The organism is Lysinibacillus sp. FSL W8-0992 (genome assembly GCF_038008685.1).
Taxonomy (GTDB): Bacteria; Bacillota; Bacilli; order Bacillales_A; family Planococcaceae; genus Lysinibacillus.
The window spans coordinates 115,344-1,038,089 of the sequence record NZ_JBBOZQ010000001.1 but is presented as its reverse complement, the minus strand read 5'-3'; the positions used below and the strand labels follow the sequence as shown (position 1 = coordinate 1,038,089).

Sequence of the window (922,746 nt, the reverse complement as noted above, 5' to 3'; positions counted from 1 at the left end):
ATGCCGCTACATAAGATACACTAAGATATTAGCTATGGATTGGAGGAATTCTGCTGTATTACAATCCTTATCCGTATTATGTTTATCAATATCCACATTGGGGCACTTCTAATACGCCTTTACCGCATCATTTGCCGGGACAGCTTGCGATGCCCACATCCCCAAACCCAAATCCGTACCCGCCTATTAATACGTTGAAGTTGAAAACATCTGCCAAACAAATTCAGCCAATTATGCAGCAGGCCCAATTACTGACAGAGAAAATTGAAGGGTCTGATCAATTTGCACATGATCTTAAAAATGCCGCACAGCTTTCCAAGCAAGATGAAGTGCAAAAACTCATTTCTTCAGCTGGCGTTACGGCGAAGTTTGAAGCGAAATATACGCCAGATAATATTCGAATTGTATTATCAGAAGGTGGGTGCTGTAGTATAGCGGTAATTTTATATTGGTAAGGGAAAAGCTTCTTATTTTTTATAACCATGCACTCCGATAGAACTTGTAAACTATTTATGATTATGCTAAAGTATTTGGTATTACTATTTCTGAAAATTCATATATTTTTCTTATCAAGAGAGATGGAGGGATTGGCCCTATGAAGTCTCAGCAACCAGTCTTAGGCATGGTGCTAATTCCAATTTGCGAAATTCGCAAGAAGATGAGGAGACTGACTTCAGTTACACGAGAGTCCTCTTCTTTCAAGGAGGGCTCTTTTTTTATTTTATTTTAAACAAGAGTTAATTTCATATGGAGCAAAAGGGGCTAGGGGCTTGCACGTGGAAAGCGTCTGCCTAAAGCGTAATTTTTATCTCTTCAATGTTCGTATGTAATGATGAAATTAATTCACCACTCATAATAAAGAAAGCAGGGAATAAAAATGACAAATGAACTTTTACAAGCATTGCAGTTATTAAAATCTAAGGAATGGGTTGACTTAACACACACATTCGGACCTAACTCGCCTCATTTTTTTATGTTTGAAGATGCCAAATTTGAAACGCTCTTTTCGCATAATGACGGCTTCTTTGCACAACAATTTACGTTTCCCGGGCAATATGGAACACATATTGATCCACCTATCCACTTTGTTTCAGATACACGCTACTTAGACGAATTAGAATTAAAAGAACTTGTCCTACCGCTAATTGTTATTGATAAGTCCAAGGAAGCTAAATCGGACAATGACTTCACGTTAAGTGTACAAGATATTTTAGATTTCGAAGCAGAATATGGAGAAATTGAAGCAGGTACATTTGTTGCTCTGCGAACTGATTGGAGTAAACGCTGGCCTGATAAGGATTTATTTAATAATAAAGATAAAGATGGTCATAACCATATTCCAGGTTGGGGTTTAGAAGCATTGCAGTTTTTATTTACAGAACGGAACATCAATGCAATAGGTCACGAAACGTTCGATACAGATTCAGCGGCAGATTTCCGTAAAAATGGAACGCTTGATGGCGAATACTTTGTACTAGATCAGGATACATATCAAATTGAACTGATGACGAATTTAGATAAGCTACCAGCAAAAGGAGCAGTCATTTTCAATATTGTGCCAAAGCCTGAAAAAGCATCTGGATTCCCTGTACGTTCATTTGCTATTTTGCCTTAATTCAATACAAAAATGGTCTGCCTCAAATGTCATATAACATTTGCAGCAGACCTTCTTTTAACATGCGATATTCATTTAATCGTATTTCTTTTTTTAAAAATATAGTACACAATCAGCATTATTACTATAAACAGCAATATAGCAAAGAGGCTGTATTGGGATAAATACATACCAACAAAACGCCACTTATTTCCTAGCTCTTTCCCTAAAGTAATAAATGTGAAAGTCCATACTATTGCACCTGCATACGCATAAACAGCAAACTTTTTATAAGGATAATTATTAATGGCTGCAATATATGCTGTAAGGTGACGAACGCCAGGTATAAAGTATCCAATTAATAATAATACAGGCCCTATCTTTTCAAACAATTTTTTCGTAAACTCAATTTTTTGTGCAGTTATATAAATTTTTGGCCCATATTTTTGTAATAACGGCAAACCGAATCGACGACCAACAAAGTAGCTGAGGGTGATGCCTCCTGCAGCTCCCACCGCAGCACTTATTAATGCAGGAATATGCTCTAAATTTTCTCGATAAACATTATACCCTACATAGGTTAAAAAAATTTCGTCAGGAAGTGGCAGCCCGACAATCCCTCCAACTAGTATAAGAATAATCCCAAAATACCCGTAATGTTCAATAAGAGATTGCACGTGATGCACCATTTTTACCCCACCTAAAGCCTTAATTTTCCCATTATCTTAGCTTAACATAAGCCTCTTAAAGTCAATTATTTCTAACAATCACTTTTGCATAGGTTTAATCATTATTACATGTATATCAATATTGTACAATCAACAGAACTTTATTTTTGTTAAATTCAGTTTTCAACAAAAACCCGCTTTACCGTATCTTCGTATCTCCTTCAGCGCTAATTTCTATTGATGATGACACCATATTCCTTACTGTAGACTCACATCATGTACGACTTATTTCGTCGTGACTGATGCGCTGACTAAAAAACAAATACATACGACAATGGCAACTAGAATAGCTACTACAATCATTATTTATAATTTATTCATACAATCTGAGAACATTCCCCTATAGATGCGATTGCAATATTATTTCATTCTTTATTATATTTGTTACCTTAGATAAGCTGTAGCTTGCGCAATGCATAATCTATGCCACCTTCATCTGATTTCATCGTGATATAATCAGCGATATTTTTTAATGCAACACTGCCATTTCCCATCGCAATACCATATCCAACTTGCTTTAACATATCAATATCATTATCTCCATCTCCAAAAGCAATTGCCTCTTTCGGAACTAGGTTGAAATATTTTAGCACTGCTTCAACTGCAATGGATTTTGATACATCATCTTGTAGCACATTTATAATCGTCGGATGCCATCTCTCAAACTTCAAATTCGGAAACTGTGTTATGTACTTTTTCTCTTCTTTTACGTTGGCATATAAACACATTAAGTAAACTTCCTCGTTTAAAATATTATTATTAGTAGGAGGATACTCATCTAAAGATAATGTCTCCTTCATTGCTTTTAGTGTTGCAGGATGGCGAACATTATTCATGAATAGTTGATCAGTGAAAAATGATAGACTATTGTTATTGTCATCAGCAAAAGCTTTTACGTTTTCTACGATTTCTTGTGCGATAGGAATGGTATGGATTATTTGATCACCATGCCGAGTATAAGCACCATTAGCAGTAATAAATGTATCAATACCTAGTTCTTGCAAATCATGACACATAGATAATGGTCTTCCTGTTGCAGCTACTAATCGAATTCCTTTGTTTCTTAATAGTTGTAGCGCGTTCTTCGTACTACTTTCAATACAACCATCGTCATAGTTGATGAGCGTACCATCCACATCAAAGAAAATAATTTTACAGTCCAATTCAATCTATCCCCTTTTAAATTAAATAGAAAAATATAGTGATTATCGTACTTTGAAAATAAAAAAAAATAGCTTTCTACCAGCTTAAATCCCTTATCAATATGCATATTATTGAATAGTAAATTTATCCTATATGTATTATAATAAAACTACGACAATTTTTTATAAAAAAGAGCATTCTAAGTATGTCAGATTTAATTTAATAAAGTAGACTAAAACATTTAACTTTTCCCTATGCACCACCGATAAATACTATTGCCAGTATATTTAAACCATGCATTCCCTTTACATATAAAAAATTAATGTTTTTTGGGTACTACTTTAATCATACTGAAGGAGTATACCAAAAAACATAGAATTGCTAAAATAGTAGAAAATCCATTAAATATATTGAACGAGTATCGCCCTTATTTAAATAGAACTAAAGAAATGTTAAAAACTCGACACAGAGGAGTTGGTTCATATGGGTTTTAATATTTACTACTACGAAAGTAATGTGGATTGTAAATTTTGCAAAAAACAATATACAACATATAAAGTACGACCAAATCGTTTTAAAATAATCGAAGAACAAACGGATTTTATGCCCGTTTATGAAGGCTTAAATCCATTACTTTATGAAGTTGCTGTATGCCCGCATTGCGGATATGCTTACCATAAATCTATGACGAGAACGTATGGGCCGTTCTTGCTACTAATCGATGAATTGTATATTAAAGAACTACATAAGCCCATGGACATCTGTCGCGAACGCACGATTGATGATGCTATCGTAAGCTATAAATTGGCCTATCTCGTAGCAAAGGCATCAATGGAAGAGGCACTTTTAATGGCTAATATCGCCCTGAAAATAGCTTGGCTGTATCGTTTGAAAAATGAAAGCGAATCTGAAACGCACTACTTGTATGCAGCAAGAGACTTTTACAGTAAATCTTTTGCGTCCAATCAAGAAGGAAGCGAGCGAATTCAATTTTTACATGCCGAATTAAGCCTTCGACTCGGCGATATTGTAGAAGCAAAAAAAGGATTTTCTAGATTAATTGCAGATCGCAATGTTTCCAATAAATATCGCAAACTAGCACGTGATCGTTGGGAAAACTATAAATATAACGAACACCCTAACTATGTCACTGAAAATAAACAAGAAATCATCAAATAATTGAGAAGGGAGAGGAATCGAATGCTGCTGTTTGGAAAAAAAATAGACGCACGAGAAGAGGATATTTTTTCGGAATTACATCATTTTTTATTAAGAAAAAATAATCGGCACTTAACGAATGATGAAATTGTTGCATTAACAGGCATTTCATCGGACTTACTTTTTAAATGGGTGAAGACAGGAAAGTTAAAAACCTCTATCTTCCCTAATCTTGGCGCACCATGTGAACGATGCGGTAAAATTACACAAGCGAAAATTTGTGTTAACTGTTCCTCATCCATCGTTAATACCTTACAGCAAGAAGAAAAAGATCAAGCATGGTTTAATAAAATTCAACGCAATAATTCAAGAGCGAGCACTTACCATTACAAATAAACCTTTGAATACAAGAATCTACGACATTGCATGAGTAGCCACAATGTCGTAGATTCTTTTTTATGCATAACTACTTTGCCCTTTTAACAATTTCCATCATAATTTTCGTGACATAATCCTCCTCCCGATTTTTAATAACAGCATCATAAATATATTCTTCATATACGTACTGCCCTAGCTCGTAGCCATTTTCATCCATGACCTTAAATAATCGTTCATATGTTTGGCCTAGCGTCGTTGATAATCCTATATGGTAACCAATAATAAAATCTCCTTCAATCGCCTTAAAATATGGATGCCCTTCTTGAGGATGTGGTTGTTCCATATATAAGTAACAATAATTATCATAGTTCCCAGCTAAAATTTGCTCTCTTTTTGTGATGCCCCCAATTGGATAGCCTGTATCAAGCTGCGAGCGATCCAATTCATCGATAAAATCTGAGACCGCCTTTACAAACTGTTCCTCTGTGGAATCTTCAATATTTTTGCTTAAATATAACGTCTCTTCTGGGAAATGGCCGATCGTAATGCTGTCAAAATCTATATGCATCGCTTCTTCTGTTGTCTCGATTTTTACCTTAATAATACTTTCAATCATTTCAAGCTCTTGCCTTTTTTTCGCCACCAGCTCCTTTTGCTGACGCATCAAATCTAAAAAGTTTTCTGGTGATTTATCTGCCATATACTTTTGAATTTCTTTTAAAGACATACCAAGTGTTTTTAATAATTCAATAACACTAAAAAAATCATATTGAGCGATGGAATAATAACGATAGTCTTTACTATCTTTCATAATTGGTGATAGAAGGCCAATTTGATCATAGTAAATGAGCGTTTGTTTATTCACCTTACAAAGCTTGGCAAATTCACCTGTTGTAAAATATTTTACGTTTTTATTAAGCATTTTAAGTTTCCTTCCTTGACTATATAGTTACTATATACTTTAGATTGTACCTATTCACAATAAATTTAGAAAGGTTTTGACATTATGTTCACGGAAATACGTGACATCACAGCTTTAAACAAAGAAGAAGTATTAGCTTTACACATCGCTGACAATCAGCAGGACTTTATTGAAAGTACACAACAATGCTTAGACGAGGCAGAAGACGATCGACGATTTATTCCAGTTGGTTTGTACAAGGAGGATATCCCGGTTGGCTTCGCAATGTATGGTGTATTTCCTCACGAGGGCGATACACAACGCGTTTGGCTAGACCGCTATTTAATTGATGAGCGTTATCAGCATAAAGGACTTGGAAAGTACTTTTTACAGCAGCTTATCAGTTTCTTACAAACAAAATACAATTGCCAAAAAATTTTTTTAAGCGTCTATGACAACAATAAAGTAGCCATTCAGCTCTATAAAAAGTTTGGATTTGCCTTTAACGGTGAGCTAGATGAAAAGGGCGAAAAGGTCATGGTAAGAGAGGTAGTTGCTCATGACGACAATTAATTCAATTGAAACAAGACCGTTAAAGCCATTGTTTTTATCCTACTTATTCCCAGCGATGATTGGTATGCTACTCATGTCTGTAAACATCTTAGTTGATGGTATATTTGTCAGTCATGGGGTTGGCCCAACTGCTCTAGCAGGTGTCAATATTGCCGTTCCGATTTTCTCCATCTTACTATCAATTTCTCTGTGGATTGGTATGGGGGGTGCCACTTTGTACTCCATTTCACTTGGAGAAGGCAATAAAAAACGAGCACATCAGATTTTCACACTCGCATTTACAACGATGCTTGCAGTAGTTTTAACGTTGGTGCTATTACTTTTAGTAAACTTAAAGGAAATTGCCTATATTTTTGGGGCAAGTGATGTTACTTATCCTTATGTGCAAGAATATTTACATGTGATTTTGATATTTGGTGTCTTTTACACAATTGAAAACTTATTAAGTATTTTTATTCGCAATGATGGAAATCCAAAGCTTGCAATGATGGGTTTAATCACTACATCCATTTTAAATATATTATTAAACTACGTATTTATTTTCGTGCTCCATTACGGTGTAAAAGGTTGCGCTTTAGCGACAGCAATCTCTACAATCATTGGCATGTCGGTGCTATGTCTCCATTTCTTCAGAAAGCAGTCTGAATTAAAATTTGTATCTTCATTTTTCAGCCTATCCGATTTAAAGAAAATATTTTCCATTGGTTTACCAAGCTTTATCGTAGAAGCTTCCATGGCGATTATCGTTATTTTATATAATGTATCATTTTTGCATTACCTTGGCGCAAACGGCGTAACAGCATATGCAATGGTTAACTATATTCATACAGTATTATTAACCGTATTTTTAGGTATTGGTATGGCTCTACAACCTCTTGTCAGCTACCACCATGGTGCCAGATTAACAAAGCGTTTAACAGCGCTATTGAAAATTGGCTTAGCAACCGCTCTTATTCTCGGATTAAGCATTGCCATTATTGCTATGCTATTCCCTTCACAGTTAATAGCGTTATTCGGCGATAGTACGTTTGAAATTCGCCAAATAGCAACCCAAGGATTTGTTCAATTTGCAATTGGCTATGTCTTCTTAGGCTTAAACATGGTACTTGCAGAGTTTTTCCAATCTATTGAAAAAATTCGCCTTGCAACAACTATTATGTTACTGCGCAGTATTATTTTATTTATTCCAGCGCTCTTATTGCTACCTAAATTACTAGGAGCACAAGCAATTTGGTGGACTTTCCCTGTCGCTGAAGGTATTACTGCATTGCTGATTTTCTTATATATCAGAAGAAATCCACGTGCTGTTTTTTCAAACTCTGTGGGATTTCAGAAATAATAAATACTGCCATTGATCTCTGCTACGGGCGGGTGCTTTCCGCAAATTGTTTGAGTGCCTGGCACTTTGTATAGATCCCTGCACCTAAATCGAAAAAATCCACTACGCTTTTTGCGGGCACCTTGTAAGCCGCAACCCTCGCTGTCGAGTGGTTTGTTGCGTCTTACATTACGTGCGTTCCCGCATGAGTCTACGTGGATTTTTCCTTGGCAAGACATATGGAAATTGTTTGAGTGCCTGGCACCATAAAAAGGAAGCATACGCATAAAGCGATGCTTCCTTTTTTGATTTTACTTATTTACTTTTATAGCTACAGTTTGTTTAGGTTCTCCCTCAGAGGACGTAACACCTAGAACATCGAGCAGGAACATAAACAACGGAATCCCGATAATTAGCCCCCATACTCCAAGGAATTGCTCAGAGAACAGGATTACGATAAATGTATAAAAAATAGGAAGATTCGTTTTGGCAGACATAAGCTTTGGATTTAAGAAATATGCCTCAATCGCATGTAGTACCACTACAATAATAAGAATGTAGACAATGTACATCGGACCACCAATACTATAGGCAATAATGCTAAGCGGAACCAATGAAATAATAACCCCTGCTACAGGAATTAAACCTAAGATGAAAAGCATTATTCCGAGTGCAATTAAATGTGGGAAGCCCATGATAGAGAGCGCTATAACAGATAAAACACAATTTACAGCAGCAATGATAAATTGCGCTTCAATTACTTTACCAAAAGAACGAATAAATATTCTAGAGAAATACGTTAACTCATCGTAAAGCGGACCAATTTTACTATCTTTAAATTTTGCAGTAAATTCAATAATTCGTTTCTTCTCCAGAAGAATGAACAAACTCAAAATAAGCGCGATGAAAACGTGCAAAATGACTTTACCAATGTTCGTTAAATTTTTAAGCGTAATGTCTACGCCTTGCTCTAAATATTTCCCGAGTTCAATCTTCTCAAATGTCGGAGCTAAATATCTCGCAATCTCGTTATCATTCGGATTGAGATTAAAAGCTGCAATCAAATCAAAAAGCTGTGTAATCTGTTGGGTCACAACTGGCAAATACTTATAGATGACAGCAATAATCCCGGCAACAAGTAGAAGATAAAGCGCAACTATCATCGCTTTTTCATTGATTGGCGCGATACGTCTAAACTCTTTAGTCGCCTTAGTAGAGAGCTCATTCATTAAGTAAGTCATAATGAATGTGAGAAGAATAAGGTTAATCATACTGCGCATTAAATATAATGCAACAGCGATCCCAGCTAGAATAATAAAACGTTTAAATCCATTACTTCGAAAAAAATTACTCATGCATTCGCTCCTTCCACAAAACAGCTTCGCCTCAACTGCCAACTTACAAAATATGATAATATTAAGCAAGCAGACAACATATTAGTTATCAATATATATAATTTTCATGTCATTATTTGAGCTTAAAGATAGAAGAGTATTTCTATTTCCCATAAAATAAAACAATATGGTGTTATCTTACTCATAACAATTTAATCCAAGAAATAAATCCATATACATTAGATTTTTTACACTTTTCGAATTAAAATGAAAGACACAATACTATTAATCATAGTGTATTGAAAGCTATACCAGCGTTAAAGCCTGAATTTTATTAATTCTATTATAACCCTATAAACTGCGATATCAAAAGCAACTTATTTGGTAAACAGCATCTAAATAACGTTTTTATGTTAATTTTCGTACGATATTTTAGAAGTTTCACTAAATTCGTCTAGATAAGGATTGATTATATGAAAATATCAAGAAATCCCAAGGAAATTCATCCACCTGTTGCTCCTTACGTTCACCAGATTGAAATAACGGGTCCAACTAAATGGCTAACATTATCTGGACAAATAGGGATGGCGGTAGACGGCACTGTGCCTGAAAATCCAATAGCTCAATTAAAATTAGCACTTAACAATATTAAAAAAAATCTTGAAAGTGCTAGCATGACTGTTGATGATTTAACAAAAGTGGTTTTTTACTTAGTCGGGGATTTTGACTCAACAGAAAGAAAAAAAGTGATGAATGACTTTTTTGGCGATCACGTCCCATGTATGACGATGTTGTATGTAGTAGCACTTGCTGCGCCAGCATTCAAGGTAGAGATTGATGCTTGGGCATGTCAGGAAATGAAATAATAGAGGTAAGTATTCAAGAAGGATAATGCTCATGAATGGAGGTCCGTTGATTTCTCGTACGCTCCATTCACAAGCATATCTTCTTTTATTAAATTTTCGGCCTGACTATATAGGACGTTCTATTTCAAAAAGATCTCCTATTTTTGCATAACTCGATCCCGCAAGCCTACTAACTGCCTTTAGTGCTCTTGGATCTATCTTTCCTTCACAATAAATGGCATCATCTAAATGAAATTGTACGACCTCACCGATAAATAATTCACCTGTCTGCTCATCCCCATTTAGCAAGGGGATTGTCTGTACTAAGCGACACTCCATCCGAACTTTCGCCTCTTTAACACCAGGAACGTTAATACAATGACTGTCTACCACTGTAAAGTTGGCTTTTTCAATCTCACTTTCAGTTACAGGCAACGTAGCCGCTGTTTCATTAACCTGGCTAACATTATCTTCATCTACAATATGCACAACAAATTGCCCTTGATACTGAATATGACGAGCAGTATCTTTTAAGTACCCTTTCGATCTTTGAATTGCTAACGAAATCATCGGCGGGTTTGCTGATACGATATTGAAATAACTAAACGGTGCGCCATTCATAACACCTTGCTCTGACTTTGTCGTCACAAAAGCAATAGGTCTCGGAATAATACTACCAGTTAATAATTTATAGTTTTCACGTTCTGTATTTTTCTTAGGATCAATCGAAATCAAAAGTTTCGTCCCCCTTTTTATCAATCAACCGAACGAACTTTAATTGGTATTAATGTTCTTTCTAGTTGTTCACGATGTTGCTCATACTGCAATGGTAACATTAATTGACTACCCATTGTTTCAAATGTTTCATCATGTGCGAATCCTGGTGGATCTGTCGCAATTTCAAATAAAATTTCACCTGCTTCACGGAAATAAATAGCGTTAAAATAATTACGGTCCTTTACTTCCGTTACATGTTGCCCACGATTCATTACATACTCTTGCCACTCTATGTGATCTGCATTGTCCTTTGCTCGCCAAGCAATATGATGGACTGTTCCGACACCCATTTGACCACGTATGCCCGGTACAGTTTTTAAGTCAATAATATTTCCGATATCGGCACTTGATTGAAAGCGTACATATTCGCCTTCTGTTGCTATTTTTTCAAGCCCCATTACATCTGTTAATACCTTCTCGGTTTCTTGTGGACGACTTGAATAAAGTGTTGCGCCACCAAAGCCTTTGATTGCAACCTCTGGTGTAACCTCGCCAAATGCCCAATTATTTAAATCGCCTTCTGCACGTGCTACTAATTCAATATGAAGTCCATGTGGATCATCTAATTGAACGACTTGCTCTCCAAAGCGTTCGGCTTTTTTGAATGGAATAGAAAATTTTGCAAGACGATTAATCCAAAAAGGTAATGCCCCCTCTGGTACAACATATGTTGTAACGCCTACTTGCCCATCACCGATGCGTCCTTTATAAGCGTTTGCCCACGGGAAAAATGTAATAATGGTACCTGGTTTCCCAGCATTGTTGCCAAAATAAAGATGATATGTTCCTGGGTCGTCAAAATTGACCGTTTTTTTTACTAAGCGTAAACCTAAAATTCCAGCATAAAAATCAACATTCTCCTGTGGATGCCCAACAATTGCTGTGATATGGTGTATACCTTCTGTATGTTTGCTCATAATGACGATTCTCCTTCACAAATAATTTATTGCTTATTCTTGTTTATAGTTTCTAACTATGTGCTACTTCAAACTTCTAACAAAGAACAAAGAACAATTTATAGACGTTTGTTATTATCTCGAATTAATTTATCTTGAATTCGAGATAATTATAACACGTTATTTTTTAATTCGTCAATCGCCCTGCTAACAATTGTTTTTCTTGGCATGAAAAAAGCAAAGTTGCAATATCTCAACAACTCTGCCTATCATTCAAAATTTATTATTTGCTAATGACCATAACCCTCTTCTGCTGCCACTGCATCTGCTTTCGTAGCATGAACAGTTCCGAATGGGTGGTTAGGAGGCGCATAGATTGAAAACAGCTTTAATGGCCCATTCCCTGTATTGGTTACATTGTGCCATGTTCCAGCAGGTACCACGATGGCATAATCATCATAGACATTTCTAGTAAAGCTTAAATGATCTTTACTAGCGCCCATTTGAGCAACCCCCTGCCCTTGTTCAATATATAAAAACTGATCGACATGCGGATGCACCTCTAAACCTATATCGTCACCAACATTTACAGTCATTAATGTAATTTGCAAATGCTCTCCTGTCCATATAGCAGTACGGTACGTATTATTGAGCTTAGTTGCCTCCTCCATATTAACAACAAAGGGTTTTTGTCCAAAATCGGTTGTCATTTGATTGTGATTACCGTAGCCAGCTCGATTTGCAAGTACTACCTCTTGAGGAACAGGCCAGTGAATAGGCTGATTACCATAGCTATACATTGGTAGATTTACATAATAAGGAACATAGTACATTTTCTCAATCCTCTCACAGATTATAAAATTATCCTATGCTACTTTTTGTTGAAATGTCCCCCATTGTAGGAAATGAGTGAAACTATAAGCCATTAGAGTGAACTAATTTGAGCTAAATGTTCCAAAATGGATTGTAGCCTTCTCCTTTACCAGAAGGCATTGCTCCTGGAACACCATCTGCTTCTAACAACGGGCGAATGATTAGTTTTACTGGCCAATGCTTTTGCTCAAATAAAATTGTCCATAACCTCTTCTTATCGGATTGTGGAATATCAACTATTTTAACCGCCTTCATTAGTTTTTCCTTCGTTATATGCCATAATTCTTGTTCTGAAATAGCATATAAGCTTGCAAGAACTTCTATAATAGAAGCTAAATTTACTTTTGTTCCTAATGTTTGTATATAAAACATTAACTTTTCAATACTTTCATTATATAGACTATTCGAATGACCTGGGCGAATATAATATTGTGGATTTTGAATGTTATGACGTTCTAAATAGGGCATATGAAGACGCACAGAGTCATGATCCCTTAACAATAATCCATAAATTTTATTATTTTTTAACACAAGACAGCAATTTTGACCGTGTATTTCAGGCAGAATTCCTACTTTAAATAGTCTCATAGCTATTTCATAAAACATTGCTACCATTTCAATATAGAAATCAATTACTTGCTCTTTTGTTAAAGAATGACCGAACAGTTCATCTAAGTAATGATGTCCCTTTAAATCAACAGCAAGGGAAGACATCGGAATGATTTTATAGTCTTCATCTAATAGTAGCTTTGGATAGATACGAATTTGCGCAGCTAGATGGCGAGGATGATCATCAAAAAGGCCCATCGTTTGAGGCATATATCCCCACCAATTTTGTTCTTCACATAGAAATACTTTTTCCATTAATATATGATCGCAGTCAAGAGCTTGTCGCAATAGCCTTTCTCCTGCAAGACCATTTAGTAACTTTACGACAGGCAAATATCTAGATGCCCCCAAAGAGAGTACACTTACTGGTAGTTTTAACATCAAGTTAGATTGTTGATTAAAAACTAAAGAGCGTACGGACGAAGTTGCAAATAGATTGCCTACTTTAGTTGTTAAAACAACAATCGTTTGATTGGCGATTTCCGACTGAAAATCCTTTAAAATAATGTTCTGTAACTGCCAAGGATGCACTGGCATAACAGTGTATTCGCTCCAATGTAAACCTCGTTGATTAAATTCTAGCTCAATGTCATTTCTTTGCTTTTCAGCAAGTAAATCTAGACATTGAATTGGCTCTTGTTCATTGCCATTTACAAGAACATCATGACGAATCGCAACCCAACGAAGTGATATCGATCGGCCAAATTCCGCCATATACAACTTATAGTCTTGCTCTGTAAATCCTATTTTCGCCTTTGCAAGCGGATGAAATGGGCGATCCCTAAACGAGGCAATCATCTCTCCTTTTACAAACCATTCATATGGAGTTGTAGGAGGCGTTGATTCATAATGCTCTATTTGTTCTATACTAAATGTCAATTGTTCAACGGCTAATGTAAGTCCCTTTAATAAATCTGCCACCGCAGCGTGTTCATAGGATTTCCCTGATGAGGCAACCTGCAAAACTGCTAACGCTAGCTCTTCAATAGAAACGATTAAATGCCAATGCCCAGCAACACGCCTGTAAATAGGTGAGTTATCAACCCATTGCTCGCCTTGCTTAATGCTTTTTTCTACAAGAAAACAAAAGTCACCTATATATACAGTTGACTCCTTGTAATGCCTGTCGGAAAATAACTCTGCTATTGTTTTAGATACAGATTGAAGTGATTGTTTTGAGTACATATCTACTGCAAAGAATTGTTCTGCTAAAAATGCATCCATTAAATCTTTCATAATTATTTGTGTGGCTCTTTCACTTGCTGGCACACTTTGCTGTAAAATCATCGAACCTGTCCTCCTTCGATATAATAAAACGCTGGATGGGGATGGCCTAAAAAATCATGATGTGAAATTGTCCAACAATAAGCACCTGATTTTTCAAAGATGATAATATCACCTACAGAAATAGCAGACACATAAGCATCTGTGTGCAATCGATCTTTTGGCGTGCATAACTCTCCAACGATGTTGACCTTAATATTTTGAAAGTTAGGACGCTGAAAAGTATACGGCCATGTATCACTGGTATAAAGCTGAAATGGTTGGTTATGTCCCCATGAAGATGGCAATCTATTATGATGTGTTCCACCTCTCACAATGGCAAAATGCTGCTGATGAGACTTTTTAATATCAATAATTTCAGTAGCATAAAATCCATAATCGGCAACGAGATATCTTCCTGGCTCAAAAAAAAGCTGAATTCCCTTTATATCTTGCCAAATATTACTTCCCTGTAATAAGGACGTAAATTGTTGCCAGTCAAAAGAGGGTGCCTTATTATAAGAGACACCAAACCCACCTCCAGCATTAAGTACCTGCAAATCTAAATTATATAAGCGTTGCCACTCAAGTGCCTTCTGCACATATAATTGCACCATCTCAGCATGCATTGCCGCATGTACATTATTTGATAACGAGTGAAAATGAAAGCCTTTAATCTGTACGAGGTGATGTGGGTCTTCTTTTACAATAGCTATTGCCCGTTGAATATCTGACTCATCCAAACCAAATGGACTTGGGATGCCTCCCATTGTAATTTTAGTTTTAGGTAGTGCATTTGTTCGTAAATTAATCCGCAATAAAATATTAACTTTTTCATTTAACTTTTGAGCTAGTATTTGAATACGTTGTAATTCTAGTACACTTTCCACATGAATATATGAAACCTTTTGGCGTATCGCTAACTCTAATTCAACATCCTTTTTTCCAGGTCCCCCAAACAAAATTGGCACCTGCTTGGACACCGCTCGGACACTTAACAATTCGCCAATGGAGGCTACTTCAAAGCCATGAATAAATGGTAAAAGAGCCTTTATGATTCGTTGATCTGGATTTGCTTTAATCGCATAAAACAAATAAGTTTGCTTAGGCAAAGTTTGGCACATTTGTCTTACATGTGCCTGTATACCATCTAAATCATAAATATAAGCGCAAAAAGGTGCGGTTTTTTTATTATTTAAAGTTTCAATCGCAGATAGTAACGAATCATTCATATTAGCCTCCCGTTATTTTTTGATAGTCAATTTTCTTTTGTCTATATGCACGAAATGCTGTATTTCGGTCATCTCCTAGTACAAAAATACGTACGCCTTTGTCAGCCCATCTTCTATGTTGTTCTTTCTCCCTTGAAACAGTAGCATAAGGTACGTGGCACATTTTTACGATTTCATGTAATTCGTTAAGAGCATTTTGCACCTTAGGATGTCCAGTTTGCCAAGGCACAGCTAACGATTGTGATAGATCTGCCGCTCCCTCTAACACAAAACTGATATGGGGCAGTGATAAAATAGCTTTACAATTGTGAACGCCTTCTACATTTTCAATCATTGGAATAATCATGATTTCTTCATTTGCTGCTGCAATATACTCTGTTAAAGGGTTTTTCGCAAAAGCAGCAGGGCGACCACTATTTAAACTACGGTGACCAATAGGATGATAATAACTATATTCAATTACCTGTATAACCTGCTCTCGACAGCTTACATTTGGAATCACAATGCCCTGAGCTCCACAATCAAGTACTTTTAAAATTGTAGTACGTTCAATCTCGTCAATTCGTACAAGTGGGGTAATATCAAGTAACTCAGCCGCCCGGATCATATTTTCTAGTATTTCTAAATTGATCGTCGTATGCTCTAAATCAATAATGACAAAATCAAATTCCGCATGACCAATTAATTCGATTACACTTGGATGAGGAATCGAGACAAATAACCCAAATACCGTTTGCTGACGTTCAATTTTTTCCTTCAGCTTATTTTTCTTCATTTTTTATTAACTCCATTGCCAGCAATAAAGGGTTTTGCGCCTTTCTAAAGTACAGTGTTTGGTCACCATAAATACGTCTCTTTGTCATTTCTTCGATTAAAGCATCCTCTGCAAATAAATTAAAGGTTTGGAATCGTTCCTTATACTGCGGATGCTGTTGTTGATAGGTTAAAATAACTTCAACACATGTGCGCCAAAACTCCTCTTCACTTAATCCAAATTCCTCAAGTGTAAAACAAAGTTCTGTCATACAAATAAAAAAGAAAGCATCGAACGTATAGTCCCTAACTTCAGAAGCTTCGGATGCTTTTAAAAACGAATAACGGTTAAACTCACGATGTGTAACAGGTTCCGGATTTAACTGTGGCTCCCACTCTGGATGAAGAAGTTCTTCAGAACAAAATCTCACGCCGTCATGTAAGTCCTTCACAATGATTCTGTGTGGAAAGTTATTTTTTAATACTAGAATAATATTTTGCGCATGAGACTCCAATGCAATACCTTGCACATATAGTAAATGAATAATTGGTGTGACAAGTACTTGTATTAAAGCTTTACTCCATTTTTCTACCCCGTATAAAGTGATGGCTTGCTGTATAAACGCCACACCATTTTTTTGTTTATGCGTCAATGCATTTAAGGGCCAAGCTTGTTCACCTTCTTCTAGATATTGAGCAATATTTTCCCGATGGATTACGCCTAATGTTCCATATGCCACGGTATATTGAATAGCGGACAGTTTGTGATAACGAAAAGATACCCCTATTATTTCTTTTAAAATTTCAAATCTAAGAGTTTTCAAGTATTCATCATTTTTAATTATTTTTTCCAACCATGCACTAATAATAGGCGCATTCTGTGTCGTATGATGTGCTAAAATACGACTAGTTGATGTATTTGTAATATTGAGTGATAATTTTAAATAACTCGCCTGTGTACAATGACGATTCGACAAAGACCGAATCGATTGCTGAGCTCGATATAGGCTAGCTGATTTTCCTAATACAATGATAGTTTTATCAGCAATCTGCGGAAAAAATATGGTTGATACGATATGCTCGTATTGCCAAGGATGGACTGGGAGAAAAAAATATGCTTCTTCATCTTCTTCTATTTGCTCTCGCAATTGTTGTTTGAACTTTGCTAACTCCTCTGGTTGCAAATGATGCCGATACATTTCATTGAAGGCTGTTGTACCCGATACTGCAATATCTACTAAATTACGATGTACAGCAAGCCAATACAACACAATATTTCGATTAAATTCTGGGCCGTATAAATAATTATCTTCCAAAGTAAAACCTAAACGTGATTTATAGCTTGGATGATATGGATGACCATCAATCATGTGACTTTCCAGCGCATCATAGTGAAGATCCTCTTTTGGTATAGATGTAGGCTGCATACTCTTCGCCTGACTATCTTTCATAAAGGTCTCTAATAATTCCTGCACAAATGTAGCTGTATATTGCCCTTCCAATGTCAGTTGAACTACTTCTTCTAAAAATGTATAAATACTTACATTCGCGTCACCCTCTCTTTTAATGGAGTACGGCTTAACTTTAACTCGACCAAATGACCATTTCTGCACTACCTCACATGTATAAAAGATAGTATCTCCTCTAGCATTTCTTCCCCTAAAGCTATAATCTTGCCCATTTTTCGTTACTGGAATAATTTCTTCAAAAAATAATGCCTCTAATGTTTGACACTTCAATCGTTCATACACTGTCTCACAGGATGCCCAATGTGCTGGCATAAAAGCTATCTTCGGTTCCATATTATCTCATTCCCCTTATACATAGCATTTTTTACTGCAACATATTCTGGTGTTTCGCTCTTCCCGATTAAACAACTATACAAATTTTTTTTCGCATAAAATACATTGGTAGTTAAGAGATGAACTATTAGTTCACTCCGATTTTGTTCCCATTCTTCAAGTAGAGCCTCTCTTACAATTTGCCAAAAATAATCTTCATTCAAATGAAAATCTCTTGCAAGAGCATGTATAAATGACCCTAGGTGATTCACGATGAAATAATACTCTGTCCGTGACCACGCCTGCTCTTTATCATAAAATAAAGGCCCTTTTGCCTGTATATATTTAGCTACTTTTTCCTTTTCAATACTCACACCCTCTAAGTCTCGAATCCAAAAGATATATGGCTTGCCTTCCCTAATAGTAATAAGTGTATTTTGCAAATGCGCTTCGAAGTGAATGCCCTTATTCTCAGCAAGTCTAACAATCGGCAATAAAGAGATATTTAAATATTGTCGAAACCATTTATCTACTTTTTGTTCTTTCAACCATTCAAAAAGACGACATGGCTTTCCTTGGATTGGGGCTTCAAGTAAGCTAGCAACAACATAAGTCGATGCTTCGTCCAATACCATAGGTCGATAAGTAATAGTAAATAGAGCTGTTATTTGATTATCATTAAAACAGCACGTACAGACACCAGTTTCATAAAGAACCTTTGTATATTCTTCCTCTATGAAACAATCTTGATCTAACAAGTAATGTGCAGCATCGAGTGTTCTTTTCATTTGCTCTTGACTGTTAACTCTAAGCATATTCGTTATTTGAATTGAAAGAGATAGTTTCAAATTACATTTTAATTGTGGGATATAAACTGTTCTAACAGAGGATGTAGGATAGCATACAGGACCGCTTCTCCCTAAAAAGAGTATTTTTTGCTGTCTTTCATATTCTTTAACTACCTCCAGCGTTTGTACATAAGCATATTGCCAAGGATGCATTGGCAATATACGATAATTATCATCCTCTAAATTCAATTGCTTGCAAACATCATATTCAAACTTTTCTAAATATTCATTTGCCGCAGACTCCGTGACCCATGTTTCTTGAAATACGTCATTTCGCACAGCAATATAGCAAAGTGCAAATGAAGTACGCAATTCAGGACAGTAAGCTGCAACTTCTTGAGATGTAAATCCTACAGTATTTTTGGGATATGGATGGAATGGGTGACCATATATTAGTGATTGTTCAGAGGAGAGGTAGTCTTTTATAGGCTTTTCTGAAGAGTGTTCTAAAAATATGGCCATATTTCGATAGCTATTTTCCACCCTTTTCATAAAATCTTGCACATAGTCTTGGGTGATGGCTGTATTCAGTACGGTGTATTCTTGAACGATTAAAGAAGCAAGATAGGAAAAGCTTAAAGCTTGACCATTTTGTAGAGAAAAATAAGCATATTCATGCTCACCATTGATTGAATAAAAAGCAAATTTCCCAATAATAGTTTCCTGACTTGCCTGAAAATGTAGAGAAAATGTCTGGTTTTGTTTATTAATTTTCAGATGCTGTCTTTGAACGTTACTGCATTCTCGTAAATAACAATTTAGTAACACTTTACAACTATAGATAGCTGCTTGTTTTTCATGACGGCTTTGCAAAACCCTTTCTTTAATGACCACCAATGTCAACTCTCTTTCTTGTTATATATAATACAAAAGGTACAGTAGCTAACATAATGCATCCTAAAATTATACACTCCTCTTTAAGTGCTATCCATTTAGCATCTGCTAATGAAACACCTGTATTAGCCAATGAATACCATCTGAATTCATAATAAATTGTTAACAGCATGACCGCAAACGAAGATGAAAAACGTTCAATTGTGCTAGCTAAAGCCGAACCTTCATGCAACTCCTCCTGTGAAAGTGTATGAAGGCCGATTGTTGTAACAGTCATGTTCGAAAGACCTCCTCCAATCCCTCTTCCAATCATCAAAATAGTTAATACGACTAGGGAAACTGAGCTTGGTAATAGTGAGAAGGATAAAATAGATAAGGCTACGATAACAATACCTACTACAATAAAATTCTTTGATTGCCCTCTATCCATCCAAAGTCCACCTAACCACATAAATAGACTTGTAAATATGGCAGTAGGAATAAACATGGCACCTATTAACGATGATGGTAGATTGAATACTTCCTGAAATAGAAGAGGCAACACAAAAATTACACCGAGCATTACAACATCCTGTATTGCAGCAATCAAAACCGTGATAGCAAAGATTTTATTTCGTCGTAAAAGCTTATAATTTAATAATGGCTCGGCTTTTTTATTTTCCAATTGAATGAAACGGATTAACAAAAGAGAACCACCTATCAGTATAATGACCAATACCCATATCGGGAAAACCCCTTTAAGAAGTAGCTGTATGCTTACACTTAGCATACAAATACTTAGTACCAAATAAATGATACCTAACACGTCCAATTCCTTTTTTCTCATAGCTTTATATGAATCAATTTGGGTTGCACAAAGAAACAGTGATATTATAGCAAAAGGGACATTCATCCAAAAAAGATACTGTAATTCACCAAATTGGATAACGAGCCCTCCAACAGTTGGTCCTATAATAGAGGCAATTGTCAGCTGTATACCCCAAACACCTGCCACTCGTCCATGCACTTCTTGATTGTATATATCAAATAATAGACTGAGAGAAAGTGGAATCATTATGCCCCCTGCGATGCCATGAACACAGCGAACAATCAATACTACTTGAATGTATTGATCGAATAAGCCACCTATAATAGAAGAAAGTCCATATATTGCAACTCCTGTTATATAAGTTCTTTTTCTATCTAGGCGATCTACGATTAATGGTGTAAGGGGCATCGTTACAGTCATGGATAGAAGGTATGATAAAATTACCCAGCCTGCTGAAGTAGCATTAATGCCATACAACTGCATAAAGCTTGGTAATAAAATATTAATAGAACTATTCATAAGTACTAGTGAAAAAGCAGCTATAAAAACTGCAACCAATGCTGCATGCCTTTTGATTGTTTCAATGGTTAGCATATTGCATGCATAGCAACCGCTTGTTGCACTGAATTAGCAAAAATATCTAATACTTTTTCGGTCTCAGTTCTATTAATAATAAGAGGCGGTAAAAATCTTAATACTGCCCCCCTTCGCCCTCCTACTTCAATAATCAATCCATTTTCAAAGCATTTTTTCTGAATTAAAGAGGCTAACTCTCCATCTGGGGGATGGTGTCCTAGAAGATCAGTTGGCTTTTTGGGATCAACAATTTCTACACCTATCATTAATCCTCTTCCACGAACATCACCAATCTCGCTATATTTTTGCTGCAATTGATATAACCTTTTAAAAAATTGTACACTCCTTTCCTCTACCTTTTCTAACACACGATGTTCACGTAAATATTTTAATGTGGCTAACCCAGTAGCCATTCCTAATTGATTACCTCGAAAAGTTCCAGTGTGCGCACCTGCTTGCCATTGATCCAATGCCTTATGATAAATAACTACCGACATTGGCAAACTACCACCTATCGCTTTTGAACATATGATAACATCTGGGATAATACCTGCATGTTCAAAGGAAAACATCTTACCTGTTCTTCCAATTCCAGTCTGTACTTCATCAATAATTAAGGGAATATTTCGTTCAGCAGTCATTCTTCGTAGTTGGTTTAACCATTTTAGATCTGCTGGAATTACGCCTCCCTCACCTTGTATCGTTTCTACAATTACACAGCATGGATTGGCAATCCCACTTTCATCATCATCCAATAAATTTTCGATATATTGTGCACTGATGGAAGCAGTCATACCATTTCCAATACCGAATGGACACCTAAATTCATTTGGAAATGGTAAGAAATGTACGTCTGGTAGTAGGCTTTGCAAATGTTGTTTTTTAGATATATTGCCACTCATGGACATCGTTGCTTGTGTAGAGCCATGATAGCAGCCTTGAAATGCTAGAATTGATTTACCTTTGGTAGATTGTTTCACTAATTTAATAGCGGCCTCTACAGCATCTGCTCCAGTAGGACCACAAAATTGAATTTTTGCGACACTTTTAAAGTCCTCTGGCAAAGAAGATATGATTTCCTTCATAAATTCTATTTTTAAAGGTGTAGCCAAATCGAGCGTATGAAGTGGTATTTGTTGATCCAAGACTTCTCTGATAGCTGTTATGATAACTTCATGATTATGACCTAAAGCCAATGTTCCCGCTCCTGCCAAACAATCGTAATAATTTTTGCCTTCTACATCTGTCACTATTACACCTTGAGCTTTTTGTAGAATAAATGGGAAGTGCCGTGAATACGCTCGCGCATTTGATTCACGTTCACTTTGAAACATTAAATACTCCTCTTGAATCTTATTTGCTGCCATGTTATCATTACTCCTTTTCTATATCTAATAGATAGGCTAAATATGATTCAGCTGCATTTTTAGTACTCTTTTTAAAATAAATCGAGGGGTCCACCAAATCTGGCAAGGCATTTACTTCTAATATGACACCATTAGTTTGATTCAATGGTTTATCAATATGTAAGCAACGAATGTCAATGCCTGCAACGTCAATTTGTAACGCTTTTGCCGCACGAATTGCCATTTCAATATTTTCAGGACATATATCTGCTGTGCGATCTGTAATAACATCATAAAAATCTGTCACCAACATATTGTCATCCGAAAACAAATCTAGTTGTTGCCCATTTACTAATACATCTTCAAGTGTAAGCCCATTCCTTTGTAAAATACTTTTCAAGCCCACGTTGTCTGGTTCAATTGCTTGATACGCTTGAGATCCTTCAAGTGTGTTCTTTTTCAATTGCTTGTCATTTAAGTGCCCAATCAATTGACGAATAGTGGAAAAACCATCTCCTTCTATAAAAGCTGATCGGTATTCTAAAACACCAATAAACTCCCCATCTATTACTAACACCCGATAATCATGACCAGGTACATATTTTTGAATTAAAATCTTTTGACTATATTCTTTAGCAACTATAGCAGCTTGCTCTAATTCCTCCACTGTCTTAATACCAATTGTTACACCTAAACTACATTTAGCATTAATAGGTTTTACAACAACCGTTTCATGGCTTGATAAAAATTGAATACCCTGTTCTCCAATCTCCTCTACAATAATAGAATCGGAAATAGGTAGCTGATTCCTAACCAATAACTTATTTGTCGCTTCTTTATTTTGAGCTAACAAACCACTTATCAATAATAACTGATGTGATCTTGTTTTATTGATAATAATCGTTTTGTCTTTATAAGACAGCTCTAAAAAGTCCTCGCAATCCGCAAGCAAAGGTGTACACTTTATGCCCATTTCTTTGGCCTTTTGTATAATAATTTGATTTTGTAAATTGCTTATTTGCTGTTGTGCCACATCTACTCCTCCCACCACTAATTGATTGATAATGATTATCATTATCAATTATATAATAGCAATATGCTTTTCATTTTTCAAGTTAACCTTAATAATGCTAATCGTTATTTGAGCAAATAAAAAATACTTTAGTAATTCTATTAGAAAAAACTTTTTCGAAAATGAATGTTGTTATTTACTACAATTAATACGTGGTACAAGGTGTATCTTATCTTGCGCCATCACATCAATTGTAGAATTTAATTTTAGTTCAATTTTTCTGATTTAAACTTATTTTTGACAGAACCAGCGGCATAAATAACCTATTTTTACGTTGTCATTTTGGGGCATGATATACAATAATCATGTTCTTCTTCAGAGGTTAAATAATAAAAACAGCAAGTTTTACGTATTCTAATTGGCTTATCGACACCTCTTGCCATTACCTTTGGTGTATTGTATCGAGTAAATGGATTTCTTCGCTCGCCAAAAATGTTGCCTGGGGCTTCCAACATAATGTACTGATAATCTTCTTCCAAGTACGCTATATCAAATTCACTTGCGCCTTGTCGAAATTGTGTTTCATAAAACCAATGTACATACATAGCTGCGTGTTCCCATAATACAGCATTTGAAACTTTAGCATTCGTTGACAACACCGCCCATACTTTAGCGATATTATCAGCAAAAATTGATTGAAGAATTTGATCTCGCCATTTTTCTCTGTCACTTATCGGCACAGAAACTTGTGCATCTACTAGCCCTATTCGTGGTAGCCACAAATCTTCCTGATAACTCGACTCCACAGTTACATTGTCAATTGAAGCATTCAACCCCTTCTGTAACCTGGACATCGCATATAGAGCCGCACCCATAGTTAAAACACTATAACGCTTCCCAAATAAAGAAGCAGTAACCATTAGAGATGTAGAGTTAAAAATAGGCGAAATAGTATGAAGGTATTGACGGCATTGCTCACCACAAAGCAAAGCTTTAGATTCGATTGAATAAGGTGAAGCTGGCAATCTTGTCTCGGTAAAACGATAGTTCTCCGTCAAAATAGCAACCTCTGAAGGCGTTAGAAATTTATTATTTTGTATATTTAACATAGAAGTCCCTCCTGCTTAATCTATAAAACCACACTTTAATCCCTTTCCATGTGGCACACATAACGGTGTTCCAAAAAGAGGGTCGTTCATAATTGTGCAATCCATGCAAAATACATCCTTCACTAAATCAACCGTAATAATGTCTTTAGGCTTTCCTTGTGCATAAATTTTTTTATCGCGCACCGCCACAATATGGTGCGCATAACGGCATGCTAAATTTAAGTCATGCAGAACCATGACCACTGTTCGTTTTTCCCTACTATTTAAATCAAATAATAGATCTAATATTTCGACTTGGTGAGCCATGTCTAAATAGGTAGTGGGCTCATCTAATAAAATCAAATCTGTTTTTTGAGCCAATGTCATCGCAATCCAAGCTCGCTGTCGCTGACCTCCAGACAATGCATTGACAGGTCTATTTGCAAATGGTTTCATCTGCGTTGCTTCCAATGCTTGATTTACAATCTGTTCATCTTCTGTAGACCATTGCTTAATCCAGCTTTGATGAGGGTACCTACCTTGTTTAATTAGCTGTAAAACAGTTAATCCTTCAGGCGCTATTGGCCCTTGTGGGAGTATCGCTAATTGTTTCGCAACTGCTTTGGTAGATAGATCTCGTATTTTTTTGCCATCCAATAAAACATGTCCATCCTTTGGTTTTATTAAGCGGGCAAATGTCCGTAATAACGTTGATTTACCACAACCATTTGCACCTACTAAAACAGTGATTTTTCCTTCTGGCACTTGTAAATGTAAATCCTCAAGTATATTTGCATTACCATAGGTAACTGTCAGTGCATTAGCCTCTAATATATAATTCAAATTAGATACACCTACTTTCCCATATTGTACCGTTACATAAGACTATTACTATAATGCTCCCTATGTATCACGCCATGTTCATTTCTATGCACTGTGATTTCTTGTACGGAACAGTAAATAAATAAAAAACGGGGCCCCAATCGCTGCGGTAAACACACCTGCTGGTAAATCTTTTGGTAGAAACGCCGTCCGACCAATAATGTCTGCAAAAATAACGATAATACTTCCGACAATTGCTGAAATCGGGATGAGTGCTGCAAATGAACGTCCCACAAGCATTCTACTAATATGGGGAGCTACTAATCCAACAAAGGCTATTCCACCTACAAAGGCTACTGCTGAGCCGGCTAGCATAACACTAATCAACAGGAACAATAAACGGTATACTTGTACTCTCACACCTACACCTAATGCAATATCATCTCCTAATTCCTTTACATTGATAACTCTTGCCATGACAAATGTTAACAATATTAAAATGACGACCCATGGGAGCAATAAGTAAACATCCTGCATATTCGCCCCATACAAGCTACCTGTAAGCCAAATATAAGCCCTTGTAGTTCGAATCTCCTCACCTGTGACGATTAGCATTGTAACTATACCTTTCATGAGTGCCGAAATACCGATACCAATTAACACTATACGTATAGGTGTCACACCCTTTTTCCAAGACAAAAGATAAATAATAGATGATACAATTCCTCCACCTATAATGGCTGCTAATGGCAAATAGTGAATGCTCACTGTTCCAAAATAGACGAGAAATATCATTGCCCCTACAGATGCACCACTTGTTACACCAATAATATCCGGTGCTGCTAGAGGATTTCTGATTAAGCCTTGTAATATTAATCCTGATATTGCAAGTGCCATACCAACTAACAAGGCGAGTAATACTCTAGGAAGTCTTAACGTTTGGATTGTAAATAGATATTCACCTGTACCGTAACCAAACAATTCATTTAGCACTGTAGCTGGATGTATAAAATCACTACCTACTGAAAGAGCAAGCATAATCATTCCACAAAGCAAAATACTAAGAAGAACGATAACTAGCACTACTTTCTTAGATATTTGAAAGGAAATCTTATTTGATTTCGTACGAACCGTCATATAATTATGCATTTCTCGCTAACCCCCTTCGTGCTATGTAAATAAAGAAGGGTGCACCTATAAAGGCAGTCATAACACCGATAGGCATTTCTAACGGCATAATAACAAATCTCGCTGCGATGTCTGCTAATAGTAGCAATGTCGAACCAAGCACTGCACTAAACGGTATAATCCATCTATAATCTGTTCCAACTAAGCCCATCGCCACATGAGGAACAATTAGTCCGATAAATCCAATTGAGCCAGCCACTGCGACTGATCCTCCAGCAAGTAAAATGACGATTACGCCCATACTCACCTTCATTAATATCGTACGTTGTCCTAAGCCTTTTGCAATATCATCCCCTGACTGCAAAATATTAATGGAACGACCCATAAAAAAAGCGAAACTACTACCTAGCAAAATGAAAGGTAATACTGGCAACAACATATTGATATCTCTCCCTGAGACAGAACCTGCTAGCCAAAAAAGCACACTTTGTATGCCTTGCTCATCGATGACTAATAATCCTTGTGTAAAAGATACAAACAATGCCGAAATGGCAGCGCCTGCTAGTACTATTTTTATTGGCGTTAAGCCATCCTTTCCTAAAGAACCTAGGAAAAATACGAGAACGCCTGCAACAGCTGCCCCTAAAAAAGCGACCCACATATAATGGATTAACGAATCCATAGAAAAAAAAGTAATTGCACATACAATAAAAAATAATGCTCCTGCGTTAACACCTAAAATATCCGGAGCAGCCAATGGGTTTCTTGTCAAAGCACGCATTAATGCACCTGCTATGGCAAGACTAGCTCCAACTACTGTAGCGACTACAGCCCTTGTGAAACGGGATGTTCGAATAATGACATGCTCCGCATTTGATGCATCATAATGGAAAAATGCATCATACACAAATCGAAATGGGATAGACGTTTGACCAAGAGCTACACTTAACATAAATGCCAATATCAGCAACACACAACAAATGATAAAAACACCCTTTTTCATTGAGGTACTGGTAAGCAAATTTTGCATTGAACTCCTACTTTCTTATCCTTATTTCTGTCTCCTTTTCAACCATCTCTTCTATTCCTTCCTAACAAACAGTTGACGAGTAATGGCTAGAAATTAAGGGGGCTCACCTTTTTATAGAGCCCCCATTTGACCTGAGGGATATAGCTTCGTATGCAACCTTGTTAATCTATAGGTCTCTTATTTTTCTAGCTCAAATCTGTCATATATATCGTCCAACATAATATGAGCACTTAAAATACCACCAGCAAAATTCCAGTACACCTCTTCAACACGGTATACTTGGTCGTTTTTAACAGCATCAAGCTCCTTCCATAACGGATGGCTTGTCCATTCCTCCAATGTCTTTTTTGTAGCCTCATCTTCGATATAAAACATATAGATGACATCCGCATCCATTTGCGGAATACTTTCTTTATCTGTAAACCTTAGAACGATTGGCAGTGGATTCTCTGTTATATTTTTTGGACCTTTAAATCCAAGCTCTGTTAAAATTTCACCTGCATAACCTGCAGGATATATACGTGCATGGTCAGCTCTAAAATTGACAACTGAAGCACTAATTGGCCATTTGTCACCTAACTTATCTTTAATTTTCGTTTGGAAATCAGTTACTCGACTTTCCCATTTTCCAAGCAATTCTTTTGCTTTATCTTCTTTACCCGTCGCTTGTCCAATTAAATTTACTGTACCTTTAAAATCAAATACATCTTGGTGCACAACGGTCGGTGCGATTTGAGATAATTGTTCATATATTTCCTCATGGCGATTTTTAGAAGCAACAATTAAATCCGGTTTAAGTTTAGCAATCTCCTCTAAGTTAGGCTGCGTTTCCTCCCCTAAAAGTGGCACCCCTTCTAAGTCTTTTTGCAAATATTCATATATTGGTGTATCTGCCCAAGATTCAACAACACCTACCGGTTTTATCCCCATCGCCACTGCTACATCTGTTGCACCTTGATAGAGCGTAACAATTTTCATAGGTGTACCTTCTATTGTTGTCGTTCCTAGTGAATGAGAGACTTCACGACTGCTATTTTCAGTACTACTGTTGTCAGTACTACTTTCTTCTTGAGTTGTTTTATTGTCATCTGCATTAGAAGCTTCCTCAGATTCCTTACCTCCACATCCAGCTAACAATAAAGCCAATGACAAAACTAAAAACATTACCATCTTTCTTAAGTCAATTAATTTAACAGAATTCAAAGTGTATTCCTCCTATCAACTAATTTTTATAATGATAATGATAATCATTATCATTATAAAATCGTACTAGACAAATTTCAATATGTATTTTTAGAATATTTGGTACGTTTAAATTTTCATGCTGTCACCTCCCCTTTGTTTTATCTATCTTCGGGAAGTAACAACTTATTCGGACAAAAAAATAAGCAGTTGAAGAAAAGGGATGCTTTTCTCCAGCTACTTTAATTTTCTTATCTTAATTACGTCCCAAAAAGCTGAGCCAAATAAATAATCCCATAGATAGGAATTGCTATGGAGGTAAGTAGATACATTACCATTTCACCCTTCGAAAGCTTCCTTTTCCATTTCGTTAGTTTAAGCTGCCTATGATAAACAAAACTCGAAAGTAATATGATTAAAAAAGTTAAATCTTTTACGTTCTCTAAAAAGAGATGCAACTCATTCTCCCCCTTTGTTGTGCAAAAGATATCTCTATTATAGTAAATGACTAAATAGCAAAAAAAAGAATCTAGTATTTACTTTTCATGTTGCAGTAAACTCCAAAATACTATGACCTCTTAAGAGCAAAGTAATTTGAAGATCTCATCTCATTTTCTTACATATGTAAAACCATCAAATCCTCGTCACAATACTGCCCATTAAATTTGAGGGCATTCCGTTCTACACCATACACTTCAAAACCTAAAGACATATACAACTTCTTGGCTGAAATATTGTCAGAGACAACTGTTAATTTAATTTGCTCCAAACCTTCACAACTTTTTGCCTTCTCTATTAGTTTACGCATAAGTAATTTCCCTACGCCCTGACCTCTTCCTTCAGGTGCTACATACATTCCGAAAACATTTCCTTTATGGTGAGTTTTCACAGTTCTTTCGCGCATATAAGTGACGATTCCAACTAACGAATTGTTGTCATTGAAAGCACCAAGGACAAATTTATCGTTCGTTGGTTCTAATCGCCCTGCTATAGTTTCTAATGAAAAGTTTACTTCACACTCATATGTTGAACCAAATGCTTCTGGATTGATTTGTAATGCACTTAATCGAACTTCTTGATACAACTGAGCATCTGATTTATTTAAAATTCGAATTTCCATAGTGTATCCCCTTACGTCTGTTATTTTAATAGCGGTCTCTACGGTCTCCATGTTTTTTTCAACATATTGATTTTCCGTAACTTCTTATTCTCCTAACACAATTACAAATGGAATGTTGTCACGATTCGCTTTATTATCGCTTTTCTTAATTTTTTTTATTATGTGCGGCGAATTTTACGACCAATAATCTCTTGCTCAGGTAATAATCTTATGTTCCTCTAACATTTTGATCATCCATTTTCTTCATCATCGTCTCTCCTTTGTTTTTAAGAAAATAAAAAACCGTACAAACATAAGCTCCTACATCGGCTTAGTTATACGATTTCATGAGAAATAGTCGTCCTATTCAATATTAATAAATTAATAAAGATAGCAAGACTAATGGATATGATGATGTGTAGTTGTTGATATTAGATGCTTTAAAACCCGCATAGAATCTCCTCCATTCAATTATTCGTTACTTTAAATCATATGATAATATTTGTCAATTTATTATTTAAATAAGGTAGCTACAGGACTGCATTGTTAAATTACTTTTATAGAACAAAAAGCAGTTACTCTATATAGACTAACTGCTCATTAAAACTTGAATTTATAGTAGCTTTTGATAAAGTTCAAATTTATCTAAACCATATTTACTGTATCCTAAATCAATGGCATCAATATACTCAAAACCATATTTTCTATAAAGTTTTATAGCTGGTTTATTTTTTTCATATACATCCAGACGAATAGCTTTTATGTTCATTTCCTTACTATGTTGAATAATAAAATCCATAAGTCTTGTTCCAATTCCTTTATTAAGGTATGTAGGATGTACAGCAAAAGTGTTAATAACCAATATTTCTTCATCATCGAAATCATGATACCAATTAGCTTTAGAATAAGCTGCTTCTTGCTCATGTCTTAATATGACAGTGCCAACAATATGTTCCCCATCTTTCATCACATATAAATTGCCTTCCTGTATACCATGTACTGCAGTTTCTTTTATAGGATAGACACCTTTTTTCCATCCAGGGTAATTTATATGCGCATCAAGATAATCATTTAAATCATTATATAAAGATTCAATTTCCCCGATATTATTTTCCGTTCCCTTTTCAATCTTCATAATTTCTTCCTTTTCTATTTAGTTAATTAAGAAACCTAAATTATATGAATATTATACCTTATTAATAATTGGTAAACGATTCCTCATGGTGAAATTTTGAATAAGGCAACCTTTAATGCTTCGCTTCAGAGGTTGGGAATTTCCGTAGAACGGGTATAGGACACTACTGCTAGGAGAGGAAATTTAGCGAAGTTTGAATCAATAATTTTAGTATCTGCTTGAAATCAATTAAATATCCTGCATAGTTTACGTGAGCGCTATAGGCTCTTAAATTATGAACTGGAATATTACCAGAGAGGATACGTCATTCGTATCCTCATTTTGCTTAAAAAAATTTAAATACAATACGTGGAGGAGTTGAATTTATGACATATGTAAATATTGGCTCGAAGTTATTTTTTGGGTTCATTGCTTTATTAATTGTGACGCGTTTGTTGGGCAAAAAAGAAATATCGCAGCTCACCCCCTTTGATTTTATTTATTCCATTGTACTCGGTGGCATATTGGAAGAAAGCATTTATGATAACAAAATTTCAGCGCTTCATGTCTGGTTCGCAGTGACCGTTTGGGGAGTAATGTTATTTATTATCGAAATTTCATCACAGCGCTACGATAAATTAAGGGTTCTTCTGAAAGGGGAAACGTCGATTTTAATCAAAAATGGCGAATTCAACTTAAAAGAACTAGAAGCGAATCACTTGGAAATGGAGCAATTACGCATTATGTTACGGCAACAAGGGGTATTCTCACTGCGTGAAGTTTGTGATTTGTACTTGGAGCCTGGTGGTACTGTCAGCTTAAAAAAATATGCAAAATTCGATATGGTCACACCAGCCATGCTCAATTTAAAGCCAAAAGACGAGTCAATTAATTTCCTTTATGTAGATGAAGGAGAAATCAACGAAGAAATCTTAAAATACACGGGCAAGTCAAAAGAATGGCTATACGATGAACTGCGAAAGGAAGGCTATACGACTATTCAAGATATTTTGTATGCGGAATGGTCAGAGACTGACGGATTTTTCATCAAAACCTATGCGGATACTAATGATGATATACGAAAAGTGAATTAAAAAAGGTAGCACACAATCTACAAGCTAATCTAAACGAAAATGTATACTAAAGTAGTTATTTGGATTTGACAATGCCGAAGATTCAATTAAAGTTAATATTATTTGATAAAAACCACCCGTTTATTCCGTAGAACATTTCTGTTCACAGTTAGGCTATTCATCTTACACAAGTAAAATAGATTTGTTATTTGGAAGATTTAAAGGTAAGTTATATATTGAATAAATTTAACAAGATGGAAGTTAGAGGAAAAATATGAGAAAAAAAGTTATTATGTCATTAATGTTAATGACTTTCCTTTCTGCTGTAGAAGGAACAATTATTAGTACAGCAATTCCCCGTATAACAAGTGATTTATCGGGTGTCGAACTCGTTAGTTGGGTCTATGCAATTTATATGCTTGCCACTGCTGTTTCGACTCCAATATACGGGAAACTGGCGGATTTATTTGGTCGAAAAAAGGTTTTACTTATTGGAGCTACAATATTTTTAGTTGGCTCTGCTCTTTGCGGTGTCGTGACATCGATGGAACAGCTCATCGTCTTTCGTGCCCTTCAAGGTCTAGGCGCTGGCGCTATTATGCCAATAACTATGACCATTATTGGTGACTTATATAGCGAAGTGAAAGACCGTGCAAAAGCACAGGGGTGGATTAGTGCCGTTTGGGGTATCTCTGGTGTTATCGGACCTCTCGTTGGCGGATTTTTAGTTGACTCTCTTTCTTGGCGCTACATCTTTTTCTTAAACGTTCCATTTGGAATTATTGCTTGTATAATGATTGTCATTTATTACAAAGAATCTATTAAGCCCGCTAAGCATCATATCGACTATCTTGGCGCAACAGTCTTCTCATTAAGTGCAATCGCTCTACTTTACGCGTTATTAACAGGTAGCAGTAAAAACAACTGGGGGGACATGACAATTATAGGTCTATTACTCTTTGCAGTTGTATCATTCGTTATTTTCTTATTTATTGAGAAGAAATCTCCGGAACCACTAATTCCGCTAGCACTTTTCTCTAACCGTACATTATCTACTATTAATATACTAACACTTATTTCGGGTGCAATGCTTATTAGTATTACGATGTATTTACCAATTTGGAGCCAAGGTGTATTAGGAAAAAACGCGACAGATGCTGGACTCATTTTAATGCCGCTTCCTGTTATGTGGACAGTCGGGACTATTTTTTCAGGTAAATTAGTTGGACGCTTGAATACGAAACAAATCATCCTCATTGGGGTTAGCGTTCTGTCAGTTGCTGCCTTTACTTTATTTACATTGTCAACAGATTCCCTAGCGTTCCTTATTTATGTTGGGGTTGGATTATTCGGATTAGGAATGGGACTTGTTTCACCTATTTACATGGTAACGATTCAAACAGCTGTTTCAAATCAAACACGCGGGACAGCAATTGGCTTAAATACATTTATCAATACGTTTAGCCAAACATTAGGAGCTGCAGTTTTCGGGGCGCTTTTCAACACGATGATCCATGCACATGGTATTCAACACCTTGATCTTGTATCATCTGGTGGTCATGGAGGAGCTACAGCAAACGTAGTAACCAAATCGCAAGAGGCACTAGCTTCTAGTGTACATTACATTTATATGGGTACTTTTATATTAGCACTACTAACTTTGTTAATTGTTTGGTTCTTTTTAAAGCCAGCCACTCAACTCGTGAACGAGCATAAATAACGAATAAATAAGCTATAAAGAGATTACTCTTTATAGCTTATTTTTTATCAGGTTACATCAATATAAATTAAAGAAGCAATACAATTAAGCTATCCTTTAAATTCTCTATCAACAACCGTTCGTTAATATTTGTTCCCTGTTTTTATTGTATGTCTTCATCGTCTTTATACTCCAAAATATCACCAGGTTGGCAATCTAAAGTTTTACAAATCGCTTCTAATGTTGAAAAACGAACCGCTTTTGCTTTCCCATTTTTTAGAATAGAAAGATTCGCCATAGTAATTCCAACCTTCTCCGAAAGCTCCGTTACGCTCATTTTTCGCTTTGCTAACATTACATCAATATTAATAATAATCGCCATATCATCCACCTCAGACCGTCAAATCATTTTCTGATTTTATGTTAATCGCTTCTTGTAAAAGCCGTTGGAGAATAGCAGCAAAAACGGCAATTACGAACGATGCAAAAATGATAATAAGTCCTATAAATCCAACAGGAGGATCAACTTTCTTCGCGATAAAAGAGAAGAGTGGCATACCCAATATATACAAACTACTGATTATAATCGCACAGCGCTTAATGTTCTTTAATGCTTCTACTGATAATTCCGAGAACGCTGTATTCTTCTCGATGTACCGTAAAAGTTTAAAGGCCTGATAGAGAGCAACGTAAAAAGGTACAGCCGCTCCATACATTACGATGAAAATGAGATATTTCATCGGTGAAATATGTGGATACAATTCCGATGCGAAATTCGCTATATGGGGCACTAAAAATATACATAAAGCAAGAACTGCAATTCCAGCCAGAAAAATAATTACCTTTAAAAAAGTGGTTGAACCGCGTTTAACATTCATAGTAAGCACCTCAGTTATTTAATGACAAAATAAATTTAACATAAAATTTATCGTTTTACAATAAATATAGATTGTTTTTCGCTATAGTATTAGGGTATCTTAACATCCTTATAATTTTGACAAAACGTATATTAGTTTTCATAAAAACTGAAGTACGTTCCCTACATGATTATTAAACAATTACTTAATAGCAATAATAATTTTATGAAAAACAACATAAATATATTGATAAACGATAAAAAATAAACTAATATCGTATTAAAACATATTATTATTAAATCAGTGAGGTGCTTCAAATGAATGTTAAACTAAGTTCAACTTTTTTCTTAAAGACCGTTGCTTTTCTTATTGGCGTTGCGGTACTTGCTGTGTGTATATATTGGTTACCTCAGGCTGCTATACGAGATGCGAAAGTGCATCCAGGAGATTACTCGATATATCCATTGCTAATAAGTGCCTATGGAGTATGCATTACGTTTTCTGTTGCGTTGTATCAAGCATATAAACTATTGAGTTATATCAGTATAAACAATGCCTTTTCTGAGGTATCCCTTAAATCCATGAAGGTTATAAAAAAGTGTGCTTTTACAATTATTATCTTCATTTTGTTTATAATAGTTTACTTAAGGGTTTTTGCTATGTTCACGGGTGAAGACGCAGCAGGTCCGATAGCACTTGGTCTAATAGGAATTTTAGTAACAGCTATCATTGCTGCCATTATAGACGTACTTCAAAAGCCCATAAAAATTATACTAAAAAAAATGTAGAGGTGTTTACTATGCAAGTATAGTAACTATTATCCCTACTGCATCATGACCCAGCGCCTATCTTTTTTGATATGACACTAAAACACTATATTAAGTTCAGGATTGAATTCGGTATTGTACCGAGCTCAATCCTTTTAATTTTACTTATATACGTTTGTAATTATAGTGTTCAATATACAGTTCAAGTTCACGCTTATAACTCAACAATATAGCCCGATTGTGGAATAAGAAAAGATCCTGCATATTATAGCAGGATCTTTAATGAATATTTTTTATAAAACTACAACAAACACAAACTCTCCAGCCTTACTCTACAGTTACTGATTTAGCTAAGTTACGAGGTTTGTCAACGTCGCAGCGGCGGTGTAATGCGGCATAGTAGCTAATTAACTGTAATGGTACTACTGAAACGAGTGGTGTTAAGTATTCATTGACATGCGGAATGATTAAACGGTCGCCGTCCTCGTCTACGCCAGCCATTGCGATAATACATGGATAAGCGCCACGTGCAGCTACCTCTTTAACATTGCCGCGAATATTTAATGCTACCGCTTCCTGTGTTACAAGGGCGAATACTGGTGTTCCTTCTTCAATTAAAGCAATTGTACCGTGTTTGAGTTCGCCACCTGCAAAGCCTTCCGCTTGAATATATGAGATTTCTTTAAGTTTCAAAGCACCTTCAAGACTTACACAGAAATCGATATTACGTCCGATGAAGAATGCATTGCGTGCAATTTTTAAATAATCTTCTGCGATATCTTCTAATACATCTTTTGAATCGATAATTGTTTGAATACCGTTTGCTGCAATCGCAAGCTCTTGTTTCAAATCAAATTCTAAGCCTTGACCACTTGCTTTTGCTGTTACATAAGCTGTTACTGCAAGTACTGCGACTTGTGCTACATATGCTTTAGTAGAAGCTACTGCGATTTCAGGACCTGCGTGTAATAATAGCGTATGGTCTGCTTCGCGTGACAGCGTCGAACCTTGTACGTTTGTAATTGTTAATGTTGGGTAACCTAGCTCTTTAATTTTCACAAGCACTTGGCGGCTATCCGCTGTTTCACCTGATTGTGTAATAAAGATGAATAGCGGCTTTTCTGATAGTAATGGCATATTGTAGCCAAACTCACTTGAAATATGCACTTCAACAGGAATACCAGCCATTTTCTCGAAATATTGTTTACCAATTAAACCTGCATGATAGCTTGTGCCCGCAGCGATAATGTATAAACGGTCTGCAGCTTGCAATGCTTGTAAAATATTTGCATCAATTGTTAAATCGCCATTTTCGCCTTCGTATGCTTGAATAATTTTACGGATAACCGTTGGCTGTTCATCCATTTCTTTTAACATATAGTGAGGGTACGTACCTTTTTCAATATCGCTCATATCAAGCTCTGCTGTATATGGTGCACGCTCTACTACTGTGCCGTCTAATTTTGTAATTTCCACACTGCCTTTGTGTACGATAACAACTTCTTTATCGTGTAATTCCACGAATTGATCCGTTACTTGTAGCATTGCCATCGCATCTGATGCAACTACGTTAAAGCCTTCACCTACACCTACAAGAAGTGGTGATTTGTTTTTCGCTACAAAAATTGTATCCGCCACTTCAGCATCTAACAATGCAAGTGCGTAAGAGCCGTGTAATAATGATAATGTTTTGCGGAATGCTTCTGCTGTTTGCAGACCATCCTTCACAAATAGCTCAACTAACTGCACGATAACTTCTGTATCTGTGTCAGATTTCATTGGAATGCCTTTTAAATATGTTTTTTGTAATAAATGATAGTTTTCGATAACACCATTATGCACAATCGTAAAACGACCTGATGCACTTTGATGAGGGTGAGCGTTTAAGCGGTTTGGCACTCCGTGAGTTGCCCAACGTGTATGACCAATCCCAACTTTTGCAGCAACGTCCTCGTCTACTGCTTCACGTAAGTCAGCGATACGACCTTTTTCTTTGAAGATCGTTACGCCCTCTTCATTGCGCACAGCAATACCTGCTGAGTCATAGCCACGGTATTCAAGCTTTTCTAACCCTTTTAATAAAATTTCCTTTGCATCTGATTCACCAATATATCCTACAATTCCACACATAATTACTTTTCCTCCGATATTGTCATATTAACGCAATGACAAACTAGACCTCAGCGTATCGAAATTTTTTCAGTGGGCGTAAACAGTACGACTTATTTTCATCTCAAAAATAAGCATACTTATGCGCGCACATCCTCGTACTATTTCAGCCATCTAAAATAGTGCTTTGCTTCGATATGTGAAGTTTTCCTATTTATCTATTGCTTTTACTTATACCTTCTCCATTTTCTGTACATTCAATCACTTAAATGCTTTCAAAATGAAAAATGACAATCGGGTATGTCGATTGGGAGGCATCCGCCGAATTTTCGATAAACCTCCACCTCGTCTGCTGAAGATGTCTTCGTCCAATTTCCTCAGCTCAGGCGCTATAATTGTTTTCCGATTTATGTGCTATCTTTCCCCCTTTTGCACTTGCTAAGCGGTCAAGGTCTAGCCAAGCCGTCAGCTTCTCCATAATACTCAATCATATGCTATTCGTCAAATTTTCGTTATAAAAACTTCTTCTTTTCCTCCTTTTTTAAGGCGAATTTTAGTGCAAAGACATAAAAAATTAGCTTCGCCAAGATTCTAGCAGTATTACAACCTCATACTAATGAATAAGATTCTTTAGAAGCAATACAAAACGTAAGACACAACATGTATCACAGGTTGCATCTTACGTTATGATTATTTAGAGTGCCTTTTAATTAGCTCTCTTTACTTGCAAGTAATTTCACAATTTCTCGATTAAAAGCGGGTAAGTCTTTCGGCGTACGACTTGTTACTAATTGCTTTTGGCAAACAAATACTTCTTCATCATGGAAATTAGCACCTGCATTTTCTAAGTCCACTTGTATGGACTTATAGCCTGTCGCATCACGCCCGTTTAAAGTCTTCGCTGTTATTAGAAGCTGTGGCCCATGACAAATCGCAAAGGTTGGCTTCATGTCGTCCATAAACGTTTTGACGAAGGCTACAATACGATCATCTGCACGTAAAATATCTGGTGAAAAGCCACCTGGAATGAACAATGCATCAAATTCTGAACCTTTGACTTCATCAATACCTTTATCGATTTTCACTTTCTCCCCATGTTTACCTTTTACTTCTTTTCCAGCCTCAGTATCAATTGTTACTAGCTCATGACCTGCTGCTTCTAACGCTTCCTTTGGACTTGTATACTCTACATCTTCAAACATATCTGTTATTACTGTTGCTATTTTAGCCATATCAATAAAACACCCCTTGTTATTGTGACTCAATAGTATTCTTCCCTCTCCAATCTATTTCAAACATAAAAAAACTCAATCTCTCAATAATGAGAGATCGAGTTACATGACAATTATTCTGTTAAACCCATTTCACTACGTACTACATTTGCAATACGTTCTACATAACGTTCACAGTCCGCTTCTGTAGCAGCTTCCACCATTACACGAACTAGTGGCTCTGTACCTGAAGGGCGAACTAATATGCGACCGTTACCAGCCATATCAGATTCAACTTCCGCAATTACGGCCGCAACTTTTGCATTTTCCGTCACTGCATGCTTGTCTGTTACACGTACATTTACTAAACGTTGTGGGAAAATCGTCATTTCTGCCGCAAGCTCAGATAGTTTTTTCCCAGTAGCCTTCATAATATTGACAAGTTGAATACCTGTTAACAGACCATCACCTGTTGTATTGAAGTCTAAGAAAATAATATGGCCTGATTGTTCGCCACCTAGGTTGTATTCATTGGCACGCATTTCTTCTACAACGTAACGATCACCTACAGCAGTTTGAACACTGTGCATATCGTTTTCTTCAACAGCTTTGTAGAAGCCCATATTACTCATCACAGTAGATACAATCGTTTGCTTTTTCAAACGACCGACTGCATTTAAGTGCTTACCAATGATAAACATAATTTGGTCGCCATCAACGATTTTACCTTTTTCATCTACTGCGATTAGGCGGTCCCCATCACCATCGAATGCTAAACCAACATCTGCACCCTTTTCAGTAACAAATGTAGCAAGACCTTCCGGATGTGTTGAACCAACACCGTCATTAATGTTAAGACCAGTTGGTGAAGCACCCATTGTAGAAATGTCTGCTTCTAAGTCAGCAAATAAATGAGTCGCTAGTGATGATGTTGCACCATGTGCGCAATCTAGTGCCACATGAATACCATCAAATTCTTCATCTACCGTTTGCTTTAAGTATTGAATATACTTTTGTCCACCTTCGAAGTAGTCACTTACAATACCTAAATCTGCTCCAATTGGACGTGGCAATGTATCTTCTGCATCAAGAATTGCTTCGATTTCTGCTTCTTGTGCATCAGTTAGTTTAAAACCATCCGGACCGAAAAATTTAATGCCATTGTCGGCAACTGGGTTATGTGAAGCTGAAATCATGACGCCTGCATCTGCACTCATAATTCGGGAAAGATAAGCAACACCTGGTGTAGAAATTACACCTAGACGCATTACCTCTACGCCGATTGATAATAGCCCGGCTACCAGTGCACCTTCAAGCATTTCGCCTGAAATACGTGTGTCACGACCAATTAATACCTTTGGACGCCCTGTTGCTGTTGCATCCTTCGTTAAAACATAGCCACCTACGCGGCCTAGTTTAAATGCAAATTCCGGTGTTAATTCACTATTCGCGACGCCACGGACGCCATCTGTTCCAAAATATTTACCCATTTTAATTGTTCTCTCCTTCAATGCAAGACGACCGCATCATGCTGTTTCCTGCGGACAATCGGACGGCTCGTCTGCTTACTTTTGGAAAAGTCTTTTTTCATTCATGTAGTAGTAGTTAGGCCTCTCTAACTATCTTTCAGAGGCTCTATAGCTCCAAGCTATTGGTACTCAGGCGTTGTACGTTTAATCTAACCAAATCGCACTTGTAATAATGTTAGCCTGAGCCTCACTTGTTCGTAGCATTTTGATTTATGCTAGAAAGCATGATTTGTTGAGACAGGAATCTCTAATGAATCAAGTTAAAATTATAGTCAGTTATTGTTTAAGAATCAATATCTTCTTCTGTGACAGAATCAGGATTTGTTTCTTCAGGTTTTGTTTCAGCATTTGCAGGCGTTTCTTTTTCTTCTTTTTCTACCTTTTCTACCTTGTCGGCTTTTTCTGCCTTAGTAACATCTGCTTTAATTTTAATTTTTTGTTCAGATACTTTAGTCGCACCATCTGGTAATTTTACATCAAATTCATATGTTTTTGATTCGGTAATTTTTGACAAATCAATTTCAACAGGTATTTCTGTTAAAACATCAATAATCGATTTTCTACCATATAACTTTAGCGTAGGCGTAACGAGCGTTAATTGATTTATTGTAATGCCTTCTGCTGCTTTACCAGTTTCCTTTATTGAGACCGGTAGTTCTTTGCTATATTCTCCAATATCTACTCGCACTTTTACTTTTTCTGGTTCTATCGTCACATCTAGTTTATTTAAATCGCGATCTAACACTTTAACTGCCGCTTCTTGAGAGAAGGATTGTTTCAGACCTTGTTCACCCGTTACAGTTGCTTTCACGTAACTAATGCTCTCAATAGCACTTTTTGCCCCTGTTACAAACACAGTCGCTGGGTTGGCAGACATTCCTTTTAGGTAATATCCTTCATCAATTAAACGATTATTCATTTCAGGATCGACACGGAATTCTTGTGTGACCTTTTCCTCAATATTTACATTCACTGTTGCTGGGTCGAGCGTCACTTGCAATTTATCAGAAATATTCTCGTATTGTAGTTTGACATTATGTTCACCTATTAATAAATCATTTAGGTCAACAAATATTGAGAAATCCTTCACTAGCTTTGTATTTAAAGCAATTTGCTTTGGTCCTTTAATCGTGACATTAACTGTTTTCGGTATACCCGTTACAATAAGATTATCGTCATCATAATAAACCTCTACTGGGACATCTTGAATCACTTCCATCTGTTCATTCATCGCAGTCTTATCTGTAGAAGATAATTCGGTCCGAACAGAGAAAAATAGTAAGCACGCTAGGAAAAGTGCAATGATCCGCAATACCCAAGGGCTATCCATCATTTTATCCATTCTTTTTCCCCCTCCAAGTCAACTTAGAGGCTGCATTAGATTCTTGTACTGAGCCGAACCACATTTTACGTAATAGTGTTTCGAATTCCTCTAGAGAAAGATTGCGATGTAGATTACCGTTTAACGTAATACTAATTGCTCCAGTTTCCTCAGATACGACAATCGTTATCGCATCTGTTACTTCACTGAGCCCAAGAGCTGCACGATGTCGTGTTCCAAGCTCTTTCGAAATAAACGGACTTTCAGAAAGCGGTAAATAGCAAGCAGCTGCTGTGACCTTATCTTTCTGCATAATGACAGCCCCATCATGAAGTGGTGTATTCGGTATGAAAATATTTATAAGTAATTCAGACGAAACCTCTGCGTTTAAAGCGATTCCCGTTTCAATATATTCATTTAGGCCTGTGTCTTTTTCAATAGAAATTAACGCACCAATACGGCGTTTAGCCATATAACTAACAGATTTCTTCATAGCCTCAATCAGTCTAGTTTGCTCTTCTTCTTCTTGACTTGTTGAACGTTGGAACAGCTTGCCTCGGCCAATTTGCTCAAGACCACGTCTGATTTCAGGCTGGAAGATGATAATGATAGCCAAGAAACCAAACTCGATTACTTGTTTTAGCATCCATCCTAATGTTTCTAACCCCAAAAAGTCTGTTGCAATGCGTGCAATAATAATGACGAAAATGCCTTTTAATAATTGGACAGCTTTCGTCCCTTTAATGAGGGTTAAAATTTTATAAACAACGTACCAAACGAGCAGTACATCTATGAAGTTAATAACAATATTCACTGGTGTTAAATCCGTGAATTGTTCGATAATTTGCACGTGGCATCCCCCACTTTTCATTGCGAATCCATACACATTTAAGTATAGCACATTCTTTTCAAATGTAACTTTTTTCAAAAGAAAAGTCTACCCAGATGAGTAGACCTTTCATCCTCTCACGTGCACTACCATGTAGGACGTATAGAGTTCTATTTAGTTTCTTTTTCCTCAAATGTCATTGCAGTCTTAACGGAATTTTTGATGGAATACCATAACCATTCAAACGCTTCGTCTATTTCCTCGATTTTACCTGAAACAACTGCAGAAGATGCCATATACTGGCCGTTAATAATCGTTACATTGCCATCTACTTCACCCTCAACAATTAAATCGCCATTTTTAACGACAATATCGCCCTTTACAACCTCACCTTTTGGTACTATAACCGTTTGTCCTTCAACAACTAGGTTTGGTTGTTTTGTAACAGAGAAATGCTGATCATCCATAAAGTTACCCAATAAAGTAGCACTCATAAATAAACAGAAAACTGCTGCCGCAACAAAGAACGGATGACGGCGAATCCATTTTTGCATACCTACACGACTTTTGGGTTTCGGTAAACGAGCCATCACCGCAGCTTCAAAATCTGGAGGTGCTGTAATATGGGAAGCACTCTTCACAAAGGCGATCGTTTCACTCAATTCCTGCATCAATTGCTTGCAATCACCGCATGAATGCAAATGTTGTTTCAACTCTTGTTCATGCTCACGACTAATGTCACCGTCTAAATAATCATGCATATAATCTATGATATGCTCTGGACAAATATTCATGACGCTCCCCCTCCTACAGATTGTTTAATTGCTTTCGTAATGCTTCACGTCCGCGGTGAATTCTCGTTTTCACTGTCCCAAGAGGCATATCCAAAATTTCACTGATTTCTTGTAACGATAATTCTTCAATATATTTCAATACTATAACTGAACGATATTTATCCGGCAATCGTCCAATCTCATATTGAATGCGATCTTGTAGCTCCATCTGCTCTAACTGCTCTTCTGGTAGCTGGTCATCTGCTGCAATTTGCGAATACATATCCAGCCCTTCTGTACCAGCTACCTCCGCATCTAAGTAATAATCCGGCTTTTTCTTTCTAATACGGTCTATGCAGAGGTTCGTCGCAATTCGATAAAGCCACGTCGAAAATTTTCTTTTTTGATCAAAAGTATGCAAATTCATATAAGCGCGAACAAACGCTTCTTGTGCAATATCCTCAGATTCTTGCTTGTTTCCTAACATTCGGTAGCATACTTGGTACAGTTTGTGCTGATAGAGACTCACAATATCGGCAAATGCGTTTTGATCGCCTTTAAGCACTTGTTTTATTCTCTTATTTACTAACGCATCCATTGTGTTTACTTCTCCACCTTTACAACTGTCTTATACTATACGGCCCGACTATAAGAAAAGTTTCAATTTATATTCAATTATAACAAAAGAATTTTACTCAATGTGGCGATAAACAATATTTTCACAATTTGGAATTAAACTAGTGTCTCACCAAATAAAGAACCTATTAATGCCACAGCTACATCTGCAGTTTTATTTTTTTCGTCTAATATTGGATTTACCTCAACAAACTCAGCAGATGTTAGCATTCCTGATTCTTGTAGCATTTCCATCGCTAAATGACTTTCTCGATATGTTATGCCACCTGGCACTGGCGTACCTACTCCTGGTGTATAAAGTGGATCTAGACCATCTAAGTCTAACGATAAATGTAAGCCATCTACTTTACGTTCTTGTAAATAGGCAATAGCATCTTCCATTACACGCGTCATTCCAAGGCGATCTACCTCATGCATTGTATATACTTTAATTCCTTGTTGGCGAATTAGCTCACGCTCACCAGGATCTACTGAACGTGCCCCGATAATAATTACATTTTCAGGTTTAACCTTTGGTGCATAGTTACGAATTTGTACAAGGCGTTCATGCCCTAAGCCAATACTAACAGCAAGTGGCATACCATGGATATTACCAGATGGTGTAGTTTCAGGTGTATTTAGATCCGCATGTGCATCAAACCAAATAACGCCTAAGTTTTTGAAATGCTCACCTAGTCCTGCAAGTGTCCCGATTGCAATACTATGATCTCCACCAAAGACAAGTGGGAATTTTTTTTGCTCTAATGCTTCATGTACTTGATTTGCTAACGATGTACTAACATCTACAACTTCTTCTAAATTTAATAGCTGTTTATCTATTTTATTACTCTCTTGTACTTGGCTAACAAGAATATCTCCCTGATCCTCTACTTTGTGACCAATTGCTTCTAATCGCTCTACAACGCCCGCATAGCGGATTGCGCTTGGCCCCATGTCAACTCCTCTTCGTGTTTGTCCGTAATCTGTTGGAACTCCAATAATTGATACTTGATGTTTATTCATTATTTTATACCCCCTTTTCTTAATAAGACTATTGTAAAGCCTACAATGTACTTGGCTCAACCCCACAAAAAACCGTATATTTATACATTTTAAAACAGCTAAAAAAATCTCCTGCTGTTTTCAGCAAGAGATTAGTATCTGTAGTTAATGTTACACTTTTGAATTTAAATTATAGAAAAGTGAGCCATGAAGGACTCGAACCTTCGACCCTCTGATTAAAAGTCAGATGCTCTACCAACTGAGCTAATGGCTCAAATTAAGAAATGAATGGCTGGGGTACCTGGATTCGAACCAGGGCATGACGGAATCAAAATCCGTTGCCTTACCGCTTGGCTATACCCCATTCATTTGTATAAATAAAACTGGTGGAGGGGGACGGATTCGAACCGCCGAACCCTAAGGAGCGGATTTACAGTCCGCCGCGTTTAGCCACTTCGCTACCCCTCCGAAAAAAACACAATATGGTGGAGGATGACGGGCTCGAACCGCCGACCCTCTGCTTGTAAGGCAGATGCTCTCCCAGCTGAGCTAATCCTCCATAGAGACAGGTGTTTATTTCTTCACAGTTTATTTATCTTTTTAAGCCTATGCATTACTACGATGCTTAGAAAATGGTGACCCCTACGGGATTCGAACCCGTGTTACCGCCGTGAAAGGGCGGTGTCTTAACCGCTTGACCAAGGGGCCATTCGTTATGTCTCAAACAAGACAAGATTTATATTAACATCATTTTCATTATGATGCAAGCCTTTTTCAATAATTTCTTTTTAAAAATAACTTTTAATTAAAAAAGGGCAAAAAAATGGCTCCGAAGGCAGGACTCGAACCTGCGACAACCTGATTAACAGTCAGGTGCTACTACCAACTGAGCTACTTCGGAACAATACTATTCAATTCGGTTTTAACAACCTCTTAAGTACATTTATTATTATAGCAAGCATTCTAAATTATGCAATACTTTTTCAAAAAAAATTATTTAATTTATTGCATAATTTTTAATCCGTAGGTACTAAAGCACAATAGTTCTCTATTAAATCTAATATTTCTATTTTGTGCATCAAATATTCTTGCTGTATATTATTGTAATTGCTAAAATAAAAATAGTTTTAAGAATTTTCTATTAAATTTGTTTTGGGGAGGAATGTTCATATATGGTAACAAATGATTTAATTGCACCAGAACTTTACAACATCACAGAGGAATTAGAGAAGTTTTCGCAGGATAGTGATCGTCAAGCTATAAGATGGTTGGATACAAAGCAAAATCGTCGAACAATTTCTTATGCCGACCTTAGTCAAAAAATGAATCAATACGCGAATGCGTTTACTGAACAGGGACTTCAAAAGGGTGATTGTGTTTTAGTCATTATTCCACGTCTACCAGAAGCATATTTTGTTTTCCTAGGTTGTTTAAAGGCTGGTATAGTTCCTATCTCTTGTTCTGAGATGTTACGTGCAAGTGATTTAGAGTATCGTATGGAACACTCTTCTGCAACAGCAGTTATTGCCTACGAGGCTTTTACTAGCGAGGTTGATCAAATTACTTCTTCCGTCGCGGCTTTAAACAATAAATTAGTCATTGGTAATGCTACAAACAATTGGGTATCTTTAGATGCATTAGCTGACAAGCAATCAACAAACTTTACGGCTGTAGCTACAAAACGTGATGATATGGCGTTTCTTTCATATACTTCCGGAACAACGGGTAAACCTAAAGGAGTAGTTCACTCTCATGGCTGGGGTTATGCGCATATTCGAACAGCAGCTTCCAAATGGCTTTGTGTACGTGAAGGTGACCTAGTATGGGCTACAGCAGCACCAGGTTGGCAAAAGTGGATTTGGAGTCCATTTTTATCGACGATTATGTTAGGAGCAACTGCTTTCGTCTATCATGGTAGTTTCGATCCTCATACTTATCTTCAGCTTCTTCAGGACGAAAAAGTAAATGTACTTTGCTGTACACCTACTGAATATCGTATTATGGCAAAGATTGATAATCTAAAAGATTACAAATTAGCCGAATTAAGAAGTGCCGTATCTGCAGGCGAGCCGTTAAATCGTCCAGTAATCGAAACATTTATGAAAAATTTCGGCCTTAAAGTACGAGATGGCTATGGACAAACGGAAAATACATTATTAATTGGTACACTTGAAAACACCGAATTACGACCTGGCTCTATGGGTGTTCCTACACCAGGAAATATTGTGCGTATTATTGACCATGAGGGCAATGAGGCACCTGTAGGAGAAGTCGGAGATATCGCTGTCCACAAATCATCACCAGCTTTATTCAAAGAATATTATCGTGAACCTGAACGCACACAAGCTGCTTTTAGAGGCGATTGGTATATTACAGGAGACCAAGCAAAATGCGATGAAGATGGTTACTTCTGGTTTGAAGGACGTGGAGATGACATTATTATTTCATCAGGCTATACAATTGGTCCATTTGAAGTAGAGGATGCTTTAAATAAGCATGAGGCTGTACAAGAATGCGCTGTTGTCGCTGCACCAGATGAAATTAGAGGTAATATTGTTAAAGCCTTTGTAATCCTACGTGAGAGCTTCCGAGACCGTGATGAGGAAGAATTAACAAAAGAGCTTCAGGAGCACGTTAAAGCTTTAACAGCGCCATATAAATACCCACGCAGTATTGTCTTTATAGATGAGCTGCCAAAAACAACATCGGGGAAAATCCGACGTGTAGAGCTACGAGCTATAACTGTTTAAAAAATTTAAAGAGACATTTCACCTATCGTGATGAAATGTCTCTATTTTTTGTTCTATTTCAGTTAAGTTAAATAATATTTATATAAAAATAAAAAAAGCCACTACTGAGTGTATCAGCAGCGACTTTTTGCGCCTAGCGACGTCCTACTCTCACAGGGGGAAGCCCCCAACTACCATCGGCGCTAAAGAGCTTAACTTCCGTGTTCGGTATGGGAACGGGTGTGACCTCTTTGCCATCATCACTAGACCTTATATTTTGTTGAAAGATTTTGTTCTTTCAAAACTGGATAAACGGTTCATTGAATGTTTCAAACTTTTTTGGTTAAGTCCTCGATCGATTAGTATTCGTCAGCTCCATGTGTCACCACACTTCCACCTCGAACCTATCTACCTCATCGTCTTTGAGGGATCTTACTTACTTGCGTAATGGGAAATCTCATCTTGAGGGGGGCTTCATGCTTAGATGCTTTCAGCACTTATCCCGTCCACACATAGCTACCCAGCGATGCCTTTGGCAAGACAACTGGTACACCAGCGGTGTGTCCATCCCGGTCCTCTCGTACTAAGGACAGCTCCTCTCAAATTTCCTACGCCCACGACGGATAGGGACCGAACTGTCTCACGACGTTCTGAACCCAGCTCGCGTACCGCTTTAATGGGCGAACAGCCCAACCCTTGGGACCGACTACAGCCCCAGGATGCGATGAGCCGACATCGAGGTGCCAAACCTCCCCGTCGATGTGGACTCTTGGGGGAGATAAGCCTGTTATCCCCGGGGTAGCTTTTATCCGTTGAGCGATGGCCCTTCCATGCGGAACCACCGGATCACTAAGCCCGTCTTTCGACCCTGCTCGACTTGTAGGTCTCGCAGTCAAGCTCCCTTGTGCCTTTACACTCTACGAATGATTTCCAACCATTCTGAGGGAACCTTTGGGCGCCTCCGTTACCTTTTAGGAGGCGACCGCCCCAGTCAAACTGTCCGCCTGACACTGTCTCCTGCCCCGCTAAGGGGCATGGGTTAGAATTTCAATACAACCAGGGTAGTATCCCACCGACGCCTCCTTCGAAGCTGGCGCTCCGAGATCTCTGGCTCCTACCTATCCTGTACAAGTTGTACCAAAATTCAATATCAGGCTACAGTAAAGCTCCACGGGGTCTTTCCGTCCTGTCGCGGGTAACCTGCATCTTCACAGGTACTATAATTTCACCGAGTCTCTCGTTGAGACAGTGCCCAGATCGTTACGCCTTTCGTGCGGGTCGGAACTTACCCGACAAGGAATTTCGCTACCTTAGGACCGTTATAGTTACGGCCGCCGTTTACTGGGGCTTCAATTCGCAGCTTCGCTTGCGCTAACCACTCCTCTTAACCTTCCAGCACCGGGCAGGCGTCAGCCCCTATACGTCACCTTACGGTTTTGCAGAGACCTGTGTTTTTGCTAAACAGTCGCCTGGGCCTATTCACTGCGGCTCTCGTGCGCTTGCACGCTCAAGAGCACCCCTTCTCCCGAAGTTACGGGGTCATTTTGCCGAGTTCCTTAACGAGAGTTCTCTCGCACACCTTAGGATTCTCTCCTCGACTACCTGTGTCGGTTTGCGGTACGGGCACCTCTCACCTCGATAGAGGCTTTTCTTGGCAGTGTGAAATCAGGAACTTCGTCCATACGGACTCGCCATCACAGCTCAACGTTACAGTGTGCGGATTTGCCTACACACACGCCTTACTGCTTGGACGCGCACAACCAACGGCGCGCTTACCCTATCCTACTGCGTCCCCCCATTTCTCAAACGGTGAGGAGGTGGTACAGGAATATCAACCTGTTGTCCATCGCCTACGCCTATCGGCCTCGGCTTAGGTCCCGACTAACCCTGAGCGGACGAGCCTTCCTCAGGAAACCTTAGTCATACGGTGGACGGGATTCTCACCCGTCTTTCGCTACTCATACCGGCATTCTCACTTCTAAGCGCTCCACCAGTCCTTCCGGTCTGACTTCAACGCACTTAGAACGCTCTCCTACCACTGACATCGTAGATGTCAATCCACAGCTTCGGTGAATCGTTTAGCCCCGATACATTTTCGGCGCAGCGTCACTCGACCAGTGAGCTATTACGCACTCTTTAAATGATGGCTGCTTCTAAGCCAACATCCTGGTTGTCTGTGCAACGCCACATCCTTTTCCACTTAACGATTACTTTGGGACCTTAGCTGGTGGTCTGGGCTGTTTCCCTTTTGACTACGGATCTTATCACTCGCAGTCTGACTCCCGTGTATAAATATCTGGCATTCGGAGTTTGTCTGAATTCGGTAAACCGGGATGGCCCCCTAGTCCAAACAGTGCTCTACCTCCAGTATTCTCATCACGAGGCTAGCCCTAAAGCTATTTCGGAGAGAACCAGCTATCTCCAAGTTCGATTGGAATTTCTCCGCTACCCACACCTCATCCCCGCACTTTTCAACGTGCGTGGGTTCGGGCCTCCAGTAAGTGTTACCTCACCTTCACCCTGGACATGGGTAGATCACCTGGTTTCGGGTCTACGACCACGTACTAATTCGCCCTATTCAGACTCGCTTTCGCTGCGGCTCCGCCTTCTAAAGCTTAACCTCGCACGTAATCGTAACTCGCCGGTTCATTCTACAAAAGGCACGCTATCACCCATTAACGGGCTCTAACTACTTGTAGGCACACGGTTTCAGGATCTCTTTCACTCCCCTTCCGGGGTGCTTTTCACCTTTCCCTCACGGTACTGGTTCACTATCGGTCACTAGGTAGTATTTAGCCTTGGGAGATGGTCCTCCCGGATTCCGACGGAATTTCACGTGTTCCGCCGTACTCAGGATCCACTCTGGAGGGAATGAACTTTCGACTACAGGGCTTTTACCTGCTCTGGCGGACCTTTCCAAGTCGCTTCATCTAACTCATTCCTTTGTAACTCCGTATAGAGTGTCCTACAACCCCAAGAGGCAAGCCTCTTGGTTTGGGCTCTTCCCGTTTCGCTCGCCGCTACTCAGGGAATCGATTTTTCTTTCTCTTCCTCCAGGTACTTAGATGTTTCAGTTCCCTGGGTCTGCCTTCAAGACGCTATGTATTCACGTCAAGATACTACGCGATTAAACGTAGTGGGTTCCCCCATTCGGAAATCTCCGGATCAAAGCTCACTTACAGCTCCCCGAAGCATATCGGTGTTAGTGCCGTCCTTCTTCGGCTCCTAGTGCCAAGGCATTCGCCGTGCGCCCTTAATAACTTAACCTTCAACGGCTTCCAATCCACTGCGCATTTCGTTGTCAGCTTCTTTCGTTCAGTCAGTCACGTACGTAAGTACGCTCCTTCTTTCACTCAATTGCTTCCTAGAACTGCTTGTGTCTTGAAACCCTATTATTAGTTATTAAGCCTAAAAAACTTAATTTAAAAATAAATGTGTTTGTTACAATTTCAATGTCGTTTTATCCAGTTTTCAAAGAACAAGTTTTGAAGTATTTCATCGTAATGATGAACCTTCAAAACTGAACGCAAAACGTAATCTTACAAACCCAAGGTTTGTATTCCGAAAATATCCTTAGAAAGGAGGTGATCCAGCCGCACCTTCCGATACGGCTACCTTGTTACGACTTCACCCCAATCATCTATCCCACCTTCGGCGGCTGGCTCCAAAAGGTTACCTCACCGACTTCGGGTGTTACAAACTCTCGTGGTGTGACGGGCGGTGTGTACAAGGCCCGGGAACGTATTCACCGCGGCATGCTGATCCGCGATTACTAGCGATTCCGGCTTCATGTAGGCGAGTTGCAGCCTACAATCCGAACTGAGAACGACTTTATCGGATTAGCTCCCTCTCGCGAGTTGGCAACCGTTTGTATCGTCCATTGTAGCACGTGTGTAGCCCAGGTCATAAGGGGCATGATGATTTGACGTCATCCCCACCTTCCTCCGGTTTGTCACCGGCAGTCACCTTAGAGTGCCCAACTAAATGATGGCAACTAAGATCAAGGGTTGCGCTCGTTGCGGGACTTAACCCAACATCTCACGACACGAGCTGACGACAACCATGCACCACCTGTCACCGTTGTCCCCGAAGGGAAAACTGTATCTCTACAGTGGTCAATGGGATGTCAAGACCTGGTAAGGTTCTTCGCGTTGCTTCGAATTAAACCACATGCTCCACCGCTTGTGCGGGCCCCCGTCAATTCCTTTGAGTTTCAGTCTTGCGACCGTACTCCCCAGGCGGAGTGCTTAATGCGTTAGCTGCAGCACTAAGGGGCGGAAACCCCCTAACACTTAGCACTCATCGTTTACGGCGTGGACTACCAGGGTATCTAATCCTGTTTGCTCCCCACGCTTTCGCGCCTCAGTGTCAGTTACAGACCAGATAGTCGCCTTCGCCACTGGTGTTCCTCCAAATCTCTACGCATTTCACCGCTACACTTGGAATTCCACTATCCTCTTCTGCACTCAAGTCTCCCAGTTTCCAATGACCCTCCACGGTTGAGCCGTGGGCTTTCACATCAGACTTAAGAAACCACCTGCGCGCGCTTTACGCCCAATAATTCCGGACAACGCTTGCCACCTACGTATTACCGCGGCTGCTGGCACGTAGTTAGCCGTGGCTTTCTAATAAGGTACCGTCAAGGTACAGCCAGTTACTACTGTACTTGTTCTTCCCTTACAACAGAGTTTTACGAACCGAAATCCTTCTTCACTCACGCGGCGTTGCTCCATCAGGCTTTCGCCCATTGTGGAAGATTCCCTACTGCTGCCTCCCGTAGGAGTCTGGGCCGTGTCTCAGTCCCAGTGTGGCCGATCACCCTCTCAGGTCGGCTACGCATCGTCGCCTTGGTGAGCCGTTACCTCACCAACTAGCTAATGCGCCGCGGGCCCATCCTATAGCGACAGCCGAAACCGTCTTTTAGAATTGTCTCATGAGAGACAACAAGTTATTCGGTATTAGCCCCGGTTTCCCGGAGTTATCCCAAACTATAGGGTAGGTTGCCCACGTGTTACTCACCCGTCCGCCGCTAACGTCAAAGGAGCAAGCTCCTTATCTGTTCGCTCGACTTGCATGTATTAGGCACGCCGCCAGCGTTCGTCCTGAGCCAGGATCAAACTCTCCATAAAAGAAATTTGATTAGCTCAAATTGTTTTGCTGGCATCAATTTTGATGTCCAAAATTTTGTTTCGTTCACTAACATATGTTAGTTAATAAAAACTATATTGATTACGTTTTGCTTGTTCAGTTTTCAAGGTTCATTTTGTTTCGTTTGTCGCGTCATCTCTTGGCGACTTATACATAATAACATCGATTAATCATGAAAGTCAACACAAAATCATAAGTTTTTTTAAGGAGTTTATTTTTATGTTTAAATTTATAGAAATGGGGTTTTTAATATGCTTCGTAAAACGTTGATATCACTAGTGGTCATAGTAATATTGTTTATCTTTATTAAACCAATAAATTCTACGATGATTTCTGTATTTAATATTGCTAATGCACCGACGGTTGTAACAAAAGGGCATTATGGCACTTCGCTTATTGTCGAAATTTCCTTTTCTGATGATAAACTTTTAGATTGGCTTAAAAATGTAAAAGCACCTTATCCGCTTCTTCTTTTAGATGCGGCATGGATTGAACGATCACCTGAGCATCTAAAAGTAATACAAGAAAGAAAACTGCCCACAGGATTACTAGGTCCCGAGGATTCAGTAGAAGAACCAATTGATATTGCATTGCTGCAAAAAGATGTTGGTACTTATGAAAAATATTTAAAGACAACACCACTTTGGTTTGCTACACGAAATCATCAGTATTCTCAGGATTTACAAAAAAGCTTATTTCAAAAACAAATAAATATTCTTTCTCCTTCACTCATTTGGCAAGGAGAAAAAACGCCCGAATTACAAAAAGGAGATTTTTTATTTCTTCCTTTACATCAAGACACTAAGGTCACTTTTAAAGAGTTAAATACATTATTGCAACAAAATAAATTTATGTCGATTGAAGAAAATATATTCGGTTACTCAGTACAATCAAAAAAAACCCCATAATAAAAGTAGCCTCATCTATATGTGAGGCTACTCATTTTTCACGTTAACTATGCATTTTTTGCCTGATTAAGTCGCGCTTTACGTCGTTCTTCTAATTTTTTGCGATCTTCATCGGATTTTGCGTTGTATTTTGGTAATACTAATAATTGATATGCATTTACAGCTAGTAATGGGAATAACAATAATGCAACATATTCGTTAATATTTTCATCGCGCCCCATTAATGCGATTGTCCACTCTAATGTTGTAACAACAATCATAAAAAATAATGCAGACACTAGAACATGTTTTTTTCCTGTCATTTTAACTTTTTGTACAGCTGTAGCAATTGAAGCGAAAATTAATACAATTAACAAACCTAAATAAAATACCCAGCTTTGTCCATCCTTTATACCAGGTACAAAACGGAAGAACACAATATCAAAAATGGTAATAACAATTAATAATAGCTGTACCCAATTCCATAATGTCAGTGTTCTAAAGATGTTAACACCTACCTGATGGAGCGTTAAATAAGCAAAAAAGCCTGCCTGTGCGATAACACTCATCGTAAACCCTAGGAATACCATCCATAAAATTCCTGCTAAAAACTCACCCCATTGACCATTTGCTACATATGGTTGAAAGAAGCTCCATCGAATAAACAAACTAAAAATTCCGTTGACTACGCCACCAACGAGCATTGCAAAGAAGAAAAACTTTGCCCAATTTCGTATCGTCACAACTCAAAGTCCCCCAATTTCTTCATATATCTGTAATCATTTTAACAATGCATTGTTAAAAAAGCTATTTCTCTTCGCAAGCTATACATAAAGTCATCATAAATGTGAACAATAATTGAAAGAGTCTATCTATAGAAAGGACTGATGTTTAATGCGAAAATTGACTTTATTACTGATTTTGACGCTTTTTCTTGCTGCCTGCTCTCAACAAGATAAAACCTCTACCATGTCTTATGATGAGATAAAAAAAATTATGATTGACTCTCTACAAACAGAGGATGGTAAAAAGGCGTTACGACAGCTTCTAGAGGAACCGAGTTTTCGTGAATTATTGATATTAGAACATGATGAAGTGAAAAAGGCGACAGAAGAGACTTTGCTTTCAAAAGAAGCTGAGGATTTTTGGAAAAAGACATTTGAGGATCCAAAGTTCAAAGAAACTGTAGCCAAAAGTATGCAAAAACAGCAATCGGATATTATGAAGGAACTAATGAAAGATCCGACATTCCAAAAGGATATGGAGTCATTCTTTGGTCAACCTGATATGCAAAAGCAAATGGAGACAATTTTAAAATCATCCAATCTTCGCAAGCAAATGGAGGAAGTCGTAAAGGAAACGATTGAAAGTCCACTAATGCAAGCGAAATGGCTGGAGCTTATCAAAAAAAGCGGTGAAAGTACTTCATCGGAAAGCGATAGTAAAAAAGAGGCTAGCGGTGAAAGTGATGGCAGCGCAAATAAGGATGACAAAAGCAAATAACTTCACAAAACAAAAAGGATTTCCTCGAATAGCCGAGGAAATCCTTTTTGATTATTTATTTAATTTTTCAATGATTTTCGAAGCAATATCTAAATAAGTTTGTCCTGTAGAATGATTTTCGGCATACACAGAAGGCGCGAAATCTTCATCAGTCCAATCTGGCTGACCTAGTGGAATTTGTCCCAGTAGCTCTGTACGAAGTTCTTCAGTTAATTTTGCACCGCCACCTTGGCCAAATACAAATTCACGTTCCCCTGATTTTGACTCAAACCATGCCATATTTTCAATAACGCCTAGAATCTCATGTTCTGTTTGTAGAGCCATTGCACCTGCACGAGCTGCAACGAATGCTGCTGTTGGATGAGGCGTTGTCACAACAATTTCTTTTGAAGAAGGTAACATTTGATGAATATCTAAAGCAACGTCGCCTGTTCCTGGTGGTAAATCTAATAGAAGGTAATCTAGTTCTCCCCATTCTACATCACGGAAAAATTGATCTAATACCTTTCCAAGCATTGGCCCACGCCAAACGATTGGTGCGTTATTCTCAACAAAGAATCCCATTGAAATCACTTTTACACCAAAACGGTCAACAGGGTAAATACGATTATCCACTACTTTCGGCATATCTGTAACACCCATCATATCGGGCACACTGAATCCATAAATGTCGGCATCAATTAAGCCTACTTTTTTACCAAGGCGTGCTAAAGCAACCGCTAAGTTAACAGATACTGTAGATTTCCCTACGCCACCTTTACCAGATGCAATTGAAATTACCTGCACTGTGCTTAGTGGTGATAAAATATCTTGAGCTTCTGCTTCTGTTGCTGTTCCACGGAAGCTTTGCAGTTTTTCTGTCGATAACTCTTCAAAACGAATACCAACAGTGTTAGCGCCCGCTTCTTTTAATACATCCACAATTTTCATTTGAAGTTGCATTTGTTCAGGTGTATTTGTTTTAGCAATAGCAATTTTTACACTCACATGATTTTTTTCTTCTTTAATTGATACATTCGTAATACCGTCTGTTTCTGCTAAGGTTTTATGTAAAAATGGATCTTGTAGTTGTCCCAGTTTTTCTCGTACTTGTTGTTCAGTTATCACGACGAACACTCCCCTTATTTTCTGTCAATGTTAGTATATCATAATGCTCTGATTTACATAGCAGCTGTTGCTCTATTCAATTTTCCCAAGTAAGTAGTCTTCAATACCTTCAACGATAGCAGTTGCCATTTTCTCTTGATATTTTTTATCGACTAATAGTGCACGTTCCTCATCATTACTGATAAATCCAGTCTCCACTAACGCAGCTGGTACTTCCGCCTTTTTCAACAAGTAGATTTGTTTAATCGATAATGCTTCCCGGTCCGTATTTTGTAAGTTCGTTCGAATAGATTGCTGAATGCTCTTCGCTAACAACTCCCCATCAGCATGTCCTTCTTTATGATAAAACACCTGCGCTCCACGCCACTTTGTTTCAGGAATTGCATTAGCGTGAATTGTTATAAAAATATCTGGTTGTTCTTTTGCAACAATATCCTTTCGTAAAAAGATATCCTGCTTTTTTCGTTCCCTCAATGTACCAAATTTTTCTGATGGCGCGTGTTCTTCAATAACATCCCCATCCTTTGTACGCGTCATCACGACCGTTGCGCCCTTCTTCTTTAGTTGCTTCTCCACATGCTGAGCAATTGCAAGTGTAATTTCCTTTTCAATTACTTCGCCCTTTGAAGCACCTCCATCCTGACCACCGTGTCCCGCATCGATGACAATTTTTATGCCACCTAGTGGGTCAGGTAAGAAGAAGTTGCGGTCCGAAGCATTCGTTTCATATGCCACGACCACTATACTCATCAGCATAATTACTCCTAGTGCAAGCCAGCGCTTCACCCATATCCACCACCCTTTATAGATAGTGTACGAAGTTAGTGATGGAACTATGCTAGAAAGTAAACAAAAAAAACTCCCAAGCTTCTTGAGAGTTTAAAATGTATGATTTATGTTTCGGTACGCTCCACGCACAGCTTCTAGTCAATCAACTTTCATCTTCCCATTTCAGTTCATTTTCTGGCGCGATTAAATCTTTAAAAAACTTACCTTCAAAAACTACACGATTCGCTTCTATAAAGAAACAGGCTTTATTGTTAATGTGGAAGCTAAAATTTGTAGTAGATGAAATTTCTTCTATACCTTTTAATTCTGGATCTAAACTTTCGATTGTAATTTTGTCAACGCCATTTGGATGATAGCTAATCCCTGTTAGCAATTGCTCATCTCCGTAATCGTAGTCATTTAAACGAATGCCCTCTATATTTTCGAGCTGACACATGTAGAAAGACAGTACTTGTTCAAAGAATACGACCTTTTTCAAAACTTCTTGTTTGTATTTTTTAGCGACAACTAATTTAACGGTTTCTCCAAAATAACCTATATCTACATTCATCACGACACCGAACTCTACTTCTTCCGATAAAAGCATTTGAATTTCTTCCATTATTTTTTCTTGTTCCATAATATCTCCTTCACTTAAAAGAATTCACGTTTTTAAGGAACTAACAAATTATTAAACACTTTATTATTGATTACTAAACGATTGGCTTCCAAAAAGAAATAATCTTTATTGTTTACTTGGAAATAAAAATTGGTATTTGAAGTAATTTCGATATCTTTTAAGTTGGCATTTATGTTCTCAGCTTTAATTTTACCGAAGCCATATGGGTGGTAGCTGATTTCTGACAACAATATATCATCCCCATAACCAAGCTCATTTAAACGAAATCCCTCTGCATCATCAGACTTACACATGTACAAAGAAAGTACTTGTTCAAATAACATAACTGTTTTTTCAATTAGCTTTTCACCTAAACTAACCACAATTAATTTCACATTGTCTTCAAAATAATCTATATTAATATCAACAACTATACCGAACTCAGCTTGTGTAAATAAAAGTGACTCTATTTCTTCAATTATTTTCTCCCGCTTCATAATCTATCCCTACTCTTATTTTTACTAAATTATTGAAATCAATTTAAACTTCCTACATCTAATTTAACCTCTTTTTAAAGTACTAACAAATTATTAAACACTTTATTATTGATGACTAAACGATTCGCTTCCAAAAAGAAATAATCTTTATTGTTTACTTGGAAATAAAAATTGGTATTTGAAGTAATTTCTTTAATACCTTTTAATTTTGCATTTATAGTCTCCACTATAATTTTGCCAAATCCATATGGGTGGTAGCTGATTTCTGATAATAATGCTTCGTCCTTATCATTCAGCTCTTTTAAACGAAAGCCCTCTGCATCCTCAGAATTACACACGTACACAGAAAGTACTTGTTCAAATAATAGAATGGTCTTTTTAATGCGTTTTCTGCTTGTACTAAGCACATCTAATCTTACAGTTTCCTTTAAATAATCGATTTGAACATCAAAAAGCCTTCCAAACTCTGCTTCTGTAAATAAAAGTGTCTCTATTTCTTCAATCATTTTTTCTCTCGTCATAGTATCTCCACACTACAATCAATTTTAAATATTTTTAGCTCAAGTATCCTTTTTAAACTTTAAAAGATTATTAAACTCTTTATCATTGATTACTAAGCGATTCGCTTCAAGAAAGAAATAATCTTTGTCGTTTAATTGAAAATAAAAGTTTGTATCAGCTACATTTTCTTTTATTATATTTGATTTTAAATCTATTCTGTCCAATTTAATTTTACCGAATCCATTAGGATGATAGCCTATTTCTGATAACAATACATCATCTCCATATCCTAGTTCATTTAAACGAATCCCTTCTGCTTCGTCAAACTGACACATGTATAGTGAAAGCACTTGTTCAAATAAAATCATTGTTTTTTCAATTTGTCTTCCGCTAACACCCAGCACTACTAATCTCACAGTTTTTTCGAAATAATCAATATTAAATTTATATACTCTCCCGAACTCGGCTTGTTTAAATAAAAGCTTTTCAATTCCTTCAATCATTTTGTTTCTTTCCATATTATCTCCTATTTTTTGAATTTTTTTATTAGTTTAATAATTGTAGCAGGTGAAGATTCGTCTAACTTAATATGTGTTTTTTCTTTTTTACTTTCAAAGTTACCATTTATATCTATTGATTTACTACCTACTGACATACGCCAATAAGGATCTGATCTAACTCCTGATTCATCTTCCATTAATCGGACAACAATCTCCTGCTTTTTATTTGGAATGGTGATTACTTTACCTTTATTATTTTTAGCAGTTTTCACCGTACCACCAAACTGTTCTGTAATTTGCGAAACACCTAAATCGATTAAAGCTTTTATAGCCGCTTTTTTGCCATAATGCTTTATAGCATATTGTAATCCAACCCTAATTATCAGTATTGCCACTGCAGGTAGTGCTGTGGCTTCAGCGTGAAGAGAATTTAGCTCAGTCCTTTCACCTGTTTGCATATCTGTCAAATTAACATGGTAGTTCTCTTCTGTAAATTCGAGAACTTGCAAATCATAGTCCTTTTCTATTACATCATTATGCTGCATTTCCTCTAAATATTTTACAGTACCATGCATATTATTTTGATATTCAAAGGTCAATTGTACACTAGCTTTCACATCGTCAGTTGCTAATGAAATATCTATTATTAAATTCTCATCATCTTCTTCAGAGTTAATTTCAATACCTTCATGATGCTGCACATTATTATTCTCAAAAGTAGGCATATACGCATAACTAACATGTGGAAGAACATTAGAAGCAAAAAGTGTAAAAATTATGGCATAAATAATTTTTTTCATATTTACCCCTCCTGGAATCTACATTTTAATTAAACCATAACCGTATATTTCATCTTTTCCATCTACACCTAAGTCCAAGGCATACTTTTTCAATAAATTGAATGCGTCTTTATTGTTTTTTATATTAGATTTAGACAGCATTTCTTTCATAACAAATGAAGTGATATAAGCCGTAGCCAAAGAAGAACCTGATTGTATTTTGTATGTACCATCTAAATCTGCAACCTTAATATTTTGACCCTGAGCGACAAAATCTACTTTCCCAGTTGAAGATGTTGCTAACTGCATATTTTCTTTAGTTACAGCGCTTACTGAAATAACATCTTTAAAACGTGCTGGGAAATCACTATTAAACCCTAAATTATTACCCGCAGAACTAATAATAATCATTCCAGAATCTAAAGCTTTCTTTACTACTCTTTCTATTTCTGAATGATAACTTTGGAAACCAATACTTAAATTAAGAACATCTATTTCTTTTGTAATAGCCCATTCAACCGCATCAACAAAGTATTCTACTTCCCCCTTCCCATTTTCATTTAAATAAACAATATTAAAGAATTGAATATTCTTTTGTTCTTCTAATTCCAAGTTATTAACTATAACTGATGTAACCGCAGTACCATGCCCCAATAAATCAATTGGATTATCCACTTCCTTTTTTTCTAAAATATCGTAATTACATAAATTCAAATTTTTAAACAATTCATGTTGGACAAAAATACCACTATCAATAATGCCGACTTTTACTTTTTTATCCTCTAATGAAGTTTCATTTTCTTTGAAATATTCACAACCTAAAATTATTAATACCATTAAAAATAAAAAGAGGACGTCTTGCTTTTTAAGCATATTATTAAATACCTCTTTCCTCTATTAATTTAGAATCAATATTTTGCATATAAAAAAGTTAAACTTATTTGACTATTAACGGTTGAACTGATGTTCTTGAAACAAGAAATTAACATGACTATATTTAGATTTTGTCACAGGCAAAGGGTGGGGTTGTTCATATAGAGCGAATAAAACTTTCTTAGTATGGTAATGAAAGATTGATGTTTCTCTATAGTGTGTTCGTCAGCTTTAAATTTAAAGGATGCAAAGCGACTCTGATCTTTAATTTATATATTTTGGTTTTTTAAATTTAAGAGGTTGTTCAATCAGTGTTTTAAGCGTTGAGTTGTAAAATCCAGATGCACTTCGAGGGTCTAGTAAATAATTTTTGTTACAGTATTGTTTTAAAATCACCACCCACTATTTTTAGTTTTTCTATTTATCAATTGATTTAAAATCTAGCTAATTTTATGTAATCATAATTTTTAACTTTATAAAAATATAGTATCAATCATTTTTTTTTTAGATTTTACAAAAAAATATATGATTTATCAATATTTTTAGAAATTTTTCCAAAGATTATATTACATAAAAGTTATTCCGATTTTTTATCTTTAAATTTATAACGTAAGAATATAGCAATAAGGAAACCAATGAAGTAGCCTGTAAATCTAAACTGTTTTGAAGTAGCAAAAATTTCAGTAGTTAAGAAATTAAAAATAACAAAGCTTACTAGTAAACACTTTGCTGCAATGTCTCGCTTCTTTTCCATATTCATTAGAATGTTTACACATCCTTTGCATATTCCTTATTATTTTCTAGTTAGTAGATGCAGAGATTCATAAATAATGATATTAAAAAGAGGTGACCATACGTAAGCTTTAATTCTTAGGATTTATTCCGATTTTTTACAATCAATTTATAACGTAAAAATGCTGCGATGAGGAATCCAATGATGGGTACAGCATAATTAACCAGCCTTGAAAAAGTAAATATTTCTTTTAAGATAATGAAAACAATAAAGTAGGCGAGAATAAACTTGAAAGCAAGGTCTTGCTTCCTTTCCATATCCATAAGAAACTTACACATCCTTTGTTATGTAATTTTAAATCTCTAAATACCCTTCGCATCTAATATTCTTTTTTAAAAATTTTACTAAAAACTGCAAAGAATTTTCAATATTTTTAATAAGTGAACTTCATTAAAAACACAAAAAACCCTCCCCACAAAACTGGGAAAGGGTTTTGAAAACGTATATAATCGGTTGATTAACGTTTTGAGAACTGAGGTGCACGACGAGCGCCGCGTAGACCTGGTTTTTTACGTTCTTTCATGCGTGAATCACGAGTAAGTAATCCAGCTGATTTAAGTGCAGCACGGAAATCTGGGTCTACTTGAAGTAGAGCACGAGCGATACCATGACGTACAGCTCCAGCTTGACCAGTATATCCACCACCGTTAACGTTTACGTGGATGTCATAGCTTCCTGTAGTTTCAGTAGCTACTAATGGTTGTTTAATTACTTCACGTAATGCAGCGAATGGTACGTATTCTTCGATTTCACGTTTGTTGATAACAATTTTACCTGTACCTGGTACTAAACGTACACGAGCTACAGAGCTTTTACGGCGACCAGTGCCGATGTATTGAACTTGTGCCAAAGTAATATCCTCCTCTTAATTTATATTATCCGCGAAGCTCATAAGCTTCTGGTTTTTGTGCAGCATGTGGGTGCTCAGTTCCAGTGTAAACGTTAAGTTTACCGAACATTTTACGACCTAAAGAGTTTTTAGGAAGCATCCCTTTAATAGCTAATTCGATCATACGTGTTGGGTACTTTTCTAACATTTCACCAGCAGTACGAGTTTTTAAACCACCCGCAAATTGAGTATGGTGACGGTAAAGTTTACCCTCTAATTTGTTACCAGTTAAATGGATTTTGTCAGCGTTGATGATGATTACGTGATCACCTGTGTCAACGTTTGGTGTGAATGTTGGTTTATGTTTACCACGTAAGATTGCAGCTACTTCAGAAGCTAAACGTCCAAGAGTTTGGCCTTCTGCATCAACTACTAACCATTTACGGTCTACTTCGTGACCTTTAGCCATGAATGTTGTACGCATGTATATATCCTCCTAATCGATTCGATTACCGTTATTTTTCATTAGTCTACACTATAAGTTTCGGGGCTTATTTTGTGGTGGTAATGAAAATACCATCTGTTATCATATAATGAATGGCTTTTAAAGTCAAGCAATTTCATTAAACACCTGGTGAAGTTGTACAGGGTAACGTTTGGCATTTGCATTGGCATTTTGCCCCTCATATATTGTTCCATTTAAAGCGAAAATCCGCTCTTAGAAAACATACAATATTCTTTTAAACATTTTGCCCTAATAGAATACTTTTTCAAGGTATAAACCTTGTGGTGGCGCCGTTTTACCAGCCTGGTCGCGATCCATCGATGCAACAACGGTCTCGACATTTCCCACTTCTCTGCGCCCTATGCCGACTTCCCATAAAGTGCCGGCAATGATGCGTACCATATTGTATAAGAAGCCACTACCTTCAATGACCATATGTAGCTCTTCACCATGCCACTCAAATTGAAGTGCGTTTACTGTTCGCACTTTATTTTGCACACTAGTATTCGCCGCGCAAAAGCATGAGAAGTCATGTGTCCCGATAATAGCACTTGCAGCCTCCTGCATCGCTTTCACGTCTGGTTTCACACCATTAGTCTCTACTGTGTAATGTCTACGGAACGGGCTTTGTACAGGCTCACAAGACCATATATAGCGATAGCGTTTTCCTGTTACACTATAACGCGCATGAAAATCATCTGCTACTTCCTCTATCGATAATACACGGATATCTCTTGGAAGCTGGACATTTAACGCCTTCATATATTTTTCTACTGGTATTGCAAGCGGCGTATCAAAATGCAGTGTTTGTCCAGTTGCATGTACTCTTGCATCAGTGCGACCACTTGCCGTTACTTTAACCTTGTTACCTTTATGCATAACAGCAAGTACACGCTCAACTTCTGCTTGTACTGTACGCTCTCCTGGTTGCACTTGATAACCAGAAAATTGCGTTCCATCATAACTAATAATTGCTTTTAATCGTCGCATAAAGCTACTCCTTTAACTTCTATAGAAAAATAATAAAACAGCCATTGCTACTAATAAGGCAAGCGCAAATGTATCACCTATATCCCACTTCAGCTTACGATAGCGCGTACGTCCTTCACCGCCACGATAGCCTCGAACCTCCATTGCAGTCGCTAAGTCCTCTGCACGTTTAAAGGCACTTACAAAGAGTGGGACTAACAGTGGAACAACCGCTTTAATGCGGTCTTTTATCGGTCCTGAAGATAGATCAGAACCACGCGCCATTTGCGCCTTCATAATCTTATCTGTCTCATCCATCAAAGTTGGAATAAAGCGCAGTGAAATAGACATCATTAGTGCTAGCTCATGAACAGGTACTTTTATTTTTTTCAATGGATTTAGCAACACCTCAATCCCATCTGTAATGGAAATCGGAGATGTTGTCAGTGTTAAAATAGACGTCATAAACACTAAAACTAGGAAACGCGTTGAAATATAAATCCCTTGGCGAACGCCGCCCTCGTAGATGGAGATAAATTTCCAATGAAATAATAGGTCGCCTTCCTTCGTCATAAAGATATGTAGCAAGAAAGTAAACGCCATTAAAAAGAGAACAGGCTTCAAGCCATTTATTAAAAAGTACAAGCGTATACGTGACACTAAAACAATGAGTAACGTAAAAGCTAATAGCATTGCATATGTTATTGTATTATTAGCTAAAAATACAATAATGATAAATGCAAAAACGAATACGAGTTTAGATCGTGGGTCAAGCTTATGAACAGGAGAATCTCCTGGCAGGAAGCGCCCGAAAATCATCTTCTCCATCATGACTCTGCACGCTCCTCTCTCAATAATCGAGCCATTTCAATCGCTAGCTCCTCTTCTGTTAAACATACCTTTGCTAGAGGTGTATTGATCATCTTTTCAACCTTTTGTTGGAAGCGTACAATACGGGGTGGCTCTAAACGAAATTGCTTTAATGTCTCAACATCCTTAAAAATATCACGTGGTGTTCCACTCAATACATTTTTCCCCTCATGCATAATGACGATATTGTCAGCATAACGAGCTGCATCCTCCATACTATGCGTAACGAGAATCGTCGTTAAACTACGCTCCTGATGTAATGCATAAAACATATCCATAATTTCTTTTTGTCCACGAGGATCTAGCCCAGCTGTTGGTTCGTCTAAAACAATCACCTCTGGCTCCATTGCCAATACACCCGCAATTGCTACACGTCTCATTTGTCCGCCCGATAGATCAAATGGTGATTTGTCGAGCACATTTTCAGGCAATCCAACTAATCGGACAAGCTCTCTAGCACGTATCTCGGCTTCTTTCTGTGAGACACCAAAATTCATAGGCCCGAACATAATATCCTTTAATACCGTTTCTTCAAACAGCTGATGCTCTGGAAATTGAAAAACAATACCTACACGTTGACGAACCGCCTTTAAATTCTTTGCCTTTTTCCCAGCTTCCACTGTGCGCTCTCCTATTTGCACCTTGCCTGATGTTGGCTTTAGGAGTGCATTAAAATGCTGAAGAATAGTCGATTTACCGGACCCTGTATGGCCAATAATCGCTTGGTACGTGTGAGATGGAATCTCAAAGTCCACATCGAATAACGCACGTTTTTCAAAAGGTGTTCCTTGAGAGTATGCATAGCTTACTTGTTGAAGTTTGATGTCCATAAATCATTCACCAACTCTTCTTCTGTCATATGTTGTCCCATTAACGGAACACCTTCCTTTTGCAATAACTTTGATAACTTCATGGCAAACGGTAGATCAAGACCTAACTCCGTTAACTTGTCCCCCAGCGAAAAAATTTCAGCAGGTGGGCCTTCTGCAAACTTTTTGCCATCATTCATGAAAAGTATACGATCCGCCAACATGGCTTCTTCTAAATCATGTGTAATCGATAAAACTGTTAGCCCTGTTTCTGCACGTAATGTTTGTACAGTTTGTAAAACCTCTATACGTCCTTGTGGATCTAACATAGATGTTGCCTCATCTAAAATGAGCAACTTTGGCTTTAAAGCTAATGCTCCTGCGATAGCGACGCGTTGCTTCTGTCCACCTGATAAATGATGTGGCTCATGATCCAAAAAACTGCTCATCTTTACTTGTTCTAGTGATGCATGTACACGCTTTACCATCTCTTCAAACGGTATGCCGTTATTTTCAAGAGCAAAGGCAACATCATCTTGTACTGTAGCTCCTACAAATTGATTGTCTGGATTTTGAAAAACCATCCCCATTTGCGAGCGACATTCCCACAGATTATCTTCATTTAATACTTCTCGTAATATACGTACATCTCCCTGTTGCGGGAATAGTAAACCATTCATTAGTTTGGCTATCGTTGATTTACCAGAACCATTATGGCCAACTATAGCAATCCATTCACCTTCCTGTACGGCGAAGCTTACATTTTCGACAGCATTTCGCAGCTCTGGATCTTCAGGTGTATATGAAAACGTCACATTATTTAACGATAAAATTTCGGGCATTTCTAGAACTCCTCTCTACATGCTCAGCTATACTAACTAACTTACACTTTTTTATGTATGAATTCTACCACAATCAATATGTCGGTATAAGAAAAGTGCCTAAGCGCATATTCCTATATATTAAAAAAAGCACCATCAATTGGCGCTGTTAATAATAAAAAAGCGCGCACCTCATTCGATAGAAATGCGCTAGTCGTTACATTTACAAGAAACACGGGTGCTCAAGCCCTTGCTTCTTTTGAATGAGGTGCGGAGAGCTAAACGAGACGCCACACTAAAGTGCCCGCTCATCATAACGCTCAGCTTAATTATTTGTCGTATAAATCGTTTTATAAAGAAAGAGGGTGGTGGTTCCACCCTCTTCACCACTTGTTTTCTCTTATGATTAAACTAATTCAATCACAACAACAGGTGCACCGTCACCACGACGAGGACCTACTTTAAGAATACGAGTGTAACCACCTTGACGTTCTGCGTAACGTGGTGCAACATCATCAAATAGCTTTTGTAGCGCAAATGAAGTTGTTTCGTTACCTTCTTCGTCAGTAGTTGTTACTAGTTCACGACGGATGAATGCAGCAGCTTGACGGCGTGCATGTAAATCTCCGCGTTTACCTAAAGTAATCATTTTTTCAACAGCTTTACGTACTTCTTTAGCGCGAGCCTCAGTAGTTTCGATACGCTCGTTGATGATTAAATCAGTAGCTAAGTCACGTAACATCGCTTTACGTTGAGAACTTGTACGACCAAGTTTTCTGTAACCCATGGATGTTTCCCTCCTTTATAAAAAATATCTGATCTTATAAGTTTTGTTTAAATCGCTTAGTCTTCTTTGCGTAACCCTAAACCAAGCTCTTCTAACTTCGCTTTTACCTCTTCTAATGACTTACGTCCAAGGTTACGAACTTTCATCATGTCGTCTTCTGACTTATTCGCAAGTTCTAGTACTGTATTAATACCAGCGCGTTTTAAGCAGTTGTAAGAACGAACAGAAAGATCAAGTTCTTCAATAGTCATCTCTAAAACTTTTTCTTTTTGATCTTCTTCTTTTTCGACCATGATTTCAGCAGTTTGTGCCTCATCTGTCATGCCAACGAAGATGTTTAGATGCTCGGTTAAAATTTTTGCTCCGAGCGAAATCGCCTCTTTCGGACCGATGCTACCATCTGTCCACACATCAAGAGAAAGTTTATCGTAGTCAGAAGACTGACCTACACGAGTATTTTCCACTTGGAAATTGACGCGTGATACTGGAGTGTAAATAGAGTCGATCGGGATCACGCCGATAGGAAGATCCTCACGTTTGTTTTGATCAGCAGGAGTGTAACCACGGCCGCGTTGAGCGTACATACGCATACGTAAATGACCGTTTTTAGCGATTGTTGCAATATATAGATCTGGGTTTAAAATTTCTACGTCACTGTCATGTGTAATGTCAGCAGCCGTAACTGTACCATCGCCCTTTACATCAATCTCAATAACTTTTTCTTCGTCAGAGTAGATTTTAAGAGCAAGCTTTTTCACGTTCAAAATAATTGAAGCTACATCTTCTACAACGCCTTCTACAGTAGAGAATTCGTGAAGTACACCATCAATTTGGATTGAAGTGACAGCAGCTCCTGGTAATGAAGACAGAAGGATACGACGTAAAGAATTACCCAAAGTGTTTCCATATCCGCGTTCAAGCGGTTCTACAACAAACTTTCCATATTTGGAATCTTCGCTGATCTCCACCGTTTCAATCTTTGGTTTTTCAATTTCGATCATTTCATTTACCCTCCTTCAAAACATCGAATGTATAGGTTCTTTCCATCATAGATTCGATCGTCATTGACGTATCGTTTAATATCTGCACAAGACAGTCTGTACAAAAAATGATGTTCTCATACAATATGAGACGCACCCATTACACGCGACGACGTTTTGGCGGACGGCAACCATTGTGAGGAACTGGAGTAACGTCTTTAATAGCAGTTACTTCTAAACCAGCAGCTTGAAGTGCACGAATTGCAGCTTCACGACCAGCACCAGGACCTTTAACAGTTACTTCCAACGTTTTCAGACCATGTTCAAGGGATGTTTTAGCAGCAGTTTCTGCAGCCATTTGTGCAGCGAATGGTGTAGATTTACGTGAACCACGGAAACCAAGAGCACCAGCACTTGACCAAGATACAGCGTTACCTTGCATATCTGTAATCGTTACAATTGTATTGTTAAATGTAGAACGAATGTGTGCAATACCAGATTCGATATTCTTTTTCACACGACGTTTACGAGTTTGTTGTTTACGAGCCATGTTAAGAAGGAACCTCCTTTACGTATTATTTTTTCTTGTTCGCAACTGTTTTACGAGGACCTTTACGCGTACGCGCATTGTTCTTCGTATTTTGACCACGAACAGGTAAACCACGACGGTGACGGATACCACGGAATGAACCGATTTCCATCAGACGTTTAATATTTAATGAAGTTTCGCGACGTAAGTCACCTTCAAGTTTGTAAGAATCTAATTGTTCACGGATTAGGTTTAACTGATCTTCAGTTAAGTCGCGTACGCGTGTATCTTCTGAAATACCTGCGCCAGCTAATACTTTCTGAGCTGTAGTTTTACCAATACCGTAAATGTAAGTTAATGAAATTACCACGCGTTTGTCGCGAGGAATGTCAACACCAGCAATACGTGCCATGTACGTTGTGCACCTCCTTTAGAATCAACCTTGTTTTTGTTTGTGTTTAGGATTTTCACAGATTACCATTACTTTACCGCGTCGGCGAATTACTTTACATTTTTCGCAGATCGGTTTCACAGATGGTCTCACTTTCATCTAACCTAACCTCCTTAATAGTCCGGAGCGCAAAAGATTATTTAAAACGGTATGTGATACGACCGCGAGTTAAATCATAAGGAGATAACTCGATAGTAACCTTATCTCCAGGTAGAATACGGATAAAGTGCATACGAATCTTACCAGATACGTGTGCTAAAATCACATGTCCATTTTCTAATTCTACCTTAAACATCGCGTTTGGCAAAGTCTCAACAACTGTTCCTTCGACTTCAATTACATCATCTTTCGCCATCTACTCTGTCTCTCCTCTCTATATGCAAATTAAAGTTCTCATCGTTACATCAAACGGATATCTGCTGCAACTATAGAAGCAACCTCGTTTCAACATATGTTTGGATTGTATGAGAGATGTTTGAAAGACGCTCGTCTGGTTTCGCTTCACACAATCCACGGAATATACAGGACCAGTCTGGGCACTGAATCTCCCATGTTTACACGAATACCGGAATGTCTTTGATGAGATATTCATACCCGTTACACAGATGCTTCCACGAAACCCATTATACTCTCCCAAAAGTAATGTTGCACTTTTTAAAAGAAATATATACCGGGCACAATATGCTTTTGCAACTCTCAAAAAAATTATGTTTCGGTGTTGCTCCCGCATGCCTCCCGCGGAAGCAGTATTCTGCGCCCGGAGCCGGGTATCAGCTGCGGCTGCTCTGTAAAAGAGCATCAAGATCAGCAAACACTTTATTAATATCTTGCTGTCCATCAATATTTGTTAACACACCTTTTGCTTCATAGAAGTTGAGCAAAGGCTGTGCTTGATTCATATTTACTTCCAGACGGTTTGCAACCGTTTCAGGATTATCATCCGCACGTGTGTAAAGCTCGCCGCCATCTTTATCACATTTACCTTCCACAGCTGGTGGATTGAAAATTAAATGATAAGATGTACCACATGTTTTACAAATACGACGACCTGATAAACGAGCAATAAGCTCATCTTTTTCAACTTGAATGTTTAACGTATGCTCAATAGCTTTACCAAGATCAGCTAAAATGCTATCTAATGCTTCAGCTTGTGGAACAGTACGTGGGAATCCATCTAATAAGAAGCCCTTTTCACAATCAGGTTTAGCAAGTCGCTCGCGAACAATTCCAATCGTTACTTCATCAGGTACTAGAGCACCTTGATCCATAAACGATTTAGCCTGTAAGCCTAGTTCAGTACCATCTTTAATAGCGGCACGGAACATATCTCCTGTAGAAATATGAGGAATTGCGTACTTCTCTACAATTTTATCTGCCTGTGTACCTTTACCAGCACCTGGCAGACCCATTAAAACGATATTCATCGGAAATAGTCCTCCCACAAAAGGTTTGCTGATTTTTAGGAAACGAAGATCGTTCCCTAAAAATCAACATTATTTCATAAAGCCTTTGTAGTGACGTTTAACAAGTTGGGATTCTAGCTGTTTCATCGTTTCTAGCGCTACGCCGACTACGATAATTATACTAGTACCACCGATTTGCACTGAAGCAGGTAGATTCATAAGGTTGATGAATATAATCGGCATTACAGCAATTACAGTTAAGAATATCGCGCCAACAAAAGTCAGACGATATAACACGCTTGTTAAATACGTTTGAGTGTTTTCACCCGGGCGAATACCTGGAATGTAAGCACCTTGTTTTTTCAAGTTGTCTGCCACATTTTCCGGATTCACTTGTACGAATGCGTAGAAATATGTGAACGCGACGATCAATGCAACGTAAATCAACATCCCAACAGGTTTCTGATAATCAAACGTGTTTTCAATGAATGTTGTTACATCATTTTGACCAAAGAACGCTGCTAACGTACGAGGCGTAACAAGGAACGCTACTGAGAAGATTACCGGAATAACCCCTGCAGCATTTACTTTTAACGGTAAGTGCGTTTGTTGACCACCTGTTTGTTGATTGCGTCCAGTAACTCGTTTTGCATATTGAATTGGGATTTTACGAAGTGCTTGTTGCACGTAAATTACACCAACGACAATTGCAAGTAAAATCAAAGCAAGTAATGCAAGGATGATAATGTTAATAAACAGTTTATCACCAGCACCCTCTATTTGTTGTGCATAAATTTGGTTTATTCCTGTAGGTAATGCTGCAACGATACCTGCGAAAATTACAACAGAAATACCATTACCAACACCATGTGCAGTAATTTGCTCAGCAAGCCATACAAGGAAAGCTGTACCAGCTGTCAATACAATTGAAATTGTAACGTAAGTTAGAATTCCCTCTTCTTTAATCAAAGATCCACCATACATTTTGTTGAAACCAAATGACATCGCGAATGATTGGATAAAAGCAAGAATAATTGTAAAGTAGCGAGTAAATTGTGCAAGTTTACGTCTTCCGACTTCACCTTGCTTTGCCCACTCAGCAAACTTCGGTACTACGTCCATTTGCAATAACTGAACAATAATTGAGGCTGTGATGTATGGCATAATTCCCATCGCGAAGATAGAGAAGTTTTTCAAAGCACCACCGCCAAAAGTATTGAGGAAACCAACGAGGTTAAACTCATCAGTTGCCTTTAATACATTTGCGTCAACGTTCGGTACTGGTATGAATGTACCAATACGGAAAACGATTAACATTAAAAGAGTGAAAATGATTTTATTTCTTATATCTCGAACACGCATAAAGTTAGAGATTGTCTGAAACATTAAATCACCTCAGTAGTTCCGCCGGCATTCTCAATTGCTTCTTTCGCTGAAGCTGAGAATTTATGAGCTTTAACTGTAAGCTTTTTGTTAAGTGTTCCGTTTCCAAGAACTTTAATTCCAGCTTTTTCATTGCTCACAAGACCAGTTTCAAGTAATAATGCAGTTGTTACTTCTGCACCGTCTTCGAAACGGTTTAATGTGTCAAGGTTAACGATAGCGTATTCTTTACGGTTAATGTTCGTAAAGCCACGTTTTGGTAAACGACGGAATAACGGGTTTTGTCCGCCCTCAAATCCTGGGCGTACACCGCCGCCAGATCGAGAGTTTTGACCTTTATGACCTCTACCCGCAGTTTTACCGTTACCAGAACCGATACCACGACCAACGCGATTGCGTTGCTTACGAGAACCTTCTGCTGGTTTTAACTCATGCAGTTTCATAGTGGGTGGCACCTCCTTGTTCATTAATTGAAAATTAATTTTCTTTTACAGTAACTAAGTGAGCTACTTTATCAAGCATACCGCGAGTAGCTGCATTATCAGCTTTCTCAACAGTTTGATTTAATTTACGTAAACCAAGTGCTTCAATAGTTTTACGTTGTGCCGGTTTAGAACCGATCACAGATTTTGTAAGGGTGATTTCTAATTTGTTAGCCATTATTATTCCCCCCTTATCCTAATATTTCTTCCACTGATTTGCCACGTAATTTTGCAACGTCCTCTACGCGTTTTAATTCAGTTAAACCTTGAACAGTAGCACGCACCATGTTAATTGGTGTGTTAGATCCAAGTGATTTTGAAAGAATATCAGTAATACCAGCAAGTTCTAGTACGGCACGTACTGGACCACCAGCGATAACCCCTGTACCAGGAGCAGCAGGTTTGATTAGGATTTCTCCTGCACCGAAGCGACCAAGCACTAAGTGTGGAGTTGTTCCACCTACACGTGGCACTTCGATTAAGTTTTTCTTCGCATCTTCAACAGCTTTACGGATAGCATCTGGCACCTCTTGAGCTTTACCAGTACCGAAACCAACATGTCCGTTTCTATCGCCAACTACAACTAATGCTGTGAAGCGGAAGCGACGTCCACCTTTAACAACTTTAGCAACACGGTTAATAGTAACTACGCGTTCTTCAAGTTCTCCAAGTTTGTTTGCGTCAATTCGACTCATGAAATGTGTCCCTCCTTCTTATTAAAATTCTAAACCGTTCTCACGTGCAGCTTCAGCTAAAGCTTTAACACGTCCATGATATAAGTAACCACCACGGTCAAATACTATAGCAGTAATATTTTTTTCCGCAGCGCGTTTCGCGATTGTTTCACCGATTTTTGATGCAGCCTCAACGTTGTTACCAGCACCTTCAAAATCATTCTCTTGAGAAGATGCGCTAACAATAGTTACGCCTGCTACGTCATCGATAAGTTGAGCGTAGATGTTCTTGTTAGAACGGAATACGTTTAAGCGTGGACGCTCAGCAGTACCCGAAATTTTAGAACGTACTCGCGCATGACGTTTTTTACGAACTTGATTTTTATCCTGTTTCGTAATCACAAGGGTCACTCCTTTCTAATGCTTAGGCAGCATTATTTACCTGTTTTACCTTCTTTACGACGAACGTATTCGCCTTCGTAACGGATACCTTTACCTTTATACGGCTCTGGTGGACGAACGTCACGGATATTCGATGCAAGAGCGCCAACGCGTTCTTTGCTGATACCTTTAACGATGATTTTTGTGTTAGAAGGAACTTCTACTTCAAGACCATCTTCTGGTGTGAACTCAACTGGGTGAGAGTAACCTACGTTAAGTACAAGCTTTTTACCTTGTAATTGCGCACGGTAACCGACACCGATAAGTTCTAATGATTTTTCGAAACCTACAGAAACACCAGTAACCATGTTCGCTAATAGCGCACGAGTTGTACCGTGGTTTGTGCGGTGTTCTTTTGAATCAGAAGGACGAGATACAGAGATCACATTACCTTCTTGCTCAATTTTCATATCTTGGTGGAAAGAACGAACAAGTTCGCCTTTAGGACCTTTAACAGTAACAGTGTTGTCAGCTTCGACAGTAACAGTTACGTTAGCTGGTACCTCGATAATTTTTTTACCTACACGAGACATTTAGTTGCACCTCCATTCATTTATTGCTAATTACCAAACGTATGCTAGAACTTCGCCGCCAACTTGTTTAGCGCGAGCTTCTTTATCTGTTAATAAACCTTGTGAAGTTGACACTAAAGCGATACCAAGACCGTTCAGTACTTTAGGAACTTCATTTGTTTTAGCATATACACGTAGACCTGGTTTAGAAATACGTTTTAGGCCAGTGATAACGCGTTCGTTATCTTTACCGTATTTTAAGAAGATACGGATGATACCTTGTTTGTTGTCTTCCACGTATTCTACGTCACGTACGAAACCTTCACGCTTTAAAATTTCAGCGATTTCTTTTTTCACGTTGGAAGCGGGTACTTCTAACTTCTCGTGACGAACCATGTTCGCATTACGAATGCGAGTTAGCATATCTGCAATCGGATCAGTCATTGTCATTACATTTACCTCCTTCCCAAATTAGGGGATTACCAGCTGGCTTTTTTCACGCCAGGAATTTGTCCCTTATATGCAAGTTCTCGGAAACAAATACGGCAAAGTTTGAATTTGCGATATACTGAGTGTGGACGACCACAGCGTTCACAACGTGTATATTCTTGCACTTTAAACTTTTGCTTACGTTGTTGTTTAACGATCATAGATTTTTTAGCCACGTTTTCGCCCTCCTTGTTTAAATTACTTTTGGAACGGCATACCGAATTGTGTCAATAACTCGCGAGATTCTTCGTCAGAGTTCGCTGTCGTTACGATCACGATGTCCATACCGCGTACTTTTGAAACTTTATCGTAATCGATTTCTGGGAAAATTAATTGCTCTTTAACACCTAGTGTGTAGTTACCGCGACCATCGAATGCTTTTTTAGAAACACCACGGAAGTCACGTACACGAGGTAATGCGATTGCGATTAATTTATCCAAGAATTCATACATACGCTCACCGCGTAATGTAACTTTAGCACCGATAGGCATACCTTCACGTAGACGGAAACCTGCGATCGATTTTTTAGCTTTAGTTACTACTGGTTTTTGACCAGTGATAATTGTCAATTCTTCTACAGCTGCATCTAGCGCTTTAGAGTTTTGAACTGCGTCGCCAACACCCATGTTGATAACGATTTTATCAACTTTTGGAAGTTGCATTACTGATTTATATCCAAATTTGCTCATTAGAGCAGGAGAAACTTCATTTAAATATTTTTCTTTTAGGCGGCTCATGTGTGTACCTCCCTTCTTTTATTTACTAATTAGTCGATTACTGCACCTGATTTTTTTGCAACACGAACTTTTTTACCGTTTTCGATTTTATAACCTACACGAGTCGGCTCGCCAGATTTAGGATCGATTAGCATTACGTTCGAAACGTGAATTGCAGCCTCTTGGCTAACAATCCCACCTTGTGGATTCAATTGGTTAGGTTTAACGTGTTTTTTCACGATGTTTACACCTTCAACAAGAACGCGATCTTGTTTAGGGAAAGAAGCAAGGATTACTCCTTCTTTGCCTTTGTCCTTACCAGTGATAACCTTAACCTTGTCACCTTTTTTTACATGCATGCTGTCGCACCTCCTTGATTGGCACTGTCATGAAATTAAAGAACTTCTGGAGCTAGAGAAACGATTTTCATGAAGTTGCTGTCACGTAATTCACGTGCAACAGGTCCGAAAATACGAGTTCCGCGTGGTGATTTATCATCACGAATAATTACACAAGCATTTTCATCAAATTTGATGTAAGTACCGTCTTTACGGCGAACGCCTGATTTAGTACGAACGATAACAGCTTTAACAACGTCACCCTTCTTGACAACGCCACCTGGTGTTGCTTTCTTAACTGTACAAACAACGATATCACCGATGTTAGCAGTTTTACGGCCAGAGCCACCAAGCACTTTAATTGTAAGAACTTCACGTGCACCTGAGTTGTCAGCAACTTTCATACGACTTTCTTGTTGGATCACTTAGGTTACCTCCCTTCGGAAATTGGTTGTTCCGAAATAGTTATTAAATAATAACCGCTTTTTCTACAACTTCAACTAGACGGAAACGTTTAGTAGCTGATAGCGGGCGAGTCTCCATGATACGTACGATATCACCGATTTTCGCTTGGTTTTGCTCATCATGAGCTTTAAACTTTTTAGAGTACTTTACACGTTTACCATATAGCTTATGCTTTTTGTGAGTTTCAACTAAAACAGAAATTGTTTTGTCCATTTTATCTGAAACGACGCGGCCCGTGTAAACTTTGCGTTGATTACGCTCAGTCATACTTGAAAACCTCCTTTATCAGTTATTTGCACTGATTTCTCTTTCACGAATAACAGTTTTCATACGCGCGATTGCTTTACGCACTTCACGAATACGAGCTGTGTTTTCTAATTGACCAGTCGCCAATTGGAAGCGAAGGTTGAAAAGCTCTTCTTTCAGTGATTTCACTTTTAATTCAATTTCAGAAGTGGCAAGGTCACGGATTTCATTAGCTTTCATTAGATTCACCACCAGTTTCTTGACGTTTTACGATCTTACATTTCACAGGAAGCTTATGTGATGCTAAACGAAGTGCTTCACGTGCAATCTCTTCAGATACACCAGCAATTTCGAACATTACTTTTCCTGGTTTAACAACTGCTACCCAACCTTCAGGAGAACCTTTACCAGAACCCATGCGGACTTCTAGAGGTTTTTTCGTGTAAGGTTTGTGCGGGAAGATTTTAATCCAAACTTTACCGCCACGTTTCATGTAACGAGTCATCGCGATACGTGCAGATTCGATTTGACGGTTAGTAATCCAGCTAGCAGTTTGAGCTTGTAAGCCCCATTCGCCGAAAGATACTTCTTTGCCGCCTTTCGCTTCGCCACGCATGTTTCCGCGGTGTTCACGACGGTATTTTACGCGTTTAGGCAATAACATATTATTTGCCTCCTTCCACAGATTTCTTCGTAGGAAGAACTTCACCACGGTAGATCCATACTTTAACGCCTAATTTACCGTAAGTAGTGTCAGCTTCTGCGTGTGCATAGTCGATGTCAGCACGTAGAGTATGAAGTGGAACAGTTCCTTCACTATAGTGTTCAGCACGCGCGATATCAGCGCCACCTAAACGACCAGATACTTGTGTTTTAATTCCTTTTGCTCCAGCACGGATTGTGCGTTGGATCGCTTGCTTTTGCGCACGACGGAATGAAACACGGTTTTCTAATTGACGAGCGATGTTTTCAGCTACTAGACGAGCGTCAAGATCAGCACGTTTAATTTCGATAATGTTGATGTGTACACGTTTACCAGTTAGTTCGCCAAGGTATTTACGAAGGTTTTCAACTTCAGTACCACCTTTACCGATTACCATCCCTGGTTTAGCAGTGTGAATTGTAATGTTTACACGGTTTGCAGCACGTTCGATTTCAACTTTAGAAACAGAAGCGTCTTTAAGAGCCGTTTCAATATATTTACGCACTTTGATGTCTTCGTGAAGTAGAGTTGCATAGTCTTTTTCAGCGTACCATTTTGACTCCCAGTCACGAATAATACCAACGCGCAGTCCTATTGGATGTACTTTTTGACCCACGGATTAACCCTCCTTCTTCTCAGATACCACTAAAGTGATGTGGCTTGTGCGTTTGTTAATTGCGCTTGCACGTCCTTGTGCACGTGGACGGAAACGTTTTAATGTTGGACCTTCATCAACAAATACTTCAGAAACAACTAAAGAGTTGATGTCTAGATCGTAGTTGTGCTCAGCATTAGCAACTGCAGATTTTAATACTTTCTCAACGACTGGAGACGCCGCTTTTGGAGTATGACGTAAAATTGCAACTGCCTCACCTACTTGCTTACCTCGGATTAAGTCTACAACTAGACGGACTTTACGAGGAGCGATACGTACTGTGCGAGCGATAGCTTTAGCTTGTGTCATTAGGAATTACCTCCTCTCAAAATTAGCGTCTTGTTTTCTTGTCGTCTGCACCGTGACCTTTATAAGTACGTGTCGGCGCGAATTCACCAAGTTTGTGGCCTACCATATCTTCTGTTACGTATACAGGAACATGTTTACGTCCATCATATACAGCAATTGTTAATCCGATGAAGTTCGGGAAGATTGTAGAACGGCGAGACCAAGTTTTAATAACTTGTTTCTTCTCAGAAGCCTCTTGTGCTTCCACTTTTTTCATTAAGTGGTCGTCAACAAAAGGTCCTTTTTTCAAACTGCGACCCATGTAGGAACCTCCCTCTGTGATTCCACCACGGCTCTCACATAGAACCGTAGTTTAACCACGTTATTTTTTACGACTACGGATGATGAATTTATCCGATTTGTTTTTCTTGTTACGAGTTTTGTAACCAAGTGCTGGTTTACCCCAAGGAGTCATTGGTGATTTACGTCCGATTGGAGAACGTCCTTCACCACCACCGTGTGGGTGATCGTTAGGGTTCATTACAGAACCACGAACAGTTGGGCGTTTACCTAACCAACGGCTACGACCTGCTTTACCGATGTGTACAAGTTCATGTTGTTCGTTACCAACTTGACCGATTGTAGCGCGGCAAGTAGCAAGAACTAAACGTACTTCACCAGATTGTAGACGAACGATTACGTATTTGTCTTCACGACCAAGTACTTGCGCAGAAGTACCAGCAGAACGTACTAATTGTCCACCTTTACCAGGTTTTAACTCGATGTTATGGATTGTTGTACCCATTGGAATGTTTGCTAATGGTAATGCATTACCTACTTTAATATCAGCATCAGGACCAGATACGATTGTTTGACCAACCTCTAGACCTTTTGGTGCTAAGATGTAAGCTTTTGCTCCATCAGCGTAATTAATTAATGCGATATTCGCAGAACGGTTTGGATCATATTCGATAGTAGCAACTTTCGCTGGAATGCCATCTTTAATACGCTTGAAATCGATGACACGATATTGCTTCTTATGACCACCACCATGATGACGAACAGTGATTTTACCTTGGTTGTTACGACCAGCTTTGCGTTTAGTTGGTTCAAGCAATGATTTCTCAGGCTTGTTAGTTGTAATTTCCGCAAAGTCTAAAGACGTCATATTACGACGACCATTAGAGGTAGGTTTATACTTTTTAATCGCCATTGTGTTTCCCTCCTTCTTGATTGTTCAAATCATAAATCCCTAAAGGATTACATTTCGAATAATTCGATGTCTTTGCTGTCCGCAGTTAGTTTAACAATCGCTTTACGACGTTTGTTAGTATAACCACCGTAACGGCCAACGCGTTTGAATTTACCTTTGTAGTTAAGAACGTTTACTTTCTCAACGTTTACGCCAAAGATTTCTTCTACAGCGTCTTTTACTTGAGTTTTGTTAGCGCGAGTGTCTACTTCGAAAGTATACTTTTTCTCTGCCATAAGTTCTGAAGAACGCTCAGTAATGACCGGACGTTTTAAAATATCACGTGCTTCCATTATCCAAGCACCTCCTCAACTTTTTCTACTGCAGATTTAGTGAATACAACTTTTTCGTGACCTAATAGATCAAGAACGTTGATTCCGTTTGCAGTTAAAACTGTTACACCAGGGATGTTACGAGCAGATAATGCTACGTTTTCATCAAGGTCAGCAGTTACGAATAAAGATTTTTTCTCTAAAGAAAGATCTTTAAGAATTTTTGTGAATTCTTTTGTTTTTGGTGCTGCTAGTGTAAGAGCATCAAGAACTAAGAAGTTTTGTTCTACAACTTTAGCTGATAAAGCTGATTTAAGAGCTAAACGACGAACTTTTTTAGGTAATTTATAAGAGTAGCTGCGTGGAGTTGGACCAAATACCACACCACCGCCGCGCCATTGTGGAGAACGGATAGAACCTTGACGAGCACGACCAGTTCCTTTTTGACGCCATGGTTTACGACCACCACCAGCAACTTCAGAACGGTTTTTAACCTTATGATTACCTTGACGAAGAGAAGCGCGTTGTGCAACTACTGCGTCGAATAATACTGCTTCATTTGGCTCGATTCCGAAGATCGCTTCGTTTAACTCGATTTCACCAACTGAAGCACCTGTTTGACTAAGTACAGATACTTTTGTCATTCCTGTTTCCTCCTTTCTTGAAGTGATTAGTTAGCTTTAATTGCAGTTTTAACTGTAACTAGAGCTTTTTTAGAACCAGGAACATTACCTTTAACAAGTAGTAGGTTACGTTCCGCATCAACTTTAACGATTTCTAAGTTTTGGATTGTAACTACTGTGCCACCCATTTGACCAGGTAATTTCTTTTGTTTAAATACGCGGTTCGGAGCAACTGGACCCATTGAACCAGGACGACGGTGGTAACGAGAACCGTGGGCCATTGGACCACGAGATTGCCCGTGGCGTTTAATAACACCTTGGAAACCTTTACCTTTAGTAACTCCTGTTACATCAATTACATCGCCTTCTGCGAAAATTTCTACTTTGACTTCTTGACCAACTTCGTATTCTCCAACGTTCACGTTGCGGAATTCACGAATGAAGCGCTTAGGAGCAGTATTCGCTTTTGCTACGTGACCTTGTTGTGGTTTGTTAGAAAGCTTAACGCGCTTATCTTCGAAACCAACTTGGATCGCTTCGTAGCCGTCAGTATCAACAGTTTTCTTTTGAAGAACTACGTTTGGAGTAGCTTCGATAACTGTTACCGGGATTAAATCGCCGTTTTCAGCGAAAACTTGTGTCATACCAATTTTTCTACCTAAGATTCCTTTAGCCATTTGTCACACCTCCTGTAAGTTTTAAAAAGTTATATTGTTTTTACCATTAAAGTTTGATTTCGATATCAACGCCAGATGGTAAATCAAGTTTCATTAACGCATCAACAGTTTGTGGTGTTGGGTTAACGATATCGATCAGACGTTTATGCGTACGCATCTCGAATTGTTCACGAGAATCTTTGTACTTGTGAACAGCACGTAGAATTGTGTACACAGACTTCTCAGTTGGAAGTGGAATCGGACCTGATACACTTGCACCTGAACGTTTTGCAGTCTCCACAATTTTCTCAGCAGACTGATCTAAAATACGGTGATCATACGCTTTTAAACGAATACGAATCTTTTGTTTTGCCATTATTTTCCCTCCTTCTCGCCTATTTTCTAGACATTCTCCACGAAAATTCTCCAACACACCGCCATGGCAAAGCGGCCGGGTGTGTCGGCAACCTCTCGTTTCATCGCAGTCAAAGACCAACATTCAACATTATATACAATAAAAAAAGAATAAGCAAGTCTTTTCGCTAAATTCTTTTAAATGTTGTAGATTTTCTTTACTACTAATATTTCTCGCTTATTTAAGCCGTTTACTAGTATATATAATTTTTTATGATTTTGCAACACATAACCTAATAACATCAACGTTTTCGGACATTTCGAACAATTAATGTCCAACTATCAAATATAAAAGCAGTCTCTAAAGTTTAGAGACTGCTTATAAACGTTATAAAAAGTACACACACGCGATCCAACCAAAAATAACAAGTGGAATGTTTATAAAGATAAACGTCGGTACACATGTGTCCCAAATATGATTATGCTGACCATCAACATTTAAGCCGGCTGTCGGTCCTAGCGTTGAATCGGATGCAGGTGAACCTGCGTCTCCTAATGCACCTGCTGTACCTATTAAACACAGTATCGCTAAAGGGCTCATACCTAGTCCTTGAGCTAAAGGAACAAATAAGGTAGCTATAATCGGCACAGTAGCAAAAGAAGAGCCAATTCCCATTGTTACAATTAATCCAATTACTAGCATGATGAATACCGCTAAGCTTTTATTACCTTGAAGGATAGCTAGAGAGCTTGTAATTAAACTATCTACATCACCCGTTGCATTGATAACTGATGCAAATCCATTTGCTGCAATCATTACAAAGCCAATGAACGCCATCATTTTCATACCTTCAGATAAAATCTCATCTGCCTCTTTCCATTTAAGAGCCCCTGTGAAATACATAATCATTATTCCTGCAAAGGCTCCGACTATCATAGAATCCGTACTGATTTGTGCATATAGCGAAACAATTAACGCTATCACGGTTGAAATCATAACCGATTTACTTACCTTCACATTTAAAGTTGATGTTTCAACATCATTATTTTGATATTTGCGTGGTTTACGATAAACAAACAACGCTATAGCTAATCCAACCAACATACCCAAGATAGGAATCGCCATTGCTGCTGGAACATCACTTGCTTTTGCAACCATGCCAGCATTCGTAACTTGTGTTGAAACAATTTCTTGGAAAATGGCTCCGAAGCCAGCTGGCACAAAGCTATACGTACCAATCAAACCAACCGCAATCAATGTTGCTATAATTCTACGATCTACTTCAAGCATATTTAAAACCTTTAAAATAGGCGGTATTAGTAATGGGATAAAAGCAATATGAATCGGAATTAAATTTTGAGAGAAAATCGCCATCATAAAAATAAGAAGAAAAATTAATACTTTTACTAAGCCCTTTCTATTACTAGAACCATTTTTATTTAACATGTTCAAAATACCCGAAATCATTAACTCAGGTATTCCCGTCTTAGAGATGGCTATAGCAAATCCACCAAGTAAGCCATAGCTTAGCGCGATAGTGGCACCTGCACCTAATCCTTCTGTAAATGACTCAACCGTTGCTTGAATACCCATACCACTTGCTAACCCTCCTGCAAAGGCTCCTAAAACAAGCGACAGGACTACATTAATCCGAAGCAAACTTAATATTAACATGACAGCTACTGCCACAATTACCGCATTCATAAAGACACTTCACTTTCACACACTAGATTGTTAACATGTTAAACTTTAATATTCTGACAAACGAAAGTCAAGCAGTTTTTATTCATTACAAAAAGCCCGAAAAGTATGAAATCTATCCTCCAGCGTCACGTTAACAAAAAAACAGCATGACCTATATAAGATCACACTGTTCTTTGGAGTTTCTACCTATTTAAATGTCTACAGAGACTCTCTAATTACTTTTTTATAATAACCAACTGAAAGCACCGCAAAGATTGCATATAACGCTATATAACAGCTCATAGCAATCCACAATGGAGCTGTTAACTCCGTACCAAATAAAAACCATCCTGATTTCACCGCAAAATAACTATGGAGGAGTCCAATCAATAATGGAACACCAAAATTAAACGCTTGTTTCATAAAGATTCCCTTCATAATGTCTCGTTCTGAAAAGCCTATTTTTCTTAAAATTGTATAGGCTCCTCGTTCCTCTTCTGCTTCAGACATTTGTTTAAAGTACAGGATGCTACCAGTTGTCATTAAAAATGCTAAACCTAAAAACGCTGTTGTAAAAATTGTTAACCCAAGTGATTCAATATTACCTTTACGCTCTGCTTCAAACGAATCGATAATATAATTTTGGGTATTGCCATCAGTGTCTACAATAGAAATAACATTTGCGCTCGTTTCTTTATATAATCTCTCAGCAAGCGCTAAGTCTTTTTTTGACTGTAACGTAATAGAAGCTTGTTTATGCCAAGGAAAAAGCTTTGCTTGAGTAGACAATTTGTCAAACAGTGTGTCTGATACTACGAAAATCGGTCCGCCGCCTCCAGCAGTAATAGTTCCACCAATAATACTTTCATCGTGAATCGCTTTGACATGCAGTGTTTCTTCAAGACCACCTGCTGACACTACTAAATCTCGATCCTTTTCTAAAGGAAACATCTCGGCCATATAGCCTCCATAGTTTGTTAAAATCACATCATTACCCGAAACTGATGCATTTGGTGTTTTTTGTTGATAATCAGAAAGCGGAATCGTGTATATCGTCCCTTTCATATTATAAAAAGGGCTATCTTGTTGTCCATCAGCCATTAATTGAGCTATTGAAGCTGTAACTCCTTGTAAACGATATTCAACCTTGTCATAAGCTATATTATTTTCCTCTAGCTTATTTAAAAATGCCTGACCTTGATCCTCATGCAAAATATAATCTCCCGGTACTCGGCTATAGGCTGATGCTTCTGAAGAATAATACGAAATATATGATAGTGTTGTAATCCCAAGAGATACACCTGTTAAAACGGTAATAAGCGTCAGTGATTTAGCATTACTTTTCATACGATGCATAATCGGTGTTAATGCTAATACATCATGGACAGACAAATGACCATTTTTCTTTAAACGAACGGTATTCATTATAAATGCTACGGAGAAACGAAAAACTAGGAACGTTCCCCCAATTGTAGTAGCCAAAATAATTATCATATTTATAAATAGATTGCCTGCAGTATTAATATCAAATAGCTTTGTTGATGCATAGTAGCCATATGCAATAAACACTAGCCCTAAGAAGCCGATAGTCATTTGTAATGGATTGAATCGTTTCACACGCTCATCTGCTTGTTTAGTAGCGCTAAATAAGGATAGCAGCGATACTCGGTGAATCATCCACGTCATTTGTAGCAATACAACTACTAATAAAATAGCGAAAACGACGATAGATTGCTGTAATGCCTGTGTACTAAAGGTCATAGTGACAAGCGTTTCTTTTTCAAGTAGACGCAATAATATCATTGCGATTAAGCGGGAGCTAAAGAAGCCTACTAGCATCCCTACAACGACAGCTCCTACAAATAATAAAATACTTTCTAACGCCAATAATCGTACAATCAGGCCCTTCGTCATCCCAATTAGCTGATATAAGCCAATTTCTTTACTGCGACGCTTCATAAATAAATGGTTAGCATACAAGACGAAAAATAAAATTATAAAATACAAAATATATGTTGCTGCTTTAAAACCTGCTGATGCTGTGCCACTCTTCTGAACTGTATTGAAAACTTCACCATTATGCTGCAATGTCACGAAGGAAAAGTAGAGTGTCACACTGAAAATAAGTGCGAAAAAGTATAAATAATAATGCTTCATATTTTTCTTCATGCTTCGGAATACAAGCTTACTAAGACTCATAACCGTCACCACCTAGCACACTTTGCGTATGCATGATTTCTTGGAAAAACGCCTGTCTAGTCTTATCACCTTTATACAACTCACTGTAAATAAGCCCATCTTTTAAAAACAAAACACGTGTACAGAAACTTGCAGCCACCGCATCATGTGTGACCATCATAATCGTCGCCTTTTTAGTTTCATTAATGCCTTGTAAGTTTTTCAGCAATGCTGTTGCTGATTTTGAATCGAGTGCACCAGTAGGCTCATCTGCAAATACCATTGATGGATTTGTAATTAAAGCTCGAGCAGCAGATGTTCGTTGCTTCTGACCACCTGATATTTCGTTCGGATATTTATTTAAAATATCTGCAATACCAAGTAAATATGTCAGCTCCTTCACGCGACTTTCTGCAACAGCTTTTGGTAGTTTTCCGATTGCTAATGGCAATAAAATATTTTCTTTGACCGTTAACGTGTCCAATAAATTATAGTCTTGGAAAATGAATCCGAGCTGCTCACGACGGAAATTAGCTAACGCCTTTTCCTTCATACCGCGTAAACTTTGGCCATTTATTTCAATTACACCTTCTGTTGCAAAGTCAATTGAACACAAAACATTTAATAGTGTCGTCTTGCCTGAGCCTGATGGACCCATAATGCCAACAAATTCACCTTCATTTACTTCTAAATCTATACCTTTCAGCACCTCTTGCGCTGTTGATTTTTTACCATATACTTTTTTTACTTTACGTCCAATTAAAACTGCCACAGGTTAACTCCCCTTTCTATACTACAAGTGTACCCCGTCTGCTTATTCTTTTCGTGCGTTTTACATGACAATATAAAAAGGTAGGTGACAATTTCGTCATCTACCTGTTAGTTTGACATTTTCATTTTGTAATGGAAATCGTAGCGTAAATATCGAGCCTTCTCCTACAACTGACTGTACACTAATTCGCACACCAATTTTTTGAGCAATATTCTGTGCTAAATACAAGCCCATACCCGTTGATTGTGCAGATTCTCTTCCTACCGTACCTGTATACGATTTTTGAAAAATTCGCGGCATATCCTCTTTACGAATGCCTATACCTGCATCCTTAATGTGAAGCAAAGTTGCCCCAGTTAAATCAACTTCAGTAAAAATAATAATCTCTGTATTTACAGGACTATATTTTATGGCATTGGATAACAGTTGTCTAACAATGAATGCTATCCATTTACTATCTGTCATCACTACTTCAGTTAATTCTCCTACATCGAAGCCAATATCTTTTTCTAAACACCAAGCCTGCATTGCACGTATTTCTTTATAGACGACTGACCGAAGCTCAATTTCTGTTAAATAATTATCTTTTTCTATAGAAGCTAGCCGTGTTTGATGTAACTGCTGATCAACCAATAGATGGAGCCTTAACCACTCCGTCTCTAATTTTCTACGTAAAGATAAATCCTCGACATGATCTAACATCAAATTTATCGTTGTTAACGGAGCCTTCACCTCATGTACCCAAGCAAGGAGCTCATCTGAATATTCTTGTAGCTGCACCTTCGCATCATTTAGTTCTGCATCCTTATCATAGAAGACATCTTCAATTTTTTTATAATAAGCCTCTTGAAATGGAGATAAAGCTAAACTTCGAGTATGGGGCTCATCAAGTCGACTATCCACATTTCCCAGGAAATCTTTCAACTGACCGACTTCTCTTACATAACGCCATAATAAAAATATAGAAAAAGTGACGACCATGATGATATTCACGTACCAAATGGATATGGCTACTAAGCCAACGTCTAAAGAAAATAATATGTTAAGAATAAAAAGAAGAAACACAAAAAAACCAATCCACGCAAGCCGTTCTCTTAAAAACAATAATGCCATTCTCATTCACGTCACCTGCGTTACGGCAATATAACCAAGTCCCTTTTTTGTCACAATGACTTCCTGTAACCCAATATCCTCTAGCTTTGTACGTAATCGATTAACATTTACAGATAATGTATTGTCATTGACGAAACGCTCGTCGTCCCATAATTTCCTCATTAAGTCTTCTCTCGAAACAATTTGATTACCCTTCTCCAACAAAATACGTAAAATAAACAATTCGTTTTTAGTTAAGGAAACAAGCTCCCCATTATACATAATCTCACTTCTCGCATAATCGAGAACAGCACCATTAAAACGCGTAACATCCATTGCTTCTTCAACATAATCATAAGTACGACGTAAAATAGCTTGTACTTTTGCAAGTAACACTTCCATATGGAAAGGCTTTTGTATAAAATCATCGGCACCCATTTGCATAGCCATCACCATATCCATTGGATGATCTCGTGAGGATAGAAAGAGAATGGGTACTTTCGAAATATGCCGTATTTCACGACACCAATGAAAACCATCATATGCTGGTAATTGAATATCAATTAATACTAATTGAGGCTTCTCTTCTATAAAATCATCCATCACCTTTTGAAAATCATTCGGACCTACCACTTGTAAGGACCATTGCGAAAAACGCTCTTGAATCATTGCAAAAATTGATGGATCATCTTCTATCAACAAAACCTTCATTTCCATTTACATACACTCCTTCCACAATTATATTTTAACATAAAAAACCAATCTGTAAGCGTCCCTACAGATTGGTTTTATAATTAGCATAGGCTAAAAATTATTTTTGGATAGTAGCAACTACGCCAGCGCCTACAGTACGGCCACCCTCACGGATAGAGAATTTAGTACCTTCTTCAAGAGCGATTGGAGCGATAAGTTCTACTGTCATTTCGATGTTATCACCAGGCATTACCATTTCAACGCCTTCTGGTAAGTTACAGATACCTGTTACGTCAGTTGTACGGAAGTAGAACTGAGGACGGTAGTTAGAGAAGAATGGAGTATGACGGCCACCCTCTTCTTTAGATAAAACGTAAACTTCAGCTTTGAAGTTAGTGTGTGGAGTGATTGAGCCTGGTTTAGCTAATACTTGTCCACGTTGGATATCTTCACGAGCTACACCACGAAGTAAAGCACCGATGTTGTCACCAGCTTCAGCGTAGTCTAATAATTTACGGAACATTTCAACGCCAGTTACAGTTGTAGATTTAGCTTCTTCAGAAATACCTACGATTTCAACTACGTCACCAACTTTAACTTGACCACGTTCAACACGGCCAGTTGCAACTGTACCACGACCAGTGATAGAGAATACGTCCTCTACTGGCATCATGAATGGTTTGTCAGTTTGACGTTCTGGAGTTGGGATGTAAGAATCTACAGCGTCCATTAATTCAACGATTTTTTCTTCCCATTCTGCTTCGCCTTCAAGAGCTTTAAGAGCAGAACCTTTGATTACAGGGATATCATCGCCTGGGAAGTCATATTCAGATAGTAGGTCACGGATTTCCATTTCTACTAATTCTAATAATTCTTCGTCGTCTACCATATCACATTTGTTCATGAATACTACTAAGTATGGAACACCTACTTGACGAGATAAAAGGATGTGTTCACGAGTTTGTGGCATTGGGCCGTCAGCAGCAGATACTACTAAGATACCGCCGTCCATTTGTGCAGCACCAGTGATCATGTTTTTAACATAGTCAGCGTGTCCTGGGCAGTCAACGTGTGCATAGTGACGAGATTCTGTTTCATATTCTACGTGAGAAGTGTTGATTGTGATACCACGTTCTTTTTCTTCTGGTGCGTTATCGATATCAGCGTATGATTTAGCTGTACCACCCATTTTTTTAGAAAGAACTGTAGCGATTGCAGCAGTTAAAGTTGTTTTACCATGGTCAACGTGTCCGATTGTACCAATGTTAGCATGCGTTTTTGAACGGTCAAATTTTTCTTTAGCCATTAGAGATTGCCTCCTCGAAATTGTATGTTTTATTTTTAAAATTTATAGAATGAATGCTGATAGAGAACGGGCCCATCCTCTATCCTGCAATCATAGCTTACAAATTAGTTATACTTTATGCAAGATGAAAATTCAATTATTCACCTTTATTTTTTTTGATGATTTCAGCAGCAATTGATTTTGGTACTTCTTCATAATGATCAAATGTCATTGAGAATACACCACGACCTTGAGTTGCTGAACGAAGAGTTGTTGCGTAACCAAACATTTCCGCTAACGGAACCATTGCACGAACAACTTGTGAGTTACCGCGAGCATCCATACCCTCAACGCGTCCGCGACGAGATGTAATGTTACCCATGATATCACCAAGGTACTCTTCAGGAATTACTACTTCAACTTTCATCATTGGTTCTAAAATTACAGCATCACATTGTTTAGATGCTTCTTTAAGAGCCATAGATGCAGCGATTTTGAACGCCATCTCATTCGAGTCAACGTCATGGTAAGAACCGAATACTAATTTCGCTTTAATGTCGATTAGTGGGTAACCAGCTACTACACCGCGGTCAAGAGAGTCACGAAGACCTGCTTCAACTGCAGGAATGTATTCACGAGGAATTACACCACCAACGATAGCGTTTTCGAATTCAAAGCCTTTACCTTCTTCATTTGGAGAGAACTCAATCGTTACGTCACCATATTGTCCACGACCACCAGATTGGCGAGTGAATTTACCTTGAACTTTTGCAGAGCTACGGAATGTTTCACGGTAAGATACCATTGGAGCACCTACGTTAGCTTCTACTTTAAATTCACGGCGCATACGGTCAACTAAGATATCAAGGTGAAGCTCACCCATACCTGAGATGATTGTTTGTCCAGTTTCTGTGTCAGTGTGAGCACGGAAAGTTGGATCCTCTTCTTGAAGTTTTTGTAAAGCTTGACCCATTTTATCTTGGTCAGCTTTTGATTTTGGTTCTACAGAAAGAGAAATTACTGGTTCTGGGAATTCCATTGATTCAAGAATAACTAAGTTTTTCTCGTCACATAATGTATCACCAGTAGTAGTATCTTTAAGACCTACTGCTGCTGCGATATCCCCAGCGAATACTTTAGAAATCTCTTCACGAGAGTTAGCGTGCATTTGTAGGATACGACCTACACGTTCACGTTTACCTTTAGAAGAGTTTTGTACGTATGAACCTGCATCTAATGTTCCAGAGTACACACGGAAGAAAGTTAATTTACCTACGAATGGGTCAGTCATAACTTTGAATGCAAGAGCTGAGAATGGCTCTTCATCAGAAGATTTACGTTCTAACTCTTCGTCACCATCAACTGAAGTACCTTTGATTGCTGGTACATCAACTGGAGATGGTAAGTAATCGATAACTGCATTTAACATTGGGCGTACGCCTTTGTGTTTGAATGCTGTACCACAGATTACTGGGTAGAATTCTACTGCAATTGTAGCACGACGGATAGCCGCTTTAAGCTCAGCAACAGTGATTTCTTCGCCTTCTAAATATTTTTCCATGATTTCTTCATCAACACTTGCAACAGCGTCGATTAATTTTTCACGGTATTCTTCAGCTAATTCGCGGTGTTCTTCAGGAATTTCACCTTCAGTTACTGCAGTACCTTTTTCGTCGCCGTAGAAAGTTGCTTTCATTTCAACTAAGTCAATGATAGCAGAGAACTGATCTTCAGCTCCGATAGGTAATTGGATTGGGTGAGCGTTTGCTTGTAAACGATCATGTAGAGTTCCTACTGAATACAAGAAGTCTGCACCTGTTTTATCCATTTTGTTAATGAATACGATACGTGGAACGCCGTATGTTGTAGCTTGACGCCATACAGTTTCAGTTTGAGGCTCAACACCTGATTGAGCATCAAGAACTGTTACAGCACCGTCAAGTACGCGTAATGAACGTTCTACTTCAACTGTGAAGTCTACGTGTCCAGGAGTATCGATGATGTTTACACGGTGGCCTGCCCATTGAGCTGTTGTAGCAGCAGAAGTGATAGTGATACCACGTTCTTGTTCTTGCTCCATCCAGTCCATTTGAGAAGCGCCTTCATGAGTTTCACCGATTTTGTGAATCTTACCTGTGTAATAAAGGATACGCTCAGTTGTTGTTGTTTTACCAGCATCAATGTGAGCCATGATCCCAATATTACGAGTATTCTCTAGAGAGAATTCGCGTTTCATTAGGTATTTCTCCTTCCATATTGGGCTTATGCTATGTTTAGATTACCAACGGTAGTGTGCGAATGCTTTGTTCGCTTCTGCCATTTTGTGCATATCTTCACGTTTTTTAACTGATGCACCAGTGTTGTTAGAAGCATCTAGAATTTCGTTAGCTAAACGCTCTTCCATAGTTTTTTCACCACGAAGACGAGAATAGTTAACTAGGTAACGAAGACCTAAAGTTGTACGGCGTTCTGGACGAACTTCAACCGGTACTTGGTAGTTAGAACCACCAACACGGCGAGCACGTACTTCAAGAACTGGCATTACGTTGTTTAGAGCAGCTTCGAATACTTCGATTGGATTTTCACCAGAACGTTCTTTAACTAGTTCGAACGCACCGTATAAAATCTTTTGAGAAGTACCTCTTTTACCATCAACCATCATTTTATTGATTAAACGAGTTACTAGTTTTGAATTATAAATTGGATCTGGTAACACGTCACGTTTGGAAACAGGACCTTTACGAGGCATGTGTTTTCCTCCTTTCGAATAATTATCGATTTATTTTTATACGTTGGCCTTGTACGAAGTTATCACTTAATTCTAAATCAGCTAGCATGATTGGAATTTGGTGATATCGACGTAAGACTCAACACTAATTAACACTTAACGTGTTAAATTATTTTTTTTCTTTAGGGCGTTTTGTTCCGTATTTAGAACGTGATTGTAAACGACCGTTTACACCAGCTGTATCAAGAGCACCACGTACGATATGGTAACGAACACCCGCTAAGTCTTTTACGCGTCCGCCACGGATAAGAACAACACTGTGCTCTTGTAAGTTGTGGCCTTCACCTGGGATATAAGCTGTAACCTCAATTTGGTTAGTTAAACGTACACGAGCGTATTTACGTAACGCTGAGTTTGGTTTACGAGGTGTCATTGTACCTACACGAGTACAAACACCACGTTTTTGTGGAGATTTAACATCAGTTAAAGATTTTTTAAATGAGTTATATCCTTTGTTTAACGCTGGTGATTTTGATTTCGTGATTTTAGATTGACGAGGCTTACGTACTAATTGGTTAATTGTAGGCATCGGTATTTCCTCCCTTCATTTATTCCTTGTTAATACCACACATCCAGGTGGTTCATTTTTTGGGTAAAAACAAAGTCTTTGTGTTTTATACACAAAAACTAATCTACAGCAATAGCAACAACCGCAGCTCCAACATGGATTCCGCAGGCTTTGCCCAGTTCCTTTTTGGACTCGACAAGAATAACTGGTATACCGTTCTCTCTCGCGAAAGTTATGGCCGAATCGGTTACCCAATTGTCTGCATCAAGTGCCACAAAAAGCTCTTTCACTAAACCAGCTTGCATTGCTTTTACTGCTTGCTTTGTACCAATGATTGTTTTACTAGCCCTTACTTTATCATAAGACATTTTCATATCCTCCGAAGTACAGACAGTTAACTATCAACCTTCAATATATTATCATTATCAATTTCTACTGTCAACTAATATCTTTAAAAAGTCCGAAGAGATGTGCTTTTGCCATCTCTTCGGAGCTTAGTTAAGTTATTCAGCAGAAACTAGATCTTCTGCGTCAAGCTCATCTTTTTCAATGCGGATTTGACGATAACGTTGCATACCAGTACCTGCTGGAACAAGTTTACCAATAATTACGTTCTCTTTTAATCCTAGAAGTTCATCACGTTTACCTTTAATTGCAGCATCCGTTAACACACGAGTTGTTTCTTGGAATGATGCAGCAGATAAGAATGATTCAGTTTCTAGTGAAGCTTTAGTAATACCTAGGATTACAGGGCGACAAGTTGCAGGATTTTTGCCGTTCATAACAGCATCTACATTTGCCTCTGAGAATTGGTGAATATCTAATAATGAGCCAGGTAATAATTCTGTATCACCAGCTTCAATTACGCGAACTTTACGAAGCATTTGACGTACCATTACTTCGATATGTTTGTCTCCAATTTCTACCCCTTGCATACGGTATACTTTTTGTACTTCTTTTAGTAAATATTCTTGAACTGTTGAAACGTCTTTTACTTTTAATAATTGTTTTGGATCGATAGAACCTTCTGTTAATACTTGACCACGTTCGATTGAGTCACCTTCGATAACTTTCAGACGTGCATTATAAGGTGCTTGGTATTTACGAGTTTCTACGTCACCTTGAACTGTAATTTCTTTTAGACCTTCACGAATTTCAGTAATATCTGAAACCGTACCAGCAATCTCAGAAATGACAGATTGACCTTTTGGATTACGTGCTTCGAAAATCTCTTGGATACGAGGAAGACCTTGAGTAATATCGTCTCCGGCTACCCCACCTGTATGGAATGTACGCATTGTTAACTGAGTACCTGGTTCACCGATTGATTGAGCAGCAATAATACCAACTGCTTCCCCAACTTCAACTTTTTCACCAGTTGCTAAGTTCATGCCGTAACATTTTTTACATACACCATGTTTTGTATTACATGTGAACGCTGAACGGATTGTTACTTCCTCGATACCTGCTTCTATAATAACACGAGCGACATCTTGGTCGATTAAACCGTCTTTTTCTAGAATTACATCGCCTGTTTCTGGATGGAAAATCGTTTTCTTCGTATGACGACCAACAATACGTTCGTCTAACGCTTCGATTAGTTCTGTACCTTCCATTAACGCACCGATAGTTAAGCCGCGGTCAGTTCCACAATCATCTTCACGAACGATTACATCTTGTGCAACGTCTACAAGACGACGTGTTAAGTAACCTGAATCGGCAGTTTTTAGGGCTGTATCGGCAAGACCTTTACGAGCACCATGTGTTGAGATGAAGTATTCCAATACTGTTAAACCTTCACGGAATGAAGACTTGATTGGAAGTTCAATAATACGACCAGCCGGGTTGGCCATCAGACCACGCATACCAGCTAACTGTGTAAAGTTAGACGCGTTACCACGGGCACCTGAGTCAGACATCATGAAGATTGGGTTTGTTTTCTCAAGTGACTTCATCAGTTTTGATTGAATTTCATCTTTCGCTGCACTCCAGCTAGAGATAACACGGTCATAACGCTCTTCTTCTGTAATGAAACCACGACGGAATTGCGCTTGAACTTTATCTACTTTCTCTTGTGCTTCAGCTAGGATTTCACCTTTGTCTGGTAATACCACGATGTCAGATACACCAACAGTGATACCAGCGCGAGTTGAGTATTTAAAACCTAAGTTTTTCATGCGGTCAAGCATTTTAGATGTTTCAGTAATGTGGAAACGTTTAAACACTTCTGCAATGATATTTCCTAAGAATTTCTTGCGGAATGGGTTTACAACAGGTACTGATGCAAAATGTTTGCGAAGTACTGCTGAACGTTGCCCCTCTACTTTACCTTTTTCATCTAATTGGCTGTAAGCGGCATCTGCTTCAAGCTCTGCTAAAGTTTCTTCGTCAATTGTTAAGTTTGCGAAGTACTTCTCTGGTGTTACTTGCTCTAAGTTGAAATCAGTAGGTTCGTTAATGAACGGGAATGATTCAGGCAAGATTTCATTAAAGATCACTTTACCAACAGTTGTTAATAAGAACATATTATTTTGTTCTTCTGTAAATGTTGGGTTGTTCAGTGAACTTGCTTTGATCGCGATACGTGTATGCAAGTGAACATGACCTGTATCATATGCGATTAAAACTTCGTTTGGTCCATAGAAAATTGAACCTTCACCACGAGCATCTTCACGCTCAAGTGTTAAATAGTAGTTACCTAATACCATATCTTGAGATGGTGTTACAACTGGCTTACCATCTTTCGGGTTTAGGATGTTTTGTGCAGCAAGCATTAGAAGTCGAGCTTCTGCTTGTGCTTCAGCTGATAATGGTACGTGAACCGCCATTTGGTCACCATCGAAGTCAGCGTTGTAAGCTGTACATACTAATGGGTGAAGACGAATTGCACGACCTTCAACAAGTGTTGGTTCAAACGCTTGAATACCAAGACGGTGAAGCGTTGGTGCACGGTTTAGTAATACTGGATGCTCACGGATAACATCTTCTAAAACGTCCCATACGTCGTTGTTTAAACGTTCGATTTTACGTTTAGCAGATTTAATATTATGTGCAAGACCACGTTCTACTAATTCTTTCATAACGAAAGGTTTAAATAGCTCGATTGCCATTTCCTTCGGTAGACCACATTGGTACATTTTTAAGTTTGGACCTACTACGATAACTGAACGACCAGAATAGTCAACACGTTTACCAAGTAAGTTTTGACGGAAACGACCTTGTTTCCCTTTTAACATATGTGAAAGTGATTTTAACGGACGGTTACCTGGTCCAGTGACTGGACGACCACGACGACCGTTATCGATTAATGCATCAACTGCTTCTTGTAACATACGTTTCTCGTTTTGAACGATAATACTTGGTGCGCCAAGATCTAATAAACGTTTTAAACGGTTATTACGGTTGATTACACGACGATATAAATCATTTAAGTCAGATGTTGCAAAACGACCACCATCTAATTGAACCATTGGACGAAGCTCCGGTGGAATAACAGGTAGTACATCTAAAATCATCCACTCTGGAGAGTTACCTGAGTTACGGAATGATTCTACTACTTCAAGACGTTTAATCGCACGTGTACGGCGTTGACCTTGTGCTGATTTTAGTTCTTCTTTTAAAGAATGTGTTTCATCTTCAAGATCGATTTTAGCAAGAAGCTTTTTGATTGCTTCTGCACCCATCGCTGCTTCGAAAGTTGCACCGAATTTTTCACGGTATGCACGGTACTCTTTTTCAGAAAGTAATTGCTTACTCTCTAAGTTTGTAGCACCTGGTTCAATTACAACGTAAGATGCGAAGTAAATTACTTCTTCTAAAGCACGTGGAGACATATCTAAAATAAGGCCCATACGGCTTGGAATACCTTTGAAGTACCAAATATGAGAAACTGGAGCAGCTAATTCGATGTGACCCATACGTTCACGACGAACTTTTGCACGTGTTACTTCAACACCACAACGGTCACAAACTACGCCTTTATAGCGAACACGTTTGTATTTACCACAGTGACATTCCCAGTCTTTCGTAGGACCGAAAATACGTTCACAGAATAAACCATCTTTTTCTGGTTTTAATGTACGATAGTTAATTGTTTCTGGTTTTTTTACTTCACCATATGACCAAGAACGAATCTTGTCAGGGGATGCTAAACCAATTTTCATATATTCAAATTCATTAACGTCTATCAAGGAGCCTACCTCCCTCTAGTTATAGGTCTTTATAAAGACTCTTTTACGCAGCTCGACAATCGTTTGCAAAAATACATTTTGACAAAAGATTAAAAATAGATTGATTTCATTCATAAAGAAAGTCGAGCAGGGCGTTAAATCCTGCCCGACTAATTTGAAAAATAAGTTTGACCATATTCACACGAATGTGAACTAAAGCTTATCCATTATTCTAAAGACTCTACTGGCTCTTCTTCTGTTTCTGGCTGTGGCGCAATATTAAGTGCGTCAGCAGGTTGAAGGTCTTCTTCTTCGTCTAGATCGCGAAGCTCTACTTCTTCATCATTGATTGTTAACATTTTAACATCCATACCAAGAGATTGAAGTTCTTTAATCAATACTTTGAATGATTCTGGAACGCCTGGCTCTGGTACGCTTTCGCCTTTAACGATAGCCTCGTATGTTTTCACACGACCAACAACGTCATCGGATTTAACAGTTAAAATTTCTTGAAGTGTGTATGCAGCACCGTATGCTTCAAGCGCCCATACCTCCATCTCACCAAAGCGTTGTCCACCGAACTGCGCTTTACCACCAAGTGGTTGTTGTGTAACAAGTGAGTAAGGACCAGTTGAACGTGCGTGAAGTTTATCGTCAACCATGTGTGCAAGTTTGATCATGTACATGATCCCAACAGATACACGGTTATCGAACGGTTCACCCGAACGTCCATCATACAGGATTGTTTTACCGTCACGGTTCATCCCTGCTTCTTCCATCGTTTCCCATACGTCTTCTTCGTTGGCACCATCAAATACTGGTGTTGCCATATGAACACCTAAGTAACGAGAAGCCATACCTAAGTGTAACTCTAAAACTTGTCCGATGTTCATACGAGAAGGTACACCTAATGGGTTTAACATGATATCGACAGGAGTACCATCTGGCATAAATGGCATATCCTCTTCCGGTAAGATACGAGAGATAACCCCTTTGTTACCATGGCGTCCGGCCATTTTGTCCCCAACGCGGATTTTACGTTTTTGAACAATATACGCACGAACTAATTGGTTAACACCTGGTGGTAACTCATCGCCGTCTTCACGGTTAAATACTTTAACGTCAAGGATGATACCGCCCGCACCATGTGGTACGCGTAATGAAGTATCACGAACTTCACGTGCCTTTTCACCAAAGATTGCATGTAATAAGCGCTCTTCAGCTGTTAATTCTGTAACCCCTTTAGGCGTTACTTTACCTACAAGAATATCACCATCACGTACTTCCGCACCGATACGGATAATACCACGTTCGTCTAAGTTACGAAGTGCATCTTCCCCAACGTTTGGAATGTCGCGTGTAATTTCTTCAGGTCCTAATTTTGTATCACGAGATTCTGACTCGTATTCTTCAATATGAACTGAAGTATATACATCGTCTTTTACAAGGCGTTCACTCATGATAACAGCATCCTCATAGTTGAACCCGTTCCAAGTCATGAACGCAACAAGTACGTTACGACCTAAAGCAAGTTCACCGTTTTCCATAGATGGACCGTCTGCTAAAATATCGCGAGGTTTCACACGTTCGCCAACTTTTACAAGTGGACGTTGGTTGTATGAAGTACCTTGGTTTGAACGAATGAATTTTTGTAATTTATATTTTGTTAAATCGCCTTTAACTTCTTTACCGTCGACTGTTTCGATGCGACGTACATGGATTGAACGAGCTTCAACATGCTCAACAATACCATCGTATTTCGCAACTACAGCCGCACCAGAGTCACGCGCATCTACGTGTTCCATACCAGTACCAACAAACGGAGCTTCTGGATTTAAAAGAGGAACCGCTTGACGTTGCATGTTGGCACCCATAAGCGCACGGTTAGAGTCATCGTTTTCTAAGAATGGAATACATGCAGTCGCTGCAGAAACTACTTGTTTAGGAGATACGTCCATATAGTCCATTTGAGCCTTATTGAAAACTGTGTTATCTCCACGGAAACGACCTACAACTTCATCGTTAGTGAATGTCCCATCAGGATTTAATAGCGAGTTCGCTTGTGCTACATAGTAGTTATCTTCTTCGTCAGCTGTTAAGTAATCAATTTGATCCGTTACTTGACCAGTCTCATGGTCAATACGACGATATGGCGTTTCAATGAAACCAAATTTATTTACTTTAGCGAATGAAGATAACGAGTTGATTAAACCAATGTTTGGACCCTCAGGTGTCTCAATCGGACACATACGACCATAGTGAGAATAGTGAACGTCACGCACTTCGAAACCAGCGCGCTCACGTGTTAAACCACCAGGCCCTAATGCAGATAGACGACGTTTATGCGTTAACTCTGCCAGCGGGTTTGTTTGGTCCATGAATTGAGATAATTGAGAGCTACCAAAGAATTCTTTAATAGACGCAATTACTGGACGAATATTGATTAATTGTTGCGGTACGATAGCGGCTGTATCATTAATAGACATACGCTCGCGCACAACACGTTCCATACGAGATAAACCGATACGGAATTGGTTTTGTAATAACTCACCAACAGAGCGCAGACGACGGTTACCTAAATGGTCAATATCATCTGTTGCTCCTACTTGGTAAAGTAGGTTGAAGAAATAACTTACTGAAGATAATACATCAGCAGGTGTAATATTCTTCACTTCTTCGTCAATGTAGGCATTACTAATAACATTGATTTCTTTTTGCGCTTCATCTTTAGGTGCATAAATTTTAATAGATTGGATTGTTACGTCATCTTCAAGAACTCCGCCAACTTGTGATAAAGTGCGGTAGCCAATGCCTTTAGAAGAATCCTCTAGGTAAGGTAAAATCTTATCTAAAGTACGACGATCTAGCACAGTGCCCTTCTCTACTAAAATTTCGCCTGTTTCTGGATCAACAAGCGTTTCAGCAATCGTTTGGTTGAATAAACGATTTTTGATGTGAAGCTTTTTGTTCATTTTGTAACGACCAACATTCGCTAAATCATAGCGTTTAGCATCAAAGAAACGAGAATATAATAAACTTTTCGCACTTTCTACTGTTGGTGGCTCACCTGGACGTAAACGCTCGTAGATTTCTAAAAGTGCTTTTTCTGTACTTTCAGAGTTATCTTTTTCTAGCGTATTACGTAAATACTCGTTATCACCGATAATATCGATAATCTCTTGATCCGAACCGAATCCTAATGCACGAAGTAACACTGTTACTGGTAGCTTACGAGTACGATCAATACGTACATATACTACATCCTTCGCGTCAGTTTCATATTCTAACCAAGCACCACGGTTTGGAATTACTGTCGCACCGAAGCCTTTTTTACCGTTTTTATCAGTTTTATCATGGAAATACACACTTGGTGATCGAACTAATTGTGAAACAATAACACGTTCAGCACCGTTGATAATGAACGTACCTGTTTCTGTCATTAATGGGAAGTCACCCATAAATACATCTTGTTCTTTCACTTCGTCTGTTTCTTTGTTGTAAAGACGTACTTTCACACGTAATGGAGCTGCGTAAGTAACATCTCGCTCTTTACACTCATCGACATCATATTTAGGATCACCTAATGCATAATCGATGAATTCTAATGAAAGATTACCTGTAAAGTCCTCGATCGGCGAAATGTCACGGAACATTTCACGTAAACCTTCTTCAAGGAACCACTCGTAAGACGCCGTTTGAATCTCAATCAGATTTGGAAGCTCAAGCACCTCTTTAATACGCGCAAAGCTTCTACGCTGGCGGTGTTGTCCGTACTGAACTAGTTGACCTGTCAACTCATTCACCCCTCAATAAAGCGATATTAGGTCTTTGCAAAATCATCCAAATAGTGTATGATTTCGAAAGACAAAAAGAAAACGAGTCTTCAAAAAGATCTCATTTTCGGTTAACTAAACTTATCTTGGCAAGTATACCCATATAAAATCATTCATATACCAAAAGGGCACACGACCTCAAAATAATATTTTTGCATTGTATCATGTTATCATAGCCGTTTTGTCAAGTCAATATTTTATACATATTTCATTTATTTTTTTGCACGCACTATCCAGTATCCTTTTTTCTTCTCCACAACATCGACTTCAGAAAATTTTTCTTCTAAATAGCTAACCGTTGATGGTGCACCTTGCTTCTTCTGAATTACTACCCATAACTCTCCAGAAGTGACTAACTTATCATAAGCACCGTCGTAAAAGCGGAAAACCGTGTCCTTTCCTGCACGAATTGGAGGATTGGTTAAAATAGCTGCAGCCTTCGCCTCATCATCAACATTCGATAGTCCGTCACTGACAAATATTCGTACATTTTGAACACCGTTTACTTGCGCATTTTTTTGAGAAAGCGCAACTGCTCGTTCATTAATATCCATCATCAAAATAGTGCGCTCAGGATTTGCCTTGGCAATTGATAACCCAATTGGCCCATAGCCACAACCCACATCAAAAATCGCACCATCTACATCTGGCGTTTGAAACGCATCTATTAATACACGGGATCCAAAATCTACTTCGCTTTTACTAAATACACCTGCATCCGTTTCAAAGGAAAACGTATGCCCAAGTAACTTGAACGTCCAGTGACGAGGTTTACTTTCAGTTTGAGGCTTACTTGTATAATAGTGATCTGACATTTTCACGCCTCCTCAGAATGAAGAAAAAGCTCGCCACAATGACGAGCTTCCTTTTGTATAAAAGTAATACGAGATTACTTAACTTCTACAGATGCGCCAACTTCTTCAAGTTTAGCTTTGATTTGTTCAGCTTCATCTTTAGATACGCCTTCTTTAAGAGCTTTAGGAGCGTTATCTACAACTTCTTTAGCTTCTTTAAGACCTAAACCAGTGATTTCGCGAACCACTTTGATTACTTTAATTTTTTCAGCACCAGCTGATGCTAATACTACGTCGAATTCTGTTTTTTCTTCAGCTGCAGCAGCACCGCCAGCAACTACTGCTACTGGAGCAGCAGCTGTTACACCGAATTCTTCTTCGATAGCTTTTACTAAATCGTTTAATTCAAGAACTGTCATAGCTTTGATAGCTTCTAAGATTTGCTCTTTGTTCATTATAATTTCCTCCTAATTGGATATGTTTTAGTTTTTTGCGGTCAAGCCGCGGAAGTTATGCAACGCAAGAAATTATGCGCCTTGTTCTTCTTTTTGTTCTGCAACAGCTTTTGTTGCAAGTGCGAAGTTGCGCACTGGAGCTTGAAGTACAGATAAAAGCATTGAAAGAAGACCTTCGCGTGATGGAAGTTCTGCAAGTGCTTTAACATCTTCAACAGAAGAGATTGTACCTTCAATAATACCCGCTTTAATTTCTAAAGCTTCGTTTTTCTTAGCGAACTCGTTGATGATTTTAGCAGGGGCTACAACATCTTCAGTTGAGAACGCGATTGCGTTAGGACCAGTTAATACTTCATTGATTCCTTCAACGCCAGCAGCTTCAGCAGCACGACGAGTTAAAGTGTTTTTGTAAACTTTAAACTCAACACCAGCTTCACGAAGTTGTTTACGAAGTTCAGTCACTTGTGCAACATTAAGACCACGATAATCCACTACTACTACAGAAGCAGCGCCTTGGAATTTTTCAGTGATTTCTTGCACTTGTGATTGTTTGTTTTCGATTGCTTTGCTCATGATGACACCTCCTATTAGAATGGGTCATTTATACCGACAAAAGTAAAGCCTCTGGGTCATATAGACACAGAGGCTGAAAGTCATCATCTTTAAAATAAGAATCCGAATTCCGATGTCCTCGGTAGGATCATTAAGTGACAAGTCACTCCTACTGTCTACGGTACAAATGGATGATTCACAACAGCATCCATCTTACCAAAGATACGGATAGCTGTCAATCAATTTATATAAAATTATTTTACTACTACGTTAGCAGCGTCAATTTTAATAGCTGGGCCCATTGTAGTTGTAACGTTTACAGATTTCATGTAAACACCTTTAGCTGCAGCAGGTTTTGCTTTTTGAACAACGTCAAATACAGTTAAGAAGTTTTCTACAAGTTTTTCTGTAGCAAAAGAAACTTTACCGATAGGAGCGTGGATAATACCAGCTTTGTCAGCGCGGTATTCTACTTTACCAGCTTTGATTTCTTCGATTGCTTTCGTTACGTCAAATGTAACTGTACCAGTTTTAGGGTTTGGCATTAAGCCTTTAGGTCCTAATACACGACCAAGTTTACCAACTTCACCCATCATGTCAGGAGTTGCTACGATTACATCGAAGTCAAACCAACCTTGTTGGATTTTTTGGATGTATTCTGCATCGCCTACATAGTCAGCGCCAGCAGCTTCTGCTTCTTTAAGTTTTTCACCTTTAGCGAAAACTAATACGCGTTGAGTTTTACCAGTACCGTTTGGTAGCACTACTGCACCACGGATTTGTTGGTCATTTTTACGAGTATCGATTCCTAAACGGAAAGCAACTTCTACAGTAGCGTCGAAGTTTACTGTGCTAGTTTTTTGAGCAAGTTCGATTGCTTCTTGTGCGCCGTATACGTTGTTACGGTCGATTAATTTCACTGCATCTTGCAGCTTTTTACCTTTTTTAGCCATTATATATTTCCTCCTTGATTGTGGTTATAGCGGATTTTACCTCCCACGAATAAAGGTTGCGCGTTCACAAAGAAACTCCGCAACCTTCCAAAAACAAAAACATCAAGTAACTGGGATTAGTCTTCGATAACAATACCCATGCTTCGTGCAGTACCTTCAACCATTAACATAGCAGCTTCAACTGAAGCAGCGTTAAGGTCTGGCATTTTAGTTTCAGCGATTTCGCGAACTTTATCACGTTTAACCGTTGCAACTTTTTTACGGTTTGGTTCACCAGATCCAGATTGGATACCAGCTGCTACTTTAAGTAAAACTGCTGCAGGTGGAGTTTTCGTAATGAAAGTAAATGAACGGTCTTCGAATACTGAAATTTCAACCGGAATAATAAGACCAGCTTGATCAGCAGTACGCGCATTGAATTCTTTACAGAATCCCATGATGTTCACACCTGCTTGACCTAATGCAGGACCAACCGGTGGAGCTGGGTTTGCTTTACCAGCAGGGATTTGAAGTTTAACAACTTTAATAACTTTTTTAGCCACGAGACACACCTCCTTAAGTCCGTGATGTGGTAATTGGGTTGCCCCTCCCACTCAATATCTGTCTGTCAGCTAATTGCCGATAACATTAAAATTATCATTACAGACGTCAACCGAAGTATGACAGTCTGACCTTTGAAATGATACCACTTTTAAATTTTTTAAGCAAGTAGTAATTAACAAAATCTGCGATATACGCTCAATCATACGTAATATGGTAACTAGAATGGAAAACTATAATTTTTGAATTTGTTCAAAATCCAGTTCCATAATCGTTTCGCGACCGAACATATCTACAGATACTTTCAGTTTTCCTTTTTCAGCGTCGATTTCTTCAACACGTCCTTGGAAGTGCGCAAATGGTCCTTCTAATACTTCAACTGCTTCACCGATAGTAATATCGATTTCAACAATTTTATCAGTCATGCCCATTTGTTCTAATAGACGATCTGCTTCTTCTGGTAATAGAGGCGTTGGTTTTGCTCCGCCACCTGATGAACCGATAAAGCCAGTAACACCTGGCGTATTGCGGACAACATACCAAGAATCATCTGTCATAATTAGCTCTACTAGGACATAACCAGGAAAGACTTTACGCATCATTGTGCGCTTTTTGCCGTCCTTCATTTCTGTTTCCTCGTGCTCAGGCACGATAACGCGGAAGATTTTATCTTGCATCCCCATTGTTTCAACACGTTTTTCTAGGTTTGCTTTTACACGGTTTTCATACCCTGAATACGTATGAACAACATACCAATTTTTCTCCATAACTGCTAGGACTACTCGTCCGTCCCTCCCTTACAAATAAAAGTGAAATGATCGCGATATGCAAAGTGCATCCTTTATTCTTTTCACAAACTTCCCAATAGAAAAACATAGCTTTCGCCTTAGCAAGCGAAAGCTCGATGATATATACCTAATTAGCATAGTCATCTATCGCTACCAACATACTTTCGCTGGTAGTCACACTTAATCATAATGAGAACATTTTACTGCTCTTCACTTAATAAAACAAACGAAAAAACCCGTTATTGTAATGGACGGGCTATTTTCAAAAGTATTAACATGCTCTTTTCTAAATTATAAATCTAAGTACCAGCGGAATAATGATGAAATACCTAAGTCTACTAACACAAAAAATAAAGCCATAATTACTACAGTTGAAATTACAACGACTGTATATTTCGTCAGTTCTTTACTTTTTGGCCAGCTAGTTTTTCGCATTTCCGACATTACGTCGCTGAAAAAACTTTTAATCTTGCCCATTCTAGCCTAACCTCCGAATCAATCATATCTGTCTATTTACAAAATATTTTATAACGTTTGTTTATGCACTGTATGTTCATTGCAATGCGAGCAAAATTTCTTTAATTCGAGACGTACAGTAGTATCTCCCTTAGCAGGAAAAGTGTAATTTCTCGATCCGCATTTTTCACAATTTAGCACGACTTTCTTTGCCATGTAATCACCTTTTCGGCACTTTGTCTTTTAAAGACTAACACCTAAAATTGTCAATGTCAACAAGGGTACATGCCCTCTATGACATTTCCTCGAGCACTAAATGACGCTCTAATTTCCGCTTCACTCGTTGCAAAGCATTATCAATTGACTTTACATGCCGATTCAATTTTGCAGAAATTTCATGATAAGATTGCCCATCTAAGTATAGAGCTAATACTTGTAGCTCCAATTCACTTAAAATTTCACTCATTTTTTCTTCTAAATAACCAAACTCTTCTCTATGAATCATTAACTCTTCTGGATCATCCATAATAGCGCCTGTTAAAACATCCATTAATGTGCGATCTGATTCCTCATCAAAAATAGGCTTATCTAGAGAAACGTAGGAATTTAATGGAATATGTTTTTGCCTTGTTGCTGTTTTAATAGCTGTAATAATTTGTCTTGTTATACATAACTCTGCAAAAGCTCGAAAAGAAGCTAGCTTGTCCCCTTTAAAATCACGGACAGCTTTATACAAGCCAATCATACCCTCTTGTACAATATCCTCTTTATCAGCACCTATTAAAAAATAAGACCTTGCCTTTGCTCTTACTAGCAAACGGTATTTTGTAATTAAAAAATCCAACGCATCTGTATTACCTTGATGCACCATTTCAATAAGCTCTTCATCATTGAATCGTTCAAAATCTTGCGTCACTTGTACAATACTATTTTTAAACATGGTATCACCTCAGCTGCAACAGATAATTAGGAACAGTATAACGGAATTGGAAAATATGCGTCAATCAATCATTTTAATCCACGACGCCACTTTTCGAAGGCAAGTGCCACATCTGGCTTTAGCTCAATGCGTGAAGGTGGCTTGCTTTCTTGCTTTCTTTTTACATCGTGAGAAATTTTATGCTGAATAATGCTCATATCAATTTCTAGCTCTCTTGCCGATTTGCGTAGTGCACCATTACCAAAAATAACACTTTGTTCTGCCATATCGGAAGTTGCGACGTGAATTTGTACATGTCTTGCCTTTAGTTCATGTGTCATCTTTTCAATGCGTTCATCTGCTGTTTCATTTTTCCTTGTATAAATGATTTCGACACCATTCTCTATATAAGATTGTTCCACCCCCGGCACAAGATGGGCGTCAAAAACTACGATCACGCGCCATCCTATCGCCGCTTTATATTCAGCCATAAGCTCAATTAATCGCTTACGTGCATCTTCAAAATTTGTGTCACGTAATGGGCGTAGCTCTTTCCAAGCTCCAATCATATTATAGCCGTCAACAAGCAAAATGTTTTTCATCGTTACTCATTCGCTTCTTGACGTTTACGATACACTTCGTACATTAATAGTGCGGCAGCAACAGAAGCATTTAATGATGTGACATGCCCAACCATAGGCAGATGATATAAAAAGTCACATTTCTCTTTTAACAGGCGACCCATCCCTTTGCCCTCGCTACCAATAATAATTGCAAGTGGTAAGGTTGCATCCATTTTTCGATAATCCGCAGAACCTTTTGCATCTGTACCAGCAATCCATACGCCGCGCTCTTTTAACTCATCTACTGTTTGTGCTAGGTTATTAACACGCACAACTGGTACATGTTCAATCGCTCCTGTAGAAGCTTTCGCCACAACCGCCGTCAAACTCACTGAGCGACGCTTTGGAATAATTATACCATGAACGCCAATTGCATCTGCTGTTCGCATAATAGAGCCTAAATTATGTGGATCTTCTAACTCATCTAATATTAAGAAAAACGGATCTTCTTGTTTTTTTTGTGCCGCTGCAAATAAATCATCTAACTCTGCATAGCTATACGCTGCAACAGAGGCAACAATTCCTTGATGATTAGCATCCGATAATTGATCGACCTTTTTTTTCGGAACAAATTGAACAATGATGCCACGTTCACGCGCTAAATCAAGCAGTTCATTGACCCCTGACTTTTTAACACCTTCTGCAATCCATACTTTATTCATATCGCGGCCTGAACGAAGTGCTTCTAACACTGGGTTTTTACCGGCAATAATTTCACCATTTTGTTCTGCCATTATTTTGACACTCCTTTTAATTCCTCGATTATTTGAATAGCGTATGCAATGATGTCATAAACGCGTTCTAATTCACCTAGTAAATACAAGCTTCCGAGTACCGCCTCAAAGCCGGAGCTATTCCGGTAAGTTTGGACATCTGTATTTTTGGGAACAGAACCGGACTTGGCGTTGCGTCCTCGTCGGAACACTGCCAATTCCTGCTCTGTTAAAAAGTTCTCATCTATCATGCGATGTACAATCGTTGACTGTGCCTTTGCTGATACATAATGTGTTGCTTCTCTATGGAGTGTATTCGGCTTTACACGGCCACTACGCAGTAAATACTCGCGGACCTTTTGTTCTAAAACCGCATCTCCCATATATGCGAGCGCTAATGCATTTAATTGCTTAACATCTTCATTTCGGAGTTTATCCAAGTTACTTACCCTCGTTTCCATCTTGTCCCTTGGCGTGTATCCTCTAAAATGATACCTTGCGCCTGTAAATGGTCGCGGATTTCATCTGAACGAGCAAAGTCACGATTTTTTCGTGCTTCTACGCGTTCCTGCAAAAGTGCTTCAACCTCTTCGTCTAGCAGTTCAGCCTCTTTTGCAAATTCAATACCTAAGACGTCACCTAATACCTCAAAAGTTTCAACAAAAGTTAATAATACTTTTTCATCAGTATTTGTCTCATTCAAGTAAATATTAGCAATACGAGCTAATTCAAATAATACTGAAATAGCATTTGCTGTATTGAAATCATCATCCATCGCTTCTTCAAATTGTGCTTTTTGTGTAGCGATTTGTTGGAGCCATTCGTCCGAGTGTTCACCGAGACTTGCAGTAGCGGATAAGCGGTACTTAACGTTGTTATAAGAAGTGCGAATACGCTCTAAACCAGTAGCTGCCGCATCTACTAAATCTTTAGCAAAGTTAATTGGGTGACGGTAATGTACAGATAACATAAAGAAACGTAAAATTTGCGGATCGATTTGTTTACGTATATCGTTCACGAGCACAAAATTACCAAGGGATTTAGACATTTTTTCATTATCAATATTAATATATCCATTATGCATCCAGTAACGCGCAAATGTTGTATCGTTATGTGCTTCGGATTGCGCAATTTCATTTTCATGATGCGGGAATGTTAAATCTTGACCACCTGCATGTATATCAATTGTATCACCTAAATGCTCACGTGCCATGACCGAGCATTCAATATGCCATCCTGGACGTCCGTTGCCCCAAGGACTTTCCCAATAAATCTCACCAGGTTTTGCTGCTTTCCATAATGCAAAGTCTAATGCATCGTCTTTTTTCTCGCCTGCTTCGATACGTGCACCGATTTTCAAATCATCCACCGATTGATGTGAAAGCTTACCGTAGCCGTTAAATTTTCGAGTTCGGTAATACACATCGCCAGCCGATTCATATGCGTAACCTTTTTCGATTAACACTTTAATAAATTCAATAATGTCATCCATGTGATCCGTTACACGAGGATGTACGTCGGCCTTTTTGCATCCTAGTGCCGTAACATCTTCAAAATATGCAGCAATAAAACGGTCAGTAAGCTCATGAACTTCTTCACCAAGCTCGTTTGCTGCTTTAATAATTTTATCGTCCACATCCGTGAAATTTGATACAAATTTCACATCGTAGCCTTTATATTGAAAATATCGTCGTACCGTATCGTACACAATTACAGGACGTGAATTCCCAATATGAATATAGTTATAAACAGTCGGACCGCAAACATACATTTTAACTTTGCCTTCTTCTAGCGGTACGAAAGTTTCTTTTTGTCTTGTTAATGAGTTAAAAATTTGAATACTCATTGTGTTTCTCTCTCCTTTTGTAAGCGTCCGATTTCTTCTTGCAATGCTGCTATTTGCTTTTCGAAACCTTGACAACGTTCCTCTACAGGGTCAGGAATATTTTGATGGTCTAGTTTTTTCTCCAAACGAACACCATCTCTCATCACTACTTTACCAGGGATACCGACTACCGTAGAATTTGGTGGTACTTCTTTTAATACTACTGAACCCGCACCAATTTTACTATTCTCACCAATTGTAATAGAACCTAATACTTTTGCACCAGTGGCAACTAACACATTATCTTCTAATGTCGGGTGGCGCTTGCCTTTTTCTTTCCCTGTACCGCCTAGTGTAACACCTTGATAAAGTGTAACATTATCACCTATCTCACATGTTTCCCCTATAACAACACCCATGCCGTGGTCAATAAAGAAGCGACGACCAATTTTAGCACCAGGGTGTATTTCAATTCCTGTAAAGAAGCGACTTATTTGTGAAATTACGCGTGCGATAAAATAAAAACGTCTTTTAAAAAACCAGTGTGCAACACGATGCGCCCATGTAGCATGCAGCCCTGAATATGTTAACACAACTTCAAGTACACTGCGCGCCGCTGGATCATTTTCGAAAATAGTCTCTACATCTTCCTTTATTCTTTTAAACATCAAAACTCCCCCTTTTCGATTCAATGTGTGTTTGTGATCTCGACCACGTTATTTCCAATCCTTACAATAACCCTATGCAAAATTACTTTAAAACCTATTGTTATTAGTAATGATTTCCCTGTTTCATCTAACACCCGAAAATCATAAAAAAATAATAAAAAGCGCCCCTATCATTCCTAAAAAGGAATGACAGAGACGCTGAATTTGCGCGGTTCCACTCTGATTGAAGGCATAAGCCTTCCACTTTGGACGTCCTATAACGGGAACGACCCGATAAAGCCTACTATTGTTCAGCTTTATGCTCAAAGGTGCATTTCGGTTTTGCCTTGGCTCAGACCACTTTCAGCCGGTGATGGTCCTCTCTTTAGAGCTTGCGCCACGTACTTCTCCTTATCAACGCTTTCTCAATGTACATTCATTTTACATCGAAGAAACAGTTTGTCAATAAATTTCTATTATTTCGCGTATTTTTCTACACGGTCAATTGTTTTCTCTTTACCGATTAAACAAATAGCATTCGGAAGCTCAGGACCGTGCGTTTCACCTGTCGTCACAACACGGATTGGCATAAATAAATTTTTACCTTTATGCCCTGTTTCTTTTTGCACAGCTTTAATAGCTGCTTTGACAGTTTCAGGTGTAAATTCTTCTAAATTTTCAAGTTGCACTTTAAACGCAGCCATTACCTCTGGTACCTGCTCGCCAGCTAAAACTGCTTTTGCTTCCTCATCATATTCAATATGATCGTTAAAGAATAGGCGAGATAGCTCTACGATTTCAGCACCAAAGCTCATTTGCTCATGGTAAAGCGCGATTAAATCTGTCGCCCAAGCACGCTCTTCAGCTGTTAGCTCTTCTGGTAATACGCCAGCTTTTTGTAAGTGTGGTAAAGATAAAGCCACTACTTCTTCTAAAGATAATTTTTTGATGTACTGATTATTCATCCAAGTAAGCTTTTGCTTATCAAACATAGATGGCGATTTTGATAAACGTTTCTCATCAAACATTTTAATAAATTCTTCTTTTGTGAAAATCTCTTCTTCACCTTCAGGAGACCAACCTAGTAAAGCGAAGAAATTGAACATAGCTTCTGGTAAATAACCAAGGTCTTTATATTGCGTTACGAATTGAATAATTGACTCGTCACGTTTTGATAATTTTTTGCGGTTCTCGTTAATGATTAATGTCATATGCCCAAAGCGAGGATATTCCCAGCCAAATGCATCAAAAATCATCATTTGTTTTGGTGTGTTTGATAAATGTTCTTCACCACGGAATACGTGTGAAATTTCCATAAAGTGATCATCTAACACTACCGCATAGTTGTATGTTGGAATACCATTTGCTTTCACAAGTACCCAGTCACCAACATCTTTTGATTCGAACGATACTTGTCCACGCACTAAATCTTCAAATTCATATGTTACATTTTCAGGTACACGCATACGAATTGTATATTGCTCGCCAGCCGCTTCTTTAGCCGCTACTTCTTCAGCAGATAAATGACGGCAAGTACCATCATATGTTGGTGCTGCAACGCCACGAGCTTTTTGCTCTTCACGAGATGCCTCTAATTTTTCTGATGAACAGAAACATTTATAAGCTTTACCTTCTTGTAATAACTTTTCAGCATGCTCTTTATAAATATCTAGGCGTTCCATTTGACGATAAGGCGCATAAGGACCACCAATATCGATTGACTCGTCATATTCGATACCTAACCATTTTAAGTTATCTAACTGAGACGCTTCTCCACCTTCTACATTACGCTCAATATCCGTATCTTCAATACGCACGATGAATTTACCGTTATGATGTTTTGCATATAAATAGTTGAATAACGCTGTACGAGCACCGCCAATATGTAAAAATCCAGTTGGTGATGGCGCGTAACGAACGCGAACTTCTTTCGTCATAATTAAATGCCTCCTAAATGTTCGTCTGAAAATAATTCCGACCTTTTTAATTGTTCATTTTACCACTGTAGTATAGGAAATAAAAGTAGCGCGTGCTTAGGAATTGGACACGCGCCATTTTTTATTTTTTTATCAATAGAATCGTTGCCATTGAAGCGATGCCTTCTTCTCGACCTGTAAAGCCCAGTCTTTCAGTAGTTGTCGCTTTGACATTCACTTGTGATGCGTCTGCGTTTAATAGCGTTGCAATGCGGTTTCTCATTTGCTCAATGTAAGGCGCCATTTTTGGACGTTGTGCCATAATGGTGCAATCTACATTGCCAAGCACATAGCCTTTGTCTTCAACGATTTTCCAAATATACTCTAGTAACTTTGCTGAATCAGCATCCTTCCATTCAGGATCTGTATCTGGAAAATGACGACCAATATCGCCTTCACCTATTGCCCCAAGTGCTGCATCTGTTACTGTGTGTAATAATACATCTGCATCCGAATGCCCTACTAAGCCTTTTTCATGCGGAATTGTAATACCGCCAATAATTAGTGGACGCCCTTCTTCAAATGCATGTACGTCAAAACCTTGTCCTACTCGAAACATACAATACTGCCGTTACAACAGAGATAATTGTAACAGCATTCACCTGCCTTTATGATTTTCTATTTATAGACAGTTTACCATATTTCCTAGGAAATTGAGCTCTCCACATCATCTTCAAAACTCTTTCCATACATATCTTACTTAAGATAGAGATAAACAACATACTTAAAGTTTTTTATAGTTTGTTCAAGATGAATAAAAAAAATCCCATCAGCTACATTTAAAGTTGATGAGATTTAAAAGTTATTTTTAATAAGTTTCCGACACTCGGCGACGTAAAATTGCTTCACCAAATAGTAAATCTTCTTTAGTTGTCATCTTCACATTTTCGTAGGTACTCTCTACAATATGAACAGCATGACCAAGACGTTCAACTAGCATTGCCTCGTCTGTACCTAGGAAGCCTACTTTCTCGGCAACATCTTCGGCCTCTACAATCAAATCAAAGCGAAAAGCTTGCGGTGTTTGAATCATCCACAGGCTTTCACGATCTACTGTTTCTTCAATGATGCCATCACGTACTTTTTTCATCGTATCCTTTGCACGAACGCCAGCGATAGCAGCGCCAAAATCATGAGCACTTTGCACAAGGTTTGCAATAATTGCGTGCGTAATAAATGGACGTGCTGCATCATGCACTAAAACGATATCAACTTGCTCCATTTCCTTCATGCAGGAATGAACCGAATGTTGGCGCTCTGCACCACCATCGGGCAAGCCCTTGACCTTAGAGATGCCATAATTCACGAGCAATTCTTGAATAAACGCTCGCTCCTCCGGCTTCACCGCAAGCCAAATTCCTGTGCAGTTTCTATCTTGCTCAAATACTTCTAATGTGTGTATTAAAATCGGTTTCCCTAAAAGCTCTAAAAATAATTTATTTAGTCCTGCTCCCATTCGCTTCCCGCTACCTGCCGCCGGAAGTACTACTTCATACTGCACATTTCCCACTTCCTAATCATCCTTTGGCTTGGCAAAAATCATACGACCTGCTGATGTTTGTAGAACGCTCGTTACAGTTACTGTAATTGCCTGTCCTATATAACTTCGACCACCTTCTACAACTATCATCGTGCCATCATCCAAATAAGCGACACCTTGGTTATGCTCTTTCCCATCTTTAATAACGACAACTTGCATATCCTCACCAGGAATAACTACTGGCTTCACTGCATTTGCCAAATCATTGATGTTCAGCACTTGCACTTGGTGTAGCTCACATACTTTGTTCAAGTTGAAATCATTCGTAACAATTTGTGTATCATTGCCCATTTTCTTTGCAAGACGTACAAGTTTTAAATCGACTTCCTGCACATCTTCAAAATCTTCTTCAGTAATCTCTACTTTTGTCATACGTTCATCTTGCAGTTTTTTTAATATATCCAAACCACGGCGACCTCTTGTACGTTTTAAAGTATCTGAGGAATCTGCAATATGCTGAAGCTCCGTTAGCACAAACTGCGGCACCACTAGGGCACCTTCGATAAAGCCTGTTTCAGATATATCCGCTATACGTCCGTCTATAATAACGCTCGTATCTAGCAATTTATAACTACCACGAATTTCTGGAGCATCAATACCTTCAGCTGCTTTTTTCTTCGAATTACTCCCACGTAATGTAAATAACTGTAGTAACTCATCTCGCTTTTTAAAGCCGACACGGAAGCCCAAATATCCAAACACAAACGACAGGATGATTGGAATCACTTCTGTAATACCGCGAATCTGAACGCTATTAATCGCAAAGCCTAGGAAATATGCAACGATAAGTCCTACAATAAGGCCAAGCGTACCAAATAATAAATCTCCAACTGGTACTTTAAATAGCACCTCTTCCATCCAGCTAATAAGCCGAACAAAATAGTCGGAAAATGCAAACGATAATGTAAATAGTAAAAGTGCCCCTAAAGCAACTGATACATAAGGATTATCAAGCCAAGGATTAGATGATAAATGAAGCAATTCGTATAATGGCGGTAAGAAAACAAGGCCTAAAGCTCCCCCAATCAGTAAAAAAGCAATCTGAATAAATTTTTTCATACTGTCACCTCCAATTCTTATAATGATTATACATATTTTTCAGCAGAAAATCTTTTTTGAGCCCATCAAAACATTATTATTTTTACTGCTGTTTATGGGACGTTACAGAAGCCTGAAGAGATGCATTATTTTTGCAATAATTATTATCCAATTTCATAAAATTTTTATGACCGCTATAAATGGTGGAAAAGTGCATGCTAGGATATCCCCCAGCATGCACCTTATTTAGTCAATCAATTTCATAATTCACTTCTATCATTTTGTAACGTTACACTACAGGTAGAACGCTATCCGTTAACCCTTTGCTCCACTTCAATGTTGGAATTCTTTTAGGAACTATTTATAAAATTGACCTAATAATTTATTTATAACTCTCTAAAGCAGGCATTCAATGCGTCCTTAATTGTCTCTACACCAACAATTTCGATACCTTGTGGGAAGTCCCAACCACCAATATTAGAGGCAGGTATAAACGCTCGCTTAAAGCCTAGTTTTGCCGCCTCAATAACACGTTGTTCAATACGTGTTACACGACGAACCTCTCCTGTTAAGCCCACTTCACCAATAAAGCAATCTGTACCACGCACCGCCTGATCTTTAAAACTAGAAACAATACTCGTCAACACCGCTAGGTCAATTGCAGGCTCATCAAGCTTCACACCGCCAGCAACTTTAATATATGCATCCTGCGCTTGCAGCATGAGGCCCATCCGCTTTTCAAGCACCGCCATAAGCAATTGCACGCGGTTTTGGTCCACCCCTGTTGCCATACGTTTTGGATAATTGAAGCTCGTCGGCGTCACAAGTGATTGAATTTCTACTAAAATTGGTCTTGTCCCCTCCATTGATGCCACAATGGTTGAGCCTGCCGCCCCTTGTGAGCGTTCTTGTAAAAACAACTCAGACGGATTCAACACTTCCTTTAAGCCCCCCTGAAGCATTTCAAAAATAGCAATTTCATTTGTAGAGCCAAAGCGGTTTTTCTGACTCCGTAAAATACGGTGGTTGTGATGGCGCTCTCCTTCGAAATACAACACGGTGTCCACCATATGCTCTAAAATACGTGGTCCAGCAATTTGCCCTTCTTTCGTTACATGCCCTACTAAGAAAATGGCAATGCCTTTCGTTTTTGCAATTCGCATTAGCTCTGCTGTACATTCACGCACTTGCGACACACTACCAGGTGCACTTGTCACCTCTGGATGGAAAACAGTTTGTATGGAATCGACGATCACAAACTTCGGCTGAACATCATCAATCGTTTGGTTTAACAACTCTAAATTCGTCTCCGAATAAATATAAAGTTCTTGAGATATTACTCCTAAACGCTCTGCACGCAATTTCGTTTGTCGAATAGATTCCTCCCCAGAAATATACAGCACACGGTGCCCTTTATTTGATAGCAACGCTGATACTTGTAATAAAAGCGTTGATTTCCCAATCCCAGGGTCACCACCGATTAATACAAGGGATCCTGGCACGATACCACCGCCTAAAACTCGATTGAGCTCTCCCATTTCAGTAGCTACCCGAGATTCCTCAGCTGCTTCCACTTGTATAATAGGTATAGCCTTTTGTGTTACTGTAGCTGAATGTTGGAATGCTCCTCGAGGACCTTTCGCAACGACCTCTACTTCTTCAACCATTTTATTCCATTCTCCACACCCTGGACAACGACCCATCCACTTTGCAGATTCATATCCACAACCTGTACAGACAAATTTAGTTTTTTTCTTCGCCATAGTACCACCTCGAATATTTGTTCTTATATTCATTTTACATAAAAAAAGACAGCTTGGCACTCTTGGCCTCGCTGTCTTCTCAAATCAACACGTTAACAATAAACAATCTGCTTATTTAGAAATTGAAACGCCCTCTTTTTTCTTAACGACAAATTCTTCATTTACATAATCGATTACAACTTGGTTTCCTTTTTCTACATTGCCTTTAAGCAGTTCTTCCGATAAACGGTCTTCCACTTGTTTTTGCAATGCACGACGGAGTGGACGAGCACCATATTGAGGATCATAGCCTTCCTCTGCAATTTTATTTAGTACAGCATCGGTTAACTCTAACGTAATATCCTGCTCCTGTAGACGTTTTGTTAAGGAATTAGCCATCATTGAAACGATTTCTTTTAAGTGTTCTTTTTCTAGTGAGTGGAACACAATCATTTCATCGATACGGTTTAAAAATTCTGGACGGAATGCTTTTTTCAATTCTTCTAGCATTGTACCCTTCATATCTTTATGCTTCGACTCCGAGCTTCCTAAGCTGAAGCCAAGATTTTTTTGATACTTTAACGCGTCCGCGCCAACGTTAGAAGTCATAATGACAACCGTATTGCGGAAATCAACGACACGTCCTTTAGAATCAGTTAAACGACCATCTTCAAGTACTTGAAGTAAAATATTGAAAACATCTGGGTGAGCTTTTTCAATTTCATCAAGTAGCACTACGGAATACGGTTTGCGTCGCACTTTTTCTGTAAGCTGACCACCATCATCAAAGCCTACATATCCCGGAGGCGAGCCCACTAAACGTGAAGTCGAATGTTTCTCCATATATTCTGACATGTCAACGCGAATCATCGCATCTTCATCACCGAACATTACTTCTGCAAGTGCTCTTGCAAGTTCTGTCTTCCCGACCCCTGTAGGACCAAGGAAAATAAATGAACCAATTGGACGTTTCGGATCTTTTAAACCAGCTCTTGCACGTCGAATCGCACGAGAAATTGCCTCAACAGCCTCACCTTGCCCAACAACTCGTTTATGCAATTCTTCCTCAAGTTGTAATAGTTTAGATGATTCTTCATGTGCAATTTTTGCTACAGGGATTCCAGTCCACATAGAAACTACAGCTGCCACATCGTCTACCGTTACTTTCGATTCGGCTTTACCTTGTTCTTCTTTCCATGTTTTACGCGTTGTTTCAATTTCGTCTTTTAGCTTTTGCTCTGTATCTCTTAAAGACGCTGCCTTTTCAAATTCTTGACCAGATACAGCCGCATTTTTCTCAGAGCGAACATTTTCAAGTTTATCTTCCAGTGCCTTTAAATTTGGTGGCACTGCAAATGAACGTAAGCGTACTTTTGAACCAGCTTCATCGATTAAGTCGATTGCTTTATCAGGCAAGAAGCGGTCTGAAATATAACGATCACCCATTTTTGCCGCTGCCTCAATCGCCTCATCTGTAATTTTCACACGGTGATGCGCCTCATAACGATCACGCAAGCCGTGAATAATTTGAATAGCTTCTTCAACAGTTGGCTCATCGACTTGAATCGGTTGGAAACGACGCTCTAAAGCTGCATCTTTTTCAATGTATTTGCGGTACTCATCTAATGTTGTAGCACCAATACATTGTAATTCACCACGTGCCAATGATGGTTTTAAAATGTTTGAAGCATCAATTGCACCTTCTGCCCCACCTGCACCGATTAGCGTGTGCAATTCATCAATGAATAAGATGACATTGCCCGCTTGACGAATTTCATCCATTACCTTTTTCAAACGATCTTCAAATTCACCGCGGTATTTAGTGCCGGCAACAACCGTTCCCATATCAAGCGTCATTACACGTTTATCGCGCAAAATTTCTGGCACTTCATTGTTAATGATTTGTTGCGCTAAGCCTTCAGCAATCGCTGTTTTACCTACCCCTGGTTCACCAATAAGCACAGGGTTATTTTTCGTACGACGTGATAGCACTTCAATAACACGTGTAATTTCTTTACTACGTCCAATAACAGGGTCTAACGAACCTTCACGGGCAATTTGTGTTAAATCGCGCGCTAAGCTATCTAATGTAGGCGTATTTGCAGCCTGTGTCGCTTGTTGTCCAGATTGTGCATTGTCGTTATTACCTAATAACAATAATACTTGCTGACGAGCTTTATTTAAGCCCACACCAGCATTGTTTAATACACGAGCAGCTACCCCTTCGCCTTCACGAATAAGCGCTAATAGTAAATGTTCTGTGCCAATATAGGAATGGCCTAATTTACGCGACTCATCAACCGATAATTCAATTACTTTTTTCGCACGAGGCGTGTAGTGCACGATTGGTCCAACATCCTCTGTTCCTTTACCGACTAGCTCTTCAATACCTGCTTCAATCATTTGAGGGCTAATATCAATGGCTTCTAATGCTTTCGCAGCTATACCACCGCCTTCACGAATAAGCCCTAAAAGAATATGCTCTGTTCCTATTGATTCGTGCTTCCAACGAATTGCCTCTTCCTGTGCAAGCTGTAATACTTTTTGTGCGCGTTGTGTAAAACGATTAAACATCATATGAATCCTCTCCTTTTCCCCCTATAATAGGCTTACTCTTAGTTTCTAGAAATAATGCCTCTCGCAACATTTTTGCTCGTGCTCTGTCTCGCTCAGCAGGCGGTAAAACCTCTCCTGCATAGTGCTGTAAAAATCCTGGTTGCATGCTGACAACGCATTCGTTTAAAGATGTTGCTTTAATATTATCAATCAACTGCAAATCCACTCCTAAACGTACATTTGATATGCAAGTAGCAGCTTCTTCACTCGTTAAAATTCGAGCATGTGTTAATGTCCCTAAAGCTCTGTATACACGATCTTCTAAAGCAAGTTCCGCTTTTTCCATTAGCTTACTCCTTGCTTGTCGTTCTTTTTGAATTATTTTTTCTGCAACACTTTGGATGTCTGCTAAAATGTCTTCTTCTGTTTTTCCTAGTGTAATTTGATTTGATACTTGATAAATATTCCCTAAATTTTCACTACCTTCACCGTATATACCCCTAACGGTCATCCCTAAACGAGTCATTGCATTGATGATTTGATTCATCTGACCTGTCAGTGTAAGCGCGGGAAGGTGCATCATAACAGAAGCACGTAACCCAGTACCAATATTGGTTGGACAACTTGTTAAATATCCAAAAGTATCACGAAACGCATATGGCAAGGCTCCTTCTAAGGCTCGATCAATCTTATTTGCTTGCTCGTAGGCCTTCTGAAGTTGAAAACTCGCCGTCATACATTGAATGCGTAAATGGTCTTCTTCGTTCACCATAATGCAAATTGATTCATCCTCAGACAACAACATAGCGCCGACTTGCTCTTTTTTTGCAAGCTGTGGACTGATTAAATGCTTTTCAACTAAAATTTGTCGTTGTAACGATGTTAAATCTTTTATAGAAAAATAAGAATATCTTTCTTGAAGCTTGGAACTGTCCTGTATTGCGTGGGTGACAGCCTGCTCTACCTGTAATGCTTCGTTTTCCGAGAAAACTAAAGGGAAACGAAAACCATCTAAGTTCCTCGCAAGGCGGATGCGTGTACTAATGACGATATCTGAATAATCATCCTCCATATCCATCCAGGCAGGTGTAGCACGCTCTAAAAACGATTCAATCATCATGACACATCACCACCTTCGAATTGTAGCTGTTGCTCAAGATTTTTTGCCTCGTCACGAAGCTTCGCCGCTTCCTCAAATTGCTCCTCGTCCACTGCAGCCTTCATGCGTTTTCGAATATCTTCAATTTGCTTTTTAATGACAAAAACATTGTTTTGAGCACCAGGCATTTTACCTATATGCTGTGGTCCTGCTTGAATACGATTAAACAGCTTTGGCAAATGCTCGCTAAACGTGTCATAACAACTAGGGCAACCAAATTTACCCTCTTTTAAAAATCGCTTATACGTAAATCCACATTGTGGACATGTTTGTTGCTGAGGTGGCGCTTGCTGTTTTTCACCGACTTTTTGCCATGTAGGTGAGCCAAACCAGTTGGATAATAATTGTTGAATCGATACAGGCTCTTGTTTAAACTCTGCATGGAACGGATGGAACTGTGATGCACAGACATCGCAATAATGGTGTTCCACCTTCTGCCCATTTTGTACTTGTGTCACAGTTACTGTCGCATTGCGCTGCTTGCAATGTTCGCAAATCATTTCCATCACCTCTTTATTTTTGCTTTTCATATTTAATGGTTGTTAACATCGCTCGCAAAATTTTTGCACGAATGCTATCCCGTAAAGGTAGTTGTAAATCTAAAGTCGAACGATCAACCGCTGCTAACATTAATTTCGCTTCTCGCTTCGAAATTACCTGCTCATCAATCAAACGATACACAACACCCTCCGCAACCGTTTGCGAGGCTCCCCCTTCAATTTGCAAGAGCACATCATCTATCAAATCAATTTGTGAGTTTGCACGGACACGCAAAATACGAATGTATCCACCGCCACCCCGTTTACTTTCAACAAGGTAACCCCGCTCAGCTGTAAATCTTGTATTGATCACATAATTTATTTGTGAGGGCACACATTGAAATTTATCAGCAATTTCACTACGTTTAATTTCAATATGCCCTTCTCCACCTAATTCAAGTACTTGCTTTAAGTAGCCTTCTATGATGTCTGAAATATTACGCACTTTAGGAATACACCTCGCTTACCTCACTGACTTTGACTATCTTTGACTATCTTTGAGTATATTATACAAAACGCTTGAAAATAATTGCAATTATTTCGCACAATGATTTGTGTAAAGCGCATTGTTTAACAGATTGTCTTCAAAAAAACAGACGGCAGGGACATATTAACTTAATCATGATGTACTTTTATATCTGTGTAAAAAAGGGAGTTGGCGATTTTAAAAAAAGCTTGTCCCTAATAATTAAAATTGATTTTGCCTATAATGTACCCTTTTTGCTTATAGAAAAAACGCAAGCATATGCATATAGCATATACTTGCGTCATTAAAAATTATACCCAGCGTCCAACTATCGGGTAACGCCAAGGTTCCTCTGAAAATGCCTTTACGATTCCGATAATAGGTACGATGTAAACCATAGCGATGAAAATTAGTAAGAACGGTAAACCGATTAATACAAAAGATAGGATACTAGCAATTACAATCAATATGCCCATCACGATTTGGAACAATAAAGCTTGCACCGAAACACTTTTCACTTCTTCATCTGAACTAATTAGGAAAAATAAAATCGGCACTAAAAATGGCGCAAAAAACGCGCTGGCATGTATGATTACCTTAGACCATTTTGTTTCCATATATATCAACCTTCCTTTATGGTATGTCATTATTATTAATACTCCTATTTACGGAACTATACGCTAAATAGTTTCAAATGCTGCGTAAATTTTTAAATTTTTTTTGAAAGGTATGTGATACTAGATGGAATTTAATAGCACACTTGCTAACGAATATGAAAAAGGCATCCGACGTACATTACCAAGTTACGATGCCATGCTGCGTTTAACGAAAGCTTTTTATCAATCCGCACTACAAGAAAAAGCTAGTTTTTTAGTTGTTGGCTCTGGTAGTGGCAATGAAATTATACAGTTAGCTGAGCAAAGACCCGATTGGTCATTTGTCGGAATAGATCCTTCTGAAGCGATGTTGGAAATTGCAGAAAACCGTCTTCAATCATTATCAAATGATATTTCTTTACTACAAGGTACAATACTAACTGCTGCGGTGCCTGCTACGAGCTTTGATGCGGCTAGCTGTATACTAGTACTCCATTTTATTGAATCATATGAGGAGAAACTTGCTACATTAAAAGGAATTGCACAACGCTTAAAATCAGGTGCACCATTCGTCCTTGTTTCTAAATACGGTCAACTGAACTCAACTGAAACAGAGCTGCAATTTGAACTATGGCGCGCGTATTGGCAACAGCATACAAAACTTTCAGCATCGGAATTAGCTAGTATGGAGCAATCCATCCGCTCGCTTTCATTTATGCGTGAGGAGGCGATAGTGACACTCTTACAACAGGCAGGTTTTTCACAGCCTTCGAGGTTTTTTGCAACGACACTATTCGGCGGTTGGATATGCTATAAAGAGTAACTTTTATCCGTATAATATAGTAGTGTACTATAAGTTCATGAGGTAATGATCTTCCGTTGATTGTCTCCTCTTCCTTCTCTGCTTTAGGAGCGAGACTTCGTGCTTACTTAATACGAGATAAACAGATTTGAGGTGAATGCCATGATTCGCACGATGGCTATGACGAAAGATCAACAATTAATAAAGGACTTCCCACTTGAAGACATAAAGCAAAACGATTATGAGTGGTATTGGGTAGATTTTAATTGCCCAACTGCAGAAGAGGAGCTTTTGCTCGATACATTTTTTCATTTCCATCCACTTGCAATCGAAGACTGCTTAATGCGTTTACAGCGACCAAAACTCGATTTTTATGATGATTATCATTTCTTCGTTATTCATAAATTGAATGAAGTAACATTAATTGCTGAGGAATTAAATATTTTTGTTTCCGATCATTTTATTGTTACATTCCACAAAAATGAAGCGGCCGAAATTGAAAAGGTACAGAAGCTTTTAGAAGAGCAACCGAAATATTGGGAACGAGGCACTGTTTTTCTGACCTATCAAACAATCGATAAAATAGTCGATAGTTATTTCCCACTTGTTTATAAAATTGAGGATCATTTAAATGCACTTGAAGATGAGCTGACCTATCAAAGTAATGTGAATGCAATGCAAATTGTTTTTGAATTCCGTAGTGATTTGCTCCATTTACGGCGTACAATTTTACCAATGCGTGACCTACTGTACCGAATACTTAGTTCCTATCGCTTTGCCCTTAAAAAATCGGAAAGAGCCTACTTCGGTGATATTCACGATCATTTAGCAAAGCTTACAGAAATGGTCGAATCTAATCGTGAGCTTACAGCAGATATGCGCGATAGCTATATGGCCATGAGCTCTAGCCGTATGAACGGCATTATGATGATGTTGACGATTGTCTCCACCATTTTTATACCCTTAACGTTTATTGCGGGTGTTTACGGCATGAACTTCGATAATATGCCCGAACTTCATGGACGGTACAGCTACTTTATCGTGCTTGGCATCATGCTCTTGCTTGCACTATCTATGCTAGCATTTTTTAAATCTAAAGGCTGGTTCAAACTATTTAAACCATAAGTGTGTTGAACCGTCCTAAAACTCACTTACAAAAAAATCCGCGCACACTTCTGAGGAGAAATAGGGCATGAGTATTAGCTAAATGCATTGGCAAAAAGCCCTACTCATACTTTGCCCACAGAAGGCAGTCGCGGATTTTTAACTTATAAAAAATTAGGGACATAGATGTCTCCAAAATTATTTAATATGGACCTCGATCATCCACTTTATTTTCACCTTGTTGCGGGAATAAAAAGTATGCTAGCACGCCCGATACTATCGTTGCACAAATTGTTATCAATAGTTGGTTTAGGTCAGGTACATCTGCATAATATTTGGTTAACATATAAACAGATCCAATTGCTACAATTACCATCACAGGAATTACAAACTTAAAACGTTTCTTCTCCATGTAATACCTCCTCAATACTATTTTTCTCTCACATGCATTTATTTGTAAATCCAAACAGTTCGTATTTTACATGTTTCCTAAATGAAATTCAAATTGCGCTATTTCTACAAAAAATTAGTATGTAGCAGGTAATCCGACAAACGTCAGCCTTATAAATAAAAAAATAATAAAAAAATATAGAAATATCGGAAATTTTTAACCAAATATACTACAAAAAATAGTAGAATAGATTTAATACCATATATTCACCAAATTTACAAACCTAACAATATATATACAATGAGTCTTCAATTATTATCATTAATATGGATTTATAAAGAATGGAGCAGACACAATGAGTTGGTTTACAAAGAAGAACAATTATGGTTATTCAATTACATTAACACCCGAGGAGTTTAAGCAACACGTACAATTAGATGTTTCAAACTATCCTAAACTACAAAAACAATTACAGTTATTAGACTTAACAACTGAAGATTTAGCTATTATTAAACAATTACAACCTTTAGTGAAAAATGTCATTCCTGAAATGGTCGATCAATTTTATGCAGCGATTAGCTTAAGTCAAAACTTATTAGATATTATTAACAGAACATCACAAATTGAACGTTTAAAGGTGACTTTACATAAGCATTTAAGCGATATTTTCGAGAGTCACATTAATGACGAGTACATTAAAGAAAGAAAAGCAATCGCTGAGACACATGTTCGAATTGGACTCCAATCAAAATGGTATATCGCTTCATTCCAATCATTAACTTCGACTTTTACAAGCTTTGCGAATGATTTAGATATTTCAAAGCATGATGCTATACGTGCCATCAATGCTTTCTGCAAAATCATTAACTTCGAACAGCAGCTCGTTATCGAAGCATACGAAAAAGAAGAAGAACGTATTCGTAGTGTGGCAGATCAAACAAAGCATGCACTTGTAACTACGATTCAAAGTACCGCTGAGGAGTTAAATGCGATAAGTGAGGAAACAGCCGCTTCCCTTTTAGTTATATCTTCGCAAACGGATGATATTGCAGTAGCAACTAAACAAGGTTTAAACTTCGTTGCAGATACGCAGGACAAATCTAAACGGGGGCAGCAGCAATTACAAGAGCAAAATGAATTAATCCACGTTATTTTGCAAAGTGTTAATGGCCTTGAAGTGACGATGAACCAGTTACGTACATCTTCGCAAAAAATCTCTGAAATTGTCGGGCTTGTCACAGGCATCGCTGACCAAACTAATTTATTAGCACTCAATGCTTCAATTGAAGCTGCTCGTGCTGGGGAACATGGTAAAGGCTTTGCTGTCGTAGCAGAGGAAGTCCGCAAGCTTGCAGAAGAAACAAAAAATGCGGTACAAAATGTGTCACACCTTATTAAAGAAACAGAAAGTAATATTTCAACAATGGCAAGTTCTGTCGTCAATGTTGACCAGAAAATCCAACATAGCGTTGATACACAAACAAGTTTATCTGAATCATTCAATGATATTGCGGATGCTGTATCAGGCATTCAACAGCAATATGTAAACACAGCAAGGGATATTTCAGCAATTTCTACTTTAATTACAGAGCTATCACAGGGAGCTACACTCGTTTCCTCTTCGTCAGACTCATTAATTAATGTTGTAAATGAATTAAATATTTAACACAAATAAAAAAGGAAATTGACTGCATCGTGTCAATTTCCTTTTTGTTTATTTAATGTGCCAACGCACGTTTTTGCTTGCGATGCTCTCGTCGAGCAGGGCCTGTTTCAAACAGTCGTTTTTCCGCATCCGTTTCTGGGAAAATTGCAGGAATGGCCTTTGGTTTCCCACTATCATCCACTGCAACCATCGTTACAAATGATTCGGTTGTTAACTTTTCTTCGCCTGTTTCAATATTACGAGAAATAACGCGGACATAGACTTCCATAGATGAATGCCCTGTGGATGAAACAATACTTTCAATTTCAAGAATATCACCTACATGTGCTGCTGATAAAAAATCAACAGAATCAATGGAGGCTGTTACAACATGTCCTTTTGCATGCTTCATCGCTGTAATTGCAGCAATTTCATCAATATAAGCTAACACTCTTCCACCAAAAATGGAATTATGATTATTAGTATCCGGTGGTAACACAAGACGCGTCTGAAGTGTACGCGATTGGCTCATTGGTACAGCATTGGTTGTCATAGTTCTTGTAACTTCCCTTCATGTATTATTCTTTCGTCATCGTATCGTAGAAAAAGAATTGATGCAAATTTAGAAGGATTTTTTCATCGTAATAAACTTCATATCGGTCATTTCTTCAATCGCCCATTTAATACCTTCTCGACCATAGCCACTCATTTTTATGCCGCCATAAGGCATATTATCAACTCGGAATGTTGGAATATCATTTATAATAACAGCACCTGCTTGCAATTCATCAGCAGCATACAATGCATCTGGTAATACATTCGTAAAAATTCCTGCATTTAAGCCAAGTTCCGACTCATTCACTAGTCGAATTGCGTCGTCTAATGTTTCATATGAAACAATTGAGACGATTGGTGCGAATGTTTCCTGACAAACAACCTTCATATCAGCAGTTACATTTGTCATAACTGTTGGCGTTAATGTACGTTCTGTAAACGTTCCACCCGTCGCAACTACAGCACCTTGAGTTTTTGCCTCTTCAATCCATTCACGAATTCGGCTAACCTCATTTGGGTTGATCATTGCACTGACATCTGTATTTTTGTCTAGCGGATCACCAACAACAAGTTTTTCTGTTTGCGCTACAAATTCCTTTGTAAACGCATCTATAATTGAGGAATGTACATAAATACGTTGTAAAGAAATACATACTTGTCCAGCAAAGCTAAATGCTCCGCTAACACAACGCGCAATAATTTTATCAATAGGTGTCGATGGCTCAACTATAACTGCTGCATTTGAGCCTAGCTCTAATGTTACTTTCCGCAAACCTACTTTTTCTTTAATACCTAAACCAACCTTACCACTTCCGGTAAAGGTCACCTTTTTCACGAATGGATGCGTTACGAGTGTATCACTTAGTTCGCCACCACTACCTGTAACGATTTGTAATGCACCATCTGGTAGTCCAGCTTCCTTAAATATTTCCGCCATCACAATTGCACTAAGTGGTGTTTGTGTTGCCGGCTTTAACACGACTGTATTTCCAACTGCAAAGGCAGGTCCCAATTTATGTGCGACTAAATTAAAAGGAAAATTAAACGGAGTAATTGCAGAAATAACGCCTAATGGCTCACGCTTTGTCCAGCCAATTCGATCACCAGCTCCTGGCGCGGCATCCATCGGTACCGTTTCACCTTTCACCTGCTTAGCTCCTTCGGCTGCAAACTGATACGTCGCTATTGTACGTTCAATTTCAGGTAAACCTGCTGATATAGGTTTGCCCGCTTCTTGCGCTAAAATTTCCGCCAATTCGTCTTTTCGACGTCGCATAATGTCGACTACTTTATATAATATTTCGGCACGTTCGTAGGCGGTTGTTTTTTTAAATGAAAGAAATGCATCTTGGGCACCTTCTATGGCTTGTTCAACATCTGAAACAGATGCCTTTGCAACCTTTGCAATTACCTCACCGTTATAAGGTGACGTTAATTCATAAGTTTCCTTAGCATCTTGCCACTGTCCATTTATCCAAAGCTTTGTTTCGTTCATCTTCAAATACACCTCCAAATAATCTGTTCTTCTTTAGTTTATCATGAAGTGCTCGAATTTGACGCTACTGCGGCTGCTGTAACTGCGGATATCATCACTGCCTGCTGTGCTTGGATTAGTAATTCAATAGAAGACATAATAGCCATTGACAGTGATTGTTGTACTTTTGCCATATCATAAATAGCGATTTGTACAGCCATAAACAATACAAATTCCCGATGCCACTTCAACAATTTCATTCCCTTTAATTCATGATATAAATCAACAATTTTCTGAAGTTGACCTTTAATCATTTGAAAAATTAATCTTTGTATAACACAGTATAGAAAAAGCAGCTCGTTTAGCATGATAAAACGAGCTGCTCTAGAGAAGTACCAATTGTCCTCTTTCTACTACTACTTAAAATCAAATGAATCAATTTATTGATTCAATAACTTTATTTCGAAATTTATATGCTTTTCTTTGTTCTAATTGAGCAATACTTTCATATTCAATTTCGCTTAAACTTTCAAATAATTTTTCAGACATTAGACTCACTATATCTTCTAATTCAGTGCCTAAGTGAATAATTTCTAATATTTCTTTTGAAATTCCTTTAGACTGTAATAAATCCATAGTATATGGGTTAAATAAAACTTTTTCAGTTTCTTCGATTGTTAATAAATCTTTTTTTAAAGCCTCAATTAAACCTATTACATTTATGAGTAGTAGTTTTTCTAATTCTTCGTTATTTGTAGTATTCAATAATAATTTATTCATATTTAATTATTTCACACTCCAACCTTGCTTAGCTTTAACATCAGGTTAGTTCTAACTACTTTTACTTCACTTATTTTTCATGACTAAATTGGGTTATAATCTGTTCATTAGGTACCCAATTAAAGAGTTATCATGTAAGACACGTAATTGGATGACGATCCTTCATTTCTTCAATAATGTGATAACAATCTGGATAAGTTGGCATTCCTCCATTATATCTTTTCGTTTTTCAATAGCGTATTTACTGCTTGCTCCGTACCATCTTGCTCCATCATATTTGCTACCCTATCGATGTTCGCAATGGCGACATCCACGAAGTTTGTTTTTTCATTTCTTCTACAACATCTTTATATTTTTCCGAATCAAACACTTTATCCGAGGCAACATATGTGCTGGCAATAGCTAATATAATTTTCCGATCCACTGTCCAGCCTGCAACTTTCGAAACTGCCTCCACAGTTTGTGAAAATTGGTTTTCAATTATAACAATATCCATCTTCAACACACTCTTTTTCACTATTTACGTAACATTCTGTCGAAAAGATTCAATCATTTTGTAATAATTAACATAAAAAGTAAACATAATTTAATGTTTGTAAATAGGTATTATATGGTTTAATTAATATAAACAAAGATGAACGGGGGCTATATTATGATTGAACGGACAATCAGAAAATTACTATTAACCCAGACCCTACAAGAACGATTACAACGTTATTTATTATTGCGAAACTCCCCAAATAACGTAAACCTACAACTACTTTTCCAGAAAAATTAGCATAAAAAAACAGCGACAAAAAAGCTTTTGCCGCTGTCATTAAACTATTTAATTAAACCTAACTCTTTTAGTTCCTCTGTAGAAAATGCTCTAGACCTTGTTAAAAAACGTTTACCTTCTACGCCTTCAAGAGAGAACATACCGCCTCTCCCATCAACTACGTCTAAAATAATTTGCGTATGTTTCCAATAATCATACTGGTTTTTGTGCATATAAAATGGTGTGTCCCCAATCTTCCCTAAGCATACATCCTGATCACCTAATAGTAAGTCCCCATCAGGATAACACATCGGAGACGAGCCATCGCAGCATCCACCTGATTGATGAAACATAACCGGTCCATGCTTTTCCTTCAACAATTCAATTAGTGCCAGCGCTTCTTCCGTTGCTAAAACACGTTCAACCACGCTTTAGCACCTCCTCACTGTTTAGAAGAAACCAAGTTTATTTTCGTTATAGCTCACCAATAAGTTTTTCGTTTGTTGGTAATGCGATAACATCATTTTGTGCGTCTCACGGCCAATACCTGACATTTTATAGCCGCCGAACGCTGCATGTGCTGGATATGCATGGTAGCAGTTTGTCCAAACACGCCCCGCCTGAATACCACGACCGAAGCGATATGCTGTATTCATATCACGTGTCCAAATACCAGAGCCTAGTCCATATAATGTATCGTTAGCAATTTCTAATGCCTCTTCTTTTGTTTTAAATGTTGTTACTGCAACAACTGGACCAAAAATTTCTTCTTGGAATATACGCATTTTATTATGTCCTTTAAAGACAGTTGGTTTAACGTAGTAGCCATTTTCAAAGCCTTCACCTACATTATTTTTCTCGCCACCAATTAAACATTCTGCGCCTTCTTGCTTACCAATATCTAAATAAGACAGAATTTTCTCCATCTGCTCACTTGAAGCTTGTGCGCCCATCATCGTGTTAGGATCAAGTGGATTTCCAACTTGAATAGCTTCGACACGTTGTATAACGCGTTCCATGAACTTATCATAAATGGATTCTTGAATTAACGCTCGTGAAGGGCATGTACATACCTCACCTTGGTTAAGGGCGAATAATACAAAGCCTTCTACTGCTTTATCTAAAAAGGCATCATCTTCATCCATAATATCTTCGAAGAAAATATTCGGAGACTTTCCGCCCAATTCTAATGTAACTGGAATAAGGTTTTGTGACGCATATTGCATAATTAAACGGCCAGTTGTAGTTTCACCAGTAAAGGCAATTTTGCCGATACGTGGGTTAGATGCAAGCGGTTTTCCAGCTTCTAAGCCGAAACCGTTCACAACATTTAGTACGCCTGGTGGCAATAAATCACCAATTAACTCCACTAGCACCATAATCGAAACTGGTGTTTGCTCAGCTGGTTTTAATACAACACAGTTACCAGCAGCAAGAGCAGGAGCTAGTTTCCAAACAGCCATTAATATTGGGAAGTTCCAAGGAATAATTTGACCGACTACCCCAATTGGCTCATGGAAATGATAAGCAACTGTATCATTATCAATTTGACTTAGGGCGCCTTCTTGTGCACGTAAAGCACCTGCAAAATAACGGAAATGATCAATTGCTAGAGGAATATCTGCATTTAATGTTTCACGAACCGCTTTACCATTATCCCATGTTTCGGCAACGGCTAACTTTTCTAAGTTTTGTTCAATACGGTCCGCAATTTTAAGTAAAATGTTAGCACGCTCTGTAGCGGATGTTTGTCCCCATGCATCTTTTGCTGCATGTGCTGCATCAAGTGCAAGTTCGATATCCTCAGCAGAGGAACGTGCTGCTTGTGTAAAAACTTGTCCAGTAACAGGAGTAACATTATCGAAGTATTGACCTTTCACTGGGGGTGTCCATTCTCCACCAATGTAATTATCATATTTCTCTTTGAATTGAACTACCGATCCTTCAGTGTTTGGAAATGCATAAACCATTTTACTTCTCCCCTTTACACAAAATAATGAGAAAATATCTAGAAAAATCGTAATTTTATATCGAAATAACGATATTTTCATAGAGACTCTCTTACCCACTATATTGTCAGAAATTAATGTTTATTTCAACTTTTTAAAATAAATTTTTATAATATTTATTTTTAATAGAAAAGCTTCTAGAATTCACGGTATTTACAACGATAGGGTATACTTAAGCTAATATGAAATGTATAGGAGAACAATATGAGAATTAACAAATACTTAAGTGAAACAGGCATCGTATCTCGTCGCGGTGCTGATAAATGGGTCGAAGAAGGTAAAGTAACCATTAATGGTGTTCTTGCTACTGTCGGCAGCCAAGTAGAGACTGGCGATATTGTTTGTGTGGAAGGAAAAGAGGTAAAAAAAGAAGAACAACTCGTTTATATTGTCTTAAACAAACCAGTTGGTATTACAAGTACGACAGAGAGCCATATCAAAGGAAATGTCGTGGATTTTATTAATCATCCTTTGCGCATTTTCCATATCGGACGACTGGATAAAGAATCAGAGGGATTATTATTACTAACAAATGATGGCGATATTGTTAACAAAATTTTACGTGCTGAAAACCATCATGAAAAAGAATATATTGTACAAGTAGATAAGCCTATTACAGATCAATTCATAAAACAAATGGGCGCTGGAGTTGATATTTTAGATACGACGACATTGCCTTGCCGTGTTGAAAAAATCTCAGATAAAGTGTTTAAAATTATTTTAGAACAAGGCTTAAATCGACAAATTCGCCGTATGTGTTCAGCATTAGACTATTCCGTTAAACGATTACAACGCATACGTATTATGAACATTAAGCTTGGAAATTTAAAGGTTGGACAATGGCGCGATTTAACTGATAAGGAGCGAACAGAATTATTCAAATTACTTAATTACACAGCAAAATAAAGCAATTGGAGGGGATAGAGAGATGCTTTCCATTCAAAGTACTGAACAGCTTACAGGTGTACGGATAAGCGGTGATTTTTGGGATTTAGATGCACTCATTCACGCCATTTATAAAGTAACTGGAGATGAAAACAAATATTATGATTACCAAGGTGCACGTCTTCGCATCCTCGGTCTTTGTCATAATCTCCGTCAAGCAATGCAGGGTGAGCATCAGCTAGAATTTGTGAGTAATGGGCTTAACAAAAGTATACTTTCTCGACATGAAATTATTTTTCCAAATAAAAATGTCTATTACGGGGCGGAGGTTTTATGGCCGGAGCTTCTTTTCACTGCAATTGCTTTAAATGATTTTATTCGCTTACATCAGGAGCTAATCGATTCTTCTGCTTGGAATGGTCAAGTTGCCACAATTCGCAAATTCCAAGCAGCGGTTGCTGACTGCTTAGAGCAGGAGCTTACTGAAGAGCAATACTTAGTATTTTTAAGGATGCTTCATACAAAGAGTCCATTAACTTTCCGTTATGCCACGCAATATGTAGACGTACTAAATTTGGAATACATACAATTGCATACGCAAGCACGTAAAGCGCAATTAGCGTCCTTTGCTCTTCGCTTAATGCTCGAGGATGAGGAATACACCGCTCTAAAATCCAAGCTAATCGAAGTCGCCAGTACGACAAAAAAAGCACTACACGAAATCCCAATCAACGCAAACTACCCTGAAAAAATTTTATGGTAGATGCTACTATTTCTTCATTTTAACGGTGGGTAGGTGCCAGATACTAAACATATACGAGTTGTTGGTAGCGGAGGCGGTGACCCCTGCGGGAACGCACGCAGCGTAAGACGCAACAATCCGCGCGCAAGCGAGGGTTGCGGCTTACGGTGTGCCCGCGGAAAGCAACCGCCGTAGCGGACAACAATGGCATAGCAAAAAAGTGGTAGATTAATTGCATGCAATCTGCCACTTCTGCTATTGCTATTCAATCGTTTCGTATGCCATTTTACGAATAACTGTCTCATGTTGCGGATAATCAGCTAAAAGTTCACCTTGTGTAAATAGCTCAAAGTCCTCAAAATCAAACCCTGGTGCTACCATACAGCCTACTAAACTAAATGTATTTACATCATCAACGGAAGATCCAAAAATCGTACCTTTTGGCACTGCCACTTGAGGAACCTCACCCGCTTCTAAATTTAACCCTAACTTTTTCCCCTCATATGTACCATCAGGGTAAATCATATGCACAGTTAATGGGCTACCAGCATGATAATACCAAAGTTCATCTGATTTTAAACGATGCAAATGGGAAATATCCTGAGATTGTAATAAAAAATAAATGCTTGTATAAATTGGTCTTGTTACATCTCTTACAGCTATCTCCTCTGTTGATCGAAACGAAGAAATATAGTATCCTCCCTCGGGATGTTGATCTAACGCTAATTTTTCAATAAAATATTGTGCAGAATATTGCATCTAACTTCACTCCTTTTTTCCACCTTACCAAAAAGTAAAGGTCAAACGCTACTTCCATCTACCATCCCATCATAAAAAGAGGTATCCCGAATAAATCCGAGACACCCCCTTTATTACAAGCCGCCTAAATAAGCTGCTTTTACTTGTTCACTCTCTTGCAGTTCTTTTGCAGTTCCCGATAACACAATACGTCCTGTTTCAAGTACATATGCGCGGTCGGCTACTGATAATGCCATATTGGCATTTTGCTCTACTAGCAATACGGTTGTACCTTCTTTATTGACCTTTTCAATAATATTGAAGATATTTTTTACCATAAGTGGTGCAAGCCCCATTGATGGTTCATCCATTAATAATAGCTTTGGTTTTGCCATTAATGCACGCCCCATTGCAAGCATTTGCTGCTCACCACCAGATAATGTTCCAGACTGTTGTTTACGACGCTCCAGTAGACGAGGGAATAACTCAAAGACATGATCCATATCTTTCTTTATGCCCGCCTTATCATTACGAAGATATGCTCCGAGCTCTAGGTTTTCCTCTACTGACATATTAGCGAATACACGGCGACCTTCAGGAACATGTGAAATACCTGATTTTACGATTGTTTGCGCAGCCTTACCTGCAATCGAGAAGCCTTCATATTCGATAATGCCCCCTTTAGGTTTTTGCAAGCCTGACAAGGTTTTTAATAATGTACTTTTACCAGCACCATTTGCACCGATTAATGTAACAATTTCTCCCTCGTTTACTTCTAAAGAGACGCCTTTTAATGCTTGAATATTCCCATAGAATACATCAATATTTTGTACTTTTAGCATTAGCTGATAACCTCCTCACCAAGGTAAGCTTCAATTACCTTTGGATTGTTGCGAATTTCCTCTGGTGTCCCATCAGCGATTAATTGCCCGTGATCCAGTACGTAAATACGTTCACAAATTCCCATTACTAAGCTCATATCGTGCTCAATTAGCAGAATCGTTAAACCAAACTCTTTACGAATAAACGCTATTAACTCCATTAAGTCATGTGTTTCTTGTGGGTTCATCCCTGCTGCTGGCTCATCCAGTAATAAGAGCTTTGGATTGGCAGCTAATGCACGCGCTATTTCCAGACGGCGTTGCATTCCGTAAGGTAAATTTTTTGCAAGTTCGTTCTTATAAATATCTAAGCCGAATATTTTTAAAAATTCTGTTGATTGCTGTTCCATTGCTTCTTCACCTTTAAAGTGACTAGGTAAACGGAAAATGGATGACCACATTGAATGTTTAGCGAGTGAATGGTTCGCTACTTTTACATTATCCAAAACAGATAATTCTTTAAATAGACGGATATTTTGGAACGTACGGCTAATGCCTTTTTGCGTTACTTGATATGGTGCAAGGCCATTGATCTTTAAACCGTCAAAAGTAATTGTTCCTTCAGTCGGTGTATACACCCCAGTTAGCATGTTAAAGCTTGTTGTTTTACCTGCACCATTTGGTCCGATTAGACCGACTAATTCACCTTGATTTAGGTACATATTAACGCCCTGTACCGCCTTTAAACCACCGAATTGAATGCCCATATTTTCTACTTTGATTAGAAGGTTTCCAGTCATTATTTTGTACCTCCTTTTTTACCAAACTTAAATAAGTGCGTAATTTCTTTTGTACCCATTAAACCAGTCGGACGATATAGCATTACAATGATTAATACTAAGCTGTAAATAATCATTCGTGTTTCTGGGAAGTTCGCTAGGTATGTTGATATCAACGTTAAAAATACTGCGGCGATAACAGAACCTGAAAGACTTCCTAGCCCACCAAGAACGACGTATATTAAAATATCAAATGATTTTAAGAAACCAAATGTTGTTGGCTGAATAATGTAGAAGTTATGTGCAAAAATGGCCCCTGCAAGACCAGCAAAGAAAGATCCAATCGCGAATGCTACAACTTTATAGTAAGTTGTATTAATACCCATCGCATCCGCAGCAATTTCATCTTCTCGAATGGAAATACAAGCACGTCCATGACGAGAATTTGTAAAGTTAGAAATCACTAAAATAGTTAATACAACACCAATGAATGCATATGTCCAGTTCGATAAATATTTAACCTGCATCCCTGCTGCCCCACCAACATAATCCGTATTTAAAAAGACAATACGAATAATCTCAGCAAAACCAAGTGTTGCAATGGCTAAATAATCCCCTTTTAATCGTAGCGTTGGAATACCTACGATCAAACCAGCTACTGCTGCTGCAAGCGCTCCTAATAAAATGGCTAACGGGAACGGAAGCATTAGTTTTGTTGTAATAATAGCTGAAATATAAGCACCAACTGCAAGGAAACCAGCATGCCCAATAGAGAATTGGCCAGTAACCCCGATAACGATGTGCAAGCTGACAGCTAGCATGATGTTAATACACATTGTGATTAACATATTTTTGTAATACAAGTCAATTATTTCTGTTGTAATAAGTGCCTGAATAACTACATAGATGACTAGCGCTAATACGGCGTAGCCCCAGAAAACTTTAGACTTCTTCATCATTACCGCTCACCTACACTTTCTCGCGGGCGTTTTTACCAAAGATACCCGATGGTCTGAAAATCAAAATTAAAATTAAAATGACAAATGCCGCTGCATCGCGCCATAAAGAGAATCCGAGTGCACTTACCATTGATTCCACGACACCTAGTAGCATACCGCCAACCATTGCACCTGGAATAATACCAATACCACCAAGAACCGCAGCGATGAACGCTTTAACCCCTGGAATAACACCCATTAACGGGTCAATTTTCGTATAATACACACCGAAGATAACACCCGCAGCACCGGCTAAAGCAGAACCTATTGCAAATGTTGCTGAAATTGTATTATCTACGTTAATGCCCATTAGGCGTGCTGCATCTGCATCATGTGAAACTGCACGCATCGCCTTCCCAATTTTAGTTTTATGTACGATGAATTGTAATAGAATCATCAGTACGATAGCGACAGATAAAATTAAAATAGACGTACTGCTTATTTGAACACCGAACACATCGAATGTTCTATTTTTAATAACTTCAGGGTATGCTGCTGGCTGAGCTCCTCTGAAGAAAATTGTCGTATATTCGATTAATAGCGACACACCGATTGCTGTAATTAAAGCCGCAATACGCGTTGCATTTCGTAATCGCTTATATGCAATTCGTTCGATTAACACACCGAAGATTGCACAAACTGCCATTGCTAATAATAATGCTGGTAAGAAGCCCAGCTCCCATTTAGCAATTGCGTAAAAGCCAATAAATGCCCCAATCATGAAAACATCACCGTGGGCAAAGTTAATAAGCTTAATAATACCGTATACCATCGTATACCCTAACGCTATTAACGCGTAGATACTACCTAGTGAAACACCATTCACAAGTTGCTGTATCCATTCCATGAGCGTTCACTCCTTTGTTTTTTTTGAGGAATGCAAAAACGGGACCTATTTCTACATAGTTGAATTGAATGCAGAAAAACTCGTGTCCCTCATAAAAAGTTATTTCCGATTCCTTATGCTAGAATCTATGCTTTTTTTTATTAGTCTAGTTGTCTGTTAAAAAATAAAAGAGAAGGCAGGTTGCCCGCCTCCCCCTTGCTTTTTTAAAAAAAATTAAGGATTTACTTTAGAGTTGAACACTTGTTTACCGTCTTTAAATTCAAGAACCGTTGCTGTTTTAATTGGGTTATGGTTTTCGTCAACTGAGAAAGTACCTGTTACTAAAGAAAGATCTTTTGTTTCAGCTAATGCATTTTTAATTGCTTCGCCGTCAGTAGAGCCTGCACGTTTGATAGCATCTGCAATGTAGTAAATTGAATCATAGCCAAGTGCGTTAAATGCATCCGGTGCTTTATCGCCATTCGCTGCTTTAAATGATTTTACAAAGTCTTGAATTTTTTGATCTGGGTCTTCTGCAGAGTAGTGGTTTGTAATGAACGTATTATTCAGTGCATCTGCTCCAGCTAAATCAATTAAAGTTGGAGAATCCCAACCGTCTGCTCCCATAAGTGGAACTGTAATACCCATTTCACGCGCCTGTTTTACAATCAGACCAACTTCTTCATAGTATCCAGGAATAAAGATGAAGTCTGGATTCGCTGATTTAATATTCGTTAATTGTGTACGGAAGTCTGTATCCTTCGCTACATAAGCTTCCTCTTTTACAACTTTCCCACCGCTTTTAGAGATTGTATCTTTAAATGATTTTGCTAAACCTTTTGCATAATCAGATGCATTATCTCCAAAGATAGCTACGTTTTTCGCACCTAGTTCACCTGATGCAAAGTTTGCAGCCACAATCCCTTGGAATGGATCAATGAAACAAGTACGGAAAGCATATTCATTAATGCTGCCATCGTCATTTACTGTAATGTTTGGAGCTGTACCTGAACCAGTAACAATCGGAATTTTGTTATCATTTGCGATTTGAACTGTTGCAACAGTATTACCAGAAGTTGCAGGAGCTAGCATCGCTACTACTTTATCTTGCGTTGCTAGTTTAATAGCTGCCGCAGTTGCCTCTGAGTTTTCTGATTTGTTATCTACTTTAATAAGTTCAATCTTCTTGCCATCAATACCGCCTGCATCATTGATTTCTTTAACAGCTAATTCTGCACCTAAGCCAATTGATGAACCGTATGAAGCTACGTTACCTGAAAGCTCTAAGTTTGCACCGATTTTAATCGTATCTCCATCTTTTGAGCCACCACCTGATGATGAGCCACCACCTGAACTTGTATTACTGTCTCCAGCGCCGCAACCTGCAAGTACGCCTGCAAGTAGTGAAGAAGCTACTAGAAGTGAACCGAACTTTTTAAGCTTATTGTACTCTCTCATAATTAAATTCCCCCTGAAAATTCTCAAATGTTAGATATTTCTGATAATTATAAACAATCTTTCGCTAATGCTCAATAGCAAAAATAATTATTTATAACTATCTATTTTTGAAACAAAATAATATTCAATTAAGCCTTTTACATTGTAAAACATTCTTTATATTTAGTCTAGAGTGATTTTTCAGTATAATTAGTTATTTGTGAATTATCTATTAATTAGGACTAAATTAATAGAAAGCTATTAAGCAAATTTTTTGTCACTATAAAACTAACATCCATTTTGCGAAAATTGCTTTCTTTTTAATTCTTAGCTATTTTTTCTTTTTAAGAGTATACCTATCAATGCCCCGTACACAACATGACCAATAAGCCACCAACTCAAAGCGAAATAATCAGTAATAATCGGTGTCCGTTTTGAGAAAATTGTTGTAGGGAACAACATACAGCCTATAAAAATTTGTATTAATACACTATTTCTCATTAACTTAGAATTATTCCACTTATACTTATTGCGAATCGCGCATAATACGGCTGTTATTAACCACGATATAATGAGATGAAAAATGAATTCTATTACTTCAGGAAATCGAAAGTTCTTTATAATCGGTATATAATCGACGTTTAATAGTAATGTATATACACGGCTGCCTGTTAGATTTTCAACAACTTTGAAGAAAGCCCCAAATATACAACCTGCAACAAAGGACGCTATTATTACTTGACGATTGATGAGTATTTTCATGTGCTCCTCCTTGCTTCAATCTAAATAAATCCATAAAAGGATGATTCAATATGAATAAAAAAATAATTGTGCTATTCCGCAATGATTTACGTCTAGATGATCACCCCGCTCTATGGCATGCAGCCAATACAGGTGCCATCTTACCCCTTTATATTCAAAATGACCAATTGCCAGAGCAAGACTCAGCTCAACATTTTTGGACGTACTATTCGCTTCAAAATCTCCAAATTACATTTAGTAACTACGACATGCAGCTTATTTTACAAAAGGGCGACGTCATTTCACAAGTACTTCAGTTGGCATTAGATACGCAGGCAGATGCTGTTTATTTTAACGAACGTTTTAGTGAAACTGAGCGTTCCGAAGATGAACATTTAGCCAATATATTACGTGCAAATGATATTGAAGTAAAAGCGTTTTATGGTGATACGTTATTTGACGTGACTTCCATTCGAAATCAGCAAAACAAGCCTTATGCTATCTTCACATCCTTTTATAAACGCTGTTTACAGGAGCTAGCACGTAAGCCACTTGGACGTCCTGCTAACATGCAAGCTTTTCCTATGAACGTGTCATCTCTAGCATTAGAACAATTGCAGCTACTTAATGGTAACTGGTATAACAAGTTTCATAATTATTGGCGCCCTGGGATGGATGGCGCATTAGACCAATGGGAGCTTTTTATAGAGGGAGGTTTATATGACTACAAGGACAAGCGAGATTACCTAACCAAGGAAACAATTTCAAAAATGTCTCCATTTATTGCAGCGGGTAATATTAGTATTCGTTTTCTTTGGACTACTTGTCAGGAGTTAATAGAAGTTGAGGATAACGCAGCGTTCGGTCAACAAGTCGAAAGTTTTTTAAGACAACTAATATGGCGAGAGTTTTCAATTTATCAGCTGTTGTCCTATCCTTCATTTTCTACCATCTCTTTACGCAGTAATTTTCAGCATTTTGAATGGGAGCCTAATTCTCTTCATCTGGTTGCTTGGAAAAAAGGGCAAACAGGCTACCCGTTAGTTGATGCTGGTATGCGTGAACTTTGGGAAACTGGCTATATGCATAATCGAGTAAGAATGGTTGTTGCGTCATTTCTAGTAAAACATTTACTACAGCCTTGGCAGGAAGGCTATTCATGGTTTGAGCATACGCTACTGGACTTTAATGCAGCAAATAATGCGATGGGCTGGCAGTGGGTAAGCGGCACGGGTATCGATTCCGCACCTTATTTCCGTATCTTCAATCCTTCCTTACAAGGTGAGAAGTTTGATTTAGATGGTACATATATAAAAAAATGGGTACCAGAATTAGCAAACCTACCATCAAAATATATAAACGCACCCCATACAGCTCCAGCTGCTATCTTAGAGCAGGCTCATATCACATTAGGTGACACCTATCCGCTGCCCATCGTTGACCATAAAACGGCAAGAGCCCGTGCATTGAAACGGTACAACGCCATAAAAAAAGCTACTGGGACAGAAGATAAAAAAGTGTTAGATTGAAAGCAATCTAACACTTTTTTGCTGTAAACATCGATGTTCGTCGCGGTGGTGCTTTCCACCGATCGGAAATCAACCCACTATGGAAATTACGCCTTTTTTAATGCAAAAACGCAAAGACGTTCATTAATATTTGTTTCATTTTCTAGATGTACTTCATGTATTAATTCAAAAGGTGTACCATGATGTAAAAACTGCAAATAATCATATGGTGGGTAGTATAAAATAATGTGAATATCACGCATATTTTGCTCATAAGACTCCCATATATTATGAATGACAGTTCGGAAAATATTGATGGAGAACGGATTAAAAAAGAAAAAAACATTATCACACGGCTTTATTTTGTAGTTTTCTGCAATAGTATGAACAAAAGAAATGGCACCTTGTGAGCCATTTTTTCGACAATAGCTCTCCTTATTATGCTCTGCCTCTGCATAAAAGCCTGCGTCCATTTCTATTCCAATTGCCGGAGTGTGAAATTTATGATGAATATAAATAGGGACCCTTCCTTTTCCACAGCCCATATCAATAAATACTGGATTTTCCGGCAAATCATATTGTGTAAATAATTGTTCCAATCCAGCATAGGGAGTTGGCTCATAACGATGGTAATGAGCTAGTTTAGGAAATCCATATTGTTCTCCAATTGTATTAATGTGCAAAAGTTTATCAAACTGTTGTTCATTCATTTATTTAGATACTCCTCGAAAAAAAGAATGCTTTATTTTAGCATGAAAAAAAGCAAACACCATATCCAAAAGATTATCTACAATCCATTTTTCTTTTAACTACGGTTGACTTGCCCTCAGCACACTGTAAAAACTGGCACGGCAAATTGTTTGAGTGCCTGGCACTAAAATGGCATCAAGAGTGAGCCTCTTGATGCCATTTTTGACACTCTGACCATATTAAAATGTTTGCCTATGGTGTATTTTTAACGTCCTCTACGATTAAATCTAAAAACAAAGAGGAGTGCAGCCACTAAAAATGAAAACGTTGCGGTAGCTGTTAGCACTGTGCTTTTATCAATTCCTGTTTCTTGAGTTGCCTGTCCATTGCCTTGGTTAGGGAAACCCATTCCATCTGGACGTTGCATTGGACCACCATTAGCTTTTCCACCTTGCTCATTGCCCATGCCACCCTCAGGCATTTGTGAGGGGTCGAAGTCTGCTGGTAATTGGCTTGGATCAAAGTCTTCTGGTAATTGACTCGGATCAAAGTCGTCAGGCATTTGCATTTGATTTCCATTTGCCTCATTGTTTGTGTCGCCATTTGGCATACCCATATTACCTTGAGCAGTCGCACTTGTTTCTACAACTAATTCACCTGACAGTTGCTTTAAGATTGATGCAGAACGTTGTTTAGCAAATTCAGGTAGACTGTTGTCCCCTGACACACCTTCTAAAAACTGCTCTGTTGTATAAAACTTTGTAGGATCTGCTTCTTCATAGCTTGTTAATAGCATCGCTAAGTTGTTCGTAATCGACTGAATATAATCTTCTGTTAAATAAGTTGTTGCGAGTTGTTCTAAATAACTTTCATACTTAGCGCGATATGTTTCATTGGACAGTAAAGCATTTAAAAGTGGGCGATCTTCTAGAGTTGTCCCAGATACAGGTGTAGTTATGCTAAAGTTTATTGCACTATCTGCCATTAGATTACTAGACATACCACCGCCCATGTCGAAGTTCCCTTTATTGCGATTAGCGTTTTGCTGCCCATCTTGTGTCTGCTCGTCGTTTGACTGTCCTTCTTGCGCTTGCTTGCCGTTTGGCTGTCCTTCTTGCGCTTGCTCACCATTTGGTTGACCCTCTTGTGGTTGCCCACCATTTGGCTGTCCTTCTTGCGCTTGCTCACCATTTGGTTGACCCTCTTGCGGTTGCCCACCATTTGGCTGACCTTCTTGTGATTGCTCACCATTTGGTTGACCCTCTTGTGGTTGCTTCATAGCTGGTGTGTCTGCGTTTTCCTCCGTCTGTCCTTCTGCAGGTAATTCATTATTCGCATTTCCCCGCATTTGATCTGGATTGCCGCCGCCCATTCCACCACCGCCAGCACCAAAGCCGCCGAATGACATATTATAGTCCCACGGTATTATAGAAAACACGCCATTATTCTCATATAAATAGTAGTTGTGCTTCATATTTCCTTGGTAACTATCTAAATTTACTAGTGCAGTATTGACAGCAAAGTAGCGTAGCATTTCATCGACATCAATATATTGTTCGATGTCTCCGCCATTATTTATGGCATCAAGCATGTCAGTTAACTTTGAATCCTCAATATTGTCTTCATTTGTTTTCAAACCAATTCCCGTGTAGTCGGCAATATTATCACTAATATATTTTAAATCACTACCTGTACCATCTGGTTTAAATAAAAACCCGTCATTGGTTCCGTAATTATTCGCTAAAAATGTTTCATCGACCGCTTCTACCCCTAAATATAAGCCACGTTCTTCACCATTAACCGTAACATACATATAGGAATGGGCAGGTGTCGGTAAGCCCATTTTTTCCATGAGCTCATATGAAAGATATTCTCGCATTAAAGTTGAATCACTGTAGTTATTGTTTAAATTTAATTTTTTTAAGCCATATAAGCTTTGCGTATCATCATAATAGTCAAAATCGACTTTCAAGCTATAACGATCGGAGTCGCTATTGACAACAGAACGTAACGATAAATTACCTTTTGTACGAATCGCTACATTTTCTATTGTCTTGCCGTTTATTGTTATATTGGCCTGCTTTAGCTCCTCATCAGCAGCGTTTTCCAGCATGTCCTCCCAGTCCTCTTGAGGTATTTCAATATCAACAGTTGTTACTTTGCTTTTATTGAACACAAGCGTCTCATAGGAATATTCCGTATTTTTCGTTTCAATGCCTAAGTTTGGAAGTACAGCAACCATCACGCCAAAGAGTAGGAGGAGAATCGCCATACTGGTATAGACAATTCGATTTTTAATCATTGACTGCACCTCTCTTGCTCGTAGTTAGAAAACAATCATTCACTTTCATTACGCTGTGAAGTTACCATCGTAGCTAAGCATAATTGCTGATTTTACACCAGGTACTTTTGTTAAATTGTCCATAAACTTTGCATCATTTTGCTTCACGCGAATTTCATATGTTGTTTCGATTTCATCATTTTGTATGATTGATTTTGATTTTAACGCGTACTTTTTAGACTGTGCAGCAATGATACGCTCCACTTCTTCACAAGCTATATCTTCTTCAAATTTCACAATTAATAAGTAAGGATTTTCAATTGTAATTTTATTCACTAATACTAGTAGAACTAAACCAATCAATATTGCGCCAATAATAACAAGTGGAATGAATCCTGCTCCACAAAGAATACCTGACACTATTGCCCAGAAAATATACACTAAATCCATTGGGTCCTTAATAGGTGTACGGAAACGAACAATTGATAATGCACCTACCATACCAAGAGACAACAAGACGTTAGAACTAATACCCATAATAACGAGCGATGTTGCCATAGTCATAATGAGCAACGAAATATTAAAGGAGTGCGAATAAATCACACCATTAAAGGTTTTCTTATATACTGCGTAAATAAATAGCCCAACAAAGAAAGCAACAACTAGTCCAATGATTGAATCTGTTAATGAAAATGATGTTGTTTTCTCTAGAAAATTTGATTTAAAAATATCACTAAAATTCATATTATCCATTTTTCATTTCTCCTTTTTATACATGCATACGGCTAAGCTGGTATTTTGAATATGCTTCAGCACGTGTATCCACTGATTGTAGTAAATATTTAATAATATCTGGCAAGTACTCATCATATTTCACTTCTAAAATGACAAGGTTCGGTTCTAGCACATCAACCATAGGCAGATTTTTACTGAACATATCTGTATTGCGAAGGCTTGACTGCACCTTACTATCGAATGTTACACGTACATTGCCAAAGGGATAAATGTACGCCTCTCGCTCATAATCGACAACCGTCGTCGGCTTAATTTGGTGATATTTCATCTCATGAAATAATTCTCGTATTAAAACACGATCATCATTTTCCATCCATGTAATTTCACCAGTACGCATTTTTTCGTACTCCGTCTGTGTCATTACACACTTCGTTTTAAACGTTAAATTATTACGCTTACTTTTACGCTCTAAATTTACCAAAGCAGCGGATTTCCCATAAATACGTACTCGGTATTTATCTCGATTAATAAACCCTTCTTTTTTTTCATTCAAAACTTTGTTAGCAAAATTATCGAAGTATGTGCTTCGAATTAAATACTTACCGTCCGGACCTGCATTGTGATCCAGCCGCATCAAATGCTGGATTTTGCTTTTTAAAAGTGCGTAGTCTGGATATGAGATTGCCTGTTTAATTTCCTTGCGACCATTTGGATTAAATGATGTCAGTTTAGGCATGATATTTTCTCCTTCCTACTATTTCTTTTCAATTTTGTATTGCTCTTGTTTTTCAGCTAACCAAGTCGTATATTCTTCATTGATACGTGTTTCCAATACTGTTTCATAAATTTCATCTTTAACATCTTCAAATACGGCTTCTTCTGCTGGCACTTTACCAGTCACTTTAATGATGTGATAGCCTTCTGCTGACTGTACTACCCCGCTAACGGCATCTTTTTCAAGAGCGAAGGCTGCCTCTTCAAACTGCTCATCCATCTGCCCTCGGCTAATATAGCCTAAATCACCGCCGTCTTCACTTGTATCTGTATCAGTTGAATATGCTTTCGCTAGCTCAGCAAAGTCCTCACCAGCTTTTATTTTCGCTTCAACCTCTTTTGCAGTTGCTTCATCCTCAAGAAAAATATGACTAGCTGCAACTTGTTCTGGTTGACCGTAGTCATCCTTATTTTCTTCAAAATATTGCTTTAATTCCTCATCTGTAATGTCAATGCTTGCTGCAATTACATCCTTCGTCATCAGATACATTCGAATATTATCATTGACACTCTCCTTCGTTAGACCATTTGCATCGAGTGCTTCTTGTAAAGCATCCTCCCCGCCATACGATTCAACCAATTCATCATATTCCACTTTAATGGCGTCATCCGATATAGTAATGCCTTCTTTTTTTGCCTCGAGTTCGATGATTTTATTGTCTATGAGTGTGTTTAACATGTCTGTGCCATATTGACTGCGCAATGCCTCATCTAGCTCTGTCTGGAGAATCTTCTCACCGTCCACCGTTGCCACATAATCGGTACTCTCTCCACATCCAGTTAATAGCATTGCTAATGCAACGGGAACAGCAAATATCTTGATAAACCTTGAATTTATAGTCATTCTCTATAACATCCTTTCGTTTATTTTCTCGTTTACATTGCTTACTATAAAGTGCTTATGTGTCAGTCAGATGTCAGCTTTACAATTCCTTCAAAAATTTTTACATTTCCATTTGTGAATCTTTATACTAGCTTCACAAATCCCCTTCTCTCCCATACAGCACAAAAAAAGCCACCACGCCGTTACAGCGTAGTAGCCTTTAATAAGGTTATTTCAAAGCATGTTCCTGTTGGATTACTTTCAACTAAACGTAAATCACCACCAATTGATTGAGCCATCATTTTACTTAATGGTAAACCTAAGCCTAGTCCTCGAACAGCGTATTTTTTATTTTCCCCTCTATAAAATCGTTCGAAAATAAATGCCTGATCTTCTTGAGTTATTCCGTTCCCTGTATCTTTAACAGCAATAATGACCCTATCAAGTTTTTGCCTTAATGTAATCGTCACTAACCCTTCCTGCATTGCTTGCTTTGCATTTGTTAAAAGGTTTGTGAATATTTGCTGCATACGTACGACATCTGCCTGCACATTTACTGACTCCAGAAGATAATTTACTTGTATTTTAACGTTTTCTTCATCCTCCATCACTTCCCACTGTGCCACAGCATCTCGCACAAGATGATTGACATTCACTGTGACGAGCTTAACAGGGATCGCATCTACTGCAAAACTATTAAAAGCTAGTAAATCTCCAACCATCGTTTTCATTTTCGTCGTTTCGAGCAAAGCCATTTGAATAAATTCTTTAGCGTCCTTACCAGTTACAACACCATCTCTTACAGCCTGCAAAAGCCCACTAATGGACGTAACAGGCGTTTTCAGCTCATGCGTCACACCAGCAAGCAGCTCTGTTCGCGTTCTCTCTAATTGTTCTAGCTTATTGGCCATTTCCTTAAAGGATGTGACAAGCTCGAAAATTTCTTCTTCTTTATTATTTTGAGGTAAATCAAATGTATAATTGCCTTCTTGTACTTGTTTAGCCGCTTCAGCTACCTGCTTAATTGGACGTACTAAGCGCTTTGATAAGAAATAGATCGCTCCCCAGCCTAGGACAGCAAGAGCTCCAATTAGTAAGGCAAGTTGACCATATTCTTGTTGAACTTTTGTCAAATTTTCCTTTTTCTCTAGCACAAGCACCCATCCAACTACATTATTATCCTTTTCAATCTTCTTTTTCACTACATATTGAACTGTCTTTTTGCTATCGACTTCGACTAGTATCTTCTTTGTTCCTTCTTCATTATCTAATAAGTTAGCAACATTATTAGTGCTTCCTGGAGGCATCGGTCGATTACTTGTCAGAACATTGCCTTTTACATCAACTACATATAAAATCGGATCAATTTCTCTCATATTATATCGTTCACGATTACCGATAAAGCCTGGTATGCCGTCTGTAGGCGCATTTGAACCAGTCGTATCCGTCAACCGATAAACTGTTTCTTCCGCTATAAAATTCATTAAATCAAGCCGATTTTCAAAAGCTGTGTGACGTATCCAGCTAGCGGAAATTAAAGAGATAATGGCTAGCCCTATAAAGAGTGTAAGTAAATAACGTCTCGTCCAATAGTTGAGTAAGGAGATTCGCCTATTTTTTTTGAACACTTAACTGATACCCCAATCCACGTAATGTTTTAATCTCTCCTTCTGCTTCATCCCAGTTTATAAGCGCTTTCCGTAATCGCTTCACCGCTAAATCGACGGCTCGATCACTGCCGTCATATTCCCAGCCCCATACTTGTTCAATGAGCTGATCTCTTGTAAATGTTTGATTTGGATGTTCTGCTAAAAATAAGAGCACCGATAAATCCCGCGGTGTTAACACAATTTCTTGACCATTGAGGTGCACTTGATGCGCCTGCATATCAATTTCCAACTGACCAAATCGCTTCTTTAAAGTTGTTTCATGATTGTTTTCAGCTCGCCTTAATACAGCCTTTACTCGCGCGACAACTTCGTCAGCTATAAACGGTTTAGGAATATAATCGTCTGCACCTTGATCGAAACCTTCTAAACGGTAATTTACATCCCCTAACGCAGTTAGCATAATAACTGGACAAGCGCTCTCATTGCGAATTTCTCGTAAAATCGTCCAGCCGTTTTTTTCAGGTAACATAATATCTAATAATACTAAATCAGGCTGATGTTCCGTAAACACTTCTATTGCCTGACCACCCGTAAAGCATTGTACAACTTCATATCCAACCTTTTGCAAATAAGCCTTCAATACTTGGCTAATTGCGAATTCGTCTTCCACCACTAATATTTTGGTCATCATTTTTCACCCCGCCACGGCTTGTTGATTTTTTATTATAGCATCTGTTTATGTCAGCTAAATGTCAGCAAGCTCTACAGAACAATGCTCTATATGTATATTTGTATATTTGAAAACAGACTTATAACGATCCACCATACAACCTATTCATCTAATGCATTTATAGAAAAAGTTATTATTCTTCTCTTGAATTATTGCAATTCGGTTGACAATGGCTTCTTTGGACACTTATCATTGATTGCGAATGATAATCATTGATAATTCATTCAATTGTAGTTTAGACTATCTTCAATAAAATGATTAGGGGGTAATAGTATGATTATTGTTACAAATCGTATTCAAGTAAAGCCTGGCTTTGCAGCAAAAATGGCACCAAACTTTACGAAGCCAGGTCCTCTACAACAGTTTGAGGGCTTTCATAAAGTAGAGGTATTAATCTCGACAGATGATCCTACATATGACGAAATGAGCGTCAATATGTACTGGGAATCTAAGGAACATTTCCAAGCTTGGCGTAATAGTGATGCTTTTGCTGCGGCACATCACCGTCCAGAGCCTGGCTCAGAAGGTGCAAAACCTGAGAATAGCCCTATTATCGGCAGTAAAATTGTTATTGCTGAGCTTGCTTCTTCTATCGAAGCACAAAGCTAATAACGAATTGTAAACCTTTTAAATATCTTCTGATTCTATCTAAAAAACCATGCATATTTCTAGAAATATGCATGGTTTTTTAATTTAAGTGCCAGGCACTCACACAATTTTGAATATTCCCCAGGTAATATGGAATACAAGTGTCAGTCACTCACACAATTATTGAAACACGACTACTAAAATGTAGCCGACAACTGATAAACAAACAGAACCGATTAATCCTGCGATAAATGCTTTAATGCCCAATTGCTTAAACGTTTTAATCTCTACATTTAATCCTAATCCTGCCATCGCCATCGCAATTAAAATATACGCACAGTTCACAAAAGTTTGCGCAACTGCTGGTGGTACTATTCCTAATGAATTAATCCCGCTCATTACTAAAAACCCTAGAATAAACCAAGGAATAATAGAAAGAGAAAATGCTTTATTTCCTTGTTCTTTATCCCTTCTTTGATACATAATACCGATTACTATTGCCACTGGCACAAGTAATGCTACGCGAGTTAATTTTACTATGACTGCCATATCAACAGCCTCATCACCACCTGCAGACGCTGCTGCAATGACATGAGCTATTTCATGTAATGTACCTCCCGCAAAAATACCATATTCGGTTGGCGTTAAACCAAATATTGAATACAACAGCGTATAAACAAGTGTAAATACTGTACCAAGCAACGCTACAATCGCTGCACCTACTGCTGTTTCTTTTTCATTTGCTTTAATTTGAGGCGCAATTGCAACTACAGCCGCAGCCCCACAAATAGCTGTCCCGCAGGCTGTTAAAATGCCGAGCTTTTTATCTACATTAAATATCTTCGTTAAGCCGTAAACAACAAACAGTGCAAATACTAAATTGATGAATGCAATAAGAAAAACGCCTGCCCCTGCATGATAAATATCAGCTAAGTTCAACCGCATACCAAGCAAAATAATACCGAAACGCAATAGTTTTTTACTCGAAAAGGATATACCTGTTTGCCACGCATCTGGCACACTAAACGCTGCTCTCCAAGCCATACCTAGTATAATTGCTATCACAAGCTGCCCTAAAATTGAGAAGAAAGGAAATGTAGAAATATACTTAGCCACTAAGGCAAGGCCCAACGTCAATATAATGCCCTTTATAAAAGGTGGCGTTAGGAATTTCTTAATCCCTTGTTGTTGTTCCATGCTGTCCACTTCTTTCATTCTTTATGAATATTACTTTATAAAAAAGGTAATCATTAGTAAAATACATATATATAATTACTATCATTAATTTTTCTAATTATAAGGGGTGATGTGATGCAATACGATGCGTTAAAAACTTTTATTACATTAGTTGAAGTAAACAATTTTACGAAAGCCTCAGAAATTTTACATATTTCCCAACCTAGTGTGAGTCTACATATTAAAAACCTTGAACAAGAGTTTCACACGACATTATTTATTCGCTCGCCAAAGTCTGTGCAAATTACTCCTACTGGTGAAATTTTATATAAACGTGCAAAGCAAATTATGGCCATTGCGGAGGCTGCACAGGAAGATATTTTAGCATATCATCACTCTATTCAAGGAACGCTCATTATTGGAGCAAGCTTTACGATTGGCGAAAATATTCTGCCATCCATTTTGTCAAAACTTCAACAACAATTTCCTCAATTAGAGTTACAAGTTATTATTGGCAATACAGATGAAATTATTCAATTTACCAAGCTATTACAAGTAGATATTGGGCTTATAGAGGGGCAAGCACATGACAATGAGCTCGTCATTCAGCCATTTATGCAAGATGAATTATTTATAGTTAGTGCAAGTAACAATTCCCTTGCTGAGCAACCCTCTATTACTATTTCACAATTACAACGACAAAAATGGGTTGCACGAGAAGTTGGCTCAGGAACACGCAATTATTTAGACCATCTATTTCGCACAAATGGTCTTCAAGTACATTCACTTCTAACAATTAGTAGCAATCAAGGCGTGAAGGAAAGTGTCATTGAAGGACTCGGCCTGTCTTTACTGTCTGGCAGTGTTATTGAGCGTGATATACGAAATGGCGATATTGCCATTTTGCCACTTGCGGAACAACGTTTTATGCGGACTTTTTCTTACCTTCACTCACCTACGATGAAGAATAAACGGAATGTTGAAGCACTTATTGAATTTATTACGAGGAAAAATGAGACATAAAAAAAGCTTAGCTGGCTATATTTTAGTCGCTAAGCTTATTTTAATGTTCTAGGGTTTATCGTTTTACGAGCCTGTTTACGCTCGATAATCTCTATAAATTTTGTAGCAGCACGGGACAATGGAACACTTTTTAAATAACACATACCAATGCTACGATTTGGAATGCTTTCTGTTAATGGAAGCTCATATAGTAGTCCTCGTTGCAAATAATCCTGTGAAAACTCTTTAGTTACACAAGCAATCCCTAAATTACTACGTGCAAATTCAAGCACTAAATCATGCGAGCCGAGTTCAAACTCAGGTGCAATTTGAATTCCTTTCGACAGTAAATAATTTTCTACATAATTTCTTGAGTTGGATTTCTTCTCTAGAAAAATAAGTGGAAACTTAAGTAGATCTTCAAAACGTAAGCTTTTTGATTGCAGTGTTTTATATTTCTCTCCACATACGAAAATATCCTGTATTTCCGTACACACTGTTAATTGTAGACTCACATCTTCTATCGGAAAATTGCAAAGCCCTACATCCACTTCACCAGATTTAATAAAGTTACATATTTCAGAGGTCGTACCATTTAGCATCTGTAGCTTAATATTCGGATACATCGTATGAAAAGCCTCGAGATAGGGCATTAAAAAGAAGCGTGAAATCGTATCTCCTACACCTATTTTTAATTGCCCCGTCGTTAAGTTTTTAAATTCCAGAAGCTTTTCCTCTCCAGCATCTAAAAGACCTAATGCCGAGTTTGTATATTCATACAGCAGCTTCCCCTCTGTCGTTAATGTTACGCCTTTCGGTGTACGATTGAAGAGTCGTGTACCAAGTTCTTTTTCCAATTGCATCATTGCTTGGCTAACTGCCGGCTGCGTCATAAATAAATCTTTAGCCGCCCTAGAAAAACTACTACTTTTAGCAACAACACTAAAAACACGATATAAATCTAATTTCCCTATCATATAAGTACTCCTTATAGCTATTATACAAACTATTAATTTTACTTATATCATTAACTGAGCGTATAGTAAAATCATATTGATTTTATTCATATTATTTAAATTAACATATAGCTTTTTATGAGGAGAGATTATTTTGGAACGTGTAGTTGGTACAGTTGTAAGAGGTCTTCGTGGTCCTATTATTAACGAAGGTGATAATATTGAACAAATCGTTGTTGATACAGTGTTAAATGCCGCTAAAGTGGAAGGCTATTCAATTGAAGATCGTGATATTGTTACAGTAACAGAATCAGTTGTAGCTCGTGCACAAGGTAACTATGCATCAATCGATGACATTGCAGCGGACGTAGCTGCTAAATTCGGCGACGATACTGTTGGTGTGATTTTCCCAATTTTAAGCCGTAACCGCTTTGCAAACTGCTTACGTGGTATTGCAAAAGGTGTAAAAAAAGTTGTTTTAATGCTAAGCTACCCATCTGATGAAGTTGGTAACCACTTAGTTGATATCGATGAATTAGATGTAAAAGGTATTAACCCTTGGACAGATACATTAACGGAAGCTGAATTCCGTGAACATTTCGGCTATAAAAAACACACATTTACAGGTGTCGATTATATCGAATACTACAAAGAATTAATTGAAGCTGAAGGAGCTGCTTGTGAAGTAATCTTCTCAAACAACCCGAAAACAATTTTAGACTATACAAAAAGCGTACTAACATGTGATATTCACACTCGCTTCCGTACAAAACGCATTTTAACAACAAATGGTGCTGAAAAAGTATTCTCGTTAGATAACATTTTAGCTGTATCTGTAAATGGTTCAGGCTTCAATGCTGAATACGGTCTACTTGGTTCAAACAAAGCGACTGAAGAAAGTGTAAAACTATTCCCACATACTTGCCAACCAATCGTTGATGGCATCCAAGCAAAAATCAAAGAAGCTACTGGTAAAACAGTAGAAGTAATGGTTTATGGCGATGGCGCATTTAAAGATCCAGTGGGTAAAATTTGGGAGCTAGCTGACCCAGTTGTATCTCCTGCCTTCACTGCTGGCCTAGATGGTACACCGAATGAAGTAAAATTAAAATACTTAGCAGATAATGACTTTGCTGATCTTCGTGGAGAAGAATTAAAAGCAGCTATCTCTGAATATATTCAAAATAAAGACGAGGATTTAACTGGTCAAATGGCCGCTCAAGGTACAACACCTCGTAAATTAACAGACTTAATCGGTTCTCTTTCTGACTTAACTTCAGGCTCAGGCGACAAAGGAACACCAATGATTTATATTCAAGGTTACTTCGATAACTATACAAAATAATACGCTTTAACAAGAAAAACTCCCGCCTTCATATGCGGGAGTTTTAAAATGTCGACAAAAGGCAACAAGAAATTCACTCCTGTTATATCTTTTGTTATTTTTATCCATACCGTGGACCAAAAGTAGAATTTCCCTGCCTACTGGTTTAGTTGATTGGAGCGGAGGGCGCGACTCCTGCGAGAACAGCACAAAACGTAAGCCGCAACAGATCGCGCGTTAGCGTGGGTTACGGCTTACGGTGTGCCCGCGGAAAGCGTCCGCCCGTAGCGGAAATCAACAGCAGAAGACCTCTACAAAAAAACACCCGCCAACACTGGCGGGTATTTTTTATGGACATAATGTCCGTGCGATATTTTCAAAATAGCGTACACCGTAAATAAGGGCATCCTCATCTAGTTTAAAGCGTGGGTGGTGCAACGGATATGCTTCACCAAACTCCTCGTTATGCACCCCTATAAACTGCATAGAAGAAGGGACAGCCTCAGAAAAATCTGCAAAATCCTCTGTGCCGAACATTGGTGCAGCTAATTCTTGTACACCCTCTGCTCCAACAATATCGCCCGCTAAGCGACGTGATAATGCCGTTAGCTCCTTATCGTTTGTCACTGAAGGACAGCCAAGCTCCCATTTAATCTCTACTGTTGCTCCGTGCATTGCCGCTATACCATTTACAATCTTTTCTAAATGATGACGAGCATCGACACGTACTGTCGCGTCTAGTGAACGTATTGTACCACCTAGCTCAGCAGTATCAGCAATAATATTTAATGCTGTGCCGCAATGGAATTGTGCTACCGTTAAGACAGGAGCATGGATACTTGGTACTTTACGCGACACGATTGTTTGCAGTGCAACAACCATTTCTGAACCAATTAACAACGGATCAATCGCTACTTCAGGCATAGAGGCATGGCTACCACGTCCATAAATCTTAATCTCAAAATCATCCGCCGCCGCTGTAAATTTCCCATCCTTCATGGCAAACTGACCAACTTTATAATCAGGACTTACATGTAATGCAAATGCATAATCTACATTTTCTGCGATACCTAGAGAAACAAGTTGTGCCGCTCCCCCTGGTGTTACCTCCTCTGCGTGTTGGAAAACAAAACGAATTTCACCATTGAAATCTGTTCCTCGCTCTGCTAATGCTTTTGCAGCCCCCAATAACATGGCTGGGTGCGCATCATGCCCACAAGCATGCATGACACCTCGATTTTTTGATTTAAACGGCAGATCGGTCTCTTCCTCAATTGGCAATGCATCGATGTCAGCACGTAATAAAATAGTATGACCATTACCGTCTGTTTTCGTTCCTTTTAAAAATGCGCAAACACTCGTTTCAGTTAAGCGCTTCACTTCTAAATGTGGGAATGTTATTAATTGGTTATAAATATAATTTGCTGTTTCATATTCTTGATGTGATAACTCTGGATGCATATGTAAATGCTGTCTCCAGGCAATGACTTGTTGTTTTAAATCTTTTGTTTCTATCATTTGCAAATCCTCCTATCATTCTACCAAGTTAAAACGGTCCGTAATTCATAGCGTGAGCGATAATTAGTAAAATTATAGCTAAAGCTGTTTGAATAGCGAAGTATGGGAACACCCATTTAAACCATTTAGAGAATGGAATACCTGCGATTGCTAGACCTGCTAACAATACACCACTTGTAGGGATTACCATGTTTGAAATACCGTCTCCAAACTGGAAAGCCAATACCGCTGTCTGTCTTGATACACCAATTAAGTCTGCTAACGGTGTCATAATTGGCATTGTCAAAGCCGCTTGTCCACTTCCTGATGGCACTAAGAAATTTAAGCAAAGCTGTAGTAAGAACATGCCCACAGCGTTAATGGAAGCAGGTAGTACACTTACTGCATTCGCTACAAAATGTAAAATCGTATCAATTAAGCCACCTGATGTAGTAATAACTAAAATAGTTTGAGCAAAGCCAATGATAAGCGCACCCTCTACCATATCTCTAGCCCCTGAAATAAAGCCTTCAGCCATTTTATTCGGGCTCATTTTACAAATTATTGACATAATAATACTGCTTAATAGGAACACGCCACCAATTTCACTGATATACCATTGAAACTTAATAACCCCAACAATTAATGCGACAAAATTCGCCAATAACACAAGCAATGCTAATAAGTGGCGCCCACTCATTTTAAAGTCTAATGATATTTCAACACTTTCTTCTGGCTTAAATTTCCCGTAAATCCCTTTAGACGGATCTTTTTTAACTTTTTTAGCATGTCTAATAATATAGATTACCGTTAAAAGATAAAAAACAAAAAATACAATAATTCTATAGGACATACCTGAATACATTGGCAATTCAGCTATCGTTTGAGCAACCCCGATGTTAAACGGATTCGTAATCCCCGATGTAAATCCAGTAGCTAATGTCCCTAGCATTACTATCGCAAATCCTGTAATTGCGTCCATTCCAAGAGCCATCGTTAATGGAATAATAATCGCAATGTATACTAGTGTATCCTCAGCTGAACCGATTAAAGTGCCTAAACTACCAAAGATTAATATAAGAATCGGAATTAATACATACTCCTTCTTGCCAAACTTAGAAGCCATTACTTTAATAAATGAATCAATAGCTCCTGTTTTTTGCATGATACCAAGTGCGCCACCAAATAAAAATACAAATAAAATAATGGAGGCACCTTCCAGCAACCCTAAATGGACACTATTAAATATTTGAAGAAAACCAACTGGGCTCGAATCAATATATTGAAATGATTCAGGATTCACAACCATTCGACCATTACTCTCTACTCGATCGTACTGACCTGCTGGAATAATATAAGTAAGGGCGCTCATTACCAAAATAATGATAAACATTAAAACAAACGCATTAATACCTTTAGTTTTTGGCTCTTCTAAATTATTTTCTTCCTGTAGATTTGCCATTCTCTCTCCCCTTTACATTCGTAGTTTAAAACCTTTTCAAAAGTAGAAACTTGCTACATTAGACAAGAAATCTACTCCACCCCCTTTTCCGTTACACGGAAATATATTCCGATAAACGGAAATATATTAGTAAAAATATAAAAAATTAAAACTTAAATGTCAATATTTTTTGATAATTCTGTTTAATAAAGTATTAAAATTTTATACATAATACAGCGAAAATCTACTACTTTAGTCAATTAGAACAATGCAAAATCATTTCAATTTTAATATTAAAAAATATGTAATTACTTCGCTCGCTATCAACTCATTTCACTATCATTCTACGTGTATGTTTAAAAAGTCAGTGTGCGATTTTAGCCCTCTTTTGAATAAACTCCCGTTACATAACTATCCAAAAATAAGCTCTTTTTTAATAAAAATCTATCATTTGAAAAAGAAAAAAGACTGCCCGTTTTTTTCGAAGCAGTCTCTTTCCAGACAAACAATAGAACATTCATCCTAATAGTTTATATGCATACTAAATGTATATAACGAATATTTATGCAACTAATGCAATAACAATCTTCCTCGTTTGCTACCCATTTTCAATCTGTAAAAAATAGTAAAAATCCACTTGACATTCATTAATTGTCTAGCAGATTTCACTATATATTGAAACGTAGAAATAGCGGAACATCTATATTGTCGGCTTTACGCATTGGCTTGCAATCAGATTTTTAGAGCCGGCTTAAAAGGACCTTTAAAAATTCCCGAGCATTTAACTTTAAGTACATTCACCCCTACCCCTATAGAAGTAGAGAAAATTTGTTAAAGAAAGCTAAATATAAAACGTATAGTCTTCTGGTGTTACACGCTTTAAAAACTTTTTCGTCCGCTCTTCTTTTGGACTAACGAATATATCATGTGGGCTTCCCTCTTCCACCACAACACCGCCGTCCATAAAAATAACGCGGTTTGCGACATCCTTTGCAAAACCCATCTCATGCGTTACTACAAGCATTGTCGTGCCTTCTTTCGCAATGTTTTTCATAACGGTCAACACTTCTCCTACTAACTCTGGATCAAGCGCAGATGTCGGTTCATCAAACAAAATAATATCTGGATTTAAGGCAACTGCACGAGCTATACCAACACGCTGCTGTTGACCACCTGATAACTGACTTGGATAAGCATCATATTTTTCTGATAAACCTACTTTGTCGAGCGCTTTTTTGCCGATTTCAATAGCCTCAGCCTTTGCTATTTTCCGACCAATAACAAGCCCTTCTGTAACATTTTCTAAAGCTGTTTTATTAGTAAAGAGGTTGTAATTTTGGAATACAAAAGCGACACGTTGTCGAATAGCATGAACATCCTTCTTCTTTACGTTTTGAAAATCTACATCGATATTCCCAAACGTTGCATGCCCTTGATCAGCCTTTTCTAAAAAGTTAATGCAACGCAATAATGTCGTTTTACCGGAGCCACTCGGACCTAAAATAACAACTACATCACCTTTATCAATTGATAAGTCTACACCTTTTAAAATTTCATTGTTGCCAAATGATTTGTGAATATTTTTGATTTTTAACATGATAATCGCCCCTTAGGCATTTGCCATTTTGTATTTGCTCAAATGTTTCTCGTATCGCTTAAACAGGTATTCAACCGTACTACACAAAATTAAATACACGATGAAAATATCAAGATATGCTTCCACATAATTGTAGCCGACATTAGCAGCTACTTTGGCCTTCAGTGTAATTTCTGGCAATGACATTGCATAACCCAATGACGTCGCTTTTATTAAGTTCACTGTTGCTGTACAAATATTCGGCATAGCAACGACTAAAGCTTGTGGAATAATGATTCGTCGATATGCTTGAAATGTCGTTAAACCGACCGCGTGTGCTGCCTCAAGCTGGCCCTTCTCAATAGTACTTAAAGCCGAGCGGAATACCTCTATTAAAATAGCTGTTGTACTAAAAGCAAAGACAATAAACGCATACCAAATCGGATTGATTTTATATATATCGTAGGCAATATGATATTTTTCAAAAATCATTTTTAGAATTAGTGGAATGCTACTATAAATAATGAATATCTGAATAATAATTGGAGTACCTCGAACAAAGGATACATAAATTTTTGCTAGATGATGAATAATTGGAATTTTATTGATGCGTGTTAGTGCTAATAAAAATCCTAGTGGTAGGGCAACGAGCAACGCAACAACCGTTACAAGGAGTGCAATCGGTACGCCGGATAATGCCACAAAAAAGGTTTCAACTAAAAATTGATAGTTCATGATTACGCCTCCTTACGTCGTTTCTAACGTTCTTTTCCCCTTGCCGAAAAACTTTTCCAACATAGCAAAGAATTTTTCAATAACAATGGATAGTACCCAATAGACAATCGCAAGTGCAATATAAATTTCTAGTGCATGCGCATTGATATTACTAGCTATAATTAAATTCGCTTTCCCAACAATATCGATTAACCCGATTGTGTAAGCTAATGCACCCTCTTGTAATAACGCAATCATGCCATTCCCGAAGTTCGGCAATGCAATAACAAGTGCTTGGGGGAAAATAATACGACGATAGGCTTGAAATGGTGTTAACCCTACACTGACAGCCGCTTCATACTGCCCCTTGTTAATAGCTAAATAAGAAGATCTAATCACTTCTGACATGATTGCAGCAAACTGCAATGTGAATGTTACGACAACAAAGAACGCTGTATCTATCGCATGAAGATTTAAACCAACGTTTTCTGCTAATGCAGGTACCCCGTAATATACAAGGAATAATAGAACGATAGATGGCGTACAACGCATAACCGTTGTATACAAATTCGCTATTTTTTGTAACACTTTCTTTGAACTTAACTTTGCTGCAGCTAATAACAAGCCGAAAAATGTACCTAACACAATGGAAGAACCTGCAACTAAAAAGGTTACTTTTAAAAACGGCAATAATAAGGGAATAGCGTTCCAAATGTACGATGCATCAAAATATTTCTCCATTTCCTCACCAACTTTATAAAATGTCTTCACTAAAGGCTGCTACGAAACAACACCTTTGTTCTCCGTTTATTAAGAAAGACTGCTGAGTATGTTGACTCAGGCAGCCTTTAAAAAATTATCGATTTACGTTTTCTAACACTTCAAATAAATCACGGCCATAAAATTCTTTACTTAATTCACTTGTTTTCTTTTGCTCCTTAATTTGGGCAATAGCTTTATCGTAAGCATCCGCAAATTCTTGCTCTTTTTTGTTGAACAATGGCCATGTTTTAATCACTGCAAACTCGTTGTAAACAACTTCATCTTTTAAGTTATGATAAGCGCCATCATCAGCTAATACTTGCTGTTTGAATGGCCCTTCAATCATGACACCACCATCAACGCGACCTTCATTTACCCATTGCACCACATCGACAGTAAATGCATCACCAGCTTGTAATTTAACTTCGTTAGTTGGATTTGCTTTATTGTACTCATCAATAATTGTATACTGTGCATTGTTTGCAGCGATTGGCGCTAGCGAGTAGCCCTTTGTCGCAAAGTCAGCTAATGTTTTTATACCTTCATCTTCTTTGCGTAGCACTAAACCTGCACTACTTAACCCTAAAAACTCTTTAGGGAAAATAAACTTCTCTGTACGCTCCTGTGTAAAGAATGCATTTTTTACACCTACTTGGTACTTTCCTTGCTCTACACCGATTAGTAAATCATCGCTTGTAGTCCCTACGTATTCAAACTTATATTCTGGTAATAATTCATCTACTAGCTTCATTACTTCCACATCATAACCAGTTGGATTTCCCTTATCATCAATATAGCTAATTGGCTTAGAAGCTTGATCGTAAGCTACCTTTACAGTACGAACTTTAACCCCATCTTCAGTTTCATTTTTAGATGCTTCGCCAGAACTGCATCCTGCTAAAATAGCAAGAGAAGCCAACCCGACTGCTGCAAATTGTAATAATTTTTTCTTCTGTTTAAACATATGTCATTTCCCCTTAATCTCAAGTGATTTTAATATTAATGTTCCGTTAGTTTCTGCTGCTCAATAGCAGCTGTCGCTAATTTAATAATTGTCATATCATCCATTGGCGGGTTATGTAAACCTGCACGGACATTGCGATAATAGCGCTGTAATGGATTCGTAAGCTGCAAACTTTTTGCTCCAACTACACGCATCGCCTTATCTACAATATCTATCGCAATATTTGTCACGGTGTGCTTTGCAACCGCCATTTCATTCGTTAAAGTATCGCGTCTAGCTGGATCATCATAAGCTTCCGCTACTCCATATAGCACAAATCGTGCCTGATGAAGCTTCAATTCAATATCACCTAATAGCTGCTGCACATTAGGCAATGTACTAATCGGAGCATTTAAACTATTTGGTTGATGATGATTAGCAAAATGCAACGCATAGTCTCGGGCTGCCTGTGCAATCCCTAAGTAAGTTGCTGGAATATGTAAAATCCAGCCATTGATTTTGCCACCGCTTGGGTGATTCGGCAATTCTACTAATTGGTTTTTAGGGACAACGACATTCTCTAACACTAAATCATGACTGCTTGTGCCACGCATCGCAGACATTTCCCAGTTTTCTACAATCGATAGCCCTGTTACATCTTTATGAATGAGAAAGAAGCCTATTTGCCCTTTTTCTTCAATCCAAGAAGATGTCAAGAAATAATCTAGTACAGGTGATGCAGTCGTAAATATTTTACGGCCACTTAATAACCAGCCATTATCTGTTGATACAGCAGTTGTTCCAGGGCGACCACCTCGTGTCGGACTACCAGTTGCTAATTCACTGACAGCTCGATTTATGATGGCACCTTTTTGTACTTCCAAAGCAAACTCTTCGAGAATATCGTCTGCCCACAGTTTCTTATCATATATCTCACCAACAACGCCTAGAGTCCATCCTAGTGAAAGAGAGGCGTTCTCGTCGTAGCTAGCTAGTGTTTCTTGAACGAGGATCATATCGTAAACAGATAGTCCCTCTCCGCCATATTGTTTTGGTAATGTTAGTTTTGGATAGCCGATTTGCAGTAATAGCTTATGTGCCTCAAATGGGAAACGCGATTGCTCATCGACTTCTACAGCCTCTGATTTAATTGGTTCCGCAATTGAAGCAAGCTGCTCCAACCAGTATTGCTGGCGCTCAGTTTTAATAAATAACTCTTTCAAGAAAATCTCCTTCTTCCTAAATTATATAAAACATATATATTTACTAAGAATTAATGTTGTAAAAAAATCTCTACCTACATTAGTGGTGAGATCACTTTAGTACTGAATTTTCAGATTCATTGTCATTATGATACTTTCAACATGTTTAATTGTCAATGGTTAATCACAAGTTTTTTTGTAAGAATTATAGGGTTTTGTTTTCTCCTTATTTCAGCTCTTTATTTTGTGCACCAAGCTGTATTTAAAACATATGCTAACACTAAGAAAGAGGTGTATAAATGACCAAAAATACGAGTCCATCTCCAAATACTGTAAACATCACACATATAGCTCCTCAAATTATTCAAACGAAATTTGGAGATATAAACGGTGATGGCTTTTTCGATACAGTTTTTTTAATGGGTACTAAAACGCCGGAAAGTCCCCTATGGCAGAATCTAACACTAGTTGTTTTTTACGGACAAACAAGACAATTCCAACAAATTGGGCTGAAAGAAAACATTGGCTATAACCCTACGATTTTTCTAGGCGATTTTACAGGGGATCATATAGAAGATATTCTTATTATTTCTGATACTGGTGGCAGTGGTGGCATTATTAATGGTGAGATTTTTTCCTCGATAAACGGGAAATTGCTTTCGATATTTGATACGGAGTCATTTAATAATAAACTCACTTACTCGGTCAATTATTTAAATAACTACAAAGCATCCGTTCGTAGCACGAATCCTAAAAAGCAGTATATTCTCGATTTACAATATAAAGGAGCCGAATATTTAGCAGAAATTTATAATAAAGATGGTACATTGAAGCAACCGATTGAAGGCTGGGTTGACCCTATTAGCGGATTATATCCTATTGATTATGCTCGGGAAGGAACATATCAACTATTAGCCTATCAGGAAATTGCGGGCAGATATCATGCGGATGGTTTAGGATTTGTTGAAAACATTTTAAAATGGAATGGTCGAGAATTTGTAGTTGATCGACAATCCGTGTCCATATATGGCGAGGATTTAACATAAAGCGAGAATACCGATATAAACTAAAAAGTCCGCATACATTCCTGCGAACACAGCATAAAACATAAGCCCTGAGAGAAAATAAGGCTGTCCTACGCAATGTTCAACGGAAAGCAAGCGGATTTTTAATTTTGTAGGACGTAAAAAACGACCCTACATGTTATTTTTCAACTAAAGCGAAGTAATTATTTTCGTGGTCCGCGAAATTAAAAACTCTACCCATTGGCATCATTACTAAGTCGCCCACTTTAATTCCCTTCGTTTGGAAATCTTGGTACATCTCCGTTATATTATCGGCATAAAACATAATAGAAGGTGTTTCTAAATTTAATTCGGGCTGCATTTTAGCAATCATTTCTTTGTTGTGTAGTACAAATGATGTTTGCGCGTCTTTTGTAGGGGCAATTTCAATCCAGCGCATTTCCGCCTCTGTATTATCCGCTACTACTACAAAGCCAATTTTTTCTGTCCAAAACGCTACAGCTGCATCTTGGTCATTTACATACAACATTACTTGTCCAATTTGTTGAATCATGACAAAGCCCTCCCTTTTGAACAATAGTATACATCAAAACATAATTTTATATGTCCGTAGCAGTTATTATTTTTAGTGAAATTTTGAGATTTTCTTAATTATCTTAATAAAAGAAAAACTGATAAAGACTTAACTTTTATTTTTTTTTTGTTAAAATGAGCTAGTCATCTATTATTTACCTTCTTGGGAAATGTATAGAACAATAATATTATAGTGAGGATAACACAAGTGACAAAACTAAGTTTACGAAAAAAGCTCATTTTTTCATTCTTAGCAATACTTCTCATCCCAACATTAATCATTGGTATCATTTCATACCAAAGTGCGGAGAAGCAAATTTCTAAGGAACAGCAAGCAAGTGCTACCGAAAGTATTCGCATGCTTGATACGAATATTACAGGTACTATTAAACCGAAGATTGAGGACATTCAATATTTTACCAAGAAAATTAATCAATCTTATTTACAAGAAAGTAAAGTTCCAGAGCTTCGATCGCTATTACAAGAATATGTTAATATGCACCCAGAAGTTGAGCTCGTCTATCTCGGCACTAGTGAAGGTAAGATTATAGATGAGCCTGTACAACAATACCAAAGTAACTTTGATCCACGTACAAGACCTTGGTATACGCAAGCATTAAGTAATAAGGGGCAAATAGCCATTACAGCACCTTATATTTCACAAGCTTCAAGTGCCATGGTTATTACGATTACACAAGCTTTACCAGATGGTTCCGGTGTCATTGGTTTAGATCTCAATATATCTACACTAAGTGACATTACCAACGATATTCACATTGGAAAAACGGGCTTTGCCTCACTTTTAGATAACAACAAAACGTATATTTCCCAACATGATAAAGAAAGTGGTTCAGAAGCTACTGAAAGCTACATTTCAAAAATTTATGAGCAAGACAGTGGCACAATTGTTGAAAAGGATCGACAGCTACAATTTATCACCAATGAACTAACAGGCTGGAAGCTTGTTGGTACAATGTTTTCAGCTGAAGCAACAAAAGCCGCAGCTTCAACCTTTAATATCAACTTAATCATTATTGTTATTTCAATTATTGTCGGCGTTGTGTTTATGCTTCTGATGATCAAATCCATTGTGAATCCGATTAATCGACTAAAGCATAGTGCTATTAAAATTAGCGAAGGCGATTTAACGGAATTTATTGAAATACATTCTAAGGATGAAATTGGACAGCTTGGAGAGGCTTTCGTTTCAATGAAAGTTAATTTGAAAAAGCTTATTCGCAATGTTGATCAAAGCGTCCAACATGTACAAGCATCTGCACACGGATTATCTGCACATGCAGAACAAAATATTGCATCTTCAGAGCAAGTTGCACAGGCGATGCAACAAGTAGCAATTAGTGCAGAAAGTCAGACAACAGGTAGTGACCAAAATGCTATCTCTATTGAGGAAATTGCACAAGGCGTCGTTGAAGTGGCTGATAGCGCCATGCAAGTTACAGATCTTTCTAGCAACGCTATTGTGCAAGCAGAAGAAGGAGGTCAATCTGTTGAACGGACTGTCAACCAAATGAATTCAATTAATGAGTCGGTTGCGCAATCAGACAAAATGATTAAGTCGCTTTACGATCGTTCAAAAGAAATTGGTTCCATTTTAGAAATTATAAGTGCTATTTCAGACCAAACGAATTTACTGGCTTTAAACGCTGCAATTGAGGCTGCTAGAGCAGGTGAACATGGTAAAGGTTTTGCCGTAGTGGCCGATGAAGTAAGAAAACTAGCCGAGCAATCACATCAATCTGCAGAGCAAATTTCCTCGCTGATTACAGGTATTCAGCAAGATACTGCTAAGTCTGTTGAAACAATGGTGAAAGCATCTTCAGATGTACAAGAAGGTATACTGTTATCAGAAGACACAAGCAAAAAATTTGCTAGTATTACTGAAAGCTTACGTAATATTGCACCAAAAATGGAGGGTATCTCAGCTTCTGCGCAAGAAATTTCAGCGGTAGTGGAGGAAGTTTCAGCAACTGCTATTGAGTTAACTGACCATGCTAAGCTTAATGCAGCGGCTTCAGAGGAAGTTGCTGCTTCAACTGAACAAACACTATCCTCAATGCAGGAAATGACTGCATCTGCCAAAGCTTTACTCGATATGGCAGATGAATTACAAAGCTATGTAAACCGTTTTAAATATTAAAAAATGCACGATGAGCAAAGGTTTCTCTCTGCTCATCGTGCTTCTTTATATATTTATTTAGCTTTTTCTTCATGGCTAATCTGCCATTCAATACCAAACTTATCAGTAAGAGACCCGTAACATTTACTCCAAAAAGTTTCTTGTAGCTCCATTGTTACTTTGCCACCTTCTTTAAGTCCCTCAAATGCTTTTCGCAATTGGGCTTCATCATCAGACACAGCAGCTAATGTTACGTTGTTGCCAATTGTAAATGGTGAACCAGGGAAAGTATCTGAAAACATTACCGTGCTTCCCATAATCGATAAACGTGTATGCATAACGAGATTTTTTGCTTCTTCTGGTAATGGATAGCTTGGATCACTTGGTGAATCGCCAAATGTCATAATTTCAGCCTTGTCCGTATTAAAAACTTGCTCATAAAATGATACAGCCTCTCGACAATTCCCATTAAAAATTAAATACACCTCTACCGCCATTTCCACCACTCCTCTGAATTTTCTGAAACAACTATATTGTACTTAGATTACGAACGATAAGCTAGTCTTATCATGTGAAATCCTGTATAGGTTTACTATTTCAATTACATATTATACTTATAAAAAGGTTTGCGATTTTCTATATTTTAAACACTTTCTTGTCTCCTCCTACATATTTTTTATTTATTTTGTTAAAATCTTTGACTTTTACTTAAAAATCATGTAAATTACCAAATGGCGAACAATTTAAAACAAACATTTAAAAATATTCGTATTTTAGGAGTGTATATAATGGATAACGTATTTGACTATGAGGATATTCAACTAATTCCCGCAAAATGTATCGTAGAAAGTCGATCAGAATGTGATACATCTGTAACTTTAGGTGGACACAAATTTAAATTACCTGTAGTGCCTGCAAACATGCAGACTATTATTGATGAAAATATCGCAGCAAAGCTTGCTGAAAACGGTTACTTTTATATTATGCACCGCTTCAATCCCGAAACACGCATTAATTTCATTAAAGATATGCAAAATCGCAATTTAATCGCTTCGATTAGTGTTGGGGTAAAAGAAGAGGAATATGCATTTGTAGAAGAGTTAGCAACTGCTGGATTAGTTCCTGAATTTATTACAATTGATATTGCACATGGTCATTCAAACGCTGTCATTCGTATGATTCAACATATTAAAAAACATTTACCAAATAGCTTTGTTATTGCTGGTAATGTTGGGACGCCTGAGGCTGTGCGTGAACTTGAAAACGCGGGCGCAGATGCTACTAAAGTTGGGATTGGACCAGGGAAAGTTTGTATTACAAAAATTAAAACAGGCTTCGGCACAGGCGGTTGGCAGCTAGCAGCATTACGCTGGTGTGCAAAGGCTGCGACTAAACCAATTATTGCTGATGGTGGTATTCGCACAAATGGGGATATTGCTAAATCTGTTCGTTTCGGTGCTTCAATGGTTATGATTGGATCTTTATTTGCAGGTCACGAGGAATCACCAGGTGAAACAATCGAAATCGAAGGTAAATTAGTAAAAGAATACTTCGGCTCTGCTTCTGAATTCCAAAAAGGTGAGAAGAAAAATGTTGAAGGTAAAAAAATGTTTGTAGAACATAAAGGTAGCCTAAAAGATACTTTAATTGAAATGCAACAAGACCTTCAATCATCTATTTCGTATGCAGGTGGCACTAAGCTAGAAGCTATTCGAAATGTAGATTATGTAATTGTAAAGAATTCAATTTTCAACGGCGATAAAGTATATTAATATTTTAAAAACGGCTGTTTTCAAAGTCGCTCAAATAGACAAAATATCTCGTGCACTTTCGAGATATTTTGTTTTTTTATTTGTAGAGCACGCGATTATCTCTCGTTTATGCTAATAAAAAAAGACTATAGGCAAACTCAAATTGCTTTGAATTTGTCTATAGTCAGAAATAATTTTTACAGCTTGTTGATTACTGCATGTAAAGTTTCTTTTAATTCTGCATCATGATTAGCAAGCTCAACAAGGTTACCTAAGCGCTCACGTAATACAGGACGTTCAATGACTAATTTCTCGTCAAGTACCTTTACTAATAATTCAATAATAAGACGGTCACGAACATCTAACGCTTCTTCCAAACGCTCTGGTGTAATTTTTGCATCATTTTTTGCTGCATTTGCCATTTAAAAAAACCCCTTTTATTTTATATTCATGCACATCTATTTTAGCATACCGCCTAATTTTTTTAAAAACTTTCTTTTACAATACTATACAGTAATTTACAGTATTACGCATTCCATGTTTACGTTGTCATGTTATATTCTATAGTATTAATAAAATACACGAAATAGTAACAATTATTCTGTCAGTCACCATTCTCTTTATAATGTTTTTTTCATATTCTATAAAATAAATATTATTTTTAAATAAGAAAATGGAGGAATAACATGAACCAAAAGCATTATACATATACGCAACTCGTGAAAGCTGTGCCAAAAACTTTACAACTGTTTCTTAACGTATGCCTTGTATTGTTAGCTCTTATATTAGCCTTCCTGCTTATGAAAGAACTAATTGAATTTCTACACATATTATTAGCAGATGGTACTGGTGATTATAAACTTTTCCTCGCGAATATTCTAATTTTCTTTTTGTATTTTGAATTTATTACGATGATTATTAAGTACTTTAAAGAGGATTATCATTTCCCACTAAGATACTTTATTTATATTGGCATAACTGCCATGATTCGATTAATTATCGTTGAGCACGATCATCCTATTAACACTTTAATTTATTCCCTTATTATTTTAATTTTAATTATTAGCTATTTTATTATTAATATTACCCCATTAGAAAGACCTATTCGTTCATCGATTCTTTTTAAAAAGGAGTAATCTACTATATGCAGTGTACTTCTCTTTACGCTTAAAAGGCTGTCAAACACATTGGTTTTTCAAAAACAAAGAAAAGTTTGTGCAATGCCTGATATGCACTTGGAATTAAATGATTAGAGCCATTTCATCCATCCCCTAAAACATTTATAGAACGTTCATTGCTTAGGTTATGCTTAAAAACAGATATTAATCATTCTGTTCTACCCCTGGATAGGCACCAATCACAATATTTACATACTTTAAAATCTCATCTTCCTGTAGTAATTTCTTTACAATTCGCATTTACACCCTCCTAATGTCCAAAATAATTTAGGTTTAGGCCAATTGCTTTTACATTATTTCAAGCATCTATTAATAACATATATTACCACAAGACTTTTAATGCTGTATGATAACAATAAAGCACCATGAAATGATGAGCTTGCATCTCAAACCGAGAGCATCCATAAACAACAATGATTACTCTCTATAAATTAACCTACTGTGAAAAAGCAAACACAGTATAAAAGATGGCCCCAAAAGATTATGTATCAGTACGTTAGCTCTTGTACAGCTTCTAACAACGTTGTAAGAGCTATATACATTACCTGAGGAGGATGAAAAAGTTGGATCTGATTGATGCCTATATTTATGAAGTGACGAGAAGGATCGCTAAAAACAAGCGAAATGCTATTGAGCTTGAGCTAAAATCAACAATTGAGGATATGTTACCCGACAATTATTCAGAATTAGAGGTAAAAGAAGTGTTATTGAAGCTAGGGGACCCTGCAAAGCTTGCTGTGAACTATCAAGACGGCCCAAAATATTTAATTGGTCCTGAATTGTACAATACTTACATTCAGACAATTAAATTGATTATTCCCTGGGCAATTCTTATAACATTGATTGTTCACCTTGTTAGTAGTGTTTTTTCATTTCCAGAACAAGAAATATTTTTAACTACAATAATCAAAGCATTTACTACAACAATTGTCAGCGTTATTGGCGTAGTATTCCACGTACTTTTTTGGGTTACCATTACCTTTATTATAGCGGAGCGCTATAGTACCACTAAAATTCAAATTCCCTTTATCACGGGGAGCAATGAATGGACACCTGAAGATTTAAACAAAATTATAGTAAACTCTAAAAGCAACAACATACCACTAAGTGATATTATATTTAGCTTTTTAGGAATAGCCTTTTTTTCTTTCATTTATTTTAACGCTTCTCATCTTATCGGAATTTACTCATCTGATGACAGAATTGGTTTAAAATTTGTCATGCCAATTTTCAATCAAGATACCCTTTTGTCCTTTAAACCCATTATTTTATGTTGGATAATATTAAGTTTTGCCTTAACTCTATATAAATGGAAGATTCGGCAATGGACCATGCCAATTGCCATTACAAGTGCACTTCTTCATTGTATTGGTACCATTGTTTTTATTGCCATGGCGAACCAGCCTGATTTTATTCATAGTGCTGCTATTCCATATATGGCAGCTATTATGGAAACCACAGCTGCAAAGATTATGGTAACATTAGATCGTATACTATTCGTTTGTATTGCTATTACCATTCTAGCAAGTGCGTTTGATATTTATAGCGGCTTTAAGAAGGCTAAAATTAAATAAAGTTGAAACTTTATTAAAAAAATAGGTTAGTTAAACGGTTTTTTAGGGTATTAATGTAGTTGTTATTATTTCGCTTTTCATCGACGACTTTCACCTATGAAAAACATAGTCCCCTCTATAATAACGCAAACTTATTACCTAGTAAAATATGCCTTAATTTCATTAAAATACCGTTATTTTCTAATGTTTTGTATAATAATGATATTAAGAGTATTTTTAATACAATTTATAATCTGCATTTCATCAACATCCAAGCAGAATAAGGGGTAAAAACTATGACAATTCTTCTTGTAGATGACAATCAAGTCAATCTATTTGTAATTGAAAAAATTTTAAAAAATGCAGGTTATGAAAACTGTGTATCTCTTTCATCAGCTTATGAGCTTTTTGACTATCTTCAGTTAGATGCTAAAAATCCAGCGGGTAGTTCCGTAGAGTTAATACTATTAGATATTATGATGCCTGAGGTAGATGGTATTGAAGCTTGTAAACGAATTAAACAAAATGAAAAATTCAACGACATTCAAATTATTTTCGTTACAGCATTAGAAGATAAAAACAAACTCGCAGAAGCACTTGATATTGGAGGGGTCGATTATATTACAAAACCCATTAATAAGACGGAACTTCTTGCAAGAATTCGTGTTGCCCTACGATTGAAGGCGGAATTAGATTGGCATACAAAACAAGAAGCAAAAATTAAATATGAATTAGATTTGGCTACACATGTACAACGCAGTTTATTAAGTGCACCTTTACATGAGGATAATATTCAAATCGAGGTTTCCTACCTCCCATCCTCTAATTTAGCAGGCGACATGTATTATTGGTATAAAATAAACGATAACCGCTATGCCATCATTTTGCTTGATATGATGGGTCACGGTATTTCAGCTGCACTTGTTTGTATGTTTATCTCGTCCGTCCTAAGAGAAGCTGTTAAACAGCTCGTGGAACCCGAGTTGGTCATAAAGGAATTGAACCGTTATATGACGCTTTTACAGAATGCTAAGGAAGAAAATATTCATTACTTTACAGCTATTTACATAGTGATTGATACTGAACAAAAAACGATTGAATACGTAAACGCGGGTCACCCTTCTGGATATGCTCTTGTTGACGAAGAAACATTAGTTCCTTTAAATCAAGGAAGTTGTGCTGTCGGTTTCTTTGAAGAAATAAAGGTAGAAAAACAACTTATTAAATATGAAAAAGATATCCAAATTGTTTTATATACAGATGGTGTGTTAGAGGCGATGGGCCCATGTGAAATAGAGTCTGAAAAACATTTGCAAACGCTAACATCTAGTAAATGGAATTATACCCAATGTCTGATTGATAACTTGCTTCCTAAAGAAAAGCAAACAAACCAACCTGATGATATGTGTGTATTAATGATTCAAGCACAGGCAAAATGAATTAGACAGCGACAAAAACAAAAATCCGCATACACTTCTGCTACTAGCATGCATTAAAGCAATGTCTAAGCAAAAAGTATAGCGGATTTTTATAATTGCTATCGCTTATTAATCTAATTTTTGATAAATTTTCTCAACGCCTACGGTTTCTTTATATTTCGAAATAATTGCTTCACAGCGAAGTGTTTCCTTATCTCCTAAGCATAAAAAGCCATTTTGACTTAGGCTTTCATAAAATAAATGATGTACTTGGCTTTGTAATACAGGTGAAAAGTAAATTAATACATTTCGGCATATAATTACATGGAATTCATTAAACGATTGATCTGTCACTAAATTATGCTGTGCAAAAATAATGTTTTTCAATAGTTCAGGATGGAAATAGGCATATTGATAGTCTGTTTTATAGTATTCTGAAAAAGCATGGCTTCCGCCAGCAAGCATATAATTCGTTGTATATGCTTGCATTTTTTTGATTGAGAAAGCGCCCTTTTTTGCCTTCTCTAGCACATGCTCATTCATATCCGTTGCGTAAATGACCGCTCTATCTATTAGTCCCTCTTCCTGTAGTAAAATCGCCATTGAATATACTTCCTCACCTGTTGCACATCCTGCATGCCATATTCGGATCTCGGGGTACTGTTTTAAATAAGGAACGACTTCTTTACGGAAAGCTTTAAAAAAGCTAGGGTTTCGAAACATTTCCGTGACATTAATTGAAAAATCATTTAAAAGCTGCTCTAAAAAATCTTCTTCATGTATTACTTTTTCCAATACACGAGAAATCGTTGGAATATTATTAACCCTCATTCGATTGTATATTCTACGAGAAATAGAAGATTGATTATATTGTCGAAAATCAAAACCTGATAAACGATAGACTGCTTCGAGTAGTAACTCAATTTCCATATTCGAATGCTTATTCAATTGTTGCTTTAGCTCAAAATTCTGGAATTGATTATCCATACTTATTTTATCTCCCTTTAGAAACTAGCCATACGCGTAACACCGATACTAATTGATCTAAATTTAATGGCTTACTAATATAATCCGAAGCACCAGCTTCTAAAGATTTATCACGATCTGTTTTCATCGCTTTAGCAGTCAAAGCGATAATTGGCAAATCTGTAAGCTTCATTTTTGTTCGAATAATAGACATCGTCTCGTATCCATCCATATTCGGCATCATGATATCCATAAGAATAAGATCTATTTTGTTATTCGTCTCCATAATCTTTAAACATTCTAATCCATCTTTTGCAACGAGAATATTCATACCTCTATTTTCAAGTGCTGCTTTCAATGCATAAATATTTCGATAATCATCATCTACGATTAATATATTTTTCCCTTGGAACACTTCTACTTCGTGTAGAGAGACAATGTCGCTTTCATCCACTTTCTCCTGCATTTCAACTACCTCAGGAGCTTCAAGAGTAGCCACTACTTCAACAACAGCAGAATCAATAGTTGTCGCCTCATTTATGCCATTAGGTAAACTTGGAATAGTAAGAGAGAAGCTACTGCCCTTTCCTTCTTCACTTTGTAATGAAACCCAGCCACCAAGTAATTTTGAAAATTCTCTACAAATAGATAAACCTAACCCTGTTCCACCATATTTTCTTACAGTAGCACCATCTGCTTGCTGGAATGATTCAAAGATTAGCTGGTGTTTGTCCTTTGGAATACCTATTCCTGTGTCAGACACTGTAATTTCAAGCCATTCTGAGCTTACATCTTGCATATTAGTTGTTAACTGTTCAAGGTCAAGCTGTTTAATATCTACACGCACATAACCCTGTTCCGTAAATTTTAGTGCATTTGATAATAAATTTTTTAAAACTTGCTGGAATCTCTTCTCATCTGTATAGAAAATATCAGCAACATTTTCTGCCTTCACTATTTGCAACTCTAGATTTTTTTTCTTCGCTACAGGAGCAAAGATTTGCTCAATTTGTATCGGCATTTCACTCATGTTCACTTCATCGAAAATTATTTCAATTTTCCCAGCTTCAACTTTTGATATATCTAAAATATCATTAATTAATACGAGTAAGTCTTCACCAGATGAATGAATGACTCTTGCAAATTCCATCTCTTCTTCAGTTAAATTATTGTTGCCATTCTCCGATAACATTTCAGATAAAATTAAAATGCTATTTAACGGTGTTCGTAATTCATGAGACATATTAGCTAAAAATTGAGATTTATAATTAGAATGTAATACAAGTTGCTCAGAGCTGTCTTCCAATTCTTTTTTAGCTTTTTCTAATTCTTGTGTTTTAATTTCAGCATCTTTTGTTCTTTCCTCTAGCTGTTCATTAATCATTGTTAGTTCTTCTGTTTGCATTTGCAATTCTTCCGATTGCGTTTGTAGCTCTTCAGATTGAACTTGTAACTCTTCTGTCATAGCTCTAGATTCGTTTAGTAAACGTACAATTTCCATACGACCTAAAATACTATTAACCGTTAACCCAAATGTTTCAATTATTTGATTCACTAATTCTTTCTGTAGCGCTGTGTAGCTAGTCATTGTTGCTAATTCAACGACAGCTATTACATCATCCTCAAATATGATTGGGAAGATAAAAATGCTCTTCGGTGGCGCCTCACCTAAGCCTGTTCCTATTAAACGATAATCTTTCGAAATATCATCGTTAATGAAAACTCGTTTTTCCTGCGCACATTGGCCAATTAAACCTTGTCCAATTTTAAATTTTTCAATCCCAATATTATCTCCAGCATCTGCAAAGGCAGCTTTTTTTACAAAATAGACATCGCTATTATGCATTTCCCGAACATAAAAAGCACCGAATGAAGACCCTGTCTTGTGCGACATTTCTGAAAGGAAAGTTTCAGCCAATTTCGTAATAGCTGAAATCCCTTGATATTTAGTGACAATTTCAGCGATATTAGCTTGCAACCATTCTCTTCGCTCAAATGTATCTAACAACTCATTTGTAGCAACTGCAAGATCATTTATTTCGTCGTTTGTTTTGACATGAATTCTTGTTCGATAGTTACCCTTTGAAGCCGCCATTTCTTTAATTGTTTGTGTGACTTCTTTCATTGTTTTAACAATTGACCGCGAAATCCCACTAGCAATGGCGATTGAGATGAGAGATACGAGCACTAGAATACCAAACAAGCCTGATGTTAAATTACTATTTTTTTTGTCCAATAGCTTGGCCTTATTTTGTGTGAACACATTCTCATCTGAACGGAAAGCATCAAACTGATTTCGCATCGTTTCCATATCTTTACGACCAATGTCCACTTTGAAAAATTCATTTAATGCTTCCGTATTATTTTCTTTTTTAAATCTTATTGTCGGTTCGCCCGAAGTTGCAATCCAATGATCAATCGTCACTTTAATAGCATCTAACTTCTCTTGTTGGTTCCCCCTATCTTCTAACAACTGATACAATTCATTAAAATCGATCTTCCAATTTTCTTCGGCGTTATTGTACGGTTCTAAGTAGCTCGAATCACCGGTAATAATATAGCCTCGTTGGCTCGATTCCATATCTAAAATATATTTTTCAATACGATTGGTAAGTGTTTGAACTTGAGCATCATATTTAATAATGTGATTCCTTTCCTGTTGTAGGGAAGTAATTTGATTGTTTAATATAATCACTGATGCAAGTAAACAAAGAATAATAACTACATAGCCGAGGGTAATCTTTGTACGTATACCCATTTTTATCTTTTTATACATTTAATCCCCCTACCTTTTACTGTCCTATAGTTATATTAACAGTATAATGGTGGAATTGAAATTGACAGGTTGACTTTACTTTGTTCAACTCTAGTTAATTTCCCTTGAATACCTATAGCTAAAACCTCACAGAGCAGCGAATTCATCAAATCTCCTTATTTTAAAATTTTTCTACCGCGTTCAAATTCAGAATTGTTTCAGTGCCTGGCACTTATTTATTAATAAGCTTTATATAATTTCATATACATCTTATAATGAACGATTTTGAAATAAGGGGAGAAAAACTGTGGACATATTTGTAAGACCCGGTGATTCACTGTGGTATTTCAGCGAGTTATATAAGATACCTCTTCAACTAATTATAGACTCCAACCAAAACATCAACCCTCAACGACTTCAAGTTGGACAACGCGTTCAAATTCCTGGATTTGTTACAACTAGTTATTCAATCAAACAAGGAGACACTTTGTGGCAAATTGCTCAAAGTCAAAATGTACAGCTCAATGCCATTTTGCTTGCCAATCCCGATGTTCATCCAAATCGACTGTACATTGGCCAAACAATTCAAGTCCCCCAAAGGCTCACTTGGCGCATCGTAAACGGTAAACAAAATTACGACTACAACATTATGATAAATGATATTAAACAGCTACAAGCTGCCTATCCATTTCTTCAAAACGCCTCCATTGGCAACTCCGTTTTACAGCGGGAAATGCCTGAGATTCTTATTGGTAAAGGCTCAAAGCGAATTCATTATAACGGTTCTTTTCATGCCAATGAATGGATTACTACGCCGATCATCATGACATTTCTAAACGATTACCTACTCTCACTAACAAATCAAACGACTATTCGAGGGCTTTCCACATTGCCTCTTTACGAGCAAACAACACTTTCGATCGTACCGATGGTTAACCCTGATGGTGTTAATTTAGTACTCCATGGCCCACCAGATAATGAAGCATTAAAAAATAAGCTCATTACTTGGAACAATGATAGTACCGATTTTTCTGGATGGAAGGCGAATATCAATGGTGTCGATTTAAACGACCAATTCCCGGCAAAATGGGACCTAGAAAGTGCTCGCAACCCTCAGTCACCAGGACCGCGAGATTATGGAGGAGAAGCACCGTTGACTCAACCTGAAGCTATCGCCATGGCCGATTTAACGCGGAGAAGCAATTTTGCTTGGGTTTTAGCGTTTCATACACAAGGTAAAGTAATCTATTGGGGATTTGAAAATCTTGAGCCACCTGAATCACAAACGATGGTGGAGGAATTTAGCCGTGTTAGTGGTTATGAGCCTGTTAAATCAGCAAATAGCTATGCTGGCTATAAAGATTGGTTCATACAAGACTGGCGCAGACCAGGGTTCACTGTGGAGCTAGGTAGCGGTACGAACCCGCTCCCAATCAGTCAGTTTGATGACATTTACCAAGAAGCTTTAGGGATTTTTCTAGCAGGATTATATTTGTAACAATCCATACTTCTAAAAAGCCGATAATGCAGGATACTCATCCTGCATTATCGGTTTTTATATTTAAATTATGGAATAAAATTTTTTCTATAAAGTTCCAAATATTACTTTGACAGATAGAGTAATCTTTGTTAATATTACTCCATCAGATAGAGCAATAAAGGTTAAGTAGGTGACTTATGGTTCGAAGTGACATTATCCGCGGACATTTGGATTCAATTATTTTACGGCTAATTTTAGAGAAGGATCGTTATGGCTATGAAATTTCCCAAGAAATAAGCGTCCGTACAAATAATCGTTTTCAAATTAAAGAAGCAACTTTATACGCAGTATTTCAACGTTTAGAAAAAAAGGAAGTAATTGAAGCCTATTATGGTGATGTATCACATGGAGGCAAAAGGAAGTATTACCGCATCACCTCGTTAGGCAAAGCTTATTTAAGCGAGCTTGTTAAAGAGTGGACAGAAGTGAAGGAAATTATCGACTTATTTATGGAGGGCTTAGAATGAAAAAAATCAAACATCATATTGATGAGCTATTTAAAGACATGCCACGCAATAATGAAACAGAAATGGTGAAACAGGAAATCATCGAAAATCTTGAAGAAAAAGTATTTTATTTAATGGAGCAAGGAAAAGAAGAAGAGGATGCAATTAATAAAGCAATCGTTGAATTCGGAGATATTGACGATCTAAAAAAAGAATTAGGCGTAAAAGCGCCGCCAGAAAAGAAAAGTATGGCGAAGTTAAATTTAGAATTTTCCTTATGGGGAAGTGGCTTAATAACAGCTTTCTTTATTTTTATCAATCTATACTACACACCAAATACAATTTGGGCAATCTATCCGATTTTCGCCATACTATGGTGGCCGCTTTCAATGTATTTCGTATGGTCACGTAAGAAATGGAGTGAGTAAAATGAAGCATTACATTAGTTTTTCTGTTGTCGGTAGTTTGATGACTATGCTGTTTTTAGGAATTGTCAATTATTCAACAACGCCAAACACGATATGGTTTATTTACCCTTGCTTATTGTTGTTGCTATGGCCGATTACTTTATATTTCATGTCAAAAAAACTATACAAACAGTACGCTGTAATTTGCAGCGCTATGGTCATTGCTTTCCTTATCATTGAAAATCTTTTGTATTCACCGCAGCATTTATGGTTCATATACGCCATATATCCGATTGTCTGGTGGCCTATTCTTATGTTTTTAGAGGAAAAAGCTAAATCCATGAACATAGCACTTATTGGCTGCGCAAGTACAATCATTTATTATTCAATAACAAATTTCATCATGTCCCCCCCATATCCTTGGGCAATCTACCCTGCATTTTTAGTTATATGGTGGCCCTTATCTCTATATCACGCTAAGAAGAAAACATTTGTTGCCTTCTCGGTGTATGCTAGCATTCACATCAGTATCTTTTTTATTATCGTCAACATCGTTTCCTCCCCAAGCGTAATTTGGGCTATCTATCCAATCTTTTTAGTTCTTTGGTGGCCACTAAGTATGTATTTTTATGTTTATAAAAGAAGACTATATAAAAGCTCTACAATGTAAGGCATCGTGCAAGTGCTCACATAGTAGCCAGCCCTTATTTCAGTAAGGCAAAATACGTTTAAAGGGAATATACGTTATGTATAAAAAACAATTAGCCATTCTAAAAATTTTCGCCATGACCTTGCTCATGCTATTCACGACTGTTAACGGTGTTGTCTTTGCAACCGGTGATGTTACAGATAAAACTCTAGATATTGCTGCTATTAATGCGTTTATGGCAAAAGAAATCGATAGGCTGAACATTCCAGGTGTTTCACTTGCTATCGTTAAAGAAAATCATGTTGAATATTTGCAAGGGTATGGTGTCTCTAGCCCAGATGGCACAAATATGACACCACAAACACCTATTGTTATTGGATCAGTTAGTAAATCATTTACAGCTCTTGCCATTATGCAGCTTGTAGAACAAGGGAAAATTCATTTAGATGATTTAGTATACAATGTGCTACCAGGATTCCAACTTGCAGATAAAGAGCAATCTAAAAAAATAACCATTCAACACTTACTAAACCAAACGAGCGGTCTTTCTACATATGATGGTCAAGTAGCGATATCGCAAGGAGATAAAACATTAAAAGAACATGTACAAAGCTTAGCAAATATAAAATTGTCATCACCTGTTGGTAAACACTACGAATATTCGAATTTAAATTATAGCATTTTAGGTGCAATCATAGAGGAAGTTACAAATACCCCTTATAAAGCGTATATAGATGAATTTATATTTAAACCGCTTGAAATGAACAATAGCTATGCTGATCCAAAAGATGATATCAACAATACTATCTCACACGGCTATCAAACTGTATTCGGCATGAAGGTACCAACAGAGCAATTAATCCATGATGGCACCGTTCCTTCTGGTTACATTATTTCTAGCGCAGAAGATATGGCTAATTACATGATGGCACAATTGAATGAAGGAAAATTTAATGGAAAAAGCATTTTGTCAGCAAACGCAATGCATACTCTGCACCAACCATCCTCGTTCATTTCGCATAATACTTATTATGCCATGGGCTGGGAAGTAAATAATGACGTCATCTCCCATAATGGATGGACAGAAAATACTTATGCAAAAGTGTTGTTAGATAGGCAATACGGTATTAGTCTTCAAATCAATGCTATGGATTATTTTAATTTAAATGAATATGATGCCATAGTTAGTGGCCTTAACAAACTTGTCCATCATGAACAACCTACTATATCTAATAGTAACCCTTTTATGAAATATATAATATTTGATTTGATATTCGTAATAATCATTCTGCTAATTGCTCGCACGGTCTATAAAAATTTCAAACGTAACAAACAGAAAATATCAACCTTCCGTACAGTCCTTAATTGGTTGTCACTAATTATATTTAATATTCTACTCCCTTTATTTATTTTAATTGGATTCCCCAAATTATTCGGGCCACTTTCTACGGTAACAATATTTGCTCCAGGCATTGGACATTTGTTATTTCTAATACCTATAATGCTTTTAATGGTGGATGTCCTTATAGTAGGAAAACTATTGTTAAAAAAGCCTAACGTAAGTGCAAAAACCTCACTTTGAATTTGAGAGTTATTCACTTAACATGAATCCTATACTTGCTATATAATTTAATTAGTAAATATTTTAATAGGCTGTGATCAAATGTTAAATAATAACCCAATGCAAAACGTAGAAGTGATAATGCGAGAAATGCTTGAAATACAACAAAAATCGATGATGTTTGTTAATCTGCTATCAGAAGGTGAATCATTATCACAAAACCAACTAATTCTACTTCTACAGCTAAAAATTAATGGTGGTATGAAAGCAACTGAAATTGCGGATTTCTTTAGCGTAACCCCTGGTGCTGTTACGTCCATGTGCGATAAACTAGAAAAATTAAATTTATTACAACGAGTGAGAGAAAATGAAGATCGACGCGTCGTAAACATGATATTAACAAATGATGGAGAGACAAAAGTACATGAAATATTTTTGAAGTTTCCACAAGAAAAACTAGCCGAGATAGCAAAAGTGTTAATTGAAGTGAATAAATTAATGCAAAAAATTTTTTAGGATTTCAATAAATTTGAAATCCTTTTTTTATTGCCTTCGTTATTTACATGCACAAGAGGCTAGGCAATTTTTGTTCTTGACAAAGTAAAGTGACATATACTTTAATTAATATATGTTTTAATAATTAAAATATATATAAACTAAATTAAAGAGGTGATTACTATGTCAAATGAAGGGATACAGAGGCAACGTAGTATTACGCTTACGAGTGGCACTATTAATGATTTAGCACCTGACTGTGAACAATTAAAGATTCGCGGTGCTGTCACTTTACTTCAAGACGTTCGCTTAAAAACAATCTCCACCCATGGTCATAGCTCGTTCCATTCATGTGTTATGGCGCATGTTTTAAAAAATACAGGGTCTTGTATTATAAAGGATTATTGTGAAATTTCGGAAGTGACGACTGCGGGGAATTTAAAGATACGCAATGGACAAATAGCGACTATTAATAGCTCAGGGAAATTAACAATTGAGCAAAATTTACAAGCACAACAGTTTCACGCGATTGGCTTTGTTAAGGCACAAGAAATACATGCAGCACATTTCCACTTAAAATTATCAGGAGCAAGTGAGATTGATCGGCTAATTGCCGAAGATATAACGATAGAGAAGGATAAATTATCGATTTCAATTGTTAGAAAAAAACTTCAGTGTAAATCGATAACAGGAAAACATTTGCATCTTTCCTATACAAATGCGGAGGTCGTTGAAGGAGATGTTGTTGTAGTGGGCAGTCATTGTACAATACAAACGCTTTATTACACAAAATGCTATACTATTTCTCCCAATGCGAAAGTGCAACAAATTATACAGAGGGTGCAACTATGAATATGATACGTGGATTTTTTTGCTCGTTAGCACTAGTTGTCCTAACCGTCCTATATGTGGGGCTTGTTGTAAGTGCCTTAATAACAATACTTGCTGGTATTTTACGAACTGTAGGCATTGACCAAATTAAAATGAGTATTTGGCAAGGCGAAGATCTCCCGATCGTTTTCAGTATACCTTTAGCACTTGTTGTTTCTGGCATACTGTTCTATTGTTCACTTTATGTAAAACGTTCCATTACATTTTGTTTTTCGAAGCTAAAAATCTAGAACTATGCATGTTAAAGAGGTTCAAATCGTCCTTACTTTTGCTCGAACCTCTTCTTCCGCTATACTCACACTTTTAAATACTAATTATTACTTTCTTTAATTTGCAGTGCTTGCTTATTTGTTGCTATATAGATAGACATAAAGAGTGCAAACACAAGACCGACTGCACCAAAAATGACTGCTACGAGCTGTAGTGAAAACCAGTCTGCCAATATACCTAAACTAAACGTAAGTACAATTTGTATAACACTTTGAACAAGGCTAACAGAACTACCGAATCGTCCCATTAAATTTGGCGGAATATTTTTTTGATAGATAGTATCGTATCCAGTATTGCTGAATGCCATAAAAATTCCTAACGTGATAAAACAACACGTAGCAAACCAAATATTGCTTGATGCATAAAAGGCGGTATAGGAAACCATCGTACACGTAAGTCCAACCCCTACATAGGTAGCAATTGAAAATTTATGTACTAAAATCATTGCCAATAAACCACCAACAATAGCCCCAACGCCAGCAATACTTACTAGCACACCGTAAAGACTATCCGAAGCAGATAAAACTTTCTTTATAAAAGTCATTTCTTGTGAATCTAATGCAAAAGCAACCATTAGTGCAATTTGATAGGACATAAAAAATTTCAAGAAATTCCGTTGCTGCTTTATAAAAGTCCAAACCACTTTAAAATCATTTATTATTACACTCATTGTAAGCACTACACGCTTCTCTTCTACTTGCTCTTCTATATTCGGTAAACGCGAAATGACCCACGCACAAACGAAAAATGTCACGCTATTAATCCATATGGCGATACTTATATTAAAAACAGCAATAAGGACACCTGCGATGGCAGGACCTAACATAAAAGAACCTGAATTTAATGTGCCTAATAATGCGTTAAAACGTTGCTTATCTTCATCGCGTACGTATTTCGCAATATAATATGTACTACTTGGCCCGAAAAAACTACTCGCTATATTCGCTAAAAATAACAAGCTATAGATGAGCCAGATAGACGTTATAAATGGCATAAGGAAAACAATAATTCCACGTATAACATCCATTGCGATCATTATCTTTCTTTTGTTCGACCGATCAATAATTGAGCCTGCCACAAAATTGGTCAGTATACGTGCAATCGGACCAACTATAAAGATACCCGCAACTGCTGTCGCAGAATAAGTTAAATGCCAAACCATTAAATTTAAAGCGACAAGGTAAATCCAATTGCCAAGATATGAAAAGCCGAATCCCCCTAATAACATCCCATATTTTCGAATCATCGCCATAGCAATCCCTCCTTTTTAATATTTTACCATTTCCTTCTAGCTTAATATTAAGTAAATTAAATTGCACTTTTTTATTTATCCTTGCAAAACTGCTGCCTTACACACGTGAAATTCATTACAAGATTATATCTAAGAGTTTCATGAAATCATTCTATGTTGCTTTTCATTCACTTTTCTTACTATAAAACTATACAAGAAAGGTGGTGCTTCAATCGTGGGCGAACAGCTTTTATTCAGTACAGTTTTTATTGCAGGGATACTATCCTTCCTTTCCCCCTGCATAGTCCCATTACTACCTGTTTACTTTTCAGTACTTTCAACCAATGAGCGTGGTATCGCTATACAACACAGCTGGGCTTTAGGTAAATGGCAAGTGAACCCACATTTAATTTTCAAGACGCTTCTTTTTGTTTTTGGTCTCTCTACAAGCTTTGTCATCTTAGGATTTGGCGCCGGTTTTCTTGGTGCGTTTATTAATAAAGACTGGTTTATCGCCGTATGCGGTGTAGTAGTCGTGTTGCTCGGCCTACATCAAATAGGTCTTTTGAAGTTAGCAGTGCTCCATAAAGAAACAAAAGTACAACTGAAAAGAAGCGATAAACGTGATTTACTTGGTACCTATTTATTGGGTCTTACGTTTAGTATGGGCTGGACGCCTTGTATCGGGCCTATTTTAGGGGCGGTATTAGGAATATCAGCTAGCGAGGGACAGGCCACTTATGGGGCACTTATGATGTTTTTTTATGCGCTCGGGCTATTAATCCCCTTTTTACTTCTTGCTATTTTCTCTGATTTACTATTACAACATGTTAAAAAAATGAATAAGCATATAGGGAAAATTAAAATTGCCGGTGGGATTATCATTATTTTTATGGGAATTGTCTTAATGACAAATAATTTAAATCTGTTACTTACGCTCATTCCACAATAAGAAAGGAGACTTAACATGTACAATTTTAAACTGCTCCTTGTCATGTTAGCAGCAGTGTTTCTTTTAGGGGCATGCACGGGGGATTCGACATCCTCAACGAAAGCAGCAGCTAAAAATGAAGGGACTATCGCTCCAAACTTCGAATTAGTTGATACGAAGGGCGATACCTACAATCTTGCTGACTATAAAGGCAAAAAAGTGTATGTGAAATTTTGGGCCTCTTGGTGCTCCATTTGCTTAGCAGGCTTAGAAGAATTAAATACACTAGCTGGGGAAGAGCAGGATTTTGTTGTCTTAAGCATCGTATCACCCAATTTCAATAATGAAAAAAAGAGTGATGCATTTATTAAATGGTTTAACGGTGTTGAAGGAACATCCAATATTAAAGTGCTATTAGATGAAGATGGTGCAATTGCGAAACAATACAATATACGAGCCTATCCAACATCGTCCTATATCGGCTCAGATGGTCAACTCATTCAAACACTGCCTGGCCATGTAAGTAATCCACAAATTATTGAGAAATTTAAAAGTATCCAATAATAAAGGGAGGTACATCTAATGAATATAAAACTATTTGGTGTATTGTTTAGTGTTTTATTATTTTTATCAGCTTGCTCAGTCGATACTTCTTTGTTAACTAGTAGTGTAAGTACAGCCCAAGCAGAATCTAAGTATCCACCCAACCCAAACGTCAACTTAAATTTTGATACAAATAATTTAAAAGATATTTGGCTTGCAGGTGGTTGTTTCTGGGGTGTAGAAGCATATATGGCACGTGTTTACGGTGTTTATGATGCAGAGTCAGGTTACGCCAATGGAAATACAGAAAATCCAACTTATGAAGATGTTATTTGGAGAAATACAGGGCATGCGGAAACGGTTCATGTTCGTTATGATCCCGAACGAGTTAATTTAGAAAAGCTATTAACACATTTCTTCCAAATTATTGACCCTACCTTATTAAATCAGCAAGGAAATGACCGTGGCACACAATATCGTACGGGGATTTACTATACAGATGAAGCAGATAAACGAATCATTGATCAGGTAGTGGCGAAAGAACAAGAACGCTACGATGACCCGATTGTTACTGAAGTGGAACCACTTAAAAACTTTACACTTGCAGAAGAATACCACCAAGATTATCTTGAAAAAAATCCAAATGGCTATTGTCATGTAGAGTTTGATTCATTGAAAAATCAAGAAATGCCATCCCTTATTGACCCAGCTTTATATCCAAAGCCAAGTGATGAGGAAATTAAAAAAATGTTAACAAAAGAGCAATATCGAGTAACACAAGGGAATGGTACAGAAATGGCTTACTCAAATGAATACTGGGACAACTATGATCCTGGTATTTACGTTGATATTGTAACAGGTGAGCCACTATTTTCATCTGCTGACAAATATGATTCTAGATGTGGTTGGCCAAGCTTTACTAAGCCGATTGATCCAGCCGTGGTGCTTGAGTTTAAAGATACGAGTTTTAATATGATTAGAACCGAAGTGAGAAGCCGTACGGGTGATAGTCACTTAGGACATGTGTTTAACGATGGACCTATCGATCGTGGTGGTTTGCGTTACTGTATAAATAGTGCTGCGATTAAATTTATTCCACAAGCTGAAATGGAATCAGCTGGTTATGGTTACTTAATACCGCTAACTAAATAATAGTACGCTCCTGAAATCAGTGCCAGTCACCAAAACAATTTGGAATCCTCCTAGCACTGTAAGTAGTCATATTTATTACTAGCTAAGTAAAAATCCACGAAGACCCCTGTGGGAGCGCACGCATCATAAGCCGCAACACGCGGCGCATTAGCGTCGGTTGCGGCTTACCTTGTGCCCACCGGAAGTGTAGTGGATTTTTACAATTTAGAATATCATTTTGCATACGTGGAGCTACTGATAGGACAGCCCTTTATGTATTTTCTCAAAGAGGTGATGTGATGTACAAATTATTAGTGGTCGATGATGAAGCAATCATCATAAAAGGAATTCGCTCATTTGTTAACTTTGAGGAGCTTTCCATTTCTGAAGTATTTGAAGCATCAAATGGAGAGACCGCACTTGAAAGCTTTAAAAACCATAGTCCTGACCTCGTTTTAGCTGACATCAATATGCCGAAAATGAACGGCCTCGATTTTGCCATTACAGCAAAAACAATTAAACCTAATGTAAAAATTGCTATTATTACAGGCTATGACTATTTTGATTATGCCGTAACTGCATTAAAGGCAGGCATTGATGATTACGTCTTAAAACCCGTTTCTAAAAATGATATTCAAGAAACGTTAAAAAATCTGATAGCAAAAATTCAAGCAACACAAAGTCAGCATGAGCTATCTCGGCTTGTGGAAGGCATTTTGAGTGAAACAAACATAAATAATGACACAGGCTATAAAGCGAGAATACAAAAAGAAATAGACCGTAACATTGCAAATGTCGATTTTTCTTTAAGCTATTTAGCAAAACAAATGGCACTCAGTAATTCCTATTTAAGTAGCTTGTTTAAGAGCCTATACGGTAAAAACTTTCAAGATTATATGCTATCCATCCGCTTAGATAGAGCGAAAATTTTTTTGCTCAGCACAGATATGAAAGTGTACGAAATTGCAGCTGCTGTAGGCTTTGATGATCCCAATTATTTCAGCGCTACATTCAAACGAAAATTTGATATTTCTCCCAATCAATTTAGAGAAAAAATGAGAGAATAGCGATGAAGAAATCAAATATATTGAATACTTTACGCATGCAAATTGCCCTTCATTATTTAAAAGCGAGTGGTCTTATTTTATTATTAATGTGCGTTATTTTGTATTACAGTATTGCTTCTGTTGTGTTAAGTGAAGCAACCTCTAGCACAAAAACGGCAGTTGAAAAAAGCGGTATGTATATTGATCTCTATATCGATCGTCTCAAAGCCGTATCAGGTTTGCTCGCTGAAAACGCCCAGCTCGTAACCTATTTTTCGAGTGCAGAGCGAGACCCTACTATTAAGCATAGTTTACTGTCTATGATTGAAACAACGATGGCAACGGATCGATTCATTCAATCGGTTGTAATTGTTAGTAAAGACGGACAAGTACTGTCTAATGAAAAGGGATTAATTATGAGTATGTCGAGCAATATGATGAAGGAACAATGGTATGTGGCAGCTGTTAATAATGGCAGCAAGCCTGTACTGACATCTGCTCGCATGCAGCACTTTTCAATGGATAAAGATAACTGGGTAATCTCAATTAGCCGCGAAATAAAAAATGCCGAAGGTCAAAATATTGGTGTATTGCTTATCGATATCCAATATAAAGTTATCGAAGACTTTTTAGCTAACTTGGATTTAGGAAAGGATGGCTTTTCTTTCATTATAAATGACAACGGAGAAGTCGTTTATCATAAGGATACCGCGTATTTCGAAAATTACTTAAAACAACAACAATTACAGCAAATTATCGCCAATCAAGCGGGTTATGATAAAGAAAAAAATACGTTAACGCACACCTATAAGCTAAATAATGCCGACTGGACATTTGTTGGAGTCTCCTCACAAGACGGACTTTTAATGATAAAAAGGCAACTGCTCGAAATCTTTTTATTAGTAGGCATGACTCTTTTTATTATAGCTGCGGTAAGTGTTGCTTTATTTGCTGGACGAATTACGGTACCATTCCAACGTTTAGAAAAAGCGATGCAAAATATCGAACATGGCTTAAAAGAAATACCTATTGATGAAAAAGGATGCTTTGAGGCACAAAGTTTAGCAAAATATTTCAATCGTATGATTGGGCAAATTGAAAAACTAATGCAGGAAATTACTGAAAAGGAAAAACACTTAAGAGCAACTGAAATTAGTGCGCTCCACAGTCAAATTAATCCTCATTTCTTATACAATACATTAGATACAATTGTATGGATGGCGGAGTTTAATGACAGTGAGAAAGTAATTGAAATAACAAAAGCACTTGCTCAATTTTTCCGCTTATCGCTTAGTGGGGGAAATGAAATGACAACTGTAGAAAATGAATTAGATCATGTTCGTCAATATTTGTTTATTCAAAAAGAACGTTACGGTGATAAATTAAATTACAAGATTGTCTGCAATCAATCGATACGAAACGTACGAATGCCAAAAATCCTTCTACAACCAATTGTTGAAAATGCTTTATATCACGGTATTCGAAGTGTCCCTCGCAATGGTCATATTCATATTAGTGCAATAGCTAGTGGAGATGATGTGGAGCTTATTGTTCGAGACAATGGACAGGGCTTTGACGTCAAACAACTAAATAGAGAATCTACAGAGAAGCGAACAAAGCTTGGTGGCGTTGGCATTAAAAATGTAGATCAACGCATTAAATTATACTACGGCCCTAACTATGGAATTACAATCAATTCAAGCTTAACAATTGGGACGACTGTCACAATTAAAATTCCACAAGAAATGAATTAAAGAAAAACATTATAGATGAATCATTTATTTCTACAATAAAAGACCGAATTGTTATTAATAGGCATCAACAAGTCATGCTTGATGCCTATTATCAGTCGACGACTCCTACAGGAAATTTCAAGCAGCAGTTATCTTTATTTATATTAAATAAAAAAGAACTAAGGCTTACACCTTAGTCCTTAACTCAATGAATTGAATAGTTGTCAAATAAAAACTAGTGCCATGCAGTCCGCTCACTTACCGGTTGCTGGGTATTTTTTTGCCCTTGCGCTTCGGTAAAGTTACTTGCTTGAGCTGAAGCTGCATCAAAATCGAAATCAGAGCCAAACTCCTCTTTATAGAGCTTTTTGCCATTTTGATTTACTTCTCGTTTTTTCGCACTATGCTTGTCCCTAACTTTTGCATTGTTACAATTTGTGTTTATATTTGACATAGCCATCCCCCATTGATTTTATTGAAAAGTAATAAAACAGATAATCTGTTCAACTGCTTTTCATTTTAAAGTTTGGCCAAGCTAATGCGTTTTTATTTATAAAAAGATTTCATATAAGCTGAAACGTTTTTAAAACATGTTAGCTAAATAAGATTGCAAAGATTTAGGTAACATTTGAAAGAATAGTCCCTCATATTTAATATCGAGCAGACCCGCAATAATTATGATAATAACGATGAATGCTAAAAAGGGTTTCTTATTTTTAGAAATCCAATTCAAAAGGCTCCCCTCCTTAGAAAAATTACGTTTAAAGTCCAAGTTAAGTATATAGTGATTTGTGAAAAAAATATATTATTCCTTTTTAATAAAAAATTAAGCGAAACAAACCCTTGTCACCCATAAATGACTTGTGACATAGATTAAAATGACATGTATTAAAAGATGGTGAATTTCGTATTTGTAGACGGAAAACAGTTGATTAAACTTTTTTTAAGAGAGGAATGACTATGGTCAATTTTAATTTTTTTCAGGGTACCGTTACACAGATAAATGATTTTGCAGTCGGGCAAAATGGGGAAAGTGAAGGATGTTATACGTTAATGACGGTAGAAAATGGTGCAGGCGGCATTGTTAATTTTGTTATTTCACCTTCTACTTATTTTGTAAATCACGAAGTTGTAAGCCGTGGTGATCGCATTGTTGGCTATTATGATGCGAATGCACCTGTACCTTTAATCTACCCTCCTCAATATCAAGCACTTATTATTGTTAAAGAAAACAGCTATCAAAATGTAAAAGTAGACTTTTTTAATTCTCAATTGTTGAGTAGTGATGGTCAATTACAATTAAATCTTGCACCATACACGCCTATTTTGCTTAGAAATGGGCAGCCTTTTTCAAAAAGTCCTGCAAATCGCACTCTCATTGTTGTTTATGGACCTACTACAAGAAGCATTCCCGCACAAACTACGCCTCATGAAGTAATTGTTTGGTGTTAATCCCCCTACCAACCTATATCGTAAAAAATATTCAAAATTGTTTGAGTGCCTGGCACAAAATCCACTGCGCTGCCTATGAGCACAGTGGATTTTAGCTATTTTAAACAGTTTGAAGTTTATACTTTTTCACTTCAGGAGGAATCGGACATACATATTCCTCACCATTTCGTTGTTCAATTAATTCTAGCTTCGCTTTTTCCAGAACTTCAGGGTTTTGTAGCACTGCAATAGCAGTTGCCGCCATCACTTTACCAGCATGTAGCATACCTTTATGTGCAATTGAAGTTTTTCCTGTTGAAACGACCTGCCAAGTATGAAGAGGTGTTCCAATTGGTTCACATGCTACCATGCATTGTACGGTTGGGACAACCCAGCTCACATCGCCAACATCGCTCGTACCTGGCAATATTCCGTTTGATGGGATAAATGGATCGATAACATGCGCTAAATCTTTGCCTTCTAGTTCTTTATTAGCCTTAATATCTTCTTTTTTATCGGCCTCAGATAAAGTTGCACGAATGTCCTTCGCGAATTGTTGTTCCTTTTCATCATATTGTGGGACACCTAAAGCAACAAAGTTATCATGCATGACTTTCTCTAATGTGTTATTCGGCAATATATCGGAAGCAGCGGAAGCAAAATCAATTTCCACTTGTGTACCAGTCATAAGAGCCGCTCCTCTTGCAACGTCACAGATGCGTTGATAATTTTCTTCTGCTTGAGCTACACGTGGTGCGCGAATAAAATACAATACATCCGCCTTTTCTTGTACAACATTTGGTGAAACACCACCTGTATTTGTTACAGCGTAATGCACCCTTGCTTCAGGAATAATATGTTCTCGTAAATAGTTAACGCCGACATTCATTAGTTCAACTGCATCGAGTGCACTTCTACCAAGATGAGGCGTGCTAGCAGCATGAGAGCTTTTTCCTTTAAATCTAAATGAAACTTCATAACAGGCAAGAGATGACATGGACCAAACTGAATTTCGAGACCAAGGATGCCAGCATACTGCAAAGTCTACATCATCAAATAGCCCCTCTCTTACCATAAAGGTTTTACCACTACCGATTTCCTCACCAGGGCATCCATAGTAACGAACAGTACCTTCAAGATTGTTTTCTTGTAAATATGAACGGATTGCGATGGCAGCAGCTAATGCTCCTGTACCAAGTAAATTATGGCCACAGCCATGTCCGTTGCCATTCGTTACTTCTGGGTTATATTGAATATCTCCACCAACCTGACTTAATCCAGTTAGTGCATCGAATTCACCTAAAACAGCAATAATCGGCTTTCCTGTCCCATAACTACCAATAAAGGCAGTATCAATATTGCCTACTCCCTTTTCTACAGTAAAGCCTTCTTCTTCTAAAGTGTTGCATAATAATTCTGCTGATTGGAACTCTTCAAATCCTGTTTCTGCATAACCCCAAATTTGATCACTTACAGAAATTAATTTTTGTCGTTTTTCTTCAATAACCTTTGATAATGTATTACGATAATCCATTTCATTCACCCCGTTAGAATAATATTTTTGCTAAAAAATTATTTAAGCCAAAATCCTAGCAAATGCAATAAACTTTCCTATTAAATTCGCCATCTCACCTCAGTAAAATGGCGAATATAGAAAAGAGTCAATGCTACATACCGATCTATCTTTGCTTTTAAAACGGTCCATAATTAATTGCCTGGGCAATAATTAAAAAGATCACAACTATGACAATTTGAATAGCAACATAAGGGAATACCCATTTAGCCCATTTTGAATAAGGAATGCCCATCATACCTAGAGCTGCTAACAATAAGCCACCAGTCGGAATAATTAAACTCGAGACACCGCCACCCATTACAGTAGCAAACGCAGCTGTTTGTCTTGTTACTCCCACTAGGTCTGCTAATGGTGCCATAATTGGCATGACTAATGATGCATGTCCACTTCCAGACGGCACTAAGAAATGAATAAAGAAATTGACAACTGCCATCCCTACCGCTGTTACACTTGGTGAAAGGCCATTCAGTAAATTAGAAGTAATATGTAATATCGTATCTAATAAGTTGCCTGACGTAAGTACAACAAGAATTGTATTAGCAATCCCAATAATCATCGCACCTGAAATCATTTCAGAACATCCTTTTAAAAATGCATCCGTCATCTCATTGCCAGAAAGTCTTCCGATAAGACCCATAATAATTGCACCTAATAAGAAAATCCCTACAATTTCACTAATGTACCAGCCAAGACTAATAACGCCATAAATCAACGCGATAAAGCAGCCTAAAAACACTAAAAGAGAAAGTGCATGTCTTTTACTTAACTTAAAATTGTCATCAAACGTAATTCTTTCATTCGGGTTAAACTTCCCGTATTCAGCTAGTTCAGGATTTTTCTCGATTTTATTTACGTGTCTTAAAATAAAGGCAACCGATAAAATGTAGAAGATTACGTAAATAGCGATACGTAAGCCCATACCCGAGTACATTGGAAGCTCAGCAACTGTTTGAGCAACACCAATTGTAAAAGGATTCGTAATACCTGCAGTAAATCCAGCACCTATCATGCCGAGAAATACTATTGCGACACCTGTTAGCGCATCAAAGCCTAAGGCAATGGTCATTGGAGCAACTATTGTAATATAAACTAACGAGTCTTCAGCCGCTCCAATAAGGGTACCGAGTAATGAGAACAGAAGTACCATCACTGGAATAATTAATTTTTTTCTTTTACCAAACTTTTGTGCAGTAAATCGAATTAACGCATCAATAGATCCTGTAGCTTGCATAATTCCAAGAGCACCACCAATTAGTAGAACAAATAATATAATTGGTGCACCTTTGACCATCCCTTGGTGAAATGCATTAAACATGTCTAGCAAACCTACAGGCGTATTTGTAATGTATTCAAATTTCGTAGGGTCAATAATCGTTCTACCATTTTCCTCATATCTAGCGTATTGACCAGCAGGTATAACATAGGTTAAAAGTGTAAGAACAACAATGATTAAAAACATTAGAACATAAGCATTTAAGCCGCCCTTTTTCTTCTTCCTCTTTTCAGTACCTTCTTCTATCTTTATTGGTTTGGCAGTACTCAAACATAACACCCCTTTGTGATTTGTGTAAAAAGCAATCTGTCATACTATGAATTAACTCAAAAAACAGTCGAGTTTTAATCATCCTCTCGGTAAAAAAATAAGATTAGAAAAATTTAGAAAATACCCAATATTGCTAACGCTTTCATAGGTTTCATTTTATAATGCATTACAGGTCATTGATATTCTAATAGTGAATATTCAATATTACTATTTTAAATATTTAGGGTTATAATTATATTTCAAAAATTAAATCAGCATTATATAATCATTTTTATTTACTTTATAGCTTCAGAAATTAACAGGAAAGGTTGTTATGTAATTGGAAATTAGACACCTTCAGACTTTTCAAATCGTAGCAGAAGAAAAAAGACTAATTCAAGCAGCAATGCGCCTTAATTATTCACAACCTACTGTTACAAAGCATCTACAGCACTTAGAAGATGAGATTGGCTTACCTCTCTTTGAAAAAGTGGACAATAAAAGGAAGCTAACTAAAGCTGGAGAAATTCTTTATGAGCATGCAAAAAATATCTTAAATGAGATGTTTACGATGCAAAGGAGAATCGAAGAATTCCAAGGAGAAAAGCAAGTAATTCGGGTTTGTGCATTAGATGAACATTGCGACCGTTTTTTTCTACCACATATAGTTAATTTCCAAAAAAGGAACCAAGATATTTTAATAGAAGTTTATTCTGTAGATAGTAGCGATGAGGCTTTAAAAAAGATAATACAAAATGAGATGGACTTTGCTATTGTAAATGGTAGAACTTTAAACTCTGACATTTCCAATCAATGCATTGACTATGAAAGTTTAGTGCTGTTCGCTTCGAGTAAAGTTGCTAATGACACTTCTCAAATGGAGAGCAAATTAGAAAAACACCCTGTATTGGTTGATCTTAGAGCTCCCTTTATAAAATTTGAAATATTGAACAAAGGAATTCACTTTCCAAATACTATTCACTGCAATAGTGATGAGAGCATAAAAAATGCCGTCCTCAATCACCCGTATCTCGGAGTAATTGGGACAAGCAGAATAAGAAAGGAAATCGAGGATGGGTCGGCTACTATTTTAGAAACTTATACTTCTAACATTCCAGTCAAACTCATTGCTTTAACAAAAAATTTAAGCAATCCGATTTTACAAGACTTTTATAGCTCAATGAGTAAAATGTATCGTCCGCTAAGTAATAACTAGAATGTAAACAAATGCCTAATATTAGATGACCCTATCGCTGGGTCATCTTAAACACATGCGTAAATTAACTCTATTAAGCAATAGTTGAAAAGTATTCGAAAACAAATTGACGAAATTGGTTAGCCATCGGTGTAAAATAGCGTTTTTCTGACCACGCTAGCCCAATTGTACGTTGACAAGATGGTTCAACAATTCGCAGTTTATGAGGAAACTCCTCTGATTTAGGAACCCAAGATAATTCAGAAACGAAAGCGACACCTAGTCCTTGTCTAACTAAATCAGAAATAACGGAAGGCTCATCCCCCTCAAAGGCAATATTTTGGACAAACCCCGCCTCCCGGCAAAATTGATCTGTTAAGCTTCGGAAGCCAAACCCTGTATTCATACTAATAAACGCTTCATCCTTCACCTCTGCGAGTTGAATACTCTCCCTGTCTGCTAACCGATGATTAGGTGGCACGATTAAAAATATTTCTTCAGTAATAAGTGGTTCCCATCTAATACCCTCGCCTTCAATAGGAACTGAGGAAATACAATAATCCAACTCCCCTTCCATCAACAATTTTTTCATAGATGTAACAGACTTTAGAAACTGTTGAAAACGGGCATCTGGATATTTCGATAAAAATGAACCTAATAAAGCAGGCAATACTCTTGGAATCGTTACTGCCAATGTAATACTCTTTTGATCTTGCTCAGTAAATTGAGCTAACTCCCTTTGTCCCTCATTCAATTCCGCAAAAGCCCTTTCCACACGGTTTAAAAAAATTCTGCCAGCTTCATTTAAGCTAATTTTTCGATGTTCTCTGTCAAACAACACCACGCCCAAATCTTCCTCCAAGCGGGAAATCGTTTTACTAAGCGATGGCTGTGCAATTTGAAGTTGCTCTGCTGCCTTCGTCATATGTTCGAGACGGGCAACTGTTTGAAAATACTTTAACTGCAAAAGTTCCATATTGGTCCCCCTCTTGTATAGATTTAAATCTATTATGTAATAACGATTTATGTATTATACAACATTAATGTAATAGATTATTATGAAATAATCTTTTAAAAATAGGAAGGTAGGATTATTTCATGAAAGGATTTCAATTAATATTGCAAGACTTAGTAGCTATTTGGAAACATAAGCATGGGCGAACGGCCTTTATTTTTCTTATTCTTGTTCCTTTAATTTACGTTGGGTTCTTTTTAGCAGGATATTGGGATCCATACGGGCAATTGGACAAACTTCCCGTAGCTGTCGTTAATCTCGACGAGGGAGCAAATATAGATAAAGAATCTTTGCATGTTGGCGATGACTTTATTACCGAACTAAAGGAAGGCAAAGAATTAAACTTCCATTTCGTCCCTGCCAAGACCGCACAAAAAGGGCTTAAAGCAGGCGACTATTATATGGTCATCACAATTCCAAAGGATTTCTCTAAAAACGTAACGACTTTAATGGAAGAAACTCCAAAAACAGCAAAACTTTCGTATGAAATTAATCCAGGGAAAAACTTTGTAGCTTCACAAATTACGACAACAGCCGTGGAAAAAATGAAAACAAAAATTAACGCCAGCATAACGAAGTTTTACTCTGAATCTATTCTCACTAAATTCCAGGATGCTTCGACTGGTTTTGCAACAGCAGGCGCTGGGGCGGAAAAGCTTTCTAAGGGAGCGACTGATATACAGAGCGGAACCGACAAGCTAGCGGATGGCATTCATAGTTTAGATGCAGGAGCTCAAAAGCTTCAAACAGGAAGTTCAAGCCTCTCAACAGGTCAGGAAAGCTTATCAAATGGCGCTCAAGGACTCATAAACGGTTCTGACTCTCTATATAGTGGATTACAGCAACTAACTGGAGCTGAACAAGCCCTTCAATCAGGAATAGGGCAAATGAGCGAAAGTATGACAGACTGGTCCTCTAAAAATACAGAGCTAGTTCAAGGTCAACAACAAGCAGCAAAAGCAGCAAGTAATTTAAGCGGGCAATTAGCTCAATATATAAAGGATCATCCCGAAGCAAAGCAAGATTCGGAATTTCAACAACTGATTGCTTTAGCAGAGACATTATCTGCAACTGAAACTACTTTAACAAATGGTCAACAACAAGTAGGCGCAGCTGCTAAAAAAATCGCGGCAGGTCAAGCTACGCTAGAAACTAGCATGAAAACATTTGGAACAAAGATGACTCAGGCTACTGCGGGGGCAAAACAACTTCAACAAGGAGCGACTGAATTTGCAAGTGGCTTTGCTAAATGGTCAACAGGCTTTACTACACTTAATACTGGAATTACAGCGCTATCTAGTGGAATTAATGAAGTATCAGGCGGATTTCCAAAACTGCAAAATGGGCTTTCCTCTTTAGTAGTGGGATCAAATGAATTAGCATCAAAACTAAATAGTGCGGCAGCAAAAACACCTAATCTTCAATTTGACGATGCAACGACATCGATGTTTGCCCAACCAATCGAATTGGTAGAATCTGATTTATCTGACGTTCCGAATTATGGTGTCGGTATCGCACCCTATTTCTTGTCACTCGCTTTATTTGTAGGAGGCATTATGGCATCTAATATTCTGCCACTAGGACGCAGAGAACTTCTAAAAGTGACTGGCACCGTTCACTTTATTAATAAATTAGGTTTAGTTTACGTAGTTGGTTTAATTCAATCAATTATTGTAGATATCGTTATCTTGTTAGGATTTAACTTAAAAGTAGCTAGTGTACCGCTCTTTTTCCTTTCAAGCATGATCGTGTCACTTACATTTATGACCCTCATCCTAATGCTCATAATTCTATTAGGAAATGTCGGTAAATTTATAGCTGTTACGTTATTAGTATTTCAATTAGCAACATGTGGCGGAACATTCCCTGGTGAGCTCGGAAATCCTATACTAGCTAAAATCGGCGGATTTTTGCCGATGGCGCATTCACTAAAAGGTTTCCAAGAAGTAATTACCCTTGGTGGCTGGTCAAACTTAGTTACACAAGGATCACTTTTACTCATCTATCTTTTACTCGCTTTCATCATCGCTTGGATTTCAAGCCACATCCAGCATAAAGAACAACCTACTGTAGAAATCGCTAACTAAAGCGGTACCTCTATATAGAAATAAAAGGAGCCTTCCTCAATAGAAAGGCTCCTTTATTTACTTGGATTATGGTTCTCCATATAACTAAATAACAGCTAAACCTCCCACTACATCCAACGAACTGTCTACCACTGCCCTTTCCTAAAAAAGTTATAAATTACTTTTAAAATTTTATAAAATAAAATGAACGAATGTTTTATTCGGTGCATCTAATCATTAAAGGAGGCATGGAGATGGACGAAATCGAACTTGCCAAACAAGCGATTAATGGAGATGAAGCGGCACAGCTACTGCTTTTACAAATATATAAAGAAGCTATGTATCGTGTTGCCTATAGCTATATGCAAAATGAACATGATGCAAATGATGCACTACAAGAAATGACGTATCAATGCTTAAAAAATATTCATAAAGTGCAGACGCCTCAGTATTTTAAAACGTGGCTCGTACGCATTGTTATCAATACATGTTTAATGATGAAACGACAGCAAAAGCGTATTGTCGTCACAGATGAAATAGTGGATCAGCCCGAGCAAATGGCGGAACTATTTGAACTCAATGATGTCATTACAAAGCTACCTATTGAGCAACAGGAGCTCATTCATTTGAAGTACTTTAAAGATTTAAAAAACAGCGAAATTGCCACGTTACAAAAAATTCCTGAAGGGACTGTTAAATCAAGATTACATAAAACATTAAAGAAGCTTCGTCATTTATTAGGAGAGGGGGGCATTTCATGAGTCAGTTGGACAATGACCAACAACAAAGATATATAGAATTACTTGAATCAGTGCCTATGGAAACATTGCAGTCAAATAAACAGTTCATGGCATACAAGCAATTAAAAAAGAGAACTCGCCATAAACGCCTTTTACAATTTACGGTTACTGCTGCTATTATCATGATTGCCCTTATTAGTTCCATTAGGGTATCGCCAGCTCTTGCTTATACGATGGCACAAATTCCAGTATTAAAACCACTTGTTGAAATGATTGCGTTAGATAAAGGCATTAAAGATATTATTAACAACGAATATTACGAGCCTATTAATGTAAGTCAAACGATTGATGGGAAAACCCTTACGATTACAAGTGTTGTGGCAGATGAATCAGGTATGATCATTTCCTATAAGCTTCAATCGGACGAAGACTTAGCGAATTTCACTGGCATCTCTACAGAGGTCAAACAGCAAGGTGAACAAATCTATGCATCTGTAGGGAGTAGTTGGTCAGCACAGCCAGAAGGAACATTTGAAGTTGAAAATACAATTGAAGTGGCCGCAAGCCAAGGTATGAACTATTCATCACAAGATTTTGAAATTACATTATCGCTTCATGATCGTCCAGAAATAGTCTTTGACATACCATTTACATTAAAAAATGATATTAAAGCATCAAAAAAATACGCTATTAATAAACAAATAACTGTCGATGGGCAAGACTTTACCATTCATGAGCTTATTATTTCTCCAATTAGATCTGAGTTGAAAATGTCGATTGATTCATCGAATTCAAAGAAAATATTAAACTTTGGAGATATTCGCATCTATGATGAACATCATGAGGAATGGGGCAAAATTCGAAACGGTTATTCTGGATTTGGTAATTACGAAGATAAGCAATTTAGTATCATGCTAGAGAGCAATTTCTTCCGTATCCCAAAAAGTATGACGATTGAATTTCGAGACATCGAGGCTATTGATAAAGCTGATGAATCGGTAGTAATTGATTTTGATAAAAAGGAAATTATGACTCAGCCTAAGAATATTAATACCGAGCTTGAAATAAAAGATAACTTTGAAATTCAATATAAAATATTATCCTCCAATAAAAAGGAACTTAGAAGCATGTTTAATCATTTAATTGACGCTAAAGGTGAAACTTACTATTCAAATAGTGCAACGTTTTCTGAGCACGACAACTATTTATTAATTACACAAAAATTTGATATGGAGAATGTTAAAAATCTCCCAGTTAATCCTGTGAAGCTTGAAATTGCACGTTATGACCAATATTTAAATGGTGTTGGACGTATCCAAGTGGAACTTAAATAAATTGTCATCCTAAAGAAGAGCCGATTCTAATAATACCTAGAATCGGCTCTTCACATTATTCTCGTTCATTACTCTCATTTAAATTTTAATTTCATTTTCCTGTAAGGCAGTGCGTAAAAGTGGACTTGGTTCACCTACGCTGTAAAGCTGTAAATTATGCATTGCTCTCGTACAGGCAGTGTAGAAAACTCGGCGTAAACTCTCATCGCCATATATTTGCTCCGATGCATCATAGATAATGACAGCTTCAAATTCAATTCCTTTGGATAAATAAGAAGGTATGATGACAACCCCTTGCTCGTACTCGGGTGAGCCATTTTTTATAAGCTTAATACCCTCAATAGTAGACAAAGCTTCAAATGCACGCTTGCTCTCCTCCGCAGATTTACATATGATGGCGATACTGTTATAGCCATCACTTCGCAAAGCTTCGATTTTAGTCGTAATACAGTGGTGCAAAGCTGTGTGATCAGCTAATTGTGTCAGCGCAGGTAGCTCCCCATCGCGGTCAAACGGGATAATCCGTTCGCCATTAGGTACTAGTTTGCGGGTAAATTCGACAATCTGTTTTGTAGAGCGATAGCTACGAGTCATATTGATAACTTCTGTTTCATCTGGTCCATATAAGTTACTAAGAATATTAAAATCAATCATTTCACTTGCATGCGCGAAAATTGCCTGATTAAAATCACCTAATACTGTCATTTTCGCAAAAGGAAACAATCGCTTTAAAAACTCGAATTGGAATGGCGAATAGTCTTGTGCCTCGTCAACGAGTACGTGCTTAATCGAGCTATTTGTTTGAAAACCTTGAATTAACTCTTTAATAAATAAAAACGGAGTAGCGTCTTCGTAAAAAAGTTTATCTTCGTCTAGCATTTCCAGTGTCGCTTGGCAAATAGCCTCCCACTCCACTGGTGTTTCTCCTTCAATCCACTGTTTAATTTGCATAGGATCTATAAACAACTGTTTGTAAATTTCCTTAATGTCGATAAACTGTAACGCCCGAATTCGTTTCCGCAAAGTCTTCAATTTCTTGGATACAATCAATCGCGCAAGTTTAGCAGGCTCCATCTCATAATCGGCTACTGTCTCTCTTGCAAAGCCCTTTCTTTTAGCTAAATAAACACGTGCCTTATGGTATTCCTCGTTGCTAAGCAGCTCAATTTCTTCTTGTACCCATTCCTTCTTCCATTCGACTTTTTCTATTTCTTTTATTTCCTTCAGAATCCATTCCTTTAACTTTTCCAATCGATTATGGAACTTAAGTGAAGCGTCGCTACTATAAAATTGCTCAGCGATTTGTTGCGCGTTAATAATCGGCTGCCCTCTGAAGTTAATGCCCTTAAATATCATGCCGGAGTACTCCAGCGACTTTCTGTATGCTTTAATGACTTCAAAAAAACGAGTAGATGCTTTGAATCGGATGCTCGCCACTCTTGATTTATATGCTGGGCTATTTGCTGCAGTTAAAACATATTCCAATTGCTCGTAAGGATTTTCAACATAAAACTCCTTACTCAATCGGTGATGCAAGTACTCCTGAAATGTAACTTGCTGCATATTTTCTTCACCAAGTTCAGGTAGCACGTTGGACACATAGCTATTGAACATTGCATTAGGTGAAAATAAAATAATTTGATCCGCATTTAATCTATCCCGATATTTATAAAGCAAATAAGCTATTCGCTGTAAAGCTGCTGATGTCTTGCCACTACCTGCGGCACCATGAACTATAAGCAATCTCCCATGATCATGACGAATAATTCGGTTTTGCTCCTGTTGAATCGTCGCAACTATACTATGCATATGTTTATTTGTACCTTGCCCCAAAACTTGCTGTAAAATCTCATCTCCGATAGTGAGACTTGTATCAAACATTGATTGAAGAACACCATCGCGAATTAGATATTGCCACTTTTTCTCCAACTCCCCTTGGATAATGCCTTCAGGTGTCGTGTACTGGGCTGGACCAGGCGAGTAATCGTAGTAAACACTTGAGATAGGAGATCGCCAGTCATAGATAAGGAAATCTTCCCCACTCTTATCCATAAGAGAAGAGATACCTATATAGACCTGTTCCTGAGCTGACATACCTTCCTCTAAGAAATCAATTCGGCCAAAATAAGGAACCTTCTGCATACGGCGTAACGTAGACAATCTTTTAGACGCATGTTTGTGGGTGCTTTGGCTAACGGATAGTGCTTGCGTTTCTTGTCTTAAGCCGATAATCGTCTCAAGATAATCGTCGAAAGTATCCATATTGACCTTTATTTCATCCCAAAAATGCTTGCGAATATTTACAACTTCGTTCTTACGCTGTAAAGTTTCTTTCTCCAACCTATTCAGTTGCTCTGAAATAGTCTCCATTACATTGTCTAATCGTTTTTGCTCCTGCTGAAACTCCGATTTCATCGCATTCACTCCTTAAAAATGTAAGTATAGGGGTTGACTTATAAAAAACAATGCTTTATAATTAAGATAGGGATAATATATCCTTTTAATAATAAAGTGCCTATCTATATAAATTTAACACATGTTCATGTTTTTATCAATGGATTAACCATGATATCTATTTCTATATAAATAAACATTTAAAATAGCGTAACAACACTTCGAAATCTGTATTTAGGAGTGTTTTTTTATTTGCAAAAAGCACCGATCTATAATCTAGAACGGTGCTTTTCTTTATTGTATCGATCACTGCAAGCAATCGATGTTTAGTTACTCACTTTTTTAGTTTTTGGCACAAACCAAACAACAATAAATGCAATAATGGCTACGATAAGCATTGTGCAATAAGTCGTATTAGCTGCGGTAGCATAACCTTCACTTGTACCAATTGAAACCTTTGTTAATTGTATTGTATAAATAGTCACAATAACTGCTGTGCCAATTGCTCCTGCTAATTGACGAATCGTATTATTAACGGCTGAGCCATGTGAAGCTAATTCTTTTGGAAGTGCATTTAAGGCAGCTGTATTTAAAGGCATTGTAATAAAAGCTAGCCCAATTCGTAATATAATTGTGCGGACAAGTAAATACATATATGAAGTAGAGGCAGATAAATCAATCACTGCCCACATCGACAAAACGATTAAACTCATGCCCACTATAAATAATGGCTTTGCACCATATTTGTCATACATTTTCCCAGTTACCGGAGATAAACATGCATTTATTAATGCCCCTGGTAACAATAAAAGACCTGCTTCAAAAGCAGTAAAACCACGACCATCTTGTAAATAAATTGGTAGTAAAATTAAATCCGCATACATTAATATGGTAATGGCTATATTAACAAGCGTTGTCATTGAAAACATTTTATATTTAAATACCGTCAAATTTAATAATGGTTCAGCTGAAGACATTTGACGCTGACAAAATAAAAACGTCACAATGATCCCTAAAAGCAGGGATGTAATAACTAGCCAATCAGCCCAACCTCTACTTCCTGCAATACTGAACCCAAAAAGTAAAAATCCAAACCCGATTGTTGAATAGCCAACACTTAATCCATCTAATTTTACTTTTGTCCCCTCAACAACATTAAATAAATATTTATAGGCAAACAAAATAATTAGCAAAACAAATGGAATTAAACCAATAAATAGCCATCTCCAAGACAAATATTCAACAAAAAAGCCTGAAACAGTTGGTGCAATTGCTGGAGCGAATATAATGGCGAATCCAACTTTCCCCATAACAGCTCCACGCTCTTCCATTGGATACAAAAAAACAATGACTGTCATCATTAATGGAATAATGATTCCTGCCCCAACTGCCTGGATCATACGTCCTGTCAGTAACATTCCGAAGTTCATTGCACTTGCTGCAACAATAGAACCTACTAATAAAAAAAGCATAGAACTGATAAACAACTGGCGAGTTGAATATCGTTTCATTAAAAAGGCAGTGATTGGGACTAGCACGCCATTCACTAACATAAAGCCTGTCGCTAACCACTGAATGGTTGTAGGGGTTACATCAAAAATAACCATTAAATCGCTAAGTGCCACATTTAGTAATGTTTGATTTAATGTAGAAAAGAAGCAACCTGCAATCATTACAAAAAGCAAAAGCTTTTTCGTTCGAGCAGATATTTCATTTTGCATAATAGAACTCCTAACGCTATCATAATTTTATCGACACATTGTCTAAAAAATATCTTAACAAGAAATTTGCTAAGTTGACCATGAACAATATAGGATTCACTGTCGACTATTAGACAATTTGAAACAAACTGTATATAAAATCTACTATGATAGACAGGAATGAGAAAAATGACTAAAAAAGAGGATCCACGTGCCATAAGAACACAGGAAATGCTTAAAAGTGCTGCCTTAACCCTCTTAAATGATGGACTATCCATTAATCAATTATCTGTGCAAAAGGTGACACAAAAGGCATTGTTAAATCGAACAACATTTTATTTACATTATCAAGATATCGATGGCCTAATTACACAATTAACACAGGAAATTTTACAGGAACTAACTGAAAAAATTGAAGCACTTATTCAAGTTCAGGACATTGACGAAAAAAAACAATTGATTCAATTACTAGATTATCTTTATACACAAAGACATCATCTACTCATTCTTTTTCAACTGGAACAATTTGAAAATCATTTATTCCAATTATTAAAAAAGTTAATCGAAATTCGCAGAAATAAAAATACAAAAACAACTAAAAAAGTCTATGTCGATTCTCAAATCAAAACAGCTTCGATAGTTGGCGTTATAATGTGGTGGTTAAAAAATGGTCTACATTTAAGTTCTGATTACATAGCAGAACAAATTCATCTTATGTATAAATCTTAATAAATATACAAAAATAGCAATAATTATGAATACAAGTTGGTATGTGTTACGCATGCTACAATTAATATATGAAGAACAGTTGGAGTGACGAAAATGAGTAAACGAGAACAACAAAAACAACAACGCCGTCAAAATATTATCCAAATTGCAAAGGATTTATTTTTGGAACATGGCGTTCAAAACATACAAATGCAAGATGTCGCAGACGCTTCTGGTGTTGGGATTGCGACAATTTTTCGTTATTTCCCTAAAAAAGAGTATTTAGTGATTGCAGCCTCAAATACTATTACTAATGATATGGCGACGCATATAGGACAAATTGTTGAGCAGACAATACCTGCGTATGAAAAAATCAAACAAATTTTGGATTATTATATAAGTGGAACAAAGGACCCTAAGCTACGGCTCGCAAAGTTTTTCGAGTCCTTTGATTTACATGAAAAAATTGCTACAGAATCGTCTGAGCAATATGCAGAGTATTTTTTTGCACGAAACAAATTGGCAAGTATTTTATTCACATTGGCTGACCAGGGAAAACAAGACAGCTCATTAAGACATGATATTGATTTAGATTTATTTATTATGACGATGGTGCAAAATTTTAGTTTATTTACATTTAAATCAAGCCTAACAACCCACGATCCAAACCTCTCCGAGTTGTTATCTACGGACAAGCAACTGGAGTTGATGAAAGATGTATTTTTATCTTTTATTCGACCACAATAAATGACGAACGTTTTGAATTGACATTCGATCGTGAAAGTTGTTAACTAGGAAGTAGAAAAGTGATAGTTAACTATCAAATTTTAATTTTTAGGGGGCTTTCTAAATGAGTCGTTTAGCAGGTAAAGTAGCAATCATTACAGGTGCTGCACAAGGTATGGGTGCTGCACACGCAAAATTATTCGTAGAAAACGGAGCAAAAGTTATTTTAACAGATTTAAATGAGGAAAAAGGAAATGCATTCGCAGCTGAATTAGGTGAAAATGCTATTTTCGTTAAACAAAACGTTACTTCTGAAGAAGATTGGGCTACAGTTATCGCGAAAGCAGAAGAAACTTTCGGTCCAGTAAACGTATTAGTAAACAATGCTGGTATTACTATGGCGAAAAATATGCTAGAAGTGACATTAGAAGAATACCGACGCATTGTAGACATTAACCAAGTGTCTGTATTTTTAGGTATGAAAACTGTAGCAGGTTCAATGGCGAAAACTGGTGGCGGTTCAATCGTCAACATTTCTTCAATGAACGGCTTAGTTGCTGGCGCTATTGGTTATACAGATACAAAATTCGCTGTTCGTGGTATGACTAAGGCAGCGGCAATTAATCTAGCACCAATGGGTATTCGCGTAAACTCTGTACACCCAGGCGTTATTGCAACACCAATGGTTGTACAAGCAGATACAAAAGCAGCAGTAGAAGAATTCTCTAAACATATTCCATTAAAACGTGTAGCTCAACCAGAAGAAGTATCAAACATGGTATTATTCCTAGCTTCTGATGATTCTAGCTACTCAACAGGTTCTGAATTCATTATCGATGGCGGCTTAACTGCACAATAATACTTGAAAATAAGAAGTCCGATTTTCTATTAAAGAAAATTGGGCTTTTTTTTTATGAGCGTGCTGTATATCTCCCATTTCCCCCTCATTTAGCTTCTTTGGCATAACACCACATGTTTTTATTCCAATTAAAAGGGAATCATTAAAGTAAGATGACTTTGAGGAGGATTCAAATGGAAAATAAAAAAACTGAACAATTAAAGAAACATATCATTGATAACCAAGGAAAACATGCCTTAACGACGAATCAAGGATTAAAAATGGCAGAGGATGAATTTTCTTTAAAAGCAGGTTTAAGGGGTCCTACCCTTATGGAGGACTTTCATTTCCGTGAGAAAATGACTCATTTCGACCATGAACGTATTCCTGAACGTATTGTTCACGCACGTGGTGTTGGCGCACATGGTATTTTTCAAGTTTATGAATCGTTAGAAGGTTATACGAAGGCAGATTTCCTTACAAATCCCTCTAAAATCACACCTGTCTTTGTACGCTTTTCGACAGTGCAGGGATCTAGAGGCTCAAATGACACAGTGAGGGATGTGCGCGGCTTTTCCACTAAATTTTATACAGACGAAGGTAATTATGATTTAGTCGGCAACAATATGCCTGTTTTCTTTATTCAAGATGCCATTAAGTTCCCTGATTTCGTCCATGCAGTTAAACCAGAGCCACACAATGAAATACCACAAGGTGCTAGTGCTCATGATACTTTTTGGGATTTCATCGGGCAAAATCCTGAAACGGCTCATATGATTATGTGGCATATGAGTGATCGTGCCATTCCTCGTAGCTTACGAATGATGGAGGGTTTCGGCGTCCATACATTCCGACTTATTAATGCTAAAGGACAAGCCCATTTTGTGAAATTCCACTGGAAGCCTACTCTAGGTGTACATTCATTAGTTTGGGATGAGGCGCAAAAAATTGCAGGGAAAAACCCTGATTTCCATCGACTAGATTTGTATGAAGCAATTGAAAAAGGCGACTTTCCAGAATGGGAACTGGGTTTACAAGTAATTCCCGAAGAAGATGAGCATGCATTTGATTTTGATATATTAGATCCAACTAAATTATGGCCAGAGGAAGAAGTTCCTGTAAAAATAGTCGGCAAAATGACTCTAAATCGGAATGTAGATAATTTCTTTTCTGAAACAGAACAAGTTGCTTTCCATCCTGGGCATGTTGTACCTGGTATCGATTTCTCAAATGACCCTCTTTTACAAGGACGATTATTCTCTTATACCGATACACAACTTTCTCGATTAGGAGGGCCTAACTTCCATCAGATTCCAATTAATCAACCAGTTTGCCCTTATCAAAACAATCAACGTGACGGTATGCACCAAATGGCAATTTTTCGAGGACAAACAAGCTATCATCGCAACGGCTTAAATGACAATCAACCAGCTCCTGTTTCTGCCGAAGAAGGTGGCTACGAACATTATCAAGAAAAAATTGATGGCAATAGGATTAGAGGTCGTAGCGAAAGCTTTTTAGACTTTTATTCACAAGCGAAGCTCTTCTATAACAGTATGGCTCCTTTTGAGAAACAACATATTAAAAATGCATTTAGTTTCGAGCTTGGCAAATGTAAATCGAATGCAGTGAAAACAAATGCAATCGACCTTATAAATCATATAGACCATCAATTAGCTCAAGAAGTAGCCAACAATATTGGAGTGGCATTGCCTAAGACAAATCTTGAAGTACAATCAGATAAAAAATCGCCTGCACTCAGCATGGCTAATACGATCTTTAAACCAGATACGAAAAATGTCGCGATTTTATTGAATGGGAAGCCTCAGGAATCCCTTCTAACAGAATGGGTTCAGACTTTGGCTAAACAACATTTAAATTATAGTATCGTCGATGAAAAGGTATCTCAATTCGACGATTCCCTTAAAGTAACCGACACTTATGACACAACAGACCCAAGCCTTTTTGATGCTGTTTTAGTCATCAGTAGTGAATCTCCTATTCAAACACCTGTGCTAGAGTTTATGGAAACAACCTTTAAACATAATAAACCTTTAGCCTTTGACCTTAATGATCCTCAAGCATTAAATTCTTGCAGGATAAAACTTGAGGGATCGGGAGTCTACAATTTAAAAGACTCTACAATTGAATCCTTTATTGAAGGCATAGCCCAAGGTCGATTCTGGGATCGATAAAACGAAAAACAAAATAAAGCCTATCCAAAACTTAGTAGTTTGGATAGGCTTTATTCATTAGGTTATCTCATTTGCTTACATATGTTCACCCCTTAAAAACCCTCTATATTCCGTAAAATCCCTAAAAAAACTTTGACTTTCTAAAAATATTGATGTAAATTGTTAAATACACGAACGTATATTGATATATTAATACACAATGTTCGCATTTTAAAATTCTTCGTATAAAGTTGGAAATACGGTCCAAAAGTCTCTACCAAACTACCGTAAATAGTTTGACTATGAGGAATTACAAAAAACGATATTTTATTCTCTTACTGAAAAAACGCTTAGTTTATTCGGTCTATTTACGTTTTTTGTTTTTCTGTATGTCAAACTCTAGTTTATTAACTAGAGTTTTTCTTTTTTCACTCTTATATACGTAATTATTTTAAAAAAGTACTTCACCAAGAGAGGAAAAGAGCATGGAAAACACAGAACAACATCAATCTATATGGCAAGTAATTAAACAGAATTACAGATTATATTTAGGGGCTCTTGTCATCGTTATTATCGCCGAACTGATTGGAGTAAAAAAATTCCAAGTAGGTTCTGCTCTAATCGTTATATACCCAATGCTTTTTGCAATCGTAATAAGTGTTTTACTTGGCCCAGATATTTTTCGATTTTTTAAAGAAAAGGCATCTACAAAGGCTTCATCTCTTGTCCTTGTCGCAATCACACCTTTTATGGCGAAAATTGGGGTACTTGCTGGTTCTAATCTTCCTAAGCTTGTTGATGTAGGTCCCGCATTAGCCTTTCAAGAGCTTGGACATGTAGGAACAATTTTTCTAGCATTACCGATTGCATTATTGCTAGGAATTAAAAAGGAAGCCATTGGCGCCACAAGCTCTACTTGCCGTGATAAGGATTACGGATTGATTTGTCATTTATATGGCGCCAATTCTCCAGAAGCTAGAGGTGCTCTATCTATTTACATCATCGGTTTTATAATCGGTACCATTTATATTGGATTTTTAGCAAGTATCGTAGCTTCGACTAATATTTTTCATCCTTTAGCATTAGCGATGGCTTGCGGAATAGGTAGTGGTGTCATGATGGCGGCAGCATCTAGCACATTGGCAACAATTTACCCAGAATACAGCGATCAAATTATTATGCTGGCAGGTGCAAGTGATACGTTAGCTGCCATTATAGGTATCTACTTTACTTTATTTATCTCTCTTCCTCTTACTAGGAAATTATATTACTTGCTTGAGCCAAGAATCAGTCCAAAACATACACGTGATCAAAAGATGAAAAACATAAAGGTTGGTGATTAATATGACAATGAGCATGCGAGATTGGACAATTTCTCTATTATTAACGTCTGTTATTACAACCCTTATGGCAAACCTAATCGGTTCTCATGTATCCATTGCAGAATCTATTCCTGGCGTACTGATTTTATCAGCTATAGCCTTCGTCGGTATCTTTTTAGGAAAAATCATTCCTTTAAAAATCCCTGCAATTATTTATGTAGTTCTAACAGGCTTACTTGTTGCAAGCCCTATTTCACCTATTTCTCAACCAGTCATTGAGTATACAGCTAAAATTTCCTTTATGGCTCCTATAACAATCGTTGGTACCCTTGCTGGAATTGGACTAAATTTCAAATCATTTATTAGCCAAAGCTGGAAAATGGTCATTATAGCTTTATTAGTTTTTACAGGTACGTTCATTACACAAGCAGTCTTTGCTCAAATATTTTTAAACCTAACCGATGCATTAGATTCATTCTAAAACGAACTAGAGAGGTACCCCCTCTCTAGTTTTACTTAATTCAATAATGGAGGCATATTATGCAAGATATAGCGTATAACGCTGATTTAATAGTTAAAAATTGTTCTATCTTAACCCCTGACTTTAACATCATTCATGACCAATCGATTGTCATTCAAAATAATAGCATCGTAGCTATTGGAGCTACTGCAACACTTGCTAATGTTTATCAAGCAAAAGATATGTTAAACGGGAAAGGCAAACTAGTACTACCAGGCTTAATTGATGCCCATACTCATACATGTCAACAACTTCTCCGCGGAAGAATTACAGATGAATATCCTATGATTTGGACGCGCATAATGGTTCCATTTGAAAGTAATTTGCAAGAACGAGATGTTTATATAAGCTCCCAATTAAGCTGTCTCGAAATGATTAAGTCCGGCACAACAGCCTTCATTGATGCTGGTGGCAGACATATGCAGCAAGTAGCAAATTCGGTATTAGAATCAGGACTACGGGGTGTTCTAACATGTTCGACTATGGATAGCGGCTTAGACATTCCTCCTACGATGAAATCTAGCATCGAAGACAATATCCGCAATAATCGAGCATTGTTTAATCAATTCCACGGAGCTGGCGACGAACGATTAAATGTATGGTTTTCTCTTAGATCCATCATTACTTGCACACCAGAATTAATACAGGAAGTTTTCGCAGCAGCAAAAGAATGCTCTACTGGCGTGCAGTCTCATATGAACGAATATCCAAATGAAATTAGCTATTGCTTAGAAAAATTTAAAATGCGTCCATATGAATATCTTGCTTCCTTAGGTGTCCTTAATGAAAATTTCTTAGGTGCCCATAGCATTTTGCTTTCTGAAAATGAAATGGAAGTTATTAAAACTAATAATAGTAAAGTTGTCCACTGTCCTATTAGTAATTCAGGTAAAGGTGTGCCAAAAACGCCTAGCTTGTTACATAAAGGAATTGGCGTTGGCTTAGGCACAGATGGAGCAGGTCATTCGGGATTAAGCTTATTTGATCAGATGAAAGTGTTTAAATCATTAATACGAGCATTTTCTGGCGTTCCAATTTTTGATCCGGTCGTTATGCCTTCAAAAAGTATTTTAGAAATGGCAACATTAGGTGGAGCAAAAGCAATGATGCAAGAAAAACAGCTAGGAACATTGGAAGTTGGCAAAAAGGCGGACATGATCTTGATGAACATTGATCAGCCCCATATTACTCCTTCACATAATTTAATAAATACCCTAATTGAATCGGTTAACAGCAACGATGTAACAGATTCAATTGTTAATGGTAAAATATTAATGAAAAACAGAGAAGTTTTGACGTTGGATGAAGAGAAAATAAAATACGAAAGTAAGCTCGCAATGAAAGAACTTGCTATTCGTGCAAACATTTAACCCTTTATTTAGAGGGTTAACAATAATTGAGGTCTAAAATATGTTAACAAACACACTTCTATTAAGTATTGTTTTATGTTCCAATTTAGTGATTGGCATTCTATTAGGGATGTCCGGAATTGCGGGATTTCTTCTCCCGTTAATCTATGTAGGTTTTTTAGAAATACCTGTCCATGATGCACTTGCATTGAGCTTTTTAGCTTTTGCTGTTTCAGGTGTACTTGGCGCTTATTCCTATTGGAAATCTAAAAACATGGATTTAAAATTAGCGCTATTTTTAAGCATCGGTAGCCTTCCTGGCGCGTTTTTAGGTGTTCAAATCAATGTGCTAATTTCTGATTTTCTGGCAAAACTGCTTCTTTACTTATTTATTCTTGTCGCTGGATTGTCGATTATTTTTAAGAAAAACAATGAAAATGCACTTATAAAAAAATCGAAAGCTTTGAATCATCCTTTTATTGTCGTGATTATCGGTTTTTTAACAGCAACTATTTGTGCATTAACAGGCGCTGGTGGCCCTATTTTATTAGTACCATTACTAGTTAATCTTGGTGTCAATATTCGTGTGGCTGTAGGTGTTAGTCTTTTAAATTCTGTATTTATCGCTATACCATCTATATTTGGATACTTTGCATATGCCAATGTAGAAAGTATTTATAGTTTAGTAATTGCTAGTTTAATCGGCGTAACGATTGGAATTCTCACGGGTACCCGCCTTGCCAATAAAGTACCTATGCACTTGTTAAAAATAATGATTGGTGTTATCACTATATTGTCTTCACTTTATATGCTCTTTACGTTAAAGTAGGGGCAAATTGTAGTAAACAAGAAAAGTGTTAGATTGACTAAATGTCAATCTAACACTTTTTTGTATTGGTCTTGAATTATCTTGCTGTAGCTCCACCATCAATAACGAACTCTGTTCCTGTTGTGAAAGAAGATTCATCAGATGCAAGGAATACAACAGTATGCGCAACTTCTGTGGTATTCCCCATTCTACCAAGTGGATATGCGTTATTTAATTCTTCTGTTGTACGACCAGTCGCTTCTGAAGCGTAGTCTGTCATGGCAGTTTCAATAAATCCTGGATGAATAGAGTTAACACGAATACCTTTACTAGCAAATTCAATTGCTGCATCTTTTGTCATAATACGCACAGCACCTTTACTTGCCCCATAAAGTGCATGTCCTGGAGCTCCAAATAAACCAGCAATCGATGAAGCATTGATGATAGAACCTTTATTTTGTTCTGCCATCACAGGGATGACATGCTTCATGCCTAGAAAAACACCTGTTACATTAATAGACATTAAACGATTCCATTCATCTAATTCTATTTCAGTAAGTGGTTTAATAATATAGATTCCTGCATTATTAAATAAGACATCAATTTTATTAAAATGGCTTCTTGTTTCACTAACAACCAATTTCCAATCATCTTCGCTGCTTACGTTATGTTGCACGAAAATAGCTTCAGCACCCATTGCTTGAATTTCTTGAGCAGTGCTCATAGCGGCCTCTTTATTAATATCCGTAACGACTACCTTTGCCCCTTCTTTCGCAAATTTTAATGCTGTTTCCTTACCAATTCCTGTTCCCCCACCAGTAATAATTGCAACTTTGTTTTGTAATCTCATACTAAACTCTTCCCTTCTTTAATTAAATATATTGATTTAAATTATAACTACGCTGTCTTTTTTCCATCTGGATTAACAAACAGCAAGAATAATATTGCACACAATAGGATTGCACCTGACACTACTAAAACGGAGTTATTATATCCTTGAATAATATTATCTTTTGATAAACCGATAAGGAATCCAGTAGCTACAGGGGCTATCATTCCACCTACATTTTGAAATGACATTAATATACTTGCCATAAGCCCGCTTCGCTCCGGAACTAATTTCATCATAATTTGTGGACCGATTGCGAAGTTTGCGCCTGTTAAACCATATGCTGTACCGAATGCTATGACACTCCATACGGGATTTTGTATAAACACCACTGAAACAAGCATCAAACTGCCAATAATAGCTGAAGTGCCCGTCACAAATACGCGGGAGAAACGCCAATTTTGAGTTTTTGCTAACACTTTATCAGAAATCATTGACACTAAAAAAATTATGGCAGCAGAACTTATTCCAATTATTGAAACAGCAACACCCATTTGATTAGCAGTCATGCCTATTACTTTAGTTAAATAGTTTGGCATCCATATTGCAGTCCATACGACAAATATGAAAGATGAGAATGCTAGAAATAATGTAAAAATAGAAGTTGGTGAGAAAATTGCCTTTACTACTTCTTTACCACTTTTCTTTTGCAGACTTTTTTCAACTACATTTTTTGCTGCTACCTTTTGCTCTGTATTTGTACTAGAAGGGCTCTCTTTTGTAGTAAATATAAATAGGAGAACCCACAATATACTTACTCCGCCAAACACGGCAAAGGCTACCTTCCATCCGAATGTTGTCAGTCCAATAATGACAGGCGCTAAAACTAGTCCTCCTGCTGTAGCTCCTAAAGTAAACAAAGAGCTTGCGACTCCACGTTTTTCAGCTGGGAACCACTTATTAATATGACTCATCGCCACTGGTCCAAATGGCCCTTGGAATATTCCTAGTAGTACTCTATAGAAAATCAGTGCACTGAATCCATTAATCGCAAGCGCACCAAATTGGATAATACCCCACGATAATATAAGTACGGAAAGTACCTTTTTTGTTCCAAAACGGTCAGAAATTGCTGCACCGATAATACCAGCTATCGGAAATAACCAATAATAAGCACTTCCCACTACGCCCCATTGGTTAGAATTCAAACCAATATCTTTCATAATTAAATCTGCTGAAAGACCGATAATATTTTTTCCAGAGAAATTAATTAAATTTCCAAAAAATAAAAATGCAATAATACCCCAAAGAACCCAGTTATATTTCCTGCTCGATTCCAATGTTTTGTTCATCTAGATGTCCATCTCCCCAAAAACATTATTCATGAAGTTAACCTCATATTAGAAAACAGTAACAATTCTTTTAATTAGGATTCGGACATAAATTTCTTCTATCTATAGTCGTTTAATAAAGCGTTTTTAATTTAGTACCATCACATATTTTTACATGCCCAAGCGATTTGGCTATACTGAAAATAGTGCATCTTTACCACTCACTAATAGTTATGTGATATTTTATAAACATAATTAGGATTGATATCCATATTCTCTATATTAAAAACACTTTGACGAACATCTCTAATTGTTGAAATTATACCGAAGAGTGATTCCTTGAATTAAAAGTAGTCACAATTTGTTCACAAATAATATTTTACAATGTCACAACCAACTAGAACTATCCTATAAATTAAGGGTAAATTTTTATTTCACCCCCTCAATCTATAGGGAATTTAAAAGGAGAGACTAAAAAATGCAATCTGATTCACTTCCCTATAGCGATATATCATTTGAGGAGTTTAAAATCTTTCTAAAACAACATAAAACGAAACTTCAAATGAATATTAATGTGCAAATAAGATTAGAAGCTAGCCTATCAAAAGAGGAACAATCTATTATTGAGTTTCTAGCAAGCTCATTTTTAGAAATTTTAACTGGACAGGATGACCATAAAGTTCAAACCGACCTCGACCCTCTTTTAACTATTTGGATACAAACATATTCAATGATTTTGGATTATCATTACTTACACCTATTCCATGTTATTTTGGAAAAGGCTTTTGCAAGTTTGTTAGTAAATTTAGCAGACGCAAAGGCATATGCGTATATGTTTTACTTACCTACTATCGCTTCTAAAATTTCTAGTTTATTTTCTAATTGGAAGAATGCCATTCATACTTTAGATCATTTTCATTCCCATTCTTCCCAGAGTTTGTTACTTTCATATTTAGAATTATTTCCGATTAAACAAATTTTTCTTGTTCAAAATCACAGTAAAACAAGCCCTGTCATATTCGGTTGGGGAAGAACAGATCAAGAAACGATTCAAAGAACACCTTTATACCCACTTGAAGTAACTAATAATGCTCAATTCAACGAGATTGCCAATCATTCACTATCTTTAACAGTTGGCGAAACTAGCTTATATCTTTATCCAAAAACATCATTAGAAATGGAACAAGAAGCAACAATCCAAAATTATTTATTACGTTTTAACGACTTCGCTAGCTATAATGCTCAATATGAAAAAACGCAGTTAAATAAACTGAAAGTTCTTGATGAGCTTAATAAGGTTCTTATAAGCTACTCTGGAAGAAATGACTTCATCAAAATAATTAAGGGCTGTGAAGAATTACTTAACTTTAAAAGATGTGTGTTCTATGCATATATCCCTTGGTCAAGCGAGTTTAAAGGGGTTATAGGTGAGGAATTATCAAAGGTTCAAAAAACACAAGGATACGTATATCCGAATCAGCTTTTTCATTCCATGCTAATTACTAGAAAGCCAGTATTTATTAAAAATCCTATCCATTCTGTAAAACGTGAGACAATTGAGTTATTTAGTCTATCTTCACTAATTGTTGCACCAATATGTTATTACGAGGAAGTTCTCGGTTGGGTGACTTTAGATCAGGTAGGACTAGAGTTTGATTGTACGCAAGAGGATTTACAACTTATTGAGGAAGTTTGCAATAGAATTGGGTTATTTCTTAAAAATTTCGATCACAATGTTTCACCTACTAATAATTTCGAATTAACTGATCGCGAGTTAAGTGTATTAACTCTCCTAGCCGACGGATACGATAACAAAAAAATGGGTGAGTTTCTCCATCTAAGCGAGCATACAATTAGGGATTATATAAGTAGTCTTATGTTAAAATTAAAAGCTAAAAATCGTACCCAAGTGGTGTCTGCTGGTTTCCGTCTTGGATTATTAACCTAATGTCGAAGCAATATCATTTGTCGTACGACTAATTTTTTTATCCTACAATGCATACTACTACCTATGTCAAAAAGGAGCCGAAACATATGCAACCATTTACTAAAAATGCGATAACTGTAATAAAAAATATACCGACTGGTAAAGTAATGACCTATAGCCAAGTTGCAGCATGTGCGGGCAGTCCTAGAGGAGCCAGACAGGTTGTAAGAATACTTCATACAATGAGTGAAAAGTATAATCTCCCTTGGCATCGTATTGTAAATATCAAGGGAGAAATCACTATTAAAAATGCGGCGCACCAAAAAGCATTATTAGAAGGTGAAGGGGTTATTGTCACACAAGTCCTTACACTCAGCTTAGAGGAGTATCAATATAAAATAGACCCTATGGATTTTGAATTTTAAAACTTTCTAATACCTTTATATAAATAGGCACAAATAAAAATACCCCTAAATTGTTAGATTTAATGTCTAACGATTTAGGGGCATGTCGCCTGTATTTGCATCATCGAGTATTATGACTTAGATAATCACAGTATGGCTTAAACATAAAATACTTTTTTCAAAATTAATTCCAATGCCCAGCTTTTTCTAATTTCTTTTTACCTTTAAATGCTAAGATAATAGCTCCCACATTTAAAAGCAACATGATAAAAATAGTATAAAGAACATAAGTATAACTACCTGTAAATTCAAAGATAAAGCCATAAATAGGTAAAGCAACAATACCTGCAACTGCTAATCCTGTTATAGCAAGTCCATAAATTTGACTGAACTCTTTATTACCAAATAGAGCTGTTGTTAAAAGAGGCCCTAGTGTTCCAAGAGATGCAACAACGAATCCATATAGACCAGTAGCTAATTTAAATATCATCGGATTTTCTGGTACTAATAAAAGCATTCCTACTGGCACTAATCCTAAAAGCATAGCGGTAATTGCTGTATTTTTCACGCCTATTTTATCACTGAGGAAGCCGAAAAATAACGCTCCAATAACAACGCCTACAGACCATGAACCCATAGCATTACCTGCAAACTTAACATCATAGCCCAATCCCATTGCGAATGGTGCAACATGTTGGTTAAAAGCAGCTACTGATGTTTCACAGAAAAAGAAAAATACTAAAAAATAAAAGGCACTGGATTTTTTCGCTATAGTAGCAGCGACACCACCATTTGTTGCCGTTTGAGCATTAACCGTTGTATCTTCCTTCACTTCTTCCATACCATATGGCTGTAACCCTATTTGTTGTGGGGCTTTTCTAATCGTTAATAACACAATAGGAATAACAATCGCCATTACGCCGACACCTAAGAAAATATACGTATTTCTCCAACCTGCACTAGCAATTAAGTTACCCGCTACTGGTTGAAGGAAAGCACCTATTAAACCACCAGCTCCAACCATAATACCTAAGGCTAAGCCCTTGTGCTTTTTAAACCAATTGTTAATAAGCACAGGTCCTGCTAATTGTGTTACGATTACAGATCCCATTGCCATTGGAATAGCAAACAGATACCAACCCCATACAGAGTTCACGAATCCAAACATTGCATAGGCTCCTGCCTCCAACGTAACAGCTACCACTAAAAGAATTCTAATATTATATTTGGCTATCATCTTACCTGCAACTGGTAAAGATAGCATTGTGACAATTGATGCTATGCTAAAGTACAATGTTAAACTTCCCATTCCAATACCCAAATCTTCTGTAACTGGAGTTAAAAATAGACCACCTGTAGTCGCAATGCCTCCTTTTGCAGCTCCAACCATTACAACTAAACCTAACAATACCCACCAAGCGTAGTGGATTTTTTTCTTTGACTGACTCATATGTTGTCCCCGATTCGCATGTTGATTTTATTTTTTATATTAAATATCATTCCATTTTTAATAACTGTTTATGGCTTGGTTACAGTTTGAGAAAAAAGTAAATATTAATATGCTATTAATTAAATAGAATTTATTATATTGATATATTAAAAATTTCTTTAATGAATACTGCCTATTTTTGTTCCTATTTTCCTCCTAGTTCTTTACATACGTAATTTAGTTTAATAATAAACAACCTTCGCAATAGTAACTCGTTATTTATAATGTGTCAAATATATGAACTTTGTTATTTTACTCCAAAAATAAGCCCTATATTTGTTGAACTTACGCATACACCATGCTACAAGCCCGTTTACACTGGCTCCCGTGTAACTTATGAGCCATCAAAATACAAGTTTTTTATCCTTATATTTTTAAAATATTACCTTTCAAAAAAACCACTTAAAGCGTTGTCTTTGCCCAACACTTTAGGTGGTTCTATTTTTTACAATACTTACAGGAGCTAAAATTAGTTGCAGAAAAGTGTGCCAGTCACTCAAACAATTTTCGCACAATTAAAAACACCTAAAACATTGTCATATCAACAACGCTCTAGGTGCTCCTTTTTAACACATTATATTCATCTTCCTACTAATCTTCTAACATTTCTATCATTTTTGAATAACCCATCTCTTTAGCATAATCAAGCGCAGTCTTACCCGAATTATCACGAAGTTCTTTATTGGCATTGTAGGCTAATAATTCTTGTACAATTTGCTGATACACTACTGAACCGTCCGTTAATGCTACCGCTTCAATTAATGCCGTATAGCCAAATTTATTTTGATGATCGATATCTACTTTACCATCTTCTAATAGTAGCTTCACATTGTTTAAATGCCCTTTTTCAGCTGCAGGTATTAAGGCATTGCCACCATAGCGATTCACAATTTTTTGATTTGGTTCCGCATGCTCCAACATATACTTTAAAATCTCTGTTTTTCCTTGTGCGCCTGCATATAAATAGGCGCTATCCTGAATATGATCTTGTTGATTAATATCAGCACCCGCATCAATTAATCGCTTTGCAACTTCAATATAATTTTCATGTGTAGCAATTAATAAAGGCGTTTCCCCTTTATTATTTGTTTCATTAAGTGGATATGATGAATCCTGTATAATTTCTAGCACCTTTTCTACATCATTTTTTTCAACTGCTTGAATAAGATCACCTGATTGTGGCTTCATATGCTTTTCCTCCCCCTTGTCATTACACCCTGTGAGTATGAATAATGCGCTTACTACAATGCTTATAAAATATTTCATGTAAAACCTTCCTTTCACAAGGAGATTTTCAGTCATTAAAGCGATATCCACTGCCCCAAATTGTCTCGATTGGCAGCTCTGATAGTTTTCCCTTTTTTAATTTATCTCGTATGCGACCTACATGAACAACAACTGTAAAAACATCGCCATCTAAGTCATCCATATACCATAGTTGACGGAAAAGTTGCTCCTTTGTCCAAACACGATTTGGATGCTCCATAAAAAAGACGAGCAGGTCAAATTCCTTTGTTGTAAAAATAACTTCCTGACCTAAAACAAATACTTTGCGTGCGGCTTTATCAACAATAATATTATTCATCTCTAAATAATCCTTTGTTTGTTCAGTACCTGTCAGCTGCTTGTAACGTTTACTATGCGCTTGTACACGAGCGACGAACTCACTCGGACTAAATGGCTTTGTTATATAATCATCCGCACCTAAGCCAAGTCCTCTTATCTTATCAATATCCTCTTTTTTTGCAGAAACAATTATAAGCGGAATATTTTTCTTTTCACGAATACGTCGACAAATTTCAAAACCGTTCATTGAAGGGAGCATTAAATCAACGACAATTAAATCAAAAGGCTCATTTAATGCTCGACTCAATCCTTCAGAACCGTCCGTTATGATTTCTGCCTCTATATCATGAATTTCTAAATAATCTCTTTGTAATTCTGCAATGCTAATATCATCTTCAATGATTAATATTCGTGATGGCATCAGTCATTGACACTTCCTTTAAGCCTTTTCCAAGATTATTGTCACCGTTGTACCAAAATGTAGCTTACTTTGAATTTTTACTTGTCCATTATGCTTTTCAACGATTTGCTTCACAATTGCAAGCCCCAGGCCGCTACCACCTGTCGTCGACGTACGCGCTTCCTCACCACGATAAAAATGATCGAATACATATGGGAGTTGGAGCTCCGAAATTCCTTGTCCGTTATCCTTTATAACAATTTCAACAAGCTGCTCAACTACTACTACTTCTAAAATCATACATAAAGGTTCATTTGGCTTTTTAAACTTCATACTATTTTCAATTAAATTAGAGATTGCCCGATTCATCTGCATACGATCAATATGAACATAGACATCCTCCACTACATTCAATACCAGCTGTACATCTCGATTGTATAATTGAAACTCCTCCACTATATGTGTAAGGAACTTGCCGATCTGTATACGCTCAAAATGAAGCTGAACTGCCTCTGCATCAAACTTAGAGTAAAGAAAAAGTTCTTCAATTAATCTGTTCAATGCAAGTGATTTAGAGTGGATGGTCTTCAAATACTTTTCCCGCTTTTCAGGCGTTTCGGCAACTCCCTCCTGTAAACCTTCCACATATCCAATAATCGTTGTAATTGGTGTTTTTAAATCATGAGAAATACTTGCGATTAGATCTTTACGGTTTTTTTCAAGGCTTCGTTGCTCCTGAATAGAATCTAACAGTGCTGATCGCATACTCTCAAAATTAGCTGTCAGCTCTTGTACTTCCCTTGCTGTATTAGCAGGTAATGTCGTTGCCTCTATCATTAAATCGCCCTCTCGTATTTCGGACATAGTCTGTCCTAAATTTTCTAGAGGTTTAATAATTGTCTTGTGTAAAAATTGATTTAAAAATAGCATTGCGGCAAACGATACTAAAAGGATTATGAAAATAATAATAATTCCCCATTTAGTAAGAAAATCTAAAAAGCTGTTTTCTTTTTTCAGCACTAAGACACTACCCTTAGATTTGTCGCTATAATAAAAGTCGAACTTAATATAACGGTACAGTCCCCCTGCATTATCTATTGTGCCCTTCGTTTCAATATTATTCGTATTGAAAGTTGGAAAATGCACGACAAGTGACCGTTCTACTAATCCCTGCGAATAATAAACAATTTCCTCTTCATGACGAATGACAACTCCAAGTGACCTGTTCTCAATCTGTTGAAAACTTTTTTGCATATCTTGCACTAATAGCCTGTCTGGATCCTCTTTGGCAATATTACGTAGCTTTACATAAGCAAGCTCCTCTTCCGGGCTCAAAGAGCGTTGCTTTGTAAAAGTTTGATACAATGTTTTAGGTGTCGGAACAGACCCTGTTGTCACATAAAAAACAATACATAAAATTGATAGAATAGAGACACTTGCAATTACAATACCGCCGATATAAGAAGTTAAAAATCTATTCTTGATTGTCATATTGATCTCCTTTCCTCAATTTATAAAGGAGATTCCTTACTTTTTCAAGTGATGGACTTTGTGGTAATTTTAAAAACTAAATGTTGGTTTTAAATCTCCCTTATACGGCTCATGCTCTACGAAGATTGTGATATCATTGCCATCTGCATCCTTACCTACACGCTTATAAGTAAACTTATCATCATTTAATTCCGTAAGTTCCAATGCTGCACCATATTTATTATCGCCTATTGATACATGTGCGCGAATTTTATTGTCATGAATGACATCAAAGTAACCATAATCTCCGCGACTTTCTCCTGTTTCTCTATTAAAGAATTCATATTTATTTGTGTCCTCTTCAAACTTTGCGACACTTAAAAAATTCCCATTAAACTCTGAGACATCATTACCTTTTTCATCAAGTACCTTTGTTCCATGCCATAATGTTTTACCTAGGATTTCATCTCCATCTACACTAGTATTAATATCTCCTGTAGAAGTTGTTAACGTTTTGTCTTCGTTAGTGAAGGCTAAATCATTTTCATATGGTATATGCTCCACAAACACTTCTATATCATTACCGTTCATATCTTTCCCCATACGTTTGTAAGTAAAGACTTCTTCATCTAATGTAGTTATTTCAACAACTGCTTGATATTTCATCGTATCAGAAATTAAAATACGCTTCATACCGTCATTCGTCATAAAGAATGTACCCTCATCACCACGAGTCTCCCCTGTTTTCGCGTCAAAAAATTCATATCGACCTGTTTCAGAATCGTATTTTGCTAAACCGATAAATCCAGCATTCTCCTCAGTTAAATCATTGTTATCTTTGTCGTAAACACGCGTACCTTGCCAATTTGTACTGCTTAAAATATTCGCTAATGTTTGGCCCTTTGTCAGTTGCTGCTCAGCTTGATTGGCCTCCGCCTGTTCATTTTGCACGACTGAATTGTCTGCCTCAGTTTTCCCTGAATCTGTACATGCCGTTAATATTGTGACTGAACTAAAAATAGCGAGTGTTGCGAATTTTAATTTGTTGTTCATATTTTATTCTCTCCCTTTTCATTTGCTTATGCTTAATTATGAAGTCCAGTTCTAAACTGCATATATCGCAAATATAAACAAAATATAAATTCGAGAAAAAAAACTTATTCGTTGTAAGATGCTTATAAAAAAGTAAAACTCGCCACAGATATTGGCGAGTTTGTTTGTAACTTATTAAATTTTTTTATAATGAAGCATCGCAAGTTGACCTAACTTTTCAACTTTGCTTAAATTATATTTTTGGGTAATATCATCTCCGTTATAAAGAGAGATTCCCTTACCTAAAATAATTGGAGCAATGGCTAGTTGGAATTCATCAATTAAATTTTCTTTAAAAAATTCACGTGCTAAATTCCCCCCACCAATTAGCCATATATCTTTACCAGGCTGTTGCTTTAAATTGTTAATGAAAGCTTCAACATCTTCATTAATAAATGAAGCATATTCATCTGAACCGCTGACAGATTTAGAAAACACATAGTTTTTATAATCACTATAAGGATAGTCCATGTCAAATCCTCGAATGGTATCATATGTTCCCTTACCCATCACAACCGTATCAATTTTATTTAGAAGGGAATTGTAACCCGAATCGCCTTCTACTTCCGTAGACTCCAACCACTCTAATGTACCATCATCATTTGCAATAAAACCATCAATAGAAGTACCTATATACAAAATAACATTACGTCTTTTTTCCATATAAATCCCCATTCCTGTTTCACAAGATAACATTAAGTATATCAGTAACTGTTATCTAAAATTAATATGTTCGTACCAATGGTGGTGTATATTTTGCAATAAATTGTTCGATTTCGATAAATGAGTTGGAAAATAACATTGCCTTTTTATCTGCTTCAGTTAAAAAACCGTTTGTTACCATATCATCATAAAATTCTTTTAATTTATCATAATAGCCACCTACATTGAATAAAACACATGGATTTTGGTGTTGTCCAATTCTTGCCCATGAAATTACCTCTGAAATTTCTTCTAATGTTCCAGGTCCCCCAGGCAGTGCAATATAGCAGTTCCCTAAATCAATCATCTTATTTTTTCGTTCAGACATGGACTGCACAACTTCTAAACGAGTTAAATTAGGATGACTTAGCTCTCGATCAACTAAAAATGTCGGAATAATGCCGATTACTTTACCGTTATGTAATAAAACTTCATCTGCAATGACACCCATTAGACCAGCTTTTCCTCCGCCATATACTAGAGTATGTCCATTTTCGGCAATCCATTTACCAAGTGCTTTTGCTGCCTCTTCGTATAAATCATTGTTACCTAGACTTGCACCGCAATAAACTGAAATATTCAAATTCGATTCCTCCTTTATGCTATCATTATAGAAGTATAAGGAGTGATTTTCATTGAATATTTTTGAATATCAAAAGTGGATAACTGAATTTTACAAAAAGCGAAGCTGGTACGACTTAAACCCTTTTATTCGTGTCAATTTCTTAACGGAAGAGGTTGGTGAAGTTTCAAAGGCCATACGAACAATTGAAATTGGGCGTGATCGTCCAGATGAAAAAGCTCTACCAAAAGAACAACAAATTGAGAATTTAAAAGAAGAACTAGGCGATGTTCTTGATAATTTATTTATTTTAGCTGATAAGTACGAAATTGATTTAACTGAAATTATGATAAGCCATAAAGATAAACTAATAAAAAGATATCAATAATATTAAAAGTTTTAAACATCCCCCCTAATTCGTTGTCATATTAACGAATTAGGGGTTTTTTCTCATAATCCTCAGTTATTCCGTAACAAGTTACAAGGCATTCAAATGTAAATCATCTAGCTCAAAAAAGTTCTATAAGCCCCCTATTGTATGCACTTCTGCACATTACTCAAAAGCAGCTAAAATCTCATACTATCGCTATTTATTGAATTTTTATATTAAAATCTAAATTATGAAGTATATTCCAAAAATTCTATTTATGTTATATACTATACGCTAGAATAACAAAGGGAGTTTACAAATTTGGCAAATACTTTTAATTTTGTATTGCGAGTTTTTTTCTTTTGCCATCAAAGACCGGACCGTTCATTCCATTATAAAGGGAAGAAATTCCCTCTATGTGCCAGATGCACTGGTATGGCAGTAGGTTATCTTTTATCCATAATATTAGTCATACTTTTAGGCATATTTGATTTATGGATTATAGCTTTATTAATTTTACCAATGGCTATAGACGGTACAGGTCAATTATTTGGTAAATGGACAAGTAATAATAGTAGACGGTTCCTTACTGGATTAACTGGTGGAATCGGTATTATTTATATTTTCTACATTATTGGTTACCAATTTTTTTTATTTGGTCAATATGTTGGGAGAAATCTATAACAAAATATTGGAGGTACTATTATGTATTGTAAAAACTGTGGCGAACATATTTCTGAACATGCAGAAATTTGTATCCACTGTGGTGTCCGCGTAAAAAACGCAGGTGGTGAAGACAAACCAAACTGGGGCGTTAACATAATTACACTTTGCTGTGTGCCACTTGTTGGATTAATTATGTTCTTTGTTTGGAAAAACGAAAAGCCAGTTGCGGCTAAATCAGCTTTAATGTTCTTCTTTATTAACATAGCAATTATCGTATTATTCTATATTGCAATGTTCATTATTGGATTATCAAGTTACTAAAACGAAGGATTACATAATGTATTGTGAATTGAACATATTTCTGATTTAGTAAAAATTCGCCCTAAATGTGGCGTACGTCCTTACGTCATAAATCTTCTGTCACATGTGGCTCTAGTATAAATAGTAATCCGATAATTAAGGTTTAACTACGGACGCTTTTACTAATTGCTAAACAAACAGCACGGTGAACAAGATGATAAAAGGGAAATTTTTATTATGTAGGGGGTTTTATTATGTATTGTCCTAATTGTGGTTCTACCATTAACGAGAATGCCGAAATTTGTATACATTGTGGTGTCAACGTATTAAAATTTAACAACCAAATAACTGTAGCTAAAAATGATAAACCAAATATTTGGGTTAATGTACTCAGCTTATGCTGTTTCCCTCTGCTTGGCATTATCATCTATTTTGTATGGAAAGACACTCAACCAAAAGCTGCAAAGTCTGCTTTAATATTTGCTTTGTTTGGTTTAGCTATTTCAATTATTTTCGCAATTATTACATTTGTAATTGGGATTGCAACAGAAATGATGGATGATAGCTATTATTACTAATCAATATGACTAAAGTGCTTTGGTTTCCATTCACTTCATCATAAACAATAAAGAAGGGTAGACATTTAGAAAAGTCCCCCTTCTTTTTATCGTATTGCTATAAATAAAAGCAACAAGCTTAAAAAATAATATGTATGAGCCTATCGTTTTTTTATTTCAATAATTTTGCTTATTAAGATCAATTAAGATTTTATTAAATGACCATCTTTATCAGTAAATTTACCAACGATAATCATAACTAAATCAACTATTGTCCAAATTCCGAACCCACCTAATGTGAAAATCATTAAAATACCTGTACCGATTTTACCAACATAAAAACGGTGAATTCCTAGACCTCCTAAAAAGAAACAAAGTAATAATGTTGCTACGAAATTTTTGTCCGACATGTAAATACCTCCGATAAATTTATAAATACTTTATTAGATCACTCAATAATTATATATTACAAATAAAGTATTTTACAACATTTATTTCCTTTTATATAATACTACATTATTGATATTTTACTTCCTATAAAACGGACATTTGATTATATATAAAATTATCAAAACCACCTAAATCGTATTGTCCCTTATTTAGAATTAAAGAAAGAAGCATCCAGGACATTTAGTTTCCTTAATACGTCTTTAATATAAAGGCTATGTGCTTTCTATAATTCATAACTCATAATCGTGCTCATTACTTATACTCAATCTAAAGCTATTTCCACTATCTTTGTAAATAATGTTTTTCTTTCTTCTAGTGTAGTAATTATATACATAAATAGATTTGTATTACGTTACCAAAGAATAAGTCCCCCTTCGAAACATATATTTTTTTAAGAAGTGAATTTATAGGGGGTTTTATCATGGTTATCACACCGGGTATTGAGGATCTACCTTACGTACTTCAAAAAAATGGGGTAAAGTTTTTTACTTTAGTTGCTGAGGAAATAACGTGGGAATTGGTAGATGGTATCTTTATCAAAGCATGGGGATATAACGGCTCTACACCAGGACCAACAATTCGAGTTTTTCCTGGAGATAAAGTATGTATTAGGGTCATTAATCAATTACCTGTCCATACGAGCGTACATTGGCATGGATTAATCGTACCCAATTCTATGGATGGTGTCCCCCCAATTGAGCCCTCCCCATTTATAGAACCTGAATATTATTTTGATTATCATTTTACAATAGTCAATCCTCCAGGCACGTATATGTATCATTCCCATGTTGATGTTTCTATACAAGACAATGCGGGGTTATTAGGTGGCTTTATTGTTGAAAATCCGTCAGAGGTAAACATACCAAACCATAAAGATTACCTATGTTTACTTCAAGAATGGGCAATAAATGCTTTAGCATGGGGCGATCTAACAAAAGGTACGTATGATTTAACATTTATTAAACCTGATTTTAATTTTTTTACAATCAACGGCCGTTGCTACCCATTAACTGAACCTTTACTAGTAAAATACGGAGATACGGTTAAAGTACGATTTGGTAATATTCAAATGAACCACCACCCCATCCATTTACATGGACATCAGTTTAAAGTAGTTGGTGCTGATGGTTTTCCAATTGTCCCTCATACACAAATTTATAAAAACACTATACTCGTCGCATCTGGTGAAACTTGGGATATTAACTTCCAAGCGAATAACCCAGGTATTTGGCCAATGCACTGCCACATGCCTCATCACGTTACAAACAACGGTGTAGTTGGCTTAGGTGGTATGTTTACTACAGTTAAATATGAAGAAATGAATAATTCACCTTCTTTTTAGTGTGAAATTCATGGAAAATAAGTATTTTTATAAAAATCAATTGATTGGATATTTTGTTTCTACTATATAAGATAGCTGGCGTTATTTTTAAATAAACGCCAGCTATTTTTATTTTCCACTGATGTATCTACAACTACTGTCTTGATAAGGTGCAATGAAAAAATTAATGACTTATAGTATGTCATTTCACACTCGAAAGTCCTGCTTTTTCATTAAATTACCAGGAAGATAGATTTAATTTGTAATTAATAAACTAATACTAATTATCAATATTTTAATATCCAGATATTCTAATTACTCCCTTTATGATAAATTGGAAATATCACACTAAACTGAAAAGTGTGACAATAAAAGCTGAAGGGGGAAATGTGATTTGAAAAAGTTTAAGTTTACGAAGTTTCTAAGTAGTATTCTAGCTTTCGTTATGGTGCTTTCTCTATTGGTTCCATTATCGAGTGCTCGTGCTGAAGAGTCGAAACCATTCAAGCAAGATAGCCAAAGTGAAAGTATTATTCAACTAAAGGCGGCTATCGCTGAACAGCAAAGCTTGTCTAAAGATGGTCCAACTCTTCACGAAAGCTTACAAAATGTATCAGGCAATCAAGATGTTGCGGTCATTATTCATTTATCAGAATTGCCTGTAGCACTAGAGCAAGGAATGAGCCAAGTCAAAGGTCAAAGATTCTCAAATGCCCGGGCAAATGAAGTTCGCTCAAATGTAAATGCACAACAAACAAAAGTTAAAAAAGAGTTAGCTATTAAAAAAGTACAGATGACTCAAGGATTCACTTTTGATACTGTTTTAAATGGTTTTGCGGCAACTGTGAAAGCAAATGATCTTCCGAAACTGCTTACAGTAGAAGGAATTACATTAATCGAACCTGATGCAATTGTTTATGCATCCGAAGATAATTCGATGAAATCATCGGAACTTACTAAAGAAGATCAATTAGAAGCTCAAATGAATACAAGTAATTCTTTCCTTGGCATTGAACAGCTTTGGCAGGAAGGTTTAGAAGGACAAGGAATAAAAGTAGCAGTATTAGATACTGGTATTGATGCAGATCACCCTGAGTTTGCTGGTGTTTACAAAGGCGGAAAAAACTTCATTCCAAATTCATCAACTTACACGAAACCTCGTGCAGATGACGATGCATCGGAAACTTTGCCTTCGGAGCGTCCAGCGGGGACACCTGAATTTAATGAAAAGGGAAGCTCGTTCTATACTTCCCACGGTACACATGTTGCAGGAACAATTGCGGCAATCGGTGCTAACGAATTCGGTATTAAAGGAATTGCTCCAAAAGTAGACCTTTATGCTTATCGTGTTCTTGGGGCATACGGAAGTGGCGCTACTTCCGGTATTGTTAAAGCAATTGAAACTGCTGTAATAGAAAAAATGGACATTATCAACCTTTCACTTGGCGGTGGAGCTAACTCTGAAACGGATGCTGGTTCATTCGCTATTAATAATGCAATGATGGCTGGAACAATTGGCGTAATAGCAACAGGGAACTCTGGTCCAAATCGCGGAACAATGGGCACACCTGCAACCGCTCGTTTAGGAATTGCTGTTGGTAACACATCCTATCCTGAAACAATGTATAACGGGGAAGTGAATGTTGCAGTTGGCGACTACAACTTAACAAAGCAGCTTCCATTAATGGGGACGACTTTTGGAAAAAATTTATCAACCCAGCTTCAAGGAGAATTTGACCTAGTTGGTGTTCCTGGAAACGGGGAAATAAAAGATTTTGAAGGAATTGATGTAAAGGGTAAAGTGGCATTGATTGCTCGTGGCGGTATCGCATTCGTTGATAAAATTGCGAATGCAAAAGCAAATGGAGCAATCGCAACAATTATTCATAACTTCGCTGGTGGAACGAATGCACCGAACATTTCAGGCACATTCCTTGGTGATTCATTTGAGTTTCTGCCGACATTCGATATGTCCCAAACAGATGGCGATGCAATTCGCGCTGCATTAGCAGGCGGAACTGGAAAAGTAAGCTTTAGTAAATTTGCTTCCACAAAGACACTGGGGGATGATGTAAACACTTCAAGTTCACGTGGACCATCTACACCAAACTTTGATATTAAACCAGATGTAAGTGCACCTGGAACAAACATTATGTCATCGATTCCAATGTATAAAAAAGATTTCCCTGATGCTGATTATGCGGAAGCATATGCTCGTAAAACAGGAACTTCTATGGCAACACCGCATATTGCGGGTATTGTTGCATTAGTTAAACAAGCAAATCCTGATTGGAACGCGTTCGATGTAAAAGTGGCAATTTCTAATACAGCACAGGTTTTAGATACAACAAAATACGATGTGTTTTCTCAGGGGGCAGGGCGTGTAAATGCTTATGCAGCAGCTCATCCTGAAATCCTTGCCTATGCACTTGATAGCGCAATTATAGATGGAACTGGTGCAGTTGCAGAAAACTTGAAGGGTACAGTCACTTTCGGTCCACAATCGCTTAAAGATCGGGATATCTCTGTAACAAAACAAGTTTTAGTAAAAGATATTAATGGAAACGGCGGCAATTACAATGTATCTATTGATGTGACAAAAACATTTGGTGATGCAACTGTTACAGTCGATCAACCGACATTTAATCTAGTTGGTGAGCAAGTTTTAAATATTACATTAACTGCTTCACAAGCTACAGCACCAAACGGCTCTGAAATACTAGGGTATATTTACATCAGTGATGGAGCTACAGAAATATCTTTGCCATTCGCAGCTGACTTTAGCGGCGCGGCAGTAACTGAAATTAAAGATTATAAGATTACAGAAGCAGACCTATCCTTTAATGGAGATGGCGTGAAAGACTCGGCTGTACTTTCATTCACATTAACTGGAGATGTCACAACTAACTATATCGAGCTTTGGGATATTATGAACCCTGAAGGTGGAGAATACGGAGACGGCTACATTGGTTATCTGCATGCAGGGACTGCGCTAGGAAAAGGCTCTTATACGTTGAACGTTGGCGGGCAGTACAAACCATGGGGATCAGCACCTGCAACAACGATTCCTGACGGTCTGTATACAATTGACTTCACTGGTCTCGCAGCATCAGGGGTAGTTTCCGATTATGTTGGACCAATTATCGTGAAAACGACTAAACCCGAAATTACTGGTTCAGTAGCTGAAGGTGTCGCTACAGGACAGGTAACAGATAAGTATATCGACTACAATGAAGAGTTATATTTATACGGTTTAAATTATAATTTAAATGATAAATTAAAAGCTTCTTATATTTCGACGGTAAATGGCGAAGTACAAACACCAGTTGCTTTTGAATTAAATCAAGACGGTAGCTTCACATTCCCAGTAACAGCAGAAACGAATGCTGTATCTGTAATAATTAATGACGCTGCCGGTAATGTTGGTGAAGCAATAATATATGAAAAAGATGTAGTAGAACCAGAAGTAACACTTTCTGTAAATCCAACTGAGTTAAACCTAACAGCTGGAGAAACTGCACAACTTACGGTAACCGAAACGTCAACACCAGCAGAAGGTGATGCAACAGAGGAAGACGTAACTTCAAAAGCTACTTATGTTGTTGGAGATGAAAATGTTGCAACAGTCGTAAATGGATTAGTAACTGCTGTAGGTGCAGGCACGACTACTATTACTATTTCATATGGAGATAATAAGGTTACTATAAATGTTACAGTTAAAGCACCTGTTATAGAAGAACCAATAGTAACACTAGAAATCGACCAAGCTCAAGTTGAAACTAGAATAGGTAAAGAAGTTACAGTTAAGATTACTGAAGTAACTACTTTTGATGGTAAAACAACAGAAAAAGATGTTACAAAACTTGCAACCTACGAAGTAGCGAATGATAAAATAGCTACTGTAAAAGCAGGGGTTGTAAAAGGAAAAGGTCAAGGTAATACGACAATTACGGTAACGTATGGTGAGCACACACTAACATTTGACGTGGTGGTTGTAAAGCCTGGCAATGGTAATGGTAACGGCAATGGTAATGGCAATGGCAATGGCAACGGTAATGGCAATGGCAATGGCAATGGCAATGGCAATGGCAATGGCAATGGCAATGGCAATGGCAATGGCAACGGCAATGGTAATGGTAATGGTAACGGCAATGGCAACGGCAACGGCAATGGTAATGGTAATGGTAATGGTAATGGTAATGGTAATGGTAATGGTAATGGCAACGGTAACGGTAACGGTAACGGCAACGGCAACGGCAACGGCAACGGTAACGGCAACGGCAATGGTAATGGTAATGGTAATGGTAATGGCAATGGCAACGGTAACGGTAACGGTAACGGCAATAAAAATAATAATGAAGTTACCGAGGTACAGTTATAATATTTCAGTTCAAGCAAAAAGAGAAATTGCACAGCGCAATTTCTCTTTTTGCTATTTATTATAAAGTAATGACTTGCAATTAATCTCTTATTATATCGCCAAAATGTATAATTCCTCGTTAATCTCACTAAACACGATCTATACAAATAAAGGAACTCAAAAAAGAAATCTTCTGCTTGTTTTCACATTAAATTTCCAAGGAGATGGTATCGTTTAATATTAGAAATATTATTGCAATATAAATGCCATGTACGTAAACAAATTAACACCTCCTTGTTCTTTTTCTCAGAAAAAACTATGTTACGATTATTTTATATTGACAACTAAGAACGAACATGGAGGATACATGAATGCTTAAAAAAATTATAGCAATTGTACCAGTTGCAATGCTCTCTGCAACTTTAGGTGCTAATGCTCAAGCTGCAACGATTACAGTACAAAAAGGTGATACCCTTTGGGATTTATCACGTGCAAATAATACATCTGTAGAAAATATCCAAAAGTTAAATCATATTAATACTAACCTTATTCACCCTGGGGATGTTCTTACCATTGCACAGCAAAAACAATATATCGTTAAGCAAGGTGATACATTATGGGACATAGCTCTAAATCATCAAGTAACCGTTTCACAAATTAAAGAATGGAACCAATTACAAACTGATCTCATTCATCCAGGTTTAAATTTATCTATCTTTGTTGGTTTGGAAACTAACACGGCTGTAACTGAAAAACCAATAATGCCTGCAACTCATGAAGCAAAAGAAACGACAACTTCAGTAACCTCTCCATCAAGTAATTCTACTTCAACGGAGAATAAACCTGAAGCAACTGTTCCATCAACAAGTAATTCAGCTTCAGAGGAAAGTACACCTAAAGCAACCGCTCCATCAACAAGTAATTCTACTTCAGTGGAAAGTACACCTGAAGCAACCGCTCCATCAACAAGTAATTCTACTTCAGTGGAGAGTACACCTGAAGCAACCGCTCCATCAACAAGTAATTCTACTTCAAAGGAAATTATAGTGGAGGCTTCAGCTTATACAGCTTCATGTGATGGATGTTCTGGTATTACTTCTACAGGAATTAACCTTAAAACAAACCCAAATGCAAAGGTCATCTCAGTTGACCCAACTGTTATTCCGCTTGGTAGTAAAGTTTATGTAGAAGGCTATGGTGAAGCAATTGCAGGAGATACTGGAGGAGCCATTAAAGGAAAACGAATCGATGTTTTCTTTCCTTCTCAACAAGATGCAATCGATTTTGGCGTAAAACAACTAAAGGTAACAATATTAAACTAACAATTCCCATCCTATATTTAGGGTTTAATATATATGAACAATAAGGTGACTTGAATCCTTATTTAAAGCAAAAAAGAACCAGATTAGGTTCTTTTTTTGCTTATATCCCCAGCCCATCTAACGAGGTCCTGCCTTACATATAGGCAGGACCTCATAGTTTTATTTAAGCATTGTCGCAGTTAAAAATTCCCGAGTTCTCTCCTCTTTCGGATGATCGAAAAATTGTTCAGGTGTGCCGCGTTCAATAATTTTCCCATCGTGCATATACACAATCCAATCAGCTACTTCTCTGGCGAATCCCATTTCATGGGTTACAACAACCATTGTCATTCCTTCTTCAGCCAAGTCTTTCATTGTTGTCAAAACCTCTCCCACAAGCTCGGGATCGAGTGCCGATGTTGGCTCATCAAAAAGCATAATGTCTGGTTCCATCGCAAGTGCTCTAGCAATCGCTACCCGTTGCTTTTGACCCCCTGATAGTTTACTAGGATAGACATCCGATTTATCTTCCAAACCTACTTTTCTCAGTAATTGTTTTGCTTTGTTGATAGCCTTCTCTTTGTCTACACCCTTTACCATAATAGGTGCTTCAATAATATTTTCCAAAACCGTTTTATGTGGGAATAAGTTGAAATTTTGAAACACCATACCTACCTTTTCTCTAATCTTATTAAGGTCATCTGTCCGTGGATTGACTTCATTTCCCTCAATTATAATATTGCCGTTTTCCTTTCTTTCTAAAAAGTTCAAACAGCGAAGGAGGGTACTTTTCCCTGACCCACTCGATCCTATTAGACAAACAACATCGCTCTCGTAAACTGTCATGTCAATATTTTTTAATACATGTAAATCTCCAAACGATTTATTCAATTGATTTATTTTAATCATTTCCTTGGTGTCCAATTTTTTCAGCTCCTATCTGTCGCTTATTGCTAATTTCAGTTCAGTTCGGTTCACTACAAATGTCATCAACGCTACCAGTAATAAATAGTAGACTGCTACGATGAGTAAATAGGTCATTTCATCAAAATTATTTGATCCAAGTGTTGTCGCCACATTAAACAGCTCATTCATGGAGATAAATGCGGCCAACGAAGAATCTTTTAAACTGATGATAAATTGATTGCCTAAAGGCGGCAACGCTCGACGAAATGCCTGTGGAAGAATAATTCTTCTTAATGTCAGTATCTTTGTCATTCCCAAAGAGCGGCCTGCCTCAACCTGACCTTTATCGACTGCCTGAATTGCGCCTCGAAGGATTTCAGAAATATAAGCTCCATTATGTAACGCTAGAGCAAGTGAAGCAGCCCAAAAATCAGGAATAAGGAAAATCCCGCTTATTCCGAAGTAAAGAATAAATATTTGAACGATCAGCGGTGTTCCGCGGACTAAATAGACATATATATCTGAAATAAGTTTTAAAATTTTGATATTAGAAATTTTTAATAAGGCAAAGACAAGTCCGATGACGATTCCAAGTAAGATAGAAACCACCGTCAGCTCTAATGTTAATAACATTGCTTTAAAAAATATTCCTTTTGTTTCCATTAGTATGTTAAAAAAATGCGAAAAACTTGGCAAAGTACTACTTCCTTTCTTTCTATAGCATTGATTTATTCTGGTTTTTTGGTAATGTCCTCACCAAAATATTTAATACTGATTTGAGTCAGTGTCCCATTTTCCCGGAGGTGTTCCAAAGATTCATTTACTCGCTTCAATAGTTTTGGATTATCCTGGGGCAGCACAATCGCCTGTTCACTGCGATTAATTAATTGCTGTCCTTTAATCTTAAATCCTTCTTTTTCAGCTGTTTTTCCTGTAACAAAATCTGTAATGACCGCATCATGACGTCCGGTGCTCAACGCCTTTAAAGCTGTAATATCGCTGTCATATGTTTTTACATTGTCTGTATACTCGGAAGCTGTATCGGCATATGTCGATCCTTTTGCAACAGCTACTTCCTTTCCCTTTAAATCTTCGACAGTCTTAATTTTACTGTCAGGTCTGGTGAAAATTTTCGGTCCAGAATAGTAATACGGTGTAGAGAAAGAAACATGTTTACTTCGCTGCGGGTTAATCGTGTGGCTCGCAACCGCTGCATCCGCTCGGCCTGTTTTTACCCCTTCTACAATCCCTTTGAACTTGATTCGTTTCTGAACCGGCTCAAGGCCCATTTCCTTTGCAATCGCTTCCCCAACCTCAATATCAAAGCCCGACATTGTGAGATCGTCATTCATATAACTAAATGGCTTAAATTCACCAGAAGTAGCAAAAACAAATTGGTTTTTATTTATCAGTTCAGATCCATCCTCAAGCTTCTTCTTCTCTGTACAACCAGACAAAAAGCAGACTACGATTATACTAAAGACCAATATTAACTTTTTATTCAACAACATGTTGGCTATGACTCCTTTTCCCTTTCGATTATTCCTACAATGCTTCTTGCTAAATAACTTGCTTATGATGGTTAATACCCTATCTACTCCCGATAAAACAAAAAAGTGTCAGGCACTGTTAATAGTACCCGACACTTTTGAAACATTTTTAATTTATATACATCTCTTTCAAGTGTTCTCTCTCCTCAAATATTGATGCTTTTTAGACGTTAAAAAAAGATTATTCATTGGTGAATTTAATATAACATTTCTCATCAATATAAACTGACTGTTCAAATGCTTTAGTACTCACTATGGAAGACAATTTTATAAGCAAATGGTGTGGTACAAATATGTCTTTGAATCGTTATACCTTCTTCTCTACAACTGTCTACTAAAAAAACAGCACCAATATAAAATTGATACTGCCTTAATTAACCACACTTACTTGTGATATGGTTCACCGTTGCACCTTTAATGGAGGTTATTAATTTTCTAAGTCGCTGCTGAGGAAGAAGCTGCGTCAGCCTTCACACAATCAATTGCAACAACGAATGCAATAATGATTTCCTCCATCTCCTCATCCAATATTTGAACTTTATAGCTATCTCCCCAAGTGAACCACTCCTTGTTCACTTTACCGATGACTTCACCATGCTGTAAGACCTGAAACTCCATATCCCACCAGTTACCGTGTATCTCCATGTATGCCCCATCAATCGTATAGCGTGCTTTAAAGAAAGAAAACTCTTTCTTAATCGTTAACACCTCTCGACCATTTACCTCAATAAAAAACTTCGGTAAAAAGCTGAACACCTTTTTCGTAATAAGGGCTACTTCATCTCTTGTTTTATTCATAATGGAGAAAGTCTTTGGAATTTGCATAAAACTACCTTCTACGTAATAAACATCCTTTTCCTGCTGATCCTTTATTGTGAATTTGCCACTTAGACTGAATACCTTTTGCTTTATATAAAGTTGCTTCATTCTATACCTCCTTCGAAATAGCATATCAATATAGCGCAGATTTCATCATAGCTATTAATAATTATCAAAATAGTTTATTGAAATTTGGACTTATAAATTTATTTATTCAGAGCATCAAATGTCAATACCTTACAACACTAAAGAAGCGTTTCATCTTTTCATATATAAGTAAATTTTATAAAAAAAGTAGTTCCTTCAGATCCTGTTTGAAATTCAATTTTTGCGTTATGACGTGCAGCAATTGCATAGCAGATACCTAGACCTAAGCCAGTGCCATTATCTTTGGTCGTGTAAAATGGAGTACCCAATTTCTCTACTATCGCAGGACTGATACCTTCTCCTTGATCCTGTACTGCAAGAATTACACAATTCCCATCCCCTTTGTAGGTACTGATGGATAGAACCTTACCTATGTTCATTGATTCTAAGCCATTACGGTATAGATTTATTATCAATTGTCGTATTTCGTTACGATTTAAAAGTAAATCTGGAATGTCATTCAGATTAAATTGAATAATTTTATTTTGATTAAATGCATCTATCTCTATTAAAGGCGTAATATCGCGAATAATAGAATTTAAATCTAACATCTGTAAATCGGATGTCTTAGTATTACCTATAGAAAGAAATTCAGTAATAATAGAATTAGCACGGTCAAGCTCTTCGATCATGACATTAAAGTAATCATTATGTTTTTCGAATTCGCTCTCTTTTTTTAATAGCTGCAAAAATCCTCGTACTGTTGTCATAGGGTTTCTAATCTCATGGCTAATACCTGCTGCCATCTGACCTATTAAGTCTAGGTTTGATAATCTTTTCAATTCCTTCTCATATTTCTTTTTTTCAGTTATGTTTTTTAAAAGGCAACAGATTCCCTCATCATATGGGTACGCAACTGCTTCGTACCAATAATCACCATAAGCTGAGGTCATTTCGAAATGTACTGCTATTCGCTCTGACATCGCACGATGAAATTCTTTATACATGACCGTATCTACACATTTCGGGAAAATTCCCCATATATTTTGTCCTAATACATCCTTTGCCGTTTTCCTTTGCGGCAAATATTGATGTTTATTCATGTAAAGAAATTCCCACTCTTTGTTCAATGCAAAGAATCCATCCGTTATACTTTCAATAACACTTGTAACCTTTTCATTAGCAGCAGCTAGTTCCCTTGTTCGCTCTTCTACCATATTTTCAAGTTGGTCCATATATAACAAGTTTGAAATTGTAGGCGCTGTGGCTTCAACTATCGATTTTGCTAATTGAATTTGAGATTCATGGAAATTACATGTTTCCCCTCCTAAATTGACAACTGTTATAACCCCTAATACTTCCCCCATTGAAATCAGTGGCATCATAAAAAGACTCATACTATCTATATTTGGAGTGAGAATTATACTTTTTGTTTCAATAATCTGTTGAATCATAGCTTCGTAGCTTTGGTTCATTCCTATGCTTTTTAGATTCTCCATCCAATCGGCTTCTGTCCAATCACAGTCTGTATTAAATTTCATGAATGTCATTGTGTTTTTTCCCAATGGATCCAGGAGGTGGGCTGCACTTTTTTCGCTACCTAAAACCTTTCCTAAGTAGTAAAAACATTTATCAAGACTTTTCTGCACGGAGGAACACATCGACAAATCACGTGTAACATTGAGTAACAATTGTTTTTCTGCAATAAGGTTTTCCTTTTGCTTTAAATTATTTGCGTTTTGAATTGCAACTGCAGCCATATTTACATATGCTTCAACACTCTGAATTTCTGATTCTGTTAAATTCATCGGTGTTCCATAATCAAATAAAAAAACTAAACCAAATATCTCTTGCTCATATGAAATAGGCAGTGCTAATAAGGATTTAATTTTGAAGGCTTCTACCGATCTCGGGTCCGGCCGATTATCCTTTGAGGTATCAGAGATATAGATGGTTTTTTTAGTTTCAATAACCTCTTTGGCCAGTAAGTCTGTTTCAACATCAATTACCTGTGTATCGAGGGTTATGCCATTCATATCTTCTGGCTTTCCCACAAATCCTCTAAATGTTCCATCTTTTTCTGGTAAATAAATACCCACCGAGTTACATTGCACGATTTCCTCGGAAATTGCCTGCGTTACACGCTGTAAAACTTCACGTAGTTCTAACTTTGTATTAATTACTTTGGTTATACTCGCGAGCCTAGAATATCTCGTCTGTTCACTTAACATTCACAATGTCTCCAATCAAAACCTACTAAAAGTAAAAGTATAATTTCTAGCTAACAGTCTAGTTCTAAATTAGTTTATATTATATCTGTATCCTATTATACATGGAAAACCTCTATTACTTATGATACGGTTTACCGTGATAGCGCTAGTTTGTTTCGACCCGATGATAGGAACGACCATAAGGCTTCTAATAACTCCAATTCGCTTTTGTTAGTTCCTGCTATTATTCCATTGCCAGTCACCTTCAATTACTCTATCCCCTCAATAGACCATACATATGATACCGATGAATAAAGAACTGATTAATGATTCTGTTTGCATGAGCTACATTCTCCGAATGATTTTGATTCATAAATCTACTATATTCCCATTTTATTCTTAAACTCAGTTTGGAGAAAAAGGACTATCCAACAAATTCTTAAATGGAAACAGGTATAGAAAAAGAGAACTTTTTCTATACCTGTTTTTTTGTATCCTTTTTAGTAAATCACTATTTTAGTTGGTGATGGATTGTAGCGAAAGGCAGTTTTTTCTATACTCAACTGGACTTAAACCATCCAGTTTTTCTTTTATTCGTTTTATTATAGAGGAAACCCTGTATATTCATTTTAACGAACCAACAACTGCATTTTTATTTAGTCATAACTTCCAAGGTACTGATATTTTTTCAAAGGAAAATCACTTTTCATTATTAGAAGTTGTACAAAAGTTACTACCCTCATTTATTAAAACTAACATTATTGAATATGGATAAATGAAAACCATCTAGAACGCTGACACTACAATATTCTAGGTGGTTCTTTTTATAAGCCACATTTACTTATTTCCAAACTTCTTGCAATGTATTTCTAAACAATTCATCTAATATTTTAGTAGGATCCTTCGCTTCAACTTTGAGTGATTTAACATATTCTTCGAGTCGTTCCATTTCACTTTCTACAAAGTCGTTAATCACATGAATACGGGGTTCAATATCTAACTCATCACCTATTAGCTTTCGTTTTAAAAGATGCTCAATTGCATTTTTTAATTCGCCCTCCTGAAGGCTATCTTCCAATAGTTCATGGAAGCTAATTGGAGGTGTCGTATTATATTTCACTATCCACTTACAAGCCAATATCGGCCGAAGTACATAAAAATATTTTTTTATTCTTACTTCTGGTCCCTGCAGGTACTCACGATAATTATTTTTTGCCATGTTTAAATAATGGTGGAGCATCGAATTTGGATAAAATACACTCGATTCCAAAGACCGTATGTTATCAACAAATGAGTATTTTTGATAATAAATAATATTGCTTCTTAACCATTCTAAAAGTGGCGGATTATTTTTTCTAAATAGGCGTAGCGCTTTTGTGATTTCCCAACCACTTATATCTAATAAATCATTAATTGGTTCTTCAATTACATCTCTCTTTACTCCAATTCCTTGTGGATCAATCGAGAGATACCATTCAGGAGAATGTATATAAATAAATCGAACATCATAATCACTGTCTTTGGAAGGAAAGCCCCATGCTCTACTTCCTGATTCGACAGCATATAAAATCTTTACCTTATATTTCTCTTCAATTTCTAACAATTTCTTTTGAATGATTTCGTTCATTTACATTTCTCCTTTCATTATGAGCTTAGAAAAACTAGCTTTATCGTTTCTTAATTTCAACTTAACGCTTTAGTATCAATTTAATGAAAGAATCCCACATTATCCACCCTTACTTATGATACGGTTCACCGTAACTAATGTAAGTGCGGTTTTTTAATATAGAATTTTATTTTATCTATAAATAGCTAACACTTCTAGTTCTAAAGTATCTGTGTTCGATTTGATATTTTCAATTCCCTCTATTTCACTTTGCCCCATCTGTCTTCTTAATCCTCTACTTATAGAAAATAAGTCCTTCATGATATCGAAAACAACAATAGGTTTATCTTTCACTTGCTTTCTAGATGTAATTTTTGCAATAAAGGTAAGTTCCTCTTCTTCATAATCTTCTAATGCTTCCATGCCAACAAGTAACTCTGTTGATGTTAATTTTGTAAAGCCTTGTCTTTCTCCTAATTGACTACTTTCAATAAACATTGGAATTTTAGTACTCTCTTTTTCAAAAATCTTTTTAAAAAGCTCTTCTTCCTGAGCATTTGCTAAATTCATGCTACTAATCAATAAAGGTTTAAATTGATTTATCAATTCCATCATATCAAACTCGTTTGGAATACTTAGTGACCCTTCGAATGAAATGATTGATGATTTTGTAATTGTCTCAATATCGTAATCTGTAGCCATTAAATCAAAATAGTGGTCTCCACCTTTTTTCTTTAATAATTCTTCAAACTCATTACAATCTAAAACTAGGTTATCAATCAATTCACCTTCCATTTCATTCGTTCCACCGATACCCCCAGAAAATACTGAAATGTTAGCATCTAAAGATTTAGACGAAGATATTTTCACATTTTTTATTGCTACATGTTTCTTTCCTTCTAGAACTGCTTTGTATTCAGCTACTTTTTGTGCATCAAAATAAATCATATTTTTAAACATAATAGTCCCTCCAAAAATTAGTACTTAAAAAGTAGTAACACACCCAAACGGGAACTTACGTTCTTATTATATAATATTATAAATATTTCTTCAATTTAGTTCTTACACAAATGAGACCTCTTTACTGTTTTATAATGTAAAATAAAATATCTTACTACCTGAACCATTGATGCGGTATAATATCTATTCCCAGTTTTGCTTACTTTCATATATATCAGACATATTATATAAGAAATCCCCATCTAACAAGAGAGGCTCTATTGGTCTTGATGAAAAAATATAACGTGTAGCGAAAAAAGATGTTCGAAAATTAACCGCTCTCATAAATGTGGGACTAGCCTTAATATATGTCTTTCTTTTCCTTCCCCATGTTGCCCTTAAACACATTGCAGAATCCAGGGGGAACGTCAAGTGAATATTAGGGTTATTCCACCCCATAAAAGTGGGGTGAATGTTTTTCGAACTTGGATCATTTAATATTACTGGATTGTCTGATGTTAGAAAATCCTTATTTTGTGGTGCAATATGAAACTGCCAGTTCATCCTATAAATAATCGGGACAAAGATTTCAGACATTTCTATCATAAATTCTAGCGTTGTTAAACCCTCAGAACTAAGCGTAACATCTACTAATTTTGATGTCTCAGTACTTGTTTTAAGGTTAAAATCTAATTTATCGTTGTTTCTATAAAACCATGTCATGTAATTGAGGAAATTAGGTACTCTCGCTAATGAGAAGTATATAAAGTAAGAAAATTGAATTCTCTCTTCATCAGTTAACAAAGTTTGGCTTAAGATTTTTTTCAATATTGATGATGAAGGTCTTTCAATTTTCTTATCAAAGAAATCTTCAACCGCTGTGGTTATTTCACCTGTGATTAATTTCAAATCATAATATCCATTTAGTTCAGCAATTTTCTTTGTACCTTTCTTTTTTAATTTATCAAGTTGCTTGTCATAAACCCATATACTGGGTTCGTGTGGAGGAGTTACCCTATTATCCAAAAAACCTTTCAAATAAAATTGTGGAACATAATGGTTTCTACGTTTCTCCAATACCCTTCTCTCCGATCTCGATATGTTAGTTTTTTCTGCTCTCTTTTCCCATAAACAGGTATATTATAATACAGTTTTTCAACTTAAAATAAAAAAGCTATGCCAACAAGAAATAATCTTGCTGTCACAGCTACTATCGTCATCGTACAAAGCTTTCTCAATACTTATTAAGTATTGAGTATTGTCTCTTCTTTGTTATATTCTAAAATACAATCATTTTATTTAACCACATAAGTATCTGAATACTTATAATAAACTTGCCTTGAATTTTCATAAATCTTACCTGAATAAGAATCTACTCGATAAAGATCTATTCTGCTCCCATCTGGTGAAAATTCAATAGTTTGAACATCCCATTGCTTTTTATCACTATACGTATTAATATCTGAAATTTCAATGGTATCGAAATTAGTTATTTTATAATCCCTTACTAATCCATTAATTGTACCGTTGAAGGAATCGGTTACAAATTTATTCTCAGTAAAATAGACCAAAGCAGAATAATCACTATTCATCATATCTTCCTCGCTTACCCAAGAGCCTACAATCATTTCTTTTACTTCCTCAGTTGTAAACAGTGGTGTTGTATCTAACGCACTGTAACCAATGAAGTCAATTGGACTGCTAAAATTACTACTTGTAAAATACACGCTATTTGTTTTATTTTCGTTTATGACTGTGTCGTAAACCAATTCAAAGAATTCCCCACTCTCTGCAATTCCCTCTTTTGTTGGTTTACCAAGCTTTTCTCTAACATTATCTAGCGTATCGCCAATCTTAATTCCATTAAATAAATAATCACTATTGCTTATCTCAAGGCTTTCTAATTTTTGAGAGCTATTTAAAGAAACAGACAAGCCATCATAGCTTAAACTTTGACCATCTTCCCATTCATATAGATCCTGAGGTTGACCAAGTAACGCTATAATTCCTTCTTTGTCTAATGAAATTATATCAAGTAAATCTAACTGGATATTTTTTGGGGTTTCCTCACTTTTAGGTGTAGCTTCTTCAACTGCTACTTTATCTTTATTTTCAGGAGATACTTCATTAGTAACTTCTCCATTCACATTATTGGCTTCATTATTAGCATTGCTACAGCCATAAATAAAGAAAACAAAAGTAATCGGTAATAACATTTTTCTAAAAAACTTCAAGTAAATCCATCCCTTCATGTACGGTTTATAAATTCAATCATCTTAGAGTTTTTAGTGATCGTATTAAATTAAAAAGCTGTGCAATCAAAGCCTGACCTTGATATCACAGCTTTATATAAATTCGTAATCTACTTAGAACATTTTTTACATATCTGTCCCTTGAAACATGTATTGCAGGTGAAATAATCACATGCTGGGCAGGTTCTTAACTCAGAAACAAATTTCTTTTTTAGACAGCATCTGCACTTGCCATATCCGCTTTCATTGAGCTGAAAAGAATTGACCATCGTTCTTCCTCCTGCAATTAATATCCACGTTGTTTTAACACCATTCTTGCGGCTGTTCTTCTATTTTTAGCATTTGTTGAATTGCCAGTAGATGTATCAGTAGCAATCCTTTTCAGCTCTTCATCAGAATAAAATTCTAACCTCTCCACTTCAGCTTTCATGCTGTCCTGCGTATCTCTCAGGTTGTTAAGACCTTTGTTCATCATATCTCCGAAAAACGACATATAACTTCCCCCCAATTTTATTTTTCACTGCATAACCTACTAAAAGGCATTATCGTATTGTGTCTTTATACGAGTTTCTTTTTAGTATTTTCATAATCCAACTATAAGAATAATCATATTTCCGTGCTAACTCTTTAGCGTTTGTCCCATCAAACTCTTTAATGATTTGCTCGTGCAAAAAATCTTCTGATAACAAACGCTTAGGAAAGGTCACATATTGACCAGCGAAATAGTTATATACGCTTAACGTATTTTTATAGCCAATTAACTCAACAAAATCTTTATATGCTCCGTTGAAGCAAGAGCTATCTAGTTTACTACTATCGATCACTTTCCCCTCCTTATTAGTTATTTTCAATATGCCATTTCATCATTTGATAATCACTTCGATTATCAAATGGATTATCCTAACTAAAATCCACGTTTAGCTATACTTGTAGAATCATACTAAATAGCAATTAAAACCAAAAAGGGAGCAGATAAGTCATCTGCTGATGACCTATCCGCTCCTTGCTCTGTTAAATATTCTAACACTGTATTATTAAATTGAATTTGAATGCTATCAACCTCACGCTTATCATTCAGTGTTATATCTTTAATGATTAACGTAACCAAATGCTTTTGCTGTTCTTGTGTCATTGCCTTTTTGAAAGCCTTCTGGAAATTAGCCATGACCTCTTGAATGGTTGCTTCATCGATCGTGTGCACCTTCAATGATTGCAGTTGGAGCTTGATTGGCTGAAGACGTAGCTCCAGTTGCTCTATCTGTTCATTGACCTGGATGTGCCTTTGTTGCAAGTCCACTTTAGTTATGATGTCCTCCTCGTACAGCTCCATCGCTTTATTCTTTTTACGTTTAGCTTGCTCCAGCTCCTTTAGGAGTGCTTGTTGCTTTTGTTGTAGTGGTTCGTCCTGGTTCGATCGCTTACCGTTGACTCGGTCTGCGACTTCTTTTATGAGCTGCTTGTTTGTAGCAAGTGCTTGTAGTCTGCCAAAGATGTAGCTTTCGGCTTTGTCTGCTCGGATCGTGTTCGAACGACAAACAGACGTACCTTGGTTTTTCCACGCTCCGCAGGCATAGTATTCGAGTGTTTTACGTGTGCCATCCTTCAACTTATTGACTGTTCGCATCACAACCATTCCTGCACCACACTGTGGACATTTCATGACACCAGTAAAAGGAAACGTCCCACCATGCACACGGTTCGGCTTATTCGATCTTTCTTTTAGGATTTGTTGTGCCTTCCCCCAATCTAGCTGCGAGATGATGGGCTCATGCTCACCTTTTTGTAACACTGGATTAGGATTTATATCCCCTCTACGTTTATCCGTCCAGTTCCTCCGAACATCATATCGAATCATACCTACATAAACAGGGTTCTCTAGGATGGTTTTAATCGTACTTATTGAAAACGGCTTCCCTCGCTTACCTACATGCCCCTCTTTATTAACACAATTAGCAACCGCTTTATAACCGTTACCAGCGATGTAAAGCTCAAAGATACGTTTAACCGTTTTTGCCTCTTTTTCATTAATGACAAGCCTTGTATGTTTACGTCTATCACCTGGACTTGAAATATCCTCAAGGTCATATCCTAATACACGACCTCCATTCCACTTTCCTTGTCTAGCACGTGCTAACATGCCCATTTTCACATTTTCAGAAATGGCATTACGCTCAAATTCCGCAATTACCGCTAACATTTGAAACTGCATTCTACCATTAGATGTCTCTGTCTCATGATTTTCAGTAAAAGAACGAAAGGAAATGTGATTTCGATCAAAAACCTCATGAATTTTTAGTACATCCAATACATTTCGTGCTAATCGATTGGTCTTCCAAACTAAAACGATATCAAATAATCGTTTATTGGCATCTTCAATTAATTGCTTTAACGCTGGGCGGTTGCGAATTGATTTACCACTGATACCACGGTCAGCATAAACATCATGGACTTGGTATCCTTGTTTTTTACACCATTCCCTTAATACTCGTTCTTGCTCATCAATTGAGTAACCTTCCTCTGCTTGTTCGGTCGTAGAAACGCGGGCGTAAATCGCTACTCGCTTAACGGATACGGTACTTACTCTATGTTTTTTATCATTCAGAAATTGATTCAGTTCTTGCTGCATCATTGCACTCATTTGTATGTTCCTCCGATTCTAATGTTTGTATTAAATAGTTTTCACACATCTCTGCTAACATATCTATAATTGTCATTATTAAGACCTCATTATCATTAGTTAATATTGGCGAACAGTAGTTGCTTACTGTTCGCCCTTAAAATAGTTACATATCATCGATATCAACTGATTCAGGTTCTCTATTTTCAATAGTTGCCTTAGGTTGCTTTGTACCTTTTCTTGGCTGTCTTTGAATCTCACCTGGTGTTAATAAGGTATGAATGAATGCACCTTCTAGTTTGATACCATAAGTACTTACACCATTTTTACTGCTTTCAATACCTTTGATTACTCTCCGTATGCTGTATTTATTTTGCTTGGCATCCCTTTCTTTAATGAGAACACCCATACTATCAAGCTCACGTAGCACTACAGAATAATCGGTAAATCCCTTCTCGTCCAACATTTGCTTAAATATAGATGGCAGGATAAAGACCTCTGTCTCCTGCTTGTTTTTATTGATGTTCATTCTTCCCCAGATTGTTTGGGTTTCGCTTACATCATGACTATTAATATAGAAGTGCTTTCGATTTATGAGTAACCATTCTCGAATTAGTTCAAGCGCTTTTGGACCAATTTCACGTTCCTCAATCGATTCTATTTCTTGTTGTACTAACAACGCCCTTATTCCATCAATATTTAAATTCAAATCGAATGTTTCATTTAATAACTTTGCAGTCATTGTAATTAAGGCAAACTTTTTACCGATCCGATCTTTAAATTTTGATTGAGGCATAGCTTCCTCTATTTCTGCAGTTTCATTATCCCAAGCTTTTTGAATTTCCTTTGGGAGGTAATTTAATAACGTTGTAACAAAAGGTTCTACACCGTGACCATAATTTTTAGAAAGCTCTTTTACCAGTACATTTGAATGCTTTGCACTTTTTGTCCATTGCAAATTTTTCAATTCAAATACCCTTGCACGAATACCCTCATTTTGATTGATTTGATCTAGTAATGAACCTTCACCGGTTGTAATAATCGTAGTAGCCCATTCTGAACGGGGTTTCATTTGACTATTTTTATCTAACCGTGCTTTACTAATGTTTTTCGCCCATGTATAAAGTACATTTACGAGCTTTTGAGTCCCCATCAGTGAAAGTGATGTTTCATCACAAACGATTGGAACGCCATTATTATTAGCCATCAAATTGGTTAGAGCATTATCTGTTCCATTAAAGCTTTGAATTAAAGACCGAGCTCCTTCTCTAGGATCGCCAAATCCAGAAACTGCAACAGTAGCTGCTGATGTTTTACCTGTTGTACTGTTTCCCGCAATATGAAATATCATGGAATCTATGTGTAATTTTAAAATGCGATTGATGTACCCGACTAGAATCGCAGAAAAGCCTAGACATAAAGCTAACTCCATCTCTGGATGACCAACAACGGCTTTTTTAAGGACTTCTAACCATCGCTTATAATTACCTGATTTATTAATATTGAACTCACCAATATAATCCGATTTCTCTGTAGAATCTGCTGAGTATAATTGTTGATGTGCATAATAATTTTTTCGCTTATGGTTAATCCAACCTAACTGGCTATGTTGTAGACTTATTGGCGTTCCCGTTTCTGCTTCAGTTAAGTAATTGATAATACGTTTTGTTTTCCAAGTGGCAACATCTGCACCTTTCTTTAACAAAACACTGAAATTACGTTCAGTCGCATCCGTTCGATGAATAGTGTCCCTTTGCCAACCATCATTGCATTCAAAACGAATCTCCCAAAATAATTCCCCAGTATCTATCACTCGATATACAGCTATCAAATCTATGGGTCTGCTTAACCAAACCCAAGATTGATTTCCTGTCTCTTTATCAGTATGTCTTTTATATACACCTTTTGTAGTACATTTATAGTTTCGTGTTTCAATGATTACACTCATAGACTTTCATACCTTAAAGTAGCTTTACATATAAGATTTCTCGACCTTTATTTTCGAAATAGCCTTCTGCAAATGATTTACTAGTAATCTCTGAAAAATCGATACCAAAATGATTGATAATTTCATCTACTAGCTTTGTATTATAAATAGTAATTTTGTTTTTAGTCTGCCTAACAGTCAGCTTGTTAACAGCCATTCCCTCTGCATTAAAAATCATTAGGTGTTCATCCTTATATCCAATATATATTTCAGTAGGATAACCTAGCTTTTCATTAGTAGCCTTATTAATAACAAACCTTGTACCATTTTCAGATTTTACAATAGAGACATAAGACGATCCTCGTGCAGAGATATCTTTAAATGTCTGTGTTTCTTTTTTAACGAATTCTAGTAAATCATCTAGGTTTTCACTATTCTTATTAATATTTAGACCAACCTGTTTGTTCACTAAAGTTTGCTCATTCTGTAATAGATTTTTATTTTGTGCTAGTGTGTTTTGCATTGTCTCAGTTTGTTGTTTGTTCATTTGAATCGCTCCCGAAGTTTTTTATTAAGTAGCGCTAACTTAATTGACTTCATTCTAGATGATTTATAAGAAAAACAACCCCCACCTTTGTTTCCTACATACAAAAGGGGGGGATTGCTATTAAAGTAACGATTCTATTCTTTCTTCAAGATTGTTTAAATATGTCTCTAGGTCTATTTGTAGTTCATTAAAAATAGCAACACGCTGTTCTAAAGTTAATTGAGGATACCTTTCTTCATCAAAAATAGCACTGAAACGTTGTTGAATCGGTATTGGTGATTGAAGTGTTTCGTTGATAATCTCTTCTGCTTTTAATTCATTAATACCTAACTCCGAAGTAATTGCCATGGAAATATTTAAACCATACATACTGTTGAATTGATAACCAATCAGCTTATTTATTACTTTTCTCATTTTGAATACTTCTCTTATTTGTTCATCATTAAATCCATTTTGTTGTAATTCCTTTTTGGTTAGTTTATGAATAGGTGTTTTTTTCAGATTAAATTCTAATATTTCAAGAACCAAATCTTTTGACCTTAATGGGAACTGATATTGCTTTTTTGTTTTAAAAATGCTTGGTTCAATACCATATGCTTTCAGTATTTTTTTGAATTTATTTTGCTCCCTTTCAATCGTTTTCTCATAATTTTTTTGGTTATCTATATTGCCGTCATTTAACGTTCCTGAAAGATAATGTGTTCCTATCCTTCCTATAATAATTGCTCTTAATGTTATCTTTTCCATATCTGATTACACACTCCCTTAATTACAATCATTCCCCCTTTCCCCCTATTTTTCAAGCGATAAAAAAAGAATATGTACTTGGCACATATTCTTTAGTAAAGGAATGCTTGCCAAATATCGGCACCTTGCTTACTCATCCGCTTCCTCCCTACGGTCAGTTCGCGTTACGTTACGCACAGATTCCTCATTCGACAAGCATTCTAGCAAGTTTTTTGTAAGGGCTTATTTATTTTCATTAATGATTTCTTTTGCAATTTCAGTAGCAACTGCAACAACTACAGCACCAATTACTTTATCCCACATGGTAATCCCCCTTTTTGATAATATTTTAAAATACATATTTATAGCTCCCAATCTACTGTCTTGCAATGAATAAACCATTTCACATATTTATCGTACACTAGCATTTTTTTATCTTGAGCATTTATATACATACCTTCAACTCCATTTTTGCTATCAATTTTAATCACATACCCTCTGCAATCGGTTCACTATAAGGAACCAGTATCCATTCATTTTTAACTGCTGGATACAACGGGTGAAATCCTCTTCTTCCTTTTAAACTTTCAATTTGAAGAACATTTACTTTCTTATCGAGTAAAATCGCTACAATCATATTCAAACGTTTTAGTGCTTCTTTATTATTTTCGATACCTGCACCTGCTGCAATAATTACATCTTCTACACGCTGAACTTCTTCTTGAACATACTTTAAATTTTCTATAGCAGAATCATTTGTATTTGCACCAGCAATTGTAGGGAATAAATTCATGATACTAACTGAGCCATAATCTAATTTTGCTAAGTTATTTATTACATACATCGTAGTTTGATCCTGTACAATTTCATTTGCATCACCAGCATTTTTCATAATTATAAGAGCTGGCTTTTTATTTTTGTCCCATTCTTTTTTTACAACATACTTATTGGCTAACTTATCATCATAAATGACTTCTGTTTTTATTGTGCTTTTAATAACCTTCAAGTTTCTTCATTCCTTTCTGTAAATTGAGGAACCACCTTATCATCAATTAACCAAACTTCATAAGGTGATGCATTCTCTATTTCAATCGAAATGAGCGTATAATAATTACCTTCATCATCAGTATAATTTGCACAATCACAAATAACTGGTTCTGCTAATTTTGAGATAACACTCATTGGAACCATTTCAGTATCTATTTCATCATGCATTAAACCGACTGTTTCATAACCTATATCTTGAAGCTCGATTTTCTTCCCTAACTTCTGTTCTAATATTTCTGCAATCCGAATTAATGCTCTCATATACTTCACTCCCATTCTCCAAAATATAAAAAGCCCGAGCATCTCTAATGGACGCTAGGACTCAAATATTAAAAATCTTCATTTTAAAAGTATCCTTTCTCTTTTAACGAAATGAATTTATCATCACCTATGATGATATGGTCGAGAAGCTCAATGGATAGTAACTTACAAGCCGCCGCTAAACGTTCTGTAATCTCTACGTCTTCTGGACTTGGTGTTGGATCGCCTGACGGGTGTGGGTGGCAGCAGATGATTGAGGCAGAGTTGCTGAGGATTGCTGTTTTCATTACTTCACGAGGATGTACGATGCTAGCGTTAAGGCTGCCAACGTGGACCGTAGAAATGTTAGTTGGCTGGTTCTTTGTGTCGAGACACATCACGACAAAGTGTTCCCTGTCTACGTCTCCTAGGTAGTCTCGGAAAAACTCGTAGCTGTCTTGTGGACTTCGGATTCTACGTTGCTTGTAGAGCATACTTGATTCTTTTACTAATTTTACTGATACGATGTTAACTCTTTTTGCTTGTAACATTTAAGCCCTCCTAAGTAAAAAGACCCTACTAAATTAAACTAGTAGGGTTTAATATTATTCTGAATTATAATATATGCTTAATTAATATTTTGATACTATTCAAACCATTCTGCATATAACTTGTTAAAATAAACATCTAATTTATCTTGTAATTTTTTATCAACCTTCCCTGTTTTCCTTTTTATTAAAATTATTTCTTTTACTAAATTATCAATATTTTCAATATCTTCTTTAATTATTATTACAGGTATTTTCTTGACATAATTAGCTGAATTATTTGCAGTTGGATTTATAGTATGAATAATTTTTGTAAATACTTCTGAATTAAAGTAACCTAACAAATAATACAAATATTCGCGCTCATGAGGGAAAACCCCTACAACTGATTGATCAAACACTTGGTTTTCTATTAAGTTTGCCTTTATTTTTGAAGACTTAACCATAGGTAAGGCTATGCCCTTTTTAAAGTAAAAATCTGAGTTTTGAAACCGTGCCTTTTTATTTGTAGTATAAAATTCAATCGCTTCTTTACTCCAGTCTATATACCAATCAATGCTTCTTACATAATTGTCTGCAGCACCTTTAACTATTGGTACATATACTTTTTCTGAATCAATTCCAGAAAGTAAGTCGCTGTAACCCAAAAATTCATTATTTATTTCTGATATATTAATTATTGGACATTTACTTTGGTTCCGTACCTTCTCATTCGCAACTTTAAAGAATCTACTATTATCACCTGTATATATTCCGGTTACACATTTAGCAATATCACCTAAAGTACAACTAGAATTATTAATTAAATTTCTTATACCAGTGCCGCCCTTTATTAAGAATGCTTTATTTTTAGAAGTATAAACTTCTCTTTGATTTAAATTTACTAAGTTAAAATCATCAAATTCCCCTTTAGTTATCGTTTCAAAATCTATAGGAGATTTTAACCCATCGATAACCTTAATATTATTGTCCAAAGCTTCAATATAGTCCGATACCTTTTCTAGATTAATAATACACATTTTCGAATACCCGTAGTTTACACCTGGAAAGAAATTAGATGGAAAAATAGTAATGTCTAAAATTTTTGTGTTAAGTAATAAATATTCCCTTAGACTTTCAAATCTGTGTAGATTCATAAAAGTATCAGGAATAATAAAAGTTAATCTTCCTTTTTCAGCTAGTAACTTAACACATCTTAATAAAAATAATGCATACGTCTCTTTTACATAAAATCCTTTAAATATATTTTTAAGATTATCTCGTTTTTCGTAATCTTGCCAAGCACCATAGGGAGGGTTTCCAATTATTTTAGTATAATATCCTTCTATCAGAGCTTTGTTATCTAATTCTTCATCTAATAGTGTGTCTGAATGTATAATATTTATATTCGATGAAAATTCATACTTTCTATTTAAAACATTTATTGCGTCTGGATCTATGTCATATGCATCGATACTCGGTTGAGATACTCGAAGTATTGTATCAATGAATATCCCATTTCCTGCAGAAGGCTCTAAAACTAAGTCTCTTTCATTTATGTTTAATTTATTAACCATATACTCGGTAATAAACTTTGATTCCGTATAGTAAGATTGATAGATATTCATAGTCCTCCTAAATATTTACTTAAGTTTTATCTTAAGTTTTATCTTTCGTAATTATATTAACACAAAAGCCTTAGTATCAGAAGCAATACTAAGGCTTTTTAAATTTACCACCATGTTAAATAATGGTCAGCAAACGTTTTGTTCTGTTTTGAAGTAATTTTAGATTTCATATATTCTGCAGTTTCTTCGTTTAAGTCTTTCATAATTTGGAGGTCTTTTTCTTTAACAAATGATAATATATCGAATCCTGTAAATTCAAAAATCATTTCATAAACTTCATTACCTCTTAAAACAGACCACAATTTAGAAGATTCCAGTTGTCTTAAATAATTATGACCCCCTGCTTCAACTGTACGCACAGCCAATATACAATTGAATTCTTTATCTGTTAAATTGTATTTATTCAATAAGTTATAAATCCTTGCGACAGTTAGTAATCTTTCTTTGTTTCCTTTTTCATTTGAACCATAGCTACCTTTAAAATCTATAATATACTTTTTATCACTTACTTCTAAATTGCCGTGTTCATTAAAAGTTGTCTCAAATAATTCGTCACTGTTTAAATTTATACTATCACCTAAAATAGACCACATTGTAGAATATTCAGTAGAAATTTCCCTAACAATATTAGCTTCGATTTGTTTGTTATGAAGCTTATTATTGAATGCAGATTTTATCCCTTCTGCAACATCCATAAAATCTGGAGCTATAAATCTCTTCACTGTATTAAATACAGGATATGACCAACATTGTTTCAATAAACTTTCCCAGAGTTCTCCAGATCTACGGGAAAGATCCATTGATTCATAATTCCATAAAGTATTCCTACATTCAAGTGAAACAATAACCCAACAATAATATACTAAAAATGCTGCTGCAGTTTTATTAGGGTAGTGTACTTCATTATTATAATACATATCTATTTCTTCAAATAATGAGTTCCTTAATACATCTAATATTTGATTCATTTCTTTTGTTTTTTCTTGATTTCTAATATTTTTCTTTTTAATCGCACTTAATGAAGGTGCAACAGATTTTCTCATGAAATCTAAAATCTCTATTTTGTTTAATAAATTCATATAATCACCCCAACTTAAATAGTACGTTAGAGTGAGTCTAAATTCCACCACAATATTACATTTAAACTAAAAACCGCACTTACTTATGGTACGGTTCACCCTTCATAATCCTAAAGCTTCGGTAAATTTGTTCAATCAATACAAGCTTCATTAATTGGTGAGGCAAGGTCATCTTGCCAAATGATTGTTTCTCGTCGGCACGTTTGAGGACATCTTCGTGCAAACCGAGAGAACCACCGATAACAAAGGCAATTTTACTTTTTCCATAGGTCATTAATGACTCGATATCTGCTGCCATTTCTTCAGAAGATTTCATTTTGCCGTTTATCGCAAGGGCAATAACGTATGTGTCTGGGCTAAGTTTGGAAAGGATGCGTTCGCCTTCTTTTTTCTTCACAATTTCCATTTCTGCATCACTTAGCTGCTCAGGTGCTTTTTCATCAGGTACTTCAATTACGTCCATTTTTGCGTAGCCACCTAGGCGTTTTACGTATTCGTCGATCCCCATTTTTAAGTACTTTTCTTTTAGTTTTCCGACTGATACAATTGTTATATTCACACGTTATCCACCTTTACATTTCATTTACAAACAAATTATCCACAAAAGTTATCAACATATCCACAAGTGTTTTCTATATATTGTGTAAAGTTATTTACTTGATACAATATATTCTGCTGACTGTTCACAGTAACTACATTTTGTGGATAACTTTTTTTCCTCTTCTACTTTATCCATAATTGGGAATACTTTTTGCTCCGCGACAAACATGTCTAAAGCGTGATCTATATGCTTTTCACAACTGTATTTTTCCATTTAATAGTCTCTCCTTATTTTCCGAAATTTCCACAAACTTATTCACAATTCCGTCTATGTTATCCACAACCTATTGTAACAAAGGAATAGCGAGTAGGGAAGGAAGGCTTTACACCGCTACTCGCTGTGTAAAGTTGTTATTCACAAATTTCTAGTTATCCACACCTGTATTTAATTTATTTCCTAATCGTTAGGGAGCTTTTTATCCTGATTTATTTAAAAAAATCGGTAGTAGATTATACATCTACTACCGATACTGTCATTACAATGAATCGCTATTTGTTAATGTTAATGTTACATCAACTAATTTACCTTGGCGATAAACTTTCATTGTTAATTTATCTCCGATTTTTTTATCGTTATACAAGTGTTTACGTAAATCAATTGATGTTTCGATTTTTTCTCCATCCATTTCAACAATAATATCGTATTGTTGCACGCCCGCTTTTGAAGCTGGTGAGTTGCCCATAACATCTGTAATGACAACGCCTGTTGTGATGTCTTTAGGCAGTTTTAATGTTTGTTGTTGATAGAATGCTGGTACGTCTGTTAAATCAACTAATGTAATACCCATTGTTGGACGTTTCATTTCTCCGTTGCGTTCTAGTTCCTCAATAATTGGTATTGCTGAGTTAATTGGAATCGAGAAGCCTAAACCTTCAACAGATGATTCAGCAATTTTCATGGAGTTAATGCCTACTAATTCACCAGCTATGTTCACTAGTGCACCACCACTATTACCAGGGTTAATAGCCGCATCTGTTTGCAATACTTCTTGTTGCCAGTCTGCCACTTTGTCGCCATTTAAATCAACTGGTACAGAACGATCTTTCCCTGAAACAACACCTGTTGTAACAGAGCCATAAAATTCTAATCCTAGTGGATTCCCGATAGCAATAACTGTTTCGCCTTGTTTTAGTACATCTGAGTTACCAAATGTCGCAACTGTTTTAACATTTTTCGAACTGATTGAAATAACTGCTAAATCTGTCCAAACATCGCTACCGACTAATTGTGCCTCTTCTTTTGAGCCATCTTGCATTGTTACTTCTAATTGTTTTGCCCCTTCAATTACGTGGTTATTTGTTACGATAAAGGCTTTATCACCCTCTATCTTATAAATAACACCTGAGCCACTTCCTGTTTCTGTATCTTGTGTCGTTTGCTGATTCCAAAAACCGCCGCTTGCGACTTCTTGAATATTGGTAATCCCTACAACAGCACCTGATGCTTTATCGACTGCACTTGTGACATCGGTCGTTACTTCTGTAGCTACTTGGTTGATGGTTGTATCATTTTTGCCAGTACTACTTGTTGTTGTCCCCGGCATTTGATTAACAAGTCCAGGAAGCATTAGCCAAACGAGTAAAGCACCGATGATTACGCCAACTAGTCCACTAAAGAAATAGCCCCCTTTACCGCCACCGCTTCCGTTGCCTCCACCTTTCTTTTTCGAACGCTTCTCTTGCATTTCTTTTTCCTCACGTTCAAGTCTCTCTTGTAGAGGTGATTTCTGGATTTCATCATTATTTAGAAAATCACTGTTTTTATCATCTTCATTAAAATAACTCATGTTCCTCATCCTTTCGTGCGACTGCTCTATCTATTAATTCTTGCCTTTATCATACGATTCAAACATTAAAATTACATGAAAAATAAATAAAATGGGTATAAAAAATAGCTGTTCAATGCATTAATAATAAAATGCAATTGAACAGCTTATCTTTTTAACTATATAGACTCTATTTATTTTTGCAGATACACAGGCAAGAAACCTCTCATAGCCTTTATGCTAACTCGATACTCACTCTTGTCCTATTTTTAAACCGTTACTAGCTTTGTCGGCTCCTCAGCATCCGTATCTAATAAACGGACATATTCACCTGCAATAATCCCACAAGATTGCAACGTTTGTGAAACGCTCATGCGCGCAAGCTCTTTCATATTATTATCTTTACTTAAATGTGATAAGTAAATATTCGTTGGCTTTTCAAACACAACCTCGCTCATCGCAATAGCTGCATCTTCATTTGATACATGTCCTACATCACTCAAAATACGACGCTTTATGGACCAAGGATAACGTCCCATTTGTAGCATATTGACATCATGATTACTTTCGAACACAAAGGAATCTGCGCCGCGAATAATACCCTTCATACGGTCGCTAACATAGCCTGTATCGGTAATAATCACGAGTTTACGACCATTCTCATGAAATGTATAAAACATCGGATCTGCTGCATCGTGGGAAACGGCAAAAGATTCAATTGATAGTGTGCCAAAATGCTTCACCGTCTCCATTTCAAACTCAAAACGTTGCTCTACAGGAATATCTCCTACGAGTCCGTCCATTGCCTGCCACGTTTTTGCATTCGCATATATCGGTACATTATATTTACGCGCTAATACGCCAATTCCTTTAATATGATCACTATGTTCGTGAGTAACTAAAATGCCACTTAGCTGTTTCATATTGCGGTTGATTTTTGCAAAGAGCTGCTCCATCTTTTTTCCACTAAAGCCAGCATCGACAATAAATGCATGATTATCGTTCTCTACATAAATCGAATTGCCTGTACTGCCACTTGCTAAAACACTAAATCGCATCATTAAACTCCCCAGTCTTCTTCTTCAACCTCTTGCTTTTCCTCTTGTATTTCAATAATCTTACCTTCCACAGCATCGACAAAATACTCTTCAATTTCACCGTCTGATAATTTTACGCGTACTTCCCATGTTGGCAGTAATACTTGTGTTTGCGTTAAATAAACAAGTGTTGAATAGCCTAGCTGCATATGCTCAATACGTGAATCTGGCTTTAAAAGCCCTTTTGCATATAACGCCTGAATCACCTGAATCGGCGGAAGCGCACTTTCTTGTTGCTCTACTTCCTCAATATTATCAAGCATCGTTTGCTCATACATGGTTACTTCATTGTCCGCATTCCACTGTATTTTTAACAGACCACTCTTATTGTAATAGAGCATTCGATTATTTGTTTTTTGAAAGAAGATGGCTATTCGTTCATCACGGTTGACCTTCCATAATCCGTAGGAACCACCTTCTTTAATATTTGCCTGCACAAATTCTGTGAAGCTTGCATCATCATTCACATTTCTCAATTTCACAGGACTGAGTAAAATTACCCGCGCCTCTTTTGGATCGGTAATATTTGCTTGATGATTTGGATCGGTAAAATCAGCAGCCGTAAACGTATGGACTTTGCCTGAAATATACGTAGCTGATTCAACGCTATTCGGAAGTACACCATACGTTATATTATCCTCTTTTAAACGAGCATCAATCGTTTTCTCACCTGCTACCTCAACACTTTGCGCCTCATTGTAACGATTCACATACAATGAGTATAGGAAAATATTTAATATTAAAAAGACGACAATAAAAATGGATTTTGTTCTATTCCAATCCATTTTTTACACCCCCTAGCATTTCAGGTGTCAGTAAAATCCATGAACCATTACGGATAATAAACCAGCTCGGTTCTAACGTAAATAATTTTAGATTTTCATCTTGTGTTAAATAATACCCAACGGCAATTTCATCGATATCTGATAATACAATATTATTTAGCTTATGAACTTTTTCAACTATTTCCGCTCCGGATGGCAGTTCTTTAATCTCTTTTTCCGAAATGTCTAAAGAAAAGTAAGGTCGTTTATAACGGAAAATGCGGTTATCTCCCCATACTGTTGAAATACGAGTTGTTGCTTGATCACTATAGACAGGGAACCCTTGTAAATAAAGTTGATAATCTATTTGATTTTTACTCGGATTGCTTGATACATATCGGTAATCCGCTGTGAAGCCACCATGCTCATTGATAAACTCAAAGCTATCCTGGAAGAGCTTTGATGGCTCTACTCGTTCACTACTTTCTGCAGCTGGATATACATATATTAATGATTTAAATCTAGTATCGACAGTCATAAGAGACAATCCATCTGTATATTTTTCGAATGTAGCACTTTCAACATTACGCTGGACGACGTTTGGCTCTGAGAATAAAACATTTTTGAATAGTGCTGGTGATAGTTCATTCATATAATACGTATATTTTACAGATTCAATTTTATCGCTGGCAACGTAAAGTGAAGTATAGCCATCACGCTCTACTTCTTTATACGCACTTTGCAGTTTTGACGGTTCAATAATATCTTTAGCAAATTCATTGGCATTTGTAATACTTACATGTGAGCGTAACAGTGATTTATTAGAGCTACTAACGAAATACATCTGTACTTCTTTATTTGAGTAATTAGTCCAATCTATAATAATACGATTGAACGTTGTCTCTGGTAACTCTTTTTCATCAAAATTGAAAATTGTACTTAGCTCTGAGAAAGGTATTTCTCCAGCGAAAAACACAGTCATACGATTATTAGCACGTATCATCTCATTGATATAGGTTGGTGAAATATTATTATTTACTCGAACTAAATCAATAATGTTCCAGCCATCGAAGGCATTCATAATATCCTTCATTGCGCTATTTGATACTGTACCTGTAAATTTATCGTCACTGCTATAAATGGCTTTATACGGCTTAATAACATCTTCCACTTTCTTTTGTGTGCCAATTAAAATTTCTTTGCCTTCTGTTTGCTCAATTACTTTGTAATCAGGGGTATAGGTCCAAATAATGAAGGTTAGCACAACACTTAGCATGACGAGTAGAAATAAAACAATGGATTTTACCGGTTCTATATATTTCATCCCCACTCACCTGCCTCATCAAAATCATCTAATTCAAATGGTAATGTAAAGAAGACTGTTGTACCATATCCTTCTTCACTCTCAGCCCAAATCTTCCCACCATGCGCTTCAATCATTTCCCGTGCAATGGCTAATCCAAGGCCTGTACCACCCATAGAACGTGCTCTCGCGCGATCAACTCGATAAAAACGATCAAAAATACGACCTACATTTTCTTTAGGAATACCCATTCCATCATCTGAAATCATTACCTTGAGCATATTTCCTTGTACAGTAAAACCAAAACGTACATTACCGCCATCTGGAGAATATTTAATGGCATTCGAGATAACATTGTCAATAACTTGCGTCACCTTATCCGTATCAATTTCAACGTAATACGATGTCTCCGGAAGTAATCGTTTAAATGTTACATTTTCTGATTTAGACATTTCAAAGCGATCGATAATTCGATTAAAGAATGAATTAAATAACACAATATCCTTATTCAATTTATAATTACTACTATCCATTCGTGATAATTGAAGTAGGTCATTCACTAAACGAATCATACGCTCGGTCTCCGTTTGGGTAACATTTAAAAATGTTGGTGCAATATTATCATCCTTCCATGCACCATCCATTAATGCCTCCAAATAGCTATGCATCGTTGTTAATGGTGTACGAAGCTCATGTGATACATTCGATACAAATTCTCTACGCTCCATTTCAATCTTTTCTTGCTCCGTAATATCATGAAGGACCGTAATTAAACCATTAATAAACCCTGTTTCTTTTTGAATGACCGAAAAATTAGCACGTAAAATATACGGAGCCTCTGACGTACTAAAATCCAAGTTGATTGCATCATTCATATGGATTAAATCCTCGAAACTGTATTCCTGATCAATTCCTAAAACAGATGCGATAGGACGTCCTAACGTAATATCTCTTGAAATATGCAATAACTCTAATGCTGGATCATTAATAAGGATAATACGTCCTTTGCGATCTGTTGCAATAACGCCATCGGTCATATTACTAAGAACAGAATCGAGTTTTCGCCGTTCTGCCTCTGTCGTTGATTGAGACTCTTGCAAACGATTGGTCAGATGGTTAAAGGTCGTGGCAAGCTGCCCAATCTCATCTGTTCCATAAACCCGTACTTTGCGTGAAAAGTTCCCTTTTGCCATTGCTTGTGCTTGTTTACGCATATCAGCAATAGGTTGCGTAATAGTGCGTGCTACTAAAATGCCTAAGAAAATAGTGACTACTAACGATACAGCAGTACCACCTAGGAAAATACGGTTAATATCATTCATTTGTTCAAATACGGATTCAATATTTGCTTCAATATAAAGTACCCCGATAATTTCATCATCAGGGCCAGCCCCATCACGGATTGGCGTTGCTACCACCCATACTCGATTTCTTGTTTTATTATCCAGTTTTATAATATCAAATAATGTTTCTGCTGATATCGCTCGACGGACAAGGTCTGTATTTGAACGCTGTCCAATTAAACTTTGATTATCTTCTTCTGAAGTTGCAAGTATACGCTGTCTATTATCAATTACGCGAATTTCTAAAATATCACCTGTCGATACATCCTTCAATCCTGTTGAAAATTCCTTTACGATGGATTTCAGACTTTCCTCAATTGAAGGCATACTTTCATCGCGTTCTTTCAAAATTTCTTCACGAATGCTATATTGCATCAAATCTACACGTTGAAAAATAGACTCTTGAAAATTACTTTTCAAATTTTCCTCTAATTGCTTTGCAAAATATATGCCTATAATTTGTAATGCTAACAAGATCAACAAAATATAAATTAGTACAAGCTTGACATGAATTGATTTAAAGAAGCTTACTTTCTGCATTTCCTTTACTCCTGTTCAGGATTTCGTAAATAATACCCTACACCACGTCGAGTGACAATCCATGCCGGATGACTTGGATTATCCTCTATTTTTTCACGAAGTCGACGAATCGTTACATCGACTGTACGTACATCACCAAAATAATCGTAGCCCCATACTGTTTGTAAAAGATGCTCACGAGTCATCACTTGACCAATATGTTTACCTAAATAATGTAGCAATTCAAACTCACGATGTGTTAGCTCAATTGCTTCATCACGCTTCATCACCTGATAAGCATCGGGCTGAATAACAAGAGATCCTACTACAATTTCATTTGACGCTTCTTCTTCTTCCTCAGCTGCAGGAGCCACTACTTGAAGGCGGCGCATATTAGCCTTTACACGTGCTATAAGTTCTCGCGTACTAAATGGCTTCGTTACATAATCATCTGCGCCCATTTCTAAGCCTAACACCTTATCAATCTCTGAACCTTTAGCGGTTAACATAATAATAGGGAAATCATATTTTTTTCGGATTTCTCTACAAACTTCCATACCATCTCTTTTTGGTAGCATTATATCTAATAGCATTAAATCTGGTTGCTCTTCCTCAACCTTTTCTAATGCTTCATCTCCATCATAAGCACAAATTACTTTGTAGCCTTCTTTAATTAAATTAAACTGTAAAATATCTGCGATTGGTTTCTCATCGTCAACAACTAAAATTGTTTTGCTCATACATTCTCTCCCTTTCGCTATTCATCTATTCTAAACAATGTGTATTTGTAAAGTTACTACTCTTAACTCTAACATGCTTTTAGCTTCCATGCATTATTCATGTCCAGTTTCCCTATTTCGACAATTATTTCTCGGGAAATAACTTAACTTTTATGCTTACTATACAAAAAGGCAGCCCACTATTTGGACTGCCATTTACAAAAGATCAATTACGCCTCAGCGTATTTGTATCCAGATTTGAGCTACTTAAAAAAACTCCTCTTAAAATCTGTGACATCCGCTAGGGCCTTTAACTTGATACAGCTTGTGGTTGAATCCCCACTGAATTCAATGCATCTCTGGCATCCTCTACTTATAGAAGTAAAGGATGTTTGCTGAAGCAATTTAATTACTGACCTACATATGATAATGGATTTACAAGCTCTCCATTTTTCTCAACTTCAAAGTGTAAATGTGTACCTGTTGAATTTCCTGTAGAGCCCATAATTCCAATAACCGAACCTTTTTCAACTACTTGTCCAACGCTAACTTTTATAGAAGATAAATGTCCATAAAGGGTCGTATAGCCATTTTTATGATTAATAACAATGCGATTACCATAGCTGCCAGAAACACCAGCTGCTACAACTACACCATTATCTGAAGCTAGTATATTGTAGTTACTAGGACGAGCAATATCAATCCCACGATGGTTGGCACCCCAACGTTGCCCCATTCCACTTGAAATATAGCCCCCTACTGTTGGCCATGAAAACTCTCCCGTTCCACGAGATGAGATAACTTTTGTTCCTACAACTTCAATTTGATCTACTGGCTGTTGTAGTACTTTTTCTTCTAAAGCTACTTTTGACGTTCTTGTTCCATTTTCAGCAGTGATTAAGTAAGAAGTTTCTTTTTTACCATTAACACCTTGCTGTTTTACAACTGTTTCACCTTTGTACATCGTAGGATCTTCTTCAGTTATTTTTTTATATGGAATTGTATCTGTAATTTTCTTTTCTTGTTTTACTTCTATTGCTACAAATGGTTTTGCAACTGTAACATTTAATGCTTGTCCAATTTGTAATACTGTATCAACTGTAAGACCAGGATTTAATGCAATTAATTCAGCCGTTGTTAAGTCATGTTTTTTAGCGACTGCTCCTAATACATCACCTGATTGAATTTGATATTCCTCTTGCTTAAGGGAGCCTGTCATTAAATACTTAACTGCCTCTTCAGGTGATACAACAGCTTCTGGAGCTACCTTTTGTGTTACCCCAGAAATGCCTTGTTTAAACGTAATATTTAAAAGGCGTGATTCACCAGACTGTAAAGCTGGTAAATTATTTATAGATTGCTGGTTAGCAAGCGAGTCTAACTCTTGTTGTGAAACATATTGTAGCTTTAACATACGAATTGTTTCTTCGTAGGCATCCGCATCTTTTAAAAAGGCGATTGGCTTATTATCTACTAATAATGCAAAGGCAGGCGATTGAGCTACTAATGATTGCTCAAGCTTCGCTAAAGTTTCTGCGTCCTTTGTTTCATTACTAAACACTTGCTCTGGTATTATTTTCACCGCTGAGTTAGCATCAATTAATAAGTCTTTATACCGATTACTTGCTTGTTGTTCTTTTGAAACAATAATTTCATGAACAGCTTTGTCATCAGATACAGCACCCATATATTCATTATCTACATATACATGATAGATTTTATTTAATGCTTCTTTATGATTATTTTCTTTTGTAAAGCCCACGTTTATTGCGAAACTTGCCATTAAAACTGCAATAATTGATACTTTCTTAAAAGAAGAAAAATTGTAGGTGAATCGATTGCTTCCTTCTTTTTTATTCCAAGACGAACTCATTCAATAAAGCCCCTTCCAACTTTAACCTAACATAGGTTTAATTACCCACAAAGAATTTTGCACCACTATAATGTACCATAAAGAAAATGTTGTTTGAATAATTTATCCTTTTTGTAATGAAAATGTATTATTTCTCTACTACTTGTTACATAGTTCCTATAATTTACAGCACTCATTTCAACTCCTCTTTTTTAAAAATTAAGAAATATTATCCTTATTTTTTTATTTCAAAACAGATTTAGAACTTATTACTTTTTAGTTTTTAAATATTTCGATAAAATAGAGTAAGAGACTAGTTGATTGGAGCGATTGAATTGAGTGATTCACAGACCTCATTGAAGGTAGCGAAAGCAAAACAACAAAAAAAGAATACAGTGCGGAAAATTACCACCAGAACGATTATGGTTGCAATAGGTGCTATCATTATGGCAGTAGGACTTGAGCTATTTTTAGTACCCAACCATATTATGGATGGTGGCATCGTTGGTGTTTCCATTATCGCCTCACATTTATTAAGCTTACCCCTAGGCATATTCATCTTCGTTTTAAACTTACCTTTTATCTTTTTAGGATATAAACAGATCGGTAAAACATTTGCACTTTCTACAGGGCTCGGCATTACAGTGCTCTCTGGAACAACAATCTTCTTACATAATCTTCAGCCATTTACAACAGACACATTACTCGCCACAGTATTTGGTGGTATTATTTTGGGCATTGGTGTTGGTATCGTTATACGTTATGGTGGTTCTTTAGACGGTACTGAAATTTTAGCCATTTTATTTAACCGAAAATCCCCCTTCTCGGTCGGAGAAATTATTATGTTCTTTAACCTTCTTATTTTCACAATTGCAGGTTTTGTTTTTACGTGGGAGCAGGCAATGTACTCTATCATGGCCTATTATATTGCCTACAAAATGATAGATATTGTGATACAAGGGATGGAAGAATCAAAATCTGTTTATATTATTAGCGATGAAATTGATGAAATTGGGCAAACAATTATGGATCGGCTTGGTCGTGGGGTTACTTTTCTACATGGTGAAGGAGCCTATACTGGGAACGACAAAAAAGTTATTTTTACAGTCATTACGCGATTAGAAGAATCAAAATTAAAATCAATTGTCGCTGAAATTGACGACCATGCATTCCTTGCTATAGGGAATATTGCAGAAGTAAAAGGTGGTCGCTTCAAGAAGAAGGACATTCACTAAAAAAGAGCGAAAAAGAGCGCGTACCATTTGTGGTACGCGCTTTCTTTATTTTTACTTTACGTTTTTGAAACAATGCGATGACACAATGCTTGTTGATTGGAGTGGAGGGCGGCGACTCCTGCGGGAACGCACAGGACGTAAGACGCAACAAACCGCGCGCTAGCGAGGGTTGTGGCTTACGATGTGCCCGCGGAAAGCGCCGCACGCAACGGAAATCAACGGCCATAGTCTTTAATATTTTTTATACTTCCCAAATATCTACTAACACATTTGTTTGTTCACGACCAGGGCCGACAGAGAAAGTAGCAATTTGAATGCCCGTTAATTCACTTACACGTTCAACGTAACGGCGTGCATTCTCTGGTAGCTCTTCTAATGTACGGCAGCTTGTAATATCTTCTGACCAGCCTGGTAGCTCTTCATAGATAGGTTCACATTGTTCAATTATATGAAGATTCGCTGGGTACTCCGTAATTGTTTCATCTTTATATTTATAAGCAGTACAAATTTTTACTGTCTCTAAGCCAGATAAAACATCAATTGAGTTAAGTGATAGATGTGTAATACCACTTACACGACGTGAATGGCGAACTACAACGGTATCAAACCAGCCAACACGACGAGGGCGTCCAGTCGTTGTACCGTATTCGCGACCAACTTCACGGATTTGTTGACCAACATCATCAAATAATTCAGTTGGGAACGGGCCATCTCCTACACGTGAAGTATAGGCTTTACATACACCAATAACACTTGATACTTTAGATGGGCCAATACCTGCACCAATCGCTACACCACCAGCAACAGGGTTTGAAGAAGTAACAAATGGATAAGTTCCTTGATCGACATCAAGTAAAATACCTTGTGCACCTTCAAATAATACTTTGCCACCCTCATCTAACACATCATTTAAAATTTTTGAAGTATCAGTTACATATTTTGCGATTTCTTGTCCGTAACCATAAAACTCTTCGAAAATATCTTCGAATGTTACACCTTCAACTTCATAAAACTTCTCAAACAATTTATTTTTAATTGCTAAATTATGACGTAGTTTTTCTTCAAATACTTCTTTATCTAATAAATCAGCCATGCGGATACCGATACGTGCCACTTTATCTTGATAGCAAGGACCAATTCCTTTACAAGTTGTACCGATTTTATTTTCGCCACGGCTTTCTTCATCTGCGATATCTTGTTTAATATGATATGGCAAAATGACATGGGCACGATTTGAAATACGAAGATTATCCGTATTAATGCCTCGCTCTTGAAGTCCTTTTAGCTCTGTTACAAGCGACTTCGGATTAATAACCATCCCATTTCCCATTACAGAAGTTTTTTCTTTGTAGAAAATACCTGATGGGATTAAATGGAGTTTATATGTTTCTCCACCAATTTTAATGGTATGTCCTGCATTATCGCCACCTGCAAAGCGAGCGATTGCATCTGCCTTTTGTGAAAGAAAATCTGTAATTTTACCTTTTCCTTCGTCTCCCCACTGTGTTCCTACAACTACAACTGATGTCATAATCAGCACCTCCGTTAGATACGTATTGTATCTCATTAATCAAGCCGTAAATTATTGTAACAATGATAGAAACGACTCGTCAACAAAAAACAGTTAAAAACACGAACATAAAATCAATTACTATGATTTAACGTTCGTGTTTAATGACGGAATGGTATGAATATTATCTCTATTTTAGATAAATATTACTAATCACGTGGAGGTGGTGGTGGCATTTGTGACCAATCCACGTTTATAAATTTATTGAATTCCTTTTTAAAAGCAAGTGTAACTGTTCCAGTTGGACCGTTACGTTGTTTAGCAATTATAATTTCAATCATATTTTTACTCTCGGACTCTTTATCGTAATAATCATCACGATATAAGAAGGCAACAATATCGGCATCCTGCTCAATACTTCCTGATTCACGTAAGTCACTCATCATTGGTCGCTTATCCTGACGTTGTTCAACGCCACGTGATAACTGTGATAATGCAATAACAGGTACCTTTAATTCACGCGCTAATTGTTTTAACGAACGTGAGATTTCTGATACTTCTTGTTGACGGTTTTCACCTGGCTTACCACTACCTTGAATAAGCTGTAAGTAATCGATTAGAATCATTCCAAGTCCATGCTCTTGTGCTAAACGTCTACACTTTGCTCTAATTTCATTGATACGTACACCTGGTGTGTCATCAATAAAAATACCCGAATTCGATAAACTTCCCATTGCCATCGTTAGTTTACCCCAATCTTCGGTTGTTAAAGCACCTGTACGTAAAACTTGTGCATCAATATTTCCTTCCGCACATAGCATACGCATGATTAGTTGCTCTGCACCCATCTCTAATGAGAAGATGGCAACATTTTCACGTGCTTGTACAGCAACACTCTGTGCAACATTTAGCGCAAAAGCTGTTTTCCCTACAGAAGGTCGTGCCGCGACTATAATTAAGTCATTGCGTTGGAAGCCAGCTGTAATATGGTCTAAATCACGGAATCCTGTTGGAATACCCGTTACATCACCTTTACGTGATTGAAGCTGTTCAATATTATCGAATGTCTCTACTAAAACGTCTTTTACATGTTTAAAGTCGCCAGCATTTTTGCGGTTGGCGACCTCCATCATTTTCTTCTCTGCCTCGCCAAGTAATGCCTCTACCTCATCCTCACGTGTGTAGCCATCTTCTACAATTTTTGTAGCTACACGGATTAAACGACGTAAGAGCGCTTTTTCCTCAACGATTTTTGCATAGTGAGCAACGTTTGCTGCCGTAGGGACAGCATTGGCGAGCTCTAGTAAATACGATAGCCCGCCAACATCCTCAATCTCTTTTTTTGCTGATAATTCCTCAGTAACTGTTACAACATCTATCGCTTTTCCTAGATCACTTAAACGCAGCATCGTTTCAAAAATCTTCTTATGTGCGTTTTGGTAAAAATCATCGGCTAGCAATATTTCTGATGCCGTGATTAATGCCTGTGGTTCTAGAAAAATCGCACCGATAACCGATTGCTCCGCTTCCCGGTTATGCGGTGGAACGCGGTCTATCATCGGTTCGTTCATGGATAGTCGCCCCTTATTCTTCCGTTACTTGTACTTTTAATGTTGCTGATACTTCGTGATGTAGTTTTACAGGTACATTTGTAAAGCCTAGTGCACGGATTCCTTCAGGTAAAGTCATTTTACGTTTATCTATTTTAATGCCATGTACTTTTTGAAGTGCTTCAGCAATTTGTTTTGTAGAAACCGAACCAAATAGGCGACCGCCATCACCTGATTTTGCTTTTAGCTCAACAGTTAATGCTTCTAGCTTTTCTTTTAAAGCTTTTGCTTCTGCTAATTCTGCTGCTGCATTTTTTTGTTCTAATTTCTTTTGGCCTTCTAATTGACTCATTGCTTGGGCATTCGCTTCTGCAGCATAGCCGTTTTTAATTAGGAAGTTTTGTGCATAGCCATCTGCTACATTTTTTATTTCCCCTTTTTTTCCTTTACCTTTAACATCTTTTAAAAATACTACTTTCATAATTCAGAACTCCCTTCGAGTACCTCATATATGGCCTCTTCTAAATATTTTTTTACTTCATCAATGGAAAGTGCTTCTATTTGGCAAGCTGCATTCGTTAAATGCCCGCCACCGCCAAGCCTTTCCATGATAAGCTGTACATTTACTTCCCCTAGCGACCTTGCACTAATACCGATTTTACCGTCAGCACGATGCGCAATGACGAAGGATGCGTTAACGTCTTTCATCGTAAGTAAAATATCAGCCGTTTGTGCGATTAATACGGAATCATAAATTTTCGATTCTTCACCTACAGCTACTGCTACGCCAGGCTTCACGAATTTTACGGTTTGCACAATTCTTGAACGTTCGATGTACGTAATGATGTCTTCCTTTAATAACCGCTGCACTAACACTGTATCGGCACCATTTGTTCGTAAATATGAAGCTGCCTCAAAAGTACGTGCACCTGTACGAAGTGTAAAACTTTTTGTATCAACAATAATCCCCGCTAATAATGCTGTCGCCTCTAACATATTAATTTTTGCTCGCTTTGGCTGATACTCTAGCAATTCAGTTACAAGCTCTGCTGTGGACGAAGCATACGGCTCCATATAAACGAGTGTCGGATTTTCAATAAAGTCTTCGCTACGACGATGATGGTCGATAACTACTACCTTTTCCGCAAGCTTTAATAAGTATGGATCGATTACTAAATTAGGCTTATGTGTATCCACAATAATCAGTAACGATTTTTCAGTCATTTTCGCTGCAACTTCTTCTGGCGTTAAGAAATGCTCATAGAAGTCAGATTTACTTTCAATTTCATGCATTAAACGTGTTACGCTACCGTTTAATTCATCAAAATTAATAACTACATAGCCCTTTACATCATTCATTTGTGCCATTTTGCGGACCCCGACAGATGCCCCTATAGAGTCCATATCAGGGTTTTTATGTCCCATTACAAACACTTGGTCACTGTCTTGTATTAAGTCACGTAATGCATGTGAGATAACACGCGCTCTTACACGAGTACGTTTTTCTACAGGGTTGGTTTTACCACCGTAAAATTTAAGCTTTCCAGTAGGCTGCTTGATGGCTACCTGATCCCCACCCCGACCTAATACAAGGTCCAAGCTTGATTGGGCTAACTCACCAAGTTCCACTAATGAAGAAGAGCCTGCTCCAACGCCAATACTCAGCGTTAAGGAAAGGTTTTTTTGTGCTGTCTTTTCACGGATCGTATCTAAAATAGCAAATTTCTTCTTTTCTAGTTCCGTTAAAATGGACTCATTTAAAACCGCTAAAAAACGGTCCGATGAAATTCGTTTTACAAAAATACCATGCTCCGCTGCCCAGTCGTTGACAATGGATGTTACCATCGTATTTGTTAAGCTACGTGGTTGATCGTCCATTGCTTGCGTAATTTCATCATAGTTATCAACAAATAAAATTGCAATGACTGTGCGATCTGCGAAATATTGTTTTTCAATAGCGATTTGTTCAGTAATATCGAAGAAGTATAGTAAACGCTCTTCTTCTTTGTAAAAGACACGATATTTCCGATCACGCAGCGTAATCGTAGCTTCTTTTGTCTCCTCGGTCTTCATCAGTACATAGATGTCGTCGGATATATTAACGATCCCCTCACCCACTAATGCCTCATTGTCTAACACATTTTGCATATATGGATTGGACCATTCTATTTCATATTCCTCATTCACCAGCAAAATCCCAATTGGCATTTCTAGTAATGCCTCTTCTCCAACCTTTTTCATACGGAAGGAAATGGATTCAATATGCTTTTCTGTCTCTTCAAAAGTAGCTTTTTCAATTTTCCATGTATAGGCCATTAATAAAGCGAAGCCTATTCCATAGCCAATACCAATCCCAATATTCCATATACATAGAAGCATAAACGTCACAATGCCAAAAATGGAAAGAACAAAAAGCGGATAGCGGATTGGTCGTCTTCTAAAAGTCCCCATTACATCAGCCCCTTATTCCTTAGTCTTCCCTTTCACAAGTGAACGCACGTCGAAACCTAAATCTATAATACCGAGTAAAATAATGAATGATGCAAGTGGAATGGCTAAAATCGTAGCGATCCATTTTACAACACTCGGCATTCCTTTCGTTGTAATGAAATAATGTATAAATGATATCCCTTGAAGGATTAATAAAAGCCACAAAATATAAGACACATTTAATACGATAACATCTAGCATAGAGCCTGCTTCTGGACGTAAAAATAGATTAATACACAATATAATCATGTAGTACCATAACACAGAACGTGGAAGTCGCATATTTTCAAACGGTGAGAATTTAGGAACTTTTATACCTAATCGTTTTAAAATTGGTAAATTCAGTGTAATAACAATAAAAGCTATTGAAAATGCTAAGATTGTCACCGTCGAAGGTATTGTTAGCTCAATAGTTTTAAGCAGAACCTCCATTTGTTCAGGTTGAATTGCAACTTGACCCGTTACACTTTTAGCAAGCTCGTTGGATTGCTCATAACTGTCCCGAGCAAGATCCAAACTCATTTCAATCACGTTAATTCCCGCTAATTGCACATAGGCTAGATACACAAGTGCTGACGATAAAAGTACCGCGATACCTGATGACATGAATAAATAAAGTTTGCTCTTCTTCAATTGAATTCCATTACCTATGACTACTCCAAGCAACGCCATAATAAAGGCAAATGGCAGCATAAATAGTCCACTCGTTAAAACTGTTAAAATACAGCCAACAACTGCAACGAGTATTGATGAGGAACGCTTGTAACTTGCGCTATACCAAGCAATCGGTAATGGAGTAAATAATAAGGCTACCATAGAAATGATTGGTACATACGCTGAAGCAATCATTAAGATTGTAAAAATTGCAACCATCATCGAGCCTTGTACAAGCGCCTTTGTTTGATTATTCGGCATTGAAAACCTTCCTTTTTGTCAGTCAAACTTACTAAACTTTATTGTACCATTTTTTCACCTTATTGAACAAAAAACGCTAAGAACGTCTGTATGCTTTATGATAAATTGATGTCAAAAGTAAAGTTTCTTAATAAAAAAAGGTAAATCGTATGGCATTTTACTGTTTTAATCAGTAAAAAGAAAATGGATGAAGAAAAAATTAAAAATGAGTCAGGCGCAATACCGAACTCATTTTTATAACCCTAGCGAAATAACAGACGTGACTTTAAAGATAATGGCTATTGATCGCGCACAGTTCAACCTCTAGAGTTTTGGGTGTTCAAGAGAATCCCCTCAAAACTCATAACATACTCTTTATCAACATACTGAGAACTTAAGTGACTATGAGTAGCCATAACGATAGTCGTTTCGTTCTCGCATAACCTTTTAAAAAGGTTGAACACTAACATCGTCGTATCGTCATCCAATGATCCAGTAGGCTCATCTGCTATTAACAATTTAGGCTTTTTAATTAATGCTCTAATGACCCCTACCCGTTGTCTTTCTCCTCCAGATAACTTGTCGATTTTCTTATTAAGTAAATGGTTAATTTTTAAATCCGCACTCAGCTCATCAATACACGCCGTGGTTTGCTTTTTATCATATTTACCTAATAATAACGGTGCTACTATATTTTCTCGAACTGTGAGGTTGCGTATCATTGGATTGTATTGTGAAATGTATCCGATCTGACTGCCTCTTATATTCGAAAGTTCGTTAAGATTTTGCTCATGCATTTTTATACTATCCATAACATACTGACCACTATCTGCTTTTTCAAGTCCAGCTAATATATTTAGAAGCGTGCTTTTACCGACACCGCTTGGCCCTTTTATAGAGATGAATTGATTGTCGGCAACTTCTAAATTAATGTTGGTCAATATCTTTTTTTCTTTATACGCTTTTACTATGTTAACTAATGATATAAAGTTTATAATTTTAATCACCCTTTAACTTTTCAATGACATTCGTTGTTGCTAATAAGTTATTCACTAACATGTAAACAACGACATTGAATAACAACCAAACAAAGAACCCGGCAATTATTAAAATGGATATAATCGAAATGTCTTGCATGAATAGAACGGTGCACAACAATGCTAATCCTATACTCATGCCATTGAGGATTGAAAATTCAAGTTGTATATTTTTTTTGATTTTATGATTTGCAACCCCACTCATAATGAACACTAAATACGTATCAAATTGTCTTTTTATAAAGCTTTTAACGAACAAATAGAAGGCACACAAAATAAAAATAAATACAACACCCGATATTGTAAAAATATGTGTTTGATTGACAGCAATCATTTTATATAAGAGATCAACTGATAGCGAATTCGCACCAATAATTTGATAATCAGTGAAATTCGTCGCTTTTTCTATCTCTCCAATTTCCTTTCTTACTTCAAGCGCGTTTAAGTTGGTCATTAAATGACCTCCCATTTTACTTAAAAGAAGTGCCCTAAAGAATACTTCATCTACATCCGTTTTTTGTAACAACTTAGTGGGCTGTTCAGAAAGCGACATGGAAGGCAGTAGAATATAACGATTGAGTACTTGTTGCAGTTCAAGGTTAGTGAAAATAGATGAATTTTCCTTTGCAAAGCCTACTACTCGCCCAATAAATTTTTCATAATAATAATGAATCTCTAATTGGTCATGCAACTTATAGTATGGACGATAGTCAGAGCCAAGAATGACAGGTATTTCCTTTCTTCCTGCTACGTAGACATAAGCGGAATCATCAAATGGCTGTCCTTCCATCAGTTCAACGATATTATAATCAAATACAGATTTAGTCACTTGTATCGATTTAGTGGTTTGATATAACTCACCTTCGTACTCATATATATCATTATTAGAGCCCCATTCATAATAGGCGGAGAACTTCTTATCAGGAGGATATTCTTTTAAGCCTATTTGTTGCGATACGGCATTATAAAAGACCACTTTAGTATTTTTAAATACCCGATTATTAAAATCATTGAGTATATCATAGTTTTTTACATCTTTAAAAAATTCAATTTCTCTTTCACCTATTAAATCATCCGAAATCTGATAGATGTTGTAGTTATGAAATTTACTTGCTGAACGTATTTCTATTTTGGAAATATTTATATTTACTAACAGAACAAATAAAACGAGAGAAAATATAAATGAAAGTAGCACAGTTAACAACGTAAACAATTTTTTATTTTTCAATAAAAGTCTAGTTGTATTCAAAACGATCTTACTCCTTTTTTAATCAAGGACTTTGTTACAAGTAGACTGGCGAAAAAATATCCTATAAATGTTATGAACATATAGAAAACCGATACGTAGTACCAATCATTCCCCCAAATCGCATAGAAATGGTTAACGACTATTAATACTAAAGATTCCAATAACATTATCACGAATAACGCAATGAATTCTGATTTAAAAACTTTAACAAATATGATTTGCAATTTCCCGCCTGCTAAATACAATATTTGAACAATTGATTTTTTTCTTTGAATTGAATAATGGACTGTAACAGCTTGAGTGATGATTACAAACAGTAAAGAAATGAGTAAGAACCCTTTCAAAAAAATATTTGACTTCAATATGGAAGTACCTCTATCCTCGGTTTCAAGAAGCTTATAACTCGTATTAGGAAACATTTTTTGCATCAATTTATGTGGATTTCCACTTTCTACATTGAGAATAAACTTTGTCCCATTTTGTAAGTTGATTTGTTGAGACTCTGATATATACCAAGCCTCCCTATTCAAATAAGAGCCTGATGTGTCAAATTGGCCAATAATGAGGCTTTTCAAATTTTTTGAAAGTGAACCTTCTGGAAAAACGGTACCTGTAATTATATAGTCTGTTGATAGTGGTTGTTTTTTATAGTTTATAGGTGGCAACTTTACCGATTTGTTAATATAGATATATTTTAATTGTGGATTATCTAGTTTATATTGCATTAACAAATAGGGCTCTTCTAAGTCGATGTCTAGAGAAGACTCTTCTGTATTGATAATGAATTCAACAGCGTTTTTGTCGATATAGCCATTGTTAATCATATTGGTATAGCTAACAGAGTCCATTATATAAAGCAGGGCAGCGGCACTAGCAAACAATAGTGCAGTTAGTAACACAAATTTGCTGGATACTATATATTTTTTCATCATGTTTATTCCTTCATTGCAAGAAAGAGATAATCAATTGATTATCTCTTCATGTATGTTATTTTCCATAGTAAGTTTTCGCAACCCAGTCTAAGTCCCCAGGGTGCCAACCGCTAATTGCTTGTGTTGTACCAAAACCCCATACACGGCCGCTATCTGCTTCTGCACGACCAGAAATAGCGGATTCGTAACGAGCTCTAGAATAATGGTATACACCTGGCCATGTCGTGTCTGCAATGACCCGCTCATAAACAGCTGAACCTCTTCTAGTGTAATCTTTTGTTGCCCTATGTATCGGGTTACTAGCAGCAAATGAAGAAATATCACTATCTTGTCGTACAGTAAAATAGCCCGTATCTTCACTCCACCCACCATAAATCGTTGGGTCATCTAGTGTTACTGCATTTGCTGAAGATAAAATTGTGCCGCTTAAACTTAATGTAAGTGCACCTACCAACATCCATTTTGTAGTTTTCAATTAAAACACCCCTTGATTTACAAAATAAATTTGATAATTTTCAACATTATAATAAATCGATATTTATTTATTTGTCAATTTTCATAATTAAAAAAATTTGATAGTTTTATACTAAGATTTTTGTTCAAGCATTTATGTACATCCGCTACCGCTTCTCGAATTGTAACCTCTATTTTCAAACAAAAAAAACACAACAAGGTATAAACCTTGTTGTGTTTAGCAATCTTATTTATCTTCAGATACGAATGGAAGTAATCCCATAATACGAGAAACTTTGATAGCTGAAGTTAATTTACGTTGGTACTTAGCGCTAGTGCCAGTTACGCGACGTGGTAAGATTTTACCGCGCTCAGAGATGAATTTTTTAAGTAAATCCACATCTTTATAGTCGATATGTGTAATGTTATTAGATGTAAAATAGCAAACTTTACGGCGTTTGCGGCCTCCGCGACGTGGTGCCATAGTGATGTCTCCTCCTTATAAGTTTATAGTTTTTGTAGATTGAAGATTAGAATGGAAGATCGTCTTCAGATACTTCAATTGGTCCCTTGCTGTTAGCAAATGGATCTTCATCTACTCGTGTATAGTTCGGCTGATTCATTGGTGGTTGATTTTGCTGATAAGAATTACCGCCGCCAAATGAACCTTGCTGAGGCATCGCGCCACCATACTGTTGCTGTGGTTGACCACCGCCATATGACGGTTGGCTATTTGCGTAAGATTGTCCACCGTATTGGTTTGATGCAGGAGCACCTCCACCACTACGAGGCTCTAAAAACTGTACGCTATCTGCCACAACATCAGTTGTATATACACGCTTACCATCTTGTCCTTCAAAGCTACCTGTTTGGATACGACCTTCTACTCCAATCAAACTTCCTTTTTTCATGAAGTTCGCTAAGTTTTCAGCCTGTTTACGCCAAGCAACGCAGCTAATGAAATCTGCTTCTTTTTCACCTTGTTGGTTTGAGAATGTACGATTTACAGCTACTGTAAAACGAGTAGACGCAATACCATTCGGTGTGTAGCGCAGCTCAGGGTCTTTTGTTAGTCTTCCAACTAATACGACACGATTTATCATCAGAATGCAACCTCCTTTTCAGCATTTTGTTTAAAATTATTTTGCTTCTTCACGTACTGCAATGTGACGAATGATATCTTCGCTGATGTTAGCAAGACGTGTGTATTCGTTGATTGCTTCTGAAGGAGCGTTTACTTTTACGATTTGGTAGTAACCTTCGCGGAAGTCTTGAATCTCGTAAGCTAAGCGGCGTTTGCCCCACTCTTTTGCTTCGATGACTTCAGCACCGTTAGAAGTTAAGATTTCGTTGAAACGTTCAACTAAAGCTTTCTTCGCTTCGTCTTCAATGTTTGGACGTACAATGTACATTAATTCGTATTTTCTCATCTGTTTACACCTCCTTATGGACTCAGGCTCTCCTGTTTACAGGGAGCAAGGAGTAAGCAATAAATATTACTCACATCAATGAATTGTAACACATTGGCATCTGTCTTTCAAGTCGCAATCAAATAATTCATTCGATATAATAAAGACCATAATTAATTTTATAAAGGAGAACTATTTCTATGCTACCAGATCAAGAACCTAATGTAATTGAATTAGATATTAAAAAGCTAATGATGGATAGTGTCGTTATTACTAGTGGTCTATCTATATTATTTATTGCCATACAATATATTATTCTAAAAGATTTTCAATTTTCGTTATGGAGCATGCTAAGCGGATTTGTCCTTTTTGTCATACTTTATATTGTGCTTATCGTCCTGCATGAAGCTTTTCATTTAATAGGCTTTATGATTTTCGGGGGTGTGCCCTACAAATCGTTAAAGTACGGTGTTAATTTAGAGCTTGGTATTGCCTATGCAACGACTGACCAGCTACTCCCTAATCACGCAATGAAAAAAGCGTTGCTATTACCATTTTGGACAACTGGAATTGTACCAACGATTGCTGGCTTTTATTTTAACAGTACTGTTTTATTACTTGCTGGTGCCTTTTTAATAGCGGGAGCAGTAGGAGATTTCGCCATGTATAAGGCATTACGCAAATATCCAAAAAACGCCCTTGTACAAGACGATCCTCAGTTACCAAAGCTCTATGTTTATTCTCCACAGAAAAAGAAACTATCTCAAAAGTAATTACATCTTTTCTATGGTGTTAAAAATCCGTGTTGTGCAGCTGTACATAAATTTCTCCAAATTCGATTAATAGTGGCTGTTTCAATAATAGCGTCCATTCCAAGACTACGAATGATATTATTTGCAATATCCACACAGACAGCTGCACTTTCCTTGCTCATTTGCGTAAATTGTTGTAATTCTTGCTCTGTCAATTCAACCCCAAGTTTATGTTTTTGCCAATAGTCTGTTAGCATAGCGTAAAATTGTTCTTCAACTTGTAAAAAGCGCTTTTTTTGCTGCATAAATAAAAATTGCATTGCGCCTATACGGTCACTATAAGAGGATTTCTTATTTTTTTGCTCCATTAAGGAAAAAGCTTCATCTAAAAAATTCTCTGTAATTCCGAGACAGACACTTAAAAAAGAAGCTTCTGCAAAAGTAGCGAACGGAAAACTATGGACTACATTATTAAATCTATTTTTACTAATGCCTAATTGGAATGTTTTATCGAACGGTATCCATACATCTTGAAGACGAATAGTATGGCTTGCTGTAGCCTTTAAACCCATCGCTTGCCAGTCATTTAGGATTTCCACTTGCTCACGACTTACCGCACAACTAATGATTTTATCTGTCATAATACCATCTTCTTTAATAAAGCAATTCATTGTAAAGGTTGTTGCATAGTCAGCACCACTACAAAACTTCCATTGCCCTGTTACAGTATAGCCGCCATCCTTTTTTACGGCCGTGCCATTAGGATAGCCACTTCCCGCTATGACAGCATCACTTGGTGAAAAAATCTTTTCTCCTATTTCTTGATTTAACGTAGGAATAAATAAATTACCACCTGTTCCAATTGTCACAAGCCATCCGAAGTTTCCATCAATAGCAGACATACGCTGAAACACTTTTATTCCTTCTAGTAAATCTAAATCTTTGCCACCTAAATCCTTTGCTATAAACAATTTAAACAATTGTTGCTCATAAATAACCTCTAAAATATCTTGTGGCAACTTTCCTAACTGTTCGATTTCTAATGCACGTTCTTTTATTTCTATTATGTTCATAATATCCCCCTGTGGAAATTGAAAATTCTGATATTATATAACCAAAAATAGGCTTTTCCAAACGTCCAAATACTACGCTAGGAGAAGCCTATTTTGTTTGTATAACTTTTCGTAAAAACCGCATAGAATCCCACAGAAAAGACAAATGTACATTGTACGGCAGAAAGCACTCGATAACGATGTAATTAACATCACACCTATGGGTAGCACAGCAGTTTGTATTTTATTTAGACGTTAAAGCGGAATAACATGATATCGCCGTCTTGTACAATATATTCTTTACCTTCAAGACGTACTTTACCCGCTTCTTTAGCAGCAGCTTGTGAGCCAGCCTCTACTAAATCATTGTAAGCAACTGTTTCTGCACGAATGAATCCGCGCTCAAAGTCAGTATGAATGATACCAGCACATTGTGGTGCTTTCATGCCTTTACGGAATGTCCATGCACGTACTTCTTGTACGCCAGCAGTGAAGTAAGTAGCAAGACCTAATAAATCATAAGAAGTACGGATTAGTTGATCTAGGCCTGATTCTTTAATGCCTAATTCCTCTAGGAACATCGCTTTTTCTTCATCGTCAAGCTCTGAAATTTCTTCTTCGATTTTTGCACAAATTGTAATTACTTGAGCACCTTCAGCCGCTGCATATTCACGTACCTTTTGAACATATTCATTATTATCTGCATCTGCAACTTCGTCTTCTGAAACATTTGCAACGTATAGCATTGGTTTAATAGTTAATAGGTGAAGACCTTTAATGACTTTGAACTCGTCTTCTGAAAGCTCTGCTGCACGAGCAGGTCTGCCATTTTCTAATTCAGCTTTGATTTTAAGAAGAATTGGTTCTTCAACCATAGCTTCTTTATCTTTTTGCTTCGCCATTTTGCTCACGCGTTGTAAACGTTTATCAACTGATTCTAAATCAGCTAGTGCAAGCTCTAAATTAATGACTTCAATATCATCAATTGGATCTACTGCGCCAGATACGTGTGTAATATTTTCGTCTACAAAGCAACGTACTACTTGGCAAATTGCATCAACTTCACGGATATGTGCAAGGAATTTATTTCCTAGCCCTTCTCCTTTAGAAGCGCCTTTTACGATACCAGCAATATCAGTAAATTCAAATGCTGTTGGAACTGTCTTTTTTGGTACTACTAATTCTGTAAGTTTATCTAAACGTGCATCTGGTACTTCCACGATACCTACGTTTGGATCGATTGTTGCGAATGGATAGTTTGCAGCCAACGCGCCTGCTTTTGTAATTGCGTTAAATAGTGTTGATTTTCCAACGTTAGGTAAACCAACGATTCCAGCTGTTAATGCCATAAATGGACACAACCTTTCTATGATCAGTTCAATTTGTTGTTTTTATCCTATATTATTAGGTGCTAAAATTCTTACTTCAAACAGCATATCTGCGTAAGCCGTCTAAGCAGTACTGTTCAGTCCAACATTCGTTCATTACTTCTTAGCCGATGTGACGCTCTTAGTCCATATGCCGTCCATAAATCGGTAAGATTGAAGTAAACCACACACAATCAATTACGTCCCCGCGTAATTGCATCCAAATTTCTTTGCGAACCTGTCCGAAAATCTTTTTGAAAATCTGTGACATTCGCAGGGGTATTGAATTTGATTCAACTGAGGTTAGAATGCTCAATGAATTTAAGTGCATAGTTGATATTCATCCCTTTGAGGACTTTTGAAGCAAGTTAGAGATTTCTGTATAACCCTATCTATTATATTGATTCGCCCATAAAAAGTCTAATACGCAAAAAGCTAGGCTTCACTTGCATGCTTAAGGACCTTTTTCATTTTTTTCTCAAATTCTCGACGTGGAATCATCACACTGTGCTGACACCCTTCACATTTAATGCGCACATCCGCACCCATCCGAATAATTTTCCACTCATTTGTGCCACAAGGATGCTGTTTTTTCATTTCGACAATATCATTTAGTTCAAACTTTTTCGCTTCCATATTATTCACTACTCCCATCTTCTTTTCCATTTCCACCATATAACATCATATTAGGATACGCCATAGGAATATTATGTTCCTCAAACAGTTTTGTTACATCACGACGAATTGTTCGTGCCACACCATATTGTTGCTGTGGTAATGTTTCCGCGACAATACGTATCGTCACTTCAGTTCCTTTTACATTTTGCACACCTAAAAAGGCAGGTGCTGCCACGAGCTCTTTATGCGCTTCTGGTAATGTATCTAAATACTTTTTAATAATTGCTTCCGCTTTTTCAAAGTCTGCATCTGTTGTCATTTGTAAATCTATAAAAATTTTCGAGTTATTGATAGAGTAATTAATCACTTCTCCAATTGAACCATTTGGAATAATAAATTGCTCTCCAGTAGAACCATTAATTTTTGTTGTACGTAATCCTATTTCTACAACAGTTCCTTCTGCTGCATTTATTTTAATATAATCCCCTACACCGAATTGGTCTTCAAAAATAATAAAGAACCCTGTAATGACATCCTTCACTAAACTTTGTGCACCAAAACCGATTGCTAAACCGACAATCCCTGCTCCTGCAAGTAAACCAGCTACTTTAATATGGAGTAAAGATAGAATCGCGATAATGGCTGAAAAATAGACTACATAGGAAATAATACTTTGTAGTAAGCGCGCAATTGTTCGTTGGCGGCGCTCTGAGTGATTTAATGGTGAGCGCATTCGTATTAGGAATACTTTTTTGATAAATTTTTTACCTAATCGCACTGTTAACCACGATGCAATAAGGATTATCGTAATCTCAAATGTTGCATCAATTATCTGATCCCAAAATGTCTCGGAAGTCACTATATCCCATTTCTTCTGTATCCATTTCGTTTTTGAATCCATTATTACCACCTCTTGAATAACTTGTTAAAAATTTGCGTATACTGCATAAAAATTGAGCACTTCCAACAAATAAAAATGAAAGTGAGTTTTTTTATGAATACTATACCTAATTTAGTACTACCCTATTCTCTTCATCATGAAAGTAAAAATGCCGTTTGGCAATTGAGTACATTATTTTTAGAGTATATCCCTTTCCATCATGAACGTCTTGTTTTTTGCTGTATCGGAAGTGATCGTTGTACTGGCGATACACTCGGTCCATTAACAGGTAGCTTTTTGAAAAAGTCTGTTAGTTTTCCTTATGAAGTTGTAGGAACTTTGGAAGATCCATTACATGCCCTCAACTTAGATACTTCAATACAACAGCTACACCATCATACTACGAAACCATTTATCATTGCGATTGATGCATGTCTCGGTAGTGAACAAAATGTTGGTCATATTGCCGTGCAGGATGGACCAATATTGCCTGGGAAAGCTGTAAAAAAAGAATTGCCCCCAATCGGTGACATTTCCGTTAAAGGAATCGTCAATATTGGAGGCTTTATGGAAATGCTTGTTTTACAAAATACTAGGTTGCATATATCTTACGCAATGGCTGAAAAGCTTTCAAGAGCTTTACTGCTTGCTGCACATCGTTACTCACTGAAAAGGATAGATGATGGCAACCATAATACCGACAACGACGATACCCGGCAACAAGTTGGCAGCCTTGATCTTTGTTAAGCCAGCTATATTTAAACCTATTGCTAAAATCATAACACCCCCTACAGAAGTCATTTCTGTAATGAACATCTGTAGTGCATCATCTGGGATATAAACACTAATAACACCTGCAAAAATTGCAATAATAGCTTGATAAACAAATACTGGAACGGCTGATAATAGTACGCCAATACCTAAAGTAGACGCTAAAATAATAGATGTAAATCCATCAATAATGCCTTTTGTTATTAGGACGTTATGGTCATGACGAAGACCACTATCGAGTGCACCTATTATCGCCATTGATCCAACAACAAATATTAATGAAGCAGTTACAAAGCCTTCTGCAATATTAATTTGATTGTCGCTATTACGCCTTTTACTAAAAAGCGATTCAATCCACTGACCAAGTCGATTCATTTGCTTATCTAAATCTAACCATTCTCCTATCACAGTTCCTACTACTAAACTTACCACTAAAATAATAAAATTATTACTCTCAAAGCCCATTTTTATTCCTAATAGTGCGACAGATAAGCCAATAATCGATAATACAGAAGTTTTCATCGACTCAGGAATATTTTTGAAAATGCGCCCTACCAATGCCCCTACTACTATTAGTAGTGCATTAATTAATGCTCCTAAAATTACCACTAAAAGGCCTTCTTTCTCTCTAAAAAATAGAGAGCGCCTAGTATGTCGGCGCTCTAATTTACATTAATGGTCCCTTAATCATCTTCTTGAATGTTTAATATTTCCAAAATACGTTCTAAGTCATCTTCTGAGTAAAATTCGATTTCAATTTTACCTTTATTATTTGCTTTTTTAATTTGGACATTTGTACCAAAATAATCTCTCAACTGAGATTCCTTTGCTACAACAAAAATATCCTTCTTCTTCGGCTGCGATGTTTCACGTGAAACTTCTTCATTTAAATTTTGCACTAAAATTTCAACTTGGCGCACGTTTAAACCTTGTTTAATAATCTTGAGTGCAATTTCTGGAATTCTTCTTTTATTTTTCAATCCTAGTAATGCACGGCCTTGCCCCATTGATAATGTACCGTCATTCATTAAGGCACGAACATCTTCTGGCAAAGCTAACAATCGAACGTGATTGGCAATGTGTGGTCTACTCTTACCTAATCGCTTGGATAGCTCCTCTTGTGTTAAGTGTAAGTTTTCCATTAGACTTTGATATGCTTCTGCCTCTTCAATAACCGTTAAATCTTCACGCTGAAGGTTTTCTAATATTGCAAGTTCCATCATTTGAGAATCTGTGAGCTCTTTAACAATCGCTGGTATTATGTCTAGCCCAGCTATTTGTGCTGCTCTAAAACGACGTTCGCCCGCTACAATTTCGTATTTCCGTGCCTTTTTTCGTACAGCAATCGGCTGTAAAATACCATGCTCTTGAATTGAATCTGCTAATTCTTGCAATGCTTCTTCATCAAATATTTTACGAGGCTGAAATGGATTTGCGACTATTAGCTGTAGTTGTATTTCTTCTACTTGTCCGCTTTGTTCTAACGATTCTCCTGGAAATAGAGCACCAATACCTTTTCCTAAACCTTTAGCCATTTTTAATCACTTCCCTCGCCATCTCTAAATAAACTTCAGCTCCTCTTGATTTTGCATCATAAATGATAATAGGCTGTCCATGACTCGGAGCCTCACTTAATCGCACATTACGAGGAATGATCGTTTTATATACTTTATCTTGAAAATATTTTTTTACTTCATCAATTACTTGCAAACCTAAATTGGTTCTTGCATCAAGCATTGTCAATAATACACCATCAATATAAAGCTGTTGATTCAAATGCTTCTGCACTAAACGTACAGTGGACAATAATTGGCTTAAACCCTCTAATGCATAATATTCGCATTGCACAGGAATAATCAATGCGTCCGACGCAGTTAATGCATTAATCGTTAAAAGCCCTAGTGACGGTGGACAATCAATAATAATATAGTCGTAGTCTTCTTTCACATCTTGAAGTGCGTGCTTTAAACGTACTTCCCGCGAAATAGTTGAAACTAATTCAATCTCTGCCCCCGCTAGTGAAATGGTTGCAGGAACGATTGATAGATTTTCTACATTTGTTTGTTGAACGACATTTTCAACATTTTCATCATCGATTAGGACATCATAAATACAACTTTGTATTTCACCTTTATTAATGCCAAGTCCACTTGTTGTATTGCCCTGTGGATCTGTATCGATTAATAGCACTTTTTTCCCCAAGTATGCCAGACAAGCGCTCAAATTGACCGATGTCGTTGTTTTTCCTACGCCACCCTTTTGATTGGCGATTGCTATAATTCTACCCATTTAAAAGCACCTGCTTTCATCTATCAAAGTTTGCTTTGACAAATCCATTTGTAAAATCATTGTTCAATACCGCTATCTTAATTATCATTCTATCAAAAAAAACGAATAGAGTTGTATAAAATATTAAGAATATATACAAAAAAGGAGGCATCTTAGAAATAATTCTAAGATCCTCCTCTTTACAGAAGATATAATACAGTACAAATTACTTTTTTAGTATAATTAAATATTCATTAAGATTTCTTCTTTTTAGGTATTTTCACTGTAATTTGATAATATTCTTCCGTATCTTCTTCCTCTGTTTTAACCGTTATTCCACTTTTCGTCACCATTGATAGTGATTGCTTAATGGTATTCAAGGCGATACGAACATCTTTACTTATCGCTTTCCTTTTCGGCTTCACCTTTTTAGGAATATCTTCTTCTTGATCCACCACTTCAGGATGCAGCAATGTATAAATGTGCTCTTCTAGTTGACGCACATTCCAATCATTTTCAATGGCTCCTTGCAAAATTTCTAATTGCAAAGGTTGGTCTTTAATTGCGATTAGTGCACGTGCATGTCTTTCAGAAATTTGACGCTTTAAAATAGCTTGCTGTACTTCTTCAGGAAGCTTTAATAGACGTAATTTATTGGCTACCGTGGATTGTCCTTTTCCTAAACGTTGAGCCAGTGCTTCTTGTGTTAGTTCATGAAGCTCTAATAATTTTTGGTAGGCAACCGCTTCTTCAATTGCCGTTAACTCTTCACGCTGAAGGTTTTCGATTAATGCAATTGATGCTGTTTCCTTATCCGTTAAATTTCGTACAATCGCAGGAACTTCCGTCCATTGTAGCTTTTTCATTGCTCGGTAACGACGCTCACCAGCAATGATTTCATATTGATTGTTTGCTGTGCTACGTACAACAATTGGTTGAATTACACCATGAGTATGAATGGTTCTTGATAATTCTTCAATTTTTTCGTCATCAAAAATAGTACGTGGCTGAAAACGGTTTGGTACAATTTGATCGATTGGAAGCTTAATAACCTCTTCTGTTGCACGAACCGCCTCTGCTTGTTCTACTTCATTTTCCACAATAGGCTCTGCTTTATTTCCGCCTCCAAAAAAACGTGAAAAAGGACTTTTCATCCAAGTGGCACCACCTTTAAGTAACTATCTTGCTCTGTCTCATTCTATTATTATTTATTATATTTCCTAAAATGTATATAGTTCATAGATGTCATTTGCGTGAACCATCCATAACTAGTATGTATGCTCAAACTAGAGAAAATATTTTTCCAGTTTGAGAAGTTTCACATGAAACACTAATTATTGAATAGGTGTTTTATTTGGTACACCAGGTTTACGCGGGTATTTTTTTGGTGTTCCTTTTATTTTATCAAAAACATATAAAGTACGTTCACTTTCTTCAACAGGTAAAGAGAAAGAATATTCTTCTTTTAGTGAAACACCTAAAGTGCTCAATGCTTTTTTTGCATCTTTTAATTCTTCAGGACCTGCCGAAGCCTTTAATGCAACAAAATAACCACCCTGTTTTGCTAATGGCACACATAATTCTGATAGTACAGACAAGCGAGCTACTGCACGGGCTGTCACAACATCAAATTGCTCACGATATTTTACGTTTTGACCGAATTCCTCTGCGCGTGCATGAACAAAATTCATATGGTCTAACTGTAATTCATCACTTAAATGATTTAAAAATGTAATTCGTTTATTTAAAGAATCTACAATTGTTACTTGTAAATGTGGGAAGCAGATTTTAATAGGAATACTTGGGAAACCAGCTCCTGCTCCTACATCACAAACTGTTGTTACCTTTGTAAAATCAAAATAAAACGAGGCACTAATTGAATCATAGAAATGTTTTAAATAGACCCCTTCAAAATCTGTGATAGCAGTTAGGTTCATCTTTTCATTCCACTCGACAAGCAGTTCGAAATACTTTTTGAACTGTGCAACTTGCTTTTCAGAAAGCTCGATGCCCTTGTCCTTCAATGCCTCAATAAATTGTTGTTCGTTCATGTAAGGTCTCCTTTTAAAAATTGGCTCAGTATAGTCTATTGCTGATTGTCATGCCTAGTAGGAAGCAATCAACCTTGAGGCATAATATAGCCTAAAAATAGGAAGCGGGCACAATGGTATGCCCGCCTCTTATTCACTTTGCTGTTCCTCTATTATTCGCCACTTACACGCGCGATTTTTCCTTGTTCGATGTAAACAAGTAAAATCGAAATGTCTGCAGGGTTTACACCAGAAATTCGAGACGCCTGTGCAATAGAAAGTGGCGTTACTTGTTTTAATTTTTGTCGTGCTTCTGTTGCAAGACCTGAAATGGCGTCATAATCAATGTTTTCTGGAATTTTTTTATTTTCCATTCTATGAAGCTTTTCAACTTGTTGCAATGCCTTTTCAATATAACCTTCATATTTTAGCTGAATTTCGATTTGCTCTTTTATTTCATCCGTAAATTCAATATCAGCTGGTATTAATGAAGAGACTAAATCATAGTGCATTTCCGTACGTTTTAATAAATCTGCTCCACGGATTCCATCTTTCAGTTCACTACCACCTACAGAGCGAATGGCAGATTGCGTTGCTTCATTCGGTTTAATAATGACTTCACGAAGGCGTGCAATTTCATTTTCAATTAATGATTTTTTCTCCATGAACTTTTCGTAACGTTGCGCTGATAACATACCCATTTTATAACCATGTTCTACTAAGCGTAAATCTGCATTATCATGACGCAGTAGTAAACGATATTCAGCACGAGATGTTAGGAGACGATAAGGCTCATTCGTACCTTTCGTTACTAAATCATCGATTAAGACACCAATATAAGCTTCTGAACGGCTTAAAATCAGCTCTTCTTTACCAAGGACATTGGCAGCAGCATTCATCCCTGCCATTAAGCCTTGAGCAGCTGCTTCTTCATAGCCAGATGTTCCATTAATTTGGCCTGCTGTATATAAACCTTTAATGCGTTTTGTTTCTAAAGTTGGCCATAATTGCGTTGGAACAATGGCATCGTATTCAATAGCATAGCCTGCACGCATCATTTCAGCTTGTTCTAAACCTGGAATTGATTTTAGCAAACGCTGTTGTACATGCTCAGGTAAGCTTGTCGATAAACCTTGTACATAGACTTCTCGTGTATTGCGTCCTTCTGGCTCTAAAAAGATTTGGTGGCGCGGCTTATCATTAAATCGCACTACTTTATCTTCGATTGAAGGACAATAGCGCGGGCCAGTTCCTTTAATCATACCTGAGTACATTGGTGAAAGATGTAAATTAGCCTCAATAATTTCATGTGTTTGAGGGCTTGTATATGTTAACCAACAAGGAAGTTGATCCATAATGAATTCAGTTGTTTCAAAACTAAATGCACGTGGGACATCATCACCTGGTTGTTTTTCTGTTTTTGAATAATCAATTGTACGGCTATTTACACGAGGCGGAGTACCTGTTTTAAAGCGTACAAGGTCAAAACCTAATTCTTTTAAATTATCCGCTAAGCGAATTGAAGGCTGTTGGTTGTTTGGACCACTTGAATATTTCATGTCACCAATAATAATTTCACCACGTAGGAATGTACCTGTTGTGACGATTACTGCGTTGGCACGATAAATAGCACCAATTTGTGTAATAACACCTTTTACTTCGCCTTCTTCTATAATAAGCTCTTCCACCATAGCTTGGTGAATAGTTAAGTTTTCGTTTTCTTCTAACACGCGTTTCATTTCGTTTTGATATAAAACTTTGTCCGCTTGGGCACGTAAAGCACGTACAGCTGGACCTTTCCCTGTATTCAACATACGCATTTGAATATGCGTTTTATCAATAACTTTCCCCATGACTCCACCTAGTGCGTCAATTTCACGTACGACAATCCCTTTTGCAGGGCCACCAATGGATGGGTTACATGGCATAAATGCAATCATATCTAAGTTAATTGTTAACATGAGCGTATTAGCGCCCATTTTAGCAGCAGCATAAGCGGCTTCTGCGCCTGCATGACCTGCTCCAATAACAATCACATCAAACGTGCCTGCCTCATATTGTGTTGGCATGCTCGTATCTTCCCTTCTCTAGTAGAATTATTTTCCTAAACAGAACTGTGAAAACAGCTGATTTATTAGGCTTTCTTGCACTGTATCCCCAATAATTTCACCAAGTATTTCCCAAGTTCTTGTTACATCTATTTGCACCATATCAACCGGTACTCCAGCCTGTGCTCCAGCTAATGCGTCCTCTACGGTCGCTTGCGCTTGGTGGAGTAATGCAATATGACGTGCATTTGATACATATGTTAAATCGCCCGCTTCAATTTGACCCTCGAAGAATAATGCTGCAATTGCTTCCTCTAATTCTGTTATTCCTTCTTCTTGTAAAAGAGACGTTGTCACAATACGATGAGCACCTGCTAATTCTTTTACACGGTCTAAATCAATTTTTTGCGGTAAATCTGTTTTATTGACAATGACGATATAATCCATCGCCTCAATTGTTTCGAAAAGACGCTCATCCTCAATCGTTAATTCATCCGCATAGTTTAATACGAATAAAATTAAATCTGCGCTTTGTAACGCCTCACGAGAACGTTCAACACCAATTCGCTCTACAATATCTTCTGTTTCACGAATGCCGGCCGTATCGACTAAACGAAGAGGTACGCCACGTACATTTACGTACTCTTCTATAATATCACGAGTTGTACCTGCTATATCTGTCACAATCGCTTTATTTTCTTGCACTAAACTATTTAAAAGTGAAGATTTCCCTACGTTCGGTCGTCCTAAAATAACAGTCGATAAGCCTTCACGTAAAATTTTTCCCTGAGAAGAAGTTTGTAAAAGTTTAATAATTTCATTTCGCACCCATGTACATTTTTCAAGCAATACGGGCACTGTCATTTCTTCTACATCATCATACTCTGGATAATCTATATTAACCTCTACTTGCGCTAATGTCTCTAGCAATGCTTGGCGTAAATCACCAATGAGTCGAGATAATTTCCCATCCATTTGACCAAGTGCTACATTCATCGCACGATCTGTCTTCGCTCGAATTAAATCCATCACCGCTTCAGCCTGCGATAAATCAATACGTCCATTTAAAAATGCACGTTTTGTAAATTCACCAGGCTCTGCAAGTCTTGCACCATTCGTTAATACTAATTTTAATACTCGATTAACTGACACAAGTCCTCCGTGACAATTGATCTCTATTACATCCTCACGCGTGAACGTTTTCGGTCCTCGCATTAACGATAGCATGACTTCTTCTACTACCTCATTTGTTTTAGGATCCACTAAATGCCCATAATGAATTGTATGTGAAGCCTGCTGCGTTAAACTTTTCCCACCAGGCGATTTAAATATTTTATCTGCAATGGCTACCGCTTCATCTCCACTTAAGCGAACTATAGCAATAGCACCTTCACCCATAGGTGTGGATATCGCAGCAATTGTATCGAACTCCATTTCATTACCTCCTCAACGTTATCCACATGTGGATAATTAACCGATCAACACTTTCTAACATCTTAGACTAACATATTTTCGATAAAATCTAAAGTAAGGATAATTTCCAATTGTGGATAAGCTTAAATTATTAATCCTTCATCTATTTCGCTTTGAAACATGCAATATCCGACATTTTACGACTTGTTGTATTGTTACACATATTATTTGGCTTATAAGACAGTAAAAAACGGCCACTTTATCTATGATAAAATGACCGTTTTTTTTATAGCATATGTCTGTATGCCTTTTCGTAAAGAGAGCCTAAGCGTTCTTTACTGGTTCAATAACTAAATAGCGATTCGGTTCTGTTCCTTCTGAATATGTTTCAATATCAAGGCGATTCGCTAATTGATTATGAATAATTTTTCTTTCGTATGATTGCATCGGCTCAAATGCCACACGTTGATTTAAACGAAGTGCCTTATCAGCCATACGATCCGCCAGTTGCTCTAAGGCTACTTGGCGACGTTCTCGGTAGTTTTCAACGTCTAATTTAACCATTAGGAACTGTTTAGCCGTTTTATTTAATACAAGTTGTGTTAATTGCTGCAAGGAATTTAACGTTTGACCGCGTTTCCCGATAAGCAGCGCTGCCTTCTCACTATTCAATTGAAACATCACATATTTACCTTCGCGCTTTGTTTCAATTTCAAGATCTTGAATGTCCAATTGCTTAGCTATACTTACTAGGTAAGCTTTTGCTTCTTCAATTGGATTTATAGAGTGATCTTCTTCCTCTTTTTTAACTACTTGTTGAATAGCTTCAATATCCATTGGTTGTTCTGAAACTTGTGAACTTATTTTTTCAACGTCATCCACTACCATTTGTTCGTTCAATTGCTCAGTAGCCGTATTGCCTTGCTCAGCTACTATTTCTGTTTCTGTAGTTGGACGAACTTGTACTTCCTTTACAGTCACACGCACTTCTGCAGAACGTGCTCCAAAACCTAAAAATCCTTTTTTACCTTCTTGTAAAACTTCAACATCTACTTGTTCACGGGTTTTGCCAAGTTTCTGTAACGCCAATGAGATCGCTTCTTGTGTTGTTGCGCCTATTTGCGTAAGTTGTTTCACTTTTTAGCCCCTCCATTTTGAGCAGGTTGTGTTTTATTTTTTTGCCAAGGTTTATAAATATACAGGTTTTGAAGAATCGAGATAATATTCCCGATTACCCAATATAGTGATAATGCAGCTGGTAACGCCATACCAAAACCGATAATCATGAATGGCATAATATACATCATTATTTTCATTTGAGGGTTATCCATTGCTGGACCCGTACGTAACACGAAAAATTGCATGATACCAGCAGTTATTGCCAAAGCAGGTGCAGATTCTGCTAATGGGAAGATAAAGAAATTTCCTAAATCAAAAGCGGGTGTAGCATTCATTCGACTAATCGCATGATAGAAACCAATTAAAATTGGCATTTGAATGACTACCGGTAAACATCCAGCAACTGGGTTTACACCGGACTCACTCATCAGCTTCATCATTTCTTGCTGATACTGTTTCTGTGTTTGTGCATCCTTAGAAGCATACTTCTTCTGCAATTCCTTCAATTTTGGCTGAATTTCTTGCATTTTTTTAGAGCTCTTCGTTTGTTTAATCATCAATGGAAGAATTGCTAAACGAATAATAATTGTTACCGCAATAATCCCCCATGCATACGTACCAAGTAAATCAGCAAAATATTTAATTGCTGATACTAGCGGCCAAACAATGAATTCATTCCAGAAGCCTTGGCTTTCTTTGGATATTGGTTCATTAAATTCTGTACATCCAGATAGTAGTAATGCTACTGATACTAGCGACAAAATCACCCAAAGTTGTTTCTTCAACCGTCTTCCCCCTACAATTACTATTCACTTTTCTTAAATCTATATGCGTTGTCTTTATTCAATTTAATCATTTTGACTCTGAATAAAGTTATCAGTTATTTTATCATGCAAATTAGCTTTCACTCTACTAAATATGCCAATTATTATAGGCTCATGCAGTAAAGTGTTTACTAAATTTACAAAAGTTATCGTGGAATCTTTTATAAGTGTACTTTATCGCCACTTTGGTTGCCGTATGTATTACGATTTCTTCAATACTCTAGCAATTCGTAGTACATGCTGCAAACTTTGTTTCACTTCATGAAAATCCATAGTGGCCGCCGGATGTCTGGCGATAATAACATAGTCCATATTCGGCTTTAGTTCATCTTTTAATTCATGAATACTTTGTCGAATATAACGTTTAATTTGGTTGCGTGTTACCGCATTACCAAGTTTTTTACTAACTGATAAACCTACACGAAATTCTGTTTGTCCCTCTTTTGGGAAAAAATAAACGACAAACTGTCGATTCGCGAAAGATTTACCTTTTTTAAACACCTTTTGAAAATCCTCATTCTTTTTCACTCGTTGGCGTTTTTTCATTACTTTCACCTGCTACTAAATTATACTTTTGATCCTTATCGGCTTCAAAAAATAAAGAAAAAAAAGACCACTGATGTGGCTCAGTGGACTTATTTTATGCTGATAAAACTTTTCTTCCTTTACGACGACGAGCAGCAAGAACTTTGCGACCGTTTTTCGTGCTCATACGTGCGCGGAAACCGTGAACTTTGCTGTGCTTACGTTTCTTTGGTTGGTAAGTACGTTTCATTGTATATAGACACCTCCTGAATGAAAGTTGAATTTTTCAACATACAGACCTGCATATTATATAAAGTAAACAGCTATTTTGTCAATGAATTTTAAAAAATTCTTTTAATCCGTCTAATCTATGTTTTTAATTTCCCTCTTTTAAATTATCCACAGAATACTTGTTTTTTTTACACAGACCTGTGTATAGTATTTTTTGCCTTATTTTTTATCCACAACGGTTATCTACAGCTTTTTCACATAAGCAGTGCTTGTGGACAACTCAATAGTGAGTAATTCAAGGTTGTGTGGATAAGTTTCATAAACTATTGAAATGGCTTTGTTTTTCTGATACGATTACTGTGCTTCACTTTGTTGAAAACTAAAACGAACTATTCTTTTATCCACAACTGTTGATATGCTGTGGATAATTTTTATCACAGCCTTTGGTTAAGTATTATCCACAGCTTGTGATTTTGTGGATTAGTCGTAAAATGAACGTATTTACTTATCACATAAATGCACTATATTTTTTTTATTGCTGTATATGTATTGAACTGTAAAGGAGAATAGCAGCTTGGAACATTTAGAAGAATTATGGAATAATGTCCTGGCTCAAGTTGAACAAAAAATTTCTAAACCAAGCTTTGAAACGTGGCTAAAGTCTACAAAATTACTTTCTTACAATGGAAGTGGTTCGACAGTGACAATTGCCGCGCCAAATTCGTTTGCTCGAGACTGGCTTGAAAATCATTATATTCATTTGATTACAGGTATATTAACGGAGCTAACAGGCGAAGACTTGCTTATTAAATTTGTTGTTCAAAAAAACCAGGATTCGGACGATTTTGACTTACCAGCGCCGATTATCCAAGCTAAAAATAACGACCATCATGATATTTCACCAGGAATGTTAAACCCGAAATATACATTTGATACGTTCGTTATTGGCTCTGGAAACCGCTTTGCTCATGCTGCATCATTAGCTGTCGCTGAAGCCCCTGCAAAGGCTTATAACCCTTTCTTTATATATGGGGGAGTAGGGCTTGGCAAAACGCATTTAATGCACGCTATTGGCCATTATGTGTTAGAACATAATCCAAATGCAAAAGTCGTGTACTTATCATCAGAAAAATTTACGAATGAATTTATTAACTCTATTCGTGATAATAAAGCACTCGATTTTCGCAATAAATATCGTAATGTAGATGTTCTGCTAATTGATGATATTCAATTCCTTGCTGGAAAAGAATCTACTCAAGAAGAATTTTTCCATACTTTTAACACATTACACGAAGAATCAAAACAAATTGTCATTTCTAGTGACCGTCCACCAAAGGAAATCCCTACTTTAGAGGATCGCTTACGTTCTCGATTTGAATGGGGGCTTATTACTGATATAGCACCACCAGATTTAGAAACACGTATTGCGATTTTACGAAAAAAAGCTAAAGCGGACGGTTTGGATGTACCAAACGAGGTAATGCTCTATATCGCGAACCAGATTGACTCCAATATCCGGGAGCTTGAAGGTGCGCTTATTCGTGTCGTAGCTTACTCATCGCTAGTTAACAAAGATATTAATGCTACATTAGCCGCTGAAGCGTTAAAAGATATTATTCCTAATACGAAGCCAAGAACTGTAACTATTTTAGACATTCAAAATGCCGTAGGAGAGCACTTTAATATTCGTTTAGAAGACTTTACAGCTAAAAAACGAACAAAACTAATCGCCTTTCCTCGACAAATTGCGATGTTTTTATCGCGCGAATTAACAGATTTCTCATTGCCGAAAATTGGCGAAGAATTTGGTGGTCGTGATCATACTACAGTTATTCATGCTCATGAAAAAATATCTTCGTTGTTGAAAAATGACACTCAGTTGCAACAAGATATTAAACAAATTCGTAGCATGCTAGGGAAATAATCTTGTGGACAACTCAAATATTTAAACACAAACTTATACACAGTCTATCTACATGTGGATAGACTGATTTTATTCACATAGAAGCACTTATCCACAAATCCACAGGGCCTATTACTATATCTTTTATATTTAAATAAATAAATAATATAAATATGTGAGGGAAAAGAAATGAAATTTGATATTTTACGTGACCGTTTACTAGAAGGTTTAAATGATGTCATGAAAGCAGTAAGTTCAAAAACAACTATTCCAATATTAACGGGAATTAAAATTGATGTGACAAACGAAGGAATTAGTTTAACTGGTAGTGATGCTGATATTACAATTCAAACATTTATCCCAGTAGAAGAAGATGGACAACAAATTATTCATATTACAGAAACAGGTTCAATTGTTGTACAAGCACGTATGTTCAATGAAATCGTACGTAAATTACCAACAAATGAGGTAGAACTTCAAGTTACAACAGGTTTCCAAACGCATATTCGCTCAGGTAAATCTGAATTCCATTTAATTGGCTCAGATGCAGCTGAATATCCTTTATTACCCGAATTAACCGAAGATCAAAAATTTACTATACCTGCAGACCTACTAAAATCAATTATCCGTGAAACAGTATTTGCTGTTGCTACTTCAGAAAGCAGACCGGTGTTGACAGGTGTAAACTGGCAGATAAAAAATGAAGCATTAATCTGTGTTGCAACAGATAGCCATCGTTTAGCAAGACGTAAAGTACAACTAGAAGACTTACCAGAAGTTGAACATAGCGTTGTCATTCCTGGTAAAAGTTTAAATGAGTTAAACAAAGTGTTAGAAGACTCTACAAACCTTGTCCAAATTGTTATTACAAGTCAGCAAGTTTTATTTAAAACAGGAGATGTATTATTCTTCTCTCGCTTGCTTGAAGGTAACTATCCAGATACATCACGTTTAATTCCAGAAGAATATCAAACAAATGTAACGATTAACGGTAAAGCATTGTTACAAGCAATCGATCGTGCATCACTTGTGGCGCGAGGTGATCGTAATAATGTCGTGCGATTTGAAATTTTAGACAGTCAAGCGGTTGAAGTTTCATCGAATTCTCCGGAGATTGGTAAAGTACAAGAAGAAATACTTGTTGAAGCATTAGAAGGGGAAAACTTAAAAATTTCCTTTAGCGCGAAATACATGATGGAAGCATTGAAAGCAATTGATGGCCAAGATGTAGTGATTCAATTTACAGGCGCAATGAGACCGTTTATTTTACGTTCTGTCCATGATGATGCAATTCTACAATTAATTTTACCAGTACGAACATATTGATCCTCTAATTTTTATTAGTTGAGCAATGCTGAGAAAAGATATTTGTGTTACGTTTACTTTATTTGGATAAACTTTGGGATAGTCGCTAGTTGCGGCTATCTTTTTTTACTTATGATGTATTTTTAGGTATGATAGAGAGATAGACATTCTGTATTTGGAGGGTAACACAGCTATGAAAGACATTGAAATCGACGTAGAGTTTGTCACATTAGGGCAACTTTTAAAAATGACCGATGCTATTAGCTCAGGTGGAATGGCCAAATGGTTTTTACACGAAAATGATGTTTACGTAAATGGCGAGGTAGACGATCGCCGTGGTCGCAAATTACGTAACGGAGATGTTGTAAATATCCCTGGATCTGGCCGGTTCCGAATTGTTGGGCCTATTGGACAATAAATTATGCATATAGAGCAGTTAAAACTTACAAATTACCGTAATTATGACGCATTGGCGTTAAATTTTTCACCGAAAATAAATGTATTTATTGGTGAAAATGCCCAAGGGAAAACAAATGTCATGGAATCTATCTACGTTTTAGCGATGGCTAAATCGCATCGTACGACGAACGATAAAGAATTGATACGTTGGGATTCAGACTATGGTAAAATAGAAGGGGCCGTTCAAAAAAGGCATGGTATTTTACCGATAGAGCTTAGTATTACGAAAAAGGGCAAAAAAGGTAAGATTAATCATATTGAACAAAGTCGCCTAAGCCATTATATTGGTCAAATGAACGTAGTGATGTTTGCGCCAGAAGATTTGAATGTTGTAAAGGGAAGTCCACAAATACGTCGACGTTTTATCGATATGGAGATTGGTCAAATTTCGCCAGTCTACTTACATGATTTATTAACCTTTCAAAAGATTTTAAAACAACGTAATCACTATTTGAAGATGAATCAGGGCAAGGTAATGACTAACGACGTGATGTATGATGTTTATAATGAGCAGTATATTCACGCAGCTACCCAAATTATTCGAAAAAGATTTCAATTTATGGATTTGTTACAAGAGTGGGCAGAACCAATTCATGCAGGAATTTCACAAGGTAAGGAAACTTTAGTTATTAAATACCGCACCGTAGCAGGTATTGATAAAGGACAGACGACTGGTGAAATTGAAGATCTCTTGCTTAAAAAGCTAATAGAGGTTAAGGATCGTGAATTTGATCGTGGCGTCACTATGGTTGGTCCACATCGAGATGATTTGCAATTTTTGGTGAACAACTATGATGTGCAAACATATGGTTCCCAAGGGCAGCAACGTACAACTGCTTTATCATTAAAGCTTGCCGAAATTGAGTTAATTAAACAAGAAACAAATGAAACACCCATTCTACTTTTAGACGATGTATTGTCGGAACTCGACGATTATCGCCAATCGCATTTATTAAATACCATTCAGGGTGAAGTCCAAACCTTTGTAACGACTACAAGTGTTGACGGAATTCATCATGAGACGATGGAACATGCACAGCTGTTCCACGTGAAACAAGGTGCGATTGAAGAAAGTTAGCCAGGGAGTTTTTTAGATTATAAAAGAATGGTAATAGTCAGCTCGGTTGACTGTTCATTCATTTACACACAATGATGTTATGAAGGAGTAGATGGAAGCCGTGGCTATAGAAAACGAAGGTTTACAAGATCAAGCGTATGAAGCCGATCAGATACAGGTATTAGAAGGTTTAGAAGCGGTTCGTAAAAGACCAGGGATGTATATCGGTTCAACAAGCTCTAAAGGACTTCACCATTTGGTGTGGGAAATCGTTGATAATAGTATTGATGAAGCACTTGCAGGATTTTGTACTGATATCTCAGTTACGATTGAAAAAGATAACTGGATTCGTGTAGAAGATAATGGACGAGGAATTCCTGTTAGTATTCAAGAAAAAATGGGTAAACCAGCTGTCGAAGTAATTATGACAGTGCTCCATGCCGGAGGTAAATTCGGCGGTGGGGGTTACAAAGTATCTGGTGGTCTTCATGGTGTAGGGGCGTCGGTTGTAAATGCTTTATCAATCGAGACAATCGTCCAAGTTCACCGTGAGGGACATATTCATGAAATAAAATTCGAACGTGGCAAAACTAAACAAGAATTAACTGTTATTGGCGAAACAGATCATAACGGAACAACTACTCGTTTCAAAGCAGACCCAGAAATTTTCAAAGAAACAACCGTTTATGAATTCGATATTTTAGCACATCGTATTCGCGAACTAGCATATTTGAATCGCGGTATTCGAATTACAATTGCAGATGAGCGTGAAGATGAGATACGTTCTACTACATATCATTATGAGGGTGGTATTCGTTCTTATGTAGAGCACTTAAATAAATCTAAAGAGCCTATCCATGAACCAATCGATGTTCTTGGTGAAAAGGATGGTATTTCAATTGAAATTGCAATGCAATATAATGCAGGCTTTTCTTCGAATATATTCTCATTCGCTAATAACATCAATACGTACGAGGGTGGTACACATGAGTCTGGCTTTAAAACAGCTCTTACTCGTGTTATCAATGATTACGCACGTAAAAATGGTTTATTAAAAGAAGCTGATGCCAACCTTACAGGTGAGGACGTTCGAGAAGGATTAACAGCTATCGTATCTATTAAGCATCCTGATCCGCAATTTGAAGGACAAACGAAAACAAAGCTCGGTAACTCAGAAGTAAGCCAAATAACGAATGCATTATTCTCAGATGGATTTGAACGTTTTATGTTAGAAAATCCAACTGTAGCACGTAAAATAATTGATAAAGGCTTAATGGCTGCTCGTGCACGTGTAGCAGCGAAAAAGGCTCGTGAATTTACACGCCGTAAATCAGCGCTTGAAGTATCAAGTTTGCCTGGTAAACTTGCGGACTGCTCTTCTACAAATCCTGCAGAATGTGAAATTTACATTGTAGAGGGTGACTCTGCCGGTGGTTCAGCAAAATCTGGACGTGACCGTCATTTCCAAGCCATTTTGCCTTTGCGTGGTAAAATTTTGAATGTTGAAAAGGCACGATTAGATAAAATTTTATCGAATGCAGAAATTCGAGCAATGATTACAGCATTCGGTACTGGTATTGGTGAGGAATTTAATTTAGAAAAAGCCCGTTATCATAAAATTATTATTATGACGGATGCCGACGTAGATGGAGCGCATATCCGTACGTTACTTTTAACATTCTTCTTCCGTTTCTTAAGACCGCTAGTAGATGCTGGGTATATTTATATTGCACAGCCACCACTTTATCAAGTGAAGCAAGGTAAGCATGTTGAATATTGCTATGATGATATTGCGCTACAAGAGATTTTAGGAAGATTATCAAGTATGCCAAAGCCTGTTGTTCAACGTTATAAAGGTCTTGGGGAAATGAATGCAGAGCAGTTATGGGATACAACGATGGATCCAGAGCACCGTACATTGTTACAAGTAGAATTAGATGATGCGATTAAAGCAAATGAAGCTTTCGAACGCTTAATGGGCGATGAAGTAGAACCTCGTCGTCAATTCATTGAAGAAAATGCAGTATACGCTAATTTAGATATTTAATTTTTCTTGAGGGGAGGTCTACACTTTGTCAGAACAAGAACGCTCCGGTGTAAAAGGAGTTAATATAACAGAAGAAATAGAAACATCCTTCCTCGATTATGCAATGAGTGTAATCGTTTCGCGTGCATTACCAGATGTGCGCGACGGATTAAAACCAGTTCATCGTCGTATTTTATACGGCATGCAAGAGCTAGGTAATACAGCAGATAAAGCGTATAAAAAATCAGCACGTATCGTTGGGGATGTAATGGGTAAATACCATCCACATGGTGACTCCTCTATTTATGATGCAATGGTACGTATGGCGCAAGATTTTAGTTATCGTTACATGCTAGTTGATGGTCACGGGAACTTTGGTTCTGTCGATGGTGACGGAGCTGCGGCGATGCGTTATACAGAATCACGTATGTCTCGTATTGCAATGGAAATGCTTCGTGACATAAATAAAAACACAATTGACTACACAGATAACTATGACGGCTCTGAAAAAGAACCAATTGTTTTACCAAGTCGCTATCCAAACTTATTAGTTAATGGTGCAGCGGGGATTGCCGTTGGTATGGCAACAAACATTCCTCCACATAATCTTGGGGAAACGATTGATGGAGTGTTAGCACTATCTGAAAATCCTGCTATTACAACCGAAGAATTGATGGAAATCATTCCAGGTCCGGATTTCCCAACAGGTGGGATAATTTTAGGACGTAGTGGTATTCGTCGTGCTTACGAAAGCGGCCGTGGCTCAATTATTATTCGAGCTAAAGTAGAAATTGAACAAAAATCTAATGGTAAGGAAACAATTCTTATTCATGAATTACCTTACCAAGTAAATAAAGCAAAACTAATCGAAAAGATAGCTGAGCTAGTACGCGATAAAAAAATCGATGGCATTACAAATTTACGTGATGAATCTGACCGCCGTGGTATGCGAGTAGTTATTGAAGTACGAAAAGATGCAAATGCTAATGTAGTCTTAAATAATTTATATAAACAAACAGCGATGCAATCAAGCTTTGGTGTTAATATGCTGTCGTTAGTAAATGGTCAACCAAAAGTAATGGGCATAAAAGAGATGCTGTATCATTATTTAGAGCATCAAAAAGTCATTATTCGACGCCGTACTGAATTTGACTTAAAGAAAGCGGAAGATCGTGCACACATTTTAGAGGGCTTACGTATTGCACTTGACCATATCGACGAAATTATTGCGATTATTCGTGGTTCTCGTAGTGGTGAAGAAGCAAAACCACAATTAATGGAGCGATTTAATTTATCTGAACGTCAGGCGCAAGCCATTTTAGATATGCGCTTAGTCCGTTTGAGTGGATTAGAACGAGAAAAAATTGAAGCAGAATATCAAGAGTTGCAAGTGCTAATTGCTGAATTAAAAGCAATCTTAGCTGACGAAGCTAAAATTGTTGAGATTATTCGTACTGAAATATTAGAACTTAAAGAGCGCTTCAATGATGCCCGTCGTACAGAAATTACATCTGGCGGTATGGAAATGATTGAAGATGAAGATTTAATTCCTGTAGAAAATTCTGTTGTTACTTTAACGCATAATGGTTATATTAAGCGCTTAGCTGCCAATACATACCGCAGTCAAAAGCGTGGTGGCCGTGGTGTACAAGGAATGGGTACAAACGATGATGACTTCGTAGAACATCTTATGAATACTTCTACGCATGATACGATTTTATTCTTCACAACTAAGGGGAAAGTATTCCGTGCAAAAGGTTACGAAATTCCTGAGTATGGCCGTACAGCTAAAGGTTTACCTATCGTTAACTTACTCAACATCGATAAAGGTGAAAAAGTTACTGCAATGATTCGCGTTGATTCATTTGATAAGGATGCTTATTTTATCTTTACGACGAAAACAGGTATTACGAAGCGTACACCAGTATCGCAATTTGCTAATATCCGTACAAATGGCTTAATTGCTATTAGTTTACGAGAAGATGATGATTTAATTGCTGTTCGTTTAACGGATGGTATAAAACAAGTTATTATAGGTACACGTGATGGGATGCTTGTTCGTTTCCAAGAAGATGATATTCGATCAATGGGTCGTACAGCAGGCGGTGTCCGTGGTATTAAACTACGTGACGGCGATGAAGTAGTTGGAATGGAAATCGTTGAACCTGGACAAGAAATTTTAGTTGTTACCGCAAAAGGCTATGGTAAACGTACAACCGAAGAGGAGTATCGTTTACAGAGTCGCGGTGGCGTTGGTTTAAAAACAATTCAAATTACCGACAAAAACGGTCCTATGGTAGCTGTTAAAACTGTGGATGGTTCTGAAGATTTAATGCTTATTACAATCAACGGAATGCTTATACGTATGGATGTAAATGATATTTCATTAATCGGTCGTAGTACTCAAGGTGTTCGTTTAATTCGTTTAGGAGATGACGAACTGGTTGCTACTGTAGCAAAAGTAGAAAAAGAAGATGAAGATGCGTCCGACGAAGATGAAGATGAACAAATAGAAGAATAAAAAAAGGCCGATGAAGACAGCCCTTGTTGCTGCTCATCGGTTTTTATTATATATCATGAAAAATAAGTAATAATTTTGAAATTCGTGATAATATATTAATAGACCTTAGTTTAAGTAAGTGAAATAGTAAAGAGGTGTTTAATTTCGTGGAAACGGTACATATCCCAATTTCAGAATTACGTTTAGGAAAAGTTATTTCTGAAGATATTTTTGCTAATACACAATATCCTATTATCTTTAAAGATACAGTAGTATCCCATGAACATTTACAAGTTTTTAGTGCATTCAATATTTCAAGAGCGCCTGTATATAAAGATAATGTGAAGGATGTTTTAGTAGAAACCGAAAAAGAAATAGATTTAGCTATACAACCGGAAGCTATCCCAACCTTTAAAAGAGTATACGACAATTCTGTGGAACAATTTAAAAGGGAGTTCAAAAATTGGGAGGCTGGTGCAAAGGTAGATATTACAAAAGCTCGTACAATTATTTTGCCTTTACTGGATATGGTATTAGAAGATCGTACTGTAATTTTTAATTTAAACGAGTATTCTAGCCCTAAAGATTATTTATATCATCATTGTGTAGCTACAGCTTTGATTTCTTCTGTTATTGCTCAAAAATTAGGTTATGATAAAGGGTTAACGATTCAAATTGCAATTGGCGGTTTATTAGCAGATTGCGGAATGGCTAAAATTCATCCGCGTATTCGAGATAAAAAAACGACTTTAACCGAACAAGAATTTGCAGAGATTTATAAACATCCTATATATAGCTACAACATGATAAAGGATTTAACAATCTTAAAAGATACAATAAAAGAAGCTATTTTCCAGCATCATGAGCGCTTAAACGGAAGCGGCTATCCTAAAGGTGAGAAAATCGCTAATATATCTATCTTTGCACAAATCATTGCTGTTGCGGATGTTTTTCATGCTATGACATGTGAGCGTATCTATCGATCTAAACAATCGTCGTTTAAAGTTATAGAAATGATTAATGAGTCGGAGTTTGGAAAGTTTGATATTAAAGTAGTAAGAGCACTGATTGATTTAGTGGCAGACCTACCTATTGGTACAATTATTGAGCTTTCAAATTTAGAGCGCGGGGAAGTAATGTTCGTTAACAAATATGCTCCAACTCGCCCAATAGTTAAATTAAGTATTACTGGTGAGATTTTTGATTTAGGTAAAAACCGTACTTTTTATATTTCACGAATAATTACAAATGAATAGCGTCGACAAAGTATTAATAAGGCAGTCATTAAGGTTCTGATTGCCTTATTAACTTGCTGTAATATAAGAGTGAATTAATGTTATTAAAAACTATTTTAATTTTTTTAGAGAAAGTGTTGACATAGATTATGAAACTTGATATTATTAATGAGTCGCCAAGAGGTGACACACAAAATGAAACAAAATGAACCTTGAAAACTGAACAAGCAAAACGTAATCAATATAGTTTTTACTAGCTAACTTCGTTAGTGAACGAAACAAAATTTTGGACATCAAAATTGATGCCAGCAAAACAATTTGAGCTAATCAAATTTCTTTTATGGAGAGTTTGATCCTGGCTCAGGACGAACGCTGGCGGCGTGCCTAATACATGCAAGTCGAGCGAACAGATAAGGAGCTTGCTCCTTTGACGTTAGCGGCGGACGGGTGAGTAACACGTGGGCAACCTACCCTATAGTTTGGGATAACTCCGGGAAACCGGGGCTAATACCGAATAACTTGTTGTCTCTCATGAGACAATTCTAAAAGACGGTTTCGGCTGTCGCTATAGGATGGGCCCGCGGCGCATTAGCTAGTTGGTGAGGTAACGGCTCACCAAGGCGACGATGCGTAGCCGACCTGAGAGGGTGATCGGCCACACTGGGACTGAGACACGGCCCAGACTCCTACGGGAGGCAGCAGTAGGGAATCTTCCACAATGGGCGAAAGCCTGATGGAGCAACGCCGCGTGAGTGAAGAAGGATTTCGGTTCGTAAAACTCTGTTGTAAGGGAAGAACAAGTACAGTAGTAACTGGCTGTACCTTGACGGTACCTTATTAGAAAGCCACGGCTAACTACGTGCCAGCAGCCGCGGTAATACGTAGGTGGCAAGCGTTGTCCGGAATTATTGGGCGTAAAGCGCGCGCAGGTGGTTTCTTAAGTCTGATGTGAAAGCCCACGGCTCAACCGTGGAGGGTCATTGGAAACTGGGAGACTTGAGTGCAGAAGAGGATAGTGGAATTCCAAGTGTAGCGGTGAAATGCGTAGAGATTTGGAGGAACACCAGTGGCGAAGGCGACTATCTGGTCTGTAACTGACACTGAGGCGCGAAAGCGTGGGGAGCAAACAGGATTAGATACCCTGGTAGTCCACGCCGTAAACGATGAGTGCTAAGTGTTAGGGGGTTTCCGCCCCTTAGTGCTGCAGCTAACGCATTAAGCACTCCGCCTGGGGAGTACGGTCGCAAGACTGAAACTCAAAGGAATTGACGGGGGCCCGCACAAGCGGTGGAGCATGTGGTTTAATTCGAAGCAACGCGAAGAACCTTACCAGGTCTTGACATCCCATTGACCACTGTAGAGATACAGTTTTCCCTTCGGGGACAACGGTGACAGGTGGTGCATGGTTGTCGTCAGCTCGTGTCGTGAGATGTTGGGTTAAGTCCCGCAACGAGCGCAACCCTTGATCTTAGTTGCCATCATTTAGTTGGGCACTCTAAGGTGACTGCCGGTGACAAACCGGAGGAAGGTGGGGATGACGTCAAATCATCATGCCCCTTATGACCTGGGCTACACACGTGCTACAATGGACGATACAAACGGTTGCCAACTCGCGAGAGGGAGCTAATCCGATAAAGTCGTTCTCAGTTCGGATTGTAGGCTGCAACTCGCCTACATGAAGCCGGAATCGCTAGTAATCGCGGATCAGCATGCCGCGGTGAATACGTTCCCGGGCCTTGTACACACCGCCCGTCACACCACGAGAGTTTGTAACACCCGAAGTCGGTGAGGTAACCTTTTGGAGCCAGCCGCCGAAGGTGGGATAGATGATTGGGGTGAAGTCGTAACAAGGTAGCCGTATCGGAAGGTGCGGCTGGATCACCTCCTTTCTAAGGATATTTTCGGAATACAAACCTTGGGTTTGTAAGATTACGTTTTGCGTTCAGTTTTGAAGGTTTATAAACAATTTTATAAAACTTCCAAGAGGGCCTATAGCTCAGCTGGTTAGAGCGCACGCCTGATAAGCGTGAGGTCGATGGTTCGAGTCCATTTAGGCCCACCATATATAACCTCTTGGGGCCTTAGCTCAGCTGGGAGAGCGCCTGCCTTGCACGCAGGAGGTCAGCGGTTCGATCCCGCTAGGCTCCACCAATTTTTTTATTTGTTCTTTGAAAACTGGATAAAACGACATTGAAATTGTAACAAACACATTTATTTTTAAATTAAGTTTTTTAGGCTTAATAACTAATAATAGGGTTTCAAGACACAAGCAGTTCTAGGAAGCAATTGAGTGAAAGAAGGAGCGTACTTACGTACGTGACTGACTGAACGAAAGAAGCTGACAACGAAATGCGCAGTGGATTGGAAGCCGTTGAAGGTTAAGTTATTAAGGGCGCACGGCGAATGCCTTGGCACTAGGAGCCGAAGAAGGACGGCACTAACACCGATATGCTTCGGGGAGCTGTAAGTGAGCTTTGATCCGGAGATTTCCGAATGGGGGAACCCACTACGTTTAATCGCGTAGTATCTTGACGTGAATACATAGCGTCTTGAAGGCAGACCCAGGGAACTGAAACATCTAAGTACCTGGAGGAAGAGAAAGAAAAATCGATTCCCTGAGTAGCGGCGAGCGAAACGGGAAGAGCCCAAACCAAGAGGCTTGCCTCTTGGGGTTGTAGGACACTCTATACGGAGTTACAAAGGAATGAGTTAGATGAAGCGACTTGGAAAGGTCCGCCAGAGCAGGTAAAAGCCCTGTAGTCGAAAGTTCATTCCCTCCAGAGTGGATCCTGAGTACGGCGGAACACGTGAAATTCCGTCGGAATCCGGGAGGACCATCTCCCAAGGCTAAATACTACCTAGTGACCGATAGTGAACCAGTACCGTGAGGGAAAGGTGAAAAGCACCCCGGAAGGGGAGTGAAAGAGATCCTGAAACCGTGTGCCTACAAGTAGTTAGAGCCCGTTAATGGGTGATAGCGTGCCTTTTGTAGAATGAACCGGCGAGTTACGATTACGTGCGAGGTTAAGCTTTAGAAGGCGGAGCCGCAGCGAAAGCGAGTCTGAATAGGGCGAATTAGTACGTGGTCGTAGACCCGAAACCAGGTGATCTACCCATGTCCAGGGTGAAGGTGAGGTAACACTTACTGGAGGCCCGAACCCACGCACGTTGAAAAGTGCGGGGATGAGGTGTGGGTAGCGGAGAAATTCCAATCGAACTTGGAGATAGCTGGTTCTCTCCGAAATAGCTTTAGGGCTAGCCTCGTGATGAGAATACTGGAGGTAGAGCACTGTTTGGACTAGGGGGCCATCCCGGTTTACCGAATTCAGACAAACTCCGAATGCCAGATATTTATACACGGGAGTCAGACTGCGAGTGATAAGATCCGTAGTCAAAAGGGAAACAGCCCAGACCACCAGCTAAGGTCCCAAAGTAATCGTTAAGTGGAAAAGGATGTGGCGTTGCACAGACAACCAGGATGTTGGCTTAGAAGCAGCCATCATTTAAAGAGTGCGTAATAGCTCACTGGTCGAGTGACGCTGCGCCGAAAATGTATCGGGGCTAAACGATTCACCGAAGCTGTGGATTGACATCTACGATGTCAGTGGTAGGAGAGCGTTCTAAGTGCGTTGAAGTCAGACCGGAAGGACTGGTGGAGCGCTTAGAAGTGAGAATGCCGGTATGAGTAGCGAAAGACGGGTGAGAATCCCGTCCACCGTATGACTAAGGTTTCCTGAGGAAGGCTCGTCCGCTCAGGGTTAGTCGGGACCTAAGCCGAGGCCGATAGGCGTAGGCGATGGACAACAGGTTGATATTCCTGTACCACCTCCTCACCGTTTGAGAAATGGGGGGACGCAGTAGGATAGGGTAAGCGCGCCGTTGGTTGTGCGCGTCCAAGCAGTAAGGCGTGTGTGTAGGCAAATCCGCACACTATAACGTTGAGCTGTGATGGCGAGTCCGTATGGACGAAGTTCCTGATTTCACACTGCCAAGAAAAGCCTCTATCGAGGTGAGAGGTGCCCGTACCGCAAACCGACACAGGTAGTCGAGGAGAGAATCCTAAGGTGTGCGAGAGAACTCTCGTTAAGGAACTCGGCAAAATGACCCCGTAACTTCGGGAGAAGGGGTGCTCTTGAGCGTGCAAGCGCACGAGAGCCGCAGTGAATAGGCCCAGGCGACTGTTTAGCAAAAACACAGGTCTCTGCAAAACCGTAAGGTGACGTATAGGGGCTGACGCCTGCCCGGTGCTGGAAGGTTAAGAGGAGTGGTTAGCGCAAGCGAAGCTGCGAATTGAAGCCCCAGTAAACGGCGGCCGTAACTATAACGGTCCTAAGGTAGCGAAATTCCTTGTCGGGTAAGTTCCGACCCGCACGAAAGGCGTAACGATCTGGGCACTGTCTCAACGAGAGACTCGGTGAAATTATAGTACCTGTGAAGATGCAGGTTACCCGCGACAGGACGGAAAGACCCCGTGGAGCTTTACTGTAGCCTGATATTGAATTTTGGTACAACTTGTACAGGATAGGTAGGAGCCAGAGATCTCGGAGCGCCAGCTTCGAAGGAGGCGTCGGTGGGATACTACCCTGGTTGTATTGAAATTCTAACCCATGCCCCTTAGCGGGGCAGGAGACAGTGTCAGGCGGACAGTTTGACTGGGGCGGTCGCCTCCTAAAAGGTAACGGAGGCGCCCAAAGGTTCCCTCAGAATGGTTGGAAATCATTCGTAGAGTGTAAAGGCACAAGGGAGCTTGACTGCGAGACCTACAAGTCGAGCAGGGTCGAAAGACGGGCTTAGTGATCCGGTGGTTCCGCATGGAAGGGCCATCGCTCAACGGATAAAAGCTACCCCGGGGATAACAGGCTTATCTCCCCCAAGAGTCCACATCGACGGGGAGGTTTGGCACCTCGATGTCGGCTCATCGCATCCTGGGGCTGTAGTCGGTCCCAAGGGTTGGGCTGTTCGCCCATTAAAGCGGTACGCGAGCTGGGTTCAGAACGTCGTGAGACAGTTCGGTCCCTATCCGTCGTGGGCGTAGGAAATTTGAGAGGAGCTGTCCTTAGTACGAGAGGACCGGGATGGACACACCGCTGGTGTACCAGTTGTCTTGCCAAAGGCATCGCTGGGTAGCTATGTGTGGACGGGATAAGTGCTGAAAGCATCTAAGCATGAAGCCCCCCTCAAGATGAGATTTCCCATTACGCAAGTAAGTAAGATCCCTCAAAGACGATGAGGTAGATAGGTTCGAGGTGGAAGTGTGGTGACACATGGAGCTGACGAATACTAATCGATCGAGGACTTAACCAAAAAAAGTTTGAAACATTCAATGAACCGTTTATCCAGTTTTGAAAGAACAAAATCTTTCAACAAAATATAAGGTCTAGTGATGATGGCAAAGAGGTCACACCCGTTCCCATACCGAACACGGAAGTTAAGCTCTTTAGCGCCGATGGTAGTTGGGGGCTTCCCCCTGTGAGAGTAGGACGTCGCTAGGCACACAAAGCAGTCAGCAATAGCTGGCTGTTTTTTTGTTTTATCTAAAAATAAAGATTTAATAGAGACGATTGTGTAATTAAACGAATTGCGAAAGATAGATGATGCTAGAAGCCCGTTAGGGGTATTCGAGTAAATACGACCACCATATAGATTCAGAGAAAGTTCCATCTGTAAGTATAGATTCCCAAGGGGGGTAACAATCTATCATTTATTATTGAAGAGATAAGTGTTGTGATGAGTTTGTAATTGATGCATATTTATATCAGATGGGAAAGCAATACTAAATTTTTTCAAAGCTATGGTGTTAACACTATTGCGTATTTTCAGATGCTTGTATATATTTATACATATTTAAGAGAAATTGCAGATATTAATCACTTGTGCAATTTAAGATTTGGTATTTTTATAAGATTTATATTTTGATCGTTCTAATAACTTACGATTTATATGATGAATAGTAATTTTATTCAGTAAGTACCTTTTTATAATACTCAGTTGTTAAAAGATAAAGGCAGTAATGAAAGGGATTTATCCTTTGTCATTGCTGCCTTTTCAGTTAAGATTGTTTTTTTATAAAATGATGTTTTACATAGCAGAATTGCTAGTCCCTATTAGAGCCTTTATATGAATTTCTATGAAGGCTGTTTAATACAAGGGGGTTCTTTTTAATTAATGAAGAATATGGACTTCTGGCCATCATGCTAAATTTACACAGATGAAAACTAAGGAACTGTGTTTCCTCTATTCTTTAACTATAAGTAAGGAGGGTCGATACGGCTAAAATTTTATAGTTAAAGAATACATTATAACAAAATATTTGCTAAACGTTGATTCCAATTTAGGCACACAAGTTGTTTACGGAGTTGAGTATTATACTGCTTTACTAAATCGACAAATTTCGCTTTTTTAAGTTCTAATCTTTTTGCTAGTTTCCTATAATGTAACCATTACTTGAAAAAGGAGAGGGAATTTTGTGGATTGATGGTGTTTTTTCTGGTGGGGGATTGAAAGGGTTCGCATTAGTTGGAGCGTATCAAGTATTAGAAGCTGAAAATTTCCACTTTAAACGGGTTGCAGGAACAAGTGCTGGAGCTATTTTAGCAGCTTTTATTGCTGCTGGTTATAGTGGTAAAGAAATTGAATGTATGCTTGAAGAGTTGGATGTACCTTCATTATTAGACCCTCGAAAAACATTTCTGCCATTGCCGTTTATGAAATGGATTAATGTCTATAACCATTTAGGCTTGTATAAAGGGAAAGCATTAGAAAAATGGTTCTTTCAAAAATTAGCGGATAAGGGAGTTTACACTTTTGCGGATATACCCGAAGGTTCATTGAAATTAGTAGCGTCGGATTTATCAAATGGTAGAATTATTGTTTTACCAGATGATTTACACAAGTATCAAATCGATGCTAGTAATTTTTCTGTTGCTAGTGCATTGCGTATGAGCTGTGGTATTCCATTTTTCTTTGAACCGGTTACATTAAAAACAGGAAAAGGCGAATCAGTCATTGTTGATGGTGGTGTATTAAGTAATTTCCCTCTATGGATCTTTGATGATAAAGAAGGACGCAAAAAGCGACCAGTACTTGGTCTTAAACTAAGTAGAAGTAGTGAAGAACAATGTCCTCAAGTAATAAAGAATGGTTTAAATTTATTTGAAGCGTTATTTGCAACTATGAAAGGGGCACATGATGAAAGATATATTTCAAGAAGACATGAAAGAGATATTGTTTTTATTCCGGTAGATGATTATAGCGCTACGCAATTTGATTTAAATGAGGAGACAAAGGAAACATTACTAGAGATAGGTAGGAACCGTACTATTCAATTCTTAAAGACATGGCCTAGGTTTAGAATATAAAATTCTAAAAAAATGATAAAACCTATTGACGACTTATAAACTAGATGTTATTATATAAAAGTTGCTGTTACGACATGTAACTACGAAATAAAAAAACAAAATAAATGTTTGACATTATTTCAAAAACATGTTATTATATAAAAGTTAACTCTTACAAAACAGTTAACAAAATGAACCTTGAAAACTGAACAAGCAAAACGTAATCAATATAGTTTTTACTAGCTAACTTCGTTAGTGAACAAAACAAAATTTTGGACATCAAAATTGATGCCAGCAAAACAATTTGAGCTAATCAAATTTCTTTTATGGAGAGTTTGATCCTGGCTCAGGACGAACGCTGGCGGCGTGCCTAATACATGCAAGTCGAGCGAACAGATAAGGAGCTTGCTCCTTTGACGTTAGCGGCGGACGGGTGAGTAACACGTGGGCAACCTACCCTATAGTTTGGGATAACTCCGGGAAACCGGGGCTAATACCGAATAACTTGTTGTCTCTCATGAGACAATTCTAAAAGACGGTTTCGGCTGTCGCTATAGGATGGGCCCGCGGCGCATTAGCTAGTTGGTGAGGTAACGGCTCACCAAGGCGACGATGCGTAGCCGACCTGAGAGGGTGATCGGCCACACTGGGACTGAGACACGGCCCAGACTCCTACGGGAGGCAGCAGTAGGGAATCTTCCACAATGGGCGAAAGCCTGATGGAGCAACGCCGCGTGAGTGAAGAAGGATTTCGGTTCGTAAAACTCTGTTGTAAGGGAAGAACAAGTACAGTAGTAACTGGCTGTACCTTGACGGTACCTTATTAGAAAGCCACGGCTAACTACGTGCCAGCAGCCGCGGTAATACGTAGGTGGCAAGCGTTGTCCGGAATTATTGGGCGTAAAGCGCGCGCAGGTGGTTTCTTAAGTCTGATGTGAAAGCCCACGGCTCAACCGTGGAGGGTCATTGGAAACTGGGAGACTTGAGTGCAGAAGAGGATAGTGGAATTCCAAGTGTAGCGGTGAAATGCGTAGAGATTTGGAGGAACACCAGTGGCGAAGGCGACTATCTGGTCTGTAACTGACACTGAGGCGCGAAAGCGTGGGGAGCAAACAGGATTAGATACCCTGGTAGTCCACGCCGTAAACGATGAGTGCTAAGTGTTAGGGGGTTTCCGCCCCTTAGTGCTGCAGCTAACGCATTAAGCACTCCGCCTGGGGAGTACGGTCGCAAGACTGAAACTCAAAGGAATTGACGGGGGCCCGCACAAGCGGTGGAGCATGTGGTTTAATTCGAAGCAACGCGAAGAACCTTACCAGGTCTTGACATCCCATTGACCACTGTAGAGATACAGTTTTCCCTTCGGGGACAACGGTGACAGGTGGTGCATGGTTGTCGTCAGCTCGTGTCGTGAGATGTTGGGTTAAGTCCCGCAACGAGCGCAACCCTTGATCTTAGTTGCCATCATTTAGTTGGGCACTCTAAGGTGACTGCCGGTGACAAACCGGAGGAAGGTGGGGATGACGTCAAATCATCATGCCCCTTATGACCTGGGCTACACACGTGCTACAATGGACGATACAAACGGTTGCCAACTCGCGAGAGGGAGCTAATCCGATAAAGTCGTTCTCAGTTCGGATTGTAGGCTGCAACTCGCCTACATGAAGCCGGAATCGCTAGTAATCGCGGATCAGCATGCCGCGGTGAATACGTTCCCGGGCCTTGTACACACCGCCCGTCACACCACGAGAGTTTGTAACACCCGAAGTCGGTGAGGTAACCTTTTGGAGCCAGCCGCCGAAGGTGGGATAGATGATTGGGGTGAAGTCGTAACAAGGTAGCCGTATCGGAAGGTGCGGCTGGATCACCTCCTTTCTAAGGATATTTTCGGAATACAAACCTTGGGTTTGTAAGATTACGTTTTGCGTTCAGTTTTGAAGGTTCATCATTACGATGAAATACTTCAAAACTTGTTCTTTGAAAACTGGATAAAACGACATTGAAATTGTAACAAACACATTTATTTTTAAATTAAGTTTTTTAGGCTTAATAACTAGGTTAAGTTATTAAGGGCGCACGGCGAATGCCTTGGCACTAGGAGCCGAAGAAGGACGGCACTAACACCGATATGCTTCGGGGAGCTGTAAGTGAGCTTTGATCCGGAGATTTCCGAATGGGGGAACCCACTACGTTTAATCGCGTAGTATCTTGACGTGAATACATAGCGTCTTGAAGGCAGACCCAGGGAACTGAAACATCTAAGTACCTGGAGGAAGAGAAAGAAAAATCGATTCCCTGAGTAGCGGCGAGCGAAACGGGAAGAGCCCAAACCAAGAGGCTTGCCTCTTGGGGTTGTAGGACACTCTATACGGAGTTACAAAGGAATGAGTTAGATGAAGCGACTTGGAAAGGTCCGCCAGAGCAGGTAAAAGCCCTGTAGTCGAAAGTTTATTCCCTCCAGAGTGGATCCTGAGTACGGCGGAACACGTGAAATTCCGTCGGAATCCGGGAGGACCATCTCCCAAGGCTAAATACTACCTAGTGACCGATAGTGAACCAGTACCGTGAGGGAAAGGTGAAAAGCACCCCGGAAGGGGAGTGAAAGAGATCCTGAAACCGTGTGCCTACAAGTAGTTAGAGCCCGTTAATGGGTGATAGCGTGCCTTTTGTAGAATGAACCGGCGAGTTACGATTACGTGCGAGGTTAAGCTTTATAAGGCGGAGCCGCAGCGAAAGCGAGTCTGAATAGGGCGAATTAGTACGTGGTCGTAGACCCGAAACCAGGTGATCTACCCATGTCCAGGGTGAAGGTGAGGTAACACTTACTGGAGGCCCGAACCCACGCACGTTGAAAAGTGCGGGGATGAGGTGTGGGTAGCGGAGAAATTCCAATCGAACTTGGAGATAGCTGGTTCTCTCCGAAATAGCTTTAGGGCTAGCCTCGTGATGAGAATACTGGAGGTAGAGCACTGTTTGGACTAGGGGGCCATCCCGGTTTACCGAATTCAGACAAACTCCGAATGCCAGATATTTATACACGGGAGTCAGACTGCGAGTGATAAGATCCGTAGTCAAAAGGGAAACAGCCCAGACCACCAGCTAAGGTCCCAAAGTAATCGTTAAGTGGAAAAGGATGTGGCGTTGCACAGACAACCAGGATGTTGGCTTAGAAGCAGCCATCATTTAAAGAGTGCGTAATAGCTCACTGGTCGAGTGACGCTGCGCCGAAAATGTATCGGGGCTAAACGATTCACCGAAGCTGTGGATTGACATCTACGATGTCAGTGGTAGGAGAGCGTTCTAAGTGCGTTGAAGTCAGACCGGAAGGACTGGTGGAGCGCTTAGAAGTGAGAATGCCGGTATGAGTAGCGAAAGACGGGTGAGAATCCCGTCCACCGTATGACTAAGGTTTCCTGAGGAAGGCTCGTCCGCTCAGGGTTAGTCGGGACCTAAGCCGAGGCCGATAGGCGTAGGCGATGGACAACAGGTTGATATTCCTGTACCACCTCCTCACCGTTTGAGAAATGGGGGGACGCAGTAGGATAGGGTAAGCGCGCCGTTGGTTGTGCGCGTCCAAGCAGTAAGGCGTGTGTGTAGGCAAATCCGCACACTGTAACGTTGAGCTGTGATGGCGAGTCCGTATGGACGAAGTTCCTGATTTCACACTGCCAAGAAAAGCCTCTATCGAGGTGAGAGGTGCCCGTACCGCAAACCGACACAGGTAGTCGAGGAGAGAATCCTAAGGTGTGCGAGAGAACTCTCGTTAAGGAACTCGGCAAAATGACCCCGTAACTTCGGGAGAAGGGGTGCTCTTGAGCGTGCAAGCGCACGAGAGCCGCAGTGAATAGGCCCAGGCGACTGTTTAGCAAAAACACAGGTCTCTGCAAAACCGTAAGGTGACGTATAGGGGCTGACGCCTGCCCGGTGCTGGAAGGTTAAGAGGAGTGGTTAGCGCAAGCGAAGCTGCGAATTGAAGCCCCAGTAAACGGCGGCCGTAACTATAACGGTCCTAAGGTAGCGAAATTCCTTGTCGGGTAAGTTCCGACCCGCACGAAAGGCGTAACGATCTGGGCACTGTCTCAACGAGAGACTCGGTGAAATTATAGTACCTGTGAAGATGCAGGTTACCCGCGACAGGACGGAAAGACCCCGTGGAGCTTTACTGTAGCCTGATATTGAATTTTGGTACAACTTGTACAGGATAGGTAGGAGCCAGAGATCTCGGAGCGCCAGCTTCGAAGGAGGCGTCGGTGGGATACTACCCTGGTTGTATTGAAATTCTAACCCATGCCCCTTAGCGGGGCAGGAGACAGTGTCAGGCGGACAGTTTGACTGGGGCGGTCGCCTCCTAAAAGGTAACGGAGGCGCCCAAAGGTTCCCTCAGAATGGTTGGAAATCATTCGTAGAGTGTAAAGGCACAAGGGAGCTTGACTGCGAGACCTACAAGTCGAGCAGGGTCGAAAGACGGGCTTAGTGATCCGGTGGTTCCGCATGGAAGGGCCATCGCTCAACGGATAAAAGCTACCCCGGGGATAACAGGCTTATCTCCCCCAAGAGTCCACATCGACGGGGAGGTTTGGCACCTCGATGTCGGCTCATCGCATCCTGGGGCTGTAGTCGGTCCCAAGGGTTGGGCTGTTCGCCCATTAAAGCGGTACGCGAGCTGGGTTCAGAACGTCGTGAGACAGTTCGGTCCCTATCCGTCGTGGGCGTAGGAAATTTGAGAGGAGCTGTCCTTAGTACGAGAGGACCGGGATGGACACACCGCTGGTGTACCAGTTGTCTTGCCAAAGGCATCGCTGGGTAGCTATGTGTGGACGGGATAAGTGCTGAAAGCATCTAAGCATGAAGCCCCCCTCAAGATGAGATTTCCCATTACGCAAGTAAGTAAGATCCCTCAAAGACGATGAGGTAGATAGGTTCGAGGTGGAAGTGTGGTGACACATGGAGCTGACGAATACTAATCGATCGAGGACTTAACCAAAAAAAGTTTGAAACATTCAATGAACCGTTTATCCAGTTTTGAAAGAACAAAATCTTTCAACAAAATATAAGGTCTAGTGATGATGGCAAAGAGGTCACACCCGTTCCCATACCGAACACGGAAGTTAAGCTCTTTAGCGCCGATGGTAGTTGGGGGCTTCCCCCTGTGAGAGTAGGACGTCGCTAGGCACACAAAGCAGTCAGCAATAGCTGGCTGTTTTTTTATATTTGGGTTGAAAATTAATTACAATCCTCTTTGTCGGCACTCTACTATGAATCTCGTTGCTCCTATTTTTGTTATAATGTGTGAAAATATTTTGTATGAAAGAATAAAATATTTGTAATCTGCAATTAAATCATTATGGATTTGAATCTTTTAAAGGTAGTTAGGTTTTTACGAGAAAAATATATTAAGTAGAGAAAATCGTACATTAAATATAGAAAATCGGTCTTAAAAATGAAGAATAGGGTATAAATTTTACTAGATTAAAATATCTGAATTGTCTTTCTTTTATAAGTTTCTTGACAGTAGCATGACTCGTTGTTAATCTTACAATTAATATTCTTTTAACTATAGGAGGAAGTTACGAAAATGTGGGAATCTAAATTTGCCAAAGAAGGTTTAACTTTTGATGATGTATTATTAGTACCAGCTCATTCAGAAGTATTACCGAAAGATGTTGATTTATCAGTTCAACTAACACCAAAGATTAAATTAAATATTCCAATGGTCAGTGCAGGTATGGATACAGTAACAGAATCTAAGATGGCAATTGCTATGGCACGTCAAGGTGGTATCGGTATTATCCATAAAAATATGGGAATCGATGAGCAAGCAGAACAAGTTGAAAAAGTAAAACGATCTGAAAATGGCGTTATTACAAACCCATTCTTCTTAACTCCAACCCACCAAGTTTTCGATGCTGAACATTTAATGGGGAAATACCGAATTTCAGGTGTTCCAATTGTTGATAGTATGGAAAACCAAAAACTAGTTGGTATTATTACAAACCGCGATTTACGTTTTATTTCTGACTACTCTTTAAAAATTGAAGATGTAATGACAAAAGAAGATTTGATTACGGCTCCTGTTGGAACGACTTTAGAGGATGCTGAAAAAATTCTTCAACAATACAAAATTGAAAAACTTCCTATTGTAGATGAAGATGGTAAATTAACTGGCTTAATTACAATTAAGGATATTGAAAAAGTAATTGAATTCCCGAAAGCTGCGAAAGATGTACATGGTCGTTTATTAGTAGGCGCAGCAGTAGGTGTTTCTAAAGATACAATGGTTCGCATTGAGAAGCTTGTTGAAGCACAAGTGGATATCGTAGTAATCGATACAGCTCATGGACACTCAGAGGGCGTACTACAAACAATTCGATCTATCCGTGAGACATACCCTGAACTAGAAATCATTGCTGGTAACGTAGCAACTGGAGACGGCGCTCGTGCACTATTTGAGGCTGGTGCAGATGTAGTGAAAGTTGGTATTGGACCAGGATCAATTTGTACAACTCGTGTTGTTGCAGGTGTAGGTGTACCTCAAATTACAGCTATTTATGATTGCGCTACAGTAGCTCGTGAGCTTGGTAAAACAATTATTGCTGATGGTGGTATTAAATACTCTGGAGATATCGTAAAAGCCCTTGCAGCAGGTGGTAACATCGTAATGCTTGGTTCACTTCTTGCAGGTACTTCTGAATCTCCTGGGGATACTGAAATTTTCCAAGGTCGTCGCTTTAAAGTTTATCGCGGTATGGGTTCAATTGGTGCAATGGAAAAAGGTTCAAAAGATCGTTATTTCCAAGAGGATGCGAAAAAATTAGTGCCTGAAGGAATTGAAGGTCGACTTCCTTATAAAGGTCCTCTAGCAGATACAGTTTATCAATTGATCGGCGGTATTCGAGCAGGTATGGGTTATTGTGGAGCTCCTAACCTTGAGTACTTACGTGACAAAGCTCAGTTTGTTCGTATGACAGGTGCAGGTCTTCGTGAGTCACATCCTCATGATGTTCAAATTACTAAAGAATCACCAAACTATTCAATGTAATAAATTTCAAGCAACTTTTATGCTCTCGTATCGTCTACAAAGATGGCACGGGGGCATTTTTTATGATACAGATTGCGCACGTAGGATGATATCTATGATAAAATGTCGAGGACAAGATTATTTTTTGGAGGGCAATGAAGGTGAAAAAAACAATGAACACCGTATTACGTTTGCTCCTAATTCCTGTTCTATTATTTAGTATATTCGCGGGTATGCCTGCGAAAGCAAATGCAGAAACAGATTTAGGGCTTACAGTAGATGCTGCGATTCTAATCGACGCAGATTCAGGAAAAATTTTATATGAACAAAATGCAGATACTTCACTAGGTATCGCTAGTATGACGAAGATGATGACAGAGTATCTACTACTGGATGCAATCGATGCAGGTACGGTGAAATGGGATCAAGAATATCATGTTACAGATTATACGTATCGCATGTCTCAAAATCGTGCATTAAGTAATGTACCATTACGAAGAGACGGATCATATACAATTCGTGAACTTTATGAGGCGATGGCTATCTATTCTGCAAATGCAGCGACAGTAGCTATTGCAGAAACAATTGCTGGTACGGAAACTGAGTTTTTAAAACTTATGAACAAAAAGGCAGAAGAGCTTGGACTTGAAGGTTATAAGTTTGTAAATGCTACTGGTCTTAACAATGCAGATTTATTCGGTATGCAACCAGCAGGCACTGGCCCAGAAGACGAGAATGTGATGCCAGCTAAGTCTGTAGCAAAATTAGCGTATCATTTATTAAAAGACCATCCAAAGGTTTTAGAAACATCTAAGATTACAAAAAAGACATTCCGTGAAGGTACAGATGATGCAATTGAGATGTCAAACTGGAACTTTATGTTGCCGGGTCTAGTATTCCAATATGAAGGCGTAGACGGCCTGAAAACAGGGACTACAAACTTTGCAGGACATTGCTTCACAGGTACTGCAGAACGCAACGGGACACGTTTAATTGCAGTTGTAATGAAAGCTGTAGATGCAAATGGACAAGGTTCGTATAAAGCACGTTTTGATGCTACAGCAAAATTATTTAACTACGGTTTTTCACAATTTACAAAACATGAAATTATCCCAGCAAACTATAAATTTAAAGACCAAAAGACTGTAAAAGTTACAAAAGGGAAAGAAGATAAAGTAGCCATCGCTGTGAAAGAACCAATTTCATTTATGGTGAAATCTTCTGAAAAAGATTTATATCAACCTAAATTAGTATTAGATAAAAAAAGCCTTGAAGCTAAAGTTAAGAAAGATACGGTAGTAGGTAAAGTCGTTATAGAGCGCACAGAAGGTAAGGATTACGGCTTTATCGATGGCAAGGAATTTGCATCTGACGTCGTGACAACTGCATCTGTTGAACGTGCAAGTGGCATTGCTCTATTCTTCCAAGGTATCGGTAACTTCTTCGGCAGCTTATGGGGCGGTATTACTGACTTTGTTGGTGGATTATTTTAAAAACTAATATAAAGAACACGTTTATGTTTGAAAAAGCATAACGTGTTCTTTTTCACATTTTACTGGCTATGTGCATACGCTAATAGGCGAAAGGATGTGGCTAAATGTGTGGTATTACAGGGTGGGCTAGCTTTAAAAAGGATTTACGAACAAGTGATAAAATCATGAAGTCAATGGCGCAAGCATTAAGTAAACGAGGCCCTGATGATGAAAATACTTGGTGTAATGAACATATTGCATTTGGCCATCGACGGTTAGCGGTTATTGATTTAATAGGTGGCAAGCAACCGATGATGAAAAAACATGATGGCGTAAACTATGCCATTACATATAATGGCGAGCTGTATAATACAGAAGAATTACGTAAAGAACTACAAACGAGAGGGCATGTTTTTACAACTCAGTCAGATACGGAAGTATTAATAACTGCTTATATTGAATGGAAAGAACAATGTGTGAACTATTTAAATGGCATATTTGCTTTTGGCGTGTGGGATGAACAAACAGAATCACTTTTTCTGTGTCGTGACCGTCTTGGGGTAAAGCCTTTGTATTATACGGAGCAGCAAGAAGGGTTACTTTTTGCATCAGAGGTAAAGGCGCTATTTGCTCATCCAGCAGTCCATCCAATTGTTAATACAGAAGGGCTTGCTACGATAATGGCTGTAGGACCATCTAAAACACCTGGTAAGTCGCTATTTCATAATATTAATGAATTACGGCCAGGATATGCAATGAGGTATTCAAGAGACGGGGTACGTATATGGCAATATTGGCAGCTTCAAAGCAAAAAACATGAAGAGTCATTGGAAGATACAATTGATCATGTACGCTATTTACTGACAGATGCTATCGAACGACAACTTGTATCAGATGTACCGATTTGCACATTTCTGTCTGGAGGTTTAGATTCTAGTATTATTACCGGTATTGCGGCAAATAGCTTCCAGCAACAAAATAAAGGCAAACTTCATACGTACTCTATCGACTATGAGGATAACGAACGATTCTTTAATCCACACGCTTTTCAAACTTCAACTGACACTTATTGGATTAAAAAAATGAACGACTCATTTGATACAACGCATCATGCTGAGCAAATTTCACAACAACAATTAATCGATTTATTAATAGAAGCTGTCATTGTCAGAGATGCCCCTGGTATGGCGGATGTTGACTCCTCGTTACTATGGTTTTGCCGAGAAATAAAAAAAGATTTTACGGTCGCTTTATCGGGGGAATGTGCAGATGAAATATTCGGTGGTTATCCATGGTTTAAAGAAAAGACTACCGGCTTTCCATGGATTCGATCACTTCCAGAAAGAACAGCTATGTTACGGCAGGAATGGCGCAACAAGTTAGACGTGGAAAATTACGCACAGCAAGTATATGATCAAACGATTGGAGAAGTACCTTATCTCGAGGGGGAAAGTTCAGAGGCAGCACAGCACCGTGAAATGTTTTATTTAAACATGGTATGGTTTATGCAAACATTGCTAGAACGAAAAGATCGGATGAGTATGGGCGCGAGTCTAGAGGTGCGTGTGCCATTTGCAGATCATCGGCTTGTAGAATATACATGGAATATTCCTTGGGAAATGAAAAATTTAGACGGTATGGAAAAAGGCTTACTTCGAAAAGCGATGTCACATTTATTGCCAGAGGAAGTGTTATATCGCAAAAAGAATCCATATCCGAAAACGTATCATCCTATTTATACTGCAGGTGTTCAAACGTGGTTAAAAGAAATATTAAACGATAAAAATTCAGTTCTTCATGAATTTTTTGAACGACAAAAACTAGTAGAGTTAATTGAGTCTGGAGGAAGTTCATTTAAAGTGCCATGGTATGGACAATTAATGGCTGGTCCGCAACTCTTAGCCTATTTAGGGCAAATTCATACGTGGTTTAAGCATTATAATATTCAACTAAAAGAAAATGGATAAAAAGCACAACCATCTTATCACTTTAATCGTGATGTAGATGGTTGTTTACGTTGTATTGCCCAGCAATTCATTAATTTCTCGACGGATGTTTCAATTTCATGCACAGGTATACCGCCAAAGCCAAGTAAAAATTGAGCTTGTGAGGCTGTATCCTCATCAAGTCGATAATCTGATAATGGATAGATACCTATTCCTGCAGCATTGGCACTTTGCTGTAATTGTTTCTCGGATAATTCATGCTGAACGTTGAGCAAGATGTGCATGCCTGCTTGCTCTCCCGTTATTTTAATTTGAGTAGAATAATTTTCTAAAATGGTAGTTAGCTTCTCATGCTTTTTTCGATATACTTTTCGCATACGATTCAAATGCTTTGAAAAGTGACCATCTCGCATAAAATTGGCTACAATGTGCTGATCAAATCTAGGTACTGTCGATGAATAATAATTAAAGACGTCATTATAAGTAGCTAGCAGCTTTGGTGGAAGCACAAAATAAGCAACTCGCAAAGATGGCATTAATGATTTTGTAAAGGTACTCATATAAATGACTTTGTCATTGCGATCTAATGCTTGAAGAGCAGGAATTGGTTTTCCAGTATAACGAAATTCAGAATCATAATCATCCTCAATGATATATCGTGATGGGCTTTGTGCGGCCCAATTCAATGCCTGGGCACGTCTTGTGGCAGATAATACAGCGCCAGTAGGGAATTGATGCGATGGCGTTATATAAACAACGTTGGCAGTTGTTTTTTCTAATTCCTGAATAAGAATTCCTTCATCGTCTACAGAGATTGGACAAACTTTTCGCTTATGTTGTAGAAACATCCGATGCACTGTTGGATAACCAGGGTTTTCGAGCGCAAAGCAAGTATCTTCACTGAAGAGACGTAATATCATCGGAAGTAATTGTTCAGTACCGGAGCCAATAACAATTTGTTCAGGGCTACAAATAACGCCACGTGATTGATATAAATAATTAGCAATCTCCGTACGTAATGCTAATTCTCCCTGTGGCTCACCTGTTAATAATAGTTCCTTCGAGGCATCATCAAATAGCTCTTTTGCATATTTTCGCCACGTTTGAAATGGGAAGGCATCAATATCAATGGAACCAGGGTTAAAATCAATGGAATATGATTTTTTCCGAGGCTGCTCTGTTAGGTATGTGGATGTGTCTTGCTGAATATATGGAAGTTCATCAATTTCCTCAACAAAATAACCGACCCTCGATTTTGACATAATATAACCTTCAGCAAGTAACTGCGCATAGGCAATTTCAATAGTCGTTTGAGAAATATTTAAAAAATCTGCTAATTTTCTTTTTGAAGGTAATTTTTCTCCAACGGTAATTTTCTTTGTAGTAATGGCTTCTTTTATCCCGCTATAAAGCTGATCATATAGCGGTTTTCCACCATCTTTTTCAAGCTGAAATAAGAGCATATCCATGAGCGATTATTCTCCTGACCTTATAATTATTTTGTAAACTGAATATTTTGATATGGTCAATTTCTATTATACTAAATTTTATCACAAAGGTGGAGGTAGAAAATAATGAAGCAAACAGGAACTGAATTAGTGAAGCGTGGGATGGCTGAAATGCAAAAGGGTGGCGTAATTATGGATGTCATAAATGCAGAACAGGCAAAAATTGCTGAAGCGGCAGGGGCTGTAGCTGTTATGGCGTTAGAGCGCGTACCTTCGGATATACGAAAGGCTGGAGGAGTTGCGCGCATGGCAGATCCGCGTATTGTTGAAGAAGTTATGGGAGCAGTCACTATTCCAGTAATGGCAAAGGCACGTATTGGTCATATTGTTGAAGCGCGAGTATTAGAAGCTATGGGCGTTGATTATATTGATGAGAGTGAGGTATTAACGCCAGCAGATGAGGAATTTCATTTATTAAAGAGTGATTATACAGTACCATTCGTATGCGGTTGTCGTGATTTAGGTGAGGCAGCTCGTCGTATCGGTGAAGGGGCGTCTATGCTACGAACGAAAGGTGAGCCAGGTACAGGTAATATTGTAGAGGCTGTCCGTCATATTCGTAAGGTCAATGCGCAAGTGCGAAAAGTTGTCGGAATGACTGAGGATGAGCTAATGACAGAAGCGAAATTACTAGGTGCTCCTTTTGAATTATTACGAGAAATTAAAAGGCTTGGTCGCTTACCAGTTGTAAACTTTGCAGCAGGTGGTGTTGCGACGCCAGCAGATGCTGCCCTTATGATGGAATTAGGTGCCGATGGTGTATTTGTTGGGTCAGGTATTTTTAAATCAGAAAATCCCGAGAAATTTGCACGTGCCATTGTCGAAGCAACGACACATTATAAAGACTATCAATTGATTGCAGAAATTTCAAAGGAGCTTGGCGTGCCGATGAAAGGTATTGATATTGCACAGCTGAGTCAAAGTGAACGTATGCAAGAACGAGGCTGGTAACATGAAAATAATCGGTGTGTTAGCATTACAGGGTGCTGTTCGAGAGCATGTACAAATGTTAGATGCACTTGGATGTCAAACGGTTTTAGTAAAGCATAAGGAGCAGCTAGTAGGGCTTGATGGTCTAGTATTACCTGGTGGAGAAAGTACGACGATGCGCAAGTTGCTAAATCGCTATGACCTGCTAGAACCAATACGAACACTTGCACAACAAGGATTACCGATGTTCGGCACTTGTGCAGGTCTCATTTTACTCGCAAAAGAGCTGGTCGATCATGAACCACATTTAGCTGTCATGGATGTTGTCGTTGCGAGAAATTCGTATGGACGTCAAGTAGATAGCTTTGAAGTGGAGTTGGATGTTCCAGCAATTGGTGAAGCGATATCTGCTGTTTTTATTCGAGCACCGCATATTGTGTCAGTCGGCGAAGGTGTGGAAGTGTTAGCTGTGCATGAAGGTAAAATTGTGCTAGCACGTGATAGGCATTTACTTGGATGTTCATTTCATCCTGAACTAACGACAGATTCGCGTATTCTCGAATATTTTGTGACGTCTATGGTGTGACTTGCAAAATCTCGAATCATATAGTACAGTAGGATAAAATTTAAATAAGTAAACACGATGATGGGAAGTAGTAACAAGCACGTTTTTTTTAGAGAGTCAGCGGTTGGTGGAAGCTGATAAAAGCACTTGTGAATCCGTCCTGGAGTTGCGCAGTCGAAGTAAATGAAGTAGGCTGTCGCCGGCTGAAATGCCGTTATGAGATAAGTGGACTAGGCAAAGTGTCTGGTCAATTAGGGTGGCAACGCGGGTAGCTCTCGTCCCTTTCATGGGATGAGGGCTTTTTTGTGTTCCATCATAAATAAAACACCCATCATTATGAAATCTACTACTGGAGGTATGAACGATGTTAGATATTAAACGCGTCCGTGATAACTTTGCGGAAATTAAAGAAATGCTATTAACACGTAACGAGGATTTAGGAAACTTAGACGATTTTGAAGCTTTAGATACGAAGCGTCGCGAATTAATCGCAAAGGCAGAAGAGCTTAAAGCTGAACGAAATAAAGTGTCTGAACAGATTTCTGTTATGAAACGTAATAAAGAAAATGCTGATGAAGTAATCGCTCGTATGCGTCAGGTTGGCGATGAGATTAAAGAGTTAGATACACAGCTAAATGAAGTAGAAGATCGTTTTAAAGATATGATGATGCGTTTACCAAACGTTCCACATGAATCTGTGCCAGTTGGTACTACTGAAGACGATAATGTTGAGGAATATACTTGGGGCGAAGTACCAACTTTTGATTTCGACATTAAAGCACACTGGGATATTGCAACAGATTTACAAATTGTCGATTTTGAACGCGGTGCAAAAGTAACTGGAAGCCGTTTCTTATTCTACCGTGGCTTAGGTGCTCGTTTAGAACGTGCATTAATGAGTTTTATGATGGATTTACATGCAGAAGAGCATGGCTATGAAGAAATGCTACCACCTGTTATTGTGAATCGAGACAGCTTAACAGGTACAGGTCAGCTGCCTAAGTTTGAGGAAGATGTATTTAAAGTAGATGATACAGACTACTTTATGATTCCAACAGCAGAAGTACCAGTTACGAATTTCTACCGCGATGAAATTCTTCCTATTGAAGCTTTACCACAGGGCTTTGCAGCATATAGTGCTTGCTTCCGCTCAGAAGCGGGCTCTGCAGGTCGCGATACACGTGGCTTAATTCGCCAGCACCAATTCAATAAAGTAGAATTAGTACGTTTTGTTAAACCTGAAGAATCTTACGAGCAACTAGAATTATTAACTGGTCACGCTGAAAAAGTACTGCAATTATTAGGTTTACCTTACCGTAAGTTAAAAATGTGTACAGCTGATTTAGGTTTCACAGCTGCGAAAAAATATGATTTAGAAGTTTGGATTCCGGCACAAAATATGTACCGTGAAATTTCTTCTTGCTCAAACTTTGAGGATTTCCAAGCGCGCCGTGCGAATATTCGTTTCCGCCGTGAGCCAAATGCAAAACCAGAATATGTGCACACATTAAACGGCTCAGGTCTTGCAATTGGTCGAACAGTGGCTGCTATCCTTGAAAACTATCAGCAAGCCGATGGAAGTGTAGTGATTCCAGAGGTATTAGTTCCTTATATGGGCGGAAAAACAGTGATTGCACCAAAATAACAAATTACTGTGGTCACAGATCCGTAATTACAGGCTTCTACTGACAGAAATGTAGTAATTCCACAGGTAAAAGCAAAGACAATACGATAAGCTATTTTAGTTAATCTGGTTTTAGATTTTCTAAAATAGCTTTTTTTTGCTTTTTTAGCGCTCGAATCTCTCATTATTTTAGAAAATTCGTTATAATGAGTATAATTCATGGGGACAAGGGGGGAGAAAATTCATGGTTCTACATCAATTTACACAAGCATTAAGAGAGTTTGATAATGTGTTAATTACCGATGAAAAAGGCTGCGCAATTTTTTATGATTTAGCAGATTTAAATATATTGTTAGAGATTGGCTTAACACCAGATGAATTTTTCCAAAAAACCGTGACTGATAGCTATCAAAATTTATCAACTGAAACAAGTACAATTTTTAAAGTACTGCAAACAGGGGAACCAATCATTTACTTTGAACAGGTTCTGACGACGTTAAATGGCTTTAGTTATACATCGCTAAGCTCAACCTATCCAATTATCGAAGGTGGAGCAATTATTGGTGCTATTGAGTTTTCAAAGCATTTTTATGAGAGTAAACAAATAAAATATTTGGATCATTTCCTCGGACATAAATTATATCGAGATAACCATACAAATTACCGTTTAGAAGATTTAATTTCTGTGAATGCAGAAATGAAAGCTCAAACTGAGAAGGCTCGCCGTGGTGCAAAGAAAAATTCATCTATTCTGATTACAGGGGAAACAGGTACAGGGAAGGATATCGTAGCGCAAGGTATTCATAATGAAAGCGAGCGTTTTACGAAGCCGTATATTGTGCTCAATTGTTCCACATTGACAGAGGATAATATTTTTTCACAGCTTTACGGTATCGAGGCTGAAGGGAAACAAGGAAAACTGCAGGAGGCTAATGGGGGTACCTTACTTATTGATCAGTTAAATATGCTGGATTTATCATTACAGGCAAAATTACTGCATGCGGTAGATTTGAAATCGCTGAATGGAGAGCCGTTAGATATTAGATATATTACAACGGTCAATGAAGATTTAGATAAACTTTTAGCAGAAAAAAAATTACGTGAGGATTTGTTTTATCGTCTGAACGTTATGCAAATAGATTTGCCACCGCTTCATATGCGCAAAGAAGATATACCTGCTATTCTTGATTTTTATATTCAATTTTATAATGAGCATACAATTCAAAAAGATGTTCGTTATAGTGAAGAGGTACTTCAATTATTTTATGAATATCATTGGCCAGGAAATGTGCGCGAACTAAAAAATGCTCTAGAAGCGGCCTATAACAATTTAACAGGACAAAAAATTTTACTGGAGCATATTCCAGAGCGCATTGTAAGAACGGTGCAGCAAAAAGCTCAGCCGTCCATGCCTAATATCCATTCAGGACATTTAAGAGATTTAACAGAAGCTTATGAACGCCTGATCATTGCTGAAAAATTGCGTGAAACAGAAGGGCGCTTAGCAGAAACAGCCCGTCGTTTAGGTATCTCACGTCAGCTACTTAAATATAAATGTTTAAAATATGAGTTGTTGTAAAATTTTTTTTACAAAAAGGAGATAAAAATTTATCTCCTTTTTTCATTGCTAAAAGTTTTTTATGATTTAGATAAATCTTATGTGAGTTTTGATGATGATTAAGGGGACAGTGTATTGTTCTCCTATAACATAAGTAATTTAAAAACTTGCTATTAACATGCCAGTTCTCACTAACTTTTGTCCTACTGCAGTCTAGTGGATTCGATTGGATGATACCATCCCATCGGCTTTTGAGTAGGTGCTTTATTACATATAGTAGTGAAAGCCGACGACCTAACGAAAACGACCTTGGTGTTGAAGAAATAGGAGTTGAAGAATAATGAAAATCTTTCGTAATGCAAAAATTTATACAGCCAATTCCGAATGTCAATCTGCTACAGCAATGGTGATTGCTGATGGCAAGATTAAATGGCTTGGTTTAGAAGAAGATATGCCTTCATATGAAGGAGAAATTATAGATCTACAAGGAAAAGTTATTATTCCAGGTATTATCGATGCGCATATGCACCCAATAATGTTGGCGGATGTGCTTGAGCAAGTAGCTTGCCTACCACCACAAATTCTTTCAATCGACGAAATGATTGTAGCTTTACAAAATTACGATGCTAGTCAACGTGGCTGGATTTTAGGCTGGGGCTACGATGAAGGAAAGCTGGCTGAGAAACGTGCACCACTAAAGGCAGATTTAGATCGTGCATCAACAGAATTACCAGTAATCGTCATGCGTACATGTGGACATATTATTTCTGTTAATAGTAAAGCATTAGAAATTGCAGGTATTACAAAGGACACTCCTAATCCGCAAGGTGGACAAATTGACCGAGACCAAAACGGTGAGCCGACAGGCGTGCTTCGTGAAAATGCGCGCAATTTAGTACTGCAACATTTACCATCACCATCTGAAGATGAAATTGTAGCAAGACTTGTGAAACTATCTCATATTTTAGCTTCCTATGGTGTAACAAGTATTACAGAAATGATGGCAACGGTAAGTCCGCTTGATTATTTAAGCTTATATCGTAAGGCACGTACAAAAGGTTTGAAGCAACGTGTCGCTGTTAATTATGTATGGGATGATATACAAAACCATGATTTATTAGTAGAAGAAAATTTAAATCGCCAAGCAGGTGCATATATAGGCGGAATTAAGTTGTTTTCGGATGGTAGTGTATCGGGACGTACAGCGCTTGTCTCTGAGCCATTTTTAAACAGTTCTGAAACAGGTATTGCCATGACGACAAAAGAGGAACTTTTAGCTGCGTCTATTGAAGCAAGGAAGCATAGTATTCAATTAGTCGTTCATGCAATGGGCGACAGAGCTATAGACTTAATTGTTAATACTTTCTATGAAGAAGAAGCGTGGTTAACAGATGCGCCATCTGTTCGTATCGAACATGCTGCAATGCCGTCAGAGAGTGCCTTGAAGAAGGCAGCTGAATGGGGCATCGGATTTGTGCCACAGCCAATCTTCTTATTTTGTGAAATTGAAAGCTACTTACAAAATCTCGGCCTAGAGAAAACGCAAACGTTATATGGTGTGCAAACATTTTTACAGCAAGGCATTGCTACAGCTTTATCATCAGACGCACCTGCGACATCTTGGGCAGAAGCATCCAATCCTTTCGTAACAATTCAGGCAGCCGTTACACGTACTGCATATGATGGGACAGATTTAGGGGCCGCAGAACGTATTTCAGTAGAAGAAGCATTACAGCTTTATACGGCAGATGCAAAAACGATGATACGTATGGAAAAGGTCGGTCAGCTGAAAGAGGGTTATGAAGCGAATTTCGTTGTATTAGCGGAAGACCTTCGTGAAATATCACAAGACCAGATTATGAATGTGAAGCCACTTGCTACTTATATTGAAGGCGAGTGTGTTTTTAAACAGTAATTTTTGCTAGCATGAAACTATTATTTTGTTATGAAGATGTTGTCGCTGCTACGACACATTTCATATATATCGCCATCCCCATAATCATAGAAAAGAAAAAGGTACCTCATAAGTTTTGAGGTACCTTTTTCTTATTAGAGCAAAGGAACTTAACCTACAATGATTCACAAGATCCTGTGCTTTCAGCCATTTTACGTGCTTTTTTCTCCGCCTTTTTTCGTTCACGTAATACGCGGAAAAAGTCAGTTAAAATTTGACCACAGTCTTCAGCCAAAATACCTTCTGTAACATCACATTCATGGTTAAAACGGGCATCATTTAATAAATGATAGAGCGAATTGACACACCCTGCTTTAATATCTCTCGCACCATATACAACACGCGGCACTCGTGACTGCAAAATGGCACCTGCGCACATGGGGCAAGGTTCCAATGTGACATAGAGTGTTGTTTGTTCAAGGCGCCAACTACCTATTTTTTTACATGCCTCTTGAATAACCATTAATTCAGCATGCGTTGTAGCATTTTGGGTTGTTTCACGTAGATTATGTGCTTTAGCAATGACTTCTCCTTCATATACAAGAACGGCTCCTATCGGCACCTCGCCAAGCAAGGCAGCTTTTTTAGCTTCTTCTAAGGCTTGGCCCATAAACATAACGTCTGTTTCATAATTATCCACTAGTATCTCTCCTTACAAATAGTGTATCACGCGTGTGGAGTTTTGTGTTTTGCTTTGAATTGACATTCCTAAAATAACCATATATATTTATATATGAACACATGCTCATATATAAATACAATATTGGGGGAACGGAAAATGGATGAACAAGTAAAACAGGTAGAAGTAGAGAGCGGAAAGGGACAGCACTTAGATGAAGAAACGCTATTTGTGGTCTCTCAAACGTTTAAAGCATTGAGTGACCCGACAAGAATACGCATTTTAAATTTATTATGTTCAGATGAGCACTCGGTCAATGACATCGCTGAAATATTAGACTTAAGTCAATCAACAGTATCTCATCAGTTACGATTTTTAAAAAATTTAAGATTAGTGAAATTTAGGAGAGAAGGAACAAGCTTATATTATTCAAAAGATGATGATCACATCATGAATTTATTGAAGCAAGCAATTGAACACGCGACGCACAACTAAAAGTATTGTATTAATAAATTTTTGGAGGGGAAAACTATGGGGCATAATCACGATCACGGCCATGATCATACACATGGCGCAAATAAAAAGGTACTGTTGTTATCCTTTATAATCATTACGAGTTATATGGTTGTTGAAGCGATTGGTGGGGTTTTAACTAATAGTTTGGCGCTTTTATCAGACGCTGGACATATGCTAAGTGATTCAATTTCATTAGCAATAGCACTACTTGCTTTTATGTTTGGAGAAAAAGCAGCTAGCTTTAGTAAAACATATGGCTATAAAAGGTTCGAGATTTTAGCTGCAGTATTAAATGGCGTGACATTAATATTAATCGCATTGTTTATTTTTTATGAAGCAATTGAGCGTTTTGCAAATCCTCCAGAAGTGGCAACGACAGGGATGCTAATTATTAGTGTAATTGGCCTTCTAATAAATATTTTAGTTGCTTGGATTATGATGCGCGGTGGCGATACACAAGACAATTTAAATATGCGCGGAGCATTTTTACATGTTCTTAGCGATATGCTTGGCTCTGTAGGTGCGATAATCGCTGCATTAGTTATTATGTTTTTCGGCTGGGGATGGGCAGATCCGCTCGCAAGTGTCATTGTGGCAGTATTGGTACTACGGAGTGGATATTTTGTAACAAAGGCCGCTATCCATGTACTTATGGAAGGAACTCCGTCAAATGTTGATGTACAGGAAATCATTCAAATAATCGAGCAAAATGAAGGTGTACAAAGTATCCATGACCTTCATATTTGGACGATTACTAGTGGCACAAATGCACTTTCCTGTCATGCAGTTGTCGATAGCCAACTAAGCATTGGGGAAAGCGAGCATATATTACGCGAAATTGAACATAATCTTGAACATAAGGGCATAAAGCATGTAACGATACAATTGGAAACAGTAGCAAATCGTCATGATGAGTCAATTTTATGTAATATAAAAAGTGAGCAAACTCATCACGATCATGATTAAAAAAATTGGAAAAAAAAAATTGCCTACTTTACATACCCTTCGTGGGTATAGTATGATTATAATCAAATAGGAGGTGAAGCAGTTGGAAGACACAGTGAAAGATGATGATTGTCATACGGGAGAAACTGCGTCGTGTCGAAAAAGTCACCACCCTGAGCGCGTAAAAAAGGATTTAACGACTCGTTTAAATCGAATCGAGGGTCAAATCCGAGGCATTAAGGGAATGATTGAAAAGGACGTTTACTGTGATGATGTTATAACGCAGTTGTCTGCCACGCAATCAGCTTTAAATAGCGTAGCGAAAATTTTATTAGAAGGTCATTTAAAAGGCTGTGTCGTAGATCGCCTATCTGAAGGTGATGAAGCGGTCCTAGATGAATTAGTAGTGACCATTCAAAAATTAATGAAAAAATAATAATTTTTTAGGGTATATACTCTTATATAGCATTTTAATTTAACTTAAAGGAGAGATATTTATGCAAAACGTAACATTAAACGTACAAGGAATGTCATGTGGACATTGTGTTAATTCAGTAGAAAAAAGTGTCGGTGCACTAGCTGGTGTAGAACAAGTAAAAGTAAATTTGGCTGATGGTTTGGTAGATGTAGCGTTTGACGATGCACAAGTATCACTAGCGCAAATTAAAGAAACGATTGACGATCAAGGTTATGAGGTAGAATAAGAAAAGTAGGGTGCTCAAAAAGCACTCTATTATTTTCAAATCTATATACCCCTAGTCGGTATATAAAGAGGAGGAAAGGTAATGAGTTCTGACTTCAAGGAAACAAATTTACAAATTACAGGTATGACTTGTGCAGCTTGTGCTACTCGAATAGAAAAGGGATTGAAAAAAATGGAGGGTGTCGAGCAAGCAACTGTAAACTTAGCGCTTGAAAAGTCCTCTATAAAATATGATCCAGCAAAATTGAGTGAAGCAGATTTTGAAAAAAAGATTGAAGCATTAGGTTATGGTGTGGTGAAACAAAAAACAGAACTAGATATTACAGGTATGACGTGCGCTGCGTGTGCCACACGCATAGAAAAAGGTTTAAATAAACTATCAGGCGTATCAACGGCTTCTGTAAACTTGGCTCTTGAAAAAGCAACAATCGAATTTAATCCAACAGAAGTTGCTGTATCTGACATTATCGGTAAGGTAGAGAAATTAGGATATGGGGCTCACCAGAAGGCGGATGAGCAAGCAACCGAAGATTATCGAGAAAAGGCTATAAAACAACAGCAACAAAAACTTATTTTCTCTGCCATTCTTTCGCTACCATTACTTTGGACGATGGTTGGTCACTTTTCTTTTACATCATTTTTATATGTCCCTGATTTTTTAATGAATCCTTGGGTGCAATTAGTGTTAGCTACGCCGGTTCAATTTATTATTGGGAGACAATTTTACGTAGGAGCATATAAAGCACTACGTAATGGAAGTGCCAATATGGATGTTCTTGTCGTTATGGGGACCTCTGCGGCATATTTCTACAGTGTTTATCAAGCAATTGTCACAATTAATTCGCATCACGGCCCGCATCTATATTTTGAAACGAGTGCCGTTTTAATTACGTTAATATTATTAGGTAAATTATTCGAGGCAAAAGCTAAAGGTCGCTCATCGGAAGCTATAAAAAAACTAATGGGACTTCAAGCTAAATCCGCTATTGTTGTGCGCGACGGCGTAGAAAAAGAAATACCGTTAGAGGAAGTTGTAATAGGTGACATTTTATTAGTGAAGCCGGGTGAGAAAATTCCAGTTGATGGTGCTGTATTAGAGGGCACAACGGCTGTTGACGAATCAATGCTAACTGGGGAAAGTCTACCAGTAGATAAAAAGCAAGGCGATTTATTATACGGTTCAACAATTAATAAAAATGGTTTTGTGAAAATGTCGGCTACAAAAGTTGGGCGTGATACAGCACTGGCACAAATTATAAAAGTCGTTGAAGATGCACAAGGCTCAAAAGCACCTATTCAACGTTTAGCAGACCAAATTTCCGGCATTTTCGTACCAATTGTTGTTAGTATTGCTATTGTCACTTTCCTTATTTGGATTTTATGGGTAAAACCAGGAGAGTTTACACCGGCACTTGAAGTTTTAATTGCTGTGCTTGTAATTGCTTGTCCTTGTGCGCTTGGCTTAGCGACACCAACATCTATTATGGCAGGCTCTGGTCGGGCTGCCGAATTTGGTATTTTATTTAAAGGTGGCGAGCATTTAGAACAAACGCAACGCATTGATACAGTCGTTGTCGATAAAACAGGTACAGTTACACACGGAAAACCTGTATTAACGGACGTCGTACTAGCAGCCAATCATGAGGAAGCACATGTTCTTTCATTAATTGGCGCAGCGGAGAAACAATCCGAGCATCCGTTAGCACAAGCAATTGTTCAAGGAATTGAGGATAAAGGTATCGAGCTTGGCGAAGTTCAATTTTTTGAGGCAATTCCGGGCTATGGTGTGCAAGCAACAGTTTCTGGTCAAGGTGTTGTAATCGGAACACGTAAATTAATGCAACAATACGATATTAATATTGAGCATATATTGCCGACAATGGAGCATTTCGAAGAGAGCGGTAAAACTGCAATGTTGGCTGCTATTAATGGTCAATATGCTGGTCTTGTTGCTGTAGCAGATACGGTAAAAGATACTTCCAAAGAAGCTATTCATCGTTTACAGGAAATGGGTATTACAGTCATTATGATGACGGGCGATAACAAACGGACTGCACAGGCAATTGGAGATGAGGTTGGTGTTAATCATGTTATCGCGGAAGTACTCCCAGAAGGAAAAGCCGATGAAGTGAAAAAACTTCAAGCTGCAGGCAAAAATGTAGCGATGGTAGGGGATGGTATAAATGATGCACCCGCATTAGCAACAGCACATATTGGAATGGCTATTGGTACAGGTACAGACGTCGCAATGGAGGCTGCTGATATTACGTTAATTCGTGGAGATCTAAATAGCATTGCGGAAGCAATCATTATGAGTCGTAAAACAATGCGCAATATTAAACAAAATCTATTTTGGGCATTTGCATATAATACATTAGGTATTCCTATAGCGGCCATGGGTCTACTTGCACCATGGGTAGCAGGCGCAGCTATGGCATTCAGCTCAGTATCTGTTGTATTAAATGCCTTACGTTTACAACGAGTGAAATTATAGTGCCAGGCACTCAAACAATTCTCAAACAATTTTCTAAATAAAAGTCCACGAAGATACGTGCTTAGAACGCAGTACCATAAGAAGCAAAAAAGTGAGCGAATTACGAGGGGAAAGTTTATAGTAAGCCCGCGGAATGCGCCCACCGTAGTGGAAATCTATAGCAGTATTTGTTTAAAGTCTGGACCCACTACGGTGGGTCTTTTTTTATTGCATTATCTATCAAGTGTGCATATTAAAAAATGTTAAAAATTGAGATTCACGTTGATTCTGTTTTTCATTTTCTCACTATGATACAATGAAAAGCACTGATTCATTTTTAGTTTTATACAGTATAGCCTTAAAATAAGGGCATAATTGACTCATAGAATTCTAAACATAAAGGAGGAACTTCTGGTGACGGTTCCATTTGTTGCGGTAGAAGGTCCGATTGGTGTAGGCAAAACTTCTTTGGCAAAAGAGGTATCAGCGACATTTAATTACCATCTATTAAAGGAAATAGTAGACGAAAATCCGTTTTTAAATAAGTTTTATGAAGATATTGAGGAATGGAGCTTCCAAACGGAAATGTTCTTCCTATGTAATCGCTATAAGCAATTAACAGATATCAAAAAATTGCGGTTAGCACAAAAAACAGCAGTGGTATCGGACTATCATATTTTTAAAAATTTAATTTTCGCGAAGCGTACGTTGGCACCTGCTGAGTATGAAAAGTATGAAGAAATCTATCAAATTTTAACGAAAGGTATGCCCGTGCCAAATGTAGTTGTTTATTTACATGCTAGTGTAGATACGTTAATGCAACGTATTGCCAAACGGGGGCGTGAATTTGAGAAAATGATTTCCCGTGAATACATGGAGCAACTAGTAGCAGATTATCATACCTTTACTGAACATTTTGAGAAGTTGCATCCTGAAATTCCCGTTATTCGATTCAACGGAGACCAACTTGATTTTGTAAAAAACCCGCAAGATTTACAATATGTTTTAAAAACAATTGAAGATACGTTACAACAAAGGAGCTTGCAACAATGAATTTGAGAGAGAAATATGGAATTCCCCCACAAACGGTCATTACAATTGCTGGGACTGTAGGTGTAGGAAAGTCCACGATGACAAAGGCGCTGGCAGAAGTGTTAAATTTCCGTACATCATTTGAAAAAGTAGACACAAATCCTTATTTAGATAAATTTTATGATGACTTTGAAAAATGGAGCTTCCATTTACAAGTATATTTCCTAGCTGAACGTTTTAAAGAGCAAAAGCGTATTTTCGAATATGGCGGTGGCTTTGTGCAAGATCGCTCTATTTATGAAGATACAGGGATTTTTGCAAAAATGCACTTTGATAAAGGGACGATGAGTCCAATAGATTACGAGACATATCGTAATTTATTTGATGCCATGGTGATGACACCTTATTTCCCACACCCAGACTTAGTAGTTTATTTAGAGGGGCCGATTGATGATGTAATTGGTCGTATTCAAGAACGTGGTCGTGAGATGGAGCAGCAAACACCAAATGATTATTGGATTGAAATGCATGAGCGCTACGAAGATTGGATCAATAATTTTAATTCATGTCCTGTCCTACGTTTAGATATTAATGATTATGATTTAATGAAAAATCCTGACGCGATTGAATCAATTGTGAGCCGCATCAGTCATATGCTAAAACAAACAAGTCATTTACGAAAATAGGAGTATTACGATGCAATCGTAAATCTTTAAAGTAAGGAAATCCTATATGTTCTGGCCGAAAGCGAAGCGACAGGCGCAAACAAGTCATTTACGAAAATAGGAGTATTTTTTTCAATGCTTTAAAGTAAAGAAAACTATGCGTTCTGGCCGAAAGCAAAGCGGCAGGCGTAAACGAGTCATGATTTGTTTTTAAAGTAAAAATTGTAAGACTAAATAAAAAATAAAAAGACCAAAAGACGTGAGACAATACGAAGCCTATTGTTATCGCGTCTTTTGTAATAGGAGGAACGAGTATGAAAATCGCGGTATATTGTGGTTCTGGATTAGGCGTTAATCCCATTTATGCTGAAAAAGCAACTGAGTTAGGAACGGTTTTAGCACGAAATGGTCATGGTGTTGTATATGGAGGCTCTAAAATAGGATTAATGGGGAAAGTTGCAGATGCTACATTAACAGCAGGTGGAGAAGTTATTGGTGTAATGCCGACCCATTTACAAAAACATGAAGTCGTTCATGCTTCATTAACAGAAATTCATTTCGTAGAGTCAATGCATGTACGAAAGGCAAAAATGGTGGATTTAGCGGATGCCTTTATTGCGTTGCCAGGTGGTGGCGGTACATTGGACGAATATTTTGAAGTATTTACATGGGCTCAAATCGGATTGCATGAAAAACCCGTTATTTTGTTTAATGTGAATGGGTTTTATGATGCACTACTGCAGCATTTTAATCGAATGTTAGAGGAAGGCTTTATCCGTGCAGAACACAAAGCATTAATTCGTGTAGCCACAACAGCGGAAGAAGTTTTAGCATTGATAGAATAACGATGGTGTGAATAAAGTACCAAAAATGAAAATTTATAGTATTTTTAATATACAATTAGTTATATTATAATATATAACAATCTGATTTATTATAAAAGAAAATACAGGATGACTCACACTAGTAAATTAGGACGACGGAGGTGGATTTTATGAATAAAATTGATACACAAGTCACGGATGATTTAGTCGTTCAAGCAATAGAACGCAATATAGCTATTATCCGTTTTGATATGCATCGTAAAGTGGCTTATGTAAATGAGCTGTTTGCGAAAACAATGGGCTATTCAGTAGAGCAAATGATCGGAAAAGACCATAGAGAATTTTGCTTTCCTAAATTTTCAAAAAGCCCTGACTATGAAAAATTTTGGCGCAACCTAGCAGCAGGTAATAGCTATCAGGATAAAATTGAGAGAAAGGATGCACTAGGTAATAGTGTTTGGCTCGAGGCGACCTACATGCCTGTATTTGAGAATAACTCAAGAAAAGTCATTGGCGTATCCAAAATCGCAACGAATGTTACTAATCGTCAAAAAACGATAGTTAATGTAGCAGATCAGTTGAAGCAAATGTCCACCGAGCTGTATAGTCGTTCAGAGGCAGGCATAAAAAATAGTGAGAGTTTACTTGAAACTATTCAACAAGTATCAAAGGAATCTTCGGAGAATGTAAAAAATCTTGCCCAATTACAAAATCAGGCGGAATCTATTAAAGGTATTGTAAAAACTATACAAGGTATTGCATCTCAAACAAACTTACTCGCTTTGAATGCAGCAATTGAAGCCGCAAGAGCTGGTGAGTATGGAAGAGGTTTTGATGTTGTAGCGAAAGAGGTTCGGAAACTTTCAGTAAGAGTTGAGCAATCCATTTCAGAAGTGAAAGAAAATGTGGAAGGAATTGTTCGTGAAATCGGGCAAGTTACGGAAAGCATTACACGCATTTCTGAAGAAGTTGAAAAGTCTAATGGACAAATAAATGTAACGACAAGTGATTTTGTTGAAATTGCCTCTGCTGCAGAGGCATTAGATGAACGATCAAAACAATTTATTGAGATAATTTAAAACAAGCGTGTGGCAAGTGGCAATTATGCCAACAATGCCTCAGGCTTTTTTAAATTCTAATAAAAGTAGTTAGTGCAGGTAGGGTACCGAGGAATTAGCTATTTTATTCGAGGAAACAACATCGATTATCTATTTTCACCATAAATAATTCCAAAAGTTTTCTGAATATATTGAAATAGTAGCAGCGTTTTATTTACAATAATTGTGGAAGGGCTTCAAAAATCATAATAGGGGTGTTGTGCATGACAAAGGTGGAAGTAAGTTTTAAACATTTACCAGCTACAGCAATTTCAGATGCAACCGGGGGCCATACAAATTTACGAAGTAATATTAAAGCGTTAGCGGATCATTTTAAAATAGCAGGGCGAGCAGTTACTGTACGTTTACCAGACGGGGAAAATGGAGCTGTACTTGAAGCGATTCGAGCTGCTAAAGAGGGCGATATTTTAGTTATCGATGCAAAAGGGAATACAAATCGAGCTGTTGCAGGGGATTTTGTTATGTCCTTAGCAAAAGGTATTGGTGTACAAGGATTTGTAGTAGATGGTGTTATTCGTGATATTGCTGCGATTCGAGAGTTGGATTTCCCTGTATTTGCTCTTGGTACTACTGTTGCTGCTGGCAATAAAAATGGTGGCGGTAAAGTCAATGTGCCAATTGCTATTGGCGGTGTAACAGTGCAGCCTGGTGATTATATTATTGGCGATGTCGATGGCGTCATTGTTGTCCCACAAGAGGATGCGGAGCGCATTGTAGCAGCAGCTGAGCTTAAAGTGGAAAAGGATGAAGCGCGCGCTCAAGAAGCACATGCAAACGGCAAAGAGTCTATTATTGCGTATTTAGATAAAGTACTAGGAAAATAAAAAAATCCTCACGATGCATTAGTCCATCGTGAGGATTTTTTCTGGTATTAAGCTAAATTTTCATTGTTTTTAAAGTAGTTTTTCATTTTTTCTTTATCGAAGCGGCCTTCCCATTTCGCCATTACTAATGACGCTAAAGAGTTACCGATTACGTTTACTACTGTACGTCCCATATCAAGAATACGGTCAATACCTGCAATGAATGCTAAGCCTTCGATTGGAATACCAACAGTACCTAAAGTTGCAAGTAATACTACGAATGATACGCCTGGTACACCTGCAATCCCTTTAGATGTAACCATTAATACTAGCATTAACGTAATTTGTTCCCCAATGCTTAAATGAATACCATACATTTGGGCAATGAATAATGCAGCGATCGCTTGATACAATGTTGAACCATCCAAGTTAAAGGAATAACCTGTAGGAATAACAAAGGAAACAATATCTTTCGGTGCACCTAGTTTCTCCATTTTCAGCATTACGCGTGGTAATACGGCTTCCGAACTAGCAGTGGAGAACGCTAAAATTAATTCGTCTTTTAATACTCTAATCAAGTAGAAAATGTTGACTCCTGCAAATTTTGCTACAAGACCAAGTACGATGAAGATGAAGAATATCATCGTTGCATAAACAAGTATTGCAAGCTTACCAAGCGGGATGAGGGAAGCAAACCCATATTTGGAAACGGTTACACCAATTAAACCAAATACCCCAATTGGAGCGAATTTCATTACAAGGTTAGTTACCCAGAACATCGCGTCTGCTACACCTTGGAAGAAGTCTAAAACTGGTTTTCCTCGCTCTCCAATTGCAGCTACCCCTAAACCAAAAATAACAGAGAAGAAAATGATAGCAAGCATATTGCCTTCAGCCATTGATTGAATAATATTTGTTGGTACAATGCCTACAATAATATCAAACGGTCCTTCATGCTGTACTTCTTCAGTTGTTGTAACGTATTTCGAAATATCCCCTTGCGAAAGTTCGTTCATATTTATGCCAGCACCTGGGTGAAACAGGTTTGCTGAAAGTAAACCAACAACAATTGCTACTGTTGTAATAATTTCAAAGTAAATAAGCGTTTTTCCGCCTAATCTGCCGAGCTGTTTAATGTCTCCAGTTCCAGCAACACCAACAATTAAAGTCGAAATAATAATAGGTACCACAATCATCTTAATTAGATGTAGAAAAATATCTCCTAGTGGTTGTAAATATGTCTCAATTTTGGGGTTACCATAAAAGATACCACCAACAATAATCCCTAAAATTAAACCGATTAGAATCTGAGCGGCTAAACTGAGTTTAAATTTCTTTTTCAAAATCTTAATTCCTCCCCTATATTAAAATTTTTAGGACATGCCTTACTTTAATAATACGGAGGACTTATAAAATCCGACAAAATCCGAGAAAATTAATTTACTTTTGTTAAAATGTCTGAATATAACACCTGTATAAACTTCTTGATATTGACCTTTGCTTTGCGATTTCCATGGTCTTCAATCTGTGTCATGAGCTGACGAATCTCTTTAAAATCAAAGTATCGAGGTGCATAGTATTCAAATTCTGAGTTTGTATAATCAACTACCCCTAAATTGGCGAGATTAATCATCGCTGCTAAAATTGTTCGACGCACTCGCTGTTCAATGGCTTTGCTCTCTTTTAATATTTCATCTGGAGTGGCCTTCGTAACAGCTGCTATTTCCTCATAGAGCTCTTTTAAAGGAGGAAGTGGTGCAATCTTATGTTGATGTGCTAGCAATGTTTCAATAATCGCTATAATATCCTCGCTGCCAATCTCACCGACAATACCCATATCATTTAAAATAGATTGGATATGATCTCGTGATGTGGCTTTATTGTTTATCTGCTCACTTAGGTCGATGTTAGTCAGCGATTGCCGAATAACTAAAAGAGAGTTTTTTAGGCGGAATTGTTCTGTAGTTTTACGTAAAACATTTTCAACTTCAATACGGTTAATCGGTTTATGGATAAAGAAGTCAATACCTTGTTCATACGCCTCGCCAACCATTTCTTTATTTACAACCTGAGAAATCATAATAAACTGTCCTTCAAATCGATTTTGAAGAAGATGCTCCACTGTAGCTATACCATCAAGCTTAGGCATAAGTAAATCGATTAGCACAAACTCTGGCTGTGTCATTAATATTTGAGGAATGGCGTCCACTCCATTACGTGCTTCACCGATGACTGTACCTAAACCACTATCTTCAATAATTTGTTTTAGCATCACGCGACTTGCACGATCATCATCTACAATAAAATACCTCATTTAAGTCTCTCCCGTTTGAATAGTTTGCGTAGGAATTATAATTTTAAACATTGTTTTAAAGTTATTTGATTCAACTGAAATGGAGCCGTTTAATTTAGAAATTAATTCAGCAACATGTGAAAGTCCGATTCCTGTAGCTGCTACACCTTCGACATTATATTTTGTCGTATAGCCAGGTTCAAAAATAATAGAAAGATCACTTTCGGTGATTCCTTTACCATCATCACTTACTGTTATTACAGTATCAACCTCTTGTTGCTGAATATCAATAGATATGACACCTTGTCCTTCTATTGCTTCAATGGCATTGGCAGTAAGATTGTTTAATAGTGCTAAAAGGGCGATATGCTCGTTCGTTAGAAAATCGGTCTTTAAAGTAATGTTAAATTGTATATCTTTACCGAGTAATTCACTGTATTTACTATTACCGTCCTCTATATAATGTAATAATTCTGATAATCTTAGAGAGCCAAAGCTCTTATCGCCGACAATCTTAGAAATACCTGCATAAATACGTTGGGAATCTTTTTTTACCTCATGAATTTCCTGGGCAATATGAAGTGCCTGTAAACTTTCTGAGCGATTGCCCTGAGCTTTTAATTGGCGATATAAATCAAATCCATTAGCGGTAATTGCTTCTATATGATTCATAGACTTTTTTAAATAAAGTGTTTCTACATATAAGTCTGAACCAATAGTAAGTATTTCTTGTACGCGCTTTTTTTGCTCAGCAATTAAAATAGAGCTATAAATACCGACAACAAAAAAGCTTCGTAACAGAGCAACTGCTAATAGGATGAGTAGGTCATGAAAGAATAAAATTGTATACGATTGTACAAAGAAACGTAGCAACTGTTCCGCTAAATTGCTTATAACCTCACTTAAAGCTACAAGTAATCCTAACTTAAGTGGTTTTTCACGATATTGATGAATATTTAAATATTGCAGACATAGTGCAAATAATAAATAAAATGTAGCAGCAGGTAAATGAATATAAATACCTTCTAATATTGATATGTTTTGTGTGTAGAAACTAATAGCTGCTCGTAAAGCAGTAGTTACAATGCTTGTTGCGATACCAGCAAAAATAATAGGTGTTGGTTTAAGCAGTGTGCATAAAAAGAAAATTATAGTTCCCAACCCAAAACGAAAAGAAGTATCAGCGAATGGGATAATTTTAATTTCACTACCGAGAGCTGTTAAGATGGCAATTAATAAAATCCATGTGAGGGAAGTGCGAGATAAAAGAAACTTCGAGTACATATTTAAAATCCTCCCTAAATTATTAGTAGAGCAAAATAGCTAATAAAAAAATACCACAACCTAAAAGGAAGTGGTATTTAATAAGTATGACATACAATTTTGAGCAAAAAAAAACGGCTACATTATGTAGTCGGTATTTTAAAAAAATGGAGGAGGTAGAGGGATTCGAACCCCCGCGCGGTGTTACCCGCCTGTCGGTTTTCAAGACCGATCCCTTCAGCCAGACTTGGGTATACCTCCATGTTATATTGCTGTGCTGTCTTATCGACAAGAACTAATTTATCATGTTTTAATTTTTCCGTCAACATCTTTTTTTAAAAAATAATGATTGTTGATATTACTTATATTATTTCGTAAGAACGAATTTAAATAATTTGTGCAATTCGTTGCAATTTATGAAAACTGAAAGTATACTAGTTATTGCCGTGCTAGGTGGGAAGGTAGCGGTGTCCTGTAACTCGCAATCCGCTCTAGCGAGACTGAATTCCTTTTTCGAGGCTGTCCGTATTGTTTGGTCTGCCTTTTGCACGTAGTGTTGACGATTGGGTCCTGCGCAATGGATACCCATGAACCATGTCAGGTCCGGAAGGAAGCAGCATTAAGTGGCCTTATTCATGTGCCGCGGGGTTGCCTAATCTGAGCTAACGACAAGAGTAACGCTTATGTGCGGCTGTCGAAGAAAGGTGCACGGCATTAAATTGCCAATTCGAACGCATTCGTCTACTGTAGGCGAATGCGTTTTTTTTATATTCAAAAAAGGCCACTGTTTTATAAACGAGTTAGCCGATGCTATAATGGTTTTAATAATATTTAAAAAGAAGAGGAGAGGAAATCATTGACGTATCAAGCATTTTACCGTGTGTATAGACCACAATCATTCCGAGAAATGTCAGGTCAAGCACATGTCAAAAGAACGCTGCAAAATGCTCTCCTAGCGAATAAAACAACTCATGCATATTTGTTTTCAGGACCTCGTGGAACCGGGAAAACAAGTACAGCCAAAATTTTTGCCAAGGCTTTAAACTGTGAGCATGCTCCAGCAAGCGAACCGTGTAATGAGTGTGCAACTTGTTTAAGCATTACAGATGGTTCACACCCAGATGTTATTGAATTTGATGCGGCTTCCAATTCACGGGTGGAAGAAATACGTGACATTATTGAAAAAGTACGTTTTGCACCTGCAAGTAGCAGGTTTAAAGTGTATATCATTGATGAAGTGCATATGCTGTCTACAAGTGCCTTCAATGCGCTTTTAAAAACGTTAGAAGAACCACCACCACATGCGGTATTTATTTTAGCAACAACAGAACCTCATAAATTACCAGCGACGATTATTTCACGTTGCCAACGTTTTGATTTCAAACGACTTTCAACCAACGATATTATTGACCGTATGAAGGTTGTATTAGAAGACATTGAGCTACCATTTGAAGAACAAGGACTTAAAGTAATTGCACAATCAGCTGCTGGCGGTATGCGTGATGCATTGAGTTTGTTAGATCAAGTTGTATCCTTCAGTGGTGAGCTGCTGAAACTTGAAGATGCGCTCTTAGTTACTGGTTCAATTAGTCAAGATGTTTTCTATGATTTAGCAGAAGCGTTAAAGGTGAAAGATGTTGCACAAATGCTTGCACTTTTAGAACAGCTAATTGCAGATGGAAAAGATCCATTGCGCTTGTCGGAAGATTTAATTACCTTTTTCCGCGATTTGCTTCTTTTGCAAACGAGTGAGAATTTAGCTGAACTGTTAGAGCTAGTATCACCGGAAGAGCGTGTGTTTGCGTTGGCACATGATTTTGCTCCGGATATGCTCTATGGATACATTGATATTTTAGCGAAAACACAACAAGAAATGCGTTTCTCTCATCATACAAAAATTTATTTGGAAACGGCATTGCTGAAAATGACTCAGTTTTCAGGTGGGGTAGTAAATCACAACGTTACGTCAAGCGAAGCGGCAATGAGTCCAGAGCTTGCACAAAAAATAGTTGCACTTGAACAAATGGTGCAACAATTGTCAGCGCAATTACAAAGTGGTGCACCATCACAATCTGTTCAATCTGCAAAAGAACAACGTCCTCGCGCAAAAAGCTCAAACGGCTATAAAGCGCCTACTGGACGTATACAAGAAGTGCTTAAGGATGCGACAAAGCAAGATGTCCAGCGTTTAAAAGCTGTATGGGCGCAAGCATTAAATCAATTGCAAAAGTCACAATCAGCTCTTTTAGCAGAAGCTGAACCTGTTGCGGCATCTTCGAGTGCTTTTGTGTTAAAATTCAAGTATGATATTCATTGTCAAATGGTTGCTGATAATCAAATGCTAAAAGCACAATTCACACAATTAATTGCAGGTCAGACGGGCACGATGTATGAAATGCTTTGTGCACCTGAAGAAACTTGGTTAAAGTTGCGTGAAGAGTTCATTCGTGATCATGGATTACAACAAAAGAAAGAACAGCTAGTTAATGATGATCCGAATGTTGAATTATTAGAACCACCACCGGCAGAAATGCCAGAAGAACCATTTATCGATGATGCACAACCACTTGCATCACAAGATCCACTTGTGACGGAAGCGGAAAAGCTATTTGGTAAGGATTTTATTGAAATTGTTGAAGACTGATTACTTAGGAGGAATAGGTTATGCGTGGAATGGGAAATATGCAAGGCATGATGAAGAAAATGCAAAAAATGCAAAAAGAAATGATGGAAGCTCAAGAAGCTTTAAATGTAGAACAATTTGAAGGTGTTGCTGGCGGCGGTATGGTCAAAGTAACAGTTACAGGTCAACGCGAAGTTGTAGATGTGAATCTTGATACTTCAGTAGTAGATCCTGACGATATCGAAATGCTACAGGATTTAATTGTTGTTGCAACGAATGAAGCACTTAAAAAAGTGGAAGAAAAAACAAATGCAACAATGGGTAAATTCACACAAGGCATGAACCTTCCATTCTAGGAGGTAACAATATGTATTACCCAGAACCAATATCTAAATTAATCGATAGTTTTATGAAATTGCCAGGTATCGGGCCGAAAACCGCGGCCCGACTGGCGTTTTTTGTGTTAACAATGAAAGAGGATGACGTTCTATCCTTTTCAAAAGCTTTAATAGAGGCAAAGCGTAATTTAAGCTATTGCTCTGTTTGTGGCAATATTACCGATATAGACCCATGTCATATTTGTACTGACAAACAACGTGACGCTTCTGTCATTTGTGTTGTCCAAGATACTAAAGATGTTATTGCAATGGAAAAAATGCGTGATTACCATGGTAAGTACCATGTGCTACAAGGAGCTATTTCACCGATGGATGGTATCGGTCCAGAGGATATTAATGTAGCCTCACTTTTAGTTCGACTACAAGATGAAACTGTACAGGAGCTTATTTTAGCAACTAATTCTACTATTGAAGGTGAAGCGACAGCTATGTATATTTCTCGTCTTGTCAAACCATCAGGCATCCGTACAACTCGTATCGCGCATGGATTACCTGTAGGTGGAGATTTAGAATATGCTGATGAAGTAACGTTATCGAAGGCAATGGAAGGCCGCCGAGAGTTATGAGTGAGGGATTGAGATGTTCTTCCGCAATAAAGGAAAGCTAAAAAAAGAATTTGATGAAAAGCTTGTTAATCTTATTAGAGAAACAAAAGAAGATTTACAGCAAGCGAAAGTAATTGAAGAATTATTAAATGATTATGATTTAGAGATTATTGCTCAACGGAAAGCTGCTGAGAGTATACATTTCTATTTATTTAAAGAAGCTAGAATTCGGCGAGTGTTAATTAAATAATAGTCGAGAGTTATAGAAGCGACATGGGAATCATAAACTTACATAATTATTATCGAAGGAGGCAATTGGATGCCGTGGATCGTAATTGTAAGTGTTTGTGTGCCTGTAGCGCTTCTTTTTCTTTATATAGTAGGAAGGCATGTTAAATTAGGAAAAGTATTAGAAGGGATATCTGTTTTTTGGTTCCGTTTTGCATTTGCGTTTTTATTATTATTCATTATCCATTTAGGTGTTGGATATGGCGGATATAACGTCCCTATCAACTTGTTTTCAGTGTTCACAATTGCAATATTAGGAATTCCAGGTGTGCTAGGAATAACTTTTTTAATATTTTTCTTATAAAAGACTTGCAAACTGTAAATGTTGTGATATAGTAATAAGAGTCGTTAAGATAACAACTGAAACAACAACTTATATAAAACAAAAACAATTAAAATAAATTGTTGACATTGATTTGAAAAGATGGTATTATATAAGAGTTGCTGAAATACGAAGCGACAAAATGAACCTTGAAAACTGAACAAGCAAAACGTAATCAATATAGTTTTTACAAGCTAACTCCGTTAGTGAACGAAACAAAATTTTGGACATCAAAATTGATGCCAGCAAAACAATTTGAGCTAATCAAATTTCTTTTATGGAGAGTTTGATCCTGGCTCAGGACGAACGCTGGCGGCGTGCCTAATACATGCAAGTCGAGCGAACAGATAAGGAGCTTGCTCCTTTGACGTTAGCGGCGGACGGGTGAGTAACACGTGGGCAACCTACCCTATAGTTTGGGATAACTCCGGGAAACCGGGGCTAATACCGAATAACTTGTTGTCTCTCATGAGACAATTCTAAAAGACGGTTTCGGCTGTCGCTATAGGATGGGCCCGCGGCGCATTAGCTAGTTGGTGAGGTAACGGCTCACCAAGGCGACGATGCGTAGCCGACCTGAGAGGGTGATCGGCCACACTGGGACTGAGACACGGCCCAGACTCCTACGGGAGGCAGCAGTAGGGAATCTTCCACAATGGGCGAAAGCCTGATGGAGCAACGCCGCGTGAGTGAAGAAGGATTTCGGTTCGTAAAACTCTGTTGTAAGGGAAGAACAAGTACAGTAGTAACTGGCTGTACCTTGACGGTACCTTATTAGAAAGCCACGGCTAACTACGTGCCAGCAGCCGCGGTAATACGTAGGTGGCAAGCGTTGTCCGGAATTATTGGGCGTAAAGCGCGCGCAGGTGGTTTCTTAAGTCTGATGTGAAAGCCCACGGCTCAACCGTGGAGGGTCATTGGAAACTGGGAGACTTGAGTGCAGAAGAGGATAGTGGAATTCCAAGTGTAGCGGTGAAATGCGTAGAGATTTGGAGGAACACCAGTGGCGAAGGCGACTATCTGGTCTGTAACTGACACTGAGGCGCGAAAGCGTGGGGAGCAAACAGGATTAGATACCCTGGTAGTCCACGCCGTAAACGATGAGTGCTAAGTGTTAGGGGGTTTCCGCCCCTTAGTGCTGCAGCTAACGCATTAAGCACTCCGCCTGGGGAGTACGGTCGCAAGACTGAAACTCAAAGGAATTGACGGGGGCCCGCACAAGCGGTGGAGCATGTGGTTTAATTCGAAGCAACGCGAAGAACCTTACCAGGTCTTGACATCCCATTGACCACTGTAGAGATACAGTTTTCCCTTCGGGGACAACGGTGACAGGTGGTGCATGGTTGTCGTCAGCTCGTGTCGTGAGATGTTGGGTTAAGTCCCGCAACGAGCGCAACCCTTGATCTTAGTTGCCATCATTTAGTTGGGCACTCTAAGGTGACTGCCGGTGACAAACCGGAGGAAGGTGGGGATGACGTCAAATCATCATGCCCCTTATGACCTGGGCTACACACGTGCTACAATGGACGATACAAACGGTTGCCAACTCGCGAGAGGGAGCTAATCCGATAAAGTCGTTCTCAGTTCGGATTGTAGGCTGCAACTCGCCTACATGAAGCCGGAATCGCTAGTAATCGCGGATCAGCATGCCGCGGTGAATACGTTCCCGGGCCTTGTACACACCGCCCGTCACACCACGAGAGTTTGTAACACCCGAAGTCGGTGAGGTAACCTTTTGGAGCCAGCCGCCGAAGGTGGGATAGATGATTGGGGTGAAGTCGTAACAAGGTAGCCGTATCGGAAGGTGCGGCTGGATCACCTCCTTTCTAAGGATATTTTCGGAATACAAACCTTGGGTTTGTAAGATTACGTTTTGCGTTCAGTTTTGAAGGTTCATCATTACGATGAAATACTTCAAAACTTGTTCTTTGAAAACTGGATAAAACGACATTGAAATTGTAACAAACACATTTATTTTTTTAAGTTTTTTAGGCTTAATAACTAGGTTAAGTTATTAAGGGCGCACGGCGAATGCCTTGGCACTAGGAGCCGAAGAAGGACGGCACTAACACCGATATGCTTCGGGGAGCTGTAAGTGAGCTTTGATCCGGAGATTTCCGAATGGGGGAACCCACTACGTTTAATCGCGTAGTATCTTGACGTGAATACATAGCGTCTTGAAGGCAGACCCAGGGAACTGAAACATCTAAGTACCTGGAGGAAGAGAAAGAAAAATCGATTCCCTGAGTAGCGGCGAGCGAAACGGGAAGAGCCCAAACCAAGAGGCTTGCCTCTTGGGGTTGTAGGACACTCTATACGGAGTTACAAAGGAATGAGTTAGATGAAGCGACTTGGAAAGGTCCGCCAGAGCAGGTAAAAGCCCTGTAGTCGAAAGTTTATTCCCTCCAGAGTGGATCCTGAGTACGGCGGAACACGTGAAATTCCGTCGGAATCCGGGAGGACCATCTCCCAAGGCTAAATACTACCTAGTGACCGATAGTGAACCAGTACCGTGAGGGAAAGGTGAAAAGCACCCCGGAAGGGGAGTGAAAGAGATCCTGAAACCGTGTGCCTACAAGTAGTTAGAGCCCGTTAATGGGTGATAGCGTGCCTTTTGTAGAATGAACCGGCGAGTTACGATTACGTGCGAGGTTAAGCTTTATAAGGCGGAGCCGCAGCGAAAGCGAGTCTGAATAGGGCGAATTAGTACGTGGTCGTAGACCCGAAACCAGGTGATCTACCCATGTCCAGGGTGAAGGTGAGGTAACACTTACTGGAGGCCCGAACCCACGCACGTTGAAAAGTGCGGGGATGAGGTGTGGGTAGCGGAGAAATTCCAATCGAACTTGGAGATAGCTGGTTCTCTCCGAAATAGCTTTAGGGCTAGCCTCGTGATGAGAATACTGGAGGTAGAGCACTGTTTGGACTAGGGGGCCATCCCGGTTTACCGAATTCAGACAAACTCCGAATGCCAGATATTTATACACGGGAGTCAGACTGCGAGTGATAAGATCCGTAGTCAAAAGGGAAACAGCCCAGACCACCAGCTAAGGTCCCAAAGTAATCGTTAAGTGGAAAAGGATGTGGCGTTGCACAGACAACCAGGATGTTGGCTTAGAAGCAGCCATCATTTAAAGAGTGCGTAATAGCTCACTGGTCGAGTGACGCTGCGCCGAAAATGTATCGGGGCTAAACGATTCACCGAAGCTGTGGATTGACATCTACGATGTCAGTGGTAGGAGAGCGTTCTAAGTGCGTTGAAGTCAGACCGGAAGGACTGGTGGAGCGCTTAGAAGTGAGAATGCCGGTATGAGTAGCGAAAGACGGGTGAGAATCCCGTCCACCGTATGACTAAGGTTTCCTGAGGAAGGCTCGTCCGCTCAGGGTTAGTCGGGACCTAAGCCGAGGCCGATAGGCGTAGGCGATGGACAACAGGTTGATATTCCTGTACCACCTCCTCACCGTTTGAGAAATGGGGGGACGCAGTAGGATAGGGTAAGCGCGCCGTTGGTTGTGCGCGTCCAAGCAGTAAGGCGTGTGTGTAGGCAAATCCGCACACTATAACGTTGAGCTGTGATGGCGAGTCCGTATGGACGAAGTTCCTGATTTCACACTGCCAAGAAAAGCCTCTATCGAGGTGAGAGGTGCCCGTACCGCAAACCGACACAGGTAGTCGAGGAGAGAATCCTAAGGTGTGCGAGAGAACTCTCGTTAAGGAACTCGGCAAAATGACCCCGTAACTTCGGGAGAAGGGGTGCTCTTGAGCGTGCAAGCGCACGAGAGCCGCAGTGAATAGGCCCAGGCGACTGTTTAGCAAAAACACAGGTCTCTGCAAAACCGTAAGGTGACGTATAGGGGCTGACGCCTGCCCGGTGCTGGAAGGTTAAGAGGAGTGGTTAGCGCAAGCGAAGCTGCGAATTGAAGCCCCAGTAAACGGCGGCCGTAACTATAACGGTCCTAAGGTAGCGAAATTCCTTGTCGGGTAAGTTCCGACCCGCACGAAAGGCGTAACGATCTGGGCACTGTCTCAACGAGAGACTCGGTGAAATTATAGTACCTGTGAAGATGCAGGTTACCCGCGACAGGACGGAAAGACCCCGTGGAGCTTTACTGTAGCCTGATATTGAATTTTGGTACAACTTGTACAGGATAGGTAGGAGCCAGAGATCTCGGAGCGCCAGCTTCGAAGGAGGCGTCGGTGGGATACTACCCTGGTTGTATTGAAATTCTAACCCATGCCCCTTAGCGGGGCAGGAGACAGTGTCAGGCGGACAGTTTGACTGGGGCGGTCGCCTCCTAAAAGGTAACGGAGGCGCCCAAAGGTTCCCTCAGAATGGTTGGAAATCATTCGTAGAGTGTAAAGGCACAAGGGAGCTTGACTGCGAGACCTACAAGTCGAGCAGGGTCGAAAGACGGGCTTAGTGATCCGGTGGTTCCGCATGGAAGGGCCATCGCTCAACGGATAAAAGCTACCCCGGGGATAACAGGCTTATCTCCCCCAAGAGTCCACATCGACGGGGAGGTTTGGCACCTCGATGTCGGCTCATCGCATCCTGGGGCTGTAGTCGGTCCCAAGGGTTGGGCTGTTCGCCCATTAAAGCGGTACGCGAGCTGGGTTCAGAACGTCGTGAGACAGTTCGGTCCCTATCCGTCGTGGGCGTAGGAAATTTGAGAGGAGCTGTCCTTAGTACGAGAGGACCGGGATGGACACACCGCTGGTGTACCAGTTGTCTTGCCAAAGGCATCGCTGGGTAGCTATGTGTGGACGGGATAAGTGCTGAAAGCATCTAAGCATGAAGCCCCCCTCAAGATGAGATTTCCCATTACGCAAGTAAGTAAGATCCCTCAAAGACGATGAGGTAGATAGGTTCGAGGTGGAAGTGTGGTGACACATGGAGCTGACGAATACTAATCGATCGAGGACTTAACCAAAAAAGTTTGAAACATTCAATGAACCGTTTATCCAGTTTTGAAAGAACAAATCTTTCAAAAAAGGAAGCTTCAATTTACGTTGTATATTGCAAGCTGTACATAAGTCTAGTGATGATGGCAAAGAGGTCACACCCGTTCCCATACCGAACACGGAAGTTAAGCTCTTTAGCGCCGATGGTAGTTGGGGGCTTCCCCCTGTGAGAGTAGGACGTCGCTAGGCACATTCAAAACATCGAAGAGAAATCTTCGGTGTTTTTTTGTTTTTGCTAAAGTAATTGATTCCTTCCCATTAGTTAAAAAAGTACATAAAAAGAAAATGAAACTATAGCTCATTTGTATCCGTCTATTGAGTAAAATTTATATTTAGTAATTTCAACATGATAGAAGGGGGGATTGTATGGAGCAGTATGAAGCACAAGCTATGAAGGAAATTATGCATACATATGGAGATTATTTAATGAGATTATCGTATTTATATGTTAAGGACTGGGCTACAGCTGAAGATATTGTACAGGATGTCTTTATTAAGTTTTTCGAAACGCATCATCAATTTGAGGAACGTGCTACATTAAAAACTTACTTAGCTAAAATAACAATTAATCGATGTCATGATTATTTACGTAGTTGGAAAAGTAGAAGACAAATAATTTCGAACTACTGGTTAAATCAAATCTATGCAGAAAAGTGTTCAATAGATAGTGAGATGTTACAACGTTTAGAGAAGCTGGATATTGCTAAAAGTGTTCTACAGTTATCTGTGAAGTACCGTGAAGTAATTATATTGTTTTATTATGAAGAACTGACCACTGCGGCGATTGGAGAGTTACTGAATCTATCTGAGAATACAATTAAAACAAGATTGAGACGTGCAAGGGAGATGCTAAAACAGAGGTTAGATGAAGCAGAATGGGAGGTGTTACGGCATGAATAAAATAAAGCATGATTTTGATAAGTTATTTAGTGATGAATCAAGATTTTCAGAGGCAAATGAAAAGCGAGTCATGCAAGAAATAATAGCTAGAAGAAATACTAGCCGTAAACGTTCATGGCAGTATCCTCTTATTATGTGTGGCTCAATATTTCTTATAGTTTTGCTTGCCGTGATTGTGTCGTTTGAATCAAATATATCCAAAGAAGAGTCACTAGCATTATGGTTGCAAGAAAGTGGCGCAGATGAAATTCTTTATGAAGAAATGAATGTGTTGCAAAAGGAAGATGCTCTTGTTGTTTATAAAGTACAGACAGATTCGAGTTTGCTAGTTCATGCTGCATATTTAATTTTTAAGGATGGTGAATGGATTTCCACAGACCATTGTACAAATGGTTTTGGTACAGAAGATGTAACTGTGCATTATTTAAACTCTAGACAGGCGCCTTATTTATATTGTGGTACAGAGAGAAGCAACGGTTTAAAGAAAGTTATAGTTGGAAAACAGGAAGGGAAGATATTGGAGGTAGCCAATGCTGGGATGTTTTGGTTCGCCTTTAGCAAGCAACCTGTAGCACGTGTAGTTTACGAATATATTGATGGATCAATGCAACGGATGAATTCCATTGAATGGGCGTCCACAGACATTGATGATAGGGTCCCTGTGATAGGTAATATGACGGGACAACAATATAAGATACAGTATACAAGTAATGCGATGAACCGTGGTAACCATGAATATACGTCCTATCCTATTGTTATTGAACCAAATGTTGAAAATTTAAATAGAGGCGACGTTGTATATGTAAATGCCGAGGATGGAACAAAGACGATAGCACGTATTGTAGGATTGCCTGGAGAAAAGATTGCCATTCAGGATGGAACGATCATAGTAAATACAATACCCCTAGATATATACTATGGTTTTGCCACACAAATGGGCTTCGATGTGTTTGAAGCATATATCGACAAGCTGAAAGAGGATGGTGCGACTTTTGATGAAAATGAAATTCGTAAATATTTTTTTTGGAATATGGATGAATTGCCTCTTGATGCAGGCGAATATTATGTAGCAGCAGATAATTGGGGACACGGTATAATGACGAAAATTACGGATTCTCTAATTATAGGGAAAGTGCTAGGTTATGAAGCATTAGAGATAGCTAATGAATGGTCCAAAACGGAAAGGGCATTATATGATGCTTTTAGAGAACAAAATGATGTGGAAATATTTCGTGATGTAGATCCATTGACGATAGCTCGTGTTCAGTTATACGCGAAATTTTTAGCCGATGAACAAACTGTGTATCGGCTATATACAACTCGGGAAAACTATTCGAAATGGAGCGAGGCCGATCATATGCGTCAACATACACAAGTAGAGGCAGAAAGAAATAGATCTTGGGCATTGGAAATGGCGAAAGCGATGAAAAATGGGACATTTAAAGAACTGCCCGATCATGGAGGAGTCATCCTTTTTACACAAAATGAAAGTGACATGGGCTATCAAATGGTGAAAAATGAAAACGGTATTTGGCAAGTTGCCTTTATGCCAATTCAGTAGCTAAAATTAGTGGAACTCTTTTGAATCGTTTTAGCAGGGAGTTTTTATATCAATGGGAATTTAAAATCAAATGCTTTAATTGTTTTTTTCTACACCTTAAATCTTAAGCTATCCTATTTTGTAGGATAGCTTTTTTATCCTGCAATAATCCCGTATAATTAAAGGATAATAAATTGAAAAGGGTGTCTTGTTTTGCAAAAGAAAAAGCCAATTGTAGAAGGTTTAGAGCGTTTTCGACAACAACAAAATATATCTTTTCATGTACCAGGACATAAACATGGTGAATTGTCACATCTACCACAAGCTTTTAAAGATGTCATGCGTTACGATGTGACAGAATTAACAGGACTAGATGACTTGCATTACCCTGAAGAGATGATTTTAGAGGCTGAAAATTTACTGGCTGATACATATGGCGTGATGAAAAGCTTTTTTTTAGTAGGTGGCTCTACGGTAGGAAATTTAGCTATGATTTATGCTACATGTAAAAGAGGCGATACGATTATCGTACAACGTAATGCACATAAGTCTATATTTCACGCAATTGAGCTAGTTGGAGCAAAGGCAGTATATGTTTCTCCTCAGTGGGATGATCGAACATTAACAGCAACACATGTCTCTTATCACGATTTAAAACAGGCAGTAGATTGTTATCCAGAGGCAAAGGCAGTTGTATTAACATACCCCACATATTACGGTATGACATCGAACGAAATTTCACAGCAAGTGGCATATTGTCATGAAAAGAAAATACCTGTTTTGGTAGATGAGGCTCATGGTGCTCATTTTAGTGCCTGTTCTTTATTTCAGCCATCTGCATTGACCTTTGGTGCAGATGTTGTTGTACAGTCAGCACACAAAACATTGCCAGCTATGACAATGGCTTCTTTTATGCATGTGAACTCAGAATTAGTGAATGTTGAAAGTATTCATCACTATTTACGTATGTTACAATCCAGCAGTCCATCGTATGTATTGTTAGCTTCTTTAGATGATGCACGCTATTATATACAGACATATATGGAGAGTGATGGCGCATATATAATAGAGAAAAAAAATCAATGGGCTGAAGCATTACGTGCAATTGGCTCACTTGAAGTAATTGAAGTAGATGATCCTATAAAGTTATTGCTCCGAGTCAAAGGTTATAGTGGTTATCAATTACAAGAAGCATTAGAAGCTAAGTATGTTTATGCCGAGCTTGCAGATGCACACCAAGTATTACTTGTATTGCCACTTTTAAAGCAAGGGTACAGTTACCCGTTTGCAGATATACGCGTTCGCATTAAAGATGCTGTTACAGCATTATTAAACACTGAAAAAACAGAAATACAAGCTGTTTCCCAAACAGCATACAATTTTGTAGCTATTACAGAACCAATGTATTCGTTCGATGAAATAGCGAATATGAAGAAGGAATGGCTACCCTATATGCGAACGATGGGACGTACAGCTGCAAGTATGATTATTCCTTACCCTCCTGGTATACCATTACTTGTTCCAGGTGAGAAAATTACAGTGGCTAAACTAAGTCAACTAGAAGAATTACTTGCAACAGGTGCAACTTTCCAAGGAAATCACCGATTAGAAGAAAAAATGATTGAGGTCATTAAATAGTTGGAGGCAATAACAGCATGAAGTGCAATTTATTTATTACATTCGAAGGTCCAGAAGGTGCTGGCAAAACAACCGTTATTAAAAAAATCGCTGAACGGTTATTACTAGAAAATATAGATGTTTTAGCAACGAGAGAACCTGGAGGCATTGAAATCGCTGAAAAGATTCGTACAATCATTTTAAACCCGGAGCATACAGCAATGGATGAGCGTACAGAAGCATTATTATATGCGGCAGCTAGAAGTCAGCATTACTTTGAAAAAGTACGACCTGCTTTAGATGCTGGAAAAATGGTAATTTGTGATCGCTTTATCGATTCATCATTAGCTTACCAAGGATATGCACGTGGCATTGGTGTAGATGAGGTACTTTCCATTAATGAATTTGCAATAGGGAAGAAATTACCTGACTTAACAATTCTATTTGATATTTCTCCAGAGGTTGGTTTAGCACGTATTCATGCACATAGTGACCGAGAAGTGAACCGTCTCGATGTTGAAAGTCTGGCTTTTCACAAAAAGGTGCGTGAAGGATATTTACAATTAGTAAAACGTTATCCAGAACGTATAAATGTCGTCAATGCAGACCAAAGTATTGAGCGTGTAGTTGAAGATGTATGGGCAATATTGTACGAAGCAATACAGTAAAAACATGAAGTCGGCTACCATATTGTGATATAATGGTAACATACGGTGACAGATGAACTGCATCGGATAGAAGAGGACCTTTCCTTATAGGTGCTAAGAAGAATGCAATTGAACTAATTATCATCGGTTACGCAAATCAATGATAAAATAAAGAAGTGAATTTTTCTAGCGCAATTTATACTTCGTGGTAATAATACGAGAGCTTAAATAATTTTGTGCTTTTGTTTTAATTGAAGTTAAAACTGATGGTAGAAGTTGCTGTTTTTGAATAAATTCTATCAAGGCCAATTATATAAAAGGGGTGAGTGCGAATGAAGTTAGTCGTAGCTGTGGTACAAGATCAGGATAGTAGCCGCTTATCGAATGCTTTAACGAAAAATCAGTTTCGCGCAACAAAATTAGCGAGTACAGGGGGGTTTTTACGCTCTGGTAATACGACGTTCTTAATTGGAACAGAAGACTCTCTCATACCCAAAGTTTTAGATATTATCCGTGATAATTGTCGAGCGCGTGAACAGTTGGTTGCACCTGTTTCACCATTAGGTGGTAATGCAGATTCCTATATACCATATCCAGTGGAGGTAGAGGTAGGGGGCGCTACTGTATTTGTTTTACCGATTGAACAATTTCACCATTTTTAACGGTATTTAAATAAAAGATAAATATGTTGTTCAGTAAGAATTGCCAAGCAGACAGTACGAATTCACACATAAAGATGAATTTTATAAGAAAGCAATTGGGGGCGAAAGCAGCTTGAAGATCAATCAAGATATACGTGTCGGGTTAAATACTAATCGTACAGAGCCTCTTCAAAATAATAATCAAAACAACCGATTCGGTGATATGGTCGTTAAGCAAGGTTCAAAATTGCAAACCGAACAATTAACACGATTGTTGGGGGATATTTCTACTGCTGGTGACCGTGTTGCAAGATCCCGAAATTTGCGAGAGCTTGCTCGTTTTAAAATGCTTGTGAAGCGTTTTTTACAGGAAACTGTAGAACATGGAATGGAATTAAAACAATCACATACATGGAATCGCTTTGGTGAGGGAAGACGATTAAAAATTATTGAAACAATTGATAGTCGTCTTGTGGAACTTGCACAAGATATTTTAGACGAAGAAAAAGAAGCGATTGACCTTCTCGATAAAATCGGAGAGATTAAAGGTCTATTAATTAATTTATATATGTAAAACCCGTGTCTTGTTCACTTGTAGGCGCGGGCTTTTTTCAAATTGATTCAGTAGGGTTTTAAATATTAAAATTGGTGGAATGTATTTCTACTGAAATAAATTTACTTGTACAAGTCTAAAAGGCTTTATTGATATAGGAAGGAATTTAATAAAAAATGGCGAAGAATGTTGAAGAGCTTTTCACACTACAGCCAGTCGTAATGAAGCAGCTTCAAACGATTTTTGACAAAAATAGATTAGCCCATGCATACATTTTTGATGGCGAAAAAGGGACAGGGAAAGTGGATATTATGCGTTTTTTTGTAAAATTAATGCTATGTGAACATCCACAAAAAAATGTTCCATGTGAAACATGTCGAAATTGCAGACGAGTAGATTCGGGAAATCATCCGAATATTCATCAAATTTATCCTGAAGGTCAATTTATTAAAATTGATCAAATACGTGATCTTATAGCTGAGATGAAGATGATGGGTGTAGAGCAAGGACGGAAAATTTACGTACTCCATCACGCAGATCGCCTCAATATAGCATCAGCTAACATGATTTTAAAGTTTTTAGAGGAACCGGATGGAGAAGTTACGGCTATTTTGTTAACAGAGCAGATGCAATCCATATTACCTACAATTCGTTCGCGCTGTCAGCATGTTAAGTTTCAAAAAATGCCTAGACAAGTATTGTTAAAGCATTTGCAAGAAAACGAAATTCCCCACTCCATGGCTTCTACAGTTAGCATGATGACGAACGAGCTCGAAACAGCTATTTTTTTAGCAAAAGATGAGCAGTTTGCACAGGCTCGAAAAACAGTGTTAAAATTAGTAGAGGCAATTCGCCAAAATGTACATGAAGCTATGATTGTTGTGCATGAGGAATGGTTGCCACTATTTAAGGAAAAAGGCGAAATGGAGCAAGCATTGGATTTACTACTATTTGCTTACCGTGATATAGTGTCAATAAAAGCTAATCCCGAAGCAGCTTGTACTTATCCAGACATGTTACAGACTTTTAAAGAAGCTGCGTTACATTCGACTTTCGAACGCCTATCTAGTCAAATGGAGGCTATTTTACAGGCGCGCGCATCTTTACAGCGTAACATGAATAGGACGTTAATGATGGAGCAGCTAATGCTTAATCTGCAGGAGGGATATACATTTGTATAATGTAGTAGGAATCCGCTTTAAAAAAGCGGGTAAAATATATTATTTCGATCCAGCATCATTTCTACTAGAAGACAGTCAATATGTCATTGTAGAGACAGCTCGCGGTGTAGAATATGGTAAGGTAGTTGTCCCTCAAAAAGTAGTAGGGGAAAATGATGTCGTATTACCACTTAAACAAGTACTACGACCAGCAGATGAACGGGATCGAATCCAAGTTGAAGAAAATGCAATCGAGTCAAAGCGGGCATTTGAGCTAGCAAGTGCAAAAATCATAGAACACAAACTAGAGATGAAACTTGTTGATGTAGAATATACATTTGATCGTAATAAAATAATTTTTTATTTTACAGCAGAAGGTCGGGTCGATTTTAGGGATTTAGTAAAAGATTTAGCCTCTGTTTTTAGAACACGTATCGAGCTACGCCAAATTGGTGTACGAGATGAAGCAAAATTATTAGGTGGTATCGGTCCATGTGGCCGAATGCTATGCTGTTCAACATTTTTAGGTGATTTTGATCCAGTGTCTATCAAAATGGCAAAAGATCAAAATTTATCTTTAAACCCATCAAAAATATCTGGGTTATGTGGTCGTTTAATGTGCTGTTTAAAGTATGAAAACGATGAGTATGAAGAAGCAAAAGAAGGTATGCCAGATGTTGGTGAAATGACAATGACACCAGATGGCCGCGGAAGAGTTGTAGGTTTAAATGTGCTGGAAAGAATTGTTCAAGTATATTTACAAGAGCAGGAGCGCACGGTTGAGTATACACTAGAAGAACTGCTGGCATGCGAAAAAAATCTTATATAAGATAGAGAATTTAACGAGGTGGCTTGGGTGAAGGACCGTAATTTCTTAGATACCGTTATGGAGTTCGAACAACAGCTCGAAGCAATGCAGGAGCAATTTGGTGCATTGAAGCAATTTGTAGCGTTAATGATGGAAGAACATAAGGCACTCGAAACAGAAAATCATCACCTTCGTACACGTCTAGAAGAACTCCTTTCTAAAGAGAACACCGTACAGGCTGCAGATGAGAAGAAAGAGATTCCATTAGATATTGGCGAGGGATATGATAACTTAGCACGTCTATACCAAGAGGGCTTCCACGTTTGTCATGTTCATTTTGGGAGTTCACGTAAAGGTGAAGACTGTCTGTTTTGTCTATCATTTTTAAACAAGCAAAATGTGTAATAGAAGACTGATTCCCGCTTCGGTGGTGTCAGTCTTTTGTTTTGTATAGTAGGAGGAAGATTCGTGGAAAATTGGTTAAAGGATGATGAAAGGCTAGATTATTTGTTGGCAGAGGATTTACGTATTATTCAAAGCCCATCTGTCTTTTCTTTTTCATTGGATGCAGTGCTACTTTCGAAATTTGTCAATGTACCTTATTATAAAGGAAAAATTGTTGACTTGTGTTCGGGTAATGGTGTCATACCACTATTTTTAAGTGCCAGAACGAAAGGACAAATTACAGGTGTAGAAATACAACCACGTTTATTTGATATGGCAGAGCGAAGTATTCGTTATAATAACTTAGAGGAACAAATCAAAATGGTCCTTGGTGATGTAAAAGAAATTCCATCACAATTAGGGGTCGAAAAATATGATGTAGTAACATGTAACCCGCCGTATTTCTTAGCACATGAAGCGAGTGATAAAAATTTAAGTGAACATCATGCTATTGCACGACACGAGCTACATTTAACACTCGATGAAGCGGTTCAGTCTGCAAGTAAATTATTAAAGCAAGGTGGAAAAGCAGCATTTGTTCATCGACCTGGCCGCCTTTTAGATATTGTCACTGCGATGCGAGCAAATCGATTAGAACCAAAAAGAATGCAGCTAATTTATCCGAAAGAGGGGAAAGAAGCCAATACCTTATTAATAGAAGGAATAAAGGATGGTAAACCAGATTTGAAAATATTACCCCCACTTTATGTCTATGATGCAAACAATGAATATACAGCAGAAGTGAGAGAAATGCTCTATGGAAAAAACGAATAGCCATTTCTTCTATGTATTAGAATGTGCAGACAAGTCGTACTATGCAGGTTATACAAATAATATAGACAAGCGTGTTGCCGCACATAATGCAGGTAAAGGTGCTAAATATACAAAGGCAAGGGGACCTGTAGAATGTATATATGTCGAAGCTTTCGACACAAAACAAGAAGCGATGCGAGCAGAATATGCTTTTAAGCAGTTAACACGGACGCAAAAAACAAAATATATAGGGAGGGATAAATCGTGAAATCACAAAAAAGTACGATGCACACTCATCAAGGATACTTATATCTAGTAGCAACACCAATTGGGAATTTAGAGGATATGAGTGTACGTGCACTTCGTATATTAAAAGAAGCGGATGTGATCGCTGCTGAAGATACACGTAATACAAAGAAGCTTTGTAACTATTTTGAAATTGATACGCCACTTGTGAGTTACCACGAACATAATATCGATGCTGGGGGAGAGAAGCTATTAGGCTTTTTGCGAGAAGGAAAAACGGTGGCATTAGTTAGTGACGCTGGTCTACCTTGTATTTCTGATCCTGGAGCAGATATTGTCGTAAAGGCAATCGCGGAAGGAATTGCGGTAGTACCAATACCAGGTGCCAATGCAGCAATATCAGCTTTAATTGCGTCAGGATTAACACCTCAGCCATTTTTCTTTTACGGTTTTTTAAACCGGGGGAAAAAAGAGAGACGACAGCAATTAGAGCAATTAAAAAATCGACAAGAAACTATCTTATTTTATGAGGCGCCACATCGCTTAAAGGAAACGTTAAAGGATATGGAATTAATTCTTGGCAATCGTCGTATTGTGCTAGCACGTGAACTGACAAAGAAATTTGAGGAATTCCTTCGTGGTACCTTAACAGAAGCGGTTGAGTGGTCACAAATCGAAGAAATTCGAGGAGAATTTTGCATTGTTCTAGAAGGAAATCAAAATGCAGAAGAAGACAATCAAGAAGAGGCATATTGGAAAGACATGAGTGTTGTGGAACACGTCGATTATATTATTGCTGAAACAGACGTTACTTCTAAGGAAGCAATTAAAGAAGTAGCAAAACTACGTCAAGTAGCAAAACGAGATATTTATAATACTTATCATAGTGAGTAAGTGTCAATAAAAGCTGGGTTGTCTCAATAGAGGCAACCTTTTTTGATTAATTTATACAAAATTTTACAATATACTGTAATTTTCTTTGTTAAAATAAAATATTTAAAATTGATAATAATTGTAAAAAAGAGTAATCTTAATAAAAGATGTCTGACATGGACATTATAAGGGAATCATGTATATTACTTTTCCATTATAAAAAGAAATTTTTATCAAATAATAAAAACACCTAAATCTTTGTTCTCGATTTAGGTGCTAGAAAGAAATTATTTTTTTAAGCTAGATTGGATTTCTTTCATTAACATTTCTGCGCCTTCAGGACTTAAAATTAATTTGCCTCCAACTAGACGGAAGTTATCATCAGAAACTTCGCCAGTAACAGCACATGTCATATTAGGCATATATTTTTTTAGGATGATTTTGTCATCATCTACGTAGATTTCTAAAGCGTCTTTTTCAGCGATACCTAATGTACGGCGAAGTTCGATTGGAATTACCACACGACCTAATTCATCGACTTTACGAACAATTCCTGTTGATTTCATAATTATTTTTCCTCCTAAAAGTAAAAGTTATATTGTATTTCGTCAAATTTCGACATTATTTCTTTGTCTGATAGTTATCATACCAAGTAATGCCATAAACGTCAATTAATTAATACAGTAATAATCTCTTAATTGTAAAAATTTTTGAGAAGAAAACTGTTATTTCAATTTTTTTAAAAGGTTTTTATTATAGATTTTATTTTATAGTAAAAAAGCTTCTTATAAAATACATTAAATGGATTAGTATAATATTCGACAATTTTCGCATTCAATAAACTTTCATTGAAACGAATTTCGTACTTCGATAGAATAGATATTATACTGTGAAACATTGGAGGCAGTTCTCGTGAACGAACAAAACAAAACATTCTATATAACAACCCCGATTTATTATCCAAGTGGAAAATTTCATATTGGTACGGCGTACACGACAGTGGCGTCTGATACGATAGCACGTTATAAACGTTTACGTGGATATGATGTACGTTTCTTAACAGGGATGGATGAACACGGACAAAAAATTCAAGAAAAGGCAGCAGAAGCTGGCAAGCATCCTCAGGAATATGTAAATGAGATTGCCGAGGCAGCAAAAAAACTTTGGACATTAATGGACATTTCATATGATGATTTCATTCAAACAACAGAGGAACGTCATAAAAAAACTGTCGAAAAGATTTTCCAAAAGTTTTTAGATAACGGCGATATTTATAAAGGTGAGTATGAAGGCTGGTACTGCACACCTTGTGAGTCATTTTTTACAGAGACACAATTAGAAGATGGTAAATGTCCAGATTGTGGACGTGCCGTACACAAAGTGAAAGAGGAATCTTACTTCTTTAATATGAAGAAATACGCTGATCGACTATTAGCTTATTATGAAGAAAATCCTGATTTCATCGAGCCAGAATCACGTAAAAATGAAATGATTAACAACTTTATTAAACCAGGGCTTGAAGATTTATCAGTTTCACGTACTTCATTCGACTGGGGTATTAAAGTGCCTGGAGACCCAAAACACGTAATTTATGTTTGGGTAGATGCGTTAACAAATTATATTACTTCTTTAGGATACTTATCAGATGATGAAACATTATTTAACAGATATTGGCCAGCGGACGTGCATGTAGTTGGAAAAGATATTGTACGTTTCCATACAATCTATTGGCCAATATTCTTAATGGCTCTTGATTTACCATTACCTAAAAAAGTTTTCGCACATGGATTTATTATGATGAAGGACGGTAAAATGTCTAAATCAAAAGGAAATGTTGTATATCCTGAGATGCTTATCGAGCGTTATGGATTAGATGCAACGCGTTACTTCCTATTAAGAGAGCTCCCATTTGGCTCTGACGGTGTATTTTCTCCAGAATCGTTTGTTGAGCGAACAAATTTTGATTTAGCAAATGATTTAGGCAATTTATTAAACCGTACGATATCTATGATTAACAAATATTTTGATGGCAATATTCCTACAGAAAATCTTCAATCTACTGAATTTGATGAGGCATTAAAAGTGCATGCAGAATCAGTACGTATTAAATATGAAGAAAGTATGGAAAAAATGCAATTTAGTGTCGTATTAGCCGACCTATGGACGCTAGTATCACGCACAAATAAATACATTGATGAAACACAACCATGGGTTCTTGCTAAAGATGAGGAAGATAAGCCAAAATTAGGGGCTGTTATGCGAAATTTGGCAGAGAGCTTGCAACATATTGCAGTCATGTTACAACCATTTATGACATCTTCGCCGACACGTATTATCCAACAATTGGGTCTAGATGACAAATTCTTAGCATGGGAAACAATTGAAACATTCGGTAATACTATTCCAGCAAACATTAAAGTGGTAGAAAAAGGAACGCCGATTTTCCCTCGTTTAGATAGCGAAATTGAAATTACTTATATTCGAGAGGAAATGCGTGGCTCAGTAAAAACTTCTCAGGAGGAAGAACCAAGCGTAGAATCAAAAGCTGTTGAGGTTCCAGAAATTCCGGAAATTTCAATTGATGATTTTATGAAAGTTGACTTACGTGTGGCAACGGTTACAGCATGTGAGCAAGTCCCTAAAGCAGATAAATTATTAAAGCTTCAGGTTGACCTTGGTTATGAGCAACGCCAAGTAGTTTCGGGTATTGCAAAGTACTATTCTGCTGAAGAATTAGTGGGGCAAAAAGTAATCGTAGTTGCAAACCTAAAACCTGTTAAGTTACGTGGTGAATTATCACAAGGAATGATATTAGCTGGCGAAAAAGATGGAATTTTAAAGCTTGCATCCGTTGATCCAAAACTTGAAAATGGTGCAAAGGTAAAATAAAAAACGAAGAATGGCCTGCTGAGTAGAAAATATTCAGCAGGCCATTGTAAATTTGGACTAAAAATGGTTGTTTAATTATTTTAGGATAATTTATGCAATGCGTAAATTGACGAATTTTAGGTATATGGTAATAGTTATGACGAATATATATATGTGTATTGTCATAATACTAAATTGTTTGTAACAAAATTGTAATACTGATGAAAAATATGAAATAATATTTTTTAATAAAATCAATGTTAGGAGAATGGCAATGTTTATCGATACACATGTACATTTGAATGCAGAGCAGTATCAAGAAGACTTACAAGAAGTCATTGATCGAGCTCTTGAAGCAAAAGTTGAAACTATGGTAGTTGTAGGATTTGATCGTAAAACGATTGAAAAAACAATGGAATTAGTAGAGCAATATGATTTTATTTATGGTGTTATTGGTTGGCATCCAGTAGATGCCATTGATTGTACTGAAGAGGATTTAAAATGGATCGAAGAATTGGCAGCACATCCTAAAATCGTCGGAATTGGCGAAACAGGATTAGACTATTATTGGGATAAATCACCAAAAGATATTCAACAAGCCCTTTTTCGCAAGCAAATTCATTTAGCGCAAAAAGTAAATTTACCAATTATTATTCATAACAGAGAGGCGACAGCAGATGTAGTCAACATTTTGCGCGAAGAAAACGCAGCTACTGTTGGAGGCGTAATGCATTGTTATAGCGGAAGTGTAGAAACTGCCCGTCAATGCATTGGAATGAATTTTATGATTAGTCTTGGTGGACCAGTGACTTTTAAAAATGCCCGTATGCCGAAGGAAGTCGCTATGGAAATACCTTTAGAGCACTTAATGATTGAAACAGATGCGCCATATTTAGCGCCACATCCATATCGCGGTAAACGTAACGAACCAGCATTGGTGCCGTTAGTTGCAGAGGAAATTGCACGTTTAAGAGAAATATCAATTGAGGAAGTTGCACAAGTAACGACTGCCAATGCAAAAAAATTTTTTAGGATTGACGATTAACTAGCTAAAGTGCCTCCAATACTGTGTTTGCGGTTGGCTAAAATAGCATGGTCAAATTTTTTTGAAATACAATCGGGTTGACAGTGCTAATTCTAGTCCGTATAATCCAACTTTGTATTAAGGAGGCGTTTTTTCATGTCAAATAATTCCATGAAAAACTTGTTCTTAGGATCATTGAGGAGTAAGCAAACAGTGATAAGAATTGTTTCACTTGTCCTGTTTGTATCAGTAATTTCATTCGTACTTTTCCAAGGTACTAAAAAAACCGTAACGCTTAGCGCTAACGGGGAAGCAATTGAAGTAGCAACACATGCCAAAACTGTAGAAGAACTATTACAAAATCAAAATATAGACGTAGCAGCGCATGATAAAATATCACCCTCTCTGAATGCCAAAATTGTTAATGGATTAGCAATTACTTGGGAACAGGCAAAAGAAGTAACAATTTCAGTTGATGGAAATCAGTCAAAAGTTTGGACAACTGAAAAACTAGTGAAGAACATTTTGAAGGAAGCAAATATCGAAGTATCAGAGCATGATACATTAAAGCAGAGCTTGGATACAGAAGTAGGAGCAGATAACAAAATCGATATTCAAAAAGCGTTTCAGTTAACGCTTGTCGATGGTTTAGAAAATAGACAAGTTTGGTCCACTTCGACTACGGTCGCTAACTTTTTAAAACAACAGGGAATTCAGCTAAATGAATTCGATCGTGTCGAGAATAACCTGGAGGACGTTATCACTCCAGAGAGTAAAATCGCAGTAGTTCGCGTAGAAAAGGTTATCGATGTAGTGGAAGACTCATTAGATTTCGCAATTGAAAAGAAGCAGGATGCTTCTTTGCTAAAAGGAAAACAAAAAGTAGTAACTACGGGCGAGAAGGGTAAAATTTCTCGAACGTATGAAGTCGTTAAAGAAAACGGCAAAATTGTCGCGAAAAATTTACAATCTGAAAAAGTCATAAATGAGCCAAAGAAACAAGTAGTTGCCGTTGGTACTAAACAATTAGTAGCAAGCACTACAACTGTGTCTCGTGGTTCAGCGGAGCCATCTAGTGGGAAAGAGTTTTATGTAACTGCAACCGCTTATACACCTTACTGTAAGGGTTGTTCAGGAACATCAGCTACTGGCATTAACTTACGTTCAGATTCTGGCTTAAAGGTAATTGCAGTAGATCCATCTGTTATTAAACTAGGCTCAAAAGTTTGGGTTGAAGGCTATGGAACAGCGATTGCTGGGGATACTGGTGGGTCAATTAAGGGTAATAAGATCGACATACTAGTACAATCAGATGCACAAGCTCGTAATTGGGGACGCAAGAAAGTGCGCATTAAAGTATTAAATTAAAAAAATTGTAAAAAATATCAAAATGTTTTCACTAAGCATTGGCTTTCCTGTATTGACTGGCAGGAAAGCTTTTTTCATGTATACGACGCAATAGCTTTGTATTTCTGTACAATCATACAGGGCAGTTGTAAAATGGTCTGAAGATAAGGTAGAAAAGAGGAGCCTTTTTGCAAATACAAGAAGTGATTGTCGTTGAAGGAAAAGATGATACAACCGCCATTAAGCGAGCTGTTCAGGCAGATACGATTGAAACGAATGGATCTGCCATTTCAGAAGAGACGCTTAAACGTATTCAGCATGCACAGGATAAACGAGGTGTCATAGTGTTCACAGACCCTGATTACCCAGGACGCAGAATTCGAGCAATTATTGAACAACACGTACAAGGTGTTAAACATGCCTTTTTACCGAAATCCAAAACAATTGCGAAGAATGGTAAAGGTTTAGGTATTGAGCATGCGGCAGATGAGGATATTCGTGAGGCGTTAAGTCTTGTTTATACGCCAAATAGCACTGAGCCCATTGCTGATGATATTACACTAGAAGATTTAATGACTGCTCGCTTAATTGGTCATCCATCGGCGAAAAGCCGCCGAGATCGTCTAGGAGAAATTTTAAATATAGGTGCAACAAATGGTAAACAACTTCATAAAAGATTGAAAATGTTTCAAATAACAGAACTGCAATTTGGTGCAGCTGTCGCACAGGTAGATCAGGAGGAAAATAATGCATAAGGATATTGCAACACCGATTCGAACACAGGAAATTTTGAAGAAATATGGATTTTCGTTTAAAAAAAGTTTAGGACAAAATTTTTTAATCGATCCAAATATTTTAAGAAACATCGTTAGTCATGCAAATTTAACGGAAAATAGTGGCGCAATTGAAGTAGGACCAGGCATTGGTGCATTAACAGAGCATCTAGCACGCAGCGCAAAAAAGGTCGTATCGTTTGAAATAGATCAGCGCTTATTACCAGTACTAGCAGATACGTTAAGTCCATATAATAACGTGTCTATCGTTCATTCTGATATTTTAAAGGCTGATGTGGCGAAGGTCATTGAGGAAGAAATGCCAGGCATTGAAGATATTATGGTTGTAGCTAATTTGCCTTATTATGTTACAACGCCTATTTTAATGAAATTGCTAAATGATCGTTTACCAATACGTGGATTTGTTGTGATGATGCAGAAGGAAGTCGCTGATCGCATTACAGCAAAACCTGGAACAAAAGAATATGGTTCACTATCTATTGCAATTCAGTATTATGTAAAGGCTGAAATTGCTATGACTGTGCCGAAAACTGTATTTATGCCACAACCAAATGTAGATTCAGCAGTTATTCGCCTTATTAAGCATAATGAGCCACCGGTAAATGTTATTGACGAGGATTTCCTTTTCGTAGTAACACGTGCTTCATTTGTACAGCGCCGTAAAACAATTTTAAATAATTTACAATCGGGTCTACCAAATGGTAAAGCAAATAAAGAAAAAATAATTGAAGCTTTAGAATCTGTGAATATTGACCCAACTCGTCGTGGTGAGACGTTGTCAATTCAAGAGTTTGGAAAGTTAGCGGATGCCTTATACCCAACCTTTGCAAAGTGAAAAAATATGTTACATTTTCAGTCGAAATGAAAAAAAAACGTATTTTTTTGAAAAAAATAAGTTGACAACATTTATAGAGGGCTGATAAAATATTATATTTTGTTGACATTTTTGGGCGTATCCCTTATACTAGGTAATAGTGAGGTGTAAGCGAAAATGCCAAAAACTTTAGCGGACATTAAAAAGTCGTTGGATTGTCATTTGGGTAAACGTTTGCAGTTAAAAGCAAACGGAGGTCGCAAGAAAACGGTCGAGTGTGCAGGGATATTGCGTGAAACATATCGCGCAATTTTTGTAGTTGAACTTGATCAAGAAGACAATACGTGCAAACGCGTATCGTATAGCTACACAGATATTTTAACTGAGGCAGTAGAGATTACATTTTTAGACGAAGCACAGGCTGCTGTCGCGAAATAGTTTCTAGTACTTATTTCTATATTTTGAAGCACTCATGTATGTTAAAAACTACATGAGTGTTTTTCGTTTTATCGGACATACTAATTTCGTCAGTTGTTTAAGGAGGAGTTTGCATGCCTAGAAAGGGAATCATGTCACCTCGTTTAAAAGAAGAGATCGCCAAAGAACTTGGATTTTATGATGTTGTGCAAAAAGAAGGTTGGGGCGGAATCAAAGCTCGAGATGCTGGTAACATGGTGAAACGTGCCATTGAGATGGCAGAAAGAGCAAGCAGTGAGCAAGAGCGTAAGTAGTGTACTTCGCATTAAATAACTTGCTTACATTTTTACTTCATTCAGCTAGGAATTGAGCCGATGCTGAACACAACAAAACAACTGACGAGAGAGAACCGTTTTTAAAACGGTTCTTTTTTCAGTTTGCTTTCTCATTATGGTAAAATAAAATGAATTATCTTGCGCGAAAAACGAACGGCTGTTTATGCGTGTAGTTATGAGGGAGGAAGTAAGATGCTTTATGTAAAGGCGCCTGCAAAAATTAATTTAACATTAGATGTTCTTTATAAACGACCAGATAATTATCACGAAGTGGAGATGGTCATGACGACTGTCGATTTGGCAGATCGCATTAGCTTAGAATCTCGAGAAGATGGAGTAATTGAAATTATTTCAACGGATAATTTCGTACCAAATGATCACCGCAATTTTGCTTATCAAGCAGCGCGTCTTATAAAAGATACATACGGCATTAGACAAGGTGTATCCATTACAATTGAAAAAGAAATACCGATTGCAGCAGGTCTTGCAGGAGGCAGTAGCGATGCAGCGGCAACGCTAAAAGGTTTAAATGAGCTTTGGAATTTAAAACTATCAATAGACGAGCTAGCGGAGCTTGGTGCTAAAATCGGTTCAGACGTTTCTTTTTGTGTATACGGAGGTACTGCACTAGCAACTGGGCGAGGGGAGAAAATTCAGGAATTACCTGCACCGCCAAGTTGTTGGGTCGTGTTAGCTAAGCCTAAAATTGGGGTGTCAACAGCAGAAGTATATGGTGGCTTAAAGGTTGAAGGGCTTGAGCATCCTAATACAAAGCAAATGATCCAAGCAATTGAAACAGAAAGTTATGAGCTACTATGTGCATCTTTAGGAAATGTTTTGGAAACTGTAACATTTAAGCTACATCCTGAAGTTATTATGTTAAAAGAACAGATGAAACGTTTTGGCGCAGATGCGACGTTAATGAGCGGAAGCGGTCCAACGGTCTTTGGTCTCGTGGATACTGAGGCGAGAGTGAGCAGAATTTACAATGGCTTACGAGGTTTTTGTGAAGAAGTATATGCTGTGCGCATATTAGGGGAGCGTAATACGCTTGCTTAAAAACGCATAATTGTGTTAATTTTACCTATAAATATTCGTGTTTAGGAGAGGGTCGCATGAAATGGAAGCGTAGTGAACGACTAGTTGATATGACGTACTATTTACTAGAACATCCACATCAGCTGATCCCGCTAACTTATTTTTCAGAATTATATCAATCCGCAAAGTCTTCGATCAGTGAAGATTTAACGATTGTTAAAGAAACTTTCGAAGAAAAAGGAATCGGGTTATTGATAACAGTGCCAGGAGCAGCAGGTGGTGTGAAGTATATTCCTAAAATGTCCGAAGAGGAAGTTCGTTTAGTCATCCAGGATTTAAAAGCTGAGCTTGAACATTCAGATCGTTTGTTACCTGGTGGCTATTTATTTATGACGGATTTATTGGGCAATCCAGATTTAATTAATCGAGTTGGGAAGGTTTTTGCATCTGCATTTGCTGACCAGCAAATCGATGTTATTATGACAGTAGCAACAAAGGGGATATCTATTGCCCATGCCATTGCAAGGCATTTAAATGTTCCAGTTGTTGTCGTTCGTAGAGATAGCAAAGTAACAGAAGGCTCTACAGTTAGTATAAACTATGTATCTGGTTCTTCTCGAAGAATTCAGACAATGGTATTATCTAAAAGAAGCATGAAGAGTGGACAGCGTGTACTTATTACCGATGACTTTATGAAAGTCGGTGGTACGATGAATGGCATGAAGAATCTATTAGAAGAGTTTGACTGTCAATTAGCAGGCATCGCTGTGCTAGTTGAGGCAGAGCATGCAGACGAAACTTTAGTAGATGATTACTATTCACTTGTAAAGCTTCATGAGGTCAATGAAAAAGATCGTACGATTGCATTAAGTGAAGGCAATTATTTTACAAAAAGGGAGAAATGACAAATGAATGTAGTATCTACAACGAATGCACCAGCAGCAATTGGACCGTATGCACAAGGAATGATCGTTAATGGGATGTTTTATAGTTCAGGTCAAATTCCATTAACGGCAGCAGGCGAATTAGTAGAGGGTGATATTGTCGCTCAAACACACCAAGTATTTGCTAATTTAAAGGCAGTACTAGAAGCTGCAGGCTCATCACTAGACAATGTAGTAAAAACAACAGTCTTTATGAAGGATATGAATGACTTTGTAGCTATGAATGAAGTATATGCAAGTCATTTTGGAGAGCATAAACCAGCTCGTTCAGCAGTGGAAGTAGCACGCTTACCAAAAGATGTGAAAGTAGAAATAGAAGTTATCGCAATCGTAAAATAAAAATTAGTAGCCCTTTAAAAGAACTTAAAGCTCTTTTAAAGGGCTTTTATTCTTTTATTATAGATTTATACTGCTATTGATTTACGGTGCATGTGGCGGCTTCTGCCTAGCACTCTGTAAGCCGCAACTCGTTAACGCGCGGTTTGTTGCGCATTACGTTGTGTGCTGTACTAAGTAGAAGTCGCGTCGCGGCCTTTCACGCCAATCAACTGAACACGTTGGTAGCGTAATTCTAATTTAGGAGCATCAAAGAATAAAAAAAGAAAAAAGCCATCGAGTTGAACTTCTTGATGGCTTTTAAGAATACGCTAAAAGGTCATTTATAGTGCTTTTATTAACTAGCTTTAGCATATGCGTTCTAATTCTAAAAGAGGCGAATAAAAACTAAATATGCACTGATTTCAGTGTGGACTCAAACCTTTGCTGAAACAAGTTAAAGGATTCATTGAATGTCACAAATTTTTAGATGGACGTATCTAGTAGGCAAAAAGGTAGTCATTACGCCGTGTATTTAATTAGTTTTTAAAAATTTGACAAACAATTGTCAAATTTACCGTAAACTAGAGAAAATATTGTAACGAATTAAAAATGAAGTATTCAAATTTTTTAGAAAATTTGGTAGACTATGAAAAGGGAAATATTCGGTAATATGAATATAATATTTTCATTTAGGCATCTAAGATGAGAGGTGGTGAGAAAATGGAAGTTACTGATGTAAGATTACGTCATGTACAAACGGATGGTCGCATGCGTGCGATTGCTTCCATTACACTCGACAATGAGTTTGTGGTACATGATATCCGCGTTATTGATGGGAATACAGGCTTATTCGTCGCTATGCCGAGTAAACGAACACCAGATGGCGAATTTAGAGATATTGCGCATCCTATCAACTCAACGACACGTAACAAAATTCAAGAGATTATTTTAAACGCTTATCATAACTCTAGCAATGTGCCAGAGTCGGAACAAGCAGCAGAATTAGAAGGAATTGGCGTATAGTTTTATGAAAATAAATGCTCGTTTAAAGGTTATTTACAAATAAGTATCCTTTTGGCGGAAGAAAATAAAAGGAACTCTTCAATCATTGAGGAGTTCTTTTTATTTTTCAAAAAAGAGAAAAACAGCAAATTGTAGTGTATAGCTCATTACATTCGAGCATAAGGTGTGTTTGATTTAGGAATTCACCGTTTAGTCAATTCTACATGCCTTGAAAATAGATGAATTTTGCTATATAGTCATAAGAGAAAATGAGCGTATTGGAGGACTTACTGATGAGCAATATTTTTGCTGTCATTTTGGCTGCAGGTCAAGGTACACGTATGAAGTCCAAATTATATAAAGTGCTCCATCCAGTATGTGGGAAACCCATGGTACAGCATGTAGTGGATCACATTCAAACGTTAGATGTGAACCGCATCGTAACGGTTGTAGGACATGGTGCAGAAAAAGTAAAACAACAACTTGGAGATAAGAGCGAGTATGTTTTACAAGCTGAACAATTAGGTACAGCACATGCAGTACAACAAGCAGAGTCAATTTTAGGTAGCGAACAAGGAACAACATTAGTTGTTTGCGGTGATACGCCACTTATTCGCCCTGAAACGATGAAAGCTTTATTTGAGCATCATCAAGCAAAAAATGCAAAAGCAACAATTTTAACAGCTGTTGCAGAAAATCCAACTGGCTATGGTCGTATTTTACGTGGCGATGGTGGACAGGTGGAGCAAATTGTTGAACAAAAAGATGCAAGTGAAGAGCAGCAACGAGTAAAAGAAATTAATACTGGGACATATTGCTTCGATAATAAAGCATTATTTGAAACGTTAAAACTTGTGAAAAATGATAATGCACAGGGTGAGTTTTATTTACCTGATGTAATTGAAATTTTACAAAAACAAGGCGATATCGTTGAAGCTTATGTAACGGATGATTTTGAAGAAACACTCGGTGTGAATGACCGTGTGGCATTGTCACAAGCGGAAGAGTTAATGCGTGCGCGTATTAATGAGCGTCATATGCGTAATGGCGTGACAATCATTAACCCAAATGCTACGTACATTAGCTCAGATGCAGTAATTGGTCGTGATACAGTGATTCAACCAGGCTCTATGATTGAAGGAGCAACTGTAATTGGAGAAGATTGTTTAATCGGTCCAAATACACAAATTATCGATAGCCGTATTGGTGACCGTACTTCTGTGCATTCATCTGTTGTACGAGAAAGCACTGTAGCGGAAGATACAGCAATTGGACCGTTTGCACATATTCGTCCACTTTCTGATATCGGTAGCCATGTTAAAATCGGTAACTTTGTAGAAGTGAAGAAAAGTAAATTAGGTAACGACACAAAGGTATCTCATTTAAGCTATATTGGAGATGCTGAAATAGGTAATAACGTCAATGTTGGCTGTGGTTCTATTACAGTAAACTATGATGGGAAGAACAAGTTCCAAACAATTATTGAAGATGATGTATTTGTAGGATGTAATACTAACTTAGTAGCGCCAGTGAAAGTTGGAAAAGGTTCATTTATTGCAGCAGGATCTACAATTACAAAAGAAGTTCCTGAGGATGCACTAGCAATTGCGCGTGCAAGACAAGAAAACAAACCGAATTATGTAAGCAAATTAAATTCAAAATAATTATCAAATAAACAGGAGGCCATCATGCCGTATCAATATGCAAACTCACAATTAAAAATATTTTCACTCAATTCTAATAACCCACTAGCCCAAGAAATTGCGCAAGAAATGGGAGTTGAATTAGGGAAATCTTCAGTTAAGCACTTTAGCGATGGAGAGATTCAAATTAGTATTGAAGAAAGTATTCGTGGTTGTGATGTGTTTATCGTGCAGTCTACTTCTGCACCTGTAAACGAACATTTAATGGAGCTTTTAATTATGGTAGATGCTGTGAAACGCGCATCTGCTCGTACAGTTAACGTTGTAATGCCTTATTATGGTTATGCTCGTCAAGACCGTAAAGCAAAAGCGCGTGAGCCAATTACAGCTAAATTAGTGGCAAACTTACTTGAAACGGCTGGTGCAACACGTGTTATCGTTTTAGACTTACACGCACCACAAATCCAAGGTTTCTTCGATATTTTAATTGACCACTTAATGGCGGTACCTTTACTTTCTGATTACTTCAAATCTAAAGGTATTCCTTCTGAGGAAATCGTAATTGTTTCACCTGACCACGGTGGAGTAACGCGTGCGCGTAAAATGGCAGAACGTTTAAAAGCACCGATTGCAATTATTGACAAACGCCGTCCAAAACCAAATGTTGCGGAAGTGATGAATATCGTTGGTAATGTTGATGGTAAAGTGGCAATCTTGATTGATGATATTATCGATACTGCAGGTACAATTACAATTGGCGCTGACGCTTTACGTGCTGCCGGTGCAAAAGAAGTATATGCTTGCTGCTCACACCCAGTACTATCAGGTCCAGCAATCGAGCGTATTGAAAACTCTGCGATTAAAGAATTAGTAGTAACAAATACAATTCAACTTTCTGAAGAGAAAAAATCACCAAAAATTACAGAGCTTTCAGTAGCTAAATTAATGGCAGATGCAATTTCTCGTGTATACGAAAACAAATCAGTAAGTACTTTATTCGATTAATTTTAATTAGAATAAATTTATATTTGATATAGCATAATGTGTGACAAAAAAAGGACAAATCTACATTTATGAGTAGATTTGTCCTTTTTGTATAGCTATTAAGTTTGAATATTCAAATTAGAGGGTATAATAGTATTTGTTACTGTGTAATATTTACGCTCTTTCGAAAAGAGAGATAAATATTATAAAAGCCTTTAGCGGCTGTCATAAACTAATAACAGAAGAAATAGCGTTTTTTATATTGAATTCTGTAATTGGTATGTGGCATCAGTGTTAAGGCATAAATAATTTTCTTGGAAGGGGAAGGTATAGTATGAGTACAGTCTTAAGTGTAAATAAGCGCGAAGCTGGGCATCGTTCGACATTAACCCAACTTAGAAAAGGGGGAGCCATTCCTGCAGTTATTTATGGCTACAAACTAGATTCAACCCCAATTTCTATTTCAGCGAAAGAATTTAGACAGTTTGTTCAAAAGAACGGGCGTAATGGTGTCATTCCGGTGGAGTTAGATGGTGAAAGGGTAAATGTCGTTGTATCAGAAGTACAAAGATGTACACTGAAAGATGAAGTGAATCATGTAGATTTTTTAGCAATTAATATGTCTGAAGAATTAGAAGTAGACGTAGCGGTAACACTTGTTGGAGAATCAGCTGGTGTAGGCGAAGGTGGCATTTTAATGCAGCCGAATTTGGAAGTTAAAATAAAAGTTAAACCTACTGATATTCCAGAAACATTAGAAATTGATATTACGAAACTAGCAATTGGAGAAACAATTATGGTAGCGGATATTCGCGATCATGTAGATTTTGAAATTGTGAACGAAGATGATCATATTTTAGTAACAATTATGGCGCCAACAGTTTCTGCAGACGATACTGAAGTTGAAGAAAGCGTTGAGTCATAAGATTAAATGTATGTTTGAAGGGAAGGCTATCGAGGAAGTCGTAAAAGACGGACTTGATAGCTTTTTTTGTTGTCGTAAAAATGAACAGTTTTTACGACGGACCGATAAATTTTTATCATACATATATTTGTTCATAACGGGGATGAACGAAATGTTTTCTTATAGCTCAGTATGGTAAAATAATGACTATTAGATTGAAAGAAGTGAGGTACTTATGAAAATTATCGTTGGTTTAGGAAATCCAGGTAAACCTTATGAGCATACAAGACATAATATTGGGTTTGATGTAATTGATGCATTAGCTAAAAAGTGGGATGCACCGTTAGCAACTTCAAAATTCAATGGCATGTATGCAACAGTACATCGTCCTGAAGGCAAGGTTCTACTTGTTAAGCCTTTAACATATATGAACTTATCAGGTGAATGCGTTAGACCTCTCATGGACTATTTTGATATTGATGTAAAAGATTTAATTGTAATCTATGATGATTTAGATTTAGAAACAGGAAAATTGCGTTTGCGTCAAAAAGGTAGTGCGGGTGGACATAACGGCATTAAATCTTTGATTCAACATTTAGGAACACAGGAATTTAATCGAATTCGTATTGGTGTGAGTCGTCCACCGGCTGGCATGAAGGTAGCGGATTATGTGCTATCAAAGTTTTCTAAAGAAGACAATATTGTTATGGCAGATGCTATTGATAATAGTGTTAATGCAATAGAAGCGTCTCTTTCAAAACCATTTCTTGATGTGATGAGCCAATTTAACGGTGCATAATCTCTTTCCAAAATGTCTATACTTTAAGTAGTAAGTTGCTTAAAGGAGGATGATTTGGAGATGGCAATTCGCTACCGTTGTAGGCATTGTGAAGTAGAAATAGGAACACTACCATTTGATGCAGATGATACAATTCGAAAGTTGCATATTTTCGAATTAGGTGAGGCAGATGATTATGTTGAAAAGGATCAACATGGGCAAACGACTGTACACTGCATTTGTGAGCAATGTGAGGATTCGCTTAGACAATATCCAGATTATCACGCACTCAATAAATGGATTCAATAATGGAAGGATGCTTTGGCGCACATTGCGTGCGTTCAAAGCTTTTTCCGTTTTTATTTTTTGAAGTAGAAATATACGCTGCTTTCAATAGTAATGCAAGGATAATAAACATGATGTATAGTAGCGCATTATGTTTTCTATACCGAGAGTTTAATGACTAGGACAATTACACAAAGGTGAACTTGATAATTAGACAAATGAAATGTGTAATATTGTACTAGATTGATAGTATGAGGCACATTGAATAATTAGAATTTTCGCGCTGAAAGGAGCTTTTGACTGTGGAAGTTTTACGACAGATTGTGTCGCAGGACAAACATATCACATCATTTTTACAGGAGATTCAGAGCGGCAATACAGCATCTCAGCTCATTACAGGTTTAACAGGAAGCGCACGGCCAATTATGGTCGATGCGTTATTTGACCATGTACAAAAACCAATTTATATTGTGTCGCCCAATCTATTGCAGGCACAAAAAATGGCGGATGAGCTTGTAGGGTTATTAGGAGAGGAATATGTCCACTATTACCCAGCAGATGAGTTTATTGCTGCAGACTTATCAGTAGCCTCTCCGGAGCTTCGAGCAGAGCGTATCGCAACGCTTGATTGTTTAGCGAGAGGTGAAAAAGCCGTTTACATTATACCTATTGCTGGCTTGCGGAAAATGATGCCCCCGAAAGAACATTGGATACATTATTTTTTACAGACTGCCGTAGGCGAGGAAGTACAAATAGAGGAATGGCTCCAAACGCTTGTAGCGATGGGATATGTCCGTAACTCAATGGTAACGACGCCTGGTGAATTTGCGTTGCGTGGAGGCATTTTAGATATATATCCTCCGTATTTAGAGGCACCTATTCGAATCGAGTTATTTGATACGGAAGTAGACTCGATTCGTACGTTTTCTGCAGATGATCAGCGTTCAATAGATAAATTACAAAAAGTTCGTATTTTACCTGCGTCAGAAGTAATTTTGACAAAGGAAGAACGAATAGCTTTAGCAGGTCGTTTAGAAATTGCATTAGCGACAAGCTTGAAAAAAGTAAAGAAACAGGAGACGAAAGAGCTTCTGTATCAACATATTCAATACGATATTGAACTGTTGCAACAAGGAAACCTCCCAGATTTCGTTAATAAATATGGCTCGTTGTTATATGATAAAACGGCATATTTAGGTGATTATTTTGCACAGGATGGCATCGTATTATTTGATGAGCTTGGCCGCATTCAGGAAGTAATGGATGCATGGGAGCGTGAAGAAGAAGAGTGGTTTTTATCACTGATTGAAGAGGGGAAAATGGTACACGATGTGAAGCCAGCCTTTTCTTTAAAGGAGATAATGGCTATGCTGTCACAGCAGAAGCTATATTTCTCATTATTTTCACGTACGTTTGCTGGTATTACCTTTAATAAGACAACTAATTTTTCATGTAAGCCGATGCAGCAATTCCACGGGCAAATGGCGTTATTACAAAATGAAGTTGAACGCTGGCAGCTCGGTAAATTTACAGTGCTTATCGTAGCTAGGGATAAAAACCGCGTGAAACGTGTACAGCAAATGCTTGAGGAATACGATATTCATGCAACGATTGGGGAGCCGACTGAGTCTGGTCTCTATATTGTAGAAGGCGGATTATCAAGCGGATTTGAATTGCCTTTGCAGCGTTTGGCAGTCGTAACAGAGGATGAATTATTTAAACAGCAAGCAAAGAAAAAATCACGCCCTCAAAAAATGACAAATGCAGAGCGTATTAAAAGCTATACAGAAATTAAGCCGGGCGACTATGTCGTGCACGTGCACCATGGGATTGGGAAATATATCGGTGTAGAAACACTAGTAGTCAATGGGACACATAAAGATTATTTGCACATACGATATCGCGCAGATGATAAATTATATGTGCCTGTGGAGCAAATCGATTTAATTCAAAAATATGTGGCATCTGAAGATCGCGAACCGAAGCTACATAAATTAGGTGGAGCGGAGTGGAAAAAAGCTAAAGCAAAGGTTTCCTCTGCCGTTCAAGATATTGCAGATGATTTAATTAAACTCTATGCTAAGCGTGAAGCGGAAAAAGGGCATGCTTTTGCGCCTGATAATGATGATCAACGTAATTTTGAGACATCATTCCCTTATGAAGAAACAGAAGATCAGCTACGTTCGATTATTGAAGTAAAACGTGATATGGAACGAGAACGCCCAATGGATCGCCTAGTATGTGGCGACGTAGGATATGGCAAAACAGAAGTTGCCATTCGTGCGGCATTTAAAGCCATTCAAGATGGTAAGCAAGTTGCCTTCCTCGTACCTACGACGATTTTAGCGCAGCAGCACTACGAGACAATCCGCGAGAGATTCCAGGACTTTGCAATTAATGTTGGTCTACTATCTCGCTTCCGCACGAAAAAAGAGCAAGTAGCGACATTAAAAGGTTTAAAAGACGGGCAAGTTGATATTGTAATAGGAACTCATCGAATTTTATCTAAAGATTTAACGTTCCAAGATCTTGGTCTACTCATTGTAGATGAGGAACAGCGCTTTGGTGTTACACATAAGGAAAAAATTAAACAGCTGAAAACAAATGTTGACGTGTTAACTTTAACAGCAACACCTATTCCAAGAACGCTGCATATGTCGATGGTTGGTGTACGTGATTTATCGGTTATTGAAACGCCTCCTGCAAACCGTTTCCCTGTGCAAACTTATGTTATGGAGCATAGCGGTGCACTAGTACGAGAAGCAATTGAGCGTGAAATGGCACGTGGTGGCCAAGTATTTTACTTATACAATCGAGTGGAGGATATGGCACGGAAGGTTGATGAGATTCAAACGCTTGTCCCTGAAGCGCGTATCGGACATGCACACGGTAAAATGACTGAATCACAATTAGAATCTGTCATTTTAGCATTTATTGAAGGGGATTATGATGTTCTTGTTACGACGACAATTATCGAGACTGGAGTAGATATTCCTAATGTCAACACGCTTATTGTCCATGACGCAGATCGAATGGGTTTAGCCCAACTGTATCAATTACGAGGTCGTGTAGGGCGATCAAATCGAGTAGCGTATGCCTACTTTATGTATCAGCGTGATAAAGTACTCACAGATGTAGCGGAGCAACGACTACAAGCTATTAAAGAGTTTACGGAGCTCGGATCTGGTTTTAAAATTGCGATGCGTGATTTATCGATTCGTGGAGCTGGTAATTTATTAGGTGCACAGCAACATGGCTTTATTGATTCTGTTGGCTTTGACTTGTACTCGCAAATGCTAGAAGAGGCCATTGCAGAACGACAAACTGGCGTGAAAAAAGAGGATAAGCCAGAGATAGAAATTTTACTGAACATCGATGCTTATATTCCTGATACGTATATTCCAGATGGCTATCAAAAAATTCAAATGTATAAACGCATTAAAGCGATGGACCAAGTGGATGAATACGAAGAAATTATTGAAGAATTGCAAGACCGTTTCGGTGATTTACCAATTGAAACAGAACGTTTACTGCGAATTGCACGTATGAAAATTTGGGGCTTAGAAATGGGCGTTTCCTCTATTAAAGAAAAGCAAAAGGTTATCTCTATTTTGATATCTGAAGAGGGTTCTGCAAAAGTAGATGGTAGTAAAATTGTAACTGAAACGATGAAATTTGAGCGAGCTGTTGGCTTCGGTATGGATAGTATGCAGTTGATATTGACAATTGATGAGCGTAAATGCAATAAATACCATCATTTTGATATATTAGAAGAAATAATGCAGATTATTGCAAAATCGAAAAAAAATATGTGAAAAAAGGCTGAACTTGTTGACAAATTGGCAAGTTCAGCCTTATTGTATGAAAAGACAAATTTTTATTAAAAAAAATAATGTTGGATTCAAAATCCTTTTCGTTCATTTTTTGCATAGATTGTCTTGAGAAAAACCATACTATTGTTGTAGAAAAATTTTAATGAATACGAAAGCGAGGCAGTTTAGCATGAAAGCAACAGGAATTGTTCGTCGTATAGATGATTTAGGACGTGTGGTAATACCGAAAGAAATTCGTAGAACGCTACGTATTCGCGAAGGTGACCCGTTAGAAATTTATACGGACCGTGAAGGTGAAATCATTTTGAAAAAGTATTCTCCAATTAATGATTTAGGAGAATTCGCACGTGAGTATGTAGAAACATTGTATGAAACGCTAGGTACTCCAGCGTTTGTAACAGACCGAGACGAAGTAATCGCTGTTGCAGGGATTGGCAAGAAAGAATATATTAATCGCCGTATTACATCTTTTGCAGAAGGATTTATGGACGAACGCTCAACAAAAATTGAGAAAATGGAAACAACTATTGAAATTGTTCCTGGACAATATGAACAAGTTAAATCATATTGTGCAACACCAATCATGGTGAATGGTGATCCAATTGGTTGTATCATTGTTTTATCTAAAGTACATTTTGTTGGCGAAGTAGAAGTAAAAGTAGTGGAAACAGCAGCTAATTTCTTAGCAAAACAAATGAATAATTGATGAACATCGAAAGTTATTGTCATGACTCTTTTAGGGTGAACAATAACTTTTTTTGTATACATAATGCTGTACCGATAGCGGAGACAGTGTTAACGTGAGCGTCATACTTTTGAGGTATGCTATACTATTGGCATTGTTAAATGAAGGAAAGAGGACAATTTATGTCGGAACGATTTGGTATGAAAAGTTACATGAAGGGCGCGGCATTACTAACCATTGCAGCCCTCATTGTGAAAGTTTTAAGCGCAATTTATCGTGTACCTTTTCAAAATCTAGTTGGTGACGAAGGATTTTACATTTATCAACAAGTGTATCCTGTAATATCCATCTTTGTAGTATGGACATCAAGCGGTTTTGCGGTAGCTATTTCAAAAATGCTTGCAGATAATGATTGTATTGTAGATGAGGAAGAACGTACACAGAAAAGACGAAGCATTATGCGGATTATTTTTCGTTATTTAACAGTACTTTCCTTTGTGTTTTTTGGTGTTTTATTTGCTGGGGCAGATGTACTTGCGAAAATGATGGGTGATGCCAATCTTGCGCTATTACTACGCACAGGATCTTTTATTGTATTAGTAATGCCTGCACTTGCTATTTTTAAGGGTGGCTTTCAATCGAGAGGGATTATGGAGCCAATTGCTTATGCACAAGTACTGGAGCAAACGGTAAGAGTTTCCGTTATATTAGCTGGTACGTTTATAATTATGACAACGACAAAGTCCCTCTATGGGGCAGGACAAATGGCTATAATTGGGACGGTCGTCGGAGAAGTAGTTGGCTTATTATTAATTGCGTTTCTTTTTAAAAAACGCTTTGGTTCTTTTATTGGCAAACAACAACAACGAATAGCAAGCTTTCCTGTGTTAAAAGAGGTGACATTGCTTAGTTTAAGTGTGAGTATGAGTAGCTTGTTATTGCTTGGCTATCAGCTTGTCGATTCATTTACTATTTTTTCGCTACTCATAGATAGCGGAATGGACGAGACATTAGCTAAGGAAACAAAAGGTATTTATGACCGCGGACAACCATTGGTGCAATTAGGGGTTGTCATTGCAGCATCATTATCGCTTGCTATTGTGCCACTTGTTGCACATATGTCTAACAAGCAAAATGGGCGCAGTGCGATGCCGTTTATACAGCTTACGTATAGGGCCTCCGTATTGTTTGGCTGGGCAGCTTCACTAGGGCTAATACTAGTCATGCCTTATATTAATGCCATGCTATTTAAAACAGATGCACTATCAGAAGTACTTATGTTATATGTTTTACAAATTGTACCGTTGTCAATTATTTTGACATTTACAGCTATTTTGCAAGGTTTTGGGAAATTAAAAATGCCAGCTCTGTTTTTATTTGTAGGTTTTTTATTAAAAGTGTTACTAAATGTCTTCACAATTGCACCGTTTGGTGTTCTAGGCGCTGCTGTTGCTAATAATGTGGGACTTTTGTTCACAGCATTAGCGCTCGTGCTGTACTTAAAGAAAATTACAGGCATTCAATTGGCACCTGCAAGCTTTTATCAAAAGCTTGGCATTGCCTCATTATGTATGTCAGTGGTAGTAATCCTTTGGCTTCAATTTATCCCAGCTTTGTTAAATGGATTTTTATCTGAACGCCTTGTCGCTGTGGTTGCTGGCTTCAGTGCGGTTTGTATTGGCGCAATAGTGATGATTACTTGCATTGCAAAACTACGAGTACTTGCTGAAAAAGAATGGTATTTACTACCTTTTGGTCGTAGAATGGCTGTTTATCAACTATGGTTAAATAGAAAGAAGTAGGTGGAGTTATTGAATACATTAACGATAATTGGCCTTGGCGCTGGTGATTTCAATCAGTTGCAAATGGGCGTTTATAAAAAATTAATAGCGGCAAAGAAGTTGTTTGTCCGGACGGTTGATCACCCTGTATTAGAGGAGTTAGCTAACGAAGGCTTACAATTTGAAAGCTTTGACGCTGTATATGAGAAGCATAGTACATTCCAGCCGGTGTATGAAGAAATTGCGCAAAGATTAATCGAGGCTACTGCAATGGGAGACGTGATGTACGCTGTACCTGGTCATCCGCTTGTTGCAGAGCAAACGGTGCAGCTTCTTATTCGAGCAGCGCAAGAAGAAAAGGTCAATGTAGTAATAGAAGGTGGTCAGAGCTTTTTAGACCCTATTTTTGGTGCTTTAAAAATTGACCCAATTGAGGGCTTTCAATTACTAGATGGCACAAGCTTTTCGATGCATGACATTAATATGCGCCAGCACATTTTAATTGCACAAGTGTATGATACATTCAGCGCGTCGGAAGTGAAGCTGACATTGATGGAGAAATATGATGATGAATATCCAGTAACGGTCGTTACAGCAGCGGGTTCCTCTCAAGAAAAGCTAGTGACCGTTCCGCTATATGAGCTTGACCAAAGTGTTGAGGTAAATAATTTAACAACGGTTTATGTACCTCCTGTGACTTCTCAAGAGGAAGCATTACGTGATTGGGCAACTTTCCGCCAAATTATTGCTACTTTGCGTGGACCAAATGGGTGTCCGTGGGATCAAAAGCAAACACATGAATCGTTAAAGAAATATTTACTAGAGGAAGCACATGAATATTTAGCCGCTGTAGATGCAGAAGATGATTTTGCGATGATTGAAGAGCTTGGGGATGTGTTATTACAAGTATTTCTACATGCGCAAATTGGAGAAGATCAAGGCTACTTCACATTAGAGGATGTTTTAGCTTCAATTAGTGAGAAAATGATTCGTCGTCATCCTCATGTATTTGGAGATGTCACAGTTGAAGATGCTGATGGTGTCATTGTCAATTGGGAAGCAATCAAGGCTGAAGAAAAAGGGATTAGTGACAAGCCGTTATTGGAAGAGGAATATCGTGCGTCATCTGCACTGCAAACAGCGTACAATTATCAAAAAAGGGCAGCTAAAGTTGGTTTTGATTGGCCAAATGTAGATGGCGCATGGGATAAGTTTGCAGAAGAGTGGCAGGAATTCCGTCATGAAGTGGCGAAAGGGTCTAATATGACGCGTCTCGATGAATTTGGAGATGTGTTATTTACGCTCGTTAATTTAGCTCGCTTTTACAAGCTATCACCCGAAGAGGCCATGTTGCATGCAAATGAGAAGTTTGCAAGACGCTTTGGCTATGTTGAAGCGAAAGTAAAAGCTAGTGGTAAGCCATTTTCAGATTATACACTGGAACAATTAGATGCTTTTTGGCATGAAGCAAAGCAACTTGAGAAGGAGTAATAATATGCGATTAGATAAATATTTAAAAGTTTCACGATTAATAAAACGACGTACGTTAGCAAAAGAAGTCGCTGACCAAGGTCGTATCACAATTAATAGTAAAGTAGCGAAGGCTAGTAGTAGTGTGAAGGCTGGCGATGAACTAGCTATTCGTTTTGGCCAAAAAATTGTCACAGCTCGCGTGGAAGAGTTACGTGACACTGTAAAAAAAGAAGATGCAGCAAAGATGTTTACAATATTAAAAGAAGAGCGTCTTGAAAAGGTTGAGCCTGAATTTATTGATGACGAAGACTAATTTTCACTTTGTTTCAGCAGAAGTTCACTATGGGGATAAACGCCAATACGGATTTCTTAGGGTTTAAACGCTGGCTGAACCAAGTTAAAGATTCCTGCAGGTGTTTCAAATTTTAATTGTGCTCGAAAAAATCTGAGCGCAATTATACTGAGTTGTAATTGATTTGCTAGTAACGTTAAAAATTTTTTCTTAATAAAAGTAAGGCAACTTTCATAAAGTTTGTCATGCTTTTAAGGTTGTCCGCATAAAGTGAACAGAAGCTAGGACGACTAAAGGAGGAAAAAAATGACGCTACATCAAGAAAGTAATCGTTACACAATTCCATCTGGAGAACATATTTTAACGATTCGTAATCGTAAAAGAATGGACATGACTTCTGTAAAATCAATTGAACGCTTTGATCAGGAAGAGTTTTTTATTAAGACGTCCCAAGGGCATTTATTGATTCGTGGAGAGGAACTGCATATCGTTCACTTAGATGTTGACAAAGGGTTATTGACGCTTGAAGGAACTGTAAAAACCTTGCAGTATGACGAGGAGGAAAGTGGCTTCTCGAAAGGTTTCCTTCATAAATTGTTTGGATGATTGTTAGTCAGCAATTCGTTCAGCTATTAGTCATGGTTGTGAGCGGTATCGCAGTTGGATTTATTATTGATAGTGTAAGGCTCATTGTTTTTTCAACTCCAAAAAGGTCAAGCCTCCGAAAGTGGATGATGGTTTTAGAATTGTTGACTTGGATTCTGCTCGGAGGGTTAACGTATTATTTATTGTTTTGGTTAAAAGATGGCGCATGGCGGGCTTACGACCCGCTTGCGCAGATTGCTGGTATATTTTTATATCAAACCTTTTTTCAAACCTTTTTACGTTTCATTGCACGTATAATAGTGAATATAACATGGAAACCATTTTGGTTTATCGTACGTTTAATAATCGCTATTATTCGACAAATCCTACACATATTAATGAAAATTGGTGCATTCGTCTTAAGACCTTTTGTCAAAATTTATTCGTATTTGTCCTACACTTTATTAAAAAAATTTCGATATATCAAGTATAATAAAAGACAACAATAACTTCGGAGGTGCGGGCATGACTAAACGTCATTCATCAAAAGATGAACAACAAAACTACACAAAGCTTGATAATGACTATGTCCGTAACACGGATAAAGCTATGAATCGTAAAGTGCAATCGCGTAAACGAAAAATGCGCCGTATTGTTTTTTTTGCGATTGTGCCAGTCGTCATTATCGCCTTCCTCATAAATATTCTAGTCCATCAATCTGAGACGCTAGCTGAAAAAGAAAAGAAAAAACAAGAGGCAACTCAGCATTTGGTAAAGGTAAAAGATGAGCAGGATTCGTTAAATCTTAAGATTAAACAATTAGAAGATGATGAGTATATTGCAAAGCTTTTACGCAAAGAGTACTTCCTATCAGAAGAAGGTGAAATTATTTTCATTATTCCTGATAAGGAAGATAAAAAAGACGACTGAAAAGCTATGTATTGTTGACACACTTTTTTAGTTATATATAATGAAAAGAGAAACTTATTGAAGTAAAAAGTTTGATTAAATTGATTACATGGCTCAAAAGAGTCGCTTAATTTTTAAGGAGGAGCATTTTTTTTATGTCAATTGAAGTAGGCAGCAAGGTACAAGGTAAAGTAACAGGAATCACAAATTTTGGAGCATTCGTTGAGCTGCCAGACGGCAAAACAGGCTTAGTACACATCAGTGAAGTTGCTGACAATTATGTAAAAGATATCAATGAGCATCTAAAAGTTGGAGATGAAGTTGAAGTAAAAGTGATGAATGTTGAAGCGGATGGAAAGATTGGTCTTTCAATCCGTAAAGCAAAGCCTCAAGTTGAGAGACCAGAGCGTCCTCAACGTCCGCGTCGTGACAATCGTTCTAATGATCGTAACGAACGCCATCAGCCGAAGGAAAACTTTGAGCAAAAAATGGCACGTTTCTTAAAAGATAGTGATGAACGTCTAGCAACATTAAAACGTGCTACAGAGTCAAAACGTGGTGGTCGCGGGGCTAGAAGAGGGTAGTTTGCTGACTGTTTTAATCGTAGAAAAAGTGTATTAAATAGAACGGGGATTAGCTTTTGTTTATAACAAAGGCTAATCTTTTTTGTTTGTAAGCACAAATTCGATACAGTAGCTAAAGGGCAGTTAGTATTACTGGAATTAAAAAACGTAATTTCATGTAGTTGAAATTACGTGGTGAAGTACGATTTTGGATAGGGCGTACCTATAAAGTTGAAGTCGGTCCTTTTTTCTTCTTTGGAGCTGACACAGGCTGCTCCGATGTTGTTTCAGGTGTTTTCTCTACAGGATTAGTCACCATTTTTACGAGTAAGTACACACCATATACGCTTATGATGAGACCTGCAAGAAGTAAGAAAATTTGAATGGCAAAGGGTAAGTTGATAAGTATTGATACGAGAATGATCATTGAGCCACTCCCGCATGTTAAAGCAGCTTTAGTTAATGAACCCAAAGACAGTGAACCTCCTAGTAACATGTGCATTTTATAATAAGTATGCCATATTTTGAGAAGGTAAGCATACTAAAATGCTAACGATACTTATTACTATGTCCGAAACAATAAAAAAACGTCTCAGATGTACATCTGAGACGTTTTTACATGTATGACCCCTACGGGATTCGAACCCGTGTTACCGCCGTGAAAGGGCGGTGTCTTAACCGCTTGACCAAGGGGCCAATTATGGTGGCGGCCGAGGGGATCGAACCCCCGACCTTACGGGTATGAACCGTACGCTCTAGCCAGCTGAGCTAGGCCGCCAAAATATTATTGGAGCGGAAGACGAGGTTCGAACTCGCGACCCCCACCTTGGCAAGGTGGTGTTCTACCACTGAACTACTTCCGCATGTCTTTTTAAAGGACAAGTTAAATAATACAATCCATTAAACAAAGTGTCAATATCTTTATAAAAAAAGTTTAATAAAAATCTAATAAAGTTGAAAAAACGTGTATTAGCTTAATGAAAAGACAAAGAAATGAATAATTTGAACGCGAAAATTGACATTAGTACCATAAATACAGTTAATAGTGGAATATTGCGAAAAATAATTACTGCAAACATGTACAGCTACCCATTTTTTTAGTAGTTACTGACATTTATCGTATTTATGCATATGTATTCGTCGAAATGTTTATATTTTTTTTTGCCATCGTCAGACAATCTTTCCACACATAATTTCTTATAATAACGAAAAAGTGTAGAAAGGGGATTATGAAATGACTAGTGTTGAATGGTATGAAACAGCGAATGTAGACGACCAAAAATCGGGGGCGAGAAAAAGGCAATTATTTATAGGTTCCCTATTTTTTTTAACATCCTTCTTTTTAGCTCAATCTGTTGTGTTTGAAGCAGCTGTACCTTTCTCTGTACCTTTTTGGGCGATAATTCGCAGTAAGTATAAAGAGTATGCGAAATTCGTATTATTTGGCGGTTTAATAGGCTGCTATTTCCTAGGTTTTGGACAAGTCCTCATTCTAGCATTACAAATAGGCATGTACGAGTGTATAATGCGTTTCCGATATTGGCGACTCCCTCAAAGCATTGCCGTTTCTCTTGCTGTACTAAGCGTGCAAGTATTGTGGCAGGGCATCATGTACCAAGGTCTTCCGCCGGTGCTTGTGCAATTTTATGTAGGGTGTGAGGTAGCATTAGCACTTATTATGACGTTATTTATGCAAGTGCTTTTCGTCAACTCATATGAGTGGTTTACAAGCAATTGGACATATGAACGGCTTGGCTCAGCACTAGTTGTATTTGCAGCTATGCTAACAGGAATGCAAGCGGTCGTCATTAGCTATTTTTCATTGCCAATTTTTTTATTGCAACTACTAATTTGTTTTGGTGCATTTGTAGGAAGTGTGCCACTAGCGACAGTTATAGGAGCGATACTCGGAACGCTTATCGGGGTGGCCAAGCTATCGTTTACAGGGATGCTATCAGTAGCTACTTTAACAGGTCTTTGTGCAGGTATGGGAGCACGTGCAGGAAGATTTGGTGTGGCAATCGGTAGTATCTTGCCAAGTGTGTTTTTTTTATTTTATGATGCAACATTGCCTTTAGATAGCGTGTATTTCACTTCAATTGCTATAGGCAGTATTATTTTTTTAGTTATTCCTAAAAGCTATTCAGATAAAGTACGGAATAAGCTTTTTCCAAAACGGGAAGAAGTGTTATTAGCAAGGCAGCATTGGTTGACAGAGCATGTTACATTTAAGCTAGAGCACTTTCAACACTTTGTTCATTTCATGAAAGAGCTAGTCTTTGAACGCTTTATGACAGCCCCTGTAGCGGTGAAAGAGGAAGTAGCCCCTATGAATACATGTTTAAGCTGTTTTCGCCATGATCGGTGCTGGGGGGCACAAAATAATGGCATGGACAAGCTTATGACGGATTGGTTTCATATGAAAGGGGTAGGGAAGGAATCAGCTATCCACCGAGTGGAAGAACAAATACGTTATAAATGTGTTAAATCAACGAAAATATTCGAGGAGTTAGATACTGAACTTTATAGAGAGCGTATTAATGGCCAGTATTTTCATGGTAAAAAAATGATTGCGCTACAGCTACGTGATATGAGTAATCACCTTAATCAGCTCATCGCTGAGATGAAAGAAGAAACGATCTCATTCGTTAGTGTGGAGAAGGATATTGTACAACGATTGAAGGATGCCCATATAGAATGTTTTCAACTTGATGTGCTGAGCAATAAGGCAGGAGCGCGAAAAATAGTGTGTGCATTAGCACCTGCACGTGTCGATTGGGAAGAGGATACGACATTGGCTGAACGTATGATTTTACCAATTTTATACGATATTTTTGATGAACCATTTGAAATTGAAAAAGTAGTTGAGTGTGATGTACCATTTCGTCACATACAAGTAAGCTTTAGGTCAGCTATTAGCTTTGAAGTAGAGTATGATATATATAGCATGTCAAAAGATGCAACACTCTACTCTGGTGACTCCCATGCGCTGTTTCAACTGCATCCAGGGCTATTTGCAATATTATTGTCCGATGGTATGGGTCAGAGTAAAGAAGCACAGCATGAGAGTAGAAAATTGATTCATTTAATGCGGGAATGTTTGAATTTTAATATGAATCCCGAGACTGCTATGCATACATTGCATTATGTGATGTCACTTAAACAACAAGATGATATGTATGCAACACTTGATTTTGCTCTAGTGGATTTACAACATGGTGATTTATGGTCGTGGAAGGCGGGGGGAATGTCCACCTATATTTTACGAGGTAAAGAGGTGTTGAAAGTAGAAAGTAACGCAGCGCCAGTCGGCTTTTTGTCGATTTCAGCGGTTGAGGCTGAAAAAAGAAAGCTTAAGGCAGGCGACGTCATTCTTATGCATTCAGATGGTCTGTTTTCAAGTGTTGCCGATTGGGATGAACAGGAAGAAGCATTTTTAGCGTTCGCACAACAGGTAGCAAGCACAAATAAAACAATCCAAGATAAATTAACAACCATTATGCAGTCCTTCCAGACGTATTATGAAATAGAAGATGACTGTACAGTGTTGATGTTAGAAGTTACCCACGTCGTACCAACATGGGCGGTATTTAAACCGGTTCAATATTCCATGAGTAAATCGTCATAACAGAAAACGAAAAGGGGAGGAGAAGCGTTTGTCATTTGAATTAAAAGTTAAACAATTTATTGATGAAGAGCAATTACTACAGCAAGACGATCATCTTCTCATCGCCGTTTCGGGTGGTGTAGATTCAATGGCATTACTCCATTACTTTGTTAAAACAAAAGAACAATGGGGGATTGAAATCGAGGCAGTGCATGTCGATCATATGTTAAGGGGTGAGGCATCAGCTGAGGATCGAGCTTTTGTGCAAAACTATTGTGATAAATATGGTATTGTCTTGCATTCAACAGCGATTCCAATTCCAGAAATTATAGCGTCAGAAAATGGCAACTCACAGCTGATTTGTCGTAGAGAACGTTATCGTTATTTTGGAGAGATCATACATACAACGAAGGCAACCAAGCTTGTAACTGCACATCATGCGGACGACCAACTGGAGTCAGTATTAATGGCCCTGACGAAAAATGCCACGATGAATAGTATGCAAGGTATTCGCTCACAGCGTTTTTTTGAAGGAAAATCATTAATTCGTCCGTTTTTAACGGTTACAAAGTCCGAAATAAGGGAATATTTACAGAAGCAAGGCTTGAATTATCGTGAAGACGCGAGCAATACGAAAGATTCCTACGTAAGAAATCGCTTTAGACACCACGTAGTACCACTATTGGAAGCGGAAAACCCACGGGTAGCTGAGCAGACGAGTCGTTTTACAAAGCATTTACAAGAGGATGATGCGTACTTAATGACACTTGCGCAAGACATATTTTCAAAAACAGTAAAATTATACAATGGAAATATGTATAGTATGGAGATAGAAACGTTTGAAATGGTAGCACCTGCTTTACAAAGGAGGCTCATTTTAATACTATTAAACTATCTTTACAAAGATTCAAATACGATACAAAGTTATGCTATCTTAACTTCGCTTTCAAAGCTTTGTGAAACAACATCTGGGTATGCTGAAATTCACTTGCCAGAAGGTTTTATAGCAGTTCGCCGTTATGGCAAATTGACGATTCAGAAAAGCGAAACATTAGAAAGTGAAATTTATCCTGAAAATGGATTTGTTTTGACTGCTGATGGAGGGACGATATTGACAAATGGTGTTCATCTATCTGTCGTTCGGCTATCTGAATTAGCACCTGAATTGCTTACGGACTCTGCACAACTTTTTTACTTTAACGCTAATAAACTTACACTTCCACTCTATATTAGGGCACGTAAGGAAGGAGACCGAATGCTGTTAAAAGGAATGGATAAGCCCAAACGTTTATCTCGCCTTTTTATAGATGAAAAGATTCCTTTAAATGAGCGAAATAGCTGGCCGTTACTGATTTCTCAATCTGACGAGGTCGTAGCGGTAATTGGTGTGCGTATGGGTATTTACTTTTCAACTACCCCGCAGCCAAGCGATGATACAGTGCTCATCGTAGACTAATGGTCTTTGTAAAATATTTCACCTACATACAGGTTGAAAATTTTTGAAACAACACGAGGAGGAATCGATATGTTACAAAATGACATCGAAAAAATTATGATTACTGAAGAACAACTGCAAGAAAGAATCGCTGTGCTAGGTGCCCAATTAACAGAGGAATATAAAGATTCATTCCCGTTAGCTGTTGGCGTACTTAAAGGTGCGATGCCATTTATGACAGACTTGATGAAACGTTTCGATTCTTTTATTGAGCTAGATTTTATGGATGTTTCTAGCTATGGTAATGCCACTGTTTCATCTGGCGAAGTAAAGATTTTAAAGGATTTAAATACAAGTGTTGAAGGGCGTGACGTATTAATTATCGAGGACATCATCGATAGCGGATTAACGCTTAGCTACTTAGTAGATCTATTTAAGTATCGTAAAGCAAAATCAATCAAAATTGTTACTCTTTTAGACAAACCGTCAGGACGAAAAGTAAATCTTGCTGCTGACTATGTTGGCTTCAAAGTTCCAGATGGCTTTGTAGTTGGTTATGGTTTAGACTACGCGGAAAAATACCGCAACTTACCATACATCGGTATTTTAAAACCGGAAGTTTATTCGTTTTAATGCTTAAATATCCACTCAATTTTACGAGTGGGTACAAGTTAATGCCTCCAGCGGCTGACATAGGTGTTGTGTTGTTAAGATACAATTCAATTACGGGCACACAAAAGCTGTGCCAAAAAGGAATCACCGGGTGCAAATAGGCTGGGATTTTAATTAGTAGGAATAAATATGTTTAGATTTCGACAAAATTCGAACGAAACTTTTTTTAAGTAAGGCTTTTCGTTGTATGATGAAATCATGATATGTTAAGATTTTACTTATAATTTTTCTGTTTGTAATGAGGAGGCTGGAGATGAATCGAATATTTCGATATACCATATTCTATTTACTGATTTTCCTAGTGATCATTGGTATATTTGGTACTTTCAACGGTGGTAAATCACCGACGAATGAAATTACTTACCCAGAGTTTTTAGAAGCTCTTGATAAGAATGAAATTACAGAAGCAAAAATTCAACCTGATAAATCAGTATATATTGTTGAAGGTTCCATGAAAGGTTATGAAAAAGGCGAAAGTTTTACAGTTAACCTTCCCCGTGATAACCAATCATTGATGGATCGAATCGATGCAGCTGCTAAGGATAAGAATAGCAATATAGATTTCTTGAAAGCACCAGAAACGAGTGGATGGGTACAGTTCTTTACAGGTATTATTCCATTCATCATTATCATCTTCTTATTCTTCTTCCTAATGAGTCAATCTCAAGGTGGCGGCAATAAAGTAATGAGCTTTGGTAAAAGTAAAGCTAAGCTTTATGATGACCAAAAGAAAAAAGTTCGTTTTACTGATGTAGCGGGTGCAGATGAAGAGAAAGCGGAGCTTGTAGAGGTTGTAGATTTCTTAAAAGATCACCGCAAATTCACTGAAATTGGTGCTCGTATTCCAAAAGGTATCTTACTTGTAGGTCCTCCGGGTACAGGTAAAACATTACTTGCTCGTGCAGTAGCTGGTGAAGCTGGCGTTCCATTCTTCTCGATTTCAGGTTCTGACTTCGTAGAAATGTTTGTCGGCGTAGGTGCTTCGCGTGTGCGTGATTTATTTGAAAATGCAAAGAAAAATGCTCCATGTATCATTTTCATTGATGAAATTGATGCTGTTGGTCGTCAACGTGGCGCCGGTCTTGGTGGTGGACACGATGAACGTGAGCAAACATTGAACCAATTACTAGTTGAAATGGATGGCTTCGGTGCGAACGAAGGTATTATTATTATCGCTGCAACAAACCGTCCAGATATTTTAGATAAAGCGTTATTACGTCCAGGTCGTTTTGACCGTCAAATTACAGTAGGACATCCTGATGTAAAAGGTCGTGAAGCAATTCTAAAAGTGCATGCACGCAATAAGCCACTTTCTGATTCAGTGGATTTAGCAGCTGTAGCACAACGTACACCGGGATTCTCTGGTGCCGATTTAGAAAACTTATTAAACGAAGCCGCTCTTGTAGCTGCTCGTAAAAGTAAACGTTCGATTAATATGGCAGATATCGATGAGGCATCTGACCGTGTAATCGCAGGTCCAGCAAAAGCTAGCCGCGTTTACTCAGCAAAAGAGAAAAAACTTGTATCCTTCCATGAAGCTGGTCACGTTGTAGTTGGTCTAGAACTTGATGAAGCGGATACAGTTCATAAAGTAACGATTGTACCACGCGGTCAAGCGGGTGGTTATGCAATTATGTTACCGAAGGAAGAGCGTTTCTTTACTACGAAACAAGAGCTTTTAGACCGTATTGCAGGACTACTTGGTGGTCGTGTGGCGGAGGAAATTGTGCTAGGTGAAGTATCTACAGGAGCTCATAATGACTTCCAAAAGGTAACAAGTATTGCGCGCGCTATGGTTACTGAATATGGTATGAGTGAAAATCTTGGAGCAATGCAGTTTGGGTCAAGTCAAGGAGGGAATGTATTCCTTGGTCGTGACTTCAATTCAGATCAAAACTACTCTGATTCAGTTGCTTATGAAATCGATAAAGAAATGCAAAAAATTATCGATACGCAATATGAACGTACTAAACGTATTCTGACAGAAAACCGTCAGTTACTTGATTTAATTGCGACAACATTAATGGAAAAAGAAACATTAAATGCGCAAGAAATTGAGCATTTACGTGATCATGGTGTCCTGCCAGAACCGGAAGCGGTGGAAAACGCTGAAGACGAAGCGCCAAAAGCTGAAGCACAACCGTCATTAGAAAAAGTCGGAAAACCTGTTCTTGAAAAAGAATTGCTAAGTGATGCGCCAACTCCAACAACAGCGGATTTACCAAAAGAAGGTTTGGATCAAACTGATTCTCCAAAAGGAATCGACGAAAAACGTGAGTAATCACGTAAAAGACTGCTTATGAATTTTCATAAGCAGTCTTTTTCTTTGCCTTTTTTTAGTTTGAAGCATTAGGATATAAATAGTATATTATGCATCTGCATAATGGATTGGAGTGTTGAACATGGGAAATGTAACATTGAACAATGGTCTAGAAATGCCTTTAGTAGGCTATGGTGTCTTCCGTGTGCCAGATGGAGATGATTTGGCTGAGGCTGTTAAAACTGCTATCGCAAAAGGTTACCGTAGTATAGATACTGCGCAAGTGTACCGTAATGAAGAAAGTGTTGGGCGAGGAATTCGCGTAGCAATTGATGAAGGACTCGTTTCGCGCGATGAACTTTTTGTAACTTCTAAAGTTTGGAATGATGGACTTTCTTATGAAGAGACACTTGCCGCATATGATAGTAGTTTAGAAAAACTAGGCTTAGATTATTTAGATTTATATTTAATTCATTGGCCAGGCTTAGATACGAACTATATTGAGGCATATAAAGCACTTGAAAAAATTTATCAGGACGGCCGTGTTCGTTCGATAGGTGTAAGTAATTTCCATGTGCATCATTTAGAACTTTTATTAAAAGAAACTACGGTTATTCCAGTCATCAATCAGATTGAATTCCACCCTCATTTAACGCAAGAAGAAGTGCGTCACTACTGTAAAGAACACGGTATTCAAGTAGAAGCGTGGTCACCTTTAATGAATGGTTCATTGTTAGAGGAAGAGTTGATTCAACAGTTAGCAAGTAAATATAGTAAAACACCAGCGCAAATTGTTTTGCGATATGATGTTCAGCATGATATTGTAACAATTCCAAAAACAATGACACCAGCACGTATGACAGAGAACTTACATGTTTTTGATTTTGCTTTAACAGATGAGGAAATGGCACAGTTAGATGCAATGAACGACGGCCTACGTTGTGGTCCTGATCCTGAAAAATTTAATTTTAAATAATGATTAAGGAGCTACCTTCTAAAATGTAGAGTAGCTCCTTTTATCGTAAGTAGGAATGCTGTTTCATTGACTTAAAAGTGTGGTATCATTTTCTAAAGTGTTCAAACTTTATTTGGCGTTCATTGAAGCGCCTTCTTAAAATAAAGTAGGAGCGACTAGTCATGGAAGTGGATTTGCACTAATGTTAAATGCAAATTAGCACATGGCATAAAGGTGAATTTGATATGGAGGCATCGTCCATGATTTTAGTTTTGGATGCAGGAAATTCAAATATAGTATTGGGAGTCTATGATACCAATGACCAGCTAGCTTTCCATTGGCGAATGGTAACAGATCTTCGTAAAACAGAAGACGAATATGCGATGCAAGTACTTGCTTTTTTTAATCATGCAGGCATTTCATTTGAACAAATTACTGGCATTATTATATCCTCGGTTGTACCACCAATTATGTTTTCATTAGAATCGATGTGTCAAAAGTATTTTCGTAAAAAACCACTAGTAGTTGGACCAGGTGTAAAAACAGGATTAAATATTAAATATGAAAATCCTCGCGAGGTTGGTTCGGATCGTATTGTAAACGCTATAGCAGCACTAGATGCTTATAAAGCGCCGTTAATTATTGTGGATTTTGGTACAGCGACAACATATTGTTATTTGAATGAAAAAGGCGATTACATGGGTGGCGCTATTGCACCGGGAATTTCCATTTCAACTGAGGCACTTTATACGCAGGCAGCTAGGTTACCGCGTATTGAAATACTGCGTCCTACACATATTGTTGGAAAAACTACCGTTTCTGCGATGCAGGCGGGCATTTTTTATGGTTTTGTTGGGCAAGTTGAGGGCATTGTTAATCGCATGAAAGCACAAAGTAAGGAAGAGCCGCTTGTTATTGCAACAGGTGGATTAGCAAATTTAATTGCTGGAGAGACGCAAGCTATAGATGTAGTTGATCCATTTTTAACATTAAAAGGTTTATATAAATTATATAAACGTAACCAATAAGAAAAGAGGGACTTTTCATTTATGAAAGATTATTTAGTTCGCGGGTTAGGATTCAATGGGCAGGTGCGTGTTTTTGCAGCATGTACAACTGCAACAGTAGGGGAAGCACAACGTCGTCATAATACTTGGCCTGTTGTGTCGGCAGCTCTTGGTCGTTCAATGACGGCTGGTGTAATGATGGGAGCTATGTTAAAAGGTGAAGAGAAAATCACAATTAAAGTCGAAGGCAATGGTCCAATCGGTCCTATGGTGATTGACAGTAACGCACGTGGTGAAGTGCGCGGTTTTGTGACAAACCCTCACGTGCATTTTGACTTGAACGAACAAGGCAAATTAGATGTACGAGCTGGTGTTGGGTCAGAAGGTGCGTTAACGATTGTAAAAGATCTCGGCTTACGTGATATGTTCTCTGGACAAACACCTATTGTATCTGGCGAAATTGCAGAAGACTTTACTTACTATTTTGCTACATCTGAGCAGGTGCCTTCATCTGTAGGACTAGGCGTATTGGTAAATCCGGATAATTCAATTCTTGCAGCGGGTGGCTTTATTCTTCAGCTTATGCCAGGCTGTGAAGAAGAAACGATTGATGCAATCGAACAGCATTTAGCAACAATTGAACCTGTATCAAAAATGATTGAAAAAGGTTTTACACCAGAGCAAATTTTAGAGGCTGTACTAGGAGAAGGAAAAGTCCAAATTTTAGATTCAATGCCGGTTGAATTTAAATGTCAATGTTCAAAAGAGCGATTTGGAGCAGCAATTTTAGGCTTAGGTTCACAGGAAATTCAAGAAATGATCGATGAAGATGGCGAGGCAGAAGCACAATGTCACTTCTGCTTAGAAACATACCATTTCTCAAAAGAAGAATTAGAAGGGTTTATTGATGAGCTCAACGCGTAATCGTAGACCACAACCATCTTCAACATCAAACCAAACGCCTTTATTGCAACGCCGTTTAAAAACAAAACCGGCTTTAATAATTTTTACCATATTATTATTAGGAAATCTTTTATGGTTCATTGCTTGGTTAATTCCAAATAACGGTCAGGAAATCGGTAGCGACGAACAAGTCGCTGCCGTTGATGGCGATGTCATAACACGCCAAGAGTGGATGATTGCTATGGAAGAACGCTATGGTAAAGAGACACTCCAAAATTTAGTGAATGAATCAGTGATGGAAAAGGCAGCAGATAAATATAAAATAAAAGTGTCTGAAAAAGAAATTGATTTAGAGCTTGCGTTAATGCGTTCAGCTCAAGACAAATTCGATACAGCATTGCAAAATTTATCAGCTGAGCAGCTAAAACAGAAAATTCGCTCAGGTCTTATTTTAGATAAAGTACTGACAAAAGATGTAGTTATTAAAGAAGATAGTATAAAAAAATACTATGAAGAAAACAAAGCGTTATACAATACTGAAACAAGCTATCGCACGAATTTCATTGAGGTGGATTCAAAGAAGGCAGCTGACGAAGCGTTAAGTGAACTGAAAAATGGCTCTGATTTTTCTGTGCTTGCACGTGAAATTTCAATTGATAGCGCATCAGCAAGCTTAGGTGGAGATATCGGTTTCCTAACTGAAAAGCAGGGCAATATTGATCCAGCTATTTTGAAGGCAGCGAAAGCTTTATCTGCTAATGAGGTTAGTAAAGCATTTAAGCTAGATAACGGACATTACGGAATTGTGCAAGTTCAAGAAGTAATAGAAGGTCAATCCTTTACATATGACGATGTGAAAGAACATATCGAACGAGAGCTTGCGTTGGAGCAATTGCAACAATCTATAACACCAGAAGCATTTTGGTCGGAGTTTAAGGCAACTTGGTATTATGGTGAGGCAAAGAAATGATAAAAGGAAGCCAGGGAGTATCGTACTTTCTGGCTTCTAATAAATATTCTGAAAATATAAGTTTTATTGATTGACAATTCAACTAAAAAATTGATAAAATACAAAATAAGTAAAACCTATAAAAATAGTAGGGATTAGGAGTGGATTAATAAATGAGTAGATTAGCAAACTCGGTAGCTGAATTAGTTGGTAAAACACCAATCGTGAAATTAAATCATGCAACAGGTGAGAACGAAGGTACTGTTTATGTTAAATTAGAGTATTTTAACCCGGGAAGCTCTGTAAAAGACCGTTTAGCGTTAGCAATGATCGAAGCTGCTGAACAAGACGGTACGTTAAAACCAGGTGGCACTATTATTGAACCTACTTCAGGTAATACAGGGATTGGATTAGCAATGATCGCTGCAGCTAAAGGATATAAAGCAATCTTAGTAATGCCAGAAACAATGAGTTTAGAGCGCCGTAACCTATTGCGTGCATACGGTGCCGATTTAGTGTTAACACCTGGACCAGCAGGTATGAAAGGCGCTATTGCAAAGGCAGAAGAATTATCTGCAGAACACGGATACTTTTTACCACAACAATTCACAAACCCAGCTAACGCGGTTGTACACCGTTTAACTACAGGTCCAGAAATCGTAGAAGCATTTGATGGCTTAAAATTGGATGCATTTATTGCTGGCGTCGGTACAGGTGGTACGATTACAGGTGCTGGTAGCGTATTAAAAGAGAAATATCCAGAAATCGAAATTATTGCTGTTGAGCCGAAAGACTCTCCAGTACTTTCAGGAGGCCAACCAGGTCCACATAAAATCCAAGGTATTGGTGCTGGATTTGTGCCTGCAGTATTAGATACAGATGTTTATTCATCAGTATTTCCTGTGGAAAATGAAATTGCGTTTGATGTAGCTCGTAAAGTTGCGCGTGAAGAAGGTATTCTATGCGGTATTTCTTCAGGAGCGGCGATTTATGCAGCTATCGAAACTGCAAAACGTTTAGGTAAAGGCTCAAATGTGCTTGCAATTGTACCTTCAAACGGTGAGCGTTACCTATCTACACCTTTATATCAATTCGAAGACTAATTTGAATATAAAAAGGCTCACCTATGAGTCTTGCAAAAAGTAGGCAAACTCAATTTATTGAGTTTGCCTACTTTTTTTGGAACGGCGGTGACGACGCGCGAAAATAAATGACTTATCTTAAATGTTTGTCCTTTTGCGAAAACGACTTTAGACAGAAGAAGTAGGTTTATACTCAGCTCGAAATTTTTAGCACGCTGCGTTTTGTGGGATGTGTGACACTCCAGCAGGAGAATCAATATTTGCGGCAGGCGCCACCAAAAATAGTTGGAGACGTACCTGCTGAAAGGGAGTGCATGAAAACGAAATTAACAGTTTGTCTATACTCTAAAGGGACACCTATTAAAGGAGTCTTTTTATTTTTGCGTTTTTGTGAAAGAAACGGTGCGGTTGTTACTAAACGGTATTTGCATTGTGCTTGCAATCGGTTGTAATAAGTGGGGTGTTTATAGTTATTTTTTGTTAGCAAAAAAAATTCGCATCTTTTCATTTTTCTAGTTAAGATGGAATCACATCATATGATTCAAAGGGGAATAGCGACGTGAATACATTATCAACCAAAACGATGAAGATGGACGCAGATGCGTTTTTTTATAGCTATAAGAAGCAAATAGAACATGAACAAGCCCATGTTTTTTTAGAGAGTGGACGTGGGGGGCATTATTCGATTGCTGCTTGGCAACCTTTAGCAACAGCCCAATCAATTGAAGGTGGTCTGCTAGTGAAGTGGAGAAATGGGAACAGTGAAATGTTAACAGGCGAGCCGCTTGATTTACTAGAACAATTAGTAGCTACCTATCAAGTAACTTATGACCATGAGCTACCAGTTTTTCAGGGTGGTGCAATTGGCTTTGTGTCTTACGATTACGCTCGAAAAATTGAAGAGCTGCCTATAGTGGCATCGGATGATTTAATGGTGCCAGATATTTATTTTTATTTATTTGACTGTTGGGCGGTACATGATGTCACGACAAATGAAGTGACGCTTATGAAGTTAGCAGACAGTGATGTAGATTTAGAAGAGCGCGCACAAGCTTGGCAAGTTGCGGCACAGGAAGGTTTACATTTACGGAAATTTGAAAAGACAAGTGCTGTTGAAGTGGTGAATGATGAAAGTGAATTACTTGTGTCATTCGCAGGAACAGATTTTGAAGATGCAGTGGAAAAAATCCAAACGTATATAGCACAGGGTGACGTGTTTCAGGTGAATTTATCGGTGCGTCAATCTAAAAAGTTAAATGCTACTGCAATGGATGTTTATGAGGCATTACGTGCGTTTAATCCGTCACCATATATGGCATATATTGAAGCGCCTGAGTTTGCTGTTGTGTCGGGATCTCCTGAGTTGTTAGTGAAGCGCCAAGGTAATGAGTTATCAACACGACCAATAGCAGGTACGCGTCCGAGAGGAAAGTCAGAAGAGGAAGACATTGCATTGGCGAAAGAATTAATTGATAACGAGAAAGAACGAGCTGAGCATGTAATGCTTGTAGATTTAGAGCGTAATGATTTAGGGAGAGTTTCAGCATACGGTACTGTTGAAGTAGACGAGTTTATGGTGATTGAACGCTATTCACATGTCATGCATATTGTGTCAAATGTACGTGGTGAAATAGCTGACGGTAAGACAAATGCAGATGTTGTGCGAGCAATGTTCCCAGGCGGTACGATTACGGGGGCACCTAAAATTCGTACGATGGAAATTATTGAAGAACTGGAACCAGTATGTCGAGGATTATACACAGGTTCCATTGGCTGGCTAGGCTATACAGGGGATATGGAATTGAATATTGTTATTCGAACAGCATTTGTAAAAGACGGAATGGCTCATATACAAGCTGGTGCAGGTATTGTTATAGATTCTGTTCCAGAAAGAGAATACCAAGAGTCTTTAAATAAAGCAAAAGCGATGTGGCAGGCTAAGGCAATGGCAGAGGAGCGAGCAAAATGATTTTAATGATTGATAACTATGATTCTTTTACATATAATCTTGTGCAGTATTTTGGAGAATTTGGACATGAGTTAATAGTGAAAAGAAATGATTCGTTAACAGTTGAAGATATTGAAAAACTTGCGCCAGATATGATTGTTATTTCACCAGGACCTTGTAGTCCGAACGAAGCTGGTGAAAGTTTAAACATCATTCGATATTTCGCGGGAAATATTCCTATTTTAGGTGTTTGTCTCGGACATCAAGCAATTGCTCAAGTATTTGGAGGTAATGTTATTCGTGCAGAGCGTTTAATGCATGGTAAAACGTCTCCCGTTTTACATGCGGAAATAGGTCTACATGCAAGTATGCCAAATCCATTTAAAGCAACACGTTATCATTCCCTTATTGTGGAGAAAGAGTCATTACCAGAATGCTTTGACGTAACTGCATGGACTGAAGAAGGAGAAATTATGGGTATTCGCCATAAAGACTATCCAATTGAAGGTGTTCAATATCATCCGGAATCTATTATGACGGAACAGGGGAAAAAGCTACTGCGTCATTTTATCGAATTGTACGTACAAGGAGCGAAGTAAAATGCAGTGCTGGATTAATGGAAACTACGTAGCGGCGGATGAATTACGAATCTCACCATTTGACCACGGCTTTTTATATGGGTTAGGTTTTTTTGAGACATTTCGTACTTACAATGGAAAAGTGCTATTTTGGGATGCGCATATGGAAAGATTACAAGCGGCACTATCGCAATTCCATATTCACATGCCATATACAAAGCAGAATTTGCTTGCTGTTTTTGAACAACTAAATGCTTCGGCGGATGGAACAGATGGTTATTTTCGTGTAAATGTCTCTGCTGGTGAGCATGGTATTGGGTTACAGCCGAGGGAGTATACGCAACCAAATGTTATTGTCTTTCGTAAGGAATTACTTGATGCACCTCGTGGGCAAGAAAAAACAGCACAATGGCTAGAGACAAGACGCAATACGCCTGAAGGAGTCTATCGTGTAAAGTCACATCATTATGGCAATAACGTTTTAGGAAGATTTGAAATGCCTTCATTAGCCGTACAGGAAGGTTTCTTTTTAACAGAAGAAGGTTATGTTGCTGAAGGTGTCACATCAAATATTTTCTGGATGAAAGATGATATACTATATACGCCTTCATTAGAAGCTGGTATTTTGCCAGGGATTATACGAGCGTGGGTAATTGAGCGCGCACAATCACTTGGAATTGAAGTACAAGAAGGTCTTTTTACTAAAAATGATGTGGAACAAGGTAGCGAATGTTTTATTACAAACTCTGTGCAAGAGCTTGTTCCCATTTGTAGAATAGAAGATATACAGTTATTAGGTAATAAAGGACCTATTTATTTGCGTTTACATGAAGCGTTTGTCAAAGAAGTGGAACAAGAATAGAAGGAGCGTCAAAATGCTAGAAAAATATATAACACCGTTAACGATTAACGGGATTACATTAGACTATACAAGCGAAACATACGTAATGGGTATTTTAAATGTCACTCCGGATTCTTTTTCAGATGGAGGAAAATACAATAACGTCGAGGCGGCAGTAGAACAAGCTAAAAAAATGGTCGCTGATGGTGCGAAAATTATTGATGTAGGCGGAGAATCGACACGCCCTGGCTATGAGCGCATTTCTGATGAAGATGAAATTGCTCGCATTGTACCAGTAATTCAGGCACTCATAGCAGAAGTGCCAGCGATTATTTCAGTTGATACTTATAAAGCAAACGTAGCGCGTGCCGCAATTGAAGCGGGTGCGCACATTATTAACGATATTTGGGGTGCAAAGTCAGAACCTGCAATTGCACAGGTTGCTGCAGAACTAAATGTACCTATAATTTTAATGCATAATCGTGAAAATATGGACTACGGAACTGATTTTTGGAAAACAGCAAAGGCTGATCTTGAAGAAAGTATCGCAATTGCGAAAAAGGCGGGTGTGCCGGACACGCATATTATTTTAGATCCAGGTATTGGGTTTGCTAAAACAACACCCCATAATATTGCAATGATGCAGCATCTTGCTGATTTAGTGGACATGGGTTACCCGGTGTTATTAGCAACTTCACGTAAATCGATGATCGGCAATGTATTACAGCTTCCTGTAGAAGAACGAATAGAAGGTACGACTGCAACCGTTGTTTACGGTATTGAAAAAGGCTGCCATATGATTCGTGTGCATGATGTGAAGGAAATGGCACGTGCTTCGCAGATGACAGATGTGTTAGTCGGCAAACGTGTATATGAGGAGGAAGCATAATGGACTATATTCATTTAAAGGACATGCAGTTTTATGGTTACCACGGTGTTTTAGCGGCAGAAACAACACTTGGTCAACGCTTTCGTGCCAATGTTTCGCTTGCAGTTGATATGACCGAGGCGGGAGAAACAGATGATTTAAAGTACACTGTAAATTATGCGGAAGTGTATGAGCTATGTCGTGACATTGTTGAAGGTGAACCATTTAAGTTAATTGAAGCACTTGTATCGAAAATTGCAAACAGTATACTTTCTGCTTATCCTGACAAGGTGAAAGGTGTTCGAGTTGAGCTCATCAAACCAGATCCTCCAATACATGGTTATTATAAAGAAGTTTCAGTTGAGCTTATTAGAGGTGATTTCTAATGAATGATGTATATCTATCAATTGGAACAAATATTGGTGAACGCTATGAAAACCTTCAGCATGCTATCGAACTTTTGATAGGAGAAGAAGGGGTAGAGGTTGTCCGTATATCTTCTATATATGAAACAGCGGCTGTAGGTTACACTGACCAAGCGGATTTTTTAAATATTGCGGTTTATATTAGAACGAGCTACTCTTCTTCGGAAATGCTAAAGGTTTGTCAGTCAGTAGAGAATGAGCTAGGTCGTGTTAGAGAGTTTCGATGGGGACCTCGAATCATTGACCTTGACATTTTGCTCTACAATCACGAAAATATTGAAACAGAGAGTTTGCTTGTGCCACATCCAAGAATGTATGAACGAGCTTTCGTATTAGTGCCACTAATAGAAATTACGCCTACACCAGTAGGAGAGCAATTACAACGAGCGCATGAAACGCTGAAACAGTTAAATTGCCAAGAGGAAGGCATAATGCTGTGGAAGGAATCATCGGATACGAGATTTATGCCGTCTATGAAGTAGCGAGCATAAGTGGGTGATGCCTTATTATTTGTGGTTAACTTAACAATAACTGTCTAAGCATTAACAATAGATCTTTAGGAATGTAGGGTAAAAGCCCGTAGAAGGAGGAAATCGACGTTGAGTCAGACAACTGAGAAGCCGTTTCAAATTGGCGATATTGTCATGGACAACCGTGTCGTCTTAGCACCAATGGCTGGGATTTGTAACTCTGCTTTCCGATTAACAGTAAAAGAATTCGGAGCAGGGCTTGTGTATGCCGAAATGATTAGTGATAAAGGGATCGTTAATAAAAACGAAAAAACGTTAGGTATGCTGTATATCGATGAACGAGAAAACCCCCTTTCATTACAAATTTTTGGTGGAGATAAAACGACATTAGTAGAAGCGGCGAAGTATGTAGACGAAAACACAACTGCTGACATTATTGATATTAATATGGGCTGTCCGGTTAATAAAATTATTAAGTGTGAAGCAGGCGCTCGTTTACTTTTAGATCCAAATAAAATTTACGAAATGGTAGCATCAGTTGTAGATGCTGTGAAAAAGCCAGTCAGCGTAAAAATGCGTATCGGCTGGGATGATGAGCATGTCTTTGCTATAGAAAACGCACAAGCTGTAGAACGTGCTGGCGCTTCAGCGGTAGCGGTTCATGGTCGTACCCGTGTGCAAATGTATGAAGGTAAAGCGAATTGGGATGTTATTCGTCAAGTAAAGGAAAATGTAAATATTCCTGTGCTTGGCAATGGTGACGTTGAAACACCGCAAGATGCAAAACGTATGCTTGATACAACGGGTGTGGATGCGGTTATGATAGGACGTGCGGCATTAGGTAATCCATGGATGATTTATCGTACCGTTCAATATCTTGAAACAGGTGAGTTAAAAGACGAGCCTGGGGTTCGTGAAAAAATGGATGTATGTTTATTGCACTTTGAACGTCTATTGCAACTAAAAGGCGAGAGTGTGGCTGTGCGCGAAATGCGTAAACACGCATCATGGTATTTAAAAGGTATTCGCGGTAATGGTAAAGCTCGTAGTGCCATTAACCAAACGGAAACAGCAGTAGAGCTACGTGCTATACTAAATGGGATTGTGCAAGAATATGAAGAGCTTGAGTCTGGAATTTTTGTGCCAGAGCAGAAAGAATTAATCGTATAAAGTGAAAAGAGGCGTCTCAATTTTATTTTGAGATGCCTCTTTTTTATGTGATTCATGGAAAGAAAGATATAGAACAAACTAGTGTATAAGGAATAAAACTTTTTATGCTCACTTTAATTTTTAGAATTATTAATAATTTTAACTCTTTTGGAAATTAAACCGAAACAGATGAATACAGCTTTAAAATTGTGTACAATAGAAATATTATGGACGTAAACGCGGACAATTTAATAAGGAGTGAAACAAGTGTCAAACATAGAAGAGTTAAATGATCAGCTTTTGGTGAGACGTCAAAAGATGACTGCTATTCAAGAGAACGGACAAGATCCATTTGGTAGTCGATTTGAACGTACACATTTATCTACAGAAGTGCGTGAACAATTCGCAGATCAAACAAAAGAACAGCTAGAAGAAAACTTACAAGAAGTTATTATCGCAGGTCGTATTATGACAAAGCGCGGTAAAGGGAAAGCTGGATTTGCACATATTCAAGATTTAGGTGGCCAAATTCAAATCTACGTTCGCCAGGACCATGTTGGTGAAGATGCTTATAACTTATTTAAACAAGCTGACCTAGGCGATATCGTTGGTGTACGTGGTAACGTATTCCGTACGCAAGTGGGAGAACTTTCAGTAAAAGCTGAAGGATTTACATTCCTAACAAAAGCGCTACGTCCTATGCCTGAAAAATTCCATGGCTTACAAGATGTAGAACAACGTTACCGTCAACGTTATTTAGATTTAATGACAAATGAAGATAGCAAAAATACATTTATTACACGTTCTAAAATTATCCGTGCTATTCGTAACTATTTAGATAACGCAGGTTATTTAGAGGTGGAAACACCAATGCTTCATACTATTGCTGGTGGTGCAGCGGCTCGTCCATTCATTACTCACCACAACGCACTTGATATGGAACTATATATGCGTATCGCTATCGAGTTGCACTTAAAACGTTTAATCGTTGGTGGACTAGAAAAAGTCTATGAAATCGGTCGTGTATTCCGTAACGAAGGTATCTCAACTCGTCATAATCCAGAGTTCACAATGATTGAACTGTACGAAGCTTACGCGGACTACAAAGATATTATGTCATTAACAGAAAACTTAATTGCACATGTAGCACAAGAAGTACTTGGTACAACGTTAGTTCAATACGGTGAAGATGAAATCAACCTAGCAGTTGGTTGGAGACGTGTTCACATGGTAGATGCTGTTAAAGAAGCTACAGGTGTAGATTTCTGGCAACCGATGACGAAAGAACAAGCTCAGGCACTTGCTCAAGAGCATGGAGTAGAAGTAAAGGCTGCGCATGAAGTCGGCCATATTATTAACGAATTCTTCGAGCAAAAAGTAGAAGAAACTCTTGTACAACCAACATTCGTGTTCGGTCACCCAGTAGAAATCTCTCCTTTAGCGAAGAAAAATCCAGAGGACGAGCGTTTTACAGATCGTTTTGAGTTGTTTATCGTGCGACGTGAGCATGCAAATGCCTTTACAGAACTAAATGACCCAATCGATCAACGCGAACGCTTTGAGGCGCAATTAGCTGAAAAAGAAGCTGGTAATGACGAAGCACACGAAATGGATAATGACTTTATTGAAGCTTTAGAATTCGGTATGCCGCCAACAGGTGGTTTAGGTATAGGTATCGACCGTTTAATCATGCTTCTTACAAACTCTCCATCAATTCGTGACGTATTATTATTCCCAACAATGCGCCACACTACAAAATAATATCTTATATAAGGAGATCCTTTATAAAAAGGGTCTCCTTATTTTATTGTGAAATTACAAAAACAGAGGTATAGTAAAATTAATGTTTTAGAGGAACAATAAATGCAAAAACATTGTAGCTAGAATAAGCTATTAATAGCTTACTAATGACGTTTTTTTTATAAAATGATATTTTTGTAGAAAAACACTTGCAGAGATTATAGAATCGTGTTAAATTATTACTTGTCGCTAAGACGACGCAACATTAAGTATTACAAACTATTAATAACATCACAAAAAAAGTGTTGACACCAACATTACATAGTGGTAAGATTTAAAAGTTGTCACTTCTTAAGGAAATAAAATATTTCAAAAAGTTGTTGACAAAGAAAATCGAAAATGTTATTATATAAAAGTTACTGAAAATAACTGGTAACGAAATGAACCTTGAAAACTGAACAAGCAAAACGTAATCAATATAGTTTTTAGTAGCTAACTTCGTTAGTGAACGAAACAAAATTTTGGACATCAAAATTGATGCCAGCAAAACAATTTGAGCTAATCAAATTTCTTTTATGGAGAGTTTGATCCTGGCTCAGGACGAACGCTGGCGGCGTGCCTAATACATGCAAGTCGAGCGAACAGATAAGGAGCTTGCTCCTTTGACGTTAGCGGCGGACGGGTGAGTAACACGTGGGCAACCTACCCTATAGTTTGGGATAACTCCGGGAAACCGGGGCTAATACCGAATAACTTGTTGTCTCTCATGAGACAATTCTAAAAGACGGTTTCGGCTGTCGCTATAGGATGGGCCCGCGGCGCATTAGCTAGTTGGTGAGGTAACGGCTCACCAAGGCGACGATGCGTAGCCGACCTGAGAGGGTGATCGGCCACACTGGGACTGAGACACGGCCCAGACTCCTACGGGAGGCAGCAGTAGGGAATCTTCCACAATGGGCGAAAGCCTGATGGAGCAACGCCGCGTGAGTGAAGAAGGATTTCGGTTCGTAAAACTCTGTTGTAAGGGAAGAACAAGTACAGTAGTAACTGGCTGTACCTTGACGGTACCTTATTAGAAAGCCACGGCTAACTACGTGCCAGCAGCCGCGGTAATACGTAGGTGGCAAGCGTTGTCCGGAATTATTGGGCGTAAAGCGCGCGCAGGTGGTTTCTTAAGTCTGATGTGAAAGCCCACGGCTCAACCGTGGAGGGTCATTGGAAACTGGGAGACTTGAGTGCAGAAGAGGATAGTGGAATTCCAAGTGTAGCGGTGAAATGCGTAGAGATTTGGAGGAACACCAGTGGCGAAGGCGACTATCTGGTCTGTAACTGACACTGAGGCGCGAAAGCGTGGGGAGCAAACAGGATTAGATACCCTGGTAGTCCACGCCGTAAACGATGAGTGCTAAGTGTTAGGGGGTTTCCGCCCCTTAGTGCTGCAGCTAACGCATTAAGCACTCCGCCTGGGGAGTACGGTCGCAAGACTGAAACTCAAAGGAATTGACGGGGGCCCGCACAAGCGGTGGAGCATGTGGTTTAATTCGAAGCAACGCGAAGAACCTTACCAGGTCTTGACATCCCATTGACCACTGTAGAGATACAGTTTTCCCTTCGGGGACAACGGTGACAGGTGGTGCATGGTTGTCGTCAGCTCGTGTCGTGAGATGTTGGGTTAAGTCCCGCAACGAGCGCAACCCTTGATCTTAGTTGCCATCATTTAGTTGGGCACTCTAAGGTGACTGCCGGTGACAAACCGGAGGAAGGTGGGGATGACGTCAAATCATCATGCCCCTTATGACCTGGGCTACACACGTGCTACAATGGACGATACAAACGGTTGCCAACTCGCGAGAGGGAGCTAATCCGATAAAGTCGTTCTCAGTTCGGATTGTAGGCTGCAACTCGCCTACATGAAGCCGGAATCGCTAGTAATCGCGGATCAGCATGCCGCGGTGAATACGTTCCCGGGCCTTGTACACACCGCCCGTCACACCACGAGAGTTTGTAACACCCGAAGTCGGTGAGGTAACCTTTTGGAGCCAGCCGCCGAAGGTGGGATAGATGATTGGGGTGAAGTCGTAACAAGGTAGCCGTATCGGAAGGTGCGGCTGGATCACCTCCTTTCTAAGGATATTTTCGGAATACAAACCTTGGGTTTGTAAGATTACGTTTTGCGTTCAGTTTTGAAGGTTCATCATTACGATGAAATACTTCAAAACTTGTTCTTTGAAAACTGGATAAAACGACATTGAAATTGTAACAAACACATTTATTTTTTTAAGTTTTTTATAGGCTTAATAACTAGGTTAAGTTATTAAGGGCGCACGGCGAATGCCTTGGCACTAGGAGCCGAAGAAGGACGGCACTAACACCGATATGCTTCGGGGAGCTGTAAGTGAGCTTTGATCCGGAGATTTCCGAATGGGGGAACCCACTACGTTTAATCGCGTAGTATCTTGACGTGAATACATAGCGTCTTGAAGGCAGACCCAGGGAACTGAAACATCTAAGTACCTGGAGGAAGAGAAAGAAAAATCGATTCCCTGAGTAGCGGCGAGCGAAACGGGAAGAGCCCAAACCAAGAGGCTTGCCTCTTGGGGTTGTAGGACACTCTATACGGAGTTACAAAGGAATGAGTTAGATGAAGCGACTTGGAAAGGTCCGCCAGAGCAGGTAAAAGCCCTGTAGTCGAAAGTTTATTCCCTCCAGAGTGGATCCTGAGTACGGCGGAACACGTGAAATTCCGTCGGAATCCGGGAGGACCATCTCCCAAGGCTAAATACTACCTAGTGACCGATAGTGAACCAGTACCGTGAGGGAAAGGTGAAAAGCACCCCGGAAGGGGAGTGAAAGAGATCCTGAAACCGTGTGCCTACAAGTAGTTAGAGCCCGTTAATGGGTGATAGCGTGCCTTTTGTAGAATGAACCGGCGAGTTACGATTACGTGCGAGGTTAAGCTTTATAAGGCGGAGCCGCAGCGAAAGCGAGTCTGAATAGGGCGAATTAGTACGTGGTCGTAGACCCGAAACCAGGTGATCTACCCATGTCCAGGGTGAAGGTGAGGTAACACTTACTGGAGGCCCGAACCCACGCACGTTGAAAAGTGCGGGGATGAGGTGTGGGTAGCGGAGAAATTCCAATCGAACTTGGAGATAGCTGGTTCTCTCCGAAATAGCTTTAGGGCTAGCCTCGTGATGAGAATACTGGAGGTAGAGCACTGTTTGGACTAGGGGGCCATCCCGGTTTACCGAATTCAGACAAACTCCGAATGCCAGATATTTATACACGGGAGTCAGACTGCGAGTGATAAGATCCGTAGTCAAAAGGGAAACAGCCCAGACCACCAGCTAAGGTCCCAAAGTAATCGTTAAGTGGAAAAGGATGTGGCGTTGCACAGACAACCAGGATGTTGGCTTAGAAGCAGCCATCATTTAAAGAGTGCGTAATAGCTCACTGGTCGAGTGACGCTGCGCCGAAAATGTATCGGGGCTAAACGATTCACCGAAGCTGTGGATTGACATCTACGATGTCAGTGGTAGGAGAGCGTTCTAAGTGCGTTGAAGTCAGACCGGAAGGACTGGTGGAGCGCTTAGAAGTGAGAATGCCGGTATGAGTAGCGAAAGACGGGTGAGAATCCCGTCCACCGTATGACTAAGGTTTCCTGAGGAAGGCTCGTCCGCTCAGGGTTAGTCGGGACCTAAGCCGAGGCCGATAGGCGTAGGCGATGGACAACAGGTTGATATTCCTGTACCACCTCCTCACCGTTTGAGAAATGGGGGGACGCAGTAGGATAGGGTAAGCGCGCCGTTGGTTGTGCGCGTCCAAGCAGTAAGGCGTGTGTGTAGGCAAATCCGCACACTGTAACGTTGAGCTGTGATGGCGAGTCCGTATGGACGAAGTTCCTGATTTCACACTGCCAAGAAAAGCCTCTATCGAGGTGAGAGGTGCCCGTACCGCAAACCGACACAGGTAGTCGAGGAGAGAATCCTAAGGTGTGCGAGAGAACTCTCGTTAAGGAACTCGGCAAAATGACCCCGTAACTTCGGGAGAAGGGGTGCTCTTGAGCGTGCAAGCGCACGAGAGCCGCAGTGAATAGGCCCAGGCGACTGTTTAGCAAAAACACAGGTCTCTGCAAAACCGTAAGGTGACGTATAGGGGCTGACGCCTGCCCGGTGCTGGAAGGTTAAGAGGAGTGGTTAGCGCAAGCGAAGCTGCGAATTGAAGCCCCAGTAAACGGCGGCCGTAACTATAACGGTCCTAAGGTAGCGAAATTCCTTGTCGGGTAAGTTCCGACCCGCACGAAAGGCGTAACGATCTGGGCACTGTCTCAACGAGAGACTCGGTGAAATTATAGTACCTGTGAAGATGCAGGTTACCCGCGACAGGACGGAAAGACCCCGTGGAGCTTTACTGTAGCCTGATATTGAATTTTGGTACAACTTGTACAGGATAGGTAGGAGCCAGAGATCTCGGAGCGCCAGCTTCGAAGGAGGCGTCGGTGGGATACTACCCTGGTTGTATTGAAATTCTAACCCATGCCCCTTAGCGGGGCAGGAGACAGTGTCAGGCGGACAGTTTGACTGGGGCGGTCGCCTCCTAAAAGGTAACGGAGGCGCCCAAAGGTTCCCTCAGAATGGTTGGAAATCATTCGTAGAGTGTAAAGGCACAAGGGAGCTTGACTGCGAGACCTACAAGTCGAGCAGGGTCGAAAGACGGGCTTAGTGATCCGGTGGTTCCGCATGGAAGGGCCATCGCTCAACGGATAAAAGCTACCCCGGGGATAACAGGCTTATCTCCCCCAAGAGTCCACATCGACGGGGAGGTTTGGCACCTCGATGTCGGCTCATCGCATCCTGGGGCTGTAGTCGGTCCCAAGGGTTGGGCTGTTCGCCCATTAAAGCGGTACGCGAGCTGGGTTCAGAACGTCGTGAGACAGTTCGGTCCCTATCCGTCGTGGGCGTAGGAAATTTGAGAGGAGCTGTCCTTAGTACGAGAGGACCGGGATGGACACACCGCTGGTGTACCAGTTGTCTTGCCAAAGGCATCGCTGGGTAGCTATGTGTGGACGGGATAAGTGCTGAAAGCATCTAAGCATGAAGCCCCCCTCAAGATGAGATTTCCCATTACGCAAGTAAGTAAGATCCCTCAAAGACGATGAGGTAGATAGGTTCGAGGTGGAAGTGTGGTGACACATGGAGCTGACGAATACTAATCGATCGAGGACTTAACCAAAAAAGTTTGAAACATTCAATGAAACGTTTATCCAGTTTTGAAAGAACAAGAAAGCTTTGAAAAAAGCTTGCATTTATAACATTTTATGTTATAATGAATCTTGTCTTTTAAATAGTCTAGTGATGATGGCAAAGAGGTCACACCCGTTCCCATACCGAACACGGAAGTTAAGCTCTTTAGCGCCGATGGTAGTTGGGGGCTTCCCCCTGTGAGAGTAGGACGTCGCTAGGCATAATACCCAGGAGGATTAGCTCAGCTGGGAGAGCATCTGCCTTACAAGCAGAGGGTCGGCGGTTCGAGCCCGTCATCCTCCACCATATGCCGGTTTAGCTCAGCAGGTAGAGCAACTGACTTGTAATCAGTAGGTCGTGGGTTCGATTCCTATAGCCGGCACCATTTTTTTGAGCCATTAGCTCAGTTGGTAGAGCATCTGACTTTTAATCAGAGGGTCGAAGGTTCGAGTCCTTCATGGCTCACCATTTAAATTGCCAACAATAATATGCGGGTGTGGCGGAATTGGCAGACGCACTAGACTTAGGATCTAGCGCCGCGAGGCGTGGGGGTTCGACTCCCTTCACCCGCACCATTTATTTTAATTTCATAATTGCCAGGATAAATAATCTTATGCACATGCGGAAGTAGTTCAGTGGTAGAACACCACCTTGCCAAGGTGGGGGTCGCGAGTTCGAACCTCGTCTTCCGCTCCAAATGTGCCGGGGTGGCGGAACTGGCAGACGCACAGGACTTAAAATCCTGCGGTAGGTGACTACCGTGCCGGTTCGATTCCGGCCCTCGGCACCATTTTTTAAATATTAAGCGCCCGTAGCTCAATTGGATAGAGCGTCTGACTACGGATCAGAAGGTTGTGGGTTCGACTCCTGCCGGGCGCGCCAATAAATGAACGGGAAGTAGCTCAGCTTGGTAGAGCACTTGGTTTGGGACCAAGGGGTCGCAGGTTCGAATCCTGTCTTCCCGACCATTTCCTAAATACATGAATTTATGGGGCCTTAGCTCAGCTGGGAGAGCGCCTGCCTTGCACGCAGGAGGTCAGCGGTTCGATCCCGCTAGGCTCCACCAATTACAATAAATGAACCTTGAAAACTGAACAAGCAAAACGTAATCAATATAGTTTTTAGTAGCTAACTTCGTTAGTGAACGAAACAAAATTTTGGACATCAAAATTGATGCCAGCAAAACAATTTGAGCTAATCAAATTTCTTTTATGGAGAGTTTGATCCTGGCTCAGGACGAACGCTGGCGGCGTGCCTAATACATGCAAGTCGAGCGAACAGATAAGGAGCTTGCTCCTTTGACGTTAGCGGCGGACGGGTGAGTAACACGTGGGCAACCTACCCTATAGTTTGGGATAACTCCGGGAAACCGGGGCTAATACCGAATAACTTGTTGTCTCTCATGAGACAATTCTAAAAGACGGTTTCGGCTGTCGCTATAGGATGGGCCCGCGGCGCATTAGCTAGTTGGTGAGGTAACGGCTCACCAAGGCGACGATGCGTAGCCGACCTGAGAGGGTGATCGGCCACACTGGGACTGAGACACGGCCCAGACTCCTACGGGAGGCAGCAGTAGGGAATCTTCCACAATGGGCGAAAGCCTGATGGAGCAACGCCGCGTGAGTGAAGAAGGATTTCGGTTCGTAAAACTCTGTTGTAAGGGAAGAACAAGTACAGTAGTAACTGGCTGTACCTTGACGGTACCTTATTAGAAAGCCACGGCTAACTACGTGCCAGCAGCCGCGGTAATACGTAGGTGGCAAGCGTTGTCCGGAATTATTGGGCGTAAAGCGCGCGCAGGTGGTTTCTTAAGTCTGATGTGAAAGCCCACGGCTCAACCGTGGAGGGTCATTGGAAACTGGGAGACTTGAGTGCAGAAGAGGATAGTGGAATTCCAAGTGTAGCGGTGAAATGCGTAGAGATTTGGAGGAACACCAGTGGCGAAGGCGACTATCTGGTCTGTAACTGACACTGAGGCGCGAAAGCGTGGGGAGCAAACAGGATTAGATACCCTGGTAGTCCACGCCGTAAACGATGAGTGCTAAGTGTTAGGGGGTTTCCGCCCCTTAGTGCTGCAGCTAACGCATTAAGCACTCCGCCTGGGGAGTACGGTCGCAAGACTGAAACTCAAAGGAATTGACGGGGGCCCGCACAAGCGGTGGAGCATGTGGTTTAATTCGAAGCAACGCGAAGAACCTTACCAGGTCTTGACATCCCATTGACCACTGTAGAGATACAGTTTTCCCTTCGGGGACAACGGTGACAGGTGGTGCATGGTTGTCGTCAGCTCGTGTCGTGAGATGTTGGGTTAAGTCCCGCAACGAGCGCAACCCTTGATCTTAGTTGCCATCATTTAGTTGGGCACTCTAAGGTGACTGCCGGTGACAAACCGGAGGAAGGTGGGGATGACGTCAAATCATCATGCCCCTTATGACCTGGGCTACACACGTGCTACAATGGACGATACAAACGGTTGCCAACTCGCGAGAGGGAGCTAATCCGATAAAGTCGTTCTCAGTTCGGATTGTAGGCTGCAACTCGCCTACATGAAGCCGGAATCGCTAGTAATCGCGGATCAGCATGCCGCGGTGAATACGTTCCCGGGCCTTGTACACACCGCCCGTCACACCACGAGAGTTTGTAACACCCGAAGTCGGTGAGGTAACCTTTTGGAGCCAGCCGCCGAAGGTGGGATAGATGATTGGGGTGAAGTCGTAACAAGGTAGCCGTATCGGAAGGTGCGGCTGGATCACCTCCTTTCTAAGGATATTTTCGGAATACAAACCTTGGGTTTGTAAGATTACGTTTTGCGTTCAGTTTTGAAGGTTTATAAACAATTTTATAAAACTTCCAAGAGGGCCTATAGCTCAGCTGGTTAGAGCGCACGCCTGATAAGCGTGAGGTCGATGGTTCGAGTCCATTTAGGCCCACCATATATAACCTCTTGGGGCCTTAGCTCAGCTGGGAGAGCGCCTGCCTTGCACGCAGGAGGTCAGCGGTTCGATCCCGCTAGGCTCCACCAATTTTTTTATTTGTTCTTTGAAAACTGGATAAAACGACATTGAAATTGTAACAAACACATTTATTTTTAAATTAAGTTTTTTAGGCTTAATAACTAATAATAGGGTTTCAAGACACAAGCAGTTCTAGGAAGCAATTGAGTGAAAGAAGGAGCGTACTTACGTACGTGACTGACTGAACGAAAGAAGCTGACAACGAAATGCGCAGTGGATTGGAAGCCGTTGAAGGTTAAGTTATTAAGGGCGCACGGCGAATGCCTTGGCACTAGGAGCCGAAGAAGGACGGCACTAACACCGATATGCTTCGGGGAGCTGTAAGTGAGCTTTGATCCGGAGATTTCCGAATGGGGGAACCCACTACGTTTAATCGCGTAGTATCTTGACGTGAATACATAGCGTCTTGAAGGCAGACCCAGGGAACTGAAACATCTAAGTACCTGGAGGAAGAGAAAGAAAAATCGATTCCCTGAGTAGCGGCGAGCGAAACGGGAAGAGCCCAAACCAAGAGGCTTGCCTCTTGGGGTTGTAGGACACTCTATACGGAGTTACAAAGGAATGAGTTAGATGAAGCGACTTGGAAAGGTCCGCCAGAGCAGGTAAAAGCCCTGTAGTCGAAAGTTTATTCCCTCCAGAGTGGATCCTGAGTACGGCGGAACACGTGAAATTCCGTCGGAATCCGGGAGGACCATCTCCCAAGGCTAAATACTACCTAGTGACCGATAGTGAACCAGTACCGTGAGGGAAAGGTGAAAAGCACCCCGGAAGGGGAGTGAAAGAGATCCTGAAACCGTGTGCCTACAAGTAGTTAGAGCCCGTTAATGGGTGATAGCGTGCCTTTTGTAGAATGAACCGGCGAGTTACGATTACGTGCGAGGTTAAGCTTTATAAGGCGGAGCCGCAGCGAAAGCGAGTCTGAATAGGGCGAATTAGTACGTGGTCGTAGACCCGAAACCAGGTGATCTACCCATGTCCAGGGTGAAGGTGAGGTAACACTTACTGGAGGCCCGAACCCACGCACGTTGAAAAGTGCGGGGATGAGGTGTGGGTAGCGGAGAAATTCCAATCGAACTTGGAGATAGCTGGTTCTCTCCGAAATAGCTTTAGGGCTAGCCTCGTGATGAGAATACTGGAGGTAGAGCACTGTTTGGACTAGGGGGCCATCCCGGTTTACCGAATTCAGACAAACTCCGAATGCCAGATATTTATACACGGGAGTCAGACTGCGAGTGATAAGATCCGTAGTCAAAAGGGAAACAGCCCAGACCACCAGCTAAGGTCCCAAAGTAATCGTTAAGTGGAAAAGGATGTGGCGTTGCACAGACAACCAGGATGTTGGCTTAGAAGCAGCCATCATTTAAAGAGTGCGTAATAGCTCACTGGTCGAGTGACGCTGCGCCGAAAATGTATCGGGGCTAAACGATTCACCGAAGCTGTGGATTGACATCTACGATGTCAGTGGTAGGAGAGCGTTCTAAGTGCGTTGAAGTCAGACCGGAAGGACTGGTGGAGCGCTTAGAAGTGAGAATGCCGGTATGAGTAGCGAAAGACGGGTGAGAATCCCGTCCACCGTATGACTAAGGTTTCCTGAGGAAGGCTCGTCCGCTCAGGGTTAGTCGGGACCTAAGCCGAGGCCGATAGGCGTAGGCGATGGACAACAGGTTGATATTCCTGTACCACCTCCTCACCGTTTGAGAAATGGGGGGACGCAGTAGGATAGGGTAAGCGCGCCGTTGGTTGTGCGCGTCCAAGCAGTAAGGCGTGTGTGTAGGCAAATCCGCACACTATAACGTTGAGCTGTGATGGCGAGTCCGTATGGACGAAGTTCCTGATTTCACACTGCCAAGAAAAGCCTCTATCGAGGTGAGAGGTGCCCGTACCGCAAACCGACACAGGTAGTCGAGGAGAGAATCCTAAGGTGTGCGAGAGAACTCTCGTTAAGGAACTCGGCAAAATGACCCCGTAACTTCGGGAGAAGGGGTGCTCTTGAGCGTGCAAGCGCACGAGAGCCGCAGTGAATAGGCCCAGGCGACTGTTTAGCAAAAACACAGGTCTCTGCAAAACCGTAAGGTGACGTATAGGGGCTGACGCCTGCCCGGTGCTGGAAGGTTAAGAGGAGTGGTTAGCGCAAGCGAAGCTGCGAATTGAAGCCCCAGTAAACGGCGGCCGTAACTATAACGGTCCTAAGGTAGCGAAATTCCTTGTCGGGTAAGTTCCGACCCGCACGAAAGGCGTAACGATCTGGGCACTGTCTCAACGAGAGACTCGGTGAAATTATAGTACCTGTGAAGATGCAGGTTACCCGCGACAGGACGGAAAGACCCCGTGGAGCTTTACTGTAGCCTGATATTGAATTTTGGTACAACTTGTACAGGATAGGTAGGAGCCAGAGATCTCGGAGCGCCAGCTTCGAAGGAGGCGTCGGTGGGATACTACCCTGGTTGTATTGAAATTCTAACCCATGCCCCTTAGCGGGGCAGGAGACAGTGTCAGGCGGACAGTTTGACTGGGGCGGTCGCCTCCTAAAAGGTAACGGAGGCGCCCAAAGGTTCCCTCAGAATGGTTGGAAATCATTCGTAGAGTGTAAAGGCACAAGGGAGCTTGACTGCGAGACCTACAAGTCGAGCAGGGTCGAAAGACGGGCTTAGTGATCCGGTGGTTCCGCATGGAAGGGCCATCGCTCAACGGATAAAAGCTACCCCGGGGATAACAGGCTTATCTCCCCCAAGAGTCCACATCGACGGGGAGGTTTGGCACCTCGATGTCGGCTCATCGCATCCTGGGGCTGTAGTCGGTCCCAAGGGTTGGGCTGTTCGCCCATTAAAGCGGTACGCGAGCTGGGTTCAGAACGTCGTGAGACAGTTCGGTCCCTATCCGTCGTGGGCGTAGGAAATTTGAGAGGAGCTGTCCTTAGTACGAGAGGACCGGGATGGACACACCGCTGGTGTACCAGTTGTCTTGCCAAAGGCATCGCTGGGTAGCTATGTGTGGACGGGATAAGTGCTGAAAGCATCTAAGCATGAAGCCCCCCTCAAGATGAGATTTCCCATTACGCAAGTAAGTAAGATCCCTCAAAGACGATGAGGTAGATAGGTTCGAGGTGGAAGTGTGGTGACACATGGAGCTGACGAATACTAATCGATCGAGGACTTAACCAAAAAAGTTTGAAACATTCAATGAACCGTTTATCCAGTTTTGAAAGAACAAAATCTTTCAACAAAATATAAGGTCTAGTGATGATGGCAAAGAGGTCACACCCGTTCCCATACCGAACACGGAAGTTAAGCTCTTTAGCGCCGATGGTAGTTGGGGGCTTCCCCCTGTGAGAGTAGGACGTCGCTAGGCAAATAAAAACCTGAGATTAGATTCTCAGGTTTTTTTGTATTTAAAGCAGTCTGTCTGAATAAGCCCCGCCAAAATCAGATTGGGGCTATTCGACAGACTTGAAGTGTCTTAATAAAATACAATGCGATTCATTGTAGTAAATGTCTTGTATCACTCGTTGACAATCTGGAACAGCTGTTTATACAGCTGTTTTTATTTTCTCTATTAAAATTCAAGGGCGTTTCGCAAGTTATTGAGATAGGATTGGCTGACTGGTAGTTCTGTCCCGTCTTTTAATGTAACGATAAAATTGGAAGTGAGATCACGCGCCATCTTTTTTATAAAATGAATATTAACAATATAAGATCGATGAATGCGAATGAAAAATGCTGGTAAGCGCATTTGTAACTCCTTGAGTGTAATACTTGTTTTAAACTGTTCCTTTTCTACATAGAACCATGTCTTTTTCTGCAGGCTTTCGATATAAGATATTTTCTCAATGGCAACAGGGTTCCATTCTTCGTCCCGTTTACCAGTTAAAAATTGATAAGGTTCTAATTTCTGTGCTGTAAAAGTTGAAGGTAAAACAATTACTAATGCAGCTAGCGTGTCCTGTATATGTATTGGATAGCCAATACCGTAATATGGTGTTCCAAATAAGGTATTGTCTAAGATTGCGTCTGTGCGCTTTTTTGTTTGTAATACTTGCTCTGCAATACTGCCTGGCTCGACTTGCCGCCCTGCTTCTAAATGAATACTGTGCGATCCAGAGTGAAAATAGATATAAGAGTTTTGAACAGCAATGGCGATGGACGAATTTGTTGGAATCCAGTCTTGTAACATCGTAATAAATTGTTGTGAAATATCTTTTTGTAAAGAATCTAATTCATTATTCATTGTGATTATCCCCCTTGTTTGTAAACAGTTTACCAAATTTTGTCGTTAAAAAAGGTAGTTTCATCATTAAAATTCGGCATTTTATCTAAAAATAATGAAAATTCAGATGTACTGTTATATATTAATTTACAACAAATAAACCTGTTATGGAACAGATTTTAAAAAGTTTTTTAACAGAGTATATTTTATACAAAGGGGAAGGTGGAATTTCAATATGTCAACACGTCAAGAAAAAATCCAAGCTTTAGAAAAACAATGGGCAGAAAACCCGCGTTGGGCTGGTATTGAGCGCGCATATACAGCTGAAGAAGTAGTTAAATTACAGGGGTCTGTTGTAATTGAGCAAACTTTAGCAACTAAAGGTGCTACGCGACTTTGGAAATCCCTACATGAAGAACCATTCATTAATGCATTAGGTGCACTAACTGGTAATCAAGCGGTTCAACAAGTAAAAGCAGGTTTACAAGCAATCTACTTATCAGGCTGGCAAGTAGCTGCCGATGCTAACCTTTCGGGACAAATGTATCCTGACCAATCACTATACCCAGCTAACTCTGTACCAGCTGTAGTAAAACGTATTAATCAAGCACTACAACGCGCTGATCAAATCGATCATGCTGAAGGTCGTGTAGATGACTTTGATTGGTTTGCGCCTATCGTTGCAGATGCTGAAGCTGGTTTCGGTGGTCCTCTAAATGTATTTGAACTTGTAAAAGGTATGATTGAGGCGGGAGCTGCAGGTGTTCATTTAGAAGACCAATTAGCTTCTGAGAAAAAATGTGGGCACTTAGGTGGGAAAGTATTACTTCCTACACAAAATGCTGTTCGTAACTTAATTGCAGCTCGTCTAGCAACAGATGTAATGGGCGTAGATACAATTTTAATCGCGCGTACGGACGCTGATGCAGCAGATATGGTAACTTCAGATATCGATCCACGTGATGCAGAATTTATAACTGGTGAACGTACACCTGAAGGCTTCTTCCGTACAAAACCAGGTATCAAACAAGCAATTGCCCGCGGTTTAGCATATGCACCATACGCAGATTTAATCTGGTGTGAAACGTCTAAGCCATCACTTGAAGAAGCACGCGAATTTGCAGCAGCGATTCATGCTGAATTCCCAGGTAAAATGCTTGCTTACAACTGCTCACCTTCATTTAACTGGAAAGCAAACCTTTCAGAAGAAGAAATCGCAGAATACCAACGCGAGCTTGGAAAACTAGGATACAAATTCCAATTCGTAACGCTAGCAGGCTTCCATGCATTAAACCACTCTATGTTTGAGCTAGCTCATGACTATAAAGATAACGGAATGGCTGCATACTCTAAACTACAACAAGCAGAGTTTGCTTCTGAATCTAAAGGCTATACGGCTACTCGTCATCAACGTGAAGTAGGTACAGGTTACTTCGATGATGTGTCACAAGTTATTTCAGGTGGTACTTCTTCAACAACAGCAATGGCAGGATCTACAGAAACTGAACAATTCGTTTAATTCAATTACGTTAATTCCTAAATTCATAATCATAGATAAGTTTCCCTCGCACCTCCTAAGCGGGGGAAACTTAAATCACGAGAGGTGGGGAACTACTAATGGAACAGGTAACTACAGGTAAGCTTACTATTGTTGGGGAACAAAACGAGCAAACAAAAGAAATTTTAACACCGGAAGCCCTTGAGTTTGTTCTAGCCCTGCATGAAAAGTTTGATGCTCGTCGTAAAGAGCTTTTAGAGGCTCGGCAAGAACGTCAAAAACGTCTTGATGCTGGTGAGAAACTCGACTTCCTACCAGATACAAAGCATATCCGTGAGGGAGATTGGACGATTGCGCCACTGCCAGCGGATTTACAAGATCGACGAGTAGAAATTACTGGACCAGTAGACCGCAAAATGGTTATTAATGCGTTGAACTCTGGTGCGAAAATGTTCATGGCTTGTTTTGAAGATGCATCTGCTCCGACATGGGAAAACATGATTTCTGGTCAAATCAATATGCGTGATGCCATTAATAAGACAATTGAATTTACACAAGCATCAAATGGTAAAACATATAAATTAAACAATGAAACAGCTGTATTATTAGTACGTCCACGAGGTCTTCATTTACTTGAAAAGCATGTACTAGTGGATGGGGAACCTATATCAGGTAGTTTCTTTGATTTTGCTCTATATTTATTCCACAATGCTAAAAATGCACTAGCAAAAGGTACGGGTCCATACTTCTACCTGCCAAAGTTAGAAAGCCATTTAGAGGCTCGTTTGTGGAATGATGTTTTTGTCTTTGCACAAGATTACATCGGTATTCCACAAGGTACAATTAGAGCTACAGTTTTAATTGAAACAATATTGGCTGCTTTTGAAATGGATGAAATTTTATATGAGCTTCGCGACCATTCAGCAGGTCTGAACTGTGGCCGTTGGGATTATATTTTCAGCTATATTAAACGCCTGCGTAATCAACCAGATGTGATTTTACCTGATCGCGGTCAAGTAACGATGACAGTTCCATTTATGAAGGCTTATACGTCATTATGTATTCAAACATGTCATAAACGTAACGCACCTGCGATGGGCGGTATGGCGGCGCAAATTCCTGTAAAAGGGGATGACGAAGCGAATGCAGTAGCATTTGCAAAGGTTGCTGAAGACAAACGTCGTGAGGCAACTGATGGTCATGACGGGACTTGGGTAGCACACCCTGGCATGGTTGCAACGGCTATGGAGCAGTTTGATGCGATTATGGAGACACCAAATCAAATTCATAAAAAACGCGAAGATGTGAATGTTAAGGCTGAAGATTTAGTGGCTGTGCCAGAAGGTACAATTACACTTGAAGGTCTTCAAATTAACTGTAGTGTTGGGGTTCAGTACATCGCTTCTTGGTTACGAGGCAACGGTGCTGCACCGATTAACAACTTGATGGAGGATGCTGCAACAGCAGAAATCTCCCGTACACAAGTATGGCAATGGATTCGTCATCCAAAGGGTATTTTAGATGATGGAAGAGGTATTACATTAGCATTCGTGCTAGAAGTTTTGGAAGAAGAGCTTGTGAAAATTAAAGAGGCTGTTGGGGAACAGGCTTATAACAGTGGTCGCTATGATGAAGCTGCTGAACTGTTTAAATCTTTAATTGAACAAGATGAGTTCGTGGAATTCTTGACACTTCCAGGCTATGAAAAATTAAGTTAATTAATAGGAATCTACTAACGAACATATCCTACTTTTCTAAAATACAGTGGGCTGAACTCGAATGCAGCTCATGAGTTCCACTAATGTAACGAGCGGGGTCTGTTCCCCTGTTCTTTACTTATACACAATGAGCACTGTTTAATAAAAGGGGTCTACTTATATTAATGGTAAGTAATGAGATTTAAAAATGGGGTGCAAGATGTCTTACGAGCTTAGATGGGGGGCTTGTAAGGCATTTTTCTATACACAGGAAAACATTATGAGGGGGAAAAGAAATGGGCAATAAGGAAATGCTATTAATTCCAGGTCCTACACCAGTAGTTGATGAGATATATGATGCTTTGGCGAGCGAGACGCGTGGGCATACAGATCCACGATTTGTTGCGATTTATAAAAATGCATTAGTCCAAACAAAAGAACTGCTCCAAACGGATGGCGAGGTGTTTGTACTAGCAGGCTCAGGAACGCTAGCAATGGAAATGGCGATTGTCAATACAGTGGGCAAGGGAGAAAAAATACTCGTCATTAGTCATGGGTATTTTGGGGATCGTTTTACACCTTTAGCAACTGCTTATGGTATTCAAGTAGAAGTGCTACAGGCAGAGTGGGGTAAACAAGTTGAACTAGCTGCTGTAAAGGCAAAATTAGCTGGGGGTAATTTTAAAGCAGTCACAATTACACATGCAGATACATCTACAGGTGTTGTTTCAGATTTAGATGCATTAGTTCCAATTATTAAACAAGCGGGGGCTCTTATAATTTTAGATGGAGTTGTTGCAACAGCCGCATTGGATGAAAATATGAATAAAGCATATGGGCACGCTGACTATAAATTGGATGTTGTATTAACTGGTTCACAAAAGGCTATTGGTGTACCACCTGGATTAGCGATTATTGCGTTTAATCAATCTGCTTTAAAGGCTCGCGAAGCACTTGGCACGATACCAGCCTACTACTGCGATATTGAAAACTGGATACCAGTCATGAATGATCCAGGAAAATATTTTGCAACACCACCTGTGAATTTAATTTATGCTTATGATGTTGCTATGAAGATTGTTTTAGATGAGGGGATTGCGAAGCGTGAGGCGCGCCATAAAGCATATGGACGTGCTGTGCGTTTCGCATTATCTACGTATGGCATGGCAGCACTTGCTGATGAGACTGTAGCAGCACCAACTTTAAGTTGTATGCTCTATCCTGATGGAGTAGAGGATGCCAAGTTCCGAGCAAAGCTTGCAGAAAAAGGCGTAATTGTCGCTGGTTCTTTGGCACATTTAGCAGGTAAAGCATTCCGTATTGGGCATATGGGTAATACAACACCTGCTATGCTTGAACAAGCCGTGAAACTAATCGGTGAATCACTCAATGAATTAGGACACGTAGTAGCAGTAGAAGAAGCGGTTGCACGTTTGAATGAAGAATTAGCAGTAGTGACTATGTAATAGTAGAGGGAGATGTCTCACAAATGCGTGAGACATCTCCTTTTTCGTTATTTAACAATTGCTAGGATGAAACCGTCATATCCTTTAATTCCAACGGTTTGAATGGCTGTAGATTCGATACGTGGTTCGTGTTCTAATAAATCCATAAATTGACGCACACCTTGCACACGTTCATCTTCGCTTTTATCATCGATGACTTCACCGTTTCGCACTACATTATCAGCAATGATAAGTGCTCCACTATTCGCTAATTCTAAAGCCCATTTTAAATATTGAGGATTATTCGGTTTATCGGCATCAATGAAAATAAGGTCGAATAAAGGGCCTGAATTTTTAATTGTAGGCAATGAATGCAATGCATTTCCTACCACTACTTCGACTTTGCTGCTACAACCTGCTTTTAAGATGTTTTGCTTCGCCACTTCTGCATACGTCGGTTCAATCTCTAGAGTGTAAACCTTTCCTGATTCAGGGAGCGCACGAGCAAGCCATATGCTACTATAGCCACCAAGTGTACCAATTTCTAAAATATTTTGAGCACCTTTTATTTTTGCTAGCAGGTAAAGTAATTTTCCTTGTGTGGGTGATACATCAATTTCAGGAATGCCAGCATTTTTATTTGTTTGTAGGACATTCTCCATTGTTTCATCAAATGGAATTAGCTTATCAATAAAATATTCATCCACATCATGCCAAACATTGTTAGTTAACATAGTATAATTCCTCGTTTCCATAGTGATTTAAACTGCAACTAAAGTGTATGATAAAATGAACTATAATAAAAATATATAATAATTACTAATACATAACTTTAAGTTATGAGTGAGGAGAAGGTATGAATAGTCACGCATTAAAATTATTTTACCAAGTAGCTAAAACAGGTAGTTTTACAAAGGCTGCTGAAATATTGCATATTAGTCAACCAGCAGTTTCTAGCCAAATTAAAAGGTTTGAGCAGGAAATAGGCGTACCATTATTTAAACAGCAAGGCAGAGGCATCGTATTGACTGAATTTGGTGAGGCGCTAGCGGAAAAGGCGCAAAATCTTATTTCTCTTGAGCAACACATTGAGTCTTTTATTGAAGACTTTCGCCTTGCCAAGACGGGGTCTATTCATATTGTTGCTACTTATTTACCTGCTAATTTTTTAATTCCAAAATGGGCAGCTACTTTTAAAGGCTTAAATGAAGATATTAATTTAGTTGTTACAACGGCCAATACGAAAGAAGCATTTGAGCAGCTTATACACTATAAAGCGGATATTGCTATTTACGGTGGTGGAATATATGAGAGACCTGAGGAAGTATTATGGGAGGAGCTCTTTGAAGACGAGCTGTGGTTTGTTGTTGCACCCGAACATTTATATGCAAATCAAACGATTTCTATAGCGGATATGATGAAGGAACCTTTTATAATGCGAGAGGAAGGGAGCTCCATGAGAGATCACCTCTTTTCACTTTGTGAAACCCATCAAGTAAATCCTCCAAAAATTGCACTACAATTTAGTGGAATAAATGAAACAATTCGATCGGTTATGGCTGGATATGGCGCAATTTTTATTTCATCACTTGCGGTTAAAGAGTATGTTCATAGTGGGCAATTGGCAAGAGTATATGTACAGGGGATACATAGTAAACATAAAGTTGCTATTTGTACAAGGAAAAATGAGAAGCAAAGTTTACTTGTAAATAAGTTTATTGATACGATAAAAAATTCTTTATAGAAAAATTTAAGTCCTTCCGAGATACCCCAATTTTTCTATGCATAAAACTCGAATTTTGTTATACTAACTGTATAACAAACATGGAGCTGATATAGATGTTTATTCAAATAGAGCCCTTATCGGATGTGCCTATCTATGAACAGGTTACACGGCAAATTATAGAGGGTATTGCAAGGGGAGACATGGGACCAGGTGATATGTTGCCATCTGTGCGTAGTTTAGCGGCTGATTTAGGTGTTAATATGCATACGGTTAATAAGAGTTACCATGAGCTTGAGGCAAAAGGAATCATTACAATTCGCGCTAAATCAGGTGCAATTATTCGATCAACTGAGGAGCGTGCATTAACGCCTGAACAGTTGCAACAGATTGAAAAAAATTTAAAGCCTGTTGTGGCAGAAGGAATGGTGCTCGGCGCAACAGCTGATCAAATTGAGCACATGATGAAAAAGGTATTTGCTGACTTGCAACTGCCAGTAGAAGGGGTGTAGCATGCTACTAGGTATTTTTACAATAATGTATATTATGACATTAGCTATGCAAATTTTTGTCCCTTATATTGTACGTGAGACAATCGTATTTGGAGTTACCGTACCGGAGCAAAATGTAAAGCATCCTGCATTAGCGATTGCGAAAAAGCGCTATGCGCAAATAGTAGGTCTTTTTGGAGCGATAATTTTAATAATCATGTTTGTGTTTTACTGGTTGCTCGCTCCTGCTGAAAGTGCTCAGGGCATTCTTTTACTTAGCTGTTTATTTGGGATGCTTGCGGTCAGTATGGTGTTATATTGGTTGAATCATCAAAAAGTGATGAAGCTGAAACTGCGTGAACGATGGGGCTTAAATATAAAACAAGTGAGAGCTGTCGATTTAACAGCCCGTAGTCGTGATGAAATACTACCTTGGCCATTTTATGTGGTGCCTATCGGTGTTACTGTTTTCCTCATTATGTTTACGTTGTTACATTATGAACAAATACCAAATGCTGTTGCGGTACATTGGGGACCAAGCGGAGCGGCAGATGCGTGGCAAGAAAAAACGTATTTTTCTGCGGTTTCACTACCACTAGTCATGTTAATGATGCAATGTATGATGTGGGGTATTGCGGATTCACTTAAGCGCTCTGCAATTCGATTGTCTATCAACCATCAGCAGGAGTCTTTGGAAAGCGAATTAAAAACACGGAAATTTATGAGCTGGAATATAGCGTTGGTCAGCTATAGTTTAACGGGATTATTTACAATACTACAGTTAAGTAATATTTATCCTTCGATGGCTGAAGGAAAAAAACTATTACCATTGTTTATTGCTTTCCTAGTTTTAATATTAGGTTCAGTGCTTGTATATGCATGGAAAAAGCGACAGTTACGATTGAATTATAAAGATAATGTGGTGTCAGAGGTAATGGATATTGATGAGGATCGTTATTGGAAGGGCGGTCTTATTTATATGAATCGTCAGGATCCATCAGTGTTTGTGGAGAAACGTTTTGGTGTAGGTTGGACAATGAACTTTGCAAACCCAAGAGGCTATATCGTCATCGGCTTGCCATTACTTATATTGCTGTTGGTTTCAATATTTTCATTATAAAATAAAGAGGTTGTCAAAAAGCGCATAAGTGCCAGTCACTCAAACAATTTCCAATGTTAACTGTGGGTTTTATGAAAATATAAGTGAAAATCCAAGAAGTCTCCCAGTGGGAACAACACAGTGCATAAGCCGCAACAAACCGCGCATAGCGAGGGATGCGGCTTATGCTGGAAGTAGATTTTTGCACAGAAAGTAGTCAATAGTAAGTGCCAGTCACTCAAACAATTTCCACTGCTAGCAGTGCCCTTTTTACATAAAGAGTAAGTTAGGAACTGAACTCCTAGTGCAATATATTGAATGGGGGCAAGGATAAATGAAAATTTTAGTTGTCGATGATGACGTTCATATTTTACAGTTAGTCAATATTTATTTAACGCGAGAGGGCTATCAAGTATTGCAAGCAGAGAATGGCGAGCAAGCTTTGCAATTGCTTGATGGAAATATGCCCGATTTGGCAGTTGTTGATGTTATGATGCCAGGAATGGATGGCTTTACGCTAACTGAAATTTTAAGTAAGGATTACGATATTCCGGTGCTGTTATTAACGGCAAAAGGAGAGCTAGAAGATAAGGAGCGTGGCTTTTTAGCGGGTTCAGATGACTATGTCGTTAAACCGTTCGAGCCAAAGGAGTTGCTGTTTCGCATTGCAGCGATTTTACGTAGGCTTGATAAAAAGAATCAGGTAACAATACAGGTTGGTAAGCTCGAAATTGATCGACGTAGCTTTGAGGTTACGATTGGTGGAGAAACACTTATTTTGCCTTTAAAGGAATTCGAGCTATTGGCGCTACTTGCCTCTCGACCAAATCAAGTTTTTACACGTAGCATTATTATGGAGCAAGTATGGGGCTACGACTATGAAGGAGACGAGCAAACGTTAAATACACATGTGAAGCGGATTCGCGAGCGCTTGCATCGCTACGAAACAGATGTTGAGATTACAACGGTACGTGGCGTCGGTTATAAGCTTGAGGTAAGTTCGACATGAAGACGTTATATAGTAAGTTTGTTGTCACAACGATGCTCATTATGATTGGCAGTTTATGCATTGGGTTTTTAATGACGAATACGTATTATCATCAAGTAACTAAAGGAAAAAATGATGCTAAAAATGTTGCAATTGCAGAGGATATTGTCGATTATATCGAATCAGCGAAGCAAATGGATTTAGATAGCTATTTAACAACACTTGGAGAGATTGGTTATCAAATTTATGTTACAACGGGAGAGGATCATCGCTTTTTTGGTGGCGAATACCGAGATAAAACATTGTCGGCAGATGTAATCCAGCATGTTTTAGAAGGAGAAGTCTATCATGGGATGCGTGATTTCCCAAAAGAGACCTTTATGACAGGCTTTTTTGCGAATGAACTCATTAATACCATTGGTGTACCCTTTACGTATAATAACGAACAGTATGCACTGTTTATTAGACCAGATATTCGATTGTTGTTCTCTGAGGCGCATACGCTATTAGGAGGTCTTATCCTTGGAATGGCTGTGCTAAGTTTACTTGCTATGCTGCTATTTGCAAAGGCATTAATTAGACCGATTACACAGTTAACAGAAGCAACACATCAACTGGCTCATGAAAAGTTTGATACGTTGCTTGAAATAGATCGAGCGGATGAAATTGGACAACTGGCAGATAGCTTTAATGTGATGACAGAAAAATTACAGGAAAATGATAGAATTCGTAAACTATTTATAAGCAATGTATCTCATGACTTTCAATCGCCTTTATTGAATATTCAAGGCTATGTAGATTTACTGAAAAACCCTACGCTTTCTGAACCAGAACGACAAGAATATGCGACAATTATAGAGCTAGAAACGAAGCGACTTTCGACATTGACGAAGCAACTGTTACTCCTGACATCACTCGATCAATCGACTAGAATGCTAAAGAGAGAACCGTACAATTTAGATGAACAATTGAAGGAGACTGTGCGCAAATATCGTTGGCAGTTAGAGGAAGCTAATGTGCAGTTATCGTATCAGATTGAGCCAGTAACGTATAAAGGTGATGCGGGGCTACTACAAAATGTATGGGATAATTTATTAACAAACGCCATTAAATACAATGTTAATGGGGGAGAAATTCACATACATCTTCAAGAACAATCTACTTTTGTAGAAGTGTTAATAGAGGATAGCGGTATTGGAATGAATGCGGAGCAATTGCAAAAGGTATATGACCGTTTTTATCGAGCTGATGAGTCAAGAACGAAACAGGGGACAGGTCTCGGCCTTGCCATTGTAAAACAAATTGTTGAATTGCACGGTGGGGAAGTGCAAATGAAAAGTGCAATTAACGTAGGGACAAGCGTTTGTATACACCTACCAAAATTGTAATATAGAGTTCATGTAAAGTTCATGTTCAATCGATAAACTTCTATGTAAGTTGAAACTTGGAGGAGTTATCGTATGGAACAAAAATGGAGTTTACGTCTTATTCGACTCGCAGCGATTTTTGCTTTAGTGGGTACGTACTTAGGGTCGCATATGTCAGGGTCAGGTAGTTATGAATTTCGACCAATTCACGCGCATGTTTTACTCGTTGGCTGGTTAAGTATGTTTGCATGGGGCATTTTTTACCGTGCATTTAAAGTGAAATCGCAAAAATTAGTAGCATTACATGGCTGGACAGCGATTATTGGAGTTTTTGGCTTAACACTTGGTATGTGGTTCTACAATATTAATCCTTTTAACTTTGGTCATACATTTACTTTAATTTTCTTTATTGTAGGTGGTACCACTTTGTTAATTAGTTTTGCATTATTTATTATTGTGACATTCATGGTAAATCAAAAAGAGGGAATGAAAAATTAATATAAAACCGCGCCAGTATGAGACGCGGTTAATGGGTAGGCAAATTCAAAAAAATTTGAGTTTGCTTATTTTTTTAAGTAACCGTTGATTTCGTTCGAGAAGCGGGCTTGCCATTTCATTTAAACTAGAGTTAGTAGTCGCCTAAGCATCTATCAATTTAAATGCTCTAGTGATTTTTTAAGCCAACGTGTTGCCTCGTTATAATCTTGAGCTACACCCTGTCCTTTCTTATAAAGCATGCCAAGCTGAAACTGAGCTTTTTGGTGACCCTGATTTGCAGCAAGTCGGTAAAGTTGGGCAGCCCTCGCAAAATCTTTAGGGACACCTTGTCCATTGCTATGCATTTGAGCTAACTGGTATTGAGCTTTAGCATGTCCTTTAGAAGCTGCTTGTTCAATCCATCTAGCTGCTTCCGTGAAATCTTGCTTTACTCCTTTGCCTTTATCAAATAAATTGCCAAGTTGATATTGTGCGCCTAAATGCCCTTGAATAGCAGCAAGTCTATAGCAACGTCTAGCCTCATCTAAGTCTTGGGAGACGCCCAATCCTTGTTCATATAATAATCCTAATTGATATTCAGCTTGAATATGAGATTGGTCTGTTGCAGCTCTCCACCATTGAACTGCTTTGGCATAATTCAATGGAACACCAACACCGTTAGCATATAACAACCCAAGTTCGAATTGAGCATCAGCATAGCCTTTTTCAGCGGCAAGTATAAAATACTGTAATGCTTTGTCAGGCTGTTGAATCTGATAGACGAAAAGAAGGCCTAGCTCATAGCCAGCACTAATATGTCCATTGTCAGCGGCAAGCTGAAACCATCTTTCCGCACGCGTACTATCTTTTTCTTTTTGGTAAAGTAGGCCGAGACAATATTGGGCATTGGTATGCCCTTTATGAGCCGCAAGTTTAAACCACTTTATTGCTTCAATGTGATCTAGCTGTATGCCCTGTCCTGTATTGTATAGTAAGGCCAATTGAAACTCTGCATTCGTATGGTCTTGAAGGGCAGCTAGGTGGAACCATCTCGCAGCTTCCTCAACATTTTGTGAGATGCCACGGCCTTTTAGATACATATAGCCAAGGTTATACTGTGCACTTGCATCTCCTGCAAGTGCTGCCATTTCAAAATAAGCTATTGCCTCCTCAAAGCTTTGTTGTACACCAGTTCCATTATGATAGAGAAAGCCAAGATTATTTTGTGCACTTGTATTGCCTTGGTTGGCTGCTGAAATATACCATTTTGCTGCCTCTTCAAAATCAATAGCAATGCCTAGCCCTTGATTGTAAAGTACACCAAGATTATACTGTGCGTCGGCATTTCCTAAATCCGCCGCAGACTTATAATAATGGGCGGCCTCTTCATAATCTTGCTCAATACCTTGTCCTAAATGATAAAGCACCCCTAGACTATAAAGTGCATTAGCATCATGTTGTGCGGCTGCTTTCTCATACCACATCTTGGCTGTCGCATAATCTTTTTGAACACCTCGACCGTGGTTATAAAGGAAGCCTAAATTGTATTGTGCACTTGCATTGCCCTTTTTTGCAGAAATTTCAAACCAACTAGCAGCATGTTCATAGTCTTTAGCTGAGTATTGATCGAGCGTCTTCGTATCAAGTGGAGGCAATAAATCTTCAAATTTAGGAAATTTTCGAGTCGAAATAGATGCTTTCAGGCTACGATCATAACGGTGAATAAACCATTCAACGATATCACTAACATAATCGAGGACAATTTTAGCTGCTTTCGCTTCAACGATGTCATTGTTGCTAGTACTTGTCATTTTAAATACAAGTTCCATTAGTAAATAAATACGACGTGGATGAATGTTTGAGATAAAGGTACGATTATTTAATAGTGTTCGGATATTTTTTTGTTTAGGTTTTGCTTGCATTTCCAGCTCGTAAAAGTCATAGACTATCTCCTCAAGGACGAGGCGTGACTTTTGTAAAGAAATTGATGGCTGTGTAATAGCGTGGTTACTAGCATCCTGTAAGCTTTGTGCTATATGTGTGAACGATAAAATATGTAATTTTTCACATTGTTCGTGAAGGATATCGTATTGTATGACGATTGTAATCACCTCTTCTTAACTAACGGTAATAGTCTTTTTTTCATATATCGGGAAATTATTAGTGTTATTGATCATTTTCCATTGAATTCCTCAGTTGAATTGTCTTCAGTATGATACTATTTGATTTAAGAGTTAGTTTATAGTCTTTGGAGGGATTGATGGATGAAAAAAATTGCAGCAATTATTCCAACATATAATCCGCAACAATCATTTATAACATTTGTACATCAATTATTAGCCACCTCAATTTCTCAAGTTGTTATTGTTAATGATGGTAGCGATAAAAAATATGAAAATATTTTTGAAGAGTTAAAGAAAATAGATAGATGTAAAGTTCTCCAACACGAACAGAATATTGGGAAGGGTGGAGCGTTAAAAACAGCTTTCTCCTATATTCGGTCTAAACGAGCGGGTTTTCAGGGTGTTCTAACAGTAGGGGCACACGGACAGCATACGTTAGAGGATATCAAATTAGTATTGACTATGACAAAAGTGTTTTCAGAAGGCATTGTCTTAGGAATCCGCAATTTCCATTCCTCCGATAGTACGTTCTTTTCGTATTGGGGGAACCGAGCAACTAGTTTACTGTTTGAAATACTGTTTCATAAAAAGCTAATGGATACACAAACTGGCTTGCGTTACATAGAAATCAAAGAATTACCATGGCTTATAGAGGTACAAGGTGATCGTTTTGAATACGATACAAATATGCTTGTCGCGGCCCTAAAAAGAAAATGTCCAATTTTCGAAGTAGAAATTGGTCAGCTACGCTTAAAAAAGAATTCAATTATTCAATATGATGAATTAACAAATACAGGTACAGTAATGGCTAAGATGCTTATAAAATATTTGAAACCGTAGTAAGCGTAATGCAATACGTGTATTTCTAATATTTTGTGCTAGGATAAGAATAATAATTACTCAACTTGACGCAGCGAGTATAAAAGAAGGGGTAATGAATGTGGAATATTCAGATCAAGTGAAAAATCGTGTGAAGCGAATGGAAGGTCAGCTACGCGGTATTTTAAAAATGATGGAAGAAGAAAAAGATTGCAAAGCCGTTATTACACAATTATCCGCAGTGCGGTCTGCGGTAGATCGTACGGTAGGCGTAATTGTTAGTACAAATTTGTTAGAATGTGTACAAAATGCTGAGGGTGACGGCGAAAAAATGAATGAAGTTATTCAAGAAGCTGTAAATTTAGTTGTCAAAAGCCGTTAGTATCCAACGTTAAAGCATATTTAAGCTCTTACCTTATATAGAAGCTTGTTAAACGACAAGTCTCGCCTCTTTTAGTTTTGTCGGAGAATCGTAAGCCACTTTTGTTTAGGGGCTTATTTGTCTCAGTTTCCGATAGAATTTATTCTGGCGGGGCTTGTTTCGTTATTATGATTATATAAGATGTTTTAGGTGAAAGTTAATGAATATGCAAAAAAATACTTTTAATTATTAGATTTATGTTTTATATAGGTTTAAAAACCTAAATGCTTACTTCGATAAATGTAGAAAAAGGTCATATGTAGTGAACTTGTATGATAGATTTAAAGTAATATTCTCTTTTATAATTAGGATAAAGATATTATAAAAGAGAAGGTGAGTTATTTTGAGAAAATGGATATTAAGCAGTGCAACATTGTTGATGTTAAGCCCAACTATAGCCCATGCACAAAGCCAGCCTTTAAATATGCAAGCACCAATTGCTTACAATGTGGTGGCAAGCACTAAGATAGAAACATTCGATCAACTAACAAATGAAATAGTAATGCAACTTAACAATTTTGCTACAGAAATTAAAGTTACATATAGTGGTTCAATGACAGGTTTCGACAAAAAGTTAATGGAAGCATTTGAAGAGGCACAGCAAAAGGCTACTTATGCCAGTGGTCATCTTCAAGGAATGACTATGACTGCTGATTCCACAGGCAACGTGACCTATAAAGTGAAATACTTTACGACTCCAGCACAAGAATCTGCCGTTCAGAAAAAGATTGATGGCATATTAAAAACGATTATTAAGCCATCTATGACACAATTTCAAAAAGTAAAAGCCATTAATGATTATATAGTGTCCAATACTACTTATGGTACAAAAACAAAGGCGAGTCCACATAGCGCTTACGCATTATTATTTGAAGGACAAGCTGTATGCCAAGGCTATGCTTTATCAGCATATAAAATGTTAGAGCAAGCAGGGATTGAAACTAAATATGTAGTAGGTTATGTGAATGGCAATGAAGCACATGCTTGGAATATGGTGAAGGTTGATGGCAAGTGGTATCATCTGGATACAACATGGAATGATCCGTTACCAAATCGCATAGGGGCATCTTCCTATGATTATTTCCTTGTAACGGATGCTCAGCTAAAGAAAGACCATAATTGGATTACTTCAAATTACCCTGCGGCAACAAGTACAGCATATAATTTTATGCAAAATGTACATTTTGCACACCAAATCAATAATACTTTATTCTTTAGCAACACAGCAGATAATGATAAATTGTATAAACTCGACTTGGTAAGTGGTAAGAAGACTAAGGTAATTAATACGCGAGCACTTTATATTACAGGTGTTGGAGACAATCTTTATTATAGCGATTATAGTAATAGCGGTTACTTAACAAAACTAAATTTAAAAACATTAAAAACGAGTGTAGTTGTTAAACAATCGGTATCTGATCTATTGATTAACAGCGGATATTTAGTATATAAAGTTAATGGTAAAGAGCAAAAGCTAAAAATTAACTAATTTATAGTGTGATAAACAGAAAGCTTCTATATCACATGTTCAATGCATATATATTTATAAGCACAAAAGGGCTCCTAATTGAGTTCTTTGTGTTTTTTTTGTATATAATGAAAGTAGTGAAACTGTGTGAGGTGAAGATTTTTGTGGAAAAAGCTAGCTATTATTGCAATACTTATCATTTTCTTAGAACCAATTTATACAGCGGGTAAAGCGACAGTAAAACAAGTTGTTACGTGGGCAAATAATGATGACATTGAAACGGTGCTATTAGCAACAAAGGAGAAAATTGTTGATGTTACCACTAAATTTTCAGAAGATGCCTCAATACAAACAGCAAACCCTGAAGATGTGAAGGAACAAAAGCTAGCCGTTTCTTCTCCGGTCGTACAGCAGCCTGAGACAAAGCTTGTTGTTACAAATGCAAAGGAAATGGCAGATGCGATGTATGCCTATTATAGTAGCTTTTCACCAACCTATGAGATTCAATATAAGGGAAGTACAGAACGAATCGAGAAGATTGTAGAAGATGCCTATGACAGTGCAATTAAAAGAGATGATTTTGTGTATGGGCATATTAGTAAGCATTCCATACGCTTTGAATATGGGAGAAAAACTGCCAAAATTTTTGGGGAACAAAGCTATTTAATGACGCCAGAGCAAGCAGCTTATGTTGAGATGAACGCTCAAGAAATAGTAGCCACAATTGAGAAAAACGCGAAAACAGATGTGGAGAAGGTCAGAGCCGTTAATGATTATATAGTAGCGAATACGGCTTATACAGAACAAACGAAGTCAAGTCCACATAGTGCTTATACCGTGCTTGCTGAGCATGGTGGTGTTTGTCAGGGCTATGCGTTATTAGCACATACACTGTTACAAAAACTTGGCTTTGAGACTCAATATATTGTTGGCTATGTCGGTAAGGAAGGGCATGCTTGGAATTTAGTGAAACTTGACGGTCAATGGTATCATCTTGATACAACGTGGAATGATCCTGTGCCTGATCGGAACGGTGCCATAAGGTATCAATATTTTTTAGTAGATGATCGTACAATGGCGCGTGATCATACATGGATAGCAAATGATTATCCAAAAGCAACAAGTACCATTTATAGCTACTATCAAGATATCGATTTTCCCGCACAAGTAGGAACTCAGTTATTTTATAGCAGTATTTCTGATGACAATAAATTGTACGTGCTTGATATGACTACAGGAAAAGCTCAGCGTGTCACTAAAACGCGTGCGCAATATATTGTTTATGCTGATGGATGGTTATACTTTAGTAATTATTCGCATGGCGCTTATTTAACAAAAATTCGCCCTGATGGAAGCGGTGAACAAGTGTTAAATAGGGAAGACACGAAGGATTTATTTATTAAGGACGGCTATTTATATTTCATGACAGATGAGCTAAAGAAAATGCAGCTATAATTTTTGCCAATTAAGTGTAGATGAAGGGCGTATGACATTAAAAATGGTCTATAGCCATCTTACATTTTAAATAAATAATACTGTTGATTTCCGCTATGGGCGGACGCTTTCCGCGGGCACATCGTAAGCCGCAACCCTCGCTGTCGCGCGGATTGTTGCGTCTTACGTTTTGTGCATTCCCGCAGGAGTCGCCGCCCGCCGCTCCAATCAACGGAATGCCTTGGTAAAAATATTCTATTGAATGACCACGAAGAGGATAAATGTCAAAAGTTAGGGCTATATCGCCTATAGTTACCGTCTTCTTTTATATAAAATAAATATAGATGACTACTACTGTTGATTTCCGCTATGGGCGGACGCTTTCCGCGGGCACATCGTAAGCCGCAACCCTCGCTGTCGCGTGGATTGTTGCGTCTTACGTTTTGTGCGTTCCCGCAGGAGTCGCCGCCCGCCGCTCCAATTAACGGAATGCCTTGGTAAAAATATTCTATTTAATGACCACGAAGAGGATAAATGCCAAAAGTTAGGGCTATATCGCCTATAGTTACAGTCTTCTTTTATATAAAATAAATATAGATGACTACTACCGTTGATTTCCGCTAAGGGCGGAAGCTTTCCGCGGGCACATCGTAAGCCGCAACCCTCGCTGTCGCGCGGATTGTTGCGTCTTACGTTTTGTGCATTCCCGCAGGAGTCTCCGCCTTCCACTCCAATCAACTGAACACGTTAGTAAATCCAAAAAAAGGCGTATGACATTAACGATTGTCATACGCCCTTTTTGCGCGTTCAATAATATAATGTATTGGTTGATGCTGACACAAAGTAACTTGGATTTTTGGGTACATTGAGGTCATTTCCTGGGAAAATGTTTTTAAAATTAGCGGGTTATGCTTTAGAGCGCCACCATTACAATAAAAGTGAAAAGGCTCGCCTTGATAGCCAATTTGCTTTAGTACCGCACAAGCGAGAAGCACTAACTCATGGGCAGCCTGTATAGAGATATGAATAGCGCAAGCATCTTTCTTAGCAACTGCATCGGCTAAAAATGCACTCATTTTTGCTAATTGTGCATTTGTATAAGATGGGCGGAATAACCATGCTGCTAGCTCCGTGACATCTTGAATACGTAAATAGTTATAGACGGCATCTTTTAATATCGTCGCCTCGCCTCGTCCATCCTCCATGCGAAAAATGGCCCGTAAAACTTCCTGCCCTAGCCAATAGCCACTACCTTCATCGCCTGCACGATGGCCCCAGCCACCAGAACGTGCGATATGTATACCATCGAATGCGTACGCAATTGCACCAGTCCCTGCTATGAGTAGTGCACCTGCCTGTCCAGCAGTGACACCTAATAAGGTAGCTTCAGCATCATTTTCGATAATAAGCATCTGGATATGTAGCTGTGCCGCTGTAATTGCATCATGGAGAATTTCCGTAACATTTTTATGATCATTGGGTGAATCAATCCCGGCCATAGCAAACGTGGCGATAGCGATTTTTGAGTTAGCTTGCGCTTGTAAAAATACACGAGCTTTTGCTAATAATGTTCGTAATATATCCGTAGCAGACTCCACACCTATAGCCTGGTAATTGGACCCTCCTAATGATGTTGTATATTGTATTTCACCTGACTCGGCATGTACGATTGCACATGCCGTTTTAGTTGCACCACCATCAATAATTAGCAGCCATTCATTCATTGATCCCATTCCTCTATAAACGAAATTAATTGCTTTTCCGCCTCTGTAATGGCGAATTCCTTTTGCTGAACCCATTCAAGTAGGGTATCTGCCTTTACCTTTGCTCGCTCAATTGATGCTCGCATTGTTTCAGGTGAAGGGCCACCTAATAATGTTCGTACACTTACAAAAAACTCTGGTTTTAAAGTATGATAAAAATCATCTTCAGAAATAATTAAAGGTTTGCCAGTAACCAACTTGGATTGTGTATTAGCTAGGCTCCATGTCAGACTAGCGAGTGATTCTTCACCGTGAGCAAGTAATACTTTAATGCACTTACTGACGATACTATGGGCTTGGCGGAATGAAATACCTTCGGAGCGGACTAATGTATCAGCGAGTTCTGTTACATTTGCAAAACTGTTTTCCGCGCGGTTTCGGAGCTTCTTCTTGTTTACATCCATTGTAACAACGAGTGAACCAAATAATTTGTAAATACCTATTAATCGATCTATAGCTCGCCATAAATATGGTTGCATATCGTCCTCTGTATCTACGATATCACCAAACGGTGTATTATGTACCATTTGTAGAACTGTACTAGCGTCTCCGACTACTGCAGATAGTAATGAGCGTGTATGTTCAATGGAAACAGGGTTACGTTTTTGCGGCATAATCGAGCTAATTTGAACGTATGGGCTAGCTAGTGTAAATGCGTTAAATTCCTGTGTAGCCCATAATAAAAAGTCCTGAGATGTACGTCCGAGGTTAAGGGCGGCAAGCTGTACAATACTTGCTGCTTCAGAGATATAGTCAGCACCAGCAACCGCATCCCAGGCATTTTCGATAATTTCATCAAAAGCTAGTAAGTCTCGCATGCGCTCACGGCTAATGTTAAAGCCTGTAGTCGTTAAGGCGGCTGCTCCCATGCTACTCCGATTAACTGTTTGATAGCAATGCTGCATGCGCTCGAAATCTCGATCGAGTTGATCGATTACGGCTTTTAAATAATGTGCAAAAGTGGTTGGTTGTGCTTGTTGCGTATGTGTATAGCCAATCATAATTGTATCGATATGCTCCTCAGCTGAAGCAATTAAATCACCTCGTAATTTAAGCAATTCCCCCATAAGCATTAATAACTTTTTGCGCAATGTCATTCGATAAATGGCGATACCCATATCATTACGACTTCTACCAATATGGAGATTTCCAGCAACGTCACCAGCAAGTTCTATTAATTTATTTTCAATGCGGAAAAATAAATCCTCGTATTGCGGGCTATAATCTTCTATTCGATAATAGTTCAAGTCTAGTTTTTTTAGCGCCATAGCAATTTGTTTCGCTTCTTCTTTTTTTACTAGTCCTTGTTCTTCTAACATTTTTAAGTGAGCAATATTAATTTGAAGCATAATTGTTAAAAAGTTTTTCTTCGCTTCGTCATAAGCTGGTTGCAAAACAATTTTCCGATAAATATTTGAAGGAAAAATCATTCCATCCTCCTGCTGGATTTTGTTGCGGAAATCTTCAAACATATGAATGGCCTCCTATAGGATGACAGTTAAATGGCTGTGCCAGCACTGCCCTTTGATAGCTTTTCGGAAATAATGAGCACAATTAAAATTAAGAAAATCTGTAAAACGCCATAAGCACATGCAGTTCCAAATTTAAAGGCATATAATTTTTGAAATATAGCAACAGACAGCGGGATTGTAGAAGTACTGTAAATAAGAATAGAGGCTACGAACTCACCTAAACTTTGAACAAGTGCTAGCAGAGTTCCTGCTAATATTCCCGAAAAAGTAAGCGGTAGTACGATCCGTCTAAACGTATACCACCAGTTTGCGCCTAGACTTCGCGATGCCTCCTCGATAGACTGATCTAATTGCACGAGGGAAGCTGATGTTGAACGAAAAACGAGGGGTAAATGTCTAATAAAATAAGCTAATGGTAAAATCCAAAATGTACCGATAAGTACTTGGTTAAAGGCGAAAATATTTTCAGTACTAAAGGCTGCAATTAAATTGACGGCAACTACAGTACCAGGCAATGCCCAAGGAACCATAATTAAAATATCAAGCAATGTTTTACCTTTAAAATTTAGGCGAACCATTGCATAGGCAGCTGCAACACCGAAAATTACATTACCGAACGTTGCGACGACGCCCATTTGTATAGAGTTCCAAATTGGTCTCCATGTTCGTTCGTCAGTAAAAAGCGCTATATAATGATCGAGTGTGTAGTCGGTGGGGAGAATTTGAGTTTTCCAGGCACCATCTACTGAAAAAGAAATTAAAATAAGCACTAATATTGGTAAAATTAAAATAAGTGTACCGCCAAAGGAAGCAATTGTAGCAATCATTTTCATCCATTTTGAGGAAACTTCAGAGCGATGAACGCTAATGCCTTTACTCAAATTTTGATAGTTTCTACGATTTTGGTACCAGCGCATAATGATTAAAAATGAAATGGACACAAAAGATAAAATCATTGACTGTGTAGCGGCCATCCCCAAATTACCATTTGTTCGTGATAAGTATATTTGCATGGTCATTGTTCGTTCGACACCAAACATTAACGGCGCAGTATAGGATGCCATAGATATCATAAATACAAGTAATGCAGATGCAATAATAGAAGGTGTCAGCATTGGCAATATAACCTTTGTCCATACACGAATACGCCCTGCGCCTAAACTAGTTGCTGCTTCCTCTAATGATGGATCCAATCCTTTAATAGCAGCCGAAGCGGTTAAATAGAAGTATGTGTACATTGTAAATGTATGTACAACGATTACACCCCATATGCCTTTTAAAGAAAAGGGTACTTGCTGTAGTCCAAATAAATGTTGGATCGCACGTGGGAAAATTCCACTTTCTCCGTAAAGAAAAGTAAATGAAAGTACACCAACAAGCGGTGGAAGAGCCATTGGCACTAATACTAAAATAGATAGTATCCGTCTCCCAGGGAAATTATAGCGTTCTAATAAAAAGGCCATTGTAATACCAACAATTGCACAGCAAATAACACTAATAATAGATATATACAAACTAGTCCAGAGTGCCTCGAGATTCGCAGGGCTAGCGAGACTAAAAAACTTTTGATAATACGTAAGTGCATTATCCTCTGAAAAGCTCTGAAGAAAAGTTTGATAGAAAGGATAAATCACATAGGCAAACAACACTAAAAACAATGGTGAAATTAATATATAAACAAACCATTTCGATTGTGTTAGCCGTGTCCAAGCATTATTTTGATAAGATTGTACAGGTGGTTTTTCCATATGGTATGCCTCCTATTCTCCTAAAAAATAAAGTGATTCACGAGCTATATTTAATGTAATGTCTTCGCCAATATTTTTTAACTGAGCGTTTGTATTAATTATCATGACTTTCAACGAGAAATCGATAAAATCGACAATATAATTCACGCTTATTCCTGTAAATTCAACAAAAGAAATGGTTCCTGTTAATGTGTTTTCACCAGGACCTTGATTAACGGTCTCTGGACGAATCGAAATAAACACGTTGTCTCCAATCATATGCGTTAAATTAGGGGAGCTGTGTTGCTTTCGCCCAGTTAGAACAAGTCCGCTCTTCGTTTTTACTTGTATTTCATCATCATGAATAGCAATTGTTGTCGCTTCAATTAAATTCGTTTCCCCAATAAAATCGGCGACGAAGCGGTTTAATGGACGATTATAAATCTCCTGAGGTGTGCCAATTTGTTTCACATATCCATTATCCATCACCATAATGCGGTCCGACATAGCCATCGCTTCCATTTGATCGTGCGTTACGTAAATTGTTGTGACGCCTAACTCCGATTGAATTCTTTTGATTTCAATGCGCGTTTCCTCTCGTAATTTCGCGTCTAAATTCGACAAAGGCTCATCAAGTAATAAAATATCAGGCTCAATGACAAGTGCTCTTGCCAATGCTACGCGTTGCTGCTGACCGCCAGATAATTCATTTATTTTTCTATTTCCGTATTGTGCAAGATGCACGAGCCCTCTAATACGATCGACTTTTTGTTTTATCTCAAATTTTGAGAACTTTCGTACTTGTAAACCAAAGGCAATATTTTCGTCTACTGTCATATGCGGAAAAAGGGCGTAATTTTGAAACACCATACCGATATTTCGTTTGTTTGGCTGAAGCAATGTCACATCACGATCATCGAAATAAATTTTCCCTTCAGTAGGGTAATAAAATCCTGCAATCATTCGTAATGTGGTTGTTTTCCCGCAACCACTAGGCCCGAGGAAAGTGAAAAATTCACCTGTTTTAATATCGAGATTTAAATCTTTCACGCCATGTACTTTCCCAAATTGCTTAGAGACATTTTCGATTTTGACATTTTTCAAATGAAATGCTCCTTTCTATTTTGAAAAGAAGGGGATGCTATTGCAATCAACTTTTCGCATAAGTGTCTAAGTAGAATACTTATTAGCCTGTAATTGATACAATTCTGAAAAATATCCTTTTTCATTCAATAGCTCTTGCATTGAACCTTCTTCAATTATTTGCCCATGTTGCAATACAAGGATTCGATTAACCATTTTTAAAGCAGATAATTTATGCGTTATTAATAATAATGTTTTAGTTGCTGAAAGGTCAGTTAATGTTTCAATCATATGGTGCTCACTCCTTGCATCAAGAGCTGCCGAAGGTTCATCTAAAATGAGAAATGCTGCATTTCGGAAGTAAGCTCTTGCAATAGCTACCTTTTGCCATTCACCGCCTGATAGTTCTGTGCCGTTATCAAAATTTTTACTTAAAATTTGCTCATACCCTTGCTCGAAACTTGCAACTAAATCATTAAGAGAGCTTTGCTCGGACACGCTAGCTAACCTTTCATAATCATCAGTACTTTCCGTATGACTAATCATAATATTTTCTTTAAAGGATAACTGATAACGGGAAAAGTCTTGAAACACAATACCGATTATTTGACGATAAGAATCAATATTATATTCTGCAATATCAATGCCGTTTAATTCTATTTTTCCTTCAGTTGGTTCATAAAATCTTGAAATCAGCTTAACGATGGTAGATTTCCCAGCACCATTTTCTCCGACAAGTGCGATTTTTTCTCCCATGTTAATAGTAAAATTAACTTGATGAAGTATAAATTTAGAAGAATTGGGGTACTTAAAAGATACATTTTTAAAAACTAATGTAAAATTACTTTTTTCTAAGGACAAAATCTCTTTGCCTGATTTTATATCTGATTGTAACGATGTGAATTTAAAATATTTTTCCATATAAAGTAATGTGTCATATAGTAAGCTCGAATTTTCGATAAAACCCGCCAAACTTTGCCGTGCAAGTAAAACAGAAGAAGAGAAAATTAGTATATCTCCTGCAGTAAATGTGTTATTTAGTACGCCTTTGACTACCCACCAAAAACTTAGGCCAATCCCTGCAATTCCAATTCCTACAAATACAACAGAGAAGATAGCTTGTTTATATCTGATTTTTTTTACTTCTGTATGAATTTTATTGAACGTCACCATATATTTATTAATAAAAAAGGCGGCCGTGTTATATATTTTCACTTCTTTGATGTGTTCTTTTGACAGCATTACTGAGCTATAATATTGCATCTTTCTTGATTCTGGACTATTCATTACAAGGGTTTCAAATGCTTCTTTTTGTAATTTATATGTAACGATAGCCTGTGGAACTATGGCAACAAAAATAATGAAAGCAATCAAAATATTAAAGTTCGTCAATAGCACCAACATAGAAATGCCAGTTATGACACTACTAATCATGCCAGCAGTAAAAACGATGAGGTTTACTGGCCTCCATGCAGCTTCTTGCTCAAGTATTTGTATATCATCATAAAATTCTGGATTTTCGAAGTAATATAGTCCCTTTATATCCGAAGATTTTTCCATTAAGGATTTATTTAAGTCGGCAATTAATTTATCAGTCATTAAACCTTGAAAGGTCATTTCAATGGGACCTAATATAGCATTAATAAATGATACTATTATCCAAGATATTACAAAGAATATGATTATAGAATAAACGATAGTGTCGGTAGTAGAAATGGCATCAATTAAACCTTTTGAAAACCAAATAGTAAGAGAGGGTAGTATTGCTTGAAATGGAATTATAATTAACAAAACAATAGAATAAAACTTTGAAGCTCCCCAAAAAAGAGGGAAGGTTTTTAGGGTAAGTTTGAAATAAGAGTAGATTGTATTCATGATTCTTCACCTAATTATACAGTATATATTTTACTTATATTCCTATTTAATTTAGCGTAAGTGTATTAATCAATTGGCAACGGACTGCAAAGAACTAAGCACGAGTTTTTAAGGCAACCTCAATGAAATGTGCCTCATTTAAGAAGGGGTGTAAAGAAGTTGAAAATCTCGAGATAAAATAAAAAATCCCCTTTAAGAAATTATAAAAAATAATGTAATATTTACATTTATAAGTTCTAAAAGAGGATATTAAATTACTTAGTTTTAAATCCAATGCTTAGGATTCATATAATTCATTGCTATATACCCCCATATGAAATCCTCCTTTAATTAGGGTTAAATTATAATTATTATAAACTGAATAATCAGAAATGACAAATTATTATAAAATTAGACAAGGTCAAAAATTTTTAGCAAACTTCCGTTTACCAAAATAAATTATAGAGTAATACTGCTGTTGATTTACGTTGCATGTGGACGCTTTCCGCGGGCACACTGTAAGCCGCAACCCTCGCTAACGCACGGTTTGTTGCGTCTTACATTCTGTGCCGTCCCCGCAGGAGTCACCGCCCGCCACTCCAATCTACTGAATTAGGTAAGGAATTGTTTGAAAATTGTTTGAGTGCCTGGCACTACTTATTTCCTCTACCTTTAATATTCGTATCCCAGTGCTCCATCCATTCTGCCTCTTTTTCCGACATTAGTTGCCAATCAATATCAAATGTTTTTAAATCTAATTCCTGATACCATTCTGGCATTGTCGTATGATCGATGTCGGAGCGTGTAGGAATTTGGTAGTAATCATTCGCTAATTTTGTCACCATTTCCTTTTCAAATAAAAACTCTACGAACAATTTTGCGTTCTCCAAGTTTTTAGCATTGTTAACAACGGCAACACCATCAACTAAAATTGGTGCACCGCTCTTCGGATAAATGTAATCGAACGGATAATCAGTTGTATATTTCTTTAATAAAATATCTTGCAAATTCCATAAGGAAACACTGCCTTCTTGACGTGTGAGCTTCAAATAAAGGGCATTTGGGTCTTGTGTATATTCTTTCGTGTTGGCATCTAATTTTAATAGCCAATCGTAGCCCTTATCAGGTGTAGTGGCATCTTGACGAACAATCATTGAGGAATAAATAGTTCGCATTGTTCCCGAAGCTAATACGCCGCGAATTAAAATTTGATCTTTCCATTTTGGATCTAATAAATCATCCCAATCTTGTGGGCCGGTCTCTTTTGTTAGTAAGTCGCTGTTAATCATTATTACTTCAGGTAAAAGCATTTCACCGAACCAGCGACCTTCTTTATCTTTATAGTTTGCATCAATTGTCTCGATAAAGCTCGGTTGCCACGTATGCAGTAAATCTTCGTTAGCGCCAACCATTAATGCAGATTGTGTACCACCCCACCAAAAATCTGCCTGAGGATTTGCTTTTTCACCGCGTAGACGCTCTAATATTTGCTGAGCACCCATTGTTAAAAACTCCACTTCAATGTCCGGGTACTTCTCATTAAACTGATCGATTACGCCTTGCACCATTTCCTCATCACGTCCTGTGTAAATGACCAGTTTGCCAGATGGAGTTGTGCTTTCATCTGCTTTTTCTGAATCAGATGCTTTGTCACCGTTTGTGGCATCTTTTGTCGAATTTTTATCGTCGGTGTTGCTACAAGCAGCTAAAACGATAAGCATCAGCACAAGAAAAAATCCGAAAATACGTGTTTTTTTCATAATCATCTTCCCCTTCCTATAGTGAGTTGCTTACATAGTGCAGTATAATACTTAAATAAAGTATTAATGTTAGAATAATTAAAATAATCTAACGTTATTATTATCATAATCCAAAAAAATGACGATTATCAACGATATATATGTGAAAAATAAAAACTCCTTAAAAATGGCTAAACCCATTTTTAAGGAGCTGTTATTTTTCGGTTAGCAAGCATATTAGGCAGCAACATGCCTAGAATAACGAGAATTATGCCAACAACTTGTAATAAAGTGAGTGATTCGTGCAATACAATAACGGAAACAGTTACAGCAACAGGTAGTTCAATGGCGCTTAAAATAGAGGCTAGTGCGCCACCAACCTTTGGTACTGCAATTGAAAATAAATAAATCGGTAAGATAATACCGAAAAGTCCAAGTGCTAGTCCGAATTTCCATAGCCCTTCAGTGAACAATTTGCCGTTCCATGCAATTTCAGGGTTTAAGAAAATACTGATCATAATAAGTGCAACAAAGGAAACAATTAGAACTCTTGATGTTGTTGTAATCCCTTCGACAGGGCGAGAGTTAAATTGGATAAAACATGCAAAGGTAAATGCAGCCGCAAACCCAAATAGCCAGCCTTGTATTGCAATACCACTTAAATCGACATTCAGTACACCAGCCGCCAAAATAGTACCAGCAAATAAAACGATAATCGAAATGACTTCTGGTCTACTAGGCAGTCGTTTATGGAATATGCAGTCTAACAATAAACCAATCCATGTAAATTGAAAGAGCATGACGACGGCAAGTGATGCAGGTAAATATTTTAATGATTCCCCGTAGACTATACCCGTAATGCCTGTGAAAATCCCAGCACTAATTAAAATAAGTAAGCCATTCTTTGAAAGTTTCGGTAGTTGTCTTTGCGTTATGATAAAGATTGTTGCAACTAGCATAAAGCCGATAATATATTGGCTAGATACCGCCTCTGATGTTGTAAAGCCATGCTGCATAGCTACTTTGACAATTGTCGATAAAATGCCATAGCTACTTGAAGCGATGACGATCAATAGAGGGTAAATTAAATTTGTTTTCATGCTTAATTATTCCACATCCTAAATCTGTTTCACCATATGATGGAATGGTTCGTCTATGATGGACCATGGTTCAGTAATGACAAAGCCCATACGTTCATATAAGCGACGAGCATCTTCTTTCTGTGTTTCTACATTTAATGATAATTTTGTAAATCCTCGTTTTTGCGTTTGCTCGATAGCGAATTGAATTAACAATGTACCGATCCCTTTACCACGAGCCTCTGGCGAAACACAAACTGTATCGATATAGTATTCATCCTCATGAGCTTCTTGATCGATGGTAATAGAAGGGGCATTTTTCTCTTCAAGCCATTTTACGAGATTAGCATCCATTTGAATTGCCTGTACACCATTGTAGTAAACAAGTGTGCCTAATATTTGTTCACCTTCAACCGCCACAAAAGTATTTAAATAAGAGTGTCTGTTATCTTCACGTTGGAAGAGCACTGTTAGTTCCTGTTCAACCTTTGAAGCTGTTTGTTCTCCTGTTAAACGGTTGGCAATATCACCAATCGCATCAATAATTAGTGGAATAACGGCATAAGCATCCTGAGGTTGCGCTTGTCGAATTGTTATACTCATTGTCAAAATCCCTACCTTTCTATAGGCAAGTATAACAAAGATAGAAGATGTCTCAAGCTTTTGAAATATTCACTACTTTACTTTTTTAGAATAAGTATAGAGTCGATTACGGTTAATTTCTGCTACAGGCAGGGCCTTCTGCTCAGTACACTGTAAGCTGCAACCTCGTTAGCGCGCGTTTTCTCCGTTATGAGTTGTAGTCGCGGCCTTCCATTACAAATAACTATATACGTTGGTAGAGAAATACTTTTTTATGACTATCAGAAGGATAAAAAAGACGAAAATCTTTTTAAAAATAATATTAGCGGGCTATTGCTGTTGATTTGTCGTGTGCAGCCGTTTTCTTTGTGGCACTCCTTAGGATGACCATTTCATTAAGCGATATGAATAATAATTGTTGAATGAAATTTGGCGATTAAGGTCGAAAAAAACCGCATGTGCTAATACTTTTATTATTTTTCCGAAAGTTTAAAACTTTATAGGAAATCAACTTTCATGTTAATCTATAATGAATAGACTTTCGGGGGGACAACAATGACAAAGGAAGATAAGGATTTTATTTTAGTCTATGGAGATGCATTTATTGACTATATTGCTGACGATGTAACGAATACATCTTTTACTAAATATATGGGTGGTGCAACGGTTAATGTAGCTGCTGGCATTAGCCGTATTGGTGCTCCATCTGCACTAATTACGATTACTGGAGATGACGAAGGTTCACAATTTGTTCGAGACGGTCTTGCGCAAGAAGGTGTGAACCTTGACTTTGCGGTATTTGACCCTGCAAAACGTGTAAGTGGCGTTTACGTGCATTTAACTGAAGCTTGCGAGCGAATTTTCAAAGATTATGTCGACGAGACGCCAGATTTACAAGTTGATGCAACACAATTAGATGATGCTGCCTTTAAACATGCTTCTGCATTAATTGTGTGCTCAGGTACAATGTTTCATCCAACTGCATTAGCAACTACGAGAGCTGCTGTCGAAAAGGCAAAAGAAAAAGGTGCTATTATTGCAATGGATGCCAATATTCGCCCATTACGTTGGAGCAGTGAAGAAGTTTGTAGGGAGACCATTACTTCATTTTTTGAGAATGTAGATATTTTGAAAGTAACTGATGATGAATTATTTTTCTTAACAGAGACAACTAATTTAGAAGATGGCATTGAACAGTTAAACAGTTACTTAGTACCGATTATTTTAGTAACAGTTGGTGAAGAGGGCACATATGCCGTATTAAACGGGGAAGTTATCCACGTACCAACAGAAAAGGTTGTCCCAGTAGATACTACAGGTGCAGGAGATGCATTTATGGCTGGTGTATTACGCGATGTCCATTACAATGGTTTACCGACAACTGTAGAAGAGCTAGTACGCTGTGTGAGCTTTGGCAATCGATTAGGTGCCCTTGCAGCGACGAAGGCAGGAGCACTAACAGCGCTACCTTATTATGATGATATCAAACATTTATTAGAGAAATAAAAGTTCGGAGCGTGCATATGATGGAAAAAAACTATGATGTGTTAGTGAAAGATCGATTATTTTTTGGCGGTGCGCAAGATGCAGATGCAGCTTATGTAAATGAGCAGGTAGATGTTGTAATTGATGTTCGAGTGAATGGATTAACAGCACAAGAACAGCAAGCGGCGCACTATAATTACAACCATATGCCTATCGCTGATGAAGAAGCAGAAGTAGCTCAGTCTATTGAAAAAGTAGCGAAAAAAATAGTCTCTGCTTATGAATCAGGGCAGAAGGTTTATTTTCACTGTGGAAGTGGCGGTGGACGAGCAGGTGTAGCAGCGACTGCTGTGTTAATGGAACTTGGCTTAGCAAATTCGCTACAGTCAGCAGAATCAGCCGTTAAGAAAGCACGCTCACAAGTAACAATTCGTCCAAATATGGCAACGGCTTTAAAGAAGTTGTACGAAAAGTAATGCTATTTATAAAATATTACCTTAGTATTTAAATTAGTCTTTATGAAACAATTCTATATGAAGTATGTAGCCTGCCATGTCCTATGGCGGGCTTTTTTGAATTTATGTAAACGAGTATGGACAGTTTTCTGGCGTTGCCTAGTACATACTATGCAGCAGCTACAAAAGGTTGTTTTTGCAGAAAATGTGAACTATTACAGGAACAGCACGAATAAAAGAGCTGCGCCGTTACTGCTAAAAGGAGAGCGACTTGAACGGAACTAAATGACTTGTTAGGATTTAGCATTTGATTTTTGTTCTATACATATTAGAACAAAATTGTTATAGTAAAGTTAGAACAAAAAGGCGAGGTGTTTTAAATGGAGGAGTTAGCAAAAATCCCTTGGGCGGTTATAGCGCCAATAATCGTAGTACAAATTATTTTAATGATTATTGCTTTAATTGATCTTCGAAAAATTCACGCAACAAATGGGCCGAAAATTTTATGGGTATTTATTATATTATTTATTAATCTACTTGGGCCTGTTGCATATTTTATCGTCGGGAGAAAACAATCATGACAACATTACTACAAGTAACGGGTTTGACGAAGCGTTTTGCCGACAAAACAGTAGTGGATGCAATTGATTTTACGTTAGAAGAACACACATCCACAGCATTAATTGGACCAAATGGTGCAGGGAAGACAACGACCTTATCGATGTTAACAGGCTTATTAAAGCCATCTTTAGGGAGCGTTAAAATGTTGGGTGGAGATTTACGAACAAATATTGGATTTTTACCGCAATATCCGCAGTTTCAGCCTTGGCTAAGTGCCCTAGAGTTTACGGAAATGGCCGCAAAGTTAAGTGGTGTACCTGCTAAAAAGGCGAAGCAAGAAGCTCAAAAAACATTAGAATTTGTAGGCTTAGGAAATGATCTTCATAAAAAGATTGCAACGTTTTCAGGTGGGATGAAGCAACGTCTTGGTATTTCCCAGGCAATTGTTCATAAGCCTAAATTACTGCTGTTAGATGAACCTGTATCTGCTTTAGATCCAGTTGGACGTAGAGAAGTACTTGATTTATTAAAAGGTTTACAGCAGCAGACGACAATTTTGTATTCAACACATATTTTGAATGATGCTGAGGAAATGACTGACCAGTTATTATTTTTGCGTAATGGTCAACTTGTGGAGCAGGGAACATTACGTGAAGTGCGCCAACGTTTTGATGAGCCAGCTTATATCGTAGAGTTTAGCACGGTGGAAGAAGCGCAGCATTTTATTAGTCAATCTACATTTAAATGTACAGTTAACGGTAGCTATGTGTACGTAGCCATTCAAGATGAAGAACCGAGCATACAACAAGTACTTGAACGCCTTACTGCTTATCCATATTTAGTGCGAAATGTAGCACGTCAAACGGCGTCGCTAGAGGATATTTTTATGAAGGTGGCGAAAAGAGCATGAATGGATTTAACGTACTACTTCAAAAAGAATTTCGTGACGCGTGGCGTAGTAGAAAGTTTTTATGGATTCCACTTGTTTTCGCTCTTTTAGGTATGAGTGAACCGCTAACCAATTATTATATAAAGGATATTCTAAAGGCTGTTGGCAATATGCCTGAAGGTTTTGAAATGTTGATGCCAGAATTAGTACCTGCAGATTTAATATTATCTACAATTAGTCAGTTTCAATTAATTGGGTTACTCGTGCTTATGGCTTCTTTTGTAGGCTCTATTAGCAAAGAACGCTCAAATGGTTTGGCTACCTTATTGTATGTACGACCTATTTCTTTTGGAGCATTTTTTATTAGTAAGTTTTTAGTTGTCAGTACAGTAGGCTTTGTCAGTATAGTAGCAGGATTTACGGCAAGTGTTTATTATACGGTTGTGTTGTACGGAACATTTGAGATAGGGACTCTTTTAGCAAGTGTTTGTACGTATTTTATATGGTTGTTATTTGTTTTAGCAGCAACACTCATGATGAGTGCGATGTTTAAAACAGTAGTTGCAACAACATGCGCATTTATTTTAATTTTTGTAGGTCAAATTATTGATGGGCTCGTAGGTACGTTTTGGACAATTTCACCGTGGAAGTTACCACTATACGGTGTTCAGCTAATACGCGGGACAATGGAAATGTCTGATTATTGGTGGAGCCTAGTTATTACAATAGTTCTTATATGTCTTTGTATTACTATCGGCATTTTTTCAATGAAGAAAAACGCTTCAATGGCTAAAATATAACAAGAAAAATCCACTTAGACTTCTGCGGCTTACAACATGCCCGCGGAAATCGAAGTGGATTTTGCCGTATTAGAGAGTCAGATATTATGCATAAGAGTGAAATATGGAATTGCCCTTATATGTGTCCAGATGGCACAGCTAGTAGGGCATTCTTTATATCCAGTAAAAATCCACGAAGACTCCTGCGGGAACGCACGCAATGTAAGACGCAACAAACCGCACGCAAGCGAGGGTTGCGGCTTTCAACGTGCCCGCGGAAAGCGAAGTGGATTTTTACGCTTTAGAAAGTCAGATATGTACGAACTTTTCTTGGAATATCCATAACTTAGGAATATAATGTAGCTATAACTTATGATTTGTCAAATAACTCGAAAAATATAAAATCTTGCTATGAGAGTAGGTGATAAGATTGGCTACACAAAATTCCGATCGCTTTCTCACAGCCTTTAATCGAATTGACCATCGACTAAGGGATATTATCGGTGCGAAAGATTTTATGCCTTTTTACCGTCTCGTGGACCAGGCGAAAAAAAAGGACGTTTTAGTACGTAAATATGAGGATGATTTACGCTCCTATGCAGATTTACGCAATGCGATTGTTCATCATCGTACATCTATGGAGTATGTAATTGCAGAACCACACGTAGATGTAGTAGAGCGCATTGAATACATGGACGCTACTCTTGCAAAGCCCACACTAGTGGGACAAATGTTTCGAAAAAAGGTGCTTGTATTCCAAGAAAATGATTCATTAAAGCATGTATTAAAGGTTATTCGTCAACGCAAGTTTACACAGTTTCCTGTTTATAATAAAGACCAATTTAAAGGGCTTGTGACTACTGTTGGCATTACAAATTGGCTTGCATCTGTAATGGGCGGCAACCATGTGCCGAAACACGTTCCTACATTGCATGATATATTATTGCACGAAAAAAATAGAGTGAATTACAAATTTGTGAGTAGATACATAACGATTTATGAGGCGGAAGAAATATTTAAACAGGGCGTGGAAAGTGGCAAGCGTTTTGAGGCGATATTGATTACGGAGCATGGGAAAACACAACAAAAGCTGATTGGCATAATTACACCATTAGATATTATGAAAATAGAATAGGCAAGACGATACAAGCTGTTACGGGCTTGATCGTCTTGCTTTATCTTTTAGGCTAATGTATAAGGAGCCATTCGTTTGAACTTGGGCAAAGTAGACATCTTCATAGGATTGGACATTTTGCTTTTTCAGCTTTTTCATTACCCAATCTTCAGTCAATTCAAGTTCCACAATATTTTCTTTAATGAGCTGTCCATCCGATATTACTTCTGTTGGTAAATAAGTAGGCGGAGTGACATCGGCTTTTATATCTTGCTTCGTTGAGGGCTGTTCTGCTGGCTTCAGCAAAACGCTCAAATTACCGGTAGTTTCTAATAAAGCGTATTGGACATCCTGAACGGAAAATACAGATTGTTCGCGTAACATCATCGTTAACTCATCCATGTGCAAACGGTTTTTCTTTAGTCCTGATTCTAAAATAAGGCCATTCTGAATGACAATGGTTGGTTTATCATCAATCAGCACACGTGCTTTTTTAGATTTAATGGTAACAACAGTCATGAGATACGTTAAAACGCTCCACCATATTAGTGCAATAAGTCCTTCTAAAAAAGGTGTCTCAGATTGTGCTGCAATTTCTGAAGCGATCGATCCAAATGTAATACCTGTTGTATAGTGGAAAAATGTAAGCTGACCTAGCTGTTTTTTTCCTAGCAACCGTGTAACAATGAGTAATGCAAAAAAGGAAAGGGAAGCTCTCACTATCATTTCCAAAACATTGGCGTGGAAAAATTCATCTACAGTCATACAAAAATCAACTCCTTAGAACTGCTATCGAGAAATAGCTTGTGCAAAAAGAGGAATTGTATGCGACAATCATTTATAAATTAGGATTTTGAAAAAATTAAGGAAGTGTGGTGGTAGCATGAACAAACAAATAGAGAATTCTAACAACCCTGTCTTTCCGATTATGATTGCTATTGCCGTTGCCCATCTTATCAATGATACGATGCAATCTGTTATACCTGCAATGTTTCCAATATTGAAGAGTGAGCTCGGTTTGACCTTTACGCAAATCGGGCTTATTTCATTTGTATTAAACATGTTTGCCTCAGCTCTGCAACCCATTGTAGGCTATGTCAGCGATAAAAAGCCAATGCCTTATGCCTTACCTATCGGAATGATTAGCTCATTTATAGGGATTGCCATTTTAGCTTTCACAACGCAATACTGGGTAATTATTATAGCCGTATTATTTTTAGGCCTTGGTTCAGCAATATTTCACCCGGAAGGTTCACGCGTTTCATTTATGGCAGCAGGCTCTAAAAGAGGGCTTTCACAATCAATTTATCAAGTTGGCGGGAACTCTGGACAAGCGCTTGCGCCATTAATTAGCGCTTACATTTTGGACATTTTTGGACAACGTGGAGCAGCTTTTGTGCTTATTGCGACAACGATAGGAATTATATTGTTGAGTAAGATTGCCAAATGGTATAAAAAGCAGTTGGAGCTAGAACGTCTATCCAAGAAAAAACGTACATTAGTATCATCTTTGCCTCCACTGACAAAGAAACAAGTGGGAATCGCTTTAACATTATTATTTACTATTATTTTTGCACGATCATTTTATACAACCAATATAACAAGTTTTTATGTTTTTTATTTAATGGATCATTATAATGTTAGTCTGCGACTTGGACAAATTTTGATTTTTACTTTTATGGCTTTTGGTGTTGTTGGCACGTTTTTTGGGGGATCATTATCTGACCGTATCGGTAGAAAAAATGTAATTTTACTTTCAGTCGTTGTGCCAATGCCATTCTGTTTAGCATTGCCATATGTACCGTTATGGACAGCAGCAATATTTTTAGTTATTATCGGCACATTAATTATGATTAGCTTCTCTGTAACAGTTGTTTATGCACAAGAACTTGTACCAACTAAAATTGGGACAATGGCGGGATTAACGACTGGCTTTGCATTTGGTATGGGAGCAATTGGAGCAATTGTAATTGGAGTATTAATGGATCATAAAGGTATTGATTTCACAATGTTGATTGTTTCTTTACTGCCATTATTATTACTAGTAGCATTTTTCTTACCGAAAGATAAACCTACATCTGCTTTGTAAGAAAAATACACGCCTCTATAAAGGAGGCGTGTCAGCTAGGTGTATAATTAAAAAGGGAAGAATTCCGTTTAACGGCTTCCTTCCTTCACTTCAATCTAGTCACCGTTGCAATAGAACCAACATTGCTCAAAAAGTAGTAATTAGGCATTTTAAATGTGTGATTACAAACTATTGCCGTAATGGGGATGTAAATTCTGCTGGTAACTTTTCTTTATCATTTACCAAGCCCTCAGTAATATGAATTTCATGCATTTTATCGTTGTAAGTAAATTTAAATATCCCATTATCAAAATCAGTGCCAATTTCTTTGAAGAAGATGCCTTCAATTGAAACATACCGTGGACAAGTAAATGCTATTTTAAAATTGTCCTGGTCTTTAATCAAATAGGCACGTACACCTTTTTCGTATGTATCATAGGTGTCATCTTCAGTTGGACGTTGGACAGCTACAATGTGGAAATCTACAAAAGGAACCTCTTTTAATAGGACATTCAGGAATGATCCCTTTGTTATTTCCTCCCAACGGCTTTGTGCACTTTGACCAACGATGATTTGAGAAATGCCGTAATTTTTTGCTACTTCAGCAATGACCTTTTGAATAGGACGTTTTTCGTTATCTAGTAAAATGAATTTTTCAACATCAAGCTCTTCGGCTAGGTCTTTCCACTGTTCGATGTAACCAGATTTCTCAGCATCAAAGGCATCGAGGGGTTGTGAATCGACCGAAAGAATATAGAGTGGGCAATCGAGCATCATGGCCATTTTATGACCTCGACGAATTAAGCGCTCCCCATTTAGGCCATAGTAGACACAAACTAAAATACTTTCGTCTAATCTCCCTTTAACATGCTTCATTAAAAATATACACCTCTTTATCCTATTGTTATTTTGTTATTTGTACTGCGAATTTTGAAAAAAATATCCTAAAACAGCTAAAATAAAGGCTGTTACAGTGCATTATGCTTATTTATATTGTATACTTTAAAGTGAATAAAAGTTAATGACGATATACGGGAAACCCTTAAGGAATTCGGCTTATATCCATGTTCTATGATTGTTTTGTTTATGCATAATGTGAATTTAAATGAATAGCTTCCATATGCCACATTATTATGCAGTGAGTTAAATAGATAGTCAAGTGTTGATGCAATTAAACATTTATCAAGTGTCTAATGTACGATACATGTTCGGTATCCACATCGATTAGTACAGGTAAACATCCAAATTTAGAAGAGTTCTGATATATTCATTCAACTTTTTGTCTACTATGTACCTCTTTAAGAAGGGGATAGCAGGCTTGTATTTTACAGTAGTTATTCAAATGCTGCTAATTAACGTTAAAGCAACGGCGAATGTCAAAGATTTTGTAAGGAATAATTTAGGAGCTATTTTATAGTATGCATGTATGTACTATCAGCTAACTGACCTGTATCATGCAGGCCTAAAAATACAAAATCTCGGGCGCAAAATTGCTGAACGAAATTGATTGTAGGAGGTTTTCATTTGGTTACAGTTCTCATTGCGATACTTTTACCATTTGTATGTGCCGCTCTAATCCCTTTGCTCTATAGGCGACTAAGGCGTGTTATACATTTAGGCTGGTTTGTTTTATCCGTTCCAATCATATTGTTTATTTTACTCGCACGGTACATTCCTCAAATTGCCGAGGGTAAAACATTTATTCATACATATGAGTGGATTCCCTCTTTTGATATAAACTTCACGACATATCTCGACGGGCTCAGCATTATTTTTGGTTTGCTGATTACAGGTGTAGGTAGTTTAGTTATTTTATATTCAATTTTTTATTTATCAACGAAAGAATCTCTTCATCATTTTTACTGCTACTTATTACTATTCATGGGCGCTATGCTCGGCGTCGTCTTTTCAGATAATTTAATGGTGCTGTATACATTTTGGGAATTAACAAGTGTGTCTTCATTTTTGTTAATTGCATTTTGGCATCATCGTAAAGCTTCACGTGCTGGTGCGCGAAAAGCAATGACTATTACTGTTTTCGGTGGTCTTTCTATGCTTGCGGGTTTCCTAATGCTATATGTAGCTTCAGGAACATTTAGTATTCGCGACATAGTAGCTAACGTAGAGCTAATACGGGAACATTCACTATTTGTTCCAGCGCTATTGCTAATTTTAGTAGGTGCTTTTACTAAATCCGCACAATTTCCTTTTCATATTTGGTTGCCTGATGCGATGGAGGCCCCAACTCCTGTTAGTGCCTACCTCCACTCGGCTACTATGGTGAAAGCTGGGATTTATTTAGTTGCACGTTTTTCTCCAGTATTTGGTGGTGAGGCTATTTGGTTCTGGCTAGTTAGTGGAATTGGCCTTTTAACATTGTTCTGGGGCTCGTTCAATGCAGTACGTCAAACAGACTTAAAGGCGTTACTAGCATTTTCAACAGTTAGTCAGCTTGGGTTAATTATGAGTTTATTTGGTCTTGGTTCCGCAGGGCATTATTTTGGGTATGCTGAAAGTTCAATCATATATACACAAGCGAGTTTTGCCGCATTGTTCCACCTTATTAATCACTCCACATTTAAAGGGGCGCTATTCATGATGGTCGGTATTGTTGACCATGAAGTTGGAACACGTGACATACGTCGTCTCGGTGGTTTGATGGCGTTAATGCCGGTGACATTTACGATAGCTGTAATAGGCGGATTATCAATGGCGGGCTTACCTCCATTTAATGGTTTTTTAAGTAAGGAGATGTTCTTTACTGCCGTGTTACAAATTCGTGAGGTCAATATCTTTTCTATGGATAGTTGGGGTGTTTTATTCCCTATCGTGGCATGGGTCGCAAGTATTTTTACGTTTGTTTACAGCATGATTTTAATTGCTCATACATTTTTCGGTAAATTGCAACCTGCTAAATTGGATAAAAAACCACATGAAGCCCCGATTGGGATGCTCATTTCGCCAATAGTACTTTGTTTATTAGTAGTCGCAATTTTCTTCTTTCCAAACGTCCTTGGCCATTATATTTTAGAGCCTGCAATGGCTAGTATTTATCCAACATTTCCATCAGCTAGTGAATTAACACCACATATTTATGCATGGCACGGTGTTAATCCTGAATTGTTGATGACCATTGGTGTAATAATTGTCGGCATTATTTTATTTAAAACATTAAAAAGCTGGAAGCCTCTATATCGTATTTTTTCACAAAACTATACGTTTAACACCTACTATAATCGCCTTATAGAGTTTAGTGAAAAAGGCTCTATGAAGTTCACTAATCGTTATATGTCAGGCAATTTAACACATTATTTTGTCTATATCTATGTGTTTTTTGTCGCGCTCATTGCAGGATATTTTATATGGTCTGATGCCATGGCATTTGATTTTGCAAAGGATTCACCAGTAGAGTCCTATGAGCTCATTTTAGTGTTTGTTATGATGTTTGCTGCAATATGGATGATTTTTGCAAAGGGACGGATTACGGCTATGCTATTGAACGGCGTTCTTGGCTATTCGATCGCATTCTTCTTCGTAATTTTCCGAGCACCTGATTTGGCACTTACGCAACTAGTTGTTGAATCCGTGACAACAGCATTGTTCCTGTTGTGTTTTAAATTTTTACCGGATTTAATGCCTGAATCCTCACGCAAAAGAGTGAAGTTTTCAAATGCTGTTATCGCCATTTTTGTAGGTGCAACGGTAACGTTAGTTGGTTTAGCTGTCGTGCACTATGACCGCTTTGAAACGGTCGCACTGTACTTTAATGATGCGTATGACTTAGCTGGCGGATCAAATATTGTTAACACTATTTTAGGGGATTTTCGTGCGTTTGATACGATGTTAGAGGTTGTCGTTCTTTTAATTGCTGGCTTAGGCGTGTACACGCTGACAAAGCTCAAGCCACGAAAGAAGGAGGCAGACCATGAAAATTAATGACGTTATTTTACGTACTATTACGAAGGCTGTCGTATTCATTATTTTAACGCTTGGTATTTACTTATTCTTCGCAGGACACCATGCTCCGGGTGGAGGTTTTATAGGTGGTCTCGTGCTTGCCTCGGCAATAGTACTGCTATATTTAGCTTACGATATTGAAACAGTGCACAAAGGGATGCCGTTTGATTTTAAAAAGGTAGCAGCACTGGGCGTATTATTAGCGACAGGTACGGCCATCGGTTCCCTGTTTTTTGATGTACCATTTTTATCACAAGCATATACGTATATCGATGTGCCGATTTTCGGAAAAATGGGCTTCTCGACTGTTACTATTTTTGAAGCTGGCGTGGCGTTAACGGTTGTTGGCGTTGTTGTGACAATTATTTTAAGTATAAGTGAGGATGAATAGCCAATGGAGTCTTTAATTCTAATATTAATTGGTGTGTTAGTTGCTGTAGCGACGTACCTAATCCTCTCAAAGCAATTATTACGTGTGATTCTTGGAACAGCAGTACTTTCACATGCTGCGCATTTACTTATTTTAACGATGGGGGGCCTGAAAAAAGGGGATGTGCCACTCATTGGTGAATCGCCAGGTCCATACGCAGATGCGCTTCCACAAGCATTAATTTTAACGGCTATCGTGATTAGCTTTGCAGTGACAGCATTTGTGCTAGTTCTCGGCTATCGTGCCTATAAAACTAATGGCACTGGGGAATTTGATGAATTGAGAGGTACGTCTGATGAGTAATATAATCGTTTTACCATTAATCGTGCCGGTTATTACGGCCATTTTGCTAGTGTTTTTAAGAGAACATGTTTTGTTACAACGCATTCTGAGCCTGTGTACGTTTGCCTTCGGTGTAATCATAAGTATCGTACTTTTGTTAGAGGTCCATCAACAAGGTGTGATGCGTATTGATTTTAGTGGCTGGTTACCGCCATTCGGGATATTATTTGTTGCCGATTCTTTTGCGGTACTACTTGTTTTAGTAGCGAATATTGTCGCAGCAATTTGTTTATTATACGCTATCTTCACAATTGGCGAGCACTACGAAAAAATGTATTTTTATCCATTTGTACTCTTAATGGTAGCGGGGGTAAATGGGTCGTTTCTAACAGGAGATATTTTTAATTTATTTGTATGCTTTGAAGTGATGCTACTTGCCTCTTATGCACTTATTAGCTTAGGTGGTGGGAAGATACAGCTGCGAGAAGCGCTGAAATATGTACTTATTAATATTGTTGCTTCATGGATCTTTTTAGTGGCATTAGCATTTTTATATGGAACTATCGGGACGTTAAATATGGCACATATTTCCTTACGTGTTATGGAAGCTGGAGCTGACCCACTCATTACAACAGTAGGGCTTGTGTTCCTGATTGTTTTTAGCTTAAAAGCAGGTTTACTTCTATTCTTCTGGTTGCCAGGTTCATATAGTGCGCCACCAACAGCCATTGCTGCATTGTTTGCCGCTCTATTAACTAAAGTTGGCATTTATGCACTTGTTCGCACATTTACATTATTATTTACAACGAATACCGAAGTAACACATACAATCCTCAGTGTTATGGCAGGATTAACTATAATTGCTGGTTGCATGGGTGCACTTGCCGGAAGAGATGTAAGGACAATTGCGTCATACAATGTCCTAATTGGTGTAGGTTTTATTGTTGCTGGACTTGCTATCGGTACGGAATCTGCCCTGCAAGGTGTAACGTACTACTTAATGCATGATATGGTAGTAAAAGCTATGCTGTTTTTAGCGGTAGGGATGATGATTTACGTAACTGGTGAAACCATTATAGATAAAATGAGTGGACTTATTCGGAATTATCCCTTTTTCGGATGGCTATTCTTTATAATGATGTGTTCGCTCGCTGGAATTCCACCATTAAGTGGATTTTTAGGCAAAGTTTTAATTGGACAAGGAGCCATTGAAGGAGGGAATTTTGTGCTACTAGGATTAGGTTTCCTTTCTAGCTTAATAGTTCTCTACTCTCTACTACGTATTTTCCTTTCTTCCTTTTTTGGTGAAACCATTATTAGTATTGAGGATGAAAAACCACTACCGAAACGGGTAGTGTTACCATTGACTTTACTAACAGTTTGCACAATCGGTTTAGGCATTGGTGCTGAGTGGATGTCACCGTATGTTAAGGATGCGGCAGAAACGCTTCACACACCCTCTATTTATATTGACGCAGTGTTGAACGGCGAACAATGGCAAGGTGAGGTGAATAAGTAATGGCTATGCAGTTTATATTAAATTTATTTATTGCCACGTTATGGTTATTGCTACAGGATGAAATCACACCCCAGTTTTCCACATTTTTAATGGGCTTTATCGTTGGTATTGGAATTTTGTATGCAATGCATCGTTTTTACGGTACTCAATTTTATTTGCGCCGTGTTTTCTCTATTATTAAACTACTATGGCTTTTTAACTGGGAGCTATTACTCTCGAGCTACAATGTGTTAAAACAAATAACAACACCTAAGTTGAATATTACACCGGGTATTTTTACGTATAAAACAGAACTTAATGGAGATTGGGAAATTACAGCGCTTGCAATATTGTTAACGCTGACACCTGGTTCAGTTGTGATGGAGGTTTCTGAGGATGGAGATTTGTTCTATATCCATGCAATGGATATTGAGCAATCAAAAGACGCCGTAGTTCGCTCCATAGGGAAATTTGAAAAAGCGATTATGGAGGTGACACGCTAATGGTAGAAAATGTTTTATTAGTAGCACTTGCGTTATTTAGTGTGTCGATTGCGTTGTCGCTATATCGTGTCATAAAAGGCCCATCTATGCCTGATCGTGCGATAGCGCTTGATACGATAGGTATCAATCTACTTTCTGCAATAGCTATCGTATCCATCGTGTTAAAAACAAAGGCATATTTAGAAGCAATATTAATTTTGGGTATATTGGCGTTTATCGGTACAATTGCCTTTACAAAATATATTGAAAGAGGTGTGATTGTTGAACGTAAATCAAATGATTGAGTGGGCGGCAGTCATCCTAATACTTGTCGGTTCTATCGTTAGTGTTATTAGTGCATTTGGTATGATTCGCTTGCCTGATGTCTATACGCGGTCACATGCAGCGACGAAAAGTTCAACATTGTCTGTATTAAGCTGCCTGTTAGGTGCATTTGTCTACTTTTGGATACACGACGGCTATGTGAGCGTTCGATTAATTTTAGGGATTCTCTTTGTATTTGTAACAGCACCAGTAGCTGGCCATTTAATATGTCGTGCTGCATATCGATCTCGTGTGCCTTTAGCAGAAGGATCGGGAGAAGATGAATTAAAAGCAAAGCTATTTATGGACAAAGACGAATAAATAGCGAAGCGTTTTGTGTGGCGACTGAGACATTATTTTAGGAACAAGGTAATTTTCTCAATTAATTATGGAGAAGAACTTAGCAATTCTTCCTTTTGGATAAATTATGAAGATGACAATAGTTGAAGATGATTGTGAAGTCGGTGACTCACGCGAAAAGCAACTGCTTAGAGGAAATCAACGACAAAGTGAAAAGTGTTAGATTGACAGCAAATCAATCTAACACTTTTTTTATGTTGTCCAGTCTCTTTTCCAATATGCATTCATTTAGACAGATGTCCTATGTTTTACAGGCATAAATGATGACAAGAATGAAAATAGTAAAGTAACACGGTCGAGAGCAATTCAAAAAAACAAAAAAATTTAAAAACATTGATTTATTAGAAAATTCTGTGTAAAATATTTTGTTAAAAAATTTCGTGTATAGCTTGAAAATTATTTTGAAAGAGTATATCTTAATTAGCAGATAGATTTTTTATTCTGCTATATGAATAAATATCCAATCGACTATTTTCGAGACACAAATGTCTCATATACAATAAAAAACGAAAAAAAAGGAGAAATTAGAATATGAAGAACAAAATTTTCATGCTTATGCTCGTTCTAGTAATTGGTGTACTTGCAGCATGTGGAACTAAAGATGATAATGCAACAAATTCAAATACTGGTTCAGATTCAGCAGAGAAACAAGTACTAAAAGTAGGTACATCAGCAGACTACGCACCATTTGAATATGTTGACGCTGCTAAAGGTGAAGAAATTATTGGATTTGATATTGATTTAATTAAACTAGTCGGTGAAAAACTAGGTGTAGAAATGCAAGTTCAAGATATGGACTTTAACAGCTTAGTCCCTGCTTTACAAGCAGGTAAAGTAGACGTTGTTATTTCTGGGATGACCCCAAATGAAGAGCGAGAAAAAGTCGTAGATTTCTCAGACAAATACAATCAAACAGAACAAGTTATCGTAGTTAAAAAAGATAGCGGTATTAAAAAAGAAGCGGACTTAGCTGGTAAAAAAGTCGGTGTACAAACTGCTTCAATTCAAGAAAATTTAGGTAAAGCTATTGCTGAAAAAGTAGATGTATCTATTGAAGGACGTACACGTATTCCTGAAATTGTCCAAGATATGATGTCAAAACGCTTGGACGGAGCAATCATGGAAGGTGGCGTAGCTAAAGGTTATCTAAAAACAAACGATAAATTAGCGGCGTTCCCAGTAGAAGTACAACCAGAAGATCATAAAGCAATCGCTGTTCAAAAAGGTAGCGATTTAAAAGATAAAATTAACAAAGCATTAAAAGAACTAGCTGATGAAGGCAAAATTCAACAGCTTGAAGAAAAATGGTTAGAAAAAGCTGAATAATTCAATTGAAATGCGATAGCTCTATCTAGGGCTATCGCTTGTCCATTTCACTAAAAGGAAAAGAGAAAGGAGGGGACGCTGTGAATTTAGATTTTACAGCAATCATTCCCTCTATTCCTTATATATTAAAAGGAATAGGTGTTACACTTCAAATTGCAATCGGTGCATCCATCATCGGTTTTATCGTTGGTATATTATTAGCATTATGTAAAATTGGGAAAGTGAAAATTTTACGATGGCTTGCGGATTTCTACACATCCATTTTCCGCGGTACACCACTTGTCCTACAATTATTAATTATTTACTACGCAGTCCCACAATTATTAGATATTCAAATTGAGCCAATTCCAACAGCAATCATTGCATTCGGGTTAAACTCAGGTGCTTATATTTCAGAAATTATCCGTGCCGGAATCAACGCCGTCGATAAAGGTCAAATGGAAGCAGCTCAAGCATTAGGTATACCGTATTCAAAAATGATGAAAGATATTATTATTCCACAAGCGGTAAAAAATATTTTACCTTCTTTAGTAAATGAATTTATTACTTTAAATAAAGAAACAGCTGTTGTAACGGTTATTAGTGCACTTGATATTATGCGCCGTGCCTATATTGTAGGTGGTTCAACGTATCGTTACCTTGAACCTTTACTATTTGCTGGGGTAATCTACTATATTATGACGCTTGTCTTGACGTTCCTTGGTAAACGAATCGAGAAAGGAATGAGAAAAAGTGATTAAAATTGAAGATTTACACAAATCATTTGGGCAAAATGAAGTACTAAAAGGTATTTCAACTGAAATAAAAGAAAAAGAAGTAATTGCTATTATCGGACCATCAGGCTCTGGTAAGTCTACATTCTTACGTTGCTTAAATTTATTAGAAGAGCCGACGAGTGGGAAGATTACAATCGCTGGAGATAACCTTACTGATAAAGGGACAAATATTATGAAGATACGTGAAGAAGTCGGCATGGTCTTTCAGCATTTTCACCTTTTCCCACATAAAACGGTTTTAGAAAACTTAACTTATGCACCCATCAATGTAAAGGGGATGGATAAGGCAACAGCCATTAAAAATGCTGAAGATTTGCTAACGAAAGTGGGTCTTTTTGAGAAGCGTAATGAGTATCCAAGTCGCCTTTCAGGTGGACAAAAGCAACGTGTAGCAATTGCTAGAGCACTTGCGATGGACCCAAAAGTGATACTGTTTGATGAGCCTACTTCTGCTCTTGACCCAGAAATGGTTAAAGAAGTGTTAGCAGTTATGAAAAACTTAGCAGATTCAGGGATGACGATGTTAATCGTAACGCATGAAATGGGCTTCGCGCGTGAAGTAGCAGATCGCATTCTATTCCTTGACGGTGGAAAACTCATAGAAGATGCACCGCCAGAAGCGTTTTTCTCTTCACCTTCTACACAACGTGCAAAAGACTTTTTAGAAAAAGTTTTATAATTTATGAAACGCATTTAGTCTCTTTTATATTAGAGGCTAAATGCGTTTTTGTTTTAAATGAAAGAAGAATCATCAAATTGATTTATAAATGCATCAAACTTGAATAACTCCTCTATATGATAGGTTCCTAATGGATGCTCTTTTTCTAAAAGCTCAGTAGCGACTGCTGCGGCAATTTTCGCTGTAACTAATGATTCATCATTATCAACAAAGGATAATGCTATTGGTGGTGTGTGTTTTTCAATGGCTTCGACTTTTATCGCACATACAGACGAACCAATTTTAACGTTTTGGATAAGTGAGGTAAGGCTGTGTTGTATTTTATTTATTTTTAACATGTTAGAAAGTCGGCTTTTTTGTAGAAAAGAGACAAACCGATTGAGCCATTCTACATCAAACCCCATCCTTGTTACAATCTGCGCCCGAGGAAAATGTTTGCTTAATGTATGCTGATCTGAAAAATTAAATTGATAGACGCTACGTTTGCCAATCTTATAGAAATGCACGAAGCGTTTATTTGTAAAATTAGTAATCTTCGTCCCAGTGTGATTTTTAACGGTGTATTGCTTATTTAATTGATCTAATATCCAATGAATTGCGGCATTACCATGTTTATCGCCTGCCCCAAGTAAAATTGAAATATGAAGTTTTGCAATCGAAGGCAGTTGTTGCGCAACATACATGGCCATTAAATTCGTTAAGCCAGGTGCCATTCCTACGCTCATTACAGCTGTCGATTGATGCTGAACGGCTACTGGGTGAAGGAGCTCAAGCTTTTTTAGAAAGGCATGACTTGCAGTAATATCAATGTACATAATTCCTTCTGACAAGCATAGCTCAGCAAACGCTGTATCCTGTTGCTCTAGACACATAATGACTAGCGCGATATTTTTAAGCTGCTTTGGCTGTACAGGCTTTGAGACATCAAGCTGCATCGGGCTAACAAGATGATTTTGTTGGACGCAAAACTGTTTAGCCTTTTGTGAATCTCTTCCAGCAATCCAAACTCGATTAGGATAACTTTGCATTAGTAATTTTGCGATTTTGCGACCAACCTCACCATAACCCCCGACGATTAATATATTTTTTGTTGTCATTTATTTACCTCTTCTTTAATGGCCACTAACGCATCAACCATATGTGACTTAAAATATGGCATTACCTTTGAAAAGCCAACGTCATGTAGTAAGTCAGTTAGCATTTCAAGGCTAATTGGATAAGTAGATATGCCAAAAGATTGCTCAAAACGAAGCCAATGTTCTTCAGATAAATTATTTTGCAGCATAGAGCTCCGCCAATACTTGAGCTGGAGTGGAAATGCTGCTGCTGACATGTCTGTATTAATGGATGAAATAAATAACACTCCATTATCCTTTAAGCTATCTGCCATTTTTTGTAGTAGTGCTTTCTTTTGTTCAAGTTCCTCAATAAAATGTAAAACTAAGTGACAGGATGCAACTGCAAACTGATGGTGCAGCACCAATGAACGTAAATCTTCCTCATACCACTCAATCTGAGGGGGAGGATCAACTTTTTCCATACGTTTTCGAGCCAACTGTAGCATGATTTCTGAAGTATCAACGGCTGTAAAATGGGAGAAAGGGAATGCCTTCCCGAGGGAAAATAGTTCCTGACCGCCACCAGCCCCTACTATTAACATGCTTTCAATAGTAGGGTAACTATAAAGGATTTCAGTCATCATATCGTAAATAAGATCGTAACCAATAATTTTTTGTCGAATAGTATTTTGGTAGCTTGAGACAATTGGATTTTGCCAATCATGTTGTAGATTTTTCATTTTTTACCTCCGTGTTGTACAATATAATTAAGAATTATTCTCAATTATAAACACTTATGGAAAATGAACTATCCCATAATTGTGGGGGAGGAATTTCGTGCAAGATATTCAGTATTGGCGAAGGAAATCAGAAAGCTATTTAAAAAATAACGTGAATTCAGTTCAGTACCGACAAAAAATAGTAGAAGATTTACGTAAGTTTATTAATTTCGATGCATATTGTTGCACTATGACAGATACTCAAATGTATTTTTCAATAGGTGCTGTTACAGAGCAATCAATAGAAAATATTCATCAACAACTAATGTCTTTGGAATATGGCTCAGGAGATGTAAATAACTATCGTTATCTTGTAGAAAGTGGCCTATATATAGGTAGACTTAGTGATGTGGGTATCCAGTGTGTACGATATAAAGAGGTGTTAGAGCCTCATGGCTTTAGTGATGAAATTCGAGCTGCACTGATATTTCAAGGGCAATGCTATGGATTTTTAACACTTTTTAAAAAGACAGAAAATGTACAGCCCTATTTTCAAGATGCAGAGGTAGAACAAGTTAGAATTCTCATGCCTGTCATGGGGGAGGCTTTAAAAAGATTCCATCAAACGATTATCGAAGAGCGACTGCCAACAGAACGGGAGCAAAGTGGAATCATTATTTTGAATAAAGATTTGCATATTCTTTCTACAAATATGAAGGCATCTCAATTGTTAGTACTTTTAAGAAAAAATGAAGGATTACTTGATTGGCAATTGCCGAAGCCAATACAGGCAATTTGTGCGAACTTACTGGCAAACAGAAAGGACATTGAAAATTCCTTGTTAGTGCCAATTCATAACAAAGGTTATATAACAATCCAAGCATCCATTCTCATGACAGCTGATTTACAACAACAAATAGCGATAGTATTAAACGAAGCATCCCCTAAAGAAATGCTAACTTTTTTACTGACAGCTTATCAGCTTACACCTAGAGAAAAGGACGTTATAGTTGAAATAATGAAAGGTATGGCGACAAAAGATATTGCACATAATCTCGGAATTTCTAGTTATACTGTTCAGGATCATTTAAAGCTAATTTTTCAAAAGGTAGATGTGCGTGATCGTAATGAATTAATTTGGAAGCTATTTACTCGTTTTAATGAATAAATAAGCCCTATAAAAATCTGCAGATGTTCTTTTAAAAGAATATCTGCAGATTTTTTTTAATATGACAAAATAATAATAGGTAGAAAGGTTAAGAAAACTTAACTTAAATTTCGTAGAGGAAAATAGGGAATTTATAATATAATGAAAAACAGTAAGAGAGTCCTAAGAAAATACAATATTCGACACCGTTTTTTAGGTAGTAAGAGATAGCAATTAAATATAAATATGTATTTATTGTTCGGAAAATTCTGATATTAGGAGGGGTAGCGATGGCATGGACTTTTTATTTAAATGTCACAAATGATACAGATCGAGATCTAGAGCTAGTAGAATCGCAATTACACTGGGGCTATTGGAATACAGATGGTGAAGAGGATAAAAAACCTCAAACTATTAAAGCAGGGCAAACAATTCAAGCTGTTGGCGCCAAATCAGCATTTGGACCAAATGGTTATGAATTTTCTTGCTCTTGGAAAGATAAAAATAGTGAAACGCAAGCACCGTACGGGGTAATAAGTCTTTATGTGAATGTTCCTTATAATGATCCTAATGAAGCTAGATGTCGAGCAAATGGATATTTTGAAGTAGCTGAGTGGAAAGACATTACACATGATGGCCATAGCTTTGTTCGAAATATCCGAATTTCTAACAAGCTAGATAAATTAAAACAAAATGAAATAAGAAACAATCTAGAAACAGATTGGTCCAAAATTAACGCATTAGTTGAAATTGAAGATGTGCGAGATATTGATTTAAATCAATATATTCCTAGTGGTGTTCATTTTGAAAAGATGTCGTTATTCAAAACACCTATCTTTACTATTTCAAAAAGATTATTTGATGGGGTCAATGATTTAACGTTTGATAGTCTTTATTTAAAGCAACGTGAAGTACAACAGTATTATTCCGTAGAAGTGACTAGTTTAAGAGCAGATGCGTCTAAAATCGAAACTGTTACGAAAAAGGGAAAAATTACAGTAAAAGATGAGTTTGGATTATCTACTACAAGTAAAGTGGTGGAAGAGAAAGTTAGTACCATTGAAACGGCCTTTAAATTTACAGAAAAGATCTCTGTATCTGATGAAAAAGTGGTAAAGGCAAGTGTGGCACAGGAACTACAGGCGGAATTAAAAGCGAAGTTTAATATATTAAATGCTGTTACAACAGAGCAACAGCAAACTGAGAAAAAATCGAAAGAAAGAGTTTTTGAAGCCCCGAGTGATAAAGATATGGACGTTGTACCTTGGATTTTTAGTAAAATGATTCTTCTTTATCGAACGGACAACAATAATGTAACAACGTTAATTGGTGCTTCTGAATGGGATTATGCCGTATTACATCGTACGCATCTATACGATGTAATGGATAATACGAGAAATAAAGTAACGACAGGAGGAGCGCACTAAAATGGCGACTTGGACATTTTCATTAATGATTACAAATGCAACAGACCGTGAGCTTGAAGTTTTTCAATCGCAGCTAGCGTGGGGTATCTGGAATACCGATGATATGGAAGACCAGAAGCCGGTAAATATTCCTCCAAACACAACATTACAGGCATTGGGAATAAAAGCATCCACAGGTCCCAATGGATATGAATGCTCTTGCTCATGGCGAGATATAGTCCCACAAGGCGGAAAATCATATGGCACAATCTCGATAGCGCTAGACGTTCCACAAAAAAGCAAAAATCGAGCTGAATGCTTAGCTGATCATCAATTACACGTCGATAGTTGGGAAGACTTGCCTGACAAAGGACATAACTTTGTACGATCTATCATTGTGACGAATAAGAATGCCTAAAAGAAAGCGGAACATATTTGATGAAAATAAAGCTTAAATCTATCACAAAGGAAGATGAAACATTTCTCTACGAAATCTATGCCTCGACAAGAAATCAAGAAGTGAATTCATGGGGATGGTCAGCTGAACAAAGGGCCGATTTTTTAGCAATGCAATGGCGCGCACAACAAGTTTCGTATAATCAGCAATTTCCAAGGGCAAATCATTGGATTATTGTTGCGGATGCTGAATGTGTTGGCAGGATTCTCACGGAAGAACTACCTGAATATCATCGTCTGATTGATATAGCTATATTGCCAAAATATCAGGGAAGATGTATTGGGACATATATTATTGTTCAACTGCAGAAAAAGGCAAAAGTACAAAAGAAAGCAGTTGTATTACACGTCCTTAAAACAAATGCTGCAAGATACCTCTATGAGAGACTAGGATTTCAAGTTATTCAGGAAAACGAGATTTATATAAAAATGCTATGGAAATAAAAAGAGAAGGAGTGTGTTGGTATGTCAGATGCGTACCTAGGTGAAATTCGTATGTTTAGTGGTAAGTATGCTCCAAGGGATTGGGAGCTTTGTAATGGACAATTATTATCGGTTAATGAGTACCAGGCTCTTTTTTCGTTAATAGGAAATAAATATGGTGGCGATGGGGTAACAAATTTTGCGTTACCTGATTTACGTGGAAGAATCCCCATTCATAAAAGTCCAGAATATCCTATTGCTAGTAAAGGCGGAGAGGAGACAGTGACATTAACCGAGGAACATTTACCTGCACATACGCATGGGGTTTATGCCAATAATCTAACAGCTGAAGCGACAGAAAATTCGCCAGCTAATAATACTTGGGGCGTATCAAAACTCACAAACTATCAAACGAATGCTTCCAGTAATATTGTACAAATGAACAATGAGTTAGTTTCTTATGAAGGTGGGACTCACGCACATAGTAACATCATGCCTTCGTTTGTCATTAATTTTATTATTGCAACACAAGGTTTTTATCCTGATTTTATATAAAAGGAGTGAGTTCAATGGCAGAGCCATTTTTAGGAGAAATACGTCTTTTTAGTTTCGATAAAATACCGCGAGGGTGGCTTCCTTGTAATGGTCAACTGTTATCGATAACTACAAATACTGCACTTTATTCATTGTTAGGATTTACGTATGGTGGGGATGGTAAGACAACTTTTGCCATTCCTAATTTACAAGGGAAAGTACCAATACATGCAGGTAATCAGATTGCATACGGATTAGCAGGTGGAGAAGCAGAACATACATTGACAGTTAACGAGATGCCTGCTCATACACATCAAATAACAGCCGACTCATCAACAACAGATAAGCCTTCACCAAAAGACAATACATGGGGTGCAGTTAATGGAAAGGATATTTACGCTAAAAATGATAATGTGGCAATGCACGAAGCTGCTTTGTCAATTACAGGACAGAGTAAACCACATACTAATATGCAGCCCTTTTTAAGTGTATCTTTTTGTATCGCAACAATGGGTATTTTTCCAAGTAGAGGATAAGGAGGAATGAGGGAATGGATCCGTATTTAGGTGAAATTAGAATTTTTGCAGGAAACTATGCGCCAAGTGACTGGGCATTTTGTGATGGACGTGAATTGTCTGTTGTTCAAAATAATGCTTTGTTCTCCATTATCGGAATAACTTATGGCGGCGATGGTAAGACAACATTTAAATTACCTGATTTAAGGGGATGTGCCCCTATGCACTTTGGTAATGGTCCTAATTTAACGCCAAGAACAATTGCACAATCAATCGGATTAAGTACAGTAACACTTAATGAAACGCAAATGCCGATTCATAATCATACAGCACAGGGTTCCTCAGTAGTAGCAGGTGGTATTGACAATCCTACTAATGCCATTTGGGGAAGTGAGTCAGCTCTTTCGGCAAAACCTTATGTTAATGTGAAAAATGCAGTTGCAATGAAAGCGGACATTGTAAAGCCACAAGGTGGGAATCAGCCACACAATAATATGCAGCCTTTTGTTGCAATGAATTTTATAATTTGCTTAGAAGGAATTTATCCTCCGAAGCCATAGAAAGAGGGAGTGAGCATGGATTTAATTTCTTTTATGAAAACAGCACTATACAAAATAATTGTAATTGTCACCATTGCTACAATGGTTTTCACAACTTTAGGAATACAGCCTGTAGGTGCTAGTACTAGTATTCCAGAAACGTTACATCCTGTGGAACAGCTGAATGTACAAAAGGATTCTAATGGTGCATTGACTGATGCAAGTCCTTATTCTGATCCTGATATTTTTTCCGTTTCATATAACTATAACTATGTTAAGAATATGTATATGACAGATTTGGCTGCCATCAAATTTACTGTTGATACATCTAGACCTATTCTTTCAGCGCAGCTCACTTTATCTGGAATTAATGAAGATATAAATAATGATATTTTTTCTAATCTAACTGTTAGAATAGGTGATAATGATTGGAATAGTAATTTTCAGAATAGTGATTTTCCAGATTTCATACATGGAACGCCTGCGAAAGTTGAAACTGTAGAAATAAATGATGGTGGGTATACTTATCAAAACTTAATTGATGTGACAAACTTAGTAACAAGTCCATCTGCCATTAGTGGGAATAATGTTACATTTATATTAACGAGTGATTCGAGTAATATGTCTGTGGCTAAACTTAGTGATTCATTGGATACTGAGGTGTGGCCTTCACTAAAAATTACTTACGGTGAAGCCCAACAGAATAGCGCACCGACTGATATCATATTAAGCTCAGCTTCAGTGGAAGAAAATCAACCATCGGGAACGACGGTTGGAACATTGAGTGCTATAGATTCTGATGCAGGAGACACATTTACGTATAGTTTAGTAAGTGGAGCTGGGGCTACCGATAATAGTAGCTTTAGTATAGTAGGAAATGAGTTGCGAACAAGTAGTTCATTTGATTATGAAACTAAAAACAGCTACAGTGTTCGAATTAAGGTCACGGATAAAGGTGGATTGACTTTTGAAAAAGTATTCACAATTCTCATTTCTAATGTCAATGAGGCCCCAACAGATATATCATTAAGCGCAGACACAGTGGCAGAAAATCAACCATTGGGAACAAAGGTAGGAACATTCAGTGCTATAGATTCTGATGCAGGAGACACATTTACGTATAGTTTAGTAAGTGGAGTTGGGGCTACCGATAATAGTAGCTTTAGCATAGTAGGAAATGAACTGCGAACAAGTAGTTCATTTGATTATGAAACAAAAAACAGCTACAGTGTTCGAATTAAGGTCACGGATAAAGGTGGATTGACTTTTGAAAAAGTATTCACAATTCTCATTTCTAATGTCAATGAGGCCCCAAAAGATATATCATTAAGCGCAGACACAGTGGCAGAAAATCAACCATCGGGAACAAAGATAGGAACATTCAGTGCCACAGATTCTGATGCAGGAAACACATTTACGTATAGTTTAGTAAGTGGAGCAGGGGCTACTGATAATAGTAGTTTTAGTATAGTAGGAAATGAGTTGCGAACAACTAGTTCATTTGATTTCGAAACAAAGAATAGCTACAGTGTACGGGTTAGGGTTACAGATCAAGGTGGCTTATCTTTTGAAAAACCATTTACCATTTCGGTGACAGATATCATAGAAGCGCCGATTCCAACAATCGTATCAACAGTACCGGTTAACAATGCGACAAATGTTTCTACTAAACCTACGCTAACGCTAAATTTCAGCAAAGCTATCAGTGGCGTTGCAGGGAAACATCTTCGTATCTATGATAAACATGACAGTTTAATAGAATCAATAGAAGCAACTTCAACAAATGTGACATTGAATGGCTCTAGCGTATCAATTCAAATATCTAGTAATTTAACTAAAGCAATGACTTATTATGTATTAATGGATAATGGAGCATTTGTAGATATAGATAATCAGGAAGTAGCGGGTATAACAGCGAATAACGTATGGCGTTTTACAACATTACTACCTAGCAATAATGCTGACTTAAGCAATTTAACTGTTTCAACACAACAGTTAAATCCAAGTTTTTCAAGTGGTCAACTAAATTATCAAGTCAATGTAGCTCACGATGTTACGACAATTGATGTCATCCCAACAACGACAGATAGTAATGCAACGATTACATTAGATGGGGAATCAGTTGCAAATGCAGTAGGTAAAACAATATCTCTAAATGTGGGGAACAATGCTATCCCTATTATTGTGACTGCTGAAAATGGTTTAACAACTAAAACCTATACGATTAATGTAACAAGAGCATTGCTATCACTCGAAAAAGTGACAAATGTTAACTTAAGCACGGTAGGTATAGCAACGTGGTCAGATATAGATAATGAATCTTTATACGAAGTACAGCTCTATAAAGATAGCCAACCAATTGGCAGTGCCATCAATGTACTGGCTAATAAAACAGCTCATAATTTCTTAGCAGCAATGCGAGCTGCTGGAACAGGGGTATATACAGTAAAAGTAACACCAAAAGGCGATGGGCTAACCTATTTAGACGGAGATACTTCGGCATCTTCGAATACACAAGCGATTATAAAATTAGCTACTGTAACGGATAGTTTGAGATGGGACAGAAGTATCGCGAAGTGGCAAAGTGTTCCGAATGCAGTTAGCTACGATGTTCTTTTGTATAAGGATAGTGCAGTTGTCGGAACGGTAAAAAATATTTTAGCAGAAAATATTCAAGATGGAGTAGATTTTACTGCTGAGCTTCAATTAAATGGAATAGGAAGCTATACGTTTACTGTTCAACCAAAAGGAGATGGGGCTCTTATTTTAGATGGAAATCAAGGGACTTCATCTGAGCCTAACATTATTTCTCCTGTGACTTATACGGTTATGTACAATGGAAACGGTAGTACAGGTGGAACTGCGCCAATAGATAGTGCAAAGTACGGTCAAAATGCTGATGTTGTGGTGTCTGCTAATGATGGACAGCTTGTTAAAACTGGACACATATTTACAGGTTGGAATACAAAAGCTGACGGTACAGGTACTTATTATTCACCAAATGAGTCATTTAAAATGGGAACAGAGAATGTAACACTTTTTGCACAATGGGCAATTAAACAGTTTACAGTGAGCTTTGTTTCAAATGGCGGAACAACGATTAACTCGAAGCAAGTTCAATATAACTCAATAATTACAGCAGAAAAGCCAGTCAAGTCCGGCTATGTATTTGAAGGTTGGTATAAAGATGCAGCTCTCACAACAGCATGGAACTTTGTATCAGATGTTATAACAGAGAATATTACGCTGTACGCTAAATGGGGTAGCATCAATACAGGTGGTGGTAACACTAATCCACCAGCTAATAATTCAGGCTCAGAATCAACTACACCACCTTCTTCTGAGGTTGAAGATATTGTAGTAGATGTAGAGTCAGGAGATGGCACGACTGTTTCGAAAACTACAATTAAACGTACAAAGAATGCTGACGGTACTTTTAATGATGCTGTGGTATTTACAGAAAAGAGCGCAAGAGAAACGATTGCAAAGTTAAAAGAGCAGGCTTCAGATAAGGCACGTATTGTCATTCCAGATTTACAGGATAAAATAAAGCAAATTAACGTGTCGATTCCAAGTAATATTGTATCTATTCTAAAGCAAAGCTCTGTTAATTTAGAAATTGACTCTATAAACGCTAAAATTGAAATTCCAAAGAGCTCGATTAATTCTTTCGATAATGATTTATACTTCCGACTTATACCAATCAAAGCAGCAATAGATCGATTAGAAATAGAGAATCGAGTGAAACAAGAAACGCAATTTAAAGAGGTTGTTGATAGTAAAATGATTCAATTACTAGGCAGACCAATGACCATTGAAACGAATATGCAAAATCGCCCAGTGACATTAACATTGCCATTACCGAAGAATATAACGCAAGAACAACTTGATAATTTAGCAATTTTTATCGAGCATAGCGATGGCACAAAAGAGTTATTACGTGGCAAAGTTGTAGATTATCAAAAAGATATGCTAGGTGTGCAATTTGAAGTTACAAAATTCTCTACTTTCTCAATTCTCTATTTACCAGTAGATGAGGAACCAACGACTGACGATATTACACATACACCATATATTCAAGGCTATGCAGATGGCACATTCCGTCCAAATGCATCTGTAACGCGCGCACAGATGGCAAGTATGTTCGCTCGTCAATTAACAGGTAATGCAATTCCGCAAGCGCAGGCATCGTATACAGATACAATGCAACATGACGCAAAAGATGCCATAGAATTTGTGAAGGATGCAGGTTTATTTAATGGTGTTACGGAGACAAGCTTTAATCCAAATGGCTTCATTACGCGTGCCCAAATGGCGGCAGTAGCGGCTCGTTGGATAGAAAAGCACTGCGTAGACAATCCAAATGCAGATTTTTGTAAAACAACATCAGAAGGTAATGCTTTCAAAGATGTTAGTAATAATCATTGGGCTGTTCAAGCGATTGATACTGTCTATGCATTGGGCATTATGACGGGGACAACAGCAGACACATTTAATCCAGATGGTAATTTAACTCGTGCGCAAGCAGTGAAGGTACTAAATCACTTGTTTGAGCGTCAAGCGCCAACAGAGCTTCAAAGTCCAATTTTTAAAGACGTCCAAAGTAATCATTGGGCATTTTATGAGATTCAAGAAGCTGCAGTAAAACATACTCATAATAGATAATGAATTAGTTAAAACGGCTGGATGAAAGAATTTTAGCCAATGAAAATCCCGAACTTTTAAAAAAACACTCTAATTTAGTGTTTTGTAATAGTTCGGGTTTTCTGTTTTGTCGTTTAGTAAATTTCAACTATATAACAGATAAAATAAATTATGTAATCGCCTCTTTTATATCAAATAAAGGTTAAGAAAAATTAACTTTTGTTATTGTAATATCTCGTAGTTAGGATTTTAGTACTGATATATAATGGGGGATGAGTTAAAAGTCATTGCTTAAATTTAAAAAAGGAGGGGTAACTTTGTATCGAAAAAGAGAATGTTTTATGATAGCCATTTTACTAACATTAATCTGTAGTTTTTGTTTTCAAGAAAAATTAGCCTATGCAGCTTCTGTTAATCATCCTCCTGTTGTTGTAGCTTCTGAAATAATTCCAAAGCAATCAATGACACTGGGACAAGGAAAAATTGTTATTGATTTAAGTAAGTTATTTTATGATGCAGATAACGATCAGTTAATACTTAAAGCTATTACTGAAACTGTAGGTATTGTAACAGCAGATTTAAATTCAAATTTATTAACCATTGAGGCGCTTTCACCTGGGAAGACAAGAATAAAGATTAGTGCTGATGATCGAAAGTTAGGAAGAGCAAGCAGTAGTTTTGAGGTAGAAGTCTTACCTAAGTTGAATAATATACCAATAGTTACTCAAGTAATAAATGATCAAACTGGGCATGTTGGAGATGCGCCAATTCTAGTTGATGCAAGTAATGTTTTTGCTGATGTAGATGATGATATTTTAACGTTAGAAGTTAGTTCGAGTGATGAATCTGTTGCTACAGCTCAATTGAATTCTCAAATGATAACTATCATACCAGTAGGCATAGGCCAAAGTATAATTTCAGTACAAGCAGATGATGGTAACGGAGGTAGGGAAACTACAACATTTGTTGTTACCGTAACTAGTCCACCGAACCAACCTCCTGTGGTTGTGCAATCAATTAGTAATAAATCAGGAATAGTGAATGATGTCATCACTATAGACGGTAGTGGTATTTTTTCAGATGCAGACAATGACGTTCTTACGATAAATGTTAATTCTAGTGATGAATCTATTGCTACAGCTCAAATTAATGGACAAACAATTACTGTTCTGCCGATAGCAGCAGGCGTAAGTACTGTTACAGTCCATGCGGATGATGGAAAAGGTGGGCAAGTATCTACAAGTTTTATAGTTACTGTATCTAATCCAACGTTTAACCATGCCCCAATGGTTGCTAAAACGATTAGTAATCAAAGAGCAACAATAGGTGGGAAGTATTGGGAGATGATAGTAAGTGATGTGTTTTCAGATGATGATAACGATACATTAACATTAACTGTAAGCTCGAGTAATAGTGGAGTAGCAACTGCTAGTCTGAATGGTTCGTCTCTTAAAATTACACAAAATGCATTGGGTACAAGCGTTATTACTATTTCAGCAGATGATGGAAAAGGTGGGCTAGTATCAACAAGCTTTATTTTCAGTGTAGATGCCCCAGGACTTTTTATATCGGATTTTGTGCAAAATGGAGAATATAATGATGTGCTAGAAATATATAATGCAACAATGGTTCCTCTATCAAATTATAAAATAGAAATTCAGCAATATAATCTAATTTTAAAGCAACATAGTATCAAAACAATAAATATACCTTTAGTATATCCAAACACAAACTTTGTGTTAATCCATACTTATTTTTATGACTTTTTTGATATTACTACTTCACAATACTTCAATGATGATTTTATTTTTAGAGATGCCTCTAAAATAACGGTTTCAATGACATTAAAAGACAGTAATGGCATTGTAGTAGATACGGTTGGGGTTAGGGATTCAAACATCCCGATATTGGAAAGTAGCGGTGGTTATATAAGAGATAAAAGGCTACAATCTGGTTCATCAATTTTCAACAAATCAGAATGGATATTATTACCTAAAAACGATTATTCTACAATTGGTCACTATTAAAAAGAGAGGGCGATTTTTATTCAATATTCTAAAAGAAAAGTAATAAATTTAATTATGGTAACTATCTTAGTAATTATTATGATGCCTGTGACTTTTGTAGCGGCAAAAAGTGATTTTTATTCATTTAATACCGCAACTAATAAAGAAGAAATGAAATTAGCAATGACTACAGATTGGAGTGTAGTACATTACACAGCTCAAGGAAATGATTTATTTCAAAATTTTAAAGTAGCAGATCAAAATTATTTGGCAAATAAATTATTAATTGAGCGACCACAGACAGGGTATACTTCTACAAGTACATTACGACAAGTATATTTAAATGCTGTCAATGATCGATCCTATCTTATAAATGTTAACAATGCGACAGATGCACTTACACTATGGACAATTTTTATTGATGATTATCATTTAAATTATAGTAACTTCAATCGCCTGACTATAGAAGATCAAGATAAAGTCTGTCAGCAAATTATTATGGCACGTCCTAATCAAGGTTTTGATTCTATAGAAACTTTACAATCCGTGTTTGATAGTGAAGTTAATAGTATTTTTATTAAAAAAGTACAACTTGATAAAGATGCACTTACTATTTTATATGCTCAAAATGATACTTCAGAAAATGTAACTAAAAATCTTGTTCTACCTATTATTGGAGATCATGGTGCGACAATAACTTGGGTATCTGACAAGCCAGAGGTAGTTAAAGGTAATGGCGAAGTTATACGCCCATCTGCAGGCAAAGGAAATGAAATGGTTACATTGACTGCTAAAATTTCCTTCGGTGAATATGTGGAAACTAAAGTCTTCTCTATTAATGTAAAAGCATTTTCACCGAGTCAAAATGCTTTTTTAAAGGAGTTAACGATTACTTCGGGCAACTTCAATACGCCATTTGATAAGAAGACAATATCTTATACAGCAAAAGTTCCACATATAGTAGATAGTGTAAATATTAGAGCTATAGCTGAGGACGATAAAGCAAATGTAACAATAAACAGTAAGGCAAGTACGGAAGCAATAAAGCTTGTAACAGGTATGAATACAATAAAGATTTTAGTGACTGCTGAAGATGGTAGCCAAAGGGAATATACAATTTTGGTTACTAGGGAAAATGCTCCTATTAATAGCGGGGATACAACTGTCTCTGAATCTACAGAAATTTTTACTGTGAATATAGAGTCAAGTAGTGGAGAAGCTGTTTCTAAAACGACAATTAAACGAACAATTGGTGAAGATGGATTCATGAAAGATGAAGTGATTTTAACAGAAAAAAGTGCATTAGAAACTATTTCTAAGTTGAAAGAAGTAGGGTCGGATCAAGCACGTATTGTTATTCCAGATTCACAGGATAAAGTAAAACAGGTTGATATATCAATACCTAATAATATTGTTAGCCTGTTGAAAAACAATCAATTAAATCTAACTATCCAGGCTTATAATGTAAACATTGATGTTTCAAAAGATTCATTGGCAACATTTAATGATAATTTATATTTCCGACTAATACCTTTAAATGAACAAAACGAGCAATTAGAAATCGAAGAGCGTGCAAAAAATGAATTGATTGATAAAGATATAACTGGTAGTTCAATTAGTAAGTTAATAGGGCGTCCAATGAAAATTGAGACCAATATGCAAAATCACCCAGTAACATTAACCTTACCTTTGCCTAATAATTTATCCCAAGAACAGCTTAATAATTTAGCTATCTATATCGAGCATAGCGATGGCACAAAAGAGTTATTACGTGGCAAAGTTGTAGATTATCAAAAAGATATGTTAGGCTTGCAATTTAAAGTGCAGAAATTCTCTACTTTCTCCATGCTCTATTTGCCAGACAAGGGTGACGATGTTAAATATACACCTTATATTCAAGGCTATGCAGATGGTACATTCCGACCGAATGCATTTGTAACGCGCGCACAGATGGCAAGTATGTTTGCACGACAACTAACAAGTAATGCGATTCCAAAGTCTAATGCGACATTTACAGATACGGCTCAGCATGATGCAAAAGATGCAATCGAATTTGTGAAGGAAACAGGTTTATTTAAAGGTGTTACGGAGACAAGCTTTAATCCGAACGGTTCCATTACACGTGCACAAATGGCAGTAGTAGCAGCTCGTTGGGTAGAAAGACAGTGCAAAGAAAATCCTAATGCAGATTTTTGTAAACCAACATCAGAGGGCATCATTTTCAAAGATGTTAGTAATAGTCATTGGGCTATCAAAGCAATTAATACTGTCAATGCATTGGGCATTATGACTGGCGTAACTGTAGACACATTTAATCCTGAAGGTTATTTAACACGTGCCCAAGCGGTGAAGGTGCTAAATCGCTTGTTTGAACGGCAAGTAACAACAGAACATCAAGAGCCAATATTTAAAGATGTCCCAAGTAATCATTGGGCATTTTATGAGATTCAAGAAGCGGCAAAAAAATAAAGCGAACGGGTACCAAAAGAGAAAAAGTGTTAGAGTGACCGCAATCAATCTAACACTTTTTACTATGTCGTTGATGTCCGCTATGGCGGATGCTTTCCGAAGGTTTACTGGCGATTCACAGAATGTTAGCGGCGATAACTGCAGACGTACAGGCGATTCACAGAATGTTAGCGGCGATAACTGCAGACGTACAGGCGATTTACAGAATGTTAGCGGCGATAACTGCTGACGTACAGGCGATTTACAGAATGTTAGTGGCGATAACTGCTGACGTACAGGCGATTTGCAGAGTGTTAGTGGCGATAACTGCAGACGTACGGGCTATTTACAGAATGTTAGCGGCGATATCTCCTGACTAACCAGCGATTCACGGGCTTTTGCCTGCGATTTCTCTAGGTATACCGTAAGCCGCAACCAAAGCGCGTGGTGCCCTTGTCTTACGTTCTAAGCAGGGGCACCGCATCTGCTACAAAAAAAGAATTACTCAAAGAGGAACTGATAACCAGAACCCCTTACAGTTACAATTTTAGCTCGATGGCCAGAGATGGATTCCAGTTTTTTTCGCAAATTACTGATATGTACTTTTAACGCCTGCGTTTGTCCGATACTATCTTCTGCCCAAATGAGCTTATACAAGTCAGATGGGTGGAAAATTTCCCCTGGTCGCTGTGCTAAAAAGTACAGAATATGAAATTCCTTAGTGGATAAAATTAAAGCTACGCCATCAATGTATACTTTTCCCGAATGAACATGGAAGTGAAAATTATTAATGACCTGCACATCTTCATTGCGTATATTTCCGTCTGTTAATTGCATATTTCCCTTCCGTAGAGAAACTCTTTCAATTGTTTTCATTAAGCGCGCTTTATCAATCGGCTTCAAAATATAATCAATGGCTTGAACAGAAAAGGCATCAATTGCATAATGCTCATAGGCAGTTACAAAAATAATATCCAATACATGTGTTAAATCTTCTAATTTACTAGCAACATCAATCCCATTCATCTCTGCCATCTCAATATCTAAAAAAAGAATATCTGGTTTGAGTGTAGGGATGTTTGCTATAGCGTCCAAAGGGTTTAAATATTTCCCGACAACATCAATTGCCCCATTGTCCTTTAACATCGTCTCTAGTAAATTGATTGCTAAAATTTCATCGTCAACAATGATTGCTTTTAACATTCTTTCACCTCTTTTCATCCAAAAATAGTGGGAACTTTAGTATCACCGTCGTTCCTTCACCAACAACACTTTCAATATGGAAAGTGGCCTTCTCGTATTTTTTTAAACGTTTAGTGATATTGCGAATCCCTACGCTCTGATGAACGGATGGCTCTTCCGATAATACCTTTTCTATTACTTCTTGTGTCATACCTATACCGTTGTCCTGAATTTTAATATCAATCATTTGTTGATCTTTTTTTATAGTCATTGTTACTTTCCCATTTATTCGCTTGTTTCTTAAACCATGGAAAAGAGCATTTTCTACTAATGGCTGAAGAAGCAGAGGGGGGATTAGAATTTTTAAAGGTTCCTCCATCTGAATTTCCCATTCAAGTTGATCTGGATATCTTGTTTGGTGAATATTGACGTAAGATTGAATTAGCATGAGCTCCTGTTCTAGAGGGATAAGGCTATTTGTATTCTCAAACGAGAAGCTACTTCTTAAAAATGTTGCAAAATCTGTTATCATAATACGGGCTTTATCCAAGTCTAAATAGCTTAGTGATAAAATAGAATTTAAAACATTGTAAATAAAATGTGGTTTAATTTGTGCTTGCAAAAATGCAGTCTCCATTTTAATTGCAATTTCAGCCGACTCTTTTAGTAAGATAAGATTTCGTACCCTTGTCTTCAATTCAGCAGTATCTAATGGTTTGTGTAAAAAATCATTTGCACCAGATTGGAATGCTGCTAGCATATCCTCTGGTCGTATCGCTGCTGTGAGCATTAAAATCGGTAACTCGGCAGAAGAATAGTTTTTCCTAATTTGTTGGCAAACCTCATATCCAGAAAGGTTCGGCATCATAATATCTAAAATCAATAAGTCTATATCTGGATGCACTTGTAATTGTTCGAAAACATGCTGACTATCATCAACAGCGATAATAGAATAGTTCTCCTTTGCAAGAATATCGATTAGTACTTTGAGGTTAATATGATCATCATCAGCAATGAGTATTTTTTTGCCTATTTTTCTTTCCTCAAAATAAGGAAATGTTATTGGCAAATAATCTTTAGTTAATGTGATTTTATTTCGTTGTTGTTTATCTTGCTGGACTTTCTTTATTGTCTGCACAGGTAATTTAACAGAGAAAGTTGTTCCTTGATCAACAACTGAATGGACCGTAATTTCTCCGCCATGCAACTTCACAAGCTCTTTCGTCACATTTAGCCCTAAACCCGTACCTTTACTTGCGTCTTCTAACTGTCGGAATGGTTCAAATATCGACTCCAAATGTTCTGGAGCTATGCCTCGACCGGTGTCACTTATTTCAATAGTCAGGAATCCTTGTTCTTCGTAGCATGAAATTTCTACTTTCCCATGCCTAGTGTACTTAACAGCATTTTCTATTATGTTATAAAGAATTTGACGCAGTCTATCCTCGTCAGCTACGATAAATTTTCCTCGTTCAATGTAATTGTAAATCTTTACGTCTTTATTTCCGATGTACGACAATATTTCAACGATGACATGGGTCACAGAATAAAGATCAACGTTAGTAAGACGAAGCTTTAGTTCGCCTTCTTTTAACTTGGAAAAATCTAAAATGTCATTCACAAGATGTGATAACTTTTCTGTGATATTAAATATGAGTGATATTTTTTCCTTTTGTTCCATTGTTAATGTAGAGCTTTCTTGAGGCTCTAACATGGAATGAGATATGGCAATCACACCGTGTAACGGAGTGCGAAATTCATGTGAGGTTTTTGCAAGAAATTCATCTTTTAACTTATCCACCCGGATTAAAGCATTTGTTAATCTACCTTTTTCTAAATAAGAATCTGTAAAACGATGAGAAATATACAGAGCGAGCATCGTTAAACAAATAAAAGGAAGCAAGGGAGGTAAAGAGTAAATTTCTAGATTAATATTGAGATTTAAGGTAGCTACGACCATATAGATAAGAATGGACATAGTACTAAGCCATAAATAAATAGCACCTACTAATCGTTTAAAGATTGCAATCGTTTGAATATAAAGCAAATAAAAGATATTTATTAAAATATAAATAGAATGTACAGTTTGTAGGTATGAGCTAATAGATATTGGCAGCATGACTGTAGCTAATAATAAAATGCCAATAATACAAAGTGCTTTCACGAACTTTTTATGTGAAAATTGCTGAAGGGCATGGTAAAAATACAGTAGCATAAAGATACCCGAACCGATACTCGAAATGATTTGGACTCTTATCAGAAATTCATAGCTGATAGGGAGTAACGACATTAATATTTTTTCTCCATGAGATAGACCGTATAAACCAACCATGAAGCAAAATAAAGAAAAGTAGAGCTGCTCAATTTCAAGCTTGGCGTATAGGTAGGAACCAGCAAAATAAATAAACATTGTAAAAAAAGCAGCAAAGGTTATTAAATCGTAGAAAAGTGAACCTTCTCTTAATTTACTAATACTCTCTTGATCCCCGATAAAAATGGAACCAATAATTCCTCCGCCTGATGCATAATCAAAATTAGCTACATGAATGATGAGTTCAAGTTCATCATTTTTAGGTGAGAAATATGCAACATACGGTACATTTTGTTGAATATATGTCGAATCTTCTGCAGGCTCTCCACTTTGTCCAATACGTTTTTCGTTTATGTAAATGGCATTCGACATCCGAATATTACCTGTTTTTATACCCAATATAGTATCTGTATCATTAATTAAAATTTTTAAACGATAGGTACCGCTACCGAGTGTAGTAAAATTTTGACCATCAAGCTTGTACCTAGACCATAGTGATGGGACATTTACTGAATAAGAATGAGAATTATTGAATTCTGAATAATTCAATAATTCATCGGGAACAAAATCCCATTCTCCATCCAAGCTTACAGTATTTTTGTGCAAATCATACTGTCTAAGATCTATTACTCCTGCAACGGCTTTAGGAGCGTTTTGGCTTTCATTATTGTGTAATCGAGATGTCATTCCAATCATCACAATACTAATAACGACCATAAAAATAAGTAATAACTTTCTCATTCTCACTTTCATTCTTGTTCTCTCATTCTTATAATATTTTAAGGTATTGATATTAAAAACGTAGTAAATGAATATGAAATTATACCCATATTATATCATGTGAAAGTTGACTAAGAATAGATGAAATGCACATGATTTCCTATAAAAGATAGATGAGGATGGTTGGATTTTGTGCATTTTATGTAATTAAAGCGCATCTACTTACAATCGCTCTGTTTTTTGCTTATAATAGAAGGGTAAGAAGTTTTTCTGAAAAAGTAGCCACAAAGTGAGCGATTGCGAATGAAAAAATTATTATACGTAGTATTTTTTCTTGTTTTTATAGTCATTTTTTTGTACGTAAACAATCATTGGCTGGTTGTAAGTAAGCATGTATATGAATCTGAAAAAGTGCCAGCCAGCTTCGATGGGCTACGCATTGTACAAATATCAGATTTACATGATGCACTCTTCGGTAATAACCAACAGAAACTCATTGCAAAGGTTAAGGCTACAAATCCAGATTATATATTTATTACAGGCGATGTTATTGATAGTAATCGCTTTAATTTGGAGCAAAGCTTACAGGCAGTGAGAGGGTTAGTGGAATTAGCGGATGTATATTATGTACTTGGAAACCATGAAGTTGCGACGAATAAGGTTAGTGAAATTTATGAGGCGCTGTCATCGTTAGGTGTACATGTGATGGCCAATGAATCGACCGTGTTAGAGCGCGACGGGGAGCGTTTGGCGATTGTTGGTATTGAAGATCCGTTAATGGGTAGATCAACTGAAGAAATGCTGGACATGGCGACTGCTTATGTTCCAAAAGACATGCTAAAGCTGTTGCTGGCGCATCGACCAGAAGTGTTTAGTACGTATGTAAATCAAGAAATAGATTTAGTATTCTCAGGTCATGCACATGGTGGTCAGATTCGGATTCCTGGCATAGGAGGACTTGTCGCACCAGGACAGGGACTGTTTCCTAAGTTTACGGCTGGTGTTTACGAGGAAGCCAGCACCAAAATGATAGTTAGTCGGGGATTAGGAAATAGTAGTGTGCCTTTCCGAGTTTTTAATCGTCCAGAAATTATTGTGCTGGATTTAAAGAGAAAATAAACACTGGGTCCTAGTTGCCCAGTGCTTAGAGACGTTGACAAAAGGCATCAAGAAGTTCATATTCTTGATGCCTTTTGTCATTTTTTTATGCAAATATTATTCAGTTGATTGGAGCGGAGGGCCGGTGCCGAAGGACGGTGCCAGGCACGCAAACAATTTACCTTGCATCTCATGAATTTTAAGACTATCCCAGGAAAAATCAACGAAGACTCCTGCGGCTTACGTCGTGCCCGCGGAAAGCGAAGTGGAATTTTACAATTCTAGGAGCCGACTATGCATGTATACATGCATAGTGCCAGGCACTCAAACAATTTACTTTAGTTGATTGGAGCGGAAAGCGTCCGCCCACAGCAGAAATCACCAGCAGTAGACTCTCCAATCACTGCGTCTTAGCTAAGCAGTGCTTTCTAGTTGTTTACGTTCCGTACGTCTTACAAGATGAATACTGATTTCGTATAAAATAATCATCGGGATTAATACGAGTAACTGACTAATAAAATCAGGTGGGGTAATGACTGCTGAGCCAACGCCCATTGCAATATAGGACCAGCCGCGTATTTTTTTCATGGATTCAGCCGTTAGTACACCAATGGACGATAAAAAGAGCGCAACGATGGGCAGCTCAAATAATAATCCAAGTGGTACTGTTGTCATTATTAAAAAATGCATATATTCACTGGCAGATACCATTACATCAAAATTCGTCGCACCTAAGCTTACTAAAAATGAATAGCTAAGTGGATTAACAACAAAATAGCCGAATGCTACACCTAATAAAAAGAGCATAAACATAACTGGTGCGTAGAGTCCGAGAAAGCGACTTTCCTCTTCCTTTAAGCCAGGTTTTACAAAGCTCCAAAGAAAGTGAACGAGAAAAGGCATAGAAAGACCAAATGCTAAAGTAGTGGAAATCGTCATGTAAAACTTTACGACCTCTAGTGGTCCTAAAATAATGAGTGAATGACCACGCGTAACATACGGAAACCAAATATTAATGGTAGAGAATGCAACAATAAAAAATAAAATAAAGACGACAAGTCCTTTTATGATTTGTTTCCTTAGCTCTGCAATATGCTCGAGTATTGAATCTAAAGGGAAAATCGGTTTATCCTCAACTACTGATTGTTCAATATCATTGTGAGTAATTTCAACAAGAGCCTCCCGCAATGGTGGAGGCTCATCTTCCTTTTTATCAAGTGGACTTAAATAATTTTTTTCTTCATAAGGATCCATAGGAAACCTCCTACGAAACGTCAGATTTTTTTTCTATTTTTTTCGCAGGTTCTTCGTCGTCATCCATTAACCCTTTTGTTGACTTTTTAAACTCTGCGAACGTCTTTCCAACTGCACCACCGATTTCTGGTAATTTTTTTGGACCAAAAACGATTAGTACAATAACTAAAATAATAATTAAACCAGGAACTCCGATTGCTCCAAGACCGCCCATGGCGTCATCCTCCTATTAAATATAATTTTTTTTGTTGCATTTTAAATGACAAACCTTACACTAAAGAACCACCTGATTTGCTATATTTCAAAATACCTTCTGCACAGCGATAAGCTAATGCGCCAAGGGTACCTGTTGGATTATAGCCACTATTGTGAGCAAAGCTTCCAGAACTTAAAGCAAAAAGATTTTCTACGTCCCAATGTTGTAGATAGTTGTTCACAACGCCCTTATCAGGTGTTGTGCTCATTACTGTACCACCAGTATTGTGTGTCGTTTGATAAGGTACAATGTTGTAATCTGTAATTTCCGCATTTGGTACAATAGTTTTTGCGCCCATTTCTTTCATAATGTCAGCAGCACGAGCAGAAACAAATTTATGGAGCGCTCGATCCTGATCCGTAAAGTTGTAGGTTAATTGTAAGAGGGGTAAACCGTACGCATCTTTATAATTGGAATCAAGTGACAGGAAATTTTCTTTATGCGGCATAGATGCCCCCTGTGCACCAATACCGAATGAACGTGTATAGTAATGAATAGACTGCTTTTTAAATTCCGGTCCCCATGTAGGCGTATCCGGAGGTGTTGGATTCGATCCAATAGGGCGTGCACCTGTTTGAGTGAGTGCGATATTACCACCATGGATAAAATCTAACTCACTATGGTCAAAGTTATCCCCATTGTAATCATCAATACTCATACCGAGAGAACCTGCACCCATAAATGTGTTGTATTGGTCATCAAAAAATCCTGTAGCACCAGGTAAAATTTGATAGCAATAATTTCGACCTAACGTTCCCTTGCCTGTTGTTGGATCATACAGTTGACCAATGTTAGAAACCATTAGTAGTTTGGCATTGTTAAAGACATAGCTTGTTAATACGACAATATTCGCAGGTTGAATAAATTCCTCCCCAGATATCGTGTCGATATATCTTACGCCAGTCGCTTTGTTGCCTTGTTTTAAAATTTCTACAACGTTTGAATTGTAACGTAGATCAAAATTTCCAGTTTTTAAAGCAGTAGGTATTACTGTAATTTCCGCGGAAGATTTTGCGCCATATTCACAACCGAAACGCTCACAGAAGCCACAATATTGACAAGCATTAATTGTTTCACCGTCTGGATTTTTATAGACTTCTGATATGTTAGCAGAAGGGACCATATAAGGTGATAATTTTAGATTTTTTGTTGCTTTCTCAAATTGTTGTAGCATAGGCGTCATTTTCATAGCAGGCGTTGGATAAGCACTTGAACGTTTCCCTGCAAATGGATTTTTATCATCGCCTGAAATTCCAGTTGTTTTTTCAAATTTATCAAAATAAGGCTCTAATTGATCGTAATTTAATGCCCAATCCTGTATTAAATAATCTGGACCTAATTTGTTAGCACCATAACGTTCATCTGTCAGCGTTTTAATTTGAAAGTCGTATGGTAAAAATCGGTAGGTCATGCCATTCCAGTGCGTTCCAGATCCCCCAAGCCCCTCACCTAATAAAAAGGACCCAAGTTGACGCATAGGTAAAGCCTGCATCTTACGATTATTACGGAAAGAAACTGTTTCCTTTGACAGATTTTGCATTAAATCATAGCGAATTGCATAGCGATATTCGTCATGAATATTTAAAAAATCCTCTGTGCCACGCTTCTGACCTCGTTCTAAACCAACTACCTTTAATCCAGCTTTCGAGCACTCAGCAGCGACAATGCCACCTGTCCACCCTACACCTACTGTTACAACGTCTACACTTGGTAATGTTGTTGCCATTTATAAAACCCCCCTTAAATTAATGGTTGCCTAATTGATTTGGTTCAATTTTTTGGAACTTAGGATCTTCAATCATTGTGATATACGCCATCTGATGACCAGGGAAGTTCTTCATGCGCCATCCTTCCATGTTACGGTTTCCGCCATATAAAGGATCTGAATATGCCCCCTCTAAAGTAGCAGCACGTAATAAGGTGAAGAAGAAAGCTGATGTTACGCCATACATTTGGACTTCACCCTTTTGAAAGGCTGTTAATATTTCATCCATTTGCTTGCCCTCTAATTCGTTAAAAGGCTTTTTAAAGCGACTTTGAGCTTCTGTCTCCATTAAAGTAACGCCTTGTTTGAAAATTTCTGCACGAGTTAAACGACTTTGATAACCTTGTGTTGGGGCACCCTCCCCAAAAGGACCATGCATATATTCCTTAGAGTTACTTCCATATTGTCCAGCTAACTGATGATCAATAAAGTAAGGAACATCTAAATCAATCGCACCTGGACCTAAATCATCTTTAGGGAAAATGCGTTCAGTAGCATTCGATAAAATAGTAAAATCGCGGTCGTTCATGAAAAACATTTTAGCTTTAGGTGCAGCAGCTTCATTTGTAGTTCCGTTGCCATGCTCTAATGTAGAAGTACCTTTACCGTTAATGTTATAGCCAACAAGACCACCTATTAATCCACCACCGACTAATGTACCAGCTGCAATACCTGTTGTTTTTAAAAAATCACGACGTGAGACATTATTATCTGTACTCATAAAAATCCTCCCCTCCAAGAAGTAAATAGATTGTGTTCTATCTTTTATAATCAGCAAAAAAACCAAATTATAATCAATTTGCCATGGAAAAAGTTTAAATTTTACCCAAGGGAATAGACTATTAAATAACAATTTAGAAAGAGTGTGGATAAAATGTATTAGACTATAAGCACTATGCTTATGATGAAAAATACAAATTTAAACAATTTTTATTGTTAATGGAAAAGTTTTATTGACTTCTAGTTTTCGTGACCTTACTCTGAAGGAGAAGGGCAAAAAGTTACAAAATTTTAAACAAAATATTGGAGAAATGAGCAAATTAAATATGTGGATTAAAGGTATTGGTGGTAAATTAGTTGTAGCAATTATCGCTTTAGTATTTGTGACATGTGGTACGCTTGGATTTTCTACATGGTGGAATAGTACAAAAGCAGTTGAGGAACAGGTCCGAGAAAATTTAATATCTAGGGCAGAAGATGTATCAAAATACATAGAAGAACACTTCCAACTAGCATTAGTAGAGGTAGAAGCCATTGCGGAGCAAGCAGCTATCCGTAATATGGACTTTGAGGAGCAAAAGACATATTTAACGAAACGTTTTAAGGATAGTAAAAATTATTTGGGCTTTGGTATTATTACGTCAGATGGAATAGCTCATTATTTAGATAATACAACAGCTGATTTAGGTGATCGTGAATATGTAAAAGAAGGTTTCACGGGCAAGACAGTTATGTCGGAAATCACGATAAGTCGTGTAACAAATGAGCCAGTTATTTTAATTGTCGCACCTATTGATACAGTAACAGGGGAAAAAGCATTATTATTAGCACGAATAGATGGTTATTATTTATCCAACATTGTAGAGGACATTAAAGTTGGAAAAAATGGTTATGCCTTAATGTTGGACGCTAAAGGTACTGTTATTGGGCATAAAAATCACGCACTTGTAAAAGAGGAGGTCAACGCAATTGCTGCCGCTGAAAAATCTGGTGAAATGACAGGTGAATCATTAGCAGCACAAGAAATGATTAATAATTCAAATGGATTTTTCGCCTTCGATACAAAGGAAGATGGCACAAATTTAATGGGGTACCACACATTAGATAATGGTTGGAAGATGGGGGTAGTCGCATTAGAAGATGAAATGCTTTCAGGGCTTGCACAATTGAAAACAAACTTCATTATCATGACTATTATTGTTTCGATTTTGGGATTGTTGATTTCGTTTGCGATTTCGCGATCTGTAAGTAGACCGCTGCGTCATGTGCTTCGTATTAGTGAAGGGTTATCTGAAGGAGATTTTACACAAGAAATACCTGATAAATATTTGAAGCGTATTGATGAAATGGGTACTCTTGCGCGTGCATTAAATAGAATGGCAGACAATATGCGAGAGATGATATCACAGGTTGGTAAGGAAGCAACGACGGTAAATGAGGCATCTTGTGAATTAATGGGTGATGTGCTTGATGTGACAAAGCATTCTAAGCAAATTGCAGGTGCAATAGGTGAGGTAGACCGTGGAGCACAAAGTCAAACGGCAATGGCTGAAGAAGGTGCATCAGCTATGGAGCAAATGGCATTAGGTATTCAAAATATGGCAGAAGTCGCTTCGACGATAGCATCTAATACTGATTTTATTTCCGAGAAAATAAGTGAAAGTAATGGAGCCGTTAAACAATCTATTACACGTATGGATGAAATACAACGAGGAACAGCTGTAGAGCTCGACATTATCCGTAAGTTAGAACAAGAATCAAAAGAAATAGAACTGATTTCTAAAATGATTACTGATATTTCAGATCAAACAAACTTACTTGCCCTTAATGCCTCAATTGAAGCTGCACGAGCAGGGGATGCAGGTAAAGGCTTTGCGGTGGTAGCGGAGGAAGTAAGAAAACTTTCGGAGCAAACAGCGGGGTCTGCCGCGCAGATTAATGTATTAATTGATAGAGTACAAGCCTATACATTAGAGGTCGTGAAAGCAGCAGAGAGTGGCGAAGTGAATGTAGCCCGAGGGTTAGTAGCTATAGAGGCAGTAGGAGAGCGCTTTGAAGAAATCGTACATGCTGTTGGTGAAATAGCAGGTCAAATTGAGGAAATGAATGCTTCGGCAGAGCAAATGTCAGCCAATACGGAAGAGGTTTCAGCTTCAATGGAAGAAATGGCGGCAACAGCACATGCTGCAAGTGATTATGTATCTGAAGTGAAAAATGCAACATCTGAGCAAATGAAAACTGTGGAGACGATGAACGATCAAACTGTAAAAATGTCTGAAATGGCAAATCGCCTACATGGAGCAATCCAAAAATTTAAATTTTAAAATAAGTAAGCGCCCAAAACAAAAGAGAAAAGTGTTAGATTGATTGCAATCAATCTAACACTTTTTTTATGCCGTTGTTTTCTGTGGAGGCGGATATTTTCCACTCAACGGCACGTATTGTATTTTCCCGCAGAAGAAAGTATTCAGAATTGTTTGGGTGTCTGGCACTTCAGTGCTTCTTGCATAGCAGTGAGCAGTTGCTCACGGGAAATTATGCGCTCACCGCCGCCTTGCACCATTTGATCACTGCCGCCACCTTTACCATTAATGAATGGCAAAACTTTTGCAGCAAGGTCTTTCATGCTTGTTTGTACTTGGGCACCACGCGTCGCAACAAACTGTAGCTTGTCTTCATTTTCTGAAACGAGTAGTGCGATTGCATCCGAACGTTCAGCTACTATAAAACGAGCCAATTTTTGAAGCTCTTGTATCGAGCGATCATTAAAGGAAGCAGAAATAATATTGTTGTCACTAGATGCCAACGTTTTCGCTTCAAAGGCAAGCAATTCCTCCTTTGCCGCTACAAGTGCCTTTTCTGTCGTTTTTTGAGTTGCTAGTAGTTTTGCAAGCGCAGTAGCTGCTTCGGTTTCAGGTACACTTAATTGTCTCGCAACATCGGCAAGTACAGTTTTCCTCATCGCTAGCTCTGCTAAAACTCGCTGACCACATACAAAGGACACACGCACATTGCCCTTCATTTTTTCGGTACTTAAAATTTTAATAGCGCTGACTTGCCCTGTTGATGTCGGGTGTGTACCACCACAGCCATTGTAGTCAAAATCAGGAATAATGACTAAACGAATATCTCCTGTGACTGCTACCTCTTTACGCAAGTTGTAGTTACCAAGCTCTTGATCTGTAATCCATTTTGTTTCAATTGGACGATTTTCTAAAATAATATCATTTGCTCGAGCTTCAGCCGCTGCAAGCTGTTCGCTTGATAGGGTGTCGACAGCAATATCAATAGTTACCTGTTCACTACCGAGGTGAAAGCTTACTGTTTGTGCATCAAAAAGTTCAACAAATGCTGCTGTTAAAATGTGCTGTCCAGCGTGCTGTTGCATATGGTCGAATCTGCGCTCCCAGTTCAATTTACCATGCACTTCACCAGATAAAGCAGAAGCATCACTCTCGATATAATGACGTATCTCATCATCAACTTTTTCAACATCAATTACGTTAGTATTGTTTATCGTTCCCGTATCATGTGGCTGACCACCACCTGTAGGATAAAAGGCAGTGTTAGAAAGCACAACGTACTGACGTCCATCATCCTCAATGCCAGTACGTACAACTGTTGCTGTAAATTCACGTAGCATAGTGTCTTGATAATATAGTATCTCTTTCATTAAAAAGCCCCCTTTATGTAATTTGATTTAACTTGCATTGCTAAAAGTTTTACTTTATTGTGGCATAATTGCTTGTAGGTGTATACAGGTTTTCTAGTTGACCCATGCTGAAATTGATTTATTATAGAAAAGAATAGGTAAAGATAAAGGAGCTAGTATAAATGGATATTACACAATTTTCAATGGAAGAAATTTTAGATCCTACGAATATTATTGAAGGTAAGCGCTATGAGTTTATTTTAGATGTAGATATTGATGAAGAGGATGAGCTGTACCATGAAGCGGGTATTGAAATCCGTGTTTTAATTGGCGAAAAAGAAGGTGCGCCCTTTATTTTAAATTACTTCATTATGGAAAAGGCAAAGGGAGAGTATTTAGACTTTGCGCTTGAAGATGAAGAGTTAGAAGAGATTTTAACGTTCTGCAAAGAAGAAATAGCAAAAGCATAAGTACTTAAACAGGTAAAGGAAAACAATTGTTTTTCTTTACCTGTTTTTTGTAGATGGGAAATAACCCGTGCAAAAAGTTGATTCATTTGTTCCTCTCATAGCACTCATGACCTTTTAAAAAAAGGTAGTACTGGAAACGTGCATTTGTAATTAGCTTTTTGATAACATTGATTTATTGAGTTGCAAAGTAATAGGTTTTTATCGCTTGATTTACAGTGCATATCAATGGCTATAAAGCAAAGAAGCGTTATGACAATTTTATATTCTATGTGAGAGGTACTATTTGCTATGTAAGTGTCGGAAAACGTCAACTACATAGTTATGAATACTGAGATTAAGTGGTAATAAGAAAAAGGGGGCTTGTAGGATGAAATTCGTAATCATTGGGGGAGATGCGGCAGGAATGTCCGCCGCTATGGAGATTTATAGGAATGTACCAGGGGCAGAAATTACCTCTTTAGAGCGTGGATTTATATATTCATATGGACAATGTGGATTGCCTTATGTAGTAGATGGGCGGATTTCATCAACAAAGCGCCTCATTGCGCGAGATGTTGAAACATTCCGTGATAAATATGGGATTGATGCGCGAGTTGGACATGAGGTCGAGCATATCGATGTGGAGAACCAGCTTGTTGTGGGTACACAAGCTTCAGGTGAACCATTCGAGATTGCATACGATAAACTTCTTATTGCTACAGGAGCAGATCCAATTATCCCTGTGCAAAAAGGTGCTGACTTAGCAGGTATTCATAAAGTTAAAACAATACCTGAATTAGAAGATTTACTTGCAGATTTAACACCAAATATAGAGCAGGTCACTATTCTCGGTGGGGGCTATATCGGACTTGAAATGGCGGAAACAATTCGGGCATGTAATAAGAAAGTACGACTTATACAGCGAGGCAATCAAGTCGCCAATATTTTAGATGAAGAGCTAGTTAAGCATGTTCATGAAGAGGCAAAAAAGCAAGGCATTGAGCTACTATTAAATACAAATGCCGAAGCGTTTGAAGGCACTACACGTGTTGAACGGATCAAAACAGATAAAGGTACGTTAGATACTGATTTAGTTATCGTAGCTTCAGGTATTAAACCGAATACGCAATTTTTAGATGGGACAAATATTGTACTAGCTAAAAATGGTGCCATCGTCGTTAATCGTCATCTAGAGACATCCGTTGAAAATATATACGCTGCTGGCGATTGTGCAACTCACTTTCATATCGTTAAAGAACGCTTAGATTATGTACCACTTGGAACGACGGCCAATAAGCAAGGGCGCTTAGCAGGGCTTAATATGTCTGGGAAATTTGCACCGTTTCGTGGTATTGTCGGCACCTCAATACTGAAATTTTTTGATTTAACAATCGCCACGACAGGCATTAATGAGCGAACTGCAAAAGAACTTGGATTTGAGTATGAGGCATATAAAATTTCTGCACGTCATATTGCAGGTTATTATCCAGGGGCCCAGCGGATGTTTATTAAAATTGTTGTGCGAAAGAGAGATCAGCAACTTTTAGGTGCACAAATTGTTGGACCTGCTGGTGTGGATAAACGCATTGATGTCTTTGCTACAGCTTTATACAATAAGATGACATTACCTGATTTACTCGATTTAGATTTAGCCTATGCGCCACCTTTCAATGGCGTGTGGGATCCATTACAGCAAGCTGCAAGAGTAAATGCACGTCTATAATATAATGACAAACAGGGGGAATAAAAATGAATATTTATGATATTAATGTAGCTTTAGAGGATGGAACAGAATATAGCTTAGAGCGTTATAAAGGCAAGGCATTGTTAATTGTCAATACCGCAACGAAATGTGGTTTTACACCGCAGTTTGAGGAGTTAGAAGAGCTCTATAAAAAATATCATGATGAAGGACTAGTTGTGCTCGGCTTTCCATCAAACCAGTTTAAGCAAGAGGTAGAAACTGCGGAAGAAGCTGCATCACAATGTCGTTTAACATACGGTGTAACGTTCCCAATGCATGAAATGGTGAAGGTGAATGGCAAAGAGGCACATCCTGTTTTTAACTATTTAACGACGCATTCTAAAGGCTTCCTTGGTAGTAGTGTGAAATGGAACTTTACAAAGTTTTTAGTAGATCGCAATGGAGAAATTATCAAACGATACGGCTCTGCTGATAAACCAAGTAGCATTGAGGAAGATATTAAAAACGTACTAGCTTAGAGCACGAAGGGGATGGAATATCTCCTCTTATCCACCATTGAAAAAATCAATATGGTTTATTTGCAGTATGCAATAGAGTGTCGGCAAAAGACATCAAGAAGTTAGTTCATTCTTGATGTCTTTCGTCATTTTTAATCCTAAATGGGTGACAGGCACTCAAACAATTCAGAAAAGAATACGATACTAGTTGATTGGAGCGGAGGGCTGGCGACTCCTGCGGGAACGCACGCATAGTAAGACACAACAAACCGCGCGTTAGCGAGGGTTGCGGCTTACGGTGTGCCCGCGGAAAGCGCCCGCCCGTAGCGGAAATCAACTGCAGTAGTCATCTAAAATTTTTGATTTAAGGTTGTTGTAAGCTTGCGACAATTTTGCTGTAAGTTTGGGGTCGTATACTGTAAACAGAAAGAGGTGAGCGTATATGACGCCATTATTAAAGGTACAAAATGTAAGAAAAACATACGGCAAAGGCGCGAATACATTTACAGCGCTTGAAAATATAACATTCGAGGTAGAACAAGGTGAATTTGTCGGTGTAATGGGGCCTTCAGGGGCAGGGAAATCGACGCTCTTAAATGTTTTAGCGACAATTGATACGCCAACAACAGGCGATATTGTAATAGGAAATACAAATTTAGCACATATGAAAGATACACAGTTAGCAGATTTTCGTCGTGATAACTTAGGCTTTATCTTCCAAGATTATAATTTGCTTGATTCATTAACAGTTCGCGAAAATATAGTACTACCACTTGCCATTGCGAAGGTGCCACAGAAGGAAATTGCTCTAAGAGTAGAGCGTATTGCACAGTTGTTTGGCATTAGTGATCTACTAGATAAATACCCTTATCAAATTTCAGGTGGTCAAAAGCAAAGAACAGCATCATCACGTGCGTTAGTAACAGCGCCGAAGCTTATTTTTGCGGATGAGCCAACAGGCGCACTCGATTCAAAATCTGCAACAGATTTATTGGAAAGTTTAAGTGATTTGAATCAATCTCATGCCGCAACGATTATGATGGTCACGCATGATGCACTTGCAGCAAGCTTCTGTCAGCGTATTCTCTTTATTCAAGACGGCAAGCTTTCCAAGGAAATTCATCGTGGGGTACAGACGAGAAAGCAGTTTTTCCAGGAAATATTACAGGTGCTTGCAGGCATCGGAGGTGGAGTAAATGACGTTATTTAGTTTGGCGCGTAAAAATATTCAGCGTAATTTGTCGAATTATTTTTTATACATCGCCTCAATGGTATTTAGCATCGTGATTTACTTTACATTTGTCACGTTAAAATACAATGACGATCTTGCAAGCTCAACAGGTATGTCGCAGCAAATTAAAGGACTAATGAGTGCATCGTCAATTGTACTATTATTTTTCATAGTAATATTTATCGCGTATTCTAATTCATTTTTTATGAAGAAGAGAAAAAAAGAAGTAGCACTCTACTCGCTACTAGGAGTACGTAAACAAAAAATAGGTCTAATGCTCTTTTTCGAGAATTTAGTTATTGGGCTCGTATCACTCGTTTTAGGTATAGTAATAGGCTTTTTTATGTCGAAGGTGTTATTAACAATTTTAGTACGACTGATGGGCTATCAAGTCGTGGCAAATTTAACATTCACCCCTGAAGCAGTGCTTCAAACAGCAGGCATCTTTGCCATCCTATTCCTATTTACATCTTTACAGGGCTACCGTGTTATTTATCAATTTAAATTGATTGATTTGTTCCATGCAGAGAAACAAGGGGAGAAAATTCCACGTGCATCGTTTTTAGCGGCAATTGTAGGGACAGCACTTATTGCATTTGGCTATTACACGGCGTCTTCTAATATTTTCACAAGTCCTATTTGGAAGCTGTTTACAATCCTTGGGACACCACTTTTAGTAATAGGTGCAACAATAGCGGGGACATATCTACTGTTCCATAGCGTGAGCGTTTTCGTACTGACAGCTTTGAAAAAGGCAACATCTTGGTCTTGGAGAGGCTTGAATTTAATTGGCGTTTCGCAGCTATTATATCGAATACGAGCAAATGCCAAATCGTTGTCCATCATCGCGATTTTAAGCGCAACAACGATTACTGCAGGTGGTGGCGTATTTGGCATGTACTACAATACAGAAGCAACGGTGCGCCACGTGCTACCAAACACATTTATGTGGAAAGGTGAAGCTGTTGAATTTGACCAACAGAACGTATTGTACAATGAATCCATTCATGCAAAAAATTTGCGCGTCGATAATGAATTTGCTTTTTTTGAATATACATTATTGAAGGAATCTGATTACAATCGTTTAGCCATATTACAGGGGACAAATCGTGAACTGCATATTGCAGACGGTTCAGCTGTACTACTAGATGTTAACTTTGATGAACGTTTTTCACATGACTTTACGGATGAAAACTTTAAATTGCAGAGCGGGGAATCTTTTCATATCGACAAAATGTATACAGATAGTGTGCTAAACTTTATTCCAGCTGGCACGGTGCTTGTCGTAAACGATCAAGCATTTGATGCGACAGATGCGGAAGGTGTGACAATGCAGGCTGTTGGCATGGACAATGATTTAAAGCAGCAAAATGTATCTAAACAAATATATGAGCAGCTATCTACTGAGCAACAAGAATGGTTTTCAAGCGTTCCTCAAAGCTATGAGGATAGCCTAGGTACTGTAGGTTCATTACTGTTTGTAGGAAGCTTTTTAGGGTTAGTATTTTTAGCAGCTACGGGAAGTATTATTTATTTTAAAGTGTTAACAGAAGCAGAAGAAGATCAGGCGAAGTATGCCGTATTAAATAAAATTGGTGTGAATAGCAGGCAAATATTGAAGACAGTTGCAGGACAGGTTGCGGTCATATTTAGTGCACCTCTTGTTGTCGGCATCGCACACAGTGCTTTCGCGCTTCTAGCATTTTCACAATTATTTAATATGGATATAACAAAGCCCGTTATATTATGGATGGTTGCATATTCAGTTATTTACGGCTTGTATTATCTCTTTACTGTACGGTCGTTTTATAAAATTGTGAGACAGGGGAATTAATATGAAAAAGGTGTTTATAAGTATTGGAGCATTGTTTATATTGTTTGTAGCAGGTCTTGGCGTACTCATGACAGTAGATTTTAATCGTTTAAATAAAGACACTTACTATGTGCATATAACTGCCGATGGGGAAGTTGAGGAATACAAGGCAGATGATGGGCAAATAATCCAAACGTATTGGTATGAGCTACCGGCATTTAAAGAAAACGGTGAAGAAATGACGTTGAAATTTTCTGCTCAAAAAAATTTACGCCTAGATGCATATTTAAAGCTTTATGTGAAAAAGGAAAACGAAGTAACGTCTTATAATGAAATACAATTTGATGAAATGCCTGCAAAGGTACAAGCACAAATGAAATAAAAATATAAGAGGAGCAGTCCATAATAAATGGACCGCTCCTTTTTATTTTTCGCTCACTTTATGCAATTGAATAGTGACAGTTGTTCCTTTTTGTTCTTCAGATGTGATGGATACCGTTCCTCCGTGAGCTTCAATAATATCTCGCGCAATAGCTGTACCAAGCCCAGTACCCTGCTTTTGCTCAGTATTTGTTCCGCGGTAGTAACGCTCAAAAATATGCGTAAGGTCTTCAGCGCTTATACCATGACCATTATCAGCTATTGTGATGGTGTTAGCATCTACTAATACGTGAACACATACGTCAGGAGGATTATGAAGTATTGCATTATATAAAAAGTTCACAACAGCACGGCGCATAAAATGCTCGTCAATTGAATGGACAATGACATCTGCAGTTGCATCAAAATCAATATTTGCTTGTTCATAAGGTGGCGTATTTAGTGTGTCGATGACAATTTCACGCATAAACTGGACGATATTCACCTCAGTTAAAGTCAGTGGAAGCTGCTGGTGTCTTAGTCGCATTGTTAAATTTAAATCATCGAGTAAATCTTGCATATGCAATGACTGCTTTTCAATAATTTGTGCGTATTCGGTTTGCTCATTTAGTGATAAGCCCCGCTCATTTAGTAACTCTGCATAACCACGAATGGAGGCAAGTGGCGTCTTCATATCGTGTGAAACGTTGCTAATCCATTCCTCACGCATCATCTCTAGTCGTTTGCGTTCTTGCTCGTGAGCGGCCAACTCGCTTGATACTTCACTTAAATTTTCAAATACAGGTCGATAGAGACCCTTTGGTACTTTTATTGGCATGTGTTTATGATTTTTTAAATGCTGAATACGTTCTATCATTGCGTAAAGAGGCTTCGTTAATGTACGACCAAATAGCCAACCGACAAGTGTCGCGACTAGTAAATCCGCAATAACGATTAGCAATCCATACTTTCCGATAAGTTGTAGTATAGATGCGGCCGAAAGGTGAACTACTAACCTTGAAACGCCACTACCTTTAATGCCAATTAAATAGCTAATGTTATCTTTACTTCCTACATAAACCGTTGTACCAGCTTCGTATTCCTCATATTTGTAAACTTGAATTAAATCAATGGGTGCATAATGGGAAAGTGCGTTTTCAGGTGCGAAATAAGCATCGATAACTTGTCCATTTGCATCAAGCAATTGAATCCAAGCATTTCTTTGATGTAATTGTTGTAGCCCTTCCTTACGTACGGAAGATTGACCACTGTTTACGTCAATATACTGCTGAAATTCACGCACAAAGATTTCCTCTGTATCTGCAGTAGCATCATTAAATTTGTTGAATTGCTGATACACCATTAACCCAATAAAAATGGCAGTATTGACGAAAATTACAATGACTACAATAGACAATATGGATAGTAAAAAACGAGCAGTTAATCGCCATTTCATGTTTGTGGCTCTTTTGGCACGACCAATTTATAACCTAGCCCTTTGACCGTTGTAATATAAATAGGTTTAGATGGGTCATGTTCAATCTTTTCACGAAGACGACGAATATGCACCATGACCGTATTGTCTGAACCAAAAAAATCCTCACTCCAGACACGCTCGAATAATGTCTCCTTACTTAAAATACGGTTTGGATTATGCATAAAGCAAGCCATCAATCCAATCTCCTTAGCTGTTAACTCTAATAAAGTACCATCTTTATGTACTTCTGTTTCATCGCTATTGAGCACAAATGGTCCAACTTGTATCGTCTTCATTGTGGTAGTTGTAGGTGCTTCCTGTATTTGATAGCCAGCACGACGCAGATGCGCCTTTACACGATAGGCAACTTCTTTAGGGCTAAAAGGCTTGGTAATATAATCGTCTCCGCCAATGGCGAGCCCTAAAATTTTATCTATTTCCTCATCTTTAGCTGACAAGAAGAGAACTGGAATATGTGATACTTCACGAATACGTCGGCATAAATCATAGCCTTCACCGTCTGGAAGCATAACATCAAGTAGCACGATATCGGGTTTTATCTGTTGAAAGCTCGCCCAAGCTTTTTCAATAGAGTCTGATGTTTGGATAAGCTTATAGCCCTCTTTTTGAAGACTAACTTTTAGCAAATTGGCTAAATCAGCTTCATCTTCTACGATTAAAATAGTTGGTTCTGTCAAAGTTCATACGCCCTTTCCTTTAAGGTTGGCAGTCATTTCTTATTTATCAGCCTTATTATAAATGAAAGTAATGGAAAAGACGAAGCACGATGAATGAGGAACAGCAATTGTGTATATTGAGTTATCTCTTGCAAACGTCGGTAGCGCCAAAAAGCCTGCACTCGATGGAGAAAATGAGCTAAAAAACATTTGCTCCGACAGTAACGCTATGCATTGTGTAAATTGGCAAGGTTTTACTCGAAATAGCAGGAACTAATGACCTCTATGTCGAAATTAATTTTATAAGCGGTGATGTGTAGCTTTCAATCGACATCGATTACCAAGTTGTTCGTAAATGCAAAGCAAAATGAAGATAAGCTATAGAGATGGCTTCATTATGATGCGGAAATTTACACATATTTTAGATTTGTACATGAATAAATTATTAATAATGGCTCTCTGCTCATGAGTGGAGAGCTCTCTTTTACACTTGTGTAGATACATAAAATATTTTTTGGATTGGGAGAGTGGAAAAACATGATTACGGAATTACAAATGCATGAAAAAGCTAAACAACCAGAAAATGAAGAAAGTGTACAGCAGCTCGAAGCAGTGGAAACATTGTTTGTGAATGAGTTCATAGATGGTATTTTAGATCCACAGCAAAAAATGCTTGGCCCTGTCAAAAATGGAGGCACAATTATCGCCAATACAACGCCTGGATGTTGGGGACCAATGCTAACGCCAACAATTCGTGGTGGACACGAAGTAACGAAGCCCGTTTTTGTAGAAGGTGCTGAAGTAGGTGATGCCATTGTTATTACAATCAAATCCATTCAGGTCACATCCCTCGCGACGGCATCTGGGCATGATGAGGCAATACCTGACCGCTTCATCGGAGATCCGTTCGTATCAGTAAAATGCCCTGGCTGTGGTAAACTACATCCGAGTACAGTGGTGACTGGTATAGGACCGCAAGCAATACGCTGTTCCACATGTGATACAGAAACCGCGCCTTTTAAAATGACAAATGGTTATACAATGGCACTAGACCAAAAAGGTAATATCGGTTTAACGGTTGGACGCGAAGGTGCTCGACGTATTGCGTTAGAAGCAAAAAATTATATGCGCACACCTGAAAATTCAGTGCAAAATCCGGTAGTAGCTTTGGCACCGAGCGATTTAATTGGTGTAATGGCAAGAATGCGACCTTTTTTAGGTCAGCTTGGAACGACGCCTTCGAAGGCAATGCCAGATTCACATAATGCAGGTGATTTTGGTTCGTTTTTAATTGGAGCGCCACATGAATATGCATTTACAGAAGCTGAGCTAGACACACATCGTACAGATGGACATATGGATATTAGCCGTGTTCGCGAAGGTGCTACAATTATTTGTCCTGTAAAGGTACCTGGCGGTGGTGTGTATATTGGCGATATGCATGCGATGCAGGGAGACGGAGAAATTGCTGGGCATACAACAGATGTCGCAGGAATTGTACAACTGCAGGTAAGTGTTTTGAAAAAAGTAGCACTTGAAGGTCCTATTTTGTTACCAAATGAAGAGGATCTGCCATATACAGCAAAACCTTTTTCTAAGGAAGAAAAACGCCGAGCTCGCGAACTAGCAGAGGAATTTGGTGTGAAACAAGTAGAAGAGGCGTTCCCTGTGTCTGTAGTAGGTACAGGTACAACATTAAATGAGGCGACTGATAATGCAATTAGTCGAGCAGCAAAACTATTTGAGATGAGTGAGCCAGAAGTAATGAATCGCGCAACAATTACAGGATCCATTGAAATCGGCCGCCATCCTGGTGTCGTTACTGCAACTTTCCAAGTTCCAAAGACTGTGCTAAAAAAAGCACGAATTTATAAACCTATTAAAAAGCAGTACGATTAAAATTTAGTATATAACTACAAATCAAGAAAACAAGGCACGAGCCAGTGTAATGAAAGAGTACATTGATCTCGTGCTTTGCTGTTGTAACTTCTCATCATTGTAAAAATATAAAGTAAAATTGAATTCTCGTTGTTAGCTGATATAATAGTAAAAGCTTCTAAATCTCTCTATATATAATTACGTTTGATATAATTTTAACTTTTGATTACAAGGATGGTGAATATGGCAGATTTCATACGTTTGCAAGAAAAAGAAGCAAAAAATCATCGACTAAAAGCATACATAGCTAAGATGAGTGGAGGGGGACATGCTCCTTCAAGAACTAATTTTGCCGATGCAATAACAGGTGCAGTTGGTGGCTTACTTTGTATCTTTGTATTGCTTTGTTTAACAAACTATACAGGGGCACCTTGGTTAATGGCATCACTTGGGGGTAGTTGTGTACTCGTATTTGTTGTATGGAATGCGCCATTGTCGCAACCCCGTAATATTATCGGAGGACATTTGATTTCAGCCTTTATCGGTTTGCTAATGTATTCATTATTAGGATCAAGCGTCTTTTCAATCAGCCTTGGTGTCGGTTTAACGATTTTTTTCATGGCACTTTTTGGTGTGATCCATCCACCAGCGGGAGCGAATCCGATTATCATTATTTTAGGCGGCTATAGCTGGGGCTATTTATTAATGCCGGTATTGATTGGTGCAGTGATTATTGTCATCTTTGGATTACTAATAAATAATTTACGACAGACTAGAAAATACCCACAATTTTGGTGAGCCGTTAAAAAAATAAAATTTTGCACAATTTCGTGTAACTATTTAGTTTTTGGTCCGTCTACTGTATTGGTAATGTTAGCTGTTCTTGAGAACAGTGGATACTTAAGTATGTAAATGAGTATGACGCTGACATAGATTAACGTCGGGCAAAGAGCCATCTGAGACAATGCACTGGGCTACCAACTTAAGGGCAACTATCAGATGAGCTCGTTTGTTTTTGTTTAAAATTTAACGAGCTTCGTGAAAATTTCAATGTTGCTCTAAGTAGAGCTAAAGTGTTTTGGATGAACACTTTAGCTCTTTTATTTGTGCATATTCGGAAATTTTTAGCATATGTTGGATAGGATTTGTTATATTGGAGAAAGAGTGTTGAAATATTTGAGAAACATATTTTTGCATGATAGGGGAAGATCTTTGTTGCGTGAAATTGATAGGGGGCTCTGGTTGTATGCTGCTGGACTGTGATGAGCAATTATTCATAACATATAGACAAAGTGGTGAAAATGGCGCTGAAAAATTACTTTCAAAATGGGCGGAGGCCGAGGCCGAGGTCACTCCACAAGTTGATCCCAAAATATTAGGTACGGCATTATCACCGCAATTATTTTTAGTAAATAAAGAGGCGGCGATGAACATTGCCTTTTCGACAGCTCGAAAATATTGGGGACGTGTATCTACGGAGTTACAACTATTTTTCAACAAGCATGGCCTAGATACAAAATATGTGAATGACCGACTTAATGCTTTTTTTTATACCCAAAAAGGGAAGCAAGCTTTTTTTGAGCAGCTTTTTGCCCAGCATACAATGGATTTGGAGCGGTTAGTTTGGCTTGTGTTCGGAAAGCGATGGCAGGTCGAGTTACCTGAAAATGATTTACAAACTATATATTTATATAAATTTGAAGAAGACTATTTTGTGCATATGATTTATGAAGAAGAGGCTTTGTTTTGGCACTGGCTTTTTATGAAAAAAGTTTATTCACTGCTTATCCACAAACCTTTAGAACAATTCGCATTTATCCATGAAATAATGGGTCATTTTGAACAATCGTCAACAATTACTTATGCGCATGTGGATAACTTTGTGCATAATTACAGAAAAACTCTGGATAAGTGTATAACTTATGTGGATAAATGCAATTTGTCTTGTTTAGCGAAAAAACAGCTTCGTCTATATCAAATTGTCACACACTACCGTTTGTCAGAGGGGCAGTATCAATGCATTAAAGAATTGATTACTTCCTTTGAGGCTGATTGGCGTTACTCTATGTATGCCCTAACAGAGAAGGAAAAGGTTTTGATTGCATATATTTTATTGCATATAGCTCATCAAGAACGCGATTATGTAAATGTACTTCATTATGGTGAATATTTATTGGAAGATGAACGACTTAATAATTATGCCATAGAGATTTTGTTGGAGTACAAGGACTTACTCCCAAATCGAAAACCAACACCGCCTGCAATAATAAAAAATTATAATTTGAATTATTTAGAAAATCTGTATGCAGTATTACTAGATACTTATGTCAGATTGGAACGTTACCAAGAGGGGTTAGTGCTCTTAAAGGAACATGGCCTCGCATCCAATAAAAAAATAAATGCCGCATTAGTACAGCAAAACTACAGTAATGAGCAATTAATTGCCATTGAGGCATCGATGCAGCAAGATATAGCGCTTCAAGTAAACAATTCGTTACAGCATATTGGTCTGTCAGTGGAAGAATGGCGCCAACATTATCGCCAGCCGGATGCTCCTTATTTTTTAGTAGCAAAGAGCGCTTCCATGCATATGATCAATATTTTAAAAATCCTATTTGTCACTGAGCAGTATGAGCTATTTGAGAAATTAATAGAGGTCTATAAAAAATATTTACTCATTGAAGACCACTTCGAAAAATTACGAGTATTTATTAGTGCGTATGTATAACAGATAAAAAGAGTGTCCCATGAAGTCAAAAAATGACTTCATGGGACACTCTTGCTTTAAAAATAAATATTGATGACTATTACTGTTGATTTCAGAATTGTTTGAGTGCCTGTCACCTGCTCTTTATTATTCTAAAACCCCTTTTTCTTGAAATGCAATGATTTGTTCCGAACTATAGCCAAGTGCTGACAATACTTCTTCGTTATGCTCACCTAGCTTTGCGCCAACATGCTTGTACGTTGGATTGGCTCCATCAAATTTAAAGGCAGATGCAATTTGTTTTTGCGTTGTACCATCATTTTTCGGAATTTCCACAATCATCCCACGAGCTTGTAATTGCGGATGCTCGCACGCTTCTGGAAAAGTTAACACCGGTTCGACACAACCTTCGAAATTTTCGTTAAAGACTTCGAGCCATTCGTTGTAGGTTTTCGATAAAAAGGCATCATGCACTGCCTCTTTAAATCGAATTTGAGTATAGTATGAATCATTGAATGTATTATCAATAAGTTCTGGAATATCAAGGGCTTCACATAGTAGCCGACGAAACTGTGGCTCTAGACTGCCCACTGAGAAAAATCGCCCATCCTTCGTTTTATAAAAATCATAGTAGCTACCACCGTTTAAAATTTCTTGTTCAGGCTGAGGCACACGGCCACCGCCAATATAGGCAGAGCCATACATTGCATTAAGTGAGAAAACAGCATCGGTCATGCTAATATCGACATACTGACCTTCTCCTGTTTTTTCTCGGTGTAGTGCTGCAGCAAGTACCCCTATAGCAGCGTGCATCGTACCACCAGCAATATCTGCAAGCTGAACCCCCATGGAGACAGGTTTTTTGTCTTTATGACGAGAATAGTCGAGAACACCAGCTAGTGCCAGATAATTATTATCATGGCCGGGTCGGTTGCTATATGGTCCAGTTTGGCCATAGCCTGTAATAGCACAATATATCAGTTTTGGATTTACTTCTTTTAGCTCTTCGTAGCCAATACCGAGTCGTTGCATGACCCCTGGTCGAAAACCTTCAATAATTACGTCGTACTCTTGTATAAGTGACTTGACAATTTCTACTGCCTCTGGCGATTTCAAATTTAATGTAAGTGACATTTTGGAACGATTCAAGTGCTGATGAATATATGCCTCATGATCTTCATCATAGGGAGGCATAATCCGCGTTAAATCTACGCGTTTGGAGGATTCCACATGGATGACCTCCGCACCTAGGTCGGCAAAAATCATCGTTGCCATAGGCCCTGGTAGTAATGCAGAAAAATCGAGAATTTTTAACCCCTTTAAAATACCCAAATCTTCCAACCCCTTTTTGTGTAGGCTACAATGCAGTCTTTTAAGAAGCATTAGTAGCGCTTTTCTCATTATCCCCATAGTGCGAAAAGCGTGTTTTATAAAATTCTGTATTAATACAGATTGTGCTTATTTTATTCAGTATTATAACAGAAGATACATTGAATTGCCTATGTTATTTTTTATTATAAATTAATTTATAATAAAATTATATGTCGCAATAACAATAAAAGGAAAAATATTTAGAAATTAGATGGGTATTAATGATGGAAATAGCGATAGAAGTGGGTGTATCGCCGATAACCTCGAGGAAATCGCCGATAAAATTACGTAATCGCCTGCATGAGCCCATAAATCGCCGATAGAACTTTTGTAAATTAAAAAATCTAATCATAAATATGTTTACCTTTTAAGATTATGGGTATTTGAATAATAGAACGATAATTTGGGCAAGCTATTGATATTAAATAATACGTAAACTCGGGACACATCTCTCGATCAACTTGGCAAGACTTAAGGTTATCCCCCTTTCCCTTATGACAGAACAAGTATGATATGATGTATGCCTATATTTTGGGAAAGTCAAGAAAGCACCGATGCTTCTTGGCTTTTTTATTTTGTATCTGACTTTCTTCCATTATTTTAGAAATACTATGAAGGTTCACTATCTACCTGTCGATATAAAGGGTATGATGAAAATGATATTTTTACGTATTAATTATATGTGAAAGGAAGAGTGAGATGGATAAAACAAAAATCCAAAAAGTGAACAAAGCACTTATTGCAACTGTTTTAGCTACTAGCGGGATTGCTGTTGTCGTACCACCACCACAAAAAGTAGCAGCAGCTACTTCACCATTTGTAGATATTAATCAATATTCAAGTCACTATGACAATATTTTAAAATTATACTCTCAAGGTGCAATTAGTGGGTTTGCAGATAAAACGTTTCGACCAAATCAAAATGTAACGCGTGGTCAAGCAGCAAAAATGCTGGCAACGGTTTTAAAGCTAGATTTAAAAAATGTACAAGATCCATATTTCAAAGACGTTCCAAAGAGCAATGAATATTATAAGTATGTAGCAGCATTGCAAAATGCAGGGATTATGTCTGGTTATTCAAGTGGTTCATTCATGCCAAATGAAGTTATTACGCGAGGACAGTTAGCCAAAATTTTAGTGCTTGGCTTTAAATTCGAAGTAGCATCGAATTTTAATCATAGCTTCCAAGATGTAAATAGCCAAACGAGTAATGCCTACTATATTCAAACTTTAGTAGATTTACAAATTACAGAAGGAACAACACCTGTCACATTCTCTCCATTCAATGCGGTAACACGAGGACAAATTGCTTCCTTTATAGTTCGTTCACAAGAGAAAAAAAGCAATGCATCAACTTATAAAATTACTGGTGTTGAAGATGATATTGTTTACATAAATGCTGAACCGTATACAGTACCAGACAGCCTTTCACATATTTTCAATGAATATAATGCAGATGTACTAAAAGGTGCATTTATTGAGGGAGACCTCTCAGGAAAAACACTTTATTCTGTCGCAAAGTTAACGTTGAATGCAAGTGGTACGAGTTCACGATTTTTACAGTTTGATGGAGACTATAAGTCCTTTGGTGGCACAATCGTTGTAAATGGGAATTATATTGAATTTGCTAATGTAACATTAACGGGGACAATGTTAGTCAACGAAACGGTACGCCCACCGCTACATTTAGATGTTTCTTACTATAAGCCTTTAGCACTTGGCCGTGTAGCTAGCAATAATTTTTCATTTATCAACTGGTCTAATCCAGATAAGCAGGAAGGAGAAAGCTCATCAAATAGTAACTCATCGAGCGATCTTCAAAACTGGACGGATTCAAATCAAAATCCAGATAAAAACAAACCTTTTGAAAACTGGTCAAAAGATCAAGTAACGATGAAAAATGTTGAAAAGCATATTGAATTTTACAATAGTACTGTATCACGACTAGTTGTGTCTCAAAGTGGTACAAAAATTGAAACAAATAAAAAGCTACCTCGTGTAGATATTATCGGAAATGTACGTGAATTTGAGATTCAAGGCAATATCGGTACGCTGAATTTAGATACAGAAACAAAGCTAACGATATATGGAACGAGCAATATCGACTGGATTAATTACAATAGCTATACCGATTTAGAACTTTATATAGATGGTCGTGTAGGTACGCTTTATGTAGATAATGCATATGGCTGGATTGACATTGGTGACTACACATATATCGACAAAGTGATCCTTCCAAAAGACGAAGGACCAAATAATATTTTCGATGATTTCTTAGATGATAAAGATAACATAGGAAATATTACAGACCCAGATGGTAAACCAATCGATAAAGATGATATTGACAATCAAAAGCCAGCAGATAAAACAAAGCCGTTAATCGATATTACAAATGTAAGCGTATTGAATGGTAGTGATGTTCAAGTAGACTTTACATCAGATAAAGTGGGAACGTATTACTATATCGTTCGTGAAAAAAATGCGGAAGCACCAACAAAACGAGAGATGGTCAATCGTATATCTACTGATAATGTAGCAAGTGGCACGGCATCAGCCGTCAATGGCAAAAACACGTTTAAAGTAACTAATTTAGGCGAGAAAAAAGAATATGTTGTCTATGTAATGGTAGTAGACGGAGCGAAAAATACGTCGGATATTAAATCGCAATCATTCCAAATGAAAGATTCATCACCACCAGTCGTAAAATCGCTAGCAGTAAACCCTCTACATGGTGGGACACGTGCAGAATTTACATTTACAGCGAGTGAACCTGGAGAATACTACTACTATGTGCGTAAAAAAACAACTGCCGCAGATCCAACAACAGCAGATATTGTTGCTAAACCAACAGGTAAGGGGAAGGCTGTTGCTGGTAAACTGAAAGTTGACGGATTACTGACGGGTTTAGACCCTGAAGAATCGTATCAACTTTATGTAGTAATGAAAGATGAGTCAGGGAATTATTCAGTTGACCCAATTCCAAAAGAGGCGATTAAAGAGTTCAAAACAGGCGCTTTAGATAATATTCCTCCATACATTGTTGGCGGAGAACTCGTTTTACAAGATGAAATAAAAAATGAATTTTATGTAACAGTAAGTGAAGAACTAGATCTAACTTCTGCTGAGAAAGTGGAAAACTATGAACTGACAGGGACAGGTATTGTTAACCAAGGTTTACAAAAACCGATTCGCCCTGAAAAAGTAGTATACAATAAAGCTCAAAAAAGATTAACTTTCACAATTCCTTCTTTAACAGGTTTTGTTAATGGAGATAACTTGGTCGTAACGATTTCTCCAAACGTAAAAGATTTAGCTGATAATGAATTTGAGAATATTAACAATGCACCAGTGAATAGCGTTCCGCGTAATACAGCAGAGTATATTCATAGAGATGGTGAGTGGCCATATTTAACGATTATCGGTGAACCTGCTATTAATAATGCTAAAGATCAGACACTTGTCGAATTCAATGCAACAAAAGCAGGAACATATCATTATTTAATTATGGAATCAGATTTAAATTTAACACGTGATGATCGTTTACGATTAATCGAAGCTGTGCAATTAAATTCAAAAGAATTTAATGTAGGAGGCACGAATATACCGATTATCGGTAGTGGCGGTAATAAGCCAGCACAGTTAGGAAAACAAAAGGTGACAATTCCGCTACCTAATACGATTCCACCTTTAGATCCATTTAAGAGCTATTCAATTTATATGGTATTGCGAGATCGTTCAGGGAATGTCTCGGATATTCAAACAAAACATGTTATTGATGACCGTACACCACCAGTTATCGACAATACGTCAATTAAAATATTAGAAGGGGATCGAAAAGCAACCTTCAAATTTATGTCAGACGAGGACGGTTCTTATTACTACGTTCTTCGAAATGTAGGCGACTCAACACCTGGACCAACAACTCCTGAAGAAGTGATGGCTAAAGGAATTACGAGCAGCATGCGTAAAGATACAAATGAGATTTCTTTAACACTTGCGCCACATCAACAGTATGAGCTATATGTTGCTGTAAAGGATCGTTATAATAACGTAACGATGCTACAAAAAGGGACAGAATCAAAAGTTTATACATTTGATGAGAAGCAAAATAAAACGATAGCCTTACCTAATGGTGGGGATGGTAATGGTGTGATGAAATATACATTCTTCGCAGATGGAACACCGCCAAAAGTTCAAGATCCAATCTTTAAACGACTTGATGGTAAAACATTTGAAGTGACATTTTCAGAGGCTATCAATACAGGATTTGACTTTACATTAGTTGAGCCAGGTACTACAACAGCTATTACACCAACCTTCACATCATCGAATTGGAAAGATGTTACAGGCACAAGCGATTGGGAATCTCGCAAGCTTATTATCACGTTCAATAGTGAAGTAAAACGAAGCTTTGATATCCTTGTAAATGCTACCGCGAAAGATAAAGGCGGCTGGACATTTAGTAAAGATAGAGCAGAGTACAAATATCCAACAAAAGAAAATACAATTACTTCTGCGACATTATTACCAGATACGCAATTCCCAAGCAATTTGAATATTTCTAAGAAGGTTCAGGTTGTTGCGAATCTGAATGCTGATATTACATGGGATCAGCACTATTACTATGCAGTACTGAACGACGGATATGATTTATCACTTAATAATATTGAAAGTATTATTGCCAATGCAGATAGTAATAACTTTACGTATATTCCTGGTGGAGCGATTGTTTCTTACGGTAAAGGTAAGATTACAGCACCTGCAGATGCAAGTTCTGCGAAGACCTTTACAGCGATCCAAACAGGTAGTGATCCAACTTCAACAAATATATTCCAAAAAGATCAACGAATTTATCTGTTCACGAAAGATAAGTATGGAAATATTGTGTATGCAAAAGCTTCAACAGATCCAGCAGCTTTAAATTATGTATTAATTCAGCCTAGAACACAATAAATCAAAATTAGAAAGACACTAGCTATTTATAATGGCTAGTGTCTTTTTATGTGGACAAAAGAAAGATTCCCACACCTATTAATGACTGGAATCAAGGTGTGGGAATTTATTCAATTTCTAACAATTTGGAATGTACCAGATGTTTGCGTTTCAATGATGTATTGATTGCCATTGACTGTATAGGACACAGGCTCGTGGTCTCCAAAATCATTGATTTGAACGATGGAAGCATTCTCAGGTAAATTTTCTAAAATGATTTCGATATTTGCTTCGAATTTAGCAGGCATTTTATTTAATACCGCTTGGAACGTAATGCGATTTAAATTTCTTGTTAGCTGAATGTCCATTACGCCAAAATCTTCATTAACGAGCGTATTTAATGGTGGAATGATAACAACCATATTTGCCTTTGTTGTTAATACAAAGCGTTCATTGTCATTTTCAGAATCAGCAACATTGATTTTTGCTTTATATGTGTTTCGACTTTTCGACATCAGCGTATTTTTTCCTGGTACTGCGGCAGAGTCGGATAGTTCCGGTGTTTTAATCGTATTGCCCTTAGCTGGTAGTTTATATTTTCCTTTTACATAGTCTACTAATATCCACACATTTGGCACAAGCTGTTGTTGTACAGGCGTTAATGCTTCGAAGGCAGTTTTTACTGCTTGTACATCGTGCGTTGTAGATGTTTTCGGCGATAAAGCTGCAATGGCATTTTCGACTTCTTTTGCAGCGGCCTTATCCATCGTAACGACGTGTTCAGCATCTAGTAAAAGCTGTTCAATACCTGTAGGCAAATAAACGTTTGAGAATTTTCTTAATGCATTATACTCTGCTCGTGCTTCAGCCACATCTTTATGGAAGCTAAGACGAGAGGCGTTTAATAGTTGAATTTTGTTTACAACTTTATCGATAGAAGTATTTGGTGTAATCGACGACGTCAATATTTTTTGTGTTTCGGCGCTGACAAAAGTTTTTTGCGCAGCATTCAATGTGTTGTACCAATCTCTCGTTTCAATAACGTTTTGATAATAGTTAACAGAAGTAGAATCGACTGAAGCCAATTTTTCTTCAATTTGAGCAGCTAGTCTACGATAATTTACTCTTGTTTGTTGGTGATTTGATAGAGTCGAGTAATTTGTAACATATTGTTTTTCAGTTTCTGACAATGCATTGTAGGCTTTGATGGCAGCCTCTAAGTAAGCCTGAAACGCAAATGATGTATCATTAATATTTGAAATAAGCTGTATAACATTCTGCACGTTGGAATTATAGTAGTAATAATTATTATATATGTATGCCGTCTTTGCATGTGTCGAGGTATCGGCAGCTGATGCAGACGTTATAGGTGTTGAATAAATAAGCGATGGAACGGCTACTAGAGCAAGCAAGGCTAGGCTTTTTTTATGTTTCATACGGGCAAACCTCCTATTTTAATAATATTAATTTTATCATAGCTTAAGGATTTTTTATGCATATTTTAGGTTAATAGGTAAAAAGGTCAGTCGTTTTTTATAGTATAATATATCATTACTACCACTAGAAGCGCTTCCGAAATTTCTACAGTGATAAAGAGAGCGGGAATTTTATTAGAAAGTTATTTCTAATGCCTATAGTTGTTTAACTCACATAGATATAACAAATTTTAGTAAAAATGGGTGTTGGTATCAATTTGTTGTCTAAAAATCAGGCATTTTTATTAGAAAATTTTAATTGACTTGGTAAAATTAGATTATTTATTGTTGTGATACATAGGTCCATACATTATGATTATTTTATAAAAATGGAGGTGTTTGTAATGAAAAAACCAAAAAGTATTGCTTTAAAACTATCTTCTTTAATTTTAGGATTATTTTTAGTGTTATTTATTGCTTATACATTGGTAACAAGTGTTATTCTACATAATCAGAGTGTCAATGATTTAGAAAACGCAACGCTTCAAAACGCGGAATTATCTGCTGCGAAGATGAGCGAACGGTTTAAGAAAGCCAATGATACATTACAAACGACAAAACGTATTGTTGAAGCAATGCAAAAAAATGACGAGCTTTCAACAGAAAGTGTAATGGATATACTGGAAACTAATTTAATGAAAAATGAGGATTTACTTGGTGTAGGTGCCGTCCTTGAAAATGGCGCTATAAAAGTTGGCCCAACTATCGACACTGCATTAATAGATCAAAATAATCGCTTCATACCTTATTTAACTAAAGATGGAAATAAGACTTCTACTAATGCTATAGAGGGAATTGACAAAACGGATGCGGCTGATTGGTATCGTATACCAACAGAAGAAGGTCGTGCTGTGCTAACAGAGCCGTATGATTATAGCGTGAATGGTAAAACGATATCGATGACGACAATTGCAGTACCGCTAGTTAATGCCTCAGGTAAAAATTTTGGCGTATTAACGGCAGATTTATCTGTTGATTTTTTAAAGGGATTAGCTGAATCCATTACTCCTGATGGTGGTTATGCAGGAATTATTACAAATCAAGGTATGTTAACAGTAAATAGTATTAACGTAAAGCTAGACGGGACGAATATGCAGGATGCTATTGATTGGACAAGTGTTAAACAATCCATGGACAATGGGGTGCTAGATAGTCTGTATGTTGACTCTAAGCAGCTTGGAGAAGAATCATTCAATGCTTTTGCTCCAATGATGTTAGAAAACATTGACGAAGTATGGTCAGTGCAGTTAGTTTTACCTAAATCTAAAATATTAGAAACGTATAATAAAGTTCTCATCTTTACGATTGTAGCTGCAATCATTATGGTAGTTTTAATGGCTGCTGCCAGTGCGATGTTTATCTTTAAACAGTTAAAGCCTTTGAAAGTTTTACGTGCATCTATTGAAACGGCGGCTGAAGGCGATTTAACTAAAAAAATAGATGAAAAATTTATAAAATCAGATGAAATTGGTGCTGTTGCAGTAGCCTATAACAATATGCTGGACAAAACGAATGATGCCATCCATACGGTATTAAATTCTTCAACATTACTTAATCAATCATCAGATGATGTCAATGAAGCATTTAATGAAATTGTCGCATCAAATCAGGAAGTATCTGTAGCTATCAATGAAATTGCGCAAGGTGCTTCGAAACAATCAGAGGATACGGAAGAAACAAATTATCGAATGATTGATTTATCCGATCAAATTGACGCCATTACAATGCTTTCCAAACAAATGGATGAGCTGTCAATGAAAACAAAAGCTTCTACAGAGCAGGGCATGAAAGAAGTTGAAGGCTTACGTGATCGAAATGCTGAAACAAATGAAATGAATGCACGCATTCAAAGTCAGATGGAATCTTTATCTAGCAACATCAGAAATATCAACCAAATTATTGTATCCATTCAAGGAGTAACGGAGCAAACCAACCTACTAGCGTTAAATGCAAGTATTGAGGCTGCTCGTGCAGGAGAGCATGGAAAAGGCTTTGCAGTAGTAGCGGAAGAAGTTCGTAAACTAGCGGAACAGTCTAAAAACGAAACAGAAGTGATTAAGAAAACGGTAACTAGCATTCTAGAAGATGCGAAGCAAACGGTGTCTGTTATTGCTTCTAATGCTGATTTGATGCAAGCTCAAAATGAATCAGTGCAAAATACAGAGCTTGCTTTTAAAGATAATAATGAGCTTTCTCATTCTATTGCAACGGCAATTAATGACCTCTTGTCAAATCTTTCCCAAATGTTAGAGCAAAAAGATCAGGCAGTTACAGCGATTCAAAGTATTTCTGCCGTTTCAGAGGAAACTGCAGCTTCTGCTGAACAAGTAAGTGCATCTGCTGTGGATCAACAGGCAGAAATGCAAAAGGTTGCAGAATCAATTAACAATATGAACCAAATCTCTAAAGAGCTACAAGAAGTCGTGAATCGATTTAAACTTGCATAATTAAGCTATTGAATTTTCTACAAAGCAAAATGAATATCCCGAGGGAATCGCCAGTAAACCTTCCGAAATCGCCGATAAACGTGGAGGAATCGCCGATACACCCTCGGAAACCGCCGATAACCTTTGAGAAACCGCCGATAAAACTTCTTGATGCTTTTGTAGACACGTTGAGACTGTCCTTTTCCAAGGACAGTCTCTTTTTATGTAAACGGTAGAGCGGAGAGGGCATTGACCCAGTTTGGGAACAGTTTTACTATAGAAAGATGAAAGGGGGGCGCCTCCATGATGTATCTCGGTATGATTTTCTTTAAAATTGTTGCGCCTATTTTAGTGTTACTTGTACTTGGGGCGTTTTTACAGAGGAAATTTCAATTTAATTTAAAAGCGCTATCCCAGCTTATTACATATTGTTTTATGCCAGCAGCCGTATTTGTAAATTTATATGAAACGAGCGTGGAACTATCGGTGCTCGGTGAAGTGGCATTATTTATTGTGCTCTTTATTGGGAGTCAAATGGTGCTTAGTCATTTTATAGCGAAGGGGCTAGGTCTAAAGAAAACAGAGGCAGCGGTATTTAAAAATAGTGTTGTACTCATTAACTCTGGTAACTATGGCATTCCGGTGGCACAAATGATTTTTGTGACACAACCAATTGGGGTGGCCATTCAAGTTATACTCGTTATTTTTCAAAATGTAACGACCTATACATATGGATTATATAATTTAATTTCTTCAACTAAATCAGGTATGGCCATTGTGAAGGACTTCCTGAAAATGCCGATTATTCATGCGCTCATTATCGGTGTGTCAATGAATTTCTTTAATATTGGCATTCCCCAATTTATCCGTATTCCAATTGACCACGTTGCTGATGGGTTTATCGCTGTTGCTCTTATTACGCTCGGTGCGCAACTATCTCAGCTTGAAATTAAATCAATGTTCAATAGAACTGTGTTTGTCAGCTGTTTTACACGACTTGTAGTAGGTCCAGCTGTTGCATTACTTATCATTTTTGTCCTCGGCTTAGATGGCGTTGTGGCCCAATCGCTCTTTATTGCGAGTGCATTTCCAACTTCACGTAATAGCTCGAGTCTAGCTCTAGAATATGATTTAGGGTCAGAAACTGCTGCACAAACGGTGCTTTTTTCAACAATTGTAAGCTGTATTACAGTGACAATCGTAATTTATATGGCAGAAATACTATTTACTTAATGGCTTCCATCTATTAGGAATATCTGTTACACTAGCATCAAACTGAATAGCTTAACTAGGGGAGTCCGATGAGTCGGGCTGAGAGGGAAACGCATTGAGGTTTCTTGACCCTTTGGACCTGATCTGGCTCATACCAGCGTGGGAAAGTTAATGAACTTCGCACTCCTTGAACTTTGCGATAAATGTAACCTTACATGTACAGCCGGATCCAATATTTTTTTGGATTCGGCTTTTTATTTGTAATGCTACTTGTTGGAGTGGGCTAGATTCGGTCCTTTTAATAATTTACGTAAAAGGGAGCGGAATAGTAAATGACAACAGTTAGCGAAAAAAACATGAATATTATGACAAGCTTTGAAGGAAGTAAAAAAGTATATGTAGAAGGATCACGTCCAGATATATTAGTGCCAATGCGTGAAATTAAGCTAAGCCCCACAACGGGTAGCTTTGGTGAAGAGAATAATGCACCTATACGAGTTTATGATACGAGTGGCCCTTATACAGATCCAACTTACAAAGTCGATATTACAAAAGGTTTACCAGCTTTGCGTCGTGCGTGGATTAAAGAACGGAGCGATGTAGAGGAATACGAGGGACGTACCATTAAGCCCGAGGATAATGGATTCCGCAACGCGGATGACCCGCGCATAAAGGAAAATGTTTTTCCAAAGCTTTCTCGCAAACCTTTACGTGCGAAAAAAGGCTGTAATGTGACACAGCTTCATTATGCAAGACAAGGAATTATTACGCCAGAAATGGAATTTATAGCGATTCGCGAAAATTTAAAACCAGAATTTGTACGTGCAGAAATTGCGGCAGGGCGTGCTATAATGCCATCTAATATAAATCATCCGGAGGCGGAACCGATGATTATCGGCCGTAACTTCCACGTGAAAATTAACGCCAATATTGGAAATTCAGCTGTTACTTCATCCATCGCTGAGGAAGTTGAAAAAATGACATGGGCAACACGATGGGGTGCTGATAATATTATGGATTTATCTACTGGGAAGCACATTCATACAACTCGCGAATGGATTATTCGTAATGCTGCTGTGCCTGTTGGAACAGTGCCAATTTATCAGGCGCTTGAAAAGGTAAATGGCGTTGCTGAGGATTTAACGTGGGAGGTGTATCGTGACACGCTAATCGAGCAAGCTGAACAAGGGGTTGATTACTTCACGATTCACGCAGGTGTGTTGCTGCGCTATGTACCGCTTACAGCTAATCGTGTAACGGGTATTGTTTCGCGTGGAGGTTCAATTATGGCACAGTGGTGTCTATTCCATCATCAAGAAAATTTCTTATATACTCATTTTGAAGAAATTTGCGAAATTATGAAAACGTATGATGTTGCCTTTTCGTTAGGGGATGGATTACGACCTGGCTCAATTGCAGATGCCAATGACGAGGCGCAGTTCGCAGAGCTTGAAACGCTAGGGGAGTTAACGCAAATTGCTTGGAAGCACGATGTACAAGTGATGGTAGAGGGACCTGGGCACGTGCCAATGCATCTTATTAAGGAAAATATGGACAAGCAATTAGAAGTTTGTAAAGAAGCGCCATTTTATACATTGGGTCCTCTAACGACGGATATTGCTCCTGGCTATGATCACATTACATCAGCAATTGGCGCTGCAATGATTGGCTGGTTTGGAACAGCGATGCTGTGCTATGTAACACCGAAGGAGCATTTAGGGTTACCAAATCGAGAAGATGTTCGTGTAGGTGTTATCACATATAAAATTGCGGCACATGCAGCGGATTTAGCTAAAGGTCATCCTGGTGCACAGCAGCGAGATGACGCTCTTTCAAAGGCTCGCTTTGAGTTTCGTTGGCGCGATCAATTTAATTTATCGTTAGATCCAGAGCGAGCTGTAGAATATCATGATGAGACTTTACCTGCAGAAGGAGCAAAAACGGCACATTTTTGCTCGATGTGTGGTCCTAAGTTTTGCAGTATGAGAATTTCTCAAGATATTCGTAACTATGCTAAGGAAAAAGATTTAAATACGACAGAAGCAATCCATCAAGGGATGCAGGAAAAGGCAAAAGAGTTCAAAGATACTGGTAGCAGACTGTATCAATGATAAAGAACAGAGGCGTTAAAGTTTTCCCTTTAGTAATAAATAAAATGGAACAAGAGCGCAATAGTTAATGGTAGTGGATGCGGTGCCTGCACAGAACATAAAACGCAATGAACCACTCACAAGCGAGTTGTAGCTTACAGTGTGAAGAGTGGAAAGTGTCCTCCGTAGTCATAACAATGTTCATAGCAAAAAAGTGTTAGATTGATTGCAGTCAATCTAACACTTTTTCTTTTTTTGGCTGGCTATTAAATTTTAAATTTATTTATTTCTTCTTGAAGGGTTGTTGCCTCATCACTTAATGATTTTGCAACAGCGTTAACCTCTTGAATAATTGATGTTTGCTCTTCAATTGCCGCAGCTATCAATTCGGATTGCTGTGCCGCATTTTTTGCCACAGATGACATTTCATTGACCGATGCAGCAACCTCTTCAGTAGCGGCAGAAATTTGCTGTGTGGAAGCTGAAACGTCTTCAATTTCAGATGCCATATGTTCAATTGCGTCCATTATTTCATTAAAGGCAGTTTGTGCATTATGAATGTATGTAACGCCTTCATCAACTTTTTGTACTGTGACGCTCACAGCTTTTTCTACTTCTCTTGTGTTTTGCTGAATATTTGTAGTTAAATTGATAATTTGGTTGGCGGATATTTTTGACTCTTCAGCTAGCTGACGTACCTCATCAGCAACGACTGCAAAGCCTTGTCCGTGTTCGCCTGCACGTGCAGCTTCGATGGCTGCATTAAGTGCAAGTAGGTTGGTTTGATCGGTAATATCGGTAATAACTTTCGTGATATTTTCAATTTCAGCCGATTGTGAACTTAACTGTTTAATGAGTTCGTTTGTCTTATCTGAGGATTGCTGAATGACCATCATCTGATTTTCAGTCGTTTGCAACATTTTTTCGCCGTTATCGGCAACAGTTTGTGTATCAATTGCCTTTGAATGTAGCATTTGTGTAGCTTCAGCGATGCGTTGGACACCACGAGCTGTTTCGTCCATAGCGGTAGAGGTATCCTGTCCAGTAACTACAGCTTGGTTACCGTCCTCAGCCATGATTTCTATACGTTTTGCAATATTGCTAGAAGTAAGAGAAACTTCCTCTGTACTTGCCGACAATTCTTCAGAGCTAGAAGTCGTGTACTCAATATTTTTTGCGACATTATCAATAAGTGAGCGTAAATTAGTTTTCATGACATTAAATGAATCAGCCAAATTTCGAATTTCATCTTTTGTTTTTACTTCTACATCTTCCTGTCGTAGATCTCCGCTAGCAATTACATTTGCTGCTGTGGCTAGTTTATTAACGGGAATTGTAATCACTCTTGTCATAATGAACGTAATTATAAAGGAGAGAATTATAGAAGTAGCAGCGAGGATTAGGATGATATTCGAGCTTACAGATTCTGCTCTTGACGACTCTGCACGGGCTAGTTGTATTTGCTCCTCTTCATAAATGGCAATCTCGTGAATTGCTTGTTGAATTGCCTCTCTTGCAGGATGTGCTCTTGCTCTAAGAATATTGATAGCAGATTGTACATCATCTGGGTTATATGTATTGATAATCTCTTGTGCTGCATTTTCAAAAATGGCTTGGTTCGTTTTAATAATGTCCATTTGCTGTTGTGTTGTTTGGCTAGTAAACATTTTGTCCAGCTCTGTTATTTTAGCTTGGATTATTTGTTCTTGCTCCTCGAGCTTTTGTATTGTTACGTCATCTGGTTCAAGCATATATGAACGAAGATAGTTTCCTTGCAAAGCAGCAGCGATAAGGATTTTATCGACTTGTATAAGTTTATTAACACGGTTTTCAAATAATTCTTTATTCAATTTATCGATGTTATTCAGTTGGTAGTAGGATATTGAGCAGATAATTAGTAGTAAAAGAATAATTGTACCAAATCCAATATAGAGTTTTTTTCTGATAGACATCGTTCTTTTCCTCCATTCCAGTTTTGTTGTATTAGTACGCAACAATGTCAGGATATCTTATCGTTATTTAGAGTATGAAAATAATATGAAATTGTGGAATTTATCGATAGATATAAATGTTAATAAAAACACCTATATGACAATGGGGGATTTACGAATCAAAAAGACAATAACTATAGGTGAATTTAATCGTTGAATTCCACTGTGTTACATTATCAGTGAGTGGGGGAGATACCTTCCAGAACGAGTGGTGGCACTTGGCTCCAATCAACTGAATAGTAAACGGAATATTACAGTATCTGTTTTTGTGACAGATGAGAAAGCTTTAGAACGAAGGAAGATTAAAATATGTAAGATAGTCTTCCATTATAGCTGCTTGTTATAAAGCTTATTGGGAAAACTCAAAGGAACTAGCAATTAAACGGAGTAAAAATGACAAAAGGCATCGAGAAGTTAATTCTCGCTACCTTTTGTCTACTTGCCAGTGACGGCAAGCAATATTGGATATCAATAAAGTGGAATATTAAATGTTTGCTACTTGTTTTACTTCTGGTTTTACTTCTTGTTTTACATATGGGTTTGAAAGATTCATTCCATCTAATGAAAGACCCATCGCTTTTGCTACACCTTCACCGTATGCAGGATCAGCTAGATAGCAGTGTAGGATGTGACGACGTTTAATGAATTCTTCAACAGTAGCCATATCGTTTGCTGTATTTTCGAATAAGCGTTGTTGTTCTTCCGCAGATAAAAGACGGAATAATTTACCTGGTTGCTCGAAGTAGTTATTGTCATCTTCACGGAAGTCGTGGATATCTGCATGACCATCAATACGTAATGGTGGCTCTTTATAGTCTAAATTGTGCTCCCATTCACCATAGCTGTTTGGTTCATAACTTAAAGTAGAACCAAGGTTACCATCAAAACGCATAGCGCCATCGCGGTGGAATGAACGGAATGGGCATTTTGGTGCGTTTACAGGTAGCATGTGGTGGTTTACGCCTAAGCGATAGCGAGCTGCATCTGCGTAAGCAAAAATACGTGCTTGTAACATTTTGTCTGGAGAGTAGCTGATACCAGGCACAATGTTAGATGGTGCAAACGATGATTGTTCTACTTCTGCAAAGTAGTTATCAGGGTTTTTATTTAACTCGAATTCACCAACTGGAATTAGTGGGAAATCTTTTTTATACCAAACTTTTGTTAAATCGAATGGGTTATATGGTAATTCACGAGCTTGTTGTTCTGTCATGACTTGAATGTACATTTTCCATTTAGGGAAATCGCCTTTTTCAATTGCTTCATATAAGTCACGTTGTGATGATTCACGGTCTTTACCGATAATTTCAGCTGCTTCGGCACCAGTTAGGTTTTTAATGCCTTGTTCTGTGCGGAAGTGGAATTTCACCCATACACGCTCGTTTTGAGCATTGATAAAGCTATATGTGTGTGAACCGAAACCATGCATATTGCGGTAGCCTGTTGGAATACCACGGTCAGACATAACAATTGTAATTTGGTGTAACGCTTCAGGTAATAAAGTCCAGAAATCCCAGTTAGAATTTGCGTTTTTCATATTTGTACGTGGATCACGCTTAACTACATGGTTTAAATCTGTGAAGTGTAACGGATCACGGAAGAAGAATACAGGTGTGTTGTTACCAACTAAGTCCCAGTTACCTTCTTCAGTATAGAATTTAAGTGCAAAACCACGAATATCGCGCTCTGCATCTGCAGCTCCGCGTTCCCCCGCTACAGTTGAGAAACGAGCGAACATTGGCGTTTGCTTCCCAATCTCAGAGAAGATTTTTGCTTTCGTATATTGAGAAATATCATGCGTAACAGTAAATGTGCCGAAAGCTCCAGAACCTTTTGCGTGCATACGACGTTCAGGTATAACTTCACGGTTGAAGTTTGCTAATTTTTCAATTAACCATACATCTTGAAGTAAAAGAGGACCACGAGGACCTGCTGACATAGAGTCGTGGTTGCTTACTACTGGAGCACCACCTGCTGTTGTAAAACGACGGCTACGATCATTTGCGTTTGTCATATTAGTTTACCTCCTGAAAAATATTGTGAGTCAAACTCCTCGTAAATAACTATAACAAATATAAAATAGAATTTCTAGTACATTATAATAATTATTGTTAAAGAATTTATCTCGCAAGATATAAAGTATAAATATATGCGTGTATTTCAAAAAATATACATAGTTTTTTAGGTTGTTTTCACTATTTATATAGTGTTTTCAGTCGTTTTGAAGGAAATTGAGATTTACTATTATATAAGTATTAACCTGTGGGAAGTATAGTAATTTCTTTTGTTTTACTATTTATATTGAAAATAGAACGGGCTAATTGAAAATCAATATAGAACGCACTCTCATTAGATCTTCCAACCTTTTCGATAGCGATTAGGTGTAGTCCCTATTAGCTGTTTAAATAATTTACTAAAATAATTTGGATCATCAAAGCCATTTAAAAGTGCGATTTCACTAATAGCAAAATCTGTTTCAATAAGCATTTTGGTCGAATTTTGAATACGAACCTGTTGTAAATAGCGTTTAAACGGCTGGCCTTGCTTCTTTGCAAATATAGTACTTAAATAATTGGGACTAATACCTAACTTTTGGGCGATGAAAGGTAAGGATAGTTCGCTGTCATGGTATTGATGGTCAATTATATCTAAAGCTAATTCTACATAGTCTGCTTTTTTCTCCATTCGAGCCTCTCTTGCCAATTCAATAAGTCTTTGTGTGAATAAAATAATGCCATTGAGAATTGTATAGAAAATCGGGTGTTCAATAATTAAATGAAAAAGCTGACGATAATTTTGTTCAATCGCGGCTTTCTCATGAAGTTTATATTTCAACATAAAGCGGCGAATTTGTGCTAGTACACTTGTTAGATGAATGCGTAAATCATCTTGTTCGTAATAAATACTTCCATTTGATAATCGATATAAAAATGCTTTTACTGCCTCGATATTTCCTTCCTCTAAACTCTTAATAAGTAGCTGTTGTTCCTCTGGTGTGAGTAAAGGATCTAAGGGCTGTGTTTGATATTGTTTAGTTGCATAAAAAATATGGCCAAAGCCTTCGTAAAAACTTTGAAGAAGGGCGCGTTTTGTTAAAGCATACATATCTTTTAAAGTTGTTGGCTTACCATCATAAATCCCTATATTTAGAGCACCATTATTAGTCATTTGCCATTCTTTTAGTAATGTACGAATATCCTTTTCAATAATTTTTAAATCGCTTGTTTGAAACAAGCAGATAATTGTATCTGATAATGGATAAATGCTCATTTGATAAAAAATAGGTGTTTGTTGGAGCCATATGAACAATTTATTTAATGTTTCTAAATGCTCAGGTTCAATCATCGTGAACTGAATATTTGTTGTTAATGAGCTTGTTGTACTTTCTAAAAATAATTGATAGTAAAAAGATTCGTCTTTAGCATCAGGAATCGCTTTTTGTATTTGAGGTGTATGAAGAGAAATAGCAGTGAGTTTCTGCTTCAACACTTCTAAATCAATTGGTTTTACAAAAAGATGCGCCACCTGTAAATCAATTGCTTTTAATGCGTTTTTAAATAATGGCTCTGTCGTTATCGCGAGTATTTTGCCAGGGTGCTTTTGTAAAAGTCCATAAAGAGCTGTTAAACGGTTATTAGGCAGCAAATCAATATTTAATAAAATGACCTCTGGTGCAAATTGTTGGATGCTCTTTGTGGCCTCGGAAATAGTAGAACACATCTCAATTGATAAATCTCCAGGAAAGTATGTATGTAAAAACCATCGTATGCCTGACAGTTCTGTAAGATCTCGATCAATTAGTAACAGTCGCATGGAATCAGCCTTTCGTAAAATATTCTAGTTTCGTAAATTATTACGATTATATTAATAAAAATAACATAAAAATCCGAAATAATTCCTGTTTTCTCTTTTAAAATTCTATATTTTCTGAAAAAGGTAGTTTGTACAATGGATATAGAGAAATTCTATTTTTTTTACGCTTTAATTTACATATGCTGTTAAGAATAGGGGGATATCGTATGCAAAAAATCATCGAACTTGATGGCAATACGTTAACGAGACAACAGGTTGAGGAAATCGTGAGAGGTCAGGCTACGGTTGCACTATGTGCTGAAAGTACGAAACGTGTTCAATTAAGTAGGGAACGGATTGAAAAACGTTTAGCTGAAGGGCATGTAATCTATGGCGTTAATACTGGGTTTGGCAAACTAAGTAATATACAAATTGAAGAATCGGATATTGAGTTATTACAGTTGAATTTATTGCGCTCGGATGCAACAGGTGTTGGAGAGTCACTTCCAACTGAAGTTGTGCGTGCGATGATGATTTTACGTGCAAATGCATTAGCACGTGGCTTTTCAGGTATTCGACAAGAAACATTGCAACTATTACTAGACTGCATCAATAAAGGTGTACATCCAATCGTTCCATCGCAGGGGTCGGTTGGAGCAAGTGGGGATTTAGCACCGTTATCACATTTAGCTTTAGTGCTTGTAGGTGAAGGGAAAGCTGAGTTCAACGGGGAGCTTATGACGGGTGGTGTCGCGTTACAAAGAGCAGGCCTATCAGCTGTAAGACTACAAGCGAAGGAAGGTTTAGCACTTGTAAATGGTACGCAAGCAATGACAGGAATTGGAGCTTTGACATTGAATGAAGCAGAGCGTATTGGGCTTGCCGCAGATATGGCAGCGAGTCTGTCGTTAGAGGCGTTAAAAGGTATTACCAATGCATTTGATCCTGCACTTTTAGCTGTAAGACCACATCCAGAATTAGAGCTTGTAGGTGGGCGTATTCGAAAATGGCTTGATGGTAGTAAACGTGTGACGAAGCAGGGAGAAGTTCGGATGCAGGATGCATATTCGCTTCGATGCATTCCACAAGTACATGGTGCTTCTTGGCAGTCATTTTTCTATGCCGAGCAACGTGTGCAAACGGAAATGAATGCTACAACAGACAATCCTATCGTTTTAGAAAATGGAGAAGTTGTATCGGGAGGTCATTTTCATGGCCAGCCAATAGCGTTAGCGATGGACTTTTTAAAAGTTGGGGTTAGTGAATGGGCTAATATTTCGGAACGACGCACAGAGCGTATGGTTAATCCTCAGCTTAATGATGGTTTACCACCATTTTTAGCAACAAATCCAGGTCTTGAATGTGGGCTTATGATTGCACAATATACGGCTGCTTCGATTGTATCCGAAAATAAGGTGCTGGCACATCCTTCGAGCGTGGATTCTATTCCCACATCAGGGAATCAGGAAGACCATGTCAGCATGGGAACAACATCCGCTCGACAAGTGCGACAAATTGTACACAATGCTGCACGGGTGATTGCGATAGAAATGATTTGTGCTTCGCAAGCTATTCATTTAGACAAGGCAGAGGAGCAATTATCTCCGACAACAAGGTCGTATTTAGAAAAAGTACGTGAATTCTGTCCGCCATTATTAGCAGATCAACCTATCGGCGATGAAATTGAAGCATTAGCGAAGTACTTATTGGCAAGTGATGATTTAGTAATGTTAGCAAAATAAAAGCAAAGGGGATGGCGGTATGAAAACACCAACAACGATTCGTGCACCAAGGGGAACAGTGCTCTCTTGTAAAGGATGGACACAAGAGGCGGCAATGCGCATGCTGATGAATAATCTGGATCCTGAAGTTGCGGAAAATCCTGATGAGCTCATCGTATATGGAGGCATAGGTAAAGCAGCACGGAACTGGCAAAGCTACGAACAAATCATAGCCTCTTTAAAAGAATTAGAGAATGATGAAACTCTTCTTATTCAATCAGGAAAGCCAGTAGCTGTCTTCCGTACACATGAACATGCACCACGCGTCTTAATAGCCAATTCAAACTTAGTGCCTGCATGGTCGAATTGGGAGCATTTCTACGAGCTAGAAGACCGTGATTTAATGATGTATGGTCAAATGACAGCTGGTAGCTGGATTTATATTGGTGCTCAAGGGATTTTACAAGGAACATATTTATCGTTTGTAGAGGCTGGGAAGAAAGTGTTTGGGACTGCTGATTTACGTGGTAAATTCATTCTTACTGGTGGTATGGGCGGCATGAGTGGTGCACAGCCTTTAGCTGGGAAAATGGCTGGTGCAGTCATTTTAGTCGTTGAGGTGGAACGTGCGCGCATAGAACGCAAAATAAAAGAGGGCTATTGTGATTATCTTGTTGAGACAGTGGATGAGGCAATTGCGTTAGTCAATAAATTACGTGATCAGCAAGAGCCTGCCTCTATTGGTCTTGTCGGCAACTGCGCAGATATTAATCGGGAGCTATTGAATCGAGGGATTATTCCGGATTTTGTGACAGACCAAACATCTGCACATGACCCGATTAATGGTTATGTACCGAATGGCATGACCTTTGAAGAAGCGTTAGAATTACGCAAAAATGATGTTAAAACATATGAGCAAAAGGCAAAAGAAACGATGGCAGAGCATGTTCGTACAATGCTTGAATTTCAACAGGCTGGTGCAGAAGTATTTGATTACGGTAATAACATCCGTGCTTATGCGAAAGAGATGGGTGTCACGAATGCCTTTGACTTCCCAGGCTTTGTGCCAGCATATATTCGTCCTCTGTTTTGTGAGGGTAAGGGGCCATTCCGTTGGGCAGCCCTTTCTGGAAACCCAGAGGATATTTATAAAACAGATGCTTTAGCAAAGGAAATGTTTGCGGAAGACGAAGGGCTTGTCAATTGGATTGATATGGCGCAAAAAATGGTGAAATGGCAAGGGCTACCTGCGCGTATTTGCTGGTTAGGCTACGGTGATCGTCATCGCTTTGCATTGAAGGTCAATGAAATGGTAGCGAATGGTGAGTTATCTGCACCAATTGTTTTTGGTCGCGACCATTTAGATTCTGGCTCTGTGGCATCGCCAAATCGTGAAACAGAAGGAATGCTTGATGGCTCAGACGCTGTATCAGATTGGCCGATTTTAAATGCACTTGTCAATACGGCGAGTGGAGCAAGCTGGGTTAGTGTCCACCATGGCGGAGGCGTAGGAATGGGTTATTCTCAGCACGCAGGTCAAGTGTTAGTGGCAGATGGCTCAACGCTAGCAGCTGAGAAAATTGCACGCGTGTTGATTTCCGACCCTGGAATGGGCATTGTACGCCATGCTGATGCAGGCTATGAAATTGCCATTAATACGGCAAAGAACAAAGGTGTCCGTATGCCGATGTTAAAGGATGATGTGAAATGACCATTTTGATTAAAAATGCGAATGAAGTCATTACGTTAAAAAACACAGTACAAGGTCCTCGGATAAAAGAACAAATGCGAGATATCGCAGTAATAGAAAATGCCAGTGTACTGTTGCAAGAAAATCGTATAGTCGCTGTTGGGTCTTATGAGCAGTTAGCAATAGATTTTCCGCATTTAGTAGAGGTAGCGGATGTTATTGATGCCACTGGGAAGATTGTGATGCCTGGTTTAGTGGATTGTCATACGCATTTAGTACATGGTGGTACACGTGAGCAGGAATTCAATATGCGACTTAATGGTTCCACTTATATGGACATTATGAATGCTGGTGGCGGCATTCATGCTACGACAAAGCGTACACGAGAAACAAGTTTTGAAGTGTTATATGAAAAGACGATGCAACATTTAGATGTATTTTTAAAGCATGGTGTGACAACCGTTGAGGCAAAATCGGGCTACGGTTTAGATTGGGAAACGGAAAAGAAACAATTGGAGGTAGCGAAAAAGCTACAAGACACACATGCTGTAGACGTCATCAGTACCTTTATGGGCGCACATGCGGTGCCGCGTGATTTTAAAGGTCGCGAAGATGAATTTGTCGATGTTGTTATTCATCATATGTTGCCAAAAGTGGCAGAACTAAAGCTCGCAGAATTTAACGATGTATTTTGTGAAAAAGGGGTATTTACTCCACTGCAATCCCGACGTATTTTAGAGGCTGGCAAAGCGCTTGGGCTGACACCGAAAATACATGCTGACGAAATAGAGCCTTATAATGGAGCGGAGTTAGCTGCTGAAGTGGGAGCCATCTCGGCAGAACATTTGTTAGTAGCCTCTGATGAAGGAATTCAAAACATGGCTACAGCTGGTACGATTGCGGTATTGCTACCTGGAACTGCCTTCTTCTTGCGCGCGCCATTTGCGAGAGGGCGTTTGATGATTGATGAAGGGGTACCTGTAGCTATATCAACAGACTTTAATCCGGGTTCATCTCCGACAATGAGTTTGCCATTTATTATGAATTTAGCTTGTATGCATATGGGTTTGACACTAGAGGAAGTGTTAACTGCTACGACGATTAATGCTGCTTGTGCACTTAACAGAGGTCATGAAATTGGGACACTTGAAGCAGGGAAGCAAGCTGACGTCATCATATTGGACGTTGCTAATTACAAGCAACTACAATATTTTTACGGCATGAATCATACGCATACTGTTATTAAAAAAGGGCAAGTCGTAGTACGTGAGGGCATTCTTTTATAGTAACAAAGGTATTGGATGCGATATTAATAGTAATTGTGCATTTATTTACAAATTAAATATTACAGAAAAAGCATAAATAGGGAGAGATCCGTTATTTATGCTTTTTTTCGTATAGAATATAGTTGTTACTATAGATAGAAGGGAATGTTTAACGTGCAGCTTACATTAACATTTCTTATTTTAGGAATGACGATTTTTGCATTTATGACAAATCGAGTGCGCGCTGATTTTGTTGCTATCGTGTCACTTCTCGCATTTGTTATCGCTGATATTTTAACACCTGCGGAAGCTTTAGCAGGCTTTTCAAATTCAGTTGTTCTTATGATCGCGGGACTTTTTGTTGTTGGCGCGGGTATATTGCGTACAGGGCTTGCGGCAATGGCTGGACAATTATTAATGAAATGGTCGGGGAATAGTGAGTTAAAGCTATTTGTATTATTGCTCATTATTGTAGGCTCTGTAGGTGCCTTTATGAGTAATACGGGGACAGTCGCCTTAATGATGCCTATTGTTGTGAGTATTGCAATTAGTATGAAAGAAAGTCCTTCAAAGTTTTTGCTACCACTTTCTTATGTAGCTAGTCTATCGGGGTTAATGACGTTAATTGCATCTCCACCAAATTTAATTGTCAGTCAGCTTTTGGTCGATCGTGGCTATCAGAAGCTAGGGTTTTTTGAGGTAACACCCATTGGCATTGTTGGGATGATTGCGGGAATTTTATATTTGGTGCTCGTGCGCAATATATTGCTACCACATGATAAAAATAAAACACAAACATCTTCTGGTTACAAGCTCTCGCCAAAGAAAATTGTTAAACAATATGATTTAAACAATCGACTGTTTAAAATGTTTGTGCCTGAAGATTCTACCATTATCGGCATATCACTAGCAGAATTAAAGCTTCCTGCAAAATACGCGCTCTGTATGATGAAAATTCAACGTAAATCACAGGATGGTATCAATTTACTCCCTATGACTTATCAAGAAATGGCGGGTCCAACAAGTGTTATACATGCCTTAGATGAACTCTATGTACAAGGTGAGGAAGAGGATATTGCTTGCTTGGCTGCAGATTATGGCTTAGTGATGCAGGAATTAACAGAGAATGAGGCAGATGAATTAGTAACAAAGCACCTTGGTATTGCGGAGGTCTTATTAACACCAAATTCTAGTTTCATTAATGAAACAGTAAGTTCACTTGGATTCCGTGAAAAGTATAATCTCAATATTATTGGTATTAACCATAGAGGTGGCTATAAGCTACAGGATATGGTTAAGCATAAGTTGAAATTTGGGGATGCCATTTTAGTGCAAGGTGCATGGGATGAAATTTTAGTGCTTGCTAGAGAGACGCAGGATGTTGTTGTAGTTGGTCAGCCGAAGGAGCATGCGAGTGTTGCGGCAGCTACTGGTAAGGCTGGTATAGCGGGTGCGATTATGTTATTGATGGTTGGATTAATGGCGTTTGAAGTTTTTCCGGCTGTGATTTCCGTTATGATAGGAGCGGTTTTGATGATTATAACGGGCTGTTTGCGAAATATGGAAGATGCGTATAGTAATATAAATTTTGAAAGTATTGTGCTCGTCGCGGCGATGCTTCCAATGGCAACCGCACTAGAGAAAACAGGCGGAATGGTTATTTTATCAGATGGTATTATTGATGCTCTCGGTAGCTATGGTCCATATGGGGTGCTGATAGGGATATATATATTAACAGTAATTTTTGGCCAATTTATTAGTAATACGGCAACTGCTGTTCTGTTTGCGCCAATTGCTATGAATGCAGCGATTGCAATGGATGCAAACCCTACAACATTTATGATTGGTGTAGCTGTTGCAGCGAGTATGGCGTTTGCCACGCCAATTGCCTCCCCAACCAACGCACTTGTTATGACGGCGGGTGGCTATAAATTTATGGATTTTGTAAAGATTGGCGTACCGTTACAAGTTGTTATGTTTATTGTAATGATGCTAGCAGTTCCATTCTTCTTTCCGTTTTAAATGTTATGTTTTGCTGAATTTCAGACGTTAGCCATTGATGATCTGAATATATGCTGTCTGCTGTGGTTTTCGTTATGCCACAGTGGACAGCAAACAGCAAATGTTTGAAAAAAAGTAATAGACGCAAAAGAAAGAATGGCTATATCAGTAGAAGGAAAATCGAAATTGGTATGGGAATAGCTACGTGATGGTGGGATTTTTTTATACGAACACGTTCTAGAAAAAATGAGGAAGTAATCTTAACGAAAAAAGATATTCAAAATATATTACGAAAATATCCTTTATATATTGTGTAGCTGTCCTTATTAGCATACGAGGTAAACGAGGCTCCAACGTGTATGTAAAATACAAATATACAAAAACCTATATATAGGAAGGTTCTCATGTAAACTTAAAAAACAATGATACTATTAATAGCTTACTAATGAAGTTTTTTTTATAAATTAATATTTTTTGTAGAAAAACACTTGCAGAGATTGTAGAATCGTGATAAATTATTACTTGTCGCTAAGACGACTCAACAATAAGTACTACAAGCTTTAAATAACATCATAAAAAAGTGTTGACATTAACACTTTAGAGTGATAAGATATAAAAGTTGTCGCTTCTAAAACGAGAAAAACATCTCGAAAAAAGTTGTTGACAAAGAATATCGAAAATGTTATTATATAAAAGTTGCTGAAAACAAAGTGCAACGAAATGAACCTTGAAAACTGAACAAGCAAAACGTAATCAATATAGTTTTTACTAGCTAACTTCGTTAGTGAACGAAACAAAATTTTGGACATCAAAATTGATGCCAGCAAAACAATTTGAGCTAATCAAATTTCTTTTATGGAGAGTTTGATCCTGGCTCAGGACGAACGCTGGCGGCGTGCCTAATACATGCAAGTCGAGCGAACAGATAAGGAGCTTGCTCCTTTGACGTTAGCGGCGGACGGGTGAGTAACACGTGGGCAACCTACCCTATAGTTTGGGATAACTCCGGGAAACCGGGGCTAATACCGAATAACTTGTTGTCTCTCATGAGACAATTCTAAAAGACGGTTTCGGCTGTCGCTATAGGATGGGCCCGCGGCGCATTAGCTAGTTGGTGAGGTAACGGCTCACCAAGGCGACGATGCGTAGCCGACCTGAGAGGGTGATCGGCCACACTGGGACTGAGACACGGCCCAGACTCCTACGGGAGGCAGCAGTAGGGAATCTTCCACAATGGGCGAAAGCCTGATGGAGCAACGCCGCGTGAGTGAAGAAGGATTTCGGTTCGTAAAACTCTGTTGTAAGGGAAGAACAAGTACAGTAGTAACTGGCTGTACCTTGACGGTACCTTATTAGAAAGCCACGGCTAACTACGTGCCAGCAGCCGCGGTAATACGTAGGTGGCAAGCGTTGTCCGGAATTATTGGGCGTAAAGCGCGCGCAGGTGGTTTCTTAAGTCTGATGTGAAAGCCCACGGCTCAACCGTGGAGGGTCATTGGAAACTGGGAGACTTGAGTGCAGAAGAGGATAGTGGAATTCCAAGTGTAGCGGTGAAATGCGTAGAGATTTGGAGGAACACCAGTGGCGAAGGCGACTATCTGGTCTGTAACTGACACTGAGGCGCGAAAGCGTGGGGAGCAAACAGGATTAGATACCCTGGTAGTCCACGCCGTAAACGATGAGTGCTAAGTGTTAGGGGGTTTCCGCCCCTTAGTGCTGCAGCTAACGCATTAAGCACTCCGCCTGGGGAGTACGGTCGCAAGACTGAAACTCAAAGGAATTGACGGGGGCCCGCACAAGCGGTGGAGCATGTGGTTTAATTCGAAGCAACGCGAAGAACCTTACCAGGTCTTGACATCCCATTGACCACTGTAGAGATACAGTTTTCCCTTCGGGGACAACGGTGACAGGTGGTGCATGGTTGTCGTCAGCTCGTGTCGTGAGATGTTGGGTTAAGTCCCGCAACGAGCGCAACCCTTGATCTTAGTTGCCATCATTTAGTTGGGCACTCTAAGGTGACTGCCGGTGACAAACCGGAGGAAGGTGGGGATGACGTCAAATCATCATGCCCCTTATGACCTGGGCTACACACGTGCTACAATGGACGATACAAACGGTTGCCAACTCGCGAGAGGGAGCTAATCCGATAAAGTCGTTCTCAGTTCGGATTGTAGGCTGCAACTCGCCTACATGAAGCCGGAATCGCTAGTAATCGCGGATCAGCATGCCGCGGTGAATACGTTCCCGGGCCTTGTACACACCGCCCGTCACACCACGAGAGTTTGTAACACCCGAAGTCGGTGAGGTAACCTTTTGGAGCCAGCCGCCGAAGGTGGGATAGATGATTGGGGTGAAGTCGTAACAAGGTAGCCGTATCGGAAGGTGCGGCTGGATCACCTCCTTTCTAAGGATATTTTCGGAATACAAACCTTGGGTTTGTAAGATTACGTTTTGCGTTCAGTTTTGAAGGTTCATCATTACGATGAAATACTTCAAAACTTGTTCTTTGAAAACTGGATAAAACGACATTGAAATTGTAACAAACACATTTATTTTTAAATTAAGTTTTTTAGGCTTAATAACTAATAATAGGGTTTCAAGACACAAGCAGTTCTAGGAAGCAATTGAGTGAAAGAAGGAGCGTACTTACGTACGTGACTGACTGAACGAAAGAAGCTGACAACGAAATGCGCAGTGGATTGGAAGCCGTTGAAGGTTAAGTTATTAAGGGCGCACGGCGAATGCCTTGGCACTAGGAGCCGAAGAAGGACGGCACTAACACCGATATGCTTCGGGGAGCTGTAAGTGAGCTTTGATCCGGAGATTTCCGAATGGGGGAACCCACTACGTTTAATCGCGTAGTATCTTGACGTGAATACATAGCGTCTTGAAGGCAGACCCAGGGAACTGAAACATCTAAGTACCTGGAGGAAGAGAAAGAAAAATCGATTCCCTGAGTAGCGGCGAGCGAAACGGGAAGAGCCCAAACCAAGAGGCTTGCCTCTTGGGGTTGTAGGACACTCTATACGGAGTTACAAAGGAATGAGTTAGATGAAGCGACTTGGAAAGGTCCGCCAGAGCAGGTAAAAGCCCTGTAGTCGAAAGTTCATTCCCTCCAGAGTGGATCCTGAGTACGGCGGAACACGTGAAATTCCGTCGGAATCCGGGAGGACCATCTCCCAAGGCTAAATACTACCTAGTGACCGATAGTGAACCAGTACCGTGAGGGAAAGGTGAAAAGCACCCCGGAAGGGGAGTGAAAGAGATCCTGAAACCGTGTGCCTACAAGTAGTTAGAGCCCGTTAATGGGTGATAGCGTGCCTTTTGTAGAATGAACCGGCGAGTTACGATTACGTGCGAGGTTAAGCTTTATAAGGCGGAGCCGCAGCGAAAGCGAGTCTGAATAGGGCGAATTAGTACGTGGTCGTAGACCCGAAACCAGGTGATCTACCCATGTCCAGGGTGAAGGTGAGGTAACACTTACTGGAGGCCCGAACCCACGCACGTTGAAAAGTGCGGGGATGAGGTGTGGGTAGCGGAGAAATTCCAATCGAACTTGGAGATAGCTGGTTCTCTCCGAAATAGCTTTAGGGCTAGCCTCGTGATGAGAATACTGGAGGTAGAGCACTGTTTGGACTAGGGGGCCATCCCGGTTTACCGAATTCAGACAAACTCCGAATGCCAGATATTTATACACGGGAGTCAGACTGCGAGTGATAAGATCCGTAGTCAAAAGGGAAACAGCCCAGACCACCAGCTAAGGTCCCAAAGTAATCGTTAAGTGGAAAAGGATGTGGCGTTGCACAGACAACCAGGATGTTGGCTTAGAAGCAGCCATCATTTAAAGAGTGCGTAATAGCTCACTGGTCGAGTGACGCTGCGCCGAAAATGTATCGGGGCTAAACGATTCACCGAAGCTGTGGATTGACATCTACGATGTCAGTGGTAGGAGAGCGTTCTAAGTGCGTTGAAGTCAGACCGGAAGGACTGGTGGAGCGCTTAGAAGTGAGAATGCCGGTATGAGTAGCGAAAGACGGGTGAGAATCCCGTCCACCGTATGACTAAGGTTTCCTGAGGAAGGCTCGTCCGCTCAGGGTTAGTCGGGACCTAAGCCGAGGCCGATAGGCGTAGGCGATGGACAACAGGTTGATATTCCTGTACCACCTCCTCACCGTTTGAGAAATGGGGGGACGCAGTAGGATAGGGTAAGCGCGCCGTTGGTTGTGCGCGTCCAAGCAGTAAGGCGTGTGTGTAGGCAAATCCGCACACTATAACGTTGAGCTGTGATGGCGAGTCCGTATGGACGAAGTTCCTGATTTCACACTGCCAAGAAAAGCCTCTATCGAGGTGAGAGGTGCCCGTACCGCAAACCGACACAGGTAGTCGAGGAGAGAATCCTAAGGTGTGCGAGAGAACTCTCGTTAAGGAACTCGGCAAAATGACCCCGTAACTTCGGGAGAAGGGGTGCTCTTGAGCGTGCAAGCGCACGAGAGCCGCAGTGAATAGGCCCAGGCGACTGTTTAGCAAAAACACAGGTCTCTGCAAAACCGTAAGGTGACGTATAGGGGCTGACGCCTGCCCGGTGCTGGAAGGTTAAGAGGAGTGGTTAGCGCAAGCGAAGCTGCGAATTGAAGCCCCAGTAAACGGCGGCCGTAACTATAACGGTCCTAAGGTAGCGAAATTCCTTGTCGGGTAAGTTCCGACCCGCACGAAAGGCGTAACGATCTGGGCACTGTCTCAACGAGAGACTCGGTGAAATTATAGTACCTGTGAAGATGCAGGTTACCCGCGACAGGACGGAAAGACCCCGTGGAGCTTTACTGTAGCCTGATATTGAATTTTGGTACAACTTGTACAGGATAGGTAGGAGCCAGAGATCTCGGAGCGCCAGCTTCGAAGGAGGCGTCGGTGGGATACTACCCTGGTTGTATTGAAATTCTAACCCATGCCCCTTAGCGGGGCAGGAGACAGTGTCAGGCGGACAGTTTGACTGGGGCGGTCGCCTCCTAAAAGGTAACGGAGGCGCCCAAAGGTTCCCTCAGAATGGTTGGAAATCATTCGTAGAGTGTAAAGGCACAAGGGAGCTTGACTGCGAGACCTACAAGTCGAGCAGGGTCGAAAGACGGGCTTAGTGATCCGGTGGTTCCGCATGGAAGGGCCATCGCTCAACGGATAAAAGCTACCCCGGGGATAACAGGCTTATCTCCCCCAAGAGTCCACATCGACGGGGAGGTTTGGCACCTCGATGTCGGCTCATCGCATCCTGGGGCTGTAGTCGGTCCCAAGGGTTGGGCTGTTCGCCCATTAAAGCGGTACGCGAGCTGGGTTCAGAACGTCGTGAGACAGTTCGGTCCCTATCCGTCGTGGGCGTAGGAAATTTGAGAGGAGCTGTCCTTAGTACGAGAGGACCGGGATGGACACACCGCTGGTGTACCAGTTGTCTTGCCAAAGGCATCGCTGGGTAGCTATGTGTGGACGGGATAAGTGCTGAAAGCATCTAAGCATGAAGCCCCCCTCAAGATGAGATTTCCCATTACGCAAGTAAGTAAGATCCCTCAAAGACGATGAGGTAGATAGGTTCGAGGTGGAAGTGTGGTGACACATGGAGCTGACGAATACTAATCGATCGAGGACTTAACCAAAAAAGTTTGAAACATTCAATGAAACGTTTATCCAGTTTTGAGAGAATAAGTTCTTTCAACTGAATAAGTGAAGTGATGATGGCAAAGAGGTCACACCCGTTCCCATACCGAACACGGAAGTTAAGCTCTTTAGCGCCGATGGTAGTTGGGGGCTTCCCCCTGTGAGAGTAGGACGTCGCTTCGCTTGTTTTTTTACGTGGAGGATTAGCTCAGCTGGGAGAGCATCTGCCTTACAAGCAGAGGGTCGGCGGTTCGAGCCCGTCATCCTCCACCATTTTATAAACTTAAAGTAATATTGTCGCGGGGTGGAGCAGTGGTAGCTCGTCGGGCTCATAACCCGAAGGTCACAGGTTCAAATCCTGTCCCCGCAACCAAATTATGGTCCCGTGGTGTAGCGGTTAACATGCCTGCCTGTCACGCAGGAGATCGCCGGTTCGATCCCGGTCGGGACCGTCTTTATTTGCCGGTGTAGCTCAGTTGGTAGAGCAACTGACTTGTAATCAGTAGGTCGTGGGTTCGACTCCTATCGCCGGCACCAGCCCTTGGAGGGGTAGCGAAGTGGCTAAACGCGGCGGACTGTAAATCCGCTCCTTAGGGTTCGGCGGTTCGAATCCGTCCCCCTCCACCAGTTTTATTTAATAGGGGCATAGTTCAACGGTAGAATAGAGGTCTCCAAAACCTTTGGTGTGGGTTCGATTCCTACTGCCCCTGCCAATTTTTTTTAGATTAAACTACTGTTATAGTTCATATGGCGGTTGTGGCGAAGTGGTTAACGCACCGGATTGTGGTTCCGGCATTCGTGGGTTCGATTCCCATCAGTCGCCCCATATAATAATATTGGGGTATAGCCAAGCGGTAAGGCAACGGATTTTGATTCCGTCATGCCCTGGTTCGAATCCAGGTACCCCAGCCATTTTTTATTCATAATATGAGCCATTAGCTCAGTTGGTAGAGCATCTGACTTTTAATCAGAGGGTCGAAGGTTCGAGTCCTTCATGGCTCATCATATTTGCGGGTGTGGCGGAATTGGCAGACGCACTAGACTTAGGATCTAGCGCCGCAAGGCGTGGGGGTTCGACTCCCTTCACCCGCATCATTTATTTTAATTACATAATTGCCAGGATAAATAATCTTATGCACATGCGGAAGTAGTTCAGTGGTAGAACACCACCTTGCCAAGGTGGGGGTCGCGAGTTCGAACCTCGTCTTCCGCTCCAAATGTGCCGGGGTGGCGGAACTGGCAGACGCACAGGACTTAAAATCCTGCGGTAGGTGACTACCGTGCCGGTTCGATTCCGGCCCTCGGCACCATTTTTTTAATATTAAGCGCCCGTAGCTCAATTGGATAGAGCGTCTGACTACGGATCAGAAGGTTGTGGGTTCGACTCCTGCCGGGCGCGCCATAAAAAGATAAGATAGACAGTAACGGAATGTAGCTCAGCTTGGTAGAGCACTTGGTTTGGGACCAAGGGGTCGTAGGTTCGAATCCTGTCATTCCGATCATCTTTTAAAATTGGGGCCTTAGCTCAGCTGGGAGAGCGCCTGCCTTGCACGCAGGAGGTCAGCGGTTCGATCCCGCTAGGCTCCACCATATTTATTTCCGGAGGTATACCCAAGTCTGGCTGAAGGGATCGGTCTTGAAAACCGACAGGCGGGTAACACCGCGCGGGGGTTCGAATCCCTCTACCTCCTCCATTTTCTTTATTCGGGTCAGTAGCTCAGTTGGTAGAGCATTAGATTGAAGCTCTAAGTGTCGGCGGTTCGATTCCGTCCTGACCCATCTTTTTTTGCGGGTGTAGTTTAATGGTAAAACCTCAGCCTTCCAAGCTGATGTCGTGAGTTCGATTCTCATCACCCGCTCCAAAGAGGGCCTATAGCTCAGCTGGTTAGAGCGCACGCCTGATAAGCGTGAGGTCGATGGTTCGAGTCCATTTAGGCCCATATAGAAATTATTCCGAAGTAGCTCAGTTGGTAGTAGCACCTGACTGTTAATCAGGTTGTCGCAGGTTCGAGTCCTGCCTTCGGAGCCATGGCCCCTTGGTCAAGCGGTTAAGACACCGCCCTTTCACGGCGGTAACACGGGTTCGAATCCCGTAGGGGTCATCTAGTAAAGCATGTAGCATAGTGTTGCTACATGCTTTTTCTTTGTATTTTTTCGAGTTATTTACTTAGTTCTTATAAAATTTTGATGAAGAATTTTCGACTGTCGGTATAAATTTGAACAAAGTATTTCATATATAAAAGATGTATGTTTTCTGATGGATTTTTTCGTGGTGAATTTATTTCTATTCATCTAATATGAGGTTAGATGGAGGAAAACGACATGAAACTACAAGAGATACAACGTTTTTTAACACTTTATCAAATGGAACAAAATGAGTCTGCACAATGGCTAACAAATAGATTACAGCAAGTTGAAAAAGAGGGAGTATATATTCCTTCAACAGAGGAGCTTACTTTTGGTGCACGAGTAGCCTGGCGTAATAGTAATAAATGTATCGGAAGATTATTTTGGCACTCACTGCATGTTGAGGATGCACGCGATGTTTTATATGAGCAAGGCATATTTGAGAAGTTGCTACATCATATTCGGTTTGCAACAAATGGCGGTAAAATTCGTCCAACGATAACGGTATTTGCATCTGGAAGAGTAAAGATTTGGAATCATCAGCTTATACGTTACGCAGGCTATGAGACGGAAGCTGGTATCGTTGGTGATCCACATTCTGTGCCATTTACAAAAGTATGCGAATCACTAGGTTGGCAGGGTGAAGGAACAGCATTTGATGTACTACCACTCGTTATACAGGTGGATAACCGTAAACCTCAATTATTTACAATTCCACGTGAAGATGTATTGGAAGTTGCAATTCGCCATCCTGAGCATCCGCAGGTGGGGAAACTAGCGTTGAAATGGTATGCAGTGCCGATTATTTCAAGCATGCGCTTTCAAATGGCAGGTATTGATTTTCAGGCAGCTCCTTTTAATGGTTGGTATATGGGAACAGAAATTGGGGCACGCAATTTAGCTGATCATGATCGTTATGATATGTTACCGAAGATCGCTGAAATTTTTGGTCTCGATACAACAAAGCAGGCATCGCTTTGGCGTGATCGTGCATTAGTTGAATTAAATATTGCTGTTCTGCATTCCTTTAAAGAAGATGGTGTAAGTATAGTCGATCATCATACTGCTGCACAGCAATTTAAGCTATTTGAAGAGGCTGAGCAGAAGGCAGGCCGTGACTTAACAGGCAACTGGACTTGGTTGATTCCACCGTTATCTCCTGCAACGACACATATTTTTCATAAGCCTTATGTCAATGTTTATAATACACCAAATTATTTTTATCAGAAACCGCATTACTAAATGTAAAGAGGCAGCTCATAGTATGATGAGCTGCCTTTTTTAATTTATATATTCATTTCTAGAAGCTCTAAACGAACAGAAGAATAGTAATGCCGCAACGACAACAAATAGCCATCCAGCTGTATCCCAGCCGCCAAATAAATCATGTAAGTAACCAAATAAAATAGGACCTACTGCGGCTAATAAATAGCCTAATGATTGTGCAAAGCCAGATAAATCAGCTGCCTCAAATGCCGTATGTGTACGAAGTGTAAAGAACATCATTGCAAGAGAAAATGAAGCACCACCTGCTAAACCTAGCAATATCATCCACAGTACAGCAAGACTAGTCCATTCCATGACAAGGCCAGTAAAGCCGATGAAATAAAATGCAGTAAACATTAAAACGAGGGGTCGCTGTGATGTCATTTTACTAGCGATAATTGGTACAGCTAAAGCCATAGGTACTTGTGAAATTTGCATGATGGAAAACATCCAACCTGCACGATCTGCGGCTATTCCTTGGGCAATATAGATTTCTGGAATCCAAGCTGCAGTTGTATAAAATAATAATGATTGAAAGCCCATCGCGCCCGTGACTGCCCAAGTAACTGGTGATTTCCACAATGGTATACGTGCTTTCGTAGTGGCTACAGTTGGTTCAGGCTTATTAAATTTTAATTGTGGAACCCAAATTAAAATCGTCACTACGACAAGAGCTAGAGCGATTGCAAGTGCACCTTGCCAGCCAAGAGATGCATTGGCTATGGGATAACTAATACCAGCGCCAATTCCAGCGGTTAAGTTCATGGACATTGTGAAAAATGCCATCAGTAATCCAACATGATAAGGGAATTTCATTTTAAGTAGCCCTGGAATAAGGACGTTACCAAATGAAATAGCTACACCTATTATCATTGTACCAAATACGAGTAATCCTGTTGTTCCAAGTGAACGCAACACAATTCCTAGTGCTAATAAAATCGTTGATATAAATAGTGTTAATTCAAGACCCAGTTTCCTTGCTATTACTGGGGCAATAGGTGACACTAGCGCGAATGCAAGCAATGGAATGGTTGTTAGAAAGCCTGCAAGTACGTTAGATATACCGAGATCCTCACGAATGAAGGAAATAATTGGTCCTACAACCGTTAATGGCATACGTAATGTCGAAGCAAGAAAGATTACACCGATGACTAATAGAAGCGTTGTGCCCTTCCAGTTAATCTTTCTGCTAGGATAAGTAGATTCCTCGTTAGTTGTCAAAATAAGTACCTCCCTGATAGAACAATTATAATTCGAACCACTATAACACTTTAACACAATAATAAAAATAGTAGAATATTCATAAAATACAGAACATTAATCGTATTATTGAAATGTCTTAGGTCGTATGTTAAACTAAGAAACATCATAAATTTAATAATTATATGCCTCATGTTTGTATTGAGGTAGAGGTCGCGGTATTTATAAGTAAGCTAATGGAGATGACAAGCATTGAAGATGTTAGCTGAAAGGAAATATTGCCGAAGTGTGAGGGGACTTGAAAACCTCATGCTGGGGCTGTCTCCGAAAGGAACAGAACTGTCACGTTGGACAACGTGTTGTGCTATCATTTTTAAGAAACAGAGGATTTACTTAGCCATCACAACGTTCATGTGATGGCATTTTTTTGCCTCTTAGAAAAGGAAGGAAGCTTTAACGTGAGTGAGATAAAAACTAATCAGCTCGGTCATAAAGCACCAGAGTTGAAAAAAGAATTAAAAAGCCGCCATATTACAATGATTTCGTTAGGCGGTACGATTGGAACTGGGCTATTTCTAGCAAGTGGTGGTGCAATAGCGCAGGCTGGACCAGGTGGTGCACTTCTTGCTTATGCATTAATCGGCATTATGGTGTACTTCTTAATGACAAGCTTAGGTGAAATGGCAGCTTATATGCCTTCATCAGGTTCATTTAGTACGTATGCAACAAAATTTGTAGATCCAGCGCTTGGCTTTGCGCTTGGCTGGAACTACTGGTATAACTGGGCGATTACAATTGCCGCTGAAATTGCAGCAGTTTCTCTTATAATGAAGTACTGGTTCCCAGACAGCTCTTCGGCACTATGGACAGTCATATTTATTGCGATTGTACTAACATTTAATTTACTATCTGTAAAAAGCTATGGTGAAAGTGAATATTGGTTCGCAATGATAAAAGTTGTGACTGTTATTGTTTTCATTATCGTCAGCCTATTGATGATTTTCGGTATTTTAGGTGGACAAGCTCCTGTAGGCTTTACGAATTTCTTTATAAGTGATGGACCATTCCACGGTGGCTTCCTTGCTACATTCGGTATATTTCTAGCAGCAGGTTTCTCGTTCCAAGGGACAGAGCTATTAGGGATAACTGCTGGGGAAACTGATGATCCTGGTAAAAATATTCCGAAGGCTGTTAAGTCCGTCTTCTGGCGTATTATTTTATTTTACATTTTAGCCATTGCAGCTATTGGGATGTTAATTCCATTTACAGATGCTCGTTTATTATCTGAAGATATTGCTGTTTCACCATTCACATTAGTGTTTGATCGCTTAGGAATTGCCTTTGCTGCTTCATTAATGAATGCCATTATTTTAACGGCGATGTTGTCTGCTGGTAATTCAGGATTATATGCATCATCACGTATGTTATGGCAATTAGCAGTAGATGGACATGCACCTAAGATTTTCGCTAAGCTAAGCCGTCGCGGAATTCCAATTTACGCATTACTGCTGACATTAGCAGTAGGTTGCTTAGCATTTTTAGCATCATTCTTTGGTGATGGCGTTGTCTATATGTGGCTTTTAAACGCATCTGGGATGTCAGGCTTTATTGCATGGCTTGGTATTGCCTTTAGTCATTACCGTTTCCGTAGAGCTTTTGAAGCACAAGGCATAGACCCAAAATTACTACCATATAAAGCAAAGCTATATCCATTTGGGCCACTCTTTGCATTTACAGTGTGTATGATTGTTGTAATTGGTCAAAACTACACAGCTTTCACAGGCGATTCAATTGACTGGTACGGCGTTCTTGTTTCATATATCGGTATACCGCTGTTTATCGTCTTGTGGTTAGGCTATAAAATAAAACATAAAACTAAAATGATTCCACTGCAAAAGTGTGATTTAAAAGTAGAAAAATAGAAATAAAAGCTGTCCTATTAGTTTATAGGGCAGCTTTTATTTATTTGCCGTTGATTTCCGTTGTGTGCGGCGCTGGAGTGTGATTTTAGCTTGGTAAATTGTTTGAGAATTGTTTGAGTGCCTGTCACTTTAAAAAAAACATATGGTAAGCTATATAGAGACAGGATAAAAATGTAAAACTGTTCAAGCAGATGGGAATTAAAGATAATGCTTTATTGAGAAGAGGTGCCTAACATGCAAAAACATATATTACTTGTTGAAGACGATGAGGACATCCGAGAAATGGTCGACAAGTTTTTAACAATGGAGGGCTTTGCCGTTACATCCGTTACAAATGGTGAAGAAGCAGTGCAAATTTGTTTAAGTAAAACGTTTGATTTAGTTATTTTGGATATTATGATGCCTAAACTAGATGGATTAGAAGTGTTAAAAATAATTCGAGAAAAAGAAGCGCTACCTATTATTATGATGTCAGCAAAAGACAGTGATGTAGATAAAGCATTAGGTCTTGGATTAGGAGCGGATGATTATATTGCAAAACCATTTTCAATGTTGGAATTTTCAGCGCGTGTGAAAGCTGCAATACGAAGGGCTACACAATATTCAAGCTCGATGGAGGAAACGAAGGTGACATTGACTATCGGTAACTTGGTGATTGATATCGTTAATTTCTCAGTTGAAAAAGACCAACAACAGGTGAAACTAACTTCAAAGGAATTTGCGATTTTAAAGCTATTTATCACAAATCGTAATCGCGTATTTACTAAACAGCAAATCTATCAACTCATATGGAATGATGAATATTATGGTGATGAAAATATTATTAATGTGCATATAAGAAGATTGCGAGAAAAAATTGAAGATGACCCTTCCAACCCAAAGTATATTAAAACACTTTGGGGAATTGGCTATAAATTAGAGGGCTAGGCGTATGATACTATTTTTATCTACCATTATTCTTTTTCTCTTAACAATCATTCTTTTGCAGCTGAAAAGAAAACGTGAGCAAAACGTTACGCTCAAATATATGCACACCAAACTAAAAGCTATTATAAACGAACAATCAAACGAGAAAATTTTAGTTGCTACATCGAATCAAGAACTACAGCAACTGCTTACTACTATAAATGCATTACTGAATGATACGCACAAAATATTAGCCAAACATCGAAAAACGGAAAGTTCAATGAAAAAGATGCTTGCCAATATTTCGCATGATTTAAAAACGCCGTTAACAGTTGTGCTAGGCTATACAGAAATGTTGCAGCTACAACATTCGCTAAAAGATGCAGAACAAAATCGCTTACTTTCAGGAATCCATTTAAAAACGGAGGAAGTATTGAAGCTTATTCATACATTTTTTGATTTGGCAAAAATTGAAGCGGGCGATACAGAATACCCAATAACAAAAGTAAACGTAAGTGAAATATGCCGCAAAAATATTTTGTCATTTTACGATATGGTGATGTCGGTAGGCCTTCATATAGACATTAACATACCTGAAACACCGATTTATGCTCTAGGCAACGAGGATGCGTTAGAAAGAGTGTTAAACAATTTAATCGCCAATGCGATTGCTTACGGGGCTGAAGGTCGTGTAATTGGGCTAACAGTAAGAAATGACGCTACCGATGTTTATATTGATGTCTGGGATTGTGGGAAAGGTATTGATGAATATCATATAGACAGCGTATTTGAAAGGATGTATACGCTTGAAGACTCAAGAAATAAATCATTTCAAGGTAGTGGGCTAGGTCTAACGATAACAAAGCGACTTGTAGAAATAATGAATGGTACAATCCAACTGAAAAGCATCCCTTATGAAAAGACGGTTTTTACGATTTCATTAAAAAGAATGATGTACTAATCTAGCCCTGCCTGTAGAGCTAAAAATGCTCTAGAGGCTTTTCTTCTTCTCTTAAGGAATTTGTAAGAATCAAGTAATAAAATAGAGAGTTTTACTTCTTATAATAAAGAAAGCCACAAATGAGGGAGAGGTTTAAATGGCGTATATTGTAAAAACAAATCAGCTTACAAAAGTTTATGATGGAAACGAAGTGGTTTCTACAGTCGATATGCATGTTAAGAGAGGAGAGATATATGGTTTTTTGGGTCCAAATGGAGCGGGGAAAACAACGATTATGAAAATGTTAACTAATCTGGCCAAACCGACAAGTGGGGAAATTGAAATCTTCGGTGAAAAATTAACGGAACGGTCGTACGAAGTGCTAAAAAGAATGGGCACAATCATTGAATATCCCATTTTCTATGAAAAGTTAACAGCACAAGAAAACCTTGAATTACATTGCGAATATATGGGTTATTACGATAAAAATGAAATCGGCCATGTTCTCGATTTAGTAAAGCTAACGAATGTGGATGGCAAAAGAGTAAGGGATTTTTCGTTAGGAATGAAACAACGTTTAGGTATTGCACGTGCAATAATGACTAAACCAGAGTTGCTAATTTTAGATGAACCTATTAATGGTCTTGATCCAGTTGGTATAAGAGAGCTAAGAGAATTATTCAAGATGTTAAGTAAAGAATATGGCATTACGATTATTGTTTCCAGTCATATTTTAGCTGAAATTGAGCAAATGGCTGATACAATTGGGGTCATTAATAATGGCAGGTTAATTGCTGAAGTTTCGATGGAGCATGTAAGGCATAGCCAAACAGATTTTATTGAACTAATTGTCAGTGAGGGAAAAAAGGCTGCCTTTATTTTAGATAGTCAATTACGCATCACCAATTTTAAATGCATTGATGAGCGCTGTATTCGAATATACGATATGTCCGTTTCACAAAAAATACTATCCAAAACGTTAATAGAACATGATATTGAAATTGAAGAGATTAGTAGGAAAACAAGTTCTTTAGAGGATTATTTCTTGAAGTTAATCAATGGAGGTGGTATCCATGCTTAATTTAATGCGTTTAGAAATGAAAAAAAACCATTTAGGCTCGTATGTGACAGCTGCTATTATTGCCAATGTCGCTATATTAGGTTTTATGTTTATGATTTTAGTTATTTCAAAAATAGAAGGTGACGCTGGTTTAGAAAACTATCCTATCGCTTTAACAGTCATTGATTCTTTTGTAAGATGTGTATTTATTATTTTTGCGGCTACATTAATTGCGAAACTTATTATTGGCGAATATAAAAATAAAACAATAATAACTGCATTTATGTATCCTATAAATAGAAAAAAACTAATCGCAGCAAAGCTTGCCATTGTTATATTATTTACATTTAGCGCTATTATCCTTTCAAATATATTTATTACAGTGATTTTTCTTATGATTAGCGAGAACTTTCAATTAATCCCAGATACATTGACAAATGCAATGATTATACAGCGCATTCCTTCAGTAGTAATGAATGCTGTAGCGGCATCCAGTATGGCCCTTATTCCATTGTATTTTGGTATGAAAAAATACTCCGTGCCAACAACAATACTGTCATCTCTTTTAATCGTGATGGTTGTTTCTTCAAATACGGGCACTTTTTCATTGAATGATATTATCGTAATCCCAATAACATTAGCGATTATAGGTATAGTTATTGCCTATTTAGCAATTCGCAATATCGAAAAGGTAGATGTTTAATAACATAAGTAAAGCCCCTGTATGAAAATACCATACAGGGGCTTTAAAAAGGCCTGGGGAAGCCTGACGAACCTTATTTATTAATTATTCTCAGGTACATTAGACGTTGCATAGACGTCTACAGAAAGCTTGGCAGGTGCCGTTAATTTAGCAAAGCTAATATACAATAGGAATGAAACCGCACCACCAACAATCCATGCAATATCTAATCCATCTAGCATTTTTGCAATAGGTCCCACATATAACTCCGTATTAATAAATGGAATTTGAATAAAGATGGTTAACAAGTAAATAATCATTGTTGGTATATTAATTTTCCCGAAAATGCCATCCTTTTTGTTGAACTCATCTGGAGGATAATGGACTCTCTTTAACATATAAAAATCAGTTAATGTAATCATACTCCACGGAATGATAAAGAATAATATAAATCCTAAGTATAATTGGAAATTAGCCATAAAATTGCTAGAGCTCCAAGTGGCAATAAGGGCAATAATGACACCAATTGCAATGGAAGTAATTGTGCGCAGTCTAGCAGATGTTTTAAACGTTAAAAAGTTACTCGCAATCGATAAAATAATAATACCTGCTCCATAAATATTTAAGGAGTTAATAACAAGGACACCAAGAGATAACAGTAATGCAATGATGAAACCTAATGAGCCCATATCTTTAATTTGTGCCATAACATTACCATTCACAACCATAGTGGCAATAGCAGCACCTAAAACCATCAACCAAACTGAACTTGCAAAGCTTCCAAGATAACTATAAGTAAATACCTTTTTAGATTGTGATGGATGGATAAATCTCGAATGGTCAGACACATACGGACCATACGTAATTTGCCATGTTACACAAATGGAAGTCATTAATAAAAACTGGCTGAAAGAAAAATTACCTGCATTTAAAAGATCCATTGAAACATTCGCTAAAATCATAATAGATAAAATAATAAATACCACTGTAAAGCCAATTGTATAGATTTTCATCGACTTTTGAAGTAAGCCTTGTCCAAAAATCGCTAGAAGCACCATTGGAATAAGACTTACGATAACCGTTACATTCATATTAAGGCCGAGTGTTTCCTGCATGCCTTGTCCGACTAACACGGTATTGGTTGCGCCGTAGCCTAAATACATGATCAGAATGATTAGCATAGGCAAGATAGCCCCGAAGTAGCCGAATTGTGCTCTACTTTGTACTACTTGTGGTAAACCTGCTTTAGGGCCAGTAGCAGAATGGAGTGCCATAATTGCAGCTCCAATGGCGTGTCCTAATAGGATAGCAACGAGTGACCACCAAAAATTTAACCCTAATACGATAGCTAGAGATCCTGTTACAAGTGTTGTAGAAACTGTACTTGCGGCAAACCATGTGAAAAATAGCTCTTTGGCAGTGCCATTACGCTGTTCTAAAGGAATATGTTCATAACTAATTTCCTCGATAGAATTGCTCATAGATACCCTCCCTCTTATTAATTATTTTCAATATAATAATAGTGTTTTAAATTTAAACAGTTACTTTTAAAGATGGCCAGTAAGCCGATTGAATTGAAATGACTTCATTAATTGCTTTCTTTTCTACTTCGTTTACAAAGTCAGGATACCCTTGGGAATCTTGGAATGGATCTTCTACATCGCTTTTCACACCACATAATTCTTCAATAATGCGCAATGTACAAAATGGAACATAAGCGTTACTGTAACCACCTTCATGACAAAAGACGATTTTTCCATCTGTATGCTTGTTTGCTAAGTTCATCATGATTTTCGTTAAATCTGCAAAGCCTTCAGCAGTCATGTTCATACGTCCAAGTGGATCGAACATACCTGGATCTTGTCCAGCAGAAATAATGATTAGCTCTGGTTTATAATCGTTCACGATTGGCTCCACAATAGACTTAAATGCTTCAATATAGCCTGCATTTCCTGTACCTGGAGGAAGCGGAATGTTCACGTTAAATCCTTTTCCGTCAGCCTCACCTACGTTCTCTGCATAACCTGTATTATTAGGGAAACTTAAATGCTGATGAACTGAGAAGAATAAAACACCATCAGTGTCATAGAATGCACTTTCTGTTCCATTACCATGGTGAACGTCCCAATCTAACACCATAACTCTTTCTAAATTGTATTTTTGCTTTGCGTATTTAGCAGCAATGGCAACGTTATTGAAAATACAGAAGCCGATGCCTTTTGCAGCTTCTGCATGATGGCCAGGTGGGCGAGTTAATGCATAAACATTATCGACTTCACCGTTCATCACAACATCCACAGCTTTTAAAGCGCCACCAGTTGAAAGTAAAGCAATTTCATATGATCCTATACCAACAATGGCATGATCTCCAGCGTCTCCACCAGTTGTATCGCTTAAATGCTTAACTTTATCTACATATTCCTTTGTATGGAACATTTCAATTTCCTCACGCGTTGCAGAACGTGGCTCAATTTGTTCTAATTTTTTCATTAGGCCACAACGATTAAGTAAATTATTAATTCGTCTCTTTGTTGAAGGATGTTCGACAAACACATCTGTTTCTAAGTAACCACCCGAAGGTAAATATAATGTTCCGCTTCCGTTGTCGTGCCAGAAATAACTTTCGTCAAAAATATAACCTGTTTTCATCATCAATTCCGCCCCTTTGATTAAAAAATAATACCGATTTGCACCTTGTAACACCCCTTATCAAGGTGGAAAATGGTACTTACAGTTATGAAAATACTAGTTGAGGGAGATTTTTTCTTAAAATGAATTTCAGTCATCTTCCTTGGGATAAAATTTAAATGAATCTCGTTCATTTGTCAAACTAATTTTTAAAAATTATCAAAATTAAATAAATTTTTCTGTTCCATTATAGGAAATAATAATTTTTGGATAAAAGAAAGAGGTTGAAATCTATTTTTGTTTGGATTACAATTTTTAAAAATTCATGATTTTTTAGGGGGCGCATAATGGATAAGGAAAAACGTATCGTAACCTCTGCTATTCAATTGTTTAAAGAACAAGGTATCGACAAAATAAAAATAGCTGATATTGTAAAAAGGGCTGGTATTGCACAAGGAACTTTTTATTTGTACTTCCCTTCAAAAATGTCACTTATGCCCGCTATTGCAAAAGTAATGGTCGACAATATGTTTGAAGCAATACAAAAAAATGTGGATGATCAAGCGCCACTAATTGAAAAATTTAATCAATTAGTAGATACAATATTTATGATGACGAGAGAGCATAAGGAACTTGTAGCAATTATTTATGCTGGATTGTCGGCCTCTGATTATTTGAAAGACTGGGTAAATGCGTATACACCTTACTATAATTGGCTAAGAAATGAGCTGGACAGCGCAAAGTCAAAGGGTGAAATTTTAATAGCAGTTGATTCTTACGCAACGTCAAAGATGGTGTTTGGATTAATCGAGTCTGCTGCTGAACGTGCATACTTATTTGATTCCAAAGATGAAGAGCTTATCAATGAGGATAAAAAAGATTTATTAGAATTTATTTTTAATGCATTAGTCTTAAACAAGGCTGTTACAAAATAAGCGAACAGAGATAAAATATATTACAGTGAATTTTTGATATATAGGTGGAAATCCATAAACGGTCTTGTTTATAGTAATACGTTGCTATAAACAAGAAAAATATGTGTTCAAAATCCGAATTCAAAAGCGGATTTTTACTAAATTTTCTTGTAGGTTCTTTTATGCAGTAAAAATGAATGAAGTTCAGTCATTATTAACGGAGGGTTTTTTATGGGAAAAGCTTGGTTGTATGTTGGGTTAACTAGTTTTTTTGAATTAATATGGATTTATGGTTTCAATGTGGCTTCTCATTGGTGGGAATGGCTATTGATCGTTATATTTATAGGGCTTGATTTGCACTTTTTATCAAAGGCATGTGAGAAATTACCAACTGGAACAGTGTACGCAATATTTGCAGCAATTGGCACAATGGGGACGACCTTAATGGATATTTTAATTTTTAATCAAGTAGTCAGTATTGGTAAGCTTCTCTTTATTTTTATATTGATTGTAGGAGTTATTGGCTTAAAAGTTTCTGATACCGTTGAAGAGAATAAACGTACAAAAGAGGTGATATAGTATGGGATGGCTTTTTGTTTTTTTAGCTGCAGCGAGTGAACTTGTATCTGTCATTGGTCTGAAAAAATATAGCACGAAAAAGGGATTTATCAGCATGCTGCTCTATGTAGGGGGATTTGCTGCGTCACTTAGCTTTTTATATAAATCATTTGAATTTTTACAAACGAGTACGGCTTATGCAGTATGGATAGGTATTGGTACGGCAGGGGCAGTCTTAATCAATATGATGTTTTTTGGTGAGTCAAAAAGTAAAGGCCGCTTAGCAAGTGTATGCTGTATCATCATTGGAGTTGTAGGGTTAAAGGCACTTTCTTAAAATACAATAGGCATGGCGCCCCTCTCAACAGCAGTCCGCGCTGGAAATGCTTTTATGTGGCAATAGTGAAAATTTAGCAGAGAGCAACGGCATAAAAAAGTGTTAGATTGATCGCAATCAATCTAACACTTTTTCTCATTTATCCTAGTATCATTATTTAAGCAAATAGCGTTTCCCATAATAAGTAGATATTTAACGCAACTACTATTACAACGACAAGCCAACCAAGAATTGTTGTGATACGGTGATTGACCAGGCTACCCATTATGTCCTTTTTACTTGTAAACATCACAAGTGGGATAAGCGCAAATGCAATACCGAATGATAAGATTACTTGACTTAACACAAGTGCATAGGTTGCATTGACACCTGCTGCAATAATAACCAAAGGTGGAATCATTGTAATCGCTCTACGTAAATATAGAGGGATTTTTCGTTGGATGAAGCCTTGCATAACAACGTCGCCTGCTAATGTCCCAACAGAAGAGCTTGCAAGCCCTGCAATGAGTAATCCAAGTCCGAAAGACACAGCCGCCATTGGTCCAAGAGCTTCTCGTAAACCGTTATAGGCGATATCTAAATCTTCGACTACTAAGCCTTGCGTATGGAACACTGCTGCTGCAATGATTAGCATACTCATGTTAATCGCACCAGCAATAATCATTGCAATCACAATATCGATAAACTCAAATCGGAAAATACGTCGTTTTTCGTTGTCATTACGACCAACCACACGATTTTGTGTTAAGGAAGAATGTAAATAGATTGCGTGTGGCATCACAGTAGCTCCTAATATACCTGTTGCAAGTAAGAGTGAATCGACACCGTCAAATTGTGGTGTCAGCATTCCTAATGTCACTTCGCCCCAATCCGGTTGGGCTAAAAATGTTTGGAACGCAAATGCTAGCACAACAATTAGCACCATACCCGAAATGCCCGCTTCAAAAGCTCTAAAGCCTCTACGCTGTAGCTCTAAAATTGCAAAAGAACCAATTGCAGTAATAAGTGCGGCAGGTAGCATCGGAATATCAAATAATAAATATAGACCGAGGGCAGCACCGATAAATTCAGCGAGGTCGGTTGCAATGATTACAAGTTCAGCCTGTATCCATAAAAATATAGAAGTTTTTTTAGAAAAATTCTCCCTTGCTACTTCTGGCAAGTTTTTTCCGGTAGCAATACCGAGTTTTGCTGATAAAGATTGAATCAGTACAGCCATTAAATTTGAAAAGGCAATAACCCAAAGTAGTAAATAACCATACTGAGAGCCAGCGGTAATATTTGTAGCAAAGTTGCCGGGATCTATATAGGCAACAGCTGCAATAAATGCCGGACCTAGAAAGGGTAAAATTCGTCGCCAGCCTTTTATGTCTCCATCTAAAACAGCTTGGGCTGCCGGTTTTGTAATTTGTTTATAGGCCATCTTGTTCCCTCGTTTCAAAAAGTATCGTAAATGAAATAAAGTTTCCTGTGGGAAAATAATAATACTACTATTCTATAGCTAGAATTAAAAAATGTGAAGAAGTTTGCTCATAAATTTTTTATAAATTTTGAAAATCGCCGATAAAATGAGCCGAATCGCCCGTGAACCAGTGAAAATCGCCAGTAAAGCCAGCCGAATCGCCAGTAAACCGGTAAGAATCGTCGATAAACCACGCCGAATCGCCGATAAACAGCTGATAAAAGCTTGTCTCTGAGAATAAGAAAAAATTTACGAAAACCGGGCAATATCTTCTTTACTTTTTTAATTTACAGGCGTAATATGACATCATTATAAAAGTTTCAAATTTCTAAATCGCTGAAGCAATTAAACGCGGGGGACCCAATTTTAGTGGATTGTTTAAACAATTCTTGGGGTGAATCTCTTTTTAAAGAGTAGGGCTACTCAGGCCCGAATCCGACAGCTAACCTCGTAAGCGTTAAGAGCAGAAAAGTTGGAGCTTGTCAGACGTTAGAGCGTCTACAAGTCGTATTTAGTGATGACTTGTAGGCGTTTTTTTTGATGGCATTCTGTACGAAAAAGCCCCAGTAGATATAAAGAGACCGATTATGCGAAAGGTGTAATCGATTTAGAAATGCGAAACACACTCTATGAATCTAGAAGGTGTTAAGGATGAAATCCTCATTCAAACGTTATGTTATCGGTAAACCATTGAAATCCGATGCATTAGGGGAACAAAAGCTTAGTAAAACAAAGGCACTGGCCATATTATCTTCTGATGCATTGTCATCAGTTGCATACGGTCCAGAGCAAATTTTAATTGTGCTCATGACTGTCAGTACGGTTGCCTTTTGGTATTCGTTACCGATTGCGGCAGGGGTAGTAGTGCTACTTGTGGCACTCACTTTATCGTATCGACAAGTTATTTTCGCATATCCACATGGTGGTGGGGCATATGTCGTGTCCCGCGAAAATTTAGGTGTGAATGCAGGTCTAGTAGCGGGTGGGTCATTACTCGTTGATTATATTTTAACTGTCGCTGTAAGTGTATCAGCAGGGACAGATGCTATTACTTCAGCATTCCCAAGTTTGCATGCTTATAACGTTCCGATTGCTGTGTTTTTTGTTATTTGCTTAACGATTTTAAATTTACGTGGGGTTACGGAATCAGCGTCTATTTTAGCGTACCCTGTTTATTTATTCGTCGTTGTGATGATATTGCTCATTGGCATAGGAATCTATAATGTAGCAACAGGGCAAGTGCCAGCTGATTTACATCCTAAAATTGGAACGCCAGTTGCGGGCATTAGTTTGTTTTTATTATTAAAGGCATTTGCCTCAGGAAGCTCGGCATTAACTGGTGTAGAGGCAATATCTAATGCAATTCCGAATTTCAAAAGTCCTGCACCCGTTAATGCAGCAAAAACGCTATTAGCGATGGGTAGTATTTTAGCAGTATTATTTATTGGCATTGTAAGCTTAGCTTATTTCTACGGAGTCGCTCCAAATGCACAAGCAACGGTTGTTTCGCAAATTGCCGAAGCGAGTGTGGGACGCAATGTATTTTATTATATTGTGCAAGGAACAACAGCAATGATTTTAGTGCTTGCTGCGAATACTGGCTATTCAGCATTTCCTTTACTGGCAGTCAATTTATCGAAAGACGGCTTTATTCCAAGAATATTTCAAATCCGTGGCGATCGACTTGGCTATTCAAATGGGATCATGATGCTTGGGCTAGCAGCTATTGTGCTTATTATTTTGTTTGATGGCACAACAGAGCATTTAATTCCACTCTATGCAGTAGGTGTATTTATACCATTTACATTAGCGCAGTCTGGGATGATGCGTAAATGGTGGCGTGAAAAGCCTAATGGCTGGGTTATGAAATTTGTTATCAACACAATAGGGGCAGTCATTTCTTTTGTAGTGGCGATGATGTTTTTTGTCACAAAACTACCTCAAGTATGGCCGGTATTCATCTTTTTACCGCTTATTATTTGGATGTTTCATCGCATTAAGCATCACTACAATGCAGTCGGGGAACAACTACGACTAAATGGAGAAGCATTACTGAAAGTTGAGGGGAATGTCTTTGTCGTGCCGGTAGCGGGTATTACGAAAGTGGTGGAAAATTCACTGCACTATGCGCAATCTTTAAATGTTGATAAAATAATAGCCTTTTATGTAGCATTCGATCAAGCGGATGCAAAAGCCTTTGAAGAAAAGTGGAAAGCGTGGCAACCAGATGTGCGACTTGTCACTTATTATTCGCCATATCGTAGCATTACACAGCCTTTGAAAAAGTTTATCGATAAAGTGGAACACCAATATGCGAAATCGGACTACCAAGTAACAGTCGTTATTCCGCAGTTTTTACCGAAGAAAGGTTGGCAGCATATGCTACACAATCAATCTAGTCTATTAATTCGAACATCGCTGTTATTTCACAAAAATGTCGTCATTATGACTGTACCTTTCCATTTATCGAAATAATGACTAGCAAGGTCGAAAATAGTCTGATATAATCAGAGCATTGATTGAAAACACGAACGTTTACGCCAAAAAAATGCGTAAATACCATTAAATTCCGAAAATTTAAACTTTGTTCGGTTGTAGATATAAGCCTCTGCCGAATGAAGTAAAGTATCAGCTTATTATGCATATTCATATTGAAATTATAAAAATGGATATTTATAATAAGGAAGTTCATACAGCTTAATACTATTTCACTCATATAATAGCGAGAATATGGCTCGTAAGTTTCTACCGATTTACCGTAAATGAATCGACTATGGGTAGCATTGTTTTAGAAAATTCATACTAGAGATGATGTTTTCTATTTATTTCGACGTTTATGCGCTGAATGCCTTGCTCCACTCGTAGATGAATGGAATCAAAGTATTTAGCGCTTTTTTTATTATTTTATAAGAAAGAAGGAAAACAGCAATGAAGTTATTACACGACAAAATTAAGCAGGAAGGTAAAGTTTTATCTTCGTCTGTATTAAAAGTTGACTCTTTTTTAAACCACCAAATTGATCCACTACTTATGAAAGAGATTGGGCATGAGTTTGCAAATCGCTTCTCTGATGACATCATTACAAAAGTATTAACAATCGAGTCTTCAGGAATTGCACCTTCTGTAATGCTAGGGCTTGAAATCGGTGCACCAGTAGTATTTGCACGTAAACGTAAATCTTTAACATTATCAGACAATCTTTATTCTTCAAAGGTACATTCTTTCACAAAAAACGAAACAAATGAAATTTCAGTATCATGTAATTTCTTAAATAAAGATGACAATATTTTAATTGTCGACGATTTCTTAGCAAATGGTGAAGCGGTAAAAGGCTTACTTGATATTGCAGCTCAAGCAGGCGCAACTGTCGTTGGTGTCGGCATTGTCATTGAAAAAGGCTTCCAAGACGGCGGTAAATTATTACGTGAGCAAGGTGTTCGTGTAGAATCATTAGCAATTGTGGATTCTTTAGAAGATGGTAAAGTAACGTTTGCCACGGAGGATCGTGCATAATGAATGCCTTTAAGTCAACTACGCTAGCTATTCAACATTTACTTGCGATGTATGCAGGTGCTATTTTAGTACCGCTTATTATCGGTGGGGCTTTAGGTTTTGATTCAAAGCAAATGACTTATTTAGTAGCAATTGACATAATGATGTGTGGTATCGCAACATTACTTCAAGTGTATTCAGGCAAATTTATCGGTATTGGTTTACCAGTAGTTCTAGGCTGTACGTTTACAGCGGTTAGTCCAATTATTGCAATTGGGACAAACCCTGAACAAGGCATTACAGATATTTATGGTTCTATCATTGCATCAGGTTTAATTGTAATGGTCATCGCAGGCTTCTTCGGTAAGCTTGTGAAATTTTTCCCACCAGTTGTAACAGGTTCAGTCGTATCAATTATTGGTATTTCTTTATTACCAGTTGCGTTAAACAATATGGCGGGTGGACAAGGTGCAGCAGATTTCGCATCGGGTTCAAATGTTGCTTTAGCATTTATTACTTTAGTTATTATTTTAGTCGTTTATCGCTTTACAACAGGCTTTGCTCGTGCAATTTCAATTTTAATTGGATTAGTTGCAGGGACGGTATTAGGCGGATTTATGGGCAAGGTGGATTTCACGCCCGTTTCAGATGCTGGTGTATTCCACATGGTGCAACCATTTTATTTTGGAATGCCAACATTTGATGCAACAGCGATTCTGACAATGACGCTTGTAGCGATGGTTTCTTTAGTAGAATCTTCAGGTGTTTATTTTGCACTTAGCGATATTTGCAATAAAAAACTAGATTCAAAAGATTTAGCACGTGGTTATCGTTCAGAGGGGCTTGCTTCTGTTATCGGCGGTATTTTCAATGCCTTCCCATATACAACATTCTCTCAAAACGTGGGACTTACGCGTATGTCTGGTGTAAAAGATCGCAAAGTCATTTACCTAACAGGTGCCTTCCTTGTAGCACTTGGCTTCTTACCAAAAATCGCAGCATTAACAACGATTATCCCAACACCAGTACTTGGTGCGGCAATGTTAGCAATGTTCGGTATGGTCATAACGCAAGGTATGGGTATGCTAGTACCTGTTATGAATGAATCAGCGGAAAACGCGATGATTGCAGCGATTGCTGTCGGTCTTGGTGTCGGTGTATCGGTTGTTCCAGATATTTTCGCATCATTACCTCCAGGTGTAGCAATCTTAACGTCTAACGGTATCGTATGTGGTTCGGTAACAGCGATTATTTTAAATATCTTATTTAACATGATTGGGCCAAAGCATAAAAATGACCCGATGCATGGGTAAACATTAAATAAACGTTCATTGAAATTTGATGGATTAAATATTGTCATCTTCTTTATCTATTAACTTAGATTGAGGAGGTGGCATTTTTTTATGCTAAATGAGTATGGGCTGTACAATAAATCAGCTATTAGGGTGAGGGAAACTCAGTAAAAACTATGTATATTAAAGGCATAATGCAACCAAGTTCTTTTGGACATTAACCTGAATGTGAAGGTTAAAACTAGAAACGCTCATTGTTACAATCTGAGCGTTTTTGCTTGCTGTTTACACAATTTATTTGTTGAATTCAATGCACTTCATTGTTTACTCTTCAAAAATGGGGCCAGTATAATCGAAGTTATTTGTAGTGTTCCAGGTATTTCCCTTTTTCAAAAATTTCTTGTGCGCTTAATGCTGTCCAATCTTCTGGGGTTTTATCGGGATTCAAGTCAAGGTAGGATTTAACCATCTTGTAGCCTTCACTGTAACCGTAAGCATACGGTAACCCTTTTCCGCCATATAAAATTTCTAATGTGCGATTAAAATCGTATTTATTTAAATCAGGTTCAACTTTAGACCATAATTTCTTGTCGTAAGTTAAAGTCGCTGCTGTATAACCGTAGTCTGGGTAAACGGACCTTTTAAACATTTCAGCTTTTCCTTCAAAGACTACATTATCCAAAATAGAAGCCCAGTCATCCTTCCTAAAATATTTTTCTGCCCAAACGCTGTGATGGTATTCATGGGCAACGGTTAACTTTATACTATCATCCATTTCATTTGGATAGGGGAGGATAATTTTCCCTGCGCCAACTGTGAACGGGTCCATATAATTTTTAGAGTAAGGGAAGACGCAAACTGCTACATCACTTTGAGACGGTAGGAGGTCTGCGGATTTTAATAGAGATTCTTGAATGATTTGATTGATTTCGATTTTACGAGTGTCCATTTTATCACTTATCACTTGTAAATCTGTTAATCCAGTAGGAGCCGTATTAAGAATGGTTTCTGCCATATGAAAGTATTCTCCATTTTCAAAGCAATCCTTGTAGATGGGTTGAATGATTTCTTTATTATATAGTTCCAAGGTTTCCAAGGTTGAAAGATTCGGATTATCTTTGACCTTTTCAATATACGGAGAAAACAGTTGATTAACATGAATGATTTTGTACTTTTGTTTGGTCTGCGGGTGTTCAAATGCAAACACCATCTCTTTGTAATCTATTTTTTGCTCTTTCTCGGGAATGTTCCTACCTTTTTCAGTTTGTATGCAGGAAGTTAGTATCAATAGTAATAGACATAGAATAAATAAGTTCCCTATTTTAAATTTCAACATTATCCTCCTCTGAAAAATAAAAGTTAATAATTATTTATAATTCCAATTATAACCTATAATACCATATTGAATGATTATTGAAGAAAAGCTTTTTTTTGTACTTTTAGCGTGAATTTCCTTTTACGCCTATAGAGACAAGACAAGGGAAATTGAACAGGAGTTTAATTCCCGTTCAATTTCCCTTGTCTTGAAGAATTGATGGCGTATATAGCCGCTCAAATCACTGATTCAGCTCATTATAGTTGCTGAAGCTAGCTTGACATTGTTTTAAGTGCTATCTTATCAACCTGGTTGTGGTGTCGTCCAATTGGCACGACGGATGGTGAATTTGAAACTGGATCTTCGATAACCATACATTCAAGTGCGAAAATATCTTTAATTAAACCATTTGTAATAATGTCAGATGGTGTACCTTCTGCTACTAGCTGCCCTTCATGTAGAGCGAAAATATAGTCTGCATAACGTGCTGATAAGTTAATATCATGTAACACCATGACAATTGTCGTACCATACTTACGATTTAAATCTGTCAGTAAATCTAAAATTTCTACTTGGTACGTAATGTCTAAATACGTTGTAGGCTCATCCAAAAATAAAATATCAGTCTGTTGCGCTAATGCCATTGCAATCCATACACGCTGTCTTTGACCACCTGATAGTTCATCAATATGGCGATCAGCAAATTCCGTAATGTTCATCATTTCCATTGCTTCTGCTACAGCCTCATAATCTTTTTTTGACCAACCTTTTAAAAAGCTATGATGAGGAAATCTACCTCTACCAACTAAATCCGCAACTGTAATTCCCTCTGGAACGATAGGGGATTGTGGTAATAAGCCTAGCACTTTAGCAAGTTGCTTCGGAGGCATTTTTTGAATCGGTTGCCCATCTAACGTCACTTGTCCGGAAGTCGGCTTAATTAATCGCGCCATCGTTTTTAAAAGCGTAGATTTACCGCAGCCGTTCGCACCAATAATAATACTAATTTTATTGCTAGGAATCGTTACACTCACATCTTGTAAAATCGTTTTATTTTCGTAACCGGCAGTAATTTGTTCCGCTCGAAATGTATGTGTTGGCTTCATATTATAAATCTCCTTTTCGATTGATACGAATTAATAAATAAATTAAATACGGTGCACCGATAATCCCTGTAATTACGCCAACAGGATATCTGGTCTCAAATGCGAACTGACCTATTAAATCTGCAGCTAATACTAAAATAACCCCAACCAAGCCAGCAGGAACGATATTTGAAAAGCCTACGCCCACAATTTTTTTAGCAATTGGACCTGCTAAAAATGCAACAAATGCAATCGGACCGGCAGCTGCTGTAGCCAACGCAATCATTAAAACCGAGCTAAGCAAGAGCACCAATCTCGTTTTGTTCGTATCAACCCCAAGTGATGTCGCTGCTTGCTCACCGAGCTCTAATATTTCTAATCTACTAGCAAAATAAATAACAATTGGTGTACAAATACACACTGTTATGATTAATGGATAAAGGTTCTCCATTTTTGCACCATTCAAACTGCCACTTAACCAACGCATAGCTGAAGGGAGGTCATGCGTATTACCAATGACCATTAAGTAGGAAATAAAAGCATTTAACATCGCTTGAATACCGATACCGATTAAAATTAATCGACCGATTGAGAACGAGCTACTTTTCGACAATAAAAAAATAACGATAGCAGTTAAAAGTCCGCCAATTACAGATGCAATCGATACGAATGCATTACTTGCATGCAGGACAATAATACAAAAGACAGCAGCAGCGCTAGATCCAGCAGTAATCCCAATTACGTTAGGATTAGCCAATGGATTTCGTAGCATCGTTTGGAAAACGTAGCCACCAACACCGAATGCAAAGCCTGAAAATAGTCCAACTATCATCCGTGGTAATCTGATTGTACCTACAGCAAAGGACGCACCTTTGACATCCTCACCTAATAATACGCCTACAACATCCTTTACTGGATAAATTGTATTGCCAAGCATGAGCATCAAACTCATAAGTACAATAGAAATAACTGTTAGCAAGCACGTCATGAGTAGGAAACGACGTTTTCGTTTCATTCTTGAGCTATAAATAGAATTCATTGTTTCATTCATCATAATGCACGCATTTTCGCTTTCATTGTAATAAAAATTAATAGAGGAGCTCCAATGAAGGCCGTAACAATACCTACTTCAAGCTCACTTGGACTCCCTAATAGTCTTCCGCACACATCAGCAATCGTTAAAATAATAGCCCCAGCTAATGCAGAAAGCGGAATAACATAACGCACATCTGGACCGATAATTAATCGAATTAAATGAGTCGCCAACAATCCGATAAACCCGATTGGCCCAGCTAATGCTGTTGCCACACCGCATAATAAAACGCCACCAAATGAAGCGAGAAGTCGGATTGTCCCAGTTTTTACACCTAAGCCAGTCGCCACTTCATCTCCTAGTGCTAGCGCATTTAATGCAGGTGCAGAGAAGATAGCTATACAAAGCCCAATTAGTAAAAACGGAATAAACAGTTTGATATTATCCCAGCTACCTGAACCTACACTGCCAACTTGCCAAAATCTAAATTGATCCATAACATTTGTACGTGGAATCATAACGGCCACTACTAGTGATGATAATATGGCACTCGTCGCAGCTCCTGCTAAGACGAGCTTTATCGGTGTTGCCCCTCCACTACCAATTGAACCAACAGTAAACACAAAAATAGCGGTAATCATTGCACCCACTATTGCCAGCCAAATATATTGATTTGCAGAACTAATATTAAAAAAGGCAATCCCACAAACAACAAATAAAGATGCCCCTGTATTCACTCCTAATATACTTGGATCCGCAATAGGATTACGCGTTACAGACTGCATTAAGGCACCTGAAACACCTAAAGCAGCACCACACAAAAAACAAAAAATAGTTCGAACAATTCTTTGCCGAACAACATTTGCTTCATGAGAAGCAACTTCTGAATGGAATAAACCATCCAGAAGTTGAGTCCAAGTAATCATCCGAGAACCAAATACAAGCGATGCGATTACACTAAGGCAAAGTAATATTGCAAGCAAAATGATAAGCTTGCCAAAGTTACGTGGCATCAATACATGCTTATTTTCTGAAACGGATGTATTCATCATATTATTTCAGCTTTTTCGCAACATCAGAGATTAATGTTAAGTACTCGTCAATTGTATATTGAATTGATAGAGGGTTTGGGTTACCTGCTGCAGCTAATGGCGTATTATCAGTTATCACTACTACTGAACCATTTTGGATTGCTGGCACTTTTCCTAAAATTGGATCAGCTTGTAATGCAGCTAATGTTTTATCGTCACCATAAGTGATAAAAATTTCAGCATCCTTTAAAGCATCTGCATTTTCAGCACTTAATTCGATATAGAAGCTAGATTTATCTGTAATTTGATCTTTAATACTTTGTGGATACGCCATACCCAATTCCTCTAAAAACTCCCCACGAGGATCTTCTGGTGTATAAATATAAAACTTAGATAGATCTGTTGCATTAAACATAGCAAAGGCAGCTTTTTTACCTTTTAATTCTGGTTTTTCACTTGCCTTTGTAGCAATTAGCTTTTCAGTATCAGCAATTAATTGCTTACCTTCTTTTTCCATACCCATACCTTTTGCATTGTATAGGATTTGGTCACGCCATGAAATCACCCATGGAATTTCTGGGTATGCCACAACTGGCGCAATTTGACTTAATGTATCGTAGTCCTCTTGTGTAATTCCTGAATAAGCAGCTAAGATTACATCTGGATTTGAGTCAGAAATTGCCTCGAAATCTAAACCATCGGTATCTTGGTATACATTTGGTTTTGTTTCTCCTAACTCTTTTAACTTTTCAGCTGTCCATGGTAGCATACCGCTATCATCTTGTACCCCATAGTTTGCAGCTGAGAAGCCCACTGGAACAACATCAAGCGCTAATGCAACATCATGGTTTGCCCATGCAATAGTCGCAACACGCTCTGGTTTCTTTTCGATCACAGTTTCTCCAAATGCATGCTTAATTACGATTGGATACTGTGTGTCAGAAGCCTCTGAATCAGACTTTTCCGTTGAACCTTTTGAATCTGTAGACTCAGTGCCAGATTCTTTATCAGCGCATCCCGCTAAAGCAAAAGAAAAAACAGCTATTAATAACATTGTAAATAATGAATAAAAACGCTTTGAATTCATATTAGTTACACTCCTAGTAATAAAATAATTGATAATGATTATCACTATCGATAGTAGTATATAATCATTACATATATATTTCAATAGTTTATTTTTTATATTAAAAATTGCGAATACTAAGCATTTTTTCTTTTGCTTGTATATAGTAGATTCTTTTAATGTTATTACAATGAAAACTTAATTGGACAGCAAAATAGTTGAATGGATGAATACGCTGATTTAATACGCGATGGGTTATTTGAAGTGATAGTATGAAGAAGTAAGAAACGGTTCTAATTCGAAAAATGGGGGGCTTCCATGTCAGAAAAAGAACGAGAAAATTTAAAAGTAAAAGAACAGCAAAAAAATCCTGGTGGTGCTTTGAACAGTGCAGCGGCTCAAGCTCATACAGGTGCACCTAGCAGCGGTTGTTTAATTAATATTGGTTCGATTGTTATTATAATAGTTATGATTTTGTTGGTAAGAGCATGTACAAATTAAAGTTAAGATTTTAACCTCCCTGTCTTTTTTAAAAAGGGAGGTTAGTTTTTTAGGGATGTTTTTGATGTAAAAGGGTTTTTTGTGCTTGGTGATGCTTTCTACTATTAATTAAAGTAATACAGTTAGCCAATCGTTCAATACTGAATTTGATTTAGCTTTCATTCACTTGAGAAATACATAATCGCAGAATACTTTCCTTTTTATATTGTGGCAAAAATATTCTAGAGGCATCATCCACATAGATTTGTTGCTCGTTTAACAGATGAACGATTTGCTTGGCAGTCACATTATCCGGTAATCATAACCCCGAAACACTTTCTCTTCTATAATATAGGAAGATATTACATTTTCTTTTTTCATTTTTTATCCTCCCTACATTTATATGTATACACTTCATTTATTTCAAATAAGATATTTTAGTATATGTTTAAATGCAAAGAAATGTAAACGGGGTGTTTTGTGAAAATACTTTTATTTTCACATATAGTAAAGTCCAAAACATGTTCAATTCATTTCTTTCATACTATAAGTACATGCTTAGTTTCGGAGGGGGGTTATATGTTTTTTCTGAAGAAGGGCTTGGTCATCATAATAGGTAGTATCTGTATATCCTTAGGCATTAATCTATTCTTAACACCCTATCAAATACTAGATGGAGGCGTTGTAGGAGTAGCGCTCATTTTGTACTATTTGTATAAATTGAAAATCGGGCTAATGATTATTATTTTAAGCATTCCGATATTCATCATTGCTTGGTTTAAATACAGAACCTATTTTTACAATAGTGTGCATGGGTTAATTGGCTCGTCTTTTATCATTGACCTGTTGAAGCCTTTAAGAAATTTGGTTCAAATCGATGCCATTTATAGCGCGATATTAGGAGGGATTTTAGTTGGCTTTGGCATTGGTTTAATGCTTCGATTTCAGACAAGCACTGGTGGGACAGATCTTGTTGCACAGTTTTTATGTGATAAAACAGGCATAAATGTAGGGGTTCTTATTTTTTTTATTGATTCAATTGTTATTGTTTTAGGTGGGCTGCTTTTGTCTTCAAATACATTAATCCTTTCGATTATTACCGTATTAGTAGTCGGTATTACTACAAGTATGATAACCAGTCATGCAAAATAAAAAATAGCTTCAGCATAAACTGAAACTATTTGTAGGGGAGCATTATTGTCAGTTATTCATTATCCGTTTCTTTGGATAGGCGGGCTTCACTTCAGCAATTAAAATAGCTAGTAAAATTAACACTGCTCCTATAACCATTCGGCTTGTTAGTACTTCATGTAAAAATATGACCGATAACACCATTCCGAAAAAGGATTCTGTTGACAGGATAATGGCTGCCTTTGTAGCAGACGTATATTGATTTGCCACGTTTTGAAAAAGGTAAGCAATAGTAGTTGAAAAAATACCTAAATAAATGAGTGAATAAATAGCTTCTTTTTCAAGAGAAGCGGGAATATCACCTTGACTGACAACGACCAAAATACCGATAGCGGAGGCCGTAATAAATTGAATAATTGTTAGCGCTATTGCATCTTCTTTTTGAACAAAAAGGTTTGTACAAAAGATATCAAAAGCAAAGGCCACAGCACAAGCTAAAGAAAGAGCATCGCCTATATTCATCGTTAAGGAACCTTGTAATGATAAACAGCCGATTCCGACAATAGCTATGATGGAGCCGATGATTTCGTATCCATCAATACGGCGTTTATAAACGGCATAGGCAATGAGCGGAACGACAATCACATTGACAGCGGTTAAAAATGCATTTTTAGAAGGAGTTGTATATTGTAAACCAACCGTTTGGAGTGCGAAGGCAATATACAATATCGTTCCTAGTAAAACACCTTTCCAAACAACTGATTTTGTTGCTTTTTTTAATTTATATCCAAATATTACAGTTAGTATAATCGAAGCTAATAAAAACCTACCTGCCATTACTTGATAAGCAGTTAAATATTCTAGTGCAATGGCCGTTATAACAAATCCACTGCCCCAAACGATAGCGGTTGTCAGTAGCATGCCATCAGCTATGTATTGTTTCATCTTTCTTCCTCCTTACTCCAATAAGAATAGCATGAGAAGAAAGAAAATAATTTGACTTTGATTCTAAAATTCCAGGCGTTTTTTTGTACTTATTCCAAAGCTCTATTTAATCTGCTATTTTGCTATGTAATAAGTACAATTTAACGGCTGCAGATAAGCGTTCATAAAATACATAATCATTATCCAACGGTGCTACTGATTGGCGTATTTTTGTCATGCGATATCGTATAGTATTTGGATGGCAAAAGTGTGCTACTGCTACTTCTTTAATATTACCCTTTTTTAAGATATAAGTGATTGCAGTGTTGATTAAATCTACATCTGCTTTTTCATCTAGTAATGGCCCTAGATAGTCATTTACATAGTTCATAACGAAATGTGGGTCTTTCCGATGTAATTCAATAAGTAAAATATCTGATCCAAGATGATTGTAGTGACAAGTAGGGGTCATATCCATTTCAGCCATTATGCGGGCGAAGAAAGCTTCTCGCACAGCAAGGTGAAGCTCAGTTTGTGTGACATGTACTTGACTATAACCAACAATCAGCTCGTCTGTTGATAAATCATACATTGTGAGCCATTCATTAAGAAATTTCTCGAATTGAAAATGTTGTGATTGATTTGTCACCAAAATGAAGATGCTATTTTTATATTTACAAATTACGCCTGATTTTAATAGTAGCTCTAATTGTAAAAATGGTTGCATCCATTCGGCATTTGTTAATGACTTCATCTGAAGATTTGCTACGAACATATATTTTTCAAACGGCTTGTTCAATTGTTGTAAAAAAGATGTAATTTGTTCATCAGTAACTTCTTCATTAATAAGGCGTTTCATAATTGTTTCTAAAAAGAAAGCATAGTCTTGTGTTTTTGCGTATGCCATTGTTTCTAAAATGATTTTTTCGAAAAATTCGTCTCCACCGAATCGCAATATCGGGAAATGATGTGCGTTTGCTAAAGCGAGTACCTCATCTGGTAAATCATTATAAATAACGGGCTTATAAGCTAATGCACTAGCTTCTAACTGAATAAGGCTTTTCACAGCATTTAATAAATAATCGGGTTGTTGTTTTGCAAATAATAAACTGCTGAGTATTACACTATTTGGTGTAAATATCGTTTCTCGAACAGTTTCAATATCAGGTGAAAATTCAAAATCTAGAATTTCAACATTTTGGACAGGTTTATGTAAACCGTTGCTACCTGCAACTACTGTAAAATCCTTTGTAATAGGTAATTGCAAAAAGTTTTTTACGTTCATTAGGGAATCTAGCAACCTTTCCAGTAATTTATTATTAAGTATCGTACCATCATTTTAGGATAAATGAATATAGTTGTTGGCTTTTATTTGCAATGAATAAAAATAACCGCCCACGAATGGACGGCTACATATTTTTTAAATGTTAGCAAAAAGGTTAGGCTTTCGATTTTTTAATGGATTTGTTTGCTCAATTGCATAGCCTACGTTTAGGATACGACCTTCGTTAAATGCTGGTCCAATAATTTGTAAGCCGATTGGCAAATTCCCTTTAAATCCACATGGAACAGAAAGTGCTGGTAATCCAGTTAAGTTACTTGGCCCAGTGAAGCGAATAATATTGTCGATTAAGTCGACCTTTTCGCCGTTTAGCTCTGCAAAGTCATCGCCAATTGTATTCGCAACAATTGGTAATGTCGGTGAAATTAAGACATCCACTTGATTGAATATTTGCGTAAACTCTTGTTTAATTTGTCTACGTACTTGTTGAGCTTGTAAATAATCAACAGCTGAAGGTAATTCACCTAGCTCAAATAACAGACGAATATCATCACCGAAATCTTGTGGTCTCTTTTGTAAATCTGAGTGATGGATAGCAGACGCCTCAGATAGGGAAGTAACGAGCTCTGCCCATTCTGCATATTGCAAGGATGGGATTTTGACAACTTCCACCTTTGCTCCTTGGTCTACTAGATTTTGAATACTTGCGCGAACCGCACGTTCAACGTCTGAGTCAACGCGGTTAAAGAAATAATCCTCATTAACACCAATGACTAAATCTTTCACATTGCCAGAAAGCTGATTTAAATAATTATCTACAGGTACATCTACACATGTAGGGTCTCGATGATCGAAGCCTGAAATAATCTCGAGCATAGCTGCGGCGTCTTTTACCGTTTTTGTCATAGGTCCAATATGATCTAAACTCCAAGCAAGCGGGTAACAACCAAATTTACTTACACGACCATGAGTAGGTTTTAAGCCAACGATACCACACGCTGAAGAAGGGATGCGGATAGAACCTGCTGTATCTGTTCCCAATGAGGCTACACTTGCACCTGCCGCTACTGCTGCTCCTGAACCACCACTTGAGCCGCCAGGAATTTTATCAAGATCCCATGGGTTACGTACAGGTCCATAATGAGGATTATTATTTGTAATGCCCCATGCGTATTCGTGCATACTTAATTTCCCTGTGAAAATAACACCTGCATCCCGAAGCTTTTCAACAACGGTCGCATCATAATTTGAGACGAAATCTTTATGAATTTTTGAAGACATCGTCGTTATTTTATCTTTAAAGTATAAATTATCTTTTAGTGCCATCGGAATTCCATGGTACATTCCTCGGTAATTTCCATTTATAATTTCTTGCTCTGCCAATTTGGCATTCTCTATAGCCTCTTCGTGGTAAAAGGCCATGTAAGAATTAATTTTTGGCTGGCTTTCTTCAGCAAAATTTAAAATTTCTTTCGTCAATTCGACAGGAGAAAGTGTTTTGTTTTCGATTAATGGCGCCAGTTCTTCTACAGATTTTAAATGTAAATCAGTTTTCAATATGGTCACCTCCAGGTATATTGCGAATAGCAATATCTGCATCATCAATTGCAATGCCTTCTAAATTGCTACGAAGTGATTGCATACTTTCCCACCGCGTTTTTAGTAGTTCAAGGTGTTCAGATTTTGCTGTAATTCCTTTGTTCTCCAATAGTTGTTGAATAGACAAGCTCATTAACATGATCCTCCCTTGAAAAATAATTTATCTCAATAGGTTGTCCTATAAAGACCTAAAAAAAATCTACTAGCAAACTATAATTTTCAGAAAAGAAAGAAAAATACCTCTACTATAATCATAATTTAACAAAAATATTTGTCAAGGTGCCAGTCACTCAAACAATTCTGAATTTTGACAGTGCGAAAGTGCCAGTCACTCAAACAATTTGCCTGTCCATTTTTACGATGTTGAAAATCAACTTTGTTCTTTTTACAACTACTTCACAGCACATTTACAATGAAAGCTTACAATAGAACTAATAACCAATTTAAGAGGTGTGAAATGGAGTCTGCTGTGAGACAAAACGTAAAAACAAACAGTTTCTTTTTATATTTAAATCATTTATATGAACAGCATCAAAACAATACTTTATATATAAAACGTTTCAAGACATTGAAAAAAATTATTGAGACTAAAGATTTACATACTTTTTTTCAACCAATTATGAACTTACAAACGAAAGAAACAATGGGATTTGAGGCGCTGAATCGACCGACGCCTTCCGACTTATTTAGTAGTGTCGACCAATTTTATGAATTTGTAGGGCAAACAGACTGCGTATTTTTATTTGAATGCTTTTGTCGAAACCTTTCATTGCAACGTTTTAAAGAGCGTCTTCATGGAGAAATGCTGAATAAAGATTTTATGCTCTTTCTCAATATCCATCCGAACGTATTACTAGATAAGAAATATAATAGTGGTGAGACATTACAATTGTTAAAAGAGCTAGGCATTAAGCCGCAGCAAGTAGTGTTTGAATTAACAGAGCGCAGTGCTGTGTTAGATTTCGTGGAGTTTGAACGAGTATTATCACATTATCGTTCACAGGGCTATCGTATTGCGGTGGATGATATGGGATCTGGCTACAATAGCTTAAAAACACTTATTTATTTAAAGCCCGAATTTATTAAGTTGGATCGCTCATTAATTCAATTTATCGATAAAAACAGTGAGCAGCAGCAGCTTGTTACATTACTTATGACGTACGCTGAGCAAGCAGAAACGAAAATTATTGCAGAAGGTATTGAACGGCAAGAGGAGCTCGATTATTTACAAGACATTGGCATCCATTATGCACAGGGATATGCAATAGGGAAGCCATCAAAAGACATACATTTTGGGGAAATAAGGGTGGATGACTATGCAGATAGGGGAAGTCATAGAAAACGTTCTTAGTATTGATGAATTTGTAAAAAACAAAGAAGTAGATTTACTTTTTACGAGCAATCCATCATTGCGCAGTGTTGTTGTTGTAAGAGATAGCAAACCAATTGGACATATTACACGCACACATTTCTATCAAAAAATTGGTACACGTTATGGTTATAACTTATTTATGGGGCGGCAAAATCAACTTATTATGAAAGAAAATCCTCTAATTGTAGATTATAGTACACCTATTATTGAAGTGAGTACGGATGCGATGGACCGACGAGCAGAGGACCTATATGATGATGTTATTGTTATTAAAAAAGGTTTATATTTGGGTGTAGTTAGTATTAGAGAACTGCTGTTAAAGCTTGTAGAGACACAAGTAGCGATTGCAAGCTTTTTAAATCCTCTGACAAGCTTACCTGGCAATAAGTTAATTGAAGAAAAACTAGAAAAGGCACTACAGCTTGAAAAATATAGTCTGATTTATTTTGATTTAGATCATTTTAAAACTTATAATGACACCTATGGTTTTAATAGAGGAGATAAGATTTTGCTTTATTTAACAGATATCCTTAATAGAAACATTACAGGAATAGAAGATTTTTTAGGGCATATAGGTGGCGATGATTTTGTTGCTATTCTCCCGCATTATGAAGTAGCAAGCATTTGCCAAACAATTATTGAAGAGTTTGATGCCCAAATAATTGATTTTTATGAGCTTGAAGATTTGGTGCAATTACAAGTCCCAAATAGAGTTGGGAAATTAGAGCGTTTTACATGTACATCATTGTCCATTGCTGTTATTACAAATGAGTATCAGCAATTTACTTCAGTTAATCAATTGTCAGATGCAGTAACACGTTTAAAAAAAGAATGTAAAAAAATATATGGAAGCTGTTATTTAATTAATGACAAAAAAACCTACCTCGTTCACTAACGAAGTAGGTTTTTATTATGCGGTACTATTTTAATAGAAATCTTAATAAGCGCTCCAACCAGCATCAGCAGCTAAGGCTACGCCATTAATAAGAGCAGAATCTTCAGAAGCTAAAAATAGAGCAATATTTGCAATGTCTGAAACCTGACCTGCTTTTGGCATAAGTTGAACGCCACGCACAGATTGTTGCATACCGAATGGGTCTACATTAGTCATCGCTGCTGCAAAACCTGTTTCTACATGTGCTGGTGCAATCGCGTTGCAACGGATGTTTTGCGATCCGTAGTGAGAAGCAATATTTTTCGTCATACCAACAACTGCATGTTTAGCAGTTGTATATGCTAGTCCACCGCGACCACCCGTTAATCCAGCGATAGAAGCCATATTAACAATCGTTCCTCCGCCATTTTCAATAAAGGTTGGTAATACATGTCGAATTGCACGCATTACGCCGCTCACATTAATATCCATGACACGTTGCCATACAGCATCTTCAACATTTGCTGCTGCCTGCATATTGTCACCAACTCCAGCGTTATTGACTAAAATATCTATACGACCAAAATGAGCTACCGTATTAGCAATCATTTTTTGGATATCCTCTTCTATAGCGACATTTACTTTGACACCAAATGCCTCAAAACCAGCATGATTAAATTCAGCAACGGTTGCATTTAATGCGTCCTCATTGAAGTCAGCGATGACAACCTTTGCACCTTCTTGTGCATATTTACGTGCTATTTCTTTACCGATTCCTGCTCCACTACCTGTAATAATCGCCACTTTATCTTGTAATTTTCCCATAAACATTCTCCTCCTTGAAATCAGTTTACTTATAAACTAATTTGATTGTATTCCTTTTCAGCCGTTTAATCAAAATAAATAAACCGCTTACATTTATAAAATTATTAATCTTAATAAAACATACTTGAATAATAGGGATTATAGGTATATAATTCGGTTTACATTATTATAAAACATCTTAGGAGGCCTTCTATTGTCAACTTTACAAGTTATTCTTAACGTAGCGCTGTTACTTGTGTGCGTTGGGATTTTAGTTATTATGAACAAAAAACACGTGAAATTTTCAAATCGTGTTTTTGCTGGTCTAGGTTTAGGTATTGCACTTGGTCTAGGACTTCAATTATTTTATGGTATTGATTCGGAAGTTTTAGCCGAAACAACGCCATGGTACAACATCATTGGTACTGGTTATGTAAAACTACTACAAATGGTGGCAATGCCATTAGTGTTTATTTCTATTTTGATTGCCTTTACGAAAATGACAATTGGCAAAAATTTTGGGAAAATGGCTGCATTAATTTTAGCAATTTTAATCGGTACTACAGCTGTATCTGCAGCAGTCGGGATTCTTTCAGCAACAATATTTGATTTAGATGCTACTCAAATTATGCAAGGTGATGCTGAAACAGAGCGCGGAGCATACCTAGAAGAAAAAACAACGGGAATGGCTGCACCAGATTTACCAACACAAATTATTGAATTATTCCCAGCGAATCCATTCCTTGATTTAACGGGTGCTCGTTCTACATCTACAATTGCAGTTGTAATATTCGCAGCATTTTTAGGTTTTGCCTATTTACGTGTTGCTCGAAAAGATGGAGACATGGCAGCTACCATTAAAAAAGGTATAGATGCTATACACGCGTTAATAATGGGTGTTGTAACAATTGTTTTACGTTTAACACCTTATGGTATTTTAGCAATTATGGCACGTACAGTGGCAACATCTGATTTTGGGGCAATTTACAACTTAGGTAAATTTGTTATTGCTTCTTATGTTGCATTAATTATTATGTTCCTTGTTCATTTACTAATTCTTTCATTAAGTGGTTTAAATCCATTTACGTATTTAAAAAAATCGCTTGAAACATTATTATTTGCCTTCACTTCACGTTCAAGTGCGGGAACTTTACCGATGAATATTAAAACGCAAACAGGTAGACTTGGTGTACCAGAAGGTATTGCGAACTTCGCAGGCTCATTCGGTTTATCAATTGGTCAAAATGGCTGTGCGGGTGTCTATCCAGCAATGTTAGCAATAATGATTGCACCAACTGTTGGCATTAATCCATTAGATCCTGTTTTCATCATAACTGTTATTGCAGTAGTAGCGATTAGCTCGTTCGGTGTAGCAGGTGTTGGTGGTGGTGCGACATTTGCAGCGATTCTTGTGCTATCAGCGCTTCACTTACCGGTTGCACTTGCAGGTATTTTAATTTCAGTTGAGCCATTAATCGATATGGGTCGTACTGCACTAAATGTAAGTGGTTCAATGACGGCAGGTGTTACAACTGCTCGAGTAACGAAAGAATTAGATACAGAAGTGTATAATAATAAAGCAGTTAGTGCACAAGTTGCAGATTTATAGTTTTTTATAAGTGGAAAAAGTATGCTAAGTTGATTCTTAGCATACTTTTTTTTCGTAGAATTGAATTGCAAGGAAAGTAGGGAAGGGCTTAAGCGATTTCTTTAATGCAAACCCTCTAAAGATTGAGGTGGCTTTTTAAAGCGTAAAAATCTACTGCGCTTTCGCGGGTATGACGTAAGCGGTAACTGTCGCTGTTTTGTTTTGCGGTCTGATTCGTTTTACGATATGTAGATCCAACAGGAGTCTCCGTGGGCTTTTACTTTGAATTGTATAAAATTGTGTGAGTGCCTGGCACTATGCTCATGTCACCCGATAGAAGTGAATTAACAGCTAGGAAAGAAAAGAGAGTACGGGAACGTTTTTACGTTTTCGTACTCTCTATTTTTTCAAAATACCTTAATAAGTATTTTTTATATTTTCGGTGCTCTTAGCTGTATCATTGATGTATTTTGCAATGCTATGGTTGTCAGCTGTGATGTTTTCAATCGATGCATTCATTTGTTGTAATGTTGCAGTTGCTTCCTCGATAATCGCAGCAAAATCATTTGTCGACGTATCAACATTTTGACTGTTAACAGCTACCTCATTTGATAAATGCTCAAATTCATTAAATTTAGTTTTTAATGAATGTAAAATTTCGCTTAATTGAATAAAGTTTGTGTTTACTAGCTTTGTAGACTCTACACTTTGATGTAATGTATCACTACTCTTGTTCATGTTTATTTGTGCTAATTTATTCGTTGTATTGACATCAGTTAAATTCTCTGTGATTTTGACAGTAATATTATTCGTTAAATCTGCTAAATTTCTTATTTCTTGGGCTACAACAGAGAATCCTTTTCCAGCATCCCCAGCACGAGCTGCCTCGATAGAAGCATTCAAGGCTAATAAATTTGTTTGTTCAGTTATTTGTTGAATATCATTGGCAAACTGATTTGTTTCTTCTATTTTCCCAGTTAAAGTTTTGAAGTTATCACTTAAGTTCGAAATAACATTTTGAAGACTATTCATTTCAGTTGTAAGATGATGGATTTTATTTTGGCCTTCATCTGCTAGGTTGCTTGATTGAACAGAGTCATCTATTAAACGGACTGTTATTTCATTCATTGAATGGATTGCCGTTAAGTTATTTTGTGCACTGTCTGCTATTTTAGAAATTTGTTCACTTTGTATCATACTACCTGTTGAAACTTCATTCATAGCTATTTGAATTTCTTCTTGCGATCTTAAATTTAACTGAACTTTATCGTTAATTTTACTAATACTTTCAGCAATAACGCCAATTTCATGTTCCAAATGAATTTTATGCTCTTCTTTTGTTTTAGCATCTGCTTCAGCAATTTCACTGTACTCTTGTAGTTTTTTAAATTGGTTTTGATTCATACGAATTAATATTGTTAACAGGAAACCAGTGAAGAGATAAATGATAACAAATGAGCTTATATTTCCAGAATAATACTCAAAGGAAGGAGAAGGGAAAAGATAAACTAAAATAAGTGTTACTAACCCTAAACTATATCCAATACTAAAGATTTTGTTATTAAATTGAACAGCAGAAAATACTGCAAAGAAAAATATAGAAAGAGCAGTGGATAGGTCCCCACCATAAATCATTACTAAACATATGTTAAAGATATTCATAATGATAACTATTAAATATGGGAAAACAATTTCTTTCTTATAACGGTTACTAACTATGTATATCAATGGGTAAAAAATGATTTGCGCGCTATAAAAAACAATAATCCAAAAATCAGGTTTTAAAGATATTGAGCCTACTAACCCTAGAATCGTAGAAGCTAAATAAGTGAAAAGCATTAGTTTATTTTTATTTTTCAAGTCCATTAACTTTAATTGCTCAATCATGTTGCACTAAAGACCTCCTATAATTTTATTATTTTGAAATAGTTATTAATCACTAATAAAGGAAATGATTTCCCGTTAAACTAATGATTAAGATTGATTATATTAATTTTAGTAGGAAGTAGTAAAGACTTATTTTTGAATTTTTCTGATGTTAGTTACAACTACCTAGTTAAAAATTGAAAAATAGGGCGGGAAATAAAACCTAAAAAATTCAAGAAAAGGTTTTGTCAAGTGTTTTTTAGTTAAAAAATAAATATTCTGTGAAATTAATTAATTTAATATTAAACAGTTTAATGTTAAAATAAATTGCAGGTCACAAAAGTTTCACAATTTTTGGAGGTGTTTATGTGGGGAGAAAGCAAGATAAAGTCTAGTGTAGCAAGGTTTTAGAGGTTAAATGATCAACTGCGAAATTGCTTGCAGAAATGTCAAAAGTAAGCTACCGCAGATCTAAATAAAAAGAGTGTAGGAGCATTTTGAGATAGTCAGTGTGCAAGGATTCCACGTCATTTAATCAATTCAAAGGAAGCCGTAAATTCTTTTTATAAAGTAGATCTTACTTAAATGTTGTGCATATAGCTTAGGCTAATGGTACAAGTTAAGTAATGTAAATATACAACAAATTATCTATCGTATCATTGCATAAACGCCAAATTACATCTGAAACGCGAAATTTGTAGTTTTATGTAAAATAAAGTCTTTTAAATAAAAGGAGAAATAGGGAAATGAGTGCTAATAAAAAAAAGTTTCACTTTGCATGGCTAGTTTTAATAGGTTTATGTATTACAGTTGGTTTAGCTAAGTCTGGACTAAACAGTTCAGCAGGACTATTCTTACCATCAGTATCGGAAGACATTGGTGTAGGTCTAGGGAATTTAACGTTATATCTAAGTATTTCATCAATCGTGACGATGATCTTCTTACCAATTGGCGGGAAGTTAATGGCCAAGTATGATACGCGTATTTTACTTGTTGTTGCGATTATTTTACAAGCAGGTTCTTTCGCTCTATTCGGTATGATGAGCTCTGTGTGGGGCTGGTATATCCTTGCGATTCCTCTAGCTGTTGGTGGTGTATTAATCACAGTTTTAGCAGGTCCAGTATTAATCAATCAATGGTTTAAACAACGCAGTGGATTAGCTTTAGGTATTATTACTGCGTCAGGTGGTTTAATTGGAGCTTTCTCATCTCCGATAATTGGTAACTTAATTGCTAATCAAGGGTGGAGAAGTGCTTATATTATGGTAGGTGTTGCAGCTATCGTAATTATTGTTCCGACAATTATTTTCTTTTTAAGAAAATCACCTCAAGAAAAAGGTTTGTTACCTTATGGTGCTGATGACAATAACAATAGTGAGAAAAAAGTAGAAAAAGATACTAGCAATTCTGGTATTTCATTCGTAGATGCTAAAAAATCATTAGCATTTGCATTATTACTATTGTTCTTCTTTATTATTACGTCTGTTGCGAGTTTTTCAATTCACATTCCAACATACCTTGTGAATCAAGGATTTAGTGTGAAATTTGCTGGTAATGTTATGTCTGCTTTAATGGTCGGCGTACTTTTAGGTTCTATTCTCTTTGGTTATTTAATTGATAAAATTGGTGCTAAAAGCACGACAATTATTGCTATGTTAATTGGGTTAGTTTCTATGTTGTTATTAATATTCTTTGTACAAAGTACAATTGCAATTGTGGCAGCTGTTGGCCTATTTGGTTTCGTATCAGCTTGTATCGGAACATTAGCTCCTGCTATTACTTCTGCATTATTTGGTAATAAAGATTACAGTCAAATCTATTCTACAGTTTCTATCGGCTTGGCAGTAGCAGGTATTATCGCACTACCAGCGTATGGCTATATTTTTGACTTTACAGGAAGCTACACACCTGTGTTATACATCATTGTAATTATGATAATTATTAATATTATTGCTGTATTAGTTGCTTTCGGTAATAAAGAAAAAATGGTGAAAGCTGGATTGTGGAAATAAGTCATATCATCATTAAATGAATAAATGCTTCTAAAACTACACCTCACTTGTTGGACAAGGGGAGGTGTAGTTTTTGCTTTTGAAAGACTAGTTTTTAAGAAAAATTGTTTCATAGGTCGCTTTAAAATTTACTGCTCTTTCCGCGGGTTTTTATTTGGAAAATTCAAAATTGTTTGAGTGCCTGGCACTTAAAAGGCACTTAAACGATTTTTACGTAAAAATCTTTACCATTGATAATGTCCGTCAATTCAATATCGTAATGAGCTTTATAGTAGTCATAAATATTGCGTGCTAAACCGGAGTGTCCATTTAAATAAGTTCCCTTTTTAATCTCTTTTCGTGGATTATGGAAATCAAAATATAAGCGTGAATCGTGGCACATTGCATTTAAAATGGCGTTGAATTCTTGTTCATCAATATGAATCCCTCGCGTATACTGGCACTCACGACGATACGTATCGTGTGAAATATTCACAGGAGAAGGCTCTAGAATCATTTCGATTTTTCTATTCAAATGTCAACAGCTCCTTTCAAAATAATAACAAGTACTATTCCTTCTATTATAAAATTGTCAGAAAATTATATCAATATTTATCTTTATTAAAGATTTTTGTCTATCTAACTTGTAGGGGGAGATATTCGATTATCTACCAATCCTGTTGTTGCTGTTGTATTTCCTCTGCGATTACCTGAAGATCGTAGGAGTTGATTGTTAGAATAGTATAGTCATTATTTTCCATATATTTTTCGGCTAAACGCTTCATATACTTCGGGGAGCCCTCATTTTCTTCATCATAAACTAGTAGCAAGCCGTCTGTGTTTTGAATAATAAATTTATCTTTTTCAGTAAACTGCCAAGGAGCTTCATACGGCTTTTTTGTCACACTTGTTACAAAGTCTGCCTGAGCAACTAGTGACTGATATTTTTCTTGTTTTATTTCTTGCCAGTTCTTTTCTTGTTCTAAAAATGGGGTGATGATTGCGTATTTTAAATTAGGAAATTCCTCTTTTAACGTTAAGACAACCTCTGCACTCCATGTTTCCACACCTTGTTGACCACTAATAATGACCCATTCCAAACCTTCATCCAATAAGGCTCTTAAGCGGCTTTCTAAAGCTTTTTTAATAATGGGGATACCAGGATGCTTGTCATTAAAAATACCAAGTTCGTGTGGTTTATAGCCTGTAATTATAATTCGCTGTAACACTAAAACGCCCCCTAAGCTGTTTTTATGTATCAACAGTATACAGCAGGGGATGACTGAAAACGAATGGAATGAGCTAATGCAACGCAATAGATTATTACGAATGGTATCAGGATACATATACAACAATCTGCGAAAAGGATTTGCATAATGGAACAGTAATGTCAGTTCGGGTGGTGAATGACAACGTCTTTGTTTTTGCAATTCTATTAAAGGTATTGTAGAAGTGGTCATGTTTATTGCATTTAACCGTTGCGCTTATAGCGAACTAGGCTTGCAGAAATCTCTGAAATTGCTCAATGTAAAACCCCGATTAGTCATCCTAATCGGGGTTTTTATATGGCTATTTTATTTTTTGCATTGCTCTGGTGGCTGACCCATTTTCACATAGCGCCATAGATTATTGGCAATATCGCGCGCTTCAGCGGCATGTTCGGTTCCGACAAAAGCTTTTCTGAAAGGAGTAAGAAGAGATTCAATAATAAAGAGTTTTGGCTTCTGCTTTTGAAGTTCTTCTAGAAGGAATGTTGCAAATTCAAACCCTTCCATCGTTTCTTCCTCTGTTAGCCCCTTTGTAAAGCCTAGCAATTGCTCAATCACGACATCTTTACTTATTTGTTGATAATTTATTACGTTTTGTATAGCGTTAAACATTTCAGCGGTAATAAGGACTTCTTTCGATTCAAGCATGGCAGGTATAATTAGGCTTATATTGCGTAATGCTACGCGTACAATTGCCTCGCGGTTTATATATTTATAGTCAGCTATTAATACTGCGCGTAAGGAAAGGTTAACCATCCCAAGCGTTTGTACAGCACATTCATAGCTCATCGGTCTAATTTCTTCACCAAAAACCTGTACAAGTCGATTTGCAAGCCATTCCAATTCTTGTAGGTGATAATTCAAAAGGATTTTCTTAAGTTCACTGTCACGTGAATGGAAAATTGATTCAAAAATTTGTACTAAGTTATGCTCACGGTTAACATGCATCAATACAGCAACTTGCTGTGTTAATATTTCTAAATCAGTAGGGTCTTTTCCATAAAGAAGTTCATGTCGACGGTTACTAGCCTCTTCACGTCCCTCATCTAAAATGGCAATTAAGCAGTCATTTTTGGAAACGAAATGATTGTAAAAAGTCCCCTTTGAAACTTTGGCTGCACTAATAATATCGTTAATGGATGTATCTAAAAATCCTTTTTCTATAAAAAGTTCCCGAGCTGAAGTGATAATTTGTCGTTTTTTTTTGTTCATGACCTCACCTTTTTAAATTATTATACTCGTATTCTACAATGTAAACGCTTATATATCAACGTTTTAAAATTTTTTAATCTTAATTCTTGAAAAAAGTAGACTGCGAGTATAAAATAAGTTTTATCGCAAAACAACAAGAAAGAATAGAGGGATATAAATGAATAATGACTTAACAATGAAAAAGCCCCCTTATGGCATGATTGCTATTTTGTTCGTGGGTGCTTTTGTTGCTTTTCTTAACAATACATTGTTAAATGTTGCGTTGCCAACAATCATGAAAGATTTTGATATTACGTATGCAAAGGTACAATGGCTTGCAACTGGTTATATGCTTGTAAGTGGTATTTTAGTACCTGCTTCAGCATTCTTTGTGACACGCTTTAAAAATAGACATTTATTTATTACTGCCATGTCTATTTTTACAATAGGTACAATTATGGCTGGCTTTGCTCCAAGCTTTGGTATGTTACTTGCAGGACGTATGGTGCAAGCGGCAGGGGCTGCTAGTATGTCACCATTATTAATGAACGTAATGCTGACTAGCTTCCCGAAAGAAAAACGTGGAGCAGCAATGGGTATTTTCGGTTTAGTTATGATTGCTGCACCGGCGATTGGCCCGACATTATCGGGTTATATCGTAGAACATCATGACTGGCGTATGCTGTTCCAAATGATTATACCATTTGCGATTATTAGTCTGCTATTTGGTATTTGGAAATTAGATAACGTTATGGAAACACGTAAAGTGCACTTAGATGTTCCTTCTGTATTATTATCAACAGTAGCATTTGGTGGTATTTTATACGGTTTCAGTACTGCAGGTGACAAAGGATGGTCTAGTCCTTGGGTTTACGGTACGATTTCAATCGGTTTTATTTCCTTACTTATCTTCATCTTTAAACAATTACGTATGGATCAACCTTTACTAGAGTTACGTATTTACAAATATCCGATGTTTGCATTAGGTTCTGCTATCTCAGTAATCATTTCAATGGCGATGTTCTCTGGGATGATTTTAACACCTGCGTATGTGCAATCAATTCGCGGTATTGAACCATTTGAAGCTGGTTTAATGATGCTTCCTGGGGCACTTGTAATGGGGATTATGTCACCTATTACTGGTAAACTTTTCGATAAATTCGGACCACGTATTTTGGCAATCATTGGTCTAACGATTACAACAATCGCAACATTTGGATTAACAAAATTAGCACTTGATTCTAGCTATACATTCATCGTATCGATGTATACAATTCGTATGTTCGGTATGTCGATGGTTATGATGCCTATTATGACAAACGGTTTAAATCAATTACCACAAATGATGAATCCACATGGTACAGCGATCAATAATACATTACAACAAGTAGCAGGAGCTATTGGTAGTGCTGTATTAGTTACATTTATGAATAACCGTACTAAATCAACAGCTGCAGACTTAATTGCAGATGCTAAGGCAAAAGCAGCGCAATCAGGTGCTGCACCTACAGCAGAGCAAATGCAACAAATGCAAGATCAAATTATGCAAACAGCTCTACTAGATGGTATTACACATTCATTCTTAATCGCGGCATTCGTTACAGTTCTCGCATTAATACTTGCGTTCTTCTTAAAACGTGTAAAAGTTGAAAGTGCAGCTGCTACAATGGATTTAAAAAAACCAACAAACTAATATCATAAAAAAGAATCCCACCAATAAGCTATTACAGAGCTTGTCGGTGGGATTTTTTCTGTAGACTAAACTCAAATGTCTATAGTCTTTTTATGAAAAAGGGTGACTGTTGCTATTCATTTTTTCTACATACGGATATGCGAACTACTATCAGCGTCGTAGCATTCTGGAGGACCTTCTTATAGCGGGAAAATTCACTGCGCTTTCAGCGGGCACGATGTAAGCCACAATAGTCACTAGCGCGCCGTTTGTTGCCTCTGACGTCCTGTGTGTCCCGCAGGAAGCCGACGCCGTTGATAATTCAGCCGCGAGGTCGCTCTGGCCTTCAAGGTGACGTAGGTGAAAGTCGCTAATAGTTTGCTGCAAATAATTAAAAAAACGACTATTTGAATATGGCAAGTAGCTTAATAGAAAAAGGCAATGCCTGAAAAGTACATTTAATATAGTAGGGAATGTTCTTATCTAATTAAAAAAATAGCAAAAGGCATCAAGATTGATGCCTTTTGTAAAATTATTTAAAGCGTTAATTCCCTCTTTTAAATAGGGATCCTGGCCAAAATGCATATTTGCCAAGCACTGTTGTAATAGCTGGGACAAGTAAAGGTCGCACAATAAACGTATCGAGCAATATACCAATAGCCGTCACAACCCCGAATTGTACAAGTACTTGAATTGGTAGTGTAGCAAGCACTGCGAACGTACCTGCTAAAATAAGCCCTGCAGATGTAATAACACTACCTGTATGCACAACGCCTTCTTCTACCGCTGTTAAATGATCCTTCGTTTTTCGTTTCTTCCAAATCTCTGAAATCATGAAGATATTATAATCCTCGCCAAGTGCAACTAAAAATACAAAGGCATATAGCGGAATAGAGCCTGCAATTGCCTCTGCCCCCATGACATAATGCAAAATAAGCCAACCTGCGCCAAGTGCACCAAAATAAGAAATAATGACTGTAGCGAGCAGATATACAGTTGCTGTTACTGAACGTAAATAGACAAATAATAATAAAGCTATTAAAGCAATCATTGTCGGCATGATGACAGATTCATCACGCTCAGTAACTTGTTTTGTATCATATTGACTTGCTGTTTCTCCACCAATCCATACGTGCGTATCAGCGTCTTTAATACCCGTGTCTTCAAGTAACTGAACTACTTCAGCCTTCAGCTCTGGAATATGTTCTAAAGACTCTTTTGCATAAGGATTTGCATTCAATGATAATTCATATAATTGAATAGAGTTGTTTTTCGTACCAATTTGTACATCAGAAACATTATCAATATATGAAATGTTTGCAAGCTGTTGTTGTAAATTGATATCACTACCTTGCGTGTCGATGACTAGCTGAACAGGTGCCAGTTCACCAGGTGAAAAATTTTCTTCTATTAAAGTGAAGCCCTCACGTGACGGCATATCTTCTGGGAATGAAGACAATAAGTCAAATGTATATTGAATGCGTGGTACAAATGATGCTAAACCGCCAAGAAGCAGGAGAGTGATAACAATAACAATCCATGGCTTATGTGTTACAAAGCGTCCAATTTTATGACTAACTTTATGTGAAGATTTATGTTGTTTTTTGCCTTTTCTCTTTGCCATTTCCTCTGTACGTGGCGTGAATGGGAAAAAGGCTACTCGCCCTATAACAACGAGAATCGCTGGCAATACAACAAGTGCAGCAATTCCCATTACTAACACGCCAAAGCTAAATGGAACTGCGAAGCGTTGGAATGAGCCATAATGGGCAAGACTAAGGGTAGCTAAACCAATAACAACCGTTAGGGCACTCATCATAATAGCGCCACCCGATTCCTTAACAGCGAGCTTCATCGCTGCAGCTTTATCCTCAACTTCAAATAAAATTTCACGGTATTTTGAAATTAAAAATAAGCAATAATCTGTTCCTGCACCAAATAGTAAAACTGTCATAATCGATACAGCTTGTGAATCTTTATCAATCCATCCTTGCTCTGCAATGAAGCCAAGTGTTGGGCTAATTACACCGTAAGCAAGCCCTACAACAATTAGTGGGATAATGGCAAGTAATGGAGAACGATAAATTAAAATTAATAACACTAATACAAGAAGCACTGTCGCTATCATTAATTTCACATCAGCTTGTGAGAATAAGCTAACAGCATCTGTTGCAATACCAACTGGACCAGAATAACGAACATGAAGAGCGTCACTTGTTAAGTCTTTATCCAATTGCACATTATTCGAGTCCATTGTTTTCGTTAAGGAATCTAGGCTCTCTTGTAACATATCTGTTGCAACACCTTTTTCAAAGAACACAGGTGTGACAAGAGTGGAGCCATTGTCAGATGTAGATGCAGAAAAAGCCTGTGGAGGCATTGCATCATAAGGTGGTATGAGCGTTTGATGCTCTAAAGGATTTGTTTTAAGCTCTGCGTAAACCTTTTGGATAGCTGCAAAATCATCATTTGTTAGGCCGCTTTCTCTATGCCAAACGAGTAATAATGGTGTCCCTGCATCATTAGGAAATTCTTCAGCAATAATTGCTGCTGCTTGCTCGGACATCTCAGTATCAGGTAAATTTTTACCGGACTCACTTTCAATACTGTTAATTTGTGGCCAAGCAAACGAGAGGACAACAACAAGTAAAACCCAGCATCCGAGTGCTAAAAAACGCCCTTTTTTACTTGCTACCATTGAGCCCCATTGCTCAAGAGGGTGTTTTTTCATGAGAAAACCTCCGTTTCGTGTAATTATTATTAATTATATATACTAGAAGGTTAATTAATCAATAAAGAAGTTTTGATATGTTATAATATGTTTAAAAGAACACATTATAAGGAGGCGATCTTGTTGAAACAATCACCGCGTGTTCTAGGAAGACCTCGCCATGATGATAAGTCTAAACCTACAAAAGATATAGTCTTAGAAACAGCAACGATGCTATTTATTAAAGAGGGCTACAAAAATGTGTCCATGGACGATGTTGCGAAAGCCTGTAATGTTACGAAAGCTACGATTTATTACTATTACCCAACTAAAGGGGATTTATATACATCGGCTTTGGTTGAAATGATGCATAGAATTAGGCTGCATATTGAACGAATTTTAGAACAGCCCATTCCATTCAAAGTGCGATTAGAACAACTAGTTGAAGTACATTTATCGGCAACTGTTGATATTGATATGAAGAACTTTATGCGTGAAGCTACAATTAATTTATCAAATACTCAATTAAAAGAAGTCCATACATCAGAAAATGAAATGTATAAAACGATTGAGCACTCGATGCAAAATGAAATGGAAAAGGGCACGATTCGCAATGGGAATGCTGAATTTTTTGCCCATACATTTATGGCATTGATGTCAGTGGGCTATTTTAAAGATGGGGAAGGAAAAAGATTATTTCAAACAGTGCCTTTAGCGGCGAAAGAGATAATTGATTTCTTTTGGTTATCTGTCGAAAAGTGAGAATATTTGTAGGTAATAACATTTTTTATAGCGTATTGGTTTTTAAAGGGGATTTCTTTTTTGGATTATTTTACTAAAACAAACAAATAAAGAGCGTGGATAACTAAAAATGGTTTACAAATAAACTATTTTTAAAAGATTGTGCTGTAGTTGATTGAAATAATGCGTAAACAGTCTTATAATGGATGTTGTAATATCACCAAGATAAGAGATAAGGATGGAATTGTGATGCGCTTTGTGCAAAATGCAGTAAATATTGTAATAATAAATCATGAAACTCGCTTTCCAGCCCTTTGTGACTGGTGTGTAAGATATCCGCTGTAAGGACTGTTAAGAAGATCGCTTAATGGTCTTTTTTACATGGAGGCAATATAAAAAATAGTATTAGTGACGGCAAAGGAGAGTTCAAAATGTCAGAAACGAATAACCAAGCACAGTCTGAACAATTAACTGTGAGTCAAGAGCAATTAGATGTACTAGACCAACTATTAAAGCCTGAGGTGCAAGAATCTCTAACAACTTTAGTTGAGCAATTACCAAAGCTAACTGAAATGATGACGTTATTAACTAAATCATATGAGTTTGCTCAAGCTGTTGCAACTGATGATGTACTAAAAAGTGACACTGTTGGCGCTGTAACAGAAATGGCTGCACCAGTAGTAGGATCAGCTAAACAACTTGCTGCAACTGCTATTGAAGCAAAAGATCGTGCTTCTGAAAGCAATGAAGTAATCGGTTTATTTGGTCTTGTAAAAATGATCAAAGACCCACAAGTTCAAAATGTTTTCCGTTTTGTAAATGCATTTTTACAAGTAAACGCTGAACGTAAATCTAAATAAGGCCGAGATATATTCAATTCGTAAGGACGGAGGATTAATTAATCATGTCAAAAGAAATCGTCATCTTAGGTGCTGGTTACGCGGGTGTATTAACTGCATTAACAGCACGTAAGTATTTATCAGCTGATGAAGCTAAAATCACTGTAGTAAACCAATTCCCAACTCACCAAATCATCACTGAACTTCACCGTTTAGCTGGTGGTACTATTGCAGAAGGTGCAGTAGCTTTACCGCTTAAAAAAATCTTTAAAGGTTTAGATATTGATTTACAAATCGCTAAAGTAACTAAATTCAATGTTGATACTAAAAAGGTTGACCTAGATAATGGTTACACTTTATCTTATGATACATTAGTTGTTTCTTTAGGTAGCCAAACTGGATTCTTCGGTATCCCAGGATTAGAAGAAAATTCAATGGTACTTAAATCAGTTAACGATGCAAACAAAATTAACCGACACATTGAAGATCGTATTAAAGCATATTCACAGTCAAAAGACGAAGCAGATGCAACAATCGTTATCGGCGGTGGCGGTTTAACAGGTGTTGAGCTTGTTGGTGAAATCGTGGACAACTTCCCGAAAATCGCAGCAAAACACGGCGTAAACTTTGCAGATCTTAAAATTAAACTAGTTGAAGCTGGTCCTAAAATTTTGCCAGTACTTCCAGATGTACTTATCGAACGTGCAACTGAAAGTTTAGCAAAACGTGGTGTTGAATTCATCACAGGTACTCCAGTAACAGGTGTTGAAGGTAACGTTATTTCACTTAAAGACCGTGAGTCAATCGTTGCTAATACATTTATCTGGACTGGTGGTGTAGCTGCACTTCCAATGGTAGCTGAATCAGGTCTTGCTGCTGATCGTGGCAAAGCAACAATCAATGAATTCCTACAATCTACATCACATGAAGATGTATTTGTAATCGGGGATGCTTCTGTTGCATTACCAGGCGATGGTGGACGTCCACTTTACGCTCCAACTGCACAAGTTGCTTGGCAAATGGGCGAATGCGCTGGTTACAACTTATTCGCACAATACAAAAACCAAGAGATGAAAACATTCTCTGCGGTTAACTCTGGTACTCTTGCAAGCTTAGGCCGTAAAGATGCAGTTGCTACTATCGGTGCTAGCAATACACAACTTAAAGGTCTTCCTGCAACACTTATGAAAGAAGCGTCTAACATTCGCTATCTTACACACATCAAAGCGCTATTCGGCTTAGTGTATTAATTTTCAATAAATAACTAAATTAATGCCCCGTAGATGTTAATGAAAAAATGAACATTTTACGGGGTGTTTTATTGCTAAGTTTGCCCATAAAGCTACTTTTAAACGAATGTCTCGTTTAAAAGTAGCTTTTTTAAAATAGAGAAATGAAAGATTAGTTTTGAAGGTAAATTTTGAGCTTTGTTAATATAGTCTGACACGTAGAAATCGATTCTAGTGTATTGTTCGTTATTTCGAGTGAATGATCTGCATTTGTTGCTATAGTAAGATGATGGGACTTTAGCTGATGCAGCTTTTCATTGGAGAAATGAGGGTCAGCTGTTCCAATTGCTATGAAGCTATGTCGATTTACTAAGTTTTGCATAATGTGTTCAAAGGATAGTGGTGGTGTTAATAGAATATAGCGAGAAGGAATAATGGCCTCCTGTTGCATATAATAGTCGACGATTGGAAATGCTCCGAGCGATTTTCCAACGAAAACAGCTTCCTTATAAGCATTTGAGTGTAAATAATATGTAACGATAGAATTGGCGGCATTATAAACCATTTCTGAAATAGCTTCTGGTGGCTGATTGAACTGCTGTTGCTCAAATGTATAACAAACTTGGACAACATCATAGCCTAAGTCTAGCATTAGTGTAGTAGCGTAATGCATTAACGGTTTATCATAGTTATAGCCTGTACCCGAGAACATAAAGCAAATTTTATTACTATTCATATCAAAAAAGTTGTAAGCAATATCGTTGTAAATTTCTTTACTAGGTTTGATTGTCATTATAATCCCCCTTAAATTAGTAAAATGTAAATATGTAACTTTTTTATATAAAGTTAGTTATAATTTCAATATAACAGGAAGGAGGTAAATTATGAAGGCTGTTACAATAAATGCTTTTGGACCGCCGTCTGTCCTAACAGTGGTGGATTGTCCAAAACCGATGATTGCAAAAGGGGAAGTGCTAATACGTACGTCCTATACGAGTGTAAATTTTGCTGATATTAAAAATCGAACTGGAAATAAAGCAAAAGCTAATTTTCCTATGATTCTTGGTTTAGATGTAGCTGGTGTTATAGAAGAGGTTTTTGATGAGTGCAGTGATTTTAAAAAAGGGGACCACGTCATTGCCTTTCCAAAAAACGGTGCATATGCTCAATATGTTGTAGCAAATGAACAGGTAGTCTTTCGCATTCCGAATGGTGTACCTCTTGAAAAGGTAGCTGCTATACCGACTGTTTTATTTTTGTCCTACATTTTAACGCATCACATCACGCAAATTGGTACGGAGGATAGTGTTTTAATTCATGCCGCGTCGGGTGGAGTGGGGACGATGCTTATTCAAATGGCGAAAAAGCGTGGGGTAAAGAAAATTATAGGTACTGTTAGCTCTGTAGAAAAAGCAACCATTGCTTATGAGCTAGGCGCACATCATGTTGTGACATATGAAAATTTTAGTGCCCAAGTTAATGAATATACGGATGGTCTTGGTGTCGATGTTGTTTTCGATTCAATTGCCGGAACGATTACAGAAGAGAGTTTTAATTGTTTAGCGCCATACGGTACTCTTGTGCAGTTTGGTAATAGTAGCGGTAAAGCGGGCAATATTAAAACATCTGATTTACATAGTAGTTGCCGTAATGTAAAAGGCTTTAGCTTAGGAACGACTCGGTCTTTAAAGCCGGAACTATTACAACAAGTAGCTCCAGAAATTTTTACACTATTGCAGGATGAAAGTTTCCAAGTGCCGATAGCAGCAGTGTTTGACTTAGAGGACATGGAAAAGGCGCATGAGTTGATGGAGAGCCGCCAGCATCAAGGGAAGATATTAATTAAAATTGTGTGAGTGCCTGTCACTTAGCTCAGCAGGCAATTGTAAGCCGCAACCGTCGCTGTTGCACCATTTGTTGCGTCTTACTTTGCTGCGTTCCCTCAAGTGAAAATAAATTGTTTGAGAATTGTGTGAGTGACTGGCACTATTTTAGTTTTTCGTATATTCTTCTTTTTCGGTAAAGCATGATTCCTGTTTCTGCTACATCTTGCATCATACCTTTATTAGCGTATGCTCCGAAAATCATACCTGCTATCGGAACCATTTGGAAAAGCTTTTTCCAGCCCATTTGATCACGATAAGTGAAGAATACTTCCTGCCAACCTTGAAGCTGTGAAATCATCTTTTCGGATACGTTATTATTGTCGTGCATGGATGAAATTTCTTCTAAAATAGCTTCTTTACCTACAATATCAGCGGAGGTAAATTGTAGGCACTTCACAATGAAAATACGTTCCATTTTATCATCAGGGTCAAAGCCATGAATAATTGCTATTTCTTGCAGCGTTTTTAAAGCCATTCCTAATATAAATGGGATATCAATAGCCAATGTAAAAATGCCGCCAAAGCCAGTAGAAGCCCCTTGGACTGTTGCCAATTTAACGCGTTCTTTTTGTAGCTTATCACTTAGAGCAATCATTTCCTCTAAAGGAATGTTACCGATATCAGAGATTGTAAAAATATTTGGATACGAAGAATTATTACGGATTTTTTGAATCATCGTTTGCTCATTGATTAAATATTTACCTCCTGATTGAACATAGCTCCCAAGCTCATCAACAAGTAAAGCTAGTTTTTGTTGAATAAAGGTAGGGGTCATCTTATCTAAAATTTTAAAAGGAATACGCCCTAATCTTTCCCAAAACCATAATCCTTTTTGGTCTTTTTCCCACGCTTCAATTTCTTGTAAATAAATTTGTAGTTGCTCCTGATTCTCCATTTATCTATTCCCCTTGTGAGTGCATTTAGTTACAATACGTAAACTAGTTTAAAAAGTTTCAAGTTCATACATATCTATTGCCATACAGAAGCAAGTAAAGTAATACCCTCATCAATTTGCTCAATTGACAATCCACCATAACCTATAATAATCATGCCATGTTCAGTAGGGTGTTGAAATGAAGTAGAACAAGGATAGACATTGACTCCTACCGCATGAGCAAGCTGGATAGCGTTATGCTCTGACAATCTTTTTGGTAATTTCACAATAATATGTAGCCCAGCATTTTCACCGATAATTTCAAATTCCTCAGAGAATTGACTACGAAGAGCTGCAAGTAACGTCTGCTGTTTTTTTCGATAGATAGTACGCATTTTTGCTAAATGTTTATCGAATAAGCCTTGCGCAAGAAAATCTGCTAGTACAAGCTGAACTACCTTTGAGACGACTGACTTTTGTTCTTGATGGAAGCGGGTAAATGGCTCTACTAGTGACTTAGGCAAAATCATATAGCTAATACGTAGAGAAGGAAGAAGTGTTTTTGAAAATGTGCCAAAGTAAATGACCCGCTGTAGCTGATCCATGTTCGCGAGAGAAGGGATTGGAAGGCCCTTATAACGAAATTCCGAATCGTAATCATCCTCTATAATAAATGCATTATTTAAGGTTGCCCATTGTAACAGTGCAGCACGGCGTTCAATCGACATAATCATACCTAGTGGAAATTGATGTGCTGGTGTTGTGTATAACATGTGAATAGCTTTTTTAGGTACAGTAATGCCTGAGTTATCCACAGAAATCGGATGTGTTAATAAACCACATTGTTGTAAAGTGGCCCTTACTCGTTTAAAACCTGGTTCTTCTAAACCAACTTGGGTTTGTGGCCCGAAGTAATGGCATAGAGCCTGTAGTTGGCTTTGTGTACCGCTATAGACAAATACTTGTGATGCATCACAAGTAACTCCTCTAGAGCGTTCAACATAGTGGGCAATCTCTTGTCTTAATGTAGTTTCTCCTTGCCACGGACTTGTTGATAAAACATCCTCAGTAAAGTGTTTTTTCATTAGCTTATGAAAGGCTTGTAGTGGGAAAGCAGCTTTATCCACATGCCCATTATTAAAATCAAATTTCACTATGTCATTCGTTGGCAAGGAAACTGAATCTTCTGTTTGAACTTGCTGTAGCCATTCAAACTCAAATGGCGCTATATAGTAGCCTGAGCGCTCTTTACTATATATATAACCTTCTGCAAGCAATTGCTCATAGGCTACTTTAATTGTATGAACACTGACATTTAATGTTGTTGCAAGCAGACGTTTTGAAGGTAATTGTTCATGTGCTAAAAGTTTCTGCAAAAGAATAGCTTGTTTAATGCTTTCATAAACCTGTACATATTTAGGAATATGTCCTGTGAACGAAATTGCAAGTTCCATCATCTATCAACTCCTTGGTATGGTCTGAATTTTAAAAATTGGTTATGTTCATCATATCAAAATTACCGTTTAATAATGAAAAAGGAGTGAAGGTCAATGAATTTCAGCGCTTTAGAAAATGAAGTCGTTTTATTAAGACCATTAGTAAAAGAGGATGTACAAGGGCTACTTACAGCAGGAAGTTATCCAGAGATTTGGTCGTATTTGTCCACAACGATTGAAGATGAAACGGGTGTGCATAACTTTGTGGAAAAGGCATTGTCTAGCAAAATGCAAATGGAGGAGTTTCCATTTGTCATTGTGGATAAACGTTCGGGACAGATTATAGGCTCAACAAGGTATATGGATATTGATAGCAAGCATAAACGTCTAGAAATAGGAAATACATGGATTACTCCTGCGTTTTGGCAAACTGCTGTAAATACCAATTGTAAATATTTATTACTAAGCTATTGCTTTGAGGTAATCGGTCTACAACGGGTCCAAATAAAAACAGATCATGAAAATACACGTTCTCAAAAGGCAATTGAACGTATAGGGGCAACGAAAGAGGGCGTTCTTCGCAATCATATGCTACGTAAAGACGGTTCGACTCGGCATACGGTAATGTATAGTATTACGATCGAAGAATGGCCAGAAGTAAAAGCTCGAATCGAACAGTTATTGGGTTTGGGCTAATTAAAAGTCTTTCTCCATTTGCTTAACTTACTAAAAACAAGTAAAAAAATGGATATTTACTAGTCTTATAATCTAGTTTTTGTAAAATTATGTGTGAGTAATGGTATTCAAGGGTAGATTACTTAAAATCTATTTTTGAAAAGTGGGGGAAAAGTATGTTAAAGCCGAAATTAACATTACGACAAATTTACGGTGATAATGCTGTGTATACACCTCGTACGCCATATAGCGATAATCCATGGATGATGGATGATTGCCATAAACTAGATGCATTAACAGCAAGGGAAGTCGCCATCGCGGATATTCCTGTTTTAGTGCACCGTGCGACGCAAACGGCGAAGGCTAAAAAAATACATGAATTAGCGGGTTTAACATGGGTAGAGCAGCCGTATACGTATGAAACACAAGAAGAATATTTAACGCAATTAGATGCTTGGTGTGAAGAAGGAAAGACGATTGTTTGTCAGTATTTACATGACGCAGAGCATATGAACCGTAATTGCTATTGGATGGATGCCGCCAAATTTAATGAGCTAAATACAAAAGCATATATTGATCATTTAATTGATAGTAAATACGTACCAAGCCGTTTAAATATTGAACTATATAGATTATCGGATGCAATGAAAAATTGGAAGCCACCTGTTGTGCTCAAGCCTGGAGATGATTCGCCCACTTCTGGTGGATACGGCGTCATCATATGCCAAAATCAAGATGAGTTAACAGAGGGTTTACGTCAATTTCGAATGAACGGGACGGAAAGCATTATTATAGAAGAGTTGTTACAGGCAAAAGATAATTATAGTTGTCAGTTCGTTTATTGTGAAGAGCTTGGTATACAGTATTTAGGTGCTTCTCAACAAATGACAGATGACAATGGAATTTATGAGGGGAATGTCATTGTAGAAAAAGTACCAGATAAAGTGATTGAAGTAGGTCGCCATATAATGGAGCGTGGTGTGGCAGAAGGTTTTGTTGGTGTAGCGGGGTTTGATTTAATCGTAACAGAGGCAGGAGATGTGCAGGCGATTGATTTGAACTTCCGCCAAAACGGCTCTACCTCTATGTTAATGTTTCATGAAGCATTAGGTAAACCTGTTAATAAATTTGCTTCCTATGCATCAAAAGGTGCTGAGGATAATGAAGCATTTTATCAAAAGATTGAACAATTAATAAAACAAGGTGTTCTATTCCCATTAGCTTTTTATGACGGGGATTATTTTGAAAACAAAGTAGCATCAAGATTTGTTGGTATTTGGTATGCGGATGCATTACAAGAAATCGAAGAACTTGAAGAGCAATTGCTTTAATGTTAGAAAAGAATGGTCGTTACGTTGCATTTAATTGACGTTGATTTTCGCTACGGGCGGCACTCTCCGTTGCAATCAACTAGTAAAATTGTTTGAGTGCCTGACACTTATAAAAAATACACTACACTTTCCGCGGGCACTCTGTAAGCCGCAACTCTTGCTGTCGCATGGTCAAGTTGCGGCTTACATTGCGTGCGTAATGAGCAGGAGTCTACGGGGATTTTCCCTGGCAAGTTATAAAATACATGATTTGTGTGAAAATTGTTTGAGTGCCAGGCACCCTGTCCCTGTTAATCTACCATTCTTTTTTTATAAACAAAGCCAGTAACAATCCAAGCTACTATTGACCAAGCAATAATAGTAACGATAGGAATAATGTAATCCATTGAAGAGTAGTTACCTTCTAAAGCCTCTGCTAGAAGAACTAGTTGAGCGCTTGGAAGCCACTTTGCAATTTCTAGCACTGGATAGACAGAAGCTAAAGTTAAGGCAAACGGTCCAAATGAGAAAATAAACATAACAGGCAACACGATAATAGATGCTTCCATAATTGTTTTTGCAAATAATCCACATAATGTTCCTAAGGCGATGTAGAAAACGATAGACAGTAATAGAGCGATAGCTAATATGAAAAGATTTGCTGGCTCGTAACCAACAAGGAAAATCGACAAGCCTACTACAACAACCGTCACAATAGAGACGAACAAGCTTTTACCTATTAAAATATCTCCAAGTGAAGCAGGAGAAAGCATTAAACTTCGGAGTGTATTTTTCTCCTTTTCTTCTGCAATTAAACAACATTGTACATAGGCAGTAACAACTGCAAACACTAAATTTATTGGTAAAAAATAAGCGTCGATACTATTTGTTCCGATTTTGTTATAAGCAAAAGCTAAAATAAGGGGTAAAAAAATCATAACAGAGACTGCGTAATTTCTTGAAAATTCCTTGTAGTCCTTCATGAAAATAGCTTGAATACGTGTTATTGATATGTTCATATTAGATCACTCCCTGTTATTTGCATAAATATATCGCCTAAAGTTGGCTCATTTGTGTATATACGTGCAACTGCATTTTCTTGCATCCAATGAAATAGTTTTTGCGCATCCTGATCGCCATTTTGAATCGTTTCAGATTGGCCATTTTTCAATTCAACAGTAATCGTTTCATCTCCAAAATCTTTTTTTAATTGCTTCGGTGAACCGATTGCACGAATTTTTCCTTGATGCAAAAAGGCAACACGATCACAAAGTATTTCTGCCTCACTCATATCGTGAGTTGTTAAAAAGATTGTTGTTCCGAGTTCATTTAATTTCCGTAAGCCGTTATAAATATGCTGCGTATTCACTGGGTCAAGTGCAGATGTTGGCTCATCTAAAAATAACAATTCAGGTTTATGCATAATGGCACGAGCTAGTGTGACACGTTGAATCATGCCTTTAGATAGCTGACTAACTTTCTTTTTACGTTCTGGGTAAAGATTAACAAAATCTAAAGCGTCTTTTACTGCTGTATGAGGTAATTGATACAAATTACTATATAGTAATAAATTCTCTTCAATTGAAAGCCGTGTATACAGCCCGCTATTATCCGTCAAGATACCAAAGCGCTGACGATTTTGACTATATTTCATTTCACTAGCAGGGCGATTAAATAATGATACATCTCCCGCAGTTTTTTCAGTTTGCGCAGTTAATATTTTAATAGTAGTTGTTTTACCTGAGCCGCTTGGACCAAGAAAACCAAATATTTCTCCTTTTTTAATAGTGAAGGAAACATCCTGTAATGCAGCTTCACTATTAAAGACCTTTTTTAAATGTTGAACATCAATTACTGTCTCCATGTGTAAACCTCCTGTGGTTGTTGATAGCCTAACTTTAAAGCACGATGGAGAGGTAAACATTAAATTACAGGTGAAAGGCGGAAAAATGAGCTTCAATGGAGTAATATTTAGCTGACAGGAGTCGTTTATTTCCTGGGAAATCTACTATATTCCGAGTATTTCTTTTAAATCTGCTAGTTTGTTTTTCGACAATGGTACAATTGTTTTTTCGTTGCTATTTAAAGCAAGACTGTAGCTATTGCGGGTCCAAGTAATAATCTCACGTACTTTTTGCAGGTTAACGATATAAGAACGATGACTTCTAAAAAAGCCGAATGGTGTCAATTTTTGTTCTAAATCATTAAGGGACATTGTACATGGATAGGCTTCATTTGCAACATAGACGCTCACAACACCTTCGACACTTTCAATGTAATCTATTTCTGGTGGATTAAATAAAATGATTTTGTCATTTTTCTTTGTTGGGATTTTATCAAGTCGTATAGGTGCATTTTCGTTATGTGTAGGAACTGTTTCGATTTCATCCTCTTTTACATCGAGTGCATGCAAACCTAATGCATCTAATCTATATATTTCGTCGCACGAAATAATTAAGTCCTCTAAATTGTTTGAAAGTAAAACAACAGATTTTTCTTGGTTTTGAAGTGCCATCAAAAGCTTGAGAACATTTTGTTTTGAAAATTCATCTAAGTTTTGAAGGGGTTCTTCGATTATTTGAGTAGGTGCTAGATTAAGATATGTATGTAGCAATTTTAACCGTTGTTTTTCCCCATGTTGAAGTTTAAGTATTTTAATATTCCTCTGATCGGACAAAGAAAACAGCTTTAAAATTTCCTCTTTATTGTGTAGAGGCGCTGTAAAAAGTTTCATAGAAAAATGAATATACTCTCCTACTGTTAATCGTTCGTATAATGCACTTTCACGAATATGCGTATATGTCTTTTCTTGCTTTGTAAACCATTGCATTAAAGTATTGATTTTCGTTACATCTGTGTAGATGCCTACAATAGCTCCTATATGCAATGGAAGTTGAAAGCTTGGATAAATGACATTTCCTGATTCCGTGTAAGGATCGATTTCTAAAAGCTGTGGTTGATTCAAAGTGATAGCCTCCACCTCATAAAAGATTTATAAAAATTTTTTTATATACGTCTGCGCCAGCATAGCACTTTCTTGATGAAATGAAGCGTTATAACGATCCATAAATCCATGTTTCCCTGGAAATTGAATAGTTTGTACAAAGTGTTGATGCTTTAGTGCATGACTCAATTTTTCGACATTGAAATTAACCTCATGACTAGGTAGAAGAATAAGTGTCGGGCAATTTGGTTGCAAGTCAAGATATTGGCGAATGCGTGAGCCGTAGACGCAAACAACACGATATAACGGCAGCGTAGCAAGTCGCCAAGCAAGTGTTGCGCCTACACTATAACCGATTACTATAACTTTTTCATATTGTTGTATGGCAGTACTTAGTTGTGTGAAAAGTATTTCCAAAGGAGCATCGAAGCCAATTTCATTAATGAAATACTTGTAAGCTTCTTTTTCCTGATTATAAGTAAAGCTTTTTTCATCTGTGTAAAGTTGCACACATTCTACCTCGGTTTGCTTATCCATAAAGGCACATGCCTGTTCTCGAATAAAATCATTTACTCCATAAATTTCATGTAAAATAAATATTTTTCTATTTTTTCTATTCAATTGAGACTCCTTTTTTGCTTTTTCAAATAGTGTATCAAAAAGTAATTATATCGTACATTTAATCCATTAAAAGTAAATTTATGGTTTGGTAATTTATGTAGTAATAAAGTTTTATATCAATAAGTAAATTGCTCACATGATTTAAATGTTTATTATTGGAAATATGATTAATAACTATTGTTTTAGAGGATTTAGGAAATGGGAAATGGAAAAAATAATAAAATTTTAATTATTTCAATATAATATTATCAGAATGAAAAGTCGAAGGTATTTTTCAAATGCTGCTATAAAAAAAGAGTAACCTAAGTGTTAGTAAAAGAAAAAATTTTTTGACTTTTTTGAAATAACAATGTAAAAATAACTTTATCTTTATTCGGCGAATGTTTAGGTGAGGAGATGGATGAAAGTTCACCTTCACAATGGGCTTCAAAACGCCGCATGATTTATATGAGGAGGATGATGGAAATGGAATACCAAACAATTGAAGTGAATGGTAGTGCATTACATTTTGTAGATTATCCAGGTGAGAAAGGTACTATTATTGCCGTACATGGTTTAACCGGCAACCATATGCAAATGCATTATTATGCTGAGCTTTTGAAAGGCGATTATCGTTTTATTTCGGTTGACTTAAAAGGGCGTGGTAATAGTGCACCAGCACCTGAAAATACAGGTATTGAGTTACATACACAAGATATATTAGCGTTGCTTGATGCGTTAAACATTGAGAGCCCGATATTAATGGGTTACTCAATGGGGGCATTTATCATGGCGAATGTTGCGAGTAAACGAAAAGATGTAAAAGGGGTCATTTTACTTGATGGAGCAGCAACTTGTACAGATCATCAACGCCAAATTGTTGAACCATCACTAGGTCGAATTAGCAAACCGTATGACTCAGCGGACGCGTACATCGAGGAAATAAAAGCAATTTATGGTCGCCTAGGCGTTGAATGGACAGATCATTTAGCAAGCGTAGGTCGTTATGAGGTTGCAATACAAGATGAGCATTGGGAAAATAAGTCTGACGAAGAAAAAATCCGTTTAGATTTCCAAAGTTTTTATGACTACAAGCCTGCAGAGGTTTTTGAAAAAGTGGAGTGCCCAATACTTTTAATTCATTCAACTGGTGGTATTGGAACAATGCCCGCATTATTTTTAGTGGAATCTTATACAGAAACGCTAAAATATGCCAAAAATATTTGGAAATTCACTTCAAATAGTAATCATTACACTTTGGTTTTTGAAGAAAGAAAAGATGTTAACCGAGTAATACTGCGGTTTTTAGAGAGTTTCTAAAAAAAGAGTTGCAGTTTTTAAAATTTTATGCGAATAATTAAATAACAAATATTAAATGCCTATCGAGCAGCTTTAGAAAAACGACCTTTTTCTACTTTCCCTGCTTGACTGTTGGCTACACTTTTCTAAACGTACGGTACATGCCGTCTTTTGGGGAAGTGTGGCCTTTTTTTATTCGAATTTAACAAAAAGGGGATTTGTTGGATGTCTACAGGATTAGAGTATTTTAAAAAAGTTTATGATGTAGTACCTGAATGGGTGCAAAAAATGCATGATTATAATCCAGCAATGCTAGACCACTATACAGCACTTCGTGGAGCAGCAATGGCACCAGGTGTACTTTCTGTAAAGGACAAGGACATTTTGTTAGTTGGCATGAATGCAGCAAGACATTATGCACGAAGCATGGTGTACCATACAAAAGGCGCCATTGATGGTGGTGCTACTCTCGAAGAATTAATTGAGTACTTACTCGTAGCGTTTAACTATGGTGAGGAAAAAGCATTACAGATTGGCTTGCAGTCTTTTGACTATGCGTTAGAGCTAACGAATACGAGTGCAGACAAAATTTCACATGATGCTTCAGCAATGGATATTGTGCGCTATTACAGTACGTTTGCTTCGACAGATCAAAGTAAGGCATATTTTGAGAAATTATTAAGTTTTATTGTTGCAAAAGATGAAAACGCTTTAAAAGTTGCGTTACTTGATAGCAATGTTGTATCAACGCAAATGAAACATATCTTAATGACGGGAATTTACACAACGATATTGAAAAATGAGGAAACAGATTATTGGGCTAAACAATCACGTGAAATAGGTGTAGAAGAAGCAGAATTAGCAGAGCTAGGCTATATTTGCCTATTAACAGCTGGCATTCCTTCTTGGTTTGAAATTAGTGATGCGCTTATCCAAAAGTAATGGAGTGAATACAATGAAAATTTATGAATCTGTAGAACAGGCTTTATCTTGCGTTGAAAGTGGCCAAACAATAATGGTCGGTGGCTTTGGTTTAGTAGGGGGTCCACTCACTTTAATAGATGCACTAGTAGAGTTAGAGGTCAATGATTTAACAATCATCAGCAATAACTTAGGGGAAAAAGGTAAGGGTCTTGGAAAATTGCTAGAGCAAAAGAAAGTAAAAAAGGCAATCGGCTCTTACTTTACTGGCAATCGAGATGTTGGCGAAGCATTTCAACGTGGAGAACTTGAAATTGAATTATTACCCCAAGGTACATTAGCTGAATCGATTCGAGCTGGTGGTGCAGGGATTGGTGGCTATTACACAAAAACATCTTTTGGAACAGACTTGGCTAAAGGTAAAGAAACAAAAATAATTAATGGTGAAGAATACGTTTTTGAGGAAGCGTTAAAGGCGGATGTCGCAATTATTCGTGCACATAAGGCAGATAGACTTGGAAATTTAGTGTATTACAAAACTGCGCGTAATTTTAATCCGATTATGGCAACTGCGGCCAAGACAGTCATTGTTGAGGTAGATGAAATTGTAGAAGCAGGCGAACTAAGTAGTGATGATATCATTACTCCGCATTTATTCATTGATCGAGTGATTGTAGCACAGAAGATTTTAACGAAGGAAGGCGTTGTGGAGAATGGCTAATCCAATTCAAGAGCTAATAGCAAAAAGAGCTGCAAAAGAAGTTGCAAATGGACAAATTATTAATTTAGGTATTGGTATCCCTACACTTGTTGCAAAGTATGTAGAAAATGACAATGTTCACTTTCATACAGAGAACGGCATGCTCGGCGTAGTAGGTGTAGATGAGGATGATATCGATCCGAATGTAGTGAATGCTGGAAAAATGCCAGTTGGAGAAGCGATTGGATCATCCTTTTTTAATAGTGCAGAATCATTTGGCATGATTCGAGGGGGTCATGTGGATGTAGCCATCTTAGGCGTACTACAAGTAGATGAGCAAGCACGTATCGCCAATTGGGCAGTACCAGGGAAAAATATTATTGGTGTTGGTGGTGCAATGGATTTACTAATCGGTGCACAAAAGGTCATTGTCACGATGACGCATACATCAAAAGATGGGAAAAGTAAGATTTTAAAGAATTGCACTTATCCAATTACCTCAACTCGTAGCGTGGATACGATTATTACTGAATTGGCAGTTTTTAACTATGTAGATGGACAGTTACATTTGGTTGAATTAATGCCTGAAGTTACATTACAGCAAGTAGAGGCTAGCACAGAAGCAAGTTTTGTCAATGCGTTGAAATAGGAGGGAAATAGCATGAAAGAAGTAGTTATTGTAGAAGGTGTTCGAACAGCTATAGGTAAGTTAGGGGGCTCATTAATCAATGAGACAGCAGACATTCTTGGTTCAACAGTTATTCGTGAACTCCTAAATCGTACACAGCTAGATCCCACGCTAATTGATGAAGTGATTTTGGGACAAGCAAAACAAAGTGCTGATCAATCCAATGTTGCACGCCTTGCATCTCTACGTGCCGAGCTACCAATTACTGTTCCAGGTTATACAGTACATCGCCAATGTGGTTCGGGACTACAATCCATTAATAATGCGGCACAGCAAATAGCTCTTGGCTATAGCGATATTATTATCGCAGGGGGAACAGAATCCATGAGTACAGCCCCATATTACTTACGAAATGCTCGTTATGGATATGGCGTTGGAAATGCTGTCATGTTAGATCCGAACACAGAAAGTCAACCAGGCTCACAACCGTTTGAAGTTTATGGCATTTCAACGATGGGTGAAACAGCAGAAAATTTAGCCGAAAAATATTCAATTTCTCGTGAAGAGCAAGATGCATTTGCACATCGTAGTCAAGAACTTACAGCGAAGGCCATACAAGAAGGTTATTTTGACAAACAAATTGTACCTTACGAAGTGAAAAAACGAAAATCAATAGAAATTTTTGAAAAAGATGAGCATCCATTTTTAACGAGTAAAGAGAAGTTAAGTACGTTAAAACCTGTATTCCGTAAAGGTGGAACAGTAACAGCGGGCAATAGTAGTGGGCGTAATGACGGTGCAGCTGCATTGTTAATCATGTCGAATGAAAAAGCTATAGAACTAGGCTATAAGCCCAAGGTAAAAATACTTGCTCAAGCAGCCGCTGGCGTAGATCCATCTATAATGGGAATCGGTCCAGTTCCAGCTACATTAAAAGCATTGAAGCAGGCAAATTTATCAATTCAAGATATTGATATTATTGAGCTAAATGAAGCCTTTGCAGCCCAATCTATCGCAGTTATCAATGAACTTGGGTTAGATATTAATCGAGTAAATCCAAACGGCGGTGCTATTGCAATGGGCCATCCTATTGGGGCAACTGGTGCCATTTTAATGACAAAACTTATTCATGAGCTTGAACGAACAGGCAAGCGTTATGGTTTAGTAACATTATGTATCGCAGGGGGACTTGGTGTTTCCACTATCGTTGAAAACTGCCAAGCATAAAATAACACCGAGTACATGACTCGGTGTAGGTACTTAGTTATCTTTTTGAATTTTTTCAAGGTATCTTTTTTGCGCAGACTGTAGAGCTACTACGACTGAACCACTTGATGGGGCATAATAGTGTTCATCTACACGAGCAATTAATTCATCAATATTGGCCGTAAGATCAAAGCCAATCAACATACGTTTAAAGAAATTTTGAGCAAGATCAGTAACGAATGTGAATTCTGCATCAATAATTTTATGCGTTTGTTGATCGATTTCTAACACAATGCCAGCATGTTTGTACATCTCGTACATAGACGTGCCTTGGGGTGCTTTAGCATAAGCAGTCACTAAAATACTAGTTAATTTTTGCAAGAAAATGCCCTCCAACATGTATAGATTGTGATTATATTTTATCATGTTTTACACGTTAAAGAGCTAATTCCAAAAATTACTTAGTAGATTACATCAAGGGGGAAATAGTATGGAAAAGTTAACGAATTTTTTCACAAATGTAATGAAAAAATATTTACCAGATCCATTTGTATTTGCAATTGGACTTACATTATTAACGTTTGTATTGGCTCTACTAATTGAAGATATTAGTTTTGTGGATCTAACAACTGCCTGGGGTGGTGGCTTTTGGGATTTACTAGCATTTACAACACAAATGGCCGTTATTCTTGCAATGGGTTATGTATTAGCTACAGCTCCTGTAACAGATAAGTTATTAAATAAAATTGCAAGTATGGTTCATACGCCAAAAATGGCAATTATCGTGGCAACACTTGTTGGTGGTATCGGGAGTTATTTAAACTGGGGATTTGGTTTAGTAATTGGTGGTATTATCGCAAAAAAACTAGCGTTAAAAGTTAAAGGGGTCCATTATCCGCTAATCATTGCAGCTGCATATTCTGGATTCACTTTTTATGGATTAGGTTTATCTGCTTCTATTCCAATTTTAATTTCAACTCCAGGTCACTTCTTAGAAGATGCTATGGGATTAGTTACATTATCAGAAACAATTTTTAGCTTACCAATGATTATTACAACAGTTGTTTTATTAATTACGTTACCTTTATTTAATGCGATGCTACATCCAAAAGATCCTAAAAATGTTGTGGAGATTGATCCAGCATTATATGCAGACAAACCAAAAGCAAAATTAAACCTTTTAGAAGACAATACTTTAGCAAATAAATTAAATAACAGCCGCATTCTAGCTTACGCAATTGGTGTGTTAGGGCTAATTTATATCGTAATCTATTTCACAAATGGTAATTCATTAAACTTAAATATTTTAAACTTTATTATTTTATTCGTAGGAATTATTTTACTAGGCACACCTGCACGTTATGCTGAGCACTTAGCTGACGGGGTTAAAACAATTTCAGGAATCATACTGCAATTTCCATTCTACGCGGGGATTATGGCTATCATGGCCGCTTCTGGTTTAGTGGACACAATTGCAAAAATATTCGTTGACTTATCAAACGAACATACCCTACCGTTTTGGGGGTTAATTAGCTCCTTCTTCATTAACTTCTTTGCACCATCTGCAGGAGGGCACTGGACAGTACAAGGTCCATTTATGATTGAGGCAGCAAAAGAATTAGGTGCTTCCTTATCAGAAACATCCATGTCTGTTATGTTAGGGAATGCTTGGAACGATTTAGTACAACCATTCTGGATTTTACCAGCTCTAGCACTCTCTCGCTTAAAGTTAAAAGATATTATGGGCTTCCTTGTTATGATCATGTTCTTCGTGGGTGTTATTTACATTATTGCAACATTAGCTTGGTCATATTTACTTTAGAAATTAAAGAGTAAGGATTATAGGATTTCAGCAAAAAATTCGCTAAACTTCTGTGGGAAAGCGAGCCAAGCGAGCCTCCGCAGATGTTTAGCATTTGTGAGGATTGCGGTTCGTCCACAGAAAGAGAGCGAATTTTTTTGCATTGAAAGAAGGTTATGAATCGCCGATGAAAGCCCGTGAATCGCCGGAAAAACAGTGGAAATCGCCGATAGAAGCATGTGAATCGCCAGAAAGAAAGTGGAAATCGTCGATGGAAGCACGTGAATCGCCGAAAAACCCGCGGAAAGCGCCCGCCGTAGCGGACAGCAACGACACATGGGAAAACTATAATTTTTTATAATAGAAGTAAAGATGTTCGTGAATTTTTACTATTAATTATGAAGAAGAACCTAGCTATTCTTTCTTTTGCCATAGATAAAAATTTGCAGATAGCACTAGTTAATGGTAGCGAAGGCGGTGACTCCTGCGGGAACGCACAAAACGTAAGACGCAACAGACCGCGCGTAGCGAGGGTTGCGGCTTACGGTGTGCCCGCAGACAGCAACATATGTCAAATAGCCCTAACCTGAGGAGGAAATATTAAATGTCCAGCATGTATCAAGCACTTCTAACAGAAGGTGCTTTAACAAAAAAAGAAAAAACATTGTTACTTGTAGGATTATTTGCAGCACGACGTGAGGAAAAACAAATGCTTTATTTCGTAAAGCAAGCAGTTGAAGCGAGCAATACTGTCGCAGAAATTGCAGAACTAATTGCATCAGCCATTATTTCTAGAGGTATTCCTACTTGGTTATCTGGGATAGAAGCTATTTCTTACGCGATTCAACTATCAGGAGACGCACAGGCCATTGAGATGGGGAAAGAGGTTGATACATTTTCCTCACAGCAGGAATGTATTGATTATTATCAAGGTGAGTTTGATGTATTACCTACTTGGATTCAATATTTAGTAGATTATGCACCGGATACTTTATTAAAATATAGCAACTTGCGAACAACTTCTTTACGAGATGGGTCGGTGTCCAGATTACTGAAGGAATTATTACTGTATGCTATAAACGTTTGTGATGCCTATGAAAAAGGCATTCTGATTCATAAAGGTAATGCCATTTCACTTGGTGCGAGTGTTGATGTTTTAGCCGAGGTGAAAGCATTATGTATTTATGCAGTAGGAATACAAGTAATTTGGAATGATGAGGATAGTAAAGCTTAAAGAAGGAGAACTAAAAATGCAAAAAGTACTAATAATAGGCGGGGGCTTTATGGGCTCGGCTATCGCGAAATATTTTAACCAATATAACGTAAATGTCTATTTATATGAGCCTAATATAGAAAGATTACAGCAATTAAAGCAAGAATCAGATTTACAACAAATTACTTTTTTACAGCAACTAGAACAAATTGATGGTTTAACATTTGTCTTTGAGGCGATTGTTGAAAATTTGCAAGCTAAACAAGCTTTATTCGAACAACTGGATTCATTTTATGAAAAAGAAGTTACGTTTTGTACCAATACTTCAAGTTATCTAATTAGCGATATTGCGGTAAAAATGTTGCACAAAGAACGCTTAATCGGGACACATTTCTTTTCTCCCGCACATATTACCCCTTTAATAGAAGTAGTTCCTAGCACTTTTACATCACAGGAACGAGCAAATGCGACTATGGAATTTTTACAAAGTGTTTGTAAAAAGCCTATCTTATTGAAACGGGAAATTGAAGGCTTTGTAGCAAACAGATTACAAAGTGCACTGGCAAGAGAAGCGATGTCTTTAGTTGAGAAGGGAATTGTGACGGCTGAAGAGTTGGACTTTATTGCTAAAATGAGCCTAGGTGTACGATTAGCTAATACTGGGCCACTTGAGCAACGGGATATAAATGGTTTAGATACACATTATGCCATTGTCGAACATGTATATCCAACTTTAGAGAATGGTACGAAACCACTTGCGATACATCATGCGAAAATAGAAGCTAAACAATATGGTATGAAAACCAATCAAGGCTTTTACGATTGGTCATCCATTGATAAACAACAATATTTAGCGCAAAAAGAAAAGACACTAATAGATATTATTAAGTTGGTTCAGTAGAGATTCAATATAAAGGCAGCAAATTTGAAATGAGAATAGGAGTAGATATGGCGATGGAATATCAAGCATTAGTAAAGTGTTCAACAAAGAAAAAGGATGTTCAGTTTAAAACCTATTCTGTTCCGGAGTTAAATAGTAATGAATGTTTACTAAAAGTAGGTGCAGTGGGTATTTGTGGGAGCGACTTGCATATGTATGACGGACATGGTGGCTACGATTGGGTCACTTACCCACTTGTGCTCGGGCATGAAGTAACTGGAACAGTAGTAGCTATGGGGACAGCTGGTGATCAAGCACTTTTAAATAAAAGAGTGGTTATTAACCCATATAAAAGTTGTGGTGTATGTGATTATTGTCAACGTGGCGAAACGAATTGCTGTGATTTTAATGATTATAAATTGATAAAAACACCGACTGAGGCTCTTCGATATGGATTTCGAGAGGCTGGTGGCATGGCACAGTATATGGTAGTCGATGTGAATAATATTATTGTAATTGACGACGCAGTGAGTGATGAAGTGGCAGCTATTTCAGAAGCTTTAGCAGTTAGTTATACGGCAGTTTTAAAAGTAGCTGATTACAAGAAAAAGTCTATTTTAGTAATTGGGCCAGGACCAATAGGATTAGGGGTAGCTGCAATCTTAGTAGGGGCAGGTAATGAAGAAACACATATGCTAGGAGTCCTACAAGATCAAAGTCGTTTGCAGTTAGCTAAAGAGATAGGTGTACATGCAACGTTTGTTGCTACAGAGGAACTAATACACGATAATTTTTCAGGCTATGATGCAATCATTGACTGCTCTGGTCATCCATCTATTCCGAAAGAAGCTATTCGTTTACTTAAACGAGGTGGACAGCTTGTATTAGTCGGCATCAATTCTGCAGAGTTTGCTGTTCCAATGGATCAAATTGTCCGTGGTGAAATAATGATTAAAGGCAGTTACGGCATTACACAGGCTAATTATGAAGCGGTTTTACAAATGGCTGCGGATGCAAAATATCCATTTAATAAGTTAATCGCACATACGGTTTCATTTAAAAATAGTCTTCAAGGTTTTGAAAGTGCGCTTAATAAAGTAAATGGAAAAGTTGTGATTCATTTTAAGGAGGAAAAATAAATGAAAATTATTGATTTAACACTAGAAATTTATGATGGCTTAGTTTCTTATACATCACATCCACCGATTGCTATACAAGAAGAATCCACTTTTGATAATTCCGGTCATCGTTACGTAGCACCATGTGAAGGATTTGAATCTCGCTTTTTACGTATGTCCGATCATAGCGGGACACATATTGACGCACCACTTCACTTTATAAGAGGTGGGGAATCTACGGCTGAAATGGATTTAACAAAAACTTATGGGGATGCTGTCTTACTTGATGTATCCTCTTTCAAAGATCCGTTTGAACCTGTTACAGCTGAGATGCTTTCGCTAGCTGAGCAAAGACAAGGAATTACTGTACAGCAAGGTGATATTGTCTTAGTACGAACACGCACTGCAAAGTGGGGACAAGGGGACTTTTTTGAAGAGCACGCTTTTGCTACTTGTGCAGGAGATTGGTTATTCGAAAAACAAGTAAAATGCATTGGTCTTGATTTAGCGAATATAGATGTTCATGACAATATGAAACGCGAAGTGCATCTAAAGCTGCTAAGTGTTCCTATTTATATAGTAGAAAACCTAGTCAACCTTGAACAGCTACCTTTAAATGACCGTTTTACTTTTATGGCACTGCCGCTTAAATTGAAAAACTCCACTGCATCGCCAGTAAGAGCTGTCGCATATGTGAAGTAATGTTAATAACAGGAAGAGAGGGCATATAAGCCTTCTCTTTTTTTGTGTGATTTAAAGCTATTTAAATTCAAAAATCTTTTCAAAAAAAGCTGTGGTGAGTGCTATATTATTATGCTTCGTTTAAACCATAAAAATAGTAAAAGAACAATGCCACGAAATTATTTCTAGGGTTAAATTATTTTGAACATTAGAAGTCATCTGCATATCACTTAAAATATGTATATTTTTACATGAGCAAAATCTAACATAGCTTTTTCTTTTTTGGACAACCTAATTTAGAAATAATAGCATGAGGTGATGATCATGATCGTGGAGAGGTCGTCCGATTGGCAAGAAGGCTTTATTAATAGGCTAGAAAATCATGAAAAATGGCAAAGTTGGACTTTGTACAAAATGAACTATGAAATTGTGAAAATGAATTTAATTCCGGAATTTACTGGTTTACAAGCACCTAAAGTTTTACCGAAGCTAACACCACTTGCCCATCAGCTAGAAGCAGCGCAAACCGTGATAGAACGAATGAATGGGAAAGCGATACTTGCAGATGAGGTGGGGCTTGGTAAAACAATTGAAGCTGGCTTAATTCTAAAGGAATACATGATACGAGGGCTTGTGAAAAAAGCTCTGATTTTAGCACCAGCTTCTCTTATCAATCAATGGATTGAAGAATTGAATCAAAAATTTCATATTCCAGCTGTAGCGTATAAAAAAAATTGCCCGATTGAGCGTTACGATATTGTTATTATGAGCATGGATACGGCAAAAAAAAGTCCACATAAAGAACTAATTTATGCGCAAAATTATGACATGATTATTATTGACGAGGCACATAAATTAAAAAACCATAAAACACAAATTTATGAATTTGTGCAAGGATTAAAGAAGAAGTTTTGCTTATTATTAACGGCTACACCGATTCAAAATGATGTTTTTGAGCTTTATTATCTTATTTCTTTACTGAAGCCAGGTCATCTTGGCAATTATGAGACATTCCAATCTGCGTTTTCAGCAAGCAAGCACGATTTACAGCACGATGACTATTTAAAAGAACTAGTCAACCAAGTGATGGTAAGAAATCGAAGAGAGGACACAGGCATTGAGTGGACCAATAGACGTGTTCAAATTGTCCCTATCCATTTTAGCCCTGAGGAAATGGAAGTTTATCATTTACTTGGTTCGCTTACGTCTACAGGTTCCTTTTCATTAATTACTTTGCAAAAAGAAATGTGTAGTAGCAAAGAGGCAACGGCTTTAACGTTGTCTAAAATGCTAGAAAATAGTTCAGAACGCGATGAGCTAGAAGCAATTCTTGCAAAGGTTATGGCTTTAGAAGTGAATTCTAAGGCTGAGAAGACGCTTGAAATTATTGAACAGGCTAAAGACAAAGTCATTATTTTTACTGAATATCGTGCAACTCAAATTTATTTACAATGGTATTTACATTCTCATGGTATTACGAGTGTTTTGTTTAATGGTAAGTTCAATAAAAACAAGCGTGATTACATGAAGCATATATTTAAGGAAAAAGCTCAAGTATTGATAGCAACAGAGGCAGGGGGAGAAGGGATCAACCTTCAATTTTGCCATCATGTTATTAACTACGATTTGCCTTGGAATCCAATGAAGCTTGAGCAACGCATAGGGCGTGTTCACCGTTTAGGACAAGAACATGATGTTCATATTTATAATCTTGCTGTAGAAGATACGATTGAAAAGGATATTTTGGCATTACTGCATACAAAAATTGATGTCTTTGAAAAGGTAGTAGGAGATCTAGATGCAATCTTAACGAATTTCAAAAAATCTGTTTAAGACGCCATCAGGTGTAATTGATATTGTAAGGGGAGAGGGGCATGTATCCACAACAGGTTCACAGCTATTTACGACAATTTTTTTTAGAAAATGAATGCGATATGGTAGGTGATGGTGACCATTACCTAACAGTACAATTAACGATTGCTATTGATAAAAGAATTATGAATCGCCCCTTTTACTGGCAATACGTAGAAGCAACGAATGGCGAACCTAACCCTGCACAAGTTACCTTTATAACAGATCAAAGTGCACTGTCAGAAAAAATAATGGGGGAGGTCGTGCATTTTGGTTCTCCAAGGCTAAATCAATTGTTTCATGCTACGAGAGAGCTAGGAGCTTTTGTTCAAATGTTTCAAAAAGTAGATGCAGGTACAGGGCAAGTCATGCTGACTCCTTGGCTTGGGGTAAATTATAAAGTGTCGTATTGTTGCGATCGAACGAAAGAAATGATGTACTCTTTTGGTATTAATTTACTGACAGGGGCAATAAATGATAATTTTCATGACACAATAAGTAATATTGACTGGGATATTACGCCGTCAGAAGATGCTTTTTATGTACAATATATAATTAAGCCTTTACGGGCGCTTCAACGCTTAGATGAAGCTATTGATGCAATTATTCAACAGGATGATCATACATGGGCTGAGCAAGCAAAAAAGAGATGGCAAAGAGATCAACGCGTATTAGACTATTTTTATGAAGATGTGGAAGAAAAGCCAGAGTGTTATGAAGTGGAGAAAAATGCTTTAGAAGAACAATACGATGCAAAAATTAAAATTGAAATTATAAATGGTGGATTATTTTATATGCGATAAGAAAAGTAAGCCGCAACGATTGCTAATGCGAATTGTTGCGGCTTATTTTTGCTGCTGCCATAAAAATTTGTTAGTCTTTTTCGATAATGTTTTGTAATTGTGCCAGCTTATTATCCCAAAATAAATGAAAGTATTGTAACCAATCTTCAATTTCTTTTAAGCGATCGATGTGTAAAGTGTAAATTTTTTCTCGGCCCTTCTTTTGGGCTGATACTAGCTTGGCTTGCTCTAATATGTGTAGATGTTTGACCACAGCAGTTCTGCTAATCGTAAAATGCTCTGAAATAACAGCTATTGGTTTATCACTTTCGGCTAGCAGTTGTAGTACATGACGTCTTGTTGGATCAGCAATTGCTTGGAAAACATCATACTGTTGTGCCAGCTGTGTCATTTTGTTTCTACAATCTCTTTCAACTTTTTACCAACAAGCATTGTCCAACCGCCATCCATATTTTGTCGAACAGCTTCTGCAGGCATGTTAGCCTTTGGAATAATATGAGAGGCTTCTTTCCAGCCACCATGAGTTAATGTAAATTCTGTTTGCTCTCCAGCTTGCTTTAACTCAAATGTGACAAACCATCCATCAGTATCCCATGCAAAGCGTACATAATGAGGTGCATCAACTTTTTCAACTTTACACGGCGATGGTCCAAATGGAGATTGTAGTGTAAATTCATGCCCTTCCACTGGTTTAAAATCATTTGGCATAAACCAAGAGCCAAGCTTTTCGGCATTTGTAACTGTTTCCCATGCCTTCTCGATAGGCGCATTAAGTGTAACAGTTTTAACAATATTTTGTAGTTGTTCAGGCATTTTATAGTCTCCTCTTTTTAAAAATATAACCACAAGGTGTTACGAATATATAACACCTTATGGTTATATGTCAATCGTAAAGAATATGGGGAATTTTTTAAGTGGTATCTTTTTCAGACAGGTTACGTATGGTAGAATTATTTTTATAATTTTCAGACGGATTGGAGGGCTATCGGCATGGAGAATATTCCGATGTTTTTATTGATGTGTATTTTATTAATAATTTTACCTGGACCCGATACTGCGATTGCGACTAAAAATACTTTAACAGTTAATAAAAAGGGTGGGTTACAAACAATACTTGGCTCATGCTGTGGATTATTTATTCATACATTAGCTGCGGTTATCGGACTCTCTGCAATTATTGTAAAGTCAGCCTATATATTTGCTATTTTAAAATACGTTGGAGCGGTGTATTTATGCTATTTAGGTGTGAAGACATTATGGACTTTAAAAACAATTCGCACGCAGTCGCCAGTCGTAAATGATGATACTCAAATTGACATTAAGTATGGGAATCAATCATGCTTTAAACAAGGTTTCTTAACAAATGTGACAAACCCAAAGGTAGCAGTGTTTTTTCTAACGTTCTTACCACAATTTGTAGATGGCTCAAACAGCACATTTTTCCCATTTTTACTGATGGGACTTATTTATACCGCCTTAACGGCTTTATGGTTCATCTTCTATGTATATTTATTAGATAAAATTAGTGCTTTTATGAAGAAGCCTATGACAAAGGCAGTAATCGAAGGCTTAACAGGAACAGTTCTGATTGGCTTTGGCATCAAATTAGCGTTAGAAAAGGCCTAGGTGCCAGGCACTCAAACAATTTCCTCTATAACTATCCAAGGAAAAATCCACGAAGACTCCTGCGGGAACAGCACAGAACGTAAGACGTGACAAACCGCGCGATAGAGAGGGTTGCGGCTTAAGATGTGCCCGCGGAAAGCGAAGTGGATTTTTCTGATTTAGGAGCCAGTATGATGCTAAGTATTTATGAGAAGTGTTATGAGAAGTGCCAGGCACTCAAACAATTTCCTCTATAACTATCCAAGGAAAAATCCACGAAGACTCCTGCGGGAACGCACGCAATGTAAGACGCAACAGACCGCGCGATAGCGAGGGTTGCGGCTTACGATGTGCCCGCGGAAAGCGAAGTGGATTTTTCGATTTAGGAGCCAATATTATACTAGGGATTTTTGTGATGTGCCAGCCACTCAAAAAATTTATTAAAAAAGACTGTAGACATTTCCAAATTTCTTTGGAGTTTATCTACAGTCTGAGACAACGAGAATAGCAGTCTCGTTATCTTTGCTAACACTTTTAATACTGATTGTTCGCTCAAACCTTTTTAATCAGCTAAAAAGGTTATTATTTTTGTTGGTTTGAAGCCCAAACATTTGTATCTGCAATTGTTGGGTTAGCAATGTAATGGCCACCTTCAATTTGAAGAGTTTGACCAGTCATAAATTTAGATTCATCAGAAGCTAAGAATACTACTGCGTAACCGATATCATCTGCTTCACCATTGTATGGTAGGGCATTATATTTTGTGAAAATTTCTAGTAAATCTTTTGGTAAATTGTTTTTAGCTGCAGGAGTTAAAATTAATCCTGGTGCTATAGCGTTACAACGGATTTTATCTTTACCGTATTGAGTTGCAATATATTTAGTTAAGTGAACTACGCCAGCTTTTGTTGTACCGTAAGCTGTACGAATTTGGTCACTTGCAAATCCACCCATAGAAGCAGTGTTAATGATAGAACCACCACCAGCTTTTTGCATATGTGGAATAGCGAAACGGCTACCAAGTAATACTGATTTTAAGTTGATATTTACTAGGCGATCAAATTCTTCTAAATCCATGTTTACTACATCTAAATCTTTTTGTAAGTTTGTTGAACCTACATTGTTATATAGTACTGTTAAAGAACCGAATTGCTCAACAGTGAATTCTACTGCTGCTTTGATTGAATCAGCATCGCCAGCATCTAAAAATACTGCAGCTGCTTCATAGCCTTCTTTTACTAATGCTGCAGCAATCTCTTTTGCCCCTTCAAGATTATAGTCAGCAATAACAACTTTTGCTCCTTCTTTCGCTAACAAAGTTGCTGCTGATAAACCGATTCCTGACGCTCCGCCAGTAACAAGTGCTACTTTATTTTCAACACGTTTCATAATAAAATTCCTCCTAGTTTGAGTGATAAACTGAGTATTGACAGTTAAATATAAATCATACTCATTACTACTTCATTTAATTGACAATAGATAGTTTACCACTAAACTAAAAAGATTTGAAATAAAAAGCATAGATTGTTCTCATTTTTTTCGCTTATGTAGAAGGGCTAGCATTTGAATAAAGCCTAGCACGAGTATCATCCTACGTTAAATTCTGCGTATGTAATGTAGTAAAGAAATATTATTTTATAGTTGCTTAGAATTCGAAAAAATAAGCTTTTTTAATCGTTCCTCCATAATCTTTTTCTTTTCTAGGCGGTCTTTTCTAATATAAAACATTCTTCGTAACAAGAATCCTCCTAAAATAATGGCACAAAAAATAATGAAATAAATTAGCATCCGTAAAATCCCTTTTTATATTATTTAATAGAACGTGGCGCTAGAGTTATTGCGTTATCTCCTAACTTTTATAAAATTGCGACAAAATACTTATATGTTGATAGGAAGATAAAGCCTCAAAAACGCCCAACTAGTCAAATATATAGATTTTCAAAGAAATTATCCATAAATAAATCTTTTAAATAAAACAAAAATCCTACTTTAATGTTACAGATATTCACATGGATGAGAAAGATGTATATGAAAACCTTTACGTTCTACATTTAGGTTGCATTTGCAAAGAAGGATTAAAGAATTATTAAGAGAATTTATTACTAATTAATACTTTAATGATTTTATCCATAACAAATTAGAATAAATAAGGGGTTTTCATATGGAGTTACGAGATTTAAAGGCGTTTATGGCAGTAGTAGAACATGGAAGTTTTACGAAAGCAGCAAGTGAAACCTTTGTATCACAACCCTCATTAAGTAAGAGCATTAAAAAGTTAGAAGATAATCTTCATGTTGAGTTATTAAATCGTTCTACAAGACATGTAGAGTTAACAGATGCTGGCAATATCGTTTATCAACAAGGTCAAAAAATCATGCGTTCTGTCTATGATTTGCACATTTTGCTAGATGATTTAGTAAACATCAAAACGGGGTCTATTAAAATGGGTATCCCTCCGCTCATTGGCACTTTGTTTTTCCCTGAAATTGCACGTAAGTTTCATCAACAATATCCAAATGTTCATTTAGAGCTAGTCGAGCGTGGAGCAAAATTAGTTGGTACTTTAGTGGAAAGTGGAGAAGTAGATATGGGCATAGTTGTGTTACCTACCGACGAAAGGAAGTTCATTGTCCAATCTTTCGTTGAAGATCAATTTTTTGTTTTTATTAATGAACAACACCCATTAGCTAAGCAAGATCACATTTTATTGCAAGAGTTAAAAAATGAATCATTTATTATTTTTACAGAGGAATTTTCATTACATGATTATGTTATTAAATCATGTAAAAGTGCAGGGTTTACGCCAATAATTAGCTACAAAAGCTCTCAATGGGATTTAATTGTTGAGCTAGTATCCTCAAATTTAGGCGTGACTCTTTTGCCTTATTCTATTGCAGCGAAGCAAAACAATCGCAATGTGAAGATTATTCCATTACAGAACTTTTATATGCCGTGGCGTCTCGGCGTAATTACGAAAAAAAATACATATCAATCTTATGCCTTAACGCAATTATTAAAGACAATTCGAACGGAAAAAGAATAGATTCGTTGATTTATGCAAATTAAGCATAAATAACATTACAATTAATTCCTTTACTTATAAAACAAGAATGATGTAGAATTTTTCTTAATAAACGAGCAATTTTAGGGGGTTTCGATATGGTGGATGGGAAAGTATGGAATTCGTTTGAGGAAGCCATTGCTGATATTAATGATGGTGCTACGTTAGCAGTAGGGGGATTCGGTTTAAGTGGTATTCCTGAAAAGGCTATTGCTGCGTTACAACATAAGGGAACAAAGGATTTAACAGTGATTAGTAATAACTGTGGTGTAGATAATTGGGGATTAGGGTTATTACTAGCAAATAAGCAAATTAAAAAAATGATAGCATCCTATGTTGGCGAAAATAAAATCTTTGAACAGCAATTTTTAAGTGGCGAGTTAGAAGTTGAGCTTGCACCACAAGGTACATTAGCAGAGCGTCTGCGAGCTGGAGGAGCTGGCATTCCAGGCTTTTATACAGCGACAGGGGTTGGAACGCCAATTGCTGAAGGCAAAGAAGTAAAGGTTTTCGATGGCAAGGAATATATTTTAGAAGAAGGAATTGTTGCCGACTTTGCTCTTGTCAAAGCGTGGAAGGCAGACAAGCTAGGCAATTTAATTTATCGAAAAACATCGCGTAATTTTAATCCTTTAGCAGCGATGTCAGGCAAAATTACAATTGCAGAAGTGGAAGAGATTGTAGAAGTGGGCGAACTAGATCCAGATCATATCCACACACCAGGTGTCTTCGTGCAACGTGTTTTACTCGGCGAAAATTATGAAAAACGTATCGAACGTTTGACTGTTAAAAAGGAGGAGGAAGCATAATGGCGGATACAAGATATAAAATTGTGAATAGAGCTGTCCAGGAAATTAAAAATGGCATGAATGTCAATTTAGGTATCGGTATACCAACACTTATTGCCAATGCCATTCCTTCTGATTATGAGGTGCTTTTACAATCCGAAAACGGCCTCCTTGGAATTGGTCCTTATCCAGAGAAAAGTGCGGTAGATGCTGATCTCATAAATGCTGGGAAAGAAACAGTGACAGCTGTGCCAGGAGCATCTTTTTTTGATAGTGCTGAGTCCTTTGCAATGATTCGTGGTGGACATATTGATCTTGCTATTTTAGGTGGAATGGAAGTTTCCGAAACAGGTGATCTTGCCAATTGGATGATCCCAGGGAAAATGGTAAAGGGCATGGGAGGCGCCATGGATCTTGTTGTCGGTGCGAAAAGAGTCATTGTCGTGATGGAGCATGTGAACAAAAACGGGGAGTCAAAAATTAAAAAGCAGTGTGAGTTACCGTTAACAGGCAAAGGTGTTGTGCACAGATTAATAACGGACTTAGCTGTTTTTGATTTTACATCTACAGGCATGCAACTAATAGAATTAGCAGAAGGTATAACATTGGAGGAAGTAAAGGCGAAAACCGCTGCTTCATTTGATGTTGCGTTATCTCAATAATTTAAAAGAGACCAGTTTACTTTGTGGGAAGTAAGCTGGTTATTTTAATGTTGATAACAGTATTGGATTAGGAGAGTGGAATAATTGCGTGGGGCACAACAGGTGACAACCGAAATAATAAAGCGATTTAATAGTCCAGATAGGGGAGAAAGGCCTCTCATTGTTGCCATTGACGGATTAGGAGGGGTAGGAAAAACAACCTTTGTAAATAAACTAGCTAGCGCGTTGGAAAATGATTGCGTGGTTAATGTTTTGCATATTGATGATTATATTGTAGAAAGTGAAAAGCGATACAATACGGGCAATGAAGAATGGTTCGAATATTATTATTTACAATGGGATATAAAATTCATAAAAGAAAGCCTTTTAAAAATACATAATGGTCATCTAGATTTAACACTGCCTTTTTATAATCGCGCAATGAATACAGTAATAAATAGTAAAAAGCACTTTGTACTAAATAGTATTCTTTTAATAGAAGGAGTCTTTCTTCAGCGCAATGAATGGAGGAGATTTTATGACTATACGATATTTTTAGAATGTCCAAAACATGTTAGGGAAGAAAGAGTTTTAAAGCGTGATTCGTATATAGGAGATGTATCAGCAATTAGGAAGAAGTATGAACGCAGATATTGGGTAGCGGAAGAGTATTACTTAAAAAAGGAAGTACCATTACAAAAAGCGGATATAATATGGCATGCGGAATACAACTCAGACTATTGACCGTTCTCCTCTCAAGTTTTCCCATTATATAATCGTCCTAGAAGGAGAGATGGCGATGAAAGAACAATGGGCAAAGGAAGTTGTACAAGTACGTGTTGCAAGACCGACTCATCAATTATCGGCAATAGAAAGGTTTTATTGTGAAGGTGTCGGTTTAGAAAAGATTGGTTCGTTTAAAGGGCATCGAGGCTATGATGGTATTATGATTGGTCTGCCGAATGCCAATTATCATTTGGAATTTACTGAGCATGTTGATGGTAGCCCATGTCCTGCACCGACCAAGGATAATCTTCTTGTGCTTTACATGCCAAACATTGAAGCAATCCAGCGCATTGTGCAACGACTAGAGCAGATGGGTTATCCAGAAGAGGAGCCAGAAAATCTTTATTGGGCAGAAAAAGGTGTAACGATTGAAGATCCAGATGGCTGGCGTATTGTATTAATGAATACTGAGGGCATATAAGGGGTTCGTGCCAGGCACTCAAACAATTAACTAGTTGATGGTAGCGGAGGCGGCGACTCCTGCGGGAACGCACAGTAAGTAAGACGCAACAAACCGCGCGTTAGCGAGGGTTGCGGCTTACGATGTGCCCGCGGAAAGCGTCCGCTGGAGCGGACATCAACGTTGAGAGCAAAAAAGTGTTAGATTGATCGTAGTCAATCTAACACTTTTTCTCCTTTGTCCCAATATCTTTTGATGTGTTAATCGCCTAAAGCTGGGTTTTCTTTATATTCAGTGGCAATGGATTCTATATTTAATTGTGAATAATCGGCCCAATTGACGGTTCTAAAATCTTCTTCATCAAAATAAACGCTTAATACTTCCGTCATTTCTTCATTGCTATTAGCACCTGTTAATGGGGCAAACCAAATGATTGAAGGTGTTTTCACACTTTTTAGCTTCGACAGCTCGGCAAATATTTTACCAGAATCTTTGAGCATCTGATTTTTAGAACCTTCTCGTACATCTGCATCTTGAATCGATATAGTAACAATGCCTTTCGTTTCTTCTACAGTAAATTTATTTTTAACAACTGCCCCTACAATATCTTTTACAGATGTGTCTTGATCGACAGCGACTTCCTTCGGTTCCGCATTTTTTCCACAGGCTGATAGTAATAATGTGAATAGTACTAAGATATAAAGTAGTTTTTTCATGATGATAACCTCCCTTGTTACTCCATATATGTTCAAATTGCGTATGAATTATACAAAGTTACAAGGAGTCAAAACTATTTTTTCTAATCGACATGTAGAAAATCATTTCTACGCATTACGGTTTACCCAAAATTATTGGATGATGAATAATATTAGAAATACTAAACACATTGTGAGACCTGTATACAAGCATTGATAAAACGCTTTATTATTAGTTCCTCTATAGTCAAACCCGCGATTTAGTACTACCAGTCCAAAAATAAACATGATTATATTTAAATATTTTGGATTGAATCCAGCGGGTATGATAAGTGAAAACATCAAAATTATTAAGATGAAATGTATGTACTTTCTTATAGGATGGATAAATTTAATCTTGTTAAAAAGTTTCAAAAATATCACTCCTTTAAAACAGAATGTTCAGCATAAATAGATAGAGATACAACACAAATTATACAATATTATTTAACTCTTATACTAAAAACGAAAGACGAACTCCCTTTTTCCCATCTGCCGGAAACAGTGTATATATAGATGCCTTTTTCTTGAGGCGCTGAAAAAACATCGCCTTCAACTTTTATTAGTGTACTCTCGCTTTTATCCAAGCATTTTTCTACTTCTATTTCATCAATGGGTGGTTTTTTAAAATGGATTTTTATTTCGCTATTAGGGGATACAGGAAAGGGCGTGATTTTATTATTTTCCAGGATTTCTGGTGGCGATATTTTATCAACACATTCAAATCCAATTATCTTATTCCAACAATATGAACCTTGTACTAGCGTTATTTTTTTCCCTTCTGCCGATACAATTGGCTTAGGAGGACCAGAGTTTAATAAAATGACCATTAATGCAAATACAACAATAAATAGAATGCTTATTATTCCCTTTAAACTTCTCATAGTAATTCCTCCTAACTTGTATGAGCATATGACAATCGTACTTAAATAAAAATAATATCAACCGAAAACAAAAGGATGTTGTTTCTAGTTGATATTATTTCATCAAGTTCTATTTATTTGCTTACTACATCAAGGCACCAAGAGAAATTATCCCATGCTGAATACCAACCGTTGAAAACTTCTGATGAATCATCCCAACGAACTTCGAACTTTTTATGACCTTCGATATCTAGTAAATATAAAGCTAACGTATCATCCGCTTTAGAGACAGCTATTTTCATACCGTTTTGAAGTTCTTCTTCAGTGAATGGTACATCCGAAACCGAACGTAGCTGCGCTTGTTCAAATACTTGTTTGTTAATAATTCTGTAATTCATAATAAACCTCCAATAAAACTTTCTTGAATTTTAAATTTAAATTTTACGTGCCAATAACAGGACTATAAAAGTATATCCTATATTCATTGAGTAAAGAAAACAAAATAATAATTAACTAGCCTTTTTTTTGTCTAAATTGTTGCTTATAGTGTATCAGTGATTGAATGAAGAAATCTAAATACAATTTGTTCTTAACCCAATGTTACAAGGAGGCATTAAAAAAGTCCAGAGACTCACAAAATCGAGCAGTCTTGGAATTAAGTTCAATAAGAACAATCATCCTTTGAATTTTATTAAAATAAATGAAACGAATTTGAGAAATAAAAGTCAAATTTAGAAAAAGGAGGTTGCACATTGAAAAAGTTATTTTTAATGATTGGCTTGATTGCACTTTTAATAGCGGGTTGTTCGAATGATGTAAATAAAACTCACCATGAAGCAGAACTCAATAAAGAAAGTTTTCCTCCATCTATGGCAGGCTGGGTCCATGTTAATGGGAAGAAGTTTGAAATGGAAGCGGGCGGTTATCAATGGGAAAGGAAAAAGTGGCTAACAACTGAGACTGTTCAAACTGATCATGCATCTCCAAACCAAGTAGCTGAAAAATTACAGGCGATTCAGTTAGAACCAAATATGAACATGCGTATTGAGGTTGAAGAAAACCCGGAAATCTTTGTTTATCTTTGGAATGAAAACGGGAGAGATAATGAAATTATGTTGAAAAACAATGAGATGGCAGCGCCGTCAAACAAAGGTCGATATATTTTTGAGGTTTTAGCTAGATGGTCAAATGGTGAGGTATCCTACACATTTGTAGTTGAAGTGAACTAATTGGTCAGCGACATTTCATTGTATTGATTGAATTTAAGGTGGGAAGGTTAGAGTTATTAAAATTTGACAGCGTTCAAAAAGACTTTTATTATTATGTAGACCGTTCGTTATAATTTTTTTAAGGGAGGTAATCCTATGTCTAGTAAAAAAACATCGCGAGAGAAAATTTTAGAAGCTGCAACAGAGCTTTTTCATTTAAAAGGATACCATGCTACAGGCTTGAGTCAAATAATTCAAGAGAGTGGCGCGCCAAAAGGTTCTTTATATTATCATTTTCCTGATGGTAAGGAACAATTAGCTGTTGAAGCGATCAACTTATCAGCAAATAGAATTGCAGCAGAAATTGAGCAAAATCTAGCAGCTTACGAAGATCCAGCGAAGGCATTTCAATATCATATAGAAAGTATTTCGGGAATTTTTCATGACATGGATCCAATATCAAAATTAAAAAATGTTCCAATGGGTTTACTCGCAATGGAAACAGCATTTGTAAATGAGAATTTACGTCAGGCTTGTGAAGAAACCTTTGAAATATGGGGAAATCTTTACTTTGAGAAATTAAAAGTTAGTGGTTATAGTGAAGAACGTGCTTACTTAATTAGCAAAACAATAAGTGCATTAATTGAAGGTGGGATTACATTATGTGTAACCAAAAAATCGAGTGAGCCTTTAATTCAAATTAACAAAATGATTCCTTTATTGCTTTCTAAGTAAATAGGGGCTTCATTTTTATGCTTATTATATAGACCGGTCTAATTAATTATAGAGAAAGAAAGGAAGTATTTTATTTATGGCTTCATCTTTGCAAGTTGTGCCAGTACGAAAACCTAAAAGTATGGCTTTTGTGCTTATGTTTGCAGCATTTATAGGGTTGTTTAGTGAGACAGCTTTAAATATGGCTCTGACTAATATTATGTCCGATTTCACTGTTTCAGCTGGGACAGCACAGTGGCTTACTACAGGCTATCTATTAACAATAGGTATTTTAGTGCCTGTTTCATCTCTTCTAATTCAATGGTTTACAACAAAACAGTTAGTTGTTGGATCATTAGTATTTTCGATTGTAGGAACGATTTTAGCAGCTTTAGCACCAAGCTTTCCGATTTTACTGCTAGGTCGTATCATTCAAGCGTTTGGAACGGGCATTATTTTACCGCTCATGATGAATGTAATTTTATTAATTTTCCCGATTCAAAAGCGTGGAGCGGTAATGGGGTTAATGGGGCTTGTTATTACGACAGCTCCTGCGATTGGGCCAACATTGGCAGGCTTAATTGTGGACTCGTTGGATTGGTCGTTTATTTTCTGGATAAGCCTTGTTTTTTATGCAGGATTAGTCGTAGTGGGGCTTAAACAAATCGATAATGTATCTACTATTACGAAGCCAGCTATTGATGTTGTTTCAATTATTTTATCGACACTTGGATTTGGCGGCTTCATTTACAGTTTAAGTACTATTGCAGAAAAATCCTTTGCTTCTGCAGGGGTATATATACCATTTATTGTTGGCCTAGTTTCAATTGCGTTATTTGTAATTCGTCAATTTAAAATGGAGCAGCCTATGATTAATTTACGAACGTTTAAATATCCTATGTTTACGTTAGGGACGGTATTGTTATTTAGCGGTATGCTTTTAATTTTATCAACAGCGATACTATTGCCTATGTACTTAAAAGGTTCTTTACTATTCAGTGCAACGGTTGCTGGTCTTATTCTTTTGCCTGGTAGTGCCATGAATGCAGTTTTATCACCAGTAGTAGGAAAGATGTTCGATCAATTTGGTGCAAAGAAATTTTTGCCTCTTGGCTTTCTGCTAACATTAATTGCAAGTTTACTTTTTGTCTTTACGATTTCCGCACATACACCCGTTTGGCAGATTATTTTAGCGAATACAATATTCTTTATAGGGATTTCTATGATTATTATGCCTGCGCAAACAAATGGTTTAAATCAGTTGCCACGTGAATTATACGCAGATGGTGCAGCTGTTATGAGTACATTACAACAAATTGCAGGTGGGACAGGGACAGCATTGGCTATTACATTAATGGTCAGTGGACAAAACAGGCATTTCGAAAAATTCCAAAATGCTTCACCATTTGAATTAATGGCTGAAGGGACAAAGTATGCATTCTTCTTTATCGCAGCCATTGCGCTTATTGGGCTTGTGTTATCAGTTTTTGTTAACGGAAAACGTGTTGAGAACAATTAAGTTGGGTCTATTTAAATAGCTGAAACAACAAAATAATGACACCCCAATCGTTATGATAAAAAACTAGCCCTTTGCTGACTAGCATCGGTAAGAAGAAGAATTTTGGCCAGAGCATTACATCAAATATAGAAAAATTTTTTCGTATTAAGGAAAATGAAAAACTCGTATGTTGATTTATGTTTTATCAACATGCGAGTTTTCCCTTATCTATTGGATGTTCTATATTCTCGGCAACAGTCGTTGTAATTTTGACTGTTAAATGTCATTTGAGCAATGTAAGAGTCGTTGCGATTGCATTGTCGATAAAAGAGCGTTGAGGGCGGGATTTCATCATAACTGTTAGACCGATTAATGCGATAATTAGTGATTGTGCTAAAGATTTTGCATCAGTGTTGGCTTCCAGCTCACCAGATTGTATTCCCCGTTCAATCGTTTCTTGAAAGATAACAGTTAGGTACAGTTGATGTTCTCTAGTTAAAATTTCAAATCGCTCATCATGCGGTGCGAGTTCAACCATCGTATTAATACAAAAACAGCCTTTACTAAGTGCACCTTCATATTCGTCATTGATGATATCTGAAAAAAAAGTAGAAAATGCCTCTTTTATAGAGGAGTGACTTTGGAGCTTGGTTCGAATATCGGATGCGCGGGACATTGTATATTTGCGAAGTGCTGCTTCGAATAACTCTTTCTTATCACCAAAGGTTGAATAAATACTAGGGCGTTGAATGCCCATTCTAGAAGTAAGGTCGCTTAATGAAGTAGCCTCATATCCTTTCTCCCAAAATAACTGCATTGCAGCATCTAAAACTTTATCCTCATCAAACTCTCGGGTTCTTGCCATAAGAATACCTCTCTTCAATTTTCGATTTTAATGTTTTGTTATGTTGACAATTAGATTGTTATTTATATACCGAACAGTATGTAATTATTATAGTATTAGCCGTGTTTTTAGTCAAATCTATTGAATGAAACGCTTTTGTAGAAAATAAAAGTGTTGACAATCAAAATAAGTTTAAGCTATATTTACCAATAATTATATTGTACCGTTCGGTATGTTATGGTTGCTAATTTAACGTAATGGAGGTTAAGGTGTGTACAAAACAGCGACAAGGGTAGGTAATCAACTTGTGAAAAATAATGGGCATAAACAGTCATTGATGTCTCCGGCGATGACACTATTGTTTGCAACTGCCTGTGGAATATCAGTGGCCAATATTTATTTTGCCCAGCCATTGCTCGATCGATTATCGAATGATTTTGGCATTGACCATTCCGTTATTGGTGTTGTGATTACTATCACACAAATTTTTTATGGATTGGGTTTACTACTACTCGTTCCCCTTGGAGATTTATTAAATCAACGGCGTCTTATTGTCGGGCAGATGCTCTTATCCGCAATAGCTTTGATTATAGTGGGGACAGCTTTTTCTAGCGTTGTACTTTTCGTAGGTATGGCTTTAGTAGGTCTTCTTGCAGTTGTGACCCAAACGCTTGTGGCTTTTGCAGCAAATATCGCTTCTCCTACAGAACGAGGGCGTGTCGTTGGTATTGTAACAAGTGGAATAGTTATCGGCATACTGCTCGCGCGGACTTTTGCCGGTATACTGACAGATCTAGCAGGTTGGCGTTCCGTATATATCGTCTCTGCAGCACTCATGCTTTTGCTAGCTAGTTTGTTTTTTAAAGTACTGCCAGTTGTTGAGCGCGAGGTGAAATCAATCACTTATCTCCAGTTGATTAGGTCAACGTTTACATTATTTATTCAAGAGCGAACTTTACGCGTTCGTTCAGTTTTAGCGCTGTTGATTTTTGCCGATTTCAGTATTTTATGGACTTCGCTCGTTTTACCACTTAGCGCACCGCCATTTGCTTTATCTTATAGTGCAATTGGAGCTTTCGGTCTTGTTGGTGTAGCAGGAGCATTAGCTGCGGCAAGTGCAGGAAAACTTGCAGATCGAGGGTACGGACAACGAACGACTGGTAGTGCTTTATTATTATTGCTAATTTCATGGTTGTTTATCAGTTATCTACAACAAACGCTTGTCGCATTAGTTGTCGGTATTGTTCTACTTGATTTGGCTGTACAGGCAATACATGTAACGAATCAAACGATGATTCTTCCGTTGCATCCCGAAGCAAGGAGTCGACTTACTGCTGGATATATGATGTTCTATTCTATCGGCAGTGCGAGTGGTTCAATTGCCTCGACTCAAATATATGCACATTTCGGCTGGGGAGGCGTTTCTTTGCTTGGCGCTTCGGTCAGTGCCTTGGCTCTGCTTTTTTGGGCTTTAAGTATTCGAAAATAACTGGGTGATAGTACTACTACGAGTAACACTATATTTATTCTTATAATTTAATTGGACTAGGAGAGATTTAAATGGAAATAGGCATTACATCTTTTGTAGAAACGAAACCGGATGTTTATAATGGCGAAGTGATTAGTCATGCCCAACGTCTACGTGAAGTGGTCGAAGAAATTATCCTTGCTGATCAAGTAGGGCTGGATGTGTTTGGCGTTGGTGAACATCATAGGAAGGATTATGCAGCATCATCTCCAGCGATGGTTCTCTCAGCGGCTGCACCCCAAACGAAAAACATACGACTTACAAGCGCGGTAACTGTGCTTTCTTCAGCGGATCCTGTACGCGTTTTTCAAGATTTTTCTACACTAGATGGGATTTCAAACGGACGTGCGGAAATAATGGCGGGGCGAGGTTCTTTTATCGAGTCATTTCCGTTGTTTGGCTATAATTTGAACGACTATGACGCACTGTTTGAAGAACATTTGGAGTTGCTGCTTAAACTTCGTCAATCGGAAAAAGTAACGTGGGAGGGCAGACATCGACCTGCAATAAATAATTTAGGTGTCTATCCAAGACCTGTTCAAGATTCTTTACCTATATGGGTCGGTAGTGGTGGAAATCAAGATTCTGCCATCCGTGCAGGCCTGCTCGGATTGCCACTGATGCTGGCGATCATTGGTGGTAGCCCGATGCAATTTGCACCAATTGTACAGTTATATAAAAAAGCGGCGGCTCATGCAGGTCATGATGTCTCCAAACTGAAGGTGGGATCTCATTCGATAGGTTTTGTAGGGGAGAATAGGGAACTGGCAGCAGATACATTTTTCCCATCCACTCAAGCTGGTATGAATAAACTTGGCAAGGAGCGGGGCTGGGCTTATTATGATCGTTCAAGTTTTGATGCCGCAAGAAGTTTTGAAGGGGCATTGTATGTTGGTGATTCTGATACTGTCGCAGAGAAAATCATCCATTTGCGTAAGCATGTGGGGATTACTCGTTTTATGATGTATGTACCGTTAAGTACAATGCCACATAATCAAGTGATGCGTGCCATTGAATTGCTTGGGAAAGAAGTTGCCCCTCGTGTTAGAGAGGAAATTGCTAAATGGGAAGCTAACGGTGAACAGGATATATGATGATTTAGTAACTAGAAGGTATTCATATTGAAATGTGCGTCAATTCGGATGGTAATTATGCAAAGGCTATGCAAAATACTGCAGAGTTAGTTGCTAAGATTATGAAAGATGAAGGGATTCAAATTACAAATGTGGTTCAGCACAATTATTTTAGCGGTAAAAATTGCCCTCGGAATGTGTTTGAAAGAGAGAATAGTTGGAGCCAGTTTCTTGAAAAAATTTCAGCGTGTCAAGGTACTACACAGCAACCTGAACTTGTAACAGACACAAATAAATGTGTGATGACAGGCACATACAGCACTTTGCAGGCTGCTGAAAATGTATTAGATGTACTAGAACAGGTTGCTTACATTAAACAAGACAGCACATCATGGCGAGTTAAGACAGGAACATTTATAGGAATGGATGCTGCACTAGCAGGAGCGAATAAAATAAAGACAGCTAAACTTGAACAGGTTACAAATCTTGTACAAGTTTAGCTGTTCCTAATTAGATGGGAAAACCCCGAATAATTTCCACTGTAATTTAAATAGTGAAAAATATTCGAGGTCTTGTAAATGTTATAATTATCCTTGCCAGTTATACCAAACTTCAAGATCATTAAATCTTGCAAGGCTGCTTGTAGTAGTAAGTTTAAAACGATAGCTATTGCCTCTTGCTAACTTACTCCAAGATGAAATGTGAACAGTGCCATTCCAACCACCTGGAAGATCTATACTATTGGCAGGTGTATCACTAGTAACTCCTCCTGAACCATTATCGTAATATGCTTTAACAGTTACTTGTGATGCTGTACCATTAGAAGTTATTAAAGTTTCTGCAGGATTAAAAAATGCTTTACCTCTAAATCCTCCACCTACCCAAATATCACTACTAAATGAAAAAGCACCAGTATTATAGATAGTTTTTAGTGACAGAGTTGAAATTTTATTCGATTCAGTATTAGAAGAGTCATTTGGTACGAACTCAATCATATTTTTAATCTCTTCTAGAGTATAAGGAATTTGGTCACCTTTCTCATCGTAAACTTTAACTTGAGACATAAATTCATCTGAGTTTGGATCAATAGTTTGTGCCGAAGCATCTTGTGATGTGAAATATGCCAATCCAATTAAAGTAACAAGACTTAGAAATAAATGTTTCAATTTCATAATTCAACCTCCAAATAGTATATTTGATAAAACCTATTACAATATAATACATATATTTGTAAAAAGTCTACAATATTTTACAAATATAATTAAAATATACTATTTAATTACATTTTATGGAATCGATTCAAAAACATTGATACTATAGTCATAAACATGTATTTTTTTTAATTCTTTTTCAAAATGTTTTTCTATTTCCTTTTTTTTCTTTAAATCTAGACTAGATACTCCTAAATATAAAGTTTTACTAGATTTATCAGAAGAAATATTTTGAAGACCATACTTAAGGGATGCATCTAGAAAAATATCTTCAGACTCGCTTAGTCTATCAATGTTTTCATTAGAATCTAAAGTTTTAGAAATAATTACTTCTACAGCTTTATTTGATATCCTTAAAAAATCATAGTAACCTTTTGGGAAAAATGCTATAGAAAATAAGATTAACAACGTAAAGAAAAGTATTAATTTTTTCTTCAACACAAATACCTCCTTAATATCTAAAAATTAACTTATATTATACAGTAAAAATAGTTGTTTTTTGGATTTTTAATTTAAAATATTAAATTTGTGATTTTTTATCTATACTAGTGAAGTACTACAAGTGAAGTACAATTAAAGTTAATGACAGTTGTTTCAGTCATTCAAAGTGAGCGTTCAGTTGTATATTTTGAACAAAGGCGACTACTCCATAAATATGTAGTTTATGATATGGCAGTACCGACATTACAGCGTGACTACAGGGTGTTTGAGAATCTTAAAATGAGCAATGTTTATTTACCAATACTCGATAAGCTTTTAGATGACAATTCACAAGAATGTTACAACTCCAAAAGTCTGTTGGCCAAAGATGAAATTAGAGTAGTGCGGTGGGAAAAGAATAATGAATATTTTAGTGATTTAATTGTTGCCACAGCTGGTGAGGATTTAGTCTTAACCTATGCAAATATGGCTTTGAAAACACAGGTTGAAACATTGCTCATTAGTCACCAAAATAAAGACCAGGCGCTCACATGAGTACCTGGTCTTTATTTTGGAATAAATAAGAAATTAATTGAAAAATTTGACTTAGTTTTATAGTCTCTAATTAGAATCTAAAGAGAAACCACGTGTGAATTGTAAGCCGAGTAAAGCATCTTCTATAGAAGAAACAGCTAACAGAGAACGACCAGTACCTTTCTATAACTGGCTAAATGAACGTGATGTTCGTACACAAGTAATTAATAAACCGGGTAATTTTAAAAATTTGGCTGGCATGGTAGAGAGAAAGTGGAAAGTAAGTGCTCACATAGTTATTACTAAAACCTCACACATTAAATTTAATAAAGATTGGAGGTTCTATAATGAAAATCGTTATTAAAGGTTTTTTTCTTTTATTAACCTTAGTTTTATCCTTTTCAACATTAGTTCATGCAGAAGAAAATAAACAAGAAAAAGAAGAAAATAATGAAGGTACGGTAATATATCATGTTAAATACGATTATGATGCAATATGTAAATTATTGGGGATGAGTAGAGAGGAATATAATCAGAATTGGAATAAAGGTCTTTCTATATCTGAGATGGCGAAGAAAAAAGGTATTGAAAGAGGTGAGGTGGAAGGATATTTTTATAATTTCCATTATGAAGAAATGCAAAAATGGAGAAAAAAGGGCGTTTTGGAAGAGAAGCATTATTTTGATCTTGTATATAGACTAGCTGATGATATTGAGGAATTTATTGATCGAAATCCAAATCGTTAATGCGTTAAGTTATAACTGTAATTAGCATTAATTTATTTTTGCATCAAATTTGCATCAACGCTTGTTTTTTAAAAAAAACTCACCCTCCAATAAATGAAGGGTGAGTCGCTTTGAAGCCTTGAGGCTCTAATGTAAAATTTAAAAGCCGCGTATGCCGTATTTCTTATAGAAAGTTTTAAACCACCACTCCTCAAATGAGTTGTCGAAGGTAATTTATTTATAAATAATCACAATAAATGTTGTTATTCAAAGCTTTTGTAAATGTTATTATCATCCATTATCATTAATTGCTATTATTTATAAACAATTTTAACCCCAGTTTAACCCCAATTTGACCCCAGGGGTTAAGATTGTTTTTTCACTCTAAAGAACCCATCCAGCTTATCAGCAGCAGCGCGATCAGCAGACTTGAAAGCATGACCATAAGTATTCATTGTTACTGATATATCAGAGTGTCCTAGACGTTCACTAATTAGTTTAGCATGTACGCCTTGTGCAATTAATAATGATGCTGATGTATGACGTAAATCATGAAGGCGAATGTATTTAAATTTATGTTCATTAATAAATTTGTGCCAATGTTTTGAAGGGCTTGTTGGATAGAGGTGTGTACCATCAAATGAATGGAATAACCATTCTCTATCTTGTTCAATCCATTTATCACCTTTTTTGAACTTCTCCTTAGCCCAATGTATACGATATGCTTTTAATTCTTCCATAACAGATTCAGGTAATGTTACATAGCGTTTCGATTTTCTTGTTTTTGTAGATTTAATATGTGGGCCTTGTTTAGTTAAAACGATTGATTGGTGAATGTATATTTGTTGGTTTTCAAAGTCTACATCTTTCCACTCTAAACCTAAAAGTTCGCCTTTTCTTAATCCAGCAGCTAATGCTAAAGTGAACATAATTCTCCATAACTCTGTTTCGCTTTGTAACATACGCATTAACGTTTCAATTTCATCTTCTTCATAGATTTGCATTTCCTTACCCACATCATCAGTATCACTTGGGCGTGGCTTTTCAATTCCGTCCATTGGATTGTTAGATAATACACCCCATTTTACAGCGTACTTAAATATACTTTTAAGAGTTCTATATACATCTTGCTTGCTATGATAAGTAACAGGATCGTCTTTGCCATCATAACGCTTCATATCACGTACGACAGTCATCAGATGGAATTGATTTATTTGATCCATACGCATGTGGCCAATAACAGGGATAATATGCAATTCCAACTTTCGTTGGTGATTCCCAAATGTCGTTAGGGCAAGAGTAGATGCAAAATCCTTTTCCCATTGTTCGGCAAAATCTTTAAAAAGTATTCTTTCAGTTTGCACATAGTTACCTGATAAGACTTCATCCTTAAATTTTAGATATTCACGATCCAAAAATTCCTTTAGTTGCTTTGGTGACATTTTTTCTTCAATAATTATTGATTTGCGTTTTTTAGGATATTTCCCTTGAGCATCTTTAGGTAAATAAACAGTAAAACGAAATGAATTTTCTCCACGCTTTTCAATGTTAGCCATTATAAACTTCTCCTTTCGATATGGAGGATTTCCACCGTCTAAATTTAACTATCACCACCTTTAATGGGAATGTATGTACTTTTTAGGGTAAAATTTTTTTACCATCTACGCTTTTTAAAGAAAGTAGCTCAATCGGAACTCCTTTTTCTTCTATAGCATCATAGATGGTAAAACCTGAACAACATTGTTCAGTAAATAATTCATCAGGTAACAATAACTCGACAGCGAATGTATTCGCTTCTATTTCTAACTTATCTGTAGAAAATAATGTATTTTTCTTTAGAAATACAGTATTCGCTTCTGGATGTTGAACAACGTGTCCGAGTTCATGAGCAGCGGTTAATAGTTGTTTTTTAGATGGTAAATTCTCATTGATATGAATTACTTTTGTACGGTGGGATCTACTATAATAGCCGTATATAGACCCTAATGGCTCGTAAATAATAACTACACCTAGTAGATCAGCCAACTTAAAAGGATCCCTTGTATCGTATTTTTCAACTAACTGTGCCACAATCTTTTTAATATCCACCACAAACACCACCGTACTTTAATCTCTATATTTTTTAGGTGTAAATTTCTGTTTCGCTATACGTTTAGTTAAGCGTAAAGTATTTTCCCATGAAGCGATTAATAACTCTCTGTCTTCTTCATCTAAATCTTCTAAAACTCTCCCATCAAAGGCTGCGAATGCATTATCTACGTCCTCACCATTAATTCTTTTTTTAAGTTCTCTTTGTATAGTAAGTTCGTCTTTTTCAGTTAGGTCATAGTAACGTCTTTTATCAGTACGACCTAATAGGTAGTCAGTGCTAACATCGAAATAATTAGCTACTTTTTCTACATTTTCTATTTTAGGTGAAGACGTATCCCATCTTCGGATTTGTCCATTAGAAATGCCAACTTTCCTTTCAACTTCAGCAAAAGTAATTTTTCTCTCATTACACAGATATTTTATTCTTTCCACTAAACTCACTTATATCAACCTTTCTGAAGCCTATGAAAAAATACTTTAGCATTTACGCTATTTTATAGTTGACTAATAGTGTAAATATTAATATACTGTGTTCATAAGCTAATTAATTGGCTAAAAAGACAATAAAAAATACGACCTATTTATAAACATTTTTCGTTGGGGAACGGTTTAAATGTTGGTTTAAAGGCTTTTAAAAAGTCTTATTTAGCTATGCGTTTATAATAGCATGTACGCTAATTTAGGTCAACAAATTAGCGAATAATTTAGCTTAAATTTTTCCAATTCAGTAAAGTGCTGTGATACCGAGCCAATGACGGTATGCATTATTAGAGAAAAGAGGTGTCATTATGACAGAAGATTTAGGGGCACTAGTTAGATCAGAGATGTTCAAGCGAAAAATGAGTCAAAAACAATTAGCTGAAATGGTGGGAATTTCAAATGCCTATCTATCAGACATAATTCGTGGCCGAAAAGATGGTCCGAAAGCCCAGGAACATATAAAGCATATCCGAAAAATTTTAAATATTTAAGTTGAGGTGAATCATATGGCGAAAATGACAATGTCAGTAGATGAGGTTGCAAATGAATTAGGTGTTAGTAAAACAACTATTTACACAATGGCACGCCAGAAAGAAATTCCTCATACGAAAGTTAGAGGGCGCATTTTATTCCACCGACCTACAATTGAGCATTGGTTAATCACTAATACCGAAGGTGGTGAATTAAATTGAACATTAAACCAGTACCAGTTGTATTAGTTGGTGAAGCCTTAGCAAGTATTACGCCATTGTATGAGCTACACCAAATTGCTTGCGAGTTACCAATATCAGTTTTAGTAGATGTTAAGCAGCGTATAGGTGACTGGCTAGCATGTGGTGGGAAAGAAACTGATCCATACATTAAGCAACAATTAGCTTATGCTCAGAAAGTTTACGAGGCAATGAAAGATGGTGATAGAGGATGAAACTACAACCTGCAGATGAAATGAAAAAAGTTGCTGGAAGTAATTTTAGTAAGTTGAAAGCAGATGCATTGGAAAGCGAAGAATTTAAAAAACTTATTAAAGGAATAGAAACGCAAGCTGAAAAAGGGCTTTGTGAGTACACATATTACCACAACACAGACAAGCAAATTGTATCAATTTTCCAATCGGTGCTACTAGAGAATGGATATAATGCAAGAACACATTTATCAGGACTTGGATTAAATATTAAATGGTAGGAGGAAATCAAATGAAATCAACAGGTATTGTACGCAAAATTGACGATTTAGGTCGTGTAGTAATTCCAAAGGAAATACGTAGAACACTTGGTATCGAAGAAGGAGATTCATTAGAAATTTACACTAACGGTAATCAAGTGGTCCTTCAAAAATATCAGCCAAATACTGAAAAAGATGAGGTTGTTGCTTCTCTGAAAATGATGGCTGCTAGTGCGAAAAATCCTAATGTACTCGAAACAATTAATCGTGCAATTAAATTAATTCGGTAGGTGATTTTATGAATGACGCATTGTTGGAAGTGTTAGGTGATTATTTCATAAAACACAACTTGGCCAATAAGGGCTGGCAATTTCACGAGTTTGTTGCTGAGTGGCAGCGCGGAACTATTGTAATGGAAAAGAGGTGAGTATCATGGCTAGAAATCCTTATGATTTTTACATTACAGATGAAGAATATGCATTGGCATTAAGTAATGGGATAAGTCGCAAAACTTTAGAATATCGCATTAGGAATTCAGGATGGCCGAAACTAAAAGCAATTACTGAACCAGTATTGAAACAACGTAAATATCCTGAATGGGCGCTTGAATTAGCTAATATGAATGGTATTTCCTACGGAACGTTTAAAGATCGTATTCATAGAGGATGGGATTTTAAGAAGGCTGCAACTGTGAGTGTAAAAAAAGGGCCTAAAAGAAAGCGGAAATATCCAATTGAAGTTATTCAAATGGCTCAAAAAAACGGAATACCTTACAAAACATTTCAAGCAAGAGTTACTCGTTCAAAATGGTGTTTAATTCAAGCAGCTACAACACCTCTTATTCCAAATGATGAAGTGTTAACAAGAGCACGTGAAAAAAGTTCTTTTAAGCTTGGGATTGAAACATTTTGGAAAATAAAAAAGGCCACTCTGCAAAGTGACCTAAATGTTAACCGAAATCTTATTTAAACCATTATAGCATGAAATTAATTAAACAGTAATGGAGGAAATGAAAAGTGGAAATTAAATTCAATCAATTAACCTTGCAGAATTTTAAAAGCCACAAGGATCTTGTAGTTAAGTTTGGCGACATGACTAAGATCCTCGCGGATAATGCAAAAGGTAAAAGCTCCATTGGTGAAGCAATTACATTCTTATTATATGGTACTGATCTGGTGGGGAGCAAACTTGATCCATCACCAGTAACGTACCAGGCAGAGAATACACTTGTGACATTGCTATTAAGTGTTGAAGATGGAGAGCTGCTACTTGGCCGTGAGATTGTTAAAGGGCGCAATAAGTTCTATGTAAATGAAGTACCTTCTAAAGCTACTGAGTTTAATGAGGTAATTGATAAGCTTTTTGATAAAGATTTATTCTTATCACTCTTTAATCCAAGCTATTTTTTCACATTGCATTGGGAAAAGCAGCGTCAAATGATTTTACAATATACAACTGCACCTGCTAATAAAGAGGTTTTAAAAGAGTTACCTAAACCACAATCGGACAAGTTGGCCACATTAGTTAAAAAACATTCTTTAGAGGATTTAGATAAAATCCATCGATCTAATAAAACCAAGCTTGATAAGCAGTATATAGCTGCTCAAAGCCGCGCCAAGACGTTAAGAGAGCAGTTAGAACAAAATGCTCCAACAGTTCCATTAGACTCACTAAATGTGGAACTGAAACAGCTTGTTAAGGAAAGAAACGCTATAGAAGAAGTGACTGACAAAGCTCAAACGGTGAATGGAAGAATTAATATACTAAACAACCAAATTAATGTTTTGTCACAAGAACGTGACGACATTAAAGACCATTTTAATCAGCTCAAAGGAGAGCAAATTCAAGACACTTGCCGCGTTTGTAATCAAACACTACAAAATGAAGCTATCGATGCTGTAAAGGCAGAAAAAGATCAGCGTATTCAACAGGTTAAAGTGAAGTTCCAACAAGCTGTAGATAAACGAATAATGTTAGAAGAAGAACTTAAAACGCTTGAATATGTGGACGTATCTGAACAACTGGATAAAGCGCGTTTACTTCAAGAAAAGATAAATCCAATAGAATATGAGATTTCAAAGCATAAGCAGTTTGAAGGATTGAGAGAGCAAGTTGTTGCTGCAGAAGCTAATGAAAAAGAAACACTTGAATCACTTAATGAATCAATCTTTATCCTGGATGCTATTAAGGATTTCAAGGCAAAAGAAGCAGAATTACAAGTCAAAAAGGTTCAAGACTTGTTCAAAAATTTATCAATAAAACTCTTTGAAGAAGTAAAAACAACAGGTGAAAGTAAACCAACTTTCATTGTCCAAATGGATGGTAAAGACTATATGAAACTTTCATTTAGTGAGCAAACTAGAGCAGGGCTTGAAATTCGTGATGTGTTGTCAGAGCAAAGTGATCTTATCGTTCCTTGTTTTGTGGACAATGCTGAAACAATTACTAAGTTTAAAGAACCTAATGGACAATTAATAATTAGCCGTGTTGTTGCAGATAAAGAATTGGAGGTTGTTGCTGAATGAGCGTTAAAGAAATCACAGTTGGTTACACATATACAAAAAATCTAGGAAACTTTGAAAACGTGAAAGTTGATACTGCAGTAACTATATCTGTAGAGCCTGGGCAAAACGAAGAAGAACTATATAACAAAGCATTTGAAAGTATGAAAAAACAGGTCAAAAATGGCCTTAATAAATTTACGGAGGCACGTTAATTATGAATGGAAACCTACCAACTTTAACACCTGAAATTACAGAAGCTTTTCAACCTGCAGTATTAGAGGTCATTCGCAACTCAATTGCACCTACAGCTAATGACCAAGAATTTCTTTTATTCGCTCACAAGGCAGCATCATATGGCTTAGATCCATTCAAAAATGAAATTTTCTTTATCAAATATGGTAATCAGGCACGTATTCAATTTGCAGCAGAGGCTTATCTTTCAAAAGCGCGTGAACAAGAAGGTTTTATTCCGCCAGATACACAAATGGTGCACGAAAATGATGAATTTAAAATAGCTATGAATAAAGAAACAAAGCAAATGGAAGTGGTACAACACGAAATAGGGTTCCCACGTGGAAAGATAATTGGAGCTTATTCGGTTGCTTACCGCGATGGCTATCCACCTGTAACAGTCATTATGGACATTGATGAAGTTGCTCATATGTTTACAGGGCAAAATAAGGATAACTGGAACAAATGGACAAGTGACATGTTCGGGAAACATGTTCAGCAACGAGCTCTAAAAAAGCAATACGGATTGTCATTTGATGATGAAACAATTACCCATCAACAGAGTGGTGTAGTTCCTGAGAATCAACCAAAGGAACGAAAAGACATAACACCACACCAAGAGACAATTGAGGCACCTAAACCAACTGAGAATATGCAGCCAAGTCCTACAGATAAATTACGCAATGAAATTAATGCAAAATTTAAGGCATTGGGCATTACTACTAGTGAAGCAGTTAAAGAATACCTGATTAAAAATGCACCTAATATTGATCCTGCTACAGCAACCGAGGCTGAAATGGTTGGCTTGATTGAGCTACTAAACATGAATATTGAAATGTTAACTACACAGTCAAACGAAGCTGATTCACTAGATTAAAAGCTATGAAACTACCACAAACAATAGTTTATGACCGCAATAAAGACTGTGAGCTATGTGGAGAAGAAATGAATTCAAATGAATACAACTTATACCGTGGGCTAGAAATTTGCCCACGGTGCCATAAGGAATTGGAGGGAAAGAAATGACTCAAATTTATAGGGAGCATCTTGATTTTATGGAAGAAGCTAAAGAAGCTTTTGAAAAGAATGAACGCCTTGAAACATATAGAAATGCGGACAATACGCTCATAGCTTTACGTTATGGATTAGATAGAGATTGTATTGATGTTTATGAATTAGGTGAAGGTATAGGTTTTTTTGCAAACATTATGCGAAAAGCTCCACCGTTACATGTTGGTGACTCACATGAAAGTTGACATCTTAGCAAGTGGTTCAAGTGGAAACTGTATAGCTTTAACAACAAATGAAACTACCATTCTAATCGATGCAGGTATTGCAAAAACAAAAATAGAGAAACGGCTTTTGGAAGTGGGGATCACACCAACTAGCGTAAAAGCAATCTTTGTCACACATGCACATAGTGACCACATTAAAGGTCTGCCACTGGCCAATAAATATAAAATTCCTGTTTATGCTGGTGAACGTGAATGGAAAAACATCACTACCGTTGATGAGGAATTAATTAGGCAAATTGGTGTTGGAGGCCTTTTCGGTTGCGGCCACTTCATAGTAAACGCCTTTAATGTTCATCACGACGCAATAGATCCGAGGGGTTATGTTGTAAGGACGTTAGACAATTTAAAAGTTTCCATCTGTTTAGACACTGGCCAGGTAGATAAAAGCATGTTAAATGACATGAGGAATAGCAATATTTATATCATTGAAGCCAACCATGAACCACGAATGGTTGAAGCCTCTGATTATCCTAATAGCGTTAAGGCGAGAATATTGAGTCATGTTGGCCACTTATCAAATGAACAAACAGCAACAGCCCTAAAAGAGCTTGTAAGAGGCAAAGGTGAACGAATCTATCTAACTCATTTAAGCAGCAAAAACAACCTTCCTACGCTTGCAGAAATGACCGTTAAAAGAGAGCTATTGAAGAAAGGCTTACATGCAGGTAATCACTATGAATTGGAGGTCGTTTAATGCATCCATATACTTTAATTTTAACTGCTTTTGAATTGCTGAAAAAAGAAAACGCCGAGCTAAAACAACAGATAGAAATCATGAAGCTACAAAATATTTCACCTACTGTTGCAAATCAAATTGATGAATGGTTAAGCAGACCTTACCAGGGCGCATATGAACGTCAGGACATTGAAATATTTGCAAAGGAAATTGTTAAGTACATCCATGGCCAAATGAAAGCATGAATAGGGTGAGTAATCATGGCAAGTCCACAACTCAAAAATGGGCATACACGGATTGCCAATGAAATCTTCGATCATATCATGAAGACCAATCTCAATGGCACACAATTCCGTATAGTGTTGGCCATTTGGAGATATACGTATGGTTTTCAGCGTAAAACGAATGAAATGTCTACAAGCTTTTTAACAAACGCAATTAATGCTAATAGGACTCAAATAAATAGAGAACTAACAACATTGATTGATAGAAACATAATCTCAGTTATTGGAATTGGTTCAAAAGGAGCGAAAATAATGGGGTTTAATAAAAATTACAAAGAGTGGGATGAACAGACGCCATCTAATAAGGTAGATTCTGAAATCTCTGCTCCAACTAAACAAGCAAAAAAACTAAAATATGACGAAGAAAACAGCTATTACAAAATGGCAGTCTACTTTCATGAGAAAGTTGCTGCAGTTGCAAATGAGGCTGGAATATCTCATTTAATTAAAAAGTCTAACATGCAAACATGGGCCGATGATATGCGAAAGTTAATTGAAATAGATCAGGTTGATAAGCACTTGGCCAAACATGTTATGGATTGGGTAACACAGGATTCATTTTGGCGCACCAATGTTTTGTCAGCAAAAAAGCTTAGAGATAAGTTTATGGAATTGGCCATAAAAATGAATGCTGAAATGAAACCAGTACAACCAAAGCAAAAGCCACATTATGATCCAAGAGATAAAGAAATAGAGTTCCAACGTTGGGTACAAGATGGGAATGATCCAAATGGCTTTGATTGGAGCAACTAACTATGAACTTGATGCAGAAATGTCGGTTTTGGGTGCTATATTCCTTGAACCTGATGTAATTAATGACATTGTTTTTTTAGAAGCTAGAGATTTCATTAGTGCGCGTCACCAACAAATTTTTAGAGTAATGAAATGGTTGGATGATAGAAATCAACCTATAGACATTACAACAGTTATTGAACTGTATATGCAACATAACAAGATGGACGAAGTAAGTATTTCTTACTTAACTGAATTAGCTGTTTCGTGTCCAACTGCATCAAATGTTGTGCATTATGCAAATATTGTCCGTTCAAGAGCTATTCGAAGACGTGGAACAGACGTAGGGCAAAAAATTATGAACCTTGTACATGAAGATTTTGAAACAGATGATGATTATTTTGCAGAAATTGAAAAACTAGCATCCGAAGTAAGGCCCGAAGATGATGGGAAAATGCAAAGTTTGAAAGACACAAGGCAAGGATATTTTGAACATCTTTTAAAGCGTGCTGAATTTATTCCTACTGGATTTAATTCATATGACAAATGGGCTCATGGTCTTTGGAGAGGGTGGTTGTTTGTTAGTGCTGGACGTCCTAGCGTTGGTAAAACAGCTATGCTGCTTCAAAGGATTATGGGAGTTGCCAAAAGTGGGCCAGTGATTGTTTTCAGTCAGGAAATGGACAAATACCAGCTATATGATCGTATGATTGCAAGCTCAACAGGCATTGCTTATGGTCGTATAAAAAACAAAGAACTAAAAGTGGAAGAATTAGGGGTAATTGAGTATGCGTATAAAGAGCTGGAGAAGCTACCTATTTTCGTACAAGATTCAAGTGGTGTCACGATAGAGGAAGTGAGAGCCACAGCAAGACGCTTTAAAAAACGCTATGGACAAATAGCAATGATTGCTGTTGACTACTTACAAATTATGAGCATTCCACAACGTAAAAACGAGACAAGGGCGCAAGCAATCGGAAATGTAACTACCACAGCCAAGCAGATAGCACGCGACATGAATTGTTGTTTTATGATGTTATCGCAAATGACCAGGGAAAGCGACAATGTTAAAAAGCCGCAGCTATCACACTTGAAAGAATCATCATCCATTGAACAAGACGCAGATGTCGTTGAGTTTTTATGGCATGATCCAGCTGATAAAATGCAGCAAGGCAAAGTGATTCAACAGTTCTTTGCAAAAGGCCGAGACATCGGCATGAATGAGTTTAAATTGCTTTTTATGGGGTGGAAACAGAAGTTTATTGAACTGGATAAACAGTAGAAACTCTTTATATATTAACGAGGTGTAAGAAAATGATAATACATTTGTTTTGGTCAATATTTTATTTAGTAGTTGCTGTAAGTTTATCTTACGATCTTTACCTACTATGGGCTTATGATATTGGCCTGGGAAAGCTTAATCAAACTTTACTAGCTGGACTTTTTGTAATTGGACTAGTTATAAATGGTTTTTCACGACTTACTCGAATGGTTGAAAGAAAAAATAATTAATAATCAAATGATTATATCAAATATAAAAATTGGAGGATCACTATGAGATTCATCGGTTTAGATCCATCAACTAAAACAGGATTTGTAGCACTTGATGAACGTGGCCAGGTGCTTAGAGCTAAAGAATTAACTGGCATAGGGGATAAAGATCCTTTTCGAATGATTACCCTAATTGATGAAGTTATGGCCCACATGCAAAAGGGCGACATCATTACTGTAGAAGGATTTGGATTTGCTACACAGCAAGGAATACAACTTGGTGGTATTGGTTGGGGTATGCGAATGTCACTAACTAGACGTGGATTTAAATACTACGAAGTTGCACCTAATGCTGTTAAGAAGTTTGTAAATGTTACTGGCTTTACTGGTGAAGTAGGAAACAAAAAGCGTCTTGCTGGTGCAGAAAAGAAAAAGGCTGTTATGAATGCAGTTAAAGATCATTTTGGATTTTCACATAAAAGCGACAACGTTGTTGATGCATATATATTAGCTCAAATTGCAAGAATCATGTACCAGTTTAATAGACCTGATTTTATTGGTTGTCCTGTCTATCAAGCAGAAGTGGTTAAATCGATATTAGGAAATAAATCAATTGAAATGGAGAGTGTGAAGAATGGCTAATGTTGAATTAGATGTCCTTTTTAAAAAGATACAAAAGGATGATAAAAAGGAAGTTTTAGAGTTTCATATCCTGGGTGATGATGTTAAATATAAATCAGAATTAATTGGTATGGCAGGCAGCATAGTAATAATTGAAATTGGTGATGTAAAATTATCAGCAGAATTTAAATCTATTCAGCGCGACAGCAAGAAGGTTGTACTCAAATTTGAAGCTAAAGGTGATAGTGAAGAAAAAACTATTCAACTGTATCCAAAGGCAGGTTTTAACATTAAATTATTGCTTGAACAAAGCCAAATGAGTATTGAGGATCTTGATGATGGGGAAGATCAAGAGGGCGTTAAATATACCGTAAATAGTGACGGTACTACGGAAGTGGTAGAGCAATTGAACATGGAAGATATTGTACAAGACAAAAATGGGGATGACCTACTAGATTAATATAAATTGCCCTAGTTAATTCTAGGGCATTCCTTTTGAACAGAAGGAGGAAAGACTTTGGCATTTGAATTACCTGAATTAGATAGAAAAGCAACACAAGCAGCAGTAGAGCGTGAACTAGAAAGATACCGCATTTTTAAATACTTAACATTTGAGGAAAAGGAAGCCGCAACTACTTCCAAATTAGATGACATAGGTGGTGGCAAGAGTAATTTAACAAGTGACCAAACAGGTTCAGTTGCCATTTACAACGTGGATGAACAAAGTGAGAGACGCAAATACTGTGATCGTGTAGAACGTGCTGTAAAAAGACTGCCGCCAATGGAACGCTTCTTAATTGAAACCAGGTACATGGCTGATGATGCCGAATACTTAACAGACATGAAAGTCTATTGCTTTAAGTTTCAGCCGCCTATTTCTGCTACTACTTATGATAAAATCCGTTGGAAAGCTTTCTATAAACTTGCTTTAGATTTAAACATTGCACGCACTATGTAGAAAAATGGTAGAAAAATAATAGTAAAACAAAATGAAAATATTAGTAAATTACTGTGAAGCATTTGGTTTTATACATGTTAAATTAATATCATCGGGAATTGATTAAGGGAGACCTTAGTTAATTCCTTTTTCATTTTCATGATGTAGACTGTCGCTAATTAGCGTCACCTCTTATGTCGCTAATTAGCGTCTAGTAATGTCGCTAATTAGCGTCTAGTGAAACGAGTTCCTTCATATAATGCAAAATCTCTAAAGAAAACAATAAAGAAAACAATAAAGAAAACTAACTAGCAAATACATTTTGCTAGGAAGAATTCTATTTAATTATTAATACAAAAGAAAGGTGGTGAGTACATTGAAAATTATAGCAATCCTCACATTCATTTTAATTACTATTAATTTTGTTCTTTCAATCATTAAAATGATTAGGCTTCAAAAAGAAATAGATGCTGCTTATCAACGAGGACTATCAGATGCAAAGCAAGCATCGAGTGAAGTCATTAATGAAATCAAAATTAGAATAAGTAATGGCAAGTCATTTCATGAATCTGCTACCGATGTAGCTAATGAGTTAAGCAAAAGGTTAAAAGAAAGGATTGATTTAATATGAACGTACTGATTCGTACAACAGCAAATGGTAATGAATACTGGGATAGTGAAGCGAAGAAGATCCTATTTGTACCTGCAGGTATGAGGCCTTCTTTCGAAGTAACTGAGAAACCTGAGTCGATGCTATACGTAGAAGCTAAACCATTAACTGACACTCCAGTATTTAATTTAGAGGGCATGAATGCTACTCAGCTTAAAGAGTTTGCAGAAGAAAACAATATTGAAGTACCAGGTAATTTAAAGAAGCCTGATACAATCCGTGAGTACATTGAGGAACAGTTAGCAGCTGATACTGAATGAAATATTGTAGTGAACAAGGATGCCGACAATTAGTTAGTAAGGGTAGGTACTGTGATAATCACAGAAGAAAGAAAAGGAATGTAGGTGCCAGCAATAAACCTTTCTATAGCACAGAGGCATGGAGGGATTTAAAGGCTGACTGTTATCGGCGAGATAAAGGAAGATGTACACGGTGTAACAAGTTTGTGTTTGGTAGAACAGCACAGCATCATCACATCATACCAATCAATGATAGGCCTGACTTAAAGCTAGATCCTAATAACATAACAACCTTATGCCCAACGTGTCACATGATTGTAGAACATGAGACAAAACCAAAGCCAAAACATAATTTTAATTGGTGATAGCCCCCCTATCAAATAATAATTTTGGCCAAAATGCTGTAGACCGTATGAGCATGTAATCGCGCGCCTCAAATTGATTTTTTAAAAAAATTTAAGTGTGACAAAGGCAGGTGAATAGGTATTGACCAAAAAACATGAACAAGCATTAGAACTTTTTAAAGAGAGTGAAGGAAGTATTTCAAATGCAGAAATAGCAACAGCTGTTGGAGCTGCAGAGTCTACAGTTAGAAAGTGGAAAAGTCGTTATAATTGGCTTGAACAATTGGGTTTAGTTCAGAATGTCACAGTAGAGGAAAATCGAAGTGTGACGAAAAAGAAAACTACTAATCGTGAACTGCAGCACAAACGAATAATTGAATCGTTGGTGGAGGCTGGAACCTATTCACCTGCTTTGGATTTATTAATCGAAGTGTACCTAGATTGTTTCGAAGAATATGAGCAAGCAAAAGACATAGGTGAAAATACTGAGAAGTTAAGAAAAGAATTGGCTCGATTACTTGGCCAACTTGGATTAGATGGCAAAAACAAAGACCTCATTAAAAAATCAGGAACATTACTTGCTAAAGGTGACGAGGTAAAGAAACAAGATCCTGAGCCTGATGCAAATGAAAGTAGTAAGCTTGTTCAATTTAGGCAGAGGAAAATGCGGCCATGATAGATTTTGAAATTAACTATGCTGATGAATTTGTAAAAGAGTTCGATTCTAATCCAAAAGCTTATCCTCACAGTATTAAACAAATGGTAAAGCGATATAAACGATGGAAAAAGCGAAAAGATATTTGGTTCGATAATGACAAAGCCAATGACATGCTTTATTTCACCGAAACTTTCTTAAAGCATGCAAAAGGGAAATGGGCTGGCCAGCCTTTAATCTTGGAAACCTGGCAAAAGTTTTATTTTGCTAATATTTATGGCTGGCAGAGAGAAAATGAATTTGGAAAAGCTGTACGAGTTGTAAGAAACGCATACCTCCAGGTACCGAAGAAAAACGGTAAAACAATAATGGGTGGAAGTCCTGTAATTTATGGTATGTATGGCGAGGGTGTTAAAGGTGCTGATTTCTATATATCAGCAAATACATTCGAACAATGCCAAAACGCTGCTATTCCTATCGGCCTAACAATTGAAAATAGCCCTGATTTGCGTCCAGGTACACAAATTTACAAGGGTAAAGAGGATTCGGTCCGTTCTATCAAGTACACCTTTGTAGAAGACGGTATAAAATACGCCAACACGTTAAAAGTTTTAACAAAGGATAATGCAGGGAACGAGGGTAAAAACCCATATTGTAACTATTTCGATGAAGTCCACGCCCAAATGGATCGTGAACAATATGATAACTTGCGTTCTGCTCAAATAGCCCAAGAAGAACCTTTAAACATCATCACAACAACAGCTGGTAAACAAACAGGAGCATTAGGCGCACAAATTCACGCTTATGCAAAAGAAGCTATGAAGAATGATAATGACGATTCTTGGTTTGTAATGATTTATGAACCTAACAAGGGTTATGATTGGGAAGACCGCGAAGTTTGGCGCATGGTAAATCCGAACATAGGTGTTTCTGTAAATATGACATTTTTAGAAAATGCATTTAAAGAAGCTCAAAACAATAGCTTCAATCGTGCTGAATTTTTATCCAAGCACCTAAATGTATTCGTGAACTATGCCGAAACATATTTTGATCTTGACCAATTGGAAAAAATGTTGGTTGAAAATATTGGAGAGGTTGAAGGTTTAACATGTGTTGTTGGTGTCGATTTATCAAGACGAACCGATTTAACATGTGTGAATATTAACATACCGACATTTGATGATGAAGGTGAACCAATCTTAAAGGTAAAGCAAATGTATTTTATTCCTGAGTTTGGTATTGAAGATAAGGAGCTACAGCGAAATGTTCCATACCGTGAGCTTGCAGAAAAAGGATTTGTAACATTATGCCCTGGTAAAACAGTAAGTGAGGATATGGTCAATGAATATGTAGAATGGGTGTTTGATAATTTTGATTTACGCCAAATCAATTACGATCCTGCATTGGCCGAGAAGCTCGTTGAACAGTGGGAAATGTTAGGTATACCATGCGTAGAAGTGCCGCAGTATCCAGCTGTAATGAACGAACCATTTGATGATTTTGAAATCCTACTTTTGCAAGATAGAGTGATAACAGATAATCCATTACTAATTTTCTGTGCCTCTAATGCCAAAGTCATAACGAATATAAACAATTTAAAAACACCATCCAAGCGAAAAAGCCCTGAACATATAGACGGTTTTGTCGCTTTTTTAATTGGCCATAAAGAGACATTAAATATGATGGCTGAAAGCATGGACGGTTTAGACGATTACATTAAATCAATTTATCGATAAAGCGAGGTGAGAAAATGGGGATACGCGATAGATTTTCAGGATTTTTAGCTCGCCAAGTTGAAAAGCGAGGCTTGATAGAGGACTCATTAGGCGGAAGTGTACGGTTGAACGGATGGTTTGCAAATGACGAAAACATTTTACATTCAAGTGATGTGTTCGAATTGTTGCAAGACATAAGTAACCAAATGGCTTTGGCTCAGATAGTAGTTGAAGACCAGGAAACAGGCAAGGACATTACGAACCATCATGTTCTAAAATTGTTACGCAATCCTAACAAATATTTAACTGGCACAGAATTTATGAAGTTGATGGTGAACACCTATTTAGTAGAAGGTGAGATTTATCCTTTTTACACTGGTAAAGAGATTCACATTGTATCGAATGTAGACGCTGAATTAGATAGTAATTTGGAGGAACATTTCAAAATCAACGGTACTGAAATACCTTCTAAGATGATTCGGCACATTAAGAATATAGGGCTTAATCATTTAACAGGTGTTGGATTGAAACAGCTAGGGAAGGACACGTTAGAAGGTGTTATGAGCGCTGAAAAGGTACTTACAGATAAGTACAAAAAGGGTGGCATTCTTGCATTCTTATTAAAATTAGATGCCCATATCAACCCGAAAAATGGCGCTCAATCCATTTTAATTAATTCTATCCTGGATCAATTAGAGGGAATCGATGACAGTCGTACAATTAAGCTCATTCCTTTGGGGAAAGGGTATTTAATCGATGAATTGAAAAGTCCAATTGATGATGCCAAAATCCTTTCATACTTGAACGTTTATAAAAAGGATCTAGGAAAGTTTTTAAATATCGATGTGGAAACATACAGGGCAATGTTAAAGATCGACTTAGAGAAAGCCATGATGTACTTGCACAATAAGGCTATTAAACCCATAATGCAAAATTTTGAAGACCATTTGAGTCTTCTTTTTTTCGGCCCAAATTCGAATTTACGGTTAAAATTCAAGATTAATATTTTGGATTTTGTGTCGTACAGCACGAAAACAAATATTGCTTATAACCTAGTTAGAACAATGGTTGCAACGCCTGACGACGCTCGCGATGAATTACTAGGCTTTGATAGATTGTTCACCGAAGAATCAATGAAGCTTTATATTTCTAAGGACTTAATTGCGGGTGAAGAAATTAATAAAGCCACAGATAACAGCTTGAAGGGAGGTGAAGAAGGTGGCCAAGCAAAAGGAGATACGGACGCTTGATATTCAAGGACTTCAAACGAGAAGCCAGGGGGATAGTGAGGCGAATGCAATTGAAGGTTATGCAGCCGTATTTAATTCTCCAACAGATATTGGGGGAATGTTTACAGAGATTATAGCGCCAGGTGCCTTTGCCGATGCAATTGCCTCAAATGAGGACATACGCGCGCTATTTAACCACGATTGGAATAATGTCTTAGGAAGAACTAAGAGTGGAACTTTGCGCCTGTCTGAGGACGCTAGAGGGCTTAAATTTGATGTTGATTTACCTAATACAACATTGGCAAGGGATTTATCTGAGAGCTTAAAACGCGGTGATATTTCACAATGTTCTTTTGGTTTTATACCTACAGGCGAAACGTGGGATTGGGAACCTGAAATACCTGTTCGAACAATTAACAGCGTTGAACTGCATGAAATCAGCGTGGTAAGTATTCCAGCGTATGAAGATACAGAAGTATCATTGCGCTCAAAAGAAGCAAATAAATCAATTGAACAACGATTGAAATTAATACAAAAAATAAACTCAGTTTTGGAGGAAAACAAGCATGAATAAAAAACTATTAAAAGCATTACAGAAGCGTTTAAAAGGTCGTTTAACAGAATTACGATCACAATTAGAGGCTGGCAATATGGCTGAGGATGCAATTGAAGGTGTGACAGCGGAAATAGAAGAAATTTCAACAGAGCTCACAGAAACAGAACAAGCACTTGCTGATTTAGAAGAAGACCCAGGAAATGATGATCCTGAAAACCGTAGCGCTGATAATTCTGATGATGACAAGGAAGAAGACGAGGAAGAAGACAAGAAAAAAACAGATCCAGAAAATCGTAGTGGCATTTCACAATCAGCATTGGCTGCAGTAAATGCTATCGGAAATGCATTATCAACACGAAATGCTAAGTCTACTAAGAAGCGCGAAGCTGAGATTCGTTCAGCTTTTGCTAACTTTGTAGTCGGTAACATTTCGGAGTCAGAGGCTCGTTCACTTGGTATTGAGGTGGGGAATGGTTCTGTAACTGTTCCAGTTCAGATTGCTAAAGAAGTAATCTCATACGCCCAAGAGGAAAACTTATTACGAAAATACGGTTCTTATGTTGAGACTGATGCAGATGTAAAATATCCAGTTCTAGTTAAAAAAGCAGAAGCTAATGTCAATAAGAAAGAACGTTCAACGGAAATTGAAGAAACAGACATTGAGTTCGATTCAATAGATTTAGATCCAGCTGAATTTGATGCCCTTGCTACAATCACGAAAAAATTATTAAAACGAACAGGGGTAAACATAGAACAGATCGTAGTGGATGAATTGAAAAAAGCCTATGTTCGTAAAGAAACAAATTATATGTTCAATGGTAATGACGCAGGTAATGAAAATCCAGGTGCCTTAGCAAAGAAAGCAGTCGCGTTTTATGAAAAAGATCCAGTGGATTTAGAAGCGGCGGGCTTAGCTAATAAGCTGTATTCTCAACTAGTTAAAATGAAAGGGCAGGTAACTACTGCAGTACGTAAAAAATCAATGTGGATTGTAAATGGTGCTGCTGTGACTGCACTTGAAGGTTTATTAGATGCAAATGGCCGTCCACTCCTTTATGAAACACCAGACGGCTTAGGGTATAAATTACTTGGCCATAATTTAGATTTTACCGATGCAGCTGATGGCACTGATCCAGCAAAACCAGTATTCTACTTTGGAGATTTTAAAGCTTTCCACATTCAAGAAATTAAGGGTGGAATGGAGCTTCAAAAACTTGTTGAAAAATTTGCAGGCACAAATAAAATTGGCTTCCAAATTTACAACCTGATTGATGGCCAATTGATCTACTCACCACATGAGCCAGCCGTTTACCGTTATGAAGTAGGAGCCACTAAACCAGGGAGCTGATTAGATGGACGAACTATTAGATCAATTTAAGGAACATATTCATGAGGATGGTGAGGGAGATTCTTCACTGTCCTTTTATTTAAGGAATGCCAGGCGGTATGTAAAAACTGCAACAGGCGCTGAGCAAGAATATTTGGTATTAATGGTTGCAGGAATTATGTATGAATACCGTGTTGCAGATGATGAATTGAAAAAAGCACTTGATGCTATTACACCTTTTATTGTTCAGGAGGCTTTCAACGATGCCGAAGCACCAAGCCAATAAATTGAAAAAGAGAATTAGTATTTTGGGTAATGTTGAGGTTGAGGATAGGCTAGGCGAAACAACCAATAAATTTGAGCCGATTAAAACAATTTGGGCCGAAATAGTGCCACAAACAGGATCACTTCAAAAGCAAGTAGCCGATACCATTCTTACAAATGTCACTCATAAAATTAAGGTGCGTTTTACAGCTGGGCAAGACATCACAAAGGAAATGAAAATTAAATATAATGGCCATACATTCGAGATTAAATATATTTTGAATCCTTATTTTGAAAACAAATGGTTAGAGATTTTTGTCCAGGAGGTGTTGCAATGAGTATACAAATGAATGGACTTACTCAATTTCAGAAAGATTTATTTGATGTTGCAACAAAGGAGCTACCGAGAGAAGCCCCTAAACTGATGCGAAAAATCGGTAACAAGGCAAAGTCAAAAGTAGCTAAAAAAGCGCGTAGCCTTGTAAAGAAAAAGACAGGCAACTACCATAAAAAGTGGAAGCGAGGAAAAGTCTTTATCGGCTATCGCGGCGAGTTGGTTGTTCGTGTAATTAATTCAGCACCACATGCACATTTGATTGAAGATGGTCACTGGATGGTAGACCATGAAGGTAATAAAACAGGCGATTTTGTTCAAGGAAAAAAACCACTTGATAAGGGTATGCGAGAATTCGAAACGTCTGGTGATGTTGAAAAGGAAACAGTGAAATGGCTAGATGATCTATTGAGGAAAAAGAAACTATGATTACATTTGAAAATATTAGAACAACAGTGGCCAGGAACTTAAAAGCAAATTTTGAAGGTCTGAAAGTAACTAGTGAATCAGTAAAGAAGGGCTTCAAACGTCCATCATTTAAAATTGAACTTGATAATGTGAAGCGTGAGGGCTATTTAACACAAGTTGAAAAGTCTTGCACGGTTCGCATTTTTTATTTTCCTACAGATGAAAATGATAATGCGATTGAATTGCTAGATATTCAAGAAGCACTAGGTAATTTATTTGATATTAAATTTTCTGTAGAAGACCGCCACTTAGATATAGTTGAACCAAATTTCAACGAAATAGATGGTGTGCTGCAGTTTGAATTTGACCTTCAATTCTTTGATGGCCGTGAATACGGTGAGGGCAGTTCAGGCAATAACATCGAAGATGAAATTAAAAATGGTAAAGAATTTTATGAAAAATATCCAATTGAGCTTATTGGTGTATTGGATGACGAGGAAGGGGATTAAACAATGGGCCTACCGCAAATTATTATTGAGTTTAATGGGAAAGCAGTTACAGCTATTAAGCGAAGCCAGCTAGGTATTGTTGCATTGATTTTAAAGGATGATGTGCAAACGAATGATACAGTGATTTACAAAAGCATCGAGGATGTGCCAACAGATGGATGGTCACCTGCTAACTTAGATTATATTCAAAAAACGTTTATGGGTACACCAAGCAAAATCATTATTGAACGTTTGCCAAATGATACAGTTGATTACAATGCAGCATTAACACGCTTAAATAACAAGCGATATAATTACTTGGCCATTCCAGGTATTGAAGATAAAGACACAACAATTATTGCATCCTGGATTAAGACTAAGCGTGACAATAATAAGAAAACATTTAAGGCAGTTTTACCAAACTGTGATGCAGATCATGAAGGAATCATTAATTTCACAACAACAGGAATTAAAGTTGGAGAGAAGGATTACACAACTGCAGAATACACAGCGCGCATGGCTGGCATCCTAGCAGGGTTGCCATTTACACGTTCATCTACTTATTACGAGTTGAATGAGATTGATGCTATTACAGAAATTGAAGATCCTGATACAGCTGTTGATAATGGTGAACTAATCCTTATTAATGATGGCGAAAACATTAAAATTGGCCGTGGTGTTAACAGCCTAACGACAACAACAGGCAAAAAGACTGAAGACTTTAAATCAATTCGTATCATGGAAGTACAGGATATGATAAAAGACGATATTCGAACAACATTTGATAAGCATTATATTGGTAAGCACAACAATATCTACGATAATCAAGTTTTGTTTATACGATCAGTCAATGCTTACTTTGATGGTTTAGAAGATGAAGAAATACTTGATCCGAATTACGATAATAAATCAGAAATTAATGTCCGAAAACAGCGTTTGGCGTGGGAAGGTATCGGACAAGATACGTCAGATTGGGACGATCAAAAAGTAAAAGAAATGTCCTTTAAACGCAATGTTTTTGTAGGTGGCAACATTAAGATTGTTGATGCTATTGAGGACTTAGATATGGATATTGCAATTTAAGGAGGGATTGACACATGCCGAAATTAAAATCTAATCGAGTTATTAACGGCACATATGGCAGCGTGTGGGTGAATAATGAAAAATGGCTAGATATTGAGGAATTTGAAGCTAAAGTAACCATTGATTATGAAGATGTGAATATGGCCGAAGATCCAGCGACACACAAAAAGCAGACAGGTTGGTCTGGTGAAGGAAATTTGAAAACAAAAAAAGTATATAGCCGAGGGGCAAAGCTATTAGCAGAAGCAGTTAAAAAGGGAATTACACCTGAGGTTAGTATTGTGGGGAAATTAGCCGATCCAGATGCATTTGGCGCTGAACGAATGGCTATTAGTGAAGTAACATTTAACGAATTTATGTTAATGCAATTCGCGCAAAAGACTATTGGAACAGAGGAATTACCATTCAATTTTGCTGATTATGATTTTATCGATTATATTTCAGCCTAAAACTTATAATATGGAGGGAAATTTAAATGGCTAATAAAGAAACTAAACGTTTATCAGTTGCAGATTTAATGAAAGAGAAAGAAAAATATCAGGTGAAAGATGATGTCACTGAGTCAGTGATTGTAGAGAGATTAAATGCTGAGGTTGTTATTCGTAAACCTGAAAAATCTCTTTGTGTAGATACAATGAAAATGGCGCGTGATGAAAATAACGATACTGATGCAGATGAATATATGGTTTATAACACGGTTGTTGAACCAAATTTAAAAGATAAAGAATTACAAAAAGAATTTGGCTGTAAATTACCAACAGACATTGTAGCGAAAATTTTTGAGCCTGGTGAAATTGCTCAATTATCCGAAGTAGCATTCGAGCTTGCTGGATATAAAAAAGGCGGAGTTAAGGCTATAAAAAACTAATTGATAGTGATGATGATTTTTACTTGCTTCATCACTATATTCAACGTGGTTTTAATCCTGAATATCTACTTAATCTTGACTATGATACAAAGCTATTAATGATGGCGAGCATAGAAAAATATTTTGAGGAAAAAGATAAAGAAATGGAAATGAAAGCTAGAGCGCGAATGCTTTAGCTTTTCTTTTGTATAGGCGGTGAGGAATTGGGAAAACGGGTTATATCCGCAGTCTTATCATTACAAGATCGTGATTTTTCGCGCAATTTAAGGCGTGCTGGTGAACGTTCAGATGATTTTGGTCGAGGCATTGTTAGAGTAGGAAATCAGATAGAACGATTTGGAAAAGGTGCTACTAGAGTCTTTAAATCGGTTGCAAAAGGTGTTGGTGCAATAGGTGCTGTAGGCGTGGCTGCCTTAGGTGCAGGAGTTGCGAAAACCATCTTTGATATGGATGATGCTTTTTCCATGTTACAAGCCCAAACAGGCGCAACAGCCTCAGAAATGGAACAGTACGGAAGTGCCGCAAAAGAAGTATTTACTAAAGGGTACGGCGAAAACATCGATGAAGTAACAAATGCTTTAGCACGTGTAAAACAAAACATGAAGAATATTGATAACGGAGAACTAAGCAAAGTTACTTCTAATGCAATGTTTTTAGCTAAAACGTTTGATGGTGATGTGAACGAAGTCACACGTGGCACGAATAACATGATGGAAGCTTTCGGTATCTCTGCAGACAAGGCCTTTGATTTATTTACTGCAGGTGGTCAGCGAGGACTAAACTTTTCAAATGAAATGTTTGATAATGTCGCTGAGTATTCGTCCTTATTTGGCACGATGGGCTATAGTGCAGAAGAATATTTCGGTATCTTGGAAAGAGGCGCAAAAGCTGGCGTTTATAACTTAGATTATGTAAATGATGTGATGAAAGAGTTTCAAATTCGTGTGAAAGACGGTTCGAAAGGCACAAGCGATGCAATGGGCGATCTATCACAAGGTACTCAGAAAGTTTGGAAAGATTTTTTAGATGGAAAAGGAACAGTTTCAGATGTCGCAAGCCAAGTTGTTGGTGAATTAAAAGGGATGGAAGACCAGGTAGCAGCTAATCAAATTGGTGTGGGGCTTTTCGGTACAAAATGGGAAGACCTTGAATCGGGAGCTATGTACGCAATGCTTGGATCTAAAGAGGCTATGAAAGATTTTGAAGGAGCAACGGATGCTGCATCTTCTAAAGTGGAAGGTAGCCTTAAAAATAGATTAATTTCATCTTGGAGAGAGCTACAAGTTGGTATTGCTGATGTTGTTAACGGCGCAGGAGCGCAGGAATTTTTACAAGCCGTTGCTCAAAAAGCTGATGAATTAGTGCCTAAAATTCAAGGTATCGTGGAAAAGGCCTTTGAGTTTGGAAATACAGTGAGAGAGAATTGGGGGCCGATTAAAGAAATTCTCATTGGAGTGGGTACAGCTGCAGGAGTTTTGGCAGTTGGAATGGGCGTTTTAAAAGTAATTTCCGTAGTTACCACAATGGTACACGGTTTTAGAACGGCTATGGCACTTGCCACAGCTGGACAATGGGCAATGAATACGGCCATGCTTGCGAATCCTCTTACTTGGGTAGTAGTAGGAATCGCTGCAGTAGTTGCTGGAGCAGTCTTATTGTATCGAAATTGGGATCTCGTAAAACAAAAAGCAAGTGAATTATGGCAGAGATTACTCGACAATCCATTGCTGGCGCTTGTAGCTGGACCATTCGGAGCAATCATTGCTGCAGGAATAACGCTATACAAGCATTTTGACGATGTAAAAAGAGTGTTCAATAATTTTAAAGATGCAATTACAAGCTTTAAAGTACCAGGATGGGTTTCGAAAATTGGCGGAGCAATTAGTAATGCAGCTGGTGCAGTGGGTAATTTCATTTCAGGTTCACATGCTAGTGGTTTAAATCGTGTTCCTTATGATGGCTATATTGCGGAATTGCATAAAGGTGAAATGGTTATTCCTGCCCGACAATCTGAAAGGATTCGTGCAGTTGGAGGTTCAATCGACAATGTGGATCAAATGGTGCAATCAACACCTGTTGCTGTAGCTACACCAACCTCTGCAGGAAGTTCACCTCAGCCATCTACTGCTAATAATGGTAGTGTACAAGTAATAATTCAAAACTTAAATGCTAAAGGTGTTACAGCAATGGAAGTGGCGAATGAACTTGTGCCTATGCTGCAATTACGATTGGCCAATTTATAGGAGGTTGAATAAATGGATATATTTCTAAGCACGATGGATCGTAAACAGATTATTCAACTACCTATAGTGCCATCTGATTTTAAAATACCTAGTCCTGTGAATAATGAAGTGTTTACAACGATTAATCAAGGCGATATTAAGTTACTTGGTCGTAGAGGTTTAAAATCAATTACAATTGACTCTTTCTTCCCCTCTAAGGCTTATTCATTTTCTAGAAATAATAAATACTTTGGATGGGAGTATTACGAAATCATTGAGGGGTGGATAGACAAACGAATGCCAATTAGACTTATCATGTCTAACACACCTATTAATATACTAATGACAATCGAAAGTTTTGAGGCTGGGCTACAAGACGGTTCAGGTGATGTTTATTATTCACTGGCATTATCTGAGTTTAAAGAGATTATTTTAGAGACAAAGAAGGTGAAATGAATGGCACATGAATTATGGCTAATTAAAGGTGAAAACATGACCAATATAACCCCTTTGCTTGGAACTTTAACCTGGCGTAGTAACATGGAGGAATTAGGGGATGAAATTAATTTCAGTATTGCTTTTAATGATACGAATTACTTCCCAAAAAATCCATGTGATATAGGTGATATGGTGGCCCTAAATAACAATGGCAAGGAAATAACGCGCGCTATTATTGTGGACGAGGTGAAAAATGGCTTTTCTCCTATTGCATACATTGCTTTCGATTTTGCTTTTTATCTAAAAAAATCAACAGCTGTATATCAGTTTAACAAACTATCTGCAGATGCTTGTATCAAGAAAATAGCTAAAGACTTTAATATCTCAATTGGTAATATCGTGTCTATTCCTAAAGCAATTACAAAAATTTTCAATGATAAAAACGTAAGTGAAATTATCAAAGAAATCCTTACTACTGCAGAACAATCATTAGGTGTGAAATACCTCATGGAAATGCGTCAGGGTAAGCTATACATCGAAAAACAGGGTGATGTAGTGGTAACTGGTACATTTCAATTGTTTGAAGGAGGTACAGAGTATGATATTCATTCAGCCCTTATGAATCCTTCTAAAAGGCGGAGCATTACAGAAATGGCCAATACAATTCAGGTTGTTGGGAACAATGACAAAATAGTTCTAACTAAGTCTGACAATAAAATGGCTGAAAAATACGGACGTATTACTAAAGTGGTAAAGCTAGATCAGAATGAAAAGAAAAGCGCTAAACAGGTGGCTGAAAACGAATTAAAACAGCTTTCAAAAGTGACAGAGGAAAACAGCGTGGATTTGATGGGCCATGATGATTTTAGGGCTGGCCGATTGTTTAAATTAGAAGAACCAATCACTGGTATTAACGGTACTTTCCTGATTAAAGATGTATTGCACACGATTAGTAAAGGCATTCACACAATGAAGCCTAGTTTAGAGGTGAAGTAAATGGATGCAATAACAAATCTCGCAAAAATGCTTCATGAAAACAAAAATCCTAAACCAGTATCAATATCGACAGGGATTGTTATTTCTCCACCGCCTAATGCTCAAATACGGTTAAATGAAACAATCATCCTATACAATAATCAATTAGTATTTGCAGCACATGTACTTGATGATTATGAACGTGAATTGGAACTAGAAGGAGAAATAAGATTTAGTGATAGTCCGTTTCAGTCTTATGAGGCAAAAGAAGTAAAAACAAAAACAAAAGATACACTCAAAGAAGGTGACGAAGTAATATTGTTACCGACTGCAGATGAACAATTATATTTTGTTGTAGGTAAGGCGGTGAGGTTCGAATAATGTTACCTAAGATTACCCAACTAGAATTTGATACACAGGAAATTAAAACGGACTTGCCACCTCTAGGTAAGTCTTTTTTGTATGACTTTGATAAAGGTGATTTCGTATTTAGAAACGGAAAAATGGTTGAGGTCCATGGACTCGAAACATTGAAACAATGGATCTTAAAAGTGCTTAAAACTGAGCGCTTTAGATTTAGGATTTACAAAGACATTCCTTATGGGGTGACGTTGGAGGATTTAATCGGCTCTAGCTTACCACGTGCTTTTATTGAGGCAGAAATAAAACGAGAAGTCTCAGCCTCCTTAATGGAGCATACGCACATTCAAGAAATTCAGGAATGGCAGTTTAGCCATCATGGAAAATGGATGCGTATAAAATTTAGAGTCGTCACTGTAGAAGGTGCATTCGATATTGACGAGCCATTGAAAGGGGTGGCGTAGGTGGAAAATGAAAAAATCATTCATGAACGAATGATGGTCAACATTAGCAATGATTATGATAAATCAAAAGGTAACTTTGTCTATGATGTTACGAAGCCAGTTGCGGTAGAATTTGCCGAACAACAAAAGAAGATTGCTGTAGTACAAGAAAAGTTAGATGTTGAGAAATTAAACGGTGACGAGCTAACAAGAACAGTTTATCAGCGCACAGGGCAAATAAGAAAACCTGCTACGCAAGCCACCACAACGGTCATTGTTTCGGGTACAGCGAATACACTTGTTAAAGTTGGGGAGCTAGTAGGTACCGATACGATTTTATACACAGTCATTGAAGAAGCTATGCTTAATGAAAGTGGACTTGCTCATGTTCGCGTGCAATGTAACGAGTTTGGCCAAATAGGAAACGTGCCAGCCAACACGATAATAAATTTCCCTGCATCTATTAATGGCCTTGTGAATGTGTACAATCCTGAGCCTGTTACCGATGGCTACGACGAAGAAACTGATAACGATTTGCGCCAGCGCTATTATGATAAATTACAGCGTCCAGGTAAATCAGGAAATGAATATCATTACCGTGAATGGGCCTTAGAGGTCACAGGAACAGGCGATGCAAAAATATTTAAAAGATATAACGGCCCATTAACAATGAAGATTGTTGTTATCGATGCGAATAAACTGCCTGCACCGACTGAGCTAGTAGAAGATGTTAGAAAGCACATTGAACAGGAAATGCCATTTGGCGTCGAGGATCTGCTTGTTATGTCTGCAGTAGCGTTATTACTTAATTTATCAGTGGCCCTTACATTAATGCCTGGTTACACAGAGGAAGTAGTAAAAACAAATATTAAAAAGAACATTACAACGCATTTAAAGGAAATTGCCTTTAAAACATCATTTGTAAGCTTTGCAAAGATTGGAGCGCTCATTATCGATAGTGATGGGGTTTTAGATTATCAGGATCTCTTAATTAATGGATCAACTGCTAATGTGGTCATTCCTGATGATGGGGTGCCTGTAATGGGAGGAGTAAACGAATGAATCACATGACAGTATATTTAAAAAATAAGGTTCTAACAGACAATCTAAGAACAACGCCAGTTTTTGTTGCCTTGTTTAATGGTGACATAGAAGTAAATACAGCAAGCTACGCGCGACAATCTGCAAGCTTTACAGCGCCCACAGACGGCCAAACGTCAAATAGCTCTGATATTCTGTTTCCTATCGCTGCAGAGGCATGGGGAGATATTACACACATTGGAATCTATGATGCAAAAACAGGAGGTAATTTGCTGTTTAAATCACAAGCAGAATTTACAAAGAATATCGATATATCAAGCCAATACAAGATTCCTAAAAACTATTTAATTGTCCGTTTAAGGTAGGTGAGGACAAATGCATGCAATACCACAATCTGAGTGGGGCCAGGTATCAGTCTTTACCTGGGGAGAGCTAACACCACACCAATGGGAATGTTTTCGACTTGCATTGATGATTACCGATACAGAGCTGCAGACGCAAGGCGTTTCAATTGCTTCAACAGGTGCAAATAATGAGGTAATCACTGAGCAGCTTTCACACGGTGTAAAGGTAGTACAATCACCTATCGTCATGCAAACAAGAGCTGAAATGATTACAAGCATTGTAGTTTCAACAAAAGATTACCTATTAGACATGATGAAGTATTTGCCCTTGTATGAGCGTAAATCCAATACCTTTAGAACGATATTAACAGCTGATGATAGGGAGCTACGGAATACAGAGCAACAACTTGAAATTGTTAATCGAAACATTTTTATCGATACGGCCATTGAAGCTTTACCTATCTATGAACGCGATCTTGGAATTAAATCAAATGGAACACTACGTTATGACCAACGTAGAGAACAAATAGCTTCACGAAATCGAGCAAGCTTTGACCAAACAACAAAAGAAACAATAAAGGCTGTAGCAGCTGCTTATAGTAATGGTGAAGTAGAAATAAATAAAACAAATACACCTGGCGTATATGAAATCAAATTTATTGGTACTAAGGGTATTCCTAATAATTTGGATGGCCTCATGCAAGCGATAGAAATTATTGTGCCCGCCCATTTAGAGTTTGGCTATGCCTATAGCTTTAACGTTTGGGAATTTGTAAGCAATAGAACGTGGGGAAGTGTAACCAATATTACTTGGGATGATATACGAATATGGAATGAGGTGAGCTAATGGAACTTACACCAAATTTAGGTTTAAAGAAGCCAGGATTAACAGACAACGTATTAATCTCAGACATTAATGAAAATATGGAGGTCTTGGATGCTGCAGTTAGCGAAATACAAAAGGGAAGTACATCGATCCCTAACTTAGAAACAACAGACAAAGAATTAGCCGGAGCAATCAATGAAGTGAACAATAAGGCGAACACAATTCAACAGCAATTTACTGCACATTTGGAAGAAATTATGCCTCATAAATATTTCGATAATGGCAAGTGGTACAGATGGGGATTCCGGACAACAGGCGGAGAGCCAGAATTTATTTATGAGGAGGTATTGTAGATGGAGGTATTGAGATTAGCTACAAAAACATTACAGTTGGCAATACAAACTGCTATTGATGGTGTTCGTAGTGTAGTGGATGGTATTAAAACGACTACAGACTCAACAAAAGTTGCGGTTGATGCTACAAAAGCAAATGTTGATACATTACTTGCAGGAAGAGTGGTTAAAAGTGTTCAACGAGGTAGTTTTTCAGCTTCTACAACTACGCATACTGTGCAAATAGGAGTAATTGCTCCAAACAAAGTTCACATTGAGTTATACGGTGTGACAAACTCTGGAGGATTTGCTCCGCGTGTAACAAACGTGACAACTACCTCATTTGTTGTGGATGCTGGTAACAGCGTATCAACCTTTAATAACGCAGTGCCAGTGAGCTGGGAAGTAGTGGAGTTTTACTAAAGGGGAGGTGAAGAAAGTGTATATATATGCCCAACTAAATAAATCGGGTAAGGTAGTAGGGGTTAGTAGTTTAAGTGGTGAAGTTATAGCTGGGAATATGATTAATATTACGGAATTAACGAAGTATCCCGAGTTAGGAAGTCTCTACATTACCGAGACGCAATCATTTCAACCGCCAGAAAGTATACCGTCTGAAATAATACCAACAATCGAAGAAAAGATCTTAGCAGAAAACCAATATCAGACGATGTTGTTAGAGCTAAATACATTAGGGGGCGCGTAATATGAGCACTTATGAATTATGGGAAAAAATGATTAAAGGAAAAGTTTACACAAAGGATACGGCTACTAAACGTGTATCAATGATTGGGCCGTTATTAACTGATGATGAATTTCAATCATTAGTTACATTAATTGGCACTGTTTATGGTGAATAATCGTCCCATATTGTTCAGTAACAAAGTAAACGCAAGCAGATGCTTAGCGTTATTTTTTATGCCTTTCACAGTCTACTGTGAAGGGCTTTTATTTTAGTGGAAGCAGGTGTTCAATGAGCATAGAAGTCTCCTTATTATTTGGCGCTGTTGGTACCGTATTGGGGGTACTTGGGGCAATAATAACCATGAAAAAAGATAGCAAAAATCAAGGTGCATCGGAAGCCAGCATCACATCTAAAGTCGATTACATAGCGCGTGGTGTTGATGATATTCGGTTAGATTTAAAAGATCAAGGTCGCAAAATTGAAGCATTGAATGAAAAATCAATTCGTAACGAAGAATCTGCGAAACAAGCACACAAACGAATAGATAAACTGGAGGGAATTACACATGAAAATTAACTGGAAAGTACGTTTAAAACACAAGCCGTTTTTAGTGTCATTATTTGCTTTTATCTTATTACTAGCTCAACAAGTAACAGCAGCATTTGGATATAGTTTACCTGAAGCAGTTGGCCAACAAGCCACTGCTATTTTTAATACCATTTTAAGCATTTTGATTTTGCTTGGCATTGTAGTGGATCCGACTACAAGTGATGTCAGTGATAGTGAACAAGCGTTAAAATACCAAAAACCAAAGGGGGAAAAATGATGCTAACGATTCGTAAAAAGCTAGTATCTGATGCACAAGCTGCAAAGGTTACAAACGGTAAAGGTAACGGCAAGAAATTTATAGTGGTTCATGAAACAGACAATACACGTTCAGGAGCAGATGCCGATGCACATGCTCGATTACAAGCCAATGGAAATAGTCGAGATGCAAGTTGGCAATGGACAGTCGATGATAAAGAGGCTGTACAGTCATTTGAACATACTTGGAAATGTTGGGCAGCTGGTACTGGCACAGGTAATAATCAGGGTATTCATGTTGAAATCTGTGTTAACAGTGATGGAGACTACGCAAAAGCAGTTCGTAATGCGGCCGAACTCGTTGCTAAAATTATGAAAGACGAAGGGATACCTATCGCAAACGTGGTTCAGCACAATTATTTTAGTGGTAAACACTGTCCTCGTAATGTGCGTGAAGGGAAAATTAGTTGGAGCCAGTTTCTTGCAAAAGTTTCAGCATGTCAAGGTACTACACAGCAGCCGTCACCTATCATAGATACAAATAAATACCGTGTCATGACAGGCACATACAGCACTTTACAGGCTGCTGAAAATGTTTTAGATGTATTAAAACATCGTTTTGGTTGGGTTGCTTACATTGAACAAGATGGAGATAAATGGCGTGTGAAAACAGGTACATTTACAGGGATGGATGCTGCACAAGCAGGAGCAAATAAAATAAAGACAGCTAAACTAGCACAAGTTGCAAATGTTGTAGCTGCATAACGACAAAGACCAGGTTTCACTTAATGTGAGCCTGGTCTTTTTTTGTTTCCACAAATTAATACTTGTTAAAACGCAAACATTCGTTCTATAATTATACAAACGAATGTTCTTATTGAGAGGTGCGGAATGATGAGGGAACAACTGATAAAAGCAATGCAGCGTAACCAATTTTTAAATATGATGTACTTAGCCAAAGATGGCACAGTGTCAAAAAGGCGTATCAAAATTATTAAAATTGTGGGTAATTCGTTTGAAGCATATTGTTTTAAAAGACAAGCCAAACGTATATTTATGATTGATAGTGTATTAGCAGTTGTTCCAATCATTCACAAGGAGCGTTCAGTTGTATGTTGAAACCTGAACAAAGGCAACTTTTTCATAAATTTTTAATACTAGAAATGGCAGTTCAATCATTGCAACGTGACTTCCCTGTAATTGAAAGCTTGAAAATGAGTAAATTTTATTTATCAATCCTGGATAAAATCTTAAAAGACATAAACCAAGATTACTACAATTCAAAAAGGTTATTGGCAAAAGACAAAATAAGATTAGTAAAAGTAGAAAAGATAGACGAGTATTTTAGTGATGTGCATATAGCTACAGCAGGAAATGACGTTGTACTACGCTATGCTAACATGGCTTTGAAAACACAAGTTGAAAAGTTATTAATCAGTCACCAAAATAAAGACCAGGCGCTCATATGAGTACCTGGTCAGTTTTTATTTTATTCATTGTCATTTGTTTTTACTTCTGATCCAAACCACATTTTCATTAACGAAGATGTTATTAACCATGCTCCATGTGATTTTTTTATTAATCCTGCCTCAAATGCTGCTTGAAATTTCGCGTCATCTTTCGTAATAGTGCGGATTCGACTATGTATTGTATCATTACTTATACCCCATCTTTCAGAAGCTTCTGGAATAGTCATGACATCATTTAGTGTAAACATATTAATCACCCTCTATATCCCTAATAATTGCTTTTTCTTCGCGTCAAATTCTTCTTGTGTTAGTATTCCATCATCTAATAAATCCTTTAATTCTCGAATTTCATCGGCAACATCAAACATATCTTTTTCCTCTTTAGCTACAGGAATAGATGCTGTTTTAGACAACGTTTTTAGGTTCTCGATGCCTGCTTTAATTTCAAGTGCAATATGGGCTGGTACATCATCAATGATAGCCTTATTACCAGTAGATACTATTTCAATGGTAGAGTAAACAAGCTTATTAGAAATGTTGATACTACTAATAGAGGCTAAAGGAATGCTTCTTTCATCATTGGAAACAATGCCTTTGATTTCATGTAGAATGATACGATTATCAGTTACATAAAGCTGTTTCGTACCTTTTACAGATGCACATACAGCTAGAAGTGTTTCACCTTGGTCGGTTAGTCTATCATCAAACATTTGAATCTGTTTAGCCATTGCTTTTTTCTTTCCAAAGCCTGCAAATTTTATAGTTTCCGCGATTGTATCCATATCATGCCCTCCTTAGATAATTGTAATTACATTCTATAGAAAATCCTTCCAATAGTACATATAAAAAAGCAGATAACCCTTTAGTTATCTGCTTTATCTATCACTCTGACTTCAATTTTTAGTGTAGAATTAATAACATTTTTCTTTTTTGTGGTAGCAGTATCATATTTGATTTCTAAATCATCTAAAGAATAGCCTTCATTTAATCGATATTGAATAGCTTCTTTAATAGCCTTATTCTGCTTAGCGGCTATTTTTCTTATTAAATCTTTAACTTCCATTTTTAACACCCCACAATTAGTTATCAGTTTTAAATCTTTCGACCATCTTCTAATACAAAATTAGCCTCATATTTCACTTCCAACACTTGTGCAATGTGAGTTAATTCATTTTCGTTGAAATTGTCACGTTTTAGTTTGTTAGAAAGGTTAGGTTGAGAGGTACCCATTTTTTCAGCAAGTTCGGAAATCGTTAAATCCTTTTCAACCATAAGTATTTTGATTTTTTTCGCCATTCCCATATAAACACCATCTTTCGTTTTTCTTCTTATAACTATAATACACCAAATGATAATTAAAAATAAATAAAATATCACTAAAGAATTATAAAATACTTTACAATATAATTTAATTGGTATATATTATCATTAATTAGTTATAAAAATAATGGAAGTGAGGTGAAAACGATGGCATTTGAATACTTAGCAACTTACAAAACATTTGATTCGATAGCAGATATGGACACAGCTGTAGAAGAACACATGGCAGCACATTATTATGATTTGACTGAATCAGAACGTGCCATCGTTTTCAAACTTGCTAGTCATGCTTTGGAGCATCCAGGAGCTTGTCATTTGAAAGCTGCTACAATTGCTGCAGCATTGGAGATCAGCACAAAGACAGTTTATCGAGCAATTACAAAACTGGAATCCTTGGAAATCATTAAGAAAGAAACAACAGTAAAAAGCAAAGGTGGGCAAGGAGCAAGTATTTATATCATTAGGCCTTACAATGTCTCACCGTCAATGTCTGAGGGTGTAAATGATGAAAAGCCTTGTGAGAGTAAGATTGATGCGCAACAATCTGAAAACCTATCTTTAAACTCTTTTAATCTTTTAAGTTCTAAACAAGCAATTAATATTATGAGTCTTGAAAATGAATTGGCTTTGCAAGCTGAAAAGAAAAAAGAATATATGAACGAGTATCAAGTGATGCTATTCGATTTCATGCATTCATTGCCATTACATGATGAATTAAAAGACCAACTGCATAATTGCATATTAGCAACAGAAATTAACGATATACGTGATTTTGTGAACGTTAAAGATGTTTTAGCTAACATAATCCGTGATATTGCCAACGGTACATTGACTATTACTAGTACATTAAGAGCTATATTTGTAGGAGCATACAATAAGGCTATTGAACGTTTAAAAAGCAAGTCGAGTAGATCATCTACTTTAGAAGAAACTGCTAACAGAGAACGTCCAGTACCTTTTTATAACTGGCTAAATGAACGTGATGTTCGTACACAAATAAATAGCAAACCGAATATAAATAATTGGTTGGTAAGGTAGAGAGAAAGTGGAAAGTAGGTGTTCACATAGTTATTACTAAATCCTCACACATTAAATTTAATAAAGATTGGAGGTTCTATAATGAAATTCATTTTTAAAAGTTTTTTTCTTTTATTAACCTTAGTTTTATCCTTTTCAACATTAATTCATGCAGAAGAAAATAAACAAGAAAAAGAAGAAAAAAATGAAGGAACGGTAATATATCATGTTAAATACGATTATGAGGCAATATGTAATTTCTTAGGGATGAGCATGGAGGAATATAATCACAATTGGAATGAAGGTCTTTCTATATCTGAAATGGCCAAGGAAAAAGGTATTGAAAGAAAAGAGGTGGAAGGATATTTTTATAATTTCCATTATGAAGAAATGCAAAAATGGAGAAAAAAGGGTGTTATGACAGAGAGGGATTATTTCGATCTTGTATATAGACTAGCTGATGAAATTGAGGGATTTATTAATCGAAATCCCAATCGTTAATCTATATTTGTAAAATGACTACCTATGGGTGGTCTTTTGTTGTTTGTTAAATCATCTCTTTGAGAATTCTGGGTACTAAAATAATAATCAGATTGGAAGTAAGAGGTATTTATCTATTTGATAAAAAAACAAGAATGCAGTTAAATCAACATTCTTGTTTTTATAGAAGTATTTTATTGGCAGGTAGAACAAAAATGTTTATATTAGATAAGTTGTAATTGTTTACCTTTTTTTTTACGCTCAGCTGCTCTTTTTTGATATTGGTTGTAGGACTCCATGAATTCAGGAGTGATTTCAGGTTCAGGAGGCATACTCTCAGAAACACTTTTGATGAATTGTTCATCTTTAAGTTTCTTAACCATATTACCGAATACATTGACCATATTATCTCCCCCTAAATTATAGTTAATATTAATATACCCATTAAATCAAAAAAAAGACATCCTTTTTTGAATTAAATTAAAAAAAAGACAACTTTTTTGTAAAAAAGGTGTCTTTTCATAAAGTTTTAACAAAAAATGGAGGTGAACTAAGAATTTACTTTTTGGATAAACAATTTATATTCGTCGAAACTAACAGGCTTTAATGCTCTATGCTCTTTTATTGCGAATGGAATAATGTCCTTATTTGCATGAAACTCTTTAGAATTATTGAACATGATTGCTTCGTCAAACCGTGGAAATAACTTGTGAAAAGTTTTGGCTGAGTCTACATTGGTTAGTTTTATTACATCCTCTGGTACAGCACGTCCAGTCTTCAGCGCACGTGTTATTGCTCTTCTTAAAGCAATATTAACATCTATATCAACGTATAAAGCACTAATATTAAATTGAGAATCCTTTAATTTAGTAATTAATTTGTCATATCTATCATAGTTGGACATTGTACCATCATATATAAAAGAATAGTTTTTGGAGACACAAAATTCTAAAAGCGAATCAGCAATATGCCCACTTTCCTTGTGAACAATATCTGCAGCATCTAAATTCTTTTCTTTCACAGCTTCTACATATTCAGGTAATTCTTCTTTTATATTATCAGAGTCTATTAAAACATAGTCTTCATCTGGTGAATTCAAGAATAGCTTTTCTATAAAATGGGATTTACCAGCGCCAGACCCTCCAGCTGTTAAAACAGCAGATGCAGGGTATTTGGATATGCGATCTTCTGTTTTCTTACAAATTATTAAGTTATGACGATTTTTTCTCTCCTGAACATATTCAGAATTTATTTGATACATTGCTGCAGTAGTGATTAGATTCATAATTTATATTTTAACCTCCATGTTCGTACGAATATTTATTATTTATAGATTATAACATGTAAATCATGGAATGTTAGGGAACAAAAATGCGAAAAAACATTCATCTAAAATATTTAGCAAATAATTACTAGAACTTATCCGTAAACACGGTTTATTATTATTTATCATCATTTACAAAGAAGTTTAACCCCAATTTAACCCCATCGGTTATTATGGTATGAAAAAAGCACCTTAACCAAATTGGCTAAGATGCTATATAAAGCTTGATATAACAACATTTAAAGTAAAAGCCGCGTATGCCGTATTTCTTATAGAAAGTTTTAAACCACCACTCCTCAAAGTGGGTGTTCGCAGAAGTTTTCCTGCTTATCCTCATGCACCTAAGTGTGAGGCCCGTCATTCCAACTCCAATAATAAAACTCCCTTTTACAGCTTAAAGGTTAAAACTTAATATTATACGAACAATGCAGCCTTTAAGGATATAATACGGCATGATAAACAAACTTGCAAGTAAGATGGTTTTTGAAAAAAAGTCAATGGGCACGTGCTATAAAACATGAAATTTATACATATAAAGGGCTTGGATTATATGGAATGGCTTCATATATTTTTCACAAATACGAACGGAAAATGCGAACAACCTTTGCGAAATTATAGTAAGTGTGTAAAGATAGGAGCGTAATCATTTACTTAACGAAAATTCAAGGGAGGAAGCGGAATTGGCAGCATATCCAAATTGTCCGAAATGTAATTCTGAATACACATATGAGGATGGCGCAAACTTTATATGTCCAGAATGTGCACATGAATGGAGCACTAGTGCAACAGAGCAAGAGTCAGATGCACTTATTGTAAAAGATGCAAATGGTAACTTGTTAGCAGATGGTGATGCAGTAACAGTTATTAAAGATTTAAAAGTAAAGGGAAGCTCTTCAACTCTAAAAATGGGCACAAAGGTTAAAAGTATTCGCCTTGTTGAAGGTGACCACAATATTGATTGTAAAATTGACGGTTTCGGCGCAATGAAACTAAAATCAGAGTTCGTGAAAAAAGCCTAATAGCCGGAATGATAAGGAGCATCTTTCATACGAGAGATGCTTTTATCATTTAAAACCTCCGTAAAATGATGGCAAAGGCAGAGCCAAGCAAGGCGAAAATCGTATGTAATAGAGCTATATAGCTAGCGCCAATGATAAGTGCACTAATATCCATAAAAGAGACACCATGAATATAGAGTGGATTGCTAAAATTATTAATGATGGCCCATACAAAAACAGGTATAGAGCTGATGGCAAAGACTATCCAAATGTTTTTATAAAATAAATAGGTTAAACAGCCGAAAAGGGCATATAACGCGACAAAGCTTTTATGATCGCCGAGTAGAGATGAGTTGAGGGCAAACATAAAAGATAGCACGATAAAAACAAGATGGAAAAATGTTAATGTGCTTTTCATGGATAAGTTTTGATTAGATGAAAGCTTCGTTGCGGCCAACTGCTGACAGTGTTTACATGTAGCTAAATGCTGTTCGACAAATTCAGTTGTATCGGCTTGTAGACCTTTAGTTTTATATAATGGTAGTAAATCTTCTACTATTGAACATTCATGTGACAAAATTTTCCCTCCCATCACTCCTATTATACGACTTTTTTTAGGAAATAAAAAAAGCCTTCCGTCGATCAATTCATCGGAAAACTTGTACATGCACATTATTTGTTTGTGTTTAATACTTCATTTGTTAGCGTTTGAATATCAATATGTGTTTTCTCCTTAACAGCATCTTTCAATATTTCAGTACGGAAATATTGGACTGTTGCCGGAAGGGGAATAGCTAAAAGCTTCGCCAGCGCTGTTTGATACATATAGACGAATTCCATATCGGTATTACCACGCTTTAATTCTGCAAATGCTTCATAAAATTGATCTAGTTTATCTGCAAATTCAAGCAAACGTCCTTCAAGTGTTGCATCTTTGCCTTCTTTCATACGCTCGAAAAAGATGTCCTGGAAATCTTTCGGGATTTCATTAATAATGAATTTTTCCATCATTTTTTCTTCCACATGTGCGAGCATTTGTTTCAGCTCAGGACTAGCATGCTTAACGGGAGTTTTTATATCACCGATAAATACTTCAGCGAAATCATGATTGATGGTTTTTTCATATAATGACTTCCAGTTTACTGTAGCGCCATTCATTTCTTCAAGAGTTGCAAAAAACATGGCATATTGTGAAACTTTCCATGAATGGGCAGCTACATTATGCTCTTCGAATTTGAAGCGGCCAGGGCAACGAATAATACGTTCTAAATCATTAAGGCTTGTAAAAAATTGATGAATTCCTATAAGAATCACTCCTTTTTGTTCTATAAGTGCATGTTACTATAATCAATACCCTCATTGTGCAGATTTCAAACAATTTTACAATGATTCATGCTACGTTTACAAAGGATTCACATTTAGAATGAGAGAACATAATGAGGAATGCTATAATTAGTAAGACTTATTAAAGGGAGAGTATGCATTATGATATCGATTTATACACTTCTTCTATATATACATATTTTAAGTGCTATCCTTTCGATTGGGCCATTGTTCGTAGTTTTAGCAATAGTAAAGAAAATGCATACAGCTGCGCATGAGGAAATGCCGCCATATATCCAAGTATTTCAGGGTGCGATTACGATTGTTAAACACGCTGGACATGTTCTAGTTGCCTCGGGCATTTTATTAATGTGGCGTGGAGGATATCCATGGACAACATCTTGGGTAGTGTTAACATTTCTTGTTATGGCAGGTTCCATCGTCTTTTTGGCGCGAGCGTTTAAACCGACCATTCGAACATTTAATACGCCAGCCTACAATCAGCAAAAATTTGCCTCGCTTTTACATCGAAAGGCATGGATGTATATTGTATTACTGCTCATTATGCTATGGCTAATGGTAGCTAAGCCCGTAATTTGGTAATCGATGCATGGAAAATAACAGCGTCTTAACTCGTAAAAATTGTGTGAGTGCCTGGCACTTCGCATCTTAAATTGTAAAAATCCACTACACTTTCCGCGGGCACATTGTAAGCCGCAGGAGACGCAGTGGATTTTTATTTGGCTATCCATAAATTGTGTGAGAATTGTGTGAGTGCCTGGCACTATTTTGGGATGTTGAAGGTGATTGTTGTGCCTTCATTCGGTGTACTTTTAATTTGCAACCTTTGCCCATATATTCTTTTAAGGCGTAGGTCAGTATTGCGTAGGCCTATAAATTGAGCCCCTTCATATTCTACGCTTAGTACTAGCCCCATAAGAAATTTCTCATTTAAAAGATTGAATCTATTAGATACCCCCCTTTACTATATTATCGGTTACATAAGCTGTATTTCCATTATATAAAATATGCAAATGGTTAGTAGTAATACGAGCTATATTTTCCATTTAAATGTTTAATTTGCTAAAAAAATGATTGGAATTGTATAAAATCTTGTTTAAATAGTAATAATTTGTAATATCAGGTCCGATGTCCTGTGAAATTTAGAAGCATTCTACAATATTGCATGCATAATTTAAGAGCCTAATTCTCTAGTGTGCTAGCAACAGAATGCAGAAAATTAAACAACTGGAGGTATTACTTATTATGAAGAAAAAAGCGATAGCATTAGCTGTAGCATTGACTCTTGGCATGGGGATGTTCGGGAGTACCACTCCCGCTAAGGCAGCATATACTGGTCAGATTGGCGAGACACTGTGGGGATTACCCAATATTTTTAATTTGAGTTTAGCGGATTTGAAGGAGTTAGATGAAATTGATACCATATGGGTTGATCCGGAACAAGCCTTAAGTATCGAAAGAATTTTAAAAGAGGATACGACCGACGAGACTCATCTTATTGAGGCTGGCGACACATTATTCAGCCTTGCAAAAGTTTATAATGTGAAAGTTGAAGATTTACAAGAATGGAACAACCTTTCATCTGATTTAATTTTAGTTGGTGACGCTTTAGCTGTTAAGGCATCTGCAGCAAAACCTAAAACTGAAAAGAGTGTAGCGAGTACTTCTAGTTCTTCGAGTACTGTGAAAAAAACTACACCAAAGCCTGTAACAACAGTTACGAGTGCGCCATCTAACCAAGATGGCCAAACATATACAATGCGTGCTACGGCTTATACGGCATATTGTACAGGTTGCTCAGGTATTACAGCGAACGGGACCGATATACGCTCAAATCCAAATTTAAAAGTAATTGCTGTTGACCCAAGAGTTATTCCTCTTGGAACAAAGGTATGGGTTGAAGGGTATGGTGAAGCGATTGCTGCTGATACTGGCGGTGCGATAAAAGGAAATAAAATTGATGTTTTTATTCCATCAGATGGACAAGCCCGTAATTGGGGTGTAAGAACAGTTACAGTAAAAATTTTAAATTAATTAAAATAGGGATTTCTCAGTGTTTTTTTCTGAGAAATCCTTATTTTTTACTATGAGTATAAATGCCTAGTTATCAGTTGCACAATTATTTAGACAGGTGATAAACTATAAAAAAAAGGAGGTAATTTAATGAAACTGACAACTTTATTGATTATTTCTTTAGGTGTATTTTTGGTTGGGTGTGCTAGTAATAAGGAGGAAGCTAACTCTTCTTTAACAGCAACTGCAAAAGTTATAGGATCTAATAATGAAAGCTATGGAGATGCCTATTTTGAAGAGCAGGATAATGGTGTCAAGGTGACATTAAATTTAAGTGGTTTTCCTGCAGAGGCAAAAGGATTACATGGCATGCATATACATGAAGCTGGAAAATGTGAAGGTCCAGATTTCGGAACAGCTGGCGGCCACTTTAACCCAACTTTTAAAGAGCATGGGAAGGATAATCCGAATGGTCACCACCTTGGAGACTTGCCGAATTTAGAAATAGCTGAGGATGGCACGGCCAAAATGACTGTTATGGCAGAAGGTGTCACTTTGAAAAAAGATGCAGAGTATTCTTTACTTGATGGAGAGGGTACTGCGATCGTTATTCATGAATCAACAGACGACTACATGACTGATCCCACTGGTGAATCTGGTGGAAGAATTGCATGTGGCGTAATTCAATCATAATAGAGAAGGACTATATCTTATATAGATATAGTCCTTTCTCATTTTAAATAACGGCTCTATTTATTTCCAAAAATCACCATGTTGTTAGAGCCAGACATGCTATAAAGGGAGCGACTTGAACAGTATTCTTCACAGTAGCATTACTTCATACAAAGCTGGTAAGATGCAGAAGTTATTGTATTACCTTTTGAAAAGTGATGGGAAATCACCAGTACATATTGCATAAGTAATCGGTGAGATGGGTACCATCAGAAATAGAGGAGGTAATAACATGAAAAAAATATCTATATTAATTATTTCATTGACCGTATTTGTCGGAGGATGCAGCTTCTTTGATAAAAAAGAGGATAAAGTAGCTGTAAACGCTCCAAAATCAACTTTAACGGCAACTGCAAAAGTAATTGGTTCAAACAATGAAAGCTATGGAAATGCCTATTTTGAAGAAGAGGACAATGGAGTCAAAGTAACATTAGCATTAAGTGGCATACCAGCAGGAACACATGGTATTCATATTCATTCGGTAGGAAAATGTGAACCACCAACGTTTGAATCGGCGGGTCCTCACTTTAATCCGACAAATAAAGAGCATGGTACATTAAATCCAAAGGGCTATCACTTAGGTGACTTACCAAATTTAGAAAGTGGTGAAGATGGTACTGTAGATTTAAATTTCGTGGCTGAAGGTGTCTCTTTACAAAAAAATGTAGAAAATTCCTTACTTGATGGAGAAGGTACAGCGTTAGTTATTCATGAATCGGCGGACGACTATAAAACGGATCCTTCTGGTAATTCTGGTGCAAGAATTGCATGTGGGGTTATTCAATAAGGGCGATAGAAAGACTGTATCTATGGAAAATTTAGATACAGTCTTTTCTTTGTAATAAGGACCATTGGTAAAGGGTGTAATGTAACTTTTATACAAAATGTATACATTTTAAATTAATTATATTTTCTGATAAAATATAATTTAATAGTTTATTAGAGATAAATAAAGGGTAAATGAGAGTTTATTTGTAAGTAGTGATAATTGATGAATGGGACAAAGGGTATAAATATAATTATCTGAATTTACTATAAATTGATTGACATAATTATACTTAATTTGATAATTTTAAATAGATTCTTATAATATTTCCAAAAGGGGGAAGATTAATATGAAGAAAAAGCAATTTAGATTGTTAATGCTATTAAGTGCCATTGCATTATTTATTTTAGCTGCATGTGGAACTGATAGTAGTACTGGCTCTGATAAGCCAGAATATTTAAGTTTATTAACGGGTGGAACGCAAGGTACTTACTATGCATTAGGTGGTACATTTGCTGATTTAATTACAACAGAAACAGACATTAAAACAACAGCAGAAGTTTCTCAAGCATCTGCAGCTAATATGACTGCTTTGCAAGATGGTAAAGGTGAGATTGCGTTTGTACAAACGGATATTGCTTATTACGCAACTGAAGGAAAATTAATGTTTGATGGTAAAAAAATCGATTCAATTGCTGCTTTAGGTGCCCTTTACCCAGAGACTGTGCAATTAGTGACGACAGAAGCTTCAGGTATTAAAACATATGCTGATTTAAAAGGGAAAAAAGTCTCTGTAGGTGCTCCAGGTTCAGGGACTTATGCGAATGCTGAACAATTACTTGAAATCCATGGCTTAACAATGGATGACGTAAAAGCGCAAAATCTTGATTTTGGTGAGTCTACTGATGGACTTCAATCAGGACAAATTGATGCTGCATTTATTACGGCTGGTACACCAACAGGAGCTGTAGAAGCATTAAATGCAACAACAAAAGTCAATATTATCGGTGTAGATGCTGGGAAAGTAGATGAGCTAATTGCCAAATACCCTTACTATGCAAAAGACACAGTAAAAGCTGGTACTTACGGTATTGCAAATGATACGGAGACAGTTTCTGTACTTGCGATGTTGGCAGTGAAAAAAGATTTACCAGACGATGTTGTTTACGCTATGACGAAAGCTATTTATGACAACACGGATAAGATTTCGCATGCAAAAGGTGCATTTATTAAAGCGGAAACGGCTTTAGATGGTATCAGCATTGATATTCATCCAGGCGCACAAAAATACTTTGATGAAAAGAAATAAAAAACACAAGTTCCATGCTAATGAGAAAGCTTTTATTTGCTCTTAGTTTGACTATGTGATGTGAATATTCTCGACATTGAATAAGCATTTTCCTAAACAGACAAAGGGGCTCGGATTGCGTAAAGCTTCGGGTCCTTTTTGATTCGTTAAGGCAAAACAAAAAAGCGGATAGTTTTTAAAGTGGGGGAATAGATGTGATGCGAAAGAGGAGAGTAGTTTTTGTTATAGCCTTATGTTGTATATGCTTTGGCATAATTATTTTTCTTCCTCTTCAAAAGGTATTCGCATTTACAGAAACACGTATAGACAATCCGAAAGTGCATTATATACCATTTGCTGCTGATAATGCTTTCAGTATAAGGTACACACATTCAATCCATAAATCTGATGTGTTTGAATATTATCGATGCGTAGAAAAGAAGCGTATTCAAATGTTAGGAATGGAGTATGAAGACTTAGCGGTTGGTATGCCGGGTTACGCGGAAGAAAATCAAACATTAACACAACGAGATGGTAAGTATTTTCTGCAATTTGACAAGGAAGTCATTGATAATTTCACAATTTTTATTGGGGATTTAGACTTGGATCTTGTTTTTGTTTATAAAAGTTATGAATATGATTTAAAAAAAGATTTACAAAGGGGTAAATCCTATTTATTTGAGGTGAAGCGATTATCACTTTATGAAAGATGGAAAGGAGTTAGGTTGAAATGACAAAACTGAAGGAACGCAACAACGAAGTAAAAGAACAATTTGAACAAATATCGGCAGAAGAGCAACAAGCAATACTTGAAAAGTACGATATTGAATCAAATGTGCGTACGATTTCAGGAATCATGAAGCATATAATCTTCTTTGGATTATTAGCATTTTCATTGTTTCAATTATATACTGCGATTTTCGGGCAATTTACAGCACCGATTCAACGGACTATCCACTTAGGGTTTGGGTTAGCACTTATTTTCTTATTATTCCCAGCTCGAAGAAAAGCGCCAAAGCATAAAATTGCATGGTTTGATTATATTTTATCGTTATTATCTGTAGTTGTAGGTTCGTATTGGGCATTAAATTATACGGAGCTTGTTAATCGTAATGGTACTATCACACAGTTGGACTTTTTAGTAGGTTTAATTGCTGTCGTTCTCGTGCTTGAGGCTGCTCGCCGAGCGGTAGGCTTACCGATTATGATTATCGCGACTTGTTTCTTGATTTATGCTTATTTTGGTCCTTATTTCCCTGCCTTTATGGCGCACAGAGGACAAGATTTTGAAAGTATCGTTAACCTTATGTATTTTACGACAGATGGTATTTTAGGAACACCGATTAGTGTATCTGCTACATTTATTTTTGTGTTCTTATTATTTGGTGCGTTCCTTGTAAAAACAGGGGTTGGTCAGTATTTTAATGATTTAGCTGTAGCTTTCGCTGGAAAATTAATTGGTGGTCCAGCTAAGGTAGCTGTCTTCTCAAGTGCTCTACAAGGGATGATTTCAGGAAGTTCTGTGGCCAACGTTGTAACATCAGGTTCGTATACAATCCCGATGATGAAAAAACTTGGATATCGTAAAGAATTTGCTGGTGCAGTTGAAGCAGCAGCTTCTACTGGTGGTCAGTTAATGCCTCCGATTATGGGTGCCGCGGCGTTTCTAATGGTAGAATTTATAGGACGCGGAATTACATATTGGGATATTGCAAAAGCAGCCGCAATTCCTGCGTTGCTTTATTTTACAGGTATTTGGATTATGACGCATTTTGAAGCAAAACGGGTCGGCTTAAGAGGCTTACGTGATGATCAAATGCCTAATCGTAAAGAAGTATTCAAGAAGATATATTTATTACTACCTATTATTGCTATTATTGTTTTGATGTTAACCGGAACACCTGTTATGCATGCTGCACTTTACGGAATTGTTATTTCAATTGCTGTAACAATGTTCAACAAAGATACTCGTTTAAAGCCAAAAGATATTGTCGATGCGTTAGTGGAGGGCGCTCGTACGGCATTGGGTGTTGTAGCAGCAACAGCTTGTGCAGGTATTATTGTCGGAGTAGTTGTTAAAACTGGCCTAGGATTAAGTTTAGCCAATAGTTTAGTAGCATTAGCAGGGGGAAGCATTATTTTAACGCTTGTTTTCGTTATGATTGCATCACTAATTTTAGGAATGGGTGCCCCAACAACGGCAAACTACGTTATTACGTCAACGATAGCAGCACCTGCAATTGTGGCATTATTATCGCCAAATACACCACAAGAATTAGTGCCAGTTGTTATTTTATTATCGGCACACTTCTTTGTATTCTACTTTGGTATCATTGCCGATATTACACCACCTGTAGCACTCGCCGCATTTGCTGCTTCTGGTATTTCAGGTGGAGATCCAATTAAGACTGGCGTTAACTCTGCAAAGCTTGCTATTGCAGCATTTATTATTCCATATATGATTGTTTTCTCGCCAGCTTTATTAATGATAGATACGACGATACCGCAAATTTTATGGGTAGTATTTACCGCTGTTACGGGGATGGTCGCAATCGGTGCTGGCGTAATAGGGTTCTGGTACCGTAAAGTTCTATGGATTGAGCGTTTGTTTGCTATCGTAGCTGGACTATTGCTTATCTATCCTGAAAAGTTTTCAGACTGGGCAGGACTTGGAATTTTTATTGTACTTGTAGTAATTCAAATTTTAACACAGCACAAATATGGTGGAAACGGTACTGATAATGACAACAGCCATACTAAAAGTGTGACTGTTTAATTAAAAAATAATAAAATTTCAAACTGTATTATAAAATAAAAGCAAAAGTCCATGGTAGCGAAGGCGAGTGACTCCTGCGGGAACAGCACAAAACGTAAGCCACAACAGGCGGCGCGACAGCGACGGTTGTGGCTTACGATGTGCCCGCGGAAACACGCGCCGTAGCGGACATCAAAGACATGGCGAAAAAGTGATAGATTGAGGGCATTTTTCCGCTATGTAATAAAAATGAAACTTAGTGGTTCAATCTATTGCAGTAAATAAAAAATTAGAAATGAACGATGGTAGCGAAGGCGAATGACTCCTGCGGGAACAGCACAAAACGTAAGCCACAACAGGCGGCGCGACAGCGACGGTTGTGGCTTACGATGTGCCCAGGGAAAGCACGCGCCGTAGCGGACATTAACGATGCGGTAAAAAGTGATAGATTAATGGCATTTTTTCGCTAATGTAATAAAAATGAAGCCTTAGAGGTTCAATCTATTGCAGTAAATAAAAAAATAGAAGTGAACGATGGTAGCGAAGGCGAGTGACTCCTGCGGGAACAGCACAAAACGTAAGACGCAACAGGCGGCGCGACAGCGACGGTTGTGGCTTACGATGTGCCCGCGGAAACACGCGCCGTAGCGGACATCAAAGACATGGCGAAAAAGTGTTAGATTGATTACAGTCAATCTAACACTTTTTCCATTTCCTCTATCTATTTTTAGATTTCAAAAAAGAAAAAGGCATGATTTTTACGTGGAACTGCAATAAATTTAAAGTTTTATTATCTCGAAATGAGATGAAATTAATATTTATTATGCATAATGAGTATTATTTGTTGATTTTTAATAAAAAGCTAGTATATAATTCTTTTATCAGAAAATTCTATTAATAAAGGAGGTAACGAAATGGAGCACATTTTAAAATCGAAATTTGAAACATATTTGATGGACCAGGAGTCGGAATTACAAATTACTGACCAAAACAATGAGGAGCAACCAATTCAAATACATTATGAAGAATATCCAGAGGGGTTTTTTACAAGTTTATAAAACATTTTTCAAAAGGGCTGTGCTAAAAGTAGAACTATATCTTTTAGCACAGCCCTTTGATATGTATACAAATTGTACAGACACAATTTGTATGAAGTTTACATAAAATAGTAAGAAGGTTTTAAACATACTCTTAATATTAAGTTATATGATATTTAAATGAATATAGTACTAATTTCATATATACTTTTCTAAAAAGCTTTCATGTATAATGGGGGAGAAAAAAAGGTATATCGAGGTGTAGTTATGACAAGTGCAGCAATGTTAGAAGAAACAATGTATCAATGGTTTGAACATTTTCATAATTATCCAGAAGTAAGCTGGAAGGAGTATGAAACAACAAAAAAAATTACATCTATATTAGATGATTTAAACGTTTCATACCGTTTGTTAGGCGATGTACCAGGGTTGCTTGCAGAAATTGGTACAGGCGATGAGATCGTTGCAGTTCGTGCAGATATTGATGCACTATGGCAAGAGGTAGATGGCAAATGGCAGGCAAACCATTCGTGTGGTCATGATGCCAATATTACAATGGTTCTAGGAGCATTATTGTTACTAAAAGATCGACCGTTACAACATCGTGTACGATTTATTTTCCAACCTGCTGAAGAAGTAGGAAATGGTGCTTGTGCCGCATTTGATCGTGGTGCTGTAGATGGAGTTTCACATTTATTTGGTGTCCATTTGAGACCTATTGAAGAGCTTCCTTTAGGAAAGGTTTCACCTGCTATCCATCATGGAGCAGCGTATTTTTTAGATGGGACTATTCATGGCACAGATGCACATGGTGCAAGACCACACCAAGGGAAAAATGCGATTGATGTTATTATGGCTATCCAGTTAATGTTAAATAGTATCCATTTGTCGCCGTTCGAGCCGCACTCTGCAAAATTAACAAAGATTATTGCGGATGGTGGTAGCACGAATATTATTCCAGGTACTGCAAGCTTTGCAATGGATATTCGGGCACAGCATAATGATCAGCTTGAGTTGCTTCGAAGCCGTATTGAAGCAGGTTTGAAATCAATTCAGCAGCAGTTTGAAATTGAACTGAAATGGAAATGGGTCGATTTCACGCCTGGTGCAGAAGTTTCGCCTATAGCTGCTCGTATGGCTAAAAACGCTATATTAGAATCACTTGGCGAGCAATTTTTAGCTGAGGAAATTACAACACCTGGTAGCGATGATTTTCATTTTTATACAGTGAAAAAACCAGAGCTAAAGGCAACGATGATTGGAATTGGTGCTAATTTAGGCCCTGGGTTACATCACCCAAAAATGACTTTTGAACGAAGTGCGTTAATAGATGCATCGAAAGTACTTGCTTGTGTATTAGAAAAAAAGCCTGAAAATAAGTAGAATATTTTGAAAAGGTTCTATCCAACAATTTACGTTGGGAAGAACCTTTTTTAGATTGCCTATAAACAGCAGAAATGCATAAAGATACGCTGTTTTGAATGGTTTGTAAAAGCTATTTGGAAGCGTTTTTTTTCCCTTTAACAGTCGAAATTGCTATAGAAGCATAAAATTTTTGCGTTGACTTTCTATTTTTGGGATATTAAGCTAAAAATCGTAAAAATATATTTGCACTTGTGAAATAGTAAATTGTCATTGGGTGCAAAAAAAGGGGATGGGACAATGAAAAAGGAAATTAGTGCGAGTTGGGCACTCCTAACTTTCGCAATAATGATTACTACGATGCTTGTTACAGTAGTTATGTTAGAGCAGAGTCCTCACGTGCCATTGATTGTTGGAACAATTGTAGCAGCGATTGTTGCCAAAATGCATGGTTTTAAGTGGATGGAAATTGAGGAAATGATGTATAAAGGTATCCGCCTAGCTCTTCCGGCCATTGTCATTATCATTTTAGTTGGTTTGACAATAGGTGCGTGGATTGGTGGAGGAGTCGTTGCCACAATGATTTTCTACGGATTAAAATTAATTTCTCCAGCTTGGTTTTTAGTAACGATTTTACTATTATGTTCAATCGTTTCGCTAGCAATTGGAAGCTCATGGTCAACAATGGCAACAATCGGTGTCGCTGGTATGGGGATCGGGTTAAGTATGGGTATTCCCGCACCAATGATTGCAGGAGCAGTTATTTCAGGTTCTTATTTTGGTGATAAAATGTCACCTTTATCTGATACTACAAATCTAGCAGCAGGTCTAACAAACACAGACTTGTTTGATCATATAAAACATATGCTTTACACAACTATTCCCGCATTAATCATTACACTTGTCGCATTTGGCTTTATGGGAAGACGTTTCGCTGATGTATCGATGGATTCAGAAAAAATTATGACAACGCTTGATGTGATGGAAAAAAGCTTTGTGATTTCTCCATGGTTATTACTTGTCCCAGTTGGCGTTATTGTAATGGTGGCAAAAAAAGTTCCGGCAATCCCAGCATTAGTTATTGGGGTTATTTCAGGCTTCTTATTACAAATTTTTGTACAAGGTGGATCACCAACTATGGCTGTCCATGCCTTACAAGAAGGGTTTGCGATTTCTACAGGAAATGAAATGGTGGACGACCTCTTTAATCGTGGTGGCTTAGATTCAATGATGTATACGGTTTCAATGACAATTGTTGCCATGACATTTGGTGGGGTCCTAGAATATTCAGGCATGTTAAAGGCACTTATGGATGTTGTCGTTAAGTTTGCTAAATCTACAGGTAGCCTTATTGCTTCAACAATTGCTGCATGTATTACAACAAATGCGACATGTTCTGAGCAGTACATATCAATTGTTGTCCCTTCACGAATGTTTGCTGACGTTTACCAAAAACGAGGCTTGCACTCAAAAAATTTATCGCGTGCTCTAGAAGATGGGGGAACATTAACATCTGTATTCTTCCCTTGGAACACTTGTGGCGTATTTATTTTAGCGACATTAGGTGTAAGTGCGATGGAATATGCACCTTATGCAATTCTTAACTTTGCTGTGCCAATTATTTCAATAATTTATGGTTATGTTGGATTTGCGATTGTAAAGATGACACCAGAACAGATTGAAGAGGCAAAGCAACGAAAAAAAGAAGCGCAAGAACAAGAGATGAATAATATGGTTGTAGCAGACTAATAAAAATGAGTCTTGCTTAAATAAAAACAGGACAAGCCCCGGTACATAGATTGCTATTGGAAAGTGAAGAGACGTTCTAAGCATGGTTGATGCCATATGATGAGATTCTTCGTTCGCCAATGAAAAGCGCTGTGTAGGGGCTTGTTCTTGTATATTAATAGGTTGCAAAGTCCAATTCATAAATAGTGCGTGGTCGTCCTTGTTGGTGGGGCATTTCTTCGCCAACAACTTTAGCATAGCCATGATCAACTAATTTTTTGATAATACGTTCAGTCGTACGTCGTGTAACTTGTAAGTACTCTGAAAGATTTTGCGCTGTAAATTGTGATGCCTGTCGTTCTTTGCTAAATTGAATAATTTTAGAAATGTTTAATGGGCTTAAGCTTGTCTGTTTAGCCATTTGTAAAACAAACGGATCTTTTGTTTTTAAAGAGAGTTTACTTTCTGATTTAGGGAATGGTCCAGATAAATTTTTATGTTCATCCAAAATATAAATTTCAAAAGGTTTGGCAAATTTTAATGCATGTGTAGCATTTTCGGCTGCTTCAAAAATCGAATGTCCATAGCCAAAAGCAAGCCTAAAGGGAACGTCAATTTGTTGTATAAGATGCTGCAAATTTTCTTTTTCGAGTGCATGTTGTAAATGTCCTGCTGTTGTATAAAGCTCAAAATAGTTAGAGCTAATTTGCTTGAAGGTTGAATGTGTTGTAGCAGTTATTTGCTGTAAAATATTCGAACAATGACTAGTTTCAGGAATATCTAAAAATCCAACGGCAGCCTTTGCGGATTCTGATTTAGTAAGAAGAGATTGTGATCTCGTTTCTTCTAGACATTTTATAATGGAACTCGTTGCATCTAGCATTCGCATAGCAGGAATGTTTCGTAGCTGCAATTCATCAAATACGGTATGAATGCTTGTAACGATATAGTCAATTTGTTTGGACTCCCATAGAGCGATATGCTTTTGCAAAACATCGTCAGCCGTTTCTGTAATTGAAATAGAATGAACATATGGTTTTGTACCGGTGTATTCTATCTCCGTAAGAACGTTATCAACAAATATAGGGTGCATGACATCGATAGAAAGCCTTTGTAAAGGAATTGCCTGGTTCGCTATAAGAGATAATAAAGTCGTAGAAATTGTCATCTCATCTTGTTTTAAATAATTCCATGGAATCGGTAATGTTGCTAAAGATGTTTGCGCATGTAAATACGGCAATGTTCCTCCAAATAATAGTGCATCACAGGGCTTAATTTGTTTTAACAAAGACGGTGCATCAGAAGGCTGATTGTAAAGATAAAATTCTAATTGAATATTCTCTATGTTTTGTGCGATACTAAGTATACGATTCTTAAAAGGTTTCGAACATATAATTGCTATTTTAGTAGACAAAGGCATCTGTCCTTTTCTATTATTTTTTAAATAATTAGCGACATATTAACGACAACTATAAATTATATAGGAGTATGATATAAAATGAAAATCCAACAAGTAGAAATTTTTGCAATTCAATTACCACTTATTGATCCTTTTATTATTAGCTATGCTACATATGATACAATGCCTTCTATCATTTTGAAAATAACAACTGATACAGGCATTGTTGGATATGGAGAAGCAGTACCTGATGAACATGTTACAGGTGAGTCATGGGAAAGTACGTATGCTATTTTAAAACACCAACTTGTACCTGCAGTCATTGGAGAAGACCCTATGGCTTTTGAGAAGCTTCACGATAAAATGAATCACATCGTAAAAGATGTACCTGCTGCTAAAGCGGCAATCGATATTGCCTGTTTTGATATTGCTGGTAAAGCATTACAGGTTCCAGTTTATCAGCTACTTGGCGGTCGTTATCATGAGAAATTCCCAATTACACATGTGTTGAGTATCGGAACGCCTGAAGAAATGGCAAATGAGGCAGCTAAACGCGTGGAAATGGGCTATCAATCATTTAAAATGAAAGTGGGAACTGAAGTTAGAAGAGATGTTGCCCGCATAAAAGCAGTACGTGAGCGTGTAGGTGAGGATATTGCAATACGTGTAGATGTAAACCAAGGGTGGGGAAATGCTTCTACCACATTACAAGGTTTACGAGCACTAAAGGATTTAAATATCGACTGGTTAGAACAGCCTGTTGATAGTGAAGATATTGATGGAATGGTAGAAATTAAATCGAAATCCGATGTACCGTTAATGATTGATGAGGGACTTCGTGGAGTACGTGAAATGCGTGAAATCATTTTGAAACGTGCTGCAGACAAAGTGAATATTAAATTAATGAAGTGCGGGGGGATTTACCCTGCTATGAAATTAGCGGTAATGGCAGAAATGGCAGGTATTGAATGTCAAATTGGTTCAATGGTTGAGTCTTCTGTAGGTTCTGCAGCTGGTTTCCATGTAGCATTTTCTAAAAAAATTATGACAAGTGTAGAATTAACAGGTCCATTAAAATTCTCAAAGGACATCGGCAATTTACACTATGATGTTCCGTTCATTTGTTTAACAGAAAAACCTGGCTTAGGTGTAGATGTAGATGAAGAAATACTTAAGGAACTATGCAATTTTTCAACAACAGTAACAGCTTAAGGGGGCTTCAACATGGAAAGAATTTATGAAGGAATACTTGGAGAAACGCCTTTTTATGTTACTCACTTACAGCTGCAGCATTTACCAGCAATACAGAAATTACAGCAAGAGGTATATGAAACATTACCCGATCAAAGCATTTTACAGCCATTAACTACAGAAGAATTCGAATACATTTTGCAGGGAAATGGTTTGATGATAGGGGCATACGTTAATAATGCGTTAATCGGTTTTCGAGCATTATTAAATCCGCCTATTGATGACGAGCATCTTGGATATGATTGCGGCATTGCTGAGGATCAATTCCATCGCGTTTTATATCAGGAGATATCCAATGTTTCACCACATTATCGTGGCTACGGATTACAAAAAACGTTAGCGACTATTGTCATGAATGAAATTGATTTAGATTGCTATGACTATGTTTGCTCTACGGTTAAACCTTATAATATTCCAAGCTTAAAAGATAAGTTTTCTCAAGGGCTCGTCATAAAGGGCTTGAAGATTAAGTATGTTGATAAATTACGCTATATCTTTTATAAAAATCTACAGCAGGAACAACCTGTATATACTGAAAAAAGAGCTGTTTTAATGAGGGATACGGCTTTACAGCAGCAATTTTTGAAAGAGGGCTATACGGGAACTGCAATGTATGAAGAACAAAATGATTGGTTCGTTGTCTATGAAAAATAACCGTAATGTTAATTAACAAATATGGATATATTTAAATAAAAAGAAGGCCTTACTTTTTCACGCAAATGTGAGAGTAAGGCTTTTTGTTATTTCTTAAGTGGGCAAAATCCACATGCAAGTAGGCCTGGAATATCCTTTGAAAAGCAGCAAGATTTTCGGACAGGAACATTAACTAAATTTGTAGGGCTCTGACCGCCAGTATATTCCGCCCACCATGATTTTTGTGAAAAGCGAGCCCATGTTTTTGGGTTCTCTAAAATTTCAATATCATCCATTGCTTGATCTGCTAAGCCAGGGTTAGACAACAGAATATGATAATGCCAAAGGAGGTAGCCAAAGAAGTTTTCCCAAATTGTTAAGGGTGAAATCGATGTTACTCTGCGCAGTTGCTGAACGATAACATGCCCGTCATATAAAATTTTTTCAATGACCGATTGTCGCTCATCTTCATCCACATAACGCCAATCGTTAGGGTTAACGAACATTGCGACAGTAAAGCTATTGAATTCCTTAGCTGCATCAAAGCGAATTTCAATGGGTTTACCATCCCATACTTCGTCGTAGGCAGCAAGCATATAAAGCTGCATAGCGAAAAACATACCATAGCGACGTGCAAAATGGGAAATGGCTGCTGTTTCTGTTGCAGCATCTGTAATGCCCATCATTAAATTTAAAAAATCAGGATGGTAAAAGTCTTTATGTATATCAGCCAATGTAAATAACGTTCGTTTTGGCTCCGTTGTATAAATACTGTAGGAATTCAGTTGTCTGACTTGATCCATCGTTAAAGCGGGCATTGTCATCACCTTTTCTTTTCAATCATTAACTTCAATTATAAGTTATTCATTTTTACTTCACAAATGGAATGCAATGTAGTAAAATACATTAAACATATCTGAAAGGTAGGTTTTAAAATGTCATTGCCACATGCAATTCCAAGGCCGCTCGTACGACTCAATCAGTGGACTATACTGTTAAGTGTCATACTGACATGGCTGACAGGGTTTGAATGGATATTAGCGATTCCTTTAGTAGCCAATTTACTCGGTGTATTATGTAATTTTAATCCAATCATCCGATTTGGAAAGCTGTTTTTGAAAAAAGCTCCTACTGCGTACATACCAGAGGACGCACAGCAGCAAAAGTTTAATTCAAGTATTGCAAGCATATGTTTAGCTGGTGGTCTTGTCGCGTTTTTGTTTAATTGGCAAGTAGTAGGGTATGTTTTTACAACGATGGTAGCAATCGCTTCATCAGTTGCAATTGCAGGGTTTTGTATCGGTTGCTTTTTACATTTTCAGCTAAAGCAATGGCAATATAGACGGACACTTAAGAAAGCATTATAATCGTTAAAAAAGTTTTAAGATAATTTAAAGATAATAGTTGACAATTTAATTGATAATGATTATCATTATCATTGTAAAGATTATTCCTTCTCTGCAAAACAAGTGTAGAGAGGATGAACTTTAGCTACTTTTCTCCAGAAGTTTGCTAGTTCATAAAGCGCTCCTAAAACCCCCCTCATTTTTTGGGAACGTAAAATCTCTAGACGGCTCATTCATACGGAATGAGTCGTCCTTTTTATTGGTAGATAGTTCAACAGCCTTTGTTAAGTTGACTGCTCAGAAGGGGGAGATTGTGGGGAAACGCTTTTCTTTCCAAGCACCATCGTATAGTAGCTATGTAACAACATACCAATAATAATAATACCAAGTCCAGCAAGAGCAATTGGCTCTGGAAACGCAATTCCAAGTAGTAACGCCTCACCAATAATGACAAATAGTATTTCAGTTGATTGAGTTGCCTCAACAGCTGCTAGTTTGCCTTGATGTTCACGAACGCGATCAGTTGCGATGAAAAATAAAATAGTTGCAATTACACCTGAGCTAATCCCAACTAGTAGTGATTGTAGAACTTGACTTAATGAAGGCAGTCCAACTGTTAAAATGGCATAAATGGCCATCACAATCCAAGCAGGCATTGAAGCAACTGTCATTCCAAGCACCCGTTGAAATGTATCAACACGTCCCCCGCATACCTCCATCATTTTGCGATTACCGAGTGGGTAGGCAAATGCAGCGACTACAACAGGTAAAATTCCTAATAATAGATTTTTTGTTGGAACAGACTGTGCCTGTGGTACTTGAATAAGTAGAATTCCTGCTAAAATAACACATGAAATAAGCAAAGAAATTAACGGGATTTTTTGACGCACTGTTTTTCCAGCAATTACTGTTACAAAGAGGGGAGCGAGTAGAACCCCAGCGACAATCGTAAATTGCCATGTTCCAGAAACGAGCCAGCCCGGACCGAATGCAGCAGCAAATGTAATTGGTGCATAAAATAACACGAAGCCAACGAAGCTCCATAGTAGCCATGCTACAGGTCTACTTTTCATTTCATTAGTTAGTTGCGAAAAGCCCTTACGATAGAAGACGATAGCTAGTAAAAATGGCAACATGAAGAAATAACGAAGGGATGCACTCCATAGCCAACTGCCTCCTTGCATTTCCATTGCATGATTTAAAATAAATGTCACAGCAAAAAAAAGTGAAGCTAAAATGCCTAATGCAATTTCTTTCAAAATCCATCATCCTAACTTTTATGTAATTTGAAAATTCAGTTATTGTTACAGAGAAATCACCATCTACATAACGAGCAATCTTTAACTTACTTCAGCAGAGGCAGCTAATTCCATAAAAGATGAATAAATGCTATATACGAGCAGTTCACAATGAAGATTCACCTGCAATCAAAGGACCCAGCATATGTAGTAGATTTATTGAGTAGCCTTTCAAGCGGGCTATAAAAATGTGTAATCAATTACCGAGACATAATTGATTATTAAAGAAAAAATCCGCGTTGACTCCTAACAAAAAGCAAATGCACGAGCCTAGTAGCTTTACTAGTCGTACCTTACCCATCAGGAGCGAAGCGGATTTTAATATCTTAAAGACTTTTTAGAAAGTCCTCGTTATAAATTGTTTCTTATCGCTCGAATTAAAAAATGACTTATTTGCCTTGCTGTTCAAATAATTGCACGATTTCAATAATAACTTGTGTAGCTTTTTCCATTGTTTCGGCAGATACATATTCGTATTTACCATGCATGTTCTCGCCACCTGCAAAAATATTTGGCGTTGGTAAGCCCATATAAGAAAGTTGTGAGCCATCAGTACCACCGCGAATCGGTAATGTATTCGGTGTAATATCTAATTTTTCCATTGCTTGACGTGCAATGTCAACAATTTCTTTTACAGGTTCAATTTTTTCACCCATGTTATAGTATTGATCCTCGATAGAAATTGTTAATGCATCCTTACCAAACTGAGCTTGTATTTTGGCAGCAGCATCGCGCATTAATTGTTTTTTCGCCTCAAATTTTTGACGATCATGGTCACGTACAATATAAGAAAGCTCTGTATGTTCAATAGCGCCTTTAAAGCCCATTAAATGGATAAAACCTTCATAGCCTTCTGTTTTTTCAGGTACTGCATCTGTAGGCATTTCGTTTTGGAAAGCAATAGCCATTGTGATAGAGTTGACCATTTTATTTTTCGCTGAACCTGGGTGTACGCTTGTTCCTTTTGTAATAACTTTAACACCTGCAGCATTAAAGCTCTCGTACTGAAGTTCACCTAGTGGTCCGCCATCCATTGTATATGCGTAATCAGCGCCAAATGCAGCGACATCAAATTTATGCGGTCCACGGCCAATTTCCTCATCAGGAGTGAACGCTACACGTAATTTACCGTGCTTAATTGAAGGATTATTTATTAAATATTCCATAGCAGTTATGATTTCAACAATACCCGCTTTATCGTCCGCACCTAAAAGTGTCGTACCATCTGTTGTAATTAGAGTTTGTCCAATGTAATTTTTTAGTTCAGGGAATTCAGTTGGAGACATGGCTAAATTTTCGTTTAATTGAATGTCACCGCCATCATAATTGTCAATTCGTTGCGGATTAACATTTGTACCAGTGTAGTCTGTTGCTGTATCCACATGCGCTAAAAAGCCAATAGTCGGTACTTCTTTATCTGTATTTGCTTCAAGTGTTGCAAATAAGTAGCCATTGTTATCTAATGTAATGTCTGTTAAGCCGATTGCGGCAAGTTCATCCTTCAATACATGCAATAAGTCAAATTGCTTTTGAGTGGAAGGAGTTGTTTCACTTGTGAAGTCTGATTGTGTATCAATTTTTGCGTAGCGAATTAATCGCTCGATTACTTGTTCTTTCATAGAATATACGGCCTCCTTTGTAGGTGTCTGGCACTCAAACAATTCTGAATTGTTTGAGTGCCAGGCACTTTCATTGTACCACTTTACTTCGGATTTCGGAATATTGAAGGATGCTCAATGCAATAAGTATTTGAGCACTATAATAGGTCATCATAATAACTTCATGTGAAAAAGGTAATGGCATGACAAATTTATTAATCGCTAAATAGGAATCGGATGCGATAAATAATATTGCGCCAATGATAGCGAAAGTAGAACGAGTGCGAATGGCAGTCCAGCCCATTGTTAAAATGATTGAAATATACGCTAAAACTGCAAAAGTAAGTATAGTTTCACCAGATTTAAAGACAGTAGTGGCAATCCAGCCCGCCATTAATACACCATATAACAGTAATACAATTTTCGCCCATGTTGGTACTGGCTGTTCATTTGTACTTGAAAAGGCAAAAATATAAAAAATATGGCCAATTAAGAAGCTTGAAAGACCAATAAGAAACCATTGTAATGTGTAGTCGCCTACCATACAAAATATTAGCCCAATAACTATTAACAGTTGATATTTTTTAATTGATTGTGCTTTTTGGGTTGCAGCCATAATTATAATCAAAATCATAGGAATGACTTTGAATATTAGTTTCAAACTTTGGTCAATATGTGAAAAGAAAAAAATATAATAAAGACCAAATAGTATGATAAACGTTAACAAAATTTTTCTAGCCAAGTTTTTCAGCTCCTTTACATTGAAATTCTCTATCGGTGTTTAAATTTCCTTTTTCAAGTATAAGCTCTTTTTACCTCGCAATGTTCTTCTATTAAGTGAAGGGGAGATGTATCCAATTCAACTTATGTTTGAAACTTTTTCAATATGTAACCGTAAATAAGTAGACAGTAAGTGAGGAGAGGGTGAACGGTATGACTAAGCTATTAATAGCTTCTGTAGTCATTGCATTAATTGCGAGTGTACTATTAACACCGCTAATAACGAAGAAGCGTGAAGATGGTGAATCGAAAAAAGTAGTTGGTTACTTTTTTATTGGTGTTTTTGTAATAGGATTTATAGCGTCGGGTATTGCGCTGTATGTTACAAAAATTGATGTTAACTGGCTTGTCTTTTGGCCAGTAATTATACTACTCACTTTATGTGGTGCATTTCTTGCAAGTGGTATTGAAAGAAAGATTAAAGGTGTTTTATTTTTAGCAAGCTTAGTTGTTGGGGTCTATGTATTGTCCGCGCCACTGTGGAATGCTAACGATAAATTCAAATCAGCGGAAATGAAAGAAGAAGTTGAGATTAAGCCGTTTGATGAAACGCAAACACCAGCAAGTGTCCCACCTAAATTCGTCCGAAATAAAATGAAAAAAGCATTTGGGCAAGTACCGAATACAAGTTATTACGAGCTAGGACGTTTACAAATTCAAAAAGTAAATGGTGAGTATGTTTATATCGCACCAGTTGAATTTTCTGGTTTCTTTAAATGGATGAATGGTAAAACGACACCAGGTTATTTTACGATGAGTGCGACGGACTCAGCTGACAATCCTAAATTTATCCCGCAGGAAATGAAATACGTTCCTTCTGCGTTTTTAAATGCTAATTTAGAGCGTCATATACGCTTGCAACATCCATTCCTTATTTTCTATGGAGATGTTCAGCTAGAAATTGATGATGACGGTAAACCATACTATATCCGTTCTTATGGGGAATTTATTTCTGCACGAAATGGCTTTGATGTACAGGGCATTGTACTTGTAGATGCATTAACAGGTAAATCTGAGCTTGTAAAATTAGATGATGTTCCGGCATTTATTGATGGTGCCGTTTCACCAGAGACAGTAAGTTTACAAAATAGCTATTATGGAAAATACGTTCATGGTTACTGGAATAGTATGTTTGGTAAGAAAGATGTCAAATTACCTTCAGATGAAGGCACGGAATCAAATGTCAGCCCAATATTCGATGAGGCAGGCGATATGTATTATTTCACTGACTTCACAAGTCCGAAAGAGGGCGTGGATTCAATGCTTGGCTACTCATTAACGAATGCCCGAACTGGGGAAGCGACATATTACACAGGAAATCAAGATGAATCGTATATGGATTCACAAGGGAATTTGCAAATCATTGAAAAGAAATTTATTGAGAAAAAGTGGGCAGGAGAAATGCCTGTATTGTATAACTTTTATGGTGAGGCAAGTTGGTTAACAGCAGTGCTAGATGCTAATGGCTTCTTACAAAATTATTTCATCGTGTCCGCAGCAAATCCTGAAATTTCAGCTTATGCAACAACACCGAAAGAAGCATTGAAATTATATAAAACAGCACTTAGCCGTGGTGGAAGTACGGTAGATGGTAGTTCAAATGCAGAAGAGAAAAATGCAAGTGGAACAGTACTGCGCGTTTATAAGGAGCGCCTCGGTGACTTTACCATCGTATCGTTTTTACTGAATAATGGTGAAAATTATTTAGTAAGTGCAGAAACGGAGCCTCTTGCAATTTATTTACAAGAAGGTGACGAAGTAATACTAACTTATGGAAATACAGGAGAGCAATTTTTACCAGTACGCTCGCTAATAATTAAAGGCTTACAATAAAAAAAAGACGATCAGCACAATGAATTTTGTTGTCTTGATCGTCTTTTTTATGTAGTCTGATTCTCGATGTAACGTAGCAGCTTTTCTTTATGATTAGAAAAGAGTGTTGCGGCGTGATCGTTTAATGCGAATATCTCATGAATATAGCCTTGTAACAAATTATTTTCGTACTCCAAAGAATGGGCTGTTTCGTTTGCTATAATATGCTCCAATAAAAGTGTATGCAGCACAACCACTTCTAGGTTTTGAGTATTTGTCACAAATTTTAAGTTTAAAATGGTTGTATAGGAAACGAATTGATCGACATATGCAATAGCTTCTTTGTATTGATTGAGGTCGATATGTTGTTCAAGTCGCTTTCTTAAAAGTAAACACTCGTTATTTAAGTCTTGGATTTTTAAAAATAAACCTCTTACGCTTCTCTTATGTTGTTGTTCTAGGGTACGGGCAAGATGCTTATTAACAAAGGACATTTTTACAAAACTCCTTTCGAGATAGGGTCCTTCTATTAATATTAATGGAAATGTTGGAAAAGGAAAGAGTCTTTTCGTTTAATTTGTACCTGAATTTAACATATCAATCAAGTCAAAAATACTAGGTTGGCATTAAAAAAACGTTGAAAATATGAAAAAAGTGGAGTTATTATCAGACGATAGTAACCCCACTTAAGTAATGTTATTTCCAATTAAATCCTTTTTGTGCTAGGAAGCTATTAATGTGTGGACGACGCTGTTCAACTAAAAAATCAGCCATTTGCTTTGTCCAATTATCAATTTTACGATTTGAGGAACGACTATTGTAATATTCTTCCATTGTTTCATTATAAGCAGGTAACAGTTCCTCATATTTTTCCGTATTGTATGCATTTTCATGGAGGATAGCAGCCACTGGTAAACGAGGTTTAACCTCATTGCGTCGAGCTGGAACGCCTATTGTTAAACCGAACAATGGGAATACATAATCAGGTAAATTAAATAATTCACTAATTTCTTCAGGCTTATTACGTACACCGCCTATATAACAAATACCGTATCCCATAGATTCAGCAGCAATAACAAAATTTTGTGCAAATAATGATACATCCGCTACGCCAACAAGAACGTTCTCAGCCGAATCTGCAACAATATCAACGCCTTCTAATTTCCCTGCCATTTGTAGTCGTTTAAAGTCTACACAAAATACAAAAGCACCACCTGAAGTTTCGTATTGACGTGGATTTCCTGACAGCAAACCTAGCTTTTCTTTTTTCTCCTCGTCCGTTACCCAAATTACGCTATATGCTTGTACAAAGTGAGAAGTTGCTGCCATCTGTGCAGTAGCAATTAAATCCTCAACGATTTCTTTAGATATAGGATTCCCATCATAAATACGAACCGAAGAGTGGTTACGTAATAATTCTTTAACCATCTATAAAGTCCCCTTTTCCCAATTAATATACCAAGAGCATATCACGATTTATAGCTAAAATCGAATCAAATCCAATATAAAAGAGGGTGAACGTTTAAGATGAAACTATTTTCAAATAATTAAGACTAATACTTAATTCACTCGTAAAGTAAAATATTTTGTTAGATATAGCTTAAATGTTCTGAATAGTGTAAAATTATGTATGACGACAGGTTATTTATCTCCTGTTTTTTTACATTGGTTGGGTGTACCGATGTGAAGGACAAATAATCTAGTTGAAGTAAATAAATGTGGGATGGAGGAATAAGGAATGGATGAAAAGTTAGCAAAAAAGCTTCGTAATGAACAATTACGAAACAAAGTCGTATCAGCAGAAGAAGCAGCATCTTGGATTAAGGACGGCATGGTACTTGGTATGAGCGGGTTTACACGTGCAGGTGACGTAAAAGTGGTACCGCTTGCACTTGTTGAGAAAGCAAAAACAGAAAGCTTCAAGGTAGATGTATATACAGGTGCATCACTTGGGCCTGAAGTTGACCAATACTTAGCAGAAGCTGGTGTTATTCGCAAGCGAGGTCCTTTCCAAGGAGACGCAGGTATTCGAAACATGATTAATAGTGGGGAAGTTACTTATGTTGATGCCCATTTATCACACAATGCTGAATTAGTACGCCAAGGCATTATTGGTCCGATTGACTTCGCTATTATTGAAGCTGCTGCTATTACAGAAGATGGCTTATTGATTCCTACAACTTCAGTTGGTAACTCTCCGATTTTCGTACAAGAAGCAGACCAAGTTATCATCGAGCTAAACATAGCACAGCTTGATGCATTAGAAGGTGTGCATGATATTTTTGTTCCAGGACCACAAGGTAAACGTGATCCAATTCCAATGCTAGATGTGTCAGATCGTCTTGGTACAATTGGCATTCCACTAAATTTAGACAAAGTAAAAGGCATTGTTATTTCAGATATTTTAGATGCACCATCAATGATTGTTCCCGCTGATGAAGAAACAGATATTATGGCAAATCATCTACTGAATTTCTTAAGAGAAGAAATTAAAGTAGGTCGTTTAACTACGAGTTTACGCCCACTACAATCAGGTGTAGGTTCAGTAGCGAATGCTGTATTATTAGGTTTCAAAGATTCCGAGTTTGAAAATTTAGAAGTTTATTCGGAAGTACTACAGGATGCTGTATTTGAATTAATGGATGCTGGAAAAGTAAGCTTTGCATCTGCTACTTCTATTACCCTATCTGAAAAAGTAGGAAACCAAGTTTACGGAAATTTTGAAAAATATGCAGATAAATTAGTATTACGACCACAGGAAATTTCTAATCACCCAGAAATTATCCGTCGACTCGGCTTGATCTCTGTCAATACAGCGCTTGAATTAGATATTTATGGGAATGTAAATTCAACTCATGTTTCTGGCACAAAGATGATGAATGGTATTGGAGGTTCTGGAGATTTTGCTCGTAACGCACGATTAGGTATTTTCGTGACAAAATCGTATGCAAAAGGTGGAAAAATTTCTAGTATCGTTCCAATGGTTTCGCATGTAGACCATACCGAACATGATGTGGATGTTATCGTAACAGAGCAGGGCGTTGCAGACTTAAGAGGTTTAGCACCTAAAGAGCGTGTCGGTCTAATCATTGAAAACTGTGCGCATCCAGATTATAAAGAGCAATTATGGGCGTACTTTAATGACGCAAATGAAGCAACAGGTGGTCACCATACACCGCATGATTTAGAAAAAGCACTTTCTTGGCATGTGAATTTAGCAAAGAACGGTACAATGCTAGATCCATCATTTGCTAAATAATATATTTAAAAAGTGTTAGATTGACTGCTATCAATCTAACACTTTTTGCTATGCGTTGATGTCTGCTTCTGCGGATGCATTCCACGGGTACACAATCAGCCGTAATCGTCGCTGCCACGCTGTCAGTTGCGTCTTAATTTTGTACTGTAGCCGAGGAGTCACACCTCTCGTTACCACCAACTAGTGTCCTCAAAGATATGTCTCATCCTCTTGGTTTATGCTGACTTTTTAAAGGCAGATGTTACTTTCGGTTCTGTTCCTTGGAATAGCCTTTTAATATTTTCAATATGCAAAATGAACGCTATGCATAAAAGTAGAATGGAAATAATAGTTGGGCCAATTCCAGGTATCCATAAATAAGTTGCTGTACAAAATACAATATAAAATTCTAACACACCGACGATTAAATAGTTTGTAGCGAAAGATAAAATCACAAATAATATAAGTGCACATAAAGCAATTTTCCAATCGACAGCAAGTAAAATCCCAATAATGGAGGCAGTACCTTTGCCACCTTTAAAGCCCATATGGAATGGGAAATTATGCCCTAAAATAACACTAGCAGCCATTGTATAGATTAAGAGCCACGTTTGTATTTCGGTGAATTGTGATGCATTAGAAGAAAAGTAGTAGATGGCACAGAGAATAGCACCGACGCCTTTACCAATATCAATTAGCGCCACTAATAGGCCGTATTTCCAGCCAAGAGAAAGCGTTGCGTTCGAGGCACCAGCATTGCCATGACCAGTCTTTTTTAAATCTACACCCGATAGAAATTGTGCTACTTTAGATCCGTGGATACAGCCGATTAAATAACCGATGATAATAATAATAAAAAAAATAATGGCTTTTTCCATAAAAAATGCTCCTTTCATTTTTATTTTTTAATATAGTGTATGTGCTCTTATTACGTAAATTAGCAGACAGAAGTTTCAGAAAAAAATAAATTTTACTGTTGACAGAAAAAAAGTCTATGTTTATACTGTGTAACAACGATGGAAATTGAATCACATACTCTTATCAAGAGCGGCGGAGGGATAGGCCCTATGATGCCCGGCAACCAGTGAGTGACAAACTTGCTAAGGTGCTAATTCCTACAGATTCTTACTTGGATCTGGCAGATAAGGGGAGGAAAACTTGCAACCGCAACCCTCTTCTTAACTGAAGAGGGTTTTTGTTTTCTACACATAAATCCTCCTCATCTCCGGTACCATCGTAAAACCATTAAGGAGGAAGAAAATATGTCGAATTTCAAACCAGAAACATTACTATTACACGGTGGTCAAGAGCCTGACCCAGTGACAGGTTCTCGAACTGTACCAGTGTACCGTTCAACAGCTTTCGTATTTAAAGACACTGCTCATGCGCAACGTCTTTTTGCATTAGAAGAAGCGGGCAATATTTACACACGTATTACAAATCCAACTGTAGATGTTTTTGAAAAACGCGTCGCTTTACTGGAAGGCGGTACAGCAGCAGTAGCACTTTCATCAGGTGCAGCAGCTATCGCATTTTCAATTTTAAATCTAGCAAGTGCAGGGGATGAAATCGTAGCAGCAAGCTCTTTATACGGAGGAACATATAACTTATTAGCAAATACACTACCAAACTACGGTATTAAAACAATTTTTGTAGATGAAACAAACCCTGAGAACTTCCGATCTGCGATTAATGAAAACACAAAAGCAGTGTTTGCTGAAATTTACGGCAATCCAAGTTTAAAGGTTTTAGATGTAGAAGCAGTAGCAACGATTGCACATGAAAATGGCTTGCCATTAATTATTGATAGCACATTTGCTTCACCATATGGCGCAACGCCAATCGACTTTGGTGCAGATATAGTTGTTCACTCAGCAACAAAATGGATCGGCGGTCATGGTACAACTTTAGGTGGCGTTGTTGTAGATGCTGGGAAATTTGATTGGACACAAGGTAGATTCCCTAGATTTACAGAGCCAGACACATCGTATCATGGATTGCGATATGGTATTGATACTGCAGCTGCTGCATTTGCCACAAAACTGCGTGTGCAACTACTACGTGATTTTGGTCCAACATTAAGTGCTGATGCTGCCTTTAACTTACTACAAGGTTTAGAAACGCTTCATTTGCGTATTCCTAAACATAATGAGAATGCGTTAGCAGTTGCTGAATATTTACGTAACCACCCATCCGTGGAATATGTAAACTATAATGGATTAGAGGATTTTGCTTCCCATGACTTAGCGAAGAAATACTTGAAAAATGGCTTCGGTTCAGTGCTTACATTTGGCATTAAAGGTGGACGAGAAGCAGGGCGTCAGCTAATAGACAGCGTGAAACTATTCTCGCATGTAGCAAACGTTGGAGATGCAAAATCGTTAATTATTCACCCAGCATCTACAACCCATCAACAATTATCTGCTGAGGAACTAATCCAAACTGGCGTATCCGAGTCGCTCATTCGCTTATCAATCGGTTTAGAGGCAGTTGAGGATATTATTGCAGACTTAGAACAAGCAATTGCACAAGTAACACCTACTGAACAAAAAGTAGAAGCTTAATATAAATTGATAAATTAGGTTCATGTCGTAGCGTTAACGTATTTTCTCATTCGAAGTACCTCATTTGGTAATGCGTATAACGTTGCTACATCAATCATTACCTCATTCGGTAAGTTATCTGAAATTTCCTATAAATAATACCTAGTATTTTTATAAGTATTGTTGACTTGATTAAAACCATGCTATATACTAGGGATTAAGTTAAATGTTCGAATGGCTACCAACCTAGAACAATTTTAAAGATTGTCGATGTTACGTAATTCTAAATGCCGCTACAGTTTAGGTGGTAACAATTAATTTGTTTTCATAAGTGCTCCCCCACTTTTGAATAAATATATGAAAAGAGTGTAGCTACATAGCCAGTAGCTACACTCGCTTAAAAAAACTGATCGAAGGAGTGTTTTAAATGGGAAATGTTTATCGTGCACAAAATGTAACAGCTTATATAATTTATGAATTAAATGAAAGTCAACATTTTGTGAACAACCTATCCATTCAAAACTTACTTTCGACAGTTGAAACAAAATGGCAACAAACTTTTGGACATAGTGCTTTTGAAGAAATCGTATATGCTAAAGAAGAAGGCTACATAGTCAAAGAAGTTTTTGAAGAGTATGAAGCTAACGGTACAAGTCATATTGCACTACCAGCGACAGAATATTATTTAAAATACGGGTCGTTTCAATTAATTGAACGCACATATGCAGTACCGAACTTTACACAAGAAGAAATAAAGCTAGTGCAATCAGCTTTAGCGCAATATCGTTACCGATTATTTTTACAAGCAAGTTAACTTTCCCTTATATTTTTTAGCTCATTCTCTACTGCTATAGGGAATGAGCTTTTTGTTGCGTTTTACGTTACTTGTGGAAATAGTTACTGCTTTTCAAAACAGCTTATTCTATAACGGGTATCTTCATACATATATAATAGAAGAAAGGCATTTCTTTTTGTAATAAGAGTTCGTCAAAAGTTGTTCAAAAATTATAGATTTATTAATAAAACGTATAATAAAGGCAATGAAACCGATTTCTTTTGCACTCCTAGAGAAAACAATTGTCCATCCTAGAAAGATTTTTCTTGTGCAATGTATTTATTTGCGTTACAATTTTCTTTAGGTTAAATTTTGAATTATTTGAATATGTGCTTGTAGGCACAGACTTTATATATATATAAAACTGGAGAAATGTACGTTGGAGGGAATAACAAGTATGGCAACTATAAAGGCAGCGATCTTAGGATTTGGAACTGTAGGTCAAGGTATCTATCATATATTGAATGAAAAGCGTGAAGAACTTAAACGGAAATTAGGCATTGAATTGGAAGTAGCAAAAATATTAGTAACGGATACTAGTCGTGAACGTGTTCCAGGTACTGCTCATTTATTAACAACGAGTATGGATGAGGTTTTGGCAGAACCTGGCATGCAAGTTGTATTTGAAGCAATTGTCAATGAAGAACCGGCATTTGGTTATTTAAAGCGTGCAGTTGAACATAAGTGTCATGTGATTACAGCAAACAAAGTGATGTTTGCAAAACGTGGCTTAGAGTTACAAGAACTTGCAAAGTCAAATGGTGTATTCGTGGGCTTCGAAGCAACAACAGCAGGCGGCGTGCCTGTTATTAAAACGATGAAAAATATTTTGCTTGTAAATGATGTAAGCCGTATTCAAGGTGTCTTGAATGGAACATCTAATTATATTTTAACAAAAATGCGCGCACAGGGCTGGTCCTTTGAGAAAGCTTTAAAAGAGGCGCAAAATTTAGGTTATGCAGAAGCTGACCCATATAATGATGTATCTGGTCAAGATGCCTTTAAAAAGTTAATGATTTTAAGCGCATTAGCATTTGGTGAACAACCAGATTGGGCTGACGTCGAAGTGATTGGCATTGACTGTATCTCAGCTGAACAGGTAAAGGATGCTTGTGAAAAAGGCTTACGTTATCGCCATGTAGCTGAAGTGGAGAAACTTGCAAATGGTAAAGTGGTAGCAAAGGTCGGTCCACAATTAGTAGATAAAGAGCATCCGCTTTATCCGGTTGATGACGTTAATAATGCGGTTGCGCTTGAAACGAATTATATTGGTACATTAACATTAGTAGGTCCGGGCGCAGGCATGTATCCAACGGCAAGTGTGATGGTTGAGGACTACGCTGAGATTATCGGAAAACGTGCTGGATTTGTAGTAAGTATTTAGTTGAGTAGGTGCCAGTCACTCAAACAATTTTGAATTGTTTGAGTGACTGGCACTTTTAAAGTTTAGTCTTCGTCCTTCACGTCAATATCTTCAGGAATAGGTGTGTTACGCCAAATTTCTATTTCTTCTTTTATCCGTTCTAACTGTTCAAAATAGGTACTAAATTGTCCACTATTAATCAATATTTGGTCCCCATCATAAATTGAACGGATGCGTCCTTCATAAACAAGTCGTAGTATCTGCTCCTCAGGCATGCCAAGATCCAGGGCTGTTTCTTCAATAGTTTTATACATAAACGGTCGCTCCTTTTAATGTTATTATTATACCTCCTCTGTTATAGAAAACATAATAATGGATTGTATGTAAGGAAAGTAAGTTGGGAATTGTTTGATTTTGGATAAATCTGTATAGTTAACAGTAATAGTGTTAAAGGTTAGGAGGGAATCAGCAATGGTCTATCCATATTTTTTTGTACTTCTAGCAGCTATTTTATGGGGAATGACAGGGACAGCACAAACTTTTTTAGATAATGGCGTATCACCGTTTGCAGTGGCGACTATTCGCTCAGCAATTGGTGGTGGATTATTATTAGTTGTAGTAGTGTTGTTACGTAAAATTACTTTTCGAACATGGTCCTGGAAATGGACAATATTGGCGGCGGCAAGTATTGCTTTATTCCAAGGTCTTTTTTTTACATCTATCCGTCTAACAGGCGTAGCAATTGGCACTGTTGTAACAATTGGTAGTGCCCCGATGTTTTCAGGCGTGCTGGAGTGGCTACTTTTGAAAACGCGACCAACAAAAGTATGGGGCATCGCAACTGTTATGACAATTACAGGATGTATTTTATTGTTTATTAATAATGGAGATGGAACTATACATATGGGTGGCATAGGGCTAGCCATTTGTGCGGGTGTTTCTTTCGCAGTATATACAAATATAAGTAAAAAACTAATGGCACAGCAGGAAGCATTACCTGCAGTGGCTATGACGTTTTCGATTTGTGCGCTTTTATTACTACCGTTTTCAATTGGCAGTGGGTTTAGCTGGCTAGCAGTGACACAAAACTTATGGACAATGCTTTTTATGGGCGTTATGTGTACAAGCATAGCGTATTTATTGTTTTTAAGTGGTCTTCAGAAAATTAGCTCATCATCTGCTGTAACATTGTCACTTGCGGAGCCCTTAACTGCAGCAATGTTAGGTGTAGTGCTAGTTGGCGAGCATTTAAGCGTAACATCTTGGTTTGGTGTTGCAATGCTACTTAGTGGCATTGTAGTTCTTACTTTTGCGGGAAGGAAAAAATAGAAATAGTAAGAATGGAAAATGGTAAAAGCTTAAGAAATTCTTCATTTTTATCCTAGTTGGTTTTTAAGATTTTATATGTAGACTATTAGTTGAGAGCGAGGTGTATATCATGACGAAGTTAACAGTTCTTGTAACAGACGATGATCAAGATATTCGTGATGGTATTGAAATTTACTTAAAAAATGAAGGTTATCATGTCATTAAGGCAGCAGACGGTGTAGAAGCACTTGAGAAGCTAGAAAATAATGAAGTACATTTAATTATTTTAGATATTATGATGCCAAATATGGATGGTATTACGGCGACGTTTAAAATTAGAGCAGAGCGCAACATTCCAATTATAATGCTTAGTGCGAAAGCTGAAGATGGTGACAAGATTCATGGCTTATCCGTTGGAGCAGATGATTACGTTACGAAACCATTCCATCCATTAGAGCTGTTGGCGCGTGTTAAATCACAATTGCGTCGTTATGTACAACTTGGGACGTATAATGACGGCGCAGCAAAGGTAGAAATTGATGGTTTAGTGCTAGATGAAGATGCTAAGGAAGTTGTGTTGGAAGGCGAACCTGTTCGTTTAACGCCAATTGAATATAAAATTACAGAATTACTAATGAAAAATGCAGGACGTGTTTTTTCAATCCGAGAAATTTATGAACGTGTATGGAATGAGGAAGCTTACAATGCTGAAAATATTGTAGCAGTTCACATTCGGAAAATACGTGAAAAAATTGAAGCAGATCCGAAAAATCCACGTTATTTAAAGGTGGTGTGGGGCGTTGGCTATAAAATGGAAAAATAAAATAGAGAAGTATGTAACAATAGCAGGATTTGTGGCAGGTGTTATCGGTCTCGTTTATTTCGGTATTTATGCATATAAAATGGTAAATTCCCGCTCCTCCGAAATGCTACAATTTTTCGAAAAAATTTTTTAGGGGGGAGTTGAAAACATGATGAAAATTTGGAAGCCTCTTCTTGCACTTATTTGTTTAACATGGTTTATTTTCGGTGTATTTACGTTTTCTAAAATTGGCTATCAGTATGTAGGGAAATCGTATTTTCAATCCGGAAATTTTCAAAATGAACTGGACAGCTTTCAAGCAGAGCTAGGGCCGTTAGTGCTTAATTTACCAACGGCTGAGGAATTGAAGAGCAAGATTACAGTTTCAGAAAATGAAATTGAGGAACACCGCAATTATTACGGTTCATTAGGCACACAAATTGATAATATAAAGAGTCAATATGAAGAGAAGATTCAAGAAGCTGCTGATAATAATGCCACCGAATTAAAAACAAAGCTTGAAAATGAGCGAGATGCCAAAATAAAAGATATTACGAAAAACTTTGAAGATGATGAATATGTTCGTAAGAAAATTGCGGCGCAAAAGGGTGCACTCATCGATAAATATATAAAAGCTGTAAAAGATGAAGCAAAAGATTTTGCGAAAAACTATAGCTATTTATCTTATGAATTAACGAATGTTGAAACTGGAGAAACTTTTCAATCCGGAGATATTACTGACAGCAATGTATACAAAATAACATATGTACACCCTCCGCTAAGAACGGGAAGCATCAGTAACAATTCAAGTCATTTGTTATACGGTTCGGATGTCTACATTGAATCGGATGTATTAAATGAAACGAGTGAATACACAGGAACGATTACTATCTCGAAAAGAGCTGCACAGTCTGCAGCGATAATGGATGGATATGACCAATTTAAACGGAATCAATACATGTTTTTTGTTATTTGGCTTACAAGTCTAATAGCAGCATTCTTTGCTTGGAAAGGACGTAAAGAATTGCTTCCTACTATAGGCAGCTTAAAGGAAAAAGAATCTTTAGCCAAGCTACGCATTGATATCCAAATAGTATTCCTGTTCATTACAGGTTGTGTATACTGGTTTTCTTCACATATTGCATTCGAAGCAATTGAATATACGTATCAATACAATTATGTACGATTTTTAATTGACTTTGTATTTAAAGTATTAATTTTAATCATTATTGGTGTTGCATTTTTCGTGCAAGTTATTTGGTTGTATGATCGTGTAAATACAGTGAACAAACTAAGTCAAAATGTACAAGATAGTTATTTGTGGGGAATAGGGGAATCGATGACTGATTTATTTTTAAATCGATCAATCGCTTTACATTCAATTGTTTTAGTCGCAGCTGCCTTTTTTGGTGGTGGTAGTCTTGTTGCTAGTATGATGTGGGGGGGGGGATTCCCAATTCTCGTATTAGGAATATGTACGATTGTCGGCATTCCAGCAATGATTGTTTTCCTTTCTAAAATGGGTTATTTAAATCGCATTATGAAGGATACAAAGGATATGGCGGAAGGGCGCCTAAACCAAGATGTGAAAGTAAAGGGGAAATCCCCGTTAGCAGCTCATGCAGAAAATCTTAATCATTTACGTGAAGGTGTTCGCACATCAATGCATGAACAGGCAAAGAGTGAACGTTTGAAAACAGAGTTAATTACAAATGTTAGCCATGACTTACGTACCCCTCTTACATCTATAATTACGTATACAGATTTACTGAAAAATCCAGATATTACGGAAGAGGAGCGTAAGCAGTATATTCATATTCTCGATAAAAAATCAGACCGATTAAAAGTATTAATTGAGGATCTGTTTGAAGTATCCAAAATGGCGAGTGGCAATATTGAGCTTCATCGAAGTCGTGTTGATGTGACACAGCTTGTTCAGCAGGCGGTAGGAGAGCATGAGGAAGATTTAAGTAAAGCACGCTTAGATTTGCGCATGTCGATGTCTAATGATCCTATTTACGCTTATGTTGATGGACAAAAATGGTGGAGACTTATCGATAATTTAATTGTCAATGTATTGAAATATGCCTTAGAAGGTACACGTGTTTATGTTACGTTAAAAAGAACGACTAACGGTGATGCTGAATTCACTGTGAAAAATGTTGCGAAATATGAAATAAGCGAAAATGCTGATGAATTATTTGAACGCTTTAAGAGAGCAGATGCTTCACGTCATACAGAGGGCTCAGGGTTAGGTTTAGCCATTGCACAATCTATTGTAGATTTGCACGGAGCACGTATGAGCATAGACGTAGATGGAGATTTATTTAAAGTAATCGTTCGAATACCAGCAGTGTAAGAAGCAGCTAGGACAAAAGAGAAAAAGTGTTAGATTGACTGCAATCAATCTAACACTTTTTGCTATGCCGTTGTTGTCCGCTACGGCGGACGCTTTCCGCGGGCACACCGTAAGCCGCAACCCTCGCTAACGCGCGGTTTGTTGCGTCTTACGCAGCGTGCGTTCCCGCAGGAGTCGCCGCCTCCGCTACCAACAACTAGTTCTCACTTCTAATTATTTATTGATCTTAAAAGATAAATTGATCCTTCTTTTAAAATTTTCAAGTTTATCTCTGCCTCTTATTAATTGTGGTCACAATTCCTCGCAACGACAATGCTTTTTATAGCCCTACATTTTTGGCAATAATCATTTTCATCACTTCATTTGTGCCAGCGTATATAGACATTACGGGAATATCACGATAACGTCGTGCAATTTTATATTCCTCCATATAACCGTAGCCACCGTGCAACTGCATGCACTGAGTAGATATCTCTCGAGCATTTTCAGTAATCCAGTATTTCGCCATAGAAACCTTTGTTACAACGTCTTTACCAGCAATATGTTCTTCGATTAAAGATTCTAAAAACGTTTTGCCAAGCTCTATTTTTGTCGCCATTTCCGCAATTTTAAATTGCGTATTTTGGAAATCACTAATGGATTTTCCGAAAGCTTGACGTGATTTAACATAATCAATTGTTAAAGCAAGCATATCTTCGGCTGCAGATTGGGCTGCGACTGCTACAGCTAGACGCTCCTGCTGTAGCTTTTCCATCATGTAGGTGAAGCCTTTTCCTTCCTCACCTAATAAATTTTCTACTGGAACACGACAATCCTCAAAAAATAGTTCAGCCGTATCTTGCGCATGCATGCCTACTTTTTCAAGTTTACGCCCCTTTGTAAAGCCTGTTGTTCCTGCCTCAATAACGAGAAGGCTAATTCCTCGATGTTTTTTCTCAGCATGGGGGTTCGTTTTTACCGCGACAACGACTAAATTTGCATGAATCCCATTCGTAATAAAGGTTTTTTGACCATTAACAATATAATGATCGCCATCTCGAATAGCAGTCGTTTGTATATTTGCTAAGTCGGAGCCTGTTCCGGGCTCTGTCATTGCAATTGCTGTAATAGTTTCACCTGTGACACATTTTGGGAGCCAGCGTGATTTTTGTTTAGCTGTCCCATATGCCTCGATGTAAGGGACAACGATATCATTATGCAAACCGACACCGATAAGGCTTGAACCTACACGTTCTAATTCTTCTTGGATAATGACACCAAAGCTAAAATCTAATCCGAGACCCCCATATTGTTCTTCCACTTGTGGACATAGATAACCTAATTGTCCAAGCTTACGCCAAAAACCAAGCGGAATAAGGTGATCTTTTTCCCACTGATTATAATGGGCCTCAGCTTCTTCTGCTAAAAACTTACGGAACGTTTTGCGGAATAACTCATGTTCTGTGGATTCAAATTTATACTTCCCCATCTGAGACAACACCCCTTTATTTGCTCGTTTATGCATAAATTTTCTAGTACATCTATAATGTTACTGAAATATTGCCTAAAATAAAAGAGCTTTTAAAAATACGATTTCCATCTGTAATGCTATAATCACTATGAATATATGAAAGTAGAGGACTAGTATATGGCAAAAATAAGCATGGGCGTTCTTTTTTTAGGTATATATAGTGCTTTAACGTTCTATTTAGGGTGGGGCTTAAAGCAGTGGCTTGTCGCAATGAATTGGTTTTACTATCCAGTTTTCTATTGGCTGTTACTTTATATCGTTTCCTTTAGTGTTCTTATAGGAAGGATACATGAATCTTTACGAGTGTTTTCTGTAATCGGTAATTATTGGATGTTTATATTTGAATACGGCTTATTGTTATGTTTAACAGTACAAGTTGTTATGTGGGTAACGCCATTCAATAATATTCGCATTATTGGAAGTTTGGCTGTCTTTACGTTCTTTGTACTGTGGGTTGTCGGTACGTATCTGGCATATTCTCCAGTTGTCCGTAATTTAGACATTACAATGGATAAAAAAGATAGTGAGTTATCGTCGATGCGGGTTGTTATTGCTTCCGATTTTCATTTAGGCGTGTTATCAAATAAAAAGCATTTACAACGTTTTGTAAATTTATCGAATGAAGCGAAGCCAGATGTTGTTTTTTTAGCAGGAGACATTGTTGATGATGACCCAAAATGGTTTGTTCAAGACGGAATGGCTGATGTGATGAAACAGCTTACGGCTACTTATGGTGTATATGGTGTGCTTGGTAATCACGAATATTATGGTAAGAAAATTCCTGAATTTGTAGAGGAAATGAAAAAAGCTGGTGTGGAAATTTTACGAGATGAAACAATTCGGGTTGGCAATGCGTTTATAGTAACGGGCCAAGAAGATATTACGAATAAAGAAAGACAACAACTCGATGCTATAAAATTGAAAGATCATTTGCCTTGGTTTGTGATGAATCATACACCGGATGATTTGGCAACACCAGAGCAGGCAGGGGTAGATCTCCATATGTCTGGTCATACGCACAAAGGGCAATTATGGCCTAACCAGTATATTACAGCTCGTGTTTTTGAGCTGGATCATGGTTATAAGATGAAGGGACAAATGCATACACTTGTTTCATCGGGCTTTGGATTTTGGGGACCACCAATGCGTATAGGTAGTCGTTCTGAGCTATGGGTTGTTGATATTACTTTTCAGTAAAAGAGGTAGTATATGAAAAAAGAGTAGCTTATAATAAGTTGGTGCGTGCAAAAAACGATTATGGCTAAGTATTTAATGTTATCGTCATAATTAAAGTGAATTCGGATTGTGAAAGAAGTACACAGCAGCTTATTCAACATAAAGGCTGACTGTTTCCAACTGAGGTTAGCTTTCGTATGAGGTACTAGGAAGTTTATGAAAGCTACCTTACAATTGGTATCTATTGTAGAAGCTTCATTTTCCGCACATAGAACAAAAGAAGAATAAAGTTAAAAGGTAAGGTGACAATGTGGATATAATAGAATTATTGAAGGCACTAATTTTAGGCTTTGTCGAAGGAATGACAGAGTTTGCACCAGTATCTTCTACAGGTCATATGATTATTGTGGATGATATGTGGTTAAAGACAGAGGAGTTTTTAGGAAAGTATCCGGCTAATACTTTTAAAATCGTTGTTCAGTTAGGGTCGATATTAGCGGTCGTAGTGGTCATGTGGAAGCGTATGCTAAGCCTCGTGGGTCTATATAATATTAGTGGACAATCACGATCTATGAAAGGTCGCTTTAACTTAATGCATGTAATTGTCGGTATGTTACCAGCAGTTGTATTAGGATTTGCGTTTAAAGATTTTATTGACGATCATTTATTTAAAGTAGAGCATGTTATTTATGCATTAGTAGCTGGTGCAATTTTAATGATTGCTGCCGATAAATTTGCACCAAGAAAACCTAAAGTCGAATCATTAGATGATATTTCTTATGGCATGGCGTTTAAAGTAGGTTTAGTACAGTGTTTATCTTTATGGCCAGGATTTTCTCGTTCGGGTGCAACTATTTCAGGTGGTGTCCTTTTCGGAATTAGTCACCGAGTAGCTGCTGATTTCACGTTTATTATGGCTGTTCCAATAATGGCAGGTGCAAGCCTTGTATCTGTATTGAAAAACTGGGATACCCTTTCAATGGATTATTTAGGATTTTATGTAGTTGGTTTTATTAGTTCATTTGTATTTGCATTACTATCCATTAAGTTTTTCTTAGCTCTTATCTCAAAAGTAAAACTAATGCCATTTGCGATTTATCGTTTGGTATTAGCTGCTATACTAAGTATTATTATTTTTATGTAAATGAAAAAAGTCACTCATTTGTCACAATAATGAGTGATTTTTTTTTTTGAACCTAGAGCTATTCATTAAGTTGGTGAATATAAAAACGTTATTATTAACTAATTATTGGTAATTCTGCAATAGTAAAATAGATAAAAAGTATTATAAAAACAGTGATAATGAGTGTCAATAGGTGGTCTAATAGATAATTTTTACTGAACTATTGTATCTATTAATCAATACACTTTATAATCAATTATAGATAAGTTGCGTACGAAAAAATAGAATGGCACAATATATTACTTTATGGGGTGGAAAGATGTTTCAATTTAGGAATAGACCTAAGCAAAATACAATTGTTATGAATGATGTGTCAAATACAGGTGTAACTATTCAAGATCCAGAACGTCTGCTACAGCTACAACTCGTCAATCTAACAAAACAAGATTTACAGTTAATAAAAAGTTTAAAGCCATATGTTGAGCAAAGTGTTGTGGAAGTGGTCGAAACATTTTATAAAGCAGTAGAGAGTGTACCAACTTTACGAGATGTTATACAAAAGCACAGTTCGAGTGAACGCCTTCGCCAAACACTTCGCCATCATATAATTGAAATGTTTGAAGGGAAAATCGATGACAACTTTTTAGAAAAGCGTCGGAGCGTAGGAAAAATGCATGTAAAGATTAATTTATATCCGAAATGGTATTTAGCTGCGTTTCAAAATCTAGAAAAATCTTTGCGGAAAATCGTCTATAATTTGCATCTATCAAAAGAAGAAGAAGAAAAGTTATGTGATGCTATTAGTAAAATGTGTAATTTTGAACAGCAAATTGTTTTGGAAGAGTATAACAACTATTCTAATTCTATAGTAGAAGAGCAACGAAGTAGTATCCGTGCACATGTAAAAGATATAGTTGGTGGAATTTCGACGCAGTTAGAAGCCCAGTCTCATGAAACAAATGAATCGGTAATGGAGCTTATTTCTAGTACGAAGCAAGTAGATGCTTACTTAAAGGAAAGTATTGATGAAGCCAAGACGATGCAAAAAGTTTCATCTGAAGGCTATTCGAAAATCGTATTATTAAATGAACAAACTGGAAAAATTAATGATAAGACTGCTGAAATGGCGATAATGGTAGAAGAGTTGAACCATTCCTCTTCAAAAATTAATAAAGTAATCGAGATGGTGAAAAGCATTTCTGGACAAACTAATTTACTAGCATTGAATTCAGCAATTGAAGCTGCACGAGCTGGGGAACATGGAAAAGGTTTTGCAGTAGTAGCCGATGAGGTACGTAAGTTAGCAGATCAAACGAAAGAATCAGTGGAACAAATTGCAGATTTGATCGGCATGTCTAATGGCATTACGAAACATGTAGTTCAGGCAATTCAAGAAATACAAGAGCTCGTAAATAATAGTATCGAGCAAAATTTGAACTCATTAAAAGCATTCGATGCGATATCTGGCTCAGTAGAGGGCTCTATCGTAAACTTCCAAAATGTTGGAAGTCAAATTACTGAGTTGGCAAATGTAATTGAAACCATTGGCGAATCTTCGGAGGAACTAGAACGAGTTGCAAGTCGTCTTGATACGACGATTAAAGATTTCTAATTAAAATTAAAGAGTGCGTGAGACACTTTTTGTGCTCAAGCATAACGTATGCGGACGCACTTGTTTTTTTATAGTTATATATCCCTTTTTAAAATTACTGAACTTCTTGATAACTGTTATGATAACTCTGAACTATGCATATAAAAGTGCATAGTTTTTTTATGGATAAAATTGTTGAAATAGAGGGTAGAGAAGTTTAAAAAAGGATAAAATCCCATAACTGAAGGATAAAATTACTGATATGAAGGATAGATTTAAAAAAAGCAGAAAACCGTATTTTTTTATCGTGCAAAATGGAAATATTGAATATAAAAGCTTGCTTGTGACGTTAGCATATTAGTGTTACGCTAAAGGCAAAATGGGGAATTGACTCAAAGGGGTGTTGGAATATGAAAAAGAAATTGTTTATTACACGAAAATTTCCGGCTCAGTTTGTTGAGCCTTTAGAAGAGCATTATGATATAGAACAATGGGAGGAAGAAGAAATCGTTATTCCGCGAGACAAACTTTTAGCAGCAGTAGCGGATTGTGAAGTATTGTGGGTAACGATTGCAGACCAAGTCGACGAAGAATTATTAAAACACGCCCCCAATTTAAAACTAGTGACAAATCTAGCAGTTGGTTTTAACAATATTGATGTACCAGCGTTGCGTAAAAGAGGCATAATGGCTACAAATACGCCTGGCGTATTAACAAATACGACAGCTGATTTAGTATTTGGCTTATTGCTAGCAACAGCACGTAGAATACCAGAAAGTGAGCGTTATTTACGTGATGGTCATTGGAAAAGCTGGTACCCTATGCAATTAGTTGGTAAAGATGTGTCGGGCTCAACGATTGGCATTATCGGCATGGGACGTATCGGGCAGGCTGTTGCGAGACGTGCGAAGGGCTTTGATATGAAAGTTTTATATCATAACCGTAGACGTCGCCATGAAGCGGAAGAAATGTATGGCTTCCGTTATGCATCCCTAGAGGAGCTTTTAACGAAATCTGATTTTGTTGTTATAATGACCCCTTATAATAGCGATACAGTTGGTTTAATCGGCGCGAAGGAGCTTGCCTTAATGCAAGAGGATGCAGTATTGATTAATGCCTCTCGTGGAGGAATTATTGATGAAAATGCCCTTTATGACACGTTGAAAAATGGCAAGCTATGGGCTGCAGGGCTAGACGTTTTTGAGCATGAGCCAGTTGCATTGGATCATCCTCTGTTAACCTTACCAAACGTCGTTGCGCTTCCGCATATCGGTAGTGCGTCGTTAAAAACAAGAACAGCTATGCTAATGCTCAATGTCAATGCACTAATGGCATATGGAGAAGGCAAGCCAATATCGAATAGAATTGACTAAACAACTATTAAAGGGGTGCTTCCACTCATGCGAGCGACCTCCATTCAAAACCAACTTCAACTTTAGTTGAGGTAGTGACAATAGGATAGCTTTTTAATTTTAATATTGCATAACGTAGGCGCAAGATCTAATGGATCGAGCGTCTTTTTTTTGTAATAGATGGAATAATGCTGCGCACTATTATTGAGAGCAATAAGAAAGTATGTTTATTAATAAATTTCATTTGCGTGAATTTATTTCATAATACATTGAATATTTAGCTTAAATGTATTATATTATTCATAATTATGAAATTTTGAGGAGGTGAAGGAATGAATATAGGGATGGAAATCAAGAAATTAAGAACTGAAAAAGGAATTACTTTGAAAGAGTTAAGTGAAAAAAGCGAACTTTCTGTTGGGTTTTTATCTCAATTAGAAAGAGGTCTTACTACTATAGCAGTTGATTCACTTGAAAAACTAGCTGATATTTTGGAAGTACATTTAACACATTTTTTTGATTATCCACATAAAAAGAAAGATGTCGTTTTAAGGAGTTATGAACAAGAAATAATAGACGCCGTAGATGGTGGCTTTATTAAGTATAGTTTAAGTACAAATTTGGAAAATAAACAACTTGTTCCTAGGCTTATCGAAATACTACCTCAAAAGAAAGATGAAGAAATATTATCCTATAAGCATGAGGGAGAAGAGTTCATTTATGTTTTAGAGGGTATATTAACGGTTTACATAAATGGCAAGAGCTATGAAGTGTATCCTGGTGATAGTATTCATATGGACTCAAATATTGCTCACAATTGGGCAAATTATACTAACAAAAAGGTTAAGCTCATCGCTGTTAATACGCCTAATTTCTATAATAGTGGGTTAAATAATATAGCTTCTGATTAGTCAAAACGTTAAATAAAGTTAATAGAAAGTGAAAATAAAAATGGATAAATTTGTATTGCTCCTAATTGGCTCATTTTTTGTAATCGGAGGTATTGATTATATTACCGGTAATCATTTAAAACTGGGTCGGAAATTTGAGGAAGGCATAAAAACCATGGGGGCTTTAGGGCTTGGTATGATAGGAATACTTTCTTTAGCACCTATCTTAGCAAATTTTTTATCCGCTAAGATTATTCCACTATGTCAAGTATTTCATTTAGATCCTTCTATCATTCCTGCAGCTTTTTTAGCTGTAGATATGGGGGGCTATCAAATGGCTGAGGAGCTAGCAATGACAAAGGAAATGGGAGCATTCTCAGGAATTATCATTGCTTCTACTTTAGGAGCCACAATTAGTTTTTCAATTCCTGTCGCTTTAGGAATGCTTTCGAAAGAAGATGAAAAATTTTTTTCTAAAGGTGTTTTGGTTGGAATTATTACAATACCAATAGGATGCCTTGCAGCAGGCTTATGGCAAAAAATGAATTTTAATCTATTAGCATGGAATCTGGTACCTATATTTGTTTTTGCCATTATTTTAGGGGTTGGATTATTAAAAGCTCCGCATGTGTTTATAAAAGTTTTTAATGTATTTGGCAAGCTTATAATGAGTCTAAGTGCTGTAGGATTACTTTTACAAGGTGTAGATGTAATATTTGGTGTTAAGCTCGTTTCAGGATTAGCACCTCTATCTGAATCTATGGTAATAGTAGGAAAAATTGCATTTATTTTAGCTGGTGCATATCCTATGCTAGAACTGATTAGTCTAATTTTTAAAAATAGGTTTAAAAAAATAGGGAAGAAATTTGGTATTAATTCTGCGGCGGTAGCAGGCATTATCGGAAATTTAGCTAGCAATTTATTAATATTTGGCACATACAAGGATATGAATCCTAAAGGAAAAGTAGTATGTACTGCCTTTGGAGTAAGTGGAGCGTTTGTATTTGGTGGCCAATTTGGATATGTGTCAGAAGTAGCCCCAGAAATGTTAGGAGCGTTTATAGTTTCGAAGCTTACTGCAGGCTTATTAAGTATAGTACTAGCCTTATGGCTGTATGATCGAGAAAATAAAAAATTTAGTCTTAAGAATAATGGAGGTATTAGTAATGAATATTAAAAATAGAATCGAAAAGCTAAGAGAGCTAATGCAAGAAAATCAAATGGATGCTTATATAATTCCAAGTTTTGATGCACATCAGAGTGAATATATAGCAGAACATTGGAAATGTAGAGAATGGATATCAGGATTTACAGGGTCTGCAGGTACTGTAGTGATTACGTTAAATGATGCTGGATTATGGACGGATGGCAGATACTATATTCAAGCTGAAAAGCAGCTTGAGAACTCGGGAATTAGATTATTTAGAATGGTAGATCCAGGGGTACCATTTTATTCAGAATGGCTAGCAGATGTTCTGAATGAAGGAAGCGTTGTTGGCTTTGATGGAAATGTTTTTTCAATAGATATGGTTAAAAAGATGGAAGAAGATTTAAAAGCAAAAGGTATCGAATTAAAAATGGATCAAGATTTTATTGGTGATCTGTGGGAAGACAGACCGGAGATTCCTAAAGGTTCAATTTTTACGCATGACGTAAACTATGCAGGGAAATCTCGAGTAGAGAAATTAAATGAAGTAAGAGCAGAAATGAAAAATAAAGGGGCAAATTATTATATTTTAACTTCCCTTGATGATATTGCGTGGCTTTTAAATATAAGAGGTAACGATGTGCCTAACAATCCAGTTGCCATAGCCAATGTAATCGTAGCGGAACATAAATGTTATTTATTTATTAATTCGTGCAAGGTTCCAGCTTTGGTTAAATCGGAACTAGAGGCAGAAGGAATTGAAGTAAGAGAGAATGATGAAATACAAACATTCTTGGAAAATCTTTCACACGAAGATGTCGTGATTTTAGATACAAATAAAACAAGTATCAGATTATTAAATGCCATTAATGAACAAACAAAGAAAATCGAAAGTCCTAACATTACGACGAATTTAAAAGCGATTAAAAATGACGTCGAGATAAAAAATTTAAAATGGTGTGAAATAAAAGATGGTTTAGCTATGGTGAAATTTATAAAGTGGCTAAAACACTTTGTAGATAAAGAAGAAATTACAGAGATTACGGCAGAAGAAAAATTAGAAAATTTCAGAAGTGAACAAGAAGGTTTTGTTGGACCTAGCTTTGATACGATTGCAGGTTATAAAGAACATGCAGCGATGATGCATTATAAAGCTAATCAAGAATCGCAACATACTTTGAACAACGAAGGACTATTTTTAATTGATTCAGGCGGACAGTATTACGATGGAACAACAGATATTACACGAACGATCGTTTTAGGAAAACTTACTGAAGAACAAAAAAGAGATTTTACTTTAGTGTTAAAAGGCTTTATAGCATTAAGCTCAGTAAAATATTTATACGGAGCAACAGGCTCTAACTTAGATGTTTTAGCAAGACAACCAATTTGGCAGTATGGTTTGGATTATAAGTGTGGGACAGGGCATGGGGTAGGATTTTTCCTGAATGTTCATGAAGGGCCACAAAGCATTCGCAGTACTAATCATGTTACATTAGAAAAAGGCATGATTGTTACGAATGAACCGGGAATATATCTTGAAGGTAAATATGGAATTAGAATTGAAAATATGATGTTAGTAGTTGAAGACGAGAAAACAGAATTTGGTCAATTTATGAAGTTTGAAGCAGTTACGTATTGCCCTATTGATTTAGCGGGTATTAATAAAGATATGTTAACAGAGAGTGAAAAGCAATGGTTAAACAATTATCATCAAGAGGTTTACACAAAGCTAGCGCCTTATTTAACTGAAGAAGAGAGTGCATGGTTAAGAGAAGAAACGAAAGAAATAGAATAGACAAACAACATGGGTGCCAGGCACTCGGAATAAGTGCCAGGCACTCAAACAATTTCCATGTTAGCAAAGGCTAAAAATCCACGCAGCGGAAGACGCTACAGACCGCGCGACAGCAAGGGTTGCGGCGTACAGTTGATCGTGGAAAGTAAATAATCAAAGTGCCAGGCACTCAAACAATTTTGAAAAAGCATCATTAAATATAAGTATAGGGTTGCTTGATTCTTCCAAAAGAACAAGCAACCCTATAAAGTAATCTATTACATTTTGAATAACCATGCTAAGTGAAACGAAACAGAACATAGACTGCAACTATAGGATGCATGAGTCCTGTTTAGCTAGCTATTTTCCTATTTTTTGTGACTACGCTCTAGTTACTTATTGAACATATCGAATAGTCCACCGATACCACCTTCACCTGCTGACTGGCCGCCACCGCCTTGTGAAATCGGAGCAGCTGCAAAGACGCGACTTGCTAAACGGCTAAACGGTAATGATTGAACCCAAACAGTACCTGGACCGCGTAATGTTGCGAAGAAAATTCCTTCACCACCAAATAGCGCAGTTTTTACGCCGCCAACCATTTCGATATTGTAATCAACGTCAGAAGTCATCGCTACTAAACAACCTGTATCAACACGCAATACTTCGCCAGGCTGTAAAGTTTTTTGATGAATTGCACCACCTGCATGTACGAAAGCCATACCGTCGCCTTCAAGTTTTTGCATAATGAAGCCTTCACCACCGAAGAACCCTACGCCAATTTTTTTCTGGAATTCAACACCAACTGAAACGCCTTTAGCAGCCGCCAAAAAAGCATCCTTTTGACAAACAATTTTCCCTTTTAGTTGACTTAAATCCATAGGGATAATTTTCCCAGGATATGGCGATGCGAAATAGACATGACGTTTACCTGAACCAGCGTTCGTAAATGTAGTCATGAATAAGCTTTCACCTGTCACAAGACGTTTACCTGCTCCAAGTAATTTCCCCATAAAACCGCTTTGTGAACTACCTCTTGAGCCATCACCAAAAATTGTTTCCATCTGAATAGCATCATCCATCATCATTAAGGCTCCTGCTTCTGCTACTACCGTTTCTTGCGGATCTAGCTCAACTTGCACATATTGCATGTCATCACCAAATATTTTGTAGTCGATTTCATGGTTATTCATAATGTAATTCCTCCAATATCATTTATTGTTATTGTATACGATTATTAGACAGGATAGTTTCAGTACATAATTAATAATTTTAGAAAAAAAGGGAATAAGCTAGAAAATGTCGAATATAAAAAACTAGAATGTGTATTATTTATCTTTGCATCAGTTGTTTCTATATAGTGATGAAAGTATGCACTATCTATTTGAAATTGCTGGACAAAGATAAAGCCTTTGGCAATTGTCACCGATATTTTTCACCAACGTTGCTTCGTGATTAGATTTAAGAATCATGGGGTTACTTTAAAATGAAAATTCGGAATTTTGACACTTTGTAACTGCATATATGTTATGTAGTGCACATAGGAAGCAATAGCGGCAGATATTTTCTGTAGCGAAAGCAAAAGGTACGTGGAACCAAAGCATCATAGATTTATCAGGGGGTGTTTGTAATGGAAATTAAAAACTATATCGGTGGTAAATGGGTTACACATTCGCATTTACAAAGTATAGCAGTGACAAATCCTGCAAACGGAGAGCACTTAGCAACAATACCGCTTTCAACCGCAAATGAAGTGATGGAAGCGGTAGCTGTAGCGAAGGCTGCACAAAAACAATGGGCACTTGTGCCAGCACCAAAGCGTGCAGATTATTTATATGCCATCGGTCAACGGATGAAAGAAAAGAAAGAATATTTGGCGACCGTTTTAACAAAAGAAATGGGTAAAGTGATTGAAGAAGCAAGAGGGGAAGTACAGGAAGGAATTGATATGGCTTATTATATGGCAGGGGAAGGGCGAAGGTTGTTTGGGGAGACAACACCGTCTGAGCTTGCTAATAAATTCGCCATGAGTGTGCGAGCACCAATAGGTGTAGTTGGCCTAATAACACCGTGGAACTTCCCTGTTGCTATCGCTACGTGGAAATCTTTCCCTGCCCTTGTCGCGGGCAATACATTCATTTGGAAGCCATCTAATGAAACACCAATGATGGCGTATGAAATGGGGAAAATTTTTGAGGAAGTGGGCTTACCGGAAGGGGTAGCAAATATTATTTTTGGTACAGGGCCAACTGTAGGGACAGCATTGATTGAGCATCCAGATGTAAAAGTGATTTCGTTTACAGGCTCTACCACAACGGGAAGTAAGGTGGCGGAACTTGGTGGGAAGCATTTAAAGAAAGTGTCACTAGAGATGGGTGGAAAAAATGCTGTAATTGTCATGGACGATGCAGACTTACAGCTTGCTACAGAAGCGATATTATGGAGTGCATTTGGTACAGCAGGTCAACGATGTACAGCATGTAGTCGTGTGATTGTGCATAAAGATGTAAGAGAAGAATTAGAAAACCGTCTATTAGAAGCAATGCAGTTTTTAACAATTGGAGACGGTTTAGATGAAAGTGTGAAAATTGGTCCGGTGATTAATAGAGCGGCATTGGAAAAAATTAATCATTATGTACAGATTGGTAAACAGGAAGGTGCAACCTTATTAACAGGAGGCAAAATTTTAAACGAGGCTCCTTATGATAAAGGGTTTTACTATGAGCCAACATTGTTTACCAATGTCAAGCCTCATATGATTATTGCACAGGAAGAAATTTTTGGACCGGTCGTCTCTCTTATTGAAGTTGCCAACTTAGATGAAGCAATTGAAGTCAATAATGGTGTGAAATTTGGCTTATCAAGCTCTATCTTCTCACAAAATGTTAATACGATTTTCCGCGCTCAACGAGACTTAGATACAGGTATTGTTTATATCAATGCAGGTACGACAGGTGCTGAAATCCATTTGCCTTTCGGGGGAACGAAAGGAACTGGAAATGGACATCGAGATTCTGGTGTAGCAGCATTGGATGTCTACACAGAATGGAAGAGCATATACGTTGACTACAGCGGCAAATTACAAAGAGCACAAATCGATACAAAGTAACAGATCAATGAAAGGGGATGTTCATGATGAAAGTTGTTGTATTAGGTGCAGGATTGATGGGGAAAGAAGTAGCTCGTGATTTAATAAAAAATAACAATGTTGAACGTGTTATTTTAGGAGATATCGACGTAAATACAGCTCAAAAATTTGTAGATACATTAAATACAGATAAAGTTGAAGTAGTAGAGCTGCATGCGGAAAGTGATGACTCATTAACATCTGTTATTGCAAAAGGTAATGTTGTTGTGAATGCACTGTTCTATTCGTTCAATGAACGTGTGGCAAGGGCTGCGATAGAGGCAGGTGTTCATTCCGTAGATTTAGGAGGACATATCGGTGGTGTAACTGACAAGATTTTGGCATTACATGAAGAAGCAAAGGCAAAAGGTGTGACAATCATTCCTGATTTAGGTGTAGCACCAGGTATGGTGAACATATTAGCAGGCTATGGCGCAACAAAACTAGATGAAGTAGAATCTATTAAACTATATGTAGGAGGCATTCCTACAGAGCCGAAGCCACCTTTGCACTATACGCGTGTCTTTTCTCTTGATGGTGTATTTGACCACTATACACAGCCTTCTAAAATGATTCAAAAAGGCAAGCTTGAAGAAGTTCCATCATTATCAGGAATTGAACCTATATATTTCGATGGTTTTGGTGTGCTTGAGGCATTTTATACATCGGGTGGTATTTCCACTCTTTATAAGACATTCCCAAATGTCCACACATTAGAATATAAAACGATTCGTTATAAGGGGCATGCAGAGAAATTTAAATTATTAGCAGACTTAGGATTTTTAGATGCTAGTAATAATGTAGAGCTGGAAAATCAAGAAGTGCCTGTAAGAGCGGTTGTCAGGGAAGCACTGAAGAAAAAACTTGAACTAGGAACGAAGCCTGATGCGGTGCTATTACGTGTAATAGTAGCAGGTGAAAAGGCGCAACAGCAAGTCACATATGAGTACGAAATGGTTGTACGTAAAGATATGACAATTAATGAGACAGCGATGGCTCGTGCTACAGCGAATACAATTTCTGTAGTAGCACAAATGATTGGCGATGGGCTTATTACAGAACGTGGAGTATTTGCTCCAGAAACGATTGTACCAGGTGAGCCGTATATTAAAGAAATGGCAAAACGTGGTGTTGTCATTAAGGAAACATCTCATAAGTCTGCAATGATTGTGAAATGGTAGGTGAAGGCCTTGAATTTCGAATTTACAACAGAGCAGGAAATACTAAGAAAAACTGTACGCCAGTTTGTTGATGATGAAATAATGCCACATATTGCAAAGTGGGATGCAGAGGGGAGCTTTGATGCAAGCATATGGTCAAAGCTTGCTGAGCTCGGATTTATGGGTGTATGCGTACCTGAAAAGTACGGTGGCAGTGGCATGGATTATAATGCACTTGCTATCGTTTGTGAGGAACTTGAACGAGGGGATACAGCTTTTCGAACGGCTGTATCCGTCCATATAGGTTTAAATAGTATGACGTTAATGCAATGGGGCACTGAAGCGCAAAAACAGCAATACCTTGTGCCACAGGCGAAAGGTGAACGTATTGGGGCATTTGGGTTGACTGAGCCTGGTGCAGGTTCTGATGTAGCGGCAATGACTACCACTGCAGTCCGAGATGGTGATTGTTATGTGTTAAATGGGCAAAAAACGTGGATTTCTTTATGTGATATAGCTGATCACTTTATTGTTTTTGCCTATACAGACAAATCGAAAAAACATCATGGTATCAGTGCCTTTATTGTTGAACGCTCAATGGATGGCTTTTCATCCAAGGCGATTAAAGGGAAGTATGGAATTCGTGCAGGCAATACAGGAGAACTTTTTTTCGAGGACTTGCGCATTCCGGTTGAAAATCGTTTAGGTGAAGAGGGAGAAGGCTTCAAAATTGCCATGTCTGCATTGGATAATGGCCGCTTTACAGTAGCAGCGGGTGCAGTTGGTCTTATTCAAGCGTGTATTGAGGCAAGTGTGAAATATTGTCATGAGCGTGAGACATTTGGCAAGCCAATCGGTGAGCATCAACTTGTCGGCCAAATGATTGCCAAAATGGAAGCAGGCTATCAAATGAGTCGTCTACTTGTTTATCGAGTTGGTGAGTTGAAAAATAATGGAATTCGCAACACAAGGGAAACTTCGTTGGCAAAGTGGCAGGCTTGTGATTTTGCCAATAAGGCAGCAGATGACGCGCTGCAAATTCATGGTGCGTACGGCTATTCAGATGACTATCCTGTTGCGCGTTATCTTCGTAACTCTAAAGCGCCAGTAATTTATGAAGGTACACGAGAAATTCATACCATTATGCAAGCCGATTATGTACTTGGTCGACGAAACGATAAGCCGTTAGCCAAAATGTTACCTAAATGGCCATTTGATGAGTAAAAGAGAGGTATTATATTTTTTAATGTTAAGCTAACCAATTAATTAGTTTAGCTGAGATGCTCGACAAAAGGCGTCAAGATTATTTCTTGACAATGCCTTTTGTCATTTTTTTATTTTTAGGTGCCAGGCACTCACACAATTCTCAATTTTCACACAATATTATGTATTAGTAAGAAAAAAATCTACGGTTCGTTATAGAAATCAACGGCAGTAGCCATCTACAGTCTGAGCTGACCTCCGTATAGGAAATATTTTACCAACCTTTATTTAAATGCCACAGTAAGATATTTATAATAAAGTAGAATGTTCTTCCAGAAGGAGCGCATTAAGTGGATTTGAATTTCGGAGAAAGGAATCTTTGTATATGTCTAAAATGGTTAATATGCTTTCTATATTATGGCTCCTTAAAACAAGGAAACAATTGACTGCAAAGGAGCTAGCTGAAGAATTAGAAATCAGTATCCGTACGGTATACCGTTATATTGATGCTCTATGTGCAAGTGGCGTACCAATCATTTCAGATGCAGGGCATAACGGTGGGTACAGTTTACTAAATGAATTTACAAAGGCCCCTTTATTTTTTAACCCGGATGAGCAGAAAGCGCTTGTACACGCTGCAAAATTTGCAATAGATGCCGGGTATCCTTTTAGTGAAACTTTAGATGAAGCCATTTCTAAATTGAAAATGTATACAAACGAGGAACAACTGAATCATATTAATAATCATTTAAGAGGATTTGAAGTTATACATCCGACTGTTGCACCTTCTTTAAAATCTATTCTTCAAGATTTAGAAATGGCTGTTGCAGACAGTTATAGTGTAAATATCGTTTATCATAAAGAAAGAGAGATTGAACCTCAATCTCGTTATATCGACCCTTATGGTATTGTATATTGGAAAAGTAAATGGTACACAGTAGCTTATTGCCATTTGCGGAAAGAAGTGCGGAGTTTTCGAATTGATCGTATTCAATCATTGTCCAAAACAGATCAAAAATTTGATCGACCTTTTGGATTCTCAGCACGTTCTTACTTTTTAAAAGACCTTTTACCTGATTCGAATCAGCTTGATAAACTCGTTTCAGTCCGTATCGAAGGTAATGCACATGTGCTAGATGATTTATGTCAGCATTGGTTATTCAATCATGCTTTAATAGAGCGAAAAAATAATCAGGCTCTATTTAAGGTTGATAAAGAGTCCATTCATCGTTTTGTACCTTACTTTCTTCTTCCCTATGGTAAATCACTTACTATTTTGGAGCCAACTTTATTACAGGAAAAATTGGCAACTATTAGCTTTGAGTTATTCAAGCATTATCAAAATACTTCACTTCACTGACCGTAGTTGTCAGTGAAGTTTTTTTATACTGTAAATGTTCAAAACAAAATTATAGGAGGCATAAAAATGATGAATGATTTAAAATATCAATTTTTTATTGCAGGTACACCTGAGGAAGTTTGGAAAGCACTTATCTCTCCAGAAGGTACAAAACAAATTTATTATGGTTCTGTCATTAACTCTACATTTCAAGTTGGTGACCTTTTGGAATATGTCGGTCCAGGTGTAGATGGAGATAAAACAGTACATGTATACGGCAACGTATTGGAATATGAACCAAATCGGTTACTGCGTTTTACTCACTATCCTGGAAAGTCTTATGTAAAGGAAAATAAAGCATTGGAATCTAGAATTTCTTATCTTTTAGAGCCTGTTGGATCATGCACGAAATTGACGCTTATTCATGACCAATGGAAAGAAGGCGATGCCTCCTATGACAACAGTGACACAGCTTGGTGGATGATTTTAAGTAATACAAAAACTTTAGTAGAAACAGGTAGCACGCTAGATTTTGGTGAAGGTTTATAAGAGGAGAAGGAAGGACAGTCCTTATTAGCAACCATTAATAAATAATCCATTTTGATAATACTTTTATCAAAATGGATTATTTTTAGTTACCGACAAGCTGCTCGAAGTTTTGTTTCAATGTATCGCTTTTATTTTTTTATAAAATTTTTTCTTTAAATGTAACTTTATAACACTTCAGTAGTCTAATTATAAAACAAGTATATGAAGGAGTGGAAAATAATGAGAGGTAAATGGTTAGCCATAATGATTATCGTTGTTTTAGCTGTTTTGCCAGGGGTCTTCACATTTATGGTTTCCCCAGAAGCGCATGCTAAAGCAACAAGTACAATTATATCAACGCAAAGTTGGACAGCATCCTTTACACAAGCTTTAAAATCAAAAAATATAACGGATGAATTTGTCTATGTTACCGATGAAGCGGGGCAAAGAGTGACAGCAACAATTACGTTGGGAGAAGATAAAAAATCACTTATTGTTAGTAAACTTTCTCCTGGTAGTTATCGATTACATGTAAATAAAGAAGCATTCGCTTATAGTACGCTTAAGACGACATCCCATGATATTGCATTTACCGTTATTGAAAAACTAGAGCCTGTAAAATCTGAAAAAGAATTGCAACAATATTTTGAAGCTATTATGGCAAATGGTAATAGGGAGCCCGAAATGGGCATTCTTGAGGATAGTGCCTCAAGCAGTAAAGATAGCGCACCTTCAGCTAATAGTTCTTCTACGACAAATAACCAAGTAGAAGGTGTCGAAGAGGGCGATATAGTAGTTGTGAAAGATGGTTTTATTTACGCTATAAAAGATCAAAGTATAACTGTTGTTGATGCAAATAATCCTAAAAACTTGAAGCTGGCAACGACAATTAAACAAAAGGAATCTCAATATATTGTGAAGTTAGCATTATACGATAATGTATTAATTGCAATCGGAGAAGACTACATTGAAAAATCAGGCACAAGCATGTCGACGGCCGTTTTTTATGATATTACAAATCCGAAAAATCCAAAATTTATTCGTGAAGTTGCTCAAGAGGGCTATTTACAGGATATGCGAATTACAAATGATACGCTGTATTTAATCGGCAATATGCATCCTAATTATTGGATTCTTCAAGAGGAAGGGACCCAAGATTTAAAGCCAAAAATGTATGATAGTGTAGACAGTAAGGAATACAAAAGCTTACCTCTTGATAAGATTTCAATTTTACCAAACACAATGGATGGCACGTATAGTTTAATTACAGCAATTGATTTAAAAAATGGAGCTAAAACTACTGCTAATACAAAAGGTTATTTAGGAGGTAGTAGTGGACTTTATATGTCAGAAGATGCGCTATATTTAACTACACCAATTTATGATGGCAATCAAGCAGTTCCATTCGGAGGTATCATGGACAGAATCTGGATGCCTCTATCAAGTAATACACAAGTATTTAAATGGGATTTAGATGGAACAGCCATGAACTTTGTTGGTACGAGTGAAGTTAAAGGCTCTGTGTTAAACCAATATTCAATGGATGAGTACGAGGGGAATTTCCGCATTGTTACGACTGAAGGCAACATGTGGGATGAGAAAAATATTTCCCGAAACCATTTGTTTATTTTAGATAAAAGCTTAAAGGAGATTGGTGCAGTAAAGGATTTGGCGCCAGGGGAAAAAGTGTATTCAGCACGCTTTATGGGAGAGAAAGCATATGTCGTAACATTTAAACAAGTTGATCCACTATTTGTTATCGATGTAGCAAATCCAAGAAAGCCAACAGTACTAGGTGAATTGAAAATCCCAGGGTTTAGCAACTATTTACATCCATTAGATGATACACACCTAATTGGAATTGGTTATGATACGGAAGAACGTTTTGATGCTTATACGAAGCGTAATTTCACGGTAACGACTAATATGAAAATGTCGCTATTTGATGTTACAGATTTTAAAAACCCAAAAGAGCAATCTACAGTGAAAATTGGTGGAAAAGGCTCTTATTCAGACGTACAATACAATCCAAAAGCATTGTTCCGCAATAAAGAATATCATTACTTCGGCTTCCCAGTCGTGCTTTATGAGGCAGGGAAGGACGATGAAGTTGTATACCAAGGTCAAGGTGCACAAATTTATGAAATTACAGCGGAGAAGGGCATTGCACTAAAAGGAAATATCATTAATAAAAGCACGGGTGAGCCATATGAAAATTGGGAGCAAAACGTCCAACGTGTAGTTTATGTAGAGGATACTTTATACACAATTGCACGCAATGAAGTAAAGAGCTACCAATTAAAAGATTTCAAACCGCTTGATACACTAAACATCAATTAATGGTAGCAAAGGGGGTGACTCCTGCGCCGAACAAACAAAACGTAAGACGTAACAACCCTCGCGTTAGCGGGGGAAGCGTCTAACTGTTCTAAGCGAGAAGAAACCACCAAAACGGACATCAATGGCATAGCAAAAAAGTGTTAGATTGATTTTAGTCAATCTAACACTTTTTCTATTCATTGACGATATGGAAGAATTTCAGATACTGTAACAAATTCATAGCCCTCTCCTTGTAAATAGGCGAGTACAGCATCGAGTCCATCTGCTGTTGATTGATGAATATCATGCATTAAAACGATGGAGTTATTGTGCAAATTACTTTTAATATACGTTAGTAATAATTGTGAATTACGATGTTTCCAGTCCAATGTGTCAATACTCCATAGTACTACAGGAACTGGTATTTTTTCATTTATTTCATCATTGGTCGCTCCATATGGTGGTCTAAAAACGGTTGCGCCCTGATTAATTGCTAATTCAATTTCATTAGCAGTTGATGTATATTCTTTTAATACTTGTTCTAACGGCATTTTTGTCAATACAGGATGGTTCCATGTATGGTTTCCAATTTCATGACCACGTGCAAGAACATCTCTGGCGATATCAGGATAGTGTTTTACACGACTGCCAAGCATAAAGAATGTAGCTTTAGCATCGTATTTGTCGAGCGTATTTAAAATTTGCTCTGTAACTTTCGGATGTGGACCGTCATCAAATGTTAACGCAATACGTTTAACATTTGGATCTCCTGGGGAAACAGGAGGTTTAGTTGGTTCCATTGTCTCCATAGCAATTTGGAATTCAGAGGCTAACAATGGATTGATAAGTGAAAGTGAAAGCTTCACTATAGGTGCACCTGCTGATCCACTTGCAATTTCATATTCGTCAAAGTAAAAATGTATCGAATCATCGACAATGGCAAACCGATTAAAGTTTTCCCACTTTGGCTCCGTCACTTTAAGTAGCTCATCTTCATTTAGTACTTCTTTTAACTGAAGGTTTTGTTGTAAATCTTTGCGAACATAGGCTGCTAAAGTTGATAAGTTATTGTTATCGTTTTGTAATAACGTTTGTATATTAATTTGTTCACCTGTCTCGTTATTATAGAAAAATGTTGTTGTTGAAACGACATGATTAGCTCCGCCTAAATACTGCATTTTCGTCAAGACAAATGAATAGTAGTGCTCGTGATATGGGAAGGTCTCTAAATTTATAGTAAGCTCACCCTTAGCCTCTTTATTCTTATTATTTTTCATAGATGACAGATAGTTGTCTTTAGCATCCGTAATATATTGTAATACGGTCTCGTTAAAAACTTTATTTTCTGTTTGTGGATAGTGAACGGCAAAAGGTGAGCGTTTATCGTTAGAAACGTCAGATACAATACGTATGCCAGGAAACGCAGAGTTTTCTGTGGATAAATTAGATTCACTATTTGTGTCTTTCGAGGCACTTATTTTTTGAAATTTAAATTCGTCCTTAGATAGTATAATAACAAGGATGATGGATATTAATGTAACAATGAGCCCAATTAACAATAAATCAATTATTGGGCGGCGTCTTTTTCTGCGCTCCTCTATCAATGTTGGTTTGCTCCTTTCTATAATTATTCTTCTATAAAATCAGACGTACGAGACATTGGAAAAGTTATAGAAATCTACAAATATTTTATATAATTAAATAGAAATATAATAAAAAATAGAATATGTAACAGTTTTTTATAACCACCACGTGAATAACTTATAAAGACTCGATTTTGCAAACTGTATTTTTCAGTTTTAAGCTCAATTAAATTCGATTAATAAATGGATTTTGAACTGAAGGCATTGTATCATTTAGCGACAGATACAATTATTCCAAAATATAATTGATAATATCGAAGATTTTTGGTTGAGTTTTTATTTGCAGTTCGTTACTATATGCAAGGAACCTTTTGAAGGAGGTAGATAACTGGAATGCTATCACATGAAGTGGATAATGAATTTACTATTGACTGCTTGTTACTTGCAGGGCGAATTATGATTGAAAGTGGTGCAGAAACATATCGTGTTGAAGATACGATGCTACGTATGGCACAATCTCAAAATATGCTAGATGCGCAATGTTATGCTACACCTACAGGTATCATTTTTTCGTTAGGCAAGACACAGCCGACGAGAATCACTTCGATTTCCAGTAGGGTTACTGATTTACAAAAAATATCCATGGTAAATTCAGTATCTCGTAGACTCACATCTCACATAATATCATTAGAAGACGCTTATGACGAGCTAAAGACGATACAAAAAACAAATTATTTTTTGCCAATGTATATACAAGTATTTTCAGCAGCACTTGCGAGTGGCTGTTTTCTAATTATGTTTAAGGGTGGATGGTCTGATTTCCCTGCAGCATTTATAGCAGGAGGGTTAGGGTTTCTTACTCTTATTCTAATGAACCATTTAACAAAAGTGAAGTTTTTCTCGGAGTTCACAGCTTCGTTAATTATTGGTACGATTGCTTTTTTTGCGGTGAAATTTAACTATGGTACAGAAATTGATAAAATTATTATTAGCTCTGTTATGCCACTAGTACCAGGTATTTTAATCACCAACGCGGTAAGGGATTTAATGGCAGGTCATTTTATGTCAGGGATGGCAAAGGGAGCAGAGGCGTTTTTAACAGCTTTTGCTATCGGTTCAGCAATTGCCGTCATCCTATCATTTTAGGGGGCGGGAAAAATGGATATATTCGTACAATTAATTGTGAGCTTTTTTTCAACGGCCGGAATTGCAATTATTTTTAATGTTCCTAGAAAAACCTTGTTCCATTGTGGTTTTGTAGGTGTGATTGGCTGGATGATTTATTATTTATTAACAGAGCACGGTATGGACGTTGTAGACGCTTCGTTTTTCAGCTCATTTATCATAGCGATTGTTGCGCATTTATATGCACGTCGTTTTAAAATGCCGATGATTATCTTTATTGTAGCGGGAATAATTCCCCTCGTACCAGGGGGGATGGCTTACAATGCAATGCGAAATGTAGTGGAGGATGATTATTTACAAGGCTTACAGTATGGACTGAAGGCGTTTTTAATTACAGGTGCAATTGTTATGGGCCTAGTATTTGCAGAAGTATTAATGCAGTTTGTGTTTCGGGCTGTACGTTCCAGCAAGTCAAAGCTGAAAAGGACTTACAGAAAATAAATGCTATGTAACTCTAGATTATGAAAAGTAATAAAAAAGAGCTGCTCCGTAAGTGATTGTATCCTTAGGAACAGCTCTTTATCTTGTTTTTTATTTTACAAGTAGTGCCTCGATTTCTTCTGGTGTAACAGGTTTGCTAATGTGAAATCCTTGAATAGTATCGCAGCCATAAGTAATTAACAGATTAGCTTGCTCAGCCGTTTCAACACCCTCAGCTACCACTTTTAGTTCCATGGATTTGCCTAACTGTATCATACCATGCATAAGCTTTTGTGATTTTTCGGATTTTAATAACGAACTAGTAAATGCTTTATCAATTTTTAATGTATCAATCGGTAAAATTTGCATATAGCGGAATGAACCATAACCTGTACCGAAATCATCTAAGACGAAAGCGATGCCCTCGTTTTCAAGCTTGCGCATTTGTTGTGTAATAAAGGTTGCAGCTTCAGCTTCCAATGCAAATTTCTCTGTAATTTCAATTTGAATAAGGTTTGCAGGACAATTTGTTTTTGCTAACATTTCAAGAATTGACTTGGCCATGTTTTTGTCACGGAATTCGCGGACAGACGAGTTAACCGCCACCTTTAAATTGAAACCAGCCTTCTTCCAAATAAGCGCTTGTTCGCAAGCCCTTTCCAGCATAAACGAACCAATATTGTTTATTAGCCCTGTTTCCTCAGCAATTGGAATGAGCTCATCTGGTGAAACTACGCCAATAACTTCATCTTCCCAACGAACTAGTGCCTCTACAGCTGTAATTTTACCCGAGTAAACGTCAACTTGTGGTTGATAAAGTACTTTTAGGTTTTTCTGATCAAGTGCTTGTAGTAGACGTTTCTCAATTAATGCTTTACGATTTAAAGCTTTATGAGTTGCTTTTGAAAGGGAGACAATTTTGTCGCCACCAGCTTCGCGAACTGTTGTAATCGTTGCGATAGACGCTTTCATTAGCTGTGAGAAGGTAGTTTGATCCTCAGGGAAGCGTGTAATCCCGCCACTAATTGAAATAGGAACTGCAATATTGCTGCTATAAATTGGATGCTGTTGTAAATAGGACAAGAAGCCTTGAATAAACCATTCACTTAAAGGTGTGATGACAACGAAATCATTTTCGTTAATACGTGCCATTGTACTGTCCTGGAAGTACATTTTGATACGATTTGTAAATTCAATAATAAGACTTTGGTTTATTTGTTGATCATGTAATTCTTTTAATGTGTAAAACTTATCGATACTTAAATAGACGAAGGAGAAGTGTTTTTCTTCCTCGATCATTTTGGAAATTACTTTTTCTAGTCGATGAGCATTCATTAAGCCTGTTTCTGTATCTATGTAAGCAATTTTTTCAAGCTGATGTTGTATCGTCTTAGATTTTGTAATATCCTTTTCAATTAAAATAAATTGTTGCTCATTAGCTTCTAGATTAAATGTTGGGATAGCTGTGAGAAGCACCCAATAAGACTGCCCTGTTTTCGTAACTTTTTCAATTTCGCCTTGCCATGTGTGACCATTATTTAAATTGCGCCAAATTGTATTTGTAATTTTTTCACTTACTTCATTTTCAGGGAATAACTGCCAGAATGTTTTGCCGATAACACGCTTTGGTGTCCATTGGCTAATTTTTAAAAACTCTGCATTACATTCTAAAATAAATCCATCACGATCAAGCGTTACGGTCATAAAAGTAGAGTCTAAACCTTGCTTTAAGTCTACATAAGTACTACTGTTTGAAACCGAATTAATCATTAACTCTGGTAACATAAACATAATGAGAATAAGGTGTTCACCCTGTTCAAAGTATGGCTTAGCTAGCATTGCTGTAGTGATTTCTTCATCAGCTTGGGTGCAAACTTGAACCTGATCTATATATGTACTTTCTTCTTTTTGTAAAATCGATTGAAACGTCTCATTTGAAAGATTTCTTAGTAGATTTTCATGTATGGATGGAGTAGTATGTCCTGTAATGTCATTGACTGAAAAACCAAATAATTCTTCAGCGTGTTTTCCTGAAATAGTTGCTTGTCCATTTTGTGTTATAACAATTGCAGGAAAAGGAAGTGAATTTATATAATGCTCATCTATCGTAAATGATTTGTGCTTAAGACTCATGATTATTCGATCTCCTTGGGTAATCTATATATACTAATATTATAGAGAATTATCGGGAATTAGTCATTATGAATATATTTGTAAATATTTGATAATCAGAAAAGATAGGACTTTTCTAATGAGATAAATGAAAAGTTTTGAAGAAAAATAACAATTTTTAGTACGTATATAGGAAGCGGGAATTGGATGGAACGATTAAAAGGTATTCTTTTTATTATCTCTGGAGCGATGCTATGGGGGGCAACTGGACCATTAATGGAATGGTTACTCAATCATACAGCATTGACAGTTTCTTTTATGCTGACAATTCGGTTGTCAGTTGCAGGTATTGTCTTACTTACATATTTGTTGCTAACGGGTAAAAATATTTTTTGTATATGGCAACAAAAGCTTTGGAGTAGGCAGCTCGTCATCTTTGGTATTGTAGGGATGCTCGGTGTGCAATACGCTTTTGTCGGAGCTATAAATGAAAGTAATGCAGTTTTAGCTACGTTACTTCAATTTTTAGCGCCAATATTTGTTGTTGCTTATGTCTCTCTTAGTTTAAAGAAATGGCCACCCAAATATCAAGTGTTAGGTATTATTGGCACGTTAGTAGGATTATTTCTGCTACTAACGAATGCTTCATTTGATTCTTTATTAGTTAGTAATAAAGCCTTATTATGGGGAGTAGCGGTTGGATTAACTTTTGCATTTTACACACTATATCCTGCACGTCTTATGAAGGAATGGAATGTGCTCCTTGTTGTAGGATGGGGAATGTTAATTGGTGGTGTAACATTAGGCATATTAAGTCGTGTATGGCAATCAAATCAGTGGATTGTCTTTGCAGATTTAAAAATTACTGGGTTAATGATGGCGTTAATTTTTACAGGTACTTTAGCATTTATACTATTTTTAAGTAGCATGAAGTATATTACAGCTGTCGAGACGAGTATCTTATCTAGTATTGAACCTTTAACGGCGATGGTGATTTCAGTATTTGTATTTGGCACATCGCTAGGATTGTGGCAATTAGTGGGAGTTTTCGTTATGCTTGTATGTGTAACGTGGCTATCTATTGCAGGTGAAAAAGCATAAAATTATTGTTTGTATAGGTGATTTTAACTACCTTCAGTGTAAATGATAGTTCTTCTCAAATAAGGGGGAGAGAATGTGAAAGTAATTTTTTCGTATGTAAAACCATATAAGTGGACTGCAATTTTTGCATTATGTTTGATGTTGATTGAATTATTTGTAGAGCTTGTTCAGCCACTTATCATGGCCAAAATTATTGATGATGGTGTTCGTGGTCAAAATAATGACATGATTATTCAATGGGGAGCCATTTTACTTGTTTTATCTTTTATCGCCTTTATATCAGGCATCGTCAATTCTTATTTTTCATCACATACTGCGCAAAGCTTTTCTTTTGATTTGCGCAATGCTTTGTTTGATAAAATTCAATCCTTTACATTAGCTACATATCAAAAATTTTCTACGGCTTCGCTTATTACTCGGCTAACTAATGATGTAACGCAAGTTCAAACAGTGCTGTTTATGAGCCTTCGGATTATGCTCCGCGCACCACTAGCTGTTGTTGGGAGCATTGTCATGGCTTTTGTTGTCAATGCAAAGCTAGCACTGTTTTTAGTTATTGGTACACCGCTCATTTTCGTTTTCCTTATTTTTATGGTTGCAAAAGGTGTGTCATATTTTGGGCGAGTACAGAAGCGTGTGGACCGTTTGAATCGTGTCCTTCAAGAAAATTTGCAAGCGATGCGTCTAGTGAAGGCTTATTTACGTGGGGCATATGAGGCTTCGCGCTTTGAGCAGGTTGCTTCACGATTAAAGGTGGATACTGTCAAAGCTCTGCGTACGATGGAGTATATTATGCCTGTATTATTGTTTGTAATGAACATGAGTTTATTGGCCGTACTTTGGTTCGGTACAAAGCAAGTTGCTGCTGGAACGACACCGCTTGGTGATATTGTAGCTATCGTCAATTATGCAATGCGTATGACAGGTTCATTTTCAATGTTTGCTTTTATTATAATTTTTTATGCACGTGCAAAAGCCTCTGCAGAACGTATGACAGAGGTGCTTGCTGTTGACAATGAAGTAGAAATTACTTCGTCATCTAAAGAAGGTGCAGCTAACGACTTGAAATTAGGCGAATTAGCATTTAAAAATGTAAGCTTCCACTATCCAGGTACAGACACTGCTGTATTGTCTAACGTCACTTTTCAAGTGAAGTCGGGTGAAAAATTAGCAATCATGGGGGCTACAGGAGCTGGTAAATCAACATTACTACAGCTTATTCCACGCTTTTATGATGTGTCGGAAGGACAGATTTTTGTAGAAGGAAAAGATGTTCAGCAATGGGATCTACAAGAGCTACGTGACATTATAGGTTATGTACCGCAGCAATCTTTATTATTTACAGGGAGTATTGCTGACAATGTTCGATGGGGCGATACAGAAGCCGAAATGGACGAAGTGCTCAATGCAACAATGCAGGCACAAATTCACGCATCTGTAGAAGATTTCCCAAGTGGTTATGATACCCGAGTAGGGCAAAAGGGCGTTAATTTATCAGGTGGTCAAAAACAAAGATTGTCTATTGCTAGAGCGTTATTAAGAAAAGGACATATATTAATGCTTGATGATAGTACAAGTGCACTTGATGTTAAAACAGAGCAGGCACTATGGGATGCGCTTAGTGAAGAAAGAGCAACGATGCTCGTGGTCACACAAAAAATTCGGACGGCTAAAGGTGCAGATCATATTTTGTTAATTGATGCAGGCGAAGTGGTTGGATATGGGTCACACGAAGAGCTTCTGCAAACTTCTGAACTGTATAAAAAAATCGCAATCTCCCAACAGGAGGTGGAATAATGGGATTTTTCCAAAAACCTTTTGGCTATGAGCCGATTTTATCGAAAGATGATGTAAAGCAGGTCGTAAAGAAAAAGAAAGGTCCACGTGCAGCAGATTGGAAAAGTACACTTTGGCGTTTATGGAAGATTGTCGATGAACAACGTATGCTATTAATAGTCGTCCTGTTACTCGTAATGGCAAGCTCGATTTTGGCACTTCTAGGACCGTACTTAATAGGCAAAATAATTGATATATATGTGATGCATGGTGAGCTTAAAGGATTAGGTAGTAAAGTTATGTTGCTTGTTGGTATTTATTTACTTTTAGCAGTCGCTTTATTTTTACAAAATTTTTGGATGATAGGGATTGCCCAACAAACGATTTATCGACTGCGCACAAGTGTCTTTGCTCATTTTCAAAAGCTACCGATTTCGTATTTTGATAGACGACAACATGGCGAATTAATGAGTCGTATGACAAATGATATTGAAGCAGTAAGCTCGACTTTGAATAGCTCTTTTATTCAAGTATTTTCGAGTGTGTTAACGCTTGGCGGCACGATTATCATTATGCTGAGCTTGAGTCCGCTGTTAACGATCTTAACAATGACAATTATTCCAATTATGTTTTGGGCGATGCGCTGGATTACCCGTCGAACGGCTCCGTTATTTAAGGAACAACAAGCAGCAATAGGAGCGCTTAACGGCATGATCGAAGAAACGATATCAGGGCAGCGAATCGTTAAAGCCTTTTCACAGGAAGAACGTGTAAAGGCAGAATTTCGCGACAAAAGTTTACGGTTGAAAAATACGGGCTTTTGGGCACAGACGTACTCGGGTTATATACCGAAAGTCATGAACTTTTTAAATAATATGAGCTTTACAATTGTTGCAGGTATTGGTGGAGTACTAGCACTATACGGTCATGTGTCAATAGGGGTAATTGTTATTTTTACAGAATATGCTCGCCAATTTACACGACCATTAAATGATTTGGCAAATCAGTTTAATACGGTATTATCAGCTATAGCAGGAGCTGAACGTGTATTTTCTTTACTTGACGAACAGCCTGAAAAGGAAATGGCTGCTGCAAAAAAACATACATTATTAGGACAGGTAACATTTCAACATGTGTTTTTTAAGTATGATGATGCACAGGAATCCTACACATTAAAAGATATTAATTTTACGATAGAGCCTGGGCATACTGTTGCATTGGTAGGTGCAACTGGTGCTGGAAAAACAACTATTCTACAGTTGATTGCTAGGTTTTATGAGGTGACAAAGGGCGATGTATTATTCGATGGTGTAAATGTACAGCACATTGATCGGGAGGCACTTCGCTCACAAATGGCCTTCGTGTTACAAGATCCGTTTTTATTCGAAACAACAGTAATGGAGAATATCCGTTATGGTCGTTTAGATGCTAGCGATGATGAAATTGTGGAAGCAGCACAGCTTGCTAATGCCCATGATTTTATTATGAAACTAAAGGATGGTTATGACACTGTTCTTACGGCAGATGGACGTGAGATTTCCCAAGGACAAAAGCAATTACTATCGATTGCACGTGCACTAATTGCTAATCCGAAAATTTTATTGCTTGATGAAGCAACAAGTAGCATTGACACAGTAACAGAATTAGCAATCCAAGAGGCACTCGATAGGCTTATGCAAGGACGAACAAGTTTTGTAATTGCACATCGGTTGAACACTGTACACAATGCGGATGTTATTTTAGTTATGCAAAAGGGCGAGCTAGTTGAAGCTGGATTACAGCATGAGTTAATTGAATCTGGTGGGATTTATGCCCAAATGCTAAATTCCTCAACACATCATTTAGATGAGTAGTGTGAGAGCCGTGTAGCACGAGTTGTTGGTAAAAAAGGCAGTTTACCTGTCGACCTAGAAAAATCGGCGGTAAGCCTTTGGATTGCATCGGTAGTAGTTTCGCTTATGTGTTGTCTATAGTGTAGAGTGATTTCTTTTATGAAATCGCTCTTTTTTACAATGGGAGGCATCCTGCCAATAGTAACAGTACATGATTATTCAATATAGTCATTCCGTTTTTTAATAATGTAATTTATTTGAATAAATGTTATAATAATTACAGTAAATATAATTATTTAATTTCTTATAAGGCATCCTATATAATAATTTATAACTAATGCCTTCTAGTAAATTTCATTTACTTTGAAGTACAATAGTAGTATAAATCCTTCTGTTTTTTCTGTATTTGAAGTAAAATTGCTGATTATTAGAAAAGGGTATTATAATTTGTTGCCAGTTTATTTTCTTTCTTGCTACAATAGGGCAATAGTCTGGTTTAAGAACGGAGTAAACAATGAACATTTCAGTAATTACAGTGTCATTCCCGCTGGACAAGGAAACACTGAATGAATTAAAAATATTATGCGAAGAAGCAACCTTAAATGATTATCGTGTATATGAAACGATTATGAATATTCCATTAGCAGGCTCTTTTGAATCAAAAGGTTTTATGGTGCTCGCTTATGAAGATGATAATGATGAATTAGTTGGTGCTGCAAGTGCTATTGATTTAATGGGGCTACATACGTATGAATGGTCGTTAGTAGTTTCACCAGCTTATCGCCAAAAGGGAGTTGGGACAGCATTAGTAAACGTATTACAAGCTGGTCTACAAGAGCGAGGAGCGGAAGGTCAATTAGCAGTAGTTATTGATGGATCTCCCTTTGGACATACATTTATCGAAAACTGTGGTTATTCATACAGTTTTTCAGAAGCGACGCTGGAAACGAAAGCAGAGTCAGTGGAACTACGAAATGATATTCAAATAGCCCCATTTGCAGAAGAACAGACTGAATTGATCACTATTTATAGTGAGGCGTTTGGCGATTTGCCATCAGAATCGGAGGAACTAATTGCCTTTAATACGTCAACGAATGGTCGAAAATTATGGGTAGCACATAAAGACGGTCAAGTTGTAGGTACGGTGGCAACAGTTAAGGAAAATGAAATACAATGGGTGACAGCCCTAGCAGTTCATCCGCAGTATCAAGGGCAAGGAATCGGTACAGCTTTATTGTCTTTTTCAAAAGACTATGCAAGTAAACAAAACGCTAAATTTGTCATGCTTGATGTAGAAATCGAAAATAGAAAAGCGATTTCGATTTATGAGAGAGCAGGCTTTATGAAAGCACAGCAACTAGACTATTATGTGAAAAATTAAATGATGGGTGAGGAGTGAGCAATAAGCTTCACTTCTCACTTTTTTTATTTTTAAGAAACTGTTAAAATCTTCTTTTTTATCATAAATGTGTACTATGTCCATATAGTATTAATAAGCCTGAAGAAAGGGGTCGTTCTCATGCGTATGCCAGCATTGCCGAAAAAAAAGTCTCCTCCTAGGGAAGCACCTCGCTCATGGTGGAAAGTTGTTAAAGCGTACTTATCAAAAGGAAAGTTTTACAGACTACCACCGCGACATAAATAATTTTGTAGTTTTATTTATCTATTATGATTGAGCAAGGCTATCCAACGTTAAAATAGCATGTTAGGGGGCTATATCCTACTGTGCTATTTTTTTAGCTTATAAAAATATAAAATGAAGAATTTTAATTATCTAATAAAAATGTTTTTTTTGATGGACCGATTAAATAAAGCTCATGCATTGCACGAGTTAGTGCAACATAAAGTAGCTTTCTATCAATTTTAGTATTAAAGAAAGGGGTATCAAATGCAGCAACAATGACAGCATCAAATTCCAGTCCTTTTGCTAAATGGCTTGGTACTACAAGTAATACTTGCTGATTTATAGACTCATCCTCAGTGAGAAGTTGACAAGGGATAGCATCGTTCATCAAAGCCTGTTGCATTGATTTGGCTTCAGCTGTAGTTTTACAAATTAAAGCAATCGACTGATGCCTGTTTGCTCTAATACGATCAAAAACTTCTTTAATCTGCTGCGTATTAAAAGAAGCTGCCTGTATAAAAGTTGGCGCATCCCCATGACGGACTACAGGCTCGACTAAAGGTAGCTGCTCATCCATTTGCATTAAAATTTGGTTAGCGACCTCCATAATTTCAATGGTTGTTCGGTAGCTTTTTTGAAGTGTTCTGAAGCTGGCACGAGGGAATAAATTTTGCACAGGCTCCCAAGCTGTTAATGAGCGGTAGCTATGAATTCCTTGTGCTAAATCACCTACCATTGTAAACATATCGGTTTCTAACCCTGCTTTTAGAGCGGCTAGCTGGAATAGACTGTAGTCCTGTACTTCATCGATAAAGACAACGCGCATTTTCCACTCATCTGCAATCCCTTTTAGTCGTGCCTGTAAATAATAGAGAGCAGCTAAATCTTCTAGCATCCATTGCTCTTTAGCATGTGCTTGTAAAAACTGCTGTTGCTCTAAATAGTGCCATTCTGGTGCGACTTCTGCTAATAACTCGGCATTTGTTAAAAGTGTACGATAGAGCGTTTTTACATTATATTTTGCAAAGCGGCGCATATAGACAGATACAGTCGATTTTGCTTCTTTTTCAATTGCTGGCATACGTTCATCACGTTCATCTATAAATTTAGTGACAATGTTTTTACGCTTCTCTGCATCACGAATACCATTAAGTGCCTTGCCAAGTGCTTCATCGTACTTTGCATGTAACATATTTAAAACAGCTTGTTTCTTTTGCCGAACATGGCTGGCTAGCACCTTTTTAATGTGAGCGAGTCGTTTTTCAATTGGCATATAAGAAAATTCATATAAAAACAACTTTTTTAAATGTGAGGCACGCATTATACGATATTTTTCAATAAATACATCTTCGAATTGTTCAGCGATTTGCAGTTCGATTTTTTGTAAATAGCGTTCTATCATATCGCGATAATAGAGGGAACCCTTAACTTCAGAAATCCACGCAGTAGGCTGATCAGCGCCACCTATTACTAATGATTCCAGCTGTTCGTTAGGATTACGAAGCTTTAGTTTTAATTTAGTTGCTGCAAGGACATAATCTGAAAACGTAGTTTGGCATATTTTATCAACACCAAGCTCTGGTAGGACATCGCCGATATAATCGATAAATAGCTTATTTGGTGCTAAAATCATGAGCTGTTCAGGATTAAAATGTTCGCCCATTGTATATAAGAAGTACGAGATACGGTGCAAAGCAATTGTTGTTTTTCCACTACCAGCGGCACCTTGAACGATAATTGGCTGACGAAGATGTGCACGGATAATATCATTTTGTTCTTTTTGTATGGTGGAGACGATTTCTGTTAGGCGTACATCTGCTTTTCCTGCTAATGCCTCTTGGAGTAATTCATCATTTGTCGTTAAGTCAATATCCCGAATATCGAGTAATTCTCCATCTTCGATTTTATATTGTCGCTTGGCAAACAAATGTCCTTTATGAATTTCTCCACGTACATCATATTCCATATCTCCCAGACGCCCATCATAGTAGACATTTGCCACAGGTGAACGCCAGTCTACAATAATCGGTTCATGCGTATCACGGTGAAACAAGGATGTTTTTCCGATATACAAAAATTCCTCAGGATCACCAGTCTTTTGGAAATGAATTCGAGCAAAATATGGCTTTTTTTGTACGGCTTCTAATCCTTCCTTCTGATTTCGAGCCATTTCAAAGAAGCGGGCGTTTGTTAAAATATTCAAATAACTTAAACTAGAATCTAAATAATCAAGATCTGCCATGGACTTCCGAATATTTTCTTGCGCAGATTGCAAATCACGCTGTGATTCATTTAAGATTTGTTGCATATAATTTTGGGTGTATGCTAGCCTCTCCAGCTCAGCCTGAAAATCCGGGTGTTTTACAGTCATTTTTAGCACCTCCTAAGTACTTACAAATTCAAGTAGATTCTCATACTACTATACAAAATTTTACCTATCAAGTGTAAATATCATAATTCACTTATTGTTATACTATTAAGTAAAGATTAGAAGGAGGTTTTGCATTTGGATCTATTTGCACATAGAGGTGTATCTGCACACTATCCTGAAAATACAAAAGCTGCTTTTTATGCGGCTTCCAAGCTACCAATTGCGGGCATTGAGTTGGACGTTCATGTCACTGCGGACGGGGAGGTAGTAGTCATCCATGATGAAACGATTGACCGTACATCAAACGGTTCAGGCTATGTGAAAGACTTAACGCTTCAACAGCTTCGTTCATATGATTATGGTTCGTGGTTTGCAGAAGAATATAAAGGTGAGAGTATTCCAACATTAAGTGAAGTATTAGAGCTTTTCGTTGCTACACATCACCGTATCAATATCGAGCTAAAAACAGATATCTTTCCGTATGAGGGAATTGAGGCGCTTGTGTTAAAGGAAATAGCGAAGCACCAAATAACTGAGCGAGTAATTATTTCTTCCTTTAATCATGAATCGCTTCAAACTGTATCTCAGATGGCGCCATACATTGAAACAGCGGCTTTATTTGCTGAAATTTTAGTTGATTTTACAACATATACGGCAAAAATCCCTACAAATGCTATCCACGTTAGTTTACCAACAGCATTTAGGAGATCAATAGGTGTAGCACTTGAACAAGGGGCAACGATACGTGTATACACAGTTAATGACCTAGAGTATGCGAAACAATTGCAACAGCTTGGTATACAAGCTGTTTTTACAGATGACCCAGAAGCAATACTAGCAGGCTTAACAAAGTAAAGAGGCTAATAAGCAAAAAAATTCGCGATACTTTTTGAAAAGAGGGCGAATTTTTTTGCAGCACATATGAACTTAATAAGTATTTTAGGCACTTACCATTTTGCTTGATGTTCCTCGATACAACCAAGCATTTGCTTAATAACGAGTGTCTCACCATTATCTAATAGAACAGTACCGTCATAATAGCCAAACATCTGGTGGACTTCCGATTTGACGAGTTTTGCATTTGTTGCGGCAATACGTTCAAAAAATGGGGAAAACGTTAGAGAGACTTGATTTGTGAATTTCGTCTTCACTTTCCAGCGTTGCATATAGTCCTCACGATCATAATCGAATAGTAAGTCCTCATGTATTTTTGTCATTTTTCCATCTACAAAAACCGCATTTTCAGTCATTCCAGTACCATCAGTCCATTTACCACCTAAGTTGAGTCCAATGCGTCTGCCACGAACTCGCTGAGATGCCATTCCCCAATTCCATGTGGCTTCTCGAGGCCAAACACCCCGCCCGTAATCAAGTACAGCAAAACTTTCCTCGGGAGTAAATGTAAAGTGACGATTACCGATAGTCACATCTCCTGATGTAGGGAGTATATGATGCTTCCCTGTAAATTGGAATGTTCTACGATTCCATGGAATGACGACATTTAACGATTCATCCGCAGGTGGATGCTGAATAATTAAATTCGCACTTAGGGCATCGCCATCAAATGTAGGGATTGAAACAGATAAATGTGTTTCGTTTTGAATATAGGTCATATCAATCGACATTTCACTATTACTGAAAGATACGGATTCAAGCACGTGTGTCGGCATTTTAAGCTTGCCACCAAGTGGAACTGTTATTGTCTTTTCAAAATAGCGCTGAGTTTCATATTCAAGGAAATACACGAAGCAGACTGCTGCGTAATCGAGATGACTAATAGTTGCGGAGAATAAAATCTCATCACCATAGACACACCAATAATTCCATTTCTTTTTACGCATAATATGACCACTTAAATTGCTATTTATGAGAGGTTTTCGTGCAAATCCAATAGCAGCTGGATTTAAATTACCTTTTTTATCGCATAAATGAGTAGGCTGTAAGATTTCTTTCTCAGCATGCTGCTTCACATTCAACATCCCTTCTGTTCATAAAATAAAAAAATGCCAATTTGTTTAATCTTATTGTAGCAAAAACTATCTTGAAATTGGAAAAGATAGCGCCTGATATAACCGTTTTCAGCAATAATACGATGAAGGACCTAATTAATAGAACGAATGATGTAGTCATATGATGGTCATAAGGAGGGGAAGCGTGGCCAAAATGTATAACAGACAGGCTGCTGTTCAATATGCGAATTTATGGTGGAATAGACGCAATCCAGCATTTCCAAATTTTGATGTCGATTGTACGAATTTTATTTCGCAATGTTTACTTGCTGGAGGGGCACCGATGAGAGGGGCGCCAAATAGAGAACGGGGTTGGTGGATTCAGCAAGGCAACTGGAGTTTTAGCTGGTCTGTCTCACATTCTCTTAGATGGTATTTAGAAGGCTCAAAAACTGGTTTGAAGGCTACACGTGTGCAATCTGCAGAAGAGTTAGAGCTTGGGGACATCATATTTTACGACTTTCAAGGAGACGGCAGAATCGATCATTCTGTTATTGTCACGAGTATACAAAATGGAGTTCCTTATGTGAATGCACATACTTCCGATAGTATTAACAGGCCATATCTTTATCAGGATTCTACGGCGTATACCCCTAATATGACCTATTACTTCTACCATATAGATGATAGTTTTGCTTAGAGAGTTGGCGGTTTTAAAGCTCATCATTTTGTGATAATGTTGGAGATAGAACTAATGACGAATAATCAATATTCTAATATAAATAGAAGGAGATAATAAAAAATGAGTGAACAATTATTATCAGTAAGAGAAGCAATTATAAACCGCCGTTCTATAAAGAAATTTAATGGGAAGCCGGTAAATCGTGAAGAATTATTGAGCATTATTGATGATGCTATATGGGCACCAAACCACGGTAATCGCGAGCCTTGGCGTTTAGTTATAGCTTGTGATAATGAGTTAGTGGCAGTTCAACATTTATTGCGTGATATAGCTATCCCAAAATGGCAAGATCTTTCTAGTGAAGATTTAGCTAAGCAAACGACGAAATTTACACTACCAGGTGGCTTTGCTTTCGTCATCGTGCCAGAGGATGCGCGCCAAAAAGAGCGTTTAGAAGATTATGCTGCAGCGAGTATTTTCATTCAAAATATCCAGCTGTTAGCTTGGGAGAAAGGCATCGGCACTTGCTGGAAAACACCAGGCTTTTTAGACAATCCGAAATTCCGTGAGGCATTGAAAGTACAGCCAGGTGAACGTGTAATTGCAATGCTACAAGTCGGATATTTTGATGAAGTTCCAAAAGGGAAAGAACGAAAAAAATCAGCAGAATTTGTAACAAATTTCGGTGAATAGACGATTGAAAAACCCCCCCTGCCAAACTGAAATAACCGTGTCTAACTTTTAGGGGTCACTTCAAAACTGGTGAGGGGGGTTTCTATTGTGTTCAAATGCATTTTGAGTAATTCTAAGAATTCTAAGAAAAACCGTCGTGCTTTGTGGAAAAGCGAAAGTGGTTGGTGCATAATTGCATAATCTTACAGGAATTTAGAGGAGGGCACTAGTTGTTGGAAGCGTAGGTGGCGACTCCTGCGGGAACGTACGCAGCGTAAGCCACAACAAACCGCGCGTTAGCGAGGGTTGTGGCTTACGGTGTGCCCGCGGAAAGCGTCCGCCGTAGCGAACAACAACGGTCGCAGTAAAAAAAGTGTTAGATTGATTGCATTCAATCTAACACTTTTTCTCTTTTGTAATTTTGTAATAGCTATTGCCTTGTTTATTTTTGTAACGCAGCAACCTCATATAAGTAGTCGCCTAAAACGCGTAGGCCTTTATCGAAGTTCTCTAAATGGAAGTGTTCGTTTGGTGCATGGAAGTTTTCACTCGATAATCCGAAGCCCATTAGAACAACAGGTAAATCTAAAATTTCATCAAATGCAGCAACGATTGGAATCGAACCACCGCCACGTGTGTAAGCAGTTGGGACATTATAAACTTTTTCATATGAACGACCAGCCGCTTGAATAAATGGATGATCAAATGGTGTTAAGAATGGACGTCCTTTATCGAATTCTGAAATCGTTACGTCTACACCAACAGGCTTATGTTTTTCAATATGTGCTTTTAATAATGCAACGATTTCTTCTGGATCTTGATTTGGTACTAGTCGGCATGTAATTTTTGCACCGGCTTCAGCAGGAAGTACAGTTTTAATGCCTTCGCCAGAGAAGCCCCCGAACACACCGTTTACTTCTAGTGTTGGACGAGCCCAAGTGCGTTCTAAATAAGAATAGCCAGCTTCACCGAATAATTCTGATACGCCAACTTCCTCTTTTACAGAGTCTTCGTCAAAGCCTAGCGCACGGTAAGCTTCACGTTCTTCTTCAGTTAATGGTAGTACTTTGTCGTAGAAACCTTCTACTTGAATTGTGCCGTGTTCATCGCGGAAAGAAGCTAAAATTTCAGCTAATGCATGGATAGCATTTTGCACGCCTCCACCGTAAAGGCCAGAATGTAAATCGCCTTTTGCTCCACGAACATCAATTTGTACGCCTGTAAGACCGCGTAAGCCATAGCATACTGCAGGTTTACCAGGACCATAAAGACCTGTATCTGAAATTAAAATTAAATCTGCAGCTAATTTTTCTTTATGCTCTTCGACATAAGCAGGAAGGTGTGGACTTCCGATTTCTTCTTCACCTTCATAGATGAATTTGACGTTCACTGGTAAAGTACCTGTTGTAGCAAATAGTGCTTCAATCATTTTTAAGTGCATAAACACTTGGCCTTTATCATCACTTGCGCCGCGTGCAAATAATTTGTTATCACGAATCGTAGGATTGAACGGCTCTGTTTCCCATAAATGTAATGGATCAACAGGCTGTACATCGTAGTGGCCGTAAAATAGAATCGTTGGTTTGCCTTCTGCATGTAACCAGTCAGCATAAACAACAGGGTGACCAGCAGTTTGCGTAATTGAGATGTTTTCCAAGTTTAGTTTCTTGAAGGCATCGGCTAGCCACTCGGCAGCGTGTTGAATATCTTCCTTATGTTCTGATAACGAACTAATACTTGGAATACGTAAAAATTCATTTAGTTCGTTTAAGTGTGCCTCGCGATGTTCTGTAAAGTAAGCATTTAATGTCTCTACTTGCGTCATATTAGCATCCCTCTTTCAATATTTCGATAATAGAAATAGTATAGCATAATGTGGTTGGGGAATCCTGTTATTGCAAAGGTTTTTCCAGTATTTATTAATGCTTTGCTCCACTAGCCTTTACTAAAGATTATGCCTTAGACATCCATAGTCTTCTTTTGAGTATTGCCTAACCTCTCTGGTCGATAACTTTCACATAAGTCCATCATTTCTATAAAAAAAGATCTGATTTCGTTGTTTTCTCGAAATCAGATCCTTTTATAATAATTAATGAGCAGTATAACCGCCATCGACTAGAAGTGTTGTGCCATTAACAAAGCTTGCGTCATCACTTGCTAAGAATAAAACGGCTTTTGCGATTTCTTCTGGTTTACCAAGACGACCTTGTGGATGAAGGGATGCTAAGTATTCTTTCTTTTGAGCATCTACTTCAGCCAATAGAGGTGTTTCGATATAGCCAGGACATACCGCATTTACGCGAATGCCTTGTTTAGCATAAGCAGTACATAGGTTTTGTGTTAATAATTTTACGCCACCTTTTGCAGATGAGTAGGCTGTAGGATTCGGTAAGGAAACAAAACTATGAATGGAACCAGCGTTGACAATAACGCCACCTGTACCTTGAGCAAGAAACTGTTCAATTGCATATTTATCAGAAAGAAATACACCTGATAAATTAATATCAATTGTTCTTTTCCATTTTTCGTAAGATAACTCATGTGCTGGTGCATCGTCAGCTACGCCTGCATTAGCATACATAATATCAAGTTTACCGAATTTATTTACAGTTTCATTAATCATGTTTTTAATGTTTTCTTCGATAGTGACATCTGTTTTCACGAAGAGTGTATCAAAACCACTATTATTTAATTCATCTGAGATGCTTTGTCCACGCTCAGAGAAATCAGCAATGACTACTTTTGCACCCTCTTGTGCAAAAAGACGAACGGTTGCTTCACCAATACCGCTAGCACCGCCTGTTACGATTGCTACTTTATCTTGTAGTTTCATATAAATGACCACCTTTATTTTTATTTTGCTGTTGCTCCGCCATCAATGACGAATTCTGCACCTGTTGAGAAGGAAGACTCATCAGAAGCTAAAAATAATACTGTTTGTGCTACTTCTTTAACAGAGCCTAAACGTCCTAATGGGAAAATGCTTTTTCCTAATTCATCTTTAGAGCTTCCAGTTGTTGCAGACGCATAGTCTGCCATTCCAGTGTCAATGTAGCCTGGATGGATAGAGTTTACGCGTACGCCATATGGAGCATATTCCATTGCCGCATCTTTTGTCATAATGCGAACAGCTCCTTTACTAGCACCGTATAATACGTGCCCAGCAGCACCTGTTAAGCCAGCGATAGAAGAAGCATTAATAACAGAGCCCTTATGTTGTTTAGCCATAAGTGGCATAATATGTTTCATGCCTAGGAAGACACCTGTCACATTGATGGACATTAAGCGATTCCAATCAGATAGTTCGATTTCTGCAAGTGGTTTAATGATATAGATACCTGCATTATTGAAAAGAATATCTACTTTGTTAAATGTTTTAATTGTTTCATCCGCTACTTTTTTCCAGTCTTCTTCATTGCTAACATCATGGCGTACAAATAATGCTTCACCGCCCATAGCTTGAATATCACGTACTGTGTCGTTACCAGATTGTTCGTTTATATCTGTAATAACTATTTTTGCTCCTTCTTTGGCAAACAATAGTGCAGTTTCTTTCCCTATTCCTGTTCCTCCACCTGTAATAATGGCTACTGCATTTTCTAGTCTCATTTCATGCATGCCCCTTTCATTATTTCTGGTTATATAATTACCTAACGATTCAAAAGTATTCGCATTGTTTAGCGATACCTTTATTTTACTATCGTCAATTTGAAATACTATCCTATAAGATGCTGTATAATATAGTGAGTGAATATCCTCCATTTATAGGGGTATTTTAGTGTGAAGGAGAAGAATTTCCTATGACGCATCCATTTCAGCCAATTGAAGAAGTAACACTTCAAGAGTTTGTGTTATTTATTAAAGTTCATCATAAACAAATTAAAGAGAATATGAATATTTACCTCAATCTAGAACCTGCTATAGGCGAAACAGAACGAAATAGAGTAGCGTTGCTATTGGATTCATTTTTACGTTTACTGACACATACAAACATTGATGAATTAAATGGTGATGAGTATTTTTTTAATACGTGGCTACAATCACAATTATCCATTATTGATAGGAAGAGCTTTAATTTATTCCAATTAATATTTGAAAAGTCATTGATTACATTTATGATTCAACAAAAGAGTAGTCGAACGAATGCTGTCTTAATGTATGTATTATCATTATTTATGTCTCTAGTACAGCTTTACTATGACTGTGAGGGAGAAGGCAAAAGTAGTAACAGGCCTACTGAAAATGAGGGATTGAGACATTTACAGTTATTAGATAAGCTAGATAAATTGCTTATCAGTTCCTCAGGCTATCAGGATTTAGCCTATATTTTAAAAAAATGTGAAGAATATTTTAGCTACAAGAGATGTGTATTTTACGCATATGTCCCATGGTCCAATCAATTTTACGGAGTTATTGGTGCAGAGCTTCCTAAGGTGCAAAGCATGAAAGGGGAGCTAACTGGAGAAAACACTATACTTAGTTCAAGAAAACCAATTTATTTAAAAAGCCCAAAAAATTACGTAAAGGAGGAGCATATCCAATTATTTGGTTTATCCTCAATTATTTTTATTCCTATTGTTGGAGGGGATCAGTTATTCGGCTGGCTAACATTTGATCAGCTAGGCGAGGAATTCGATTGTACAAAGGAAGAATTAGCGCTCCTTGAGGAAGTAGGAAAGCGTTTAGGCTTATTTTTATCACGCAAGAGTGAGAAGGTAGAGAAAAATACAGAACTTCATTTAACGGAAAGGGAGTCGATGATACTCGGCTTACTTGCTGAAGGATATGATAATAAAAAAATTGCCAGTTTATTATTTTTAAGCGAGCATACAGTCAGAGATTATGTAAGTAGTCTCATGACAAAGCTCAAAGCAAAAAATCGAACACAGGTCGTAGCCTCATCTTTTCGTTTAGGGCTGTTAAGTTAACAATAAATGCGCTTCTACTAGGAGTGCATTTTTTTGTTTTTTTCATATCAATTAATGTCTAATAAATTTTCTGATAATAAATATTATTAAAAATATAGCGATAAAAATAGAGGAATATGGTTTTAAAGTGGTCTTTTGTTGGGAAAGTGATATAGTAGTAAAACAATTTTTACGAATATTACAAGTGAAAGCAATTAAGCTTACACGATTGTAATGAAATTGAAAGCCAATACGATAGAGTGTAATACATTATTTTGCGAGAATGTGTATAGAAGCAAGAACAAGAAGCGGAGGAATACACAATGAATGAAAAATTAGAAGGCGTATATGAGGAATATAACCGTTATATATACCATTTATGTTTGAAACTAACTCGCAATAATGTAGAAGCAGAAGATTTAATGCAAGAAGTTTGGGTAAAAGTCGTACGCTATGAAGATAGCGTTGCCGAAGTTGAACATATTAAAGCTTGGCTAACAACAATTACAATGAATACATTTAGAGATCGCTATCGAAAAAAAGTACGACGCAGTAAGTATATGATGAACCAACCTGAAACATTAGACGTACCGATTTTAGATTTGGTTCCCAATAATGACATTTCTACAGAAGAAAAAATTGAAAAAGAGATTGTGACGAAGCTAGTACAGGACAAAATGGGTCAATTAGATACAATTTATCGTAAAACATTATGGTATTTCTACATAGACCAATATTCACTTGCTGAAATCTCTACTATTATGAAAGTATCAATCGGTACGGTGAAATCTCGTTTATTCCGTGCGAAAGCGCGTTTAAAAGAAATGCTAATGGCCGATGTGTCAATCGTCGAGGCTGTGCTGCCAGCGTAATCAATATATTGGTCGCACAACCATAACTACTTAGACGGAAGTATTCGTTCGGCCAATCCAAAAAAGGATGCACTGCAAACAAAAATTTGCGATGCATCCTTTTTCGTGTTTCCACACAAAACAAAGATGAAAATTTAATCTTGCCGATTTGTATCAACAGATAGTAAGCATTTGGCGAAAATATCACGCAACGTTTGCACCTCTTCAGCTGAGAGCATGCCAAACATATTATTAATGATTTCACTCACTTGTTGACGGGATTCTTCAAGTATTTCTTCACCCTCAGTAGTAATAACTAATTGTGAGGCTCTACGATCAGTAGCATGCTGCGTCTTTTCAATAAAACCAGCATTAATCAGTTTGGTCGTTAATACCGTGACACCACCAGTTGTTACCTTTAAGCGTTCTGCTATTGCAGAAGGGCGCTTTGGTCCCTCCTGCGATAAGTAGTCTAAAATTAAAATATGGGATTTTGAAAAGCCGAGTGCATTATGATTATTCCACTCGTTTGCCCATTTACGCTCGATAGAAAAGACAACTTCAAACAATGAGGTAATGGCTTGTTGTTTTTCTTGATCCATATAAGGTCATCTCCAAAACTGTTTTAACTTTCTTGTGCCAATCTTGTCATCGCATTTAATTCGTAAGCACGTACTTTACGTGGAATAAAACGACGAATGTCCATCTCATTGTACCCAACTTGGATACGTTTTTCATCTATAAGGATAGGACTACGTAACATTCTAGGATGCGCTTGAATAATTGCGTACAACTCTTGAATAGAAAGCTGATCAATATCAATATTTAGATTTTTAAAGTCATTTGAGTTTGTTGCAATAATTTCATCAGTACCATCTTCTGTCATGCTTAAAATTTCTTTAAATTCAGCAAGTGTAAGAGGATGTGATGTAATGCGTTTTTCTTTATATTCGATGTTGTGATCTTTTAACCATTTTAGTGCTTTTCTGGATGAAGAACAGCTCGCTTGTGAGTAGATAGTAACTGTCATTCTTCATTCCCCGCTTTCTTTGTTGGATTATATTTTATGAATAGCTTATTAGTAAGTAAAATAGGTTATACATATATCTTACTAGTAAGCTATATATAAATCAATAGTTAATTAAAAAACTTTTAAGAGAACATAATATTTTTAATCTATACTAAATATACGCTGGAAAGTGCGAAAAGTTTCATTAAATAAGCTTACAATGATGTAAGTTTAGAAGATTTTAAAAATAGAGAATATTGAATGCGTGCCAGTCACCCAAACAATTCTGAATTTTCATGGGAATGCCAGTAGAGTAGACTCCCGCAGAAAGCGATGAGGATTTTTACAATATAGAAGGTGCGAGGCTTTGCCAAAGAGTGACCACCTATGAGCGAGTCAAAAAGTTGTCGTATATAGCAATATCAGAAGGATATATTAATTTCAAAGGAAAAATCCACCTAGCATCCTGCGGGTCAGCACAAAAAGGAAGACGCAACAGCGGTAGTTGCGGCTCACCTTGTGCCCGCGGAAAGCGAAGTGGATTTTTACTCTTTAGAATGACACATTATTTGTATTTAGCTTTGTTGACCAGAAGTGAACCAGTCTTGCACATCCCATACTTTTGTTGCTAAGCCTTCATAGAAATCAGGTTCATGGCTAACGAGTACAATTGTGCCTTTAAATTCTTTCATAGCACGCTTTAACTCTTCTTTGGCATCGACATCCAAGTGGTTTGTCGGCTCGTCAAATAGTAACCAGTTAGCTTCTTCCATCATTAGCTTACATAATCGAACTTTAGCCTGCTCACCACCAGATAAAGAATTAAGTGGGCGGGTAATATGATCTGTTTTTAGACCAGCACGTGCTAATGCAGCGCGTACTTGTGCTTGCTCCATAGAAGGGAAGGCATTCCACACATCATCAATTGGAGTGATTTTATCTGCCTTTACTTCTTGTTCGAAATAAGAAGGAGCTAAATAATCACCACGAATTACCGTACCACCTAGCGGATTAATTTTACCAAGCATCGTTTTTAGTAAAGTAGATTTACCAACACCATTCATGCCGACTAAGGCAATTTTTTCACCGCGTTCGATCATAAATGAAAGAGGTGGTAGTAGTGGTTTGTCTTTATCGTAACCGATGACTAAATTCTCTGCTTCCACAACGTAACGGCTTGGTGTACGTGCTTCTTTAAAACCAAATTCAGGTTTCACTGCTGTTTCAGGACGGTCGATACGCTCTAAACGATCAAGCTGCTTCGCGCGAGACTTTGCACGACCAGTTGTAGAGTAACGCGCTTTATTTTTCGCTATAAAGTCTTCTTGTTTTTTTATGAACTCTTGTTGCTTTTCATAAGCATCAATATGTTGACGTTTATTGATTTCAGCAAGCTCTAAAAACTTTTCGTACGTAGCTGTATAGCGAGTTAGCTTTGAAAACTCCAATTGGAAAATAACATCAACTGTCTCATTCATAAATTCCGTATCGTGGGAAATTAATAAGAATGCATGTGGATAATTTTTTAAATAGTTTTTCAACCAATTAATATGCTCTTCATCGAGATAGTTTGTTGGCTCATCGAGTAATAATACTTTTGGCTTCTCTAATAATAGCTTTGCCAGTAAAACTTTCGTACGCTGACCACCAGAAAGGGCAGCTACATCGCGTTCAAGACCAATAGCATCTAGACCTAGACCTCGTGCAACCTCCTCGATTTTCATATCGAGAGTGTAGAAATCTCCAGCATCAAGAGCATCCTGAACCTCTGCCATTTGTTCTAATAAAACTTCTAATTCTTCAGGTGTTGCTTCAGCCATTTTACCTGTAATTTCGTTTAGCTCTTCTTCTTTCTTATATAGTGGGAGGAAGGCATCACGTAATGCATCGCGCATAGAACGTCCTGCTGTTAGCGCAGTATGTTGGTCTAAATAGCCATAATGTGTTCCAGGTAGCCATTCAACTTTTCCTTCATCGTGAATTGTTTGTCCTGTAATGATTCCCATAAGAGTAGACTTACCAACACCGTTTGCGCCGACAAGGCCAATATGATCGCCTTCTACTAAACGGAAAGAAACATCTTTAAAAAGTGTACGGTCACCGAAAGAATGACCTAAATTTTCAACTGTTAATATTGCCATATATGTTGTTCCTCCAAAATAATTCGATTAGGTCTGTATAAATAGATGAATCACAATGCTACTGCTACAACATAACAGTTGGCACGATGCGAATTCATTATAGCTCTGCTAGTTGTTTATTTAATTCTGCTAGCTTTGCTTCCATGTTAGCAAGGCGTTGCTCAGCATTTGCGACTTGGTCGTTATGGCCTGTAGATTCAAGTTTTTCGATGTCACCTTGTAAATTCATATAATCCATTTTTAATTCTTTGATTTGATATTCAATATCGCTTTTTGATGGCATGATACTTGGCTCCTTTATTAGTTTATTTTTTATTACGAAAGCGTGTAAAAGCGATGGAGGTTTTGTCATCCCCCACCGCTCAATTGTTAAAATTAATCGGGTACTGATGCGTTGAGATTCCTCAAATATTCTAGCCTACTTTGTATTGGATACATTCAACTAGAAGCAGGGGAAATACGAAAGTGAAAAATTCTAATATATTGTATCATATTCACCTTAAAAGAATCACTAAGTTGAAGCGATATTATGTCGATCATAAGCGAAATCAAGTAATAAAGATTCAAGCGTTTTGTTATTGCTAGCGACATTCAGCTGGCGCTGTTTTTTCACAGCACGTTCACTGCGCGCCTCATGCAATAAAAACTCCATAACAGCATTTTGTATTTGTGATTGTTTCATTTTACGCCCGAGGCCAAGATGTATAAAGCCATTATGCTCACGAGGGAAAGCGTGTAATAGCTCATTTTCTGTCTGTGCGAGCGTAATACATGGCACGCCATAGGAAGCAATCTTATATGGTGTGTAATTAGCATTGCAAATTATGACATCAGCTTTGGGTAATAATTTAAGGAGTGCGTCTTTATCACGCAAAATGGCAGTATTCCGACGACTTAAAACCATCATTTGCAAGTCGTCAGTCGCATGTCGATAACTTTCATCTATCATTACTGTAATTTGTAGTGGGATTTGTAGCTGGGTTAGGTGTCGAAGAGTACGATATGTTAAGTTATGCTCGTCCCCATCCTCGAAAGCAACAACAATATGAGGAGGATTTTCTGGTGTTTTAAGATCAGGTAATTGTTCTGCATGCTGATAAGCTTCAGGTAATGCAAAGACGAAACTGCCACCAATATAATGGGAAGGCATATAATCTTTAACTTCTTGATAGAGTGCTAGTAATACACAGTCACAGGCTTGGCCACCATCACCAAAATCATCAAAATGAATAATCGTTTTGCAAAATGGCCGTAAATTCTCCACTTGCCAGCTTTCTGAGTTACGACCATCCCTAACAATTAAATCAGGTTGTATCGCTTTTATTTGCTTAGGTAATTCGTCGAAGTGATCGAATAGTATTGGTGAAAGATTGTGATTCATTAAAATTTGAATCCCATCATTTGAAGGGGTTTTTACGAATATGAAAACTTCCTCTTGTCCAAGCAACTTAGCTAATGTTGCAACTCGTTCAAAAGGATACAGCCCTTTATCAATACAGCTTTCAATTATGAAAACAATCGATTTTTTCGGTTTAATTGTTTGTGTTTCGTTTTGCAAATGTATCCCATCCTTTCATCTGTCTATTTAAATTATGGTGAAAATTGGGCAAGTATGTGTAAAAATTAACATTAGATAAATAATGTATGAGATGAAACTTTAAAAATTGACTTTGCTATACCGATGAATAGTAGAGAGGACATGCAAAATGAAGCTAGTTCTCATTATTGATGATACATACATAGAAATCGTCTTTGTGGAGCAAATATAAGACTTTCTCAAAGGGGGAATGAAATTGGGCATGCGTTCGGCAATTGTTGTAGGGGCTACTGGATTAACAGGTAGTTCACTAATAGAACAGTTATGTGACAATGATGAATATGTTTCGGTCATCGTTATAGCACGACGAGAGCTACAATATAAGCACCCGAAGTTAGAGGTGAAAATTCGAAACTTCGATACATTAGAAGAAAAAGATATTGAATTTGCCCATGAGTTATTTTGTTGTTTAGGTACAACGATTAAAAAGGCTGGATCACGTGAGGCGTTTGAAAAAGTTGATTTTGAATATCCACTAGCCATTGCCTCATTGGCGAAAAAGCAAGGGATTCCGCATATGCTTGTCATTACAGCTATGGGTGCCAATGAGCGATCTCGATTTTACTATAATCGTGTGAAATGGAAGCTTGAGCATGCATTAATAGAGCTAGGCTTACAGCGTCTATCCATTATTCGTCCCTCTCTTTTAGTAGGACAGCGCGATGAATTTCGTTTTGGCGAAAAGGTAGGAGAAAAGCTAATAAAACTTGCTAAACCTTTATTAATAGGACCATTAAAGCGTTTGCGCTCTATTGAGTCCTCGCAAGTTGCCAAATCAATGATCGTTATTGGTTTACATGGAAAGAAACAGCCGGTGACAATTTATCCATCATAGGACTTAGCGAAAATGGATTTTCCAACTGTGGCACAAGATGAATTTACGCGTGAAGAGTTATTTAATTGGCAAAAGCTTAAAGGCTTAGATGTGTCTGATGCAGAGCGCAAGGTAAATCGAGAGGTCATTATAAATCGAGATAAATATAAAGTGGAAGAAACTGTGGTAGATAAAGAAGTGACATTTAATCGACACGATGAAAAATAGTCGTCTTTCCATTAAATATAGCATTCCGTCTAAAGACTGAATTTATTGTTTTGACTATTACAATTCTTCCCGAGCCACTATTCATTTGTTACAATATTATTGTAGAAGATGAATGTGGAGGCAAAATGAATATGAAAATTTTACTCGTTGATGGCACAATGTTTGGGCGTAAAACTGGTGCTATTTTAGAGCAAGTAGAGCGTTATATTAAAGATTTCGATGCTAGTTTCGATTTAGAAATTATGCATTTTAGTGAATATAAACATCAAATTGTCGATGGCTCACCATTAAATGAAGATATGAAAAAAATGATTCAAAAGTTTGAAGAAGCGGATGCGTATATTATTGCAACTCCGATTTTCCAAGCTTCAATTCCAGGTGTATTGAAAAATGCTTTTGATTTTTTACATCCGAAAACAATGCGTTATAAGCCAGTATCTATCGTAGCGAATGGTGGCACATATCAGCACCATTTAGTAGTTGAGAACCAATTAAAGCCTATTTTAGATTACTTCCGTGCACTTGTGACACCAAACTATGTATATACGCATACATCACATTTTGATGCAAATAATGTAATTGTAGACGAGGATGTTCATAATCGTTTACGTGAAATGGCACGTGTTTTCGTTCAGTACTGTGAAATGAGTAAAACATTACCGAAAGAAACAATAGACCAACATTAAAGATATGTCCTATTGTCGGTACCAATAAGTATTGATCCCTTGTACAGTGGAAGGAAATCACTGTGCAGGGGATTTTTCTTTGCAAGATTCCATTTACGATATGATAAAATAATACTTTAGTGAATTCGGAAAGGAGGGCAGCTCATGCAGAACATCGCTTTACTAGAGAAACAACGCTGTAATTTAATTTTGACGAATAAGGCGAAGGAGGCGGTAGAGGAATGCTCAGCAAACGAGCATGCCTTTTTTGCTTTACAAAAAACAGTTACTGTCTATATTGAAAAAAGAAAAGCCAAAACAATTGGCGAAACGTTTTTATCGATTTATTTTAATGCAGAGCACAATGAAAAGTTAGATAGTGTACTTGCCGGAAAAACGGCAATTATGGATTGTGTGCTAAAAGTGGAAGGGTTATTAGCAACAAATATTCGTTTTGTACATATGCGAGGTCCAATAAGTACGAATCGCCGCTTACCGGCTGCATTGCAATTTATAACAAAGCCTAATAATGGCGCAGGTATCCCGCTTGACCTTCATACGAAAATAAGAGAACTACCGATTGCTGAAGAACGCACCGAATATGTGAAAAAGCGTATTGCAAGTTGGGAAGGCTATTTAAAAATCCAAGAACGTGATGCAACAATTGATGATATTCATACGGAATTTAAACAAAGCTACTTCAATGAAGACTTTTCACGTTTAACGCTTGTATGTCCATATGTAAAAGCGAAGGAATGGAAGCAACTCGAAGGTTTAAGTGTTAGCATCCAAGGGGTACGTGGCGAAATCGGACAAGTATTAAAATCGAATGCTGGCAAGCAAACAGTGGAAATTGATTTAAAGCCTTTTGCACAGGATCAGGCTCGTAAAGATCAGTTAAACTTGCGCTCAAAACAAGCAAGCTTTAGTAATTTTGCAACACTAAGTCAAATTCGACGCTTACGCAATGGCTTTACGAAGCTAGAAAAAGGCGAAGCAGTTAATGCTAGTCTAGAGACGATTTTATTTGAAAAACGCCCAACTGTCCGCACTGCAAAGCTGAGAGATGATATTGAGTTTCATAATAATTTAAATGAATATCAACGTAAAGCGGTAATCGGAGCCCTATCTATTGAAGATTTATATGTGATTCAAGGGCCACCGGGGACTGGGAAAACAACGGTTATTTCAGAAATATGCCAGCAAAATGTAAAAGCAGGATTGAAAACACTCGTTGCATCACAGTCAAATTTAGCTGTTGATAATGCATTAGGAAGACTTCTCTCCAATCAAGAAATTCGAATTTTACGGTATGGTCGAACAGAAAGTATTGAAGAAGAGGGAAAAAAATTCATTGAGGAAAATGTTGCCCTTCATTGGCGCGAACAAACATTAGCTTCTGTTGAAGAAGAAATTATCGCTTTTGCTGAGCGTGAACAAGAATTGAAGGCAAGTATTTTAAAAGCAGTGGACGAGCGGCAAAAGCTTGAGACATGGCTTGAGGAGCTAGTTAAGGAAATCGCTGCTAAGGAACAGGCGGCAATAGACGAACCAATTTTGCAAAAAGAGATTCAATCGTTAAAAAAGGATTTGAAAACGGCAAAAGCAGAAAAAGAATCTAGTGAAGAGCAAAAAGAGCTTCTTGAGAAACAGCTAGCACAACTAGAGTCTGCTATACAATCGCAAGAACAAATTTTATCTGATTATGATTCGCTTGAACAGCTACAACAAACGATTCAAGATTGCACCCATAAAATAGAACAATGGCAAGCTGCTATTCAATATAAAGAATTACTTGTAGAAAAGCAGGAGCTGACATCGCAGTTTCAAGATATTCAACTAAAATATGAACAAGAAAATAAGCGATTGCTTTTAATGAAGGAAGGACAACAATATATTGGTACGTTAACGTCCTTTGATCGTATTCAACGCTTTTTAGAGCATTATCAAATACGTCCTACGCACATTTTAGCTCAACAAATTGGACGATTAGAGCATTTAGAGGATGCGAAAGATTTAGAAGCCTGGGCAACAATAAATTCCCGATTACAAAAAGCGATTGCAAAGCTTGAAACAATGGTAACGCCTGAGGAGAAAGAACGAGCGTTAGCTAAAAGTCGTCAACAGCCTGTTCAATCGTTCTCATTAAAAAATTTAACGGGTGTATTTGCGCAGCTAAATGAGTCGTTTCAAGAAGGGCAAACACCTCCTATCGAACAGGTAGAAAGCTATTTACTAGGGCTCTATATGCGTCGCGATTTTGTTTGGCAAAAGGGGATGGCGCTTCGACAACAACAGGATCATAAAGATCGGGAATTTGAGTCACTACGTAAAAATATTAGTAGTTTAATACATCAAGAATGTGCCATAACAAGCTTCGATGTACAAAGCTTGCAACGCCAATTACAGCCATATATTAAACATACCGAGCGTCTACAGCAACTCGCTGATACATTCCAAGCTGATATTATGCCAGAAGAATCAGTGGAACAGTTGAAAATGCTAGTATCTAATACACAAACCGCTCTACAAACAGCCCGTCAACAGCTTCAGGCCGTTGAGCAAGCTAACACACAACTTGTGCCTAAGAAAGCAGCACAACAAACAGCAAAGGCAAGCTTAGTTGAGGTTGAGGAACAGCTAGCACAATTAGAAGAAAAGATTAAAGATATAAATGTAGAAGGGCTAAAAAAGGAAAAACAACTAACTGCGTTAACAACATTGCTACAATCTACGCCAGAGCGCACATATGAGGAAGTAAAAGAAACTATTCAAACGACAAATGAAAGCTTAGAAGAGCTACATCGTAAAGAACAGCAGCTACCTCTACGTAAGAAATTGCAAGAGCAATGGCGTGATAAGTTACAAAACGCAACAGAATATGATTTAGATGAAATTCGTAAATTATATGTGCGTCATGCCAATGTTATCGGAACAACATGCGTTGCTTCTGCAAGTAAGGAATTTATGGAAAACTATCCTACCTTTGATGTTGTCATCATTGACGAAGTATCCAAGGCGACACCTCCAGAGCTATTATTACCAATGCTTAAGGGCAAAAAAGTCATTTTAGTGGGTGACCATCATCAGCTACCACCACTTCTTGGTGATGATACGCTAGAGGAAACATTGAAGGGCATGTTAGAAGAAAATCCAAACTTTGATGGTGCACAAGAGCTAAAAAGCTTGCTGCGTGAATCGTTATTCGAGCGGTTATTTAATAACTTACCGCCAACACATAAGCAAATGCTCGCATTACAATACCGTATGCATGAAAAAATCATGCATAGTATTACACCTTTTTACGCCAAGGAAGAGAGTGGTCTGCAATGCGGTTTACCGGATTCTGATATAGCGCGTGACCATGGCTTAGAAGGACATTTCGTCAATCGAGATGATCATTTACTATGGATTGATATGCCAACTGAAAAACCATTTTTAGAGGAACAAGTTAAAGGTGGTACGAGTCGTTATAATGAGGGGGAACTACAAACAATCCGCCGAATTTTAACAGATTTAAATGCTGCTGTTTTAGAAGCGAAAAAGGCCGGGCGCATACCACAGGATGTACAGAAAAGTGTAGGCGTTATTAGCTTCTATGGCGAGCAAGTGAAAAAAATTAATCGTCTACTTCAACAGGAATTACAGCTACCCCATTTACAATTTAGAACGGGAACTGTCGATAAGTTTCAGGGGATGGAGATGGATGTCATATTAGTTAGTATGGTACGTAATACGCCAAAGGGAGGAGACATTGGCTTTGCGAGAGATTATCGCAGGTTAAATGTTGCACTTTCTCGGGCACGTGAATTGTTAATGCTTGTTGGCAGTGCAGATATGTTTGCAAAACGTGCTAAGCATCAAGATACACGTGACATGTACAGCAATCTTTTAACGACGGTGAAATCCTACAACGGTTTACGTAATCATGAAGGACAGGTGATGTAGGGTGTTAAAATTACAACAGCGTTTAATACGAGAGTTACAGCAAAATCGTCATGTGAAAATAGTGAAATCTACTGAATGGTGTATTCCGGTTCGCACGATTGAAGTGACATATGAGCCAATTCGTCGCTCAACGATGGATGTCCTAATGAAAATGCTATTAATTAGCATGCAGGAAGCAAATTTTCAAAATGTGCAGGAATTGAGTGAGCTATTATTAGTAGATCCACTGTTTATTGAGGACTTAGTTTCATTAATGTCTCGCGTGCGACTTATCGAACAAACGGATGGTTTCTATAGACTAACCTCTAAAGGGGAGCAACAATTGGAGCATGGCATTTTCGAGGAAGAGCTAGAGGTCGAAACGGCAACGCTATTATTTAGTCCATGTCACCAAGCGATTCTTCCTGTAGGAGAAGAGGCTATAGAGGAATATGATGAGTTACCTGAGCCATATCGTTATGTCGATAAGGACGCTGAGCAGCAAGAACATTTTGATGAGGAAATGATGCTTGCAGCTTTACAGCAGGAAGAGGAAGAATCTAGCTCACAAAAAATAGTAGCAACTATTGTTACTTCAGATGCGAAACAGATTAATGATATCCCCTGTTTAGAATTCGTTCTTTTTAATAAGGAGCAAAATATTGTATATGTCCGAGTATGGAATACATTGCTAAACCAATGGGATGAAAAGCTGGAACAGCAACTTACTGAAAAAGAGCAACTACAATGGCGTGAACAATATTTATAAATGACAGAACGAGCGGTGAAGCAATGGTGTGCTTACCGCTTGTTTTTTTGTGCTTAAAAACGATTAGTTATGGAGAGGATTTCGCGGAGTGAGCTAGTGATTCGGAGCGATGGGATGATTTTGCAGAGTGTAGGGCTGATTCCGCGAAGTAATGGGTTGATTCCGCGAAGCAGGGGTGTGATTCCGCGAATTGAGGAGGTAATTCCGTGGAGCGAGGTGTTGATTCCGCGAAGCAGGGGTGTGATTCCGCGGAACGAGGAGATAATTCCGCGGAGCGAGGTGTTGATTCCGCGAAGTGAGGGTGTGATTTCGCGGAGAGAGTGGTTGATTCCGCGGAGCGAGGTAGTGATTCCGCGAAGCAAGGAGGTAATCCTGCAATAGAAAAAAGAATCCTCTCTACGCCCACATGGTACAAGGGGACGTTGAGAGGATTCTTCGTTTTACTCTTTAACTCTAAATAGTATATAGATAGCCTTTATGGTAATAATTCCGCTTACATATTTACTCTGCCACCAACAACGAAGATACTAGATATGATTTCAGAATGTGTAATTATAAAACCTCAATATAATTTACATAAATCGAATGCCCAATTATTAGTGATAAAACAACTATAATCGTAATAATAATCACATTTCGAGGTCTAAAGTCTTGAGCTTGCATTTTCTACTCCTCCTTCATAATTTAGTGAATATTATGACAATTCAATATATGTTAAGGGAATAAGAGTATGCAGTTTTAAACGTACTTTTTATGTAAATATTCAATAGTTTTACTAGCAAATTTATATTGTATTAGAGATGAAAAAAACTTAAGCTACACCCCTCGCTATGCTTGGTGTGCGGCTTAAGTTATTAAAAATATCTTGCTAGGGTGAATTCAGAATTGTGTGAGTGACTGGCACTCTTAATCGAGTTTTAGTCCTTTTAAGGCTTCAGCCATTGCGTTGTTTACTGGTTCATCATTATTTTGTTGCTTTAAATATTTTTGAACTGAGCGTTTATCGACTTTACCGCCGCCTTCTTTTTTACGGCGCGCTTCAAATGCAGATAATTTTTCGCGATGCCCACATTTACATACAAAGATTTGCCCATCGCCTTCACCACGAAGCTCGAGTTTTTTCTTACATTGAGGGCAGCGAGCATTTGTCACACGTGCTACATTTTTGCGGTGACCACATTCACGGTCCTGACAAACAAGCATTTTGCCTTTTTTGCCGTTAACTTCAAGCATCGGTTTACCACAATCAGGGCAAGATTTAGTAGAAATATTATCGTGCTTATATTTTTTATCACTTGCCTTAATTTCAGAAACAATTTCCTTCGTATAATTTTTCATTTCGCTAATAAATACATCTTTTTTCAGTTTTCCATTGGCAATCGCTTCGAGCTTTTGCTCCCATTCAGCTGTAAGGGTAGGGGATTTTAACTCCTCTGGAACTAAATCAAGCAGTTGTCTGCCTTTTGAAGTGATGTAAATATCTTTAGCACCACGTTTTTCAATTAAAAATGAATTAAAGAGCTTTTCGATTATATCAGCGCGAGTTGCTACTGTACCTAAACCACCTGTAGATTTTAAAGTATCGGCTAATTTTTTATCGTTCGTCCCCATATATTTCGTCGGATTTTCCATCGCCGATAATAGCGTTGCCTCGTTAAAGCGGGCTGGTGGCTTCGTTTGGCCAGATGTTTGTGCGATCAGTTTAATCTGAAGTGTGTCGCCCTTGTCTATGCGCGGAAGGATTTGTTCTTGCAAATCATCTGTTGTATCCTCATCGTCAAAACGATTTTCATATACTTCCTTCCAGCCAGCTGATAGGATTGTTTTCCCGCGCGCGACAAAGCTTTCATCAGCGATTTTTGCACGTAATGTCAGTTGCTCATATTCAAAAGCAGGGAAAAGAACAGCTAAAAATCTTTTCACAACAAGGTCGTAAATTTTACGTTCCTTATCGGAGAATGCAGAAGAATTGACATAGCCTTCTGTCGGAATAATCGCATGGTGATCAGAAACTTTACTATCATCAACAAATGCCTTCGACGTTTTAATTGGTTTATTTAAAAGCTTATTTGCAAGTGGACGGTATTCACCAATACCACAAGCTTTTAAACGTTCTGGTAGAGTTGCAACAATGTCTTGTGAAATATAGCGAGAGTCTGTACGTGGATACGTTAATACTTTGTGCTGCTCATATAATTTTTGCATAATATTCAGCGTTTCTTTTGCAGAATAGCCAAAAATTTTATTCGCATCACGTTGCAACTCTGTTAAATCATATAAACCTGGAGCAAAAGTTTTCTTCGGTTTCTTTTCAATGTCAGTAACAGTTGCATTGTTTCTACCAAGCTTTTTAACGATAGCGTCAATTTTATCTTTATCAAAGCTACGACTATTACCCTTTGTATCTTGCCATGTCAGTTTTAAATGATCGTTAGTCTGAGCTTCAATACCGTAATAAGTTTGTGCTTTAAAATGCTTGATTTCATCTTCGCGCGCCGCAATAATTGCCACTGTTGGTGTTTGTACACGACCGCAGTTTAGCTGTGCATTAAAACGCGTTGTTAAAGCACGAGTAGCATTTAGTCCGATATACCAGTCTGCTTCTGAACGGGCAACAGCGGAAGCATATAAATTATCGTAGGCCTTGCCTGGTTTTAAGTTAGCAAACCCGTCTTTAATGGCTTTATCAGTTACAGAAGAAATCCATAAACGTTTAATCGGCTTATTTATCTTTACTTTATCAATAATCCAACGTGCTACGAGTTCACCTTCGCGGCCAGCATCAGTTGCCACAATGATTTCTCCTACATCACCGCGCGTCAGTTGGCTTTTTACCGCATTAAATTGTTTACCTGTTTGTTTAATAACTGTCAGTTTTAAGCGTTCAGGTAACATTGGTAAATCTTCTAAATTCCACGTTTTGTATTTCACGTCATAGCTTTCAGGGTCTGCTAATGTTACAAGATGACCTAGTGCCCATGTAACGATGTATTTATCCCCTTCAAGATAACCGTTTCCTTTTTTATTGCAGTTCAATACACGCGCAATATCGCGAGCTACTGATGGTTTTTCAGCTATTACTACACTTTTAGCCATAAATAACATCCTTTCGTAAATCCTTGTTTTTACTATATCATAGAGCATTATTATTATGCTAAAGAAGAAATCAGCGGTGTATACGAAGGGGGAATTGGACATTAACTTAATTTAAATTGTTTGAGTGCCTGGCACTTGTTACTGGAAACATGAGGATTTTCAACAAAAGAAGATATTCCTTACAGGTGCATCTAATTCGAAAGAAAAAGTAGGGGAATATACAAAATGATTAAGTGTCAGGCACTAAAAATATTCTGAATTTTATGAAAAAGACAGAAATAAACTCGGATTTTTTGAGTTTACTTCTGTCTGATTTTTTTAAAAATCGACTTTATTAATGATCTTAAACAATAGAAGTACTTGAAGATTTTCTCACGATAAGTTTTGGTTGAAGATTAATTTTGCGATATTCGCTTGGTCCGTTTCCTTCAACTCGTTCAATAACTAATTGTGTCCCCATATAACCAAAGTCATATGCGGGCTGTGAAGCTACTGTGAAGAAAGGGTCCAAATTTGAATAAGGCTCTAAGTCGTCGAAGCACACAACGGCAATATCTTCTGGCACTCGGATATTTTTGTTGCGCAGTGTTGTAATTGCGTTAATCGCTATAAAGTTATTAGCTGCGAAGATGGCAGTAGGTCGTTCTTCCTCAGGTAATAGCAGTAAACCATTGATAGTGTCCCATTCTTCTTCTTCTTGTTTATAATGTGTTTGGATAACCAAATTTTTATTAAAAGACAGATCATTTACTTTCAATGTGTCTACATACGTTTGATAACGCTCTTTGGATGTGGAAATATCTAACGGTGCATGAATAAGCGCAATCTTCTTATGTCCTCGATCAATTAAATGCTGAACTAACGCTCTTGTTCCCTCATGATTATTGCCCAATACCATATCGCATGGAAGATCATCTATCATCCTATCAATTAACGTAAAGGGAACTTTGTTTTTCACAAGCTTTTTTAAGTTTTTTTTAGACTGATTTCCAGTAGGCGCAATAATGACGCCGTCTACCATTTTCGAAATAAGAGCATCTATATAGCCACTTTCTTTTTCTGGATCTTCGTCAGTATTGCACAACATAAGCTGGTAGCCTAGTTGATTAGCCTTATCTGCTGCACCTCTAGCAACCTTTGTAAAGAAAGGGTTTGTAATATCAGGAATAACTAATGAAAGGAGCTTCGTTTTTTTAATATTTAAACTTCTGGCAGCGGAGTTGGGGATATAGTTTAATTCTTGAATAACAGCTTCTACTTTTTTTCTTGTTTTCTCGCTAATATTGCCTTTATTGTTAATAACTCTTGAAACAGTCATAGGAGAAACATTAGCTTTTTTTGCAATATCATATATTGTTGTCACCTATCGTACCTACCTTACATTGTTAATTTTTTTGTATTATTCCTACTGCTGGCGCAACGATTCTACGCAAAAAACATCTCGAATGAAGATACATTTTATTTCAAAATAAAGTCATCGTGATTACCATGTTGTGGTTTATTTTTACATAAATAATTCAAATATAATTGTACTTCTTCTAACTCTACACTTTCCAATTGTTGAATCCAATAGGGAAAGCGCTTTAAGTGAGCCAAAAATAAAATAATACAATTAGTTTTCCGTTTAAAGCTCCCCGATGTTCATCCACCATTTTTCTCAAGTCATTATAGCATGTGGTTTAAAAATCTACATCACCATCCCATTTTCTAACCTACTCAAAATTATAAGTTTTTTAACATTTGAGCTTGGTAAATGTAACATTCAAATACGTCAATGCATCTAATGAATAGCGTTCATTATCGCTATTCTACTTCACTAAGTATGAAATATTCTTATAAATACCATCTATTTACCTTGGTTTTGAATTTTGATTATTTTCAGAAATTAGTATTGACATGTAATTTTTTGTTTGTTATTTTTACGTTACCGGTAACATAAAAGTTAACAAAGGTGGTGTTGAATATGATAATCGATTCACATCAACATTTTTGGAAGTTATCAAGGAATGATTATAAATGGTTAACCGAAGATTTACTAGAGCTTTATCGTGATTATATGCCTAACGATTTATATCCAATTTTAAATGAACATCAAATTGAAAAAACAATAGTAGTCCAAGCGGCCCCTACAATCAATGAAACTTTATTTTTATTAGATTTATTTGAAGAGCATGAATGGATTGCAGGTGTGGTCGGCTGGTTAGATTTTACAGAATTAAACTTTAAGCAACATTTAGAGGAGTTGCTACAACATCCTGGTTTTGTAGGTGTGCGACCTATGTTACAAGATTTAGATGAGGATGATTGGATTTTAAGAAAAGATGTATTAAAGAACATTGAACTTCTTGTACAGTATGATGTTCCGCTAGATCTTTTAATAAAGCCAAGGCATTTTCCTTACATACTAGAATTATTAAAAACATTTCCTCAATTGAGAGTAGTAGTAAACCACATAGCTAAGCCAAATATTGCAAAGCAACAAATAGATGGCTGGAAAGAAGCTATGGGTGAAATTGCGATGTACCCGAATGTGATGTGTAAACTTTCAGGATTAGTGACAGAAGCAACTCATAAAAACTGGGCGATTGAAGAATTTCAGCCCTTTATCAACCATGTGGTAAACGTCTTTGGAACGAATCGAGTAATGTTTGGAAGTGATTGGCCTGTATGTAATTTATCAGGTACATACAACGATGTGCTGGCGATACTTATGGAAAACTTACCTACAAACTTACTTGGAAAAGATTTAGAAATGATATTTGGAGAAAATGCCAAGCGTTTTTATAAATTATAAGAGGGAGGGCGAAGGAATGGCAGAAATGGTGTATCAACAAGGGATAGCTTGCATTGTAATGGATGAAAAGGATAATGTAACAACCCTTTTAACGGATGTAAAAAAAGGTGAAAGTGTGATTTACACAAAAGGTAATCAAACATATGAATTAACTTTGCAACAAGATGTTAGCTTTGGACATAAAGTTGCGATTGCTCCTATCAATAAGGCTGAGGAAATTGTGAAGTACGGTGAAGTAATCGGAGCAGCAACTACTGCTATTCAGATAGGGGAGCATGTACATGTTCACAATATCGAGGGCATACGCGGACGCGGAGATAAAAGTGCAGGAGGTGTGAAATGATGACAGTTATTAAGGGCTATCGAAGAGACAATGGAAAATTTGGTATTCGAAATCATCTTTTAATTTTACCAACAGTTGTATGTGCAAATCAGGTTACTTCAAGAATTCAACAACAAGTTCCGGGGTCAGTAGCTATACCTCATCAACATGGATGTAGCCAAGTAGGTGCTGACAAAGAGAGAACACATAAAGTATTAGTTGGAATGGGGAAAAACCCGAATGTCGGTGCTGTATTAATTGTTAGCCTTGGCTGTGAAGTAATCAATGCACAAGACATAAAGCAAGAAATTGAAGAGACTGGTAAGCCAGTTGTTTGGATTGACATTCAAAATGAAGGTGGCTCTGTTAAAACGATCCAAAAAGGTGTGGAAGTAGCACAGGATCTTCTGAAAAAAATAGAAGATATTCCGTTAATAGATATTCCACTTTCAGAGCTAATTGTTGGTGTGAAATGTGGCGGCTCTGACGCTACGTCAGGATTATGTAGTAACCCTGCACTTGGTAGAGCAGCTGATACTATTTTGAATGCAGGTGGCACAATTGTCATGGGCGAGACTACAGAAATCATTGGTGCTGAGCATCTTGTTGCTGCAAAGGCAATCAATCAAGATGTACAACAAAAATTATATAAATGTGTTGAACAATTTGAACTTGAAGTAGAACGTATGGGTGTCGATATGCGTGGAGGAAATCCAAGCCCAGGCAATATTGCTGGGGGCTTATCGACGATTGAGGAAAAATCTTTAGGTTGTATCAGTAAAGCTGGAACAGCAATGCTTCAAGGGGTTGTAGACTTCGCTGAAGAAATTCCAGGCACAGGTTATTATTTCATGGATTCACCAGGGAATGATATTGAATGTGTAACAGGCATGGCAGCAGCGGGTGTTCATGTTGTTTGCTTTACAACAGGAAGAGGGACACCGACAGGAAATCCAATTATTCCTGTCATTAAAATAACAGGTAACGAAATTACTGGAAGACGAATGGCAGACAATATCGATGTAGATGTCAGCCCTGTTTTACAAGGGAAAGAAACGTTGGACGAATCAGGTAAACGCATTTTTGAATCGATTGTAAATGTAGCAAAAGGTCAGGAAACAAAAGCCGAGATTTTAGGCCATCAAGAATTTAGTATTAGCAGAATTGGTATTAGTCTATAACAAGTAAAGTTAGGAGAATAAATATGAAAAAACTTGAAAACCGTGTTGCTCTAGTAACAGGAGCAAGTAGGGGGATAGGGGCTGCTATCGCAGAAAGATTAGCAGAAGAAGGAGCCCATGTTGCCATTAACTATACATCTCAAAGTTCATTAGAAAAAGCCGAAATGTTAAAGGAACAAATAGAGAATCGTTTTAATGTCAGAGCGATGGTTGTAAAAGCGAATGTAGGTATTAAACAAGAAGTCGATCACATGATAGATGAAGTGGAGAAAACGCTTGGCAATGTAGATATATTAGTGAATAACGCTGGTATAGCGCCATTCGAGTCATTTATGAAGTTAACAGAAGAAACTTGGGATACGACGTATCAAACAAATGTAAAATCAATTTTCTTAACTTCACAACGGGTAGCTAAAAAAATGATTGAAAAACGGTACGGCAAAATCATTAATATTACATCTACAGCAAGCCTGCTTGTGACAAGTCCTGTTATTCCACATTATATTTCCTCCAAAGCGGCGGCTAGTCATTTAACTAAAGCTTTAGCGATTGAATTAGGTAAATATAATATTAATATCAATGCCGTCGGTCCAAGTACAGTAGCTACAGATATGTGTCAGGAATATCTCGAAGATCCAAGTATTTTAGAAAAAGAAATACAAGCCAACCCAATGAAAAGACTAGGGACTGAAAAGCAAATTGCTGATGCTGTCGTATTTTTAGCTTCTGAGGAAGCGATGCAAATAAACGGACATTTACTAATGGTAGATGGAGGACTTACTGTGAAAGCCGCACAGCCAGAAGACCATTTAGAACAAGAAAGGGAATTGTTGCTATGAGATTACAAGGTAAAGTAGCACTCATTACCGGGGGTGGTAGTGGTATTGGTCGTTCGACAGCCCTTCTTTTTGCAGCAGAGGGAGCCCACGTCATCATTAACGATGTTCACAAGGAAAATGGTGAAAGTACAGTAAAGGATATTCAACATAACGGAGGAAGCGCAACATTTTATCATGCAGATGTGACTATTCCTGAAGCTGTAAAAGAGATGGTTGAACATATTACAAAGCAATTCGAAAAAATTGATATCCTTTTTAATAATGTAGGCATTAGTAATGTTGGGCGGATAGATGAGGTAGAGCCAGACGTATGGGATAAAGTGATGAGCGTAAATGTAAAGGGAATCTATTTGCCAACAAAATATATTGTCCCTCACATGATGGAGCAAAAGAGTGGATGCATCATTAATATGTCTTCATGTGCTGCAGAAATAGGCTTGAAGCAACGCGCATTATATTCGGCAACTAAAGGAGCCATTTTATCGTTAACAAAGGCGATGCAGGTAGATTATGCACCTTACAATATACGAGTAAATGCTTTATTACCTGGAACAATTTTCACACCATTTGTAGAAAATTATTTAAAGAATGCATATGACAATCCACAAGCTGCCATCGCAAGTATTAAAACAAGACAGCTAAGTGGCGAATTAGGAAAACCTGAAGATGTTGCGAAAGCGGCCTTATTTTTAGCATCTGATGAGTCCAGTTTTATGATGGGTTCACCGCTTTACATAGATGGTGGTGTTGTCTTTGGGAAAAATGCGTAATATTACGAAATGACATGAGGAATGATTATGAAACTATTAACATTTGAAAAGCAGGGCAACTATCAATTAGGCGTTCAAACGACGCAAGGCATTATAGATATAGCCGCATCGATTAACAAAAATTCGAATTTTAATAACTTACCAGATGTAATGTCTTTATTTTCTTGTAATAAAGAAGAGATTGCAAAGCTTCAAAATTTTATTCAAGCAATAGAAGTAGAAGAAAGTGCAGTATTTGTAGATGACAGTCAAATTAGCTGGGGACCATGTGTTACAAAACCACATAAAATTATTTGCGTAGGTTTAAATTACCGTAAACATGCAGATGAAACGAATGCGCCATATCCAGAAGTGCCTATTTTATTTAATAAATTCGATAACACATTAACTGGACATCAAAGTGACATTCAAATTCCAAATGTAACAAAGCAACTTGATTATGAGGTAGAGCTTGGAATTGTTATTGGTGAAAAGATAAAAAATGTCAAAGAAGAAAATGCATTAGACCATGTTTTTGGTTATTGCACTGTAAATGATCTATCGGCGCGCGATTTGCAAATGAAAACACAACAATGGTTGTTAGGTAAAACGTGCGATAAGTTCAGTCCTGTTGGTCCTTACTTAGTGACAGCAGATGAAATAGAGAACCCTAATAATCTAGCATTAAAAACATATGTAAATGGAGAAATAAGACAAAACTCAAACACAGCAGATATGATTTTCAATTGTGCTGAAATTATTAGTTATATTTCCCGACATATGACATTAGAGCCTGGAGATATTATTTTAACAGGTACACCAGAAGGCGTAGTGTTCGGATATCCTGCAGAGCAGCAAGTGTATATTCAACCAGGGGATGAAGTAACTGTAGAAATCGAGAAATTAGGTTCTCTTACAAATTACTTCGTAGCAGAAGATTAAAGAAATGAGTGTGAATAACTATGCTAAAAGGGATTCCTCCAATTATTTCACCAGACTTAATGAAGGTATTAATGGAGATGGGACATGGAGATGAAATTGTGTTGGCGGACGGAAATTTTCCTGCTGCCAGCCATGCCCAACAGCTAATCCGTTGTGATGGACATACAATTCCAGAATTACTAGAAGCGATATTGGCATTCTTTCCTATCGATACGTATGTGGAACATCCCATTCAATTAATGGATGTTGTCCCAGGAGATCCAGTGGAACCAACGATTTGGAAAGAGTATGAGCAAATCGTTCAACATCAATCCGAATATCCAATTCCATTTGAATTTATGGAACGCTTTGAATTTTACGAGCGCACAAAAAAGGCTTTTGCCGTAGTAGCAACAAGCGAAAAAGCTCAGTACGCTAACATCATTTTAAAAAAAGGTGTCATCAAATAATCGGTATTTCGAGGATGAACATTAACTGCATGTTCACCGTAAACTCGATATGAATACAAGCGTATCGGGGATTTGGTCATTCTAATGTATCGGAGGAAAGCGAATTATGAATTCTGAAGTGTTAGTAGAAGAAACAAGAGCGAACTTACTGGAAAATGTTCATTCTGGTGTCGTTTGTGGTGTTAATGACAGCAAGGAGGCTATCTATCAAGTTGGTAATATCCAACATAATACATATTTCCGTTCTGCTGCAAAACCAATTCAAGCATTACCTGCATTTTTATCTAAAATTGATTTAAAGTATGGCTTAACTGATAGAGAAGCAGCGTTATTTACTGCTTCACATCGTGGAGAAACGTATCACATTGAAGCGCTAGAAACGATGAAAGAGAAATTAGCCATTAATGAGAATGAATTATTTTGTCCTTTTTCGTACCCTTTAAATGCGGAACCAAAAGAGGCAATGTTAAGACAACATATAGAGAAAAGACGACTTTTTCATAACTGCTCAGGAAAACATATGGGCTTTATTGCAACTTGTCGTGAAATGGGTTTTCCAACGGAGGGTTATTGGAATATAGATCATCCCCTACAACAGCTTATTTTGAAAACGCTATCTTATTTATCAGAAACACCGCTATCTGAAATTCATATCGGAATAGACGGCTGTGGTGTGCCTGTGTTTGCTATACCATTACACAATATGGCTATTACAAGTTTGAAATTAGCTTGTCCAGATTTAATTGAAGATTTGGAACTTAGAGAAGCAGTAGAGCGAATGACAACAATTATGAACAATGAATTCAACATGGTAGCGTCTGAAAACTTTATTTGCTCTGTATTATTGCAAGATCGAAATATTGTAGCAAAGGGCGGAGCAAAAGGCGTGTATTGCTTCGGCTTGAAAAAAGAACGTTTAGGTTTCGCTTTGAAAGTTTTAGATGGTTCAGAAGACGTTTGGCCAAATGTAATTGCTTCGATTTTAGAGCAAATAGACTATGAAAATAAAAAAACAATTGCTAATATTCGCTCCCTTAGACCAAGCATCATTAAAAGTGATGGGGGCATTGAAGTAGGATCAATCCATGAGGTATTTGCATTAACACCAAATACAAAATAAAAATTTGTTACAAAGGGGATGAAATTTATGAAGAAAAAGATGCTAGTTGTATTGATGGTTTTATTAGCTACTATACTTACAGCGTGTGGTGGTTCGAGTGATGCTAGTGATAATGCAGATGGTAAGGTAAAAATCAGATTGCTAACAAGAATGGCAGGGACAAGCAGTCAGGCACAAATCTACAAAGATATTATTAAAGAATTCGAGGCAAAGCATTCCGATGTAGTTGTTGTTGATGAATCTCAAGGTGATGAATCAGCATTTAACAATAAGCTGAAAACAGATCTTGCATCTGGCACTTTACCTAACATTTTTAGAGTTCAAGGTGTTGCAAATTTAAACGAGTATATTGAAAGTGGCTTACTTATGGATATGGACCCAGTTTTAAAGGATGATCCTGAATGGGGACAAAATTTCACAGAAGGTGCATTAAAATATTATCAAGTGCCAGGTCATGAGGGGACATATGGAATTCCAATGGAGTCTGGTTTAATTGGTGTTTATTATAATGAAGAACTACTTAAAAAAGCTGGTATTAATGAATTCCCTGAAACATGGAGTGAACTAACAGCAGCTGTTAAAAAGTTAAAAGGCATCGATGTAACACCTATTGCACTTGGTGCAAAGGCAACGTATATGGCAGGACATTTACACAACCAAATTTTTTATAAATGGATGGGGACAGAAGCAGCAAAGAAACTAGGTACTAGAGAATTAAAATGGACAGATTCAGAAGTTGTGAAAACACTTGAATATGTTGAAGACTTAAATAAGTTAGATGCATTTGGTAAAAGTGCTGCTGGTATAAGCGATGAAATTGCTGTGGCAGATTTCCTTGAAGGTAAGGCAGCGATGATTATTACCGGTCCGTGGAACATTGGTAAATTTACGAATCCTAGTGAGACAGAATACGCTGAAGCGATTAAACTTGCTAAATTCCCATACTTTGATGAAAAACCAGAGTTTAAAGATGAAGATATGCAAATTATTAGTCCATATATGGTGAATGGCAAACTTGAAGGAAAAGAAAAAGAATATACAATTGAACTACTAAAAATGCTTACTTCTGCTGAAGCAGCTAAACGATTTGCAGAGGAAGCACAGTTCTTAATTCCAAGATCAGATATCGCAATTGATAACTCGAAAGTATCTGATTTGTTCTTACACAATATTGAATTAGGTGCTACGTCAACAGGAATTGCAGTAGATGTGTTCGATTTTGATCCACTACCATCTATGCAAGATAGAACAAGAAACTCTATCGTAAGTATCTTAATCGGTGGTAAGCCTAAAGATGCAGCAAAAGAAATTCAAGATGAAATTGATAAATCTAAATAAGTAGTTTTTCCATAACGAATATTAAGGTGGAGCGGAAGGCGGCGACTCCAGTGGGAAATGCAAGCATCGAGCGTAGCGAGGGAAGCGGCTCGATGCTTACCCGCGGAATGTGTCCGCCTGTTGCATATGCGAATTAGATTGAAATTGATTAAGATTACAAAAAAATTAAGAAATGGAGGGGAATAGATGAATGTAAAAACAAATAGAGATAAGTCAAAAATTTTTCTATTTACTTTACCGGCCTTAGTAATCTATATTCTATTCCTTATTATACCTATGATAGGCGCCCTTTATTTTTCCGTTGTCAATTGGAATGGCATTAAAGGAGCACCATTAAATTTTGTAGGTTTAGAAAACTATCTAAATGTGTTTAAAGATAAAGACTTTCTTATTTCTTTAAAAAATATGTTTGGCATGGTATTTTTTAGCGTTTTATTCCATACACCAATCGCTTTATTATTAGCAGTTGCAATTAATACGAAATTTAGGGGACATCGATTCTTTAAAGTAATCTATTTTGTACCTACTATTTTTCCACTAACAGCTATTGGTCTACTTTGGTATTTTATCTTTATGCCGAATGGCTCTTTAAATAGCTTATTAGAATTTATTGGCCTAGCAGATTTAGCTAAAGGCTGGTTAATTGACTCATCTACTGCTATGGGTGCAATTATCTTTGTAAACATTTGGGCAGGTGTTGGATACTACATGGTAATCCTATTAGCGGGGTTAACAACGATACCAGAAGAAGTATATGAGGCGGCAGAGATGGATGGGGCTTCATCTGTACAAAAGTTCTTCCATATAACAGTTCCTATGCTAAAGCCAATTATTACTTTATGTATTTTAATGGATATTATTGGGACTGTAAAAGTATTTGATTTAATTTTTGTTATGACTGAGGGAGGGCCGAATGGTCTAACCAATCTGCCGACTACTTTAATGTATTATGAAGCTTTCAGATACAACAATTACGGCGTTGGTAGTGCATTAGGGGTCATCATTTTTGTTATTGCGCTCGTATTGACTATCGGTAGTGAAGCCATCATGAATAGGAAGGAGAAGAACCAATGAAAAAGAAAATAATATTATATGTTTTTGTAATAGCAATGGCTTTAATGTTTATTGAACCGATGTTATTTACATTAGTTTCTTCTCTTAAAGGAAATAAAGAAATATTTAGTTCACCCTTTAGTTTGCCTGAGGTTTTTAGATTTGAAAACTATGTAATTGCTTGGCAAGAAGCGAATATGAGTAGATATTTTTTAAATAGTATACTTATTTCAATGGCAACAGTTATTATCCTTGCGATTGTCTCTTCTATGGCGTCATTTACATTATCAAGATTTAACTTTAAAGTGAATAAATTTTTAGCTCTGTTTTTCCTATTAGGTATGATGATACCTATGCATACAGTTCTTGTACCAGTTTCATATATTATTGGAGCACTAGAATTGAAAAATAACTTAGTGGCATTAGTTCTACTGTATGTGGCGTTTTCTTTGTCATTTAGCATTTTAGTTTTGACACGGTTTATGAAAGGGATTAATGCCTCTTTAGAAGAAGCGGCACTTATGGATGGCGCAAGTTATTTCCAAATATATTTCAAAGTTATATTGCCGATGTCTGTTCCAGCAATATCGACTGTTTCTATTTTTAATTTTTTAGGCGCATGGAATAACATTCTGTTCCCACTTTTATTTATTAATGATGACCGCTTAAAACCAATTGCATTGGGTCTATTAAACTTTAGTGGTGAAAGAGGATCAGAATACGGGCCATTAATGGCTGCAATCGTCATCACGATATTAGTTCCTTTAGTCGTTTATCTTCTATTCCAAGAGAAAATTGAAAGTGGTCTTGCAGCAGGCTCAGTCAAAGAATAACAATGAAATAGAAATAGTGAATATTATTGGGGGTTATGAATATGAGCGAATTACGTTATAGGCAGGTACATTTAGATTTTCATACGAGTGAAGATATTCCTGATGTTGGAAAGGACTTTGTTGCAGAGGAGTTTGTTGAGACATTAAAAGAAGCGAATGTAAACTCGATTACTTGTTTTGCTAGATGTCATCACGGCTGGTTATATTACCCTTCACAGCATCGTCCAGACTTAATCCATCCGCATCTTGAAAATAAAAATCTTTTATTAGAACAAATAGAGGTTTGCCATAAAAATAATATTAAAGTTCCGATTTATACAACTGTGCAATGGGATGGATATATTAGTAAACATCATCCAGAATGGTTATCGATTGATGAAAACGGAGAATTCATTAACAGTCAGGGTGTTCCTGAACCACATTTTTACTATACAATTTGTTTAAATAGCGGCTATAGACAATATTTTAAAGACCATTTACAAGATATTATCGATACAGTGAAAAGCGAAAATATTGATGGCTTCTTTTTAGATATTTTATTTAAAGTTGATTGTAACTGTAAAAATTGTTTTGAACAAATGGAACGTAAAGGGTTAAACACAGAAAATAGAGTAGATAGAATCTATTATTCTACGCTGATGCTTGAGGAATTTAAAGAAGAGATTAGTGATTTTATTAGAACTAGAGTGCCGCATGCAGGTATTTTCTATAATAGCTCTCATATTGGTCCAGGCAATAAAAGTAGCTTAAACAATTATACACATTTGGAGCTAGAGTCTTTACCAAGTGGTGGATGGGGCTATGATCATTTCCCTGCAACAATGAGATATTCTCGTATTTTGGGTAAGGACATCATCGGTATGACGGGTAAGTTTCACACATATTGGGGTGATTTCCACTCATTGAAAAATAAAGCAGCTTTAGAATTTGAGTGCTTCAATATGCTTGCTTTAGGTGCAGGCTGTTCAATTGGAGATCAACTTCATCCAAATGGTAAATTATCGAAAGCTGCTTATGAATTAATTGGCAGTGTTTATGGAAAAGTGAAAGAAGTAGAAAAGTACTGTATGAATACAAAACCGGTTACAGAAATCGGGGTATTAACACCTGAAGAATTTTATACACCAGGAGATCATAATTTAGGTATCCATCCAGCATTAATCGGTGCAGTTAGAATGTTACAAGAGTTATCATATCAATTTAATATTATCGACAGTCAAATTGATTTTAATGACTATAAGTTAATTATTTTACCTGATGTGATTGACTATTCTCCTGAGTTACAGCAAAAGCTACAAGCTTACGCTAACAATGGCGGGAAAATTATTGGTACATTTGAATCTCTAATTAATAAAAATAGTAACGAAGAAGATTTATTTGGAAATGTGTACGTTGGTGAATCAAAGTATGACCGTGATTTTGTTTTACCGAATGATATAATTGGGAAAAAATTGCATAAAGAAGAGTATGTCATGTATTTAAAAGGTTTAGAAATGAAACCTGTACAGTCAGAGGTACTGATGCAGACAGTAAAACCTTATTTTAATAGAGAAGGCACTACGTTTTGTTCGCATCAACATGCCCCATCATCGCATACATTTGGACATGCTGCAGTGACAAAACGCCAAAATATCATTTACTTCTCACACCCTATTTTCAAACTATATCGAAAAAATGGCCTAGCTTGGTGTAAATGGATGATGAATGATGCGATTGATCATCTTCTTGAAAGAAAGCTCATTGCTCATAATGGTCCATCGACATTGCTGACATCATTAAATGAAGATAAAGAAACAGGGGCAAAGATTTTGCATGCACTTCATTATATAACTGAGAAACGCTCAGAGGATATTTATACGATTGAAGACATTATCCCACTTTATAACACAGAAATTAGAATGTTTGTTGGTGATACAAAGGTGACATCTGTCAAAAAACTGCCTGAATTATCAGAGGTAAGTTACAGTGTTGAAGGACAGTATATACAGTTTACTGTGGAAAAAATCGAAGGCCATTTAATGCTACATATCGATTAATGTTATGAAAAAACTATAAAAAAGGGAAATAATCTAAGAACAAAAAACTTAGATATTTTCCTTTTTAATATAGTTAAAGGCTCTTGCGGGTGTCATCGATTTTAAGAGAAGCTTTTCGAGCCGGCTCGAAACTTAATGACGATAAATGAAAGATGTGATGATAAATGGAATTTCATTTTGGGCAACGGAACAAGGATATCGTTGTTGTAAATCCTGTATTACAATCAGCTCATCAATCCATCCAAATTCCTAAATGGATGATTGAAAAACATAAATGCCACTGGTTAAGACATGAAACAGAGCAGGGCGGTCAGGATTATTTAATCATTGGATTGGGAAGCGATGAAACAGTCACTTTTGAGAGCTTACGAGAAGCAGCAGGAGAAGTAGCACGAGTGGCTAATGCCAGTGAAAATAATGACATTCAAGTATCATTTGATTTTTTAAATGCAATAAATCTCAATCATCTAGATGCTGTGACTGCTTTTGTAGAAGGTTGGATACTTGGGGCCTACCAGTTTCAAAAATACCGCAAAGAAAAAATAGTCGTAAAACCTTGTAATGTATATTTTCTATTAGAAGAAACAGAAGCTTTAAAAAATGCTATTACCGTTGGAATGTTACGTGCAAACAGCACTAATATAACGAGAGACTTATGTAATACAGATCCGATTGACCTTAACCCAGACACATTTACTGAAACGATTCGTCAGCATTTCGGTGAAAAAAATCTGTCCGTCAATATTTATAATACTGACGACTTGCAACAGCTCCAATTGAATGGGCTACTGGCAGTTGGAAGAGGCAGTCAATATTCATCTTATTTAGCAGAGATTAAGTACTGTACGAATGTTAATAAGCCACATATCGTGTTGATTGGTAAAGGTATGACTTATGATAGCGGTGGTATTAGCATTAAAACGGGTCTTAACATTAGCGATATGCGTATGGATATGGGCGGAGCAGGTGCTGTATTTGGTGCTATGGATTTAATCGCTTCAAAAAATGTAGATGTAAATGTCACCGCCCTGTTGCCGATTGCTGAAAACTTGCTTAATGAAAAAGCATTTTTACCAGGTGAAGTTATTCGTTTCGCAAATAATCTACATGTTCAAGTTGGCAATACAGATGCTGAAGGAAGACTTATTTTAGCTGATGCTCTATTATATTCTGAAAGGTTAAAGCCAGATGTAATTATTGATATCGCTACGTTAACGGGCTCAATTGGTGCAGCATTAGGCTTAAAATATGCAGGTGTATTCGGAGATGAGTCGATTACAGAATTAATGAAAAAGCTAGGCGGTCAAAATGGTGATTTTGTATGGCCGATGCCACTTATTGATCAATATGAGGAATCATTAGCGAGTGATTATGCAGATATTTGTAATATTAGCTCAGACAATCTAGCAGGCTCTATTACGGCTGCACTCTTTTTAAGAAAATTCGTCCCTAAAGGTACTAAATGGGGACATATTGATATGGCAGCACCTGTTCAATCGCCGAAAACGAGAGGCTATCATGTGCGCGGTGCATCAGGTTATGGCGTTCGATTATTGGCAGATTTTATAGAAAGCTATAGTAAACTAGAAAAAGGGAATGACTAAATATGGTTATTGAAGTGATTGCAATTTCTTTAACAGATGCGAAAGCGGCACAAAAAGCAGGAGCAGACAGAATTGAATTAGTCGCAGGTATAGTCGAGGGAGGATTAACACCGAGCTATGCAATGATTGAAAGTGTTTGCGGTGAATTAACGATTCCTGTAAATGTAATGATTCGTCCTCACAGCCGTTCATTCTTCTACGATCAAAACGATTTACAAATAATGTTAAAGGATATTCAAATATGTAAGCAGCTAGGTGCTAGTGGAATAGTTGTAGGTGCACTTACTGAAGAGCATGATATTGATGAACATACTTTAAAACAATTAATAGAAGCGGCGGATGGATTGGATATTACATTTCATCGAGCATTCGATGAAGTAAGAGACCAATCAAAGGCATTAAATACGTTAATGTCTTATAAGGAAATCTCACGAATTTTAACATCAGGTGGCAAAAATAAAGTACTTGATGCGGTTAGCGAAATTCAAGCTTTAGAACAACAGGCAAGCCAATCTCACATTCAAATAATGCCAGGTTCTGGTCTATCACCTAATACCCTTCCATCATTTTTGAATCAGGTCAACGTTTCAGAATTTCATTTTGGATCTGGTGTTCGGCATCAATCGAGCTTTGACCATTTTATAGACGAACATAAAATTAAAGAAATAAAGGATATAATTTTATACCGTGCATAGACACAGTGACCATTGGGGGAAATAAAATGCAGCAAAAAGAGTACCTAGTTGGGGTAGATATGGGTGGTACAAAAATTGCCATTGGATTATTAAGTGTTGATGGGAAAATCATGAAGGAAACTCGTATGGATACGAGAGGGCATGATGGTCCAGAGATTGTTGTTAATAGATTAGTAGAGGCGATTAATGCTCTTTCAGAAGGTTACGAGATAAAAGGTATAGGCGTCGGAGTGCCAGGGATAGTTGATACAGATAATGGAATTATTCACTATTGGTCTACTTTCAATTGGAATAACGTACCTTTAGGGCAGATGTTAAATGCACAGTTAGATAAGAAAATTACAGTAGTCAATGATGCGAGTGCAGCTACTTGGGGAGAATTTAACTTCGGTGCTGGTCGGCAATCAAAGAATATGCTTTTTATGACGATAAGCACAGGAATCGGTGGAGGCATTATTTTTGAACGACAATTGTTTACTGGCAGTAATATGTTAGCTGGTGAAATAGGGCATGTCACTGTTAATCCGAATGGCCCAACATGCAATTGTGGCAAATTGGGTTGTTTAGAAGCATATGCATCAGGAGTATCCATTCAACGACGTGCAATGGATGCAATTAAAAGTAGTACATCCATTTTGCTCGAAATGGAGAAGTATGAAAGAAGACCAATTGATACAAAAATGGTGTTTGCTGCATATGAGTCAGGAGACTTAGTTGCACAAGAAATTATTGAGCAAGCAGCTACATATGTAGGGATGGTTTTGGCGAATTTTATACAAACATTTAACCCGGACTGCATTGTATTAGGTGGCGGTGTTATGAAAACGAATTCCCGATTTATGGAGAAAATTGAGAAAGTGACTCAACACTATGTTCTTCCTTCCTATCGAAACACATATGAAATTAGACGTTCGCAATTGTTTGAAAATGCAGCATTAATAGGTGCGGCAAATTTAATTGTTTGAGTGCCTGTCACTTTTAAAAACCCACTTAGCTTCCGCGCACAGCACCTGTAAGCGCAGAAGTCTTCGTGGGTTTTTACTTGGATATATAAAAATTCAGAATTGTTTGAGTGCCTGTCACATAAAATCTAACTAGAGAGCATACAGTTAGTGTAGGAAATTTGCGGAAAAATGCTTCTGGGGAAAAGAAATGCTTCAGAATAGCGGAAGTACAGTATTCCACATGTGAATTCACATTTGATATTGTGTAGATTCATATTTTTTGTTAAAAACGAGTGGTTTATATGCTATTTAAAGTAAAAAAATTCTCGTTAATACTATTAAATTGTTTTATGGAACTGGACACCAATTTTTGAGAATGCTATATTAAAGGAGTCATAGTATTTTTATAATTAGGAAAATTAAGAGAATGTAAGTCCTAGTTATAAGGAACAAAGGGGTAAGTGTTATAAAGAAGGATGATAGGTGCTTATGGTAAAAAAAACGTTAAAACAAAGAATTGTTGACGCTTCTGTAGTGCTGTTTCAGCAAGATGGCTATCATAATGTAACTGTTGATCGCATTGTAGAATACATCGGTGCATCAAAAGGTGGATTTTATCATAATTTTAAATCGAAAGATGAATTGTTATATGAAGTTCATGATGTGTTTATTTCCTATGTTATTAAACAGTCACAGGAAGCTTATGACAAATATGATACGCCGATTAAACGCTTATGTGCAATGCTCCAAACACTGACACAAGTGTTTGATGTGTATCAAGCCCATATTACTGTGTTTTATGAAGAGAGCCGTTCGTTGTCAGAAGAATATAGTGCAATAATTCATAAAAAGCGGGACCAATATCGGGAAATATTACAAAAGGTGATTGAAGAAGGGCAGCAAACTAAGGATTTTCGTTCTGAATTACCTTGTACGATTGTAACAATGGCCATTGTGGGGATGATTAACTGGACATATATGTGGTTTAAACAAACCGGTCCATTGACAATGGAGGAAATTACAGAAGTATTTACGGATATGATATTACGAGCAATTGTTACAGAGCAAGCTATGGAAGAAGCAACTCAATTTATGGTAAAGGTGAAGCCAGAAGAAAATGCTGGTTTTATTAATCTTTAATACAGACCGACTAGTCGGTCCAGATTTGTGTAACTGTCGTCTGAAAGAAATCCGCTATGGCAAATTGGATATTAGGGGGAAATGGGAATGAACTTTGAACTAACGAAAGAGCAAGCGATGATTCGAGACATGGTACGTGATTTTGCAGAGAAAGAGATTAAACCTTACGCTCGTGAAGTCGACGAGACATCAACAATGAGAATAGAAAGCTTTGAAAAAATGGCAGAGCTAGGCTTATTGGGTATCCCGTTTCCTGAGGAATATGGTGGTTCTGGAGGAGATACGGTTTCCTATGCAATTGCTGTTGAGGAAATTGGGCGTGCTTGCGGTGGTACAGGTTTAAGCTATGCAGCAGCAGTGAGTTTAGGCGCGGCTCCAATTTATAACTTTGGAACGGAAGAGCAAAAGCGTGAATGGCTTGTACCTTTGGCAAAGGGAGAAACATTAGGTGCCTTCGGTTTAACGGAGCCAAATGCAGGATCTGATGCTGGCGGAACACGTACAACAGCGGTAGTTGACGGTGATGATTACATTATTAACGGTGAAAAATGCTGGATTACAAATGCAGGCCATGCACGCCAAATTATTGTTACTGCAGTAACAGGCAAACGTGAAGATGGCAAAAAAATCATCTCATCAATTATTGTGCCAACAAATACACCTGGTGTCACAATCAATTGTAATTACGACAAAATGGGTGTGCGTGGTTCCAATACATGTGAAATCATTTTGCAAAATGTTCGCGTTCCAAAAACGAATTTATTAGGGGACGAAAAACGTGGATTTAGCCAATTTTTAAATACGTTAGATGGTGGACGTATTTCCATAGCAGCTTTATCAGTCGGCATTGCACAGTCTGCTTATGAAAAAGCATTAAAGTTTGCGAACGAACGAGAGCAATTTGGAGCACCAATTTCCAAGTTACAAGCAATACAGTTTAAATTAGCAGATATGGCAATGGAAATAGAGCTTGCTCGTACACTAGTACATAAAGCAGCATGGCTTAAAGACCAGAAAAAACCATTTGCTAAGGAAGCTGCTATGGCGAAATTATTCGCATCTGAGATGGGCTTCCGAACTTGCAATCAAGCCATTCAAATTCATGGTGGCTCAGGTTATATGAAGGAATATGATGTAGAGCGTCATTTACGTGACATTAAATTAATGGAAATCGGTGAAGGTACATCTGAAATTCAACGTCTCGTTATTTCTCGTCTAATTGGCTGTTAAAAACATTATATAGCATATTTAAGGGGGATTTTCATGGCAGAACTTGTGTATCAAACAATTGGTCAATTGCTCGATGAACAGTCTAAAAAATATCCTAAAAATGAAGCGCTAGTGTATGCAGATAGAGACTTACGTATGACTTATGAGGAGTTAAATCATCAAAGTCGTTTAGTTGCGAGAGGATTAATGGCCCTTGGTATTGAAAAGGGAGATCATATCGCAGTGTGGACGACAAATGTTCCTGAATGGGTACAGTTACAGTTTGGCACAGGAAAGATGGGGGCGCCAATCGTTACTGTAAACACAAATTATCGTGCGCATGAATTGGAATATTTACTAAGACAATCCGATGCTAAAACGATAATTTTAATCGAAAATTATCGAGACCATTCTTTTATGAATACACTCCAAGAAATTTGCCCGGAGCTTGAAAATTGTGAACCTGGTAAATTGCAATCGGAGCGACTACCTCTATTGAAAAATGTTATTTTAATCGGCGAAACAAAATATCCGGGAGTACTTAACTGGTCTGATGTACTAGCAGCTGCTGAGCAAGTTACAGAGCAACAATTAGATCAAATACAGGCCTCACTCCATTATGATGATGTCATTAATATTCAATATACTTCTGGAACAACAGGGTTTCCTAAAGGGGTTATGTTAACACATTATAACTTAGTCAATAATGCGGTTAACATCGCGGAATGTATGAGCTTAACGTCGATAGATCGCTTATGTATTCCAGTGCCTTTCTTCCATTGCTTTGGCTGTGTCATCGGTACATTAGCTATTACTACAAGTGGTGGAACAATGGTACCTGTGCAAGAATTCTCCCCTGTGGAAGTGTTACGAACAGTAGAAAAAGAGAAGTGTACTGCATTACACGGAGTACCAACTATGTTTATAAGCGAGTTGAATTTACACAATTTTGCGTCATACGACTTATCGACATTACGTACTGGCGTAATGGCAGGTTCTAACTGTCCTATTGAAGTCATGAAAGCTGTGATTGAGAAAATGGGTATGACTGACGTAACAATTTGTTATGGTCAAACGGAATCTTCTCCTGTCATTACACAAACGAGAGCAAATGATCCATTCCATCTAAAAGTAGAGACTGTAGGTAGAGCATTACCGAATCTAGAAGTTAAAATTGTCGTTCCTGGTACAGATGTAGAGGCTGAAACAAATGAGCAAGGCGAGCTATGTACAAGAGGCTACCATGTGATGAAAGGTTACTATAACAATCCTGAGGAAACACAACTGGCAATCGATCACGATGGCTGGCTTCATACCGGTGATTTGGCAACGATGGATGAAGAAGGTTATGTGAGAGTAACAGGCCGATTGAAGGACATGATTATTCGCGGTGGTGAAAATTTATATCCACGTGAAATTGAAGAGTTTTTATATACATTTCCAAAAATCGCAGATGTACAGGTAGCGGGTGTCCCTGATCCTAAGTACGGTGAAGAAGCCGCAGCATGGATTATATTGCGAGAAGGGGAACAGGCGACAGAAGAGGAAATTCGAGCTTTTTGCCGAGATAAAATTTCTAAACATAAAATTCCGCGACATATTTTCTTTATCGATGGCTACCCAATGACTGCTTCAGGAAAAGTGCAGAAGTTTAAACTACGCGAAGATTTTGTGGCAGCAGTGAAGGTGAATTAGGGAGGGGGCAAGACAATGTTCAAGAAAGTATTAATTGCAAATCGTGGTGAAATTGCTAGACGTATTATTCGCACATGTAAGCGACTTAATATTCAAACGGTCGCGGTATATTCTGAGGCGGATGCTGAAAGTTTACATGTCAAAGATGCTGACGAGGCATACTGCGTTGGTAAGCCGCCTGTTGTTCAAAGCTATTTAAATATTGAGCGGATTCTTGAAATTGCAAAAGAAAGCGGGGCTGACGCTGTCCATCCGGGATATGGCTTGCTTTCAGAAAACGCTGATTTTGCAAAACGTTGTACGGAGGCTGGCCTAGTATTTATTGGACCTAGTGCTACAGTGATCGCGTCCATGGGCAGTAAATTAGAAGCACGAAAGACGATGAAATCTGCAGGAGTACCGATTGTTGAAGGGGTTGAAGCGCCTATCAAAGATGTTTCAGAAGCAGTTGAAATCGCTTCTCGTTTAGGTTATCCAATTATGCTAAAAGCCTCTGCTGGAGGTGGTGGCATCGGCATGCAACTTGTGTCAGATGCTGAGGAGTTAGAGAAAGCATTTGAAGGTAATCAGAAACGTGCACAATCATTTTTTGGTGATGGCACGATGTACATGGAACGATTCATAGCCAATCCACATCATGTCGAAGTACAGATTATCGCGGATTATGAGGGCAATGTAGTTCCGTTATTTGAACGAGAATGTTCAATTCAACGACGCAATCAAAAAGTGGTGGAAGAGGCACCGTCTCCATTTATTTCTGAGGAAACGCGAGCGCGAATGCTAGAAGCTTCTGTGCAAGCGGTGAAGCATATCGGTTATGTAAACGCAGGAACGATTGAGTATTTAGTAGATGCAGAGCAAAACTTCTATTTTTTAGAGATGAACACGCGCTTACAAGTAGAGCATCCAGTAACGGAAGAAATAACGAAATTGGATCTTGTAGAAGAACAATTGAAAGTAGCAGCGAGACAGCCATTAAGCTTTACACGCGACAGCATTGACAAACAGGGGCATGCCATTGAGGTACGAATTTATGCAGAAAACCCTACAACGTTTTTCCCGTCTCCAGGCAAAATTACAGATCTTGTATTGCCAACAGGTGAGGGTATTCGACATGAATGTGGTGTAGAAGCGGGTTCAACTGTGACACCTTTCTATGATCCAATGATTAGTAAATTAGTAGTGTGGGGAGAAACGCGAGCAATTGCGTGTGAGCGCCTTATACAAGCATTGAAAGAATATAAAATTGAAGGCATTCAAACAAATATACCGATGCTTTTGAAAACGGTAACCCATGAGCAATTTTTAAAAGGGCATACAACAACGAAATTTGTCGAGGAATTTTATTTACCACAATTAACAGAAACAAAATAAGGATAAGTTCATATTATGGACATTCGTAGCAACGAGCTTATAAACAAATGGCTCGTGATTACTAACAGATGTTTTCATACTGAGGAGCTTATGCAAAGCATGTGCGAGTATGCATGCGTTACAAAGTGAAAATATGTGTGTTGATTTGAGTGATATGTTTGTCACTTGAAACAAATACACCTAACTATTTGGAGGGATTTATATGGCAACAGTAAAAGCGAGCATGGCGGGAACAGTATGGAAAATCGTAGTGGCAGAAGGCGATAAAGTGACAGCAGGGCAAGACGTAGCAATTTTAGAGTCAATGAAAATGGAGATTCCGATTGCTGCAGAAGAGGACGGCGTAGTAACAAAAATTATTGCGAACGAAGGCGATTTCATTAACGTTGACGATGATATTTTAGAAATTGAATAGGGAGGCATTTCTATGCAATTACCAAAGCATGTTACGTTAAAGGAAGTTGGGCCTCGTGATGGTTTGCAAAATGAAAAGGTACACATCGCTACTGCAGATAAAGTAGAGCTAGTAAATTTACTTAGTCGAACGGGATTAAATTATATAGAAGTAACGTCTCTAGTGCATCCGAAGTGGATTCCTCAATTAGCAGATGCAGTAGAAGTGCTGCAAGCTATTAAGCGAGAAAAGGACATAACGTATGCGGCACTTGTGCCAAACATGCAAGGATTAGAACGTGCATTGCTAGCGGGCATCGATGAAGCAAGCATTTTTATGTCTGCCAGTGAAAGTCATAATCAAAAAAATATCAATAAAACAATCCACGAAACATTTCCAATAATGAAGGAAGTAGTTGAGGGGGCAAAGGCCGCAAATAAGCATGTACGTGGTTATATCTCAACGGTAATCGGTTGCCCTTATGAGGGTTACATACACCCAGAAAAAGTTTTACAAGTAACAGATAAATTATTGGAAATGGGTGTTGATGAAATATCGCTAGGAGATACAATCGGCGTTGGAGTTCCGACGCAGGTTGAGCATCTATTAGAAGAGCTGTTAAAGAGATATCCAGCTGAAAAATTTGCGATGCATTTCCATGATACGCGTGGTACAGCACTTGCCAATATTATGAAATCGTTAGAAATGGGTATTACGAAATTTGATAGTGCACTCGGTGGCCTAGGCGGTTGTCCTTATGCAAAAGGAGCAACAGGTAATGTAGCTACAGAGGATTTGTTGTATCTATTAGAAGGAATGGGCATTGAAACAGGCGTTAACATGCAAAGGCTGTTAGAAGCGGTACTATTTATCGAACAAAAGCTAGGGAAGGACGTTGCGTCTAAACAAATGGCCATTGTTCGTAATGAAGGGAGTGCTAATGTCACATGACACAACAACTCGTTCAATTTGAATTATTACCAGGTAATATAGGGCTCATTACACTATCTAGACCGGAAGCTGCCAATGCCATGTCAGTGCAATTATTAAACGACCTTAGTGCTACGCTAGATAAAATAAATGCTGATCCAGCAGTGCGTGTTGTTTTACTAACAGGTGCAGGGGAAAAGGCATTTTGTGCAGGAGCAGATTTAAAAGAGCGTAAAGGGATGTCCGATCAACAAGTAAAGCAAATTGTGCATTTAATCGGAGCAACGATTGCAAAAGTAGAGTCATTAGCTCAACCTGTTATTGCTGTTTTAAACGGCGTTGCATTTGGAGGCGGACTAGAACTCGCTTTAGCTTGCGATTTACGCATAGCAGCCACACATATCAAAGTAGGTCTTACTGAAACCTCACTTGGCATTATTCCAGGAGCAGGTGGGACACAACGCTTACCGCGACTGATTGGAATTGGTAAAGCGAAGGAACTAATTTATACAGCACGTCGAATCGATGCCGAGGAAGCGAAATACCTTGGTATTGTGGAATATGTATATGAAGGGCATGAAGTGCAAGAAAGAGCGCAACAGCTTGCACTCGAAATGGCGAAAAATGCGCCGCTATCATTAATTCAGGCGAAAAATGCCATTAATAATGGTGTTGAAGTAGATTTAGCTACAGGCTTGAAAATCGAATCACTTGCATATAGTGCACTTATTCCAACGGAAGATCGCTTGGAGGGCTTACAAGCTTTCCAAGAAAAAAGAACACCGCAATATTCAGGAAAGTAATGGACTGCAAAGGGGGAATTGGACATGAGCAATATATCCACAGAAAATACATCAAATGCGATGAAGGAACAAATTTTAGCAGGGGGTCTGCCGAAATATCACGATAAAAATGCACAACAAGGCAAGCTATTTGTCCGAGAGCGACTAGAATTATTATTAGATGATGGTCTTCAATCGGAAGATGGACTGTATGCAAACTGTTTAGCAGGTGATTTACCAGCAGATGGCGTTATAACAGGTATCGGTAAAATCCATGGTCGTACAGTATGTGTTTTAGCCAATGATTCGACGATTAAAGCCGGGTCTTGGGGAAAACGTACAGTGGAGAAAATGATTCGTATTCAAGAAACGGCGGAGAAGCTAAATTGTCCATTATTTTATTTAGTTGATTCAGCAGGTGCACGTATAACAGATCAGTTAGAAATGTTCCCTGGACGTCGTGGAGCAGGACGTATTTTCTACAATCAAGTAAAACTTTCTGGTAAAGTACCGCAAATTTGCTTGTTGTTTGGTCCTTCAGCAGCGGGAGGCGCATATATTCCTGCATTTTCTGATATTGTGGTGATGGTGGAAGGCAACGCATCAATGTATTTAGGGTCACCACGTATGGCAGAAATGGTCATAGGTGAAAAGGTAGATCTAGAAACAATGGGTGGCGCTAAAATGCATTGTTCAGTATCTGGTTGTGGGGATGTGCTTGTAAAAACAGAGCAGGAAGCTATTGCCTATGCACGCAAATATTTGAGCTATTTCCCGAATAACTATGCTGAGCGTAGTAAAGTGGAAGCGCCAAAGCCACCAGCAACATTTGAAAAATCAATTGAAGAATTAATTCCTAAAAATCAAAACTCGCCTTTTGATATGTATCAATTAATTGATCGGTTGATTGATGAAGATTCTTTCTGTGAAGTAAAAAAATTATTTGCATCAGAATTAATAACTGGGCTTGGACGCATGAACGGACAATCAGTTGGGATTATAGCCAACCAACCACGTGTGAAGGGCGGCGTATTGTTCCACGATTCAGCTGACAAAGCGGCAAAATTTATTTCATTATGTGATGCCTTTAATATTCCACTTATTTTCCTTGTAGACGTTCCAGGCTTTATGATTGGAACACAAGTTGAGAAGGCGGGCATTATTCGCCATGGCGCGAAGATGATTTTTGCAATGAGCGAGGCAACTGTACCTAAACTAACTGTAATTGTACGTAAGGCGTATGGTGCAGGGCTTTATGCAATGGCAGGTCCGGCTTTTGAGCCTGATTGTTGTATTGCGTTATCAAACGCACAAATAGCCGTAATGGGTCCAGAGGCAGCTGTAAATGCAGTATATGCCAATAAAATTGCTGAACTACCAAAAGAAGAACAAGCAAGCTTTATTGCTGAAAAGCGAAAAGAATACCAAGAGGAAATTGACATTTATCGCTTAGCATCTGAGCTAATTATTGATGATGTCATTGAGCCGAATGATTTACGGAAGGCACTGGAAACACGTTTGGACTTGTATATGTCTAAATACTTGTTATTCTCTCAACGGAAGCATGGTGTAAATCCAGTATAAGAAGAAATACTTTATCCAAAAAATGCACCCAGTTTATGCTGGTGTGCATTTTTTGATATATTTCACCCCTTGCATGAGCACGGTCAGACATATTAAAATATGGGATGGATAAGAGGAAGTGGGTGAATTAGCATGGCAAAAAATAATATATCTAGTATCCAAGGTGATGCCAAGCTACCATTACCATTTCGAGCGTGGATTGATACGTATTATATGCAGCTAAAAGTAATAGGCTGGGTGTTTTTTAGTTTTTACACAATTATCGCCTTTTACAAATTAGTGATTAATCGTTTAGTGGATGTTTGTATTATGTTGTTCCGTGGCGATTATTCTTTAAGTGAGATTGGTTTGTTTGATTATAGTAGCTGGCGAGTAACGACAAATTTTATACCGTTTGAAACAATTTTACGTTATATCAATTACTCACAATATTTTAATTTAGATTTGATTGTCGTAAACTTATTAGGCAATTTGTTAATATTTACACCGATGGGCTTTTTGTTACCACTACTGTCAAAGAGGTTTCGAAAGGCATGGGTTATTATTTGTATAGGCTTTTTCTCTAGCCTTGCTGTTGAAACCGTGCAGTTTATTTTTACAGTTGGTTCTGCAGATATTGATGACTTGATTTTAAATACGCTAGGCGCATGGTTTGGATACTTAGCTTACAAATGTGTGCTTATCATGCCGAAAAAACGTTCATAAAGTTCGATTATAGAAGAAACAGTCCATTTAATAATGGGCTGTTTTTTTATTCGCTATAAACACTATTTTACAAGTGTTTAATGTGATAAATTTCAATGAAAATAAATGAAAAAGTAATAAAGAAATATAATAATAATAAAAACACTCTTATTAACAAGGTGTTTTTACCTATATAAAATTCGGGGTATTGTTTCTTTAGGAGGTTAGTAGTAATTATTGCTTGAATTTAAGAGAGAAAATTCCGATAATAAAAGTACAGAAACCGTTCCGTTTGAATAAAAATAGTTAATAGAGAGTTGTTCATATTTACTACTAAACTTGCATATTAAAAAGAAAGTCGAGGTGATGATATGAAACTATCAAACATGATGGAGCAAGAAAGACAATCTGCTCATTATAACCGTAAGAAAATCCTTCAGCGTAAAGAAGCTGGTGATGCTTATCGAAAAAATGCACAGTACTTCCAACCAGAAAAAAATAAAATATTGCTAGAGCTCGAAAATTTATTATTAGGCCGCCAAGATCAAGATTTATATGAGCAACATAAAGAAGAATCTAAGGAAGTAACGCCACAGCAACAGGCTATGATTCAAGATTTACAACAAACTGAAAAAAGTGTAAGAGCTCATGAGCAAGCATATAAAACAATCGGCAGTGATATTGGAGAATCACCTTCTTCATCACGGCTAAAAGCATCAGATGATTTGACTGAAGCAGTAATAGATACGGATACTGAGGCCGCGGACACATTGCAAATTTTACAGCAGGTTCGAAGTGCTGCGCTAACACCAACAGTTCCATCTCCACAAGATTTACGTATAGCGGCTAGTGCAGATGCTCAAATGCAACAAATTCAGAATGGTACAGAGCTAGATGAAACAGTGCTTAATGAGCTTGAACCACCTTATGTTACGGAAACAACTGATGTAAAGGTGCCAGAACGATTTTCGAAGGAATTGAATTTGGACCCATTTGCAGATACAATTTTCGGTAAGAGTTATGATGAGGCAATGAAAGCACGGACATTTAAAATAGCGTCTGCAAAATATGCTACGCATATTCAAATGGCAAAAAGCGGCTATCTATATGGAGACAACTCGACGTTTTCAATGACAGCTTAATGGTATAGATTGGGGATTTTAATTGTGGCAAAGGCGAAGCATACGAAAACAAATGCAATTAGACTATTAGAGCAACAAAAAATACAATTTGACGTTTTAGAATACGAGACAGGTGACGGTCAAGTAGATGGGGTGTCAGTAGCTGGGAAAATCGGGTATCCTGTATCATCTGTATTTAAAACATTAGTGGCAAAGGCGAGCGCCCAAAAGCTTTTTGTTTTTGTCATACCGGTTGCGGAAGAACTTGATTTAAAAGCTGCGGCTAAAGTCGTTGGTGAGAAAAAGATTGAGATGCTAGCAGTTAAGGAGCTACTTGGTTATACAGGCTATGTCCGTGGTGGATGCTCACCAGTCGGCATGAAAAAGCTGTATCCTACGGTTGTTGATGCATCTGCAAGTGCGCAAGGAAGTATTATTGTTAGTGCAGGGAAAATTGGTATGCAAATGCACATTCAACTTGATGATTTACTTGCAGTGACTAAGGCACAACTTGCTCCAATCACAACTATCCAAGAATAATTCTTGGGTAGTTTTTTATTTGGAGAAATTTTATGTTCAGATTATTTTAAATTATTAACGAAAATTGAGATTTCGGAGTAGAAATGATGATAAAGTTAGAGCAATATCATACATAGAGAGAAGGATAGTGAAATGCGAAAAGTCACAGGATGGCGCTGGGTGTTTTTTGTGGTGGGAATGATGATTATGTCATTAGGTATTACGATGTCAATCAAGGGGAAAATTATAGGAACAAGCCCATGGGATGTGTTACATGTAGGGTTATTTCAAAATTTCGGCTTAACAATAGGAACTTGGTCTATTTTAACAGGGTTTTTAATCGTCGTATCAACCTCGATTGTATTACGGCAGTGGCCTAAAATAGGTACATGGCTAAATATGCTACTTATCGGCTCATTTATTGATGTGTTTAATTGGCTGTTGCCATCAACTGATATTTATAGCTTACAAATAACCTATTTTGTATTAGGTTTATTTGTTTTAAGTTTCGGCTGTGGAATGTATATTGCACCAAATATGGGGGCAGGTCCACGTGATACTTTAATGATGATACTCGTTGAAAGGTTTGGAGGGACAATTAAAACAGCACGTATGGGCATTGAAGTTCTCGTAACCATTCTCGGATGGTTGCTCGGTGGCCCTGTTGGTGTTGGTACTGTCGTTATTGCACTAACATCCGGCTATATTGTGCAATTTTCCTTACCGTATTGTCGGAAAGTTTTAATGAAATGTATCGGAAATATGGAAGGCATCAAACCATTTTAAGTTATGGTGTCAGGCACTCAAACAATTCTGAAATTTTCAGTAATATATATCGAAGTAATATCCACGAAAATGCGTGCGGGAACGTCCGTAACTTAAGATGCAACAAACTGTGTTAGTGATGGTTGCGGCTTACATTGTGTCCAAGGAGAGAGAAGTAGATTTTTACGATGTAAGGAGCCTGTATTATGCCAGGTGTCTATGCCAAGTGCCAGGTACGCACACAATTAGTGCCAGTCACTCAAACAATTTGCCCCCCTTTCATCTTTTGGTGTGATAGTTCATATAATGTCATGGCATAAAAAAAGGGGGAGCGACATTGAACGGAAATGTGACCTATTACTTTGGACACGCACTTACTGGGCAAGGAATTAAACATTTATATAAAGAAATGATGGATGAAGCGGAACTAGTTTACGTTCTGCAAGGCCCATCAACATATAAAGGATCAGAACTTCTGAAGGAGCTCGGCTATTATTATGTAAAACAGGGCTTTGCGGTAGAGTGGTTTCAACACGCATTGTTAGAGAACGTAATAGAGGGAGTATTTATTCGAGGCTGTAATCGACTCTATGTTTGGTCTTCACAGTGGGGGATTGAACCAACTTTATTTGGTACGAAGCATCGTGTGCTGTCCTTTTATGATTGCTTAGAAGAAGACCGACTTGAAGAGATTGGCGAAAAGCTAGCCGTTGCAATAAAAGAGCGAGAATTGTGGCGCGAGAAGTGTATTACAATGCTTGAAATCGCAAAAAAAATACATGATGACTGGGAGATTGTTACGCAAAGTTGCATGGACTGGCAAGCGTTAGATGAACAAGTTACCAACTTAAAGTCGAATATTTTTCAATCCATCGTTTTAAATAAAACAGGCAGACGGACACATCGACTATTAGGAACACTTACACCTCGTGGTGCAGAAAATACAGTAGATAGCATGACGAAAAATTTAGCGAAAAGATTGATGATAAAAGGCAAGCCAGGTACAGGGAAATCCTCATTAATGAAAGGATTAGCTGACGAGGCAAATGCAAGAGGGCTAGATGCGCAAATTGTTTGGTGTGGCTTAGATGCTGGTTCAGTGGATATGGTCATCGTTCCAGAATTAAACTTTTGCATATTTGATAGTACAGAACCACATGTATTTGAGCCACAGGATGGAAGATTAGGGGATGAAATTTTCGATATGGGGCAACATTGTATTTTGTCCGAGGAAGCGGAAGCTCAAATTGAAGAAATCCGCGTGAACTATAAAAGTGCAATGCAAGATGCAATCGGCTATACGACGCGTTATGCAGAAGCGGAGAAAACAATTCGCCAGCTAATGGATCAATGTTTATCGACTGCAATTTGGCGTGAAAAAACGGCTCCTTTATTTGAAAGATTAGCAAAGTAATTTATTCTAATTGGTTGCTTATGCTACACTATGAGTAGACTAGTCGATCTTTATTCAATAGCTACTTGCTAAAGCGAATTGATGCAAATGACCCCTTATTTGCATGAATGTCAAAAGCAAGCTGAATGAAGACAATGCCTCTGGCAGAAGCCGTGGATTTTGAATTGTAGGATGCATGCATAAATTAAAATCCGAATATTATGACGCCGAGACAAAACTAATCGTAGAAAGGATGATACTCTTGTCAAAAGTACTAAATGCATTTTTAGATGAAAACTTACAAGCCTTACGTGATCAAGGCTTATACAATGAAATTGACGCAGTAGAAGGCGCAAATGGGCCAGTTATTCAAGTTCGAGGTCAGAATCTTATTAATCTTTCCTCTAATAACTATCTTGGCTTAGCAACAAATGAGCAATTAAAGCAAATTGCTAAAGAAGCAACAGAAAAATATGGTGTAGGTGCAGGAGCTGTTCGTACAATTAACGGCACACTTGATTTGCATGTTAAATTAGAAGAAAAGCTTGCCGAATTTAAAGGAACAGAAGCAGCTATTTCCTATCAATCAGGTTTTAACTGTAATATGGCGGCTATTTCAGCTGTTATGGATAAAAACGATGCAATTTTATCAGACCAATTAAACCATGCATCCATTATTGATGGATGTCGCTTATCGCGTGCAAAAATCATTGCGTACAATCACTCAGATATGGATGATTTACGCGCAAAAGCAAAAGAAGCTACAGAATCAGGTTTGTATAATAAAGTGATGGTAATTACAGATGGTGTCTTCTCAATGGATGGTGATATCGCCAAACTACCGGAAATCGTCGAAATTGCGAAAGAGTTTGATTTAATTACTTATGTCGATGATGCACATGGTTCAGGTGTTACAGGTAAAGGGAAGGGCACTGTAAAACATTTCGGTCTAGAAAAAGAAATCGACTTCCAAATCGGTACACTTTCAAAGGCAATTGGTGTAGTCGGTGGTTATGTTGCCGGCAAGAAAAATCTAATTGACTGGTTGAAAGTCCGTTCTCGTCCATTTTTATTCTCAACTGCGTTGCCGCCAGGTGATGTAGCTGCTATTACTGCAGCAGTACAAATGCTTATTGATTCAACAGAACTACATGATAAGCTATGGGACAATGGCGATTACTTAAAAGCAGGGTTAGCGAAATTAGGCTTTAATATCGGTGAATCTGAAACACCTATTACACCATGTATTATTGGTGATGAAAAGTTGACACAAGCGTTTTCACGTCGCTTATTTGAGGAAGGCGTTTATGCAAAATCAATCGTTTTCCCAACAGTACCAAAAGGCACTGGCCGTGTTCGTAATATGCCAACAGCAGCTCATACAAAGGAAATGCTAGACAATGCATTGGCGATTTATGAAAAAGTAGGTCGTGAATTAGGCGTAATTCAATAAGGAATAGAAGGCACTTTTTGTTCAATTTGAACAGAAAGTGCCTTCTTTTATTTTTATATTACGTATAGTTTTACTGCGAAAATTCGAGATATTGCTAAAGTTATAACCATTTAATCGGAAAATAAATAATCGGTGATATGATAGATTGTCAAAAGAGATTGACAAATAACATAATTCGAACTATTCTATAAAGCATATTGAAATAGTAGGTTATAATTGTTATTGAATAATTGAGTAAGGAGAACAAAATGCTCGAATTTCGTAATGTATCAAAAGTTTATAGCTCAAAGAAAAAAGAGGTTGTCGGTGTAGATGATGTATCCTTAACAATTAATCGTGGCGATATTTTCGGAATAGTAGGTTATTCGGGAGCTGGCAAAAGCTCGCTTTTACGTTGTATAAATTTACTCGAACGACCTACTAGCGGTGAAATATTAATTAATGGTAAGGATTTAACAAAGCTATCACGAAATGAACTACGTTTAGCTCGCTTAAAAATTGGAATGATATTTCAACACTTCTATTTAATAAGCCAAAAAACAGTAGGCGAAAATATAGCCTTTGCCCTAAAGGCAGCGAATATGCCAGCAGCTGATATTCCTGCAAGAGTGGATGAATTGCTTAAAATGGTCGATTTAGCAGAAAAAAGGGATGTTTATCCTGCGCAGCTAAGTGGTGGTCAAAAGCAAAGAGTAGGAATTGCAAGAGCTTTAGCAAACAATCCAGCGATGTTGCTCTGTGATGAAGCTACATCCGCACTCGATCCTAAAACAACCGTGTCAATTTTACGACTGTTAAAGGAAATCAATATTAAGTTAGGTATTACGATTGTTCTAATTACACATGAAATGGATGTAGTGAAGGAAATTTGCAATCGTATGGCTGTTATGCAGGATGGTAAAGTCATAGAGGAAGGCGAAGTATATGATATTTTCGCTAGCCCTCAAAAAGTATTAACGCAGGAATTTATTAGTAGTGTTGTATCGTTTGATATTCCGGAAACGATTTTAAAAGATGTACATGGTCAAATCGTCAAAATTTTATTTAAAGGAAATGTAGCAGGTGAAGGCGTTATTGCAGACACAATGCAACGTTTTTACGTTAAAGGGAATTTCCTTCATGGCACAATCGAATACATACAAGAACGACCACTTGGTATTTTTTTAATGGAGCTACAAGGTGAGCAGAGTGAGTTACAGAAAGCTGTTGCTTATATGACCGAACGTGGTGCGATTGTGGAGGTGGTTCAGCATGTTTGATGTAACGCATTTTATGGAGATGATTCCGGATATATTGAAAGCCTTTCAGGAGACAATTATTATGATTGGCATCTCGCTAACTGTGTCAATCGTGGTAGGTTTACCGCTTGGTATTTTATTATTTGTCACGGATAAGGGGCTATTTTGGGAAAATCGTTTAATTAAAAGTGTGTTCGGCTTTGCGGTGAACTTTATTCGATCGATTCCATACATCATTTTATTAGTCGCGTTATTCCCATTAACGAAATTACTTGTTGGACAAACAATTGGGCCGATTGCTGCGAGTGTATCCTTATCGGTTGCAGCCATTCCATTTTTTGCACGATTAGTGGAAACGTCATTACGTGAAATTGATAAAGGTGTTATTGAAGCGTCAATAGCGGTAGGAGCAACACCGTGGATGATTATTAAAGATGTTTTAATTCCGGAAGCAAAATCAAGCATCATTCAAGCAATGACAGTTACAGTAATTAGTTTAGTTGCTTTCTCTGCGATGGCAGGTGTAGTAGGTGGCGGTGGTATCGGTGATTTAGCTATCCGATTCGGCTACTATCGTTATGATAATACAATTATGATTGCTACCGTTGCGATATTAATTTTGCTCGTGCAAGCGATACAAATTGCTGGCGACTGGTTTGCAAAATCAATTGATAAAAGATAAGAAGAGGAGAGAAAGAAAAGATGAGAAAATCATTACTGGCATTTATAACAATCATTCTTGCTGTCGTTTTAGCAGCATGTGGTTCAAGCGACAAAGGATCCGATTCAAAAAAGGGTTCAGATGCAGCAGGGGAAAGCAAATCTATTAAACTAGGTGCAACAGCAGGTCCTTATAGTGATATGCTTAAAAAAGCAATTATTCCACAGCTTGAAGAAAAAGGTTACAAAGTTGAATTAGTAGAATTCAGTGATTATGTGCAACCAAACAAAGCTTTAGATAATGGCGATATTGATGCAAACTTATTCCAGCATACGAAATACTTAGAAAACTTCGAAGAGCAGAACAACATGGATTTAGAAGCATTAATTATTGTACCAACAGCACCAATGGGCTTTTTCTCAAACAAATATAAATCAATCGATGAAATTCCAGATGGTGCAACAGTGGCAATTGCCAACGATCCTTCAAATGCAGCACGTACATTATTATCATTGCAGGAGCAAGGCTTAATCGAGATTGACCCTAGCATTGAAGAATTAAAAGCATCAGAAAAAGATGTTGTGAAAAATGACAAAAATTTAGTATTCCAACCGATTGAGGCAGCTGCACTTCCGCGTACAGTAGAAAGTGTTGATTTAGCTGGCGTACCTGGTAACTTTGCTTTAGCAGCGGGGCTAGATTTACTAAATGCGGTATTTTTAGAAAACATGCCTGACCAATTCCGTAACGTTATTGCGGTGAAGGCTGATAACAAAGATTCACAATTATCAAAGGATCTAGTTGAAATTGTAGAATCGGCTAAATTTGAAGAAGTTATTGATGCAGACTTCAAAGGCTTTGGTAAACCAGAGTGGATGGAAAATCGTAAATAATAAAGAAATAAGAAGCACTCGTCATATGGCGAGTGCTTCTTACTTTATATTAGTAAATTATCGTTTAAATAGATTAAGCTTTTCAATTCGGCCAATAGCTTCACGTAAGCGTTCTTCACTAACAAGTAAGCCGACACGTACATAGCCTTCACCGAACTGTCCAAAGCCATTGCCAGCAGCTACTGCAATATCAGCTTTATCAAGTAATAAATCGGCAAATTGTTCACTTGTGTAACCTAATGGAACAGGGAGCCATGCAAAAAACGAACCTTTTGGAGCTGTTACTTGCCAACCAATACGATGAGCTTCTTCAATTAGGACGTTTCGACGGCGCTCATACGTCGCGTTAAGTTCCTGAGCACAAGTTTGTGAAGAAGTTAAAGCGACAGCTGCTGCCTGCTGAATCGCGGGAAATTGGCTACAAAATAAATGATCTTGAATAAGATTAATAGCTTCTATAATTTGAGCATTTCCAACTGCGAAACCGATGCGCCAGCCAGCCATATTATAGGTTTTTGATAAAGTATACAGTTCAATGCCGACATCTTTAGCACCGTCTGCCTGCAAGAAACTCACTGGTTTATTGCCATCAAAGCCAATCGCACCGTAGGCGAAATCGTGTGCTATGATAATTTGATGCTCTTTAGCAAACCTTACTGTTTCTTCGAAAAATTCAAGTGTTGCTGTTCCACCAGTAGGATTGTTCGGGTAATTCAAGTAAAGAAGCTTAGCTCTTTCTTTTACTTCATCAGACAATGCATCATAGTCAGGTAAGAAATCATTTTCTGCAAAAAGTGGCATCACATCATATTGAACTTCACCTAATACAACACCAGATAAATAATCTGGATAACCGGGATCGGGCAATAGCATTGTGTCACCAGGATTTAAAACGGCCATTGGTAGTTCCACAAGTCCAATTTTCGTTCCGCCTAAAATGGCTACTTCTGTATCAGGATTAATATCCACATTGTATTCACGTTTATAAAACGCAGCTGCAGCTTGGCGTAATTCAGTAATACCACGGAACGGGGAATATTTATGATGCTGAGGGTTTTCTGCTGCCTCTTGAAGCGCTTTAATAATGTGTGGGGGCGTCGGTTGGTCGGGATTGCCTTGTCCAAGATTAATAATGTCGCGCCCTTCCGCTAGTGCCGCATTGACCTTTTGTACAAGTGCTGCAAAAAATTGAGTTGGGAGTTGCTGTAGTTTTTTTGATAATTCCATGTATGCTCACCTTTTTCAGAATATAATAATTATTATAGATATGTTGCAAATACTATTACTTTTTCAATAGATTGTCTATAGTCTTTCTTTATCAAGGGTAAAAAACGTAAGAAGAAGACTAAAAAGAGTGGGTTTAAAGGATTTTATCTAATCTAATGCGGTTTCAAGTTGATTAACAGTTTTTGAATCTAGTACTTCTTCTCTCGTTTCTTTATCAATAATGTACTTAATTCTAATATAGCGATTATTACTTTTTGTTATACTAGACTTCGTATTGATTTTTAATATTAGCTTAAGCATATTATCTTTATTAATAATAGAGTTTTCTGCTGGTATTACATCGCCACCAATTCTTTCTAAGTTTTTATGAACACCTATACTATACGTGAATACTTATCCCCTATAAAAAAAGAATAATTAAATTCATCTATTAATATGTATTCGTCAATTACTTCGTCAGCTTTTACAATTTCAATTTTCTCAATTATTGCAGACTTTTCTCCTAAATACTCTAAATCGGAAACAATGTAATAATCATTATTTTTACTAAATTTACTTGTGGAAATACTTGTAGCAATAAATAAGTTTTCATTTGATTGATTAGAACAACCTATAAGGAATGTTAATAATAAAAATATAGATATTAATTTTTTCATTTAGATTCTCCCTATTGTAATTTATTTTGTGAGAATTATTTTTATGAGGATGGAATTGTCTATGTAATATATCAACTCCAACGAAAATAAAGATTGCACCAATTATTCTTAAAAGAATATTCTTAATCAGAAAATCATCACAGGTGAATCCTAAAACTCTTTTATCCTCCTAAAAATGCCACTCGAATGAGTGACATTAGTTTAAATTTAGTCTCTTTAAGCTATCTCACAAGTTTTATAAATCCTGAAGTTCATTCACAGTAACAAATGTATAGCCCTCATTTGAAAGCTCTTGTAAAATGCCTTCAATTGTTTCAAGTACTTTATCGGTATTATCATACATTGGATGAATTAAAATAATCGAACCAGGTGTAACATTCTCTTTCACATAATTCACTTTGTCTGAAGCCGAGTCGTAAAAGCTGTCTGGCTCGAGATTCCAAGTTATCGTGTCTCGATTATGTTTACTTAAGTAATACGGGAAGCCTATAAGTTTTTTTCCGTTAGGGGGCCGAACATCAATTTCGCCTTTAAATCCAGCATTTCGAATTAATAGATCTGTTTTTTCAATTTCATCCTTATAGTAGGAAAGGGTTTTGAAAACCATTCGATTATGAGAATACGTGTGATTGCCAATTTGATGTCCTTCTTCTGCAATTTTTTTTGCTTCGTCTGGATGTTTTTCAAGTTCTTCACCAATTAGAAAAAAGGTCGCTTTGGCATTATACTTTTCTAATAGTGGCAAAATCATTTTTACGTTATCTGTTGGTCCATCATCAAAAGTTAACGCAATCACTTTTTGAGTTGTTTCTACTTTATTCGTTATATTCCCAAACAACTGATACGCTCTCGAATTCATTAATTTATATGTGCCAAATAATAGGAGAAAAACTAACAGAAATCCCGTTGCAATGATTGTTACTTTCTTTTTCATAACAAACCTTCTTTCCGTTTGGAAGTTTTAATACAGTTTATAATTCCATTCGAAAGCCGCTTTCCATCTAGTTCAAGAGAGTTAATCGAAAAAATAAAAAAGATGGGAATTCCCATCTTTTTTTAGCGCTTATCTAACTTATCAGAAATACTTTTAAGGATTTGTATTTGCTCTTGTTGGTTTTTAAGAAATTTAAGGAGAAACCAAATGATAAAAACAACTGGAGCTATGTAGATTAATAAGCTTAAGAGAGGTAAAAAAGCGAGAAATGCGCTGTCCATAAATGATAATACCTTCCTTCTTTTATTAAGATTTTTATAAAGTTAAAAAGGTCTGCCTAGAAAACGTTTATTATTCATTCTATGTATGTAATCAGTATATCAGTATTGATTACTATTGTCATTAAACGATAAATATGTATATTTATAGTGTTCTAAGTGATTAATAAGACATTAAATGATGGACATTGTGCGAAATCGATTATAGTGCAAGGTTTCCTTCATATCATCGACAAGCTAAGATCGCTCAATGATATAATGGGGTATAGAAAAATGTAATGTAATAAGCTAAATGCTTTTGGAAGCGTTTGGAATTACTTGTATCTTGAATTATAAAACTATTTTTTAACTATTGGACGGGGGAATGAAAATGAAAATAGGTTGTATTCAATTAAACGTAAGATTTGGCAAAGTAGAAGAAAACTTCGCGAGAGCTGAAGAAAAAATACGCGAAGCGGCAAGTTTAGGTGCGGAAATTATTGTACTTCCCGAAATGTGGAATACTGGCTACGCGCTTGAAAAATTAGCTGAACTTGCAGATACAGACGGAGAGCGAGCAAAGGCGTTTCTACAAGGCTTAGCAATCGAACTTGGTGTACATATTGTGGGGGGCTCTGTCGCAACGAAGAAGGGCGATAAATTTTACAATACGATGTATACGTTTGATAAGGAAGGAAAGCAAGTTGGCGAATATAGTAAAGCACATTTATTCCGTTTGATGGATGAACATCTATATTTAGAAGCCGGTGATGAAATGAACCGCTTTGCATTAGGGGATATTGAAGCGGCGGGTGTTATTTGCTATGATATTCGCTTTCCAGAATGGTTACGGGCGCATGCATTAGATGGAGCAAAGGTTCTATTCGTACCAGCACAATGGCCAACACCTCGTATTGACCATTGGAAAACATTGTTACAGGCACGTGCAATTGAAAATCAATGCTTTGTCATTGCTGTTAATCGAATTGCCAACAAGGTAGAAAACTTCAATGGACAATCCATGGTTATTCAACCTTGGGGAGAAGTATTATGGGTTGGTGCAGACGATGAGGAAGTAGCGGTTATTGATGTTGATTTTTCAATTGTCGATGAAGTACGTGGAAGAATTCCAGTTTATGATGACCGTAGACCTGGATTGTATAGCGGTGTTGTTGAGAAATAAGTGCCAGGCACACAAACAATTCTGAATTCTATATCCAAGTAAAAATCCACGAAGACTCCTGCGGCTAACAAAATGCTGCGCGGAAAATCAAAGTGGATTTTTACGTTAAGTGCCAGGCACTCAAACAATTTTAGGGTACTTACTCAATTTTGCGTTTTATCTTCAATTAGTGAACTGGCAAGTAACATAAACTCAAGTGTAATACGATTGTGGCCCTTCATAAAATTTTCACCTAGCAAACTTTCAAGCTTCTTTAGACGATGATAAAGTGTTTGCCGTACAATAAACAATTGATTGGCAGTTTGTTGTTTTGAGCCATTCGTTTGTAAATAAACTCTGAGTGTTTCTAGCAGTTTGCTGTTGTATTTTTTATCATATTCAATAACAGGCTGTAAATAATCTTGAATGACTTCTTGCAAATCCACTTGCATTTGTAATTTGTAAATAAGGTGGTACAAGTGCAAGTCATCATAAAAAAACGATGTCGTTTGAACTTTGCGACAAATATATAATGTTTCCAAAGCTGTTTGATAGCTCTTTGGAATTTCCTCGACATCCGAAACAACCTTACCGATCGCTAGCTGATACCCTTGTGACAATTGCTTTTTATAAAAATCCGTTTTTTGGAGCGTAGAAAATAGCGTATTTAATAATTCGCGACTCGCTTTACAATCTTTTGTGTGGAGTAGGATGAATATAACATAGCTCTTCCTTTCGAATAAAAAGGGGATGAAGCCATTTTGTTCAAATAGATTTCGATAATAAAGCTTGCTATACACAATATCCTCTTGAACCTTCATGATTGTATAAGGTGAAGATAAAATAAACACCGCGCTACTATAATAAGTAAAGTTAGAATGATGGGACACGATAAATTTATAGATTTCCTCTTTCGTCAGCTTGTGATCAATCCAATCCGCTAAAATCGTTGCATCCTCAATATCTCTTTTCTCTTCTATATAAAATTCACGCATTAAAAGCTGTGCTAGTGCCGTCGCTGTACGGTCTAAAATAAGTAATTCAAATTCTGAGAATAAGCCATCTGCTCGATAAAGGGATAAATCCGCATAATGCTGATCGACAATAAAAATGGGCTCATGTTTAAGTTGTGATGCTGATTTTGGCATCTTTAATAAATGCTGTCTTTTCGCTAGGGACATATTTGGGAAAAAGATAGCATCCCGACCTTTAATAGAAAAAATGATTTGTGTACGTAACGCTTCATAAAGGGATTGCAAAATGTCATCCACTGTTTGTCCTAAAAGAGCGTTTTTGTTTAAAGTCTGGGAGTAAGTTTCTAATGAAGAAATCATAAAATATTGTTGATTCATGATCTGGCTATGTAAATCCTGTGTAATCCGAACAAAAGGCACTGTCTCATGAAAAACGATGATTGGGAAGTCATGGCGGTTAGCTAGTGAAAGAATAGATTCTGGTATTGTTTGTAAATAGGTGCCGTATTCTATGCAAAGTGCTGCACAGTTTTTTTCAATTAGAGACTCTACGAAAAAGGTAAAGTCCTCAATATGCTGTAAACTAATCCCCGTCGTTAAAACCAATTCGTCCCCTGCTAGGAAATTATCAACTTGTACAATTTCAATAACATGTGCCCACTTTACAATGCGTAATAACCCATCCTTGCCTGCAACGACCTCGGCGCTTTTAAAGTGTGCATTCTCTAATACATCCTTTACCTGAAGCTTATATTGACTCATCGTAGCCCTCCAATCAAAGTTCGTATTGTATATGGGAATTATGGACTCATAAGTGAAAAGTGATAATTTAGCTAGTAATTTACGTCATATACTTTTTAAAAACTATTTATTCTATTTTACATTATGTTTAAAACAAAATCATAGAATTATACAGAGTGTCTATTACATTCCTTTTTTAGAAGATGTAAAATTTTTGTAAGAAACAATTCAATCAAATGGGGTGACACAAATAATAACCATGCTTGGAAATGTAGTTTTGATGTTTACAGGAAGTGGAATGCAGCGCAAAAAGTCAATGTAACTGACTGACTAAATAACATCCATTTTTGAACGTTGGAAGATGAAACATCAAACAGGTTCATTTGCCTTTCCAAGTAATAGCGATACCAAATTACATTAGGTGGAACAGTTCAAGCTGCTTCAATAATAGAACTTAATATAATTAAAGGGGTGCATGTAAATGGTTCAAACAAATCTTAAGAGCGATGTATTAAAAAAAGATGAACAGTATGTCTGGCATTCAATGAAGCCCTATAATCCGCAAGCCACATATGTTGTAGAAAAATCGGATGGTGCAAGAATCGTTGATACAGAAGGTAATGAATACATTGACGCAATGGCAGGGTTATGGTGTGTAAATGTAGGCTACGGGCGTAAAGAATTAGCGGATGTTGCACATGAGCAAATGATGAAAAATGCTTATGCGCCTCTGTCACAAGGCCATTTACCCGCTGTTGAATTAGCAGAAAAGATTAACCAAATGCTTGGCGGTGATTATGTCGTTTTCTTTTCGAATAGCGGCTCTGAAGCAAATGAAACGGCATTTAAAATAGCGCGTCAATACCATCAACAAAAAGGGGAAAGTACGCGCTATAAAATTGTCTCACGTTATCGGGCATATCATGGAAACTCGTTTGGGGCTTTAGCTGCGACTGGGCAAGCAGAACGAAAATATAAATATGAACCGCTATCACCAGGTTTTATTCATGTAGCGCCACCAGATCAATATCGTGAACCAGAAAATGACTCGATAGCACCAACTGACTTAGCGAGTGTAAAAGCCGTCGATAAAATGATGACTTGGGAACTCGGCGATACTATTGCCGCAATGATATTAGAACCTATTATTACAGGTGGTGGTGTTATCATGCCTCCAGAAAATTATATGAAGGGCATTGAGGCAGTCTGTAAAAAACATGGGGCTTTAATGATTGTCGATGAAGTAATATGTGGGTTTGGACGTACAGGGAAGCCGTTTGGTTTTATGAACTATGATGTGAAGCCTGATATTATAACGATGGCTAAAGGTATTACAAGTGCTTATTTACCTCTGTCAGCAACTGCAGTGAAACGAGAAATTTATGAGGCATTTACAGGAACAGATGCATACGGTTATTTCCGCCATGTCAACACATTTGGTGGCTCTCCTGTAGCCTGTGCTGTCGCTTTGAAAAATATTGAAATTCTTGAGCGAGAAGCGTTATTTGAGCGATCTAAGGAAGTGGGAGCTAAAACACTACAAACACTTCAAAATGCTTTAAACACGCATCCAAATGTAGGAGATGTGCGAGGTAAAGGCTTATTGATTGGGATTGAATTAGTTGTAGATAAAGTTTCCAAAGAACCTTTACCATTGGAAAAAGTGAATGCTGTCATTGCAGCATGTAAAGGGCAAGGTGTCATCATTGGAAAAAATGGAGCTACCGTAGCAGGGTTTAATAACGTCTTAACGTTATCACCTCCACTTAATATTGTACAAGAAGATCTAGACCGCATACTAAATGTGGTTGTCGATAGTATAAATACGCTATAGACTATTCATGAAAGTTCTAAAAGCCGTGTAATAAAGGCTTTTAGAACTTTTATTGTGGCATTTTGTAGCATAAATGAACTTTGGGTTAATTATTATAGCCTAATAATAATAATTTTAAAATTCTGAATTTTATTAAAAAAACACTGGAAATATTAGATTTCATAGTTTATAGTTGTAAAAAATAATTAATTTTCTGATAATTAAAACGATGTCCTGGAAGGGAATATTTTTTTAATCACTTATTTTCAGCAGTGGAATAAATACATCTTGTTATTTGAACTATATTTTCTGATTAAAAGCAATTGTGATAGTTGAGGAAGCACCGTCTTTCCTGAATTGAATTGTCTAATCGTAAGAAAATATAGTTTTATTTTTTGCCTATTTATTTTCAGCAGTGGAGAAAATAAATGCTTTTAGTAATTATATTTCTTATTTTAAGTTATAAGAAATATTTTTATATATTTTTACAAAGGGGGAAGATGAGATGAATTATGTTAAAAAGTTGGTTTTTGTCATACTATGTACGTTTCTTTTAGCAGCATGCGCAGAGAAAGACAATTCTAACGCATCAAATACTGGGGATAAGTCTACTACAGAATCAGGCGCAGCTAGTTCAAAAAATGAACTTGTCATCGCTGTAAATGAAAATTTTATTTCAATGGATCCACATAACACAGGGGATACTAATTCGAATTCTGTTCAGGAGACGATGCTAGAAGGATTGTTAGGCTTCGATGCAGATGGACAAATTATTAAGGTTTTAGCAGATGATTATTCAATAAGTGAAGACGCTCTTGTATATACGTTCAAACTTAAAGAAGGGGTTACTTTCCATGACGGGGAACCGTTTAATGCTGAGGCTGTAAAGGCCAACATTGAACGAATCATGAATGATGAAAGCTTACGCTTGTATTCTCGCGGTTTTAGCTTAATCAGTAATGTTGAAATTCTAGGTGACTATGAGATTAAAGTTACTTTAAAAGAACCATATGGACCAATGATTACTCGCTTCGGGGTTGCCAAAATGATTAGTCCAAAAATGATTAAAGATAATTTAGCAGATATACCTAAAAAACCTGTCGGCACAGGTCCTTATAAATTTGTTGAATGGGTACAAGGGGACCATTTAACAATTGAAAATTTTGATGGCTATTGGGGTGGCGGAGAACGTGTTTCTAAAATCACCTATAAACCAGTACCGGAAAACGGATCACGAGTGGCGATGCTAAAAGCGGGTGATGCACAGGTTATCTATCCAGTGCCATCTCAAAATATTGATGAACTTTCTAAAAGTAAAGATGTAGAAGTTAATAAAGTTCCTTCTACAATTGCACACTACGTTTCATTAAATACCTATAAAAAACCATTGAATGATATTAAAGTTCGACAGGCCTTTAACTATGCGGTGGACAAAGATGCTTATATTAAAGTGGTTAATGCGGGGCTAGGTTTACCATTAGACTCCATTATTCCTTCTAAAACGGTTTATTATAAGCAACAAAAAATGTATGAACACAATATTGAAAAGGCAAAAGAATTATTGGCTGAGGCTGGCTATCCTGATGGCTTCGATATTGAAATCTGGGGGAACACAAACTCAGATACGATGAAAGGTATGCAGTTTATTCAACAACAGTTAGGTCAAATCGGTGTAAAAGTAGAAATTAAATCAATGGAAGAAGGCACTTTATCAGATGAAATCTATGGTGCACAAACACCAGATGACGCGAAATTACAAATGTGGTATGTGAGTTGGTCAGCATATGCTTCGGATATAACGAATGCGACAAAGCCACTTTTCCATAGCGTATCATTCCCACCAAATGGTGCAAATACAGCTTACTATAATAACACGGAGGCAGATCAATTAATGGATGAAGCTAACTCCATTTCAGATGTAGATCGCCAAGCTGAACTATATGAAAAATTGCAGGAAATCGTATATCAAGATACACCTTGGATTTTCTTAGGGGTGGATGAGGTTGTATATGGTGTTCGTTCAAATGTTAGTGGTGTATTAGTAAATCCTACAGGTGGACTTGATGTGAAGAACGCCAAAGTCGAGTAATGCACAGTAAAAGGAATTGATGCTAGTCAATTCCTTTTCTAAAAAATAGAAAGGAGGAAGGTGCCATGTGGAAATATGTAGCAAGAAGAACTGTTGAAATGATACCGATTTTAATTGTCATTTCCGTATTAACATTTTTATTTATTCATTTCATACCAGGTGACCCTGCGCGATTAGTAGCTGGTAAGGATGCCACGCTAGAAGATGTTGAAAATGTACGACATGAGATGGGTCTAGATAAACCCATTCTTAAACAATATGTAGATTATATGAAAAATCTTGTGACGGGTGAGCTTGGAACATCTTTAACAACAGGACTACCTGTCATTGATATGTTTAAAACAAGGTTTATGCCTTCTCTGCAACTTACTTTCCTTTCCATGTTTTGGGCTACATTGATGGGTTTGGCGATTGGTGTTTTTTCTGCCATCAATAAAAACAAATGGCCTGATTATTTTGGAATGGTAACGGCTGTATCGGGCATTTCGATTCCAGGTTTTTGGCTGGGCTTATTATTGATTCAATTATTTTCAGTGCAACTAGGGTTATTTCCGACAGGTGGATTAGATGGCTTTTCTAGTTATATTTTACCTTCCTTAACTTTAGGGGCTGGCATTATGTCAATGATTGCTAGATTTACTCGATCTTCTATGCTTGAAACGTTACAAGCAGATTATATAAGAACAGGGAGAGCAAAGGGATTGAAAGAGCGCTCCGTTATTGTGACACATGCTTTAAGAAATTCCTTGATTTCGGTGGTAACAGTGGCAGGCTTGCAATTTGGATTTCTATTAGGAGGATCGGTGGTAGTCGAGACCGTATTTAGTTTTCCAGGAATGGGACGACTTTTAATCGATTCTATCGCATTTCGAGATTATCCCGTTATTCAATCAGCACTGCTGTTATTTGCATTAGAATTTATTTTAGTGAATTTAGCCGTAGATGTGCTTTATACAGTGTTAAATCCAAAAATTCAATTAGATTCTTAAGGGAGGGAATAACATGACTTCACCAACTGCTGTGCAAAATAGCGAAGTGCAAAATACACAAAGAAAATACTCTCCTCTTAAAGAATTTTGGAAGTCTTTTAAAAAACAAAAGGCTGCATTAGTAGCAAGTATCTTTATAGGATTGTTAATTGTAGTCGCTATGATTGGTCCTTATATCGCGCCGTACGATCCTTTCGAACCAAATTATGATGCTTTATTAGAGGGACCAAGTGCAAGTCATTTGGCAGGAACGGACGAGTATGGTCGAGATATTTTTAGTCGTCTAATAGTAGGAGCAAAAATATCCTTGATGGTGAGTTTTAGTGCCGTATTTTTAGGCTTAATACTAGGCACAATTTTAGGTTTAATTAGCGGTTACTTTGGTGGATGGATTGACAAATTGATTATGCGTAGTTGTGATGTATTATTTTCATTCCCTGATTTATTGTTAGCCATTGCCATTGTAGCCTTATTAGGTCCTGGTATTAATAATGTCATTATTGCTGTGATGATTTTTAGTGTACCCTCTTTTGCCCGTTTAGTAAGAGGCGCTACATTGAATGCGAAAGAGAATGTATACGTAGAGGCAGCTCAATCAATGGGAGCTTCGCATGTTAGAGTGCTGTGGAAACATATTTTCCCTGAAACGATGAATGAATTAATCATTTTTGTCACAATGCGAATAGGAACAGCCATTTTAGCAGCTTCTGGTTTAAGTTTTTTAGGCTTAGGTGCCAGCCCTGAAATGCCTGAGTGGGGGGTAATGCTAAGTAGCGGGCGTGACTATTTAGGAACATCTTCACACGTCGTCATCATGCCAGGCATTGCTATATTTTTAACCGTACTAGCATTTAACTTAATAGGTGATGGATTACGAGATGTATTAGATCCAAAAATAAAAAATAATTAAGGAGAATGCCTATGTCAGAACATGTATTGCAAGTAACTGACTTAGAAACGTCCTTTACACGTGATAAAAAGGAAATCAAGATTTTAAGGGGTGTCAATTTTTCCATCCGTAAAGGAGAAATATTAGGCTTAGTGGGAGAATCGGGTAGTGGGAAAAGCTTAACATCGTTATCCATTATGCAATTATTCCATGGTACTACAGGCAAAATTGTTAATGGCTCTATACATTTTAATGGACATGACTTGACGAAAATGTCCGAATCAGAAATTCGGAAGATTCGTGGCAAGCAAATGGCGATGATTTTTCAAGAGCCTATGACATCTTTAAATCCTGTCTTAAAAATTGGCAAGCAGTTAATGGAAGCAATTGAGATGCATTTGAAGCTGCCAAAGAACGAAAGTAAGCATCATGCAATCCAAATGTTAAAAAGTGTAGGTATAGGAAGAGCCGAGGAAATCATTTATGAATATCCACATCAGCTATCAGGAGGAATGCGCCAGCGAGTAATGATTGCTATGGCTATGGCCTGTCATCCTAAATTACTCATTGCTGACGAACCAACCACTGCGCTTGATGTCACGATACAAGCCCAAATTTTAGAGCTAATGAAAAAGCTAAAGGAAGAAAATGAGACAGCTATTTTATTAATCACACATGATTTAGGTGTTGTTGCTGAAATGTGCGATAAGGTAGTTGTAATGTATGCAGGGCAGGTTGTAGAGGAAGCAGATGTCTTTGAGTTATTTGCTAGCCCAAAGCATCCTTATACAAAAGGTTTAATTGCATCTGTACCGAAAATTGGTGATAACAAAGAAATATTAGATTCCATCAATGGTCAAGTGCCATCCCCGCAAAATATGCCAAATGGTTGTAAATTTGCTCCACGATGTAATGAAGCAATGTCCATATGCCATCAGGAGAGTCCACCGACAGTGGAAATTTCAGCTACACGGCAATGTAGCTGCTGGCTATACGCGAAAAAGGATGTGAAAGTAAATGCCTAACACGATTTTAAAAGTGGAGAATCTAAAAAAAAGCTTTCAAACAGCAGGTGGATTATTTCAAAAAAAGCAATTTGTTAACGCGGTCATAGATGTTTCCTTTGAAATAGAAGAAGGTACGACATTTAGTCTAGTTGGGGAAAGTGGTTGTGGAAAATCTACTACAGGCAGGTTAATCACTAGATTAATAGAACCAACAAATGGAAGTATTGTTGTAGGCGGGAAAGAAGTAGCTACTGCAAAGCAATCCGAATTAAAGCATTTAAGGCAAACTGTTCAAATGATTTTTCAAGATCCATATGCCTCATTGAATCCAAGAATGAAGGTAAAGGAGCTTGTTGGAGAGCCTTTAGAAATTCATTCAAAACTTTCAAAAGCTGAGCGTGAAAAACTAGTTCTTGAAATGCTTGAAGTCGTTGGATTAAATGCTGAACATGCCGACCGCTATGCACATGAGTTTAGTGGTGGACAAAGACAGCGTTTAGGTATTGCACGCGCATTAATAACAAAACCAAAAATAATTATTGCTGATGAACCTGTGTCGGCGCTGGATGTATCTATACAATCGCAAATTTTAAATCTATTAAAGCAATTGCAGCAAGAATATAAAATATCTTTTCTTTTTATTTCTCACGATTTAAGTGTTGTAGAACATATTAGCCATTATATAGGTGTTATGTATTTAGGGTCCATTGTAGAAATTGGGCGAAAAGAAACTATATTTAATGAACCTAAGCATCCTTATACACAAGCACTCATTGCTTCCGTGCCGATAGCAGACCCAACATTACGAAAAAAGAAAATCGTTTTAACTGGTGATATTCCGAATCCTAAAAACCCGCCAAGTGGTTGTACCTTCCACACAAGGTGTCCCCTTGCATCAGATATATGTAAGCAAGCTATTCCTGAAATGAAAAAAATTAACGAAGAGCAAAGTGTTGCATGTCACTTTGTCAACTAATAGAGAGGGTGTTCATAAATGAAAATAGGGTTAAGCACATACAGTATGGTCAAAAAAATGAGGCAGGGGGAAATGAATGTTCTGGATGTTTTGCAATGGGTGGCAGACAACGGAGGACAGCATGTAGAATTAGTGCCTTATGAATTTACTGTTGTAGATAACTATGAACTTGCAACACAAATTAAAGAAAAAGCAGCGGAGCTAGGACTAGCGTTATCAGCCTACTCATTACCAGCAAACTTTATTCAGGATACGGAGGAAGCTTTTCTAGAAGAAGTTGAGCGCTTAAAGAAACATGTTGATGTAGTACATCATATGGGCATTAACATTATGCGCCATGACGTTACACTTTTTACTTTACCAAAGGAGCTAACAACTATTCATTATTACAATGAGCATTTTGAAGAAATGGTTAGAGGTTGTCAGTTGATTGCAGATTACGCAAAACAATTTGATATTACGACAACGATTGAAAATCACGGCTTTAATGTGCAAACAAGTGATCGTGTACAACAATTAATTCATGCGGTAAACAGAGATAACTTTAAAACAACTTTAGATATCGGAAATTTTTTATGTATTGATGAACAACCTTTAATTGGTGTGATGAAAAACATTCCATATGCTGCTACAGTGCATTTCAAAGATTTTTATATTCGACCTTACTATGAAAATCCAGGAGAGGGCGAATGGTACCGTACAGTTCATAACAATTACATCAGAGGAGCTATTGTCGGACATGGCGATATAAATATTCGAGAAATTATTAAGCTCGTAAAAGGCAGTGGATATGATGGCTATATTACAGTGGAATTTGAAGGCATGGAAGATTGTCAAGTTGGTTCAAAAATAGGGATGGATAATGTACGTCGCTTATGGGACGAATGCAAGCTCTAAAGGGGGAAGAATATGAATAAATTAAAAGTTTGTGTAATCGGTACAGGTTCTATTTCCGATTATCATTTAGGCTCGTATATGAAAAATCCTGCGGTTGAGTTATATGGCGTGTATGATGCCTCTATTGAACGAGGCAAGGCAAAAGCAGCTCAATTTGGCGCAACTCATGTTTTTTCTTCTAAGGAAGCGTTATTCGCAGACAAAAATATAGATGCAGTAAGTATTAGTACATGGAATAATACGCATGCCGAATTGGCAATTCTTGCATTAGAAAATGACTTACATGTGCTGATTGAAAAGCCTTTATCCATGACCTATGCGGAGGCTTTAAACATTCAAAAGATTGCCCAAAAGCATCAGAAAGTATTTCAAGTGGGCTATGTTAGACGGTTTGCAACAAATACTAAAGTGCTGAAAAGCTTCATCGACGATAACAAACTAGGCGATATTTATTATGCGAAAGCTTCATGTCTAAGAAGATTAGGTAATCCAGGGGGCTGGTTTGCAGAAATAGATAAGTCTGGTGGCGGCCCTTTAATTGATTTAGGAGTACATGTGATTGATATTTGCTGGTATTTAATGGGTAGACCAAAGGTGAAACGTATAACAGGTCATACGTACAATCAATTAGGAAATAGAAATAATGTTGAAAATTTATCCTTTTATAAGGCAGCAGACTATGATGCTACTAAAAATACAGTAGAAGACTTAGCAAATGCCCTTATTACATTTGAGAATGGCGCGTCGTTAATGGTAGACGTTTCCTATACACTACATGCTATTAAAGATGAAATCAGTATTAAGTTATACGGCACGAACGGTGGAGCAGAGCTAGAGCCTGAGTTAAAAATTGTCAGTGAAGAGCATAATACGATTTTAAATATTCATCCTCAAATTAACGATTTAACATTTGATTTTGCGAAAGCCTTTCAAAATGAAATCAATTCATTTGTTGACTGCTGCCTTCATCAATATGATTCAGTTGCACCGGTGGAGGATGGCGTAGAAATTATGAAAATTTTAGAGGGCATTTATATATCTGCAACTGAAGGAAAGGAAGTTGTTTATTAAATGGTGAAATTGGACAATAAAATCGGTGTGATAGTAGATAGCTTTCGTTTGCCTATTCGTGAAGGTTTATTAAAAGCGAAAGAAGTTGGTGCACAAGGAGTACAAATGTATGCAGTTTCAGGTGAGTTGGACCCAGATAATTTAAATGCTGCACAAAGAGCAGAATTGAAGCAGTACATTTCAGAGTTAGGTCTAGAAATCTCCGCATTATGTGGAGATTTAGGAGGACATGGCTTTCAAGATAAAACAGAAAATATTTGGAAAATAAAAAAATCGAAAGAAATTATGCAATTAGCCAAGGATTTGGGAACATCCATTGTTACAACCCATATTGGTATTATTCCTGAAGATGAAAATGATCCAATTTATCAAACAATGCTGGAAGCCTGTGAAGAATTAGGCCAATATGCTACGTCATTAGATGCGTACTTTGCGATTGAAACGGGTCCAGAAACGAGTAAAACATTAAAGGGGTTTTTAGATAAACTATCGACAAATGGTGTATCGGTTAATTTTGATCCTGCCAATATGGTAATGGTAACGAGTGATGACCCTGTAGCTGGCGTTAAACTTTTAAAGAATTATATCGTACATACACATGTAAAAGATGGTATTCAACTGCAGCCAACAAACCCCAAAGATGTGTATGGGTACTTAGGATACGATTCTGGAACATCTCATGATAAAATAGAAGAAATGGTGGAAAATGGAGAGTTTTTTAGAGAACTTCCATTAGGACAAGGAGATGTCCATTTCGAGCTTTATTTTTTAGCTTTGCAGGAAATCGGCTACAATGGCTATTTAACTATTGAACGAGAAGTGAGATTAAATCCTGAAAAAGACATCAAAGAAGCTGTTCATTTTATAGAAAAGTTTAAATAGGGGTTGAATCGATTTTGAAAAAGCAAGATCAAGTTCAGATGCGAAAGCAAAATAAATATATTGTGCTTGACGCAATAAGACAGATGGCGCCAATTTCAAGAATTCAATTATCAAAATATACAAAAATGAGTCCTACGACCATTACTCGTATTGTGCAGGAACTAGAAGCGGAAGGCTTTATTCAAGAAGGGGTATCGGAAGAAACAGCCATTGGTAGACGTCCTACGTTAATTCATATGCGTGAAGATGCTTTATATACTATCGGGATAGAAATTGATTGCTTTACTATTCGGATAGGTATATTAGATTTCTTAGGGAAGCTGATTGCCTTTCAGGAAGTCAAATGTAGCATTAGGCATCATTATGAAGAAGCTTTACATCTACTGAAACAGTCTATCGATAATATCATGACGGAATATCAGATTGTTCAAGATAAATTACTAGGCATTGGGATAGGAATTCCAGGAGTAATCAACAACGAGGAAGGAATAGTCGTTTCCTCTGAGCAATTGAAGTGGGAAAACTGCCACATAAAAGAAGATTTAAATTGTATTTTTGGTTGTGAAGTCATCGTAGATAATGAATTAAAAATGCAAATAAATGCTGAAATTGGTGATATTTATACACCAATGTATTCAAATTGTATTTTAGTCGGAATTGGAACGGGCATAGGTGCATCTATATTATTAAATGGAGAAGTCTATCGTGGCATTCAAAATAAAGCGGGAGAAATAAGCCATATCACGATTAATCCCTTTGGTGAAATATGTCATTGTGGTAAAAGAGGATGCTTATCCATGTATGTTTCTGAAGTAGCGTTGTTAAAAAGAACGCCTAAAAATCTTAATATTCAATCAATAGAAGAGGTTTTGCATTGTGTTGATCATGGTGAGCAATGGGCAATTGATATTCAACAAGATGTAGCTACATTTTTAGCTATTGCCATCAATAATCTAGTTTGTTTATATGAACCGGAGGCTGTCATAGTCAGTGGAGAGATTATTGAGCATAATGTAACATTTCAAAAACTACTTAGTGAAAAGTGTAGACAGTATATATGGAAGGAATTACAACCCTTTGATTTGCAGTTTTCAAATCAATTAAAAGAAGGGGTTGTTAAAGGAGCGGCATTACAAGCACAAAAGCAGTTGCTGTCTGTTTAAAGAAAGGTTGGTTCATTCGTGGCTTACTCAGAATTTTTAAAAGAGTATCGTTCAGGATTAATGGAAAATGTGCATTATGGACAAATGAGTGCTGTGAATCTAACGAAGGAAGAATTCGTCTCTGTAGGTCAAGATTATGAGCCTGTGTATTTTCGTTCTGCAGCAAAACCATTTCAAGCCATTCCCATTTTTATGACCGATTTTATAGAAAAGTACGGGATTACTTCAAAAGAAACTGCATTATTTCTGGCTTCTCAAAGAGGTGAAATTTATCATCAAGAGGCGTTAGTCTCTTTGTTAGAAAAAATACCTATTAATGAAAATGAGTTAATTTGTGCTGCATCCTATCCATTAAATGAGGAACCTAAAACACAGTATATTCAACAGGGCTTTGAAAAGAGAAAACTATTTCATAATTGTGCGGGCAAGCATTTAGGATTTTTAACTGCCTGTCTAGCAAATGGCTATGATGTTAAGCAATATTGCCATCCAGATCATCCACTGCAGCAGATGATAAAAAAATACATTGCTTATTTAAGTGAATATGATGTGGAGAAAATTCATACAGGGATTGATGGCTGTGGTGCGCCAGTCTTTGCGATTCCGCTAAAAAATATGGCATTAGCCTATTTAAAGCTAGCACGACCAGAATTAATTGATGATCAACAGATTCGTGAAGCAGTAATAAAGCTTACTGAAGTAATGAATCAACATAATCAGATCATTGCATCTCAAAACTTTATTTGTACGGCATTATTGAAGGATATTAATATTGTGGCGAAGGGCGGGGCACAGGGCGTATACTGTTTTGCTCTAAGGAAAGAAGGGGTAAGTTTCGCTTTGAAAATTATGAATGGCTCAGAAAGTCCATGGCCAAATGTAATTGCTTCTGTATTGGAACAAATTCAATATACAAATAGAGAAACAATTGAGCGTATTAAAGCGTTGTCACCTTCATCTGTGCGTAATGACGCAGGGGTTGAGGTAGGAGAAATTGTTTCTACAATTAAAATTGTATAGAGGTGAAGGCACTTGTATGTTTTGGCAATTGACGGTGGTGGAACAAAAACAATTGCAACAATCTCAACATGTCGTGGCCAAATTTTGGCGCTAGCAGAAACGGGTAAAAGTAACCCCACATCCATGAGCATGGAGCAATTTACAGAGACGATAACAGAACTAATAAATGATTTAAAAAGACAGGGACTTCACGAATTTCAACATATTACAAAGTGCCATGCGGGTCTATCGGGAGTAACAGAAAATAATAATGAGAAAATTACCCGTGAATTATTATCCTCGCTTTTACCTAAAGACTGTCAACTATCACTATCGAATGATGGGGTGAACGCGTTATATGCGGGAACATTGGGCCAGCCTGGCATTGTACAGATTTCTGGTACAGGTGCGATTACACTCAGTATAGATTCGTCTGGAAAAATTGAGCGTACAGCAGGATGGGGTTATATTTTTGATGATGAGGGCAGTGGCTATGATATTGGCATTCGCACATTAAAAGCGGTATTTAAAGCATTTGATAAAAGAGGTCCTGAAACGCTCCTAACAGCAGCAGTATTAGAATATTTTCAATTACAATCCGTTCCGCAGATAATTGAAGTAGTGTATGGTGAAGGACATCCACGTGATACAATATCCCCTCTAAGTAAGATAGCAATCGAATGCGCTAAACGTGGTGATGGAGAAGCCAAAACAATTATTGATCAAGTATGCCATGTTTTTTATCAAAGTATAGATGCTTGTTATAAAAAAAATTCGTTTGCAAATAAGCGTGTCAAAGTAGTGCTAGCTGGAGGAGTTTTTAACGAGTTGAGGCTATTTATTGAAAAATTAGTCGCAATTGATAAAAAGAATAGTAATCAGTATGACTTCATGGGTGCCTATAGCTTACCAGTGGGCGGTGCCGCTTTAGCTGCATTAAAATTATCTAATAATGAAGCTAAAATTTTTATCGATCAATATAATGCAAGTATGAAAAAGTTTTTAACTAATTAATCCCCCTTTAACTTAGCAAGTAGAGAATGGTATGTACTAATCTCTACTTGCATTTTGTTAATCCCCTACTTTAAACATATATCCCTTATAAGAGTTATGGATAATCATGACGATACCCATCAACATGAAATTTGAAAGTAGTGAGCTCCCTCCATAGCTTAGAAACGGTAACGTTACTCCTGTTACAGGTAAAAGTCCAATCGTCATACCAATATTTTGCGTAATTTGAAATGCTAATAAACTGGAGATGCCTGCACCCATAAGTGTCATAAATGGATCCTTTGCTTGAACTGTAATTAGGACAATACGGTAAATAACAAAAAATAATAGCGCAATAACAAAAGCCCCTCCAATAAAACCTACTTCTTCAGCGATAGCAGAAAAAATGAAATCGGTATGCTTTTCTGGGACATAGACATTATTGTGTAAATAGCCTTTCCCAATGAACTCTCCTGAACCTATGGCCATAAAGCCTTGTCTAGTCTGAAAAGATGAATCAGTATATTCATAAGGTTGTAGCCACCCATAAATACGAGAAACCTGATGCCCAGATAATTTACTTAATAGTTTTTCTGTAAAAAAATCATTAAACTTTATATAAAGAGTGGCAATAACAGTCACAATTGAAACTGGGATGGCTGTAAAGATTACGAGTAACTTAGTTTGAATGCCTGAGAAGTAAATCATCGGTATAATCATCGCCATGTATAACATAACCATGCCTGTATCAGGTTGCTTATAGACAGCAAGTGTCGGTGGAAGAGTAATAATGCCAATCGTAAATAGTAGGCGCATATCTGATAGAAAGGAAGGGCGTACATATTTTGCTTGATGGGCGACAATGACTTTACTGACAACAATTAAAAATGCAAATTTCAAAAACTCTGATGGCTGAAATGATCCTAATAGTGGAACTTGGTACCAAGATTTCGCCTCATTTATCGTTCGAGCGATGCTCTCTGGAGCAATAAATAAGCCAAATGTGAGGGCTACGATCATCCAATAAAATGGCCAGCCTATTTTTTTAAGTTGCTCAATATCAAGTGTTGCAACGCCGTACATAATTAAAAATCCAAGACTAAAATAAATAAATTGCTTTACAATAAACAAGCTTGCATACTGTTCAAATGCGATACTGCTAGAATGTACGAAAAGACAACTAATAATTCCTAGCAATAATAGACTAATTGCTAAACTATTATCTAATTTTTTTAGCTGCAACAGTTTCACCTCCTTTCGTTTTTGGAAAAACCAACTAGTAATAGGGAACGAATGGAATTAAAGAAGGTTCCGTAAGAGCATATGATAATTTCTTCAGATTTCTAGAAAATTTTACAAAAACATAACACTGGCTTTATATCTCCATACTATGATTAATGGTAAGAGTTGGAGAAGGAGCCGAAGATGATGCAATTTTTTCGTTATATTAAGGTAAAAGATAAGCTGCTTGTACTCATGATTGTTTGTGTACTATCAAATATCCTAATCGGTATATTTAGTGTAGATTATTTACGGAAAATGTCGTGGCATGCAAGTGAGAGTTATACCGAGGGGCTTGTACCAATTGGATGGCTAAATGAGTTAGAAGAAGCACAAAGACAATTGGATTTTTTAGTGGATTCCAGTGGTGATTACCAAGAGATGACGGCTATTCTAAATAATATTGAACAGCCTTTAGGTCATTTAGAAAAATTAACGATTGATAAAAAGATGAATCATCAGGTAAAGAAGTATAATACAATATTCACGCAGCAGGTAGAGTTAGTTGAAAACTATCAGCAGTTAAATTCGGAAGAACGTCAGCAATTTTATGAGCTGTCCTATTTCCCTGTAAGCCAACAAAGCCATTCAATTTTAGAAGAAACACAGAGCTACTTAGTGCAAAGAGCAGAGGAACAGCAGCAGGCTTACCAAAAGGATGTACAATTTGGTTATTGGTTATTAGGTAGCGTCTGTATGTTTGTGGTACTATTAGTTATTTTCATTGGTTTAGTTGCAACGAAAGCAGTCAATGTACCAACTCGGCAATTAAAATCACTATTAAAACGAGCGGAACAAGGAGATTTTACAGCCAATGCGAGCTATGTGGCACATGATGAGCTAGGGGAAGTTATACTGTCTTATAATCAGATGGCAACAGAAGTAAAGCAATTACTACATACGGTTACAAATAGTGCGCAAGAAGTAGAAGGTATGACAGAAAATTTGCAACAATCCTCTGAGCAATCTTCTACAACTACGCTTAAAATTGCCAAAGATGTGCAAAATATTGCGGAGTTAACTACTGCGTCAACTACTAAATTAGCGTCCAATTCAGCTTCATTAGAAGAAGTACTAAATGGTGTACAGATTATATTAGAAAAGGTGCAGCTTGTAGAGAGTTTTGCACATGACACTGCACACGAAGCAGAGAGTGGTACAGAAATTGTGCAGGCAAACTTAACACAAATTCAAGCTATTAAACAAGCGGTAGAAAAATCAAATACAGCTATTTTTAATTTAGTTGAACGTGCCGCTACAATTGATCAAATGGTTGAAGTAATTGAAAAAATAACAGCACAAACAAATTTACTTGCTTTGAATGCTTCCATCGAAGCTGCTAGAGCTGGCACGCATGGACAAGGGTTTGCAGTCGTTGCGAATGAGGTGCGCAAGCTAGCGGAGCAAACAGTTCATTCAACTAATACGATTACGTCTATTGTGCAAAACATCCATACAGATTCTCACTATGCTGTTAAGATGATGGAAGGTGTATTAATTGCTACCGAGAAGGGTGTAAATGTAACTTCAGAAACAGCAACAAGCTTCAATCAAATATTAGAAAAAGTGAATAATATCCAGCCTTATATAGTTGAGGTATCGTCGACAGTTCAAGAAATAGCTGAGCATACGAAAAAGGTTAACGAAGATGCCGTCATGTTAACATCTCTTTCAGATACGAATGCTGCCTCGACCAAACATGTGGCTAAGTTAACTGCAGATCAATTAAATGCACAGCAACAATTTCATAATTATATAAAAGAATTACGAAAAGTTTCAAAGGTATTGCAAATTGCTGTGAAACGCTTTTCAATTTAATGAAAAAATAAGAATTAAGAACCTCTTGACATTAAAAGGTCAAAGAGGTTCTTTTATTATGTAAAAAAATAGATAATTGTATTTATGGAAAGTACAAATGTATTTTTAATGAATGCATCAGAACACTTTTAATACAAAATCATATACTGGTAACAAGGCGTTTTATGTTCTTTTTTAGAAAATTGCACATATTATTGTTGTATTTTTAATATGAACACTTTATAATAAAATTCATCAAAAGTGTTATTAAATCAATGTTTTAGTATAAAATATTGTACTTCTCAGGAGTGCAATTGTTCATATGTGGAGGTTTGGAGAAATGGAAAAGATTATGGTTACAGGTGCTCTTGGTCAAATTGGCTCGGAGCTAGTAGAAAAACTTCGTAGTATTTATGGAGAGGACAATATATTGGCGACGGATATACGAAAGCTTGAACATACTAAGGGTCCATTCGAAGTACTGGACGTGACAGATGGACAAAGGATGCATGATTTAGCTAAGGATTTTGGGGCAGATACGATGATGCATTTGGCAGCATTATTATCTGCAACAGCGGAAAAAAATCCGTTACTTGCCTGGAATTTAAACATGGGTGGTCTGATGAATGCGTTAGAAGTTTCCCGTGAGTTAAATTTACAATTTTTCACACCAAGTTCAATCGGTGCATTTGGACCATCTACACCTAAGGATGATACACCACAAGATACGTTACAGCGCCCAACAACTATGTATGGTGTTAACAAAGTAGCCGGTGAATTATTATGTGACTATTATTTTAATCGTTTTGGTGTAGATACACGTGGGGTACGTTTCCCAGGTTTAATTTCTTATGTAACTCCTCCTGGAGGCGGTACGACAGACTATGCGGTTGAAATATTTTATGAAGCAATTCAGCAAGGGAAGTATACATCGTATATTCAAGAAGGAACTTACATGGATATGATGTATATGCCGGATGCATTACAAGCTATTGTAGATTTAATGGAAGCTGACAGTAGCAAGTTAATTCACCGCAACGCATTTAATATTACTGCGATGAGTTTTGAACCATCTCAAATAGCGGCTGAAATTAAAAAGCATTTGCCACAATTTCGTATGGATTATAAAGTAGATCCAGTGCGTCAGGCGATTGCTGACAGTTGGCCAAACTCTATAAATACAGAGGCAGCTAAAAATGAATGGGGCTTCAAAGCGGAATATGACTTAGCTAAAATGACGGTTGATATGTTAGAGAAATTAAAAATTAAGCTGCAAAAAAAGGCTATTTCTTAAAAAATATATATTAAACCAGAAGTTTGTACTATAAAGCAGGTGAGGAAAACAATTTTGTTTTCTTTGCCTGTTTTTTTATCGAGAAAAGATATGAATGTATATATTGAAAAAGATGGATAGGAAAGAAAAAGTGAGCATGAAAAAGAAAATTTTTGGAATATATAGCATCGTAATTAATTTTTTAATATAATCATATTCAGAATATTAATATTATTCTGTTAAAATTGATGTTAATATTCTACAAAGTTTGGGGAAATTCACAAGAAGAAGGGATGATGTTTTATGATGCAAGCACCGTTAGTATTAACAAATTTTTTTAAGCGAGCAGAAAGTTATTTTGCTAGAAAGACAATCGTGTCACGTACAAGCCCACATAAAATTCACCGTTTAACATATGGAGAATGGGCAAAGAGAACCCGTCGATTAGCAGATGCGCTTACAAAGCTGGGGATGGAAAAGGGAAAGAAGATTGGTTCCTTCGCTTGGAATCAGCATCGCCACTTAGAGGCGTATTTTGCGGTGCCATGTGCTGGTGCTATATTGCATATGGTCAATATTCGATTATCAGAAGAACATTTAATTTATATTATTAACCATGCGGAAGATGAAATTTTAATGATTGATGAAGATCTTGTCCCTATCATTGAAAATATTGCATCTGAGTTAAAGACAGTAAAACACTATATTATTATGACAGATGAAGATACTCTACCAGAGACAACATTACCGAATGCTTTGTCTTATGAGGAAATATTAGCATCTGCGGATGAAAACTTCGAATTTCCGGATGATTTAGAAGAAGAAGCACCAGCAGGTATGTGTTATACAAGTGCAACGACAGGGAATCCAAAAGGAGTTGTTTATTCTCATCGTGGCTTAGTGCTACACAGTATGATGCTTAGCATGTCCGATTCCATGGGTATTGCTGAACGTGATGTGGTAATGCCGATTGTGCCGATGTTCCATGCGAATGCATGGGGTTTACCATTTGCGAGTGTTAATGTGGGAGCAAGTCAAGTATTGCCAGGCCCTCAATTTACATCTGATTTAATTTTAGATTTAGTAGAGCAAGAAAAGGTGACATTGACGGCAGGTGTACCGACAATTTGGATTGGTGCATTACAGGAACAGGAGAAGCGTGAGCGAGATATTAGTTCGCTACGTGCGATTTGTTGTGGTGGTTCGGCATCACCAACACGTTTAATTCGTACTTTTGAAGAAAAGTACGGTATTCCGTATATCGTTGTCTATGGGATGACAGAGACGACACCGATCGTTGCATTATCGAATTATATGTCATGGATGGATGAATGGCCGATTGAAAAACGAATTGAAGCGCGTGCTATGCAAGGTATGACGATGGCTGGTATTGAGTCTAGTATTGTCAATGATAATGGAGAGGTGCCGTGGGATGGTGAGACGATGGGGGAATTACGTCTACGTGGTCCTTGGATTTCACATGAATACTATCGTGACGAGCGTACGAAAGATGCATATCGAGATGGTTGGTTATTTACGGGAGATATTGCGGTACGAACGGCGGATGGCTTTATTAAAATTACCGATCGCACAAAAGATTTAATTAAATCTGGTGGGGAATGGATTTCATCCGTAGATTTAGAAAATGCATTAATGACACATGACGCTATTTTTGAAGCAGCAGTAATTGCAATTCCACATGCCAAATGGCAAGAACGTCCGCTTGCTTGCGTAGTTTTAAAGGAAGGGATGTCAGCAACAGAAGAAGAATTGTTAGCATTTTTAGAAAGTCAATTTGCGAAATGGTGGGTGCCGGACGATATTGTATTTCTAGATGAAATACCAAAAACATCTGTCGGCAAATTCTTAAAAGCTAAGTTACGTGACAATGTGGCGGAAATTTATCCGAAATTAAGTACGCTTGTGTAACATGATATAAGGCATCGAGAATACATTTCTCGATGCCTTTGTCTTTTTCAGCCTTATAATTGTAGCCGTTGATTGGATTGGACGCATCCACGTAACGAAACTCAACCGCTTTTGGAGCTATTATTTATTCAACATATTGAAAACTTGTTCAACGTCTTTATCTCCGCGACCTGAAATATTAATGATAATACTCTCTTCAGGTGATAAAGTTGGAGCTAATTTGAATGCATGTGCAACAGCATGCGAGCTTTCCAATGCAGGAATAATTCCTTCAACTTTAGAAAGTATTTGGAATGCTTCAAGTACTTCTTCGTTTGAAACTGTTACATACTCACCGCGACCGATTGTTTTTAAATAACTATGTTCAGGACCTGCGCCAGGGTAGTCAAGACCAGCTGCGATAGAATACGTTGGCAGTGGATTACCTTGTGCATCTTGCAGTAGTAAGCATTTGAAACCATGTAATTCACCTGGAGTACCTTCATTCAATGTCGCTGCTTTATCGGGCTCAATGCCGATTAAGCGAACTCCTTCATCAGCGATATATTCTGCAAATGCACCGATTGCATTACTGCCACCACCAACACAAGCAAGCACGGCTGCTGGGAGCTTACCTTCTTTTTCTAAAATTTGTTCACGACTCTCGCGGCTAATTACCGATTGGAAATGCTTCACCATTGAAGGGAAAGGATGTGGTCCTACCGCAGAGCCTAATAAATAGAAAGTTGTTTCATAGTTTTCTACTAAATCAGCAAATGCCTCGTCTACTGCATCTTTTAAACGCCCTTGCCCTTTATCAACCGCAACGACTTTTGCACCGAGTAGCTCCATACGGAATACGTTTAATGCTTGACGCTTTGTATCTTCTAGCCCCATGTAGACTGTGCAATCCATGCCAAACATTGCACAAGCTGTTGCTGTGGCAACACCGTGTTGACCTGCACCTGTTTCTGCTATTACACGATTAGCACCCATACGTTTTGCAAGTAATATTTGACCTAGTACATTATTAATTTTATGAGAACCAGTATGATTAAGATCTTCACGCTTTAAATAAATTTTAGCGCCACCTAGTTGCTTTGTTAAGTTCTCAGCAAAATATAGTGGCGATTTACGACCTACATATTCACGGAAATAATAATCTAGTTCATTATTAAAATCTGCATCATCCTTATATTTTTGGAAATTCTCATCTAAAATATTTAAAACATTTTGAAGTTCTTCAGGAACGAAGCTACCTCCAAATTCACCAAAATATCCTTTTTGCTCGACTGTTGTACTCATCTGTTCTCGACTCCTCTATTCTAATTTTCCATAAAAAAAAGCCACTTCAATCCCTCTATAAAAAGGACGAGTAACCGTGGTGCCACCTTTATTCGCAAAATTGCGCGCTTGTGTACTCCTGTAACGGGGAGTTAGTTCGGCCTCATTTTACTGAGGCTGCTCCAAAGTCCATTCACAAGTTCATACTACTGATTTGCACCAGCCATCAGCTCTCTAAAAGTACAAGTTCTTGCTACTATTCTTTTTCTTAGCATTTATTATTGAAAAATTTTAAAGTATTTTCAAAATAGTGTCAAGAGAAAGAAAATGGATTTTTGATGCAAGGATTAACGAAGTCACAAAAGCTTAGAGAGGACAAAAAAAGACGAATCTAAAAAGACTCGTCTGTTAAATCAAGTTTTTGAAATTTAAGCGCTTATTAAGTATATACATAATCGGCGCACCGACTGCTAATACAACAAATTCACCTGCTGCGACTGTTAGCCATGTCCAAAAGAATGGTAATTCCAGTGCTAAGTTCAGTTCGAAGGCGATGATAAACATCGTGCAAGTAAATAAAAAGGTGTTAATAATTAACCGTGCCCATATATTTTTTACAAATTTACAAATAACAATAAATAGGCCAAGCGTAATCATTGTCTGTCCAACGCCGAAAACTAAATCGTAAGGACCGAGTGGTGAAAATAAATTGGAAATAAAGACACCCATAATAATCCCAACGGCAAATCGAGGGTTAAAGGCAACTAAATGATTAAAAATTTCCGAAACGCGGAATTGCACCTCTGTAAAACCGAATGGTGCGACTAGCAAAGTAACAGCAATATAAAGCGCGGCAATAATGCCACTTGCTGCTAAAAATTTTACTTTCATATTCATTTCTCCTTAGTTTTTTTTCGTGGGATGGTTACGAACCACGTAGAGCAAGTGCTATCATATCAGTGTTCATGAGGGTTTGTAAATAGCTATGTGCAAAATGCGTAAAGCTAGAATATTCGTAGTATTGCATCTAATGGGTAAGGTGTAATGATTACCAATTTTTTAAGTGTAAGGTACTGGTCTACCGACAGAAAAAATGTCGGTTGAAATGGCGGGAAAGCTTCAACTATAATTAGTTTTAATTAGAGAATAAGTGAATTTGTAAAGTCACTATAACAGATAACGACATCAACTACAGGAACTACTGGTGCCACTTATTTAGTTGCCATAACGAGTAATTATTACACACAAAACGGGAAGTGTTAGGTATTAGTGAGAAACATTATAATATCAACTATCTTTAGTGTAATTGGAGGTGTAGCTTTGAAGAAAATCTTACCACTGTTATTCGGGATGTTGATTCTACTAGTTGGTTGTAGTAATAAGGAAAAAAATTATAATGTATATACAGGAAAAGATTTAAAGATCGGTGTAATTGGTACAATTCCTGCGATAAGAGAAGAAAATATAATCTTTCAAAAAATTACCTTTGAGGATTTGAAAAATAACACGGAATATCTTTCTAAAGAATTAGATGCAATTATGATTATGAAAGAATTTTTAAGTGAAGCAGCTGATGATCAATATGTGCTTTCTTATAAAACGTTAAAAGTTCCGATATTTTTCATGCAATCTACGAAAGCCCATGTACCATTTGTCAATGAAGGTGTTCAGTATGACGAAGTTATTGATATTCAACCTTCAAGTTATGCAACTGGGTTCCTATATTTAGGAACAGAAAGAATATAAGGACAATACATGGAGATATGAGTTAAAAAATAAAGAGAGTATTCAAGATGTCTTTTCGCGTATTTTTTCTACAATTGAATCTGTTAAGCTTTTAATTTATATATAAGTTTTAAGATCGGGTTATGTTAGCTCGATCTTTTTTTGTGCCATGAAAAAGAGACTTAACCAGTTTTACGCACAACAACATATGGAGGCGCACTTTAACTTTCGAAAAATTGCCATACAATTATTTATTATATTACAAAAGAATTATAGTACTAGAAATGTAGCAGTTTAGCGGTTTAAAGCGCCAAATTGAACGAAAAAGTAAAATATTTTGTCAAATATAAAAGTCAGAACATTCATAATGTTGTTGACGAATATCAATAATAACGATAATATAGCGATACATTCACACTTTGCTAGAGTGAAGTGTGATAGATAATAGAGATATTAGTCGGGGGGATTAATTGTGAAGCGCAATATGACAAAGCTTTCGTTCCTATTATTTGGATTAGTATTACTGCTTGCTGCTTGTGGTAGCGGGGGTTCTAGTTCATCTGATTCAAAAGGCGACGAAAAGAATAATGCAAGTGAGAGCGGTAGTGTAGATCAAAAAACATATAAAATCGGGATTACGCAAATTGTTGAGCATCCATCTTTAAATGCGGCAACAGAAGGCTTTAAAAAAGCAATTGAGGATTCTGGCTTAAAAGTGGATTACGATCCACAAATCGCACAAGGTGATAACAGTCTGAATACGACAATTGCCAATAACTTAGTAAGTGCAAACGTAGATTTAATTTTTGCTAACTCTACACCTTCTGCACAAGCGGCAGCGACTGCTACAAGCGATATTCCAATTATCTTTACTTCGGTAACAGATGCAGTTGGTGCGCAACTAATTGAATCAATGGAGAAACCAGGGAAAAATGTAACAGGTACGATTGATTTACATCCTGAAACAATTTCTAAAACGGTAGCATTCTTAAAAGAGCTAGGTGCTAAAAATGTAGGTATGGTCTACAATGCTGGTGAGCAAAATTCAGTAGCACAAGTAACAGAAGTGAAGAAGGTAATGGCCGAGCAAGGGCTTGAAGTAAAAGAAGCTTCAGCTGCAACTTCAGCAGATGTAAAACAAGCTGCTGAATCATTAATTGGTAAAGTAGATGCATTCTATATCATTACAGATAATACAGTAGTTTCTGCATTAGAATCTGTCATTGATGTTGCTAATGCAAATAAATTACCGCTTATTGTAGGAGAACTTGATTCTGTAGAGCGTGGTGGCTTAGCGGCATTTGGCTTTGAGTACTATGATATCGGTTATGAGGCTGGTCAAATGGCTGTGAAAATTTTAAAAGGTGAGGCTACGGCAGCTGATACACCAGCTCAATATCCTCAAAACTTAAAATTAGTAGTGAACAAAAAAGTAGCTGATGATTTAGGAATCGAAATTAAAGATTCTTGGGGCGCAGAGCTTTTAGAGAAATAATGCATAAGTGAAGTCAATTTTAAGCTGAAGCGGGGGAGGATTAACCCCGCTTTATCTTCATTTTAATTTGCTTCCGAAGAAGTCTATTGCTCCTATAGTGGGAAATGAATGCCAAAGTGCTACCAATGCAGTGGGGTTTAAAACCTAGCTGAGCCGAGATAAAGCCCACGGTGGATGTTATAGATTATGAGGTACTTTTCAAGCAAACTCGAAAAAATAAAGACGCGATTACGACGAGACGTGAATGATACGATAATTTTTAGGAGATGATTCAACGATGTTTACAGCAATATTTGGCTCAGTGGAGCAAGGAATCATCTATGCAATTATGGCACTCGGTGTGTACTTAACATTCCGCGTGTTAGATTTTCCGGATTTAACGGTTGATGGAAGCTTTGTAACAGGGGCGGCAACAGCAGCGACAATGATTCTGCTTGGCTACCACCCAATCTTAGCGACTTTAGTGGCAATTGTTGCTGGATTTATTGCAGGATGTATGACAGGAATTCTTCACACAAAAGGGAAGATCAATCCGCTATTATCAGGAATTTTAATGATGATTGCCTTGTATTCTATTAACCTACGTATCATGGGGTTAACTGCAGAAAGTACGATAGGTCGTCCGAATATTCCATTGTTAAACTCTGAAACATTGTTTTCAAAGTTTCAAACATTTTGGAGTAATTTAGGTATCGATGATGCATTAAATAACGTATTAGAAAGCATCGGCATTCAGCAAGTACCGTCAACTTGGGGTACGTTGATTGTAGTTTTACTCATCACGATTTTAATTAAATTTATTGCGGACTGGTTCTTAAAAACAGAAGTTGGGCTTGCTATCCGAGCAACAGGAGATAATAAACGAATGATTCGTAGTTTCTCTGCGAATACAGATACACTTATTATTCTTGGGCTAGGTCTTTCAAATGCACTTGTCGCATTTTCTGGAGCTTTAATCGCACAATATTCGAAGTTCTCGGATGTTAGTATGGGGATCGGTATGATTGTGATCGGCCTTGCTTCTGTCATTATAGGTGAAGCAATCTTTGGCACAAAAACAATTATGCGAACTACTTTAGCTGTAATCGCAGGTGCTATTATTTACCGCATTATTTTAGCGTTAGCATTACGCGTTGATTTCCTTGATTCAGGCGATATGAAATTAATCACGGCGATTATCGTTATTTTAGCGCTTGTTGTACCGCAATTTGTTGATAAAAATAAAGAACGAAAGCGCAAAGCAAAGCGTGCAGCAGAACGTACTCAAGTAAAACCGGTAGAGCAGGGGGGAAAAGGCCTTGCTTAAATTAGACGGCATTAACAAAATTTTCAATGAAGGTACACCTGATGAAAAAATTGCACTTGCTGAAATAAACCTGCATTTAAAACCAGGTGATTTCGTTACAATTATCGGTAGTAATGGTGCCGGTAAATCAACGATGATGAATATGATTTCTGGCGCGTTAACACCTGACTTCGGTTCTGTTTTAATAGACGGTAATAACGTGACGGGGTTGCCCGAATATAAACGCTCGCATTTTATTGGGCGAGTGTTTCAGGACCCTATGGCGGGTACAGCACCAACAATGACGATTGAAGAAAATTTAGCACTAGCGTATTCTAGAAATAAGAGTCGGGGATTGCATATTGGTGTGGATAAGAAGCGCCGACAAGTTTTTAAGGAATCATTAGAGATGCTTGGCTTAAACTTGGAAAATCGTCTATCGGCAAAGGTTGGTCTTCTTTCTGGTGGTGAGCGTCAGGCGTTATCACTTCTCATGGCCACGTTTACGAAGCCATCGATTTTATTGCTAGATGAGCATACAGCAGCACTTGACCCTTCGCGTGCTGAGCTTATTACGCGCATTACGAAGCATTTAGTTGAAAAGGATAACCTTACAACGCTGATGGTAACACACAATATGCAACAAGCATTGGATTTAGGAAATCGCCTCATTATGATGGATAAAGGTCAAATCATTTTGGAAGTCGGTGAGGATCGTAAACACGAACTAACTATTCCTGATTTAATGGCTGAATTTGAACGCATCCGTGGAGAGAAAATGAATTCAGACCGTGCGTTGCTAGGATAAAGATTTAACGCCCCTACATGAGTATGGGCGTTTTTAATGTTCTAGTGAAAATTCAGAATTGTTTGGGTGACTGGCACTTTAATATACAATAAGGAATGATTTAATGAAAAAAATTTATTTTATCCTCTTGGTTGCAGTTGCTATAGTGATTGTCTTTGTTTTAAACAATAATGTGGATAAGAAGGATCAAGCTATTTACGTTGCGACAAATGGAAATGATCAAAATGATGGTACAAAATCAAAGCCGTTTCGCACAATAAAAAAAGCGGCTTTAGAAGCAGATGCCGGTACTACCGTCCTCATACGAAAAGGAAATTATCATGAAAAACTTGTCGTAAAACAAAGTGGCACCAAGTCAAAACCGATTACATTTAAAGCTTACAACAAGGAGAAAGTTGTTCTTAGTGGAAAGGACTTGAAGGATGTTGAAGAGGATACAGCCTTAGTGGTGATAAATAATAAAAATTACGTGACCATCAGTGGATTAACTATTCAGGATTTATCTACTCATTTAGCGGACGAAACGGTAATGGGGATTTATGTAACAGGTTCTAGCAGCCATATTACACTAGAAAATAATCATGTGCAGCGCATTGAAACCTATGCAGATAATGGGAACGGCCATGGGATTGCTATATACGGAACTGGCACAATGCAAGATATACATATTTCAAATAATACATTAGAAGACTTGAAACTAGGGGCAAGTGAATCTCTTGTTCTAAATGGAAATATTGACGGTTTTAAAGTAGAAAATAATATAGTTCGCCGTAGTGATAATATCGGGATTGATCTAATTGGTTATGAAGGCATTTCAAATGATATAAAAGTGGACTTTGTGCGGAATGGCATCGTAAAGAATAATATAGTTTATGACATATCCTCTTACGGCAATCCAGCTTATGGGGAGGAGTATGCTGCTGGCGGAATTTATGTAGATGGTGGGAAAAATATAACCATTGAAAAGAATACCGTTTATAAAAGTGATATTGGAATAGAAGCAACCTCTGAGCATGCTAAAAAATACGCTGATAACATTAAAATAATAAACAATATTATTTATGAAAACTTTTACACTGGGATAGCAATTGGTGGGTATGATGAAGATCGGGGAGGTACGATCAATTCGACTATCTCTCAAAATATTCTTTATCGAAATGACACAAAGGGGCTTGATGGGGGACAGCTATTATTACAATATGATACAAAAAACAATGTGATAGAAAGAAATGTTTTCACCGCTGGACCATCGCGGATTTTTATCTCCAACTATTTTACAACCAATCAAAAAAATAAACTACAAAGGAATGTATTCCATAAAGAAAAAGGAGAAACGGGTATTTGGATATGGAAAGAGGAAGAATATACTTCTTTTTCTAAATTTCGAAAAGCCTCAAAAAGTGATGAGAAGTCAAGCTATATAGACCCGAAATATCAAAATGCAAACAAATATGATTTTCGGTTAAAAGAGGATTCGCCTGCCCAAAAAATTGTATACTAATTTTTCTTCTTTGTAGTGTGGGTCTATGCTATGTTCTTGGGGAGCATCCTACTGTCAGAATTCAGAATTGTTTGGGTGCCTGACACCTAATCCACTACGCCTTCCGCGGGCACAATGTAAGACGCAACCGTCACTGTCGCGCTGACTGTTGCGTCTTACATTTTGTGCAGTTCCCGCAGGAGTCTATGTGGATTTTTACTTGGTAATTAAAAAATATGCTACTGGTAGAATTCAGAATTGTTTGAGTGCCTGGCACTACCAGAAAGAAGAACTTATACGAGTAATCCAAATAATTGGATATCATTATTTACTTCTTTGTAGTTGAATCCAAACTCTTTCATCCGTCTTAGTAAGCCATCATAGTCATCACGATTACCGAGCTCAATGCCTACTAAGGCAGGGCCGCTTTCCTTGTTGTTTTTCTTTGTATATTCAAAAGTAGTAATATCATCATTTGGCCCTACAACACTTGTAAGGAATTGGCGTAGTGCACCTGCACGTTGAGGGAAACTTACGATGAAGTAGTATAGTAAGCCTTCATGAATTAAAGATTTTTCTTTAATTTCTTGCATACGCCCAATATCATTATTACCACCGCTAATAATAACGACGACAGATTTGCCTTTAATTTCTTCTTTATAGCTGTCGAGAGCAGCGACTGATAATGCGCCAGCTGGTTCAGCGATAATAGCATGTTTATTGTACAAATCCAATATTGTTGTACATACTTTTCCTTCGGGTACGAGTACGATATCGTCTAAGTATCGGCGACAAACATCATATGTGTGGTGACCGACGCATTTTACGGCAGCGCCATCAACGAATTTGTCAATCCAATCAAGAGCCACTGCACCGCCCTCTGCAAACGCGGCTTTCATACTGCCTGCGCCAGCTGGCTCTACACCGATAATTTTACTGTTGGGGGAGAGGTTTTTCACATAAGCTGAAACACCTGACATTAATCCGCCACCGCCGATACTACCGAATACATAGTCAATTGGTTCTTCCATGTCATTCATTATTTCAACAGCGACAGTTCCTTGTCCAGCGATGACGTCGAAATCATCGAAAGGGTGGATAAAGATTTTACTTTGTTCCTCGCAGTAGACCATTGCACTTTCAGCAGCATCATCAAACGTATCTCCTGCTAAAATAATTTCAACATAATCGCGGCCGAACATTCGGACTTGGTCGATTTTTTGTTTAGGGGTAGTTTGAGGCATAAAAATGCTAGCTTGAATCTTTAGTTGTGCACAGGCATAGGCAACACCTTGTGCATGATTGCCGGCACTTGCACAAACAACACCTGCTTCGCGAGCTTCTTCCTCAATTTTTTTAATTTTATAGTAAGCACCACGTAGTTTAAAAGAGCGAACATGTTGTAAATCTTCACGTTTGAAATAAATGTGGGCTCCGTATTTCTCCGATAAATAATCGTTTTTCTGCAGTGGCGTATGCACCACTACATCTTTTAAAAAGTGATGTGCAATTAAAATATTTTCTACTTGCACAGTTTTAGTATCAGCTACTTCCATAGTATTCATCCTCCGTTTTACGTATAAAACATTCATCTATGATAGCATATTTTTCTCGACTTTTGTTATAAATTTTTAGTAAATTCTAAATTTTCGGTGTCTATTTTTATCATAGCGTTTTATTGAGGTAGCATAATCTGTTATGTTCGAGAAAAAACGTCTATTATTCGAGTTTAGTAGTAATTAAATTGTTTAGAATTTTTTAAAAATGAGAAGTGGATCACACATCATAACGATGATTGGCGAGCATATACTAGATTAGTTTAGGACAAGTAGGGGGGAAGCAGTTGGACATTATTCACGGAATACTATCTACATATATGCAATTTTTCGATTGGGACATGTGGAAAAAAGTATTGGCAGATCCAGTATCGTGGGGATTAATTTCATCGCTTATTGTAATTGAGGGATTACTATCAGCAGATAATGCCCTCGTACTAGCGGTACTTGTCAAACATTTACCGGATAAGCAACGTAAACGGGCATTAATGTATGGTATGCTTGGCGCTTATTTTTTCCGTTTTATATTTATTGGAATTGGTGTATATCTAGTAGAATTTTGGTTTATTAAAGTGTTGGGGGCTTTGTATTTAGGGTGGATTAGTATCGCTCATTTTTTACAACTAGGACAAGAGGATAGTGTTAAAGAGGTAAAAAAGTCTGGATTGATGGTACGTGTTTTTGGCGTATTTTGGGCAACGGTTATTTCTGTAGAGTTAATGGATATTGCCTTTTCAATTGATTCAATATTTGCTGCCTTTGCGATATCTGATCAAGTTTGGGTATTATTAATAGGCGGAATGTTAGGTATTTTAATGATGCGAACAATAGCAGGTTTATTTTTAATTATCATTGAAAAAATACCAGAGCTAGAGGCGACTGCTTTTATCATTATTGGCATCATTGCACTTAAGATGTTAGTGACTGTATTTGGAATATATGTGCCTCATTATTTGTTTTTTGTTATTTTAGTAATTGCATTTGTTTTAACGATGATTGTACATGTAATCAATAAATTGAAAATAGCTAAATAAAAACGGTTGTGACCTCTTTAGGGCACAACCGCTTTTTGTATTATTTTATATAATTGTCAGGGTTAACAATGTAGAACTTTTCAACATTAAGCCAGCTTTCGCTCATTGGCTCGCCGTCGTCAATACGTTTTTCAGTTTCTTGCATCATCCAACCTGTTTGAGAAGCGTGAGCTTGTAATGCTTTTAATTTATCCATTTTCATTTCACGAATATCGATTTGAACGTGTGGCTCGCCGTTTTTAGCGAGTGTATCATTGGCGAAGGCACATCCGAAAATTTGAGGTCGCGCTGCTTTAGGCATGCGGCGAACAGCCTCAACAACAGCACGTGCTGTTGCTTCATGGTCAGGATGCACTGCAAAGCCTGGAAGGAAAGTGAAAATAAGCGATGGCATTAATTCTTCAATCAAGCCTTCCATGAGCTTGACCATTTTTTCATCATCTTCAAATTCAATTGTCTTATCCCGTAGGCCAAGCATACGTAAATCTTGAATACCCATAGCATCCGCTGCATCAACTAGCTCCTTGCGGCGTATTTCTGGCAACGATTCACGCGTAGCAAAAGGTGGATTTCCTAAATTACGACCCATTTCACCCAATGTTAAGCAGGCATATGTAACAGGTGTATTCATCTTCTTTGTATAATAAGCAATCGTTCCAGCAACTGAAAAAGCCTCATCGTCTGGGTGAGGGTAAACAATTAAAATATGACGTTGTGGTTGTAAATTCAAAAAGTTGTCCCCCTTAGTAAGTAAACGGCGTTTCGCTAATTTCAAGTGCTATCGCCAATTTACCTGAATAGTCTAGTCCAGCCATTAATAAACGGCCTAATTCATCTAATTCATAATGTGTAATACCTTGAGCATAAACCCAACCATGTGCCATTTTTAAGCCAACACGATGTGGAGAGGCATCTACCACTTTAGCCAGTTCGTAATTAATTTTTGCATTACGTATGAATGCACCGGCATTAAAAAACTTTTCATCATAGTGTGCTGCGTAAGAACCGTTTGTCGTCTCAAGATGGATATAAACGTCTTTGTTGGCGAAAGAATTTAGTAATTCTTGCAACGTCTCTACTTGTACTTCTTGCATCTTAACACTCCTCTCGATTATTTCTTTCTTAAGTATAGTCAAAAAAGGTCACAAAGGGAAATTGAATGACCTTTTTATGACAAATTTTTGTTGAGGTAAATGTTCATATTTTAAAATTGGGTAAAATAGTGAAATCGCAAAAGATTATGATTCACTTGTTATTTTTTTAAGCAAAATCCTTGAAAAAGTTATTGTAATGTATCAATATATAGAGTGTGAAAGCAAATATGTACAAAAAGTGTCGCTTGAATTTGTATGCGGTTTCACAAAATAAAAAGATGTTGCATATTTGACTTCTCTCACGTAGAGTGACAGTTTACCATGCAGAAGGGGATTTTAAGTAAGACAAAAACGATTTCTATCTTGGTACAATAGATGACGTCCTTCTACATAATTTGGTTTAAAGCTGTAGCGTGAAGAGAAGACATGAAAGCTCATTATCATAGTATAGTAAAAAAGCCACCATTCTCTTTATGACGGAGAATGGTGGTTTTTTTACATGTATGCGCATCAAAAATAAGACTACTCATAGCGGAGCGAATAGGATATGTACCTTTTAATAACGATTGAGCTTCTTTTCAATGGAATCTAAACGACTATTAACGGATTGTAATTGTTTGTACATTTGTTTAAATTGTTGATTTTGATCTTGTGAATTGGAAGCAAGTAATTGCGCATCCTCCTCCTCCTCCTGTAACGCTAATATCGTGGCAAGGGTGGATAGTGAGTAACCGAGAGTTAATATAATTGATGCGATTACTTCAACTTTAGAAGAAGTTATTTCTCCAGCTAACAAGCGTGATTCTTCAGTTGTTTCCTCAGATTTTTGTTTTTTCATACGTCTCCCTCCCATATACAGCTAATATATGGCATATGCAGCGATACGGTATCTTGTCCTATTTTATTGTGTAAATGTAAAAATTTTTAATTTTCAGATAATAATATTGATTTTTCAATTAAAATATTGCATTATAATAGGAACAAAAAATAAGTAATGGGGGAATTGATGGGATGAAGGATTATAAGTTTTGTAAAGAATCTAGAGTTATGCGGACAAGTCGTGTTTTTCCGAATGATGTAAACAATCATAATACTCTTTTTGGTGGTCGCTTAATGAGTGATATCGATCAAGTCGCATCAATTTCTGCAGCCAAACATAGTAGAAGAGATTGTGTCACCGCTTCAACAGATTCGGTCGATTTCTTACAACCAATTCGGCCTACTGACTCTGTCTATTTTGAGTCCTATGTGACATGGACAGGGACTTCTTCGATGGAGGTATTTGTGAAAGTTATTTCCGAAAATCTCAAAACAGGGGAGCGAAAAGTTGCCGCAACAGCATTATTAACCTTTGTCGCACTTGATGAACATAATCAGCCTACTGCAGTTCCGCGCGTTATACCTGAAACAGTAGAGGAAACAAAATTGCATGAGACTGCTTCTGAACGAGCAAAAGCACGTGCGGAGCGTAAAAAAGAAAGTAAAGCATTAGCTAGTTTTATCTCCATGAACGATCCATGGGATTATCGGCTCGAACTAATGGTTAACTATATGTAAAAAAAGGTATCTAATTAGAAAAAACCTGACCTGTAGGCAAGATGTGTAGGTCAGTTCTAATTAGATACCTTTTTATATTCTATAGGGGATGAGAGCACTTTAATTAGTGCTCTATCTACTATATTAAATGTACTTTTACATTCATTAAACTTCAGTTACAGTCACTTCTGGTGCTCCAAAGCGAGATTTTGCACCGTGCATTACGGGTCCAACATAGTCGTTTAACGCCCAACCATGAGCGATGGCAGCTGATACAAATTCCTTTGCTTCAATAACAGCTTCTTTTACAGATAGACCATTAGCTAAATTTGCTGTTACAGATGCAGCGAATGTGCAGCCTGCACCATGGTTATAGGTAGAAGCTACTTTTTCTGACTCTAACAAGTAGAATGTTTCACCATCAAAAAATAAGTCTGTAGCTTTTTCTGTTGCTAACGCTTTGCCACCTTTAATGACAACAGCTTTTGCCCCTAGCTCATGAATTTTACGCGCTGCTGTTTTCATCTCATCAATTGACTTAGGTGTACCTGTGCCAGCTAATTGACCAGCTTCAAAAAGGTTCGGTGTTGTAACTGCAGCTAGCGGTAGAAGATATTGAATCATAGCATCAGTGTTTCCAGGATTTAATACTTCATCATCACCTTTACATACCATAACAGGATCAATGACAACATTAGAAGTACCAGATTTTGCGATTGCTTCACCAGCTATGCGAATGATTTCCTCTGTTGAAAGCATACCTGTTTTAACTGCATCAATGCCTGTAGATAATGCTGTATCAATTTGTTTTTGAAGAAGCTCCGTTGGTAATGGTGTTACATTATGTGTCCAACCATTAGGATCCATTGTAACAACTACTGTTAGTGCCACCATACCGTATGTGCCATGTTCTTGGAATGTTTTAAGGTCTGCTTGCATGCCAGCGCCGCCAGATGTATCTGAGCCTGCAATAGTTAAAGTTTTTTTAAGAGCCATGTTAAAGATCTCCTTCGTTTTTGAATAGTTTAATCTACCGTTAAGTATAGTCCTATTCTGATTCTGTAAAAATAGTCAGAAATCAATATTTTTATAAGGTCAGTTTAAATTGAAACTTGAATAACGCATTATTTTTTTGTACCGTTGTAAGAAAGAAAGGGGCTTGTAATTTCAATGAAAGAAGTATTCCCAAATGATTGGCAAACAATACTAGCAGATGAATTAGAAAAAACATACTATCAACAGTTACGTCAATTTGTGGCACATGAATATTCGACACAGACGATTTATCCACCGATAAACGATGTAATGAATGCATTTACCTGTACGGCTTTTCGTGATGTAAAGGTTGTAATTTTAGGACAAGATCCATACCACGGTCCGAACCAAGCTCATGGCTTAAGTTTTTCTGTAAAGCCAGATGTTCCAAACCCGCCAAGCTTACGCAATATGCTACAAGAATTACAGGATGATATAGGTTGCCCAGTTCCTCAGCATGGTACATTAACGAAATGGGCACAGCAGGGTGTATTGCTTTTAAATACTGTACTAACAGTAAGAGCAGGACAGGCCAATTCCCATAAGAACCAGGGTTGGGAACAGTTTACGGATGCTGTTATCGAAAAACTTGCAGCGAGACAAAAACCAATTATCTTTGTGCTATGGGGCAAGCCGGCACAGCGCAAAAAGCAAATAATTTGTCAGCATTCAACATCCCATGTGATTTTAGAAGCACCACATCCTAGTCCACTAAGTGCCTATAGAGGATTTTTTGGAAGCAAACCGTATTCAAAGATTAATGAGCAGTTAATTGAATGGGGAGAGCAACCAATTGATTGGTGTTTAGGATAAAGTGGCACAAATCGTTTGCTTTATACACTATAAAAATAATGATACAGTTAATAATAGAAGAAAGAGAGGCACACAATGCAGGTAAATTGTTTTAAATGTCAATATTTTAAAGTAACATGGGACCCGCAAACACCGCGTGCTTGTGTAGCATACGGCTTTAAAACAAAGCAAATACCATCAGTTGTTGTCAAACAATCATCTGGCACGGACTGCCTAAAATTTGTACCAAAAGTAGAAGGTGAGAGAGCGCAATGATTTCATATGAAGCTGTCATACAGCAACTTGAAAAACAATTAGCCAGTGCAAAAAATACAACGAATGACCAGCAAATTCGTGAGGCATTGACAGCCATTCGTGCATTATGTGATGTGGTACTGGATTTACCAACAGATAGCGCACAAATTCAGCCAAAGCATTTACCGCAAATGTTAAGTACAGAGCAAATGCCATCTACATTAAACACAGCAAAAATAAAACATGACGATGGCGCAAACGGAGATTCAATTTTTGATTTTTAGATTGTTTGCTAAACGTTCCTAAAAACTAGCGATGTTGAGCATTAAGATGAAAAAAGGTAGGGTAAATGAGATGAAAAAATTTATTGTCACAGGTGCACTTCATGGTTTTTTAGCAGTAGCATTAGGTGCATTTGGTGCACATGCATTAAAAGATATAGTAGATGAATATGGTCTGGGCATTTGGGAAACAGCTGTGCAATATCAAATGTTCCATGCTACCGGTCTACTTATAATCGGTCTATTAATGAGCTCGAAATTGCTAGGTGAGGTTAAACAATTAAAGTTAGCAGGTATCTTCTTTAATCTAGGGATTGTATTTTTTGCCGGAAGCCTATATGTGTTAGCGGTCAGCGGCATTAAAGTTCTAGGGGCAATTACACCAATTGGTGGAGTGTTATTTTTAGCCGGCTGGGTACTGATAATCGTTAGTGCTTTAAAACATGCCAAATGATTAACGGCTATTTTTCACACCGCTTTTGTAAAGTAATATTCCATTAAAATCGAAAAAATTAGTATGCTAGGTAATACTGGCATGCTATTTTTTTATAGATAAAACAACCACTGTTTGTTTATATTTTAATTCCTATTGTTTTTGTAAGGATTTGTAGGGTACACTAGTATTACTAAAAAAAGGAACAAAAAGAAAGCGGGGTTAAAGTTATGGAGAAATTATTTACATTACTTGATGAGAGCTATGATGAGATGGTAGCAATTCGCCGCCATTTACATCAGTATCCGGAAATATCCTTTGAAGAAGTGGAAACACCAGCTTACATAGCAGCTTTTCATAGAGCATTAGGGCATGAAGTACGAGAGCAAGTAGGCGAACGAGGAGTTGTTGCAACGTTACGTGGTGCCAAGCCAGGAAAAACTGTGGCCCTACGTGCTGATTTTGATGCATTAGCTATCCAAGAAGAAAATGATGTGCCTTATAAGTCTATGGTTGACGGTAAAATGCATGCTTGTGGACATGATGGACATACCGCAACTTTACTTGGACTTGCCAAGGTGCTAAATGCCATGAAGGATGAGCTTGCTGGCAATGTAGTGTTCATTCATCAGCATGCAGAGGAGGTTGCACCAGGCGGAGCAAAGCCGATGATTGAAGATGGTTGCCTCGATGGAGTCGACGTGATCTTTGGTACGCATTTATGGGCACCAACACCACTTGGGGACATTTTAGTGAGAGAGGGAGCTATAATGGCTGCCGCTGATAAAGCTGAAATTCTTATTCAAGGAAAAGGAGGGCATGGTGCAGAACCACATCATTCCATCGATGCGGTTGTACTAGCGTCTCAATTTGTTATTAATGCACAGCAATTAGTTGCTCGTCGTATAGACCCATTAAAATCTGCTGTCTTAACAATTGGCCATTTTGAGGCGATAAATCCATTCAATGTTATAGCTGATCGAGTAGCTTTAACCGGTACTGTAAGAACATTTGAGGAAGATGTACGTACACAAATGGAACAGGAGCTTGAGGCAATATTAAAAGCTACTTGTCTTGCCTTTGGGGCAAGTTATGAATATCGTTATACAAGAGGATATCCACCAGTTTATAATCATGCGAAAGAAACAGAATTTGTTGCACAGCTTGCAGCGGATATTCCAGGAGTAGAAAATGTTATTACGTGTCCACCGTTTATGATTGGGGAAGATTTTGCGTATTACCTTGAGCGCATTCCCGGCACGTTTTTCTTTACGGGTGCCAAAAAACCTGAGTGGGAAACAGCCTATCCACATCATCATGCACGCTTTGATTTTGATGAACGTGCAATGCTAATCGCTGCAAAAACGTTAGGGAAAGCGACTTTGCAATTTTTGCAGGAAAATAACTAGTTAAAATGAGATTTAGACATAGCTTTATACTTAAAAACAACAAAATTGTTAATAAATTTCTGCCATAAAAGATGAAAAGTTGTTGGTAGCAAAGGCGGTGATTCCTAAGGAGGGCATTCAGCGCGTTCGCGACGGTTACGGCTATACGGTGTGCCCACGGAAAGCAACGGCGTAGCGGACAACAACTGCACAGCAAAAAAGTGTTAGATTGATTGCGGTCAATCTAACACTTTTTCTCTTTGGTTCAAACCTCATTTCAGTTATGGATTTTGATTGAAATAAGACATTTCCTCATCGAATTCAGCAAAATCAAAGTAAATCATTGGGAATAAAAAGCGATGATTTGATTTAATTTCTCTTAAAATAACGTGATCCCGACCTGCAGCTTCTACCACACCACGTACTGTCTTTGTATTTTTCCCTTGCTCAACAGCATGTTCAAAAGAAAAGTGGAAAGTACCAGGTTTTCCTCGATTCAAACGTAAGATATTTTCAATGTACGACTCCTCACGTCCAGGTGGCCGTCCGCTTGGAAGCGTCACTGGAGGAGGTGTCATTTGTTGTTGAGTTGTCGGTGTCCAATAGTAAGGCATCATAAGTATCGACCTTCTTTCATTTAAATTTGAGGACAATCTTCTTCGGTTGGTGAGAAGAAGCAATGCGATTTGTAACGCCCCGTATTCCATTGACCATACCATTGTTCAGGGCAATCACCCTCAGGTCTGAAAAACCACAGCGAGCGAGTAGCCGGATGGAACCTTTCACCTTCAATAACTCTTTTTGCTAATCGAATGTCTTGATCACGTGCCCGTTGATAAAAATAACTTTTTGTTGTTGCTTCAAACCCCCCTGGACGTTGATAAATCATTTGCTCGAGTGTTCGAATATCACCAAAATCTAGACAATCTGCTCGTACACGATTGACGCCAACATTGCCGACCATTAGCATGCCTAACTGACCTTCGCCTTCAGCTTCCGAACGCATAAGCCTTGCAAGCAAAGCTGTTTGTGCATCATTCGTTTTTATAACAGCGATTTTCAAACCTCCTCGCAACCAGTATATGCATGAAGGTATTGGAGACATGTTTAATTTTGATAAGAAAGAAATTCACATTTCAAATTGCTGAAGCATATATTAGTAATAACGAATAGTCCGTGGAAAAAAGGGTGTTTATAGATAGTTTCCATCTAAATGGGGTAAAGAAAAAATAGAAAAAGTTTAACTTGATTCAGCAGAAGTCCTTCACTTTTTAAGTTGGAGATGAATGCCAAATAGCCACATGAGCGAAGTGGAGAGCAAACTCCTGCTGAATCAAGTTAAAGGCGCTGGCTGATGTCGCAGATTTTTCTAAGTATACTCGAAAAATTCTGGGCGCAAATACGCCGAGGCGTTATTGATGAGGGAAATGTAGATAGAAAATTGCATGTGTATTAATACATGTGAGGTGGAAGGGCATGGAAATTGGTGTTTGGATTGGGATTTTATTGAGTGCTGTACTAGCTTTTTTGCTCGGGAATATCTATGGTCAGCCTCTCCATTGGTATCTTTTTATATTAATAATTGTAGTTGGCTTTTTCATTAATACGATTATTATAATCTTAAAAGTTAAGGATGAAAGCTCGTAAAGTTTTTAATGTAGGTGAAAGCAAAGTAGTAGGTTAAACATTGTTAATAGGGTGCTTCCAGTTCAGTTTTGAACAGGAAGCACCCTATTTTATTGTCGTATTGAAACGCATTAAATAATTTCAATGATGATATAGGATTAGTGTAGTTTATGATAGATATTTGCGGATATGTTGTGAAAAAACTTGTGGTTTGCAAGTATATTGAAATTTATTTGAGCCATACTAAATTGGATGAGATAGCTTTCATAAAGGAGTAGTACTATGCGTATTTTCAGTATGTTTGTAGCAATTATCGTAAGTGCATTCATGGCTGTTGGAATTGCTGAGTATTACCATCAGCCATATAATTGGTATTTAGTATTTCTAATGATCCTTATAGGTTTTTTTATTCATACCATTATTTTAATAATAGAATCGGAAAACAGTGAGGAACATGAAGTATAAAAAATGCGAGCCCATTTTAGATGGACGCGCATTTTTTATTTTATTTAACTGATAGGAAGTTCACTAATTTATCGTTATCAAGTAGGTTACCAACAAAGAATGCACCGAACTCACCGTAGCGAGCAGATACTTCGTCGAAACGCATTTCATATACTAATTTTTTAAATTGTAATACATCATCTGCGAATAAAGTAACGCCCCATTCGTGATCATCGAATCCAACAGACCCAGTAATAATTTGTTTTACTTTTCCTGCATAGCCTCGACCAATCATACCGTGTGAACGCATTAAAGATTTGCGCTCATCCATTGATAACATGTACCAGTTATCATTACCTTGACGACGCTTGTCCATTGGATAGAAGCATACATACTTAGAACGAGGAAGTTCAGGATATAAACGTGCACGCACATGTGGATTTTGATAAGGATCTTCGTTTGATTCACCAGCTAAGTAGTTTGAAAGCTCGACAACAGATACATAAGAATATGTAGGAATTGTAAAATCAGCAATTGCTAATTTGTTAAATTCCGCTTCAAGCACTTGTAATTCATCCATCGTTTCACGTAATGTCATAATCATAAAGTCGGCCTTTTGACCAACGATTGCGTAAAATGCATGAGCACCTGTTTTAGCAACATCTGCTTCATTTAGCTTTTCTAAATAAGCAATAAATTCCTCAACTGCTGCTTGACGTTCTTCAGCAGAAACAAGTTTCCAAGAAGCCCAGTCGATTGAGCGGAATTCGTGTAATGCGTACCAACCATCTAATGTAATTGCTGCTTCATTCATTATTCAAAGCACTCCTTTATAAGTGAAAATCATTCTTAATTTAGTTTATCATAGTTTGTACGAAATCCCTAAATTGATGAGTGAATTTCACGAATTTGACACCTTCGTCGGATGATGTATGCTAAAGAGAAGAGATGTAAATAGAGGAGCTTCAAAAAAAATGAACAGTAATTTACTACAGCCGATTTGGCGTTTATATGATCAATCTATTAGCTTGAAAAACAGCACACCACTTGAATCATTTGCAACCGATGATACGCTGTGTCAATTAGTAGGACAGCTTGTATCGCCGCCGACTATACGAACTTGGGTACATAATGCCTCTGTGGTGCTCGGGATTCAAGATCATCGTTTACCATTTGTACAGCAAGGAATGGAGTTGCTTGAGGAACGAGGCTATCACCCAATCGTACGCAACTCAGGCGGGCTAGCCGTTGTGCTGGATGAAGGCATACTAAATATTTCACTTATTTTATCTGAACAAGCAACGGCAATTGGTATTAATGACGGCTATGATGTAATGGTAGCGCTAATCAAAGCATTACTACCAGAAGCTGCCGATAAAATTGAAGCCTATGAAATTGTAGGTTCTTATTGCCCAGGGTCCTATGATTTAAGTATTGAAGGTAAGAAGTTTGCCGGCATTTCACAAAGACGACTACGTCAAGGTGTTGCAGTGCAAATTTATTTATGCATTGAGGGAAGCGGTGCAGAACGTGCTGCACTAATTCGTGATTTTTACACTGAGAGTTTACGAGGAGAAGCAACGAAATTTACGTATCCCCAAATTATACCGGATGTAATGGCTTCATTAAGTGAACTGGTCGATGCCTCATTAACGGTAGAAGACGTTGTGATTCGTCTACAACAAATTGTCCAGACATTTGCCGATGAAGTTCGTATGGAGCCTTTTCATGATGAAGAATTACAACTATATGCATTTTATTTACAGCGTGTGTTCGAACGAAATGCTAAAATGCTTGAATTGAAATAATAGTAGCAAATCCTGAAATAAAAAAAGGCGATTGTGCTAACTAAGCACATCGCCATTTTCTTTTTGATATGTTGGACCGCTAACAACTAGATTACCGTTTTTCTCCATTTTGAAAACAGGCGCAATACGTTCTTCCTCTTCATCTAGCGTTACAAGGCGTCTAGCACGGTTCATAATTTGTACAAACTGCTCATAATCTTTGCGAATCGCTCGATTTTCCTCTTCTAGCTGAGCAATTGTTTTCTCTAGTTTTTTATTTTTCTCAGAGGTTACGTGTACAAGTTGTCTCCATTTTGAAGACTCATTACCTATTTCACCAGAATGTTGTAAACGTAGTAAATATGCTATGACAATATCAAGAGATAGTGCAGATAGTGGAATTGACTTGCTATCTGTATCACTATTATTAATTGTAAACATATTTGTGGAACGACGTCTTGCTGGTGCACCCAACACTCGCATTCTCTCTTTTCTTTCTTTTTTCGCTTCTGCTAATTGCTCTTCATAAGTTTTACGAACAACTGCATTCCAGCGAAAACCACATGCTGCAGCAGTACGATTTAACGCATCACCAGCTTCTTCAAAGGCATTTAACTGTGTGCTACCTTCTGTTACGTGACGAATTACTGCCTCTGCTAGCAATTCATCGTTTTCTTCTAACCAAGCATCTTGTCTTACTTTACTCATCATATAATCCTCCCACCTTTATTTGGAACTTCCTTATTTATGTCTAGCATGACCAATCTTTTAACCTTTTATTCATCCAAGTGGAAGGAATTATGCTTGAATACAAGGGGAAAAATGCGATACAATACCGGATGTAGGATTGTGCGTATGCTGCATACTTAAATATGTGAAGGTTATGCGGACATTAGAAAATGTTATTTAACAAAATACTATATAGAAAGGGTTGTTGACAAAATGGCAAACGAATTTAAAGTTTGCGATGAATGTCAGGCCGTTAACTTAAAAACGTTAATTCCAAAATTAAAGGAAATCGATCCTGATGCAACCATCGAAATTGGATGTCACTCTTATTGTGGCCCGGGACGAAAAAAAACATTTACATTTGTAAATAGTCGCCCTGTAGCTGCATTAACAGAAGAAGAACTAATGGAAAAAGTTTTAGCTAAATTAAAAAATAGGTAATAAAAAACTATCTTCACATAGCTGAAGGTAGTTTTTGTTTTAGAGCGATAGTAACCTATTTAAAGTAAAAATTGCGTTCAATTAGGTTAATAGTCTCTATAGTTACAGTGCAATCCCTATGCTAGTTCTATATTGTTTGCATATAATAGAAGAAAGATGAAATGGAGGTGCTGTACAATTGACACATTATGCAAAGGCAAAATTACAAGAGGAAAAAGTATTTAAAGATCCAGTACATCGTTATGTACATGTGCGTGATCAGGTTATTTGGGATTTAGTAGGGACAAAAGAATTTCAACGTTTGCGTAGAATTCGCCAACTTGGCACTACGTTTTTAGTATTCCACGGGGCAGAGCATAGCCGCTTTAGTCATTCACTTGGTGTTTATGAAATAGTGCGTCGTATTGTCGATGATATTTTTGTAGGTCGTCCGGATTGGGATGAGGACGAGCGGCTACTAGTGCTTTGTGCAGCCCTATTACATGATCTAGGGCATGGCCCATTTTCACATGCATTTGAAAATGTATTTGAGTTAGATCATGAATTTTATACGAGGCAAATTTTACTTGGCGATACGGAAGTACATGCAGTGCTAAAAAAAGTAGCACCAGATTTTCCTGAAAAAGTATCGCAAGTGATTGAAAAAACGTATCCGAATAAGCAAGTCATAAGCCTAATATCAAGCCAAATAGACGCTGATCGTATGGATTACTTACAGCGTGATGCTTATTTTACAGGTGTAAGCTATGGGCATTTTGATATGGAGCGCATATTGCGAGTAATGCGCCCACGTAAAAATCAAGTAGTAATTAAAGCAACAGGTATGCATGCGGTTGAGGATTATATTATGAGCCGCTATCAAATGTACTTACAAATATATTTCCATCCTGTATCTCGTAGCGCAGAGGTTATTTTAAATAATATACTAAAACGAGCGAAGCAATTAAGTAAAGCAGGCTATAAGTTTAAACATGAGCCTACACATTTTTTAGCATTTTTCCAAAACTCGATTACGTTGGAAGATTATCTTGCTCTTGATGAAAGTATTCTTTTTACATATTTTCAACTATGGATGCAAGAAGAAGACGCGATATTAAGTGATTTAAGTCGCCGCTTTGTCAATCGTAAGCTATTCCAGTACATCGATTTAGATCCAGGCGTGGAACTGGAGAAATATCAAAAGCTACAAGAGTTATTTAAACAAGCGGACATAAATCCAGAATACTACCTTGTGCATGATACAACGGCAGATCTTCCATACGATTTTTATCGCCCAGGGGAGGAAGAAGTACGTGTTCCTATTTTTTTAGAGATGAAAAACGGGGAATTACGTGAACTATCAAGGGAATCTATTATTGTCGACTCCATTTCTGGTCGAATGAAACGAGATCATAAAGTATATTTCCCACTCGATATTTTAGAGGATGATAGTACAAAAGTGGGAGTTAAACAACAGATTTTAAAGTTATTACAAATGCAATAAAAGAAAAACTGAGGAATTATATCTATTTTAAGAATATACAAAACCAAATTGTATATATATAATATAAAAGCACTAAACTCACTTGAATATAGTGATAGTTTAGTGTTTTTTATTATGTACAATTTCTTATTAGTTTGAAGCGTTGGTGATATATCTAGGAAAAGATAATGAAAAAATATGGTAATGTTTAGAATTTGTTTAGATTTGTTTTTTATAATGAAGTAAAACCTAAAAGGGGGTGAGGCCATTATATTTGTAAAGGCGTCACATCAGCTTAGGATACATACAACTGTTTACAAACACAATGACTAGGCAGCATGAGAATTGACCGCGTGTAAGACGGTTTTAAATGTATTCGTAACGACGACGAGTTATTTAAGGGGAAGAGGGGCAAACCGAATGTTTGAAGTGAAGCTTTCGAGGTTGAGAAAGCATGCAAAGTCGTCAGCAAACGCCTATAGGAATCTCTCTGAACTTAGAAAAGGAGAGAAACATGAAAAAATTAAATTTAGCAATCATTACATTATTGCTTGTGTTCCAAACCGTACTTTCACCGATATCCGTATTTGCGGAAGAAGGAGATTCTTCTTTACCTCCATCAGTGGAATCAGGAAATGATGGAACTACTTCTGATACGACGGGCACAGGCGACCCAGATTCAACAGTGACAATACCTGGGGAAACGGGGGAAGCTGGTGGAGCAGATTCTGGTAGTGACTCAACTGAAATACTTCCAGATGAAACAGAAAAAGATGATGTGACTGAAGGTGAAGAAAAGCCAAGTGGCGAGAAGCCTGAGGAAAATACACCTGACGAAGAAGCATTGAACGTGGCGCCATTAGCATTAACTGCGGGCGATATGCAAGGTGATGTAGTCGCAACATTAGCAGGCATTCGTCTAACTGGTCCGACTGGCGATGTTATAACTGAAGCATCAGCAATTCCAGCTGACACTGCACCTAAAAAAGGGGACAAAGTATATTTAAATTATGTATTTGAAGTCAAACCTACGCAAGATTATGGTGTAGGCTCTACATTTGCGTTTAACTTACCACAATATATGATTGAACAAGTAGATAACTCTTTTTCTGGATCGAAATCAACGGATTATGCTACTTATTCTTATAGCTATGCTGCTGGTAAAATTATCGTAACTTTAGAAAGTGAGTTAACGGAGGGGGTCGATGGAGATATTGACTTCAACTTCATGGCCCAGTTTGGCAATTTCCAAGACGAGTCAACACTTGATCAAGTATTAGAGATGCCTGTTTTAGGAGAAGCAAATATTACATTACCATTTAAATTTAAACCTAAAGGTAGTGGTGATCCAATTACTAAAACTGCTGGTGCAATTACACGTGCAGCGGATGGCGCTGAAATGGATTGGACAGTCTGGGTAAACACAGAAGGGAAAACAATCGTTTCAGGTGCTACAGTAGCGGATACGCCAGATGCAAACCATGCATTCAAGGTAGGAAGCTTGATAGTTGAGAAATATCCAATTGGATTAAATGGTATTGATAAAAATAATCCAGGAACGCCTGTAACTTATAATAGTGGTTCAATAGCGTTTCCTGTCAATTTAGATGCTGGAGATTTTGCATACAAGCTGACGTATAAAACGAAAGTAACTGAAGATCCAACAAGTTCAAATATGACGTATAGAAATACGGCTGAATTTACAAACAATGGCGTTTCTAAAACGAGCCCAGGACAAACGAATATCACTTATGGACCAGCTTTACTAAAAACGATTACGTCTAATGATAAATACGAAGCATCTTGGGAAATTAAGTATAACTGGTTAGGAGAAGATCTTAGCAAAAAGAACGCCCAATCTTTAACGGATTCAATTCCAGCAAATAGCAAAGGTGCAAAGCACAATATACAATATGATGCTAATTTCCAAGTGTACCGTGTAACATTAAATGACAACGGTCAAACAGCCGCTTCAGAAACATTGTTAACAAAAGGTACAAATTACACTTTAAGTAATGATACGGCACAAGGATTTACAATTGATTTTTCAAATGACGTTACCTTGTATCCTCGAGCAGCTTATTTGATTAAGTACAATACGAAGTTTGATCAAGAATTCGTGACAGATGCAAACGCAGGAAATATCCAAAACACTGTAACGCGTTTAGACGATAATAATTCAGAATCGGCAACTGTAAATATTGCATCAAATATCTTTAAAAAAGAACGTGGTGCAATTGACTATGTCAACAAAACGATTACGTGGAAACTGACAATTAACGCTGAAAAACCTTTAACAAACTTTGTGATTGCAGATACTATTTCAACGAAAAATGCGAACGGTAAAACGTTAAAGCATAAATTAATGTCGTGGGATGGTACAAGCAAAGTATTCGAAGTAAAAGGTAGTACCACTCCAACAATTAATAGTGGTGGGCAAGTAGGCGATGAAGCATTTACTATGACATTCGCATCTATCCCATCAGGAAATGTAACGATTGAATACAAAACGAAGTTTGATATTGAGTCAAACGGTGGCGTGGCACTTAGTTATGACAACGTAGCAGACGCTACATGGGATGGACAAACAAGTACAAATAATGAAGCGCAAAAAAGCGCTACCTATAAACCATCTGCAACGTCACCAACAAGTAAAAATGGCTATAAAGATAATGCAATTGTGGATAACGACAAACAAGAGTTTTCTTGGAAAATTGGTGTAAACATCAATAAGCAAAACATCGAGGGTGCAGTACTAATTGATACATTAGGTACAGGACATCATATTGTTATTCCAGAAGGGCAAACATTAAAACAAGTTATGACTGTAAGCAAATTAAAATTAGGTGTGAATGATGAACGAGGAAAAAAAGACGGTTCATTAGATCCTGCTAAATGGAATGCAGTCCCTGTTACACAGGATGCTAAAGGAAATGTTACAAGCTATAAACTAACATTTACAGGATTAACTGGAGCAGAGAATAACGAAGCGTATTTAATAGAATACAAATCAAAAGATTCAGATGACGTTTACGGGAATGGTAGTACGAATTCTCAAAAATATACGAATCATGCTGTTTTAGATACACCTGATAATGGTAGCTATTCGTATGATGCAGAGGCAACAATTACAAATAATGCGAACAAGTTAATTGAAAAGTCTGCTAATCCTCAACCTGCATCAGATACGATTGAATGGACAGTGAAAATTAATGAGTCTAACTCAAAGCTAGGTAACATTACGTTAACGGATAAGCCTTCAGCTAACCAAAAGCTATTAACAAACACATTTACAAAGCAAGAAATTAAATTAGATGCAGCAGGGAACACGCAAAATGTTGGGCTAGCCGTTGAAATTAGCCCTAATGATATTAAAATACAAGCCGATGGTTCATTTACATTTGATTTAGGAAATGTCGATGGCAAAGGTTACATCATTAAATACAAAACATATTTTATGGGTGATCCTAATGCGGGTGAACAAGTTTCAAATGAAGCATCCATAAACTATGCAGGTGCAACTTCAGCGGGTACATCGTCCTCGGGCGGAGATAACAAGTTATTTAAATACAGCACATCTGATACAAATGCTTCAGGCAAAAAAGGTACATTTAAAATTAAGAAGCAAGGTGTTAACCCTAATACAGGTGTGACAACAGCACTTAATGGCGTTGAATTTAAGTTATATAACCGTGATGGATCAATTGTCTTAGCAGAAGGTACGACAGTTGATGGTGAGCTTTCATTCGAAAATTTACGCTATGGTATTTATAAATTGGAAGAAAAAACTCCTACAGGCTATAAAGCAGTAGCAACAGTTGATGTTAGGTTCAATGATACGAACAACTTCGAGGTAACAAACAAACCTTATACAATTATTAACGTTGAAGATGTTGCTCCACCAGCGAATGCCTGTGCGGACTTTGAATTAACTATTAAAGATATTGATGGTGCTTTAATAGCTGACCAAAATGTAACATTTAAAGATGCAAATGGTACTGTTAAACATACAGGTCCAACTATTGATGGAGTTGTCAAAGTTCCGAACACTGTATTGGCGGGTCAATACGATGTTTATGATTCAAATGATATTTGGCTAGGAAATGTGACTGTAAAATATACAGATGGCTGTAAAGATGAAATTGCACCATTACCGGCATGTCCAGTATTTACAATTACATTGAATGAAAACAAAGCAGGTGTTGACGTACCTCGTCCAGGTGTTACGGTCACATTGAAAGATTCAGTAGGTAACGAAATCACAACAGTAACAACAGATAAAGATGGGAAATTTACTGTACCATCAATTCAAGTAGCAAATGGAGTTAAAGCAGGCGAATACTATTTATATGAAGGTAATCAATTCTTGAGTAAAGTTGATATTTCATATAAAGGTAATTGTGAGACTTCTCTTACACAAGCACCAAAATGCGAATCGTTTAAACTAACTGTAAAGGATGTTGACGGTAACTTAGTTGCTGATGGTACTTCTGTAACAGTTAAAGATGCTGGTGATAATAATGTTGCTACTAAAACTACAACTAACGGCGTTCTAGAGTTAAAAGATTTAGATCCGGGGATTTATACAGTAGTAGTAGATGGCAAAGAAATTGGCAGTTTCCAATCTAATATAGATTGTGAAGCGACAGTGCAACCAGCACCTTCTTGTCCAGAATTTACTTTAACGGTAAAAGATGAAAATGGAAATGTACGTCCTAATGTAAGCAACATCATTATTAAAGATAAAAATGGGGCAACTATTGCTGCCAATAAAACAACAAACGTATTAGGTCAAATTACAATTCCATCTACAAATATTCCGTCAGGTAAGTATGATGTATATCAAGGGGACCTATATATTGGACAAATTACAGTTCAATATTCAATTTCTTGTAACGCGGAAATTTTAGCAGCACCTACATGTCCTTCATTTACATTGACTGTACAAACTGCATTTGGCACACCTCTTGCAAATGCAGAAATAACAGTAAAAGATGCTAATGGTAATGTCATTAAGGATGCAGCGAACAATGAAAATTTAACTACTAGCATTGCAGGAACAATTGTTTTACCAAACAAGGCAATTCAACAAGGAACGTACAATGTATATGAAGGCATTCGTTTAATTGGCTCATTCACAGTTAAAGATACATGTTCTGCACTTGTAAAACCGTCATTACCAGGCGGCGGCGGAGGCGGTGGCTCGACACCAGATCCAGAGAAACCAGTAGATCCAAACAAGCCAACACCAGATCCAGAGAAACCAGTGGATCCAAACAAGCCGACACCAGATCCAGAGAAACCAGTGGATCCAAACAAGCCGACACCAGATCCAGAGAAACCAGTGGATCCAAGCAAGCCAACACCAGATCCAGAGAAACCAGTGGATCCAGATAATCCGTCAACAAATCCAGTTGACCCAGGTAATCCAGAAAATCCGTCAACAGATTCAAAAAATCCAACGACACCTGGAAAACCAGAAACGTCTAAACCATCTGTCCAAGATGTTATTGATCAAGGTAAAAACTTACCGCCATACAATCCTTCTACTGCAAATAAAGACACACTAGGTGCGTATAAGGATTTCCTTGATAAATATAATAATTTATCAAAAGAGGATCAGGCGAATGTTGCAAAAACACTTGATATTAATAAAATCAAGGAAGATGCGAGACGTTTGGAAGCTCAATTAAAAGCACAAGGTAAACTGCCACAAACAGATGGAGCAAATCAAACAGCCCTTACTCTAACAGGTGTCATGCTTGTTTTAGGTGCATTGTTCTTCTTGCGTCGTCGTAATGCAGAAATGAAATAATGTACAATAATAACCCCCAAGACAATGAAGTCTTGGGGGTATTTCTATACTAAAAAGCTTCCGATAGTTTTGCAGGAGCATTATTCAATGGATATTGCTCCACAAAATCTGCTTGGATAGCAAGGCGTTTTGTGCCATTATCCGCACATGTAATAAGGGTCAAAACAGTTTGATTTGGGATATCATCAATGACATACACATCTGTTGCTGCAATCACTTTTTTTATTGTTAATTTGTACTCATAAATATTTTCCAAATCCGTTATGTAAATTACATCACCGATGTTTGCTTTATATAATGGACTGAATAATATATTTTTTTCTTCAAAATAATGACCAGCTAAGGCGTAATTGCCTTGTCCTAATGTTTGATTAGACTTCATGGTACCTGCTCCGACTGCAAGAGAAGCGTTGCCGACTCCTTTGATAATAGGAAGGTGCATGTCTACATTAGGTATGGCAATACTTCCGATGACAGGTAAATGATCAATCTGTGTCTGTGCTTTTAAAACTTCTGCGATGGACAAAGATTGGACATCTTCGAATTCAAAATTTGCACTTGCATTATTGTTCATTTGCAACTCTTCTGCACTGTAATCAGTCGTATTTAGCTGTTTACTTAAATGAGCGATAACTGCATTCTGGATAGGATTGATAAAAATAAGTAATAAACCGATAATTAGCATACAAATGAGTAGTGTCATTTTGATTATTTTCATATTTTGTAGGATCACTTCCTTTAGTATTTAAGAATCGCCGATAGACTCCATGAAATCGCCGATAAATTAATGTTAATCGCCGAAAGAACACGAGGAATCGCCGGTAAACCTATGTATATCGCCGATAAATCCCTGATATTAAATACGGTAAATTTATTTATACTAAAAAAGGGTAGAGCGGTATGTTGCTCTACCCGGATTATTATTTATCGCTGAAGCGGACGCCTGCAACGCCGTAATGGTTTTTAGACATTTCTTCGATAAAAACTGTTACGTTTTCAACTGGTGCGTTTACTGTGCGTGAAACGGCTTCTGTTACTTCTTTTACTAGTGCGCGTTTTTGTTCTTCTGTACGACCTTCAATCATTTTTACTGTTACGTATGGCATAATAGTGCCTCCTTTTTGAATTATGTTGTATAGTTAGTTTATAAGAAATAATAAACTTCTTACTTATGCACAAAAGCGCAAGAATATGCTTTACTTTATAATAGCAGAATGGAGGGAATTAAAGTATGGCAAATGAAGAGAAACCGAAACAAAAAATGGGCTTTACGATTATAAAAAATGACCCGACAGATGGCCATAAAGGATATGGTATTGGTTCGCTTTCGTTAGAAAACGTATCACCGGTCATTATTGATATAGAAGAAGGTAAGGCTTCAGTTGAAGTAGGTGCGATGCATGCACGTAGCGATATAGAACGAGGCATCAAATTTACGACAGATCGTGCTGATTCAGAGGGTGGAAAACCTTACTGGTTAATATGGGTAACAATTGATCATAAAGCAGACGGCCCTTACTATGCAGGTGTAACTGCATGTGAAATGGTAGTAAATCGTGAAAAACGTCGTGGTTATAAAATTTTAGCTGACCACGTGAATAAGATGGATAAGTCGATGAAACGACAAATTATTGTTGATCATATGGATGAAGCCTCTAAAAAAGTGTTAGCTTCTTTCTTAGCGGAACTAAATCCGGAACTTTGGGAGCGCAGTGACAATCAATTACGTCAAGACTTATTTGTATAAAAGACTATCAATGATTGAACAATCTGTGACATTTTGCAATCGCTTTCGATATTAGGTTGAAAGTAGATATGAAAAAAAGTACACTTGATTCAGAGCTTACATTTTAGTAAGCTAGGACACTTGGTTCCAAGAATGTGATGAGGGCTATGCGACATTTGACAACCCAAACCCAAGCCAAATGCCCCATGATTCTCATCCTTTCCCGGGCCAAAAAATAAGAAAAGCTTTCTGTTCCCACGGACACGTCTCCGGGGAAGAGAAAGCTTTTCTTTTTTCGCTTTATGTCTATAACTTTGTCGAGAGCTTTTCAATAAAATAAAACGATTATTCGAGAAAAAGGTTGCGCATTATTGTTTATTTTTGAAGAACGGAATCATATTCCAAAATTCTCCCCACGTATTGCTATCCAGAATATCAAAGTTAGTACATTTTTCAGTTGGTACATCTTTGGTATCTAAATAAACGAGACGTTGTTTAGGGCACGCATCTGTAGCGAGCTTTCCTGTTTCAATATCTACGACCACGCCTTTCACACCTTTTGGTTTTAAGAAGTCCTCGTTTTTAGTACCTTTATTTACGCTTTCCATAAAGTCAATCCATATTTGCTTTGTAGCAGCTGTATCTTCTTTCGTAGAAAGGTTTTTACCTTGATCGTAGCCGTTCCAAACACCAGCCGTTAAGTTTGGTGTAAATCCGATAAGCCACTGATCACTATTTGTCGAGCCAGACTTTGCAGCATACGTATGAGTCATGCGTGAACGAATGCCAATCCCTGTAGCAGGAGAGTAATCACTAAATACAGGATCGAAAATGCCAGTCATCATTTCTGTTAGAATATAGGAATTTTCTTTTGAAATCACCGTTTCATCCTGTTTTTCTACGTTCTTATTATCGTAAATAATGTCTCCATTGGCATTTTTAATGGAGATAATAGTTGTTGGAGCTGTTTCTTGACCTTCTGACGCTAAAATATTATACGCATTTGTCATTTCGTACAGTGTCGTTTCCATTGTTCCAAGAGCAAGCGATAAATTGTCCTTCGTACCAATCGTTACTCCAAAGCGGTCCGCCATATTATGAAATGCTTTAAATCCGATATCTTCTAATGTTTTAACTGCATAAATATTATCGGAAATCGCAATGGCCTGTGCCAACGACATATCATGGTCGGCAAATTGACCGTTTACGTTTTTAGGAGAGTAGGTCCCACGTCCATTATCATAAGTAAACGTTGTTTGTCCTACATCTAAAAACGTTAAAGGCGTATAGCCATTTTCTAATGCTGCTGCATATAAAACCGGCTTAATGGTTGATCCCGGTTGACGTTTTGCTTGTGTTACGCGGTTAAAGGAGCTAGTGGCATAATCCTTACCGCCAACAAGTGCTGTGACGGCGCCTGTTTTAGATTGCATACTAACAAATCCTGTTTGCAGATCATTAGCGGGCATATTTTTAGCTACTGCTTCTTCCGCAGCTTTTTGGTGGCCAAGGTTAAGTGTTGTTTGAATAGTCCAACCACCTTCGCTAATGTCCAGATTTTTTGCTTTTAAAATTTCACTTGCTTCCTGCCAAGCAACATCTAAGAAATAAGGTGCAACAGATTTGGAAGCAACCCACATATCATTCTTTAAGACAAGCTGCTCTTCCTCAGCACGTGTTTTTTCGTCTTGCGTTATTGCTCCTTGGTCTGCCATCAGTTTCAAGATTACGTTCTGGCGATTAGTAGCTTTTTCAATATTGGCGATTGGCGAATATATACTTGGACCTTTAGGTACGCCTGCAAGCATAGCAGCCTCTGCTAGCGTCAAGTCTTTTGCAGATTTCCCGTAATAATAACGACTAGCCGCTTCGATTCCGTACATTCCGTGTCCATAATATACAGTGTTTAAATAACCTTCTAATATTTCGTCCTTGTTATAAAAAACTTCTAATCTATAAGCATACAACGCCTCATTTGCTTTTCGAGTCCATGATTTTTCATGAGATAAATATAAATTTCGAGCATATTGTTGGGTGATAGTACTTGCCCCTTGAACTTTACTTCCGGCTTTAATATCAACTAATACGGCACCAGCAATACGAGAAAAGTCAAAACCGCTATGTTTGTAAAAGTCTTTATCTTCAACGGCCACTGCTGCTTTTACTAAATAGGGTGATATTTCATCAAGACCAACCCAATAGCGACGTTCATTCGTAAAGTGGTCTCCAATTTGGTTCTCGTTTTCATCTAAGAAAATAGAGGCTTTCGGTACAGTTAATGGCGGTGCACCAGCCACTTGAACATAGACGCGTAGTGCAATAAATGCTACTACTATTGCAGATGCAAAGGCGACAAAAAGTGTAAGCGCTTTGCGTGAACGCTTCACACGCTTTTGCTTACGTTGATAGATTTTTCTTTTCATCCGACTTCACCTCGTTTTCTAACAACTTGAGTTTAGTATGTGTCTGAATATTCTTCTTTAATCGGAATTCTAAGCAAAAACTATTGCACTTTATTCAAAAACATCTATACTTTTTTTGTACTGATATGAAACGCTAGCTTTCGACAAAAGTATTGCACTTTGTAGATTTTAATTGAAATTTGCTAGTCGTTCCAATAATGTATACGAGGATTGAGTAAATGAGGTTTCATTACAAACCTGTAAGTCCTCAATAAGTAACAAATATAAAAACTGAATTTCATAGGAAGTTCAGATATTAATGGAGGCAAAATATGAGATTTGATGAAGCTTATTCAGGGAATGTTTTTATAAAAAGTCATCCTACATATGAGGATGCTCAAGCAGTTATTTACGGCATGCCGATGGACTGGACAGTTAGTTATCGCCCAGGTTCACGTTTTGGCCCTCAACGTATTCGTGAAGTATCAATTGGACTAGAAGAGTATAGTCCATATTTAGATCGCGAGTTAGAAGAAGTGAAGTATTTCGATGCAGGGGATATTCCGTTACCGTTTGGTAATGCACAACGTTCTTTAGATGAAATTGAGAAATTCATTGTGAAGCTTTTAGAAGACGGTAAAATTCCTGTCGGCATGGGCGGCGAGCATTTAGTATCTTGGCCTGTTATGAAGGCAGTTTCTGCAAAATACGACGACTTAGCAATCATTCATTTTGATGCGCATACAGATTTACGTGTTGAATATGAAGGGGAGCCACTTTCACATTCAACTCCAATTCGTAAAATTGCAGAGCATATTGGACCAAAAAATGTCTATTCATTTGGTATTCGTTCAGGTATGAAGGAAGAATTTGAGTGGGCGAAGGAAAACGGCATGCATATTTCAAAATTTGAAGTACTAGAGCCGTTAAAAGAAGTGCTACCAACATTAGCGGGACGTAATGTATACGTTACAATTGATATCGACGTACTAGATCCAGCGCATGCGCCTGGTACAGGTACGGTAGATTGTGGAGGTATTACATCTAAAGAGTTACTAGCTTCAATTCATGCAATTGCTGCAAGTGGCGTGAACGTTGTAGGCTTTGACTTAGTTGAAGTTGCACCAATTTATGACACATCAGAAATGACAGCCAACACAGCGAGTAAATTATTACGAGAAATGATTTTAGGCTGGGTAAAATAATAGGAGCTTTGTATTAGTAGATATGAAGCGGTTTTAATGGGGTTAGCGATGAGCTAGCCCCATTTTTTATGTAAATTGTTTGAGAATTGTTTGAGTGACTGGCACCCCAAAAGACAAATGTTAATAGTGAAATATTAACATTTGTCAGTATTTTAAATAGAGACTCCCTTTTATAATTAAAAAGATATTTTAAATAGTAAAATATTGAGGGAGATTTTATGTCATTTGAATAATGTGTATGCCATGAAAATAAAGGATTAAACAAGGAGAAAAAAGCGATTGAGGAAATAAATTGGAATTCAATTTAAATTATTACCGTAGTGATTTTAGAAAATTTAATAGAAAGGGAGTTTGTATATGAGAAAGAAAATAGCTTCGATTGTTAATTTATTGCCTTTGGTAGTTAGTTTGGGCATAATCTTTATTTTTAGTAATCAAGATGAAGCATTTGCCAATAACAGTTTGGTACCAATTTATGCAACTGAGGACACGACAATGGTATACAAAGGTATTGATGCTGGATTTACTTATGAGGATGGGAACCTGGGATATCTTGATGTAGGCTTTCAGGGAACATATGGTACGCCTTTGGAGGTTCAAGTATTGCTTAAGTTTCAGTTACCACCCATTCCTGTAGGGTATAAGGTTGAAAGTGCAAATCTTTATATTCCTGTAACAGGTGGTACTCTCCAAGCAACTACTAATTTTTCATTAAAAGTTTCTACAAGTACTAATCATAACTGGATTCAAGATACTGGGATAACATCACCACCAGCTCCTACTTCAGGATCTACCCAAACAAGAATTCTAGCCAATAATGTCACGATGCTTAAACCTACGCTAGCGCCATTTGATTTTACTAGCTATATATCAGAGGAGTCCACGAAAGCTGATTCTAGAGCAACCTTTATTCTTTCAGGAATGACTGCTCAAGAAGCTGCTCAAAACGGAATACTATCTATGGACCATTATATAAAAATGACGGAATCAAATATGCAGGGCGGTAGTCTGGGTCCATATTTAATTATTACATACTCCGAAAATGTCGAAATTCAGGTAACAGGAGTTCAAAATGGTGGCCTATACAGCACGAGTGTAACGCCACAGTTCAACATTGGCACAGCAACTTTGAATGGAAGTCCATTTACAAGTGGGACACAGATTACTGCTGAAGGTTCATATACATTAACAGTTTCAGCAGGTAGCCAATCAAAAAACATCCAATTCCAAATTGATAAGACCCCTCCGACAGGGACGGTAATTGTAAATCAAGGTAACCAATATACGAATAGTACAGGTGTATCCGTTTCAATAACGCCAAATGTGGGTGTAAATGATATTACGCATATCCGTTATTCGGTTAATGGAAATCCATTTGCACAAATGCCTTACGTACCAAACTTTATGCTTGCTATAGGAACTGTTAACGGAGAAAAAATATTGTCCTTTAAGCTTGTTGATGGAGCGGGAAATGACTCTCCAGAATATCAAAGAGTTATAACACTGGATACGGTAGCACCAACAGGCTCTGTTGATATCAATAATGGGAATCCGTATACAACGAATCGTGTTGTAACGCTTAATTTATCCTTAGACAGTGGTGTGACAGATGTAGTAGGAGTACAGTTTTCTAGTAACAATAGTTCTTGGTCGGGTGTCGAAGCCTTTAGTCCAACTAAAAGCTATACATTACCAGCGGGAGATGGAAATAAAACGGTGTATGTACGTTTAATTGATCGTGCGGGCAATGTAGGGTTAGCTCAAAACAGTATCACTCTGGATACGATTGCCCCTGTTGTCAATGGTGTAACAAACGGAGCGAGCTACAATGTTAACCAGACAATAACTTTTAATGAAGGTACAGCAAAATTGAACGGCACTTTCTTTACAAGCGGCTCGTCTGTAGACACGGAAGGCTCCTATGTACTTGTTGTTACGGATAGCGCTGGTAATACTACAACCATTGCATTTTCTATCGATAAGACCGCCCCAATTGTCAGCGGTGTAGCGGAAGGAGGAAGTTACAATTCCTCAAAAACCATTACATTTAACGAAGGTACTGCAACACTAAATGGGCAATCGTTTGTGAGTGGGATGTCTGTGGACGCGGAAGGCTCCTATGTGCTCGTAGTTACGGATGACGCTGGTAACTCAATTACCGTAACATTCAGTATTAATAAAACAGCTCCGATTAAATATACAGTAAAATACGACGGAAACGGAGCAACTGGAGGACAAGCACCAGTCAATAGTCAAACTTATGAAAATGGACATAGCGTTACAGTATCTGATAATACTGGCAATCTAGTAAGGACTGGATTTACGTTTAATGGTTGGAATACAAAAGCAGATGGCAGTGGGATAAACTATGTGGCAAATAACAAGTTTACTATTAATGCCTCCAATGTCACATTATATGCCTTGTGGAAAGTTAATCGTTATACATTATCATTTGAATCAAATGGAGGCAGTGGTGTCACGCCTCAAAATGTATCATACAATGGAAAAATAACAGAACCAACTGTACCGACAAAACTAGGTTATACATTTGGTGGTTGGTATAAAGAGGTTACTCTTGTTAATTCGTGGGATTTTACCAAAGATACGGTAGTAGGGAATACAACGCTATATGCGAAGTGGATAGAAAATAGTTCATCAGGTGGAGGTGGTGGATATATTCCAACGCCGGAAACAAAACCAAATCCTAAACCAACACCAGAAATTCCAGTAGAGCCAGAAAAGCCTACAGAACCTGAAGTACCCGAAAATCCAACACCAACAATAACATTCAGTGATATTTCTACAAACTGGGCAAAAGAAATGATTGAGGATATAGCAATGCGTGGAATAATCAATGGCTACCCAGACGGAACATTCCGTCCAAATGATTCAATTCAACGTCAGCATGTTGCAATTATTATCGCTCGTGCTTTTGAGTTAGTACCAAGTCGCGAGATAACACCATTTAATGATATTGCAGCAAATCATCCATACTATGAGGGCATTATGAAGTTGCAGCAGGCAGGGATTATAGACGGGTCCAATGGATTCTTCCATCCAAGCGAATCATTAACACGTGCGCAATTGGCGAAAATAATAGTGTTGGCATTTGGATTGACTTCAGAAGGGACAAGTCATTTCGAAGATGTTCCTACAACACATTGGGCTCATGATTACATTGCCATTCTCGAAAATTATGGGATTGCGTTAGGGGATAATGGCAGTTTCAGACCGAATGAACCTGTAACACGTGCGCAGTTTGTTGCTTTCTTATACAGAGTACTTCATTTGTAACAACCATTCGTTTGGTCGCAAAGAAATTATTCTTTTTAGTAAGTTTTGATACAGCTTAAAGGCGAAAGAGCATCCACAGTTTGCATTGCGGATGCTCTTTATTAAGTTACCTAAAAAAGAGAGTGGGGTTAGCTATGAGCTAGCCTTATTTTTTATTTAAATTGTTTGAGTGCCTGGCACTTAGCCTTCTATATTGTAAAGATCCACTTCACTTTCCGTGGGAACGTTGTAAATCGCAAACCTCCCAACACGTGGTTGGTTGCGGCTTACGTTACGTGCGTTCCCTTAGTAGTTTCAGTGGATCTTTACTTTGATAGTAATAAAGTTTTCAAAATTGTTTGAGTGCCTGGCACTTAAGATAATTGTATTTTCCAGCCATGCCATTTAAAGTTTGTGTTCGCGTATCTTGTTGTCTTAACGACAGGTATTGATGTGCGCTGAGCAAGACTGCTTGAAGAAAGTCATTTTCGTTGCAAACACCTTTAATGATTTTTCCCATACCATGCTTTGAAGAAAAAATTACTAAATGATTTGGCTTCGTAATAATTTTTTCTAAAGTCCATTGAATATCATTCAATGATATAGCAGTTTCACCAAAACCATCATGTAAATAATCAATAACCATTGTTAAAAACCCTGGCCATATTAAGTCACAATCATCCCAATCAAACAACGACGTAATTTGAACACCATCAATTTCTACAATAATAGCCCCGTGTAAAAAATGACCTTTACTTTGCGTTAGATTTTTTGAGATAATTTGTAGCGCATTTTTACTTTGAATACTAGTAAATTCATGTTGGAGTTGTTCAACCGTATGTGAATAGAAACTTTTTGTTTCGATTGCAATAAATGTATCAATTTTAATCATATAGCTCACCTTCGTACTTTAAATGGTAGCCTCCTTATAAATTGTGTAATTGATTTAACCCAACATTGCCGCCTGAAATAAGGAAGCAAACATGATCATTTTTAGTAATAGGTAAATTCCCTTGAAGAGCTGCCCCGATTCCAATAGCAGAGGATGGTTCAGCCATTACCTTGCCTGCTAGTAGTAATGTTTTCATCCCGCTTTCAATAGAAGCCTCGTCTACCCGAACAATATCATCGACAAGCTTTTGAACAATCGGAAAGTTTCGCTCGCCAGGTTGTAAAGTTAAGAGTGCATCTGCCATAGACTTTTGCTCTTTTAAAAGTAATCTTTCACCGGCAATTAAACTATCAGCATAGCGTGATACAACAGCTGGTTCCACGCCGATGATTTTAATATGAGGTGCTAAAGATTTTACCGCAGTCGCGACACCACTTATTAGCCCACCACCGCCAATTGGTATAACGATTGCACTAGTTTGAGGAAATTGCTCTAAAATTTCTAATCCTACCGTTCCTTGACCAGCCATAATGTCATAATCATCATAAGGATGAATGATGGCATAGCCGTGTTCTAAGCTAAGTTTTTCCGTTATATCGTGTCTTTCAGCAAGCTTACATTGTACAACGTTTGCACCTAATGCTCGAATACCTTCAACTTTAATACTTGGTGCTGAATCTGGTAAAACGATTGTTGCCGGAATATTTAATAGTTTAGCTGCGAAGGCAACACCTTTACCATGATTACCTGACGATGCCGCAACAACGCCCTGTTGTAATTGTTCAAGTGGCATCGAGAGCAGTTTATTCAGAGCACCACGCAATTTGAAGGAGTTTGTTTTTTGCATATTTTCGGCTTTTATCGAAACATTGCAATTTAATAGTTCATCGAGTCCATGTAAGCGAACAACAGGTGTTTCATAAATATAAGGGGCAACTTTCATTTTAGCAGCTTGGATATTCTCAAGTGTTAACATACAGCAATCCTCATTTCTATTATTAGATTGAAAATTCTGAAATTATAATATAAATGTAGTGTTATAATGAATAACTGTCAACGACTATTAGTGGAGGGGAAAAGAAAAAGAATCTGCGTTACTTTCGCAGATTCTCGTGTATTAGACCAAATATTAGTTTTCTGTGCGGAAGTCAATATTATTGGCGTGTAATACTTTGTTGCCACCTAAAGCTTTTATATCGGTTGTAACTTGTGCAGCAATAATGGCAAGTTCATCAAACTCTACACCGTTATCAGGACTTGAGCTAATACCGATGGAAACCGTTAATGGCGTAGTTTGCATAGTATTGATGTTGAAAGAATGAAGTGCAATTTGATGTCGCAGTTTCTCGGCATGATATAGAGCAATAGCTGGTGGGGCATCCTTTAATATAATATAAAATTCCTCCCCTGCAACCCGTGCAGCAATACCGTTTATAGCTTCTACATAGTCATTAATGATTGTGGCGAGTTGTTTAATAACCCCATCACCAGCTAGATGGCCATACTTGATATTAATTTCTTTCATATCATCGACGTCAAAATGGAGCACTGAAAAATGGTCCGTTTCTAAAACCATACCTTGCGCAAAGGATCGAATTGCCAAATTGTTTGGGAGCTGCGTTAAATAGTCCTTTTCTTTAAGGTGGTAGGTGAGTTGTACTTTTTCACTTGTCGCTTGTAAACGTTTAATAACAGTGAAAATTGTAAAAAATGTAAAAAGTGCATAGGCAACGAACCCTAATATAATCTTTATTTTTAGTATAGCTGGTAAAGTAACGATAAGAACTAACATCACAGTGATTTCAATCGTCAGGCTATAAAAATAGGCTGTTAATGTGTGAAAAGTAATTGGTTTTTTTAATGCAAAAAGCGCAAGAACTATGGAAATTACTAATAAATTAATATTTGATAAACTTGTTATCGATAGTACTTCTTGTGTAGGGATGATGATTAAGCTTCCTATTGCCATGATTATGCCACTAATAACAATCGACCACGGGCCACCGATAAGTCCGCTAAAAAGAAGAGGGACAATATGGATGTTTATGAGTGTTCCATTCAAATAGTTTAACGAAATGCCACTTAGTATAAGACCTGTTAGACCAAAAGAAATACCTACCAAAATGGGTTTAAATTCTTTAATTAGTGATTGTCCTCGAGCCGGATGTGTAAATGGCCAATACGTTAAAATGATTAATGTAAAGGTAATACAAAAGCTGACAAAAATGTGAAGTAACATCTATAATAGTAGTTCCTTTCTCGAAGATCTATAAATAATAGTAAATCTTTTCACTTTGTCTGCCAATGCTTGAAAACAATACTCACTTCTATCTTGAAATAAAGTAGACATTCATCCTATAATAAAAAGGTTATAGTAAAAAGAATAAAAGGGAGCGTCCATGATGGTGAACGAAGAAAAATCGCAGGTGAACATTAAGCTCATTTCGACGATTCGTCCGATTGATGGGGAGTCCGAAACCCTTGAAATGTGGTTAAATGGGCAGCTAATAAATAAAGCAGATTCCCTATATTTAAAATATGAAGAGATGCAGGATGAAAAAACAATCCGCACGACGATGAAGTTAGACAAAGAACTGGCACTTATTATGCGCGCAGGAGCAGTAAAAATGCGCTTACCACTCAATATTTTTGAACAACAAATAGGCCATTATGAAAGTGAATTTGGTTCGATGCCACTCGTGACTCAAACGAAAAACATGTTATTTACTAGACATGAAATGCGTGGAGATTTTCATGTGCAGTATGATTTACTAATGGGTGGACAAAATGTTGGCAATTATACATTAGACATTACATTTACGGAGGTACAATGATGAACGCAGTAGAACAAGTACAACAAGCCATTAAGACGGCGATTGCACAGGCTGTTGAAAAAGCTGGCTTAGTTGAAGCTGGCACAGAATTAACGATTCACTTAGAAACACCAAAGGATAAAGCAAACGGTGATTATGCAACGAATATTGCAATGCAATTAACGAAACTAGCTAAAAAGCCACCACGTGCGATTGCAGAAGCAATTTTAGAAAACCTTGAAACTGAAGGTACTGATATCGAGAAAATTGATATCGCAGGTCCTGGCTTTATGAATATTACTGTCCGTAAAGATTTCTTAACAGGTGTTGTAACAGCTGTCCTTGAGCAAGGTGCAGATTATGGACGTTCAAACGCAGGAGCTGGTGAGAGAGTACAAGTTGAATTTGTGTCAGCAAATCCGACAGGCGACCTTCACCTAGGTCATGCACGTGGAGCATCTGTAGGGGATTCATTGTGTAATGTTTTAGATATGGCTGGTTATGCAGTATCTCGTGAGTACTACATTAACGATGCTGGTAATCAAATTAATAACTTAGCTTATTCATTAGAAGCGCGTTATAAGCAAGCTTTAGGTCTTGCGGCAGATATGCCAGAAGATGGTTATCACGGTCAGGATATTATCGATATTGCAGGTAAATTAGCGAGTGAGCATGGCGATTCGATTTTATCAAAATCTGATGAAGAGCGTTTTGCATTTTTCCGTCAACATGGTTTAGCATTAGAACTAGATAAATTGAAAACAGACTTAGCGAATTTCCGCGTGAATTTTAATGTATGGTATTCTGAAACATCATTATATGAAAACGGCAAAATCGAAGTAGCATTAGATAAATTAAAAGCAAATGGCCATGTTTTTGAAGAAGATGGTGCTACTTGGTTCCGTTCAACAACATTTGGCGATGATAAAGATCGTGTATTAATAAAAAATGATGGATCTTTCACATATTTAACACCTGATATTGCTTACCATGAAGATAAAATTGTCCGTGGCTTTGATAAACTAATTAACATCTGGGGAGCTGACCACCACGGCTATATCCCACGAATGAAAGCGGCTATTCAAGCACTTGGTTATGACCGTGACACGCTTGAAGTAGAAGTTATTCAAATGGTTCAGTTATATAAAGACGGCGAGAAATTTAAAATGTCGAAACGTACAGGGAATGCTGTAACGATGCGTGAGCTTGTTGAAGAAGTAGGATTAGACGCAGTACGTTACTTCTTCGTGAAAACAGCTGGTGATTCACATATGGACTTTGACCTTGATCTTGCGGTATCGCAATCAAACGAAAACCCGGTATATTATGCTCAATATGCGCATGCGCGTATTTCTTCAATTTTACGTTCAGCAACTGAACAAGGCTTTGCTACATCAATAGCGAATTTAAGCCTGTTAACTGCTGAAAAAGAAATTGATTTATTGAAAAAAATCGGTGATTTCCCGAAAGTAGTGGCGGATGCAGCAAAACACCGTACGCCACACCGTATCGCCAACTATATTCAAGATACGGCAGCTGCGTTCCATAGCTTCTATAACGCTGAAAAAGTGTTAGATGCTTCGAATAAAGAGCTAACAGAAGCACGTTTAGCACTTATTACGGCTGTACGTACTACTATTGCTAACGCATTACGTCTAATCGGCGTATCTGCACCTGAAAAAATGTAATATGATTATTAGACCCCGACACAATTACGTGTCGGGGTTTTTTATTCGGTGGAAATTGTTTGAGTGCCTGGCACTTACTTTTGGTTTTTTTGCGTCTTACGTTACGTGCGTTCTAAGCAGGAGTTTCTATGCAAAATTCAGAATTGTTTGAGTGCCTGACACTGAACTTACTTCTTTGTGTATTAATTTTTCTGTTTATTTCTAATTTTCTGTTGAAGTTTACGTTAACGTTAATGATATACTGATGAAAATTGTGAAGGGGGAGCTTTGCTTGAAAACGATTCAGGAGGTAGCGAAGCAATTTAATGTGTCTACACGTACAATTCGTTATTACGAGGAGCTTGGGCTTCTATGTCCTCATCGTTCGGCTACGAATCAGCGCACCTTCTCAAAAAAAGAAATGGCGAAGCTCAAGCTTATTTTTAGGGGGAAGCGTTATGGTTTCTCATTAGAAGAAATCAAGGAAATGGTGTTGCTTTTTGATTTTGATCGCTCAGGAATTCAACAATTGGAACGTACTGTGGCATATGGAGATCAAAAAATTCAAGAAATTGATAGTAAAATAGCCGAACTTACACAAATGAAAAATGAATTACTGCAATTACATGGCATGTTTAGTGAGAAATTATTAACTTTAAAGGGAGAGATGCACGATGAATAGTTCAAATTTGTTAGCACGAAATGCCCGAAAGTATGCTGGAAAAGAAGCTGTTGTTTGTCATGGAAGAAGAGTGACTTATCGTGATTTAGATGAGCAAGTGACTCGACTCGGTCATGCTTTGATAGAACTGGGTATTCGTCCAGATGATAAAGTAATTATTTTTATGCCAAATGTTGTAGAGTTTGTTGTTAGCTATTTTGCGATTCAACGTATTGGTGCAATTGTCGTTCCCGTAAATGCAAAATTTACATTGCAGGAGGTTGAATATGTTGCACAGCATGCAGAGGCTAAAGCTATTTTAGTGCATGAGGCTATTTTTGCTGCGGTCGAGCATATCAATGTCGTGCCGTTGAAAATTAAAACAGGACATGTGGAGGCAGGGTGGCTTCATTATGAAACGCTAATACAACATGCCAGTACACAACCAATAGATTGTCAGCTAAATGAAGACGATGCATCAACGATTTTATATACATCAGGCACAACAGGAAAACCGAAGGGCGTCCTTTTTAGCTATCGTAATATTTTAACTGTAGCCCAGATGATTGCGGTCGAAATGGAAGTTAAGCCTACAAGTCGCATTCTCCTTATGATGCCATTAACGCATTCAGCACCATTGCATTTATTTTTAATGGCTGGCGTACTTGTTGGCTCAACAAATGTACTAACGCCAACATTTACACCAGATTTATTGATAGATTCGATTGAACACGAAAAAACGACGCATTTTTTCGGGGCTCCTGTTGCCTATTTATTAACTGCCCAAACAAAGAGATTGCAAACAGCGGATTTGTCTTCGATGAAATGGTGGGTTTACGGAGGTGCACCGTTATCACAAAATGAAATTCGCCATATACAAAAAGCTTTCCAAACAGAAAATCTAACATGTGTTTATGGATTAACAGAGGCTGGGCCAAGTGGTTCCTTAATGTTCGGACAAGAGCATGAAGAAAAGGCAGGGAGTATCGGTCAGCGTGCACCTCTAGGGACGGAGCTTCGTATTATTAACGACAGCGGGGAAGATGTCGGAGTGAATGAAGTGGGCGAAGTTGTGTTATTTGGTGAAGGCAATATGTTGGGGTATTACAGGGATGAAGTAGCAACAAAGGCAGCGTTTATAGATGGCTGGCTGAAAACAGGAGATTTAGCTCGAAAAGATGAAGACGGCTATATTTGGATTGTCGATCGCAAAAAGGATGTTATTATTTCGGGCGGTGTCAATATTTATCCAAAAGAGATTGAAGATTTACTTTTAAGCTATGAAGGAATTTTTGAGGTGGCTGTTATCGGTGTCCCTCACCCGCAGTGGGGAGAAACCGTAAAGGCAGTGTATGCTGCAAAGGCAGAGATTGATGATAGTGCACTAAAAATATATTTAGAGGAGCATCTAGCAAAATATAAAATTCCACGCTTATTCGAACAAGTGGAAGCGCTACCAAGAAATGCATCAGGAAAAATATTAAAACAATCTTTGAAGGAACAAGAGGTGAGATAAATATGAAAGTATTACAGCAAGATGCAAATCGGACGACTAACTTTTTCACAGAGGATGAAACACTACACAAACTACTAGAAATGATGCTAGATAAAGAACTTCTAGTCTATGCTAAGCGAGAGTTAAAGGATTTCGGCGAGCTTTGTGCAAATGACATCGACGTGAGGGCGAAGCATACGGACAGAGAGGGAGAGCCCAAACTGCAGCGATACAATGCTTATGGTGAGGATATATCGGAAATTTGGGTCAATGAAGGCTACAAAAAAACGATTGAAGAAACATATAACACAGGGATCGTTGGCTATGTGCATAAGGAAATTCCGCAGTTAGGTAGAAAGGGAAATTATGTGTATAGCTTTGCACAAGGCTATTTACTTTCACATGCAGAGCCTGGCTTCTATTGTCCAGTTACCTTAACGATGGCAACAGCTTATTTGCTTGATCATTATGCGAATGATGAGTTGAAGGACAGGTTTTTACCACATGTTTGTGCAACAGGGGATACAGAGCTATATGAAGGAGCAACATTTTTAACGGAGCGGCAAGGAGGCTCAGATGTCGGCGCAAATGTTGTAGAGGCTGTCGAGGAAGGAAGTCATTATCGTTTGTATGGAGAGAAGTACTTTGCATCAAATGTTGGAATGTGTGGTGTGGCGATGGTATTAGCACGTATAGAAGGCGCCTCAGCAGGTTCGAAAGGTTTAACATTATTTGCTGTACCTTGGCGTCAAGATGACGGCAAGGTTAACCACCTTCGCATTCGGCGTTTAAAGGATAAACTCGGTGTCAGAGCAGTACCATCAGGAGAGGTGGAATTCGATGGTGCAGTAGCGTATATCGTTGGAGAGCCGAATAAAGGAATTTATTATATGTTAGAGGCACTTAATTTATCTCGAATTTGTAACGCTGTTGCTTCCATTGGTATTATGCGTCGAGGTTATTTAGAGGCGAAGCATTATGTAACAAACCGAAATGCGTTCGGTCAACCTTTAATTCAATACCCAATGATTCAGGATACATTAGGAAAATATGCTGCTAAGCTACATGTAGAGGTCGCTACTGTTTTTGATCTTATTCAATTATATGACAAGGTAACGAGTGGTCAGGGGAACGAGGAGGACATCATTCTTAATCGTTTAAATATCGCCATTATGAAAAAAGAAACGGCTGAACAGGCGGTACATTACGCAAGCGAAGCCATTGAATTGCATGGAGGAAACGGTTATATCGAAGATTTTGTAACACCACGTTTACTTAGAGATGCTCAAGTACTTACGGTGTGGGAAGGAACGGCTAACATTTTAGCACTTGAGCTAATTCGCTTAGTAGATAAATTTAATGCCCATGAATTATTTGTACATGTGATGAGCGAGCGTTTGACGAAGTTAACTGATTGTTCCTTAGTACAAATTGTAGGCGAGCAATTGAAGAAAATCGAAGCTACATTGCAAGTCTTTAGTCGTTTGGATGAGGCTACGAAGTCGTATGAGGCAAAGGGCGTAGCAGAAAAAATGGCTCATCTATACGAAAGTGTAGTGGCAGTCGAATGGGCAGTCCAATTTGGTGGCAAGTATGAAAAGCTAGCAGATATTTATTTAGAAGATACATGGGCATTGCGCGAAATAGGCGCACCAATGAAAACTGTTCAATATTTTTCGGAAATTATGTAGTGGGTGCCAGGCACGCAAACAATTTTGAAAATTTTATTATTAGTAAAAATCCACGTAGACTCCTGCGGGAAAGCACGCAATGTAAGCCGCAACAAACCAGGCGGGTAGCGACTTTGCGGCTTACGTGTGCGCCCGCGGAAAGCGAAGCGGATTTATTCGATTTAGATCGCGACATTATATTAGGTTCTATGTAGTGACAGGCACTCAAACAATTATACTAGTTGATTGAAGTGGAAAGTGTCCGCACGCAGCGGAATTCAATGATCATAAACAAGAGACACTAACTTAGGGTCTCTTTTTTTATCGTTATCTATTTCTATTTTCATGTATAATAAAATCAACTGAATATTATAAAGGTTCTTTACTAAAGTAAAGTGAAAAGGGAAATCGGTGTAATTCCGATGCGGTCCCGCCACTGTAAGTGTGAGTTTTTTCAATCTATGCCACTGAATTTTTTTGGGAAGGCATGAAAAAGCATTTGGAGCACGAGCCAGGAGACCTGCCTTTATAGAACGATACATTGCAGCCTACGAGGATAGGATGGTGGTTTATTTGTGCAAGCACCGCCTCTCGTTATGATGACGAGAGGTTTTTTTGTTTTGGAAAGCTACTGACGATAAATAATAGAACATAAAGGCAATAAGTTCAGGTAGAAATGCCAACATTATATCGATCAATCAAGTGAACAGAGCTGAAAAATGCACATACAATCTAAGGAGGTCTCACAATGAAAAAGTATTGGAAAATAGGGTTATCAGCATTTTTAGCAATGGGCATTCTAGCAGCATGTGGAGAAGAACCGAAAAATGACAAATCAACAACAGAACAGCAGGAGCAACAGGATACAAAGCAGCTAGACGAAGCAACGTTCCCGCTAACAATAACAGATGCTACTGGTAAAGATATTGTACTAGAAGCACCGCCAGAGAAAATTATTTCTCTTATTCCAAGTAACACAGAAATTTTATTTGAACTTGGCTTAAATGATAAAATCGTTGGCGTAAATGATTATGATGATTATCCGCCAGAGGTAGCTGACAAGGAAAAGGTCGGCAGTATGGAATTTAATATAGAACAAATTATTGCTTTACAGCCTGATATTGTTTTTGCACATGAATCAGGTATAGCTTCTTTAGGGGGAGCGATGGATCAACTGGAAGCAGCGGGTGTTAAAGTATTTGTTGTGACAAACGCTAGTGATTTTAATGAGACATATACGACGATTGAGCAATTAGGTCGCGCCACTGGTAAGCTACCAGAGGCAGAAAAAATAATTGCCAATATGAAAGCGAAGGTTGAGGAAGTCCAAGCAAAATTACAGGACGTGAAGCCGAAAAAGGTCTTTGTAGAAACGTCAGATGAACCAGAAATCTACACACCTGGCAAGGACACATTTATGCAGGAGATGCTAGAGATGATTCATGCCGAAAATATCGCGGCTGATACGGATGGCTGGTTCAAAATTGATGCAGAACAAATTATTACAAAAAATCCAGATGTCATCGTGGTTACTTATAATTATGTGCCCGATATTTTAACGAAAATTCCACAACGTGCAGGCTTTGATACAATTACAGCTGTAAAAAATAAGGCTATTGTGCAAGTAGATGAAAATACGACAAGTCGTCAAGGCCCGCGGTTAGCAGATGGGCTTGAAGAGTTAGCGAAAGCCATCTATCCTGAGGCTTTCGAGTGAGCAAAACAGTTTTTGCCTATGTAACAGCCATTACGTTACTTATCGTTAGCATCTGGTGTGGCGTATCAATAGGCTCGGTTCATATTCCGTTAGAAGTATTTTGGAATAAAGTGGCAGATGAAACTGCTGCCAATATTTTATGGAAAATTCGTTTGCCACGTGTATTGCTCGCAGGTCTTGTAGGAGCATCGTTGGCGATTGCAGGGGCAGCCTTTCAAGGATTGTTAAAAAACCCATTAGCAGATCCGTATACGCTTGGTGTATCGTCAGGAGCGTCAGTCGGTGCTGTCATGACATTGTTTTTCGGCATTTCTATACCAGTTGTCGGTTTGTATGCATTGCCAACGCTCAGTATGGTAGGGGCTGTACTAACGATGGTAGCTGTGATGAGCTTTGCCAGAATAGTAGACCGTTCATTGAAAATGGAGACGCTTATTTTAACGGGGGTTATTTTCAGCTCATTTTTAGGTTCACTTATCTCATTAATGATTGCGTTATCAGGTGAGGAGCTCCGCCAAGTGATTGGCTGGTTACTAGGCTCAGTCTCGATGCGGGGATGGCCGTATGTGCAAATGATTACCCCATTTGTTGTCATTGGCTCTGTTATTTTGTGGACGCAAAGACGCGAGCTAAATGTTCTGCTATATGGAGAGGAACGCGCGAAGCATTTAGGTGTCAATGTAAAGCGCAGTAAATATTTAATTTTAGTCGGCGGCTCCATGCTTACTGGGGCGGCAGTCGCTGTTTCAGGAACAATCGGCTTTGTCGGCTTAGTTGTACCGCATATGACGCGTATGATATGGGGTTCAGATCACCGTCATTTATTGCCGTTATCCTTTTTGAATGGTGCAACATTACTGATCATTTGCGATTTAGTGGCGCGTACGATAATTATCCCACGTGAGCTACCGATAGGTGTTATAACTGCATTTATTGGTGCACCTGTCTTTTCTTATATTTTTTATAAGCAGCGTAGAAGTAAGGGGGTACGTGTATGATTATCGTTGAACATCTATCAGGTGGCTATGAGGACGTACCAATCGTTAAGGATGTAAGTTTTACGGTAGAAAAGGGGAAAGTCCTTGGCATTTTAGGGCCAAATGGAAGTGGCAAATCAACATTATTGAAAGTAATTAGTGGCGTATTACCAGCAACGGCAGGGACTGTTTTATTGGATGGAAAAAATATTAAAACATATAGTCCGCGCACGTTGGCAAAAAAGATGGCCGTACTACCACAATTACATGCCAATGCATTTTCAAATACAGTACGTGAGGCAGTATCGCTCGGTCGTTATCCACATCAAACTGGCTTTTTTTCTCATTGGTCAGAGAGGGATGAGCAAGCAGTTCAATATGCCATGGAGCAAACGGGCGTCACGCGCTATGAGCATACATCCATGGAGTTTCTATCAGGCGGTGAGCAACAACGTGTTTTTGTAGCACAAGCTTTAGCGCAAGCAGCGGAAGTATTATTGCTAGATGAGCCGACAAATCACCTAGATATTGCGCATCAACGTCAAATTTTAGATATGGTGCGTAAGGAAGCGATTGAATGTGGTTTAACTGTTATTATGGTACTGCATGACATGAATTTAGCCTCCCTCTATTGCGATGAATTGTTATTAATGGAAAGTGGCTGTGTACGCGCTTTAGGTGCACCACATAAAGTATTAATAGCGTCTCAAATTGAGGACGTATATCAGGCAAGAGTGACAACCTATGCCCATCCAGAAATACCTAAACCGCAAATTACAATCATGCCATCATCAAGTGAATATCAGCAACGAGCTGTCATTGTAAAAGAAGATTTTAAAGTAACAACAGATTATATCCAACTGAAATCAAATGTCCCGCTAAAAACAGTTTCTTCAGCTGTTCATAATCCTGGCATAGGGTGGTATGACTGCCTATTGAATCGCTCTGTACCAGGAGACTATGTTGTTAATGATGTGAAACAAGAGGTCGCAGATTTTTTACAAAGAGAGCATTTTTCGCCGACTAGCACGGTTGTCATGCTAACTGCTGTTCCTACACAACTCTATGCACTAAATGAATATAGCACTTCTTTCGGTAGTGTGTTTGTCGTTGTCACTGCGGGTGTTGGAAATGCTGTAGATGTCTCTCGCACACACGAAAGACAGGAAACGCCATATATTGGTACTATTAATACATGGGTCATCATCAATGGTTGTTTGTCGGAAGAGGCATTTTTTCAAGCATTGATGACTGCAAATGAAGCAAAAACAAAGGCATTGCAAATGGAAAACATTCGCGATTACCGTAGTGATACAATTGCAACGGGCACTGCGACAGATAGCTTGCTTATTGCGGCAACGCAAAAGGGTGAGGAAATGCGCTATGGTGGGCCGATAACAGATGTCGGTAAGATTATTGGTAAAGGCGTTTATGAGACGACGATACAAGCGATACAAAATTATAAAAATAAAGCATAGGAGTGAAAAAAGGGATGAAACTTTACACGAAAACAGGCGATACAGGGAAAACAAGCTTAATTGGTGGACGTGTCGACAAAGACAGTCTACGTGTTGAAACATACGGGGCAATTGATGAATTAAATTCTTTTATCGGCAAGGCAGTGAGCGAACTAGATCGCGAATTATTTAAAGACATTTTAGTTGATTTAGAAACAATTCAACATGAACTTTTTGATGCTGGTGGAGATTTAGCCAATGTTATGAAGGAGCGTCATTACAAGCTAGCGGAAGCACCGATTGAAGTATTGGAGGCGCGTATTGATGCATTGTCTGATGAAGCGCCCCCATTAGAGCGATTCATATTACCAGGAGGGGCTCCTGCAGCTGCAACATTACACATAGCACGAACTGTTGCCCGTCGAGCAGAGCGTCAAATGGTAACGCTAATGAAAGAAGTTCAAGATGTACCTACTATTGTGCAAAAGTATTTAAACCGTTTATCAGACTATTTATTTGCCGCTGCACGTGTTGTTAATGCTCGTTTAAATTTACCTGATATTGAATATATTCGCAGTGGGAAAGTGTTTAAAAAATAAGTTGATTTTCTAAACAATAGTGGCTCGAGCCTGCCTGTGGCAAGCATTTGCATGGAGCGTACCGATGTGAATAATCATTTTTAAAAATAAATATTTTAAATGAAACATATTACAGAGAACACTAGTAATTGGAAGAAAAAGTGCTAGTTACGTTAAATTAATATACAAAAAAGCTACTTTGAAGGAAAATTCAGGGTAGCTTTTTTTCTTATAAAATGTAAGAATATAAAATTATCAGAAATATTTTTGTTTTAATGTTGACTGAATGCTCACTCATTTATTAAAATGTGAATATAGTGGTGGAATATCATACATTTACGTATGAGCTAGAAAATTTAACACAAAGAGAGAAAATTCACGACAAACTAAAAGGGGGGACCAACCATGAGTCCATTAGTTATTGCAAACATTGTTCTAACAATCGTGGTTGTGCTTTATGCAGTAGGGTTATTTATCTATCTGTTAAAAACACGCTATAAATTCGTACAACTGGGGAAAAAGGTTGAGTTTGATGAAAGTGTCCAAGAACGTATTCGTTATTTAATGGTGAATGTGTTTGGTCAAAATAAGCTATTAAAGGATCCTAAAAGTGGTTTAATTCACGTTATGTTCTTTTACGGCTTCTTAATGGTTCAGTTAGGAGCCATCGATTTAATTTGGAAGGGGTTAGCTCCTGGGTCGCATTTACCACTTGGCATGTTCTATAGTGTATTCACTTTCTTCCAAGAGCTAGTAGTATTAATGATTTTAGTAGCGGTAGTATGGGCATTTTATCGCCGCTATGTAGAAAAACTAGTACGTCTAAAACGAGGCTGGAAAAATGGTCTTGTCTTAATTTTTATTGGAGGCTTAATGCTTTCAACATTATTAGCAAACGGTATGGGCCTTATCTGGCACGGAGAAGGTTTAACGTATACTGAGCCTATTGCTTCAAGCATTGCAGCTATTTTTGGCTTTTTACCAGCAACGGCAGCAGCAGCTATTTTCTATATTTCATGGTGGGCTCATTTATTAATTTTACTAACGTTCTTAATTTATGTGCCGCAATCGAAGCATTTCCACTTGATTGTCAGCCCACTTAATGTGTACATGAATCGTTTAGATCGCACAGGTACATTGACACCGATTGACTTCGAGGCACTTGAAGAAGCAGGTGAAAATGCTGAAAATGAAGAAGATATCCCATCTATTGGTGTAGGACGTATTCAAGATTTTACACAAAAGCAAATGCTTGATTTATATTCTTGTGTAGAATGTGGGCGTTGTACAAATATGTGTCCTGCAACAGGAACAGGGAAAATGCTATCACCAATGGATTTAATCGTTAAGCTTCGAGATCATTTAACGTTCACAGGTGCGGTTGTAACAAAGCAAAAACCATGGGTGCCATATCAATTTTTTGCAAATACAAAGGGTAATCAACTTGCGATGGCAGCTGGTGCTGAAGGTGCAGTTATTGAGGATATTTATAGTCCTTCATTAATCGGTGACGTTATTACAGAGGAAGAGATTTGGGCATGTACAACTTGCCGTAACTGTGAGGATCAATGTCCAGTTATGAATGAGCATGTCGATAAAATCATTGACCTACGTCGTTACTTAACGATGACAGAAGGAAAAGTAAACTCGGATGCTCAACGCGCAATGACAAATATAGAACGTCAAGGAAATCCTTGGGGTCTAAATCGAAAAGAAAAAGAAAACTGGCGTGACTTAGATCCAACGATCAATATTCCGACAGTGAAAGAATTGAAAAAATCAGGCGAAGAAATGGAGTACTTATTCTGGGTAGGCTCTATGGGTGCATTTGATAATCGATCACAAAAAATTGCACTAGCGTTCTGTCGTCTATTAAACGAGGCGGGCGTGAAGTTTGCTATTTTAGGAAATAAAGAGAAAAACTCTGGTGATACACCACGTCGTTTAGGAAATGAGTTTTTATTCCAAGAGCTAGCGACAGCAAATATCGATGAATTTGAGAAAAATGATGTGAAGAAAATTGTAACGATTGATCCGCATGCATACAATATCTTTAAAAATGAATATCAAGATTTTGGGTGGAAAGGCGAGGTTTATCATCATACTGAACTACTAAATGAATTGATAGAGGAAAATCGTTTAGTACTGAATCATGAAGTGGATGAAACAATTGTATTCCACGACTCTTGTTATTTAGGTCGTTACAATGATGTGTATGATGCACCACGTGAAATTTTACGAGGCATTCCAGGCGTCAAGCTTGTGGAAATGGAACGTAATCGCGAAACGGCAATGTGCTGTGGCGCAGGTGGTGGCTTAATGTGGATGGAAGAGCATGTAGGTAATCGCATCAATGTTGCGCGAACAGAGCAAGCTTTAGCAACAAACGCTTCCGTAATTTCTTCTGGATGCCCATACTGTTTAACGATGTTAGAGGATGGTACGAAGGCAAAAGAGGTTGAAGATACGATTAGTACGTTCGATGTAGCAGAATTATTAGAGCGCTCTGTGTTTGGTGAAAAAGTTAAAGCAGTGACAGAGAGTGATGAAGAAGTAACAGAAGAGATGCTAGAAGAGGTAGTAGCTTCAGTGGAGTCCCTGGAGCAAAACAAGAATGAAGAGTTAAACGCAGAAAAATAATAATTATTGTAGAAATATTTTCTTTATCTGAAAAATATAAATTGCACAATAATTAATTGTTTTGTAGAATAAGATTAATTAGAAATGGGAGTTGCTTAATAACTCCCATTTTTTTATCGGGAAGAGTCGAGCGAGCGTTCAGTCAATGGAGATTGCTTTGATGCTTCATCGATAAACGTAAAACAAAAGGGGTGTTTTACTTGAATAGAGCTGTAATTTTAGCAGGAGCAAGAACGGCATTTGGTAAATTTGCTGGATCACTTTCCGCACTTAACGCAAGTGATTTAGGTGCGATTGCCATTAAAGGGGCACTTGAAAGAGCAAATATAGCACCAGATGCAGTGGATGAAGTAATTTTAGGTACCGTTTTACAAGGTGGGCAAGGACAAATACCGTCAAGACAGGCTGCACTAAAAGCAGATTTACCTGTAGCAGTCAAAACAGAAACGATTAATAAAGTTTGTGCGTCGGGGATGCGCGCTGTAACTTTAGCCGATCAGTTAATTCGTTTAGGGGACGAAGAAGTGATTATTGCTGGTGGTATGGAGTCTATGTCAAACGCGCCTTACTATCTTCTAAATGGTCGAACTGGCCTACGAATGGGCGATTCTACAATGGTAGATGGAATGCTTTATGATGGGTTAACTTGTGCCTTTAATGAAGCAAGACCACCAATGGGGAGCTATGGCAATAAGGCTGCAATCGAATTTTCATTAAGTCGTCAAGAACAAGATGCATGGGCTGTTCGCAGTCATGAACGTGCTCTTGCCGCAATCGAACAAGGCTATTTTGCAGAGGAAATTGTACCTGTACAAATTGCACAACGTAAAGGTGAGCCGCTCATAGTAGATACTGATGAAGCGCCAAGACCAGGTACTACACAGGATGTGCTTGCTAAACTTAAACCAGCTTTTGAAAAGGATGGTTCAATTACAGCTGGCAATGCTCCTGGCGTCAATGATGGAGCATGTGCACTCGTTGTAATGAGTGAAGAACGTGCAATGCGTGAAGGAAGAGAACCACTTGCCGTAATTATCGGGCATGCAGAGATTGCAATTGATCCGGAAAATTTCCCGCAAACACCAGGTCTCGTTATTAATAACTTGCTAAAAAAGACGGGTAAAACATTAGCAGACATCGATGTCATTGAAATCAATGAAGCCTTTGCAGCAGTGGCTCTTATTAGTAACCAGCTTGCTGACCTAGATGCAGAAAAAGTGAATGTTAATGGTGGTGCAGTGGCACTTGGTCATCCTATAGGCGCTTCTGGTGCTCGCATTATATTAACATTAGCACATGAGTTAAAGCGTCGTGGTGGAGGAATCGGTATTGCTGCAATCTGCTCTGGTGGAGGGCAAGGCGATGCAATCATGATTGAAGTACCAAAACAAAGGGGACATGAATGATGGGAATCCAAAAGGTAATGGTGATTGGTGCTGGGCAAATGGGCTCAGGAATTGCACAAGTTTGTGCGCAGGCAGGCTATGATGTTTTATTAAATGATATAAAACAGCCGTTTTTTGAACGTGGCATAGGCGTTATTACGAAAAACTTAACACGTGATGTCGAAAAAGGCCGTAAAACCGAAGATGAAAAAACGGCTATTTTAGGTCGTATCAAGATGTCACTAGATTTAGAGGATGCTAGTGATGTAGATATTATTATCGAAGCAGCTGTTGAAAACATGGAAGTAAAGCAATCCATATTCAAGCAATTAGATGCAATTGCACCTGCACACGCCATTCTTGCGACAAATACATCATCACTTCCAATTACAGAAATTGCAGCTGTCACAAATAGACCAGAGCAAGTGATTGGCATGCACTTTATGAATCCAGTACCTGTCATGAAGCTTGTCGAAATTATTAGAGGTTTAGCTACAACTGACGAAGTATACAAAGCTGTGGAAGGAATGACTGTACAGCTATCCAAAACACCAGTGGAAGTAAATGACTTCCCAGGCTTTATTGCAAACCGTATTTTACTGCCAATGATAAATGAAGCAATTTATGCGTTGTATGAAGGTGTTGCAACGAAGGAAGCAATCGATGATGTGATGAAGCTTGGCATGAATCATCCAATGGGACCTTTAACATTAGCGGACTTTATCGGTTTAGATACATGTTTATCAATTATGGAAATTTTACATGAGGGCTTAGGTGATAGTAAGTACAGACCTTGTCCTTTATTACGGAAATATGTAGCAGCAGGCTGGCTTGGTAAAAAATCAGGAAGAGGCTTTTACGTTTACGAATAGTCCTATGGGGATGGGAAGATTCAGATTAATTACTTACGTCTCGGCGTAATTTTGTCCAGATTTTTCGAGTTATTCGAAAAGCTTTTTAAAATCTGTGACAACCGCCGAGGACTGTAACTTGATTCAGCTAGAAGATGAATGCTAAATCAAATTAAAATGTAATGCTACGTGACAGCATAGAGGGGTGACATTATAGATGCATTTACAATTTACAGATGAGCAGTTAATGATGCGTGATATGGTGCGAAGTTTCTCACAAGAGAAGATTGCACCGTGGGTAGAACGTATGGAGGCAGGAGAGTTTCCACGTGAACTCCTGCAACAGATGGGTGAGCTAGGTTTAATGGGGATCACAACGCCAGAAGAACTAGGTGGCTCTGCGATGGATTTTACATCATACATCATCGCTATCAATGAACTATCAAAAGTTAGTGCAGTAATGGGAGTTATATTATCAGTACATACTTCAGTAGGTACGAATCCTATTATTTATTTTGGGAATGATGAGCAGAAAAAGCGTTATGTTCCGAAGTTAGCTGCGGGTGAATATTTAGGCGCATTTTGTTTAACTGAGCCAAGCGCAGGTTCAGATGCAGGCTCACTACAATCAAAAGCGATACGCGATGGTGATGAGTATGTTATTAACGGCTCAAAAGTATTTATTACAAACGGAGGCGAAGCGGATGTTTATATCGTTTTTGCCTCAACCAATCAAGCTGAAAAAACACGTGGCATCTCAGCATTTATTGTTGAAAAGGGCACACCGGGCTTAATTATTGGTAAGGATGAACATAAAATGGGCCTACACGGTTCACGTACAGTTCAATTAACATTTGATAACTGTCGAATTCCAGTTGGAAACCTTCTTGGGGAGGAAGGGGAAGGCTTCAAAATAGCAATGGCTAATTTGGATGTTGGACGGATAGGAATTGCAGCACAAGCTTTAGGAATCGCTGAAGCGGCAATTGAAGCAGCAACTAGCTATGCCAAAGAGCGTGTGCAATTTGGTAAACCTATTTCAGCACAACAAGGAGTTGGCTTTAAGCTTGCTGATATGGCGACTGCCGTGGAAGCGTCAAAACTGCTTGTGTATCGAGCAGCTGATTTACGTGCGAAAGGTTTACCATGTGGAGCAGAAGCTTCGATGGCAAAGCTCTTCGCTTCACGTACAGCCGTACAAACAGCGATTGAAGCTGTACAAATTTTTGGAGGCTACGGTTATACGGAGGATTATCCGGTAGAACGTTATTTCCGTGATGCCAAAGTGACTGAAATTTACGAAGGTACAAGTGAAATACAAAAACTCGTTATTAGCAAACATTTAATTTAATAGAGAGCACCATTGTAAAAGAGTTAGTGCACGCGTGTTTATTAGGAATCCAATGAAGTCTTAGATGAAATTCATTAAAATTAAAGGGGAAATGGACAATGAACTTTCAATTAACAGAAGAACATGAACAATTACGTGAAATGATTCGCGACTTTGCTTTAAACGAGGTAGCACCATCAGCAGCGGAGCGCGATGAAAATGAGGAATTTGATCGTGCAATTTTCGACAAAATGGCTGAGTTAGGCTTAACAGGGATTCCGTGGCCAGAAGAATACGGCGGTGCAGGTTTTGATTATCTTGCTTATGTAATTGCTGTTGAGGAATTATCGCGTGTATGTGCTTCTACAGGCGTAACATTATCTGCGCATACATCTCTTGCTGGTTGGCCATTATATAAATTTGGCAATGAAGAACAAAAACAAAAATATCTTCGACCAATGGCAGAGGGCAAACATATCGGTGCTTATGGCTTAACAGAGCCAGGATCTGGATCCGATGCGGGTGGTATGAAAACATATGCAAAACGTGATGGCGATGATTATATTTTAAATGGTTCAAAGATTTTTATTACAAATGGTGGAGTAGCAGATACATATATCGTATTTGCTGTAACAGATCCAGAAGCGAAAAACGGTACTTCTGCTTTTATCGTTGAAGCAGGCTACGAAGGCTTTTCTGTTGGTAAAAAGGAGAAAAAGCTAGGGATTCGTTCATCACCAACAACAGAAATTATTTTCGATAACTGCCGTGTGCCAAAAGAAAACCTACTTGGGGCTGAAGGAGAAGGTTTTAAAATTGCTATGACAACACTTGATGGTGGTCGTAACGGCATTGCTGCACAGGCTGTGGGGATTGCTCAAGGTGCATTAGATGCTGCGGTTGACTATGCAAAAGAGCGTGTACAATTCGGTAAGCCAATTACGGCAAACCAAGGTGTTTCCTTTAAATTAGCTGATATGGCAACACAAATTGAAGCATCTCGTCTTCTTACATACCAAGCTGCTTGGTTAGAGACGAATGGTCTTCCATATGGTAAGGCATCGGCAATGGCTAAGTTAATGGCTGGTGATACAGCAATGAGCGTCACAACTGAAGCGGTTCAAGTTTTTGGTGGTTATGGTTATACGAAAGATTATCCAGTAGAACGCTATATGCGCGATGCAAAAATTACACAGATTTACGAAGGTACACAAGAGATTCAACGTCTTGTTATCTCACGTATGTTGACGAAATAATTTATGACAGAAAAAAACAAAAGGCCCCAAGTCCAGTCAACCGTGAAAGACGAAAATCTCATTGCCATTCGCCGAGAACAAATGATTCAAGGTGCCATTAAATTATTTAAAGAAAAAGGTTTCCATCGTGCGACAACAAGAGAAATTGCAAAAGCAGCAGGTTTTAGTATTGGTACATTGTATGAGTATATTCGTACGAAAGAAGATGTACTTTACCTCGTCTGTGATAGCATCTACCACCATGCGATGGAGCGACTATCAAGCTATGAAATAAAAGCAGGTACGATAGAAGAGTTAAAAGAAATGATTCGTGAGTATTTTTTACAAATTGATAGCATGGTTGATGAATTAACAATTATGTATCAGGAAACGAAATCATTATCCAAAGAAGCACAGCGTTATGTTTTCGGTAAAGAGTTTGAGATGGTTGCCACTTTTGAAAGGCTGTTGCAACGCTGTGTGCAGTCAGGGGAACTAACAATGACTGATAAGCAAATTCATTTGGCAGCGAATAATTTAGTTGTTCAAGGACAAAGCTGGGCGTTCCGTAAATGGGCGCTTCATCGTCAACATTCACTTGACGAGTATATCGAAATGCAAACAACATTGTTCATTTCAGGCATTAAGGGGTTTTAATAAGTTCCAAAGGGGTTCGTCGGTAATTGCATAAAGCGACATTGCAATTACCGATTTTTTTCATGATTTTGTATGGCAGAAAGCTCATAATAACGTCAAAACCATACAAACGGGTCAATTTCATAAGTAGTTTTTCTAAAAAGATATATGAACAAGTGAAGCGGAAGTAGCTCGGTGCTTGCCTGCGGGAAGTGTCTGCATGGAGCAAAATGATGCGTTTGAAAATAATATGAATTGAAATTAACTTAAACATCAATGAAAAGGTTTACTAAGGGGAGAAAGTGGGGGTTTCATATGACAAAGGTAGAAGTGTATCGTCCAAAAAATCACGTACGTTTTGTAACAGCATCAAGTCTTTTTGATGGACATGATGCTTCGGTCAATATTATGCGACGTATTTTACAATCAAGCGGAGTGGAAGTTATCCACCTAGGACATAATCGCTCTGTAGAAGAAGTCGTTAATGCTGCGATTCAAGAAGATGCTCAAGGTATTGCTTTGTCTTCTTATCAAGGTGGCCATATGGAATACTTTAAATATATGTTTGATTTACTGCGCGAAAAAGGGGCACCGCATATTAAAATATATGGCGGCGGCGGTGGTGTTATTTTGCCACGTGAAATTAAAGAATTACATGCTTATGGCATTGCGGGTATTTTCTCACCTGAAGATGGTCGAGTTCTAGGGCTGCAAGGAATGATTAATGAGCAAATTAAAGGAACTGATTTTCCAACTGCAACAGGCGACTATCTAGCAAAGCTTGATACTTTAACGACAGAGACACCAGAATTATTGGCGAACTTAATAACTGCTGCTGAATCGAATGATGATGAAGAAACGAAAAAGATGTTAGTGGAAGCACGTAAACGCTCAAAAGGAACACCAATTTTAGGGATTACAGGTACAGGTGGTGCAGGTAAATCTTCTTTAACAGATGAGCTTATCCGTCGTTTCTTGAAAGAATTCCCGGATAAACGTGTAGCGATTTTATCAGTCGATCCAACAAAGCAAAAAACAGGTGGAGCATTACTAGGGGACCGCATTCGTATGAATGCCATTTTCAATAACCGTGTTTATATGCGAAGTTTGGCGACACGTGGTTCTCGTACAGAGCTCTCTGCTTCTATTGGCGATGTGTTAGATGTCGTGCGTGTAGCAGGCTATGATTTAATTATTGTTGAAACAAGCGGAATTGGTCAAGGAGATGCAGAAATTACAAATTACACGGATCTATCCATGTACGTTATGACGAGTGAATTTGGTGCACCGACTCAGCTTGAGAAAATAGATATGATTGATTTTGCAGATGTTATTGCCATTAATAAGTTCGAACGAAAAGGCTCAGAAGATGCGTTACGTCAAGTGCAAAAGCAATACCAACGTTCACGAGAACTTTGGGATGAGCCAATTGATAAAATGCCTGTGTACGGTACGATTGCTAGTCAATTTAATGATAAAGGGACGAATGCTTTATTTGCTGCATTAGTTCACATTATTAATGAAAAAACAGGTAGTGACTGGGAAACAGGCTATGAGCAATTTGCTAAAACGCAAAAACAGGATGTTATTATTCCGAATGATCGCCGTTATTATCTACGCGAAATAACAGATACAGTGCGTGGATATCATAAAAAAACAGAACAACAAGTTGCATTTGCCCGTCGCCTATTCCAACTAGAGGGCGCCATCGTAGCAGTGAAAGAAAAGGCACCAGATGATGCACTTGTCGCATCGCTTACATCTTTAGCGGAAGGTGTCCGTGATGAATTAACAGCAGAGTCTAAGCGTATTTTAGATAATTGGCAAGCTTTGAAAGAAGCGTATGCTGGAGATGAATTTGTAACGAAGGTGCGCGATAAGGAAATTCGCACAATTTTAAAAACAACGAGTCTTTCAGGGACAAAAATACCGAAAGTTGTACTACCGAAGTTTGTTGACTATGGAGAAATTTTACGTTGGGTGTATCGTGAAAATGTACCAGGCGAATTCCCATATACTGCAGGTGTGTTCCAATTCAAACGTGAAGGTGAAGATCCGAAGCGACAATTTGCTGGAGAGGGTACACCAGAGCGAACAAATAAACGCTTCCATTATTTATCGAAAGACGATGATGCAAAGCGTTTATCAACAGCATTTGATTCGGTTACGTTATACGGTGAGGACCCAGATTACCGTCCAGATATTTACGGAAAAGTTGGAGAATCAGGTGTCTCAATTTGTACGCTTGAAGATATGAAGAAGCTCTATGCAGGATTTGACCTTTGTGCACCTTCTACCTCTGTATCCATGACAATCAATGGACCTGCGCCAATTATTTTGGCGATGTTTATGAACACAGCGATTGATCAGCAAGTAAAGCTGCGTGAAGCAGAACTTGGTAGACCTTTGACAGTTGAAGAATTTACAGAGACACGTGCGAAAACATTACAAGTTGTGCGTGGTACGGTACAGGCTGATATTTTAAAAGAAGACCAAGGGCAAAATACATGTATTTTCTCAACGGAATTTGCTCTTAGAATGATGGGCGACATTCAGCAGTATTTTATCGACAAAAAAGTACGTAACTACTACTCTGTTTCCATTTCGGGCTATCATATTGCAGAGGCTGGAGCCAATCCAATTTCCCAGCTAGCGTTTACACTCGCAAACGGCTTTACGTATGTTGAATACTATTTAAGTCGTGGTATGAATATTGACGATTTCGCACCAAATCTATCATTCTTCTTCTCAAATGGATTAGATCCAGAATATACAGTGATAGGCCGTGTTGCTCGTCGTATTTGGGCAGTTGTTATGCGCAATAAATACGGGGCAAATGAACGTGCTCAAAAGCTGAAGTATCATGTCCAAACATCTGGACGTAGTTTGCATGCACAAGAAATTGACTTCAATGATATTCGTACAACGTTACAAGCGCTTATGGCATTGCAGGACAATTGTAATTCATTGCATACAAATGCATATGATGAAGCAATAACTACTCCAACAGAGGAATCTGTACGACGAGCTATGGCAATTCAAATGATTATTACGAAAGAGCATGGTTTAGCGAAAAATGAAAACCCATTACAGGGGGCATTTATCGTTGAAGAATTAACAGATTTAGTAGAGGAAGCTGTGCTAGAGGAGTTTGATCGTATTAATGATCGCGGTGGTGTACTAGGTGCTATGGAAACACAATATCAACGCGGAAAAATTCAAGAAGAATCGATGCATTATGAAATGTTAAAACATTCGGGTGAATTACCGATAATCGGGGTAAACACATACTTAAATCCGAATCCACCAACGGATGATGCAATCGACAACATGGAAATTGCACGTGCATCGTCAGAAGAAAAAGAAACGCAAATTCGCAATTTGCAATTGTTCTGGCAACAACATGAAGGACAAACAGAAGCAGCAATTGCCCGCTTACAAGAGGTAGCTGTCAACAATGGTAATATTTTTGAAGAACTAATGGAAACCGTAAAAGTAGCTAGCCTAGGACAAATTACAAAGGCTTTATATGAAGTTGGTGGACAGTTCCGTCGCAACATGTAAAACAAATAGATGTTAATTTGCTAATTTGTGGAACGTAAATGCTAGTTTATCCGACATGCTGCTGTATTTTAAAGTGTCTAGTCATACGATTAGGCACTTCTTTTCATTTTCGTTATAATAGAAATGTAAAAAAGAGGGGGCGCAGTAGAGGATGAAATCAATAATTCACTACATTATTATTTTAGCTTTAGTATTGGGAGTTATTTTCCTGTATAATAAGCAAATTGGCGCTATTCCTTTATTGTTATTATCGATTTATTTATTTTTTCTAGGGATAAAAAAAATGTGTAATATAAAAAACAGTAATTGAAGCTAGCAAAGAGACTAAAACATTGTATATAATGGGTATTATGCTTATGGTATGGAAAGTTACTTTTGTGCGGTCTTTTTTAGCTGCGCTCCGAAAATAAAGCACTATTTAATTTTAAAACGTCCATTGTGATGAGAGGAAGGAAGTGCACGAATTGAATTTTCGTGAAATGACAAAGGAACAATTAGCGGAAGAATCGTTAATTAACTTAGCTTATGCAATTTTAACTGAAAAACGTGCTTCAGTGTCATTTAATGACCTGCTTACAATTATTAAAGAGCTAGTTGGCTATAGTGATGAGGAAATTAAATCACGCCTACTACAATTCTACACTGATATGAATGTTGATGGACGTTTCTTATTTAATCAAGAAACTGGTTGGGGCTTACGCGAATGGTTTAAAGTAGAACAAATCGAAGAAGAAACAGCTCCATCTGTGAAAACACACAAGAAAAAATCTAAAGCTACTCTTGATGATGATGATTTAGAAGAAGATATTGAAGAAGATGAAATTGACTTCGATGAGGATTATGAAGAGTTCGTTGAAGAAGAGGAAGAAGAAGAAGAAGATATCGATGGAGAAAAAGAAGATATTGACTTCGACGAAGAAGATATAGAAGACATCGAGGATGAAATTGATGAAGATTTCATTGAAGATGAGGAAGAGTTTGAAGAAGAAGAAGAGGAAGAAGTGTAACACAAATACACTTTGAATTTTCTTACTTTTGTACTTGTATTAAAAATTCTTGACTTATTTCACGGTTCCGTTTAATCTTTTACTTGGGCTCCTTAAAAAAAGGAGAAAGACCGTGTATATAATACGCTCCCCCTGCAAACCTATGCAGGAGGGGCGTTTTTTTTGTTTTTAACTTGCTGAATCAAGTTAAAGATCAAGGCGAATATCAATGATTTTAAGAGGAGCTTTTTGACCAGGCTCCAATAAAATTTGGAAGTACTCGCCGAGATGTAATGAATAATCAGTCAAGCTCTCCCAGCTAATAAATAATGATTTGAATACGAAAGTGGTAAACTAATCATTATGTATATTAATCGGTGACTGAGTTATATGGTAAAGCTTCTCATAGCGATAATAATTAGATTGCTTATAGGCGATGCTAACTATGAAAGTTTTACTACGAAGAACAATTTAGAAAAGTAAAAAAGATATAGAAACGATTACAGCTTCGAATCGACTGCATTTACATGTAGGCATTCTCGGCTTTTCTTATTTTAGGGATAGGAAAGCATCAAGTTTCTTTTTCATGTCCATACAATTGTGTTGTCAGTTTACATTTCCTTCCTGCAATTAGGCGATTGGTAAGCGGTATGACAGAATGGATGGACGCAATATACTTTTTTTACTAACAAGATCTAGTACAACATAAGGAGGAATTTTTCATGACAAAGTATATTTTTGTAACAGGTGGGGTTGTGTCATCACTTGGAAAAGGGATTGTAGCAGCATCTCTAGGACGTTTATTAAAAAACCGTGGGTTAGAAGTAACGATTCAAAAATTTGACCCATATATCAATATTGACCCAGGTACAATGAGCCCATATCAACATGGTGAGGTTTTCGTTACAGATGATGGCGCTGAGGCTGACTTGGACTTAGGTCACTATGAGCGTTTCATTGACATTAACCTAGGCAAACATTCAACTGTAACATCTGGTCGCGTATATCAATCTGTATTACAAAAAGAACGTCGTGGTGACTATAACGGCGGAACAGTTCAAGTAATTCCTCATATTACAAATGAAATTAAAGAACGTATCCAACGCGCAGGACGTGAAACGAATGCAGATGTTGTTATTACTGAGGTTGGAGGAACTGTAGGGGATATTGAATCACTACCATTCCTAGAGGCTATTCGTCAAATGAAAACCAATTTAGGCCATAACAATGTAATGTATGTTCACTGTACGTTAATTCCTTACATTAAAGCTGCCGGTGAATTAAAAACAAAACCAACACAACATTCTGTTAAAGAATTACGTTCTTTAGGGATTCAGCCAAATATTATCGTTGTACGTACAGAACAAGAAGTGCCAGAAGAAATGAAAGAAAAATTAGCATTATTCTGTGACGTTCAACCTCATGAAATTATCGAATCTCGTGATGCAGAGCATTTATATGAAGTACCATTAAATCTTCATGCGCAAGATTTCGATGATATCGTACTTGATCATTTCGGTATTGAAGCACCAGAGGCAGATATGGAAGAATGGCGCGACCTTGTTGCAAAAGTGAAGAGCCTACCAAATAAACGAAAAGTGGCATTAGTAGGTAAGTATGTAGAATTACAAGATGCTTATATTTCAGTTGTAGAGGCGTTAAAACATGCAGGTTATGCGTTTAACTCTGATATCGATATTGATTGGATTAACGCAGAGCATGTAGATGCTGACAATGTTGTAGCATTACTAAAAGATGCTGATGCTATTTTAGTACCAGGTGGCTTTGGTGATCGAGGCGTTGAAGGTAAAATTTTAGCAACTCAGTATGCTCGTGAAAATAACGTACCGTTTTTAGGTATTTGCTTAGGTATGCAACTAGCAACAATAGAATTTGCTCGTAACGTACTAGGCTTAAATGGAGCGCATTCTACAGAACTTGATGCGGAAACACAATATCCTATTATTGATTTCTTACCAGATCAAAACGATAACGTAGATATTGGTGGTACATTACGTTTAGGTTTATATCCATGTAAGTTAAAAGAAGGATCAAAAGCAAGTGATGCTTACGATAAAGAGCTTGTGTACGAACGTCACCGTCATCGTTATGAATTCAATAATGAATACCGCGAGGCAATGGAAGCGGCAGGTCTTGTATTCTCAGGTACAAGCCCAGACGGAAAATTAGTGGAAATTATTGAGCTACCAGAAAACAACTTCTTTGTAGCTTGCCAATTCCACCCAGAATTCGTATCACGTCCAAACCGTCCACAACCATTATTCCGTGATTTCATCGGAGCAACATTTAAATAAAACTAAAAAGGATGTCTCGTTATTTCGAGGCATCCTTTTAGTCTGTAGGCAAACTCGAAAAATATTGATTTTGCCTACAATTTTTTAATAACACTAAGGAAATCGCCAATAACCTTCCTGAATTGCTAAAAGCATGGAAATGTACGTTTCAGCGAGGAGTCGATATCTTCTGCTTCATTCTAAAAAAATTCCATTTTAAGGCATGCTAAAAGGTACCAAAAATGAACTTCTCGATGCCTTTGTGTATAGCGGTTTAATTTTTATATAGTGAAGCTTTATAGCTCTTCATCATCAAATCCGAGCATTTCATCATAAGCGATTTTTATAGCTTCATAAATGAATAGGGCAGCTATTGCATGCGGTACAACAATGCGCTCACCTAAATCATTAGGTAACAATCCTCCGCGCATACGAGTAGAGATATATGTATACGCTAAATCGGCTAATGGATTTTCTGCATTTGCTACTTCACTAGCTACGGCTGCAAATGGAATAAAGTGTTCGTTCAATTTTTTTGCTAAAGCTAAAGCTTCCAGATCGTGTGCACTACGGGTAAAAATACAAATACGATCGGCTTCACTAACTTCAGTATGCTCTGTCCAAGGGAGTAGCTTAGCGAAACGCTCAACACCTTGAAGTGCATTTAACTCGACAACTTGCATTTCGCCAAAACAAGCAAAGTAAACATTTCCTTCGCCTATTGCTGCTTGTGCAAGTAAACGTGCTGTTTCTTCAATAGATTCTTCTTCGCTTTGTGTTATTCTTTGTAATAATCCGCTCAGCTGTGTTGTTAATATTTTTGACATGATTCCACCTCAATCAATATTATATGTATGTGTGAAGCAGAAAGCAAAAGTAGATAATTTATAATACTAGAAGGTATTAAGCTGTAAAAGGAGAATAATACATAATATAGATATCTTTGTGCAAAATAATAATTCAAAAAGGGCGGAATGCAATGTGAAACGATTACTAATTGTTGATGATCAGCAGGGAATTCGTTTGCTATTAAATGAAGTTTTGAAAAAAGAAGGTTATGTTACATATTTAGCAGCTAATGGCGCTGAAGCACTACGTTATGCAGAGGAAGAATCAATGGATTGTGTATTGCTAGATATGAAGATTCCTGGCATGGATGGCATAGAAATTTTAAAATGTTTAAAAGAGAAATGGCCGCAATTACCTGTCTTTATGATGACCGCTTACGGTGAATTAGATGTAGTACAGGAAGCATTGGAATTAGGGGCAATTCGTTACTTTACTAAGCCATTTGATATTTTTGAAGTACGTGATGCAGTAAATAAAACATTAAACACATAATAAACAGGCAGTGGCAAACACCGCCTGTTTTTTACATATGCTCGAATAGTTGATGCTGATGATAATTGTCGCTGCGTAGGACTACGCTATCGGTGCTAAAATATAAGCACCTGAAATTTCTTTTCAGGTGCTTTTGATAAAAGGGCACCTGTCGCTGCGTAGGACTACGCTATCGGTGCTAAAATATAAGCACCTGAAATTTCTTTTCAGGTGCTTTTGATAAAAGGGCACCTGTCGCTGCGTAGGACTACGCTATCGGTGCTAAAATATAAGCACCTGAAATTTCTTTTCAGGTGCTTTTGATAAAAGGGCACCTGTCGCTGCGTTGCTCTCCGCTATCGGTGCTAAAATATAAGCACCTGAAATTTCTTTTCAGGTGCTTATATTTTTGCTATGATTAAATAGCACATTTATGTATAAAGAATAGTCCTAAAAGGAGGATTTTTAGTATGGCATTAGTATCTATGAAAGAGATGTTAATTAAAGCAAAGGCAGAAGGTTATGCAGTTGGTCAATTCAACATCAACAACCTTGAATGGACACAAGCAATTTTACAAGCAGCGGAAGAAGAGAAATCACCTGTAATCCTTGGCGTATCTGAAGGCGCAGGTAAATATATGGGTGGATTTATCTCAGTAGTACACATGGTAAAAGGATTAATGGAATCTTATGGTATTACAGTTCCAGTTGCTATTCATCTTGACCATGGTTCTAGCTTTGAAAAGTGTAAAGAAGCGATTGATGCAGGATTTACTTCTGTTATGATTGATGCTTCACACCATCCTTTCGAAGAAAATATCGCAACTACTTCAAAAGTAGTTGAATATGCACATGCCAAAGGTGTCTCTGTAGAAGCTGAGCTTGGAACAGTTGGTGGGGACGAGGATGGCGTAATTGGTGGTATTATGTACGCTGATCCAGAAGAATGCCGTAAAATGGTTGAATTAACAGATATTGATTGCCTAGCACCAGCACTTGGCTCTGTACATGGTCCTTACAAAGGAGAACCAAACTTAGGCTTTAAGGAAATGGAGGAAATCTCAAACTTAGCAGATCTTCCTTTAGTATTACATGGTGGTACAGGTATTCCAACAAAAGATATTCAACGCTCAATTTCATTAGGTACTGCTAAAATTAACGTTAATACTGAAAATCAAATCGCAGCTACAAAAGTGATTCGTGAAATTCTTGACAATGATAAAGATGTTTACGATCCTCGTAAATTCTTAGCGCCAGCTCGTGAAGCGATTAAAACAACAGTTGTCGGTAAAATCCGTGAATTTGGAAGTGCACAAAAAGCATAATTTAGCTTCTTATATTGTACAAAAGCAAAGATGAATACACATAATAAGAGAAGTGTTGATGCTAGCAATCGACCTTCTCTTGTTTTTGACATAATAACTTTTTTGAAAAAAATTAAAAATATAAACAAATACGGTTTAGGAGGAAATATTATGAAATTCTTTATTGATACAGCAAACTTTGACGAAATTAAAGAAGCACACGCATGGGGTATTTTATCGGGTGTTACGACAAATCCATCATTAGTTGCAAAAGAGGAAAACGTTTCTTTTCATGATCGACTACGTGAAATTGCAGAGCTTGTAGACGGCTCAGTAAGTGGAGAGGTAATTGCATTAGATGCTGAAGGAATGATTAAAGAAGGTCTAGAGTTAGCTGCGATTGCTCCGAATATCACAGTTAAATTACCGATGACACCAGCTGGCTTAGAGGCTTGCCGCTTCTTTGCAAACAAAGGTATTAAAACAAACGTAACACTAATTTTTAGTGCAAACCAAGCATTAATGGCTGCGCGTGCGGGTGCTACATATGTATCACCATTTATCGGCCGTTTAGATGATATTGGTCTAAATGGTGTAGAGCTTATTGAAACAATTTCAGATATTTTTACAATCCATAACATTGAAACGCAAATTATTGCAGCATCTATTCGTCACCCTCAACACGTAACGGCGGCAGCACTTGCGGGCGCTCATATTTCAACAACTCCTTTTAAAGTGTTAAAACAACTTTTCCACCATCCATTAACGGAAAAAGGAATTGAAGGATTTTTAGCGGATTGGAATAAGCGAAAAGGTGAATAATAAGATTATAAAGTGAGTCAAATGCTAAAATTACTTTCCAATCATGAGGGAGAACGCAAAATGGATGTTTATAAAATTACAGGCGAAAATCGTCTAAAAGGTACAATTAAAGTTAGTGGTGCAAAAAATAGTGCAGTCGCCTTAATACCAGCATCAATTTTGGCGAACTCTCCAGTGACAATTGGAGGGATTCCAGAAATTTCAGATGCTTGGACTTTAAAAGCCTTGTTAGAAGAGATCGGTGGAGAAGTACAATTTGAGAATGGCAAAATGATTATTGATCCTTCCGAAATGCTTGCACTACCTTTGCCAAATGGTAATGTAAAAAAACTCCGTGCCTCTTATTATTTAATGGGGGCAATGCTTGGTCGCTTCAAAAAGGCTGTCATTGGCTTGCCAGGTGGTTGCTTCTTAGGACCGCGTCCGATTGATCAACACATTAAAGGCTTTGAGGCACTTGGTGCTAAAATTACAAACGAGCACGGTGCGATTTATTTACGTGCAGAAGAATTAATTGGTGCCAAAATTTATTTAGATGTCGCAAGTGTTGGCGCTACAATCAATATTATGTTGGCAGCAGTACGTGCAAAGGGTCGTACGGTTATTGAAAATGCAGCAAAAGAACCTGAAATAATCGACGTAGCAACACTTCTTACAAATATGGGTGCCAATATTAAAGGTGCTGGTACAAGTGTAATTCGTATCGAAGGTGTTGATGAGCTGCACGGTACGGAGCATACAATTATTCCTGACCGTATTGAAGCTGCAACTTTTATGATTATGGCAGCAGCAGTTGGCGACGGCATTACGATAGACAATGTAATTCCGCTACATTTAGAGGCAATTACTGCAAAACTTCGTGAAATGGGCGTCAAGATTGATATAGGTGAGGAAAGCATTTTTGTTCCAAAAACAGACCTATCTACATTGCAGGCAGTTGATGTTAAGACGATTGTGTATCCTGGATTCCCTACAGATATTCAGCAACCACTTTCTGTGTTAATGACACAGGCATTTGGCTCCTCAAAAATTACAGATACGATCTATTCGGCTCGGTTTAAACATATTGATGAGCTACGTCGTATGAATGCCAACGCACGTGTAGAAGGGAATACAGCGATAATTACCGGTCAAAGTAAATTACATGGCTCAAGCGTAACTGCAACAGACCTTCGCGCGGGTGCAGCATTAGTATTAGCTGGACTATTAGCAGAAGGTGAAACTGAAATTCACGATATCTATCATATTGAACGTGGCTATAGCTCACTTATTGAAAAATTACGTGACTTAGGCGCAGATATTCGACGTGAAACAATTATGGTCAGTGTTGCAGAGGCAAAGGAATAATGTGAGCTAAAAGTTTCGAGCCAATTATGTTACAATAAAGGTAATTTGAATGTTTCGGCACAATGAAACATGCCGATAACGGGAGGCAAAACAACAATGGAACGTAGTTTATCGATGGAAGTAGTACGAGTAACAGAGGCAGCAGCAATCGCATCCGGGAAATGGATGGGTCGCGGTTTGAAAATTGAGGCAGATGATGCAGCAACGACAGCAATGCGCTCAATGTTCGATACGATTCCAATGCATGCTACAGTAGTTATTGGGGAAGGTGAAATGGACGAAGCGCCAATGCTTTATATCGGTGAAGAACTTGGCCTTCGTAATGGCGGTCCTCAAGTAGACATAGCAGTCGATCCTTTAGAAGGTACAAATATAGTAGCAAAAGGTACAAATGGTGCAATGACTGTATTAGCAATTGCTGATAAGGGTAATCTGTTAAATGCACCAGATATGTATATGGAGAAAATCGCTGTAGGGCCAGAAGCTGCAGGAAAAGTTGATATTAATGCCTCTGTTACTTATAATTTATTACAAGTAGCAAAAGCAAAAAATAAAGATATTTCTGATGTAGTAGCTACTCTATTAGATCGCCCTCGCCATCAAGCAATAGTAGATGAGATTCGTGAAGCGGGAGCACGTATTAAATTTATTCAAGATGGAGATGTAGGTGCTGCTATTAACACAGCATTCGATGAAACAGGCATCGACATTATGTTTGGAATGGGCGGCGCACCAGAAGGTGTTATTTCAGCTGTTGCATTAAAATGCCTAGGCGGAGACTTCCAGGCCAAATTAGTGCCAGAAGACGAAGATCAGTTAGAACGCTGTAAAAAAATGGGCGTAGATGTAGAGAAAGTTCTTTACTTAGATGACTTAGTAAAAGGTGACGATGCAATTTTTGCAGCAACTGCAGTTACAGATTGTGAGCTTTTAAAAGGTGTTCAGTACAAAGGAGCTTACGCATTAACACATTCAGTTGTTATGCGAGCGAAAACAGGTACTGTACGATTTGTAGAAGGTCGTCACGCGCTTGATAAAAAACCTAGCTATTAATAATATTTTCTTCTAAAATATACCTAGTGCAACTTATTTGCACTAGGTACCTTCTTCTTCATTAAATCCATCCATAGTTTTACTTAAAACTTCTATGTTTACCCCAATACATGCATTATATTTTGAAAAAGACTGGAGTTGTGCATATGTCTGCATTGACAATCGCTCAATTAGAAAACATGACGTTAAAAGAGCTTTACGCCCTCGCACGCCAATACAAAATTTCGTATTATAGCAAACTAACGAAAAAGGAATTAATTTTTGCTATTTTGAAAACGCGTTCAGAACAAGAGGGTTATTTCTTTATGGAAGGGGTACTTGAAATTGTTTCGCAAGAGGGCTTCGGCTTCCTTCGTCCAATAAATTACTCACCGAGTAAAGAAGATATTTATATTTCAGCTTCTCAAATTCGTCGTTTCGATCTTCGTAATGGGGATAAGGTGTCTGGCAAAGTACGCCCACCTAAAGAAAATGAACGTTACTATGGCTTACTACAGGTTGATGCTGTAAATGGAGAAGACCCTGAAGTAGCAAAAGAACGTGTTCACTTCCCAGCATTAACGCCGTTATATCCTGATCGTCAAATTAAGCTTGAAACAACACAGAGCAATCTATCAACACGAATTATGGATTTAGTAGCACCAGTAGGATTTGGTCAACGTGGTTTAATCGTCGCGCCTCCAAAAGCCGGTAAAACATCTTTACTTAAAGAAATTGCCAATGCCATTACAACGAATCACCCTGAGGCTGAGTTAATCGTCTTACTTATTGATGAGCGCCCTGAGGAAGTAACGGACATTGAGCGTTCTGTTAATGCGGATGTCGTGAGTTCTACGTTCGATGAAGTACCAGAAAATCATGTTAAGGTAGCGGAAATCGTGTTAGAACGAGCTCGCCGTTTAGTAGAACATAAACGTGACGTTATTATTTTAATGGACTCTATTACGCGTCTTGCACGTGCGTATAACTTAGTTATTCCACCGAGCGGTCGTACGCTTTCAGGTGGTATTGACCCTGCAGCCTTCCATAGACCAAAACGATTCTTCGGTTCTGCTCGTAATATCGAAGAAGGTGGTAGCTTAACAATTTTAGCTACAGCTTTAGTAGATACTGGATCACGTATGGATGAAGTAATCTATGAGGAATTTAAAGGGACTGGTAACTTAGAGTTGCACTTAGATCGACAACTAGCAGAGCGTCGTATTTTCCCTGCGCTTGATATTCGTCGTTCAGGTACACGTAAGGAAGAATTACTTCTTGAACCAGAACAACTTGAAAAACTATGGGCAATTCGCAAAACATTTTCAGATGCACCAGATTTTGCAGAGCGTTTCTTGAAAAAAATACGCACAACAAAATCAAACGAAGAATTTTTCGAAAAGTTAAATGAAGATATGAAAAAGGCCACTAAAGGTAAAGGGCTACTTTAAAAATGCAGACACCATTGACTAGTAATAGTTAATGGTGTTTTCGTTTTGATTACTGCCGTTAATTTCCGCCATGAGAGGTGCCAGGCACTCAAACAATTTTACTAGTTGATTGGAGCGGAGACGACTCTTGCGGCTTACGGTGTGCCCGCGGAAAGCGTCCGACCGTAGCGGAAATCAACGAAGCAAGTTTATCCCTACTCTGACACCATTGACTAGTAATAGTTAATGGTGTTTTCGTTTTGATTACTGCCGTTAATTTCCGCCATGGGAGGTACCAGGCACTCAAACAATTTTACTAGTTGATTGGAGCGGAAGCGGACGACTCTTGCGGGAACGCACAAAACGTAAGCCGCAACAGACCGCGCGTAGCGACTCTTGCGGCTTACGTGTGTGCCCGTGGAAAGCGTTCGCCTGTAGCGGAAATCAACGAAGCAAGTTTATCCCTACTCTGACACCATTAACTAATAATAGTAATTGGTGTTTTTTTCTTGCGCTCTAAAAAGTATAATGAAATTGATAATCATTATCAATATAATGATGGTATGTCTTATTAGTTGAGGAGAACGCAATGAATTATGATGCCTACATGCTTCTATGGGAAAATGCACATATCAAGGTAAAACACATTGAATATGTATTTAACAACGAGGTGCAAAAAAAAGAAGTAATGAATTACAGTTCGTTATTAATCATCACAGTTGGTGAAGCAGAAATTATTATTGGAAATAATCCTTATCATGTGCAACAATTTAGCATTTTTCATATTGGAAAGTCCCAAACACTACATATAAAATCAAAAAAGCCTTTAAATTATTTTTTAATTCACTATAAAGGCGACGTCATTTATGTTGATGCATTTATGCAACATTTACAAATGCAATATCAACCTTTTCAAACAGAGTTCTCATGTGTACCTGCTAATCCTATTGTGATACAAAAGTTGTTGCACGACATGTTTAACAAGTGGCAGACAGGTTCTATTCATGAGCATGTATTTGTAAAAGCATCCTTTTATGAGCTCATTTATCGTGTGTTTCAAGAGCTTGCTGAAGGGCAAGGTAAACCACATGAAATGGATAAGGTAGAATTAGCACGTTTATTTTTAGAAGAACATATTCATGAGCCGTTATCAATACAAACGCTAGCAGATTCACTTCAAATTAGTACACGACATTTATTACGCATTTTTAAAGCTCGTTATGGAATAGGGCCACAAATTTATTTGCAGCAACTCAAAATTAAACGCGCAAAACAATATTTAATGGCCAATCAATATGACATTAAAGAAATCGCTATTTCTCTTGGATATGAAGATGAATACTATTTTAGTAGAGCCTTTAAAAAGGAGACAAGTATGGCGCCAACTATTTTTAGGCTGAAATATACAGCCGCTATGTCCGAAATTGCTATTACAAATGAGAATCATTTTCAATACAATAAGAATCAGCTCGAGCAAGCAAAACGATTTAAGATTGGGGAAAATGAAGTCATGATGAAAAAAATGCTTAAACATATAAAGACGCCCTTTTTGCTAAGTTTGTTAGTTTTACTAGCAGCATGTGGTGAGGATACAAAACAACCAGCTGAAAATAATGATAGTGTACCTAAAACAGAAGAAGCAGAGACTAAAACTATTACGGACGACAGTGGCCGAGAAGTAGAAATTCCAGTAAAAGCACAGCGTATTGTGACAGACTGGTATATGGGACAAATCCTTGCATTGGATGTTGTGCCAGTAGGAGCAATCACAGCCAATTTAAACTATGCAGCATTTTTAAAACCGTACTATAAAGACGGAGAAATTACGAATGTCGGAACAGACGGTAATGCATCATTAGAAAAGATTTTAGAATTAAAGCCAGATTTAATCATTACATGGAATCCAGAAGATGTTGAAAAATATGAAAAAATTGCACCGACAATCGTTTTTTCTGATACAGCCTATAATTCAGCTACTGATGAAGTCAAAGCAATGGGCGAATTTTTAGGAAGACAGGAAGAAGCAGACGCATTTGTCAAAGATTTTGAAAATCGTGTAACGCAAGCACAACAAAAAATAAATGCGGCTATTCCAGAAGGTGCTACTTTTACGATTTTTGATTTATTTGAAAAAAATGCAACTGTTGTTGGAAATTCCAGTGTGTCAGGTGGACGAGCACTTTATCAAATTCTTGGTGTAAAACCACAAGAAAAAATTCAGGAGCTACTTGATACAAAGGAATCAAATGGCGGGCGCTATGAAATCTCCTATGAAGTAGTCGGTGACTATGTTGGTGATTACGTCTTCGTTATTAATTTCTTTAATAAAGACGGGAAACTCCCTCCAACTTGGACAAATCTTGATGTTGTCAAAAATAATAAAACAATTCCTTTAGAAGCGGAATACTATTTTGCTTCCGATCCTTTATCTGGACTACATCAAGCAGAAGATTTAGCTGACAAAATAGTAGAGTATACAAAGTCTCAGGAAAAATAAAAAGTAGAAATGTGGAGAACACATGAGGTGAGCTACCTGATTTGCAATTAGGTAGCTTTCGTTTAATAGAGCATCAACAATGCATGTTTACTAGGAGGTACATCCATGTTACTACAACGTTTCTTTACTTATTACAGGCCATATAAAGGATTATTTATATTAGATTTCTCCTGTGCAATTTTAGTTGCCCTAATTGAGCTGGCATTTCCATTAGTTTTAAATAAAGTAATTGATGATATTCTTCCAGATGGTGAATTAAAGTGGATAATGATGGCAAGTGGTTTGCTGCTGTTGTTGTATGTTTTTAATTCAATTTTAGATTTTATTGTTTCGTATTGGGGGCATATGCTTGGCATCAATATTGAAACGGATATGAGAAGGGAAGCGTTCAATCATATTCAAAAGCTCTCTTTCCGCTACTTTGATAACAATAAAACAGGCCATCTTGTCTCACGATTAACAAATGATCTAATGGACATCGGTGAGCTTGCACATCATGGTCCAGAAGATATGTTTATTGCAATGATGACGATAATCGGATCTTTTTGCGTCATGTTTTATATTGATCCTACATTTACGCTATTAATCTTTATTCTTGTACCAATTATTCTTTTGCTAACTATTATTTTTGGCAAGCTTATGTCGAAAGCATTTCATCAAATGTTTAGCGATATTGCAGACTTTAATGCCCGTGTAGAAAATAACGTCAGTGGTATTCGAGTAGTACAAGCATTTACAAATGAAGATCATGAAAAGAACCGCTTCAAAAAGAATAATGAAAAATTCCGCGCAACAAAATTGTTTTCTTATAAGGTGATGGCATGGAATGAAGCTCTTTATGGCATATTAACAAAGGTTTTATCATTATTTACGCTATTTGTCGGAGCATACTTTGTTTTAAAGGGCTATTTAACGAATGGTGAATTTATTGCTTTTATTCTTTTATCTGGCATTTTAATTGGACCAATTAACAAAATAAATATGTTTATTGAGAGTTATCCAAAGGGCATGGCTGGTTTTAAACGCTATATTGATTTTTTAGAAACAGCTCCAGAAATTGCAGACCGCCCAAAAGCTAAGCTAATAGAGTCTATTGATGGCAATATTACATTTAACCAAGTTTCATTTGGTTATACCGATACAGAACGAACATTAAATAATATTAATCTTACAGTTCAGTCTGGAGAAACAGTAGCACTTGTTGGTCCATCTGGAGCGGGGAAATCGACCATTTGTAGTTTACTCCCACGCTTTTATGAGGTGAGTGAAGGATCAATAAAAGTTGATGGAATAGATATACGAGACTTTAAGCTTCATTCATTACGCTCACATATCGGCATTGTGCAACAGGATGTTTTTTTATTTGATGGTACGATTCGAGAAAACATTGCATACGGAGATTTACAGGCGAGTGATGAAGATATTTGGTATGCGGCAAAACGAGCACAGCTTGAAGAGATGATACAAGCATTACCAGATGGTATGGATACGTTAATTGGTGAACGCGGCGTGAAATTATCAGGTGGACAGAAACAGCGATTATCTATAGCACGTATTTTCTTGAAAAATCCTAAAATTTTAATTTTGGATGAGGCAACATCCGCTTTAGATACAGAAACAGAACAGGCTATTCAGCAAGCTTTACATGAACTTTCCAAAGGACGCACAACGTTAGTCATTGCACACCGCTTGGCGACAATAAAGGATGCAGACCGCATTGTCGTCGTATCGAAAAAGGGAATTATAGAAGAAGGAACACATGAACAATTAATGGCTATGAAAAATGCCTATTACGGTTTGTACACAGCACAATTTGGTTTGCAAATATAAAAATGAAAGGAAGTTTTGTATGTCAGTATTGGAGATCGAACATGTGGCGATTGGTTACTCCTCGACGCTTATTGTGGATGATTTAAGTGTTGCCATTCCTAAAGGTCAAATCTCAACAATTATTGGCCCAAATGGCTGTGGAAAATCTACTTTATTAAAGGCTGTTGCGCGTGTATTACGAACACAAGATGGTGCTGTTTATTTAGATGGTAAGGCCATTCATCAATTAAAGACAAAAGAAGTGGCAAAAAAGATGGCAATTTTACCTCAAACAGCAAGTGCTCCAGGAGGATTAACTGTTTTTGAATTAATATCATATGGCCGTTTCCCTCATCAAGGAGGGTTCGGTACATTGCGCAAGGAAGACTATGAATATATTCATTGGGCAATTGATGTGACAGGACTAAGAGAGTTTTGCGATCGTCCAATTGAGGCATTGTCAGGTGGTCAACGTCAAAGAGTATGGATTGCGATGGCATTGGCTCAAGGTACGGATATTTTAGTACTGGATGAACCGACAACATATTTAGATTTAGCACATCAGCTAGATATTTTATTATTGCTTGAAAAGCTCAATAGGGAAGAAGGACGAACGATTATTATGGTTTTGCATGATTTAAACCATGCGTCTCGGTTTTCTCATTTTATGATGGCTATGCGAGACGGAAAATTAATCGTAAGTGGCAGCCCTCATGAAGTAATGACAAAGGAGAATTTACAAACAGTATTCAATATCAACGCAGAAATGGCTGTCTGTCCATATAGTAAAAATCCAATTTGTCTATCTTATCAGCTATACAACATGAAAGATTAAGCGGAGGAATGGAAGTTAAGAGGAGGAAGTAGAATGACTGCGTCGACAGGAGTAGAAGGGCTCAGCGATATAGATGAGCTACAGAAACAATCTCACCCAATACGCGGAATAGTAGCTTTGATTTTAGGAGTAATTGCATTAATATTTGCCATTGGCTTTGCCATTTCTTTAGGAGCAGCAGATATTTCATTAAGTACTGTTTGGACGGCAATTACACAATTTTCACCAGAATTAACAACACATCAAATTATTCATGATATTCGTTTACCACGAGTACTTGGAGCAGCGTTAGTAGGTGCAAGCTTTGCAGTTGCTGGTGCGATAATGCAAGGTATGACGCGCAACCCTTTAGCAGACTCAGGGTTATTAGGATTGAATTCTGGAGCGGCATTTATGCTCGCTGTTTGCTTTGCCTTTTTTCCTGGCATGCCCTATATGTTTTTAATTTTATGGTCGTTTGTAGGTGCAGGCCTCGGTGTTGCGATTGTCTATGGTGTGGGCTCCTTGTCTAAAGGGGGCTTATCACCGATGCGTCTAGTTCTTGCTGGCGCTGCTGTTAGTGCTTTACTTGGTGCGCTCGGTGAAGGAATTGCACTTTATTACCGAATTGGACAAGACCTAGCATTTTGGTATGCTGGGGGTGTTTCGGGGACGATGTGGAGTCATCTTCAAATATTATCGCCATGGATACTAATTGCGATGATAGGTGCGCTTATACTATCCCGCTCTATTACGTTGTTAAGCTTAGGTGAAGAAATTGCGATAGGACTTGGTCAACGAACTGCTGTCGTGCGAGTGTGGGGGATGGTAATTGTTTTAATTTTAGCAGGAGCAGCAGTTTCAGTTGTAGGTGCTGTTGGATTTGTAGGATTAATTGTTCCCCATTTTACGAGATACATAGTTGGACACGATTATCGATGGATTATCTCTTGTTCATTAGTATATGGAGCATTACTCGTAGTACTAGCTGATTTAGTTGCGCGTACTATTAATCCGCCATATGAAACGCCGATTGGTGCATTAATTGCTTTAATTGGGGTTCCGTTCTTTCTTTATTTAGCACGTAAAGGAGGAAAGGAACTGTGAGTAACAATTTTTTAACACAAAATCAGCAAAAGGTTAGAAGAAAAAATTTCCTCATAATAGCTACACTGATTGTTTTAATAGTAATTACCTTTGTAATTAGTATGAATACTGGCGTAATTAAACTGACACCATGGGAAGTAATAAGTACTCTTTTTGGGCAGGGCGATGCGCAACAGCAATTAATATTATTTCAATTTAGGCTTCCTAGAATTGTAATTGGTGTTTTAGTAGGAATGGGTTTAGCTATGGCAGGTGCTGTTTTACAGGGCATTTCAAAAAATGCATTAGCAGATCCAGGTATTTTAGGCATTAATGCGGGTGCTGGGCTAGCTGTAATGCTGTATATTTCCTTTTTCTCAACGACTAAATCAGCACCCGTATATTTACTGCCAGTACTAGCCTTTTTGGGTGCAGGGATAACAGCATTGTTAATTTATACACTGTCTTATAAACGCTATGAAGGTATCACACCAATGCGTCTAATTTTAACGGGAATTGCGGTGGCCGCTGGCATTAGTTCAGCAATGATTGTATTAACACTTCGTCTTACCCCTGAAAATTATCAATTTGTGGCTACATGGCTAGCGGGTAGTATTTGGGGCTCGAATTGGAGGTTTGTCCTATCCTTATTACCATGGTTATTAATTTTACTACCATTTATCTATTCAAAATCTCGAGTTTTAAACATATTAAATCTGGGCGAAATAACATCGATTGGATTAGGTGCTTCTATTGAAAAAGAACGTCGTTGGTTATTAGCTGCATCAGTTGGATTGGCTGGAGCTAGTGTTTCTGTTAGTGGCGGTATTGGATTTGTAGGATTAATTGCACCACATCTTGCTCGGCAACTTGTGGGAGCAAACCATCAATTTATGCTTCCTACTGCGGCACTTTTAGGTGGCTTTTTAGTGTTATTGGCCGATACGATAGGTCGCTCTATTTTAGAGCCTTCAGAAATACCAGCTGGAATTGTTGTAGCCGTTTTTGGGGCACCATATTTTTTATATTTATTAGCGCGATTAAAGGAATAAAATAGATTGCTCATATTGTTAATTGAGAATGAATATCATTGTTCTTAGGAAGAATAGGACATGCAAACTTTATTAGTAGAAAAGGGGAGAACGACATGCCAGAAGAATTGTATGATGTAACGATTGTTGGAGGTGGACCAGCAGGATTATATACAGCTTTTTATAGCGGGATGCGCGATTTAAAAACGAAAATTATAGAATTTAGCTCTCAACTAGGTGGACGCATGCTTATTTATCCTGAAAAAATGATTTGGGACGTTGGTGGGGTAAAGCCTATATTAGGTGAGGAGTTAATTCAGCAACTTATCCAACAGGCAAAAACGTTTGATCCAACAATTGTTTTAAATCAAAAGATAGAAAAATTAGAAAAACAGAGTGATGGAACATTTATTTTAACGTCAGCATCAGGAGAGAAGCATTATTCTAAAGCAATAATATTAGCAGTTGGTTATGGTGTACTTTCAATGCAAAAGCTTGAAATAGAAGGAGCAGACCGCTACGAAGTAACGAATTTACATTATACTGTGCAAGAATTAGACATTTTCCGCAACAAACATATACTTATTTCAGGTGGTGGCAATTCCGCAGTGGATTGGGCGAATGAGCTAGAATCTATCGCTGCTAGTGTAACAATTGTCCATCGTCGTGATGAATTTGGTGGTCATGAAAAAAATGTCTTACGTATGCGAGAATCCTCTGTCAATGTTAAAACACCATACGAAGTGGTGCAATTACATAGTGATGGTGATGTAATACAGTATGTGTCAATTATGAATAAAGAAACAGATGAAATGGAACGAGTGCAAGTAGATGCGGTTGTTGTTAATCATGGCTTAAAATGTGATTATGGAGCTCTTGAGGAATGGGGATTAGAAATTCAAGATGGAGTAGCTATCGTCAATGAGAAGCGTGAAACCAATATAGAAGGCATCTACGGAGCAGGTGATTTTATCGATCATCCTAGTAAAGTAAGATTAATTGCAGGTGCGTTTACGGATGGCATTTTAGCGTTAAATAGTGCAAAATTATTTTTAGAGCCAGATGCACCAAAAGTGGCGTATGTATCATCACATAATATTCGATTTAAAGAGCGCAATAAACAAATAGGATTAGTAGATAACGATTATCGCGAAGTTCGTGGTTAAAAATTGTAATATAGTTTTTCAATATTTATTGCTTGAAAAAAATAAAATAACTATGCTATACTTCAAAAGTATGCAACGTGTACATATGTAGCCGACATATTCGGGCTATGTAAGGTACAGTTCGATAATACTCTGTTCCAGATGGTTCAGGGCGAGAGGAGAAAACGAATATGAAACAAGGAATTCATCCAGACTACAAAGAAGCAACAGTAACTTGCTCTTGTGGTAACACTTTCAAAACTGGTTCAGTTAAAGAAAACATCGTTGTCGAGTTCTGCAACGAATGTCACCCATTCTACACTGGCCGTCAAAAATTCGCGTCTGCTGATGGTCGCGTGGATCGTTTCAACAAAAAATACGGTCTTAAAAACTAATGTTAGTTTAATACCTGCCAAGCATGTGCTTGGCAGGTATTTTTTTCAGTATATAAAAAGTGCATGCGTTCATTGCGTCTCGACGCATTTGTATCTTTCACAACGTTGCACGTAACGTTCAATATAAAACAAAGACCGGATTTTGAAATGTGCTTAAGCTAGCGCTAGCGCAAATCCATTCGATACTGACAATAGGTTCGGTATAAAGATTAACACTATGGTGCAAGCGTTTAAGCTAATTGCTAAAATAATTCCTTTCAAAATCCATAATTGCAAATAGAGAGGGAGAAGATACAATGGCACAGCTATACTATAAACATGGCGCGATGAATAGTGGCAAATCAATTGAAATTTTAAAAGTTGCACATAACTATGAAGAACAGGAAAAGCCTGTCATGATGTTTACATCTGGGCTTGATACACGAGATGAGGTAGGTTTTGTTTCAAGTCGAGTAGGATTACGACAAGAAGCCATTCCAATTTATGAGGATACGGATATTTTTGAACTTGTAAAAAAAAATGTTGTAAAACCCTACTGTGTTCTTGTAGATGAAGTGCAGTTTTTAAAAAAGGCACATGTGCTACAATTAGCTAATATTGTCGACCAACTAGACATCCCTGTCATGGGCTTTGGCCTGAAGAATGATTTCCAAAATGAATTATTTGAAGGTAGTCAGTACATGCTTACATATGCAGATAAAATTGAAGAAATGAAAACGATTTGCTGGTTCTGTCATAAAAAAGCAACAATGAATTTGCGTGTCGATGAAAATGGCAAACCTGTGTATACAGGCGATCAAATAAAAATTGGCGGTAATGATTCTTACTATCCTGTTTGCCGCAAATGCCACGCACATCCACCACTTTGAATTAGCTTTAATCGGAAAATGGCTTGATGATATTAAGCAATCTTCCGAAGAAAATGTAGCATACATGCGGAATTTTCCTTATACTAAGTAGTGGAAATAATGCATGACTATTACGCCTAAACAAATCCTTAGTCAGACTCTATTGTAGGCGGAATGATTAGTGAATAGAGTAAAAAATACGTCTCGCTGTCTTTAATGGAGGCGGATTCCTACTGGATATAGATAAATGAACTAAATAGAGGTGAAGCCCATGTTTGATAGACTACAAGCAGTAGAAGATCGTTATGAAAGGCTAAATGAGCTTTTAAGTGATCCGGATATTGTAAACGACAGTAAAAAATTACGTGAATATTCAAAGGAACAATCGGATATTCAGGAAACAGTTGATGCTTATCGTGAATATAAAAGCGTGAAAGAGCAACTAGTGGATACACGTGAAATGTTAGATAACGAAAAAGATCCTGACATGCACGAGATGGTAAAGGAAGAATTCAACTCGTTAAAAGCACAGCAAGAAGAGCTGGAAGAACGTCTACGTGTTTTATTAATTCCAAAAGACCCGAATGATAATAAAAACGTAATTATGGAGATTCGTGGAGCAGCTGGCGGTGATGAGGCGAATATTTTCGCAGGAGATTTATTCCGTATGTATTCTCGTTATGCGGAGACACAAGGCTGGAAAATCGACATTATGGAAGCAACGCCTAACCCAATGGGCGGCTATAAAGAAGTAATTTTTATGATTAACGGGCAAGGCGCATATTCAAAATTCAAATTTGAAAACGGTGCGCACCGCGTACAACGTGTACCAGCAACAGAATCACAAGGACGTATTCATACTTCAACAGCGACAGTTGCATGCTTACCTGAAGTAGAAGAGGTAGATGTTGAAATCCATGAAAAAGATATCCGTGTAGATACTTTTGCGTCATCAGGTGCAGGTGGGCAATCGGTAAATACAACGATGTCTGCTGTACGTATGACCCACTTACCAACAGGTGTTGTTGTATCGATGCAGGATGAACGTTCACAAATTAAAAACCGTGAAAAGGCGATGAAAATTCTTCGTGCGCGTGTAGCTGATAAGTATTTACAGGAAGCGCAAAAAGAAATCGACGCAACACGTAAATCAGCAGTAGGCTCAGGCGATCGCTCAGAGCGTATTCGCACATACAATTATCCACAAAACCGCGTGACAGACCATCGTATTGGTTTAACGATTCAAAAGCTTGATCAAATCGTCGAAGGAAGACTGGACGAAATCATTGATACACTAATCTTAGAAGAGCAAGCATCTAAGTTAGAGCGACTTAACGATGACCTATAAAAATGTGATGGAGGCCCTTGATTGGGCTTCTTCTTTTTTAGTGGATAATGGACGTGAAGAAACCGCGGGTCGTATTGTGATGCAACATATACTGGGCACATCGTATTCGGGTGTTATGCTACACTTACAAGATTCGTTAACAGTAGAGCAAAGTCAACAGTTTATAAAACTGATTGAAGAGCATGCTAGTGGACGACCTGTACAGTATTGTATCGGCAGTGAAGAATTTTATGGACGTACATTTATTGTGGATGAATCGGTGCTCATTCCAAGACCTGAAACAGAGGAGTTAGTGCTAGCAACAAGCAATCGCATCAAACAATTATTTAATAAGAAAACAATAAAGCTAGCAGATATCGGGACAGGTAGTGGTGCTATTGCTATTTCTATGAAGCTAGAATGTCCTGAGCTAACAGTAGTGGCAACGGATTTATCTGCAGCAGCATTATCAACGGCACAAAAAAATGCACAACTACTTGAGGCGGATATCGATTTTCGTCTAGGTGATTTAACAGCACCCCTCGTTGGAGAAACGTTTGATATTGTTTTATCTAATCCTCCGTATATTGCAATGGAAGAAGCGAAGGACATGTCTAGCATCGTACTAGAGCATGAACCGCATAGTGCACTTTTTGCAGAAGAAAATGGGCTTATTTTATATCGCAAATTAGCACAACAGCTCCCAGCACTGATGAATAAACCATCTTTGATCGGTCTTGAAATTGGTTATACACAAGGAGAGCAAGTAGCGAAATTTTTTAAAGAAAGTTTTCCACAAGCTACTGTTACCGTTGAAAAAGATATTAATGGAAAACCTCGCATGGTTTTTTGTGAAATTGATGTATAAAGAATCTCCTTCTTGACAACAATGTTGAGCAAGGAGGGATTTTTATGTTAAACGAATACAAGATTGTTAGATTTCCAAAACTAAATATTGTGCTGGCTTTTACTAGACTAGTAATTATGGCGATAGCTTTACAACTATGTATTTTATATATTCCATCATTAATAGGTTCTGCAAAGGAAGCTACGAATAATGAACAAGAAAACGATTTTCGTATAAGAGTTATAGCTAATAGCAACACAACAGATGATCAGCTAGAAAAAGAACAACTTGTCCAAGATTTAAAACCTTATTTAATACAAGTAGGTTCAACTACAAATGTGGATAATAATAATTTTGTTATATTAAAAGAGAGTATTGAAGCAGAATTAAAAGAAAATTATCCACAATTGCGTACACAAGTGTTACTTGGGGATAACTTATTTCCGCCGAAGAGACAAGATGCGATGTTTTATCCACAAAATATGTACCATTCGATTGTCGTGAAAATTGGCGATGCACGTGGTGATAACTGGTGGTGTAGCATTTTCCCGTCTATTTGTGAACCGGAAAAAGAGGAAGAAAAGGCAGAAGAAAAAGAACATGTAACATTCTTTATTTGGGAATGGATAAAAGGATTTTTTGAGTAATTGTGCACAAATTCAGATAACTTATACACAATTATTGATAAGTTATGAACAAAATGTGGATAATTCAGAAAAAAACAACGATTGAAAGAAGGTTTTTCATATGGAAACCGTGTGTAAGATTGTGGATAGTAATGTGAATAGTCAAATAACTTATGCACAAGCTGTGGATATCTTAAATGCTGGAGAGGTTGTGGCATTTCCAACAGAAACGGTTTACGGTTTAGGTGCAGTCGCTACAAATGATGATGCAGTCAGAAAGATATTTAAGGCAAAAGGGCGTCCTTCAGATAATCCACTTATTGTCCACATAGGAACGAAAGAGGAAGTTAATCTTTATATCGAACATATTTCTGAGCTCGCAAAAAAATGTATGGATGCATTTTGGCCAGGTCCTCTTACACTCATTATGCCAGTAAAGCCAAATGTTCTGGCAGAAAGTGTGACAGCTGGATTAAAGACTGTCGGAATTCGTATGCCGGATCATCCAGTTGCACTAGCATTATTACAGCAAATTCAAAAACCACTTGCTGCTCCAAGTGCGAATCGTAGCGGGAAACCAAGCCCAACAGAAGCGATTCATGTAAAAGATGATTTAGAAGGGTACATACCGTATATTTTAGATGGAGGTTCTACAGGAATTGGCTTTGAATCAACTGTGCTAGATGTTACGCATGAACCACCAGTTATATTACGTCCGGGTGGCATTACAAAGGAAATGTTAGAGTCCGTAATAGGTCCGGTTATTCAACCGACTAAAATGGAGCAGACAATGGAAGAGACGCCGAAAGCTCCAGGCATGAAGTATACGCATTATGCTCCTAATGCACCCGTATACTTAATAGACTGTGATGAACAAAAAGTACAGCAAGCCATACAACAACTTCAAGCCCAACATCATAAAGTAGCACTTCTAGCACCTGAGAGCTTTAAGCATATTAACATAGATTATTACTTTTCAATTGGTGAAGCAGGTAGTAAAGAAGAGATGGGCGCGGCACTATATCATGCGTTACGAGCATGTGATAAAACAGAAGCTACCGTTATTCTAGTGACGACGACATCTACAGAAGGTGTAGGCGCTGCTATTATGAACAGACTTGAAAAAGCGGCTGGTGGCAAATGGTATTCACTTTAATTAGTGGATCTATCAGCGATTTTGCACTAAGTATCGGCGATTTCAACTTTCTTATCGGCGTTTCAAGAACTTCAACCGGCGATTCTCCCAAGTTTCCCGGCGATTTAATAAGACTATAATAAAAAACTCATCTATATAAGATGGGTTTTTTTATATGAGTGCCAGGCACACAAACAATTTACCGTGTTAGCATAACAACTAAGTAAAAATCCACGTAGACTCCTGCGGGACAGAACAAGTAGTAAGACGCAACAAACCGCGCATTAGCGAGGGTTGCGACTTACTCTGTGCCCGCGGAAAGCGAAGTGGATTTTTGCGATTTAAAGTGCCAGGCACACAAACAATTTACCGTATTAGCATAACAACTAAGTAAAAATCCACGTAGACTCCTGCGGGAACAGCACAAGTAGTAAGACGCAACAAACCGCGCGCTAGCGAGGGTTGCGGCTTACTCTGTGCCCACGGAAAGCGAAGTGGGTTTTTACAATTTAAAGTGTCAGGCACTCAAACAAGTCACAAACAATTCTCTATTAATCATTTAAAAATAGGATTTTATAATATGGAAAATGTCTTATCGTTCATTATGATAATACTGTATTTCCGAGCATAAAATGATAAAATATTAGGAAGCGAAGGAGTGCATTCTTGCAGGGTATTCTTGCAGGTATTTTAACGTCTGTCGATGTCGTCGGTTTATTTGTATTAATTCCAAATGTTAAATATCGATTATTTTTGTCAATGTGGACAGCAACATTACATATGCTTTTTCCACTACTCGGCTTTGAATTAGGAAATTACTTAGTGCGTTTTTTATTAGATTGGGGTCAATGGATTTCCTGTATTCTATTATTTAGCATTGGTCTACATTTACTTTTGTCTTCCAACAAAAATGAGAAAATAACCATTTCACCTGTATTATTAGCTGTGACTGCTAGCCTAGATACCTTTTCAGTAAGTGTTTCTTTTGGTATGCTTAACTTAGAAAAAACAATTTTTATTATTAGTGCTGGAATGAGTGCTTTCATTTGCGCATATGGGGCTTTAGTTATAGCACGCAGAAGTCAGGTTTTTTTTGGAAACAAAATTCAAATTATTGCAGGATTTGTTTTTATCATTATGAGTATTTTAGCGCTCCGAAAATAATAAGGAAGGTGATAAGTGTGAATATATTATTTGTTTGTACCGGAAATACTTGTCGCAGTCCGATGGCAGAGGTTATTTTAAAGCATAAGCAAATCAACAATGTTCAGGTTCGTTCTGCTGGTATTTATGCAATGCCGAACGCTGAAATGTCAGCACATGCGCAGCAAGTTTTAAATGAAGCGAATATGACACATCAACATTCAGCAACACAATTATCTATGGCTGAAATAGAGTGGGCCGATTTAATTTTAACAATGACGACAGCGCACAGAGATACTATTATCGCTTACTACCCGAACACAGAAAAAAAAGTTTTTACACTGAAAGAATATGCGAACGAAGGAAGTTTAGAGAATGTTGTAGACCCTTACGGCGGAAATAAAGCTATTTATGAAGAAACATTTACAGAACTAGAGAAATTAGTAGAACAGTTAGTTAAAATACTTGAGAAGAATTGAGGGGCACTATGAAAAAACAGTTTGGCTTACGACTTAAACTAGTATTATTTGTAAGTATTCTTGCACTGATCACGTATAGTATCAGCTTTGTATTCATTGAATTTATACAACCTACTTTTTTCCCAGAAATTAATCGTAAGCTATTTGAAGTGATTACTTATTTATTAGGGATTATATGGTCAGGTATTTTAGCGGCAATTTTCAGCGTTATTTTAATTAAGCCGTTACAGCGACTTGAATACTCTGCTACACGCGTAGCAGAAGGAAAAATTGGTGAGGATGTAGTGATGCCAAAAACGAATGATGAGATTCGTTCAGTGGCAGTAGCATTCCAACAAATGGTGTTAAATTTACGCCACATGGTAGAAAGTATCGATCAAAACTTTCAACAAACAAATCAATCGATTATCAAGTTATCCGATGAAACCGCTGTTGCGACAAAGAAAGCAGACGGTATTGCGGTGACGGTAAAACATATTTCCGCAGGAGCAGAAGCTTCAGCTACAGCAGTACAAGATACAGCAGAGGCGATTGAAGATGTACGCACATTAGCAACAGAAGTGAATACTAGAGCGGAACAGTCAGCAGTACAATCGAAAGAGATTTTACATAATTTAACTAATACAACAAAAGCGATTGAAACGTTAGTCAATAGCATTCAACAAATTGCAGCTGGCAACAACGAAGCACTAGAAAGTATTCGTACATTAGAAGACAATGCTGGACAAGTTGAGCGTATCATTAGTTTAGTAGGTGATATTGCGGCACAAACAAATTTACTAGCATTAAATGCATCTATCGAAGCTGCCCGTGCAGGAGAACATGGCAAAGGCTTTGCGGTTGTGGCAGAAGAGGTTCGTGGCTTGGCCGATGAAAGTGCAAAGGCTGTACAAGGAATTACGACTCTTATTCAATCAATGCAACATAATGTTGAAGTTGTTGTGAAACAAATGAATCAACAAGTATCATTTGCGACTAAAGAGGCAGCGCGTGTTTCTGAAACTACGACTGCGGTTGAAGGGATGTCATCAAGTGTCCATGAAATGGCAAACGCGATTGTAGAGATTTCTTCATTAATTGAAAAACAAATGCACAATATTGAAACAACTGCTCGACAATCACAAGAAGTAGCAGCCATTGCTCAAGAAACATCGGCTGGTGCACAAGAAGTGAGCAGTGCAACAGAAGAGCAAGCACATGCAATTGAACAAGTAGAACAACTTGCACAAGACTTGAAAAAACAATCCGAAGCGTTGCATAAAATGATTCTACAATTTGATAGAGAAGCATAGTAAGAAAAAGCATTTAAATAATACATGTAAATGACAGACTGTGGACAGCCTTAAAAAAGAGCTTGTCCACAGTTTTTTCTATGGATTGACCAAATACTCGTTGACAGGAAGCTTGAACGTTATTAACAGGAACAAATGAAAAAATATTGAAATAGTATGTCCACTATAGTTGAAAAGGTAGAAAAACTTCAGAAGAGGGAATATTACAACAAAAGACCATTATCCGAATTTATTAACAGGATATTCACATTATCCACAGAAATAGTACTTAAAAATGAACGTTTTTCAATATAAATACAAGAAATGTTCGTCTTTTAGGAGAAATCAGCATAAAATTGCAACAAAAATCATGTTATTCTTGAAAGAGAAGTGGTAAACTAATGTTGACTATATTTCGAAATGAGGGAACCCAGTGAGAATAGCAATTTCTTCTGATCACGGAGGCAATAATTTACGTCGTGAGATTATGCAACTGTTAGATGAGCTTAATATTAGCTACGAAGATTTTGGTCCACAATCTGCGGATTCAGTAGACTATCCTGATTATGCAAAGCCAGTTTCTGAAGGTGTTGCTAACGGGGAATTTGATAAAGGCATTTTAATTTGTGGCACAGGGATTGGCATGTCCATCGCTGCGAACAAAGTAAAAGGCATTCGTTGTGCATTAGTGCATGATGTATTTAGTGCAAAGGCAACACGTTGCCATAATGATTCAAATATTTTAGCGATGGGTGAGCGCGTAATTGGTCCAGGCCTAGCACGTGAAATCGCGCAAACATGGCTTGAAACTGATTTTGAAGGCGGGCGTCATACACGCCGCGTAGAAAAAATCGCTGAATTAGAACAGTAATACAAGAACGTCTTCAGCCGTTAACGCAAAAACAAATAGGTGGTGACAGTCTTGCACTGTCACTTTTACCTTAGCTTGACGCCTAACGTAAATAGAAGACATCAAAATAAGGGGCTGAGCTTAATGGTTGTGCAACAAATACAAACGCAATTGACTCAGTTACTCAGTGAATTCGAAGAGCAAGTAGTACTGCGACCAAAGACTATTTTTGTCGTAGGTTGCTCTACGTCTGAAGTGATTGGTCAGAAAATTGGCACAGCAGGTGCACTTGAAACAGCAGAAGCAATTTTTGCGCCATTGCAGGCATTTGCAAAGAAACATCAATTATTTTTAGCATTCCAAGGCTGTGAGCATATAAATCGAGCTATTACGATGGAAGCTTCAGTTGCAGAACAGTTGGGCTATGAACCTGTGGCTGTTATTCCTGTTCGCACTGCGGGTGGATCGATGTCAGCGTATGCTTATACAAAATTGGAAAGCCCGGTAGTTGTAGAGGCAATACGCGCACATGCAGGTATTGATATAGGCCAAACGTTAATTGGCATGCATTTAAAAGAAGTAGCTGTTCCAGTTCGTACATCAGTGCGATCAGTAGGAGAAGCGGTTGTCACAGTAGCAACAACACGTCCAAAACTAATTGGTGGCGAACGTGCTGTATATAAATAACACTACTTCTGTTGTCAGAGGTACATGTAAATAACGATTATACTTAGGAGGCTTTTTCAAACATGGCATACGAAAAATTAGCAGTACAAGACAAAGCAGTATTAGATGGGATTTTAGCTGAGAAAAAACGTCAACAAGCGAATATCGAGTTAATTGCATCTGAAAACTTTGTATCTGAAGCAGTAATGGAAGCACAAGGTTCAGTTCTTACTAACAAATATGCTGAAGGTTATCCTGGAAAACGTTACTATGGTGGCTGTGAACACGTAGACGTAGTAGAAGATATTGCACGTGATCGTGTGAAAGAACTTTTCGGTGCAGAATATGCTAACGTACAACCGCACTCTGGTGCACAAGCAAACATGGCTGTATACCATACAATTTTACAACCAGGTGACACAGTTCTAGGAATGAACCTTTCACATGGTGGTCACTTAACACATGGTTCTCCTGTAAACTTCTCAGGTATCCTTTATAATTTCGTAGAGTATGGTGTAACAGAAGATACACATGTAATCGACTATGAAGACGTTCGTCAAAAAGCGTTAGCACACAAACCAAAACTAATTGTAGCTGGTGCATCTGCATACCCACGTGAAATTGACTTCTCAAAATTCCGTGAAATCGCAGACGAAGTAGGAGCTTACTTTATGGTGGATATGGCGCACATCGCTGGGCTAGTAGCTGCTGGAGAGCACCAATCACCAGTTCCTTACGCTGATTTTGTTACATCTACAACACATAAAACATTACGTGGACCACGTGGTGGTTTAATTCTTGCGTCAAAAGAATGGGAGCAAAAATTAAATAAATCTGTCTTCCCAGGTATCCAAGGTGGACCATTAATGCATGTTATCGCTGCAAAAGCTGTAGCATTTGGCGAAGCTTTACAACCTGATTTCAAAGACTACGCAAAACAAATTAAAGCAAATGCACGTGCTTTAGCAGAAGTGTTAATCGAAGAGGGTGTAGAAATCGTATCTAACGGTACGGATAATCACTTATTACTTTTAAACGTAAAATCTCTTGGCTTAACTGGTAAAGTAGCAGAGCACGCTCTTGATGAAGTAGGAATTACAACTAACAAAAATACAATTCCTTACGATACAGAATCTCCATTTGTTACTTCTGGTATTCGTATTGGTACACCTGCAGTTACATCACGTGGCTTTAAAGAAGAAGACATTAAAGAAGTAGGCGCTATTATCGCAGCTGTACTTAAAAACCCAGAAGATGAAGCGGTAAAAGCAGATGCAAAAGATCGTGTTAAAGTTTTAACTGATAAACATCCATTATACGCATAATTAGTATTGTTTAATTATAGGCTGTGTCTTAAGTGTGTTGTTCACTTTAGGCACAGCCTTTAGTTTTTAAATTTGATTTAGCCCAATTTTTGGTTCACTACTATAGAAAACTATGAAATGAAGCCGAAAGAAGATTTTCGAGCAAGCACGAAAAAATACGGAAGTGTAATTGATAGATTAAACTGCAAAACTATATTTTTTTGCTTATATAAAAATAAATTAATCTTATTTTTGGATTTTTTTACATAAATATAGGATAAAAGGTTATATTATATTGAATAAGGACAATTAATGTCCCAAAGAAAAATTGTTTTTTTGTAAAAGTGACAATTTATTGAATTTTTTATGTACAATATAAAGGGGTAGAATTGATGGATATAGACGGGAGGGGTTGGATGGTTACTAAATCTATGGACGTACAAAAAAATATTTTATTAACTACAATTCGTAACTTAGGTGAACAATCTAAAGAAAGCTATGTTATTTTGGATGCTAAAACTAATTTCATAGTGGAATGTAATAATTCTTTTTGCACGCTTACAAATGCAATACGTTCACAGATTTTAGAAACAGATTATTTTGCGATGCTTTCAAGTAAGTTACCGACGACAATGCTTGAAAAAATAAAAGAGAACATACATAGTGGAGCAATGGTGACAGAAAAGTTGCACCATCATCGCTTCGAACAGCCACCATTTTGGGCAGAAATGCAAACCCTTCCTTTTCAAAATAATGATAATGAAACATTATTTGTGTTAATAATCGTGAAGGATATTACGTATTATCATACTGAAGATTTTATAGCGGAATTAGAGAAAATCGTTTATGAGGCAATCGAAAAGGATTATCCATTTTATAAAAAAATGGACACTATTTGTAGCAAAATAGATCAATTTTTCATGCCATATGTGTTCAGCTCGGTTCTTATCAAAATAGATTCAAATTATTTGCAAGTTTTTACTTCTAATAGTGCTCACCAACATGTACCTCAGCTTTTCGAGATGAATGACTTCTATAGAAAGGTGATGCAACAGGAAACACCGATAATAGCAAATAAACTAGAAGAGGTTGCTATTCCAATAGAATTTAAAAACTTTGCTAGTCTAACAAATAATCACTCGGGATGGTTTGTACCTATTCGCAATCAAAAGCAACAAGCGATCGGACTTTTTGCAATTTTTTCTCAATATCCGGGTGAAAGTGTGTTTTTTAACAATGTGTTTCAAAAAATTGGAGCGCTCGTTGCATTAGCGTATTCGTATGCGAAAACACAGAAAAAAATATGGGATTTAGCTTATAAAGATATTACGACTGGCTTGCCAAATCGACATAGCTTTTTAAATAAGATAGAAAAGGAAGAACAACGAGGGCGAATAGGTTTTATTAAAATCATAAAACCAAGTGAATTTCATCAAGTCGTTGAATTATATGGCCGAGAAGCGGGGGATGAATTATTAAGACAAATTGCTAGACGTCTTCAAGAACAAAAGAAGGATTTGAATGAGTATATTGCTAGATTCACAAGTTCTAGTCTTATTATTTCACAAGTGACACCCAATGAAGACTTAAACGATTATGAGGTTCGCATAAAAGAATTAACACGCCAGCCGTTTATTATAAATGGTAAGCATATTTATATTACTTTAAAAACTGGCATATCTTCCTTTGATAAAGATATTAAAATTGCAGATGCAATCAGATTTGCAGATAATGCTTTATCTTATGCTGCCAACAAACCAGGAACGCATATGGAGATATTTACGAAGGAACGCAATGATTTACTAGAGCAACAGATGACTGTTTTAAATCATTTATCACAAGCGCTTAAAAATAAAGAGATTTCTGTAAATCTACAACCAAAAGTAGATTTACGAACAGGCGAAATTCAAAGTATTGAAGCGCTAGCTCGTTGGCATTCACCGGTTCTTGGCTTTGTATCACCAGCGATGTTTATACCAGTTGCCGAAAATGCAGGGAAGGTTCGTGAAATCGACATACAAATTTTAGAAATTGTTCTCGCTTGGCTAGCGGAGCGTCAACAATTGGGGAAGAAGTTAGTGGAGGTTGCGGTTAATATATCGCCTGATCACTTTTACTATCCTCATTTTGTTAAGGATATCCGGCAATTAGTTGAAAAATATATGATTAATCCAAGTAATATTATTTTAGAGGTAACAGAAAATATTGGCTTAGTTGATTTTCAAACTGCATTCGCCATTATTCAAGAATTAAAGAGCTATGGCTTTAAAACATCGGTGGATGATTTTGGAACAGGTTTTTCTTCACTTAGTTATTTACAAAGATTACCGTTCACTGAGTTGAAAATTGATCGTAGCTTTATAAATGATATAAATGATGCAGCAACATTAGCAATTGTCCGATCAATCATTCAGCTTGCATTAAATTTAGGTATGACATCTGTTGCAGAGGGAATCGAAAATGAGGAACAGGTAGAGATATTACGTGCGCTTGGTTGTAAAGTCGGACAAGGTTACTTCTATTATAAACCGATGGAGATTGAGCAACTGGATTCTATACTTGATGTATAATTTGCTTCTACATGTAGCAAACACTCTGGAAAAGGGGATATCTCGAATTTATTTTTGAGACAACTCCTGTTTTCTGTTATACTAGTTGAGATAAAAATGAAATCCGAACGGTTAGGAGAGAACCCCTTTGAGCAAAGTATACGTATTTGATCATCCACTAATCCAACACAAGTTAACTTATATTCGTGATAAAAATACAGGAACTAAAGAATTTCGTGAGCTAGTTGATGAGGTCGCAACATTAATGGCATTCGAAATTACGCGAGAAATGCCTGTAGAAGAAATTGAAATTGAAACACCAGTAACAATCGCGAAAACAAAAGTTCTTTCTGGGAAAAAACTTGCAATTGTACCGATTTTACGTGCAGGCATCGGCATGGTTGACGGCGTATTAAAACTAATTCCAGCTGCGAAAGTTGGTCATATTGGTCTTTATCGTGACCCTGAAACATTAAAACCTGTTGAGTACTATGCAAAACTTCCAGCAGATGTGGAAGAACGCGATTTCATTATTGTAGACCCAATGCTTGCTACGGGTGGTTCAGCAGTGGAAGCTATCAATTCACTGAAAAAACGCGGTGCGAAAAGCATTAAATTTATGTGTTTAATTGCTGCGCCAGAGGGTGTAAAAGTAATTCAAGATGAACATCCAGATGTGGACATCTATATTGCTGCACTTGACGAAAAGTTAAATGACCATGGTTACATTGTTCCAGGTCTAGGTGATGCTGGAGACCGTTTATTCGGTACGAAATAAAAAGTGGAGTTATTGCTTAAAGAGCGATAACGTTTTTCCTATAGCAACTTTATAGCATTTGAAAGCGTCCTTCATTATTGAAGGACGTTTCATAGTATGTTTAGGCAATTAAGTCTCTCTTCTTAGTAATGAATGTGGACCATTGCACTTGATATACAATACAACCAAAGGACGGTGCAAATCGTTTTGACGAAAAAATGGAAAGTGATGACGATTTTCGGTACGAGACCAGAGGCGATAAAAATGGCCCCGCTTGTATTGGAATTGCAAAAACATCCCGAGCAAGTGGAATCAATCGTGACTGTAACAGCACAACATCGCCAAATGCTTGACCAAGTATTAGAAACATTTAAAATTACACCAGACTACGATTTAAATATAATGAAGGATCGTCAAACTCTAATTGATGTGACAACGAATGCATTACAAGGTTTAGATAAAGTCATGAAAGAAGCGCAACCTGATATAGTCTTAGTGCATGGTGATACTGCTACAACATTCATTGCAAGCTTAGCAGCGTTTTATAATCAAATTGCCATTGGTCATGTTGAAGCAGGTCTTCGAACATGGAATAAGTATTCACCTTACCCAGAGGAAATGAATCGTCAGCTGACAGGTGTCATGGCTGATTTGCACTTTGCCCCAACAGAAGTATCAAAGAAAAATCTTTTAGATGAAAATAAAAACGCAGATACTATTTTTGTCACAGGCAATACGGCTATTGATGCATTAGCTACAACGGTGAGTGAGCATTATACACATCCTGTGTTAGAAAAAATAGCAAACGATCGAATGATATTATTAACAGCACATCGTCGTGAAAATCTAGGTGAGCCAATGCGTCATATGTTCCGAGCAATTACTCGACTGTTAGCGGAACACGAAGATGTTCAAGTTGTCTACCCTGTGCATATGAACCCGGCTGTGCGAGAAATTGCCAATGAAATATTAGGCGATAATGATCGCGTGCATTTAATTGAACCTCTTGAAGTTTTTGATTTCCATAACTTCGCTGCGAATTCGTACATGATCTTAACTGACTCTGGTGGTGTTCAAGAAGAAGCGCCATCATTAGGAAAGCCAGTTCTTGTACTTCGTGATACGACAGAGCGTCCGGAAGGAATTGCTGCTGGAACTTTGAAACTAGCAGGAACAGAAGAGGAAACAATTTATTCTCTTGCAAAAGAATTGTTAGAAGATAAAGAGGCGTATGAAGCAATGGCAAAAGCCTCAAATCCTTATGGAGATGGTCATGCTTCACAGCGTATCGTAGAAGCTCTCTTGAATTTTTTACAAAAAAGCAAGTAATACACCATTTTTAATTTTAAAAATAAGCAAAAAGAACTAAAATTTAATGTGTAGCTAATTTACGAGCAAATTTCTGTCGTAAATTAGCTTTTTTTTGCATTATTCCAAAAAAAAATTTGTAATCTATGAAAGTTCATACACAAATTTGTCAACAATTTGACAAGAGTATAGTAGCTGTGAAGTTTTTCTCCTTTACTAATTGACTTCAAATATCACCTATTGTATGCTTACAAAGGGTAAGAATGATAAGGGTTTCTAATCGTTGATAGACGTTGAAACACTTGTTATATCAAGTTTCTACTAAATTGACAGTTCAAACCATCACTGTCGATTTGCAACGTTTTGTGCGTTTCGGTTTAACACCGAATCAGTAAGGGGTGTAAGGCATTATTAGGAATTTACACCTGTAATTTCATTCAAATGACTCTCCCATTACTATTCCGCTGTGAGTAGTGTTTTTCACTGCTCTTTTCTGATTTCACAAAGTGGTAAGCAAACGTTTTCTTTACTCGAAAAAATGATTCAGGAGACTACAAACCAATGCTAGATTTGCATCACATTTTTGCTGTGCAGAAGAGAGCGTTATTTTTTTTGCTCGCACTTTGCGCATTAGGCTGGGGCTTTACGTCCTTTCAAACAGTTTTTGCGGGCATCGCAATCGGTGCATTTTTTGGTACGTATAATTTTTGGATTTTAGTTCGCCGTATGGAGAAGTTTGATCGTTCCATTAGTGAAGGGAAGAAAATAGGTTCACTTGGTACAGCACTGCGTTTTGGATCAGGTGTAGCGGCAGTCGCTATAGCCATTTCGTTGCCAAACTATTTTCACTTGATTAGCACGGTCATAGGGCTAATGATTCCGTACGTAGTTCTCTTTGTCGAGAGAATTGTATCTCATGTAAGGAACCACTAATTGTGCTTTATTAGAAAGAGAGGTGAAAAATAACAATGAATCATGAAGCTCCGTTAGTAACCATAGGTTTTTTAACATTTAACTTATCTACAGTTATGATGTTACTAGTTGCAGCAATAGTCGTATTTTTAATCGCTGTTATCTCTACTAGAAACTTAAAGTTAAAACCGACTGGTATGCAAAACTTTATGGAATGGATTATGGATTTCGTAAAGAATATCATCAAAAGCAACATGGACTGGAAAACTGGTGGACGATTCCACATTCTAGGTATCACACTTATTATGTTTATCGCAGTATCTAACTTATTAGGTCTTCCATTCTCTATCGTCTATGACCATCAACTTTGGTGGAAATCGCCAACAGCTGACCCAACGGTTACAATGACTCTTGCAACAATGATTTTAGTATTATCTCAATACTATGGTATCAAAATGAAGGGTACAGGCCATTATGTTGGTACATTCTTCAAACCAATGTCATTTATGTTCCCGCTAAAAATTATTGAAGAGTTTGCGAACACTTTAACATTAGGTCTGCGTCTTTACGGTAACATTTATGCAGGTGAAATTTTACTTGCATTAATCGCAAGTTTAGCAATTTCAGGTCCGATCGGGTTCGTAGGTGCAATTGTTCCTATGATGGCATGGCAAGGTTTCTCTATTTTCATCGGCTTTATCCAAGCCTTTATCTTCACAATGTTAACAATGGTTTACATGGCTCATAAAGTGAGCGATGACCATTAATATAAAGCATAAATTTTATGCTTGAACCAAAAAAACAAACAATTCCAAGGAGGAAATTTTAAAATGACAGGTTCATTAGGTTTATTAGCAGCAGCAATCGCAATCGGTTTAGGTGCACTTGGTGCAGGTATTGGTAACGGTCTTATCGTATCAAAAACAGTTGAAGGTATCGCTCGCCAACCAGAAGCTCGTGGCGTTCTTCAAACTACTATGTTCATCGGGGTTGCATTAGTTGAAGCATTACCGATCATCGCAGTAGTAGTAGCATTCATCGTAATGAACAAATAATTCAGTTGTATACTGAATTTTACTAGTGGCGAAGCAGGATTCACCAGATGAAACTTCGCCCTTCATTTTGGAACAGATAAAAGCTATGTGCAAATATAGCTTTTTAAAATAGGTAAGTTTTTAAGTATTACAAACTAATATGTTGAAGTTAAAGCTCTTGAAGGGAGTGAAACAATCGTGTTTTTAGACAATCTTGTACTAGGTGCAGGTGGAGGATTCAATGGTGGAGATGTCATCTCAACATTAGTCATCTTCTTAGTATTAATGCTTCTACTTAAAAAGTTTGCTTGGGGTCCATTAATGGGCATTATGCAACAACGTGAAGAATTAGTAGCTAGTGAGATCGAAGCAGCTGAAAAAGCTCGCAAAGATTCGCACAAATTTTTAGAAGAACAAAAAAGTCTTCTTAAAGAAGCTCGTACGGAAGCACAATCGATTGTTGAGGGTGCTAAGAAGCAAGGCGAAATGCAAAAAGAAGAAATTCTTACAGCAGCTCGCAATGAAGCTAACCGCTTAAAAGAATCGGCTTTACGTGAAATCGAGTCTGAAAAAGAAAAGGCTATCGCAGCTGTACGTGATGAAGTCGTTTCATTATCTGTACTTGCAGCATCTAAAGTCCTTAGCAAAGAGATTTCTGAGGCAGACAACCGTGCTCTAATTGAAGAGACGATTGCGAAGGCAGGGGAAGCTCAATGAGTAATTCAACTGTAGCAAAGCGTTACGCTCAAGCTCTATTTGAAATTGCGCAACAAAAAAATATTCTTGCAGAAGTTGGGGCAGACTTAAACGAGTTAACAAAAGTTGTTACAGAATCTCCAGATTTTTTAACACTTTTAAACGCGCCTAAGTTCTCTATTGAACGCAAGAAGCAAATGGTAGCTGAAATCTTTGCAAGTGCAACGCCAGAAGTTTTACACACAGTTCAACTACTTGTTGAGAAGAAACGTGTAAACGAAGTGAAGCTAATTGCTAATGCATATGCTGAGCTTGCTGCACAGGCACAAGGTTCTGCAGATGCAACTGTATTCTCAACTCGTGAACTTTCTGCTGAAGAAAGCGCTAAAATTTCTGCAGCATTCAGTAAACTTGTTGGGAAACAATCGTTAAACATTACAAACGAAATCGATCCTTCATTATTAGGTGGTATTCGTGTTCAAATCGGTAACCATATTTATGATAGCTCAGTAGTGAACAAGCTTGAGCGTCTAAAACGTGAATTAATCGGTTAATAATTTAGAAATGTGAGAGGTGACATACATGGGCATCAAGGCTGAAGAAATCAGCAGTCTGATTAAACAACAGATTGAGAATTATGAATCTGAACTTAAAGTAAGCGAAGTTGGTACAGTTATCCGTATTGGTGACGGTATCGCTCTTGCTCATGGCCTCGACAACGCCATGGCTGGAGAGCTTCTAGAGTTCTCTAACGGTGTTATGGGTATGGCTCAAAACCTAGAAGAAGGTAACGTTGGTATCGTTATTTTAGGTCCATACACAGACATCAAAGAAGGCGATGAAGTTCGTCGTACAGGTCGTATTATGGAAGTACCAGTTGGTGAAGAACTAATTGGCCGTGTTGTAAACCCACTAGGTCAACCAGTGGATGGACAAGGTCCAATCAACACAACTAAATCTCG

840 protein-coding genes, 44 tRNA genes, 21 rRNA genes, 2 other RNA genes, 3 pseudogenes, 9 riboswitches and 4 other annotated features (1 of these 923 cut by a window edge) are annotated in these 922,746 nt (G+C 37.6%); of the genes and pseudogenes, 542 read left to right on the top strand and 368 right to left on the bottom strand.

The features are described from left to right. The first annotated feature begins 149 nt into the window (after positions 1–149). Both NSQ74_RS04975 and NSQ74_RS04970 read left to right on the top strand, forming a co-directional pair. Positions 150–455: a hypothetical protein gene (locus NSQ74_RS04975; RefSeq protein ID WP_340821855.1), complete on the top strand. Its 306-nt coding sequence runs from the start codon at positions 150–152 to the stop codon at positions 453–455. A 108-nt stretch (positions 456–563) separates the two neighbouring features. Further along, positions 564–665: riboswitch (SAM riboswitch) on the top strand. Between the two features lie 212 nt (positions 666–877). Beyond that, complete coding sequence (locus tag NSQ74_RS04970; RefSeq protein ID WP_340821854.1) at positions 878–1,615, top strand: cyclase family protein; 738 nt, start codon at positions 878–880, stop codon at positions 1,613–1,615. A gap of 71 nt (positions 1,616–1,686) precedes the next feature. On the opposite strand, the gene NSQ74_RS04965 is transcribed toward NSQ74_RS04970, so the two are convergent. Together NSQ74_RS04965 and NSQ74_RS04960 are read right to left on the bottom strand one after the other, a co-directional pair. Next, positions 1,687–2,283: a DedA family protein gene (locus NSQ74_RS04965; RefSeq protein ID WP_340821853.1), complete on the bottom strand. Its 597-nt coding sequence runs from the start codon at positions 2,281–2,283 to the stop codon at positions 1,687–1,689. Between the two features lie 428 nt (positions 2,284–2,711). Next, entirely contained in the window at positions 2,712–3,485 is a 774-nt protein-coding gene (locus NSQ74_RS04960; protein WP_340821852.1) for a Cof-type HAD-IIB family hydrolase, read from the bottom strand. Between the two features lie 463 nt (positions 3,486–3,948). Between NSQ74_RS04960 and NSQ74_RS04955 the strand changes: the two genes are divergently transcribed. Continuing rightward, on the top strand, positions 3,949–4,644 hold the full coding sequence (locus tag NSQ74_RS04955) for a DUF2225 domain-containing protein (protein ID WP_340821850.1): 696 nt from the start codon (positions 3,949–3,951) through the stop codon (positions 4,642–4,644). A gap of 21 nt (positions 4,645–4,665) precedes the next feature. After that, the gene (locus tag NSQ74_RS04950; RefSeq protein ID WP_340821849.1) at positions 4,666–5,019 is read left to right on the top strand and encodes a hypothetical protein; all 354 of its coding nucleotides are present in this window, start codon (positions 4,666–4,668) and stop codon (positions 5,017–5,019) included. Between the two features lie 70 nt (positions 5,020–5,089). On the opposite strand, the gene NSQ74_RS04945 is transcribed toward NSQ74_RS04950, so the two are convergent. Continuing rightward, on the bottom strand, positions 5,090–5,923 hold the full coding sequence (locus NSQ74_RS04945) for a MerR family transcriptional regulator (RefSeq protein WP_340821847.1): 834 nt from the start codon (positions 5,921–5,923) through the stop codon (positions 5,090–5,092). Positions 5,924–6,007: 84 nt separating this feature from the next. Here NSQ74_RS04945 and NSQ74_RS04940 point away from each other — a divergent pair, with 84 nt between their 5' ends. Both NSQ74_RS04940 and NSQ74_RS04935 read left to right on the top strand, forming a co-directional pair. Beyond that, a complete protein-coding gene (locus NSQ74_RS04940; protein ID WP_340821845.1) occupies positions 6,008–6,475 on the top strand; it encodes a GNAT family N-acetyltransferase in 468 nt (155 codons plus the stop codon). Beyond that, positions 6,462–7,814, top strand: coding sequence for an MATE family efflux transporter (locus NSQ74_RS04935; protein WP_340821844.1), 1,353 nt, complete (start codon positions 6,462–6,464; stop codon positions 7,812–7,814). The genes NSQ74_RS04940 and NSQ74_RS04935 overlap by 14 nt, the downstream gene beginning before the upstream one ends. A 290-nt stretch (positions 7,815–8,104) precedes the next feature. Here the strand turns inward: NSQ74_RS04935 and NSQ74_RS04930 are convergent, their stop codons facing one another. Further along, positions 8,105–9,148, bottom strand: coding sequence for an AI-2E family transporter (locus NSQ74_RS04930; RefSeq protein WP_340821842.1), 1,044 nt, complete (start codon positions 9,146–9,148; stop codon positions 8,105–8,107). Positions 9,149–9,600: 452 nt separating this feature from the next. Between NSQ74_RS04930 and NSQ74_RS04925 the strand changes: the two genes are divergently transcribed. Next, positions 9,601–9,993 carry a RidA family protein gene (locus tag NSQ74_RS04925; RefSeq protein ID WP_340821841.1) on the top strand — a complete coding sequence of 131 codons (393 nt, stop codon included), beginning with the start codon at positions 9,601–9,603 and terminating at the stop codon, positions 9,991–9,993. A gap of 105 nt (positions 9,994–10,098) precedes the next feature. Here NSQ74_RS04925 and NSQ74_RS04920 read toward each other — a convergent pair whose 3' ends face one another. The 18 genes from NSQ74_RS04920 to NSQ74_RS04835 form a co-directional block, all read right to left on the bottom strand. Beyond that, positions 10,099–10,707 (bottom strand): flavin reductase family protein, encoded by a 609-nt coding sequence (locus NSQ74_RS04920; RefSeq protein ID WP_340821840.1) that lies wholly within the window; start codon positions 10,705–10,707, stop codon positions 10,099–10,101. 20 nt (positions 10,708–10,727) lie between these two features. Then, the gene (locus tag NSQ74_RS04915; RefSeq protein ID WP_340821839.1) at positions 10,728–11,666 is read right to left on the bottom strand and encodes a ring-cleaving dioxygenase; all 939 of its coding nucleotides are present in this window, start codon (positions 11,664–11,666) and stop codon (positions 10,728–10,730) included. Positions 11,667–11,935: 269 nt separating this feature from the next. Then, positions 11,936–12,478, bottom strand: a complete 543-nt coding sequence (locus NSQ74_RS04910; protein ID WP_340821838.1) for a cupin domain-containing protein — start codon at positions 12,476–12,478, stop codon at positions 11,936–11,938. A 112-nt stretch (positions 12,479–12,590) separates the two neighbouring features. Then, the gene (locus NSQ74_RS04905; RefSeq protein WP_340821837.1) at positions 12,591–14,414 is read right to left on the bottom strand and encodes an IucA/IucC family protein; all 1,824 of its coding nucleotides are present in this window, start codon (positions 14,412–14,414) and stop codon (positions 12,591–12,593) included. Next, a complete protein-coding gene (locus tag NSQ74_RS04900; RefSeq protein WP_340821836.1) occupies positions 14,411–15,622 on the bottom strand; it encodes a type III PLP-dependent enzyme in 1,212 nt (403 codons plus the stop codon). The genes NSQ74_RS04905 and NSQ74_RS04900 overlap by 4 nt, the downstream gene beginning before the upstream one ends. 1 nt (position 15,623) lies before the next feature. Further along, on the bottom strand, positions 15,624–16,397 hold the full coding sequence (locus NSQ74_RS04895; protein ID WP_340821835.1) for an HpcH/HpaI aldolase family protein: 774 nt from the start codon (positions 16,395–16,397) through the stop codon (positions 15,624–15,626). Beyond that, positions 16,384–18,177, bottom strand: coding sequence for an IucA/IucC family protein (locus NSQ74_RS04890; RefSeq protein ID WP_340821834.1), 1,794 nt, complete (start codon positions 18,175–18,177; stop codon positions 16,384–16,386). The genes NSQ74_RS04895 and NSQ74_RS04890 overlap by 14 nt, the downstream gene beginning before the upstream one ends. Then, positions 18,162–19,838: an IucA/IucC family protein gene (locus NSQ74_RS04885; protein WP_340826398.1), complete on the bottom strand. Its 1,677-nt coding sequence runs from the start codon at positions 19,836–19,838 to the stop codon at positions 18,162–18,164. Before NSQ74_RS04885 ends, NSQ74_RS04890 begins: the two co-directional genes overlap by 16 nt. Continuing rightward, entirely contained in the window at positions 19,828–21,204 is a 1,377-nt protein-coding gene (locus NSQ74_RS04880) for an MFS transporter (protein WP_340821833.1), read from the bottom strand. The genes NSQ74_RS04885 and NSQ74_RS04880 overlap by 11 nt, the downstream gene beginning before the upstream one ends. Before the next feature lie 29 nt (positions 21,205–21,233). Next, positions 21,234–22,589: a diaminobutyrate--2-oxoglutarate transaminase gene (locus tag NSQ74_RS04875; RefSeq protein WP_340821831.1), complete on the bottom strand. Its 1,356-nt coding sequence runs from the start codon at positions 22,587–22,589 to the stop codon at positions 21,234–21,236. Between the two features lie 7 nt (positions 22,590–22,596). Further along, positions 22,597–23,601 carry a hypothetical protein gene (locus NSQ74_RS04870; protein ID WP_340821829.1) on the bottom strand — a complete coding sequence of 335 codons (1,005 nt, stop codon included), beginning with the start codon at positions 23,599–23,601 and terminating at the stop codon, positions 22,597–22,599. A gap of 308 nt (positions 23,602–23,909) precedes the next feature. Then, the gene (locus NSQ74_RS04865; protein ID WP_340821828.1) at positions 23,910–24,689 is read right to left on the bottom strand and encodes an IucA/IucC family C-terminal-domain containing protein; all 780 of its coding nucleotides are present in this window, start codon (positions 24,687–24,689) and stop codon (positions 23,910–23,912) included. Positions 24,690–24,704: 15 nt separating this feature from the next. Further along, complete coding sequence (locus NSQ74_RS04860) at positions 24,705–25,511, bottom strand: ABC transporter ATP-binding protein (RefSeq protein WP_340821827.1); 807 nt, start codon at positions 25,509–25,511, stop codon at positions 24,705–24,707. Between the two features lie 84 nt (positions 25,512–25,595). After that, positions 25,596–26,639 (bottom strand): FecCD family ABC transporter permease, encoded by a 1,044-nt coding sequence (locus NSQ74_RS04855; RefSeq protein WP_340821826.1) that lies wholly within the window; start codon positions 26,637–26,639, stop codon positions 25,596–25,598. Next, a complete protein-coding gene (locus tag NSQ74_RS04850) occupies positions 26,632–27,648 on the bottom strand; it encodes a FecCD family ABC transporter permease (protein WP_340821824.1) in 1,017 nt (338 codons plus the stop codon). The genes NSQ74_RS04855 and NSQ74_RS04850 overlap by 8 nt, the downstream gene beginning before the upstream one ends. 177 nt (positions 27,649–27,825) lie before the next feature. Next, positions 27,826–28,818 carry an ABC transporter substrate-binding protein gene (locus NSQ74_RS04845; protein WP_340826397.1) on the bottom strand — a complete coding sequence of 331 codons (993 nt, stop codon included), beginning with the start codon at positions 28,816–28,818 and terminating at the stop codon, positions 27,826–27,828. 628 nt (positions 28,819–29,446) lie between these two features. Beyond that, positions 29,447–29,950: a GNAT family N-acetyltransferase gene (locus NSQ74_RS04840; RefSeq protein WP_340821821.1), complete on the bottom strand. Its 504-nt coding sequence runs from the start codon at positions 29,948–29,950 to the stop codon at positions 29,447–29,449. 592 nt (positions 29,951–30,542) lie between these two features. After that, a complete protein-coding gene (locus tag NSQ74_RS04835) occupies positions 30,543–31,064 on the bottom strand; it encodes a GNAT family N-acetyltransferase (RefSeq protein ID WP_340821820.1) in 522 nt (173 codons plus the stop codon). A 365-nt stretch (positions 31,065–31,429) separates the two neighbouring features. On the opposite strand from NSQ74_RS04835, the gene NSQ74_RS04830 reads away from it, so the two are divergent. Both NSQ74_RS04830 and NSQ74_RS04825 read left to right on the top strand, forming a co-directional pair. Beyond that, on the top strand, positions 31,430–32,137 hold the full coding sequence (locus NSQ74_RS04830; RefSeq protein WP_340821819.1) for a DUF421 domain-containing protein: 708 nt from the start codon (positions 31,430–31,432) through the stop codon (positions 32,135–32,137). A 253-nt stretch (positions 32,138–32,390) separates the two neighbouring features. Further along, on the top strand, positions 32,391–33,836 hold the full coding sequence (locus NSQ74_RS04825; protein ID WP_340821818.1) for an MDR family MFS transporter: 1,446 nt from the start codon (positions 32,391–32,393) through the stop codon (positions 33,834–33,836). 142 nt (positions 33,837–33,978) lie between these two features. Here NSQ74_RS04825 and NSQ74_RS04820 read toward each other — a convergent pair whose 3' ends face one another. Then, entirely contained in the window at positions 33,979–34,197 is a 219-nt protein-coding gene (locus NSQ74_RS04820; RefSeq protein ID WP_340821816.1) for a helix-turn-helix domain-containing protein, read from the bottom strand. 10 nt (positions 34,198–34,207) lie between these two features. Further along, complete coding sequence (locus NSQ74_RS04815; protein WP_340821814.1) at positions 34,208–34,693, bottom strand: DUF2975 domain-containing protein; 486 nt, start codon at positions 34,691–34,693, stop codon at positions 34,208–34,210. Between the two features lie 296 nt (positions 34,694–34,989). Here NSQ74_RS04815 and NSQ74_RS04810 point away from each other — a divergent pair, with 296 nt between their 5' ends. After that, positions 34,990–35,460, top strand: a complete 471-nt coding sequence (locus tag NSQ74_RS04810) for a DUF2975 domain-containing protein (RefSeq protein WP_340821813.1) — start codon at positions 34,990–34,992, stop codon at positions 35,458–35,460. Positions 35,461–35,766: 306 nt separating this feature from the next. Here the strand turns inward: NSQ74_RS04810 and glmS are convergent, their stop codons facing one another. The 14 genes from glmS to NSQ74_RS04740 all read right to left on the bottom strand — a co-directional run bounded on the left by glmS (position 35,767) and on the right by NSQ74_RS04740 (position 45,729). Further along, entirely contained in the window at positions 35,767–37,569 is a 1,803-nt protein-coding gene (gene glmS, locus NSQ74_RS04805) for a glutamine--fructose-6-phosphate transaminase (isomerizing) (RefSeq protein WP_340821812.1), read from the bottom strand. A gap of 689 nt (positions 37,570–38,258) precedes the next feature. After that, positions 38,259–38,780 carry a type 1 glutamine amidotransferase domain-containing protein gene (locus NSQ74_RS04800; RefSeq protein ID WP_340821810.1) on the bottom strand — a complete coding sequence of 174 codons (522 nt, stop codon included), beginning with the start codon at positions 38,778–38,780 and terminating at the stop codon, positions 38,259–38,261. Between the two features lie 113 nt (positions 38,781–38,893). After that, positions 38,894–40,249: a phosphoglucosamine mutase gene (gene glmM / locus NSQ74_RS04795; RefSeq protein WP_340821809.1), complete on the bottom strand. Its 1,356-nt coding sequence runs from the start codon at positions 40,247–40,249 to the stop codon at positions 38,894–38,896. A 322-nt stretch (positions 40,250–40,571) separates the two neighbouring features. Continuing rightward, a complete protein-coding gene (locus NSQ74_RS04790; protein ID WP_340821808.1) occupies positions 40,572–41,630 on the bottom strand; it encodes a CdaR family protein in 1,059 nt (352 codons plus the stop codon). Further along, a complete protein-coding gene (gene cdaA, locus NSQ74_RS04785) occupies positions 41,623–42,459 on the bottom strand; it encodes a diadenylate cyclase CdaA (RefSeq protein WP_340821807.1) in 837 nt (278 codons plus the stop codon). The genes NSQ74_RS04790 and cdaA overlap by 8 nt, the downstream gene beginning before the upstream one ends. 149 nt (positions 42,460–42,608) lie before the next feature. Beyond that, positions 42,609–43,232 carry a zf-HC2 domain-containing protein gene (locus tag NSQ74_RS04780; protein ID WP_340821805.1) on the bottom strand — a complete coding sequence of 208 codons (624 nt, stop codon included), beginning with the start codon at positions 43,230–43,232 and terminating at the stop codon, positions 42,609–42,611. A gap of 13 nt (positions 43,233–43,245) precedes the next feature. Then, on the bottom strand, positions 43,246–43,809 hold the full coding sequence (sigW, locus tag NSQ74_RS04775; RefSeq protein ID WP_004225410.1) for an RNA polymerase sigma factor SigW: 564 nt from the start codon (positions 43,807–43,809) through the stop codon (positions 43,246–43,248). Between the two features lie 134 nt (positions 43,810–43,943). Next, positions 43,944–44,849, bottom strand: coding sequence for an arginase (gene rocF, locus NSQ74_RS04770; RefSeq protein WP_340821803.1), 906 nt, complete (start codon positions 44,847–44,849; stop codon positions 43,944–43,946). A 180-nt stretch (positions 44,850–45,029) separates the two neighbouring features. After that, a tRNA-Lys gene (locus NSQ74_RS04765) sits at positions 45,030–45,102 on the bottom strand. A 15-nt stretch (positions 45,103–45,117) separates the two neighbouring features. Continuing rightward, a tRNA-Gln gene (locus NSQ74_RS04760) sits at positions 45,118–45,192 on the bottom strand. A gap of 20 nt (positions 45,193–45,212) precedes the next feature. Then, positions 45,213–45,296: transfer RNA gene (locus NSQ74_RS04755), tRNA-Tyr, on the bottom strand. Positions 45,297–45,311: 15 nt separating this feature from the next. Then, positions 45,312–45,387, bottom strand: a tRNA-Val gene (locus tag NSQ74_RS04750). A 74-nt stretch (positions 45,388–45,461) separates the two neighbouring features. Beyond that, positions 45,462–45,536: transfer RNA gene (locus NSQ74_RS04745), tRNA-Glu, on the bottom strand. Positions 45,537–45,652: 116 nt separating this feature from the next. After that, a tRNA-Asn gene (locus NSQ74_RS04740) sits at positions 45,653–45,729 on the bottom strand. 271 nt (positions 45,730–46,000) lie between these two features. On the opposite strand from NSQ74_RS04740, the gene mbcS reads away from it, so the two are divergent. Beyond that, entirely contained in the window at positions 46,001–47,578 is a 1,578-nt protein-coding gene (gene mbcS / locus NSQ74_RS04735) for an acyl-CoA synthetase MbcS (protein WP_340821802.1), read from the top strand. Between the two features lie 131 nt (positions 47,579–47,709). On the opposite strand, the gene rrf (NSQ74_RS04730) is transcribed toward mbcS, so the two are convergent. From rrf (NSQ74_RS04730) to NSQ74_RS04720, 3 genes are all read right to left on the bottom strand, one after another. Next, positions 47,710–47,825: ribosomal RNA gene (gene rrf, locus NSQ74_RS04730) — 5S ribosomal RNA — on the bottom strand. A 71-nt stretch (positions 47,826–47,896) separates the two neighbouring features. Continuing rightward, positions 47,897–50,824: ribosomal RNA gene (locus NSQ74_RS04725) — 23S ribosomal RNA — on the bottom strand. Positions 50,825–51,134: 310 nt separating this feature from the next. After that, positions 51,135–52,686 (bottom strand): 16S ribosomal RNA (locus tag NSQ74_RS04720). A gap of 270 nt (positions 52,687–52,956) precedes the next feature. Here NSQ74_RS04720 and NSQ74_RS04715 point away from each other — a divergent pair. Beyond that, positions 52,957–53,613 (top strand): hypothetical protein, encoded by a 657-nt coding sequence (locus NSQ74_RS04715; protein WP_340821800.1) that lies wholly within the window; start codon positions 52,957–52,959, stop codon positions 53,611–53,613. A 47-nt stretch (positions 53,614–53,660) separates the two neighbouring features. Here NSQ74_RS04715 and NSQ74_RS04710 read toward each other — a convergent pair whose 3' ends face one another. Further along, a complete protein-coding gene (locus tag NSQ74_RS04710; RefSeq protein ID WP_340821798.1) occupies positions 53,661–54,335 on the bottom strand; it encodes a KinB-signaling pathway activation protein in 675 nt (224 codons plus the stop codon). 151 nt (positions 54,336–54,486) lie between these two features. Here NSQ74_RS04710 and gerD point away from each other — a divergent pair, with 151 nt between their 5' ends. Beyond that, entirely contained in the window at positions 54,487–55,095 is a 609-nt protein-coding gene (gerD, locus tag NSQ74_RS04705) for a spore germination lipoprotein GerD (RefSeq protein WP_340821796.1), read from the top strand. A gap of 51 nt (positions 55,096–55,146) precedes the next feature. Here gerD and NSQ74_RS04700 read toward each other — a convergent pair whose 3' ends face one another. From NSQ74_RS04700 to NSQ74_RS04305, 80 genes and pseudogenes are all read right to left on the bottom strand, one after another. After that, complete coding sequence (locus NSQ74_RS04700) at positions 55,147–56,202, bottom strand: P-loop NTPase (RefSeq protein WP_340821795.1); 1,056 nt, start codon at positions 56,200–56,202, stop codon at positions 55,147–55,149. 72 nt (positions 56,203–56,274) lie between these two features. Next, complete coding sequence (locus NSQ74_RS04695) at positions 56,275–56,988, bottom strand: N-acetylmuramoyl-L-alanine amidase (RefSeq protein ID WP_340821793.1); 714 nt, start codon at positions 56,986–56,988, stop codon at positions 56,275–56,277. A 145-nt stretch (positions 56,989–57,133) separates the two neighbouring features. Continuing rightward, entirely contained in the window at positions 57,134–57,610 is a 477-nt protein-coding gene (locus tag NSQ74_RS04690; RefSeq protein WP_340821790.1) for a YxiG family protein, read from the bottom strand. 32 nt (positions 57,611–57,642) lie between these two features. After that, positions 57,643–58,086: a YxiG family protein gene (locus NSQ74_RS04685; protein ID WP_340821789.1), complete on the bottom strand. Its 444-nt coding sequence runs from the start codon at positions 58,084–58,086 to the stop codon at positions 57,643–57,645. Between the two features lie 74 nt (positions 58,087–58,160). Continuing rightward, positions 58,161–58,607: a YxiG family protein gene (locus tag NSQ74_RS04680; protein WP_340821788.1), complete on the bottom strand. Its 447-nt coding sequence runs from the start codon at positions 58,605–58,607 to the stop codon at positions 58,161–58,163. 39 nt (positions 58,608–58,646) lie between these two features. Continuing rightward, entirely contained in the window at positions 58,647–59,105 is a 459-nt protein-coding gene (locus NSQ74_RS04675; protein ID WP_340821787.1) for a YxiG family protein, read from the bottom strand. Positions 59,106–59,113: 8 nt separating this feature from the next. Next, positions 59,114–59,887, bottom strand: coding sequence for an SAR2788 family putative toxin (locus NSQ74_RS04670; protein WP_340821786.1), 774 nt, complete (start codon positions 59,885–59,887; stop codon positions 59,114–59,116). A gap of 18 nt (positions 59,888–59,905) precedes the next feature. After that, complete coding sequence (locus NSQ74_RS04665) at positions 59,906–60,739, bottom strand: S8 family peptidase (RefSeq protein ID WP_340821784.1); 834 nt, start codon at positions 60,737–60,739, stop codon at positions 59,906–59,908. 1,250 nt (positions 60,740–61,989) lie between these two features. After that, on the bottom strand, positions 61,990–62,382 hold the full coding sequence (rpsI, locus tag NSQ74_RS04660; protein ID WP_004233744.1) for a 30S ribosomal protein S9: 393 nt from the start codon (positions 62,380–62,382) through the stop codon (positions 61,990–61,992). Between the two features lie 25 nt (positions 62,383–62,407). Beyond that, positions 62,408–62,845 carry a 50S ribosomal protein L13 gene (gene rplM, locus NSQ74_RS04655; RefSeq protein ID WP_173479261.1) on the bottom strand — a complete coding sequence of 146 codons (438 nt, stop codon included), beginning with the start codon at positions 62,843–62,845 and terminating at the stop codon, positions 62,408–62,410. Positions 62,846–63,115: 270 nt separating this feature from the next. Then, on the bottom strand, positions 63,116–63,856 hold the full coding sequence (gene truA, locus NSQ74_RS04650) for a tRNA pseudouridine(38-40) synthase TruA (RefSeq protein WP_340821783.1): 741 nt from the start codon (positions 63,854–63,856) through the stop codon (positions 63,116–63,118). Between the two features lie 12 nt (positions 63,857–63,868). Then, entirely contained in the window at positions 63,869–64,666 is a 798-nt protein-coding gene (locus tag NSQ74_RS04645) for an energy-coupling factor transporter transmembrane component T family protein (RefSeq protein WP_340821781.1), read from the bottom strand. Next, complete coding sequence (locus tag NSQ74_RS04640; protein WP_340821779.1) at positions 64,663–65,535, bottom strand: energy-coupling factor ABC transporter ATP-binding protein; 873 nt, start codon at positions 65,533–65,535, stop codon at positions 64,663–64,665. The genes NSQ74_RS04645 and NSQ74_RS04640 overlap by 4 nt, the downstream gene beginning before the upstream one ends. Next, positions 65,511–66,356 (bottom strand): energy-coupling factor ABC transporter ATP-binding protein, encoded by an 846-nt coding sequence (locus tag NSQ74_RS04635; protein WP_340821777.1) that lies wholly within the window; start codon positions 66,354–66,356, stop codon positions 65,511–65,513. The genes NSQ74_RS04640 and NSQ74_RS04635 overlap by 25 nt, the downstream gene beginning before the upstream one ends. 385 nt (positions 66,357–66,741) lie before the next feature. Further along, complete coding sequence (gene rplQ / locus NSQ74_RS04630) at positions 66,742–67,122, bottom strand: 50S ribosomal protein L17 (RefSeq protein WP_010860588.1); 381 nt, start codon at positions 67,120–67,122, stop codon at positions 66,742–66,744. Positions 67,123–67,178: 56 nt separating this feature from the next. Then, entirely contained in the window at positions 67,179–68,123 is a 945-nt protein-coding gene (locus NSQ74_RS04625) for a DNA-directed RNA polymerase subunit alpha (protein ID WP_004233733.1), read from the bottom strand. 139 nt (positions 68,124–68,262) lie between these two features. Next, a complete protein-coding gene (gene rpsK, locus NSQ74_RS04620) occupies positions 68,263–68,652 on the bottom strand; it encodes a 30S ribosomal protein S11 (protein WP_004233731.1) in 390 nt (129 codons plus the stop codon). A 25-nt stretch (positions 68,653–68,677) separates the two neighbouring features. Beyond that, positions 68,678–69,043 (bottom strand): 30S ribosomal protein S13, encoded by a 366-nt coding sequence (gene rpsM / locus NSQ74_RS04615; RefSeq protein WP_024364357.1) that lies wholly within the window; start codon positions 69,041–69,043, stop codon positions 68,678–68,680. A 24-nt stretch (positions 69,044–69,067) separates the two neighbouring features. After that, entirely contained in the window at positions 69,068–69,181 is a 114-nt protein-coding gene (gene rpmJ, locus NSQ74_RS04610) for a 50S ribosomal protein L36 (protein WP_000868344.1), read from the bottom strand. A 37-nt stretch (positions 69,182–69,218) separates the two neighbouring features. Continuing rightward, entirely contained in the window at positions 69,219–69,437 is a 219-nt protein-coding gene (gene infA / locus NSQ74_RS04605) for a translation initiation factor IF-1 (protein ID WP_004233690.1), read from the bottom strand. A gap of 88 nt (positions 69,438–69,525) precedes the next feature. After that, positions 69,526–69,603, bottom strand: a pseudogene (locus NSQ74_RS04600) (type I methionyl aminopeptidase); the annotation flags it as partial. A 249-nt stretch (positions 69,604–69,852) separates the two neighbouring features. Next, the gene (locus NSQ74_RS04595; protein ID WP_340821776.1) at positions 69,853–70,506 is read right to left on the bottom strand and encodes an adenylate kinase; all 654 of its coding nucleotides are present in this window, start codon (positions 70,504–70,506) and stop codon (positions 69,853–69,855) included. Positions 70,507–70,575: 69 nt separating this feature from the next. After that, a complete protein-coding gene (secY, locus tag NSQ74_RS04590) occupies positions 70,576–71,871 on the bottom strand; it encodes a preprotein translocase subunit SecY (RefSeq protein ID WP_173479259.1) in 1,296 nt (431 codons plus the stop codon). Beyond that, the gene (gene rplO, locus NSQ74_RS04585) at positions 71,871–72,311 is read right to left on the bottom strand and encodes a 50S ribosomal protein L15 (protein WP_173479258.1); all 441 of its coding nucleotides are present in this window, start codon (positions 72,309–72,311) and stop codon (positions 71,871–71,873) included. Before rplO ends, secY begins: the two co-directional genes overlap by 1 nt. Positions 72,312–72,345: 34 nt before the next feature. After that, positions 72,346–72,528, bottom strand: coding sequence for a 50S ribosomal protein L30 (gene rpmD, locus NSQ74_RS04580; RefSeq protein ID WP_024364361.1), 183 nt, complete (start codon positions 72,526–72,528; stop codon positions 72,346–72,348). A 13-nt stretch (positions 72,529–72,541) separates the two neighbouring features. Then, positions 72,542–73,045 (bottom strand): 30S ribosomal protein S5, encoded by a 504-nt coding sequence (gene rpsE / locus NSQ74_RS04575; protein WP_024364362.1) that lies wholly within the window; start codon positions 73,043–73,045, stop codon positions 72,542–72,544. Between the two features lie 21 nt (positions 73,046–73,066). Continuing rightward, the gene (rplR, locus tag NSQ74_RS04570; RefSeq protein ID WP_340821773.1) at positions 73,067–73,426 is read right to left on the bottom strand and encodes a 50S ribosomal protein L18; all 360 of its coding nucleotides are present in this window, start codon (positions 73,424–73,426) and stop codon (positions 73,067–73,069) included. Positions 73,427–73,458: 32 nt separating this feature from the next. Continuing rightward, on the bottom strand, positions 73,459–73,998 hold the full coding sequence (rplF, locus tag NSQ74_RS04565) for a 50S ribosomal protein L6 (RefSeq protein ID WP_340821772.1): 540 nt from the start codon (positions 73,996–73,998) through the stop codon (positions 73,459–73,461). A gap of 30 nt (positions 73,999–74,028) precedes the next feature. Then, positions 74,029–74,427 (bottom strand): 30S ribosomal protein S8, encoded by a 399-nt coding sequence (rpsH, locus tag NSQ74_RS04560; protein ID WP_008181717.1) that lies wholly within the window; start codon positions 74,425–74,427, stop codon positions 74,029–74,031. Between the two features lie 29 nt (positions 74,428–74,456). Beyond that, positions 74,457–74,642 (bottom strand): type Z 30S ribosomal protein S14, encoded by a 186-nt coding sequence (locus NSQ74_RS04555; RefSeq protein WP_004233656.1) that lies wholly within the window; start codon positions 74,640–74,642, stop codon positions 74,457–74,459. A 22-nt stretch (positions 74,643–74,664) separates the two neighbouring features. Next, positions 74,665–75,204 carry a 50S ribosomal protein L5 gene (gene rplE / locus NSQ74_RS04550; protein WP_340821771.1) on the bottom strand — a complete coding sequence of 180 codons (540 nt, stop codon included), beginning with the start codon at positions 75,202–75,204 and terminating at the stop codon, positions 74,665–74,667. A gap of 29 nt (positions 75,205–75,233) precedes the next feature. Further along, entirely contained in the window at positions 75,234–75,542 is a 309-nt protein-coding gene (gene rplX, locus NSQ74_RS04545; RefSeq protein WP_107925086.1) for a 50S ribosomal protein L24, read from the bottom strand. A 35-nt stretch (positions 75,543–75,577) separates the two neighbouring features. Next, positions 75,578–75,946, bottom strand: a complete 369-nt coding sequence (rplN, locus tag NSQ74_RS04540) for a 50S ribosomal protein L14 (protein ID WP_004233650.1) — start codon at positions 75,944–75,946, stop codon at positions 75,578–75,580. A gap of 43 nt (positions 75,947–75,989) precedes the next feature. Continuing rightward, positions 75,990–76,253: a 30S ribosomal protein S17 gene (rpsQ, locus tag NSQ74_RS04535; RefSeq protein WP_024364366.1), complete on the bottom strand. Its 264-nt coding sequence runs from the start codon at positions 76,251–76,253 to the stop codon at positions 75,990–75,992. Between the two features lie 18 nt (positions 76,254–76,271). Further along, the gene (gene rpmC, locus NSQ74_RS04530) at positions 76,272–76,472 is read right to left on the bottom strand and encodes a 50S ribosomal protein L29 (protein ID WP_004233646.1); all 201 of its coding nucleotides are present in this window, start codon (positions 76,470–76,472) and stop codon (positions 76,272–76,274) included. Then, complete coding sequence (gene rplP / locus NSQ74_RS04525) at positions 76,462–76,896, bottom strand: 50S ribosomal protein L16 (protein WP_010860599.1); 435 nt, start codon at positions 76,894–76,896, stop codon at positions 76,462–76,464. The genes rpmC and rplP overlap by 11 nt, the downstream gene beginning before the upstream one ends. Position 76,897: 1 nt before the next feature. Then, positions 76,898–77,551 carry a 30S ribosomal protein S3 gene (rpsC, locus tag NSQ74_RS04520; protein ID WP_340821766.1) on the bottom strand — a complete coding sequence of 218 codons (654 nt, stop codon included), beginning with the start codon at positions 77,549–77,551 and terminating at the stop codon, positions 76,898–76,900. Between the two features lie 3 nt (positions 77,552–77,554). Further along, positions 77,555–77,899, bottom strand: a complete 345-nt coding sequence (rplV, locus tag NSQ74_RS04515; protein WP_004233639.1) for a 50S ribosomal protein L22 — start codon at positions 77,897–77,899, stop codon at positions 77,555–77,557. A 22-nt stretch (positions 77,900–77,921) separates the two neighbouring features. After that, positions 77,922–78,200 carry a 30S ribosomal protein S19 gene (gene rpsS, locus NSQ74_RS04510; protein ID WP_004233637.1) on the bottom strand — a complete coding sequence of 93 codons (279 nt, stop codon included), beginning with the start codon at positions 78,198–78,200 and terminating at the stop codon, positions 77,922–77,924. Between the two features lie 60 nt (positions 78,201–78,260). Continuing rightward, positions 78,261–79,091 (bottom strand): 50S ribosomal protein L2, encoded by an 831-nt coding sequence (rplB, locus tag NSQ74_RS04505; protein ID WP_340821765.1) that lies wholly within the window; start codon positions 79,089–79,091, stop codon positions 78,261–78,263. Between the two features lie 47 nt (positions 79,092–79,138). Then, a complete protein-coding gene (rplW, locus tag NSQ74_RS04500) occupies positions 79,139–79,423 on the bottom strand; it encodes a 50S ribosomal protein L23 (RefSeq protein ID WP_036205532.1) in 285 nt (94 codons plus the stop codon). Next, positions 79,423–80,046 (bottom strand): 50S ribosomal protein L4, encoded by a 624-nt coding sequence (gene rplD, locus NSQ74_RS04495; protein WP_340821763.1) that lies wholly within the window; start codon positions 80,044–80,046, stop codon positions 79,423–79,425. The genes rplW and rplD overlap by 1 nt, the downstream gene beginning before the upstream one ends. Before the next feature lie 26 nt (positions 80,047–80,072). Next, a complete protein-coding gene (rplC, locus tag NSQ74_RS04490; RefSeq protein ID WP_340821760.1) occupies positions 80,073–80,702 on the bottom strand; it encodes a 50S ribosomal protein L3 in 630 nt (209 codons plus the stop codon). A gap of 46 nt (positions 80,703–80,748) precedes the next feature. Beyond that, positions 80,749–81,057, bottom strand: a complete 309-nt coding sequence (gene rpsJ / locus NSQ74_RS04485; protein ID WP_004233624.1) for a 30S ribosomal protein S10 — start codon at positions 81,055–81,057, stop codon at positions 80,749–80,751. 366 nt (positions 81,058–81,423) lie between these two features. Next, positions 81,424–82,740, bottom strand: coding sequence for a Na+/H+ antiporter family protein (locus tag NSQ74_RS04480; RefSeq protein WP_340821759.1), 1,317 nt, complete (start codon positions 82,738–82,740; stop codon positions 81,424–81,426). A gap of 198 nt (positions 82,741–82,938) precedes the next feature. Further along, on the bottom strand, positions 82,939–84,918 hold the full coding sequence (locus NSQ74_RS04475; protein ID WP_340821758.1) for an ABC transporter permease: 1,980 nt from the start codon (positions 84,916–84,918) through the stop codon (positions 82,939–82,941). Continuing rightward, complete coding sequence (locus NSQ74_RS04470; RefSeq protein ID WP_340821756.1) at positions 84,908–85,669, bottom strand: ABC transporter ATP-binding protein; 762 nt, start codon at positions 85,667–85,669, stop codon at positions 84,908–84,910. Before NSQ74_RS04470 ends, NSQ74_RS04475 begins: the two co-directional genes overlap by 11 nt. Positions 85,670–85,765: 96 nt before the next feature. Continuing rightward, complete coding sequence (locus tag NSQ74_RS04465) at positions 85,766–86,788, bottom strand: sensor histidine kinase (RefSeq protein WP_340821755.1); 1,023 nt, start codon at positions 86,786–86,788, stop codon at positions 85,766–85,768. Continuing rightward, the gene (locus NSQ74_RS04460) at positions 86,789–87,472 is read right to left on the bottom strand and encodes a response regulator transcription factor (RefSeq protein WP_340826396.1); all 684 of its coding nucleotides are present in this window, start codon (positions 87,470–87,472) and stop codon (positions 86,789–86,791) included. Between the two features lie 100 nt (positions 87,473–87,572). After that, on the bottom strand, positions 87,573–88,760 hold the full coding sequence (gene tuf / locus NSQ74_RS04455; protein WP_340821753.1) for an elongation factor Tu: 1,188 nt from the start codon (positions 88,758–88,760) through the stop codon (positions 87,573–87,575). Between the two features lie 136 nt (positions 88,761–88,896). Further along, complete coding sequence (gene fusA / locus NSQ74_RS04450; RefSeq protein ID WP_340821752.1) at positions 88,897–90,975, bottom strand: elongation factor G; 2,079 nt, start codon at positions 90,973–90,975, stop codon at positions 88,897–88,899. Positions 90,976–91,017: 42 nt separating this feature from the next. Continuing rightward, positions 91,018–91,488: a 30S ribosomal protein S7 gene (rpsG, locus tag NSQ74_RS04445; protein WP_024364378.1), complete on the bottom strand. Its 471-nt coding sequence runs from the start codon at positions 91,486–91,488 to the stop codon at positions 91,018–91,020. 148 nt (positions 91,489–91,636) lie between these two features. After that, positions 91,637–92,056, bottom strand: a complete 420-nt coding sequence (gene rpsL, locus NSQ74_RS04440; protein ID WP_010860613.1) for a 30S ribosomal protein S12 — start codon at positions 92,054–92,056, stop codon at positions 91,637–91,639. Between the two features lie 98 nt (positions 92,057–92,154). Then, complete coding sequence (locus NSQ74_RS04435; RefSeq protein ID WP_340821750.1) at positions 92,155–92,403, bottom strand: ribosomal L7Ae/L30e/S12e/Gadd45 family protein; 249 nt, start codon at positions 92,401–92,403, stop codon at positions 92,155–92,157. 135 nt (positions 92,404–92,538) lie between these two features. Further along, positions 92,539–96,225, bottom strand: a complete 3,687-nt coding sequence (gene rpoC, locus NSQ74_RS04430) for a DNA-directed RNA polymerase subunit beta' (RefSeq protein WP_340821749.1) — start codon at positions 96,223–96,225, stop codon at positions 92,539–92,541. A 206-nt stretch (positions 96,226–96,431) separates the two neighbouring features. Next, a complete protein-coding gene (rpoB, locus tag NSQ74_RS04425; protein ID WP_340821747.1) occupies positions 96,432–100,007 on the bottom strand; it encodes a DNA-directed RNA polymerase subunit beta in 3,576 nt (1,191 codons plus the stop codon). 242 nt (positions 100,008–100,249) lie between these two features. Further along, positions 100,250–100,852: a class I SAM-dependent methyltransferase gene (locus NSQ74_RS04420; protein ID WP_340821746.1), complete on the bottom strand. Its 603-nt coding sequence runs from the start codon at positions 100,850–100,852 to the stop codon at positions 100,250–100,252. A 74-nt stretch (positions 100,853–100,926) separates the two neighbouring features. Continuing rightward, positions 100,927–101,286, bottom strand: coding sequence for a 50S ribosomal protein L7/L12 (gene rplL / locus NSQ74_RS04415; RefSeq protein WP_010860618.1), 360 nt, complete (start codon positions 101,284–101,286; stop codon positions 100,927–100,929). A gap of 72 nt (positions 101,287–101,358) precedes the next feature. After that, positions 101,359–101,859: a 50S ribosomal protein L10 gene (gene rplJ, locus NSQ74_RS04410; RefSeq protein WP_010860619.1), complete on the bottom strand. Its 501-nt coding sequence runs from the start codon at positions 101,857–101,859 to the stop codon at positions 101,359–101,361. A 32-nt stretch (positions 101,860–101,891) separates the two neighbouring features. Next, positions 101,892–102,038, bottom strand: a sequence feature (ribosomal protein L10 leader region). A 54-nt stretch (positions 102,039–102,092) separates the two neighbouring features. After that, a complete protein-coding gene (gene rplA / locus NSQ74_RS04405) occupies positions 102,093–102,791 on the bottom strand; it encodes a 50S ribosomal protein L1 (RefSeq protein ID WP_340821744.1) in 699 nt (232 codons plus the stop codon). 116 nt (positions 102,792–102,907) lie between these two features. After that, positions 102,908–103,333, bottom strand: a complete 426-nt coding sequence (rplK, locus tag NSQ74_RS04400; RefSeq protein ID WP_004233593.1) for a 50S ribosomal protein L11 — start codon at positions 103,331–103,333, stop codon at positions 102,908–102,910. A 231-nt stretch (positions 103,334–103,564) separates the two neighbouring features. Next, complete coding sequence (gene nusG, locus NSQ74_RS04395) at positions 103,565–104,098, bottom strand: transcription termination/antitermination protein NusG (RefSeq protein WP_340821742.1); 534 nt, start codon at positions 104,096–104,098, stop codon at positions 103,565–103,567. Positions 104,099–104,410: 312 nt separating this feature from the next. Continuing rightward, a complete protein-coding gene (gene secE / locus NSQ74_RS04390; protein WP_004233589.1) occupies positions 104,411–104,596 on the bottom strand; it encodes a preprotein translocase subunit SecE in 186 nt (61 codons plus the stop codon). Between the two features lie 48 nt (positions 104,597–104,644). After that, positions 104,645–104,791: a 50S ribosomal protein L33 gene (gene rpmG / locus NSQ74_RS04385; protein WP_340821740.1), complete on the bottom strand. Its 147-nt coding sequence runs from the start codon at positions 104,789–104,791 to the stop codon at positions 104,645–104,647. Positions 104,792–104,867: 76 nt separating this feature from the next. Next, positions 104,868–105,515, bottom strand: a complete 648-nt coding sequence (gene sigH, locus NSQ74_RS04380) for an RNA polymerase sporulation sigma factor SigH (protein ID WP_024364386.1) — start codon at positions 105,513–105,515, stop codon at positions 104,868–104,870. 68 nt (positions 105,516–105,583) lie between these two features. Next, complete coding sequence (locus NSQ74_RS04375; protein WP_340821739.1) at positions 105,584–106,096, bottom strand: NYN domain-containing protein; 513 nt, start codon at positions 106,094–106,096, stop codon at positions 105,584–105,586. Positions 106,097–106,098: 2 nt separating this feature from the next. Beyond that, on the bottom strand, positions 106,099–106,851 hold the full coding sequence (gene rlmB / locus NSQ74_RS04370) for a 23S rRNA (guanosine(2251)-2'-O)-methyltransferase RlmB (RefSeq protein WP_340821738.1): 753 nt from the start codon (positions 106,849–106,851) through the stop codon (positions 106,099–106,101). After that, positions 106,851–107,270: a Mini-ribonuclease 3 gene (locus NSQ74_RS04365; protein ID WP_340821737.1), complete on the bottom strand. Its 420-nt coding sequence runs from the start codon at positions 107,268–107,270 to the stop codon at positions 106,851–106,853. The genes rlmB and NSQ74_RS04365 overlap by 1 nt, the downstream gene beginning before the upstream one ends. Before the next feature lie 5 nt (positions 107,271–107,275). Further along, positions 107,276–108,676: a cysteine--tRNA ligase gene (cysS, locus tag NSQ74_RS04360; RefSeq protein WP_340821736.1), complete on the bottom strand. Its 1,401-nt coding sequence runs from the start codon at positions 108,674–108,676 to the stop codon at positions 107,276–107,278. Then, positions 108,673–109,323, bottom strand: a complete 651-nt coding sequence (gene epsC, locus NSQ74_RS04355) for a serine O-acetyltransferase EpsC (protein ID WP_340821735.1) — start codon at positions 109,321–109,323, stop codon at positions 108,673–108,675. Before epsC ends, cysS begins: the two co-directional genes overlap by 4 nt. A 188-nt stretch (positions 109,324–109,511) precedes the next feature. Then, positions 109,512–109,729: a binding site (T-box leader), on the bottom strand. A 49-nt stretch (positions 109,730–109,778) separates the two neighbouring features. Next, positions 109,779–111,239: a glutamate--tRNA ligase gene (gene gltX / locus NSQ74_RS04350; protein ID WP_340821734.1), complete on the bottom strand. Its 1,461-nt coding sequence runs from the start codon at positions 111,237–111,239 to the stop codon at positions 109,779–109,781. Between the two features lie 121 nt (positions 111,240–111,360). Next, positions 111,361–111,837 carry a 2-C-methyl-D-erythritol 2,4-cyclodiphosphate synthase gene (gene ispF, locus NSQ74_RS04345; RefSeq protein ID WP_024364393.1) on the bottom strand — a complete coding sequence of 159 codons (477 nt, stop codon included), beginning with the start codon at positions 111,835–111,837 and terminating at the stop codon, positions 111,361–111,363. Between the two features lie 249 nt (positions 111,838–112,086). Beyond that, positions 112,087–112,779 carry a 2-C-methyl-D-erythritol 4-phosphate cytidylyltransferase gene (ispD, locus tag NSQ74_RS04340; RefSeq protein ID WP_340821732.1) on the bottom strand — a complete coding sequence of 231 codons (693 nt, stop codon included), beginning with the start codon at positions 112,777–112,779 and terminating at the stop codon, positions 112,087–112,089. 12 nt (positions 112,780–112,791) lie between these two features. Beyond that, positions 112,792–113,877, bottom strand: a complete 1,086-nt coding sequence (locus NSQ74_RS04335; RefSeq protein WP_340821730.1) for a PIN/TRAM domain-containing protein — start codon at positions 113,875–113,877, stop codon at positions 112,792–112,794. A 365-nt stretch (positions 113,878–114,242) separates the two neighbouring features. Continuing rightward, a complete protein-coding gene (gene radA / locus NSQ74_RS04330) occupies positions 114,243–115,619 on the bottom strand; it encodes a DNA repair protein RadA (RefSeq protein WP_340821728.1) in 1,377 nt (458 codons plus the stop codon). A 111-nt stretch (positions 115,620–115,730) separates the two neighbouring features. After that, on the bottom strand, positions 115,731–118,175 hold the full coding sequence (locus tag NSQ74_RS04325; protein ID WP_340821726.1) for an ATP-dependent Clp protease ATP-binding subunit: 2,445 nt from the start codon (positions 118,173–118,175) through the stop codon (positions 115,731–115,733). Further along, on the bottom strand, positions 118,165–119,274 hold the full coding sequence (locus NSQ74_RS04320; protein WP_340821724.1) for a protein arginine kinase: 1,110 nt from the start codon (positions 119,272–119,274) through the stop codon (positions 118,165–118,167). The genes NSQ74_RS04325 and NSQ74_RS04320 overlap by 11 nt, the downstream gene beginning before the upstream one ends. After that, a complete protein-coding gene (locus NSQ74_RS04315; RefSeq protein WP_340821722.1) occupies positions 119,271–119,813 on the bottom strand; it encodes a UvrB/UvrC motif-containing protein in 543 nt (180 codons plus the stop codon). The genes NSQ74_RS04320 and NSQ74_RS04315 overlap by 4 nt, the downstream gene beginning before the upstream one ends. Before the next feature lie 13 nt (positions 119,814–119,826). After that, positions 119,827–120,297 (bottom strand): CtsR family transcriptional regulator, encoded by a 471-nt coding sequence (locus NSQ74_RS04310; protein ID WP_340821721.1) that lies wholly within the window; start codon positions 120,295–120,297, stop codon positions 119,827–119,829. Between the two features lie 332 nt (positions 120,298–120,629). Further along, on the bottom strand, positions 120,630–120,935 hold the full coding sequence (locus NSQ74_RS04305) for a DUF4870 domain-containing protein (protein ID WP_340821720.1): 306 nt from the start codon (positions 120,933–120,935) through the stop codon (positions 120,630–120,632). A 124-nt stretch (positions 120,936–121,059) separates the two neighbouring features. Here NSQ74_RS04305 and NSQ74_RS04300 point away from each other — a divergent pair, with 124 nt between their 5' ends. Both NSQ74_RS04300 and corA read left to right on the top strand, forming a co-directional pair. Next, positions 121,060–121,737, top strand: a complete 678-nt coding sequence (locus NSQ74_RS04300) for a class I SAM-dependent methyltransferase (protein WP_340821718.1) — start codon at positions 121,060–121,062, stop codon at positions 121,735–121,737. Positions 121,738–121,878: 141 nt separating this feature from the next. After that, entirely contained in the window at positions 121,879–122,841 is a 963-nt protein-coding gene (gene corA / locus NSQ74_RS04295) for a magnesium/cobalt transporter CorA (RefSeq protein WP_340821717.1), read from the top strand. Between the two features lie 181 nt (positions 122,842–123,022). On the opposite strand, the gene NSQ74_RS04290 is transcribed toward corA, so the two are convergent. Further along, the gene (locus NSQ74_RS04290) at positions 123,023–123,232 is read right to left on the bottom strand and encodes a hypothetical protein (RefSeq protein ID WP_139860492.1); all 210 of its coding nucleotides are present in this window, start codon (positions 123,230–123,232) and stop codon (positions 123,023–123,025) included. Between the two features lie 334 nt (positions 123,233–123,566). Between NSQ74_RS04290 and NSQ74_RS04285 the strand changes: the two genes are divergently transcribed. After that, on the top strand, positions 123,567–124,877 hold the full coding sequence (locus NSQ74_RS04285; protein WP_340821715.1) for a globin-coupled sensor protein: 1,311 nt from the start codon (positions 123,567–123,569) through the stop codon (positions 124,875–124,877). 52 nt (positions 124,878–124,929) lie between these two features. On the opposite strand, the gene NSQ74_RS04280 is transcribed toward NSQ74_RS04285, so the two are convergent. The 7 genes from NSQ74_RS04280 to adh form a co-directional block, all read right to left on the bottom strand. Then, positions 124,930–125,409, bottom strand: coding sequence for an acyl-CoA thioesterase (locus NSQ74_RS04280; RefSeq protein ID WP_340821712.1), 480 nt, complete (start codon positions 125,407–125,409; stop codon positions 124,930–124,932). Positions 125,410–125,478: 69 nt separating this feature from the next. Continuing rightward, positions 125,479–126,906 carry an aldehyde dehydrogenase family protein gene (locus NSQ74_RS04275; protein WP_340821710.1) on the bottom strand — a complete coding sequence of 476 codons (1,428 nt, stop codon included), beginning with the start codon at positions 126,904–126,906 and terminating at the stop codon, positions 125,479–125,481. A 41-nt stretch (positions 126,907–126,947) separates the two neighbouring features. After that, positions 126,948–127,199 carry a hypothetical protein gene (locus NSQ74_RS04270; protein ID WP_340821709.1) on the bottom strand — a complete coding sequence of 84 codons (252 nt, stop codon included), beginning with the start codon at positions 127,197–127,199 and terminating at the stop codon, positions 126,948–126,950. A 121-nt stretch (positions 127,200–127,320) separates the two neighbouring features. Then, positions 127,321–127,665, bottom strand: coding sequence for a DUF3969 family protein (locus NSQ74_RS04265; RefSeq protein WP_340821707.1), 345 nt, complete (start codon positions 127,663–127,665; stop codon positions 127,321–127,323). A 280-nt stretch (positions 127,666–127,945) separates the two neighbouring features. Beyond that, on the bottom strand, positions 127,946–128,161 hold the full coding sequence (locus NSQ74_RS04260) for a DUF4003 family protein (protein WP_340821705.1): 216 nt from the start codon (positions 128,159–128,161) through the stop codon (positions 127,946–127,948). A 326-nt stretch (positions 128,162–128,487) separates the two neighbouring features. After that, positions 128,488–128,850, bottom strand: coding sequence for a DUF779 domain-containing protein (locus NSQ74_RS04255; RefSeq protein ID WP_340821704.1), 363 nt, complete (start codon positions 128,848–128,850; stop codon positions 128,488–128,490). A 21-nt stretch (positions 128,851–128,871) separates the two neighbouring features. Continuing rightward, a complete protein-coding gene (adh, locus tag NSQ74_RS04250) occupies positions 128,872–130,392 on the bottom strand; it encodes an aldehyde dehydrogenase (RefSeq protein WP_340821702.1) in 1,521 nt (506 codons plus the stop codon). 243 nt (positions 130,393–130,635) lie between these two features. Between adh and rluF the strand changes: the two genes are divergently transcribed. Then, the gene (gene rluF / locus NSQ74_RS04245) at positions 130,636–131,337 is read left to right on the top strand and encodes a 23S rRNA pseudouridine(2604) synthase RluF (protein ID WP_340821701.1); all 702 of its coding nucleotides are present in this window, start codon (positions 130,636–130,638) and stop codon (positions 131,335–131,337) included. Positions 131,338–131,359: 22 nt separating this feature from the next. After that, a complete protein-coding gene (locus NSQ74_RS04240) occupies positions 131,360–132,079 on the top strand; it encodes a DUF6904 family protein (RefSeq protein ID WP_340821700.1) in 720 nt (239 codons plus the stop codon). A 240-nt stretch (positions 132,080–132,319) separates the two neighbouring features. Here the strand turns inward: NSQ74_RS04240 and NSQ74_RS04235 are convergent, their stop codons facing one another. The 7 genes from NSQ74_RS04235 to NSQ74_RS04205 all read right to left on the bottom strand — a co-directional run bounded on the left by NSQ74_RS04235 (position 132,320) and on the right by NSQ74_RS04205 (position 138,419). Continuing rightward, entirely contained in the window at positions 132,320–132,817 is a 498-nt protein-coding gene (locus tag NSQ74_RS04235) for a cupin domain-containing protein (protein ID WP_340821699.1), read from the bottom strand. 113 nt (positions 132,818–132,930) lie between these two features. Then, complete coding sequence (locus tag NSQ74_RS04230) at positions 132,931–133,638, bottom strand: ABC transporter ATP-binding protein (protein WP_139859965.1); 708 nt, start codon at positions 133,636–133,638, stop codon at positions 132,931–132,933. After that, positions 133,638–134,417 carry an ABC transporter ATP-binding protein gene (locus tag NSQ74_RS04225; RefSeq protein ID WP_340821698.1) on the bottom strand — a complete coding sequence of 260 codons (780 nt, stop codon included), beginning with the start codon at positions 134,415–134,417 and terminating at the stop codon, positions 133,638–133,640. The genes NSQ74_RS04230 and NSQ74_RS04225 overlap by 1 nt, the downstream gene beginning before the upstream one ends. After that, positions 134,417–135,352 (bottom strand): branched-chain amino acid ABC transporter permease, encoded by a 936-nt coding sequence (locus tag NSQ74_RS04220; protein WP_340826395.1) that lies wholly within the window; start codon positions 135,350–135,352, stop codon positions 134,417–134,419. The genes NSQ74_RS04225 and NSQ74_RS04220 overlap by 1 nt, the downstream gene beginning before the upstream one ends. 13 nt (positions 135,353–135,365) lie before the next feature. Further along, positions 135,366–136,241, bottom strand: a complete 876-nt coding sequence (locus NSQ74_RS04215; protein WP_340821697.1) for a branched-chain amino acid ABC transporter permease — start codon at positions 136,239–136,241, stop codon at positions 135,366–135,368. Positions 136,242–136,454: 213 nt separating this feature from the next. Continuing rightward, positions 136,455–137,678 carry an ABC transporter substrate-binding protein gene (locus NSQ74_RS04210; RefSeq protein WP_340821695.1) on the bottom strand — a complete coding sequence of 408 codons (1,224 nt, stop codon included), beginning with the start codon at positions 137,676–137,678 and terminating at the stop codon, positions 136,455–136,457. Positions 137,679–137,984: 306 nt separating this feature from the next. After that, positions 137,985–138,419: a hypothetical protein gene (locus NSQ74_RS04205; RefSeq protein ID WP_340821692.1), complete on the bottom strand. Its 435-nt coding sequence runs from the start codon at positions 138,417–138,419 to the stop codon at positions 137,985–137,987. A 50-nt stretch (positions 138,420–138,469) separates the two neighbouring features. Between NSQ74_RS04205 and NSQ74_RS04200 the strand changes: the two genes are divergently transcribed. After that, positions 138,470–139,927 (top strand): cryptochrome/photolyase family protein, encoded by a 1,458-nt coding sequence (locus NSQ74_RS04200; protein WP_340821691.1) that lies wholly within the window; start codon positions 138,470–138,472, stop codon positions 139,925–139,927. 86 nt (positions 139,928–140,013) lie between these two features. On the opposite strand, the gene NSQ74_RS04195 is transcribed toward NSQ74_RS04200, so the two are convergent. The 7 genes from NSQ74_RS04195 to NSQ74_RS04165 form a co-directional block, all read right to left on the bottom strand. Next, positions 140,014–140,616, bottom strand: coding sequence for a class I SAM-dependent methyltransferase (locus NSQ74_RS04195; protein ID WP_340821690.1), 603 nt, complete (start codon positions 140,614–140,616; stop codon positions 140,014–140,016). 245 nt (positions 140,617–140,861) lie between these two features. Beyond that, complete coding sequence (locus NSQ74_RS04190; RefSeq protein ID WP_340821689.1) at positions 140,862–142,898, bottom strand: CotH kinase family protein; 2,037 nt, start codon at positions 142,896–142,898, stop codon at positions 140,862–140,864. 48 nt (positions 142,899–142,946) lie between these two features. Next, complete coding sequence (locus NSQ74_RS04185; protein ID WP_340821687.1) at positions 142,947–143,630, bottom strand: DUF4956 domain-containing protein; 684 nt, start codon at positions 143,628–143,630, stop codon at positions 142,947–142,949. Between the two features lie 16 nt (positions 143,631–143,646). Continuing rightward, a complete protein-coding gene (locus NSQ74_RS04180; RefSeq protein ID WP_340821685.1) occupies positions 143,647–144,348 on the bottom strand; it encodes a polyphosphate polymerase domain-containing protein in 702 nt (233 codons plus the stop codon). A gap of 18 nt (positions 144,349–144,366) precedes the next feature. Further along, complete coding sequence (locus NSQ74_RS04175) at positions 144,367–145,230, bottom strand: peptidyl-prolyl cis-trans isomerase (RefSeq protein ID WP_340821683.1); 864 nt, start codon at positions 145,228–145,230, stop codon at positions 144,367–144,369. Between the two features lie 182 nt (positions 145,231–145,412). Beyond that, positions 145,413–146,837 (bottom strand): sensor histidine kinase, encoded by a 1,425-nt coding sequence (locus tag NSQ74_RS04170; protein WP_340821681.1) that lies wholly within the window; start codon positions 146,835–146,837, stop codon positions 145,413–145,415. Beyond that, positions 146,821–147,507: a response regulator transcription factor gene (locus tag NSQ74_RS04165; RefSeq protein ID WP_340826394.1), complete on the bottom strand. Its 687-nt coding sequence runs from the start codon at positions 147,505–147,507 to the stop codon at positions 146,821–146,823. The genes NSQ74_RS04170 and NSQ74_RS04165 overlap by 17 nt, the downstream gene beginning before the upstream one ends. Positions 147,508–147,822: 315 nt before the next feature. On the opposite strand from NSQ74_RS04165, the gene NSQ74_RS04160 reads away from it, so the two are divergent. Further along, positions 147,823–148,158, top strand: coding sequence for a heme oxygenase (locus tag NSQ74_RS04160; protein WP_173479220.1), 336 nt, complete (start codon positions 147,823–147,825; stop codon positions 148,156–148,158). A gap of 159 nt (positions 148,159–148,317) precedes the next feature. Here the strand turns inward: NSQ74_RS04160 and NSQ74_RS04155 are convergent, their stop codons facing one another. Beyond that, complete coding sequence (locus tag NSQ74_RS04155) at positions 148,318–149,334, bottom strand: YeiH family protein (protein ID WP_340821679.1); 1,017 nt, start codon at positions 149,332–149,334, stop codon at positions 148,318–148,320. Positions 149,335–149,448: 114 nt separating this feature from the next. Here NSQ74_RS04155 and NSQ74_RS04150 point away from each other — a divergent pair, with 114 nt between their 5' ends. After that, positions 149,449–150,336: a LysR family transcriptional regulator gene (locus NSQ74_RS04150; RefSeq protein ID WP_340821677.1), complete on the top strand. Its 888-nt coding sequence runs from the start codon at positions 149,449–149,451 to the stop codon at positions 150,334–150,336. Positions 150,337–150,371: 35 nt separating this feature from the next. On the opposite strand, the gene NSQ74_RS04145 is transcribed toward NSQ74_RS04150, so the two are convergent. Beyond that, positions 150,372–151,292 (bottom strand): LysR family transcriptional regulator, encoded by a 921-nt coding sequence (locus tag NSQ74_RS04145; protein ID WP_340821676.1) that lies wholly within the window; start codon positions 151,290–151,292, stop codon positions 150,372–150,374. A gap of 133 nt (positions 151,293–151,425) precedes the next feature. On the opposite strand from NSQ74_RS04145, the gene NSQ74_RS04140 reads away from it, so the two are divergent. After that, a complete protein-coding gene (locus NSQ74_RS04140; RefSeq protein WP_340821675.1) occupies positions 151,426–152,616 on the top strand; it encodes a coenzyme F420-0:L-glutamate ligase in 1,191 nt (396 codons plus the stop codon). A 327-nt stretch (positions 152,617–152,943) separates the two neighbouring features. Here NSQ74_RS04140 and NSQ74_RS04135 read toward each other — a convergent pair whose 3' ends face one another. The 7 genes from NSQ74_RS04135 to NSQ74_RS04105 form a co-directional block, all read right to left on the bottom strand. After that, complete coding sequence (locus NSQ74_RS04135) at positions 152,944–154,113, bottom strand: M20 metallopeptidase family protein (RefSeq protein WP_340821674.1); 1,170 nt, start codon at positions 154,111–154,113, stop codon at positions 152,944–152,946. 28 nt (positions 154,114–154,141) lie between these two features. Next, positions 154,142–155,554 carry a YfcC family protein gene (locus NSQ74_RS04130; protein WP_340821673.1) on the bottom strand — a complete coding sequence of 471 codons (1,413 nt, stop codon included), beginning with the start codon at positions 155,552–155,554 and terminating at the stop codon, positions 154,142–154,144. A gap of 820 nt (positions 155,555–156,374) precedes the next feature. Then, on the bottom strand, positions 156,375–157,130 hold the full coding sequence (locus NSQ74_RS04125) for an amino acid ABC transporter ATP-binding protein (RefSeq protein ID WP_340821672.1): 756 nt from the start codon (positions 157,128–157,130) through the stop codon (positions 156,375–156,377). Between the two features lie 12 nt (positions 157,131–157,142). Then, entirely contained in the window at positions 157,143–157,844 is a 702-nt protein-coding gene (locus NSQ74_RS04120; protein WP_340821671.1) for an amino acid ABC transporter permease, read from the bottom strand. A gap of 12 nt (positions 157,845–157,856) precedes the next feature. Further along, positions 157,857–158,564 (bottom strand): amino acid ABC transporter permease, encoded by a 708-nt coding sequence (locus NSQ74_RS04115; RefSeq protein WP_340821669.1) that lies wholly within the window; start codon positions 158,562–158,564, stop codon positions 157,857–157,859. Between the two features lie 115 nt (positions 158,565–158,679). Next, complete coding sequence (locus NSQ74_RS04110; RefSeq protein ID WP_340821668.1) at positions 158,680–159,549, bottom strand: transporter substrate-binding domain-containing protein; 870 nt, start codon at positions 159,547–159,549, stop codon at positions 158,680–158,682. Between the two features lie 35 nt (positions 159,550–159,584). Further along, the gene (locus NSQ74_RS04105) at positions 159,585–160,751 is read right to left on the bottom strand and encodes an acyl-CoA dehydrogenase family protein (RefSeq protein ID WP_340821667.1); all 1,167 of its coding nucleotides are present in this window, start codon (positions 160,749–160,751) and stop codon (positions 159,585–159,587) included. A gap of 278 nt (positions 160,752–161,029) precedes the next feature. On the opposite strand from NSQ74_RS04105, the gene NSQ74_RS04100 reads away from it, so the two are divergent. After that, positions 161,030–161,776, top strand: a complete 747-nt coding sequence (locus tag NSQ74_RS04100; protein ID WP_340821666.1) for a hypothetical protein — start codon at positions 161,030–161,032, stop codon at positions 161,774–161,776. 157 nt (positions 161,777–161,933) lie between these two features. On the opposite strand, the gene NSQ74_RS04095 is transcribed toward NSQ74_RS04100, so the two are convergent. Beyond that, positions 161,934–162,308, bottom strand: a complete 375-nt coding sequence (locus NSQ74_RS04095; RefSeq protein ID WP_340821664.1) for a VOC family protein — start codon at positions 162,306–162,308, stop codon at positions 161,934–161,936. A 228-nt stretch (positions 162,309–162,536) separates the two neighbouring features. On the opposite strand from NSQ74_RS04095, the gene NSQ74_RS04090 reads away from it, so the two are divergent. Then, on the top strand, positions 162,537–164,486 hold the full coding sequence (locus tag NSQ74_RS04090) for a methyl-accepting chemotaxis protein (protein ID WP_340821663.1): 1,950 nt from the start codon (positions 162,537–162,539) through the stop codon (positions 164,484–164,486). A gap of 53 nt (positions 164,487–164,539) precedes the next feature. On the opposite strand, the gene NSQ74_RS04085 is transcribed toward NSQ74_RS04090, so the two are convergent. Next, positions 164,540–164,962 (bottom strand): VOC family protein, encoded by a 423-nt coding sequence (locus NSQ74_RS04085; RefSeq protein ID WP_340821662.1) that lies wholly within the window; start codon positions 164,960–164,962, stop codon positions 164,540–164,542. 291 nt (positions 164,963–165,253) lie between these two features. Here NSQ74_RS04085 and guaC point away from each other — a divergent pair, with 291 nt between their 5' ends. Continuing rightward, positions 165,254–166,237 carry a GMP reductase gene (guaC, locus tag NSQ74_RS04080; protein WP_340821660.1) on the top strand — a complete coding sequence of 328 codons (984 nt, stop codon included), beginning with the start codon at positions 165,254–165,256 and terminating at the stop codon, positions 166,235–166,237. Between the two features lie 176 nt (positions 166,238–166,413). Here guaC and NSQ74_RS04075 read toward each other — a convergent pair whose 3' ends face one another. Beyond that, entirely contained in the window at positions 166,414–166,638 is a 225-nt protein-coding gene (locus tag NSQ74_RS04075) for a phosphate-starvation-inducible protein PsiE (protein WP_340821658.1), read from the bottom strand. A gap of 264 nt (positions 166,639–166,902) precedes the next feature. On the opposite strand from NSQ74_RS04075, the gene psiE reads away from it, so the two are divergent. The 3 genes from psiE to NSQ74_RS04060 all read left to right on the top strand — a co-directional run bounded on the left by psiE (position 166,903) and on the right by NSQ74_RS04060 (position 170,386). Continuing rightward, a complete protein-coding gene (psiE, locus tag NSQ74_RS04070; protein WP_340821656.1) occupies positions 166,903–167,352 on the top strand; it encodes a phosphate-starvation-inducible protein PsiE in 450 nt (149 codons plus the stop codon). A gap of 605 nt (positions 167,353–167,957) precedes the next feature. Beyond that, positions 167,958–168,968 (top strand): hypothetical protein, encoded by a 1,011-nt coding sequence (locus NSQ74_RS04065; RefSeq protein ID WP_340821653.1) that lies wholly within the window; start codon positions 167,958–167,960, stop codon positions 168,966–168,968. A 275-nt stretch (positions 168,969–169,243) separates the two neighbouring features. After that, positions 169,244–170,386: a fused response regulator/phosphatase gene (locus tag NSQ74_RS04060; protein WP_340821652.1), complete on the top strand. Its 1,143-nt coding sequence runs from the start codon at positions 169,244–169,246 to the stop codon at positions 170,384–170,386. A gap of 108 nt (positions 170,387–170,494) precedes the next feature. On the opposite strand, the gene NSQ74_RS04055 is transcribed toward NSQ74_RS04060, so the two are convergent. Further along, positions 170,495–171,352, bottom strand: a complete 858-nt coding sequence (locus tag NSQ74_RS04055; protein WP_340821651.1) for a CheR family methyltransferase — start codon at positions 171,350–171,352, stop codon at positions 170,495–170,497. Between the two features lie 7 nt (positions 171,353–171,359). Then, positions 171,360–174,107 (bottom strand): ATP-binding protein, encoded by a 2,748-nt coding sequence (locus NSQ74_RS04050; RefSeq protein WP_340821649.1) that lies wholly within the window; start codon positions 174,105–174,107, stop codon positions 171,360–171,362. Positions 174,108–174,393: 286 nt separating this feature from the next. Here NSQ74_RS04050 and NSQ74_RS04045 point away from each other — a divergent pair, with 286 nt between their 5' ends. The 8 genes from NSQ74_RS04045 to NSQ74_RS04010 all read left to right on the top strand — a co-directional run bounded on the left by NSQ74_RS04045 (position 174,394) and on the right by NSQ74_RS04010 (position 180,305). Beyond that, positions 174,394–175,584 carry a M14 family metallopeptidase gene (locus NSQ74_RS04045; RefSeq protein WP_340821647.1) on the top strand — a complete coding sequence of 397 codons (1,191 nt, stop codon included), beginning with the start codon at positions 174,394–174,396 and terminating at the stop codon, positions 175,582–175,584. A gap of 179 nt (positions 175,585–175,763) precedes the next feature. Next, entirely contained in the window at positions 175,764–176,093 is a 330-nt protein-coding gene (locus NSQ74_RS04040) for a PadR family transcriptional regulator (protein WP_340821646.1), read from the top strand. Beyond that, positions 176,090–176,500 (top strand): permease prefix domain 1-containing protein, encoded by a 411-nt coding sequence (locus tag NSQ74_RS04035; protein WP_340821645.1) that lies wholly within the window; start codon positions 176,090–176,092, stop codon positions 176,498–176,500. The genes NSQ74_RS04040 and NSQ74_RS04035 overlap by 4 nt, the downstream gene beginning before the upstream one ends. Before the next feature lies 1 nt (position 176,501). Beyond that, a complete protein-coding gene (locus NSQ74_RS04030) occupies positions 176,502–177,149 on the top strand; it encodes a hypothetical protein (RefSeq protein ID WP_340821644.1) in 648 nt (215 codons plus the stop codon). Positions 177,150–177,225: 76 nt separating this feature from the next. Further along, positions 177,226–178,710, top strand: a complete 1,485-nt coding sequence (locus NSQ74_RS04025) for a serine hydrolase domain-containing protein (protein ID WP_340821643.1) — start codon at positions 177,226–177,228, stop codon at positions 178,708–178,710. 81 nt (positions 178,711–178,791) lie between these two features. Continuing rightward, positions 178,792–179,205, top strand: a complete 414-nt coding sequence (locus NSQ74_RS04020) for a MarR family winged helix-turn-helix transcriptional regulator (protein ID WP_340821642.1) — start codon at positions 178,792–178,794, stop codon at positions 179,203–179,205. 162 nt (positions 179,206–179,367) lie between these two features. Next, entirely contained in the window at positions 179,368–180,036 is a 669-nt protein-coding gene (locus NSQ74_RS04015) for a hypothetical protein (protein ID WP_340821641.1), read from the top strand. Then, positions 180,033–180,305, top strand: a complete 273-nt coding sequence (locus NSQ74_RS04010) for a hypothetical protein (protein WP_340821639.1) — start codon at positions 180,033–180,035, stop codon at positions 180,303–180,305. Before NSQ74_RS04015 ends, NSQ74_RS04010 begins: the two co-directional genes overlap by 4 nt. Positions 180,306–180,385: 80 nt before the next feature. Here NSQ74_RS04010 and NSQ74_RS04005 read toward each other — a convergent pair whose 3' ends face one another. Then, positions 180,386–181,597, bottom strand: a complete 1,212-nt coding sequence (locus NSQ74_RS04005; RefSeq protein ID WP_340821638.1) for an MFS transporter — start codon at positions 181,595–181,597, stop codon at positions 180,386–180,388. 214 nt (positions 181,598–181,811) lie between these two features. Between NSQ74_RS04005 and NSQ74_RS04000 the strand changes: the two genes are divergently transcribed. The 5 genes from NSQ74_RS04000 (at position 181,812) to NSQ74_RS03980 (ending at position 186,981) form a co-directional block, all read left to right on the top strand. Beyond that, positions 181,812–182,528: a cytochrome c biogenesis CcdA family protein gene (locus NSQ74_RS04000; RefSeq protein WP_340821637.1), complete on the top strand. Its 717-nt coding sequence runs from the start codon at positions 181,812–181,814 to the stop codon at positions 182,526–182,528. Positions 182,529–182,543: 15 nt separating this feature from the next. Beyond that, on the top strand, positions 182,544–183,071 hold the full coding sequence (locus NSQ74_RS03995) for a redoxin family protein (RefSeq protein WP_340821635.1): 528 nt from the start codon (positions 182,544–182,546) through the stop codon (positions 183,069–183,071). Between the two features lie 18 nt (positions 183,072–183,089). Beyond that, on the top strand, positions 183,090–184,202 hold the full coding sequence (gene msrAB / locus NSQ74_RS03990) for a bifunctional peptide-methionine (S)-S-oxide reductase MsrA/peptide-methionine (R)-S-oxide reductase MsrB (RefSeq protein ID WP_340821634.1): 1,113 nt from the start codon (positions 183,090–183,092) through the stop codon (positions 184,200–184,202). 278 nt (positions 184,203–184,480) lie between these two features. Continuing rightward, entirely contained in the window at positions 184,481–185,248 is a 768-nt protein-coding gene (locus tag NSQ74_RS03985; RefSeq protein ID WP_340821633.1) for a response regulator transcription factor, read from the top strand. 2 nt (positions 185,249–185,250) lie between these two features. Further along, positions 185,251–186,981 carry a cache domain-containing sensor histidine kinase gene (locus tag NSQ74_RS03980; RefSeq protein ID WP_340821631.1) on the top strand — a complete coding sequence of 577 codons (1,731 nt, stop codon included), beginning with the start codon at positions 185,251–185,253 and terminating at the stop codon, positions 186,979–186,981. Positions 186,982–187,195: 214 nt separating this feature from the next. Here NSQ74_RS03980 and NSQ74_RS03975 read toward each other — a convergent pair whose 3' ends face one another. Both NSQ74_RS03975 and NSQ74_RS03970 read right to left on the bottom strand, forming a co-directional pair. Next, complete coding sequence (locus NSQ74_RS03975) at positions 187,196–187,414, bottom strand: hypothetical protein (RefSeq protein WP_340821630.1); 219 nt, start codon at positions 187,412–187,414, stop codon at positions 187,196–187,198. 129 nt (positions 187,415–187,543) lie between these two features. After that, a complete protein-coding gene (locus tag NSQ74_RS03970) occupies positions 187,544–187,693 on the bottom strand; it encodes a hypothetical protein (protein WP_173479196.1) in 150 nt (49 codons plus the stop codon). Between the two features lie 227 nt (positions 187,694–187,920). Here NSQ74_RS03970 and NSQ74_RS03965 point away from each other — a divergent pair, with 227 nt between their 5' ends. Next, positions 187,921–188,412, top strand: coding sequence for a hypothetical protein (locus NSQ74_RS03965; protein WP_340821629.1), 492 nt, complete (start codon positions 187,921–187,923; stop codon positions 188,410–188,412). Positions 188,413–188,512: 100 nt separating this feature from the next. Here NSQ74_RS03965 and NSQ74_RS03960 read toward each other — a convergent pair whose 3' ends face one another. Both NSQ74_RS03960 and NSQ74_RS03955 read right to left on the bottom strand, forming a co-directional pair. After that, complete coding sequence (locus NSQ74_RS03960) at positions 188,513–189,925, bottom strand: M20 family metallopeptidase (protein WP_340821627.1); 1,413 nt, start codon at positions 189,923–189,925, stop codon at positions 188,513–188,515. A 157-nt stretch (positions 189,926–190,082) separates the two neighbouring features. Then, positions 190,083–191,510 (bottom strand): YfcC family protein, encoded by a 1,428-nt coding sequence (locus NSQ74_RS03955; RefSeq protein ID WP_340821626.1) that lies wholly within the window; start codon positions 191,508–191,510, stop codon positions 190,083–190,085. 319 nt (positions 191,511–191,829) lie between these two features. Between NSQ74_RS03955 and NSQ74_RS03950 the strand changes: the two genes are divergently transcribed. Beyond that, positions 191,830–192,705 (top strand): LysR family transcriptional regulator, encoded by an 876-nt coding sequence (locus tag NSQ74_RS03950; protein WP_340821624.1) that lies wholly within the window; start codon positions 191,830–191,832, stop codon positions 192,703–192,705. A 73-nt stretch (positions 192,706–192,778) separates the two neighbouring features. Here the strand turns inward: NSQ74_RS03950 and NSQ74_RS03945 are convergent, their stop codons facing one another. Beyond that, positions 192,779–193,660 (bottom strand): LysR family transcriptional regulator, encoded by an 882-nt coding sequence (locus NSQ74_RS03945; protein ID WP_340821622.1) that lies wholly within the window; start codon positions 193,658–193,660, stop codon positions 192,779–192,781. Positions 193,661–193,782: 122 nt separating this feature from the next. Here NSQ74_RS03945 and NSQ74_RS03940 point away from each other — a divergent pair, with 122 nt between their 5' ends. The 3 genes from NSQ74_RS03940 to NSQ74_RS03930 all read left to right on the top strand — a co-directional run bounded on the left by NSQ74_RS03940 (position 193,783) and on the right by NSQ74_RS03930 (position 197,839). Beyond that, entirely contained in the window at positions 193,783–195,786 is a 2,004-nt protein-coding gene (locus NSQ74_RS03940) for a YhgE/Pip domain-containing protein (protein WP_340821621.1), read from the top strand. A 233-nt stretch (positions 195,787–196,019) separates the two neighbouring features. Next, on the top strand, positions 196,020–196,526 hold the full coding sequence (locus NSQ74_RS03935; protein WP_340821619.1) for a sigma-70 family RNA polymerase sigma factor: 507 nt from the start codon (positions 196,020–196,022) through the stop codon (positions 196,524–196,526). Continuing rightward, on the top strand, positions 196,523–197,839 hold the full coding sequence (locus NSQ74_RS03930) for a DUF4179 domain-containing protein (RefSeq protein WP_340821618.1): 1,317 nt from the start codon (positions 196,523–196,525) through the stop codon (positions 197,837–197,839). Before NSQ74_RS03935 ends, NSQ74_RS03930 begins: the two co-directional genes overlap by 4 nt. A gap of 78 nt (positions 197,840–197,917) precedes the next feature. Here the strand turns inward: NSQ74_RS03930 and helD (NSQ74_RS03925) are convergent, their stop codons facing one another. After that, positions 197,918–200,254, bottom strand: coding sequence for an RNA polymerase recycling motor HelD (helD, locus tag NSQ74_RS03925; RefSeq protein WP_340821616.1), 2,337 nt, complete (start codon positions 200,252–200,254; stop codon positions 197,918–197,920). A gap of 305 nt (positions 200,255–200,559) precedes the next feature. Further along, on the bottom strand, positions 200,560–201,954 hold the full coding sequence (locus tag NSQ74_RS03920) for a DHA2 family efflux MFS transporter permease subunit (protein WP_340821615.1): 1,395 nt from the start codon (positions 201,952–201,954) through the stop codon (positions 200,560–200,562). A 168-nt stretch (positions 201,955–202,122) separates the two neighbouring features. On the opposite strand from NSQ74_RS03920, the gene NSQ74_RS03915 reads away from it, so the two are divergent. The 8 genes from NSQ74_RS03915 to NSQ74_RS03880 all read left to right on the top strand — a co-directional run bounded on the left by NSQ74_RS03915 (position 202,123) and on the right by NSQ74_RS03880 (position 210,399). Beyond that, the gene (locus NSQ74_RS03915) at positions 202,123–202,662 is read left to right on the top strand and encodes a TetR-like C-terminal domain-containing protein (protein ID WP_340821613.1); all 540 of its coding nucleotides are present in this window, start codon (positions 202,123–202,125) and stop codon (positions 202,660–202,662) included. A 93-nt stretch (positions 202,663–202,755) separates the two neighbouring features. After that, on the top strand, positions 202,756–203,388 hold the full coding sequence (locus NSQ74_RS03910; RefSeq protein ID WP_340821612.1) for a TetR/AcrR family transcriptional regulator: 633 nt from the start codon (positions 202,756–202,758) through the stop codon (positions 203,386–203,388). A 103-nt stretch (positions 203,389–203,491) separates the two neighbouring features. Next, positions 203,492–204,226: a glucose 1-dehydrogenase gene (locus NSQ74_RS03905; RefSeq protein WP_340821611.1), complete on the top strand. Its 735-nt coding sequence runs from the start codon at positions 203,492–203,494 to the stop codon at positions 204,224–204,226. Between the two features lie 173 nt (positions 204,227–204,399). Continuing rightward, a complete protein-coding gene (locus NSQ74_RS03900; protein WP_340821610.1) occupies positions 204,400–206,400 on the top strand; it encodes a catalase in 2,001 nt (666 codons plus the stop codon). A gap of 200 nt (positions 206,401–206,600) precedes the next feature. Next, positions 206,601–206,702: riboswitch (purine riboswitch) on the top strand. 162 nt (positions 206,703–206,864) lie between these two features. Beyond that, positions 206,865–207,722: a DUF3100 domain-containing protein gene (locus NSQ74_RS03895; RefSeq protein WP_340821608.1), complete on the top strand. Its 858-nt coding sequence runs from the start codon at positions 206,865–206,867 to the stop codon at positions 207,720–207,722. A 1-nt stretch (position 207,723) separates the two neighbouring features. After that, positions 207,724–208,182, top strand: coding sequence for a hypothetical protein (locus tag NSQ74_RS03890; RefSeq protein WP_340821607.1), 459 nt, complete (start codon positions 207,724–207,726; stop codon positions 208,180–208,182). A gap of 59 nt (positions 208,183–208,241) precedes the next feature. Continuing rightward, positions 208,242–209,591: an amidohydrolase family protein gene (locus NSQ74_RS03885; protein ID WP_340821606.1), complete on the top strand. Its 1,350-nt coding sequence runs from the start codon at positions 208,242–208,244 to the stop codon at positions 209,589–209,591. A 40-nt stretch (positions 209,592–209,631) separates the two neighbouring features. After that, entirely contained in the window at positions 209,632–210,399 is a 768-nt protein-coding gene (locus NSQ74_RS03880; RefSeq protein WP_340821605.1) for a sulfite exporter TauE/SafE family protein, read from the top strand. 76 nt (positions 210,400–210,475) lie between these two features. Here NSQ74_RS03880 and NSQ74_RS03875 read toward each other — a convergent pair whose 3' ends face one another. Beyond that, positions 210,476–211,228, bottom strand: a complete 753-nt coding sequence (locus NSQ74_RS03875; protein ID WP_340821604.1) for an SDR family NAD(P)-dependent oxidoreductase — start codon at positions 211,226–211,228, stop codon at positions 210,476–210,478. A gap of 47 nt (positions 211,229–211,275) precedes the next feature. Next, a complete protein-coding gene (locus NSQ74_RS03870) occupies positions 211,276–212,559 on the bottom strand; it encodes an MFS transporter (RefSeq protein WP_340821603.1) in 1,284 nt (427 codons plus the stop codon). Between the two features lie 457 nt (positions 212,560–213,016). On the opposite strand from NSQ74_RS03870, the gene NSQ74_RS03865 reads away from it, so the two are divergent. Then, the gene (locus NSQ74_RS03865) at positions 213,017–214,486 is read left to right on the top strand and encodes a LuxR C-terminal-related transcriptional regulator (RefSeq protein ID WP_340821602.1); all 1,470 of its coding nucleotides are present in this window, start codon (positions 213,017–213,019) and stop codon (positions 214,484–214,486) included. 86 nt (positions 214,487–214,572) lie between these two features. Further along, positions 214,573–214,890, top strand: coding sequence for an MGMT family protein (locus tag NSQ74_RS03860; protein WP_340821601.1), 318 nt, complete (start codon positions 214,573–214,575; stop codon positions 214,888–214,890). A 163-nt stretch (positions 214,891–215,053) separates the two neighbouring features. On the opposite strand, the gene NSQ74_RS03855 is transcribed toward NSQ74_RS03860, so the two are convergent. From NSQ74_RS03855 to NSQ74_RS03825, 7 genes and pseudogenes are all read right to left on the bottom strand, one after another. Beyond that, positions 215,054–216,319, bottom strand: a complete 1,266-nt coding sequence (locus tag NSQ74_RS03855) for an MFS transporter (protein WP_340821599.1) — start codon at positions 216,317–216,319, stop codon at positions 215,054–215,056. A gap of 630 nt (positions 216,320–216,949) precedes the next feature. Further along, entirely contained in the window at positions 216,950–217,546 is a 597-nt protein-coding gene (locus tag NSQ74_RS03850) for an ankyrin repeat domain-containing protein (protein WP_340821598.1), read from the bottom strand. A gap of 106 nt (positions 217,547–217,652) precedes the next feature. Then, the gene (locus tag NSQ74_RS03845; protein WP_340821596.1) at positions 217,653–218,345 is read right to left on the bottom strand and encodes a response regulator transcription factor; all 693 of its coding nucleotides are present in this window, start codon (positions 218,343–218,345) and stop codon (positions 217,653–217,655) included. 18 nt (positions 218,346–218,363) lie between these two features. Beyond that, positions 218,364–219,815 (bottom strand): sensor histidine kinase, encoded by a 1,452-nt coding sequence (locus tag NSQ74_RS03840; RefSeq protein WP_340821595.1) that lies wholly within the window; start codon positions 219,813–219,815, stop codon positions 218,364–218,366. Positions 219,816–219,884: 69 nt separating this feature from the next. Then, positions 219,885–220,712: pseudogene (locus NSQ74_RS03835) on the bottom strand (DUF4822 domain-containing protein); the annotation flags it as partial. A gap of 309 nt (positions 220,713–221,021) precedes the next feature. Then, complete coding sequence (locus NSQ74_RS03830; RefSeq protein WP_340821594.1) at positions 221,022–221,549, bottom strand: dihydrofolate reductase family protein; 528 nt, start codon at positions 221,547–221,549, stop codon at positions 221,022–221,024. A gap of 61 nt (positions 221,550–221,610) precedes the next feature. Next, positions 221,611–222,171 (bottom strand): LOG family protein, encoded by a 561-nt coding sequence (locus NSQ74_RS03825; protein WP_340821593.1) that lies wholly within the window; start codon positions 222,169–222,171, stop codon positions 221,611–221,613. A 52-nt stretch (positions 222,172–222,223) separates the two neighbouring features. Here NSQ74_RS03825 and NSQ74_RS03820 point away from each other — a divergent pair, with 52 nt between their 5' ends. The 4 genes from NSQ74_RS03820 to NSQ74_RS03805 all read left to right on the top strand — a co-directional run bounded on the left by NSQ74_RS03820 (position 222,224) and on the right by NSQ74_RS03805 (position 224,064). Next, positions 222,224–222,538 carry a MazG-like family protein gene (locus NSQ74_RS03820; RefSeq protein WP_340821591.1) on the top strand — a complete coding sequence of 105 codons (315 nt, stop codon included), beginning with the start codon at positions 222,224–222,226 and terminating at the stop codon, positions 222,536–222,538. Positions 222,539–222,841: 303 nt separating this feature from the next. Further along, positions 222,842–223,204, top strand: coding sequence for a DUF2085 domain-containing protein (locus NSQ74_RS03815; protein WP_340821590.1), 363 nt, complete (start codon positions 222,842–222,844; stop codon positions 223,202–223,204). Positions 223,205–223,225: 21 nt separating this feature from the next. After that, the gene (locus tag NSQ74_RS03810; RefSeq protein ID WP_340821588.1) at positions 223,226–223,507 is read left to right on the top strand and encodes a zinc-ribbon domain-containing protein; all 282 of its coding nucleotides are present in this window, start codon (positions 223,226–223,228) and stop codon (positions 223,505–223,507) included. A gap of 233 nt (positions 223,508–223,740) precedes the next feature. Next, on the top strand, positions 223,741–224,064 hold the full coding sequence (locus NSQ74_RS03805; RefSeq protein WP_340821587.1) for a zinc ribbon domain-containing protein: 324 nt from the start codon (positions 223,741–223,743) through the stop codon (positions 224,062–224,064). Positions 224,065–224,246: 182 nt separating this feature from the next. Here NSQ74_RS03805 and NSQ74_RS03800 read toward each other — a convergent pair whose 3' ends face one another. Continuing rightward, the gene (locus NSQ74_RS03800; RefSeq protein ID WP_340821586.1) at positions 224,247–224,453 is read right to left on the bottom strand and encodes a TM2 domain-containing protein; all 207 of its coding nucleotides are present in this window, start codon (positions 224,451–224,453) and stop codon (positions 224,247–224,249) included. A 461-nt stretch (positions 224,454–224,914) separates the two neighbouring features. Between NSQ74_RS03800 and NSQ74_RS03795 the strand changes: the two genes are divergently transcribed. The 3 genes from NSQ74_RS03795 (at position 224,915) to NSQ74_RS03785 (ending at position 231,496) form a co-directional block, all read left to right on the top strand. Continuing rightward, a complete protein-coding gene (locus NSQ74_RS03795) occupies positions 224,915–225,835 on the top strand; it encodes a multicopper oxidase family protein (RefSeq protein ID WP_340821584.1) in 921 nt (306 codons plus the stop codon). A 373-nt stretch (positions 225,836–226,208) separates the two neighbouring features. Further along, positions 226,209–230,195 (top strand): S8 family serine peptidase, encoded by a 3,987-nt coding sequence (locus tag NSQ74_RS03790; protein WP_340821582.1) that lies wholly within the window; start codon positions 226,209–226,211, stop codon positions 230,193–230,195. Positions 230,196–230,545: 350 nt separating this feature from the next. Further along, positions 230,546–231,496, top strand: coding sequence for a LysM peptidoglycan-binding and 3D domain-containing protein (locus NSQ74_RS03785; protein WP_340821581.1), 951 nt, complete (start codon positions 230,546–230,548; stop codon positions 231,494–231,496). Positions 231,497–231,655: 159 nt separating this feature from the next. Here NSQ74_RS03785 and NSQ74_RS03780 read toward each other — a convergent pair whose 3' ends face one another. The 29 genes from NSQ74_RS03780 to NSQ74_RS03640 all read right to left on the bottom strand — a co-directional run bounded on the left by NSQ74_RS03780 (position 231,656) and on the right by NSQ74_RS03640 (position 262,166). Further along, positions 231,656–232,399, bottom strand: coding sequence for an amino acid ABC transporter ATP-binding protein (locus NSQ74_RS03780; protein WP_340821580.1), 744 nt, complete (start codon positions 232,397–232,399; stop codon positions 231,656–231,658). Between the two features lie 12 nt (positions 232,400–232,411). After that, the gene (locus NSQ74_RS03775; RefSeq protein ID WP_340821579.1) at positions 232,412–233,077 is read right to left on the bottom strand and encodes an amino acid ABC transporter permease; all 666 of its coding nucleotides are present in this window, start codon (positions 233,075–233,077) and stop codon (positions 232,412–232,414) included. Positions 233,078–233,109: 32 nt separating this feature from the next. Further along, positions 233,110–233,892 carry a transporter substrate-binding domain-containing protein gene (locus NSQ74_RS03770; protein WP_340821578.1) on the bottom strand — a complete coding sequence of 261 codons (783 nt, stop codon included), beginning with the start codon at positions 233,890–233,892 and terminating at the stop codon, positions 233,110–233,112. Between the two features lie 474 nt (positions 233,893–234,366). Next, the gene (locus NSQ74_RS03765; RefSeq protein WP_340821577.1) at positions 234,367–234,858 is read right to left on the bottom strand and encodes an LURP-one-related/scramblase family protein; all 492 of its coding nucleotides are present in this window, start codon (positions 234,856–234,858) and stop codon (positions 234,367–234,369) included. Positions 234,859–235,016: 158 nt separating this feature from the next. Then, positions 235,017–237,068, bottom strand: a complete 2,052-nt coding sequence (locus tag NSQ74_RS03760) for a GAF domain-containing sensor histidine kinase (RefSeq protein WP_340821576.1) — start codon at positions 237,066–237,068, stop codon at positions 235,017–235,019. An 820-nt stretch (positions 237,069–237,888) separates the two neighbouring features. After that, complete coding sequence (locus tag NSQ74_RS03755; protein WP_340821575.1) at positions 237,889–238,674, bottom strand: nucleotidyltransferase domain-containing protein; 786 nt, start codon at positions 238,672–238,674, stop codon at positions 237,889–237,891. Between the two features lie 171 nt (positions 238,675–238,845). After that, the gene (locus NSQ74_RS03750) at positions 238,846–239,613 is read right to left on the bottom strand and encodes a DUF6414 family protein (protein WP_340821574.1); all 768 of its coding nucleotides are present in this window, start codon (positions 239,611–239,613) and stop codon (positions 238,846–238,848) included. Between the two features lie 183 nt (positions 239,614–239,796). Further along, on the bottom strand, positions 239,797–240,669 hold the full coding sequence (locus tag NSQ74_RS03745; protein WP_340821573.1) for a DUF4238 domain-containing protein: 873 nt from the start codon (positions 240,667–240,669) through the stop codon (positions 239,797–239,799). A gap of 218 nt (positions 240,670–240,887) precedes the next feature. Next, complete coding sequence (locus NSQ74_RS03740) at positions 240,888–241,826, bottom strand: hypothetical protein (protein WP_340821572.1); 939 nt, start codon at positions 241,824–241,826, stop codon at positions 240,888–240,890. Between the two features lie 304 nt (positions 241,827–242,130). Continuing rightward, a complete protein-coding gene (locus tag NSQ74_RS03735; protein ID WP_340821571.1) occupies positions 242,131–242,337 on the bottom strand; it encodes a hypothetical protein in 207 nt (68 codons plus the stop codon). A 49-nt stretch (positions 242,338–242,386) separates the two neighbouring features. Continuing rightward, positions 242,387–242,668 carry a Mor transcription activator family protein gene (locus tag NSQ74_RS03730; RefSeq protein ID WP_340821570.1) on the bottom strand — a complete coding sequence of 94 codons (282 nt, stop codon included), beginning with the start codon at positions 242,666–242,668 and terminating at the stop codon, positions 242,387–242,389. Between the two features lie 116 nt (positions 242,669–242,784). Then, positions 242,785–244,482: a recombinase family protein gene (locus NSQ74_RS03725; protein ID WP_340821569.1), complete on the bottom strand. Its 1,698-nt coding sequence runs from the start codon at positions 244,480–244,482 to the stop codon at positions 242,785–242,787. 145 nt (positions 244,483–244,627) lie between these two features. Then, positions 244,628–246,409 carry a DUF927 domain-containing protein gene (locus tag NSQ74_RS03720; protein ID WP_340821568.1) on the bottom strand — a complete coding sequence of 594 codons (1,782 nt, stop codon included), beginning with the start codon at positions 246,407–246,409 and terminating at the stop codon, positions 244,628–244,630. A 13-nt stretch (positions 246,410–246,422) separates the two neighbouring features. Continuing rightward, positions 246,423–246,935: a hypothetical protein gene (locus tag NSQ74_RS03715; RefSeq protein ID WP_340821566.1), complete on the bottom strand. Its 513-nt coding sequence runs from the start codon at positions 246,933–246,935 to the stop codon at positions 246,423–246,425. A gap of 120 nt (positions 246,936–247,055) precedes the next feature. Next, positions 247,056–247,682 (bottom strand): hypothetical protein, encoded by a 627-nt coding sequence (locus NSQ74_RS03710; protein ID WP_340821565.1) that lies wholly within the window; start codon positions 247,680–247,682, stop codon positions 247,056–247,058. Positions 247,683–248,148: 466 nt separating this feature from the next. Next, complete coding sequence (locus NSQ74_RS03705; protein ID WP_340821564.1) at positions 248,149–248,667, bottom strand: DUF1643 domain-containing protein; 519 nt, start codon at positions 248,665–248,667, stop codon at positions 248,149–248,151. Then, complete coding sequence (locus tag NSQ74_RS03700; protein WP_340821562.1) at positions 248,664–248,978, bottom strand: hypothetical protein; 315 nt, start codon at positions 248,976–248,978, stop codon at positions 248,664–248,666. Before NSQ74_RS03700 ends, NSQ74_RS03705 begins: the two co-directional genes overlap by 4 nt. Before the next feature lie 74 nt (positions 248,979–249,052). Continuing rightward, a complete protein-coding gene (locus tag NSQ74_RS03695) occupies positions 249,053–249,499 on the bottom strand; it encodes a JAB domain-containing protein (RefSeq protein WP_340821560.1) in 447 nt (148 codons plus the stop codon). Positions 249,500–249,594: 95 nt separating this feature from the next. Continuing rightward, entirely contained in the window at positions 249,595–251,103 is a 1,509-nt protein-coding gene (locus NSQ74_RS03690; protein WP_340821559.1) for an Eco57I restriction-modification methylase domain-containing protein, read from the bottom strand. Positions 251,104–251,207: 104 nt separating this feature from the next. Next, complete coding sequence (locus NSQ74_RS03685) at positions 251,208–252,182, bottom strand: hypothetical protein (protein ID WP_340821558.1); 975 nt, start codon at positions 252,180–252,182, stop codon at positions 251,208–251,210. A 79-nt stretch (positions 252,183–252,261) separates the two neighbouring features. Further along, positions 252,262–252,741 (bottom strand): 23S rRNA (pseudouridine(1915)-N(3))-methyltransferase RlmH, encoded by a 480-nt coding sequence (gene rlmH, locus NSQ74_RS03680; RefSeq protein WP_340821557.1) that lies wholly within the window; start codon positions 252,739–252,741, stop codon positions 252,262–252,264. 90 nt (positions 252,742–252,831) lie between these two features. Then, entirely contained in the window at positions 252,832–252,996 is a 165-nt protein-coding gene (locus tag NSQ74_RS03675) for a CxxH/CxxC protein (RefSeq protein WP_340821556.1), read from the bottom strand. A 262-nt stretch (positions 252,997–253,258) separates the two neighbouring features. Beyond that, entirely contained in the window at positions 253,259–254,569 is a 1,311-nt protein-coding gene (locus tag NSQ74_RS03670; protein WP_340821555.1) for a S1C family serine protease, read from the bottom strand. A gap of 248 nt (positions 254,570–254,817) precedes the next feature. Next, complete coding sequence (locus tag NSQ74_RS03665; protein ID WP_340826392.1) at positions 254,818–255,606, bottom strand: MBL fold metallo-hydrolase; 789 nt, start codon at positions 255,604–255,606, stop codon at positions 254,818–254,820. 2 nt (positions 255,607–255,608) lie between these two features. Next, a complete protein-coding gene (locus NSQ74_RS03660) occupies positions 255,609–256,430 on the bottom strand; it encodes a two-component system regulatory protein YycI (protein ID WP_340821554.1) in 822 nt (273 codons plus the stop codon). Next, entirely contained in the window at positions 256,417–257,733 is a 1,317-nt protein-coding gene (locus NSQ74_RS03655) for a YycH family regulatory protein (RefSeq protein WP_340821552.1), read from the bottom strand. The genes NSQ74_RS03660 and NSQ74_RS03655 overlap by 14 nt, the downstream gene beginning before the upstream one ends. Further along, the gene (walK, locus tag NSQ74_RS03650; protein ID WP_340821551.1) at positions 257,730–259,595 is read right to left on the bottom strand and encodes a cell wall metabolism sensor histidine kinase WalK; all 1,866 of its coding nucleotides are present in this window, start codon (positions 259,593–259,595) and stop codon (positions 257,730–257,732) included. The genes NSQ74_RS03655 and walK overlap by 4 nt, the downstream gene beginning before the upstream one ends. Positions 259,596–259,600: 5 nt before the next feature. Next, entirely contained in the window at positions 259,601–260,314 is a 714-nt protein-coding gene (yycF, locus tag NSQ74_RS03645) for a response regulator YycF (protein ID WP_173479152.1), read from the bottom strand. Positions 260,315–260,702: 388 nt separating this feature from the next. Then, positions 260,703–262,166: a M23 family metallopeptidase gene (locus tag NSQ74_RS03640; RefSeq protein ID WP_340821550.1), complete on the bottom strand. Its 1,464-nt coding sequence runs from the start codon at positions 262,164–262,166 to the stop codon at positions 260,703–260,705. Positions 262,167–262,567: 401 nt separating this feature from the next. Between NSQ74_RS03640 and NSQ74_RS03635 the strand changes: the two genes are divergently transcribed. Further along, complete coding sequence (locus tag NSQ74_RS03635; protein ID WP_340826390.1) at positions 262,568–263,380, top strand: YitT family protein; 813 nt, start codon at positions 262,568–262,570, stop codon at positions 263,378–263,380. A 241-nt stretch (positions 263,381–263,621) separates the two neighbouring features. Here the strand turns inward: NSQ74_RS03635 and NSQ74_RS03630 are convergent, their stop codons facing one another. The 12 genes from NSQ74_RS03630 to rpsF form a co-directional block, all read right to left on the bottom strand. Beyond that, the gene (locus NSQ74_RS03630; RefSeq protein ID WP_340821549.1) at positions 263,622–264,911 is read right to left on the bottom strand and encodes an adenylosuccinate synthase; all 1,290 of its coding nucleotides are present in this window, start codon (positions 264,909–264,911) and stop codon (positions 263,622–263,624) included. Between the two features lie 188 nt (positions 264,912–265,099). Then, positions 265,100–266,461 (bottom strand): replicative DNA helicase, encoded by a 1,362-nt coding sequence (gene dnaB, locus NSQ74_RS03625; RefSeq protein ID WP_173479150.1) that lies wholly within the window; start codon positions 266,459–266,461, stop codon positions 265,100–265,102. Positions 266,462–266,474: 13 nt separating this feature from the next. After that, positions 266,475–266,921, bottom strand: a complete 447-nt coding sequence (gene rplI, locus NSQ74_RS03620; RefSeq protein WP_340821548.1) for a 50S ribosomal protein L9 — start codon at positions 266,919–266,921, stop codon at positions 266,475–266,477. After that, complete coding sequence (locus NSQ74_RS03615; protein ID WP_340821547.1) at positions 266,918–268,891, bottom strand: DHH family phosphoesterase; 1,974 nt, start codon at positions 268,889–268,891, stop codon at positions 266,918–266,920. Before NSQ74_RS03615 ends, rplI begins: the two co-directional genes overlap by 4 nt. A 12-nt stretch (positions 268,892–268,903) precedes the next feature. Beyond that, on the bottom strand, positions 268,904–269,845 hold the full coding sequence (locus NSQ74_RS03610; protein WP_340821546.1) for a YybS family protein: 942 nt from the start codon (positions 269,843–269,845) through the stop codon (positions 268,904–268,906). 296 nt (positions 269,846–270,141) lie between these two features. Further along, the gene (locus NSQ74_RS03605; RefSeq protein WP_340821545.1) at positions 270,142–270,831 is read right to left on the bottom strand and encodes an ABC transporter ATP-binding protein; all 690 of its coding nucleotides are present in this window, start codon (positions 270,829–270,831) and stop codon (positions 270,142–270,144) included. Then, positions 270,824–272,110, bottom strand: a complete 1,287-nt coding sequence (locus tag NSQ74_RS03600) for a hypothetical protein (protein WP_340821544.1) — start codon at positions 272,108–272,110, stop codon at positions 270,824–270,826. The genes NSQ74_RS03605 and NSQ74_RS03600 overlap by 8 nt, the downstream gene beginning before the upstream one ends. After that, complete coding sequence (locus NSQ74_RS03595; protein WP_340821543.1) at positions 272,107–273,042, bottom strand: hypothetical protein; 936 nt, start codon at positions 273,040–273,042, stop codon at positions 272,107–272,109. The genes NSQ74_RS03600 and NSQ74_RS03595 overlap by 4 nt, the downstream gene beginning before the upstream one ends. A 55-nt stretch (positions 273,043–273,097) precedes the next feature. Beyond that, complete coding sequence (locus tag NSQ74_RS03590; RefSeq protein WP_340821540.1) at positions 273,098–273,517, bottom strand: hypothetical protein; 420 nt, start codon at positions 273,515–273,517, stop codon at positions 273,098–273,100. 225 nt (positions 273,518–273,742) lie between these two features. After that, positions 273,743–273,979: a 30S ribosomal protein S18 gene (gene rpsR, locus NSQ74_RS03585; protein ID WP_024364646.1), complete on the bottom strand. Its 237-nt coding sequence runs from the start codon at positions 273,977–273,979 to the stop codon at positions 273,743–273,745. Positions 273,980–274,025: 46 nt separating this feature from the next. Then, positions 274,026–274,598: a single-stranded DNA-binding protein gene (ssb, locus tag NSQ74_RS03580; RefSeq protein WP_173479143.1), complete on the bottom strand. Its 573-nt coding sequence runs from the start codon at positions 274,596–274,598 to the stop codon at positions 274,026–274,028. Positions 274,599–274,634: 36 nt separating this feature from the next. Further along, positions 274,635–274,925, bottom strand: a complete 291-nt coding sequence (gene rpsF / locus NSQ74_RS03575) for a 30S ribosomal protein S6 (RefSeq protein WP_024364644.1) — start codon at positions 274,923–274,925, stop codon at positions 274,635–274,637. 179 nt (positions 274,926–275,104) lie between these two features. Between rpsF and NSQ74_RS03570 the strand changes: the two genes are divergently transcribed. Then, the gene (locus tag NSQ74_RS03570; protein ID WP_340821539.1) at positions 275,105–275,677 is read left to right on the top strand and encodes a DUF3267 domain-containing protein; all 573 of its coding nucleotides are present in this window, start codon (positions 275,105–275,107) and stop codon (positions 275,675–275,677) included. An 11-nt stretch (positions 275,678–275,688) separates the two neighbouring features. On the opposite strand, the gene NSQ74_RS03565 is transcribed toward NSQ74_RS03570, so the two are convergent. From NSQ74_RS03565 to NSQ74_RS03550, 4 genes are all read right to left on the bottom strand, one after another. Continuing rightward, positions 275,689–276,729 carry an acyl-CoA dehydrogenase gene (locus NSQ74_RS03565; RefSeq protein ID WP_340821537.1) on the bottom strand — a complete coding sequence of 347 codons (1,041 nt, stop codon included), beginning with the start codon at positions 276,727–276,729 and terminating at the stop codon, positions 275,689–275,691. Between the two features lie 227 nt (positions 276,730–276,956). After that, positions 276,957–278,057: a redox-regulated ATPase YchF gene (gene ychF / locus NSQ74_RS03560; RefSeq protein ID WP_340821536.1), complete on the bottom strand. Its 1,101-nt coding sequence runs from the start codon at positions 278,055–278,057 to the stop codon at positions 276,957–276,959. A gap of 453 nt (positions 278,058–278,510) precedes the next feature. Beyond that, the gene (locus NSQ74_RS03555) at positions 278,511–278,711 is read right to left on the bottom strand and encodes a DUF951 domain-containing protein (protein WP_340821535.1); all 201 of its coding nucleotides are present in this window, start codon (positions 278,709–278,711) and stop codon (positions 278,511–278,513) included. 1 nt (position 278,712) lies between these two features. Beyond that, the gene (locus NSQ74_RS03550) at positions 278,713–279,594 is read right to left on the bottom strand and encodes a mechanosensitive ion channel family protein (RefSeq protein WP_340821534.1); all 882 of its coding nucleotides are present in this window, start codon (positions 279,592–279,594) and stop codon (positions 278,713–278,715) included. Positions 279,595–279,687: 93 nt separating this feature from the next. Between NSQ74_RS03550 and yyaC the strand changes: the two genes are divergently transcribed. Next, positions 279,688–280,320: a spore protease YyaC gene (yyaC, locus tag NSQ74_RS03545; protein WP_340821533.1), complete on the top strand. Its 633-nt coding sequence runs from the start codon at positions 279,688–279,690 to the stop codon at positions 280,318–280,320. Here the strand turns inward: yyaC and NSQ74_RS03540 are convergent. The 11 genes from NSQ74_RS03540 to rpmH all read right to left on the bottom strand — a co-directional run bounded on the left by NSQ74_RS03540 (position 280,237) and on the right by rpmH (position 290,821). Beyond that, positions 280,237–280,953, bottom strand: coding sequence for a DUF554 domain-containing protein (locus NSQ74_RS03540; RefSeq protein WP_340821531.1), 717 nt, complete (start codon positions 280,951–280,953; stop codon positions 280,237–280,239). The two genes, yyaC and NSQ74_RS03540, sit on opposite strands and share 84 nt — an antisense overlap. Before the next feature lie 74 nt (positions 280,954–281,027). Then, entirely contained in the window at positions 281,028–281,879 is an 852-nt protein-coding gene (locus NSQ74_RS03535; protein WP_340821530.1) for a ParB/RepB/Spo0J family partition protein, read from the bottom strand. Next, positions 281,872–282,633 (bottom strand): ParA family protein, encoded by a 762-nt coding sequence (locus NSQ74_RS03530; RefSeq protein ID WP_173479136.1) that lies wholly within the window; start codon positions 282,631–282,633, stop codon positions 281,872–281,874. The genes NSQ74_RS03535 and NSQ74_RS03530 overlap by 8 nt, the downstream gene beginning before the upstream one ends. Positions 282,634–282,866: 233 nt before the next feature. Next, positions 282,867–283,766: a nucleoid occlusion protein gene (noc, locus tag NSQ74_RS03525; RefSeq protein WP_340821526.1), complete on the bottom strand. Its 900-nt coding sequence runs from the start codon at positions 283,764–283,766 to the stop codon at positions 282,867–282,869. A 180-nt stretch (positions 283,767–283,946) separates the two neighbouring features. Then, entirely contained in the window at positions 283,947–284,663 is a 717-nt protein-coding gene (rsmG, locus tag NSQ74_RS03520) for a 16S rRNA (guanine(527)-N(7))-methyltransferase RsmG (protein WP_340821525.1), read from the bottom strand. A gap of 152 nt (positions 284,664–284,815) precedes the next feature. After that, positions 284,816–286,711, bottom strand: coding sequence for a tRNA uridine-5-carboxymethylaminomethyl(34) synthesis enzyme MnmG (mnmG, locus tag NSQ74_RS03515; protein ID WP_340821522.1), 1,896 nt, complete (start codon positions 286,709–286,711; stop codon positions 284,816–284,818). Between the two features lie 27 nt (positions 286,712–286,738). After that, the gene (mnmE, locus tag NSQ74_RS03510; protein WP_340821520.1) at positions 286,739–288,124 is read right to left on the bottom strand and encodes a tRNA uridine-5-carboxymethylaminomethyl(34) synthesis GTPase MnmE; all 1,386 of its coding nucleotides are present in this window, start codon (positions 288,122–288,124) and stop codon (positions 286,739–286,741) included. A gap of 303 nt (positions 288,125–288,427) precedes the next feature. Beyond that, complete coding sequence (gene jag / locus NSQ74_RS03505; RefSeq protein ID WP_340821519.1) at positions 288,428–289,240, bottom strand: RNA-binding cell elongation regulator Jag/EloR; 813 nt, start codon at positions 289,238–289,240, stop codon at positions 288,428–288,430. Beyond that, on the bottom strand, positions 289,237–290,007 hold the full coding sequence (gene yidC, locus NSQ74_RS03500; RefSeq protein ID WP_340821518.1) for a membrane protein insertase YidC: 771 nt from the start codon (positions 290,005–290,007) through the stop codon (positions 289,237–289,239). Before yidC ends, jag begins: the two co-directional genes overlap by 4 nt. Positions 290,008–290,247: 240 nt before the next feature. Beyond that, positions 290,248–290,592: a ribonuclease P protein component gene (gene rnpA, locus NSQ74_RS03495; protein ID WP_340821516.1), complete on the bottom strand. Its 345-nt coding sequence runs from the start codon at positions 290,590–290,592 to the stop codon at positions 290,248–290,250. Positions 290,593–290,686: 94 nt separating this feature from the next. Further along, positions 290,687–290,821 carry a 50S ribosomal protein L34 gene (gene rpmH / locus NSQ74_RS03490; RefSeq protein WP_004233310.1) on the bottom strand — a complete coding sequence of 45 codons (135 nt, stop codon included), beginning with the start codon at positions 290,819–290,821 and terminating at the stop codon, positions 290,687–290,689. A 555-nt stretch (positions 290,822–291,376) separates the two neighbouring features. Between rpmH and dnaA the strand changes: the two genes are divergently transcribed. The 19 genes from dnaA to asnB all read left to right on the top strand — a co-directional run bounded on the left by dnaA (position 291,377) and on the right by asnB (position 319,081). Next, positions 291,377–292,726: a chromosomal replication initiator protein DnaA gene (gene dnaA / locus NSQ74_RS03485; RefSeq protein ID WP_340821514.1), complete on the top strand. Its 1,350-nt coding sequence runs from the start codon at positions 291,377–291,379 to the stop codon at positions 292,724–292,726. 168 nt (positions 292,727–292,894) lie between these two features. Next, positions 292,895–294,031 carry a DNA polymerase III subunit beta gene (gene dnaN / locus NSQ74_RS03480; protein WP_340821512.1) on the top strand — a complete coding sequence of 379 codons (1,137 nt, stop codon included), beginning with the start codon at positions 292,895–292,897 and terminating at the stop codon, positions 294,029–294,031. 172 nt (positions 294,032–294,203) lie between these two features. Continuing rightward, the gene (gene yaaA / locus NSQ74_RS03475) at positions 294,204–294,428 is read left to right on the top strand and encodes a S4 domain-containing protein YaaA (protein WP_340821511.1); all 225 of its coding nucleotides are present in this window, start codon (positions 294,204–294,206) and stop codon (positions 294,426–294,428) included. Between the two features lie 3 nt (positions 294,429–294,431). Then, positions 294,432–295,547, top strand: a complete 1,116-nt coding sequence (gene recF, locus NSQ74_RS03470; RefSeq protein WP_340821510.1) for a DNA replication/repair protein RecF — start codon at positions 294,432–294,434, stop codon at positions 295,545–295,547. A gap of 91 nt (positions 295,548–295,638) precedes the next feature. Continuing rightward, positions 295,639–297,573 (top strand): DNA topoisomerase (ATP-hydrolyzing) subunit B, encoded by a 1,935-nt coding sequence (gene gyrB, locus NSQ74_RS03465; RefSeq protein WP_340821509.1) that lies wholly within the window; start codon positions 295,639–295,641, stop codon positions 297,571–297,573. 25 nt (positions 297,574–297,598) lie between these two features. Next, positions 297,599–300,073: a DNA gyrase subunit A gene (gene gyrA, locus NSQ74_RS03460; protein ID WP_340821508.1), complete on the top strand. Its 2,475-nt coding sequence runs from the start codon at positions 297,599–297,601 to the stop codon at positions 300,071–300,073. 146 nt (positions 300,074–300,219) lie between these two features. Further along, positions 300,220–301,308 (top strand): HD-GYP domain-containing protein, encoded by a 1,089-nt coding sequence (locus tag NSQ74_RS03455; RefSeq protein WP_340821507.1) that lies wholly within the window; start codon positions 300,220–300,222, stop codon positions 301,306–301,308. Between the two features lie 316 nt (positions 301,309–301,624). Next, positions 301,625–303,176: ribosomal RNA gene (locus NSQ74_RS03450) — 16S ribosomal RNA — on the top strand. 96 nt (positions 303,177–303,272) lie between these two features. Continuing rightward, a tRNA-Ile gene (locus NSQ74_RS03445) sits at positions 303,273–303,349 on the top strand. A 13-nt stretch (positions 303,350–303,362) separates the two neighbouring features. After that, positions 303,363–303,438: transfer RNA gene (locus NSQ74_RS03440), tRNA-Ala, on the top strand. A gap of 225 nt (positions 303,439–303,663) precedes the next feature. Beyond that, positions 303,664–306,591, top strand: a 23S ribosomal RNA gene (locus NSQ74_RS03435). Positions 306,592–306,663: 72 nt separating this feature from the next. Beyond that, positions 306,664–306,779, top strand: a 5S ribosomal RNA gene (gene rrf / locus NSQ74_RS03430). Between the two features lie 972 nt (positions 306,780–307,751). Continuing rightward, positions 307,752–308,645, top strand: a complete 894-nt coding sequence (locus tag NSQ74_RS03425) for a patatin-like phospholipase family protein (protein WP_340821505.1) — start codon at positions 307,752–307,754, stop codon at positions 308,643–308,645. Between the two features lie 302 nt (positions 308,646–308,947). Beyond that, positions 308,948–310,499, top strand: a 16S ribosomal RNA gene (locus NSQ74_RS03420). 181 nt (positions 310,500–310,680) lie between these two features. Beyond that, positions 310,681–313,608: ribosomal RNA gene (locus tag NSQ74_RS03415) — 23S ribosomal RNA — on the top strand. Between the two features lie 72 nt (positions 313,609–313,680). Next, positions 313,681–313,796 (top strand): 5S ribosomal RNA (gene rrf / locus NSQ74_RS03410). Between the two features lie 403 nt (positions 313,797–314,199). Then, positions 314,200–315,663: an IMP dehydrogenase gene (guaB, locus tag NSQ74_RS03405; RefSeq protein WP_228134214.1), complete on the top strand. Its 1,464-nt coding sequence runs from the start codon at positions 314,200–314,202 to the stop codon at positions 315,661–315,663. 140 nt (positions 315,664–315,803) lie between these two features. After that, the gene (locus NSQ74_RS03400; protein ID WP_445669053.1) at positions 315,804–317,135 is read left to right on the top strand and encodes a D-alanyl-D-alanine carboxypeptidase family protein; all 1,332 of its coding nucleotides are present in this window, start codon (positions 315,804–315,806) and stop codon (positions 317,133–317,135) included. A gap of 104 nt (positions 317,136–317,239) precedes the next feature. Further along, positions 317,240–319,081: an asparagine synthase (glutamine-hydrolyzing) gene (asnB, locus tag NSQ74_RS03395; RefSeq protein ID WP_340821503.1), complete on the top strand. Its 1,842-nt coding sequence runs from the start codon at positions 317,240–317,242 to the stop codon at positions 319,079–319,081. A gap of 17 nt (positions 319,082–319,098) precedes the next feature. Here the strand turns inward: asnB and pdxR (NSQ74_RS03390) are convergent, their stop codons facing one another. Then, positions 319,099–320,529, bottom strand: coding sequence for a MocR-like pyridoxine biosynthesis transcription factor PdxR (pdxR, locus tag NSQ74_RS03390; protein ID WP_340821502.1), 1,431 nt, complete (start codon positions 320,527–320,529; stop codon positions 319,099–319,101). 105 nt (positions 320,530–320,634) lie between these two features. Here pdxR (NSQ74_RS03390) and pdxS point away from each other — a divergent pair, with 105 nt between their 5' ends. The 5 genes from pdxS (at position 320,635) to NSQ74_RS03365 (ending at position 327,160) form a co-directional block, all read left to right on the top strand. Next, a complete protein-coding gene (gene pdxS / locus NSQ74_RS03385) occupies positions 320,635–321,519 on the top strand; it encodes a pyridoxal 5'-phosphate synthase lyase subunit PdxS (protein ID WP_340821501.1) in 885 nt (294 codons plus the stop codon). A gap of 1 nt (position 321,520) precedes the next feature. Then, positions 321,521–322,084: a pyridoxal 5'-phosphate synthase glutaminase subunit PdxT gene (pdxT, locus tag NSQ74_RS03380; protein ID WP_340821500.1), complete on the top strand. Its 564-nt coding sequence runs from the start codon at positions 321,521–321,523 to the stop codon at positions 322,082–322,084. Between the two features lie 48 nt (positions 322,085–322,132). After that, positions 322,133–322,349: a binding site (T-box leader), on the top strand. A gap of 78 nt (positions 322,350–322,427) precedes the next feature. Further along, complete coding sequence (serS, locus tag NSQ74_RS03375; RefSeq protein ID WP_340821499.1) at positions 322,428–323,708, top strand: serine--tRNA ligase; 1,281 nt, start codon at positions 322,428–322,430, stop codon at positions 323,706–323,708. Positions 323,709–323,931: 223 nt separating this feature from the next. Then, complete coding sequence (locus NSQ74_RS03370; protein WP_340821497.1) at positions 323,932–325,266, top strand: sigma 54-interacting transcriptional regulator; 1,335 nt, start codon at positions 323,932–323,934, stop codon at positions 325,264–325,266. 319 nt (positions 325,267–325,585) lie between these two features. Continuing rightward, entirely contained in the window at positions 325,586–327,160 is a 1,575-nt protein-coding gene (locus NSQ74_RS03365) for an amidohydrolase (RefSeq protein WP_340821495.1), read from the top strand. Between the two features lie 154 nt (positions 327,161–327,314). Here the strand turns inward: NSQ74_RS03365 and tadA are convergent, their stop codons facing one another. Continuing rightward, positions 327,315–327,815, bottom strand: a complete 501-nt coding sequence (tadA, locus tag NSQ74_RS03360) for a tRNA adenosine(34) deaminase TadA (RefSeq protein WP_401015164.1) — start codon at positions 327,813–327,815, stop codon at positions 327,315–327,317. A 162-nt stretch (positions 327,816–327,977) separates the two neighbouring features. Here tadA and NSQ74_RS03355 point away from each other — a divergent pair, with 162 nt between their 5' ends. The 11 genes and pseudogenes from NSQ74_RS03355 (at position 327,978) to NSQ74_RS03310 (ending at position 336,918) form a co-directional block, all read left to right on the top strand. Beyond that, positions 327,978–328,313 (top strand): ArsR/SmtB family transcription factor, encoded by a 336-nt coding sequence (locus NSQ74_RS03355; protein ID WP_340821492.1) that lies wholly within the window; start codon positions 327,978–327,980, stop codon positions 328,311–328,313. A gap of 36 nt (positions 328,314–328,349) precedes the next feature. Then, positions 328,350–329,300 carry a cation diffusion facilitator family transporter gene (locus NSQ74_RS03350; protein WP_340821490.1) on the top strand — a complete coding sequence of 317 codons (951 nt, stop codon included), beginning with the start codon at positions 328,350–328,352 and terminating at the stop codon, positions 329,298–329,300. A gap of 82 nt (positions 329,301–329,382) precedes the next feature. Then, the gene (locus NSQ74_RS03345) at positions 329,383–329,715 is read left to right on the top strand and encodes a metal-sensitive transcriptional regulator (protein WP_340821488.1); all 333 of its coding nucleotides are present in this window, start codon (positions 329,383–329,385) and stop codon (positions 329,713–329,715) included. Positions 329,716–329,776: 61 nt separating this feature from the next. After that, entirely contained in the window at positions 329,777–329,983 is a 207-nt protein-coding gene (gene copZ / locus NSQ74_RS03340) for a copper chaperone CopZ (protein WP_228134225.1), read from the top strand. An 81-nt stretch (positions 329,984–330,064) separates the two neighbouring features. Beyond that, positions 330,065–332,476: a heavy metal translocating P-type ATPase gene (locus tag NSQ74_RS03335; RefSeq protein ID WP_340821487.1), complete on the top strand. Its 2,412-nt coding sequence runs from the start codon at positions 330,065–330,067 to the stop codon at positions 332,474–332,476. Positions 332,477–332,869: 393 nt separating this feature from the next. Beyond that, positions 332,870–333,508 (top strand): deoxynucleoside kinase, encoded by a 639-nt coding sequence (locus NSQ74_RS03330; protein WP_340821486.1) that lies wholly within the window; start codon positions 332,870–332,872, stop codon positions 333,506–333,508. Continuing rightward, the gene (locus NSQ74_RS03325; RefSeq protein ID WP_340821485.1) at positions 333,505–334,173 is read left to right on the top strand and encodes a deoxynucleoside kinase; all 669 of its coding nucleotides are present in this window, start codon (positions 333,505–333,507) and stop codon (positions 334,171–334,173) included. The genes NSQ74_RS03330 and NSQ74_RS03325 overlap by 4 nt, the downstream gene beginning before the upstream one ends. A gap of 293 nt (positions 334,174–334,466) precedes the next feature. After that, entirely contained in the window at positions 334,467–334,997 is a 531-nt protein-coding gene (locus NSQ74_RS03320) for an LOG family protein (protein ID WP_340821484.1), read from the top strand. A 149-nt stretch (positions 334,998–335,146) separates the two neighbouring features. Further along, positions 335,147–335,521 (top strand): annotated as a pseudogene (locus tag NSQ74_RS23400) (PAS domain S-box protein); the annotation flags it as partial. Between the two features lie 42 nt (positions 335,522–335,563). Continuing rightward, positions 335,564–336,055 (top strand): methyl-accepting chemotaxis protein, encoded by a 492-nt coding sequence (locus NSQ74_RS23395; protein ID WP_401022474.1) that lies wholly within the window; start codon positions 335,564–335,566, stop codon positions 336,053–336,055. 242 nt (positions 336,056–336,297) lie between these two features. Then, positions 336,298–336,918 (top strand): RraA family protein, encoded by a 621-nt coding sequence (locus tag NSQ74_RS03310; protein ID WP_340821481.1) that lies wholly within the window; start codon positions 336,298–336,300, stop codon positions 336,916–336,918. A 47-nt stretch (positions 336,919–336,965) separates the two neighbouring features. Here NSQ74_RS03310 and NSQ74_RS03305 read toward each other — a convergent pair whose 3' ends face one another. The 4 genes from NSQ74_RS03305 to NSQ74_RS03290 form a co-directional block, all read right to left on the bottom strand. Beyond that, on the bottom strand, positions 336,966–338,240 hold the full coding sequence (locus NSQ74_RS03305; RefSeq protein ID WP_340821480.1) for a cation:dicarboxylate symporter family transporter: 1,275 nt from the start codon (positions 338,238–338,240) through the stop codon (positions 336,966–336,968). Between the two features lie 92 nt (positions 338,241–338,332). Continuing rightward, on the bottom strand, positions 338,333–339,211 hold the full coding sequence (locus NSQ74_RS03300) for a response regulator (protein ID WP_340821479.1): 879 nt from the start codon (positions 339,209–339,211) through the stop codon (positions 338,333–338,335). Beyond that, positions 339,212–340,474, bottom strand: coding sequence for an ATP-binding protein (locus NSQ74_RS03295; protein ID WP_340821477.1), 1,263 nt, complete (start codon positions 340,472–340,474; stop codon positions 339,212–339,214). Positions 340,475–340,621: 147 nt separating this feature from the next. Beyond that, positions 340,622–340,714: transfer RNA gene (locus tag NSQ74_RS03290), tRNA-Ser, on the bottom strand. A gap of 183 nt (positions 340,715–340,897) precedes the next feature. Here NSQ74_RS03290 and ffs point away from each other — a divergent pair. From ffs to rsmI, 21 genes are all read left to right on the top strand, one after another. Beyond that, an RNA gene (gene ffs / locus NSQ74_RS03285) (signal recognition particle sRNA large type) lies at positions 340,898–341,165 on the top strand. A gap of 144 nt (positions 341,166–341,309) precedes the next feature. After that, positions 341,310–343,097: a DNA polymerase III subunit gamma/tau gene (gene dnaX, locus NSQ74_RS03280; RefSeq protein ID WP_340821476.1), complete on the top strand. Its 1,788-nt coding sequence runs from the start codon at positions 341,310–341,312 to the stop codon at positions 343,095–343,097. A 20-nt stretch (positions 343,098–343,117) separates the two neighbouring features. Further along, positions 343,118–343,432 carry a YbaB/EbfC family nucleoid-associated protein gene (locus tag NSQ74_RS03275; RefSeq protein ID WP_340821475.1) on the top strand — a complete coding sequence of 105 codons (315 nt, stop codon included), beginning with the start codon at positions 343,118–343,120 and terminating at the stop codon, positions 343,430–343,432. Positions 343,433–343,443: 11 nt separating this feature from the next. After that, positions 343,444–344,040: a recombination mediator RecR gene (gene recR / locus NSQ74_RS03270; RefSeq protein WP_228134235.1), complete on the top strand. Its 597-nt coding sequence runs from the start codon at positions 343,444–343,446 to the stop codon at positions 344,038–344,040. A gap of 13 nt (positions 344,041–344,053) precedes the next feature. After that, positions 344,054–344,269 (top strand): YaaL family protein, encoded by a 216-nt coding sequence (locus tag NSQ74_RS03265; RefSeq protein WP_340821473.1) that lies wholly within the window; start codon positions 344,054–344,056, stop codon positions 344,267–344,269. 69 nt (positions 344,270–344,338) lie between these two features. Then, a complete protein-coding gene (locus NSQ74_RS03260; protein WP_340821472.1) occupies positions 344,339–344,611 on the top strand; it encodes a pro-sigmaK processing inhibitor BofA family protein in 273 nt (90 codons plus the stop codon). Positions 344,612–344,903: 292 nt separating this feature from the next. Then, positions 344,904–346,455: ribosomal RNA gene (locus NSQ74_RS03255) — 16S ribosomal RNA — on the top strand. A 178-nt stretch (positions 346,456–346,633) separates the two neighbouring features. After that, positions 346,634–349,561 (top strand): 23S ribosomal RNA (locus NSQ74_RS03250). Between the two features lie 104 nt (positions 349,562–349,665). Further along, positions 349,666–349,781, top strand: a 5S ribosomal RNA gene (rrf, locus tag NSQ74_RS03245). Between the two features lie 177 nt (positions 349,782–349,958). Further along, positions 349,959–350,492 carry a sigma-70 family RNA polymerase sigma factor gene (locus tag NSQ74_RS03240; RefSeq protein WP_340821471.1) on the top strand — a complete coding sequence of 178 codons (534 nt, stop codon included), beginning with the start codon at positions 349,959–349,961 and terminating at the stop codon, positions 350,490–350,492. Continuing rightward, a complete protein-coding gene (locus NSQ74_RS03235) occupies positions 350,485–352,053 on the top strand; it encodes a S26 family signal peptidase (protein ID WP_340821469.1) in 1,569 nt (522 codons plus the stop codon). Before NSQ74_RS03240 ends, NSQ74_RS03235 begins: the two co-directional genes overlap by 8 nt. A 192-nt stretch (positions 352,054–352,245) precedes the next feature. Further along, a complete protein-coding gene (locus NSQ74_RS03230) occupies positions 352,246–353,670 on the top strand; it encodes an aminotransferase class I/II-fold pyridoxal phosphate-dependent enzyme (protein WP_340821468.1) in 1,425 nt (474 codons plus the stop codon). Between the two features lie 17 nt (positions 353,671–353,687). Beyond that, positions 353,688–354,317: a dTMP kinase gene (gene tmk, locus NSQ74_RS03225; protein WP_340821467.1), complete on the top strand. Its 630-nt coding sequence runs from the start codon at positions 353,688–353,690 to the stop codon at positions 354,315–354,317. A 311-nt stretch (positions 354,318–354,628) separates the two neighbouring features. Then, positions 354,629–354,958, top strand: a complete 330-nt coding sequence (locus tag NSQ74_RS03220; RefSeq protein ID WP_024362572.1) for a cyclic-di-AMP receptor — start codon at positions 354,629–354,631, stop codon at positions 354,956–354,958. A gap of 112 nt (positions 354,959–355,070) precedes the next feature. Continuing rightward, entirely contained in the window at positions 355,071–355,511 is a 441-nt protein-coding gene (locus tag NSQ74_RS03215) for a YaaR family protein (protein WP_340821465.1), read from the top strand. Between the two features lie 155 nt (positions 355,512–355,666). After that, positions 355,667–356,671, top strand: a complete 1,005-nt coding sequence (gene holB, locus NSQ74_RS03210; RefSeq protein WP_340821464.1) for a DNA polymerase III subunit delta' — start codon at positions 355,667–355,669, stop codon at positions 356,669–356,671. After that, complete coding sequence (locus NSQ74_RS03205; RefSeq protein ID WP_340821463.1) at positions 356,664–357,479, top strand: PSP1 domain-containing protein; 816 nt, start codon at positions 356,664–356,666, stop codon at positions 357,477–357,479. Before holB ends, NSQ74_RS03205 begins: the two co-directional genes overlap by 8 nt. A gap of 27 nt (positions 357,480–357,506) precedes the next feature. Continuing rightward, complete coding sequence (yabA, locus tag NSQ74_RS03200; protein WP_228134245.1) at positions 357,507–357,863, top strand: DNA replication initiation control protein YabA; 357 nt, start codon at positions 357,507–357,509, stop codon at positions 357,861–357,863. 63 nt (positions 357,864–357,926) lie between these two features. Next, positions 357,927–358,676: a tRNA1(Val) (adenine(37)-N6)-methyltransferase gene (locus NSQ74_RS03195; protein WP_340821462.1), complete on the top strand. Its 750-nt coding sequence runs from the start codon at positions 357,927–357,929 to the stop codon at positions 358,674–358,676. After that, on the top strand, positions 358,660–358,923 hold the full coding sequence (locus NSQ74_RS03190; protein WP_340821460.1) for a GIY-YIG nuclease family protein: 264 nt from the start codon (positions 358,660–358,662) through the stop codon (positions 358,921–358,923). The genes NSQ74_RS03195 and NSQ74_RS03190 overlap by 17 nt, the downstream gene beginning before the upstream one ends. Further along, positions 358,920–359,795: a 16S rRNA (cytidine(1402)-2'-O)-methyltransferase gene (rsmI, locus tag NSQ74_RS03185; protein WP_340821459.1), complete on the top strand. Its 876-nt coding sequence runs from the start codon at positions 358,920–358,922 to the stop codon at positions 359,793–359,795. Before NSQ74_RS03190 ends, rsmI begins: the two co-directional genes overlap by 4 nt. Positions 359,796–360,061: 266 nt before the next feature. Here rsmI and NSQ74_RS03180 read toward each other — a convergent pair whose 3' ends face one another. Then, positions 360,062–360,340, bottom strand: coding sequence for an AbrB/MazE/SpoVT family DNA-binding domain-containing protein (locus tag NSQ74_RS03180; RefSeq protein ID WP_024362580.1), 279 nt, complete (start codon positions 360,338–360,340; stop codon positions 360,062–360,064). Positions 360,341–360,686: 346 nt separating this feature from the next. On the opposite strand from NSQ74_RS03180, the gene metG reads away from it, so the two are divergent. The 25 genes from metG (at position 360,687) to NSQ74_RS03055 (ending at position 385,411) form a co-directional block, all read left to right on the top strand. Then, positions 360,687–362,663 (top strand): methionine--tRNA ligase, encoded by a 1,977-nt coding sequence (gene metG / locus NSQ74_RS03175; protein ID WP_340821457.1) that lies wholly within the window; start codon positions 360,687–360,689, stop codon positions 362,661–362,663. A 253-nt stretch (positions 362,664–362,916) separates the two neighbouring features. Then, complete coding sequence (locus NSQ74_RS03170; protein WP_340821456.1) at positions 362,917–363,687, top strand: TatD family hydrolase; 771 nt, start codon at positions 362,917–362,919, stop codon at positions 363,685–363,687. A 135-nt stretch (positions 363,688–363,822) separates the two neighbouring features. Then, a complete protein-coding gene (locus tag NSQ74_RS03165; protein WP_340821455.1) occupies positions 363,823–365,034 on the top strand; it encodes a ubiquitin-like domain-containing protein in 1,212 nt (403 codons plus the stop codon). A 167-nt stretch (positions 365,035–365,201) separates the two neighbouring features. Continuing rightward, positions 365,202–365,768 (top strand): ribonuclease M5, encoded by a 567-nt coding sequence (gene rnmV / locus NSQ74_RS03160; protein ID WP_340821454.1) that lies wholly within the window; start codon positions 365,202–365,204, stop codon positions 365,766–365,768. After that, on the top strand, positions 365,761–366,642 hold the full coding sequence (gene rsmA / locus NSQ74_RS03155; RefSeq protein WP_340821453.1) for a 16S rRNA (adenine(1518)-N(6)/adenine(1519)-N(6))-dimethyltransferase RsmA: 882 nt from the start codon (positions 365,761–365,763) through the stop codon (positions 366,640–366,642). Before rnmV ends, rsmA begins: the two co-directional genes overlap by 8 nt. Before the next feature lie 156 nt (positions 366,643–366,798). Next, positions 366,799–367,059, top strand: coding sequence for a biofilm formation stimulator Veg (gene veg, locus NSQ74_RS03150; protein WP_010857021.1), 261 nt, complete (start codon positions 366,799–366,801; stop codon positions 367,057–367,059). Positions 367,060–367,172: 113 nt separating this feature from the next. Further along, entirely contained in the window at positions 367,173–367,352 is a 180-nt protein-coding gene (locus NSQ74_RS03145) for a small, acid-soluble spore protein, alpha/beta type (RefSeq protein WP_004229193.1), read from the top strand. Positions 367,353–367,565: 213 nt separating this feature from the next. Beyond that, positions 367,566–368,432 carry a 4-(cytidine 5'-diphospho)-2-C-methyl-D-erythritol kinase gene (gene ispE / locus NSQ74_RS03140; protein WP_340821452.1) on the top strand — a complete coding sequence of 289 codons (867 nt, stop codon included), beginning with the start codon at positions 367,566–367,568 and terminating at the stop codon, positions 368,430–368,432. Positions 368,433–368,488: 56 nt separating this feature from the next. Next, on the top strand, positions 368,489–369,316 hold the full coding sequence (gene purR / locus NSQ74_RS03135; protein ID WP_340821451.1) for a pur operon repressor: 828 nt from the start codon (positions 368,489–368,491) through the stop codon (positions 369,314–369,316). A 3-nt stretch (positions 369,317–369,319) separates the two neighbouring features. After that, a complete protein-coding gene (locus tag NSQ74_RS03130) occupies positions 369,320–369,694 on the top strand; it encodes a RidA family protein (RefSeq protein ID WP_340821450.1) in 375 nt (124 codons plus the stop codon). 699 nt (positions 369,695–370,393) lie between these two features. Then, a complete protein-coding gene (gene spoVG, locus NSQ74_RS03125) occupies positions 370,394–370,696 on the top strand; it encodes a septation regulator SpoVG (RefSeq protein WP_340821449.1) in 303 nt (100 codons plus the stop codon). Positions 370,697–370,968: 272 nt separating this feature from the next. Continuing rightward, positions 370,969–372,339, top strand: coding sequence for a bifunctional UDP-N-acetylglucosamine diphosphorylase/glucosamine-1-phosphate N-acetyltransferase GlmU (glmU, locus tag NSQ74_RS03120; RefSeq protein WP_340821448.1), 1,371 nt, complete (start codon positions 370,969–370,971; stop codon positions 372,337–372,339). Positions 372,340–372,363: 24 nt separating this feature from the next. Continuing rightward, entirely contained in the window at positions 372,364–373,323 is a 960-nt protein-coding gene (locus NSQ74_RS03115) for a ribose-phosphate diphosphokinase (RefSeq protein WP_340821447.1), read from the top strand. Positions 373,324–373,636: 313 nt separating this feature from the next. Beyond that, positions 373,637–374,227 (top strand): 50S ribosomal protein L25/general stress protein Ctc, encoded by a 591-nt coding sequence (locus NSQ74_RS03110; protein WP_340821445.1) that lies wholly within the window; start codon positions 373,637–373,639, stop codon positions 374,225–374,227. A gap of 214 nt (positions 374,228–374,441) precedes the next feature. Then, positions 374,442–375,005 (top strand): aminoacyl-tRNA hydrolase, encoded by a 564-nt coding sequence (gene pth / locus NSQ74_RS03105; protein ID WP_340821444.1) that lies wholly within the window; start codon positions 374,442–374,444, stop codon positions 375,003–375,005. 60 nt (positions 375,006–375,065) lie between these two features. Continuing rightward, positions 375,066–375,293, top strand: a complete 228-nt coding sequence (locus NSQ74_RS03100; RefSeq protein WP_228134495.1) for an anti-sigma-F factor Fin — start codon at positions 375,066–375,068, stop codon at positions 375,291–375,293. Positions 375,294–375,571: 278 nt separating this feature from the next. Then, positions 375,572–379,084, top strand: a complete 3,513-nt coding sequence (gene mfd, locus NSQ74_RS03095) for a transcription-repair coupling factor (protein WP_340821443.1) — start codon at positions 375,572–375,574, stop codon at positions 379,082–379,084. A gap of 187 nt (positions 379,085–379,271) precedes the next feature. After that, on the top strand, positions 379,272–379,808 hold the full coding sequence (gene spoVT, locus NSQ74_RS03090) for a stage V sporulation protein T (protein ID WP_107896456.1): 537 nt from the start codon (positions 379,272–379,274) through the stop codon (positions 379,806–379,808). 161 nt (positions 379,809–379,969) lie between these two features. After that, positions 379,970–381,589 carry a putative polysaccharide biosynthesis protein gene (locus NSQ74_RS03085; protein WP_340821442.1) on the top strand — a complete coding sequence of 540 codons (1,620 nt, stop codon included), beginning with the start codon at positions 379,970–379,972 and terminating at the stop codon, positions 381,587–381,589. A 9-nt stretch (positions 381,590–381,598) separates the two neighbouring features. Next, positions 381,599–383,059 carry a nucleoside triphosphate pyrophosphohydrolase gene (gene mazG, locus NSQ74_RS03080; protein ID WP_340821441.1) on the top strand — a complete coding sequence of 487 codons (1,461 nt, stop codon included), beginning with the start codon at positions 381,599–381,601 and terminating at the stop codon, positions 383,057–383,059. Positions 383,060–383,063: 4 nt separating this feature from the next. Further along, positions 383,064–383,354, top strand: a complete 291-nt coding sequence (locus NSQ74_RS03075) for an RNA-binding S4 domain-containing protein (RefSeq protein ID WP_228134262.1) — start codon at positions 383,064–383,066, stop codon at positions 383,352–383,354. 285 nt (positions 383,355–383,639) lie between these two features. Next, the gene (yabP, locus tag NSQ74_RS03070; protein ID WP_004229167.1) at positions 383,640–383,939 is read left to right on the top strand and encodes a sporulation protein YabP; all 300 of its coding nucleotides are present in this window, start codon (positions 383,640–383,642) and stop codon (positions 383,937–383,939) included. Continuing rightward, entirely contained in the window at positions 383,936–384,427 is a 492-nt protein-coding gene (yabQ, locus tag NSQ74_RS03065) for a spore cortex biosynthesis protein YabQ (RefSeq protein WP_340821440.1), read from the top strand. The genes yabP and yabQ overlap by 4 nt, the downstream gene beginning before the upstream one ends. 16 nt (positions 384,428–384,443) lie before the next feature. Next, positions 384,444–384,848, top strand: a complete 405-nt coding sequence (locus NSQ74_RS03060) for an FtsB family cell division protein (RefSeq protein ID WP_340821438.1) — start codon at positions 384,444–384,446, stop codon at positions 384,846–384,848. Positions 384,849–384,982: 134 nt separating this feature from the next. Continuing rightward, the gene (locus NSQ74_RS03055) at positions 384,983–385,411 is read left to right on the top strand and encodes a S1 domain-containing RNA-binding protein (RefSeq protein WP_219363866.1); all 429 of its coding nucleotides are present in this window, start codon (positions 384,983–384,985) and stop codon (positions 385,409–385,411) included. 202 nt (positions 385,412–385,613) lie between these two features. Here NSQ74_RS03055 and NSQ74_RS03050 read toward each other — a convergent pair whose 3' ends face one another. The 4 genes from NSQ74_RS03050 to NSQ74_RS03035 all read right to left on the bottom strand — a co-directional run bounded on the left by NSQ74_RS03050 (position 385,614) and on the right by NSQ74_RS03035 (position 386,253). After that, positions 385,614–385,862, bottom strand: coding sequence for a hypothetical protein (locus NSQ74_RS03050; protein WP_340821435.1), 249 nt, complete (start codon positions 385,860–385,862; stop codon positions 385,614–385,616). A gap of 152 nt (positions 385,863–386,014) precedes the next feature. Beyond that, a tRNA-Glu gene (locus tag NSQ74_RS03045) sits at positions 386,015–386,086 on the bottom strand. 5 nt (positions 386,087–386,091) lie between these two features. After that, positions 386,092–386,168: transfer RNA gene (locus NSQ74_RS03040), tRNA-Met, on the bottom strand. Between the two features lie 10 nt (positions 386,169–386,178). Further along, a tRNA-Gly gene (locus tag NSQ74_RS03035) sits at positions 386,179–386,253 on the bottom strand. A 371-nt stretch (positions 386,254–386,624) separates the two neighbouring features. On the opposite strand from NSQ74_RS03035, the gene NSQ74_RS03030 reads away from it, so the two are divergent. The 34 genes from NSQ74_RS03030 to rrf (NSQ74_RS02865) all read left to right on the top strand — a co-directional run bounded on the left by NSQ74_RS03030 (position 386,625) and on the right by rrf (NSQ74_RS02865) (position 417,884). Further along, the gene (locus NSQ74_RS03030) at positions 386,625–389,018 is read left to right on the top strand and encodes a SpoIIE family protein phosphatase (RefSeq protein ID WP_340821434.1); all 2,394 of its coding nucleotides are present in this window, start codon (positions 386,625–386,627) and stop codon (positions 389,016–389,018) included. Positions 389,019–389,046: 28 nt separating this feature from the next. Further along, a complete protein-coding gene (gene tilS, locus NSQ74_RS03025; protein WP_340821432.1) occupies positions 389,047–390,453 on the top strand; it encodes a tRNA lysidine(34) synthetase TilS in 1,407 nt (468 codons plus the stop codon). Positions 390,454–390,522: 69 nt separating this feature from the next. Continuing rightward, entirely contained in the window at positions 390,523–391,065 is a 543-nt protein-coding gene (gene hpt, locus NSQ74_RS03020; protein WP_228134267.1) for a hypoxanthine phosphoribosyltransferase, read from the top strand. Positions 391,066–391,357: 292 nt separating this feature from the next. After that, the gene (gene ftsH, locus NSQ74_RS03015; protein ID WP_340821431.1) at positions 391,358–393,385 is read left to right on the top strand and encodes an ATP-dependent zinc metalloprotease FtsH; all 2,028 of its coding nucleotides are present in this window, start codon (positions 391,358–391,360) and stop codon (positions 393,383–393,385) included. A gap of 121 nt (positions 393,386–393,506) precedes the next feature. Further along, positions 393,507–394,340, top strand: a complete 834-nt coding sequence (locus NSQ74_RS03010; protein WP_340821429.1) for an aldo/keto reductase — start codon at positions 393,507–393,509, stop codon at positions 394,338–394,340. A gap of 239 nt (positions 394,341–394,579) precedes the next feature. Continuing rightward, the gene (locus tag NSQ74_RS03005; RefSeq protein WP_340821428.1) at positions 394,580–395,347 is read left to right on the top strand and encodes a type III pantothenate kinase; all 768 of its coding nucleotides are present in this window, start codon (positions 394,580–394,582) and stop codon (positions 395,345–395,347) included. Between the two features lie 21 nt (positions 395,348–395,368). Then, positions 395,369–396,250, top strand: coding sequence for an Hsp33 family molecular chaperone HslO (hslO, locus tag NSQ74_RS03000; RefSeq protein WP_340821427.1), 882 nt, complete (start codon positions 395,369–395,371; stop codon positions 396,248–396,250). Further along, positions 396,234–397,199 carry a peptidyl-prolyl cis-trans isomerase gene (locus NSQ74_RS02995; RefSeq protein ID WP_340821425.1) on the top strand — a complete coding sequence of 322 codons (966 nt, stop codon included), beginning with the start codon at positions 396,234–396,236 and terminating at the stop codon, positions 397,197–397,199. Before hslO ends, NSQ74_RS02995 begins: the two co-directional genes overlap by 17 nt. 152 nt (positions 397,200–397,351) lie before the next feature. Then, the gene (gene cysK / locus NSQ74_RS02990; RefSeq protein WP_337980132.1) at positions 397,352–398,281 is read left to right on the top strand and encodes a cysteine synthase A; all 930 of its coding nucleotides are present in this window, start codon (positions 397,352–397,354) and stop codon (positions 398,279–398,281) included. Between the two features lie 538 nt (positions 398,282–398,819). Beyond that, positions 398,820–400,229, top strand: a complete 1,410-nt coding sequence (locus NSQ74_RS02985; RefSeq protein WP_445669052.1) for an anthranilate synthase component I family protein — start codon at positions 398,820–398,822, stop codon at positions 400,227–400,229. Beyond that, on the top strand, positions 400,226–400,807 hold the full coding sequence (gene pabA, locus NSQ74_RS02980) for an aminodeoxychorismate/anthranilate synthase component II (protein WP_340821424.1): 582 nt from the start codon (positions 400,226–400,228) through the stop codon (positions 400,805–400,807). Before NSQ74_RS02985 ends, pabA begins: the two co-directional genes overlap by 4 nt. Position 400,808: 1 nt before the next feature. Continuing rightward, positions 400,809–401,648, top strand: a complete 840-nt coding sequence (gene pabC / locus NSQ74_RS02975; RefSeq protein WP_340821423.1) for an aminodeoxychorismate lyase — start codon at positions 400,809–400,811, stop codon at positions 401,646–401,648. A 13-nt stretch (positions 401,649–401,661) separates the two neighbouring features. After that, positions 401,662–402,516, top strand: a complete 855-nt coding sequence (gene folP / locus NSQ74_RS02970) for a dihydropteroate synthase (RefSeq protein ID WP_340821422.1) — start codon at positions 401,662–401,664, stop codon at positions 402,514–402,516. Continuing rightward, positions 402,516–402,881, top strand: coding sequence for a dihydroneopterin aldolase (folB, locus tag NSQ74_RS02965; protein ID WP_340821420.1), 366 nt, complete (start codon positions 402,516–402,518; stop codon positions 402,879–402,881). The genes folP and folB overlap by 1 nt, the downstream gene beginning before the upstream one ends. After that, entirely contained in the window at positions 402,881–403,402 is a 522-nt protein-coding gene (gene folK, locus NSQ74_RS02960; RefSeq protein ID WP_340821418.1) for a 2-amino-4-hydroxy-6-hydroxymethyldihydropteridine diphosphokinase, read from the top strand. Before folB ends, folK begins: the two co-directional genes overlap by 1 nt. A gap of 117 nt (positions 403,403–403,519) precedes the next feature. After that, on the top strand, positions 403,520–404,560 hold the full coding sequence (gene dusB, locus NSQ74_RS02955) for a tRNA dihydrouridine synthase DusB (protein ID WP_340821417.1): 1,041 nt from the start codon (positions 403,520–403,522) through the stop codon (positions 404,558–404,560). Positions 404,561–404,797: 237 nt separating this feature from the next. Next, positions 404,798–406,300 carry a lysine--tRNA ligase gene (lysS, locus tag NSQ74_RS02950; protein WP_340821416.1) on the top strand — a complete coding sequence of 501 codons (1,503 nt, stop codon included), beginning with the start codon at positions 404,798–404,800 and terminating at the stop codon, positions 406,298–406,300. A 551-nt stretch (positions 406,301–406,851) separates the two neighbouring features. Further along, a 16S ribosomal RNA gene (locus NSQ74_RS02945) occupies positions 406,852–408,403 on the top strand. Positions 408,404–408,583: 180 nt separating this feature from the next. Continuing rightward, positions 408,584–411,511, top strand: a 23S ribosomal RNA gene (locus NSQ74_RS02940). 115 nt (positions 411,512–411,626) lie between these two features. Beyond that, a 5S ribosomal RNA gene (rrf, locus tag NSQ74_RS02935) occupies positions 411,627–411,742 on the top strand. A gap of 10 nt (positions 411,743–411,752) precedes the next feature. Further along, positions 411,753–411,828, top strand: a tRNA-Val gene (locus NSQ74_RS02930). A 3-nt stretch (positions 411,829–411,831) separates the two neighbouring features. Then, positions 411,832–411,907, top strand: a tRNA-Thr gene (locus tag NSQ74_RS02925). 7 nt (positions 411,908–411,914) lie between these two features. Continuing rightward, positions 411,915–411,990, top strand: a tRNA-Lys gene (locus tag NSQ74_RS02920). Between the two features lie 22 nt (positions 411,991–412,012). Continuing rightward, positions 412,013–412,097: transfer RNA gene (locus NSQ74_RS02915), tRNA-Leu, on the top strand. Positions 412,098–412,143: 46 nt separating this feature from the next. Further along, positions 412,144–412,218 (top strand) — tRNA-Gly (locus NSQ74_RS02910). 5 nt (positions 412,219–412,223) lie between these two features. Beyond that, a tRNA-Leu gene (locus NSQ74_RS02905) sits at positions 412,224–412,312 on the top strand. A 15-nt stretch (positions 412,313–412,327) separates the two neighbouring features. Next, positions 412,328–412,404, top strand: a tRNA-Arg gene (locus tag NSQ74_RS02900). 9 nt (positions 412,405–412,413) lie between these two features. Continuing rightward, positions 412,414–412,490, top strand: a tRNA-Pro gene (locus tag NSQ74_RS02895). A 22-nt stretch (positions 412,491–412,512) separates the two neighbouring features. After that, positions 412,513–412,588: transfer RNA gene (locus NSQ74_RS02890), tRNA-Ala, on the top strand. Between the two features lie 142 nt (positions 412,589–412,730). Beyond that, a 16S ribosomal RNA gene (locus NSQ74_RS02885) occupies positions 412,731–414,282 on the top strand. A 96-nt stretch (positions 414,283–414,378) separates the two neighbouring features. After that, a tRNA-Ile gene (locus NSQ74_RS02880) sits at positions 414,379–414,455 on the top strand. Between the two features lie 13 nt (positions 414,456–414,468). After that, positions 414,469–414,544 (top strand) — tRNA-Ala (locus NSQ74_RS02875). 225 nt (positions 414,545–414,769) lie between these two features. Beyond that, positions 414,770–417,697: ribosomal RNA gene (locus NSQ74_RS02870) — 23S ribosomal RNA — on the top strand. Between the two features lie 71 nt (positions 417,698–417,768). Further along, a 5S ribosomal RNA gene (gene rrf, locus NSQ74_RS02865) occupies positions 417,769–417,884 on the top strand. 204 nt (positions 417,885–418,088) lie between these two features. Here the strand turns inward: rrf (NSQ74_RS02865) and NSQ74_RS02860 are convergent. Then, the gene (locus NSQ74_RS02860; protein ID WP_340821415.1) at positions 418,089–418,760 is read right to left on the bottom strand and encodes a LytTR family DNA-binding domain-containing protein; all 672 of its coding nucleotides are present in this window, start codon (positions 418,758–418,760) and stop codon (positions 418,089–418,091) included. Between the two features lie 214 nt (positions 418,761–418,974). On the opposite strand from NSQ74_RS02860, the gene aceA reads away from it, so the two are divergent. The 3 genes from aceA (at position 418,975) to NSQ74_RS02845 (ending at position 423,400) form a co-directional block, all read left to right on the top strand. Then, positions 418,975–420,258: an isocitrate lyase gene (gene aceA, locus NSQ74_RS02855; protein WP_340821414.1), complete on the top strand. Its 1,284-nt coding sequence runs from the start codon at positions 418,975–418,977 to the stop codon at positions 420,256–420,258. A gap of 98 nt (positions 420,259–420,356) precedes the next feature. Further along, the gene (gene aceB, locus NSQ74_RS02850) at positions 420,357–421,955 is read left to right on the top strand and encodes a malate synthase A (protein WP_340821413.1); all 1,599 of its coding nucleotides are present in this window, start codon (positions 420,357–420,359) and stop codon (positions 421,953–421,955) included. Positions 421,956–422,230: 275 nt separating this feature from the next. Further along, the gene (locus NSQ74_RS02845; RefSeq protein WP_340821412.1) at positions 422,231–423,400 is read left to right on the top strand and encodes a pyridoxal-phosphate-dependent aminotransferase family protein; all 1,170 of its coding nucleotides are present in this window, start codon (positions 422,231–422,233) and stop codon (positions 423,398–423,400) included. A 47-nt stretch (positions 423,401–423,447) separates the two neighbouring features. Here the strand turns inward: NSQ74_RS02845 and NSQ74_RS02840 are convergent, their stop codons facing one another. Beyond that, positions 423,448–424,113, bottom strand: a complete 666-nt coding sequence (locus tag NSQ74_RS02840) for an O-methyltransferase (protein ID WP_340821411.1) — start codon at positions 424,111–424,113, stop codon at positions 423,448–423,450. A 122-nt stretch (positions 424,114–424,235) separates the two neighbouring features. Here NSQ74_RS02840 and NSQ74_RS02835 point away from each other — a divergent pair, with 122 nt between their 5' ends. The 6 genes from NSQ74_RS02835 to NSQ74_RS02810 all read left to right on the top strand — a co-directional run bounded on the left by NSQ74_RS02835 (position 424,236) and on the right by NSQ74_RS02810 (position 429,545). Next, entirely contained in the window at positions 424,236–425,123 is an 888-nt protein-coding gene (locus NSQ74_RS02835; RefSeq protein ID WP_340821409.1) for a LysR family transcriptional regulator, read from the top strand. Between the two features lie 95 nt (positions 425,124–425,218). Beyond that, entirely contained in the window at positions 425,219–425,614 is a 396-nt protein-coding gene (locus NSQ74_RS02830) for a GntR family transcriptional regulator (protein WP_340821407.1), read from the top strand. Between the two features lies 1 nt (position 425,615). Further along, entirely contained in the window at positions 425,616–426,713 is a 1,098-nt protein-coding gene (locus tag NSQ74_RS02825) for a DUF1648 domain-containing protein (protein ID WP_340821406.1), read from the top strand. A gap of 313 nt (positions 426,714–427,026) precedes the next feature. Next, positions 427,027–427,701: a response regulator transcription factor gene (locus NSQ74_RS02820; RefSeq protein WP_340821405.1), complete on the top strand. Its 675-nt coding sequence runs from the start codon at positions 427,027–427,029 to the stop codon at positions 427,699–427,701. Continuing rightward, on the top strand, positions 427,698–429,068 hold the full coding sequence (locus NSQ74_RS02815; protein WP_340821403.1) for a HAMP domain-containing sensor histidine kinase: 1,371 nt from the start codon (positions 427,698–427,700) through the stop codon (positions 429,066–429,068). Before NSQ74_RS02820 ends, NSQ74_RS02815 begins: the two co-directional genes overlap by 4 nt. A 72-nt stretch (positions 429,069–429,140) precedes the next feature. Beyond that, complete coding sequence (locus tag NSQ74_RS02810) at positions 429,141–429,545, top strand: hypothetical protein (protein ID WP_340821402.1); 405 nt, start codon at positions 429,141–429,143, stop codon at positions 429,543–429,545. 152 nt (positions 429,546–429,697) lie between these two features. On the opposite strand, the gene NSQ74_RS02805 is transcribed toward NSQ74_RS02810, so the two are convergent. Continuing rightward, a complete protein-coding gene (locus NSQ74_RS02805) occupies positions 429,698–431,635 on the bottom strand; it encodes an SEL1-like repeat protein (protein WP_340821401.1) in 1,938 nt (645 codons plus the stop codon). A gap of 153 nt (positions 431,636–431,788) precedes the next feature. Between NSQ74_RS02805 and NSQ74_RS02800 the strand changes: the two genes are divergently transcribed. The 4 genes from NSQ74_RS02800 (at position 431,789) to NSQ74_RS02785 (ending at position 435,810) form a co-directional block, all read left to right on the top strand. Next, on the top strand, positions 431,789–432,487 hold the full coding sequence (locus NSQ74_RS02800) for a glycosyltransferase family 2 protein (RefSeq protein ID WP_340821400.1): 699 nt from the start codon (positions 431,789–431,791) through the stop codon (positions 432,485–432,487). 100 nt (positions 432,488–432,587) lie between these two features. Then, a complete protein-coding gene (locus NSQ74_RS02795; protein ID WP_010857552.1) occupies positions 432,588–432,848 on the top strand; it encodes a metal-sensitive transcriptional regulator in 261 nt (86 codons plus the stop codon). Positions 432,849–433,230: 382 nt separating this feature from the next. Beyond that, positions 433,231–434,376 carry a transglutaminase domain-containing protein gene (locus tag NSQ74_RS02790; protein WP_340821398.1) on the top strand — a complete coding sequence of 382 codons (1,146 nt, stop codon included), beginning with the start codon at positions 433,231–433,233 and terminating at the stop codon, positions 434,374–434,376. 141 nt (positions 434,377–434,517) lie between these two features. Next, entirely contained in the window at positions 434,518–435,810 is a 1,293-nt protein-coding gene (locus NSQ74_RS02785) for a transglutaminase domain-containing protein (RefSeq protein ID WP_340821397.1), read from the top strand. 755 nt (positions 435,811–436,565) lie between these two features. On the opposite strand, the gene NSQ74_RS02780 is transcribed toward NSQ74_RS02785, so the two are convergent. The 8 genes from NSQ74_RS02780 to NSQ74_RS02745 form a co-directional block, all read right to left on the bottom strand. Next, entirely contained in the window at positions 436,566–437,513 is a 948-nt protein-coding gene (locus tag NSQ74_RS02780) for an N-acetylglucosamine kinase (RefSeq protein WP_340821396.1), read from the bottom strand. Further along, entirely contained in the window at positions 437,510–439,024 is a 1,515-nt protein-coding gene (gene argH / locus NSQ74_RS02775; protein WP_340821395.1) for an argininosuccinate lyase, read from the bottom strand. The genes NSQ74_RS02780 and argH overlap by 4 nt, the downstream gene beginning before the upstream one ends. A gap of 26 nt (positions 439,025–439,050) precedes the next feature. Continuing rightward, positions 439,051–440,772: an ABC transporter permease gene (locus NSQ74_RS02770; RefSeq protein WP_340821393.1), complete on the bottom strand. Its 1,722-nt coding sequence runs from the start codon at positions 440,770–440,772 to the stop codon at positions 439,051–439,053. A 12-nt stretch (positions 440,773–440,784) separates the two neighbouring features. After that, positions 440,785–441,855, bottom strand: a complete 1,071-nt coding sequence (locus NSQ74_RS02765; protein ID WP_340821392.1) for an ABC transporter ATP-binding protein — start codon at positions 441,853–441,855, stop codon at positions 440,785–440,787. Between the two features lie 66 nt (positions 441,856–441,921). Further along, positions 441,922–443,709 (bottom strand): ABC transporter ATP-binding protein, encoded by a 1,788-nt coding sequence (locus tag NSQ74_RS02760; RefSeq protein ID WP_340821391.1) that lies wholly within the window; start codon positions 443,707–443,709, stop codon positions 441,922–441,924. Positions 443,710–444,341: 632 nt separating this feature from the next. Next, positions 444,342–445,448, bottom strand: coding sequence for an extracellular solute-binding protein (locus NSQ74_RS02755; protein WP_340821390.1), 1,107 nt, complete (start codon positions 445,446–445,448; stop codon positions 444,342–444,344). Positions 445,449–445,630: 182 nt separating this feature from the next. Then, positions 445,631–446,527, bottom strand: coding sequence for a DMT family transporter (locus NSQ74_RS02750; RefSeq protein WP_340821388.1), 897 nt, complete (start codon positions 446,525–446,527; stop codon positions 445,631–445,633). Between the two features lie 18 nt (positions 446,528–446,545). Continuing rightward, positions 446,546–447,109, bottom strand: coding sequence for a GNAT family N-acetyltransferase (locus tag NSQ74_RS02745; RefSeq protein ID WP_340821387.1), 564 nt, complete (start codon positions 447,107–447,109; stop codon positions 446,546–446,548). Between the two features lie 534 nt (positions 447,110–447,643). On the opposite strand from NSQ74_RS02745, the gene NSQ74_RS02740 reads away from it, so the two are divergent. From NSQ74_RS02740 to NSQ74_RS02715, 6 genes are all read left to right on the top strand, one after another. Further along, entirely contained in the window at positions 447,644–448,594 is a 951-nt protein-coding gene (locus NSQ74_RS02740) for a carbohydrate kinase family protein (RefSeq protein WP_340821385.1), read from the top strand. 17 nt (positions 448,595–448,611) lie between these two features. Next, positions 448,612–449,049, top strand: a complete 438-nt coding sequence (locus NSQ74_RS02735) for a protein-tyrosine phosphatase family protein (RefSeq protein WP_340821384.1) — start codon at positions 448,612–448,614, stop codon at positions 449,047–449,049. Positions 449,050–449,408: 359 nt separating this feature from the next. Next, entirely contained in the window at positions 449,409–449,609 is a 201-nt protein-coding gene (locus NSQ74_RS02730; protein ID WP_340821383.1) for a PLD nuclease N-terminal domain-containing protein, read from the top strand. After that, positions 449,606–450,499 (top strand): ABC transporter ATP-binding protein, encoded by an 894-nt coding sequence (locus tag NSQ74_RS02725; protein ID WP_340821382.1) that lies wholly within the window; start codon positions 449,606–449,608, stop codon positions 450,497–450,499. The genes NSQ74_RS02730 and NSQ74_RS02725 overlap by 4 nt, the downstream gene beginning before the upstream one ends. Next, a complete protein-coding gene (locus tag NSQ74_RS02720; RefSeq protein WP_340821381.1) occupies positions 450,496–451,278 on the top strand; it encodes an ABC transporter permease in 783 nt (260 codons plus the stop codon). Before NSQ74_RS02725 ends, NSQ74_RS02720 begins: the two co-directional genes overlap by 4 nt. A 409-nt stretch (positions 451,279–451,687) precedes the next feature. Next, positions 451,688–452,392: a CBS domain-containing protein gene (locus tag NSQ74_RS02715; protein WP_340821380.1), complete on the top strand. Its 705-nt coding sequence runs from the start codon at positions 451,688–451,690 to the stop codon at positions 452,390–452,392. A gap of 18 nt (positions 452,393–452,410) precedes the next feature. Here the strand turns inward: NSQ74_RS02715 and NSQ74_RS02710 are convergent, their stop codons facing one another. After that, complete coding sequence (locus NSQ74_RS02710; protein ID WP_340821379.1) at positions 452,411–453,136, bottom strand: DUF421 domain-containing protein; 726 nt, start codon at positions 453,134–453,136, stop codon at positions 452,411–452,413. A 118-nt stretch (positions 453,137–453,254) separates the two neighbouring features. On the opposite strand from NSQ74_RS02710, the gene NSQ74_RS02705 reads away from it, so the two are divergent. Next, positions 453,255–454,460 (top strand): MFS transporter, encoded by a 1,206-nt coding sequence (locus NSQ74_RS02705; RefSeq protein WP_340821378.1) that lies wholly within the window; start codon positions 453,255–453,257, stop codon positions 454,458–454,460. A gap of 168 nt (positions 454,461–454,628) precedes the next feature. Here the strand turns inward: NSQ74_RS02705 and NSQ74_RS02700 are convergent, their stop codons facing one another. Next, positions 454,629–455,315: a histidine kinase gene (locus tag NSQ74_RS02700; RefSeq protein WP_340821377.1), complete on the bottom strand. Its 687-nt coding sequence runs from the start codon at positions 455,313–455,315 to the stop codon at positions 454,629–454,631. Positions 455,316–455,963: 648 nt separating this feature from the next. Between NSQ74_RS02700 and NSQ74_RS02695 the strand changes: the two genes are divergently transcribed. The 10 genes from NSQ74_RS02695 to NSQ74_RS02650 all read left to right on the top strand — a co-directional run bounded on the left by NSQ74_RS02695 (position 455,964) and on the right by NSQ74_RS02650 (position 464,553). Beyond that, the gene (locus tag NSQ74_RS02695; RefSeq protein WP_340821376.1) at positions 455,964–458,375 is read left to right on the top strand and encodes a Na+/H+ antiporter subunit A; all 2,412 of its coding nucleotides are present in this window, start codon (positions 455,964–455,966) and stop codon (positions 458,373–458,375) included. Continuing rightward, positions 458,365–458,787, top strand: a complete 423-nt coding sequence (locus NSQ74_RS02690) for a Na(+)/H(+) antiporter subunit B (RefSeq protein ID WP_340821375.1) — start codon at positions 458,365–458,367, stop codon at positions 458,785–458,787. The genes NSQ74_RS02695 and NSQ74_RS02690 overlap by 11 nt, the downstream gene beginning before the upstream one ends. Before the next feature lie 3 nt (positions 458,788–458,790). Then, on the top strand, positions 458,791–459,129 hold the full coding sequence (locus NSQ74_RS02685; protein ID WP_139860092.1) for a Na(+)/H(+) antiporter subunit C: 339 nt from the start codon (positions 458,791–458,793) through the stop codon (positions 459,127–459,129). Beyond that, positions 459,122–460,627: a Na+/H+ antiporter subunit D gene (locus NSQ74_RS02680; RefSeq protein ID WP_340821374.1), complete on the top strand. Its 1,506-nt coding sequence runs from the start codon at positions 459,122–459,124 to the stop codon at positions 460,625–460,627. Before NSQ74_RS02685 ends, NSQ74_RS02680 begins: the two co-directional genes overlap by 8 nt. Continuing rightward, positions 460,627–461,109, top strand: coding sequence for a Na+/H+ antiporter subunit E (locus tag NSQ74_RS02675; protein WP_340821373.1), 483 nt, complete (start codon positions 460,627–460,629; stop codon positions 461,107–461,109). The genes NSQ74_RS02680 and NSQ74_RS02675 overlap by 1 nt, the downstream gene beginning before the upstream one ends. Beyond that, the gene (locus NSQ74_RS02670) at positions 461,109–461,393 is read left to right on the top strand and encodes a Na(+)/H(+) antiporter subunit F1 (RefSeq protein WP_340821372.1); all 285 of its coding nucleotides are present in this window, start codon (positions 461,109–461,111) and stop codon (positions 461,391–461,393) included. The genes NSQ74_RS02675 and NSQ74_RS02670 overlap by 1 nt, the downstream gene beginning before the upstream one ends. After that, positions 461,371–461,733, top strand: coding sequence for a Na+/H+ antiporter subunit G (locus tag NSQ74_RS02665; protein ID WP_340821371.1), 363 nt, complete (start codon positions 461,371–461,373; stop codon positions 461,731–461,733). Before NSQ74_RS02670 ends, NSQ74_RS02665 begins: the two co-directional genes overlap by 23 nt. Before the next feature lie 570 nt (positions 461,734–462,303). After that, complete coding sequence (locus tag NSQ74_RS02660; protein ID WP_340821370.1) at positions 462,304–463,098, top strand: transporter substrate-binding domain-containing protein; 795 nt, start codon at positions 462,304–462,306, stop codon at positions 463,096–463,098. An 80-nt stretch (positions 463,099–463,178) separates the two neighbouring features. Continuing rightward, positions 463,179–463,838 (top strand): amino acid ABC transporter permease, encoded by a 660-nt coding sequence (locus NSQ74_RS02655; protein ID WP_340821369.1) that lies wholly within the window; start codon positions 463,179–463,181, stop codon positions 463,836–463,838. Next, the gene (locus tag NSQ74_RS02650) at positions 463,831–464,553 is read left to right on the top strand and encodes an amino acid ABC transporter ATP-binding protein (RefSeq protein WP_340821368.1); all 723 of its coding nucleotides are present in this window, start codon (positions 463,831–463,833) and stop codon (positions 464,551–464,553) included. The genes NSQ74_RS02655 and NSQ74_RS02650 overlap by 8 nt, the downstream gene beginning before the upstream one ends. Before the next feature lie 53 nt (positions 464,554–464,606). Here NSQ74_RS02650 and NSQ74_RS02645 read toward each other — a convergent pair whose 3' ends face one another. Next, positions 464,607–465,650: a saccharopine dehydrogenase family protein gene (locus NSQ74_RS02645; RefSeq protein WP_340821367.1), complete on the bottom strand. Its 1,044-nt coding sequence runs from the start codon at positions 465,648–465,650 to the stop codon at positions 464,607–464,609. Beyond that, positions 465,647–466,351, bottom strand: coding sequence for a class I SAM-dependent methyltransferase (locus NSQ74_RS02640; protein ID WP_340821366.1), 705 nt, complete (start codon positions 466,349–466,351; stop codon positions 465,647–465,649). The genes NSQ74_RS02645 and NSQ74_RS02640 overlap by 4 nt, the downstream gene beginning before the upstream one ends. Before the next feature lie 97 nt (positions 466,352–466,448). On the opposite strand from NSQ74_RS02640, the gene NSQ74_RS02635 reads away from it, so the two are divergent. From NSQ74_RS02635 to NSQ74_RS02585, 11 genes are all read left to right on the top strand, one after another. After that, entirely contained in the window at positions 466,449–467,498 is a 1,050-nt protein-coding gene (locus tag NSQ74_RS02635; protein WP_340821365.1) for a helix-turn-helix transcriptional regulator, read from the top strand. 269 nt (positions 467,499–467,767) lie between these two features. Beyond that, entirely contained in the window at positions 467,768–468,904 is a 1,137-nt protein-coding gene (locus tag NSQ74_RS02630; protein ID WP_340821364.1) for a hypothetical protein, read from the top strand. Position 468,905: 1 nt separating this feature from the next. Beyond that, entirely contained in the window at positions 468,906–469,301 is a 396-nt protein-coding gene (locus NSQ74_RS02625) for a hypothetical protein (protein ID WP_340821363.1), read from the top strand. Positions 469,302–469,321: 20 nt separating this feature from the next. Continuing rightward, positions 469,322–469,783, top strand: a complete 462-nt coding sequence (locus NSQ74_RS02620; protein WP_340821362.1) for a GNAT family N-acetyltransferase — start codon at positions 469,322–469,324, stop codon at positions 469,781–469,783. Positions 469,784–469,804: 21 nt separating this feature from the next. Beyond that, complete coding sequence (locus NSQ74_RS02615; RefSeq protein WP_340821361.1) at positions 469,805–470,317, top strand: phage tail protein; 513 nt, start codon at positions 469,805–469,807, stop codon at positions 470,315–470,317. 14 nt (positions 470,318–470,331) lie between these two features. Then, positions 470,332–470,832 carry a phage tail protein gene (locus tag NSQ74_RS02610; RefSeq protein ID WP_340821360.1) on the top strand — a complete coding sequence of 167 codons (501 nt, stop codon included), beginning with the start codon at positions 470,332–470,334 and terminating at the stop codon, positions 470,830–470,832. A 14-nt stretch (positions 470,833–470,846) separates the two neighbouring features. Continuing rightward, positions 470,847–471,371, top strand: a complete 525-nt coding sequence (locus NSQ74_RS02605) for a phage tail protein (RefSeq protein ID WP_340821359.1) — start codon at positions 470,847–470,849, stop codon at positions 471,369–471,371. A gap of 15 nt (positions 471,372–471,386) precedes the next feature. Beyond that, a complete protein-coding gene (locus tag NSQ74_RS02600) occupies positions 471,387–476,015 on the top strand; it encodes a cadherin domain-containing protein (RefSeq protein WP_340821358.1) in 4,629 nt (1,542 codons plus the stop codon). Positions 476,016–476,311: 296 nt separating this feature from the next. After that, positions 476,312–478,021, top strand: coding sequence for an RTX toxin (locus NSQ74_RS02595; RefSeq protein WP_340821357.1), 1,710 nt, complete (start codon positions 476,312–476,314; stop codon positions 478,019–478,021). A 54-nt stretch (positions 478,022–478,075) separates the two neighbouring features. Then, positions 478,076–480,469 (top strand): S-layer homology domain-containing protein, encoded by a 2,394-nt coding sequence (locus NSQ74_RS02590; protein WP_340821356.1) that lies wholly within the window; start codon positions 478,076–478,078, stop codon positions 480,467–480,469. A gap of 122 nt (positions 480,470–480,591) precedes the next feature. Beyond that, complete coding sequence (locus NSQ74_RS02585) at positions 480,592–480,828, top strand: hypothetical protein (protein ID WP_340821355.1); 237 nt, start codon at positions 480,592–480,594, stop codon at positions 480,826–480,828. Between the two features lie 121 nt (positions 480,829–480,949). Here NSQ74_RS02585 and NSQ74_RS02580 read toward each other — a convergent pair whose 3' ends face one another. Together NSQ74_RS02580 and NSQ74_RS02575 are read right to left on the bottom strand one after the other, a co-directional pair. Continuing rightward, the gene (locus NSQ74_RS02580) at positions 480,950–481,651 is read right to left on the bottom strand and encodes a response regulator (protein ID WP_340821354.1); all 702 of its coding nucleotides are present in this window, start codon (positions 481,649–481,651) and stop codon (positions 480,950–480,952) included. 4 nt (positions 481,652–481,655) lie between these two features. Further along, a complete protein-coding gene (locus NSQ74_RS02575) occupies positions 481,656–484,694 on the bottom strand; it encodes an ATP-binding protein (RefSeq protein WP_340821353.1) in 3,039 nt (1,012 codons plus the stop codon). Between the two features lie 270 nt (positions 484,695–484,964). Here NSQ74_RS02575 and NSQ74_RS02570 point away from each other — a divergent pair, with 270 nt between their 5' ends. Continuing rightward, positions 484,965–485,780 carry a metallophosphoesterase gene (locus tag NSQ74_RS02570; protein WP_340821352.1) on the top strand — a complete coding sequence of 272 codons (816 nt, stop codon included), beginning with the start codon at positions 484,965–484,967 and terminating at the stop codon, positions 485,778–485,780. A gap of 393 nt (positions 485,781–486,173) precedes the next feature. Here the strand turns inward: NSQ74_RS02570 and tatC are convergent, their stop codons facing one another. From tatC to NSQ74_RS02550, 4 genes are read right to left on the bottom strand one after another with little or no spacing between them, the layout of a single operon-like run. After that, complete coding sequence (gene tatC, locus NSQ74_RS02565) at positions 486,174–487,013, bottom strand: twin-arginine translocase subunit TatC (protein ID WP_340821351.1); 840 nt, start codon at positions 487,011–487,013, stop codon at positions 486,174–486,176. A gap of 10 nt (positions 487,014–487,023) precedes the next feature. Beyond that, complete coding sequence (tatA, locus tag NSQ74_RS02560) at positions 487,024–487,227, bottom strand: twin-arginine translocase TatA/TatE family subunit (RefSeq protein ID WP_139860418.1); 204 nt, start codon at positions 487,225–487,227, stop codon at positions 487,024–487,026. A gap of 55 nt (positions 487,228–487,282) precedes the next feature. Next, the gene (locus tag NSQ74_RS02555) at positions 487,283–488,995 is read right to left on the bottom strand and encodes a GMC family oxidoreductase (RefSeq protein WP_340821350.1); all 1,713 of its coding nucleotides are present in this window, start codon (positions 488,993–488,995) and stop codon (positions 487,283–487,285) included. A gap of 19 nt (positions 488,996–489,014) precedes the next feature. Then, positions 489,015–489,755, bottom strand: a complete 741-nt coding sequence (locus NSQ74_RS02550; RefSeq protein WP_340821349.1) for a gluconate 2-dehydrogenase subunit 3 family protein — start codon at positions 489,753–489,755, stop codon at positions 489,015–489,017. 310 nt (positions 489,756–490,065) lie between these two features. Between NSQ74_RS02550 and NSQ74_RS02545 the strand changes: the two genes are divergently transcribed. After that, positions 490,066–492,078 carry a methyl-accepting chemotaxis protein gene (locus NSQ74_RS02545; RefSeq protein ID WP_340821348.1) on the top strand — a complete coding sequence of 671 codons (2,013 nt, stop codon included), beginning with the start codon at positions 490,066–490,068 and terminating at the stop codon, positions 492,076–492,078. Positions 492,079–492,221: 143 nt separating this feature from the next. On the opposite strand, the gene NSQ74_RS02540 is transcribed toward NSQ74_RS02545, so the two are convergent. Then, positions 492,222–493,427, bottom strand: a complete 1,206-nt coding sequence (locus NSQ74_RS02540; protein ID WP_340821347.1) for an alanyl-tRNA editing protein — start codon at positions 493,425–493,427, stop codon at positions 492,222–492,224. 161 nt (positions 493,428–493,588) lie between these two features. On the opposite strand from NSQ74_RS02540, the gene NSQ74_RS02535 reads away from it, so the two are divergent. The 6 genes from NSQ74_RS02535 to NSQ74_RS02510 all read left to right on the top strand — a co-directional run bounded on the left by NSQ74_RS02535 (position 493,589) and on the right by NSQ74_RS02510 (position 499,483). Beyond that, a complete protein-coding gene (locus tag NSQ74_RS02535; protein ID WP_340821346.1) occupies positions 493,589–493,876 on the top strand; it encodes a DUF6509 family protein in 288 nt (95 codons plus the stop codon). 367 nt (positions 493,877–494,243) lie between these two features. Further along, the gene (locus tag NSQ74_RS02530; RefSeq protein WP_340821345.1) at positions 494,244–495,578 is read left to right on the top strand and encodes an FAD-dependent oxidoreductase; all 1,335 of its coding nucleotides are present in this window, start codon (positions 494,244–494,246) and stop codon (positions 495,576–495,578) included. A gap of 26 nt (positions 495,579–495,604) precedes the next feature. Further along, entirely contained in the window at positions 495,605–496,078 is a 474-nt protein-coding gene (locus NSQ74_RS02525; protein ID WP_340821344.1) for a glutathione peroxidase, read from the top strand. A 421-nt stretch (positions 496,079–496,499) separates the two neighbouring features. After that, the gene (locus NSQ74_RS02520; protein ID WP_340821343.1) at positions 496,500–497,267 is read left to right on the top strand and encodes an ABC transporter ATP-binding protein; all 768 of its coding nucleotides are present in this window, start codon (positions 496,500–496,502) and stop codon (positions 497,265–497,267) included. Further along, positions 497,254–499,122: an ABC transporter permease gene (locus NSQ74_RS02515; RefSeq protein ID WP_340821342.1), complete on the top strand. Its 1,869-nt coding sequence runs from the start codon at positions 497,254–497,256 to the stop codon at positions 499,120–499,122. Before NSQ74_RS02520 ends, NSQ74_RS02515 begins: the two co-directional genes overlap by 14 nt. A gap of 1 nt (position 499,123) precedes the next feature. Then, the gene (locus tag NSQ74_RS02510) at positions 499,124–499,483 is read left to right on the top strand and encodes a YxeA family protein (protein ID WP_340821341.1); all 360 of its coding nucleotides are present in this window, start codon (positions 499,124–499,126) and stop codon (positions 499,481–499,483) included. Between the two features lie 42 nt (positions 499,484–499,525). Here NSQ74_RS02510 and NSQ74_RS02505 read toward each other — a convergent pair whose 3' ends face one another. Then, complete coding sequence (locus NSQ74_RS02505; protein ID WP_340821340.1) at positions 499,526–500,917, bottom strand: sensor histidine kinase; 1,392 nt, start codon at positions 500,915–500,917, stop codon at positions 499,526–499,528. Beyond that, positions 500,914–501,636, bottom strand: coding sequence for a response regulator transcription factor (locus NSQ74_RS02500; protein ID WP_340821339.1), 723 nt, complete (start codon positions 501,634–501,636; stop codon positions 500,914–500,916). The genes NSQ74_RS02505 and NSQ74_RS02500 overlap by 4 nt, the downstream gene beginning before the upstream one ends. A gap of 534 nt (positions 501,637–502,170) precedes the next feature. Between NSQ74_RS02500 and NSQ74_RS02495 the strand changes: the two genes are divergently transcribed. The 3 genes from NSQ74_RS02495 to NSQ74_RS02485 all read left to right on the top strand — a co-directional run bounded on the left by NSQ74_RS02495 (position 502,171) and on the right by NSQ74_RS02485 (position 506,221). Beyond that, a complete protein-coding gene (locus NSQ74_RS02495) occupies positions 502,171–503,514 on the top strand; it encodes an acetamidase/formamidase family protein (RefSeq protein WP_445669071.1) in 1,344 nt (447 codons plus the stop codon). 222 nt (positions 503,515–503,736) lie between these two features. After that, on the top strand, positions 503,737–504,291 hold the full coding sequence (locus NSQ74_RS02490; RefSeq protein ID WP_340821337.1) for an HPP family protein: 555 nt from the start codon (positions 503,737–503,739) through the stop codon (positions 504,289–504,291). A gap of 448 nt (positions 504,292–504,739) precedes the next feature. Continuing rightward, on the top strand, positions 504,740–506,221 hold the full coding sequence (locus NSQ74_RS02485; RefSeq protein WP_340821336.1) for a hypothetical protein: 1,482 nt from the start codon (positions 504,740–504,742) through the stop codon (positions 506,219–506,221). A 126-nt stretch (positions 506,222–506,347) separates the two neighbouring features. On the opposite strand, the gene NSQ74_RS02480 is transcribed toward NSQ74_RS02485, so the two are convergent. Continuing rightward, a complete protein-coding gene (locus NSQ74_RS02480; RefSeq protein WP_340821335.1) occupies positions 506,348–507,532 on the bottom strand; it encodes a CaiB/BaiF CoA transferase family protein in 1,185 nt (394 codons plus the stop codon). Between the two features lie 738 nt (positions 507,533–508,270). Between NSQ74_RS02480 and NSQ74_RS02475 the strand changes: the two genes are divergently transcribed. Then, positions 508,271–512,524 (top strand): S-layer homology domain-containing protein, encoded by a 4,254-nt coding sequence (locus NSQ74_RS02475; RefSeq protein ID WP_340821334.1) that lies wholly within the window; start codon positions 508,271–508,273, stop codon positions 512,522–512,524. A gap of 110 nt (positions 512,525–512,634) precedes the next feature. Here NSQ74_RS02475 and NSQ74_RS02470 read toward each other — a convergent pair whose 3' ends face one another. Continuing rightward, positions 512,635–513,939, bottom strand: a complete 1,305-nt coding sequence (locus NSQ74_RS02470) for a hypothetical protein (protein WP_340821333.1) — start codon at positions 513,937–513,939, stop codon at positions 512,635–512,637. 383 nt (positions 513,940–514,322) lie between these two features. Between NSQ74_RS02470 and NSQ74_RS02465 the strand changes: the two genes are divergently transcribed. The 3 genes from NSQ74_RS02465 (at position 514,323) to thiC (ending at position 519,727) form a co-directional block, all read left to right on the top strand. Further along, positions 514,323–516,425 carry a methyl-accepting chemotaxis protein gene (locus NSQ74_RS02465; RefSeq protein WP_340821332.1) on the top strand — a complete coding sequence of 701 codons (2,103 nt, stop codon included), beginning with the start codon at positions 514,323–514,325 and terminating at the stop codon, positions 516,423–516,425. 282 nt (positions 516,426–516,707) lie between these two features. Beyond that, the gene (locus NSQ74_RS02460; RefSeq protein ID WP_340821330.1) at positions 516,708–517,637 is read left to right on the top strand and encodes an AEC family transporter; all 930 of its coding nucleotides are present in this window, start codon (positions 516,708–516,710) and stop codon (positions 517,635–517,637) included. 47 nt (positions 517,638–517,684) lie between these two features. Continuing rightward, a riboswitch (TPP riboswitch) is annotated at positions 517,685–517,799 on the top strand. A gap of 149 nt (positions 517,800–517,948) precedes the next feature. Beyond that, entirely contained in the window at positions 517,949–519,727 is a 1,779-nt protein-coding gene (gene thiC, locus NSQ74_RS02455) for a phosphomethylpyrimidine synthase ThiC (RefSeq protein WP_340821329.1), read from the top strand. A 245-nt stretch (positions 519,728–519,972) separates the two neighbouring features. On the opposite strand, the gene NSQ74_RS02450 is transcribed toward thiC, so the two are convergent. The 3 genes from NSQ74_RS02450 to NSQ74_RS02440 all read right to left on the bottom strand — a co-directional run bounded on the left by NSQ74_RS02450 (position 519,973) and on the right by NSQ74_RS02440 (position 525,510). Further along, positions 519,973–521,658: a methyl-accepting chemotaxis protein gene (locus NSQ74_RS02450; RefSeq protein WP_340821328.1), complete on the bottom strand. Its 1,686-nt coding sequence runs from the start codon at positions 521,656–521,658 to the stop codon at positions 519,973–519,975. Between the two features lie 523 nt (positions 521,659–522,181). Beyond that, the gene (locus tag NSQ74_RS02445) at positions 522,182–523,711 is read right to left on the bottom strand and encodes a catalase (RefSeq protein WP_340821327.1); all 1,530 of its coding nucleotides are present in this window, start codon (positions 523,709–523,711) and stop codon (positions 522,182–522,184) included. A gap of 335 nt (positions 523,712–524,046) precedes the next feature. Then, positions 524,047–525,510: a helix-turn-helix domain-containing protein gene (locus NSQ74_RS02440; RefSeq protein WP_340821326.1), complete on the bottom strand. Its 1,464-nt coding sequence runs from the start codon at positions 525,508–525,510 to the stop codon at positions 524,047–524,049. Positions 525,511–525,716: 206 nt separating this feature from the next. On the opposite strand from NSQ74_RS02440, the gene hutH reads away from it, so the two are divergent. The 29 genes from hutH (at position 525,717) to NSQ74_RS02295 (ending at position 541,178) form a co-directional block, all read left to right on the top strand. Next, positions 525,717–527,231, top strand: coding sequence for a histidine ammonia-lyase (gene hutH / locus NSQ74_RS02435; RefSeq protein WP_340821325.1), 1,515 nt, complete (start codon positions 525,717–525,719; stop codon positions 527,229–527,231). 19 nt (positions 527,232–527,250) lie between these two features. After that, a complete protein-coding gene (gene hutU, locus NSQ74_RS02430; RefSeq protein WP_340821324.1) occupies positions 527,251–528,921 on the top strand; it encodes a urocanate hydratase in 1,671 nt (556 codons plus the stop codon). Continuing rightward, a complete protein-coding gene (gene hutI, locus NSQ74_RS02425) occupies positions 528,918–530,186 on the top strand; it encodes an imidazolonepropionase (protein ID WP_340821323.1) in 1,269 nt (422 codons plus the stop codon). Before hutU ends, hutI begins: the two co-directional genes overlap by 4 nt. A 144-nt stretch (positions 530,187–530,330) precedes the next feature. After that, positions 530,331–532,187, top strand: coding sequence for an SLC13 family permease (locus tag NSQ74_RS02420; RefSeq protein ID WP_340821322.1), 1,857 nt, complete (start codon positions 530,331–530,333; stop codon positions 532,185–532,187). Between the two features lie 831 nt (positions 532,188–533,018). Beyond that, a 16S ribosomal RNA gene (locus tag NSQ74_RS02415) occupies positions 533,019–534,570 on the top strand. Positions 534,571–534,880: 310 nt separating this feature from the next. Further along, positions 534,881–537,808: ribosomal RNA gene (locus NSQ74_RS02410) — 23S ribosomal RNA — on the top strand. A 68-nt stretch (positions 537,809–537,876) separates the two neighbouring features. Continuing rightward, positions 537,877–537,992 (top strand): 5S ribosomal RNA (gene rrf, locus NSQ74_RS02405). Between the two features lie 14 nt (positions 537,993–538,006). Further along, a tRNA-Val gene (locus NSQ74_RS02400) sits at positions 538,007–538,082 on the top strand. Between the two features lie 25 nt (positions 538,083–538,107). After that, a tRNA-Met gene (locus NSQ74_RS02395) sits at positions 538,108–538,182 on the top strand. 6 nt (positions 538,183–538,188) lie between these two features. Then, a tRNA-Asp gene (locus NSQ74_RS02390) sits at positions 538,189–538,261 on the top strand. A 9-nt stretch (positions 538,262–538,270) separates the two neighbouring features. Then, positions 538,271–538,346 (top strand) — tRNA-Thr (locus tag NSQ74_RS02385). 6 nt (positions 538,347–538,352) lie between these two features. Continuing rightward, positions 538,353–538,436, top strand: a tRNA-Tyr gene (locus NSQ74_RS02380). 12 nt (positions 538,437–538,448) lie between these two features. Further along, positions 538,449–538,522 (top strand) — tRNA-Trp (locus NSQ74_RS02375). 37 nt (positions 538,523–538,559) lie between these two features. Further along, positions 538,560–538,635, top strand: a tRNA-His gene (locus NSQ74_RS02370). 11 nt (positions 538,636–538,646) lie between these two features. Then, positions 538,647–538,721, top strand: a tRNA-Gln gene (locus NSQ74_RS02365). Positions 538,722–538,738: 17 nt separating this feature from the next. Next, positions 538,739–538,811: transfer RNA gene (locus NSQ74_RS02360), tRNA-Lys, on the top strand. 8 nt (positions 538,812–538,819) lie between these two features. Beyond that, positions 538,820–538,901, top strand: a tRNA-Leu gene (locus tag NSQ74_RS02355). A 49-nt stretch (positions 538,902–538,950) separates the two neighbouring features. Then, positions 538,951–539,025, top strand: a tRNA-Gly gene (locus NSQ74_RS02350). A gap of 5 nt (positions 539,026–539,030) precedes the next feature. Further along, positions 539,031–539,119: transfer RNA gene (locus NSQ74_RS02345), tRNA-Leu, on the top strand. Between the two features lie 15 nt (positions 539,120–539,134). Further along, positions 539,135–539,211, top strand: a tRNA-Arg gene (locus NSQ74_RS02340). Between the two features lie 23 nt (positions 539,212–539,234). Beyond that, positions 539,235–539,308 (top strand) — tRNA-Pro (locus NSQ74_RS02335). A gap of 15 nt (positions 539,309–539,323) precedes the next feature. Further along, a tRNA-Ala gene (locus tag NSQ74_RS02330) sits at positions 539,324–539,399 on the top strand. Positions 539,400–539,410: 11 nt separating this feature from the next. After that, positions 539,411–539,503: transfer RNA gene (locus NSQ74_RS02325), tRNA-Ser, on the top strand. Between the two features lie 12 nt (positions 539,504–539,515). Beyond that, positions 539,516–539,588 (top strand) — tRNA-Phe (locus tag NSQ74_RS02320). Positions 539,589–539,597: 9 nt separating this feature from the next. Next, positions 539,598–539,671: transfer RNA gene (locus tag NSQ74_RS02315), tRNA-Gly, on the top strand. Between the two features lie 4 nt (positions 539,672–539,675). Then, positions 539,676–539,749: transfer RNA gene (locus tag NSQ74_RS02310), tRNA-Ile, on the top strand. Between the two features lie 12 nt (positions 539,750–539,761). Further along, positions 539,762–539,838 (top strand) — tRNA-Asn (locus tag NSQ74_RS02305). A 1-nt stretch (position 539,839) separates the two neighbouring features. Next, positions 539,840–539,911, top strand: a tRNA-Glu gene (locus NSQ74_RS02300). A 220-nt stretch (positions 539,912–540,131) separates the two neighbouring features. After that, a complete protein-coding gene (locus tag NSQ74_RS02295) occupies positions 540,132–541,178 on the top strand; it encodes a nitric oxide synthase oxygenase (RefSeq protein ID WP_340821321.1) in 1,047 nt (348 codons plus the stop codon). Between the two features lie 39 nt (positions 541,179–541,217). Here the strand turns inward: NSQ74_RS02295 and NSQ74_RS02290 are convergent, their stop codons facing one another. Continuing rightward, positions 541,218–542,423 (bottom strand): CynX/NimT family MFS transporter, encoded by a 1,206-nt coding sequence (locus NSQ74_RS02290; RefSeq protein WP_340821320.1) that lies wholly within the window; start codon positions 542,421–542,423, stop codon positions 541,218–541,220. Positions 542,424–542,601: 178 nt separating this feature from the next. After that, positions 542,602–542,777, top strand: a riboswitch (Lysine riboswitch). A gap of 83 nt (positions 542,778–542,860) precedes the next feature. Here NSQ74_RS02290 and NSQ74_RS02285 point away from each other — a divergent pair. From NSQ74_RS02285 to NSQ74_RS02265, 5 genes are all read left to right on the top strand, one after another. Continuing rightward, on the top strand, positions 542,861–544,324 hold the full coding sequence (locus NSQ74_RS02285; RefSeq protein WP_340821319.1) for an amino acid permease: 1,464 nt from the start codon (positions 542,861–542,863) through the stop codon (positions 544,322–544,324). Between the two features lie 234 nt (positions 544,325–544,558). Further along, entirely contained in the window at positions 544,559–545,251 is a 693-nt protein-coding gene (locus NSQ74_RS02280; protein ID WP_340821318.1) for a response regulator transcription factor, read from the top strand. Positions 545,252–545,255: 4 nt separating this feature from the next. After that, positions 545,256–546,191: a sensor histidine kinase gene (locus NSQ74_RS02275; RefSeq protein WP_340821317.1), complete on the top strand. Its 936-nt coding sequence runs from the start codon at positions 545,256–545,258 to the stop codon at positions 546,189–546,191. A gap of 136 nt (positions 546,192–546,327) precedes the next feature. Continuing rightward, positions 546,328–547,251 (top strand): ABC transporter ATP-binding protein, encoded by a 924-nt coding sequence (locus NSQ74_RS02270; RefSeq protein WP_340821316.1) that lies wholly within the window; start codon positions 546,328–546,330, stop codon positions 547,249–547,251. After that, a complete protein-coding gene (locus NSQ74_RS02265; protein ID WP_340821315.1) occupies positions 547,244–547,933 on the top strand; it encodes an ABC transporter permease in 690 nt (229 codons plus the stop codon). Before NSQ74_RS02270 ends, NSQ74_RS02265 begins: the two co-directional genes overlap by 8 nt. A gap of 80 nt (positions 547,934–548,013) precedes the next feature. Here NSQ74_RS02265 and NSQ74_RS02260 read toward each other — a convergent pair whose 3' ends face one another. Both NSQ74_RS02260 and NSQ74_RS02255 read right to left on the bottom strand, forming a co-directional pair. Next, a complete protein-coding gene (locus tag NSQ74_RS02260; RefSeq protein WP_340821314.1) occupies positions 548,014–549,393 on the bottom strand; it encodes a purine-cytosine permease family protein in 1,380 nt (459 codons plus the stop codon). 52 nt (positions 549,394–549,445) lie between these two features. After that, positions 549,446–550,564, bottom strand: a complete 1,119-nt coding sequence (locus NSQ74_RS02255) for a class II histone deacetylase (protein WP_340821313.1) — start codon at positions 550,562–550,564, stop codon at positions 549,446–549,448. Between the two features lie 323 nt (positions 550,565–550,887). On the opposite strand from NSQ74_RS02255, the gene NSQ74_RS02250 reads away from it, so the two are divergent. From NSQ74_RS02250 to NSQ74_RS02240, 3 genes are all read left to right on the top strand, one after another. Continuing rightward, positions 550,888–551,475 (top strand): TetR family transcriptional regulator, encoded by a 588-nt coding sequence (locus NSQ74_RS02250; RefSeq protein ID WP_340821312.1) that lies wholly within the window; start codon positions 550,888–550,890, stop codon positions 551,473–551,475. A gap of 210 nt (positions 551,476–551,685) precedes the next feature. Then, positions 551,686–552,033 carry a DMT family transporter gene (locus NSQ74_RS02245; protein WP_340821311.1) on the top strand — a complete coding sequence of 116 codons (348 nt, stop codon included), beginning with the start codon at positions 551,686–551,688 and terminating at the stop codon, positions 552,031–552,033. Position 552,034: 1 nt separating this feature from the next. Next, entirely contained in the window at positions 552,035–552,349 is a 315-nt protein-coding gene (locus tag NSQ74_RS02240; RefSeq protein WP_340821310.1) for a DMT family transporter, read from the top strand. A gap of 157 nt (positions 552,350–552,506) precedes the next feature. Here NSQ74_RS02240 and NSQ74_RS02235 read toward each other — a convergent pair whose 3' ends face one another. Beyond that, positions 552,507–553,772, bottom strand: a complete 1,266-nt coding sequence (locus NSQ74_RS02235; protein ID WP_340821309.1) for an Nramp family divalent metal transporter — start codon at positions 553,770–553,772, stop codon at positions 552,507–552,509. A 363-nt stretch (positions 553,773–554,135) separates the two neighbouring features. Beyond that, positions 554,136–554,282: riboswitch (cyclic di-AMP (ydaO/yuaA leader) on the top strand. Between the two features lie 180 nt (positions 554,283–554,462). On the opposite strand from NSQ74_RS02235, the gene NSQ74_RS02230 reads away from it, so the two are divergent. The 3 genes from NSQ74_RS02230 (at position 554,463) to NSQ74_RS02220 (ending at position 558,616) form a co-directional block, all read left to right on the top strand. Then, positions 554,463–556,286 (top strand): APC family permease, encoded by a 1,824-nt coding sequence (locus tag NSQ74_RS02230; protein WP_340821308.1) that lies wholly within the window; start codon positions 554,463–554,465, stop codon positions 556,284–556,286. A gap of 217 nt (positions 556,287–556,503) precedes the next feature. Continuing rightward, positions 556,504–556,605: riboswitch (purine riboswitch) on the top strand. A 134-nt stretch (positions 556,606–556,739) separates the two neighbouring features. After that, positions 556,740–557,324, top strand: a complete 585-nt coding sequence (locus NSQ74_RS02225) for a xanthine phosphoribosyltransferase (protein ID WP_340821307.1) — start codon at positions 556,740–556,742, stop codon at positions 557,322–557,324. Then, positions 557,324–558,616: a nucleobase:cation symporter-2 family protein gene (locus NSQ74_RS02220; RefSeq protein ID WP_173478826.1), complete on the top strand. Its 1,293-nt coding sequence runs from the start codon at positions 557,324–557,326 to the stop codon at positions 558,614–558,616. Before NSQ74_RS02225 ends, NSQ74_RS02220 begins: the two co-directional genes overlap by 1 nt. A 337-nt stretch (positions 558,617–558,953) precedes the next feature. On the opposite strand, the gene NSQ74_RS02215 is transcribed toward NSQ74_RS02220, so the two are convergent. The 5 genes from NSQ74_RS02215 to NSQ74_RS02195 form a co-directional block, all read right to left on the bottom strand. Next, on the bottom strand, positions 558,954–559,931 hold the full coding sequence (locus NSQ74_RS02215; RefSeq protein ID WP_340821306.1) for a DUF2268 domain-containing putative Zn-dependent protease: 978 nt from the start codon (positions 559,929–559,931) through the stop codon (positions 558,954–558,956). Positions 559,932–560,182: 251 nt separating this feature from the next. Continuing rightward, positions 560,183–561,016, bottom strand: coding sequence for an ABC transporter ATP-binding protein (locus NSQ74_RS02210; RefSeq protein WP_340821305.1), 834 nt, complete (start codon positions 561,014–561,016; stop codon positions 560,183–560,185). 1 nt (position 561,017) lies between these two features. Beyond that, positions 561,018–562,049: a FecCD family ABC transporter permease gene (locus NSQ74_RS02205; RefSeq protein ID WP_340821304.1), complete on the bottom strand. Its 1,032-nt coding sequence runs from the start codon at positions 562,047–562,049 to the stop codon at positions 561,018–561,020. Continuing rightward, positions 562,046–563,080: a FecCD family ABC transporter permease gene (locus NSQ74_RS02200; RefSeq protein WP_340821303.1), complete on the bottom strand. Its 1,035-nt coding sequence runs from the start codon at positions 563,078–563,080 to the stop codon at positions 562,046–562,048. The genes NSQ74_RS02205 and NSQ74_RS02200 overlap by 4 nt, the downstream gene beginning before the upstream one ends. A gap of 1 nt (position 563,081) precedes the next feature. After that, positions 563,082–564,146: an iron-siderophore ABC transporter substrate-binding protein gene (locus NSQ74_RS02195; RefSeq protein ID WP_340821302.1), complete on the bottom strand. Its 1,065-nt coding sequence runs from the start codon at positions 564,144–564,146 to the stop codon at positions 563,082–563,084. A gap of 297 nt (positions 564,147–564,443) precedes the next feature. Between NSQ74_RS02195 and NSQ74_RS02190 the strand changes: the two genes are divergently transcribed. Both NSQ74_RS02190 and NSQ74_RS02185 read left to right on the top strand, forming a co-directional pair. Further along, the gene (locus tag NSQ74_RS02190; protein ID WP_340821301.1) at positions 564,444–564,626 is read left to right on the top strand and encodes a DUF6366 family protein; all 183 of its coding nucleotides are present in this window, start codon (positions 564,444–564,446) and stop codon (positions 564,624–564,626) included. Between the two features lie 558 nt (positions 564,627–565,184). Continuing rightward, on the top strand, positions 565,185–565,757 hold the full coding sequence (locus tag NSQ74_RS02185) for a YitT family protein (protein ID WP_340821300.1): 573 nt from the start codon (positions 565,185–565,187) through the stop codon (positions 565,755–565,757). Between the two features lie 48 nt (positions 565,758–565,805). On the opposite strand, the gene NSQ74_RS02180 is transcribed toward NSQ74_RS02185, so the two are convergent. From NSQ74_RS02180 to NSQ74_RS02165, 4 genes are all read right to left on the bottom strand, one after another. After that, positions 565,806–566,681 carry a DMT family transporter gene (locus NSQ74_RS02180; protein ID WP_340821299.1) on the bottom strand — a complete coding sequence of 292 codons (876 nt, stop codon included), beginning with the start codon at positions 566,679–566,681 and terminating at the stop codon, positions 565,806–565,808. 106 nt (positions 566,682–566,787) lie between these two features. Beyond that, a complete protein-coding gene (locus NSQ74_RS02175; RefSeq protein ID WP_340821298.1) occupies positions 566,788–567,945 on the bottom strand; it encodes a PucR family transcriptional regulator in 1,158 nt (385 codons plus the stop codon). A gap of 135 nt (positions 567,946–568,080) precedes the next feature. Then, positions 568,081–569,499: an amidase gene (locus tag NSQ74_RS02170; RefSeq protein WP_340821297.1), complete on the bottom strand. Its 1,419-nt coding sequence runs from the start codon at positions 569,497–569,499 to the stop codon at positions 568,081–568,083. Further along, positions 569,489–569,674, bottom strand: a complete 186-nt coding sequence (locus NSQ74_RS02165; protein WP_139860532.1) for a hypothetical protein — start codon at positions 569,672–569,674, stop codon at positions 569,489–569,491. Before NSQ74_RS02165 ends, NSQ74_RS02170 begins: the two co-directional genes overlap by 11 nt. Before the next feature lie 324 nt (positions 569,675–569,998). Here NSQ74_RS02165 and NSQ74_RS02160 point away from each other — a divergent pair, with 324 nt between their 5' ends. Both NSQ74_RS02160 and NSQ74_RS02155 read left to right on the top strand, forming a co-directional pair. After that, positions 569,999–570,892: an EAL domain-containing protein gene (locus NSQ74_RS02160; RefSeq protein ID WP_340821296.1), complete on the top strand. Its 894-nt coding sequence runs from the start codon at positions 569,999–570,001 to the stop codon at positions 570,890–570,892. Next, positions 570,858–571,808, top strand: coding sequence for a GGDEF domain-containing protein (locus NSQ74_RS02155; RefSeq protein ID WP_340821295.1), 951 nt, complete (start codon positions 570,858–570,860; stop codon positions 571,806–571,808). The genes NSQ74_RS02160 and NSQ74_RS02155 overlap by 35 nt, the downstream gene beginning before the upstream one ends. A 42-nt stretch (positions 571,809–571,850) precedes the next feature. Here NSQ74_RS02155 and NSQ74_RS02150 read toward each other — a convergent pair whose 3' ends face one another. Continuing rightward, on the bottom strand, positions 571,851–572,612 hold the full coding sequence (locus tag NSQ74_RS02150; protein WP_340821294.1) for a glucose 1-dehydrogenase: 762 nt from the start codon (positions 572,610–572,612) through the stop codon (positions 571,851–571,853). A 193-nt stretch (positions 572,613–572,805) separates the two neighbouring features. On the opposite strand from NSQ74_RS02150, the gene NSQ74_RS02145 reads away from it, so the two are divergent. Further along, the gene (locus NSQ74_RS02145; protein WP_340821293.1) at positions 572,806–574,200 is read left to right on the top strand and encodes an L-cystine transporter; all 1,395 of its coding nucleotides are present in this window, start codon (positions 572,806–572,808) and stop codon (positions 574,198–574,200) included. 396 nt (positions 574,201–574,596) lie between these two features. Here NSQ74_RS02145 and NSQ74_RS02140 read toward each other — a convergent pair whose 3' ends face one another. After that, positions 574,597–576,066, bottom strand: a complete 1,470-nt coding sequence (locus tag NSQ74_RS02140; protein WP_340821292.1) for a methyl-accepting chemotaxis protein — start codon at positions 576,064–576,066, stop codon at positions 574,597–574,599. Between the two features lie 725 nt (positions 576,067–576,791). On the opposite strand from NSQ74_RS02140, the gene NSQ74_RS02135 reads away from it, so the two are divergent. Next, the gene (locus tag NSQ74_RS02135) at positions 576,792–578,057 is read left to right on the top strand and encodes an MFS transporter (protein WP_340821291.1); all 1,266 of its coding nucleotides are present in this window, start codon (positions 576,792–576,794) and stop codon (positions 578,055–578,057) included. Between the two features lie 199 nt (positions 578,058–578,256). On the opposite strand, the gene NSQ74_RS02130 is transcribed toward NSQ74_RS02135, so the two are convergent. The 3 genes from NSQ74_RS02130 to NSQ74_RS02120 all read right to left on the bottom strand — a co-directional run bounded on the left by NSQ74_RS02130 (position 578,257) and on the right by NSQ74_RS02120 (position 580,516). Further along, a complete protein-coding gene (locus tag NSQ74_RS02130) occupies positions 578,257–578,571 on the bottom strand; it encodes a hypothetical protein (protein ID WP_340821290.1) in 315 nt (104 codons plus the stop codon). A gap of 133 nt (positions 578,572–578,704) precedes the next feature. Further along, positions 578,705–579,265 carry a DUF1273 domain-containing protein gene (locus tag NSQ74_RS02125; protein ID WP_340821289.1) on the bottom strand — a complete coding sequence of 187 codons (561 nt, stop codon included), beginning with the start codon at positions 579,263–579,265 and terminating at the stop codon, positions 578,705–578,707. Between the two features lie 345 nt (positions 579,266–579,610). Beyond that, a complete protein-coding gene (locus NSQ74_RS02120; protein ID WP_340821288.1) occupies positions 579,611–580,516 on the bottom strand; it encodes a TetR/AcrR family transcriptional regulator in 906 nt (301 codons plus the stop codon). Between the two features lie 157 nt (positions 580,517–580,673). Here NSQ74_RS02120 and NSQ74_RS02115 point away from each other — a divergent pair, with 157 nt between their 5' ends. Then, positions 580,674–582,188, top strand: coding sequence for an MDR family MFS transporter (locus NSQ74_RS02115; protein WP_340821287.1), 1,515 nt, complete (start codon positions 580,674–580,676; stop codon positions 582,186–582,188). A 523-nt stretch (positions 582,189–582,711) separates the two neighbouring features. Here the strand turns inward: NSQ74_RS02115 and NSQ74_RS02110 are convergent. Continuing rightward, entirely contained in the window at positions 582,712–584,898 is a 2,187-nt protein-coding gene (locus NSQ74_RS02110; protein ID WP_340821286.1) for an MMPL family transporter, read from the bottom strand. A gap of 123 nt (positions 584,899–585,021) precedes the next feature. Here NSQ74_RS02110 and NSQ74_RS02105 point away from each other — a divergent pair, with 123 nt between their 5' ends. The 3 genes from NSQ74_RS02105 (at position 585,022) to NSQ74_RS02095 (ending at position 587,707) form a co-directional block, all read left to right on the top strand. After that, a complete protein-coding gene (locus NSQ74_RS02105; RefSeq protein WP_340821285.1) occupies positions 585,022–585,639 on the top strand; it encodes a TetR/AcrR family transcriptional regulator in 618 nt (205 codons plus the stop codon). Positions 585,640–586,049: 410 nt separating this feature from the next. Next, a complete protein-coding gene (locus NSQ74_RS02100; protein ID WP_173478809.1) occupies positions 586,050–586,478 on the top strand; it encodes a DUF1641 domain-containing protein in 429 nt (142 codons plus the stop codon). 44 nt (positions 586,479–586,522) lie between these two features. Continuing rightward, on the top strand, positions 586,523–587,707 hold the full coding sequence (locus tag NSQ74_RS02095; protein ID WP_340821284.1) for an NAD(P)/FAD-dependent oxidoreductase: 1,185 nt from the start codon (positions 586,523–586,525) through the stop codon (positions 587,705–587,707). Between the two features lie 151 nt (positions 587,708–587,858). On the opposite strand, the gene NSQ74_RS02090 is transcribed toward NSQ74_RS02095, so the two are convergent. Continuing rightward, a complete protein-coding gene (locus NSQ74_RS02090; protein ID WP_340821283.1) occupies positions 587,859–588,479 on the bottom strand; it encodes a hypothetical protein in 621 nt (206 codons plus the stop codon). Between the two features lie 91 nt (positions 588,480–588,570). Here NSQ74_RS02090 and NSQ74_RS02085 point away from each other — a divergent pair, with 91 nt between their 5' ends. After that, positions 588,571–589,542 (top strand): quinone oxidoreductase family protein, encoded by a 972-nt coding sequence (locus tag NSQ74_RS02085; RefSeq protein WP_340821282.1) that lies wholly within the window; start codon positions 588,571–588,573, stop codon positions 589,540–589,542. Positions 589,543–589,672: 130 nt separating this feature from the next. Here NSQ74_RS02085 and NSQ74_RS02080 read toward each other — a convergent pair whose 3' ends face one another. Both NSQ74_RS02080 and pdxR (NSQ74_RS02075) read right to left on the bottom strand, forming a co-directional pair. Next, the gene (locus tag NSQ74_RS02080; RefSeq protein ID WP_340821281.1) at positions 589,673–590,467 is read right to left on the bottom strand and encodes an EcsC family protein; all 795 of its coding nucleotides are present in this window, start codon (positions 590,465–590,467) and stop codon (positions 589,673–589,675) included. A 74-nt stretch (positions 590,468–590,541) separates the two neighbouring features. Continuing rightward, positions 590,542–591,900: a MocR-like pyridoxine biosynthesis transcription factor PdxR gene (gene pdxR / locus NSQ74_RS02075; protein ID WP_340826386.1), complete on the bottom strand. Its 1,359-nt coding sequence runs from the start codon at positions 591,898–591,900 to the stop codon at positions 590,542–590,544. 96 nt (positions 591,901–591,996) lie between these two features. Between pdxR (NSQ74_RS02075) and NSQ74_RS02070 the strand changes: the two genes are divergently transcribed. Together NSQ74_RS02070 and ldmS are read left to right on the top strand one after the other, a co-directional pair. Next, entirely contained in the window at positions 591,997–592,578 is a 582-nt protein-coding gene (locus tag NSQ74_RS02070) for a GNAT family N-acetyltransferase (protein WP_340821280.1), read from the top strand. 155 nt (positions 592,579–592,733) lie between these two features. Beyond that, entirely contained in the window at positions 592,734–593,888 is a 1,155-nt protein-coding gene (ldmS, locus tag NSQ74_RS02065) for an L-aspartate--L-methionine ligase LdmS (protein ID WP_340821279.1), read from the top strand. 290 nt (positions 593,889–594,178) lie between these two features. Here the strand turns inward: ldmS and NSQ74_RS02060 are convergent, their stop codons facing one another. The 4 genes from NSQ74_RS02060 to NSQ74_RS02045 all read right to left on the bottom strand — a co-directional run bounded on the left by NSQ74_RS02060 (position 594,179) and on the right by NSQ74_RS02045 (position 597,432). Then, positions 594,179–594,886, bottom strand: a complete 708-nt coding sequence (locus tag NSQ74_RS02060; RefSeq protein ID WP_340821278.1) for an ABC transporter permease — start codon at positions 594,884–594,886, stop codon at positions 594,179–594,181. Next, the gene (locus NSQ74_RS02055; protein WP_340821277.1) at positions 594,883–595,731 is read right to left on the bottom strand and encodes an ABC transporter ATP-binding protein; all 849 of its coding nucleotides are present in this window, start codon (positions 595,729–595,731) and stop codon (positions 594,883–594,885) included. Before NSQ74_RS02055 ends, NSQ74_RS02060 begins: the two co-directional genes overlap by 4 nt. Positions 595,732–595,875: 144 nt before the next feature. Continuing rightward, a complete protein-coding gene (locus NSQ74_RS02050) occupies positions 595,876–596,832 on the bottom strand; it encodes a LytTR family transcriptional regulator DNA-binding domain-containing protein (RefSeq protein WP_340821276.1) in 957 nt (318 codons plus the stop codon). Positions 596,833–596,859: 27 nt separating this feature from the next. Continuing rightward, positions 596,860–597,432 (bottom strand): dienelactone hydrolase family protein, encoded by a 573-nt coding sequence (locus NSQ74_RS02045; RefSeq protein WP_340821275.1) that lies wholly within the window; start codon positions 597,430–597,432, stop codon positions 596,860–596,862. A gap of 465 nt (positions 597,433–597,897) precedes the next feature. On the opposite strand from NSQ74_RS02045, the gene NSQ74_RS02040 reads away from it, so the two are divergent. The 5 genes from NSQ74_RS02040 (at position 597,898) to NSQ74_RS02020 (ending at position 602,186) form a co-directional block, all read left to right on the top strand. Then, complete coding sequence (locus NSQ74_RS02040) at positions 597,898–598,731, top strand: alpha/beta fold hydrolase (RefSeq protein ID WP_340821274.1); 834 nt, start codon at positions 597,898–597,900, stop codon at positions 598,729–598,731. Between the two features lie 204 nt (positions 598,732–598,935). Next, positions 598,936–599,652 carry a carboxymuconolactone decarboxylase family protein gene (locus NSQ74_RS02035; RefSeq protein WP_340821273.1) on the top strand — a complete coding sequence of 239 codons (717 nt, stop codon included), beginning with the start codon at positions 598,936–598,938 and terminating at the stop codon, positions 599,650–599,652. A gap of 13 nt (positions 599,653–599,665) precedes the next feature. Beyond that, positions 599,666–600,352: a CoA transferase subunit A gene (locus NSQ74_RS02030; protein ID WP_340821272.1), complete on the top strand. Its 687-nt coding sequence runs from the start codon at positions 599,666–599,668 to the stop codon at positions 600,350–600,352. Then, positions 600,345–600,980: a 3-oxoacid CoA-transferase subunit B gene (locus NSQ74_RS02025; RefSeq protein WP_340821271.1), complete on the top strand. Its 636-nt coding sequence runs from the start codon at positions 600,345–600,347 to the stop codon at positions 600,978–600,980. Before NSQ74_RS02030 ends, NSQ74_RS02025 begins: the two co-directional genes overlap by 8 nt. Before the next feature lie 12 nt (positions 600,981–600,992). Beyond that, on the top strand, positions 600,993–602,186 hold the full coding sequence (locus NSQ74_RS02020) for a thiolase family protein (protein WP_340821270.1): 1,194 nt from the start codon (positions 600,993–600,995) through the stop codon (positions 602,184–602,186). Positions 602,187–602,219: 33 nt separating this feature from the next. On the opposite strand, the gene NSQ74_RS02015 is transcribed toward NSQ74_RS02020, so the two are convergent. Further along, positions 602,220–602,546, bottom strand: coding sequence for a DUF3870 domain-containing protein (locus NSQ74_RS02015; protein ID WP_340821269.1), 327 nt, complete (start codon positions 602,544–602,546; stop codon positions 602,220–602,222). Positions 602,547–602,655: 109 nt separating this feature from the next. Between NSQ74_RS02015 and NSQ74_RS02010 the strand changes: the two genes are divergently transcribed. The 7 genes from NSQ74_RS02010 to NSQ74_RS01980 all read left to right on the top strand — a co-directional run bounded on the left by NSQ74_RS02010 (position 602,656) and on the right by NSQ74_RS01980 (position 610,512). Next, complete coding sequence (locus NSQ74_RS02010) at positions 602,656–603,987, top strand: short-chain fatty acid transporter (protein WP_340821268.1); 1,332 nt, start codon at positions 602,656–602,658, stop codon at positions 603,985–603,987. A 583-nt stretch (positions 603,988–604,570) separates the two neighbouring features. Next, positions 604,571–605,200: a carboxymuconolactone decarboxylase family protein gene (locus NSQ74_RS02005; RefSeq protein WP_340821267.1), complete on the top strand. Its 630-nt coding sequence runs from the start codon at positions 604,571–604,573 to the stop codon at positions 605,198–605,200. Between the two features lie 16 nt (positions 605,201–605,216). Further along, on the top strand, positions 605,217–606,080 hold the full coding sequence (locus NSQ74_RS02000) for a 3-hydroxyacyl-CoA dehydrogenase NAD-binding domain-containing protein (protein WP_340821266.1): 864 nt from the start codon (positions 605,217–605,219) through the stop codon (positions 606,078–606,080). 53 nt (positions 606,081–606,133) lie between these two features. Continuing rightward, entirely contained in the window at positions 606,134–607,198 is a 1,065-nt protein-coding gene (locus NSQ74_RS01995; protein ID WP_340821265.1) for a zinc-dependent alcohol dehydrogenase, read from the top strand. Then, entirely contained in the window at positions 607,199–607,879 is a 681-nt protein-coding gene (locus NSQ74_RS01990; RefSeq protein WP_340821264.1) for a cyclase family protein, read from the top strand. A 297-nt stretch (positions 607,880–608,176) separates the two neighbouring features. Continuing rightward, entirely contained in the window at positions 608,177–609,691 is a 1,515-nt protein-coding gene (locus NSQ74_RS01985; RefSeq protein ID WP_445669051.1) for a DEAD/DEAH box helicase, read from the top strand. Positions 609,692–609,732: 41 nt separating this feature from the next. Further along, a complete protein-coding gene (locus NSQ74_RS01980; RefSeq protein ID WP_340821262.1) occupies positions 609,733–610,512 on the top strand; it encodes a YqhG family protein in 780 nt (259 codons plus the stop codon). Positions 610,513–610,582: 70 nt separating this feature from the next. Here NSQ74_RS01980 and NSQ74_RS01975 read toward each other — a convergent pair whose 3' ends face one another. Together NSQ74_RS01975 and NSQ74_RS01970 are read right to left on the bottom strand one after the other, a co-directional pair. Further along, entirely contained in the window at positions 610,583–610,903 is a 321-nt protein-coding gene (locus NSQ74_RS01975; RefSeq protein WP_340821261.1) for an ArsR/SmtB family transcription factor, read from the bottom strand. Then, positions 610,900–611,325 carry an SRPBCC family protein gene (locus NSQ74_RS01970; protein WP_340821260.1) on the bottom strand — a complete coding sequence of 142 codons (426 nt, stop codon included), beginning with the start codon at positions 611,323–611,325 and terminating at the stop codon, positions 610,900–610,902. Before NSQ74_RS01970 ends, NSQ74_RS01975 begins: the two co-directional genes overlap by 4 nt. 177 nt (positions 611,326–611,502) lie before the next feature. Here NSQ74_RS01970 and NSQ74_RS01965 point away from each other — a divergent pair, with 177 nt between their 5' ends. Further along, positions 611,503–612,138, top strand: a complete 636-nt coding sequence (locus NSQ74_RS01965) for a LysE family translocator (RefSeq protein ID WP_340821259.1) — start codon at positions 611,503–611,505, stop codon at positions 612,136–612,138. A 561-nt stretch (positions 612,139–612,699) separates the two neighbouring features. On the opposite strand, the gene NSQ74_RS01960 is transcribed toward NSQ74_RS01965, so the two are convergent. Further along, complete coding sequence (locus tag NSQ74_RS01960; protein WP_340821258.1) at positions 612,700–613,506, bottom strand: SDR family NAD(P)-dependent oxidoreductase; 807 nt, start codon at positions 613,504–613,506, stop codon at positions 612,700–612,702. A gap of 772 nt (positions 613,507–614,278) precedes the next feature. Here NSQ74_RS01960 and NSQ74_RS01955 point away from each other — a divergent pair. The 5 genes from NSQ74_RS01955 (at position 614,279) to NSQ74_RS01935 (ending at position 617,814) form a co-directional block, all read left to right on the top strand. After that, positions 614,279–615,160 (top strand): LysR family transcriptional regulator, encoded by an 882-nt coding sequence (locus tag NSQ74_RS01955; RefSeq protein ID WP_340821257.1) that lies wholly within the window; start codon positions 614,279–614,281, stop codon positions 615,158–615,160. A gap of 116 nt (positions 615,161–615,276) precedes the next feature. Next, complete coding sequence (locus NSQ74_RS01950; protein ID WP_340821256.1) at positions 615,277–615,987, top strand: CoA transferase subunit A; 711 nt, start codon at positions 615,277–615,279, stop codon at positions 615,985–615,987. After that, positions 615,987–616,628, top strand: a complete 642-nt coding sequence (locus NSQ74_RS01945) for a 3-oxoacid CoA-transferase subunit B (protein ID WP_340821255.1) — start codon at positions 615,987–615,989, stop codon at positions 616,626–616,628. Before NSQ74_RS01950 ends, NSQ74_RS01945 begins: the two co-directional genes overlap by 1 nt. Before the next feature lie 84 nt (positions 616,629–616,712). Continuing rightward, a complete protein-coding gene (locus NSQ74_RS01940) occupies positions 616,713–617,351 on the top strand; it encodes a P-loop NTPase fold protein (protein WP_340821254.1) in 639 nt (212 codons plus the stop codon). A 55-nt stretch (positions 617,352–617,406) separates the two neighbouring features. Further along, entirely contained in the window at positions 617,407–617,814 is a 408-nt protein-coding gene (locus NSQ74_RS01935; protein WP_340821253.1) for a VOC family protein, read from the top strand. Positions 617,815–618,053: 239 nt separating this feature from the next. Here NSQ74_RS01935 and NSQ74_RS01930 read toward each other — a convergent pair whose 3' ends face one another. From NSQ74_RS01930 to NSQ74_RS01920, 3 genes are all read right to left on the bottom strand, one after another. Further along, a complete protein-coding gene (locus NSQ74_RS01930) occupies positions 618,054–618,509 on the bottom strand; it encodes a hypothetical protein (protein WP_340821252.1) in 456 nt (151 codons plus the stop codon). Between the two features lie 461 nt (positions 618,510–618,970). Continuing rightward, positions 618,971–619,411, bottom strand: a complete 441-nt coding sequence (locus NSQ74_RS01925) for a hypothetical protein (protein ID WP_340821251.1) — start codon at positions 619,409–619,411, stop codon at positions 618,971–618,973. 113 nt (positions 619,412–619,524) lie between these two features. Further along, positions 619,525–619,788, bottom strand: a complete 264-nt coding sequence (locus NSQ74_RS01920) for a hypothetical protein (protein WP_173478775.1) — start codon at positions 619,786–619,788, stop codon at positions 619,525–619,527. Positions 619,789–620,142: 354 nt separating this feature from the next. Between NSQ74_RS01920 and NSQ74_RS01915 the strand changes: the two genes are divergently transcribed. The 3 genes from NSQ74_RS01915 to NSQ74_RS01905 all read left to right on the top strand — a co-directional run bounded on the left by NSQ74_RS01915 (position 620,143) and on the right by NSQ74_RS01905 (position 622,831). Continuing rightward, entirely contained in the window at positions 620,143–620,619 is a 477-nt protein-coding gene (locus NSQ74_RS01915) for a hypothetical protein (protein WP_340821250.1), read from the top strand. Positions 620,620–620,754: 135 nt separating this feature from the next. Continuing rightward, the gene (locus NSQ74_RS01910) at positions 620,755–621,333 is read left to right on the top strand and encodes a TetR/AcrR family transcriptional regulator (RefSeq protein ID WP_340821249.1); all 579 of its coding nucleotides are present in this window, start codon (positions 620,755–620,757) and stop codon (positions 621,331–621,333) included. Positions 621,334–621,409: 76 nt separating this feature from the next. Continuing rightward, positions 621,410–622,831, top strand: coding sequence for an MDR family MFS transporter (locus NSQ74_RS01905; RefSeq protein ID WP_340821248.1), 1,422 nt, complete (start codon positions 621,410–621,412; stop codon positions 622,829–622,831). Positions 622,832–623,093: 262 nt separating this feature from the next. Here the strand turns inward: NSQ74_RS01905 and NSQ74_RS01900 are convergent, their stop codons facing one another. Continuing rightward, positions 623,094–623,675: a TetR/AcrR family transcriptional regulator gene (locus NSQ74_RS01900; protein ID WP_340821247.1), complete on the bottom strand. Its 582-nt coding sequence runs from the start codon at positions 623,673–623,675 to the stop codon at positions 623,094–623,096. A gap of 316 nt (positions 623,676–623,991) precedes the next feature. On the opposite strand from NSQ74_RS01900, the gene NSQ74_RS01895 reads away from it, so the two are divergent. The 3 genes from NSQ74_RS01895 to NSQ74_RS01885 all read left to right on the top strand — a co-directional run bounded on the left by NSQ74_RS01895 (position 623,992) and on the right by NSQ74_RS01885 (position 626,755). Next, positions 623,992–625,143, top strand: coding sequence for an MFS transporter (locus NSQ74_RS01895; protein WP_340826384.1), 1,152 nt, complete (start codon positions 623,992–623,994; stop codon positions 625,141–625,143). A gap of 71 nt (positions 625,144–625,214) precedes the next feature. Continuing rightward, on the top strand, positions 625,215–626,276 hold the full coding sequence (locus NSQ74_RS01890) for an LLM class flavin-dependent oxidoreductase (protein ID WP_340821246.1): 1,062 nt from the start codon (positions 625,215–625,217) through the stop codon (positions 626,274–626,276). A gap of 20 nt (positions 626,277–626,296) precedes the next feature. Next, a complete protein-coding gene (locus tag NSQ74_RS01885) occupies positions 626,297–626,755 on the top strand; it encodes a hypothetical protein (RefSeq protein WP_340826383.1) in 459 nt (152 codons plus the stop codon). An 87-nt stretch (positions 626,756–626,842) separates the two neighbouring features. Here the strand turns inward: NSQ74_RS01885 and NSQ74_RS01880 are convergent, their stop codons facing one another. Further along, positions 626,843–627,427, bottom strand: a complete 585-nt coding sequence (locus NSQ74_RS01880) for a hypothetical protein (RefSeq protein WP_340821245.1) — start codon at positions 627,425–627,427, stop codon at positions 626,843–626,845. A gap of 114 nt (positions 627,428–627,541) precedes the next feature. Next, positions 627,542–627,904 (bottom strand): hypothetical protein, encoded by a 363-nt coding sequence (locus NSQ74_RS01875; RefSeq protein WP_340821244.1) that lies wholly within the window; start codon positions 627,902–627,904, stop codon positions 627,542–627,544. A gap of 231 nt (positions 627,905–628,135) precedes the next feature. Between NSQ74_RS01875 and NSQ74_RS01870 the strand changes: the two genes are divergently transcribed. The 3 genes from NSQ74_RS01870 to NSQ74_RS01860 all read left to right on the top strand — a co-directional run bounded on the left by NSQ74_RS01870 (position 628,136) and on the right by NSQ74_RS01860 (position 629,166). Continuing rightward, positions 628,136–628,441, top strand: a complete 306-nt coding sequence (locus tag NSQ74_RS01870; RefSeq protein WP_340821243.1) for an aconitate hydratase — start codon at positions 628,136–628,138, stop codon at positions 628,439–628,441. A gap of 94 nt (positions 628,442–628,535) precedes the next feature. Next, a complete protein-coding gene (locus NSQ74_RS01865) occupies positions 628,536–628,784 on the top strand; it encodes a hypothetical protein (protein WP_340821242.1) in 249 nt (82 codons plus the stop codon). Further along, a complete protein-coding gene (locus tag NSQ74_RS01860; RefSeq protein WP_340821241.1) occupies positions 628,768–629,166 on the top strand; it encodes a hypothetical protein in 399 nt (132 codons plus the stop codon). Before NSQ74_RS01865 ends, NSQ74_RS01860 begins: the two co-directional genes overlap by 17 nt. A 344-nt stretch (positions 629,167–629,510) precedes the next feature. Here NSQ74_RS01860 and NSQ74_RS01855 read toward each other — a convergent pair whose 3' ends face one another. The 3 genes from NSQ74_RS01855 to NSQ74_RS01845 all read right to left on the bottom strand — a co-directional run bounded on the left by NSQ74_RS01855 (position 629,511) and on the right by NSQ74_RS01845 (position 631,677). Next, the gene (locus tag NSQ74_RS01855) at positions 629,511–630,701 is read right to left on the bottom strand and encodes a tyrosine-type recombinase/integrase (protein WP_340821240.1); all 1,191 of its coding nucleotides are present in this window, start codon (positions 630,699–630,701) and stop codon (positions 629,511–629,513) included. An 82-nt stretch (positions 630,702–630,783) separates the two neighbouring features. Then, positions 630,784–631,233, bottom strand: a complete 450-nt coding sequence (locus NSQ74_RS01850; RefSeq protein ID WP_340821239.1) for an ImmA/IrrE family metallo-endopeptidase — start codon at positions 631,231–631,233, stop codon at positions 630,784–630,786. Positions 631,234–631,251: 18 nt separating this feature from the next. Next, a complete protein-coding gene (locus tag NSQ74_RS01845; RefSeq protein ID WP_340821238.1) occupies positions 631,252–631,677 on the bottom strand; it encodes a helix-turn-helix domain-containing protein in 426 nt (141 codons plus the stop codon). A gap of 347 nt (positions 631,678–632,024) precedes the next feature. Here NSQ74_RS01845 and NSQ74_RS01840 point away from each other — a divergent pair, with 347 nt between their 5' ends. From NSQ74_RS01840 to NSQ74_RS01595, 50 genes are all read left to right on the top strand, one after another. After that, positions 632,025–632,207, top strand: coding sequence for a helix-turn-helix domain-containing protein (locus NSQ74_RS01840; protein WP_340821237.1), 183 nt, complete (start codon positions 632,025–632,027; stop codon positions 632,205–632,207). Between the two features lie 15 nt (positions 632,208–632,222). Beyond that, positions 632,223–632,408, top strand: coding sequence for a helix-turn-helix domain-containing protein (locus NSQ74_RS01835; protein ID WP_340821236.1), 186 nt, complete (start codon positions 632,223–632,225; stop codon positions 632,406–632,408). Continuing rightward, positions 632,405–632,641, top strand: a complete 237-nt coding sequence (locus NSQ74_RS01830) for a DUF6877 family protein (RefSeq protein WP_340821235.1) — start codon at positions 632,405–632,407, stop codon at positions 632,639–632,641. Before NSQ74_RS01835 ends, NSQ74_RS01830 begins: the two co-directional genes overlap by 4 nt. Beyond that, positions 632,638–632,898 (top strand): hypothetical protein, encoded by a 261-nt coding sequence (locus tag NSQ74_RS01825; RefSeq protein WP_340821234.1) that lies wholly within the window; start codon positions 632,638–632,640, stop codon positions 632,896–632,898. Before NSQ74_RS01830 ends, NSQ74_RS01825 begins: the two co-directional genes overlap by 4 nt. An 11-nt stretch (positions 632,899–632,909) precedes the next feature. After that, entirely contained in the window at positions 632,910–633,167 is a 258-nt protein-coding gene (locus NSQ74_RS01820; protein WP_340821233.1) for an AbrB/MazE/SpoVT family DNA-binding domain-containing protein, read from the top strand. Between the two features lie 142 nt (positions 633,168–633,309). Then, positions 633,310–633,846, top strand: coding sequence for a hypothetical protein (locus NSQ74_RS01815; protein WP_340821232.1), 537 nt, complete (start codon positions 633,310–633,312; stop codon positions 633,844–633,846). A gap of 47 nt (positions 633,847–633,893) precedes the next feature. Continuing rightward, complete coding sequence (locus NSQ74_RS01810) at positions 633,894–635,402, top strand: AAA family ATPase (RefSeq protein WP_340821231.1); 1,509 nt, start codon at positions 633,894–633,896, stop codon at positions 635,400–635,402. Beyond that, entirely contained in the window at positions 635,399–635,593 is a 195-nt protein-coding gene (locus tag NSQ74_RS01805; RefSeq protein WP_340821230.1) for a hypothetical protein, read from the top strand. The genes NSQ74_RS01810 and NSQ74_RS01805 overlap by 4 nt, the downstream gene beginning before the upstream one ends. Before the next feature lie 2 nt (positions 635,594–635,595). After that, positions 635,596–636,489, top strand: coding sequence for a RecT family recombinase (locus NSQ74_RS01800; protein ID WP_340821229.1), 894 nt, complete (start codon positions 635,596–635,598; stop codon positions 636,487–636,489). Between the two features lie 145 nt (positions 636,490–636,634). Beyond that, entirely contained in the window at positions 636,635–636,868 is a 234-nt protein-coding gene (locus tag NSQ74_RS01795; RefSeq protein ID WP_340821228.1) for a hypothetical protein, read from the top strand. Next, positions 636,858–637,601 carry an MBL fold metallo-hydrolase gene (locus NSQ74_RS01790; protein ID WP_340821227.1) on the top strand — a complete coding sequence of 248 codons (744 nt, stop codon included), beginning with the start codon at positions 636,858–636,860 and terminating at the stop codon, positions 637,599–637,601. The genes NSQ74_RS01795 and NSQ74_RS01790 overlap by 11 nt, the downstream gene beginning before the upstream one ends. Then, complete coding sequence (locus NSQ74_RS01785; RefSeq protein WP_340821226.1) at positions 637,601–637,828, top strand: hypothetical protein; 228 nt, start codon at positions 637,601–637,603, stop codon at positions 637,826–637,828. The genes NSQ74_RS01790 and NSQ74_RS01785 overlap by 1 nt, the downstream gene beginning before the upstream one ends. A gap of 15 nt (positions 637,829–637,843) precedes the next feature. Further along, positions 637,844–638,620 (top strand): replication protein, encoded by a 777-nt coding sequence (locus tag NSQ74_RS01780; protein WP_340821225.1) that lies wholly within the window; start codon positions 637,844–637,846, stop codon positions 638,618–638,620. Continuing rightward, positions 638,598–639,881: a replicative DNA helicase gene (locus NSQ74_RS01775; protein ID WP_340821224.1), complete on the top strand. Its 1,284-nt coding sequence runs from the start codon at positions 638,598–638,600 to the stop codon at positions 639,879–639,881. Before NSQ74_RS01780 ends, NSQ74_RS01775 begins: the two co-directional genes overlap by 23 nt. Positions 639,882–640,153: 272 nt before the next feature. Next, positions 640,154–640,732 carry a hypothetical protein gene (locus tag NSQ74_RS01770; RefSeq protein ID WP_340821223.1) on the top strand — a complete coding sequence of 193 codons (579 nt, stop codon included), beginning with the start codon at positions 640,154–640,156 and terminating at the stop codon, positions 640,730–640,732. After that, on the top strand, positions 640,725–641,171 hold the full coding sequence (locus NSQ74_RS01765) for a hypothetical protein (RefSeq protein WP_340821222.1): 447 nt from the start codon (positions 640,725–640,727) through the stop codon (positions 641,169–641,171). Before NSQ74_RS01770 ends, NSQ74_RS01765 begins: the two co-directional genes overlap by 8 nt. A 57-nt stretch (positions 641,172–641,228) precedes the next feature. After that, complete coding sequence (locus NSQ74_RS01760; protein WP_340821221.1) at positions 641,229–641,669, top strand: ArpU family phage packaging/lysis transcriptional regulator; 441 nt, start codon at positions 641,229–641,231, stop codon at positions 641,667–641,669. Positions 641,670–642,024: 355 nt separating this feature from the next. After that, positions 642,025–642,279 carry a hypothetical protein gene (locus NSQ74_RS01755; protein ID WP_340821220.1) on the top strand — a complete coding sequence of 85 codons (255 nt, stop codon included), beginning with the start codon at positions 642,025–642,027 and terminating at the stop codon, positions 642,277–642,279. Beyond that, positions 642,276–642,578, top strand: a complete 303-nt coding sequence (locus NSQ74_RS01750; RefSeq protein ID WP_340821219.1) for a hypothetical protein — start codon at positions 642,276–642,278, stop codon at positions 642,576–642,578. The genes NSQ74_RS01755 and NSQ74_RS01750 overlap by 4 nt, the downstream gene beginning before the upstream one ends. Further along, positions 642,575–642,922 carry an HNH endonuclease gene (locus NSQ74_RS01745; protein WP_340821218.1) on the top strand — a complete coding sequence of 116 codons (348 nt, stop codon included), beginning with the start codon at positions 642,575–642,577 and terminating at the stop codon, positions 642,920–642,922. The genes NSQ74_RS01750 and NSQ74_RS01745 overlap by 4 nt, the downstream gene beginning before the upstream one ends. Positions 642,923–643,043: 121 nt before the next feature. Further along, positions 643,044–643,577 carry a phage terminase small subunit-related protein gene (locus tag NSQ74_RS01740; RefSeq protein ID WP_340821217.1) on the top strand — a complete coding sequence of 178 codons (534 nt, stop codon included), beginning with the start codon at positions 643,044–643,046 and terminating at the stop codon, positions 643,575–643,577. Further along, complete coding sequence (locus tag NSQ74_RS01735) at positions 643,574–645,292, top strand: terminase large subunit (protein ID WP_340821216.1); 1,719 nt, start codon at positions 643,574–643,576, stop codon at positions 645,290–645,292. Before NSQ74_RS01740 ends, NSQ74_RS01735 begins: the two co-directional genes overlap by 4 nt. 14 nt (positions 645,293–645,306) lie before the next feature. After that, positions 645,307–646,521, top strand: a complete 1,215-nt coding sequence (locus NSQ74_RS01730; protein WP_340821215.1) for a phage portal protein — start codon at positions 645,307–645,309, stop codon at positions 646,519–646,521. Further along, a complete protein-coding gene (locus tag NSQ74_RS01725; protein WP_340821214.1) occupies positions 646,490–647,074 on the top strand; it encodes an HK97 family phage prohead protease in 585 nt (194 codons plus the stop codon). The genes NSQ74_RS01730 and NSQ74_RS01725 overlap by 32 nt, the downstream gene beginning before the upstream one ends. Then, positions 647,067–648,404, top strand: coding sequence for a phage major capsid protein (locus NSQ74_RS01720; RefSeq protein ID WP_340821213.1), 1,338 nt, complete (start codon positions 647,067–647,069; stop codon positions 648,402–648,404). The genes NSQ74_RS01725 and NSQ74_RS01720 overlap by 8 nt, the downstream gene beginning before the upstream one ends. A gap of 4 nt (positions 648,405–648,408) precedes the next feature. Further along, positions 648,409–648,669 carry a phage gp6-like head-tail connector protein gene (locus tag NSQ74_RS01715; protein WP_340821212.1) on the top strand — a complete coding sequence of 87 codons (261 nt, stop codon included), beginning with the start codon at positions 648,409–648,411 and terminating at the stop codon, positions 648,667–648,669. Then, complete coding sequence (locus NSQ74_RS01710; RefSeq protein WP_340821211.1) at positions 648,647–648,985, top strand: phage head closure protein; 339 nt, start codon at positions 648,647–648,649, stop codon at positions 648,983–648,985. The genes NSQ74_RS01715 and NSQ74_RS01710 overlap by 23 nt, the downstream gene beginning before the upstream one ends. After that, the gene (locus tag NSQ74_RS01705) at positions 648,982–649,410 is read left to right on the top strand and encodes an HK97 gp10 family phage protein (protein ID WP_340821210.1); all 429 of its coding nucleotides are present in this window, start codon (positions 648,982–648,984) and stop codon (positions 649,408–649,410) included. The genes NSQ74_RS01710 and NSQ74_RS01705 overlap by 4 nt, the downstream gene beginning before the upstream one ends. Beyond that, the gene (locus NSQ74_RS01700) at positions 649,407–649,898 is read left to right on the top strand and encodes a phage tail terminator family protein (protein ID WP_340821209.1); all 492 of its coding nucleotides are present in this window, start codon (positions 649,407–649,409) and stop codon (positions 649,896–649,898) included. The genes NSQ74_RS01705 and NSQ74_RS01700 overlap by 4 nt, the downstream gene beginning before the upstream one ends. Before the next feature lie 3 nt (positions 649,899–649,901). Continuing rightward, complete coding sequence (locus NSQ74_RS01695) at positions 649,902–650,960, top strand: phage tail sheath C-terminal domain-containing protein (protein WP_340821208.1); 1,059 nt, start codon at positions 649,902–649,904, stop codon at positions 650,958–650,960. 14 nt (positions 650,961–650,974) lie between these two features. Continuing rightward, positions 650,975–651,409, top strand: a complete 435-nt coding sequence (locus NSQ74_RS01690) for a phage tail tube protein (protein WP_340821207.1) — start codon at positions 650,975–650,977, stop codon at positions 651,407–651,409. Between the two features lie 26 nt (positions 651,410–651,435). Then, positions 651,436–651,828, top strand: a complete 393-nt coding sequence (locus NSQ74_RS01685) for a phage tail assembly chaperone (RefSeq protein ID WP_340821206.1) — start codon at positions 651,436–651,438, stop codon at positions 651,826–651,828. A 23-nt stretch (positions 651,829–651,851) separates the two neighbouring features. Further along, a complete protein-coding gene (locus NSQ74_RS01680) occupies positions 651,852–652,004 on the top strand; it encodes a hypothetical protein (RefSeq protein ID WP_340821205.1) in 153 nt (50 codons plus the stop codon). A 27-nt stretch (positions 652,005–652,031) separates the two neighbouring features. Then, entirely contained in the window at positions 652,032–654,071 is a 2,040-nt protein-coding gene (locus NSQ74_RS01675) for a phage tail tape measure protein (RefSeq protein WP_340821204.1), read from the top strand. A 12-nt stretch (positions 654,072–654,083) separates the two neighbouring features. After that, positions 654,084–654,506: a hypothetical protein gene (locus NSQ74_RS01670; protein WP_340821203.1), complete on the top strand. Its 423-nt coding sequence runs from the start codon at positions 654,084–654,086 to the stop codon at positions 654,504–654,506. Beyond that, on the top strand, positions 654,507–655,484 hold the full coding sequence (locus NSQ74_RS01665) for an XkdQ/YqbQ family protein (RefSeq protein WP_340821202.1): 978 nt from the start codon (positions 654,507–654,509) through the stop codon (positions 655,482–655,484). Further along, positions 655,485–655,844, top strand: coding sequence for a DUF2577 domain-containing protein (locus NSQ74_RS01660; RefSeq protein WP_340821201.1), 360 nt, complete (start codon positions 655,485–655,487; stop codon positions 655,842–655,844). Next, on the top strand, positions 655,844–656,287 hold the full coding sequence (locus NSQ74_RS01655; protein ID WP_340821200.1) for a DUF2634 domain-containing protein: 444 nt from the start codon (positions 655,844–655,846) through the stop codon (positions 656,285–656,287). Before NSQ74_RS01660 ends, NSQ74_RS01655 begins: the two co-directional genes overlap by 1 nt. After that, positions 656,288–657,328, top strand: a complete 1,041-nt coding sequence (locus tag NSQ74_RS01650; RefSeq protein ID WP_340821199.1) for a baseplate J/gp47 family protein — start codon at positions 656,288–656,290, stop codon at positions 657,326–657,328. Continuing rightward, the gene (locus NSQ74_RS01645) at positions 657,325–657,672 is read left to right on the top strand and encodes a phage tail fiber protein (protein WP_340821198.1); all 348 of its coding nucleotides are present in this window, start codon (positions 657,325–657,327) and stop codon (positions 657,670–657,672) included. Before NSQ74_RS01650 ends, NSQ74_RS01645 begins: the two co-directional genes overlap by 4 nt. 10 nt (positions 657,673–657,682) lie before the next feature. Beyond that, on the top strand, positions 657,683–658,498 hold the full coding sequence (locus NSQ74_RS01640) for a putative phage tail protein (protein WP_340821197.1): 816 nt from the start codon (positions 657,683–657,685) through the stop codon (positions 658,496–658,498). After that, positions 658,498–658,830 carry a hypothetical protein gene (locus NSQ74_RS01635; RefSeq protein WP_340821196.1) on the top strand — a complete coding sequence of 111 codons (333 nt, stop codon included), beginning with the start codon at positions 658,498–658,500 and terminating at the stop codon, positions 658,828–658,830. The genes NSQ74_RS01640 and NSQ74_RS01635 overlap by 1 nt, the downstream gene beginning before the upstream one ends. Beyond that, entirely contained in the window at positions 658,831–659,232 is a 402-nt protein-coding gene (locus NSQ74_RS01630) for a hypothetical protein (RefSeq protein WP_340821195.1), read from the top strand. A 16-nt stretch (positions 659,233–659,248) separates the two neighbouring features. Further along, positions 659,249–659,515: a hypothetical protein gene (locus NSQ74_RS01625; RefSeq protein WP_340821194.1), complete on the top strand. Its 267-nt coding sequence runs from the start codon at positions 659,249–659,251 to the stop codon at positions 659,513–659,515. A 1-nt stretch (position 659,516) separates the two neighbouring features. Continuing rightward, positions 659,517–659,669 carry a hypothetical protein gene (locus NSQ74_RS01620; protein ID WP_340821193.1) on the top strand — a complete coding sequence of 51 codons (153 nt, stop codon included), beginning with the start codon at positions 659,517–659,519 and terminating at the stop codon, positions 659,667–659,669. 113 nt (positions 659,670–659,782) lie between these two features. After that, complete coding sequence (locus tag NSQ74_RS01615) at positions 659,783–660,070, top strand: hypothetical protein (RefSeq protein ID WP_340821192.1); 288 nt, start codon at positions 659,783–659,785, stop codon at positions 660,068–660,070. Continuing rightward, a complete protein-coding gene (locus NSQ74_RS01610; RefSeq protein ID WP_340821191.1) occupies positions 660,060–660,320 on the top strand; it encodes a phage holin in 261 nt (86 codons plus the stop codon). Before NSQ74_RS01615 ends, NSQ74_RS01610 begins: the two co-directional genes overlap by 11 nt. Beyond that, positions 660,320–661,063: an N-acetylmuramoyl-L-alanine amidase gene (locus NSQ74_RS01605; RefSeq protein WP_340821190.1), complete on the top strand. Its 744-nt coding sequence runs from the start codon at positions 660,320–660,322 to the stop codon at positions 661,061–661,063. The genes NSQ74_RS01610 and NSQ74_RS01605 overlap by 1 nt, the downstream gene beginning before the upstream one ends. Positions 661,064–661,189: 126 nt before the next feature. After that, on the top strand, positions 661,190–661,417 hold the full coding sequence (locus tag NSQ74_RS01600) for a transcriptional regulator (RefSeq protein WP_445669050.1): 228 nt from the start codon (positions 661,190–661,192) through the stop codon (positions 661,415–661,417). Beyond that, a complete protein-coding gene (locus NSQ74_RS01595; protein ID WP_340821189.1) occupies positions 661,411–661,767 on the top strand; it encodes an aconitate hydratase in 357 nt (118 codons plus the stop codon). Before NSQ74_RS01600 ends, NSQ74_RS01595 begins: the two co-directional genes overlap by 7 nt. A 20-nt stretch (positions 661,768–661,787) precedes the next feature. Here NSQ74_RS01595 and NSQ74_RS01590 read toward each other — a convergent pair whose 3' ends face one another. From NSQ74_RS01590 to NSQ74_RS01575, 4 genes are all read right to left on the bottom strand, one after another. After that, positions 661,788–662,015: a helix-turn-helix domain-containing protein gene (locus NSQ74_RS01590; RefSeq protein ID WP_340821188.1), complete on the bottom strand. Its 228-nt coding sequence runs from the start codon at positions 662,013–662,015 to the stop codon at positions 661,788–661,790. Between the two features lie 12 nt (positions 662,016–662,027). Beyond that, positions 662,028–662,549 carry an SHOCT domain-containing protein gene (locus NSQ74_RS01585; RefSeq protein ID WP_340821187.1) on the bottom strand — a complete coding sequence of 174 codons (522 nt, stop codon included), beginning with the start codon at positions 662,547–662,549 and terminating at the stop codon, positions 662,028–662,030. 80 nt (positions 662,550–662,629) lie between these two features. Then, positions 662,630–662,830 carry a hypothetical protein gene (locus NSQ74_RS01580; protein ID WP_340821186.1) on the bottom strand — a complete coding sequence of 67 codons (201 nt, stop codon included), beginning with the start codon at positions 662,828–662,830 and terminating at the stop codon, positions 662,630–662,632. A 29-nt stretch (positions 662,831–662,859) separates the two neighbouring features. After that, a complete protein-coding gene (locus tag NSQ74_RS01575) occupies positions 662,860–663,063 on the bottom strand; it encodes a helix-turn-helix transcriptional regulator (protein WP_340821185.1) in 204 nt (67 codons plus the stop codon). 171 nt (positions 663,064–663,234) lie between these two features. Between NSQ74_RS01575 and NSQ74_RS01570 the strand changes: the two genes are divergently transcribed. Together NSQ74_RS01570 and NSQ74_RS01565 are read left to right on the top strand one after the other, a co-directional pair. Further along, positions 663,235–664,125 carry a helix-turn-helix domain-containing protein gene (locus NSQ74_RS01570; RefSeq protein WP_340821184.1) on the top strand — a complete coding sequence of 297 codons (891 nt, stop codon included), beginning with the start codon at positions 663,235–663,237 and terminating at the stop codon, positions 664,123–664,125. A gap of 81 nt (positions 664,126–664,206) precedes the next feature. Beyond that, positions 664,207–664,605 carry a hypothetical protein gene (locus NSQ74_RS01565; protein WP_340821183.1) on the top strand — a complete coding sequence of 133 codons (399 nt, stop codon included), beginning with the start codon at positions 664,207–664,209 and terminating at the stop codon, positions 664,603–664,605. A 203-nt stretch (positions 664,606–664,808) separates the two neighbouring features. On the opposite strand, the gene NSQ74_RS01560 is transcribed toward NSQ74_RS01565, so the two are convergent. From NSQ74_RS01560 to ssrS, 3 genes are all read right to left on the bottom strand, one after another. Beyond that, positions 664,809–664,988 (bottom strand): hypothetical protein, encoded by a 180-nt coding sequence (locus tag NSQ74_RS01560; protein WP_340821182.1) that lies wholly within the window; start codon positions 664,986–664,988, stop codon positions 664,809–664,811. A gap of 146 nt (positions 664,989–665,134) precedes the next feature. Continuing rightward, positions 665,135–665,869: a zeta toxin family protein gene (locus NSQ74_RS01555; protein WP_340821181.1), complete on the bottom strand. Its 735-nt coding sequence runs from the start codon at positions 665,867–665,869 to the stop codon at positions 665,135–665,137. A 283-nt stretch (positions 665,870–666,152) separates the two neighbouring features. Further along, a non-coding RNA gene (gene ssrS / locus NSQ74_RS01550) (6S RNA) lies at positions 666,153–666,345 on the bottom strand. A gap of 243 nt (positions 666,346–666,588) precedes the next feature. Here ssrS and NSQ74_RS01545 point away from each other — a divergent pair. Further along, positions 666,589–666,927, top strand: a complete 339-nt coding sequence (locus NSQ74_RS01545) for a zinc ribbon domain-containing protein YjdM (RefSeq protein ID WP_340821180.1) — start codon at positions 666,589–666,591, stop codon at positions 666,925–666,927. 49 nt (positions 666,928–666,976) lie between these two features. Here NSQ74_RS01545 and NSQ74_RS01540 read toward each other — a convergent pair whose 3' ends face one another. Then, a complete protein-coding gene (locus NSQ74_RS01540) occupies positions 666,977–667,483 on the bottom strand; it encodes a zf-HC2 domain-containing protein (RefSeq protein ID WP_340821179.1) in 507 nt (168 codons plus the stop codon). Between the two features lie 95 nt (positions 667,484–667,578). Then, positions 667,579–668,220, bottom strand: coding sequence for a YfbR-like 5'-deoxynucleotidase (locus tag NSQ74_RS01535; protein ID WP_340821178.1), 642 nt, complete (start codon positions 668,218–668,220; stop codon positions 667,579–667,581). 171 nt (positions 668,221–668,391) lie between these two features. Between NSQ74_RS01535 and NSQ74_RS01530 the strand changes: the two genes are divergently transcribed. The 10 genes from NSQ74_RS01530 (at position 668,392) to nhaC (ending at position 679,952) form a co-directional block, all read left to right on the top strand. Continuing rightward, on the top strand, positions 668,392–668,832 hold the full coding sequence (locus NSQ74_RS01530) for a hypothetical protein (protein ID WP_340821177.1): 441 nt from the start codon (positions 668,392–668,394) through the stop codon (positions 668,830–668,832). Between the two features lie 663 nt (positions 668,833–669,495). Further along, positions 669,496–670,284: a 3D domain-containing protein gene (locus NSQ74_RS01525; protein ID WP_340821176.1), complete on the top strand. Its 789-nt coding sequence runs from the start codon at positions 669,496–669,498 to the stop codon at positions 670,282–670,284. A 129-nt stretch (positions 670,285–670,413) separates the two neighbouring features. Beyond that, entirely contained in the window at positions 670,414–670,956 is a 543-nt protein-coding gene (locus NSQ74_RS01520; protein ID WP_340821175.1) for a superoxide dismutase family protein, read from the top strand. A 271-nt stretch (positions 670,957–671,227) separates the two neighbouring features. Continuing rightward, positions 671,228–671,782, top strand: a complete 555-nt coding sequence (locus tag NSQ74_RS01515) for a superoxide dismutase family protein (protein WP_340821174.1) — start codon at positions 671,228–671,230, stop codon at positions 671,780–671,782. 328 nt (positions 671,783–672,110) lie between these two features. Further along, positions 672,111–673,070, top strand: coding sequence for a TAXI family TRAP transporter solute-binding subunit (locus tag NSQ74_RS01510; RefSeq protein ID WP_340821173.1), 960 nt, complete (start codon positions 672,111–672,113; stop codon positions 673,068–673,070). Positions 673,071–673,267: 197 nt separating this feature from the next. Next, positions 673,268–673,783 carry a DUF1850 domain-containing protein gene (locus tag NSQ74_RS01505; RefSeq protein WP_340826381.1) on the top strand — a complete coding sequence of 172 codons (516 nt, stop codon included), beginning with the start codon at positions 673,268–673,270 and terminating at the stop codon, positions 673,781–673,783. Beyond that, a complete protein-coding gene (locus NSQ74_RS01500; RefSeq protein WP_340821172.1) occupies positions 673,780–675,825 on the top strand; it encodes a TRAP transporter permease in 2,046 nt (681 codons plus the stop codon). Before NSQ74_RS01505 ends, NSQ74_RS01500 begins: the two co-directional genes overlap by 4 nt. 893 nt (positions 675,826–676,718) lie before the next feature. Further along, entirely contained in the window at positions 676,719–676,862 is a 144-nt protein-coding gene (locus NSQ74_RS01495; protein ID WP_340821171.1) for a hypothetical protein, read from the top strand. A gap of 246 nt (positions 676,863–677,108) precedes the next feature. Continuing rightward, a complete protein-coding gene (locus NSQ74_RS01490) occupies positions 677,109–678,224 on the top strand; it encodes an amidohydrolase (RefSeq protein WP_340821170.1) in 1,116 nt (371 codons plus the stop codon). A 279-nt stretch (positions 678,225–678,503) separates the two neighbouring features. Then, positions 678,504–679,952, top strand: a complete 1,449-nt coding sequence (gene nhaC, locus NSQ74_RS01485; protein WP_340821169.1) for a Na+/H+ antiporter NhaC — start codon at positions 678,504–678,506, stop codon at positions 679,950–679,952. Between the two features lie 154 nt (positions 679,953–680,106). Here nhaC and NSQ74_RS01480 read toward each other — a convergent pair whose 3' ends face one another. Beyond that, positions 680,107–681,351 carry a hypothetical protein gene (locus NSQ74_RS01480; protein ID WP_340821168.1) on the bottom strand — a complete coding sequence of 415 codons (1,245 nt, stop codon included), beginning with the start codon at positions 681,349–681,351 and terminating at the stop codon, positions 680,107–680,109. Positions 681,352–681,429: 78 nt separating this feature from the next. Between NSQ74_RS01480 and NSQ74_RS01475 the strand changes: the two genes are divergently transcribed. Together NSQ74_RS01475 and NSQ74_RS01470 are read left to right on the top strand one after the other, a co-directional pair. Next, positions 681,430–682,542 carry a mandelate racemase/muconate lactonizing enzyme family protein gene (locus NSQ74_RS01475; protein ID WP_340821167.1) on the top strand — a complete coding sequence of 371 codons (1,113 nt, stop codon included), beginning with the start codon at positions 681,430–681,432 and terminating at the stop codon, positions 682,540–682,542. A 12-nt stretch (positions 682,543–682,554) separates the two neighbouring features. Next, positions 682,555–683,235, top strand: coding sequence for a GNAT family N-acetyltransferase (locus tag NSQ74_RS01470; protein WP_340821166.1), 681 nt, complete (start codon positions 682,555–682,557; stop codon positions 683,233–683,235). A gap of 86 nt (positions 683,236–683,321) precedes the next feature. On the opposite strand, the gene NSQ74_RS01465 is transcribed toward NSQ74_RS01470, so the two are convergent. After that, the gene (locus NSQ74_RS01465; RefSeq protein ID WP_340826379.1) at positions 683,322–684,032 is read right to left on the bottom strand and encodes a Fe-S oxidoreductase; all 711 of its coding nucleotides are present in this window, start codon (positions 684,030–684,032) and stop codon (positions 683,322–683,324) included. Between the two features lie 117 nt (positions 684,033–684,149). On the opposite strand from NSQ74_RS01465, the gene NSQ74_RS01460 reads away from it, so the two are divergent. Then, the gene (locus tag NSQ74_RS01460; protein ID WP_340821165.1) at positions 684,150–684,581 is read left to right on the top strand and encodes a DUF4395 domain-containing protein; all 432 of its coding nucleotides are present in this window, start codon (positions 684,150–684,152) and stop codon (positions 684,579–684,581) included. A 263-nt stretch (positions 684,582–684,844) separates the two neighbouring features. Here NSQ74_RS01460 and NSQ74_RS01455 read toward each other — a convergent pair whose 3' ends face one another. From NSQ74_RS01455 to NSQ74_RS01445, 3 genes are all read right to left on the bottom strand, one after another. After that, the gene (locus NSQ74_RS01455) at positions 684,845–685,819 is read right to left on the bottom strand and encodes a DMT family transporter (RefSeq protein ID WP_340821164.1); all 975 of its coding nucleotides are present in this window, start codon (positions 685,817–685,819) and stop codon (positions 684,845–684,847) included. A gap of 428 nt (positions 685,820–686,247) precedes the next feature. Next, positions 686,248–687,477, bottom strand: coding sequence for a peptidase T (pepT, locus tag NSQ74_RS01450; protein WP_340821163.1), 1,230 nt, complete (start codon positions 687,475–687,477; stop codon positions 686,248–686,250). Between the two features lie 70 nt (positions 687,478–687,547). After that, positions 687,548–688,198, bottom strand: coding sequence for a lysoplasmalogenase (locus NSQ74_RS01445; RefSeq protein ID WP_340821162.1), 651 nt, complete (start codon positions 688,196–688,198; stop codon positions 687,548–687,550). A gap of 191 nt (positions 688,199–688,389) precedes the next feature. Between NSQ74_RS01445 and NSQ74_RS01440 the strand changes: the two genes are divergently transcribed. Continuing rightward, positions 688,390–690,069, top strand: coding sequence for a hypothetical protein (locus tag NSQ74_RS01440; RefSeq protein ID WP_340821161.1), 1,680 nt, complete (start codon positions 688,390–688,392; stop codon positions 690,067–690,069). Positions 690,070–690,116: 47 nt separating this feature from the next. Here the strand turns inward: NSQ74_RS01440 and NSQ74_RS01435 are convergent, their stop codons facing one another. Continuing rightward, positions 690,117–690,542, bottom strand: coding sequence for a hypothetical protein (locus tag NSQ74_RS01435; RefSeq protein ID WP_340821160.1), 426 nt, complete (start codon positions 690,540–690,542; stop codon positions 690,117–690,119). Positions 690,543–690,744: 202 nt separating this feature from the next. Then, on the bottom strand, positions 690,745–691,476 hold the full coding sequence (gene chrR / locus NSQ74_RS01430) for a class II chromate reductase ChrR (protein WP_340821159.1): 732 nt from the start codon (positions 691,474–691,476) through the stop codon (positions 690,745–690,747). Between the two features lie 310 nt (positions 691,477–691,786). On the opposite strand from chrR, the gene NSQ74_RS01425 reads away from it, so the two are divergent. Further along, on the top strand, positions 691,787–693,307 hold the full coding sequence (locus NSQ74_RS01425) for a succinate CoA transferase (protein WP_340821158.1): 1,521 nt from the start codon (positions 691,787–691,789) through the stop codon (positions 693,305–693,307). Positions 693,308–693,522: 215 nt separating this feature from the next. Here NSQ74_RS01425 and NSQ74_RS01420 read toward each other — a convergent pair whose 3' ends face one another. Next, entirely contained in the window at positions 693,523–694,164 is a 642-nt protein-coding gene (locus NSQ74_RS01420) for a glycerol-3-phosphate acyltransferase (RefSeq protein WP_340821157.1), read from the bottom strand. Positions 694,165–694,321: 157 nt separating this feature from the next. Beyond that, positions 694,322–694,435: riboswitch (SAM riboswitch) on the top strand. Between the two features lie 113 nt (positions 694,436–694,548). On the opposite strand from NSQ74_RS01420, the gene NSQ74_RS01415 reads away from it, so the two are divergent. The 3 genes from NSQ74_RS01415 to NSQ74_RS01405 all read left to right on the top strand — a co-directional run bounded on the left by NSQ74_RS01415 (position 694,549) and on the right by NSQ74_RS01405 (position 698,048). Continuing rightward, the gene (locus NSQ74_RS01415; RefSeq protein ID WP_340821156.1) at positions 694,549–695,850 is read left to right on the top strand and encodes an O-acetylhomoserine aminocarboxypropyltransferase/cysteine synthase family protein; all 1,302 of its coding nucleotides are present in this window, start codon (positions 694,549–694,551) and stop codon (positions 695,848–695,850) included. Between the two features lie 406 nt (positions 695,851–696,256). Further along, positions 696,257–696,643 (top strand): hypothetical protein, encoded by a 387-nt coding sequence (locus NSQ74_RS01410; RefSeq protein ID WP_340821155.1) that lies wholly within the window; start codon positions 696,257–696,259, stop codon positions 696,641–696,643. Positions 696,644–697,061: 418 nt separating this feature from the next. After that, entirely contained in the window at positions 697,062–698,048 is a 987-nt protein-coding gene (locus NSQ74_RS01405) for a homoserine dehydrogenase (protein WP_340821154.1), read from the top strand. A 62-nt stretch (positions 698,049–698,110) separates the two neighbouring features. Here the strand turns inward: NSQ74_RS01405 and NSQ74_RS01400 are convergent, their stop codons facing one another. Continuing rightward, positions 698,111–698,341, bottom strand: coding sequence for a DNA-binding protein (locus NSQ74_RS01400; protein WP_337980032.1), 231 nt, complete (start codon positions 698,339–698,341; stop codon positions 698,111–698,113). Positions 698,342–698,498: 157 nt separating this feature from the next. Here NSQ74_RS01400 and NSQ74_RS01395 point away from each other — a divergent pair, with 157 nt between their 5' ends. From NSQ74_RS01395 to NSQ74_RS01380, 4 genes are all read left to right on the top strand, one after another. Then, a complete protein-coding gene (locus tag NSQ74_RS01395; RefSeq protein WP_340821153.1) occupies positions 698,499–699,356 on the top strand; it encodes a DMT family transporter in 858 nt (285 codons plus the stop codon). A 109-nt stretch (positions 699,357–699,465) separates the two neighbouring features. Continuing rightward, the gene (locus NSQ74_RS01390) at positions 699,466–700,158 is read left to right on the top strand and encodes a response regulator transcription factor (RefSeq protein ID WP_340821152.1); all 693 of its coding nucleotides are present in this window, start codon (positions 699,466–699,468) and stop codon (positions 700,156–700,158) included. Continuing rightward, the gene (locus NSQ74_RS01385; protein ID WP_340821151.1) at positions 700,136–700,291 is read left to right on the top strand and encodes a hypothetical protein; all 156 of its coding nucleotides are present in this window, start codon (positions 700,136–700,138) and stop codon (positions 700,289–700,291) included. The genes NSQ74_RS01390 and NSQ74_RS01385 overlap by 23 nt, the downstream gene beginning before the upstream one ends. A 15-nt stretch (positions 700,292–700,306) precedes the next feature. Then, positions 700,307–702,496: a histidine kinase dimerization/phospho-acceptor domain-containing protein gene (locus NSQ74_RS01380; protein ID WP_340821150.1), complete on the top strand. Its 2,190-nt coding sequence runs from the start codon at positions 700,307–700,309 to the stop codon at positions 702,494–702,496. Between the two features lie 319 nt (positions 702,497–702,815). On the opposite strand, the gene NSQ74_RS01375 is transcribed toward NSQ74_RS01380, so the two are convergent. Continuing rightward, complete coding sequence (locus tag NSQ74_RS01375) at positions 702,816–703,964, bottom strand: acyl-CoA dehydrogenase family protein (protein WP_340821149.1); 1,149 nt, start codon at positions 703,962–703,964, stop codon at positions 702,816–702,818. Between the two features lie 159 nt (positions 703,965–704,123). Here NSQ74_RS01375 and NSQ74_RS01370 point away from each other — a divergent pair, with 159 nt between their 5' ends. From NSQ74_RS01370 to NSQ74_RS01340, 7 genes are all read left to right on the top strand, one after another. Next, positions 704,124–705,203: a metallophosphoesterase gene (locus NSQ74_RS01370; protein WP_340821148.1), complete on the top strand. Its 1,080-nt coding sequence runs from the start codon at positions 704,124–704,126 to the stop codon at positions 705,201–705,203. A 289-nt stretch (positions 705,204–705,492) separates the two neighbouring features. Then, on the top strand, positions 705,493–706,326 hold the full coding sequence (locus NSQ74_RS01365; protein WP_340821147.1) for an undecaprenyl-diphosphate phosphatase: 834 nt from the start codon (positions 705,493–705,495) through the stop codon (positions 706,324–706,326). Between the two features lie 298 nt (positions 706,327–706,624). Further along, the gene (locus NSQ74_RS01360; RefSeq protein WP_340821146.1) at positions 706,625–707,917 is read left to right on the top strand and encodes a globin-coupled sensor protein; all 1,293 of its coding nucleotides are present in this window, start codon (positions 706,625–706,627) and stop codon (positions 707,915–707,917) included. A gap of 389 nt (positions 707,918–708,306) precedes the next feature. Next, positions 708,307–709,269 (top strand): 2-hydroxyacid dehydrogenase, encoded by a 963-nt coding sequence (locus tag NSQ74_RS01355; RefSeq protein WP_340821145.1) that lies wholly within the window; start codon positions 708,307–708,309, stop codon positions 709,267–709,269. 311 nt (positions 709,270–709,580) lie between these two features. Next, complete coding sequence (locus tag NSQ74_RS01350; protein WP_340821144.1) at positions 709,581–710,159, top strand: helix-turn-helix domain-containing protein; 579 nt, start codon at positions 709,581–709,583, stop codon at positions 710,157–710,159. Positions 710,160–710,199: 40 nt separating this feature from the next. Further along, on the top strand, positions 710,200–711,315 hold the full coding sequence (gene eutH / locus NSQ74_RS01345; protein WP_340821143.1) for an ethanolamine utilization protein EutH: 1,116 nt from the start codon (positions 710,200–710,202) through the stop codon (positions 711,313–711,315). After that, positions 711,305–713,083 carry an aminopeptidase P family protein gene (locus tag NSQ74_RS01340; RefSeq protein WP_340821142.1) on the top strand — a complete coding sequence of 593 codons (1,779 nt, stop codon included), beginning with the start codon at positions 711,305–711,307 and terminating at the stop codon, positions 713,081–713,083. Before eutH ends, NSQ74_RS01340 begins: the two co-directional genes overlap by 11 nt. A gap of 371 nt (positions 713,084–713,454) precedes the next feature. Here NSQ74_RS01340 and NSQ74_RS01335 read toward each other — a convergent pair whose 3' ends face one another. Beyond that, positions 713,455–714,255 (bottom strand): TIGR00266 family protein, encoded by an 801-nt coding sequence (locus NSQ74_RS01335; RefSeq protein ID WP_340821141.1) that lies wholly within the window; start codon positions 714,253–714,255, stop codon positions 713,455–713,457. 437 nt (positions 714,256–714,692) lie between these two features. On the opposite strand from NSQ74_RS01335, the gene NSQ74_RS01330 reads away from it, so the two are divergent. The 6 genes from NSQ74_RS01330 to NSQ74_RS01305 all read left to right on the top strand — a co-directional run bounded on the left by NSQ74_RS01330 (position 714,693) and on the right by NSQ74_RS01305 (position 722,759). Next, positions 714,693–716,171 (top strand): aldehyde dehydrogenase family protein, encoded by a 1,479-nt coding sequence (locus tag NSQ74_RS01330; RefSeq protein ID WP_340821140.1) that lies wholly within the window; start codon positions 714,693–714,695, stop codon positions 716,169–716,171. Positions 716,172–716,197: 26 nt separating this feature from the next. Further along, the gene (locus NSQ74_RS01325; RefSeq protein ID WP_340826378.1) at positions 716,198–717,370 is read left to right on the top strand and encodes a saccharopine dehydrogenase family protein; all 1,173 of its coding nucleotides are present in this window, start codon (positions 716,198–716,200) and stop codon (positions 717,368–717,370) included. Positions 717,371–717,379: 9 nt separating this feature from the next. Beyond that, entirely contained in the window at positions 717,380–718,573 is a 1,194-nt protein-coding gene (locus NSQ74_RS01320; RefSeq protein ID WP_340821139.1) for an acyl-CoA dehydrogenase family protein, read from the top strand. A 364-nt stretch (positions 718,574–718,937) separates the two neighbouring features. Beyond that, positions 718,938–719,912, top strand: coding sequence for a helix-turn-helix transcriptional regulator (locus tag NSQ74_RS01315; protein ID WP_340821138.1), 975 nt, complete (start codon positions 718,938–718,940; stop codon positions 719,910–719,912). Positions 719,913–719,981: 69 nt separating this feature from the next. Then, positions 719,982–720,440 carry an SRPBCC family protein gene (locus NSQ74_RS01310; RefSeq protein WP_340826376.1) on the top strand — a complete coding sequence of 153 codons (459 nt, stop codon included), beginning with the start codon at positions 719,982–719,984 and terminating at the stop codon, positions 720,438–720,440. Between the two features lie 219 nt (positions 720,441–720,659). After that, positions 720,660–722,759 carry a beta-propeller domain-containing protein gene (locus NSQ74_RS01305; protein ID WP_340821137.1) on the top strand — a complete coding sequence of 700 codons (2,100 nt, stop codon included), beginning with the start codon at positions 720,660–720,662 and terminating at the stop codon, positions 722,757–722,759. A gap of 176 nt (positions 722,760–722,935) precedes the next feature. Here NSQ74_RS01305 and NSQ74_RS01300 read toward each other — a convergent pair whose 3' ends face one another. Next, a complete protein-coding gene (locus tag NSQ74_RS01300) occupies positions 722,936–724,342 on the bottom strand; it encodes a polysaccharide deacetylase family protein (RefSeq protein WP_340821136.1) in 1,407 nt (468 codons plus the stop codon). 372 nt (positions 724,343–724,714) lie between these two features. On the opposite strand from NSQ74_RS01300, the gene NSQ74_RS01295 reads away from it, so the two are divergent. Both NSQ74_RS01295 and NSQ74_RS01290 read left to right on the top strand, forming a co-directional pair. After that, the gene (locus NSQ74_RS01295; protein WP_340821135.1) at positions 724,715–725,467 is read left to right on the top strand and encodes a threonine/serine exporter family protein; all 753 of its coding nucleotides are present in this window, start codon (positions 724,715–724,717) and stop codon (positions 725,465–725,467) included. A 12-nt stretch (positions 725,468–725,479) separates the two neighbouring features. Beyond that, complete coding sequence (locus tag NSQ74_RS01290; protein WP_340821134.1) at positions 725,480–725,947, top strand: threonine/serine exporter family protein; 468 nt, start codon at positions 725,480–725,482, stop codon at positions 725,945–725,947. 90 nt (positions 725,948–726,037) lie between these two features. On the opposite strand, the gene NSQ74_RS01285 is transcribed toward NSQ74_RS01290, so the two are convergent. Beyond that, positions 726,038–728,059 (bottom strand): EAL domain-containing protein, encoded by a 2,022-nt coding sequence (locus NSQ74_RS01285; RefSeq protein ID WP_340821133.1) that lies wholly within the window; start codon positions 728,057–728,059, stop codon positions 726,038–726,040. A 186-nt stretch (positions 728,060–728,245) separates the two neighbouring features. Here NSQ74_RS01285 and NSQ74_RS01280 point away from each other — a divergent pair, with 186 nt between their 5' ends. From NSQ74_RS01280 to NSQ74_RS01265, 4 genes are all read left to right on the top strand, one after another. After that, positions 728,246–729,139, top strand: a complete 894-nt coding sequence (locus tag NSQ74_RS01280) for a DMT family transporter (RefSeq protein ID WP_340821132.1) — start codon at positions 728,246–728,248, stop codon at positions 729,137–729,139. 75 nt (positions 729,140–729,214) lie between these two features. After that, positions 729,215–730,936 (top strand): ABC transporter ATP-binding protein, encoded by a 1,722-nt coding sequence (locus NSQ74_RS01275; protein ID WP_340821131.1) that lies wholly within the window; start codon positions 729,215–729,217, stop codon positions 730,934–730,936. Further along, entirely contained in the window at positions 730,936–732,768 is a 1,833-nt protein-coding gene (locus NSQ74_RS01270) for an ABC transporter ATP-binding protein (protein WP_340821130.1), read from the top strand. The genes NSQ74_RS01275 and NSQ74_RS01270 overlap by 1 nt, the downstream gene beginning before the upstream one ends. A 493-nt stretch (positions 732,769–733,261) precedes the next feature. Further along, positions 733,262–734,128: a GNAT family N-acetyltransferase gene (locus NSQ74_RS01265; RefSeq protein WP_340821129.1), complete on the top strand. Its 867-nt coding sequence runs from the start codon at positions 733,262–733,264 to the stop codon at positions 734,126–734,128. 385 nt (positions 734,129–734,513) lie between these two features. Here NSQ74_RS01265 and helD (NSQ74_RS01260) read toward each other — a convergent pair whose 3' ends face one another. Next, positions 734,514–736,742, bottom strand: a complete 2,229-nt coding sequence (gene helD / locus NSQ74_RS01260; protein WP_340821128.1) for an RNA polymerase recycling motor HelD — start codon at positions 736,740–736,742, stop codon at positions 734,514–734,516. Between the two features lie 135 nt (positions 736,743–736,877). On the opposite strand from helD (NSQ74_RS01260), the gene NSQ74_RS01255 reads away from it, so the two are divergent. Beyond that, on the top strand, positions 736,878–737,597 hold the full coding sequence (locus NSQ74_RS01255) for a glycerophosphodiester phosphodiesterase (RefSeq protein ID WP_340821127.1): 720 nt from the start codon (positions 736,878–736,880) through the stop codon (positions 737,595–737,597). 92 nt (positions 737,598–737,689) lie between these two features. Here the strand turns inward: NSQ74_RS01255 and NSQ74_RS01250 are convergent, their stop codons facing one another. Beyond that, positions 737,690–738,712, bottom strand: a complete 1,023-nt coding sequence (locus tag NSQ74_RS01250) for a DUF2804 domain-containing protein (protein WP_340826375.1) — start codon at positions 738,710–738,712, stop codon at positions 737,690–737,692. Between the two features lie 184 nt (positions 738,713–738,896). On the opposite strand from NSQ74_RS01250, the gene NSQ74_RS01245 reads away from it, so the two are divergent. Both NSQ74_RS01245 and NSQ74_RS01240 read left to right on the top strand, forming a co-directional pair. After that, positions 738,897–739,391 (top strand): amidase domain-containing protein, encoded by a 495-nt coding sequence (locus NSQ74_RS01245; RefSeq protein WP_340821126.1) that lies wholly within the window; start codon positions 738,897–738,899, stop codon positions 739,389–739,391. Positions 739,392–739,493: 102 nt separating this feature from the next. Beyond that, entirely contained in the window at positions 739,494–740,066 is a 573-nt protein-coding gene (locus NSQ74_RS01240) for a nitroreductase family protein (RefSeq protein WP_340821125.1), read from the top strand. Between the two features lie 421 nt (positions 740,067–740,487). Here the strand turns inward: NSQ74_RS01240 and NSQ74_RS01235 are convergent, their stop codons facing one another. The 3 genes from NSQ74_RS01235 to NSQ74_RS01225 form a co-directional block, all read right to left on the bottom strand. Then, positions 740,488–741,870 (bottom strand): dipeptidase, encoded by a 1,383-nt coding sequence (locus NSQ74_RS01235; RefSeq protein ID WP_340821124.1) that lies wholly within the window; start codon positions 741,868–741,870, stop codon positions 740,488–740,490. Between the two features lie 264 nt (positions 741,871–742,134). Beyond that, a complete protein-coding gene (locus NSQ74_RS01230) occupies positions 742,135–742,878 on the bottom strand; it encodes an SDR family NAD(P)-dependent oxidoreductase (RefSeq protein WP_340821123.1) in 744 nt (247 codons plus the stop codon). Positions 742,879–742,898: 20 nt separating this feature from the next. Further along, on the bottom strand, positions 742,899–743,654 hold the full coding sequence (locus tag NSQ74_RS01225) for an SDR family NAD(P)-dependent oxidoreductase (protein WP_340821122.1): 756 nt from the start codon (positions 743,652–743,654) through the stop codon (positions 742,899–742,901). 191 nt (positions 743,655–743,845) lie between these two features. Between NSQ74_RS01225 and NSQ74_RS01220 the strand changes: the two genes are divergently transcribed. Continuing rightward, positions 743,846–744,973, top strand: coding sequence for a LuxR C-terminal-related transcriptional regulator (locus NSQ74_RS01220; protein ID WP_340821121.1), 1,128 nt, complete (start codon positions 743,846–743,848; stop codon positions 744,971–744,973). Positions 744,974–745,275: 302 nt separating this feature from the next. Continuing rightward, positions 745,276–745,824, top strand: a complete 549-nt coding sequence (locus NSQ74_RS01215) for an RNA polymerase sigma factor (protein WP_340821120.1) — start codon at positions 745,276–745,278, stop codon at positions 745,822–745,824. A gap of 134 nt (positions 745,825–745,958) precedes the next feature. On the opposite strand, the gene NSQ74_RS01210 is transcribed toward NSQ74_RS01215, so the two are convergent. The 5 genes from NSQ74_RS01210 to NSQ74_RS01190 form a co-directional block, all read right to left on the bottom strand. Then, on the bottom strand, positions 745,959–746,405 hold the full coding sequence (locus tag NSQ74_RS01210) for a MarR family winged helix-turn-helix transcriptional regulator (protein WP_340821119.1): 447 nt from the start codon (positions 746,403–746,405) through the stop codon (positions 745,959–745,961). A 23-nt stretch (positions 746,406–746,428) separates the two neighbouring features. After that, the gene (gene spx, locus NSQ74_RS01205) at positions 746,429–746,833 is read right to left on the bottom strand and encodes a transcriptional regulator Spx (RefSeq protein ID WP_036117523.1); all 405 of its coding nucleotides are present in this window, start codon (positions 746,831–746,833) and stop codon (positions 746,429–746,431) included. A gap of 554 nt (positions 746,834–747,387) precedes the next feature. Then, entirely contained in the window at positions 747,388–748,953 is a 1,566-nt protein-coding gene (locus NSQ74_RS01200; RefSeq protein WP_340821118.1) for an ABC-F family ATP-binding cassette domain-containing protein, read from the bottom strand. A gap of 97 nt (positions 748,954–749,050) precedes the next feature. Then, positions 749,051–749,236, bottom strand: coding sequence for an SE1832 family protein (locus tag NSQ74_RS01195; protein WP_053597392.1), 186 nt, complete (start codon positions 749,234–749,236; stop codon positions 749,051–749,053). 228 nt (positions 749,237–749,464) lie between these two features. Next, entirely contained in the window at positions 749,465–750,511 is a 1,047-nt protein-coding gene (locus tag NSQ74_RS01190) for a PseG/SpsG family protein (RefSeq protein WP_340821115.1), read from the bottom strand. Positions 750,512–750,740: 229 nt separating this feature from the next. On the opposite strand from NSQ74_RS01190, the gene NSQ74_RS01185 reads away from it, so the two are divergent. The 6 genes from NSQ74_RS01185 to NSQ74_RS01160 all read left to right on the top strand — a co-directional run bounded on the left by NSQ74_RS01185 (position 750,741) and on the right by NSQ74_RS01160 (position 757,334). Then, complete coding sequence (locus NSQ74_RS01185) at positions 750,741–751,385, top strand: NAD(P)H-binding protein (protein WP_340821114.1); 645 nt, start codon at positions 750,741–750,743, stop codon at positions 751,383–751,385. A 12-nt stretch (positions 751,386–751,397) separates the two neighbouring features. Beyond that, positions 751,398–751,592, top strand: coding sequence for a hypothetical protein (locus NSQ74_RS01180; RefSeq protein WP_340821113.1), 195 nt, complete (start codon positions 751,398–751,400; stop codon positions 751,590–751,592). A 131-nt stretch (positions 751,593–751,723) separates the two neighbouring features. Further along, positions 751,724–752,278 (top strand): NADPH-dependent FMN reductase, encoded by a 555-nt coding sequence (locus NSQ74_RS01175; RefSeq protein WP_340821111.1) that lies wholly within the window; start codon positions 751,724–751,726, stop codon positions 752,276–752,278. Between the two features lie 144 nt (positions 752,279–752,422). Further along, the gene (locus NSQ74_RS01170; RefSeq protein WP_340821110.1) at positions 752,423–756,205 is read left to right on the top strand and encodes a DEAD/DEAH box helicase; all 3,783 of its coding nucleotides are present in this window, start codon (positions 752,423–752,425) and stop codon (positions 756,203–756,205) included. Position 756,206: 1 nt separating this feature from the next. Then, positions 756,207–756,953 carry a hypothetical protein gene (locus tag NSQ74_RS01165; RefSeq protein ID WP_340821109.1) on the top strand — a complete coding sequence of 249 codons (747 nt, stop codon included), beginning with the start codon at positions 756,207–756,209 and terminating at the stop codon, positions 756,951–756,953. Between the two features lie 96 nt (positions 756,954–757,049). Then, complete coding sequence (locus tag NSQ74_RS01160) at positions 757,050–757,334, top strand: hypothetical protein (protein WP_340821108.1); 285 nt, start codon at positions 757,050–757,052, stop codon at positions 757,332–757,334. A 525-nt stretch (positions 757,335–757,859) separates the two neighbouring features. On the opposite strand, the gene NSQ74_RS01155 is transcribed toward NSQ74_RS01160, so the two are convergent. Next, positions 757,860–760,049, bottom strand: a complete 2,190-nt coding sequence (locus NSQ74_RS01155) for a DNA topoisomerase III (protein ID WP_340821107.1) — start codon at positions 760,047–760,049, stop codon at positions 757,860–757,862. A gap of 343 nt (positions 760,050–760,392) precedes the next feature. Beyond that, on the bottom strand, positions 760,393–761,412 hold the full coding sequence (locus tag NSQ74_RS01150; RefSeq protein ID WP_340821106.1) for a LacI family DNA-binding transcriptional regulator: 1,020 nt from the start codon (positions 761,410–761,412) through the stop codon (positions 760,393–760,395). Positions 761,413–762,012: 600 nt separating this feature from the next. Here NSQ74_RS01150 and NSQ74_RS01145 point away from each other — a divergent pair. The 32 genes from NSQ74_RS01145 (at position 762,013) to NSQ74_RS00990 (ending at position 794,783) form a co-directional block, all read left to right on the top strand. Continuing rightward, the gene (locus NSQ74_RS01145) at positions 762,013–762,843 is read left to right on the top strand and encodes an amidohydrolase family protein (protein WP_340821105.1); all 831 of its coding nucleotides are present in this window, start codon (positions 762,013–762,015) and stop codon (positions 762,841–762,843) included. A gap of 16 nt (positions 762,844–762,859) precedes the next feature. Next, positions 762,860–763,186, top strand: coding sequence for a UxaA family hydrolase (locus NSQ74_RS01140; protein WP_340821104.1), 327 nt, complete (start codon positions 762,860–762,862; stop codon positions 763,184–763,186). After that, positions 763,186–764,346, top strand: a complete 1,161-nt coding sequence (locus tag NSQ74_RS01135; RefSeq protein ID WP_340826373.1) for a UxaA family hydrolase — start codon at positions 763,186–763,188, stop codon at positions 764,344–764,346. The genes NSQ74_RS01140 and NSQ74_RS01135 overlap by 1 nt, the downstream gene beginning before the upstream one ends. 23 nt (positions 764,347–764,369) lie before the next feature. After that, positions 764,370–765,185, top strand: coding sequence for an SDR family NAD(P)-dependent oxidoreductase (locus NSQ74_RS01130; protein WP_340821103.1), 816 nt, complete (start codon positions 764,370–764,372; stop codon positions 765,183–765,185). Continuing rightward, the gene (locus tag NSQ74_RS01125) at positions 765,182–765,955 is read left to right on the top strand and encodes an SDR family NAD(P)-dependent oxidoreductase (protein WP_340821102.1); all 774 of its coding nucleotides are present in this window, start codon (positions 765,182–765,184) and stop codon (positions 765,953–765,955) included. The genes NSQ74_RS01130 and NSQ74_RS01125 overlap by 4 nt, the downstream gene beginning before the upstream one ends. A 27-nt stretch (positions 765,956–765,982) precedes the next feature. After that, positions 765,983–766,876 (top strand): fumarylacetoacetate hydrolase family protein, encoded by an 894-nt coding sequence (locus tag NSQ74_RS01120; protein WP_340821101.1) that lies wholly within the window; start codon positions 765,983–765,985, stop codon positions 766,874–766,876. Positions 766,877–766,896: 20 nt separating this feature from the next. After that, the gene (fucU, locus tag NSQ74_RS01115) at positions 766,897–767,325 is read left to right on the top strand and encodes an L-fucose mutarotase (RefSeq protein WP_340821100.1); all 429 of its coding nucleotides are present in this window, start codon (positions 766,897–766,899) and stop codon (positions 767,323–767,325) included. 106 nt (positions 767,326–767,431) lie between these two features. Next, the gene (locus tag NSQ74_RS01110) at positions 767,432–768,445 is read left to right on the top strand and encodes an asparaginase (RefSeq protein ID WP_340821099.1); all 1,014 of its coding nucleotides are present in this window, start codon (positions 767,432–767,434) and stop codon (positions 768,443–768,445) included. A 27-nt stretch (positions 768,446–768,472) separates the two neighbouring features. Continuing rightward, entirely contained in the window at positions 768,473–769,783 is a 1,311-nt protein-coding gene (locus NSQ74_RS01105; RefSeq protein ID WP_340821098.1) for an ABC transporter substrate-binding protein, read from the top strand. Between the two features lie 186 nt (positions 769,784–769,969). Beyond that, a complete protein-coding gene (locus NSQ74_RS01100) occupies positions 769,970–770,857 on the top strand; it encodes a carbohydrate ABC transporter permease (protein ID WP_340821097.1) in 888 nt (295 codons plus the stop codon). Further along, positions 770,854–771,669, top strand: a complete 816-nt coding sequence (locus NSQ74_RS01095) for a carbohydrate ABC transporter permease (RefSeq protein ID WP_340821096.1) — start codon at positions 770,854–770,856, stop codon at positions 771,667–771,669. The genes NSQ74_RS01100 and NSQ74_RS01095 overlap by 4 nt, the downstream gene beginning before the upstream one ends. 41 nt (positions 771,670–771,710) lie before the next feature. Then, entirely contained in the window at positions 771,711–773,705 is a 1,995-nt protein-coding gene (locus NSQ74_RS01090; protein WP_340821095.1) for an alpha-amylase family protein, read from the top strand. A 164-nt stretch (positions 773,706–773,869) separates the two neighbouring features. Next, positions 773,870–775,309 (top strand): leucyl aminopeptidase family protein, encoded by a 1,440-nt coding sequence (locus tag NSQ74_RS01085; protein ID WP_340821094.1) that lies wholly within the window; start codon positions 773,870–773,872, stop codon positions 775,307–775,309. A gap of 2 nt (positions 775,310–775,311) precedes the next feature. Then, positions 775,312–776,004 (top strand): copper homeostasis protein CutC, encoded by a 693-nt coding sequence (locus NSQ74_RS01080; RefSeq protein WP_340821093.1) that lies wholly within the window; start codon positions 775,312–775,314, stop codon positions 776,002–776,004. A 26-nt stretch (positions 776,005–776,030) separates the two neighbouring features. Beyond that, a complete protein-coding gene (locus NSQ74_RS01075; RefSeq protein ID WP_340821092.1) occupies positions 776,031–776,969 on the top strand; it encodes an ROK family protein in 939 nt (312 codons plus the stop codon). 468 nt (positions 776,970–777,437) lie between these two features. After that, entirely contained in the window at positions 777,438–778,088 is a 651-nt protein-coding gene (locus NSQ74_RS01070) for a TetR/AcrR family transcriptional regulator (protein ID WP_340821091.1), read from the top strand. Between the two features lie 87 nt (positions 778,089–778,175). After that, on the top strand, positions 778,176–779,318 hold the full coding sequence (locus NSQ74_RS01065; RefSeq protein WP_340821090.1) for an acyl-CoA dehydrogenase: 1,143 nt from the start codon (positions 778,176–778,178) through the stop codon (positions 779,316–779,318). Between the two features lie 33 nt (positions 779,319–779,351). Next, a complete protein-coding gene (locus NSQ74_RS01060) occupies positions 779,352–780,992 on the top strand; it encodes an AMP-binding protein (protein WP_340821089.1) in 1,641 nt (546 codons plus the stop codon). A 15-nt stretch (positions 780,993–781,007) separates the two neighbouring features. Continuing rightward, the gene (locus NSQ74_RS01055; protein ID WP_340821088.1) at positions 781,008–782,366 is read left to right on the top strand and encodes an acetyl-CoA carboxylase biotin carboxylase subunit; all 1,359 of its coding nucleotides are present in this window, start codon (positions 781,008–781,010) and stop codon (positions 782,364–782,366) included. Positions 782,367–782,568: 202 nt separating this feature from the next. Beyond that, complete coding sequence (locus NSQ74_RS01050) at positions 782,569–782,781, top strand: acetyl-CoA carboxylase biotin carboxyl carrier protein subunit (RefSeq protein ID WP_139860471.1); 213 nt, start codon at positions 782,569–782,571, stop codon at positions 782,779–782,781. A gap of 12 nt (positions 782,782–782,793) precedes the next feature. Next, entirely contained in the window at positions 782,794–783,711 is a 918-nt protein-coding gene (locus tag NSQ74_RS01045; RefSeq protein WP_340821087.1) for a hydroxymethylglutaryl-CoA lyase, read from the top strand. Further along, entirely contained in the window at positions 783,708–784,493 is a 786-nt protein-coding gene (locus NSQ74_RS01040; protein ID WP_340821086.1) for an enoyl-CoA hydratase, read from the top strand. The genes NSQ74_RS01045 and NSQ74_RS01040 overlap by 4 nt, the downstream gene beginning before the upstream one ends. 24 nt (positions 784,494–784,517) lie before the next feature. Beyond that, positions 784,518–786,056: an acyl-CoA carboxylase subunit beta gene (locus tag NSQ74_RS01035; RefSeq protein WP_340821085.1), complete on the top strand. Its 1,539-nt coding sequence runs from the start codon at positions 784,518–784,520 to the stop codon at positions 786,054–786,056. Positions 786,057–786,188: 132 nt separating this feature from the next. Then, positions 786,189–786,761 (top strand): VanZ family protein, encoded by a 573-nt coding sequence (locus NSQ74_RS01030; protein WP_340821084.1) that lies wholly within the window; start codon positions 786,189–786,191, stop codon positions 786,759–786,761. A gap of 350 nt (positions 786,762–787,111) precedes the next feature. Continuing rightward, a complete protein-coding gene (locus NSQ74_RS01025) occupies positions 787,112–787,882 on the top strand; it encodes a putative metalloprotease CJM1_0395 family protein (protein WP_340821083.1) in 771 nt (256 codons plus the stop codon). A 24-nt stretch (positions 787,883–787,906) separates the two neighbouring features. Beyond that, on the top strand, positions 787,907–788,401 hold the full coding sequence (gene ybaK / locus NSQ74_RS01020; RefSeq protein ID WP_340821082.1) for a Cys-tRNA(Pro) deacylase: 495 nt from the start codon (positions 787,907–787,909) through the stop codon (positions 788,399–788,401). 132 nt (positions 788,402–788,533) lie between these two features. After that, entirely contained in the window at positions 788,534–789,166 is a 633-nt protein-coding gene (locus NSQ74_RS01015; protein ID WP_340821081.1) for a YczE/YyaS/YitT family protein, read from the top strand. A 316-nt stretch (positions 789,167–789,482) separates the two neighbouring features. Continuing rightward, entirely contained in the window at positions 789,483–790,559 is a 1,077-nt protein-coding gene (locus NSQ74_RS01010) for a nucleotide kinase (RefSeq protein ID WP_340821080.1), read from the top strand. Positions 790,560–790,791: 232 nt separating this feature from the next. Further along, complete coding sequence (locus NSQ74_RS01005) at positions 790,792–791,991, top strand: glycine C-acetyltransferase (RefSeq protein WP_340826371.1); 1,200 nt, start codon at positions 790,792–790,794, stop codon at positions 791,989–791,991. Between the two features lie 248 nt (positions 791,992–792,239). Continuing rightward, complete coding sequence (locus tag NSQ74_RS01000; protein WP_340821079.1) at positions 792,240–793,250, top strand: methionine ABC transporter ATP-binding protein; 1,011 nt, start codon at positions 792,240–792,242, stop codon at positions 793,248–793,250. After that, a complete protein-coding gene (locus tag NSQ74_RS00995; RefSeq protein ID WP_340821078.1) occupies positions 793,243–793,911 on the top strand; it encodes a methionine ABC transporter permease in 669 nt (222 codons plus the stop codon). The genes NSQ74_RS01000 and NSQ74_RS00995 overlap by 8 nt, the downstream gene beginning before the upstream one ends. A gap of 20 nt (positions 793,912–793,931) precedes the next feature. Continuing rightward, the gene (locus NSQ74_RS00990; protein WP_340821077.1) at positions 793,932–794,783 is read left to right on the top strand and encodes a MetQ/NlpA family ABC transporter substrate-binding protein; all 852 of its coding nucleotides are present in this window, start codon (positions 793,932–793,934) and stop codon (positions 794,781–794,783) included. Positions 794,784–794,840: 57 nt separating this feature from the next. Here NSQ74_RS00990 and NSQ74_RS00985 read toward each other — a convergent pair whose 3' ends face one another. The 3 genes from NSQ74_RS00985 to NSQ74_RS00975 all read right to left on the bottom strand — a co-directional run bounded on the left by NSQ74_RS00985 (position 794,841) and on the right by NSQ74_RS00975 (position 797,600). After that, the gene (locus NSQ74_RS00985; RefSeq protein ID WP_340821076.1) at positions 794,841–796,010 is read right to left on the bottom strand and encodes a pyridoxal phosphate-dependent aminotransferase; all 1,170 of its coding nucleotides are present in this window, start codon (positions 796,008–796,010) and stop codon (positions 794,841–794,843) included. A 374-nt stretch (positions 796,011–796,384) separates the two neighbouring features. Next, entirely contained in the window at positions 796,385–796,666 is a 282-nt protein-coding gene (locus tag NSQ74_RS00980) for a hypothetical protein (RefSeq protein WP_340821075.1), read from the bottom strand. 235 nt (positions 796,667–796,901) lie between these two features. Next, positions 796,902–797,600, bottom strand: coding sequence for a polysaccharide deacetylase family protein (locus NSQ74_RS00975; RefSeq protein ID WP_340821074.1), 699 nt, complete (start codon positions 797,598–797,600; stop codon positions 796,902–796,904). Positions 797,601–798,248: 648 nt separating this feature from the next. On the opposite strand from NSQ74_RS00975, the gene NSQ74_RS00970 reads away from it, so the two are divergent. Beyond that, on the top strand, positions 798,249–799,040 hold the full coding sequence (locus NSQ74_RS00970) for a carbon-nitrogen family hydrolase (protein ID WP_340821073.1): 792 nt from the start codon (positions 798,249–798,251) through the stop codon (positions 799,038–799,040). A gap of 143 nt (positions 799,041–799,183) precedes the next feature. On the opposite strand, the gene NSQ74_RS00965 is transcribed toward NSQ74_RS00970, so the two are convergent. Beyond that, the gene (locus tag NSQ74_RS00965; RefSeq protein ID WP_340821072.1) at positions 799,184–800,755 is read right to left on the bottom strand and encodes a PucR family transcriptional regulator; all 1,572 of its coding nucleotides are present in this window, start codon (positions 800,753–800,755) and stop codon (positions 799,184–799,186) included. 460 nt (positions 800,756–801,215) lie between these two features. Here NSQ74_RS00965 and NSQ74_RS00960 point away from each other — a divergent pair, with 460 nt between their 5' ends. From NSQ74_RS00960 to NSQ74_RS00905, 12 genes are all read left to right on the top strand, one after another. Further along, a complete protein-coding gene (locus NSQ74_RS00960; protein WP_340821071.1) occupies positions 801,216–802,568 on the top strand; it encodes an aspartate aminotransferase family protein in 1,353 nt (450 codons plus the stop codon). 484 nt (positions 802,569–803,052) lie between these two features. Continuing rightward, a complete protein-coding gene (locus NSQ74_RS00955) occupies positions 803,053–804,636 on the top strand; it encodes a glutathione ABC transporter substrate-binding protein (protein WP_340821070.1) in 1,584 nt (527 codons plus the stop codon). Between the two features lie 65 nt (positions 804,637–804,701). Beyond that, entirely contained in the window at positions 804,702–805,625 is a 924-nt protein-coding gene (nikB, locus tag NSQ74_RS00950) for a nickel ABC transporter permease (protein ID WP_340821069.1), read from the top strand. A gap of 13 nt (positions 805,626–805,638) precedes the next feature. Further along, positions 805,639–806,535: an ABC transporter permease gene (locus NSQ74_RS00945; RefSeq protein WP_340821068.1), complete on the top strand. Its 897-nt coding sequence runs from the start codon at positions 805,639–805,641 to the stop codon at positions 806,533–806,535. Between the two features lie 11 nt (positions 806,536–806,546). After that, on the top strand, positions 806,547–807,539 hold the full coding sequence (locus NSQ74_RS00940) for an ABC transporter ATP-binding protein (RefSeq protein ID WP_340821067.1): 993 nt from the start codon (positions 806,547–806,549) through the stop codon (positions 807,537–807,539). Next, positions 807,532–808,497: an ABC transporter ATP-binding protein gene (locus NSQ74_RS00935; protein WP_340821066.1), complete on the top strand. Its 966-nt coding sequence runs from the start codon at positions 807,532–807,534 to the stop codon at positions 808,495–808,497. The genes NSQ74_RS00940 and NSQ74_RS00935 overlap by 8 nt, the downstream gene beginning before the upstream one ends. An 18-nt stretch (positions 808,498–808,515) precedes the next feature. Continuing rightward, positions 808,516–809,394: a sugar phosphate isomerase/epimerase family protein gene (locus NSQ74_RS00930; protein ID WP_340821065.1), complete on the top strand. Its 879-nt coding sequence runs from the start codon at positions 808,516–808,518 to the stop codon at positions 809,392–809,394. A 12-nt stretch (positions 809,395–809,406) separates the two neighbouring features. Beyond that, on the top strand, positions 809,407–810,465 hold the full coding sequence (locus NSQ74_RS00925) for a Gfo/Idh/MocA family protein (protein ID WP_340821064.1): 1,059 nt from the start codon (positions 809,407–809,409) through the stop codon (positions 810,463–810,465). After that, on the top strand, positions 810,466–811,347 hold the full coding sequence (locus NSQ74_RS00920) for a sugar phosphate isomerase/epimerase family protein (RefSeq protein ID WP_340821063.1): 882 nt from the start codon (positions 810,466–810,468) through the stop codon (positions 811,345–811,347). Between the two features lie 14 nt (positions 811,348–811,361). After that, positions 811,362–812,510 carry an ROK family transcriptional regulator gene (locus NSQ74_RS00915; RefSeq protein WP_340821062.1) on the top strand — a complete coding sequence of 383 codons (1,149 nt, stop codon included), beginning with the start codon at positions 811,362–811,364 and terminating at the stop codon, positions 812,508–812,510. An 18-nt stretch (positions 812,511–812,528) separates the two neighbouring features. Further along, positions 812,529–813,530, top strand: a complete 1,002-nt coding sequence (locus tag NSQ74_RS00910) for an asparaginase (RefSeq protein WP_340821061.1) — start codon at positions 812,529–812,531, stop codon at positions 813,528–813,530. 12 nt (positions 813,531–813,542) lie between these two features. After that, the gene (locus NSQ74_RS00905) at positions 813,543–814,523 is read left to right on the top strand and encodes an N-acetylglucosamine kinase (RefSeq protein ID WP_340821060.1); all 981 of its coding nucleotides are present in this window, start codon (positions 813,543–813,545) and stop codon (positions 814,521–814,523) included. Positions 814,524–814,580: 57 nt separating this feature from the next. Here NSQ74_RS00905 and NSQ74_RS00900 read toward each other — a convergent pair whose 3' ends face one another. Further along, on the bottom strand, positions 814,581–815,753 hold the full coding sequence (locus NSQ74_RS00900; RefSeq protein ID WP_340821059.1) for an FtsW/RodA/SpoVE family cell cycle protein: 1,173 nt from the start codon (positions 815,751–815,753) through the stop codon (positions 814,581–814,583). 174 nt (positions 815,754–815,927) lie between these two features. Between NSQ74_RS00900 and NSQ74_RS00895 the strand changes: the two genes are divergently transcribed. The 3 genes from NSQ74_RS00895 (at position 815,928) to NSQ74_RS00885 (ending at position 820,782) form a co-directional block, all read left to right on the top strand. After that, positions 815,928–817,601: a HAMP domain-containing methyl-accepting chemotaxis protein gene (locus NSQ74_RS00895; RefSeq protein WP_340821058.1), complete on the top strand. Its 1,674-nt coding sequence runs from the start codon at positions 815,928–815,930 to the stop codon at positions 817,599–817,601. A gap of 319 nt (positions 817,602–817,920) precedes the next feature. Next, a complete protein-coding gene (locus NSQ74_RS00890; RefSeq protein WP_340821057.1) occupies positions 817,921–818,874 on the top strand; it encodes an L-threonine 3-dehydrogenase in 954 nt (317 codons plus the stop codon). A 282-nt stretch (positions 818,875–819,156) separates the two neighbouring features. Continuing rightward, positions 819,157–820,782, top strand: coding sequence for a long-chain fatty acid--CoA ligase (locus NSQ74_RS00885; RefSeq protein ID WP_340821056.1), 1,626 nt, complete (start codon positions 819,157–819,159; stop codon positions 820,780–820,782). 120 nt (positions 820,783–820,902) lie between these two features. Here NSQ74_RS00885 and trpB read toward each other — a convergent pair whose 3' ends face one another. Beyond that, entirely contained in the window at positions 820,903–822,066 is a 1,164-nt protein-coding gene (gene trpB / locus NSQ74_RS00880; protein WP_340821055.1) for a tryptophan synthase subunit beta, read from the bottom strand. 59 nt (positions 822,067–822,125) lie between these two features. Next, positions 822,126–822,324 (bottom strand) — a binding site (T-box leader). A 129-nt stretch (positions 822,325–822,453) separates the two neighbouring features. Then, positions 822,454–822,936 (bottom strand): QueT transporter family protein, encoded by a 483-nt coding sequence (locus NSQ74_RS00875; RefSeq protein WP_340821054.1) that lies wholly within the window; start codon positions 822,934–822,936, stop codon positions 822,454–822,456. Between the two features lie 6 nt (positions 822,937–822,942). Further along, positions 822,943–822,987, bottom strand: a riboswitch (PreQ1 riboswitch). A 378-nt stretch (positions 822,988–823,365) separates the two neighbouring features. Here NSQ74_RS00875 and NSQ74_RS00870 point away from each other — a divergent pair. The 5 genes from NSQ74_RS00870 to NSQ74_RS00850 all read left to right on the top strand — a co-directional run bounded on the left by NSQ74_RS00870 (position 823,366) and on the right by NSQ74_RS00850 (position 828,859). Then, on the top strand, positions 823,366–823,791 hold the full coding sequence (locus tag NSQ74_RS00870; protein WP_340821053.1) for a hypothetical protein: 426 nt from the start codon (positions 823,366–823,368) through the stop codon (positions 823,789–823,791). Positions 823,792–824,242: 451 nt separating this feature from the next. Beyond that, positions 824,243–825,265 (top strand): ABC transporter substrate-binding protein, encoded by a 1,023-nt coding sequence (locus NSQ74_RS00865; RefSeq protein ID WP_340821052.1) that lies wholly within the window; start codon positions 824,243–824,245, stop codon positions 825,263–825,265. Between the two features lie 277 nt (positions 825,266–825,542). Then, the gene (locus NSQ74_RS00860) at positions 825,543–826,571 is read left to right on the top strand and encodes an ABC transporter permease (protein WP_340821051.1); all 1,029 of its coding nucleotides are present in this window, start codon (positions 825,543–825,545) and stop codon (positions 826,569–826,571) included. After that, the gene (locus NSQ74_RS00855; RefSeq protein WP_340821050.1) at positions 826,564–827,358 is read left to right on the top strand and encodes an ABC transporter ATP-binding protein; all 795 of its coding nucleotides are present in this window, start codon (positions 826,564–826,566) and stop codon (positions 827,356–827,358) included. Before NSQ74_RS00860 ends, NSQ74_RS00855 begins: the two co-directional genes overlap by 8 nt. Before the next feature lie 103 nt (positions 827,359–827,461). Continuing rightward, positions 827,462–828,859 carry a right-handed parallel beta-helix repeat-containing protein gene (locus NSQ74_RS00850; protein ID WP_340821049.1) on the top strand — a complete coding sequence of 466 codons (1,398 nt, stop codon included), beginning with the start codon at positions 827,462–827,464 and terminating at the stop codon, positions 828,857–828,859. A gap of 272 nt (positions 828,860–829,131) precedes the next feature. Here NSQ74_RS00850 and ilvA read toward each other — a convergent pair whose 3' ends face one another. Next, positions 829,132–830,394 carry a threonine ammonia-lyase IlvA gene (gene ilvA, locus NSQ74_RS00845; RefSeq protein ID WP_340821048.1) on the bottom strand — a complete coding sequence of 421 codons (1,263 nt, stop codon included), beginning with the start codon at positions 830,392–830,394 and terminating at the stop codon, positions 829,132–829,134. Between the two features lie 287 nt (positions 830,395–830,681). Between ilvA and NSQ74_RS00840 the strand changes: the two genes are divergently transcribed. Then, positions 830,682–831,428, top strand: coding sequence for a TerC family protein (locus NSQ74_RS00840; RefSeq protein WP_340821047.1), 747 nt, complete (start codon positions 830,682–830,684; stop codon positions 831,426–831,428). Between the two features lie 40 nt (positions 831,429–831,468). Here the strand turns inward: NSQ74_RS00840 and bshB2 are convergent, their stop codons facing one another. The 3 genes from bshB2 to NSQ74_RS00825 all read right to left on the bottom strand — a co-directional run bounded on the left by bshB2 (position 831,469) and on the right by NSQ74_RS00825 (position 833,360). Beyond that, on the bottom strand, positions 831,469–832,158 hold the full coding sequence (gene bshB2 / locus NSQ74_RS00835; protein ID WP_340821046.1) for a bacillithiol biosynthesis deacetylase BshB2: 690 nt from the start codon (positions 832,156–832,158) through the stop codon (positions 831,469–831,471). 13 nt (positions 832,159–832,171) lie between these two features. Beyond that, positions 832,172–832,522, bottom strand: a complete 351-nt coding sequence (locus NSQ74_RS00830; RefSeq protein ID WP_340821045.1) for a YojF family protein — start codon at positions 832,520–832,522, stop codon at positions 832,172–832,174. 556 nt (positions 832,523–833,078) lie between these two features. Then, entirely contained in the window at positions 833,079–833,360 is a 282-nt protein-coding gene (locus tag NSQ74_RS00825) for a hypothetical protein (RefSeq protein WP_340821044.1), read from the bottom strand. Positions 833,361–833,533: 173 nt separating this feature from the next. Between NSQ74_RS00825 and NSQ74_RS00820 the strand changes: the two genes are divergently transcribed. Beyond that, complete coding sequence (locus NSQ74_RS00820; RefSeq protein WP_337982127.1) at positions 833,534–834,079, top strand: acyl-CoA thioesterase; 546 nt, start codon at positions 833,534–833,536, stop codon at positions 834,077–834,079. Positions 834,080–834,223: 144 nt separating this feature from the next. On the opposite strand, the gene thiD is transcribed toward NSQ74_RS00820, so the two are convergent. After that, a complete protein-coding gene (gene thiD / locus NSQ74_RS00815) occupies positions 834,224–835,054 on the bottom strand; it encodes a bifunctional hydroxymethylpyrimidine kinase/phosphomethylpyrimidine kinase (RefSeq protein WP_340821043.1) in 831 nt (276 codons plus the stop codon). Positions 835,055–835,228: 174 nt separating this feature from the next. Between thiD and NSQ74_RS00810 the strand changes: the two genes are divergently transcribed. The 5 genes from NSQ74_RS00810 (at position 835,229) to NSQ74_RS00790 (ending at position 838,263) form a co-directional block, all read left to right on the top strand. Beyond that, positions 835,229–835,906, top strand: a complete 678-nt coding sequence (locus NSQ74_RS00810) for a uracil-DNA glycosylase (protein ID WP_340821042.1) — start codon at positions 835,229–835,231, stop codon at positions 835,904–835,906. A 75-nt stretch (positions 835,907–835,981) separates the two neighbouring features. After that, positions 835,982–836,161: a uracil-DNA glycosylase gene (locus NSQ74_RS00805; protein ID WP_340821041.1), complete on the top strand. Its 180-nt coding sequence runs from the start codon at positions 835,982–835,984 to the stop codon at positions 836,159–836,161. Further along, the gene (locus tag NSQ74_RS00800) at positions 836,158–836,424 is read left to right on the top strand and encodes a YwdI family protein (protein WP_340821040.1); all 267 of its coding nucleotides are present in this window, start codon (positions 836,158–836,160) and stop codon (positions 836,422–836,424) included. The genes NSQ74_RS00805 and NSQ74_RS00800 overlap by 4 nt, the downstream gene beginning before the upstream one ends. A gap of 70 nt (positions 836,425–836,494) precedes the next feature. Beyond that, positions 836,495–836,875, top strand: coding sequence for a DUF423 domain-containing protein (locus tag NSQ74_RS00795; RefSeq protein ID WP_340821039.1), 381 nt, complete (start codon positions 836,495–836,497; stop codon positions 836,873–836,875). Positions 836,876–837,084: 209 nt separating this feature from the next. Next, positions 837,085–838,263 (top strand): M20 family metallopeptidase, encoded by a 1,179-nt coding sequence (locus NSQ74_RS00790; RefSeq protein ID WP_340821038.1) that lies wholly within the window; start codon positions 837,085–837,087, stop codon positions 838,261–838,263. 260 nt (positions 838,264–838,523) lie between these two features. Here NSQ74_RS00790 and gerQ read toward each other — a convergent pair whose 3' ends face one another. Continuing rightward, on the bottom strand, positions 838,524–838,859 hold the full coding sequence (gene gerQ / locus NSQ74_RS00785; protein WP_173478664.1) for a spore coat protein GerQ: 336 nt from the start codon (positions 838,857–838,859) through the stop codon (positions 838,524–838,526). 20 nt (positions 838,860–838,879) lie between these two features. Next, entirely contained in the window at positions 838,880–839,305 is a 426-nt protein-coding gene (locus NSQ74_RS00780) for a cell wall hydrolase (RefSeq protein ID WP_340821037.1), read from the bottom strand. A gap of 413 nt (positions 839,306–839,718) precedes the next feature. On the opposite strand from NSQ74_RS00780, the gene NSQ74_RS00775 reads away from it, so the two are divergent. After that, entirely contained in the window at positions 839,719–839,889 is a 171-nt protein-coding gene (locus NSQ74_RS00775; RefSeq protein WP_340821036.1) for a hypothetical protein, read from the top strand. Positions 839,890–840,150: 261 nt separating this feature from the next. Next, a complete protein-coding gene (locus tag NSQ74_RS00770) occupies positions 840,151–840,333 on the top strand; it encodes a hypothetical protein (RefSeq protein ID WP_340821035.1) in 183 nt (60 codons plus the stop codon). A gap of 40 nt (positions 840,334–840,373) precedes the next feature. Here NSQ74_RS00770 and hemQ read toward each other — a convergent pair whose 3' ends face one another. Continuing rightward, the gene (hemQ, locus tag NSQ74_RS00765; RefSeq protein WP_340821034.1) at positions 840,374–841,126 is read right to left on the bottom strand and encodes a hydrogen peroxide-dependent heme synthase; all 753 of its coding nucleotides are present in this window, start codon (positions 841,124–841,126) and stop codon (positions 840,374–840,376) included. Positions 841,127–841,286: 160 nt separating this feature from the next. Here hemQ and NSQ74_RS00760 point away from each other — a divergent pair, with 160 nt between their 5' ends. Further along, positions 841,287–842,120, top strand: a complete 834-nt coding sequence (locus NSQ74_RS00760; RefSeq protein ID WP_340821033.1) for a lipoate--protein ligase family protein — start codon at positions 841,287–841,289, stop codon at positions 842,118–842,120. A gap of 36 nt (positions 842,121–842,156) precedes the next feature. Here NSQ74_RS00760 and NSQ74_RS00755 read toward each other — a convergent pair whose 3' ends face one another. Continuing rightward, positions 842,157–842,807: an RsfA family transcriptional regulator gene (locus NSQ74_RS00755; protein ID WP_340821032.1), complete on the bottom strand. Its 651-nt coding sequence runs from the start codon at positions 842,805–842,807 to the stop codon at positions 842,157–842,159. A 234-nt stretch (positions 842,808–843,041) separates the two neighbouring features. Here NSQ74_RS00755 and NSQ74_RS00750 point away from each other — a divergent pair, with 234 nt between their 5' ends. From NSQ74_RS00750 to NSQ74_RS00740, 3 genes are all read left to right on the top strand, one after another. Beyond that, positions 843,042–843,269 carry a DUF1450 domain-containing protein gene (locus NSQ74_RS00750; RefSeq protein ID WP_340821031.1) on the top strand — a complete coding sequence of 76 codons (228 nt, stop codon included), beginning with the start codon at positions 843,042–843,044 and terminating at the stop codon, positions 843,267–843,269. Positions 843,270–843,447: 178 nt separating this feature from the next. Further along, a complete protein-coding gene (locus tag NSQ74_RS00745; RefSeq protein WP_340821030.1) occupies positions 843,448–844,752 on the top strand; it encodes an HD domain-containing protein in 1,305 nt (434 codons plus the stop codon). A 493-nt stretch (positions 844,753–845,245) separates the two neighbouring features. Beyond that, positions 845,246–850,546, top strand: coding sequence for a collagen binding domain-containing protein (locus NSQ74_RS00740; RefSeq protein ID WP_340821029.1), 5,301 nt, complete (start codon positions 845,246–845,248; stop codon positions 850,544–850,546). 49 nt (positions 850,547–850,595) lie between these two features. Here NSQ74_RS00740 and NSQ74_RS00735 read toward each other — a convergent pair whose 3' ends face one another. After that, positions 850,596–851,264, bottom strand: coding sequence for a class A sortase (locus NSQ74_RS00735; protein ID WP_340821028.1), 669 nt, complete (start codon positions 851,262–851,264; stop codon positions 850,596–850,598). A 202-nt stretch (positions 851,265–851,466) separates the two neighbouring features. Then, positions 851,467–851,652: a 2-hydroxymuconate tautomerase gene (locus tag NSQ74_RS00730; protein ID WP_024362848.1), complete on the bottom strand. Its 186-nt coding sequence runs from the start codon at positions 851,650–851,652 to the stop codon at positions 851,467–851,469. Between the two features lie 125 nt (positions 851,653–851,777). Here NSQ74_RS00730 and NSQ74_RS00725 point away from each other — a divergent pair, with 125 nt between their 5' ends. After that, entirely contained in the window at positions 851,778–852,293 is a 516-nt protein-coding gene (locus NSQ74_RS00725; RefSeq protein WP_340821027.1) for a YwhD family protein, read from the top strand. Positions 852,294–852,640: 347 nt separating this feature from the next. Here the strand turns inward: NSQ74_RS00725 and NSQ74_RS00720 are convergent, their stop codons facing one another. Next, on the bottom strand, positions 852,641–854,695 hold the full coding sequence (locus tag NSQ74_RS00720; protein ID WP_340821026.1) for a transglycosylase domain-containing protein: 2,055 nt from the start codon (positions 854,693–854,695) through the stop codon (positions 852,641–852,643). A 311-nt stretch (positions 854,696–855,006) separates the two neighbouring features. On the opposite strand from NSQ74_RS00720, the gene speB reads away from it, so the two are divergent. Next, the gene (gene speB, locus NSQ74_RS00715; RefSeq protein ID WP_069512861.1) at positions 855,007–855,879 is read left to right on the top strand and encodes an agmatinase; all 873 of its coding nucleotides are present in this window, start codon (positions 855,007–855,009) and stop codon (positions 855,877–855,879) included. Between the two features lie 357 nt (positions 855,880–856,236). Beyond that, positions 856,237–859,173 (top strand): S-layer homology domain-containing protein, encoded by a 2,937-nt coding sequence (locus NSQ74_RS00710; RefSeq protein WP_340821025.1) that lies wholly within the window; start codon positions 856,237–856,239, stop codon positions 859,171–859,173. 328 nt (positions 859,174–859,501) lie between these two features. Here NSQ74_RS00710 and NSQ74_RS00705 read toward each other — a convergent pair whose 3' ends face one another. The 3 genes from NSQ74_RS00705 to NSQ74_RS00695 form a co-directional block, all read right to left on the bottom strand. Next, the gene (locus NSQ74_RS00705; protein ID WP_340821024.1) at positions 859,502–860,044 is read right to left on the bottom strand and encodes a hypothetical protein; all 543 of its coding nucleotides are present in this window, start codon (positions 860,042–860,044) and stop codon (positions 859,502–859,504) included. Between the two features lie 34 nt (positions 860,045–860,078). Then, on the bottom strand, positions 860,079–861,020 hold the full coding sequence (locus NSQ74_RS00700) for a threonine ammonia-lyase (RefSeq protein ID WP_340821023.1): 942 nt from the start codon (positions 861,018–861,020) through the stop codon (positions 860,079–860,081). A gap of 153 nt (positions 861,021–861,173) precedes the next feature. Next, on the bottom strand, positions 861,174–862,283 hold the full coding sequence (locus tag NSQ74_RS00695; protein ID WP_340821022.1) for a GGDEF domain-containing protein: 1,110 nt from the start codon (positions 862,281–862,283) through the stop codon (positions 861,174–861,176). Between the two features lie 163 nt (positions 862,284–862,446). On the opposite strand from NSQ74_RS00695, the gene NSQ74_RS00690 reads away from it, so the two are divergent. The 18 genes from NSQ74_RS00690 (at position 862,447) to NSQ74_RS00605 (ending at position 888,021) form a co-directional block, all read left to right on the top strand. Further along, complete coding sequence (locus tag NSQ74_RS00690; protein ID WP_340821021.1) at positions 862,447–862,878, top strand: DUF1934 domain-containing protein; 432 nt, start codon at positions 862,447–862,449, stop codon at positions 862,876–862,878. Continuing rightward, the gene (gene argS, locus NSQ74_RS00685; protein ID WP_340821020.1) at positions 862,878–864,545 is read left to right on the top strand and encodes an arginine--tRNA ligase; all 1,668 of its coding nucleotides are present in this window, start codon (positions 862,878–862,880) and stop codon (positions 864,543–864,545) included. The genes NSQ74_RS00690 and argS overlap by 1 nt, the downstream gene beginning before the upstream one ends. A gap of 271 nt (positions 864,546–864,816) precedes the next feature. After that, on the top strand, positions 864,817–865,206 hold the full coding sequence (locus NSQ74_RS00680) for a MerR family transcriptional regulator (RefSeq protein ID WP_340821019.1): 390 nt from the start codon (positions 864,817–864,819) through the stop codon (positions 865,204–865,206). Further along, positions 865,199–866,701, top strand: a complete 1,503-nt coding sequence (locus NSQ74_RS00675) for a class I adenylate-forming enzyme family protein (RefSeq protein ID WP_340821018.1) — start codon at positions 865,199–865,201, stop codon at positions 866,699–866,701. Before NSQ74_RS00680 ends, NSQ74_RS00675 begins: the two co-directional genes overlap by 8 nt. A gap of 2 nt (positions 866,702–866,703) precedes the next feature. Beyond that, a complete protein-coding gene (locus NSQ74_RS00670; RefSeq protein WP_340821017.1) occupies positions 866,704–868,371 on the top strand; it encodes an acyl-CoA dehydrogenase family protein in 1,668 nt (555 codons plus the stop codon). A gap of 337 nt (positions 868,372–868,708) precedes the next feature. Further along, positions 868,709–868,892: riboswitch (cobalamin riboswitch) on the top strand. A 206-nt stretch (positions 868,893–869,098) separates the two neighbouring features. Further along, positions 869,099–870,067 (top strand): ABC transporter substrate-binding protein, encoded by a 969-nt coding sequence (locus NSQ74_RS00665; RefSeq protein ID WP_340821016.1) that lies wholly within the window; start codon positions 869,099–869,101, stop codon positions 870,065–870,067. Then, the gene (locus NSQ74_RS00660; RefSeq protein WP_340821015.1) at positions 870,064–871,065 is read left to right on the top strand and encodes a FecCD family ABC transporter permease; all 1,002 of its coding nucleotides are present in this window, start codon (positions 870,064–870,066) and stop codon (positions 871,063–871,065) included. The genes NSQ74_RS00665 and NSQ74_RS00660 overlap by 4 nt, the downstream gene beginning before the upstream one ends. Then, complete coding sequence (locus NSQ74_RS00655; RefSeq protein ID WP_340821014.1) at positions 871,062–872,522, top strand: adenosylcobinamide amidohydrolase; 1,461 nt, start codon at positions 871,062–871,064, stop codon at positions 872,520–872,522. The genes NSQ74_RS00660 and NSQ74_RS00655 overlap by 4 nt, the downstream gene beginning before the upstream one ends. Positions 872,523–872,536: 14 nt before the next feature. Then, positions 872,537–873,100: a cob(I)yrinic acid a,c-diamide adenosyltransferase gene (locus tag NSQ74_RS00650; protein ID WP_139860146.1), complete on the top strand. Its 564-nt coding sequence runs from the start codon at positions 872,537–872,539 to the stop codon at positions 873,098–873,100. A gap of 384 nt (positions 873,101–873,484) precedes the next feature. After that, complete coding sequence (locus NSQ74_RS00645; RefSeq protein WP_340821013.1) at positions 873,485–875,719, top strand: (Fe-S)-binding protein; 2,235 nt, start codon at positions 873,485–873,487, stop codon at positions 875,717–875,719. Positions 875,720–875,919: 200 nt separating this feature from the next. Continuing rightward, positions 875,920–877,125: an acetyl-CoA C-acetyltransferase gene (locus NSQ74_RS00640; protein WP_340821012.1), complete on the top strand. Its 1,206-nt coding sequence runs from the start codon at positions 875,920–875,922 to the stop codon at positions 877,123–877,125. After that, a complete protein-coding gene (locus tag NSQ74_RS00635) occupies positions 877,125–877,976 on the top strand; it encodes a 3-hydroxybutyryl-CoA dehydrogenase (RefSeq protein WP_340826370.1) in 852 nt (283 codons plus the stop codon). Before NSQ74_RS00640 ends, NSQ74_RS00635 begins: the two co-directional genes overlap by 1 nt. Before the next feature lie 196 nt (positions 877,977–878,172). Then, a complete protein-coding gene (locus tag NSQ74_RS00630) occupies positions 878,173–879,306 on the top strand; it encodes an acyl-CoA dehydrogenase (protein WP_340821011.1) in 1,134 nt (377 codons plus the stop codon). Between the two features lie 98 nt (positions 879,307–879,404). Beyond that, entirely contained in the window at positions 879,405–880,541 is a 1,137-nt protein-coding gene (locus tag NSQ74_RS00625) for an acyl-CoA dehydrogenase (RefSeq protein ID WP_340821010.1), read from the top strand. Positions 880,542–880,544: 3 nt separating this feature from the next. After that, the gene (locus NSQ74_RS00620) at positions 880,545–881,177 is read left to right on the top strand and encodes a TetR/AcrR family transcriptional regulator (protein ID WP_173478637.1); all 633 of its coding nucleotides are present in this window, start codon (positions 880,545–880,547) and stop codon (positions 881,175–881,177) included. A gap of 294 nt (positions 881,178–881,471) precedes the next feature. Beyond that, the gene (gene icmF, locus NSQ74_RS00615; protein WP_340821009.1) at positions 881,472–884,720 is read left to right on the top strand and encodes a fused isobutyryl-CoA mutase/GTPase IcmF; all 3,249 of its coding nucleotides are present in this window, start codon (positions 881,472–881,474) and stop codon (positions 884,718–884,720) included. Positions 884,721–885,184: 464 nt separating this feature from the next. After that, positions 885,185–885,727 carry a DNA-directed RNA polymerase subunit delta gene (gene rpoE / locus NSQ74_RS00610; protein ID WP_340821008.1) on the top strand — a complete coding sequence of 181 codons (543 nt, stop codon included), beginning with the start codon at positions 885,185–885,187 and terminating at the stop codon, positions 885,725–885,727. 701 nt (positions 885,728–886,428) lie between these two features. Beyond that, entirely contained in the window at positions 886,429–888,021 is a 1,593-nt protein-coding gene (locus NSQ74_RS00605) for a CTP synthase (protein ID WP_340821007.1), read from the top strand. 275 nt (positions 888,022–888,296) lie between these two features. Here NSQ74_RS00605 and NSQ74_RS00600 read toward each other — a convergent pair whose 3' ends face one another. Further along, entirely contained in the window at positions 888,297–888,827 is a 531-nt protein-coding gene (locus NSQ74_RS00600) for a DUF2529 family protein (RefSeq protein ID WP_340821006.1), read from the bottom strand. A gap of 154 nt (positions 888,828–888,981) precedes the next feature. On the opposite strand from NSQ74_RS00600, the gene NSQ74_RS00595 reads away from it, so the two are divergent. The 33 genes from NSQ74_RS00595 to atpA all read left to right on the top strand — a co-directional run. Next, complete coding sequence (locus tag NSQ74_RS00595) at positions 888,982–889,341, top strand: response regulator (protein ID WP_340821005.1); 360 nt, start codon at positions 888,982–888,984, stop codon at positions 889,339–889,341. A gap of 449 nt (positions 889,342–889,790) precedes the next feature. Beyond that, positions 889,791–890,645: a class II fructose-bisphosphate aldolase gene (locus NSQ74_RS00590; protein WP_340821004.1), complete on the top strand. Its 855-nt coding sequence runs from the start codon at positions 889,791–889,793 to the stop codon at positions 890,643–890,645. Positions 890,646–890,795: 150 nt separating this feature from the next. Further along, the gene (gene fsa / locus NSQ74_RS00585) at positions 890,796–891,446 is read left to right on the top strand and encodes a fructose-6-phosphate aldolase (protein WP_340821003.1); all 651 of its coding nucleotides are present in this window, start codon (positions 890,796–890,798) and stop codon (positions 891,444–891,446) included. Between the two features lie 60 nt (positions 891,447–891,506). Next, positions 891,507–892,793, top strand: a complete 1,287-nt coding sequence (locus NSQ74_RS00580) for a UDP-N-acetylglucosamine 1-carboxyvinyltransferase (protein ID WP_340821002.1) — start codon at positions 891,507–891,509, stop codon at positions 892,791–892,793. Between the two features lie 96 nt (positions 892,794–892,889). Further along, positions 892,890–893,846: a class II fructose-bisphosphatase gene (glpX, locus tag NSQ74_RS00575; protein WP_340821001.1), complete on the top strand. Its 957-nt coding sequence runs from the start codon at positions 892,890–892,892 to the stop codon at positions 893,844–893,846. A gap of 146 nt (positions 893,847–893,992) precedes the next feature. After that, the gene (rho, locus tag NSQ74_RS00570) at positions 893,993–895,276 is read left to right on the top strand and encodes a transcription termination factor Rho (RefSeq protein ID WP_340821000.1); all 1,284 of its coding nucleotides are present in this window, start codon (positions 893,993–893,995) and stop codon (positions 895,274–895,276) included. Positions 895,277–895,844: 568 nt separating this feature from the next. Beyond that, on the top strand, positions 895,845–897,752 hold the full coding sequence (locus NSQ74_RS00565; protein WP_340820999.1) for an AraC family transcriptional regulator: 1,908 nt from the start codon (positions 895,845–895,847) through the stop codon (positions 897,750–897,752). Between the two features lie 105 nt (positions 897,753–897,857). Next, entirely contained in the window at positions 897,858–899,582 is a 1,725-nt protein-coding gene (locus tag NSQ74_RS00560) for an ABC transporter ATP-binding protein (protein WP_340820998.1), read from the top strand. Positions 899,583–899,601: 19 nt separating this feature from the next. Further along, the gene (locus NSQ74_RS00555; RefSeq protein WP_340820997.1) at positions 899,602–900,396 is read left to right on the top strand and encodes an ABC transporter ATP-binding protein; all 795 of its coding nucleotides are present in this window, start codon (positions 899,602–899,604) and stop codon (positions 900,394–900,396) included. 33 nt (positions 900,397–900,429) lie between these two features. Further along, complete coding sequence (locus tag NSQ74_RS00550; protein ID WP_340820996.1) at positions 900,430–901,482, top strand: FecCD family ABC transporter permease; 1,053 nt, start codon at positions 900,430–900,432, stop codon at positions 901,480–901,482. Further along, positions 901,479–902,513 carry a FecCD family ABC transporter permease gene (locus tag NSQ74_RS00545; protein ID WP_340820995.1) on the top strand — a complete coding sequence of 345 codons (1,035 nt, stop codon included), beginning with the start codon at positions 901,479–901,481 and terminating at the stop codon, positions 902,511–902,513. The genes NSQ74_RS00550 and NSQ74_RS00545 overlap by 4 nt, the downstream gene beginning before the upstream one ends. A gap of 95 nt (positions 902,514–902,608) precedes the next feature. Then, positions 902,609–903,658: an NAD(P)/FAD-dependent oxidoreductase gene (locus tag NSQ74_RS00540; RefSeq protein ID WP_340820994.1), complete on the top strand. Its 1,050-nt coding sequence runs from the start codon at positions 902,609–902,611 to the stop codon at positions 903,656–903,658. A 170-nt stretch (positions 903,659–903,828) separates the two neighbouring features. Beyond that, positions 903,829–904,032: a 50S ribosomal protein L31 gene (gene rpmE / locus NSQ74_RS00535; RefSeq protein ID WP_004269457.1), complete on the top strand. Its 204-nt coding sequence runs from the start codon at positions 903,829–903,831 to the stop codon at positions 904,030–904,032. A 296-nt stretch (positions 904,033–904,328) separates the two neighbouring features. Next, on the top strand, positions 904,329–904,901 hold the full coding sequence (locus NSQ74_RS00530; protein ID WP_340820993.1) for a thymidine kinase: 573 nt from the start codon (positions 904,329–904,331) through the stop codon (positions 904,899–904,901). A gap of 250 nt (positions 904,902–905,151) precedes the next feature. Continuing rightward, entirely contained in the window at positions 905,152–906,228 is a 1,077-nt protein-coding gene (gene prfA / locus NSQ74_RS00525) for a peptide chain release factor 1 (protein WP_340820992.1), read from the top strand. Further along, the gene (prmC, locus tag NSQ74_RS00520) at positions 906,218–907,075 is read left to right on the top strand and encodes a peptide chain release factor N(5)-glutamine methyltransferase (RefSeq protein WP_340820991.1); all 858 of its coding nucleotides are present in this window, start codon (positions 906,218–906,220) and stop codon (positions 907,073–907,075) included. Before prfA ends, prmC begins: the two co-directional genes overlap by 11 nt. 44 nt (positions 907,076–907,119) lie before the next feature. Next, a complete protein-coding gene (locus tag NSQ74_RS00515; protein ID WP_340820990.1) occupies positions 907,120–907,701 on the top strand; it encodes a stage II sporulation protein R in 582 nt (193 codons plus the stop codon). Positions 907,702–907,801: 100 nt separating this feature from the next. Beyond that, on the top strand, positions 907,802–908,836 hold the full coding sequence (locus NSQ74_RS00510; protein WP_340820989.1) for an L-threonylcarbamoyladenylate synthase: 1,035 nt from the start codon (positions 907,802–907,804) through the stop codon (positions 908,834–908,836). Positions 908,837–909,481: 645 nt separating this feature from the next. Further along, positions 909,482–909,979 carry a manganese efflux pump MntP gene (locus NSQ74_RS00505; RefSeq protein WP_340820988.1) on the top strand — a complete coding sequence of 166 codons (498 nt, stop codon included), beginning with the start codon at positions 909,482–909,484 and terminating at the stop codon, positions 909,977–909,979. 17 nt (positions 909,980–909,996) lie between these two features. Continuing rightward, on the top strand, positions 909,997–910,437 hold the full coding sequence (locus NSQ74_RS00500; protein WP_340820987.1) for a low molecular weight protein arginine phosphatase: 441 nt from the start codon (positions 909,997–909,999) through the stop codon (positions 910,435–910,437). Positions 910,438–910,445: 8 nt separating this feature from the next. Next, a complete protein-coding gene (locus tag NSQ74_RS00495) occupies positions 910,446–911,729 on the top strand; it encodes a methyl-accepting chemotaxis protein (RefSeq protein WP_340820986.1) in 1,284 nt (427 codons plus the stop codon). Between the two features lie 412 nt (positions 911,730–912,141). Further along, on the top strand, positions 912,142–912,579 hold the full coding sequence (rpiB, locus tag NSQ74_RS00490) for a ribose 5-phosphate isomerase B (protein WP_173478613.1): 438 nt from the start codon (positions 912,142–912,144) through the stop codon (positions 912,577–912,579). A 123-nt stretch (positions 912,580–912,702) separates the two neighbouring features. Continuing rightward, a complete protein-coding gene (locus NSQ74_RS00485) occupies positions 912,703–913,245 on the top strand; it encodes a TIGR01440 family protein (protein ID WP_340820985.1) in 543 nt (180 codons plus the stop codon). 62 nt (positions 913,246–913,307) lie between these two features. Next, positions 913,308–914,549: a serine hydroxymethyltransferase gene (gene glyA / locus NSQ74_RS00480; RefSeq protein WP_340820984.1), complete on the top strand. Its 1,242-nt coding sequence runs from the start codon at positions 913,308–913,310 to the stop codon at positions 914,547–914,549. Between the two features lie 395 nt (positions 914,550–914,944). Further along, a complete protein-coding gene (locus tag NSQ74_RS00475; protein WP_340820983.1) occupies positions 914,945–917,098 on the top strand; it encodes an EAL domain-containing protein in 2,154 nt (717 codons plus the stop codon). Positions 917,099–917,225: 127 nt separating this feature from the next. Then, entirely contained in the window at positions 917,226–917,855 is a 630-nt protein-coding gene (gene upp / locus NSQ74_RS00470) for a uracil phosphoribosyltransferase (protein ID WP_173478609.1), read from the top strand. A gap of 186 nt (positions 917,856–918,041) precedes the next feature. Next, positions 918,042–919,163, top strand: a complete 1,122-nt coding sequence (wecB, locus tag NSQ74_RS00465; protein WP_340820982.1) for a non-hydrolyzing UDP-N-acetylglucosamine 2-epimerase — start codon at positions 918,042–918,044, stop codon at positions 919,161–919,163. A 540-nt stretch (positions 919,164–919,703) separates the two neighbouring features. After that, positions 919,704–920,075 carry an ATP synthase subunit I gene (locus NSQ74_RS00460; protein WP_139860289.1) on the top strand — a complete coding sequence of 124 codons (372 nt, stop codon included), beginning with the start codon at positions 919,704–919,706 and terminating at the stop codon, positions 920,073–920,075. Between the two features lie 35 nt (positions 920,076–920,110). Beyond that, a complete protein-coding gene (gene atpB, locus NSQ74_RS00455) occupies positions 920,111–920,821 on the top strand; it encodes a F0F1 ATP synthase subunit A (protein ID WP_340820981.1) in 711 nt (236 codons plus the stop codon). Between the two features lie 63 nt (positions 920,822–920,884). Next, on the top strand, positions 920,885–921,109 hold the full coding sequence (gene atpE / locus NSQ74_RS00450; protein WP_004269474.1) for a F0F1 ATP synthase subunit C: 225 nt from the start codon (positions 920,885–920,887) through the stop codon (positions 921,107–921,109). Between the two features lie 177 nt (positions 921,110–921,286). Next, positions 921,287–921,805: a F0F1 ATP synthase subunit B gene (gene atpF / locus NSQ74_RS00445; protein ID WP_340820980.1), complete on the top strand. Its 519-nt coding sequence runs from the start codon at positions 921,287–921,289 to the stop codon at positions 921,803–921,805. Continuing rightward, entirely contained in the window at positions 921,802–922,338 is a 537-nt protein-coding gene (locus tag NSQ74_RS00440; protein ID WP_340820979.1) for a F0F1 ATP synthase subunit delta, read from the top strand. Before atpF ends, NSQ74_RS00440 begins: the two co-directional genes overlap by 4 nt. Positions 922,339–922,366: 28 nt before the next feature. Continuing rightward, positions 922,367–922,746, top strand: partial view of a F0F1 ATP synthase subunit alpha gene (gene atpA, locus NSQ74_RS00435; protein WP_340820978.1) — the 5' portion only. The gene runs 1,129 nt beyond the window's last position; only the first 380 of its 1,509 coding nucleotides appear in the window; its start codon is at positions 922,367–922,369; the stop codon falls past the right edge of the window.

Coding starts and splice junctions, on each gene's coding strand:
- rpmE (WP_004269457.1), top strand. CDS start 903,829: ATGAAACAAGGAATTCATCCAGACTACAAAGAAGCAACAGTAACTTGC.
- NSQ74_RS00695 (WP_340821022.1), bottom strand. CDS start 862,283: ATGTTACTTCACATTTTTGTCAGCTTTTGTATTACCTTTACATTAATC.
- NSQ74_RS02580 (WP_340821354.1), bottom strand. CDS start 481,651: ATGTTAAAAGCAATCATTGTTGACGATGAAATTTTAGCAATCAATTTA.
- NSQ74_RS01060 (WP_340821089.1), top strand. CDS start 779,352: ATGGCAGAACTTGTGTATCAAACAATTGGTCAATTGCTCGATGAACAG.
- NSQ74_RS01085 (WP_340821094.1), top strand. CDS start 773,870: ATGGAATTTCATTTTGGGCAACGGAACAAGGATATCGTTGTTGTAAAT.
- NSQ74_RS01860 (WP_340821241.1), top strand. CDS start 628,768: ATGAAAATCGTTATTAAAGGTTTTTTTCTTTTATTAACCTTAGTTTTA.
- NSQ74_RS04055 (WP_340821651.1), bottom strand. CDS start 171,352: ATGGATAATCAATTCCAGAATTTTGAGCTAAAGCAACAATTGAATAAG.
- NSQ74_RS00675 (WP_340821018.1), top strand. CDS start 865,199: ATGAATAGTTCAAATTTGTTAGCACGAAATGCCCGAAAGTATGCTGGA.
- NSQ74_RS01620 (WP_340821193.1), top strand. CDS start 659,517: ATGAGCACTTATGAATTATGGGAAAAAATGATTAAAGGAAAAGTTTAC.
- gerD (WP_340821796.1), top strand. CDS start 54,487: ATGCGAAAATTGACTTTATTACTGATTTTGACGCTTTTTCTTGCTGCC.
- NSQ74_RS03320 (WP_340821484.1), top strand. CDS start 334,467: ATGAAAATCGCGGTATATTGTGGTTCTGGATTAGGCGTTAATCCCATT.
- NSQ74_RS00635 (WP_340826370.1), top strand. CDS start 877,125: ATGGGAATCCAAAAGGTAATGGTGATTGGTGCTGGGCAAATGGGCTCA.
- NSQ74_RS02445 (WP_340821327.1), bottom strand. CDS start 523,711: ATGACAAACGCAAATGATCGTAGCCGTCGTTTTACAACAGCAGGTGGT.
- NSQ74_RS00790 (WP_340821038.1), top strand. CDS start 837,085: ATGGAGAAATTATTTACATTACTTGATGAGAGCTATGATGAGATGGTA.
- argH (WP_340821395.1), bottom strand. CDS start 439,024: ATGTTTGAAGATTTCCGCAACAAAATCCAGCAGGAGGATGGAATGATT.
- NSQ74_RS01390 (WP_340821152.1), top strand. CDS start 699,466: ATGACGAAGTTAACAGTTCTTGTAACAGACGATGATCAAGATATTCGT.
- NSQ74_RS04155 (WP_340821679.1), bottom strand. CDS start 149,334: ATGGAACAACAACAAGGGATTAAGAAATTCCTAACGCCACCTTTTATA.
- NSQ74_RS04240 (WP_340821700.1), top strand. CDS start 131,360: ATGCTTTCCATTCAAAGTACTGAACAGCTTACAGGTGTACGGATAAGC.
- NSQ74_RS01805 (WP_340821230.1), top strand. CDS start 635,399: ATGAGCGTTAAAGAAATCACAGTTGGTTACACATATACAAAAAATCTA.
- pdxT (WP_340821500.1), top strand. CDS start 321,521: ATGAAAATAATCGGTGTGTTAGCATTACAGGGTGCTGTTCGAGAGCAT.
- NSQ74_RS04865 (WP_340821828.1), bottom strand. CDS start 24,689: ATGTTAAATATACAAAATAATAAATTTCTAACGCCTTCAGAGGTTGCT.
- NSQ74_RS00650 (WP_139860146.1), top strand. CDS start 872,537: ATGAAACTTTACACGAAAACAGGCGATACAGGGAAAACAAGCTTAATT.
- walK (WP_340821551.1), bottom strand. CDS start 259,595: ATGCAGAAAGTAAGCTTCTTTAAATCAATTCATGTCAAGCTTGTACTA.
- NSQ74_RS02735 (WP_340821384.1), top strand. CDS start 448,612: ATGATGGAAAAAAACTATGATGTGTTAGTGAAAGATCGATTATTTTTT.
- guaC (WP_340821660.1), top strand. CDS start 165,254: ATGGATAACGTATTTGACTATGAGGATATTCAACTAATTCCCGCAAAA.
- ldmS (WP_340821279.1), top strand. CDS start 592,734: ATGTTAAAGCCGAAATTAACATTACGACAAATTTACGGTGATAATGCT.
- NSQ74_RS01565 (WP_340821183.1), top strand. CDS start 664,207: ATGAAATTCATTTTTAAAAGTTTTTTTCTTTTATTAACCTTAGTTTTA.
- NSQ74_RS01775 (WP_340821224.1), top strand. CDS start 638,598: ATGGCTTTGATTGGAGCAACTAACTATGAACTTGATGCAGAAATGTCG.
- NSQ74_RS03765 (WP_340821577.1), bottom strand. CDS start 234,858: ATGAAGCAACTTTATATAAAGCAAAAGGTATTCAGTCTAAGTGGCAAA.
- NSQ74_RS03630 (WP_340821549.1), bottom strand. CDS start 264,911: ATGACATCAGTTGTAGTTGTAGGAACACAGTGGGGAGACGAAGGAAAA.
- NSQ74_RS04945 (WP_340821847.1), bottom strand. CDS start 5,923: ATGCTTAATAAAAACGTAAAATATTTTACAACAGGTGAATTTGCCAAG.
- NSQ74_RS04675 (WP_340821787.1), bottom strand. CDS start 59,105: ATGGAAAGAAACAAAATGATTGAAGGAATTGAAAAGCTTTTATTTAAA.
- NSQ74_RS01685 (WP_340821206.1), top strand. CDS start 651,436: ATGGCTAATAAAGAAACTAAACGTTTATCAGTTGCAGATTTAATGAAA.
- ssb (WP_173479143.1), bottom strand. CDS start 274,598: ATGATAAATCGTGTCGTATTAGTTGGAAGACTAACAAAAGACCCTGAG.
- NSQ74_RS01590 (WP_340821188.1), bottom strand. CDS start 662,015: ATGTTTACACTAAATGATGTCATGACTATTCCAGAAGCTTCTGAAAGA.
- NSQ74_RS01170 (WP_340821110.1), top strand. CDS start 752,423: ATGCAGAACATCGCTTTACTAGAGAAACAACGCTGTAATTTAATTTTG.
- NSQ74_RS02770 (WP_340821393.1), bottom strand. CDS start 440,772: ATGGAAAAACCACCTGTACAATCTTATCAAAATAATGCTTGGACACGG.
- NSQ74_RS02860 (WP_340821415.1), bottom strand. CDS start 418,760: ATGAATAATGAATTAGATTCTTTACAAAAAGATATTTCACAACAATTT.
- NSQ74_RS04475 (WP_340821758.1), bottom strand. CDS start 84,918: ATGAGTCTTAGTAAGCTTGTATTCCGAAGCATGAAGAAAAATATGAAG.
- yyaC (WP_340821533.1), top strand. CDS start 279,688: ATGAATACTATACCTAATTTAGTACTACCCTATTCTCTTCATCATGAA.
- NSQ74_RS01030 (WP_340821084.1), top strand. CDS start 786,189: ATGGCAAAAAATAATATATCTAGTATCCAAGGTGATGCCAAGCTACCA.
- NSQ74_RS00725 (WP_340821027.1), top strand. CDS start 851,778: ATGGCAAATGAAGAGAAACCGAAACAAAAAATGGGCTTTACGATTATA.
- NSQ74_RS01770 (WP_340821223.1), top strand. CDS start 640,154: ATGAGATTCATCGGTTTAGATCCATCAACTAAAACAGGATTTGTAGCA.
- NSQ74_RS01240 (WP_340821125.1), top strand. CDS start 739,494: ATGAGTGAACAATTATTATCAGTAAGAGAAGCAATTATAAACCGCCGT.
- NSQ74_RS03220 (WP_024362572.1), top strand. CDS start 354,629: ATGAAGTTAGTCGTAGCTGTGGTACAAGATCAGGATAGTAGCCGCTTA.
- NSQ74_RS01210 (WP_340821119.1), bottom strand. CDS start 746,405: ATGGATCAAGAAAAACAACAAGCCATTACCTCATTGTTTGAAGTTGTC.
- NSQ74_RS04930 (WP_340821842.1), bottom strand. CDS start 9,148: ATGAGTAATTTTTTTCGAAGTAATGGATTTAAACGTTTTATTATTCTA.
- hemQ (WP_340821034.1), bottom strand. CDS start 841,126: ATGAATGAAGCAGCAATTACATTAGATGGTTGGTACGCATTACACGAA.
- NSQ74_RS00930 (WP_340821065.1), top strand. CDS start 808,516: ATGAAAATAGGGTTAAGCACATACAGTATGGTCAAAAAAATGAGGCAG.
- NSQ74_RS01920 (WP_173478775.1), bottom strand. CDS start 619,788: ATGAATTACAGAATTATTAACAAACAAGTATTTGAACAAGCGCAGCTA.
- NSQ74_RS02085 (WP_340821282.1), top strand. CDS start 588,571: ATGAAGGCTGTTACAATAAATGCTTTTGGACCGCCGTCTGTCCTAACA.
- secE (WP_004233589.1), bottom strand. CDS start 104,596: ATGGGCAAGATTAAAAGTTTTTTCAGCGACGTAATGTCGGAAATGCGA.
- NSQ74_RS02505 (WP_340821340.1), bottom strand. CDS start 500,917: ATGAAATGGCGATTAACTGCTCGTTTTTTACTATCCATATTGTCTATT.
- NSQ74_RS03975 (WP_340821630.1), bottom strand. CDS start 187,414: ATGTCAAATATAAACACAAATTGTAACAATGCAAAAGTTAGGGACAAG.
- NSQ74_RS04875 (WP_340821831.1), bottom strand. CDS start 22,589: ATGGCAGCAAATAAGATTCAAGAGGAGTATTTAATGTTTCAAAGTGAA.
- rpsE (WP_024364362.1), bottom strand. CDS start 73,045: ATGAGTCGAATTGACGCAAACAAACTTGGAGAACTTGAAGAACGCGTA.
- NSQ74_RS01330 (WP_340821140.1), top strand. CDS start 714,693: ATGGAAATTAAAAACTATATCGGTGGTAAATGGGTTACACATTCGCAT.
- NSQ74_RS04715 (WP_340821800.1), top strand. CDS start 52,957: ATGCTTCGTAAAACGTTGATATCACTAGTGGTCATAGTAATATTGTTT.
- NSQ74_RS01435 (WP_340821160.1), bottom strand. CDS start 690,542: ATGTCCTTTGTTAATAAGCATCTTGCCCGTACCCTAGAACAACAACAT.
- NSQ74_RS02000 (WP_340821266.1), top strand. CDS start 605,217: ATGCAAAAAGTACTAATAATAGGCGGGGGCTTTATGGGCTCGGCTATC.
- NSQ74_RS00945 (WP_340821068.1), top strand. CDS start 805,639: ATGACTTCACCAACTGCTGTGCAAAATAGCGAAGTGCAAAATACACAA.
- NSQ74_RS01195 (WP_053597392.1), bottom strand. CDS start 749,236: ATGCCATCAAAAAGCGATATTGAATATCAAATCAAAGAATTAAAAATG.
- NSQ74_RS02530 (WP_340821345.1), top strand. CDS start 494,244: ATGAAATTCGTAATCATTGGGGGAGATGCGGCAGGAATGTCCGCCGCT.
- NSQ74_RS03555 (WP_340821535.1), bottom strand. CDS start 278,711: ATGGAAGCGAAAAAGTTTGAACTAAATGATATTGTCGAAATGAAAAAA.
- NSQ74_RS03005 (WP_340821428.1), top strand. CDS start 394,580: ATGATTTTAGTTTTGGATGCAGGAAATTCAAATATAGTATTGGGAGTC.
- NSQ74_RS01530 (WP_340821177.1), top strand. CDS start 668,392: ATGATATCGATTTATACACTTCTTCTATATATACATATTTTAAGTGCT.
- glmM (WP_340821809.1), bottom strand. CDS start 40,249: ATGGGTAAATATTTTGGAACAGATGGCGTCCGTGGCGTCGCGAATAGT.
- NSQ74_RS03945 (WP_340821622.1), bottom strand. CDS start 193,660: ATGGAACTTTTGCAGTTAAAGTATTTTCAAACAGTTGCCCGTCTCGAA.
- pepT (WP_340821163.1), bottom strand. CDS start 687,477: ATGAAAGAACAAGTAATCGAGCGATTAATTCGCTACGCAAAAATTGAT.
- NSQ74_RS03985 (WP_340821633.1), top strand. CDS start 184,481: ATGTACAAATTATTAGTGGTCGATGATGAAGCAATCATCATAAAAGGA.
- NSQ74_RS02200 (WP_340821303.1), bottom strand. CDS start 563,080: ATGATGAATACATCCGTTTCAGAAAATAAGCATGTATTGATGCCACGT.
- NSQ74_RS01410 (WP_340821155.1), top strand. CDS start 696,257: ATGGGAAATGTTTATCGTGCACAAAATGTAACAGCTTATATAATTTAT.
- NSQ74_RS01460 (WP_340821165.1), top strand. CDS start 684,150: ATGTCATTGCCACATGCAATTCCAAGGCCGCTCGTACGACTCAATCAG.
- NSQ74_RS04895 (WP_340821835.1), bottom strand. CDS start 16,397: ATGAAGAAAAATAAGCTGAAGGAAAAAATTGAACGTCAGCAAACGGTA.
- NSQ74_RS03770 (WP_340821578.1), bottom strand. CDS start 233,892: ATGTTGTTGAATAAAAAGTTAATATTGGTCTTTAGTATAATCGTAGTC.
- gerQ (WP_173478664.1), bottom strand. CDS start 838,859: ATGATGCCTTACTATTGGACACCGACAACTCAACAACAAATGACACCT.
- tmk (WP_340821467.1), top strand. CDS start 353,688: ATGAAGTGCAATTTATTTATTACATTCGAAGGTCCAGAAGGTGCTGGC.
- NSQ74_RS04165 (WP_340826394.1), bottom strand. CDS start 147,507: ATGACCAAAATATTAGTGGTGGAAGACGAATTCGCAATTAGCCAAGTA.
- NSQ74_RS04035 (WP_340821645.1), top strand. CDS start 176,090: ATGAAAAAAATCAAACATCATATTGATGAGCTATTTAAAGACATGCCA.
- NSQ74_RS03180 (WP_024362580.1), bottom strand. CDS start 360,340: ATGAAATCAACAGGAATTGTTCGTAAAGTCGATGAATTAGGTCGTGTG.
- NSQ74_RS04205 (WP_340821692.1), bottom strand. CDS start 138,419: ATGAAAATACTCATCAATCGTCAAGTAATAATAGCGTCCTTTGTTGCA.
- NSQ74_RS02510 (WP_340821341.1), top strand. CDS start 499,124: ATGAAAAAGGTGTTTATAAGTATTGGAGCATTGTTTATATTGTTTGTA.
- NSQ74_RS00990 (WP_340821077.1), top strand. CDS start 793,932: ATGAGAAAATCATTACTGGCATTTATAACAATCATTCTTGCTGTCGTT.
- NSQ74_RS04180 (WP_340821685.1), bottom strand. CDS start 144,348: ATGCCTAAACTGACATCATTTAATCCAAATGGTCGCAAGGAAATTAAA.
- NSQ74_RS02745 (WP_340821387.1), bottom strand. CDS start 447,109: ATGAGTATAACAATTCGACAAGCGCAACCTCAGGATGCTTATGCCGTT.
- NSQ74_RS02630 (WP_340821364.1), top strand. CDS start 467,768: ATGGCATGGACTTTTTATTTAAATGTCACAAATGATACAGATCGAGAT.
- NSQ74_RS01820 (WP_340821233.1), top strand. CDS start 632,910: ATGAAATCAACAGGTATTGTACGCAAAATTGACGATTTAGGTCGTGTA.
- NSQ74_RS04285 (WP_340821715.1), top strand. CDS start 123,567: ATGAGTTGGTTTACAAAGAAGAACAATTATGGTTATTCAATTACATTA.
- NSQ74_RS01125 (WP_340821102.1), top strand. CDS start 765,182: ATGAGATTACAAGGTAAAGTAGCACTCATTACCGGGGGTGGTAGTGGT.
- helD (WP_340821128.1), bottom strand. CDS start 736,742: ATGACTGTAAAACACCCGGATTTTCAGGCTGAGCTGGAGAGGCTAGCA.
- NSQ74_RS04130 (WP_340821673.1), bottom strand. CDS start 155,554: ATGGCAAATCTACAGGAAGAAAATAATTTAGAAGAGCCAAAAACTAAA.
- rpmC (WP_004233646.1), bottom strand. CDS start 76,472: ATGAAAGCTAATGAAATCCGTGACCTTGCCACTTCTGAAATTGAATTA.
- NSQ74_RS01785 (WP_340821226.1), top strand. CDS start 637,601: ATGCATCCATATACTTTAATTTTAACTGCTTTTGAATTGCTGAAAAAA.
- NSQ74_RS03260 (WP_340821472.1), top strand. CDS start 344,339: ATGCCGTGGATCGTAATTGTAAGTGTTTGTGTGCCTGTAGCGCTTCTT.
- NSQ74_RS03170 (WP_340821456.1), top strand. CDS start 362,917: ATGTTTATCGATACACATGTACATTTGAATGCAGAGCAGTATCAAGAA.
- NSQ74_RS00770 (WP_340821035.1), top strand. CDS start 840,151: ATGCGTATTTTCAGTATGTTTGTAGCAATTATCGTAAGTGCATTCATG.
- NSQ74_RS04175 (WP_340821683.1), bottom strand. CDS start 145,230: ATGACTATAAATTCAAGGTTTATCAAGATATTTGCTGTTCCCGTTGCA.
- NSQ74_RS01400 (WP_337980032.1), bottom strand. CDS start 698,341: ATGTATAAAACTATTGAAGAAACAGCCCTGGATCTTGGCATGCCTGAG.
- NSQ74_RS04050 (WP_340821649.1), bottom strand. CDS start 174,107: ATGTATAAAAAGATAAAAATGGGTATACGTACAAAGATTACCCTCGGC.
- NSQ74_RS01575 (WP_340821185.1), bottom strand. CDS start 663,063: ATGGCGAAAAAAATCAAAATACTTATGGTTGAAAAGGATTTAACGATT.
- NSQ74_RS01270 (WP_340821130.1), top strand. CDS start 730,936: ATGGGATTTTTCCAAAAACCTTTTGGCTATGAGCCGATTTTATCGAAA.
- yabP (WP_004229167.1), top strand. CDS start 383,640: ATGACGCTACATCAAGAAAGTAATCGTTACACAATTCCATCTGGAGAA.
- NSQ74_RS01315 (WP_340821138.1), top strand. CDS start 718,938: ATGTCTAAAATGGTTAATATGCTTTCTATATTATGGCTCCTTAAAACA.
- trpB (WP_340821055.1), bottom strand. CDS start 822,066: ATGAGTACAACAGTCGAGCAAAAAGGATATTTTGGTGAATTTGGAGGT.
- rpsG (WP_024364378.1), bottom strand. CDS start 91,488: ATGCCTCGTAAAGGTCCTGTTTCCAAACGTGACGTGTTACCAGATCCA.
- NSQ74_RS03855 (WP_340821599.1), bottom strand. CDS start 216,319: ATGAGTCAGTCAAAGAAAAAAATCCACTACGCTTGGTGGGTATTGTTA.
- NSQ74_RS01965 (WP_340821259.1), top strand. CDS start 611,503: ATGGAGAATATTCCGATGTTTTTATTGATGTGTATTTTATTAATAATT.
- NSQ74_RS00605 (WP_340821007.1), top strand. CDS start 886,429: ATGACAAAGTATATTTTTGTAACAGGTGGGGTTGTGTCATCACTTGGA.
- argS (WP_340821020.1), top strand. CDS start 862,878: ATGAACGCAGTAGAACAAGTACAACAAGCCATTAAGACGGCGATTGCA.
- epsC (WP_340821735.1), bottom strand. CDS start 109,323: ATGTTTAAAAGAATAAAGGAAGATGTAGAGACTATTTTCGAAAATGAT.
- NSQ74_RS00580 (WP_340821002.1), top strand. CDS start 891,507: ATGGATGTTTATAAAATTACAGGCGAAAATCGTCTAAAAGGTACAATT.
- NSQ74_RS04955 (WP_340821850.1), top strand. CDS start 3,949: ATGGGTTTTAATATTTACTACTACGAAAGTAATGTGGATTGTAAATTT.
- NSQ74_RS04635 (WP_340821777.1), bottom strand. CDS start 66,356: ATGCCCGAAATTTTATCGTTAAATAATGTGACGTTTTCATATACACCT.
- NSQ74_RS04315 (WP_340821722.1), bottom strand. CDS start 119,813: ATGATTTGCGAACATTGCAAGCAGCGCAATGCGACAGTAACTGTGACA.
- NSQ74_RS01335 (WP_340821141.1), bottom strand. CDS start 714,255: ATGAATAACCATGAAATCGACTACAAAATATTTGGTGATGACATGCAA.
- NSQ74_RS02610 (WP_340821360.1), top strand. CDS start 470,332: ATGGCAGAGCCATTTTTAGGAGAAATACGTCTTTTTAGTTTCGATAAA.
- NSQ74_RS02545 (WP_340821348.1), top strand. CDS start 490,066: ATGAGCAAATTAAATATGTGGATTAAAGGTATTGGTGGTAAATTAGTT.
- NSQ74_RS03750 (WP_340821574.1), bottom strand. CDS start 239,613: ATGTTTAAAAATATGATTTATTTTGATGCACAAAAAGTAGCTGAATAC.
- purR (WP_340821451.1), top strand. CDS start 368,489: ATGAAATGGAAGCGTAGTGAACGACTAGTTGATATGACGTACTATTTA.
- noc (WP_340821526.1), bottom strand. CDS start 283,766: ATGAAAAGTCCTTTTTCACGTTTTTTTGGAGGCGGAAATAAAGCAGAG.
- NSQ74_RS02260 (WP_340821314.1), bottom strand. CDS start 549,393: ATGAGCAATTCTATCGAGGAAATTAGTTATGAACATATTCCTTTAGAA.
- NSQ74_RS02620 (WP_340821362.1), top strand. CDS start 469,322: ATGAAAATAAAGCTTAAATCTATCACAAAGGAAGATGAAACATTTCTC.
- NSQ74_RS04235 (WP_340821699.1), bottom strand. CDS start 132,817: ATGCAATATTCTGCACAATATTTTATTGAAAAATTAGCGTTAGATCAA.
- NSQ74_RS01230 (WP_340821123.1), bottom strand. CDS start 742,878: ATGAAACTACAAGATAAAGTAGCAATCGTAACAGGCGGTGCTAGCGGT.
- NSQ74_RS00530 (WP_340820993.1), top strand. CDS start 904,329: ATGGCACAGCTATACTATAAACATGGCGCGATGAATAGTGGCAAATCA.
- NSQ74_RS03265 (WP_340821473.1), top strand. CDS start 344,054: ATGTTCTTCCGCAATAAAGGAAAGCTAAAAAAAGAATTTGATGAAAAG.
- NSQ74_RS01795 (WP_340821228.1), top strand. CDS start 636,635: ATGACTCAAATTTATAGGGAGCATCTTGATTTTATGGAAGAAGCTAAA.
- NSQ74_RS03565 (WP_340821537.1), bottom strand. CDS start 276,729: ATGAACATAATAGAAATAAAAGAACGTGCATTAGAAATCGAACAGTTA.
- NSQ74_RS03365 (WP_340821495.1), top strand. CDS start 325,586: ATGAAAATCTTTCGTAATGCAAAAATTTATACAGCCAATTCCGAATGT.
- NSQ74_RS01930 (WP_340821252.1), bottom strand. CDS start 618,509: ATGAAAAAACTACTTTATATCTTAGTACTATTCACATTATTACTATCA.
- NSQ74_RS01340 (WP_340821142.1), top strand. CDS start 711,305: ATGAATATTAAAAATAGAATCGAAAAGCTAAGAGAGCTAATGCAAGAA.
- NSQ74_RS01960 (WP_340821258.1), bottom strand. CDS start 613,506: ATGAAACGTGTTGAAAATAAAGTAGCACTTGTTACTGGCGGAGCGTCA.
- NSQ74_RS00965 (WP_340821072.1), bottom strand. CDS start 800,755: ATGAGTCAATATAAGCTTCAGGTAAAGGATGTATTAGAGAATGCACAC.
- NSQ74_RS03110 (WP_340821445.1), top strand. CDS start 373,637: ATGAGTACAGTCTTAAGTGTAAATAAGCGCGAAGCTGGGCATCGTTCG.
- truA (WP_340821783.1), bottom strand. CDS start 63,856: ATGCGACGATTAAAAGCAATTATTAGTTATGATGGAACGCAATTTTCT.
- NSQ74_RS02845 (WP_340821412.1), top strand. CDS start 422,231: ATGGGCAATAAGGAAATGCTATTAATTCCAGGTCCTACACCAGTAGTT.
- NSQ74_RS04095 (WP_340821664.1), bottom strand. CDS start 162,308: ATGATTCAACAAATTGGACAAGTAATGTTGTATGTAAATGACCAAGAT.
- NSQ74_RS03075 (WP_228134262.1), top strand. CDS start 383,064: ATGCGATTAGATAAATATTTAAAAGTTTCACGATTAATAAAACGACGT.
- NSQ74_RS01580 (WP_340821186.1), bottom strand. CDS start 662,830: ATGGAAGTTAAAGATTTAATAAGAAAAATAGCCGCTAAGCAGAATAAG.
- NSQ74_RS03795 (WP_340821584.1), top strand. CDS start 224,915: ATGGTTATCACACCGGGTATTGAGGATCTACCTTACGTACTTCAAAAA.
- NSQ74_RS01350 (WP_340821144.1), top strand. CDS start 709,581: ATGAATATAGGGATGGAAATCAAGAAATTAAGAACTGAAAAAGGAATT.
- NSQ74_RS02160 (WP_340821296.1), top strand. CDS start 569,999: ATGGAGTCTGCTGTGAGACAAAACGTAAAAACAAACAGTTTCTTTTTA.
- NSQ74_RS02120 (WP_340821288.1), bottom strand. CDS start 580,516: ATGAACAAAAAAAAACGACAAATTATCACTTCAGCTCGGGAACTTTTT.
- NSQ74_RS02140 (WP_340821292.1), bottom strand. CDS start 576,066: ATGATTGAGCAATTAAAGTTAATGGACTTGAAAAATAAAAATAAACTA.
- NSQ74_RS00510 (WP_340820989.1), top strand. CDS start 907,802: ATGGAAACCGTGTGTAAGATTGTGGATAGTAATGTGAATAGTCAAATA.
- NSQ74_RS01515 (WP_340821174.1), top strand. CDS start 671,228: ATGAAAAAAATATCTATATTAATTATTTCATTGACCGTATTTGTCGGA.
- NSQ74_RS04965 (WP_340821853.1), bottom strand. CDS start 2,283: ATGGTGCATCACGTGCAATCTCTTATTGAACATTACGGGTATTTTGGG.
- NSQ74_RS04120 (WP_340821671.1), bottom strand. CDS start 157,844: ATGAACTATCAATTTTTAGTTGAAACCTTTTTTGTGGCATTATCCGGC.
- NSQ74_RS03850 (WP_340821598.1), bottom strand. CDS start 217,546: ATGAAGCCACAATCAGGTGATCTTATTCAAGCAGTTGAAAAAAATGAT.
- NSQ74_RS00810 (WP_340821042.1), top strand. CDS start 835,229: ATGAAAGAAGTATTCCCAAATGATTGGCAAACAATACTAGCAGATGAA.
- NSQ74_RS03980 (WP_340821631.1), top strand. CDS start 185,251: ATGAAGAAATCAAATATATTGAATACTTTACGCATGCAAATTGCCCTT.
- NSQ74_RS00885 (WP_340821056.1), top strand. CDS start 819,157: ATGATGCAAGCACCGTTAGTATTAACAAATTTTTTTAAGCGAGCAGAA.
- NSQ74_RS04815 (WP_340821814.1), bottom strand. CDS start 34,693: ATGAATGTTAAACGCGGTTCAACCACTTTTTTAAAGGTAATTATTTTT.
- NSQ74_RS02235 (WP_340821309.1), bottom strand. CDS start 553,772: ATGGCCTATAAACAAATTACAAAACCGGCAGCCCAAGCTGTTTTAGAT.
- NSQ74_RS00600 (WP_340821006.1), bottom strand. CDS start 888,827: ATGTCAAAAATATTAACAACACAGCTGAGCGGATTATTACAAAGAATA.
- NSQ74_RS03965 (WP_340821629.1), top strand. CDS start 187,921: ATGGTCAATTTTAATTTTTTTCAGGGTACCGTTACACAGATAAATGAT.
- NSQ74_RS01040 (WP_340821086.1), top strand. CDS start 783,708: ATGACACAACAACTCGTTCAATTTGAATTATTACCAGGTAATATAGGG.
- NSQ74_RS01745 (WP_340821218.1), top strand. CDS start 642,575: ATGAAATATTGTAGTGAACAAGGATGCCGACAATTAGTTAGTAAGGGT.
- NSQ74_RS03715 (WP_340821566.1), bottom strand. CDS start 246,935: ATGAACAAACAACAAACTGAGACAATGCAAAACACACTAGCACAAAAT.
- NSQ74_RS01555 (WP_340821181.1), bottom strand. CDS start 665,869: ATGAATCTAATCACTACTGCAGCAATGTATCAAATAAATTCTGAATAT.
- NSQ74_RS04305 (WP_340821720.1), bottom strand. CDS start 120,935: ATGGAAACAAAATGGTCTAAGGTAATCATACATGCCAGCGCGTTTTTT.
- NSQ74_RS04375 (WP_340821739.1), bottom strand. CDS start 106,096: ATGAAAAACATTTTGCTTGTTGACGGCTATAATATGATTGGAGCTTGG.
- NSQ74_RS02100 (WP_173478809.1), top strand. CDS start 586,050: ATGTCAGAAACGAATAACCAAGCACAGTCTGAACAATTAACTGTGAGT.
- NSQ74_RS00935 (WP_340821066.1), top strand. CDS start 807,532: ATGCCTAACACGATTTTAAAAGTGGAGAATCTAAAAAAAAGCTTTCAA.
- NSQ74_RS03995 (WP_340821635.1), top strand. CDS start 182,544: ATGTACAATTTTAAACTGCTCCTTGTCATGTTAGCAGCAGTGTTTCTT.
- NSQ74_RS01990 (WP_340821264.1), top strand. CDS start 607,199: ATGAAAATTATTGATTTAACACTAGAAATTTATGATGGCTTAGTTTCT.
- NSQ74_RS01465 (WP_340826379.1), bottom strand. CDS start 684,032: ATGCCCGCTTTAACGATGGATCAAGTCAGACAACTGAATTCCTACAGT.
- NSQ74_RS03240 (WP_340821471.1), top strand. CDS start 349,959: ATGGAGCAGTATGAAGCACAAGCTATGAAGGAAATTATGCATACATAT.
- speB (WP_069512861.1), top strand. CDS start 855,007: ATGAGATTTGATGAAGCTTATTCAGGGAATGTTTTTATAAAAAGTCAT.
- NSQ74_RS01235 (WP_340821124.1), bottom strand. CDS start 741,870: ATGACGCAAGTAGAGACATTAAATGCTTACTTTACAGAACATCGCGAG.
- veg (WP_010857021.1), top strand. CDS start 366,799: ATGCCAAAAACTTTAGCGGACATTAAAAAGTCGTTGGATTGTCATTTG.
- rplO (WP_173479258.1), bottom strand. CDS start 72,311: ATGAAACTGCATGAGTTAAAACCAGCAGAAGGTTCTCGTAAGCAACGC.
- NSQ74_RS02060 (WP_340821278.1), bottom strand. CDS start 594,886: ATGAACATATCAATAACACGTATTCAAGCTATTTTCATGAAGGACTAC.
- tatA (WP_139860418.1), bottom strand. CDS start 487,227: ATGGGCGGTCTTGGAGCAATCGGAGTTCCTGGTTTAATTATTATTTTA.
- NSQ74_RS01080 (WP_340821093.1), top strand. CDS start 775,312: ATGGTTATTGAAGTGATTGCAATTTCTTTAACAGATGCGAAAGCGGCA.
- dnaB (WP_173479150.1), bottom strand. CDS start 266,461: ATGAACGAACCGATGATAGACCGCGTTCCACCGCATAACCGGGAAGCG.
- NSQ74_RS01700 (WP_340821209.1), top strand. CDS start 649,407: ATGATTACATTTGAAAATATTAGAACAACAGTGGCCAGGAACTTAAAA.
- NSQ74_RS04905 (WP_340821837.1), bottom strand. CDS start 14,414: ATGATTTTACAGCAAAGTGTGCCAGCAAGTGAAAGAGCCACACAAATA.
- NSQ74_RS01615 (WP_340821192.1), top strand. CDS start 659,783: ATGAGCATAGAAGTCTCCTTATTATTTGGCGCTGTTGGTACCGTATTG.
- NSQ74_RS02755 (WP_340821390.1), bottom strand. CDS start 445,448: ATGAAAAAAACACGTATTTTCGGATTTTTTCTTGTGCTGATGCTTATC.
- psiE (WP_340821656.1), top strand. CDS start 166,903: ATGAACCAAAAGCATTATACATATACGCAACTCGTGAAAGCTGTGCCA.
- NSQ74_RS04460 (WP_340826396.1), bottom strand. CDS start 87,472: ATGAAGGTTTTGTTGATAGAAGATGATCCATCAATTTTTGCAATGATT.
- rpmJ (WP_000868344.1), bottom strand. CDS start 69,181: ATGAAAGTGAGACCATCTGTGAAACCGATCTGCGAAAAATGTAAAGTA.
- NSQ74_RS00830 (WP_340821045.1), bottom strand. CDS start 832,522: ATGCAAGAAGTACAAGTAGAGACGTTGCAAGAATTACTAAATTCTTTC.
- NSQ74_RS00940 (WP_340821067.1), top strand. CDS start 806,547: ATGTCAGAACATGTATTGCAAGTAACTGACTTAGAAACGTCCTTTACA.
- NSQ74_RS00565 (WP_340820999.1), top strand. CDS start 895,845: ATGAATTATGATGCCTACATGCTTCTATGGGAAAATGCACATATCAAG.
- yycF (WP_173479152.1), bottom strand. CDS start 260,314: ATGAGCAAAACAATTTTAGTTGTTGACGATGAGAAACCAATCGCAGAT.
- NSQ74_RS02185 (WP_340821300.1), top strand. CDS start 565,185: ATGTTTTTTCTGAAGAAGGGCTTGGTCATCATAATAGGTAGTATCTGT.
- NSQ74_RS04820 (WP_340821816.1), bottom strand. CDS start 34,197: ATGGCGATTATTATTAATATTGATGTAATGTTAGCAAAGCGAAAAATG.
- NSQ74_RS00485 (WP_340820985.1), top strand. CDS start 912,703: ATGGTTGTGCAACAAATACAAACGCAATTGACTCAGTTACTCAGTGAA.
- NSQ74_RS01145 (WP_340821105.1), top strand. CDS start 762,013: ATGATAATCGATTCACATCAACATTTTTGGAAGTTATCAAGGAATGAT.
- NSQ74_RS03665 (WP_340826392.1), bottom strand. CDS start 255,606: ATGCGATTTAGTGTTTTAGCAAGTGGCAGTACAGGCAATTCGATTTAT.
- NSQ74_RS01505 (WP_340826381.1), top strand. CDS start 673,268: ATGCGAAAGAGGAGAGTAGTTTTTGTTATAGCCTTATGTTGTATATGC.
- NSQ74_RS03720 (WP_340821568.1), bottom strand. CDS start 246,409: ATGAGTGTAATCATTGAAACACGAAACTATAAATGTACTACAAAAGGT.
- NSQ74_RS02275 (WP_340821317.1), top strand. CDS start 545,256: ATGATACTATTTTTATCTACCATTATTCTTTTTCTCTTAACAATCATT.
- NSQ74_RS04160 (WP_173479220.1), top strand. CDS start 147,823: ATGATTATTGTTACAAATCGTATTCAAGTAAAGCCTGGCTTTGCAGCA.
- secY (WP_173479259.1), bottom strand. CDS start 71,871: ATGTTTCAGACAATCTCTAACTTTATGCGTGTTCGAGATATAAGAAAT.
- NSQ74_RS00755 (WP_340821032.1), bottom strand. CDS start 842,807: ATGAGTAAAGTAAGACAAGATGCTTGGTTAGAAGAAAACGATGAATTG.
- NSQ74_RS04685 (WP_340821789.1), bottom strand. CDS start 58,086: ATGAAGCGGGAGAAAATAATTGAAGAAATAGAGTCACTTTTATTTACA.
- yaaA (WP_340821511.1), top strand. CDS start 294,204: ATGAAAGACATTGAAATCGACGTAGAGTTTGTCACATTAGGGCAACTT.
- NSQ74_RS02210 (WP_340821305.1), bottom strand. CDS start 561,016: ATGAAGCCAACACATACATTTCGAGCGGAACAAATTACTGCCGGTTAC.
- NSQ74_RS03660 (WP_340821554.1), bottom strand. CDS start 256,430: ATGGATTGGAATAGAACAAAATCCATTTTTATTGTCGTCTTTTTAATA.
- aceA (WP_340821414.1), top strand. CDS start 418,975: ATGTCAACACGTCAAGAAAAAATCCAAGCTTTAGAAAAACAATGGGCA.
- nhaC (WP_340821169.1), top strand. CDS start 678,504: ATGAAAAAGGAAATTAGTGCGAGTTGGGCACTCCTAACTTTCGCAATA.
- NSQ74_RS02490 (WP_340821337.1), top strand. CDS start 503,737: ATGGCAGATTTCATACGTTTGCAAGAAAAAGAAGCAAAAAATCATCGA.
- rpsH (WP_008181717.1), bottom strand. CDS start 74,427: ATGACAATGACTGATCCGATTGCAGATATGCTAACTCGCATTCGTAAT.
- NSQ74_RS01955 (WP_340821257.1), top strand. CDS start 614,279: ATGGAGTTACGAGATTTAAAGGCGTTTATGGCAGTAGTAGAACATGGA.
- NSQ74_RS02225 (WP_340821307.1), top strand. CDS start 556,740: ATGAAGTTATTACACGACAAAATTAAGCAGGAAGGTAAAGTTTTATCT.
- NSQ74_RS02520 (WP_340821343.1), top strand. CDS start 496,500: ATGACGCCATTATTAAAGGTACAAAATGTAAGAAAAACATACGGCAAA.
- NSQ74_RS04970 (WP_340821854.1), top strand. CDS start 878: ATGACAAATGAACTTTTACAAGCATTGCAGTTATTAAAATCTAAGGAA.
- NSQ74_RS01935 (WP_340821253.1), top strand. CDS start 617,407: ATGAAAGAACAATGGGCAAAGGAAGTTGTACAAGTACGTGTTGCAAGA.
- NSQ74_RS00750 (WP_340821031.1), top strand. CDS start 843,042: ATGGCAAACGAATTTAAAGTTTGCGATGAATGTCAGGCCGTTAACTTA.
- NSQ74_RS02475 (WP_340821334.1), top strand. CDS start 508,271: ATGGATAAAACAAAAATCCAAAAAGTGAACAAAGCACTTATTGCAACT.
- NSQ74_RS02840 (WP_340821411.1), bottom strand. CDS start 424,113: ATGTTAACTAACAATGTTTGGCATGATGTGGATGAATATTTTATTGAT.
- NSQ74_RS04830 (WP_340821819.1), top strand. CDS start 31,430: ATGACATATGTAAATATTGGCTCGAAGTTATTTTTTGGGTTCATTGCT.
- NSQ74_RS03830 (WP_340821594.1), bottom strand. CDS start 221,549: ATGGAAAAAAGACGTAATGTTATTTTGTATATAGGTACTTCTATTGAT.
- NSQ74_RS02825 (WP_340821406.1), top strand. CDS start 425,616: ATGCTACTAGGTATTTTTACAATAATGTATATTATGACATTAGCTATG.
- NSQ74_RS03875 (WP_340821604.1), bottom strand. CDS start 211,228: ATGAGATTACAAAACAAAGTTGCAATTATTACTGGTGGGGGAACAGGA.
- NSQ74_RS00690 (WP_340821021.1), top strand. CDS start 862,447: ATGGTGAACGAAGAAAAATCGCAGGTGAACATTAAGCTCATTTCGACG.
- NSQ74_RS01950 (WP_340821256.1), top strand. CDS start 615,277: ATGGTGGATGGGAAAGTATGGAATTCGTTTGAGGAAGCCATTGCTGAT.
- NSQ74_RS00495 (WP_340820986.1), top strand. CDS start 910,446: ATGAAAAAACAGTTTGGCTTACGACTTAAACTAGTATTATTTGTAAGT.
- NSQ74_RS00720 (WP_340821026.1), bottom strand. CDS start 854,695: ATGAAAAGAAAAATCTATCAACGTAAGCAAAAGCGTGTGAAGCGTTCA.
- NSQ74_RS03760 (WP_340821576.1), bottom strand. CDS start 237,068: ATGTTAAGTGAACAGACGAGATATTCTAGGCTCGCGAGTATAACCAAA.
- NSQ74_RS04150 (WP_340821677.1), top strand. CDS start 149,449: ATGCAATACGATGCGTTAAAAACTTTTATTACATTAGTTGAAGTAAAC.
- NSQ74_RS04030 (WP_340821644.1), top strand. CDS start 176,502: ATGAAGCATTACATTAGTTTTTCTGTTGTCGGTAGTTTGATGACTATG.
- NSQ74_RS00515 (WP_340820990.1), top strand. CDS start 907,120: ATGTTAAACGAATACAAGATTGTTAGATTTCCAAAACTAAATATTGTG.
- NSQ74_RS02835 (WP_340821409.1), top strand. CDS start 424,236: ATGAATAGTCACGCATTAAAATTATTTTACCAAGTAGCTAAAACAGGT.
- NSQ74_RS01490 (WP_340821170.1), top strand. CDS start 677,109: ATGACAAGTGCAGCAATGTTAGAAGAAACAATGTATCAATGGTTTGAA.
- NSQ74_RS03940 (WP_340821621.1), top strand. CDS start 193,783: ATGAAAGGATTTCAATTAATATTGCAAGACTTAGTAGCTATTTGGAAA.
- NSQ74_RS00805 (WP_340821041.1), top strand. CDS start 835,982: ATGCAGGTAAATTGTTTTAAATGTCAATATTTTAAAGTAACATGGGAC.
- rlmB (WP_340821738.1), bottom strand. CDS start 106,851: ATGGCAGAACAAAATGGTGAAATTATTGCCGGTAAAAACCCAGTGTTA.
- NSQ74_RS01035 (WP_340821085.1), top strand. CDS start 784,518: ATGAGCAATATATCCACAGAAAATACATCAAATGCGATGAAGGAACAA.
- asnB (WP_340821503.1), top strand. CDS start 317,240: ATGTGTGGTATTACAGGGTGGGCTAGCTTTAAAAAGGATTTACGAACA.
- NSQ74_RS02150 (WP_340821294.1), bottom strand. CDS start 572,612: ATGGGAAAATTACAAGATAAAGTGGCGATTATTACAGGTAGTGGAGCA.
- NSQ74_RS02615 (WP_340821361.1), top strand. CDS start 469,805: ATGTCAGATGCGTACCTAGGTGAAATTCGTATGTTTAGTGGTAAGTAT.
- NSQ74_RS01995 (WP_340821265.1), top strand. CDS start 606,134: ATGGAATATCAAGCATTAGTAAAGTGTTCAACAAAGAAAAAGGATGTT.
- NSQ74_RS01280 (WP_340821132.1), top strand. CDS start 728,246: ATGGAACGATTAAAAGGTATTCTTTTTATTATCTCTGGAGCGATGCTA.
- cysK (WP_337980132.1), top strand. CDS start 397,352: ATGAGTAGATTAGCAAACTCGGTAGCTGAATTAGTTGGTAAAACACCA.
- NSQ74_RS00775 (WP_340821036.1), top strand. CDS start 839,719: ATGGAAATTGGTGTTTGGATTGGGATTTTATTGAGTGCTGTACTAGCT.
- NSQ74_RS04005 (WP_340821638.1), bottom strand. CDS start 181,597: ATGGCGATGATTCGAAAATATGGGATGTTATTAGGGGGATTCGGCTTT.
- NSQ74_RS01175 (WP_340821111.1), top strand. CDS start 751,724: ATGAAAATTTTACTCGTTGATGGCACAATGTTTGGGCGTAAAACTGGT.
- NSQ74_RS04420 (WP_340821746.1), bottom strand. CDS start 100,852: ATGTCAGATCACTATTATACAAGTAAGCCTCAAACTGAAAGTAAACCT.
- NSQ74_RS00590 (WP_340821004.1), top strand. CDS start 889,791: ATGGCATTAGTATCTATGAAAGAGATGTTAATTAAAGCAAAGGCAGAA.
- NSQ74_RS01415 (WP_340821156.1), top strand. CDS start 694,549: ATGTCGAATTTCAAACCAGAAACATTACTATTACACGGTGGTCAAGAG.
- NSQ74_RS02470 (WP_340821333.1), bottom strand. CDS start 513,939: ATGAAACATAAAAAAAGCCTAGCCTTGCTTGCTCTAGTAGCCGTTCCA.
- NSQ74_RS04890 (WP_340821834.1), bottom strand. CDS start 18,177: ATGGAACCGAAGATAGCTTTTATGCCAGCACATTGGGCATCCTGTGAG.
- atpE (WP_004269474.1), top strand. CDS start 920,885: ATGACAGGTTCATTAGGTTTATTAGCAGCAGCAATCGCAATCGGTTTA.
- NSQ74_RS02555 (WP_340821350.1), bottom strand. CDS start 488,995: ATGGCAACAACATTACCAAGTGTAGACGTTGTAACAGTAGGTGTAGGG.
- NSQ74_RS02180 (WP_340821299.1), bottom strand. CDS start 566,681: ATGAAACAATACATAGCTGATGGCATGCTACTGACAACCGCTATCGTT.
- NSQ74_RS04915 (WP_340821839.1), bottom strand. CDS start 11,666: ATGAGCAAACATACAGAAGGTATACACCATATCACAGCAATTGTTGGG.
- NSQ74_RS01510 (WP_340821173.1), top strand. CDS start 672,111: ATGAAGAAAAAGCAATTTAGATTGTTAATGCTATTAAGTGCCATTGCA.
- NSQ74_RS00630 (WP_340821011.1), top strand. CDS start 878,173: ATGCATTTACAATTTACAGATGAGCAGTTAATGATGCGTGATATGGTG.
- NSQ74_RS04325 (WP_340821726.1), bottom strand. CDS start 118,175: ATGATGTTTAATCGTTTTACACAACGCGCACAAAAAGTATTACAGCTT.
- rpsJ (WP_004233624.1), bottom strand. CDS start 81,057: ATGGCAAAACAAAAGATTCGTATTCGTTTAAAAGCGTATGATCACCGT.
- NSQ74_RS00735 (WP_340821028.1), bottom strand. CDS start 851,264: ATGAAAATAATCAAAATGACACTACTCATTTGTATGCTAATTATCGGT.
- NSQ74_RS03655 (WP_340821552.1), bottom strand. CDS start 257,733: ATGAAATATATAGAACCGGTAAAATCCATTGTTTTATTTCTACTCGTC.
- nusG (WP_340821742.1), bottom strand. CDS start 104,098: ATGGAGAAAAATTGGTATGTTGTTCATACGTATTCAGGGTATGAAAAC.
- corA (WP_340821717.1), top strand. CDS start 121,879: ATGATTCGCACGATGGCTATGACGAAAGATCAACAATTAATAAAGGAC.
- NSQ74_RS00475 (WP_340820983.1), top strand. CDS start 914,945: ATGGTTACTAAATCTATGGACGTACAAAAAAATATTTTATTAACTACA.
- infA (WP_004233690.1), bottom strand. CDS start 69,437: ATGGCGAAAGATGATGTAATTGAAGTCGAAGGAACAGTTGTTGAGACT.
- NSQ74_RS03535 (WP_340821530.1), bottom strand. CDS start 281,879: ATGGCTAAAGGTTTAGGAAAAGGTATTGGTGCTCTATTTCCAGGAGAA.
- rplQ (WP_010860588.1), bottom strand. CDS start 67,122: ATGGGTTACAGAAAACTTGGTCGTACAAGTTCTCAACGTAAAGCGATG.
- NSQ74_RS01635 (WP_340821196.1), top strand. CDS start 658,498: ATGGAACTTACACCAAATTTAGGTTTAAAGAAGCCAGGATTAACAGAC.
- rplF (WP_340821772.1), bottom strand. CDS start 73,998: ATGTCTCGTGTAGGTAAAAAAATTATCGAGGTACCAGCTAACGTAACT.
- icmF (WP_340821009.1), top strand. CDS start 881,472: ATGACAAAGGTAGAAGTGTATCGTCCAAAAAATCACGTACGTTTTGTA.
- rpsS (WP_004233637.1), bottom strand. CDS start 78,200: ATGGGTCGCAGTTTGAAAAAAGGACCTTTTGTTGACGACCACTTAATG.
- mnmG (WP_340821522.1), bottom strand. CDS start 286,711: ATGCCAACACAATATGAGGCAGGCACGTTTGATGTGATTGTTATTGGA.
- NSQ74_RS02815 (WP_340821403.1), top strand. CDS start 427,698: ATGAAGACGTTATATAGTAAGTTTGTTGTCACAACGATGCTCATTATG.
- NSQ74_RS01090 (WP_340821095.1), top strand. CDS start 771,711: ATGAGCGAATTACGTTATAGGCAGGTACATTTAGATTTTCATACGAGT.
- NSQ74_RS02690 (WP_340821375.1), top strand. CDS start 458,365: ATGAAAATTAATGACGTTATTTTACGTACTATTACGAAGGCTGTCGTA.
- NSQ74_RS03030 (WP_340821434.1), top strand. CDS start 386,625: ATGACTAGTGTTGAATGGTATGAAACAGCGAATGTAGACGACCAAAAA.
- NSQ74_RS04680 (WP_340821788.1), bottom strand. CDS start 58,607: ATGACGAGAGAAAAAATGATTGAAGAAATAGAGACACTTTTATTTACA.
- NSQ74_RS03300 (WP_340821479.1), bottom strand. CDS start 339,211: ATGAGGTATTTTATTGTAGATGATGATCGTGCAAGTCGCGTGATGCTA.
- NSQ74_RS00665 (WP_340821016.1), top strand. CDS start 869,099: ATGAAAAAGTATTGGAAAATAGGGTTATCAGCATTTTTAGCAATGGGC.
- NSQ74_RS03690 (WP_340821559.1), bottom strand. CDS start 251,103: ATGAATATCTATCAATCTTACTATACGGAATCAAAGTTTATTACCGAG.
- NSQ74_RS04260 (WP_340821705.1), bottom strand. CDS start 128,161: ATGGATATTGTTATAATTGAAAACCAATTTTCACAAACTGTGGAGGCA.
- NSQ74_RS01500 (WP_340821172.1), top strand. CDS start 673,780: ATGACAAAACTGAAGGAACGCAACAACGAAGTAAAAGAACAATTTGAA.
- NSQ74_RS00700 (WP_340821023.1), bottom strand. CDS start 861,020: ATGTTAACACTTGAGAATATCCAAGCTGCTAAAATGAAAGTTGCCCCT.
- NSQ74_RS03755 (WP_340821575.1), bottom strand. CDS start 238,674: ATGAACGAAATCATTCAAAAGAAATTGTTAGAAATTGAAGAGAAATAT.
- NSQ74_RS03615 (WP_340821547.1), bottom strand. CDS start 268,891: ATGGGGACTTTTAGAAGACGACCAATCCGCTATCCGCTTTTTGTTCTT.
- NSQ74_RS01560 (WP_340821182.1), bottom strand. CDS start 664,988: ATGGTCAATGTATTCGGTAATATGGTTAAGAAACTTAAAGATGAACAA.
- NSQ74_RS04195 (WP_340821690.1), bottom strand. CDS start 140,616: ATGAATGAACAACAGTTTGATAAACTTTTGCACATTAATACAATTGGA.
- NSQ74_RS01570 (WP_340821184.1), top strand. CDS start 663,235: ATGGCATTTGAATACTTAGCAACTTACAAAACATTTGATTCGATAGCA.
- NSQ74_RS03920 (WP_340821615.1), bottom strand. CDS start 201,954: ATGCAAAATGAAATATCTGCTCGAACGAAAAAGCTTTTGCTTTTTGTA.
- pdxR (WP_340821502.1), bottom strand. CDS start 320,529: ATGGATATGCTCTTATTTCAGCTTGAAAAAGATGGTGGAAAACCGCTA.
- NSQ74_RS03335 (WP_340821487.1), top strand. CDS start 330,065: ATGAGTTCTGACTTCAAGGAAACAAATTTACAAATTACAGGTATGACT.
- NSQ74_RS01870 (WP_340821243.1), top strand. CDS start 628,136: ATGGCAGTACCGACATTACAGCGTGACTACAGGGTGTTTGAGAATCTT.
- NSQ74_RS03370 (WP_340821497.1), top strand. CDS start 323,932: ATGGTTCTACATCAATTTACACAAGCATTAAGAGAGTTTGATAATGTG.
- NSQ74_RS02645 (WP_340821367.1), bottom strand. CDS start 465,650: ATGACAACAAAAAATATATTAATCGTCGGGGGTTATGGTGAGGTTGGT.
- NSQ74_RS00985 (WP_340821076.1), bottom strand. CDS start 796,010: ATGGAATTATCAAAAAAACTACAGCAACTCCCAACTCAATTTTTTGCA.
- rplC (WP_340821760.1), bottom strand. CDS start 80,702: ATGGCTAAAGGAATCTTAGGTAGAAAAATTGGTATGACACAAGTTTTC.
- NSQ74_RS00560 (WP_340820998.1), top strand. CDS start 897,858: ATGTTACTACAACGTTTCTTTACTTATTACAGGCCATATAAAGGATTA.
- NSQ74_RS01360 (WP_340821146.1), top strand. CDS start 706,625: ATGTTTCAATTTAGGAATAGACCTAAGCAAAATACAATTGTTATGAAT.
- NSQ74_RS03310 (WP_340821481.1), top strand. CDS start 336,298: ATGACAAAGGTGGAAGTAAGTTTTAAACATTTACCAGCTACAGCAATT.
- NSQ74_RS01120 (WP_340821101.1), top strand. CDS start 765,983: ATGAAACTATTAACATTTGAAAAGCAGGGCAACTATCAATTAGGCGTT.
- serS (WP_340821499.1), top strand. CDS start 322,428: ATGTTAGATATTAAACGCGTCCGTGATAACTTTGCGGAAATTAAAGAA.
- NSQ74_RS03350 (WP_340821490.1), top strand. CDS start 328,350: ATGGGGCATAATCACGATCACGGCCATGATCATACACATGGCGCAAAT.
- NSQ74_RS02205 (WP_340821304.1), bottom strand. CDS start 562,049: ATGATGAATGAAACAATGAATTCTATTTATAGCTCAAGAATGAAACGA.
- ychF (WP_340821536.1), bottom strand. CDS start 278,057: ATGGCATTAACAGCTGGAATCGTTGGTTTACCTAACGTTGGAAAATCA.
- NSQ74_RS01970 (WP_340821260.1), bottom strand. CDS start 611,325: ATGCCTGAACAACTACAAAATATTGTTAAAACTGTTACACTTAATGCG.
- NSQ74_RS02025 (WP_340821271.1), top strand. CDS start 600,345: ATGGCTAATCCAATTCAAGAGCTAATAGCAAAAAGAGCTGCAAAAGAA.
- NSQ74_RS01895 (WP_340826384.1), top strand. CDS start 623,992: ATGTCTCCGGCGATGACACTATTGTTTGCAACTGCCTGTGGAATATCA.
- NSQ74_RS03060 (WP_340821438.1), top strand. CDS start 384,444: ATGACTAAACGTCATTCATCAAAAGATGAACAACAAAACTACACAAAG.
- NSQ74_RS01710 (WP_340821211.1), top strand. CDS start 648,647: ATGCCGAAGCACCAAGCCAATAAATTGAAAAAGAGAATTAGTATTTTG.
- NSQ74_RS02255 (WP_340821313.1), bottom strand. CDS start 550,564: ATGATGAAAACAGGTTATATTTTTGACGAAAGTTATTTCTGGCACGAC.
- NSQ74_RS03130 (WP_340821450.1), top strand. CDS start 369,320: ATGAATGTAGTATCTACAACGAATGCACCAGCAGCAATTGGACCGTAT.
- NSQ74_RS04950 (WP_340821849.1), top strand. CDS start 4,666: ATGCTGCTGTTTGGAAAAAAAATAGACGCACGAGAAGAGGATATTTTT.
- NSQ74_RS02830 (WP_340821407.1), top strand. CDS start 425,219: ATGTTTATTCAAATAGAGCCCTTATCGGATGTGCCTATCTATGAACAG.
- spoVG (WP_340821449.1), top strand. CDS start 370,394: ATGGAAGTTACTGATGTAAGATTACGTCATGTACAAACGGATGGTCGC.
- NSQ74_RS02720 (WP_340821381.1), top strand. CDS start 450,496: ATGAATGGATTTAACGTACTACTTCAAAAAGAATTTCGTGACGCGTGG.
- NSQ74_RS00655 (WP_340821014.1), top strand. CDS start 871,062: ATGATTATCGTTGAACATCTATCAGGTGGCTATGAGGACGTACCAATC.
- folB (WP_340821420.1), top strand. CDS start 402,516: ATGGACTATATTCATTTAAAGGACATGCAGTTTTATGGTTACCACGGT.
- NSQ74_RS00860 (WP_340821051.1), top strand. CDS start 825,543: ATGTTTACAGCAATATTTGGCTCAGTGGAGCAAGGAATCATCTATGCA.
- NSQ74_RS00710 (WP_340821025.1), top strand. CDS start 856,237: ATGAGAAAGAAAATAGCTTCGATTGTTAATTTATTGCCTTTGGTAGTT.
- NSQ74_RS04975 (WP_340821855.1), top strand. CDS start 150: ATGCCCACATCCCCAAACCCAAATCCGTACCCGCCTATTAATACGTTG.
- dnaN (WP_340821512.1), top strand. CDS start 292,895: ATGAAATTTGATATTTTACGTGACCGTTTACTAGAAGGTTTAAATGAT.
- NSQ74_RS03190 (WP_340821460.1), top strand. CDS start 358,660: ATGGAAAAAACGAATAGCCATTTCTTCTATGTATTAGAATGTGCAGAC.
- NSQ74_RS01110 (WP_340821099.1), top strand. CDS start 767,432: ATGAATTCTGAAGTGTTAGTAGAAGAAACAAGAGCGAACTTACTGGAA.
- NSQ74_RS01000 (WP_340821079.1), top strand. CDS start 792,240: ATGCTCGAATTTCGTAATGTATCAAAAGTTTATAGCTCAAAGAAAAAA.
- NSQ74_RS02710 (WP_340821379.1), bottom strand. CDS start 453,136: ATGACTGTAGATGAATTTTTCCACGCCAATGTTTTGGAAATGATAGTG.
- NSQ74_RS01655 (WP_340821200.1), top strand. CDS start 655,844: ATGTTACCTAAGATTACCCAACTAGAATTTGATACACAGGAAATTAAA.
- sigH (WP_024364386.1), bottom strand. CDS start 105,515: ATGTTTAAAAATAGTATTGTACAAGTGACGCAAGATTTTGAACGATTC.
- NSQ74_RS01695 (WP_340821208.1), top strand. CDS start 649,902: ATGGGCCTACCGCAAATTATTATTGAGTTTAATGGGAAAGCAGTTACA.
- NSQ74_RS01520 (WP_340821175.1), top strand. CDS start 670,414: ATGAAACTGACAACTTTATTGATTATTTCTTTAGGTGTATTTTTGGTT.
- thiC (WP_340821329.1), top strand. CDS start 517,949: ATGACAACAGTTAGCGAAAAAAACATGAATATTATGACAAGCTTTGAA.
- NSQ74_RS04835 (WP_340821820.1), bottom strand. CDS start 31,064: ATGAAGATTGAAAAGGGAACGGAAAATAATATCGGGGAAATTGAATCT.
- NSQ74_RS01285 (WP_340821133.1), bottom strand. CDS start 728,059: ATGAGTCTTAAGCACAAATCATTTACGATAGATGAGCATTATATAAAT.
- NSQ74_RS23395 (WP_401022474.1), top strand. CDS start 335,564: ATGTCCACCGAGCTGTATAGTCGTTCAGAGGCAGGCATAAAAAATAGT.
- NSQ74_RS04670 (WP_340821786.1), bottom strand. CDS start 59,887: ATGAAAAAAATTATTTATGCCATAATTTTTACACTTTTTGCTTCTAAT.
- NSQ74_RS01370 (WP_340821148.1), top strand. CDS start 704,124: ATGGCAAAAATAAGCATGGGCGTTCTTTTTTTAGGTATATATAGTGCT.
- ispE (WP_340821452.1), top strand. CDS start 367,566: ATGCTTTATGTAAAGGCGCCTGCAAAAATTAATTTAACATTAGATGTT.
- tadA (WP_401015164.1), bottom strand. CDS start 327,815: ATGTTTATGGGCCAAGCCTTAGAAGAAGCTAAAAAAGCTGCCTTGCTT.
- NSQ74_RS04185 (WP_340821687.1), bottom strand. CDS start 143,630: ATGGATAATATGAATTTTAGTGATATTTTTAAATCAAATTTTCTAGAG.
- NSQ74_RS03810 (WP_340821588.1), top strand. CDS start 223,226: ATGTATTGTAAAAACTGTGGCGAACATATTTCTGAACATGCAGAAATT.
- NSQ74_RS00820 (WP_337982127.1), top strand. CDS start 833,534: ATGAAGGATTATAAGTTTTGTAAAGAATCTAGAGTTATGCGGACAAGT.
- pdxR (WP_340826386.1), bottom strand. CDS start 591,900: ATGGAACTTGCAATTTCGTTCACAGGACATATTCCTAAATATGTACAG.
- NSQ74_RS02095 (WP_340821284.1), top strand. CDS start 586,523: ATGTCAAAAGAAATCGTCATCTTAGGTGCTGGTTACGCGGGTGTATTA.
- NSQ74_RS01835 (WP_340821236.1), top strand. CDS start 632,223: ATGGCGAAAATGACAATGTCAGTAGATGAGGTTGCAAATGAATTAGGT.
- NSQ74_RS01640 (WP_340821197.1), top strand. CDS start 657,683: ATGCATGCAATACCACAATCTGAGTGGGGCCAGGTATCAGTCTTTACC.
- NSQ74_RS01495 (WP_340821171.1), top strand. CDS start 676,719: ATGGAGCACATTTTAAAATCGAAATTTGAAACATATTTGATGGACCAG.
- NSQ74_RS04010 (WP_340821639.1), top strand. CDS start 180,033: ATGAATATGATACGTGGATTTTTTTGCTCGTTAGCACTAGTTGTCCTA.
- aceB (WP_340821413.1), top strand. CDS start 420,357: ATGGAACAGGTAACTACAGGTAAGCTTACTATTGTTGGGGAACAAAAC.
- NSQ74_RS00795 (WP_340821039.1), top strand. CDS start 836,495: ATGAAAAAATTTATTGTCACAGGTGCACTTCATGGTTTTTTAGCAGTA.
- NSQ74_RS03165 (WP_340821455.1), top strand. CDS start 363,823: ATGTCAAATAATTCCATGAAAAACTTGTTCTTAGGATCATTGAGGAGT.
- NSQ74_RS04625 (WP_004233733.1), bottom strand. CDS start 68,123: ATGATCGAAATTGAAAAACCAAAGATTGAAACGGTGGAGATCAGCGAA.
- NSQ74_RS02760 (WP_340821391.1), bottom strand. CDS start 443,709: ATGAATACAATCTACTCTTATTTCAAACTTACCCTAAAAACCTTCCCT.
- NSQ74_RS02995 (WP_340821425.1), top strand. CDS start 396,234: ATGAGCTCAACGCGTAATCGTAGACCACAACCATCTTCAACATCAAAC.
- NSQ74_RS00540 (WP_340820994.1), top strand. CDS start 902,609: ATGCCAGAAGAATTGTATGATGTAACGATTGTTGGAGGTGGACCAGCA.
- NSQ74_RS04665 (WP_340821784.1), bottom strand. CDS start 60,739: ATGCTTAAAAAGCAAGACGTCCTCTTTTTATTTTTAATGGTATTAATA.
- hutU (WP_340821324.1), top strand. CDS start 527,251: ATGAAAACACCAACAACGATTCGTGCACCAAGGGGAACAGTGCTCTCT.
- NSQ74_RS04015 (WP_340821641.1), top strand. CDS start 179,368: ATGTCAAATGAAGGGATACAGAGGCAACGTAGTATTACGCTTACGAGT.
- NSQ74_RS04825 (WP_340821818.1), top strand. CDS start 32,391: ATGAGAAAAAAAGTTATTATGTCATTAATGTTAATGACTTTCCTTTCT.
- NSQ74_RS03900 (WP_340821610.1), top strand. CDS start 204,400: ATGGAAAATAAAAAAACTGAACAATTAAAGAAACATATCATTGATAAC.
- holB (WP_340821464.1), top strand. CDS start 355,667: ATGGCGAAGAATGTTGAAGAGCTTTTCACACTACAGCCAGTCGTAATG.
- NSQ74_RS01025 (WP_340821083.1), top strand. CDS start 787,112: ATGAAACTATCAAACATGATGGAGCAAGAAAGACAATCTGCTCATTAT.
- NSQ74_RS03145 (WP_004229193.1), top strand. CDS start 367,173: ATGCCTAGAAAGGGAATCATGTCACCTCGTTTAAAAGAAGAGATCGCC.
- spoVT (WP_107896456.1), top strand. CDS start 379,272: ATGAAAGCAACAGGAATTGTTCGTCGTATAGATGATTTAGGACGTGTG.
- NSQ74_RS03860 (WP_340821601.1), top strand. CDS start 214,573: ATGCAACCATTTACTAAAAATGCGATAACTGTAATAAAAAATATACCG.
- NSQ74_RS00850 (WP_340821049.1), top strand. CDS start 827,462: ATGAAAAAAATTTATTTTATCCTCTTGGTTGCAGTTGCTATAGTGATT.
- NSQ74_RS00460 (WP_139860289.1), top strand. CDS start 919,704: ATGCTAGATTTGCATCACATTTTTGCTGTGCAGAAGAGAGCGTTATTT.
- NSQ74_RS02625 (WP_340821363.1), top strand. CDS start 468,906: ATGGCGACTTGGACATTTTCATTAATGATTACAAATGCAACAGACCGT.
- NSQ74_RS01045 (WP_340821087.1), top strand. CDS start 782,794: ATGCAATTACCAAAGCATGTTACGTTAAAGGAAGTTGGGCCTCGTGAT.
- NSQ74_RS04040 (WP_340821646.1), top strand. CDS start 175,764: ATGGTTCGAAGTGACATTATCCGCGGACATTTGGATTCAATTATTTTA.
- NSQ74_RS04800 (WP_340821810.1), bottom strand. CDS start 38,780: ATGGCTAAAATAGCAACAGTAATAACAGATATGTTTGAAGATGTAGAG.
- NSQ74_RS03235 (WP_340821469.1), top strand. CDS start 350,485: ATGAATAAAATAAAGCATGATTTTGATAAGTTATTTAGTGATGAATCA.
- NSQ74_RS02590 (WP_340821356.1), top strand. CDS start 478,076: ATGGTAACTATCTTAGTAATTATTATGATGCCTGTGACTTTTGTAGCG.
- NSQ74_RS01925 (WP_340821251.1), bottom strand. CDS start 619,411: ATGAGAAGTTTAAAGGGAATAATAAGCATTCTATTTATTGTTGTATTT.
- NSQ74_RS01105 (WP_340821098.1), top strand. CDS start 768,473: ATGAAGAAAAAGATGCTAGTTGTATTGATGGTTTTATTAGCTACTATA.
- NSQ74_RS01595 (WP_340821189.1), top strand. CDS start 661,411: ATGTTGAAACCTGAACAAAGGCAACTTTTTCATAAATTTTTAATACTA.
- rpsM (WP_024364357.1), bottom strand. CDS start 69,043: ATGGCACGTATTGCTGGTGTTGACATTCCTCGCGACAAACGCGTGGTA.
- nikB (WP_340821069.1), top strand. CDS start 804,702: ATGTGGAAATATGTAGCAAGAAGAACTGTTGAAATGATACCGATTTTA.
- NSQ74_RS01215 (WP_340821120.1), top strand. CDS start 745,276: ATGAATGAAAAATTAGAAGGCGTATATGAGGAATATAACCGTTATATA.
- NSQ74_RS02515 (WP_340821342.1), top strand. CDS start 497,254: ATGACGTTATTTAGTTTGGCGCGTAAAAATATTCAGCGTAATTTGTCG.
- NSQ74_RS04940 (WP_340821845.1), top strand. CDS start 6,008: ATGTTCACGGAAATACGTGACATCACAGCTTTAAACAAAGAAGAAGTA.
- NSQ74_RS02730 (WP_340821383.1), top strand. CDS start 449,409: ATGGAGGAGTTAGCAAAAATCCCTTGGGCGGTTATAGCGCCAATAATC.
- NSQ74_RS04265 (WP_340821707.1), bottom strand. CDS start 127,665: ATGAATAAATTATTATTGAATACTACAAATAACGAAGAATTAGAAAAA.
- chrR (WP_340821159.1), bottom strand. CDS start 691,476: ATGGTTAAAGAATTATTACGTAACCACTCTTCGGTTCGTATTTATGAT.
- NSQ74_RS01055 (WP_340821088.1), top strand. CDS start 781,008: ATGTTCAAGAAAGTATTAATTGCAAATCGTGGTGAAATTGCTAGACGT.
- NSQ74_RS03800 (WP_340821586.1), bottom strand. CDS start 224,453: ATGTCGGACAAAAATTTCGTAGCAACATTATTACTTTGTTTCTTTTTA.
- NSQ74_RS01610 (WP_340821191.1), top strand. CDS start 660,060: ATGAAAATTAACTGGAAAGTACGTTTAAAACACAAGCCGTTTTTAGTG.
- NSQ74_RS02465 (WP_340821332.1), top strand. CDS start 514,323: ATGAAAAAACCAAAAAGTATTGCTTTAAAACTATCTTCTTTAATTTTA.
- NSQ74_RS00730 (WP_024362848.1), bottom strand. CDS start 851,652: ATGCCATACGTAACAGTAAAAATGATTGAAGGTCGTACAGAAGAACAA.
- NSQ74_RS03840 (WP_340821595.1), bottom strand. CDS start 219,815: ATGACAATCAAGAATAGATTTTTAACTTCTTATATCGGCGGTATTGTA.
- NSQ74_RS01630 (WP_340821195.1), top strand. CDS start 658,831: ATGGAGGTATTGAGATTAGCTACAAAAACATTACAGTTGGCAATACAA.
- NSQ74_RS01730 (WP_340821215.1), top strand. CDS start 645,307: ATGGGGATACGCGATAGATTTTCAGGATTTTTAGCTCGCCAAGTTGAA.
- NSQ74_RS02155 (WP_340821295.1), top strand. CDS start 570,858: ATGCAGATAGGGGAAGTCATAGAAAACGTTCTTAGTATTGATGAATTT.
- rocF (WP_340821803.1), bottom strand. CDS start 44,849: ATGAATAAACATCAAGTATCAATTATTGGAGTTCCAACAGATTACGGA.
- NSQ74_RS02035 (WP_340821273.1), top strand. CDS start 598,936: ATGTCTACAGGATTAGAGTATTTTAAAAAAGTTTATGATGTAGTACCT.
- NSQ74_RS01095 (WP_340821096.1), top strand. CDS start 770,854: ATGAAAAAGAAAATAATATTATATGTTTTTGTAATAGCAATGGCTTTA.
- NSQ74_RS04210 (WP_340821695.1), bottom strand. CDS start 137,678: ATGAGAGAGTACAATAAGCTTAAAAAGTTCGGTTCACTTCTAGTAGCT.
- rplA (WP_340821744.1), bottom strand. CDS start 102,791: ATGGCTAAAAAAGGTAAAAAGCTGCAAGATGCAGTGAAATTAATCGAC.
- NSQ74_RS01600 (WP_445669050.1), top strand. CDS start 661,190: ATGATGAGGGAACAACTGATAAAAGCAATGCAGCGTAACCAATTTTTA.
- NSQ74_RS02175 (WP_340821298.1), bottom strand. CDS start 567,945: ATGAACGTAAAAAACTTTTTGCAATTACCTATTACAAAGGATTTTACA.
- NSQ74_RS01355 (WP_340821145.1), top strand. CDS start 708,307: ATGAAAAAGAAATTGTTTATTACACGAAAATTTCCGGCTCAGTTTGTT.
- radA (WP_340821728.1), bottom strand. CDS start 115,619: ATGGCGAAGAAAAAAACTAAATTTGTCTGTACAGGTTGTGGATATGAA.
- thiD (WP_340821043.1), bottom strand. CDS start 835,054: ATGGCTCTTAAAAAAACTTTAACTATTGCAGGCTCAGATACATCTGGC.
- NSQ74_RS04020 (WP_340821642.1), top strand. CDS start 178,792: ATGTTAAATAATAACCCAATGCAAAACGTAGAAGTGATAATGCGAGAA.
- NSQ74_RS04790 (WP_340821808.1), bottom strand. CDS start 41,630: ATGGATAAAATGATGGATAGCCCTTGGGTATTGCGGATCATTGCACTT.
- fsa (WP_340821003.1), top strand. CDS start 890,796: ATGAAATTCTTTATTGATACAGCAAACTTTGACGAAATTAAAGAAGCA.
- rplB (WP_340821765.1), bottom strand. CDS start 79,091: ATGGCGATTAAAAAGTATAAACCTACCTCTAATGGTCGTCGTAATATG.
- NSQ74_RS03735 (WP_340821571.1), bottom strand. CDS start 242,337: ATGTCGTTTTTCGGAGATATGATGAACAAAGGTCTTAACAACCTGAGA.
- NSQ74_RS02030 (WP_340821272.1), top strand. CDS start 599,666: ATGAAAATTTATGAATCTGTAGAACAGGCTTTATCTTGCGTTGAAAGT.
- NSQ74_RS00800 (WP_340821040.1), top strand. CDS start 836,158: ATGATTTCATATGAAGCTGTCATACAGCAACTTGAAAAACAATTAGCC.
- NSQ74_RS03635 (WP_340826390.1), top strand. CDS start 262,568: ATGGTTGCAATAGGTGCTATCATTATGGCAGTAGGACTTGAGCTATTT.
- NSQ74_RS01395 (WP_340821153.1), top strand. CDS start 698,499: ATGGTCTATCCATATTTTTTTGTACTTCTAGCAGCTATTTTATGGGGA.
- NSQ74_RS03100 (WP_228134495.1), top strand. CDS start 375,066: ATGGCAATTCGCTACCGTTGTAGGCATTGTGAAGTAGAAATAGGAACA.
- NSQ74_RS03550 (WP_340821534.1), bottom strand. CDS start 279,594: ATGGATTCAAAAACGAAATGGATACAGAAGAAATGGGATATAGTGACT.
- NSQ74_RS00670 (WP_340821017.1), top strand. CDS start 866,704: ATGAAAGTATTACAGCAAGATGCAAATCGGACGACTAACTTTTTCACA.
- rpsR (WP_024364646.1), bottom strand. CDS start 273,979: ATGGCACCACGTCGCGGAGGCCGCAAACGCCGTAAAGTTTGCTATTTT.
- NSQ74_RS03885 (WP_340821606.1), top strand. CDS start 208,242: ATGCAAGATATAGCGTATAACGCTGATTTAATAGTTAAAAATTGTTCT.
- rpmD (WP_024364361.1), bottom strand. CDS start 72,528: ATGGCTAACAAATTAGAAATCACCCTTACAAAATCTGTGATCGGTTCT.
- NSQ74_RS03530 (WP_173479136.1), bottom strand. CDS start 282,633: ATGGGTAGAATTATAGCAATCGCCAATCAAAAGGGTGGCGTAGGAAAA.
- cysS (WP_340821736.1), bottom strand. CDS start 108,676: ATGAGTATTCAAATTTTTAACTCATTAACAAGACAAAAAGAAACTTTC.
- NSQ74_RS00975 (WP_340821074.1), bottom strand. CDS start 797,600: ATGAAAAAGAAAGTAACAATCATTGCAACGGGATTTCTGTTAGTTTTT.
- NSQ74_RS01665 (WP_340821202.1), top strand. CDS start 654,507: ATGGCACATGAATTATGGCTAATTAAAGGTGAAAACATGACCAATATA.
- NSQ74_RS01065 (WP_340821090.1), top strand. CDS start 778,176: ATGAACTTTGAACTAACGAAAGAGCAAGCGATGATTCGAGACATGGTA.
- NSQ74_RS00890 (WP_340821057.1), top strand. CDS start 817,921: ATGGAAAAGATTATGGTTACAGGTGCTCTTGGTCAAATTGGCTCGGAG.
- NSQ74_RS01480 (WP_340821168.1), bottom strand. CDS start 681,351: ATGCCTTTGTCTACTAAAATAGCAATTATATGTTCGAAACCTTTTAAG.
- NSQ74_RS04060 (WP_340821652.1), top strand. CDS start 169,244: ATGACAATTCTTCTTGTAGATGACAATCAAGTCAATCTATTTGTAATT.
- NSQ74_RS01290 (WP_340821134.1), top strand. CDS start 725,480: ATGGATATATTCGTACAATTAATTGTGAGCTTTTTTTCAACGGCCGGA.
- hslO (WP_340821427.1), top strand. CDS start 395,369: ATGAAAGATTATTTAGTTCGCGGGTTAGGATTCAATGGGCAGGTGCGT.
- NSQ74_RS04115 (WP_340821669.1), bottom strand. CDS start 158,564: ATGGAGAAATATTTTGATGCATCGTACATTTGGAACGCTATTCCCTTA.
- NSQ74_RS01825 (WP_340821234.1), top strand. CDS start 632,638: ATGAAACTACAACCTGCAGATGAAATGAAAAAAGTTGCTGGAAGTAAT.
- NSQ74_RS01130 (WP_340821103.1), top strand. CDS start 764,370: ATGAAAAAACTTGAAAACCGTGTTGCTCTAGTAACAGGAGCAAGTAGG.
- NSQ74_RS01905 (WP_340821248.1), top strand. CDS start 621,410: ATGGCTTCATCTTTGCAAGTTGTGCCAGTACGAAAACCTAAAAGTATG.
- NSQ74_RS02220 (WP_173478826.1), top strand. CDS start 557,324: ATGAATGCCTTTAAGTCAACTACGCTAGCTATTCAACATTTACTTGCG.
- prfA (WP_340820992.1), top strand. CDS start 905,152: ATGTTTGATAGACTACAAGCAGTAGAAGATCGTTATGAAAGGCTAAAT.
- rplJ (WP_010860619.1), bottom strand. CDS start 101,859: ATGAGCAAAGCAATCGAAAACAAACAATCACAAGTGCAAGAAATCACT.
- NSQ74_RS01720 (WP_340821213.1), top strand. CDS start 647,067: ATGAATAAAAAACTATTAAAAGCATTACAGAAGCGTTTAAAAGGTCGT.
- NSQ74_RS01265 (WP_340821129.1), top strand. CDS start 733,262: ATGAACATTTCAGTAATTACAGTGTCATTCCCGCTGGACAAGGAAACA.
- NSQ74_RS02685 (WP_139860092.1), top strand. CDS start 458,791: ATGGAGTCTTTAATTCTAATATTAATTGGTGTGTTAGTTGCTGTAGCG.
- NSQ74_RS02440 (WP_340821326.1), bottom strand. CDS start 525,510: ATGCGACTGTTACTAATTGATCGAGATCTTACAGAACTGTCAGGCATA.
- NSQ74_RS01705 (WP_340821210.1), top strand. CDS start 648,982: ATGAGTATACAAATGAATGGACTTACTCAATTTCAGAAAGATTTATTT.
- NSQ74_RS02700 (WP_340821377.1), bottom strand. CDS start 455,315: ATGAAGCATGTTAAAGGGAGATTAGACGAAAGTATTTTAGTTTGTGTC.
- eutH (WP_340821143.1), top strand. CDS start 710,200: ATGGATAAATTTGTATTGCTCCTAATTGGCTCATTTTTTGTAATCGGA.
- rplM (WP_173479261.1), bottom strand. CDS start 62,845: ATGCGTACAACATTCATGGCTAAAGGTCACGAAGTAGACCGTAAATGG.
- NSQ74_RS01375 (WP_340821149.1), bottom strand. CDS start 703,964: ATGGGGAAGTATAAATTTGAATCCACAGAACATGAGTTATTCCGCAAA.
- NSQ74_RS04270 (WP_340821709.1), bottom strand. CDS start 127,199: ATGATTAAAGGTCAACTTCAGAAAATTGTTGATTTATATCATGAATTA.
- NSQ74_RS02195 (WP_340821302.1), bottom strand. CDS start 564,146: ATGAATTCAAAGCGTTTTTATTCATTATTTACAATGTTATTAATAGCT.
- NSQ74_RS00895 (WP_340821058.1), top strand. CDS start 815,928: ATGATGCAATTTTTTCGTTATATTAAGGTAAAAGATAAGCTGCTTGTA.
- NSQ74_RS04850 (WP_340821824.1), bottom strand. CDS start 27,648: ATGCAAAATTTGCTTACCAGTACCTCAATGAAAAAGGGTGTTTTTATC.
- NSQ74_RS01660 (WP_340821201.1), top strand. CDS start 655,485: ATGGATGCAATAACAAATCTCGCAAAAATGCTTCATGAAAACAAAAAT.
- NSQ74_RS01715 (WP_340821212.1), top strand. CDS start 648,409: ATGGACGAACTATTAGATCAATTTAAGGAACATATTCATGAGGATGGT.
- NSQ74_RS00625 (WP_340821010.1), top strand. CDS start 879,405: ATGAACTTTCAATTAACAGAAGAACATGAACAATTACGTGAAATGATT.
- NSQ74_RS01690 (WP_340821207.1), top strand. CDS start 650,975: ATGCCGAAATTAAAATCTAATCGAGTTATTAACGGCACATATGGCAGC.
- NSQ74_RS03055 (WP_219363866.1), top strand. CDS start 384,983: ATGTCAATTGAAGTAGGCAGCAAGGTACAAGGTAAAGTAACAGGAATC.
- rplW (WP_036205532.1), bottom strand. CDS start 79,423: ATGGAAGCACGTGATATTTTAAAACGTCCGGTCATTACTGAGCGTTCT.
- NSQ74_RS01585 (WP_340821187.1), bottom strand. CDS start 662,549: ATGGATACAATCGCGGAAACTATAAAATTTGCAGGCTTTGGAAAGAAA.
- NSQ74_RS03115 (WP_340821447.1), top strand. CDS start 372,364: ATGCCGTATCAATATGCAAACTCACAATTAAAAATATTTTCACTCAAT.
- NSQ74_RS00440 (WP_340820979.1), top strand. CDS start 921,802: ATGAGTAATTCAACTGTAGCAAAGCGTTACGCTCAAGCTCTATTTGAA.
- NSQ74_RS02660 (WP_340821370.1), top strand. CDS start 462,304: ATGAAGAACAAAATTTTCATGCTTATGCTCGTTCTAGTAATTGGTGTA.
- rpsF (WP_024364644.1), bottom strand. CDS start 274,925: ATGAGAAAATACGAATTAATGTACATTGTACGTCCAAACATTGAAGAC.
- spx (WP_036117523.1), bottom strand. CDS start 746,833: ATGACAGTTACTATCTACTCACAAGCGAGCTGTTCTTCATCCAGAAAA.
- NSQ74_RS03890 (WP_340821607.1), top strand. CDS start 207,724: ATGACAATGAGCATGCGAGATTGGACAATTTCTCTATTATTAACGTCT.
- NSQ74_RS03930 (WP_340821618.1), top strand. CDS start 196,523: ATGAGTCAGTTGGACAATGACCAACAACAAAGATATATAGAATTACTT.
- NSQ74_RS03595 (WP_340821543.1), bottom strand. CDS start 273,042: ATGATGAAAAAATATATAGTATCCAGCAAATTTGTGTTACTAACTGCA.
- rpsL (WP_010860613.1), bottom strand. CDS start 92,056: ATGCCTACAATTAACCAATTAGTACGTAAGCCTCGTCAATCTAAAATC.
- NSQ74_RS01425 (WP_340821158.1), top strand. CDS start 691,787: ATGGATGAAAAGTTAGCAAAAAAGCTTCGTAATGAACAATTACGAAAC.
- NSQ74_RS04200 (WP_340821691.1), top strand. CDS start 138,470: ATGAATAAAAAAATAATTGTGCTATTCCGCAATGATTTACGTCTAGAT.
- NSQ74_RS01980 (WP_340821262.1), top strand. CDS start 609,733: ATGTATCCACAACAGGTTCACAGCTATTTACGACAATTTTTTTTAGAA.
- NSQ74_RS02670 (WP_340821372.1), top strand. CDS start 461,109: ATGGTAGAAAATGTTTTATTAGTAGCACTTGCGTTATTTAGTGTGTCG.
- glyA (WP_340820984.1), top strand. CDS start 913,308: ATGGCATACGAAAAATTAGCAGTACAAGACAAAGCAGTATTAGATGGG.
- NSQ74_RS04935 (WP_340821844.1), top strand. CDS start 6,462: ATGACGACAATTAATTCAATTGAAACAAGACCGTTAAAGCCATTGTTT.
- NSQ74_RS00955 (WP_340821070.1), top strand. CDS start 803,053: ATGAATTATGTTAAAAAGTTGGTTTTTGTCATACTATGTACGTTTCTT.
- NSQ74_RS02585 (WP_340821355.1), top strand. CDS start 480,592: ATGTTAGCGGCGATAACTGCAGACGTACAGGCGATTCACAGAATGTTA.
- NSQ74_RS02250 (WP_340821312.1), top strand. CDS start 550,888: ATGGATAAGGAAAAACGTATCGTAACCTCTGCTATTCAATTGTTTAAA.
- prmC (WP_340820991.1), top strand. CDS start 906,218: ATGACCTATAAAAATGTGATGGAGGCCCTTGATTGGGCTTCTTCTTTT.
- NSQ74_RS01945 (WP_340821255.1), top strand. CDS start 615,987: ATGGCGGATACAAGATATAAAATTGTGAATAGAGCTGTCCAGGAAATT.
- NSQ74_RS00760 (WP_340821033.1), top strand. CDS start 841,287: ATGAACAGTAATTTACTACAGCCGATTTGGCGTTTATATGATCAATCT.
- rplD (WP_340821763.1), bottom strand. CDS start 80,046: ATGACAAAAGTATCTGTACTTAGTCAAACAGGTGCTTCAGTTGGTGAA.
- NSQ74_RS02575 (WP_340821353.1), bottom strand. CDS start 484,694: ATGAAAGTGAGAATGAGAAAGTTATTACTTATTTTTATGGTCGTTATT.
- NSQ74_RS00960 (WP_340821071.1), top strand. CDS start 801,216: ATGGTTCAAACAAATCTTAAGAGCGATGTATTAAAAAAAGATGAACAG.
- NSQ74_RS02110 (WP_340821286.1), bottom strand. CDS start 584,898: ATGAAAAAACACCCTCTTGAGCAATGGGGCTCAATGGTAGCAAGTAAA.
- NSQ74_RS03805 (WP_340821587.1), top strand. CDS start 223,741: ATGTATTGTCCTAATTGTGGTTCTACCATTAACGAGAATGCCGAAATT.
- NSQ74_RS01295 (WP_340821135.1), top strand. CDS start 724,715: ATGCTATCACATGAAGTGGATAATGAATTTACTATTGACTGCTTGTTA.
- NSQ74_RS01910 (WP_340821249.1), top strand. CDS start 620,755: ATGTCTAGTAAAAAAACATCGCGAGAGAAAATTTTAGAAGCTGCAACA.
- NSQ74_RS01305 (WP_340821137.1), top strand. CDS start 720,660: ATGAGAGGTAAATGGTTAGCCATAATGATTATCGTTGTTTTAGCTGTT.
- rho (WP_340821000.1), top strand. CDS start 893,993: ATGTCTGCATTGACAATCGCTCAATTAGAAAACATGACGTTAAAAGAG.
- NSQ74_RS00995 (WP_340821078.1), top strand. CDS start 793,243: ATGTTTGATGTAACGCATTTTATGGAGATGATTCCGGATATATTGAAA.
- NSQ74_RS01015 (WP_340821081.1), top strand. CDS start 788,534: ATGCGAAAAGTCACAGGATGGCGCTGGGTGTTTTTTGTGGTGGGAATG.
- NSQ74_RS04135 (WP_340821674.1), bottom strand. CDS start 154,113: ATGATAGAAACAAAAGATTTAAAACAACAAGTCATTGCCTGGAGACAG.
- NSQ74_RS03960 (WP_340821627.1), bottom strand. CDS start 189,925: ATGGATTATCGTAATACATTATCAAAGGTTATTGAAGAAAAACGACAA.
- NSQ74_RS04900 (WP_340821836.1), bottom strand. CDS start 15,622: ATGAATGATTCGTTACTATCTGCGATTGAAACTTTAAATAATAAAAAA.
- NSQ74_RS01005 (WP_340826371.1), top strand. CDS start 790,792: ATGATACTCTTGTCAAAAGTACTAAATGCATTTTTAGATGAAAACTTA.
- NSQ74_RS04280 (WP_340821712.1), bottom strand. CDS start 125,409: ATGACAACCAATGCTGTACCAATGAGCCAATCGCGTACACTTCAGACG.
- NSQ74_RS02215 (WP_340821306.1), bottom strand. CDS start 559,931: ATGTTGAAATTTAAAATAGGGAACTTATTTATTCTATGTCTATTACTA.
- rplP (WP_010860599.1), bottom strand. CDS start 76,896: ATGTTATTGCCTAAACGCGTAAAATACCGTCGTGAACACCGCGGAAAC.
- NSQ74_RS02675 (WP_340821373.1), top strand. CDS start 460,627: ATGGCTATGCAGTTTATATTAAATTTATTTATTGCCACGTTATGGTTA.
- rpmH (WP_004233310.1), bottom strand. CDS start 290,821: ATGAAACGTACTTACCAACCAAAGAAACGTAAGCACAGCAAAGTTCAC.
- NSQ74_RS02265 (WP_340821315.1), top strand. CDS start 547,244: ATGCTTAATTTAATGCGTTTAGAAATGAAAAAAAACCATTTAGGCTCG.
- NSQ74_RS01765 (WP_340821222.1), top strand. CDS start 640,725: ATGGCTAATGTTGAATTAGATGTCCTTTTTAAAAAGATACAAAAGGAT.
- NSQ74_RS03870 (WP_340821603.1), bottom strand. CDS start 212,559: ATGAACAAAACATTGGAATCGAGCAGGAAATATAACTGGGTTCTTTGG.
- NSQ74_RS02740 (WP_340821385.1), top strand. CDS start 447,644: ATGACAAAGGAAGATAAGGATTTTATTTTAGTCTATGGAGATGCATTT.
- msrAB (WP_340821634.1), top strand. CDS start 183,090: ATGAATATAAAACTATTTGGTGTATTGTTTAGTGTTTTATTATTTTTA.
- NSQ74_RS02750 (WP_340821388.1), bottom strand. CDS start 446,527: ATGAAAACAAATTTAATTTACCCTCTATTGATCGTCATCGCTTCAAGT.
- glmU (WP_340821448.1), top strand. CDS start 370,969: ATGAGCAATATTTTTGCTGTCATTTTGGCTGCAGGTCAAGGTACACGT.
- NSQ74_RS04100 (WP_340821666.1), top strand. CDS start 161,030: ATGACCAAAAATACGAGTCCATCTCCAAATACTGTAAACATCACACAT.
- NSQ74_RS04435 (WP_340821750.1), bottom strand. CDS start 92,403: ATGTCTTATGATAAAGTAAGGGCTAGTAAAACAATCATTGGTACAAAG.
- ilvA (WP_340821048.1), bottom strand. CDS start 830,394: ATGGAAGTAGCTGATACTAAAACTGTGCAAGTAGAAAATATTTTAATT.
- NSQ74_RS01985 (WP_445669051.1), top strand. CDS start 608,177: ATGATCATGATCGTGGAGAGGTCGTCCGATTGGCAAGAAGGCTTTATT.
- NSQ74_RS03275 (WP_340821475.1), top strand. CDS start 343,118: ATGCGTGGAATGGGAAATATGCAAGGCATGATGAAGAAAATGCAAAAA.
- rplE (WP_340821771.1), bottom strand. CDS start 75,204: ATGAGCCGCCTAAAAGAAAAATATTTAAATGAAGTTTCTCCTGCTCTA.
- NSQ74_RS02420 (WP_340821322.1), top strand. CDS start 530,331: ATGTTTAACGTGCAGCTTACATTAACATTTCTTATTTTAGGAATGACG.
- NSQ74_RS02230 (WP_340821308.1), top strand. CDS start 554,463: ATGAAATCCTCATTCAAACGTTATGTTATCGGTAAACCATTGAAATCC.
- NSQ74_RS01645 (WP_340821198.1), top strand. CDS start 657,325: ATGAATCACATGACAGTATATTTAAAAAATAAGGTTCTAACAGACAAT.
- tatC (WP_340821351.1), bottom strand. CDS start 487,013: ATGGATCCTTATGAAGAAAAAAATTATTTAAGTCCACTTGATAAAAAG.
- NSQ74_RS00740 (WP_340821029.1), top strand. CDS start 845,246: ATGAAAAAATTAAATTTAGCAATCATTACATTATTGCTTGTGTTCCAA.
- sigW (WP_004225410.1), bottom strand. CDS start 43,809: ATGGATGCGTTAGTAAATAAGAGAATAAAACAAGTGCTTAAAGGCGAT.
- NSQ74_RS04465 (WP_340821755.1), bottom strand. CDS start 86,788: ATGAGAATGGCATTATTGTTTTTAAGAGAACGGCTTGCGTGGATTGGT.
- NSQ74_RS04225 (WP_340821698.1), bottom strand. CDS start 134,417: ATGACTGGAAACCTTCTAATCAAAGTAGAAAATATGGGCATTCAATTC.
- NSQ74_RS04840 (WP_340821821.1), bottom strand. CDS start 29,950: ATGGAAATTCGAATTTTAAATAAATCAGATGCTCAGTTGTATCAAGAA.
- NSQ74_RS00645 (WP_340821013.1), top strand. CDS start 873,485: ATGAGTCCATTAGTTATTGCAAACATTGTTCTAACAATCGTGGTTGTG.
- NSQ74_RS02460 (WP_340821330.1), top strand. CDS start 516,708: ATGATGTATCTCGGTATGATTTTCTTTAAAATTGTTGCGCCTATTTTA.
- NSQ74_RS03880 (WP_340821605.1), top strand. CDS start 209,632: ATGTTAACAAACACACTTCTATTAAGTATTGTTTTATGTTCCAATTTA.
- NSQ74_RS02535 (WP_340821346.1), top strand. CDS start 493,589: ATGGATATTACACAATTTTCAATGGAAGAAATTTTAGATCCTACGAAT.
- NSQ74_RS02725 (WP_340821382.1), top strand. CDS start 449,606: ATGACAACATTACTACAAGTAACGGGTTTGACGAAGCGTTTTGCCGAC.
- NSQ74_RS04640 (WP_340821779.1), bottom strand. CDS start 65,535: ATGGACATCAAACTTCAACAAGTAAGCTATGCATACTCTCAAGGAACA.
- NSQ74_RS01070 (WP_340821091.1), top strand. CDS start 777,438: ATGGTAAAAAAAACGTTAAAACAAAGAATTGTTGACGCTTCTGTAGTG.
- NSQ74_RS01225 (WP_340821122.1), bottom strand. CDS start 743,654: ATGAGACTAGAAAATGCAGTAGCCATTATTACAGGTGGAGGAACAGGA.
- ispF (WP_024364393.1), bottom strand. CDS start 111,837: ATGTTTCGAGTAGGACAAGGTTTTGACGTACATGCATTTGAAGAAGGG.
- NSQ74_RS01420 (WP_340821157.1), bottom strand. CDS start 694,164: ATGGAAAAAGCCATTATTTTTTTTATTATTATTATCATCGGTTATTTA.
- NSQ74_RS03935 (WP_340821619.1), top strand. CDS start 196,020: ATGGACGAAATCGAACTTGCCAAACAAGCGATTAATGGAGATGAAGCG.
- guaB (WP_228134214.1), top strand. CDS start 314,200: ATGTGGGAATCTAAATTTGCCAAAGAAGGTTTAACTTTTGATGATGTA.
- pabC (WP_340821423.1), top strand. CDS start 400,809: ATGCAGTGCTGGATTAATGGAAACTACGTAGCGGCGGATGAATTACGA.
- NSQ74_RS01735 (WP_340821216.1), top strand. CDS start 643,574: ATGATAGATTTTGAAATTAACTATGCTGATGAATTTGTAAAAGAGTTC.
- folK (WP_340821418.1), top strand. CDS start 402,881: ATGAATGATGTATATCTATCAATTGGAACAAATATTGGTGAACGCTAT.
- NSQ74_RS01380 (WP_340821150.1), top strand. CDS start 700,307: ATGATGAAAATTTGGAAGCCTCTTCTTGCACTTATTTGTTTAACATGG.
- NSQ74_RS04085 (WP_340821662.1), bottom strand. CDS start 164,962: ATGGCGGTAGAGGTGTATTTAATTTTTAATGGGAATTGTCGAGAGGCT.
- gltX (WP_340821734.1), bottom strand. CDS start 111,239: ATGACGAAAGAAGTTCGCGTTCGTTACGCGCCATCACCAACTGGATTT.
- NSQ74_RS03910 (WP_340821612.1), top strand. CDS start 202,756: ATGAGTAAACGAGAACAACAAAAACAACAACGCCGTCAAAATATTATC.
- glmS (WP_340821812.1), bottom strand. CDS start 37,569: ATGTGTGGAATTGTAGGATATATTGGTGAATCAGATGCAAAGGAAATT.
- NSQ74_RS02705 (WP_340821378.1), top strand. CDS start 453,255: ATGAACAAACAAATAGAGAATTCTAACAACCCTGTCTTTCCGATTATG.
- NSQ74_RS02450 (WP_340821328.1), bottom strand. CDS start 521,658: ATGTCTATCAGAAAAAAACTCTATATTGGATTTGGTACAATTATTCTT.
- NSQ74_RS01670 (WP_340821203.1), top strand. CDS start 654,084: ATGGATATATTTCTAAGCACGATGGATCGTAAACAGATTATTCAACTA.
- NSQ74_RS02640 (WP_340821366.1), bottom strand. CDS start 466,351: ATGAAAAATCTACAACATGATTGGCAAAATCCAATTGTCTCAAGCTAC.
- rluF (WP_340821701.1), top strand. CDS start 130,636: ATGAGAATTAACAAATACTTAAGTGAAACAGGCATCGTATCTCGTCGC.
- pabA (WP_340821424.1), top strand. CDS start 400,226: ATGATTTTAATGATTGATAACTATGATTCTTTTACATATAATCTTGTG.
- NSQ74_RS00925 (WP_340821064.1), top strand. CDS start 809,407: ATGAATAAATTAAAAGTTTGTGTAATCGGTACAGGTTCTATTTCCGAT.
- NSQ74_RS02525 (WP_340821344.1), top strand. CDS start 495,605: ATGAATATTTATGATATTAATGTAGCTTTAGAGGATGGAACAGAATAT.
- pth (WP_340821444.1), top strand. CDS start 374,442: ATGAAAATTATCGTTGGTTTAGGAAATCCAGGTAAACCTTATGAGCAT.
- NSQ74_RS02495 (WP_445669071.1), top strand. CDS start 502,171: ATGCATGAAAAAGCTAAACAACCAGAAAATGAAGAAAGTGTACAGCAG.
- NSQ74_RS02280 (WP_340821318.1), top strand. CDS start 544,559: ATGCAAAAACATATATTACTTGTTGAAGACGATGAGGACATCCGAGAA.
- NSQ74_RS01100 (WP_340821097.1), top strand. CDS start 769,970: ATGAATGTAAAAACAAATAGAGATAAGTCAAAAATTTTTCTATTTACT.
- rsmG (WP_340821525.1), bottom strand. CDS start 284,663: ATGAACGAACAACAATTTATTGAGGCATTGAAGGACAAGGGCATCGAG.
- NSQ74_RS02270 (WP_340821316.1), top strand. CDS start 546,328: ATGGCGTATATTGTAAAAACAAATCAGCTTACAAAAGTTTATGATGGA.
- NSQ74_RS04480 (WP_340821759.1), bottom strand. CDS start 82,740: ATGAATGCGGTAATTGTGGCAGTAGCTGTCATGTTAATATTAAGTTTG.
- rplI (WP_340821548.1), bottom strand. CDS start 266,921: ATGAAAGTAGTATTTTTAAAAGATGTTAAAGGTAAAGGAAAAAAAGGG.
- NSQ74_RS04595 (WP_340821776.1), bottom strand. CDS start 70,506: ATGAATATCGTTTTAATGGGTCTGCCAGGTGCTGGTAAAGGTACACAG.
- NSQ74_RS02810 (WP_340821402.1), top strand. CDS start 429,141: ATGGAACAAAAATGGAGTTTACGTCTTATTCGACTCGCAGCGATTTTT.
- NSQ74_RS01780 (WP_340821225.1), top strand. CDS start 637,844: ATGGCAAGTCCACAACTCAAAAATGGGCATACACGGATTGCCAATGAA.
- NSQ74_RS02295 (WP_340821321.1), top strand. CDS start 540,132: ATGAAACTACAAGAGATACAACGTTTTTTAACACTTTATCAAATGGAA.
- NSQ74_RS02820 (WP_340821405.1), top strand. CDS start 427,027: ATGAAAATTTTAGTTGTCGATGATGACGTTCATATTTTACAGTTAGTC.
- rpsQ (WP_024364366.1), bottom strand. CDS start 76,253: ATGACTGAGCGTAATCAACGCAAAGTTTACACGGGCCGCGTCGTTTCA.
- NSQ74_RS02245 (WP_340821311.1), top strand. CDS start 551,686: ATGGGAAAAGCTTGGTTGTATGTTGGGTTAACTAGTTTTTTTGAATTA.
- rpsK (WP_004233731.1), bottom strand. CDS start 68,652: ATGGCTCGTAAACAACAAACTCGTAAACGTCGTGTGAAAAAGAATATC.
- recF (WP_340821510.1), top strand. CDS start 294,432: ATGCATATAGAGCAGTTAAAACTTACAAATTACCGTAATTATGACGCA.
- rplV (WP_004233639.1), bottom strand. CDS start 77,899: ATGACACAAGCTAAAGCTATCGCTCGCACAGTACGTATCGCTCCTCGT.
- helD (WP_340821616.1), bottom strand. CDS start 200,254: ATGAAATCGGAGTTTCAGCAGGAGCAAAAACGATTAGACAATGTAATG.
- NSQ74_RS02540 (WP_340821347.1), bottom strand. CDS start 493,427: ATGAAAGAGATACTATATTATCAAGACACTATGCTACGTGAATTTACA.
- fusA (WP_340821752.1), bottom strand. CDS start 90,975: ATGAAACGCGAATTCTCTCTAGAGAATACTCGTAATATTGGGATCATG.
- NSQ74_RS01140 (WP_340821104.1), top strand. CDS start 762,860: ATGGCAGAAATGGTGTATCAACAAGGGATAGCTTGCATTGTAATGGAT.
- NSQ74_RS01310 (WP_340826376.1), top strand. CDS start 719,982: ATGAATGATTTAAAATATCAATTTTTTATTGCAGGTACACCTGAGGAA.
- NSQ74_RS04290 (WP_139860492.1), bottom strand. CDS start 123,232: ATGGAGAAGAAACGTTTTAAGTTTGTAATTCCTGTGATGGTAATTGTA.
- atpB (WP_340820981.1), top strand. CDS start 920,111: ATGAATCATGAAGCTCCGTTAGTAACCATAGGTTTTTTAACATTTAAC.
- NSQ74_RS01470 (WP_340821166.1), top strand. CDS start 682,555: ATGGAAAGAATTTATGAAGGAATACTTGGAGAAACGCCTTTTTATGTT.
- NSQ74_RS01900 (WP_340821247.1), bottom strand. CDS start 623,675: ATGGCAAGAACCCGAGAGTTTGATGAGGATAAAGTTTTAGATGCTGCA.
- NSQ74_RS01405 (WP_340821154.1), top strand. CDS start 697,062: ATGGCAACTATAAAGGCAGCGATCTTAGGATTTGGAACTGTAGGTCAA.
- NSQ74_RS03725 (WP_340821569.1), bottom strand. CDS start 244,482: ATGAGTGCAATGATGCAGCAAGAACTGAATCAATTTCTGAATGATAAA.
- NSQ74_RS02165 (WP_139860532.1), bottom strand. CDS start 569,674: ATGAGCTTGTCTATTCAACAACTATTGGAGAACAAAGGAATTACAGCA.
- NSQ74_RS04110 (WP_340821668.1), bottom strand. CDS start 159,549: ATGTTTAAACAGAAGAAAAAATTATTACAATTTGCAGCAGTCGGGTTG.
- NSQ74_RS01185 (WP_340821114.1), top strand. CDS start 750,741: ATGAAATTGGGCATGCGTTCGGCAATTGTTGTAGGGGCTACTGGATTA.
- NSQ74_RS02485 (WP_340821336.1), top strand. CDS start 504,740: ATGCTGCTGGACTGTGATGAGCAATTATTCATAACATATAGACAAAGT.
- NSQ74_RS01325 (WP_340826378.1), top strand. CDS start 716,198: ATGAAAGTTGTTGTATTAGGTGCAGGATTGATGGGGAAAGAAGTAGCT.
- NSQ74_RS03295 (WP_340821477.1), bottom strand. CDS start 340,474: ATGTACTCGAAGTTTCTTTTATCTCGCACTTCCCTCACATGGATTTTA.
- NSQ74_RS00875 (WP_340821054.1), bottom strand. CDS start 822,936: ATGAAAGTAAAATTTTTAGCAGCAAGTGGCATTATTGCCGCGCTTTAT.
- NSQ74_RS01155 (WP_340821107.1), bottom strand. CDS start 760,049: ATGGCTAAAAGTGTAGTAATAGCTGAAAAACCATCAGTAGCTCGCGAT.
- NSQ74_RS01855 (WP_340821240.1), bottom strand. CDS start 630,701: ATGGCTAACATTGAAAAGCGTGGAGAAAATTCATTTCGTTTTACTGTT.
- pdxS (WP_340821501.1), top strand. CDS start 320,635: ATGAAGCAAACAGGAACTGAATTAGTGAAGCGTGGGATGGCTGAAATG.
- NSQ74_RS01750 (WP_340821219.1), top strand. CDS start 642,276: ATGAACGTACTGATTCGTACAACAGCAAATGGTAATGAATACTGGGAT.
- NSQ74_RS02550 (WP_340821349.1), bottom strand. CDS start 489,755: ATGAGTACAGATAATAATGTCTCACGTCGTGATTTTTTAAAAACAACA.
- NSQ74_RS01220 (WP_340821121.1), top strand. CDS start 743,846: ATGACGCATCCATTTCAGCCAATTGAAGAAGTAACACTTCAAGAGTTT.
- NSQ74_RS00555 (WP_340820997.1), top strand. CDS start 899,602: ATGTCAGTATTGGAGATCGAACATGTGGCGATTGGTTACTCCTCGACG.
- adh (WP_340821702.1), bottom strand. CDS start 130,392: ATGGTTTATGCATTTCCAAACACTGAAGGATCGGTAGTTCAATTCAAA.
- NSQ74_RS01840 (WP_340821237.1), top strand. CDS start 632,025: ATGACAGAAGATTTAGGGGCACTAGTTAGATCAGAGATGTTCAAGCGA.
- NSQ74_RS01880 (WP_340821245.1), bottom strand. CDS start 627,427: ATGAAATTGAAACATTTATTTCTAAGTCTTGTTACTTTAATTGGATTG.
- NSQ74_RS04845 (WP_340826397.1), bottom strand. CDS start 28,818: ATGGTAATGTTTTTAGTTTTGTCATTGGCTTTATTGTTAGCTGGATGT.
- NSQ74_RS02070 (WP_340821280.1), top strand. CDS start 591,997: ATGAATTTCAGCGCTTTAGAAAATGAAGTCGTTTTATTAAGACCATTA.
- NSQ74_RS04125 (WP_340821672.1), bottom strand. CDS start 157,130: ATGTTAAAAATCAAAAATATTCACAAATCATTTGGCAACAATGAAATT.
- NSQ74_RS02605 (WP_340821359.1), top strand. CDS start 470,847: ATGGATCCGTATTTAGGTGAAATTAGAATTTTTGCAGGAAACTATGCG.
- NSQ74_RS01075 (WP_340821092.1), top strand. CDS start 776,031: ATGCAGCAAAAAGAGTACCTAGTTGGGGTAGATATGGGTGGTACAAAA.
- NSQ74_RS03905 (WP_340821611.1), top strand. CDS start 203,492: ATGAGTCGTTTAGCAGGTAAAGTAGCAATCATTACAGGTGCTGCACAA.
- NSQ74_RS04230 (WP_139859965.1), bottom strand. CDS start 133,638: ATGCTAAAAGTACAAAATATTGATGTATTCTATGGGAATATTCAAGCA.
- NSQ74_RS00620 (WP_173478637.1), top strand. CDS start 880,545: ATGACAGAAAAAAACAAAAGGCCCCAAGTCCAGTCAACCGTGAAAGAC.
- recR (WP_228134235.1), top strand. CDS start 343,444: ATGTATTACCCAGAACCAATATCTAAATTAATCGATAGTTTTATGAAA.
- NSQ74_RS00825 (WP_340821044.1), bottom strand. CDS start 833,360: ATGAAAAAACAAAAATCTGAGGAAACAACTGAAGAATCACGCTTGTTA.
- copZ (WP_228134225.1), top strand. CDS start 329,777: ATGCAAAACGTAACATTAAACGTACAAGGAATGTCATGTGGACATTGT.
- gyrB (WP_340821509.1), top strand. CDS start 295,639: ATGGAAGCCGTGGCTATAGAAAACGAAGGTTTACAAGATCAAGCGTAT.
- NSQ74_RS04925 (WP_340821841.1), top strand. CDS start 9,601: ATGAAAATATCAAGAAATCCCAAGGAAATTCATCCACCTGTTGCTCCT.
- NSQ74_RS04300 (WP_340821718.1), top strand. CDS start 121,060: ATGGAATTTAATAGCACACTTGCTAACGAATATGAAAAAGGCATCCGA.
- rplL (WP_010860618.1), bottom strand. CDS start 101,286: ATGAACAAAGAGCAAATCTTAGAAGCTATCAAAGCTATGACAGTTCTT.
- NSQ74_RS02780 (WP_340821396.1), bottom strand. CDS start 437,513: ATGAATGAATGGCTGCTAATTATTGATGGTGGTGCAACTAAAACGGCA.
- rplX (WP_107925086.1), bottom strand. CDS start 75,542: ATGCATGTAAAAAAAGGTGACAAGGTTAAGGTTATCACTGGTAAGGAC.
- NSQ74_RS03610 (WP_340821546.1), bottom strand. CDS start 269,845: ATGCCGAATAATCAAACAAAGGCGCTTGTACAAGGCTCGATGATGGTT.
- NSQ74_RS03710 (WP_340821565.1), bottom strand. CDS start 247,682: ATGGAAAAGATAACATTAAGAGCAATTATTATAGGAAGGATAGGAACA.
- hpt (WP_228134267.1), top strand. CDS start 390,523: ATGTTACAAAATGACATCGAAAAAATTATGATTACTGAAGAACAACTG.
- NSQ74_RS01050 (WP_139860471.1), top strand. CDS start 782,569: ATGGCAACAGTAAAAGCGAGCATGGCGGGAACAGTATGGAAAATCGTA.
- NSQ74_RS02040 (WP_340821274.1), top strand. CDS start 597,898: ATGGAATACCAAACAATTGAAGTGAATGGTAGTGCATTACATTTTGTA.
- NSQ74_RS04335 (WP_340821730.1), bottom strand. CDS start 113,877: ATGAAAAAATTTATTCAGATTGCTTTTTTACTGATTGGGGGAGCTTTA.
- NSQ74_RS02680 (WP_340821374.1), top strand. CDS start 459,122: ATGAGTAATATAATCGTTTTACCATTAATCGTGCCGGTTATTACGGCC.
- NSQ74_RS04645 (WP_340821781.1), bottom strand. CDS start 64,666: ATGATGGAGAAGATGATTTTCGGGCGCTTCCTGCCAGGAGATTCTCCT.
- NSQ74_RS02010 (WP_340821268.1), top strand. CDS start 602,656: ATGGAAAAGTTAACGAATTTTTTCACAAATGTAATGAAAAAATATTTA.
- NSQ74_RS03675 (WP_340821556.1), bottom strand. CDS start 252,996: ATGGAAAAATACAGTTGTGAAAAGCATATAGATCACGCTTTAGACATG.
- NSQ74_RS00920 (WP_340821063.1), top strand. CDS start 810,466: ATGGTGAAATTGGACAATAAAATCGGTGTGATAGTAGATAGCTTTCGT.
- NSQ74_RS04220 (WP_340826395.1), bottom strand. CDS start 135,352: ATGAAGAAGTCTAAAGTTTTCTGGGGCTACGCCGTATTAGCGCTAGTC.
- NSQ74_RS02190 (WP_340821301.1), top strand. CDS start 564,444: ATGTCAGAAAAAGAACGAGAAAATTTAAAAGTAAAAGAACAGCAAAAA.
- NSQ74_RS04910 (WP_340821838.1), bottom strand. CDS start 12,478: ATGTACTATGTTCCTTATTATGTAAATCTACCAATGTATAGCTATGGT.
- NSQ74_RS01200 (WP_340821118.1), bottom strand. CDS start 748,953: ATGGCAATATTAACAGTTGAAAATTTAGGTCATTCTTTCGGTGACCGT.
- NSQ74_RS04190 (WP_340821689.1), bottom strand. CDS start 142,898: ATGATTAAAAATCGAATTGTCTATACCAGTATGGCGATTCTCCTCCTA.
- NSQ74_RS02240 (WP_340821310.1), top strand. CDS start 552,035: ATGGGATGGCTTTTTGTTTTTTTAGCTGCAGCGAGTGAACTTGTATCT.
- NSQ74_RS03915 (WP_340821613.1), top strand. CDS start 202,123: ATGACTAAAAAAGAGGATCCACGTGCCATAAGAACACAGGAAATGCTT.
- ftsH (WP_340821431.1), top strand. CDS start 391,358: ATGAATCGAATATTTCGATATACCATATTCTATTTACTGATTTTCCTA.
- NSQ74_RS04780 (WP_340821805.1), bottom strand. CDS start 43,232: ATGAATATTTGTCCAGAGCATATCATAGATTATATGCATGATTATTTA.
- NSQ74_RS03865 (WP_340821602.1), top strand. CDS start 213,017: ATGCAATCTGATTCACTTCCCTATAGCGATATATCATTTGAGGAGTTT.
- NSQ74_RS01975 (WP_340821261.1), bottom strand. CDS start 610,903: ATGACACAGCTGGCACAACAGTATGATGTTTTCCAAGCAATTGCTGAT.
- NSQ74_RS01605 (WP_340821190.1), top strand. CDS start 660,320: ATGCTAACGATTCGTAAAAAGCTAGTATCTGATGCACAAGCTGCAAAG.
- NSQ74_RS04025 (WP_340821643.1), top strand. CDS start 177,226: ATGTATAAAAAACAATTAGCCATTCTAAAAATTTTCGCCATGACCTTG.
- NSQ74_RS02115 (WP_340821287.1), top strand. CDS start 580,674: ATGAATAATGACTTAACAATGAAAAAGCCCCCTTATGGCATGATTGCT.
- NSQ74_RS03640 (WP_340821550.1), bottom strand. CDS start 262,166: ATGAGTTCGTCTTGGAATAAAAAAGAAGGAAGCAATCGATTCACCTAC.
- NSQ74_RS00980 (WP_340821075.1), bottom strand. CDS start 796,666: ATGAAAAAATTAATATCTATATTTTTATTATTAACATTCCTTATAGGT.
- NSQ74_RS03895 (WP_340821608.1), top strand. CDS start 206,865: ATGGAAAACACAGAACAACATCAATCTATATGGCAAGTAATTAAACAG.
- NSQ74_RS03845 (WP_340821596.1), bottom strand. CDS start 218,345: ATGCCATCACGAATATTAATCATTGAAGATGATATTAGCATTGCAGAA.
- NSQ74_RS03670 (WP_340821555.1), bottom strand. CDS start 254,569: ATGAGTTATTTTAATGAAGATGATAAAAACAGTGATTTTCTAAATAAT.
- NSQ74_RS03570 (WP_340821539.1), top strand. CDS start 275,105: ATGCTACCAGATCAAGAACCTAATGTAATTGAATTAGATATTAAAAAG.
- NSQ74_RS01135 (WP_340826373.1), top strand. CDS start 763,186: ATGACAGTTATTAAGGGCTATCGAAGAGACAATGGAAAATTTGGTATT.
- NSQ74_RS02800 (WP_340821400.1), top strand. CDS start 431,789: ATGAAAAAAATTGCAGCAATTATTCCAACATATAATCCGCAACAATCA.
- NSQ74_RS02570 (WP_340821352.1), top strand. CDS start 484,965: ATGAAAAAATTATTATACGTAGTATTTTTTCTTGTTTTTATAGTCATT.
- NSQ74_RS04275 (WP_340821710.1), bottom strand. CDS start 126,906: ATGAACGAAACAAAGCTTTGGATAAATGGACAGTGGCAAGATGCTAAG.
- NSQ74_RS01440 (WP_340821161.1), top strand. CDS start 688,390: ATGACTAAGCTATTAATAGCTTCTGTAGTCATTGCATTAATTGCGAGT.
- NSQ74_RS04320 (WP_340821724.1), bottom strand. CDS start 119,274: ATGATGATTGAATCGTTTTTAGAGCGTGCTACACCTGCCTGGATGGAT.
- NSQ74_RS02005 (WP_340821267.1), top strand. CDS start 604,571: ATGTCCAGCATGTATCAAGCACTTCTAACAGAAGGTGCTTTAACAAAA.
- NSQ74_RS00970 (WP_340821073.1), top strand. CDS start 798,249: ATGAAAATAGGTTGTATTCAATTAAACGTAAGATTTGGCAAAGTAGAA.
- NSQ74_RS04690 (WP_340821790.1), bottom strand. CDS start 57,610: ATGGAACAAGAAAAAATAATGGAAGAAATTCAAATGCTTTTATCGGAA.
- NSQ74_RS04215 (WP_340821697.1), bottom strand. CDS start 136,241: ATGGAATGGATACAGCAACTTGTGAATGGTGTTTCACTAGGTAGTATC.
- NSQ74_RS01815 (WP_340821232.1), top strand. CDS start 633,310: ATGGCTAGAAATCCTTATGATTTTTACATTACAGATGAAGAATATGCA.
- tuf (WP_340821753.1), bottom strand. CDS start 88,760: ATGGCTAAAGAAAAATTTGACCGTTCAAAAACGCATGCTAACATTGGT.
- rsmA (WP_340821453.1), top strand. CDS start 365,761: ATGCATAAGGATATTGCAACACCGATTCGAACACAGGAAATTTTGAAG.
- NSQ74_RS03695 (WP_340821560.1), bottom strand. CDS start 249,499: ATGTTACAAGCAAAAAGAGTTAACATCGTATCAGTAAAATTAGTAAAA.
- NSQ74_RS04145 (WP_340821676.1), bottom strand. CDS start 151,292: ATGATAGGGAAATTAGATTTATATCGTGTTTTTAGTGTTGTTGCTAAA.
- NSQ74_RS00705 (WP_340821024.1), bottom strand. CDS start 860,044: ATGATTAAAATTGATACATTTATTGCAATCGAAACAAAAAGTTTCTAT.
- NSQ74_RS02020 (WP_340821270.1), top strand. CDS start 600,993: ATGAAAGAAGTAGTTATTGTAGAAGGTGTTCGAACAGCTATAGGTAAG.
- NSQ74_RS03685 (WP_340821558.1), bottom strand. CDS start 252,182: ATGAATTTATTAAACAAAATAGAGATTTTAGATTTCATGAGAAAATCT.
- NSQ74_RS02135 (WP_340821291.1), top strand. CDS start 576,792: ATGAGTGCTAATAAAAAAAAGTTTCACTTTGCATGGCTAGTTTTAATA.
- hutI (WP_340821323.1), top strand. CDS start 528,918: ATGACCATTTTGATTAAAAATGCGAATGAAGTCATTACGTTAAAAAAC.
- NSQ74_RS04810 (WP_340821813.1), top strand. CDS start 34,990: ATGAATGTTAAACTAAGTTCAACTTTTTTCTTAAAGACCGTTGCTTTT.
- NSQ74_RS01180 (WP_340821113.1), top strand. CDS start 751,398: ATGGATTTTCCAACTGTGGCACAAGATGAATTTACGCGTGAAGAGTTA.
- NSQ74_RS01790 (WP_340821227.1), top strand. CDS start 636,858: ATGAAAGTTGACATCTTAGCAAGTGGTTCAAGTGGAAACTGTATAGCT.
- NSQ74_RS01475 (WP_340821167.1), top strand. CDS start 681,430: ATGAAAATCCAACAAGTAGAAATTTTTGCAATTCAATTACCACTTATT.
- fucU (WP_340821100.1), top strand. CDS start 766,897: ATGCTAAAAGGGATTCCTCCAATTATTTCACCAGACTTAATGAAGGTA.
- hutH (WP_340821325.1), top strand. CDS start 525,717: ATGCAAAAAATCATCGAACTTGATGGCAATACGTTAACGAGACAACAG.
- NSQ74_RS03355 (WP_340821492.1), top strand. CDS start 327,978: ATGGATGAACAAGTAAAACAGGTAGAAGTAGAGAGCGGAAAGGGACAG.
- NSQ74_RS02080 (WP_340821281.1), bottom strand. CDS start 590,467: ATGGAGAATCAGGAGCAACTACAAATTTATTTACAAGAAATTGAAGCG.
- NSQ74_RS02090 (WP_340821283.1), bottom strand. CDS start 588,479: ATGACAATCAAACCTAGTAAAGAAATTTACAACGATATTGCTTACAAC.
- NSQ74_RS02600 (WP_340821358.1), top strand. CDS start 471,387: ATGGATTTAATTTCTTTTATGAAAACAGCACTATACAAAATAATTGTA.
- rnpA (WP_340821516.1), bottom strand. CDS start 290,592: ATGAAAAAACGCCAACGAGTGAAAAAGAATGAGGATTTTCAAAAGGTG.
- NSQ74_RS01800 (WP_340821229.1), top strand. CDS start 635,596: ATGAATGGAAACCTACCAACTTTAACACCTGAAATTACAGAAGCTTTT.
- NSQ74_RS03010 (WP_340821429.1), top strand. CDS start 393,507: ATGGGAAATGTAACATTGAACAATGGTCTAGAAATGCCTTTAGTAGGC.
- NSQ74_RS00550 (WP_340820996.1), top strand. CDS start 900,430: ATGACTGCGTCGACAGGAGTAGAAGGGCTCAGCGATATAGATGAGCTA.
- NSQ74_RS02055 (WP_340821277.1), bottom strand. CDS start 595,731: ATGGAGACAGTAATTGATGTTCAACATTTAAAAAAGGTCTTTAATAGT.
- glpX (WP_340821001.1), top strand. CDS start 892,890: ATGGAACGTAGTTTATCGATGGAAGTAGTACGAGTAACAGAGGCAGCA.
- NSQ74_RS03085 (WP_340821442.1), top strand. CDS start 379,970: ATGTCGGAACGATTTGGTATGAAAAGTTACATGAAGGGCGCGGCATTA.
- NSQ74_RS04855 (WP_340821826.1), bottom strand. CDS start 26,639: ATGCATAATTATATGACGGTTCGTACGAAATCAAATAAGATTTCCTTT.
- mnmE (WP_340821520.1), bottom strand. CDS start 288,124: ATGGAGTTCGATACAATTGCTGCGATATCCACACCTATGGGTGAAGGT.
- rpmG (WP_340821740.1), bottom strand. CDS start 104,791: ATGGCAAAGAAAGTCGTGCTAAATTGTGAAAAATGCGGATCGAGAAAT.
- folP (WP_340821422.1), top strand. CDS start 401,662: ATGCTAGAAAAATATATAACACCGTTAACGATTAACGGGATTACATTA.
- NSQ74_RS01890 (WP_340821246.1), top strand. CDS start 625,215: ATGGAAATAGGCATTACATCTTTTGTAGAAACGAAACCGGATGTTTAT.
- yabQ (WP_340821440.1), top strand. CDS start 383,936: ATGATTGTTAGTCAGCAATTCGTTCAGCTATTAGTCATGGTTGTGAGC.
- mbcS (WP_340821802.1), top strand. CDS start 46,001: ATGGTAACAAATGATTTAATTGCACCAGAACTTTACAACATCACAGAG.
- NSQ74_RS03785 (WP_340821581.1), top strand. CDS start 230,546: ATGCTTAAAAAAATTATAGCAATTGTACCAGTTGCAATGCTCTCTGCA.
- NSQ74_RS01525 (WP_340821176.1), top strand. CDS start 669,496: ATGAAGAAAAAAGCGATAGCATTAGCTGTAGCATTGACTCTTGGCATG.
- NSQ74_RS04075 (WP_340821658.1), bottom strand. CDS start 166,638: ATGGCAAATGCAGCAAAAAATGATGCAAAAATTACACCAGAGCGTTTG.
- NSQ74_RS03325 (WP_340821485.1), top strand. CDS start 333,505: ATGAATTTGAGAGAGAAATATGGAATTCCCCCACAAACGGTCATTACA.